The sequence below is a fragment of the Streptomyces solicamelliae genome (assembly GCF_045348655.1).
GTDB lineage: Bacteria > Actinomycetota > Actinomycetes > Streptomycetales > Streptomycetaceae > Streptomyces > Streptomyces solicamelliae.
The window spans coordinates 6,229,069-7,142,147 of the sequence record NZ_CP160404.1 but is presented as its reverse complement, the minus strand read 5'-3'; the positions used below and the strand labels follow the sequence as shown (position 1 = coordinate 7,142,147).

The following is a 913,079-nucleotide window of genomic DNA, read 5'->3' as shown; positions in this document are numbered from 1 at the left end:
CCGCCACGTACTGCTCGAAGCGGCGCCGCTCCTGCTCGGTGCGCACCAGGGTGAGCAGCAGCTGCTTGTCGGCGTCGGCGAGCTCGGCGCTCACCCCGCGGATGACGTCGAGGAAGTACGGCTCGGCGAACAGCCGGGCCTCGTTCTCGGGGATCACCAGCGCGATCGCGTCGGTGCGGTTGCCGGCGAGGGCGCGGGCGGCCTGGTTCGGCACGTAGCCGAGCTCGGCGATCGCGCGGTCGACGGCCGCCTTGGCCTGTTCGCTGACCCGCGGCGAGCCGTTGATGACCCGGGACACCGTGCCCCGGCCGACGCCGGCCCGGGCCGCGACCTCTTCCAGGGTGGGTCTGCCGCTCTGCCGTCCGCTCAAGGCTCGTACTCCCCTCGTCCCGTGTCGCGCTCCGCGCCGGTCGTCAGCAAACGATAGAGGCCGACCGACGCATGGGAGCGCTCCCACACAGCCGCCACCCTACCGGAGCCGCGTCGCGAAACGAATCCACGCCGGCCTCTTGACACCTGCACGGAACACGCAGGACGCTTCCGGGCAACGCCGTGGGAGCGCTCCCATCATCAACTGCGCTCCCGGCCCCACCCGCATCACCTCTCGGACGAGGAGACTCGCATGCGCACCTCCAGCACCGGTCGCAGACCGTTCGGCCCCACCGGCCGCGGAACCGCCCGCACCGCCACCCGCGCGACCGCCGCCCTGGCCGCCCTCGCCGCCGGAGCGGCCCTGCTCACCGCCTGCGGCAGCGGCGACGACGCCGCGGACGCGGACGGCAGGATCACCCTTCGGGTCGGGACCTTCGGCTCCTTCGGGTACGACGACAAGACCGGCGCCAAGCTCTACGCCGAGTACGAGAAGCTGCACCCGAACATCAAGATCGTCGAGTCGAACGTGGCCGACGGCCAGAAGTACTGGGACACCCTCAAGCTGCGCCTCTCCCGCAACAGCGGCCTCGCCGACATCCAGGCCCTCGAGGTCGGCTACATCGCCGAGGCCACCGGCCCCGCCATGGCCGGCAAGTGGGCCGACCTGGGCACCACCGGCGGCGCGAACCTCGGCGCCTACCTGGACTGGAAGGTCAAGCAGGCGACCACCACCGACGGCAAGGTCATCGGCCTCGGCACCGACATCGGCCCCATGGCGATCTGCTACAACAAGGACCTCTTCGCCAAGGCCAAGCTGCCCACCGACCGCGCCGAGGTGGCCAAGCTCTGGGCCGGCGACTGGGGCAAGTTCCTGGAGGCGGGCCGGACGTATGCGAAGAACGCCCCGGCCGGCACCTCCTTCCACGACTCCGCCAGCGGCCTGTTCAACGCGGTGCTGTCCAGCAATGCCGTCCAGTACGCCGACCCGAGCGGCAAGCTCGACTGGGAGAACAGCCCCGGCGTCAAGCAGGCCTGGGACACCGCCGTCGCCGCGGCGCAGGGCAAGATGACCGCGCAGCTGCGCCAGTTCGACGAGAAGGGCACCTGGAACGCCGGCTTCAAGAACTCGCGGTTCGCCACCGTCGCCTGCCCGAGCTGGATGACCGGCATCATCAAGGACCAGGCCGGCCCCGGCAACCAGGGCAAGTGGGACATCGCCGCGCCGCCCGTGGCCGGCAACTGGGGCGGCTCGTTCCTCGGCGTCCCCAAGTCCGGCAAGCACGTCAAGGAGGCCGCGGAGCTGGCCGCCTGGCTGACCGCGCCCGAGCAGCACGCGAAGGTCTTCGGCGTGAACGGCAACATCCCGTCGACCAAGGACACCCTCACGTCCTCGGCCGTACAGGGCGCCAAGCTGCCGTACTTCGGCGACACCCCCGTCGGCCAGATCTACTCGGCCGCCGCGGCCGGCATCCGGCCCGCGCCGATCAGCCGCTGGGACGGCCAGGTGAAGACCTTCCTGACGGACAACGGCATCCTGGACATCGAGCAGCGCGGCACCGACCCGGCCAAGGCCTGGGAGAACGTCAAGAAGCTCGTCGACGACAAGATCGACCAGTGAGCGCCGGTACCACCGTCTGGCGCAGCCGGCTCTACCGCTGGGACCTGAAGGCCACGCCGTACGCCTTCGTCGCCCCGTTCTTCCTCACCTTCGCCGCCTTCGGGCTCTTCCCGCTGATCTACACGGGCTGGCTCTCCCTGAACCGGGTGGAGCTCGGCGGCGAGGCCGAGTGGAAGGGCCTGGAGAACTACACGGACCTCGCGGGCAGCGAGTTCTTCTGGAACGCGCTGGGCAACACCTTCACCATCGGGGTGCTCTCGACCGTGCCCCAGCTGCTCATGGCACTGGGCCTGGCCCATCTGCTCAACTACCGCCTGCGTGGCCGCGCGTTCTTCCGCGTGGCCGTGCTGGCCCCGTACGCGACCTCGATCGCCGCGGCGACCCTGGTCTTCGCCCAGCTCTTCAATCCCGACTACGGGATGATCAACACCTTCCTGGGGTGGGCGGGCGTCGGACCGATCGACTGGGAGGCGTCGAAGTGGCCCGCCCAGATCGCCATCTCGACGATCGTCACCTGGCGCTGGACCGGCTACAACGCGCTGATCTACCTGGCCGCGATGCAGGCCGTGCCGCGTGATCTGTACGAGGCGGCGGCGCTCGACGGGGCCTCGCGCTGGCGGCAGTTCGTCAGCGTCACGATCCCGTCGATCCGGCCGACGATCCTGTTCACGATCGTCGTCTCCACGATCGGCGCGACGCAGCTGTTCGGCGAGCCGATGCTGTACGGCGGCAGCGTCGGCATCAGCGGCGGCAGCGGCAACCAGTACCAGACGCTGAGCCTGCTGATGTACGAGAAGGGCTGGATCACCGGCGCGCTGGGGCAGGCCTCGGCCGTCGCATGGGTCATGCTGCTGCTCCTGCTGCTGATCGGAGCGGTCCAGGCCCTCGTCGCCCGTACGCAACGCAAGAAGTCGGGGGTCCGCGCATGACGCAGACACAGACGGAGACGCAGTCACGGACCCAGGCCGAGGGGCGGCCCCTCCCCCGGACGACGCCCCCGCGACGCGGGGGCGCGGGCCGCCAGCACCACGCCGGGCCGCTCGCGTACGTGCTCCTCGGCCTGGCCGCGCTGGTCTCGCTCTTCCCGCTGTACTGGAACCTCGTCGCCGCCTCGCACACGGGTGAGCGCGTGGTGGAGGCCCCGGCGCCGCTGCTGCCGGGCCCGCGGCTGCTCGACAACCTGGAGTTCGCCTGGAACCAGGTGGACATGGGCGAGGCGCTGGTGAACACGACCGTGGTCGCGGGCCTCGTCGCCCTGTCCACGGTGCTGTTCTCCACGCTCGCCGGCTTCGCCTTCGCCAAACTGCCGTTCCGCGGCCGGAACGTGCTGCTCGCGCTGGTGGTGGCGACGATGACCGTTCCGCCGCAGCTCAGCGTCATCCCGCTGTACCGGATCATCACGGACCTGGGCTGGGTGGACCAGCTCCAGTCGGTGGTACTGCCGTCGCTGGTCGCCGCGTTCGGCGTGTTCTTCATGCGGCAGTTCCTCGTCGAGGCGCTGCCCGTGGAGCTGGTGGAGGCCGCCCGGATGGACGGGGCGAACAGCCTGCGCATCATCTGGCACGTGGTGTTCCCGGTGGCCCGGCCGGCCATGGCGGTGCTGGGGATGCTGGTGTTCGTGCAGGCCTGGAACGACTTCTTCTGGCCGTTCATCGCGCTGACGCCCGACGGCAATCCGACGCTGCAGGTCGCCCTGGCGGGCCTCGGCGCGGGGAATCACAGCGTCGACCAGGCCGTCGTGCTCACCGGCGCGCTCATATCCACCGTGCCGCTGCTGCTGGTGTTCGCGGTGCTCGGCAAGCACATCGTCGGCGGCATCACGGCCGGCGCCGTCAAGAACTGACGCCGCCTGTCTCCTCCTCTTTCACTTCGTACTTCCGTACTTCCTGCGTTGGGAGCGCTCTTCCATGACCGCGTCCGAGACCCGGCCGCTCACGGCCGCCACCCGGTCCCTGTCCTTTCCTCCCGGCTTCCTGTGGGGCGCCGCCACCGCCGCGTACCAGATCGAGGGCGCGGCCCGGACCGACGGGCGCACCCCCTCGATCTGGGACACGTTCTCGCACACGCCCGGCAAGGTCTTCGAGGGCCACACCGGCGATGTGGCCGTGGACCACTACCACCGTTACCAGGACGACGTCCGGCTGATGTCCGAGCTCGGGCTGGACGCCTACCGGTTCTCCGTCTCCTGGTCGCGGGTCCAGCCGACCGGCCGGGGGCCGGCCGTCCAGAAGGGCCTGGACTTCTACCGCCGTCTGGTCGACGAGCTGCTGTCCGCCGGCATCGAGCCGGCGCTCACGCTGTACCACTGGGACCTGCCGCAGGACCTGGAGGACGGCGGCGGCTGGCCGGAGCGGGCGACCGCGGAGCGGTTCGCCGACTACGCGGCGCTGCTCGCGAGCGCGCTCGGCGACCGGGTCGAGCGCTGGACGACGCTCAACGAGCCCTGGTGCAGCGCCTTCCTGGGATACGGCTCCGGCGTCCACGCGCCCGGCCGGACCGACCCGGTGGCCGCGCTGCGCGCCGCCCACCACCTCAACCTGGGCCACGGCCTGGCCGTCCAGGCGCTGCGGGCGGCGCTGCCGTCGGGCGGCAAGCTGGCGGTCTCGCTCAACCTGCACGAGGTGCGCCCGCTGACCGGCTCCGCCGCGGACCGCGAGGCGGCGCGGCGGATCGACGCGGTCGGCAACGGGGTCTGGCTCGGCCCGATGCTCGACGGCGGCTACCCGGCGGACCTGCTCGCGGACACCGCGCACCTGACGGACTGGTCGTTCGTGCGGGACGGGGACGAGGCGGCGGTCGGGCAGCGGCTCGACTGGCTGGGCATCAACTACTACACACCGACGGTGGTTTCGGCGGTCGGCGAGGGCGAGGCGAAGCCGCAGGACGACGGGCACGGCGACAGCGCGCACTCCCCCTGGCCGGGCGCGGACGCGGTGGCGTTCCACCGGGCGCCCGGGGAGCGGACGGCGATGGGCTGGGGGGTCGACCCGAGCGGGCTGTACGACCTGCTGACCCGGATGTCGGACCGGTACCCCGGACTGCCGCTCGTGGTGAGCGAGAACGGCGCGGCGTACGAGGACGTGGTCGGCCCGGACGGCTCGGTCGACGACCCGGAGCGGATCGCCTACGTGCAGGGCCACCTGGAGGCCGTGCACCGGGCGATCGCGGACGGCGCGGACGTACAGGGGTACTTCCTGTGGTCGCTCCTGGACAACTTCGAGTGGGCGTACGGCTACGCGAAGCGGTTCGGCGCGGTCCGCGTCGACTACGACACGCTGGAGCGGACGCCGAAGTCGAGCGCACGGTGGTACGCCGGGGTGGCCACGTCGGGCGAACTCCCGCTGCCGTACGAGGGGTGAGGTCGGCCGGTCGTGTTCTACGGCGGCGGCGGGCGGTGGACGTCCGGCGCCGACTCCCAGACCGCGTCGTCGTGGGCGAAGCACACGCGGCGCGGGTCGAGGCCGGCGAGCCGGTCCAGCCAGGGCCGGTACGCGGGCAGGGGCGGCGCGACGCCGTCGTGGGCCGCCCGGCGGGCGAGGCGGGCCGCGCCGAACTCGGAGGCGGAGTCGTACGCCTGCCCCGCGAGCACGACGGCGCCGTCGGGACGCGTGACGACGAGGGACTGGTGCCCGTCGGTGTGGCCGGGGGTGGGCACGATCCGTACACCCGGCCACACCTCCGCCTCGCCGTGGAGCTCCTCGTACCGCGCGCCCGGGAAGTCCACCAGCGCCTCGGCGGTGTATCCGCCGCGGCGGGCGGCCGCCAGCTCCGCCGCCTGGACGAGGAGGGGTGTGCCCGGCAGCAGCGGGTTCCCGCCGCAGTGGTCGAAGTGCAGATGGCAGTTGACCACGAGCGTGAGGTCGCTCAGGCCGACCCCGACGGTCGCGAGGGCGTCCCGCAGGTCCTGCCGTCTCGGACGGTAGCGCGCCTCCGTGGCCGGGCCGGCGTCGCCGATGCCCGTGTCGAACAGCAGCGTGCCCTGTGCGTGCCGCACCAGGTACGCGTGGACCGGCTCGACCCGGGGCTCGGGTCCGCCCGTCTCGGTGGCCGGCCGGACGAAGTAACCGAGGTCGAGTCGTCGGATCTGTGTGCGTGCGCCCATACGGTGATGCTGACCTGTCGCTGCGCGTCGTATGCCTGTCTCTGCCCACGGCAGAAGACGGGTATCAGAGATGACATCGAAGGCATCGAACGATGACCGCGCCCGACCCGAGCCCGAGGCGCTGCACGGCCGCTCCGTCCGCGCCGGCAGGGCCGTTGCCCGCTGTCGGGCCCCCGTGAGAACATCAGGGTTCAACGGTCCGTCAACTTTCTTCTGCGCTTCGCACGCGAAGGGAGTGTACGGGCCGTTGCCATGTCCTTGGTTCCGAGTTCCGGGTGATTCACCAGGAACTGCGAATGGCGGGTGCCGCTTGATGAAAACGACGGAGTTGACAGAAGCATGCATCGAGGATGCAGGCAACGTCCTGGTCGTTCCCTCAGCGTTGCAGGACAGCGACGTGATCAGGGACTTCTTCGGGTCCGTGGTCACGCCGGAGGAACTTGCTTCCGGTTCTCTCGACCTCGCGCGGAAGACGGTCTATCTGTGTGGCGACGCATCCGGGAGGCCTAGCCGCCAACTGCAGGCGGCCGCGCGGGTGTTCGTCGTCCGGGAGCTGTCACACGGGTACCACGAGGGCGTCGACGGACCTTGGGCTGTCGTCGGCCTCGGCCGCGTTCCCCTGCGTGTCCACGGCGCCGGCGTCTACTACCGCCGCTTCTTCGACCTCGACGCCGATCACTTCGGACGGATCAGCTCGGAGCATGCCTTCCAGTCCCTGACCGAATCCACCAAGCCCGGAACGGCTCATCGCAGCGGAATCTATCTGACGCCCGTCACGCAAAGCGGTGACGAACTGCATTTCCGTCTGCTCCGGTGCTCCACGAATCTCTCGGGGCCGACCGAGACTTTCCGCCCGACCGACACACACGTCGTCGAGGCGCTGAACCGCGAGGCCGCCACCGTCTTCCGGAACCAGGCACCGCTGAATCACGTCCTCGCCCAGATCTACCACAACACCCCTGCCACGACCGGGCGCAAACAGTCCAAGGCGAAGATCTCGGCCCATGCCGACAAGACCAAGGACATGCCCGTCAACGGCATCATGGCCTTCTGCACGTTCTATGACCGGCTCGACGACCTGCAACCTCTGGCCGAAGACGCCTTCGACTTCGGCGTGAAGGGTGTCAGCGGTCTGACCAGACTCACCTTTCGCCTCAAGGAGCCGGCCGGAGAACGCGACGGGGTCGTACTTCCTGCGCATTTCAGCGTGACCCTCTACCCCGGCTCCGTGTTCTTCATGCCACTGTCCACGAACCGCCTGTATACGCACGAAATCCGCCCCTCGGCGTTGGACGCCGGACTGCTCCCGACCCGTCTGGGATACGTGGTGCGCTGTTCGAGCACCGAAGCCGTTCACAAGAACGGCCACACGTTCCTCAAGACGGCCGGAGATCCGGTGCCGCTGGGGCCGCCCACGCCGGAGGGCATGGACGAACTGCGCAGGATGTACTCCGAGGAGAACCGGACCTCGTCCTTCATGGATTACGGGGACAATTTCCACTTCAGCATGAACACGGGAGACTACGTTGCCCCGCGGGTCTAGGATCTCCGACGAGATCATTTTGGGCACTGTTCCGGCCGAGGAGAATCTCTTTGCGGAGCTGTCCGCGTCGGCACTCCTGGAAGAGGTGGGAAAGGGCCGGCGAGGCGCCACGCTCACCAAGGTCGACGAGGCGGGCGGCGTGCCGCTCGTCCGTACCACCACGCGCTACAGCAACCCGACGCAGCGCTTCCGGGCGGTGCACGAACGGTTGGCGAGACAGGTTGAAGAGCGTGCGGCGCTTTCGGTCGGATTCAACAACGCGCTCATCGAGACCTACACGAACGCCTACACCACCATGGGCAGTCATTCCGACCAGGCCCTCGACCTGGCCGACGATTCGTATATCGCCGTCTTCTCCTGCTACCAACATCCCGAAGCAGGCCCGTCGAGGAGACTGATCCTCGAGTCCAAAGGGTCCGATGCCGAGAGGTTCGAGGTCCCCCTCGTCCACCACGGTGTCGTCGCGTTCTCCGTCGGATCGAATAGGCGACTCAGGCACAAGATCGTATGTGACAAGCCTGTCCCGACACCGGACAACCCATGGCTGGGCGTCACCTTTCGCACCTCGAAGACCTTCGTCCGATTCCGCGACGGACATGCCTTCCTCCCGCAGGGGGCGCGCCTCACGTCGGCAGATGAAGAGCAGCGGCGCGAGTTCTACCGACTACGGCGCCGCGAGAACAACGAGACGGACTTCGTCTACCCGCTCCTGACGTACACCGTCAGCGAGAGCGATCTCCTGCCGATCGCCGCTCACTGAATGCCGTCCGCCCGCTCAGACAGGCAGCAGGCGACGAAGTCCTGGATCAGGGGGTCCGCGTCGGCGGTCGGGGGCCAGGCCACGGCGACGCTGGTGGGGGTGACGCCGGTGACGGGGCGGTAGACGAGGCCGGGGCGGGGATAGAAGCGGGCGGCCGATTCGGGGGCGAGGGCGATGCCGTAGCCGTTGGCGATGGCGGTCAGCCAGTCGTCGGGGTGTTCGGTGACCGCGCCGATGCGGACGGGGTGTCCCTCGCGGGCGTCGACGGCGAGCCAGTAGTCCTGCCAGGCGCCGGTCTCGCCGGGGGCGGCGACGAAGGGTTCGTCCCACAGCTCGCGGAAGGGGATCTCGGTACGGTCGGCCAGCCGGTGGCCGGCGGGCAGGACGACCCAGCGGGCCTCGGTCAGCAGGACCTCCGTGCGCATCCGGTCCTGTCCCGGGAAGGGCAGCCGGAGCAGGGCCGCGTCGACGTCCCCGGCGGCCAGACCGGCGGTCGGATCGGACCACGGGGCCTGGCGCATCTCGACCCGCCAGTCCGGCCGGCGCTGACGGAGGGCGGCCGTGATGCGCGGGGTGAGTTCGTTGGCGGCGCTGGCGAGGAAGCCGACGCGCAGGACGCGCGCCGCGCGCGAGGCCGCGTTCCGCGTCTCACGGCGTACCCGCTCCCAGTCCGCGAGCAGGCCGGGCACGCCGGCGGCGAGGGCGTGGCCGGGCTCGGTGAGCGCCATGCCGGACTTCGAGCGGGTGAACAGGCGGACGTCGAGGAGCGCTTCGAGCTGCCGGATCTGTTTGGTCAGGGCCGGCTGCGACACGTAGAGCCGTTCGGCGGCGCGGGTGAGGCTGCCCTCCTGCGCGACGGCGGCGAAGTAGCGGAGCAGCCGGGTGTCCACATCCATGCCGCCAGGTTATGGATACGGGTATTGGACCCGCAAACGGCGGACCGCACAGGGTGGTGGAGGGGCGGCGGGCGGCTCATCCGGCCCGCCGGTGTGCCCCTCGATCCTGCCTGGAGGTTCCCGTGCTGTTCGCCCTGTACGCCGTCGTCACCGTCCTCGCCGCCATCGTGCTCGCGTACGGCGCGTATCTCGACCTCGCCGGACATCCGTCGATCGCCGAGGAAGCGGACCGGCTGAGCGTCCCCCGGTCGTGGATGGCGCCGCTCGGCGTGTGCCTCGGCGCAGGGTCGCTGGGGCTGTTGGCCGGGTTCGCGGTCCCGGTGCTCGGGACGGCCGCCGGGGTGGGGCTGGTCCTGTTCTTCGTGGGGGCGGTCGGCGCGCACCTTCGGGTGGGTGACCGTCAGCTGGGCGGGGCGCTCGGCGCACTGGCCATGTCCGCCGCCGCACTCGCCCTCGGCGTGGCGGTGCACCGGGTGGCCTGACGTGCTCCCGCCCGGCCTCGTCGCACGGGGGTGGACGAGGCCGGGCGGGAAGCGTGTCAGCACATCGTCGCTCCTACGGGACCCAGTGGTTGCCGGTGACCGTGATCATCGTCTGGAGCTGGATGCTCGCCCCGAAGTAGCTGTCCGTCTGGATCGGGGTGGCCAGCATCTTGTTCCAGAGTGCGTCGAGCCAGCGCTGGCTGCCGGCGTCCGTCATCGCGGCGACGGCGAACGGCGCGACGTACGCGGCGTCGCTGCCGGAGGAGAGCGGTGAGCCGTTGAGCGCGTAGCCGATGGCGATCTTGCTCGGGTCGCCGCCGGTCTTGCCCTTGATCCAGGAGTTGAGCTTCCGCGCCGCCGCGAGGGACTCGGCGTCGCCGCTGGTCACGGCGTCGTCGCCGATGCGCCAGGGGGTGCGGCAGGCGTTCCACCAGTACGCGCCGTCGTTCGGGTCCTCCAGGACCTGGCCCGGAGCGGGCTTGGGCGCGGTGTTCGTGTCGACGACGAAGTCCGGCAGCAGGCCCGTGCTCGGGGCGTACGTGGACTGGAGGTGGGCGATCTGGGTCTGGTGCGCGGTGCGGACCGCGTCCCAGGTGGTGTCGCCGGTGGCCTTCCGGAAGGCGCGGAAGTGGTCGACCATCCAGTCCGACGTCCGGCTGACGTAGTAGTACCGGTCGCCGGGGCTGCTCCAGTCGCCGAGCTTCAACAGCCGGGTGGACGCGTTGAGTTCGTCTTTCTTGATGGCGTTGATGTGCTTGATCGCCAGGTCCTTGTAGTTGTAGGTGCCGCTGCTCCCCCACTGGCGGTCGGCGAGCAGCAGTCCGTACGCCACGTCCATGTCGCCGTCGGTGGCGCCGTCGCCGCCGTTGACGCTGCGGCAGGAGGAGTCCTGTTCGGCGGCGAGCAGGTTCGGGTTGATCGAGGAGGGGTGGTCGATCTTCCACTTGACCAGACCGTCGAAGATCTTCTTCGCGTTCGGATCGGCCCCGGCCATCGTCGCGGTGATGACCATGCCGTAGCCCTGTGCCTCGGCGACGTAGGGATGGTCCGCGTCCGGGGAGATCACCTGGTACCAGCCGTTGCCGCAGTTCTGCCGGACGAAGGCCGACTTCCAGTTGTTGTAGTACGCGACGACCTTCTGGTCGAGCGTGGCCGGGGAGCCGGAGGGCCGGAGCATGCCCGCGGCGTACGGCTGGGTGCGGCTGCCGAACGGGACGGCCGGGCCGCCGCCTCCGCCGGTGCCGGTGGGGCTGCCGTAGACCTCGAACTCCCAGAGGGAGTAGCCGTACGGGGTGCCGCGGGTGGTGCCGTACATGCGGACGTAGCGGCCGGTGCCGGCGACGGTGAGGTCGTCGGTCGCGCCGTCGCCGGTGGTGGTCGCGTAGACGTCGGTCCAGGTGGAGCCGTCGGCGGAGGTCTGGATCCGGTACGCCTTGCCGTACGCGGCCTCCCAATCGAGCTTCACGCGGGAGATCGTGTGGTTCGAGCCGAGGTCGACGCGGACCCACTGCGGGTCCGCGCCCTCCGCACTGGCCCACCGTGTCGCCGGGTCGGCGTCGAAGGCGAGGGGGGCGCCGAAGCCGCTGCCCTCGACGGACGAGGCGGTGGCGGGCCGGCCGGACGACACCAGGCTGTCGGCCGCACCGGCCTGGTGCGGCAGAGCGGTGAGGGGGACCGCGAGGAGGCCCGCGAGGGCCAGGAGCCCTATCCCGTGACGTCGCATCACAACTCCTTCATGGGGGTCGGAAGAGTGGGGCGAGTGGAGGTCAGGAAAGTTTCCTAACCATTGCCGGGGAGAGTAGAGACGCGGACGCGGGCCGCGCAAGAGCCCTTGCGCTAAAGGCCGTTGTGACGCTCCGTGGTTCTACTCCGCGCGCAGGAACCCGCGGACGGCTGCGGTCTCGACGGCGAGCGCGGCGCGCACCGCCGCGGGCAGTGGCTCGAAGGGCTCGACGTGCACCTCCGCCGTCGCGGCCTTGACCTGCCGGGTCCAGGTTCCGACGGCGAGACCGTCGACGGTCACGGTGGGCCGCAGGACGCCGCCGCCGGGCCAGACGGCACGCTCGTGCGCGGCGGGAACGGAGAGCGCGCGGCTGCGGTAGCCGGTGAGGTAGTTGTCGTACGCGGGCAGGAGGCGCACGTCCGGGCCGTCGGTGACCGATCCGTCGTCGGCCCCGGCGCCGGCGAGCGCGGTGAGCCCCTGGTACGCGGCCGTTGCCCCGGCCGCGGCCAGTGCGCGCCACGCCGTACGCGCCTGACCGACGGGCAGCCCCGACCAGGCGGCGAAGTCGGTGACGTCGGCGGGCCCGTACGCCCGCAGATAGCGGCGGGCCAGTTCGGCTGCGGCGGTCTCCGGGGCCGGCTCCTCACCGGAGCCCGGCAGCCAGTCGCCGAGCGCGACGAACGTCGCCTCGCCGGCCCGCTCGGGCCCGTGGACGAGGATCCCGCGCAGGGCCGCATGGCGGATCAGGTGGAACGCCGCCTGCCCGACCGGGTCGACACCGAGCGGTACCAGACGTTCCGTCAACTCGGCGCGTGTCAGCGGTCCGTGGTCGGCGACGGCGCGCCGGAGAGTCGCGTCGGCACGTTCCCTCAGGGTCGCGTCTAGGCCGAGTTCGCGGTACCGGCGTTCGCCGGTGCTCAGCAGGCGCGGGGCGAGCAGCCGGAGCAGCCATCGCACGTCGGCCGCGGGGACGGTGTGCAGGGTGCCGCGCATGAACCAGCCGCGGGCGATGCTCCGTTCGTCTTCGTAGGCGGCGCGGATCGCCTCCGGGCCGATGGCGCTGCCGCGGGCCCGGATGCCGAGTCGGGCGGCGACGGCGTCCTGCGCCTGGACGGCGAAGACCCGGCCGACGACCGCTGCCGGGTCTGCCTCGCGGACGCCGCCGCCGATCGACTGGGCCCGCGCCCGCAGCTCCCGGACCCGCCGCTCCCGATCCCGCTCCGTCACGTGTCCCGTCTCCTGCCCCTCGGCGCCCCGCGCGCCCGTACGCACAGCAGCCACCGTACGACGCGCGGCGCCGTACGGTGGCTGTCACTCGGCGGTCTCCTCGCGGACCGGTCGGGTACGCGTCCGGGCCGGACACCCCCTAGCGGACGAGGCTCCAGCGGTTGCGCCGCTTGGCGGCGGCCACCAGGTCGGTGACCGTGGCGAGTTTGACGCGGGGGCGGCCGTCGGCGGCGCCCCGGGCGGTCTCGGCGCGTTCGATGGCGCCGAGGCCGCGGGCGTCGACGAGGTGGTCGGCGCGCTTGCGGACGAGGCGGTGGAAGGACTTCGCGTCGTGCGCCGGCGAGGGGGCGGTGAGCGCGCCGGCGACGGCGTCGGCGAGCAGGGTGCCGACGGTCTCGGCGGCGCAGGTGCGGTTGGCGCCGATGCCGCCGGAGGGGCCGCGCTTGATCCACCCGACGACGTACGTGCCGGGCCGGCCGGCGACCCGCCCGCCCTCGTGCGGGACGGTGCCGGTCGCCTCGTCGAACGGCAGACCGGCGAACGGCGCGCCGCGGTATCCGATCGCGCGAAGGAGCAGCCCGGCCTCGATGTCCCGGGCGCCGGTGGCGCTGTCGGTGCGCACGGTGCGGACCCGGTCGTCGCCGAGGGCCTCGGCCGGGGTGCTGTGGAAGCGCAGCACGATCCGGCGGCGTCCCTCCTCCGGCGGACGGCTCCAGTCGACGGGCTCCCGGGCGACGTCGCGCAGGACCGCTGCCTTGCCCTTCGGCCCGGCGGTGTCGACGGCCGCGCCGATGCGGGGGTCGTGGTCGTCGACGACGAGGTCCACGCCGGGCAGGTGCTTGAGGGCGAGCAGTTCGGGCAAGGTGTACGCGGCGTCCTCGGGGCCGCGCCGGCCGAGCAGGACGACCTCGCGGACCTTGCCGGCGCGCAGGGCGGCGAGCGCGTGGTCGGCGATGTCGGTGCGGGCCAGGGCGTCGGGGTCGGCGAGCAGGATGCGGGCGACGTCGAGGGCGACGTTGCCGTTGCCGACCACCACGACCCGTTCGGCGTTCAGGTCGACGGCGTCCGGGGCGACCTCGGGGTGCGCGTTGTACCAGGCCACGAAGGTGGTGGCGGAGAGGCTGCCGGGCAGGTCCTCGCCGGGGATGCCGAGGCTGCGGTCGGTGGACGCGCCGACGGCGTAGACGACGGCGTCGTGGTGCGCGGCGAGTTCCTCGGCGGTGATGTCGTCGCCTACGTTCAGGCCGAGGTACATGCGCACGCGCGGGTGGTCGTGGAAGCGGGAGAAGGTCTCGCCGACCTTCTTGGTGGCGGGGTGGTCGGGGGCGACGCCGTAGCGGACCAGACCGCCGGCGACCGGCAGCCGGTCGACGAGGGTGACCTCGGCGTCGGTGTGCAGGAGCAGGTCCTGGGCGGCGTACATGCCGGCCGGGCCGGTGCCGACGACGGCGATCCGGAGCGGCGCGAAGTCGGAGGGCAGCACGCGGGAGAAGGACGGCTCGCCCCAGGCGTGGAAGTTGGGCCCGTGGTCGGCGGGCTCCGGTGCGGATCCCTCCTGGTCGTAGTACGCCGCGTTGATCGCCGCGTACTCCTTGAGGGGGCCGGTGAGGGAGTCGACCGGGAAGATCGCGTCGACCGGGCAGGCGTCGGCGCAGGCGCCGCAGTCGATGCATGCCTTGGGATCGATGTGCAGCATGTCCGTGCTGCCGAAGGCCCGCTCCTCCGGCGTGGGGTGGATGCAGTTGACCGGGCAGACGGCGATGCAGGTGGCGTCGTTGCAGCAGGTCTGGGTGATGGCGTAGGTCATGGCGTCGCTCGGATCGGCTCTCGGGGCGGGGTCAGATGAGGTGGGCGCGCTTGTAGAACGCGAGCGCGGGCCGGGTCAGCAGGCCGCAGGAGGCGAGGAAGTCCATCAGCCCCGAACAGCTCGACCGCATCATCGACTTGTGGTGCTGGTTGGCGCGGGCCTCGGCGAGGGCGCGTTCGGTGTCGAGTCCGGCGTTGTCGTAGACCTTCTTGTTCACCATGCTGGTGACGATGAAGTACGAGGCGACGGCGACGACGAAGGCCTGCAGCCGGCGGCGCACGGGGCCGGCACCGGCGAGGCGCTTGCGGGTCTCGTCGCGGGCGAACTTCATGTGCCGCGACTCCTCGACCACGTGGATGTTGTTGATGGTGCGGACGAAGGGCACCACGCGCTCGTCGCGCATCCAGTCGCGCTGCATCACGTCGAGGACCTCCTCGGCGACGAGGATGGCGGCGTAGGCGGCCTCGCCGAAGGCCAGCGTCTTGAAGGCGCGGCCGAGTTCGAGGACGTAGCGGGGCGGCCGGTAGGCGGGGGCGCCGAGCTTGGCGGCGCCGCGGGCGAACATGATGGAGTGCCGGCACTCCTCGGCGATCTCGGTGAGCGCCCACTGGAACTTGGCGTCGGTCGGGTCCTTGGCGTAGATGTCGCGCAGCACCATCTGCTGCAGGATCATCTCGAACCAGATGCCGGTGCTGGCGACCGAGGCGGCCTCCTGCCGGGTCAGCTCCTTGCGCTGCTCCTCGGTCATCTCGTTCCAGTACGCGGTGCCGTAGAGCGAGCACCACTCGGGGCTGGCGCCGTGGAAGTCCTTGTCGAGCGGGGTGTCCCAGTCGACCTCGGTGGCCGGGTCGTACGCGAGGATCGCGGCGGAGGCGAGCAGGCGGCGCGCGACGGCGTGCTCCTCGTGCTCCGCGTGGTCCCGGTTCGCGGTCTCCGGGCGGACGGTGCTGCTGGCCATGCTGCGGCTCCTCGGCTCGACGGTGTACGTCAGGGCGCGGCCGGGTGGCCGGAGCGACGCCCACGCTCCGACCCCCTGCTTGTTAGACGGACCGTACAACAAGGGGTGCGCGCGAGCCTACCCCCAAGTAAGTAAGAACCTGTCGCCGCAGTTCACGCCGCTCATCGGGGTCCGTCGGCCGCGTCGTACGCCTCGCGGGCCGCCTCCACGCGGCCCAGATGGCCGTCGCCCCACTCGGCGAGCTGGGCGAAGAGCGGGGCGAGGCTGCGGCCCAGCTCGCTGATCTCGTACTCGACGCGGGGCGGGACCTCCGGGTGGTACGTGCGCACGACGAGGCCGTCCCGCTCCATCTGCCGCAACCGCTGGGTCAGCACCTTGGGGGTGATGCGGCCGATGTGCCGTTGCAGCTCGACGAAGCGCATCCGGCCGCGTGCGTGCAGGGTCCACAGGATGGGTGTGGTCCACCGGCTGAACACGATGTCGACGACGGGGCTGACCCGGCAGGCGAACTCCGGATCCGCGTCCGGCGACTGCTTCCCCCACGCTTCCGTCATCAGGCACTTCCCTCTCGGTGGGTCACTTTCCTCTAGGTACCTACTATGCGCCCACTGTTAGCGTCCGGGCATAGCCGATGCGGGTGCAACCCCGCCTCTATTTCTGGGAGTTCCTTGTGTTTGTGGTGACGGGTGCAACGGGCAACGTGGGACGCGCGGTGGTACGGATCCTCGACGCCGCCGGGGAGCGGGTGACCGCCACCTCGCGCGGCGTCACGGCGGCCGACGTCCCGGACGGTGTCCGGCACGTGCCGGCGGACCTCGCGGACGCCGACGGGCTCCGCCCGGTGTTCGAGGGGGCGGACGCGGTGTTCCTGCAGAGCGGCGGAGCGAGCGCGCATCTGCTCAGTCCGCGGGACCTCGTGGACGCAGCGAAGGCGGGCGGCGTCCGCCGGATCGTGCTGCTGTCCTCGCAGGGGGTCGCGACCCGGCCCGACTCGGCCTCGCACGGCGAGGTCGCCCTCCGGTTCGAGGACGCGGTACGGGATTCGGGGCTGGAGTGGACGATCCTGCGACCCGGCGGCTTCGCCTCCAACTCCTTCGCCTGGGTCGAGTCCGTACGCGCCCGGCGCGAGATCGCCGCGCCGTTCGCCGACACCGGCCTGCCGGTGATCGACCCGGACGACATCGCCGAGGTCGGCGCGACGGCGCTGCGGCAGTCGGGACACGCGGGCCGGGTCTACGAGCTGACGGGACCGGTCCTCAGCACCCCGAGGGACCGGGCCGCCGCCCTCGCCGACGCCCTCGGCGAGCCGATCCGCTTCGTCGCGCAGACCCGCGCCGAGGCACACGCGCAGATGATCGGGTTCCTGCCGGAGCCGGTCGTCGAGACGACCCTGGACATCCTCGGCACCCCGACACCGGCGGAGCAGCGGATCAGCCCGGACGTCGAGCGGGTCCTGGGCCGAGCCCCGCGCCCGTTCGCGGAGTGGGCGGCCAGGAACGCGGCGGTGTTCCGGTAACCGGCCCTGCTCCGGCCTGCGTTGTCAGTGGCGCGGGGCAGGATGGGGCGGATGAGCGAGCACACCGCTGAGATCAGCGCCTACTGGGACGCCGCCGCGGCGGCCTTCGACGAGGAGCCCGACCACGGCCTTCGGGACGGGCGGACCCGGGCCGCCTGGGCCGCCCGCCTGCTCCCCTGGGTGGGGACGCGGGAGCACGGAGGCGGGCTCGACGTCCTGGACGTGGGATGCGGCACCGGCTCGCTGTCCCTGCTGCTCGCCGGTGCCGGGCATCGGGTCACCGGCGTCGACCTCGCGCCGCGCATGGTGGAGCAGGCCCGGGCGAAGCTCCGGGACGCCGGGCTGCCGGCCCGCTTCCTGGCCGGCGACGCGGCGCGGCCGCCGACGGACGCGGCGCGCTTCGACGCCGTGGTCTGCCGGCATCTGCTGTGGACGCTCCCCGATCCGGCGGCGGCGCTGCGGGAGTGGGTGGCGCGGCTCCGGCCGGGCGGGCGCCTGGTCCTCGTGGAAGGCCGATGGCGCGAGGCCGGCGAGCAGGGCGTGCCGTACGTCACCGGGGCGGCGTCGCTGCCGTGGCACGGCGGGGTGACCGCGGTCGAACTGTCCGCCGCCGTACGGCCGCTGGTGTCCGCGCTGCGGATCGAGCCGCTCAGCGGGGAGGCGGAGCTGTGGGGTGGTCCCGTGGACGACGAACGGTATGCGCTGGTCGCGGAGGTGTGAGGCGGCGAAGCGCTTCCGGCGAGTCGGCGAAGGGGCCTCCGGCGAGTCGACGAAAGGGCTTCCGCTGAGTCGACGAAGGGGCTTCCGGTGAGTCGGCCAAGGGCCGTCCGACCGCGGCCGGCATATGCCGATGACTCGTCCTTGCACGAGTCTGTTGCGGCGGGGCGGCGGGTGCCATGCTGATCACGGCGCCTGGCAGTCCCCCGAGTTGCGAGGAGCCTTCGGCCCCGCCCTGCGTCCGCGCGGAGGCGGGGCCGCGCCGTCCCTCCCGCCCTCCCCACGGGAGGGCCGGCGGCATGTTCAGGCCGGGGCGGAGAGCCCCAGGTCGCCGCCCGCCGGGACGGCGAAGTACCGCGCGACGTCCTCGTCGGTGACCTCCGCGAGGGTGGCCGGCGACCAGCGCGGCTCGCGGTCCTTGTCGACGACCTGCGCGCGGATGCCCTCCACCAGGTCGGCGGAGGCCAGCGCGGCACAGGAGAGCCGGAACTCCATGGTCAGGACGGTCTCCAGGGAGTCCGCCCGGCGCGCGCGGCGGATCGCGGCCAGCGTGGTCTTGAGCGCGGTCGGCGACTTGGCCAGCAGCGTGCCGGCGATCTCCTTCGCGTCGGGCGTGCCGACCTCGTACAGCCGCTCCACGATCGCCTCGACGGTGTCGGCCGCGTAGCAGGCGTCGAGCCACTCCCGCCGCTCCTCCAGCACACCGGGCGGTGCGGTCCGCGCGTACGCGGCCACCGCCTCGTGCGCGGGCGTGCGGGTCAGCTCGGCGGCGAGTGCCGGCAGGTCCTCGGCCGGTACGTAGTGGTCCGCGAGGCCCGCGAGCAGGGCGTCCGCCGCGCCGACGGGCGTGCCGGTGAGCGCCAGGTGGGTGCCCAGCTCGCCGGGCGCGCGGCTCAGCAGGTAGGTGCCCCCGACGTCGGGCACGAAGCCGATCCCGGTCTCGGGCATCGCCACCCGGGAGCGCTCGGTGACGACGCGCACGGAGCCGTGGGCCGAGACCCCGACACCGCCGCCCATCACGATCCCGTCCATGAACGCGACGTACGGCTTGGGGTAGCGGGCGATCCGGGCGTTGAGCCGGTACTCGTCGCGCCAGAAACCGATCGACTCCGTACCACCGGAGCGGGCGTCGGCGTGGATGGCGCGGATGTCGCCGCCCGCGCAGAGCCCGCGCCCGCCGGCCCCCTCGATGACCACGGTCTCGACGGCGGGATCGTCCTCCCACCGGGTCAGCGCCTCGTCGATGCGCCGCACCATGGCGTGGGTGAGGGCGTTGATCGCCCGCGGCCGGTTGAGGGTGACGAACCCGGCGCGGCCCTCGGTGCGCAGGAGCACCTGCGGCTCGTCGGCCTGGGTCGACTCGTCGGACATGGTCACGCCGTTCCCTCCGGAAGGATCATCGGACCGGAACACCGTAACCGTTGAGCCGCCCGAGGGACCGCGGAGGACTACATACTCAACAATGCGAATACTCGCATCCGCGTGTATCGTCGGCGACAGGTGAGACCGGAATGGGAAGGCGGGGGGAGATGTCCGGGGCGAGCAATGTGTACCGACGCTATGTGGCACTGGGTGACAGCCAGTCGGAAGGGCTCGGCGACGGGGACGACGTCGTGGGTCTGCGCGGCTTCGCCGACCGGCTCGCGGAACGCCTGGACGCGGCCGCGCCCGGGGTCACGTACGCGAATCTCGCCGTCCGTGGCCGACTGGCCGGTCAGGTGCGCGCCGAACAGCTCGGCCCCGCCCTGGCACTGCGCCCCGATCTGGCCACGGTCGTCGCGGGCGTCAACGACATCCTGCGGCCGCGGTTCGACGCGGCCGAGGTCGCCGGGCACCTGGAGGAGATGTTCGCCGCACTCCGGTCCGCGGGTGCGGACGTGGCCACCGTGACGTTCCCGGACATCGGGCGGATCACCCCGCTCGCCAGACCGCTGGCGCCCCGGGTGTACGAGCTCAACGACCGCATCCGCGCGGCGGCCGGACGGCACGGCGTCGTGGTCGCCGAGACCGCGCTTCAGGAGGCCACCACGGATCCGCGGATGTGGGCGGACGACCGGCTCCACGCCGCGCCCCTCGGGCACGACCGCATCGCCGCCGCCCTGGCGCACGCCCTGGAGCTGCCCGGCAGCGACGACACCTGGACCCGGCCGCTGCCGCCGATGACGGTACCGACCGGTCTGCGCGCGGCGGCGCACGAGCTGAGCTGGGCGGCCGGGTTCCTCGGCCCCTGGCTCGTGCGCCGGCTGCGCGGCCGGTCCTCGGGGGACGGCCGTACGGCCAAGAGGCCGGAGCTGCTGCCGCTCGGCCGAGGCGCGATCCGCTAGGAGCGGCGGCGCGGCTTCCCGGGCTTCGCGCCCTTCGTACCGCCGCCGCCCGCGCGTCCGCCGCGCCCCGCGGCGGAACGGCCGCCCGACTTCCCCGCGCCCGACTTCCCGGCCGCGGGCTTCCGCCCGGTCGCCGCCTTCGGCTTCGCCGCGCGGGGCTTCTGCTCGTCCTGGCCCGGGCGGCGGCCCCGGGAGCTGTTCACCGTCCGGCCGCGGACGATGCCGATGAAGTCCTCCACCAGGTCGGTGGTCTCCTCCTTCGGCCAGGACAGGGCGATCTGCGACTGCGGGGCACCGGTCAGCGTCCGGTACGTGAGGTCCTTGCGGTGGTGGAGCCGGGCCAGGGACTGGGGCACGACCAGCAGCCCGATGCCCGCCGCGACCAGCTCGATCGCGTCGGCCGTCGTCGCCGGACGCTCGAAGGCGGGCTTCCCCGGCGGGCGCTCCCAGCCGAGGGTGTCGTCGAGCGGGTGCAGCAGGATCTCGTCGGCCAGCTCCCCCACGGCCAGCTCCTCGACCGCGGCGAAGAGGTGGTCCTTGGGCAGCACCACGACCGTGGCCTCGACGTACAGCGGGATCGCGCTCAGGTCCTCCCCGTCCACCGGCATCCGCACGAACCCGGCGTCCGCCCCGCCCTCGCGCAGCAGGCCGAGCGCGTCCGCCGGGGCGACGGGGGTCAGGATCAGGGGGGTGTCGGGCAGGCGCTCGTTCCAGATCCGGACCCACTTCGCGGGGGTCACACCGGGGACGTACGCGAGCCGGAACGAGGGGGTTTCTTCCGAGCCGGTCACCGGTCCAGGCTACCGGGCGTGGTCGGGACCAGCGCACATGCTCGATATTCTCGATGCATGACAGCGCAGCACACCCCCCAGACGATGAAGCCGGCGACCGCCGCGAAGAAGCTCAACGTGTACCTGCCGGCCACCCCCGCCGAGTTCCAGGAGGGCGTCGTCTCGCGCTCGGAGCTCGCCGCGCTCCAGGCCGACCCGCCGGAGTGGCTGCGCGAGCTGCGCCGCACCGGCCCGCACCCACGGCCCGTGGTCGCCTCGAAGCTCGGCGTGTCGATCTCCGGGCTGGCCCGCGGCGGCGTCTCCGAGGCGCTCACCACCGAGCAGATCGAGGCGCTGAAGGCGGAGAATCCGGAGTGGCTCCAGAAGGAGCGCGCCACGCAGGCGGAGACCCGCAAGGAGGCCGCCCGCATCAAGGCCAAGAACGCCGAGCGCGACTGACCACGGAAGCGCCGGACGACGGCCCCGCTCCTCGCACCGAGGAGCGGGGCCGCTCCCGTTCCCCGCCGACACGCCTGCCCCGGGCGGTCGTTCGACGATTCGGCCGTTCTTCCGGAAAACAACACCGTTGCACAATCAACAACCTCATACTGTGGGGGTCCGGACACCCAGTTCCGACACACAGTCACGGGGACGTTCATGGCCGCACTTCTGCGCAAGCCGCCCTCCGACGACATCGCCCGCGCACTGCGGGACGAACTCGGGCTCACCCACGCCCCGCCCGCCATGCCGCTCCCCGCGGGCAGCAGCGGGGTCCCCGCGGACAGTCTGCTGCCGTCGCGGGAGGACTTCGGCGGCGCGGACGCACCGACGCACGGCTACGTGTACGTCGACGCGCCCGCGCCGCGCCCGTTCGAACTGCGCGTCGCGCTCACGGGCGCCGCGGAACCCGACGACCCCGCCGTGCCCGTCACGCCCGTCCTCGACGCCGACGCCTTCGGCGATCTCGTGTATGCCGTGCCGCTGCTCGCCCCGGTGGCCGCGCGCTTCGCCCTGGGCGCGCCGCAGGGCCCCGGCCGGGCGGGCCGTTCCGTCTTCGAGGGGGAGGCGGCGGTCGTGGCCCGGCTCAACGCGGACCCGAGCCTGCTGGACCGCGCCAACGCGCTCACCGCCGTGGCGGAGTGCCCGCAGCGGCTGCTGACGGTGGAGCCCATGCCGCACGGCGCGGTGCTCCTCGTCCGCACCCGCCGGCAGACGGTCGTCCAGGGCTGGAGTCTCGGCTCCGAGCACGTCCTGGACCTCGCCGAGCGCATCGAGGCCGCCCTGTACTGAGCGCCGCGCCCGGGCCCCGTACGACACTTCGACACGGCGTCCCGCGAGGGGTTGTGGCACAGTGCGCGCCCGGCCGCCGGCCGGCGACCGGTTCCCGCACGGCGCGGATCGCGTGAGGTGCGGGGCGTCCCTCCGGCCGCACGGCGCCGCATCGGCCGGCCCGTGCCGCACGGCCCGGGCGTTCACCCGTCCGGCGGACGGCCGGGGCACCCGGACGCACGCCACCCGAACGGCCCCGCACGGGACGTGCGTCGGGCGTCGGACCGGTCCACTGGAGGAGTCAAGCGTCCGCCGAATCCCGGAGACGGCCATGTACGAAATGCACGTCGGCACCGCCCCGCCGGACGGAACCCTCGTCTGGCACATCGCCGCGAAGGACCGCGCGACCGCGTTGTGCGGCGAGTCCCTCCCGGCGGAGCACGCCGCCGACCGCGACACCACCGACCGGCACTGCGCGCCCTGTATGAGTTCGTTCCAGGAACTCCTGGATCAGCGCGCCTGAGCCGCTGGTTATCCTGTGACCTGCGCCGACGTGGGGTCGGCGCAGCCCCGCGAGGATGGACGTGCGCCGCCCGGCGGCACGGCAGGAGACGGAGAGCCCGATGGACGCCCAGCACTTCGAGCGGATCACCGCCTTCATCGAGGCACGGCTCACCCCGGTCTTCGATCCCGCCAACGGCAGCGACCACGGGTTCGGGATGGACGACACCTCGCGGGCCCTGCGCGCGCTGCGGAACGCCGTCGCCGCGGCGTCGGCGGTGAAGGGGCTCGCCGCGCAGCGGGCGACGGCCGATCCGAAGCTGCGCAGTGTCATCGACCAGGCGCTGGAGCACAACTGGGACGTCCTGCGGGGCATCGCCCGGATGTGGGAGGACCATCCGGACTTCCTCAAGGAGTTCAAGCGTCACACCTGGGACTTCGACCTCGTGCCGACCGCCGCGGCGGGCTCGGAGGGCTGACGCCTACACTCCTCCGGTGAGCAAGCCGAAGATCCACCGCATCGTCGACGGGGAACGGATAGACGGCGTCTCCCGCCCGGCGTTCCTCCGCAACGGCGACCACCACTACCTGGTCCAGCTCGGCATCTACGCGGACGGGCTGATCGACTGCTGGGGGCTGGTGACGCTGGAGGAGTTCGCCGCCGACGTCCGGCGCGGCCGCGTCGTCACCCGGTTCGAGGACGGCATGCGGGCGGCCGTGTTCGAAACGGTGGAATGGGAGTTCGGCCGGGTGCTCTCCCATCCGCTGACGCCCGAGTCGCTGATCGCCGAGGTCCGTGACGACATCGACGAGCTCAACGGCCGACCGGATGCGGTGCAGCGCGCCTGGCACGCCGTCGACGCGTTCCGCGTCGAGCCGACCGAGGAGCGGCGGGCCGCGCTGAGGGCCGCGTACGAGCAGATCCCGGAACACGAGCGCCATGCCGCCCTCGCCGACCACTCCGTCGGCGACGGGCCGCTGTACGACCTGGCGATGGGCATCGGCGAGCAGGTGACGCCCGATCAGTACCGGGAATCCCTCGACTACTTCGAGGAGGAGTGGGGCGACGCCCGCGAGTGCCCGGCACGGTTCGGGCGTCCGGAGCCCGAGCCGGAGGAGCACCCGACGGTGGTCCTCGCGCCGTGGCCGCCCGCCACCGGGGCACCGGAACCGCCCGGGCTCGCGGTGCTGCGCAACGAGTGGCCGGCGCCGATCCGGGTCGGGGACGCCACGTACGCGTCGGTGAGCGAGGCGTACGCGGCGATCGACCCGCCGGCCGAGGCGCGGACGGCGGTGATGGCGGCGCTGCTGCGGGCCAAGTACCGGCAGCATCCGGAGCTTGCGGCCGTCCTGACCGGCACCGGGACGGCCCGGATCCACTGGCGGCCCCTCTGGTCCGACGCGTTCGAGGACTTCTGGGGCTGTGAGCGCGACGGACGCAACTGGACGGGCCGGCTCCTGGAGCTCGTCCGGAGCGAACTGCGCCTCGAGGGCCTCGGCCTGCCGCTCTGACCGGCGGCGTCCGTCCCGCCGTCAGCTCTCCAGACGGTCGAGCACGGCGCGCATCGTCCGCTCCACGGCGCGGCGGGCGTCCTCGGAGCGGTCGGTGGTCTCGAAGCCGTGTGCGCCGCCGGGCAGGTCGATCACCTCGACGTCGGCCGCGGTCCGGTCGGCCGCGGCCAGGAACGCCTCGACGGTCGCGGCGATCTCGGGCCGCTCCCGCCCCACGCGCAGCAGCACGATCGGCGGGCGGTTCGTCGTGTTCCCGAGCGCGGCAGCCGGTCGGAAGCGGGGATCGGACGGGCCCCAGGCGGGTAGCGGCGCGAGGATCGGGTACGCGGCCGCCACACAGCGCAGCCAGGGAGGGGGCTGGGCGATCCACGGCGCGGAGAGCAGCCCGCCAGCGGAGACGAACCACAGGGCGATCCGGTCCGGATCGACGCGCGGATCGGCCCGGAGCAGGTCGACGGCGGCGGCGAGGTCCTCGGCGGCCCGCGGGTACGCGGAGACGTCGTGCAGCCGGTGGTCCACGGTCGCGCCGACCGCACCGAGGCCCGCCGCGTACCGGGCGTAGCCCACGAAGGCGGGCCAGTCGCGCGGGGTGGGCTCCACCCCGGCGGGCACGGGGCCGCCGTGGACGAACAGCACCGCGGGGCGCGGCGCGTCGGCCTCGGGCGGGTACAGGTCGACCCGTCCCACCCGCTCGCGGCGGCGTCCGGGCAGGTCCAGCAGGAACGGCCCGAGGTGCGGCGGCAGTTCGCCGTCGGCCGGCCGGGCCACGCGGTGGCCCTCGCCCTTCGCGGCGGAGAGAAGGACGTCGGCCAGTTCGCCGGGTGCGGAGAGCATCGGCCAGTGTCCGGTGGCGAGTTCGAAGAACGTGGTCCCCGGCTCGGTGAGGACCCGGAACCGGGGGTCGCCGAGTTCGACCAGGGCCTGGACGCCGGCGATGCTCCCACCGGCGGCGCACAGGACGCCGGTGAGGGGGAGCCCGGCGACCTCGGCGGTGCGGCGGAGTGGCTGGGTCAGGGTGGCCGGGGGCTGCGGGGCGGCGCGGCGGATCAGCCGGTCCAGCGTCGCGTCGTCCAGTCCGTCGGTGCTCCCCCACCGCTGCCACTCCTCGCGCGAGGCGGGCGGCGGCAGGTGCGCGGCACCCTCGGCGAGGGCCTGGTGCACGGCCGGGTCCGGTACGAGGGCGAGGGCCGGCGCCCCTTCCTGGACGAGGCCGGTGTCGACGTGGACGACGCGGGTGATCCGCGCGGCGCGGCGGCCGGCCGCACCGAGCAGGGGGTGGACGCCGTAGTCGTGGCCGACGAGGACCACCTCCGGGTCGTCGACCCGGTCGACGAGTTCCACCAGCTCGCGGACGTGCCGTTCCAGATCCGTGCCGGGCGGAGCCGCGGGCGCCCGGACGCCCATCCCGGTCAGCGCCGCATTGTGCGCCTCGGCCCCGGCGGCGCGCAGCCGCGCCGCCACGTCCTCCCACACCCAGCCGCCCGTGTACGCCCCCGCCACCAGAACGAACGCCGTCATGACTCTCCTTCGTGCCGTGTCCTGTCTGCCCGGGCACGGTAGGAACTCCCCCTGCGGGAGATTCAAGTGGCGGTTCAGGGGCGGGGCTCGGGCGGTCCGGGGCCGTTCCATAGGGTGACCTCCATGTCTGTCTCGTTGAGTTCCGCGAAAGCGGCCGCGGCGCTGCGCACGTCGGCCCGCGTCTCCGCCGAGTCGTTGCTGGTGCTGTTGATGGCGGCGGTGACGCTGTGGATCCTCGGCCACATGTGGTCCGTCGTCTGGCCGCTCGTCGTGGGTCTGTTCCTGACCACGCTGACCTGGCCGCCGACGCGTTTCCTGCGCCGGCACGGCTGGCCGCCGGCCCTGGCGGCGGCCACCGTCACGCTCGCGTTCCTGCTCGTGGTCGCCGGGATCGTCGCCCTGATCGCGGTGCCGGTCGCGTCCCAGTCCGGTGAGTTGTCGAAGGGGGTCGTGGAGGGGATCCAGCGGCTGCGCGAGTGGGCCGCGGGACCGCCGCTGAACATCGGCCAGGACCAGCTGACCGGCGCGTTCGACACGGCGGTCGACCGTGTGCAGAGCAGCATCGGCAGCATGGTCACCACGGTCGTGTCCGGCGTCGGCACCGTGTTCAGTGGGATCGTCACGGCCTTCCTGGCGCTGTTCCTGATGTTCTTCTTCCTCAAGGACGGGCCGCGTTTCCTGCCGTGGCTCACCCGCCAGCTCCCGGGCCGGCTGGCCGTCGACGTGCCGATCGTGGCGGAGCGCGGCTGGGACACGCTGGGCGCGTTCGTGCGCAGCCAGGCGTTCGTCGGTCTGCTGGACGCCGTGTTCATCGGCCTGGGGCTGTGGTACCTCGACGTGCCGCTGGTCTGGCCGCTGGCCGTGCTGACGTTCGTCTCCGCGTTCGTGCCGATCATCGGCGCGCTGTTCGCCGGTCTCGTCGCGGTCCTCATCGCGCTGGTGTCGAACGGTCCGACCGACGCGCTGATCGTCCTGGCGATCATCGTCGTGGTGCAGCAGCTGGAGGGCAATGTGTTCCAGCCGATGATCCAGAGCCGCGGGCTCGGCCTGCACGCGGCGGTCGTCCTGCTCGCCGTGACGCTGGGCGGCAGCCTGGCCGGCATCGTGGGCAGTCTGCTCGCCGTGCCGGTGGCGGCGCTCATCGCGGTGGTCTGGAACTACCTGCGCGACCAGTTGAGCGACCCGCAGCAGGAGCCGGACGCGGACGACGAGGGCCCGGACCCGGACGCCGCGGGTCCGGATCCCGACACGGCGCCGGCCCCGGTCCCCGTCGCCTCCTGACCGGGGCGGCCCTCACGCCGCCTCGCGCTTCCCGGCCGTCGGACGGCGGCCGGGAATGCCGCGGGTGAAGAGGAAGCTCGCCAGGGTGATCCCGCTGCAGGCGAGGACCGCCGTCTTGAGCCCCTGGATCTGAGCCTCCTGGTAGCTCTCGACGATCGCGGCGGCCTCCGCGGGCGGCACGGCGGACCGGGCGGCCAGCGCGTCCGCGACGTCGTCGGCGGGTACGAACGAGATACCCGCCTCCACCCGCACCGCGGCCTGGCCGGCAATCGCCGCGGAGACCCGCGGGTCCTCCTCGATCTTCGCCGTCACGGAGCCGGCCAGCGCGCCGATGAGCAGGGCGCCGATGAGGGCCGTACCGAGCGACGAGCCGAGGTTCTGCGCGGTGTACTGCAGGCCGCCCGCCTCGCTGCGGTCCTCCTCCCGGACGCTGGACTGCACGACGTTGCCCAGCTGGGAGGCGAGCATGCCGAGGCCGAGTCCGAGCAGCGTCATCGCCCCGGCGAAGGACGCGCCCTTCAGCTCCGGTTCGATGGCCGTGATCAGCCACACCGTGGCTCCCAGCAGCACCACGAGGCCCGCCCGGACGACCGTACGCGGCGACGCGAAGCGCAGGAGCAGGCTGCCGCACATCGAGGCGGCGAGCATGGCGAGAGAGACGGGCAGCAGTTTCAGGCCCGTCTCGAAGGCGTCGAGGCCCTGGAGGACCTGCAGGTAGAGCGGGATGACGAAGAAGAGTCCCAGCAGGATCGTGTTCTGGTTGAACAGCGTCGCGAGCCCCGAGCGGAGCTCCCGGTTCTTGAGCAGGTCCAGTGAGACGAGGGGCGTGCGCCCCTTGGCCTCGCGCCGCCGTTCATGACGGCAGAAGACGTACAACAGGGCCGCCCCGAGGGCGAAGACGAACAGGGTCGGCGCGAAACCCAGCACGGTGAACGGCGGATTGCGCGGCTCCACCCAGCCCCAGGTGCCGCTCTGCAGCACGGACAGGACCATCAGGGCCAGGCCCGCGGCGGACAGGACGACGCCCACCGCGTCGAGTGCGGGGCGTTCGGACGGCCGCGGCTGCGGGGGCACCCAGCTGATCAGCAGCAGGATCAGCGCGACGAGGGCGACCTCTCCGGCGAAGACCAGCCGCCAGGTGAGGTACGTGGTGACCCAGCCTCCGAGCAGCGGCCCCACCGCGATGCCCGCGCCGGCGAGCCCGCCGACGACGCCGTAGGCGACGGCCCGGTCGCGTCCCGTGTAGGAACCCGCGACCAGCGACGCCAGGGCGGGCAGGACGAGCGCGGCCCCGAGCCCCTCGATGACGGACCAGCCGAGCGCCAGGACGCCGAGGGTGGGCGCCACGGCGGTGAGCCCCGAGCCGACGCCGTACACGCCGAGGCCCACGATGAAGACCCGCCGCCGGCCGAACATGTCGGCGAGCTTCCCGCCGGTCAGCATGAAGGCGGCCATCAACAGCGTGTAGAGGGTGATGACCGCCTGGATGGCGGTGACCTCGGTGTCGAAGTCCTCGACCAGCTGGCTGATGGACACGTTCATGACCGAGGCGTCCAGCACCATGAGGAACTGGGCCGTCCCGAGCACGATCAGCGGTTTCCACTTGTTCACTGCCGGCTCCGGGTCGAGGTCGCCGTCATGCGCCGAGGATCTTCGCCTTCTGCGCGGCGAACTCCTCCTCGGTGAGCACGCCCTGGTCCTTCAGCGCGGAGAGCTGCTGGAGCTGGGCGATCCTGTCGTCCATCGACGTCTCCTGCGGCGGCGGCGCCGCCGGCTGGGCCGGCGCGGGCGGCGGCGGGGGCTGCTGGTAGGCGGCCTCCTGCTGGGCCCAGCGGCCCGCCTGACGGCGGGAGACGCGATTCGACACGGCGGTGGCCGTGCCGGCGACGACGGCGGTGCGTGCGACGCCTCGTAGCAGTCCGGGCATGTCTGCCTCCTCGGCTCGGGAAGGTGGGTGTGGGGGACCCGGCTCAGGCGGCTTCGAGCGCGTCCAGCGCCTCGACGACGTCCTGGAGCGGCACGCGTCCGCCGGCGATCATGCGGGCGCCCGAGCGGCGCAGGGCGGCGGCCAGCGGTGCCGCCCACAGGTTCTCGTAGAGCAGGACCGCGGCGGAGTCGCCGGGCGCCAGGAGACCGCCGGCCTCGGCCTTGTCCTCCTCGCCGAGCAGCCCGGAGGACGCGCCCTCGAAGAAGGCGAGGTCGAGCTCGCCGTCGGCGTCGACATCGGTGATCTCCATGCCGATCAGCGTCCCGTCCGCCTCCTTCTTCACGAAGGTGAGGTCGAGGATGCGGATGATGCCGCGGTCGACCAGGTCTCCGAGGAGGGCGAGTCCCTCGCCGGTGAGGTGGCTGCCGGGGAACTCGATGACCACGTAGTCGATGGGGCCGGGTTCGTCGGGTGGGGTGGTCACGTCGGCTCCTCTCGGTGGGTGCGAACGTGCGAACGCACGCCGCGCCGTTGCGCTGTCCCCATCGTGGCACCGATGCCGGAGGACCACCTGCCGGGCTCCGCCGGGCGGGCATACTTGCCGGTGAGCGGGGGCGGGGAGCCCTCCGGGGGAGGTACGGGGTGTCGCCCGAGGGCCTGTGGAGCATCGGTGAGCTGGCCGAGCGTGCCGGTGTGACCGTCAAGACCGTGCGGTACTACTCGGACGGAGGGCTGCTGCCCGCGGCGGGGCGCAGCGCGGGCGGGCACCGGCGGTACGGGCCCGAGGCGCTGGAACGGCTCCGGTTGATCCGGTCGTTGCGCACGCTGGACCTTCCGGTGCCGGAGGTGGCGCGGGTGCTCGACGACGAGGACGGCGCCGTGCTCGAGGGTGTCGTCGAGGGGCAGTTGCGGGAGCTGGGTGCGCGCATGGCCGCGCTGCGCTGGCGGGAGGCCGCGCTGCGGCTCGTACGGGACTGCCCGCCGGGCGAACGGGCCGAGCGGCTGCGGCTGGTGGGCGCGGTGCGGGTGCCGCCGAGCACCGACGCGCTGGCGCGCTTCTGGCGGCGCTGGCTGCCGCCGCGGCTGCCCGCGCGGGTCGTGGCGACGGTCCTGGAGCAGACGGTGCCGCAGCCGCCGGAGGACCCCTCGCCGAGCCAGGTGCTGGCCTTCGCGCGGCTGCACGCCTTCGTGTCCGCGCCCTGCGAGGCCGGCGACCGCGCCCAGCCGGCCGCGCACCGCGGGCATCGGCCGGACGTCCTGTACGAGGGGCTCGACGACGCGTACGCGCTGGCGGCGCCGCGGTTGCGGGCGGGCCGGGCCCCGCGGGCGGGCGAGGCACTGGACTGCTTCGTCGCCGCGTACGCCCGCTCCGGCGGGAGCAGGGACACGCCCGCGTTCCGCCGCGACCTGGGCCGGGTCCTCGCGGCCGATCCGCGGATCGACCGCTACTGGCGGCTCGCCGCCGAGGTGTTCGGCCCGGACCGGACGACGGCGGGCGCGGCCCACGACTGGCTCCTCGCCGCCCTGCACACGGACCTCGAAGCGGCCTGACCGCGCCGGGGAGCGCCGCTACCGCGTGTCGCCGCGCCAGTCCCAGCGTCTGGGGTCGCCTGAGCGGGGCGCGTACTGCGCGCGGCCGCCCGCGCCGTAGGCCCCTATCTCCGTGGGCAGGGCAACCGGCTCCTCCAGCTGACGCTCGGTCCAGCCGGTGACGTCGAGGAGCAGTCCGTCGAGCGGGCCGGCCACCAGTTCGCGGTAGTCGTGCCCGGGGCGCGGACCGGGGTCGGGGTCGTCGTGGTCGGCGCCGTAGACACGCCCTCTCATCAGCTCGTCCATGTCCGCAAGGATCGCAGTCGGCACTGACAACGCCCTGTTCGAAGCCTCGGGCCTCACCGTCGCCGCTCGGTCCCACCCCGCGGTCGCCGCGCGTCACCCACCCGTCACCCCGGGCGCTCACGGCACACCGTGCACATGGCGCGTCGGCGCAGCGGGTAATCCGTTAGTCGGGGGCACCACCGGCGGGAGGCTCCGCATGCACGATCCTCTGGCGCTCAACGACGAACGCGGGCCGCAGTCCCACTGGCTCGCCACGGCACATCGCCGGCCCCGACCCCGCCTCGACGAGGACCTGACCGTCGACGTGGCGGTCATCGGGGGCGGCATCGCCGGTCTCGTCACCGCGTGGGAGCTGGCGAAGGCGGGCCGCGAGGCCGTGGTCCTGGAGGCCGACCGGCTGCTCTCCGGGACCACCGGATCGACCACCGGCAAGGTCACCGCGCTCCACGGACTGCGCTACGAGCGGCTGCGCCGCACGGTCGGCGAGGAGGGCGCGGGACTGTACGCGGCCGCCCAGCAGGACGCGATCGAACGCCTCGTGGCGCTCGCCGCCGAGCTGGGCACGGACGCCGAACTCGAACTCCGGCCCGCGTACACGTACGTGACGGAGCCGGAGAGCGTCGCGGACGTCCGTGCGGAGACCGCCGCGGCCCGGGCCGCGGGCCTCGACGCGCACTTCGTCACCGACACCGGCCTGCCGTTCCCGGTGGCCGCCGCCGTCCGCGTCGACGACCAGTACCAGTTCCACCCGGCGGCCTTCCTGACGTCGCTCGCCGACGCGCTCGTCTCCGCCGGTGGACGCATCCACGAGCGCACCCGGGTCATCGACCTGCACGAACGTGCCCACATCCGGCTCGAGACCGAGGACGGGGCCGTGATCAAAGCCTCGGACGCCGTGGTGGCCACCGGCTTCCCGGTCTTCGCCCCGACGTCCCTGCTGATCCGCCTCGCCCCGCGGCACGAACTGGTCATCGCCGCTCCCCTGCCGGAGGACGCGGATCCGCAGGGCATGTACCTCACACCGGAGGACCGCACCCGCTCCGTGCGCACCGCCCCGCACGGCTCGGGCCGGCTGCTGATCGTGACGGGCGAGGCGTTCCGGCCGGGCGCGGGCGACGTCGGCGTGCGGTACGCGCGCCTGGAGAGCTGGGCGCGCCGGTACTTCCCCGGCTTCGGCGAGGCGGGCGCGCCGCTGCGCTGGGCGGCGCAGGACGTGGACTCGGCCGATCTGGCGCCGTACGTGGGCCATATGCATCCGGGGACGCAGCACGTGTACGTGGCCACCGGGTTCGGCGGCTGGGGCATGAGCGGCGGGGTGATGGCGGGCCGGCTGCTCGCCGCCCATCTGCTGGGCCTGCCGCGGCCGTCGTGGACCGAGGTGTGCGATCCGCGGCGGCCCGCGCCGCCGCGCGAACTGCCGGAGCTGGTGCGGGAGCAGCGGGAGGTCGCGGCGCACTATCTGGGTGACCGGCGCCGTCTGGAGCGGGCGGAGTCGCTGGACGCGCTGTTGCCGGGCACGGGCGCGGTGGTGCGGGACCACGGGCAGCCGCGGGCGGTGCAGCGGGACGTGTCGGGGGTGCTGCACGCGCTGTCGGCCCGGTGCACGCACATGGGGTGCCTGGTGGCGTACAACGAGGCCGAACAGACGTGGGAGTGCCCGTGCCACGGTTCGCGCTTCGCGCCGGACGGGACGGTGCTGCAGGGGCCCGCGACGGAACCCCTGCCGCGCCGTGCCCGCCCGGACGTGTAGACCAGGCGTGCAGACGGTCGCGTCTACGGTCCCCAGGCCTCGAACTCGTAGATCCGGGCGGCCGGATCGGTGGTCTGGGTGGGCCGGGTGATCTGGAGCCGGGCGTAGCGGGCCGTGACGGAGACCGGGTGGGTGGTGACGGCGGCCGTGTTGCCGGTGACGGTGGCGGCGGTGGTCCACGGGTCGGCGGTCGAGGAGCGGACCTGGAGGGTGAAGTCGCGGGTGTTCCAGGTGGCGCTCTCCCCGCCGGCGGAGGCGTGCCGGACGGTGAACCGGGTCAGGGCGCGGGCCGAACCGAGGTCCACCTCCAGCCACTTGGTGGCGGTGAGGGTGCACCACTTGTCGGTGGTGCCGCCGGTGACGCTGCCGTTGACGGCCTTGGCCGGGGTCTCGGAGGCGTTGCACTGTCCGGATGCGGTGGCGGGCCGGTTCAGGGCGAGGTTCGTCTCGGGGGCGGTGCCGGACCAGGGGACGGTGGTGGTGGCGACCGGTGAGCGGCCGTACTCGGTGGAGACGGCCTCGACGTCGAGGGTCGTGGTGGTCTCCGTGCCGACGCGGTCGAGCCGGGGCACGAAGTACGCGTCGTTCGGCGTGGCCCCGAGGAAGGTGCGGGTGCCGTCGGGGTTGCGGCGGTGGACCTCGTAGTGGTGCACGGCGCCGGTGGCCGACGGGGTCCAGCCGAGGCGGAGGGACTTGCGGGTGCCGCTCACGTCGGTCGTGCCGAGAACGGTGACGCCGGTCGGCGCGGCGGCGGTGTCGACGGTGCCGTCGTACACGGCGAGTTGTCCGACGCGGATGTCGTACGCGGGGTCGGAGCCGGCGGCCTGCAGGCCGATCTGGGCGATGGTCCGGCCGGCGTACGCGGACAGGTCGAGGGTCTTGGTCTCCCAGCCGGTGCTCCCGGTCGCGCCGAGGTCGAGGGTGGTGACCGCGGTGGGCGCGTCGGTGAACGAGACGGCGGCCTTGAGCCGGGTCGGCCCGGCGGCCGGGGTCTTCACGACGACGGACAGCTTGGTGTCCGCGGCCACGGGGAGCTTCGTCTGGTAGAGGCGCACGGTGTTGACGGCGTCGAGGACGCCGCTGAGCCGCAGCGAGGAGCCGCCCTCGTAGGCGTCGGTGAAGTCGACGGACGGGGTGAGGCGGCTGCCGGTGGAGGAGACCAGCCAGCGGTAGGTGGGTGGCACGTCCTGCAGGGAGAGGTTGTTCCAGCCGGTCGAGGAGACGCGGCTGCCGCGGATGTTGTGGAAGTCGCCCTGGCCGGCGTTGAACGAGGTGACGAACGGTTTGGCGGTGACCGCGGAGGACTCGGGGATGTAGTGTGCGAGGCCCTTCCAGGACGAGCCGGTCGTGGTGTTCGACGGGTCGCCGTTGGCGCCGTCCCAGTAGCGGGCCTCGCGGGCGTGCGCATCGGCGCGGCCGGAGGAGGAGGTGAAGGTCCACTCGGGGCGGTAGATACCGAGGGAGGTGACGTGCTTCTGGCCCGCCGGGAAGAGCGAGCTCCAGGGCACGGAGGTGTTGTAGCCGTTGGCCTCGGTGTCGATGCCGGCCGCCAGTTCGTACTCGCTGCGGCCGAGGTTCCGGGCGAGGGTGCGGGAGGAGTCGAGTCCGGCGGTACTCCATCCGAAGTCCAGGAACATCGAGTCGCTGGTCCGCTGCGGCCCCTCCTGGAGGAAGGAGTCGTTGGCGCTGGTGAGCGCGTCCTGCCAGCTCACGGAGCCTGATTCGGTCATGGCGTCGTACCACATGAACTCGACCGGCCCGAGGCCGCGGGCGTAGCGCATGGCGTTGCGCAGTTCGGTGGCGAGGGTGGCGTCGCCGCCGGCGGTCTCCTGGTTGACGAACCAGCCGTCGAAGCCGTAGTGCTGCGCGACCTGGGCGAGTTTGGCGGCGACGGGGTAGGTGCCGCCGGACTTCTGGACGAAGTCGCGGACCCACTGGATCTCGCCGCCGTAGGCGGTGGGCGGGAAGAAGACGGTGCCGTAGACCTTCACGCCGTTGCGGTGGGCGGCGTCGATGACGGTGGCGTTGGGGGCGAGGATCAGGCCCTCGCTCGCGGAGCCGCCCCAGAAGACCAGCTTGTCGACGTACTGCCAGTGCCCGAAGGCGTAGTAGCTCGGGTCGAGGGAGCCCTGGGAGGGGTTGTTCGAGGTGGGGCCGAAGGAGACGAGGGCGGTGACGCCGCCCTCGCCGGCGCGGGCGTTGGCGTTGGCCTTGAGGGCGGGGTCGGAGACGCGGGGCCGCAGGGGGACGCGGGAGCGGTTGAAGCGGGCGTCGGGGTCGGTGGCCGGGTCCCAGCCCAGGATCGTGTTCGGGTGCCAGTACGAGGCGTGGGGCTGGTCGCCCGCTGCCGCGGCCCGCACCGGTTTCGGCGGGGGTGCGCCGTGTGCGGGGGTGAGGCCGAGCACGGCGGCGATCAGGGCCGCGGTCAGCAGGAGGGTGAGGGGTCGTCTCATCCGGGGCTCCGTTCCAGCGTTCGGGGGGTGGGGGTGCTGGACGTGCGTGGTGCGGAGACGTGCGTGTGACGGACGGGGGGACGCGGGTCGCCACGTCCGCCCGACGACCCGGGAGGCTAAACCCCTTTAGTTGACGCGGTCAAGGGGCCGGCGGCGCGCTGCTCTCGCGCACCGTGAGCCGCGGGGTGGGGTTCTTCGTGTCGCCCGCCGTGGCCGGATCGTCGACGAGCCCTAGCAGGGTCCGCGCGACCTGCTCGCCGAGCGCGAAGGTGTCCCGCGACAGGGCCGTGAGCGAGGGGTGGACGATCCGGGCGAGCGCCGAGTCGTCGAAGGACACGAGGGAAAGCTCGCCGGGCACGGCGACCCCCATCTCGGCGGCGACGCCGAGACCCGCCACGGCCATCACGTCGCTGTCGTAGATGATCGCGGTCGGCCGCTCGGGGCGGGCGAGCAGCGTCCGGGTGGCGGCCGCGCCCTCCGCGTCGCTGAAGTCGGTGGGCAGGGAGACGGCGGTGAGGCCGAGGCGGCGGGCGCTGTCCCGTACGGCGCGGATGCGGCGCTGGGTGTGCTGGAAGGCGGGCAGTCCGGCGAGGTGCGCGATGCGCCGGTGGCCGAGGGCGGCGAGGTAGTCGACGATCGACACCATCGCCTCGCGGTCGTCGGCCCAGACGCTGGGCAGGCTGCCGTGCCGGCCGGGGCCTCCGATGACGAGGGCGGGGACGCCGAGTTCCTCGAGGACGGGGACGCGCGGGTCGCGGACCTGGAGGTCGACGAGGACGAAGCCGTCCACACGGTGCTCGGAGGTCCAGCGCCGGTAGACCTCGATCTCGGCTGCGGTGTCCTCGACGACGAGCAGGTGCAGGGCGGTGCCGCGCACGGACAGTCCGGCCTGGAGGCCGGAGAGCAGCTGGCCGAAGAACGGCTCGAGTCCGATGGTGCGGGCGGGCCGGGCGAGGACGAGTCCGACGGCGTCCGCGCGGGCCCCGCCGAGGGCGCGGGCGGCGCTGTGCGGGCGCCAGTTCATCTCTTCCGCGACCTGCAGAATCCGCGCCCGGGTGGTCTCGCTGACACCGGGGCGGCCGTTCAGCGCGAAGGACACCGCGCCCTTGGACACCCCTGCCCGGCGGGCGATGTCGGCGATCGTCGGTCTGGCCATGCAGCGCCCCTTCGGTCCGCACACCTTCTTGACACGGCAGTCTAGCCGGGAGCATAGTCCCGAATCGCTAGACCGGTTTAGTAGCTCCGCACCGTAGCTCCGCACCGCACCATCGACAGGCAGCCGACGAGCGAACCGGGAGACCTCTATGCGCAGCAGACTCTGGATACGGCCGGTCCTGGCGGCGGTCGCGGCGACGGCCCTGGCGGGCTGCGGCCTCAGCGACCCGGCCGCGTCCGACGGCACCGACGGCAAGGGCGCGCCGGTCGACGGCGAGGTGAAAGGCACGGTCTCGATCCAGACCTGGGCCCTGAAGCCGAAGTTCACCACGTACATGGAGGGCGTCATCGACGCCTTCGAGAAGAAGCACCCCGGCGTCGAGGTCCAGTGGCTGGACCAGCCGGGCGAGGGCTACTCGGAGAAGGTGCTCAGCCAGGCGGCCGGCGGCACGCTGCCCGATGTCGTCAATCTGCCGCCGGACTTCGCGCTGCCGCTGGTCAAGCAGAAGATGTTGCTCGACATCGCGACCGCGGACCCGAAGGCGGCGGGCGAGTACGTCGCCGGCGGCCTGGAGGCGTACCGCTTCGGCGGCCACCAGGGCACGTACGGCTACCCCTGGTACCTCAACACCGACGTCAACTACTGGAACGCCGAGCTGCTCACCACGTACGGCCTCGACCCGAAGAAGCCCCCGGCCACGCTGGACGAGCTGATCACCGCGGCCCGCGAGGTGAAGGCGAAGTCCGGCGGCGCGACGTATCTGATGAGCCGCAAGCCCGGCCTGATGGACTTCGCCAACGCCGGGGTGAAGCTGATGTCCGAGGACGGCACCCGCTTCACCTTCAACACGCCCGAGGCCGCCGCGCTGCTCGACACGTACCGCTCCGCCTTCAAGGAGGGGCTGCTCCCCAAGGACGTGCTGACCGAGACGTACGCCGGGAACGCCAAGCTCTTCAACGCAGGTACGGCCGCCTGGACGACCGGCGGCGCGAACCACATCGACAGCATCGCCACCGACAACCCCTCGCTGGCCCCGAAGGTGGTCTCCTCCCCCGCGATGGGCACGCCCCCGCTGTACGTGCAGGGCCTGTCGGTCGCGAAGTCCACCAAGAACGCGCCCGCCGCGGTGGCCCTGGCCCGCTGGGTGACCAACGCCCCGAACCAGGCCGCCTTCGCCCATCTGACCAGCATCTTCCCCTCTACGAAGGCGTCGGCCTCGGACCCGTTCTTCAGCAGGAGCGACGGCACCAACGGCGGCGACGCGAAGGTCACCGCGTTCACCTCGCTCGCGAACGCCAGGATGCTCCAGCCGGTGCAGGCGAACGACGCGATCAACACCGTCATCAACCAGCAGATCGCGCTGGCGATCAGCGGCCAGGCCGAGTCGAAGAAGGCCCTGGACACGGCCGTGGCGCGGGCCGACCAGCTGCTGAAGGACTGACCGGATGACCCACCGGCGCTGGTTCACCCCCTGGCTGCTCGCCGGGCCGGCCGTCGTCTGGCTGCTGGTGTTCAACCTCTGGCCCGCCGTCAACACGGTGATCCTGTCGTTCACCAACGCCAAACCCCTCGGCGGCGGGCGCTTCACCGGTCTGGAGAACTACGAACGCGCCCTGAGCGACGAGCAGTTGACCGACGCGCTGATCAACAGCATCGTCTATCTACTGATCTGCCTGCCGCTGCTGACCCTGCTGCCGCTGCTCCTCGCGCTCCTGGTGGAGAAGAGGCTGCCCGGCGTCACGTTCTTCCGCACCGCGTTCTACACCCCGGTCGTCGCCTCCGCCGTGGTCGTGGGCCTCATCTGGGGCTGGGTGCTCGACGACCGGGGACTGATCAACGGCCTGCTCGGCGAGCTCGGGCTCGCCGACCGCCCGGTGTCCTTCCTCACCGACCGCTGGCTGCTGCTGTTCAGCGCGATCGCGCTGACGGTGTGGAAGGGCCTCGGCTACTACATGGTGATCTACCTGTCCGCGCTCGGGAACGTCGGCCGCGAGCTCCACGAGGCCGCGGCCGTCGACGGGGCGTCCGCCGCACGCCGCTTCTGGCACGTCACGCTCCCCGGCGTCCGGCCGGCGATGATGCTGATCTCCGTCCTGATCTCGGTCTCCGCGCTGCGGGTCTTCTCCGAGCTGTACGTGCTGTCCCACGGCACCGGCGGCCCGGGCGGCCGCGACATGTCTGTGGTGATGCTGATCCAGATGTACTCCCGGGGCTTCACCGGGCACATCGGCTACGCCTCCGCCCTCAGCCTGCTGCTCTTCCTCGTCACCATCGGGCCGATGCTGCTGCTCGCCCGGCTGAACCGGAAGGCGGCCTGAGATGCCCGCACGCGGATTCGGCACCCCCACCCCGGCCGGGACGGCGACGCGCTATCTGCTGCTCCTCCTGGTGCTGCTGCTCACCGTCGGCCCGTTCCTGTGGCAGCTGTCCACCTCCCTGAAGGGACCGGGCGAGGACGTGTACTCCCGCGTCCCGTCGTTCCTTCCGCAGGATCCGACGCTGTCGAACTACGCGCAGGTCGCCGAGACCATCCCGGTGTGGGCGTACGCCGCGAACTCGCTCACCGTCGCCGCCGTCGCCGTCCTCGGCAACGCGGTCGGCGCGACGCTGGCCGGCTTCGCCCTGGCCAGGCTGCGGTTCCGCGGTCTGCGCCTGGTGACCGGCCTGTTCCTGGCCACCCTCGTCCTGCCCGGGGAGGTCACGATCGTCTCGCAGTACGTGACGATCCGCAGCATGGGCCTGACGGACACGCTCACCGGCGTGGCGCTGCCCGGGGCGCTCGCGATGCTCAATGTGCTGCTGATGTACACGGCGTTCAGGGCGGTACCGGCGGACCTGGACGCGGCCGCGCTGGTCGACGGCGCGAACGTGTGGCAGCGGCTGATCCATGTGGGGCTGCCCAACGTACGGGGCATGCTCAGCGTGGTCGTGATCTTCACGTTCATCGGCGCCTGGGACGACTTCCTGTGGCCGCTGATCGTGCTGAACGACCCGGACCGCTACACCCTCACCGTCGGACTCCAGTACCTGGACGGCACGTTCAGCGCGAATCCGCGGCTGATCGCGGCCGGCACCATGATCGCCTTCCTTCCCGTCGTGATCGTGTTCGCCTCGCTGCAGCGGTTCTTCTTCCGGGGCGTCGAAGAGGGCGCGATCAAAGGATGAGTTCAGGAGCCGCGTTCAAGAAAGGACCGCTGCCGCGCATGACCACTCCCCCGGACTCCGCCCGCCCGAGGTTCGGCGTCAACTACACGCCCAGCAGGGGCTGGTTCCACCACTGGCTCGACTTCGACCTGGACGACGTCCGCGCCGACCTGGACTCGGTCGCCGCCCTCGGCCTCGACCACGTCCGGGTCTTCCCGCTGTGGCCGCTGTTCCAGCCCAACCGCACCCTGATCCGGCCGCGCGCCGTCGAGCAGCTGGTGCAGCTCGCCGACGCGGCCGCCGAGCGTGGCCTGTCCGTCGCGGTGGACGGGCTGCAGGGGCATCTGTCGAGCTTCGACTTCCAGCCGTCGTGGACGGTCACCTGGCACCGGCGGAACATCTTCACCGATCCGGACGTCCTGGACGGCCAGGCCGCCTATCTGCGCACCCTCGCCGAAGCGCTCACGGACCGGCCCGCGTTCCTCGGCATGACACTGGGCAACGAGATCAACCAGTTCTCCGGGGACCCGCACCCCGACCCTGACCGGATCACCCCCGAGCAGGCCGGGCGCTGGCTGCGCCGGATGCTGGACGCCTGCGAACAGGGCGCGCCGGGGCGGCTGCATCTGCACGCCGCGTACGACGCCGCCTGGTACGTGGACGGGCACCCTTTCACCCCGGCGCACGCGGCCCGGCTCGGCGCGGCGACGGCCGTGCACTCGTGGGTGTTCAACGGCACCGCCCAGCGCTACGGGCCCGAGTCCACGGCGGCCGGGCAGCACGCGGCCTACATGATCGAGCTGTCCAAGGCGTGGGCCGAGGATCCGCACCGGCCGGTCTGGCTGCAGGAGGTCGGCGCGCCCGCGCCGCACGTCCCGGCGGACCGGGCGGCCGCGTTCACGCGGACGACGGTCGAGGCGGCGCTGGACTGCCCGGACGTGTGGGGCGTGACCTGGTGGTGTTCGCACGACGTGGACCGGGCGCTGGCCGACTTCCCGGAGCTGGAGTACAGCCTGGGCCTGCTCGATAACGACCGGGCCGTGAAACCGGCCGGCCGGGAGCTGGCCGCGCTCGTCGCGGAGCTCCGGGACGGCGCGTACGAGCCGCCGGCGCCGCGCACCACGGCGCTGGTCGTCGACCTGCCGGAGGAGCCGGCCGAGCGGGCGGTGTGCGGGCCCGGCGGGGCGGTGTTCGAGGCGTTCATGCGCCTCGCGGCGGACGGGGCGCGGCCGACGACCGTGCTCGCCGGGCGTGCCGCGGACCGTGCGCATCTGGCCGCGCGGGGTATCACTGAGCTCGTCACCGTCGAGGAGACCGGAGTCGGCCGGTCCGTGTCTCCCGCTTCCCGTCCGGTCTGCTGAATCCTGCCTCTGCGACCCGTGTCCCCGCCTCTCCGATCCGCCGCCCGACTGCTGCTTCCTTCCCTCCGCGTCCTCTGGAGCGTCCGCCATGCACAGTGACCGCAGTCTGATCGAGTCCCGTCTCCAGCGCGTCCTCGAGGAGCGCATCCGCCCCGCCGTGTACCCGGAGTCGGTCCCGCTGGAGGCCGGGATCTGGATCGCCCCGGACGAACCGGTGCCGGTGGCCGAGGGGCTCGCCGCGCCGCGCACCCCGATCTCCTCCGGCACGCGCTGGGGCGCGCCGTGGGGCACCAGCTGGCTGACGGTGTCGGGGGTGGTGCCGGAGGCGTGGGCGGGCCGGACTGTCGAGGCGCTGATCGACCTGGGCTTCGACAAGAACATGCCGGGCTTCCAGTGCGAGGGTCTGGTGTACCGGCCCGACGGCACGCCGGTGAAGGGCCTGCATCCGCGGAACCAGTGGGTGCGGGTCGCGTCGCCGGCGGTCGGCGGCGAGGAGGTGCTGCTGCATGTGGAGGCGGCGTCCAATCCGGTGGTCCTGGACTACCACCCGTTCCTGCCGACGACGCTGGGCGAGAAGGAGACGGCAGGCACCGAGCCGCAGTACCGCCTGGAGCGCCTTGATCTGGCCGTCTTCGACGAGACGGTGTGGCAGCTGGTCATGGACCTGGAGGTCCTCGGCGAGCTGATGAAGGAGCTGCCGGTGGAGGGCGCGCGGCGCTGGGACATCCTGCGGGCCGTGGACCGGGCGCTCGACGCGATCGACCTCCAGGACGTGAACGGCACGGCCGCGGCGGCCCGGACGGAGCTGGCCGGGGTGCTCGCGACGCCGGCGGAGCCGTCGGCGCACCGGATCAGCGCGGTCGGACACGCACATATTGACTCGGCGTGGCTGTGGCCGCTGCGCGAGACGGTCCGCAAGGTGGCGCGGACGACGGCGAACATGACCGCCCTGCTGGAGGCCGAGCCCGATTTCGTCTACACGATGTCGCAGGCGCAGCAGTACGCGTGGATCAAGGAGCACCGGCCGGAGGTGTACGCGCGGGTCAAGAAGGCCGTGGCGGAGGGCCGGTTCGTGCCGGCCGGGGGGATGTGGGTGGAGTCGGACACGAACATGCCGGGGTCGGAGGCGATGGCCCGTCAGTTCGTGCACGGCAAGCGGTTCTTCATGGACGAGTTCGGGGTGGAGAACACCGAGGCGTGGCTGCCGGACACCTTCGGGTTCGCGGGGGGACTGCCGCAGATCATCAAGGCGGCGGGGTCGACGCGGCTGTTGACGCAGAAGATCTCGTGGAGCCAGGTGAACAGCTTCCCGCACCACACCTTCTGGTGGGAGGGCATCGACGGCACGCGGATCTTCACCCACTTCCCGCCGATCGACACCTACAACTGCGCGATGGAGGGCCACCAACTCGCGCACGCGGTGCGGAACTTCAAGGACAAGGGGCGGGCCCGGCACTCGATCGCGCCGACCGGCTGGGGCGACGGCGGAGGCGGCACGACCCGCGAGATGGTCGCGAAGGCGGCGCGGCTGCGGGATCTGGAAGGCTCGCCGCGGGTGCGCTGGGAGCGGCCGGCGGAGTTCTTCGCGCGGGCTGAGGCCGAGTACCCGGACGCGCCGGTGTGGGTCGGCGAGCTGTACCTGGAGCTGCACCGGGCCACACTGACCAGTCAGGCCCGTACCAAGCAGGGCAACCGGGCGAGCGAGAACCTGCTGCGGGAGGCCGAGCTGTGGGCGGCGACGGCGGCGGTGCGGGCCGGATTCCCGTACCCGTACGAGCAGTTGGACCGCATCTGGAAGACGGTGCTGCTGCACCAGTTCCACGACATCCTGCCGGGTTCGTCGATCGCCTGGGTGCACCGTGAGGCGGAGAGGACGTACGCGGCGGTCGCGGAGGAGCTGAACGGGATCGTCGCGGCGGCGCAGCGGGCGCTGGCCGGGGACGGGTCGGCAGGTGGCGAGGTGGTGTTCAACGCGGCGCCGCACGCGCGGGCCGGAGTGCCGGCGGGCGGCGCCCGGCCTGGAGGTACGGAGACGGGCGGCGCGGCGTGCGCGGTGCGGGCGCGGGAGGGCGGCGGGTACGTCCTGGAGAACGGACTGCTGCGGGTCGAGGTGGACGGGCGCGGGCTCGCCGTCTCGGTGCGTGATCTGGCCACCGGGCGGGAGGCGGTCGCGCCGCGCCGGGCGGCGAATCTGCTGCAACTCCACCCGGACTTCCCGAACATGTGGGACGCCTGGGACGTCGACCAGTTCTACCGGAACACGGTCACCGACCTCACGGACGCCGACGAGGTCGTGGTGTCCGCGGACACGCCGGGGTCGGTGTCGGTGCGGGTGACGCGGTCGTTCGGTGCGTCGCGGGCGGTGCAGACGCTGACGCTGGACGCCGGGGCGCGCCGTCTCGACCTGGACACGGAGGTCGACTGGCACGAGACGGAGAAGTTCCTGAAGGCCGCGTTCCCGCTGGACCTGCACACCGACCGGTACGCGGCGGAGACGCAGTTCGGCCATCTGTACCGGCCGACGCACACCAACACCAGTTGGGAGGCGGCCAAGTTCGAGGCGTGCAACCACCGCTTCGTGCATCTGGAGGAGCCCGGCTTCGGCGTCGGCCTGGTGACCGCGTCCACGTACGGGCACGACCTCACCCGCACGGTCCGGCCCGAGGACGGCGGCACGACCACGACCGTACGGGTCTCCCTGCTGCGCGCCCCGCGCTTCCCCGACCCGCACACCGACCAGGGCGTGCACCGCTTCCGGCACGCCCTGGTGCCGGGGGCGTCGGTCGGCGACGCGGTGCGCGAGGGGTACGGGATCGGCCTGCCGGAGCGCCGGGCACCCGGGGACGCCGAGGTGCGGCCGCTGGTGTCGGTGGACGAGGACGCCGTGGTCGTCAGCGCGCTGAAGCTGGCGGACGACGGCAGCGGCGACGTGGTGGTGCGCGTGTACGAGGCGCACGGCGGCCGGGTCGCGGCCCGGCTGGCGCCCGGGTTCGCGTACGCGGAGGTGCAGGTGTGCGACCTGCTCGAACGGCATCTGGCCGGCGAGTCCGCCGAGGTGACGGAGGACGGCGGGGTGGCGCTGCGGCTGCGGCCGTTCGAGCTGCGCACCCTGCGGTTCGTGCGTCCCGTCGGGTGACGTCGGGCGCGGGGCGGGCGCGCCGGGTCCGGTGCGCCCGCCCCGCGGGGCAGGGTCGGGGCGGTCTGCCCGTACGACCGCCGGTCCCCCGGCACGAGGAGCCCGCCGATGCCGATGCAGGACGAAGCCGCCTTCCGCTACGACGAGCTGCGCGCGCTGTACCTCAACTGCACGCTCAAGCCGTCGCCGGAGGTCAGCAACACCCAGGGGCTGATCGACCGGAGCCGGGCGGTGATGGAGAGCGCCGGCGTGCGCACCGAGGTGCTGCGGGCGGTGGACCACGACATCGCCACCGGTGTGTGGCCGGACATGACGGAGCACGGCGCGGCCTCGGACGAGTGGCCGCAGCTGTACGAGCAGGTGATGTCCGCGGACATCCTGGTGCTGTGCGGGCCGATCTGGCTGGGCGACAACAGCTCGGTGATGAAGCGGGTGGTGGAGCGGCTGTACGCCTGCTCCTCGATCCTCAACGAGCAGGGTCAGTACGCGTATTACGGCCGGGTCGGCGGGTGTCTGATCACCGGCAACGAGGACGGCGCGAAGCACTGCTCGATGAACCTGCTCTACAGCCTGCAGCACCTGGGCTACACGATCCCGCCGCAGGCCGACGCGGGCTGGATCGGCGAAGCGGGCCCGGGGCCGTCGTACCTGGACCCGGGGTCGGGCGGTCCGCAGAACGACTTCACCAACCGCAACACCGCGTTCATGAGCTGGAACCTGATGCATGTGGCCGCGCTCCTGAAGCGGTCCGGCGGGATGCCCGCGCACGGCAACCAGCGCTCGGAGTGGGACGCGGGCTGCAAGTTCGACTTCCCGAACCCGGAGCACCGCTGAGCCGTGCGGAGGGGCGCGGTCAGCCCTCGACGGGGAGGCCCTTCGGCTCCTTGATCCGCTTCATGATGATCTGCGAGTTGACCTCGGTGACGCCGCCGAGTGTGGTGAGCCGCTCGATCCACAGGCGTTCGTACGCGGCGAGGTCGGCGACCGCGATGCGCAGCAGGCAGCCCGGGCTGCCGAACAGCCGGTACGCCTCGATGACGTCGGGGATGTCCTGCAGCGCGGCCTCGAACGCCTCGACGGCCTCGCGGTCGCGGCGCACCTCGATGGAGACCAGGACCTCGAAGCCGCGCCCGACGGCCTGCGGGTCGACGATCGCGCGATAGCCCTGGATGACGCCGTCCTGCTCCAGCTGGCGGACCCGGCGCAGGCACGGCGAGGCGCTGAGGCCGACCCGCTGGGCGAGCTCCTGGTTGGTGAGCCGGCCATCCTCCTGAAGCTCGCGCAAGATATGAAGGTCGATCGCGTCCATGGCGCAATTATCCACCACGACTATTGCGGGGCGAGCCAGAATCGGCAATCCGATTGCGGGCGATTTTGCCTATCCTTGCTACGGCCGCGGCGACGCCCGCCCGCGCCGAGGAACAGCCCGACATCCGAGGACGAAGCCCCATGGAATGGATACGCGACGCGCGGCCGCGCCGGATCACCCTCATCAGCACCGGCGGCACCATCGCCAGCCGCTGGCAGGGATCGGGGTACGCCGCCGAGGCGGCCGGCAGTGACGTCCTGGACGCCGCCGCGGTCCCGGAGCACGTGACGGTCGACGTGGTCGACCTGTTCAACGTGAACAGCTCGCGGATGACCTCCGTCCGGCAGCTCGCGCTGCTGAACGCGGTGCACGAGGCGCTCGCCGACCCCGGTGTGGACGGCGTCGTGATCACCCACGGCACGGACACCCTGGAGGAGTCCGCCTTCTTCCTCGACCTCCACCACAGCGACCCGCGGCCGGTGGTCCTCACCGGTGCGCAGCGCCCCATCGGCACGGCCGACAGCGACGGCCCGGGCAACCTGTACGACGCCCTCCAGGTCGCCGCCTCCGTCCGGGACCTCGGCGTCCTGGTGGTCTTCGACGGCCTGGTGCACCCGGCCCGCGGCACGGTGAAGACCCAGACCCTGGCCTCCGCCGCGTTCTCCGACCCGTCCGCCCAGCACCTCGGCAAGGTCGGCTTCGGCCGGGTCGACACCCGCAGCGGCCCCGAGCGCACGGCGCCGCTGCCGCTGCCGGCCGCCTCGGCCGCGCCCGAGTCCGCCGCGCTGCCGCGGGTCGACGTGATCACCCACCACAGCGACGCGGACCCGCTCCTCTTCCGCGCGGCACTCGGCGCCGGCGCGCAGGGCATCGTGCTGGTCGCCACCGGCGCGGGCAACGCCACGCCCGAGTTCGCCGAGGCCGTCCGCGAGGCCGTGGCGCGCGGCGTGCTCGTCACGGTGACGACGCGGGTACCGGCCGGACCGGTCGCCGAGATCTACACCGGCGGCGGCGCGGTCGACCTGGTCGCCGCCGGTGCGCTGCTCACCGGCACCCTGCGCGCGGCGCAGACCCGGATCGCCGTCCTGGCCACCCTGCTCGCCGACGTCGCCCCGGCCCACCGCACGGAGCTCCTGCGCGAACTGCTGTCCGCCGAGCCGTCCGAGGACCCGACGCCCCTCCCGCTCCCCGAGGAGCCCCTGCCGGAGTCCGCGTCCGCCGCGTAGTGCTCGGTACTCGGGGCAGCGCACGAGCTGCCCCGATTCTTCGGACGGGCCGCGAGGCGGCCCGGTCCGCGAGCAGTCGCCCCGATTCCCCGGGCAGAACGTGGGGTCGCTGCGAGCCCGTACGCGTGCCTGGCACCGGTCCCGCAGCCTGCGCCGGGGCTTCGGGCCGTCGCTGCGGCGTCCGGACCCTCGCGCCCGGGTCCGCTCAAGGCTTCCCTCACCCCCACCCCCACATCCGCTTCCGCCGTTCTCTGCTGAAAGCCGTGTCGATGACCCTCCCCTCCCCTGCCTCCCCAGCCCCCGTCACCCGTCGCGAGCACGATCTGCTCGGGGACCGCGACGTGCCCGCCGACGCGTACTGGGGCGTCCACTCCCTGCGGGCCACCGAGAACTTCCCGATCACCGGGACGCCGATCTCCGTGTACCCGCGGCTGATCGACGCGCTCGCCTCGGTGAAGGAGGCGGCCGCCCGGGCGAACCAGGAGCTGGGGCTGCTGTCCGCGACGAAGGCCGACGCGATCGCCGCCGCCTGCCAGGAGATCCGCTCGGGCAAGCTGCACGACCAGTTCGTCGTCGACGTCATCCAGGGCGGCGCCGGCACCTCGACGAACATGAACGCCAACGAGGTCATCGCCAACCGGGCGCTGGAGCTGCTGGGTCACGCCAAGGGCGAGTACCGGCACCTGCACCCCAACGAGGACGTCAACCTCAGCCAGTCCACCAACGACGTCTACCCGACCGCCGTCCGCATCGCGACGATCCTCGCGGTGACGGACCTGCTGAAGGCCGCCGCCGTACTGCAGGACGCGTTCGCGGCGAAGTCCGTCGAGTTCCGCGACGTCCTGAAGATGGGCCGCACGCAGCTGCAGGACGCCGTGCCGATGACGCTCGGCCAGGAGTTCTCCACGTACGCCGTGATGCTGGAGGAGGACCGCAGCCGGCTCGGCGAGGCGATCGAACTGATCCATGAGATCAACCTCGGCGCGACCGCGATCGGCACCGGCCTCAACGCGCCCCCCGGGTACGCCGAGACGGCCCGCCGGCACCTGGCGGAGATCACCGGCCTGTCGCTGGTGACCTCGGCCAACCTGGTCGAGGCCACTCAGGACTGCGGGGCCTTCGTCCAGCTGTCGGGCGTGCTCAAGCGGCTGGCCGTCAAGCTCTCCAAGACCTGCAACGACCTCCGGCTGCTCTCCTCCGGCCCGCGGGCCGGCCTGGCGGAGATCAACCTCCCGGCGGTGCAGGCCGGTTCGAGCATCATGCCGGGCAAGGTGAACCCGGTGATCCCGGAGGTCGTCAACCAGGTCGCCTTCGAGGTGATCGGCAACGACATCACCGTCACCATGGCGGCCGAGGCCGGCCAGCTCCAGCTCAACGCCTTCGAGCCGGTGATCCTGCACGCGCTCTCGCGCAGCATCACCTCGCTGCGCCAGGCGTGCCTGACGCTGGCCGAGCGCTGCGTCACCGGCATCACCGCCAACACCGAGCAGCTGCGGGCGGCGGTGGAGAGCTCCATCGGGCTCGCCACCGCCCTGAACCCGTACATCGGCTACACCGAGGCCACCGCGATCGCCCAGGAGGCGCTCGCCACCGGCCGGGGCGTGGCCGAGCTGACGCTGGAGCGCGGACTGCTGCCCGCCGAGCGCATCGCGGAGCTGCTCACCCCGGAGCGCCTGGCGGGCCCGGCGCGTCACTGACGGCGGCGGCCCCGGAGGGTCAGGGCCGCGGCGGCGGCCAGGTACGGCAGCGCGAGCAGCGCGAAGGCCGTGCCGTGGCCGGCCGCCGTGCCGAGCACCGCGTACAGGCCGAACACGGCGAGGGTCACCACCTCGGATCCCACGCCGGCCAGCGAGGTGACGGTGGCCCGGCTGTCGCCGGTGATGCTGTCCTGCAGCCGCGCGTCGACGAGCACCTGGCCCAGCTGGAAGCCGCCGAACGCGAGCGCGACCAGCACGATCGCGGCCGGGGTGCCCAGAGCCGCGCCGACGGCCACGGCGACGGCGGACCCGGCCAGCAGGGCCGCCAGTCCGCGGGCGTCGAGCCTCTGGGCGGGTCCGGCGAGCAGGCCGCCGACCGTGGCGCCCGCCCAGATGAGCAGCAGCAGCTGCGGCTCGGTGCCGGGGGCCACGCCCGTGTCGCGGACCAGCAGGGGCGTGTACTCGTCGAGGGCGCCCCAGACGCCGGTGACGGCGGGGACCAGCAGGACGGCGAAGCGGACGGCCTTGTCGTGCCGGGCCTCGGCGAGGCCCGCTCGCAGGGTCGCCGCCCAGCCGGCCTCCGCCTCGGCTACCTTCTCGGCGGTGTGCTCCCGCGCGGCCGCCTTGCGGCGGCGGTGCTCCGGCAGGGCGGTGGCGAAGGCGGTGGTCAGCAGGCAGGCCGCCACGCTGGCCGCGCCGATCAGGAGGTAGCCGCCGGACGTGAACGCGGGACCGGCCAGCGCCGTCGCGGCCATCACCGCGACCAGGCCGGCGGCCCGGGCGCGGCCCAGCAGGCGGGCGTACCGGTCGGCGGCCCCGACCCGGTCCAGCTCCTCGTACACGAGGGCCTCGAGCGCGCCGGAGCCGAACGCTCCGCCCGCGCCCCACAGCACGAAGCCGAGGGCGAAGGCCCAGTACGACGGGAACAGCACCCAGAGGGCGAAGCCCGTACCGGTCAGCAGCGGGCCCAGCTGGAGCAGCCGCTTGCGCGAGACCGTGTCCGCCCAGACTCCGGACGGGACTTCCAGCAGGACGTTGGTCAGCGACCAGAGGGCGAAGAGGGACGAGATCTGCCACAGCCCCAGTCCCGTGTCGCTGAACAGCAGCGCGTACACGGGGTAGAGCAGGACGAACTCTTCGCAGAACGAGTAACCGTACAGCGCGACCGCGATGCGGCGGACGCCACGGACCGGGGCACCGTGATCGGTGCCCGCGCCGGGCAGCTGTTCGGACGATACAGACATGTTGCCTTCCCTGTGAGGACAGCTCGGACGCCGGGTGTACGGGGTCCGCGGCGGTCCTCGGGAAGGCCGGGTGCCGGATCAATGTCGCCAGATCATGTGTCCCATGCTAATCCGGATACACGTCCCCTGGCCGGGGATTTCCGGAGCAGTGCGAAGGCGAGGGCGGGACACATGGACGTGTCGGTGCTGACGGCCGCGGTCGCCGCGGCGGCGCTGGTCGTGCGCGTCGCGGTCCTGGAGTGGCGCACGCCGGGCAGCGGCCGCCGGGAGTGGGGCTTCGCCCGGGATCGGAAAGCGGTGGGCGCGGGCGCGGTCGCCGCGCTGTTCCTCGCGGCGGGCGGCTGGCCGGTGGCGGGCGACGCGGCGATCGCGTGGGCCCTGCTGGCGGGGGTCCTGGTCGCGTACGTGGCCCACCGCCGCCCGCCCCGTGACCCCGGCGCTCCCGGGGACTGAGGGGCGGGTCTCAGGAGGCGGGTCTCAGGAAGCGGGCCTCAGGCGGCGGGCCTCAGGCGGCGAGCCGTACCTCGCCCTGGCGCGGCGGGGCGGGGCGACCGCGGACGGTCAGCGTCCGGACGGCGGTGAGCCGGACCAGTTCCTCGTGGGCCAGGGAGAGCACGTCGGCGAGGTTCAGGCCGAGTCCGCGGGCCGTGGCGGCGAGCAGTTCCGAGGACGCCTCCTTGCGGCCGCGTTCGATCTCGGAGAGGTACTGCATCGAGATCCGCGCGGCGTCGGCGACGTCCTGGAGGGTGCGCCCCTGGTCCCGGCGCTCGCGGCGCAGGACGCCGCCCACGACGTCCCGCCAGAGGGGTTCTTGCGCGCGCTCGCGCTTCGGTGTGCTCACCGCTCCACCCTAGGAGCGGGGACGGCCCGATGACCCGCGGGTGCGTTCAGCCCCCGGCGAAACCACGGGAGTCGGGACGGCGCCCGCCGCCCGGCGTGCGGGCGAGGAGGACCGCCACGTCGTCCTGGGCCGGGTACGGCAGCAGCCGGGCGAGGATGCCGTCGCAGAGTTCGTCCAGCGGCCGGTCGAGGCCGTGCAGCGCCAGGGCCAGTTCGGTGAGGCCCTGGTCGAGGTCGCGGTCGCGGGCCTCGATCAGGCCGTCGGTGTACAGCACGAGCAGGCTGCCCGGCGGCAGCGACACCTCCTCGGTGCCGAACTCCCGGCCGCCGGTGCCGAGCGGTGTCCCGGGCGGGCCGTCGAGGAACGAGATCCGCTCGTCGGGGGTGACGACGGCCGGCGGCGGGTGCCCGGCACGGGCGATGAGGGCGCGGCCGGTGGCGGGGTCGTGGACGGCGTACACACAGGTCGCCATCTCGTCCTCGCCGAGTTCGGTCACGATGTCGTCGAGGGAGCGCAGCATCGCCACGGGCGGGATGTCGTGCCGGGCCAGGGTGCGGACGGCGGTGCGGAGTTGGCCCATGACGGCGGCGGCGTGGATGCCATGGCCCATGACGTCGCCGATGACGAGCCCGGTCCGGCCCTTCGGCAGCGAGATGACGTCGAACCAGTCGCCGCCGACGTCGTGTTCGCTGGCGGGCAGGTAGCGGCCGGTGAGTTCGAGGCCGGTGTCCTCGGGCAGGGCGCTGTTGGTGAGGCTGCGCTGGAGGGTCAGGGCTGCCTCGCGCTGGGTGGTGTACAGGCGGGCGTTGTCGATGTTGAGGGCGGCGCGCCCCACGACCTCGTCGATGAGCACGCGGTCCTGTTCGTCGAACCGGGCACGGCTGCGCAGCCGGGTCACGGTGACGGTGCCGAGCACGGTGCCGCGGGCGACGAGCGGGACCATGCGGGCGCAGCTGAGCCGGTTCATGAGGTAGCTGCGCAGCGGCTCGGCCCGGGGGTCGCGGATCAGGTTGGGGACGTCGTTCTCGGTCAGATCGAGCGCCCGGCCCTCGTTGAGGACCTGCTCGTACACGGAGTCGAGCGGGATCTGGAAGGTCTGGCCGGGCGCGAGCAGGGCGGTCGGCGCGGTCGGGTCGGGGAAACGCACGGCGAGGCGGCGCAGCAGTCCGCGGATTGCGGCGCCGGTCTCGTCGGGTTCGAGGATCGATTCGAGCAACTGGACGTCGGCGGAGTCGGCGAGCCGGGGGACGAGGATCTGGACGAGTTCCTGGGCGGTCTGGCCCAGGTCGAGCGTGGTGCCGATGCTCGCCCCGGCCTCGGCGAGCAGGTCGACGTTCCGGCGGGCCCGTGCGGCCTCGGCGCGGTCCCGGTCGGCGACGGTGATGTCGATGATGGAGGCGATCAGGCCGAGGGGGCGGCCGGCGTTGTCGAGGAGCGGGGCGTAGGAGCAGGACCAGGTGTGGTCGTGGTCGGGGTCGGCGGCGGTGCGGCCGGTCCGGCGGGCGTCGATGACGGCCTTGCCGCTGGCCAGGGCCTTGCGCATCAGGGTCTCGAGGGTGGCGGTGTTGACGCCGGGGACGACGTCGCTGAGTCGGCGGCCGGCGTGCTCGGCGGCGGGGAGGCCGTTCATCCGGGCGAGGGCGTCGTTGACGCGGACGAAGCGCAGGTCGAGCCCGAGGGTGGCGAGGCCGATGGGCGACTGGGTGAAGAGGCTCTCCAGGGCGGCCAGCGAGTCCCGCATCCGCAGCACCTCGGAGGTCTCCACCGCGATGAGCATGGCCCCGGTACGGCCCTCGGGGTCCGCGGCGGGCAGGATCCAGGTCTCCATGGTGACGTGGTGGCCGTCGCGGTGCCGTACCGGGAGGGTGCCGACGACGGTCTCCCCGGCCTGGACGCGGCGGGTCAACTGGTCGGCGAGTGCCTGGTTGTTCTCGGGGACGAGCATCGTGGAGGCGGGCCGGCCGAGGACTTCCTCGGGGCGGTATCCCAGCAGGTCCTGGGCGGCAAGGGACCACTCCACGACGCGACCCTCGGCGTCCTCGCGCCAGAGTGCGATGGGAAGCAGTTCGTTCAGGACGCCCGCGTATCCGACAGCCGCCGGCGGCTGCTGCCGGACCTCGCTCGTCGACTGGTGAGTGTCCAACGCACCGACCTAACCCCTGAGGGCCCGTTCCTCTCGAATCACCCTAGCCGAGACGGCGTCGGCGGGCCTTCGCACGGGACGCGGCCTGCGCCGACCGGGGGATCGCGGGCTCCCGGGGTACCCCTGGGCGCACAGAGCGGCGGGGTACGCGGAGGGCAGCGGATTGCACAGAGCAGTCCCCGGCAGTCCTTGTCGTTTCGGTGGGTCACCGACCGTCGTCGGTGGCTCCTTCGTCGACAGGTCTGTCGGGGGCCTGGCCAGAGCCGAGAAAAGGGTCATCGCGCGCTTTCGAACGTCTCCGTCAGCGGTGCGGCTCTTTCCGGTTTTCCGGTGTATTGACAAGTCTCCGCCGTTTTGCGATTGAGTCAATACTTTTGCCGGATTTATTCGACCGAGTTGTCGGGCCGGTCGGTTTGGTTGTTCCGTCGGTCGGTTCGGCCCGTCAGTCGACGGCGAGCTTCGCGGGCATCTGGTCGCCCTGGCGGCTGATCGGCACCAGCAGCAGCCAGAGTGCCGCGACCCCGGCCAGCACCTTCGGGAGCGTCCCGGCCAGCCCGGCGAGCGCCGGAAGGGCGAGCAGGAACGGCACGGTCAGCAGGCACACGCGCTCCACGGCCCAACGCGGCGTCCAGGCGAGCTCGCGGCGGCGGTCCGGCGGGATGCCCCGGCCGAACCAGCCGATCACGCCGCCCAGCAGACCGCCGACCAGCAGGCAGATCCCGGCGGTCACCCAGCGCAGCGCCGCCAGGGCCTCGCCGGCGCCGGAGGCCAGCGGCAGCATGACGAGGACGCCCGCCTGGAAGGCGACCAGGAGCCAGCCGGCGAGACGGAGACCGCCGAGCCTGCGGCTCTCGTCCGGGCGGCGGTGCAGGACGAGCCCCCACGTCTCGGCGAGCGGTGTGCCCGGCGGCCCGGACCTGCGCAGCCGGCGCCGCGCGGCGAGCAGGACGCAGGGCCAGGCGACCGCGAGTATCAGGGCCGCTCCCCCGGCGTACAGGACGTCCGCGCGCGGCTGCGGCACGGGATGCCGCCACACGAGCACGCCGGCCACCGCCGCGAGGAGCACCGCGCCGACGACGCAGGCCCGTGCGGCGGTCACGAAGCGCTCGGCGGTGCGGCGCGCGCCGGCGCCGTCGGGATGCAGCCGTTCGACGTCGTCGAGGCTCACCAGCATGGCGGCGATCGTGGCACGCCGCCGGTCCGCCCCGGCCGCCCGCACACGAACTCCCGGCGTCGGTCACGTGACGAACCGGGGCAGGTCGATCCCGGTGACGTGACGTCACCCTGTCGTACCACGAGGTGAGTTCACGATCGACACCGTGGTGGGACGCGGGTACGGCCTGCGGATTCCTAGCGTCGGCGGCCATGAGCGAACGAACGATGATGCGCGCGGAGCGGTACGCCTGGTCGGCGTGCGCGGTGGGGACCCTGGTCTTCGCGGCGGTGGCGGGGCCCGTGCCGCACCGGGTGTGGGGGGTGTGCGCGGCGGTCGGGTACGGCCTGGCGGCGGTGTTCGGCTCCCGCGCGACGGCGGTCCTGGGGGCGGTGGTCGTGCCGCTGCTCGGGCTGGTGGCGGCCGGCCTCGGCCGCGGCGGGCAGGCTGGCGCTGGGGCTCGGCCTGGCGACGGCCCTGATGCCGGCGACCCGGTTCGGCTACCTGGTCTACCCGCTGGTGCTGTGGGCGCTGCCGCGCTGCCTGCCGGCCCGGCCGAACCGGTCCCGGCCGGTGGCGAAAGGGCTGGACGCGGTGGACGGGGACGGCCCACGATGTGGCCCATGTGGAGCACCCTCATCGCCTTCCTCGGCGCCTGCACGCTGATCGCGGCCTCGCCCGGCCCGAGCACCATGCTGATCATCCGGCAGTCGCTGCACAGCAAGCGGCACGGCTTCCTGACGGTGCTCGGCAACGAGACCGGTGTGTTCGTCTGGGGCGTCGTCGCCGCCTGCGGGCTCACGGCGCTGCTCGCCGCCTCCGAGCTCGCGTACGACACGCTGCGCGTCGTCGGCGCGGTCACGCTGATCTGGTTCGGCGGCAAGGCCCTCTGGGACGCGCGGCGCAGCCGGGGGTCGGAGGGCGAGGCGGAGGCGGAGACTCCGTACCGGTCGGGCTGGTCCTCTTACCGCGCCGGACTGCTGCTGAATCTGGCCAACCCGAAGGCGGCGGTGTTCGCGATGTCGTTCCTGCCGCAGTTCGTGCCGTCGGGGGCGCCGCACCTGCCGGCGATGATCGCGCTCGCGGCGATCTGGGCGGTGTACGAGATCGGCTACTACGGCGTCTACGTGTGGTTCATCGGCCGGATGCGGGCGCTGATCTCCCGCGCGAACGTCCGTCGGCGCCTGGAGCAGGTCTCGGGCGGGGTACTGGTGCTGCTCGGCGTGCGGATGGCGATGGAGTGACCGGGGCCGCCCTCGCGGCGGTGACGAGATCGAGACACACAGGGGGACTCGGCCCGCGGGCCGGGTCCCTCCGGACTTTGACAACCGGGACGCACGGTCGTTCTAATGATCCCGTGGCGCGTGACGCTGGCCAAAGAGCAGTGGGCCGGCCGGTGATCGGGCGACCACCTGCACGTAGGGGTTCTCCCATGCGTCCTCTTCTCCCAGGCATCGCCTGATCCGCGCGCTCCCGCGCGCCCGTCCGCCCTTCGTCGTTCGGCGTCCGCGGACACGCTCCCGTGCCGTACCGCCGCGGCGTGCTGCCGTGCCGTCGCGCGCGAGCGTTCTCGACTCCCCCTTTTCTTGCGTTTCTTGATGCGTTCCTCGGCAGAGAGGCTTGCTGTACCCCTATGACCGACACGTCGTTCAACCAGTCCGTCATCGACGAGTTCCGCGCCCACCAGGGGAAGGTCGGCGGCTGGTTCGAGGGCAGCGAACTGCTGCTGCTCACCACCACCGGCGCCCGCTCCGGCGCCCCGCACACCGTGCCGCTCGGCTTCGTGCGCCACGACGGCGACCTGCTGATCGTGGGCTCGAACATGGGGGCTGCGAAGCACCCCGCCTGGTACCACAACGTGCTCGCCCACCCGCTGGTGCAGGTGGAGGTCGGCACCGAGCAGTACCAGGCGGTCGCCGTACCCGCCGAGGGCGAGCGCCGGGAGGACCTGTTCGAGCGCGTCGTGGCCGTCGAACCCGGCTACGGCGACTACCAGCGCGCCACCGAACGCCCGCTGCCCGTCGTGGTCCTGGAGCGGAACGACCCCGCGCCGGGCGAGGGCCCGGCCGAGGTCCGCACCTTGGCCGACAAGATCCTTCAGGTCCATGTCTGGCTGCGCGGGCAGCTCCGGCATGTGGCTGCGGAGACCGAGGCGTACTTCGCCCGCCGGGGCGCCGACGAGACCGCACCACCGACGCTCGGGCTGCAGATCCGGCAGCACTGCCTGGCCTTCTGCCAGGCCCTGGAGTTCCACCACACCGGCGAGGACGCCCATGTGTTCCCGGGCGTCCTCACGTACCACCCGCACCTCAAGGACGTGTTCGAACGGCTGAGCGCCGAGCACCGCACCATGGCACGGCTCCAGAAGGCGCTCGCCGACCTGATCGCCGACGTCGGCAGCGCCGATCCGGAGGTTTTCCGCACGGAACTCGCCCGCATGACCGCGCAGTTGACGGCCCACCTCGACCGCGAGGAGGCGACCCTGCTGCCCCTGCTGGCCGACGTGCCGTTCCCGCCGGGTCCGCCCGCCGCGTGACGACGCGCCTCAGGTCCGCTCGCTTTCCTGCCGGAGCCGGCGGAACTCGGCGGGGCGGTTCGCGCAGATCACCCCTGTCACCCGGCCCTCGTGCCGGGTGCGGGCGGTGAAGTCCATCGCGGTGAGGTCGCCGTCGGCCTCCAGGTCGTCGGCCGCGTCCGGCCGGCCGGCGACCTGGAGGTTGTGGCCGAACTGGTGGGTCCAGAACCACGGTTCGGGGGCGTACGGCGTCGGTGTGCCGAGCATGCTGCGGGCGACCGCCGCACCGTGGTCCTGAGCGTTGGTCCAGTGCTCGACCCGGCAGGTCCCGCCGTCGCGCCCGCCGGGGCGGCGGGCCACGTCGCCCGCCGCGTACACGCCGGACGCGGAGGTCTCGCCGTACAGGTCGACCACGATGCCGTCGTCGACCTTGAGACCGGCGCGCTCGGCGAGGGCGGTGTCCGGTGTCATCCCGACCGCGGCCAGGACGGTCCGGGCGGTGATCGCGCGGCCGTCGTGGTCGGTGGCGGTCCAGGTGTCGCCGTGCCGTTCGAGGCGGGCGAGCCGTACGCCGGTGCGCAGGTCGACGCCGTGGTCCCGGTGCAGCGCCGCGACCGCGTCGGCGACGGCCGGGGGCAGGACGCGGCCGAGGGGCCGCGGTTCGCTCTCCACGACCGTGACCTCGCAGCCCAGCCCGCGGGCCGCCGCGGCGACCTCGAGGCCGATGAGTCCGGCCCCGACGACCAGGAGCGGGCCGCCCTCGATGAGGTCGGCGCGCAGGGCGCGGGCGTCGGCGAGGGTGCGCAGGCGGTGCGGCCCGGGGCTCTCCGCGACGCCGGCGAGGCCGCGGGGACGGCCGCCGGTGGCGAGGAGCAGCCGCGCGTAGGGCAGTTCCTCGCCGTCGTCGAGGACGATCGTGCGTTCCGCCGGCCGGAGTTCGGTGACGGCCCTGCCCGTGCGCAGCTCGATGCCCTGCTCGGCCCAGGTCCCGGCGGGCCGGAGGAGCGTGCGGGCCGGCGCCTGGGCGCCGGTGAGCACGTCCTTGGACAGCGGGGGCCTGCGGTAGGGGAGTTCGGGTTCCTCGCCGATGAGGACGAGGTCGCCGGTGTACCCCTCGGCGCGCAGGGTGAGCGCGGCGGCGGCCCCGGCGACGCCCGCACCGACGACGACGTAGGGGCGTCCGAACGCGTCGTGCGGCTCAGGCATGGGTGATCTCGGTCATCTCGAAGTCGGCCTTGGCCGCGCCGCAGTCGGGGCAGGACCAGTCGTCGGGGATGTCCTCCCAGCGGGTGCCGGGCGGGAAGCCCTCCTCGGGCCAGCCCTCGGCCTCGTCGTAGACGAAGCCGCAGACCAGGCACTGCCACTTCTTCGCGGGCGGGTTCACTCGCTCTCCTCGGACTCGAAGTCGATCTTCTCGCGGACGCCGCAGTCGGGGCAGCACCAGTCGTCGGGCACGGTGTTCCAGGGCGTGCCGGCGGGGAAGCCCTCGCGGGGGTGGCCGTGCCGTTCGTCATAGACGTAGTCGCAGCCGGGGCAGCGGTACCGGCCGGTGCCGGCGGGGAGCGGGCTCATGCGGCGGCTCCGTACCGGGCGAGGAGGCGGGTGCGCTTGGCGGGCTGGATGTTGGCGCGGGTGACGTCGCCCTGGTAGTGGGCGACGACGCGGTGGTCCATGACGCGCCGCCAGAGCGGCGGGAAGTAGGCGAGGACGATCATGCCCGCGTAGCCGGTGGGCATCTCGGGGGCGTCGTCGAAGTGGCGCAGCGACTGGTAGCGGCGGGTGGGGTTGGCGTGGTGGTCGCTGTGCCGCTGGAGGTGGTAGAGGAACACGTTCGAGGCGACGTTGTCGCTGTTCCAGCTGTGCCGCGGGGCGCAGCGCTCGTACCGGCCGCTCGCGGTGCGGTCGCGCCGGAGGCCGTAGTGCTCGGTGTAGTTGATGACCTCGAGCAGGCAGAAGCCGAAGACGGCCTGGAAGGCGAGGTAGGGCAGGATGCCGGGGCCGAAGGCGAGGGCGAGGGCGGCGAAGAGGGCGACGGACATGGCCCAGGCGGTGAGGATGTCGTTGTGCGGGCCCCAGACCGACTTGCCGACGCGGGCGAGCCGGGTCTTCTCCAGGTGCCAGGCGGAGGTGAGGCTGCCGGCGACGGTGCGGGGCAGGAAGCGCCAGAAGCTCTCGCCGAGGCGGGCGCTGGCGGGGTCCTCGGGGGTGGCGACGCGGACGTGGTGGCCGCGGTTGTGCTCGATGTAGAAGTGGCCGTAGAAGGTCTGGGCGAGGGCGATCCGGGAGAGCCAGCGCTCGGACGACTCCTTCTTGTGGCCGAGTTCGTGGGCCGTGTTGATGGCGATGCCGCCGACGCCGCCGAGGGTGACGGCGAGGCCGATCTTGTCGGTGAGGGAGAGTCCGCCGGTGGCGAGCAGCCAGGCGCCGAGGACCAGCCCGGCGTACTGGAGGGGCAGGTAGAGGAAGATGCACCAGCGGTAGTAGCGGTCCTGCTCCAGCTGGGCGAGGGCGCTCTCCGGCGGGTTGACGGAGTCCTTGCCGATCATCTGGTCGATCACCGGGAAGATCACGTACAGCACGGCGAAGCCGGTCCACCAGAAGACGCCGTAGCCGGTGGCCTCGACGAGTCCCCAGCCGATGAAGGGGAAGGCGGGGATGACGAGGCCGAACAGCCAGAGATAGCGCTTGGGGTCGCGCCAGGTCAGAGGGGTGACGGTGGGTTCCACGGGGGGTTCGCTGTGCAGGGCCATGCCGGCTCCCTCGCCATCGAGTGGACACTTTGCTTGCGTACTGTCCAGTAGTTAGACAGCAGAGCAAGAGTCCGTCAATACTCTGGACAGACCCCGATGGATAAAGTGGGGACACCATGACACGCTTTCGCGAAAGTGTTCGGTCCCTGCTCCGCGAACAGGTACTGGACGCCGCCTATCAACTCGTCGCCGCGGACGGCTGGAGCGTGCTCCGCATGGCCGGCATCGCGCGCGCGGCGGGCATCAGCCGCCAGACCCTGTACAACGAGTTCGGCTCCAAGGAGGCGATCGGGAAGGCACTCGTCCAGCGCGAGCTGGAGGGCTTCCTGGTCGGCATCCAACAGGAGCTCGACGCCCACCGCGGCGACCTGGAGGCGGCAGCCGCGGCGGGCGTGCAGTACACGCTCCAGCAGGCGGTGGACAACCCGCTGATCAAGGCGATCCTGCTGGCCGCGCGGGGCGGCGAGGACGACCTCCTCGCCTATCTGACGACCCGCCCCGAACCGGTCTTCGACACGGCGATGGCCATGCTCGACGCCTACGCGACCGAGGCCTGGCCGAACGTGGACGCGGAGTCGCGCGGGCTCGCGGTGGAGACGATCGTCCGCCTCACCGTCAGCCACATCGTCCAGCCGGCCGCGTCCCCGGAGGAGTCCGCCCGCCGCATCGCCCGGATCACGAACCGGGTCGCACATCCCGGCGGACACCGGGGCTGACGCGCTCGCCCGACCGCTCGGCGTACGGCACCCCGGGGGCCGCGCGGGTCGTCCGATCGGCTGACCCCGGCGTCAGCCGTACGGCGCCGGGGTTCCGGCCGCACTGCCGACCGGCGCCGGCTCCGCCCGCGCCCAGGATGGACGGCAGAGCGGGCCGGGCGTCCTCCCGGTGGCCGCCGGAAGGAGACGAGCCCATGAACGCGTCCGCACGCACCGCCCGCGTGGTCCTGCCCTCCGTCGCAGCCGTCCTGCTGCTCGCCGGCTGCGCGCAGTCCGGCGGGGCCGCCGAACGGTCCGCACCCGAGTCGGCGCCCGCCGCGCCCGCCCCGACGGTGACCGGCACGACCCCGTCCGGCACCCTGCTCGTCGCCGACTTCGGCGCGGACACCGTCAGCTTCGTCGACCCCGCCCGGGGCCGGTTCGACTCGGTGCGCGTCGGCACCGCCCCGTACGGCCTGGTCGTCGGGAAGGACGGCCGCGCCTATGTGGCCACCGCGGAGGGCGTCGCCGTCGTGGACACCGCCGCCCGCAAGCGGATCGCGGTCGTGCCGTACGAGACCGAGACGGGCCGCGCGACCACCGGCGAGTACCGCGGTGGCGGCATGGGCATCGCCCTCTCCCCCGACGGCCGCCAGGTGTACGTGGGCGTCAACGTGCCCGGCGGGAACGGGACTCTGGAGATCGTCGACACGGCGGACCTGAAGGTCACGGAGACCGTCCCGGTCGGCCGGCGCCCCTTCGACGTGGACGTCTCACGGGACGGCTCCGAGGTGTACGCGACCAACCACGACTCCTTCGACGTCACCGTCGTGCCCACCCGCTCGCCCGAGGACACCCGACGCATCGAGGTCGCCCCGTACGGCACCGAGGGCGGCCTCGGCTCCTGGCTGAAGCCGCACTACACGGCCGTCCGGGCCTCGGACGGCAAGCTGCTGCTGCCGTTCGAGGGCGAGCGCCTCGCGGTCGTCGACCCGAGGACCGGCCGGGTGGACGTCGAGAAGATGACGGCGAACACGCACCAGCACGGTGCGGCGCTCGCTCCCGACGGCTCGCTGCTCGTCGTCGGCACCGGCCCGATCGACAAGGACGAGGACGAGGGCCCGTCGCTGACCGTCCGCAGGACCGACGGCTCGGAGCGCGTGTACCCGCTGGAGGGGCCGCACGAGGACGTCGCGGTCTCCGCCGACGGCCGCACCGCGTACGTGACGGGGGGCTTCACCCGCGACGGGTACTGGGACGGGATCACCGTGATCGACCTGGACAGCGGGGACACCCGCCGGCTCGCCGCCGGTGAACGTCCGCTGGGGATCGCCGTGTTGTGACGGCCGTTCGGCGGCGCGGATCGCGTGGCGCGATCGTGATGTAGACGTCCCGTGAAGAACCTGATCAACCGCCTGCGGCACGGCAGTCTGTGTGCGGCACGCGACCGTACGTGACGGTAACTCAGGTTTCCGGAGGACGACACACATGGCAGACACCGCAGGGCCCGAGGGCATCGGACGGCGCAGGGTGCTGGCGTACCTGCTGGCCGCGCCGACCCTCGCCGTGGGGGTACGGCTCGGGGCGGACGCCGCCGCCCCGCATTCCGCGCGGGCGGCGATCCCGACGCTGCCGCAGCCGGAGAACCTCTTCGACCTGGGGGACATGCAGAACCTGGCAGCGGCCCCGACCTCCGGCCTGATCACCGTGCGGGTCCACGAGGACGGCACCGCGTCGTTCGAGGTGCCCCGCGCCGAGGCCGGTCAGGGCATGACGACCGCCGTGGCGATGCTGATCGCCGAGGAGCTGGACCTGCCGCTGGAGCAGGTCGAGGTGACCTCGGCGGACGCCCGGCCGGAACTGCTGATGAACCAGCTCACCGGCGGCTCCAACTCGATGCGCAGCCTGTACCTGCCGGTACGCACCGCCGCCGCGGTCGCCCGGCAGCGGCTGGTGGAGACGGCCGCCGCGCAGTGGGGCGTGCCGGCCGCCCGGCTCACGACGAAGGACGGCACGGTCGCGTACGGGACGGCGCACACCGCCTCGTACGGCTCGCTCGCCGCGGCGGCGGCCGGCACCGCGACGACCGCGCTGACGGCGGAGCTCAAGGACCCCGCCGAGTTCCGGATCATCGGCACCCCGCGCAGCCGGATCGACGCGCGGGACATCGTCACCGGGCGCAAGAAGTACGGCATGGACCTCCGGGTGCCGGGCGCGAAGCCGGCGATGGTGCGGCGCCCGCCGACGATCAACGGCACGGTGACGGCGGTGCACAACGCCGACGCGGTACGGGCGATGCCGGGCATCACCGACGTCGTCACGATCACGCACGGTGTCGCGGTCCGCGGTGAAACGTTCGGCCAGTGCATCGACGCGCTGCGCGCCCTGGACGTGACCTGGGGCCCGGGCACGGTCGACGGCGAGTCGGACGCGACCGTGCACGCCAAGTTGAAGAAGGCGGCGCTGCCGATGGTCGTACCGCCGCTCCTGACGAAGAAGGTGGACGCCGAGTTCACCTTCGCGTTCGCCAGCAACAGCCCGCTGGAGCCGGACAACGCGATCGCGGACGTGCGCGGGGACCGGGCGGAGATCTGGGCGAACCTGAAGGTGCCGATCGTCGCGCAGCGCGAGATCGCCGTGCAGTTGGGACTGCCGCAGTCCGCCGTGACGGTGCATGTGGTGGACGGCGGCGGCTCGTTCGGCCGCCATCTGTTCCACGACGTGGCCGCGGAGGCGGCCGAGATCTCCCAGAAGACGGGCAAGCCGGTCAAACTGTCGTGGTCGCGCACCGACAACTTCCGTCAGGGGCGCACCCATCCGATGTGCATCTCGCGGGTGCGGGCCACGTACGCGCTGGGCAACGTACTCAGCTTCGAGCTGCGGCACACCGGTTCCGAGACCGACTTCGGCCACGGGCTCGGCGAGATGATCACGTCGACGGCGGCGCAGTTGCCGGTGGCCGGCAATCTCACCTTCGCCGAGACGATCTTCGCGCTGACGCAGTCCTCGCCGTACAACTTCGGGGTCACCACCCAGCTGTTGCACGAGGTGCCGCTCAAGTTCAACACCGGCAGCATGCGCAACATCTACTCGCCGAACGTGGCGTGCGCCCGCGAACTGGTGGTGGACGAGCTGGCGCGGCAGATGGGCAAGGACCCGGTGGCGTTCCGGCGGGAGTTCCTGCGCGACGAGCGGCTGCGCGCCGTCCTGGACAAGGCCGCCGAGGAGGGCGAGTGGGGGCGGTCGCTGCCGGCCGGGGTGGCGCAGGGCATCGCGCTGCACTCCGAGTACCGGGGTGCGGTCGCCACGCTGGTCGAGATCGACTGCCGTCCGGAGACGGTGAACCGGAAGGTCCCGAACGCGGTCACCGGCCCCCGGGTCACCCGCGCCCTGATGGTGATCGACGCGGGCCTGCCGATCAATCCACGCGGCCTGGAGGCGCAGATGATGGGCGGGTTCAACGACGCCCTCGCGCTGGCGCTCACCTCCAGCCTGCACATCAAGGACGGCATCCCGCTGGAGGGCAGCTGGGACCAGTACTTCTACACGCGCCAGTGGAACACCCCGCCGGAGCTGAGGGTCGTCGTCATGCCGGCCACCGGCGGCACGCCCGGCGGCGCGGGCGAGCTGGGCGTGGCGCCCGCGTTCGCGGCGATCGCCTGCGCGTACGCCCGGGCCACCGGCTCGATGCCGACGAGCTTCCCGATCAACCACGGCACGCTGAGCTTCACCCCTCCCCCGCTCGAACCGTCCACGCCCCAGTCCCCCACCGACGGTCTCGACCACGCGTACTGATCGCGCCTACCGAAGGAGCTCCCCTTGCCCCGCCACACCTTCAAGCTCAACGGCGAGGTCGTCACCGTCGAGGCCGAGGACGACGTCCGGCTGCTGTGGGTCCTGCGCGACCTGCTCGGCGTGACCGGCCCCAAGTACGGCTGCGGGCTCGGCGTCTGCCAGTCCTGTACCTCGCACATCAACGGCAAGGCTTTCAACCCCTGTTCCGTGCCGGTGTCGCAGATCGCCGAGGACGACGAGGTCACCACCATCGAGGGACTGGCCGCGAGCGTCGGCATGGACCTGCACCCGATGCAGGAGGCCTGGCTGGAGCTCGACGTGGCCCAGTGCGGCTACTGCCAGCCCGGACAGATCATGACGGCGGTCGCCAAGGTCCGGCAGGCCGCCGCCGAGGGCCGCGAGATCACCGATGCCGATCTCGACCGGATCCGGAACATCTGCCGCTGCGGCACCTACAACCGGATCCGCGAGGCGATCAAGGCGGGGGCGAAGCGGATGTAGCCGTACGCCGTTCCCGCGCCCCGGTCCGACATGCCCGGGGGCGGGGCGCGGCGCACCATGAGGACATGGACCGTTCTCTGCAGGGCGTCAGCGGGCCGGGGCGGGTCGCGGGGCCGGAGGAGGGCATCAGCACGCAGGAACTGGCACTGGCGGCCCGCAACCACGGGCTGCCGCTGGAGTGCCTGCGGTACGAGGTCACCCCGCCGGGTCTGCACTACGTGCTGGTCCACTACGACATCCCCGCCGTGGACGCCACCGGCTGGGAGCTGACGGTGGGCGGACTCGTGCACACGCCGGTCGCCCTGGATCTGGCGGCGCTGCGCGCGTACCGGCCGGTCACCCACCGCGTGACCATGGAGTGCGCCGGCAACGGCCGGGCGCTGCTGTCGCCGCGTCCGGTGAGCCAGCCATGGCTCGTCGAGGCGGTCGGGACGGCGGAGTGGACGGGCGTGCCCCTGCGGATCCTCCTCGACGAGGTGGGCGTGGAGCCGGGGGCGGTGGAGGTCGTGTTCACGGGCGCGGACCACGGGGTCGAGCGGGGTGTGGAGCAGGACTACCGGCGGAGTCTGCCGCTGGACGTGGCGCTCGGGGACGTCCCCGAGGTGCTGGTCGCGTACGCGATGAACGGGGAGCCGCTGCCGCCGCAGCACGGCTTCCCGGTACGGCTCGTGGTACCGGGCTGGTACGGCATGGCGCACGTGAAGTGGCTCCGGGACGTGACCGTCACCGACACCCCGTTCACCGGCTTCCAGCAGTCCGTGGCGTACCGGATCCGGCAGTCGGCGGACGAGCCGGGGGCGCCGGTCACCCGGATCGCGCCGCGGGCGCTGATGGTCCCGCCGGGCTTCCCGGACTTCATGTCCCGGCAGCGGGTGGTCCACCCCGGCTTCGTCCCCCTGGAGGGGCGTGCGTGGTCCGGCTGGGCGCCGGTCGAGCGGGTCGAGGTCAGCGCGGACGGCGGCGGCTCCTGGACGGACGCCGACGTGGGCCGGCAGGCCGGGCACCCGTGGGCCTGGGCGGCCTGGCGGGTGCTGTGGACGGCGACGCCCGGCGAGCATGTGCTCACGGTGCGCGCGACCGACGCGGAGGGGCGGGTCCAGCCGATGGAACAGCCCTGGAACCGCGGCGGTTTCGGGAACAACCTCGTCCAGCAGGTGCCGGTGCTGTGCGTGAGCACCTGACGACGCAGGGTGCGCAGGGCCGGGCGGGGCGGCGGGATCGGCCGACATGGTCGGGGACCTCGTACCGTGGGATCATTTTGTCGTAGGAGCTACCCGAGGGGGCGCTACCCAAGGGGGCGCAATGTCCCGCATCGAAGAGACCATCGACATCTCTCGCAGCCCCGAGGAAGTCTTCGCGTACATGATGGACCCGGCGCACACTCCGGAATGGCAGGAGAGCGCGATCTCGGCGCGCAAGCTGACCGACGGACCGCTCGGCGTCGGTTCCCGGATCGGGGTCAAACGGCGGCTCGGAGGCCGCGAGATGCCCATGACCATGGAGGTCACCGAGTACGACCCGCCGCGCAGTTGGCACTTCCACGGCCTGGACGGACCGGTCCGCGGTGACGTGAAGGGCACGATCGAGCCGCTTGACGACGGCCGGCGGTCCCGGGTGACGCTGTCCCTGGACTTCGAGTCGCACGGCATCGGCAAGGTACTGGTGCCGCTCGTGGTCAAGCCGCACGTCCGCAAGGAGATGCCGCGGAACGAGGAGCATCTGAAGGACCTGATGGAGTCCGGGATGATGTAGGCGGCCGGTGCGGCCGGGCCGTGGAGCGGCCCGGCCGCAGTCGGTCGGTCGGCAGGTCGACGAGCCGGCCGGTCAGTCCTGGAGCGCGTCGGCCGTGGGGACGACCAGGCCGAACAGGTCCGTGACCGTGGTCAGCGCGGCCGTCTTGAGCGCCTCGGCGGGCAGCACGCCGCCGTCCGGGGACGTCAGCGGGCGGGTCGCGGTGGCGTCGGCGACGACGGTCGGCCGGTAGCCGCGATGGAACGCGCCCTGCGCCGTGAAGGTGACGCACATGTGCGCCATGAATCCGGCCAAGACGAGGTCCCTGCCGCTGCCGGGCGCCGCGCCGAGGTCGGTCAGCCGCTGGACGAGGTCGGTGGCGTGGAAGGAGTCCGGGAACGTCTTGACGACGACGGCCTCGCCGTCGACCGGGGCGACCTCGTCGCTGATCGCGCCGATGTGGGCGCGGATGTCGTACGGGGTGTTCTCGCCGCCGTCGTTGAGGACGTGCACGACGGGCGTACCGGCGGCGCGGGCCCGCGCGAGGAGCCGGGCTCCCGCCTTGAGGGCCTCCTCGGCGCCGGGGAGGGCCATGACGCCGGTGCGGTAGGTGTTCTGGAAGTCGATCAGGACGAGGATCGAATCGGCCAGCCGCGGCGGCTGGTTGTCGAGGCCGACGACCTGGCGCAGGGAGGCGGAGGGGGTGGTGGCGGACATGAGGAGCCTTTCGGTCGGTGGGATCGGGACGTTCGGACATGCCGAGGGCATGGATGAGGGCATGGCGGAGTTCTCCGCCGCGCCGCAGGCGCAGGAGAAGGGGGTTCGGTGGTCGAGCGGCCGGGTCAGCCGGCCCGGGTGGTGCGGAAGCGGCGCCGGTAGGCCGCCGGCGTCGTGCCGAGCTGCCGTCGGAAGGCCCGGTGCAGGGTCTCCGGTGAGCCGAGGCCGGAGGCGGCGGCCACCACGTCGAGCGGTGAGTCGGTGGTCTCCAGGAGCCGCCGGGCCACCTCGAGGCGGGCGGACTCGACGTACGCGGCGGGACTGGTACCGGTCTCCTGGCCGAAGACCCGGGCGAAGTGCCGCTCGCTGAGGCACATCCGGGCGGCCAGTGCGGCCGCGGACAGATCCTCGTCGAGGTGGTCGGCGATCCACAGCAGCAGATCGTCGATGTCCCGCCGGGTCGCGGCGGGTCTGCTGAGCGGCACGGAGAACTGGCTCTGGCCGCCCTGCCGTTTGAGGTACATGACCAACTGGCGGGCCACCGAAAGCGCGGCCTGCTCGCCCCGGTCCTCGGCCACCAGGGCCAGGGCGAGGTCCAGACAGGCACTGATCCCGGCCCCGGTCCACAGCCGGCCGCGGTCGGTCCGGACGAAGATCGGGTCGGGGTCGACGGTCACCTCCGGGTGGTCGGCGGCCAGTTGGGCGGCCGTGGACCAGTGGGTGGTGGCCGTTCTGCCGTCGAGCAGCCCGGCGGCCGCGAGGACGTGCGCTCCGACGCAGACCGACGCGACGCGGCGGGCGTGCGGGGCGGTCTCCCGGACCCAGGCGACGACGGCGTCGTCGATCCGGGCGACCGGGCCGGCGTCGGTCATGTCGACCGCACCGGGCACCAGCAGGGTGTCCACCCGGTCGCCGACCTCATCGAAGGACAGGTCGGTGACCAGCCGTACCCCCGCCGACGTGCGCACCTCGCCCACGGACGGTCCGGCGAGCCGGACCTCGTAGCGGGCGCGGCCGGCGGTCTCGCGGTCGGCCAGCGCGAAGACCTCGGCGGGGCCGGTCACGTCGAGGAGGTCGACATCGGGGAAGACCGCGATGACGACACGGTGCGGAAGGGGCATGTCCTCATCCTCCGTGGCCCGTGCGATGGCCGCAATGACGCTTCTCTGTCACATCCGGACATGCGGTCGGCGGCCGGTCGCTCGCGCGTGAACCGGCGCCCCGGACGCGACTCCTGAAGCCCCGTCGACGGCCCGGGGAGGGGGCAGGAAGGCCCGTACGGGGAGGGGGCGGGGGCGGACGTCACGGGCCGCGGGTGGGCCCGCGAGACACCCCCACACCCCTTCGCCGCACCACCTCTGACCTGGGCTTTTCCCTCCTCTCGGCATAGAGTCGGAGCCGCGGAAAGGAGCCCGGATGCACCGGAACACACGCACGGTCGAGGACGTACTGCGCCTCATGGACGAGCTGTTCGCCCCCGAGGCCGACCGCTGGACGGCGGACGGCGCCGACTGGTGGGACGGCTTCTACGCGGACCGGTCGAAGCCGGTCCCGTTCTTCGTGGCGAAGCCGGACGAAAGCCTGGTGTCGTACGTGGAGCGCGGGCTCGTCCCGCCGGGCGGCCGGGTGCTCGACCTGGGCTGCGGCCCCGGCCGCAACGCGCTGCACCTCGCCTCGCTGGGGTTCCGGGTGGACGCGGTGGACCTGTCCCGGGGCGCGCTGGACTGGGCGGCGGAGCGGGCCCGGGAGGCCGGGGCGGAGATCCGCTTCGTGTGCGGTGACGCGTTCGGCGCGGCGGGGGCGGAGCTGGAGGGTCCGTACGACCTGATCCACGACTCGGGCTGCTTCCACCACCTGCCGCCGCACCGCCGCATCAGCCACCTGGCGCTGCTCGACCGGCTGCTGGCCCCGGGCGGCCACTTGTCGCTGACCTGCTTCGCGGCCGGCGGCATGGGTTCGGAGCTGCCCGACGTGGCGTTCTACCGGGAGGCGGGGCTGCAGGGCGGCCTGGCGTACACGGCGGAGGAACTGCGCTGGGTCTTCTCGGATCTGACGGAGGTGGAGCTCCGCCGCATGACCGACGAGCCGGACGACTCGGCGCGCTTCGGCGAGCCGTTCCTGTGGACGGCGCTGTTCCGGCGCTGAGGCCCCGGTACTGAGTACGGAGGCGGCGGATCTGAGTACGTGCGCCCATCCGCCGGGGCGCGGGCGCCGCTGGAATGGAGCCATGACCTTCGAAGCCCAGCGGCCTCGCCCCCGCATCCAGCACGTCACCGTGGCCGGCACCGCCCTCGCCGCGGCCGTGCTCCCCCTGGTCGTGGGCGTCCTGCTCGCCAAGGCCGCCGCGGCCGACCCGATGACCTCGGTGAACGCGCTGATCACCAACGGCGCGCACCGGCCGCGACTCTCGCCCGCGGAGTGGCGCAGCTGCGGCCGGCGTGCGCTGCGGCGACCGGTGGCGTGGCGCAGGACGGGGCGCGAGGCGAGTACGGCGGTCACGCGCGCGGCGTAGCCCGACCGCACGCGCACCCGCCCGCTGGGCCGACCGGGGCGGGCGCGCCCAGGGAGGTCTCACACGTACGGGTGACGGCATCGGAAGGGCCGTTCGACTGACGGGGTGTCACAAAGCAGGGGAGCGGGGTGCCGGGGGTACCGGAAGGGTGTCTGCCGAACGGCCCCAGGGATCCATTTGCCTCCGCATAAATCCCTACTTATACCCATACTCTCGTCTTGCGTTTTCCGAGAGTGCTCCGCCAGTCGGGTCCGGCCGGTCATCCGCCTTCCGGAAGCCCGTGCGGCGGGGCGTGAGGCCCTTCCGGTACCCCTTCCTGGAGAAACAAATGCGCGTTGCCGTGACCGGTGGCGGTGGTTTCCTTGGGTCACACCTGTGCGAGGCGCTCTTGCGGCGCGGCGACTCGGTGGTGTGCCTGGACAACTTCTCGACGGGCGACCCCGAGAACATCGCCCACCTCCTCTGCGACCCGGCCTTCGAGTTCCAGCACGCCGACGTGAGCGTGGACATGGAGGTCGCGGGCCGCATCGACGCCGTCGCCCACCTGGCGTCCCCCGCGTCGCCACCCGACTATCTGCGTCAGCCGCTGGAGACCCTCGCGGTCGGCAGCCGCGGCACCGAGAACGCCCTGCGGCTGGCCCTGCGCCACGACGCCCGCTTCATCCTCGCCTCGACCAGCGAGATCTACGGCGACCCTCTGATCCACCCTCAGGAGGAGGCGTACTGGGGCAACGTCAACTCGATCGGCCCACGCAGCGTCTACGACGAGGCGAAACGATACGCCGAGGCGGTGTCCGCCGCGTACCGCCGTACCCACGGCGTGGACGTCGGCATCGCCCGCATCTTCAACACCTACGGCCCCCGGATGCGGCCGCACGACGGCCGCGTGGTGTCCAGCTTCATCACCCAGGCGCTGACCGGCGAGCCGCTCACCATCTACGGCGACGGCAAGCAGACCCGCAGCTTCTGCTACGTCGACGACCTGATCCGCGGTCTGCTCGCGCTCCTCGACTCGTCCGAGCTGGGCCCGTTCAACCTCGGCAACCCGGTCGAGCGCACCGTCACCGAACTCGCCGAACTGGTACTCGGGATGACCGGTTCGGCGTCCGAGGTGAAGTACCACCCGCTGCCGGTCGACGACCCCGTCCGCCGCCGCCCGGTGATCACCCGCGCCCGTGACGTCCTGGGCTGGGAGCCGGAGTTCGACATCACCGAGGGTCTGCGCCGCACCGTCGCGTACTTCGCGGATCGCCCCGACCGGCTGCGCGCCTCGGCCGCCGCGATCCGCGGCAGCCAGGACGAGACCGTCCCGCTCGCCGCGGTGACGGGCCCGGCCACCGGAGACCGGACGATCCCCGGCCCGGCCACCGCCGCCTCCGGAGTGGCGTCCGCCGGCGTGCCCGGCTCCTCCGCCGCCGGCGGCTGAACCCCGGGCCGGGGCCGGACGGTGCCCGCCGTCCGGCCCCGGCGGCTCCCTCCGCATCGGCATCCCGCCCCCACGGCCCGCTCTCGCACCGCCTGGAGAACCCGCTGTCATGACGTCGCTGGAGCAAGGTCCCCTCGGCGGGACCGGCACCGTCCAGGACCCCCCGGTCCTCGCCCCCGCCCCCGGTTCGCCGGAGGAGTGGCGGGCGCTGGGGCACGAGATCACGGCCCGCTCGAACGGCACGGTCGCCTCCATCGGCCCGGACGGGCCGCTCTTCGCGGGCCCGCGCCACGCCCGCACCCCCCTCAAGGGCAGCTTCGTCCGACCGCTCCGGCTCCGCGACCGCCTCCTGGTGGGCGTGCTCGCCCTCGGCTGGGTCGCCTGCGCCGCCATGTTCTGGCTGTGGTGGCTGCAGCCGGCGCACCGCGTCAGCTGGGTCGGCCTCGTCGTCAACAGCGCCCTGCTCGTCTATCTGGCGGTGCTCCCGATCCACTTCCTGGCCTCGATGCTCCGGCTCCGGTGCTTCGACCCCGCCGCGAAGGTCCCCGCGCTGCGGACCGCCTTCGTCGTCACCCGCGCCCCCTCCGAGCCGTGGAACGTGGCCCGGACGACGCTGGAGGCGATGCTCGACCAGGACTTCCCGCACCCGTACGACGTGTGGCTCTGCGACGAGGACCCCACCGACGAGATCCTCGAGTGGTGCCGGACGTACGGCGTCGGCCTCTCCTGCCGCCGCGGCAGGACCGACTACCACCGCGCCGACTGGCCGCGGCGCACCCGGTGCAAGGAGGGCAACCTCGCGTACTTCTACGACCACTGGGGCTACGAGCACTACGACGTCGTCGCCCAGCTCGACTGCGACCACGTCCCCCACCCGCACTACCTGACCGAGGCTGTCCGTCCCTTCTCCGACCCGGCCATCGGCTATGTCGCCGCCCCCAGCATCTGCGACGCCAACGCCGACGACTCCTGGGCCGCCCGGGGCCGGCTGCACCGCGAGGGCGCCTTCCACGGCGCCGTCCAGCTCGGCTACTCGGCCGGCCTCGCCCCGCTGTGCATCGGCTCGCACTACGCGGTGCGCACGGAGGCGCTGCGGGAGATCGGCGGTCTCGGCCCGGAGCTCGCCGAGGACATGTCGACCACCTTCCTGCTCAGCTCGGCGGGCTGGCAGGGCGCGTTCGCGATCGAGGCGGAGGCGCACGGCGACGGTCCGATGACCTTCGCCGCCATGGTCACGCAGGAGTTCCAGTGGTCGCGCAGCCTCGCCATGCTGCTCCTCGGCATCGTCCCCGGCCACATGCGACGGCTGCCGGGCCGCCTGCGGCGGCGGTTCTCGTTCCTGCTGTCGTTCTACCCGCTGCTCGCCCTGACGACGGTCATGGGCGTCGCGCTGCCGCCCGTCGCCGCGGTCACCGGCATGCACTGGATCAACGTCAACTACGGCGAGTTCCTGCTGCGTTTCTGGGCCATGTCCTTCTGGCTGGTCCTGCTGATGCTGCTCTGCCGCCGCCGCGGACTGCTGCGCCCGCGCAACGCGCCGCTGGTCAGCTGGGAGGGCTGGCTGTACGCCCTCGCCCGCTGGCCGTACGCGGTCTGGGGCATCACGGCGGCGCTGCGGCAGAAGCTGCGTCCCCGTCCGATCACCTTCAAGGTCACGCCCAAGCAGAACGGCGGCCTCCAGCCGCTGCCCGTGCGCGCGGTCGCCCCGTACCTGCTGATCACCACGGTGCTGTCCGGCTCCGCCGTCGTGGGCCAGTTCACCGGGCCCGCGGTCGGCTACGTGTTCCTCTCCATCCTCGGCGCCCTCACCTACACCACGGTCACCCTCGCGATCGCCGCACTCCACATCGGGGAGAGCGCGCGGGCAGCCGGCGTCCCCCGCCACCGCGCGGTGCGGACCGCCGCCCTGCCCATGGCGATGGGCCTGCTCACGCTGCTTCCGGTGGCGCTCGCAATCGGCATCTTCCCCTCCTACCTCGCCGGCTTCTACGCCTGGTGACAGCCCCCGCGGCCACTCGAGAAACGAGGTCCCCCGTGCCCAAGACCGTCCTGGTCACCGGCGGCGCCGGCTTCATCGGCAGCCACACCTGTGTCGAACTCCTCCGGTCCGGCCACGAGGTGGTCGTCCTCGACGACCACTCCAACAGCTCCCCGGAGGCGCTGGAACGCGTCGCGAAGATCGCGGGCCGTCCGATCGCCGCGGTGCACACCGCGGACGTGCGCGACCGCCGGGCGCTGGACGCCGTGTTCACGAGCCACCCGATCGACGCGGTGATCCACTTCGCCGCGAAGAAGGCCGTCGGCGAGTCGGTGCAGATCCCGCTCACGTACTACGACATCAACGTCGGCGGCACCACGACACTGGTCTCGGCGATGCACGACCACGGCGTGCACCGGCTGGTGTTCTCGTCGTCCTGCTCGATCTACGGCAACGCGACGGTCGTCCCGCTCACCGAGGAGTCCCCGGCCGCGCCCACCAACCCGTACGCGACGACCAAGTGGACCTGCGAGCGCATCCTCGCGGACCTCTGCCAGCACGTGCCCGAACTGCGGGTGCTGGCGCTGCGGTACTTCAATCCGGCCGGCGCGCACCCCAGCGGACTGCTCGGCGAGGACCCGAGCGGCGTCCCGAACAACATCATGCCGTTCCTCACGCAGATCGCCGTCGGCCGCCGCGACGAGCTCAGCGTCTTCGGCGACGACTACCCGACGCCTGACGGCACCGGGATCCGCGACTACATCCACGTCGTGGACGTCGCCGAGGGCCATGTCGCCGCCCTGGACCACCTCGACGACGAGTCCGGCCTGCAGGTCTTCAACCTCGGCACCGGGCGCGGCTGCTCCGTCCTGGAGCTCGTGCAGACCTTCGAGGAGGCGTCCGGTCAGCCGATCCCGCACCGCATCGCGCCGCGCCGGGCCGGCGACGTCGCGGAGCTGGTGGCCGATCCGGCCAAGGTCGCGGCGGCCTGGGGCTGGACGGCGCGGCGCGACCTGGCCGCGATGTGCCGCGACGCGTGGAACTTCCAGCAGCAGAACCCCTACGGCTACGCGTCCTGACGAGTGCCGTCGCCGTCGCCGTCCTTGGTCCCCACCCTCGCACTCCTCCCACCCTTCGTCCCCGTCCCCGTCCTCGCAGTTCCGCTCAGACAGGAGAACCCCGCATGCGGTTGACCGTCATCGGTACGGGATACCTCGGAGCTGTGCACGCCGCGTGCATGGCCGACATCGGGCACGACGTCCTCGGCGTCGACGTCGACGTCGAGAAGATCACCGCCCTCGCCGAAGGCCGGCCCCCGTTCTACGAGCCGGGACTCGACGACGTCCTGACCCGCGCCCTCGCCTCCGGACGCCTGCGCTTCACCACGAGTCTGCGCGAGGCCGCGGCGCACGGCGAGGTCCACTTCATCTGCGTCGGCACGCCGCAGCAGGCCGGTTCCCAGGCGGCGGACCTGCGGTACGTCGACGCCGTGGTGGACGGGCTCGTCCCGCATCTGCCCGCGTCGTGTCTGGTGGTCGGCAAGTCCACGGTCCCGGTGGGCACGACGGCCCGGCTGACGACCCGGATCGCGGGTCTCGCGCCGGCGGGCGTACGGGCCGAGGTGGCGTGGAACCCGGAGTTCCTGCGCGAGGGCTTCGCCGTCGAGGACACCCTGCGGCCGGACCGGCTCGTGGTCGGCACCGAGAGCCCCGAGGCCGACGCGATGCTGCGCCGGGTGTACGCCCCGATGGTGGTGGCCGGCGTGCCGTACATCAGCACCGACCCGAACACGGCGGAGCTGGTGAAGGTCGCGGCGAACTCCTTCCTCGCCACGAAGATCTCGTTCATCAACGCGATGGCCGAGGTCTGCGACGCGGCGGGCGCGGACGTGGTCACGCTCGCCGACGCGCTGGGCCACGACACCCGGATCGGCCGCCGCTTCCTGAACGCCGGGCTCGGCTTCGGCGGCGGCTGCCTGCCCAAGGACATCCGGGCGTTCACCGCGCGGGCGCAGGAGTTGGGCGTCGGGGCGGCGGTGGCGTTCCTCGACCAGGTCGACGAGATCAACCAGCGGCAGCGGGCCCGGACCGTCGCGCTCGCCCGCCGGCTCGCGGGCGGTGACCTGGCGGGCCGTCGGGTGACGGTGCTCGGCGCCACCTTCAAGCCGAACAGCGACGACGTACGCGACTCGCCGGCGCTGGCCGTCGCTGCGACGCTGCACCGCGAGGGCGCGGACGTCCGGGTCCACGACCCGGAGGGCAGCGCCAACGCGCAGCTCGCCCACCCGGAACTGCGCTGCAGCGCCGACCTGTTGACCGCCTGCCAGGGTGCGGAACTGATCCTCCACCTCACGGAGTGGGACCAGTACCGCGAGGTGGACCCGGTCAAGCTGGCCCGCGTGGTCCGCGAACCGGTCCTCGTCGACGGCCGCAACGCGCTCCCCCACGAGGAATGGCGTGCTGCCGGCTGGACAGTCAAGGCCCTGGGCCGCCCCACCCCCACGGACCGCCCCGACTCCGACCGCCCGACCACCCCCCTGCGCACGACGATCACCTCCCCGGCCACCGGCCCGGACCGCACCACGGCCCTGGCCTAGTCCGCCCTGGGGCCGCACGCCGTCACCGCCCCGCCCACAACGGGCGGGGCGGCGCCGGATCACCGCACCCAAGCGACTCCCGCCCCACGGGCCTCAAAGCCCGGCGTCGCCCTCTGCCCCCGCCCTGCCCTGCCCTGCCCTGCCCGGAATGGTCACCGTCACGGGCGGGGCGCTCTCACAGAGCCACGCGCCGAGCGGCTTGCACCGGGGCCTCACCTCGGCCTCGTACTTCGCCGCTTCGCCCCGCGACGCCGACCGTGATGGGCGTAAGGCGCGGCGCAGAGCCAGGCTGCGAGGAGCCCGCCCCCGTGCCTCACTGCCCGGCGGTGTCCTCCGCCGGTTCCGCGATGAGGGCCGTGCCGACGCGGCGGAAGCCCACGCGGGCGTAGATCCGGGCCACGTGCTCGTCCCCGGCGGACAGGAAGACCGTCCGTACGCCCCGGGCCCGCGCGTCGGCGACCAGGGCGGCGGTGACGGCCGCCCCCAGGCCGCGTCGGCGGGCGGCCGGCAGTGTGCCGACGCCGACGATCTCGCTGACCTCCCCCACCGGCTGGTGCTGTCCCGCGCACAGCACGGTGTCGTCCTCCAGCGCGGCCGCCTGCCGCGTCAGCCCCTCCTCGATCCGCCGCGCGATCCTCCCCACCGTGCCCGCTCCGGCCTGCTCCCGCATCCGCTCGGCCAGCTCCACCGCGCCCGCCGCTCCGACCGCGGTGCCCCGGTCGGCGAAGGCCAGCTGCGGGACGCACATCGCGCCGAGCAGCGCGGGGTCGTCCGCCGCGAGCATCCGTACGACCGCCCCGTCGGCCCGCGGCGGCTCCGCCGGCCCGGCGGGCGCGTCCGCATCCAGGTCGAGCGCCATCAGCGGGTGCGCGTGGACGGCGAGCCCGGTCGCCTCGACCGCCGCGCGCAGCCCCGGCGTGGTCTCGTCGACCCACTCCAACGCCTCCGGCACCCCCAGCTCCCGCTGCCGCGCACGGACCCGCTCCACGTCGTCGGCGGTCGCCCCGGCCGCCGAGCCCAGGGCGGGCCGCGCGTAGTAGGGCCAGCCCGCGCCTTCCCGCACGAAGAGGGTGAGCGTCCCGAAGTCCTCGGCCCGGGCCGAGGATCGGGGCACCGCGTCGTAGTAGCGCTCTATGCGGTCCAGCAGGTCGCGGCGGAGCTCGGGAACGAGGTCGGGAGCGAGGTCAGGAGCAAGATCAGAAGTCACGGCCGGAATCCAAGCACGGACCGCCTCGCGCCCGCGCGGCCTTTCTCCCTCCGCCGTCAGTACCAGTACGCCTTGACGACTTCGTGCCCGGCCGCGGCAGCCCGCCCGTAGAACGCGCGCAGACCGTCGTGGTGCGCGCGTATGTGAGCCTTGATCAGCGCCTTGTGTTCCTCGGCTTCCGCCGGTTCGAGCCGCCCCTTCCACAGGGGCGCGAGCTTCGCCCCCGCCTCACCCCACAGCGCCTCGAAGTCCGCCGCGGCCAGAAAGCCGGCCGCCGCCCGGACGTCACTCGCACCAAGAAGCATGAACGGCGGCCGGTCGGCATCGGAGCGGTACACGACCCGGCCTCCGTACACCGGCAGTTCCCACTCCGGCCCGGCGTCCGGATCGACGACCCTCGTGGCCTCGTACAGCTCGTGGAGCTTCCCGAAGTCCTTCTCGATCGCCGCCGCCACCCCCGCCGCGTACTCCACCTCGATCACGTCCCAGGCGTCGCGCATGAAGGTCTCGAGCCACCCTGCCTCGGCCCGGGCCTCGCCCTCGACCACCGCCCGCAGATGCATGTGAAAACTCACGCCGTGCCCCCCGATGCGCCCCCGTTGCAGTCCGTTCTCCGGACCTTGGTACATACGCTAACCCCCGCCACTGACAACGCCGAAGGACCACGACGGACGACCGTCGTGGTCCTTCGGCATCTGCCTCCGGGTGGTCAGTTCTGGGCGAGCAGACCTTCGCCCGTGCCCGGCCCGGCCAGCTGGCCGCTGCTCAGGTCCTCCACCGTGTCGGTGACGACGGACCCCACCGACGTCGGGTCCGGCAGGAGGTTCAGGCCCTCGGCGCCGACGGCGGCGGAGGCGGGCGAGGGGCTGACGATGGCTGTGACGACGCCGGCGGCGAAGGACGCCACGGCGAGCATGCTGCGCTTCTTCATGACCAGAACAACTACTGAGCGGCCGATCGGTCACGCATGAACCGGTATCGGCCGCGATCACCGTCCTCCGGCGACCCGCAGCACGGTCCCGGTGGTGTACGAGGCGTCCGGCGACAGCAGCCAGGCGATCGCCGCGGCGATCTCGCCCGGCTGTCCCGGCCGCCCGAGCGGGATCGTCGCCGCCGCCTTGGCCGGACGGTCGGGATCCCCCATGGCCGCGTGCATGTCGGTCTCCACCACGCCCGGGGCGACGCCGTTCACGCGAATGCCGTCCGGGCCCAGTTCTTTGGCGAGGCCCACGGTCAGGGCGTCCGTGGCCGCCTTCGTCGCCGCGTAGTGCACGTACTCGCCGGGGCTGCCCAGAGTGGCGGCCGCGGACGACACGTTCACGATGGCGCCGGCGCCCCGCGCCGCCATGTCCCGGGCCGCCCGCCGCGCACACAGCAGGTACCCGAACACGTTGACGTCGAGCACGCGGCGCAGGTCCTCGGTACGGACGTCGACGAACCGGGTCAGCGGCCCGGTGACGCCTGCGTTGTTCACCAGGCCGGTGACCGGCCCGAGTTCGCCGGCCGCCATGTCGAACAGCCGGTCCACGTCCTTCTCCTCGGACGTGTCGGCGCGTACGGCGACACAGCGCGCTCCCGCCGCGCGGACGGCGGCCGCCGTCGCCTCGGCGGCCGCGGCGTCGCGTACGTACCCGAGGACCAGGTCGTGGCCCTCGGCCGCGAGCCGGACGCAGGCCGCGGCGCCGATGCCGCGGCTGCCTCCGGTGACCACGGTGACGGGACGGGACATGTCGGCTCCTCCTGCCGGGTCGTGTCGCACGGTCAGCGCTCGAGGTCGTGTACGAGTGCCGCGTAGACGTACTCGCTGCCCCAGCGCTCTCCGTCGAGATCGTTCTCCACGAGGTGCGCCTCGCGACGCATCCCCAGGCGCTCGCAGAGTTTCGCCGAGCCGGTGTTCTCCACGTCGAGGCGGGCGAAGATCCGGTGCGCGCCGAGCGTGTCGAAGGCTAGGGAGGCGACGGCGCGGGCGGCCTCGGTGGCGTATCCGCGGCCCTCGTGCTCGGGATGGAGCGCCCAGCCGATCTCCACCTGCTGCGCGTGCGCGCCGGCCAGCTTGACGACGACCTCGCCGATGACGCCGGGCGCGTCGGCGCGGGTCACGGCGAGGACGAGTTCGTCGCCGTCCTTCGACCAGCCGGTGGGTGCGGAGATCTTCTCGATGACCTCGGCGCAGCGGTCACGCGTGCGCGGCGGCCGGTACAGGTAGCGGGCGACGCTCTCCAGTCCCTGGTACGCGTGCATGTCGTCGAGGTCGTCGGCGGTGAACAGACGCAGGCTCAGCCGCTGGGTGGTCACCGGCAGCGTGATGCGGTCCAGGTGGTCCGTGCCGTCCATGTGCGCTCCTGGGGATCGTGGTCCCGCACGAGGTTATGCGCGATCTTGATCTCGGGCACCTGAATTCGGGCGGGTGCCGCGACCACGAGACCGGATCCGGATGGTCGCGGCGTGGCGCTCAGTCGTCCGTCCGGGGCTGGGCGGCGCCCACCGTCGGCGCGCTGCCGAGCCGGGTCCCGAAGTAGTCGACGGGACCGGGGTCGACGCCGGTCTCGTCGGGGGTGAGTCCGGCCGGCACCTCGCCGGCGCAGCGCGGTACGAGGTTCCCGGCACCGGCCCGGTCGGTGACCGGGGCGGCCATGCCTCGCAGGCAGGGGTCCTCCTTCGAGCCGGTCGGATCGCCGTCGAGGATCTCCTGGCGCGACGCCTGCCGCCAGGCGGCCAGCGTCCGGTACCGCTTGTCGCCCCACAACAGCCCCCAGTCGCCGGTGCTGTAGTAGTCGTTGCCCTGCAGCCGCATGTACTGAGGGCTGTACGCCGACTGGGCCTCCACCAGCGGGCCTCCGTCGGTGACGAAGATGTTGTTGTGGACGCGGACGTTGCGCATGCCGTCGCGCAGCCGGAGGGCGGGGGGCCGCTCGCCGGTGTCCTCCGCGGCCTGCAGTCCGTCGGTCCGCATGACGACGGTGTTGTGGTAGATGTCCAGGTTCTTCATGCGGGTGCCGAAGGCGACGATGCCGCCGTAGTCGGGGAGGCTCCGCGCGTCGTCCCAACTCATGTTGAAGCGCACGATGTTGTTCTTGTGGGCGCCGGTCGGCATTCCGGAGTACACGAGGAATCCGGGCCCGTCGTTGCCGTAGGCCAGGTTGTACTGCATCACCGAGGACGACACGTTGTTGTCGAGACCGAAGCCGCCGCCGTCGACCGTGGAGCCGGTGCGGTTGCGGTAGGACGTGTTGTGTTCGAGCACGACGCGGGTGGAGTCGAAGACCCAGATGCCCTCGGGGCCCTCGTCCGCGTTGGCGGATGACTTCGCGCCGTTGTCGTGCGCCACGGAGCGCTGGACCTTGCCGTCCCGGACGCTGCCGAGCTTGATGCCGCTGCCGGTGTTGCGGTAGTCCTCGTCGGGATCGCCGCTGTTCCGGTACGCCTTGACCCGCTCGATCCGTACGCGCTGGTGTGCGTACACGGGGCTCTCGGCCTCGAAGTCGGGGCCGTCGAAGGAGATTCCGGCCTCGAGGTTGTGGTGGACGGCGGAGTCGGTGATCCGTACGTCGCTGAAGCCCACGTGCTGCGCGCCCGCTTCGACGCTGATCCCGTTGCGGAAGCCGCTGACGTCGACGTTGGAGATCCTGACGTGGTCGAGTCGCCTGCCGTCCGGCCGCTTGTTCAGGAAGGAGATGCCCTCGCCGTAGCGCAGTGATCCCTTGGCGCCGACCAGGGAGACGTTGCGGATCTCGACGCCGCCGGTGTCCCGGACGGCGATGGCGGAGGTCCCGGCGGTGACGACGACGGCGCGGCCGGTTCCGTACGACTCGATGATGACGGGCTTGATCGCGCTGCCCGCTTCGTTCCTGCCGAGGGTGAGGCGGCCGGGGAACCGCGCGCCGCCCTTGAGGCGGAGCCGGTCGCCGGGCCGGAAGCGCGCGTCGTCGGCGTGGGCGAGGGTCCGCCACGCGGTCTCCGGCGACATGCCGTCGTTCTTGTCGTCGCCGTCCGGGCTCACGTAGAAGGTGAACGGGCCTCCGCTCGCGGGGCGGGCGGGGCGGTAGACGCCCGGTACGTCGCAGCCCGTCAGCAGCAGAAGCGCCGCGGCCGAGACCCCGGCGGCGGTCCTCTTCGTCCGGCTCCGCATCACCGCTCGCACTGCCACCCCTTAGGTCGTACTGGTGCCCCGTCAGGCACACACAACGCAACAGACTGCCAGAAAAGGTGCATACGAAACGCCGACGACGGCACGGCATCCGAGTCACACGCGCGCCGTCATCCGTACCGGTGATCCACTCGGCCCGCCCCGGGGCGCTCCGGGAGCCGCCCTCGGCAGGCGATCACCGGTCGTGACCGAGATGAAAAAGCGTCAACTCCGCCGAACGGCAGGCTTCGCCGCCTCGCTCCACACCTACGATCAGGTGAACATGAAGACTGCAGCTCACCGACGCTCCCGCATGGGCATCCGGGACGTGGCCGCCGCCGCCGGGGTCTCCATCACGACTGTCTCCGACGCGCTCAACGGCAAGGGCCGGCTCCCGGACGCCACCCGCCGCCACGTCCGCGAAGTCGCCGACCGACTGGGCTACCGCCCGTCCGCAGCGGCCCGCACCCTCCGTACCGGAAAGTCCGGCCTGATCGGCCTGACCGTCACCACCTACGGGGATGAACCTTTCACCTTCACCGAATTCGCCTACTTCGCCGAAATGGCCAGAGCCGCCACCTCCGCCGCACTCGCCCGCGGATACGCCCTGGTCATCCTCCCCGCCACCAGCCGACACGACGTCTGGTCCAACGTCGCCCTCGACGGCACCGTCGTCATCGACCCCTCCGACCACGACCCCGTCGTCACCGAACTCGTCCGCCAAGGCCTCCCCGTCGTCTCCGACGGACGCCCCGCCGGCACCCTCCCCGTCACCGCCTGGGTCGACAACGACCACGAAGCAGCCGTCCTCGACCTCCTCGACCACCTCGCCGACGCCGGCGCCCGCCGCATCGGACTCCTCACCGGCACCACCACCGACACCTACACCCGACTCTCCACCCAGGCCTACCTCCACTGGTGCAACCGCGTCGGACAAGACCCCGTCTACGAGGCCTACCCCGCACACGACCCCTGCGCCGGAGCCGTCGCCGCCGACCGCCTCCTCGCCCGACCCGACCGACCCGACGCCGTCTACGGACTCTTCGACCCCAACGGCACCGACCTCCTCGCCGCCGCACGACGCTACGGACTCCGCGTCCCCGACGACCTCCTCCTCGTCTGCTGCAGCGAATCCACCGTCTACGCCACCACCGAACCCCCCATCACCACCCTCTCCCTCAAACCCCGCCGCATCGGCACCGCCGTCGTCCAACTCCTCATCGACGCCATCGAAGGAATCGGGCACGACAACCCGGACAGCGTCACGATGCCCACGCAGCTCATCACCCGCGCGTCCAGCCGGGGACGCCGGCACTGCGACGCGTAGATCACAGTCGGGGCGATATGACCGTATTGCCCGTTCTATCGCTAAGCTCTCCGGCATGACTGAGGGCCTGGAAATTCACGGGGTACGGGCGGTTCCCGAGGGCATGGTGTGGGTCCCCGGAGGAACCTGCGCGATGGGCAGCGAAACGTTCCACCCGGAGGAACGTCCCGTACGGCCGGTCTCCGTCACAGGCTTCTTCATGGACATCCGGCCCGTCACGAACGCCGAGTACGCGGCCTTCGTGCTGGCGACCGGCCACGTCACCGCAGCAGAGCGGCCGTCCACCCCGCCCGTCCCGTCCCGGGTCCCCGGCTCGTACGTCTTCCGGCAGACACAGGGCCCGGTGCCCCTCGAGGACCGCAACCAGTGGTGGGCGTACGTCCCCGGCGCCGACTGGCGTCACCCGCTCGGCCCCGCATCCACACTCGAGGACCGCGCGGACCATCCGGTCACCCACGTCACGTACACGGACGCCACCGCGTACGCCGGCTGGGCCGGCAAGCAGCTGCCCACCGAGGCGGAGTGGGAGTTCGCCGCCCGCGGCGGCCTCGCGGGCGCCGCGTACCCCTGGGGCGACGAGCTCGCCCCGCACGGCCGCCGGATGGCCAACACCTGGCACGGCGACTTCCCCTGGCGGCGCGCCACCCCGCCCGGCACCTCCCCCGTCGGCGCGTACGACCGCAACGGTCTCGGTCTGCACGACATGGTCGGCAACGTCTGGGAGTGGACGACCGACCCCGCCTCGGCCGAACTCAGCTGCGCACCCGCCCACCCGTGCCGCGTCCCGGACGCCGCCGAGCCCGAGACGCAGCGGGTGATCAAGGGCGGCTCGCATCTGTGCACCCCGCGCGCCTGCCACCACTTCCGCCCCGCCGCCCGCGCCGCGGAGCCGGACACCACGTCCGCCTGCCACCTCGGCTTCCGCTGCGTCAGCCGCTGACCGGCAGGGCGTGACCTCAGATGCGCTCGACGTACGGAGCGCGCCACGCCGGAGAGGGGGCCTCTCCCCGCTCCGTCCAGTATTCGCATCCACGGGCGACCAGGCCGTCGCATACGGTCCAGAACGACGCCACCCGGAAGACCCCCATCGTCTCGTGAGGGACTTCCACCTCGGAGACGACGTCGTTCCCGGAGGCCACGATGCGGAGGACCTTGATCGACCATCCCTCCGGGTACTCCGCGTTGACGCGTATGAAGTTCTCCCTGCCCCGGATGCGTTCCGCGCTGACCGGCCATTCCACGACCAGGTCGTCCGCCAGCAGCTCGCCGACCCCCGACCAGTCCCGGGCCTGGATCCGGCTCCAGAGGAGCTCGATCGTCCGTGAAGGTTCCATGACCTCCATCCTGCCCGGCGCCACTGACAACGGTTCCGACGGCGGGACGGTCAGCGGGCCAGGGCGTCGGCGTGGCGCAGGGCCGTGAGCAGGGCCGTGTGGTCCGCGGTGCCGGTTCCGGCAAGGTCGAACGCCGTGCCGTGGTCGACGCTGGTGCGGACGAACGGCAGGCCGACAGTGATGTTCACGCCGTGCTGGAGCCCGAGGTACTTGACCGGGATCAGGCCCTGGTCGTGGTACTGCGCGACCACCGCGTCGAACTCGCCCGCACGGGCCCGCATGAAGACCGTGTCGGCGGGCAGCGGGCCGTGCGCGTCGATGCCTTCGGCGCGGGCGGCCGCGACGGCGGGGGCGATGACGTCGAGGTCCTCACGGCCGAACAGTCCGTTCTCGCCGGCGTGCGGGTTGAGCCCGGCGACGGCGATGCGCGGTGCGGACGGGGTGCTGCGGCGCAGGGTGCGGTCGGTCAGCCGGATGACGTCGAGTTCGCGGGCCGGGGTCAGCGCGTCGATGGCGTCGCGGAGGGACTGGTGGACCGTCACCAGGACCACCCGCAGCCGGTCGTCGGCCATCATCATGGCGTAGTCGGAGGTGCCGGAGAGCTCGGCGAGGATCTCGGTGTGCCCCGGGTGCGGGATCCCGGCGAGCCGCAGGGCCTCCTTGTTGACGGGCGCGGTCGTCATGGCGCGCACGGCGCCGCCGAGCGCGAGTTCGCCGGCGCGCCGCACATACGCGTACGAGGCGGCTCCCGCGCGGGCGTCGACGGCACCCAGGGGCAGGTCGGCCGGGAGCCTCTCGCCCACGGGCAGGACGTCGAGGACGCCCGGCTCGTGGGCCGCTTCCTCGGGCCCCGCGACGGGGTTGACGGCCAGGCCGGTGCGGACGACGCGTTCGGCGCGGGCCAGGACGCCCGGGTCCCCGACGACGAGGACCGGCCCGGGGACGCGGGACGGGTCGGCGCAGGCCCTGAGCACGATCTCGGGGCCGATGCCGCAGGGGTCGCCCATGGTGAGAGCGATCGGCGTCATGCGCGCTCCCCGGCGCCGAGGGTGAGGCGGCAGAGGCGTACGAGCGTGACGTCGTCGCCGAAGCCGCCGGCCTTGACGAGGACGGGGAGGGCGGCGGGGCCGCCGAGGAGGGTGCCGCGGGCGACCCCGGGCTCGGGTTCGTCCACGAGGTCGAGGCCGGTGGCTTCGAGGGCGTGGAGGACGGCGGCGGCCGTCTCGCCGCCGGTGACGACGAGCGCGTCCACGGTTCCGTCCGCGGCGAGGGCGCGTACGGCGGCGGCCATGGCCGCCGCGAGGGCGCGGGCGGCCGTGGGCGCGATGCGGTCGTCGGGGGTGGCGAGGGTGAGGACCGGGGCGGTGAGACGGCGGAGCGCGGCGGCGGTGGCCAGTGGATCGGGACCGGCGACGACGCCGTCGGCGTGGGCTTCCGCGCGGAGCCGGGCGAGTTGGCTGCGGGTGGCAGGGTTGGCGCTGCCGACCACGCAAAGGGGGCGGCGGGCCACAGGCAGCACAGAAGGCGAACCCTCGGGTTGGGCGTGGTGGCGCGCGAGGGCGGCGGCGAGGCCCGGGGAGCCGACCCACAGCACCTCGTCGGGGCGGGGAACGGCGGCGACGATCCGGTCGAGGTCGGCGTCGGCGGTGGCCGAGCAGACGAACAGGCCGCCCCGGTCGAGCAGTCCTGGGAGGCGCTCGGCCGCGTCGTCGGGCTCGACGGCCACGGCGGCGGGCAGGACGGCGGTGAGGTCGGAGCGGGTGACGGGGTGGACGGGGTCGCGGGCGAACTCGCTCCGGTGGACGGGGACGCCGCGCACGTACTGGACGGCGTGCCGGGTCGTGCGGCCTTCGGCGGGGAACGCGGGCGCGACGACGACGGACCTGCGGCCCGAGCCCTCCCACGCGGCCCGGATCTCGGCGGCGACATGACCGCGGAGGGTGGAGTCCACCGTCTTGAGCAGCAGTTCGGCGCCGGCGAAGGCGCGGGCGGCGCTTCGGGTGAGATCGGCGGCGGTGGGCTCGTCGAGGAGACGTGTCCCGAGGTCGAGGGCGGTGACGCCGGGGGCTGCCGGTGCCGCCGGGACGGTGATACCCGGTGCGGGTGAGGTCGCCGGGGAGGTGAGGAGGATGCGGGCGGGGTGGCCCGCGCGGCGGAAGGGGGCTGCCCCGTCTCCGGCGCTGGTGAGGTCGTCGGCGAGGATGGCGAGGGTGGCCATGCCGGTGCCTCCAGGGGTGTGGGTGCGGTGACGGGATCGAGTCTGGGCCAGGGGAAAGTCGCTGGACAAACGATTCATTCTCACAGGGCCGGTGAGGAGAATGCACAGGTGAACCCTTGGCCGGACCTGCCACCGCCGAACACGCTGCTGCCCTTCGAGGCCACGGTGCGGCACGCCAGCATGACGGCGGCCGCGCGCGAACTCCATGTGACGCACGGCGCCGTGAGCCGGCAGATCCGGAACCTGGAGCGGGCGCTCGGGGTGTCCCTGTTCGAGCGGGGTGCGCGGACGTTGCGACCGACGCCGGAGGCGCACCGGCTGGCCGCGGTGGTGCGGGACGCGCTCGACCGGATCGACGCGGCGGCCCGTGAGGTGTCCGGGCGCGACGCGGATGGGCCGCTGACGCTGTCGTGCGAGCCGACTCTGCTGATGCGCTGGCTGATCCCGAGACTGCCGGATCTGACGGTGAGTGTGCCGGAGGTGACGGTGCATCTGTCGGCGGGCGGTGGGCCGGTCTCGTTCGACCGGGGCGGGGTGGATCTGGCGATCCGGCGGGACGACTTCCCGTGTCCGGTGGAGGTGAGCCGTACGCCGCTGTTCGCAGAGCGGATCGGGCCGGTGTGCCGGCCCGAGCTCGCGTCCGGAGTCGATCGTCTGCCGCGGCTGCACACCCGGACGCGACCGAGGGCGTGGGAGGACTGGCGACACGCCGCGGGCGAACCGGGCCCGGACGAGGCCGGGGGCACTGACGCTGCCGGGCAGACCTTCGAGCACTTCTACCTCACGTTGCAGGCCGCGGCGGCCGGGGTCGGCGTGGCGATCGGCCCGTACGCCCTGGTCCGCGACGACGTGGAGCGCGGGCAGTTGGCGGCGCCGCACGGCTTCCGCCCCGACGGCTCGTCGTACGTCCTGCTGAGCCCACGGCCGCCGGAGCGGGACGAGCGCGTGGCCGGGCTGCTGGGCTGGCTGCGCGACCGTACGGCGGAGCTGGAGGCGTAGAGGCGTCCTCAGGCCTCGTCGGGCGACGCGGTGCGGCTGGCGAGGCGCTCGTACCGCTGACGGGCGGCCTGCGGGGTGCCGAGTCCGAGGCCGAAGGCGATCTCCGGCCAGGTCATGCCGCGACCGCGGGCCATCTGGAGCAGCCCGGCCTCGAGTTCGTCCATCTCGCCGCGGACGAGCGGGACGAGGCTGAGCGCGGCGGTGATGTCCGCCCGGTCGACCTCCGGTTCGCCCTCCTCCGGCAGGGCCGCCCCGCTGAGCAGGAACGACACCAGGCGCACGGCCTCGTGCGGGGCGAGCATGTACGGGTTCGTCTGCCGTCGGCGCTGTTCGTCGGTGGCGGCGTGCCGCTCGGCGATACGGAAGAGCGCGGCGGAGGTCCGCTGGGCGCGGGCCTGTTCGGGGTCGGCCGGGGTGAAGGGATCGGTGCCGGCGGTCGGATCGGGAGTCGGTTCGGGAGTCGCTGCCATGACGCCAGAATGCCCACCGACACGAGATGATGTCAATGATTTAATGTGAACACTTTGTTTGCACGTACGTGGTGCAGCATCACGACGCCGTTGCCGAAGGTCCGGCTCTCCGCCAGCCGGAGCGGCGTGAGGGCGGGCGGCGACGGGAAGAGCGGCGTGCCGCCGCCGACGAGGACGGGGTGGACGAACACGCGGTACTCGTCGACGAGCCCGAGCCGCAGGAACTCGGCCGCGAGGTGCGCGCCGCTGAGGACCAGGTCGCCGTCGAACCGGGCCTTGAGCGACTCGATCTCGTCGACGGAGACCTCGCGGACGACGGTGGTGTTCCAGTCGGCCCGCTCGAGGGTGCGCGAGAAGACGAACTTCGGCTTCTCGCGCCAGATCCGGGCGAACTCGGCCATCGGTCCGGCGTTGGCGGGGTCTTCGTCGGCGTACGGCCAGAAGTCGGCCATCAGCTCGTGGGTCACCCGCCCCGAGAGGAAGGCGCCCATGGCGGCGAGCTCGTCGTTGAAGTACTGATGCAGCTCGTCGTCGACCTGGTGCCAGTCGATCGACCGGCCGGGCCCCTCCATGTACCCGTCGAGGGACATCTGCATGAACAGGACGATCTTCCGTGTCTGGGACATGGCCGGGACGATACGCACCGGGTCGGGCCCCGGCACGCCGACGCGGCCTCAGCGCAGCACGTGCACCCGCGTACGGGGGTCCGGCGGCCCGAGGGCGAGGCCGTTCTCGTCCAGCGCGTTGTGGACGGTGAGCCGCCCGCCGCCCTCGAACCCGAACGCGACGTCGACGCCCTCACCGGCCGACCCGTCGGGCCCGACCCACTGGACGAACTCGACACGCTCCAGCGACCGTCCGAGCAGTGTGCCCGGCTCCGGCAGCGCGTCGTCCCTCCAGCGCAGATCGAAGTCGGGCCAGACGACGGGCCGGCGCGGGTCGCACTGGTTCCAGGTGACGGACAGCTCGTCGAACTTCTTGTGGTTCAGCTCGAGCTGCTGCCCCTCGAAGTCGAGCAGCACAGGACAGTCGGCGAACCATTCGTCGTCGCCGAGATCCCACACCACCCACAAGCGTGACAACCGCCGCCCCACCAGACCGAGCAACCGTCGCCCGTGCGTCTCCTCGATCGCACGCCCCCCGACGAGCCAGTCGGGCCGGTACCCCTCGATCCCGAAGTCGAACACGGCCCGCCGCTCACTCACCGACCGTCGCCCGCACCTTGCCTTCGGCTCCCGGGCGCGGTCTGCCCTCCACGGCGGTACAGACGCCGAAGACGCGTTCGTAGCCGGTCCAGCCGTTGACCCTGCCGCGGTGGTTGCTGATCTGCATCCGTCGCCTGGCGCGGTCGACGGCCGACACCAGGTGCAGGTAGACCGTGCCCGACACCTTGACCAGGACGATGTCCCCCGGCCCGACCCGCTCCGGGTCGGCCGGTGCCACCGTCACGCGTTGGCCGCTGCGGATCAGCGGAACCATCGACGACCCCCGCGGCCGGAACTCCACTGTCTTCCCGGCGGACACGCGCCCGGCCATGACCTCCATCAGACCCATCGCTCGATGGTGCCCGCAGCGGGCGGGCGGCGACAGCGGATTTCGGGGCGGGGACGGCGTTCCGATGTTCCGATATTTTTCTCATATCGGGTGGAACCGTGGCATTCAAGGTGTTGTCTTTCTCTGTGACACCTCAGTCCCCACCGCACCAGATGAATCGGGGGCGTCATGATCCACCGCAAGGGCCTCGCGGCCGTCGCCGCGGGCATGCTGCTCACCGCCGGGATCGGCGTCACGATCCCGGCCTCCGCGTCCGCACCGCAGTCCTCCGCCCCGTCGACCGCGCTCGTGGTCAACGCCCGGTGGGGCGGGCACGGCTCCTTCGACCGGCTGGTCATCGACGTGAAGGGCAAGATGCCGCCCGTCACGGTGAAGCCGGTGAAGGAACTGCGGTACGACGGCTCCGGGAACAAGGTTCCGCTCGCCGGGAAGTACTTCCTGGAGATCAAGCTCTCCCCCGCCGCCGCCCACAACGACGCCGGCCAGTCCGTCTACAAGGGGCCGCGGCTCCTGAAGATCTGGCTGCCCACACTGAAGGGCGTCGCGCTCACCGGAGACTTCGAGGGCGTCGTCACCTTCGGTGCCGCCTTCACCACCAAACCCGTGTACAAGACGTTCACCCTGCACTCCCCGGAGCGCTTCGTCCTCGACGTCCGGCACACGGCCGGCTGCCCCGTCTGATCCGAAGGATCCGACGGGCCGAACACCGCGGGCCCGGCCCACAACCCCACCGCCGGGCCCGCTCCCCCCACCCGATGCCCCGACGCTCCGCCACGGGCGCTACGCGAACGCCGCCGTCTCCAGGTACACCGCCGCGCCCTCCTGCCGTGCCCGCTCGATGTGCGCCAGCCGCTGGAAGTTCCGCGGCGTCATCACCCGCTCCCACTCGGCGAGCGTGTGCACCCGGTACTCCGTGTGCTCCTCCGGGTCCAGGACCACCCCCGCGATCTGTTCGTCCGTGAGCATCCCGCCGTCGAAGATGAAGCCGATGTGGTTGGCGGGCCAGTCCTCGCCGCACGGCGCGAGGAAGTGCGCGCCGAGCAGTCGCGGCTCGCCCGCGAACTCGATCCCGGTCTCCTCCCGGCACTCCCGCACCGCCGTCTGCCAGGGCGTCTCCCCGGGGTCCATGTTGCCGCCCGGCCACTGCCAGGCCTCCGAGCCGTACACCGAGCGCAGTTGGAACGGCCGGCCCGCGGTGTCGGTGAAGTACAGGCAGGCGTACGCGGTCGCCCTCGGCAGCGTCGCGACGTACTCGACGGGTGGCAGCCAGGTCTTCGCCATGAAGTCAGCCTTCTCTCGACAGTCTCCCGGCCCATCCTCCCGACCGGCCCGTGCCGATCCACTCGCCCCGGCCCGGATCACCGGATCGGGTGAGCCGGCCGCCCCCGCCGGCCGTGCCGATCCGCTCGCCCCGGCCCGGATCACCGGATCGGGTGAGCCGGCCGCCCCCGCCGGCCGTCCCGGTCACCCCTGGTCCGGCAGCTCCTCCAGGGCCAGTCGGCGCATCACCCGCCGCTCGTGGAACAGCCGCCCCACCAAGGCGCCTCCGTACACCACGAAACCCACCCCCACCAGCCAGGACTGGAGCACCAGCACGGTGCCGAACTGCCCGTACGTGACCGCGTTCGAGGCGATGAGCGGGGAGAAGACGAACTGCGAGAACACCCGCAGTCCCAGCAGCCCCAGCGCGGTGAGCACCGCCCCCGGCAGCAGCGCGCGCCAGCGGATGCGGCCGCAGAGCAGGAAGCGCTGCGACCACCAGAAGAACAGGAAGGTGCCGACGACGTCGCCCAGGGCCACCAGGAGCGTCGACGGCGTGGACGACTCGTCGGGCTGAGGTGCGGTCACGAAGAGCAGCAGCGCGCCGACGAGGACGGCGAGCCAGACGACGTGCCGCCACATGGTGTGCCATCGGGCCGTGGGCAGGTCCCAGACCCGCTCGTACCCGGTCTGCACCGCGGAGCCGAAGGTGACGCCGAACGCCGCGAGCGCGGCGAGACCGAAGGCGGTGGTCCGCTGCAGCGCCTGCCCGGGTTGCCCGAACAGCCGCTCCACCTCCTCCTCGGAGACCTCGGTGACCCCGAGCCCCGCCACCAGCCAGCGCGCGAAGCCCTGACCGCTGGCCAGGTCGGCGGCGGCGACCACGATGAGCAGCGGCACGAGGGTCAGCAGGCTGAGCGCCGCGAAGCCCATCGCCCGGTGCATCAGTTCCATCGCCCGGCCGCGGGCCCAGACCAGTCCGACGACCGAGCCGACCACCCGCTCGTGGAGCCGGTGGAACCAGTGGCCGTGCGCGGGCTCGGGACCGGAGGAAGGGGGCATGCACCGTCGAGTACCCGGAAGCGGCACGGACGTCTCCGCCGTGCCGCCGAACGGGTGACAGCCGCTTCTGCGGCGTGCGGCTCCTACAGTGTGCGTTCCGGTGCGAGCCCGGAGAGTTTCTCGGGGTTCACGTGGAAGCGCAGCTGCACGAGGCGTCCGTCGGCGAGGTCGAACGTGAACGCCCCGACCGGGATGTCCCCCATGAGGGCCAGCACGCCCTCCTCGCCGTTGATGTGGGCGCGCTGCAGCATCAGCCCCTGCGCCTCCGGCTTCGACAGCACACCGAGAATGAAACGCGCGATAGCGTCCGGGCCGTGCAGCGGCCGGAGTGCGGCTCTGACCTTGCCGCCGCCGTCGGACCAGGCGGTGACGTCGGGGGCGAGCAGTTCCATGACGGCGTTGAGGTCGCCGCCGGCGCAGGCGGCCAGGAAGCGGTCCGTCACCTGGCGCCGGCTGGCGCTGTCGGTGTCGAAGCGGGGACGGCGGGCCTGGACGTGCTCCCGTGCCCGGTGGGCGGTCTGACGGACCGTGGCCTCGCTGCGCCCCAGGGTCTCGCCGATCTCGGCGTACGGGTAGCCGAACGCCTCGCGCAGCAGGAAGACCGCGCGCTCGAGTGGGCTGAGGCTCTCCAGGACGACCAGCAAGGCGGTGGAGACCGTCTCGGCGAGCTCCGTCTCGTCGGCGATGTCCGGTGTGGTGAGCAGGGGTTCGGGCAACCAGGGGCCGACGTAGGACTCACGGGCGGCACGGGCGGAGGTGAGCCGGTCGAGGGAGAGGTTGGTGACGGTGCGTACGAGGTAGGCGCGCGGGTTGCGGACGGCGGAGCGGTCGGCGCGGTCCCACTGGAGCCAGGCGTCCTGCAGCACGTCCTCCGCGTCGGCGACGCTGCCCAGCATGCGGTAGGCGGTGGCGAACAGGAGCCGTCGGTGCTCGGTGAACGGCGCGAGCGGGTCGGCGGTGGCGGGCGGCGTGTCGATCACTCGTGCCACCCTGCCAGCCGCCCCGACCGCGCGGCAAGCGAGAAGTAAACGGGGCGAGGGGTTCCGGTCGGTCAGGGGCGGCCGACCGCGCGCGGCGCCACCACGCGGCGTGACTCGCGCGTGCAGACGTCCGCCGCCGCGCCGTCCGCACCGCCGGGCAGGACCACGGTGGAGGCCTGGAGCGCGGCGCTGACGAGGGTGGCGAGAAGGTCGATGTCCGACTGCATGTCCAGACGGACCGTCACCCAGCCCGAGCCCGCCCGGAGTCGCACCGCGGTGGACCCGAGGAGTGCCGGACGGAGTTTGGCGATCATGGCTCGGGTGAGGTGGACGTCGGCTTCGTGTTCGCCGTGGAAGTGGACGATTTCCTGCGTGGTGGTGCGCAGTCCGAGCTCCGCACCGCAGTGGGCACGGTCGGCGATCAGCGACGGCCAGCTCATCAGCCGTTCACTGGCGTGCCGGGCAGTGTTCATACCCGGATCGTGCCGCCCTTCGGGGGACTCGCACAAGCGTGATGAGCGAGCAATTCGCGTCGTTACCGCGCCAGTACGCAGTGAGGGGCGTACGAGAGTGCGAAACGGGAGGTTTCGGAAGCCCGGCGTGGCAGATGGAGCCGGCGGTCACTGTCCCGCGACCTTCGGCCGACGCACGCCGCCCTCGAGCGACGCGCTCGCGCCCCGGCTCAGGCGATCCGGCTCAGACGACGGAGACGGGGGTGCGGTCGCGTATGCGGGCGGCGAGGACGGCGACGTCGTCCTCCGCGTGGCGGGCGTCGAGCCGGACGAGTACCTCCTCGACGACGGTCTCCAGGCCGGCGCCCGGCGGCATGCGCAGGCCGGCCAGTCGCTCCAGGGAGTGGTCGATGTCCTCGCCGCGCCGCTCCACGAGTCCGTCGGTGAAGAGCAGCAGGGTCTCGTGGGCGGAGAGTTCGCGGGTGCCGAGTTCGTAGCCGCCGACGCCGGTGCCGAGTGGCGGCCCGACCGGTACGTCGACGATCTCGGCGGAGCCGTCGGCGGTGAAGACCACGGGCGGGAGGTGTCCGGCGCTGGCGAACCCGGCGGCGCCGCGCGCGGGATCGACCTGGATGAGCAGGCAGGTGGCGGGGCGGCGACCGCGGTCCTCGGCGACGACGGCGTCGAGCTGGCGCAGGACACGGTGCGGCGGGAGGTCGGTGGAGGCGACCTCCCGGAGGGCCGAACGGTACGCGTTCATGTCAACAGCGGCGTCGAGGCCGTGGCCCATCACGTCGCCGACGACGAGCAGGCTGCGGCCGAAGTGGAGCCGTACGGTCTCGAACCAGTCGCCGCCCACGAGGGTGTGCTTGCCGACCGGGAGGTAGCGGCCGGCGACCTCCAGGTTCGGATGGGGGCGGCCGGGCTCGGCGACGAGGGCGCGCTGCAGGTGCAGGGCCGTCTCCTCGATCGCGGCGAGGCTCCTGGCGTGGCCCAGGTGGAGCGCGGCGAGACGGGCGGTGGAGCGGAGGGTGGCCCGCTCGTGCTCGGTGAAGGGAGCAACCGCGCGGGCCACGAGGAGGGTGCCGTGGAGCCGTCCCTGGGCGGTGAGGGGGACCGTGGCGGTACGGGAGGGTTCGGGGGCCGCCAGGAGCTCGGACGGCCCGGACAGGGCGATCCGGCGGGCGGGCGGGGCATGGCGGGACGAGCGCGGCCGCTCCTCGTACGCCGCACCGGACCCCGCCGGCGGCATCACGGCCGGAAAGTCGCTGTCGATCGACTCCGCGGGCGCGTCCTCGACCTCCAGGGGCTCGGCGAGCAGGTCGACGGCCGCCGCGTCGCAGAGCCGGTCCCGGAGGAAAGCGACCAGGTCACGGCAGACGGACTCGGCGTCGAGGGTCGCCCCGATCCGCTCGGCGGCCTCCTCCAGGGCACGCAGCCGGTCCAGTACCGCTGCGTGCTCCCGGGCCGAGGCCCCCTGAGCACCGTCACTCGCCGACACGGCACCTCCATCACGGCAGCCACGCTGGGCAGCACCGTCACAGCCATTCCAACAGCACCACAGGCACCCCGGCACTCCGGGCGAGCGACGGTGGACCGTTTCAGCAGGGCAGAGCAGTACGACGGGACGCAGTCCGCGGAACGCACACCCTGTCGTGCGCTCCGCACGGAACAGCAGTTTATCGATCAAGGATTCCCCTGCGCCTTCGCATTGCCACAGCCGCCGCCGTGAGCGCCCTCGCGCTCACTCCCGCCGTCCCCGGCTCCGCCTCGGCGGCCACCGGAGAGTTCAGGGCGTGCCCGGGGAGCCGCCGAGGAGCTTGGCGATCGAGGTGATGGAGCGGCCCGGGTCGGGCAGCGGGTCGCGGGCGGCGCGGAACTCGGTGGCGCCGCTGGGGCGCCCGCCGACCCGGCCGCGGGCGCGGGCGGCGGCCAGGCCCTCGTCGGTGCCGATGACGAATTGAAGATGGCCGCTGCGCGCCTTCGGCCCCATGGCGGTGAGCCATGCGACGGTCGTGGCGGCGGTCGAGTTCCGTCAGCGGGCTGCTCCCGGACGAAGCCGCAGTTCCTCAAGACATCAACTCGGCGGATGGGCAGGTGGCACATGGCGGGGACGGCGGCGGGAGCCCGGGGAGGTGCGGGGCCACGGCGGGTGCTTGTTCCACTGGCGTTGGCGCAGTTCATCTGCAGCTTCGCCGGCTCCAACATGAACGTGATGATCAACGACATCAGCGAGGACCTGGACACCACCGTGCAGGGTGTCCAGGTCGCGATCACGATCTTCCTGCTGGTGATGGCCGCGCTGATGATCCCGGGCGGCAAGCTGACCGACAAGTGGGGACGCAAGCGCTGCCTGCTCGCGGGGCTCGTGGTCTACGGGGTGGGGGCGCTGCTCAGCGCCGCCGCGCCGGGGCTGGGCGTGCTGATCCTCGGGAACTCCATCCTGGAAGGCGTGGGCACGGCGCTGCTGATTCCGCCGGTCTACATCCTGACCACGCTGCTGTTCACCGACACGGCGTCGAGGGCGCGTGCGTTCGGCGCGATCATGGCCATGGGTGGGATCGGGGCGGCAGCCGGCCCTCTGATCGGCGGGCTCATCACGAGCGCGATCAGCTGGCGGGCCGCGTTCGTCTTCCAGGCGCTGGTGATCGTGGTGATCGTGGTGCTCAGCCGCGGAATCGCCGATCCGCTGCCGCCCGACCCCGCACGGCCCTTCGACACGGTCGGTGCCGTGCTGTCGGCGGCGGGTCTGGTGCTGCTGGTGACGGGCATCCTGGCCGTCGACGACAACAGCTGGTTGGCGCTGGGCCTGCTGCTGGCCGGTGCGTTGGTGCTGGTCGGCTTCTTCGCCTGGGTACGGAGCCGCGAGCGCGCCGGCCGAGAGGCGCTGCTGTCGACCGACCTGTTCCGCAACCGCACCTCCAACCTCGGCCTGGTCACCCAGAACACGCAGTGGCTGATGTTGATGGGCATCTCGTTCACCGTCGCCGCCTACTTGCAGGTCGTCCGCGGCTACGACGCGATCGAGACCGGCGTCATCTTCACCGCCGCGACCCTGGGCATCCTCGCTTCCTCACTGGCCGCCGAGAAGCTGGCCCGGCGCCGTGCACAGCGCACCCTCATCATGGCGGGCTTCGTCGTGACGATCGCCGGCATCGCCGTACTGCTGGCTCTGGTCGCCCGGCAGCCCGGTGCCTGGGCGTTCGCCCCCGGTCTGCTGCTGATCGGACTGGGCCTGGGGGTGATGCTCACGCCGTCGGTGAACGTGGTCCAGTCGTGCTTCCCCGAAACACAGCAGGGCGAGATCTCAGGCTTGTCGCGCAGTATCTCCAACCTCGGCTCCTCGCTCGGCACGGCCATCGCCGGCACGATCCTGGTGGCAGGGCTCAGCAAGGGGGCGTACGCGGCGGCGATGGCGGCGCTCGCGGTGGTCGGCGTGGGCGGGCTGATCGCGGCGGCCCTGCTGCCGCGGGCCGACCGGCCCCCTGCCACCGGAACCGGGACGACGACACCGCCAGGGGCGCCGCAGCGGCAGTGAACTCGGCACGGTACGTGCCGCGGCTGTCGGCCGACGCTGCGCCTGTCAGCCGGCCCGTCCCTCGGCGCGGTCGAGCTCCTCGTCCAGGGCGAGGGCGGCGTCGATCAGGGCCAAGTGCGTGAATGCCTGCGGGAAGTTCCCGAGCTGCTCGCCTGAGGGGCCGATCTCTTCGGCGAACAGGCCGACGTGGTTGGCGTAGGTGAGCATCTTGGAGAAGGCGTAGCGGGCCTGGTTGAGGCGTCCGGCCCGGGCAAGTGCCTCCACGTACAGGAAGCTGCACAGGTTGAAGGTGCCCTCCGAGCCGCGCAGGCCGTCGGGGGACGCGGCGGGGTTGTAGCGGTAGACGAGGCTGTCGCTGACGAGTTCGCTGTCCATGGCGTCGAGGGTGGTCAGCCAGTCGGGGTCGGTGGGGGTGAGAAAGCCGACCTTGGGCATCAGGAGCAGGGACGCGTCGAGGACGTCCGTGTCGTAGTGCTGGACGAAGGCTCGTCGTTCGCCGTTCCAGCCGTGGTCGACGATCTGCTGCAGGACCGCGTCGCGTGCGTCCAGCCAGCGGGTCAGGTTGCCGGGGCGGGAGTGGGCGGTGGCGAGTTTGGCGGCGCGGTCGAAGGCGACCCAGGTCATCAGGCGGCTGTAGGTGAAGTTCTGGCGGCCGCCGCGGGTCTCCCAAATGCCTTCATCGGGGCGGTCCCAGTGGTCGGTGAGCCAGTCGATGACGCGTGCGAAGGCGTGCCAGCCCCGGACGGCACCGATGTCCTCGGCCTGGGCGAGGGCGTAGGCGGCCTCGCCGTAGATGTCGAGCTGGATCTGGTCGGCGGCGGCGTTTCCGGCCCGCACCGGGGCGGAGCGGCGGTAGCCCTCCAGGTGGTCGAGCACCTCCTCGGTCAGGTGCGGTTCGCCGTCGACGCGGTACATGATCTGCAGCGGCTCGCCCGACGTGGTGCCGCCGGCGTCGAGGCGTTCGCGCAGCCACCGGCGGAAGGCGTTCGCCTCCGCGGTGAAGCCGAGGTCGATCAGGGAGCGCACCGACAGGGAAGCGTCGCGGACCCAGGTGTAGCGGTAGTCCCAGTTGCGCTCCCCGCCGATCTGTTCGGGCAGGCCCATGGTGACGGCGGCGATCGGGGCGCCCGTGGGGGCGTAGGTCAGGAGTTTGAGGGTGATGGCGGAGCGAGTGACCATCTCGTGCCAGCGGCCGCGGTAGCGGGAGGCCCGCAGCCAGTCCAGCCAGAACGCACTGCATGCCTCGAGGGCGTCCAGGACCGCCTCCACGGAGGGAGTGGCACCGCCGGGACGGCCGCTGAGCGCGCCCTCTGTACCGGTTTCGCTGGTAAGGACGACCGCGGCCCGTTCCCCCGCCTGCAGGGTGAAGCGGGCGGAGACGTCGGTGCCGTCCGGATGCAAGGTGATCGGCGCGGTGATCTGCAGGTGCAGGTCCGTGCCGGGACCGCGGAACAGCATCGATCCGTCGTCCAGGCGCGTGAGGTCGTGGGGTGCGCGGCCGTAGTCGAAGCGGGGCCGGCAGATCAGCTCGAAGGGCATGCTGCCGCGTACCACCCGCACGGCCCGGATCAGCCGGTGTCGCGTCGACGGCGTCGTCGACGGATCGGGAGGCATGAAGTCGACGACCTCGCCGACACCGCTCGGTGCCATGAAGCGGGTGATGAGGATCGCGGTGTCGGGGAGGTAGAGCTGGCGGACGGTCGCATCATCGCCGACATCGGCCGCGAGACGGCAATGGCCTCCGCGGTCGCTGTCGAGCAGCGAGGCGAACACGCTGGGGGCATCGAACCGCGGTGTGCACCACCAGTCCACGGTGCCGTCGGCGGCGATCAGCGCCGCCGTCTGCAGGTCGCCGACGATGCCGTGGTCCGCGATCGGGGGGTACTCCTTCACAGCGCCTCCTCGGCTGTGGCGGCGAGGTACGCACGCGCACCAGCACGGTCCCACCGGTGGTCGCGTCGCATAGCGGACGGCGGTGCCGCCACGGCCAAGCGGGGGCGTTCTGCCCATCATCGCGACATCGGGCGCTCCCAGCCACTCCTGGCCGCAGCACCTTGCGCCGACCGCGCCGTCGGCCGGCCGGGCCATCGCGAGGAGCAGAGCATCACCAGCAGGCACCACGGCCGAGCGCCGGGTGAGCACGGCGTCCAGGAGGCGGATCACGGCCGTAGGGGACGGGCCCACCACGCGGATCGTGGCGGGAGTCCCGTACGCCAACTACTCACCACCGAGGTACCAGTACGTCGACGCGAACTGCGAGGGCGACTGGTTCACGCTGCGACGCCTGGTCGGAGGGGGCCCGGAGCGGCTGAAGCTGCGCTCGGTCGTCTTCTCCTAGGCTCCTGGGCCGTACGACACGCGGACGCTCACGGCGCGATGAACAGCGCCGGGAAGCGGGGCGCGAGCCAGGGTCTGCGGCCCCAGCTCAGCGCCCTCCCGCGGGCGATCGCGCCCCAGGGGCCGCAGCGGCCCAGTGCCATGAGCAGGAACGTGACGGGCTCGGTCAGGATCGTGCAGTCCGGACGGTCCACCGGCCCGTCGACGACGCGCACCGCGCCGTCCGCCACGGTCACGCCGAACCGCGCCCCGCCCCAGAGCCGCACCGTGAAACGCGCGTTCAGGCCGGCGACGGCCGCGGGGTCGACCACCCTGGGCATCGCGGTGATCATGAAGGGCAGGGTCAGCTCGACCCGGGCGCGGTCCAACATGTGCGACCGGCCCAAGGCCCGGGCCAGGTCGTATCCGTGGCCGAGCATGTGGGTCAGGAGGTACGAGCCCAGGGTCGCGGGGTCCATCGCCCCCATCGGCGTGGCGAGGACCTCGTCCGGGTCCCGCTCCTCGACGGCGGCGAGGAAGGCGTCGGCCTGCTCCTCGATCAGGTCGGCCAGCGGACCGGCGGCACGCTCGGGGAAGTCCGCGAGCACCCGGGCGTTGGCCTCGGCGATGCTGCCCGGCGTGCCGTCCCCGTACGGCCGCTGCAGGCCCGCGGCCAGCTCCGCCATCAGCGCGTTCGCCTGCGCCAGATGCGCCGCGGTCTCGCCGATGCTCCACTCCAGACCCGGCACCGGCCGCGCGGTGTCGGCGGCGCCGCGCACCAGCGCGGCGATCTCCGCCGCCGTCTCGCGTATCGCCGTACCGAGGCCGGGCGGCAGTATCGACCGCTCCGCCCGCCCCGTCGTCGTCTCCGTCATGACCGCCGACTCCTCCCCTGGTCCGCCCGTCCCTCAGGCGGGTGACTCTCGCACCGGCGTGACGTTCACCGCAAACATGTGCGGGCCGTTGTGCGGCGGCGTACGCGGTGATCAAGTACCGGCAGCAGACACGAAGCTGTCGGAAACAGACGGAAGCCGCAGGGCGCGCGTCACGAGAGCCGGGGGAACACGCCATGACGACCGGGGACTTCGCCTCCACCGGGTACTTCACCTCGGTGGACGACGTGGCCGCGCGCCTCGCCGGGACCGGCTACCTCGCCTCCCCCGCGGTCGCCACGACCGTCTTCCTGGCCGACCGGCTCGGCAAGCCGCTGCTGGTGGAGGGTCCGGCCGGCGTCGGCAAGACGGAGCTGGCGAAGGCCGTCGCGCAGGTCGCCGACGCCCGTCTCGTACGGCTGCAGTGCTACGAGGGCGTGGACGAGTCGCGGGCGCTGTACGAGTGGAACCACGCCAAGCAGCTGCTGCGGATCACCGCCGGCCGGGGCGAGAGCTGGGACGAGACCCGGACCGACATCTTCAGCGAGGAGTTCCTTCTGTCCCGCCCGCTGCTGACGGCGATCCGCGGCGAGGAGCCGAAGGTGCTGCTGGTCGACGAGCTGGACAAGGCGGACATCGAGGTCGAGGGGCTGCTCCTCGAGCTGCTGAGCGACTTCCAGGTGACCGTGCCGGAGCTGGGCACGATCGGGGCGACGCGCCGCCCGTTCACGGTGCTCACCTCGAACGCCGCCCGGGAACTGTCCGAGGCGCTGCGCCGCCGCTGCCTGTTCCTCCACATCGGATTCCCCGACGAGGAGCTGGAGCGCCGGATCGTCCGCATGAAGGTGCCGGGGATCGACGAGGCGCTGACGGCGTCGGTGGTGCGGGTGGTCGCGGCGCTGCGCGCGATGGACCTGCGCAAGGCGCCGTCGGTCGCGGAGACGGTGGACTGGGCCCGTACGCTCCTGGCGCTCGGCGCGACGACGCTGGACGAGACCGTGGTCCGGGAGAGTCTCGGGGTGATCCTCAAGCACCAGGACGACATCCTGAAGGCCGCGGCCAAGCTCGACCTGGACGCCGTGTGAGCGCGGCCGCCTCCGCGGCGGGCGCGGGCGGCGTCGCGGCGGATACGGGCGGCGTCACGGCGGGTGCGGGCGACGTCGCCGACCGGCTGACCGGGCTGGTGCAGACGCTGCGCACGCACGGGCTGCGGATCGGGCCGGGCGAGACCGTGGACGCGGGGCAGGCGCTGACGGCACTGGGGTTCACGGACCGCGAGCGGATGCGGGAGGGGCTGGCGGCCACGCTGCTGCACCAAGAGGGCCACCGGGCGCTGTTCGACCGGGTCTTCGACCTGTACTTCCCGCTGAGCGTCGGCATTCCGGACGCTCAGGCGGCGGCGGACGGGCCTCCCGACACGGCGGAGCTGCGCGACCGTCTGGTCGCAGCGCTCGCGGCCGGCGACAAGGCGCTGCTCGGGCGGCTGGCGACGGAGGCTGTGGGCGCGCTCGGCGGCTACGGCGCGACGCCCGGGTCGGACGGCTGGTCCTCGTACCAGACCCTGCAACGGCTACGGCCCCAGACGCTGCTCGCGCGGGTGCGTGAGGCCATGCGGGCCGGGCGCGCGGCAGGCGGCGGCGCGAGCGGCGGCAGTTCCTCGGGGGACGGCGACGCCTTTGCCGAGCGGCTGGACGACGACGAGATCCGGCGGCGGATCGAGGCGTTCCGGGGACAGGTCGCGAGCGAGGCGCGGCGGCGGGTGGCGGAGCAGCGCGGCACGGACCGGATCGCGCGCCGCGCGGTCGGCGGGACCGCCGACTCCGTCGACTTCCTGCTGGCCGGAGGCGCACAGCTCGACGAACTCCGCCGCACGGTACGTCCCTTGGCCCGCAAGCTGGCCACGCGTCTCGCGGCGCGGCGGCGGAAGGCTGCGCGCGGCAGCATCGACCTGCGGCGGACGCTGCGCGGCTCGCTGTCGACCGGCGGCGTACCGATGCGGCCGGTACTGCGCCGGCGGCGGCCGGGGCGGCCCGAGCTGGTGCTGCTGTGCGACGTGTCGGGATCGGTGGCGGGTTTCGCCAATTTCACGATGCTGCTGGTCCAGGCGCTGCACGACCAGTTCAGCAAGGTCCGGGTGTTCGCCTTCGTCAATCGGGTGGACGAGGTCACCGATCTGGTGGCGCGGGCGTCGGCCGATCCCGCCGGGCTCGGGGGCCGGGTGCTCTCCGAGGCGACCCTGACGAGCTGGCACGGCCAGAGCGACTACGGCACGGCGCTGGGCGAGTTCGCCGAGCGGTACCTGGACGCGGTCGGCCCCCGCACGGTCGTGTTCGTCCTCGGGGACGCCCGGAACAACATGAGCGATCCGAACCTCCCCGCCGTGAAGGCGATCGCGGACCGGGCGCGGCGGGTGTACTGGCTCAATCCGGAGTCGCCGTCGCTGTGGCAGACCGGGGACTCGGTCGCGTACACGTACGCCGGTCTCGTCGAGATGCATCCGTGCCGGAACGCCCGCCAGTTGGGCTCGTTGATCGCGCGGCTGCTGCCGGTGTGACGGAACGGACCGCCTGGGTCCGGTGGTTCGGATCGATTCCGGTTTGGCCAGTTGCCGCCAACCGCGTCTGCCCCGTTCCGACCCGGGGAAGCAATCACTCGACGCCCCGGGGCTCGCCGTGGGTGCGGGGCCCGACCCGGCGACGGGGCGGAGTTCGCGGCCCTGCTGGACCCGGCGCTGTGTCCGTACGACCTGTCGGTACGGGACGGGCTGCTGGCCTATCTCCACGCCTTCGACATGCCCGCCGTCACCGACTTCGTCGCCACGCCCGCGTGACCGGCGCGCCCAGTTGGTGCGGGGTGCGGACGTGGGGTTCCTTGGGTGCCACGCCGTACGAGACCCCGAGGAGCCCCGCACCATGGCCGAGTACCGCATCGAGAGCACGCGCGACGGGTTCCGCCGCTGGACCGCCCGCAACGACCGGGGTGCGGAGGTCCGTATCGCGGCGGCGGACGACGACCTGGCCCAGCCGTCGTTCACGCCCGTCGAACTGCTCCTCGCAGGCATGGCGGGCTGTGGTGGGCTCGTCGTCGACCGGACCGCCCGGACGATCGACCACGACGACCTGCGGATCGTGGTGGAGTCGGTGTCCGGCCCGGAGGACGACGGGCGGATCGGCCGGATCAGGGTGAGCTACGAGATGGACCTGCCCGCGGACGACGCACAGGCGGCGGAGAAGTTCGCCCGTGGCGTGCGGCTGACCCATGAGCGGTACTGCACGGTCAGCCGCACGGTCGAGCACGGCGCCACGGTGGAGGCGGTCCTGCCGGACGGGACGACCGCCTTCGAGGGCGGAGGCTGAGGGGCCCGCTGCCGGCTGACCGGCGGGCGGTGGCTACTCGGACAGGGGCCAGATCCCGGCAGCGGCCCGTTCGGCGGCGGCGTGCCACCAGGCGGGCGGGGACGGGGCGGGGAGGGAGGTGGGCTGGTCGGGGTGGAGGCCGAAGGGACGGAGGGCCTCGGCGCGCACGCGGACGCCGAACCATCCGCGCCAGCGCCCGTCGGGACCGGGCCGACAGGCCAGGTCGAAGGCGATGTCGTCGGGGCGGAAGGGCATCCAGTCGACGCCCCGCTCACGCAGTCAAGCGCGCACGGCGGCGAGGGGCGCGGGACGGCCCGGCAGGTTCTCGTACGCGGCGATGGTGATCCACTCGGGGCCGGAGGCGTCTGCGGGGTTCATGGGGTCCATCATGCACCCGGGCTTCTTGCTCGCGGGCCCGTCCCGTTAGCGTGGGGGCATGGAACTCATGGGGCAGATCACCGCCGACCGTCCGCTGCTGGTGCTGGCCGTCAAGGAAGAGGCGCAGTACCTGGACACCCGTCTGCCGGTGCTGCTGACCGGCATGGGCAAGGTCAACGCGGCGACCGCCCTGGCCACCGTCCTGGGACGGGGGCCGCTGCCCTCCGGGATCGTGAACCTGGGCACGGCGGGCGCGCTGCGCCCCGGGCTGTCCGGGACGCACCTGGTCGGGACGGTGATCCAGCACGACCTCGACGGCGAGCTCCTCGCGACGCTCACCGGCGAGCTGTACGGCGCTCCCCTGACGCTGCCGGACGCGGCGGGCGGGCCGACGCTGGCGACCGGTGACGCGTTCATCTCCGACGAGGCCGCCCGCGCCCGTCTCGCGGAGCGGGCAGCGCTGGTCGACATGGAGGGCTACGCCCTGGCGACGGCGGCCCACCGGGCCGGCGTCCCGATACGGCTCGTCAAGCACGTCAGCGACGAGGCCGGCGAGGGCGCGGCGCGCAGCTGGCGCGAATCGGTCGCCGACTGCGCCCGGTCCCTGGCCGACTGGGCGGCCCGCCACATCCCGCACCACTCCTGAGCCAAAGGCTCCAGGTCAGGACGCCGCAGGTCAGGAGGCCGCGGGTCCGACGGGGACCGAGCGGTAGTGGGTGGTGAGGCGGCCCGTCTCGTCGAGCACGTGGAAGGCGACGGCGGGCGGCAGGTCCAGGTGGACGTGATCGACCGTCCGGCCCGGGTGCTCCCAGGGGAACCGCAGCGCTGAGACGACGCCGGGCGCGACGAGCAGCGGGCGTCCGGCGAAGGTGGTGGCCGCGGCCGTGTGCGCGTGGCCGGCGAGGAAAGCGGTCAGATGCGGATGGCGGTCCGCCAGCGCGGCGAGCCGCTCCCCGCCGAACTGCCGGATCTCGTCCACGTAGGGCGTGTTCAGCGGGACCGGCGGGTGGTGGAAGCCCACGAGCACAGGCACGTCATGCGGCGTCTCGGCCAGGACGTCCTCCAGCCACTCCAGCGTCTCGTCCTCCAGGAACCCCTCGTCCTTGCCGGGAACGGAGGAGTCGCACAGCGTGATGACATAGCCGTCCCCGCGGTGCACCTGGTTCACCGGTGCCTCCGGCCGCCCGGCGTCCTCCTCGCCGAGCAGCACCCGCCGGAACGTGGCGCGGTCGTCGTGGTTCCCCGGGCAGACCAGCACCGGGTGCCGGGAGCGCAGCAGACCGCGGACGGTCTCGTACTCGGCGGGTGCGGCGTGGTCGGCGACGTCGCCGGTGACGAGGACGGCGTCCAGGTCGTACGGCAGCTCCTCCAGGTACTCCATGACCGCCCGGGTGCGGGCGATGCTGCGCGGCTCCCCGTCGACGTGAATGTCGCTGACATGGGCGATGACGATCACGGATCACGTTCCTCGTTCGGCGCGTCCGAGGCCCGGGTACGGGCCCCGTCCGACCGTACGAGTGCCGACTCGCCGACGTTAAGGGCCAGTTGGGAGCCGGTGGCCCTTCGCCGCACGGGCCCCGGCGAGCGCGCGGACCAGGGTCTCGGCGAAGCCGTCCGGGTTCTCGATCAGCATGTTGTGGCCCGCGCGCGGCACTTCGAAGACCGGGACGCCCGCGGCGGCCATGGCGTCCGCCTCCGCGTCGGGGCGGCTGTGCTCGCCGACCAGGAAGGCGCGCGGCCGGTCGAGCGCGGTCAGCAGTTCGCCGCCACTGGGCACGCTGCCCTCGACCAGGGCCACGGCACTGCGGTGCAGGGCGACCGGGTCGGCGAGGCGCACCCGCGCCGCGTAGTCCGGGGCCTGCTCGGCGAGCATCCGGGCATGGCCCTCGCGGACGAACCCTTCCTCGGTCTGCCGCGCCACCGGCGTGCTGAACGCCCCGCCGCCCGGGTACAGGTTGGGCTCCGCGACGACGAGCCGGGCGACCAGGTCCGGCCGTGCGGCCGCGAGCCGGATCGCGACCGCGCCGCCCATCGAGTGGCCGACGAGGTCCACGTCGCGCAGCCCCTCGTGGTCGAGCAGTTCGGCGAGGACCGCGGCCTGGTCCTCCATCCGGTACCCGAAGTCGCGGGGGCGGTCGCTCAGTCCGTGCCCGAGCAGGTCCACGACCAGCGAACGGCTGCCGCGCAGCGCGGGCCGCGCGACGACGGCCGCGAAGTCGGAGGGGCCGGTGCAGCCCAGGCCGTGCACGTACACGCGCACCGGCGCGCCGGGGTCGTCGCCCGGCAGGTCGAGCCACCGGATGTACGCCTCTGTCCCGGCCAGTTGCAGTTCCCGCACCGCGAACCCCCTTGTCGGATCGTCGTTCTGGATCTCGTCGTCGCGCGGGCGGCCACTCTAGACGGCCCGGCCGCCCCGGCTCACTCCCGGGGCAGCCGGGTAGCGAGCAGCGCGCCGGCCAAGGCGACGCCGGCGAGGACGGCCAAGGCGGGTCCGGTCGCCTCGGCGAAGGGGCCGCGGGCGAGGAGTGTGGTCGCCACGGCCACGCCGAGGACGGGCCCGACGTTCATCGCGGTCTGCTGGAGTCCGCCGGCGACTCCGGCGTCGGCGGCCGGGGCGTGCCGCACCACCACCGTCGTCGCCGTGACCATCACCGCCCCGAACCCGGCACCGACGAGTACGGACGCGGCCGCGACGGCCGCACGTCCGGTGTCCGGACCGAGCCCGGACAGCACCAGGACACCCAGCGTCAGCAGCAGCGCCGCCCCGACCGTCGTCGATCGCGGGCCCCGGCGCCGCGCCAGATACGCGGCGAGCGGCGCGGCCAGCACCATCGTGACGGCGAGCGGCAGGACGGTCAGCCCGGTGGCCAGCGGGTCGAGGCGGAGCACCTCCTGGAGCAGGTACGTGCAGACGAAGAGCGTGCCGAACAGGGCCGCCGAGGCCGCGACGAGCGCCCCGAGCGCGCCACGGACGGCGGCGGGCCTCAGGACGTGGGGCGGTACGAGCGGGCCGGGGGTGCGGCGTTCGCGGTGCACGAACGCCGCACCGAGGCCGGCGGACGCGAGCAGGGCGAGGACCGAGTCCGCGCGGGGACCGGCCGTCGGCAGCGTGACGAGGGCGTGCACGAGGCAGGCGAGGGCGGCGGCCAGCAGACCGGCGCCGGGCAGGTCCAGGGCGGGCGGAGGCTGGGCGTCCCCGCGCGGCACAGCGCCCTCGTACCGCCCGACCCGCCCGACCCGCCCGGCATCCCCATCCCGCCCGGCATCCCCGACCCGCTCGGCGTTCTCGATGTCCCGCTCGGGCTCCCGTACCAGCAGCGCGGGCACCGCGATCGCAAGCGCGGGGAGGACGGTGAGCAGGAAGACGGAGCGCCAGCCGAGGTGCGCCACGAGGGCGCCGCCGACCAGCGGCCCGACGGCGGCCGCGACGCCGATCGCGCTGGTACGCAGGGCCAGCGGCGTCCCGAGCCGGTCCGGCGGGTAGGCCGCACGCAGCATCCCCAGCGTGGCGGGCTGCAGCAGCGCCCCGAACACCCCCTGGGCCACCCGGAGTCCGACGACCCAGCCGATGTCGGGGGCGAGGCCGATCCCGGCGGAGGTGGCGGCGAAGCCGAGCGTGCCGAGCGCGAACAGCCGCCGGTGCCCGTACCGGTCCCCCAGCCGCCCGGCGAGCACGAGCAGCGACGCCACGGCGATGAGGTATCCGGTGCTGGTCCACTGGACCTGCGCGAACGAGGCGCCCAGGTCGCGTTGGAGAGTCGGCTGGGCGACGGTCAGCAGCGTCCCGTCGAGCGCGACGATCACCGCCCCGCCGATGCTGCCGGCGAGGACGAACCGCCGGTGCGCGGATTCACGCCGGGCCGGCTTCCGTATCAGACTCCCGGCCGTCACCGCTCCTCCCGCCCCAGATGCGCGTCCAGCGCGGCCCGCAGCAGCGGCTCCACGTCGTCCGCGCCCGTCGCCAGCTGCAGGCTGCCCCAGCCCCACAGTTGCGCGATGCCGTGCAGGTTGGCCCACAGGGCACCGGCGACGACCGCGGCCGGGACGTCGGTGGGCATCCGGGCCTGGTCGACCAGCGCCGTGAACTGCTCGAACAGCGGGAGGCTCGTGGTGCGCAGCCCGCCCTGGCGGCCGCTCTCCAGCAGGTCGTGGCGGAACATCAGCTCGTACATGCCGCGCTCGGCGAACGCGAACCCCAGGTAGGCCCGCCCCAGTGCGGCCACCCGCACGCGGGGCGACGGCTCGGCCTCCTCCGCTGCGGCCGCGATCCGCGCGCCCAGCATCGCGAAGCCCTCCGCGGCGATGGCGGACAGCAGGGAGAGATGGGTCGGGAAGTGGCGCCGGGGCGCGCCGTGCGAGACGCCCGCACGGCGGGCGATCTCACGCAGGGTGAGCGCCTGCGCGCCCTCCCGCGTGACGAGTTCGACGCCGGTCGCGACGAGCCGGGCGCGCAACCCGGCCTCCTGTCCTTCGTTCATGACATCTGTCTACCAGCTCCGCGTAGACACTGTCTACGCGAGGCTGCGCGTGATCGAATGGCACACTGGCCGCCGGCCGCATGGCCGTCGGCCGACAGAAGGAGCAAGTCCCGTGTCCGTGATCCGCAACCTCCGGCGCCTGATGCGCCGTGCCTACAGCCGGACCGTGGACCTGAGCCATCCCGCCCGCTCCCCGCTGGGGAGTTCGGTCGTGAACTGCGTGGTCTACGACAACGGCGTCCGGCAGCCGGGCACGTATCCGGCGGAGGAGGCGGTGGAGCGGGTCCGCAAGGCGGGCTCCGGTTTCGTCTGGGTGGGCCTGCACGAGCCGACGGCCGAGGAGGTGAGCACCATGGCCGAGCTGTTCGCGCTGCACCCGCTGGCCTCGGAGCACGCCCTGCACCCGCACCAGCGGCCGCGCTTGGAGCGGTACGACGACACCCTGCTCGCCGTCCTGAAGACCTGTCGGTACGTCGACCACGCGGAGCTCACCGCCAGCAGCGAGATCGTGGACACCGGCGAACTGCTGGTCTTCGCGGGCCCGGACTTCGTCCTGACGGTCAGCCGCGGCCTGCAGGGCTCGCTCGGCCCGCTGCGGGAGGCCCTGGAGTCCGTACCGGACCAGCTCGCCAAGGGGCCCGCGGCCGTGCTCCACGCGGTGACGGACCGGGCGGTGGACGACTACCTCAGGGTGACCGACGCGCTGCAGAACGACCTCGACACGGTCGAGACGCAGGTGTTCAGCGACGACGCCGCGAGCGCGGACGCCGGGCACATCTACCAGCTGAAGCGGGAACTCATGGAGTTCAAGCGGGCGGTGGCCCCGCTGGACCGCCCGCTCCAGCAGCTGGTGACCTCGCCGTCGGCACCGCTCGACCCCGACCTCGTCCCGTACTTCCGGGACGTGGCCGGGCACGTCACGCGCGTGACCGAGCAGATAGCCGCGTACGACGCCCTGCTCGACTCCATTCTCCAGGCCCATCTCGCCCAGGTGACGCTGGCGCAGAACGAGGACATGCGGAAGATCACCGCCTGGGCGGCGATCATCGCGGTGCCGACGATGGTCTGCGGGGTGTACGGGATGAACTTCGAGCACATGCCGGAGCTGCGCTGGGCGTACGGCTATCCCGCCGCCCTCGCCGCGATGGCCCTGGCGTGCTTCCTGATCCATCGCAACTTCCGCCGCAAGGGCTGGCTCTGACCGCCCTCACGCGCTAGCGGCCCTTGCGGGCCAGCACGTACGCCTGCGGGGTCGGCTCCGTCCCGTTCGCCTCCCGTTCCATCCGCGCCTGCACGGTGAAACCGGCCTCGCCCAGCTGTCGTTCGAGGCGCTCCGGGCGCAGCCGGTGGAAGTCGAGGTCGATCGAGTGCCCGAACCCCTCGGTGTAGCGCTGCGGTTCGTCCCCGACCTGGAAGGCGAGCAGCAGCAGTCCGCCGGGGGCCAGGACGCGGTGGAACCCGGCGAGCACGTCCGGCACCGCCTCCGGGGCGATGTGGATGAGCGAGTACCAGGCGACGAGGCCGCCCAGGGACTCGTCGCCCAGGTCGAGGGCGGTCATGCTGCCCTCCTCGAACCGCACCTGCGGGTGGTCACGACGGGCCATCGCGACCATGACCGGGGAGAGGTCCACACCGTGCACGTCCAGTCCCCGGGCGTGCAGCATCGCGGTGACCTCGCCCGGCCCCGAGCCGACCTCCACGACGGGGCCGCCGCCGGCAGCGTGAACGAGGGCGGCGAAGGCGTCCAGTATCGCCGGGCCGAGGGGCTCGGCCTCGTGCACGCCGGCGTAACGCTCGGCGTAGGCGGTGGCGATGGCGTCGTACGAGGCACGGGTGGCGGTCACGAACGCGGGCTCGGCCGCGGACTTCGTCGCCGGCTCGGTCACGGGCCCGGGCATGGGCTCCGTGGCGACCTGCGGTGCGGGCTCAGGCAGGGAGTCGGTCATGTCGAACGACCGTACCCGCCGGGTCTGACAACGCCGGTCCTCCCCCACCGGCGCACCGTCGCGATCAGCCCGCTCGTCGGGCCCGCCCGGCGTCAGCCGGCCGTCGACGTCCCCGGCGCGGCCGTCCTGCCGCGCTCGTACGAGACCGTGCCCGTCTCCGTGAAGCCCGCGCGCACCAGCACCCGGCGGGAGGCCTCGTTGCCCTCGTCGACACGCGCCCGCAGGGTGGTGACCTCGGGCTGACGGAACGCCCAGTCGGCGAGGACGCGCACGGCCTCCGTGGCGTACCCCTGACCGCGGGCCGCGTCCACGACGTCGTAGCCGATCTCGACGCAGCCCTCGGCGTCGGGCTCGGCGTGGAAGCCGATCGCGCCCACCGCGAGACCGTCGGCGGCGCGGACGATGGCGTACTGGCCCCAGCCCGGCCGGTACGTGCCCTTGTCGCGGGCCCGCACGGTCATTCCGGCCGCCACCCGGGTGCCCTCGCCGGGTCCCCCGTCGGTCCAGGCGAAGCCGCCGGTTCCGTCGGTGTGCAGGTCGTCCGCGACCCGCGGCGACACCTCGCAGAGCACGACGCGCTCGCCGCGCAGCGGTTCGGCGTACCAGCGCCAGGCACGCGGCCTGGGCAGTCCGGGCCGGTCGGCCCGGCCGGTGGCCCACAGCAGGTCCAGCCAGGGATCGTCGCCGCGCGGCGTGTGCGGGAAGAGCCGGTCGAGGACCTTGGCGGCGAGCGGGGCCGAGCCCTGCCAGCCGGGGACGCCGAGCGCGCCGAGGATGTCGTACGTGTGCAGCAGCGTCTCGAGGACGCCCATGGCGGCGAAGCCGTCGCCACCGGCGCTGCCGAACGGATGCCAGGCCGTCAGGTCCTCGGGGGCGGTCCGCACCACGGCCGACAGCAGCCCGCCGGTCGCCTCGACGATCCGGACCAGCCCCTCGGGGGTGGTGCCGGGGTCGGCGGTGATCTCGAACGGGACGTACGCGTCGCGCGCCCGGCCGGTCAACTGGCCCGCGTAGGCGGTGAAGTCACCGCCGATGTGCACCGCCGTGTCGTAGCAGGTCCAGTCGAGACCCGCGGCCGGGACCGACCAGTCCCGGTCCGTCAGTTCGCGAAGCGCGGCGGCGGTGAGCGCCACCGCCGCATCGATGTCGTCCGCATCCGTGATCGCCATGGGGGCCGACCCTAGGGGGTGCGGACCGCCGGCGCCATCGCTTTGCGGGGCGCGGGCCGTAGCGCGAGGCTGAAACCGAGCGGCGCCGCTGCGACGACGGGAAGACGAGATGTCCGGAAAGCCTCTGGACGGCCGGAAGGTACTGGTCGTCACCACCAATCACGGCACGGAGCAGGTCGAGCTGGAGAAGCCGGTGGCCGCGCTGCGCGCGAAGGGCGCCCGGGTCACGGTGGCGGCGCTCACCGGCGACGACATCGAGACGGTCGTCTCGGACCGCGAACCGGGCCGGCGCATCCGCCCCGACACCACGTTCGCCGAGGTGTCCGCGGACGACTACGACGCCGTGGTGGTGCCGGGCGGCACGGTGAACGCGGACCGGCTGCGCATCGACCGCAGCGCCCAGCGCCTGGTCGCGGCCTTCGCCGAGGCGGGCAAGATCGTGGCGGCGATCTGCCACGGTCCGTGGATCCTGGTGGACAGCGGCCTCGCCCAGGGCCGGGAGCTCACCTCGTACCCGACGCTGCGCGCGGACCTGTCGAACGCCGGCGGGACCTGGGTGGACCGGGAGGTCGTGGTCGACGACGGAGGCGGGTACCCGCTGATCACCTCGCGCCGCCCCCGCGACCTCGACCGCTTCGCGGCCGCGATCACGGAGGCGCTGCAGGGGTGAGCCGTCGCGTCAGCGGCGGTACCACTCGGCGGTGACGTGCCCGAGACGCACCCGCTGCGGGTGGTCGCCGACCGGCACGGAGGCGACCTTCCGGCCGGTGGCGAAGTCGATCGCGGTGATCCGGTCGGCGCCGCTCTCGGAGATCACGCAGGACCTGCCGTCGCCGCTGACGGTCGCCCAGTACGGCTTGGAGGCCGGGACGAGCGGCCCTTCCTGGAGGGTGGCGCGATCCACGACGGTGGCGTAGTCGTCCATGGTCCCGGCGACGCAGAGCTTGTCCCCGTCGGGGCTCATGGACAGGCCGTGGTGCCGCGAGTCGTTGACCCATGTGGTGCGGTCCTCGCTGGTGGCGGGGTTCTTCGGCAGTGTCTTCACGCGGGTGATCTTGTCGCCGGCGACGTCGTACTCGACCAGGCCGTTGAAGAACGACACCTGGAAGTAAAGGTTCTTCTCGTCGGGCGTGAAGGCGACCGGGCGGACCGCGTCGGAGAGGTCCTTGCGTCCGAAGGCGTCGAGGCGTTGACGCATGTCGATGGTCTTCACGGTGCGGTACGTGGCGGCGTCGACGACGGTGAGGTGCCGGTCGCCCTTGGTGAAGTCCAGCCAGGGCGCGTCCAGCGCCGTGTTGACCTCGCCGATCGCCATGTTCCACAGCAGCTTGCCGTCGCGGCTGAACACGTTCTCGTGCGGCTTGTCGCCGCCCTTGAACGAGCCCAGTTCGCGGCCGCTGCGGATGTCGAGGACATGCACCGTGTTGGAGGTCGACGCGGAGACGGCGACCCGCTCGCCGTCGGGCGAGACGGCCATGTGGTCCGAGCGGAACCCGGAGACCGGGAAACGCCAGTTGATCTTCCCGGTGGCGAGGTCGATGGAGACCACGTCGGCGAAGCTCGGGCGGGACACGACGACGGCGGTGCCGTCGGGGGTGGAGTACATGTCGTCGACGAACTGGTCGTGGCCCTCGCCCGCGCTCTCCCGGATGCCGAGGAAGAAGGCCAGCTTCACCGGGTTGAGGTAGATCTCGAGCAGCCGCTCGTCCTTGTCCGGGATCACGTTGATCCGGCCGATGCGGGCGAAGTCGCCGCGCGACTCGACGACGTCGGCGGTGCCCTCCCAGTTGTTGCCGACGAACATGACCTCGCGCAGTCCGGCGTCGGCCGCCGCCGGAGCGGCCCCCGAACCGGTGGCGGCGAGCACGGCGAGCGCGGCGGCGATGCACCCGGCCGTCCGGCGGGAACGGCCCCGCGGTGCGGCAGACACGATGGTCCTCCCAGTGGTCTCTTCGGGTGTTACTCCCGGCGGTCTCTTCGGGTGTTACCCCCGGTGTTACTTCCAAGTAAGTAAGCGGAACCGTAAGGACGTCGGGGCGAGGTGACAAGGGTCCTGCACGAAACCGTCCGGATGGCACCCGTCCGTCCCCCGCGCCGGGCCGCCTGTTGCCCCCGTGCGCCCCCGTTGCGTCCGGGACCGGGGAGGCGGACGGCCCGCAGGATCGCTGCGGGTTCGCGCGGTGCGAGACCCTGGAGCTGTAGGGAGGCGTACGCCATGGCCGGCAAGGCGCGGTTCGACGACATCTACGACCAGCCCGACCCGCGGGCGTACTTCCGGCGGCTGGCACCGCTGGAGTACGAGATCCCGCAGCACGCGCAGCCCGCGTTCCGGCGCGCCGCCGCCGTGCCGGGCACGGGGACGGTGCTCGACCTGGCCTGCTCGTACGGGATCAACGCCGCCCTGCTGAACCACGACGTGACGCTGGCGGAGCTGTACACGCACTACACCGCGCCCGGAGTCGAGCAGCTGACGACCGGGGAACTCGTCCTGCGGGACAAACAGTTCTACGGGGCCCGGCGGCGCCCCGGCGCGGTCCCGGTCGTCGGCCTCGACATCGCCGCGCAGGCGCTGCGGTACGCCCAGGACGTCGGGCTGCTCGACGACGCGTACGCCGAGAACCTGGAGCGCGACGCGCCGAGCGCGCGGCTGCGGGAGGCGATGGCCGGGGTCGGGCTCCTGACCCTCACCGGAGGCGGCAGCTATCTGACCCGGCGCACCTTCGACGCGCTGCTCGACTGCGCCCGGCGGCCGGTGCGGGTGAGCGCGTTCGTGCTGCGCACGGTCTCGTACGCGCCGGTCGTCGAATCGCTGGCGGCGCACGGGCTGCACACGGTCGTGGACGCCTCCCGGACGTACCCGCAGCGGCTGTTCACCGACGCCCGCGAGGAGGAGTTCGCCGTCGAGGCGGTCCGCGCGCTGGGGGCCGATCCGGCGGGGCGGGAACGGTCGGGGCCCGAGGGGCCGGGGCGGTTTTACACCGTGCTGTACGAATCCGGGCCCGGGCAGGCGTGGGAACCGGGGCCGGGAGGGAAGACCTCCTAGGGATCGGGAGCGAAGACCTCCCGGGGAACGAACCGGAGAGCCGAAGGAGGGCCGGCGGGTGCGGTCGTGGGGATCCGACGTGATCGTCGGCCTGCTGATGTTCGGCCCCGGAGCACTGCTGATGGCCGCCGGGATGCTCTGGAAGGGCCGTGCCGTGCGCCCCCTGTCGCGCGCCCGGGCGCGGACCGCGGAGGCCCGCCGGTACCACCGGCATCTGCTGCGCTCCGCCGACGAGGCCATCGCGGCGGCGCGCGCCGCCGCGGGGCCGGGCGAGCCGGCGATCGTCACCGTCGACGACGTCCTGCGGGTCCTGGACGAGCGGTTCGGGTACGAGGACGTCCCCCGCTGGCAGGCCGGGACGGCGCTGCAGCGCCGGTACGAGCGGGCCGGGTGCGCCCGGGACTGCGTGACGGACGCCTACCACCGGGCCGAGCACCGCTGACGTGACGGCGCACAGCGGCGTATAAGGGCGCGACGGCGGAAAAGAGCCGGTGGTACGGTCCCCGCCCACGCTCTGGGGGGAACATGACCGAGGACGAGGCAGTCGACCGGCTGCGGGTGCTGGCCGTCGAGCGGCTCGCGAACGACGTCGTCGGCTCCGACCGGCTGATCCGGGCCGGACTCGACGCGCTGCTCGCCGGCGTGGACACGCCGTCGCTCGCGCGGCTCGCCGGCCTGACCCGGCGCGAGGAGCCGGAGGCGTCCGACCTCTTCGAGGCCGTCCTCGACGAACTCGCCCTCCGGGACGGGCTCCCGGGCACCCGGACCGATGCCGCCTGGTGGATCGTGCGGCGCACGCTGGCGCGGATCGTGGACGGCTCCGTCGACCCGGTCGAGGGCGCGGACCGCGTCTGGGACCTGGCCCATCCCGGACACTGGTTCGACAGCGCGGTCGCCCCCGTCGTCCAGGGCCTGATCACGGCGTACGACGTCGGCGGCGACGACGAACCGGAGCGGCTGGAGGCGGCCCGCGAGGAGATCCGCACCGCCGCCCGCGCCCTCCTCGCCCTCCCGGAGCCGCCGGAGGCGTGAGGGGCGGGGCCGGTGCGGAAAACGGGTTGTGAGCGGCGACGGGCCTCCGTCAGGATCCGGCGCATGAACACGACCTTCCTCACCGTCCTGCCCCTGCCCGCCGCCGGACCTTCGGTGCGCGAGCAGCAGCAGACCGGCTGCCCACGGAGGCTCGATCCTCTGCACGCGTGAGCGGGGCGCTCGTCGCGGGGCTGCTCGCCGGACTCGGCATCGCCATGCCGGTCGGGGCGGTCGCGACGTACCTCGTGGCGGTCACGGCCCGTACGAACCTGAGGACGGGCGCGGGCGCGGCCCTCGGTGTCGCGACGGCGGACGGCCTGTACGCCTTGCTCGCCGTGGCCGGAGGCGCGGCGCTCGTGCCCGTGCTCCGGCCGTTCCTCCTACCGCTGCGCATCGCCTCCGCCGTCGTCCTGATCGCCCTCGCGGTGCACGCGGCGGCGACGGCCGTCTCGCGCTACCGGGCCCGCGTCACCGCCGGACCGGCGCGCGAGGGCGCTCCGCCGGGGCCCGGCCGGGCCTACCTGGGCTTCCTCGGGATCACCCTCATGAACCCGCTGACGGTGATCTACTTCGCCGCCCTCGTCATGGGCGGCCAGGGCACCGCGGTCACTGACCTGCCGCGGCAGACCGTCTACGTGGCCGCCGCGTTCGCCGCCTCGGCCGCCTGGCAGCTGCTGCTGGCCTCGGGCGGCGCTCTCCTCGGGCGGACCCTGACCGGCGACCGGGGGCGGCTGGTGACCGCGACGGCGTCCAGCACGCTGATCGTCGTCCTCGCGGTGCAGCTGCTGGCGGACGTCATTCCACCGTGACCCCGATCATTCCACCGTGACCCTGATCTCGTGACGGCCCGTCGCGCCGTCCGGCATCGTGCCGACGCGACGGGCCGTCTGCGTCACACCGCTGCCGTCCGTCGCGCGGACGGCGAGGGTGTGGTCGCCGGGGGTCGCGGACCAGCGCAGGTACCACTGCCGCCAGGTGTCCGGGCCGTCCGAGGCGGCGAGTTCGGCCTGCTGCCACGGCCCGTCGTCGACCCGGACCTCGACCCGCACGATCCCGCGCCGCTGCGCCCAGGCGACGCCCGCGACGGCCACCGTGCCGGCCCGGAGCCGGCTCGCCCCGCGCGGCGTGTCGATCCGGGACTGCGTCTTCACCGGGGCCTTCGCGGCCCAGCCGTTGCGCGCCCAGTACGCGTCGTAGGCGTCGAAGGTCGTCAGCTCGATCTCCTCGATCCACTTGCACGCCGACACGTAGCCGTACAGGCCGGGGACGAGCATCCGGACCGGGAAGCCGTGCTCGAACGGCAGCGGTTCGCCGTTCATGCCGAAGGCGAGCAGCGCGTCCCGGCCGTCCATGACGTCAGCGACGGGCGTGCCGATCGTCATGCCGTCCACGGACCGGGCCACGAGCTGGTCGGCCGGACCGCCCCGCGACGGCGGCCGGACTCCCGCCTCGCGCAGCAGGTCGGCGAGGCGGACGCCGGTCCAGCGGGCGGTGCCGATGTAGGGGCCGCCGACCTCGTTGGAGACGCAGTTCAGGGTGAGGTCGCGCTCGACGACGGGGCGGGCCAGGAGGTCGTCGAAGGTGAACGTCAGCTCCTTGGCCACTCCGAGGCCCTGCACCCGCAGCCGCCAGCGCGTCGCGTCGACCTTGGGCACGACGAGGGCGGTGTCGACCCGGTAGAAGTCGTTGTTCGGTGTGATGAACGGGCCGACACCGGGCACGGCGAGCTGCACGCCGCGCGGGCGCGGCGGGGCCGGGTCTTCGGGGCGGGGCAGACGTACGGCCGCGCGGGACGCCTCGGCGTCCCGGGAGCGGGTGGCGCCGAGCGCCCGGCCGATCACGACGGCGACGGCGGCGCCCACGGCCGTACCGCCGGCCACGAGCAGGAACCGGCGCCTGGCCGCGGCCGGTGCGCCGGGAGCGGCGAGGACCAGGCTCACCAGCCGGTACAGCAGCGCCGCGCCCGCCGCGGCGCCGATCAGGGACGGCAGGGCGTCCGCCGCGGAGGCGCCGGGCCGGCTCACGGCGGCCGTCGCGCCGACGGCCCCGAAGACCAGCATCCCGGCGGCGCCCGCGCCCCGGCGCCCGAGCTCCCAGCGGCCGAGGAGCAGCGCGACGACGGCGAGCACGAGGACGATGCCGATCTGAAGGACCGTCTTGTCGCTCTCGCCGAAGGTGCGGATCGCCCATTCCTTGACCGGTGCCGGCGTCAGGTCGATCACCGCGCCGCCGACCGCCGTGACCGGCCCGGCCTCGGGCCTGACGGCGGCTGCGGCGAGTTCGGCGACGCCCAGTGCCGCGAAGCCGGCCACCGCGCCCGCGAGACAGGCGAAGAGACGGTCGGTGGGGGTGGGCCGGGTCCCGGGGGCGGGGAGCGGGGGTGGCGTGCTCACCCGCCCATCATCGGGTCGGGGTCACGGGTCCGCCAGGAGGTCGGGCCGTGCGGCGAGTACCGCATCACGCCGCGGCCGGGGCACTGCGTGCCGCATCCGTGTGGGGCCGCCCGCCGCGTGGCGGCCTCCGGCGGCCGGGCGCAGGCTGGAGTGGAAACCCCGCGAAGGGGGGTGGGATCGATGCCCGCGCCCGTGTGGAGACAGGAGTGGCGCACCCATCCGCTGCGCCGGCCCGTGGACGTCGTCGAGGCCTGGGCGCTGCTCGCGGTCGGGGCGGCCCTCTGGGTGGGAGCGCCGGCGACCGGTCTGGCGGCCGGCTGGTCCGTGCAGAACCATGACCGGGCGGTGGCGGTCGAACAGGCCGCGACCCGCGACCGGGTGGACGCGGTGGCGCTGCAGAACGCCGCGGACGTGGCGCCGTCCCCGTACGACGGGGGGCGGGGGATGAAGGCCCTGGTGACGGTGCGCTGGACCGCGCCCGACGGTCAGCAGGGGCAGGGCAAGGCGCTGGTCCCCGCGGACCTGAAGCGCGGCGAGCACACGCGGATCTGGCTGGACGACCAGCACAAGGTCACCACCGCACCGCTCAACGACACCGACATCTGGCTCGGTGCGGCCACGATCGGCGCCAGCGCGACGGCTCTCGCGGCCGGCGCGGCCGCGCTGACGGGCGTCGGCGTACGGCGGCTCGCGGACCGCAGGCGCGCGGCGCAGTGGGCGTACGAATGGCGGCACACCGGCCCGGACTGGACCCGTGGACACGCATGAAGGGGTTTCCCCGAGGCGGGTCCGGCATGGCTCACGGACCTGCGAGCAGGATCCGGCGGCCGGTGACGCGGCGGGGCGCGAGCAGCGTCCAGTGGCTGCCCTCGCCGCCGGTCCACGGGCCGCCGTCCGCGCGGACGGCGAGCCGTTCGACGGCGGCGGGGTCGGTGACGTCGCGGACCGGGCCTACGAGCAGCACGCTCCAGCCCTGGCCGGACGCCTCGTCGATGTGGTCCGCCTCGAAGGCGAGTTCGGCGTCGACGGACGCGGCGGCCGTGGACGTGCCCGAGACCGTGCTGCGGAAGGCGACCTCGCCCTCGGTGACCAAGTAGTTGACCGGCAGGACGACCGGTCCGTCCGGCGTGTGCGGGGCGATGCGTCCGACGCCGTGGGTGTCGAGCAGTTCCCAGCAGGCGCCCACGTCGAGCTCCACCGTCCGCAGGAGCTCGGCGGGCGGCGGGCCGTCGGTGGCGCCGGTCAGGGCCGGGACGGTGGTCTCCAGCGCGTCGGCGAGCCGCAGCAGGAACGCCACTCCGGGGGTGGCCGGCTGTTCCTCCAGGTACTGGATGTAGCCGGGCGCGGAGCCGGCGCGCAGAGCCAGGTCCTCGCGGGAAAGACCGAGTTCGTGCCGGCGGGCGGCCACCCTGCGGCCGACGTCGCCGCGGGGGTGCACGGGCGGGCGGCTGGGCGCCTGCGACTCGGGGTGCATCGGGGTCTCACGGCGCATGGGAGCCTCTCGGCGGATCGGGGCCACTCCCTCGTCCGGGCCCACGGGCCCTCCGGCGGGGAACCTCCTCCATGGAACCACCCGTTCCGATATCAGGACACCGGAGACGCCGGTGCCGACGCCCCGCAGCGGGCGGAGAAGGGACGAGCGAGCGATGAGGCACAGGAGTGTCGCCGATCTCATGACCCCGACGGCGGTCGCCGTGCAACGCGGCACACCGTTCAAGGAGATCGCGCGGCTGCTCGACGAGTACGGCATCACGGCCGTGCCCGTGGTCGACGACGCCGAACGGCCCGTGGGGGTCGTGTCCGAGGCCGATCTGTTGCGCCGGCACACCGAGAAGAACGGCCCGAGCACCGCCGAGGGCATGATGTCGAGCCCCGCCGTGGTGGCGCGGCCGATGTGGAGCGCGGTCGAGGCGGCGCGGGTGATGGAGAAGAACCGGATCAAGCGGCTGCCGGTGGTCGACGGGGCCGGGCGGCTGATCGGCGTGCTGAGCCGCAGCGACCTGCTGCAGCTCTTCCTGCGCCGGGACCGGGCGATCCAGGAGGAGATCCTGGAGGAGATCGTCACCCGGACGCTCCGGCTCCCGCCGTCGGCCGTCTCGATCGATGTCTCGGAGGGCCGGGTGACGCTCAGCGGCACGCTCCCGCGCCGCAGCCTCGGCCCGATCGTGGTCCGCCTGTGCGAGTCGGTGGACGGCGTGGTGGAGGTGGAGGACCGGCTCACGTACGAGGAGGACGAGGCGGCGTAGGGGAAGGCGCGGGGGGGGCGCGGGCTGCACACGCACCGCGGTCTGCACGTACAGGGGCAGCATGCATCGGGGCGCGCGCTCGTCCGCGCGCCCCTGGCGCCGCCCGGGCCCCTCAGCGCCGCGGCGTCGTACGGCGGGTCAGGTGACCGCCTCCGGCCATCCGTAGCCGGGGCCGGTGTGCTGCGGCACGGTGTCCGCGCCGACGGCCTCCATGTCCCGGTTGGCCACGCGCATCAGCTGCGATGCGAGGTCCTTCATGGCGCGGCTGGCCGCCAGTTCGTCGCCGATCGCGGGGACGTCGACGTCCGACGGGTTGCACCGGGCGGTGCCCTTGCCGGTGATCTTCGCCGACCCCATGTCGAGTTCCGCACGGGCCTTCGTGGTGCCCTCGTCCTCGGTCAGGTCCACGCCGACCGTCCAGTGCAGCGTGCGTGTCATGGCCTGCCTCCTTGTCCGCGGGCCGTTCCTGTACTCAGGATCCACCCGCCGGACGGCCCGCGCACCCCGCCGTCGCCCGCCGGTCAGCCGCGGGGCCGGGCGGGCGCCGCGGCACCCGCGGCGCCGATGGTGAACACCCCGCCGTCCGGGTCGCGCAGCGTCGTCCAGCGGCCCGCGGCCTCGCCGGGCGCGCCCTGGACCACGCTGCCGCCGAGCCGGATCGCGGTCTCGGTCGCCACCGCCACGTCGGGCACCCGGAAGTGCACGTGCCACCGCGGCCGCACCTGTGGGTCGGGGGCCTCCTCGACCGCGCCGCCGCTGACCCGGGCGACGGCCATCCCGCCGTGCCGCAGGACCACGTGGTCGCCCTCGTAGGAGACCTGGACGCAGCCGGGACGGCCGCTGGCCCAGTCGAGGACCTCGCCGTAGAAGATCGCCGCGGCGAACGCGTCGCGGGTGCGCAGTTCCAGCCAGGCGGGGCCGCCGTCGCCGGCGTCGGAGCGCCAGTCCGGGATCGCCTTGCCCTCCCAGATGCCGAAGACCGCGCCCTGCGGGTCGGCGGCGAGGGCGGCACGGCCGGTGCCGAAGGACAGCGGGCCGACGGCGACGGTGCCGATCCGCTCGCGGATGCGGGCGGCGGCGACGTCGGCGTCGTCGACGGCGAAGTACGGGGTCCAGGCCACGGGGATGGAGAGGCTGCCGGCCATCGCGCCGATGCCGGCCAGGGGCCGTCCGCCGAGGAACCCCACGGAGAACTCGGGCCCGAGCTCGGACGGCCGGAACCGCCACCCCAGGACCTCGCCGTAGAAACGCTGCGCCGCTTCGAGGTCGCGTGCCATCAGGCTGACCCAGCACGGTGCGCCGAACGCTTCGTGATGTGGTGTCGACACCGCCGCCAAACCTCATCCCTCGCGTATGACCGGACCCTGGAACGCTAACCCGGCGACGGACGCGGCGCAGCCAGGGACGGCTCCGACGGCCGCGCGAGGGGCCGGAGCGGACCCGTTCGGCGGCCCCGGGATGCGCCCCCGGCGGGCCGGGGCTGTCATGGGGCTCGACGCACCGCGGCCCGCCCGGTGCGCCGGACGTGTTCCGCCTCGCCCGGACGGAGGACCGCCCATGACCCGAGCCCCTGCAGTGCGAGTGCTCCTGGTGACGGTCGTGTCGGCGCTGATGGCCTTGTCGGCGGCGTGCGGAGCGGGCGGCGCCGGCGGTGAGGGCCGCAGGGGGCCGGGGTCGGGCGGCCGGCCGGAGCACGGCGCGGACGAGGCCTGGTTCACCACGGTGGGCGTCACCCCCGGGGACCCTGCGGTGCTGCTGCGCGAGCTGCGTGCGGGACGGACGCCGCGGTCGCTTGGCCTGGTGCATTCCGGGGCGGAGGCGGGCGCCTCGTACGCGTACGTCAACTGGGCGTGGACCCTGTGGCCGCCGGGGCTGCGGCCGGTCGGCGTGGCGCTGACGCCGGTCAAGGTGACGGACGGGACGGTGGCCGTCGGTCCGGTGCGGCGGCACGGACGGGTGCCGGAGCTGTCGCTGCGGGTACGGGCCGGGGGCGGCGCGGAGCGTACGGCGACGCTGCGCACGTGGCAGCGGGCCCCGCACACGTTCCCGGCACCGGGGCGGGGGATCACGTACCAGTACGTCGTGGCGGGTGAACCGGAGATGGAGCCGCTGGAAGCCCCGGTCGCGCGCGCCGGTTCGTAGAGGTCAGACCTCGGGCCGCAGAGGCCCGGCCCCGCCCCGGTCGTCGCGGCCGACGGGGGCCTCGAGGGCGCTGCCGCGCCGCCAGGCGGGCCAGGGGACGTTCCAGTCGCCGTAGCCGTTGTCGAAGGGGGTCATCTCCTCGCCCTGTCCGTTGACGACCTGCACGAGGTCGCCCTCGCGGACGTGGGCGTACAGCCAGGCCGCGTCCTCGGTGCTCATGCCGGTGCAGCCGTGGCTGACGTCCGCGCTGCCCTGGGCGTCCACGGACCAGGGCGCGGCGTGCAGGTACTCGCCGCTCCAGGTGACGCGGGTGGCCCAGCGGACCTTGAGGTCGTAGAAGTCCTTGCTCTTCTTGGAGATGCCGATGGTGTCGCCGCGCATACGGACCAGGCGCTCCTTGCCGAGGACGACCTTGATGCCGCCGCGGGTGCGGTAGCCGGCCTTGCCGGTGGTGACGGGGATGGTGCGGACGACGCGGCCGTTGCGGCGGACGCTCATGAGGTGGGTGGCGATGTCGGTGACGGCTTCGATGCGGTCACCGGTGGTGAGGGTGAGCGGCCCGGACGGACCGCCGACGAGCCGGTCGGTGACCTGGACGTCGTCGAGCCCGGAGCGGACCCGGACGGTGGCGTGGGCGGGCCAGTACGTGCGCGGCCGGTAGTGCAGCGTGGTGGGGCCGACCCAGTGCCAGGCGCCGTCCACGCGGGGCTCGGAGCGGACCTCCAGGGCATGTTCGACGATGCGGCGGGCACGCTGGTCGCCGGCGGGCACGGGGTGGCTGAGCTCGGCGGTGAGCGGCTGGCCGACGCCGTAGCGGCCGGAGCCGGGTCCGAAGGCGGCGGTGAGCCGGACGTCGGCGGCGGGGGCCGGGGCGGTGCTGAACTCCAGGCGTGCGACGCGGCGTTCGCGGGCAGCGCCGCCTTCGACGACGAGCCGGGCGGTGAAGCGGCTGCCGGCGGGGACCGGGCCGGTGCTGGTCCACCGGGTGCCGTCGCGGCCGACGGTGCCCGCGACGCGGCGGCCGTACGCGTCGGCGACGCCGACGTCGGCCAGGACGCCGGGCGACTTGAGCGTGAGCTCGACCGGGCCGCCGGACCGGGCATCCAGGACGGGGCCGCGCTCCGCCGCGGCCTGCTCGGCGTGCTCGGCCTGCTCGGCGTGCTCGGCCTGCTCGGCGTGCTCGGGCCGGGCGGTGAGCACCGCTGTGCGGTGCACGGCGGCACGCGCCGCGCAGACCCCGTCGGCGTCGGCGCAGTCGTCCAGTACGGCAGTGGCATCGGTGAGCGTACGGGCCACGGAGACAACGGCCTCCGCGTCGCCCGGGGCGGTCTGCGTCCCGGGTCCGTGGCCCGACGGCTGTCCCGCGCTGGTCAGCAGGACGGCGCCCGCCACGGCCGCCGCGGCTCCCCAGCTCTTCGCGCCCCTGTGCACCGAAGCCAAGGCGGCCCTCCCCGTGTCGTCCGTGTGGTCTCCGAGCATCAAAACGAACACCGTCGGAAAAGATGATCAATGGGCCGGGCGTGGCGTGCGTCCGACCCTGGAGACGACTCGAACGGACCAACGTCCAGGGGCGGGGCCCGCGTGTCAGCGTGCGGGCTCCGGCAGCGGTTCACCGGTCTCGAGGAGGGTCTTGAGGCTGGAGAGCAGCACCGGCCATCCCTCGCCGATGAGCCCGCGGATGGTGCCTCCGGCCTCCAGGTCGTCGTGCACGACCGTCAGCTTGACGATGTCGCCGGAGGGCTCGATCTCGTACGTCACCTTCGAGCGCCGTTCGGCGGCGAGCCTGGCCAGCACGTCGTCGCCGATGCCCGCCATCCGGGCCCAGTCCGCGGTGAACGTGTGCCAGGTGTACGAGAGCCGCCGGCCGGGCTCCGCCTCGAGCACGACCTGTTCCGGGTCCGCGGTCTTCCTGCCGTCCTCGTCCCACACCATCGTCGCCCCGGGGACCCACTCCGCCTCGAAGGCCACACCCCAGTACTGCCGGGTGAGCTCCGGGTCGGTCAGCGCCTTCCAGAGCTCGTCGGGCGTGGTGAGGATGTACGTCGTGTAGACGAACGCGTTGCTGTCATCCATCGGAGTCTGCTCCCATGCGGTGTACTGATCCTTCAGCCACTCGTTCGTACGACCGCGAGGCGAGCGGCCGCGGTCCGACACGCCGCGGGGGTCACCCGCCTCGCCCAGTGGTCCCGGACCTCCTGCGGTCCGCTCCACGTCGCGGCTACCGTCGCAGCGCGGCGACGACCAGACCCTCGATAGCGTCCTCGGAGACCGGTCCGCCGGACACCACGCGGTCGAGCACGAGCCCGTCGACGCAGGCGAGCAGCGTCAGCGTGCGCGCCTCGGGGTCGCGCACGCCCCGGTCCTCGAGGAAGCGGCGCACGGCGTCGCGGCCCGGGTTCTCGCGGGGCACGAGGATCTCCCGCAGTTCCGGGTCCCGGACGCTCTCGACCGTGCAGGCGTGCCGGGCGAGGGTGCGACGGCGGCCCTCCCCGGTCAGCCGGGCCTCGACGAGCGCCGCGATCCCGCGTACCAGTTCGGCGGCGTCGCGCGGCACTCCGGCCCGCTCCCCCGCCGCCCCGAGCTCGGCCTGGTCGAGGTCGACGAGCCGGCGCACGAGCGCCGTGAGCAGGGCGGAACGGGTGCGGAAGTACGCGGAGGTGGTCCCGGCCGGAAGGCCGGCGGCGGCGTCGACGGCGCGGTGGGTCAGCCCTCGCATGCCGGCGTCGGCGAGGACGCCGAGGGCCGCGTCGGCGAGCAGGGTGCGGCGGTCGGGACGGCTCGGGCGGTCGGCCGGGGCGGGGTCGGTGGTCACCACCCCTTTCTACACCTGTAGAGTCTTTCTACAGGTGTAGAAAGACTCCAGGAGGGGGACGCAGCATGGGCAGGACCGCGATCGTCGTCGGCGGAGGGATCGGCGGTCTTGCCGCCGCGATCGGGCTGCGACGCATCGGCTGGGACGTCACCGTCGTCGAGCGGACGCGTGTCCTCGACGACGCCGGGGCCGGGATCTCCCTGGCCGCGAACGGGATCCGCGCCCTCGACGCCCTCGGCGCGGGTGCCGCCGTGCGGGCCGCGGCGCGCGGCCAGTACTCCGGGGGCACCCGTACGCCCCGCGGGTCCTGGCTCGCCCGAATGGACGGCGCCACCCTCGAACGCGCCCTCGGCACGCCCGTCGTCGGCATCCCCCGCACCACACTCCACACCCTGCTGCGCGCCGAGCTCCCGCCGGAGTGCCTGATCACCGGCGCACGCATGACCGAGCTCGACCGCTCCGCGCCCGACCGGGTACGGGTGGAGTACGTGCACGACGACGAAAGGCGCGCGGAGGCGGAGGTGGCCCTGGTCGTCGGGGCGGACGGAATCGGAAGCCGGACCCGCGCCCTGCTGTTTCCCGATCACCCCGGCCCGGCACACAGCGGCTCCACCGTGCTGCGCGCCCTGACGCGGGGACCGGCTGCGGTGGACTGCGACTTCGCGCTCACCTGGGGCCGGGGCGCGGAGTTCGGCCACATCGCCCTCGCCGACGGCCGGGCGGAGTGGCACGCGGTCGTCAACGCGCCCGCCGGGGTGCGGTATCCGGACCCGCTCGCCGAGCTGCGCCGCCGGTTCGCCGGGTGGCACGAGCCGATCCCGGCGCTGCTGGCCGCGACCGACCCGGAGGCCGTACTCCACCACGACATCGGCGAACTGACCGATCCGCTGCCCTCGTTCGCCGCCGGTCGGGTCGCGCTGCTCGGCGACGCCGCCCACGCCATGACCCCGCACCTCGGGCAGGGTGCGTGCCAGGCCCTGGAGGACGCGGTGGTCCTGGCGGCCTCGGTCGCCGAGGGGCCGGACGTGCGAGGTGCGCTGGCCCGGTACGACGCCGAGCGCCGCCCCCGCACCCAGAGCGTGGCGCGGGCCGCCCGCCAGGCCGGCCGCATGGGCCAGCAGCTCACGCACCCGGCGGCCGTCGCGCTGCGGAACACGGCCCTGCGGGTGGCCCCTTCGGGCACGGCGGTCCGGATGATCCTCCGCCACGCCGCCTGGACGCCGCCTCGACTGCCCGAGACCCCCAGGGAACCCAGGAGCATCGATTAGGTGCGAAGTCGATTAATCGCGAAAGTGCTAACGTGACCGGATGTCTCTCAAGCACGCGGTGCTCGCGGCCCTCCTGGAGGGCGAGTCCTCCGGTTACGACCTGGCCAAGAGCTTCGATGTGTCCGTGGCCAACTTCTGGGCGGCGACGCCGCAGCAGCTGTACCGGGAGCTGGAGCGGCTCGCCGAGGCCGGTCTCGTGGCGGCGCGTCTGGTGCAGCAGGAGCGGCGGCCGAACAAGCGGCTGTTCCGCCTGACGGACGCGGGGCGGGCGGAGCTGCACGCGTACACGACCGCCGAGCCGCGCCCGACGGCGATCCGGGACGAGCTGATGGTGCAGGTCCAGGCGGTGGACGTGGGCGACGCACAGGCCGTGCGCACCAGCGTCGAGAAGCATCTGGAGCGGACACGCCAACGGCTGGCCCTTTTCGACCGGCTCCGGGCGAACCTGCTGGCCGGCCGCGACGAGGCCGCGTACCTGCGGGAGGCCGAGCGGGTCGGCCCGTATCTGACGCTGATGCGGGGCCGTTCCTTCGAGCAGGAGAACCTGCGCTGGGGCGAGCAGGTGCTGGCGATCCTCGCCGCGCGGGAAGCGTGACGGTCACGCCACGGCGCGCATGAGCGGCAGAGCGCCGGGGCGTCCGGCGTGTGAGGAGTGTGCAGGGGCACGGCCCGCCGTCGCCCTCACCACATACCGTCCGGTAGGGTCGCGGCGTTCCGCAGGGAGCGGGGCATTCCGGGAAGGGGCGGAAGCCTGATGAAGATCGGTGACGTCGTCGAGGACTTCAGCCTGCCCGACGAGACCGGCACGGTACGGACCCTCAGCGAACTGCTGCAGGACGGACCGGTCGTGCTGTTCTTCTACCCGGCGGCGATGACCCCGGGCTGCACCGCCGAGGCCTGCCACTTCCGCGATCTGGCGGCCGAGTTCAAGGCCGCGGGCGCGCAGCCGGTGGGCGTCAGCAGCGACCCGGTGGACCGCCAGCAGGAGTTCGCGGACCGGCACAGCCTCGGCTACCCGCTCCTGTCCGACCCCGAGGGCACGGTCCGCGGCCGGTTCGGCGTGCAGCGCGGCTTCTCCATCGCCCCGACGAAGCGGGCCACCTTCGTGATCGACCAGGACCGGACGGTCCTGGAGATCGTCCGCAGCGAGTTCCGGATGAGCGCCCACGCCGACCGGGCACTGGCGGCGCTGCGCACCCGCACGAGCTGAGCCGAGCACGCCCGTCACGGAGATGAGCCGAGCGCCCCTCTCGCGGCGGGACGTCGAGCACACCCCCTAAATACGTATCCCAGATGCGTGTTTGATACGGTCATCTCGTGCGGTTGACGAAGTTCACCGACCTGGCGCTGCGTGCCGTCATGCGCCTGGCGGTCTCCGGGCAGGACGACTCGGCCACCACTCGCGAGGTGGCCGAGACCATGGACGTGCCGTACGCGCACATGGCCAAGGTCGTCACCCGGCTCCAGCACCTCGGCGTCGTGGAGGCACGGCGTGGACGCAAGGGCGGGCTGACCCTGACCGAGACGGGACGGCGGGCCTCGGTCGGCTGGCTGGTGCGCTCCCTGGAGGGCGAGGAGGAGGTCGTCGCCTGCGAGGGCGATCCCCCCTGCCCGCTGCGCGCAGCATGCCGGCTGCGCGGGGCGCTCCGGTCCGCCCAGGAGGCGTTCTACCGCACACTCGATCCGCTCACCGTCGCGGATCTGGTCGAGTCCCCGACCGGTCCCGTGCTGCTCACCCTGTCCGGTCGCCGTCCGGACTGACCCTCGCCCCACCACCCCCTCCGCTCACCCCGCAACTCCTGCCACCCCATCGAGCCGTGCTCCCGCACGCCCGAAAATACGTAGATCATCTACCAGAATTGGAGTCACGATGCTCTCCGAGCAGGCCACCCCGGTCGTCCGCGCCACGCTCCCCGTGGTGGGAGCCTCCCTCGAACAGATCACGGACCGGTTCTACGCCGGGCTGTTCGACGCCCACCCCGAGCTCCTGCGCGACATGTTCAACCGCGGCAACCAGGCCACCGGCGACCAGCGCCGCGCCCTCGCCGGCTCGATCGCGGCGTTCGCCGGGGCGCTCCTGGAACACCCGGGGACCCGCCCGGACGTCATGCTCGGCCGGATCGCGCACAAGCACGCCTCGCTGGGAGTGACCTCCGAGCAGTACAAGATCGTGCACCAGCACCTGTTCGCCGCGATCGTGGACGTGCTCGGCGAGGCCGTCACTCCCGAGGTCGCGGCGGCGTGGGACGAGGTGTACTGGCTGATGGCCAACGCGCTGATCGCCCTGGAGGCGGGCCTGTACGCGCAGGCGGGCGTCGCGGAGGGCGAGGTCGGGCTGCCGATGGAGATCGTCGAGCGCCACGAGGAGACCCCGGACACCGTCTCGTTCCTGCTGCGCCGAGCCGACGGCCGCCCCGTCGAAGCGTTCCGCCCGGGCCAGTACGTCAGCGTGCAGGTCGAACTCCCGGACGGGGCCCGGCAGATACGCCAGTACAGCCTGTCCTCGGCCCCCGGCCGACCGCTCTGGCGGATCACGGTCAAGCGGATCGACGGCGACCCGGGCGGCGAGGTGTCGTCCTGGCTGCACGCCCACGGTGCGCCCGGTGACGTCCTGTCGGTCTCACTCCCGTTCGGCGACCTGGTCCTGCCCGAGGGCGACGCACCGATCCTGCTCGCCTCCGCGGGCATCGGCAGCACGCCGATGCTGGCCATGCTCGACCACCTGGTCCGGACCGGCTCCACCCGCCCGGTCACCGTGGTGCACGCCGACCGCTCCCCCGCCACGCACGCGCACCGGGAGGAACTGCTCAGCCTGGTCGACGCCCTGCCGGACGCCCGACTGCACCTCTGGTACGAGGAGCCGGGCGACTCCGGCGCCCGCCAGGGCCGCGCCGAGGTCGCCCTGCTCGACCTGCCGGCGGGCACCACCGCGTACCTCTGCGGGCCGCTCCCGTTCATGCGGGCCGTACGGGGCGATCTGCTGGGCCGGGGCATCGCGGCCGCCGACGTCCACTACGAGGTGTTCGGCCCGGACCTCTGGCTCGGCGCCTGACGGGACCGCCGCCCTGGCGGTGGCGAGGTACGGCATCGCCCCGGGGGTACGACAGAGCCCCGGCTGGACGGGGGATTCCAGCCGGGGCCGTTGTCGTGGCCGGAGCGTGGCCTCACCCGGGGGGAAGGGGTGGGCACGCCGTGTTTTCACGGCCACATCTGAATGAACGATAAACCACGCGCCGGTGTTCCGGACTTCTCCCCCTCTTCGGTGTGAGTCACCTCACGACCGGGCATTTCTGGCACCCGTCGGGAACGGACGGGGTGAACCGTGGAGATGATCTAGGCTGAGCCCTTCGGACGAGGGGGGTGGGGTCGGATGCGCGGACGGTCGTCGCGTCTCGCGGCATCGGCTGCCCTGACCTTCGCGGCCTCGGCACTCTGGTCGCTGCTCCTGCTCCTGGCGGGCGGGGGTACGGCGTCGGCGGCACCGGCCGCCCCGCCGGTGACCGCGTCCGGCTCCCCGTCCGTCCCGGTGTCCGTCGTGGGCCCCGCGATCGCGTCCGTTCCGGCTCGCACGGCGACTGCCGGGTCGGCCGCCACCCCCGCCACGCAGGCGACCCGCACGGTGCGGGCCGAGCAGGGCGGGCGGCACGTGGCCGGCCAGGAAGTGTCTGCGGCCGTGCACGCGGCGCAGCCGCCGCTGCCGCCGCCTCCGACCGCCGGGGCCGTGGCCACCTCGTATCGCGCGCCGGTCGTGCCGGGGCCGCTCGCCGAGGTCCGGCGCGAGCGGGCACCGCCCGCCACCCCCTACTCGCCGCGGCTCAGCCGTGGCCCGCCCTCCCCGCGGAGCAGTTGAGGTCCCGCGGCGCTGCGGCCTGCCCGTAGCCCGCTCCACCCAGACTCTTCCGTGGAGCATCCTTGTCCTCACGTCATTGGCGTGCGCTCGTCGCGCTCGCCGTCGTCGCCCTGTCCGTCTTCTTCGCCCTGACCTCCTCGCCCCGGCTCGGCCTCGATCTGCGGGGCGGCACCCGGATCGTCCTGGAGACCCGGGACTCGCCCACCGTCGTCGCCGACGCGGCCGCCACCCAGCGGACGCTCGAAGTCCTGCGGCAGCGGGTGGACGCGCTCGGGGTCGCCGAGCCGTCGCTCTCCCGGTCCGGGGAACGGCGGATCGTGGTCGAACTGCCCGGCGTCCGCGATCCGCGCGAGGCCGCCGACGCCCTCGGCCGGCCCGCCCAGCTCGCCTTCCGCCCGGTGACCGGCGAGAGCGCCACCGGGTCCGCGACCGCGCTCGCGGACCCCGACGTCCCGGGCCGCTTCCTCCGGCTGGGGCCGGCCTCGCTGACGGGTGACGGGGTGAAGAGCGCGCGAGCCGTCATCGACCCGCAGACCGGCGGGCGGTGGAGCGTCGACCTCGCCTTCCACGGCGAGGCCGGCAAGGAGTGGGCGCGGCTGACCGGCAAGGCCGCCTGCGCCGCGCCCGGCGATCCCGCCCGGCGGGTCGCGGTGGTCCTGGACGGACGGATCGTCTCCGCGCCCGGCATGCAGCAGTCGGTGGTCTGCGGGGCGGGCATCGCGGGCGGTTCCGCGACGATCACCGGCGGCTTCGACGCCGCCGAGGCCAGGGAACTGGCCGCGCTGATCGAGGGCGGAGCCCTGCCGCTGCCGGTGACGCCCGTCGAGCAGAGCACCGTCGGCCCGACGCTCGGCGCGGAGGCCGTACGGGCGAGCGCCCAGGCCGCACTGATCGGCCTGGCGTGCACGGCGCTGTTCGTGGTGCTGGTGTACCGGCTGCTCGGCGCGCTCGCGACCTGCGCGCTCGCGCTGTACGGGCTGATCTCGTACGCGGCGGTCGTCGCCCTCGGTGCGACGCTGACGCTGCCCGGCCTCGCCGGTTTCGTGCTCGCCGTGGGCATGGCGGTGGACGCCAATGTGCTGGTCTTCGAGCGGGCCCGGGAGGAGTACGCGCTGCGGCGTGTGCCGGACGCGGACCGGGCGCTGCGGACCGGATTCGCCAAGGCGTGGAACGCGGTCGTGGACTCGAACGTGACGACTCTCCTCGCCGCCGGCCTTCTGTTCGTCTTCGCGACCGGGCCGGTGAAGGGCTTCGGCGTGACGCTGGCGATCGGCGTGCTGGCCTCGATGGTGTCCGCGCTGGTCATCACCCGGGTCCTGGCCGACTGGGCGGTGCGGACCCGGTTCGTACGGCGGCGGCCGGGGCTCACCGGCATCGCCTCGACCGGCCGGGTGCGGGACTGGCTGGAACGCCGCCGGCCCCGGCTGATGCACCGGCGACGGCTGTGGCTGGGCTCGTGCGCCGGTCTGCTGCTGGTCGCGGTGGCCGGGATCGGAGTACGGGGCCTCGACTTCGGGGTGGAGTTCACGGGCGGGCGGCTGGTGGAGTACGCGACGAGCCGGCCCGTCGACGCGGACTCCGCCCGTGCCGCGGTGGCGGACGCGGGCTTCCCGGAGGCCGTGGTGCAGTCCTCGGGCGGCGACGGCATCACCGTACGGACCGGGGAACTCGACAACGACGAGCAGGAGCGCATCCGCACGGCGCTCTCGGCGTCCGGCGGCACGGTCACCGTCGAGCGGGACGAGGCGGTCGGCCCGAGCCTGGGCGACGAACTGCGCGACAAGGCCCTGATCGCGCTGGGCGTGGCGGTCGCGGCCCAACTGGTCTATCTGAGTCTGCGGTTCCGCTGGACGATGGCGACGGCGGCGGTCGCCGCCATGGTGCAGGACGTCCTCCTCGTCGTCGGGCTCTTCGCCTGGCTGGGCCGGCCGGTCGACAGCGTCTTCCTCGCGGCGCTGCTGACGGTGGTGGGGTACTCGGTGAACGACACCGTCGTCGTGCTCGACCGGCTCCGCGAACTGCGCCGCGCCCACCCGAAGGGGACCTGGCCGGACCTCGCCGACCGGGCGGTGCTGCAGACGGTGCCGCGCACGGTGAACACCGGCATGGGCGCGATCTTCGTCCTGGTCGCCCTCGCGGCGCTCGGCGGCGACTCGCTGACCGACTTCTCGGTGGCCCTGCTCGCCGGTGTGGTCGCCGGTGTCGGCTCCACGGTGTTCACCGCGATGCCTCTCGCGGTGATCCTGGAGACCCGCCGCCCGGCCCCGCACCGCCCGGCCCGCCGCCCCGCCCGCACGGGCACGGGCGCGGTGGTCTGACCGACGTCGGGCACGGCCACGGGTCGACGGTTCCCCGATGCCCTCGGGGCGGAGCTGTGAACCGCCCCGGGGCGCCTCGGACGGTCACCGGGTGGCGAGCAGGAGACGGGCCTCGGTCTCCTGGTCCCCCGAGACCGACTCCAGCGACCGGACGTCGAAGGACTGCGCCAGCACTTTCTCTATCTCGTCGACCGCGTGGTACCCGCCGGTGAGCAGCACGGGCACCTCCCCGGTCAGATGGCTCGGGCGGGCCGTCGCGCCCCGCGCGGCCGCCGTGTCGAAGGTGGCCATCCACACGGTCGGCGCCGGGACCTGCGGCACCCGCTCCGCCGTCGGCGCGTCCTCGATCGCGTAGACCCGGTCCAGGGCCTCGAACACCGCCCTGGCGTCCTCGCCGGAGCAGCTCAGCTGCACGGTGACATCGGTGTCGATGTGTCGGTCGTCCACGTCGCTCATCTCCTCCCGGCCCCCTCCGGCGTCACCCTCAAGCATCACCCCGCCCCCGCCACTCCGCGAGCCCTCACCCGCCCGGCCCAGCAACCGCGGTCGCCCGCGCCCGCTCCGGGTAGGCCTCAGGGAGGGGCGGACCGGCGAGGCCGCCGACACCGAGGAGGGCGCATGTCAGGGCAGGAGCGAGAGGGCGCCGACAGCGGCGACCGTCGGTCCGATACGGGCGAGCACGACCCGGACGACCTGTACCACGGCCGGCACGAGACGCCCAACGAACGGGCGGACCGTCGCTGGAACGAGCTGATGCAGGAGATCCGCGTCGCCCAGACCGGTGTGCAGGTCCTGCTCGGCTTCCTGCTCACCGTCGTGTTCGCGCCCCGCTTCGTCGAACTGAGCTCCGGCGACCGCGCGCTCTACGTCGCGACCGTGGCCCTCGGGTCCGCCGCCACCGGCGCGCTGATCGGCCCGGTGTCGTTCCACCGGATCGTCGCCGGCCGGCGCATCAAGCCGCAGGCGGTGCGCTGGACCTCCCGGCTGATCGCCGTGGGGCTCGCGCTGCTGCTCGCCACCCTCGGCACGGCCCTGCTGCTGGTCCTCCGCTTCGCGACGGGCGCCCCGTACGTGCCGTGGCTGGTGGGGGGTCTGGTCGTCTGGTACCTCCTCTGCTGGTACGTCCTTCCGGTCTGGGTCCGCCGCCGCTACACCAGCAACGACTGAGCCGGGTTCAGCCGGCGTCCGGGGCGTCGGCGGGGCCGCCGCCGGTGAGCCGCTCGACGGTGTCGGCCTCGTCGGCCCGCTTGTCCGGCCGGTACCGGACGACCCGGGCGAACCGGAGTGTGACCCCGGCCGGATAGCGCGTCGACCGCTGGACGCCGTCGTACGCGATCTCCACGACGAGCTCCGGCCGCACCCGGACGGTGAACCCGTCGTCCTCGACGGCCAGTTCCCGCAGCTGCTCCGTCTGCCGGCGCAGCGTCTCGTCGGTCAGGCCCTTGAAGGTCTTGCCCAGCATCACGAACCCGCCGTCGGCGGTCCGGGCGCCGAGGTGCAGGTTGGAGAGCAGGCCGGTGCGGCGGCCGTGCCCCCACTCGGCGGCGAGAACCACGAGGTCGAGCGTGTGGACGGGTTTGACCTTCAGCCAGGTACGGCCCCGGCGGCCCGCGACGTACGGCGCGTCCAGCGCCTTCACGAGCACGCCTTCGTGGCCCCGGCGCAGCGTCTCGGTGAAGAACTCCTCGGCTGCCTCCTTCTGTTCGGTGGACGTGGTGTCGTCGACGACGGTCCGGCGCACCCGCAGATGCTCCGGCAGCAGTCGGGCGAGCGCCGCGTGCCTGCGCTCCCCCGGCTCGTCGATCAGGGTCTGTCCTCCGACGGCGAGGACGTCGAAGAAGACCGGTGACAGCGGCCGGGCAGCGCGGGCGGTGTCGACGTCGACGCGGGACCCGACCCGGGCGGCGGTGTCCTGGAAGGCCAGCGGCCGGCCTTCCTCGCCGAGGGCGAGCAACTCCCCGTCGAGGACGAACGACTCCGCCGCGAGGCCCCGCGCCACCGTCACCACCTCCGGGAGCCGCCCGGTGATGTCGTCCAGCGACCGTGTGTAGACCCGGACGTCGTCGCCGAGCCGGTGCACCTGGATGCGGATGCCGTCGAGCTTCTCCTCCACGGCGCAGCGTCCGACCGCCTCGACCGCCTCGCCGACCGATCCCGCCGTGTGGGCCAGCATCGGCTGCACGGGCCGGCCGACCCGCAGCGAGAACGCCTCCAGCGCGGCAGCCCCCTCGGCGAGCACCGCCCGGGCGACCCTCGGCAGCGAACCCTCCAGCATCACCGCCCGGCGCAACCGGTCCGCGGGCACTCCGGCCGCCCGCGCGACGCCCTCCAGGGCGATCGCGTCGAGCGCGCCCTGCCGAACCTCCCCTCCGAGCAGCCGGAGCAGGAACTCCTGCTCCCCCGGTGTCGCCGCCGCGATCAGTTCCCGGACCCGCCGGAGCCGCTCGGCCTGCGCCCCCGCACCCGACACGGCCGCCAGCCCCGTCATCGCGGCGTCCGTCTCGGCCAGCGTCAGCGCCGGCCGCTCGGCCGGTTCGACCTGCGGCGGAACCACGTGCTTCAGAACGCTCCACCCCACGCCGATCCGGCCCTGCGGCAGGCTTCCGGAGAGATAGGCGATGACCAGCGGACTCTCCTCAGGCTCCGCCTCGGCGAACAGCCCGGCCAGCGCGGCGATCTTCTCGGACCGCGCAGAGGTGGCGGCAACCTGACGGGAGACGTCCGCGAGACGCACCAGCAGCATGCGCCCATGGTCCCCGCCTCAGCCCGCCCCCGCACGCGCGGGGCGACCGGCCTCATCCGCGTGACCTTCCGGCCGCGAGCCGCGTCGTAGCCCGAGCCGGGTCAGCAGGCTCCGCGAACTTGTCGGCGGCCGCACCGACTCCCGCGCGCGCCCACCTGCCCCCGGTCGCACCCCGGCGGTGGGTCCCGGCGTGTGCGGTCGGGGCGGCCGGGCAGCCGGCCGCGGTGCCTCCTGCAGTCGGCGCGCCTCCCCCAGGGCCATCGTGAGGCTCGTCCGATGCCACAGGATCTCGTCCGGGTCGTCGGCCACCATCAGCCGGTCGGCGATCTCCCGGGCCGACGCGCCCTCCGGCAGCCCGGCCGGCAGCGCCGGCCTGAGCCGCAACAGGAACGACCGCTCGTGGGGATCCCCGACGACCTCGGCGAGCTGCACCGGATCGAGCAGGTAGGCGATGGCCGCCGCCCGTTCCCAGGGGTCGTCCGTGGCCCGCAGCAGCAGCCCCAGCCTCCTGGCCCGCCAGTTCCGTGGTCGCCGGTCCTCGCCCGCGGCCCGCCGGTCGCGGGCCTCCCGTCCCATCCGGGCCTTCAGCAGCCCCGGATGGTCCTCGGCGAACGACCGGAGTTCGCCCGCGAGATAGAGCCAGACGACAGTGTTGTAGCGGTTGAGGTAGAACCGCACCGGCCTGACATGCCCGGTCCGCGCCAGCCAGGTGAGGCGCTCGGACGAGACGGACAGTAACTCCGCCGCCTCCGCCGTGCCCACCGCGCGCACGCGCTCGCGCAGTCCGTCCGGGAAGTCCGGGGCCGCGCGCAGCCGCTCGATCTCGCCGGTCTCCACCCGGATCCTCGGTCCGGTCCCGGGCAGGGTGCGCACGAGCCCCATCTGCACGGCGAGCGCGAACTCGTCCCACTTCAATGCCAGTTGTTGCGCCGCCGGTCCCGGCGACAGCGCTGTGGCGCCCGCCTCCGCGCTCCGCACGTCCCCCTGCGTGCCGGTCTTCGTGCCTTCGGTCGTGTTCATCACGATCCTCCCCCGCGAGCGTCGATTACTCTCAGTGAGAATCGTAGCGCAGAGTGACCGAACCCGCCGAGCCCTGTGGACAACTCGGCGCGCACGACCGGATCAGAGCTCGACGACCCCTGCCCCGTCCGGCTGTCGCGCCGCCACCCCGAGGTGCTCGCCGACCCGGTTGACCAGCAGCGTCATCTCGTACGCGACCTGGCCGACATCGGCCTCCGCCGCGCTCAGCACACACAGACAGCTGCCCTCGCCGGCCGCCGTCACGAACAGCATCGCGTCGTCGAACTCCACCATCGTCTGGCGCGCCCTGCCCGCCCTGAAATGCCGGCCGGAACCCCGCGCCAGACTGTGCAGCCCGGACGACACCGCCGCGAGGTGCTCGGCGTCCTCCCGCTCCAGTCCCGCGCTCGCCCCCGTGACCAGCCCGTCGTTCGACAGCACCAGCGCGTGCCGGATGTACTCCACCCGTCGCGTCAGGTCGTCGAGGAGCCAGTCGAGTCCCTTGTCCAGCGCCATTCTCGGTCCTCCCCGTTGGTGCGGCCCCCTGTCACGGGCTCCGCGTGTCCCGCGTAAGCCTTACGCACAGTCGTGAACTGGGCAAGCATCACGGATGGTTCCCGACAGGACTCCAACAGCCCGAAGGCGCCCGCAGACGGCCCAGGTCGGCCACCCGACGGCGCCCGCAGGCCACCCACCGGAGCGCGCACACCACCCGACGGCTCGCGGACACCACCCGACGGCTCGCGGACACCATCCGACGGCGCGCGGACGCTACCCGACCGAGTCCAGCAGTCGCGCCGTGTGCATCCGGCCCGCGTACTCCACCAGCCGGATCAGGACCTCCTTGCCCGAGTCGCGGTCCCGCGCGTCGCACAGGACCACCGGCGTCCCCCGGTCCAGGTCGAGTGCCTGCGACACCTCGTGCGCCCCGTAGTTCCGCGCGCCGGCGAAGCAGTTCACGGCCACCACGAACGGGATCCGCCGGTGCTCGAAGTAGTCCACCGCCGGGAAACAGTCCTCGAGGCGTCGAGTGTCGGCGAGCACGACCGCCCCCAGCGCGCCCTGTGACAGCTCGTCCCACAGGAACCAGAACCGGTCCTGCCCCGGGGTGCCGAACAGGTACAGGGACAGCCCCGAGCGGATCGTGATCCGGCCGAAGTCCATCGCCACCGTCGTCGTGGTCTTCTGCGCGACCCCACCGGTGTCGTCGACCGACTCCCCGACCTGGCTGAGCTGTTCCTCGGTGCGCAGCGGGCGTATCTCGCTGACCGCGCCGACCAGGGTGGTCTTGCCGACGCCGAACCCGCCGGCGACGAGGATCTTCAGGGCGAGGGGCGCGGTGTCCGCTCCTTCGCCGTTGCCGTCGAAGCTGCTGTCAGAGCGCTCGGAGGCCATCGATCACTTCTTTCAGGATCCGCTCGTCGGGGAGCTGTGCGGGTGGAACGGGCCGGCTGACCTTCACGAAGCCGGATTCGAGCAGGTCGCCGAGGAGCACCCGGACCACGCCGACCGGCAGGTCGGCGTCCGCGGCGAGTTCGGCCACGGACTGCGTCTCGGCCCGGCACAGGGCGAGCAGTGCCCGGTGCTCGGGCCCGAGCAGCGACTCCTCTGCCGCGCCCGGCGGGTCGTCGTCCACGACGACGAGCGCGATGAGATCGAACCGCACGTTGCTCGGTCCTGGCTTGGTCCGGCCGCCGGTCATCGCGTACGGGCGGACCAGGGGGCCGGCCTCGGCGTCGTACCACCGGCCGCCCAGGGGTCCTTCGTGCGCGCCGGTGCTGTCGTGGTTCACGGGTGTCTCCGGGGAGGTCCGGGTCAGCCGGCGGCCGGCGGGGTCGCGGTCACGCGGGGCGGCGTGTACAGGTGCTCGCCGACGCGCTTCACCAGGCGTGCCATCTCGTACGCGATCAGCCCGATGTCGGCGGCGACGGAGCTCAGCACGGCGAGGCAGGAGCCGTCACCGGCGGCGGCGACGAACAGGAACCCGTCGTCCATCTCGACCATCGTCTGGCGCACCCCGCCGGTCCCGAACTGGCGGCCCGCGCCCTTGGCGAGGCTCTGGAAGCCCGAGGCGATGGCCGCCAGATGCTCCGCGTCCTCCCGGCTCAGGCCACTGGACGCGCCGACGGCGAGTCCGTCGTTCGACAGCACCACGGTGTGGCGTACCTCGCGGACCCGTGCGACGAGGTCGTCGAGCAGCCAGTCGAGTTCCCCGGAGCGGCGCGGGGCCACCCTGTCGTGGTCGATCATGCGTCGTCTCCTTCGCTGCCGTCAGTGCCGAATCCTGTGCCGAGCGGTCTGCGGGCCCCGGGCACCGCGCCGCCGCCGCGGGCCCAGCCCTCGCGGTACGCGGTCATCCGGTCCCTCGCCTGCTCGGGGGTGCGCTCGCCGCGCCCGTCGGCGGCCGGCCCCCGGCTGGGCTGCGGGTCGGAACGGGGCGACTCGCGCAACTGCGGTACGAGGCTGGCCTGCCGGACGCGCCGGGGCAGTGCCCCGTCCTCGCCGCCCTTCGGCTCCGCAGGAGGCGGAGTCTCCACCCGCGGCTGCGTCTCCGCGGCCGGACCGCTGCGCAGCCGCAGGGTCGTGACCGGTGCCGGAGGCTGCTCGTCCGCACCCAGTCCTGCTTCCGCGCCCTGCCCTGGTTCCGCGCCGCCGTCGGCTCCCCCCAGCGCGCGGCGCACGGGCTGGTCGATCGGGGGCACAGGCCGTTGCGCCGGCACCCCCGCGCGCTCCACACGTCCCATGCGCTCCGCGCGCTCCCTGCGCTGCTCCGGCTCCGCCGCCGCGCTCCTCTGCGCCGCATCGCGGCTCCCCGGTGGCAGCGCGCCCTGGAGCAGCGCCGTGGGGATCAGGACGACCGCCGTCGTGCCGCCGTACGGGGAGGTGCGCAGATGCACCTTGACGTCGTGCCGGGAGGAGAGCCGACTGACCACGAAGAGCCCGAGCCGGTCGCTGTCGAACAGGTCCAGGGCCTCGGACTGCCGGATCCGGCTGTTGGCCTCGGCCAGGGTGTCGGGGCCCATGCCGAGCCCGCGGTCCTCGATCTCCAGCGCATAGCCGTTGCCCACGGGCTCGCCGCTGATGCGGACCTTGGTGTGCGGTGGCGAGAACTGGGCCGCGTTCTCGATGAGTTCGGCCAGGAGGTGCGTCAGGTCGGCCACGGCCGCGCCGACGACGGCCGTCTCGGGCAGCCGCCGGACCTCGACCCGGGCGTAGTCCTCGATCTCCGAGACGGCGGCCCGCACCACGTTGGTGAGCTGCACCGGCAGCCGCCAGGCCCGGCCGGGAGCCGCGCCCGACAGGATGATCAGGCTCTCGGCGTGCCGCCGCATGCGGGTGGTCAGATGGTCCAGGCGGAACAGGTCGCCGAGTTCGTTGGGGTCGTCGGCGCGGCGTTCCATGCTGTCCAGCAGATTGAGCTGGCGGTGGACGAGGACCTGGCTGCGCCGGGCGAGGTTGACGAAGACGCCTGAGATCCCGCTGGCGAGTTCGGCGCGCTCGACGGCGGCGCCCAGCGCGGCCCGGTGGACGATGCCGAGCGCCTCGCCGACCTGGCCGATCTCGTCCTGCGCCGGGAGCCCGGGCGGGGCCTCGGCGGGTACGTCGATCTCCTCGCCGGCGCGAAGCCGCCGCATGGCGTGCGGGAGTTTGTGGCGGGCGATCTCCAGGGCGGTGTTGCGCAGGCTGATCAGCTCGACGACGAGGCCGCGGCCGATGCGTACGGAGATGACGAGGGAGGCGGCGACGGCGGCCAGGCCGAGCAGCACCGCCGCGCCGCCGGCGGTGAAGACCCCGCCGGCGAACGGGTCGGCCGCTTCGGCCCCCGCCCGGCGCGCGTCCCGCTCGACGGCGGCCAGCCCGTCGCGTACGGAGGCGTGGGCGGCGTCCCATGTGGCGGCGGGGACCGCCTGGGCGGCGCGCCGTCCGGCGGGCGCTGCCAGGATGCGGTCCTCGGCGGCGGTCAGCTGCCGGAGGCCGTCCCGGCCGGCGAGGGCGCGCCAGTCGTCGCGTGCGCCGCCGCGCAGGTCGGCGGTGGCAGTGGCGAGCAGGGTACGGCGGGTGGCGACGGCCCCGGTGAACAGCCGGAGCCGCGGGGCGCTGAGGCTTCCGGTCAGCTGTGCGGAGCCGAGCAGGGCGTCCTCGCGGGACAGCATCTCGCCGGCCCGGGCGAACTCCAGCAGGACGCGCGCGTCCGCGCCGGGACGGGAGTCCTGCAGGGCAGCGAGCGAGCCGCCGACCTCGAAGGCGGAGGAGATGGCGTCGGTGTAGGCCGCGTAGACCTTGTCGCCGGCGCCGGCGCCGTCCGTCGCGCGGGTGCGCAGTGTGCGCAGGGCCTCGGCCTGCCGGACGAAGCGGCCGACGCGTTCGCCGAGTTCGGGCGGCAGGTCGCCGGTGTCGCCGACGGTGTGACCGTCGCCGAGCCGGAGCCGGGCGAGCGCCACGTCGGTGCGGCCGGCCCGTTCCTTCAGCTCGGCGGCGCGCCCGGCGCCAGGGGAGGCGATCTGGCGTACGGCGGCGCGGCGTTCGGCCTGGAGGGCGCTGAGGGCCTGGGAGACGGGGACGCGGATCTCGGCGTCGACGCGTTGGAGCTGACGCAGGCGGGACACGTCCTGCGCGGTGGTGACGGTGGCGAATCCCCACAGGGCGAGCAACGAGACCACGGGGACCATGAGCAGCGAGACGATCTTCGCCCGGACGGTTCTGGGGCGCAGTCCGCTCCGCCGCGGCTCGGCCTCCTTCCCGGCGCCCTCGGCCGCATCGCCTTGCGGGGCCGGCTGCGGCGCGGCCTCGGGCGGGGGCGTCTCGTCGGCCGGCCGTCCTGCGTGCGCCCGTCGTCCGCGCGCCCTGGGCCCGGTCTCGGGCGCCGAGGGTTTCGCCGTGGCGTCGGGGGTGTTGCGGGGAGTTCGCATGGCCTCCTCGTTCCGGGTGCGTGCGGGTGTGGTGCGGGGTGCAGCGGGTCAGGAGCGGCCGTTGCCGACCGTCTCCCGGAAGCCGGGCGGGGCGACGTCCACGGCCCGCTCGTCGGGTTCGGTCAGGCTTCCGGCGGTGGCGTAGGCGGCGCGTTCCTTGGCGGTGGGTGAGAGGGCGACGAAGGCGGAGGTGATGAACAGGTAGGAGCCGAGGCCGACGGCGAGGGGGAAGATGAACTGCATGGCCGCGACCCCGGCCAGGGCGCCGGAGGACGGCTCGACCCGGACCTCGACGGCGAACATGCCGGTGTAGTGCATGCTGCTCACGGCCGCGCCCATGACGAGCGAGGCGACGGCGACGGCGATCGGCGCGTGGATGTTGAGGGCCGCCCACAGGGCCGCGGTCGCGGCGACGACGGCGATCACGACGGAGAGCGCGACGAGCAGCGGGTCGTAGCGCACATCGCCGTGCAGACGCAGCGCTGCCATACCCATGTAATGCATGCTCGCGACGCCGACTCCGGTGGTGAGTCCGCCGATCAGCAGGGAACGGATGCGGTCGCGGCCGTAGCCCACGGCGAAGACGCCGGCTCCGACGACGGCCATGGCGACGATCAGGCTGAGGATGGTGAGCGGTACGTCGTAGCGGATGTCGGTGCCGGTGACCCCGAAGCCGAGCATGGCCACGAAGTGCATCGTCCAGATGCCGGTGCCGATGGCGGAGGCGGCGGTCAGCAGCCAGTTGCGCCGTGAGCGGCCGCTCGCCTCCAGGGCTCGTACGGTGCAGCGCAGACCCAGGGCGGCGCCGATGCAGGCCATCGCGTACGACAGCACGGGGGTCAGCCAGCCGAAGGTGGCGTGGTCCAGGTGTCCCATGACTCGGGGACGCTAGGGGGGCAGGGGCGCACGCTGGGGGCGCATTTCGAAAGCTGATGGAATATGACAGAGAGATGGTCTGGAACGATCGCACCGGTCTCGAACGAGTGCGCCGAACTTTCACCGTAACGACGAGCGAAACCACCGGATCGAGGGACGACACGGTGGCCCCGACGTGCGGGATCATGGACACATGAGCGACGACCCGAAAGACGTCCAGGAATTCTTCGGCGTCCGCGCCGCCGGCTGGGACGCCCGCTTCCCGGACGACGGCCCGGCCTACGCCGCCGCCGTGGCGGAGCTCGGCCTGCACCCGGGCGATTCCGTCCTCGACGCCGGCTGCGGCACCGGTCGCGCCCTGACTCCGCTGCGCGAGGCGGTCGGCCCGCAGGGCTCCGTGATCGGTGCCGATCTGACGGCGGAGATGCTGGCGGCCGCCGTCGCCGCCGGCCGTGACGAGGGCGTGCAGCTGGTGCGCACCGACGTGACCCGTCTTCCGGTGCGCACGGGCGCGCTGAACGCGGTGTTCGGAGCGGGGCTCATATCCCATCTGCCCGATCCGGCGGCCGGTCTGCGGGAGTTGGCGCGCACGGTCCGGCCCGGCGGGCGGCTCGCCCTCTTCCACCCGGTGGGCCGCGCCGCGCTCGCCGCCCGGCACGGTCGGGAGATCACCCCCGACGATCTGCGCGCCGAACCCAACCTCCGCCCCCTGCTGGCCGGTTCGGGCTGGCGGATGGAGACGTACGTGGACGAGGACGACCGCTACCTGGTGCTGGCCGTCCGCGAAGGCTGAGGTCCGGGCCGAGAACCGTATTCGGTCATCCGGACCGGCTTCGGCCAGGCCCTGACGGCGGTCTTCTGCCGTGGTCGTCGGCTCTCTACCGTGGTGATGCCGGGTGGCCACGCCCGGGGGAAGGCGGTGGACCGTGCCCGGAGGTGTACTGGAGAGACTGCGCAAGCTGCGGGAGCGCAGGGCGAACCCGGACGTCAAGCCACAAAGCGCCCGGCGGGAGCCCAAGCGGCAGCGGAACCTGTTCGAGGCGGCGGCGGACTACGTGGTCGGCTGCGTGGAGGACGACGAGGAGCGGATCGACGACGCCGTGTCGTCGGTGCAACCGGAGGCGCTCACGTTCGGCATCAACGAGCTGGCCTGCCGGGCCGTGATCGCGCTCGCCCGGGAGCGTGATCAGTCTCCGGAGACGGTCGCGCGTGACCTGCTCGGGCTGCCGCCGGTCTGAGCAGGCGGCGGAATCGGCAGGCCGAAGCCTCTCGACGTGCGGGTTACCCACTGGTTATGGTGCGCCGACGACCGATGGGCACGCCTGAAGCTGATGGGGAGGCCGCTGTGGCCGGGACGGACGAGACCGCCACCGAGACCGCCACCGACACCACTGACGAGGTCGTCGTCGACACCACCGTCGACGACGACCCGCTGTACGTGCTCACGGCCGTGCTCCTCACGCCCGCGCAGTTCCCGAGCGTGCTCGGCGACGACTACCCGGCGGCCTGCGCGACGCTCGGCCTCGAGCCGTACGCGGACGGGTACGGGCTCGTGCTCGGCCAGGACGACGAGGGTGCGCGCTGGACCGTGGTCGTCGACGACGTCTCGCTCGTCGCGGTGGCCATCGCGTCGTGGGACTGCGGGATGGAGTACGACCTCTCCCCCGACGAGCGCAGTGTCGTCGCCGCGCTGCCGGGGTGGCCGCTGGCCGTGGCCACCGCCGCGCCCGGCCTGCCCGCGCCGCACGACCCCGCCCCCGAGGAGGGCGAGCCCGCGCCGCTCGTACCGCCGGACGGCGGCGCGTGGGGGCCGGCACAGCGGCGCCTCGGCGCGGACGAGGTGGCGCTGCAGTGGTCCGCCTGGCGGGCGCAGTTCGAGGACGGGCAGGAGTCCGGGGCCGCGGCGGGCGAGGCAAGCGGCTCCCCCGAGACGCCGGACGGGGGCGGGACGTCCGCCGCGGCGTCCGCTCCGTCCGCCGAGGCGGAGGCCGGAAGGACGGCCGACGCCGTCGGCTCCGGCCAAGGCGCGACCCCGGACGCGGCCGCCACCGCAGACGCCCCCGCGGGCCCTGCGGCCCCCGACGCCCCGGCCTCCGACGCTCACGACCCGTACAACGGTGTCCGGCGGGCTCTTGCCGAGCTGCGGGGCTATCTGGAGGCCGCGCCGCCGGTCGGGCGGGTCCGGTCCAGCTTCGCGCCCGACGGGGCCCGGATGCTGCGGGCCGACGGGCCCGGCTGGTCCCTGGTCGCCCGGACCGACGACATGGCCTTCGTCCTGCTGGACGACGAGCCGCGCGAGGTACTGCCCGTGGCCCGCGGGCCGAAGCTGCCGGCGCTGCTCGAAGCGCTGGACGGGATCGCGGTCCGGCCCGCCTGACGCGTCGGCCGGCCGGCGCCCACATGGGCGGCCGGTCCGCGGTGTGGTGCGGCCCCATGGCCCGGCGGTGAGGGCGGTCGCAGGATGTGGCGGCGAACCCGTCCGCATCCCTACCGGAGGCCGCCCATGCGCCCGTTCCGAGGCGTACCCCTGCTCACCGCACTTCTGGCGGCACTGACCGTCGTCGGCCCCGCGAGTCCCGTCGGGGCCGCGGAGGCCGGACCCCCGGAGCCCGGCCACTGCGCCCGGCAGGACCGGGTCCGCGTACCCGGCGCCGAGCACCACCGCCTCGCCTGCCTCCCGGACCTGACGACCGCCGGGCTGGCCGGCACCCCGTACACCGACATGGCCGACCAGGCGGGCCTCTCGGCCAAGGCGACCAAGAACCCCTCCGGCGTCCCCGGCGTGCAGATCGACGGCTACTTCCCCGACGACTCGAAGCTCAACGCCACCCACGGCTGGGCCCACGACGCCCAGTTCGTGATCCGGCTTCCCGACGACTGGAACGGCGGGCTCGTCGTCACCGGCGCGCCCGGCACCCGGCGGCAGTACGCCACCGACACGCTCATCTCCGACCACGTACTGGCCCAGGGCTTCGCGTACGCGGCCACCGACAAGGGCAACACCGGCCCCGACTTCTACACCGACGGCCGCCGCCCCGGCGACGCGGTCGCCGAGTGGAACCGGCGGGTCACAGAGCTGACCCTGGCGGCCAAGCAGGCGGTACGGCTCCGGTACGGCCAGCAGCCCCGGCGCACGTACATGACGGGCATCTCCAACGGCGGCTACCTCACCCGCTGGCAGCTGGAGAACCGGCCGGAACTCTACGACGGCGGCGTGGACTGGGAGGGCGTGCTCTGGACCGCCGAGGGCCCCAACCTGCTGACCGGGCTGCCCGTGACCGTGGCCCGCACCCTGGGCCGGGCCGACGACGAGGCGCTGCTCCGGGCCGGTTTCGCACCCGGTTCGCAGTTCCTCTGGCCGTACCACGAGCAGGTGTACTGGGGGCTCACGCAGAAGGTGTTCCGGGCCGAGTTCGACCCGGCGTACGATCCGGCCTGCCCGGGCGCCACGGCCGGTTCGACGACGGGGCAGATCTTCGCGCCCTGCGCGTCGGACGCCTCGTACGACTACGCCGCGCGCCCCGCCTCGGTGCACCGGGCCGTCTCCCGGATCGCGCTGACCGGCAGGATCGGCCGCCCGCTGATCACCCTGCACGGCGACCTGGACACCCTGCTGCCGATCTCCACCGACTCCGACGTGTACGCGCGGATGATCGACGCGCGCGGCCGCGGCGCGCTGCACCGCTACTACACCGTCGCGGACGGCACGCACGCCGACGGCCTCTACGACACCTTCCCGGACCGGCTGCGCCCGATCCTGCCCTGCTACCGGTCCGCCCTCACCGCCCTGACGTCCTGGGTGGAGCAGGGCGCCCGGCCGCCGGCCGACCACCGGGTGGCGCGGCCGGCGACGGGCGACGTGGTCAACTCCTGCGAGCTGGCACCGGCGGGCTGAGGCTCAGCGGTCGATCTCCTTGTGCGACACCCGGCGCACCCGCCGCCGCTGCTCCGGGTCGAGCGCGAAGTACGCCACCGCGGGAACGCCGACGACGATGAGCAGTGACATCCAGAATCCGATGAGGGGCCACAGGAGGAGGCCGACGGCCACTCCCCCGATGACGATTTTGGTCCTTGTCGACATCTCCGACGCCTCCTTCACGGCCCCGGGGGCCGCTCTTGCAGGGGAAACGCGCGGGCGGACGGCGCGGTTCCCCCGCCGTCCGCCCGCACCCGGTCCTCGGGCGCTCCGCGTCGTCACACCGGCCGCGTCGTCACGCGCTCCGCAGCGGCTCGCCGACGTCGTGCAGGTGCCCGAGGGCCTGCCGGTACGAGTCGACGAAACCGGTCTCCGTGTAGCTGATACCCAGATCTCGGCAGTGTGCGCGCACGGCGGGCTGCGCGAGTCGCAGATGCGGGCGCGGCATGCTCGGGAAGAGGTGGTGCTCGATCTGGTAGTTCAGTCCGCCGAGGAACCAGTCGGTGAGGGCGCCGCCGCGGATGTTGCGCGAGGTGAGGACCTGGCGGCGCAGGTGTCCCCAGGGCTCGCCGTCCGGGTCGGGCATCTCCATGCCCTTGTGGTTGGGCGCGAAGGCGAGACCGAGGTGCAGGCCGAGCAGCATCTGGTGGAGCAGGGCGAACACCAGCGCTTGGACGGGGGTGAGCGCGGTCAGCAGCAGGGCGACGTAGCCGAGGACATGGGCGAGGAGCAGACCGCCTTCGACGAGCCGGTCGCGCCGGTTCCGGTACGGCCCGTCCGCGGCGAACAGCGCCTGGAAGCCGTACACCTTGAGCGCGATGCCCTCCAGTGTGGTCAGCGGGAAGAAGAGCCAGGCCTGGTGGCGGGTGAGCCAGCCGCGCCAGCCCGTGCGGCCCTCGGCGTGGTCATGGTCGAAGACGAGGATGTCGGGGGCGACGTCGGGGTCCTTGTCGACGTGGTTGGGGTTGGCGTGGTGGCGGTTGTGCTTGTCGTTCCACCACTCCTGGCTCATGCCGAGCAGCACGTTCGCGTACAGCCGCTGGATGAGCCGATTGCGCCGGCGGTCGGCGCTGATCTGGGCGTGTCCGGCGTCGTGGGCGACGAACGCGGCACGGGCGGACAGCACGGCGAGGGGCACCGCGAGCGGCAGCGCCCACCAGGACGGGCCGACGAGGAACAGGCCGGCGACGACGACGGCCAGGCCGAGCAGGTTGACGGCGATCCCGCGGGCGTACCAGCCTGGCCGCCCCTCCAGCAGGCCCTGCTGCTTGATCGTGCGCAGCAGCGGCGCGAACTCGCTGCCGCCGCCGGGCTCGCGGCGGGGCGCGGGCGGGCGGACGGGCGCCGTGAGCGTTGCGGTGGCCTGGGGCATGGAGGTCTCCGTGTCCGTGGGAAGAGTGGCTGGGTCGTGGTCGCTGCCGGCCCTTGAAACCTACGGACTGGTGATCGTCTGCGGCCATGACGGCATCCCCCGGATCTTCGGGGCGGCATCCCCCGGGATCTCGGGGGGTGCACCCCGGCCTCGGGGTGGGGTTGACCCCACCCCCGGGACCTGTGGCCCGCCGACGCTTACGATGAGTGATGCAGATCACAGCTTGACAGCATGCATGCATTCATGATTCCCAGTACCATGACCGCTCCGCGCATTAGTCAAATTTGAGGAGTGCGTCTTCACGTGCAGCGCCTTGCACCGCTCACCGACCTCGCCCGCTGCTCCGCCGTCTTCCTCCCGGGCGACCCCGCCCGTACGGGACGGATCGCCTTCTGGTCCGACGACGAACCCGTCGACGAGCCCGTCGACGAACCCACCGGCCGCTGGGAGGCCGCCGCCGACGGTCTCGAGGACCTCGTCCTCGTACGGGACGACCTACGCCGCCACACCGTCCCCGCACTGTTCCTGCCGGTACGGGACGCCCTTCCGGTCCTGACCCGCGCGCGGCTCGCCCCCGACGCCTCGCCCGCCACCGCCTTCTGGGGCGCGGCCGCGCTGCTCGCGCTGCACCTGGCCGCCCGCGGGCTGCTGTTGCCCGGGCTCACCGAGACCGACCGGGACGCTTGGCGCATCGGCCCGCTCGGCCCCGAAGAGCTCGACCTCGTGCGGACGCTCGCCGCCTCGATGCCACCCGCGGCCCACGCCGTACCCCTGCACGCCGACGGCAGCCACGGCACCGACGGCGACAGCGACGACGGGCCGCTCCTGCCCGAGCCGGAGCAACTGCTGCGCGCGTTCCTCGACGCGGTCGCCGACACGCTGCCCCGTACCCCAGCCGCCGAACTCGCCGCAGGCGGCCCCGCGTTCGCCGCCACCGCCCCGCAGACCGTCCCCGAGCAGCGTGCCTGGGCGACGGACGTCGCCGCCGGCCACGACGCCGGTGTACGGCTCTCCCTGCGCATCGAGGTCCCCGGCCTGGCAGAGAGCGACGCGGACGCGGAAGGCACCGCGCCTCGCTTCCGCGCCGTGCTCCAGATGCACAGCGCCGCCGACCCGACGCTGCTGGCCGACGCCGCCGACGTCTGGGCGGGCGCCGCCGCCGCGGCCTTCGGGCCCCGCGCCCGGATGGACACCCTGCTGGCGCTGCGCCGCGCCGCCCGCGCCTGGGCGCCGCTGACTCCGCTGCTGTCGGCGGCCGTTCCGGACGCCGTCGAGCTGGCCGACGAGGAGATCGCGGAGCTGCTCGGCCCTGCCGCACGGGATCTCGCCGCCACCGGCGTCCAGATCCACTGGCCGCGGGACCTCGCCCACCGCCTGACCGCCCGCGCCGTCATCGGCCCCCCGGAAGGACAGGCGACCGCCGACGACAGCCCATGGGGCGACGGGCTCCCCTCCTTCCTCTCCGCCGACGCCCTGCTCGCCTTCGACTGGCGGTTCACCGTGGGCGGCCTCGAGCTCGACCGCTCCGAGATCGACCGGATCGCCGAGGCCGGCCGGCCGCTCGTCAGGCTGCGCGACCAGTGGGTCCTGATCGACCCCGAGGAAGTCCGCCGTGCCCGGGATTCCCGTGACCGCAAGGTCACCCCGGTCGACGCGCTCGGCGCCGTCCTCACCGGCAGCGTCGAGGTGGACGGCCGCCGGGTCGACGTCGCCGCGTCGGGCGGGCTCGCCGCGCTCCGCGACCGCATCGCCGATCCCGAGGGCGGCGCGCAGGAACTCGCCCAGCCCGCGGCGCTCGCCGCCACGCTCCGCGACTACCAGCTGCGCGGCCTCAACTGGCTGCACCGGATGACCTCGCTCGGCCTCGGCGGCTGCCTCGCCGACGACATGGGCCTCGGCAAGACCATCACCCTCATCGCGCTCCATCTGCACCGGCAGTCCGATCAAACCTCCGCCGGACCGACACTCGTCGTCTGTCCGACGTCGCTGATGGGCAACTGGCAGCGGGAGATCGAGAAGTTCGCGCCGGGCACCCCCGTCCGCCGCTTCCACGGCCCTGTCCGCTCCCTGGAGGGCCTGGCGGACGGCGAGTTCGTCCTCACCACGTACGGAACGATGCGCCTCGACGCCCCCCGGCTGGCCGCCGTGCACTGGGGCATGGTCGTCGCCGACGAGGCCCAGCACGTCAAGAACCCCTACTCGGCGACCGCGAAGGAACTGCGGACCCTCGGGGCGAAGGCCCGCGTGGCACTGTCCGGCACGCCGGTCGAGAACAACCTGTCCGAGCTGTGGGCGATCCTCGACTGGACGACCCCGGGCCTGCTCGGCCGGCTCGGGACCTTCCGCACCCGCTACGCGCAGGCCGTCGAGGGCGGCCAGGATCCGGCGGCGGCCGCGCGGCTGTCCGCCCTGGTACGGCCGTTCCTGCTGCGCCGCCGCAAGTCGGACCCGGGCATCGCGCCCGAACTGCCGCCCAAGACCGAGACCGACCGCGCGGTGTCGCTCACCGCCGAACAGGCCGGCCTGTACGAGGCGGTGGTCCGCGAGACGCTCGCCGCGATCGCCGAGGCGGACGGGATGGAGCGGCGCGGCCTCGTCGTCAAGCTGCTGACCGCGCTGAAGCAGATCTGCAACCACCCGGCTCAGTTCCTGAAGGAGGAACGGCCCCGGATCGACGGCCGCTCGGGGAAGCTGGAGCTGCTGGACGAGCTCCTCGACACGATCGTCGCCGAGGGCGCGAGCGTGCTGGTCTTCACGCAGTACGTGCAGATGGCGCGGCTTCTCGAGCGGCATCTCGCGGACCGTGGGGTGCCGTCGCAGTTCCTGCACGGCGGCACGCCGGTCCCCGAGCGCGAGGCGATGGTTCAGCGCTTCCAGGCCGGTGAAGTACCTGTCTTCCTGCTGTCGTTGAAGGCGGCGGGCACCGGGCTCAACCTCACCCGCGCAGGGCACGTCGTGCACTACGACCGCTGGTGGAATCCGGCCGTGGAGGCGCAGGCGACCGACCGGGCCTACCGGATCGGCCAGACCCAGCCGGTGCAGGTGCACCGGCTGATCGCGGAGGGCACGGTCGAGGACCGGATCGCCGAGATGCTGCTGCGCAAGCGGGAGTTGGCGGACTCCGTCCTGGGCTCCGGCGAGGCGGCGCTCACCGAGCTGACCGACGCGGAACTGACGGAGCTGGTGGAGCTGCGAGGGGGCGGCGCACGATGAGCGGACGCGATCACGAGCACGAGTACGAACACCAGCACGAGTACGGACGCCAGCACGGCTACGGACACGAGTACCAGGACGACCACGAGAACGAGTACGGCGACGCGGACACGTACTCCCACGAGGACGAAGACGGGGACGGGGACGACACGCTGGACGCCCACGAGACCGACGACGACACCACGCGCCAGGACCGTCCCGGCGCCCCCGGCGCCGAGGAGCGCACCTTCGCCGCGCTGCCGCCCGCTCACGGCCGGGGCTTCGCGCAGACCTGGTGGGGCCGCGCCTGGCTGCAGGCGCTGGAGGACACGGCGCTCGACGGCCAGCAGGTGAAGCTGGGCCGGCGGGCCGCCCGCGAGGGCGCGGTCGGCGCGGTGTCGGTCCGGCCGGGCCGCATCACGGCGGTCGTTCGGGACCGGGACGGCACGGCGCACCGCAGCGACGTGCTCCTGCGGGAGCTGGGCGACGAGGAGTGGGACCGGTTCCTGGACATGGCCGCGGACAGTGCCGGGCACATCGCGGCGCTGCTCGACCGCGAGATGCCGCCGCATCTGGTGGAGGACGCGGCGGGGCTCGGGCTCGAACTGCTGCCGGGCATCGGCGATCTGGAGCCGGAGTGCACCTGCGGGGCGTGGGACCACTGTCCGCACACGGCAGCCCTGTGCCATCAGGTGGCGCGGCTGCTCGACCAGGACCCGTTCGTGCTGCTCCTGATGCGCGGCCGGGGCGAGCGGCGGCTTCTGGACGACCTGCAGGAGCGGAGTGTGGCGCGCGCCGAGCCCGTACGGGAGGCGGCGCGGCCGGCCGGCGTCCTGGCGGCGGAGGCGTACGCGGCGGGGGGCATCCTGCCTCCGCTGCCCGCTCCCCCGCCGCAGCCCGAGACCCCCGGGGCGGGACAGTCGCTGGACACCGAGACGGACCCGGCGCCGGGTCTCGACCCGGCCGCGCTGGAGTTCCTGGCCGCGGACGCGGCGGCCCGGGCGCGGCGGCTGCTGGCCGAGGCGCTGGCCCCGGAGCACGTACGGGCGCCGTGGGAGCCGTCCTTGACGGTCGATCAGGACGGGGTACGGCTGGCCGCGGCCGGTCCGGCACCGTGGATCGCGGCCCGGCTCGCGGCCGGCACCGGGCGCGGCCGTACGGGGCTGACGGCGGCGGCCGAGGCGTGGCGGCTCGGCGGGGCGGCGGCACTGGCCGTCCTCGACGGGTCCCGTCCGCCGTCCCCGGAGGTCCTGGCGCGGGCGAAGGCGGTGCTCGCCGGGGCGTGGGAGCCCACGGACCGGCCGGCGCTGCGCGCCTCGGCGCACGCCCGCTGGACGGTCGTCGGCGCGGACGTACAGCTCCGGCTGGCCGAGGACGGCCGCTGGTGGCCGTTCCGTCGCTCCGGCGGGCAGTGGGTCCCGGCCGGTCCGCCGGCCGCCGACCCGGCTTCGGCGCTGGCCGGCGCGGATCGGCCCGCGGACTGAGGCGTCACTGCAGCGGGGCGTTCAGCTTGCGTCCCGATTCGGAGAGCGCGGCGAGGCTGCAGACGATCGTGTCGGAGCCGAGCAGGTAGCCGGAGTGGTACGGGTACTGGACGTAGGTCGTCCAGTACGTGCCCGCGGGCTGGGCGGCGGCCTTGGCGCGCAAGGGTGCGCGGCACAGGTCCGCCGCCCGGCGCCGGATCGCGTCGTCGGTCAGGTAGACGCCGACGAGCCGGAGCCGGGCCACGGCCTCGGCGTCGTGCGGCGCGTCGCAGCGGCGGCGGATCGGGGTGCCGGGGTCGTTGCGGTTCACGTCGAAGCACGCGCCGATGCCCAGCTGCTCGTACGGGACGGGCTCGCCGCCGTTCGGTCGGTCGCGCCTGCGGGGCGGGGTGGGGGCCGGGGTGACGTGGCCCCGGGCGACCGTGGGGGCCGCCGCCGAGGTGGGCTTCGCGGGGGTCTTGCGCCGCTCCCGCGGTTCGCCGGGCTTCGGCGCGGTACGGCGGGACGGCAGCCGCGACGGGTCGCCGCCGGCCGCGGAGGGGTCCGAGGTGGCGGTGCCCGGGCGCTCGTCGCCGCCGTGCCCGCCGCTCTGCCCGTCGGGCGTCGCGGGGGCGCTGCGCCGGGCGTCGCCGCGCACGTCCTCGGTGCGCGGCGTGTCCCGGGCCGCCACGACGGCGGCGGCGACGAGCGCGGCCAGCACGATCAGCACCAGCGGCCCGGGCATCAGGCGGCGGTGCGGACCGGGGGCAATGGGTCGCTCAGCCATGTGCACAAGGGTGACCGGTGGCCCGCCGTCCTGCGATACCGGGTCGGTGGTTACGGGCAGGGCCGTACGGAATCGTGACAATCGAGGGCACGAATCCACCCGAAACACCCCCAGGAACAGGCGTGTCGTGCTGTGGACACCTGTCCCGTCGGCGCGCCGCACCGTCGTGATCCGGCCATCGGCGTGCCGTCGGCCCCTTTGTCCGACGCGCTACTTCACACCGAGCCGGCGCTCGGCCGCCTCGACGGTCTGGGCGAGCAGCACCGCGATCGTCATCGGTCCGACACCGCCCGGCACCGGCGTGATGAGGGAGGCGCGCTCGGCGGCCGATGCGAAGTCGACGTCGCCGACGTTGCCCGGGTTGTAGCCGGCGTCGATGACGACGGCGCCCGGCTTGATGTCCTCGCCCTTGATGAACTGCGGCTTGCCGACGGCTGCGACGAGGATGTCGGCCTCGCGGACGATCGACGCGAGGTCGGTAGTGCGGGAGTGGCAGTAGGTGACGGTGGCATCGCGGCCGAGGAGCAGCAGTCCGGCCGGCTTGCCGAGGATGGCGCTGCGGCCGACGACGACCGCGTGCTTGCCGGTGAGTTCGACCTCGTACGCGTCGAGGAGCCGCATGATGCCGCCCGGGGTGCAGGAGACGAAGCCGGGCAGGCCGAAGCCCATGGCGGCGAAGGAGGCCATGGTGACGCCGTCGACGTCCTTCTCGGGGGCGATGGCCTCGAAGGCGGCGCGTTCGTCGATGTGCGGGCCGACGGGGTGCTGGAGCAGGATGCCGTGCACCTCGGGGTCGGCGGACAGCGCGGAGATCTCGGCGACGAGCTCCTCGGTGGTGGTGGTCGCGGGCAGCTCGACGTGCTTCGAGCGGATTCCGGCCTTGGCGCAACGGTTCTGCTTCATCTTCACGTACGTGACGGAGGCGGGGTCCTCGCCGACGAGGACGGTGGCCAGACAGGGCGTCACGCCGGTGCGGCGGGTGAGTTCGGCGGCGCGGGCGGCGGTCTCCTCGACGGTGCGCCGGGCGAGGGCGGTGCCGTCCATGAGGGTCGCGGTGCTGGTGGACATGGGCTGCTCCTGGGCGTGGGCTGATGGGAGTCGCCCAGGCGCGCGGCAGTCGGACGGAGGTCCGTCGGGCCGCTCCCCGGTGGTGATCCACCCAAGCGCCAGTCACGGTCCGAGCCCCACTCTACGTGACGGCCGGAGACGCGGACCGGCCAGGCCCGTGCGCGGACGCTTGTCGACGGGCGGCTCCGGCACCCACGATGGCGCGCACGGGGCTCGGGCGCGTGGCTTCACGCACGGGGCCTCGCGCATGAGGCTTCGGCCATGAGGCTACGGGCATGAAGCTTCGGGCCGTGGGCTATGGGCGTGGAGCATCAGGCACAGGGCATCAGGCACGGCGGCTACGGGCAGGAACCGGACGACCTCGGCGGGAGGCCGACTTGAACGCAGACGGGACGACGGACTCCGCAGCGCGCGACACCGGTGCGGTACGGCGGGCCCATGACGTCTTCACGTCCGGCGGCGAGCTGAGCCGGCCGCCGGTGCGCGAACTGGTCGCCGCCTCCTGGCGGCGCTCGGCGCGGGCCCGCGTCAGCCCGGACGGCGCGGCCTGCGTGGAGCTGGCGGACGACGATCTCGCCGCGTACCGGGAGGAGCATCCGCTGGCGCCCGCGATGCCGGTGGTCCGGGAGCTGATGGGCGCGTACGCACGGGACGGCGAGCATCTGCTCGCGGTCTGCGACGCGGCGGGCCGGATGCTGTGGGTGGAGGGCCATCCGGGGACGCTGCGCAAGGCCCGCGGGATGAACTTCGTGGCGGGCGCGCGCTGGTCGGAGGCGGCGGCCGGCACGAACGCGCCGGGCACGGCGATCGCGATGGACCGCCCGGTGCAGGTCTGCGCGGCCGAGCACTTCCGGCGGCGGGTGCAGGCGTGGACGTGCGCGGCGGCGCCGGTCCACGACCCGCACACCGGCCGGCTGCTCGGCGCGGTCGACATCACCGGCGGCGACGGGCTCTCGCACCCGCACAGCCTCGCGTTCGTGCAGGCGGTGGCGCGGGCGGCCGAGGCGCATCTCGCGCTGCAGGCGCCGCCCGCACCCGGCGGCCGGCCGCGGCTGACGGCGCTCGGCCGGGACGAGGCACTGCTGCGGATCGACAGCCGCAGCGTACGGCTGAGCCGCCGGCACAGCGAGATCCTCGTCGTCCTCGCCCACCGTCCGGAGGGCGTGAGCGGCGACGAACTGCTGGTGCAGCTGTACGAGGACGAGTCGGTGACCCCGGTGACGCTGCGCGCGGAACTGTCGCGGCTGCGCGCGCTGCTGGGCCCCGAGGTGCTGCGCTCGCGCCCCTACCGGCTGGCGTCGCCGGTGGACGCCGACTTCGCGGCGGTGGACCGGCGGCTCGCCTCGGGCGCGGTGTCGGCGGCGCTCGGCGCGTACGCGGGCCCTCTGCTGCCGGGTTCGCGCGCGCCCGGGATCGTACGGCTGCGGGAGCGGCTCGCGGACCGGCTGCGGGCGGCGCTGGTGGACCGGGCGGACCCGGGGCTGCTCGCGGACTGGGCGTACAGCGCGTGGGGCGAGGACGACGTCGAGCTGTGGCGGGCGCTGGCGGACGCGGTCCCGGCGGTGCAGCGGCCGCCGGTACTGGCGCGGCTGCGCGCCCTGGACGCGGAACTGTCCGCGGGCGCAACGGGGTTGCAACGTCCGGGTCCGCAGACTCGGCGGTGAGCGCCGGCCAGGGACGGCCGGCGCGGTCCGAGGGAGGCCCCGCAGATGACCCGTTTCGCCGCACCCGGCACCGACGGCGCGCTCATGGCGTACCAGCCGCGCTACGACCACTGGATCGGCGGCGAATACGTCGCTCCGGCCGGCGGGCAGTACTTCGAGAACCCGAGCCCGGTCGACGGCAGGCCGTTCACCGAGATCGCCCGCGGCACGGCCGAGGACGTCGAGCGCGCCCTGGACGCGGCGCACGCGGCCGCACCGGGGTGGGGCCGGACGGCTCCGACGGAGCGGGCGAACGTCCTGCTCCGCATCGCCGACCGCATGGAGGCGAACCTGCAGGAACTGGCTGTGGCGGAGAGCTGGGAGAACGGCAAGCCGGTGCGCGAGACGCTGGCGGCCGACATTCCGCTGGCCATCGACCACTTCCGGTACTTCGCGGGGGCGCTGCGCGCCCAGGAGGGCACGCTCAGCGAGATCGACGACGACACGGTGGCGTACCACTTCCACGAGCCGCTGGGCGTGGTCGCGCAGATCATCCCGTGGAACTTCCCGATCCTGATGGCGGTCTGGAAGCTGGCCCCGGCTCTGGCGGCGGGCAACGCGGTGGTCCTGAAGCCGGCCGAGCAGACCCCCGCCTCGGTCCACTTCTGGATGAGCCTGGTCGCGGACCTGCTGCCGCCGGGCGTGGTCAACATCGTCAACGGCTTCGGCGCGGAGGCGGGCAAGCCGCTGGCGTCGTCGCCGCGTGTCGCGAAGATCGCGTTCACGGGCGAGACCACGACAGGGCGGCTGATCATGCAGTACGCCTCCGAGAACATCAAACCGGTCACGCTGGAACTCGGCGGCAAGTCGCCGAACATCTTCTTCGACGACGTGTGGGCGGCGGACGACGACTTCCGCGACAAGGCGCTGGAGGGCTTCACGATGTTCGCCCTCAACCAGGGCGAGGTCTGCACCTGCCCGTCCCGTGCGCTCGTCCAGCGCGGCCACTACAGCGAGTTCCTGGAGGCGGCGGTCGCCCGTACGGAGAAGATCCTCCCGGGCCACCCGCTGGACACCGACACGATGATCGGCGCCCAGGCGTCCAACGATCAGCTGCAGAAGATCCTCTCGTACCTGGACATCGGCCAGCAGGAGGGCGCGAAGATCCTGACGGGTGGTCAGCGCATCGAGTACGACGGCGAACTGGCCGGCGGCTACTACGTCCAGCCGACGATCTTCGAGGGCGACAACCGGATGCGCATCTTCCAGGAGGAGATCTTCGGCCCGGTCGTCGCGGTCACGTCCTTCACCGACTTCGACGACGCCATCAGCACGGCCAACGACACGCTCTACGGCCTCGGCGCCGGCGTCTGGACCCGCGACGCCAACACCGCCTACCGCGCGGGCCGCGCCATCCAGGCCGGCCGCGTCTGGACCAACTGCTACCACGCCTACCCGGCCCACGCCGCCTTCGGCGGCTACAAGCAGTCGGGCATCGGCCGCGAGACCCACCGCATGATGCTGGACCACTACCAGCAGACGAAGAACCTCCTGGTGTCGTACTCGCCGAAGAAGCTGGGCTTCTTCTAGAGGCAGGGAAAAGGGCGCCTGAACCGGGCTTTCACCCGCCAGGCGCCCTACCAGGGGCGTCGCCCCGGTCACCACCGGGACGACGCCCCTCGTCACGCTCCCCGGTAACTGGGCCCAGCCGCCTCGCGACCTGCGCGTTCAGTGGCGGCACATCGGCCTGACCAGCTTCCGCGACGTCTGCCGAACCGCCCCCTTCCAACAGGTGCCCCACGGTGCGGGCACTTCAGGGCAGTGGTGCGCCGTCTGCCATGGCGACGGGACGTCGACGGTCGCCGTCGCGGTCGCGGCGAACTGGGCCAGTTCACCACCGGCTGTGCCAGTACAGCGCGTTCATCGCCACTCGGAGCGGCGCGGCACCATCCCGCTGGCCTCCCCAGGCGCCACCGTTGTTGGTGTATCGGAGTGGGAACGCGCCGGCCCGGCGGACCGTACGCAGCTGGCTGTGGCCAAGGTCCGCTCGCTCCGAATACCGCACGAGGTGCTGCGCCTCGACATCGGTGGGGGCGCCGTTCCCCGCGCTGACGGAGAAGTCGGCGTTCGAACTGACAAGTGTCCAGTCCGTTCCACCCTGCGCCTGGTGGAGCTTCGGCCCGAGCCAACTCCGGAAGGCTCCGCGCGGGTAGTACATCTCCCGGCATTGCAGGTTGGGGAGGCAGCCGGCGCCCATCCAAGCAGCCTTGTGCGGAGTGCCCAGGGTGACGACATCCTCCACGTACAGCGTGTCCGGCCAGGTGGGGTCGCCCTTCGCGTATCCAGCCAGCGCGGCACGGATGATGAGCCCTCCCATGGAATGTCCGACGAGGTCGACGGTCTGCCCCTTAGCGGAGTACATGTCGTGGATCTTCCACGCCAGCCCGCGCCCCAGGTCCTTCAGGGACGTGTCGACAGTGCCCTTCCGCTCCGGGTCGATGCGAACGTCGCACTTCGGATCGTCTTCCGCGTAGAAGCCGACACGGTGCAACGGGCCCTCCCAGTCTGACCTGTTGAACAGTTTGGCTGCGGAGTTCCACTTACTGCCGCATGCGTCGCCGGGCGTGTATCCCTTGACGAAGAAGACGGGACGCTGCGTGCTGTCCTTGCGCGGCGGCGGTCCGGCCTCGATCGCGGCCTGGCTGGGTGCGGTCGCATCGGAACGGTCGAGAGATGTCGCCGTAGTGGTTGTAGCGAGCATGACGGTGGCGCTCAGTATGAGCGTCGCAAAGGACGAGCGGATTCTCATGCGCACTCCTTTCGGGTTTCGGACAATGTGCCGAGCGCGAGCACTGCACCGAGAGTCGCAGTCATCTGGGCGTGCGAATGCGCAGGAAGGGCTGCTCCCTGTCGGCTCGGGTGAGAACCTCTGAACTCCCGCCGGGATTCGTCGTACTCTCGCGCAGGGACAAGCTTGTTGATCGGCGACCGATCCGGCGCAGCAGCATCGCCTGCCGGCCTGTCAAAGTGCTTGACGCATTCGGACGGGATGCCCGCCGCGTTCGGCGGGACTGCTCACAGCTTGCTGATTCGCGTCAGCCGGTTCAATGGCATTCGGCTGTCCCGGACAGTCCGGCCGTTGTCCGGCCTGGTCAGCCTCTTGTCCGAAGTCGGAGCCACCGGTCATCCCCGCGGATGCGGGGAGCAGATGACGGCGTCCGTGGCCGGCATGTCCGCCTCGAGGCCCCCTTCGCCGCCCGCATCGGGCGGCAGGCCGTGGGGATCATCGTCGACGCCGACGGGAAGCTGCACTCGCCAAACTCCCGGCAGCCGATGCACGGCTCGCCACGGCGAAGATCTACAGCTCACTCAAGCCCTGTGCCAAGCGGGCCTCGCGGCCCCGGCCCGCTCATCAGCAACGCCGGGATCCGCCGCGTCGTCACTGTCCGGCGCGAGCCCGTCACCTTCGTCCCCGGTGCCGAAGGCACCGAACTCCTCGAGGACGCCGGCGTCACTGTCGTGGAGCTGCCCGACTTCGCCGAAGCTGCTCGGCGGCCTGACCGGCACCTGGGCTGACGCTCAACCCGTGAGGTGGCGTAGGGCTGTCAGGGCCGTGGGCCGAGCACACCCACAACGGAAAGAACCTGGCGCAGCAGGACCCGGGACCGTCAACGTCGGATGCGGAGGGTGGGGAACGGCAGAGTCCGGTCAGACAGGCCAGTGCGTGTGGGCCGGGTTGTTGCAGATACAGCCGGTCGAGGGGATCGACGGGTCGCGCGAGTAGCCGGGGCAGGGGCACACGAGGCAGGGGAAGTCGATGCTGGGGAGCAGAACCAGCCCGGCGTCCGCCAGGCGTGCCTTCGCGGTCTGCTGGAGATCCTGCAGGCGTTGGTCCAGGACGGCGAAGTCGGCCGCGTTCTGTGCGTACGCGAGCTTCAGCTCGTCAGAGAGTTCCTGCTGCTGGCTCATCTTTCCTCCGGACGAAGATCGGACGGCCCCTTTCAGTCTCCCTCCGCACGCAGGCGCCAGCATGCTGGGCACGATGGACGGCCCCCACGCGGGCAGCGACCGGGGCCGTCCATCACGTCGTGCGGCAGCGCTACGGCCGCCCCTTCGCTGCAGAAGCGCCTGAGACGCTTGTCGGTGTACACGCTGATGTGCTGCGCGAGGCCGATCGACGCGAGCGCCAGGCCCGGCACGGTCAGGCAGCGGGGTGCCGGCCGGCGCTACAGGCGGCCGAGACCTGGGCGGAGGCGTTCCTGCCATGGGCAGCAGACCAAGCCGATCCGGGCCGGGAGCAGCTGAGGGCACCCTCCCGACCACATCGTCGGCCCACCCGGCACATTCGCCGGACCGGTCGCGCCGAGCGGCCTGCCCAGCCCCAGGGGCGGTCCGAGACTCACCTGTGACCTGCGGATTGATCCACGGCGGGGGTTACCGGCGGTTCCGCCGCCACACGCACAGGATCGTCACCGAACCGACATACCGAGCGGTCGGGAACCCCTTACGCAGGGGCTATACCCATGAGTAACGTACGCGGACCACCAGCGCCACCCGCCCGACGCTTGGGCGGCAAGGAGCAAGAACGATGTCGTACCACCAGCCTTTCCCCGGCCCTCCGCCGGTACCCCAGCACCGGAATGCCGGGCGACACCGCCAAGAGGCGACGTCGCAGGCATGGGAGGGTGGATCGCCGTCCTGGGACACCGATCCACAGGCAGCCTGGGACTCGTCCCCACGAGCGAGGAACTCCTCGCCGCAGGGCTGGGACTCCGCGCAGCAGCCCTGGGACGCGTCCCCGCAGCCGCAACCGCCCGCCGCCACCGACGATCGTGATGATCTGCACCGGCTCGGCTCGGCCTACCGCAGGCTCCGCCGCGTCGCCACCTTCACCGCGCTGGGCTACTTCGTCATCTTCCTCTTCCTCTCCGGCTACGCCCCCTCGATGATGACCAGCAACATCACCGGTGGTCTCACCGCCGGTCTGGTCCTGGGCCTCCTGCAGCTGCCCGTGGCGCTGGCTGCGATCGCGCTGTACGAGCGGATCGCGCGCAACCGCGTCGACCCACTCGCCGCGGCGATCCGCGAACGCGCCGAGCAGGCAGCCGCGGCAGCCGCGCCCAGGCCAGAACGCCAGAGCCGCTCCGGACATCCCGTGTGGCAGCAGCCCACCGGAGGTGCGCGCGCATGACCGGCCTCAGCTCCGGCGCCCAGACCATGTCGCTGATGGCGTTCATCGCGGTCATCACTGTCACGCTGCTGCAGTGCGTGATGACCGGCCCCGATCGTGACGACCTGGGCGAGTTCTACACCGGCTACCGCTCGCTCTCCCCCGTGCAGAGCGGCCTCGCTATCGCCGGCGACTACATCTCCGCCGGCACCGTGCTCGGCACCATCGGCATCATCGCGCTCGTCGGCTACGACGGCGTCACGCTCGCCCTGAGCACCGTGCTCTCGCTGGTCCTGATGATGTTCCTGCTGGCCGAACCACTGCGTAACGCCGGCCGGTTCACGATCGGCGACGTCTTCACCCGGCGTCTCCCCGGCCCCGCCGTGCGGATCACCACGGCCGCGGTCACCCTGACCGCACTGCTGCCGCTGGTGATCTTCCAGCTCGCGGGTGCCGGCGATCTCCTCTCGGTCGTCCTCGGCTTCGACGCCGACGGCTTCAAGACCGGCGCGATCGTGTTCCTGGGCCTGCTGATGATCGCGTACGCGGCGATCGGCGGCATGAAGGGCACCGCCTTCATCCAGATCGTCAAGACCGTCGTCCTGCTCGGCGCCTCCCTCGCGATCGCCGCGCTCATCCTCAACCGCTTCGACTTCAGCCTGCCCTCCCTGCTGAACGCCGCCAAGCGCGGCAGCGGGGCGGGAGACGCCTATCTCGCCTCCGGTCTGCAGTTCGGCGGCAACGAACTCGACATGATCAGCACTCAGTTGACCGTCGTGCTCGGCGCCGCGGTGCTGCCGCAGATCACCATGCGCATGTTCACCGCGCGCAGCGCGGCAGCCGTGCGGCGCTCGATGTCCTGGGCCGTGTCGACCGTCGTCGTGACCTGTCTGCTGATCGCCGTCATCGGCTTCGGCGCGGCGGCGATCGTCGGCCACCGGGGGATCGTCGCCGGCGACCCCCAGGGCAAGACAGCGTTCCTCATGGTCAGCCAGGCCGTCATGGGCACGGACCAGACGGCCGTCGAGACACTGCTGTTCACGGCCGTGGCGACAGCCGTCTTCCTCACCCTGCTGGCCTCGGTCGCCGGGATCACCCTGGCCTGCGCCAACACCCTGGCGCACGACCTCATCACGCACGGGCTGCGTCGCAAGGCGCAACTGAAGGACTCCACGGAGATGGCCATCGCCCGGACCGCCGCGGCGGGCGTGGGGCTCGTGGCGATCGCGATCGCCGCCGGGGCACGGCATCTGAACCTTCAGGCACTGCTCACCCTGTCGTTCTGCATCGGCGCGTCCGCGGTCGCACCGGCCCTCATCTACACCCTCTTCTGGCGCCGCTACTCCCGTACGGGACTGCTCTGCACCCTCATCGTGGGCAGCGCCTCCGCGATCATCCTCATGACCGGCAGCAACCTAGTGTCCGGATCGCCCCAGGCGATCTTCCCGGACCAGGACTTCAACTGGTTCCCGTTCACCACGTCGGGCATCCTCTCGGCCCCGCTGGGCTTCCTCGCGGGCTGGCTCGGCACGGTGCTCCACGAACGCGACCCGGCCGACCAGCGCATGCGGTACGAAGCGGTGGAGGAGACGATCCTGGCCGGCACACCCGCGGCGAACAGCGCCTCCGCGTCCTGACGCGCACGCCCCGACGAAAGGGCGCCCGGCCTGAAGCTACCGGCCGGGCGCCCTTACGGCTGTCCCAAGGGTGCCTGGGGCCTCTCGCCTGCATCTTGCCGGGCGCGCGCCCTGGTGCCGCACCGCGCCGCGTTGCGGCACCAGGGGTCAGGTGCGCCATGTCAGGTCACGACAACCCGAGAGCTACCGGATCCCGCAGCCCTGACCGCTCGTTGGGCGGTCGGTTCCCGTGGAGCGGTGCCGCGGACGGGTGGCGCCGTGGGCGCCACCCTCCCGGTCCGGTGCACCCTGTCCGCGCGCCTCAGTGCCGCTCGGCGTGGTACTTCTGGGCGAGGCGGGCGAGCGCGACGGCACCGAGGAGCAGCCCGAAGTCACGCAGCGCGATGTCGTAGTACCCGGGGATGGTCAGCAGGTTGACGATGATGCCCGCCAGCCAGCCGGCCACGAGCCAGCCACCGAAGCGGGGAGCGAGCGCCACGACGAGGCCGGCGACGATCTCGATCACGCCGACCGCGTACATGGCCGCCTGGGCGCTGCCGGGGACGATGTCGTCGATCCACGGCGCGAGGTAGGCGGGCCAGTCCGTCAGCAGGTTGGCGAACTTGTCCAGCCCGAACAGGATCGGCGCCACCGTGAATCCGGCACGGAGGATCACGAACGCCTGGTAGCCGGGGTCTGCGAGCGCCGCCCGCCGCTGAGCGGCGGGGCTGGTGGTGGTTGCGGAGGTCATGGCCCGCTCCTTCTATCGGCAAGGTTCATCTCCTATAGAAGCCCTCTTCCGCTCTTTAGTCAATGGCCGTGGGTTTTACACTGGTGTTCGTGGACACCCCGAAGGAAGTACGCGACCCCGACGTCTCCGCGATCGCAGCCCTCGACGAGCCGACCCGCAGACGGCTGTACGACCTCGTGGTGCGCCGATCGAGCCCCGTGAGCCGGGACGAGGCCGCCGCCGCTCTCGGGCTGGCCCGCAAGACCGCGGCGTTCCACCTGGACCGGCTGGCCGACGAGTCGCTGCTCGACGTCGTCTACGAACGCCGCAGTGGACGCTCCGGTCCCGGCGCGGGGAGGCCGGCGAAGCTCTACCGGCGCTCGGCGAAACAGGTCGCCGTCAGCCTTCCGGACCGCCGCTACGAGCTGGCCGGACGGCTCCTCGCCCAGGCGGTGGAGGAATCCGATGCGACCGGTGAGCCGGTACGCACCGTCCTGCACCGCAAGGCCGAGGAGTTCGGCACGCGGCTCGGCGAGCAGGGCCGCACGGACATCTTCGAGTTGCTGGAGCGGTTCGGCTTCGAGCCGCGCCGCGAGGACGACGCCATCGTCCTGGCCAACTGCCCCTTCCACGCCCTGGCCCGGGAGCACACCCAGACGGTGTGCGGCATGAACCTCCACCTCCTGCGCGGCGTCCTCCAAGGCATCGACGAGACCGGGATCGAAGCGTGCCTGGCATCCGGCCCCGGACACTGCTGCGTCCGACTCCAACCGCCCGCCTGACGGGACGCGGGCCCACGGCGTCACCGATCAGCGTCAGCCATGTGCAGACCGTGGGTGTGATCGAAACCGGGGCCCGTACCGACCGCTTCGGGGCTGGCTCGAATTGAGGCGAACTGGAGGCTGCCTCCCAAGAGTTCAGCCCTGGCCGTGACCGGAGGTCGGGTGTCAGACACCGGGGTCGCGGGCCTGACGCTCGGCAGCAGGTGCTGGCTGGTTGGAGCGGATGAACGCGCCTTCCGCCTGAAATCTGACGTCCGCCCAGGTAGTCACCGCCGATGAGCGGATCCTCCGCACCGAAGCGGAGGAGAGCGCCGACCTGTTCTGGGGCTCCGGAGCGACGGCGGCCACTTCGGCGTCGTGACCAGGTTCGGCTTCCAGCTGCATCCCGTACGGCGGAGACGTCGGACCGCTTCTCTACGTCGGGATGCAGCTGCACCGGCGCCCGGTCGCCGGACGGCTCGCGCGTTCTACCGGGACTGCATGGAGCCGGCGCCAACGCCTCGTAGCCGGTCCGTCATCATTCCTGGTCAGCCACCTTCTGTGGATACGGAGTTCGATCGAACTCCGCCCACGCCGCGTTCGGCGGCTAAAGGCAGTCCGGCATCGGCCGCGAGACGCACAAGCGGGGTGGCATACGCACCTACCTGACGATGTTCCCCCGAGGCACCCCCGGGCCGCGCAGCGGGAGCGTCCGGCTGAGGACGAGGTTGGTGGTGGTGGTCCCGAACTCGGCCAGTTCGTCGACGATCTCCTCCAGGTGGGCCATCGACGAGGCCGCCACCTTCATGACGTAGCAGTCGTCTCCGGTGGTGCGCAGGCACTCCAGGACCTCCGGGCGCTCCCCCAGCAGCCGGCGCAGCGGCTCGTGCCGGGTTCCCGGCCCCGGGTACTTAAGCCGGACCACCGCCAAACTCAAATTGGCGAGGTGGGCCGCAAGAGAGCTCGACTCGCAGACGGCGGCAGGCACCACGATGTACACCAGTTGCCAGCCGTGCGGGATGTGCGAGGCCGTCATCCAATGGGCAGGGCTGCGGCGAGTGGTGTTCGCCCTGTCCAACGAACAGCTCCTGGACATCAGGCCGGGCAGCAGCCGACCGCCCGTCCCGCAGGACGGCCCCGCGCTGCTCGAAGAGGTACGGGCCGCGGTCGAGCCCTACTATCGCTGACTGCCGGGCCCAGGGCGGAGCCCGCGGCCGGCTCTTGAGGTCCCGATCGCGAAAGGTAAGCCGAATCGGGACCTTGACGGGCGGCAGGTTCGTCCTCCGCTGCGCCCGACGCCTTCCCCTGCCGGCCCCACCGTCATCGGCGGCACCTCCCGGCGCCGAGGTCACCTCGCGCCGCCACGACATCGAGAAGATTGCCCATCACGCAAGACCGGCCAGCCCGCTCGGGCAGTGAGGAACGCCCGGCACGCCCTCAGGCGCTTCAACGGCCGAGGGCGTCCCGCAATTGGGCGCGCCCCGTGATGCCGAGCTTCGGGAAGATCTTGTGCAGGTGGAAGCCGATGGTGCGAGGGGACAGGTAGAGCCGGGCGCCGATGTCCCGGTTCGTCAGTCCCTCCGCGGCCAGTTGGGCGATCTGCAGCTCCTGCGGCGTCAGGCCGGCCAGGGCCTCCGGGGCGGTGGAGTCCGCCACGGTGACACCCGCTGCGCGGAGTTCGGCGGTGGCGCGCTCGATCCACGGGCGGGCGTCGAGCCGCTCGAAGACCTCCAGGGCGGCAGTGAGCAGGGGGCGCGCCTCCGCGGCCCGTCGGCGGCGTCGCAGCCATTCTGCGAAGTCCAGTTGTGTGAGGGCGCGTTCGAAGGGCCAGCGCGCGCCCTCGGGGTCGGCGAGTGCCGCGAGGAAGTGCGGCTCGGCGTCGTCGGGCGGGCTCAGCAGCGCCGTGGCGCGGTGCACGATCGCGTTCAGTCGGCTGGAGCGGGGCGATTCCAGGATGCCCTCGGCCGCTCGGAGCACGGCATGGGCGTCGTCCGCCCGGCCGACGCGCACGGCGGCCGCGGCGAGGTCGGCGAGGTGGTAGAGGGAGGCGTGGTGGTGCACGGGGACGGGAGGGGAATCCTGGGTGAAGACGCGACGGAGGTGCTCGTACGCCGCCTGGTGGTCGCCTTCCGCCAGCGCCGCCATGCCGAGGGCCTGGCAGTGACGGACGTACAGGCTTCGGGATTTGCGCAGTTCGATGCCGCGTACGGCCTCGGCGGCCCGCTCCCGCGCGCCGGTGTGGTCGCCTCGGACGGCACGCAGCGTGGCCTGGAGGATCGGTGCCCCCACGGCGACGTTCTCCGCGCCGGCTTCCGCGGCCAGGGAGAATGCCTCCTCGGCCGCGGCTCCGGCGGCCGTCCATGCTCCGCTGTCGAACTGGGCGAGGGCGAGGGCCTGGGTGACCGTGCAGTTGGTGCCGGCCGTGGCGGCCGGGCGGAAGTGGTCCATGGCCCGGCCGAGGAGCCGTATGGACAGGTCGGTCTCGTCAAGGATCCACGCGATCGCGCCGAGCACGATGAGTTCGCCGAGCGTGGTGGGATCCGCGAGCGGGCCTTCCCATGAGGTGCCCACCACGTCGTGCAGGCGCCGCAGTCCCTTCTCCCGGTCAGTGAAGGGCGCGGCGACCGCTTCCGCCCACAGGCGGTCGATCCGGTCCGGCTGCAGCGGGATCAGATCACCGATGCGCTGGAGTTCGGCACGGTAGAAGGGGTCGCCGGAGTTGTAGGCCGGGGTCGCCGCCGTTCCCAGCGCGTCCAGCGCCAGCCCGGGTGCAGCGGTGGCCATGGATTCCGCCACGGGCAGCAGGAATCCGAGGGCGTCCTGATGGCGGAGTGTGACGGACAGCGACCAGCCTCCGCACAGGGATGCCTGGGCGAGGAGTTCGGGGTCGTTCGTCAGGGTGCCCACGCGGGCCGCGATCTCGCCCACCCACTGCGGGTACCCGGCGTACATGGCGGAGACGGCGGCGGCGAGCAGGCGTCCGGCGCGGCGCTCCGCGTCCGGGGTGAGTTCGGCCGACCGTTCGAGCGCCGTGGCCGCGGCCGCGTATCCGCCGCGGCGCCGGGAGCGCTCGGCGCTCTGGGCCAGGACGTCGGCGACCTCCTCGTCCGGGCCGAACGCGGCCGCGGCCAGGTGCCAGGCCCGGCGGTCGGGTTCGTGGGCGAACGCGGCGGCGAGTGCCAGGTGGGCCTCGCGGCGGTCGGCGAAGGAGGCGGCCTGGTGGATCGCGAAGCGGATCAGCGGGTGGCGCAGCCGGACGTCGCCGTTCTCGACCCGTACGAGCCCGGCCTCCTCGGCCGGCCGCCAGACCTCGGGGTCGTGCAGGCCCGGGACGGCGTGCAGCACGTCGGAGAGCCGGTCGGTGCCGGCGGCCGCGGCCAGGAGCAGCGCGTGGCGGGTCTGCTGCGGAAGGCCGGGCAGGTCGGCGGCGAACAGACGCTCGAGCCGGGTGGTGAGGGGGAGGGATTCGATCGCGCCGGGCCGCTGGAGGCCCGGTCCCTTGGCGAACGCCCGCGCGAGTTCGATGAGGGCGAGCGGGTTCCCGGCGGCCTGTTCGATGATCTGGGCCCGGACCTTGCCGCGCGGCGGGTTCGGCTGCTCGTCCAGCACGAGACCGGCCTCCGCCCCGTCGAGGGGGCCGGTCGCCAGATGGGGGAAGTCGCGGTCGAAACGCGCCGGCACCGACTCCTCCCGTGCCGCGAGCAGCAGGGCCATCGGCTCGCCCTCCAGACGCCTCGCGACGAACGCCAGCACGTCCAGGGAGCCGACGTCCAGCCACTGGGCGTCGTCGACGACGAGGAGCAGGGGCCGTTCCGTCGCCGCCTCCGAGAGCAGGGTGAGCACGCCGGACCTGATCACGAGTGGCTCGGGGATCTGCCCGCCGTCGCCGTCGTCCATGCCGAACGCGTGCCGCAGGGCCTCGCGCTGCCGCGTCGGCAGCCGGTCGATGTCGTGGAGCACGGGGCGCAGCAGTTGGTGGACTCCCGCGAAGTCGAGGCCCTGTTCGCCCTCGCAGCCGCGTACCCGGAGCACCCGCCTGCCGCGTAGCGCGGCCACGTCGACGGCGTGGTCGAGCAGGGTGCTCTTGCCGGCGCCCGGCTCACCGGTCAGCACGAGCACCTTCGAGCCGGGGCCGTCCGCGGCCTCGACCAGTCTGCCGATCCACTCCAGCTCACGGGCCCTGCCCCGGATACCCCGCGTTCGTGCCTCGACGGCGCCGACGTCCATGCTCTCCCTCGTCCGCCCCACGGCTGCCCCGGACCGCCCAGTGGAACGGGGTCGACCGTGAAGTGCCTGTTCACAGCGTTGATGACATCCTGCCAGGCCGTCGTCCGGCATGACTGGTCACATGACAGAAGCGACCCGTTCTCCGTCCTGACAACATCCCCGCAGGGGCGTGAACCAGCCGCCCCGCGCGGGGAGTCGGAGTGCGATGACGGAGTGGGAAGCGGGACGCGCGGCTGTGCCGATCGGTCGTGACGAGGAGATCGACCTGATCCGGCGCTGCCTTGACGTAGGCTGCGGGCCGCAGGGTCTGCTCGTGCTCGGGGAGACCGGCACCGGCAGGTCCCGGCTGCTGCGGTTCGCCGAGGAAGCGGCCTCGGCGGACGGGGCCCGGGTCCTTTCGGCGCGGGGCTGGAGCGGGGAGGAGCCGGCGCCGTTCAGCTCGCTGCACCGGCTGCTGCTGCCGGTCCTCGACGTGCCGGACCTCTTTCCGGGGGACCGGTGGACCGTGCTCCATACCGCCTTCGGTCCGGATGCGGGAGCCGGGCCGCAAGAGCGACGAGCGCTCGGTGTCGTCGTGCTGGCCGTGCTCACCCGGCTCGCCCGGACGAACCCGATCCTGCTGGCGGTGGACGACGCACAGGACTGCGACGACGCCTCCCTGGACGTGCTGTTCTCCGTACGACGGCAGCTCACCAACCAGGCGGTGACCATGCTCTTCACCGCACGCGGCGCGGCTCCCCCGCCCGGGGTCCCGGCCGACCTTCCCGTCCTGCGGCTCGGCCCGTTGTCCCCCGGGGCGGCGGCCCGGCTCCTGGACGCACAACCCGATGCGCCTCGGGGGCGACTCCGCATCGACCTGCTGCGGCAGGCGGAGGGCAATCCGCTGGCGATCGTCGAGCTGAACCGGGCGTCGCACGTCGGCGCCGGACCGGGCTCTGCCCCGGGGGTGCTCACCTCGCGCCTGGACGCCCTCCCTGAGGACACGCGGCGCGCGCTGCTCTATGCCTCCGCCGCGCTGCGAGAGGAGGAACTCCGCGTCGTGATGGCCGCCTTGGGCACCGACGACCTCACGGTGTGGACCCCGGCGGAGGAAGCCGGCCTGATCGGCATCGTCGACGGCCGCGTCGCGTTCGGTCACCCGCTGACGCGTGCGGCGGCGTTCCACCGGCAGCCCGCGAAGCTGCGGCAGCGGGCCCACCGGGACCTGGCGGCGGCGGCGGTCCAGAGTCCGGCGTACCGGGCCTGGCATCTGGCCGCGGCCGCGATCGGCCCCGACGAGGCCGTGGCCTGCGCCCTGGAGCGGGCGACCGCCGTCCACGCCCTGCGTGTGGGAGACCGCTTCACCTCGGCGAAGGCGCTGGAACAGGCGGCGTGGCTCAGCGGGACCGACGCGGGCCGGGCCCGCCGCCTCGCCGCGGCCATGGCGGCGGCGAGCGATCTCGGGAATCCCGATTGGGTCCGCGACCTGTACACGGAGTTCTCCCGGATCAACCGCGACCCGGACCTGCGATGCGTCGCCGTCTGCGCCATGGCCGGCGCGCTGTCGCTGCTCTCGTTCCAACGAGAGGCCTTCGGGCTCCTCCTCGACCTGTGGCGGCACTCTCCCCCGCGTACCGCCAGCACCTCCCTCTCGCTCACCGCGCTCGCGGCGGCGATCGCCCACCAGTCCGGCCTGCCCGAGCACCGGGCGGAGTTGCCGCGCCTGCTCGACCACGCCAGGCAGGTGGTCCGGGAGATGCCCGAGACGCGGGACGACCGCGCCGAGTGCTCCGGAGCCGCGACGCCCGCCGGGCACCTGGAGCCCATGGACCGGGGTGGCTTCGCCGGGCTCACCGGCCCTGGAGTGCCGGCCGCCATGGACGCCTACGTGTCGGTGGGCATCGGGGAACACGGCGGCGACACGGCCCGCCAGGCGCCCGTCGCGCTGCCCGGACCGCTCGACGGCCCGGCTTCACCGGCCCGGCTGCTGGCCGACGCCTCGGTGGCGTACTACAGCGACGAGTCGGAACTGTGCGCAGAGATGCACCGGCAGGCAAGCACGGTGCCCGGTGCCTCCTGGGCATGGGGCCCGCGCGTGTGGGCTCTGCCGAGCCACGTGGACACCCTCATCGCCATGGGCCGCTGGCCGGAGGCCCAGGCCCTGATCGAAGAGGGGCGCTCCGACGCGGCCGTCCACCGGTTGACCCGTGTCGACATGGACCTCGAAGCACTGGAGGTGACGCTGCGCGCGTTGCGCGGCGACAGCCTGCCGGACGTCCCGTTCACCAGCCCGCACTGGCGCTCCGTCAACCTCGGTGAGAACCGCGCCACCAGGGCCAGGATGCTGCGCGCCGGCGGGCTCCACGCACTGGCCCTGGGAGACGCGGAGCGCGCGTTCCGTCACTTCAGGGCTCTGTTCGGCGAGGACGGATCGCCGATCGGCCCCTTCCTGCCTCCCCGTTCGATCAGCGAACTGGCGGCCACCGCACAGCGCGTCGGCCGAAAGGAGGAGGCATCACGCGTCCTCGGTGCGGTGCGGGCGGGGATGGGCGAGCGGCCGACGACCCGCATGACGCTCCTGATGCACCACGCGGCCGCGCTCGTCGACGAGGGTGCGAACCCCGAGCATCACTTCCGGCTGGCTCTGGTCAATCCTGCGGGGGACACGTGGCCGCTGGAACGGGCCCAGGCCCGTCTGCACTACGCGATCTGGCTGCGCAGGCGCCGAAGGCCCTTGGAGGCCCGTGCCCAGCTGACGGCGGTCCTCGAGGTGGCGGTGCGGCTCGACGCCAGGGCGCTCGCGGACGCGGCCCGCGGCGAGCTGCGCGCGACGGGTGCCGCCGACGTCTCCGCGTCCGCTTCCGGCGCGGCTGAGCGGTTGACCGAGCTGACGGCCCAACAGCAGCAGATAGCGCGGCTCGCCGCGGGTGGTCTGTCGAACCGCGAGATCGGCGACCGGCTGTTCCTCTCGCCGCGTACGGTGGGCTCGCACCTATACAACGTCTATCCCAAGCTCGGCATCAGCAGTCGCCATCAACTCCGGGACCTCCTGCAGGACAACTGACGTGCGATGAACGATCCCCCAGAGCGGCCCGAACGAGAGGCGGAACGCATGCGGCCGGACCCCGAGTGGGAGGCGCGCGCCGGACAACCGTCGCCCGTGGTTCTGGATCCTCTGGTGCGGCGCCTTCTCGACGCCTCGGCGGCACCGCCGTTTCTCCACGAGCTGGAGCCGGAGACCGCCCGTCAGGCGCTGCGGGAGTCCCAGGGCGACCGGATCAACGACTTCGACGTGGACGCCACCTTCCACGCGGCGCCCGTGGGGCCCACCGGTCTGGTCGGCTTCTGGATCTTCCGACCCACCGGTGTGGCGGGCCGGCCCCCCGTCATGCTCTACGTCCACGGCGGCCGTTGGATGCTGGGCGACGCCCAGACGCACGCGTGGCTCGTCAGCGAGCTGGTGCGCCACGCGGGCGTCGCGGCCGTCGTTCCCGAGTACAGCCGCACGCCCGAGAGCCGCTATCCGGTCGCCCTCGAGGAGTGCTACGCCTTGCTGACCTGGGCGTTCGGGCAGGCTGAACCGCTCGGACTCGACACCGACCGGCTCGCGGTCGCCGGCGACTGCGCGGGGGCCACCCTGGCCACGGCACTCACCCTCCTTGCGCGGGCGCGCGGGGGTCCGCGGATCCGCGCCCAGTTGTTGTACTACCCACTGACCGACGCCCGTTGCGACAGCCCGTCTCAGCGGCGGTTCGCGACGGGATATCTCCTCACTGGGGAGGCCGTGCGGTCCTACTGGCGACAGTACGTGGTCGATCCCCGGCAGCGCGACGAGCCCACCGCGTCCCCGCTGCGGGCGAGTACGGCCGCGCTGACGGGGCTGCCACCGGCGCTGGTCGTCAGTGCGGAGGCCGATGCGACCCGTGACGAAGCGGAGGAGTATGCGGACCGGCTGCGCCGGGCCGGTGTCGCCGCGACCGCGGCACGGTTCCAGGGCACGGTCCACGACTTCGCCTCCCTGACCGCGCTGCGCGACAGCCCGCCGACACGGGCCGCGGTTCGGCTCGGTGCCATGTTCCTGCGCAACCATCTGCGGTGAGGGCGACCGCGGGACTCTCTGCTGGTTCCTGACACGCCTGAGGGGCGCGGGCCGGGGCGCTGGACGAGTGGGGTACTGGGCAGTGCACCAGTCGGGTGACTGATGGCACCGGGGGCGAGCGATCCGAGGATGGACCTTGTACCCGACGCTCATCGGAGAGCGTCCGCCTGACCATGCCGGAGGGGTCGCGATGTCCGTCGTACTGTCCACACTGCCGCTCTCGCCGTCCGAGCGGGCGGACTACTGGCACAGTGTGGTCTCCGACACCTTCATTCCGCTGGACGTCGTGCTGCACGAGCGCGAGCCCTCGGTGGGGACGATCGCCACCGATCGGCTCGGGCCGCTCCAGTTCTCGGTGGTCGAGGCCGGTCCGCAGACGGTGTCGCGGCGCGCCGCCCTGATCTCCCGGGGCGGAGGAGAGTACCTGACCGTCACGCTCCAGCACCGGGGAACGGGACGGCTCACCCAGGACGGGGTCAAGGCCCTCGTCCAGCCCGGCACCTTCACCTGTTCCGACGCCGGCCGGCCGTACCGGAGGGAGCAGCTGGACGACTTCCGTTTCACGGCGATCCGGGTGCCGAAGAGTGTGCTGGGCGTGTCGGACGCCGACCTGCGGGCCATCACCGGGACCGTGTTCGACGGTCGCGGCGGCACGTCCGGAGTGGTTGCCGGATATCTTGAACATCTGGCGGATCGGGCCGCCGGGTTCGATCCGTACACTGGGCGGCAACTCGCGATGACCGCTGCGGATCTGCTGACGGTGTTGGTGCGTGAACGTCAGGGCCGGCTGAACCCCCATGCGTCGGAGGTGGCCCGCGGCATGCTGGTGCGTGTCAAGGAGTACATCCTGCGGCACCTGGCCGACCCCGATCTCTCTCCGGAGAGGATCGCGACCGCGCACCACATGTCCGTCCGGTATCTGCACAAACTCTTCCAGCCGGAAGGGACCACGGTGAGCCGTTGGATCCACCGCGAGCGCCTGGAGAGGTGCCGACGGGAGCTGTCCCGGTCGTCGCGGACGGCACCTGCCGTGTCGGCGGTGGCCCAGCGCTGGGGATTCACGAACCCGTCCCACTTCAGTCGGGCCTTTCGCACCGCGTACGGGATGTCGCCCCGGGAATGGCAGTCGAGCACGCGCGCCGCGTGAACGGGTGCGCGTGCTCGAGAATTCGTGCTCGGCAGGGCCATGCACAGGTGCCTGACTCCGCAGCCTCAGTCCAAGCGCAGGTCGGCGAGTTGCCGTTCAAGGGCGGTCACGTCGTCCTCGGGCTCGGCCCGGGGCGGGCGGGCCGCCATGAGCGCGGCCAGCTCGCCGCCCGCCCGCCGGACGCGCGCGGGCAGGCCGTCGGTGTACCCGTCTCCCCCTGGCCCCCAGTCCTCGGACGCCGCGTACACCGCGGTGGGAACGACGGCGGCGCGAGGATGCCCTGGCAGACGTCCTGGCCGAACCACGGGTACACCGGGCCGGTGTTGCCGCGCCCCAGCACGAGGTCGACCCTGCCGTCGGCCAGGTGCTGGAGCGTCGCGTAGTCTTCCGCGATCTTCACCGGGTCGTTGGTGGTGATCAGCGTCGTGGCGGTGGACAGGATCAGCTTCTCGGTGCGGGCGGCGATGTAGCCGAGCACGGTGGTCGGCGACGACGGAACGAACGGCGGGTTGTGGTGCTCGCCGGTCGCGAACACGTCCAGGCCGACCTCTTCGGCCTTGAGGGCGATGGCGACCGTCGCCTTGATGCGTTCGTGTTCCGACGGGGTACGGCCGGTGGTGGGGTCGGGGGTCACGTCCCCGACGGTGAATATGCCGAACTGCAACGGGTGTCTGCTCTCCTGAGCTCGTGTGGTTCTCGCGTCGGGAACCACGGAGCCGGGTGACTCCGGGGGCTCCGGTGTCACCCGGCGGGTCAACGGTGTGACGTCACTTCGCCAGGAAGGCGAGGAGGGCGGTGTTGACCTCCTCCGCGTGCGTCCACAGCAGGCCGTGCGGGGCGCCCTCGATCTCGACGTAGTCGGCGGAGGGAAGCGCCTTGTGGAAGGGGCGCGCGGTGCCCTCGGCAGGCAGGATGCGGTCGGCCGTACCGTGCAGGATCAGGGCGGGCACGTCGACGGACGGGATGTCGGCGCGGAAGTCGGTGTACCAGGTCGACGGCGCGGCGGACGCGGCGAAGAAGCCACCTCCGGCAGCGGTGTTCCAGCTGTTGCGGACCGCTTCCTCGCTGATCCGGATGCCCAGGTTCTCGTCGAGGTTGTAGAAGTCGTTGAAGAAGGCGGTGTAGTAGGCGTAGCGGTCGGCCTTCACGGCGGCGACGACTCCGTCGAAGAACTCCTTCGGGGCGACGCCGTCCGGGTTGTCGTCGGTCTTGAGCAGGCAGGGCTCGAGGGAGGCCAGGAAGGCGACCTTGGCGACGCGAGCGGATCCGTACGTGGACACGTATCGGGCGACCTCGCCGGTGCCCATGGAGAAGCCGACGAGGACGGCGTCCTTCAGGTCGAGGGTCTCCATCACGGTGTTGAGGTCGGCCGCGAAGGTGTCGTAGTCGTAGCCGGTCGTCGGCTGGGAGGACTGTCCGAATCCGCGCCGGTCGTACGTGATCACGCGGTGGCCGGCGTCGAGCAGCGCGGCGCTCTGCCGCTCCCAGGAGTGGCCGTCGAGCGGGAAGCCGTGGATGAGGACGACCGGCCGGCCCGTGCCATGGTCCTCGTAGTAGAGGTCGATGGCAGTGGTGTTCTCCTGGCCCACGGTGATGTAAGGCATGGGATGTCTCCTCGATACGAAGTAGCTGGTCCGCGCCTCGGTTCGGAGCGGAACGCCGTCACGCTACGGCCGGGAAATCGCCTTCCGTTGACTCCCCACGCACCACGTCTTGCCTATGAGCGCAGTGTTCTGCCGCACAGCGCCCGACGTGCCGCCGGCCCCCGCGATTCCTGCCTGTGGCCCTGCCCGGAGACGGAAACGGCCCGCTGCTCGGCTGTGAGGCACGGGCGGCAACGCGGGCCTCTCGCCCGTCGCCCCCCGGAGTCACTTCCCTGAGCGGAGGGCAAGGTGAGCTCGGTGAACGGCCCTCGCCCCGAAGGGCGACATTCACCGCGCACGGTAGAGGCCGGCGAAGTGCCCGTTCACCGGACAGTTCAGGCGCATCCAGGCAAGCGATGACGTGCGGGTGCTGGACCGGAGATTCCTCGCCACGGCCGAGCAGTCCGAGGGGGTGCCGTGGGTCGCTCCAACGGACCAGCCCCTGCCAGGAAGTCGGCGGCGCCCCGTACTCGGGCTTGAACCGGCGGCCGGCGACCCACACCGACACCTCCCCGTCGACACTGGCCCGTTCCGCCGCCCCATGGAGCAGCGCCGGCTCCACTTCGCGCCCCGTGAAGTCGCCCGCCGATCGCGGCGGCACGGCCGTAGCCGGCAGCACCTCCCGCTGCCTGGCGCCGATGGCCCGGACGCTCACCCCCCCAAACGCCGTGCGGGGCCCACCCCGAAGGGTGGGCCCCGCACGGCCCTCGAACCGGACCTCGGCTCAGTGGGCGGTGGACCGGACCGCGCCCTGGATCAGCTCGGCCACGGCCTTCGGCCGGCAGAGCATGACCAGGTAAGAGGAGTCGACCTCGACGACCGTCGGAGGCGGGCCGTGGCGCTTCAGAGGCCGAACCGGGCGCGGCGGGCCTCGGGCACCAGCTCGGTGTACTCGGGATGCCTGCCGATCCACCCCCGGACGAAGGGGCAGTACGGCAGGACGCGCAGCCCGCGGGTCCGGGCGTCGTCGAGGGCACCCCGGGCGAGCAGCCCGCCCAGGCCCTGACCGGCGAACCGGGTGGCGATCTCGGTGTGGATGAAGGCGATCTCGTCCTCCGAGAGGTGGTACTCGGCGAAGCCCGCGGTCTCGGTGCCGTCGTCGCCGGCGAGGATCTCGTACCGGGACTTCTCGGGCCGGTCCGTCACCTGCGGTTCCATGGGTGCTCCTGTGCGGTCGTGGTGCGACGGGGTCGGTGGGATGGTCAGAGCGTGCGGCGCACGCCCGCCTGGCGTTCCAGGTTGCGGAGCTGGACGGCCAGGTCGCCCTCGACGGCGAGGTGGGCGGGGCCGCTGCGGCCGATCGGCAGGACCTCCTCGCTGCGCATGTCCTCGAGCATCAGGGCGAACGCCGTGTACATCGCGACGAGCGCCACCGCGAGGCCGAGCGCACCGGACGTGCGCGTCAGCCATTCGCTGCCGGTGACGCCCCCGAGGCCGGTGGCCGCCCAGCGGGGCAGGGAGACCACCAGCACGAACCACAGCGCGCGCTTGGGCCGGGTCACGGCGGTCATCAGCGCTCCGAAGCAGAGGAGTGCCAGGTTGAACACGCCGAGGACCTGAAGGCCGTCGGCCGCGCCGCTGAGCATGACGAGCGAGTAGGGCAGCCAGCTGCCGGCGAACACCGCCATCAGCGTCGCCGCGATGACGTCACGGGCCCCGAAGGCAAGGACGCTCACCAGGAGTTGGAGAGCGAAGGCCGGCAGCACCGTGAGGGCGACGGCGCCGCGGGCCGCCTCGTCGAAGAGCCCTAGTTGCAGGCAGCCCGTCATCACGGAGGCGATGGCTATCGTGAAGAAGCCGAGCGGCATGGGCGAGGCGATGGGACGCAGGGTGATCCGGGTCATCGACCGGAGGTCCGGTTCGAAGCGGCGTCCCTGGGGCGCGTCCGGCGGGGTGGTCTGGGCGCCGCCGTCGGCGGCGGGGGAGGCTGTGCTCATCGTGTGGATCTCTCTCAGTGCTCGAAGCAGGGGTCGACGAACGACGGCTGCGTGTCGGGAACGGAGCCGCGCCCGACGCGCCACCGACGGTGCTGCTCGGACTCGGCTACGGCCTCGGCCACGAGCGACGCCTGGCGGGCACCCCCCTGACCCGACTGGTAGCCGCCGAAGTGGGCCACAGGGCTCCACTCCGGGCTGATCGGCGGAACGGCCTCGTCGAGTCCCTCGTACTCCGCGCTCGCATGGACGATCCGGCCGCCGACGACCGTGAGCACGGACTCGATATCGGGGATGACGTCATCGGACACGGTCAGAAAGTCGTCGGACAGGATCGCGAGGTCGCCGTACCAGCCCTCACGCAGGCTTCCCTTGACGTCCTGCTCGCCGGTGAGCCGCGCTCCCCCACGGGTGTAGAGGCCGAGGGCGGTCTCCCGGTCGATCCGGGTCCCGGCCGGGGAGAGCGCCGTGCCGCCGACGGTCCTGCCGGTCACCAGCCAGTGCAGCGCGATCCAGGGGTTGTACGAGGAGACGCGGGTGGCGTCGGTTCCGGCGGCGACGGTCAGGCCCCGGTCGAGCATGGCGCGGACCGGCGGGGCGTGGGCGGCGGCCTCGGCTCCGTACCGGTCGCGGAAGGCCGTGCCCTGGAAGGACATGCGGTTCTGGACGGACAAGGCGCCGCCGAGGGCGGCGATCCGGTCCAGGCTGTCGGCCGAGACCGTCTCCGCGTGGTCGAAGAGCCAGCGGTTGCCACCGGGGAAGAGGCCTTCCGCCGCGAGCTTCTCGAAGACGGCCAGATCGCGGCGGATCGTCTCGTCGTACGTCGCGTGGAGCCGGAAGCCCCAGCCGTTCTCCAGCAGGAGCCGGACGGCCGACTCGAACTCCGGCTCGTACCCGCCGAGTTCGGGACGGGGTTCGGAGAAATTCTCGAAGTCGGCGGCGGCCCAGGTCAGGTTCTCGCCCGCGCCGTTCAGCCGGAGCCACTCGTCCCCGTCCCCGGGCTTCACCATCTCGGTCCAGCGCTTCAGATCGGCGAGCTCCTGCCCGGCCGTCTGCGGGAAGAGGTGGTAGGCGATCCGCAGGGACAGCTCGCCCGACCTGGCGAGGTCGACGACGGTGGCGTAGTGGTCGGGAAAGTTCTGGAACCCACCCGCGGCGTCGACCGCCGAGGTCAGCCCGAAGCGGTTCAACTCGCGCAGGAAGTGCCGTGTCGACGTCCGCTTGTCGGCCTCGTCGAGGGCAGGCGCCTTGGCCAGGGTCGAGTACAGGATGAGCGCGCTCGGCGCGGCGAGGAGGACCCCGTTGGGCCGGCCGTCCCTGCCCCGTACGATCTGGCCGCCGCGGGGATCGGGAGTCTCCCGGGTGAATCCGGCGGCGCGCACCGCAGCCCGGTTCATCAGCGCCGACTGGTACAGGTGCAGGACGAAGACCGGGGTGTCGGGGGCGGCGGCGTTCAGCTCGGCGACGGTCGGCATCCTGCGCTCGGCGAACTGCTCGGCGGTCCAGCCGCCGACGACCCGGATCCACTGCCCCTTGGGGGTGCGGCCGGCCTGCTCCCGCAGCATCGCGAGGGCGTGACGGAGGCTGCGCACCCCGTCCCAGCGGAGCTCCAGGACATAGTTCAGGCCTCCCCTGATGACGTGCAGGTGCGAGTCGTTGAGGCCGGGGATCACCCGGCGGCCCAGGGCGTCCACGACCTTCGTGCCCGGCCCGACGAGGTGGGCGAGGTCGTGGTCGTCACCGAGCGCCGCGACCCGGCCGTCGCGGATCGCGACGGCACGGGCCTCGGGACGGGCGGGGTCTCCGGTGAACACCTTCGCGTTGCGGACGAGGAGGTCGGCCGGTACGGCTTCCTGGCGACGCGGGCCGGGGAAGAGGCCCGCCACGGGCATGCTCGTCGACGGCCCGGTCATGCGAGGGCCTTGCGCAGGGTGTCGGTGGCGAGACCGATGGCGAGTTCGGCGGCCTGCGTCTCGCGCAGCGCGTTCAGCATCACGAAGTCGTGGATGACTCCCAGGACGCGCAGGGCGGTGACGGGGACACCGGCGGCGAGGAGCTTCGCCGCGTACGCCTCGCCCTCGTCGCGCAGGACATCGGCCTCGGCGGTGATGACCAGGGCGGGCGGCAGGCCGGTGAGCTGCTCGGTGGTGGCGCGCAGCGGCGAGGCGGTGATCTGGGCGCGCTCGGCCTCTTCGGTCGTGTACTGGTCCCAGAACCACTTCATGGCGTCGCGGCGCAGGAAGTAGCCCTCGGCGAAGTCGTGGTACGAGTCGGTGTCGAAGCGCGCGTCGGTGACCGGGTAGAAGAGGACCTGGTGGGTGACGTGGACGTCGCCGCGCTGCTTGGCCATGAGGGTGAGGGCGGCGGTCATGTTACCGCCGACGGAGTCGCCCGCGACGGCGATCCGGGTGCCGTCGAGGTCCTTGTGGTGTCCCTCGCGGGCGATCCACTGGGCGACGCTGTAGTTCTGCTCGATGGCGACGGGGTAGCGGGCCTCGGGCGAGAGGTCGTACTCGGGGAAGACGACGGCCGCCCCGGTGCCGACGGCGAGTTCGCGGACGAGCCGGTCGTGGGTGTGGGCGTTGCCGAAGACCCAGCCGGCGCCGTGGATGTAGAGGATGACGGGGAGGGGGCCGGTGGCGCCGCGCGGGCGCACGATCCGGGCGCGGACGTCGCCGGTGGGACCGCCATGGACGGTGACCCATTCGTCGTCGACGGCGGGCAGCGGGAGGCCCTCCCCGCTCTGGACGTCGTCCACGGCCTTCCGGCCGTCGGCCACGGGGATCTCGTAGAGGAACGGCGGCTGGGCGGTGGCGTCGGCGAATGCCTGGGCGGCGGGTTCGAGGGTCGGCCGGTTGGGCATGAGGGTGCTCCTTCGAGGGGTGTGCTGGGCGGGTTGTGCGCGTCGGCTTCCGCCGGGCGGGTTCAGTGAGTGCTGCGCGCGGCGTCGAGGATCACGTCCGTGACCACGGCCGGGCGGGAGACCGGCACGGCGTGCGACGCGTCGACCTCGGTGATGTGCGAGCCGGCGCGCCGGGCCATCCATCGCTCGGCGGCGGGCGGGATGTTCTTGTCGGCGGTCGCGACCAGCGCCGTCGGAGGCCGTATGTGTCAGAGGCCGTACGCCTCGAGGAGACGCAGCCAGATCTCGCTGACCGTCGGAAAGGCGGGGACGGCGTGCCAGAGGCGCTCGAGTGGGACTTCTCCCACGATGGCGACGGTGGCCGTGTGGATCAGTTCGGTCGCCATCGGGCCGGTGAACGTGCAGCCGACGACGACTCCTCGGGTCTCGTCGACGACGAGCTTCGCGAAGCCGCGGTAGCCGTCCGCGTGCAGTGCGGCACCGGCCACGTCGTCGATGCGGTACTCCACCGCTCGTACGGCGATCCCCGCTTCGCGTGCCGCGCGTTCGGTGAGACCGACGCTCGCGAGCTCGGGCCGGGTGAAGACCGCCTGCGGGACGGCGATGCGGTCGGCCTGCGCGCTCCAGGCCTGCCAGGCGCCGGTGGCGGCCGGCCGCCCCGCGGCACGCTCGGTGATCGCCGCGGCGCAGGCGCGGGCCTGGTACTTGGCCATGTGGGTCAGCGGCGCACGGTGGTTGACGTCGCCTATGGCGTAGAGCCAGTCGCGTTCCAGGGCGGTGACGCGGCAGGAGTCGTCGACCGGGAGCCATGCACCGGCGGGCAGCCCGACGGTCTCCAGGCCGAGGTCGGCGGTGCGCGGCCGCCGGCCGACGGCGGCCAGGACCTCGTCGCAGGCGAGGGTGGCGCCGTCGTCGGTCTCCACGGTCACGGTACGGGTGGCCGGGTCACGGTCGACCCGGGTGGCCGAGGCCCCGAAGCGGACCGTGACACCCAGAGCGGTCAGGCCGCGGGCGACCTCTTCTCCGGCACACGGCTCCCAGCCGGTGAGGAGGGCCTGGTCGCGGACGAGCAGGGTGACGGAGGAGCCGAGCGAGCGCCATGCGGTGGCCATCTCGCAGGCGACCACTCCCCCGCCGATGACGACGAGCCGCTCGGGCACCGCATCGGCGGTGGTGGCCTGCCGGTTGGTCCATACGCCGATGCGGTCGAGCCCTTCGACCGGCGGCAGGGCAGGTTCCGTACCGGGGCCGAGGACGACCGCGCGCCGGGCCCGCAAGGTGCGGACCGTGCCGTCGGCCCCGGTCACGTCCACCCGGCGCTCTCCGGCGAGCCGCCCGTGTCCTCGTACGAGGGGAATGCCCGCGCCTTTCAGCCAGTCGGCCTGGCCGGTGTCGTCGCCGCGCCCGGTGAAACGGTCCCGGCGGGTGAGGACGTGCGCGGGATCGAGGTCCGCCGCGACGGCCTGCCGGGCCCCGTCGACCGACCGTGCGGCCTCCCGGGCGGCGCCGGGCCGCAGCAAGGCCTTGCTCGGCACGCACGCACGGTACGAGCATTCGCCGCCGACCGCCTCGGCCTCGACGACGACGGCGGTGAGCCCCGACCGGACGAGCCGGTCGGCGACGACCTCACCCGCCGGTCCGCCACCGACGACGACGACGTCGTACGCATCCTCCATCAGCCGCGCACCAGAGGGGTGTCCACGAGATGCTCGGCCAGGAACCACACCTGCGCCTCGCCGGTACGGATGACCTCGGAGACGAGCAGGTCGGTGCTGCCTTCGTCGCCCTCTGACGAGATCCGGGCGGCGGCGTCCCGGGCGTCGATCAGGATCCGCTCGTGCGCGTCGAGGAGCCGCGACAGCATGACCGGGACCGGCTCCACGCCGTCCGGCGGCCGGGGAATCGCGGTCAGCTCGGCGACGTGGCGCGGGTCTCCGACGGCGACGCCGCCGAGGCTCTGGACCCGCTCGGCCAGCACGTCCACGATGGCCAGCTGGGCCTCCGCGTGCTTGTCCAGCATCAGGTGGAGCGAGTAGAAGGTCGCCCCGCGCATGAGCCAATGGTGCTTCTTGTAGAGGGCATGGAGGATCTGCGTGTCGGCGAGGACGCGGTTGAGCCGCTGGCAGGCGTACATGCGGGTGTCGTGACCGAGACCGATCGGCAGTTGCTTGAGGGTGCCGAACGTCTGGGTCTCGGCGCCCTTCTGGTGCAGCAGCGGCTGGCCGCCGCCTCGCGTGGGTGTGGTGGTGTCCATCAAGTGCTCCTGGTCGACTGGTCGGGAAGAAAGGGAGGGCCCGGCCGCCCGGTCGGGGGTGCTCGGGCGGCCGGACCCGGTCTGCGCGGCTCGCGCTCAACGCTCGCCGGCAACGGCGGGCCGGTGCAGGACAAGCCGGGTGAGCAGCCCGCTGCCGAGCCCGGTCACGAGCGCGAGGGCCGCCCACATGAGCGGGTACGGGGTGAGGCCCAGGGCCGCATCGAGGGACCAGGCGCCCGGTCCGGTGGCGGCGAGGGCGGCGGCGGTCCCGATGAGGACGAGCGGGTACTCGTAACCGTCGTTCTGCACCCAGAGGCCGTGGCGCCATTTCACGGTCAGGGCAACGGTCATGACCCCGATGGCCCCGGTGGCGGCGAGCGGGGTCAGGAAGCCGGCGGCGAGCATCAGCCCCGACCCGATCTGGCCGCCGCCCGCCGCCAGGGCGGTGAGGGCTCCGCCGCGGAAGCCGTCGGCGCGGAACTCCTCGGTGCCGCCCTCCAGCCCCTTGCCGCCGAGGTGCCGGCTGACCTTCTGCACCCCGTGGCCGGCCACGAGCAGTCCCACCAGCAGCCGCAGGATCAGAATGCCGGTGTCCACGGAGGTCAGCCGGCGGCGTGCGCGCCGATGACGCTCTGCGCGTACACGACACCGAGGCCGTACGCGCCCGCGTGGGCCTTGACGATCTCCATGACCGCGCCGTACGTCTCCTGGCGCGCCCAGTCCCGCTGCAACTCCAGGAGGACCTGCACCCAGGTCACCGGGACCGCGCCGGCGGCCACCATCCGCTGGAGCGCGTGCTCGTGGGCCGCCGGGGTGACGCCGCCGGAGGCGTCGGCGACCACGTACACCTCGTATCCCTGCCCGAGCGCGGAGAGCGCGGGCAGCACCAGGCAGACCTCGGTCCACAGACCCGACAGGATGATCTTCTTGCGCCCGGTCGCCTTGACCGCCGCCACGAGCGCCTCGTCCTCCCAGGCGTTCATGGTCGTGCGGTCGATGATCTCGTGCTTCGGAAAGACCTCGGCGAGCTGCGGCAGCAGCGGCCCGGAGAACGACTCGGCAGCGACCGTGGTCAGGACGGCCGGCACGTCGAACGCCTTCGCCGACTTGGCGAGACCCACGGTGTTGTTGATGATCGCGGCGCGGTCGCCGCTTCCGGTGCCGAAGAACATCTGCGGCTGGTGGTCCACGAAGAGCATGACCGAGTTGTCGGGCGTGAGGAGGTCCACGCTGGGGGCGGCCTGCACCTTGGTGACGTCGAACATGAGGGGTCCTCTCAAAGCAGTCGATACCGCACCGTCCGCGTTTCGCGGTTCGGCACACCCGAAAACTAAGACCGGCTCGCCCGACCGAGTTTTCCGTCCGTGCCCAGGAGTTGGCACGACAGCGCACTACGTCAAGCGCCCGCAGACCCTCCGGACGGGAGCACGGCAGCTCAAGTGGCACCAAGATCCGGACCATTTCCGGCCCAGCCCCTCCAACGAGCTGTACGGGTCGCCGTTCTCGCTGATCAGCATGGGTGCGGCTGCAGTACCGCCATGAGAAGGACGGCGAGGCCGGGCCGGGGCGGCGCGTCCCGCAAGTGGAGCGCAGGCGCATGCAGGGAGCCAATCGTCTGATGCCGTCATCGGGCTTGAGGAGCAAGCCCATGCCTCAGGCGAGCCGTCGGACCAAGGGGGCCCCGGAATTCCTGACGTGACATCAGACAGTATGGGTTAGGTTAGGCTTACCTAAGCGCCTTCTGCTTTCGCCACGCCTCCTGGAGCACCCATGCGCCTTCGCACTGCCCGCGTCACGCAGCCGACTCCCGCCGAGCGGATGCGGTCGATCATCACGGTGGCCCACTCCATGACCGTCGTGACCGACGGCCACCGCCATGAGGTTCACAGCATCGACGGCTCGGCCGCGATGGGCCGCATCCACCTCCACGAGCCCGCCGAAGACCTCGGTGACGGCCACGGGACTCCTCACCTCCCCATCCGTGTCGAGCTCACCGACATCGCCCCCACGCCCGTCCGTGATCGTCTGCGCGCCCGCGTGACGCTCACGGGTCTCGTGGCCGCCCCCTACAGCGCGGAGACCACCGAGAGCACCTGCATGCGACTCGGCCAGGCGGTCCTCGAAGACGGCGAGGGACGCACGTACGTCCCGCTGACCCAGTTGGAGACGGCGGAACCCGACCCCCTCGCGAGCTGCGAAGCGGCCATGCTCCACCACCTCGTCGCCGACCACCCCGATCTGGTCACCCGTCTCCTCCGCCTCGCCGCACCGGGTCTCAAGCGCGACCTCGTTCGCGCCCTGCCGCTCGCGATCGACCGCTACGGCATCAGCCTGCGCCTCGAACGTCCTACCGCGCAGCACGACGTACGGCTGCCGTTCCCCACCCCCATCACGGACGTCGACCAGGTCGGACCCCGGATGCACGCCCTGCTGACCGCAGCCCGCCGGGCGTCCCACTCCCGACTGTCCGCCTGAGTCCGCCCCGGCCTCGTACTCGGACGCCGCCACGTGCTGCCTGCTCGGCGGGGTAGCGATGTCACATGCGTCTCGCCGTCGAACCCCTGCTCCCCGTCGACACTTCGCTCGCCGTGGCACTCGTCGTGTTGCTCCTCGTGGCCACCCTGGCGGCCACGTTCTTCCGGTTGTCCCCTGACGGATCGTTCGGGCGGGCCCAGGAGATCGTGACGGCCGGACTGCGGGCGGCCGTGCAATTGGCCGCCGTGTCGGCGGTGATCGGCTGGGCCGTCCGCCACACCGCGGCCCTGATCGGGTTCCTGCTCCTGATGCTCGCCGTCGCGGCCAGAACCGCCGGGCGCCGGATCACCACGAACGGGACCTGGTGGTGGGCGGCCCTGCCCATCGCCGCCCCGGTGGTGCCCACCGTGGTCTGCCTCGTCGCGGCGGGGCTGGTGACCGTACCCGGCATCGCCATCGTCCCGGTGAGCGGAATCCTCATCGGCGGCGCCATGACCGCGACGGTCCTGGCCGGACGCCGTGCGCTGGACGAACTCGACCTGCGGAACGGCGAGGTCGAGGCGGGCCTCGCACTCGGTTTCACGGAGCGCGACGCTCGGCTCGAAGTGGCCCGAGCCGCGACCTCGGACGCGCTGCTGCCCGCCCTGGACCAGACCCGCACTGTCGGCCTGGTCACGCTTCCGGGAGCCTTCGTCGGCATGCTCCTCGGCGGCGCCTCCCCCTTCATGGCCGGCGCGGTCCAATTGTTCGTTCTCATCGCCCTGCTCGCCGTCGAGGCGATCGCCATCGCCCTGACCCTCGAACTCGCCGCCCGCGGCACGATCCATCGTCACGCCGAACGCGAACCACAGCCCCTGCGGCGTTCCCCGACGTCGTGGACTCCGAGGTTTACGGACCCACGACCTTCAACGAGGTCCACAGGGCGACGGTGGAGGCGAGGAGGGCCGCGGGGACGGTGAGCAGGCCCAGGCAGGTGAACTCCTTCAGCGCGATCTCGTGGTCATGGCGGTGCGCGATGCGCCGCCACAGGAGCGTCGCCAGCGAGCCGGCGTACGTGAGGTTGGGGCCGATGTTGACGCCCAGCAGGACAGCAAGGACGGCGCCGGGGCCGTCGGGGGCGGCCAGCGGGACCAGGGCCAGGACGGCGGGAAGGTTGTTGATCAGGTTGGCCAACAGGGCCGCGAGTGCCGCGGTTGCGAGCAGCGCGGGCAAGGAGGTGCCGTCGGGCATCAGGCCGCCGAGCGCGTCGCCGAGTCCGTTGTCGACCACGGCCCGCACGACGACGCCGAGGGCGAGGACGAAGGCGAGGAACGGCAGGGCGGCGGAGCGGACGATCGCGGCCGCAGTGGTGCGGCGCCGAGCCAGCGCGCGTACCGCCATCACCGTGGCACCGGCGGCCGCGGCCCAGGCCGGGTCGACGCCGAGGGCGGAGGCCACGGCGAATCCGGCCAGAGTCGCCGCCACGGTGACGAGCGCGAACAGCGGCAGCTCCGGGGGCTCGTCCGGCTCCGCCGGCTCGGCGGGTGCGTCGAGGTCGGCGGCGAAGAAGCGGCGGAAGACCGCGTACTCGACGGCGATGGCGGCCAGCCACGGCAGCGTCATCAGCAGGGCGAAGCGGGTGAAGCTCAGTCCGGCGGCGGTGAACGCGAGCAGGTTCGTCAGGTTCGACACCGGCAGGAGAAGCGAGGCGGTGTTCGACAGGTGGGCGCTCGCGTAGACGTGGGGCTTGGGCCGGGCGCCCATCCGTGCGGCGGTGGCGAAGACCACCGGGGTCAGCAGGACCACGGTGGCGTCCAGGCTCAGCGCCGCCGTGATCGTGGACGCGAGAGCGAAGACCGCCCCGAGCAGGCGCCGCGGCCGGTGGCGGGACCAACGCGCCATCCAGGTCCCGCAGGCATGGAAAAGCCCCTCGTCGTCGCAGAGCCTGGCCAGTACCAGCACCGCGGCCAGAAAGCCGATCACCGGCCCGAGCCGGGCGGCCTCCTCCTGTACGTCGGCCATCGGAATCGCGCCGGCGGCGACCACGACAGCGGCGGCGGGCACCGCGAAGGCGGCCTCCGGCCAGCCGAAGGGACGGACGACGGCGCACACCAGCACCACGACCAGCGCGGCGACTGACAGAAACTCCCACTGCATGGCCTCGATCATCCAGGCCGGATCGTCACGAGGAAGCGGCGCCCCCTCCAGGCGTAGGAGTACGGCGACAGGTCCGACTTCCCACGTGACGTGCATCACGTTCCCGTCTCGGCACTAGGCAGGGCCCGGGCAGAAAGTAAGGTTAGCCTTACCTTAATTCGAGAGGTGCTAACGCGCCGACCGATCGAGGGTCACCGATTCGACTTGTCCCGCATGGAGTCCCGTTGAGCACTCACGCCACCGTCGCCCCTACCGGGCCGACCGCAGCGGAACACGTGCGCACCGTCCTGGCGCGCGCGGTCTCACTGTCCCTCAGGACAGCCGGACAGGATGACGACCTGATCGGCATGCACTCCGTCGGCACCGACGGCCGCGTCACGCTCCGCCCTCGGGCCGGCAGTCCGCTGACCCGACAGGTCGCCGAATCGCCGGACGGCGGCCTGGCCGCCCTGCTCGAGCTCACCGACGTCGCCCCGACCGTGGTCCGCGACCGCGTACGGGCGAGGGTGACGGTCTCCGGTCGGCTCACCCCGACGGATGGTGACGAGCTGCGACTGGAAGCCGCACGCGTCCGGCTCGGCACTCCGGCAGGATCGGTGGACATCGGCCTGGAGGAGTCCCCATCCCCTGGACCATGAGTATCTCCCTGGCCGCCCAGCGCACCACGAGATCACCCCGGTACCGCGACAGAAGGCCGGGGCCCATCTGGCGGAGACGGTGAAGCAGGCGCTGACCGGTCTCGTGGACGAGAGCTCCTACCTCTGGATCGCCTGCGACACCACGACCATCCGCGCGCCGGCCGGCCGGCTTCGCGCAAGCGCCTCGCCCTGCCCAAAGCAGTTGCACGCTCTCGGCTACTGGCGTGCGGCCTGAGCGCAACCGCCGTCCACGGCGTACAGAGACCAGACCGATTCCGCAGGCTCGGCCACGAGCCGGATCAGCAAGGGAGGGACCCGTCATGGGCTTGCCTGTCATCGAGTCCTATGCCATGCCGGACCGGGCCGGCCTCCCCCGCTCGTGCGCCTCCTGGACCATCGATCCCGCCCGAGCCGCGCTCCTCGTCCACGACATGCAGCACCACTTCGTCCGGGCCTTCCCCGCGGGGCGGTCGCCCGTCGTGGAGCTCGTCGAGAACATCGCAGCGTTGCGGGAACTCGCGGGAACGCTCGGCATGCCGGTCGTCTTCAGCGCCGAACCCGCCGCCCAGTCACCCTCCCGACGTGGCCTCGTGGCCGATGTCTGGGGTCCGGGCATCGGAGCCGAGCCCGAGGACTCCGCGATCGTGGCGCCGCTCATACCGCGCACCGGCGAGCATGTGCTGCCCAACGTGCGCCCCAACGCCTTTCTCCGCAGCCATCTGGGACGCCTGCTCCGCGACGAGGGCCGCGACCAGCTGATCGTCTGCGGCGTCTACGCCCACCTCGGCGTCCTGCTGACCGCCGCGGACGCCTTCATGAACGACATCCAGCCCTTCGTCGTCGCCGACGCCGTGGCCGACTTCTCCGCCGAGGAGCACGCCATGGCCCTTCGCTGGGCCGCGCGCAGCGGTGTGGTCTGCACGACCGAGGCGCTGCTGCGCGACCTGCTGCTCGGCAGGGTCCCGCGCGATGCCTGACGACACCCCCTTCAACCGCAGCTCGACAACAGGAGACGGAAGAACATGGCCCTACGGGTCGCGGTGGCCGGCGCCAGTGGCTACGCCGGCGGAGAGATCCTGCGTCTGCTCACCTCGCATCCCGAGGTGGAAATCGGCGCCGTCACCGCCCACAGCAGCGCGGGCCGGACACTCGGGGAGGTACAGCCCCAGTTGAGCGGCCTGGCCGACCGGGTCCTCAAGGGGACCTCGGCAGTCGCGTTACGCGGGCACGACGTGGTCTTCCTCGCCCTGCCGCATGGCCAGTCGGCTTCCCTGGCCCGCGAGTTGGAGCCCGGCACACTCGTCGTCGACTGCGGCGCCGACTTCCGCCTCCGCGATCCGGCCGACTGGAGACGGTTCTACGGAACCGAGCACGCGGGCACCTGGCCGTACGGGCTCCCCGAACTGCCGGGCGCCCGCGACGAACTCAGGCGCGCCACCCGAATCGCCGTTCCCGGGTGTTTTCCGACCGCGGTGACGCTGGCGCTGTACCCCGCCCACGCGCGACGCCTGGTGGAACCCGAGGCCGTGATCGTCGCGGCCAGCGGCGTCTCGGGAGCCGGGCGGGCGCTCAAGCCCCACCTGCTCGGCTCCGAGGTGATGGGGTCGATGACCCCGTACGGGGTCGGCGGCGGCCACCGGCACACTCCCGAACTCACGCAGAACCTCTCCCGGGTGGCCGGCGAGCGCGTGACCGTGTCCTTCACCCCGACGCTGGCCCCCATGCCGCGCGGCATTCTCGCCACCTGTTCGGCTCGGCTCCGGACGGGTACGCCCGCGGACGGTGGCGAGGAGGAGGTACGCGCGGTCTTCGAAGCGGCGTACGCGGAAGAGCCGTTCGTCCAGCTGCTCCCGCCCGGCAGGTGGCCCTCCACCGCCTCGGTACTCGGATCCAACACGGTTCAGGTCCAGGTCGCCGTCGACCCCGAGGCGCGCCGCCTCGTCTGCGTGAGCGCGATCGACAACCTGACCAAGGGCACCGCCGGTGGCGCGGTGCAGTGCATGAACGTCGCGCTCGGCCTGCCGGAGCGGCTGGGCCTGCCCACGAACGGAGTGGCTCCATGACCGTGACCGCTGCCCAGGGGTTCCTCGCGAGCGGTGTGACCGCCGGGATCAAGGAGTCCGGGGATCCCGATCTCGCTCTGGTGGTGAACCGGGGACCGTCCCGCGCCGCCGCCGGCGTGTTCACCTCCAACCGCGTGCAGGCGGCGCCCGTCCGCTGGTCCCGGCGCGTGCTCGCCGACGGGCGTGTCTCCGCCGTCGTCCTCAACTCCGGTGGGGCCAACGCCTGTACGGGTGAGGCGGGCGCGTACGACGCCCGGACCATGGCGGAGCGCACGGCAGACGCCGTGGGCGTGGACGCGGACGAGGTCGCCGTCTGCTCCACCGGCCTGATCGGCGTCGGGCTGCCCATGGACCGCGTCGTGGCCGGCATCGCCACCGCGGCGGGCGCCCTGTCGTCCGACGGCGGCACGGACGCGGCTGTGGCCATCAGGACGACGGACTCGGTGCACAAGACCGCCGCCGTCTCCCGGTCCGGCTGGACGGTCGGCGGCATGGCGAAGGGCGCGGGCATGCTCGCCCCGGGGCTTGCCACCATGCTGGTGGTCCTCACCACGGACGCCGACGCGAGCGGCGCGCTGCTCGACTCCGCGCTGCGCTCCGCCGTCCGCACGACCTTCGATCGGGTGGACTCGGACGGCTGTATGTCCACCAACGACACCGTGCTGCTGCTCGCCTCGGGAGCCTCGGGCGAGGTTCCCGAAGCCGGGGAGTTCGCCGAAGCCGTGCACGCCGTCTGCCTCGACCTGGCCCGGCAGTTGGTCGCGGACGCGGAGGGGGCGTCCAAGGAGATCGAGGTGGTCGTGGTCGGCGCGGCCTCGGAGCGGGACGCCGTCGTGGTGGGCCGCTCGGTGGCCAGGAACAACCTCCTCAAGTGCGCTCTGCACGGCGAGGACCCCAACTGGGGCCGAGTGCTCTCGGCGATCGGCACGACGGACGCCGTCTTCGACCCTGACCGGCTGGACGTGGCGATCAACGGCGTATGGGTGTGCCGGGACGGCGCTGCGGGAGAGCCACGGGAGAAGGCGGTCCTGTCGGGACGCCGCATCGCCGTCACGGTCGACCTGCGCTCCGGCGACGAGTCGGCGGTCATCTGGACCAACGACCTCACGGCCGAGTACGTCCACGAGAACAGCGCCTACAGCTCTTGAGCGAGATGGGGACACAGATGGGTACAGCAGCCGCCCGACCGGTCACCGAAGCGGAACCGCCGTCCGGGGCGGCGCCCTGCCGCGAGGAGCTCCGGGGCCGCACGGTCGTCGTGAAGTTCGGCGGCAACGCCATGGTGGACGCAGCGCTCCTGGAGGCGTTCGCCCGCGATGTCGTGGAGCTGCGGCACGTCGGCCTGCTGCCGGTCGTCGTGCACGGCGGCGGCCCGCAGATCAGCTCCATGCTCGACCGGCTGGGCCTCGAGTCGCGCTTCGAAGCCGGCTTGCGGGTGACGACGCCGGAGACCATGGACGTGGTCCGGATGGTCCTGACAGGCCGTATCCAGCGGGACCTCGTCGGGGTGGTCAACGCCCACGGCCCCTTCGCCGTGGGTCTGTCGGGCGAGGACGCGCACATGCTGACCGCTGTGCGACGCCGGGCCGAGGTGGACGGGCGGCTCGTGGACATCGGTCTGGTGGGCGAGGTCGTGGCCGTGGCCCCCGAGACCGTGCGGACGTTACTGGACGAGGGCCGCATCCCGGTCGTCTCCCCGATCGCACGGGGAGACGACGGCCAGATCTACAACGTCAACGCCGATCTCGCGGCCTCGGCGCTGGCGGTCGCGCTCGGCGCCGACCGGCTCGTGGTGCTCACCGATGTCGAGGGGCTGTACGCGGACTGGCCGCACAGCACCGAGGTGATCGAGCGGCTGACGGCCGCCGAACTGGGCGAGCTGCTGCCGGGGCTCGCGAGCGGCATGCGGCCGAAGATGGAGGGCTGCCTGCGGGCCGTCAGGGCGGGCGTCGCCAGGGCCCAGGTCGTCGACGGCCGGGTGCCGCACGCGCTCATGCGCGGCATCTGCTCCGAGAACGGGCCCGGTACGACAGTGGTTCCGGACGAGCGGCCCGGGTCCGAGGGGCCCGGCGGCAAGGAGGACGGCGCGTGACCATCGAGAGCACGACGTCGCTCGCCGGTCGGTGGCGCGCGGTGATGATGGACACCTACGGCACTCCCCCGCTGTCCCTCGTCAGAGGTGAGGGCAGCACGGTGTGGGACGAGGCCGGGCGCGCGTACACGGACTTCACCGGCGGGATCGCCGTCAACGCCCTCGGGCATGCCCACCCGGCGTTCGTCGCGGCCGTCCACGACCAGGCCGCCCGTCTCGGGCACGTGTCGAACCTGTTCGTCTCGGAGCCTGCCGTCGCGCTGGCGGAGCGGCTGGTGCGCCTGCTGGGCAGGCCGGGCAGGGTGTTCTTCGCGAACTCGGGAACCGAGGCGGCCGAGGCCGCCTTCAAGATCGCCCGCCGGACGGGGCGGCCTCACCTGGTCGCGGCCGAAGGCGGGTTCCATGGGCGCACCATGGGGGCGCTGGCTCTCACCGGCCAGCCGGCCAAGCGCGACCCCTTCCTGCCTCTGCCCGCCGACGTCACGCACGTTCCCTTCGGCGACGTGGCGGCACTCCGCGCGGCCGTCACGGAGCGGACCGCCGGGGTCGTGCTCGAGCCGGTCCAGGGTGAGGGCGGTGTCGTCCCCGCACCCGGGGGTTACCTGCGCGCCGCCCGCGGGATCACCCGGGCCACGGGCAGCCTCCTCGTCCTGGACGAGGTGCAGACCGGGATCGGCCGCACCGGCCGCTGGTTCGCACATCAGGCGGACCAGGGCGTGGAGCCTGATGTGGTCACCCTCGCCAAGGGCCTGGGCGGCGGACTGCCGATCGGCGCCACCGTCGCCTTCGGCCCGGCCGCCGACCTGCTGACCCCCGGTCAGCACGGCTCCACCTTCGGCGGCAACCCGGTCGCGTGCGCGGCCGGACTCGCCGTGCTGGAGACCATCGAGAAGGAGGGACTCCTCCCCCATGTCGCGCGGGTGGGCGAGTTCCTGAGGCGCGGCATCGAGGCGCTGAAGCACCCCTTGGTGCATGAGGTACGGGGGGTGGGGCTGCTCCTGGGCGTCGTCCTCACCGAGCCGGTCGCCGCGCGGGTCCAGTGGGCAGCGCAGGACGCCGGATTCCTCGTGACCGCGGCGGGGGCCGGCGTCGTACGGCTGGCTCCGGCCCTGACCGTGGCGGAGGGCCAGGCCTATGCCCTGGTGGCGGCGCTGCCCCGGATTCTCGACGCCGCGCACAGTGACGAGGGCACGTCGTGCACCAGCGCCCGATCTCCGTCGTGCCGGGAGAGCATGTGATCACGGGAGGCCGGGCGGCCGACATCGCGGCCAGCGTCGAACAGGGCATCTCGTCCGGTCAGCTGCTCCCGGAAGCCGCCCTGCCGCCCATGCGGGAGCTGGCTGTCAGGCTGGGGGTGAACCCCCACACGGTGGCCGCGGCGTACCGGATCCTGCGCGAGCGTGGATTGATCGAGACCGACGGCCGCCGTGGCAGCCGGGTGCGGGCCGCGCCCACCACCCTCCCCCGTGAGCTCATTCGCACCGAACTCCCGCCCGGGGTACGGGACGTCGCCGGCGGCAACCCGGATCCTGCCCTGCTGCCGCCGCTGAGCGAGGCCCTTTCGGTCGCCGCCCGCCGGTACGCGCGCGGACCCAGGCTGTACGGCGACGACGCCGTGGTACCCGAGCTGGAAAAGGCGGCCCGGGCCGCCTTCGACGCGGACGGCGTTCCGGCCGGCCCCGTCGGCCTGACCACGGGCGCGCTCGACGCCGTCGAACGGGTCCTGTCCGCACACCTCAGGCCCGGTGACGCGGTGGCCGTCGAGGACCCGGGCTGGGCAAGCGTGCTCGACCTGATCCCCGCCATGGGCCTGAGGGTGCTGCCGATGGCCCTCGACGACGAAGGCCCCCGCCCGCAGAGCGTGGCCGCGGCCCTGGGCGACGGGGCCCGCGCGCTGATCGTGACCGACCGGGCCCAGAACCCCACCGGCGCGGTCGTCACCGCGGAGCGCGCCGCCGAGCTGCGCGCCCTGCTGGACCGCCATCCGCACGTGCTGGTGATCGACGACGACCACGGGCACGGCATCGTGGACGAACCGCCGCATACGCTCGCGGGCGCCACCCGTAGCTGGGCGTTCGTGCGATCCACCGCGAAGGCGTACGGGCCGGACCTGCGCCTGGCGGTGCTCACCGCCGACCGGACGACCGCGGACCGGGTGCTGGGGCGGTACCGACTCGGTCCCGGGTGGGTGAGCGGACTCCTCCAGTACACGGTGGTGGACCTGTGGGAGCGCGGGACTCTCGACATCGCGGCCGTGGCGCACTCGTACGGCACGCGCCGGGAGGCCCTGATCGCGGCCCTGAGGCGGCGCGGAGTCGCGGCTCGCGGGCGTACGGGACTCAACGTGTGGGTGCCGGTGGCCGACGAGACCGGGGTGGTGGCACGGCTCCAGGCGGCCGGGTGGGCGGTCGCGCCCGGAGCACGGTTCCGGGTGGACTCGTCGCCCGCTGTGCGCCTGACCGTCTCGCTGCTGGCGGCCGAGGACATGGAGCCGCTCGCCGAGGCGGTGGCTGACGCGGTCCGGCCGGGTCCCGGGGCGCGGTACGTCTGAGCTCTCGCACGTTTCGGGGCGGGTCCACGCGGGCCCGCCCCTCGCCGTCTACAGGGCACGGGCGAGGACGAGGGCGTTGCGGCCCGGGTCCAGAGACCGCGCCCAGGCGGCCGGCGCCAGGCTCGGGCAGGCCGGCGCGAAACCATGGCGGAGAAACAGGCGACCGCTGCCGGTCGTCGCCGTGAACAGGGTCGCCAGCGACCGGTTCCGAGCCCGGCCGAAGGCCGCACGCAACAGGCGGCCGCCCATTCCCGATCCCTGCCGGTGAGGGGCGACGCAGAAGTTGTACAGCACGCCGGCGGTGGGGTGTTCGCGCAGCCCGAGGCAGCCTTCGAGGGATCCGTCGGGCGCCTGGGCGACAAGGAAGTCCGTCGCCTGCGCGAGGTAGAGGGAGAGCGGGCGCCCGCGGAGTGCTCCCGTCCGGACGAACGGCCGGGAGAGCGCGGCGAGCGCGGGCCCGTCGTCCTGGCGTGCCGGTCTCAGGGTGAACGCGGGGGCGGCGGGCGAGCGGGGGGCGCGGGGCGGCGCGGCAGGATGCGGCGGGGCCGTGGTCAAGGCGTTCCTTCCTCGGTTCCACCGTGCGCGGCGGGGCTCCCGGGCGGAGCCCGGGGGAGGTTGGATCGCCGCGCAACTCCGGTGAAACAGACAGGAGTTAGGTTAGCCTTGCCTTACTGTCGAGCCAAGTCGGCTCATGCGGTTCACGCTCACCCGGAGGGCCGCCGCGGTCGCTACCCGCAGGGGCGGCCCGGGTAGCCGTCGGTCTCCGGCGCCCCCGCCTCGCGCATCCGCCGCAGGACCTCCCCGAGTACCGCGTCGTCCACATCGACCGGAATGTTGAACTCCCGGTCGAAGACCATCGACTCCCCCTCCCTCGCGTGCCAGACACCTCAGGGTTCTAACGCGTCAAGTCCTCGTCGGTGAGTCCGGGGTTTCCCCAGCGATTCCAGAGCGTGCGATGCCAGACGTCGGCGTCGGGCCCCGGGCGTGTCACGGCCGGCAGCGGGCCTGGGCTGGTCTCGATCAGGTGCAGCAGCGACCAGGCGACGCCATAGCAGTCGTCGGGGCCGAAGCAGCCAGCCAGGGCCTGCGCCTCGTCGGGTGTGACTGGCGCGGAGATGGCGTCGATTTGCCGACCTCGGCGGTCGACGAGCTCCTCGTCGTCGGTGTCCCAGTCGGGGAGAGGGCCGTCGGCGACGAAAGCCTGAACTTCGGGTCTCATCCTTGAATGATCGACTGCCGTGGGTGAACTGAGCAAGATAACTGCAGGTCAAGCGGCTGCCATCTCCGCCGTTGAAGGGGGTGCGGGGAAGGCAGCCTGCTCGTCGAACTGTTCGCCGCGCTGCAGGCAGTGGTAGAGCTGGCCGATCATGCGGTTGAAGAGGTTGCGCTGGGCGGCGGCATGCCAGTCTCCGTGGTCGCGGCGGCGCCGGTAGTGGGCCTTGGCGCCGGGTGAGGCCGTGAGCGAGGCGAAGGCCCAGAGGTAGCCGGCGTGGTTGAGGCGGTCGTTCTTGACCCAGCGGCGGGTGATGGACGACTTCTTTCCGGAGGCTCTGGTGATGGGCGAGGCGCCGGCGTATGCCTTCAGGCCGCGGGCGTCGGCGAACCGCTGCCGGTCGTCTCCGACCTCGGCGAGCACCCGGGCGCCGAGCTGGAGGCCGAGGCCGGGAAAGCTGAGGATGATCTCAGCGTCCGGGTGCTGAGGGAAGGACTCTTCCACGGCGTTGGCGAGCTGGTCGGCGGCCGTGCAGGCCGCATCAAGCTGCGTCAGGAGGGCGAGCGTCTGCTTGCCCAGCGCCTCCTCGACCAGCGGTGGCTGATGAGCCCACTCGGACCGGAAGACCTCACGCAGCCGTTCGACTTCGGCCTCGATGCCGCGCTGGCGGCCCGCGCGCTTGAGGACGGCCTGGAGCTGGGTGCGGGTGAGCCGTGCAGCACGGGTCGGAGTCGGGGCTGTCCGGAGGAGTTCGCGGGCCTCGGACCGGCACAGACCGTTCTTCCAGCCGTCCGCTGCTGCCAGGGCTGCGGGGTAGTACTCGCGCAGCAGTGAGCGGAGCTGGTTGGAGATCTGCTGGCGGTTCCAGGTGGCATCCTGCTGAGCTCGGGCGAGGACGGCAACGGCCCGGGCCAGGTCGGAGTCGTTGGGCAGGGGCCGGTGGGCGTGCATGTCGGTGCGGAGGATGTTTGCCAGGACCAGCGCGTCGCCGGGGTCGGACTTCTTGCGGGAGACGGAGTGCCGGTCTCGGTAGCGGGCGGCTGCCATCGGGTTGATCGCGAAGACCTGCCGCTTGCCGGTCCGCAGCACGGCAACGAGCAGGCCGCGGGACGTCTCGATCGCGACCGGGATCGGGTCCTCGGCAGTGTCGCCGTACTCGGCGAGCAGGTCCAGCAGGATCTTGTAGCCGTTGGCGTCGTCGGTGATGTGGCGTTTGGCCAGGAGCTGGCCGGTGTCGTCGACGAGGGCGACGTCGTGTGTCCTCTCCGCCCAGTCGATGCCGCAGTAGATCAAGGTCCCTCCCGGTACTGCTGTGTATTTGTGCTGGTCACGAGCTCGTGCGGAACCACGCAGCGACCTAATCCCAGGACTCGACGCGAGGGCCGGTCCGCCACCTCAGTAGCTGTTCGTGGCACCAGCTCACCCCACGGGCCTCGGTCTATCTGGGAGCTCTGCGGCTCGGCAGCATCGAGAAGTCACCGCACGGTGGGCTCGCACCACCAACTCCAACGAGCGATCAAGTGGCAAGTGTTGACGCCCCTGCGGTGGCGGTCAGGGAGGTGCCGAGACGCGCTCGGTCTGGCACAAGGTCTCGGGACCCGATCACACGAAGTCGTCCACTCGGCACCCGCCTGGACGCCACCACCATGAACACCACAGCCCTCGCGCCACTCTCTGACGAGGCCTGAGGGCCAGGTTCTTGATAGGCATCACGGGCCTTGGTGCTCGAACAGGCCCGGGAGCACTCGGCTCCCCAATCCCGCTCTTAAGACGGGATTAGATCACCCACCGCGGCGGAGCGGCGGGGGTCTCCCACAGCTCGGAGAACCGCTCCAGGACGCTCCTGTGATCGCTCACGGCTTTCCCGCCTCCGTCGCCTCGAGTCCGTCCACGAACGTCGACACGACCTCGATGCCGCCGATCCGGGAGGGATCGACGCGCCGCGGGTCGTCTCCCAGCACGACGAGGTCGGCGCGCTTCCCCGGCGTGAGGCTGCCCGCGCTGTCGTCCCATCGGCAGGCGTACGCGCCGGCGACCGTGTAGGCGCGCAGCGCCTCTTCCACCGTGATGGCCTCGTCAGGCCCGATCGACCGGCCGGAGACGGAGGCGCGCTCGACCATGAACTGGATGGCCCGCAGCGGGGAGCCGTCCGTGACGGGCCGGTCGGAGCTGCCGACGAGCGTCACGCCGTGGTCGAGGAAGCCGCGCCCCCTGTACATCCAGGGGGCGCGGCGCTCCCCCATGACGGTGGCGTAGTCGTCGCCGAAGTAGCGCAGGAAGTTGGGCTGGATCACCGCGCTGACGCCGAGCCGGGCGAAGCGCGGGAGCTGGTCGGGGCGGATCAGCCCGGCGTGTTCGACGCGGTGGCGGGCGTCGGGGCGAGGCCGCAGTTTCTGCGCCTGCTCCAGGGCGTCGAGGGCGAGGTCGGCCGCGCGGTCGCCGATGGCGTGCACGGCGAGCTGCCAGCCACCGAGATGGCCGTCCACGATGAGGTCGGTGAGGCGCTCGGGGTCGTCCTGGAGCTGTCCGAAGTGGTCGCCCATCCCCTCGTACGGCTCCGTGAGGGCGGCCGTCCGCGCCATCATCCCGCCGTCGGTGTAGATCTTGAGCGCCCCGACGGAGAGCCAGTCGTCACCGAAGCCGGTGCGCAGGCCGAGGTCGAGCGCGCGCGGAATGCCGTCGTGCTCGTGGGCGCCGGCCTGCTTCAGGGTGTCGCCGCCCGGCATGAGCTGGACCCGCAGCGGCAGCCGGCCCTCGTCGCGCAGGAGTTGGTAGGCACCGAGTTCGACCGGGCTGTGTCCGAGCAGGCCGCCGCCGATGCCGGCCTCGGCGCAGGCCGTGATGCCCTCCATGAGGCAGGCGCGACCGGCGTGCTCGATGGCGTCGGCGAGCTCGGCCTGGGAGTAGGGCAGTCGCAGCCTCCGTACGGCGCCCATGGCGCCCTCCACGAGGAGGCCGTTCTCGCGGGGGACGTCGGCCGGGAGCATGTCGAGCACCGCGCTGTTGACCACGCAGGCGTGGCCGGAGTCGTGCATGAGGAAGATCCGGCGGCCGTGGCTGACCCGGTCGAGCTCGGTGGCGGTCAGGTGCCGGCCGAGGGCCCGCTGGTCGTAACCGCCGATGCTGACCCAGGCGCCGGCCGCGCACTTCCGGGAGACCGCGTCCTCCACGGCGGCGAGGACGTCCTCGACGCGAGTGAGCCCGGCGATGCTGGGGGTACGCGCCTTCAGGCCCGTCCACGACAGGTGCACATGGCTGTCGATGAACCCCGGGAGCACGGTCGCTCCCTGGAGGTCGACGACCTCACGGGCGGGCATCGAGGCCACGGCCTGATCCAGACCGACGATGCGGCCACGCCAGATGCCCAGGTCGTGGGCGACCGGATGGTCCGGGTCCATGGTCAGGATGTTCGCGTTCGTCAGCCTCGTACAGAGCATCATGGGCTGTCCGTCCTAACGGGGTTCGGCCATCACGGTGTCGGCGGCGGCCGGAGCGCCGCCCTCTGTGTCCTCGTGCGGAAACCGCTTGGGCGCGGCGGGAACCATGAGGGGTGTGCCGGTCTCGGGGTCGTCGATGATGCGGCAGGGCAGCCCGAACACGTCCTCGACCAGTTCGGCGGTCATGACGTCGGCGGGGGCGCCCTCGGCCGCGATCGTGCCTCCGGGGCGCATCACGATGAGGTGGGTGGCATAGCGGCACGCCTGGTTGAGGTCGTGCAGCACCGCCACGACGGTGTGCCCCTTGCGGGCGTGCAACTCGGCGCAGAGGTCGAGCACTTCGACCTGGTGGGCGATGTCGAGGAAGGTGGTGGGCTCGTCCAGGAGCAGCAGCGAGGTCTGCTGGGCGAGCACCATGGAGAGCCAGACGCGCTGGCGCTGGCCGCCGGAGAGGTCGTCGACGGGACGGTCGGCGAGGTCCAGGACACCGGTCTGCCGCATCGCCTCGACGACGGCCGCCTCGTCCTCGGCGGACCACTGCTTGAGCATGCCCTGGTGCGGGTAGCGGCCCCGCGCCACGAGGTCGCCGACGGTGATGCCGCCGGGCGCCGTCGAGGACTGGGGCAGCAGACCGAGCCTGCGGGCCACCTCCCGCGAGCGGTACGAGGCGATGGCCGCGCCGTCGAGGTAGACCTGCCCGTGGCGGGGCTTGAGCATCCGCGCGAGGGCCTTCAGGAGGGTGGACTTGCCGCAGGCGTTCGGCCCGATGATCACCGTGAACGAACGGTCGGGGATGTCGACGCCGAGGTGGGTCGCCACCGTCCGCTGGTCGTAGGAGAGCGTCAGGTCCTCGGCACGCAGCCGGGGTGCCGGATTGTTCGTTCCTGTCATGCGCGGCTCTTTCGCGATTCGGTGATCAGCAGCCAGATGAGGTACAGCCCGCCGATGGTGCCGGTGGCCGTGCCCACCGGGAGGAGCGCCGGAGCGAACAGCCGCTGCGCGGCGAAGTCGCTCGCGGACAGCAGCAGCGCGCCCATCAGCGCGGCGGGGAGCAGGGCCGGACCGGCGGTCCGGGTCAGGCGCCGGGCCAGCTGGGGCGCGGCCAGCGCGACGAACCAGATCGGGCCGGTCACGGCGGTGGCGAAGGCGGCGAGGGCGACGCTGATGAGGAGCAGTACCGCACGGGTCCGCCCGACGTCGACGCCGAGGCCCGTGGCGGTGAGATCGCCCATCTCCACCATGGCGAGCCGGCGGGAGAGCAGGAAGGCGGGCGGGAGCAGGACGGCGACCGCGATCAGGATGGCGTTCGCGTGCGTCCAGCCCCGGTTGCTCAGGCTCCCGATCAGCCACGCCTGGGCCTCCAGGGCCTCCTGGAAGGTCGCCCGGGTGATCAGGTAGGAGTTGACGGCGAGCAGCATCGCGCTGACGCCGACGCCGATGACCACGAGCCGGAACCCCTGCAGGCCGCGGCCCAGCATGAGGAGGTAGACGGCGGCGGCGGTGGCGAGGCCGCCGATCAGGGCGCCGATCGCGATCTGGGTCATGCTGCCGTGCAGCACGATGATGACGGTGAGCGCGCCGACGGCCGAGCCGTTGGTGAAGCCGATGACATCGGGGCTGCCGAGGGCGTTGCCGGTGAGACTGGTCAGGAGGGCGCCGCTGACGGCGAGGGCCGCACCCACCGCGAGCGCGGTCAGCAGGCGGGGCAGGCGCAGGGTGTTGACGATGAAGTCGGCACCGCCGGAGTCGCCGCCGGTGAGGGCCCGGAGGACTTCGCCGACGGTCAGTTCGTAGTCCCCGGTGGTGAGGGAGACGAGCATGACGGCGACGAGCGCGGCGAGGATCGCGGCCGCCGCCGCAAGGGCTCGGCCCTGGACCCGTACGGACAGTCCCCCGGCCCGGGTGCGCAGCACCGTGCCCGTGACGACGCGCGGCCGGTGGGCGAATCGGCCCGTCGGCTCCGGGGAGTTCTCGGCGGGGGCGGGACCCGCCTGGCGTACGGGGCTCACAGCATGACCAGCTTTCGACGTCGGCACAGTGCGATGAACACGGGGGCCCCGACGAACGCGGTCACGATGCCCACCTGGACCTCTCCCGGCGCACCGATCACCCGGCCCACGACGTCGGCCCCGATGAGCAGGACGGGGGCGAGGAGCATCGAGTACGCGAGCACCCACCGCTGGTCCGGGCCGACGACGAACCGGGCGATGTGCGGGACCACGAGCCCGACGAACGCGATCGGGCCCGCGGCCGCGGTCGCGGCACCGCACAGCAGCATGACGCCGACGGCCCCGAGGATCCGGGTCCGGCTGACGTTCACGCCGAGGGCCCGGCCCATCTGGTCGCCCAGCGCGAGGGCGTTCAGCGAGGGACCGAGCGCCAGGGCGATCAGCAGACCCACGGCGACGAACGGCAGGATCACGTACACGACGTCGAGGTACCGGCCCGCGAGCGAGCCCACCGTCCAGAACCGGAACTGCTCGAAGGCCCGCGGATTGAGCAGCAGGACCGCCGAGTTGAAGGCGTACAGCACCGCCGTCACCGCGGCGCCGGCGACGACCAGCCGGTCGGGCGTGGCGAGTGTGCGACCCGAGGAGCCCAGGAGGTACACGACGACCGAGGCCAGGGCGGCGCCGAGGAAGGCGAACCACACGTAGCCGAGGACGGAACCCACGCCAAGGAAGGCGATGGCGACGACGACTCCGGCGGAGGAGCCCAGGCTGATGCCGAGAAGTCCCGGCTCGGCGAGCGGGTTGCGGGTCAGCGCCTGCATCAGCGCGCCGGACAGACCGAGGGCCGCTCCGACGAGCAGTCCGAGCAGGGTCCTGGGAATGCGGTAGTCATGGATGATGATCGAGGTCTCGGACCCGTCGGGATGCCACAGGGCGGACCACGTGGAGGTGAACGGAATGCCTCGGGTGCCCGTCCACACGCTGAGCAGACCCACCAGGACCAGTGCGGCGAGCACGGCGAGCAGCCCCGCACCCCGCAGAGCCGTGGCGCTGCCGCGCGGCTTGGGCACGGCCGCGGGGGCTGACTCCTTCTCGGGCACCGCCTGGGTTTCGACCGGCAACGACTCTTCCCCCTGACGGCGGTTCACGTGTACCGCGATCGTTCTCGTGTTGTAGGGATGGGCAGGCGATTCAGCGCACACGAGGCTTGCAACTTAGGTGAGGCTAACCGAACGTGGATGACGGGTCAACGCGCTTGAAAGCAGAGCGAGATGACCCGCGCAGAGCACTCCCCGCAGCACGCGGGACCACACGACGATGCAACATTTCCTTAGAGTAGCCTTACCTAACTTCCCATGACTCCGGATGGAGGGCCACATGCCAGTTGGAGGACCGACCGGAGGGCTCGTTCTCCGCGGCGCGATCAGGGGCCAGCGCCGGAGAGTCGTCTCCGCGTCCCTGCTCGGTATGACCCACCAGGCGTGTGAAGCGCTGGTGCCCGTGGTCATCGGCGCCGCCATCGACTCGGCGGTCGCCACGGGGTCCGCGCAGGCGCTGCTGCGCTGGCTCCTCGTGCTCGGCGTCCTGTTCCTCGTGCTGTCCACCTGCTACCGGACCAGCGCCAGGATCGCCGAGGGAGCCGGCGAGCACGCCGCGCACCGGCTCCGGCTCGAACTCGGCGCCCGCGTGCTCGACCCCCGCGGCGGGGCCGACGCGAACCGGCTGCCGGGCGCGCTGACCAGCATCGCCACCAACGACGCCCGCCGCGTCGGCTCGGTCGCCACTGTCCTGCCGTACGGCTGCGCGGCGATCGCGGCGCTGGTGGTCAGCGCCGTGGCCCTCCTGCGGATCTCCGTACCGCTCGGCCTGCTCGTCCTGCTCGGCATCCCGCCGCTGCTGTGGCTCGGCCACCGCATCAGCCGGCCGCTGGAACAGCGCAGCGAGACCGAACAGGAAAGTGCCGCGCACGCCTCCGGCGTCGCCGCCGACCTGGTCTCCGGGCTGCGGGTCCTCAAGGGCATGGGCGCCGAGTCCGCGGCCGTGGCCCGCTACCGCACCACCAGTCAGGACTCCCTCGCCGCCGCGCTGCGGGCGGCCCGCAGTCGCGCCGGCCACGAGGGCGCGCTGCTCGCCCTGACCGGCGTGTTCATCGCGGTCATCGGCATCGCCGGCGCCTACCTCGCGATGAACAGGAGCATCAGCGTCGGCGACCTGGTCGCCGCGGTCGGTCTCGCGCAGTTCCTCCTCGGCCCGTTCCAGCTCCTCGCCTACTCCAACGCCGAGTTCGCCCAGGCCCGGGCCTCCGCCCGGCGGATCGCCGAGGTCCTCGACTCCCCCGCCGCCGTCGACGGCGGGCAGCGGGCCCCGGCCGGTGCGGCAGCCGGGCACATCCGGCTGCGGGAGGTCCGCCTGGGCGCCCTGCGCGGGGTCGATCTCGACCTCCCGGCGGGCAGCCTCGTCGGCGTCGTGACCCGGGACCCGGCCGTCGCCCACGACCTGCTGCTCGCCCTCGCCAGGGAGACGGACCCGGCCGCCGGACGCGTCGAACTCGACGGCGTACCGCTGACCGAGCTCGACCCCGACCTGCTGCGCCGCTCGGTGCTCGTCGCCCCCCACGACGCCGACCTGTTCGAGAGCAGCCTCCTGGACAACGTGCGGGCGGGCGCCTCCGACACCGACACGGGGTCGCTCGACGCCGCCCTGGCCGCCTCCACGGCGGACGAGGTGACCCGGCTGCTGCCGGACGGCGGGGACACGGTGCTCGCCGAGCGCGGCCGGTCCCTCTCCGGAGGGCAGCGCCAGCGCGTCGCGCTCGCCCGGGCACTCGCCGCCGACCGCCCCGTCCTCGTCCTGCACGATCCGACCACGGCCGTGGACACGGTCACCGAGTCCCGGATCGCCGCCCGCCTGCGCGAGAGCCGCCGGGGGCGCACCACGGTCCTGATCACGACCAGCCCGGCTCTCCTCGCGGTGACGGACCGGGTCGTCGTCCTCGACGAGGGAACCGTGACGGCCGACGGCCCACACGCCGAACTCGTCGCCGCGGACGAGACCTACCGCGCGGCGGTGCTCGCATGACCGCCGTGCACGACGACGATCGCGTCGCGGAGACGACGCGAGCGACGGGCGACACGGAGACGGAGAAGGACATGAGCGGGACCAGCACGGACCACGCCGACCGCACACTCCTTCCGACGGCCGGCGGCGCGGAGAGCCTGGCGGCGCTGCGCGTGATCCTGCGCGGCCACCGGCTCCTGGCCGTCGCCGCCGTCCTCGTCCTCGTCGCCGGGACCGGAGTCGGTCTGCTGACCGCCCCGTTGCTCGGTCACATCGTCGACCTGGTGGTGGACCGCGAGGGACCGCGGGCCCTGACAGTCCCGCTGGTCCTCCTCGTCGTGGTGGCGCTGGCCCGCGGCGCCGCCGCGGCGTTCGGCAGTGCCCTGGTGGCCCGGCTCGGCGAGACGGTGCTCGCGGCCGTGCGCGAGCGGTTCATCGAACGGGCACTGCGGCTGCCCCTCGAACGCGTCGAGGCGGCCGGCTCCGGGGACCTGGTCTCCCGTGTCACCAGCGACGTGTCCATGATCGCCAAGTCGGTGCGCCAGGCACTCCCCGAGTTCACCCGCTCCGCGCTCACGATCGTCCTCACCCTGGTCGGACTCGCCGTACTCGACTGGCGGTTCCTGCTGGCGGCACTGCTGGCCATGCCCGTCCAGATGCTGTCCGTCCGCTGGTACCTGCGCCGGGCCGCGCCCGTGTACGCCGAACACCGCGTCGCCACGGGCGCGCTCCAGCACCAACTGCTGGACAGCATCGGCGGGGTGCGCACCGTGCGCGCGTTCCGGCTGAACGGCGTGCACGCCGCCCTGCTGGAGGACCGGTCGGGTGCCGCCCGTGACGTGGCGCTGCGCGGTCTGCACATCGTCACCGGGTTCTTCTCCCGTTTGAACCTCGCCGAGTTCATCGGCCTGGCCGCCATGCTCGGCACCGGCTTCCTGCTGGTCCAGGACGGGGCGGTGAGCATCGGCACGGCCACCGCCGCCGCGCTGTACTTCCACAGTCTCTTCAACCCGGTCAACGCCGCGCTCTTCCTCATCGACGACGCCCAGTCGGCGGGTGCGAGCTTCGCCCGCCTCATCGGCGTCGCGAACCTGCCCGCCGAGCGGACTCCGGAGGACGGGAGCGCGCCGGTCGACGGCGCGGTCGAGGTGACCGGGCTCGGCCACGCGTACGCCGACGGGCGCCCCGTGCTGACCGACGTCGAGCTCGACGTGCGCAGCGGTGAGCGGGTGGCGCTGGTGGGCGCGAGCGGCGCGGGCAAGACCACGCTGGCCAAGGTCATCGCCGGCGTCCACACGCCGAGCAGCGGCTCGATCGCCCTGGGCGGGGTCGACGTCCGCGAGCTGGGCCCGGAGGGCGTCCGGCGCGCCGTGACCCTGATCAGTCAGGAAGTGCACGTGTTCGCCGGCCCGTTGGCAGAGGACCTGCGCCTGGCCCGGCCGGAGGCCACGGACGAGGAACTGCGCGACGCGCTGGCCACGGTGGGCGCCCTGGAGTGGGCGGAGGCCCTGCCCGACGGCCTGGCCACCGTGGTGGGCGAGGGCGGTCACCGCCTGACGGTCGCGCAGGCCCAGCACCTCGCGCTCGCCCGGCTCGTGCTCGCGGACCCGCCCGTCGCCATCCTGGACGAGGCGACCGCCGACGCGGGCAGTGCGGGCGCGCGGGTCCTGGAGGAGGCGGCCGCGCGGGCCCTGGAGGGCCGCACCGGCCTGCTGGTCGCCCACCGGCTACCGCAGGCCGCCGCGGCCGACCGTGTCGTCGTCCTCGACGAGGGCCGCGTCGTCGAGACCGGCACCCACGACGAACTCGTCGCGGCCGGCGGCCGGTACGCCGCGCTGTGGGCGGCGTGGTCGGACAGCCGGAGGGGGGCGGACGTCCCGGCGGCGGCCGTGCCGGAGAAGGCGGCCGAAGCCGCAGCGGACGTACCCGCGGATCGGGCGGCGACCGGGGCCGCTCTGGGCATCCGGTAGGAAGATCCGCCGATACCGCGGCCCTCGGCACGCCGATCGGGTTCCGGAACCTCATCGGCGTGCGGCCGTCGGCAGAGCGAACGGCGCCCGCGGCGGGGCCGGCCGGGTACGGCCCCTCAGTGCCCGGGATCGCGCAGGCCGACGCAGTCGAGGGCCCAGAAGACATCCGAGTAGACGAAGGTGCCCGTCATCCACGGCTCGTGAGCGGACAACCGGGCGACCTGGAAAGCTGCTTCGGGAATTCGCAGCGACGGTGAACGGAAGCCCGCCGCGCCGGCGGCCTCGAAGCCGCGCTTGCCGTAGTAGTGCGGCGGCCCCTCCAGGAACACCAACGGCACACGCTGGCTGTCGGCCGCCCGGAGGGCGTGGGCGACGAGCCTGGTGCCGATGCCCCGGCGCTGGTACTCCGGGACCACGCCCAGCGGTGACAGCGACAGGACGTCCACGATCCGGCGCGGAGCGTCCAGCCGCGTCGCGCTCAGCAGCACGTGCCCGACGACCTGGTCGTCGGCGACGGCGACGAAGGACATCGGCGCCAGGGCAGCCCCCGCGACGCGCAGAGCGTCCACGAGCCCGGGAACCCGGTCGCCGTCGCCGAAGGCGCGCGCGTGGACCTCGCGCACCGCTCGGTGGTCGTGGGCGGTCTCCTGCCGGATCACCACCCCGGCACCGTCGGGAGCGGTTCGGGATCCTTCAGGCGCAACGTGTGACGTCATGGCCGCGAGGGTAGTTCGCGGGGACGTTCATGTGCGAGGCGATCGGGCACCCCCGGCGCACGACGCGCCGCCGCCCTCGGGCGACTGCTCCGAGGGCGGCGGCGTGGTGCGGCCGAAGCGGCCTGTCAGCCCTGCTGGGCGGCGAGGCCGGCGGGGCGCAGGTCGGTCCAGTGCTCCTCGACGTACGCGAGGCACGCCTCACGGGTGTCCGGGCCGGCGGCGGTGCGCCAGCCGGCCGGGACCTCGGCGAAGGACGGCCACATCGAATGCTGGTTCTCGTCGTTGACCAGGACCAGGAAGCTGCCCTGCGGGTCCTCGAACGGGTTGGTCGTCATGCGTTGTCACTCCTCTGGGACGGTGCGGTGAACAGCTCGGACAGCGGCTGTTCCGGTCGGGCCGCCACGGTGCGCAGCAGCTCCAGAAGCTCGTCGGCGAGTCGCTGCGCCTTGGCGGTGCCGAGCAGGTCGGTGGCGTGGATCAGGCCGCAGTGCACGGGGCCGTCGCCACGCGGCTCGTAGAAGCTGAGGGTCAGCTCCGCCCGGGCGCGTCCGGTCGGCACGGCCTCCAGCGAGCCCACGCCGCCCTCCAGCCGGGCCAGGTCGGCCTGCTCGTGGTGGATCACCATGACCTGCGGTCCCCCGGCGGGCAGGCCCGCGGCCCGGGCGACCTCGTCGAAGGGGACCTCCGCCCGGTCGAGGGCGCCGAGTGTGGTCTCCCGGACCCGGGACAGCAGCTCCGCGAACGTCGGGTCGCCCGCGGTGTCGGTACGCAGCACGACCGTGTTGAGGAAGCTGCCGACCAGGTCGGCGAGCTGGTCGTCGGTGCGGCCGGCGACCATCGTGCCGATGGGCAGGTCGGTGCCCGCGCCGTGGGCGGTGAGCAGGGCCGCGAGGGCCGCGTGCAGCACCATGAACATGCTGGTGCCGGTCGCCCGGGCCAGCTCGTCCACGGCCCCGTGCAGCTGCTCGTCGAGTACGAACCCGACGTGGTCCGCGGGCCGCCGCGCCGGGCCGGCGGCAGCCGGTTGCGGACCGTCGGCGGGCAGGGCCAACCGCACCGGAACGTCCCTGAGCGTCTCCCGCCAGTAGGCGAGCTGCTGCCCGCCGCGGCTGTCGGGGTCCGTGAGGTCGCCCAGGACCTCGTGGGCCCAGCGGGTGTAGTCCGTGTACGAGACGGGCAGCGGCTGCCAATCGGGCGCAGAGCCGCGCGTACGCGCCGCGTAGGCCGTGGTGAGGTCGCGGAACAGCGGGACGACGGACCATTCGTCGACGGCGAGGTAGTGCAGGGCGAGCAGGAGGGCCTGAACGCCGTCCGGGCCGGTGAGCAGGCGGGCCCGCAGCGGGGCCTCCCGCTCCAGATCGGGCGCCTCGGCGGCGAGTTCGCGCAGGCGGGCGTCCAGGTCGGCGCACTCCTCCGCGACCAGTCCCGGAGCCGCGACAGCCTGCTGGTACACGGCGCCGTCGCGCTCGTCGAAGGCGGTGCGCAGCGGCTCGTGGCGGCCCGCCACGTCGGCGAGGGCGGCGGCGAGCGCCTCGGCGTCGAAGCCGTCCGTGGCGCGCAGGACCAGCGCGTGGTCGAAGCCGGGGCTGCGGCGGTACGCCTCCCACTGCGGGCGCTGGCCCGGCGCGAGCGGCAGCGGCTCGTCCCCGTGTTCGGCGGCGCGCAGCGCCGGGCGGGCGGCCGCCGCGCCTTCGAGCTTGCCGGCGAGGCCGGCGACGGTCAGCGCGTCGAAGACGTCACGGATGCTGAGCTCGACACCGAACTCCGTGCGGATGCGGCCGAGCAGCCGCATCGAGGCCATCGAGTGGCCGCCGAGCGCGAAGAAGTTGTCGTGCACGCCGACGCTGTCGAGCTTCAGGATCTCGCAGAAAAGCTCGGCGAGGCGGGCCTGCGTCTCGGTGGCCGGGCGTGCGTCGCCGGTCATCGCCGACCAGTCCGGCGCGGGCAGCGCCTTGCGGTCCAGCTTGCCGTTGGGGGTCAGCGGCAGCGGACCGTCGAGCGGCACCACGAGCGCGGGGACCATGTACTCGGGCAACAGCCCGGCGACGTGGGCGCGCAGCTCCTGCGGGTCGAGGTCCCCCGACTCGGGGACGGCGTACCCGATCAGGCGGACGATGTCGCCGTCGCGGTCCGGCAGGACGGCGGCCTGGGCGACCGCGGGGTGCCCGGCGAGGGCGGCCTCGATCTCGCCCAGCTCGATGCGGAAGCCCCGCACCTTGACCTGGGTGTCGACCCGGCCGAGGAAGTCGAGGTTGCCGTCGCGGCGCCAGCGGGCCCGGTCGCCGGTGCGGTACATCCGGCTGCCACGCGCGCCGTACGGGTCGGCGACGAACCGCTCCGAGGTCAGACCCGGCCTGCCGAGGTAGCCGCGGGCGAGGCCGCGCCCGGCGACGTACAGCTCGCCCACCACGCCGGGCGGGACGGGCCGCAGGTGCTCGTCGAGGACGTACGCGCGGGTGTTGGGGTCGGGGCGGCCGATCGGGACCCGGCCGGACGGAGTGCCGCCGTGCTCGCGCGCGGGCCACAGCGTGGAGTTGACCGTCGCCTCGGTGAGTCCGTAGGCGCAAGTCAGGTGGGCCGTGGCGCCGAACCGCTCGAACAGGTCCGGCGGTACGGTCTCGGTGCCCACGAGCACGGTCGAGCCCTCGGGGAGTCGGCAGCCGGGCGGCAGCGCCGACACCAGCGACGGCGGCAGGATCATGTGGGTGATCCGCTGGTCCGCGAGGAAGTCGGTGAGCGCCGGTCCGGCGACCCGCGCCTCGTCGGTGATGAGGACGAGCCGTCCGCCGTGGCACAGCGCCATCGCCAGCTCGAACGCGAAGACGTCGAAGCCGATCGAGGCGAACTGGAGCACCCGGCTGTCGGAGCGCAGCCCCATGCGGTCGACGGCCGTCGCCACCAGGCTGGAAATGCCCTCGTGGGGCACGACCACGCCCTTGGGGCGGCCGGTGGAGCCGGAGGTGTAGATCACGTAGGCGGCCTGGTCGAGGGCGACCGGACCGCTCTCCACCGGCCGGTCGGACAGCGCGTCGAGCTCCGTGGCCGTGCCCGGGGCGTCCAGCAGGACGACGGGCACGCCCGGCACATCGGGGATCTTCCCCGCGACCGGCTCGGTGCCGACCACGAGGGCGGCCCGCGAGTCCTCGATCATGTACGCGAGGCGGTCGGCCGGATGGGCGAGGTCGAGCGGCAGGAACGCGGCGCCGAGCTTCAGCGCCGCGAGCACCGTGGCGACCATGTCCACGGAGCGGGGCACTGCCACGCCGACGACGCTCTCGCGACCGACGCCCTGTGCGGCGAGCAGCCGGGCGACACGGTTGGCGCGCGCGTCGAGTTGCGCGTACGTGACCGAGCGGGCCCGGTCGACGACGGCGACGGCGTCGGGCCGCTCGGCGAGCCGCTGGGCGAACAGTGCCGGGAACGGCTCCTCGTCGACGTCGCGGGGCAGGCCGTTGAAGCCCTCCAGGACGAGCCGGCGCTCGCCGGGGTCGAGGATCTCCGCCTGCGACAGGGGCTGTTCGGGGGCCGCGACGAGGGTGGCGACGAGCCGGCGGAGCCGGTCGCCGAGCTCCTCGGCGGTCTCCTGGTCGAACAGTTCGGTGGCGTACTCCAGTCGGCAGCCGAGGGAGCCGGTGCCGCCGTCCGCCGGGGTGTGCTCGGTGAAGCTGAACACGAGGTCGAACTTGGCCGAGCGGATCCGGAACGGCACGTACTCCACGTCGAGGCCGGACAGTCCGAGCTCCTCGCCGGTCCGGGCGTGGTAGCCGACCATCACCTGGAAGAGCGGGTTGCGGGAGAGCGAGCGCGTCGGATTGAGCGCCTCGACGACGGATTCGAACGGCACGTCGGCGTGCGAGAACGCGGCGAGGTCGGTCTCGCGGACCCGGGTGAGCAGCTCGGTGAAGCTGGGGTCGCCGCTCACGTCAGTGCGCAGCACCAGCGTGTTCACGAAGAAGCCGACCAGCTCGTCGAGCGCTTCGTCGCTCCGTCCGGCGATGGGCGAGCCGAGCGGGATGTCGGTACCGGCACCGGTGCGGTGCAGCAGGGCGGCCACGGCCGCGTGCACCACCATGAACATGCTGGCTCCGGTCTCCCGGGCGAGCCGCTTGAGGCCGTCGTGGGTCTCGGCGTCGAACGCGAGGTCCAGCTCGGCGCCGGTGAACGCCGGGCGGGCGGGCCGGGGCCGGTCGGTGGGCAGCTCCAGCTCCTCGGGGGCGCCGGCCAGCGTCGTACGCCAGTACTCCAGCTGCCGCGCGGCGAGGCTGTCCCCGTCCGCCGGGTCGCCGAGGAGGCGTTGCTGCCAGAGCGCGTAGTCGGCGTACTGGACCGGCAGCGGCTCCCATGCGGGGGCCCGGCCCCGCGTACGCGCGGCATAGGCGGCGGTCAGGTCGCGCAGGAACGGGCGGTCCGACCACTCGTCGGTGGTGATGTGGTGCAGCAGCAGGACGACGACGTGGTCCTCGGGCGCGAGCTCCACGACCGTGGCCCGCAGCGGAAGTTCGGCGGCGAGGTCGAACGGGCGGTTGACGGCCGCGTCGACGATGCCGGGCAGCTCGTCCTCGCTCGCGCGGAGCAGCTCCACCACGGGTCGCGCCTGCTCGGCGGGCAGCACCCGCTGCAGCGCCTGGCCGTCGGACGTCGTGAAGAAGAGGGTGCGCAAGGCTTCGTGACGCTCCGTCACATCCGCCAGCGCGGCACGCCACGCCTCGACGTCGAGTGCCCCGCGCATCCGCATGACCAGCGGGAAGTTGTACGCGGCCGAGGTGCACTCGATCTGCTGGATCACCCACAGGCGCTGCTGGGCGTGCGACAGCGGCAGCTCGTCGGGGCGCTCACCGGCCGTCAGCGCGGGGCGGCCCGCACCTCCGCCGCCGTCGGCCCGCTCCACCAGTTCGGCGACGGTGGGTGCCTCGAACAGGTCGCGGATGGCCAGCTCCGCATCGAGCGCGGTCCGGGCGCGGCTGACGAGGCGGGTGGCGAGCAGCGAGTGTCCGCCGAGCTCGAAGAAGTCGCTGTCGATGCCGACGCTGCCCTCGGACAGTCCCAGGACCTCCGCGAACAGGGCGCACAGCGTCTCCTCGCGCGGGGTGCGCGGCGGACGGCTCGTGGCGCTGCCGGCGAAGTCCGGGGCGGGCAGGGCCCGGACGTCGAGCTTGCCGTTGACGGTCAGGGGCAGGGTGCCGACGGTGACGAGCGCGGACGGGACCATGTAGTCCGGCAGGCCGGCCTTCAGGTGGTCGCGCAGCCGCTGGGTCAGCTCCTCGCCGGCCTCGATGCCGTCCTCGGCGACGACGTAGCCGACCAGGCGCTTGGTGCCGGTGGACTCGTTGACCACGACGGCGGCGTGGGCGACCGCCGGGTGCGCGGACAGGGCGCCCGCGATCTCGCCGAGTTCGATGCGGTAGCCGCGGATCTTGACCTGGTCGTCGGTGCGGCCGAGGAAGTCGAGCAGTCCGTCGGGGCGCTGCCGGACGAGGTCGCCGGTGCGGTACATCCGCTCTCCGGGCTCGCCGAACGGGTCGGCGACGAACCGCTCGGCGGTCAGGCCGGGCCGGTCGTGGTAGCCGCGGGCGAGGCCGGTGCCGGCGATGTACAGCTCGCCGGGGCAGCCCGGCGGGACGAGCCGGAGCATGGCGTCCAGGACGTAGGCGCGGGTGTTGCGGATCGGCACGCCGACGGTCGAGGTGGCGCTGTCGGTCGTCGAGCCGCCGAGCGTGTTGATCGTGTACTCGGTCGGCCCGTACAGGTTGTAGCCGTACGTTCCCTCGGTGCGGCGGAGCCGGTCCCACACGGTGTCGGGAACGGCCTCGCCGCCCAGCAGCACCAGTGCCGGCCGGTGCTGGCCCGCCGCCTCATCCTCATCGAGGAGGCCCTCCTCGATGAGGAGCTGGGCGTAGGTGGGCGTCACGTTGACGACGTCGACGCGGTGGGCGTCGCAGTAGGCGACCAACGCCTCGGCGTCCCGCCGGAGTTCCTCGTCGCAGACGTGGACCTCGTGGCCCTCGACGAGCCAGAGCAGCTCCTCCCAGGACATGTCGAAGGCGAAGGACACGGTGTGCGCGATGCGCAGCCGTCGTCCGCCCGCGGAGGCGATCGCCGGGTCGAAGATCTCCTTCTGGTGGTTGAGCTGCATGTTCGTCAGGCCCCGGTAGGGGGTGACGACGCCCTTGGGACGGCCGGTGGAGCCGGAGGTGTAGATGACGTACGCGGGGTACTCCAAGCGGTCCGGCACGTCGTGCGCGAACGCGGGCCGTTCGGCGTCGGTGATCGCGTCGCCGGCCAGGGCGGCCAGCTCGGCGGCCACGGTCGCGTCGTCCAGGAGGAGTTCGGGGGCCGGGGGGCCCTCGGGGCCGCGCAGGGTCGGCGCGACGGCCGTGGTGGAGACGAGACACAGCGGTCCGGTGTCCTCGACCATCAGCCGCAGGCGGTCCGCCGGGTGGTCCAGGTCGAGCGGCAGATAGGCGGCGCCGGTTCGCAGGACGGCGAACAGGGCCGCAACCATGTCGATCGAGCGGGGCAGCGCGAGCGCCACGGCCTTCTCCGGTCCGGCGCCCCGGGCGAGGAGCAGCCGGGCGATCCGGTTGATGTGCGCGTCCAGTTCGGCGTACGTGAGGGCGCGCTCGCCGAAGACCAGTGCCACGGCGTCCGGGGTACGGGCCACCTGGGCGGTCAGCATGTCGGCGATGGTCTCGTTCGGGACGGGTTCGCGGCTGCCCGCCCACCCCGCCGCCAGGGCGGCGCGCTCCGAGGGCAGCAGCAGGTCCACGCCCACGGTGCGCGCCAGGGCGGCGTCCGGGGCGGCGAGGAGTTCGCCCAGCCGCTCGAGGACGGTGGTGAACCGGCTCAGGATGCCGGCCGACGCCTCCGCGTCGAAGAGGTCGGGCCGGGCGGCCAGGGTGACCCGCAGCCGGGTCTCGGGCGTGACGATGAGGGTCAGCGGGAAGTGGGTGCCGTCCACGTTCGACACGTCGGTGATGCCGTGCCTCCGCCGCAGTTCGGCGGCCCGGTCCTCGCCGTCGGCGGAGCGGAGCACGAACAGCGTGTCGAACAGCCGGCGGTGCCCGGTCTCCTGCTGGAGCGTTCCGAGGCCCACGTACTCGTGCGGCATGACGGCGGCGCGCTCGGACTGCATCCGCCGCAGCAGGTCGAGCAGCGGCTCGTCCGGGGCGAAGGCGATCCGGGCGGGGACGGTGTTGAGGAACATGCCGATGATGCCGGCCACGTTCGGCACGTCGGCGGGCCGTCCGGCGACCGCGGTGCCGAAGGCGACGTCGCCGCGTCCGGTCATCGCGGACAGGACCAGGCCCCAGGCGGCGTTGAGCACGGTGTTGAGGGTGAGCCCGTGCCGGCGGGCGAGGGCGCGCAGCCGGTCGCCGGTCTCCCGGGACAGTACGGCGTGGTGGTCGGCCGGGATGACGGGGCCCGCGTCACGGCCGGTCGGGGCGACGAGCGTCGGCTCGTCGAAACCGGCGAGGGCCTCGCGCCAGGCGTCGATGGCCCGCGTGGTGTCCTGCCGGTCCAGCCAGGCCAGGTAGTCGCGGTACGAGCCCGGGGCCGGGAGGCCGGTGGTGTCGCCTGACCGCTCGTACAGCGTGAACAGCTCCTCCAGGAACAGCCACGCGGACCAGCCGTCCCAGAGGATGAGGTGGTGGGTGACGACGAGCCGGTCACGGCCGTCGTCGAGCCGGATCAGCTGGAGGCGGCAGAGCGGCGGCGCGGACAGGTCGAAGCGCTGCCGGCGGTCGGCGGTGAGCAGTTCGTCGACACGGCTGCTCCGCTCCGCCGGGGACAGCCCGGTCAGGTCGGTCACGGTGAGCGGGATCTCGGCGCCGTCGGCGATGAACTGCACGGGCCGGGGCAGGCCGTCGCTGGTGAACCCGGCGCGCAGGCTGGTGTTGCGTGCGAGGAGTGCCCGGCAGGCGGCGCGCAGCCGGTCGGCGTCCAGGTGGTGGTCGAAGTCCAGGGTCTCCTGCGAGAGGTAGACGTCGAGGGCGTCGCCGGTGTCGTAGGTGGCGTGGAAGTACATGCCCTCCTGGAGCGGGGAGAGCGGCCACACTTCGGCGACGGGGAGCCCGGCGACGGCCTCGACGCGGGCGGTCTCCTCCGGGGTCAGTTCGAGGCCGCCGAGCGGGGCGGGGGGCCCCGCCGGGGTGGCGGCGGTCAGCTGGTCGAGCAGGGCCTTGAGGGCGGGGTCGACCGAAGCGCCGGACCGGGCCTGCGCGGCGAGCATCGCCTGGAGGGCGGCGGCCGCCTGCCCGGCGTCGGAGGCGGACACGGTCACTCCGGCGGCCGGCGCCTCGGGAGCGGCTTCGGCGGTGGGCTCGTCCGGCACGTCCGCGGCCGTCGCGGCGAGCGCAGCGGGCGTACGGTGCTCGAACACATCGCGCGGGCTGATGGTCAGTCCCCTTTCACGGGCCCGGGTGGCGACGGCGATCGAGGTGAGGCTGTCGCCGCCGAGCACGAAGAAGTCGTCGTCGGCGCCGATGCCCTCGACGCCGAGGACCTCGGTGAAGATCTGGCAGAAGGCGCTCTCCCGCTCGTCGCGAGGGGCGCGCCCGCCGGCCCTGAGGGCGAGCTCGGGCGACGGCAGGGCGCTCTGGTCGAGCTTGCCGCTGGGGGTCAGCGGCAGCTCGTCCAGGGTCATGACGGCGCTTGGCACCATGGTCGCGGGCAGAGCCTCGGCGAGCGCCGCGAGCAGGGCCTCGGCTGCCGGGACGGCGGCGTCGGGGGTCGGCACGGCGTAGCCGAGGAGAGCGTTGTCGCGGACGATCACGGCAGCGCGGGCGACGCCCGGCCGGGCGGCCAGCGCGGCCTCGATCTCGCCGAGTTCGATCCGGTTGCCGCGGATCTTGACCTGGCGGTCGGTGCGGCCGAGGTACTCGACGGCCCCGTCGGACCGGCGGCGGACCAGGTCGCCGGTGCGGTACATGCGCGAGCCGGGTTCGCCGAACGGGTCGGCGACGAACCGCTCGGCGGTCAGGGCGGCCCGGCCGCGATAGCCGCGGGCCAGCTGGACGCCGGCGAGGTACAGCTCGCCGGGCACGCCGTCGGGCACCGGGCGCAGGAACGGGTCGAGCACGTGCAGGCGGGTGTTCCACACGGGCCGTCCGATGGGGACGGCGAGTTCGGTCCCGCCCTCGTACGGGAAGTACGTCACGTCCACGGCCGCCTCGGTCGGGCCGTAGAGGTTGTGCAGCGGCACAGGGCCGTGCGGGGAACCGGAGGTGAGTTCCCACCAGCGGCGGGCTTCGACGCCGGTGAGCGCCTCGCCGCTGCAGAACACCCGCCGCAGGCTCGCCGCCCAGTCGGGTGCGCCGCCGGGGCTCTCCAAGGCCTGGGTGCTCTCCATGACCTGGGTGAAGGCGGCCAGCATCGACGGGACGAAGTGCGTCGTCGTGATGCGCCGCGAGCGGATCAGGTCGGCGAGGTAGGCCGGGTCGCGGTGGCCGTCGGGGCGGGCGAGGACGACGGTCGCGCCGACGGTGAGGGCCCAGAAGAACTCCCACACGGACACGTCGAAGCTGGACGGGGTCTTCTGGAGCACCCGGTCGTCGGCGGTGAGCCCGTACGCGTCCTGCATCCAGGCGAGCCGGTTGACGATGGCCCGGTGGGTGACGGCGACCCCCTTGGGGCGGCCGGTGGAACCGGAGGTGTAGATGAGGTAGGCGGGGTGGTCGGGTCGGGCGGGACAGCCGGACGTGCCGGGCATGCCGGACCTGCCGGAGCCTTCCGCCTGGTCCTCGGCGTCGAGTACGAGGTGGTCGAGCCCCTCCACGCGGGGCAGCCGGGCGGCTGCGTCGGGGGTGATCACGACGGTGCGCGCGCCGGAGTCGGTGAGCATGAACGCCACGCGTTCGGCGGGGTAGTCCAGGTCCACGGGCAGGTAGGCTGCGCCCGCCTTGAGGACGCCGAGGAGGGCGACCATCAGCTCGGCCGAGCGGGGCACGGCGACCGCGACGTACTCCTCCGGCCCGGCTCCGCGGGCCCGGAGCCGCCCGGCCAATGCCTCGGCCCGGCGGTCGAGTTCGGCGTACGTGAGGGTGGTGTCGTCGAAGACGACGGCCGGGGCGTCCGGGGTACGGGCGGCCTGCGCGGCGATCAGGGAGACGAGCGTGGCGTCGGGCACCTCGTGCGCGGTGGCGTTGGACTCGGCGAGGTGTTCGTGCTCCCGGTCGGAGAGCACGCCGGTGCGGGCGACCGTGCGCTCGGGCTCCGCCACCAGGGTGCGCAGCAGTGCGGTGAACCGGTTGGCGAGGACGGCCACGGTCAGCCCGTCGAGGCGGGCTGCGTCGTGCTTGAACCTCAGCAGCAGGCCGTCGCCCGGCTCGACGACGAGCGCGAGCGGGTAGTGCACGGCGTCGAGCACCTCTGCGCCGGTGATGCGCAGCGCGCCCGGCGCCGGCGCGGCCGACGGGTCTGCGGTCGGGAAGTTCTCGAAGACCACGAGCGTGTCGAAGAGTTCCCCCCCGCCCGCGAGCCGCTGGACGTCGGCGAGGCCGAGGTGCTGGTGGTCGAGGAGGGCGGCGTGCTCGTCCTGGACGCGTCCCAGCAGGCCGCCCAGCGGCTCGTCGGGGCGCAGGGTCACGCGGGCCGGGACGGTGTTGATGAACAGGCCGACGGCGGAGTCGAGTCCGGCGACCTCGGTCGTCCGTCCGGACACGGTGGTACCGAACACGACGTCCCGGCTGCCGGTGAGCGCGCCGAGGAGCAGCGCCCAGGCTCCGTGGACGACGGTGCTGAGGGTGAGGCCGTGGGTGCGCGCGAAGGCGTTCAGCTCGGTGGTGAAGTCCTCGGGCAGCCGGGCGTCGACGTGCTCGGGCCTGGCGGAGGTCCGCTGTCCGTCCCCGGCATCGGCGGGCGCGGTCAGCCGGGTGGGTTCGTCCAGACCGGCCAGTGCTCGCCGCCACGCGTCCCGTGCGGCGTCCCGGTCCCGCCCGGCCAGCCACGACAGGTACGGGCGGGGGTCGACGGGAGCGGGCAGGGCGTCGCCCTGGTAGGCGGCGGCCAGTTCGCGCAGCAGCACGGTGACGGACCAGCCGTCGGCGATGATGTGGTGCAGCGTGAGCAGGAGCCGGTGGCGCCGGCCGTCGCGGATCAGGGTGGCCCGCATGAGCGGCGGCCGTTCCAGGTCGAACCGCTCGGCCCGGTCGGCGGCGAGCAGTTCGTCGATCGGGAGGTCGGCCGTGTCGGCCTGCCGCCAGGGAAGTACCACGTGCTCGGCGAGCCGCTGGACGACCTCTCCGCCGGGCAGTTGGCGGTACGAGGCGCGCAACAAGGGGTGCCGGTCCAGCACCAGCTGAAGGGCGCGGCGCAGCCGGTCCGGGTCGAACAGGCCGTCGAGGTCCAGCAGTTCCTGCACGACGTAGAGGTCGGCGGCCTCCTCGTCGAAGGCGGCGTGGAAGTAGAAGCCCTCCTGGAGCGGGGAGACCGGCAGGGCATCCTCGTCCAGCTCGACGGGGGCCAATGGCGCAGGCGGCTCGGCCTCGCCCGCGACCCGGGCGAGAGCGGCGACCGTGCGGAGCCGGAAGACGTCGCGCGGGGTGAGCGCGAGCCCCGCCTCGCGGGCCCGGTTCACGAGCTGGATGGCCACGATGCTGTCGCCGCCGAGCTCGAAGAAGCTGTCGTGGACGCCGACCGAGGGCAGGCCGAGGACGTCCGCGAAGAGTGCGGCGAGCGCGGTCTCGACCGGGCCGGCGGGGGCGTCGGCGCCGCTCAGGGCGGTCCAGCGGGGCTCGGGCAGGGCGCGGCTGTCGAGCTTGCCGTTCGGTGTCAGGGGCAGGGGCCCGTCGAGGACGACGACCGCGGACGGCGCCATGTGGTCGGGCAGGGTGTCCGCGACGTGGGCGCGGGCGGCGGAGACGGCTGCCTCGGTGTCCGTGTGGTCGCCGTCGCCGACCAGGTAGGCGACGAGACGCTTGACGCCCCGGTGGTCCTCGCGGGCGAGTACGGCGGCCTGGGCGATGCCCGGGCAGGCCATGAACGCGCTCTCGATCTCGCCCGGCTCGATCCGGTGGCCGCGGATCTTGATCTGGCCGTCGGCACGGCCGAGGAACTCGAGGTTCCCGTCGGCGCCCCAGCGGACGCGGTCGCCGGTGCGGTACATGCGGCTGCCGGGCCCGCCGTACGGGTCGGCGACGAACCGTTCCGCCGTCAGTCCCTGCCGGCCGAGGTAGCCGCGGGCGAGGCCGCGCCCGGCGACGTACAGCTCGCCCTCGGCGCCGACCGGGACGGGGCGGAGGGCCGTGTCGAGGACGTACGTACGGGTGTTGGGGTCGGGGCGGCCGATCGGGGCCGGTCCGGGCCGGTCCGGATCGGCGGGCCACAGCGTGGAGTTGACGCTCGCCTCGGTGAGTCCGTACGCGACGACGACCCGGACCCGCCCCGCCCAGCGGGCGATGAGCTCGCTGGGCACGGCCTCCGTGCCCACGATCAGGACGGCGCCGTCGGGCAGCTCGCACTCCTGGGGCAGCGCGGAGACCAGCGACGGCGGCAGGATCATGTGCGTGGCCCGGTGTCGCGCGATGTATTCGGTCAGGGCGGGACCCGCGACGCGCCGCTCGGCGGGGACGACGATGATCCGGCCGCCGACGCACAGCGACATGATCAGGTCCCAGACGGTCACGTCGAAGCCGACGGAGGCGAACTGGACGACGCGGCTGTCGGCGGTGATGCCGATGCGGCCGGTGGCGGTGGCGATGAGGCTGCCGACGCCGTCGTGCGGGACGACGACGCCCTTGGGCCGGCCCGTGGAGCCGGAGGTGTAGATGACGTACGCGGCCTGGTCGAGGGCGACCGGCACGCCGAGCCCGGTGTCGTCGTGGCGCGCGACCGCGTCCGCGGTGGCGGGGTCGTCGAGCACCAGGTGTGTGACGTCCGGCAGCCGAGGGAGTTCGCCGGCGAGCTCCCGGACGGTGATCACGGTCCGGGCCCCGGCGTCGTCCAGCATGTACGCGATGCGGTCCTGGGGGTGATCGGCGTCCAGCGGCAGGTAGGCGGCGCCGGCCTTCATCACCGCGAGCAAGGTCACGACGAGTTCCGGGGAGCGCGGGAGGGCCACGGCGACGACGTCCTCGGCGCGGGTGCCCCGGGAGGCGAGGAGGCGGGCGAGCCGGTTCGCGGCGGCGTCGAGTTCCGCGTACGTCAGCTCGCGTTCCTCGAAGACGAGCGCGACGGCGTCGGGCGCGCGGCGCACCTGTGCCTCGAAGGCCGCAGGCCAGGACAGCTCGGCGGTCTCACGCGGGTCCACGCCGAACTCATCGAGCAGGAGGGCGCGTTCGGGCTCGGAGGTGAGGTCCAGGTGGCCGACGGGGCGGTCCGGTTCCTCGGTGAAGGCGTGGAGCAGTGCGAGGAAACGCCGCTCGTGGGCGCGCAGGGTCTCCTCGTCGCAGACGGCCGCGTCGGCGTCGAGGTGCACGGAGATGCCGTCCGTGCCCGGGACCTCGCCGAAGCTGAAGGCCAGGTCGCTGACCGGTCCCAGCCATTCAGGTCGGAGTTCGGCCGTGCAGTCCGCGAAGTGCAGGTCGTCGGGCCTGGGCAGGATGTTGACGGTGGGGCCGACGAGTTCGGCCACGCCGTCGACGAGTCCGAGGTCCTTGGCCAGGTCCTCGGCCCGGTAACGGCCGTGCTCGACCGTCTCGGCGACGGCGTCGCGGACGTGTGCCACGAGGGCGGTCATGGTGGTGGCGGGACTCACGGTCAGGCGCAGCGGCACGATGTTGGAGAGCATGCCCGGGACGGTGGCCGACACCTCGTCCTGTCGTGCCGCGACGGGCAGGCCGAGGACGAGGTCCCGCTCTCCCGTCACCCGGTGCAGGTACGCGGCGACGGCGGCGATCAGGACGCGCGAGCCCCGGCTGCCCGCGCGGTCGGCCGCCCGGTGCAGCCGCGCGGCCTCCTCGGCGGACAGCTCCGTCGACCGCCGTAGCCGCCGGGTCGCGAGCGAGGACGCCCGCTCGACCAGGCGGGCCGGCTCGGAGCGGCCGGCCATGCGCTCCCGCCACCAGGTGTGCTCGGCCGTGTACCGGTCCGAGGCCCGGTGAGCGAGGTCGGCGTCCACCAGACGCCTCAGGGACCAGTCGGGGCACCCGGGGGCCTGCTCCCCCAGCGTGTACAGCTCGCCCGCGCGCCGCGAGATCAGCGCGACGCCCATGCCGTCGACGAGGATGTGGTGGTACCGCTGGTACCACCAGACGCGGTCGTCGGCGAGCCGGAGCAGGGCCTGGGCGAACAGCGGTCCGGCCGACAGGTCTGCGGGCCGGTCCCGGTCGGCGGTGATCCACCGGGTGGCGGCTTCCTCCGGGGCGTCGGCGTCGCGCAGATCGACCACGGGCACGTCGAAGGCGAGGGTGACGGGCGACTGACGGGGTCCGTCCTTCCCCGGCGTCACCTGCACATGCAGGCACTCTGCTTCCGAGAGGGTCTGCCGCACCGCCGCGCCGAGGCGGTCGAGGTCGATGTCGCCGCGCAGGTCCAGGGCGAAGACGACGTTGTAGGCGGAACTGTCCGGCTCGATCTGCTGGGCCAGCCAGATGCCGGTCTGCCCACCCGTCACGGGCAGCCCAGCTGGGGGTGTCCGGTCCGACTCGACGTCAAACATCGTACGTTGTGGCCTTTCCCTGGTGGTGCGGGCGGTGAAGGGGGCGGGGGAGTGAGAACCGTCGTCCTCCCCCGCCCCGCGTCAGCGGTGTGGTGTCACTTGATGGCGGTCAGCAGCGGCTCGATCTCGTCGATGGCGTAGGGGATCGAAAGGACCGTGTTGAACGAGAACGCGGCGCCGATGTCCGGGTCCTGGTACGGCACGAACAGGTCGCGCTTCTCCTGGTGGACCTTGAGCTTCTTGTAGAGCGGCTCGGCCTTGATCCGGTTGTTGGCGTCAGTGCTGGAGGTGACCCAGACGAGCCGGTCGACATCGAGGACGTTCAGCTTCTCGGCGCTGAGTTCGGCGACGTTCCAGCCCGGCTTGGCCATGGTGTCGATCTCGGGCTTCAGCTTGAAGCCCAGCTCCTGGAAGAAGATCGACTTGGGGTCGGTCTTGGTGAAGGCCGAGTACTTGCCGGCCTCGAAGCTGTCGGCGACCGCGAGGGTCTTCTGGGCGAACTCGGGGTGCTTGTCGCGGACGGCCTTGAAGCGGGCGTCGATGTCTGCGATCAGCTTGTCGGTCTCGGTCGTCTTTCCGAGGGACTTGCCGATCTGCGTGGTCATCACCTGCCAGGAGGCGCCGTAGTCGGGCAGCCCCTTGGGCTGGGCGACGACCTTGGTGAACTTCGAGAGCGTGTCGTACTGCTCCTTCTTCATGCCGGAGTACTGCGCGATCACGAGGTCCGGCTTGAGCGCCGCGATCTTCTCGATGTTGTACTCGTCGCGCTCACCGACGATCTCCGGCTTCGTGGACCCCCACTTGTCCTTCGTCCACGGCCACTTGCCGTACGGCTGCTCCTTGAACCAGTCGACCGCCCCGACCGGCTTGATGCCGAGCGCGAGCACGGCGTCCTGGTCGGAGAGGCCCAGCGTGACGACCCGCTTCGGCTCCTTGTCGATCGTCGTGCTGCCGTACTTGTGCTCCAACGTCACCGGGAAGGCGGCGGAGTTCTTGCCGCTGCCGGACGAAGCCTCGGGCTTCGACTCCGCCTTCTCTGCGCCGCCCCCACAGGCGGACAGGGCGAGCGCGGCGGCCGTGGCGACGGCCACGCGTGGCAGGTGTCTGACGAACCGCGTCAGAGCAGGGCGCGTACCAGTGAACACAGGTGTTCCTTTCACGGGGGTTTCACAGTGCGTGCCTCGCTCGCCGGGCACGACGGCACTGCCCGGCGGGTGAGGCGTGTGGGGGGCTTGGCCAGGACGGAGCCCTGGGGACGAAGGGGCTCTAGAGGACCGAGCCGATGCCGTCGGCGACCGGCCGGGGCGCGCCCGGCGTGGGTGCCTGCCCCCGGTCGAGGACGGAGTCCAGGATCTCGCCGACCCTGATGGCGGTGTTGGAGAGCAGGGACGAGGTGATGCCGTGCGTGTGCTCCGTGCCGCCCTGGAGGTAGATGCCGCAGCGCAGTTCGGGGTCGGTCGTGAGGCGGTAGTCCCGTTCGACGCGGACGCGCCCCTCCTCGTCGCGGAGGCAGTGGTCGGCGACTGAGCCGAGGAGCCCGACAGGGTCGGCGGAGCTGTAGCCGGTCGCGTACACGACGACGTCGGCGTCGAGGACCGACTCCTCCCCGGTGACCAGGGAGGTGATGGAGGCGTGGACCTTGCCTCCGCTCTCCTCGACCCCGGTGACACGCGAGACGTTGACGAAGCGCAGGCGCTCCGTGCCGAGGACCTTCTCCTGGTAGGACTGACGGTAGAGGTCCTCGATCAAGTCGATGTCGACCACGGAGTAGTTGGTGTTGCCGTGATAGTCCATCAGCTTGCGCTTCACCTCCCCGGGGGCCGTGAAGTACTCGTCGACGGCTGCCGGATCGAAGATGCGGTTGGCGAAGCTGCTGTCGTCCGCGGGGCTGTAGCCGTAGCGGGAGAAGACGGCGCACACCTCGGCCTCGGGGAAGCGGCGGTGCAGATAGGCCACGTTCTCGGCCGCGCTCTGCCCGGCGCCGACGACGACGAAACGGGTGGGGTCGGCGCCTTCCAGGCTGTCGACCTTCGCGAGCAGCTCCGAGTTGTGCCACACGCGGTCCGTGCGGTCGACACCCTCGGGCATCAGCGGACGAAGCCCCGTACCGATCACGAGGTTCCGGGCCCGGTGGACCACCGTCTCGCTACCCGAACGGGCCGTGACGTCGAGGAACTCGATGACACCGTCGCGTACGACGGGCTCGATCGCGACGACCTCGTGGCCGTACGAGACCATGTCGTCGACCTTGGCCGCCGCCCACTCGAAGTAGTCGTGGAACTCGACGCGGAGCGGGAAGAGGTTCTTGTGGTTGACGAAGTCGATCAGCCGGCCCTTGCTCTGCAGGTAGCACAGGAAGCTGTGCTCGCTGGCCGGATTCCTCAGTGTCACAAGGTCCTTGAGGAACGACACCTGCATGGTCGCGTCATCGATCAGCATGCCCCGGTGCCAGCCGAAGCGAGGCTGCCGCTCGAAGAAGTGCGCGGTGACGGCCTCCTGCCTTCCGACCCGAGCGTTGTGCTCGCTCAGCGCTATCGCCATGGCCACATTGGACGGCCCGAAGCCGATGCCAATGAGGTCGTGGACCAGAGGGGCGTCGCCAGGAAGACCCTGAGACATGTCACTCCCATCGTGCGGAACTGCCGCCTGTCAGGCGTGGGATGAAAAGAACGTGACACCAACTCGGCGTCACCGTAAGCCAGTCGGAACTTAGGTAAAGCTAACCTGACCTGCGCGAGGCTGTCGACAGGACAAATCGGACGGATGGCGGACGCTCGACCCTCAACTGGCCGGAAATTAAGGGGTCTTGCCTTGTTAGGTAAGCCTTGCTTTACTTGGCTCGGTCATTCGCTCTCCCGAGGAGGAACCCCTATGCGGGTCGTCATGTTCGGTTACCAGACCTGGGGCCACCGCACCCTGAAAGCCCTCCTGGAGTCCGAGCACGACGTCGTGACGGTCGTGACACACCCCAAGAGCGAGCACGCCTACGAGAAGATCTGGAGCGACTCGGTCGCCGACCTCGCCGAGGAGCACGGCGTGCCCGTCGTCATCCGCAACCGGCCCGACGACGACGAGCTGTTCGACCTGCTCAAGGCGGCCGATCCGGACATCATCGTGGCCAACAACTGGCGTACGTGGATCCCGCCGCGCATCTACTCGCTGCCCCGCCACGGCACGCTGAACGTCCACGACTCGCTGCTGCCGAAGTACGCCGGCTTCTCGCCGCTGATCTGGGCCCTCATCAACGGCGAGCAGGAGGTGGGCGTCACGGCCCACATGATGGACGAGGTGCTCGACGCCGGGGACATCGTGGACCAGCGCGCCGTCACGGTGGAGCCCACCGACACGGCCACCGACCTCTTCCACAAGACCGTCGACCTCATCGCCCCGGTCACCATCGGCGCCCTGGCCCGGATCGCCGCCGGTGAGACCGAGTTCACTCCGCAGGACCGCTCCCGCGCGACCTTCTTCCACAAGCGGTCCGAGGACGACATCCGCATCAACTGGGACTGGCCGGCCGCCGTGCTGGAGCGCCTCGTCCGCGCTCAGTCCGCGCCGTATCCGAGCGCCTTCGCCTTCCACAAGGGAAAGCGCCTGGAGATCCTCTCGGCAGTCGTGTCCGAGGGACGTTACGGCGGCACCCCCGGCCGCATCTTCTACCGCGAGGGCGACGGGGTCGTGATCGTCGCCGGCGCCGACGCCCGCACCGGCCGCAACCACGGCCTCGCCATCACGCGCGTGCGGACCGAGGACGGCCACGAGCTGCCCGCCGCCGAGTACTTCAGCTCGATGGGCGGCTACCTCACCAGCCGCCCGTGAGGACCCGGGCGTAGGCCCTCCGAACTCCGGCGCCCCTCGGACGGTCCTGAGGGGCGCCGGCATTGTCACTACTTGACTAGGTTAGGGAAACCTAACCCGCACGGCGAGCAGGGGACGAGTCCATGGAACAACCGGTCATCTCCGGCACCGCGTGCGACGCGTCCGGAGCGACTTTCGCCGTCGTCGGTATCTCGAACATGCCGACGACCGACTGGGCCCAGGTCTTCAGGGCACTGGCGAACACCGATCTCACGATCCAGGGTGCCGCCTTACCCCAGGCCGCGCACCACGGCCCCCCAGCGAAAACGAACCCGGCGCGCGACGCCGAGCCGCCCGGAACGGAGCCCTCGGGCCCACCACGCCTGAGCATGACACCGCCCAGCGTGCTGAACCTCAACGCGTATCTCATGTACGCGATCGGCAAGGCCGCCCGCCGCAGACTCACCGAACGACTGGCCGCCCACAACCTGCGACTGTGGCATCTGACCGTCATGGCGCTGGTGGCCGACCTGGGCCCGCAGATGAAGACCGTCCTCGCCGCCCGGCTCGACATGAACTCCAGCGACCTGGTGAAGATCGTCAACGACCTGGTGAAGACCGGCCACGTCGACTGCGCCAGGGATCCGGCCAACCGGCGAAGGGTCCTCGTACGGCTGACCCCCGAGGGCCGGACCTACCTGGCCCAACTGAACGCGGACATCGCCTCGACGGACGACGACGTCCTGGCCCCGCTGAGCGAGCAGGAACGCGAGACGCTCGCCTCGCTGCTCCGCCGGGTCCACCGTCACCTCGAACCCAGCCCGGCGGGCGTGGTCCACGAACCCCCGCGGTACGTGGAGGTCCTGTCCGGCGGCGGCTCCGACGAGGACGGCCGGATCGACTGGACGCGGCGGGCAGAGGACATAGCCCGCTTCGTCGAGACCCGGCGCCCGCTGAACCCGGTCGCGTTCACGCACCACGCCGGCCGACGGCTCGACGTGCTCACGGCGACGGTCTCCCGTGGCCTCTACTCCGGTGAACCGGGCCTCGTACTCCACCAGGAGGACGAAGGCGTGGTCGTCGTCGCCGGCGCGGACCACGGCGGCAGCGGCAGGCCCGGCGTCGTGTTGCATCGCGTACGGACCGAGGAAGGCGGGGAGGTGCGTGCCGAGGAGTACCTCGCCGCCGGGGAGGCATGACGAGGGGCACGCGCTGACACCCGAACGGCCTGCCGGATACGCGTACGGGCCCGGAGAACCCTCGCGGGGTTCTCCGGGCCCGTGACGCGCATCCGCCGGAAGACCGGGGGCTACCCCCGGCGGCTGCGGACAAGCAGGTACAGGAAGTACGGCGTGCCGATCACGGCGGTCATGATGCCGGCGCCCAGCTGGGCCGGCGCGATGACGGTGCGGCCCACCAGATCCGCGGTGCAGACGAGGACGGCACCGAGGAGGACGGCGACCGGGACGACGCGGGCGTGCTGCCGGCCGACGAGGGCGCGGGCCGCGTGCGGGGCGACGAGTCCGACGAAGCCGATGGTCCCGGCGGCGGCCACGGCGGCGGCGCTGAGCACCACGCTGAGGACCAGGAAGCCGAGCCGGCCACGTCCGAGGTCCAGCCCGAGGAGCCTCGGGGTGTCCTCGTCGAGGGAGATGAGGTCGAGTTCGGTACGGCGCGCGACCGCGACGGCCAGGCCGACGGCCAGCGCGATGGCGAGCGGGACCACATCGGGAAGGGTCCGGCCGTAGGTGGAGCCCGACAGCCAGGTGAGCGCCTTGGTCGCGTTGAACGGGTCGGTCAGGATGATCAACAGGCTGACCAGGGCGGCGGCCCCGGAGTGGATCGCGAAGCCGACGAGGACGAGCCGGGTCTGCTGGAACCCGCCCCGCGCGGCCAGCCCGAAGAGCAGAGCGGAGGCCGCCGCGGCGCCCGCGAACGCGGCACCGGCCACGCCCCACCCGCCGGCCATCGGCACGGTCGTGACGAGGAGTACGGCACCGAGCGCGGCGCCGCCGGAGACGCCCATGATGCCGGGTTCGGCGAGCGGGTTGCGGGTCACGGCCTGGACGAGGGTGCCGGCGAGCGCGAGTGCCGCGCCCGCGCAGAGCGCGGCGAGGACTCGGGGGACGCGGGTGTCGAGGACGAAACCGACGGTCTGTCCGGCCCGGCCCATGGCCCAGTTGGTGACGTCGCCGAGGAGCAGTTTGGCGTCGCCGAGCAGGACGGCGGCGATGACGGCGCCGACGAGGACGGCCACCAGGGCGGCCGTGACCGTGAGGAAGACGGTCCGGCTGCGTATGTGCAGCCGGTCGGCGGCGACTCCGGCGGTGTCCCGCAGCCGCGCGGCCATGACGATCACGAAGACGGCGCCCACGAGGCTGGTGACGACGCCGGTCGGCACGGCGACCGCCGTGTCCGCCGGGACGAGCGTGCGCAGCAGCACGTCCGCGCCCAGCACGAGGGCGGCGCCGACGAGACCCGCGACCGGGATGCCGACCCGCGTCCGGGCGAGGCCGCGGAAGCGGCGGGCGAGGGGACGGACCAGGGCCGGAGCGCAGAGGCCGACGAAGCCGACCGGGCCGGCCAGGGTGACGGCGGCCGTGGAGAGCAGGGCCGCGAGCACGACCGCGGTCATGCGCGTGGCACGGACGGGGACGCCGAGGCCGCGGGCGGCGTCGTCGCCGAGGGCCAGGGCGTCGACCCGGCGGGCGAGCAGCAGCAGTCCGGCGAGCCCGACGACGCCGATGGGCGCCATCTGGAGGACGCCGTCGAAGCCGTTCTGGGAGATGCTCCCCTGGTTCCAGTGGTAGACGCCCTCGGCCTCCTGGGGGAACAGCAGGAGCAGCCCCTCGGTCATGGCGCTCAGACCGAGGGTCAGGGCGCTGCCGGCCAGCACCAGCCGGACCGTGCCGGTGCCCAGGCCGGAGAGTCCCAGTACGACGGCTGCGGCGGTGAGGCCGCCGGCGAAGGCGATGCCGGAGGAGGCGAGCAGCGGGAGCGAGACGCCGGTGGCTGCGGTGAGCCCGAGGGCGAAGTAGGAACCGGCGTTGACGGCGAGGGTGTCGGGCGCGGCCAGGACGTTGCGGCTGACCGCCTGGAGGGCCGCGCCGGCCATGCCGAGGACGACGCCGACGAGCAGCCCGGCGGCCATCCGCGGCAGGCGCGAGGCGATGACGACGGACGCGTCGGCCGGATCGGCCTGTCCGGTGAACGCCTTCCACACCTCGGACGCGCCCACGGCGGCGGTGCCCTGGGTGATGTCCACGAGCGCGAGGCCCGTGACGAGGAGAAGCAGTGCGGCCGTCACCGCGGCCGCGCCCGTCCGGGACGGGGCCGCCGACGGACGGGTGGCGGGGGTGGTTGCGGTGACGGCCATGGTCCTACTGCTTCGTCAGGGCGATGATCGAGTCGATGTACTTGTTCATCGACTCGGGGCCGCCGAACATCCAGATGCCGTCGGGCAGGCGGTGGACGTTGCCCTTCTTCACGAACGGCAGCGAGGTCCACACCTTGTCCTTGGCGAGAGCGCCGGTGAACGGGGTGCTGTTCTTGTCGCCGTCGTTGCCGATGTAGGCGAAGTGCACGTCGGCGCTCAGCTTGGTCAGGCCCTCGACGTCGGTGCTGCCGAGGCCGTACGCCGGGTCGCCCTTGACGGTCCAATCGTTCTTCAGGCCGAGCTTCTCGTTCACGGCGCCGATGAGCGAACCGCTGGTGAAGGGCCGGATGGACGTCTGGTTGGAGACCACGTAGCCGTCGGCGAACGCGACCTTCGCCCCGGCGAGACCGGCGCCGGCGAGGGCCTTCTTGCCCTCCTCGACCTTCGCCTCGAACGTCTTCTTGAGCTGGGCGGCCTTCTCCGTGGTACCGGTGGCCTGGGCGAGCAGGTCGAGGTTCTTCGTCATCTGCCCGATCGGGTCGGCCGCGTTCGCGGACTTGACCTCCACCACCGGCGCGACGCTGCGCAGCTGCTTGACGGCGGCCGGCGGCAGATCGGTGCTGGCGACGATCAGGTCCGGCTTCAGGGCGGCGATGGTGTCCATGCTCGGCTCGCCGCGAGTGCCGATGTCCTTCGGCTCGTTCTTCAGCGGGACGGCCTGGTCCCAGGTCTTGTAGCCCTTGACGTCGGCGACGCCGACCGGGTCGATGCCCAGCGAGACCAGGAGCTCGACCTCGTGCCACTCCGTGCCGACGACCTTCTTGGCGGGGCCGTTGAGCTCGACCTTCTTGCCGGAGGCGTCGGTGACGGTGATCTTCTCGGCGGGCTTCTTCGCCTTGTCGTCGGCGGCGGGCTCGGTGGTGCCGCAGGCGGTCAGGGTGAGGGCCGCCGTGGCGAGGACCGCGACGGTGAGGAGGTGTCGTCTCATGAGGGGGTGCTGAGCCTTTCGGTTCGGGTGTGGTGGCGGCCGATCGCCCGGGTGCGCAGGCGGCCGGTGAGGGGGTCGGGGTCGACGTCGATGCGGATGCCGTAGGTCTCGGTCAATCCCTCTGCCGTCAGGACGTCTTCGGGGAGTCCGTCGGCGACGATGCGTCCCGCGTGGAGCAGGACGATCCGGTCGCCGACGGCCGCGGCCTGGTCGAGGTCGTGGAGGACGGCACCGACGGCGATGCCGTGGTCGTCCGCCAGGTCGCGCATGAGGTCGAGGAGTTCGACCTGGTAGCGCAGGTCGAGATAGGTGGTCGGTTCGTCGAGGAGCAGTACTCCGGTCTCCTGGGCGAGGCAGCCGGCGAGCCACACCCGCTGGAGCTGTCCGCCGGACAGGTGCTCGACGCCCCGGTCGGCGAACTCCTCGACGCCGGTCAGCGCGAGGGCCCGGTCGACCGCGGCTCGGCCCCCCGGGTCGGCCTTGCCCCAGCGGCCCCGGTACGGATAGCGGCCGAACTCGACGACGTCCCGCACGGTGAGCCCGCTCGGCGTGGGACGCCCCTGGGTCAACAGGGCCACGTGTCGCGAGAACTCACGCGGACTCAGCGCGAGTCCGTCGGTGTCGCCGTCGATGACCAGCGCGGCGGTCCGGGGCCGCTGCAGCCGCGCGACGGTCCGCAGCAGCGTCGACTTCCCACTGCCATTGGGGCCGACCAGGACGGTCACCTCGCCCGGCCGCAACGTCAACGACGCCTCGTGGACGACGTCGACACCGTCGTACGCCACGGTGACATCTGTCGCCGACAGGGCATGTCCGCGGGAACGAGGGACCTCGGAGGTCTCTTCACCAACTCTCACGGAGCAGAGGTTAGCCTAACCTTACATCGGCTCTGAAGGGGGCCCCACGAGCTTGCCGCAAGACACGTTTCCGCCGAGTGCGGAGAACGCCATACGTCGAGCCGCCCCTCGCGCTGATCAGGTACGAGCAGCGTTCACCCGCCAGGCGCCTGCCGCCAGTCCGATCAGCTCACGGGGCGTTCTGTACCGTAACTCCCAGTTTCTCCCGCGCCTGTGCCCCCCCCCTGGCCAGCTCTTCCGGTCTCTTCAGCGGTTGGGTACGGCAGCGGGATCCACCCCCTCAACCTTCGCGCCGGCCACCTTGCCATCGAGCTTCCACCCCAACGCATCGAGAGCCTTGTGGACCCCGCTCGGGTCCACGGCCGGCCGGGCGTGGATCGCCGCCACGCGGTTCAGCCCCGGGAGGCGGTACGGGCGAGGCGCTGGGCCTCGTCCCGGGTGGAGCGCGCGATCGCGTCCTCGTCGGCTGTCAGCAGTCGCCCGTTCTCGACGATCTGACGCCCGTTGACGAACGACGCGGTGACCGGGGCCGCGGCCCCGAAGACGAGGGCGGTGATCGGGTCGGCGATGGAGGCGTGGGCGAGGGTGTCCAGCTTCCACAGGACCAGGTCGGCGAGTTTGCCGGCCTCCAGGGAGCCGGTCTGTTCGGCGCGGCCGAGGACCTGAGCGCCGCCGTAGGTGCCGAGGCGCAGGGCCTGGCGGGCGGTGAGCGCGGCCTCGCGATGGGCGCCGAGCCGGTTGATGAGCAGCGCGTTGCGCAGTTCGGTGTGGAGCTCGCCGGACTCGTTGGACGCGGTGCCGTCGACGCCGAGGCCGACGGGGACGCCGGCCTTGAGCATGTCGGGTACGCGGGCGATGCCGGCGGCCAGGCGGGCGTTGGACGACGGGCAGTGCGCCACGCCCGTCCTGGTCCGGGCGAAGGCGGCGATGTCGGAGTCGTTCATGTGGACGCAGTGCGCCATCCACACGTCCTCGCCGAGCCAGCCCGTCGACTCGAAGTAGTCCGTCGGGCCCATGCCGAAGAGTTCGTGGCAGAACTTCTCCTCCTCCACGGTCTCCGAGCCGTGGGTGTGCATCCGCACTCCGAGACGGCGGGCGAGTTCGGCTCCCTGGCGCAGCAGTTCGGTGGAGACGGAGAAGGGGGAACAGGGGGCGACGGCGATCTGCGTCATCGCGTCGAAGGAGGCGTCGTGGTGCTTCCTGACGGTCTCCTCGGTGGCGGCGAGGGCACCCTCGGTGGTCTCGACCGCGAAGTCCGGCGGCAGACCGCCGTCCTTCACGCTGCGGTCCATGGAGCCGCGGGCGAGAGTGAAGCGGACGCCCATCTCGGAGGCGGCCCGGATGATGGCGCCGGACAGGTCGCCGGAGCCCTGCGGGAAGACGTAGTGGTGGTCCATGGCGGTGGTGACGCCGCCGCGGGCCATCATCGCGAGGGAGCCCTGGGCCGCCGCGTACACCATCTCCTCATCGATGCGTGCCCAGGTGGGGTAGAGGGCGACGAGCCAGTTGAAGAGGTTGTGGTCGGTGGCGAGACCGCGGGTGATCCACTGGTAGAAGTGGTGGTGGGTGTTGATCAGGCCCGGCGTGACGAGGTGGCCGGAGGCGTCGATGCGCCGCACCACGTCCGTGAGGCTGTCGGGGGCCCTGCCCAGGCCGACCGACTCGATCCTGTTGCCCTCGATGACGACGTGGCCCGAGGCGTACTCGGTGTCCTGGGCGTCGACGGTCGCGATCGCGCAGTTCTCGATCACGGTGCGCTGGGCTGCTGCCGGAGGTGCCATGACGGTGTGTCCTTCTTCTTCGGATATGACGGGGAGGGCACGGCAGGACCCTCAGGGGATTTGAGTGCCGCGGCCGGGGGGCTGCGGGTGCCGAGGGGGTGAAGCTGTGTCGGGCGGCGCGCCGTCCGCCGGGACCCGCCGAAGCGGGACGCCGGCGGGGTCAGCGGCTCACCGGTTGGTCAGGTCATAGGGATGCGGGCTTGATACGGGCTACGGGCTTCCGCCTGGGTGATGTGGCGCACCCGCCGCTCGTACGGGAGGCAGCAGGGGTGGGTGGGCGCTCTTCGGCGTGACCGACCAGCTCCCGGAAATGCTCTGGCAATCTGCGCAGCCATCGGACGCGTTCGTCGGCGAGCTCCCGCAGCCTTGCCTCTGCGCTGCCGGCCACCACATGACCCATGTAGCGCTCGGTGATCTGCGTGTACTCCCGGCGCAGCACTCGTAGCGCACGCTGTGTCCGCTGTTCGTCGACCTCGGCGAGTTTCGCGAGTGGCGCGACCTGGCTCCTCCAACGGCCCTCGACGGCCTGCGCCAGCAGTCGGATGAGTTCCGCGACCTGGCCGATGGTCTCCCACAGGTGTTCGGGAGTCATCCCCAATGCGTCTGCCAGGGCCAGCGGTTCGCGTCGGTCGTCGTTCCAGCACTGATCGGTCTCCGTCCCGGCGTACCTGTGGATCTCCATCCCGATGCGGTGGGCCAGCCGTTCCCGGGTCAGCTGCCCGGCCAGGCGACGGTCGCGCAGCGTCTGCACCGGATCGGCGCCGAGAGGCACGCCCAACGTGGTTATTTCGGTGGTGACTTGTTCGAGGGTCATCCCCATCCGAAGGCGCGCCGCGCGGGCCTGGGCGGGAGAGTAGGGAGTTGTGGACACGAGCGGGTCACCTCGGTGGGGTTCTGGCAGAACTGTGGGGACGCCGCAGAGCGGTGGTCTGGTCTGCTGCAGTCGGCGGACGGCGGGTTTCCCGGCACTCCTCGGTCTGCGAAAGGCCGTCCCAGCCGGTGTCTTGCAGGGCGACGGGGATGAGCACGATGCCCATGACCATCAGCAACGGTGAAGGTCGCCCCCTGGACGAGTGGCAGCCGCGCGCCGATTTCGATGGCGGCGGCCGGGGCACTTGGGAGTCCCCCTGGGCCGCCTGGCCGGAATCCTGGCGCACTCTTGCCGGTGGACGGCCGACGCGGGCGAAGGCGGATTTGGTGTCGTCAGACGCCCACGCGATGGGCTGACCTGCCGGCCGAGGTCAGCTGGCGCCCTTGACCTGTTCGGGGGCCGCGATCGGCTTCTCCGCCCCGTGGCCGGCCGGATCCTCCGGCCCGGGCGCGGTCGAGGCGTCGCGCCTTCGGCCTACGTGGTTGAAGAGCAGGTTCAGTGTGACCGCCGCCAGGCAGCCCGCAGAGATGCCCGAGCTCAGCACGGTCGCGAGCTGCTCGGGGAAAGCGCGGTAGAAGTCCGGGAAGGCAATCGGGAAGATTCCGAACGCCAGGCTGACCGCCACAATGATCGCGTTCGATCCGGCACTCAGGTCAGCCTGGGCGAGCGTGCGCATGCCCGCCACGGCCACCGAGCCGAAGAGCACCACGCCAGCACCGCCGAGCACCGGCTGCGGCACCAGCGAGACCAGCGCGCCGACCGGCGGCAGCAGCCCCATCACCACCAGAAAGACACCGGCCATCGCGACCACGAATCTGCTGCGGATCCTGGTCAGCGCCACCAGTCCGATGTTCTGCGCGAAGGCCGAGCAGATGAAGCCGTTGAACACCCCACCGAACGCCGTCGCCAGACCGTCCGCGCGCAGACCGCCCGCGATCGTACGGTCGTCCGCCTTCCGCTCCACGACCTCGCCGAGCGCGATCATGTCGGCGGTGGACTCGGTCATCGAGACCAACATCACCACCAGCATGGCAATGATCGAGGCCACCTCGAAGCGCGGCGCCCCAAAGGCGAACGGGTTCGGCAGCTCGAAGACCGGCAGGCTGCTGAGCACGTGTACGTCGACCTTGCCGAACGGGATCGCAGCGAGAGTGCCGACGAGCAGACCGAGCAGGATCGAGATCCGCTGCAGGAAGCCACGCAGGAAGTGGTTGAAGAGCAGCACGGCGATCAGGGTGAACCCCGCGAGGCTCAGATTGACCAGCGAACCGTAGTCCTCCGCGCCGGAGTTGCCACCCTGCGCCCAGTTTCCGGCCACCGGGAGCAGGGAGATCCCGATCAGCGCGATCACCGTGCCGCTGACCACCGGCGGGAAGAACCTGACGAGCCGGCAGAAGACCGGTGCCAGCAGGAAACAGAAGAGACCCGCGACGATGGTGGACCCGAAGATCAGCGGCAGCGCGGCGCCCTTCTCAGCCTCGACCACCGCGAGGATCGGCGAGACGACCGCGAAGGAGACACCGTTGACGAAGGGAAGTCGCGAACCGATCCGCCAGACACCCAGGGTCTGCAGGAGGGTCGCGACGCCGGCGATGACCAGGCTGGCTGCGAGCAGGGTGGTGAGCTGGGCCGCGGTGAGGCCCACCGCAGCTCCGATGATCAGGGGCGGAGCGGCCACCCCGGCGTACATGCTGGCGACGTGCTGGAGCGCGACGGTCGCCATCCGACCAGGCGGCAGCACCTCGTCGACGGGGTGACGTGACGTCCTCGACTCGACCGACATCCGACGTTCCACCTGCTGTCCCTCCACATCTGGCTGTGGCTTCGGGCCCGGGAACGACGACCGAGCTGCGGGACGAGCGCGGTGACGCTGGGACGACCCTGGCGGACGACGGAGTCGTCGCCCACCCGCCGGAGCTGAGGGAGCAGGTCCGACCCATGAGGGAATCCATGATGCGGAAACCAATTTCCGCGTCCCACGGAATGTAGAAAGTGTCCCCCGCATCGTCAATCCCTCCCACCCGATCGACGCACGCGAGCACGGGAATCTGGAGTTTCCTCCAACGACGTCAGGCATCGAGCGGACGCGCCTGTGGCCGGGATGTGGCACCAGTCGCGGAGGCTCCATCGCGGTCGGGGGTCGAGGCCGCCGGCTCCGGCGGGTCATGCCGCCGGCCCCACCGCCTCGGCAGGTCGCGGGGAGCCAGGATGATCCCGGCTCCCCGCTGTGCTGTCAGGCGGAGGGAGGGTTGCCGTAGTAGGCATCGGGGCCGTGCTTGCGCGTGAAGTGGCGGTCAAGGACGTGTTGCGGGGGCTCGACCGTGCCCAGGGCGATGGTGTGGAGGGCCATCTCGGCCACCGCCTCGCAAATGATCGCGTGCTCAAGGGACGCGGTGGCATCGGCGCCCCAGGTGAAGGGACCGTGGTGGGCGACCAGGGCTCCGGGGACCTCCCCGGCCCGGGTGTCGTCACGGTCGAGCAGGTCCACGATGACCTGACCGGTGTGGTACTCGTAGTCCGTGGCGCACTGCTGGGGGGTCAGGGCCGCGGTGACCGGGACGGGCCCGTTGAACGTGTCCGCGTGGGTCGTGCCGAGCACCGGTATCGGACGCCGGGCCTGGGCGAAGGCGACGGCGTGGGTGGAGTGCGTGTGGGTCACGCCTCCGATGGAGGGGAAGGCCAGGTAGAGGCTCCGGTGCGTCTCCGTGTCGGTGGACGGTCGCAGGTGGCCTTCCACGACGCGCCCGTCGGACAGGGAGACGACGACCAGGTCGTCCTCGCTCAGCACGTCGTAGGCCACTCCCGAGGGCTTGATGACGAAGACGCCGGCCTCCCGGTCCACGCCGCTCACGTTGCCCCAGGTGAGCGTGGCCAGACCCGCACGGGGGATGCGGAGGTTGGCCTCCAGTACCTCCCGGCGCAGTTCCTTGGAAACGGCAGTGGTCACGGAGGGCTCCGTCCTCGCGGGCGTGGATGGGGTGAGGGAGGTACTCACAGGCTCTGGGCCAGACGGTGGTAGGCCTGGTTCCAGCGCAGCTCGCGCGTGAAGCGCCGGACGGTGGTGTCCTCGTCGATGACGGCGAGTTCGGTCCGCAGCATCTCGGCGAGGTCGTCGAGCTCCTCGCCACCGAGGGCGGTGGTCAGGACGGTGTGGTGCGGTGCTCCGGCCGTCAGCCAGGCCTCGGTGGAGGTACGCAGGTCGGGACGAGGGCGCCAGACGGCTCGGGCGACAGGGAGCTTGGGCAGCGGCTCGGGCGGGGTGACGACATCGATGTGGTTGGCGACGAGGCGGAAACGGTCGCCCATGTCGGCGAGACCGACGACGACGGCCGGACCGGGATCCGCGTCGAAGACGAGGCGGACCGGGTCCTCGCGTCCCCCGATGCCGAGCGGATGGATCTCGCAGGTGGGCGTGGCCGACGTGAGCGAGGGGCAGACCTCGAGCATGTGGGCGCCGAGGATGAGTTCCTGACCCGGCGTGAGGTCGTAGGTGTAGTCCTCCATGAAGGAGGTGCCGCCGGGCAGGCCGTGGGCCATCGCCTTCAGCGTGCGCAGCAGGGTGGAGGTCTTCCAGTCGCCTTCGCCGCCGAAGCCGTAGCCGTCCGCCATCAGGCGCTGCACGGCGAGCCCGGGCAGCTGACGCAGGCCCCCCAGGTCCTCGAAGTTGGTGGTGAAGGCGCGGAACCCGCCTTCCGTGAGGAAGGTACGCAGACCGGCTTCGACGCGGGCGGCGTAGCGCAGGGAGTCGTGGCGCTCACCACCTGGCCGCAGCTCGGGCGCGAGGGCGTAGAGGTCCTCGTACTCCTTGACGAGGGCGGTGACGGAGTCCTCGGGGGCGGCGTCGACCGCGGCGACGAGGTCGTTGACGCCGTACGTGTTGACCGAGACCCCGAACCGCAGTTGCGCCTCGACCTTGTCGCCCTCGGTGACGGCGACGTCGCGCATGTTGTCGCCGAACCTGGCGAGCCTGAGGGTGGTGAGCTCGGCGCGGCCGACGGCGGCGCGGGCCCATCCGGCGATGCGGTCGACGACCTCGGGGGTCGAGACGTGGCCGGCCACGGTCTTGCGCGGGACGCCGAGGCGGGTCTGGACGAAGCCGAACTCGCGGTCGCCGTGGGCGGCCTGGTTCAGGTTCATGAAGTCCATGTCGATGGTGGACCAGGGCAGTCGACGGTTGGCCTGGGTGTGCAGGTGCAGCAGGGGCTTGCTCAGGGCGTCGAGGCCGGCGATCCACATCTTGGCCGGGGAGAAGGTGTGCATCCAGGCGATCAGACCGATGCACCGGTCGTCGGCATTGGCCTCCAGGCAGAGCGCGCGGATGGCGGCCGCGTCGGTGAGGACCGGCTTCCACACCAGGCGGACGGTCATCTGGGGCTGGTCTGCGAGGGTGTGGCACAGGGTGCGGGCCTGGTCGGCGACCTGAGCCAGGGTCTCGTCGCCGTAGAGGGACTGGCTGCCGGTGAGAAACCAGATCTCGCGGTCGGGCTGGGCAAGCGTCATGTCGGATGTGCTCCTCGGAGGTGCGGGGGCGGAGAAGTCGGGCCGGTGGTGGCCGGGAGCGGGCAGGCGCCCCGGTCAGTCAGTGGGGGCGTGCCGGTCACTCAGGGAGGGAGGCGTGCCGGTCAGCCGGTGGTGGCGAGGCGTGCGGTGTTGCGGATGCGTCGCAGGCGGTGCAGGAGGAGGTCCGCGCCGGTGCCGAAGTGCTCGTGCAGGGCGCGGTACTCGCCGAACAGCGCGTCGTAGGCGTCCGCGCGTGCCGGGTCGGGCAGGTACGCGTGGCGCTGCACGCTGCCCATGACGGAGGCGGCGGAGCGGACGTCGGGGTAGGCGCCCGCGGCGACGGCGGCGTGGATGGCCGAGCCGAGCGCCGGCCCTTGTTCGGAGGTGCCGACGGAGACGGGGCGGCGCAGCACGTCGGCGTAGATCTGCAGGAGCAGCGCGTTCTTCCGCAGGCCTCCGGTGACGATGAACTCCTCGACGGGTATCCCGCCGCTCTCGAAGGTCTCGACGATCACCCGGGTGCCGTAGGCGGTGGATTCGAGCAGGGCCAGGTAGACGTCTTCGGGCCGGGTGTCGAGGGTGAGGCCGGCGATGACGCCCGAGAGGCGGTGGTCGACCAGCGTGGAGCGGTTGCCGTTCATCCAGTCGAGGGCGACCAGGCCGTGCGCGCCGACCGGCTGGCCGGCGGCCTTGCGGGTCAGGAGCTGGTGCAGGTCCTCGCCCGATGCCTCGGCCTCGGCGCGGTAGTGGTCCGGGACTCCCTGCCGGAGCCACCAGGCGAAGATGTCGCCGACCGCGCTCTGGCCGGCCTCGTAGCCATAGGCGCCCTCGACTATGCCGCCGTCGACGACCCCGCAGATGCCGGGGACTTCGGCGAGGGTGTCGCCGTTGAGTACGTGGCAGGTGGACGTGCCCATGATGGCGAGCATCCGGCCGTTCTCCACGGCGCCCGCCGCGGGTGCGGCCACGTGGGCGTCGACGTTGCCGACCGCGACGGCGATGCCTTCGGGGAGCCCGGTCCAGCGCGCGGCCCGACCGCTCAGTCCGCCGGCCCGGGAGCCCAGGGGTGAGAGCGGGTGCTCCAGGCGCGTGGCGGCGAAGTCGGCGAATTCCGGGTGGAGTTCGGCGAGGAATCCGGCCGAGGGGTAGGCACCGTCCTGGTGGATGCCCTTGTAGCCGGCGGTGCAGGTGTTGCGGGACTCGGCGCCGGTCAGCTGCCAGACGATCCAGTCGGCCGCCTCGATCCAGCGGGCGCAGGCGGCGTAGACGGCCGGGTCCTCCTCCAGGACCTGGAGGGCCTTGGCGTACTGCCATTCGGAGGAGATCTTGCCGCCGTACCGTGCGATCCACTTCTCGCCGCGGGCGTGAGCGAGGGCGTTGATGCGGTCGGCCTGCCCCTGGGCCGCGTGGTGCTTCCAGAGTTTGGGCCAGGCGTGCGGGCGGTCCGCCCACTCGGGCGTCAGGGCGAGCGGGGTGCCGTCCGGGGTGGTCGGCAGGACCGTGCAGGCGGTGAAATCGGTGGCGATCCCGATCACGTGGGCCGCGTCGACTCCGGCGTCGGCGAGCGCCGCCGGAACGGCGGTGCGCAGGACGTCGCGCCAGTCCTCGGGGTGCTGGAGCGCCCAGTCGGGGGGCAGCGGGGCCGCGGTGAGGGGAAGACGGTCCTCGATGACGGCGTGGCGGTACGCGTGGACCGCCGAACCGAGTTCTGCGCCGTCCCGGACCCGGACGACGACGGCACGCCCGGAGAGGGTGCCGAAGTCGACTCCGATGGTGCAGGCCTCGGGGTGGTGTCGGGCTGCGGTGCCGGAAAGGGCGTGAGGGGTCACGATGTGTCTCTCTCGTCATGAGCAGGGGCCAGGAGGGCATCCCGATTGTTAACGCTCACACTTGGGTTGAACAAGAGTTTGATGCGGTTCTGGCGCAAACAATCGTCGGGAGATGGAGCTCTGGAAGTGAGCGCTCACTTCGCTGTCACAGGGGCAGTCCGGCGCCGTGACCCGACCCTGCGGGACATGGGGCGGCCGACGGGAGTGGGCGGAGCGGCCCGGGGGGCGCTCGCGCGGGCGGGCCTGCGCGTGGCCGGACGGGGGCATGAGCGAACCGGCGAACGGACGGCCCGGCGAACGGACGGCCCGGTCGCCTGCCGGCGGATCAGCGCTCGAACCGGCCGGCGCGTTGGCGGACCGGCGCGCGGAACCTCCGGCACTCACCGCCTGCCGGCGGCAGGCCCGCGCGACGACGGCCGGGAGGCGACCGCGCGAGCCTGCCGCCGCGTCAGGCCTCGTTCGAAGGTCGTGTGCTCGCGCGCATGATGAGCTGCGGTTGCACCAGAAGGTGCTCGGCCTTCCGGGCGCGGCCCTCGATGTGGTCCACCAGGAGCCCGATGCTGCGGCGCCCGATGGCGGCGAAGTCCTGGCGGACCGTCGTCAGCGGCGGCGGGAAGTACTCGGCCTCCGGGATGTCGTCGAAGCCGGCGACGGCGACCTGCCCGGGGGTGCGGATCCCGCCCTCGCGCAGCGCCCGCAGGACACCGAGCGCCATCTGGTCGTTGGCGACGAAGACGGCTGTCACCGGTGTCGCCCCGCGGCGGGCCAGGGCGAGGCCGGCGAGCTCCTGTCCCGCCCGGTACCCGGACAGCGGGCTCCAGTCCCCCGCCAGTACGCGCGGAGGGTCCATGCCGTTCTCCTCCAGGACGGCGCGCCATCCCGCGGTGCGGGCCTCGCTCTCCAGCCAGTCCTCGGGACCCGCCACGTGCCAGACGGTGCGGTGCCCGGCGGCGAGCAGGTGCTCGGTGACCATGCGGGCGCCGAGCTCCTGGTCGAGGGAGACGCCGGGCAGATCGAGCTGATGACCTCCTTCCACCGTGACCACGGGGAAGGGCGCCTCGAGTTCGGCGAGCGCCTGCACGTGCGAGCGTTGCGGGGTGATGGCCACGACGCCCTCCACGCCCCAGGACGCGAGATGGTCGATGGCGTCCTTGAGACCCTGCCCCGCGCCGGTGCGCAGGCTGACGGTCGAGACGAGGTAGCCCTGCTCCCGGGCCGCCTCCTCCAGGCCGGTCAGGGTGCTGGCGGGGCCGTACAGGGCGGTGTTGACGGCGATGACGCCCAGCGTCCTCGTGCGGCGCGTCACCAGGGCGCGTGCGGCGGAGTTGCGGCGGTAGCCGAGCCGCTCGATGGCCAGGGTGACCTGGTCACGGGTGGCCGCGCGCACGTTGGGGTGACCGCTCAGCACCCTGGAGACGGTCTGGTGGGAGACCCCCGCCTCTCGCGCGACGTCGGCCATCGTCGGCGGGCGGACGTCTTCCGCGGACTGCGCCACGTTCGCCTCCCCTCTCCGTGCTCACGGCTGTGTATCGATGCGAGAAAAACCTTATCGCCTCTTGTACCACGACGTTGTGAGCGCTAACAATCTAGCTCGACCAGGGTGTCGACACCCTGGCCCCCAACCGGAACGGCGCCGTCCCGGTGGTGCGAGGACACGCGCTGCCGTCGAGCCCGCCCCGGTCGGAGCCGCCCTCGACGACGGGATGGGTATCCCCCATGAAGAAGTTCCGTTCCGCATCCGCCCTCCTGGCCGTGGCCACCGGCTGTGCCCTGCTGCTGACCGCCTGCGGGCAGAACAGCGAGGGGGGCAGCCAGGAGGCGAAGGACAAGAAGGACCTCACCATCGGCATCGCGATGCCCACCAAGTCCTCCGAGAGGTGGATCGCCGACGGCAAGAACATGACCGCGAGCCTGAAGAAGGCCGGATTCTCCACGACTCTGCAGTACGGCGAGGACGACCCCGACCAGCAGGTCGCCCAGATCGAGAACATGATCACCCAGGGCGTCGACGCCCTGGTCGTGGCCGCCATCAACGGCGAGGCCCTCTCCAACGTCCTCCAGCAGGCGGCGGACGCCCACATCCCCGTGATCTCCTACGACCGGCTCATCCTGGGCTCCCCGCACATCGACTACTACGCCTCCTTCGACAACGAGAAGGTCGGCGAACTCCAGGCCACGTACATCGTCGAGAAGCTCGGCCTGAAGGCCGGCGCGAAGCAGGGCCCCTTCAACGTCGAGCTGTTCGCCGGGTCCAACGACGACAACAACACCAAGTACTTCTTCAACGGCGCGATGAAGGTGCTGAAGCCGTACCTGGACAAGAAGCAATTGGTCGTACGCTCCCAGCAGACCCAGCTCAACCAGGTCACCACGCTGCGATGGGACGGCGGTACGGCCCAGAAGCGCATGGACGACCTGCTGACCTCCGCGTACGCCACGGCCCGGGTCGACGCCGTCCTCTCCCCCTACGACGGCATCTCCATCGGCATCCTGTCCGCCCTGAAGTCGGACGACTACGGGAGCGCCGCCAAGCCGCTTCCGATCGTCACCGGACAGGACGCGGAAGTCGCCTCGGTGAAATCGATCATCGCGGGCGAGCAGACGCAGACCGTCTACAAGGACACGCGCGCGCTCGCGCAGGTCGCCGCCGACATGGTGACCGCAGTCCTCGACGGCAAGAAGCCGGAGATCAACGACGACACCACGTACGACAACGGCAAGAAGGTGGTTCCGGCCTTCCTCCTGGACCCGGTCAGCGTCGACAAGTCGAACTACCGCAAGGTCCTGGTGGACTCCGGCTACATCGACGCCGGCGCCCTGTGATGCCCCCCGCCCCGCCCCGCTCCCCCGGCGTCCCCTCCCCGCCCCCGGCCGGCCCCGTCCTCGAGATGCGTTCCATCGTCAAGTCCTTCCCCGGAGTCAGGGCACTCTCCGATGTCAGCCTGTCCGTGGAACGCGGCGAGGTGCACGCCCTGTGCGGGGAGAACGGTGCCGGCAAGTCGACCCTCATGAAGGTCCTCTCCGGCGTCCACCCGCACGGCAGCTACGAGGGCGAGATCCTCTTCGACGGCGAGCCGTGCCGTTTCAAGGACATCCGGGCGAGCGAGCGACGCGGCATCGTCATCATCCACCAGGAGCTCGCACTCGTCCCCTACCTGTCGATCGCCGAGAACATCTTCCTGGGCAACGAACCGTCCCGGCGCGGGATCATCGACTGGCACGAGGCGCTGCGCCGTGCGTCCGAACTGCTCGGCCGGGTCGGCCTCGACGAACACCCCGAGACCCGGGTCGCCGACATCGGTGTCGGCAAGCAGCAGCTCGTGGAGATCGCCAAGGCGCTGGCGAAGGACGTCCGCCTGCTGATCCTCGACGAGCCGACTGCGGCGCTCAACGACGAGGACAGCGCGAAGCTGCTGCGCCTCATGCGGGAGTTGAAGGGCCAGGGCATCACGTCGATCATCATCTCGCACAAGCTGAACGAGATCGCCCGGATCGCCGACTCCGTCACGATCCTGCGCGACGGGCGCTCCATCGAGACCCTCGACGTCAGGGACCCGGCCACCACGGAGGAACGCATCATCCGCGGCATGGTGGGACGGAACCTCGACAGCCGCTTCCCCGAGCGCACCCGGTACGAGGGCGCGGCCGACGCCGCGCCCGCCCTGGAGATCCGGGACTGGACCGTGCGCCACCCGCTCGACCGAGGCCGCAAGGTGGTGGACGGGGTCTCGCTCCAGGTCCGCCGGGGTGAGATCGTCGGGGTCGCGGGACTCATGGGGGCCGGCCGGACCGAACTCGCCATGAGCGTCTTCGGGCGCTCCTACGGCCGCTACGAGCGCGGCACGGTGCTCAGGGACGGCCGGGAGGTACGGACGCACACCGTCCCCGAGGCGGTCGCCCACGGCATCGCGTACGTCACCGAGGACCGCAAGCACTACGGTCTCGACCTCGGGGACTCCGTGAGCCGGAACATCTCGCTCGCGTCCCTCGGCGCCCTCGCCCGCCGCGGGCTCGTCGACGGGCACGAGGAACGCAGGGTGGCCGAGCGGTTCCGGCGGACCATGGGCATCAAGGCTCCGAACGTCCTCGAACCGGTCGGCCGTCTCTCCGGCGGCAACCAGCAGAAGGTCGTGCTCAGCAAGTGGATCCTCGCGGGACCGGACGTCCTCGTCCTCGACGAGCCCACGCGCGGGGTCGACGTGGGAGCCAAGTACGAGATCTACACCGTGATCGACCGGCTCGCCGCCGAGGGCAAGGCGATTCTCTTCATCTCCTCCGAGCTGCCCGAACTCCTCGGCATGTGCGACCGCGTCTACACGATGGCCGCCGGACGGCTGACCGGCGAGGTCGGCGGCGAGGAAGCCACCCAGGAAGTCCTGATGCGGCACATGACGCAGGACACCGCCGCGTCCACCACACCATCCGCACCATCCGCGCTCCCCGCAGGCGCCGCCTCCGACGAAGGACACCAGGCATGAGCACCGACGCCAGCACGAAATCGACCGTCCCGGCGGCCCCTGACAGCGGGTCCTCGCCCACCGGGACACCGGTGGGCCGGGTGCTCCTGGACGGAGTCCGGCGGAACATGCGCCAGTACGGGATGCTCTTCGCACTCGGCCTGATCGTGCTCCTCTTCCAGATCTGGACCGGCGGCGACCTCCTGCTGCCGCGCAACGTCTCCAACCTGGTGCTGCAGAACAGCTACATCCTCATCCTGGCCATCGGGATGATGATCGTCATCATCTCGGGGCACATCGACCTGTCGGTGGGCTCCCTCATGGCACTGGTCGGTGGCATCGGAGCCGTGCTCATGGTCGAGCACCATGTGTCCTGGCCCGTGGCGGTGCTCCTCACCCTGCTGCTCGGAGCCGTCGCCGGCGCTCTCCAGGGATTCTTCATCGCGTACGTCGGCATACCGTCGTTCATCGTGACGCTCGCCGGCATGCTGCTGTTCCGCGGGCTCACCGAGATCTTCCTCAAGGGGCAGACCCTCGGCCCGTTCCCGGACGGACTGCAGAAGGTCGCCAACGGCTTCCTGCCCGAGGTGGGGCCGAAGACCAACTACCACAACCTGACCCTGCTCCTCGGCCTGGGACTGGTCGCCTACGTGGTCGTCCAGGAGTTCCGGGACCGTCGTCGGCAGCGGGAGTTCGCCCTGGAGACGCTCCCCACCGGCCTGTTCGCGCTCAAGACGACGGCGCTGGTCGCCGCCGTCCTGGCCACCACCCTGCTGCTCGCCAGCTACAAGGGCGCCCCGGTCGTCCTGCTGATCCTGGCCGCGCTGCTCGTGGCCTTCGGATACGTCATGCGCAACGCGGTGATCGGCCGCCACGTGTACGCGATCGGAGGGAACCTGCCCGCCGCGAAGCTCTCCGGGGTCAAGGACAGGAAGGTGACCTTCGCGGTGTTCCTGAACATGGGAATGCTCGCGGCGCTCGCCGGACTCGTCTTCGCGGCCCGCTTCAACGCGGCCTCGCCGAAGGCGGGCGTGAACTTCGAACTGGAGGCCATCGCCGCCGCGTTCATCGGCGGAGCGTCGATGAGCGGTGGCATCGGAACCGTCCTGGGAGCCATCATCGGCGGCCTGGTCCTCGGCGTGCTCAACAACGGCATGAACCTCGTCGGGGTGGGTACCGACTGGCAGCAGGTCATCAAGGGCCTGGTGCTGCTCGCGGCGGTCGGCTTCGACGTGTGGAACAAGCGCAGGGCAGGCGCCTGACGCCACTCCGGACACGGCTGTGCCCGCCGGCGGAGGAACCGGCGGGCACAGCCGTGTCCACGTGTCCGCACGGCAGTCCGTGGAGGCGGGCGCCGCGGGTGTGCACCACTGCCGTGAGTCCCCCGGGAAAGCCGAAGGTCGAGCGTTCTCCGGACTCCGGGCAGGGCCGGCAGACCGGTGGTACTCCGGTGGGGGCGGGTGGGTCCGGGTTCATGGGGTTCCTTGTCCGGAGTGGGGTGGTGCCGCCCGGAACGGGGGCAAGGGGGCCCTGGCCCCCGTTCCGGGCGCGGTCGTCGCGCGGGCGGTACGGCAGGGGGTGGTCATTCCGCCGGGCGGGTTCCGCCGAAGAGCCGTTGCAGGAGGATGAAGACGAACAGCAGGCCGCCGATGACGATGCGCGTCCACCACGAGCTGAGCGTGCCCTGGAAGCTGATGACGGTCTGGATCAGACCGAGGACCGTCACGCCCAGCGCCGTTCCCAGAACGAAGCCGGAGCCCCCGGTCAGCAGCGTTCCCCCGATGACGGCGGCCGCGATGGCGTCGAGTTCCATGCCGACGGCGTGCAGGGCGTAGCCAGACAGCATGTAGAAGGTCAGCAGCAGGCCGCCGAGGGCGGAGCACAGACCGCTCACTGCGTACACCGCGACCTTGGTGCGTCCCACGGGCAGGCCCATGAGGCGGGCCGAGGACTCGTTGCCGCCCAGGGCGTAGACGGTGCGGCCGAAGCGGGTGTGGTGCAGGACGACGAAGGCGAGCGCCAGCACCACCAGGGCGACGACCACGGCGGGCGACACGAACAGGCCGCCGGGCAGGAGCACCCGGGTCTGGGCGATCCGTGTGGTCGTCGGGTCGGTGAGGGAGACGGACTCGGTGCTGATCATGTAGCAGAGGCCGCGGGCGAGGAACATGCCCGCGAGGGTGACGATGAAGGGCTGGATCTCGAAGGCGTGGATCACCCAGCCCATCAGCGCGCCTCCGCCGGCTCCCACGAGCAGGACGACGGGTACCGCGAGGGCGAGCGGCAGGCCGTTCTGTTCGACGAGCCAGGCCGTCAGCATGGTCGACAGGGCCACCATGGAGCCGACGGACAGGTCGATCCCGCCGGTGAGGATGACGAAGGTCATGCCGATGGCCACGACGAGCAGGAATCCGTTGTCGATCAGTACGTTGAGCAGGACCTGCGCGGAGAAGAAGCCTTCGTACTGCAGGGAGCCGACCGAGAACATCGCGACCAGCAGGGTGGCCGTCACCATGAGCGGCAGTCGGGTGGCATGCCGTACCGAGAACCGGTGGAGCGGCTTGGCGAGGGAGCTGAGGGTGGTGCTCACGGGTGGACCTCCTGCCGGCGGGCCGCGACGTCCCCGGCTGCGGGAGCCTGGTCCGGAGCGGCCGGTCGGCGACTGCGTGAGAGCCGCGCGCGGAAAGCGGGCGACTGGACGAGACATACGACGATGACGACCAGGGCCTTGAACACGAGGGTGGTCTCGGGCGGTACGCCGAGGGTGTAGATCGTGGTCGAGAGGGTCTGGATGATCAGTGCGCCCAGGACCGTCCCGCCGAGGGAGAACCGGCCGCCGGTGAGAGCGGTGCCGCCGATGACCACGGCGAGGATCGCGTCCAGCTCGATCCACAGGCCCGCGTTGTTGCCGTCGGCGCTGGACACGTTGGAGCTGATCATCAGTCCGGCCACCGCGGCGCACACCGCGCTGACGACGTAGACGGTGACCAGCAGCCCGGCTGCCCGGACGCCGACGAGGCGGCTGGCCACGGGGTTGCCGCCCACCGATTCGATGAGCATGCCGAGCGCGGTCCGCCGGGTGACGAGGGAGGTCGCGGCGACGAGGGCGGCGGCGAGCAGGACGGCGAAGGGGAGGGTGAGCCAGTAGCCACCGCCGATCATCTTGTAGGCGCCGCTGGACACGCTGATGATCTGGCCGTCGGTGATGAGCTGGGCCACGCCGCGCCCGGCGACCATGAGGACCAGCGTGGCGACGATGGGCTGGACGCCGAGCCGGGCGACGAGGAAGCCGTTCAGCAGTCCGATCGCGGCGGCCACCCCGATCGCCACCGCGACCGCCGTGATGACGGTGGACAGGCTTCCGGGGTCTTTCGCCGTGGCGATGTGCTCGCACGCCAGGGCGCCGGAGATGGCGACCGTCGAGCCGACCGAGAGGTCGATGCCCCGGGTCGCGATGACCAGCGTCATGCCGAGCGACACGAGGATCAGCGGGGCGCCGAACTGGAGGATGTCGACGGGGCTGCCGTACAGGTGTCCGTTCTGGACACGGACGGCGAGGAAGTCGTGGGTGAGCGCGACGTTCCCGAGCAGCAGGGCGCCGAGGACGGCGGCGGGCCAGAACAGGCGGTGCCCGGTGAGCCGCCGGGTGCCCGGCGCCCTGGCCGGGCGCGCCCCGGCGCCGGTGTCGTCAGGTGGTGTCATGAGGTTGCTCCGGTGGCGATGGCGCCCAGGATCCGGTCGGGCGTCAGGGTGTCGTCGTTCGGGAGGGTGGCGACGAGACGGTGGTCGCGCAGGACGCCGACCCGGTGGCTCAGCCGCAGGACTTCCTCGAGTTCGGCGGAGATGTAGAGGACCGCTGGGCCCTCGGCGGCGAGGCGCGTCACCAGCCGCTGGATCTCCGTCTTCGCGCCGATGTCGATGCCCCGCGTGGGTTCGTCCAGGATCAGCAGCTCGGGATCGGTCAGCAGCCACCGGGCGAGCAGCACCTTCTGCTGGTTGCCGCCGCTGAGGTTGCGGACCTGCGCCTCGGGGGCGGCCGGGCGGATGTCGAGGACCTCGATCCACCGAGCGGCGATCTCGTCCTGCCGGGCGCGGGAGAGGGGTCTGGTCCAGCCCCGTGCGGCTTGCAGGGCGAGCACGATGTTCTCGCGGACGGTGAGTTCGCCGATCAGGCCCTCCGCCTTGCGGTTCTCCGAGCAGAAGGCGATCTTGTGCGCGATGGCGGTGCGCGGGGAGCGCAGGACGGTGTGGTCGCCGTCGATCCGCAGCTCGCCCCCGTCGGCGTGGTCGGCGCCGAAGAGCAGCCGGGCCGCCTCCGTACGTCCGGATCCGAGGAGCCCGGCCAGGCCGATGACCTCCCCGCGGTGGATGTCGAGGTCGTACGGCTGGATGGACCCGGTCCTGGCGAGTCCGCGGGCGCTCAGGAAGGGGACGTCCGCGGGTCCTGAGGTGGTGACGGTGCCGGTCCGGGACGTCTCGGCGAGTTCGTCCAGGCTGCGCAGCTCGCCGCCGACCATGCGGTGGACGAGGGTGACGGGCGTCAGCTCGTCGATCCGGTACTCGCCTTCGAGGCGGCCGTTGCGCAGGACCGTGACCCGGTCGCACAGGTCGAAGACCTGGTCGAGGAAGTGGGTCACGAAGAGGATCGCGACGCCCCGGTCGCGGAGCCGGCGCACCAGCGTGAACAGCTGGGCGACTTCCTCCCGGTCGAGGCTGGAGGTCGGCTCGTCAAGGACGAGGACCTTCGCCTTGATGTCCACGGCGCGCACGATCGCGACGAGCTGCTGGACGGCGATGGAGTGCGCGCTCAGCGGCATACGGACGTCGAGGCCGAGTTCCAGCTCGGTGATGAGCTGCTCCGCGCGCCGGTGGAGGGCCGCCCAGTGGACGAGTCCCAGGCGCCGGGGCTCACGGCCGATGAGGATGTTCTCGGCGACGGAGAGGTTGGGGCAGAGGTTCACCTCCTGGTAGACCGTGCTGATTCCGGCGTGCTGGGCCTCCAGGGGTTCGGAGAATCGCCGGTGGTCTCCGTCGACGGCGACGGTTCCCGCGTCGGGCGGGTGGACTCCGGTGAGCACCTTGATGAGGGTGGACTTGCCGGCGCCGTTCTCGCCCATCAACGCGTGGACCTCGCCGGGGAAGAGGCGCAGGTCCACGCCGTCGAGGGCGAGGACGCCGGGGAAGGCCTTGCGGATGCCACGGGCCTCCAGGACGGGCCGGCCGGTGGGGGTGGGTGTGCGGGGGGTGGGTGGGGCTGCCATCCGCCCTCCTCTCCTGAGGCGTCCGGGGGCGGCGCGAGGGCGGTCCCCGGCGCGTGCGGGCGGTGGGTCAGTACTGGCGGCCGGGCAGGGCGGCCGCGGCCTGGTCCTGCGTGAAGACGCCCTCCTTGGTCTCGACCCGTCGCGGGACGTCCTCCCCCGCCGCGACCTTCTTGGCGAGTTCCATCAACTGGTCGCCGAGGAGCGGGTTGCACTCGACCACGACGTTGATCTTCTTCGCCTGCATGGCGACGAAGGCGTCCTTGATGCCGTCGACGGAGATCACCTTGATGTCGGTGCCCGGCTTCTTGCCAGCCTCCTCGATGGCCTGGATGGCGCCCAGGGCCATGTCGTCGTTGTGGGCGTACAGGACGTCGATGTCCTCGTGGGACTTGAGGAAGGCCTGCATGACCTCCTTGCCCTTGGCGCGGGTGAAGTCACCCGTCTGGGAGGCGACGACCTTGAACTTGGGGTCGCCCTTGATCGCCTCGGCGAAGCCCGCCTTGCGGTCGTTGGCGGGGGCGGATCCCGTGGTGCCCTGGAGCTCGACGACGTTGACCGTCTCGGAGGTTCCCTCGTACTCCTTCACGAGCCACTTGCCGGCCTCTTGCCCCTCCTTGACGAAGTCGGAGCCGAGGAAGGTCCGGTAGAGGGAGGTGTCCTGCGAGTCGACCGCGCGGTCGGTGAGGATCACCGGGATGCCGGCGTTCTTGGCCTCCTTCAGGACGGTGTCCCAGCCGGACTCCACCACCGGCGAGAAGGCGATGATGTCGACCTTCTGCTGGATGAAGGTGCGGATGGCCTTGATCTGGTTCTCCTGCTTCTGCTGCGCGTCGGAGAACTTGAGCGTGATGCCGGCCTTCTCGGCCGCGTCGCGCACGGACTTGGTGTTGGCGGTGCGCCAGCCGCTCTCGGCTCCTACCTGCGCGAACCCGAGCACCAGCTTGCCGTCGGAGGAGCCCTTGCCGGTGCCGCCGGTGGTACCGGTCGGCGCGGGCTCGGTGGTGCAGGCGGTCAACACGCTGCCTGCCAGGGCGGCGGCGGCGATGATGCGGAGGGTTCTGTGGGCCATGTCGTGGTTCCTCTCGGGACGTGCGTCGTACCGGCCGAGCCTTGAGGCGGGCGGGCGCGGGGAGGTGCGCAGGGTTGGTTGAGCCGGGCGGGCGGCAGGGTGAAGCGCCTGCTCCCGACGACCGGGAAGCCGGTCAGCGCGACACATTGTGAGCGCTAACAGAGTTGTAACTCAAGGGCTCGTGCGGCTGTTACTCGTTCTTGTTGCGAGAGGCGCGCTCACAGCCAAGGAGTTTCGAGAGGTCTTGTGAGCGTTAACACTGATCGTCGACGTGCGGCCTGTGGCAAGAACCCACGGAACAAGGCCCGTTGTCCCGTGTCCGCCTCCCCCATCGGCCGCAGAGTCGTGGGCGAAGGGCTGCGGACCTGGGGCCCGTGCAGGACTCCGCCGGGGTGCTCATCCGCGGTCAGAGCTCCGGCGCGCGCCCGCGATCGCGCAGCCTTCCGACGCAGGTGCCTTCTCAACGACTGCTCCGCCTCGGACGACCTGAACCGCTCCGGGTCTGTTGGGGACGCGCGCGGGATCGCGATCGATACCCTCACGAAACAAGCCACGCCGCCGGAGGCCCCGGACCGCGATCAGCTCATCGGCGTTGCCACTCCTCTGCCAGGAGTCGGTAGGAGCGGACTCGGTCGATGTGGTCGTGGGTGAGGGTGGTGACGATCAGTTCGTCGGCGCCGGTGGCCTCCTGCAGTTGTTCCAGCTGGTCCGCGACGCGGCCGGGTGAGCCGACGAACTGGGTGTCGACGCGGTCGGCCACCAGGGCGCGGTCCGCCTCGGTCCAGGCGTGGGCGCGGGCCTCGTCCGGGGTCGGGAAGGGGATGGCGCCCTCGGCGGTACGGATGCTGCGGACCCACGGGCCGTAGCCGGTGGCCAGTTCGCGGGCCGTCGCGTCGTCCTCGGCGACGACGACGTCGGCGGAGACGCTGACGTAGGGCTTGTCGAGGTCGTCGGAGGGCTGGAAGGCGGCGCGGTAGCCCTCGGCGGCCTCCAGCACCGTGGCGGGGCTCACGTGGTAGTTGGCGGCGAAGCGCAGGCCGTTGCGGCCGGCGACGTCGGCGCTCTGTCCGCCGCTGCTGCCGAGGATCCAGACCTCCACGTCCGCGCCCTCGCCCGGGACGGCGTGCGCCTCGGTCCCGTCCGCCGAGCGGTAGTCGCCGCGCAGGAGCGCGAGGATGTCGTCGACCTGCTCGCCGTAGTCCTGGGGGCGGGCGCCGGGCTGGTGCAGCAACTGCTGCTGGAGCCGGAAGCGAGGGGAGTCGATCAGGTGCTCGAAGGAGAATCGCGGGGGGATCTTCAGGCCGTTGGGGGCGCGCCCGTCGAAGACGGGGGTCGTGGTCGGGCGCGAGCTCGCCGTCCGCCCGGAGGGGCGGCCGCCCGAGCGGCCGAGGCCCAGGTCCAGACGTCCCGGGTGCAGGGCGTCGACCAGGCCGAACTCCTCGACCGTGGACAGGGCCGTGCGGTGGCCGAGCTGTACGGCCCCTGACCCGATCCTGATCGTGGAGGTCGCGGAGGCGGTCAGGGCCAGTACGACGGCGGGAGAGGCCCCGGCCACGCCCGGGTTGAGGTGGTGCTCGGCGAACCAGTAGCGGGTGTAGCCGAAACGCTCGGTCTGCCGGGCCAGATCGATGGTGTTGCGCAGCGCCTCGGCGGCGGTGGAGCCGGACGGGACCGGGAGGAGGTCGAGGACTCCGAGAGGGATGCCGGACATGGTCGGGTGGTGCTCCTCAGCGGTCGGCGGTCACGGGTGCGGATACGAGATCGGGCTCAGCTGGCGCGGTGACCGGTGCCCAGGCAAACGGCGGGTCGGGGATCGCGCGGCGGAGCACCGGGGCGATCTCGGACTGGAAGAGTTCGAGCGAGGCCCGGTGCTGGGCGGGGAGGAGTCCGCTCGCGTCGGCCTGCAGGTGGAGCACGCTGTGTCCGAACCGCTCGTGGTAGCGGTGCACCTTGTCGATCACCTGCTGCGGGCTGCCGATCAGCGCCGAGCTGCGTTCGACGAAGTCCTCCAGGGTCGGGAACACCGGCTCGACGCCCAGCTGCTTCTGGAACGCGAGATGACCCTCGAACACCGGCCGGTACGCGGCGATCGCCGCCTGCGAGGTGCGGGCCGCGTAGTAGCCGGCCGTCCCCGCGCCGACGGCGGCCCGCGCCGGGTCGTGGCCGTAGTGCGCCCAGCGCTCCCGGTAGTAGCGGATGAGTGCGGCGTACGGCTCGATCGGGTGGGTGACGTTGGCCGAGAAGAGCGGGTCTCCGTAACGGGCGGCGAGGTCGACGGACTCCCGGCTGGTCGCGCTGCCGTGCCAGACCCGGACGGGCTGCTGGAGCGGTCTCGGCCACACCTCGGCGTCGGTCAGCTCGGGGCGGTGGCGCGGGGAGGCGCTCACCTTTTCCTGCCGCCAGATGCGGCGGAACAGCTCGTAACTCTCGGCGTTGCGGTCCCACTGGTCCTCGGGCGTGACGTGGAACAGCTCGCGCTGGGCGGTGCCGTTGCCCTTGCCGATGATCAGGTCGAGGCGGCCCGCTGACAGGTGGTCGAGGGTCGCGTAGTCCTCGTACGCCCGCACCGGGTCGAGCAGGCTGAGCGTGGTCACGGCGGTGAACAGCCGGATCCGGGAGGTGAGCGCGGCGATGTGGCTGAGCACGACCGGCGGCGAGGAGGAGATGAACGGCCGCTCATGGCGTTCGCCGACGCCGAAGCCGTCGAAGCCGAGCTCCTCGGCCAGCAGCGCGTTGTCGATCACCTCGCGGAAGCGCTCCTGGGTGGACTTCCGTACGCCGGTCACCGGATCGGGGGCGTGCACGATGAGGGTGATGGCCAGGAACTTCACGACGCCACCCGCCGGGTCCGGGCCGGGCGCGCGTCGGGGTGCGCCAGACCGAGGTGGTCCCGGAGCGTGGTGCCCGTGTAGTCGTGGCGGAACAGCCGGCGCACCACCTCGATGTGGTCGGCGGCCTCCTGGAAGAGGTCGGCGATCAGCTCCCGGCCGGCCGGGGTGTCCCGGTCCTCGACGCGGAGCGGCGGGAAGGTACGGCGGCCGAAGTGCCCAGCGTCGTCCTGACGCGCCGTCACCTGGACGCGCAGGCCCGCGCGGCCGGCGCTGACGTAGTCCAGGGTGGCGATCGCCTTGGAGATGTGGAACGGCTCGGTGTGGGCGGCGACCACGGTCGGCACCAGGCCGATGTGCCGGGTCAGCGGGGCGACCCGGGCGGCGACGAGCACGGCGTCCAGCCGGCCGCGGACCTGGTCGGTGCGCTCGTCCGGCTCCGTCGGGTGCGAGGACTGCGGCCCGAGCGCGTCCTCGAACGTCACGAAGTCGAGCAGTCCGCGCTCGGCCTCGGTCACGAGGTCGGTCCAGTAGCCGGCGGTGAACAGGTCGTGGGGCCGGGCGACCGGCTCGCGCCAAGCGGCCGGGTGCCAGCCGGCGCCGTCCAGCGCCACGGCGAGGTGAAGAGGGGGATGCGCGGACACGACGAAGGGGCCTTCCTGGTCGACCGTCTGTGAACACCGGCCCTCGCGTGGAGGACTGGATGGCGGGGAACGGGTCAGGAACGACAGAGGGCGCCGGCCACCCGTCGCAGATCGACGTGGGTCCGGGCGTACAGGCGGACGCAGCCGCGCGCGACGAGAACCGCGGGAGCCGGGACGAGCACGCGGGAGACGGGGAACGACACCGCCACCTCCGCTCTCTCGGCCTGTTCGTGCTGCTCGCGTCGGGGCCTGCCGTGCTTCGGCTCGGCAGGCCCCGTCTCCCCGCAGCCTAGGCGGGGTGGGACGGACGGAGGTGGCAGGCGTGTTGCGGTTCCATGAAACCGTCCGGGTGCTCCTGACAGGGCTGAGCGGCGGCCCCGCCCGCGACGTGAACCGCCCAGTCCAGGATCTGTACGGCCGCTCCCGCCGCCTCCAGTCCCCTGCAGTGGGCATGGTGCCTGCGGGCGATACCGTCCAGGTCGAGGTGCCGACCGAAGGCGGGGTGGGCGGCCAGTCGCCTTGCGTAGGCCCACAGATGCGGATGGTCGGCGATGCGGTGCACCGCGGCAGCGTCCAGGTGCAGGCGGTGCACGGTGTCGAGCTCGACCAGCGTCGCCCACAACCGCACGTCGGCGGCGGTGATCTCGTCGCCCAGGAGGAAGTCCTGGTGGGCGAGCCGCCACTCCAGCGAGCCCAGGACACGCAGCAGGGCGCCGAGGGCGACCCGCCGCGCGGTGGCGTCGACACCGGCCTGACCGGCTTGCTGTGCGGCTTCGTTGATCCGGTACGCGCAGAGGTACTCGACGGCTTCGATCTCCGCCTCGGCGCCGTGCGGGTACAGGTCGGGCCGGCCAGGGGCGTCGCCGGCGAAGCGTCGGTCCAGGTCGGTCAGGATGTCCGGGGTGTGCGTGCTGACGATCCGCCCCGTCCAGGTGTCGCTCAGCACCGGTGCGAGGGCCGGTCCCTGATGCCGGTGCGAACTGGCCTCGTACAACGGGCGCAGCGCGGAGTGTCCGCCGTCGGGTCCGTCCGGCACGGCCGGCAGCAGCACGACCGGGAGGGTCTCCTCCAGACCCAGCAGGCTGTGGGCGATGGCGATGCGCAGACAGCGGGGGCAGGACGGCGTGAGGTGGAGGCGGTAGCGGCGCGGCACGGCGTAGTAGCCGCTGCTCGCGTCACAGCCGATCCTGCCCCGGAACGACGGCAGGGGCGGGCGCGGCGGGAGGGACGAGAGGGACGGTACGGGGGTCAGGGGTGCGGCAGGCATGTGTCTCCCTGGGTGTCCAGATCCGGCTTCCCGGTGCTCGGAGGTGTGGCGGGCGGCGCACATGGGTGACGGGCACGCGGTGGCCTCGGCGCGCGCCCGTACGCGGCAGGGATGCGGCGCCGGCGGGTGCCGGCGGTTCAGCGGCGTGGACTTGCCGCGCTGCAGACACGCAGGAGATCGATGTGACGGCGGGAGGTCAGCAGGAGCGACGGGCGACCCGCGCGCGCGGCGCGGCCGGCGTGCGACTCCGGACACTCCATCATTTCCCACCTGTCCACTAGGGATTCTCTACAGGAGTGTCCGGCGGCCTTGTCTCGCCGTCAAGAGGGTGCGCTCGCAGGTCCGCCCGCTGTCTCACATGCTGGGAGCGAGCCGCGGCAGGACGTTCTCGCCCAACCGGTCACGGTCACGGTCGAGAGCGCGGTCAGGCTGCTCGTCCGGCGGCGGCCGGCAGGGCCGTTCGGCTGCCGAGGGCGCCGGAGAACTGGTCGACGACCTGGGCGAGGGCCTCCGCCGGGCCGGGCGCGACGGTCAGGGCGCTGTCATCGCCCACCTCGATGTCCTTGTCGAGCGTGAACCAGCCCTGGACGATGTGCGCGGCGCCCATGGAGCTGAGGACGGGGCGCAGGGCGTAGTCGATCGCCAGGACGTGCGCGGTGGTCCCGCCGGTCGCCAGCGGAAGGACCGTCTTGCCGACGAGGCCGTACTGCGGCAGCAGGTCGAGCAGGGACTTCAACAGCCCGGAGTACGCGGCCTTGTAGACGGGCGTGCCGATCACGACCCCGTCGGCGCGGGCGAACAACTCGGTCGCCTCGACGATCGCCGGGTGGCGGAAGTCGGCGCCGAACAGGGCCTCGGCGGGGATGGTGCGGACGTCGAGAGGGATCACCTCGTGTCCCTGGGCCGTGAGCCGCCGGTCCAGATGGCGCAGCAGGCGGGCGGTACGGGAGGTGGCGGAGGGACTTCCGGAGACGGACAGGACGGTGGCCATGGCGGACCCTTCGGGAGCGTGAGACGTGACAGGGACGGGTGCGGGCCGCGTACCGCAGGCGCGCTGCGGCGTACCGCGGCCCCGCTTCCCCTTGCGGCTACTTGTTGGTCTTGGGCAGGCCGGGCGGGTTGATCTGGGACGTGGTCACCGCCTCGTCGGACAGACCCCAGCGCTCGAGCACCTGCGCGTACGTCCCGTTCTCGATGACCTCGTCGAGCGCGTCGGCGAGTGGCTTGGCCAGGCCGCTGTCCTTCTTGGTGGTGGCCGCGATGAGGCCCTGGAGGGTGGCGCCGGCGCCGGAGTACGTGCCGACCACCTCCGTCTTCCCGGTCGTGGCCGCGTGGTAGGCGGCGGTCAGGGCCCCGAGGCCGATCCCCCGCGGATCGTGCCGCGCCGGCATGTCGGCCGGTGGCTGACGGCCGCCGCCGCGCTGCTGGTCTTCGCGCTGGTGGTCGGCTCCGTCGTCCGCAACCGTGCGTTCCAGTGGGACGTGGTCGGCCGGTACTTCACCACCGCCGCCGTGCTCGACGGCCTGCTGCTCACACTCTGGCTGACCGGTGTGGTGATGGTGCTCGGCTTCCTGCTCGGCACTCCCCTGGCGGTGCTGCGCCTGTCCGCCAACCCCGTGCTGCGCACGCTGAGTTGGGGCTATGTGTGGATCTTCCGGTCCACCCCGCTGCTGGTGCAGTTGCTGTTCTGGTTCAACATCGGCGCCCTGTACCCGACGCTCGGTCTCGGCATCCCCTTCGGGCCCGAGTTCGTCACCGTCAAGACGGTCAACCTGCTCGGCCCCACCCTCACCGCCGTCATCGGACTGCCCCTGCACGAAGCCGCCTACGCCGCCGAGGTGGTGCGCGGCGGCATCCTCTCGGTGGACGCCGGCCAGACGGAGGCCGCCCAGGCACTCGGCATCGGCAGGCCGCGCACCCTGCGCCGGATCGTCATCCCGCAGGCCATGCGCTCCATCGTCCCGACCGCCGGGAACATGCTGATCGGCACCCTGAAGGGCACCAGCATCGTCAGCGTGCTGGCCGTGCACGACCTGCTGTACTCGGTGCAGCTGGTCTACAACCAGACCTATCAGGTCATCCCGCTGCTGATGGTCGCCACCCTCTGGTACATCGCCGTCACCACGGTGCTCAGCGCGGGGCAGTTCTACGTCGAACGCCACTACGCCCGCGGCTCCGCCCGCGCGCTGCCGCCCACACCCCTGCAACGGCTCAGGATCCAGCTGGCCGACCTGCCCTCCCGGCTGGAGAAGGCGACCGCCCGACGCGGATGATGAACGGAACACCTCAGGCGCATGACCCCCTCCGCGATCACCGACGCGACGTGCAGGGATAATGCCTTCATGCGGATCTCAGCCAGAGCGGACTACGCCGTACGGGCCGCCCTCCTCCTCGCCGACGCCCCCGAGGGCGGCCCGATGACGGCGGAGGCCATCGCCCAGGCCCAGGAGATCCCGCACAAGTTCCTCGAAGGCATCCTCAACGACATGCGCCGCGGCGGGCTGGTGGTCAGCCAGCGCGGCGCCAGCGGCGGCTACCGACTGGCCAGGGCCGCCGAGGACATCTCCGTCGCCGATGTCGTGCGGGCGGTCGAGGGCCCGCTGGTCTCCGTACGCGGCGTGCGCCCGCCGGAGCTTGAGTACCACGGCCCCGCACAGGCACTGCTGCCGCTGTGGGTCGCCCTGCGCGCGAACGTCCGCCAGATCCTGGAAGGCGTTTCGCTGACGGACATCGCCTCGGGCGAGCTGCCCGACTCCGTGCACTCCCTGGCGCAGGACCCGGACGCCTGGATCAATCCCTGACCGGACACGCGAGGCTCCCTCTCGCCGCACCTCTCTGCACCTGAGACGCAGCCGTCCACTCTTCGGTCACCCCCTTGCCGGGCAGCTGGGCATCGCCGAGGGCGCTCTCGCCGAAGCCCGCGACCTCGGCAGGAACACCAACACCTCCGGACCGCCCGGGCAACGACCCCGATCCACTCCTCACCTACGGCGAACTCGCCTCCGCCGCACAGCCGGCCGCCGCCGTGGTCGAGAGGGCGACAGACGCGATGGCGCCCGCCCGAGCGCCGGATCGGAGCTCGACCCCGAGGGCCGGGCGGCCCTCGACGCCCTTGCCGCCATGGCCGAGACCGTCACGACGAGGGCTGCCCTGCACATCACCACCCGAGTCCTGGAACTCGCGGATGCCTGACCTGCGGAGTATCGGATCATGAGACGAGATCGTCCATGATGTGAAATACCTCTTGGGGCCGAAACTCGCCTCTGCCAATATGCCTATCAACCAGGTGGGAAAACTAGGGATTTCGAGAGGTGGTGGTAGCTGTGCGCACGCTGAAGCAGGCAGGCGACTCGCTCCCCCTTCTCACCTCCCGCCGGCACATCGACCTCGGCCGCATGTCCAGCGCCATCTGTCTGCCTCTCTGAGGCCGTTCAGCGGATCCGTCTCCCCCGCCCCGCAGAACACCGCCAGCGCCACCCCCTCCGCATCCCGGCCCGAGCACGCGCCGACCGTGTGAGGCGCGGCCCGTCGATGCACGGCGGTCCGGCGTCTGCCCCTAGGGCATCGCGTCGCTGTCCCCGCACCTCCGCACTTCTCTGAAACCCATTCCGTGAAAGGACACCTTCGTGTCTGCCGCAAGACCGCTCACCGCCCTGCGCACCATCGCCGCCATCGCGGCGCTCCCCCTCCTGCTCACCGCCTGCGGCTACGGCTCCGAGGCGACCGAGAACGACGAGCAGCCCAAGGGAGCGGCCGGCGCCAAGAAGCTCTCCGCAGGCGAAGTGAGGATCGGCTACTTCCCCAACCTCACCCACGCCACCGCTCTCGTGGGCGTCCAGGAGGGGCTGCTCCAGAAGGAACTCGGCGGCACCACGATCAAGCCCTCGACCTTCAACGCCGGCCCGTCCGAGATCGAGGCGCTGAACGCCGGCTCGATCGACATCGGCTTCATCGGCCCCTCCCCCGCGATCAACGGCTACACCAAGTCCAAGGGCAAGAACCTGAGGATCGTCTCCGGTTCCGCATCGGGCGGGGTGAAGCTCGTGGTCAACCCGACGAAGATCAAGACCCTGGACGACGTCAAGGGCAAGCGGATCGCCACCCCGCAGCTCGGCAACACCCAGGACGTCGCGTTCCTGCACTGGGTCTCGGAGAAGGGCTGGAAGGTCGACTCGCAGTCCGGCAAGGGTGACGTCTCGGTGCTGCGCACGGACAACAAGGTGACCCCGGACGCCTACAAGTCCGGTTCCATCGACGGCGCGTGGGTGCCGGAGCCGACCGCGTCCAAGCTGGTCAGCGAAGGCGCGAAGGTCCTGCTCGACGAGTCGGACCTGTGGCCCGACAAGAAGTTCGTGATCACGAACATCATCGTGCGGCAGGCGTTCCTCAAGGAGCACCCGGACGTCGTCGAAGCCGTGCTGCGCGGCACTGTGAAGACCAACGCGTGGATCACCGCCAACCCGGACAAGGCCAAGGAGTCGGTGAACGCGGCGCTGAAGAAGGAGACCGGCAAGCCGCTGTCGGCCGAGGTGATCAACGCGGCCTGGCCGTCCATCACGATCACCGACGACCCGCTCGCCGCCACCCTCCAGGCGCAGGCGGAGCACGCCGTGGACGCCGGCCTGCTGAAGAAGCCCGAGCTGACGGGCATCTACGACCTCACGCTGCTCAACAAGGTGCTCAAGGCCGCGGGCAAGCCGGAGGTCCCCGACGCCGGTCTCGGCGCGAAGTAGGCCCGAGCCCGTAGCAGCCCGAACTCCCAGGAGGTGACGACCATGGCCACGACCACGACGCTCGCCAAGGCCGAGGACGCGGATGAGAACCGCGCGACGGTGACACATGCCGCCCGGATCGAGCATGTCTCGAAGTCCTTCGGCGGGCCCGCCGGCGGCCAGCTCGTGCTCGACGACATCTCACTCGATGTCGCCCCGGGCGAGTTCGTCACCCTCCTGGGTGCCTCGGGCTGCGGCAAGTCCACCCTGCTCAACCTGGTCGCGGGCCTGGACTCCCCCACAGCAGGCTCCATCACGACGGCCGGCCGGCCCGCCCTGATGTTCCAGGAGCACGCCCTGTTCCCGTGGCTCACCGCGGGCAAGAACATCGAACTCGCGCTGAAGCTGCGCGGGGTGCCGAAGGCCGAGCGCCGCCCCGAGGCCGAGCGGCTGCTCGAACTGGTGCGGCTCGGCGGCTCGTACGGCAAGCGGGTGCACGAGCTGTCCGGCGGCATGCGGCAGCGGGTCGCCCTGGCCCGGGCACTGGCCCAGGCCAGCGATCTGCTGCTGATGGACGAGCCGTTCGCGGCGCTCGACGCCATCACCCGGGACGTGCTGCACGACGAGCTGACCCGGATCTGGCGGGAGACGAAGCTGTCGGTCCTCTTCGTCACCCACAACGTGCGCGAGGCCGTGCGGCTGGCCGAGCGCGTGGTGCTGCTGTCGTCCCGGCCGGGCCGGATCGCCCGCGAGTGGACGATCGACATCCCGCAGCCGCGCCGCATCGAGGACGCCGCCGTGGCGGAGCTTTCCGTCGAGATCACCGAAGAACTGCGTGGGGAGATCCGCCGTCATGGCCAGCACTGACACGACCGCCGCCAAGACCGACGATCTGGCTGGTCTGGAGGCGGGCCTCGACGCCCTCGACACCGTGCAGATCCGCCGGACTCCGGTGCGCGAGGTGCTGCTGAAGAAGGTCCTGCCGCCGGTCATCGCCGTCGTGCTGGTGCTGACGGCGTGGCAGCTGCTGGCGACCCTGAAGGTTGCCGACGAGGGCAAGCTGCCCGCGCCGTCCGCAGTCTGGGACAGCCTGGCCACGATGTGGCTCGAGGGCACGCTGCTCGACGTGCTGTGGACCAGCGTGTCCCGGGCCCTGCTCGGCTTCCTGCTCGCCCTCGCCATCGGCACCCCGCTGGGTCTGCTCGTGGCCCGGGTCGGCGCCGTGCGGGCGGCGATCGGCCCGATCCTGTCCGGACTGCAGTCGCTGCCGTCGGTCGCCTGGGTGGCCCCGGCCGTGCTGTGGCTGGGCCTGAACGACCAGATGATGTTCGCCGTCATCCTGCTCGGCGCGGTCCCCTCGATCGCCAACGGCCTGGTAGCCGGCGTCGACCAGGTCCCCCCGCTGTTCCTGCGGGCCGGGCGCACCCTCGGCGCGACCGGACTCAAGGGCGCCTGGCACATCGTCATGCCGGCCGCACTGCCCGGCTACCTGGCGGGCCTGAAGCAGGGCTGGGCCTTCTCCTGGCGCTCGCTCATGGCCGCCGAGATCATCGCCTCCTCCCCCGACCTCGGCCTGGGCCTGGGCCAGCTGCTCGAGAACGGCCGCAACAACTTCGACATGCCCGGCATCTTCCTCGCCATCATCCTGATCCTGCTCGTCGGCGTCGCCATCGACCTGCTGATCTTCAGCCCGCTCGAGCGCACCGTGCTCCGCCGCCGCGGCCTGCTGGTGAAGGACTGAGTCGGTGTTTCCCGCCAGGGACGATGCCGTCATGACCACTGACAACGACCTCGTACCCGTCCGACCGCAACTCTCCGCTCCCTTGGTGTTCGCCGTGGGAGCGGCCGTGGGGGTGCTCGGCGGGATGATCGGTCTGGGCGGTGCGGAGTTCCGGCTGCCGTTGCTGATCAACGTGTTCGGATTCGCCGCGCTCTCCGCGGTCATCCTGAACAAGGCCCTGAGCCTGGTGGTCGTCCTGGTCGCGCTCCCTGCCCGTATGGCGGCGGTTCCCGCCTCGGAAGTGGCCGCGCACTGGCCGGTCGCCGTCAACCTGCTCGCCGGAAGTCTGCTCGGCGCCTGGGCCGGAGCGGCCTGGGCGGTGAGGATGCGCAGTGCCACTCTGTACAAGGTGCTGGCCGGGCTGATGGTGCTCATGGCCGCGGCCCTGGTCGCCACCCACAGCGCCACGCCGGGCACGCTCGCGCTGCCGGCGTGGGCGCAGGTCGCGTGCGGGGTCGTCGCCGGGTTCGGCATCGGGGTCGTCGCGGCGATCATGGGCGTGGCCGGCGGCGAGCTGCTGATTCCGACGATCGTGCTGCTGTTCGCCGTGGACATCAAGGCGGCGGGCAGCCTGTCTCTGCTGGTGTCCTTGCCGACGATGCTGGTGGCCTTCGCCCGCTACAGCCGTGACGGCAGCTTCGCGGTCCTGGGCGCCAACCTCCGCTTCGCCATGGTCATGAGCGCGGGCTCCGTCGCCGGCGCCCTGCTGGGCGGGGTGCTCCTCGGGGTGATCCCCGATCTGGTACTCCTCCCGGTGCTGGCCGTGATCCTGCTCATCTCCGCGCTCAAACTCGCCCGTCACCGCTGACGCCTCCAAGTCGCTCGCTCAGTCGGTCGCGAGGCGGGGAACACTGGTGCACCGCACCGGAGTTGTGTTCTCCTGAACCCGTGAGCCTGCTCGTGATACGTCGACACGTGGACTACGTGCGCGTCACGACCATGGCCTGTTCCGGCTGACACCGAGGCCTCGTCCCGGCGTCCGGACACCGACGCGCCCGCCCAGACGGGCTCCTGGCGCCTCCTTCCCCGACGGGCCTCGTTCTGCCGTGCAGTCCGTTCCTCCTGCCTTCGGGCACCGTCGTCCCCAGTACACGAGGAGAGAAGACATATGAGCGTCCCTCACATCACCGACACCCACGCAGACGTCGCCGACCTTCCGGATCCGGACGTCTTCGCCGCGGAATGGGAGAAGTGGCACCGGGACAAGGACGCCCGGCTCGCCTCGGAGCACGGCTTCCTCGCGGTCACCGGTCTGCACTGGCTCTCCGCCGAGCTCCAGAGCGTCCCCGGCGCGCCGGGGACCTGGTCGACGGGACCCGAGGGCGTCGCCGTGGAACTCGACGAGGGGACGGAACTCGTCGTCGACGGCGTGGTGGTGCGGGGGCGGCACCTCTTCGGCGTCATTCCGGAGCGCGGCGGCGTCGACGCCGTCTGGGGCGACACCGTGATCGAGGTCGCCAAGCGCGGCGGCCACGACGTGGTCCGGCCGCGACGCCCCGACCACCCGCTGCGCGTCGCCTTCACCGGCACGCCCGCGTACGCACCCGACCCGCGCTGGGTGGTCACGGGCCGCTACGAAGCCTTCGACGAGCCGCGACCCACCACGGTCGGGGCCTCCGTCGAGGGCCTTCGGCACGTGTACGACGCTCCGGGCCGGGTCGTCTTCCGGCTGAACGGGCAGGAGTTGAGCCTGACCGCGTTCAACGGGCACGTGCCCGGGACCCGCACGGTGCTGTTCACCGACGAGACCTCGGGCGTCACCACGTACGCGGCCAACCGTGACCTCGGGGTGGCCGCGCCCGGGCCCGACGGGACGGTGGTGCTCGACTTCAACCGCGCCACCAATCTGCCCTGCGCCTACACCGACTTCGCGACGTGCCCGCTGCCGCCGGCCGAGAACCGGCTGCCCGTCGCGATCGAGGCCGGCGAGAGGATCCCTCACGAGCGCCGCCCGGTCTCGTAGCCGGGGGCCTGCGGAAGGCAGCCCCGCTCGGGTTGTTGCCGCGGCGTGACGGCGTCATGGCGGCCTCGTGGCGATACCTCTCGCCTTCCGTCGGGGCCGCATGGCTCCGCCTAGCATCCAGGGACGGCCCCGCGCTGGTGGTGCGGGGCCTTCTCCCGGCCCCGGCGGTCACGATGCGGCTGCGGACTCCGGTGAGGCGGCCGATACCGATGTTCTCGGCGCTGGTGACCATGAGGGACGTACCGAAAAGGCCGCCGGCCAGGGAGACCAGCGCGTCTGCGCGGGCCACGCGCGGAACGTCCCGCTCGGGGACGGGAGTCCGGCCGACGGTCTCGCTGTTGAGGACGGTCTGTCCGGTGATCTCGGCGAGCGTGGTGAGGCTGAACACGAGCAGCGGAAGGGCGGCCACCAGGTCGAACCGCGGCGTCCCGAAGGGCAGGAACGCGTGCAGCGCGAAGCCGCTCCCGGCAGCGGGGGCGAAGGCCCCGAGTCCGGTCGTCACTGCCACGACGGTGCCCGCCGCCATCCCGATCAGGACGGAGGTCTGACGCCAGACGCCGCGCAGGAGGACGTACGCGGCGACGGTCGCCACGACCGTGAGCGCGGCGAGGAGCACCGCGCGCGGCGCCGGGAGGCAGCACGCGGAATCGCCGGAAGGGCCGGCGCGGCCGGCTCAGCCCCGCAACAGCTCGCCGAGCAGCTTCCAGGTGCGCTGTCACCTCTGTATGCATCTCGCCAGGCCATATGGAGTGCCCACCTCGAAATCGGACTCTGAACTGAAGATTCAGTCAACTATGAGAGACTACCCGCGTAGCAGAACGACCAGAAGGGGTGAGCATGACAACCGATCGCCGGACGGCAATCCTGGAAGGCGCCGCCCGAGTCATAGCCCGGCGGGGCGTCCGCGGCCTGAGGGTGGAGGAGCTGGCGGCGGAGGCAGGGGTTTCCACCGCCCTGATCTACTACCACTTCAAGGACCGAGCGGGCATCCTGCGCCACACCCTGGAATTCATCAGCGACCGGGCCGAGCGCTACACCACCGACAAGGAGGCGCCCGCCGGATCGTTCGACCCCCGCCAAGAGCTGCAGCGGTCACTGCTGCTGGAATTCCAGGATCGCCCCGAGGTGCGCGAGAACAGCACGGCCTGGGGGGAGCTGCGAGCCAGCGCCGTCTTCGAGCCGGAGCTCCGCACGGACCTGGCCCGAGCCGGCCAGACCTGGGTTCACGATGTCGCGGCGCAGCTGGGTCAGACATGCCCCCACGTTCCCGCCCCCGTGCTCACGGCATCCGCAGAACGTCTGACGGCTCTTCTGGAAGGGCTCAGCACTCGCTGGCTGAGCGGCGCCGTGACCTCGGCCCACGCCCGGGAGCTCATGCGGGATGCGCTCTCCGTGGAGATCGGATACCTGGCCGACCGATGGCTCGTCCACAGCGACGCCGCTACGGGTGGGCACGCCTGAACCCGCTCCGCTCACCTGCACTCCCCAGAAATACCCGCCCGTAGGTATTGACTGAAAATTGAGTCAATACCTACGGTGGCGCAGCCCCGACCGCTCCAAAGTCGAGGCCGTCGAGGCGGACGGCATACGCCTCCATACCTAGGGGACCGCATGGGTGCATTTGCCATGGAATCTGAGGATTCCAGACCATCCGCAGGCATGGAACAGCACTCGATCGACTGGGTGCCCCTCGCGGAACGGCACGGCTCCCCCTCCAGCGTGGGCGCCATCTGGTTCGTCGGCAGTCTCAACCTCACCGGTCTGGCGACCGGCGTCGTGACGCTGTCCATGGGGGCGTCGCTCGTGTGGACGGCGATCGCCACGGTCCTCGGCTCGCTCTTCGGCACGTTCTTCATGGCCTTCCACTCGGCCCAGGGCCCGCAACTCGGCCTGCCTCAACTGGTCCAGTCGCGGCCCCAGTTCGGCTACCTCGGTGCCGCGCTCACCGTGTGGGTGTTCGCCCTGGTCAACTACGTGGGCTTCAACACCTCCGACGCCCTGCTCTCCGGCCAGGCCATGAACACGCTCACCGGGATGCCCAACGGGCTCGGCTACCTTCTGGCGGCCGCGGTCGCGACCGTGATCGCCCTGTTCGGCTACGACTGGATCCACCGGCTGAACCGGTGGCTCACCTGGCCGTTCGTCGTGGTCACCGCGGCCGTCACCGCTGCGGCGCTGTTCGGCGGCGGAATGCCGGCCGGCGTCTGGGAGGCGGGCCCGTTCGAACTCGCCCCGTTCATGCTCGTGTTCGTCTTCGTGGCGGGATTCCAGCTGGGCTGGGCACCGTACGTCTCCGACTACTCGCGCTACCTCAAGCCCGACGTTCCCGTCCGCAGCACTTTCTGGTGGACCTACCTGCCCAGCGCGGTCTCCGGGATCTGGGTGTTCCTCCTCGGCGCCGTGGTCTCCGCCGGAGCCCCCGAGGGCACCGACCCGGTGACCGCCCTCAAGATCGCCGCCGACCGGCTGTTCGACGGCTTCGGCACGGTCGCGGTCACGGTCCTGCTGGTGGGACTGCTCTCGATCATGGCGATCAACCAGTACGGCGGCAGCCTCACCATGATCTCCATCGTCGACTCGTTCCGCCCGGTCCGGCCGACCCGGACCATCCGGGTCGTGACGATCGGCATCATGCTGGTCGCCGTGGGGGCGATCTCCACCCTCGTCGGCATCGACCGCTTCAACTGGTTCTTCGCCAACGTGGTGGTCGTGCTGACATACCTGTTCATCCCGTGGACGGCCATCAACCTGGTCGACTTCTTCTTCGTCCGGCGCGGCCAGTACGTCGTCAAGGAGATCTTCAACCCGCACGGCATCTACGGCCGCTGGGGCTGGCGCGGAAACCTCGCCTACGCCGTCGGACTGGCCTGCATGGCCCCGTTCATGGTGATCACCGGCCTCTACGTCGGCCCTGTCGCGGAACGCCTCGGCGGCGTCGACTGCTCCCTCTTCGTCGGCCTGCCCGTCGCCGGAGGTCTCTACTGGGCCCTCGCCCGAAGCCTCGACCTGGCCACCGAGCGCCGGATGGTCCGAGAGGAGGGGCTGCTGACACCCACTCACTGAGCGACTCGCGCCCGCACGTACGCGTACCGACCCTCCGCGAGAAGGAGCAGCACGTGAAGAACGAGCACGAGAAGAACGCGCACGACGACAGGTCCCGCATCAGCCGCCGGACCCTGCTGGCCCGCACCGGAGCGACCGCGGCCGCCCTGGCGGCCGGACCGGTGCTCGGCGGCATCCAGCCGGCCCACGCCGCGGCCTGGCGGGTACCCGGGGAAGAGGTGCCGCACAAGCGGACCTGGATGGCCTGGCCGTCCAGCTACACCATCTGGGGCAACCTGCTGTCCAAGATCCAGGCCGACATCGCCAAGCTCGCCAAGGAGATCGCCAAGTACGAGCCGGTCCTCATGTGCGCGGACGGCTCGTCGGCCGCCTCGCAGGCCAGGACCATGTGCGGGTCCACCGTCACGGTGATCAGCTCGATCCCGGTCTCCGACTGCTGGATGAGGGACACCGGCCCGCTCTTCCGCGTCGACGGAGCCGGCGGCCTGGACGCCTTCGGCCTGAACTTCAACGCCTGGGGCGAGAACGCCACCCGCTTCTACGGCATCCCCGCCTCCGCGTACGACAAGGACCGCGTCATCGCGCAGAAGGTCGCCGCCTACGCGGCCGTGCCGTTCGCCAAGGCGTCGGTGGTCGGCGAGGGCGGCGGCGTCGAGTACGACGGCGACGGCACGCTGATGGCCACGGAGAGCTGCTGGGTGAACTCCAACCGCAACCCCGGCAAGTCGCGCGCCCAGATCGAGGCGGAACTTCTCGCGCGGTTCGGGGCCTCGAAGATGATCTGGCTGCCCGGAGTCACCGGGCAGGACGTCACCGACGGCCACATCGACGGCACCGCCCGCTACATCGGACCCGGTGTGGTCATGGTGCAGCTGGCCGGTGCCGTACGGCCGGACGTCTGGACCGAGAACGCCCAGGCCATGCACGACGTGCTGGTGAACTCGACCGATGCACGGGGCCGCCGGCTGCAGGTCCTCACCATCGAAGGACCCGACGTTCTGCCCCGGGTCTCGCCCGGCAAGCAGAGCCAGTTCCTCAGCTCCTACATGAACTGGACCGTCACGAATCAAGCGGTGATCACCGCCCAGTTCGGCGACACGGGCAAGGACGCGGCGGCCAAGTCGGCCATCGCGGCCGCCTTCGGCAGGCCCGTCGTCCAGCTCAACCTCGACAACCTCTACGGCAACGGCGGCGGAGGCGCCCACTGCGTCACCATGCAGGAACCCAACCGCTGACCGGAGCGCCCGGGCCTCGTCTCCAGGCCCGGGCGCCTCTCTTCCGTCGTGGTCCGGGTGGCAGTCGACCGTGGTGCCCCTGATCCCGGCGATCATTTGGGCGCGTGCGCTGGTGAGCGCCCGGGGACGAGCGCACGCTGGAAGGGCACCGTCGACAAGAACGCAGGCCGGCGCCCCGCCATCGGCCCCGAACGCGCGGCCACGTGTGGAAGGAGCCCCCATGATCCAGGTAGGCGACATCCGCGAATGGCGCACGCACCGTGTCGTCGACGCGGACGGCCACAGGATCGGCACCCTCGAGGCGATCTACGTCGACACCGGCACCGACGCGCCGTCCATGGCCAGCGTCCAGATCGGCCTGCCCACGCGCCACCGTCTGGTCTTCGTCCCCCTGGACGGCGCGACCGTGGGACCCGATTACGTGAAGGTCAACTACGCCAGGGCGCTGGTGAAGGAGTGCCCCGCGATCGGCACCGACGACGTTCTGCCCGCGGGCGACGAGGCCGCGATCTTCGAGCACTACGGCCTGGCCTACACTCCCGGCGCCGGTGGCGAACGCCGCCTCGCCCGGCCCTGAGCACCGGCCACACGAGGAGGCCGTCATGACCCTGTTCCTGCTCGTGCTCGTCATCGCGATCGTCCTCGGCATCATCGGTGCAGTGGCCCACGGCCTGGTCTACCTCCTGGTCATCGGCATCGTCCTGTTCGTCCTCGACCTGCTCTTCCTCGGGAGCCGCTTCACCCGACGGGGCCGCGCACACCGCTGACCGAGGGCTGCCCGCGATCTTCCTGCTCGGCCCCGGCGTCGTCCGCGGCCCGTCAGGGGGAGCGCCGCGCCCAGCGCTGCCCCGAGGAGGGGCGCCGCCATGAGGGGCAGCGCCAGACCCAGGTTGTCCGCGCGTGGCCGCACGGTAGGCGTGGGCCGGCTCGTCGCCGAACTCCCGCCGGAAAGCGGTCGGACAGAGCCTCACCAACGCGGTCACGCGGTCACCGCCGGGCTGCCGGAACCGATTCGGCCGGGCGCCCCGGCCACTGCACGAGGGGCCGCTCCTAGGCCTTCGACTCCACGTCACCGCCCGAACCGGCCGCGGTCGCGTCCCGCCATCGGATGAAGAGCTGCTCCGGATCCCCGGTGTAGGACCAGGGGGCCGCGGTGGCCCTGTTGTCCAGCAGCCGGAAGACGACACCGGCCCGGTCGGACATGCCGGCCTTGACCAGACCGTGTGCCAGGTAGTTCAGGTCGGCGACGTCCTGCGCCCCGGGGACGCGGTGCGCGATCCACTGGTCCAGCGCGTTGCGCAGGTCGGCGCAGGCCCGCCCGTCGCTCCAGTGGTGTGCCAGGCCGAGTGCGGCCCTGCCCTCCGTCCGCACTCTGTGCGGATAGTGCTCGGCTCGCGCCACCAGCGCGAGGACCGCCAGCGGCGACCCTTGCGGAGCGGAACACGAGACGTCCCAGGCGAAATTGAGCGCCGTGCCGTACGAGCCGTGCCAGCGGGCCGAGAGATAGCGCAGTGCCTGGTGGTGCCCCTCACGGTGATACGGATCCCGGCCGACGATCTCCTGCCACCAGACCGACATCTCGGGGTGTCCACCGGGGTGGAGCCTGCCCAGGGAGAGCAGGGAGACCCACGGGTACGGATCCGCGGGCGCGAGCTCGGCCGCCCGGTGGCAGAACCAGGCCGTCCTCTCCAGCCGTTCGCGGCCGACGGTCTGCCCTGCACGGGCGGCGGCGAACATCCGCATCACCTCGGTCTCCGCACGGAGTACGGCGGCATCCGGGTTCCGCGGTTCGGAGGCCTGCCACAGGTCCACGGTGCGTCGACCCGCCGCCGCGTCGGCGAGCAGACGGATGCGGTGCGCCCGCCTGTCCCAGTCCCCCGGAATCCGGGCGAGCAGATCGCGGGCGCCCTCCCAGCGCCCGAGGAGCATGTCCTCGCGGCCCTCGGCGAGTGCCGTGTCGCCGAATGCCGGGTCGTAGACGGGTCGTTGGTGACGACGGCGCTGCCAGGCGGCCATGTGGGTTCTCCCTCGTGCGGGTCCGGGCGACGCGGTTCAGAAGTCCGACAGGAGGCCGTCCCGTCGGCTGTCGGCGGGGCCGACCGTCGGCAGTGCGTCCGTGGCGTGCGCCTCGGCGTCGGCCGCTTCCTTCGGATTGAGCGGCCGGGGGCGGAAGAAGGACCGTCCGCCCTGGATGCGCGCGATGCCCAGAGGGAGCAGTCCGACGGCCAGCGCACCCAGGCCGATCGTCAGTTGCGCGCCGGTCAGCGTCCCGAGCGACGCCGCGAAGACCCAGATGTTGAACGCGGCGCCGAGGAACGGCCAGAGTCCCAGGAGGATCAGATTGCCGAGGGTTGCGCGGAGCACGCTCCGGAACGCCACGGTGACGGCGATGCCGGCGAGCGCGTAGTAGAACGCGATCAGCAGGCCGATGCCCACGAGGGCGTCTGCGAGGATGTCGACCCCGGGGTCGGTGAGCACGGTGACCGTCAGGGTCGTCACGGCGAACGTTCCGACACACAGCGTGGCTGCCACGGGGGTCTTCCATCGAGGATGGACTCGGCCGAGGAACGAGGGGAGAGTGCGGTCGCGTCCCATGGCGAACAGGGTGCGGGTCGCCTGAAGGAGCGTGGTCTCCAATACGGCGATCATGGAAAGAGGCACCGCGAGCACGAGCAGGGTGCCGCCCGCTCCGGGCCAGGCTGCCTCGCCGAGCTGGAAGAGGAACCCCCCGTCCGTCGACGTGACGGCGTCGGGCCCCAGGAGCACGTTGGCACTGACGGTCAGGGTGACCAGAGTGGCGGCGACGACCAGCAGGCCGATCACGCCGCCGAGCCCCGAGCCGCCCCTGCCGCTGCGGGTTTCCTCGCTGAGGTTCGCCGTCACGTCCCAGCCCCAGTAGAGGGCGCCCACGATCAGCGCGGCGGCCGTGAAGGCACCGGTCCCGTCGAAGTGCCCGAAGCCGAACCAGGAGAGGGAGAAGGCGTGGGCATGGGTGTTCCGCGTCAGCGCGAGGATCGCGACGGCGAGCAGCAGTGCCAGCTGGAGGGACACGGCGACGACCCTGGCCCCCGCCGCGATCCGGGTACCCGACCCCGCGAGTACGGCCACGAGCAGGAACAGGGCGAGACCGACCGTGGTCGCCAGGACGTGGTTCTCGGCCAGGTCCTCGTCGAAAAGGGCCAGAGTGGCCGTGCCGGTCGGTGTCGTCGAGGCGATGACGAAGAGAGTGGTCGCCACGACCACGGCCCACCCGCAAAGGAAGCCCAGGGTGGGATGGAGCGCTCTGGCGACCCAGGAGTAGGTGGCGCCGGAGTTCACGTCGAGCCGTCCCAGATGCCGGAAGGCAAGGGCGATGCCCACCATGGGCACGGCACCGTAGAGCAGGGCGGCCGGGGCGGCGAGGCCGACCGATGCCACGAGGGCGGGAATGAGCGCGACGACGGTGTAAGCGGGCCCGCAGCCCGCGACCGCCATGACCACGGAGTCGAACGTCCCCAGAGTCCCCGCCCTGAGCCCGCCTCCGCCTCTTCTGCCGCTCGACGTGTCGTTCACCTGTGCACCCTTCTTCGGTGGAGCTGGACAACAGTGGTGGCGTGGGTGGCCGGCCGGTCCGGATGCCGTGGATTCGTCCGCTCTCCGGCGCCCGGTCGGCCACCTGCGCGGCCTTCGCCGCGATGTTCTGTCTCTGCCTGCCGCTCGACTACCTGACGGGCTGTTGCTGGGTGACGCAGTGGATGCCGCCGCCGCCCGTGCCGAGGCGGTCGATGTTGAGCTGCTCGATGACGCGGCCCGGGTAGAGCCGGGCCAGGGTGGCGCGGGCGGCCGCGTCGGCCTTCGTGTCACCGAACTGGCCGGAGATGACCGCCCCGTTGCACAGGTAGTAGTTGGCGTAGGAGGCGAGGAAGTCCCGGTTGGTGGAGCGGATCTTGTCGTAGTCGGGCCCCTGGAGCCTGCTCACCGCCATCGGGGCGCCGGTGGACGTCGTGGACGCGGACAGGATGCTGAACTGCTGCCGTGCGTCGCGGGCGTAGGCGTCGGTGTCGGTGGACAGTGGCATCTGCACGAGCGCCTTGCCGGGGGCGAGGAAGCGGGACGTGGCGTCGACGTGGTCGTCGGTGATGTCCTGGCCGCGGACGCCGTCGAACCAGATGACCTTCGTCGCGCCGTAGGCGGCGCGCATCGCCGCCTCGATCTGCCGCTCGGACATGCCGGGGTTGCGGTTGCTGTTCACCAGGCTGCTGCGGGTGGCCATGAGGGTGCCGGCGCCGTCCTGTTCGATGGCGCCGCCCTCGCCGACGAGGTCGGCGTAAGTGAAGGGGACGCCGACGTAGGCGGCGATCCGTTCGGCGACGAGGGCGTCCCTGGCATGGGCCTGCTTGCCGCCCCAGCCGTTGAAGTTGAGGCCGACCGCGTCGAGGCCGCCGGCCCCGTCGGTGCGGAAGACGGGTCCGGTGTCGCGCATCCAGCAGTCGTTGACGGGGATGGAGCTGATGACGGTCACGTTGGAGCCGCACAGCGAGCGGGCCTTGGCGGCGCTGCCGGAGTTGGCGCACATGATGACCGGCTCGTACTTGGCGATCGTACGGGCGATCAGGGCGATGTCCGCCTGGACGCCGCTCAGCTTGTTGCCCCAGATCGAGGTGCTGTCCGGGAAGGCCATCCAGGTGCGGGTGTGGCGGACGTCCTCGATCGGGACGACGAAGGTGCCGGCCGCAGCGGTCCGGTTCAGCAAGGAAGCTGCGCCGGCCTTCGCTCCGATCGCGGCCAGGGTGGTGCCGGCGGTGGCCAGTCCGGCGAGCTTCAGGAACCGGCGCCTGCCCGTTCCCCCGGAGCGGCCGGGGTGGCTCTCGGCGTGATCGTTCACGTGTACCTCCTGCGTGGACTCCCCGCGGGCTCTCCGCGAGGGGACGGAAGCTGAACCTGACCGAGCGCGCCGTCCGCCCGGAGCGGACCTGCGCGCGTGAAAGAACGGTCGGACGCCGGCAGCGGGGCCGCCTTCCGGGCCTTGCTCCGCACTCTCGCCGCCGGCGCCCGATCCGGCCGTCGCGCCTTAAAGCGCCCGGCGGGCGGCCGCGATCCGCTCCGGGTCCCAACCGGGCCTGGGCACGGATTCGAGGAGGAGCCGGGTGTAGGGGTGCTGCGGCGCGGCGAGCACCTCCGCGGTGGGCCCGGCCTCGACGACGGCGCCGTGCCGCATGACGATGACGTCGTCGGTGACGCACCGGACCACGCCGAGGTCGTGGGTGATGAACAGGTAGCCGATCGAGGTCTGCTCCCTGATGTCGGCGAGCAGGTTAAGGATCTGCGCCTGCACCGATACGTCCAGGGCCGCGACCGCCTCGTCCAGGACGAGCACGGCCGGCTCCACGGCCAACGCCCGGGCGATGGCCACGCGCTGACGCTGCCCACCGGAGAGCTGACGCGGCAGCGCGTCGGCGGCGCGCGTTCCCAGGCCGACCTGGTCGAGCAACTCCCGTACCCGTCGGGTGTGATCCCGGTCGGGGAAGTGGAGCTTGAGCGTCTCCCGGAGGGCCGCCTCGACACTGGTCCGGGGGTCGAGCGACAGGAGCGGGTCCTGGAAGACCATCTGGACCTCGCGGGCCCGGGCGAGCCGCTGCGCGCGGCCCCGGCGTCGAACGGTCCGGGACCGGCCTCGTACGAGGACCTCGCCCTCGTCCGCCTGCTCCAGGCCGACGACGATCCGGGCGGTGGTGGTCTTGCCGGAGCCGGACTCGCCGACGATCCCCAGTGATCCGCCGTGCGGGAGGACGAAGGACACGTCGTCCACGGCCCGTACGGCCCCGAAGGTCCTGCGCAGTCCCTTCACCACCAGGACGTTCTCGGCGTTCTGGCCGTACCAGGTGGTCTCGGCGTTCTCAGGCATCGACCGCCCTCCTTCCCAGCCGGTCACTGTGGTGGCAGGCTGCCTGGTGTTCCGGCCGGCCCGGGGCGGGGAGCGGCAGCGGGGCCTGCTGCTCGCACAGGTCCGTGGCCAGCGTGCAGCGGGCGGCGAAGGCGCACCCGCTCAGTGCCACCCGGAGATCGGGCGGCTGACCGTCGATGGCGGCGAGCCGGCCCTGCGGATTCTCCATGCGGGGGGTGGAGGCCAGCAGTGCGGCCGTGTAGGGGTGTCGGGGGTGCTCGAAGATCTCGTCGGCGGGTCCGCTCTCGGCGATCCGCCCGGCGTACATGACGTACACGCGGTCGCTGATCGCCGCCGCGAGGTCGAGGTCATGGGTGACGAACAGCAGCCCGGTGCCGAATCGTTCGCGCAGCTTGCCCAGCAGCGCGATGACCTCGGCCTGAGTGGTGACGTCCAGGGCGGTGGTGGGCTCGTCGGCCAGGAGCAGGGCCGGGTCCCCCATCAACGCTGCGGCGATCATGACGCGTTGCAGCATGCCGCCGGACACCTGGCCGGGGTACTTCGCGAGGGCGGACTCGTCCAGGCCCACCGCCTCCAGGAGTTCGACGGCCCGGGCATGTGCGTCCGCGGCGGTCATCGTCCCGGTCAGGCAGACGCTCTCGGTGAGGAAGTCGCCGATCCGCCGCAGCGGGTTGATGGCCGCCCGCGGGTCCTGGAAGATCATCGCCACGGTGCTCGTACGCAGGGCCCGCAGCCTGTCGGCGTCCAGTGTGAGGACGTCGTGACCGTCGACGAGGACGGTCCCCTCGGTGACGGCGCCCGGCGGCAGCAGACGCAGGGCGCTGCGTGAGGTGAGGCTCTTGCCCGAGCCGGACTCGCCGACGAGCGCGACGGTCTCGCCGACGGCGATGGTGAGGTCGATCCCGTCCAGGACGGGGCGCGCGGTACCGGGCAGGTCGATCCGGAGCCCGCGGATCTCCAGCGCCGGCCGGTCGGATGGGTGCAGCGATTTCATCGGGCCCTCCTGGCGACGCGGTCGGCCCAGCGTTCCCCGACCACGTTGAACGCGACCACCGTCAGGACGATCAGGACACAGGGCAGGATCGCGGACAGCGGGTAGCCGTGCTGGACTGCGGTCTGACCGTCGAAGACCATGCGGCCCCAGTCGGGTGTCAGCGCCGGAACGCCGAGGCCGAGGAAGGACAGTCCGGCGAGGTCCATGAGGGCGTAGCCGAAGTTGATGGTGGACTGGGCGAGGACGACGGGGGCGATGTTGGGCAGGATGTGGCGCAGACAGATCTGGAGTGCCGAGTGGCCCTGGACCTGGTAGGCGCTCACATAGGGGCGTTCGCGTTCGGCGAGGACCAGGGAACGCGTCAGCCGGCTGACATAGGGCAGGTAGGCGATGGCGAGCGCGATGACCGGGGCGAGGAGTCCCTCGCCGTAGATCGAGATGATGAGGATCGCGAGCAGCATGCCGGGAAAGGCGAAGACCAGCTCGGTGCTGCGGGAGAGGACCGAGTCGAGCCAGCCGCCCCGCCAGGCCGCGGCCATGCCGACGGCGATGCCCGCCACCGTGGAGAAGAGGACCACTCCGAGCGGGCCGAGCAGCGAGGTACGGGCGCCGAGCAGCAGGCGCGAGAAGGTGTCGCGGCCGGCGGCGTCCACGCCGAGCAGATGCTCGGCGGAGGGTCCGGCGAGCGCGTTGCCGAGGTCGACGGTGTTGGGGTCGTACGGCACCACGAGGGGCGCAAGCAGCGCACCGGCCACGACGAGCACGACGAAGCCCAGACAGCACAGGTGAAGAGGTGACCGGGCCGTACGGATCCTCGCGAGGCCGGGTCGTCGGGTGAGCACCGCGGTCATGCGGAGGACCTCCTCGATCCGAGGGTGATCCGCGGGTCGACCAGCGGCAGCAGCAGGTCGACGATGAGATTCACGATCATGAACAGGGCGACGATGATCAGGGAGATGGCCTGGACCGTCGGGAAGTCCTTGGTGGAGGTGGACAGTTCCAGAAGCTGACCGATGCCGCCGATGCTGAAGGCGGTCTCCACGAGGATCGTGCAGACCAGCAGCGTCGAGACGATCAGGCCGCCGGTGGTCAGGACGGTGCCCAGCGAGTTCCGGAACACATGACGGCGGATGACCTGGCGCTCGGGCACGCCCCGGCTGCGGGCCACGGTGACGTGCTCGCTGTCGAGGGCCTCGAGCATCGCGGAACGGGTCACCCGCGCGAGCATGCCGATCAGGTACAGGGCGAGTGCGATCGCGGGCAGGGTCAGGTGCCAGAGCTGGTCGAGGAAGCCCTCGCCTGCGCCCCCGCTCGGGAACCAGCCGAGCTTGACCGCGAACAGCGCCTGGAGGAGCACGGCCGCGACGAAGGACGGGGTGCCGACGGCGAACGTGGTGGTGACCAGGACGGTGGAGTCGGTGGCGCCGCCGCGCACGGCCGCGATCCGGCCGAGCAGCAGGCCGATGACCAGGACCACGACCAGCGACATGGCGATCAGCAGCAGAGTCGTGGGCAGGCGGTCGGCAAGGAGCCGGGAGACGTCCGTGCGGTAGGTGATCGACCGCCCGAAGTCGCCCTGCACCATGTCGCCGAGCCAGCGCAGGTACCGTACGAAGAACGGGTCGTCCAGGTGGTACTGGGCGTTGATGGCGGCGAGGGCCTCGGGCGAGGCCGAGCGGCCGGCGAGCAGGAAGCTCGCCGGGCTGCCCGGCGCCAGATACATCGCACCGAAGACCACGAAGGACGCGCACAGCAGGGTGGCGGTCATCTCCGCCAGTCGCCGTACGGCGAATCTCGTGAAGCTCACGGTGCGGCCCCCACGTCCGCGGCCCACGGGTAGTACATGTACGAGATGGTGGTGGGAGCGCCGGTGATCCTCTTGTTGAGGAAGACGGCGGTGGGCCACTCGGCGACCGGGATCCACAGCAGCTGCTCGACGGCGTGCTTCTGCAGCTCCGCCTCGATCGCCAGGCGCTTGTCCGGGTCGTACACGGCCGTTGCCCGGTCGACGGTCTCGTCGTACTTCTTGTCGCTGTAGCCGGCGAAGTTCATGTACGCGCCGGTCTTGAAGTTCTGCAGCAGGTCCAGCGGGTCGGTGATCGAGTCGTAGTAGGTGAGCGGGAACATGTCGATGCCCTCGCGCGCCTTGGGGTCGGTGAACAGCGCGGTGAACGCGTTGGGCGCGATGGTCTTGAGCTTGATGTCGAGACCGATCTGGGCGCCGGCCGCCTGGACGGCGGTGGCGAGGAGGGAGACGTCCTGGCCGATGGAGCTGGTGGCGACGGTCAGCCTCTTCCCGGTGGCGCCCGCCTCCTTGATCAGCCCCTTGGCCTTCTCGATGTCCGGCTCGACCGACGGAAGGCCGTCGAGGGCGTTCTTACGGGTCTGTTCCGAGGCACCGGCCCAGGCCGCGCGGGTCGTGAGCGCGTCGGTGACGGTGCCGGCGCCGCCGAGGCCGGCCTTGACGAAGCCGGGCCGGTCCAGGGCCATGGACAGCGCGCGGCGTACGCGTACGTCGCCGAGGGGGCCCTTCATGTTGGTGATGTTGACGTTGACCGTGCTGAGGCCCTCGCCGAAGTAGAGCGTGCCGACGCCGCTGTTCCTGAGCCGGTCGTAGCTCTCGGTCGGGATGAGGTAGCCGCCGTCGGCGTCTCCGCTGAGCATGGCGTTGGTGCGGGCCGAGGGGTCGGTCATGAAGCGGAACACGACCTTGCCCGACTTGGCCTTCTTGCCCCAGTAGCCGTCGAACCGGTCGAGCTCGACGGACTGACCCTTGTTCCAGGTGCCCAGCTTGAACGGGCCGGTGCAGGCGAGCCCCCCGGAGGTGCCGTAGTCCTTGCCGGCCGCCTCGACTCCCGCCTCGGAGGCGACGACGCCTGCCGCGGTGGCCATGTACTGCGGGAACTGGGAGTCGGGCTTCTTGAGCTTGACGGTGACCTGGAGCGGACCGGTCTTCTTCACGGAGGCGACGTTCTGGAAGACCTGGGCCCAGGCGGCGGCGTTGTTCGGGTCGGTCTGCCGGCCCAGGCTGAACACCACGTCGTCGGCGGTCATCACCTTGCCGTCGTGGAAGCGCACCCCGGAACGGAGGTCGTAGACCCAGGTCGTGGCGTCCGGGTTGGTCGCCTTCTGCGCGAGCCCGGGCTCCGTGGTGAGCCCCGGCGTCCAGCGCATCAGGCTCTCGCAGACGTTGGAGAGGATCGTGTTCTGCGGGTAGTCGAACGCCACGGTGTGGTCGAGGGTGGGCGGCTCCGCATAGACGGCCCAGCTGAACGAGTCGATCTCGCCCTTGGCGGCGGGCGTGGCCTTCGAGAGGCTGAAGCCGGCGGAGCTGCTCCCGCCCTGCTTGGGCGGCCCCGAACAGGACGCGACCAGGGCCGCGGAGGTCAGCAGGGCGCCCGCGGCGGCGAGGCGCCGGGTGGCCTGCCCGCCGCGCCGGACGCCTGCACGTCTGCCTGGGCGGGGTACGGGTGTGTTCATCGTCGCGCTCTCTTTCCGTACGGGATGTCCGTACGTGACGGGGGAGGCTGCCGGACCGGGGGAGGATCCGGCAGGAGCGGGCGGGTCCTGTCGGGGGGCTTACGCGCCCGGGCGGGCGACGGGGACCTGCTGCGTGATGCAGTGCACGCCTCCGCCGCCGAACGCGATCGCGACCGCCTTCACGCCGACGACCTTGCGGCCGGGGTAGGCCGCGGCGATCACCGCGAGGGCTTCGTCGTCCCGGGGCCCGCCGGCCACCGGGACGACCACGCCGCCGTTGGCGACGTAGTAGTTCAGGTACGAGACCTCGACCTCGTTCCCGGCCACATCGGCGAACGCCGTCTGCGGGACGTCGACGATCTCGAAGGGGCGCCCCTTGGCATCGGTCGAGACCTCCAGAACGGCCCGGTTGGCGCGCATCCGGGCGTGGTCGGGGTGCTCGGCGTCGTCGGGGAGGGACACGACGACCTTGCCAGGGGAAGCGAACGCGCACACACCGTCGACGTGACCGTCCGTCTCGGTGTCGAGCAGTCCGCCGTACGGAAGCCAGACAACCTTGCTGATCCCGAGCTGGGATTTCAGCTCGGCCTCGATCTCGTCCCGGTTCATGCCGGGATTCCGGTTGGGATGCAGGAGACACTGCTCGGTCGTGATCAGCGTTCCCTCGCCGTCCACGGTGATCGCCCCACCCTCCAGGATCATCCCGGAGGCGATGCGCTCCACGCCGAGGTGCTCGAGCAGCAGCGCGCTGATGCGGTCGTCGGAGTCGTACGGGTGGTGCTTGCGGCCCCACGCGTTGAAGCGGAAGTCGACGCCGGCCCGGCGCCCGTCGCCGTCGAGGACGAACAGCGGCGCCGAGTCGCGGAACCAGGAGTCGTCCAGCGGAAGCTCCACGACGGTGATCTCCGAGCCGCAGCGGGCCCGGGCGTCCTCGCCGTGGCCGGGCGGGGCGACCATCGTCACCGGCTCGAACTCGGCGATGGCGCGCGCGACGTTCGCGTATTCCTCCTTGACGTCGTCCAGCACCTCGGCCCACAGGTCGGGGCGGGTGGGCCAGGCCATCAGGCAGCCCTCATGCTCGGACCACTCGGCGGGCATACGGAATGCGGTCATCTGGGTCTCTCTTCTCTTGGATCGAATCCTGCCCTCAACTGAAAATTCAGTCAAGCGAGTGGACAGGCGTCGTTCCCGTACGGAATCAGGAGCGGTGGAGCGGTTCAGAGGAAGTAGAGGCGGTTGAGCGAGACCTCCTGGGCCGGCTCGGACCGCAGCGGCGCCCCGTCGAGGGTGACGAGACCGGAACGGCCGTCCACCTGGACGTCGCCGACGCGGGAGTTGCGCAGCAGGTCGGCCGGGCCGATGCCACGGGTGCCGCGCACGGGGACGCGGCGGCGCCGGGTCGTCATCAGGTCCTTGCCCAGATCGACGGCGGCCTGGCTGACGAAGGCCACGGAGAGGTCCGCGGGGGCCGCGCCGTGGGCGCCGAAGAGGGGGCCGAGGACGAGGGGCTCGCAGGTGTCGGTGGCCGCGTTGGGGTCACCGGTCACGCCGTAGGCGGGGAAGCCGTTCTTGATGACCATCTGCGGCTTGGCGCCGAAGAACGGCGGCCGCCACAGCACGATGTCGGCCATCTTGCCGACCTCGACCGAGCCGACCTCGTGCGCGAGGCCGTGGGCGATCGCCGGGTTGATGGTCAGCTTGGCCATGTAGCGCAGCACGCGCGCGTTGTCGTCGTGCGCGCCGTCGCCCTCCATCGGGCCCAGCTCGGCCTTCATCTTCCCGGCCATGGCGAAGGTCCGGCGGACCGTCTCCCCCGCACGACCCATCCCCTGCGCGTCGGACGAGGTGATGCCGATCGCGCCGAGGTCGTGCAGGACGTCCTCCGCGCCCATCGTCCCGGCCCTGATCCGGTCGCGCGCCATCGCGGCGTCGCCGGGCAGATCCGTCTTGAGCGCGTGGACGGAGACGATCATCCCGTAGTGCTCGGCGACCGCGTCGCGGCCGAAGGGCAGCGTGGGGTTGGTGGAGGAGCCGATGACGTTGGGCACGCCGGCCATCTTCAGGACGTTGGGGACGTGTCCGCCGCCGCAGCCCTCGATGTGGAAGGCGTGGATCGTCCGGCCCTCCAGGACGCGGAGGGTGTCCTCGACGGACAGGCACTCGTTCAGGCCGTCGGAGTGCAGCGCCACCTGGACGTCGTGCTCCTCGGCCACCCGCAGCGCGGTGTCCAGGGCGCGGGTGTGCGCGCCCATGTCCTCGTGCACCTTGAACCCGGACGCGCCGCCCTCCGCGAGCGCCTCGACGAGCGGCGCCGGGTCCGAGGACGAGCCACGGGCCAGGAAGCCGATGTTGACCGGCCAGGCGTCGAACGCGCTGAAGCCGTGCTTCAGCGCCCAGGGCGAGTTGACGCCGACGCCCCAGCTGGGTCCTATTTCCTGGCCGATGACGGTCGTGACACCGGAGGCGAGCGAGGCCTCCATGATCCGCGGCGACAGCAGGTGGACGTGGGTGTCGATGGAGCCGGCGGTGGCGACCAGGCCCTCGCCGGGGATCATCGTGGTGCCCGTGCCGACGACGATGTCCACCCCGTCGACCGTGTCGGGGTTCCCGGCCCGCCCGATGGCATGGATGCGGCCCTCGCGGATACCGATCGACGTCTTCCGGATGCCCAGCACGGCGTCGATCACCAGCACGTTGGTGATCACGACGTCACAGGTGTCGCGGACGGCCGCGGCCTTCAGGTGCAGCCCGTCGCGGGCGGTCTTGCCGAAGCCGGCGAGGAACTCGTCGCCCGGCTTCTGGGAGTCCGACTCGACCCGGACGACGAGACCGGAGTCGCCGAGCCGGACCCGGTCTCCCTCACGGGGGCCGTGCACGGAGGCGTACTCGTACGGGTCGATGTGACGGCTGTGCCCGGGGGCACAGTGGTCGCTGTGACTGGTCGGCCTGCTCACGGAGTCGTTCCTTCCAGGGCCGCGGAGACGTCTCCGTAGGCGGCAGTCGCGCCGAGGTAGCCGCAGGCCGCTGCCCTGCGGAGCGCCTCGTCCTTCGCGCCGGGGGCGTCGAGGGGGCCGTCGACCAGTCCGGCGAAGCCGATGGCGATGCGGGCGCCACCGATCGGTACGAGCCCCACCTCGGCCTTGCCGTCCGGGTCGAAGCGGAAGGACGCGCCGGCCGGGACGGCCAGCCGCATGCCGTAGGCCGCGGCCCGGTCGAAGTCGAGGCGCGGGTTGGCCTCGAAGAAGTGGAAGTGGGACGTCACACTCACGGGCACGGCCGCCGTGTTGTGGACGACGAGCGTCGTGGAGGGCTCCGGCACGTCAACGGTGTCCGAGGCGGGCAGTACGGCGCCGGGGGCGCCGTCATTCCGTTCCCGGGCTCCGAAGGGATCGGCGACGGCGGCGAGCCGCGTGCCGTCCTCGAACACGGCCTCGACCTGGATCTCGGTGACCACGTCGACCACACCGGGCAGCACGTCGTCCGGGCCGAGCACGGACCGGCCCCGCTCGATCGCCTCCGCGAGTCGCAGGCCGTCGCGGGCCGCCTCGCAGACCGTGTCCGCGACGAGCGCGGTCGCCTCGGGGACGTTGAGCCGGAGTCCGCGCGCGTGGCGGGCCCGGGCGAGTTCGGCGGCGGTGAACAGGAGCAGGCGGTCCCGCTCGGTGGGAGTCAGGGGCATGACAGCCCCCGACCGGTTCCCCCGGCGAATGCGCCGGTCGCAGCCATGGTGTTCATTCCTTCTCCGAAAAGTGGGCGAGATACCTGCGCGTCACGGCCGCTGGACGCCATCAGGCCGATCGTGGCCAGGAAGCAGCGGGGTGCGAGGGGCGGGATGAGCCCCGACAGATAGGGGTGCAGACGGAGAGACGGACGCCAGGGCAGTCCGCTCTCGGCGATACTCACTCTGACACTGACTGAAAACCCAGTCAAGGTGTACGGCCGACGAAAAGCCGAGGTCCAGAGCGTGCTCTGGTGGGCGGACGGCTGCCGCCCCAGCGTGCGGGGAGGCAGGCTCAGCGAAGGCCGGCCAACTCCGCTTCGATCGCGCCACGCAGCAGGGCGCGTGCGTGATCGATGTGGATCCCGCCGCCGAGCCAGCGCATGCTGAGCCCCTCCAGGAGGGCGGTGAGCCGCTCCCCCGCCGAGGCGAGCGACGCGGCACTCGCCATGGGCCGCACCTGCCCGAGCAGCGCCGCCACCTCCTGAGTCCACGTCAGGGTGGCCCGGGCCAGGTCCTCACGGAGGAGTTCGTCGAAGACGGCGCTGGCCCGGAGCTCGCCCCAGGCCGCGCTGTTCTCCCGCACCTCGACGGTGTCCTGGAGTTCCAGGAGGAGCGTCTCCTCGAGCTCTTCCCGCGGGGTCAGGGGCGGCGCGTCCGGAGCGCGTTCCGTGGTGTACCGCTCCGCACGGCCGTTGATGAACTCCAGCGTCCGGCGCAGGATTCCCGACCGGTCCTTGAAGTAGTAGTAGATGAGCGCCGTGGAGACCCCCGCCTCCTCGGCGAGCTCCTCCACGCGCAGCCCACGGATACCGCGTCGGGCGATCACCCGCGCAGCCGCTTCCAGGATCTGATCACTGCGGGTCGCCATGGCGGAAGCCTACCGGGCGCCTCCCGCGCGCTCCCGCTCAGCCCTCGCGGTGATGCCGGTCCAGAACGATCGTGACGGACGCGCCCTCCGCGGCCACCTCGACGAGGCGAGCGATCACGATCTCCTTCTGGTCCGCACTCCGCACACAGAACGGCACTTCGTCGGCGAGCGCGGCGAACGGCAGCCCCGTCACCGGTTGCGTCTCGATCCCGCGGACGCAGTCGGCCACGCTCAGCTCGTCTCCGGCCGCGACGAAGGCGTCGCTTTCCTCGGGCAGGACGAACGCGTCGGCGCTGCGGGCGAGGTACCAGGCGGCGGTGTCTGCGGGGACGACCTTTCCGGTGCCGAGGTCGAACTCGTAGGAGGGGTCGGGAGTGGTCAGTTCGACGTTCGCGTAGCCGGGAGCGTAGGAGGCCGCCGCCGTTCCGGAGGGACGCGAGGACGGGCCGGACGGGCCGGACGGCTCCACGCTGACCGTCGGCCCGGCAGACGGTGGACGGCCGGCGTCGGGTGACCCCGTCTCGCCCTCCGGCGGATAGTCGAAGTAGTAGACCGCTCCCCCGCCGGTCAGCAGCGCGAGGAACACGAGCAGGACGATGAGCGGCACGCGCGCGCCACGCCGGCGCGAGCGGCGGGACCGCGACGTGAGCGGCCCCCCGGAATCCCCGCCCGGGCGCACCCCCGAGCCGTCGCCGGGAGCCGTTCCCCCGGAGCCGACGGGGGCCACGGCTTCGCCGCCGGCATGCCCGTAAGGAAGCGGAACCGCGGTGGCGGTGGCGGTGGCCTGGACATGCGCCGGCACCCGACCGGCGTCGTGCCTCGCGATCTCGTCGCTGACCTGGTGGGGCAGCCATCCGTCGGCGAACTCGGGCCGCCCACCGACAACGGGATGAGCATGGACCGCCTCGATCAGTTCAGCCGTCGTCGGGCGGTCCTCGGGACGCTTGGCCAGGCAGCGTCCGAGCAGATCCCGCAGCTCAGCCGGGACGCCGGCGAGGTCAGGCTGCTCGTGAACCACCCGGTAGAGCGCAGCGGACTCCGGGCCGTCCCCGAAGGGCGGCGCGCCGCAGGCCACGTACACGGCCAGTGCTCCGAGTGCGAAGACGTCGGTCGCCGAGGTCGCCTGCAGGCCCAGCGCCTGCTCGGGCGCCATGAAGGCGGCGGTCCCGATCCGCAGGCCCGTCCCGGTCAGCGCGGCGGCGTCCGCCGCCCGCGCGATCCCGAAGTCGATCACCTTCGGACCGTCCGGAGCCATCAGCACATTGGCCGGCTTGAGGTCGCGGTGGACGACGCCCGCACCATGAATTCCCTGCAGGGCCTCGGCGATGCCCGCCACCAGCAGCCACACGGTGCGGACCGGCAGCGGGCCGTGCCGTCGGACCACCTGCTGCAGCGTCGGACCAGGGACGTAGGCCGTCGCCAGCCACGGCGTACGGGCGTCCACGCCGAAGTCGACCACCTGCGCCGTGAACAGACCGTGGATCCGCCGGGCGCTGGCCACCTCCTGGGCGAAGCGCGCACGGAACTCGGGGTCCGCGGCGAATTCCTCTCTGACGGCCTTCAGCGCGATGGGACGCCCTCCCGGCGTGTACGCCAGGTACACGACACCCATTCCACCGGCACCCAGCCGGGCGTGGAGGCGGTAGCCACCGATCTCACAGGGGTCGTCGGAGGACAGCGCCGCCTGCGCGGGCTGCCCACCTGAAAGCTGAGTGGACACGTAGTGGCTCTTTCGGCGAGGGAACAGGACTCACTCGGGTGATACGGCTGTTCATCATGGAACTAACTAAAGATTCAGTCAATATGAGACCATGACCCGGCAGAGACCACAGAAGGGACCACGCGGTGACGGACCGCAGGACGACAATCCTGGAGGCGGCCTCCCGCCTCATCGCCCGGCGAGGGGTTCGCGGGCTCCGCATGCACGAGCTCGCGACCGAGGCCGGTGTATCGACCGCACTGGTCTACTACCACTTCAAGGACCGAGCCGGCGCCCTTCGGCACACCCTGGACTTCATCACCGACCGGACGAAGCGGTACAGCGCGGTACGGCGCAGACCCGATCAGCCGTCGGATCCCCTGCAGCTCCTGGAGCAGACCTTACTTCTGGCGTTCCAGGACCTTCACGGGGTACGCGAGGACAGCACCGCGTGGGGCGAACTGCGCGCCAGCGCGGTCTTCGAACCCGAGCTGCGCGAGGCACTGGCCAGAGCGGGCGAGTCGCGGATCCGCGAGATCGCCGGCCTGCTCACCCTCGCACAGCCGTCCGCGGCCACCGCGGACGCCATCGCTTCCGCCGAGCGCCTGACCGCGTTGCACGAAGGACTCAACGCGCGTCGACTCAGCGGTGCCCTGCACCCGGAGCACGCCGGCGCCTTGATGAAGGAGGCGATCGAGATCGAAGTCGCACACCTCAAGGAATTTGACTGAAATTCCAGTCAGTGTCACAGTGCTTGACACGAGGCTGTGTCGCCTGCAGCGGCTACCGGCGATCGCGGTGCCGACCAGGCACCCTCCTGTACAGGACACGCATCGTGATCCGCGTTCGCCCCTCCCCTACCGCGCCGGCCGCCTCGGTCCTGTCAGTCCACGATCGGAGTCCCGCATGACCTTCCTTCCGTCCCGCCGCTCCGCCCTGCGTTCCTTCGCCGGAATCAGCGCGGTCATTCTCGGCACGTCTGCCTGCGGCCCCTCGGACCCCGGCCCGTCCGGCGCTGCGAAGAGCTCGGGCCCGCGCACCGGCGAGAGCGGGGAGCTTCGACTGGGCGCCGAGTGGGAGAGCCACACCCGGACCTTCATGTCCTGGCCCGCCCTCGAGTCGGTCTGGGAGGACGACCTTCCCTACGTACGGGAGGACATCGCGCGCATCGCCCGCGCCATCGGGGAGTACGAGGCGGTGGTGATGCTGGCCCGCCCGGCGCAGGTGGCCGCGGCCCAGAAGGCGTGCGGTTCCGGTGTCGAGGTCATCCCGCTCGCCAACGACGACCTGTGGGCCCGCGACACCGTGCCCGTCTTCGTCGAGGAGGACGGCGAGGTCATCGGCGTCGACTTCAACTTCAACGGCTGGGGTGACAAGCAGGTCCACGGGAACGACGGCCAGATCGGCCGGAAGCTGCTGCCGAAGTACGGCATCCCCCGCGAACAGGCGTCTCTCGTCGCCGAGGGCGGTTCCTTCGAGACGGACGGCGAAGGCACGCTCCTGATCACCGAGAGCTCCATCGTCAACGACAACCGCAATCCGGGCATGAGCCGCGACGAGATCGAGGACGAGCTCAAGGATCTCCTGGGAATGAAGAAGGTGATCTGGCTCAAGGGCGTACGCGGCGAGGACATCACCGACGCCCACGTCGACAGTCTCGTCCGGTTCACCGCGCCCGGCGTGATCCTCCTGGACCGCGCCTTCCCGGGAACGCCGGCCGACTCCTGGTCCCGCTCGTCCGACCAGGCGAAGTCCGTACTGAGCCGGACGACCGACGCGCAGGGCCGCGAGTTCGAGGTCATCGACCTCCCCCAGCCCGACCCCGACCGGATCAGCGGCTACAGCGACGACTTCCTGTCCACCTACGCCAACTTCTACATCGCCAACGACGCGGTCTTCATGCCCAAGTTCGGCGACAAGAAGGCCGACGACCGCGCCCGGGGCATCCTCCAGGAGCACTTCCCCAAGCGGGACATCGTGCCCGTCAGCATCGACACCATCGCCACCGGAGGCGGCGGCATCCACTGCGCCACCCACGACCAGCCCGGCAAGCCGGCCGCCTGACGGCACGAGACACCGGAGTCACCGTGTCCGAGTGCCGGCGCCAACGGCCCAGGCGCGCGAAGGCGCTGCCCCCGGCCTGATTCTCTTCGCCTTGGTGGCGCGGTCGCCGTGGAAGGCGCCTTGTTGGCGCCGTCGCCGTGGGCGCATGGCTGCGGTTCGATGGACCTCAAGCCCTGGACACGGCGTACTCGGCTGGCCGTTCGGATCCCGACCACATGGACGTCGACGCCACCGTCCAGCGGGTCGATGCCTCCGGCCGGGAGCTCGTGCCGCGGTCGTCGCCCTCGCCGTCGAGCCGCCCGCGTCACGAACCCGCCGCACCGTAGAAACGCACACCCCCCACGACCGTCCTCGCCGGCCCGGCGAGGACGGTCGTTCTTCCGTCTCCCGGCTCTCTTCCCGAGGGGGCGCCAGTCGTCCTGCATCGGTTCCGCCGACCAGAGCCCGCCGGCCCGGATGAGCCGATGCCGGTGCCCCGGTCGCCGCCGGTGGACGGCGACCGGGGCGTCATCCGCGTCGCCCTCGTCAGGCGGCCGGAGGCACGACCGGCTGGGACTGGGTCGCGCAGTGGATGCCGCCACCGCCGCCGGCGATGTTGTCGATGTCGAGCTGGACGATGTTCCGGCCCGGGTACTTGGACTGCAGGATCGCATAGGCGATTCCGTCGGCGTATCCGTCACCGAACTGGGGGACGAACACGGCGCCGTTCGCGGTGTAGTAGTTCGTGTAGCTGGACAGGAAGCCCGAGCCCCTGCCGCGGATCGCCGCACGGTCCGGGCCGGGAAGCTCGGTGATGGTCAGACTGCGGCCCTGCGCGTCGGTCGCGCTCTGGAGGGCCTGCTTGGTCTCCTGGTAGACGGCGACCCACTTCGGGTCCACGCCCGGTCCGGGCTTGTCCAGGATGACCTCGCCGGGGGCCACGAACCGGGCCAGGCAGTCGATGTGGCAGTCGGTGATGTCCTGGCCCGCCAGGCCCGGCACCCAGATGACCTTGTCGATGCCGAGCGCGGACTTCATCGCCTGTTCGACCTGGGCCTGCGTCATGCCCGGGTTGCGGTTGCTGTTGACGAGCGAGCTGACCGTGGCCATCAGGGTGCCCTGGCCGTCGGTCTCCAGCGATCCCCCCTCGCCCACGAACGAGGCCTGGATCCGGCTGACTCCGTACTGGGTCAGAAGGGTCGCGGCCGCGGCGGCGTCGTTGGCGTAGGGCTGGTAGTAGGACGTTCCGGTCTTGCCCCAGCCGTTGAAGTTGGTGTCCACACCGGCGACAGCGCCCGGAGCGACGACGAAGGTGGGGCCGAAGTCCCGGATCCACAGGTCGTCGTTGGGGATCTCGAGGACCTCGATGCCGTAGTAGGCGCCGCTTCCGCACATGTAGCGGGCATCGGCGGCCTGCTCCGATCGGGCGAGCAGCACCACCGGCTCGTAACGCGAGATCGCATGGGCGACGTTCGCGATGTCCCGGCGTACCGCACCGAGGGAGGTCGACCAGACCGACGACAGAGCGGGCCAGGCCATGAAGGTACGCACATGGGCGTCGGTCTCCAGCGGCATGCGCAGGGTGGCACCCGACGGGGCCGTGGCGGCGCGCGCCACCGCCGACAAGGCGCCCCCGAGAGCGGCGAGCGGTACGGCAGCCGCACCGAGCTGAAGCAGTCGGCGTCGAGACGTGACGGAAAGGTCCATGGGACTCCCCTGATGAGGGACGGGAGGGTGTGTGGCGACATCCTTGCCTGAACTGAAAATTCAGTCAATGATCTCGTGGCAGCCAGTTCGGCTTCTCCAGCGTCTTCAGGAAGTTGGCCTCGTTGTCCAGGACGCGCTGGTTCAGGCCCTCACGCTCGAAGATGTCGAGGTTGGCCAGGGCGACCGCGGGAGGGTCCGGCTCGGCTGGGCGGCGCATCCGGTGCTGCCTGGTCGCGCGCCGGTCAGCCGATCGGCTGCTCGGCCCAGATGGTCTTGCCGGAGACGCCGTATCTGCTCCCCCACCGGCTGCTGAGCTGGGCGACGAGGAAGAGCCCCCGTCCGCCCTCGTCGGTGTCCCGGGCGCGGCGCAGCCGGGGCTGGGCGTTCCCGGTGTCCGAGACCTCGCACACCAGGACGCGGTCCCGGCTCCGGTCCAGGATCAGGCGCAGCGTGACGCCGCTGCCCACATGGCGGATGGCGTTGGTGACCAGCTCGCTGACGATCAGTTCGGTGGTGAAGACGAGTTCGTCGAGGCCCCAGTCGGCGAGCCGGCCGGCCACGGCCTCGCGCGCGTGGGCGACCTCGGCCACATCGGCGGGGTAGGTCCACACGGAGGTGTCCTCGGGCGGAACGGAGCGCAGACGGGCCAGGAGCACGGCGACGTCGTCGGCGGGCGGCGAGGTGCGAGGAGCGGTCCGCACCAGGTCGTCGCCGATCTCGGCGAGCGGCCGACCGGGCCGGCAAGCGGCGGCCAGGTGGTCGAGGAGGGCGGGGGGCTGCTCGTCGCGGCCGGTGAGGCCGTCTGAGTAGAGCACGAGCGTGCTCCCGGCCGGCAGCAGGACATCGCTCAACTCGAAGGGAATCCCCCCGACACCGAGGAGTGGGCCGGGGTCGACGTCGAGGTAGCGGGCCACTCCGTCGGGCGTCACGACGGCGGGCCGGGGATGTCCGGCGGCGGCCAGCCGGCAGCGTCCGGTGATGGGGTCGTACACGGCGTACAGGCAGGACGCCCCGACCACGTCCGGGTGTTCGGCCTCCGCCGCGAGCCGGTGGACCAGGTCGTCCAGGTGCAGCAGGACGTCGTCGGGCGGGAGGTCGAGGTGGGAGAGCGTCTGGACGGCCGCCCGCAAGCGCGCCATGGTCGCGGTGGCCCGCAGTCCGTGGCCGATCACGTCCCCCACCACGAGGGCGACCCGCAGCGAGGCCAGCGGGATCACGTCGAACCAGTCCCCGCCGACGCTGAGCGCTCCCTCGGCCTCGAGATAGGTACCGGCGGTCTCCGCGGCGGCGATGTCTGTGCTCGCCGGCGGGAGCAGGCTGCGCTGGAGGGTGACGGCCATACGGTGCTCGCGGGTGAAGCGGCGCGCGTTGTCCACGGCGAGCCCTGCGCGGGTGGCCAGCTCCCGCAGGATCCGCATGTCCTCCTCGCCGAAGGGCCGCGGATCACGGGTGCGGGCCACGGCCACGTACCCCACGGCCACTCCCCGGGCGAACAGCGATGCGGCGAGGGTCTGGCGCATCCCCGGGGGCACGAGCCGCCTGAAGAGTTCGGAGTCGCCGCCGAGAGCCTCGACCGCGTCATCGCGCGTCCAGAGGACGACCCCGCCCTCGTACAGCCGGCCGAAGTCGGGCAGCTCGGGAACGAGCGGTGCCCGGTCACCGACCTGCACCATCGCGGGCGGTCGGGGACCGTGCGCGTGCTTGGCGGCCACGACGCGTCTCTGCTCGCGCGGGTCGAACACCGGCAGCGGCTCGTCGCCCGCGAGAACGGACTCGGTCAGGGCGACGCTGCACATGTCCCCGAGGGCCGGCACCAGGAGGTCGACCAGGTCCTCGGCCGTCTGGAGGACGTCGAGGGAGCTGCCGATCCGGGAGGCCGCGTCGCTGAGCAGCAGCGCGGGAGGGCCGGTGGGGGGCCCGGTCTCGGCCCCGGCCCCGACTCCGACGGCAGGGTCTGGATCGACGGTCATGCGCACTCCCGGTGATCGGTCCCGGCTCGCGGCGTGCGGACCCGAAGGGGATCTTGCCCCAGTATCGCCCGATACCGGTGGGGTCTCCTCCTCGAGGAGGAGACCTACGCGTGTCGCCCTATGGGGTCGGGTGCCACTCGGCCATCACGATGGTGGCGTCGTCGGCCAGCTTGTGCTCCTGGTGGCGTTTGAGTTGCTGCAGGAGCCGGCGCAGGGCTTCAGGGGCGGGTTCGCCGGCGGCCATGGCGCGGATGACGGTGTCGGCGAGGCGTTGTTCGCCGAACAGGTCGCCTTCCGGCGAGCGAGCCTCGGTGACGCCGTCGCTGTACAGCAGGATGCGGTCGCCGGGCTGGAGCCGGGCACGGTGTGTGGTGGGCGGAGTGTGGCTGTGGAAGTTCCAGCCCAGCGGCAGGTCGGGTTCGCGTCGGAGGATGTGCAGGACCTGCCCGTCGCGTACGAGCAGGGGCGGAGGGTGGGCGCAGTTGACCCAGGTGAGGGTGCCGTCGATGACGTCGAGGTCGGCGATGATCGCGGTCATGAGGCGGTCGATGAACCACTTGTCCAGGATCCGGTCGATCTCGATGACGATGTCGGTGAGGCTGCCACCGGACCGGCGGGTGGCGCGGCACGCCGCCAGCCCGGCCGCGCTCGCTCCGCCGGAGGCCAGGTCGTGGCCCATGGCGTCCAGGAGCGCCAGATGCAGCCCGCTGTCGGTGAAGCTGTGGTCGAACACGTCGCCGCCGGCGCTGTAGGCCGGCTCCAGCACGGCGGTCGAAGTGGCCTGGGCGGTGCCGATGGTGCGCGGCGGGAGGAACGCCCACAGCAGTTCGGCCTGGACGGTCATCGGCTGGCGGCGCTCGGCTTCGACGAGCAGGTCGCTGTGGGACGACTTGGACACGAGCAGCAGCGCGGTCACACCGGCCAGCGCCTCGCAGTCGGCAACGGACAGGTCGGGGCCGCAGGCTTTGAGGACGCCAAGGCGCTCCACGCCGTCGACCAGGGGAACCCACGCGGTCGTACCGTCCTGCGTCAGGTGCGTGCGCTCCATACGGTAGGCCAGCCCGGCCAGGGACGAGTCGATGTCCAGGGTTGGCTCACCGCCGCGGGCGGGCTGTGGCAGTGCGATGAGCCGCGTCTGCTGCAGGTCGGTGACGTACACACCGGTGGCCGTCAGGCCCATGACCCGGCCGGCGTCGAAGACCAGGCCGGCAAGGTCGCGCCCGGAGATCAGCTGGGAGCGTGCCACCAAGTCGGCCAGGAAGTTGTTGCTCGCCACCATGGGACGAGCCTCCCTTCACGGTGGAGCCAGGTACCGCCGCGCGTCCTGCCCGCGCCGGTCGGCGCTCTCTGCTCATGGAGAGTGCCCACGACAGGCTGCGAACATGATCACGTGGAGCCGAATGCGCAGCCGCCTGTCGATGCTGCCGCACCTCCACCGCGGTGACGAGAGCGCTCCGGCGGGACGTCGAGGCCTCAGCCCGGCCACGTTCCGGTGAGACGGCGTACCGCGCTGGCTCCAGCGCGGTCGACCGCGGCTTTCACCCCGGCGAAGATCGCGCCCTGGAGGATTGCGGCGACCAGGACTTCCGACCAGCTGCGATCCTGGTCCGTGGCGTCAGGGGCGTCCTTCTCATGCCTGAGGGCCTTCCACACCTGCTTGAACACGGCGCCTGCCACGGCTCCGCTCACGGCCCCGAGCGCCAAACCGACCGGCTTGTAGGCGACTTTGGATGCGTTCATTCGGCACCTCCTGCTGCGTCGGACGTTGAACACGGCGAGCGCGGCCACAGCACGACGGCGATCCGGCGCGTGATCCACTGGCCTGATCATCATCGTCACCTGAACTTCCGGCTCGGCGCTTCCTTGCAGAGCGGGAATGTGGGGCGCTTCCGGGCGTGTACCCGGCATCGGCCGGCCCACCCGGTCGAACGTGCCCTCTCGGCGCACTGCAGAAGATCACGGAGCAGGAGGCGTGAACCAGCTGCGCGCCGGAGACGCCGATGGCGGCGGCCGGGCCAGGCGTTGCGGCTCGCCGGGGATGGGCTCACGGCGTTGTTTCCGGGGTGCGCAGAGCCTGCCCTAGCCCAGAGCGGCGCTCTCGTTGTCCAGCAGGTCCAGCAGCAGGTCCCGGTGGAGGGCGGCGACCGGTTCGAGCAGGTCGGGGTGGCGCAGCAAGGGCGCGGCATCGTGTTCGTGGTCGCCGGGACGGGTGAGACGGGTGACCTCACCGGCCTGGCCGCGATCGACGAGGAGGTGTGCCTGGACGGCAAGGGCCGGGTCTGCGAGGAGGCAGGCGGCCCAGCTGACGACGGAATCGTCCACCCAGGTCCGCCAGCCGGCGTCGGAGCCGGCGTCGTGGCCGTGGTCGGCGCCGGTCAGCCGATCCAGCCGGGCGCTTCCTCCCGGGCCGAGCAGATGCACCAGTTGTACGTCGAGCGCCGTCGGGTACCTCAGGGCGGCGGCAAGGGTGACAGCCTGCCGGGCCTGTGCCTCGGCAAGGGCGTGGCTGAACGCGCCTGCGGCGGGTGGGAAGGCGGTCAGCAGCCAGCGCGTGCCGGCGGCTATGACGGATGTGAGATCGGCGGACACGGCGGCTTCCTCGGAGGCGTGCTCGCCCCGGCCCGTGCCGGGTCCGCGAGCTGCGGCGCGAAGCTGCGCCGCTCCGCTCGTGGGCGACCACGGTAGCCCGAAGTGACACGCGTGCGGCATGACGCACGTCACCGTCTGTTCAGCGGCGCGAGCCCGGACGCGCAACTCGGGCCTCCGGTCCCGTGTCGCCGACCGAGTGCCGCACCGGCTCGGTCCGGTATCGGGCCGGAGGGCGCGGTCCTCCGCTCACCCATCGGGGTGCGCGGCCTTTCCCAAGGACTGAGACCACCTCCGCACGTGGGAGGCTGCCGCCCCTGGCGGGAAGGGCCGGAACATGACGTGGTTCGTGACGTTCCTCGGCGCCGCCCTCGTGATGGTCATTCTCCGGGACATGTTTCACACGATCTGGCACCCGACCCGCCACGGCGGTCTGAGCAGGCTGGTGATGACGGGGATGTGGCGCCTGTCCTCGCACCTGAGGATCCGGCGGCGCGCGGCCGGGCTCGCCGGCCCCTTGGGCATGGTCTGCGTCGTCTCGGTGTGGGCGCTGACCGTGGCCGTGGCGTGGGCTCTGGTCTACTGGCCGCACATGCCGGAGGGTTTCTCCTACTCCGCCGGCCTCGTGCCGGCGGAACACGCGGGACCGGTGGACGCGCTCTACGTTTCCCTGGTCACGCTCGCCACCCTCGGCCTCGGGGACATCGCGCCGGCCGCGGGCTGGTTGCGCATCGTCGGCCCGCTGGAGGCGCTTGTCGGCTTCGCCCTCCTGTCGGCGACCGTGGCCTGGATCCTCGGCATCTACCCCGCCTTGGCCCGCCGCCGCACGCTCGCACTGCGCCTCTCCCACGTGCGAGGCGGGGTGACCACCCGGGAACTCGACTCGGACGGGGGCGCGGCCCTGCTGGACAGCCTGGCCTCGGCTGTCTCAGTCATCACGGTCGACTTCCTCCAGTACGCCGAGTCGTACTACTTCTACGACGGCGACGAGAACACCTCGCTGCCCCGGCAGATCGGTCACGCCGTCAGCCTCGCAGAGCTGGCGGAGAGCGCCCACCATCCCGATGTCCGGCTCGCCGCCATGATGCTGCGCAGGGCACTGGGCGATCTGGCCACCGTCTTGGACGAGCGCTTTCTGCACACAGGGGGCGATCACGGCCGCGTATTCGCCTCGTACGCCTCCGATCATGGCAATCACATGCGGCCCGAGCCCACCCATCAGGGGGAGTCGGACGCGTCCTCCGCAGGTGGCGAAGAGCGCGAACGCTGAAGGGACACCCACCGGCACTCGATCAATGGCCACGTGGGGCACTGCCTCCGGTTCAGCGATCGGGACGGTCCTCTGGAGCCCTCCACGAGTGCCTTCGCGCACGCGCCGGCCGGGGCTGCTCAGCCACCGACGGGCGACGCCGCCGCGCCGCCCGTCGGGAGCCCCACCAGACCGCCGCGATCAGCGCGGCCGCAATCACGAGTCCGAGGAGAAGCAGAACGGCCGAAGGCGCGTTGCTGACAGCCAAGGGCGGGGGGACCAGGACGACGGGCGCGGACATGATCACACTTCCTGTGGGGGCTCCTGAAGACCGGACGATGAGCGGGTACCCGTGGCACACCCGATGAACCGACCGTGACTCGTCGCGTTCCGCGCCAGCCGGCTCCTGAAGGACTCCCGAGTCCACCCCCCTCGCCTTCGACGGCGGGCCGACCAGGGCACTCCCGGTGAACCGCATGACACGCAGCCCGAGTGCGTCTCAGAGCTTCTCCAACCGTCGGCGCGCGGCTCCCAGGGAGCGGCCGCGGCGCAGCTCCTGTTTCCAGGGATCCTCTGTTCCCAGGCGCTCGTCCATGGTGGCCAGCGTCCAGCGCTGCGGGGTGAGGCTGGAGTCGTCCAGTTCGCTCCAGCTCAGTGGTGCTTCTCCTCGGGCTGCACGCCGGGCACCGGACCCTCGGCGATCTCGGGCTGCTGCTCGTCACTGCCAGCGACGTTCGCAGAGCCTCCCTTGCCGATCGGCGACGGCTTCCGCTCGGATTCCTTCGGTCGCTGCATCATGCCCGCCTCCGGGCCTTTCGTATGTCCTGTCCACCTCGCGGGTAACCCGGCAGCCGCTCAGTCGTCGGAAGGCCGTCAGGCCACCATCCTGGCTGCTCGATCCCGTGCACGTGACGGGTCGCCCGCCCGTAGTCACGGCTACCCGGCGGTGTCGGATCGAATCGCCTGCTTGGGGTCAAGGTGTACGTCCGGGCCTCGCGACCGACGCGCCGGAGGGGCTCCGGAGAACGCGACCCACTCGTCGTCCAGCCTTGTCGGATGAACCACGGATCCGTGGGACAGCGGCGCGGCAGGCCGGCCCGGATGGCGACCGCAGAACATCAGGACCTTGGACACGGTGGACCGACGGAAGTCCGAGGCGAGGCGCGCCGTCGCGTCCGACGTCGACGTCAGCGAGTGCCGGCCTCCAGGAAGGCCATGAGGCCGGTCAGAGCAACCTCCGACCTGCAGAAGCTCAGTCGGGACGAGGATGTGAACCTGCGGCCCCGGCCCTCCGGGTTCAGTGCACTCAGCGCCGCTTCTCGGCGCGGTGGAAGAGGGTGTGCGGACCATGCCGGCGCAGCGCGGCGCGGGCGGCGTTCGCGCCCGGAGCTCCGTGGACACCACCACCAGGATGCGCGGCTGCGGATGCCAGGTAGAGGCCTTTGACGGGAGTCTCCGGGCGGCCGGTGCCGGGCGTCGGCCGGAAGACCGCCTGTTGGTGCAGGGCCGTAGTGCCGTTGTTGACCGCGCCGTTGTGAAGATTCTCGTCCATGGCCTGGAGGGTCGGCGGAGCCAGAATGCGGCGGGCTCGGATCAGCGCGCGGAAGCCGGGTGCGAAACGCTCCACCTGTTCCTCGACGCGGTCGGCCATGGCCTCCTGCTCACCGGCGGTCCAACGGCCGGTGATGCCGTCGGAGCCGGCGTCGGAGGTGATGATCTGCGGCACGTGGGTGTAGGCCCACGCGGACTCCGTTCCGGCGGGTGAGCGGCTGGGGTCCGCGGTCGTCATCTGGCCGACAAGGGCGAACGGCCTGTCGGGGACCTGTCCCATGGCGAGCTGCGCGGCGTACCGGGTGAGCTCGTCCACTCCGTCGGCCACATGGACCGTCCCCGCGCCGGTCGCTCCCCTGGCCGTCCACGGCACACGGCCGGTCAGCGCCCAGTCGACCTTGAAGGTCGCAAAGTCCCAGTGGAAGCGTTCGAGGTCTCGCATGAGGCGGGACGGTAGGTGTTCCTCACCGACGAGGTCGCGGTACAGGGACGGGGCCGAGGTGTCGGCCAGTACGGCGCGGCGGGCGTCCACCGCACCGCCCGACGTCCTGACCCCGACCGCCCTGCCCCTGCGCACCACGACGGAGGAGACGCGCTCGCCGCAGCGCAGGACACCCCCACGACGGAGGAAGCGGTTCACCAGCGCTCCGGTCAGCGCGCCCGAACCCCCGACGGGGACAGGAAAACCGTGGCTCTGGCCCAGCATCGACATCAGCCAGCCGAAGCCGCCGCTGCCCGCCGCCTCCGGCGTGAGGTCGGCGTGCAGGGCGTTCCCGGTCAGCAGGAGTCGGCCGCCTTCGCCCGTGAACTCTTCCTCGCCCAGGCGCCTCACGGGCAGAGCGAGGTTCCGCACCAGGCGAAGTCCGCCCGCGGCACGGAGTTCCGCGGCCAGGCGCAGCCCTGCGCGGACCGGCGGGAACGGCGTGAACAGGGCCTCCACCAGGTCCGGCCCCACCCTGCCCCACATCGTGTACATGCTGTCCCACGCGTCGGCGTCGGCGTCGGCGAACGTGGCCAGCCCGGCCGAGGTGTCCTGGACTCGGCGTTCGAGGACGGCGCACCGGCCGTCCGTCAAGGGGTGCGCCAGCACGCTCGGGGCGTGGCTCCAGCGCAGGCCCTCGGCGGACAGGTCGAGGCGGGCAAGGACCGGGGACGCCGCGGCGAGCGGGTAGAAGGCGCTGAAGATGTCCGAGACGTAGTCGGGGTGGACCCCGCGATCGCTGCGCACGGCCCCGCCGGGCTCCTCCTGAGCTTCCAGGACTTCCACCGTCCACCCCGCGTCGACCAGCACATTCGCGGCAACGAGGCCGTTCGGCCCTGCGCCGATCACCACCGCGTCAGGCATGCCGGCTCCTGGCGCGGTCGTCCGTGGTCCTGTCCTGCTCCACGACTCCGGCCAGACGGGCCAGCATGCTGCGATGCCGGACCTGGATGGCGGTCTCGCTCAAGGAGTTGTGCAGAGTCCCGCCCAGGCCCCGCAGAGGGTGCTCGTCGCAGACGACCAGGGTCTCCTCTCCCCACGGCCTGAGCTGAAGGAAGATCCGCACCGTTCCGAGACCGCTGAACGCCGCCTCCAGCTCCAGTTCCCGGCCGGGAACGACGTGCCGGACCGTGGTGGTGCCCTCGGTCGACCAGGGGCCGAGCCGGACCGTGTAGCGAAGCCGGGAACCCACCTCCGGCCAGGTTCCGTCGAGCGGAGTGGACTCCGAGGGCCCCACCACCCACGTGCCGTACCGCGACGGATCGGCGAGTACGGCCCACACGGCCTGCGGGGGGCGACGGACGAGGTGATGGCGGACAGCCATGGGGGTGCTCCTCCTGCCGCAACCGTCGGTGAGCGGCGAACCCCGCCGAGCCAGCCTCTGGGGCAGGCGATCGGCCCTTGGCGCCTCAGGCACAACGGGCGTCGCTTCGACGCTTGGCGTCACCGCCATAGTGCGCGTGCCCCGATCACGCCGCACCTCAGACCCCGGGCCGCGGGCGATCCGCCCCGCCGGGACGGGGCCCTCGTGGGACCAGAGACCAAGGCGCCCTCCCGACCGGCGGCCGACCGCCCGACGGGGGATCCTGGAACAACGTCACCGGACGACGGGCCTGGCGGAGTCTGGGGCGACGACGTCACTACGGCGGTACTCCGACCGGACGGAGACACCCGTGAAGATCCCCGCACGAGCCCGGCCCCTGGCGGGCCGAACGGTGGTGGTGACAGGAGCGGCACGGGGACTGGGAGCCGCCCTGTCCCGGGCCCTGGACGACCGTGGCGCTCGGCTCGCCCTCGTGGGCCTGGAGCGGCAGGGTCTGGAGGAGGTCGCGGCGTCGCTGCGTCAGGAGGCGGTGTGCTGGGAAACCGACGTGACCGACGACCTGGCGATGGCCGAGACCGCCCGGCAGGTCCGTGCCCGCCTGGGCCCCGTGTCCGCGGTGGTCGCCAACGCCGGCATCGCCGAAGGAGGCCCGTTCGCCGACTCCGAGCCCGCCGTCTGGCGCCGCGTCATCGAGGTCAATCTCATCGGCAGCGCGGCGACGGCACGCTCGTTCCTGCCCGACCTCTTCGTCACCCACGGCTACTACCTGCAGGTCACGTCCCTGGCCGCGATGGGGACGTCGCCGTTCATGAGCGCCTACTGCGCGTCCAAGGCCGGCGCCGAGTCCTTCGCCCACGCTCTGCGCGCCGAAGTCGCCCACAAGGGGGTCGCAGTCGGCATCGCCTACCTCAACTGGATCGACACCGACATGGTCCGGGACGCCGAGCGGTACGCCGTGCTGCGAGAGCTGCGTGCTCACATGCCGCCACCCGCACGCAAGGTCCGCCCGGCGGATTCGGTCGCGGAGCATCTGGCCGACGCCGTGGACCGGCGAAGGGCTTCGGTATACGTGCCGGCATGGCTCCGCGCCGTCCAGCCTGTACGCGCGCTCCTGCCACCCATCGTCACCCACCTCGCCCGTACCGAACTGCCTCGCCTGGAACGCACGGAACAGCTCGAGGCAACCGGGCTGCTGGGCGCCGGAGGCCGGGCCGACGACCGACGTCGGCCTGCCTGCTGAATCCCGCCCCGTCTTGCGCCACGAGGTGCGGGCGATGGGTCGAATGCGCTCCTCGACGCACGGCCGGCCTGTTCGAGCATCTCCCGATGCAGTGAGTTACGGGCCGCGCCCAGGTGGAGCCGGGCTCGGCGTGCCGTCGCCGCGTTCCACAAGGGTGAGGGCGGCGACGGTCGTCTTGAACAGCGGCTACTTGGAGACGGGCCCCATCGGTGATCGTGGCCTCGAGAGCACGCCGCACCGAGTATGAGAAGGGGGCTCTGATTCAGGGGAGAGGTCTTCCGCCGGTGGCGTTGACGATCTCTCCGGTGATGTAACTGGCCTGCGGTGAGGCGAGGAAGACGTAGGCGGGTGCCATCTCGGCCGGCTGGGCGGGCCGCCCCAGCGGTGACTGCTCGCCGAACTTCTCGGTGTCGGGCATGGTCGCGGGGATCAGGGGTGTCCAGACCGGACCGGGCGCAACCGCGTTCACGCGGATGCCCCGCTCGGCGACCATCTGTGCCAACCCATGGGTGAAGGAGATGATCGCCGACTTGGTCATCGCGTAGTCGAGGAGGTGCGGACTGGGCTGGTAGCCCTGCACGGAAGTGGTGTTGATGATGCAACCACCGCGCGGCATCCGGGCGAGGGCGCCACGGGAGAGCCAGAACATCCCGTACAGGTTGGTTTTCATCACCCGGTCGAACTGTTCCGTGGTGATGGCCTCGATCCCGTCGGGCTGGGACATCTGGTAGGCGGCGTTGTTGACGAGGATGTCGACGCGTCCCAGCTCGCCCACCGTTCGTTCGATGAGAGTGACGCACTGGGATTCCTCGCGAATGTCGCAGGAGACGGCGACGGCCCTGCGGCCGGCCGCAAGGATCAGGCGCGTGGTCTCGGCCGCCTCATCCGCCTCCTCCGGCAGGTGGGTGAAGACGACGTCCGCGCCCTCCCGGGCGAATGCCAGACAGACGGCTCTGCCGATCCCGGAATCGCCTCCGGTGACCACCGTCGCCCGGTCCAGGAGGACGTCGTGTCCCTGGTAGGAGTCCTCCCCGTGGTCCGGTCGCGGATCCATCTCCTCCGTCGAGCCAGGGTGGTCCTGCTCTTGCTGAGGGAGCGGGGGCCGGGGGTGGCGGGTGACCGGGTCGGGAATCCGGGGTGCGTCCTTGGCCGACATGTCGCTTCTCCTGTCGGAATGCGCTGAGCGGACGGGCCTGCACATCAGCTCGGCGGATACGTCGCGGACTTGAGGTGGCGCGCGAGGTGGACGGTGTTCGCGGCGAGGGTGGCCGTCGTATCGGCCGTCTTCTCGGGCACCTTGTCGAGGTCCTGGTAATCGGTGCGCTGCATCGCTTCGCCGACCCAGTAGGTGACCGCGTTCGGGGCGAGGGAGAAGCCGACATCGTTCAGGCCCTGAAAGAGGTCGGCGCTGACCTTGTGGGCGCCGTCCTCGTTGCCGACCACGCAGACCCCGGCGACCTTGCCGTAGGTGAGCATGCGGCCTTGGTCGTCGGTCTCGGAGAGCTCCGCGTTCAGGCGCTCCAGGACTCGCTGAGCGAGGCTGGAGGGGTGGCCGAGCCAGACCGGGGTGGACAGGATCAGGATGTCGCAGCCGAGGATCGTGGCGCGGATCTCAGGCCATGCGTCCCCCTCCCCCATGTCGGTCTTCACCCCGGGCTTCACGTCATGATCGGCGATCCGGACGGTCGTGCCACTCACACCGCGCTCGGCGAGAGCTGCCATGGTCTGCTCTGCCAGCAACTGCGAACTCGAGCGGGCAGGGGTCGGCGACAGGGTGCACACGAGGGCGACGGCACGGAGCGGAGTGTCGTTGGCGGGGTTCATGTTGTCCGGCTACCCGACCGTGCGTCTTCGATGTCGCCCGCGTGCCGATTCATCCCTTCGCACCACACCCACAGCGAGCGCTTTTCATCGAACGCCCGGCAAGAAGAGTCGGCGGAGTGCGCTCGGTCGGCTTTCGCCAGGCAGGTGAAATCGAGGTACGGCCGCGGCGTGGCTCGTTCACGTGCGAACTCGAGAGCGGGGAGGTTTCTTTTCACACCGGATCTCGGAGGGAACTATGGCCAGAAAACTCGCAGTCGGGGACAGGGTGACCACACAGGATCTGGGGCAGACCGCAGGCTCTACACCGACCTCTCGCGCCGACCTCCCGGTCGGCAGGATCACCGCGTTGTCCGGCGACATCGCCACCGTCGAGTGGCACGACGGCGAAAACGTCGACGCGGTGACGGAAGTGCCCGTAGCGCAACTACACCTCGTCACGCAGCCGTAGCAGACACCGTTCTGTCAGCCCCTCTGTCGCTGAGTCCCGGGCCGGAGAGCTGTCGCGCCTTGACAGATCGTCGCCGACGTCACACCCCGTGCCCTCCGGGACAACGACGAACGACCGCAGGACGATAGCGCCGGCCGCCCCGGCTGAGCCGATCTCCGTGTGCTACGGCTCATGGAGGCGCCCTGAACCATCAGCTCGGCGCCTGGCTTCACGGGTCGGCTCCATGACGTAGCCGCTCCGTGGACGTGTCGGTACGCGGTTCAGCGGGATGGACAGATCTTGGTCGGGCACGTCATGCGGCAGCCGGGCCAGACGCGGTGCCAGGCCGGCCAAGAGGGCGATGGTGATGTCCTCCCCCGGGCAACGGTGACCAGTCGCCGGGTCACCTCCGCCTTGAGGGATGAGCCTGTCGTCGAGAGCAAGTGAGGGTGTGCCCTGCCGGATGAAGCGCTGCGGGTCGAAGGTGTACGGGCTGGGCCACAGGTCGGCGTCGTGGTGGTGTCCGTAGAGGTCGAGCAGAACCATGCTGTTCCGGGGAATCGAGACCCCCTTCCAGTGGATGTCGGTGTGAGCGAGGCCGCCCACGAAGGGGGCGAAGGGGTAGAAGCGGCGTACTTCCTGAGCGAACGCGAGCGCATAGTGCTCGTCGGCTGCGACCGGCTCACGGTGTTCCGGCCAACGGTGCAGTGCGTGAGCGGCGAAGGTGAGGAACCAGCTGACGGCGACCGTCGGGCGCAGGATGTTGAGCAGTTCCACTGCAGCCGTGCCGAGATCGAGCTGTCGCCCGTCGGCGTCTGCGTGTGCGTCCACCGCCTGGGCGACCGTGGCCGCGCCCGCGGGGGCGCCGGCGTAGCGGAGCGTCTCCAGGTAGGCCGTGAGCTTTTCCTCCTGCCTTTTCCTGGCCCGCCTCGCGCGGAAGTGCCGCGGGCCCACTGTGGCGAACCCGTCGACCATCGCGACCAGGTCGCGTGCGGCACTCGCAGCCTCCCGGTCCGACATGGGGACTCCTGCCCAGGCGTGGACGGCCCGGGTCAGCAGGAGCGCGGACCTCTCGAAGAGCACGATCCGACTCTCGCGCTGCCAGTCGGCCTCCGCCTGGTCCCAGCAGTTCTGGGCGTGCTTGACAAGGTCGGCCACCCGTTCCGGGTCCTTGAGCAGGCGCTGGAACAGAACCTTCCGCCCCCGGTGCGCCGCCCCGTCCAGTGTGTGCACCGCCCCTCGGCCGAACAGGGTGTCCAGTACAGGGCCTGGTACAGCGCCGCCTCGGCGAACGTGCTGTTCGTCGTAGAAGAACGCGACGGCGGCTTCGCCGTGGAGAACGACCCCTCGCCGACCAAGGATCCGTACCGGCAGCGCGTCGCCCGCGCGTAGGCGGCGGCGTAGATCCGGGAGCCATCCATATCCCTTGATCAGGAGTGGCACGATGCTGTCGATCTCCGCGGCTGGGACGGTGGGCTGCGGCGTGGTCCTCATGAAGCACGCGTTCCACGAAGTCACTCGCTCGAACCGGACCCTTGCCGCCAGACGCGTGAACCGGCCTTCGCACGTCGGGTGTCAGAGTTCCCGGAGGGCAGGCAGCAGCTTGTTCTCGGCCCACTCGATGAAGGGCCACTGGTGGCCACCGCCGATCTGTACGAGGGCGAGTTCCGTGAAGCCGGCATCCGCGTAGGACCAGGCGGCCTCCACGACCGCGTCGACGTCGTTCCCGCACGGAATCCGGTCGGCCACGTCCTCGGGGCGTACATGCTCGGTGGCCTGGGCGAAGCCGGCCGGAAGCGGCAGTTCGGCGTTCAGCCGCCAGCCGCCGAGTGCCCAGCGGAACTGGTCGTGAGCCCGGGCCACCGCCGCATCGCGGTCGGCGTCGTAGCAGACGGGCAGCTGCCCGACCCGGGGCTTGCCGACGCCACCGTGCCGGTCGAACTCCTCCACGAGCGCGCGCCGGGGCTGTGTGGCGATCAGCAGGTCCGCACGCCGGCCGGCGAGCGCGCAGGATCGGGGACCCGACACGGCGATTCCCAGGGGCGGCGGCGGGTCCGGCAGGTCCCAGATCCTGGCGTCCTCGACCTGAAAGTGGCGGCCCCGGCGGGTCACGTACCCTCCGGCGAAGCGGACGACCTCGACGGCCTCCTCCAGCATGTCGAGCCGGACCCGCGCCGAGGGCCACCCCACGCCGACGACGTGCTCGTTGAGGTTCTCCCCGGAACCGAGGCCGAGCCGGAAGCGGCCTTCGGCCAGGAGCTGAAGAGTAGCCGCCTTCTGGGCCGTCACCGCCGGGTGGTACCGGAAGGACGGGCAGGTCACGAAGCTCATCAGCGGGATACGGGAGGTGGCCTGCGCGGCCGCCCCGAGCACGCTCCACGCATACGGTGCGTGACCCTGGGAATCCAGCCAGGGAAAGGAGTGGTCCGAGATCACGGAGAAGTCGAAGCCCACGCGCTCGGCCCCGACGACGTGTTCGACCAGCTCTCTGGGGCCCGCCTGTTCGGTCATCATCGTGTAGCCGATCTGCATCATGCCCCTGCGACTTGCCGCGGTTGGCGGTCCTAAACAGGCGTCCCGTCCAAGCACGACCACGTCCTGGACGTCGCCGGGCGGCTGCTGCCGCAGCTGCGGGAGGCGGTCGAGGAGGATCTCGCCGGGCGGGGACTGACCCATGAGCGCGTGCTCGCCTGCGTGGCCCGTCTTCTGGACCTGGGCTTCTTCCGGGTGGGCGGTCGCGCGTACCGCCGCGACCACGCGGCGTACGGCCTGACGACCCTTCTACGTGAACACGCCGAGTGCACCCGTGGCGAGGTCTGCTTCAACTGCCCGGCCAAATCCGGTCAGCGTCAGACCCGCGCCCTCGTGGACCCGGAGTCGTACGCCGCCGTGCGTGCTCTCCTGAGGCGGCGGGACCGTCGGCCGCGGCTCTTCGTCTACTGGCGGTCGCGCAGCCGGCACGACGTACACGCCGAGGAGGTCAACGCCTACCTGCGCGACAAGGCTGGTACGGACATCACAGCCAAGGATTTCCGTACGTGGCACGCGACCGTCCTGGCCGCATTCGCTCTTGCGGTCTCCGAGGACGTGGCCCCCTCCTCCCCCGCGCGCCGCAGAAGAGCTGAAACCCGTGCGGTCCGGGAGGTCAGCGGCTACCTCGGCAACACGCCGGCGCTGTGCCGCGCCTCGTACATCAACCGCCGCGTCGTCGAGCTCTTCGAGGACGGGGTGACGATCCGGCCCACGCTGGACAGGTTGGGGAAGGACACCGCGTTCGGCCACCCCGCTACCCAGGGGGCCGTCGAGACGGCTGTCCTTGACCTTCTGACAGGATGAATCGTGCGGTTTCGCACCACGACCGAAGCATTTGGCGGACCGGTGCGCCCACAACGTGCGGACGGGCAGGATTCATGCGGCCAGCGCGATCGCGTAGGCGAGGAAGAACAAGGCGACCAGCACGGCCAAGAGGATGATGACGATGAGGGGCCCCTTGCCCCAGCCACGCTTCAGCGGGCGGTATGGACCCGCGCCCGAACTGGTGCTGGCTTCTGCGGGCGGTGTCTCCCCGGGCTGCGCCACGCCACTGGATCGCGGGTCCTGACGCGGATCCGGATCAGGGTTGTAGGTACCCATCACGCACTCCTTTCCGCTCCGAGCGGGTGTGATGAAACGCGGCTGCCCACGGACTCACCCTTCATGCCCGGACACCTGGCATTGCGGGCCATGTGCGGACGGGCGGACGCGAGACGGAGGGGAGAGGGTGGGCTCCGCGGCAGTAGGTCCGCGGCTGCCAGATCCGCAGCAGGCCAGACAGGACGAGACACCGGCGACGCCCCGTCGGGGTCAGAGGGCTTGTGTCGCGGTTCGCAGGTCGGCGACAAGCCCCGCGTACATGGCCTTGCGGTCCTTCGCCCTGAGCACGGCTGAGGGATGTACGGTGGCCAGCACCCTTATGCCGTCGCCAACGTCTGGCAGTGGCATCGGTATGCCTCGGTCGGTACCTACGCGGAATGACTCACCCAGCAGGGCACGGCCTGCCGTCGCACCGAGGACGATCACCAACTCGGGCGCGACAAGCCGGAGTTCCGCCTCCAGCCAAGGTCGGCAGGCCAGGGTCTCACGCAGGCTCGGCTGCTTGTGGATGCGCCGCTTGCCGGTCTCCCGGCGGGTGAACTTGAAGTGCTTCACCGCGTTCGTGACGTACACACCGTCCTGGTCGATCCCCGCTTCATCGAGTGCCCGGCGGAGCAGTCGCCCCGCGGGCCCGACGAAGGGCACACCTTCACGGTCTTCCTGATCGCCCGGCTGCTCGCCGACCAGCATGATCCGCGCGTGCGGATCCCCGCGCCCGAAGACCGTGCCACTCGCGTCTCGGTACAGCGGACAGCCGTGGCAGTCGGCGGCCGCCCGCCGGTGTGCCGGCAGTCTGCCGCGCCGCGGCAGGTACGGCGTCGCGTCGTACGCCTCGGGCCCGGGTTCCCGCTCTCCGTCACCGGCCATCAGCGTGTCGCCTCCTTGCACCACGAGGCTTGTCCCTTCGACAGACGAGTGCCCGAAGCTGCCGCGGGCATTCGCCTCGGGGCGTCCGGGAGACAGGAAGGCGCCCAGCTCTGCCCTCGATGGGGTGCAGCTTCGTCGCGGGCCGTCAGGGGACGGAGCACTCCCGGAGCACTCCCTCGGGCGCGCCTCGTCAGCAGGCGACCCTCAAGGCTTGAGCAAGGTCTTGATCATGCCGTCCTGCTTGGCCTGGAACATCTCGTAAGCCTGCGGCGCTTCATCGAGAGGCATCGTGTGGGTGGCGAAGCCCTCGACGCCGAGCGGGTCCGAGTCGTCGAGGAGGGGCAGGATGTCGTCCACCCAGGACCGTACGTTGGCCTGGCCCATGCGCAGTTGGATCTGCTTGTCGAAGATCGTGAGCAGGGGCATGGGATCGATCGCCCCGCCGTAGACACCCGAGACCGAGACGGTGCCGCCTCGCCGGACGATGTCGACCGCGGCGTGCAGGGCGGCGAGGCGGTCGATCCCCGCGTGCTCCATCAGCGGCCTCGCCAGGGCGTCGGGGAGGATCGCCGTCGCGCGTTGTGCCAGCTCTGCCGTGCGCGTCCCGTGCGCCTCCATGCCCACGGCGTCGATCACGGAGTCCGTCCCGCGTCCGTCGGTCAGCCCACGGATCGCGTCGGCCAGATTCTTCCCGTGCAATTCGGGATCCATGGTGTGAACCCCGTGCGCCCGGGCACGCTCGCATCGCGCCGCGACCGGGTCGACTCCCACCACCAGGCTCGCGCCGCGGTGCAGGGCGATGCGTGCGGCCATCTGACCGATCGGTCCGAGACCGAGGACGGTGACGGAGCCACCCGGCGGGATGTCGGCGTACTCCACCGCCTGCCAGGCGGTGGGCAGCACGTCGGAGAGGTAGACATAGCGCTCGTCAGGCGGCCCCTTGGGGACCTTCACGGGCAGCGTGTCGCCGAACGGCACCCGCAGGTACTCGGCCTGCCCGCCGGGTACCTGGCCGTAGAGCTTGGTGTAGCCGAAGAGAGCCGCACCCATGCCGTACTCCCGGACCTGGGTGGTCTCGCACTGGGACTGGAGTCCCTGATCGCACATGAAGCAGTGCCCACAGGAGATGTTGAACGGAATGACGACCCGGTCGCCGGGGCGAAGCGTCTCCACGTCCGATCCGACCTCTTCCACGAAGCCCATCGCCTCGTGCCCCAGGATGTCTCCGGCGTCGATGTAGGGACCCATCACCGTGTAGAGGTGCAGGTCGGAACCGCAGATCCCCGTGGAGGTCACCTTCACGACGATGTCCGTCGGTTCCTCCACCTGCGGGTCGGGGACGGATTGCACGCGGACGTTCCGCGTGCCCTGCCACGTGAGAGCGCGCATGGCTCTGCCTCCCATGCAAGGTGCGGGAATGGAACAACTAGCGCCTGCCCGCCCCCTCACCTCCTACTCGCATGCGCCCGGCTGGAACGTGGTGACCGGGGACCGGCAGTTCGTAGAGTGCGAACGCCCGGTCGATGACCGGCTGGGCCACGTTGCGTACGCGGACCCCACCGGCGGTCATTCCGTGCTCCGTTCCGAGGTGAGCGTGGCCGTGTACGGCGAGGTCCGCGCCCACGGAGTCGATGGCCTCGGCGAGCAGGTAGCTGCCGAGGAAGGGATAGATCTCGACGGGCTCGCCCGCGAGCGTGTCCGGGACGGGCGCGAAGTGGGTCAGCGCGATGCGGACGTCGCAGCGATCAGCGGTCAACTCCTCCAGCGCGGACGCCAGCCGCTCCGCACCGAGGTGCGCCACGCGGACCCAGGCCCTCATCTCCGGCTCCCCGAAGGCGCCGGCACTCCGGCCCGCGAACCCTCCGCAGAACCCCTTCGCGCCCGCCACACCGACGACGTGGCCCGCGACGGGGAACACGACCGACCCGCCCTCCAGGACGCTGACACCCGCGGAGACGAGCGTACGCGTGACCTCGCCCTCCTCGTCCGAGTGGTAGTCATGATTGCCCAGCACGGCGACGACCGGGACCCCGACTCCCCGGACCTCGTCGGCCACCACCCGGGCCTCGTCGACCGTGCCGTGGCGCGTCAGATCACCGGCGAGCAGGAGCACGTCCGCGCAGTCGGGAAGCGTCATGAACGCCGGACGCAGCAGCCCCGCGCACTCCGGGCTCAGATGAATGTCGCCGACCGCGGCCACTCTGACGACGTGGTCGCCTCCGCCCATGACAGTCATGGCAACTGCTCCATGTGATCGGGCGCGTCGACGGACGGCGTGGTGAGGTCGGTGCGTACGACAAGCCCGGCCAGCTCCTCCCGCGCCAGCCGCAGGATCTCGTCCCGTCGGCCGGCGGTGGGCAGGGCTCCGGTCAACAGCACGGTGTCGCCGCGGAGTTCGACCCGGACACCGAGTTCGGCGACCTCGTCGCCGGCGAGCCGGTCCCGCAGGCGGGCGATCCGGTACTCGATTTCCTGGCAGTCGCGTTCAGCCATCGGACCCACCGCCCTCGCGGCCGGTGCGGGGGCGGATGACGTCGAGGAGTTCGAGCAGGTACAGGAAGGCTGCCGCCATCGGCCTGTCACCGGCTTCCTCGCGCACACGATCCCAGTCGACGCGTTCACGCAGTCCACGCGCGACGGGCAGGAGTGCCCCGAAGTCACAGTGATGCTCCGAGAGCGCTGTCAGCCGCCCGACCATGAGGTCGGTCGGCTCGATCACCGGCATGTGAACCGAGTCCACAGGCAGGGTTACGGCACGTTCGAGCAGTTCGGTCGTGACGGGGCGATCCGCCAGAGCGAAGATCAGATCGATCTGCTCGCCGTCTCTGCGGCCCTTGATCAGCCAGTCCTCGGGCGGTTCGACGATCTCCACGCCGTGGTCGCCGAGCACGCGCGTGACCAGCTCGGCGTCCTCCCGGCGTACGGCGAAGTCCGTGTCGTGCTGCAGCCGCACCGGGATTCCGTACGCGTGGACCGCTACGCTGCCGACCAGGGCGAACAGGCACTCCGAGGACTTGAGGACGCCGGCGACCTCCTTGGTGACCTCCAGGATCGCCTGGGTGTGGTCAGCCGGGAGAGTCTGGGCACTCTGATCACCGGCCAGGCCGACCAAGTCTCTGCCGCTGGGCGTGGGGGTTCCTTCGGCGAGGTTCATGTCGTTACCTCCTGCCGCATGCTCGGCTCTCGGCACGAGCCCCGGGACCTGCCAGTACCCCGCCGTCTCCGAAGAATGCGCTGCGCCGAGACGGCTCACGCATGAGCCCGGTTCCGGATGGCATCAAACCAGTCCGCAGCGACGTTCGGGACTTCTGCCTCCTCAGCGCGCCGAACACGCCCACGTGCGTCACACGCTGCGGCCCCGTGAGTTCTTCGGCGTGTGCCCAGGTGGCAGGCGGGTACCCGCGTCCCATGAGTGCCATGAGACTGATCCGACCGCCCGGTGTCTACGCTCCCCAGGCGGCCGCTTCGGTACTCCAGACGGACTGCCTGGCCCGGGAGGAACCGGGGCCGGGGGACAGGGCGCTCGATCTGTGCACGGGGACGGGCGTCGTGGCCCTGGCCCTCGCATCCGGGCCGGCGGTGCGGCCCGCCGGAGGATGACCCATGTCGGACCTCTTCGACTTCGCCGACGCCGTCGACGGCGCGATGTACGTGGTCACCGCGGCATCCCACGGGAGCCGCGGGGGCTGTCTCGTCGAATTCGCCTCGCAGTGCTCCATCGATCCGCCGCGATTCGTCGTCTGGTTGTCCACCGCGAACCGGACGTACGACATCGCCCGAAAGGCCGACCACCTGACCGTGCACCTCCTCGGCGAGGACCAGCGCGCTCTCGCCGACCTCTTCGGTGGGGAGACCGGCGACACCGTGGACAAGTTCGCCCGGATCGCCTGGCACTCCGGCAGCGCGGGCTGCCCGGTCCTGTCCGACGTGCGGAACCGGTTCACCGGCCGGGTCGAAAGGATCCTCCCCGGCGGCGATCACGTCGGCTTCGTACTGCGCCCCGTGGAGTACGCGGGCCGGGACGAGGCCAGGGCGATGCCCTTGCGGCACCACCAGGTCCAGGGGCTGCAGGCCGGCCACGCGAGCGACGAAGGAGTCCGACATGCGTGAGCAGGAGCGGAAGAGCCGGCCCCGGCGGACGCCGGCGTCCCGGGCCAGGGACGAGCGACGCGACGAGGAACCACACGGAACGGCGGATGCCGATACCGCGAACGGTTCGTACGAGGGCGGGTCCCAGCACGAGGACGCGTCCCAGGACGCCGGGGGTCACGCGGCGAAACGGCAGCGTCCCGGTGTCGGACGCGAGGAACAGAGCCGCCCACACCCGTCGAGGGACCGTCCCGACTCCGGAGAGCAGGTTGCCGAGAGTGAATGAGGGCGCCACGGCCCGTACGTCAGGATTCGGCCCCGGTCATCAGCTCAAGCCCCTCGCCGGACCACACCCGACGGCGAGACCCGCCGGCATCCTGACGGTGGGGGTCGAAGAGGAGTTCGTCCTCGTGGGGCCGGGGAGCAGAGCTCCTGTCGACCGGGGCCCGGAAGTGGTCGAGTCGGCGGCCCACGTGGTCGGCGGCCAGGTGCAGAGCGAGTTCTTCAATGCGCAGGTCGAGACCGTGTCGCAGCCCACGGCCTCCTGCCAGGACCTGCGCGACGAACTCGTCCGGCTACGCGGCGCGATCGCCCGGGCCGCGCGTGCGGAGTGCTGCATGCCGGTCGCCACCGGCGTGCCCCCCGTACCACCGGCACGGCCGGCGACCGTCACCGACGCCCGGCGGTACCGGCGCATCGCCCACCACTTCGCCCCTCACCTCCCCGCGATCGAGGACCTGCTGAGCGGCTGCCACGTCCACATCGGGACGCTGGACCGCGCACTCGCCCTCGCCCTCTCGAGGCGGATCGCACCGTGGCTTCCCGTGCTGCAGGCCGTCACCGCCAACTCGCCGTTCGCACGGTGCCGCGACACGGGCTTCGACAGCTGGCGTTCCGCCGCATATGCGAGCTGGCCCACCGTCGGCCCCGCCCCCGACCTCGACGAAAGCCGCTACCACGCCCATGTCGACGCGTTGGTGCGCAACGGCGCCCTGGTCGACCGGCGCACGGTCTACTGGCACGCCCGCCCCTCCGAACACGTGCCCACCCTCGAGATCCGGGTCGCCGACGCCAACGCCGACGTGGACACCGTCGTCATGTACGCGGCCCTCCTCCGCGCCCTTGCCGCCACTCTGCTGCCCGATGTGCTCGGGCAGCGGCCGGCACCGAAGGTGCCCTTCCGGAGGCTCGTGCTGGCCCATGAACTGGCTGCGCGGCACGGACCGTCCGGTTTCGGCATCGACCCGTACACCGGTCGGGAGAGACCCGCCACCGAGTTGGTCGAACGCCTCATCGACCGCACCCTCCCCGCACTCGACCGGACAGGGGACACGGATCGCGTCCTGGGCCAGTGGCAGCACATCCGCGCCCGTGGTGCCGGGGCGGGCCTCCAGCGCGCCGACTACCGTCGGCGCCGACGAGTCACCGACGTCGTGGACGCGCTCGCCGTGCTGACCGTCGCGGCCTGCGGCCCGGGGCCGCAGCCGCCTGAAGCTCTCGACCCCGGCGGCGAACGCCCCTGACTCCCGCCATCAGGCGGCTTCAGGCACCGCCTGAGCCGGTGCGCCAAAGGCGCATGCCCGAGCGCGAGCGGGGAAGGCGCTTGGCAGGTCAATCGATGCGGGAGGCCGCCATGGCCCGGTCAGTCGGGATCGATCTGGGCACGACGAATTCGGTGGTGTCCGTCCTGGAGGGCGGAGAGCCGACGGTCGTCGCGAACGCGGAGGGTGCGCGGACCACACCGTCCGTGGTCGCCTTCGCGAGGGGCGGGGACGTGCTCGTCGGCGAGCTGGCCAAGCGGCAGGCGGTGACGAACGTGGACCGCACCGTGCGGTCGGTGAAACGGCACATGGGCGAGCAGGACTGGCGTTTTCCCTCGACCGGCGATGTCGGCGGTCGGCGCTTCACCGCGCAGGAGATCTCGGCGCGGGTGCTGCAGAAGCTGAAGCGGGACGCCGAGGCGTACCTCGGCGAGGATGTCACGGACGCGGTGGTCACCACTCCGGCGTACTTCGACGACGCACAGCGCACCGCCACGAAGGAGGCCGGTGAGATCGCCGGCCTGAAGGTACTGCGGATCGTGAACGAGCCGACCGCGGCCGCGCTCGCCTACGGGCTCGACAAGGAGAACGACCACACCGTCCTCGTCTTCGACCTCGGTGGCGGCACCTTCGACGTGTCCCTGCTGGAGATCGGCGACGGCGTCGTCGAGGTGAAGGCCACCAACGGCGACACCCACCTCGGTGGTGACGACTGGGACCAGCGCTTGGTGGACCACCTCGTCACGCGCTTCAAGAACGGGTACGGCGTCGATCTGTCCCGCGACAGGATGGCTGCGCAGCGCCTGCGCGAGGCTGCGGAGAAGGCGAAGATCGAGCTGTCCTCGGCCACAGAGACCACGATCAACCTGCCGTACATCACGGCCTCGGCCGAAGGCCCGCTGCATCTGGAGGAACAGCTCACCCGGGCGCAGTTCGAGAACATGACGGAAGACCTGCTGGAGCGCTGCGAGGCTCCGTTCCACCAGGCGTTGAACGACGCGGGGGTCGACGTGGCCGAGGTCGATCACGTCATCCTGGTCGGCGGCTCGACGCGCATGCCCGCGGTGACCGCGCTGGTCCGGTCCCTCACCGGCAAGGATCCGCACAGGGGCGTGAACCCGGACGAGGTCGTCGCCATCGGCGCCGCCCTGCAGGCCGGTGTCCTCAAGGGCGAGGTCAAGGACGTCCTGCTCCTCGACGTCACCCCGCTGTCCCTCGGTATCGAGACCAAGGGCGGCATCATGACCAAGCTCATCGAGCGCAACACCACGATCCCGACCAAGCGGTCCGAGATCTTCACGACGGCCGAGGACAACCAGCCGTCCGTGCAGATCCAGGTCTACCAGGGCGAGCGCGAGATCGCGGCGTACAACAAGAAGCTCGGCATGTTCGAGCTGACCGGCCTCCCGCCGGCCCCGCGCGGCGTCCCGCAGATCGAGGTCGCCTTCGACATCGACGCCAACGGCATCATGCACGTGACCGCCAAGGACCTGGGCACGGGCAAGGAGCAGAAGATGACCGTCACCGGCGGCTCCTCGCTGCCGAAGGACGAGGTCAACCGGATGCGCGAGGAGGCCGAGAAGTACGCGGAGGAGGACCACGCCCGCCGCGAGGCCGCCGAGTCCCGCAACCAGGGCGAGCAGCTCGTCTACCAGACCGAGAAGTTCCTCAAGGACAACGAGGACAAGGTCCCGGGCGACGTCAAGACCGAGGTCGAGACGGCAGTGGCCGAGCTCAAGGAGAAGCTCAAGGGCGAGAACACCGCGGAGATCCGGACCGCCACCGAGAAGGTCGCGGCCGTCTCCCAGAAGCTCGGCCAGGCCCTGTACGCCGACGCGCAGGCCGGTGCCGCCGGTGCCGCGGGCGGTGCCGAGGCCCCCAAGGCCGACGACGACGTCGTGGACGCCGAGATCGTCGACGAGGACGAACCGCGGAAGAGCAATTGACAGTTCTTGTCGGCCCATGGGTGGCCACCCCGCAAGGGGGCGAATGCCACGGCCGAGGACGGGTAGCCGCTGCGTACAGCCCCTCAATTGGGGCTTTGCAGAACATTTCGTCCGAGGAGCTGATTCGCGTGGCTGAGGGGAAGAAGATCCGTGGCAAGGCCCAGGAAACGATGGGCAAGGCGAAGGAGAAGACCGGACAGGCCACGGGCAAGGACGACCTGCGTCTGAAGGGAGTGGCGGACCAGGCGGAGGGCAAGGCGAAACAGGCTGCCGGTGAGACAGAGAAGACCGTGAAGGGGACGGTGGAAGAGGCCAAGGGGAAGATGCGTCGTCACACGTGACGGCGGCGTCACGAGGGGAAGTGGCCCGGATGGAGTAAGCGCGTCCGGGCCACGCACGCTCCCGACTGCCCCTCCCGTGCATCGTCCACGGGGTGGTTGCGTGGGGGCCGTGCCACGACAAGGAACGAGCCAAGGAGCTGTCATGCCTCGCGGATCGAGCCCGAAGCGGGAACGGCAGTACGAACACATCAAGGAAAGCGCGAAGAAGCGCGGGGAGAGCACCGAGCGCGCCAAGGAGATCGCAGCTCGCACGGTGAACAAGGAGCGCGCCCGTTCGGGCGAGTCCAGCACGGCGAGCAAGAGCTCCACACAGGACAAGTCCTCGTCGCAGCGCGGCGGCGAGCGGTCCGGCAAGGGTGCGGAAGGTCGGACGTACGACCAGCTGTACGCCGAGGCTCAGCGCCGCAACATCCATGGGCGATCGTCCATGAACAAGGCCGAGCTCAAGCGTTCGCTCGGCGGCGGCTGAACCGGCGCCGAAAGGACAGCCTCGGCGACCGCCGATCGGCTTCCGCCTCAGCCTTCCACGCCCGTCGCCGTATGCGCGGAGCCGACCGGTTTCGACTCCGGAGAACCGCGCTGCCGCAAGTAGACGGACAGGATGACCATGGCTGCCACGGCCAGGAGTTCCGACTGCCAGTTCTGGAGACTCCTGTTCCAGAAGTCCGGTGAGGCCAGGTACTCGCCCCATCCGATGGGCTGCTGAAGCTGCCGCAACTGCTGCTCGTCGTACGCAGCCACGCCCGTGATCGACTGGGCGGTCCACGACAGCAGGAAGACACCTCCCATGACGAGGCCCAGCGAGCGGGAGTACACACGCTGGCGCCAGTCCTTCGCGGCGGCCCATCGCGGTGAATCCTCGCGCGCGTGATCGCCCGTCCGCTGCTCACGGTCCGACTCGGTGCCGACCTTGTGGAGTTCCTTGGACTCCGGTGACCCGCGCTGCACCAGCCAGACAGTGCCGAAGACGAACAGGAAGAACTGCAGAAACTCCGACTGCCAGTTCTCGGTGACGTCGACGGCGAAGTCGGAGGACATCAGGTAATCACCCCAGCCGATCGGCTGAAGGCCCTCGTCGGTGAGCTGGTCGTTGAACTCGGCATGGCCGGCCAGCGACTGCCCCAGGAGAACCAAAAGGAACGCCGTACCGAAGGCCAGGGTAAGGCTGTTGTCCCTCCAGAAGCTGCCGCGCTGCTCGGGCTCCTCCTGCCCCTTTCCGCTCACCGATGCATCGCCCCGATCGCGATGAAGTAGCCGAGCCCGCCGAGCAGGACGACCAGGCACGCGACAAAGAGACCACGCACGGCTCAACCGCCCTTCACGACGCACTGGTACGGCTTGCCCTCACGCGGCCTGCAGCCGGCTGCTACCACTCGCCATCCCCTGGAGAACTGTGACAGGAAGAGAGTCTCGTCGTCGGCCCGCATCATGGCCTGGCGACCGTAGACCTCGGTCGCGTGGAGTGTTCGGGCCACCGGCAGTCGGACGGCCGCCAGGGCCTCCGGGCATGCCCGCTCCTCGTCCTGCTCCAGCTGCTCCCGGGTCGCGGGAGCGAGGAGTCCGCAGGCGGCGTCGTAATCCGGGACGGTGAGTGCCTGCTCGAAGGCACGGCCGGTGTCCCGGGCGGCGTCCACGCGCCCAGCCGTTGCTCCACATCCCGACAACAGCGTCCCGAGCAGAACGGCCAGGACTCCGACACCGGCACCGTGCGAGACGGCGTGCGCCGACGTCATCGGCTGCCGATGCCCGGGATCACCGGCAGGTCCGGCTGCCCAGTGCGCAGCAGCGTGATGACGGACATTCATCCTCCGGGCGACAAGGGTCGACAAGGGTCGACAAGGTAGGGACGAAGCAAGCGTTACAGGTATGCCCTACCCGAGACGCTCGGCCCCTGCGCCCAGGACGCACGCGATACCGCCCGGGCGGCCCATCACACCGTTGCCTCCGATCGGGTGGGATGGGCGCATCGCGCTCAGACGAGCCGCCCCACGGGGTAGCCCTGCCTGCTGGGCGGGACTCCCCCGGCCCCGACAGGACGAGAGGTGGATGCGCGATGGGACACGGTGGAGATGTCTTCGAGGAACTGATGGCCGACCACAGAGAGGTCGAGGAGATGTTCGGCAGGATCCGGGCGATGGTCACCCCCGGCCAGGAGCTGCGTGATCTCGTCGACGACGTGACCATCGAGCTGGTCCGGCACTCGGTCGCGGAGGAGCAGTACCTGTACCCGGTCGTGCGTGAGCGTATCGAGGGCGGGGACCAGCTCGCCGACAGAGAGATCGAGGACCACAGCAGCATCGAGAGGCTCCTCAAGCAGCTGGAGATGAAGGACGTCGACGACCCGCAGATGATGCCGCTGCTGCGACAGCTCATGGACGAGGTCTCCTCCCACGTCATGGACGAGGAGAACAACCTCTTCCCGATGCTGCGCCGGGCCTGCTCCGCCGATGAGCTCGACGGCCTCGGGGACAAGATTCGCAGGGCCAAGGCCATGGCACCCACCAGGCCGCACCCTTCCGCGCCGAGCACTCCTCCGGCGAACAAGCTCATCGCGCCCGGGGTCGGCCTGGTCGACCGGGCCCGCGACTTCGTCACCGGCCGTGGCACGTCGTGAGTGTCCCCGCTCGGTGAGCCGCTGAGAGTCCCGTCCGAGCCGGTCCTGCACATCGGCTCGGACGGCGGGAGACACGCTGTCGATCGGGGTCGGTCGCCTGATCGCCGGCGCCGGGCCGCCACAGGATCCCAGCGCAGTCGCCGTGAATGCGTCGACCGCGATGTGTCCGCGACCCGGGCATACGAGCGGGTCGGCCGGAACGACCTGTGGCCCCTGACCCGGTTCCCGGGCCCGCGGACAGGAAACTCGACCGTGCCCGCCACCGGTCGACGGCGGGTGGAGGACGGCTCGTAGAGTGGGCGGCATGCCTCGTACCTCTCCCTCGGTCGCACTCGCCTCGCTGCTCGCCGGCAACCGGCGTTTCGTGGCGGGAACGCAGGACCACCCCAACCAGGACGCCGCCCGCCGCGCTCAGCTCGCGCCTGGGCAGGAGCCCTTCGCCGTCATCCTCGGGTGCTCCGACTCACGGCTCGCTGCCGAGATCATCTTCGACCAGGGGCTCGGGGACCTGTTCGTCGTACGGACCGCGGGTCACGTGCTCGGCGCGGAGGTGCTGGGCAGCGTCGAGTACGCCACGAGCGTGCTCGGATGCCGACTGGTCGTCGTCCTGGGACACGACTCGTGCGGCGCCGTCGCGGCCGCACGCGCCGCCGTGGAGGACGGGCTGCCGGCGCCCGGATTCGTACGGGATGTGGTCGAGCGTGTCACGCCGAGCATCCTGGCCGCCCGGGCCGCCGGCCTGACGGGCGACAGCGACATCATCGACGAACACATCCGGCACACCGCGGACCTGCTCATGAACCGCTCTCGCGTGCTGTCGGAGCAGGTGGCGACAGGCGAGGTAGCCGTCGTGGGACTCGGCTACCAGCTCGCCGAGGGCAGCGCCAGGCTCGTGGCGTCCCACGGCGTCGACAACGACGGGTGAACGGCCGCCTTGCGCAGCGCCACGGCTGATCGGACCCGTCGGCTCGTTCGACCGGATTCGACTCGGCGGTAGCCGCCCGCGGGCTGGGGCGTCTCGCAGGGCTCCCGGCGGACACCGCGTGCGGTGTCCGCCGCGCCGCGCGGCCATGACCCTGGAGAAGCGTGACCGCAGCGGGACCGCTGCGGTCACGGCAGCCCCGGACCCAACCGCGTCAGTGTCCCCGCCGCGATCGCGCGCGGCCGTGTCGAGCCTCTCGGCCGGCCGGCGGCTTGGGACGCCGGCCCGGCGACCACGGGTCAGTACCTCAACCCTGGGGCAGCCCCGTACCGTTGCGCTGGAAGTCGAGCAGCCGCTCGTTCTCGTAGCTGATCCGGTTCGCCGTGCTCTCGAGGTCGCGGAACATCTGCTTCAGCGTTCGGATGCCCTGAGCCGACTGTCGTGCGACGAGTCCTGCCAGGTCGAGCGCTGCTGCCTCCGCCTGGTCTGCGGGCGCGGTGCGCTGGACCAGGCCGAGCGACACGGCTTCTTCCGCTCCGACCGAACGGCCTGTGTAGATCAGGTCCTTGGCGCGCGAGAGTCCGACCAACTGGGTCAACCGTGCCGGTCCGACCGGCACGCCCAGCCGGGCTCCCGCCCATGCCAGCTTCAGGTTGTCCCCGGCTACGCGCAGGTCGCAGCCGGCGACGATCTCGGCACCGGCACCCACGCAGTTGCCCACGCAGACGGCGATCGTCGGCACGGGAACGTGTTCGACGAGCCGGTAGAGCTCCGCGAACGCCTCCATCCGGGCGACTCCGCCTGACTCGTCCAGCGCCTCTGTCACATCCGCGCCGGCGCAGAAGGCCGTGGTCGACGTCGTCGACAGGACGAGTGCCCGGAGGCCGGCGTCCCGGGACAGATCGGCCAGCGCGGCGTTGATGAGACGAAGCGTGGCGTCGTCGAGGGCATTGCGCTTGTCGGGGCGATCGATCCGGAGGATCTCGATGCCGTCGTCGCGACGTTCTCTCAGGAGGGTCATGACGGACGGTCGACGAAGATGTCGTACTGGAGGTCGCCGGTCCCGCCGTACTGTGACAGATCCGTGGTTCCGGCGTCGCGGAGCACGTCCACGTCGAGGAAGGTGTTCCCGGTGCACTCGCGTGCGGGTCGGCTCAGGATCTCCACTGCGGCGTCGGCGACGATCTCGGGGGTGCGCGACTTCTCGATCGCCGCGTCCCCGCCGAGGATGTTCTGCACGGCAGCGGTGGCGATGTAGGTCTCGGGCCACAGGCAGTTGGCCGCCACGCCCTGCTCGGCGTACTCCGCGGCCCATCCCAGCGTCAACAGGGTCATCCCGTACTTCGCCATCGTGTACGCCGGGTGCGCGCCGAGCCAGTGCGGCGACAGGTTGAGAGGCGGAGACAGGGAGAGGATGTGCGGGTTGGACGCCTGGCGCAGGTGCGGGAGCGCCTTGCTGGAGAGCAGGTGGGTGCCGCGCAGCTGGATCTGCGTCATCAGGTCGAATCGCTTCATGGGCAGGTCTTCGGTGGCGTCCAGCGCCAGCGCGGAGGCGTTGTTGACCACGATGTCGATTCCGCCGAACCGCTCGACCGCTCGGGCGACCGCGTTCTCGACCGACGATTCGTCGCGGACGTCGCCGACCACGGGCAGGGCGCTGCCGCCTGCCGCCTCGATCTCGGCGGCGGCCGTGTGGATGGTGCCGGGGAGCCGGGGGTGCGGCTTGTCGGTCTTGGCGAGGAGTACGACATTGGCGCCGCGGCGGGCCGCGGCGATCGCGATGGCGAGTCCGATGCCGCGGCTGCCGCCGGACATGATCATGGTGCGGCCTTCGAGGCTCATCCGGTGACCTCCTTGCCGAAGATGGTGCGGGCGATGATCCACTTCTGGATCTCGTTGGTGCCCTCGTAGATCTCGCCGATCTTGCTGTCCCGGTAGATCGCCTCGACCGGTCCCGGTGTGCCGTCGGCGCTGAGTTCGCGGGCGAAGCCGAGACCGCCGAACGCCTGGACAGCATCGCGGGCCATGTCGACCGAGAGCCGGGTCGCATAGTGCTTGGCCATCGCCGCTTCCGGATCGGGGAACAGTTCACCGGCGTCGCGGCGCAGTGCTGCCTTGAGGTAGAGGGTGCGGGCGTTCTCGATCTCGGTTGCCCGGTCGGCCAGCAGGAACTGCCAGTGCTGGTTGGCGGCGACCGGCTTGCCGAACGCGTGCCGGCTGGTCAGGTGGGCGACGGTGTGGTCGAACGCCGCCTGGGCCATGCCGACCCCGGCGGCCGCGATGCCGATGCGGCCCAGGGTGAGGGTCGCCAGCGCGTGGCGAAGACCGTGGCCTTCCCGCCCGCCGAGCAGGGCGTCGTCGCCCAGCTCGACGTTGTCGTACCAGACGTCGGCCGTCAGCTGGCCTCGGTTGCCCATCTTCAGATCGGGCGCGCCGACCCGGACACCGGGGAGGGTGGTGTCGACGATGAACAGCGAAAGCCGGTCGCCGGTGCGGGCCAGCGTGACGATGAACCTCGCCACGGGAGAGTTCGAGATCCAGCGCTTGCGGCCGTTGAGAACCCAGCCGTCGCCCTTGCGCACGGCGACGGTCCGCACCGCCTGCGGGCTCAGGTCCGAGGAAGCGTCCGGCTCGGTGGTGGCGAAGGCGCCGACCATCGAGCCCTCGGCCACTCCCCTCAGCCAGATCTGCTGCTGAGCCTCGGTCCCGTGGCTCAGGGCGCTGCCCGCGAGGATGCAGTGCACGTCGAAGACCGCCGCGATGCTGCTCGAGTAGTAGGCCAGTTCCTCGATCGCGACGGCCGTGGCGGTGACGGCGTGCGCGAGTCCGTCGCCGCCCACCTCGGACCGGAAGGGCAGGCGGTAGAGCCCGGCTGAGGCGAGGGCGTCGAAGACGTCGCGCGGAAAGCCGTCGACGCGCTCGTCACCCTGGGCGATTCGGCGCGCGGCAGGTGCCACGACGTCGGTTGCGGTCTTCCGGACCCGGGCTCGGACGTCGATGGTCTCCTCGGGGGACAGCAGGTCGTGATACAGGCGGTCTGCCTGCCGGGCGGGGTTCAGGATCGTGGACATGGCCCCGGACATTACATCTTCTCGGCGACCGTGCAAATCCTGTAAGGTCATGGGTGATGTCAGAGAATGCCAACGCCACGAATGTCCTTCGGCCCCTCTCCACGCGATCGGCGCTGCTCAGCCTGCTCCTCAGCGCCGAGGAGCCGGCCCTGTCCGCGCGCGAGCTCATCGCGGGCGGCCGGCTCATCGGCTTCAGCGAACCCACCATCCGCGTCGCCCTGTCCCGCATGGTCACCGCCGGTGACATGACGCGCACCGACGACGGCGGATACCGGCTCTCGGAACGCCTGCAGCACCGCCAGCAGCGCCAGGAGGAAGCGATCCACGTGCGCACTCGGGACTGGTCCGGTGAGTGGGACATGGTGGTGGTCACCGCGTCCGGCCGTTCCGCCGCCGACCGGGCGGGCCTGCGCGCGGAACTCGCCGAGCTGCGCCTCGCCGAGCTGCGCGAAGGCGTCTGGCTGCGTCCGGCGAACCTGGAGCTGACCTGGCCCGGCCACCTCGACAGCGTGTGCGAACGACTCACCACGAGGCCCGCGCGCGACCCCGCGGAACTCGCAGCCCACCTGTGGGACCTCCCCGCCTGGGCCGACCGAGCCCGCGCCCTGCTGGCGGCGACCGACACCACCGACCCCGCGCTGCGGTTCACCGCGTGCGCCACGTCGGTGCGCCACCTGCTCGAGGATCCCGCGCTCCCCGAGGAGTTGCTCCCGGCCGACTGGCCCGGCGCCGAGCTGCGGAAAGCCCACATCGAGTACAACCGCTGGCTGATCGAGACCCGACGGGCACTGACCGCGACCGCTTGAACGAGAGAACACATGACACGCCGGGCCCGTGATCGTCGCCACGCCGTCCGGGAACTCGCTGCGACGGGCCGCTACGCCACCGTGTTGAAGAGGATCTTGTGCCTGCTGGAGAAGAGGGGATCGGCCCGGGTGAGCTTGGCCTGGACGTTCACGCCCAGGCCGAGCTTGGCGCCGGACGTGATCCTGCCCATCACGGCGGGCTCCGCCAGATACACCGTGCCCCTCTTCGGCTCGCCGTCCTCCGCGTCGGTGTCGATGACCGTGCCGCCGAAGATCTGGCCCACCCGGTCCTTGAGCACTGCGGCCTCCACCAGGTCCACCGAGCGCCGGTCCGCCAGCTTCCCCTTCCCCCGCGCCATGTCGCACGGGAGGCAGTGAAGGGCGTCGAGCACCCAGGGCGGCGGGGGCTCGCCGGCGCACGCGGCCACGCAGAGCTCACCGGTGTAACGGTCGATCAGGCGCCGTAGCGGGGCCGTGCAGTAGGTGTACGGGGCCGCGATCGACGCATGGCCCGTGTGCTGCGGGAGCTGGTGGTCACGGAAGGTGGTGTACTCCGCCTTGAGCAACATGGCGGTGGCCTCGCTGAGGAAGGCCATGTGCTTCCGGTCGGCCGGGTCGAGGGAGTTGACCAGCGCGGCGTACGTGACGCCCGGCTCCCACGTGATGCCCAGGCACTTCGCGATGTCGTGCACGCGCCGGATCTCGCCCTTGTCGTCCTGCTCCTTCTGGGTCCGCAGGATCCCGGTACCGCTGTCCAGCATGATCCGCGCCGCGGCCATCCCGGTCATGAGGGAGATCTGCTCGTTCCAGCCCTCCACGGGCAAGGCCGCGGCGTAGCTCAGCCGGAACGATCCGTCCTTCAGGGTGACCTCCTGGTCGGGCAGGTGCACCGAGACCCCGCCGCGCGCGGCCTCGACGGCCTCCCGCAGCTTGCCGATCTCGCGCAGCAGGGCGACGGACTCCTCGGCCGTTCCGGCCTCGATGTCCTGTTGGACGCCCAGGTAGTCGAGTTTGGCCCGGCTGCGTACCCTGGCCCGGCTCACGGTCGAGTCGGTCACGTTGCCGTCGGCGTCGAGGTCGTGCTGCCACAGCAGGGCGGGGACGACCTGGTCCGGGAGCAGGCTGGCCGGCCCCTCGGAGATCGACGGCGGGTGCAGGGGCACCTTGAGGTCGGGGAAGTACAGCGTCTCGATCCGGTCGTGGGCCTCGTCGTCCAGCGGGCTCCCGGGTCTGACGAAGGCCGCCACGTCGGCGATGGCGTAGTGCACCCGGTACCCGCCGCCTGACCGCCGCTCCAGGTACATGGCCTGGTCGAGGTCCCTCGAGGCCGGTGGGTCGATCGTGAACAAGGGCAGGTGGGTGGCGTCCTTGTCGGGCAGCTGGACCGACCCCTTGGCGGCCTCCGCGGCTTCGATCACGTGTACGGGAAAATCCGCGGTGGCCTTCAGCTCTGCCCGTAGCTGCTGGAATGCCTTGAGCAGGACGTCCTGGGCCTCGCGGGACATGTTCATCCGACGGCGTCGCATGTGCCGAGCGTACGGTCGCGAACACGGAGCGGCACGGCGGGCTGGTCCGGACGGGCACTCCCGGAGTTCGCTCCGGGCTCGTGGCGACGTGGTCCGTCACCCGATCGTTTCGGGCACGGATCGTCGGGTCCTGGAAGGGTGGTCACTCCTACGTTGAAGGCAACAGAGGGAAGGACACGCGCCCGTGCTGGAGCAGCTCAACCAGGCGCTCGACCACATCGAGCACTGCCTCGAGGCGGAGGCCGGCCGGGAGCTCGACATCGCCGAGGTCGCCAGGATCGCGACGACGTCGCAGTACCACTTCCGGCGCCTGTTCTCCGCGCTCGCCGGGATGCCGCTGTCCGTGTACGTACGACGCCGGCGCATGACACTCGCCGGCGCCGAGGTACTGGACGGGGAGCGGACGCTGCTCGACGTGGCCGTGCGCTACGGCTATGGCTCGGGCGAAGCGTTCGCGCGCGCGTTCCGGTCGGTGCACGGCATCGGACCGAACGAGGCCCGACGCACAGGCGCGACGCTGACGGCGCAGCCGCGCATGTCCTTCCGAGTCGTCGTCGAAGGGAGTACGACCATGCGGTACCGGATCGTCGAGAAGGAAGCGTTCCGGGTCGTCGGCCGGAAGGCACGGGTCCCGCTCGTGCACGAAGGAGTCAATGCGGCCGCCGCGGCACACGTGGAGAGCCTGGAGCAGCAGGCGATCATCCGGATGAAGGAACTCGCCGACGGGGAGCCTGAGGGAGTCCTGTCCGCGGTGGTGCACCTGACCGACAGCCGGGAGGAAGGCGCCGAGGTCGACTACTGGATCGGCGTGACGGCCGGCCCGGACGCGGCCGCGGAGGAGCTCGACACCCTGGAGGTCCCTGCCGGGACCTGGGCCGTGTTCGACAACCACGGCCCCTACCCCACCGCCCTCCAGGAACTGTGGCGAGACGTGTTCACCCAGTGGTTCCCCTCGAACCCGTACGTGAGCCGGCCCGGCCCGGAACTCCTGCGGACCCAGCCGGTGGAGATCGGCGCGGCCACGGACTCCCAGCTGTGGATCCCGATCGAGCGGAAGACCGCGGGGGCGGGGGCGTGAAACCCGGGCCCTGGACGTCGCCTTCCACCTCGGAGGCGCCGTCCAGGGCCCTACCGGAGTCGGAGCGGTGGTGAGCGACCAGCCCCGACCGAGGCGGCCTGCCGTGGGGTTCGCCGGCCGACCCGGCCCCGGAGCGTCGCCCGCCTAAGATCATCGGGACGGCGACGGCGGACGAGACACGGAGAGGCGGCGGACATGCCGGACGAGCGCGTGTACCTGGTGACCGGGGGCGGAACGGGGATCGGGGCGGCGACCGCGCGTTCTTTGGCCCGGGCGGGACACAAGGTGGCGGTGTCCGGGCGTCGCCCCGAGCCGCTGCGGCTGGTCGCCGAGGAGACCGGCGCCCTGCCCGTACCGTCGGACATCGGAGACCCCACCGCGGTGACCTCACTCGTCGAGACGGTGGTGGGCACGTACGGGCGGCTCGACGGTCTGGTACTCAACGCCGGCATCGGGCGGGGCGGTGGGGTGGGGGACGTGACCCTGGAGGACTGGGACGAGGTCATGCGGACCAACCTCACGGGTCCGTTCCTGCTGCTGCGCGCCGCGCTCCCCCATCTGCTCGACGCCCGCGGCGCGGTGGTCGCGGTGGCCTCGGTGTCCGCCCTGCGCAACGGCGTCGGGAACGCCGCCTACGCCACCTCCAAAGCGGCACTGCTCCAGCTGTGCCGCTCGCTCGCGGTCGACTACGGGGGCGCGGGATTGCGCGCCAACACCGTGTGCCCCAGCTGGGTGCGCACCGACATGGCGGACCGCCGAATGAGCCGGTTCGCCGACGAGGCGGGCCTGGACGGGAACGGTCTGGAGGCGGCGTACGAAGAGGTGACCCGGGTCCTGCCCGCCGGGCGGCCCGGTGAGCCGCAAGAGGTCGCGGAGGCGATCGCCTGGCTGCTGTCACCCGCCGCCTCGTTCGTGAACGGTGCGGTGCTCACCGTCGACGGCGGCGCAACCGCACTCGACCCCGGCACCCTTGCCTTCGAGTTCCGGCTGGAGCCACGCCCCCCGCGGGCCTGACCAAGCGTCTCGCTGCCTCAGCAGACCTTCCCCCGAGGGCCCGCGACGGCGGCGAGGAGGTCGCGGACGAGGTCGTAGTCGATCTTGTCGGGCTTACGGAAGCGGATGCAGCCCTTGCCCATGTCCTGGCCGGCCAGCCGGTCGGCGAACGCCTCGGCGACGTCCGAGCGCATCAGGTAGAACGAGATGTACCGCTTCTGGCTGGCGAAGGCGATCTCCGCCGTGCCGTCTCGGGTGTAGACGGGCATGCCGTACGCGATGGTCTCGTCGAAGCCGACCAGCTGGGCCCGGCACAGCTCGCGCAGCCTGGCCAGCGGGGCAGCACGCTCGCCGGTGATCCCGGCGAGGTAGCTGTCGACGTCCGGTGCGGGGGATTCGGCCATGGCCGGGAGTCTATGCCGCCCCCACGCCGGCAGGCCCGCGTCCACCTCCGCCACGAGCCGTGCTCCGTGCGGCTCGGCGCCGGGCAGTTCGGCGTCCTTCGGGACCCCTGTCGCCACTCCGACGGACACGGCCGCTTGCAGTAACCGGGCATCAGACGGGTCGGAGCCTGGTCTGGGGGCCGACCTGGGGATCAGTGCCGAGGAGTACGGGCATTTCCTTGTGCGCATGTTCGATGTCTGGTTCGACGACCTCGACCGCACTATCGCCGTCGAGCCCTTCGGCCAGCACATCGCCCGGATTCTCGGCGATGCCGTGGCCCACAGTTGCTTCTGCACCCGAAGCTGCCATCGCTTCTTTCTCGGGATCTCACCCGACGGCGACCTCTTCCCCTGCGGCATGTTCCAGGGCGAGTCGGCGTTCCGCTACTCGAAGATCCCCGAGACGAAGGACTACTACGGCGCCGGATACAGGATGTATTTCGAGCACGCTCTGCGTCGCGTCCACGAGGACGTCTCCCGCGCGACACGTGCATGCCGGGTGGGGTGACACGGCTCCCCGGCGGGGTGGGGCGGGAACCTCGCGGAACCGCCACCCGCCCTCCGTGCCACCGCTTGCCCCGCCTATCGAGATTCGATAGATTCCCATCGCAACTCGATGGAAGGGTGAATCATGGGAAAGCTGGCAGTGCGCGCGCTTCGTGCCGTGCTCGTGGTGGTGCTCGCCGGCACCGTGTTCGTACAGGCAGGGATGGCGTGGGTGCTGGTCAGCGGGAACGACCCGGAGGACGGGTCGCTGCCGCTGACCCCGCTGCGCGTGATCACGATCCTGGGCATGGTGTCGGTCCAGGTCGCCCTGGTCTGCGTGTGGCGGCTGGTGACGATGGTGCGACGCGGAACCGTGTTCTCCCATGCCGCCTTCCGGTACGTGGACGGCGTGATCGGCTCGATCGTGGCGGCCGCCCTGTTGTGGTTCGCGGTCACGGCCCTCAATGCGCCGGGCCAGCGGGACGACCCGGGCGTCACCGTCATCATGGGCGGGGTCGGCGTGGCCATCCTGGGGGTCGCGCTCATCGTGTACGTGCTGCGGACGCTGCTCGCCCAGGCCGTCGCGCGCGATGTCGAAGCGGCGCAGATGAAGGCCGAGTTGGACGAGGTGATCTGATGCCCATCGTCGTCGACATCGACGTGATGCTGGCCAGGCGGAAGATGTCCGTGGGCGAGCTCGCGGACCGCGTAGGGATCACACCCGCCAACCTGGCGGTACTCAAGAACGGCCGCGCCAAGGCGGTGCGCTTCGCGACACTCGCCGCACTGTGCGAGGTGCTCCGATGCCAGCCGGGCGACCTGCTGCGTTGGGAGGCCGACGATGCAGCGGACGGATCACGTGCCCCGGCGCCGGCCGTGGATCGCCGATCCCCGGCAGCACCGTCCTGACCCCGTCGGGCAGATTCCGGTCGACCTGCACCGCACATCTCCTGGGGGCGGGCGGGGGCGTTGTCAGTGGTGGGCAGCATGATGACGTTCATGACCGAAAACAGTGCTCTGCTCTCCCCTGCTGCGTACGTGGAGGCGGTGACCACCGCCGTGGCGGCGTCGGCCGCGTACTACGGCGACGGGACCACGCCGCTCGGTGACGACGAATACGACGGGCTGCTGCGCGCGATCGCGGCCTACGAGGAGGCCCACCCGGACGAGGTGCTCGCCGAGTCGCCGACCGGGAAGGTGGCCGGTGGCGCCGTGCAGGGTGACGTGCCGCACTCGGTGCCGATGCTCTCCCTCGACAACGTCTTCGACGCCGACGAACTCGCCGAGTGGGCCGCCGGGCTGGAGCGGCGTCTGGGACGCCCTGTGGCCGGGTGGTGTGTGGAGCCGAAGCTCGACGGCCTCGCGGTGGCCGCCCGGTACCGGGGTGGTCGGCTCGTTCAGATCCTCACCCGCGGCGACGGCCTGGCCGGCGAGGACATCACCCACGCTGCCGACGCCGTCCTCGGTCTGCCCCCGGTACTCACCAGGCCGATCGACATCGAACTGCGCGGCGAGGTGCTGCTGACGACCGCGCAGTTCGAGGAGGCCAACCGGATCCGGCTCGCCCACGAGGCCACGCCCTTCGCGCACCCGCGCAGCGGAGCGGCCGGCACGCTGCGTGCCAAGGACCGCCCCTACCGGATCGAGTTGACCTTCTTCGCCTACGGCGCGATCGGCCTGGACGACCTCGGCCACGCCGCTCTGCTGGAGGACCTGGCCGTGCTCGGCGCGAACACGGCCGCCAGTACGGCCGCCGCCCCGATGCGATGCGAGACCGTGGAGCAGGTGCAGGAGCGCATCGAGGTGATCGCCGGACTGCGCGCAGACCTGCCGTTCGGGATCGACGGTGTCGTCGTCAAGGCCGACGACGTCGAGGACCAGCGGCAGGCAGGCAACGGCTCGCGCGCCCCGAGGTGGGCGGTGGCCCGGAAACTGGCGGCCGAGCACAAGGTGACGCGCCTGCTGGCGGTGGAGTGGAACGTCGGCCGGACCGGGATCATCGCCCCGCGCGCTGTTCTGGAGCCCGTGGTCATCGACGGGGTGACGGTCACGTACGCCACGCTTCACAATCCGTCCGACATCACCCGTCGCGGGCTCATGATCGGCGACCAGGTGTTCGTGTACCGGGCCGGCGACGTGATCCCCCGGGTCGAGGCGCCGCTGACCGACCAGCGCACCGGCGCGGAGAGCCCGATCGTCTTCCCCGAGACGTGCCCCCGCTGTGACGACGCGATCGACACCTCCGAACAGCGGTGGCGGTGCGTGCGCGGCCGCAGCTGTCAGGCCGTGGCCTCGGTGATCTACGCGGCCGGCCGGGACCAGCTCGACATCGAAGGTCTCGGCGGCACGCGCGCGATCCAGCTGGTGGAAGCAGGTCTGGTCAAGGACATCGCCGACCTGTTCACCCTGACCCGCGAGCAGCTCCTCGGTCTGGAGCGGATGGGCGAGACCAGCGCCACCAACCTCCTGGCCGCGATCGAGACCGCCCGCGGGGCCGCGTTGAGCCGCGTGTTCTGCGCCCTCGGCGTCCGGGGCACCGGGCGCACGATGTCCCGGCGGATCGCCGCGCACTTCGGGTCGATGGCCGCGGTCCGGGCCGCCGACGCGGACACACTGGCCGGGGTCGACGGCATCGGTGCCGAGAAGGCCCGCGTCATCGCGGCCGAACTCGTCGAACTCGCCCCGCTCCTCGACAAGCTCCAGGCCCAGCGGGTCGGCACCCAGGTCACCGAGCCGCAGAGGCCCACGGCCGACGGAGACGAGGCGGCCGAGGACTCGGCGGGAGGCCCGCTGGCGGGACAGGCCGTCGTGGTGACCGGCTCCATGACCGGCGCCCTCGCGGCGCTGTCCCGGAACGCGATGAACGAGCTGATCGAGCGGGCCGGCGGAAAGGCCTCGTCGTCGGTGTCCAAGCGGACCACCCTCCTGGTCGCGGGCGAGAAGGCCGGCTCCAAGCGCACCAAGGCCGAAGAGCTCGGCATCCGCATCCTCGGCCCCGAGGAGTTCGCCGCGCTCGTCGCCGACCTGCTCCCCTAGCCGTCGTCGCCCACCGGCCTGGGCACAGCCCTGCCCCGACCGGGCCGGACACGGTCAGCGCCTGCGGCCCGCGTGCAGTTCCAGTCGCTCGGCTTCGAAGCGCGCACGGAAGTCGCGATCGTGCGAGACCGCGACCACCGCCCCCGGGTACGCCGCGAGCGCCGCCTGAAGGTCCTCGACCAGGTCGAGTGCGATGTGGTTGGTCGGCTCGTCGAGGACGAGGAGGTCCGCGGGCCGGGTCACCAGGTTCGCGATCTGCAGCCGCCGCTGCTGTCCCACGGACAGTGCGGCGACCGGGACGTGCAGGTCCTGTTCACGGAAGAGGCCCAAGGACAGGAGCTGTTCGGCGTACTCGTCCGCCGGCCCGGGCCGGCCGGTGGCGAACGCGGCGAGCAGTGTCGACCGCGTGGCGCGCGCGGGCAGTTCCTGAGCGAGGTAGCCGATGCGAGGGGGGCGGCGCGCCGTGCCCGCGTCCGGCTGCAGGTCGCCCGCCAGGACGCGAAGCAGCGTCGTCTTGCCCGCTCCGTTCTCGCCCGTGACCAGGAGGCGCCCTCCGGCCTCGATCGCCAGGAGCCCGTCCAGGCACAGCCGTTCGCCGACCCGTACGTCGTCGAGTTCGGCGAGTGCGCCCTGGACCGGGTCGCCGGCTGCCGACGGCAGGGCCGTCGTGAACCTGAGCGGTACCGGCGGCTTCGCCACCGGGTCGCGCCGCAGCCGATCCAGGCGCTCCCGCACCGAGCGCACCTGCCCGCCGAGCTTCGCCTCGCTGGAGCGGCGGTGCTTGCCGAAGCCCTGCTTCGGGTCGCGCCCGGTGGTGGCCAGCCTCCTGCCCACGGCCTCCAACAGCTCCTCCGCGCGGGCCACTTCCTCGACCCAGTCCGCGTACCGCTGCTCCGCTCCGCGGCGGGCGGCGGCCTTCGCGGCGCGGTAGCCGGCCCAGCCGTCGCCGTACCGGCGCACGGTGCACTCGTCCCGGTCGACCTCGAGGATCGTGGTGGCGATGCGTTCCAGGAAGCCGCGGTCGTGGGTGACCGCGACGACGGTGCCGCCATGTGCGCGCAGGTGTTCCTCCAGCCATCGCACGGCCGCCGCGTCGAGGTGGTTCGTCGGCTCGTCCAGGAGCAGCAGTTCGGGGGCGGCGGCGAGGACGCAGGCCAGCGCCAGGCGCGACTGCTCGCCGCCGGACAGTGAGCCGAGCAGGCGTTCTCGGGTGATCCGGACCAGCCCCAGCCCGTGCATGGCTGCATCCACGCGGGCGTCCGCCTCGTATCCGCCGCGTGCCTCGTAGGCGGTCAACAGTTCGCCGTACGCGTCGAGTTCCTCGCCCCCCGCGTCGGCGAGGGACTCCTCCGCGGCACGGAGCCTTCGCTCCATGGCGCGCAGTTCGGTCAGAGCAAGGTCGACGGCGTCCTGCACGGTGCAGTCCGCGTCGAGGTCGAGGGTCTGGGCGAGGTGGCCGGTTCCGCCGGGAAAACGGACGGTGACCTCCCCGGCGTCCGGTGTCTCGGCCGCGGCGAGCAGCCGCAGCAGGGTGGACTTGCCGGAGCCGTTCTCACCGATGACGGCGGCCTTCTCGCCGGGCCGGACGGTGAAGGAGACCTGGTCGAGGACGGCCCGGGTGCCGTACGACTTCGTGACGGACTTGACTGACATCTGAGCCACGGCGGGGGCGTTGGTGCGCAGGGCGGAAGGAGCGCGGTCGCGCATAGGACTTTCCCTAGGCATACGAAGGGTCAACGGGCAGCAGAAACGGCATCAGGGGCCGTGCCCGGACTCAGACGAAGAAGAAAGCCATGGCCCCACCATAACAAGACGCGTCGTCTCGCTCCAGTTCATGCGGAGCGCGAAGTCCGTGATCCCCGGCGCCCGCTCGTCCGGGGACAGCATGTTCCGGATCTACTGCCTGCTCAGCCGACGCCCCAGTCGGGTCGGCTTCACGACTGGGTGTGTTGCTCGGCGGCGTCGAACGCGGGCGCGAGCGGGGCCAGCGCAGCGCGGAGCCGGTCGGGCAGTGAGCCGGAGGGCACGACCAGCCCTCCGGCGGCGCGACTTTCGGCGACCTCCGCGTTCCGGGCCGGCCGGAGCCAGCCCTCCAGCGCGATGCGAACTGCCGCGGCCACGCTTGCCGCGAGGACGCGGGCCGTGTCCGCTTCGGCGTCGTCCAGGCGTTCGGCGATCACCGCCGTGAGAGGGGGTTCGATGCCGGCGGTGGTATCGAGGAACGCGTCGCGCAGCGCGGTCTGGGTGGTGATCAGCAGCAGCGCCTTGTGTTCGCGCTCGCCGGTGTTCGTGTACTGCTCCACCACTGCTTCGGTGACGGCGTCGGCCAGGCGCACTTCTGCGGGCCGGGCCGCGACCGCCGCCGCGATGCGCGCCTCCCGGTCCGCGGTGACAGCAGAGACGATCGCCTGCTCCCGGCTGGCGAAGTAGTTGTTGTAGGTGCGAGGCGAGACCCCAGCCGCTTCGGCGATGTCCTCGACCCGCACCTGGTCCGGTCCGTGTTCCACCGCCAGGCGCAGGGCCGCCTCGCGAAGCGCCTCGCGTGTGGCCTGCTTCTTCCGCTCCCGGAGCCCTGGCCGTGGTGTCGTCACGACGCCAGCGTTCCACACAAGGCTGCGCAGGTGCAAAATTGCGCACACGCAAACTTGCGTGCACGCACTTTTTCGGCCAGTCTCGACCTGCCCGAGACCGACAGAGAGGACGCCACCATGCGAGCAAGAGGGATGACCTACGACACCGGATTCGTCCTGCACGGCCAGACGTCCCGCGAGCACTTCGACCCCGGGGTGGTCCGGCGCGAGCTCGCCATCATCCGCGACGACCTTCACTGCAACGCGGTCCAGATCATCGGCGGCGACCCGGACCGACTGGAGCTGGCCGCCGGTGCCGCCGCCGAGCTCGGCCTGGAGGTCTGGTTCTCGCCCTATCCGCTGGAGCTGGATCCGGAGCAGATCCTCATGCTCTTCCGTGACTGCGCCGAGCGAGCGGAACGGCTCCGGCGGCAGGGGGCCGCGGTCGTGTTCGTCGCAGGGGTCGAGCTGAGCGTGATGAACCGCGGGTTCCTGACCGGAGAGAACCCCGACGAGCGGGTCGAGCATCTGATGAGCCGACCCGAACGGCGGGCCGAAGCGATGCGCGAGCTCGGCGTGCGCATGAACGCGTTCCTCCGTGATGCCGTGGCCGCGGTCCGCGCGAGCTTCCAGGGCAAGCTCACCTACGCGTCCATCCAGTTCGAGCAGGTCGACTGGACTCCCTTCGACGTGGTGACGTACGAGCTGATCCGCTCCGCCGAGGTCGCCGACCGGTTCCGGGACGCGGTGCGCACCCTGGCCCAAGGCCCGAAGCCGCTCGCCATCACCGGGTTCGGCACCGCGGCCTACCGCGGCGCTGGAGACCGCGGTGGGCGGGTGCTGGAAGTGGTCGAGTACGACCCGACGACCAAGGCCCCGGTACGGCTGGACGGCATGTACGAGCGTGACGAGGCCGGCCAGGCGGCGTATCTGAGAGAACTGCTGGAGATCTTCGAGGCCGAGGGCGTGGACAGCGCGTTCGTGTTCTTGTTCGCGTTGCCCGGCTACCCGCACCGCCCGGACGGCGACCCCAGGGACGACTTGGACCGGGCCGGCCTGGGCATCGTCAAACTCCTCGAAGGGCACCGGGGGCACACCTATCCCGACATGGAATGGGAACCCAAGGCCGCCTTCACGGCAGTGGCGCAGCAGTATCGGAGGTGACGGGCCCACCGGCGTTCAGTCACATCGGGTGCACGTACACTCGCACCACTTCGACATCCTTGTCCGGACCGGTCCCGACATCCTTGTCCGGACCGGTCCCGGACCATGTCAGCCGAGAGTGATGAGACGGCCATGAGTGAACTGACGAAGCCCGAGGTCCATGTTCCGGAGGGTGACGCTCCTACCGAGCTGGTCGTCCGGGACCTGGTCGTCGGGGGTGGGGTCGAGGTGAAGTCGGGCATGGTGGTCAGGGTCCACTACGTCGGGGTGACCTTCGAGTCCGGGAAGGAGTTCGACGCCTCCTGGGACCGAGGTGAGCCGTTCAAGTTCGCCCTGGGCAGTGGAAGGGTCATCAAGGGCTGGGACCGAGGGGTGAAGGGGATGAAGGTCGGCGGTCGGCGCGAGATCATCGTTCCCCCGCGGCTCGGCTACGGCAGTCAGTCGCCCTCGCCGCTGATCCCGGCGGGCTCGACCCTGGTCTTCGTGGTGGATCTGCTGGACGTGTATTCCGGGGCCGCCGGGTGGAGCAGCGCCCAGTGACCCAGTGACCTGGGCGCTCCTCCCTCTCGACGCGCAGCGCCGCCTCCGCGTCGCCGTCGGCACAGCAGCCGGGTCGGGCGGTCAGGCGGTGCCGAGCAGGTCGATCGCGAGCTGGGCCGCCCTCCGGTGCCAGGCGCCGGCGCCGCGCAGCATCGCGTGGCCGCCCGTGGGCATCGCGATGCCGACCGCGTCCGCGCCGGCGGCGCGGGCGCGGACGGCGAAGTGGCGGGAGTCCTCGGCGGAGGTGACACGGTCCGCGTCGTCGTGGAGGAGGTAGACGCGGCGCCCGGTGAGATGGGCGACCGGCTCGCCCGGCGGGCACCACGGCGCCAGCGCGACCACGCCGCGGACGGCCGGCTCCCCCGCGACCCGCAGCGCCGCGCGGCCGCCCATGGAGTGGCCCACCAGAACGACCGGTACGTCCCCGGCCCGGTCCCGTACGGCGTCCAGCGCGGCCCGGGCGTCGCCGGCGGCGTCCGCGCGCGTCCCGTTCCATCCCCGGTGCCGGTAGCGGACGAGGGCCACCAGCAGGGATCGGTCGCCGGCCGCGCGCCGCACCGCCGAGGCGAAGGGCCGCATCCGAAGGGCGGGCAGATTCAGCAGCGGTGGCGCTTCGAGACCGTCGGCGCGGCCGCCGTGGAGGAGCAGTACGGCCCCGGACGGGGTGGGTGACGCCGACAGCGTGATCAGATGGTCGGCGGGCACACGACTCCTGACGTGAGAGTGGTTCACTGCGCGGGACTCCGCTCGCGTGGCGGCCACGGGAAGAACCCGCTGGTGCGCGCCTTGTACGCATCGTAGCCGGGCCGTCCGGCCATGTGGGCCTCCAGAAGTCGCTTGCCGCTGCCCCAGATCAGCAGGCCGCTCATGACGAGCGGCGAGACGACGGTGGCGAGTGCGGGCTGCCAGGAGGCGCAGGCGAACAGGTACAGGCCCCACCAGACGAGGAAGTCGCCGAAGTAGTTGGGGTGCCGGGTCCAGCTCCACAGCCCCCGGTCCATGATCCGGCCCTTGTTGGCCGGGTCGGCCTTGAACCGGCCGAGCTGGAAGTCGCCGACGGCTTCGAAGGAGATCCCAACGAGCCACAGGGCGAGCCCCAGGGCGGCGAGCGCGTCGAGCGGCCGGGGAATGAGCACCGCGAACTGGACGGGCAGGGAGACCAGCCAGACCAGCAGCCCCTGCAGCAGGTAGATCTTGCGGAAGGCGTACAGGGTCGGGTTGCCGGGGGCACGGGCGAGCATCCGGGCGTACCGGGGGTCCTCGCCGTGGCCGCGGCCGCGCCAGGCGATGTGCAGGGCGAGCCGCAGCCCCCACACGACGGTCGCGAGGACGACGGCGGCGCGGCGGCCGTCGTCGCCTTGTCCGTCCGACACCAGCCAGGACACGGCGGCGACGGCCGCGAACGCGGCGCCCCAGGCGATGTCGACGACCCGGTGCATGCGTCTGGCCGTGCCGACGGCGAAGGTGATCAGCATGACGGTGAACGCGGCGCCGGCCGAGGCCGCCAGGACCTGCGGGAGGGCTTCGGTGTCGAAGGCCGTCATACGTCCCCCTCGGTGAGCAGGAGTTGCCGGACGTCCAGGTAGCGTGCGCGGAACCCGGCCTCGGAGTAGGCCAGATAGAGCTCCCACATGCGGCGGAAGGCGTGGTCGAAACCGAGTTCGTGGACGTCCTGCGTGCGGCTGAGGAAGCGCTCGCGCCACAGGCGCAGGGTCTCGGCGTAGTGGTCGCCGTAGCCGGTGTCGGCGGCGATGCGGAGGCCGGCCGCGGCGCTCTGCTCGGCGAGGGCCTCCCGCGACGGGATGAGGCCGCCGGGGAAGACGTACTTGCTGATCCAGGTGTGGGTGCGGGCGGTGGCGAGCATGCGCGCGTGGGGCATGGTGATCGCCTGGAGCGCGACCCGGCCGCCGGGGGCGAGTCGGTCGCGGAGCGCGCCGAAGTAGGCGGGCCAGTACTCCGCGCCCACCGCCTCGATCATCTCGACGCTGACGACGGCGTCGTACTGTCCGTCGACCTCCCGGTAGTCGCGGAGTTCGACGGTGACGCGCTCCGACTGCCCGGCTCGTGCGATGCGTTCGACCGCCAGCGTCCGCTGCTCCTCGGACAGGGTGACGGTACGGACTCGGGCGCCGCGGGCCGCCGCGCGGACGGCGAGCTCGCCCCAGCCGGTGCCGATCTCCAGCAGACGGGTGCCCGGGCCCACCCGGGCCAGGTCGAGCAGCCGGTCGATCTTGCGGTGCTGGGCCTGCACGAGGTCCTCGTGGGCGGCCGGGAGGGCGTCGAAGACCGCCGAGGAGTAGCTGAGGGTCGGGTCGAGGAACTGGGCGAACAGGTCGTTGGACAGGTCGTAGTGGCGGTGGATGTTCTTCCGCGCGCCGTGGAGGGTGTTGAGGTCCTGGACCGGCCGGCGACGGGTCCAGGCGCCGCGCAGCCGCCGGAGCGGCGCCGGTACGAGTTCGTCGACGTGCGTGGCGAACACGGTGAGGACGGCGACGAGGTCGTCGGCGTCCCACTCGCCGGCCATGTAGGACTCGCCGAAGCCGATGAGGCCGTCCGCTCCGATGCGGCGGTGGAAGGCGTCCGGGTCGTGCAGGACGAGCGTCGGACGGCCGTCGCTCGCGGTGAACTGCCCTGGCACAGCCGGGGATTCGCGCCGTATCCGCAGCGGCAGCCGGCCGAGGGCCTGCTCGACGATCCGGCGCGCCAGCGCGGTGCGCAGGGCCGAGGCGCGGGGCAGCCGGGCCACGTCCGGCCAGCGGGCCGGGTCCGCCGGCGGGCGGAGGGGCCGCGTACGGGCGGGCGGGGGCGAGGGGAGGGAGAGCGTCACAGCATGCCTTCCTGGGCGGGCGGAGCGGGCCGGGGCCGGACGGGGAGCCCCTTGAGATACAGCCGGATGCCGTGGAGGCGGATGCCGAGCGAGACCACGGCGGTCGACCACGGGTGACGCAGCGCGGCGGCGAGCACAGTGCGCGGGGTGGCGGGCCGGCGATCGCCCCGTACGGTCGCGGTCAGCGGGCGTGTTCCGTCGCCGTGGCACAGCTGGACGGTGAGGTCGAGGCGTCGGCCGGGCAGCGGCAGCCGCATCCGGTAGGCGCCCTCGACGGCGAAGAACGGCGAGACGTAGAACTCCTTGGCGACCTCGTCCCGGCCCTGCTCATCGGTCCGCAGCAGGTAGCAGTGCCGCTGGCCGTACGTGTTGTGGACCTCCGCGACGACGCACACCAGCCGGCCGGCGCGGTCGTGACACCAGTACAGGGTCAGGGGGTTGAACACGTGGCCCCACTGGCGCGCGTGGGCCAGCATGAGGACTCGCCCGTCCGCGTCGTGGACGCCGTTGGCGGTCAGGTACGCGTCGAGGCCGGCGCGGATGCCGGGAGCGCCGCCGCCGAAGTGGTCCCGGGCGTCGAAACGAGCCAACGGGCGCAGTACACGGGGCAGTTCGGGGAGTTCGTCGACATCGACGAGCCACAGGTAGGTACGGCTGCGGAGCGCGTAGCGGAACGGCGTGACGCGGGTGTGCCTGACCTCGACGTCGTAGAGGGCCGGCACGACGGTCGTGGTTGCGGCGGTCACCACGTCACCCCCAGCGCGCGGGCCGCCTCCACGCCGGAGCGGCAGCCGTCCTCGTGGAAGCCCCAGCCGTGGTAGGCCCCCGCGTAGGCGGTGACCGGGGTGCGCAGCGAGGGCAGCAGCCGCTGGGCGGCCACCGACTCCGGTGTGTAGACGGGGTGTTCGTAGGTCATGCGGGTCAGGACGGCGGAGTCGTCGACCCGGTCCCCCGCGTTGAGCGTGACGACGTGGGGCTCGTCGGAGGGGAGGCGCTGCAGGCGGTTCATGTCGTAGCTGACCTGGACCGAGCCGGGGCGGGCGGTGCAGGAGGGCAGCCAGTAGTTCCACGAGGCGCGGGCGTGCGCGGAGCGGGGCAGCAGGGTGGTGTCGCGGTGCAGCACGGTGGGGTTGCGCGAGTAGCCGAACGCCCCCAGCACCTGCTGCTCCCGCGCGGTGGGGTCGGCCAGGAGACGCAGGGCCTGGTCGGGGTGGACCGCGACGACCACGGCACTGTGCCGTTCCGTCGTGCCGTCCGCGGTGATCACCGTCGCGCCGTCGGCGCCGCGCAGGACGCTCTGCACGGGTGTGGCGGTGCGGACCGAGGCGAGTTGCTTGGCCACCCGCTCCACGTAGACGGCCGAGCCTCCGACGACGGTCCTCCACTGCGGGGAGCCGGTCACGGAGAGCAGTCCGTGGTGCTGCAGGAAGCGGAAGAGGTACGCGGCCGGGTAGCGCAGCGCGGTCTCCGGCGCGCAGGACCACACGGCCGCGACGAGCGGGACAGCGAAGTGCCCGACGAAGTACGGCGAGAAGCGGTGCTCGTCCAGGAAGTCGCCGAGCGTGCGCAGGTCGTCGCCGGCGGCGAGGAGCCGACGTGCGGCGGCGTGGAACCGCGGGACGTCGGCGAGCATCCGGAGGTGCCGCGGCCGGCGCAGGTTCCCGCCGCCCAGCAGGCCGCGCGTGCCGCGGGCGCCCGCGTACTCGAGACCGCAGCCGTCGCACCGTACGGACATGCTCATCTCCGCGTCCTGCGTGGGCACGTCGAGTTCGCGGAAGAGGCGGGTGAGGTGCGGGTAGGTGCGGTCGTTGTGGACGATGAAGCCGGTGTCGACCCGGACGACGCCGCCCTCGCCGGTGGGGAGTTCATGGGTGTGGGCGTGGCCGCCCAGGCGTTCGTCGGCCTCGTACAGGACCACGTCGCAGGAACGCGACAGGACGTACGCCGCCGTCAGCCCCGCGACTCCCGCCCCCACGACCGCCACGCTGCGCCGCTTCATGCTCGTCACCCCTCGTCTCACGGACGTCGGCCTCCGGTGGGCGGCGTCCGTCATCGCTTCTTCGTCGCCGCCGCCCGACCGGATGGGTGTGTTTGCGGATGTCCTCAGAATTCGCTGCGCGGAGGAGTGCGATCAACACGCATCGGTTGCGCATCGAATGCCGGAGCGGACCGGCTCGGTCGCCCGAGGTGAACGCGCTACGCCCGCCTCGCGCGGCTGAGCGCGGGGCGGGCGTACCGGAAGGTCCCCGTCAGACCAGGGACATCAGCAGCAGCGGCGGGCTCGTCGGCTGCGCGGAACCGCCCTCCGGTTCCAGAGTGAGCCCGACGGCGCCGGCATCGGCCGGATTGCCGTTCAGGAGCACGGTGCCGTCGGCGTGGACGAGGCCGGCGGGGCGCATGGTGCCGTCGTGGTCGAGCCACAGCTGGTACGTCTTGCCGGGTGCGGGCGCGGGCAGCCCCGTCGCGGTGAACACCGCCTCGTTCTGCGCCGCGGAGGCGACCACCGTGGTGAGGGCGCCGTTGCTCGCCTTGCCGTGGACGGTACGGGCGTCGGGCGCGGCCAGGACACGGCTGACGGCGTCCAGGCGCTGTTCCGTCTGCCGGGCCCGCTGCGCGGACTGCTCGTTCTCCTGGTACTGCCAGGCCGCGAGGCCGGCGAACGAGGCGGCGGCGATCAGACCGGCGGCCAGCCCGAGGGGAACGGCCTTGCGGCGCAGGACTCCGCCGAGCCCGGCCGGGGCCGTGGTCGCGGTCAGCCGCGGCGGGAGCTGGCGCACCCCTTCCACGGCGGCCAGGGTCCGCTGCTTCATCGCCTCCGGGGGTGTCCGGGTCGTGGCGGCGGCCAGCCGGCCGGCGGTGGCCTCGAACTCCGCCGCCTCGAGACGGCATGCCTCGCAGTGCTTCAGGTGCTCGGCGAACGTACGGCGTTCGGCCGGGTCGAGAGCGTCCAGTGCGTACGCGGCCGCGAGGGTGTGGACGTCGTTCGCGTGGTTCTTCATGCGGTCACCCCCATGCAGTCGCGGAGCCGGATCAACCCGTCGCGCATGCGTGTCTTGACGGTCGGCAGCGGTGTGCGCAGGGCTTCGGCGACTTCACGGTAGGTCAGCCCCCGGTAGTAGGCCAGGGTGACCGCCTGCCGCTGCAGCTCGGTGAGCCCGCGCAGGCAGCGGCGGACCTGTTCGCTCTCCAGCCGGGTCTCGACCTGCTCGGAGACCTCGTCGAAGGCCGGCCGGTGCTCGCGGGCGGCCTGGGCCTGTTCGCGGTCGGCGGCGGCCTGCGCGGAGCGCACCCGGTCCACGGCCCGCCGGTGGGCGATCGTCGCGGCCCAGGTGGTGACGCTGCCCGCCTCGCTGCGGTAGCGGGCGGCCTGCCGCCACAGGTCGATCATGACTTCCTGGGCCACCTCCTCGGACTGAGCGCGGTCGCGCAGGACCTTGAGCACGATGCCGAAGACGAGCGGGGCAAGCGCGTCGTAGAGCGCGGAGAAGGCTTGCTTGTCGCCGTGGGCGACCTTGTCCATGGCGTCGGCGAGATCGGCCGGCTCGTGGTCGGCCGTGCGGCCGAACGGCAGGGGCCGGGTCATCGGCCGGGCTCCGGTTGACGCGACCGGACGAAGGGCCGGCCGGGGGCGGCCGTGCTCGGGCGGAGTGTGCATCGCATACGGGTCCTTCGTCGTCGGTGCGCGTGCGGATGTCCGGTTCTCGAAGGTGCTTCGTAGCGGACGCCGGTACGGATGGGTAGTACTTCCGGGCGGGCGCGTGCGACGGATGCGGGAGAAGGCCGCGGAACTTTCGGGCGGACTCGCGCGGCGGCTGCGGGCGACGGAACTTTCGGGCGGACTCGCGCGGCGGCTGCGGGCGACGGCCGCGCCCGCTCTCGGTCGCCCGCCGCGCCCACCCCTGGCGACGGTCGCGCCCACTCGTCCGGGTGAGCGACCCATCCACCCGTCCCCGCCCGCCGAATGCCGCCTGTGAGGAACTTCCGCGGAACGGTCGGCCGGGCACTGCCGGGGTGACCGTGGTGGGCGGCGCGGCGATCGACCGTACGCCCGCCCCGGCCAAGGACTTCGCCGTCCGGACCTTCGGCGAGAGCGACAAGAACGTGCTGCTGCTCGGTCCTCTGGCCGTCCTGGCGCTCGTCGCGATCGGTCCGGGCCTGCCGGCCGTACGCCGGCCGCGCGCCGGGGCCGCCGCGCTGTACTTCCTGACGGCGCGGTACGGGCCGGCGGCCGCGGGACCGGCGTGGCTTCCTCACCGCGGCGGCCGTCAGATGAAGAACGGCTCCTACGAAACCCTCCCGAAGAGCACCCTCACCACGGAGGGCTCCGGTGAGCGGTACACCGTCGACGAGACGTCGAAGGTCGTCTGCGGCAACGTCCCCACCGCCAACGCGACGATCTACTCGTCGACACGGCGGGAACGGTGAACGGGATCCCGTCCGATCCGATCGATCGGACGGGATCCCGACGTGTACGGGGGGCTGTGCTTCGTCAGCCCTGCGGGTTGGCCGGTTCGACGTCCTTGGAGAGGGGGACCTGGCCCGTGTTGTCGACGTGCCGGGCGGCGACCCAGGCGGCCTTGTCGCGCAGGAGGTACCAGATGCTGTTGCCGTCGATGATCTGGGCATGCACCTTGCTGCGCAGGCCGATCTCGGTACCGTGGCTCAGGTTGCCGATGATGGTGGAGTCGGTGCTCGGATACTTCCGCAGGTTGACGCCGGCGGAGCTGACGACGGTGCCGAACGGCTGGGGCGGACTGGGCATCATGACCTCCAGGGGAAATCCGGGGTGGCGGGACTCCGTCCGGTATCCGGACGGGTTGCCTGCACCGTAGAACCGATCCCCGCCGGTGAGCGGGAGGCGTGCGGGCCGCCCGGTGGCCGGCGCCCGGGCATCATCCCGATGGCTGCGTCCATGGTCGGGGTGGCGGTCACCAGGTGCGGTCGAGCAAGTGTGTGAACAGCGTGTCCAGTTCCTGCGCGGCCGTACGGGTGAGCGGTACGTCTCGCAGGGTGCGGTGGGCGGTGTCCAGGTGGCGGCGCGCCTCGTCGCGGGTCGCGGCCCGCCCGCCGGCCTCCTCCACGAGCGCTGCGGCGCGCCCGGCGGCCTCGCCGTCGATCCGCTGCGGGGAGTCGAGCAGCGCGGCGAGTTCGTGCGCGGCCCTGCCGCTGTCGGCCAGTGCGGTGAGGATCGGGTAGGTCTTCTTGCGCTGCCGCAGGTCGCCGTGCGTGGGTTTGCCGGTCACGGCGGGGTCGCCCCAGATGCCGAGGATGTCGTCCACCGCCTGGAAGGCGAGGCCGAGATGACGCCCGGCTCGCTCCAGCGCGGTCACGGTCTCGTCGGGGGCGCCGCCGAGGATCGCGCCGAGCGCGATCGCGGAGCCCAGCAGCGCGCCCGTCTTGTGCTCGGCCATCGACCGGTACTGCTCTGGCCCGACCGCGCCGGGTCCGTTCCAGGGGCGGTGCTCGAAGCGCAGGTCCTGTGCCTGTCCGGACACCAGCGCGTTCAGGGTCCGGCAGAGGTGTCGCACCGCGGCCGCCGCGCGAGGGTTCGGGGCCTCGGCCAGTACCGTCACGGCCTGGGCGAGGAGCGCGTCGCCGGCCAGGACGGCCGGGCCCGTCCCGTAGGCCTTCCAGACCGCCGGGCGCTGCCGGCGCAGGGTGTCGGCGTCCATGATGTCGTCGTGGAGCAGGGAGAAGGTGTGGACGAGTTCCACGGCCACGGCGCCCGGGACGGCGTCACGGCCGTCCGCCCCGACGGCCTCGGCCCCGAGCACGGTGAGCGCCTGCCGTACTCCCTTGCCCTCGGATCCGCCGGGATCCGGGTTGCCGGCCGTATCGGCCCAGCCCAGCGCGTACGCCGCCATCTCGCCCGTCCAGGGATGCAGCCGGCCCACCGCCTCCACCAGCGCGGGCCGGACCAGTTCACGGCAACGCTCCAGGACACCGGCCGCCGCGTTGCCCGGCGAGCCGGCGGGCGGGCAGACCGTCGAGCGCGCGGTTCGGAGCGCGCTCACCGCAGCCCCTCCACGTCGGCCGCCCGCAGGGCGTCCGCCCCGACGTCCGGCAGCACCGGCCGTGCCGCCCCGGGCCCGTCTCCGGTGTGATCCGGCAGCGGCCCGACCCCGAGCTCGGCTGCGGCCTTCTCCACCATGTCGCGGGCGTGCCGCAGTCCGATGCGGTCCAGCGTCGAGCGCAGTTCGGCCAGTTCCGCGGCGGTGTGCGCGGCGTCGCGGCCCAGACGGGCGCGGGACTTCACCAGGCCCAGCCGCGACAGCGCCGTGCCGCGCGGCTCCTCCATGTCGCGGAACTCCTCCAGCGCCCGCTCGTACAGCTCGCGGGCCTGTTCGTACCGCCCCGCCCGGTACAGCACGTTGCCGCGCATCTTGTGGTTGTAGGCGAGCGCGCTGGACAGCCGCATCTCCCGGCAGGCCTCCTCCGCCCGGGTCAGCAGTGCCAGGGCACGCTCCGCGTCCCCGTCCCGCACCGACACGACGTCGGCGATGCCCCGCAGGGCCCACGCCCATCCGCGACGGTCCTCGGCGCGCGACGCGGTCTCGGCCGCCTCCTCGAACAGGGCCAGTGCCTCGTCGTAGTTGCCGGTGTTGCGGTGCATCTGCGCGATGCCCTCCAGCGCCCACACCGTGTGCCGGGCCTCGCCGCGGCGGCGGGCCTCGGCCAGCAACTGCTCGTGCAGCCTCGTCACGGCCTCGTAGTCGCCCTGGATGCGCCCGGTCTCGGCGAGGCCGGCCAGCGAATAGCCACGGACGACGACGTCACCTCCCCGCTCGCCGGTCTCGGCCGCCAGCCCGAGCAGGCGGTACGCCAGCCTGAGCGCACCGCGCTGCCGGGCCAGCGTGCCGCCGCTCCACAGCGCCCACGCCATCGCGCCTTCGTGTCCGGCCGAACGCGCCGCCCGGTAGCTCGCCTTCCAGGCCCGGTCGGCCTCCTCGATCCGTCCGAGCCTGCGGCATGCCTCGGCCACGGCCAGCCCGCAGCGCGCCTCCTCCCGTCGGTCCCCGGCCCGCTCCGCCGCCCGGAGCTCCTCGAGGCCCCGGGCCAGCACCTCGGGCAGGGAGGCGTTCACCGACAGCGAGCCGAGAGCCCCTTGGTACTCCGGCGCGGACGCCTTCGCCCGCCTCGCCTCACTTACCTGACCTGCCATCAGAACCTCCTCGGGTCGGCTCGACGATCAAGCCGACGCGAGGGTCAAGACGTCGTTGGCGGGCCCAGGTTCCTTGTCGGCCGAGAAGTCCGTCTCCGTACGGGCGCCGGGTCATACTCGAGTGCTACGCGGCCGTCGGAGAATCCTCAGCGAGACCTACGCCCCGCCCGGACTGGCGCTCTGGCGGTGGTACGACGGTGGGGGCGTCTCCCCTAGACCGGATGACCGTCCGCGTCCGTCCGGTCCTTCTGGGTGCTGAACTTGTTCAGGAAGACGTCGTACCGCCCGTCGGGGCGACGGGTCAGGGTCGCGCCGTCCTGCCAGATGCCGTTCTCGTCCCACCACTGGCTGCCGAGCGGGTCACCCTGGTTCTGGTGGATGTTGTGCATGCCCAGGCCGACGTCGAACGGCTCACCGAAGACGAGGATGGGACGTCCGACGACGAGCATCGGCTCCAGGGCCAGGGCGGCGTCGACGTTCGAACCCGAGGTCCACGGGCGGGACGGCCTCGACCAGGGCAGCAGGCGTCCTGCACAGCCCCGGCGGCCCCTCAGAGCCGGGTGCCGGATGTAGTCGAGGGCACCGGACCCGGCCGTACGGGCGAGATCGTGGTACCCGGGCGTCGGCGCGGCCACCGGGCCGAGTTCCGCGGCGTCGACGGTGAAGACCTTCCACTGCACCCCGGTCGCGGACTGGTGGCTGTCGACGTCGACGGCGCACTTGTACACCCCGTCGGGCGCTTCGACCCTGAGGTTGACGTGGAACCACGAACCCTGCATGTCGGGCGTGTCGCGGAAGTGATGCTTCAGGATCCCGGCCAGAACGCCGTAGTGGTCGAAGGGCACGCTCCCGAGTCAACCACCGAGCCGAACAGCCGGCCATCGGCGACGCCGTCCGGCCTCCGTACGGCTGAACGCCGTGAGCCGGGACGCGGGACGGAGGCGCTCAGAGGTCAGGAATACCCGGCCGGCTCCTGCAGGTCCTGGAGTACCTCGCGGGCCGCACGGGCGCCCGATGCCAGCGCGCCCTGCAGGGAGCCGGTGGCGCGATGGTCGCCGCACACGTACCTGCCGGGCGCGAAGCGGGTGCTCCGGGACAGCGGGACGGGGCCGGGCATCGCCGGCAGGGCGTCGGGGACGGTGACGCTGTGGACGCGTTCCCAGTCGGCCGTGTCCGTGCGGTACACCTCGCCCAGGGCGGGCAGGACGGCTGCCGTCTCGGCGGGTCCGGCGGCGCCGAGCACCGAGGTGGACACCAGCGCCCGGCCGTCGGTCGAGAAGTGTGGCTGGACGGCGGTGAGGACGCAGGTGTTCAGGAACCTGCGCCGGGAGTCGACGACGAGTACGGGCTCCTTCAGCGGGGGCACGGCCGTCGCGTGGTAGAGCGTGGTGACGGTCCGCCCCTCCGGCACGCGGAGTCCCGGGAGCAGTTCGGCCGCGACCCGCTGCCCCGTCGCGATCACGACCGCGCGGGCCTGCACCTGGCTTCCGCCTGCGACGACGACTCCGTCCCCCGTCACGGCCGTGACCGGGCTGCCGGTCCGCAGCGCGTTCGCGGGCAGCCGCGAGGCGAGCTGCGCGGGTACCGCTCCGATCCCCTCGGCGGGAAGGCACAAGGTGCCGCGCAGCATGCTCCGCCACACCAGGTGGAAGAAGCGGGCCGACGTCTCCAGCTCGTCCTCCAGGAAGACACCGGAGAGGAAGGGCCTGAAGAACGTCTCGACCAGCCTCGCCGAGACGCCGGCGTCGGCCAGGGCCGTGAGCGTGGTGCCGTCGGGGCCTCGCCGCAGCACGGACGCCGGTGCGAGCGAGTCCCGGGCCGACAGCGCGCCGAGGGCGAGCAGATCACGGCCGGATGCGAGCCGACCGGGCAGGAGATCACTGCTCTCCTTTCGCTGCCGGAGGGGATCGGTGAACCGACGAAGTCCGTCCCGTGTGTGCACGAGCACCCCGTGCGTGAAGGGGCGCAGACGGAGCGCCTTCAACTCGATGCGGCGCTTGACCTGCGGATAGGAGGTGTTGAACACCTGAAAGCCCCGGTCGACGGTGAAGCCCGCCACGCGGTCCGTACGCATCCGCCCGCCCACCGCCTCGTCCGCTTCCAGCAGGCACACCCGCAGGCCCGCCGCGCCGAGGTCGTTCGCGCAGGCGAGCCCCGCGGCACCTGCCCCGACGACCACGACGTCGTACCGCCCGCTGCCGTCCGTCTTCCGCATACCGTCCTCGTTCCTCATACGCCGCTCGAACACGTGACGTTGCCGGTCTCGATCCGTCGCGTGCTGCCTGCGGAGCAGCCGCTGCTCTCGCCTCCACTTCGGCACGGGGGTGTGGTTCGGATGCGTCGTCCCGACGCCCCGGCCGCGGCACCGGCCGTGAAGAAAAGTGCCGCCGGGGCATCCGGCGACGCGGTCGGCGCCGAAGGTCTCTGTGAGAGGACAACAGATCCACGGCTGCGGACGGCTCGACGTCCGGCCGGTGGGAGGAGCACGTCATGAACACCAGCCTCACCCGACATCGCGTATCGGCCGCTCTGGCCGCCGCGGCCCTCTCGGTCTCGCTGGGAGCGCTGACGCCCCCGGCATCGGCATCGGCTCCCGAGGGCGACGGCGCTTTCGGTCCCGGCTGTGCTTCGGTGCCGAAGGAGGGTGCCGGTTCGTTCGAAGGGATGGCCGACGACCCGGTGGCGACCGCGGCGTCCGGCAATCCGGCTCTGTCGACCCTGGTCACGGCTGTGGAGAAGGCCGGTCTGGTGGACACGCTGAACAACGCGAAGGACATCACGGTGTTCGCGCCGACGAACGACGCCTTCGCCAAGATCCCGAAGGCCGACCTCGACAAGGCCCTCGCCGACAAGGCCACCCTCACCAAGATCCTCACGTACCACGTGGTGGACGAGCCGGTGGAGAAGGCGGATCTCGCGGACGGGTCCTTCAAGACTCTCCAGGGCGGCACGCTGACGACATCGGGTTCCGGAGACGCGTACAAGGTGAACGACACCGCCACCGTCGTGTGCGGCGACGTGCAGACCGCCAACGCGACCGTCCACATCATCGACACGGTTCTGATGCCGCAGTGAGAACGGCCGACGGCGTCTCCCGGGCCGTGCGGGAGGCGCTGCGGTGAACAGGACACACAGGGTCCCGAGGGAGGCCGTTCGGCCCTCCTCTCCCCTCGCGGAGCGCGCGAGACTGGAGGGGACACCGATGCGGAGGCCCCCGATGAGTACTCCCCCCAACCCCCGGCTCACTGCAGCTCTCTCCGCCGAACAACGTCACCGGCTGATGGAGTGCGCCCGACCGGTGGACTTCCCGGAAGAGACCCGGCTGTTCGAGGAGGGCGGGTACGCCGATCGGTTCTGGGTCGTCCGTACCGGCACGGTCACCCTGGACATCCGCGTGCCCGGCAAGCGGCCCGCCGCGGTCGACAGCGTCAACGCCGGCGAACTGCTCGGCTGGTCGTGGCTCTTCGAGCCGTACCGCTGGCATTTCGGCGCCGAGGCGATGACACGGGTGCGCGCGGACGAGTTCGACGCGGCGACCGTGCGCATGCTGATGGACGCCGATCCGAGCTTCGGCTTCGCCCTGGACCACTTCGTGGGCCAGCTGCTCGCCCACCGTCTCTTCTCCGCCCGTGTGCGGCTGCTGGATCTCTACGCCCCGCACGGGAGCGGCATGTAGGCGCGTGATCGGTCGGTGCCGGTCACCGTCCGGGGCCGTGCCGTGGGATGAGTTCCACGGGGCAGTGGGCCTGCTGCAGCAGGTGGAGTGTGGTCCGGCCGATGGCGGGGCCGCGGTGTCCGGGCTCTCGTCGGCCGCCGGCGACCAGGAGGTCGACGTGGCGCGACGCGTCGACGAGGGTGCCGGGGACACTGCGGCTCTGCTCGCAGTCGGCGTGCACCTCCAGGTCCGGGAACTCGTCCCGGACACGGTCGGCGACCTCGGACAGCGCCCGTTCGTGGTCCCGGGCGACTTCCTCCGCGCCGTTCGGCGGCGCCTCCCGTGCGCCGCCGGACCGCGGCGTGCTCGACACGTGCAGGAGCCGCAGGGGCACGTTCCGCAGCCGGGCTTCGTGGGCCGCCGCCCGGGCGCACCCCAGGTCGTCCACGTCCCGGACCGCCGTGAGGACCGCGCCGGCCTCGGCGGAACCCCCCGCGCCACGCACCACGACCACGGGGGTGGTGGCGTGGGCGGCGACCTTGAGACCGACCGGTCCGAGCAGGTGCGACGAGAAGCCGCCGAGCGCCTGGTGCCCGACGGCGATGGTGCCGCCCGGGGCGGCGGCACGCCGCAGGCTGTCCACGGGCGAGCCGCCGCTGAGTTCCTTGACCAGCACCAGCTCGGGGTGGCTCGCCGCGACCGCCTCCGCGGTCCGGTCGAGGAGGGCCTGACCGGACTGCCGACGGCCGGCGATCGACTCCGGTGAGAGGATCCCGGCCATCCCGGCGGTCTCCGTCGCATGAACGATGACGAGGCCGGCGTCCCGCAGGACCGCCTCCGCGGCGGCCCAACGCGCCGCCGCGTGTGCGGACGGTGATCCGTCGACGCCGACGACGACCCTGCCGAGGTCGGGACGGGCCGTGCTTCCGTCCATGGTCTCTCCTCACCCGGTCCTCAGGGACTGCTCTCACCGTGGCATCCGCACCCGGACGTGCGGAGGGCCGCTGGGGCCAAGGCCGGGACCAAAGGTCCCACCCGGGCGCCCGGGCCCCCTGGCCCGGATCGCTCGGGTCCGACCGGCGTACCCGCGCTGGTCGTGGGCGACCTTCTGCGGGGTGGTTCGTCCCTTCTGCGGGGTGGATCGTCAGCTTCGACGCCACTCCCTGGCACGCCGTCATGCAGGCAGCGTCCACCCACCCCTGACGTCGCATGCCTCCCGGCATCGGTCGGTTTCGCCGCCGCTCAGGACGTGGCGCCGAGTTCGCTGTCGAGTTCGCTTCCGATGTGGTGCGCCCAGGCCTGGATCCGCTCCGGGTTGCGGAAGTCCCCGCCCTTGCCGTGGCGGACCAGGGACCGGGCGATGAGCCCGGGCGTCTCGGCCGTCACGGCGCCTCCGAACGTGACGTGCTCGCGCGCGCCGAGCTTCTTCATGCGGCGGGCCACACCGGGCGCGGGCGGGATGTCGTCCTGCTCGGCGGAGCTGTCCACGGGGCCGCTGCTGAACAGCCACACGGGACGGTGGCGCAGTTGCTCGGCGTTGCGCCGGGCGCACCGTCGTGCCTTGCCGTTCCAGCGCCCGGCGTACAGGGCGCCGCCGAGGACGACTCCGTCGTAGCCGCTGACGTCGGTGACGGTGTCGGCCGGCACGACGACCGCGTCGAAGCCGTCGGCCCGCAGGGTGTCGCCGATCTCGTCGGCGATGCCCGCGGTCGCGCCGTGTCTGCTGCCGTAGGCGACGAGAACGCGCTTGGCGTTCATGACCCTTCGCCTCCAGTGGTGTCGTCGGCTCGCCGGACGGGGATGGTCCGCCGGGTCTCGGTCTTCTCCTCGGGCATCGGGATGCGGACGGTGAGAATGCCGTCCTTGTACGAGGCGTCGACCTCGTCGGCGGGGATCGTCACCGGCATCCGTACGGTGCGGCGGAAGGATCCGTACCGGAACTCCGAGTGTTCCTTGTCCTCCTCGCTCTCGCTGTGCTCCGCGCTCACCGTGATGAGGTTGTCGTCGACGGTGACGGCGACGTCTTCGGGGTCCATCCCGGGCAGCGCGGCCCGCAGCACGTACATGCCGTCGCCGCTGGTCACCTCGACCGGGATGGAGTGGGCGGCGCCGGCGGGACGCCATCCGGGGAGTCCTGGGAACTCACGGTTGAACCAGTCGTCGAAGTCGGGGAAGAGGCTGTGCCTGCGTTCCACCTTGTTTCCGGTCATCGTCCTGCTCCTCACGTGCCGCGTGTTCGACGGGTCAGCGGCAGATCTCGTCATCGCGCCCGCGCCTCCCAGGACGTGCCGAGGGGGTCGGCCCGCCGGGGCCGGTCGGTCCGGGAAGGGCTGCCGTCCGCTCCGCCCGTCTCCGGCATACGTCGCTCATCGCTCCTCCTCCGAAGTACGTCCGGGGCAGGCACCTCCCACGCTGGCACTGCGCGGCGCCTCCTGGGGATGGGCCGTTCGGGCCCGATCGCGACCTGCCCGGCCCCTCCTGTGCGGGGGAGCACGGGCACGAGCCTGGAGATCCGGAGTCCGTACGCGATCCGGCTCCCGCACGCCGGGGCACGGATCCTGCTGAGGAGGCGGGTCATGACAGCTCAGGTCGTCGTCGGTGTCGACGGCTCGGAGGAGAGCGCGACCGCCGCACGCTGGGCGGCGCGGGAAGCTGTGCGGCGTGAAGTGCCGCTCAGGCTGGTGCTCGTGGACGACTGGCCGCCGGCGCCGGAGGTCCCCCTTCCGTACGCTCGCGACCACGCCGAACGCGCCGAGGCTCTGCTGCGCGAAGCGGCTGAGGCGGCGCGGAAGGAGCACACCGATCTGGAGGTGCTCGCCGAAACTGCGCACGGCCGGGCGGCCGAGGTGCTGACCGCCGCCGCGAACGACGCGGATCTGACGGTGCTCGGCTCGCGCGGGCTGGGCGGGGTCCTCGGCTTCGTCGTCGGCTCGGTCTCCCTCGCGGTCGTCGGTACGGCCCGGCAGCCGGTCGCCCTGGTCCGTGCGGAGAGCGACCGTCCGTCGCCGGCTCGCGCCGGGATCGTGGTGGGCGTCGACCTCTACCACCCGTCCGAGGCCCTGCTCGGGTTCGCGTTCACCGAGGGCGCCCGCACGGGCCTGCCCGTGCGGTTCGTGCACAGCTGGACGCTGCCCGCGTCGTACGGCTACGCGGCCCTGGTGTCCCCCGGGGTCGGCGAGGAACTCGGCGAGCGTCTCGTGCAGGGCCTGGACGACCTGCTGGAGCCGTGGCGGAAACGCTACGCGGGGGTGGACGCCGGCGCGAAGGCGGCCGTGGGCTCCCCCGCGTACCAGCTGGTCGCGGCGTCACAGGACGCGGCTCTCGTCATCGTGGGACGTCGCACTCGGAAGGTCCCCGTAGGGCCGCATCTCGGCCATGTGGCCCATGCCGTCATCCATCACAGCCCCGTGCCGGTCGTCGTCGTGCCGTCGGCGTGAGCCGATCGCGAGCGGATGCGGTGAGGGAACGAGCGGATGCGGTGAGGGCAGCGGGGCCGATGGCGAAGCACCTGCCCGTCACGGCCCGGGCGACGTCCCGGGCGCGCCCGGCACCAGGATGCGCCGTCCGGTCACGCGGTGCGGGAAGAGCATGACAACGGTGCTCCGCTCGTCGCCGGCCCACGGCGTCGAGTACGCGGTGTCTCTGAGCGTCTCGGCCGCGGCCTCGTCCGACACCTCGTGCACGGGGCCGACGAGGAGAACGCTCCAGCCCTGGCTGAAGGCGTCGTCCAGACGGTCCTCCTCGAAGGCGGCCGTCGCACCGGACGCCGCCGCCCGCGCGAGCGGTGTGTCCGCCGCGGTCAGGAACAGGATCTCTCTGCCGACGACCTGGTAGTTCATGGGGAAGATCTCCGGCCCGTCGGGTGCGGTGACGGCGACGCGGCCCACGCCGTGGTCGTCCAGCAGGTCCCAGCACTCGGCTTCGTCGATCTCGTCCAACCGGGCGTGATACCCGGCCCGGGCTCTGCCGGGCGCGAGGTCCGCGCCGTATCCGGTCAGGTCCTCGACGGTCGTCTCCAGTGCGTTCGCGAGCCGGACCAGGAACTCGATCCCGGGGCTGGGCAGTCGCTCTTCCAGGAGACCGATGTAGCCCGGTGTGGATCCGGCGCGTGCGGCCACGTCCTCGCGTGAAAGGCCGAGGTGTGTGCGCCGGGCCTCGACACGGCGGCCGAGGTCGCTCATGTGCTGCCGGGCGGCGGGCTTCATCACTGCTCTCCCTCCGTGGGGGCGGGGTGGTGCAGGGGGACGACGGCGACCGGGCACGAGGCGTGGTGCAGCGCGCGGTGGGCGATCCTGCCGAGTTCCAGGCCGAGGAGCCGGCCGTGGCGTCGTGCCCCGACGACCAGCAGGTCGGCGGCGGCGGAGCGTTCGGTCAGCACCCGGTGGGCGGGGCCTTCGACCGTGCTTCTCCGAAGCCTGACCTGGGGGTACTCGCGAGCCATCGGTTCGAGGGCCTTGTCGAGGAGTTCCGAGGCGCGGGCTGCGTAGGCCGCGGCCGGCTCGCCGCTCAGGAGCGGGTGGTCGACCGGTTCGTGGGCGGGTCGTCGCCAGGCGCCGACGACGTCGAGTTCCGCGTCCCGGGCGGCCGCTTCGCGGAAGGCGAAGCGAACGGCCGGCGCGTCCACGTCGTGGTCGCCGATGCCCAGCAGGATCCGCTGGTGGCGCGCCTCCAGGGCGTGCCGGTCGCCACGGACGACGACGACCGGGCCGTGGGCCCGGGCCGCCACGACGAGGCTGACGGACCCGAGGAGCAGACCGGCGAGTTCGCCGCGGCCACGTGAACCGACGACCAGGACCATGGCCTCCTGTCCCTCCCGGAGCAGCGCACTCGACGCGTCCTCGGCAAGGACGTCCGTGGTGACGGCGAGACCGGGTGCGCGGCGCCGGGCCCGGTCGGCGGCCGCGCCGACGATGTTCTCCGCGAGGACCTGGCCCGAGGGCCGGTCCGTGGACAGGGCCGGCACGACGCCTTCGTACCGCTCCCAGAGCGAGGCGTGCACGATACGCAGCGGCCGTCCGTGCCGTACGGCTTCGTCGACCGCCCAGTCCAAGGCCGTGAGACTGGCGTCGGATCCGTCGACGCCGACGATCACGGGTCCTGCCACCACGGACGATCCCATCGTCCCCACCGCCTTCCGCGTGCGAAGTGGCTCGCTGCCAGGCTCGCACCGGGCGCGGCGGCCGGGTAGGGCCGGTCGGCCCCGGATGCACGACCGGAGGAAGGGCCCGTCCGCTTGCCGCGGCCGGACCGGCCGACGTCATCGGGGCCAGTGAGGGGCCAACGGTCCAGGAAGGGGACCGTTCGGCACTCCTGCCGGGAGGGTCCGCCTATCAGGGTGGGATCCGCAGGGCCTGGTCCCGTGGAGGAGGAGCGTCATGGAGCACCGCACCGTCTTCCCCTGCCGTCGCGGCGCGTCCGGGCCGGAATCTCGCCGAGACGGCACGGGCCATGCACCTCGAGGGCGTCGAGCGACGTGCCGAGCCGGCACCCTGCGGCTCGCGCCCGACACGATCCGCGTCACCGTGAAGGACGGGGTCGTGACCCTCACCGGTCGCGTCGGCGAGCGCGCCGACATCCCGGTGATCGTGCGGCTCTGCCGGTCGGTCGACGGGGTGGTCGCCCTGCACGAGTCGATCGGCTCGTCTCGGTCTCCGGCACCCGGCTGACGTACGGGAACGACGGCATCTCTCCGGAAGGTGGACGATCATGACACAGGACATCGTCGTCGGCGTCGACGGCACGGCTCAGGCGAACGCGGCCGCGGAGTGGGCGGCGGACGAGGCCGTGCTGCGCGGCACCGGCCTCCGTCTCGTGCATGCACAGGAACCGTGGCCGGAGGCCGTCCCGCCGCTCGCGGCTCAGGGGTCCGAGGAGCCGTGGGCCGAGGAGCTGCTCACGCGTACCGCCGGGCGCCTGCGGGAACGGCATCCAGGTCTGAGGGTGATCACTGAGATCCTCCCCTCGGCCCCCGTCCCGGGCCTCGTCGCCGCGGGCCGGGCAGGTGCCCTCCTGGTCCTGGGTTCACGGGCGCTGGGCGGGGTGGCCGGATACCTGGTGGGGTCGGTCGGCCTGGCCGTGGCCGGTGCCGTCGAACGGCCCGTCGTCCTCGTACGGGCCCTCGGCAGCACCTCGCCCCGCGGCTCCGTCACGGTGGGAATCGACGCGCAGCAGCCCGCGGACGCCGTCATGGAGTTCGCGTTCGAGGAGGCCGAGCGTCGACGGGCCGGGGTGAACGTCGTCTACGCGCAGCAGCTTCCGCTCTACGCCGCCTTCGGGCCGGCCATGGTGCCGGACATCCGGCTCGCCGTGGCCCCCGAGATCGAGCAGTCCCTGGACGATCTCCTCCAGCCCTGGCGCGCCAAGTACCCCGATGTGGCGGCCACTCCCCACGTGGTGGTCGGATCGGCCGGTGTCGAACTGGTGCGGGCCTCCGACGACGCGGCCCTCGTGGTCATCGGCCGGCGCATCCGGCGTTCGGCCCTGGGAGGGCACATCGGCAGCGTGGCCCACGCGGTGCTGCACCACAGCCGCGCGCCGGCCGCCCTCGTGCCCCACGACTGACCGGGCACCTCACCCTCCTCGTCGGCCCCGGGGGCCACGGCGCTCAGGCCGCCGGGTCGATGCGGGCGACGAGGAGGGCGATGTCGTCGTCGGCGGAGGCCGGGACGAGGTGGGTGAGGAGGCGGTCGCACAGGCCGGGCAGGGACGGGACGGGTGCGGCGAGCAGGTCGGTCAGTTCGGCGAGTCGCGCGTCGATGTCGCTGCTGCGGGCCTCGACGAGACCGTCCGTGTACAGCACGAGGACACTGCCGACGGGCAGGGCGACGTCGGTCGTCGAGAAGCGGACGCCGCCGACGCCCAGCGGCAGGCCCGGCGGTACGTCCAGCAGGCGGACGGTGCCGTCGGGGAGGACGGCCGCCGGGGGCGGGTGGCCCGCCCGGGTGATGCGGCAGTGGCCCGTGGCCGGGTCGACCACGATGCACAGGAAGGTCGCGATCATCGGTTCGACCAGGTCGTGCAGGGCGGCTTCCAGCTGGTACAGCATGTCCTCAGGGGCCAGGTCGAGTCGGGCGAGGGCCCTGACGCTCGCGGAGAGCCGCCCCATCACCGCCGCGGCTGCGGTGCCGTGTCCCATCACGTCGCCGATGACGAGCGCGGCCCTGCCGCCGTCCAGGGCGATGACGTCGTACCAGTCGCCGCCGACCTCGTTGACGTCGCTGGCGGGCAGGTAGCGGTGGGCGACCTCGATGCCCGGCGGCGGGGTGATGTGCTGCGGCAGCATGCTGCGCTGCAGGACGGCGGCGGTGTCGTGCTCGCGGCGGTAGAGCCGCGCGTTGTCGACGCAGACCGCGGCGCGGGCCGACAGGTCACCGGCCAGGGCGACCTCGCTCTCGGTGAACGGGCCGACGGGCCGGGTCCGGTAGAAGGTCGCCAGACCCAGCACCACGCCGCGGGCGAGCAGCGGGGTCATCATGAACGAGTGCACCCCGAGCCGGAGCAGCTCCGCGGGCGTGCTGGAGTGGTCGGCCGCAGGGGCGATGGCCTGCTCGTCGAAGACGGGGACGACGAAGGGGCGGCGGGCGCCGAGCGCCCGGGTGTACGGCGCGCTGGCGGGAAAGACGAGGGTGCGTCCCAGCGGGGCGAGGGCGGCCGTGACGGGTGATCCGGTGAGCGGCGCCTTGGCCAGCCGGCGCAGCGTGGTGCCGCCGATCAGGCCGGCGTCGAGCTCGCCGCCGGTCGCGAGGGACTCCAGAACGTCGACGGTGACGGCGTCCGAGAGATCGGGCACGGCGACGTCGGCGAGTTCCTGCGCGGTGCGTTCCAGGTCCAGGCTGCTGCCTATCTTGAGGGTGGCCTCGTTGATCAGCGCGAGATGACGCCGGACCGCGTCGGCTTCGAGCTGCGCCTGCTGCTGGGCGGTGATGTCGATCAAGGTGGCGGCCAGCCCGATGGGGCGTCCTTCGGCGTCCTCCAGCCGGACGTACGACCCCGACCACACGTGGTCGTGGTCCGGATCGGCCGGGGTACGGCCCGTGCGGCGCGAGTCCAGGACGGGCCTGCCCTCGTCCAAGGCCCGGCGCATCGCGCGCTCCATGTCCGCGCCGTTGACGTCGGGCAGGATCTCGACCGGGCGACGCCCGATGTGAGCGGCCTGCGGAAGGCCGTTCATCACCTCGAGCGCCGGGTTGACGCGCAGGAACCGCAACCGGGTGTCCAGGATCGCGATGCCGACCGGGGACCGCGTGAACAGTCCGTCCCACACCGCCGACGAGCCGCGGATCCGCCGTGCGGCCTCCGCCTCCGCGGCGAACACCAGCACCGTCGTCCCGCCCCGGTGCCGCGCCGGCACGGGGCAGGCCCAGATCTCCAGGTCCAGCGGGCGTCCCTCTTTGTGCCAGGCGGTCACCATGCCCATGACCCCGCGCCCGGTGGCCGCACCCTCCCAGAGCGACCGGCCGAGACCGCGGTCCGCGTCCGGGTGGAGCAGGTCGGCGATGTGCCGGCCGAGTACGTCGTGCGGGGTGTAGCCGAGCAGGTCCTGCGCCGCGTGGTCCCAGCGGACGATCGACCCGTCCGCACCGGTGGCCACCACAGCGACCGGCAGGGCCCCCAGCCACCCGCCCGCGTCCCGGGCGGCGCTGGTGGTCACCTCGTCGAAGGGAACGTGTTCCATCGCCACCCGCGATCGGGTACCTGCGCACCCCTGGACGACCGCCGTCCTCCCCAGTATGGGCGCGTGTCCGCGGTTCGTCGCGCGGACCGGTCACGGCGGGGCCGGCCTGACGCGCGGGCCGCTCCGTGGCCCGGTCGAGCGTGCGGAAGACCAACGCGACGGCGGTGATGAGGAGGCCCCAGAACAGGACCATCCCCACCGACATGGCGAACCAGCCCCATCCGTTCATCCCGTTGACGTTCCGGAACGTCATGCCACTCACGCTCCTGGCGGCCGTACCGCGCACGCCAGGGCGTCCCTGCCCCCGGTCGGGCCGCACACCCCGACCGTGCCCCGATCGGGTCACCGCGCACAGGGCCGACCGGCCCCCGTCCGGGACTGAGTGGCGGTAGCCGGCGGTCCGCTCCAGGGTCTCGAATGGAAGGCATGGATAGCGACCAGCCGCTCCTCGTCGCCACCGGAGTGCGCAAGATCTACCGGACGGGCTCCGTGGCGGTCACCGCGCTGCTCGACCTGGACCTCGTCGTGCGCCACGGAGAGATGGTGGGCGTCATGGGCCCGTCCGGGTCCGGGAAGACCACGCTGCTCAATTGCCTCTCCGGTCTGGACGACATCGACGGCGGCACAGTGGAGATCGACGGCCACGACCTGTTCGCGATGTCGGACGCCGCGCGGACGGAGCACCGCGCCCGCTCCATGGGCTTCGTGTTCCAGTCGTTCAACCTCATCCCGGTCTTCTCCGCGGTGGAGAACGTCGAACTCCCCCTGCTGCTCGTGGGCGACCGGCCGCGCGAGGCGCGGCACAGGGCCCTGGCGATGCTGGACCGGGTCGGTCTCGCCCACCGGGTCGATCACCGCCCCAGTGAGATGTCCGGCGGCGAGCAGCAGCGCGTGACCATCGCCCGTGCCCTCGCCGGCCGGCCGGCCATCGTGTGGGCGGACGAACCGACCGGAAACCTCGACAGCGCCATGGCCGAACAGGTGATGGACCTGCTGTGCGAACTCAACCGGGAGGAAGGCCAGACGATCGTCCTGGTCACCCACGACAGTGCCATCGGCGCACGTGTCCCCCGACTGATCCGGATGCGCGACGGGCGGCTGGTCGACGACCTCCACCAGCACGTCCCGACCCCGGACCCGATCACCGGCTTGTCCCGGGGCCGATGATGTATCCGAACCTCCTGGCCCCGCTGCTCCTCGCCCTCGCGCTGGTCCTCGCGCTCCTGGTACTGGTCGCCGCGCGGCAGCCCGTGTCGCGCCGTCTGGCCTTCCGGCAGCTCGCCCGCCGGCGCACGGAGGCCGCGCTGGTGATCGGCGGGTCGGTCCTCGGCACGGCCATCATCATCGGGGCGCTGGTCGTCGGTGACACTTTGAACTTCTCGGTGCGCCAGGAGGCGTACCGGACCCTGGGCCCGGTGGACGAGCGCGTCATCGCGCCGCCCGGTCCGGCCGGGCGCACGGTCGCCGAACGACTCAGCGCCCTGTCGGGCGATCCCGACGTCGACGGCGTACTGGACGCCCGGGCCACCCAGGCGTCGGGCGTCAGCCGCCCCGACGGGCGCACGGTCGCCGAACCACGCGTCCTGGCCTGGCAGTTGGACTTCGGCGAGGCGTCCCGATTCGGCGCACCGGGCGGGGACTCCGGTCTCGCGGGACCGAACCCGAAGCCCGGCCAGGTCGTGATCAACACGCCCCTGGCGCAGTCCCTGCGCGTGGGAGCCGGGGAGCCGGTCACGCTGTACCTGTTCGGAGCCCCGCACACGTACCGGGTGGAACGCGTGGTGCCGGAACAGGGCCTGGCCGGCGTGGGCCTGGGCGGCAGGCTGAACCGGGACGCGTTCCTGGCGCCGGGGACCCTGGACGCCGCGGCGCGGGCCGCCGGGACGGAGCCGCGCACGGTCGTCCTCGTGTCCAACCGCGGCGGAGTCGAGGGCGGCAACGCCCTCACCGCGCAGGTGACCGCGGACATCCGCCAGGTCCTGGGGCCGCTCGCCGGCCAGGCGACGATCGACACGCCCAAGCAGACGGTCCTCCGGGACGCCAAGCAGGCCGGGGACTCGCTCGGCGCGCTGTTCCTGATGATCGGCAGCTTCAGCATCATCGCGGGCGCCCTGCTCCTGGTGAACATCTTCGTCATGCTGGGCGAGGAGCGGAAGGCGCAGATGGGCATGGTGCGGGCGATCGGCATGACACGCTCGCGCCTGGTGGGATCCTTCACGCTCGAAGGGGCCTCGTACGCCTTGCTGTCCGCCCTGCCCGGGGTGGCCATCGGGGTCGCCGTCGGCTGGGGCGTCGCCGTCGTCGCCGCGGAGATCTTCCAAGGCTGGTCGGTCGGCGGCAGCAGCATCCGGATCGCCTTCGACGTCACGCCCACCAGCATCCTGAACGGGACGGCGATGGGCCTGCTCATCGCCTTCGCGGCGATCCTCGGGACGAGCATGCGGATCAGCAGGTTCAACATCATCGCCGCCATCCGGGACGTGCCCGCGGCTCCGGGAGACCGCCCGCGTCGCAGGCTGCTCGTCGTGTGCAGCGTCCTGTCGGTCCTGTTCGCACTCGCGGCGGTCCCCGCGGTGGCCCGCAGCCAGGCCGACGCCACGTACCTCATGCCGGCGCTGGCCGTCGCGTTCGCCACCCCCGCCCTGACGCGCGTCATGCCCCGGCACGCCGCCACCACGCTCGTCGCGGGCGCCGTGCTCGCCTGGACACTGCTGGCACCGGTCGTACGCCCCGGGATCTTCGACACTCCTTCCATGTCCGTGTACGTCATCCAGGGAGCCCTGGCCGCGTTCTCCGCGGTGGTCCTGATCGGCAACAACCAGAGGACGCTGCTCCGCCCGGTGCGACGGCTGCTGGAGCGCCCCTCGGAGTCGGGGCTGGCCGCGCGGCTCGCGGTCGCCTACCCGCTCGCGAAACGGTTCCGGACGGGCGCCACGCTCGTGATGTACACGCTGATCGTCTTCGTTCTCGTGCTGCTGACCGAGATCTCCGGCATCCTCAAGGCAGGCGTCGACGGGGTCGTCACCGATGCCACGGCCGGCTACTCCCTGCGGCTCGACTACAACCCCCAGGTGGCGGGCGACCGGTTGGCCGCCGAACTGCGGGACGGCCCCTCGGCCGCCGGGATCTCCGCGGTCACACCGCTGCTCAACGCCACCGGACGCGCCAGCGACCCCGGCCATCGCAGCACTCGACCGCTCGACATCGCGGCCGTGGGCGTGCCGGACGGCGCGATCACCGGCATCACGTTCCGCGAACGGCTGAGCGGACTCGCGGACGACCCGGCCGTCTGGCGCGCCCTCGCCACCGATCCCCGGTACGTCGTCGTCGACGGGTTCTTCGGGAGCACCGGCGGCCCGGCCGGCGACTACTACGACCCCGGCGACACCCTGACCGTCACCGACCCGCGTACCGGCCGCAGCGAACAGAAGGTCATCGCCGGCGTGCTCAGCAACGGGATGGTCTTCTACCCGGGCACCGGCGCCACCTCCACCACCTACCCCGTCGTCATGGGCGAGCAGAGCATGCGCCGGGTCTTCGGCGCCCAGGCCCAGAACGCCTCGGCCCTCGTCAGCACCCGCCCCGGAACCTCCCCCGACGCCCTCGCGACCCAACTGCAGGGCGAGCAGCTGTCGTCCAGCCTGGTCGCCACCCCGATCGCCTCCGAGATCCGCCACCAGTTCGACTCCAGCACCGCCTTCTTCCGTCTCATGCAGGGCTTCCTCGCCCTGGGCCTCGGCGTGGGCATCACCGGCCTCGGAGTCGTCATGGTCCGGGCCGTACGCGAGCGCCGGCGCACCATCGGCATCCTGCGGGCCCTCGGCTTCCGCGCACGGACCGTCCGGCGGTCCTTCCTCTGGGAGAGCGCCTTCGTCGCCGCGGAGGGCATCGTGCTCGGCTCCCTCCTCGGCGTCCTCACGACCTGGCTCATGTACCGCAACAGCGCCGCGTTCGAGGGTCTCGAAGGCGGGTTCCCGGTCGAGTGGACCAGCATCCTCGGCCTGGCCGCGGCCACCTTCGCCGCTTCCCTTCTGGCCACCGTGGGCCCGGCCCGCCGCGCGGCCGCGATCCGCCCCGCCCGCGCGGTCCGCGTCGCGGACTGACGCTCCGGACGCGCCTCGGAACGATCAAATGATCGCCAAATGACGATCACCGTCCGGGGCGGCCTGACAAGTCCCGCCAATAACAGTCAACTGGGGGCAATCCCGTTCGGCATCACCCTTTCGGCTGATACATCTACACCCCTCAGTGCGACGCATCAGGCGTTTGTGCGACATGCCAAGGGGTGCGATGGCGGGCATTCGGGATGCCCTGGGCAAGGTCAGCCTGGGTCTTCTGGCTCAGGCCCTGCGCGAGAGCGGCCGCGAGCGCTTCACCGGGGAGCTGCGGGTGCTCGGCGCGCCCGGCGGTGTCTTCCATCTGAACGACGGACTCGTGGTCGCCGTCGAGAGCCCCGGGGCGCCGGGGCCCGAGGCCCTTCTGCTGCGCACGGACCGGGTCGACGGGGAGCAATGGGCCGCCTTGATGGGCGAGTCCGGCGGGTCACGCTGGCCGGCCGCCGGCCTGGTCGCCCGCGGCCTCGCCGGCGCCGCCGAGTTGCGTGTGCTGTGCGTGATGGCGTTACAGGACGCCGTGTTCGCCATCGCCGCGGGATGGGTGGACGGCTACGAGCGTGCCCCGGCCGCCGGCCCGCCGCCCGCCGCGGTCACGGTCGGCGAGTCGCCGCTCCGGCTCCTCCAGGAGGCGCAACGCAAGCTCGCCGCGCTCGACGCCCTGCCCCGTCCCACCCGCCCCGACCGTGAGCGCCCCGTCCCCGCCACCCGCCCCCTCGGCCGGCTCGGTGCTCTCCAGGAAGAGCTCCTCCTGCACGCCGACGGCCGTCGAACCGCCCGCGACCTGGCCTTCCGTCTGGGGCGCGGGGTCTACACCATCACCGTCGAGATCGCTCGGATGCTGGGCGAGGGCCACCTGGTGTGCTCCGACCGGCCCGTGCCGATACCGGTCCGCGTCCCCGCCGGCGACGTGGCCGTACGCCACCGCCGCCCTCTGCCCCCGCCGCCGGTCACCGTCGTGCGCCGCCCCTGGCCCAAGTCGGCGCCGCCCGAGCCGATACCGCACGCCGCGCTGCCTCGCCGGGTTCCCGGTACCAGCGGTATCACCGAAGCCCTCTCCCCGCGGTAGAGCGGGGCGAGCCCTCAAGGGTCCTTCCGTCTGCCGACCGCGACCGCCGCGTGCCCGCCCAGTCGGAGTTCTGTGACCAGTAAATGGAGAGTTGAGTACATGAACCACGAAGCACTCGCGCGTGAGATGCGCGGGCTGCGCGAAGAGGTGGCCGGCATCACCGACACCGCGGTCGTCGCCGCGGACGGGCTGCTCATCGCGGCCGACACCGGTGACACCATCGACCCTGAGGGACTTGCCGCCCTTGCCGCGGCGGGACTCGGCCTCGCCCGGCGCACGGCGCTGGAGAGCGCCCGGGGCACTCTGCGTCAGACGGTCACCTACGGCAGCAAGGGCTGCGCCGCGGTGTACGCGGTCGGCGACACCGCTTTGATGATCATCCTGGGCGACGAGGGCATGAACGTCGACCAGTTGCACCGGGCCTCGCAGCCGACGCTCGACCGCATCGGCGCTCTCCTGACCGAGCAAACCCCCGAAGGAGTCTGACGATGACCACGAAACGGATCAACGGGAGCTTCTCCGACCAGGTGATGAGCCTGGTCAAGACGCTTCGTGCCGACGCGCCCGACTGCGTCGCGGCCGGCGTCGTCGACATGGGCACGGGAATGCTGCTGTCGTACGACACCGTCGACAACCACCCGCCGGAGGTGCTCGACCTGCTCGCGGGCGCGACGCTCGATCTCTTCCAGGGACGCACGGTCGTGATGATCGAGGACGTCTTCAAGGAGCGCCGTGGGATCGCCAGCGACAACCACTTCTTCCAGGAGATCCTGGTGAACAGCGAGAACCTCACCCACCTGTTCATCCGGATGAACGACCAGCAGGACGTGGTCGCGGTCGTGGTGTGCCGCAAGACGGTCAATGTCGGCATGCTCTTCGCCCAGACCCGGCGCGTCGTCCGTGAGTACGGTCTCTGAGCGACCCGCGAGCCGCACTCGAACCGCCTCACCTCGCCTCGCAGTACATCCGGCCCGCCGAGCAGAACTCGGCGGGCCGGATACGTGGGCCGTGCTCGTGAGGCAGGCGGCCGGCATGGAATCTCGAGGAGTCGGGGGCGGAACATTCGCGGGATGATCGTGTGCGACGAGAGTGACTACTGAACACTGATCCAGCCGTGGACACCCGCCCCGAAAGGCAGACAGACACGTGACCCAGTACGCCGTGACCGACCCGAGCACCGGGAAGCTGGTGCAGACCTACCCGACCGCGACCGACGCCGAGATCGCCGCCGCGGTCGACACCGCCGCGGCGGCGTACGACACCTGGGGACGGACCTCGACCGTCGCGGACCGCACCGCGCTGCTGCGCCGGGTCGCCGAACTGCACCGTGAGCGCGGCGCCGAGCTCGCGGCGGCGATGGTCGAGGAGATGGGCAAGCCGCTCTCGGACGCGGAGGCAGAGGTCGACTTCTCCGCCGCCATCTACGACTACTACGCCGACAACGCCGAGAGGTTCCTCGCCGACGAGCCGATCCAGCTCGGCGAGGGCGAAGGCACGGCGCTGATCCGGCGGACGCCGGTCGGCGCGCTGCTCGGGATCATGCCGTGGAACTTCCCCCTCTACCAGGTGGCCCGGTTCGCCGCCCCCAACCTCGCGACCGGCAACACGGTCGTGCTCAAGCACGCGCCGCAGTGCCCCCACTCGGCCGCGCTGCTGCAGCAGCTCTTCCTCGACGCGGGCTTCCCCGAGGGCGCCTACGTCAACGTCTACGCCACCAACGACCAGGTCGCGGTGATCATCGCCGACCCGCGCGTCCAGGGCGTCTCCCTCACCGGTTCCGAGCGCGCCGGCGCGGCCGTCGCGGAGATCGCCGGCCGCCACCTGAAGAAGGTCGTCCTGGAGCTCGGCGGCTCCGATCCGTTCGTCGTGCTCGGCTCCGACGACCTCGACGCCACGGTCCGGGCGGCGGTCGCGGCCAGGATGGAGAACACCGGCCAGGCCTGCAACGCGGCGAAGCGGATGATCGTCCACGAGGACCTGTACGACGGCTTCGTCTCCCGGTTCACCGCCGAGATGCTGGCCGCGAGCGCGGCGCCGCTGTCGTCGGTCGCTGCCGCGGAGCGACTCGAGGAGCAGGTCGCGCGTGCGGTCTCGGAGGGCGCGAGCCTGGCGAGCGCCGGCGAACGCGACGGTGCGCACTACCCCGTGGGCGTGCTGACCGGGGTGGAGCGGAGCAGCGTGACGTACCGCGAGGAGCTGTTCGGCCCCGTCGCGATGGTGTTCAAGGTGCGCGACGAGGACGAGGCGGTCGAGGTCTCCAACGACACCCCGTACGGCCTGGGCTCCTACGTCTTCACCAACGACGCCGCACAGGCCGCGCGGGTCGCCGACCGGCTCGACGCGGGCATGGTCTTCGTCAACTGCGTGGGGGCCGAGGGCGCCGAACTACCGTTCGGCGGGGTGAAGCGTTCAGGTTTCGGGCGTGAGCTCGGCCGCTTCGGTATCGAGGAGTTCGTCAACAAGAAGCTGATCCGCACGGTCCGCTGAGACAGGACGGCCGACCGGCCCTGCCGGACGCCACGGTCCGGTGAGCTCCGCCCCGGTTCCCCTGCGGGGACCGGGGCGGCTCATTGCTCGTTCAGTCGCAGCAGTCGCAGCACTTGCAGGGGTTGCAGCAGCCGCCGTCGCCCGAGCCGCCGCCCGAACCGCCGGACGAGCCGCTCGAGTTGCCGCCGCCCTGGCCGCCGAACCAGCCGTCGCCCCCGGAGCCGTCGCGACCGGAGCCGTCCCTGCCCGAACCGTCGCGGCTCGAACCCGAGTTGCGGTTGCCGTCACCGAACTGCACGGGCTCGCCGTCGTCCTGGCCGGCGTCGTCGTCGCAGCGGCAGCAGTTGTAGCACAACCTGCAATCGCCGCACAGCCGGCCCCACGCGTGACACCGTCGGCACTGTCCCTCCGGCGGCCTGCCCGACGCCATCGCCGGGCCCGCCGGGGCCGCGCCCGTGAGGGCCCCGACGCCGCAGGCCGCGCCCTCGCCGGTCGCCGGGGGCGTTCCCGTCGCCGTACGGCGTCCCGGCCAGGGCAGCACGCGCAGGCCCCGCGCCGGGCGGCGCTGCTGGTGGTGGTGACGGTGCCGAGGGTCGAAGACCCGATCGACGGCACGCTCCAACTCGCCGCCCAGAAGCGCCCGTACCAGACTCCCGTCGACGAACTCGGCCTCCGCCAGGGCGAGTCGGATCCCGTGGACGGCGTCGTCGCACAGCCGACGCACCTCGGCGCGGTCCGCGCCGGTCACGGCGATCGGGTTCCACGCACCCGACGCCTCGTCCGCGTCCAGGTCCTCGACCGCGTCCAGCAGATGCGCCAGCCGGCCGAACAGCCGGCCGGCTTCCGCGAGCGGTTCGGCGTTGCCCGGGCGGCCCGCGAGCACGGCGGTGTGCGCGAAGGCGGCTGCGGTCGCCGTCTCCGTGGGCTCCGTGACCGTCAGCAGCGAGCCGCCCATGCCGGTCGACCGCTCGATCTCCGGCTGGCGCCCCACCGCGTCGAGCAGCACCGCCGTGTCGAAGCCGAGCCGTTCGCCGCCCACGGCGCCCGCACGGTCCCAGCCCCGGGCGATCCGGCCCGCCGCCAGCGCCACCGGGCGGCGAGCCACCACGCCGTCGCCGTCGGCCACGTGATCACGTATCTTCGCCGCGGCCAGCACCAGCGACACCGTCGCCGCCAGCCGCGCGCCCTCGCCCTGCGCCACGTCCGCCGACCGCATCCCGCGCAGCGGGCACGGCCCGGCACCCCGCCGCCAGTCGCCGGCACGCTCCGACTGCGCTTCGGTCAGCACCGAGACGATCAGGCCGTCGTAATTCGTGGCCACCCGCGCGAACTGCCCGTACTCGCTGCGCAGAGCCAGGCACAGGCCGCACAGGTGCGCCATCCACTCGACACGCATGCTCTCGCCCAGGCGATGACGGCATGGCCTGATGATTCCGAACACCGAACTTCTCCCCCGATAGGAACAGCTGCCCCGGCGCGTCCCGTTGGACGGCTCACGGGCCGCGTTGACGTCACCACCTGTGACATCGACGCGCGGCCGACATCCTAGAGGGCCCCGTCGGAGCAGTGTCCACGGGAGCGCATACGACGGAACTCCCGCCGTGACCGGGCGTGCCCGAGGGGCGGAGCGCGGTGGCCGGTGGCAGCCTGGGCCCGTACGGGATCTGCGAAAGGGAATATCCATGATCACCACCGACTTCGTCCCCGGTTCCCCCTGCTGGCTCGACCTCGGTGCACCCGACGTCCCCGCCGCCGCGGCCTTCTACGGTGCCGTCCTCGGCTGGGACTACGAGCCCATGAGCGGCGGCGGAGAGGACATGGAAGGCGGCATGTTCCGCAAGGACGGCAAGATCGTCGCCGGCCTGGGCAAGCTGACCGAGAAGGGCGCCCGCTCGGCCTGGATGATCTACTACAGCGTCACCGACGCGGACGCCACGACCGAGGCGGTGGAACGCGGCGGCGGGACCGTGCGGGTCGCGCCGACGGACCTGGACGAGTGGGGACGCATGGCCCAGTACAGCGACCCGCTGGGGGGCCAGTTCGCCGTCTGGCAGCCCGGCACGAACAAGGGCGTCGACCTGGTGGACGCGCCGGGCTCGCTGTCCTGGACGGAGCTCTACACGACCGACGCCGCGGCCGCCCGGGAGTTCTACGGCAGTGTCTTCGGCTGGCAGTACTCGGACATGGAGATGCCCGGCGGCGGAGGCACATACACCCTCATCACCCCCGCCGGGCTGCCCCAGGAGCGCATGCAGGGCGGCCTCATGGAACTCCCCCGGGACAACCTCGCCCTCACGGACGGCCGCCCGTACTGGCACCCGGTCTTCGACGTCGTCGACTGCGACGCCGCGATCGCCAAGGTCGGCGAGAACGGCGGCAGTGTCCAGATGGGCCCGGACGACGCCGAGGACGTCGGCCGCCTCGCCGTCTGTCTCGACCCCTCCGACGCCGACTTCGTCGTCCTGACCCCGACACCGAAGTGACCGGGGCCCGCCCGGGGGGCGGAGGACGGCGGAAGGTACGACGCCTCCGTCCCGTCAGTCGGGTGCCGGCCCCAGAAGGTCGGTGATCTCGCCCAGGAACACGCGCCACGGCTCGGCCTCCTCGTCGCCGCCGCGCTGGTGGGCGGTCGCCCAGCTCTGCACGATCCACATGCGGAAGTCGTTCCAGATGTGCGCGTTGCCGGGCGGGAGCAGGATCTGTACCTCCAGTACCCGCCGGTAGATCTCGGGCCCCGCGGTACGGATCGTCATCTCGTCCTCGAGCGCCTGCTGGTATCCGCCGATCTCCTCGAACAGCACTTTCAGCCTGTCCATGTTCGTCATGCCGGCACCTCCTGTCCCTGTCCTGTCAGTTCAGTTCGCGGAATCCCCAGCGGCCCTCGCCCAGGCTCCGCAGGGCCATGCGGGCGGAGGGGTCGTGCCGGTCGTAGATGAGGGAGTGGATGTCCCCGAGGACGGGGAAGGCCGCGGCGTAGTAGCCGTGGCCGAGCAGGGAGACGTCGATCGGGGCCGCGTCGATCACGTGCATCGCCTCGGTGCACGGCAGCGACGGGCCCTGGCCGGCTCGCGGGCCGCGGTGCACGATCGACGAACTCTGCAGCGCCAGGTCGCGGGACGAGGTGTACAGCGTCGTTCCCTCGGCGATGTGCCGGAAGGAGTCCGCCTCGGACGCGAAGAACGCGCCGTCGATGTCCGGCGCGGCCAGGATCAGCTGGCCCAGCTCGATGCCCTGGGTCCGCGAGGAGTTCTCCGCGGCACGCATCGCGACCCGGAGCACCGCCCGGCTGCCCATGCTGTGTGCGAGCAGGTGCACCTTCTTCGCCGAGGACTTGGCGCAGAGGTCGAGGAGGAACTCGCAGAGGTGACGCTCGCTCAGCTGGACGGCGTCCTCGTCGGCGCTGTAGCCATGGGCCGTGCCGCGCGACGGCCAGCTGAAGAACGCGGTGACCCCGGGGATCTTGAGGTCCATGTGGAGTTGGGCGGCGCGGACGGCGGCCTCGTCGAACGTCGTCCGGTAGCCGTGCACGTAGACGAACACGGCCCTGCGGTCGTTCAGGCTGTCGTCCAGCGCGTCCGAGACCGCCGTCAGATACGCCTCGCGGTCCAGCGTCCGGGAGCCGACGAACTCCAGCCGGCGTCGCCCGTCGACCCGCCCGAGGCGGCGCCGGGGCCGTCCCCCGACCGGCGCGGAAGCCGGGACCTCGACGGTGCAGCTCCCCCGGTGCAGCGTGGACGAGGCCCGGTCGCCGAACCCGCCGTCGTCGAGCCGGATCCGGTTGGTGCCGAACCACACGGTGACCGTCTCGGCGCCGGCGCTCCTGCCGCTGCGGAAGACCGTGCCCGCCTCGCCCTGCCGATGCAGCCGGGGCTGCAGCGGCTCCGGGAGGTCACCGGCCCCGATCCGGTCGCAGGCGGCCTCGAACGCCGCGTCGGCCGCGGCCCCCTGACCGAGCGCCGCGTACCACTGCCCCAGGAAGGCGTCGGCGGTGACGCGTCCGAGGCGGCCCGGCAGCCCGATCACCACGGGCACGGCCTCGGCGACCGTGTCGGCCTGCGACGGCACGTAGCAGGAGTCGAGCACGACGATCTCCGGTGAGACACCCGCGGGAACGACGTCGGCCGGCACGACTCCCTGTCGGTCGCGGAGGCCGTCGTCGGAGCCGACGAGGTGGAGGACGGTGACCGGTTTCCCGGCCGAGAACGGAACGGGGACGGTGAGCCGGTCCGCCGGCACCACCCGCAGGTCCGGGTCCAGCGCGGCCGCGTGCCGGGCGAGAGCGGTCGAGACGGCGTGCGGATCCAACTCGCGGACGACGACGTTCATCCCCGTACCCCCCAGTGCTCGAACGGTCCCCACGACAGCGGTGAGGCGGCAGCGGCCGCCCTGCGGCGACGCTGTGCGCGGTTGATGGCGGCGGCGGGATCCTCGGGGATGCCGTCCGCGTAGAAGTCGACGGCGATCTCCGCCGCGCTGTCGTCCTCGGCGGGCCAGAGCGTGGCGATGACGTGCCGGCATCCTGCCGCGCGGAACGCCGCGGCGAGGTGGACGGGTTCGTCCGACCAGCCGTCGTCCGGTGCCGCGGTGTCGCAGGCGGACAGGTACGCCAGCCGCAGGGGTGCCAGGCGGAGCCGGGAGATCGCCGGCACGTCGAGGTCGCCGTCGGCGAGTTCCAGACAGCCGGAGAGGGGGTTGTCGGGATCGCTGTATCCGTGGAGCGCGATGTGCGCCGTCGAGCAGGTGGGGAGTACGTCCATGACCGTACGCACCGTGGCGGCCTCCGGGCGCAGCACTTGGTGGTCCGCGCCGAGAAGGTCTTCGAGCACGTCGGCCTCGCGTTCGGCCGCGCGCAGATCGTTCTCCCCGCTCACGATCAGGACGCTCTGCGGGGACGTCCCGGTCGGGGCGGGGACCCGGAGGGCGCGCAGCGTCGCCGTGTACGAGGAGACCGCGCGGTCCAGGAGGTCGCCGGGGGCGTGCTCGCCCGCGGCGTGCAGGGGCAGCGCGGTCAGGGCGCCGGTGGGGAGCCAGTGCACGCGGTCGACGGGGCCGCAGACGGCGAGCACGGGTTCCACGACGGTCCGGAACAGCCAGCGGCAGACCTCGCCGAAGGTCTCGCCGAAGCGGCGTTCGGCCGCCGTGCGCCCGAAGCCGGGATCGTCGGCGACGGCGTCGATCGCCCGTCGCAGGTCGCCCGCCCGCTCCCGTACGGTCGTGTGCTCAAGGAGCGGCAGCGGGACGTGGACCGCCGTACCGTGCCGGAGGACGACGGCGTCGCACCGCAGCCGGCTGGTGTTCAGGACGATCACGGGTGTCTCGTCGATGCCGTCGACGAGTTCGGTGACCGGCGTCGGTTCGAGGAAGCCGCCGAAGCCGGGGATCGCGCGGATCCGCTCGATCAGCAGGTCCCACTCGGTACCGGCGGCGTGGCGGTCGTCGGTGTCGAGATCCTGCGGCCGGGGCATGCCCACCGGTTCCGGGCCGGCCCGGTCCAGGCGGTGGCGGGTCCAGACGAAGGCGTCGGCCAGCTCGGGCTCGTGCCGGCGCAGTTCGGCGAGCAGCGGGACGTCGTCGAGCACGGTCCCGAGCAGCAACCCGCGTCCGTCCTCCAGGAGTTGCAGGGCGCGGCCGGGGTCGCCGCAGTGGAAGGCCGACGCCGCGGCGTCGGAGGCGAGGCCGAGGAACCGGCCGAGTTCACGGCCCCGGTCGGCCAGGTCGAGGTGCCCCGGCGCGACGCGGGGCAGGAGCGCCACCCCGGCCGCGTAGCTCCGGACCGCGCCGGGCCAGTCCCCGGCCTCCGTAGCCGCGTCACCGGCGGTCCGCGCGGCGGCGACGCGGATCCGCGGCGGCGCCGTCGGGGCACCGGCCGCCTCGTGGAGGATGTCCCGTGCGGCGGAGAGGCCGCTGTCGTCCGTCGGGCGACCCGCGCGCCACTGCTCGACGAGGGCCGTCCCGAGGTTCAGCTGGAACAGGGCGTGGTCGGGGTGGTCCGGCGGGGTGGCGGCGACGGCGGCGCGGAAGTGGAGGACGGCCTCCTCCAGGTGGGCCGGGTCCGCGTGGCGGTGGTAGCCGTCCTGGTGCAGCGTGCCCAGCAGCGACAGGTACCGCTGCCGGTCGACATGGGTGGCGGCCGCCGCCCGGTCGGCGAGCTCGCCCGCGGATATCGCGTCCCGGAGGTCGGCGGTGGAACCGCGCAGCAGGGAACGGGCGCGTAGCGCGACCGCGAGATTCGACGCGGTCTGGTGGAAGAACGACCTGGACTCGTCCGTGGCGGCGAGGACGGCGCGGAAATGCTCGATCGACTCGTCGAGGGCGCCCGACAGGGGATCCCGTTCGTACAGGGACCACAGGGCGAGCCCGAGGTTGTTGCTGTACAGGCGGTGGTCGGAGGAGGCGGGATCGGTTCGGGCCACGGCGGTCCGGGCGGCGTCGACGGCTTCCGTGAGGACCGCGAGGTCGCCCGTGCGCTCGTACCGCGTCCACAGGGCGAGGGAGAGGTTCGAGTGGTGGGGCGCCTGCCGGCCGTGGTCCTCGGGGAGGTGGGCGATCGCGCGCCGGAGCCAGAGGATCGACTCGTCCAGGACGGCCGGATCGCCGTAGGCCTCGTACCGCACCCGGAGCGCGAGGCTGAGGGTGCCCATCTCGATGTCCTTGCTCGGGACGTCGTCGTCGATGGCGTGCACGGCCGCCCGCCCGACCTCGACTGCCTCCTCCAGGGCCGCGGGGTCCCCCGTGCTCTCGTACGTCATCCGGAGCGCGAGCCCGAGATGCGCCAGGTGCGGCCCGCGGCGGGGGTGATCCTCCGGGGTGATCACCAGCGACTCCCGGCCCTTGACCACGCTCTCGGCCAGCGCCTCCGCGTCCGAGGCCAGCTCGTAGCGGTCCTGCAGCGCCGTGCCGAGCGCGGAGAGCACACGGGCCCGTACGTCCTGCGCGACCGTCGCGCAGCCGGACACCTCGCGCATGAGGGCGATCGACTCGTCGAGGGCGGCCAGGTCGTCGGTCATCACCGCGTAGTTCTGCAGGGAGTGCGCCAGACTGTAGGCGCGCCCGTCCTGCGTCGACCCCTCGCGGAGTCCACCGCGCAGCAGGTCGATCGACTCCCGCAGGAGGTCGAGGTCGTAGGTCTGGGCGAACAGCCGGCCCAGGGCCCGCCCGAGATCGTGTCCGCGGCGGTAGTCGTCCTCGGGCGTCCGTGCCGCTTTGTGCGCGACGCGTAACAGGTCCACCGCCAGGACCAGTTGGCCGGTATCGCCCGTGCGATCGAATTCGTCCCAGTGCGTGAGCGCACTCGCGTAAGGCTCCATATACCGCGGCAGCCTAGGGCCGGCGGCGCGGTTCCGTCCCGAAAGTCGGAGATCTGTCGGCCGGGGCGGCGGCGGGCGGTTTGTGGATGCGTCAACTGTCGTGCGGGCAGGGCGGTTCCGGTTGCCGCGCCGTCTGTCCGGAGAGACGATGAAAACGCGCTGCGGCCATGATTCCGCATCCCACATCCCGCGTTCTGCGAAGTCCCACCTGGGGGCCGGATGACGAGAGTCCCGCGTGGTGTGGTCGACGAGCACGGTCGGCAGGCCGTCGTGCACGACCACGAAGGTGCGCTGATGGCATTGGACCTGGAGACCGGCGCGCTGCTGTGGCGCCGCGATCCCCCTCTGCGCCCGTGTGCTCTGCACGCCGGTTCGGTGGTGGCCCTGCGGATCGGGCGGGCGCCGGCGCTGGTGGTGGTGGTGCTCGACGCCGCGAGCGGTGCGGACCGCTGGGTGTCGGAGCCGGTCGCCCTGCCGCCCTGGGCCCGCTGCACCCTCGACGACACCCCCGAGTTCACCCTGCGTACCGAGCCGGACGGCGAGGCCGTGGTGCTCCGCTGGGTCGCCCGGTCGCGTTACGGCGGCGGCGCCGCGCCGAGCGCTCAGGTCCTGGAGGAGTCCCGGCGCGAGGCGCACGGAGCGCTCCGGGTCGATCCGGCGCGCTCCGGCCGGGTGGAGGTGCTGCCGGAGGCGGAAGCGCTTCCGGCGAGCGTCGACGGCGCCGCTGCGGAGGTACCACCCCGCGTACCACCGGAGGCGCCCCCGTACGAGCGGCCCGCCGGTGTGCTGGACGAGAGCCTGGTGGGTGGTGTCCGCGTGGAGCTCGTCCGCCGTCCCGACTCCGGGGCCGTCGTCCTGAGGGCCGCGGATCCCCGGACCGGCGCGCGCAGGTGGGAGGTGGAACTGGACCGCACGACCCCGAGGCGGGCACCCAGACTTCCGCCGTAGCCTCCCCGCACCCCCGCACCGTCTCATCCCGAACAGAGGTGCCGTCATGGCCATCTCGGACGAAGAAGTCGCCCGGGCGAAGGACATCAGCGTCGAGCAGGTGCAGTTGCTGTGCCGGGCCCGCGGGACGACGAACGAGACGCTCGCGGCCCTGCCCGATGGCGCGGTACGGCGGGCTCTGCTCCGCCTCGACTTCCCCGATCTGCCCACCGCCCGTGGGCTCTTCCGCCTCAAGCAGGAGCGCAGCGACGACGGCAGTGTCCGGCCGCACGGCCTGGGCGCGGCCTACATGCAGGCGGAGACGCTGCTGAGCCGTGCGGCCCCGCCGCTGACCGCGGGCGTGCCGACCGGTCCGAACGGCCACCGGGAGGGGCCTGCCCCGACGGCCGGGATGCAGCTGACCGACTGGGTGTGGCTGGGTCCCGGGAACATCGGCGGGCGGACCCGCGGCATCGTGATCGACCCGGCGGACGCGGACCGGTTGTGGGCCGTGAGCGCCGGCGGCGGGGTGTGGCGCACCGAGGACGGCGGCGGCCGGTGGGAGCCCGTCGACGACTTCCTGGAGAACCTCGCGTGCGCCTGCATCACGATGGACCCGTCCGACCCGTCCACGATGTACGTGGGAACCGGTGAGGCGTTCCGGAACCTCGACGCCATCCGGGGCAACGGCATCTTCCGTACGACCGACACGGTCACCTGGTCGCCGCTCGCGGCCACCCAGACGCCGGACTTCCGGTTCGTGAGCCGGATCGCGGTGTCGCAGTCGGGGAAGGTCGTCCTGGCGGCCACCTCCACCGGGCTCTTCCGCAGCACCGATCCCGCGCGGGCGCAGTGGACGCAGGTTCTGGACGTCCCGCTCGGGGACGTCAGGTTCGATCCCCAGGACAGCGCCAAGGCGGTCGCCGGGGCGCTGCGGGACGGCGCGGCCTGGTTCAGCCGTGACGGCGGTGTCACCTGGGACCTCTCGGACGGCGGTCCGTGGAGCGGCCGGGTCGAGCTGGCCTACGCGGCGAAGGACCCGGACATCGTCTACGCGTCGGTCCAGATGACCACCGGGCAGATCTGGCGCTCCCTGGACGGCGGCAGGACCTACACGAAACGGAAGACGCTCACCCCCGACGGCCTGCCGTCGGAGTATCTGGCCGAGCAGGGCTGGTACGACAACGCCATCTGGGCCGGCGACCCGACCGACTCGGATCTGGTGCTGGTGGGCGGCATCGATCTGCACCGCAGTACGGACGGCGGCGACCGGCTGGCCGAGATCAGCTCGTGGTGGGACCCCGGCTCGGCCCACGCCGACCATCACGCCATCGTCTCGCACCCCGACTACGACGGGGTCACCAACCACACGGTGTTCTTCGGCAACGACGGGGGCGTGTACCGGGCGGACGACCTGAGGGTCGTCGGAAGCGAGCCGGAGCCTCCGTTCGTGGCCGGCTGGACGGAGCTGGTGAACGACTACGGCGTGACGCAGTTCTTCGCCGGTGCGGGCCACACCGGCAGCGGGAAGATCATCGGCGGTGCGCAGGACAACGGCTCGATCGCCTTCGACCCCGCCCTCGGTACCCAGGACTGGCGGGAGTTCTTCGGCGGTGACGGCGGCTGGTGTGCCTCCGACCCGACCGACCCGGACGTCTTCTACGGCGAGTACGTCTACCTGAACATCCACCGCAACACCGACGGCGCCACGAGCGACGACACGCAGGGCGACCGTTACATCAGCGGTCAGTTCTTCAACTTCGCGAGTCGCCGGTGGGACTGGAAGCCGGTGCCGTTCCGCATCACGGACGCGAAGAACAAGGACGCGCTCTTCATCGCGCCGTTCGTACTCGATCCGAACGACGAGAACCGGATCCTCGCGGGCGGGCTGTCCCTGTGGCGGACGAACGACGCCAAGCGGCCGAACACCACCGTGGACGGGCCGAGGTGGGCGGCGATCAAACCCAACGCCGGCTCGATGATCAGCGCGATCGCGGTGGCGCGCGGTGACTCGGACGTGGTGTGGGTGGGGCACGAGGACGGCCTGGTGTTCCGTACGACCGAGGGCACCGCGGCGACGCCGGCCTGGCAGCGCGTCGGGGCGACGGGGCCGCGCCCCCTCGCACCACGGCGGTACTGCACCGGCATCACCGTGCATCCGACGGACCCGGACACCGCCTACGTCACCTTCGGCGGGTACGAGTCCGGCAACCTGTGGGTGACCACGGACGGCGGCGCGGGCTGGAGCGGTCTCGCCGACGATCTGCCGCCCGCCCCGATCCGGGCCCTGGCGGTGCATCCGCGGCGGACGGACCTGCTCTACTGCGGCACCGAAGTCGGTCTGTTCGCCAGTGAGGACGCCGGGGCGACCTGGTCTCCGACGAACGAGGGGCCGACCAACTGCTCGGTCGACGATCTGTTCTGGATGGACGAGTCGCTCGTGTGCGTGACGCACGGCCGCGGGATGTTCCGGATCGATCTGTCGACGGTCCCGTAGGGCGCGCGCCGATGGATCCGCTTCTGCTGCCGGTCGTCCTCCTGGCTGTGGCCGCCGCCTTCGTTCTGTCCGCCTCGGCAGGGTTCGGGGGCAGTCTGATCCTCGTGCCGACGCTGGCGCTCGTGCTCGGCACGAAGTCCGGGGTGGCGTTGGCGGCGCTTCTCCTCGGCGCCAACAACCTGGTCAAGGTGTACGCGTACCGGGCGACCCTGCCGTTCCGCAAGGCCGCCGTCGTGATCGTGCTGGTCGCCGCGGGGGCGTTCCTGGGGTCCAAGCTGCTGGTCTCCGCTCCGGAGCAGGCGGTGACCCTCGCGGTCATCGTCGGGTTCGCCGTCGCGTTCCTGCTGGAGACGCTCGACCTGACCCGCTGGCGGCGGGCCGGCTCACCGGTGCTGGCCTTCGCCGCGGGGGCGACGTCCGGATTCAGCGGTACGTCCGGCCCGCTCAAGGGACTTGCGGTCCGCGGACTGGGCCTGGACCGCCTCCACCTCGTGGGCGCGCTGTCCCTGGCCTCGCTCGTCGGGGACCTCACGAAGACCGCCGTCTGGACGGACGCCGCGCTGCTGACGGGCGGGGACTATCTCGTCGCCCTGGCGTGTCTGCCGCTGATGTTCGCGGCGACGTTCCTCGGCAGACGCTTCAACACCAGGATCGGCGAGCGGGGTTACACGGGCCTGTTCTGGACGGTGATGCTGGGCTACACCGGGCGTCTGCTGGCGGGCCTGTAGGGGCCGGTGGGGCGGATTCGCGCGGCCGCGCGAATCCGCTACGGCTGGGCGCGTTCGCCGGGCAGGGTCTGGGTGACGCGCCACAGACGGCGGGGCAGGCCGCCCTCCTCGAAGGGGTGGACCTCGTCCAGGGTCCAGCCGTCGGCGAGGGCGTCGACCAGGGGGCGGTCGAAGAAGTGCACGGCGAATCCGCCGTGTTCGAAGATGTCGTCGCCGTGCGCGGTACCGGCGCCGTAGTGGGCGTCACCGGTGTGCCGGACCGTGTAGACGAAGACGCCGCCGGGTCGCAGCACGCGGCGCACCTCGCCCACCAGCGCGTGGATCTCCTTCGTGGACAGCGCCATGCACAGCAGCATGTGTGCGAAGACCGCGTCCACCGACCCGTCCGGCAGCGGCAGCGGTTCCCGGACGTCGTGCACCGCGGTCGTCACACGGCCGTCGACGCCCTGCCGTACGGCGGCGGCACGCAGCTGCTCCAGACCGACGGCCGAGAAGTCGGCCGCCCGGACGGTGAACCCCTCACGGGCGAGGTACAGGGCGTCGCGCCCGTGGCCGGCGCCGAGTTCCAGGACGTCACGGGCGCCGGCCGCACGGAAGACGGCGGCCGCGTGGACCGCCGGGGCGGACGGCTCCTCGCCGTACATGCCCGGGTGGTCGCCGTAGGTGTGCTGCCAGTGCACCCGCTGCGCCCCGGCCAGGTCCTGCCCGTCGTCGCTCACGTTCCTCGTCCTCTCCCGTCCGGGTGAGGCGAGCGTACGCTCCGGCCGGCGTCACCGCCGTGTGCGACCGTCCCGGACCCGCGTCACGGCAGGTTGCGTGTCAGCCACGCCACCTCGCCGCTCTCCTCCGTGGAGACGTGGTCCCGCTCGAAACCGAGCTTCTCCAGGACGCGGAGGGACGCGGTGTTCCACGTCGCGACGGTCGACCAGAGCCGCTTCCGTCCGGTCGCCGCCGCGGCCTCGAGCACCGCACGGGCCGCCTCGGTGGCGTAGCCGTTCCCGTGCACGCGCTGGAACAGCTCGTACGCGATCTCGGGCTCCTCCAGGGTGGTACGGCCGATGATCAGTCCGCAGTAGCCGATGAAGTCGCCCTCGTCGCGGCGCTGGATGGGCAGCAGCGCGATCCCGGTGTCCTCCGTCGCCGCGAGCAGCTCCCCGATGGACTTCCGTATGCGCTCGACCGGGGGTGTCCCCTTGCCGCGTTCGGAGAGGAGGGCGCTGAACTCGGCCGCGTCCGACTCGGCCCACGGCCGCAGGATCAGCCGCTCGGTCTCCAGGTGGAACGACATCGCCTCGTAGGTAGCCATGGGCCACACTCTGCCGCACCGGTCACCACCAACGGGCGGCAGGACGCCGCCACTTCGAGTCGATCTTGATGCGGGTACGCTCCCTGGGCATGACACGCGTTGGTCAGAGGCTGGTGGTCGTGAGGTCACCGGTGCGGCCCAGGGCGGCTGCGCGGTCGCGGGCCACGGCCGCGCGGGCGGCGTCGCCCAGGGAGTCCGCCAGGCGGGCCCTGGTCAGCCAGTTGTACGGGCTGTCCGGGCGCAGCGCGGTCCGTTCGCTGATCAGGACCCGGGCCATGTCGTGCCGCCCGGACCTCAGGGCAGCCTCCAGGAGGGTCTTCTGGAGTGCGTCCCGCTGTGCGTGGCTGCCGCCGAACTCGTGGAGCCGGCGGCGCAGCGGCCACAGCAGTTCCACGACGGTGTCGTGGTCCCCCGCGGCGTGGGCGACCAGTGCCTCGCACACGGGAAGGCCCACGGTCGCCGTCATCGCGTGGTTGGTGAGGGTCCGCGTGTCCGGCTCCGCCAGCCAGCGCCGGCGGTCGGCGATCAGCCGTTCCGCGTCCGCGACGCGCCCGGCGCCGACGTAGGCCATGACCGCGTGGACGTCGTTGAAGGCGTAGAAGGGCGGATCGGCACGGGCCGCCCAGGCGTCCGCGAGGGCCTCCCAGCGGCGGGTCTGGTCAGAGCCCGCGAGATGGAACCGCCACAACATGGCCGCCGCGTCGAGAAGTTCCATCGCCAGGCCCCTGGACTCCTCGTTGTGCAGGGCCGCGTCGTAGATGCCGAGCGCGGTGTCGGTCCGGCCCGCCTCCAGGGCGTAGAGCGCGTAGTGCCACCAGTTGTGGACCGTCAGGAAGTTGCCGGCGGACCAGTCGCCGGTGCGGGCGTCGAGGAAGGCGATGCCCTCGGCGAAGCGGCCCTGCATCTCGTAGGTGTGGACGACGGCGTGGATGGCCCAGACATCGTGGCGGTTCCGCTCGACCGCGGCGGAACCCGTCTCCCGGGCGTGGGTGTAGTGCCCGGACTCCTCCAGGCCGAAGGCGTACATGCCCAGGAGCGGGCCCCAGTGCGGGTCGTCCTCCTCCCAGGCGGACAGCGCGCCGCCGATCCTGTCCCGCAGGCGCAGGGCGTCACCGGTGAGGAAGTCCAGCTGGTGCCCGACGAAGAGCGCGAGCGCGTCGCGCGGGTACGCCACGGTCAGCTCCTCCAGGAGCGCGCTCCCGCGCCGTAGATCGCCCGCGAGCAGGCTCTCGGCGGCGGCCGTGTGCAGGCGCTCCCGCGGGGGCAGCCCGGTACGGTCGAGGCCGGAGGCGAAGTCCTCGAAGCGCCGCCGTGCCGCTGCGGCGTCCTCCGGCTCCGTGCCGAGCACACCCAGGTACCCCGCGAACGCCTGCGCGACCGGTGCGGCAGGGGCGGCCGCGAGGAGGTCGTCGACCGCCTCGGCCACCGCGGGGCGGAAGAAGAGCAGGTCCTCCACGGCACGGTCCAGATGCGCGGCCGCCTCTGATGTGCCGTTGTACAGGTCGTGACCGTACCGGTCGGTCGCCAACACTCATCACCTCGTCAGGAGAGTCGGGGAATCGGGGCTTCGGATCGGGGGAGTCGAATCCGGGAGCCAGACCAGTAGAGCGAGCAACAGGCGCCGGGGCACAGTCCCTGAACAGGTGATCCGAATCGAGTAGGGGTACCTGGAGGCGCCGCGGCCGTTTCCGGTGCACACTGGGCACCAAGAGGCGTCGAGTCCTGTTGGGGGCCGAAAGAGTGAACGACGGCAGTGGCAGACGGCGCCTGCCCAGCCGGGGCTCCGCCGGGCGGGACCCCGCGCGACGACGCTCGGCCGGCGCGAACGTGCGGTTCCGCCGGAGCCGAGGCGTCCTGCCGCCGGACCGGTTCACCACCCGCAGCCGTCTCGCCTGGCTGAATTCCGCCAGCTCCCGCATCGGCACCACCCTGGACCTGGAGCGCACCGCGCAGGAGCTCGCCGAGTTCACCGTGCCCCGTTTCGCCGACGGGGCGGCCGTGGACATCCTCGAGAGCGTCCTGCGGGGCGACGAGGGCTCCCGGTGGACCGAACCGGGCATCCCGCCGATGCGGGCCACGGCGCTGTGCGCCATCGAGGAGCTCTCCACCCTGGAGCCGACCCCGGTGGGCGAGACCTTCGTGCACGCCGAGCAGCCGCACGAGACGCTGCTCCACCGGTACGTCCTGCGGCAGGGCAAGCCGGTGCTGCTGAGCCGGATGCGCGACGACGACTTCATCCGCGTCGCGCCCACCGCGAGCGCCGCCGCGCAGATGCGTGCCGCCGGCGTGCACAGCTACCTGGCCGTGCCCCTGATCGCCCGCGGGCTGCTGCTCGGCAGCGCGGACTTCGTGCGCGGCCGCGGAACCCCGCCGTTCTCCACCACCGACCTGGCGCTGGCGGAGCAGCTCGCCTCCAAGGCGGCGGTCTTCATCGACAACGCGCGCCTGTACGGGCGCGAGCGCGAGCACGTCGTCTCCTTGCAGCGCTCCCTGCTGCCGCGCGTCACCCCGGCGACGCCGGGCCTGCTGGTGCACTCCGAGTACGCGCCCGCGGCAGCGCATCACGGCGTGGGCGGGGACTGGTACGACGTGATGGCCCTGCCCGGCGGGCGGACGGCCCTGATGGTGGGTGACGTGATGGGGCACGGACTGCCCGCCGCCGCCACGATGGGGCGCCTGCGGACGGTGGCCCGCACGCTGATGACCCTGGACATGGCCCCCGAGCGGATCCTGGCGCGGCTCGACCTGGCCACCCGCGACCTGGAGGACGAACAGGTCGCCACCTGCCTCTGCGCGGTCTACGACCCCGCCGACTCCTCCTACACGCTGGCGAGCGCCGGGCACCTGCCGCCGCTGCTCCTCGACGGGCGGGGCGCCGCCGACTTCGTCCCGGTGCCGACCGGGGCGCCCCTGGGCGCGGGGGTGATCCCGTACGACCCGCTGCGGCTGCGCGTCCCGGACGGCGCCCACCTGGTCATGTACACGGACGGTCTGATCAAGTCCCGGGACGAGGACGTGGACGCCCAGCTGGACCGGCTCCGTGCGGCGGCGCTGAGCCTGCCGCCCGGGTCGCTGGAGAAGGGCGGTCTGGTGGAGCGCGCCCCGGTCGGCGCCGCCCGGTTCGACGAGGCGGTGCTCCTCGTCGCCACGAGCGCCGTGCTCCCGGCCGGGGACCTGCGGGTGTGGGAGCTGCCGCAGGACGGCCGGGCCGCCTCGGCCGCCCGTGGTCTCGTCACCGGCCAGCTCGCCGCATGGGGGCTCGAGGAACTCGCCGACGTCTCCGAGCTCGTCGTCTCCGAGCTGGTCGGCAACGCACTGCGCTACGGGAACGGTCCCGGCGAGCTGCGGCTGCTGCGCGGGGAGCGCCTCGTCGTGGAGGTGTCGGACACCGGCCCCGACCTGCCCCAGATCCAGCACGCGGACCTCAGCGACGAGGGCGGACGGGGCCTTCAGCTCATCAACATGCTGTGCCGCCGCTGGGGTTCGTCCCGCACGGTCACCGGCAAGGTGGTCTGGGCGGAACAGAACATGCCGTCCTCGGTCTAGCGGTCGGCCGGGGCGTACCCGCGCCACGGCGGAGGCGCCATCGGCGGCGGTCTCGTGCGCGCGCGTCGCCACACCGCCCGGTGGCGGGCAAGGGATGCGGACGACATGGGCGCGGGTGGGTAGTGGGGTGCGTCGCCATGTCCCCGGTGATGGGAACCGCCGTAACTTCCCGGTCAACTCGGGGCAGCGCAGTGGTGTCCGGCCCCACCGGACATCGAGGCCCCGTCCCCCACCCACGCTAGCGACGAGGCGATCTGATGCACCTTCGTACGTCACTGAACCGACGGTTCGCCGCCGCGAGAGCCCCACGCTCGCTGCGCGCGTCCCTGGCGGCGTTCGCGCTGACCGTGATGACCGTACTCGCGGGCGTCACCGCGACCCCCGCGCAGGCCGCGAGCCTCTCCGAGGTCACCGGCTTCGGCTCCAACCCCGGCAGTCTCCAGATGTTCCGCTACGTCCCGGACGATCTGCCGGCCGGCCGGCCGCTGGTGGTCGCGCTGCACGGCTGCACCCAGAACGCGGCGGCCTACGACGCCGAGACCGGCTGGACGAAGTGGGCCGACGAGTGGAGGTTCGCCCTGCTGGTGCCGCAGCAGCCGCAGGCGAACAACGCCAACAGGTGCTTCAACTGGTTCCAGTCCGGCGACTTCTCCCGCGGCCAGGGCGAGGCGCTGTCCATCAGGCAGATGGTCGACAGGATGGCGGCCGACCACGACACGGACGCCTCCCGGGTCTACGTCTCCGGTCTGTCCGCGGGCGGCGCGATGACGTCGGTCATGGCGGCCGCGTACCCGGACGTCTTCGCCGGTGCCGCGGTGGTCGCCGGCATCCCCTTCGACTGTGCGCGTGACGTGGTGGCGGGGTTCGGCTGCATGAGCCCCGGCAAGAACAACACCGCGCAGCAGTGGGGCGACAAGGTCCGGGCGGCGTACCCGGCGTACTCCGGGAAGTACCCCACGATGTCGGTGTGGCACGGCACGAGTGACACCACCGTCAACCCGATGAACATGACCGAGATCGTCGAGCAGTGGACGAACGTGCACGGCACGGACACCACCGCCGAGGTCAGCGACTCGGTGCAGGGCTACCCGCACAAGGTCTACCGCGACGGCTCCGGCAAGAACGTGGTCGAGTCGTACTCCATCACGGGCATGCCGCACGGCCAGCCGGTCGACCCCGGCACCGGCGCCGCCCAGTGCGGCACGTCGAGCCAGTACCTGCCGGACACGGACATCTGCGCCTCGTACGCGATCGGTCGGTTCTGGGGCCTGGACGAGCCCGGTGACGGCGGCGAGGACCCCGCGCTGCCCGCTCCCGCAGGGCTCTCCGTGACCGCGACCGCCGACACGTCCGTCTCCCTGGGCTGGAACGCCGTCGACGGCGCCGCCTCCTACCGCCTGTACCGCGACGGCACCCAGGTCGGCACCCCGTCGGCCACGTCCGTGACGGACACCGGCCTCGCGTCCGGCGCCACGTACCGGTACGCCGTCGCCGCCGTCGACGGCACCGGGAAGGCGGGCGCGCGCTCCGCCGAGGTGACCGCGACCACGACCGGCGCGGTCCCGCAGTGCTACACGGCCGACAACTACCGGCAGGTCGCCGCCGGCCGCGCCACGCACTCGCTGGGCCGCGTGTACGCCGTCGGCTCCGGTCAGGACATGGGCCTGTACAACACGTTCGAGACCCACACCCTGAAGGAGACCTCCCCCGGCTACTACGTGATCGCCGACTCCGGCTGCTAGGGGGTGTCTGACAATTCCCCGTGGAAGAAGGAGCGGCGTCCGGTGCGTGCGATCGCAAGGCGCCGGAGAGCCCTCGTAGCGGAGCTACTAGGGCTTTCCGGCAACGCGGCGAGCGTGCGTGCCGGGCGTCGCGACGCCGCGGGGAATTGTCAGACACCCCCTAGTCCCGTCCCCCGCGGCGGCGGTCCCTGCTCACCCGGGGAGCCGTCGCCGCGTCAACGGACGTCGCGTTCGAAGGCCACCAGGAGGTCGGCCGCGACGCTCACCGCGATCGTGGCGGGCTCCTTGCCGGCGATGCCGGGGAGTCCGATCGGGGTCTTGATCCGGTCGATGGTGGCGGCGTCGTGGCCGCCCTCGGTGGACAGACGGTGCCGGAAGCGCGTCCACTTGGCCGCCGAGCCGATCAGTCCGATCGAGCCCAGACCGTCGGTACGCAGCGCGGCGTCACACAGGGCGGCGTCCTCCGCGTGGTCGTGGGTCATGATCAGGACGTGGGTGCCGGGCGCCAGCTCCTCCAGCACCTCCTCGGGAAGCAGCGGGGTGTGGTGCACGTGGATCTGCGCCATAGCGTCCCCGAGCACGCCGAGCCGTTCGTCGGTGAGCATGTCGGGGCGGGTGTCGATCAGGTGCAGATCGATGTTGTGGCGGGCCAGGATGCGCGCCAGTTCCAGTCCGACGTGCCCGATGCCGAAGATCGCCACCGCCGGAACCACCGGCAGCGGCTCAAGGAGCACCGAGACGGCGCCGCCGCAGCACTGCACGCCGTGCCGGCCGGTGACCTTGTCGTTGAGGGCGAAGTCCATCAGCTCCGGCTCCGGTTCGGACTTCTCCATCAGCTCACGCGCCCGGTCGATCGCGACGGCCTCGATGTTGCCACCGCCGATCGAGCCCCAGGACTCGGACCGTCCCACGACCAGCTTGGCCCCGGCCTTGCGAGGCGCGTGGCCGCGCACGGTCGCGACGGTCACGAGCACGCCGGGTTCCCGGCGAGCCCGCAACCGCGCGACCGCGGCGACCCAGGGCATGTCAGGCATGGCTCAGTGCGCTTGCGACTGCGGGGACCTCGCTGCTCTGCGCGTCCCCACCGCGGGCGGCCTCGATCGCCCAGTACACGGCCTCCGGCGTCGCGGGCGACGCCAGGTCCACGCTGGTGCCCGCGGGCCCGAACGCCGCGGCGGCCTGCCGCAGCGCCTCGCGCACCGAGAACGCCAGCATCAGCGGAGGCTCGCCGACCGCCTTGGAGCCGTACACCGCGCCCTCCTCGGTGGCGTTCTCCAGCAGGGTGACGTGGAACTCCTCGGGCATCTCCGAGAAGCTCGGCAGCTTGTACGTGCTCGCCGCCTGCGTCTGGAGCCGGCCGCGGTTCGGGCCGTCGCTGGTGTCCCAGCGCAGGTCCTCCAGCGTCAGCCAGCCCGCGCCCTGCACGAAACCGCCCTCGACCTGACCGATGTCGATCATCGGGGAGAGGCTCTCGCCGACGTCGTGCACGATGTCCACGCGGCGGATGCGGTACGCACCGGTGAAGCCGTCGACCTCCACCTCGGTCGCCGCGGCGCCGTAGGCGAAGTACTTGAACGGGGTGCCCCGGAACGACTTCGCGTCCCAGTGGAGTCCCTCGGTCCGGTAGTAGCCGGACGCCGACAGCTGGACGCGCTGGAAGTACGCGGTGCGCACCAGGTCGTCCCAGGCCAGCTCCTTGTCGCTGCCCAGGACGCGCGCGACGCCCTCGACGATGCGCACGTCCGACGCGTTCCCGCCCAGCTGGGACGAGGCGACCTGCAGCAGCCGCTCGCGCAGCTGCTCACAGGCGTTCTTGATCGCCCCGCCGTTCAGGTCCGCACCGGAACTGGCCGCGGTGGCGGAGGTGTTGGGCACCTTGTCGGTACGGGTCGGGGCCAGCCGGACCTTGTGCAGCGGGATGCCGAGGGTGGTCGCGGCCACCTGGATCATCTTGGTGTGCAGGCCCTGGCCCATCTCGGTGCCGCCGTGGTTGATCAGGACGGAGCCGTCCTTGTAGATCAGCACCAGCGCGCCGCCCTGGTTGAAGGCGGTGAGGTTGAACGAGATGCCGAACTTGATGCCGGTGATCGCGAGCGCCCGCTTGGTGTGCGGGTGCGCGGCGTTGAACGCGGCGATCTCGCGCTTCCGGTCGGCGACGCCGCCGTTCTCCTGCACCTGCTGCCAGACGGTGGAGATGCGCTCGGCCTGCGTGACCGGCTGACCGTACGGCGTCGTCTGACCCTGGCCCGGCTGGTAGAAGTTGCGCTCGCGCAGCTCCATCGGGTCCAGGCCGAGCTGCGGTGCGCAGCGGCCCAGGATGTCCTCGATCACCAGCATGCCCTGCGGGCCGCCGAAGCCGCGGAAGGCGGTGTTGGAGACCGTGTTGGTCTTGGCGATGAGGCCGGCGACGCGCGCGTTGGGGATCCAGTACGTGTTGTCGATATGGCACAGCGCGCGGGCGAGGACCGGCTCGGACAGGTCCAGGCTCCAGCCGCCGTCGGCGACCAGGGTGGCGTCGAGGGCCTGGATACGGCCCTCGGCGTCGAAGCCGATCTTCCACCGGGCGTGGAACCCGTGGCGCTTGCCGGACATGGTCAGGTCCTGGGTCCGGTTGAGCCGGAACCGGACCGGGCGGCCGGTCAGCTTGGCGCCGAGCGCGGCGATGGCCGCGAACCCGTGCGGCTGCATCTCCTTGCCGCCGAAGCCCCCGCCCATGCGCAGGCACTGCACGGTGATCTCGTTGGCCGGCACGCCGAGCACGTGCGAGACGATCTCCTGCGTCTCGGACGGGTGCTGGGTGCTGCTCTGGATGAAGATCTGCTCGTTCTCGTCGACCAGGGCCAGCGCCGCGTGGGTCTCGAGGTAGAAGTGCTCCTGGCCGGCGAACTGGAACTCGCCGGTGAGCACGTGCGCCGAGTCGGCGAAACCGGCGTCGATGTCGCCGTGCACCATCAGAGGCCGGGCGCCGTGGTAGCTCTCGGCCGCCATGGCGTCCTGCAGCGTGACCAGGGAGGGCAGTTCCTCGAGCTCCACCTCGACGGCCGCCGCACCCAGCCGGGCCGCCTCCAGGGTCTCGCCGAGCACCCAGGCGACCGCGTGGCCGTGGAACATGACCTCGTCGGGGAAGAGCGGCTCGTCGTGCTTCATGCCGGCGTCGTTCTCGCCGGGCACGTCGGCGCCGGTCAGCACGCGCACCACGCCGGGCACGGCGAGCGCGGGCTCGGTGCGCAGCGCGGTGATCCGGCCGCGCGCCTTCATGACCTGGACCGGGTACAGGTGCAGGACGTCCTTGGTGCGCTGGACCAGGTCGTCGGTGTACAGCGCGGTGCCGGTGACGTGCTGGTAGGCACTCTCGTGCGGCAGCGGGACGCCGACTGCGGGCTTCTCGGGACGCTCGGACAGATGACTCATGACGACACCGCCTCGGTGGTCTGTGCGTACAGCTTCAGCAGGCTCTGGCCGAGCATCGCGGAACGGTAGAGGGAGCTCGCGCGGTGATCGCTCATCGGCGTGCCCTCACCCCGCAGCACGCGGGCCGCGGCCTCGACGGTCTCCGCCGACCAGGGCCTGCCCTCCAGGGCCTCCTCGGTGGCGAGGGAACGGATCGGGGTGGCGGCCACGCCGCCCAGGCCGATCCGCGCCTTGCGGACGATGCCGTCCTCGATGTCGAGCGCGAAGGCGACGGCGACGCTGGAGATGTCGTCGAAGCGCCGCTTGGCGATCTTGTGGAAGGCGGTGACGGGCGCCAGCGGCAGCGGGATGCGCACCGAGCGGATCAGCTCGTCGGGGCGGCGCACGCTCTGCCGGTAGCCGGTGAAGTACTCCGCCAGCGGGACCACGCGCTCGCCGTCGGCGTCGGCGAGCACCAGCGACGCCTCGAGCGCGAGAAGCACCGGCGGGCTGTCGCCGATGGGCGAGCCGGTGCCCAGGTTGCCGCCGAGGGTTCCGCTGTTGCGGATGAGGCGGGAGGCGAACTGCGGGAACAGCTCGGCGAGCAGCGGGACTTCACCGTCGAGACGGCGCTCGATCTCGGTGAGCGTCAGCGCCGCGCCGATCTCGATGTGGTCGGACTCGACGCGCAGCTCGCGCAGTTCGGGCAGCCGGTCGATGGCGACCACGCACTCCGCCCTGCGGGAACGGATGTTGACCTCGACGCCGAAGTCGGTGGAGCCGGCGACGACCACCGCCTCGGGCCGCTCGCGCAGCACCTGCAGCGTCTCGGCCAGGGTGTTCCGGCGCAGGAACGTGCTGTCGTCCCGGGTGTACTCGGTGGCGACCGCGGCGGGCGGGGCCTGCTCGCGGCGCTGCGCCAGCGGGTCCTCGTCGGCGGGCTCACCGACGGCGAACGCGGCGTCGCGGATCGGGCGGTAGCCGGTGCAGCGGCAGAGGTTTCCGCTCAGGGAGTGCAGGTCGAAGCCGTTCGGGCCGTGCTCGGCGTCACCCTCGGCGTGGTCGGCCACAGCGCCCTCGTCGTGCGCACAGCGGTCGGGCCGGTAGTACTCGGAGGCCATGCTGCAGATGAATCCGGGCGTGCAGTAACCGCACTGGGAGCCGCCGCGGACCGCCATCTCCTCCTGCACCGGGTGCAGCGTGGCCGGCGTGCCGGGCTCGCCGACGGTGGCGAGGCCCTCGGCGGTGACGACCTCCTGGCCGTCCAGCGAGGCGACCGGGACCAGGCAGGCGTTGACCGCCACCCAGTCGGTGGGCTTGTTCACGCCCGGACGGGCCACCAGGACCGAACAGGCGCCGCACTCGCCCTCGGCACAGCCTTCCTTGGTGCCGGTGAGGCCACGCTCGCGCAGGAAGTCCAGCACCGTCGTGTGGGGGGCACACGGTGCGATCGGAGCGTCCTCGCCGTTGACTGTCAGTCGCGCCCCTACCATGACATATCCCCATTTCGATGCATTGTCGATCCCATTGTCCTACCTGTCATGTCAGGGGCCTTCTGTTTCGGTTGCGCAGCGCGAAGAAAGTCGGAGCGCACGTCGGGGTGCACGACGCGCCCCAGGCGGAGAAAGAAATCAAAAGAAGCCGGGGCCGCAAGAGGGCACGCCGGAAGAAGGCTGGCTAGCAGCCGTGTGCTACACGACCCGGGACCCAGGCGGCCCGGTGAGCGAGGCGATTCAGGTCGGAGAAGATCGACATCCGACATCGCCTCCTTTCGACAACTCACGAGTCGGTTTTGGTTGAAACTACGATGCCCCGGCTCATCGGTCAAGCCCTGTCCTGCACCTGGATACACCCCGGTCGGGTAGCCGGCCCCAGGGACCGGGCCCGCGCCCGGCGGCAGAGTCGTCGGGGACGGAAACGGAACCGAGCGACGGGGAGGCCGCGGCATGCGGGTACGGGGATGGGGACGGGGTCGGGGCTGGAAGGCGGAGGCGGGGGTGTTCCTCGCCGTCGCGTTCGTGGCGGCGGGGCTTCTGGGGGCCGTGCAGCCGGCGACGGGGATTCCGCCCGAGGTGGTCCAGCTGACGCAGTTCGGGCCCGCGGCGGCGGTCCTCGTGGTGGCGCTGCTGTGGCCCTCTCGGATCCGGCGGCGGCTGGCCGGGGCGCTGCCGGCTCAGGGGGCGACCGGGGCGCTGTCGGCTCGGGGGGCGGCCGGGGCGCTGTCGGCTCGAAGGGCGGCAAGCCCGGGGCGGGCCGCCCGGTGGCTGCTGCTGACGGCGCCGCTGATCATCGCGCTGTCGGCGGGGGCGTACGGGTGGGTGCACGGGAGCGCCGTCGTCACGGATCCGCGGTCCCTCGCGCATCCCTTCGCCCTCGTCGTGGTGGCGCAGTTCGTGGGCGCCTGCGGGGAGGAGATCGGCTGGCGGTGTCTGCTGCAGCCGCTGCTGCGCACCCGCTTCGGGCCGGTCACCGCCTCGGTGCTGGTGGGCGCGGTGTGGGGCGTGTGGCACGTGGGGGTGTTCGCGCAGGCGCCGGCGTACGCGGCGGGGTTCCTGGCGGCGACCGTCTCGATGTCCGTGGTCCTCGGGCTCGCGCTGGAGCGGATCCGGAGCGGCCGGCTGCTGCTCGCGGGCGGCTTCCACGCCCTGGTCAACCTGGGGATGCTGCTCTTCATGGACGAGGAGTCCGGCGCGGTGGTCCCGATGCTGCTGTTCGGGGGCGCGTGCCTGGTCGTCGCCGTGGCGTGGGCGGTGGCGGCGCGCAGGGCGCGAACGGGCGTACGCGACCCGGGGGTTACGATCGCGGCGACGCGACGGAGCACGCTCTGACATGGGGGAACGACCGGTGGGGAGAGCACGGGGGGCCTGGACGGCCCTCGGGCGGTGCCAGCGGCACTCCCTGGACGCCCTCGTCCTCCCCCTGTACGGCGGACTCGTGGTGGGCGCGCTGCTCCTGCTGCCCGTGGGCCTCGGCCTCCTGCTCCTGCCGTCCGCCGCGGCGGCCCTGCGCGGCCGCTCCGACCGGCAGCGCGCCCGGGCCGCCCGCTGGTCGGGCGTGGCCGTCAGCCCGCCCGAGCCGCTCCCCCGCACGGCCAGGGCGGTCCTCGGCGACGCGGGCTTCTGGCGCGATCTGCGCTGGGCGTGGTGCGAGCCGCTGACGGGCGGGCTGCTCGTCGCGGTGCCGCTGGCCCTGTTCTGGTACGGGGTGTTCGGCGCGCTCGTGCAGCCCTTCGTGTGGCGACTGCTCGGCGACGGCAACTGGTACGCCTTCGTGCCCGTCGGCTCCCCCGCCACGATGCTGGCCGCGCTGCTCCTCGGCCTCGGGTTCGTAGCGGCCGGGGTGGTCCTCGCGCCGTGGACGCTGGCGGCCCACGCCCACTGGAGCGGGCGGCTGCTCGCCCCGCCGTACACGACCGAGCTCGTCCGCCGCATCGACCACCTCACCGGCACCCGGGCCGACGCGCTCGACGTCCAGGCCGCCGAACTGCAGCGCATCGAACGGGACTTGCACGACGGGGCGCAGGCCCGCCTGGTGGCGCTCGGGATGACGCTGGAGGAGGCGACCCGGCTCCTCGACAGCGATCCGGCGGCCGCCCGGGCGCTCCTCGTCGAGGTGCGGGCCGCCTCGGAGCGGGCCCTGCAGGACCTGCGGGAGCTGGTGCACGGCATCCTGCCGCCGGTGCTCGCCGACCGGGGGCTCGGCGACGCCGTGCGCTCGCTGGCGCTCGACAGCTTCCTGGACGTCCACGTGGACGTCGCCCTGCCGACCGGGCGGCTCCCGGCGGCCGTGGAGTCCGCCGCGTACTTCGCGGTCGCCGAGCTGCTCGCCAACGCGGCGAAGCACTCCGGCGCCCGGGAGGTCCGCGTCGCGCTCGGCCACCGCGACGGCGTGCTGCGGATCGGCGTCACCGACGACGGCCGGGGCGGGGCGGCGGCCTCGCCCGACGGCGGCGGGCTGGCGGGCGTACGGCGTCGGCTGCGCGCCTTCGACGGAACCCTCGCCCTGGACAGTCCCCCGGGCGGACCCACCCTCGCGACCCTGGAGATACCGTGCGCGTCGTCCTCGCCGAAGACCTCTTCCTGCTCCGGGACGGGCTGACCCGGACCCTCGAGGAGCACGGCTTCGAGGTGGTCGCCGCCGTGGACAACCACCCGGCACTGGTGCGGGCGCTGCGGGAGGAGCGGCCGGACGTGGCCGTGATCGACGTCCGGCTGCCGCCGGGCTTCTCCGACGAGGGCCTGCGCGCCGCGCTGGAGGCGCGCCGGGAGCGGCCGGGGCTGCCGGTGCTGATCCTGTCCCAGTACGTCGACCAGCTGTACGCACAGGAGCTGCTGGCCGGCGGGGAGGGGGCGGTCGGCTACCTCCTGAAGGACCGGGTGACACACACGGCGCAGTTCGTCGACGCGGTACGGACGGTCGCGGCGGGCGGCACCGTCCTCGACCCGCAGGTCGTGGCCCGGCTGCTGGCGCGCGGCGAGGCCCGCGGGAACACCGCGCCGCTGACGCCGCGCGAGCACGACGTCCTGAAGCTGATGGCCGAGGGCCGGTCGAACGCGGCGATCGCCCACACCCTGCACATCAGCGAGAGCGCGGTCGCCAAACACACCGCGGGCATCTTCGGGAAGCTCGGGATCGAGCCGTCCGCCGACGACAACCGGCGGGTCCTCGCGGTCCTCGCCCACCTCCGCCGGTGAAGCCCCGGGTGCCGCACACCATGTGACGGCGGCGGCCGGCCGGACGGACAATTCTCAGGAGCGGGCACACAGCCACCGACCACAGGGGCAGCCATGACCGATCCGCCGGCAGCGGGCGCACCCACGCGGGTCTTCCTCGTGGACGACCACGAGGTCGTCCGCCGGGGGCTGCGCGATCTCATCGACGACGAGGCCGACCTGCAGGTGGTCGGGGAGGCGGGCACGGCGGACCAGGCACTGGCCAGGGGCCCGGCCCTGCGCCCCGACGTGGCCGTGCTCGACGTACGGCTGCCGGACGGCGACGGGATCTCCGTGTGCCGGGAGCTGCGCTCGCGGATGCCCGGTCTGGCCTGTCTGATGCTGACCTCGTTCGACGACGAGGACGCCCTGTTCGACGCGATCATGGCGGGGGCGGCGGGGTACGTCCTGAAGCAGATCAAGGGTTCCGACCTGGTCTCCGCGATCCGGACCGTGGCCACGGGCCAGTCGATGCTCGACCCGGCGACCACCGCACGGCTGATGCACTCGCTGCGGGACCCCGAGGGGGCGAAGGAGCCGGAGGACGAGCGCCTGGCCGCGCTGTCGGAGCGGGAGCGGTCGGTGCTCGACCTGATCGGCGAGGGCCTCACCAACCGGCAGATCGCCGAGCGGCTGTACCTGTCGGAGAAGACGGTCAAGAACCACATCTCCCGCCTCCTCGGCAAACTCGGGGTCGAACGCCGCGTCCAGGCCGCCGTCATCGCGGCCCAGGCCCACGAACACGCACGCGAGCGCGAGCAGGGCCACGGCACCGCGACGTAGCGGCTCACGCCGAGCCCCCACGTCAGCCTTCCCCCGGACGCCAGGCGCTCAGCCCCGGTCGTCGGCGAGCGGGACGCGCCACTCCAGCAGCGTGCCGCCTTCCGGGCGGGCGTGGACGGTCAGGTCTCCGCTCAGGCGTTCCGCTCGTTCGGCCATGTTCCGCAGACCACTGCGGGCGGCGCCCGGGGGGATGCCCGTGCCGTCGTCGGTGACCGTCACGGACAGAACGTCGTGCGCGACGGCCACCGAGACCTCCGCCCGGCGGGCCCGGGCGTGCCGGGCGACGTTGGTGAGGGCCTCGCCGACGACCGCGATGACCTCGTCGGCCGCGTCCGGCGGTACGTCGGTGTCGAGCAGACCCTCCATGCGCAGCGCGGGCGCGAAGCCGAGGGTGGCGGCGGCCGCGTCGACGGCCCTCACCACGCGGGTCCTGAGCTTCGGCGCCGCGCCCGAGGCGTCCCGCTCGCGGAGGCCGAAGATGGTCGAGCGGATGATCTTGATGGTGGCGTCCAGGTCGTCGATCGCCCTGGTCAGCCGGTCCACCGCCTCGGGGTGATCGACGAACCGGCGGGCGCTCTGCAGCGTCATGCCGGTGGCGAACAGCCGCTGGATCGCCAGGTCGTGCAGATCGCGGGCGATCCGGTCGCGGTCCTCGAGGAGGCTGACCTGCTCCGCGTCGCGGCGCCGGTCGGCCAGTTCGAGGGCCAGCGCCGCCTGCCCGGCGAATCCGGGCAGCGCGGTGCTCTCCGCGCCGGTGAAGGGCGGCCGGCCGTGCCTCCGTACGAGGATCAGCACGCCGCTCAGCCGCTCCTTCGTGCCGACCGTGACCGCCACCGCGGGCCCGAATCCCCGCCAGCGCTCCGGCTGCACGGTGACCCGCGCGTCGTGCTCGACGTCCGCCACCGTCACCAGGCCCTCCTGGGCGAGCGCCGCCGCGGCCAGGGTTCCCTCGCTGCCGGGCAGGACGACGCCGCGGTGCGCATCGGCGCCCTCGCCGTGCGCCAGCGAGCCCCGCAGTTCGCCGCCCGGCCCGACCAGGTAGAAGACCCCCAGGTCGGCCCCGGCGATGTCCACCGCCTGCTCCAGCATCCCGTCGAGGACCTCCGCCTCGGTCGTGCCGGAGAGCAGGGCGCTGGTGAGGTCGGCGTTGGCGGCCAGCCAGCGCTGCCGCAGCCGGCCCTCCTCGAAGAGGCGGGCGTTCTCGACGGCGACACCGGCCGCGACGGACAGGGTCGTCACCACCGCCTCGTCCTCGGCGTCGAAGTCGGCGCCGCCGCGCTTCTCGGTCAGGTACAGATTGCCGAAGACCTCGTCCCGGACCCGGATGGGAACGCCGAGGAACGAGTGCATCGGCGGATGGTGGGCGGGAAAGCCGTACGAGGCCGGGTGGTCGGCCAGCTCGGCGAGGCGCAGCGGCTTCGGGTTGCGGATCAGCTCGCCGAGGAGCCCGTGCCCCGACGGCAGGTCGCCGATCCGCTCGCGCACCTCGTCCGCGATGCCGACGGGCACGAACTCGGAGAGCCTGCGGTCCTCGCCGATGACGCCCAGCGCTCCGTACTCGGCGTCGACGAGGCTCACCGCCGCCTCCACGATGCCGCGCAGCACCTGCGGCAGGTCCAGTTCCCGGCCGACGGACATGACGGCCTCGAGGAGCCCGTTGAGCCGGTCCCGGGTACCCCGTACCTCGTCGATGCGGGCCTGGAGCTCGTCGAGCAGTTCGTCCAGACGGAGCCGCGGCAGCCGCGCGTCGGGGGATGCGCTCTCCTCCCCGCCCATCGAAGCCTCCGGTCGCGGCCGGGCGTACGGACGACGCCCCGTCGCGCTCTTCACCGTAGCCCGGTTGTCCGACGCGGTCCTGTCCCGACCCGCCCGGCGGCGCCGGGCGGGTCGGGAGGACTCACTCCGCGGGCACGGTGATCACGGGGCAGCGGGCGCGGTGCGGCAGGCCGTGGACGACGGAGCCGACGCGCGTCCCGCGGTGTACCCGCCCTGGCCCCGGTGGCCCACGACGACGGCCAGGGCGTGCTCGGAGGCGTCCGCGAGCACCTCGACCGGCGAGCCGGCGACGACCTCGCGGGCGACGCCGGCGGCGACGCCGTGGACTTCGATCGTACGGATCATGACGTGCTCCCATGGCCTGGGCCGTGCCGCGGGATGAGCTCCACGGGGCAGTGGGCGTGCTGGAGCAGGGTGAGCGTGGTCCGCCCGAGGGTCGGACCGAGGTAGCCGGGCGATCGCCGTCCGCCGACGACCAGCAGGGCGGCGCCGTGCGTCGCCTCGACGAGGGTGCCGGGCACGCTGCGGCTCTTCTCGCCGTCGCAGTGCACCGTCAGCTCGGGGAAGTCCTCCTGGACCCGGTCGGCCAGCACGGTCATCGGGTGCACATGGGCGTGGGCGCTCTGCTCGTCGCCCTTGCGCCGCTCCGTACGGGACCCGGCACCCGGGCCCGTGCCCCACACGTGCAGCAGCCGGAGCGGCGCCTTGCGGAGCGCCGCCTCGCGGGCGGCGGCGAGGGCGCAGCCGAGGTCGTTCTCGTCCCGGACCGCCGCCAGGACGACACGGTCGTCGGACGGTTCCGTGGTGCCGCGCACCACGACGACCGGGATGGTGGCGGCCGCGGCGACCTCGAGGCCGACCGAGCCGAGCAGCAGGGAGGAGAACCCGCCGAGGCCCCGGTGCCCCACGACGATCGTGCCGCTCAGGGCGGCGGCGCCGAGCAGGCCGGCGGGGGGCGGGGCGCCGCTGAGTTCCTGGACGACCAGCAGGCCGGGGTGGCGGGCAGCGACGGCTTCGGCGGTCCGGTCGAGCAGTTCCCGGCCGGTCCGCCGGCCGTGGTCGATCTCGGACCGGAAGAGCGCCGGGTTCAGTCCGTCGGTGTCCGTGGCGTGGACCAGGCACAGGCTGGAGCCCCGCAGGGCCGCCTCCGCCGCCGCCCACAGCACCGCCGTCCGTGCGGACGGGGATCCGTCGACGCCGACGGCCACCCGGCCGAGGGCCCGGGGGCCGGTGGTGACGTCCATCGTCGCTCCTCATCGGGTCCGAGGGGTCCGTGGGGACAGTTCCACGGTGGCATCCGGCGGCCTGCGGCCGGAGGGCCGCCGGGGGCAAGGACGGGGCCGAAGGTCCCGGTCCCGGTTTTCGGCGGCGCCCCCGCGCGCGCCCGTCCGCCCCGTTCACAGCCGGAACCAGCGCTCTTCGCCGGGCGCGACGGTGAACCGCCGCTCGCCGGGGAGGACGACGGCGAGCGGCCCCTTCGGGGAGGCCGGGACGTGGACGCCCAACCGTCCGGGGAGCACTCTCAGCCGCACCCCCCGGTGTCCGCCGCAGCAGAGGGTGAACGAGAAGCGCGGCAGCCGGCTCAGCGCCACGGGAGCCACCCGCAGGCCCTCCGGTCCGGCGTCCAGGCCGGTGATGCCGCGCTGGACCAGGTCCACCGTGCCGGCCATGGCCCCGAGGTGGATGCCCTCGCCGGTCGTCCCGCCCTGGAGGTCGGCCACGTCGCCGAGCAGCGCCTCCTGGACGTACTCCCATGCCGCGTCGCCCTGCTCGCGGGCCAGCACCCAGCCGTGGACCAGGCTGCTGAGCGTCGAGCCGTGACTGGTGCGCCGCAGGTGGTACGCGACGGTCGCGCTCCAGGTCGCGTCGTCCAGCGCGTACCCGAGGCGGGCGAACAGCGCCCGCAGCTCCGCGGCGCGGAAGAGGTGTCCGAGCATCAGGGTGTCGGCCTGTTTCGACGCCTGGTACCGGTTGACCGTGTCGCCCTCGGCCTCCAGGATCCGGTCGAGCCGGCGGATGTCCCCGTACCGGTCCCGGTACCCCTCCCAGTCGAGTTCGGCCAGCTCCCCGTACCCCTCGAACTGGCTGATCACGCCGTGGTGGAAGGGCAGGTACAGGCGGCGGGAGACGTCCTCCCAGCGCTGCAGTTCCCCGTCGTCGAGCGACAGCTCCTCCGTCAGCTCGGCGCGCCGGGCTTCGGACAGTTCGCCGAGCAGGTCGAGGCCGCGAGCGAGCACCCAGGCGGCGGTGGCGTTGGTGTAGGCGTTGTCGTCGACGCCGGGGTGGGCGGCGTCGGGGTAGGCGTCGTGGTACTCGTCGGGGCCGACGACCCCGCGGATCCGGTAGCGCCCGAGGGTCGCGTCGAAGGTGGCGGCCCCCGACCAGTACCGGGCGATCTCCAGCAGGATCTCCGCGCCCTCGGCGTGCAGGAAGCCGCGGTCGCCGGTGGCCTGCGCGTACCGCCAGACGTTGTACGCGATGGCGGAGCCCACGTGGCGCTGCAGATGCGAGTGGTCGGGGAGCCAGCGTCCGGAGCGCGGGTTGAGGTGCAGCTCCTGCGTCTCCTCCCGGCCCGAACTGGCGCTCTGCCAGGGGAACATGGCGCCCCGGCCACCCGCCCGGAGGGCCGCCTCGCGCGCGGCCGGCAACCGGCGGTGGCGGTACCGCAGCAGCGAGCGGGCCACTTCGGGGAAGTGGAGTTCGAGGTAGGGCAGCACGAACAGTTCGTCCCAGAAGACATGGCCGCGGTACGCCTCGCCGTGCAGGCCGCGGGCCGGGACGCCCACGTCGAGTTCGGCGGTGTGCGGGGAGAGGGTCTGCAGCAGGTGGAACAGGTGCAGGCGCAGGATCCGGCCCGCGTCCCCGGGGACGTCCAACTCGCCCTGTTCCCAGAGCCGTTGCCAGGCCGCGCGGTGGGTGGCCAGGAGCCGGGGGAAGGCGGGGGCCCGGGCGGCGTCGGCACAGGCCGCGGTGCGCGGATCGCCCGGGGGGCGGTCGGCGGCGGTGTGCAGGGCCAGGGTCTTCACGACGCTCGCGGGGCGGCGGGGTGCGAGGGGCAGCCGGTACGTCTGGACGGTGCCGGTCGCGGTGGCGTCCTCCCGCGCGGGGCGTTCCGGCCGCGTGACGGTGCGGACGGCGAGGGCGAGCCGGCTGCCGGGGTCCGTCGTCCGGCAGGTGAGCCAGGCGACCCCGCCGGGCTCGAACCCGCTGCGGTGATCGGTGAGATGCCGCTGCTCCAGGTGCCGGTACCGTTCCACCCCGGCGTTGACGACCGCTCCGTCCAGGACGGACTCGACCTCGACCGCGCCGCTCCAGCCGTAGGCGCGGAACAGGGTGCGCTGGCCCGCGAGCAGCGCGTCCCCCATGTGCACGATCCGCGTGTGGACGACGCGCAGCCGCCGCCCGCCGCCGTCCTGGAAGTACAGGCTCCGGGTGAGTGTCCCGGCTCGCAGGTCGAGCCGCACGCCGTAGTGGCGGAGCTCCGCGGAATCGGGGGTGAGCCAGTCGCCGGGCGGCCCTTCGTCCGGGCGGAGGCGGTAGCGCAGCCGCGTCCAGTCGGGCAGGTTGACGAGGTCCTCGTTCTCGACGCGTTCACCGGCGACGACCGAGGCGCGGCGGTCGTAGCAGCCGGCGAGGTAGGTGCCCGGGTAGTGGACGGTGCCGGCCGGGCACTCGGGGGCGGAGCCCCGGGTGGCGAACCGGCCGTTGCCGAGGGTGCAGAGCGCTTCGACCAGCCGCTCGCGCTCCGGCTCGTACCGTTCGTAGGCCCAGGTCCGGTCGGTGCTCATCCGCGCTCGCCCCAGACGCTCCGGACCAGCGTGGTGAGGTCGGGGACGATCAGGGTCGCGCCCGCCTCCCGCAGCGCCGGGCCGGCGTGCCGGTCCGGGGTGCGGTCGATGCCGGCGACGACGCCGAAGCCGCCGCGCCGCCCGGCGCGTACGCCGGCCAGGGCGTCCTCGACGACCGCGGTGTCCCCGGGGCCGGTGCCGAGGACGCCGGCCGCGTGCAGGAAGAGCGCGGGGTCGGGCTTTCCGGGGAGGCCGAGCCGGGCGGAGTCGGTGCCGTCGACGACGGCGGTGAGCAGGCGGTCGAGTCCGGCGGCGGCGAGCAGGTCCCGGGCGTGCCGGGAGGCGGACACGGCGGCGCGAGGCACGCCGAGGGAGCGCAGGTCGGCCAGGGCCTCCGCGGCGTCGTCGAAGCCGGTGACAGTGTGGAGCACGTCCTGGAACGCCTGTTCCTTGCGGGCCGCGACGGCCCAGACGGTGCCGCAGCCCGGCGGGTCGGAGGGCTCCCCAGGGCGCAGGTCCAGGCCGCGGGAGGCCAGGAACGCCGCGGCGCCGTCGTACCGCGGTCTGCCGTCGACGAAGCGCCGGTACTCGGCGTCCGCGTCGAACGGCGCCTGGCCGTCCAAGACGTCGAGGCAGGCGTCGAACGCGGTCTTCCAGGCCGCCGCGTGCACGGAGGCCGAGTCGAGCAGCACGCCGTCGGTGTCGAGGACGACGGCGTGCGGCGGCCGCGGGGCGGCCGGGCCGGTCATCCGGACGCCGGCGGGTCGGCTACCTGGACGACCGTGTGCTGCGGGTCGCCGAGGGCGACCTTGACGGCACCGGTGTCGGCCGCGCGGCCGAAGACGTCGTACGCCTCCTCCATCTGCCCCAGCTCGAAGCGGTGGGTGATCAGTTCGGCGGCGGGCAGCCGTCCGGCCGCCATCATGCGCAGCAGCATGGGTGTGGAGGTGGTGTCCACGAGGCCGGTGGTGATGGTGACGTCCTTGATCCACAGGTCTTCGAGGTGCAGTTCGGCGGGCTTGCCGTGCACGCCGATGTTGGCGACGCGGCCGCCCGGCCGGACCATCCGGGTGCACAGCTCGAAGGTCGCCGGGACGCCCACGGCCTCCATGACGACATCGGCGCCCAGTCCGTCCGTCAGGTCCTGGACCAGCTGTTCCGGCCCTTCGGCGGCGGTGACCGTGGCGTCGGCGCCGAGCTTGCGGGCGGCGGCGAGCCGGGACTCGTCGAGGTCGACGGCGATGATCCGGCCAGGGCTGTAGAAGCGGGCGGTGGTGATGGCGGCGAGGCCGATGGGGCCCGCGCCGACCACGACGACGGTGTCGGCGGGCTGGACGCGGCCGTTGAGCACGCCCACCTCGTAGGCCGTGGGGAAGATGTCCGCGAGCAGGACGGCGTCGAGGCTGTCGACGGTGTTCGGCAGCGGGTGCACGGACAGGTCGGCGAACGGCACCCGGACGTACTCCGCCTGCGTGCCGTCGACGAGGTGGCCGAGGACCCAGCCCCCGCCGCCGCGGCACTGCCCGTAGCGGCCCTCGCGGCAGAAGCGGCAGCGGCCGCAGGACGAGATGCAGGAGACGAGGACGCGGTCCCCGGGCCGTACCGTCCGCACGTCCCGGCCGGTCTCGACGACGGTGCCGACCGCCTCGTGGCCGAGCACCCGGCCGGGGGTCACCTCCGGCACGTCCCCCTTCAGGATGTGCAGGTCGGTACCGCAGATGGTGACGACGTCCACGCGGACGACCGCATCGCCGGGGTCCGCGACGCCCGGGTCCGGTACGTCCTTCCAGGTGATCCTGCCCGGCCCCTGGAAGACGGCTGCCTTCATGGCGCCCACCCACTTCCTGTCGCGCGTTCGGGATGTCCTGTGCGTACAGGCTCGGCCGCCGTGCCCCGGCGGCGCATGTGCCGACCGGCCCACGGAAGGGGCCACTCGGGCCCTGCGGTCCGGGCCGGTCGCGGTGCCACGGTGGAGTCGTGCGCACCCTTGCGCCGACCGCGGTCCCTTCCAGGGTTCCGCGAACCCGGGACGCCGCAACCGGGGCCCGGTGAGGAGGACGTCATGACCACCCGGCCGTTCACCGTCGCCGACGTGATGACCAGGAAGGTCGTCGCCGTTCTGCCCGGCGCGGGGTTCAAGGAGATCGTCGCCACGATGGAGCGGTGGCAGGTGACCGCCGTCCCGGTCGTCGAGGGGGAGGGCGGCCGGGTCGTGGGAGTGGTGTCCGAGGCGGACCTGCTGCTCAAGGAGGAGTTCCACGACCACGGCCTGGGCCTCGTCGAGCAGATGCGGCGACTCGACGACACCGCCAAGGCCGCCTCCCGGCGGGCCGGGGACCTGATGACCGCGCCCGCGCTCACCGTCTCCCCCGGGGCCACCCTGCCGCAGGCCGCCCGGCTCATGGCCTCCCGGCAGGTCAAGCGGCTGCCGGTCGTCGACGCGGCGGGGCGGATCCAGGGGATCGTGAGCCGCGCCGACCTGCTGAAGGTCTTCCTGCGCCCCGACGAGGACCTGGCGGCCGAGGTGCGCCGCGACGTCGTCGAGCAGCTGTTCCCGCTTCCCCGCAACCGGGTCGAGGTGGCCGTCGACGAGGGGGTCGTGACGCTGTCGGGCGAGATCCGGGACAGCAGCCTGGTGCCGGTCGCCGTCCGCCTGGCGCGGGCCGTCGAGGGCGTGGTGGACGTGCGCTGTGAGTTCGACGGGGCCTCGTGACCGTGCGGGCCGGGCCGTCCCCGTGCGGGGCGCCGGCCGGCCGCGCATGCTCGAAGCATGTCCGAGGTCACCACCACCGACCTGTACGAAGTGACGATGGCGCTCTCGTACCTGCGGGAGGACATGCGGGCACCGGCGACGTTCAGCCTGTTCGTGCGCGACCTGCCGCCGGGGCGCGGCTTCCTCGTCGCCGCGGGGCTGGAACCGGCCCTCGACCACCTCGCGCGGTTCCGCGTGGGCCGCTCGGACGTCCAGGTGTTCGCCGACGCCCTGCGCCGGCCCGCCGAGGACCTCGAACCGCTGCACGGCCTGTCCTTCGACGGCGAGGTCCGGGCGGTGCCCGAGGGGCGGATCGTGCTGCCGGGCGAGCCGCTCCTGGAGGTCACGGCGCCGCTGCCGCAGGCCCAGTTGGTCGAGACGTATCTGCTCTGCCTCCTCTGCCACCAGACGGCGGTCGCCTCCAAGGCGGCCCGCTGCGTGCTCGCGGCCGCCGGACGGACCCTCGTGGACTTCTCGCTGCGCCGCACGCACGGCCCGGCGGCGGGCCTGCAGGCCGCGCGGCTCGGCGCGCTGGTCGGCTTCGCCGGGACCAGCAACGTCGCCGCCGCCCGCCGGTACGGCATTCCGGCGGCCGGCACGATGGCCCACTCGTACGTGGAGGCGTTCCCCTCGGAGGAGGCCGCGTTCCGGGCCTTCGCCCGGACCCATCCCGGCCCGGTGACGCTCCTGGTCGACACGTACGACACCGACGCCGGGGTGGCGACGGCCGCGCGGGTGCTCGGGGACCTCGGGCTCGGACCGGGGTGCGCGATCCGGCTGGACAGCGGCGACCTGGACGCGCAGGCCCGGCGGGCCCGGACCGCCCTCGACGCGGCGGGGCTCGCGGACGTGCAGATCATCGCGAGCGGCGGCCTGGACGAGTTCGCCGTCGACCGGCTCGTGCGGGGCGGGGCGCCGATCGACGCGTACGCCGTGGGCACGAAGGTCGGAACGGCGGCCGACGCCCCCTACCTGGACATGGCGTACAAGCTGGTCGAGTACGACGGGCGGCCGGTGATGAAGCTGTCGTCGGCGAAGGAGACGGCGCCGGGCCCGAAGCAGGTATTCCGCGGTCCCGGCCTGCGCGACGTGATCGGTCTCGCCAACGAGGAGCCGCCGGAGGGCACCGAGCCGTTGCTGCGGACGATGATGCGCGGCGGGTTGCGCACGGAGCCGCCCGACACCCTGGCCGCCGCCCGCGCCCGCTTCGAGGCGGACCTCGCCGAACTGCCGGACGAGGCCCGGCGCCTCGACGGCCCGACGGCGCCGGTGCCCGCACCGTCGACTCGGCTGACCGTCCTGACGACCGTCGTCAAGCACCGGATCGAGGCGTTCCGGGTCACTCCGGGGCGCCCGCCCGCGTGAACGCGGAGGGGATGATCTGCACGGGGCACTGGGCGTGGTGGATGAGCGCGTGCGCGACGCGGCCGAGGGCCGGTCCCACGCCCAGCGGGCGGCGGCCGCGGCCCATGACGACGACGTCGGTGTGGGCGCTGGCCTCGATGAGGATGCCGGAGGTGCTCGTGCCGGTCTCCACGTGATGGCCGACGATCAGGTCCGGGTACGCCTCACGGACGCGGTCGGCGAGTTGCTTCAGCTCCTTGACGCGCCGCTGCGCGATGTCGTCGAGGTCGTCGAGCATCGTCGCGACGCTGCCGATGTGGGTGAGCACGTTCCAGACGCTGACGAGACGCAGGGTCGCCTTGCGCGCATGGGCCTCGGCGGCGGCCAGCAGCAGCCAGCCCAGGTCCTCGGTGTCGTGGACGGCCGCGGTCACCGTGCCCGTCTCGGGGCGCTCGCCCTCGCCGCGTACGACGATGACGGGCACGTCGGCGCGGGCGGCCACGCCCAGGCCCACGGAGCCGAGCATCAGGGAGGAGAAGCCGCCGAGGCCCCTGCTGCCCACGACGATGGTGCCGCGGTTGCCGGCGGCGGCGAGGAGTCCGGCGACCGGTTCCTGTCGGCCGAACTCCCTGGTCACGGTGAGGTCGGGGAAGCGTTCCCGGATCGCGTCCAGCGTGTCGGTCAGAAGATCGTCGCCCGCCTGGCGCACGGCCTGCATCGACTCCGGGGAGGCCCAGAGGGCCCGCCGGTCGGTGTCGGCGGCGTGGACGACGTGCAGCGGGCGGCCCCGGCGGTCCGCCTCGGCGGCGGCCCAGAGCGCCGCCGTCCGCGCGGAGGGGGATCCGTCGACGCCGGCGACGACGTTGCCGAGCTCCGGCAGGGCGGTGGTCCGGTGGTTCATGGCTCCTCCTCGGCGATACGCCCAGGGGCACGGGGGCACGTCCCCGGGGCCGACACCTTCCACAGTGACCCGGCCCTGCCCGGTCCGCGAGGGCCGTTCGGCCCAGTACCCGGTCGGCCGCGGCCTTCCGCGGCGGCGCGGGAGGAGGGACCCATCCGCTTCTCGCGGATCCTGATTGCGCGGTGCGCGGCTCGAGGCCGCTTCCCCGCGTCGCTGGGCGGGTCCCTCCTCACCTTCAGGAAACCACCGGCCCGCCCCCTCTGCCAGGGCAGGGCTTCAGGCCCGGCCGGAGGGCGCCGCGCAACGGGCGGATGCGCAGGACGGCGAACGGCCCGGCGAGGAGCATCAATCACGAGCGCGGCGGGGAGAAAGGCCGCGGTGCCGGCCGCGGTCGCGCTGCGGGCGGCGCACTACCCCTCACCGGCGGGCTTCCGGCCCCAGGCGGTGAGGAGGCCGGCCGAGAGGGCGGCGCAGGTGCCGGAGTCCAGGTGGGCGAGGGCCGCGTCGACGGCGGCGTCGTCGACGCGGCCGGTGGCGAGCATCGGCTGTCGGCTGCGCCGCCACGTGTCGGCCCAGAAGCGGCTGATGGGGCTGCCGGGTTCCAGCGGGGGTACGTGGATCTCGGCGGCGACGTCCGTGAGCCCCGCGTCGTGCAGCAGGCTCGGGTAGGACGGCACCCAGGAGACGTCCGTGCCGATGGCGGCCCTCAGCCCCTCCCACATGGCCCGCATCACCACGGTGTATGGCGTCTCGGGCGCACGGTCGCTCGTCAGGTCCACCGCGTCGCCGAGCACCAGGACCCCACCCGGCTCGACGAGGTCGGCCAGCCGGGCGATGAGGCGTTCGCGCTCGGGCAGGTGCATCAGGACGAAGCGGGCGTGGACGAGGCGGAAGCGGCCCGGGGCGAAGTCCGGGGCGGTGACGTCGGCCTCCAGCACCTCCAGCCCACGGACCGGGCGGGTGGCGAGGAAGCGGACGTCGCGGTCCACGGCGAGGACGCTCGACACCCCCGCCTCCTCCAGGAGCCGGCGGGAGACGGTGCCCGTGCCGGCGCCGACGTCCAGGCAGCGCCAGCCCGGTCCGGCTCCGAGAGCCCGCAGCCGCGCCAGGGTGAGGTCGTCGTAGACGAGGGCGCCGTAGTCGATGCGCTCGCCCTCGCCCGCCTGCCCGGGGCGGAAGACGGCTTCGCCGTAGCGGCCGGAGCCGGGGTCCGGTGCCGCCGTCACGATGCCGCTCCGTGCACAGCGTTCATGGGCGTCCCTCTCACACGGTGGTGCGGAGCGGGCGTGCCGACGCCCGCCTCACCGATCTTCCCCCGGCCCGCGCCGCGCCGACCGAGGCGCGCCGTACGGCTCTGCCGAAAAGGATCTTGTCCGGGGCGCTGCGCGGCCGCAGGCTGACGTGGTGAACGACAAGGTGCTGCGGGACGAGGACGACGCCATGGGGGGCCGCGCCCATGCTTGAGCTGCTGAAGGACCGGATGTACATCCGGTACTGGCTGGCCGTGGTGGCCTCCTTCCTCGGCGACGCCATCACGAAGGTCACCCTGATCTACGTGATGGCCACCGAGACCGGGAACCCGGTGCTGTACGTGTCCCTGGTGGTCCTCGCCCAGATGCTGCCGTCCGGGGTGCTCGGCGCGTTCGTCGGCCCGCTCGCCGACCGGATCCCGGCCCGGGTGCTGATGGTCGGCTCGGACCTGATCCGGGCCGCCCTGGCGCTGCTGATGATCGCCGTACGGGACTCGCCGCTGCTGCTGCTCGTGCTGATCCTGCTGAGCGGCATCGGCAAGTCGTTCTTCGAGACGGCCCGGCTCAGCGCGATCCCGCTGATCGTGCGCGGGCACAGCATCCCCACCGCGGTGGCGCTGTTCCAGTCGACGAACCACACGCTGAACCTGGTCGGCCCGGCGATGGGCGGCCTGCTGCTCGCCTTCGGCGGCGTCTCGGCTGTGTTCGTCATCGATGCGGCGACGTTCGTGATCTCGGCGCTGCTGCTCGCCGGCATGGCGGTGCTGCGCGAGGTACCGGTGTCCGGCGGCCCGCGGGAGGCGTACTGGCGGTCGCTGCGCACCGGCCTGCGCGGGGTGCTGGCCACGCCCTCGCTGCGCTTCCTCGCCGTGGTGCTGGTGCCGGTGATGCTGGCGCTCGGCCTGTTCAGCACCAACCTCAACTCGCAGCTCCTGACGGTCTTCCGGCTGGCCCCGTTCGACTACGGCATGGCGCAGGCGGCGTTCGGCGCCGGGTCGGTGGCCGGGGCCCTGCTCGGACCGCCGCTGGTGCGTCGCTTCTCCGACCGGAAGCTGCTGATCGCGTCGATCGCGCTGTTCGGTGTGTCGCTGCTGCTGCTCGACCCGACGGGCCGGCTGCAGGACGCGATGGGCGTGACCGTCGTCCTGGTGTGGTGCCTCGTCGCGGGTCTGGGCTCGGGGCTGTTCCAGGTGCCGGTGGCCCACACGCTGCTGAGCGACATGCCCGCGGAGCTGCGTGGCCGGGGCGTCGGCCTGTTCAACGCCCTGATGGTCAACTTCACGGTCGTCGGCGTGGTCCTCGGCGGGATCACCGCCGAACTGGCGGGCGTCGCCGAGTCGATCGTCCTCACCGGCGCACTGCTGCTGCCCGCGGCACTGCTCATCGCCCTCGCCCCGCTCGGCCGTCCCCGTCCGGCGACGCCGGCGCCCCGACGCAGGGCGAAGTCCGAACGAGTCGAAAAGTGATCGCCCGATGACATTTTCTGCACAGAGTTTTGTCGGTTCATTGGGGCCGATTGACTGAACGGAGCCTCCCTTTCAGCAACGGCACACGCCAAACCCGAACTGACTATGCTCCCCACATGTGTTGCGGCGCGCTCACAGTCAGTAATGAGCGCGGGCTGACGCCTGGTTGTGAAGACCTTGTCCCTGTCGGCCCCTCGCAGCACCTCAGTCCGCTCATTCCTGACTGTTGAGGGACCCATTGATGGTTCGTGCAGGTTCGACCTCCAGAGCCCGGCCGCGTGCAGTGGCTCCGGTCTGGCTCATTCCCCCCGGAGCCCTGGCCGTCGCGCTCGCCATAGGGCTGTTCTTCATCCCCGCGGACATACGGCCACAGATCTCCTGGTACTGCGCCGTCGTGGTCGTCCTGACGGCCATCACCTCGGCCCTGACCGCCCGTCTGCTGCGCTCGGCCGACACCGACCGGCACGCCCGGGCACGGGCCGAGGCGCAGGCCTACCACGCGCAGCGCGAGGCCGCGCTGATGGGAGCGCTGGCCGACCAGCGGGCCACCACCGTGTGGTTCGCCGAGGAACTCCTCCCCGCCGCCGTCGCCCGGCTGCACAAGGGCGACCCGGCCTCGGAGATCCTCCAGTCGGTCACCTTCGGCAAGCACCTCGACGCCCAGTTCACCGAGGCGCTCCAGGACGCGCTGCAGACGCTCCTCGAGGCCGTCGAGGCCGAGGAGAACACCCGCGACTCCTCCCAGCGGGCGCTCGTCGCCGTCGCCCGCCGCGTCCAGGCGATCGTGCACCAGCTCGCCAAGGACCTGCGCTCCATGCAGATCATCCACGGCACCGACGTCGTGGTCTCCCGCGGTCTGCAGGACATCGACCACCGCAACGCCCTGATCGGCCGTCTCGCCGCCAGCATCGCGGTCCTCGGCGACGCCCGGCCCGGACGCCAGTGGTCGAAGGCGATCCCGCTGTACGACATCCTGCGCGGCGCCATGTCGCGCATCGTGGACTACCCGCGGGTGAAGCTGCAGGCCGTGACCGAGGTGGCGGTGATCGGCCCCGGGGCCGAGCCGCTGATCCACCTGCTCGCCGAACTCCTCGACAACGCCACGACGTTCTCCCCGCCGCACACCCCCGTGGAGGTGACCGCGAGCGAGGTGCCGTCCGGTATCACGATCGAGATCGAGGACCGCGGCGTCGGACTCACCGAGGAGGTCCGCCAGCGCGTCGAGCGCGTCATGGCACAGCCCTCGTCGGGCGCCTTCCTCGCCGGCCTGGGAGAGGTCACCCAGCTCGGCCTGCCCGTCGTGAGCCGGCTGGCCCGCGAGCACGGCTGCGAGGTCGAACTGCGCACCTCCGCCTACGGCGGCGTGCGGGCCGTCGTACTCGTGCCGCGGCGTCTGATCACGACCGTGCAGCAGCCCGTCGTACGGGCCGTCCAGGAGCCCGTCCGCAAGCGGGTCGGCGGTCCGAGCCGCATGGTGCCCGCGCCGATCCCGGCGCCCGCGTTCGCGCACGACGCGGCGACGGGACCGGGCACGCCCCGGTCCGGCGACTTCGGCTCCGGCGACTTCGGTTCCGGCGAGACCGGTTCCGGTGCCTTCCGGTCCGGCGAGACCGCTTCCGGCGAACCCGGCCGGACCCCCAACGGGCTCCCTCAACGGCGCCGGGAGTCCCCCGTGCCGAAGCCCGTCGTCCGCGCGACGTCCCATCCCCCCACCACCCCGGGAGCCTCCCGGGGAAACTCCGGCACGACCCGCCAGCCGGGACTGATGTGGGAGGCGTTCAACGGCGAGAAGAAGCCGGTCGCCGAACCTTCAACTCCACCCAGCGAGCCGTCAGATGAGGTCGAGTAACATGCAGCCACTGCCGAACATGGACTGGATGCTCAAGGAGCTCGTGGGCGGCGTTCCGTACGTACGACACGTGGTCGTCCTGTCGTCGGACGGCCTGTGCATCGGGCAGGCGAACACGGCCTCCGACACCGCCGACGCGATCGCGGCCGCCTGCTCCGGCATCCAGAGCCTCGCGCGGGCCATCGCCCAGATGTTCCCGCACGGGGACGGCTCGACGCGGATGGTCGGCATCGAGGCCGACGGCGGGTACTTCTCCCTCATGGCGGCCGGCCCCGGCGCCTATCTCGCGGTGCTCGCCGACGAAGAGGTGGACGCCGGACTGCTCGGTGACCGCATGAGGACGCTGGTGCTCCGGATCGGCCAGCACATGACGAGTCCGCCGCGTGACGACGTCGGGCAGGCGATGTGACATCAGAGAACCAGGACTCCTGGGACGAAGGAAGTCCCGTCCCGCTCTACGTCATCACCGGTGGATCGGGCTCCGCGGGGAAGACCTTCGACCTCGTCACGCTGATCGCGACCCGTTCCGAGCCCGAACCCTCGATGCAGCCCGAACAGGCAGCCATCCTGACGATGTGTCACTACCCGCTCTCGGTGGCCGAATTATCCGCCCACCTGAGCCTGCCCTTCAGCGTCGTCACCGTGCTGCTGTCCAAGCTCGTCGACGACGAGCGCGTCGAGGCCATCGCACCCGTGCCCGTGGCGGCATACCCCGAACGCAGCCTTCTGGAGGCGGTGATCCATGGACTACGCAAGCTCTGAGGCGCCGTCGGCCCGCTCCCACGGCACCGACATGCTGCTGCCGCACGGCGCCAGGGGCGTCAAGGTCGTCATCGTCGGCGGCTTCGGGGTCGGCAAGACGACGATGGTGGGCTCGGTGAGCGAGATCCCGCCGCTGACCACCGAGGAGACCATGACGCAGGCCGGCGTCGGGATCGACCACAATCCCGGCGCCGAAGGCAAGAACACCACGACCGTGGCGATGGACTTCGGCCGGATCAGCATCAACCGGGAGCTGATCCTCTACCTGTTCGGGACCCCGGGCCAGGAGCGTTTCTGGTTCCTGTGGAACGGGATCTTCGAAGGGGCGCTCGGCGCCGTGGTCCTCGTCGACACCCGCCGCGTCGAAGTCTGTTTCGAGGTCATCACGCGCCTCGAGGACCGCCGCGTCCCGTTCGTCGTGGCCGTCAACACCTTCCCGGAGGCCCCGGAGTACCGCCTAGAAGAACTGCGCAGTGCCCTGGCCCTCAGCGATACCGTGCCCATAGTCACCTGTGACGCACGCGACCGGGCGTCCTGCCGTGACGCCCTGCTCTCGCTGATGGTCTACCTGTGCACCCTCGCCGCCCAGGAGACCGTATGACCGTTCCACCCCCGCAACACTCCCGACACGCCGCCGGCGGCGCCGAGTCCGTCCCGCCGCCGGGCTGCCCGGCCCACGCGGCGACCGGCCCGGACGGCACGACGCGCCTCTACGGCGACGCCGCGGCCACCGACCCCATGGGCCTGTACGAGAAACTGCGCGCCGCGCACGGCCCGGTGGCACCGGTGCTGCTCGACGGCGACGTACGCGCCTGGCTGGTCCTCGGGTACCTCGAGAACCGCGATGTGGCCGCCCGCTCCACGCAGTTCTCGCGCGACTCCCGCGTCTGGCACGGCTGGCGGAGCGGCGAGATCGACCCGGAGACCTCCCCGCTGATGCCGCTGATCGGCTGGAGTCCCGACTGCGTCAACGCGGACGGCGAGGAGCACCAGCGGCTGCGCGGCGCGGTCACCGCCGGCCTCGGCCAGTTCGACCACCGCGGCATCCGCCGTCACATCACGCGCTTCGCCCACCAGTTGGTGGACTCGTTCTGCCAGAGCGGCCGGGCGGAGCTGGTGGAGCAGTTCACCGAACACCTGCCGATGCTCACGCTCACGCATCTGCTGGGCATGTCGGAGGAGGACGGCCCGAAGCTGGTGCACGCCGCGCGTGACCTCTTCAAGGCCACCGAGACCTCGCTCGCCAGCAACGCCTACATCCTGGAGAGTCTGGAACGGCTCGTCGTCGCCAAGCGCGCCCGGCCCGGGCAGGACATCGCGTCCGCGCTGATGGCCCATCCGGCCGGTCTCACCGACGAGGAGGTGCAGCACCACCTGCGCCTCATCCTGCTCGCCGGGTACGAGACGACCGCCAACCTCATGGCGAACGTGCTGCGCATGGTGGTCACCGACGAACGGTTCCGAGGCTCGCTGACCGGCGGCCAGATGACCCTGCCGGAGGCGGTCGAGCAGGTCCTGTGGGACGAGCCGCCGCTGTTGGTGTGCCCGGCGCGTTGGGCCAACGGGGACACCACCCTGGGCGGGCAGCGGATCAAGGCGGGCGACATGCTCCTGCTCGGCGTGGCCGCCGGGAACGTCGACCAGGCGATCCGCCCGGATCCCTCGGCTCCGGTGCACCACAGCCGTGCGCACCTGTCCTTCAGCGCGGGCAGCCACGAGTGCCCCGGCCAGGACATCGGCCGTGTCATCGCCGACACCGGCATCGACGTCCTGCTCACCCGGCTGCCCGACGTCGCCCTGGCGGTGCCCGAGCAGGAACTGAGCTGGCGCTCCTCCACCTGGACCCGGCATCTGACGACGCTGCCGGTGAAGTTCGCGGCCCGTTCCCCCAGGGTCCCGGAGATCGCGGAGCCGCTGCCGGCCCCGCCGCCGCCGACCGGCGGGCTGCCGCCGGAGCGTCCGGCGGCGCCGTGGCCGCAGAACGCGCCCGAACCCGCGCGGGTGCCCGCGCCCCGCCGGTCCCTGTGGACGCGGCTCGGGCGTCTCCTGGGGAGGCGTTAGGACGTGACGGCCGGGGCGCCCCGCTGCCCGGCGGCCTCTCCCGAGGAGGCGTAGCGGGGTGCTCCGGCGGTACGAGGCGTGCAGGCCGGACGGGAAGCCGCAGGCTCCGTGGAGCCAGGTCTCCGGTTCGGTCCTGCCGGCCGCCTCGCCGCTCCTCGACGGCGTCACCGGCCGGTACTTCGAGGACAGCCAGGAGGCGTGGCTCGTCCGGGGCGACGAGGACGAGCCCGGCGGCGCGGCCGCGCACGCGCCGGCCCCGGAGGCGGCCCTTTGCCACGGCATCACGCGCTGTCCGAGGCGGCGAAGGCGTACGCGCACATGCTCTCCGGCAAGGCGCGCTTCCGCGCGGTCCTGGAGGCGGGGGCCTGACCCGACGAGCAGCGAGGGGGCCGCCAGATTTGATTGCGTGAGCGCTATACAAGCTTCAGCCGTTATTTTCTCCGATGGCGTATCCTGGGTTGCAGTCGCACCGGAAGGAGACCCGGGCCCCATGACCGCCACCGACCCTGCGCTCACCGCCCTGGCCAACGGCTGGGGCGCCCTGTCCCTGCTGCACGGCAAGATCGAGACGCACATCGAGCGCGCCCTGCAGTCCCGGCACGACCTGAGCGTGCGGGAGTACTCGCTGCTCGACGTGCTCAGCCGCCAGCACGACGGCGAGGGCGGCCACCTGCAGATGAAGCAGGTCGCGGACGCGGTCGTCCTCAGCCAGAGCGCGACGACCCGCCTGGTCAGCCGCCTGGAGGACCGCGGGCTGCTGTCCCGGTACCTGTGCCCGACCGACCGGCGCGGCATCTACACCGATGTCACCGACCACGGCCGGCGGCTCCTGGACGAGGCCCGGCCGACCAATGACGCCGCCCTGCGGGAGGCGCTCGACGAGGCCGGGAAGAACCCGGAGCTGGCCTCGCTGGTCGAGGCCGTGGAAGCGGTGAAGGCGCCGGCGCTCAGCCGCTAGCCGCCCCCCTCGCCGCACCCTTCGGCCCCGGCCCGCGCCAGCAGCGCGGGCCGGGGCCGAAGCCGTTTTTCACCTGCTGACGCCTTCATTCGCGAGACCACCATTACCCGCGCTTGCATTTATAGCGCGTATGCAACTATTGTGGAGTCTTGCAAGGAGCTCGCTCAAGAAATGCAGGGGTAGCGCACCCCGGAGCTCACCGAACGCAGGGAAGGTCCCCCATGACCCGCACTCCGCAGGAGGTCTTCGCCGACCACGGCGCCCGGCTGGGCACCGGCGACCTCGATCTGATCAGCCGGAACTACACCGAGGACGCCGTCTTCGTGACCCCCGAGGGCGTCCTGACCGGACGGGCGGGCGTCCGGGAGGGCATCGGCCGGCTGCTGAGCGACCTCCCCGACGCCGAGTGGCAGCTCACCCCGCAGTTCGCCGGGAACGTGCTGTTCCTGCAGTGGACCGCCACCGGGGACCGCCACCGGGTCACCGACGGCGTCGACACCTTCGTCTTCCGCGACGGCCTGATCAGCGCCCAGACCGTCCGCTACACCCTGACCGACCGCACCGCGTAAGGAACCGCACCCCATGAGCACCCCCACCGCCGTCCCCACCGTGAAGCTGAGCAACGGCGTCGAGATCCCCCAGCTCGGCTTCGGCGTCTTCCAGGTGCCCGACGACGAGACCGCGACCGCCGTCACCACCGCGCTGGAGACCGGCTACCGCAGCATCGACACCGCCGCGATCTACGGCAACGAGACCGGAGTCGGCCGCGCCCTCGCCGCGTCCGGGCTGCCCCGTGAGGACCTCTTCGTCACCACCAAGCTGTGGAACGCCGACCAGGGCTACGACGCCACGCTGCGCGCCTTCGACACGAGCCTCGCCAAGCTGGGCCTCGACTTCGTCGACCTGTACCTGATCCACTGGCCCACCCCGGCCCGCGACCTCTACCGCGACTCCTGGCGCGCCCTGGAGCGTCTCGCCGACGAGGGGCGCATCCGCGCCGCCGGTGTCTCCAACTTCCAGCCCGCCCACCTGCGCCGGCTGCTCGACGACGCGACGCTCACCCCGGCCGTCAACCAGGTCGAGCTCCACCCCGACCTGCAGCAGGCCGAACTGCGCGCCTTCCACGCCGAGCACGGCATCGCCACCGAGGCGTGGAGCCCGCTCGCCCAGGGCGCGGTCCTCGGTCACCCGGTGATCGGCGCCATCGCCGCCGCGCACGGCAAGTCCCCCGCGCAGGTGGTCCTGCGCTGGCACCTGCAGCTCGGCAACGTCGTCATCCCGAAGTCGGTCACCCCGGCCCGGATCCGCGAGAACTTCGAGGTCTTCGACTTCGCGCTCACGGACGAGGAGATGCGGTCCGTCGCCGCGCTCGACCGCGGCGTCCGCACGGGCCCGCACCCCGACGAACTGAACTGAACCGGCACCTCCTCCGAAACCCCGCACCGCGCCATACTGGGTGCGTGAGCTGGTCACTGCCGTCTCCGGGCGAACTGCGCGAACGGGCGGGCGACGTACTGCTGCACCGTGTCGCCGGCCCGTCGGCGCACGAGAAGCGGGCCCGCATCCACGGTGCGCCCGGCCCGCGCTGGTTCGGGCCGGAGCGGCCCGTGCGCGTGGTGCACGCGGACGCGTCGATGTACGTCGGCGGGCTCGCCGCCCTGCTGCTGCAGTCTCTGCATCCGCTCGCGATGGCGGCGGTCGCCGCCCACTCCGGGTTCCAGGGCGATCCCTGGGGACGGCTCCAGCGCACCAGCACCTTCCTGGCCGTGACCACCTTCGGCGTAGACGAGGACGCGGCGCGGGCGGTGGAGCGGGTGCGGCGGGTGCACGCGGGAATCAGCGGGACGACGTCCGACGGCGTGCCGTACCGCGCCTCCGATCCGCATCTGCTCGGCTGGGTGCACTGCGCCGAGACGGAGTGCTTCCTGCGGGCGCAGCTGCGGTACGGGCGGCGCCCGCTCGACGCGGCCGCGCAGGACGGCTACGTGGCCGACATGGCGGAAGTGGCGCGCCGCCTCGGCGTGGACCGACCGCCGTGTACCCGCGCAGAGTTGACGGCACGTATCGTCGCGTACCGTTCGGAGCTGCGGGCCACGCCGGAGTCGCGGGCGACGGCCCGCTTCCTGCTGTCCGACCCGCCGCTGCCGGCTCCGGCGCGCCTGCCGTACGCCTTCCTGGCCGCCGCAGCAGTCGAGTTGCTGCCGCCCTGGGCCCGGGCCCTGGTCGGACCGCCGCGCGCCACCCGGCTGTTGCTGCCGGTGGCCCGGCCCGGCGGCCGCGCGATCACCGCGGCGGTGCGCTGGGCGATCCCGCCTCCGCCCCGCCCCGGCGCCGCGGAGGCGGCGCGCGCACCGTCGCACGGATGACCCTGCGGAGTGGCACGACGGGCGATCGGGCACAGTGACGTGCATGGATGCGAGCGGATACGCGGTGGAGCAGTACGGCGGGGTGGACGTCCTCGTCGGAGCGCGGCAGGGGGCGTACCCGTACGCCAACTCGCTGCTGGTGCGCGGCACGGACGGGACGCTGGTGGTCGATCCGTCGCTGTCCCTCGTCGGCGGGGCGCCTGCGGCGGACGTGGTGCTCGTCAGCCACGCGCACGAGGACCACGTCGCCGGACTCGGGCGCTACGAGCGGACTCCGGTGCACGTCCACAAGGGCGACCTCGACACGCTGCGCTCCCGTGCGGGCATGGTCGCCGCGCTGGGCTGTCCGCCCGAGGTGTCGGCCGCGGTGGACGCGGCGATGCGGGACGACTTCCACGTACGAGGGCGGCCCGACGCGCTCGGGTACGAGGACGGAGCGGTCTTCGATCTGGGCGGGCGCACGGTGACGGTGGTGCACCTGCCGGGCCACACGCCGGGCCACTGCGGCTACCTCGTCGAGCCGGACGGCTTCCTGTTCGTCGCGGACATCGACCTGACCTCCTTCGGCCCGTACTACGGCGACGCGACCAGCGATCTGGCGGACTTCGAGGCGTCGATGCGCCGCTGCCGCGAGATCGACGCCCGCTGGTACGGCACCTCGCACCAGAAGGGCGTGATCGAGGGCCCGGCGGAGTTCCGGCGCCGGCTCGACGCCTTCGGGGACGTGGTGACGCGCCGGGAGGCGACGCTGCTGGCCTTCCTCGCCGAGCCCCGCACCGTCGAGGAGCTCGTCGAGCACCGCTTCCTCTACCGCCCCCATGTCGAGGGCCCTCACGTCGGTCCGGCGGAACGGCGGACGACGGTGCAGCATCTGGAGCGGCTGACGGCCGGGAGCCGGGTCGTGGAGGTGGAGCCGGGACGGTACCGGGCGGTGTAGGGACGAGGGCGCCCCGGCCGCACCCGGCCTAGGATGCGGCCATGGCCCTGGACTTCTTCGCAGGCATCCCGGTCACCGACTTCGCGGCCTCGCTGGCCTGGTACGAACGGCTGCTCGGCTCGTCCCCGGGCTTTCAGCCGAACGACCGCGAGGCGGTGTGGGAGCTGGCGGAGCACCGGTACGTGTACATCGAGCTGCAGCCCGAGCACGCCGGCCACGCGATGCACACCGCCTTCGTCGACGACGTGGTCGCGCGGGTGGGGCAGATCTCCGCGCGGGGCATGGAGCCCTCGCGCCGCGAGACGTACCCGGAGGGCGTGAACAAGTTCGTCTACCGCGACCCGGACGGCAACGAGTTCGGGTTCGGGGGCGTGGTGGGCTGAGCCCGCCCAGGCCGGGTGGGCTGAGCCCGCCCCGGCCGTCCCGGCAGGGCGACCTCGCGTGCCCGGCCGACGCCGAGGCGCCGGGCGAGGCGGGTCATGCCCTGCGACATCCGGGACGGCATCGAGTCCGGCTCCGGGATGCCGACCGGCCGCTGCCGGCCGTTCTGGATCGCGGCGATCCGCCAGCCTTCCCGGGTGTGGACGCAGACGACGATCTGCCGGGAGAGGCGTCGCCCGGGCAGTTCGCTGCGCCAGGGCATGAGCACCGAGCCGTTGCCGACGAGCACGGCGACGGTGTCGGTGACGAAGCGCAGCGACTCGATCTCGCCGACCATCGCCGATCCGGCGATCACCCCGCGGAACAGCTTGTCGTGGTTCTCCTGGAGCCGCTCGGCGCCGGCCGCCCAGCTGCCGTCGTACGACACGTAGTCGGCGTCCTCGGTGAAGAGCCGCCCGAAGCCGGCGGAGTCGCCCTCCGTCCAGGTCCGGCAGAACGCGGCGAAGAGGTCGCGGACCTCGGTCTCACGCATGTCCATGGGTGCTCACTCCTCCGACTCATTTTATTTCGTTCGGCCGAACGAAATATATGACGGCGAGTGTGAGACAGTCAAGGAGGGGCCCGAGGAAGGGGTTCGTCCGTGCGGAGGCCCGCGATCGTCGAGGCGCCGTCGGTGCTGGGGCTGCGGCCCTCCGGTGTCCAGGACCTGCCCGCCGCGCTGCTCGGCGCCGGTCTGCGCGAGCGGCTGGGCGCGGAGTGGGCGGGGAGGGTCGAGCCGCCCGCGTACGACCCGCGGCGCGACGAGGCGACGGGAGCCCTCAATCCGGACGGCATCGCGCGGTACTCGGCCGAACTGGCCGACGCGGTCGGCGCGGTGCTCGACCGCGGGCGGTTCCCGGTGGTGCTCGGCGGGGACTGCAGCATCCTGCTGGGGAACCTGCTGGCGCTGCGCCGCCGCGGCCGCCACGGGCTGCTGTTCCTGGACGGCCACACCGACTTCTACCAGTCCTCGGCGGAGCCGACGGGCGAGGCGGCCTCGATGGAGCTCGCCCTGGCCACCGGCCGCGGCCCCCGGACGCTCGCCGATATCGAGGGCCGCGGTCCGCTGGTGCGCGACGAGGACGTGGTGGCCCTCGGCTTCCGCGACGCCGCCGAGTCGGCCGCGGACGGCATGCAGCCCCTGCCGCCGCGGCTGCGGGCGACGGACCTCGCGGAGGTACGGGCCGCGGGGGCCGCGGCGGCGGCGCGGGAGGCGGTCGCACGGCTCACCTCCGGCGGCGCCGCCGGCTTCTGGGTCCACCTCGACGCCGACGTCCTGGACGACGCCGTGATGCCGGCCGTCGACTACCGCCTCCCCGGCGGACTTTCGTGGCACGAGCTGCAGACGGTACTGCGGACGGCCCTGGCGGACGAACGGGCCGCGGGCCTGGACGTCACCATCTTCAACCCCCGCCTGGACCCGGACGGTTCGATCGCCGCCCGCCTCGCGGAGTGCCTGGGCAGAGGCCTGTCGGCACCGTGAGGGGTCGGCGGCGGTTTGGCCGATCTGCATGTAGACCGCATAGGTGCCCGGGGCATGTAGTGGAGGGATGTCGAAGGACGTGGCGTTCCCCCAAGACCGCAGCTGCCCCTACCACCCCCCGACCGGCTACCCGCAGACCGACGACGAGCGCCCCCTGTCCCGGGTCACCCTCTGGGACGGACGCCGGGTGTGGATGGTGACCGGGCACACCGCCGCCCGGGCGCTCCTCGCGGACCAGCGGCTCTCCACCGACACCACCCGCGCCGACTTCCCGATCCCGACCGAGCGCGCCGCGGGCCTGGCCCGGCGCCGGCGGACGGCGCTGCTCGGCATGGACGACCCGGAGCACCACGCCCAGCGCCGGCTGCTGATCCCGAGCTTCACGCTCAAGCGGGCCGAGCGGCTGCGGCCGCGTATCCAGGAGATCGTGGACCGGCTCCTCGACGCGCTGGAGGACCAGGGGCCGCCGGCCGAGCTGGTGAGCGCGTTCGCGCTGCCGGTGCCGTCCGTCGTCATCTGCGAACTGCTCGGTGTGCCGTACGAGGACCACGACTTCTTCGAGGAGCAGTCCCGTCGCCTGCTGCGCGGTCCGACGGCGGCGGACAGCGAGGAGGCCCTCGACCGGCTCCACGGCTATCTCGGCGAACTGGTCGACCGCAAACGGGAGAAGCCCGGCGAGGGCGTCCTCGACGACCTGGTCGCGCGGGCCGAGGAGGAGGGCGGCCCGGAGAGGCAGGAGCTGGTGGACCTCGCCACGATCCTGCTGGTCGCCGGGCACGAGACCACGGCGAACATGATCTCCCTGGGTACGTACACGCTGCTGAGCCACCCGGAGCGGCTGGCCGAGCTGCGGGCGGACCCGGCCCTGGTCCCGGTCGCCGTCGAGGAGTTGCTGCGGTTCCTGTCGATCGCGGACGGCATGCTGCGCGTCGCCCGCGAGGACATCCCCGTCGAGGGCGCCCCGGGGACGGTGGTCCGCGCCGGCGAGGGCGTGGTGTTCGCGACGTCCGTCATCAACCGGGACGCCGCCGCGTTCAGCGAGCCCCACGCGCTCGACTGGGGCCGGTCCGCGCGCCACCACGTGGCCTTCGGCTTCGGCATCCACCAGTGCCTGGGGCAGAACCTCGCCCGCGCCGAGCTGGAGATCGCGCTCGGCTCGCTGCTGCGCCGGCTGCCGGGGCTGCGGCTCGCCGTACCGGCGGACGAGGTGCCGTTCAAGCCGGGCGACACGGTCCAGGGCCTGCTCGAACTCCCCGTCACCTGGTGAGAGGAACCAGCCGTATGTCCGTGCCCGTCCGCGTCGCCGTCGACCGCACGCGCTGCATCGGCGCCGGCCAGTGCGCCCTGACGGCGCCGGACGTCTTCGCCCAGGACGACGACGGCTTCGGGACCGTACGGCCGGGCCGTGCGGAGGCCGCCGGGCCGATGCTGCGCGAGGCCGCCCGCGTCTGCCCGGTCGGGGCGGTCACGGTCCGGGACGCCGCCGCCGAACCCCCCGGCGTCTGACAGCCTGCCCGCCCCGGGACCGGCTCCCGGGGCGGGTACGGACATCGGGGCTACGCCGTGAACGCGTGGGCGTGCTGTCCGGCCCACTCGGCGAAGGACCTGGCCGGGCGGCCGGTGACCTTCTCGACCGTGTCGACGACGGTGTACCCGGCCTCGGGCGTGTTCCCGTACACCTCCAGGAGGAAGCCGATCAGGCCGTCGTCGTGGCCCGCGGCCCTCCACCGGGCGACGGCCTCGTCCTCGGTCAGCTCCACCAGCGCGACCGCACGGCCCCGCGCCCCGGCGATCGTCGCGGTCTTCTCGGCGAGGGTCAGTGCCTGGGGGCCGGTGATGACGTACTCCCGGCTGCCGTGGCCCTCCTCGGTGAGCGCGACGGCGGCGACCGCGCCGATGTCGCCCTCGTGCACCATGGCGCTGAGCCGGTTCACGAACGGCTCGCGGACCTCGTCCCGTTCGACGATCCCGGCCGCCCATTCCAGGGCGTTGGACATGAACTCGACCGGCATCAGCACCGTCCAGTCCAGCCCGTCGTCCGCCCGCACCGCGTCCTCCAGCGGCGTCGGCCCGCCGCCGTGCAGCACGGTGACCCGCCGGACGCCGGCGGCCCGGGCCAGTTCCAGGATCCGCGGACCCGTCTCCAGCGGAGCGAAGTACTCCCCGCCGAAGGCGATCAGATGGAGGCCGGTGACGCCCTCCAGGGCAGGGGCCAGGCCGTCCGGCTCCGTCAGGTCGCCCTGCACCACCTCCACCCCGTCGGGGAACCGGGCCTTCGCCGCGTCGCGGGTGAGCGCGCGGACCCGGTGGCCGCGGTGGAGCAGTTCGGCGACGACCTGGCGGCCGACGGTCCCGGAGGCGCCGGTGACCAGGATCGACTGACCATCGGCACGCGTGTCTGTCTGTGTCTGCGTCATGCTCCGACCGTAGGAGCCCTTGCGGACAGGTACAGTCCGCAAGGGCGGAGCCTCAGGACGCGGGTAGCGTCGACACGACCTTGCCGGAGGCGTCGGCGGCGAGATAGCCGCTGGCCCGGTAGTCGTTGCTGAGGTAGAAGCGCAGCGTCGGACGGTCGTCGTTGAAGGTCCAGCGGTCGACGATGACGTAGCGCATCGTGGGGTCGTCCACCTTGAGGTCGCGTTCGCCGCGCTTCATCAGCGCGGGGAGGCTGTCCCAGGGCATCGTGGACACGTCGAAGGGCTGCTCGTCGGCGTCGTCGGCGCTGATGGTGCCGCCGGGCCCGGTCTTCCTGGCCACGCCGGCCCGGTACTCGTACGCGTCGTAGGTCTTCGCGCCGGGCCGGGTCGGGATGTTCGCCAGGGCGTACTCCTCGTAGACCGTCAGGTCCTTGATCGTCGTGGTGCCGCTGGCCCGGCGGAACTCCGCGATGACGGCACGGACGTTGGCCGTGGTGAGCAGGCTGCCGCGGACCGCGGGCGCGGAGGCGGACGGGGCCGTGCCCGAGCCCTGGCCGGGGGTGCGTACGGCGCCGGTCGGCGAGGCGCCGCCCTTCGCCCCGGAGGTCCCGCCGCTGCCGCCGTCGCCGTCGCCGTTCGGGAGCAGGTTCACGACGCCGATCACCGCGGCGGCCGCCAGGGCGACGCCGACGGCGACGCCCGCGGCGCGCTTGCGCGGGCTCGAGGGCGCGGGGGTGGGCAGCGTCGGCGGGCCGAAGCCCGCGCCCGGCGCGGCGGGCGGGCCGTAGGCGGGGTGCGGGTACGGCGCGGGCGCCGGCGCGTACGGGCCGGGGGCCGCGGGGGCGGCAGGGGCGGCGACGGGCGCGGACGGAACGGCGGCAGGAACGGCGGCGGGAACAGGAGCGGCGGCCCCGCCGCCCTCCGCCTCCGCCAACAACCGGTCCAGGAGCGCCCCGTCCGGCCGCTGCGCCGGATCGCGGACGAGGAGCCGGGTCAGTACGGGTCCCAGCGCGCCGGACCGCACCGGCGCCGGGATCGGGTCGTCGAGCACCGCGACCACGGTCGCCAGGCTGGTCGCGCGGCGCAGCGGGTGGTGGCCCTCGGCCGCCACGTACAGGAGCATGCCGAGCGACCACAGGTCGGAGGCCGGGTTGCCCTCCTCGCCGCGGACCCGCTCGGGGGCGATGAACTCCGGCGAGCCGATCAGGTCGCCGGTGGAGGTGAGCCGGGAGGTGGAGCCGTCGAACGCGGCGATGCCGAAGTCGGTGAGCACGGCCCCGCCCTCGTGGCGGAGCAGGACGTTGGCGGGTTTGACGTCGCGGTGCTGGATCCCGGCGGCGTGCGCGGCGCGCAGCGCGGAGAGGACCTGGCGGCCGAGGGCGAGCACCTCGGGGACGGACATCGGGCCCGCGGCGAGCCGGTCGTACACGGAGCTGCCCTCGACGAGCTCCATCACGATCCACGGGTGCGAGCCGTCCTGCGGCTCGACGATGTGGTGGATCGTCACGACGTGCGGGTTCGACAGCCGGGCCAGGGCGCGGGCCTCGCGGACGGCGCGTTCGCGCAGCTGCGCGGCGAAGCCGGGGTTCGCGTCCTCGACGGCGGGGTCGGGCGGGCGGACCTCCTTGAGGGCGACGTCGCGGTCGAGGGCGACGTCGCGGGCGCGCCAGACGGTGCCCATGCCGCCGCTGCCGAGTCGGGAGATCAGTCGGAAGCGTCCGTCGACCAGGGGTCTTCGGTCGTCATTCGTGCTCATGGGCGGTCATCGTAGGCGGTTTCGGGTGACAGGCCGGAGCGGGCCCGGCCTGTCACCCGTCCCGGGGTGCCGCAGGGCCGCTACTGCGCCATCTCGTACGCGCCGGACAGCGCCTCGACGCGCTGCCAGACCCGCGCCGAGCGCTCGGCGTCGACGACCGGGCGGCGGACCGCGCCGAGCGCCCACTCCTGCTGCGCCTCGGTCGCGGAGTCCTTGCCGTGGAGCTCGACGGCGTGCGCGGAGTAGTCGCGGACGAGGACGGCGAACAGCTCGTCGAGCACGTCCGCGTCGAGACCCGTCAGGGCCGCCTGCTCCAGGACGAGCTGCGCGTGGACGACCAGCGCGAAGAGCTGGCCGACGGCCAGCAGCAGGTCCAGGTCACGGCTCTGCTCCTCGTCGGGGGCGACCGTGGCGACGAACTGGCAGAGCGCGTCGGCCTGTTCACGGAAGCGGGCGACGTTGGGCAGGTGCGCGTACGCGTCGAAGGCGGGCCTCCAGTCGTGGAAGCGCACCGAGCCGAGGCCGCGGGCGGGGCCCTGGCGGAAGAGGAAGTCGTCGTCTGCCGCGTCGAGGCGGGTGGGGACGGCGGGGTACTCGACCGGGTCGAGCAGGTGATTGCGCATGAACTTGAGGATCAGCGCCAGGTTGACGTGGACGGTGCCTTCCAGCTTCGGCAGCCCGCGGATCTCGATCGCGGCCTGGGCGAAGTAGTTGTCCTTCTCGAAGCCCTTGGCGGCGATGACGTCCCACATGAGGTCGATGACCTTCTCGCCCTCGGTGGTCACCTTCATCTTCGTCATGGGGTTGAAGAGGAGGTAGCGGCGGTCGTCGGGGCCGGCGGTGCGGAAGTAGTCGACGGCGCGGTCGCTGAACGCCTTCATGCCGACGAGCCGGACGTACGCGTCGGTCAGCTCGCGCCGCACGTGCGGGAAGGCGGTGACGGGGCGGCCGTACAGGATGCGGTTCTGGGCGTGCGTGACGGCCTCGTACATCGCGTGCTCGCAGATGCCGATGGAGGCGGTGCAGAGGTTGAACTTGCCGACGTTGACGGTGTTCAGGGCGGCGTCGAACGCGGCGCGCCCGGTGTGCAGCACGTCCTCGGCGGCTACGGGATAGTCCTCGAGCCGGAACTCGCTGACGAACTTCGACGAGTCGACGACGTTCTTCACCAGGTGGTAGTTCGCGTGCCGGCTGTCGGCGGCGAAGAAGACGTACGCGTCGGGGCCCTCGAGGTCGCTGCGGCGGCCGAAGACGGAGACGAGTCCGGCGGCGTTGCCGTTGCCGATGTAGTACTTGGAGCCGGTGGCGCGGAAGCCGCCCTGCCCGTCGGGCTCCAGGAGCATGTCGGTGGAGTAGATGTCGGCGCCGTGCGTCTTCTCGGACAGGCCGAAGGCGAACACCTCGCCCTGGGCGAGGAGTTCGGCGGCGCGGGCGCGCGCGGCGGCGTTCCCGCTCTGCCAGACGGGGCCGAGGCCGAGGATGGTGACCTGCCAGGCGTACCAGTAGTCGAGGCCGTAGAAGCCGAGGATCTCGTTGAGCGCGGCGATGCGGGCGGTGTCCCAGCGCTTGTCGCCCTCGCCCTCGCCGGCTTCGGTCTTCGGGGTGAGGAAGGCCGCGAACAGCCCTTCCTTGGCGGCGAAGGCGAGGAAGTCGCCGAGCCAGGCGCGGGTGCGGTAGTCCTCGATCAGCTGCCGCTTGCCGCGCTCCTCGAACCAGTCGACGGTGGCCCGCAGCAGCCGGCGGGTCTCGGGGTCGAAGTGTGCGGGGTCGTAGGTCCGCGGGTTGAAGAGGAGCGGGTCGGCCATGGACGGGTGCCGCCTTTCGGTGAGGGGTCGGGGGTTCAGCGCGCGGCGCGGAACCGGTGGAGGGTGGCGAGCACGTCGTCGAGCCAGGCGATCATCATGCGCTCGTACGCGATGCCGCCGCGCAGCACGACGTGCTGCAGTTCCCGCTCGGCGTCGGCCGGCCCGTAGGGGCCGCCGTCGGAACCTCTGCCGAAGTCCCGTGTCTCACCGGCGAGATAGTGGGCGAGCCGTTCGGAATGCGCCTGCCGGTGCCGTTCGACCTCGCGGATCAGCGCGGTCGGATCGTCGAAGGCGGCGCCGCGGATCTTCACGGCGAGGTCGTGCCGTACGGTCTCGGGCTCGATCGGATCGTGGAGCCAGCTGGTGAGCGCGGCCCGCCCGAGGTCGGCGACGGAGTACTCCTTCTTGTCCGGCCGCCCGTGCTGCGGAACCTCCCGCGCGTCGATCCAGCCGTCGTGCTCCATCCGCTTGAGCACGCGGTAGATCTGCTGGTGAGTGGCGGTCCAGAAGTACCCGATGGACCGCTCGAACCGCCGGGCCAGCTCGTAGCCGGAACCCGGCTTCTCAAGGAGCGACACGAGGATCGCGTGTTCGAGCGCCATGCCCGAGATCCTGCTATGCAACTCGTTGCATAGCAAGTGTGCCGCCCCGGTGAGACACGGCTCACCCCGGCGGGAACGTAGGCTCGGGGCGGCAACCTTGTGACGAGGAGGGTCCATGAACTCCGCCGATGCCGACCGGCAGCAGCTGGACGCGGTCAGTGTCCTCAATGCGAAGACCACGCTCGTGCAACTTCTGGGGCGGGCAGGGGTCTACTCGGGGGACGCGGAGGAGCTGATCGGCATCGTGGAGGCCGGGGCGCTGGCCGTCGCGCACCGCGAGGCGCGGGAGATCAAGAAGCAGGCCCCGCGGGAGAAGGGCGAGCTGTACGAGTCGGGGTGGCACGACGGGATCCGCACCGTCGCCGTCGAGCTCGGCGAACTGTCGGAGCGGACGCTGCGGCAGGCGGTACGGGCGGACACGGCCGACGAGGGGCGGACCCGCGTCGGGCGGATGGAGGTGGAGCGGGCGAAGGTGGCGGTCACGCCGCTGCATCTGACCTTCGCCGCCGAGTCCGAGCTGGACCCCGAGGTCTCCGAGCAGGTGCTGGTCGCCGTGCTCGCCACGATGACCGCCCGGGAGCGCGCCGGCTACGCGGGGCGGCTGACCGAGTTCGCGGCCGCCCACCGGGTGCGCCTCGAGCGGCTGTTCGCGGAGTACGGGCCGGGCAGCCCCATCGCGATCCACGGCCGGTACTCGCTGCTCCACTCCCCCACCTGCATCGCCGTCCTGGAACGCCTCGGCGCCGATCCGGGGCCGCTGCGGGAGGAGTGGGACGCGGCCGAGCTGCCGCCCGCGTGGCTGGACGGGCTGTGGGCCGCCTGGGAGTCGGCGTCCTGATCCCGGCTCAGGCGTCCGGCGGGCGCCGGGCTGCCGCCATTCGGGGCAACCCGCCCCGGCGGGCGGCGCGGGTGCGGCGGCTTGCGGTTATCCATGGCCGGTGTCGCCTCGACGAGGCGCGTGCCGAGACCGCAGCAGCACCCGACGCCGAAAGGGGCGCCTCATGGCCGTCCAGCCCGTTCCCGCGGAGTACCCGCGCATCACCCCGTACCTGTGCATCGACGGCGCCGCGGCCGCGATCGACTTCTACGTGTCCGTGCTCGGCGCCGAGGAGAAGACCCGGATGCCGGCGCCCGGCGGGAAGATCGGCCACGCCGAGATCGCGCTGGGCAACTCGATCGTCATGCTCGCCGACGAGTACCCCGACATGGACTTCCGCTCGCCGAAGGCCATCGGCGGCACGCCGCTGATGCTGCACGCGTACGTCGAGGACGTCGACGCGGTGTTCGCGAAGGCCCTGGCCCAGGGCGCCAGGGAGCTGCGGCCGGTGCGGGACGAGTTCTACGGCGACCGGGTCGGGCAGTTCGAGGACCCGTTCGGCCACCGCTGGAGCGTCGCCTCGCACATCGAGGACGTCTCGGAGGAGGAGATGAGGAAGCGGGCCGCGGAGGTCATGGGGGGCATGGACCCCGGCGCGGGAAACGGCTGAGCGAACGGATAGGTTGTCCTGCATGAATGCGACGCCCACGCACAAGGACAGCCCGAGTCGTACCGCGCTGGTCGAGGAGCTGATGGGGCGGTTCCCGCATGTGCCGCGGGAGGCGGTGATCAAGGAGGACCTGCTGCGCGGCGGCATGGCCTTCGACGAGTCCGCGCTCAGCGGCACCGCGGACGGCGGCTCGGGGGACGTGAAGCCGAAGTCGTACTTCATCTTCTCCTTCGACCACCGCACCCTGCCGGAGCTGGGCGCGGCCGCGCTGAACCGTCCGCCGGAGGAGATCGTGCTCACCGGCGGCCCCTACGAGCTGCGCCGCACGGTGGTGTCGGTGCGGGTCAACCCGGACTCCCCGTACGTGGTGCGGGGCGGCGAGGACGGGTCGCTCGGCCTCTATCTCGACGGCCGGCGGATCTCCGACGTGGGTCTGCCGCCGATGCCGGAGTACTACCGGCACACGCTCTCCAACGGGAAGTCCGTGATGGAGGTCGCGCCCACCATCCAGTGGGGCTACCTGATCTATCTGACGGTCTTCCGGGTCTGCCAGTACTTCGGGGCCAAGGAGGAGTGCCAGTTCTGCGACATCAACCACAACTGGCGCCAGCACAAGGCCGCGGGCCGGCCGTACACCGGTGTGAAGCCGGTCGAGGAGGTGCTGGAGGCGCTGGAGATCATCGACCGGTACGACACGGCCGGGACCTCCCGCGCGTACACGCTCACCGGCGGCTCGATCACCTCGAAGGTGGCCGGTCGCGACGAGGCGGACTTCTACGGCCACTACGCGAAGGCGATCGAGGAGCGCTTCCCGGGCCGCTGGACCGGCAAGGTGGTCGCGCAGGCGCTGCCGCGTGACGCCGTGCAGCGGTTCCACGACTACGGCGTGCGCATCTACCACCCCAACTTCGAGGTGTGGGACCGCCGGCTGTTCGAACTGCACTGCCCCGGCAAGGAGCGGTACGTCGGGCGCGACGAGTGGCACCGCAGGATCCTGGACTCCACGGAGGTGTTCGGGGCGCGCAACGTGATCCCGAACTTCGTGGCCGGCATCGAGATGGCGGAGCCGTTCGGCTTCACCAAGGTCAGCGAGGCGATCGCGTCGACGCAGGAGGGTCTTCGGTTCTTCATGTCGCACGGCGTGGTGCCCCGGTTCACCACCTGGTGCCCGGAGCCGACCACTCCGCTGGGCAAGGCGAATCCGCTGGGCGCGCCGCTGGAGTACCACATCCGGCTCCTCGAGACGTACCGGGCGACGCTCGAGGAGTTCGGGCTGAGCTCCCCGCCCGGGTACGGCCCGGCGGGTCCGGGGCGGGCGGTGTTCTCGGTCAGTTCGTTCATGGACAGCCTGGAGGGGCTGGAGCAGCCGGAGTCCTGACGGACGGGGCGGGGCGGGGCGGGGCGGGGCGGCCTACGGTGTGCTGTCGGCCCCGCCCCGCTCCGTCGCCGGCACCCGGCGCGGGTGCCGCAGGCAGGAGGCGACGACCACCAGCGGCCACACGGCCTGGATGCAGGTCACGACGCGCTCCGCGACCCCGGCCACGCCGTCGGTGTTCATCTCGTAGATGAACCAGCCCGCGGTGAGGCCCATGACGGCGGTCGCCGCGAGGGCCGGGGCGGGCCGTAGGCCCCACGGCGGGACGGCGGTCCGGCCGCGTACGGCCGCCAGGACCGGCCAGACGGCCAGCAGGACGAAGCCGACGGCGGCGACCGAGCCGTGCCGCAGGGAGCCTCCGCTGCTGGGCGCGGGGACGAAGGACACCACCAGCGCCGCCAGCCCCCCGCCGGCCAGGGCCAGCCGTCCGGCGCGCTCGGCCGTGCGCAGGCCGTAGGCGGTGAACAGGTGGCAGACGCCGAGGCCGAACAGCGCGCCGGTCATCACCCAGAACCCGGCCGCCCCGTACGCCGCCAGCACGCTGATCGTCTGCCGCACCGGGTCGTACGCGGTCCCCTCCAGGTGCCCCGCGATCATCCAGCCGCTGATCAGGAGGACCGGGGCGCACCCCGACGAGAACAGGGCCCATCGTGGAACGGAATACACCGGAACACGATAAATCGGCTCATCTCGCCGCGCACTCACGCGGCGAGGCGTGGCGTCCGGGGGTTCTCGGGGGCCGCCCGGTGTGACAGCCTGCCGGACATGATCATCGGAGCGAGCGAGGAACACGTCCGCCTGCGCCCCTTGCCGGACGAGGCCGCCGCGCTGCTGCGGGAGGTGGGCGCGCCGCCGCGCCTGGTCGCTCATCTGCGGGCCGTGCACGACGTGGCGGCGCAGCTCGTCGACTGGGTGACGGCCCAGTGCCCGGCGCTGGGCCTCGACCGGGAGGCGGTCTTGTTCGGCGCGGCCACGCACGACATCGGCAAGGCCGTGCACCGCGCCGAGCTGTCCGGGCCGGGCTCGGCGCACGAGGAGGCGGGGCGCGCGCTGCTGCTCGCGCACGGGGTGCGCCCGGACCTCGCGCGGTTCGCGGGGAGCCACGCGCGGTGGGACGCGGAGGGCGTCGGGGTCGAGGACCTGCTGGTGAGCCTCGCGGACAAGGTCTGGAAGAACAAGCGGGTCCCGGAGCTGGAGGACCGGGTCGTCGCGGAGCTGGCCCGCGCGGGCGGGCTGCCCGTGTGGGAGGCGTTTCTGCGGCTCGACGAGGAGCTGACCCGGATCGGGGACGGCGCGGAGGAACGGCTCGCGTACCAGGCGGCGCACCCCGTCGACGGGTGAGCAGGACGGGGTCGGTAGATTTCGGGCGGAAGCCGTACGAGGAAGCGGAGAACAGTGTTCGGTATCGGTGAGCTCGCGATCCTGGCGATCGTGGTCGTCCTCCTGTTCGGTGCGAAGAAGCTGCCCGAACTGGCCCGCAACGCCGGCAAGGCGGGGCGCATCCTCAAGAGCGAGGCGAAGGCGATGAAGGCCGAGGGCGAGGCGCCGCCGCAGGCGACGTACGTGGTGAAGGAGACCCGGCCGCTGAAGGGCGGGGCCGAGGGGTCCTCCGCCGCGTCCTGACCGCGGCCCCGGACCGGCTACGGTCCGAGGTGGAGTGGGGCACCCGGAGGAGGCTGCCGTGCGGATCACCGTGCTGACGGTTCCGGACTGCCCGAACGGGCCGGTCGTCGAGGCGCGCATCGCCGAGGCGCCGGCGGGCCGGGCGGTCGGGGTCGAACCCGTCATCGAGCCCGTCGTGGAGCGCGTCGTCGTCCGCGACGAGGCGGCCGCGGTCCGCCACGGCATGGCGGGTTCGCCTACGGTGCCGGTCGACGGCGAGGACCCGTTCGCCGGGCAGGGCGCGGTGCCGAGCCTGTCCTGCCGGGTGTACCGCGAGGCGGGCCGGACGGACGGCGCGCCGAGCGTCGCCGCGCTGCGGGCCGCGCCGGCGGCGGACGGGGAGGGATGAGGGCGGATGCGGATCAGGATCGAGGGGTCCGAGCTGCCGGGTCGTACGTGCACGCCGGCTCCGGGATTCCCCGGGTACGACGACGTGCGGGTGGCCGTCCAGCGGCGTGGCCGGCCGGACGAGTTGCTCGACCCGCACCCCGGGGACGCGGCGGCCGCGGCCTGGGTGCTGGAGTGCACGGTGACGGCGACGGACGCGGGGTTCGACGTCGAGGGGCCCTGGATCCAGGGGCGGCCGGGCGGGCGGTTCGTGTATCTGTCGTGGACGGCCGAGGGCGGGATGTTCCGGCGGGCCAAGCTGATGCTCGACGGGGTCGAGCCCGGGACGCTCGCGGACGCCGTGGCGGCCGGGCTGCTCGTGGCGCGGCTCGGGCTCACCGACGCGAAGGGGCAGCCCCTGTGCGCCGCGGTGCGGCCGCCGCTCGTGACCTGGTCCGCCGGACCCGCGTCCTAGCGGTCACCCGGTCGGGTGGAAGGGCCGTACACGCCGGGCTGCGGGCCGTCCGCGCGCGCGGCCTGAGACGATCATGCTCGGGTGATCCACTCCCCAATCGCCGCACGCCGCCGGGCCGTTCCCGTCGCCGTGGCCGCGCTCTGCCTGTTGTCCCTGTCGTCCGCCCTGCCCGCCACGGCCCAGCCCGCCGGTGGCGGGAAGCGTCCGCCCACCGCCGCCGAGGCGCGTACCGACGCCTATCTCGCCGCCGTGCGCGAGCAGCCCGCCGCGGCCGCCGACTTCTTCCGGCGGCTGCCCAAGGGCGGCGAACTGCACAACCACCTCTCGGGCGCGGTGTCCACGGAGTACCTGATCCGGCTGGCCGGCGAGGACGGCCTGTGCATCGACACCGCCACGATGACCGCGGTCGTACCGCCCTGCGGGCCGGGCAAGCGGCCCGCGGCGGAGGCGCAGACCGATCCGGCGTTCCACGACGCGCTCGTGCGGGCCTGGTCGATGCAGGACTTCCCGCCGGACGGCAACGGCCACGACCACTTCTTCGACACCTTCGGCAAGTTCGGCGAGGTGACCTGGCGGCACCGCGGCAAGCTGCTCGCGGAGGTCGCCGACGACGTGGTGCGGCAGAACCAGTTCTATCTGGAGACGATGGTCAGCCCGGCCTCCGACGGGGCGAGGAAGCTCGCCGCCGAGGTCGGCTGGGACCCCGACCTGGCCGCGCTGCACGGCAAGCTGGTGGCGGGCGGCAGGCTGGAGGCCCTGGTGGCCGAGGCACGCAAGGAGACGGACGACGGCGACGCCGAGTTCCGTACGGCGGCCCGCTGTGGCACCGAACAGGCCCGTCCGGGCTGTGGCTTGACGGTGCGTTGGATCTCGCAGGTCTCGCGTGCATCCGCACCCGAGCGGGTCTTCACGCAGATCGCCCTCGGCATGCGACTGGCCGAGCGGGACGACCGCTTCGTCGCGATCAACCTGGTCCAGCCGGAGGACTGGGACGTCTCGCTGCGGGACTACAGCCTGCACATGCGCATGGTCGCGTATCTCCGCACGGTCTACCCGAAGGCCCATGTGACCCTGCACGCCGGTGAGTTGTGGCCCGGGCTGGTGAAGCCGGAGGACCTCGCCTTCCACATCCGGGAGGCCGTGGACGTCGCCCGCACCGAGCGCGTCGGGCACGGCGTCGACCTCGTGCACGAGACGAACTGGCGGAACACGGCCCGCACGATGGCCGCGCGGGAGATCGCCGTCGAGGTGCCGTTCAGCAGCAACGCCCAGATCCTGGGCGTGAAGGGCGCGGACCACCCGTTCGAGACGTACCGCGCCCACGGCGTGCCGGTGGTCCTCGCCACCGACGACCCAGGCATCTCCCGGATCGACGTCAGCCACGAGTACGCGTACGCCGCCCGCACGTACGGGCTGTCGTACCCGGAGCTGAAGGATCTGGCCCGCGCGTCCCTGGAGTACGCGTTCCTGCCCGGCGAGAGCCTGTGGCGGGGGAACCCGACCGCACAGGGCTACCGCCTCGCCGACGTCTGCCGGGGCGAGCGGCCCGGCGCGCCGATCCGTTCCGACGCCTGCCGCCGGCTGGTCGACGGCAGCGCGAAGGCGTCGACGCAGTGGCGTCAGGAGGCGGCGTTCGCCGCGTTCGAGCGGCGGGTCGGGGCTAGTCCGGCCGTGCGGCCCGGGGCGTCGGCGACGTCCCGGGCCGTGGTCAGGGTTCGATGAGGCCGACGCGGATGGCGTAGCGGGTGAGTTCGAGGCGGTCGCGCAGGCCGAGTTTCTGCAGGATGTTGGCACGGTGCCGCTCGACGGTCTTGGGGCTGATGACGAGGAGTTCGCCGATCTCCTTGGAGCTGTGCCCCTCGGCGACCAGCTTCAGGATCTCCTCCTCGCGCTCGGTCACCGGCCGGTCGGGGAGGGCCTCGCCACTGCGGGCACGTTCGAGGTAGCTACGGACGAGGGCGGTCTCCGCGCCGGGGTAGATGAACGGCTCGTCGCGGAGTGCGGAGCGGCACGCCTCGACGAGGTCGCGGTCGGCGACGGACTTGGGCACGTAGCCGTTGGCGCCGGCGCGCAGCGCCTCGAAGAAGTACTGCTCGTTGTCGTACATCGTGAGCATCAGGATCCGCAGCCCGGGCCGGGTGCGGGCGAGTTCGCGGGCGGCCTGGAGGCCGGTGGTGCGGGGCATCGCGATGTCGAGGACGGCGAGGTCGAGGTCGGCGTCGGCGCGCGCGGCCGCGACGGCCTCGGCGCCGTCCCCCGCCTCGGCGACGACCTCCAGGTCGGGCTCGGAGTCCAGGATCAGCCGCACCCCGCGCCGCACGAGCGCGTGGTCGTCGGCCAGCAGAATCCGCGCGGGCCGTCCGCCGGCGGCGGGGCTGGTCATCGCTCACTCCTGGGACTCTCGCCGCTCGGGGGGTCGTCGCTCGGGGGGTCGTAGGGAGGCGGGGCCTCGCCGGGCGGGGCGCTGCGAGGAGGCTCGGCCCCCGGGACCCCGCCGTTCGGCGACTCGCCGTTCGGCGGCTTGTCGCCGGGCGCGGCGTCGCTGGGCAGGGCGCCGTCCGGGGGCTCGTGCCCCGGGGCCGCGCTGATCGGCTCGTCGCTCGTCGCAGGCTTCCCCGGCTGCCGGCTCGTCGGGGTGAGGGCGAGGCGGACGGCTGTGCCGCCGGGCTCGGCCGGGCCGAGGCGGAGGGTGGCGCCGATCAGGAGGGCGCGCTCGCGCATGCCGCTGATGCCGGCACCTTCGGGCGCGTCGCCGAGGCCGCGACCGTCGTCCTGGACGAGGAGTTCGGCGCCGCCGTCCGGCAGGGGGCTCAGCCGGATCTCGACGCGGGAGGCGCCGGAGTGCCGGACGACGTTCGTGAGGCCCTCCTGCGCGACGCGGTACACGACGAGCTCCGTCGCCGGGTCCAGCGGCGGCAGTCCGGGCACGATACGGGTCGTCACGGCGAGCCCGGGCGCGGCGAACTCGGCGGCGAGCGAGCGCAGCGCGCTGTGCAGGCCCAGCTCCTCCAGGACCCCGGGCCGCAGCCGGCGGGCGATACGCCGGATCTCCTCCAGGCCGGCCCGCGTGGTCTCCTGGGCCTGGTGGAGGTCCTCGCGTACGGCGTCGGGGGCGCTGTCCGCGGCGTGCTTCAACTGGAGCAGCACGGCGGTCAGGGACTGGCCGATCTCGTCGTGGAGCTCGCGCGCGATCCGCTGCCGCTCCGCCTCCAGCGCGGTGAGCACCCGGCCGCTGCTCGTGGCGCGTTCGGCCTCGAGGCGGTCGAGCATGGCGTTGAAGGTGGCGGTGAGCTCGGCCATCTCCCCCTGACCGGTCACCCGCGGCCGCTCCCCCGGCTGCAGCAGGTCCGCCGCGGCCATGGCCCGGCTCAGCCGGCCGAGGGGCGCGAGGCCGACCCGGAGCAGTACGGCGTTGAGCACGAGCATGACGGCGAGCCCGCAGCCCAGCACGATCGCCTCGCCGAGGAGCACCGGCGTGGAGACGGTGACCGGCCCGAACAGCGCGCCCACCGCGAGGACCAGAACGGCCGCGTTCAGCAGGAAGATCCGCCAGTACAGTGACACGGTCCCACGCCTTTCCGGGTCCTCACCGAGCCCTGCCTCTCCTGCCGTGACCTGCGAAGGAGCCTACGTCCCCGGCTCATCCTCGACCGGCCGGCACGGCCGGGTCCATCCGTGCCGACACCCATATTTTCGTACCGCAGAAAATGGCACCATGATCCGGCCCCGGCCCGGCGCGTCTCGCCGCGTCCCCACGCCGTAGGCACCCTGCACCGAACGAGACAAGGGGGATGAGCCGTGTCCGCTCCACGGATGAGCACGACGCCGCTGCCCGGCATCGGGGTCAAATACGACCTCACCACACGAGAACACCGCCATGTGTCGGTCGTCGCACACCGCGACGGCACCCGCAGCGTGAACATCTACCGTGCCGACGACCCCGACGCCTGCCTGCAGTCGCTGCATCTGACCGCCGGTGAGAGCGCGGCACTGATCGACGCGCTGATGCCCGCGCACCACAGCCCGAGCCTGCTGCACACCACCGAACTCGGCCTGGTGGCCGAGCGGATCGAGCTGTCCGCGACGTCCCACTGGAACGGCCGGCAGCTCGGCGAGACCCGGATGCGGACCGAGACCGGCGTCTCCCTCGTCGCCGTGCTGCGCCGCGCGGATGCCGTGCCGTCCCCGGGTCCCGACTTCCGGCTCGCCGGGGGCGACACGCTCATCGTCATCGGCACCCGCGAAGGCGTCGACGCCGCCGCCCTGATACTCGAAAGGGAGTGATCCGTGCACTCGTCCGCCGTCTTTCTCATCGAGTTCGGCGCCATCATCCTCGGTCTCGGCCTGCTCGGCCGCATCGCCGGACGGCTCCGGTTCTCCCCCATCCCGCTGTACCTCCTCGCCGGTCTCGCCTTCGGGCAGGGCGGGCTGCTGCCGCTCGGCGCGAGCGAGGAGTTCGTGGCCATCGGCGCGGAGATCGGCGTCATCCTGCTGCTGTTGATGCTGGGTCTGGAGTACACGGCCTCGGACCTGGTCACCAACCTCAAGACGCAGTACCCGGCCGGCCTCGTCGACATGTGCCTCAACGCGCTGCCCGGCGCGGCGATGGCGCTGCTCCTGGGCTGGGGGCCGGTCGCCGCCGTGGTCCTGGCGGGTGTCACCTGGATCTCGTCGTCCGGTGTGATCGCGAAGGTCCTCGGCGACCTGGGACGGCTCGGCAACCGGGAGACCCCGGTGGTGCTGAGCATCCTGGTCCTGGAGGACCTGGCGATGGCGGTGTACCTGCCGATCGTCACCGCGCTGCTGGCCGGCGTCGGGCTCGCCGCGGGCAGCGCCACGCTGGCGATCGCGCTCGGCGTCGCGGGTCTGGTGCTCTTCCTCGCGGTCCGGTACGGCCGGCTGGTCTCGCGCTTCGTGTCGCACGACGACCCCGAGAAGCTGCTCCTGGTGGTGCTCGGCCTGACCCTGCTGGTCGCCGGCGTCGCGCAGCAGCTGCAGGTGTCCGCCGCGGTCGGCGCGTTCCTGGTCGGCATCGCGCTGTCCGGTGAGGCGGCGGAGGGCGCGCACCATCTGCTGAGCCCGCTGCGGGACCTGTTCGCGGCCGTGTTCTTCGTGTTCTTCGGTCTGCACACCGACCCGGCGAGCATCCCGCCGGTGCTGCTGCCGGCGCTGGCGCTGGCCGTGGTCACGGCCGGGACGAAGATCGCGACGGGGTACTGGGCGGCCCGGCGGGCCGGTATCTCGGTCAAGGGCCGCTGGCGCGCGGGCGGCACGCTGGTGGCCCGCGGCGAGTTCTCCATCGTCATCGCGGGCCTCGCGGTCACGGCGGGCATCGAGCCGTCGCTCGGCCCGCTGGCCACGGCGTACGTCCTGATCCTGGTCGTCCTCGGCCCGCTGACGGCCCGTTACACGGAGCCCGTGGCCACCTGGTTCACCACCCGGCGCACGAAGGCCGTAGCGGCCGCTGACCTGCCGGCCCCGGAACCGGTCCGGCAGGAGGGCTGAGCCCCGGCCGGGCCGGGGCGGCCCCGCGCCGCCCGGGCCCGGCCTGACGTCACTCCCAGTCGTCCCAGGGCGGGTCGATCTCGTCCGGGTCGAACGGCGGTTCGTCGTCGTCCTGCGGCGGTACGGGCTGCTTCGCCGCTGCCGGAGGCTCGGGCGGTGCCTCGCCGCGGGTCTCCGCCAGGGTGTCGAGGACGCCCTGGCCGTACTTGGTCAGCTTGGCCTCGCCGACACCGCCGACGGTGCCGAGCTCCGTGACGGTGGCCGGCAGGACGGTCGCGATCTCGCGCAGGGTGGCGTCGTGGAAGACCACGTACGCCGGGACGCCCTGCTCGCGGGCGGTCGCCGCGCGCCAGGCGCGCAGCGCCTCGAAGACCGGCACCGCGGCCTCCGGCAGGTCCACCGGCACCCTCGCCCCCTTCCCGCCGGAGCGGGAGCCCGCGGCCTTGCGGGAGGCGGGCACGGGGGCCTTCTCCTTGCGCATCGGGACGGTGCGGCGGCCGCCGAGCACCTCCCCGCTGGCGTCGGTGAGGACCAGCGTGCCGTAGTCGCCCTCCACGGCCAGCAGCCGCTGCGCCAGGAGCTGGCGGATCACGCCGCGCCACTCCGCCGTGCCGATGTCGGCGCCGACGCCGAACACCGACAGGGTGTCGTGGTCGAACTGGATGACCTTGGCGGTCTTCTTGCCCTGCAGGATGTCGATGACCTGCCCCGCGCCGAACTTCTGGCGCCGCTCGTGGGCGAGCCGCCACACCGTGGACAGCAGCTTCTGCGCGGCGACCGTGCCGTCCCAGGACTCGGCCGGCGTCAGGCAGGTGTCGCAGTTGCCGCACGGCTTCGAGGACTGGCCGAAGTACTCCAGGAGGCGGACCCGCCGGCAGTCGACGGTCTCGCAGAGCGCGAGCATCGCGTCGAGGTGGGCGGCGAGGCCGCGCCGGTGGGCCTCGTCGCCTTCGGAGGAGTCGATCAGCTTGCGCTGCTGGACCACGTCCTGCAGGCCGTACGCGAGCCAGGCCGTTGCCGGCTCGCCGTCACGCCCCGCACGGCCGGTCTCCTGGTAGTAGCCCTCGACGGACTTCGGCAGGTCGAGATGGGCGACGAAGCGCACGTCCGGCTTGTCGATGCCCATGCCGAAGGCGATGGTCGCGACGACCACGACACCGTCCTCGCGCAGGAAGCGGGCCTGGTTGGCGGCGCGCTCCCGGGCGTCCATGCCCGCGTGGTACGGGACGGCGTCGACGCCCTGCTCGACCAGGAAGGCGGCGGTCTTCTCGACCGAGGCCCGGGAGAGGCAGTAGACGACTCCGGCGTCGCCCTCGTGCTCGGTCCTGATCAGTTCGAGCAACTGCTTCTGCGCGCTGTTCTTGGGGACGATGCGGTACTGGATGTTGGGCCGGTCGAAGCTGGCGACGAAGTGCTTCGCCTCCTGCAGGCCGAGCCGCTGGGCGATCTCCGCGTGGGTGGCCTCGGTGGCCGTCGCGGTGAGCGCGATCCGCGGCACCTTGGGCCAGCGCTCGTGGAGCATCGACAGGGCCAGGTAGTCGGGCCGGAAGTCGTGGCCCCACTGGGCGACACAGTGGGCCTCGTCGATCGCGAAGAGCGACACCGTGCCCCGGTCCAGCAGCCGCTGCGTCCCCTCCGTGCGCAGCCGCTCCGGGGCCAGGTACAGCAGGTCCAGCTCGTCCGCGAGGAAGGCCTGCTCGACGGCCTGCCGCTCGTACGGGTCCTGGGTCGAGTTCAGGAACCCGGCCCGCACGCCGAGGGCGTTGAGCGCGTCCACCTGGTCCTGCATGAGCGCGATCAGCGGCGAGACGACCACGCCCGTGCCCTGTCTGACCAGCGCCGGGATCTGGTAGCAGAGCGACTTGCCGCCGCCGGTCGGCATCAGCACGAGGGCGTCGCCGCCGGAGACGACCTGCTCGATGATCTGCTGCTGCTCGCCGCGGAAGGAGTCGTAGCCGAAGACGCGGTGCAGCACGTTCAGGGCGTCGGAGATCTCGGGCGAGGCGTCGGTGAGGGCCATTCGAAAAGCCTATCCGGCCCCGCGGACACCCCGGTCCGGACGGCCGGAAACCTGTGGACAACCCCGACGGGCGCACCCTGCCTTCAGGACTGCCTTCCCCGCCCCCAGGCCGTCACCCGTTGCTCCTGATACGTTACGGAATGCCGGATTCATGATCCGGCGACCGACCCTGCCGCCTGCACGACGGGAACTGGAATGACCGGTGGACCCGAACCCATGAGCACCGCGGCCCGTGCGGCCATCGAGCGGGAACTGGCCGATCTGCGCAAGGAGCGCGAGGCCGTCGCCGTCACCCTGCGCGGCGGCGGCGGGGACCAGACCGGCGACCGGGTCGATCAGGCCGACGAGCTGGAGCGCGGCACCGAGCTGGACCGGCTCGACCGCCGCATCGCCGACCTGGAGGACCGGCTGAAGCAGGCGGACGTCGCCGGGGCCCCGTCGGCCGACGTCGTCGGCGTGGGCAGCACCGTGACGGTGCGCTTCGCGGACGGCGACGAGCAGACGGTGCACATCGGCGAGGTCGCCGAGATGTATGACGCGGACATGGTGACCGCCGACAGCCCCCTCGGCAGCGCGCTGATGGGCAGCCGTGCCGGCGACACCGTCACGTACAAGGCGCCCGACGGGCCGACCAGCGCCGTGGTCGTGTCCCTCGGCGGCCCGGGCGGCGCGTCGTAGTTCGCACGCGAGGCCCGCGAGCGGCGGAACGCGGTCGGGTGCCCCAAGCCCCCAGGACACGGATGGCGGTGGCGGCATGGCAGTGGTGCGGGTCGACGGCGTCGACGTCGCCTATACGCGGGAGGGGCGGGGGCCGGTCGTGGTCCTCGTTCACGGGGCCGGGATCGACGGGCGGATGTGGCAGCCGCAGGTCGAGGCGCTGGCGGACGAGTTCACGGTGGTGGCCTGGGACGAGCCGGGGTCCGGACGGTCCGGCGCCCTGCCGGCGGGCTTCGGGCTCGCCGACTTCGCACGCGCTCTCGCCACGGTGATCGAGGACGTGGGGCTCGGGCCCGCCCAGGTCGCGGGCCTGTCCTGGGGCGGGACGGTGGTCCTGGAGCTGTACCGACGGCGGCCCGACCTGGTGCGATCGCTGCTGATGGTGGACACGTACGCCGGCTGGAAGGGCTCGCTGCCGCCGGAGGAGGTCGCGGCGCGGGTCGAGGGGGCACGGCGGATGCTCGCCGCGCCCCGGGAGGAGTTCGACCCGACGCTGCCCGGGCTCTTCAGCGCCGGCCCCCCGGAGCGCTTCGCGGTGCTGCTGGAAACGATGAGCAGGGACGTACGGCCGGAGACCATGGCCGCGCAGCTCTCCCTGATGGCCGAGGCCGACCAGACGGACCTGCTGCCCCGGATCACGGTGCCCACCCTTCTCCTGTGGGGTGAGCGCGACACCCGGTCTCCCCTGGAGGTCGCCCACGCCTTCCGGGAGGCGATCCCGCACACCGAGCTGGTGGTGATCCCCTCGGTGGGCCACGTGAGCAACCTGGAGGCGCCGGAGGCCTTCACGGCGGCCGTGCGCGCCTTCTGCCGCGCGCACGCCTAGGGTTCTCACCCCTCGGTCCCTCGCCCGCCGGGCAGCCGGCGGCGCCCGGCAGAGCCGGGGAACGCCTCCGCTGGGCGCACCGCTAGCGCAGCGGACCCGGCCCCCGCAGCCCCAGGTGGCGCAGGGCCGCGGCCGCCGCGCCCGCCCCGCACATGCCGTGCGCCCCCGGACCGGGCGGGGTGGCGGCCGAGCACAGGTACACGCCGGGCACACCCGTGGCGTACGGGTCGAGCGCGGGCCGCGCGCCGAGGAGCAGCTGGGGCACGTTCTTCGCCCCGGTGAGGATGTCGCCGCCCGCGAAGTTCGGGTTGGCGGCGGCGAAGTCCGCGGGCCGCGTGACGCGCAGGCCGACGATCCGCTCCCGTACGCCGGGGGCGAAGCGCTCCAGCTGCCGCAGCACGGCCTCGGTGGCGTCGCCGTCGTAACCGTGCGGCACGTGGGCGTAGGTCCAGACGGGGTGCACGTCGCCGACGGAGCGTGAGGGGTCGGCGAGGTACTGCTGGCCGACCAGGACGAACGGCCGCTCGGGCATCCGCCCGGCCGTCACCTCCCGCTCGGTGCGGGCGACCTCCTCCAGCCGGCCACCGACGTGCACCGTCCCGGCCCGCCGGGCGCGCTCGTCCGTCCACGGCACCCCGCCCTCGACGGCCAGGTCGACCTTGTACGCGCCGGGGCCCCGGCGGAAGCGCGTGTACGCGGCCTTCGCCCGGGCCGGGAGCCGGTCGCCGTACAGGGCGGCGACCTGAGCCGGGTCGAGGTCCAGGAGGGTGACGCCGGCGGGCGGGAGCTGTCGGCGGTCGGTGATCCGTACCCCGGTCTCGATGGTGCCGCCGTGCGCGCGCAGCACCGCGGCGAGGCTGCGGGCGACGGCCTGCGAGCCGCCCTCGGCGACGGCCCAGCCGGCGGCGTGGCCGGCGGTCAGGATGCCGATCCCGATCGCCGAGCTGAAGGGATGCGTCAGCGGCTGGTACGCGTGGGCGGCCACGCCCGCCCACAGGGCGCGCGCCTGCGGGGTGCGGAAGAGCCGGGCGAGCACGGTGGCGGGCAGGACGGTGGGCGCGCCGAAGCGGGCGAGCAGCAGCGGGTGGGCCGGGACGCGCAGCAGCGGGCCCAGCACGTCGTGGGCGAGGTCGTCCCAGCGTCGCGCGGAGGGCCCGAGCAGGGCGCGGTAGCGGTCCGCGTCGGCGCCGAGCCCGGCGGCGGTCTCGTCGACGGAGCGCAGGAGCACGCCGGCGGTGCCGTCGTCGAGGGGGTGCACACAGTCGATCTCGGGCAGTCGCCAGCGCAGCCCGTGCGCCTCCAGGCCGAGGGCGCGGAGCGCGGGCGAGGCGACGGCCATGGGGTGGACGGCCGAGCAGTGGTCGTGCAGCAGTCCGGGCAGGATCGCCTCGTCGCTGCGGGTGCCGCCGCCGACCTCGTCCGCCGCCTCCAGGAGCGTGACGTCCAGACCCGCCCTGGCCAGAAGGGCGGCTGCGGCAAGGCCGTTGGGCCCGCCGCCGACCACGACCGCGCTGTTCCGGGAACTCATACGGCCGAGTATCCCCCGGCCCTCCCGACTCCCCCGCCGCACCCGCCGCACCGGCCGCACCCGCCGCCCCGGCTGCCGGGCTCCCCGGCTCAGCCGCCGAAGATCCCCACGACGAGGTTGATGGCGGTGGCGAGGATGCTGGTGCCGAAGACGTACGACAGCATGCAGTGCCGCAGGATGACCCCGCGCAGTCCCGTCGTGTCGACGTTGTTGTCGGAGACCTGGTAGGTCATGCCGAGGTTGTAGCTGAAGTAGAGGAAGTCGACGTAACGGGGATGTTCCTGGTTGTTGAAGTCGATCCCGCCCTCCGGCGCCGAGTAGTAGATGTAGGCGTACCGGGCCGCGTACATCAGGTGCAGCGAGGCCCAGGTCATGAAGACGCCGAGCAGCGCGAGGGCGGCCGCGGCCTGGCTCAGCCCCGACTTGTCGGCCACGAGCAGCACGCCGATCGCGCTGAGTCCGCCCACGGCGGTGCCGACGACGGCGATCTCCTCGACGACCGGCCGGAACTCCTCGCGGCGGGCGTTGTCCTTGGTGGCCTCGCCGTCCAGGGGCCACAGGGCGAGCCAGCCGGAGACGACGAACAGGGTCTCCGCCGCGGCGACGCTGGAGAGGAAGCCCAGTTCCGCGCTCTCGGTGGGCAGCGCGACGGCCACGCCGACGAGGGCGCCGACGACCAGTGCGCCGAGCGCGCGGGGAACGGTGGGCAGCGGCATGGGGCCTCGCGGGGGTGAGGGGGCCGGCTGGGGGCGGGACGGGCTCAGCCTTCGAGGACGACCACGGCCTCGTCCGTGTACGGCAGGAACGTCAGCGTCTCCTGCAGGTACAGGTCGATCCCGTGGGCGTCGTGGGAGGTGTAGCCGATCGCCACGTCCTGGCCGATGAGCAGTTCGAAGTCGCCGCCGCGGGTGGACAGCACGAGCGCGCCGCGCAGCGCGGGCGCCCAGATCGGCGGGCCGTCCAGCATGCGGCCGAGGTGGGCGGCGATCGGGTAGCCGTGGTCGGAGGTCTCGCTGACCGCCGCGTACTCGTCCGCGCCGAGCAGCAGCGCGTACGGGCCGTCGACGCCGGCGAGGCGCAGCGAGGTCAGGGCCCGGCTGACCGCGTCGGGGTAGTCGCGGGGCTCGGCGGGCAGCCGGAGGACCGGGTTGGAGGAGCAGTCGCGCAGGCCCTCGACTCCGGCCGCCTCGTAACCGTCGAAGACCATGCGGTCCTCGACGAAGGCCAGGGTGCGCGCCGCGTCCTTGACGGGCTGCCAGTCGGAGTCCTTCGCGCCGCGCTCCACGTCGTCGACGGCGGCCCGGGTCACGGTGAACGGCACCTTCAGCTCGACGAGCGGCCGGGCGTCGCGGAGCCGGGCGGTGACACCGGGGGCCGGCGGGGACAGTTCGTCCAGGTGTCCGGTGCTCGCGGCGGCGAGTTCGGGGCCGGCCGCGTCGGGGACGTCGACGACGCGGCGGCTCGCGCTGTGCCGGCGGAAGGTGCGGCCGGCCTCCTCCTCGATCTCGGCCCAGGCGCCGGGCGTGATGGGGGCGAGTTCGCGGTGGAGGTTGTTCGGGGTCGTCATCAGGACCGGACTCCTTTCAGGCTGCCGATACCCAGCGAGGCGTCACCGGGGCGGACCGCCGGGGCGGGCGGGGACGTCTCGGCGGGGCGGGCTGCCTCGGCGGGCGGGGCGGGGAGGTCGTCGAGGACGTCGGCTGCGGGCACGAAGAACAGGCCGCCGGTGACGGCCCGGGAGAAGTCGAGGACCCGGTCGGTGTTGCCGGGAGGGTCGCCGAGGAACATGTTGCGCAGCATGCGTTCGGTGACGTCGGGGGTGCGCGCGTAGCCGATGAAGTACGTGCCGAACTCGGCGCTGCCGACCTGCCCGAACGGCATGTTGTCGCGCAGGATCTGCCGTTCGGTGCCGTCCTCGTCCTCGATGGTGTTCAGCGCGACGTGCGAGTCCGACGGCTGCACGCCCTCGGGGAGTTCGACGTTGCCGGACTTGGTGCGGCCGATGACGTGCTCCTGCTCCTCGACGGTGAGCGCGTCCCAGGCCGTCATGTCGTGCAGGTACTTCTGCACGATCACATAGCTGCCGCCCGCGAAGTCCGGGTCCTCGTCGCCGATGTACACGGTGTCGGCGGCCGCACGGCCCTCGGGGTTCTCGCTGCCGTCGACGAAGCCGAGCAGGTCGCGCTCGTCGAAGTACTTGAAGCCGTGCACCTCGTCGACGACGGTGAGCGCGGGTCCGAAGTGGTCCATGACCAGCCGGGCCAGCTCGAAGCAGAGGTCCATGCGCCGGGCGCGCAGATGGAAGAGCAGGTCGCCGGGGGTGGCCGGGGCGCGGTGGCGGGGTCCCTGCAGCGGCCGGAAGGGGTGCAGGTCGCGGGGGCGCGGTCCGCCGGCGAGCCGGTCCCAGGCGTCGGACCCGATGCCGGTGACGAGGCTGAGGGTGTCGTCGGGGGAACGGAACGCCACCGACCGGGCGAGCCCGGACAGGCCCCCGAGCCCTTCCCGGACGGCGCGTTCGGCGCCCGGGGCGATGGTGGCGACGAGGAAGACCGCCGCCTTGGCGGGCGGCATGAGCACGGTCTGGGATGCGGCCATGGGACTCCCGTCGGACCACGAAGCACAGGAAAGGCACAGAGAAGGCGCAAAAGGGATGAATGATCATGATCACCCTAGTCGTGGCCCGCGCGGCACGCAGCCCGGGGGCCGCCGGGCGGGGCACCCGGGACGGTGCCGCGGCGGGCCCGGCCGAATGGCAGGGCCCGGACGGCGGACTTAGCCTGCTCGGAGGTGCACCCCCGCCGGGAAGGGCTGAGCGTCGTGACGGTCGAGAAGGAAGAGCCGGAAGCCACCGTGGAACCCCGCGTCGGCCCCGTCCCCCAGGGCGACCCCGAGTTCCACCCGTATCACCACCCCGCCGCCGGCTGGGGCGCGGCCAAGAGCGTCACTCACTTCCTGGTGCGCGAGAAGGCGCTGGTGGACGGGCCGCGGGCGATCATGAAGATGAACCACGAGAACACCGGGTTCGACTGTCCGGGCTGCGCCTGGCCGGACGACACCAAGGGTCTCCATCTGGACATCTGCGAGAACGGCATCAAGCACGTCACGTGGGAGATGACCAGCAAGCGGGTGGGCCGGGAGTTCTTCGCCGCGCACACGGTGACCGAGCTGGCGGAGTGGAGCGACTACGACCTCGAGGACCAGGGCCGGCTGACCGAGCCGATGGTCTACGACCCGGAGTCGGACCGCTATGCCCCGATCAGCTGGAAGGACGCCTTCGAGCTGGTCGGCCGTACGCTGCGCGCCCTGGACGACCCGAACAAGGCCGCCTTCTACACCTCCGGCCGGCTCGGCAACGAGGCCACCTTCCTGTACCAGTTGATGGCCCGCGAGCTCGGCACCAACAACCTGCCGGACTGCTCCAACATGTGCCACGAGGCCAGCGGCCGGGCGTTGCAGGCCGCGCTGGGCACCGGCAAGGGGACGGTCGACCTCAAGGACTGGGAGACCGCCGACGCCCTGTTCATCTTCGGCGTCAACGCCGCCTCCAACGCCCCGCGCATGCTCACCGCACTGTCCGAGGCGTACCACCGCGGCGCGCAGATCGTGCATGTGAACCCACTGGTCGAGGCGGCCGCCACCAAGACGATCGTGCCGCACGACTTCCTCGACATGGCGCTGTACAAGACGACGAAGACCAGCACGCTGAACCTGCAGCCGCGGATCGGCGGCGACATGGCGCTGCTGCGCGGCATGGCGAAGGCGATCCTGGAGCAGTCGGTCACCGACCCGAAGGCGCTGGACCAGGAGTTCATCGAACGGCACACCCAGGGCTTCGAGGAGTACCGCGCGCTGTGCGAGGGCACGCCGTGGGAGGAGATCGAGCACCAGTCCGGACTGAGCCGCGAGGACGTGCTCGACGCGGCGCGGGTGTACGAGGAGGCCGACCGCAGCATCGTCTGCTGGTGCCTGGGCCTCACCCAGCACGAGCACGGCGTGGACACCGTCCGCGAGATCGTGAACCTGCTGCTGCTCCGCGGCAACCTGGGCCGCGAGGGCGCGGGCCCCTCCCCCGTACGCGGGCACAGCAACGTCCAGGGCAACCGGACCTGCGGAATCGACCACCGGCCGACCACCGAGTTCCTGGACCGGCTCGGCGAGGTCTGCGAGATCGACCCGCCGCGCGAGCACGGTCTGGACACGGTCGGCACGATCAAGGCCATGCACGACGGCGACGTGACCGTGTTCGTCGGCATGGGCGGCAACTTCGCGCTGGCCGCGCCGGACACGCCGTACACGTACGCGGCGCTGCAGAAGTGCGAGCTGACCGTGCAGGTGAGCACGAAGCTGAATCGCAGTCATATCGTGCACGGGGACGCGGCGTTGATCCTGCCGTGCCTGGGCCGTACCGAGAAGGACCATCAGCGCAGGGGCGTGCAGAGCACCTCGGTCGAGGACTCGATGAGCATGGTGCACCTGTCGCTCGGCATGAAGCGGCCGGCCTCCAAGCACCTGCTGTCCGAGCCGGCGATCGTCGCGGGCATGGCCCGGGCGGCGCTGCCCGACAGCGCGACGCCGTGGGAGTGGTACATCGAGGACTACGACCGGATCCGCGACACCATGGCCAAGGCCCTCGACGGCTTCGAGGACTTCAACCGGCGGGTGCGGCTGCCGCTGGGCTTCCGGATCAAGCAGCCGGCCCGGGAGCTGATCTTCCTCACCCCGTCCGGACGGGCCGAGTTCTCCTCCGCACCGCTGCCGGACGTGGTGCCCGAGCCGGGCATGCTGGCGCTGGGCACGATGCGTTCGCACGACCAGTGGAACACCACGATCTACTCGGACAACGACCGCTACCGCGGGATCAAGAACCTGCGCACGCTGGTCTTCATGAACCGGGCCGACATGCGCGAGCGCGGGATCGACGACATGGCGCCGGTCGACATCACGAGCACGGCCAGGGACGGCAGTCAGCGGTTCCTCAGCGGCTATCTGGCCGTCCCGTACGACATTCCGCGGGGCTGTGCGGCCGGTTACATGCCGGAGATGAACGTGCTGTGCGCGCTGGCCGACTACAGCACGCAGAGCGACCAGCCCATCATGAAACATGTGAAGGTCACCATCGTCCCGTCGACCGCGAGCGCTCCGCCCCCGGCCGACTGAGCGTCAGCAGGCGCCCACCCATGCGTCCTCGCCGCTGGTGAAGATCTGGTGCTTCCAGATCGGCACCTCGTGCTTCAGATCCTCGACCAGGCGCTCGCACGCGGCGAACGCCTCCGCGCGGTGCGGGCAGGAGACGGCCGCGATCACGGCGATGTCGCCGACGGCGAGCGGACCGGTCCGGTGCACGGCGGCCAGCGCGCGGACCGGGAAGTCGGCGGCGACCTTCTCGGCCACCCGGCGCAGTTCGCCGACAGCGCCGGGGTGGGCGCTGTACTCCAGGGTGGTCACGTCCCGGCCGCCGTCGTGGTCGCGCACGGTGCCGACGAACAGGGCGGTGCCGCCGGCGGCGGCGTCGCCGACCGCCGCGTACACCTCGTCGAGGGAGAGCGGGGTGTCGCGTACGCCGAGCAGGCGGACGGGGTCGGCGGGGGTGCGGGGCGGGGTCGTCATGAGGCTGGTCCTGGGGAGAGGGAGGGCGGTCGACGGAACGGGACGGGCTCAGCCTCCGGCGAACGGGGGCAGGACCTCGACCGTGCCTCCGTCGGCCAGGGGGACGGCGGCGTGATCCCGGTCGCCGACCGGGTGTCCGTCCACGAGGAACGAGCAGTACCCGAGGACGGCGGCGAAGCGCGGCCGGTCGGCGTGGCGGGTCCGGGCCGCGTCCAGTGCCTCGGCGAGCGTGGCCGCCCGCCGCCGGTCAGCCGCACCGAGGTGACGCCGAGGCGCTCGGTGGCGACGCGGACGAGTCGGACGACCTCGTCGTCGGTGAGCAGTTCGGGCCGGGGCAGCCAGTTCAGTCCCTCGGCCGGCATGCAGTACGTGCACCGCAGATTGCACCGGTCGGTCAGGGAGACCCGCAGGTCGGTGTGGACGCGGCCGAAGCGGTCGGCCGGCGGGGCCGTGTCAGTCATGCGGCAGACCTCTCCTCACTCCACGGGTGAATTCCGTGAATCCCGTATATCACTGCTCGAAAATCCTCGGTTAATTCACCTTCCCCGTCAAAGAAGGGGCCCCGATGACGTGATAGGCGGCGCTTTTCCAGCCCCACATACGTCCTGGTCAAGCACTGTTGAGGAGGGGTGATAGGCGACGCTTATCTCGTCATCGGAGTTCCCTCTTTGACAAGCCGACGGGTTTCTCGTGAAGCTGCTCCGGCAGCGCCGTCCGGAAATTCGGAAAAGAGGCAGAAGGACATGAGCAGCAGCATCGAGGACCCGACCGACGATCTGAAGGTGACCCCGCCCAAGACCTGGGCGACGGGGCTGCCGGCGGTGACGCACGCGCTGGAGTACTCGCTGGACCAGACGTCCCCGCGGCGCACGGCGCTGACGCTGCTGAACATCAACCAGCCCCAGGGCATCGACTGCCCCGGCTGCGCCTGGCCCGAGCCCGCGCCGGGCAAGCGGCACAAAAACGAGTACTGCGAGAACGGCGCGAAGCACATCAACGACGAGGCCACCTCGCGCCGCGTCACCCGGGAGTTCTTCCGCGAGCACACGATCGCCGAGCTGGACGGCAAGTCGGACTACTGGCTCAACCAGCAGGGCCGGCTCACCGAGCCCATGGTCAAGCGGCCGGGCGCCACGCACTACGAGCCGATCGGCTGGGACGAGGCCCTGGGCCTGCTCGCCGACGAGCTGAAGCGGCTCGACTCGCCCGACGAGGCGCTGTTCTACGTCTCGGGCCGGCTGAACAACGAGGCCGCGTTCCTGCTGCAGCTCCTCGCCCGCGCCTTCGGCACCAACAACCTGCCGGACTGCTCCAACATGTGCCACGAGTCCAGCGGCTTCGGACTCGGCGAGACGCTCGGCATCGGCAAGGGCAGCGTCTCGCTCGACGACATCCACGACTCCGACCTGATCTTCGTCGTGGGACAGAACCCGGGCACCAACCATCCGCGGATGCTGTCGGCGCTGGAGGAGACCAAGCGCAACGGCGGTCAGGTGGTCGCGGTGAACACGCTGCCCGAGGCGGGGCTGATGCGCTTCAAGCACCCGCAGAAGGCACGCGGGATCCTCGGCCGCGGCACCGCGATCGCCGACCAGTTCCTGCACATCCGGGCAGGCGGGGACCTGGCCCTGTTCCAGGCACTCAACCGGCTGCTCCTGGAGGCCGAGGACACGGCGCCCGGCACGATCCTGGACCACGAGTTCATCCGGACCCGCACCACCGGCTTCGCCGACTTCGCCGAGCACGCCCGCAAGGTGGCGTGGGACGACATCCTGGCGGCGACCGGTCTGGACCGCGGCGAGATCCAGGCGCTCTTCGAGCGCGTGCTCGCGAGCAGGAAGATCATCGTGTGCTGGGCGATGGGCGTCACCCAGCACAAGCACGGCGTGCCCACGATCCGCGAGATCGTCAACTTCCTGATGGCGCGCGGCAACATCGGCCGGCCCGGCGCCGGCGTCTGCCCCGTGCGCGGTCACAGCAACGTGCAGGGCGACCGCACGATGGGCGTCTGGGAGCAGATGCCGCAGTCGTTCCTGGACGCGCTGGGCCGCGAGTTCGGCTTCACCCCGCCCGCGCACCACGGCCTGGACGCGGTGAACAGCATCCGCGCGATGCACGAGGGGCGCGCGAAGGTCTTCCTGGGCGTCGCCGGCAACTTCGTACGGGCGACTCCGGACAGCGAGCTGACCGAGGAGGCGATGCGCCGCTGCCGGCTCACCGCGCACGTGTCCACGAAGCTCAACCGCTCGCACACGGTGTGCGGCGAGACCGCGCTGATCCTGCCCACGCTGGGGCGCAGCGACCGGGACGTGCAGGCGTCCGGCGAGCAGTTCGTCACCGTCGAGGACTCCATGAGCGAGGTGCACGCCTCCCGCGGCAAGCTGCCGCCGGCCTCCCCGCACCTGCTGAGCGAGGTGGCGATCGTCGCCCGGCTCGCCCGTGCCGTGCTCGGTGACGAACCGTCCGTCCCCTGGGAGGAGTTCGAGGCCGACTACGCCACGATCCGGGACCGGATATCCCGCGTCGTGCCCGGCTTCGAGGACTTCAACGCCCGCGTGGCCGTGCCCGGCGGCTTCACCCTCCCCAACCCGGTGAACCACGGCGTCTTCCCCACGCCGAGCGGCAAGGCCGTCTTCACCTGCAACGACTTCACGATGCCGGAGATCCCGAAGGGGCATCTGCTGCTGCAGACGCTGCGCAGCCATGACCAGTGGAACACCATCTGGTACGCGCCGAACGACCGTTACCGCGGCATCCACAACGCCCGCCGGGTCGTCCTGGTCAATCCGGAGGACCTGGCCGAACTCGGCCTCGCCGACCGGGACCTGGTGGACCTGGTGAGCGTCTGGCACGACGGCCGGGAGCGGCGCGCGGAGGGCTTCAAGGTCGTCTCCTACCCGTCGAGCCGGGGCTCGGCGGCCGCGTACTACCCCGAGACGAACGTCCTGGTGCCGCTGGACAGCGTCGCCGACATCAGCAACTGCCCCACCTCCAAGGGCGTTCTGGTCCGTCTGGAACCGTCCCGCGACACGGCGTGAGCCGGAAGGGCACTCACCGTCATGGCTTCCCACCGCACGACACGCGGCTGGATCCCGGCGGCGGCAGCGGTCTTCGCCGCCGGGTGGGGCGCGAACCAGTTCACCCCGCTCGCCGTGGTGTACCGGACGGAGGAGCACTGGCCGGCCGTCCCGGTCGCGGCGATGTTCACCACGTACCTGCTGGGGCTGCTGCCGGGCCTGCTGCTCGGCGGGCCGGCCGCCGACCGGTTCGGCAGGCGGCGGGCGGTGCGGTCGGCGCTGGCACTGTCGGCGGCGGCCAGCGGCCTGCTGGCGGTGGCCTCGGTGGAGCAGTGGGTCGTGTACGTCAGCCGGCTGGCCACCGGCTTCGCGGCGGGGTTGGTCCTGATGGCCGGCACCGCGTGGCTGCGGGAGCTGTCCGCCGGGGCGGGCCGACCCGACGCCGGCGCCCGCCGCGGGGCGTGGGCCACCGGGGGCGGCTTCGCCGCCGGGGCGCTGGCGGCCGGGGTGCTGGCCGAGTGGTTGCCGCGGCCGATGGTGCTGCCGTGCCTCGCGCACGCGCTGCTCGCGCTGCTGGTGCTCGGCGCCACCGGACGCGTACCGGAGACCGCGGCGCCGGGGTCCGGTGTCCGGGCGGAACCGTTGCTCGCGCACCTGTGCCGCGGGGCGGTGTACCGACACCCCCGCTTCGTGCGGGTGGTGCTGCCCGCGGCGCCCGCGGTCTTCACCGCCGCCACCGTGGCCTACGTCGTGCTCCCGCCGCTGGTCGCCGACCGGACGCCCGGGTACGCGCCGGTGTTCAGCGGCGTGGTGACGGCGCTGACGCTCACCGTGGGCGTCGCCGTCCAGCCGCTGGCGGCCCGGCTCGACCAGGCGCACAGCGCCCGGGCCACGCTGGCGTCCCTGGCGGCGGTGATCGGCGGGCTGCTGCTGAGCGCGTACGCCGTGCACGGCGACTCGGCGGCGCTGGTCCTGGCCGCGGCCGCCCTGCTCGGGGCGGGGTACGGACTCACCCTCGCGTCGGGGCTGCGCGAGATCGAACGCCTGGCCGCGCCGAAGGACCGGACGTCCGCGACCTCCGTGTACCACGGCGCCACCGGCACCGGATTCCTCACGCCGCTGCTGCTCGCCGTCACGGCCGGGGCGGCGCCCTACCCGGCGCAGCTGGCCGGCCTGGCGGCCGTGGGGCTGCTGTGCCTGGCGGTCACGGCCTGGTACAGCCGCAGGCACCTGCCGTGACGGCACGGACGCACCGGATCACCTGCAGGACATCGCCGGAGCCACGATCCGGGAAGAGGAGCGAACCATGGGACGAGTGACCGCACGACGGCGTGTGCTGCGCATCCGGGACGGCGTGGCCTCGTACCGCCCCGACACGCTGGCCGCCGAGGAGCCGATGGAGATCCGGGTCGGCGGGCGGCCGCTGACCGTGACCATGCGCACCCCGGGCGACGACTTCGACCTGGCGGCCGGGTTCCTGGTCAGCGAGGGCGTGGTGCACAGGGCGGAGGACGTCGCCGGGATCCGGTACTGCGCGGGCGCCACCTCCGACGGCGGCAACACGTACAACGTCGTGGACGTCGTCCTGGCGCGCGGGGTGGCCGCCCCGGACGCCTCGCTGGAGCGGAACTTCTACACCACCTCGTCCTGCGGTCTGTGCGGCAAGGCCAGCCTGGACGCGGTGCGTACGACGGCCGCGTGGTCGGTCGCGGAGGATCCGGTCCGCGTCGGGCCGGAGGTGCTGACGGTGCTTCCGGACCGGCTGCGGGCGGCGCAGCGGGTGTTCGACACCACCGGCGGACTGCACGCGGCCGGGCTGTTCTCCGCGGACGGCGAACTGCTCTGTCTGCGCGAGGACGTCGGCCGGCACAACGCCGTGGACAAGGTCGTCGGGCACGCCCTGCGGGAGGGGCTGCTGCCGCTGCGCGGCACGGTCCTGATGGTCAGCGGCCGGGCGTCGTTCGAGCTGGTGCAGAAGGCGGTGATGGCCGGCATCCCGATGATGGCGGCCGTGTCCGCGCCGTCGTCGCTGGCGGTGGACCTGGCGGCGGAGAGCGGGCTGACGCTGGTCGGCTTCCTGCGCGGCGCGTCGATGAACGTGTACACGGGGACGGAGCGGCTCCAGGGCACGTCAAACGCGCCGGACGCGTCGGTTGGCGTTCGCTCCGGTGGTCGGGTAGACCCGTGACGTGCTGTTCCGTCAACTCGAGTATCTGGTGGCCCTGTCCCGGGAGCGCCACTTCGCGCGCGCCGCGCAGGCCTGCCACGTCTCCCAGCCCGCCCTGTCCGAGGCGATCCGGAAGCTGGAGGACGAGCTCGACGTGCCGCTGGTCCGGCGCGGCCGGAAGTACGAGGGGCTGACCCCGGAGGGCGAGCGCATCGTCCTGCGGGCGCAGCGGATCCTCGCCGACCGTGACGCGCTGAGGGCCGAGGTCGGCGCGCTGCGCAGCGGGCTGAGCGGGCGGCTGCGGATCGGCGCGGTGCCGACCGCGTCGGGCGCCGTCGCCCAGCTGACGGGGCCCTTCTGCGCGGAGCACCCGCTGGTCACCGTGGAGGTGGCGGCGGATCTCCAGTCGGAGGACATCCTGCGGCAGCTGCGGGACTTCGAGCTCGACGCCGGGATCACGTATCTGCACCGGGACCTTCCGGAGAGCTTCCTGGCGGTGCCGCTGTACCGGGAGCGGTACGTGCTGCTCACCGATGCCGCGGACAGTCTCGCCCCCGGCGACTCGGCGACCTGGGCGGAGGCCGCGCGGCTGTCGCTGTGCCTGCTGACGGGGGCGATGCAGGGGCGCCGGGTCCTCGACGAGGTGTTCGCCGAAGTGGGGGTGCGGCCCGCGCCCCGGGTCGAGACGGACTCGGTCGCGGCGCTCTTCGCCCATGTGCGGGCGGGCCGTTGGGCGAGCGTCGTACCGCACACCTGGCTGCACGTCTTCGGCGTGCCGCACGGCATGCGGGCGGTGCCCATGACGGAGCCCGACCGGACGGTGCCGGTCGGGCTCGTGGTCGCGGCCCGGGAGCCGGGGTCGGTCATGGCGCGCGCCCTGGTGGAGGTCGCGCGCCGTACCGATGTGGCGGCGGTCGTGGACGGGCTGCCCGAGGGCTAGCCGCGGTCCCGCCGCTCCCGGTCGGCCTTTCGGTCCGGCTTCGGCGGCAGGCCGACCTCCTCCCGGTCCTCCTCCAGCCGCTGTTCGAGTTCCTGCTCGTCGGGGCGGCGGGGCATTCCGCGGCTGTGGCCGGTGTCGGGGTCGCCCTCGACCTTCTCGTTCGGCTTGTGGTGGTGACGGGCCATCGGTCTCTCCTTCGCTCAGGCGGCCTTGGGTGTCTCGGCGGCACCCTCGGCCGCGCCGGACTCACCGGACTCTGCGGATGCGTTCCGGCGGATGGTGCAGTGCAGCGAGTCGTCCTTCACGTCGGCGACGATCGTGTCGCCGGGGTTCGCCTCACCACCGAGGAGCAGGGACGCGATCCGGTTGTCGAGCTCCGTCTGGATGGTGCGGCGCAGCGGCCGGGCGCCGAACTCGGGCTGGTAGCCGTGGGCGACGAGGAGCTTCTTCGCCGCCTCGGTGACCTCCAGCCTCAGGCCCTGGGCGTGGACGCGGTGCTGGCTGCGGTCCAGGAGGTGGTCGACGATCTCCGACAGGTTCTCCTCGGTGAGGCTGTGGAAGACGATGATGTCGTCGATGCGGTTGAGGAACTCGGGCAGGAACCGGCCGCGCAGATCCTCCATCAGCTCGTCCTTGAGGTCGGCCGCGTCGCCCTCGTGGGCGAGGATGCGGTGCGCGCCGATGTTGGACGTCATGATGACGACGCAGTGCCGGAAGTCGACCGTGCGGCCCTGGCCGTCGGTGAGCCGGCCGTCGTCGAGGATCTGCAGCAGCGTGTTGAAGACGTCCGGGTGGGCCTTCTCCACCTCGTCGAAGAGGACGACGCTGTACGGGTGGCGGCGGACCTTCTCGGTGAGCTGGCCGGCCTCCTCGTAGCCGACGTACCCGGGAGGCGCTCCGACGAGCCGGGCGACGGTGTGCTTCTCCTGAAACTCGCTCATGTCGAACCGGATCATCCGGTCCTCGTCGCCGAACAGCAGCTCGGCGAGGGTCTTGGCGAGTTCGGTCTTGCCGACGCCCGTGGGGCCGAGGAAGAGGAAGGAGCCGACCGGCCGGTTCTCGTCGCCCATGCCCGCGCGGTTGCGGCGCACGGCCTCGGAGACGGCGGTGACCGCCTCGTCCTGGCCGACGATCCGGGCGTGCATCTCCTCCTCCAGCTTCAGCAGCCGCTCCTTCTCGCTGGCGGTGAGCTGGGAGACGGGGATGCCGGTGCGGCGGGAGACGATGTCGGCGATGTCGGCGGCGGTCACCGAGACGACGCCCTCGCGGCGCTCCCGGATGCCCGCGAGTTCGGCCTCGACCTCGGCGATCTGCTGCTTCAGCTCCGAGGCCCGCTCGAACTGCTCGCCGGCGACGGCCTGGTCCTTCTCGCGGCGCAGCTTGGCGAGCCTGTCCTCACGGCTGACGACCTCGGTGGAGCGGCTGGCGCTGCGCAGCCGTACCCGGGCGCCGGCCTGGTCCATCAGGTCGATGGCCTTGTCGGGCAGGAAGCGGTCGCTGATGTAGCGGTCGGACAGCTCGGCCGCGGCGGCGAGGGCACCGTCGGCGAACCGGACCTGGTGGTGGGCCTCGTAGGCGTCGCGGAGTCCTTCGAGGATCTGGATCGTCTCCTCGACGGTGGGCTCGGGGATCATGACGGGCTGGAAGCGGCGTTCGAGGGCGGCGTCCTTCTCGACGTGCTTGCGGTACTCGTCGATGGTCGTCGCGCCGACGACGTGCAGCTCGCCGCGGGCGAGGGCGGGCTTGAGCATGTTGCCGGCGTCCATGGAGCCCTCGCCGGTCGCGCCCGCGCCGACGACGGTGTGCAGTTCGTCGATGAAGAGGATGATCTCGCCCTCGGCCTGCTGCACGTCCTCGATGACCTTCTTGAGGCGTTCCTCGAACTGGCCTCGGTACTGCGCTCCGGCCACCATCCCGGACAGGTCGAGGGAGACGACGCGCTTGTCCTTCAGGGTGTCAGGGACCTCTCCGGCGACGATGCGCTGGGCGAGGCCCTCGACGATGGCGGTCTTGCCGACGCCGGGTTCGCCGATGAGCACCGGGTTGTTCTTGGAGCGGCGGGAGAGGATCTCGACGGTCTGCTCGATCTCCTCGGCGCGTCCGACCACCGGGTCGAGCCTGCCGGCCTTGGCCTCCTCGGTGAGGTCGCGGCCGAACTCGTCCAGGGTGGTGGCGGGCTGCTGCGGCTTGGCGGCGGCGGGCATGCCCTCGGAGCGGGCGGCCTGGTCGGTCATTCCGCGCAGCTTCTGCACGTCCATGTCCTCGGCGCTGAGCAGGCGGGTGGCGCCGGAGTCCGGGTCCTCCAGGAGGGCGCTGAGGATGTGCTCGGGGCCGATGTAGGAGACCCCGGCGGCCTGCGAGTTGGCGTAGGCGGCGGCGAGGGTCCGCTTGGCGGCCGGGGTGAGGCCGGGCTCGGCGGAGGGTTCGCCGGACTCATGGGGCAGGACCTCGGCGATCTGGTTCCCGAGCGTCTCCGGGTTGACCCCGGCCTGGGCAAGGAGTCGCCGGGACGGATCGACCTGGGTGGCGGCCCACAGCAGGTGCTGGGTGTCGAGGTCGGCGGTGCCGTCGAGGACGGCCTTCTTCGTGGCCAGGTTGATGAGTTCGTGGGAGGACTCGGTCAGCAGTCGTCCGATCGGCACCCGTTGCACCGCCGGCGGCGAGGAGGCGGGCGACATCCCGAAGAACCTGTTGAGCAGTTCGCTGAAGGGGTCGGACGAACCGAAGGGGGAACCGAATGCCATCGACATGCCAAGCTCCTGATGAGCGCGTGCGGGGTCCTCACCACTGAAACCCGGTGTCCGTGGCTCCGCAAACGGTGCGGATTCACCGGCGGCGCGGATTTCGGCGGTACGGGTTCTCAGCCGGGCAGCCGCGACAGGAAGTCCTGCGGGGTGACGGCGGGACCGTCGTCGGCCTGGAGCACCTGGACGACGTCGTCGTCGTACCAGGCCACGGGCGTGCCGACGACGCCGTACGACTCGAAGTGGGCGATCGTCTCGCCGGCCCAGTGCAGGTACGTGCCCTGGTTGACCTTGCGGTCGAAGTCGGGGGACCGCAGCCCGGCGACGCCGTCGGCCGCCGCGAGCAGCGTGTCGGCCTCGGCGAAGCGGTCGTAGCCGGGCGGGAAGGGCTGGGCCGCGAACAGGGCGGCGAGGTAGTCGGCGAACGCCTGGGGGCCGGCGTCGGCCGCCGCCCCGAGGGCGCTGAGGGCGCGCCGGGAGCCGCTGCCGCCGACGGTGTCGTCCATCATGCCCGCGAAGTGGAACGCGAGGACGTACGTGCCGGCGTCGGCGCCCTTGCGGACGGTGTCCAGCAGGCTCTCCATGACGCGGGCGCTGCCCCGGTCGCGCAGTTCGAGGAAGAAGTGGACGGTGTGGGGTGCGTCCCGGTTCCCGTAGGACAGAGTGGAGCCGCCGGCCCCGGTCGCCTGTGCCGGAATGTCCATGTCTGCCGGATTCATGGGACGAGCTTCGCACGGCCCGGCGGACCTCACGACCGATGGACCTTCCGGGGCGACACGCCCGACATGCGCGTCTCATCCTGTTTCGCCGGCCTGTACGGCTCGTCCGCCGACGATGGCCGGATGAGCTCCGCGACTCCCCCGCAGTCCCCCGATCCGCAGTCCCCCGATCCGCAGCCCGCCGACGCGCCGCCCGCCGACCGTCCACAGGTCCGCGCCGGGGCGCTGCTCCGGCGTCCCGCCCTCTGGATCTTCCCGACCGTGCTGACCGCCCTGGTCACGCTGTTCCTGTCCCTGCTGTACATGGGCGGCATCGTGAATCCGACGGACAGCCTGAGCCGGCTGCCGATCGCGCTCGTCGACGAGGACGAGGGCCGGCCGCTCCCCGGCCAGCGGGAGAACCTCGGGAAGCAGATCACCGACGCCGTCGCCGCCTCCGAGGCCACGGAGGACAGCGTCGACTGGCGCCGTCTGGACCGCGCCGGGCTCGAGGACGCGCTGGCCGCCGGCAAGGTGTACGGGGCGCTGGTCGTCCCCGCGGACTTCACGGCCTCCGTCGCGGCCCTGACCACCGACGCGGCGCGGAGCCGGCCGGCGATCCAGGTGCTCACCAACCCGGGCGTCGGCAGCCTGGGCTCCAGCATGGCGGCGCAGATCAACGAGGAAGCCGTCCGGCGGGCGTCCGCGGACATCGGCCGGCAGCTCACGGCAGCGAACCCCGGCGCCGACCCGACGGCCCGGCTGCTCCTGACCGACCCCGTGGTGGCGGCGACAGAGGTGGGGCATCCGATCGGCGACCACAGCGGTCTCGGGCTCTCGGCGTTCTACTACACGCTGCTGCTGGTCCTCGGCGGCTTCATCGGCGGCAACGTCATCAGCACGGGCGTCGACACCTCGCTGGGGTACATGGACAGCGAACTCGGCCCCTGGCACACGCGGCGGCCGACGGTGCCGATCAACCGCACGCAGACGCTCATCCTGAAGATGCTGATGACGGCGGGCGTCTCGGTGCTCACGACCACGCTGGTCATGGTCGGGACGGTGACGATCCTCGGCATGGACGCCCCGCACGCCCCGATGCTGTGGCTGTTCTCGTACTGCGCGATCCTCGCGGTGGGGCTCGGCGTGCAGGCGATCAACGCGGCGTTCGGTGGCATCGGGCAGCTGGTGTCCATGTTCGTGTTCATCGCCCTGGCGCTGCCCTCGTCCGGGGCGACCGTGCCGCTGCAGGCCACCCCGGGCTTCTTCCGGTTCCTCAGCACCTTCGAGCCGATGCACCAGCTCGCCTCCGGCGTGCGGGCGATCCTGTACTTCGACGCGCGCGCCGACGCGGGCCTGGCCCGCGGCTGGATCATGATCGCGGTGGGCACCGCCGGCGCGCTGGCCTTCGGCTTCGCCATGACCCGTTACTACGACAGCAGGGGCCTGCACCGGCTGACGCCGCAGCCGGAGTGAGCGGCGTGAGGCACCCCTCCTGACCGGCTGTTCTCGGACAGGGGTTTCCAGTCGGCGCTTTTCGTCGCATTCTGGAAGACCATGCACCGTACACGCGCCGCTTCCCTCGCTCTCGCCGCCCTGGCCGCGGGCCTCGTCGTCGGGTGCGCCGGCGCCGGGCAGGCCGCCGACGCCTCCAAGAACCCCTCGGCCCCGACCACCGTGACCTCCGCCCCCGCACCCGCCGCGGTGCCCCCGCTCTCCGCGCCCCCGGTCCGGGCCCCCTCGCCCGAGCCCTCACCGACCGCGCGGGCGCGTGCGGCGGAGCTGGACATCCCGTCGATCGGGGTCCAGGACCTGCGGGTCGTCCCGTACGAGGGGACCACCGACGACCGTCCCGGCACCCGCATCCAGGACCGCGGCGTGGCCGCCAGTCCCTACGGCGAGCGGGGCGGGGTGGGGCCCGGCGACATCGGGAACTATCTGGTGACCGCCCATCGTCTGTCCGCCGGCGGCCCGCTGCGCGAGCTCCCCGCCGTCGAGGTGGGCGACTCCGTCCTGGTCACCGCGGGCGACACAGTCTACGAGTACGAGATCACCGCCACCCGCGAGACGTCGTTCCGCTCCGCCGCCTCCCTGGCCGCGCAGCGCGCGGCGGTCCCGGGCGACCCGGGCGAGAAGCCGACCAAGGCGATGATCACCCTCTCCACCTGCGCCACCCCCGAGGACAACGCCGAGGGGAACTTCTGGCGGGACGCGAACAACAACCCGGAGCACCGCATCGACAAGATCGGCGTGCTGAAGTCGACGAGGCCGGCGGCCGGGTAGCGAAGCGCCCGGGTACGGAAAAACGGGAGGCGCTCGCAGCGACCCGTGACGTACGGTCGTCAGGAACCGTCCGAGACCGAGGAGAGCGAAACGTGGCAGGTGACGTAGACATCTCGGGGTGAGCCCCGCGGTGCAGGCCACCGGCCGGCGCGTGAAAGACGCGCTGCCGTGCGTGGCCGAGTCCCGTCTGCCCGTTTCCCGCCTTCCGCAGGACCGCGCGCCCCGGCCGAGCCGCGCGCGGCGCGCCCTGCGACGCACCCGAGGTCTTCGCCATGTCCCAGCACGCCACCGTCACCTGTTCCCACCTGTCCTTCGCCTGGCCGGACGACACCCCGGTCTTCTCCGACCTGACCTTCAGCGTCGGCCCCGGCCGCACCGGTCTGGTCGCTCCCAACGGCGCCGGCAAGAGCACCCTGCTCAAGCTGATCGCCGGGCGGCACCGGCCCGCCGCCGGCTCCGTCACCGTGTCCGGCGTCCTCGGCCACCTGCCCCAGGACCTGCCGCTCGCCACCGCCGGCACCGCGCCGACCGTCGCCGAGGTGCTCGGCATCGCGCCGATCGTGCGTGCGATCGACGCCATCGAGGCCGGTGACGCCGACGCGCGCCACTTCGAGGTCATCGGCGACGACTGGGACGTCGAGGAGCGCAGCCGCGCCGAACTGGACCGGCTGGGCCTCGGCGACGTCGCCCTGGACCGCCGGCTCGGCACGCTCAGCGGCGGTCAGGTCGTCGCCCTCGGCCTCGCCGGGCAGCTGCTGAAGCGCCCGGACGTCCTGCTGCTCGACGAGCCCACCAACAACCTCGACCGGCGCATGCGGCAGCGGCTCCACGACGTGCTGGCGGACTGGCAGGGCTGCCTGCTCGTCGTCAGCCACGACCGCGAGCTGCTCGACCGGATGGACCGCATCGCCGAGCTCCACCAGGGCGAACTGCGCATGTACGGCGGGAACTTCACCGCGTACGAGGAGTCTGTGCGGATCGGGCAGGAGGCCGCCGAACGGGACGTCCGCGCCGCCGAGCAGGAGCTGAAGCGCGAGCAGCGGGCGCTGCGGCTGGCGCGGGAGCGGGCCGATCGCCGTGCCGGGAACGCGGCTCGGAACCTCAAGGACGCCGGGCTGCCGCGGATCTTCGCCGGCACGATGAAGCGCGGCGCGCAGGAGGCGGCCGGGCGGTCCGGCCGGATGCACGCCGCCCGGGTCGACGGGGCGCGGGCCCGGCTCGACGAGGCCGGGCGCGCGGTCCGCGACGACCGCCGGCTCGTCCTCGACCTGCCGGACACCGACGTCCCGGCCGGGCGCACGCTGTTCACCGGTACGGGCCTGGCCGCCTCGCACGGCGGCCGGGAGCTGTTCGCCGGTCTCGACCTGGTGATCCGGGGTCCGGAGCGCATCGCGGTGACCGGGGCGAACGGGGTGGGCAAGTCGACGCTGCTGCGCCTGCTCGGCGGGGACCTGGAACCGGACCGCGGCGAGGTCCGGCGGGCCGAGGGCCGCGTGGCGCATCTGACGCAGCGACTCGACCTGCTCGACCGGGAGTTGACGGTGGCGCAGAATCTGGCGGCGGCCGCGCCCGCGACACCGGAGGCGGAGCGGCTGAACCTCCTGGCCCGCTATCTGTTCCGCGGCGCGCAGGCGCACGTCCCGGTCGGCGTGCTGTCCGGCGGCGAGTTGCTGCGCGCCACCCTGGCCTGTGTGCTGCACGCCGAGCCCGCGCCCCGGCTCCTCCTGCTCGACGAGCCGACCAACAACCTGGACCTGGTGAGCGTCGGGCAGTTGGAGAGCGCACTGGCCGCCTACCGGGGCGCGTTCGTCGTGGTGAGCCACGACGAACGTTTCCTGGACGGGGTCTCGGTGACCCGTCGGCTCGAACTGTGCGACGGCCTGCTGCGGGAGGGGTGACCGGTCCCGGAGATCGGCTGGAGCCGGACCGCCTCCTCTCCGTAGTCTGTCCATCGCGGTACGACTACAGGGGGTCTTGGTGGCGGGTCGGGTTCTGGCTGGGCGGTACGAACTCCGGCGGCAGCTGGGCAGAGGCGGGATGGGCGAGGTCTGGGCGGCCGACGACCGGCGCCTGCAGCGGCAGGTGGCGGTGAAGGTCATCCACGACCACGCCTCCTCCCCGGACATGCTCGAACTGTTCTTCCGCGAGGCCCGCACCGCGGGCGGGCTCTCGCACCCGGGTGTGGTGACGGTCTTCGACCTGGGCCAGGAGGAGGACGGTTCGGTCTTCCTGGTGATGGAGCTGGTCTCGGGCCGGGACCTGCGGTCCGTGCTGCGGCAGGACGGACCGCGCGAGCCGGCGGACGCGGTCGACCTGACCGCGCAGGTGGCGGACGCGCTCGCCGCGACGCACGCGGCGGGCGTGGTGCACCGAGACCTCAAGCCCGACAACCTCATGGTGACCGGGACGGGCGCGGTGAAGATCCTCGACTTCGGGATCGCCCGCTACCTGTCCACGGTCACCATGGCCAGCCGGGTCATCGGCACGCCCGCGTACATGCCGCCCGAGCGGCTGAAGGGGAGGACCGGCGACGGCCGGTCCGACCTGTACTCGCTCGGCTGTGTCCTGTACGAACTCCTCACCGGGCACACCCCGTTCTCGGTCCTGGACTACCACGCACAGGTCTACGCCCACATCAGCGAGGAACCGGAGCCGCCGAGCCGGCACCGCCCCGACCTGCCCGCCGCCCTGGACCGGCTGGTGATGGACCTGCTGGCGAAGGACCCGGACCGCCGGCCGGCGTCGGCCGCGGAGCTGCGGGACCGACTGCGCACCTGCCTCGCCCCGGCGGGCGGCCGGCCGCAGTCCGGCCCCGGCCCGGCCTCCGCCGAGCCGGCCGGCCTCGCGGCCCGTGCCCGGGCCGCGACCGCGGACGAGCGGTGGAGCGACGCGGCCGCCGCGTACGCGGAGCTGGCGCGGCACCGCGAGGAGACGCTGGGCACCGGCCACGCCGACACCGTCGACGCCCAGTACCAGCACGCCTGGACGCTCGGGAAGTCCGGCAGGCACGCGGATGCCGTGCCGCTGCTCAACCGGTCCGTCCGGGACCTCACCCGTGTCAGGGGCGCGGAGCAGCCGACGACCCTCACCGCCCGGCACCACCTGACGTGGAACCTCGGCAAGGCCGGCCGGCACGCGGAGGCGGCCCGCCAGTACGGCGAGTTCCTCGACGCGTACGTGCGGGTCTGCGGCGCGGACAACGGTGACACCCTGGCCGCCCGCTACGACCGCGGCTGGAACCTGAGCAAGGCCGAACGGCACGCGGAGGCGCTGCTGTTCCTCGACGAGGTCCTCCCGGACCTCATCCGGGTCAAGGGCGCGGAGCACCCCGACACGCTGGCGGCCCGGCACGACCACGCCTGGAGCCTGGGCCAGACCGGGCGGCACGAGGAGGCGGCCCGGAAGTACGACGACTTCATGCGGGCCTACATCCGGGTGCGCGGGCGGGAGCACGAGGACGTGCTCGCGGCCCGTCCCGACTACGCCTGGAACCTGGGCAAGGCGGGCCGGAACGCCGAGGCGGCCCGCGAGTACGACGACTTCATCGAGGCGTTCCTGCGGGTGCGCGGGCCGGAACACCCGAAGGGGCTGATCGCCCGGCACGACTACGCGTGGAACCTCGGCAAGTCGGGGCGGTACGCGGAGGCGGCCGCGGAGTACGAGGGCTTCATCGACGCGTACGTCCGGATGCGCGGCCCGGACCACCGGGACAGTCTCGGCGCCCGCCACGACCACGGCTGGAACCTCGGCCGGTCGGGCCGGCACGCCGAGGCGGCGCGGCTCCTCGCCGCCGCCGTACCGGACTTCGCCCGGGTGAAGGGCGCGGACCACGCCGAGACGCTGGCCGTCCGCCACGACCTGGCGTGGAACCTCGGCCAGACCGGGCGGCACGAGGAGGCGGTCCGCGAGTACGACTCCTTCATGGACGCCTACATCCGCGCGCGGGGCGCCGACCACGCGGACGTCCGGGGCGCGCACCAGGAGCGGGAGTGGAACCGGGCGCGGCTGCCGTCCAAGTCCCGCACCTGGTGGCGCTGACCGCTCCGTCTACCCTCAAGAGGTGCTGACCTACGACCAGTTGACACCGCCCGAACGCCGCCTGTGGGACGCCTTCCCCGAGGGCCGCCTCGTGGACCTGCGGGCGGGCGACCCCGGTACCGACGACCCGGTGGGCGACGCCGAGTGGCCGGAGAGCCGGTCGGTGCGGGCCGCCGTGGTGGCGGCGCTGCTCCTCGGCGCGAACGCGGCCCCCTCCGGCGCGGTGCCCGCGCTGCGGCTCGCCGGGGCGCGGATCACCGGGCGGCTCGACCTGTCGGGGGCGGAGCTGGCGCACGCGCTGTCGCTGGAGGGCTGCCGGCTCGACGAGACGGTGAGCCTGGCCGGGGCCACGGCGCGGACGGTCCGCATCAAGTGGAGCCGGCTGCCGGGCGTGGACGCCCATCTCGCCCGGATCGAGGGCTCGTTCGGGCTGCGGGGGTCGGTCCTCCGGGGCGACGGGCTCGTCCTCTCGAACGCCACCGTGGCGGGCGAGGTCAACCTGGCCGACGCGACGATATCGGGGCGCCGCACGTGGGCGGTGCTCGCGGGCGGACTGAGCGCCGGGGGCGCGGTGTTCGCCGAGCGTCTCACGACCGTCGGCGGTGTGCGGATGCCCGGCGCGTCCCTCCCCCGCGGGCTGTTCCTCACCGGCGCCGTGCTGCGCAACCCCGGCGGCGACGCGCTCTCCGCCGGGCAGCTGTCCGCCTCGACCGTGGACTGCTCGGCCGGGTTCACCGCCACCGGCACGGTCCGGTTCCGCAACGCGCGCATCGAGGACCTGCTGAGCTTCGAGGACGCCACGCTCCGGGGCGAGTTGGTCGGCACGGCCCTGCAGGCGGGCGACCTGGACCTGCGGACCGCCGAGCCGCCCGGCGGGACGGTGGACCTCAGGTCCGCCCGGGTCACGTCCTACCGGGACCGCGAGGACTCCTGGCCCGCGCAGGTGCTGCTCGAGGGCTTCGTGTACGACGCGCTGCGCTCCGGGGAGACGTTCAGCCGGATCGAGCTGCGCCGCCGGCTCGCATGGGTCGCGCGCCATCCGGGGTATGCCCCACAGCCGTACGAGCAACTCGCCGCCTGGTACCGGCAGATGGGCCACGAGACGTACGCGCGCCGGGTGATCCTGGAGAAGCACCGGCGGCACCGCCGCACCCTGCACTTCACCGGACGGCTCTGGGGCCGGATGCTCGACGTGACCGTCGGCTACGGCTTCCGGCCCTGGCTGGCCGGGCTGTGGCTGGCGGCGCTGTCGCTGTGCGGGACGCTCGTGTTCCGGGCGCACACGCCGACACCGGTGAAGCCGGGCGAGGGATCGCCGTTCCAGCCCTTCGTGTACACCCTGGACCTGCTCGTCCCGTTCGGCGGGCTCGGCCAGCGCACGGCCTGGTACTGGAAGGACGACGTCAGCCAGTGGCTCGCGTACGGCCTGGTCGGCGCCGGGTGGCTGCTCACGACCGCCGTCGTAGCAGGCGTGACACGAATCCTGAGCCGGAACTAGCGCGGGCCGGCGGCGCGACCGGCTCCGCCGGTTCCTCCCGCCAGGGGGCGTGGCCGGGACGCGGCGGCGGCGCGTACGGTCCGCGCTCGCCGGCCTCGGCGGCCGCGCCGAAGAAGTCGCCGCCCTTGCGTTTGAAGTCGTCGGTGCCCCAGGAGCGTCCGGGGCCCGTCAGCGGCACCTTCTGCAGGTGCGGAATGTGCTTGGAGCAGTGCACGTACGCCTCGTCGACGCTGACCACGACCCAGCACTCGGCGCGCCGTCCGGGCGCGGGATCGACCGGCAGGCCGGGGTGTTCGCGGCGCATCTCGGTGTCGGTGAGGACGCGTGCGGTGCCGTTGACGTGGAGTCCGATGCGGTCCTGGAGGAAGTCGACCATGAGGATGCCGACCTGGGCGTTCTCCTCGATGTTGCCGAGGCCGGCCTGGACGCCGTTGCCCCGGTACTCGGGGTAGGCGAGGGTCGTGTCGTCGAGGACGTGCAGGAAGCCGGGCGGGCCCGCGCGGAAGGTGCTGTCGCAGGAGCCGTGCCGGTCGGCGGTGGCGAGGAAGAACATCTCCTGCCGGGCGACGAACTCCCGCATCCGCTCGTTGAGCCGGTCCAGGACCTGCTCGGCGTAGAACTTGTCGGCGCGCGCGGTGGTGCCGCTGCGCACCTGCACCAGATGCTCGCCGTCGCTGCCCGGCCGGGAGCTGCGGACGGGCACGGGCCGGGTCGTCGGAGCTTCCATGGGAGTCGCCTCGCCTCGCCGTGTCTCGGTCGCTCGGGGAATGTCGTTCGGTCTTCGCACAAGGAGTCCGACTGTGCCCCGATTGCCCGGTCCCCGCCGGGATTCCCGCGATTCGTGCCCATCCGCTCCGCCCCGGTGGTATACGCCCCCGCGGTCGCACAGACGGCGGGCGCGGCACGGTGGAGGTGCTGGACGCGGCGTAGCGGCGCGGGCTGGGCCCGCGCCGCGTCACCGGCCCTACGGCGCGAGGGTGTAGGTGCGGCTCGAGGTGTAGAAGTCCAGGGCCGCGCGGCCCTGTTCGCGCGGGCCCTGGCTCGAGTCCTTGGTGCCACCGAAGGGGAGGTGGAAGTCGACCCCGGTGGTCGGCGCGTTGATCCGGATCATGCCGGTGTCGAGCCGGTCGAGGCCGTGCAGGGCGGCGGCCAGATCGGCGGTGTGGACCGAGGTGACGAGCCCGTACGGAACGGCGTTGGCGATCCGCACCGCGTGGGCGACGTCGTCGGCGGGCAGCAGGGCCGCGATGGGGCCGAAGACCTCCGCACGCAGCAGCCGGTGGCCGGGCTCGACCTTCTCGACGAGGGTCGGCGCGACGTACCAGCCGGGCGCGTCGGGTGGGGTGCTGCCGCCGACCAGTGCCGACAGGCCCTGCGCGGCCTCGGCGACGCGGTCGCGGGCCGCGCGGTCGATGAGCGGGCCGCATACGGTGGCCGGGGCGGCGGGGTCGCCGACCGGTACGGCACGCAACGCCTCGGCGAGGGCCTCCCGGAGGGGTTCGAGGGCGGCCCCGACAGCGATGACACGGCTGGTGGCGGTGCACTTCTGGCCCGCGTACCCGGCGACGGCCGCGGCGAGGTGCGTGGCCGCGCGTCCGATATCGGCGTCGGGCAGCACGAGCGCCGCGTTGAGGCCGCCCATCTCGGCCTGGACCGGAACGCCCCGCGCGGTCGCGGCGCGGACGACGGCCCGGCCGACGGCCGTCGAGCCGGTGAAGGAGACGGCGTCGGCGCAGGAGACGAGCGCGTTGCCCTCCGTGGCCGCGCCGGGAAGGACCGTGAACACGCCTTCGGGCAGGGCTTGTCGGACGAGTTCGGCCAGCCTGAGGGCGCAGGCGGTGGCCTCGGGGGCGGGTTTGAGGACGACCGTGTTGCCGGCCGCGAGGGCCGGGGCGGCCTTCCAACTGGGGATGGCGAAGGGGAAGTTCCACGGTGTGATCAGTCCGGCGACACCGTGCGGGCGGCGGCGGGTGAGCAGCAGCCCGGCTCCGGCCGCCGGTTCGTGGACGGCGCCGACAGGCTCGTACGGGGCCTGGGCGTAGTACCGCCAGATGGCCGACGTACGGGCGACCTCGGCGCGGGCCTCGGCGAGCGGCTTGCCGACCTCCCGTACGGCCAGGGCGGCCAGTTCGGGCGCGGCCGCGTCGACGGCGTCGGCGACCGCGACGAGCGCGGCGGAGCGGGCGGCCGCGCCCGCGTGCTGCCACTCCGGCTGGGCCTCGCGGGCGGCCTCCACGGCGTCCGCGACGGCGAAGGCGCCGGGGGCGGGGATCCGCAGGACCACGTCGGACGGGTCGGTGGGGTTGTACGAGGCGAGGTGCGTGGTCGTGGGAGAGACGGCGCTGGTCACAGGAGGAAGCCTCCGGGGAAGGGGTCGTCCGGGTCGAGGAAGTACTGGGCGGTGCCGGTGATCCAGGCGCGTCCGGTGACCGTGGGCACGACGGCGGGCAGTCCGCCCACGGTCGTCTCCTCGGTCAGCCGGCCGGTGAACCGGGTGCCGATGAAGGACTCGTTGACGAAGTCCCGGCCGAGCGGCAGCAGTCCGCGGGCGTGCAGCTGGGCCATCCGGGCGGAGGTGCCGGTGCCGCAGGGCGAGCGGTCGAACCAGCCGGGGTGGATGGCCATGGCGTGCCGGGAGCGGTGCGCGTCGGAGCCGGGGGCCGCGAGGTAGACGTGCTTCACCCCGGCGATCTCCGACTTCTCGGGGTGGACCGGGCGCTGCGGCGAGGCGTTGATCGCGTCCATGATCGCGAGCCCGGCGGCGAGCAGGTCGTCCTTGCGGGTGCGGTCGAACGGGAGCCCGAGAGCGTCCAGTTCGGCGAAGGCGTAGAAGTTGCCGCCGAAGGCGAGGTCGTACGTGACGGTGCCGTACCCGGGCACCTCGGCCTTGGCGTCCAGGGCGACGCAGTACGCGGGCACGTTGGTGAGCGTGACCGCGCGCGCCGCGCCGTCCTCGACCTGGACGTCGACCGAGACGAGGCCGGCCGGGGTGTCGAGCCGGACGGTGGTGACCGGCTCCGTCACCGGCACCATGCCGGTCTCGACGAGCACGGTCGCCACGCCGATGGTGCCGTGCCCGCACATCGGGAGGAGACCGGACACCTCGACGAAGAGGACGCCGTGGTCGGCGTCGGGGCGGGTCGGCGGCTGCAGGATCGCGCCGCTCATGGCGGCGTGGCCGCGCGGCTCGTACATGAGGAGGGTGCGCAGGTGGTCGAGGTGCTCGGCGAAGTACGTGCGGCGCTCGGCCATGGTGGCACCGGGGACGACGCCGACGCCCCCGGTGATGACGCGGGTGGGCATGCCCTCGGTGTGCGAGTCGACGGCGTGGAAGACGTGACGGGTGCGCACGGACGGCTCCTTTCGTCGGGTGCCGGGTCGTCAGAGGGTGTCGGCGAGGGCCTTCTCGGTCGCCGCGCGCACGGCGGCCTCGGTCTCGCCGGTGAGCGGGAGTCGCGGGGGCCGGGTGGGGCCGCCGGACCGGCCGGCGACGTCCATGGACAGCTTGATGGCCTGCACGAACTCGGTCCTGGAGTCCCAGCGGAGGAGCGGGTGCAGGGTGCGGTAGAGGGGCCGGGCGGTGTCCAGGTCCCCCGCGACGGCGGCCCGGTAGAGGGCTGCGCAGGCGGCCGGCAGCGCGTTGGGGTACCCGGCGACCCAGCCGACCGCACCGGCGACGGCGAGCTCCAGGAGGACGTCGTCCGCACCGATCAACAGATCGAGTTCGGGCGCGAGTTCGGCTATCTCATACCCGCGCCGCACGTCCCCGCTGAACTCCTTAACGGCGACCACGCTGCCGTCGTGGTGCAGCCGGGCGAGCAGGGCGGGGACGAGGTCGACCTTGGTGTCGATCGGGTTGTTGTAGGCGACGACGGGCACGCCGGCCCGGGCGACCTCGCGGTAATGGTCCCGCACGGCCGCCTCGTCGGCGCGGTACCCGTTCGGCGGCAGCAGCAGCACGGACCCGCAGCCCAGCTCGGCCGCGTGCTCGGCCCACCGGCGCGCCTCACGGCTCCCGTACGCGGACACCCCGGGCATCACCCGCGCGCCCCCGGCCACGTCGACGGCGGTCCGCACGACGCGCTCGCGCTCGTCGCCGGTCAGGGTCTGGTACTCACCGAGCGACCCGTTGGGCACGACACCGTCGCACCCGTTGTCGAGCAGCCAGCGGACGTGCTCGGCGTAGGCGTCGTAGTCGACGGAGTGGTCGCCCCGGAGCGGAAGCGTGGTCGCGACCATGATCCCTCGCCAGGGACGCTCGGGGGTCCAGACGGGGGCGGTGCGGAAGGCCATGTGCGGAACCTCTCGACAGGTGGTGCGGACGGGTGCGGGGACGGTCAGACGGTGGGCCCGGGCGCCTCGGGCGCCTCGATCGGGAGCGCGTCGTCGAGCGCGGCGAGCGCGGCGAGCGACACGGGCACGGCGAGGAGGCGCCGGTCGGGGGCGGGGGGCGGGGCGGACGGTGGGTGGCCGACGGGCGGCTCGGGCAAGGGCATCGGCAGGTCACCGGTCGTCCCGGCGTCGTCGGCGAGGGACGCGGGAGACGGAGCGCACCCGGCGGCCCCGGCCGGCGCGGTGACCGGCGGGTCGGCAGACGACCCGGCGTCGGCAGGGGGCGGGGAGGACGATTCGGGGGAGGCGTGCGGAGGGGTCGGCTGCGGAGACGCCATGGGCACCGGGGGTGCCTCGGGTTGCCGCGTGGCTGCCGTGAGGCAGGCCACGGCCTGGCCGCACATGCGGCCCTGGCACCAGCCCATGCCCGCGCGGGTGAGCAGTTTGACGGTGCGGGGGTCGTGGGCGCCCAGGGTGTCGATCGCCTCGCGGACGCGGTCGGCCGTCACCTCCTCGCAGCGGCAGACCTCGGTGTCGCCGGAGAGCCAGTCCGGCCAGCCGGGGCCCGGGGCGTGTGCGGCCGTCATCACGGCGGCGAAGGCGCGCAGGCGGTCGCGGCGGCGGCGCAGGGGCCCGACGCGGGCGGTACGGCCGCGCAGCCGGACGACTATGGCTTTCGCCGCCAGTTCGCCTTCCGTCCTGGCCAGTTCGGCTCCGCCCACGCCCGCCGTCTCCCCCGCCGACCACACTCCGCGCACACTCGTCTCCTGTCGGTCGTCCAGGCGGAGGGCCGTCGTGCCGTCGGGCAGGGTGCGGGTGGCGCAGCCCACGGCGGTGGCCAGGTCGATGTGGGGGACGAGGCCGTGGCCGACGGCCAACGCGTCGCAGGCAATGCGGCGTTCCGTGCCCGGGACGGGGCGCCAGTCGCGGTCGAGTCGCATGACGGTGACCGCCTCGACGCGGTCGGTGCCGTGCGCCTCGGTGACCGCGCTGCCGGTCCGTACCGGCACCCCGTGGCGCAGTAGTGCCGCGCCGTGGACCAGCGCCTCCGCGGCCTTGCGCGGGTTCGCGGCGAGCGCCCGCGGGCCGCGGGCGTAACGCAGGTAGCCCGTGGCCTCGACGAGCGCGGGGACCCGCGCCCCGGCCGCCGTCAGGGACGTCGCGACGGCGAGCAGCAGCGGCCCGCTGCCGGCCACCACGACGCGCCTCCCGGGCAGTACGAGGCCGGACTTGAGCATCGCCTGCGCTCCCCCGGCGGCCACCACACCGGGCAGCGTCCAGCCGGGGAACGGGAGGTGCCGCTCGTACGCGCCCGTCGCGAGCAGGACCGCCCGCGCCCGGATGCGTACGGGCGTCCCGTCGTCGCCGTCGTCGCCGGTGACCGCGTGCACGGACCACCCCGCGTCGGCGTCGTCCCGCGTCACGCTCCACACGTGGTGACCGGGCAGGTGCCGGGCCCCGCCGCGGGAGAGCCGGTCGCGCAGGTCGGTGTACGCCGTCCAGTCGTGATGCAGGGCCTCGGGCCGCGTCGCGCCCGCGGCCGGAGCGGGATGCCGGTAGTACTGCCCTCCCGTGTGCGCGGCCGCGTCCAACACGACTACGCGCAAACCCAGTTCGGCCGCCGTCACCGCCCCTGCGAGGCCCGCCGGGCCCGCGCCGACGACCGCCAGGTCGTACCGCTCACACAGCGTGCCGGTCATGACCGTGCCCCTCCTGCGTGGTGACCACGTCGCCGGGGCGCGCGGGCGTGAGGCACGTCCGGCGGTTCGGGCGGTCGTTGACCGTCGCCAGGCAGTCGTAGCACTGGCCGATGCCGCAGAACGCGCCCCGTGGCCGGCCGCCGACGCGGGTGGTGCGCCAGGCGAGGATCCCGGCCGCCCACAGCGCGGCGGCGACGGACTGGCCGGACCGGGCGGTGACGGTGCGGCCGTCGAAGGTGAAGGCGAACTCGTACGGCGGACCGGGCTGCGCGCCGACCAGTTCGGCGGGGGTGCGGGCCAAGGGGCCACTCCTCTCGTGACGACGGTGTCGGGGCGGAGATGATCAGGCTGACGTCGCCCGTCGGACACAGGCGGCGGTCGGGCCGAGGGTGTGGGGACGGCTGTGTCAGGACGGCGGTGCCAGGACGGCGGCATCGGGGCGGCGCCGTCAGCCGGTCGCCGCCTTCCCCGCATCGGCTTCGAAGCGGTCCGGCCGGAACGGGGCGATGTCCAGGGGCGGTTCGCCGCCCGTCAGACAGGCGGCCACGACCGACCCCGTCGCCGGCGCGAGCCCCACGCCCGCGCCCTCGTGGCCGCAGGCGTGCACGAGGCCCGGGACCCGAGGGTCGGGGCCGATGGCGGGCAGGTGGTCGGGCAGGTACGGGCGGAAGCCCGCGTACGTGCGCATCGCCCGCACCCCCGCGAGCACCGGGAACAGCGCGACGGCCCCCGCGGCGAGCCGCCGCAGCGCCGGCACGGACAGCGTGCGGTCGAAGCCGACCCGTTCCCGGCTGGCGCCGATCAGCACCGGCCCGGCCTGGGTTCCCTCGACCACGGCCGAGGTCTGCAGCGCCGCCGAGCCGCTCGCCACGTTCGCGACGTAGTCGGCGGCGTACACCTTGCGGCGGACGACGCGCGGCAGCGGTTCGGTGACCAGGACGAAGCCGCGGCGCGGCAGGACGGGCAGGTGGACGCCGGCGAGCCGGGCCAGCTCCCCGCCGTGCACACCGGCGGCGTTGACGACGTACGGCGCGTGGATCTCGCCCCGCGGCGTCCGCACGCCCCGGACCTCCCCGCCCGGGCCGCGCAGGACGGCGGTGACCTCCTCCCCCAGCCGCAGGGTGACCGCGTCGCCGCAGCCGCGCAGCAGATGCGCCGCCGCGAGCGCGGGCATGACCTGCGCGTCGCCCGGGTAGTGCACGCCGCCCGCGAGACCGGGGGCGAGGTGCGGCTCCAGGTCGCGGAGCCGGTCCGCGGGGACCGGCTCCGCGTCGACGCCGGCCTCGCGCTGCCGGTCGGCGAACTCGGCGAGGGCCGCCGCCCCGGCGTCGTCCTGAGCGACGACGAGCCCGCCCTTGGCCTCGTACTCGACCGTGGACGGCAGGTCCGCCGAGGCGAGCTCGGCCCACGACCGGGCCGAGATCAGGAAGAGTTCGAGTTCCGGGCCGGGCGCCTTGTCGGAGACGAGGAGGTTGCCCTCCCCGGCCCCGGTGGTGCCGCCCGCGACAGCGCCGCGGTCGACCACGGTGACGCGGAGACCGGCACGCACCGCGTACGCGGCACAGGCCGCGCCGACCACGCCGGCGCCGACCACGATGACGTCCGAGAGTCTTCTCGTGAGCACGGCAGTAATATTTCACATGGCACAGGTGCTGCCAAGAGCCGTGCAACACACAGCAGTTGCCTCGGCCTCAGCCCCTGCGCAGCGCGCCCAGCCGCCCCGCCGGACGCTCCACCGGTTCGTCGCGGGCCTCCGCCCACAGCGAGCGGACGTGGCCCAGATGCCGGAGCATGCAGGCCTCCACGCCGGCGACGTCCCGCGCGATCATCAGGTCGAGCAGTTCCACGTGCTCCTCGGCCGAGGAGACCAGCTTCCCGGCCTCGTCGAGCCCGGTGAGGCCGTAGAGCCGGGAGCGCTTGCGCAGGTCGCCGACGGTCTCCACCAGCCGGTCGTTGCCGGCCAGGCCGAGCAGGGTGAGGTGGAAGCGGCGGTCCGCCTCCAGGTAGCCGATGAGGTCGTGCGCCCGCGCCTTGGCGACGATCTCCTCGGCCTGCGGGCGCAGCTCCTCCAGCTGCTCGGCGGTGGCGAGCGCGGTGATGCGGACGACCGTCGGCACCTCGATCAGCATGCGCAGCTCGGTGCACTGGTCGAGTTCCTTCTCGCTGACCTCGGTGACCCGGAAGCCCTTGTTGCGCACCGGCTCGACCAGCCCCTCGCGCGCGAGGTCGAGCATCGCCTCGCGCACGGGGGTGGCCGAGACGCCGAGTTCGGCCGCGAGCCCCGGGGCGGAGTACACCCCGCCGGGCTTCAGCTCACCGGCGATCAGGGCCGCTCGCAGCGCATGACCGACCTGGTCGCGGAGCCGCTCCTGCGCCTTGATGAGACCGTGCTGCTTCAGGTCGCCCACGCTGTGCCTCCGAGATCTCGCGGAGGCACAGCGTACAATGTCACGTTTCGCAGCGACGGCCGGGCCCGAAAGCCGTCGGGCCGCTCAACTCCGCAGCGGGCCCTCGCAGCTGTAGTCCGAGGTGCCGGCCGTCCTCGTCGACCAGATCTCCACCGGGCCGAACGAACAGTTCATGTCGGCCAGATTGTTGGACGCGGCGCCGGCCCGGTCGAGGAGGAAGTAGTCGACCGTCTCCGACATGTCCTTGAAGACCTTGTCCTCGCTGCGCCAGTCGCTCAGATTGGCGGTGATGCGGCCCGTGCAGACGAAGCGCCGCAGGCCCGGGTCGCCGTTCTCCACGCAGTCCGAGGTGTTGTACGTGGCGGACGCGAAGGAGGACTTCACCGCGGCGAGCGTGGCGTCCCGCAGCCGCTCGTTCGGGGTGTACGTGGTGTTCGGCACGAACAGGTCGTCCACCTTGGCGATCTGCGCGTCCAGGAACCGGTCGTAGTCCCGCTGGAGATACGTGTCCGCGCCGAGGCGGTGCCGCCAGGCGTCGTACGCGGCCACGTCGTCAGCCCGCAGGTGCGTGTACATCTCGCGGAGCAGTGCGGGCCGTTCGGTCCACAGGAACTCGAAGAACGTGCCCGCGTACGCGTAGAAGCGGAAGCCGTCGCCGTCGTAGGTGGCGTTGAGCAGTTGCTCCACGGTCATCCGGGAGCCGCCGCCGGCGGTGTCGTCGATGACGCTGCGCACCAGCGACCTGCGGACGGCGATGCCGTCGTCGCGCGTGGCGCCGTCGAAGAACTCGGCGGTGCCCTCGTCCATGGCGGTGGTGCGGTCGCCCTCGTACCAGGGGCCCTCCCCGAAGAAGCCGGGGACGGCGAAGCGGCCGTTGAGGTAGTGCACGTACTCGTGCCGGAACAGTTCCTCGAGGGTGAGCGAGGAGTCCTGCGGGACCCGGCGCTGGTAGGTGTAGAAGGTCGCACCGCGCTCGATGTAGATGCCGCCGTTGTTCGTGTCGTAGCCCGTGAGGATCGGGTGGTACGTGACGTAGTCGGCGCGGGAGCCGTACAGCACGATGTTCAGGGTCGTGTTGGGGTCGCCGGCCAGCGGCTGCGCGGTGCCGAGGACGCGGTGGTACTGCGCCTTGACCTGCTTGGACGCGTAGTAGAGCTGGTCGACGGTGGCCCGGTCGAGGCCGGTGCGGACCTTGATCGCGCCGTTGTCGTAGGTGTACGTGTACGGGAAGATCCGCTTCTCGATGTCGGCCTTGCACACGCCGTACGGGGCGCAGGCGTCGAAGAAGTTGAGCCAGCCGACCAGGCTCGCCCAGGGTTCGCTGCCCAGGCCGAAGCCGGACTCGACGGGGGCGAGCAGGGCCCCCAGGTCGGGGACGATCTGCCCCTTCAGTGCGTCGACCTGGGCGAAGCGGCCGTACTCGGAGAGGGCGTCGCGGACCACCCAGGCGTTGGCGCTCCCCTTCAGGTGGGTGTGGCCGGAGAAGGCCCGGAAGGCGGCGCGGTACGCGGGGTCGGCGGCGACGGCGGCGTGGAAGGCACGGTCCTGGTTGCCCGGGTAGACGCCGAGGTAGTTGACCGAGAGTGCGGCCAGCGCGGCGCCCGCCCAGAGGGGGTCCTTGTGGGTGGCGGGGTGTCCGGCGTCCATGGTGGCCAGCACCTGGCGTATCAGGCCGAGTTGGTGCTGGCGCAGGCCGGGCGCGCTGGCGGCGTACAGGGCCTCGCGGAGGGTGGCGGCGTTCGTCGGGGTGACGTCGAAGGTGCGGGCGGCGGTACCGAAGGCGGCGACGGCGCGGCGCATGGCGTCGACGGTGGGGGCGTCGGTGATGTCGATCTCGGTGCGCGAGAAGTCGTGGTAGGCGACAGCGTGCAGGTACGTGAACATCTCCTCCAGGTGCGAGGAGTTGCGCCCGTCATGGGCGGCCGCCAGGCCGGATATCCGGCGGGCGACGGCCTGGACGTGGGCGTCGGACATGACCGGGGCCAGGCGCGCGTCCCAGTTCCAGAGGAGGCCGCGCAGGCAGCCGTCGGCGAGGACGGCCGGGTCGGCGAGGAAGTCGGCGAACTGCTCCGGGGCGAGGCCCGTGACGCCGTCGAGGGTGCAGGGCACGCCGGCGGCGGTGCGGGCGACGGCGGTCCGCTCGACCGCACCGGTCTTCGCGGGGCCGGGGACACGGGCAGCGGCGCGGGTTCCGCCGGGCGCGGGCGCCGGGGCGGGCTTCGCGGTGCGGGCGGTGGCGTGGCGCTCCACCTCGTCGAACGGGTTCGGCGCGGCGGGCGCGAGGGCGCCGCGTACGGGGGTGGTGGCGGTGGGCCGCTCGGCGGCCTGGGTGACGGCCTGCCCGGCCGAGGCCACGAGGGTCACCGCGACGGCGGTGGCGAGCAGGGAGGAGCGCACAACTCTGTGCTGGGACACCAAGGACTCCTGATCTGAGGAGAAGTGGGGGAAATGGTGCGTGGAGCAGAGTCGAACCGCAGCGCTGCGTGAGCTGTAACATAGTAATGTGAAATTGCACTGACAAGCCTTGTGCGCCTGCCAGTTCGGATATCCGGTCTCCCAACGCACGGCGCCCGCCGGGTGGTTGACCCGGCGGGCGTCGTCATCGCCTCACTTCGTCACGAGCGATGGACCGTCACCTCGTAGAGCGAGTAGCCCCAGTCGGTGGCCCGCCGCACCCCGTGGACGCGGACGTACCGGGCCGCCTGGGAGTCGAACGTCGCGGTGTCGAGGCCGCCGTCGCTCGTGTCCGTGGACCAGGCGGTCCGCCAGTCCGTGCCGTTCTCCGAGAGCTCGATGCGGTAGGCGCGGGCGTGCGCCTTCTCCCAGTCGAGGGTGACCTTGCCGACCCGGCGCACGGCGCCGAGGTCGAGCTGCAGCCACTGGTCGTCGGACCACTCGCTCGCCCAGCGGCTGCCGGTGTCGCCGTCGACGGTGCGGCCTGCGGAATAGTTGACGAACGGGTTCCACCACTCGGTCGTGCTGGCCGACGCCGGCACGTGGGCGGCGAGGTTGACGCCGACCTCGTGGTCCTCGGTCTTCTTCCAGGTGCCCAGGTACGACTCGGCGCCCTTGGCCAGCTCGCCGACGACGGCGGGGCCGCCGGGGGTGAGCCGGATCTGCTCGATCCAGTCGGGGACGAGGCCGTTGTGCGCCGCGCCGTCCTTGTTCAGGTCCCAGGTGCGCTGACCGGTGACCTGGCGGTCGAGCACCGCTCCGCCGTCGACGCTGCGGAACGGGTACTTCACCGCGTTGGGCGCGTTCTCGCCGACCGGGCCGGGCCAGCCGCCGACGCCGTTCATGTCGGTGCCGTAGCCGAGGCCGACGTTGTACTTCTCACGCAGCGCGGCCTTCTGCTGCGCCTCGCCGATGAAACCCTCCGCGCCGTGCATGTACGGGGCGATGAAGCCGCCGAGGCGGTAGACGCGCTCGGTCCAGTCGAGGTCCATCCAGCTGTGGCTGGAGATGACGCCCGGGTACTCCTGGGACTCCAGGATGTCGAGCGCGCGGCCGGCGGCCTTGACGCTCATGTGGTCGAGCTCCAGCATCATGCCGCGCTGCATCATGCCGCGCATCGCGTACTCGCCGAGTCTCGTCAGGCCGCGCTTGTTGCACTTGGCGTCGGAGGCGTACGAGGGCACGCTCACCCCGGCCGGCAGCTTCTCCGCCATGGCGGGCGGCGCGGCGGCCAGGCCGATCGGGTTGTCGTGCTGAGGGCCGGTGCACTTCTCCGTCATCCAGAAGGTGCCGGTGGAGAGGAACTGGCCGATGTTGACGGCGACACCGGTGGTGCCGCTGTCGAAGCGGACGCCGCAGAGCGCGTTGTCGAACTTGTGGCAGAGGAACATGCTGCGCACACCCAGGGAGTACAGCTCGTCGAGGCCGCGGTCGATGTCCGCCTGGTCGCACTGGGCGATGTCGAGGATCATCTTGCAGCCGAACGGCTCCGAGGTCTCCACGCCGAGAACGACGGCGAGCTTGCCCTGCTCGATCACCGCACGCGCCTGGTTGGCACTGGTGACGATGCGGAACCAACCCTTGCCGGGGCCGCCGTACATCTTGTCGACGTAGTCCTGCAGTTCGTACGTCTTGCGGGCCTGGAGCCGGATCGAGGTCATCTCGTCGCAGCTGCGGTCCCGGGGCAGCAGCGAGCAGATCAGGCCGTTGGTGACCAGGTCGTTGACGAGGACTCGCTGGCCGCCGCGCCAGGCGCGCTCCACCCAGGCGTAGTAGTTCTGCTGGTGGCTCAGCGACTTGTGGGCCGGCCAGTCCTTGAAGGTGGGCCAGCCGACGGGGTCGTGGGTGCCGTCGTCGCCGCCGGTGAGGTGCTCGAAGAGCGCCCCCCGGCCGTCGGGGTAATGCTCGGGGCAGTCCTTCAGGGCGTCGGCGATGCCCTGCTCGGAGAAGGTCTGGCCGCAGATCATGCGGCCGCCGAAGCCCTCGTTGGACATCAGGTGGTTGTGCGCGTCGACGAATCCGCTGACCTCGCCCTTGGCGTTCTTGCCGGTGAACGGCGCGCCGGTGACGTTGGTCTGCGAGTCGGGGGCGGGGCGGGCGGTGGGCTCCCACCAGGTGCCGCTCGCGGCGGCGGGCACCGGCGCGGAGCCGAACAGCACCGCGGCCAGCGAGAGGAACAGGGACAGGAGAGCGAATCTCCCGCGGCGGTTGCGTGGTGCGGATCGAGTCATGGTCACGAAGCCCTCGGTCGGTGGGGGGTGTACCGGCTCAGCGCCCAGAGGATCGCGGGAATCAGACAGTGAGTCAATAGTCCGGGTCAAATGACCTGTTGATGATTTTCGAAGAGCCCAGGACCCCTGGTACCGCCGGTAACCCCGTGCTCAGCTCTCGATGAGGGAGACCAGCTGGTCGGCGGTGATGTCGAGCTGCCGGCCGGCGGCCTGCTCGTCGCCGAGGACGAGGTACTGGAGGGTGAGCCCGTCGATGGTCGCGGCCAGGGACTGGGCGATCACTCCGACCGGCAGCCGGAGCTCGATCCCGCGGACCTCGCGGACCTGCTCGACCAGCGCGACGGCGGACGCCACGTACTGCCGGTACTGCGCGCGGGCCAGATGCTCGAAGCCGGGCTCGCGCAGGGCGTACTGGGTGAGGTCGTAGGTGAGCATGTGCTCGCCGGGGTTCGCGACGACATGGTCCCAGTACGTCTGCAGGGCGGCCCGCACGGTCTCCCGGAGGGTCGCCTTGGGCTCGACGGCCTGCATCACGCGGGCGACGTAGTTGCCGGTGATGGTCTCGATGGCGGCCTCGAGGAGGGTCTGCTTGGAGTCGAAGCAGTAGTGGAAGACGCTCAGCGACACTCCGGCCTCGGCGCAGATCGACCGCGTCGTCGTCTTGGCGACGCCGTCCCGCGTCATCGCCCTGATCGCCGCCTCGACCAACTGCCGGCGTCGTTCCGCCGACGGCATCCGCGCCATGCCCACCTCCTGGGATCCGGCCACAGAGTAGCCGCTGCCCCCGTCGCGCCCGCCGGGTTCCCCAAGGGGCGGGACGGCGCGGACTCCCCCTCAATGCGCGCGCGACGCCGCGTCGACCACGTCCGCCAGCGCCGCAGCCAGGGCCTCCAGGCCCGCGTGGGACGCGCCGCCCGGTTCGGTCATGTAGCCGTCCCGGCGTATCTCCACCATCAGAGCGGAGACCCGGGCGTCCGTCCCGTGGTACCGGAGCGGCACGTACGTCCCGGCGAACGGGCTGTCCAGGCCGGTCTCCCCCAGCCGACCGAACGCCTCCGTCGCCTCGTCGAGCAGCCACGGCGGCGTGTGGAAGCCGTCCGTGCCCAGGCAGACCGGCGGGCGCGGGCCCGCGCCGTGGAGTTCGTACGGGAGCGGGGCGGTCGGGTACGAGTGGACGTCCACGATCACCGCCCGGCCCGCCGCGTCCAGCCGTTCCGCCACCGCGTCCGTCATGGCCTGCGCGTACGGCCGGAAATAGCGCCCGATCAGCGCCGAGCCGTCGAAGCCGGCCGGCCGCAGCGGCCCGCGGTGCGTGGTGCGCGTGTACACCGCGCCCATGCCGACCGCCAGCATCTCCTCCCGCTCGTCCGGGAACCGCTCCGGGTCGATCACCAGCCGGGACATCAGGTTGACGAACCTCCAGGGCCGCACCGCGCACCGCTCCGCCGCCGCGGCGGCGAGCTCCGCCGTGTGCGCGTCCGTGATGTGGTCCAACTCCTCCTCCAGCGCCCGGTCGTCGAGGACGAGGTCCGCGCGCACGTCCGCCGGCACGGTGCGCGAGGAGTGCGGGACGTGCAGGATCACCGGGGACGCGGGGTCGCCGGGCAGCAGCCGGAAGGAAGGCGTGCCGGGGGTGCCGGGGGCGTCGGGCGCTGCGGGGGCGTTGCTCATCGGGTTCCTTGTCGCCGGGCGGACGGTCGTCGTCGTGTGGATCAACGTGCGCCGGCCGCTCTCCGTGCCCGCGCGGGCCGTACCGCTCTCCCTGACGTGCAGTTCCGCGGCCGTCGGCCGACCATGAGGAGAGGGGCCCACCTCGGGAGGGTCAATGAGGCATGTGTCCGTCCTCGTCGTCGGCGCCGGGCCGGTCGGGCTCACCGCCGCGGCGGAGCTGCGCCGGCGCGGCGTCGACGTCCGGATCGTCGACCGGCTCAAGGCCCGGCTGCCGTTCGCCAAGGCCGTCGGGATCCAGCCGCGCACCCTGGAGATCTGGGACCTCATGGGCTGTGTGCGGCCCGCCCTGGACGTCGCCGAGCCGCTGCTCGGGCAGTTGGCCTACGTCGACGGCGTCGAACAGGCCCGGATCCGGCTCGCCCTGCCGTCCGAGGTGCCGTACGGCTTCGCCGCGCTGCCGCAGTACGAGACCGAGCGGATCCTGGAGGACTTCCTGGGCGGCTTCGGGACCCGGATCGAGCGCGGCGCGGAACTGGTGTCGTTCGGGCAGGACACGGACGGCGTCACCGCCCGCCTGTCCTGGAACCAGGGCGAGGGCCGGATCTCGGAGGAGGAGGTGCGCTGCGGGTACCTGATCGGGTGCGACGGCGCGCACAGCACCGTGCGCAAGGGGCTCGGGATCGGCTTCGAGGGCGGCGCGTTCCCGGACGCGTACATGCTCGGCGACGTGCAGGTCGACTGGGACCTGCCCGCCGGCTACACCCTGCGCTCCATGCACCGCGGCCCGGACGGCACGATCGACGACACCCTGGTGGCCGTTCCGCTGCCGGGTCACGGACGGTACCGGATGTCGATGAACGTACCCCCGGAACTCACCCCCTCCGCCGCCGAGGCCGACGGCGTGGCGCACGGCCTGGAGGGCGGCCGCGCCCCGACGCTCGCCGACCTGCAGACCGTCCTGGACCGGCTGTCGCCGCAGCCGGTCACCGCCTCGCACCTGCGCTGGTCGTCGGTGTTCCGGATCAGTCACCGGCTGGCCGACCGGTACGGCGAGGGGCGGGTGTTCGTCGCCGGGGACGCGGCGCACATTCATCCGCCGACCGGGGCACAGGGGATGAACACCGGTATCCAGGACGCCTACAACCTGGCGTGGAAGCTGGCGCTCGCGGTGGAGGGCGGTGCGCACGCCGGGCTGCTCGCCAGCTACGACGCGGAGCGCCGGCCGGTCGGCGAGGAGGTCGTCGGACGGACGGTGCGGCACGCCGCCGAGGGCGTGCAGGCGGACACCGCCGACCCGGAGACGCTGATGCTGCGCGAGGCGCAGCTCCTCGTGACGTACCGGGGCAGCCCGATCGTGGGCGAGCCCGACCCGTCCGCCGGGACGGACGGCGGCCCGCAGTCCGGCGACCGCGCCCCGGACTGCGGCGGGCTCGCCGGGGACCTCGCCCTGTACCCGCTGCGCCTGTACGACCTGCTGCGGGGCCGCGGGCACGTGCTGTTGCTGTACGGCGACGGCGCCTCGGCCACCGCGCTGCACCGACTCGCCTACGCGGCCGGGCTGTTGTCGCGCGGCCGGGTGGAGTCCTGCGCGGTGCTCGCGGACGGCGGCGCGCCGATCGGCGGCACGGGGCTTCCGGTGTACCGCGACGCTCGCGGCGAGTTCGCGAAGCAGTACGCGGTGCGGGTCCCGACGGCCTTCCTGGTACGGCCCGACGGGTATCTGGGCGCGCGGTTCACCACGTTGAGCGAGGGGCCGCTCGCGGACCGCCTGGCGGCCGTCTTCCGCCTCTGACTCAGAAGACGGCCTTCCGCATCCGACTCAGAAGACGGAGAGGCCCGTGATGGTGGTGAAGCGGTCGAGGGCCGCCACGCCCGCCACGGAGTTGCCCCGGGCGTCCAGGCCGGGGCTCCAGACGCACAGGGTGCAGCGGCCGGGGACGACGGCGATGATCGCGCCGCCGACGCCGCTCTTGCCGGGCAGCCCGACGCGGTAGGCGAAGTCGCCGGCCGCGTCGTAGGTGCCGCAGGTCAGCATGACGGCGTTGACCTGCTTGGCCTGGCTGCGGGTCAGCAGCCGGGCGCCGTCGGCGCGGATGCCGTGCCGGGCCAGGAAACCGGTGGCGACGGCCAGATCGGCGCAGGACGCCTCGACGGAGCACTGGCGGAAGTACTCGCGCAGCAGCGTCGGCACGGGCGTGCTGATGTTGTCGTAGGAGGCCATGAAGTGGGCCAGGGCCGCGTTGCGGTCGCCGTGGGCGTTCTCGGAGGCGGCGACGTCGCGGTCGAAGTCGAGGTCGTCGTTGCCGCTCTCGGCGCGCAGGAAGTCCCGCAGCGCGCCGGAGGCGTCGCCGGTGAGGCGGTGCAGCCGGTCGGTGACGACGAGCGCGCCGGCGTTGATGAAGGGGTTGCGGGGGATGCCGTTCTCGTACTCCAGCTGCACGAGCGAGTTGAACGGGTTGCCGGAGGGCTCGCGGCCGACGTGCTCCCAGAGGATCTCGCCCTCGTGGGCGAGGGCCAGGGCGAGTGTGAAGACCTTCGTGACCGACTGGGTGGAGAACGGCTGCTGCCAGTCCCCCACGCCGTACACGGTGCCGTCGAGCTCGGCGACGGCCATCCCGAAGCGCTGCGGGTCACCGGCGGCGAGCGCGGGGATGTAGTCGGCCGGGCGGCCGCGCTCGCCGAGGTTGCGGATCTCCTCGGCGATCAGTTCGAGGACGGGTTGGAAGGACAGCACCATGATCGGCATTGTCCCCCGCGGCGCGTGCCTCTTCAGCCCGGGGGCCTGTGGTCAGTCGGCGTCGGGGCGGTCCCGGTCGCCGTCGCCCCGGTCGTCCGCGCCTGCGCCCCGTCGGGAGAAGCGCCCCGCCCAGCGGATGAGCAGGCGCAGCAGGCAGACCAGCGTGAGCACCCAGGCCGCGGCGAACGCCCAGATCAGTGCGGGGGCCTCGGTGGCGACCGCGACGACCAGGAGGGCGGCCGTCAGCGCGCCGAGGAAGGCGACACCGGCCGTCGAGACTCCCAGGCCGGTCACTCCGGGGGCGCGCTGGTGGCGGCGCATGGTGCTCAGGCTGCGTTCGAGGGGTTCGTCGGCGCGGAGGGCGCCCTCGATCTCGTCGAGGATGCGCCGTTCCCGCTCCGAGAGCCGGGCGTCGTCCCTGCCGGGGTCCATCCCGGACACCTCCTCCCGGTCCGGCGGACGCCTGGTCCGGCCGTCCGCTGCCGCGCGGCGGGACGCGTGCCCGCTCCTTGCACGTACCCGTTCCCACCGTTCTCAGACCCGGAGGAAAGGCTTCCGCACGCGTAGAATCGGGAGGGAGAAACGGCACGTTCCGCAGCGGCGCGTTCCTCCGCCGGGGAACGGAGGTCGTCTTGACCAGCTCTGCCGGCCCGTCCGGGCCCCGGACCCCGTCCGCGTACGCCGACCTGCTCGCCGAGAACCGGCGGTTGCGGGCCCGTTCCGCACACCGTCATCTGCTCGATCTCGCGACCGGCATCCTCTCCGCCCAGCTCCGCCTGTCCCTCAGGGACGCCGCCGAGCACCTGCAGGGCCTCGCGGAGGCGACCGGGCTGCCGGTCGCCGATGTCGCCGCGGACATCGTGAACGCGGCGCCGGGCGACGTCCCGCCCGTCGCGGCCCCCGACGACGAGGCGGCCGTGCCCGCCCGCCGGGAGCGCCGGGCGGCCGCTGCGGCGGAGACCGCCGACACCGTGGGACAGGCGGCCCAGGCGCTCCTCGAAGGCGGGCTCGCACCACTCGGCGCGGACAGTCTGTGGCTGTGGCGGGGCGCACCGTCCGAGGGGCTGCGGCTCGCCGGGCACGCCGGCGTCGGGGCCCTGGAGGCGGCGGCCTGGCAATGGCTCTCGCCGTCCGTGGGCGAGCCGTTCCGCACGGTGCTGGCGGAGGCCCTGCCCACCTGGCTGGAGCAGGGCCCGACGGGCGGCGAGGTGCTGCCGGGGCCCTCCCCGGACGCGGCCCGCGCGCTGGTGCCGCTGCGCCGGCACCGGACGACAGTGGGGCTCGCCCTGGTCTGCTGGCCCGGCCCCACGGAGCTCGGCGCGCCGGTACGGCGGGCCGTCGACGGTCTGCTCGACGTCGCCGCGACCGTGCTGGACGGCACGGAGTCCCCGCGGCCGGCGGTCCCGGTGCTGGCGGACGTGCTGGACGCACTGGTCCATCCGGCGATGCTGCTGCGCACCCCGGTCCGGTCCGGCGACCCCGTCGTGGAGCATCTCAACGAGGCGGCGGTGGCGGCGCTCGACGGCCCGGAGCTCCCCGACATCCGCTCGCTGCCGCTGGCGCTGCCCCGGGCGCACAAGGACATCTCCCGGCTGGCCAGGCGGGCCGCGGCGTCCGGGCGCGTCCAGCGGGCCGCCCGGCTGCCCGCCGCGGCCCGCCCCGACGAGGCCCCGCCGCTGCTCGACGTGCGGGTGCTGCCGGGCGGCGAGGACCGGACGGTGGTGCTGTGGCACACCGCGGGCGACCCCCGGCTCGCGTTGGAACGCGCTGTCGCGCAGCTCCAGGGGGTGGCGACCTTCCAGGACAGTCTGACCGGCGGCGGGACGGTCTGGTCGGACCAGGCGTACGCGCTGTTCGGCCAGGGCCGCGACGAGACGCCGGTCCCGCTGCTCGGGCTGCGCTCCCGGCTGCACCAGGGCGACGGGGAGGCGCTGACCGAGCTGCTGCGGACGCTGACGGAGCGCAAGACCGGCGCGCACGCGGTGCTGCGGGTGATGCTGCCGGGCGGCTCGGTGCGGCACCTTCGGGTGGCGGCGCAGCCGCTGCTCGACGGGGCGGACGTCACCGGCTTCGCCGGGGTCTACCAGGACGTGTCGGACACGCTGCGCACCGAGGCCGCGCTGACGGCGACGTTCGACCACCTCACCCTGGTCCGCAACCAGGCGGAGATGCGGCGGCAGTTGGCGCTCCAGCTGCAGCAGGCGATCGTGCCGGAGGTGCCCGGCGTCCAGGAGCTGCCGGGGGACCTGGAGGTGGCTGCGCGCTACCGGCCGGCCGGCGAGGAGTACCAGGTGGGCGGCGACTGGTACGACGTGCTGCCGCTGCCGAGCGGCCGGATCCTGGTCGCGGTCGGGGACATCGCGGGCCACGGCATCGACTCGGTCACCGGCATGGTGGCGCTGCGCAACGCCGGGCGGGCGCTGGCCTTCACCGGGCACTCGCCGAGCCGGCTGATGGGCTGGCTCAACGAGGTGACGCTGCGGACCGGCTCCGGGACCACGGCGACGGCGGTGTCCGCGCTGTACGACCCGGAGGAGCAGACGCTCCTGTGGTCGAGCGCCGGCCATCTGCCGCTGCTGCTGGTCCGGGACGGCCGGGCGCGGCTGATCGACCCGCCGCAGGACGTGCTGCTCGGCGCGGTGCCCTCGTGCACGTACGAGGAGCGCAGGAACGTGCTGCGGCCGGGCGACACGCTGCTGCTGTTCACGGACGGGCTGGTCGAACGCCGGCACGACGGTCTGGGCTCCGGGCTCATCGAACTGGCCGAGGAGGCCGAGCGGTTGGCCGGGCTGCCGCTGGACCGGATGCTCGACGGACTGCTCGGCGCGGCGACCGGCGACACGGACGACGACACGAGCATCGTCGCGCTGCGGCTGGGCGGGGCGTCGTCCGGCTCCTGATGCGGCGTCACTCCGGGAGCCAGCGGCGGAGTGTGTCCCTCAGCGCGGCCTCGTCCACCGGCTTGGGCAGATAGTCGTCCGCCCCCGCGTCGATGGCGCGGGCGCGGTCGCCGGGCATGACCTTGGCGGTGACGGCGACGACGGGCAGGTCGCCGCGGCCGGGGAGCCGGCGGATGGCGCGGATGGCGGCGTAGCCGTCCATGCCGGACATCATGACGTCCATCAGGACGAGCCGGATCTCCGGGTGCGCGTCGATCAGTTCGAGCCCGGTCTCACCGCCGCCGGCGGTGAGCACCCGCAGCCCGTTCCCCTCGAGGACCTCGGTGAGCGCGTACACGTTGCGCGGGTCGTCGTCGACGACGAGGACGGTCCCGCGCGCGGTCTCCGACGCGGCGGTGCCCTGCACCGCCGGCCGGCCTTCGTCGGCGTCGCCGGTGTCGTCCGCGGCCGGGGCCGGCGTCCGGGCGGTGGCCGGGTCGGGGAGGTAGAAGGTGAAGCGGCTGCCGCGGCCGGGCATGCTCTCGGCGCGGATGGTGCCGCCGAGGAGCCCGGCGACCTCGCGGCTGATGGACAGGCCGAGGCCGGTGCCGCCGTAGCGGCGGGCGGTGGTGCCGTCGCCCTGCTGGAAGGCCTCGAAGATGTGCTCCAGGCGCCCGGCGGGGATGCCGATCCCGGTGTCGACGACCCGGAAGGCGAGGACGGGCCGGTCGCCGCGCAGGTCGACCGGGGGTTCGTCGGGGGCGGCGTACTCCACGGTGAGCGAGACGCGGCCCTCGTCGGTGAACTTGAGGGCGTTGGAGACCAGGTTGCGCAGGATCTGCCGGACGCGCGCCTCGTCGGTGGTGAGCTCCTCCGGCAGGTCGGGGGCGACGCTGAGGGTGAACTCGAGGGAGCGTTCGTCGGCGACGGGCCCGAAGGTGGCCTCCAGGTACTCCAGGAGCCGGCGCAGCGAGAACGGCTCGTGCCGGATGTCCATCTTGCCGGCCTCGACCTTGGACAGGTCGAGGATGTCGTTGATGAGCTGGAGCAGGTCGGAGCCGGCGGAGTGGATGACCTCCGCGTAGTCGACCTGTTTCTCCGTCAGGTTCCCCTCGGGGTTCTGGGCGAGCAGGCGGGCGAGGATGAGCAGGCTGTTGAGCGGGGTCCGCAGTTCGTGGCTCATGTTGGCGAGGAACTCGGACTTGTACATGGAGGTACGGGACAACTCCTGGGCGCGTGCCTCCAGTTCCTGCCGGGCCTGCTCGATGACCTGGTTCTTCGACTCGATGTCCTTGTTCCGCTGGGCGAGCAGGGCAGCCTTCTCCTTCAGTTCCGCGTTGGAGCGCTGGAGTTCCTGCTGCCTGGCCTGCAGCTCCTGGGAGCGGGAGCGCAGTTCGTCGGCGAGCCGGCGGGACTGGCCCAGGAGTTCGTCGGTGCGAAGGTTGGCGACCAGGGAGCTGAGGACGGCGCCGGCGCTGTCCGTGAACCGGTCGAGGAAGTCGCGGTGCAGGGCGGTGAACGGGTACAGCGAGGCGAGTTCGACCGCGCCGAGCACCTGGTCCTCGACGACGATCGGGAGCACGATCAGGGTGCCGGGCTCGCGCTCGCCGATGCCGGAGGCGACGGTCGCGTACCCGGCGGGCACCTGGTCGACCACGAGGGTGCGGCGGTCGCGGGCGGCCTGGCCGACGAGCGACTGGCCGATGCCGAAGCGGCGGGGTGCGGCGCCGAGCGGTTCGGGCGAGCCGTACGCGGCGGTCATGACGAGTTCGGGGCCCTGCTCGCCCTCCTCGGCGAGGAAGAACGCGCCGTACGGGGCGGAGACCAGCGGCGGCACCTCCGCCATGATCAGTTCGGCGATCTCGGGCAGGCTGCGGGTTCCCTGGAGCAGACCGGTGATGCGGGCGAGGTTGGTCTGCAGCCAGTCCTGCTCCTGGTTGGCGCGGGTGGTGGCGCGCAGCGACTCCACCATGGAGTTGATGTTGTCGCGCAGGTCGCCGACCTCGCCCGGCGCGTCCACGGTGATGGAGCGGGTGAGGTCGCCCTCGGCGACGGCACTGGTGACCTCGGCGATGGCGCGGACCTGCCGGGTCAGGTTGCCGGCGAGTTCGTTGACGTTCTCGGTGAGCCGTTTCCAGGTGCCGGAGACGCCCTCGACCTCGGCCTGGCCGCCGAGCCGGCCCTCGGTGCCGACCTCGCGGGCCACCCGGGTGACCTCGGCGGCGAACGACGACAGCTGGTCGACCATCGTGTTGATGGTGGTCTTGAGTTCCAGGATCTCGCCGCGGGCGGAGACGTCGATGCGGCTGGTCAGATCGCCCTGGGCGACGGAGGTGGTGACCTGGGCGATGTTGCGGACCTGGTTGGTGAGGTTGTCGGCCATCGAGTTGACGTTGTCGGTGAGGTCCTTCCAGGTGCCGGAGACGCCGTGGACGGTCGCCTGACCGCCGAGGTTGCCCTCGGTGCCGACCTCGCGGGCGACGCGGGTGACCTCCTCGGCGAACGAGGAGAGCCGGTCGACCATGGTGTTGATGGTCTCCTTCAGCTGCAGGATCTCGCCGCGGGCGTCCACCCGGATCTTCTGCGTGAGGTCGCCGCGGGCGACCGCGGTGGCCACCTGGGCGATGGAGCGGACCTGGGAGGTCAGGTTGTCCGCCATGGCGTTCACGCCGGAGGTGAGTTCCTGCCAGGCGCCCTGCGCCCGCGGCTCGCGGACCCGCCCGCCGAGCAGGCCCTGGCCGCCGACCTCGCCCGCCACCCGGGTGACCTCGGAGGTCAGCAGGGACAGCCGGTCGACGGTCTCGTTGTAGACCGCCACGATCTCGCCGAGGAGGGGGTCGGAGGGGCCCGCGGGCGCGGTCAGCCGGACGGACAGGTCTCCGTCCCGTACGGCGGTGAGCCCCGCGAGGAGCTGCCGGAGCCCTTCGTGCCCGGGCTTGCGGCGTGGGTCGTCGGGGCGTGATCGATGCTCTGCCATAGAAGTGCCTCGCTGATTCCACTCTAGGTCGGGTGCGCCGATCGGGCTCTCGGCTCACCCGTACGGCCCGGCCGGGACGCCGTGCGCGGCGGGAGTCCGCAGGCTGGTGCGGCCGGGCGGCTCGGGGGCAGCATGGTCCGGGGAGGTCGACGTGAGCGGGAGCGTGATGACGGGTACGGGCGGCGACGGGATCGTGGCGGCGCGGTGGCTGGCGCGCTGTGCGGTGACGGCCGCGCTCGGCTCCGTGGCGGTGCTGCTTCTCGGGCTGGGCGACGGCGGGCTGCTGATCGTGGGCGGCGGGCTGCTGGGGCTGGCCGCCTGCGCCGCGGGCGCGTGGTGGTTCCTCGCGCACCGGGGCCTTGTGCGGCTCGGCGGGGCGGTGCTCGCGGTCGCCGCGCCGCTGGCGGTGCTGCTGATGTTCACGATGGACGGACTGTGGAAGATCGCGCTGTTCGCCACCCTCCTCTGGGGCGTGGCGCTGCTCCTCGCCCGGGGGGCGCTGCGCGGGACCCGGCCGAGGACGACCCGGCACGGGCGGACCGTGCCCGGGCCCCGGCGGCCGGTGCTCATCATGAACCCGAAGTCCGGGGGCGGGAAGGTCGAGCAGTTCGGGCTGGTGGACAAGGCGGAGAAGCTCGGGGCGCGGGTGATCCTGCTCGACGCGTCGACCCACCAGGACGTGACGGCGCTGGCCCGGCAGGCGGTGGCCGAGGGCGCCGACCTGCTCGGCGTCGCGGGCGGCGACGGCACCCAGGCACTGGTGGCGGCGGTGGCCGCCGATCACGACCTGCCGTTCCTCGTGGTCTCCGCGGGCACGCGGAACCATTTCGCGATGGACCTCGGCCTCGACCGGACCGACCCGTCGCGCTGCCTCGACGCGCTGTCCGGCGGCGAGGAACTCCGCATCGACATGGGCGAGGTCGCGGGCCGGCCGTTCGTGAACACCGTGTCGTTCGGGGTGTACGCGGACGTGGTCCAGCGGCCCGAGTACCGCGACGACAAGGCGGGCACGATCCTGAAGCTGACGCCGGACCTGCTGGTCGGGGAGGGCGTGCGGCGACTCGACGCACGGGTGGACGCCGAGCGGCTGACGGGGCAGCAGGCGCTGCTGGTCAGCAACAACCCCTACACCTCCCCCGACGCCTTGGGCGGCGGCGGGAAGCGTCCGCGGCTCGACGGCGGCGAGCTGGGCGTGCTCGGTATCCGCGTGGAGGGTGCGGCGCAGGCCGCGGACCTGGCCGTACGGGGCTCGCTGTCACCGGCGCTGACCGTGACGACGGCGCACGGGGTGGAGGTCACCGCGGACGAGCCCGACATCCCGGTGGCCGTCGACGGCGAGGCCCTGATGATGCCGGCCCCGGTGGTGTGCCGGCTGCGCCCCCAGGCGCTGCGCGTCCTGGTCCCGCACGACCGCCCGGGCGTCGTGGTCCCCGCACCCCCGGTGAACTGGCGCCTCCTCTTCGACCTCGCCGTCGGCCACGGCACCGGAACGACGACGGGAGCACACCATGGCTGACGAGAAGCCGAAGCCGACCGGCCGGGACGACGCGGGGCGCGACGTCCGGGGGGCGAGCGCCGGGGACGGGGGCGTGCCGGGAGGGGACGCCGCGGCTGAGCGGCTGTCCCCGGGTGCTGCCCTGAACGCCGTGCTGGGCGATCTGGACGCCATCGACGGTGCGCTGTACGCGGCCGTGGCCGCGACGCCGACGCCGACGCTGGACCGGGCGTTGCGGCGGCTCTCGCACACGGCGGACCACTCGAAGATCTCGCTGACGGTCGCCGCGGCCATGGCCCTGATGCCCGGCCGGCCGCGGCAGGCCGCGGTGGCCGGGGTCGGCGCGATCATGATCGCCTCGGCGGCTGCGAACCTGCTCGGCAAGCGGATGGTCCGCCGGCGCCGGCCCGACCGGGAGGCGGCGCGGGTGGTCGTGGACCGGCATGTGCCGATGCCGAAGTCGGCGTCGTTCCCGTCCGGCCACACGGCGTCCGCGACCGCGTTCGCCACCGCCGTGGGCGTGGTGCTGCCCCCCGCGGCGGTGCCGCTCGGCATCCTGGCCTCCGCCGTCGGCTACTCGCGGGTCCACACGGGCGTGCACTACCCCGGCGACGTCGCGGCCGGCGCGGTCCTGGGCCTGTCGTCCGCGGTGGCGGCGCTGGCGCTCACGTACCGTCCCCGGCACCACCCCCCAGCCGTGAGCGCCGACCGATGAACGGTACGGAGCCGGACTACGCGGGGGTGTTCCGGGCGCTGCCCGGCATGGTCGCGCTGCTCACGCCCGAGCTGGTGTACGTGGACGCCAACGACGAGTTCCTGCGTGTGTCGGGCCGCACGCGCGAGCAGGTCGTGGGCCGGTACCTGTTCGACGTGTTCCCGGACAACCCGAACGACACCGGGGCGAGCGGAGCCCGCAACCTGGCGGCCTCGCTGCGCCGGGTGCTGGAGACCGGCGAGCGCGACGCGATGGCGCTCCAGCGGTACGACGTGCAGATCCCGGGTCGGCCCGGGGAGTGGGACGAGCGGTACTGGAGCCCCGTCAACGCGCCGGTCCTGGGGCCGGACGGGCAGGTGGTGCTCCTGGTGCACCGGGTGGAGGAGGTCACCGAGCTGATCCGCGCCCGCGGCGGGCGCACCGGCGGCCGGGCGCGGGTCCTGGAGGCGGAGCTGTACACCCGGGCCCGCGAGCTGCAGGAGCTCAACGAGCGGCTGCGGGAGGCGCACGCGCGGGAGCGGGAGGTGGCGCTGGCGCTGCAGGAGGCGATGCTGCCCGCGCCCACGCCGATCGGGGCGCACCGGACGGCGGTGCGGTACCGGCCGGCCGCGGGCGCGCTGAACGTGTGCGGGGACTGGTACGACCTGGTGCCGCTGCCCGGCGGCGACCGGATCGGCGTGGCGGTGGGTGACGTGGTGGGGCACGGGCTCGCCGCGGCCGGGGTGATGGGCCAGCTGCGCAGCGCCCTCAGCGCCTCGTCCCGGGTGGCCGACGGGCCCGCGCAGGCGCTGGACGTCCTCGACCTGTACGCCCGGTCGGTGGCCGGTGCGGAGAACACCACGGCCGTGGAGACCTGGATCGACTGGGAGCAGTGCGTCATCACGTACAGCTGCGCCGGTCACCCGCCGCCGGCGCTGCTGCGGGCGGACGGGTCGGTGCAGTTCCTGGACGAGGCGACCGATCCCCCGCTCGGGGCGCGGGTCGCGCACACCCCGCGGCCGCAGGCGGAGACCCGCTGCGGGGTCGGCGACACGCTGGTGCTCTACACCGACGGCCTGATCGAGCGGCGCCACGAGGACATCGACGCGGGCCTGACCCGGCTCGCCGGGGCACTGGAACGGCACCACGGCGCCGGCCCCGATGCCCTGGCGGACGGCCTGCTGCTGGACATGCTGCCGGTGGGCGGCGCGACGGACGACACGGCGCTGATCGTCGTACGGCTGTGAGCCCGCAGGACGCCCGGCCGGCCGGCTGCCCCAGTCGGGCGGGTCCGGGACGCTCCCCAGAGTGATTCAGGCGGTTCGCAGCTGGTTTGAACCGTTCACCCCGACATAGTGCGGGGCATGAGAGCCACCCCCTTTCTCGCGCGTGCGCTGCGCGAACGTCCGCGCACCCGCTCACGCCGCCTGGCGCTCCTGTGCGCCGCCCTGCTCGCCGTCACGGTCCAGACGGCGGCCGCCGCGCCCACACCCGCGGGCCACCCCGACGGTGCCTTCGGTACCGGCGGTCCCGGCGGCGGCGAGCGAGACTGCGTCCCGACCCGGGGCCCGCTCGGCGAACAGGGCAGCCGGGTCAGGGACATCGCACAGCAGGCCAAGGACGACCTCAAGCTGAACGCCCTGCAGTTCAAGGTCACCCTCGACGGCCGCGAGGTCGTCACCGACGCCCTCGGCGAGTCCATGACCGGCGTCCCGGCCGAGCCGGGCATGCACTTCCGGGCCGGCTCTGTGGCCTTCGCCCACATCGGGAACGTCCTGCTCCAGCTGGCCCAGGAAGGGAAGGTCGGTCTCGACGACACCGTGGAGCGCTGGCTGCCGGACCTGCGGGACAACGACAAGATCACCCTGCGGATGCTGGCCACCAACACCACGGGCTTCCACGACTACGTCACCGACCCCGCGTTCGACGCCGTCCTGGAGAAGCACCCGTTCCGTCAGTGGACGACGGACGAGCTGCTCGGCTACGCGCTCGGACACCCCAACTGGTACGAGCCGGGCACCAGTTGGAGCTACTCGCACGCGAACTACGTGCTGCTCGAAGCCGCCCTGGAGAAGATCACCGGGAAGCGGATCGACGAGCTGGTGAAGCAGCGGTTCACCGGTCCGCTCGGGCTGCGCAACACGCGCAACAGCTTCACCCCGGACATCCCGGACCCCGTGCTGCACGCCTTCACCTCCGACCGTGGGCTCTATGAGGAGTCCACGTTCTGGAACCCCTCCTGGACCACCGGTCCCGGCGCGGTGATCACCACGCACATCTGCGACCTGGCGCGTTCGGCGGAGGCCGTCGGCCGGGGCGAGCTGCTGTCCCCGAGCTCGTACCGGACACTGCTGAACCCCGGCACGGTCGGCCTCGGCGGAGGCACCGCGACCTGTCCCGCCTCGATCTGCCTCGAACAGACGGAGCAGGCGCACTTCGGGCTCGGCGTGATCGTGGTCAACGGCTGGATCGTGCAGAACCCGTCGTTCTCCGGCTACGCGGCGATCCAGGCGTATCTGCCGTCGAAGCGGCTCGCCATCGCCGTCTCGGCCACGAAGACGGCCGAGACGGCGGACGGCAACATGGCCGAGGTCGTCGCCGAGCGCATCGCGGCGTACCTCGCGCCGGACGTGCCGCTGGGGATCGGCGGCTAGCGCCCGCCCGCACGGGCCTTGAGGCCGTCGGCCGCGCGGCCGACCGCGCGGGCCTCGCGTCGCAGTCCGTGGCGCTTGAGATACGCGGCGAGCCAGGTCAGGGACTCGGTCAGGGCGGCGGAGTCCTCGCGCGGCTCGGGCACCGGCGAGTCGCTCAGCAGGTCGGCCGCCTCCAGGGCCGGGGCGGCGACCTCGTCGTGGCGCTCGACGCGGGCGAGCCGCAGTGCCAGGTTGGCGAGCACGTGCACGAGGCCGGACCGGTGCGCGCCGGGGTCCGCCCGGTACAGCCCGCGGTGCAGCTCCAGCGCCTCGCGGGTGGCGGCCAGGGCCTCCTCGTGCCGGTCGGCGTCGCAGAACCGGACGCTCAGGTTGTTGAGCACGCGGGCGAGTTCGCCCTCGTACGCCCGGGGGTCGACGGCCGCCAGCTGACGGTGCAGGGCCACCGACTCCGTGGCCGGGGCGACCGCGTCGGCGTGCCGGCCCAGGGCGGCGAGGCGGTTGCCGAGGCTGTCGAGCCCGGCGGCGAGCAGCGGGCGCAGCGCGTCGGGGCGCGCGGCCAGGTGGCGCCGGCACAGGTGCACCGCCTCGTCCACGGCCTGCAGGGCCTCGGTGCGCCGACCGTCCCACGCGGTCGCCAGGGCCAGGTTGCCGAGGGCGATCGCGAGGGCCGGGACGAGTTCCGCGTCGCTCGCCAGATGCTCCCGGCAGAGGCGTACCGCATCGCCGAGCAGTCCCGCGCCGAGGCCGGGGCTGCCGGCGCGGGCGAGGGCCAGCCCCTCGTCGTTGAGCCGGGCGACCCGGTCGCGCACAGCAGGGTCCGCGGCGGTCGAAGGGGCGGACGGCGACGGGTCGGACGGCGGGTCGTCGAGCCGTTCGGCGCGGCCGGTGGGGGTCACCCGGTAGCCGTGCCGGCCGATCACGTGGTCCATGAAGGCGAGGTGACCGGGGCTGGTCCGGGCCAGTTCGCGGTGCAGTTCGACCGCCTCGGTGAGGTACGGAGCGGCCTCGCGCGTCCGGCCCGCCTGGGTGAGGGCGTCGGCGGCGGCGACGTCCAGCGCCCACCGCAGGCCGAGGTCGGGGACGGTGAAGGCGGGGCCGCGGGCCCGGCAGCCGGCGAGGGCCTCGTCGAGCACGGCGACGGCCTCGTCCGCGCGGCCCATCTCGGCGAGCTTGACGCCCAGGTCCCCCAGCATGGAGTCCAGTTCGCGACGGCCTGCGTCGGTGGCCGTCCCGGCGAGGCCGCGCCGGATCTCGACGGCCTCCCGGATCAGCTCCAGGGCCTCGTGGTGCTGCCCGAGTTCGGCGAGCTGTCCACCGAGTCCCCTGAGCGCGGCGGCGAGTTCGGGCAGGCAGTCGGGCTCGCGCTCCACGAGCCCGCGGTACAGCCCGACGGCCTCCCGCGCCAGGTCCCGGGCCTCCTCGCGGCGGCCCACCATGCCGGCGACGGCGGACTGCCCGTACAGGCCCTTGGCCACGCCGGGCAGGTAGAGCAGCGGCTCGGCCGCGGCGAGCCGCCGGTAGTGGACGACAGCCTCCGCGTACACGCCGCCGGCCTCCTCGTACCGCCGCGGATGACTCGACAGCAGCCGCCCGACCTCGGCCAACGCATGGGCGAGCCCGGGCAGATACCGAAACAGCTCGCCCTCCGCCAACCGCCGCTGCACCCCGACGACCCGCTCGGCCTCCGCCAGATCCCGCTCGTAGGCGACTTCCGAGGCATCCGGCTCGTACGGGCGCTCGTCCGGCTCCCGGCCGTACGAGCGAGCCCCCGCCGCCCGCTCGTTCCCCTGCTCCCCCATGTCCCCCTGCGGCACTGCCGGTCCTCCCCCGGTTCGGACGCCCCGGTGTTCTCACGCTTGGGGGGTCGGGGTGGTTCCCCGGGGAAGAGGTGGGACCGGGGTGTCAGGCGAGCTTCTTGAGGAGTTCCTCGGCGAGGGCGACCGACGAGGCCGGGTTCTGGCCGGTGACCAGGTTGCGGTCGACGACGACGTTCGGGGCCCAGGGCTCGCCCACGGTGACGCGGACGCCCGCTTCGGTGAGCCGGGTCTCCAGGAGCCACTTGGCCTTGTCGGCGAGGCCGCCGAGGGTCTCCTCGGCGTTGCTGAACGCGGTGATCTCGAACCCGGCGAAGGCGTTGGAGCCGTCCGCCCGCTCCGCGGCCAGCAGCGCGGCCGGGCCGTGGCAGACGACGCCGAGCGGGGTGCCCGCGTCCAGGACCCGGGTGAGGATCCGGCCGGAGGCCGGGTCGGCGGAGAGGTCCTCCATGGGCCCGTGGCCGCCGGGGTAGAAGACCGCGTCGTAGTCGCCGGGCCGGACGTCGTCGAGGGCGATCGGGTGCCGGAGCTCGGTGAAGGAGTCGAGCGTCGCGGCGACCCGGTCGGCGGCCTCCTGGCCGCCGTTGGCCTCGGCGGCGAGGCTGCCGCGGTCCACGGGCGGGACGACGCCGCCGGGCGTGGCGACGACGATCTCGTGCCCGGCGGCCTTGAAGGTCTCGTACGGGCCCGCCGCCTCCTCGGCCCAGAAGCCGGTGGGGTGCTTGGTGCCGTCGGCCAGGGTCCACTGGTCGGCGCCGGTCATCACGAAAAGGATCTTCGACATGGGCTTGGTGCTCTCCTGGGGAGTGACTGTGATGTGGTCGACCGTAGGCCCGGTCACCCATCGAAATCCAATAGGCTCACGCATATGAGGAATAGGGATTCCAATGGGAGTACGGCAGCCGGTCCGCTGGATCTGAATCTGCTGCGGACCTTTCTCGCCGTGTACCGCACGGGGTCCTTCACCGCCGCCGCCCGACTGCTCGGCCTGTCGCAGCCGACGGTGACCACACAGGTCAGGGCCCTGGAGCGGCAGCTGGGCCGGGAGCTGTTCCAACGGCTGGCGCGCGGGGTCGCGCCGGGGCCGTTCGCGGACGAGCTGGCCGCGCGGGTCGTCGAGCCGTTGGACGCGCTGGCCGCGGTGGGCGGCCCGGCCGAGGACGCCGTGCCGGAGCCGGTGCAGCTCGCGGGCCCGGTCGAGCTGCTGACGCACTGCGTGCTCCCGGGGCTCGCGCCGCTGGTGGACCGGGGGGTGCGGCTGCGCATCACGCCCGGGCTGACCGAGCCGCTGCTCGACGAGCTGAGGGCGGGCCGGTACGACCTGGTGCTGGCGACGTACCGGCCGCGCGGCCGGGCCCTGGCCGCGGTCCCGCTGTCGGACGAGGAGTTCGTGCTGGTCGCGTCCCCGCCGTGGGCGGAGCGGATCGGCGGTCCGGCACGGATCGCGGCGGAGGGGCCGGCGGCGCTGCACGGGGTGCCCCTGGTCGCGTACGCCGAGGACGTGCCGATCGTGCGCCGCTACTGGCGGCATGTGTTCGGCAAACGGCTGGTGCGCCAGCCGGCGGTGACGATGCCCGATCTGGACGCGGTGAAGGCTGCGGTGGCGGGCGGCACGGGGTTCAGCGTGCTGCCGCGCTACCTGTGCGCCGCGGAACTGGCGTCGGGGGCGCTGGTCGCGCTGTACGAGCCGGACGATCCGCCGATCAACACCGGCTTCCTGGTGCAGCGCCCCGGCTCGTCGGGGAATCCGCACGTGGCGCTGGTCCGGGACCATCTGCTGGCGGCGGCCCGCGACTGGTAGCGCCGCGGGCGCTATCCGGCGTCGGGGGCCAGTGCCCGGGTGCGCAGCGCGAGGAGGGCCTCGAAGCGGAAGCGGGGGTCACCGAGGCGGTCGCCGAAGAGCGCGTCGAGCTGGCGGAGCCGGCGGCGGGCGGTCTGCGGGTGGATGCCGAGGGCGCGGGCGACCTCGGGGGCGGTGCGGCCCCAGGACATGAGCAGGGCGTCCAGGGTCTCGGCGAGCCGCGCGGCCCGGCCGCTGGGCAGTTCGGCGAAGGCGGCGAGGACGCGGCGGCCGAGCAGCCGGCCGACGGCCGAACCGCGCAGCAGTTGCAGTTCGGCCAGTTCCTCGTCGACGCGCAGGAACAGGCCGTCGGCCGGTACCGCCCCGGATGCGGCGCGGCGGTCGAGCGCGAGCCGGGCGCACTGGAGCGAGAGCCAGGTCTCGTCGACGCCGACGGCCGGGCCGAGCGCCGCGAACCGGCCGCGGGCGGCGGCCCGCGCCCGGTCGAGGGGGCCGCCAGGGCCGGGGTCGGGCACGACCAGAACGGTGTCGTTGCCGCGGTTGGCGGTGAGCAGCGCGGTGTCCCCGCCGGGGACGGCGACCGGCCCGGCGGCGCGGACGACGACGCAGGCGACGGCACGGGGCAGGGGCCACTCGGCGCGTTCGGCGAGCGCGGCGACGGGGGCGAGCGGGACGCGGTCCTGTCCGCGGGGCTGTTCCAGGAGCCGTTCGGTGAGCGCGCGGCGGGCGCGTTTGACCTCGCCCTCGGAGCGCAGCCGGGCGGAGAGGAAGCCCTTGACCGCCTCGTTGGAGAGGGCGTTGATGTGGATCAGTACGGCCTCGTGCAGCGGGACGACGAGCTCCGGGGGCAGACCGGCCTCCTGGACGAGCTCGGCGTAGCGGCGGCTGCCGATGCGCGCGCCGACCCGGAAGGCGGCCTGGATGCCGTCGGTGGTGCGGCCGGCGAGGAACTCGCGCCGGCCCAGCTGCCGGAAGTGTTCGAGCTGGTGGTCCTGGGGGCTCTCCGGGTGCTCGATCAGTTCCGCGAACTGGCGCAGGGCGCGCCGGATGGACTCGACGAGGTCGCGGCCGACGGCGGAGTCCGTGGGCCCGCGGTAGGACGCCACTTCGCCGCGGATCGCCTCGACCATCTCGGCGACGATGGCGTCGATGCGGGGGCGGATGAGGCCGGCGAGGACCGGAGGCAGCTCGTGCCAGGGCTGACGCGGGAACGTCTCGGCCGGTGACGCCATGACTGCGGCTCCGTCTCGTGGGGCGGCGGCGGAAACCGGGCGCGCGGACGCTCCGCAGGGTGAGACGTACGGCGGGGAAACTGTCACGGCCCTGACAGTTTCGCCGGCCTCGGCGCGGCTCTCCCTGGTTCGGCTCCCGGGCCCGGCTCCAGTGTGGACCCGACGTTACGCGCCGGTAGCTTCTGTGTCTCTCCCTTGTGACGGGTTTCCCCATGGGACGGGGTCTCCCGGGGAGTCTCCGGCGCACCCCCACGAGAGCACACCGGAGGACACCCTCATGCGCAGTCTCAGGAACAGACTGATCGCCGCCGTCACCGGAGTCGCAGCCGTCGTGGGCCTCGGCCTCGCCGGCGCCACCCCGTCCGCCCACGGCGTCTCCGCGGCCGATCCCGTCGGCCCGCCCCAGAACGACTTCCCGTCCGCCCTCGGATACGCGCTGCTCCACCCGACCGCCGTGCCGCCCGGCGCGAACGACTGGACCTGCCGACCGGACGCGGCGCATCCGCGCCCGGTGGTCCTGGTGCACGGCACCTTCGAGAACCGGTACGCCAACTGGGCAGGTCTCGCACCCCGGTTGAAGGAGGCGGGGTACTGCGTCTTCGCCCTGAACTACGGCGGCGGCTCGGGGCCGATCGCCGGCACCGGCGACATCCCCGCGTCGGCGGGCCAGTTGGCCGCGTTCGTCGACCAGGTGCGGTCGGCGACCGGCGCCGCGGAGGTCGACCTGGTCGGCCACTCGCAGGGCGGCACGATGCCGCGTCACTACATCAAGAACCTCGGCGGGGCGGCGAAGGTCGACAAGCTGGTCGCGGTCGCCCCCATCAACCACGGCACCACCCTGTGGGGCCTGGGCCTGCTGGCCACCGCCTTCCCCGGCGGCGACGCCATGGTCGGCACGACCTGCACCGCGTGCAGCCAGCAGGTCGCCGGCTCCGACTTCCTGCAGCAGCTGAACGCGGACGGCGAGACGCATCCCGACGTCACGTACACGGTGATCGCCACCCGGTACGACGAGGTGGTCACCCCGTACACCTCCGGCTATCTGCAGGCGGCCCCGAACGTCACCAACCAGAAGGTGCAGGACTTCTGTCCGCTGGAGTTCACCGAGCACCTGGACATCAGCTACAACGACGTGGCCGGGCGGCTGGTGCTCAACGCGCTGGACCCCGGACGCGCCGAGCGCCCGCGCTGCTGACCGGTCGGCGTCGCCCCGGCGCGGCCGAGATCGCGCCGGGCGCGCTGGAAGGCGCGGGGCCGGTCGACGGCCAGGACGGCGGTCGTGACGCCCGCGTGCTCGTAGTGGCAGAGGAAGGAAGCCTCGTCGGGCGAGCCCTCGACGACGCGGGCCGTGTCGCCGTCGTGGCGGCGGCCGGCGAACTGGAGGCGGACGCCGTACTGGTCCGACCAGAAGTACGGGGCGCGGCGGACGTGTGCGACGGTGCGGCCGGCCAGCAGGTTGCGGACCGCGACCGCCGGCTGCTCCGTCGCGCCGGTCCAGTGCTCGGACCGAACACCGCCGACCCGCGCCACGTCGCCCACGGCGACGACCTGCGGGAGGGCGGTGGCGCAGCCGTCGTCGCAGACGACGCCGTCGGCGACGGCCAGGGGGGAGCCCGCCAGCCAGCCGTCGTTCGGTACGGCGCCGATGCCGGTGAGCACCACGTCGGCGGGCAGCACGCGGCCGTCGGCCAGTTCCACGGCGGTGATGCGGGGCGAGGCCACGGCGGCGCGCCCGCGCAGCGCGGCGACACGGACGCCGGTCAGCAACCGGACTCCCCGGCGCGCGTGCAGACCGGCACAGAACTCGCCCATCTCCGGGCCCAGTTGGGGCAGGAGCGGCAGGCGGGCCGTCTCCACGACGGTGACGTCGTGGCCGAGTGTGGCGCACGACGAGGCGGTCTCCGCCCCGATGAAGCCCGCGCCGATGACGACGACCCGGCGCGCGGGGCCGCCGAGCGCGTCCCGCAGCGCGCGGGCGTCGTCCAGGGTGCGCAGAAGGTGCACCCCCGCGAGACCCTCCGCGCCGGGGAGCGGCCGCGCCCGCGCGCCGGTGGCGACGACCAGACCGTCCGTGGCGACCGACCGCCCGTCGCCCAGGAGGAGGGTGCGCCCGCGCGCGTCGAGGCCCCGGGCCCGTACGCCGAGCAGCCACTCGGCGTCCAGCGCGGTCTCCTCCTCCGCGTCGGCGAGCGCGAGGTCCGGCTCGCCCGTCGCGCCGGTGAGGAAGCCCTTCGACAACGGCGGCCGGTCGTACGGGCGGTGGGGTTCCTCGCCCACGATCACCAGGCGTCCGTCGTAGCCCTGCGCACGCAACGCCCGCGCCGCGTACAGTCCGGCGAGCGAGGCGCCGACGACGGTCACCGTCCTCATGCCGGGCTGCCTTCGCGCGTACCGGGCCGGACGTGCACGACGCCGTCCGCCACGACCACCTCGTGGGTCCGGACGGGACGCCGCGCCGGCAGGCACGTGGGCTCCCCGGTACGAATGTCGAATGCCGCGGCGTGCAGCGGGCATTCGACCAGACAACCCTCCAGCCAGCCCTCCGAGAGCGAGGCGTCCTGATGACTGCACGTGTCGTCGATGGCGTAGAGCACGCCACCGGCGTTGAACACCGCGATCGGCGGCGTGGTGTCGATGCGGACGGCTGCGCCCGCGGGAAGGTCTTCGAGACGGCACACGGGTATCAACGGGCCCCCCTCGGTCCAGGACTCTTCGATAAAGTGATGTTGCACATGGCGCATGAGGGAGCGCTATGCGCAACAGAATCCGGGCGGTGCGCCCGCCGCGTCAAGGGCCTCCCCGGACATCCCGGCACCGACCGACCGCACGATGGCGAGAGTTGAGCGATGACGACCGACGAGACGACGCACGAGCGGGCCTCCAAGGGGAGCACGGGCGCGATCCAGTCCGTCGACCGCGCGGTGAGCGTCCTGGAGATCCTCGCCCGGCTCGGGGAGGCCGGGGTCACCGAGATCGCCGACGAGCTGGAGGTCCACAAGTCCACCGCCTTCCGGCTCCTCGGCGTCCTCGAGAACCGCGGCCTGGTCTCGCAGGCGCAGGACCGCGGCAAGTACTTCCTCGGCGCCGGCGTGCTGCGGCTGGCGGGCGCGGCGGCGGTGCGCCTGGACATCTCCCAGGAGGGCGTGCCGGTCTGCCGCGAACTCGCCGACGAACTGGGCGAGACGGTCAACATCGCGGTCCTGGACGACAACGCCGCGGTGAACATCATGCAGGCCCGCGGCTCGGCCTCGGTCACCGCGCAGAACTGGCTGGGCCGCCGCACCCCGCTGCACGCCACGTCCAGCGGCAAGGTGCTGCTCGCGCATCTGCCGATGACGCTGCGCGAGGGGCTGCTGGCCCGGGCACTGGCCCGGTACACCGAGCACACCCTGACCAGCACGGCCATGCTCCGCGCCGAGCTGGACGCGACCTGTGCGCAGGGTTTCGCCATCGCCGCGGAGGAGCTGGAGCTGGGCCTGCACGCGGTGGCCGCGCCGGTGCGCGCGCACGACGGCCGGGTGATCGGCGCGCTGAGCGTGTCCGGTCCGGCGTACCGGCTGGAACGCGACCGGCTGCCGGAGCTGGCCGCGCGCACGGCGCTCGCGGCCGACGAGCTGTCCCGGCGCATGGGCTACGGCTTCTGAGCCGTGGCCCGCGTGCACTCCGGCTGCTGAGCCGCCGGGCCTTCGGGCCCGGCCGGCTCCCCGGCATCCGGCTCCCCGGCATCCGACTCCCCGGCATCCGGCTCCCCGGCGCCGCCCCCCGGCGGGTTTGCGCCGCCTTCTCCCACGCCCTCTTGACGCTCCGTCGGGCCGCTCCCACGATGTTCCCCACTGCGCAACCCATCGTGCACTGTGCAACAACCCGAGGAGCCTGTCGTGCCCCCAGAGGTCCGTGCCGCCGTTGCCGAGAACAGCTCCCCCTCCGTCCCCCGTGTCGTGATCGTCGGCGCCGGCATCGTCGGCTGCTCGCTCGCCGACGAACTGACCGCCCGCGGCTGGACCGACGTCACCGTCCTCGACCAGGGCCCGCTGCCGGACCCGGGCGGCTCCACCTCGCACGCCCCCGGCCTGGTCTTCCGCACCAACCCGTCGAAGACCCTCAGCGACTTCGCCGGATACACCATCGAGAAGTTCTCCGCCCTGGAGGTGGACGGGCAGTCCTGCTTCCTCCCCGTCGGAGGTCTGGAGCTCGCCACCACCGAGGAACGCTGGGCCGAACTGCACCGGCGCGCCGGGTACGCGGCGTCCTGGGGCGTCCGCGGCGAACTGGTCTCCGCCGAACGCTGCCGGGAGCTGTGGCCGCTGCTCGACACCCGCAAGGTCGTCGGCGGCTTCCACACCCCGGACGACGGGCTGGCCCGCGCCGTCCTCGCCTGCCGGGCCCAGACCGCGCGGGCCGGGGCGCGCGGGGCCCGCTTCCTCGGCCGGCACACCGTGACCGGCGTCGAGCGGCGGGACGGCCGGGTCACCGGCGTCGTCACCGACCGGGGCACGTTCCCCGCCGACCACGTCGTGTCGGCGGCCGGCTTCTGGGGCCCGGTGCTCGGCCGCCTCGCGGCCGTCGACGTACCGCTGCTGCCGCTGGCCCACCAGTACGCGCGGACCGGACCGCTGCCCGAACTCGCCGGCGCCGGCCCGCGGACCGAGGCGTCCCGGCCGATCCTGCGCTTCCAGGACCGCGACCTGTACTTCCGCGAGCACGGCGACCGCATCGGCATCGGCAGCTACGCCCACCGGCCACTGCCCGTCGACCCGTTCACCGTCCCGGGGTACGACGAGGCCCCCGTGATGCCGTCCTCGTACCCGTTCACGCCGGAGGACTTCGCGCCCAGCTGGGAGGACTGCCGCTGGCTGCTGCCCGCGCTCGCCGGCGAGGGCGTCGGGATCGAGGAGGGCTTCAACGGGGTGTTCTCGTTCACCCCCGACGGGATGCCGCTGCTCGGCGAGTCCCGCGAACTGCGCGGCTTCTGGCTGGCCGAGGCGGTCTGGGTGACGCACTCGGCGGGCGTGGCGAAGGCCGTCGCCGAGTGGATGGTCGAGGGGCGGGCGCGGACCGACGTGCACGCGTGCGACCTGACCCGGTTCGAGGAGGCCCAGCGCTCCCCCGCGTACGTCACGGAGCGCGCCACGCAGCAGTTCGTCGAGGTGTACGACGTCCTGCACCCGCTGCAGCCAATGGAGTCGCCCCGACCGTTGCGGGTCTCGCCGTTCCACGCCCGCCAGCAGGAGCTGGGCGCGTACTTCCTGGAGGGCGGCGGCTGGGAGCGCCCGCACTGGTACGAGGCCAACGCGCCGCTCGCCGAGGGGCTCGAACTGCCGGAGCGGGACGCCTGGTCGGCCCGGTACTGGTCGCCGGTCGCCGCCGCGGAGGCGCTGGCGACCCGGGAGCGGGTCGCCCTGTACGACATGACGCCGCTGCGCCGCCTGGAGGTCACCGGGCCCGGCGCGCTCGCGTTCCTGCAGCGGATGACCACCAACAACGTGGCGAGGAAGCCCGGCGCGGTGACCTACACCCTGCTGCTCGACGAGGCCGGCGGCATCCGCTCCGATCTCACCGTGGCGCGCCTCGCCGAGGACCGGTTCCAGATCGGCGCCAACTCCCGGGCGGACGAGGACTGGTTGCTGCGGCACGCCCCCGATGACGTGGTCGTGTGCGACGTCACGTCCGGGACCTGCTGCATCGGCGTGTGGGGGCCGCTCGCCCGGGAGTTGGTGCAGCCGCTGACGCGGGACGACTTCTCGCACGAGGGCTTCGGGTACTTCCGCGCCCGGCGGGCGCACATGGGCCAGGTGCCGGTGACCGCGCTGCGGCTGAGCTATGTCGGCGAGCTGGGCTGGGAGTTGTACACGACCGCCGATCTCGGACTGCGGCTGTGGGACACGCTCTGGGAGGCCGGGCAGCGGCTCGGCGTGATCGCCGCCGGCCGGTCGGCGTTCGACAGCCTGCGTCTGGAGAAGGGGTACCGCTCCTGGGGCCGCGACATGACCGCCGAGCACACCCCGTACGAGGCCGGGCTCGGATTCGCCGTCCGCGGGGACAAGGGCGACTTCGTCGGGCGGGCGGCACTGGAGCGTGCCGGGCAGCCGCGGCGCCGGCTGACCCCGCTGCTGCTGGACGACCCGGCGGCCGTGGTCCTCGGCAAGGAGCCCGTGTACCTGGACGGCTCCCCCGCCGGGTACGTGACGAGCGCCGCGTACGGCTGCGCCGTCCGGCGCTGTGTCGCGTACGCCTGGCTGCCCCCGCTGCCCGCGGGCACGGCGGTCCATGTCGAGTACGTCGGCGAGAAGGTACCGGCGACCGTCGCCGACGAGCCGCTGTTCGACCCGCGGATGCACCGTATCCGCCGCTGAAGCGATGCCAGGGAGGACCTTTCCGTGTCACCCACCTATGACGTGATCGTGGTCGGCCTGGGCGGGATGGGCAGTGCCGCCGCCGCTCATCTGGCCGCGCGCGGGGCCCGCACACTGGGCCTGGAGAAGTTCGGTCCGGTCCACAACCGCGGCTCCAGCCACGGCGGTTCGCGGATCACCCGGCAGTCGTACTTCGAGGACCCGGCGTACGTGCCGCTGCTGCTGCGGGCGTACGAGCTGTACGAGGCGCTGGAGCGGGACACCGGCCGGAACGTGGCGACGCTCTGCGGCGGCGTGATGGTGGGCCGGCCGGAGTCGCGTACGGTCGCGGGCTCGCTACGCTCGGCGCTGCGCTGGGGCCTGCCGCACGAACTCCTCGACGCGAAGGAACTGCGCCGCCGCTTCCCGACGCTCACCCCGGCGGACGACGAGGTGGCGCTGTACGAGGCGCGGGCCGGTCTGCTCCGCCCGGAGAACACCGTCGCCGCCCATCTGCAGCTCGCCACGCAGCGCGGCGCCGAGCTGCACTTCGAGGAGCCGCTGCTGCGCTGGGAGCCGTGCCGCGACGGGGTCCGGGTGCACACCCCCGAGAACGCCTACACCGCGGGGCAGTTGGTGATCTGCCCGGGCGCGTGGGCGCCGCAGCTGCTGACCGATCTCGGCGTGCCGTTCACCATCGAGCGGCAGGTCATGTACTGGTTCCGGCCGGACGGCGGCACCGGGCCCTTCCGGCCCGAGCGCCATCCCGTCTACATCTGGGAGGACGCGGACGGCGTCCAGATCTACGGCTTCCCCGCGATCGACGGCCCGGAGCAGGGCGCGAAGGTGGCGTTCTTCCGCAGGGGCGTGCCGTGCACCCCGGAGACCATCGACCGGACGGTGCGGGACGAGGAGGTCGCGGCGATGGCGGACCAGCTGTCGCGCTGTCTGCCGACGCTTCCGGGGCGCTTCCTCAAGGCCGCCACCTGCATGTACTCCAACACCCCGGACGAGCACTTCGTGATCGCCCGCCATCCCGCCCACCCCGGGTCGGTGACGGTGGCCTGCGGGTTCTCGGGGCACGGCTTCAAGTTCACGCCCGTCGTCGGCGAGATCCTCGCCGATCTGGCCCTGACCGGGACCACCGCGCATCCCATCGAGCTGTTCGACCCTTCCCCTCGCTTCGCTGGGGATACGCCTAGCCGCCCCACAGAAGCGCCCGCCTGAGGAGGACGCCGTGACGACGACCCCTGAAGCTCCCGGGTCCTTGATTCCGACCCTGCCCGGCCTCTCGTACACCGACCCGGAGGTCTTCCGGCGCGAACAGGAGCGGATCTTCGAGGCGCTGTGGTGCTGCGCCGTCCGCTCCGCCGAGCTCGACCGCCCGGGCGCCTTCCGCACCGTGCAGATCGGCCGGGAGAGCGTGATCGTCACCCGCAACCGGTCCGGCGAGCTGCGCGCCTTCCTCAACAGCTGCCGGCACCGCGGGGCGCGGCTGTGCACCGAGGAGGCCGGGCAGCTCCGGCGCTCGCTGCAGTGCCCGTACCACGCGTGGACGTACGACCTCGACGGCCGGCTGGTCGCCGCGCCGAACCTGGTGCGGATGCCGGACGTCGACCGGAGCGCGTACGGCCTGGTGCCGGTGGCGCTGCGGGAGTGGCTGGGCTACACGTGGGTGTGTCTGGCCGACGAGCCGCCGTCGTTCGAGGAGACGGTGATCGGCGCGGCGGTGGAGCGGCTCGGCGACGCCGCGTCGATCGACCGGTACCGCACCGGGGAGCTGGCGCTCGGCCGGCGGATCACGTACGACGTGCGGGCCAACTGGAAGCTGATCGTCGAGAACTTCATGGAGTGCTACCACTGCGCCACGATCCATCCCGAACTCACCGAGGTGCTGCCCGAGTTCGCGGAGGGCTACGCGGCGCAGTACTACGTGGGCCACGGTGCGGAGTTCGGCGAGGGGATCAAGGGCTTCACCGTCGACGGCAGTGCGGGCTTCGCCCGGCTGCCGCACGTCGCCGACGCGCAGGACCGCCGCTACTACGCGATCACGGTCAAGCCGACGGTGTTCGTGAACCTGGTCCCGGACCACGTGATCCTGCACCGGATGTTCCCCCTGGCGGCGGACCGCACGGTGGTCGAGTGCGACTGGCTGTACGCGCCCGAGGTGGTGGTCTCCGGCGCGGACGTGTCGGGGTCGGTGGAGCTGTTCCACCGGGTGAACGTGCAGGACTTCGACGCCTGCGAGCGCACCCAGCCCGGGATGGCGTCCCGGGCCTACCGGGACGGCGGGGTGCTGGTGCCGAGCGAGCACCACATCGGGATCTTCCACGCATGGGTGCGCGAACGGCTGGCCGCCGGACCCGCCGGCCTGCCCTCCGACCCTGTGTGACGCCCGCCACATTTCGGCATGGATCGCGCCGGTCGGGTGAGGCAACCGTCCGCAAGAGCGCCGTGTACAGAGGCGCTGACCAGGAGGAACAAGACATATGCCCGAACTCTTCATCGGCGGCTCGTGGCGGTCCGCGCTCGACGGGCGGACCCGTGAGATCCGGTGCCCCGCCGACGGCGGCCTGGTCGCCGTCGTCGACGAGGCCGGCGGCAAGGACACCGCCGAGGCGGTCGCGGCGGCCCGCCGGGCCTTCGACGAGGGCCCCTGGCCCGCCACGCCGGCCGCGGACCGCGGCGACCTGCTGCTGCGGGTCGCCGACCTGCTGGTCCGCGACAAGGCGGCGCTGGCCCGCGCGGAGTCGCTGGACACCGGCAAGCGGCTGGTGGAGAGCGCGTACGACATCGACGACGTGGCGGCCTGCTTCCGGTACTTCGGGCGGCTCGCCGCCACGGAGGCCGGCCGGGTGGTCGACAGCGGGTCGGCGACGACGGACAGCCGCGTGGTGTACGAGCCGGTGGGCGTGTGCGGGCTGATCACGCCGTGGAACTATCCGCTGCTGCAGACGGCCTGGAAGGTCGCTCCGGCGCTGGCGGCGGGCAACACGTTCGTGCTGAAGCCGAGCGAGCTGACCCCGCACACCGCGATCCTCCTGATGCGTCTCCTGGAGGAGGCCGGGCTGCCGGCGGGCGTCGCCAACCTGGTGCTCGGCGCGGGTCCCGACGCGGGCGCTCCGCTCGCCGAGCATCCGGACGTGGACCTGCTGTCGTTCACCGGCGGACTGCTGACCGGCCGCCGGCTGATGGCGGCCGCGGCCGGCACGGTGAAGAAGGTGGCGCTCGAACTGGGCGGCAAGAACCCCAACGTGGTGTTCGCCGACGCCGACTTCGAGGCGGCCGTCGACATGGCGCTGACGGCCGTGTTCCTGCACTCCGGGCAGGTCTGCTCGGCCGGGGCACGGCTCCTCGTGGAGGACTCGCTGCATGACCGGTTCGTGGACGAGCTGGTGCGCCGGGCGGACCTGATCCGGCTGGGCGGCCCGTTCGACGAGCGGGCGCAGACCGGGCCGCTGGTCTCGGCGGCGCACCGCGAGAAGGTCGAGGCGTATGTCGCGGCAGGCCTGGCGGAGGGCGCGGTGCTGCGCTGCGGCGGCGCCCGACCGGAGGGGGCGGAGTACGAGAGCGGCTTCTACTACCGGCCGACCGTCCTCGACGAGTGCCACGCGGGGATGTCGGTGGTGCGGGACGAGTCGTTCGGTCCGGTGCTCACCGTGGAGCGCTTCCGGGACGGCGACGAGGACCAGGCGGTGCGGCTGGCCAACGACACGATCTACGGCCTGGCCGGCGCGGTGTGGACCTCCGACGAGGCCCGGGCGCGCCGGATCGCGGCGCGGCTGCGGCTGGGCACGGTGTGGATCAACGACTACCACCCCTATCTGCCGCAGGCGGAGTGGGGCGGCTTCAAACAGTCCGGCACCGGCCGCGAGCTCGGTCCCGCCGGCCTCGCCGAGTACCGCGAGGCCAAGCACATCTGGCGCAACACCGCTCCGGAGCCGCAGGGCTGGTTCGCCTGACGCGTCCCGACCACACCCCCCACCAGGAGACGACCATGACCACTGCACCGCCCGGTCCCAGAACCACCGGCGAGCCGTCCGACGACGCCGAGCTGGCCGAGTTCGGCTACCGCCCGGAACTCAAGCGCACCCTGGGCAACTTCCACACCTTTGCCGCGGGGATCTCGTACATCTCGATCCTCACCGGCACGTTCCAGCTGTTCTACTTCGGCTACGCCAGCGGCGGGCCCGCGTACTGGTGGTCCTGGCCGCTGGTGTTCGCCGGGCAGTTCATGGTGGCGCTCTGTTTCGCCGAGCTCGCCGCCCGCTATCCGGTGGCCGGCTCGATCTACAACTGGGCCAAGAAGGTGGGCAATCCGCACGTCGGCTGGCTGGCCGGCTGGATGATGCTGCTGGCCTCGGTCGTGTCGATCGCGGCCGTCGCGCTCGCCTACCAGTTGACGCTGCCTCAGATCTCCTCGTTCTTCCAGTTCGTCGGCGACGGCACGGGGACGTACGACGTGGCGACGAACGCGGTGCTGCTCGCGGGCGTGCTGATCCTGTTCACCACGCTGGTGAACGCCTTCGGCGTGAAGCTGATGGCCCGGATCAACACGGCCGGCGTGTTCCTCGAACTGATCGCCACCGTCGTGCTCATCGTGCTGCTCGCGGTGAACGTGGTGCGCGGCCCGGAGGTGGTCACCGAGACCGCGGGGACCGGTTCGGGGCAGTCGTTCGGCTACCTCGGCGCCTTCCTGGTGGCCTCGCTGGCGTCCGCGTACGTCATGTACGGCTTCGACACGGCCGCCTCGCTGGGCGAGGAGTCGCTCGACCCCTCGCGCAACGCGCCGCGTGCCATCATCCGGGCCATCGTGGCCTCGTTCGTCCTGGGCGGCCTGATCCTGCTGCTCGCGCTGATGAGCGTGTCCAGTCTGCGCGGCGAGAAGCTGTCCACGGACGGCCTGCAGTACGTCGTGCTCGACGTGCTCGGCCCGACGGCCGGCAAGGCGATGCTGTGGTGCGTGCTGATCGCGGTCACCGTGTGCGCCCTGGCCGTGCACACCGCGGCGATCCGGCTCGCGTTCGCGATGGCGCGGGACAACAACCTGCCGGGCTCGGCGCGGCTCGCGAAGGTCAGCCCGCGCTTCGGCACCCCGGTGCTGCCGACCGTGATCATCGGTGTGCTCGCGCTGGCGATCCTGGTGGTCAACATCCGCCAGCCGCAGATCTTCACCGTGGTCACCAGCATCGGCATCATCATGATCTACATCGCCTATCTGCTGGTCACCGGCCCGATGCTGGTCGCGCGGCTGCGCGGCAGGTGGCAGCCGGCCGAGGGCAAGTTCTCGCTGGGCCGCTGGGGCCTGCCGGTGAACCTGCTGGCCGTCCTGTGGGGCGGCTTCATGACCGTCAACCTGATCTGGCCGCGGGCCGCCGTCTACAACGCCGCCGCCCCCTACCACTGGTACCTGCGCTGGGGCGCGGTGCTCTTCGTGGGCGCGATCGCGCTCGGCGGCTTCGCCTACTACTGGTTCGTCCAGCGGCACCGTACGGGGGTGCTGGCCGAACACGCGGCCGTCACGTCCCCCGACACCGCCGTGCACAAGGAGGTCTCCCCCTGATGAGCGCTGCGAACGAAGGACACGAGGTCTTCGACTACGTCGTCGTCGGCGGCGGCACGGCCGGCAACGTCGTGGCCGCGCGGCTCAGCGAGGACCCGAGCGTCACCGTGTGCGTCCTGGAGGCGGGGCCGAGCGACGTCGGCAACGACGACGTGATGAAGCTGGAGCGCTGGATGGGCCTCCTGGAGTCCGGCTACGACTGGGACTACCCGGTCGAGCCGCAGGAGCGCGGCAACAGCTTCATGCGGCACGCGCGGGCCAAGGTGCTCGGCGGCTGCTCCTCGCACAACTCGTGCATCGCGTTCTGGGCGCCGGCCGAGGACCTCGACGACTGGGCGGCGGGCGGCTGCACGGGCTGGAGCGCGGCGGACCTCTTCCCGCTGTACCGGCGCCTGGAGAACAACGACGCGCCGGGCGAGCACCACGGCCGCACCGGACCGGTGAAGCTGCGCACCCTCAAGGGCGGCGACCCGTGCGGTACCGCCCTCCTCGAGGCGTGCGCGCAGGCGGGCATCCCGACGACGCCGTTCAACACGGGGCGGACGGTGGTGCGCGGGGCCAACTGGTTCCAGATCAACTCGGACGAGAACAACATCCGGCAGTCGTCGTCGGTGGCGTATCTGCATCCGGTCATGGGCAAGCGGCCCAATCTGGAGATACGCACCGGCGTCCGGGCGAAGAAGCTGGTCCTGGAGGACGGGCGGTGCGTGGGTGCCCAGTACCTGGACCCGGACCTGGTGCACACCCGGACCGTACGGGCCCGGCGCGAGGTCGTCGTGTCGTGCGGCGCCATCGACACTCCGAAGCTGCTGATGCTCTCCGGGATCGGCCCGGCGGCGCATCTGCGGGAGGTCGGCGTGGACGTGGTCGTCGACGCGCCCGGCGTGGGCGAGAACCTCCAGGACCACCCGGAGGGCGTGATCATGTGGGAGGCGAAGCAGCCCATGCCGGCCACGTCCAGCCAGTGGTGGGAGGCCGGGATCTTCTACGACACGCAACCGGGCCTGGACCGGCCGGACTTGATGTTCCACTACGGCTCGGTGCCGTTCGACATGAACACCGCCCGGCACGGCTATCCGACGTCGGAGAACGCCTTCTGTCTCACGCCGAACGTGACCCGGGCGAAGTCGCGGGGCACGGTGCGGCTGCGGACGAGGGACTACCGGGACAAGCCGATGGTGGACCCGCGGTACTTCACGCACGAGCACGACGAGCGGGTGATGACCTTCGGCCTGAAGCTGGCCCGCCGCATCGCGCGGCAGCCGGCGCTGTCGGGCTGGACGGGCGCGGAGCTGGCGCCGGGACCGGACGTGCGCTCCGACACGGAGTTGCTGGAGTACATCCGGACCACGCACAACACGGTCTACCACCCCGCCTGCACGGTGAAGATGGGTGCGGACGACGACGCCATGGCGCCGGTGGACGCGCGGCTGCGGGTCAAGGGCGTGCCCGGTCTGCGGGTCGCGGACGGTTCCGTGATGCCGGACCTGGTGACGGTGAACCCGTGCATCACGACCATGATGATCGGCGAGAAGTGCGCGGACCTGCTGCGGGAGGACGCGCGCTGAGCCGAGTACAGGGCGCGGCGGCCCGGCCCCGGGTGGGGGCCGGGCCGCCGTTCTCGTCCGGTCAGGCGCCCACGTAGTCGGCGAGGTGCTCGCCGGTGAGGGTGGAGCGGGCGGCGACGAGGTCGGCGGGGGTGCCCTCGAAGACGACCCGTCCGCCGTCGTGGCCCGCCCCGGGGCCGAGGTCGATGATCCAGTCGGCGTGGGCCATGACGGCCTGGTGGTGCTCGATGACGATCACCGACTTGCCGGACTCGACGAGCCGGTCGAGCAGGCCGAGCAGGTGCTCGACGTCGGCGAGGTGCAGTCCGGTGGTCGGCTCGTCGAGGACGTAGACGCCGCCCTTGTCGGCCATGTGTGTGGCGAGCTTGAGGCGCTGGCGCTCGCCGCCGGAGAGCGTGGTGAGGGGCTGGCCGATGGTGAGGTAGCCGAGGCCGACGTCGGCGAGCCGCTGGAGGATCCGGTGCGCGGCCGGCGTGTGCGCGTCGCCGCTGCCGAAGAACTCCTCGGCCTCGGTGACGGACATGGCCAGGACCTCGCTGATGTCGCGGCCGCCGAAGCGGTACTCGAGGACCGAGGCGTCGAAGCGCTTGCCGTCGCACTCCTCGCAGGTGGTGCTGGCCCCGGCCATCATGCCGAGGTCGGTGTAGATGACGCCGGCGCCGTTGCACGTGGGGCAGGCGCCCTCGGAGTTGGCGCTGAACAGGGCCGGCTTGACGCCGTTGGCCTTGGCGAACGCCTTGCGGATCGGCTCCAGGAGGCCGGTGTACGTGGCCGGGTTGCTGCGGCGGGAGCCGCGGATCGGGGCCTGGTCGACGGAGATCACGCCCTCCTCCGCCGGGATCGAGCCGTGCACCAGGGAGCTCTTGCCGGAGCCGGCGACGCCGGTGATGACGGTGAGCACGCCGAGCGGGACGTCGACGTTCACGTTGCGCAGGTTGTTGGCGCTCGCCTTGCGGATCTGCAGCGCGCCGGTGGACTCGCGGACGGTCTCCTTCACGCGGGCGCGGTCGTCGAGGTGGCGGCCGGTCACGGTGCCGGCGGCGCGGAGGCCGTCCAGGGTGCCCTCGTAGCAGACGGTGCCGCCGCCCGTGCCGGCACCGGGGCCCAGGTCGACGACATGGTCGGCGATGGCGATGACCTCGGGCTTGTGCTCGACGACGAGGACGGTGTTGCCCTTGTCGCGCAGCCGCAGCAGCAGGCCGTTCATCCGCTGGATGTCGTGCGGGTGCAGGCCGGCGGTGGGCTCGTCGAAGACGTACGTGACGTCGGTGAGCGAGGAGCCGAGGTGGCGGATCATCTTGACTCGCTGGGCCTCGCCCCCGGAGAGGGTGCCGGCGGCGCGGTCGAGGGAGAGGTAGCCGAGGCCGATGTCGACGAAGGAGTCGAGGGTCTGCTGCAGGGTCGTGAGCAGCGGCGCGACGGAGGGCTCTTCCAGACCGCGGATCCACTCGGCGAGGTCCCGGATCTCCATGGCGCACAGGTCGGCGATGCTCTTCCGCATGATCTTGGAGGAGCGGGCCTCGGCGGTGAGCCGGGTTCCCTCGCAGTCGGGGCAGGTGGTGAAGGTGACCGCCCGCTCCACGAAGGCGCGGATGTGCGGCTGCATGGCCTCGCGGTCCTTGGAGAGGAAGGACTTCTGGATCTTGGGGATCAGGCCCTCGTAGGTGAGGTTGACGCCGTTGACCTTGACCTTGGTCGGCTCGCGGTAGAGGAAGTCCTGCATCTCCTTCTTGGTGAACTCGCGGATCGGCTTGTTCGGGTCGAGGAAGCCGGACTCGGCGTAGATGCCGACGGTCCAGACGTTGTCGGACTTCCAGCCCGGGATGGTGAAGGCGCCCTCGGCGATGGACTTGGTGTCGTCGTAGAGCTGGGCGAGGTCGATGTCGGAGACCGCTCCCCGGCCCTCGCAGCGCGGACACATACCGCCGGTGATGCTGAAGCTGCGGCGCTCCTTGACGGTCTGCCCGGCCTTCTTCACGGTGACCGCGCCGGCGCCGCTGATGGAGGCGACGTTGAAGGAGTACGCCTTGGGGCCGCCGATGTGCGGCTTGCCGAGCCGGCTGTAGAGGATGCGGAGCATGGCGTTGGCGTCGGTGGCGGTGCCGACGGTGGAGCGGGGGTCGCCGCCCATCCGGCTCTGGTCCACGGAGATCGCGGTGGTCAGCCCGTCGAGCACGTCGACCTCGGGGCGCGCCGTGCTCGGCATGAAGCCCTGGACGAAGGCGCTGTACGTCTCGTTGATCATGCGCTGGGACTCGGCGGCGATCGTGTCGAACACCAGCGAGCTCTTGCCGGACCCGGAGACACCCGTGAACACGGTGAGGCGCCGCTTGGGAATCTCGATGCTGACGTCCTTGAGATTGTTCTCCCGCGCTCCGACCACCCGGATCAGATCGTGACTGTCCGCGGCGTGCGTCTCCGTCTTCCTGGCCCTGGTCATCGTCTCTCCGTCCCTCCGGCACCCCGCCGGCCGCGTCCCCGAGGCCCGCGGCCCCTTGCTTCCCCGCCAACCTATCCGCGCCGCGGGCCCCGCGCTTCTCGATTCGTGACCGACCCCGGAACGTGACGCGGGGCGCCCGGCTCGTCACGGTGACGAGCCGGGCGCCCTGGGGGACGGAAGGGTCCCGGGTGGTCTAGTTGTGGCCGAACTTCCGTTCCTTGCGGTGGGACGGTTCCGAGATGGCTCGGGTGGTGTCGGCCTCGGGGGATCGTCTCGGCTCGGGCCTGGATTCCGTCGGCGGGGTGCGTTCGGCATGGCCGCCGGTGCGGGCACCGGCGTTTCGGCGCGTCTGTTTCTTGCCCACGATCATCCCTCCTGTGGTGGATCCCGGGCGAGGGGATACCACAAGACTCACATAACGGAACAGGGCACGCATATCAGGCTGCCGGCTCCCGGTGGAAGGTCCGGCGGTACGCCGTGGGCGAGACACCGACCGCCGCCGCCAGATGCTGGCGCAACGAGACCGCCGTGCCGAAGCCGGCCTCCGCGGCCACCCGGTCCACGGTGAGATCCGTGGTCTCCAGGAGCCGTCGCGCCCGGTCGAGCCGCTGCCGGGCCAGCCACTGCCCCGGGGTGGTGCCGACCTCCTCGCGGAAGCGGCGCGAGAACGTCCGCACGCTCATCCGCGCGTGCGCCGCCAGCTCGGCGAGCGACAGCGGCCGGTGCAGCTCTCCCACCGCCCACTCCCGCGTCGCGCCCGTCGTGGCGACGGTGTCCTCCGGGAGCGGGCGCTCGATGTACTGCGCCTGGCCGCCCTCGCGGTGCGGCGGCACCACGCACAGCCGGGCCACCCGGTGGGCGACGTCGCTGCCGTGCGCCTGGCACCGCGCGACCGGCGGTCTGGCCGGCGGCGACGCTCCGGTACGGCTCGGCTGGGACGTCTCCGGCGTCGTCGAGGCGGTCGGCCCGGGCGTCACCCTCTACCGGCCGGGCGACGAGGTGTTCGGCATGCCGCGCCAGCCGCTGCCGGCCGGCACCTACGCCGAGTACGTCGTGAAGGTCCAGGTCGACGCGGCGCTGCCCCTGGAGGACGCGGCGAAGGCGCACGAACTCGCCGAGAGCGGGCGCACGACCGGCAAGATCGTGCTGTCGGTCAGGGACTGACGGCGGTCAGCGGGCCGCCGACTGTGCCTTCTTGGCGCGCGTGTCCGCGACGACGTACGGGAGCATGGGCAGCAGCAGGATCGGGGCCGCCCACAGCGGCAGGGTGAACAGCACCCCGTCCCCGGCGAGGAACCGGACGGCCAGCGCCGCGGGCACTCCGACGACGGAGGCGAGCAGCCAGCTCCTGCCGAGCCCGAGGCTGCCGCGCTTGAGCTCCCAGGCGACGGTGACCGTGGCGACCAGCCCCCAGAAGGCCAGATCCCCGGCGTCGACGGTCAGTTCGGTGGTCCACCGGATCAGGTGGCGCAGCAGCAACAGGAAGCCGACGGCCCAGCAGGCCATGGCCGCCAGGCGCAGGGCCCTCCGGTGCAGCGGCGCCCGGTTGCGGGCCCAGGCGGCGGCGAAGGCGGGGACGTCCTCGCCGACGACGTCGCGCGCGGTCCGGCCGGCGGCCTCGGCGTCCTGCAGGTGGGCTTCGAGCTCCTGGAGCATCTCGCGCAGGGAGGCGTCGTCGATGCCTCGGTACTCCCAGTTGCTGCGGCAGATGGCGAGGATGCGGTCGTGCCCCGTGGTGTCCGTCGTCGTCATGGTGCGCTGTCCCCCGTGGGTGTGGATGTGGTGCCGTCGAGAATGCGGGTCACCGGGCCGGCGAAGCTCTGCCACGCCGTCCGCCCCTCGGCGAGCGCGGCGCGGCCCGTGTCGGTGAGCCGGTAGTACTTGCGCGGGGCGCCGCCGCTGGCGGACGCCGCCCGGTACGAGTCGACGAGTCCACCCCGCTCCAGCCGGGCGAGCAGCGGGTAGATGCTGCCCTCCCGGACGAGGTCGAGGCCGCTGTCGGCGAGCGCCTGGGTGAACTCGAAGCCGTAGCGCGGCCGTTCGGCGATCAATGCGAGCAGGCACACGTCGAGCACGCCGCGCAGGAGCTGGCTGCGCCGCTGGTCGTCGGCCCCGGCCGGCTCCATTGTCATGCGGTACAAGATAGTCACGACTGCCTTGCACCGCAAAACAGTCGGTCGGCGTCGGGCACAAGTGCCTCCCGTCTCACGGCGATTCCCTTCCGAAGATCGACAACGCCTAGCATGTTCACGCCACCGACCCGGCGCCGAATCGCCTCGACGAAAGCCCACCATGCACCTGAAGCGGATCCTTGCCGCGACCGCCGCCCTTGCCTCCCTCACCCTCCTCACCGCCTGCGAGGACGGCGACCGCACGACGGCCGTGACGAGTCCGGCCCCGCGCGGCCCGGCGGTCGGCGCGTCCGAGAAGCCCGGGCAGTCCGGCGACGGCAGCCTCGGCCTGCCGCGCGCCGGCAGCCTGGACGAGCTGAAGAAGCTGGTCCATCCGCACACCGTGGACTGCACCGGCTACTCCACCGACCCGGAGGCGCTCGCCATCGAGTCGATCGACTACCAGCCGGTCGTCACCGGGGACCACCGCTCCTGGGGCGTCGAGGACCGGGCGATCTGCGGCAACCCCGGCGGCGCGCAGCGCGCGAGCAACCTCACCTGGCTCGACACCGTCGACGACATGGCGGCCCTTCAGACCCGGGCGAAGGCCGCCCAGCAGGAGGACCTGAAGGACGACAACCGGCTCAGGGCCACCGCGAGCCGGCTGCTCGTCGGCGAGAACATCGCCGTCGAGACCAACGACCAGAGCGTCCGGCACGGCCTGTACCAGCTGCGGTTCCTGTATCTGAACTGCGAGCCGGGCTTCACCGCCCCGGAGGGCTACCGCCTGGAGCGGGCGAGCGTCGCGGGCTGCGTGCTGACCAACTACGAGCCCGGCGTCGAGGTCGGCGGCAACTGAGGGTGACCGCCGGCGACGCCCCGCCGCACGGGGCCGGCGGCCTACCCTGGAGGCGTGGGCAGGGCGCAGGTCAGGCTGTTCCTGTGCGGTGACGTCATGCTCGGCCGGGGCGTCGACCAGATCCTGCCGCATCCGGTGGATCCGGCCCTGGCCGAGCCGTACGTGCGCGACGCACGGGACTACGTGGCGCTGGCGGAGGCGGTCAACGGGCCGATTCCCCGGCCGGTGGACCCCTCCTACCCCTGGGGCGAGGCACTCGGCGTCCTGGAGCGGGCGGCGCCCGACGCGCGGATCGTCAACCTGGAGACGGCGGTGACCGCGGGCGGGGAGCGTGCGCCCGGCAAGCCGCTGCACTACCGCATGCATCCGGCGAACCTGCCCGCGCTGACCGTCGCCCGCCCCGACGTGTGCGTCCTCGCGAACAACCACGTCCTGGACCACGGACCGGCCGGCCTCCACGACACCCTCACCGCGCTCGACGCCGCCGGGGTGCGCACCGCCGGGGCGGGCCTGGACGCCGAGGGGGCGGCGCGGCCCGCCGTCGTCCCGCTGCCGCACGGCGGCCGGGTCGTGGTGCACGCCCTGGGCCTGGCCTCCAGCGGCGTCCCGCCCGACTGGGCCGCCGGACCGGACCGTGCCGGGGTGCACTACGCCTCCGGGCCCGGGGACGGGACCGCGGTCCGGCTCGCCGCCCGCATCCGCGCCGACAAGGCCCCCGGGGACGTCGTCGTGGTGTCCGTGCACGGCGGCTCGAACTGGGGCTACGGCGTGCCGCGCGACCTCGCTGGCCTGGCACACCTGCTGGTCGACGCGGGCGCGGACGTGGTGCACGGCCACTCCTCGCACCACCCGCGCCCCCTGGAGACGTACCGCGGCCGTCTCGTCCTGCACGGCTGCGGGGACCTGATCAACGACTACGAGGGCATCTCCGGCTACGCCGAGTACCGCGACGACCTGCGGCTGCTGCCCATCGTCGCGGTGGACGCGGACGACGGCGCGTTCCTGGAGGCCCGGCTGGCCCCGTTCCAGTCGCGGCGGCTGCGTCTGGAGCATGCCTCGTCCCGGGACGGGCAGTGGCTGCACGAGGTGCTCGGCCGGATCAGCCGGCCCCTCGGCGTGCGCGTGGAGCGCGCGCCGGACGGGACGCCGACGGCACGGCCGGCCTGACGAGGAGCACGACATGTACTTCACCGACCGGATCGACGCGGGCCGGCAGCTCGCCGCCCGGCTGACGCATCTCAAGGCCGCGGACCCGGTGGTCCTGGGGCTGCCCCGGGGCGGGGTGCCGGTCGCCGAACAGGTCGCCGACGCGCTCGCCGCCCCGCTGGACCTGTGTCTCGTCCGCAAGCTGGGCGTGCCGTACCAGCCGGAGCTGGCGATGGGCGCGATCGGCGAGGGCGGAGTGAAGGTGATCAACGAGGACGTGGTGAGCCGCGGCGGGGTCTCGGCCCGGCAGCTCGCGGCCGTGGAGGAGCGCGAGCGCGCCGTCCTGCAGGAGCGGTCCGCGCGCTACCGCGGGGCGCGGCAGCCGGTGCCGCTCGAGGGCCGGACCGTGATCGTCGTGGACGACGGTCTGGCCACCGGGGCGACGGCCCTCGCGGCCTGCCACGTCGTGCGGGCCGCGGGCGCGGGCCGGATCGTGCTCGCGGTGCCCGTCGCACCGGCGGGCTGGCGGGCCGAGCGGGTCGGCACCAGCGCGGACGAGGCGGTCTGTGTGCAGGAGCCGGTGATCTTCCGCGCCATCGGCGAGTTCTACCGGGACTTCTCGCAGACCCCGGACGAGGACGTCGTCGCCTGCCTGGAGCGCAACCGGGCCGCGTACGGCTCCGGGCCCGCCGCTTCCGCGACGGCGTCTCCGGTCGAGGTACGGCTGCCGGTCGGCGGCGCGGAGGTCGGCGGGGAGCTGACCCTGCCCGCGGGCGCGTCCGGCGTGGTGCTGTTCGCGCACGGCAGCGGCAGCAGCCGGCACAGCCCGCGCAACCGCGCGGTCGCGGCCCGGCTGAACCGGGCGGGGCTGGGCACCCTGCTGTTCGACCTGCTCACCGACGCGGAGGCGGCGGACCGGGCCAATGTGTTCGACACCGGACTGCTCGCCGGGCGGCTCGCCGAGGCAACCGCCTGGGTGGCGGCCCGTGAGGACACGCGGCGGCTGCCGACCGGGTACTTCGGTGCCAGCACTGGGGCGGCGGCCGCGCTGTGGGCGGCCGGGGAGCCGGCGTCGACGGTGTCCGCGGTGGTGTCGCGGGGCGGCCGGCCCGACCTGGCGGAGGCGCGCCTCGGGGTGGTCCGCGCCCCGACGCTGCTGATCGTCGGCGGACGGGACGACCTGGTGCTGGACCTCAACCGCCGGGCACAGGCCCGCATGCGCTGCGAGAACCGGCTCGACGTCGTCCCGGGCGCGACGCATCTGTTCGAGGAGCCGGGGACGCTGGAGCGGGTCGGCGAGCTGGCGGCCGGCTGGTTCGCCGCACACTTCTGACCCCGCGTCGGAGGGCGCAACCCCGCTGCAACCTCCCGCGGTGTCTCCTGGACGCACCGAACCGGGAGAAAGGGGCGGGCCATGGACGCGTCCGGGGAACCGCGGGTGGAACTGACGCCCGCCGCGGCGGACCTGCTGTGCCTGCTGCGGGTGCGGCACGGGCCGCTGATGTTCCATCAGTCCGGCGGCTGCTGTGACGGCAGCGCGCCGATGTGCTATCCGGACGGCGACTTCCGTACCGGTGACTCCGACGTGCTCCTGGAGTCGCTGACCGTGCCCGGGGTCGCCGAGCCGGTGCCCTTCTGGATGTCCCGTGCGCAGCACGAGGTCTGGGCGCACACGCGGCTGATCGTGGACGTGGTGCCCGGCCGCGGCAGCGGCTTCTCGCTGGAGGCGCCGGAGGGCGTGCGTTTTCTGATCCGTTCCCGGGTGATTGGCTCCTAGTCTCCTGATTCTGGTCAACTCGTCAGGCCGTTGCCGAGTTGACTGAGCATCAGGAGGTTCCGTGACGCCGCCGACCCGTGTCCGTACGCCGCAACTGCTCTCCCTGTTACTCGCCTGGTGCGCCCTGCTCGTCGTGGGCGCACCGTCCTCCGCCGCCGCATCGGCGGTCCGGACGCGGTCGTGGACCGCGCTCACGCCGGGGGTCCGGTACGCGACGCTCGACCTCGACGGCGTGAAGGGCCCGGTCCGGGCGCATCTGCTCTCCGTGGACCTGACCGAGCCGGACGTGTCGGTCGGCCTGCTCCATCCGGGTGAAGTCGCCGCGCGGGCCCCGCTGTCCGCACTCGCCGAGGCGCAGCGGGCGGTCGGCGGCGTGAACGGGGACTTCTTCCACATCTCCGAGACCCAGCACCCCGGCGTGGAGGCGACCGGCGCGGCCGTCGGCCCGGCGGTCGCCGACGGCAAGGCGCTGAAGGCGGCGGTGCCGGACGGGCAGCGCTTCGGCCCGGCGCTGCCGCCGGGCACCAGCACCCGGGACGTGCTCGGTGTCGGCTACGACGGCCGGGCCCGGCTCGGGGCACTGGAGCTGGACGGGACGGTGACCACGCGGGGCACGCACCTGCCGCTCGGGGGCCTGAACCAGTACGCCCTGCCGGTCGGCTCGATCGGCGTGTTCACGTCCGACTGGGGCGCGCCGTCCCGGCTGCGGGCCACCTGCGGCACCGACACCAGCCGCCCCGCGCCGTGCAGCGCGGAGACGTTCGAGGTCACGGTGCGGGCGGGCCGGGTGGCGGCGGTGGCCGAGCAGCCCGGCCGGGGCCGGATCCCCGAGGGCACGGAGGTCCTGGTGGGCCGGGAGGCCGGGGCGCGGGAACTGCGCCGGCTCGCGGTCGGCGACGCGGTGTCCGTGCGGCACCGGCTGGTGGCGGAGGAGTCCGGGACGCCGTTCCGCTTCGCGGTCGGCGGGTTCCCGGTGCTGCGGGACGGGGTCCCGCTGGACGGGCTGGACCGGGTGGCCTTCGCGGTGCGCTCGGCGGCCGGGATCGGGCCGGACGGACGGTGGCTGCTGCTGATGGCACTCGACGGCGGGCCGGGGTTCCGCAGCGGGCTGACGGTCGCCGAGGTGGCGGACCTGATGGCCGGGCTGGGTTCGTCGCAGGCGCTGAGCCTGGACGGCGGGGGGTCGTCGACGATGGTCGCGCGGTCGGCGGGCGCGGGGGCGGTCACGGTCCGCAACCATCCGAGCGGCGGGGTGGAGCGGCCGGTGCCGAACGGCATCGGGGTGTTCACCCGCGGGTGACCGGTACCGACCGGACGTGACCGGAACGGGCCGACCCGGTGCGCCCCGGCCGGTCACCGTGCGGCGGGCACGGGCCGTGGTTAGCGTGGCTCGCGGAAGGAACCATCGATCGGAAGAGAGTCACCGTCATGGCAGCACGACCTGAGGGCACGCCTGTCTGGGCCGACGCGGCGTTCACCGACGTGGAGGGGGCGAAGACCTTCTACGGCGAGGTGCTCGGCTGGACCTTCGGCGAGGCGTCCTCGGAGTACGGCAACTACACGCAGGCGTACAAGGACGGCAAGGCGGTCGCGGCCGTCGTCCCGCCGATGCCCGGCGAGGGCGAACCGGTCTCGGCCTGGTGTCTGTACTTCGCGTCGGACGACGTGAACGCGACCGCTCGGAAGATCAGCGGGGCGGGCGGGAAGGTGCTGATGGAGCCGATGGCGGTCGGTGACTTCGGTTCCATGGCGATCGCACAGGACCCGGCGGGCGCCGTGTTCGGCATCTGGCAGGGCGGTACGCACGAGGGCTTCGAACTGGAGGGCGAGCCGGGCGCGTTCACCTGGGCCGAGGTGTTCAGCCGCGAGCCGGAGAAGTCCGACGCCTTCCTCACCTCCGTCTTCGGCTACAACACCAAGACGATGGTCGACGACAACGTCGACTTCAAGGTCTTCGACCTCGGCGGCGAGATGCCCGTCCTCGGCCGGATGAAGATGACGACGGAGGACTTCCCGCCGGAGATCCCGTCGTACGTCCAGGTCTACTTCGGCGTCGACGACTGCGACGAGGCCATCGCGAAGGCGGAGAAGCTGGGCGGCCGCAAGGTCTTCGGCCCGATGGGCACCCCCTTCGGCCGCTTCGCCGCGCTCGTCGACCCGCAGGGTGCGGCCTTCGCGGTCATCGACACCGAGACCACCGAAGGCGACATGCCCGAGATGGTCTGAGCCCGGTCCCCGCGCGGAGAGGCGCCCGGCCACCGGTCCTCCAGCCGGCACCGGGCGCTTCCCCATGCCCGGGTCAGGTCCTGTCGCGGACGGCGACGAGGCCGTTGAAGACGCCGATGTACGCGGTGCCGTCGGGGCCGAGGGTGATGGGGGCCCAGTTGTTGTCGTAGAGGAGACCGGTGCCGGTGAGACGCTTCCAGACGCGTTTGCCGGTGCGGAAGTCGACGGCGGTGAGGTACCACGCGTCGATGCCGAGGGCGTGGGGCTGCTTCTCGTAGAAGTAGAGCAGGCCGTTGGCGGTGGAGAGCTTCGGGACGGTGGACGGGGAGCGGACGTCGCTCTCCCAGACCGTGTCGCAGCCGCTGCCGTCGGGGCGGACGTCGATCCGGGTCGCGCCGCCGACCACGCTGCGGCCGAGGGTGAGACCGGCCGGGTTCTCGTAGCCGTAGTTGTTCTCGACGACCAGGCTGTCACCCCAGCTGATCAGCGAGTTGTCGGTGGTGGAGGCGCCCGCGCCGAAGACCGGGACCCGGCAGACGAGCCGGCGGTCGGCGGGGATGCCGGGGGCGCGCCGGTACACGAGAACGTTCATGCGGTCGTCGGCGTTGTCGGTGATGGCGACGTAGCCGTCGCCGAACAGATCGGGCGTCGTGCCCGAACCCTGGTTCACGGAGCCGGGCTTGGGACCGCTGCCCCGGTCGTACGTCTGCCGCCACTGGACGAGAGGGGTGCCGTCGGGGGCGGCGCGGAAGCTGTACAGGGCGTGGTCGGAGACGATCGAGACGCCGTCGGCGGCGACGGAGAAGGAGTTCTGGATCTCCTCGCCGGGCAGCCGGAGGGACTTCAGCGTGCCGGTCGCCGGATCCACCGTGCCGACGCGGCCCAGCCGGGTCACCCACCAGATGCGTCCCAGCCAGTCGGGCATGACGGAGGTGACCGGGTCGCAGACGCCGCTCGGGAAGAGGTTGGTCCAGCTGACGCAGTCGTGCGGGACGTGGGAGGTGAGGTCCCAGTCGTCCTCGACGGTGAACGACCAGGTCCCGTCCGGGGCTTGGCCGTGCGCGATGCGCAGGACGTGCTGCCGCGAATCGGCGAGGACCACGCGGTCCCGGTCGTCGAGGTAGAAGTACGCGCCGCCCGAGGTGTCCTTGAAGATCTTCTCGAAGTCGAGCCGAGTCACCGCCTCCACCGTGGAGGGGCGCTGCGGCAGCTTGTACTCGGCGAGGGTGGCCAGCGTGCGCGGGTCGAGCAGCTTGAGCAGGAAGCCGGTGAACGTGCCGCAGACGGTCAGCAGCCGGCCGCCGGCGTCGAAGGTGGCGGTGGCGCACTCGCCGCCGAGTGCGGCGATCTTCTCGCTGGTCACCTGCGGGTTGCGGCCGAGCGGGCCGGAGTACGGGTGCGTCCCGCTGCCGGCGGCGTCGGCGTGCATGCCGCTGCGGCCGTTGGGCGCGAGGTACGGGTGCTGGGGCGGCGGGTCCGCGGGCACCGGGCGGGCGGTGGCGGGTGCGCCCTCGTAGGGGGCGACCAGGCGGTGTCCCGGCGCGAGCGGGATGTCGTCGGCGAGCGCCGGCGGTACGGCGCCGACCAGCGCGGTCGCGCAGAGCGCGGCGACGACGGCGAGCACGCGGGCGCGGGCTCGTCCAAAGCAGGCGGGCATCACGGCTCCTCGGGTGGGTACTTGGGTCGCGCCGGCGGCCGACGTTAGGCCCGGCTTCCCGAGAAGTACATGCAACGGCCCACGGTTTCACGGGCAGTTCATGATCGTGCAACGCTGCGGGGCGGAACCCGCGTCACGGCTTGAGGCTGCTCACCACGTCCGCGGTGGCGGCGACGCCGTTGTGAATGCTGGGGGCCATGCTCGTGCCCGCGAGGAAGAAGCCGAGCAGGGCGCAGACCAGCGCATGGCTGATCTTCAGCCCGCCGTTGCGGAGGAAGATCACCGCCAGGATCAGCAGCAGAAGCACCACGGAAATCGAGACCGCCATCGCCCTCACCCTCCTTGCGCCGCGCCGGAATCACGGCGTTCGGCCGCAAGTGTGGCGGAACGGGCGGCCCGTCCGGCCGTACGGCATGGCGGCCGTACGGGTGATTTCACGGGCCCGCCCGTTCTCGCGCGTCCGGTCAGCGGGACCCCAGCAGCGCCTCCACCGCGCGCGCCGACTCCGGGTGGCGTGACAGGAGGACCGGCCCGGTCGCGGCGGCGGGCCGCGACCAGCCGCCGTCGCAGCCGAGCAGTCCGGCCACCGCGTCACAGGCCGCGGGGTGCGCGGCCAGGAGCGCGACGCCCGATGCCGTGCCGGCGCCGGCCCCAGGGCGGGACGGCACCGGGGCGGGTGCCTGGCGCCACGGCGGGATCCACGTGTCCAGTTCCGCCAGGCGGCCGGGGAAGATCCGGCCCGCCTCGCGGATCAGGAGCGGCGCCAGGTCGGCCCCGTTCGCGCGGAGGGTGGTGATCAGCGCGGGCAGCCACGGCAGGAGCACCGCGTCGGGGAGCCGGCCGAAGGCGTTCGACACGGCCTCGACGACGAAGTCGGTGAGACCCGGGACCGGTTCGAGGGCGTGCAGGAGGCCGCTGAGGTACTGCGGATAGGCGGGCACCACCATCGGGTTGGCCAGCAGGGCGTCGCAGCGGGCACGCAACTCCGTCCTGCTCAGGACGTCCAGCTGCGTCTGCGCGGCCCAGAGCAGCGCCGTCTTCGCCGGCTCCTGCGGATGCGACTGCGCGACGGCAAGCTCCAGCTGCGTCCGGTCGCAGCCCAGGGACAGCGCCAGGGACTCCATGCCGAAGAGGAACCCGAGCATCGCCGCGACGTGCCGGACGCTCGCCTCCTCGTCGGTGAACGCCGTCGGCAGCAGCGTGCAGTAGTGCGCGTAGCCGGCCTTCACGAAGGACTCGATCCAGCCCGGCAGCACCGGTTCCGCGGTGCGGTAGTACGCGAGCAGGCGCCGCACCCGCCGCAGGACGTCCGGCGCCCCGTCGACGGTGCGCTCCGCGGCCAGCACCTCCAGGGCGCGGGCGCCGAGTTCGTCGGCGAGGCGGCGGCTGCGCAGGTAGCGGATCGCGTCCTCGACGGCCTCCAGGACGGTCGCCGCGGTGGCCTGCGCGTCGTACGCCCGGCGGCGCAGCCGCTGTTCCAGGACCTGCTCGACGCTGACGCCCTCGTAGCCGAGCTCGATCAGGGCCCGTTGGTGGGTGCCGAGCGCCAGGTCCCAGGACTCCTGGACGGACCGCTCCCCCAGGCCGCGGTCGCCCATGATGGGGCGGGCCGCGCCGTGCGGCAGCAGGTAGCGGAGCATCCAGAGCACGTCGGAGCAGCGTGCCAGCTCGGGCCGGCCTGCGATGTCGAGCAGGGCGCGCCGGACGCCGCGCTGCTGCAGCGGGAGTTCCAGCGGGGCGAGGCGGTCGTGCACGTCGCGGGCGAGCGGCGGCAGCGCGTCGTAGCCGACCTGGCCGATCCGGTCGCCGCCCATCATGATCTCGACGAGCCGGCGGACGTCACGCCGGCCCGGCACGGAGTCCTTCTCGATGCAGGTGACGGCCGCGTCCTGGAAGTCGTACGGGGTGGGCCGGGCCCGGTCCCGCATCCCGGCGAGCAGGATCGACGTCTCGAACACCGCGATCGCGTCGGCGGTGGAGGCGAGGTAGCCGTTGCGCCGGGCGGCGCGCACGATGTCCACGGACCAGCCGAGGAGTTCGGCCTCGTCCAGGCCGTCGAGGACGGGCGGGCGCCGCAGGAAGCCGGTGAGCCGGTCGGCCGGCTCTGCCGGTGCGACGGGCGGGGGCGGTGCGGCCTTGCGGCGCTTCTTCGCGCCGGCCTGGCCGGCCAGACAGTACGGCTCGACCCGGCTCCGCTCGAGGTTCTTCGCCCACACGGTGGCGGCGATGGACACCGATCCGGGGGCGAGGCCGAACTGCGCCTCGATCGCCGCGTGGCTCGACGGGATCAGACCGTGCCGCCACTCGGTGGCGGTGCGCGGCTCGATCGCGAAGGTGTCGCTGCCGTGGACGCCGAACTCCGGTACCCGGCTGGCCGCGTGGAACGCGCCGCACACGTACAGGCAGTCCTCGGGGTCCGCACCGGACGCGGCCAGGTGCTCGCGCATCCGGGTCCACATGTACCGCTCGCGGTCCTCGTCCACCCGCAGCCTGTGGCTGTCGCCGGGGGCGAGCCGGCGGAACAGGCTGCCGATGAGGAACATGGCCTGGCGGTACGCGTCGTGGTCGGCGTCGCCCAGCGGCAGTTCGACGTACTGGTGCCACCACTCCGACCAGTGCCGGACGCGGCCGTGCCGCAGCAGGTGCTCCTCCAGTTCGGCGAACCGGGGGCGCAGGTCGCCGATCTCCACGCCGAACGCGTCGCCGTGCAGCCCGGCCTCCTCCTCGGTGGATGCCGTCTCGGACGGCTCCTGGTCCGTGCCCGCCCGCTCGGCGCGGGCGTCCCACTGGAAGACGTGGTCCGAGGAACGGTCGACCAGGACGAGTTCGACGCCGGGGGTGTCCAGGGCGTAGGCGATGGCCTGGTACTCGGCGGAGGCCTCGGTGATCGGGGCGACGACGGACAGCGGCGACCAGTCGGCGGGGAAGCCGTCCGTCTCGGTGGCGAACGCCTGCACCGCCACCGGCAGCCGGCAGTTGCGCAGTTCGGTGAGGAGCGGCGCCATGTCCTCGCACAGCTCCAGGTACACGACCTTGGGCTGCTTCTCGCGCAGCCGGCGGGCCATCGCGAGCGCGGACGCCGGGGAGTGGTGGCAGACCGGGAAGATCTCCAGGGGCTCTCGGACGGCGCGGTCGACATCGTCGACCAGGCCGAGCAGGATGCCCTCCAGGGCGTCCGGCCCGTCGGCGAACGTTGCCGCGGCCTCGTGGAGTTGGGCCCTGAGCGCCTCGAAGGTCCCGTCGTGGGCGGCGGTCATGACAGGGTGGCGATCGCGTCGCGGCCGCCCTCCAGGAACTCGGGCCAGGAGCCGCCGTCCTCCTTGCTGCGCGGCTCGACGACCCCGTGCAGGTACTTGTTCAGGATGGCCAGGTCCTCCGGGGCGCGCCGGGCGAGCGAGCCGACCAGCGAGGAGGCCAGGGTGCGGGCGGTCAGGGCCTGCTCGCCGAAGAAGTTGCCGTGCAGGATCGCGTCCTCGAGGACGCCGATCTGCTCGGCCGTGGAGAGCGCGGACTCCAGCTTCTCGTCGTCGCTGCCGGCCGCGGCGGAGGAGGCGCGCAGATCGGCGAAGCTCTGCAGCAGCACGTCGAGCAGGGTCGGCGGGACGTCCAGCTCGATCCGGTGGCGGCGCAGCAGTTCCTCGGTGCGGAAGCGGACGATCTCCGCCTCGCTCTTCTTGTTGGTGACGACGGGGATGCGGACGAAGTTGAAGCGGCGCTTCAGTGCGGAGGAGAGGTCGTTGACGCCCCGGTCGCGGCTGTTGGCGGTGGCGATGACGGAGAATCCGGGCTTGGCGAACACGATGTTCTCGCCGCCGCTCTCGCCACCGTCGAGCTCGGGCACCGAGATGTACTTCTCGGACAGGATCGAGATCAGCGCGTCCTGCACGTCGCTGGTGGAGCGGGTGAGCTCCTCGAAGCGGCCGATGGTGCCGGTCTCCATGGCCGTCATGATCGGCGAGGGGATCATCGACTCGCGGGACTGGCCCTTGGCGATGACCATGGACACGTTCCAGGAGTACTTGATGTGGTCCTCGGTGGTGCCGGCGGTGCCCTGCACCACCTGCGTGGAGTTCCGGCTGATCGCGGCGGCGAGGAGTTCGGCCAGCCAGCTCTTGCCGGTGCCGGGGTCGCCGATGAGCAGCAGACCGCGGTCGGAGGCCAGGGTGACGATGGAACGCTCGACGAAGCTGCGGTCGCCGAACCACTTCTGCGGGATCTCCCGGTCGAGACCGTCGGCGCGCTCGGAACCGAGGATGAACAGCCGGACCATCTTCGGGGAGAGCCGCCAGGAGAAGGGCTTGGGGGCGTCGTCGATCGACTCCAGCCAGTCCAGTTCCTCGGCGTACTTGAGCTCGGCGGGGGCGCGCAACAGGTCGGACATGAGGGGCCTTTCTGAGAAGTGCGGAAGCAGACGAAGGACTAGGCGAGGAACGTCTTGAGTTCGCGGACGAGCTTGTCGATGTGGCCGGAGATCACCGGGGTGCCGAGGGCCTTGAAGCGCTCGCGGAACCAGGGGTTGACCTCCTGGCGGCCGGAGCTGGTCACCGAACCGACGGGGATGAACTTCACGCCGGAGCGGTGGACCGCCTCGATGCCCTCGAAGAGAGGCTGGGAGCGGTCGAACTCGTAGAAGTCCGAGATCCACACCATGACCGTGTCCTTCGGGTCGGTGATCTTCGGCCGGGCCATGGCCATCGCGACCGGCCCGTCGTTGCCGCCGCCGAGGTTGGTGCGGAGCAGCGCCTCGAAGGGGTCGTTCACCCAGGGGGTGAGGTCGATGGCCCGGGTGTCGTAGGCGACGAGGTGGACGTCGACCCGGGGCAGTCCGGCGAAGATGGACGCCAGGATCGTGCAGTTCACCATGGAGTCGACCATCGAGCCGGACTGGTCCACCACGACGATCAGCTTCTGCGGTGTGGTGCGGCGGGCGGTGTGCCGGTAGTAGAGGCGGTCGACGTACAGCCGCTCCTCCTCCGGGCTCCAGTTGGTGAGGTTCTTCCAGATGGTCCGGTCGAGGTCGAGGTTCCGGAACACCCGCTTGGGCGGGACGGAACGGTCGATCGCGCCGACGGTCGACTTCTCGACCTGGGTGCGCAGGACGTCGGCGACCTCGTCGACGTACCGCTTGATGAGGGCCTTGGCGTTGGCGAGGGCGACTCCGGACAGGTTGCTCTTGTCCCGCAGCAGCTGCTCGATCAGCGACAGGCTCGGGGTCAGCTGCGCGGCCAGCTTCGGGTCGGCGAGGACCTCGCGCAGGTGCATCCGCCGGACCAGCTCGGCCTCGATGCCGGCGAGTTCGGGGTCGCGCCGGGCGCCGGGGGCGTGGCCGAGGGCGCGCTCCAGCCAGCCGGCGTCGGACTGCCAGCGGGCCAGCCGGTCGGCGGTGACCGTGCCGGAGCCGGTGGCGAACACGTTGAGCAGCACCTTGGAGGCGAGGGCCGCCCGGCGCACCTCGGCGGCGCGGTCGCGCGCGTCGTCGGGCACGGGCTCGGGGGTCATCAGACCCTCGAACTCGCCGGCCAGCTCGGGGTGGCGCTGGACGAGCGAGTCGACGGAGGTCTGCGGGTCGAGCAGCCCGGACGGCAGTCCGAGGTCCTCGACGACGGCGAGCGCGCCGGTCTCGAGCGCCGGCTGCTCCTCGGGGTCGAAGAGGCGGCCGAGCAGCCGCCAGTAGAGGACCTGCCGCCGGTTCGCGTACGGCTCGGGCTCGGGGGTCCGGGTGGTCTCTTCGGTCATTTCCGCAGCAGCCTTCCGGCTCGTTCGCGCAGGACGGCGACGGCGTCGGTGGCGGCCTTCTCGGCCTTGGCGCCGGTCTTGTCGGTGGTGCCGCCGGCCCAGCCGCCGGCGTGCAGGGCGACCGTCTTCCTCCGTACGGTCGTCTCGACGGCGAGCGGCTGGAGCCGGTGGGCGCCGGCGTCCCAGCGGAGCAGGGCGATGCACGCGCCGGAGGCGGCGACGGCCTCAGGGGTGAGCGGGCCCGCGACCGGGAGTCGGTCGGTCTCCACCGCGTACGGCGGCCGGCCGGCGACGGTGAGGGTGAGCGCGCCGTCGTCGTCGCTCTCGGTGGTGTACCCCTCCAGGAGGACGGGCACGGCGAGGCGCACCGGATGCCGGTCGAGGGGCGCGGTGGCCGGTTCGGCGGCGGTGGACAGGGCGACGCGGGCGGTGGCGAAGGCGTCGGCGGGCTCTCCGGTGCGGGCGCGGGCGTCGTCCCAGACGAGGTCGCCCTCGGCGGTGAGGGGCATGGCGTCGAGCTCCATGGAACGGCCCTCGCCGACGGCGGCGAGCAGGGACATGTGCGGGCGGAGCAGCTGCCAGAGGCCGGCGCCGACGATCGTGTCGGGCTTCGGGGCGGAGGCGGAGGCGCGTACGAGCAGCGGCGGGGAGCCGTCGGCGGGCTCGAACACGGCGTGCACCTGGGCCTGGACGGCGGTGGCGTGCTCGTGCAGGTCGACGCCGAGCGGCAGCAGCCGGCCGGTGGCCGGGGCGGTGGCGGCGGGGGCGGTGAGCGCGCCGGGGACGGTGAGGAGCAGGGCGCGGGACCACAGGTCGGCCCAGCGGCGTACCGGGACGCGCTCCAGGGAGGCGCCCGGGCAGGAGGCGGCGAGCTCGGCGGCGAAGCCGTCGAGGAGGGTGGCGAGGCGGCGCAGGGCCGGGTCGGGCAGCATCGCGGTGACGACCGGGGCGGCGCCGGAGACGGTCTCGTGGTCGAGGCCCCGCCAGCCGGAGCGGGCGACGTCGGCGAGCCAGGAGCGGGCGGCGGCCAGGAGGTTGGCGGGCTGCTCGGCGGCGGGGTCGCCGGGGGTGTGCGGGGCGCGGTCCCGGCGTACGAACTGCGCGGCGTGCTCGGCGACGGCGTCGTGGACGGAGCCGAGCAGGGCGGTGCGGGCGGCGGCGAGGGCGACGAGGTGGTCCTCGCCGGCGGTGCCGGCGGCGGCCTTCTCGGCGGCCTCGGCCACGCGGGAGGCGAGCGGGGAGGCGGCGAACGCCTCGGCGAACTCGGCGAGTCCGGCGGCCTGGGCGGGCTGGGGGCGCAGCAGTCCGGTGACCAGGGCGCGGTCGAGGGCGTCGACGGCGGCGAGGGCTTCGTCGACCCCGTCGACCGGCTCCTCGGCGGTCGCCGCCGGGTCGCCGCCGCGGGTGGGCGGGAACCACTGCATCTCCGGCAACGGAGCAGTGGTCGGGGCGAGTTCGAGGTACGCCAGGTGGCGCAGGAAGCGGCTGAACACGACGGCGGCGGCGTCGCGGGCGCCCGCTGAGGGGCGGGTGGCGGTCATGACCCCGGCGAGGTCCGCGCCCTCCGGGGCGTCGATCTTCAGGTAGCGGGCGACTCGCTCGGCGCCGTACTGGAGGACGGCCTCGGTGACGAGGGCGCGGATGTGGTTGCAGAACGAGCCGCGGGCGCCGCCGCAGGGGCGGTTGTTGTTGGTGCTGCACGCGAAGGCGTACGTGCCGGCGGCGACGGACGACACGTAGACACGCCCGATGTCCGAACCGCTGGACACGACGCCCTGCAGGCGGCCGTCGGCCAGCTCGACGAACGGCACCTTGGCGAGTTTCCGGGGCCGCGCGGGCGGCAGCACCCGGGCCGTGCTCGACCTCTCCCAGTCCGACAACGCACCTTCTCCTCACGGGCGCAGGGGAATGCCGCGACTCGGCGGGGCCGGCGCGGGCGGAACGAGATCGAAACTATCCGCGCCCACTGACAACGCAGGTCGGTGCGGGGCGCGGCCAGGGCAGGTCCCCCACCCCGCCCCTTCCCGAACCCTGCCGGGGGCGAGATCGGGGCGGGGCGAGGGACGGCAGCGGCCCGAGCTGCCGCGCGCGCCGGGATGGGGCCGCACGGGCCGGAAACGGGTTCGGCACCCCGGGGGTGAACCCGTTGGGGCAGGCTCCCGAGGGTAGGGAGCGGGTCTGGTCAGGCCCGTCGGGCAGGGGACAGGCTCCCGCGGGCGGGGAGGGTCGGGCCGGCCCGTCGGGCAGGGGACAGGCTCCCGCGGGCGGGGAGGGTCGGGCCGGCCCGTCGGGGCGTCGGGGCGCCGGGGCCCCAGGCGCACAACGGCCCCGCTCGTGTGCGAGCGGGGCCGTTGTGTGGCTTACGCCGGGGCCGGGAGGTCGGCCAGTTCGGCGATCACGGCGCGGTGGTGGCCGGCCGAGCCCAGGGCCAGTTGGGTGGACTTGGCGCGCTTCAGGGCCAGGTGGGCCGGGTGTTCCCAGGTCATGCCGATGCCGCCGTGGAGCTGTACGCACTCCTCCGCCGCGTGGACCGCGACGTTCGAGCAGTACGCCTGGGCGACGGCCACCGTCAGTGGTGCGTCGGGGTCCCCCGTCGCCAGGGCGTCCGCCGCCGCGCGGGCGGCGGCCCGGGCGTTCACCGTCTCCAGCCAGAGCTGCGCCATGCGGTGCTTGAGCGCCTGGAACGAGCCGACCGGGCGGTTGAACTGGTAGCGGTCCTTGGTGTGGCGGACGGTCTCCTCCAGGCACCAGACGGCCAGGCCCAGTTGTTCCGAGGCGAGCAGTCCCGCGCCGGCCAGCAGGCCGCGGCGGATCGCCTCGGCCGCCGCTTCCCCGGCCGCCAGACGGACACCTGCCGCGCCGTCGGCGTCGACGGCGGCCAGCGGGCGGGTCAGGTCCAGCGGGGTCTGCGGTTCGATCACGGCCTCGGCGGCCGGGACCGCGTACAGCCCGTCCGCGCGCGGGACGAGCAGCACGTCCGCGGCCGTCGCGTCCGCGACGCCGGTGATCCGGCCGCCGGTGGCCAGGCGGAAGTCCGGGGCCGCGGTGAGCGGGACGGCCAGGACCGCGACCGTGCGGCCTGCCGCCAGGTCGGCCAGCAGGTCGGTGACCTGCTCGCCCGGGTCCTCGATCGACAGGAGCGTCTCGGTCGCGATGACCGAGGAGGTCAGGTACGGGACCGGCGTCACCGCGCGGCCCAGCTCCTCCAGGACCACCGCCGCCTCACGGTGGCTCGCGCCCTGCCCGCCGAGCTTCTCGGGGACGAGCAGCCCGGCCGCGCCGATGTCGGTGGCGAGCGTCCGCCAGAGGCCGGGGACGTACGGGCTGTCCGTCTCGACCCGGGCGAGGAGTTCGTTCGGCCCGGCCCGGTCGGTGAGCAGCGCGCGGACCGCGGACCGCAGGTCGTCCTCGGTGTCCGAGTACAGCAGGTCGCTCATCGCGCCAGCTCCTTCCAGGGCACGTCCTTGTCGTTGCGCGGCTCCGCGGGCAGGCCGAGCACCCGCTCGGCGACGATGTTGAGCAGCACCTCGCTGGTGCCGCCCTCGATCGAGTTGCCCTTGGCGCGCAGATAGCGGTAGCCGGCGTCGCGGCCGGTGAAGTCGACCAGTTCGGGCCGGACCATGGTCCAGTCGGAGTACAACAGCCCTTCTGCGCCGAGGAGTTCCACCTCCAGGCCGCTGATCTCCTGGTTGAGACGGGCGAAGCCGAGCTTCATGGCGCTGCCCTCGGGCCCGGGCTGGCCCGCGACGAGCTGCTGCCGCAGCCGCTCGCCGGTGAGCCGGGCGACCTCCGCCTCGACCCAGAGGCCGAGCATCCGCTGGTGCAGGTCGTGGGTGCGCAGCTCGGGGCGGGCCCGCCAGGTCTCCGCGACCTTGCCGATCATGCCGCCCTCGCGGGGCAGCCGGCCGCCGCCGATGGACACCCGCTCGTTCATCAGGGTGGTCTGGGCGACCCGCCAGCCGTCGCCGATCTCGCCGAGGCGGTGCGCGTCGGGGATGCGCACGCCGGTGAGGAAGACCTCGTTGAACTCGGCCTCGCCGGTGATCTGCCGCAGCGGCCGCACCTCGACACCGGGGTCGGTCATGTCGCAGATGAAGTAGGTGATGCCGCGGTGCTTGGGCAGGTCCGGGTCGGTGCGGGCGATGAGGATGGCCCAGCGGGCGGTGTGGGCGCTGGAGGTCCACACCTTCTGGCCGTCCACGACCCACGTGTCCCCCTCCCGCACCGCACGCGTCCCCAGCGCGGCGAGGTCGGAGCCGGCGCCCGGCTCGCTGAAGAGCTGGCACCACACCTCCTCGCCGGTCCACAGCGGCTTCAGGAAGCGCTGCTTGACGTCCTCGGAGCCGTACTGGAGGACGGTCGGCGCGGCCATGCCGAGGCCGATGCCGATGCGGCGCGGGTCGTTGTCGGGGGCTCCGGCGGAGGCCAGTTCGGCGTCGACCACGGCCTGGAGGGAGCGCGGCGCGCCGAGGCCGCCGAGGCCGACGGGGTAGTGCACCCAGGCGAGCCCCGCGTCGAAGCGGGCGCGCAGGAAGTCGAGGCGCGGGGTGGTGGCAGGCGGGTGCTCGTCGAGCAGCTTCCGCGTGCGCGCGGTCAGGGCGGCTGCGTCGGTCACGAGACGGCTCCTGCCGGGAGGACGACGAGCCGGCCGGTGGTGACGCCGTCGGCGACGCGCTGCACGGCGTCGGCGGCCCCGGCGAACGCTACCCGCTCGCTGACCAGCGGCTTCACCAGACCCTTGGCGGCGTACTCGGTGAGGGTCTCGTGGCAGCGCAGGACCGCGGCCGGGTCCTTGATGTTGTACAGGCCCCAGTGCAGGCCGAGGACCGAGTAGTTCTTCACCAGCGCGTGGTTGAGCGCGGGCGCGGGGATGGTGCCGCTGGCGAAGCCGACGACCACGATCCGGCCCTCGAAGGCGATCACCTTGGTGGACTGGGTGTAGGCGTCGCCGCCGACCGGGTCGAAGACCACGTCCACGCCGCGTCCGCCGGTGGCGGCCTTGACCGCGGCGACGACGTCCTCGGCGCGGCGGTCCACGACCACGTCGCAGCCGAGCTGGCGGGCGACGGCTGCCTTCTCGGGGCCGCCGACCACGCCGATGACGGTCGCGCCGGTGGCCTTGCCGATCTGGACGGCGGCGCTGCCGACGCCGCCCGCGGCCGCGTGCACGAGCAGCGTCTCGCCCTCCTTGAGGGCGGCGCGGCGGTGGAGGCCGAACACGGCGGTCTGGTAGCCGATGTGCAGGGCGGCCGCCTCGGCGTCGTCCAGCGCCTCGGGGGCGGGCAGCACGGTCGCGGCGTCGGCGAGCGCGTACTCGGCGAAGCCGCCGTGCGGGAGCGCGCTGGTGGCGATGACGCGGCGGCCGTCCTCGGTCTCGCCGCAGATCTCCACGCCGGGGGTGAACGGCAGCGGCGGCCGGATCTGGTACGTGCCCCGGCACAGCAGCGCGTCGGGGAAGTTGACGTTGGCGGCGCGCACCTTGAGCAGGAGCTGCCCGTCACCGGGGGTGGGGCGGTCGACCTCGTCGCACTGCATCACCTCGCCCGGCTCGCCGTTCTCGTGTACACGCCATGCCTGCATGCGGGTCCTCCGGGGCGGTCGTCCGTACTGGGCGGTCGGTCGCATACTAAGCGGTCGCTTGCTCATTGCGGAACAGGCGCCTCAGGACTTCTTCGGACGCGCCCGTACGTGCATCCGCTCGCCCTGCGGGCCGAACAGGGACAGGAACTCCACCGGCCCGTCCGGTGTCGGCCCGAACCAGTGCGGCACCCGCGTGTCGAACTCGGCGGCCTCGCCGGCCGTGAGCACGACGTCGTGTTCACCGAGGACCAGGCGCAGCCTCCCGGAGAGCACATACAGCCATTCGTACCCCTCGTGGACCCGCGGGTCCGGGTTCTCGTACGGCTTCTCCTGGATCACCTTGTACGCCTGCAGCCCGCCGGGCTGGCGGGTCAGCGGGTACATCGTGCGGCCGTGCCGCACGATGGGCTTCGACCGCACCCGGGGGTCGCCGACCGGCGGGGCGCCGACCAGCTCGTCCAGGGCGACCTGGTGCGCGCGGGCCAGCGGCAGCAGCAGCTCCAGGCTGGGCCTGCGCTGCCCGGACTCCAGGCGGGACAGGGTGCTCACCGAGATGCCGGTGGCGGCGGACAGTTCGGCGAGGGTGACGCCGCGGTCGCGCCGGATGCGGCGCAGCCGGGGGCCGACCTCGGTGAGCACGTCGTCGATGCGGGGATCGTCGGCGCGGGGGCTCTCGTGGCTCCCATGGGAATGACCGGTCATGGATTCATTGCAGAAACGGCAACAAACTTTGTCAAGCGCGCGGGGGGGCGCAGGCTCGGGACCATGAGCACACACAACGTTTCCCTCGCACGCGAGCAGTACGACGTCGTGGTCGTCGGCGGCGGGGCCGCCGGCCTGAGTGCGGCCCTGGTCCTCGGGCGGGCCCGCCGTTCGACCCTGGTGGTCGACGCCGGCGCGCCGCGCAACGCCCCCGCCGCGCACATGCAGGGCTACCTGTCCCGCGACGGGATGAGCCCCGCGGAGTTCCTGGAGGCCGGGCGGCGGGAGATCGCCGCGTACGGCGTGGAGTGGACGGCCGGCGAGGTCGTGACCGCGGTCCCGTGGGGCGACGGGACGCTCGGCTTCACCGTCGCTCTCGCCGACGGGCGGACGGTCCGGGCCCGGCGTCTCGTGGTGACGACCGGCCTGGTGGACACGCTGCCGCCGGTCGACGGGGTGGCGGACCGCTGGGGCCGGGACGTGCTGCACTGCCCGTACTGCCACGGCTGGGAGGTCCGCGACGAGGCGTTCGGCGTGATCGCGCACCCGGTGATGGGCGCGCACCAGGCGCTGCTCGTCACCCAGTGGTCCGACGACGTCGTCTTCTTCCCGCACACCTACGACGCGGTGACCGAGGAGGACCGGAGGCGGCTCGCGGCGGCGGGCGTGCGGACGGTCGAGGGCGAGGTGGCCGGGCTGGTGGTCGAGGACGACCGGCTGGCCGGGGTGCGGATGGCCGACGGCCGGGTGATCGGGCGCTCCGTGCTGTTCGTCGGCACCCTCGTCACCCCGCGGGACGGCCTGCTGACCACGCTCGGCGCTGCCACGGAGGAGACCCCGATGGGCCGCTTCGTCACCGTCGACCCGACCGGCCGGACCAGCGTGCCGGGCGTCTGGGCGGCGGGCAACGCGATCGGCGCGGCCGAGCAGGTGATCAACGCGGCGAGCGGCGGCTACCGCGCGGGCGCGCTCCTCAACATGGACCTGCTGACGGAGGACCTGGACCGCAAGGCCGCAACGGCCGTCTGACGTACGGGCCTTCCGTTCTCCGGCGCGCCGCGCTATCGATGCGGCATGACGACCGATCCGCACGAACCGACCGGTCTTCCCGCGCCTCCGCCGCCGGGGGCGCGGGCCCTGCCGGAGGGGACGTACACGGGGCGGGCCGTGCTGGTGACCGGCGGCGGGTCGGGGCTGGGGAAGGCGATCGCGGCGGAGTTCGCGCGGCTCGGCGCGGACCTGGTTCTCGTCGGCCGCACCGCGGACCGGCTGGCGCGGGCCCGTGAGGAGCTGGCGGCGGTGGGCGGGACGCGCGTCATGACGGCCGTCTGCGACGTCCGCGATCCGGAGCGGCTCGCGGCGGCCCTCGACGGCTGCGAGGCGGGGCCGGTCGGGCTGCCGGACGTCCTGGTCAGCAGTGCCGCAGCCAACTTCCCGGTGGCCGCCGAGGAGTTGTCGCCGAACGGCTGGCGCGCGGTGGTCGACATCACCCTGACCGGCGCGTGGTTCGCCATGCGGGAGTTCGCCCGGCGGCATCTGGCCGCCGGGACGCCGGCCTCGGTGATCGCCGTCGGCGCGTCGTACGCGTGGACCGGCGGGCCGGGTTTCGTGCACTCGGCGTCGGCCAAGGCGGGCGTGAAGAGCCTGGTGGAGACGCTGGCCGTGGAGTGGGGCCCGTACGGCATCCAGGTCAACGGGCTCGTCCCCGGCCTGATGCCGCACGACGACCTGCCGTCGGCCATCCTTGCGGGCCTCGACGGCGCGCCTGACCCGGGGCGGCGGCAGCCCGCGCTGCGCGTCGGGGAGCCGCGCGAACTGGGCTGGGCCGCGACGTTCCTCGCCTCGCCGTACGCCCGCTTCGTCAGCGGACACACACTGGTGGTGGACGGGGCGAACTGGCAGCGTCGCACCCTCGTGAACGACCCGGTGGTCCCGGTCCGCGAGCAGTTGCGCGGCCGGCCGGGGCGGCCCGGAGGCTGACGCGCACTCGGCCGTGCGTGTGATTGCGCGGCGCTCGGGCTGCGCGGGCCCGCCCGGACGGAAAGGATCGCCGGGCGGGACACCCCCGCACGACGGCACCCACATGCCCCGCGGAAGGCAGGCGCAGCAGATGCTCGGCACGGACTACAGGACCGGCTCCCCCAGCTGGATCGACCTCGGCAGCCCCGACACGGACGCGGCCGCCGCCTTCTACACGGCCGTGTTCGGCTGGCAGTACGAGTCGGCCGGCCCGGAGGCGGGCGGCTACGGGTTCTTCCAGCAGGACGGGAAGGTCGTCGCCGCGCTCGGTCCGCTGACCGAGGAGGGCGCGGCCTCGGCCTGGACGGTGTACTTCACGACCCCCGACGCGGACGGCACCGTGCAGACCGCGGAGAAGGGCGGCGCGCAGGTGCGGGTCGCGCCGATGGACGTGATGGACGCCGGGCGGACGGCGGCGCTGACGGACCCGGCGGGCGCGCAGTTCGCGCTCTGGCAGCCGGGCACCACGAAGGGCCTGGACCGGACCTCCGAGGAGAACACCCTGGTCTGGGTGGAGCTGCACACCCCCGACCCGGAGGCCGCGCTCGACTTCTACAACTCCCTGTTCGGCTGGCGATGGGCGGCGATGGAGGCGCCCGGGATGACCTACCGGGTGATCTCGACCGCCGAGGGCGACCAGGAGGACACCTCTTTCGGCGGGACGGCGGAGATCCAGAGCGAGGGCATGGCGCCGAACTGGATCCCGTACTTCCACGTCGCCGACGCCGACCGGACGGCCGAACTGGTGCAGGGCCGGGGCGGATCGGTGCTGATGCCGCCCACCGACGTCCCGGACGTCGGCCGGCTCGCCTGGTTCGCCGACCCGTTCGGCGCACCGTTCGCCGTCCTGAAGCCGAACCCCCGCCAGGGCTAGCGGCTCACCGGCCGTCGAAGCCGGGTGGGCGGCGTGCCGCCTTGGCCGTGTAGCCCTCGCGGGCGTCGTCGGAGGTGAGGGTGAGGGCGGCGGCGAGGGCCGCGCGGTCGAGGGCGGCCGCCATGCCCTGGTCGGCGAAGGCGTCGATGTTCCGCTTGATCGCGCGGACGGCGAGCGGCCCGTTCGCGGCGACGGCGGCGGCGGTGTCGCGCGCGGCCGTGTCCAGGTCGTCGCGCGGGACGACGAGCTGGACCAGGCCGCGGCGTTCGGCGGTCGCGGCGTCGATGCGGCGGCCGGTGAGGGCCAGGTACTTGGCCCAGCCGGCCCCCGCGTCGCGGGCGATGCGCAGATCGCCGCCGGCGTCGACGGCGACGCCCAACTGCGCTTCGGGCAGCGCGAACACGGCGTCGTCCGCGGCGATCCGGACGTCCGCCATCAGCGCCAGTTCGAAGCCGAAGCCGAGGCAGAAGCCCTGTACGGCGGCCACCACCGGCTGCGGGAGCCGGGCGAAGGCGGCGAAGCGTTCGTGCACCCAGCGGATGCCCTCGTCGTACCGGTGGGTCCGCTCGGCCGCCGATCGTCCGGTGATCGCCCCGCCGGGCGCGGTGACGTCGATCCCGGCGCAGAACGCCCGCCCCTCGGCGCGCAGCAGGACGACCCGTACGTCCTCGTCGAAGCGGAGCCGGTCGGCGTACAGGCCGAGCTGCCGACTGGCCTCCCAGCTCCAGCCGTTGAGCTTCTCCGGCCGGCAGAGGGTGAGGACGCCGACGCCGCCCTCGACCGCGAGCCGCAGCCGCTCCTCCCCCGCCGGGATCTCCCGGTCGAGCGTGTCGATCACCGCACCCCACCCCCTTCCTGATGGGGCGTCAGGTTAGCGCGGGTAGAGCTCGAACGACACCGCCGGGACACCGCCGAAGCGCTCGCCGGTGCGGGCGGCGAAGCCGGTGAGGAACTCCCGCACGTACTCCTCCGGTTCCCGGTCCGTCAGCGCCTCGATGTAGGCGCGGTGGCAGAGCAGGGACTCGATGCCGCGCTCCATCCCGGGTTCGGCGGAGACCGCGTGGGTGGGGCTGGTGGAGCCGGCGACGGCGACCCAGCGGACACCGTTCCACGGCTCCAGGCCCTGCTCGGTCAGCTCCGGGAAGATCCACCGGTTGCCCGCGTCGCCCACCGCGTCCAGCGTGGCGCGGCCGACGGCCACGTGGTCGGGGGTGTTCCAGGGGCCGCCGGGCTCCGGCGACCAGGTGTCGCGGTGGTTGAAGCCGATGACCAGCTCGGGCCGGTGCCGGCGGATCGCGGCGGCGATGTCCCGGCGCAGCCCGAGCCCGTACTCGATCACCCCGTCCCGGTGGTCCAGGAACTCGACGCTCTCGACGCCCACCACCGCCGCGCTCGCCCGCTGCTCGGCCTCGCGCACCGGCGCGCAGGCGACCGGGTCGAGCGTGTCGATCCCGGCCTCGCCGCGGGTGGCGAGCAGGTACGCGACCTCCCGGCCGCCGTCCGTCCAGTGGGCGATCGCCGCGGCGCAGCCGTACTCCAGGTCGTCCGGGTGGGCCACGACGGCGAGCGCCCGACGCCAGTCCCCGGGCATCGGTGCGAGCGCGGGCAGGGTCTGTTCGGTCTTCTCGCTCATGGCCGCACCCTACCCGCGCGCTACCCCCGGGCCGCGCCGCTGAGGATCACCGAACGGGCCAGGTTGCGCGGCCGGTCGGGGTTGAGTCCGCGCCGGCCGGCGAGGGCCACGGCGAGCCGCTGGGCGCGGACGAGCGCGGCGACCGGGTCGAGGGCGTCGGCGACGAACAGCGCGCCGGTGGACTCGACTTCGTCGGCGAGCCCGGACGGCGCGGCGCCGAGGCACCAGACGAGGCTGGACCGGTCGCTGATGCTGATCGGGCCGTGCCGGTACTCCATCGCCGCGTACGACTCGGTCCACGCCCGGGCCGCCTCGCGGAGCTTGAGCGCGGCCTCGTCGGCGAGCCCGACGGTCCACCCGGTGCCGAGGAAGGTGAACTGGCCTCGCCTCTCCCAGGCGTGGGGCAGCGGCTCGTACAGGGCGAGCTCGGCGTCCGCGATCGACGCGGTGAGGTCCACGCCGAGGCCGGCGCGCAGGAGCTGCAGCGCGGTGGTGGCGAACCGGGTCTGCACGACGGAGCGTTCGTCGGCGAAGCCGAGGTCGATCACCTCGTCGGCGCGGCGGCCGGCCGGGCTGTCGGGCACGCCGGTGAGCGCGAGGGTGGGCACGCGGCCCTCGGCGCGGGCGAGGAGTTTGGCGACCTCGGTCGTCGTCCCGGAGCGGGTGAGGGCCACGAGGCGGTCGTAGCCGCGGCCGATCGGGGTGGGGTCGGAGGCGGGGAAGGCGTCGGTCTCCCCCGCGCCCAGGGACTCGCGGAGGGCCGCGTAGGCGCGGGCCATGAAGTACGAGGTGCCGCAGCCCACGACGGCCACCCGCTCGCCGGGGCGGGGCAGTCGGGACGCTCGGGCGGCGGCCATGTCGGCGGCGCGGCGCCAGCAGTCGGGCTGGCCGGCGATCTCGGCGGTGACGTGCGCGGTCATGTCCGGGTCCTCTCGTCCGGGCTGCGGTACGGACCCGATTTCTATCCCGTTCCGCAAGAGCGCACCATGAGCAATCAGTGAGCAGGACTTGGACTTTTCTGCGCGCCGCACGAGGCGCGGACCACGAGCCGCGGCCGCAGCAGCACCTGGTGCGACGGGCTGGCGTCGCCGTCGGCGAGGCGGCGCAGCAGGATCTGCGCCGCGAGCCGCCCGACCTGGTACTTGGGCGGGGAGACGGCGGTCAGCGGGGTCTCCGCGACGTCGGCGAACTCGTTGTCGTAACTGATCAGGGCGAGGTCGCGGGGCACGTCGAGCCCGGCCCGGCGGGCCGCCGCGAGGACCAGGGCCGCCTCGCGGTCGCCGAAGCAGAGCGCGGCGGTCGCGCCGTCCGCGCGTACGGCGGCCACGGCCGCGTCGGCGCGGGCCGCGTCCCAGTCGGCCATCCGCGCGCGCACGCGCACCGGCCGGCGCAGCCCGAGGTCGGCGACGGCCCGCGCGAAGCCGGACTCCAGAGGCGCGGTGGTGGGCGCGTCGGAGCGGACGACGAGGGCGAGCCGGTCGTGGCCGAGGCCGCGCAGATGGCGGACGGCGTCGTACGCGCCGCCCTCGTGGTCGGTGCACACGTGCTCGGTCGGGTCGCCGGGCCCGTACGCGGCGAGGCGGCGCTCCACGAGGACCGCGGGGACGGGCAGCGCGAGCAGTTCCTCGGCGCGGCGGCCGGGGTCGGCGGCGGTGTGCAGGGTGGGGACGAGGAGCAGTCCGTGCACGCCGGAGGAGAGCAGGCGGGCCACGGCGGCGTCCTCCTCCGCGGGGTCGTAGCCGGAGCAGGCGAGCACGAGGCGGGCGCCGGCGGTGGCGAGTTCCTTCTCGATGCCCTGGAGGACCCGCGGGTAGTAGAACGCGGTGTCGGGCACGAGCACCCCGACGACCAGCCGTCGCCCGGCGTCCTCGTCGGGCCGCTGGGCGGCGAAGGTGCCCGCGCCCTGGCGCCGTTCGACCAGGCCGAGGGCGACGAGGTCCTCGTAGGCGCGGCGCACCGTGGTCACGGACAGGCCGGTCTCGGCGGCCAGGGCGCGTTCGGTGGGGAGCTTGCTGCCGGGCGGCCAGGTGCCGTCGAGGATGCCGCGCCGCAGTTCGGCCATGAGGGTCCGGAACTTCAGCTCCCGCCCGCTCGTGGGCACCTCGTCCCGCGCCACCCGGCCCCCTTGACCCGCGCCGATTGCTGACCGATTGCGCGTCGCATCCTAGTGCCGGGTGGGCGGGTGCGGTCTAGACCTCACCTCACGGCGTCAGGCCCAGTCCGCGGACGAGCGCGGTAGCCGTCCGCGCGACCGCGACGCTGTCCGGCTGGGCGCCGGCGGTGGTCCGGCGGGTCAGGACGACGAGGATCACCGGTGCCCCGCCCGGGGGCACGGCCACGGCGACGTCGTGCGCGCCGCCGTACGCGGCGACGGCGGTCCCGGTCTTGTCGCCGACGGTCCAGTCCGGGGGCAGCCCGGCCCTGATCCGCGCGTCGCCGGTCTCGTTGGCGCGCAGCCAGGCGTTCAGCTGATCGCGGTCGGCCGGTGCGAGGGCGCGGCCGGCGACGAGGCGGGTGAAGGCGGGGCCGACGGCGGCGGGGGTCGTGGTGTCGCGGCGCTCCCCCGGCTGCCACTGGTTGAGGTGCGGCTCCCAGCGGTCGAGGCGGGAGACGGGATCGCCGAGCGAGCGGAAGAAGCGGGTGAGGCCGGCCGGTCCGCCGAGCTGCTTCAGGAGCAGGTTGCCCGCGGTGTTGTCGCTGCGGGTCACGGCCGCGTGGCACAGCTCGGCCACGGTCATGCCGGTCTCGCCCCGCCCTGCGGTGACGGGCGAGTCGGCCACCTCGTCGGTGGTCGTCCAGTGGAGCCTGCGGTCCAGGAGCCCGGGGTCGGTGCGGCGGGCCTTCTGCAGGATCGCGGCGGCCGCGAACGCCTTGAAGACCGACAGCATCGCGAAGGACTCGTCGGCCCGGTGCGCGAGGGTGCGGCCGGTGCCGGTGTCGTAGGCGAAGGCGCCGATGCGGACGTCGCGCTCGGACTCGATCGTGCGCAGTTCGGCGGTGAGGGACGGGGTCTCGCCGGGCCGGCGCTCCGTCGCGACCGCGGACACCGACGTACCGGTGAGCAGTAAGGCCAGGAGGACGACGACCGCGCGCCGCCCCGTTCGTTTCCAGGATGTCGTTCCGATCATGAACTCCACTCAACAGGACCGGCGCGCCTCGTCCAAGGATCACCTTGCGCCAAATCCCGTTGCGGGACGATCGGCCGACGGGTAGGAACGCAGGGATTCCATGAGGAGGTCGACCGAGAATGACCGAACCGTTTCAGTTGCGGATCGTGGTCCGGGGCTACGAGCTCGACACGCAGGGGCACCTCAATCAGGCCGTGTACCTGCAGTATTTCGAACACGCCCGGTGGGAGAGCCTGCGTGCGGCGGGCATCTCGCAGGACCGGCTGATCGCCAGTGGCGTCGGCCCGGCGGCACTGGAGAACACCATGCGTTTCCGCCATGAACTGCGCGGCGGCGACGAGGTCGACGTGACCTGTGCCTGGGTCTGGGGCGAGGGGAAGACCTTCCGCGTCGAGCAGGAGATCCGGCGCGCCGACGGCGTCCTGGCCTGCGAGATCTCGACCGTCGCCGGGCTCATGGACCTGGAGCGGCGGAAGCTCGTCCCCGATCCGGTCGAGCGTTTCGCCAAGCTGGCCGAACACCCGGAGATCATGGGCCTCTGAGCCGGCCGTCGCGGTACCGGTCGCACCGGTTCCGCGGCCGCGCGGTCACTTGGTCTCGTCCTTCGGCGGCACATGCTCCCCGGGGGTCGCCAGTTCCTCCACGGCCTCGGCCCCGACGACCGCCCCGGTGGTCTTCTTGCCGCGCCGCAGTCTGCCTTCCAGCCAGGCGGCGAAGGTGGTCAGGGCGAAGTTCAGCACGATGAAGATCACGGCGACGATGGTGAAGCTGGCGATGGTGTTGGCACCGTAGTTGGCGCTCATCGGGCGGACGGAGGCCAGCAGTTCGGAGAAGCCGAGCATCGCGCCGCCGAGCGCGGTGTCCTTGACGATGACGACGAGCTGGCTGACCAGCGCGGGCAGCATCGCGGTGACCGCCTGCGGCAGCAGCACGTGCAGCATGATCTGGCCCTTGCGCATGCCGATCGCCTTGGCCGCGTCGGTCTGTCCCAGCGGCAGGGCGAGGATGCCGGCGCGCACGACCTCGGCGAGCACGGAGGCGTTGTACAGCACGAGGCCGGTGACGACCGCGTACAGCGGCCGGTTCTCCGGGCTGACGTCGGTGAACTCGGAGTACGCGGCATTGGCGAAGAGCATCAGGATCAGCACGGGGATGGCGCGGAAGAACTCCACGATCGTCCCGGCGACGCCGCGCACCCACGCGTGGTCGGAGAGCCGGGCGATGCCGAGCACCGCGCCCAGCGGCAGGGCGATGACCATGGACAGTGCCGCGCCGATCAGGGTGTTCTTCAGCGCGGGCAGCAGATAGGTGGACCAGACCCGGGAGTCGGTGAAGAACGGCTCCCACTTGGCCCATTCGAGCTGTCCCTTGTCGGCGAGGCTGGCGAGCACCCACCAGATCAGCGCGGCCAGCGCGATCAGGAACAGAGCGGTCCAGAGCAGGTTGCGCCGCCGGGCGCGGGGCCCCGGGACGTCGTACAGGACGGTGGCGTCTCGTTTCATCGCTTCACCGCCACCTTCTTGGCCACCCAGCCGAGGAACAGTCCGGTCGGCAGGGTGAGGCAGATGAACCCGACCGCGAAGATCACGGAGATCAGGATCAGCTGAGCCTCGTTCTCGATCATCTCCCGCATCAGCAGGGCCGCCTCGGCGACGCCGATGGCCGCGGCCACGGTGGTGTTCTTGGTGAGGGCGATGAGCACGTTGGCCAGCGGGCCGACGACGGAGCGGAACGCCTGCGGCAGCACGATCAGCCGCAGGGTCTGGGTGAAGTTCAGGCCGATGGCGCGGGCGGCCTCGACCTGGCCGAGGGGGACGGTGTTGATGCCGGAGCGCAGGGCCTCGCAGACGAACGCCGAGGTGTAGGCGATCAGGCCGAGGACGGCGAGACGGAAGTTGATGGTGGTGAAGTCGTCCGCGCCGAGGCTGACGTTGAGGGTCTGGAACAGCCCCAGAGAGGTGAAGACGATGATGACGGTGAGGGGGATGTTGCGGACGATGTTCACGTAGGCGGTACCGAAGCCCCGCATCAGGGGGACGGGGCTGACGCGCATGGCGGCCAGCAGCGTCCCCCAGATCAGGGAGCCGATCGCCGAGTAGACGGTGAGCTGCACCGTCACCCAGAAGGCTCCCAGCAGGTCGTAGCCCTCGAGGAAGTCGAACACGGCGGCCCGCCTACTGGACGATCACGCCGATCTTCGGTGCGGGCTCGTTCTGGTAGTTGGCCGGGCCGAAGTTCTTCTTCACGTACGTGTCCCAGGACCCGTCCTCGACCATCTTCTCCAGCGCGGTGTTGATCTGGGCCTTCAGTTCGCTGCCCTTCTGGACTCCGATGCCGTAGTTCTCGTTGCTCATCTTGAAGCCGCCGAGCTTGAACTTGCCCTTGAACTCGTCCTGCGCGGCATAACCGGCCAGGATCGAGTCGTCGGTGGTCAGCGCGTCGACGGCGTTGTTCTCCAGACCCGTCAGGCACTCGGAGTAGCCGCCGTACTCCTGCAGCTGCGCCTGCGGCGCCAGCTTGGTCTTGACGTTCTGCGCGGACGTGGAGCCGGTGACCGAGCAGAGCTTCTTGGCGTTGAGGTCGGCGGGCGACTTGATGGTGTTGTCGTCGGCCCGGATCAGCACGTCCTGGTGGGCGAGCAGATACGGTCCGGCGAAGTCGACCTTCTCGGCGCGCTCGTCGTTGATCGAGTACGTGGCGGCGATGAAGTCCACGTCGCCGCGCTGCAGCAGCGTCTCGCGGTCGGCGCTCTTCGCCTCCTTCCAGACGATGTCGCCGGGCTCGTATCCGAGCTCCTTGGCGACGTACGTGGCCACGTCGACGTCGAAGCCGGTGTAGGTGCCGTCCGGCGTCTTCAGGCCGAGGCCGGGCTGGTCGAACTTGATGCCGACGGTGATCTTGTCGCCGTCGCCGCTGCCGCTTCCCCCGTTCCCGCCGTCGTCGCCGCAGGCGCCGGCGGACAGGGCCAGGGCGACCGCGGCGGCCGCGGCCAGAGTGGCCTTGCTGACCTTGGATCGATTCATGGTGTTCACCCCTGGGTGTTGGGCGCCGTTGTCGTGGGCGTCAGTGGTGCGGAGTCAGTGGTGCAGGATCTTCGAGAGGAAGTCCTTGGCGCGTTCGCTGCGCGGATTGCTGAAGAATTCGTCCGGGGAGGTCTCCTCGACGACCCGCCCGTCGGCCATGAAGACGACCCGGTTGGCCGCGGAGCGGGCGAAACCCATCTCGTGGGTGACGACGACCATGGTCATGCCGTCCCGGGCGAGCTGCTGCATGACCTCCAGGACCTCGTTGATCATCTCCGGGTCGAGGGCGGAGGTCGGCTCGTCGAAGAGCATCACCTTGGGGTCCATGGCCAGCGCCCGGGCGATCGCCACGCGCTGCTGCTGGCCGCCGGAGAGCTGGGCCGGGTACTTGTCCGCCTGCGAGGCGACGCCCACCCGGTCGAGCAGGGTGCGGGCGCGGGTCTCGGCGGACTTCTTGTCCTTCTTGCGCACCTTGATCTGCCCGAGCGTGACGTTCTCGAGCACGGTCTTGTGCGCGAAGAGGTTGAACGACTGGAAGACCATGCCGACGTCGGCGCGGAGGGCGGCCAGCTCCTTGCCCTCGGCTGGCAGCGGCTTGCCGTCGACGAAGATCGCGCCGGAGTCGATGGTCTCCAGCCGGTTGATGGCACGGCACAGCGTGGACTTGCCGGAGCCGGACGGGCCGATGACCACGACGACCTCGCCGCGGTCGATGGTCAGATCGATGCTCTGGAGCACGTGGAGCGCACCGAAGTGCTTGTCCACGTTCTTCAGGACGACCAGCGCGTCGCCGATTCCGGCGCGCGTCGCCTCCGGGTCCGGCATGGCACCCTCCTGGGGTCACCGTCTTCCCGCTTGCCGCGTCTTCTCACGTTCATGCTCCGCCCAACCCGATCGAGCGGCCAGTCGTGACACGACGGAGTCCCCCGTCAGCCGTAATGAGAGCCCGTCCGGCAGCGGTGGGCCTCGTCCCGGACCTCCGGGGCGGGGTGGGCGCGCAAAGTGCGCAGGAGGGTGCGCCAGGGGTCGGTCCAGTCGGTGCGTCCGCCGCCGGCGACGGTGAGGACGACGGCCAGGACGCCTTCGGCGTGACCGCCGCTCGCGGCGAGTCGCCGGGCGACGACCAGCAGTGACGCCTCGTCCCCTTCTCGCTGCCGTCCGCCGAGCCGTCGCGTCAGCTCCGTGACGGACCCCGCAAGCCCCATCAGCCGGCCGTCGTGCAGCCGGGCGAGCCGGATCAGCGCGGCGTGCAGCTCCTCGGGTCCGCCGTCCAGATCGAGCGACTGGGCCCACAGCTTGGCGGCCTCGCCCACGGTGGCGTCGTACCCGGCGAGCCGCCCGGCGGTCTCCGCCTGCACGGCGCGGATCTTGTCGCGGACCCCGTGGCGCGCGTACAGCAGGCGCGCCAGGAGCTCGATGCGGTACAGCGCGGGCCGGTCCTCCTCGGTGCCGGCGTCGCTGGGGCCGCCGACCGCCGCGGCGTCGGCCGCGAGGAGGGCGTCCAGCGCCTCGGCGTACGCGGCGCGGGCCGCGGGGACCGCGGGGGCGCCCTGGGCGAGCCCCCGCGCGGCGGTGTACCAGGCGTCCTCCGAGCCGAGGTCGACGACCCCCGCCTTCAGCGCCTCTGCGGCCTCCGGCGACCACGGCATCCACGCGGCGAGCGCCTGGTAGGCCTCCTGCGCCAGTTCCTCGTCGTCGGTGGCGCACACCTCCTCGACGAGCCGGGCGTACGCGGGCCGGTGCGGCTCGGGCAGGTCCGACGGGCCGACGCGCAGGACCGCACGCCGCTGGGCGGTGTGCCCCGAGGCGGCCTCGGTCAGCAGCCGCCGGGCGCGCGGTTCGTCGAAGAGCCGGGCGGCGGCGGCCACGCAGGCCGTCCGGACGTCGCGGTGCTGGTCCGGCCGCCCGTACGCCTCGACGACGAGGTCCGCCGCCTCGGGCCGGGGCAGCCGGGCGGCGACGAGGCGGACGCCCTCCTTGCGGCTGGTCACCTTGGTCCCCGTGGGGGCGAGCAGCGGGCTCAGCAGTACGGAGAGCCGGGACGGCGGCACGTGCCGGGTGGCACGGTCCGCCGCGTACACGGCGACACGCGCCCGGTCGTCCCCCGCGTGGCCGAGCAGCTCGGGCAGCGCGTCGCCGGGGCGGACGGTGTGGGCGAGGGCGGCGAGTGCGGCCTCGGCGACGACCACGGACGGGTCGCCGGTACGGGTACGCACGGCGTCGGCGCCGTCCGGGAGCCCGGCGAGCGGCCGCAGGCCCTCGGCGCGGTCGTACGACGAGAGTGAGGCGTCCGCGACGACGGCTTCCCAGCGGCGGACCGCGGCCCGCTGCTGGCGGCCGGTCCAGCGCCGGGACTCAGGTCCTACCGGGACCGTCCAGCGGGTCGCGGTCCCGAGAAAGCGCCCGTACGGCAGGTCGGCGCCGAGCAGCGGTCCGAGCAGGTCGGTGCGGCGGCCCACGAGCACGTGCAGGACCGCGGGCAGCACGGCGGCCGAGGGCTCGTGGGCGAGCAGCCGTTCCACCCGCGCGTCGCGCTCGGCGGCCGGGGCGAGCCAGAGTCCGACGGCGCTCCGCGCGGTGGCGTCGTCGCCCTCGCGGATCGCGCGCCACAGCAGCTCCTGGAGCTCCGGCAGCGCGGCGGCGCGGGCGTCGAGGGCGCGGGCCAGGGCGAGGACGAGCCCGAAGTCGGCCTTGGCGACGGCCGGTTCGACGAGCGGCCGCAGCGCGTCGAGGAGCAGCGGCTCCCGCCCCGGCGGCAGGTCGTGGCCGAGGCCGGCGAGCCCGGCCTCGCCGGCGATCCGGCAGAGCCGTACGACGGAGCCGAGCGCGACGTCCCGCAGGGCGGGCTCGTCCGCGCGCTCGCGCAGCACGTTCCGGGCCAGGGATCCGAGGGCGCGGCGGCTCTCCGCCGAGAGGTCCGGGGCCTCCGCGGCGTCCGCGGCGACGCGGTCCAGGTGCGGGGCGGCGGGGGCGGCGAGCAGGCGGGGCGGCAGCGCGGCGAGGGCGGTCAGGGCGGCGCGGCGGACGGGGTCCGGCTCGTTGCGCAGCCGGGCCAGGTCGGCGAGGACGGCCGTGACGGCGTCGGGGTCGCCGGAGCGGGCGGCGTTGCGGATCAGCAGGTCCCAGGCGTCGGCCCGCTCCTCCATGACCGGCCCGCGGGCGGCGGCGAGCAGCGGCTCGCGGGCCTCGGAGACCGGCAGGAAGGCCGTGGCCTCCAGGAGCCGTTCGCGGTCCGCGGCGCGGCCCCGGCCGTGCGCGACGACGTCGCGCGCCTCACGCGCCGCGGCCTCCCGGGGCAGCGCTGCCAGGACCTCGGTCGGCGCGAGGCGCCTGGCCCCGGTGCGGCCGTCGACCACGGCCTCGTGGAAGGCAGCCCGCCGGGCGGGCGGATGGGCGGCGATCAGCAGGCCCAGTTCGGCGGGCCAGTCGGCCAGGTCGCGGCCGATCGCGCGCACGACCTCGGGCGGCGCGGTCCGCACGAGGCGGCGCGCGGCCTCGGGGCGGCGCACGACGGGCACGATCGTGCCGCGCACGTCCTCCTGCACCAGCCGTGCCATGCCGACCGGGTCGCCGAGCGCGAGCGTGCACAGGACGTCGTCGAACCTCCAGGGCCGGATGAACGGCGAGTACGCGCCCAGGAACCCGACCACGCGGTGCGGCACCGCCTCGGCGAGGAGGGCGACCACGGACACGTACCGCTTCCACCAGCCGTCCCGCAGCCCGGCGGGCAGCGCGGCGAGCTCCCGCTCGCAGACGTCGGCGACGGCCTGCGGACGGCGTTTGACGAGCGCCGTCCAGCCGGGGACCGCGTGGAACACCTCGGGCAGCAGCCGCCCTACGGTGTCCGGGCCGCAGCCGGGGAGCAGCCGGGCCGCCTCCGCGTCGCCCCAGGCCCGGCGCAGCGGGTCGACCAGCCGGTCGGCGAGCGCGGTGCGCCCCTGGGCGACGACGGCGGCGAGCAGGTCGCGGCGAACGGCCTCGGGCGCGTCGTCGAGCGCCGCGTCGTACGCCTCGTCGGACACGACCGACGGCAGCGCGACGCGCAGCACGTGGCCGCGGACGAACGCGTCGGGATCGCCGAGCCGTTCGCCCAGCCATGCACCGTCGCCGGCGACCGCGGCGACGACCGTCGCGAGGCCGCGCTCGTACGCCCCGCGCCCGTCCAGCTCCCGCAGCAGCTCCGTGACCGCGACACGGTCCATGTCCCGGACCCGGTCGGCGAGTTCACGGGTGCGGAGGTGGTACGGGAGCGGTTCGAGGGTGTCGAGCAGCAGCTCGGCCCGCGCGCGGGAGCCAGAGGTCATGCGCGGATTGTGCCTGGTCACTCCGGGGTTCTCGTAACGGTTTTCGAACCTGGCATGATCGGGCGGACGCCCCGTTCGGGACACGGGGCCGCGTGACGAGGGGAAGGGCGGGGGCCGTGCAACACGACCGCAACACGGACAGGGCACTGGACCTGCTGATCTCCCTGGCCGGCGCGGACGACGCGGAGCGGGTGCGCGAGCGGATCGGCGTGCCGGTCCGTCCGGCGGCGCAGCGGCCGGACCGCTGGTCGGCGGTCCACATGATCGGCGGGGACGCGGTTCCGGTCTCGGCCCGTCTGTGGATGCTGGAGGCCGACGACCCCGAGATCAACGAACTCGTCGTGCTGTCCGGCGGACTGCCCGGCGCCCTGGAGCTGTCCGTCCTCAGGGGCGAGCCGTTCGGCCCCGACGGAGGGCGCGCGCTGCCGCTCAACGGCGCCCTGCGGGGCCGGCCGACGCCGGAGGGGGTCACGCGGTGCGCGCCTGGTGAGGCGGTGCCCGCGCTGCGCGCGGTGTGCAGCATGGGGCAGGGCAAGCGGGCCGCCACCCGGTTGGGCCGCGCGGACTGGACCGCCGTGATCGAGGCGGACGTCGAGGAGCCGTTGCCCGGCTACGCGCGGTGGGCGCTGGCGCTGCGGCCGGACTGCCCCGGGGTGCTGCGGGAGCGGTTCTCGGACCACCCGTCGTACGCGCACCGGATGAGCACCGCCGGCATCGTGGCGAGCCCGGAGGAGTACGTGCGGGAGTGGCGGTGGGCGCTCACGGTGCTCATGGTGCTGGACACCGGGCGCTGGGCGTTCCCGACCCGGATGCCGGAGGCGGAGGCGGTGCTGCGGCCGCTGGTGCTCGGCTCGCTGGGCGGCAACGTCGAGGCCTGGGCCGTACTGGGGCAGCTGCTGCCGACGTTCACCGGGACCGTGCCCGAACTGATCGTCACCGCGGGCGCGATCGCCTGAGCGGAGGGCCTGCAAGGGAGGGTCCGCAGGGCGGAAGGTCCGGAGGCGGAGGGTCCACAGGCTGCCGAAGGGGCGGGGCGGCTGGATTCGAACCAGCGTTTCCCAGTTCTGGAGACCGGTGCGCCTGCCTCTGCGCTACGGCCCCGCCTTGCCGGCGATCCTAGGCGAAACGTCACGCCGAAAACACCTTGGCCCGATGTCGGTGGCCCTTGGTACCAATGGAACTCGAACAGGGGGGGTGCACGCACCATGGCGTACGGGGAGCGCGGGGTACGGCGGCACCATGTCGTCGAGCTGACGGACCGTCGGGCGCTGGAGAGCTGGCGGCCCGCCGACGAGAGGGTGGTGGCCGAGGCGCGGCGGCTGAAGGAGGCCGCGCTGCTCGACTTCGGCCTGTCCGGCTCGGCGGTGGCCTCCTGGCTGTACGCCAAGTGCCACCACCAGATACCGACGACGGCGATCGCCACCGCCGCCGTGGTGGCGAGCGGCGACGGCACCTGTCTGTTGCTGTACAACCCGGAGTTCTTCGTCGACATCGGTCTGGACGGGGTGAAGTTCGTCCTCTTCCACGAGGCACGCCATCTGGTGCACCGGCATCTGTTCGTGGAGCCGGAGCTGCGGGACGACCCGGTGTTCACGCTGGCCGCCGAGGTGTCCATCAACCATGTGGCGATGGTCCGGCTCGGCCGCCGGGAGCTGCCGCGGCAGCAGGACCGGGAGATCGGCATCGACCCGCACCGCATCCACGCCGAGTACCAGCTGGACCTGCGGGCGCACGGCCTGGAGCCGGTGGAGTACCCGGAGTTCGTGGCCACGGACATGTCGGTGTACACGGAGCTCAAGCGGATGGCGCATCCGCCGGTGCCCGCCCCCGTGTGCGTGCACCTGACGGATGCCGGGGTCCCCGCCGACCAGGAGACGGTGGACGCCACGGTCTCCTCGGTGCTGCTCAACACGCTGCTCGCGGCCCGCCGCGGGCACGGGGTGGCCGAGCGGGAGCTCGGCGAGCTGATCGACCGCACGGACGGAGCCGGCGAGCGGGTCACCCGGATGTGGGGCCGGCTCGGCGCGGGGCTGCTGCGCGGGCGGACGGCCCGGACCGAGCGGGTCGACTGGTGGCAGCGCTGGCTGGTGGACGTGGTGGCGTCGAAGCTCCGCGACGGCGAGCGGCTCGTGTACCCGAAGAAGCGGGGCGCGCTGCTCGCGGCGCTCGGGCACGACCCGATGCTGTCGCGGCGCGGCCCGGTGCGGGACAAGGTGCTGGTCATCGCATACGACACCTCCGGCTCCATGCCGCACCAGGTGATCGAGTGGCTGACCCGACTGGTCGGCGGGATCGACGGGGTGGAGGCCCACTGGCTGTCCTTCGACGCGGTGGTGATGCCGTTCAAGCCGGGCGAGCGCGTCTACGGCGGTGGTGGGACGAGCTTCCAGGTCGTGGCGGACTACGTGGAGGGCCGCACGACGATCGACGACCGGCCGTTCGACGTCACGCCCGACGCCGTGATCATGCTCACCGACGGCTACGCCCCGCACATCACCCCGGCCGAGCCCGACAAGTGGATCTGGCTGATCACCGAGGGCGGCCACGACTGGCCCGACACGCACACTCCTCCGATGGCCTGCCATCGCGTCACGACAGGATCGAGATGACTGCCACCCCCGCACCGGCGCCCGTCGCACCGGCGCCCGCCCTCGCCTGGCGGCCCAACGCCACATACCCGGAGCAGCCGAAGGGCTGGACCGGGGTGTCGCGCCTCGAAGCCTTCATCGACGCGATGATCGACATGGGCCAGACCGGGCAGGTCTTCGGCGAGCACGGCATCGGCAAGACCGCCACGTTCTTCTCGCACGTCGCCGAGGCGTACCCGGACGCCGAGCTGGTCTTCGTCCCGGCGGCCAACCTCACCCCGGACGACCTGCTCGCCAACGCTCCGGTGCGGGACCCGGCCACCGGCGAACTGGTGCTGCGCCAGCTGGTGATGAGCCAGCTGAAGCCGGGCCGGCCGTTCGTGCTGCTGATCGACGACTCGCTGCAGGCCGGCGAGTCCATCCAGTCGCAGCTGATGCAGATCGCCTGCAACTGGACGCTCGGCGGCTTCGACCTGCGGGCGCTGGGCTGCATCGGCGTGTTCCTCACCGACAACGAGTCGCTGGCGGAGACGGCGGCGCGCCGCAGCGACCTCGCGATCCTCGACCGGATGGTCACGGTCCGGATCACCGCGAACGACACCGCGTGGCGGTTCAAGCTGGCGGCGAAGTACCGCCGTTGGGACCTCGGCGGGGTGTACCGGGTGTGGGCCTCGCTGAGCCCCACGCTGCGCGAGCTGCTCTCGCCGCGCACCCTGGACCACATCCTGGCCAACGCGCAGGAGGGCTTCCCGCTGCGCTGGGGCCTGCCGCTGGTCAACGGCGAGCGGCTGAAGCTCGCCGAGCCTCGGCCCGACGGGCGGCCGGGACAGAACCGCACCCAGGAGATCCTCGACCGGATGGCCCACGCCCTCGGCGTGCCGAACCCGGGGACGATCCCCGACCCGGTCCGCCGGGTGGTGCGGGCGGCGCTGCGGAACCGGTGGACGGTGCTGCTGCAGGGCCCGCCGGGCTGCGGGAAGACGGAACTGGTCCGGGAGACGGTGCGGGAGGGCCTGGACGGGCGGGAGCCGCTGTACTTCTCGCTGCCGGTGACCAACGTCGAGGACCTCTGCGCGCCGATCCCGACGCGGGACGGCTCGCTGGACAATCTGCTCGCGGCCGCGTTCACCGGCCCGGAGCCGAAGGCGATCGTCTGGGACGAGTACAACCGGCCCAAGGACAAGGCGGCGTTCGCCAAGCTGATGGAGATCACCCAGGAGTGGTCGCTCGCGGGCCGCCCGATCGAGGGGCTCAAGGCCCAGGTCGCCGTGCAGAATCCGCCGTACCACCTGGGCCGCAAGCTGCTGGTGTCGCGGAACAACATCGCCCAGGCGACGCGGTTCACCGCCTCGCTGACCGTGGAGCCCGGGGACATCCCGGCGAACGAGTGGCTGATCCGGAAGTACGGGTCGGTCGCCGAGACGGTGCTCGACTGGTGGAAACACGACATCGACGAGGACGGTCGCGCCTGGATCACCAAGCGGACCCTCGAGCGGCTGATCAAGCTGCACCAGCGGGGGCTGCCGCTGGAGATGGGCACGGTCTACCTCGGCGACGGCGAGTACGCGCCGGTGCCGCTGGCCTCGCTGATCGACCGGCTGAACGACCGGCCGGTGACCGGGCTGCGGGAACTGGCCCGCCAGGTCGACGCCTGGGAGGCCCGGCTGCGCGGCGCGGCCGCCGAGTCGGCGGAGGGCGGCGACGACAGCGACGTGGTGCACCAGATCATCGCCAACGCGGAGCTGTCCCAGCTGAAGAAGCACCGCAAGGCCGTGACCCGGCTGGTGGCCCTGCTGCCGCCGAAGCTGCGCTCGACGTACCTGGTGGGCGCCTCGGAGCAGCACCAGCGTTTCTGGATCGAGGTGTTCACGGCCATGCAGCGGTGAGGGAGGGAGCCGACGACTTGGTTACTTGTGAGTACGAAAGTCTTGTCAACGCCGGTCCGCCACGCGACCATGCTGCGCGCACGGCTCCCACCCCCCTCTCACCTGAAGGGCGTCATGACCAGACCCCTGCCGGCCGTCGCGCTCGCCGTGACCCTCCTGGCCACCGGGGCCACCGCCGCCCCGGCGGCCCCGGCTCCCGCACCCGCTTCCGCACCCGCATCCGCCTCGTCCGCGCCGTCGCCGGCCGGCTCCGCACTCGCGGACAGCTGGCAGCCTCCGCTCAGCACCCGCGGCCGCTACGTCGTGGACGCCGACGGCGACCGCTTCAAGCTCAAGTCCGTGAACTGGCACGGCGCCCAGGGCTCGTACAACGGCTCCGGCGACATCGCCGACCCCGCGAACCACCACGACGCCGAGAAGTCCGACCAGCTGCCGCTCGGTCTCGACCGGGCGCCGATCGGGACGATCCTCGCCGACTTCCACCGGCTCGGCGTCAACAGCATCCGGCTGCCGTTCTCCAACGAGATGCTGCACGACCAGAGGCCGGTCCCCGACACCTCCGTCGCCGCCAACCCGGCCCTCAAGGGCAGGACGCCCCTCCAGGTCTACGACGCGGTGATCGCGGCGAGCACCGCGGAAGGCTTCGCGGTCATCCTCAACAACCACACCATCACCTCCCGTTGGTGCTGCGGCCTCGACGGCAACGAGCGCTGGAACACCAGCCAGTCCACCGCGCAATGGGAGTCCGACTGGCTGTTCCTCGCCGAGCGCTACAAGGGGAACAAGCGCGTCGTCGGCGCCGACCTCTACAACGAGGTCCGCCGGACGGTCATGGACGACGCCAACTGGGGCTGGGGGAACGACCACGACTGGCAGGCCGCCTCCCAGCGCGTCGGCGACCGGCTGCTCACCGAGGCCAACCCCGATCTGCTGGTGATCGTCGAGGGCATCAACTGGCAGGGCATCCCCACCGACCTCACCGAGCACTGGCGGCCCACCCTCGAACCCGCCCGCGAGCTCTCCCACACGCTCGTCGCCTCGGACAAGCTGGTCTACTCCGCCCACTTCTACGGCTACACCGGACCGAACCACACCGGCGCGACCGGTACCGGCGAGACCCACGACTGGCGCTACCAGGAGCTCTCCCGAGAGGAGCTGTTCCACACCCTGACGCGCCAGGCCCTCTTCGTCGCCGAGGACGCCGCGCGCCACTACACCGCGCCCGTCTGGATCAGCGAGTTCGGCATCGGCGCGGACGAGACGAACCCCCAGGGCCGCACCTGGTTCGCGAACTTCGTCGACTACCTCGTCGCGCACGACGCCGACTTCGCGTACTGGCCGGGGGTGGGCTTCACCGGCCACGGACGGTGGAAGCTGCTCGACTACGACGCGCAGGGGCGCCGTTCCGGTGTCTTCGACGGCGACGACTGGCGCGCCCCGCACTGGCAGCGGCTGGTCGACGCCCCCGGCCGGACCGGCGCCGTGCCCGTCGCCGACACCTGGGACCAACTGACCACGGATCACACGGACTTCGTCCAGTCGCTACGGGCTCGCGCGAAGGGCGACTGGGACTCAGGTGCCCGCAAGGCGGCCTGCCCCGACGGTCAGCGGCTCGTCGGCCTCTCCGCCGGCGGCGGACGCGGCCTGTGCACCGACACCGGCGCGCGCGGACTCGCCCGGCCCGGCGGGGCGCTCACCGTCGTGACCGACGAGCGGTATGTCGCCGACGGCGACTGGGCCGGCGGCTACACCAAGTACCAGTGTCCGGCGAACCAGTTCATGATCGGCTACAGCCTCCGCGGCGGGGCCGTGTCCGCCGCACTCTGCGCCGAGGCCGCCCGCGCGCTGCCGAAGACCGGCCGCACCCTGTGGTTCGACCGCGGTGACGACCGGCCCGCCGGATCCCCCGGCGGCGAGTTCGCCCACGGCAACTACAAGGGCCAGTGCGGCAGCGGCGAGTACGTGGCGGGTGTCGCCCACTCCGGCGCGTGGGGCCGGGGGCACAAGCCCGCGGCCCTGCTCTGCCGGACCCTGTAGGGGCCAAAGAGCCAAGGGGCCCGGGTCAGTCAGCCCGTCAGTCCTCGTCCGGCTCCTCGACGGAGGGCGGGGCGGTGCGGTGGACGCTGCGGACGGCAAGGACGTCCGCGGCGACCGCCGGCATCGGCAGGTCCGCGCAGTACGTCTCGAGGCGGCGGCGGATGCTGGTCGCGATGCCTCTGCCGAGCACGTACCGGGTCGGGCTGACGGCCCGGGGCGCGGCGTCGAGGAGCCGGTGCGCCTCGCGGCTGCGCAGGCCCGTGTGGGCGAGGACGAGATGGCCGAGCCGGTGCTCGCGGCCGGTGAGGGTCTCGCCGATCGCGGTCGCGGCGGCAAGGTCGAGGCGGTTGTCGGCGGCGCCGAGGGTGCCGGCGGCGCGGACCCGGCCGAAGTCGAGCAGTTCGACGCCCGCGCCGGCCGCGGCCGCGACGAGCCGGACGGCGGCCTCGGGGCCGATGCCGTTGCTGGCGACGGACAGCCGTGCGGTCCGGCCGTACGGGGCGCGCTCCAGGGCGGCGGCGAGCAGCAGCGCTCCCTCGTCACCCAACCGGGCGGCGGAGACGTACAGTTCGCCGACCGCGCCGGCGGCGAGCAGCGCGGCCAGCGGGGCGGCCCCGGTGCGGCCGAGGGCGTTGCCGCCGACGAAGAGGCGCTCGATGCGGCGGCCGTCGGCGGCGGCCGCGAGCAGTGCCTCGGCGAGCACGGCGAGTCCGGCCGGGTCGAGGCCGGTCTGTACGAGGTCCAGGGTGCGCAGCCCGGACGCGGCGGCGACGAGGTCGGCGGCGGCCCGCCCGCCGGCCGGGCCGAGCGGGTTGCGCTTGAGCCAGACGCCACCGACGACGTGTTCGGAGGCACGCAGACTGTCGGCGATCCGGCAGGCGCCGCCTTCCGTTATTCCATTACAGCCGAGATAGAGGGTCTCGACCCCCGCGCCCGCGGTCCGCTCGGCGACCCCGGCGGCGCCGTCGTCGCCGAGCCCGTCGGTGCCGAGCAGCAGATGCCGTACGCGGCGCGGGCCGGCGGTGTCGCCGAGGGCCTCGGCGATCAGCGCGGCGCCCTCGGGTCCGAGGGCCTGCTTGCACAGGTCGAGCCGTCCGTCGGGCATGGCGGTCCCTGCCGGAAAGTCGAGCCGTCGCTCGGTCGCGGCGCCGCCGCGCAGCCAGTCGAGCAGCGGGCCGAGTTCGGCGACGGACCTCGGCAGCACCTCGGGCACGTCGGCGAAGCCGGGGCGATCCCGCTCGTCCGGTTCGTTCACCACTCCGCCTCCCGGTAGTCCTTCAGGAACACGCCCGAGACCGGCGCGCCCGCCTCGCCGCGCACGATCGGGTCGTACACCCGGGCCGCGCCGTCCACGATGTCCAGAGGGGTGCGGAAGCCGGACTCGGCGATCCGGTTCTTCTTCGGCATCGGGTTCTCGTCGGTGATCCAGCCCGTGTCGACGGCGCACATGTGGACGCCCTGCCGGGCGAGGTCCGCGCCGCTGGTGCGGGTGAGCATGTTGAGCGCGGCCTTGGCCATGTTGGTGTGCGGGTGCCCGGGCATCTTGTGGCGGGCCGCGAACCGGCCCTCGACCGCGGTGACGTTGACGACGTACCGGTTCGGCCGCGGCGAGGCGAGCAGCAGCGGCAGCAGCCGGTCGACGAGCAGCGCCGGGGCGAGCGCGTTGACGAGCTGGGTCTCCAGGAGCTCGGCCGGGTCGAGCGCGCCGAGCCTCGCCGACCAGGAGTTGACCGGGGCGTGGTCGGGCAGCAGACCCGCCTCGTCGGCCTGGTCCAGGACGAGCGCGAGGGCTCCGCCGGCGGTCGGCGCCTCCAGGGCGCGCATCGGCTCGTACCCGGGGGCGTGCCACACGCCCGGCGGGAGGGCGGCCGTCTCGCCGGCGGCGAGCAGCGCGTACGACTCGGGCGGCCGGCGCACGGTCTGGGCGGCGTTGTTGACGAGGATGTCCAGCGGCTGCCCGTCCTCGCGGAGCCGCTCGCACAGGCCGAGGACCTGGCGCGGGTCGCGCAGGTCGACGGCGACGACGGTGAGCCGGTCGAGCCACGTCGCGCTACCGGGCTCGGCGCGGAAGCGGCGCAGGGTGTCGTGCGGGAAGCGGGAGGTGACGAGGAGTTCGGCGCCGTCCCGGAGCATCATCAGCGCCAGCTGGAAGCCGATCTTGACCCTGCCGCCGGTGAGCAGTGCGCGCCGGCCGGTCAGGTCGGTGGTCAGGGAGCGGCGGGCGGTGTTGTCGGCGGCGCAGTCGGGGCAGAGCAGGTGGTAGAAGGCGTCGGCCTGTCGATAGAACGACTTGCAGACGTAGCAGCGCCGGGGCCGCTGGTACTCGCCGCCCGTCCCCTGCTCGGCGGGGGTCAGCGGGGCGTCCTCGCGCCGGGCGAGCGCGCCGGTCGCGGTGGCCGCCACGACGGCGGCGTCGGCCTCGGCCCGGGCCGCGTTGCGGGTCTTGCGGCGGCGGTGCCGGCCGTCGCGGGCGAAGGAGGCGGCGACCTGCTCGGCGCGGAGCCGGACCGGGTCGTCGACGGGCAGGGCGCGCAGCCGGGCGACCGTACGGTCGAAGGCGGCGAGTTCCTCGTCGCTGATGTGCTCCATGTCGCTGAGCTGCTCCATGTCCCGCCCCGCCCCGCTGTCGTGCCGCCCCCGTGGTCCCGGCCGGATTCGAACCGGCGTGTCCCGTCTTGGCAAGACGGTGCGACTGCCTCTGCGCTACAGGACCGGGCTGTCCGGACGGTCGGATTCGAACCGACGTACCCGACTTGCGGAGTCGGTGCGCCTGCCTCTGCGCGACGTCCGGACAGTGCCGGTGATCATATCGTCGGATCGCGCCCGCTCGGCGGGGCGGGTACGTGCGGGCTTCAGGCGGCGAGTACCTGCGGGCTCAGCGCGGCGGATACGTGCGGGGGTCGTCCGTGTACTCCCGGGCCCGCTCCCGTACGAGCTCGGGCAGCTCCCCGGAGGCCAGGTCCGCCAGGGTGGTGCCCTCCAGGACCTGGCGCAGGCTGGTCCGCACGGCGCGCCAGACGTCGGGGAGCGGCGCGGCGGCCCCCGCGTACTCGAGGCCGGTCAGCTTGAGGTCGCGCACGCTGACGAGGGGGCCGTCCATGGCGCGGATGACGTCGGCGAGGGTGATCTCGGCGGGCGGACGGGTCAGCAGATAGCCGCCGTCGGGGCCGCGTTCGCTGCGGACGAGGCGGGCCTGGCGCAGTTCGCTGAGGACGACGAAGAGGAAGCGCACCGGGATGTCCTGGGCGCCCGCGACGTCCTCGGCCTTCCGGGGCCGCTCGGGGGACCGGGCGAGCTCGGCCATGGCCCGTACCGCGTAGTCCGTGCGCGCTGAGATCCTCACCGGCTCAATGTCTCACGAGTGGCGGGAAATGGCGGAAGCGGTGCGGCGGGCTTGTCTCTTCATATTGTTCATCGAGATAGTGAACTTCCTTGCGCACACGTCGTCCCCGCCCCGATCCCGGAGGTTCAGGTGGTTCCCGTGGTTTCCGTGGTTCCCGAAGCTGCTGCGTCGGCCGTGACCGGCCGTCCCGTCGTGGCCGTGGTCGGCGCGGGTGCGGCCGGGGCGCTGGTCGCCGTCCAGCTCTGCGAGACCGCCGCGCGGCGACGGACCCCGCTGGAGCTGGTGCTGATCGACCCGGCGCCGGAGGCGGGGCGCGGGGTCGCGTACGCCACCGAGATTCCGGAGCACCGGCTCAACGTGCCGGTGGGCGGCATGAGTTGTTACCCGGACGATCCCGGCCATTTCCAGCGCTGGCTCTGCCGGCACGGCGAATCGACCGTCACGGCGGGGGATTTCGCGGCGCGGTACCGCTTCGGCTCGTATCTCGCCGACACGCTGGGCCGGGCGATCATCACGGCGCACGGCACCGTGGCGGTGCGCCGGCTGCGGACCACGGCGACGCGGTGCACCGCCGTCGGCGCCGGCTTCGCGCTCGAACTCGGCGACGGCACGTCGCTGAACGCCGACAGCGTGGTCCTGGCGACCGGTCCCGCGCCCGGCACCTCCTCCTGGGCCCCGCCGGAGCTGCGCGCCTCGGACCGGTTCGTCGCCCGGCCCTGGGCGCCCGGCGCGCTGGACGCGGTCGGCGACACCGACGACGTCCTGCTCGTCGGCGCCGGACTCACCGCCGTCGACCTGGCGCTCGTCCTGGACCGGCCCGGCCGCACCGTGCACACCCTGTCCCGCAGCGGCCTCCTCCCCCGGCCGCACGCGGTCGCCCCGCTGCCGCCGGTCCCGGTGCCGGAGGGCCTCGCCGGGCTGCCGCTGGCCCGGCTGCGGGCCGTGCTCCACCGCCACCTGTCCACGTCGATGCGCGACCACGGCGACTGGCGGCCCGCGATGGACGGACTGCGCCCGCACATCGCGGCGCTCTGGGAGGGTCTGAACGACGACGAGCGGGCCGAGTTCCTGGGCCGCGACGCCACCCGCTGGAACGTCCACCGGCACCGGATGGCGCCGACGACCGCCGAGGCGATCGCCCGGATCCGCGCCGCGCGACGGCTGCGGGTGCACGCCGGACGCGTCGCGGGCGTCCGGCCGCTGGACGACGGCAGGCTGGCCGTCGCCCTCGCCGACGGCGAGGAGCTGCGCGTCGGCCGGGTGGTCGACTGCACGGGCCCCGGACTGCGCGCGGACGGTGATCCGCTGTGGGCCGGGCTGCTCGCCGACGGGCTCGCGACGGCCGGCCCGCTGGGCATCGGCGTGGCCACCGACGGCGGGCGGCTGACGGACGTGGCGGGAAGCTCCGCCCGGCCCCTGTTCACGCTCGGCGCGCCCCGGCGCGGCGAGTTGTGGGAGACCACCGCCATCCCCGAGATCCGGGCCCAGGCCCGGGAGGTCGCCGAGGCGGTACTGGCCCCGGTCGCCGCCCGGGTACGGCCGGTCCGGCGCCGGCCCGTCGACCAGTTCGGGCTGCCGCTGTCCACCCACGCGGCGGCCGCGGCGGCGTACCGCTCCGGGCTCGCCCGGGTGGTGACGGTACGGGCCAAGGCGGCGGACTCCTTCGCGCGGGCCGTCGAGCTGGACCCCGGCTTCGCGCTCGGGCACGCGGCCCTGGCCCTGCTCGGGCACGAGTGCGGGGCCGCCGTCGACGTGCCCCGGGCGCTGGCCGACGCGCGGCGCTCCGCGAACGAGCGGGGCGACGAGCGCGAGCGGTCCTTCGTCGAGGTCGTCGCCCGGCGGATCGCCTCGGACGACGGGGACCGGGCGCTGGTCGACCACCTGGACCGCCACCCGGGCGACGCGCTGGCGCTCAGCACCGCCGTGCCGACCATCGCGTTCTCCGGCGTCGGCGACCTCGACGACAACCTGGCGCAGCGGCTGGTGGAGCGGACCGCGTCCGCGTACGAGGGGCACTGGTTCCACACCTCGCTGCGCGCCTTCCTGCTCCAGGAGGAGGGCCGGATCGACGAGGCCGGCGTCCTGGCCCGGGAGGCGCTGGCGGCCGAACCCTCCTCAGGGCACGCGGTGCACGCGCTGGCGCACGTCCACTACGAGTCGGGCGACCACCACGCCGGGCGTGACTGGCTGGACGGCTGGATCTCCGGGCACGGCCGCGGGGCGGTGCACCGGGCCCACTTCTCCTGGCACGTGGCGCTGCACGAGCTGGCCCTGGACGACCCGGAGGCGGTGCGCCGCCGCTGGTTCGCCCAGCTCGCGCCGCGGCGGGTCGAGGGGGTGCGGGCGCTCGTGGACTCGGGCTCGCTGCTGTGGCGGGCGCGGATGTGCCGGAACTGGGCGGGCCGGATGCCGGTCGACAACGTCCTGGACGCGGTCGCCGCGGACCTGGTCGAGCGCCCGGCCACGGCGTTCACGGCCCTGCACAGCGCGGTGGCCCTCACGGCGGCGGGCGACCTGCCGGCCCTGCGCCGCCTGCGCCGTCATGCGGCGGGCGCGGACGAGGTCCAGCGCGAGGTCGTCGCCCCGCTGTGCGCGGCCCTGGAGGCGGTCCTGGAGGAACGCTGGCCGGAGGCGGTGAGCGGCCTGCGCGCCCTCCTGCCCACGCTCCGCCGGGTCGGCGGCAGCGCGGCCCAGCGCGAGGTGGTGGAGGAGACCCTCCTGTACGCCCTGGTCGAGTCCGGGCAGAGCGACGCGGCCCGCCATCTCCTCCAGACCCGCCTGGACCGCCGCGACTCGCCCCTGGACACCCGGCGCCTGGCGGCGCTGGGTGCCGGGTCCTGAACGATGGCCGACCACGACCACGACCGCCCCGCGACCGCCACCGGGCGAAAACGTTCGGCCGACGGCTTCCGGACCATTAGGTTGTGGCCATGAGCAACCTTGACCGTCAGCCCACGCCCAGTGTCTGCGGCGGACGCGGTTTCGTCGTCGCCGAACCCGTACGGGAACTCCTGAGCCCGCGTCACGTCAAGCTCGGCGAGGCGACCGAGGTGCGCCGGCTGCTGCCCAATCTCGGCCGGCGCATGGTCGGCGCGTGGGCGTTCGTCGACCACTACGGTCCCGACGACATCGCGGACGAGCCCGGCATGCAGGTCCCGCCGCATCCGCACATGGGCCTGCAGACCGTCAGCTGGCTGCACGAGGGCGAGGTGCTGCACCGCGACAGCACCGGCAGCCTGCAGACCATCCGCCCCCGCGAGCTGGGCCTGATGACCTCGGGCCGGGCGATCTCGCACTCGGAGGAGAGCCCCCGCACGCACGCCCGCTTCCTGCACGGCGCCCAGCTCTGGGTGGCGCTGCCGGACGCCCACCGGCACGTCGAGCCGCACTTCCAGCACCACGCCACGCTGCCGACGGTCGTCGCCCCGGGCCTGACGGCCACCGTGATCCTGGGCGAACTGGACGGCGCCCGCTCTCCCGGCACCACGTACAGCCCGATCGTCGGCGCGGACCTGGCGCTGGCCGGGGGCACGGAGACCACGCTCCCGCTGGAGCCGGACTTCGAGTACGCGGTCCTCGCCATGTCCGGCGAGGCCCACGTCGACGGCGTCCCGGTCCTCCCCGGCTCGATGCTCTACCTCGGCTGCGGCCGCACCGGACTGCCCCTGCGGGCGGTCTCGGACGCGGGTCTGATGCTGCTCGGCGGCGAGCCGTTCGAGGAGGAGCTGGTGATGTGGTGGAACTTCATCGGCCGCAGCCAGCAGGAGATCGAGCAGGCCCGCGCGGACTGGCAGACCGGCACCCGCTTCGGTGAGGTCAAGGGCTACGACGGCGCCCCGCTGTCCGCCCCCGCGCTCCCGCCGGTCCCGCTGAAGCCGCGCGGCCGGGTGCGCTGAGCCGCGGATGGGGTACGACGTGCACATCACCCGGCGGACCCCGTTCTGGGACGAGGAGGGCGAGGCGATCACGGCCGGTGAATGGGCCGCGGTCGTCGAGGCCGACCCGGAGCTGGCGTTCGCCGGGGCGGCCGTGGCCGCGACCGGGAACGACGAGGCGCTGGTCTGCACGAACCCCCTGCTGGCGTGCATGACCACGCACCCGGAGGCCGGCGGCGAGGGCGCCTGGCTGGATTTCCGGGACGGCACCGTCACCGTCAAGAATCCCGACGCCGTCCTTCTGGTCAAGACGAAAGCCGTCGCCGCCCTGCTCGGTGCGACCGTGCAGGGCGACGACGGTGAGTTCCACCCGCTCTGATCAGGCGGCCGGAACCCTTAGTTGCACGGCGGAACGTACGTGCTCTTGTTCACGATGGTCGTGCCGGCCGAGTTCTTCATCGTGGAGACGGCCCACAGACACACACCGTTCGGGCGGCGGACCGGACCGGCGTAGTACAGGAAGGTGCCCGCGTCGCTGACGCAGCCGGAGTTGTAGCTGTCACAGAGCTTGATGGCCATGTACTTGGACTGGCCGTAGTAGATCCCCTGGGCGACCAGGTTGACGCAGGTGTTGGCACCTTCGTCGTAGTAGTAGGTCTTGGCCGCCAGGCGTCCCGCGGAGTCACGCCATTCGTTCCAGGCGATCACCTCGCCGCTGCAGCCGTTGGCCGCGGCCGCGGGCTGCGCGGGCAGCGCGACCAGGGAACCCACCGCGAGCGCGAACACCGCGAAGAACTGCACGAGTCGTGCGCGAATCGTCATCAGATAACTCCCCAAATTCCCCAAGTAACCGGCGCGCCCGCATCCACACACGGCTCCGGCGCACCCCAATTCCTGCATACCGGGGCGGATTTGTAGTCAGGGTCCTCATGGTTCGTCAACCCTGCGGACAATTCGGTCAGTTGGCGTTCCGCATTGGTGAATCGTCCGTTTTCTGCATCCTGTTGCCAGGCATCGATCCCCTGGTGTAGAACCGGGCGGATTTCCTTCCCGGTGCATTCGCGCCGGAGAAATGCACGCCGAACGAAAGCCTGACGATGCCTACGAGTGAGACCACCGACAGCGAAGGGTCCCCGCGCGACGCGGAGACGACGACCGACGCGTCCACGGCCGACGCGTCCGCCGCCGGCGCGGCCGCTCCCGAGAACGACGACGCCGAGAAGGCGGCGCGGCGCTCCGACCGGCGCGCCGTGGCCGCCATCGCCGGCGTCCTGCTCCTCGTCACCGGCGGACTCGTCGGCTACGGCCTGCTCGACTCCGGCGACGAGCCGGAGAAGCCCGCCGTGCCGACCGCCGCCGTGACGTACGAGGTGCTCGGTTCCGGTACGGCCGACATCTCGTACCTCGGCGAGGGCGAGGCGGCCGAGGCGGGCCGTGCCGATGTCGCGCAGGGCGCGAGCCTGCCCTGGCGGAAGACCGTCCGGGTGCCGCTCGGCAAGCAGCCGATCGTGAACATCATCCTCGGCGCCAAGGGCGGCCAGGCCACCTGCAAGCTCGCCGTCGGCGGCAAGCACGTCCAGCTGTCCACGGCGACCGGCGCGTACGGCCGCGCCACGTGCAGCAGCGAACTCTCCGCTCCCGAAGGCGCGGGCACCACTCCTGGAGGCGAACACTGATGGCGCTCCCCACGCGTCGTACCCCCCTGGCCGCTGCGGCCGCCGCTCTGACGGCCGCGGTCCTGCTCGGCACGCTCGGCCCGGCCTCGCCCGCGTCGTCCGCGGAGCAGGCCGCCCGGCCCGCCGCCGCGGACCGCGGCTCGGTGCACGGCATCGTCCTGCCCGACACCGGCGGCGCGGAGCGGGAGCTGTCCGCCCGCCGGACCGCGCCGTTCAGCATGGTCGGCCTCACCTGGAGCGACCCCCGGGCGCAGCTCGGCGGCACCGCGCAGGTCCGCGTCCGCGACCGCGCCACCGGCGCGTGGTCCGCGTGGCGGGACCTGGAGTCGGACGTCCGCACCCCGGAGACGGGACGGGACAGCACCGCCGCCGGGGTCCGGGCCGGCACCCAGCCGCTGTGGACCGGTCCGTCCGACGGCGTCCAGGCGCGGGTCCGCGGTGCGGAGGGCACGCTGCCGCGCGGGCTCCGGGTCGAGCTGGTGGCCCCGACGGCCGCAGCGCCCACGGCGTCCGGCACGGTGACCGCGGCCAAGACGACGACACCCGCCCCGCAGCCGGTGATCCTGCCGCGTGCGGCGTGGGGCGCCGACGAGTCCCTGGTCAAGGACCCGGCCACGTACTCCAAGGAGACCAAGGTGGTGTTCGTCCACCACACGGCGGGCACCAACACCTACTCCTGCGAGGAGTCCGCCTCGGTCGTGAACGGCATCTTCCTGTACCACGTGCAGAGCCAGGGCTGGAACGACATCGGCTACCAGTTCCTCGTCGACAAGTGCGGCACCGTCTACGAGGGCCGGGCCGGCGGCATCGACAAGCCGGTGATCGGGGCGCAGACGTACGGCTTCAACACCGACACCACCGGCGTGGCCGTGCTCGGCAACTACAACGACGCGACGAGCACCCCCGAGGTGCGCGCCTCCCTCGCCGCGGTCGCCGCCTGGAAGCTGGGTCTGTACGGCTACGACCCGGCGTCGACGGTGGTCATGACGGCCGCCGCGTCGAACGGCAAGTTCACGGCCGGCCAGCAGGTCACGATGAACCGGATATCCGGCCACCGCGACGGCTTCCCGACCGAGTGCCCGGGCAACAACCTCTACGCGGACCTGCCCTCGATCCGCACGCTCGCCGTCCAGTAGCGGAATCTTCGGGCGCTCTCGCCTGTTGAGCGGGGTGCCGGGCCACGAGGGGCCCGGCACCCACGACGACACGAAGAGAGGGAGCGCCGGTGAGCGACACCTACTACGAGTTCGGGACGGCCGCCGAGCGCTGGGACCGGGCACGGATGTTCTTCGAGGCCAAGGAGTACCTGACGGCGGCCCGGATCCTGCGCGGCCTGGTGGACGAGGCGCCGGGGCAGACGGCGCAGCGGCTGCTGCTCGCCCGCTCGTACTACCACTCGGCCCAGCTGGGCCGCGCGGAGACCGAGCTGCGGGCGGTCCTGGACCGCGACCCGGTGGAGCAGTACGCGCACCTGATGCTGGGCCGCACCCTGGAGCGCCAGGGCCGGCCGGCCGAGGCCGCGCCGCACCTGCGGATGGCCGCCGCGATGGCGGGCGAGTTCACCGACTGACCCGAGGGGCGGGGAACGAGGGGGCGGGAGCCGAGGCTCCCGCCCCCTCGTCATGGACCGGCCGCCCCCAGGTCGATCATGCGGTGCATGACCGGGCCGGGGATCGCCGGATTCCGGACCGCCCCCTCCCACGGCCTCCGCGGTTCGCGCAGCAGGCGGACCAGTACCGGCACGGGGAGCGCCGGATGGGCGATCGCCAGGTACCGGACGGCGTCGTCCACGTCGTCCAGCAGCCGGACGGCGGACTCCGGCGAGAGCCGGGGATCCTCCGCCGCCCGCCGCCGCACCTCGTCGTCCGGGTCGAGGGCGAACCGCTCGACCAGCTCGGGCGTCGACCCGGGATCGTCGAGCGCCAGCTGCCGCAGTCTCGGATTCGGGTCGTCGGCGTACCGGAGCAGGCCGGTGCGCGGGAAGTTGGGGTGACTGCGGGGACGACCGGGCTTGGACAAGCTGCCGGTCCACCAGTGCCAGACCTCCAGCAGCATGGCGGCGGGCGCGTCGTCGCAGGACTCGGCGAGGAAGAGCCGTACGACCTTGTCCTCGTCGCGCGCCAGCAGTTCCACGACGTCCGGCGGCAGGTGCTCCGCCCGGGCGACGCTGCTCCGCAGCACCGGATGGACGGAGCGGGCCAGCCGCCGCATCTCCTCGGCGTCGTCGTGCCGGGCCAGCACCCACGGCACGTCGAACCGCAGGCCCTCGTCCTCGTCGTCCCCCATCGCGGCCGCCCGCTGCTCCTCGTCGAGCCCGGGATGCAGGGACGCCTCGTACCGCACGCGGCGCTCGGGGTCCTGGGCGAGCAGCAGGACGAGTTCGGCCTCCAGGCCCGGGTTGCCGGCCAGGGCCAGGCGCACATCCGGGTCCCTGTGCCGGACCAGTTCCCGCGCGGAGTCCCGGTCGAGGCGCGGATTGCCGGCCAGGGCGTGGACCACCTCCCGGTCCTCGTGCCGGGCCAGCGCCATGGCGAGCGCGGGGTCGAGCCGGCAGTGCGCGGCGGCGGCCCGCGGGTCGCACGCCTCGTACACGGAGCGCGGCATCGGGTCGTCCCTGTGGTGAGCGCGCAGGGCGGCCTCGCGGACACCCGCGGCGGGGTCGGCGAGCAGCCCGTTCCGCTCGGCCGGGGTCAGGTGCTCCCACGCCCGGCCGCCGGCCGTGCTCCGCACGCCGGGGTCCGGGTCCGCGGTCAGCCGGGTCAGCAGCCGCAGCGGAAGATCCTCAAGGCGGGCCGCCTCGGCGCGCACGACCGACGCGGGGTCGGCGACCAGGCGCGCGTACATCTCCTCCGTGAACCCGACCTCCCGTCGCCCGGACCGCTCCACGAAGTGGGCGCGGCGGGCGGCCGAGGGCTCGGCGAGGATCAGCGCCGTCCACTGCTCGGCGCTCATCCCCGACCACGGCTCGGCGAGCCGCGCCCGTACGCTCGCGTCGGGGTGCGCGGTCGCCGCAGCGACGACCGCGTCCGACTGCGGGCGCGACAGGAACCCGTCCACGCCGTGGTCGAGCAGCCGTATCAGCACGTCGTCCGGCGCGGCCCGGTTGAAGCCGAGTCCTTCCAGCCAGGCACCGCGGACCCGCCACGGCAGCTCCGGCCCGTCCTCGAACAGCGCGTCCCACGCCTGGTCATACGTCACCGGAGCATCATGCCCGGTGCACGATCCTCCCGGGCATCAGAGCCGGTGCACGATCTCCCCTCCGACCACGACCGTCTCGGCGACCGTGCCGACGACGTCCTCGGCCGGGATCCGCAGGATGTCGCGGGAGAGGACCACGAAGTCCGCCTGCTTGCCCACGGTCAGCGAACCGCGCTCCTTCTCCAGGAAGTTGGCGTAGGCGGAGCCCAGGGTGTACGCCTCCACGGCGGTCGCGACGTCCACCGTCTCCTGCGGCGTCCACGGCTCGCCGCCGCCGAGCGGGCGGCGGGTCACGGCGGACCAGATGCCGATCATCGGGTCCATCTCGGCGACGTTCCAGTCGCTGGAGAAGGCGAGGACCGCGCCGGCGGCGTGCAGGCTGCGCAGCGGCCAGGCCTTGTGCCAGCGGTCGGGTCCGATGTTCTCGGCCCAGTCCTGGCCGGGTCCGGCGATCTCGGGCGCGGCGTGCCGGGGCTGCATGCAGGCGACGACGCCGAGTTCGGCGAAGCGCGGGGTGTCGGCGGGGTCGAGGCACTCGACGTGGACGACCTGGTGCCGGGCGTCGCGGGGGCCGTTGACGGTGCGGGCGTGCGCGACGGAGTCGAGGACCGTACGGATGCCGCGGTCGCCGGTGGCGTGCACGAAGCACTGGAAGCCGCGCGCGTCGAGCCTGGTCAGCAGCTCGGCGAACTCCTCCGCCGGGTAGAACGTCTTGCCGCGGTGGTGGCCGCAGCCGGCGTACGGCTCCAGGAGCGCGGCGGTGCGCGGCTCGACGACGTCGTCGATGTACAGCTTGAGCGGGCCGACCCGCAGCCGGTCGTCGGCGTGCTTCCGGGCCGCTTCCTCGAATGCGTCGAGCTCGGCGTCGCTCGTGCCGCGCGGGTGGAACAGGGCGGCGACGATCCGGGAGCGCAGCCGGCCCTCGGCGCGGGCGCGCTCGAAGAGGGTGAGGTCGTCGAGGGAGTTCTGCGGTTCGACGACGGTGGTGATGCCGAAGCCGATCGCGTCGTCGAGGCTGCGGACGAGCCGGCCGTACTGGCGGTCCGGTGAGGCCCACGGCACGCCGAGCTCGTGCAGCGCGCGGTGGCCGTCGCGGGACAGGCCCTTGACCGCGAAGTCCCGGACGAACCCGGTGGGTTCGCCGGTCTCGGGGTCGGTCTCGGCCTCGCCGAAGGGGACGCTGGTCCGGTCGCGGGTGATGCCGCAGCGGCGCAGTGCGGCGGTGTTGAGCCAGGCGGTGTGCACGTCGTAGCTGAGCACGATCGCGGGGACGTCGCCGGTGGCCGGGTCGAGGTCGGCGGCGCTGGGCATCCGGCCGCCGAGGGCGGAGTAGTCGAACGCCTCGGCCTCGATCCAGGGGGCGTGGGGGTGGGCGGTGTGCCAGGCGCGGATGCGGGCGTGGATCTCGTCGAGGCTGCGGACGCCGGCGAGTTGGACGCAGGCGTCGTCGGAGCCGAGCCGGACGTGGTTGTGGGCGTCGATGAAGCCGGGCAGGACGAGCCGGCCGGCCGCGTCGAGGACCTCGGTGTCCGGGCCGGTCCAGGCGGCCGCGTCGGCGGCGGCGCCGAGCCAGGCGATGCGCCCGTCGCGGACGGCGAGCGCCTCGGCCTCGGGCAGGTCGGGGTCGACGGTGTGGATCCGGGCGTTCGTGAGGACGAGGTCGGCCGGCGGGGTGGTGCGGGGCATCGCGGTGAACTCCTCGGGGCGAGACAGCTGTTACGGGGCGGCGGGCTCGGGGGTGGCGGTCCGGCCCCGGGCGAGGAGCACGTACACGACCGCGGCGACGGGGGCACCGAGCAGGGTGAGGTCCGCGCCGCCGAGCGGGGCGACCAAGGGGCCGGTCCACAGCTCGGAGTCGCAGGTGAGTGCGGCGAAGAGCATTCCGGCGAGCAGTGCCGCCATGCCGGCGGGGTGGTAGCCGGCCCGGTACCAGTAGCCGCCGCCCGCTCCGGTGTGCAGGGCGTCGGCGTCGTACCGGCAGCGCCGCAGCAGCATGTCGGCGAGGAAGACGCCGCCCCAGGGGGCGAAGACGATGATCAGGAGGGAGAGGAACGAGAGCAGCGAGGCGGTGAAGTCGGTGAGGAACAGCGCGCCGAGCGAGCCGGCGGCGGTGACGACGGCGCTGATCACGATGGCCCTGGCGCGGCTCCAGGGGATGCCGAGGACCTGGAGGTTCAGGCTGGAGGAGTAGAGCGTGATGATCGAGTTGGTGACCGAGCCGCCGAGCACGAGGGCCAGGAACAGCGGCTGGAACCAGCCGGGCAGCAGCTTCTCGGCTCCCGCGACCGCGTCGGTCATGTCGGTCTGCGTGGCGGCGGCGACGCCCGCGACGCCGAGGGCGACCGAGGAGAGGAAGCCGCCGAGCGCCCCGCTCCAGGTGACGGCGCGCAGGCTGGTGGTGCGGGGCAGGTAGCGGGTGTAGTCGGCGGGCATCGGCAGGTACGAGAACGGGCCCGCGAGCATGACGACGAAGGCGAGGCTCCAGCCGGAGGCGCCGGGCGCGGCGGCCGGGGCGCCGGTGTCCGCGCCGGGCAGCAGGAAGACCAGGAGCGCAGCGAAGCCGACGGCCAGCGCGTACGCCATCCAGCGCTCGGCGAACTGGACGGTGGCGTGGCCCCACAGGGCGACGGCGAAGGTGAGCGCGAGGGTCACGGCGAGCGCCAGGGCGCGCGGGACGGGGCCGCCGGACCAGCCGAGATCGGCGAAGAACGCCTCGAGGGCGAGGGTGCCGACGACCGTGTTGACGATGGTGTAGCCGATGCTGACGATCCAGTTGAGCAGTCCGGCGGGCCAGTTCCCGCGGACGCCGAAGGCCGCACGGGAGATGACCAGGGTCGCGGTGCCGGTGCGGATGCCGCTGAGGCCGGCGGCGCTGATCGCGAAGAAGGCCAGCCCGCCGATCACGACGACGGCCGTGGCCTGCCAGAAGGAGAGCCCGAAGGCGACGGCGAGGGCGCCGTTGATCACGTAGGTGAAGGTCAGGTTCGAGCCGAACCAGAGCCAGAAGACGTCCTTGGCGCTGCCGTGCCGCTCGTCGTCGGGGATGGGGTCGATGCCGTGGGCCTCGACCTGGAACACCCCGTCCCGATCTGCGGTCGCGACGGTCCGCTCTTCGATCACACCGCGCTCCGTTCCTCGGATCCGGCACCCGGGCCAGATCTTGAATGACGTTCTAAGTGTTAGAACGTCATTCAAGATGTGCGAAGGACCACGGCTACGTCAAGACCCCGGAGGTTGCGGTTAGGGTCGTGCCCGGACGACCTTTCGAGCGGCACGAGGCGGGGAACGTGGCAGGGGCAGCACGACGGCGGGACGGGCACATCGCGCAGGAGCGCATGCTCGAGGAGGCCATGGCTGCCATCGCCGAGAACGGTCTGGCCTCGCTCACCATGTCGGCCCTCGCCGAACGCCTCGGCACCAGCGGCGGCCACATCCTGTACTACTTCGGCTCCAAGGACCTGCTGCTGCTCGCCGCACTGCGCTGGAGCGAGGCCGCGCTGACCGAGGAGCGGCAGGCCCTGCTCGGCCGCCGGACCACCGCGGAGCGGAAGCTCGACCGCTTCCTGGAGCTCTACCTGCCGCGCGGGCCGCGTGACCCGCGCTGGATGCTCTGGATCGAACTGTGGGCCCGCACCCCCGCCAACGAGGCGCTGCGGGAGGCTCAGGAGGAGATGGACCTGGCCTGGCAGCAGGACCTGGAGGCGCTGCTGTCCAAGGGCGTCGCCCAGGGCCGCTTCCCGGATCTGGACGTCCCGGCCCGCGCCTCCGAACTCCTCGCCCTGCTCGACGGGTTGAGCACCCGGGTGGTCCTCAGCCGGGGCACGCCGGGCCCGGACCCGCGTCCGGCCCTGGAGATCGCCCGGGCGGCGGCGGACCGGCTGATCGGCCGGAGCTGACGGTCAGCCCTCGTCGTGAGCCCGCCACGGCAGCGGCTCGACGGGCGCCACCGGCCACGGTTCCGGCTCGTGGCGGCCGTGGGCGGCGGCGTTCCAGACGATCTGCTCGTTGTGCAGCGCGGGCGGGGAGAGCCGGGCCAGCGCCGGATAGCAGGCGCCCAGGGTCTGCGCGAGGGCCAGCGTCGCCCCGGCGTCGGACGCGGCGTCGCCGGGACGCTCGTGCGGCACGCCGTACCAGGCCGTGACGGTCTGCAGGGCGCGGCCGCCGGAGCGGTACGGGTCGGCGTGCCGGTCCAGGACCAGCGGATCGCACACCGGGGCGAGGCCCTGCGGGACGCGCGCACCGAGCGGGCGCAGGCCGTGCCGGGCCAGTTCGGCCTCCAGCATCGTCAGCACGTACGGCGCGTACCAGACGACCAGCGGCTCCCCCGCCGCGAGCCGCCCGGCGAGCAGCCCGGCCAGCTCGTCGAGCGCCCGCGCGGCCGGGACGCCCTCGGCGCGGGCCCGCTCCACGGTGATCCCGTGCCGCTTGCCCGGGTCGAGGGCGAGCGGGCCCGGGCCCGGGTCCACCAGCCGGTCCCGGGCCGTGCCGTCGGCGCTGCGCACCGAGACCGCGAGGATCCGGTCGACGGCGGGCCGGTGACCGGTGGCGGCGAGGTCGAAGGCGCTCAGCCCGCGCCGGTGCCAGCCGGGATGGTCGTGCCGCGGCGGCGGGCCGGGCTCGCGCACGTGCTCCGGGTGGTACACCGCCCAGCCCTTCGGGCGCAGCCCGACCAGCACCCCCTCCCCCGCCGGCACCGTCTCCCCGCAGACGGCGCACGGCGACGGGTAGTCGTTGGTCCGGTTCATCGGCCCTCCTTGCTCGACCCCGCGGACCCCCCTCAACTCTCCTAGAAGTTGCCGTAGTTGACCTGCCAGGTCGGCAGACCCATCCGCCGCCAGACCGCCACCACCCGGTCGCGGTCGTCCAGGGAGACCCGGACGGCGTACCGGCGGCGGACGTGCGCGTCGAAGAGTTCGGCCTTGACGATGTCGTCGCTGCGGGTGTCGTCCGAGGCCCGCATCCACAGCTCGTCGTACGGCACGTCGTGCCGCTTCAGCCAGTCCTCGGTGATCTCGCGGTGGTCCTCGCTGCGCCCGGACAGCAGCACGATCGTGTCGTTCTCCGCCTTCCGGAAGGCCGAAAGGGCCTGCCGCACGGGCGGGTTGAGCAGATCGGTGTCGCAGCGGGAGAAGTCGTACGGGCCGCGGTCGCCGCGCAGCGCGAGAGTGCCGTCGATGTCGCAGAGCACGGCCGAGGGCAGCTCGGGGTCGTGCACGTACGTCTCGACGCCGGGCCGGTCGCCCAGCCACTCGGCGGTGAGCCGCCAGCCGCCCCTGCGGGCCTTGGCGTGCTTGTCGGCGAGGATGCGGATGATCTCCTCGCCGACCGGGCGCTCGCGCACCGCGTCCCGGCGGACGCACTCGTCCACCGGCACCTCGGTGAAGTCGTGCACCACGAAGGTCACGTCCAGGCCGGTGACGGCCGCCTTCAGCCGCTTGGGGATGTGCGGCGTGAGGTGGGTGTTGTCGACGACGACGTCGAAGCCGCCGGCGACGGCCTCGCGGACCGCAGCGTCCTGGACGGCCAGCACGGTCTGCTCATGGGCGTGCGAACGGCCGCGCTCGGGCGCCGGGACGTCGAACATGGACCGCAGGTCGTCGAGGTTGACGCGGCGCATCCGGCCGTCGGACTCCGCCTGCAGCTGCCTCGCGGCGGTCGTCTTGCCGGAGGCCGGCAGCCCCGTCATGACGTGTACGGAAGGCACGGATCAGTTCTCCTCGTCGGTGGTGAAGGGGTCGGACGCCTCGGGGCGCACCATCTTCCAGACCAGCAGGTCCGTCGATTTTCCGTCCAGGCGCAGGAACAGCGCGGAGCGGGTGACCGGATCGACCGGAAGGGCCTTGACGGCGCGCGCGAACGCACCGCGGTCCGTGGCGAGATGGGCGACCAGCGCGTACGCGTCGTCGATGGCGATCTCCTCGATCGCCGCCCTGCCCTCCAGCCGCGCGACGACCGTGCGCACCCAGGTGTCGAACTCGTCCGGCACCTGCTGCAGCAGCGCCTCCAGCGGTCGCCCGCCCTGCGCGTGCACGCCGCCCAGATCGGCGACGGACAGCCCGAGGCCCTGCGCGAGCCGCTTGGCGGACATGCCGGCGAAGCGCTCGATGCCGTGGCTGCGCCAGATGTCCCGCTCGGTGACACCGGTGAGGACCTTGTGCAGCCGCACGTACTCGGCGATCTTGGCCTTGGCGCGGACACCGGAGGCGAACCGCAGCACGAAGCCCTCGGCGTCGGTCCCGGTCGCGGCCCCGCCGCCGGGCAGGGTGTTCGACTCGGTCAGCTTGGTCAGCTCGTCCAGCGACATCGCGGGCCAGACGGTGACGACGGAGCCGATCGACGCCCACTGCGGCGCCGCCTCCGCGAGCGGCACCTCCGTGCCGTCCGCCCCGAACGCGGCGAGCAGCACGAGGTCGCGCCGCTCGCCGTAGTCCACGACGATACGGTTCTGCGGGTAGAGGATCTCGGCGAGGTACGTCACCCCGGGCGTCAGCGCGGACGTGTCCTTGGCGTCGAGCCACCGCTGCGCCCAGGTCGCCTGGGTGCTGATGAAGGAGCCCTTGGACGCGATCCGCCACCGGTCCGCGTAGTGGAACACCACGGCGAGGCTGCCGTCGACCTTGTCGTACACCTCGAAGGGCTCGTCCGGCAGCGCGGGCGCGTACGGCTGCCCGGAGGCGTGCTCGCCGACGTTGAAGAACTTCGGGAGGCAGTGCGCGACGATCCGCCCGCTCTCGTCGTCCGCGACCAGCCCGCGACACCGTGTGGTGACGGCCGTCCAGACACGCTCGTACTGGGCGGAGCGCGTGTAGGTGTAGATGGAAAGCGGCAGTTCGGGGTGCGACTTGCGTGTGACGTACCCGGCGTCGATCGCCGCCTCGAGTTCCTCCCGCGGCAGCAGCTCGTGCAGAGTCAGGGTCGCCTGGCTCATGGTTCCTCCCGTTCGACGAGCACTCATTGTCACGTGCGGGAGGGAGCGACCGGTACTCGATTACCCCTGGTCCGCGCTCCGATCCGCGTCTCGGTCCGCGCTCCGGTCCGCGCGGTACGCCTCCAGGAGCCGCAGCCAGATCTCGCTCAGGGTCGGATAGGCCGGGACCGCGTGCCAGAGGCGGTCGACCGGGACCTCGCCGGCGACGGCGATCGTGGCGGAGTGGAGGAGTTCGCCGATGCCGGGGCCGACGAAGGTGGCACCGAGGAGGACGTGGCGGTCGAGGTCGACGACGAGGCGGGCGTGGCCGCGGTAGCCGTGGACGAAGAGTCCGGCGCCGGCGACGGAGGTGAGGTCCTGGTCGACGGCGCGTACCCGGTGGCCGGCGCGTTCGGCGTCGGCGAGGGTGAGTCCGACCGCGCCGACCTCGGGGTCGGTGAACACCACCTGCGGGAGGGCCGCGTGGTCGGCGGTGGCGGCGTGCGCGCCCCAGCGGTCGGTCTCCAGGAGGGGGACCCCGGCGGCGCGTGCGGCGATGGCGTCGCCCGCGATCCGGGCCTGGTACTTGCCCTGATGGGTCATCAGGGCGCGGTGGTTGACGTCCCCGACGCCGTACAGCCAGTCGCTGCCGACGACGCGGAGCGTCTCGTCGACGGGCAGCCAGCCGCCGGGTTCCAGGCCCACGGTCTCCAGGCCGAGGTCGTCGGTGCGCGGTGCGCGGCCGGTGGCGAGCAGGACCTCGTCGGCCTCGACCTTGTCGCCGCCCTCCAGGACGACGGTGACCGGGCCCTCGCCGCCGTCGCGCACCAGCGCGGCGACGGAGACGCCGGTACGGACGTCCACGCCGGCCTCGGTGAGCGCGTCGCGGACGTGCTCGCCGGCGAACGGCTCCATCCGCGGCAGCAGGCCGGAGCCGCGTACCAGGAGGGTGACCTGGGAGCCGAGCGCCTGCCAGGCGGTGGCCATCTCCACGGCCACGACTCCTCCGCCGACGACGGCGAGCCGGCCGGGGGCGGACTGCGCGCTGGTCGCCTCGCGGCTGGTCCATGCCTTCGCGCTCGCCAGGCCGGGGAGTTCGGGCAGTGCGGGGCGGCTGCCGGTGCACACGGCGACGGCGTGCCGTGCGGTCAGCACGTGGTGCTCGCCCTCGGGGCTGTCGACGACGACCTTGCGCGGGCCGGCGAGCCGGCCCTGACCGCGGTACAGGCGGGCGCCGACGGACTTCACCCAGGCGACCTGTCCGTCGTCCTTCCAGTGCGCGGCCTCCGCGTCGCGGTGGCGGAGCACGGCGGCCACGTCCAGCGGTCCCGCCGCCGCCTTCCGCAGTCCTGGGGTGCGGCGGGCGTCGGCGCGGGCGATCACCGGGCGGAGCAGCGCCTTGCTGGGCATGCACGCCCAGTACGAGCACTCGCCGCCGACCAGCTCGCTCTCGACCACCGCCACGCTCAGTCCGGCCTCCCGCGCCCGTCCGGCCACGTTCTCGCCGGTCGGACCCGCCCCGAGGACCACCACGTCGTACTCGACCTCTACGGCTCGCGTCATGGAGCCCAGTCTGGCCGCCGTGGCCGGGCGGGGCCACAGGGCCCGGCCGGGACGGGGGAGACGATTGGAATAGTCCCACCGGGGCAGCCGTTGTGGGTGGCGAGTCCAGAGTGGACCGGGAAGAGGTAGAAGCCATGAGCACCGTCGAGCTCACCAAGGACAACTTCGACCAGATCGTGAGCGACAACGACTTCGTCCTCATCGACTTCTGGGCCGCGTGGTGCGGCCCCTGCCGCCAGTTCGCCCCGGTCTTCGAGCAGGCCTCGGAGCGCCACGAGGACCTGGTCTTCGCGAAGGTCGACACGGAGGCGCAGCAGGAGCTGGCCGCCGCGTTCGAGATCCGCTCGATCCCCACGCTGATGATCGTCCGCGACAACGTGGCCGTGTTCGCCCAGCCGGGCGCCCTGCCGGAGGCCGCTCTGGAGGACCTGATCGGTCAGGCCCGCAAGCTCGACATGGACGAGGTGCGCAAGTCGGTCGAGGAGGCCAAGCAGCAGGGGCAGTGACGTCCTGAGCGACGTCCTGAGCGCGTACGTACGGGCGCGGGGCCGGGGTTGACCCCTCCGGCCCCGCGCCCGTACGCGTGTCAGCGCTCCAGGACCAGCGCCAGGCCCTGCCCGACGCCGATGCACAGGGCGGCGAGGCCGGTGCCCGAGCCGGCCGCGGCCAGCTGGTGGGCGACCGCGCCGGCCAGGCGGGCGCCGGAGGCGCCGAGCGGGTGGCCGATGGCGATGGCGCCGCCGCGAGGGTTGACCACGGCGGGGTCGAGTTCGGGCCATTCGGCGAGGCAGCCGAGAGACTGGGCGGCGAAGGCCTCGTTGAGCTCGAAGACCGTGAGGTCGGCGAAGGACCGGCCGGACTTCTCGAGCGCCCGGCGGACCGCCTCGACGGGGCCGAGGCCGAAGAGCTGGGGCTCGATGCCGGTGACGGCGGAGGCGCGGATCCGGGCCAGCGGTTCGCGGCCAGTGGCGCGCAGTCCCTCCTCGTCGACCAGCAGCAGGCAGGCCGCGCCGTCGTTGAGCGGAGAGGCGTTGCCGGCGGTGACGGTGCCGCCGTCGGGGCGGAAGGACGGCTTGAGCTTGGCCAGGGCCTCCATGGAGGTGGAGTCCCGGATGCACTCGTCTCGGGCGAGGTCCACGCCCGGGTAGCCGGCGATCTCGCCGTCGTACAGGCCCTTGGCCCACGCCTCGGCGGCCTTGCGATGGCTCTCCAGGGCGAAGGCGTCCTGCTGCTCGCGGGTGATCGCGTGCTTGTCGGCGACCTGCTCGGCGCCCTCGCCGAGGGAGACGGTCCACTCGGCGGGCATCCGCGGGTTGGTCATGCGCCAGCCGAGCGTGGTCGAGTGCAGCTGCTGGTGGCCGGCCGGGTAGGCCCGCTCGGGCTTCTGCAGCACCCAGGGGGCGCGGGACATCGACTCCACGCCGCCGGCGAGGGCGATGTGGGCGTCGCCGAGGGCGATGGCGCGGGCGGCCTGGATCACGGCCTCCAGGCCGGAGCCGCAGAGCCGGTTGAGGGTGACGCCGGGCACGGAGGCGGGCAGTCCGGCGAGCAGCACGGCCATGCGGGCCACGTCGCGGTTGTCCTCTCCGGCGCCGTTGGCGTCGCCGAAGTAGACGTCGTCGATCCGGGACGGGTCGAGCTCGGGGGTGCGCTCGACGAGCGCCTTCACGACATGGGCGGCGAGGTCGTCGGGGCGGACGCCGGCGAGCGCACCGCCGAACCTGCCGATCGGTGTGCGGACGGCGTCGACGATGTACACGTCGCGGATGCTCATCGGGTGTGACTCCCCTTGTCCCCTCGGGCCGCCGCGGGCCCGTGTTCCGTTGCCTCTCGTGCCTCCGCCGCCGCTTCGGTGAACGTCCGTTCGCGGGGCGGGGCCGCGCCCACTGTGTGCCCCGGCGCGACCGGTGTCAACCGCCCGCGGGCGAATTGCCTGGTGTGTACACCGACCAAATGGTCGGCGGGCCCGTTCAGCCCTGGTCGGCGTCCCGCACCAGCGGCGTGAGGCCGTAGTCGAGCTCCCGGCCGTCGAGCAGGATCGCCTCGACGGTCCGGGTCTCCGGGTCGATGTCGGCGACGATCCCGTGGCCGGCGTAGCGGGGGTAGCCGGAGTTCCCCGTCTCCCCGGTGGCCTCGACCACCGCGGCCCGCACGGCACTGTCCTCGACCGACGCCCGGCCGCGGTCCTCCACGTGCTCGGGCACCACCAGGATCACGAAACGCTGCGGCACTGTGCTCATGCCCCGACGCTAAGCCCGGCGGCGCCCCTTCGCCCGGCCGGGCGGGGCCCGGCCCTGACGCGGGCCCGCTCAGCTCGACTCGCGGGGGATCAGGCGCGCGGCGATCAGGTCGTGCCGCTCGGGCGTGCCGTCCGGGTCGCGGACCACGCGGTCCACCAGCTCCGCGAGCTGACGTCCGATCACCATGTCGATCTGCACGGTACTGAGCCGGGGCCGCAGCAGCCGGCCGAGCAGCAGGTCGTCCGCGCCCACCACGGAGGTCTCGCCCGGGACGTCGATCCCGGCGTCCTGGAGCGCCCGCATCAGGAGCATCGCGTACTCGTCGTTGTACGAGAACACCGCGTCGAGGCCCAGCTCGCGCCAGCGCCCGGCGAGTGCGGCCGCGGGCTCCTCCTCGTAACGCAGCGGCAGCGGCACGATCTCGGCGCCGGTGCCGGCCGCGGCCTGCCGCGCGCCCTCCAGACGGGGCTCCGAGAAGAAGTCCAGGCCGCGCTCCTCCGGCATGATCACGCCGATCCGGCGCCGGCCCCGCCGCACCAGGTGCGCAACGGCCTGCCGGCCGATCTCAGACTGGTTCAGCACCAGCGCGTGCGCCCCCTCGACGCGGTGCGCGCCGAGGGTGATCACGGCCTTCGCGCCGGAGCGTTTGAGCACCTCGACACCCTGCGGGGTGAGCGCGATCTCGCCGGAGGACACCACCGCGACCGGGCGCAGCTCGGCCCAGGCGCGGGCCGCCTCGTCGGCCTCCATGCCGAGGCTGCCGTACTGGACGACCGTGTAGTCGAGCCGGCGCAGGGCCCACTGGAGCTCGTCGAAGAAGGCGCTGTAGAGCGGGCCGACGGGGACGCTCGCGGTGGGCAGCAGCACCATGCGGGTGTGCCCGGCGCGCAGGCTGCGGGCCGCGGCGTGCGGCACGTAGCCGAGCTCCTCGGCGGCCTCACGGACCTTGCGGCGGGTCCCGTCGCTGATCCGCACCGTCGCGGTGTTGTTCAGCACGTAGCTGACGGTGGCGCGGGAGACCCCGGCGAGACGCGCCACGTCGGCGCTGGTCGGGGCGGTGCGGTCGGCGGACTGCTTCGGTGACTGGCTCATCGCGCCCGCATCTTTCCAGAACGATCCGGCACCGGGTCTGGCGGATGGCCGGATTCAGGTGCTACACAAAGGTTACTCGCGTCACTGACACGTGTAACCAACTGCGTCACGCGCGGTGCCGTCTGTCGCGTCACCCCCTCGCGGCACCGCCTCGCATCGCCCCTCGCACCACCCGACCTCCCCTTCCGCTCCCCGCCCGCCCGTGCGGGCACTCACCCCAGGAGGGCACCGTGGCCCTTTCCTCCCCCGGCACGGACCCGGCCCGCACCGCCGGCTCCGCACCACAGCAGCCCCGCCCCTCGCGCGGCCTGCTCCCGCTGCTCCTGGCCGGGAACACGGCCATGTACGCGCTGTACGTCGGCGTCGCCGGAGTGCTGCTGGCACTCCAGATCGAGGCCGTCGACCCGGCCGCGAAGGTGGCCAACTTCGGCCTGGTCGCCGGGGTCTCGGCGATCTTCGCGACGGTCTTCAACCCGGTCGCCGGGGCGCTGTCCGACCGCACCGGCCGCCGCAATCCGTGGATCCTGGCCGGCGGCCTGCTCGTCCTGCCGGTGATGCTGCTGCTCGGCAGCGTCGACACGATCCTGCTGATCCTGATCGCCTGGTGTCTGGGCCAGGCCGTGATGAACACGTACCAGGCGGCGCTCACCTCCGTCGTCCCCGACCGGGTGCCGACCGAGGCGCGCGGCCGGGCCTCCGCCGCGGTGGGGCTCGGCCTGCCCGTCGGCTCCACGATCGGTGCGCTGGTCGGCGCGGCGTACTCCGACGACTTCCGCACCGGCTATCTGATCTTCGGCGTGATCGTGGCGGCGGCCGCCGTGCTGTTCACCGCCTGCGCCCGCGAGGAGCGGATGCCGGCGCGGGCGCCGCTGCCGGTGAAGGCCCGACTGGCGGCCTTCGGCAGCGCGTTGAGGGACCACGACTTCCGCTGGGCGTTCATCGGCAGGGCGCTCCTGGTGCTCGGCTACTTCACGGTGGCCGGCTTCCAGCTGTACATCCTGAAGGACCACACCGATCTGCCCGCCGGTCTGGCACCGGAGGACGCGGTGGCGATCCTGATGCCGCTGAGCAGCGTCGCCATGGTGGTCTCGACCGTGCTCGGCGGCTGGCTGTCCGACCGCTACGAGCGGCGGAAACTGTTCGTCGGCGCGTCCGCCGCGCTGGCCGCGGTCGCCCTGCTGCTCCCGGCCGTCTCGTCGAGCTGGACCGCGATGCTGGCGTTCTCCGTCGTCAACGGCCTGGCTTTCGGCTGCTACATGGCCGTCGACACCGCCCTGGTCACGATGGTGCTGCCCAAGGCGGAGGACGCGGCGCGCGACATGGGCGTGCTGAACGTCGCCAACGCCGGGCCGCAGATCGTCGCCCCGTTCGTCGCCTCCGCGATCGTGTCGGTCGGCGGCGGCTACACCCCGCTGTTCCTGGCCGCGGCCCTGCTGTCGGTCCTGGGCGCACTGGCGGTGCGCCCGATCCGCGGCGTCCGCTGACCAGGCCCCGAGACACCGATCCGAAAGGCGCCACCGTGCGACTGCACACCACCACCTGGGGATCCGGCGACCGCGTCGCCCTGCTGATCCACGGCATCATGTCCGACCACCGCACCTGGCGGCGGGTCGCCCCGGCGCTGGCCGAGCGCGGCTACCGCGTCGTCGCCGTCGACCTGCGCGGCCACGGGGCCACCGGCCCGGCCGGCCGCTACCGCCCCGACGACTACGCCGACGACGTCGCGGAAACGCTCCCGCGGGGCGCCGAGCTGGCGATCGGCCACTCGCTGGGCGGCCTGACGCTGGCCCGCGCGGTGGAGCGGCTCGCCCCGCGGCGGGCCGTGTACGTCGACCCCGCATGGCATATGGCCACCGCCGAGGAGGGTTTCGACCCGGAGCTGTTCACCGGCTTCAAGTCCGCGACGGCCGAGCGGATACGGGCGCTCAACCCGCGCTGGGAAGAGGCCGACGTCGCCGTCGAGCTGGCGACGCTCAACGACTGGGACCCTGGAACGGCCCGCGCGCTCCCGGAGTTCAGGACCGCGGAGCTGATGCCGGCGAAGGCGGAGGTGCCGTCGCTGGTGACGCTGGCGGACCCGAGCTTCCTGATCTCCCCGGAGCGGGCCGGTCTGCTGCGCGAGCGCGGCTTCGAGGTCCGTACCGTCGCGGGCGCCGGGCACACGATCCACCGGGACGACTTCGACGGGTTCATGGCGTCCCTGGAGGGCTGGATCTGACGTACCGTTCAGTCATGGACGACGCGTCGATGGTGGGACTGCTCGGCCGGGTCACCGGCACCGTCGGGCCGGGCCTCGTCGGCGAGGTGATCGTCCGGATCCGAGGCGGGGCCGAGCATTTCCTCGCGTATCCGGCCTCGGGCCGGGAGCGGATCGAGCCCGGCACGGTGGTGACCGTGGTGGAGCACCTGCCTCCGCGCACGGTCTACGTCACGGCCGCGTACGGCAGTTGAACGATCTCTCGCGCGACCCTCGGCCGATCCATTGAGCGGCGGCCGCAGCAGGCGCACACTCCCTTCACCGGGGCCGGTCCGCGGCGCCGGTGAAGGGGGAGGTGCCCATGGGCATCGGCATCGTGGCGGGCGGCGCTCTGGGCGCCCTCGTCGTCCTGATCGCACTGTTCAAGATGATGTGGCGCGTCGCGGAACCCAACGAGGCGCTGATCATCTCCGGTTCGAACCACAAGACCGAGGGTCTCAGCGAGGGCATGGGGTTCCGTATCGTCACCGGTCGGGGCACGCTCGTGCTGCCGGGCGTGCAGGCGGTGCGGAAGCTGTCGCTCGATCTCAACGAGACGCAGCTGTCGGTGGAGTGCGTCACCCACCAGGGCATTCCGCTCAAGGTCCGCGGTGTGGTGATCTTCAAGGTGGGCGACGACTTCGTGTCGATCGCCAATGCGGCCCGCCGGTTCCTGGACCAGCAGAAGCTGATGTCCGAGCGGGTGCACATCGTCTTCGCGGGTCATCTGCGGGCGATCGTCGGCGGGTTGACGGTCGAGGACATGATCCGCGACCGGGAGAAACTGACCGGGCAGGCCCGTTCGGCCTGTGGCACCGAGATGGAGAAGCTCGGGCTGATCGTGGACTCGCTGCAGATCCACGAGATCGAGGACCCCACCGGGTACATCAAGAACCTGGCCGCCCCGCACGCCGCGGCCGTCCAGCGGGACGCCCGGATCGCGCAGGCGGAGGCCAACCGGCGGGCGACCGAGGCGGAGCAGCAGGCCGCGGCCCGGATGTCGGAGGCGACCCGGGACAGCGAGATCCTTCAGGCGGGTTACCAGGCCGAGCGGGACCAGGCGTCCGCGAAGGCCCGGCAGGCGGGACCCCTGGCCCAGGCCGCGGCACGGCAGGAGGTGGTCGTCCAGGAGACGCGGGTGGCCGAACTGGAGGCGCACCGCAAGGAGCAGCAGCTCCAGGCGGACGTGCGCAAGCCGGCGGACGCGACGGCGTACGAGAAGCGGACCCTCGCCGAGGCCGAGCGCGACGCGCGGATCTCGGCGGCCCAGGCCGAGGCGAAGGAGACCGAGCTGGCGAGCGCCGCGTCGGCGACCGCGACCCGGGTGACCGGCGAGGCGGAGGCCGCGGCCGCGCAGGCCAAGGGGCTGGCGGTGGCCGAGGCGACGCGGGCGAAGGGGCTCGCCGAGGCGGAGGCGATCAAGGCGCGGGCGGCGGCACTCGCGGAGAACCAGGAGGCCGTGGTCGCACAGCAGCTGGCCGAGAAGTGGCCGGAGATCGTCGAGGCGGGCGCGTCCGCGTTCGGCAATGTGGACCAGATGGTGCTGCTCAACGGCGCGGACGGCATGGCGGACCTGTTCGCCAAGGCGCTGACCATGGGCGGGACGGGTCTGGGCCTGGCCCGTCAGCTTCTGGCGACCATGGGCCCGAACGCACCGCAGTCGCCGGTGCCCCCGGCGGCGTCGCTGAATGGCTCGGGCCCGAAGTCCGAGGCGATCGCGGTGACGGAGGCGCAGGACTGAGTGGCCGTACGTGGGTCCGGGCGGCGGCTCGTACCGCCGTCCAGGCCCTACGCTCACCCCTGTGACGACCTACGCGCAGCAGTACCCGCACTCCACCACCGAGGCGGACCCGCACGAGGTGGGGCCGGTACGCACCTCGTACGCGCCGGATCCCGACGGGGACCCGGATCCGGGCGAGATCGTCTGGACCTGGGTGCCCTTCGAGGAGAACGACGGCCGGGGCAAGGACCGGCCCGTGCTGGTCGTGGCCCGGGAGGCGACCGGGACGCTGCTCGCGGTGCAGCTGTCGAGCAAGCACCACGATCACGACCGGGAGTGGGTGGCGATCGGCGCCGGCTGCTGGGACAGTGCCCGGCGGGAGTCGTGGGTGGACCTCGACCGGGTGCTGCGGCTGCGCCCGGACGGGATGCGCCGGGAGGCGTGCGCGCTCGACCGGCCGCGGTTCGACCGGGTCGTGGCGCGGCTGACCGAACGCTACGGCTGGTCCTGAGCCGCGGAGGCGGCCTCGAGCTCGGCCGCGAAGGTCTCGCGGAACGCGCCGATGGTCCGGCGGTCCTTCGTGCCGTCCAGGACCCCGAAGACGACCTGGTCGAAGTGGCCGGCGAAGCGCCCGTCGCCGGTGAGCAGGTCCCGGAAGGCGCCCGCGACGACGGCCGGGTCGTTCATGAAGACGCCGCAGCCCCAGGCGCCGAGCACGAGCCGCCGGTAGCCGCCGGCCACCGCGGTCTCCAGGACCCGCTCGGCGCGGGCGGCCAGCGCGGCCGGGATCCGGTCGGCGAGTTCGGGGGCCTGCCGTCGCACGACGCCCGCGTTCGGCGCCGGTGACGTGAGGAAACCGGCGGTGTACGGAACATCGAGCAGCCGGTCGCGGGCGTCGCGGAAGACGGGGACGCCGGGCGAGTGGATCACCCGGTCCGTGTAGAACGCGTCCCGGTGGGCGCGGTGGTGCTCGTAGAACTCGGGGATCCTCAGCAGTGTCGTGTAGAGCGCCGAGCCGCGGCAGACGGCCTCCTCCTGGGCCTGCGCCCCGTTGAGGTAGCCGCCGCCCGGGTTGCGGGCGGAGGCGAAGTTCAGCACCGCCACCGGGTCCGGAGCCGCGGTGGCGAGCCGGCGGGCGGCGCTCAGGCTGCTCTCGCCGGTGACCTCGATGGGGGTACCCCCGGCCGGAGGCCGGGGGAGGGTGGTGCGGCCGGTGTCCGGCTGAACGGGGACGGGCTCGGGCCCGTACATCCGGGTGCCGTCCAGGGCGGCGGTCAGTTCGGCCTCGATCGACACCCAGCCACCGGAGGGTGCCCGGTAGCGGCCGGCCTCGACGATCTCCTCGGTCTCTCGTGCGAGAGCCCGCAGTCGTGCGCTCATGACCGCAAGGATGATCGATTCCGTGGAGCGGCGGCAAAGGAATTTCGCCGGGCCGCGGGCCGGGCGTTTGCACCGGTGACGGCCGGGCGGGAGGCCGCCCGGCGCCACCGGCGCTCCGGGGGCGCTCTTGCAGGGCTCTCGGCAGTGGCTTTAGGTGGATGCAGAGCCTTCCACAGGAGGATCAGAATGTCGCCTGGCGACCGCACCGCCGGTGCACCACAGCTGCCGCAGGACCGACCGCTGACCGAGGACGACGCGGAGGACCTGCTGCGGTGCATCTGTTTCAAGACCGGCCCACCCCGCACGGTCGGGGCCGAGCTGGAGTGGCTGATACACGGGCGGCCACTGCCGCAGCTCCCCGTCCCCGGACCCCGGCTCGCCGCCGCGCTCCGCGCCGTCCGGGACCGACCGCTGGTCTCGGCGCTCACCGTGGAACCAGGTGGGCAGCTGGAGCTCAGCTCGCCGCCCGCCGCCTCCCTCATGGAGTGTCTGGACCTCCTCTCCGCCGACCTGGCCGTCGTCCGCGACACCCTGCGCCCGCTCGGCCTCGACCTGAACGGCCAGGGCGTCGACCCGTGGCACGCGCCGCGCGAGCGGATCCTGCGCGAACCCCGGTACGACGCCATGGAGGCGGCCCTCGCCCGCACCGGGCCCTCGGGCCGGGCCATGATGTGCGACTCGGCGTCCGTGCAGGTCTGTCTGGACGCCGGCCACGAGGAGCCGGGCCCGCGCGGCCACCACCGCCGCTGGCAGCTGGCCCATCTGCTCGGCGCGGTCCTGGTCGCCGCGTTCGCGAACTCCCCCGTGTACGGAGGACGCCGGACCGGCTGGCGCTCGACCCGGCAGGCGCTCTGGGCAGAGCTGGACCCGGTGCGCACGCTCGCGCCGGACCCGGGGAGCGATCCGCGGGCCGCCTGGGCGTCGCACGTGCTGGACGCGCCGGTGATGTGCATCCGCGCCGAGGACGGGCCCTGGGCCGTACCGGAGGGGCTGACGTTCCGGGAGTGGCTGCGGTCGGGGCGGCCCCGGCCGCCGCTGCCCGGCGACCTGTCGTACCACATGACCACGCTGTTCCCGCCGGTCCGGCCGCGCGGGCACCTGGAGCTGCGGATGATCGACGCACAGCCGGGCGAGGACGGCTGGCGGGTGCCGGTGGCGGTGACCACGGCGCTGTTCGACGATCCGGCGGCGGCGGAGACCGTCCACCGGGCGGTGAAGCCGCTGGCGGAGATCGCCGGGCCGCAGCCCGCGCCGCGCAACCCGCTCTGGCTGAACGCGGCCCGGCACGGCCTGACCGACCCGGAGCTGCACGCCGTCGCACTCGTCTGTTTCGAGGCGGCGCTCGACGCGCTGCCGCGGATCGGCGCGACCACCGAGGTGGTCGACGCGGTGGCCGCGTTCCACGACCGCTATGTCCTGAGGGGCCGATGTCCCGCCGACGACGTGACCGACTCGAAGGAGGTGCTGTCATGACGACGGTCGACGAGACGGGCCTGCGGCAGCGCGCGCTGGACGCCCTGCAGACCGCCCGACACCGCACCTCGCTGCTGACCGACTGCGTGGACGACGGCGAACTCACCGCCCAGCACTCGCCGTTGATGTCCCCGCTGGTGTGGGACCTGGCGCACATCTCCAACCAGGAGGAGCAGTGGCTGTGGCGGGCGGTCGCCGGCCGGAGTGCGCTGCGCCCCGAGATCGACTCGATCTACGACGCGTTCGAGCATCCGCGGTCGGAGCGGCCCACGCTGCCGCTGCTGCCGCCCGCGGAGGCGCGCGCGTACGCCGCGGACGTCCGCACCCGGGTCCTGGACGTGCTGGACGGCACGGCCCTGGAGGGCGGGCCGCTGGTCGACTCGGCCTTCGCGTTCGGCATGATCGCGCAGCACGAACAGCAGCACGACGAGACCATGCTGATCACCCATCAGCTCCGCAAGGGGCCCGCCGCGCTCCACGCTCCCCCGCCGCCCGCGGACGGCGCGGACGAGCTGCTGCCGGCCGAAGTCCACGTGCCCGGCGGCCCGTTCACCATGGGCACCTCGGACGAACCGTGGGCCCTGGACAACGAACGCCCGGCGCACACCCGGATCGTCCCCGCGTACTTCATCGACACCGTGCCCGTCACCAACGGCGCCTACCTGCGCTTCATCGCCGACGGCGGCTACACGGACCGGCGCTGGTGGCGGCCGGAGGGCTGGGCGCAGATCCGGCAGCACTCCGTCGCCGCGCCGCTGTTCTGGCGGAAGGACGGCGGGCAGTGGCTGCGCCGCCGGTTCGGCGTCGAGGAGCCGGTGCCGGAGGACCAGCCGGTGGTGCACGTCTCCTGGTACGAGGCGGATGCCTACGCCCGCTGGGCGGGCCGCCGGCTGCCCACCGAGGCCGAGTGGGAGAAGGCGGCCCGGCACGACCCGGCGACCGGCCGCTCACGCCGCTATCCGTGGGGGGACGCGGACCCGGAGCCCGGCCACGCCAACCTGGGGCAGCGGCATCTGAGTCCGGCGCCGGCCGGCAGCTATCGGGAGGGCGGGTCGCCGCTCGGGGTGCGGCAGCTCATCGGAGACGTGTGGGAGTGGACGAGCAGCGACTTCCTGCCGTACCCCGGGTTCCGGGCGTTCCCGTACAAGGAGTACTCGGAGGTCTTCTTCGGCAGCGAGCACAAGGTGCTGCGCGGTGGTTCGTTCGCCGTCGACGCGGTCGCCTGCCGGGGGACCTTCCGCAACTGGGACTACCCGGTGCGCCGGCAGATCTTCTCCGGCTTCCGCACCGCCCGTGACGCGGAGCCGTCCTGATGTGCCGTCATCTCGCCTACGTGGGCGAGCCGGTGGCGCTCGGCGTGGTCCTCTCGGACCCGCCGCACGGTCTGCTGCGCCAGTCCTGGGCGCCGCGCTGGCAGCGGTACGGGACGGTGAACGCGGACGGTTTCGGCGTGGGCTGGTACGCGGCCGGCGACCCGGTCCCGGCCCGGTACCGCCGCTCCGGGCCGATCTGGTCCGATCTGTCGTTCGCGGACCTGGCGCGGGTGGTGCGCTCCGGCGCACTGCTCGCCGCGGTCCGCGACGCCACCCTGCCGGGCGCGGACGGGGAGGCCGCGGCGGCCCCGTTCGCCGCCGGGCCCTGGCTGTTCAGCCACAACGGGGCGGTGCCGGGCTGGCCCGACTCGCTCGCCAAGGTGGCCGCGGGGCTGCCCTCCGCGGAGCTGCTGGCGCTGGAGGCGCGTACCGATTCGGCGCTGCTGTGGGCGCTGGTGCTGCACCGGCTCCGGGCCGGCGACGAGCCGGGCCCGGCGCTGGCCGGGGCGGTACGGGCGGCGGCCGGGGCCGTGCCGGAGGCCCGGCTGAACCTGCTGCTCTGCGACGGGCGGTCGGTCTGGGCGACCGCCTGGGGGGACACGCTCTGGTACCGGTCCGACGCGGCCGGCCGGGGCACGGTCGTGGCCTCGGAGCCGTACGACGACGACCCGGGCTGGCGCGAGGCGCCGGACCGGACCCTGCTGACCGCGACCCCCGCCGAGGTCTTCCTGTCCCCGATCGAGGAGCCGTCCCCGTGAGCCCGTTCCAGCTGACCCGTACCCTCCCCGAGGACGCCACGGAGGCCGATCTGCGCGCCGATGTCCTCAAGGGGCTGTCGAGCACCCCCAAGGAGCTGCCGCCGAAGTGGTTCTACGACGCCCGCGGCAGCGAGCTGTTCGAGGAGATCACCCGGCTGCCCGAGTACTACCCGACCCGCGCCGAGCGGGAGATCCTGATCGAACGCGCGCCGCGGATCGCCGCCGAGACCGGGGCGCGCACCCTGGTGGAGCTGGGTTCGGGCTCGTCGGAGAAGACCCGGTTCCTGATCGACGCGCTGCTGCCGGACCTGGACACGTACGTGCCGGTGGACGTGAGCGAGTCGGCGCTGACGGGCGCGGCCGAGTCGCTGCTCGCGGAGCGGCCGGGGCTGCGGATCCACGCACTGATCGCGGACTTCACGCGGGGCCTGGTGCTGCCGCCGTCGCCCGGGCCGCGGCTCGTGGCGTTCCTGGGCGGCACGATCGGCAACCTGCTGCCCGCGGAGCGCCGCGCGTTCCTGGGGGCGGTCCGGGCGGTCATGGCCCCCGGGGACTCGCTCCTCCTCGGTACGGACCTGGTGAAGGACGAGGCGACGCTGGTCGCGGCGTACGACGACGCGGCGGGGGTGACGGCCGAGTTCAACAAGAACGTGCTCGCGGTGATCGCCCGGGAGCTGGGCGCGGACGTGGACCCGGCGGACTTCGACCATGTGGCCGTGTGGGACCGGGAGCACGAGTGGATCGAGATGCGGCTCCGGGCCCGCCACGCGCTGACCGTGAAGATCCCCGAGCTGGATCTGGCAGCGCAGTTCGCGGCGGGCGAGGAGCTGCGGACGGAGGTCTCGGCGAAGTTCCGTCAGGAGGGTGTGCGTGCGGAGCTGGCGGCGGCCGGCCTGGAGCTGTCCCAATGGTGGACGGACCGGAAGGGCCGGTTCGCCCTCTCGCTGGCCGAGGCCCGCTGAAGCGGGACGACCGCGGCGGGGACCGTGAGACGGCCCGTGACCGCCTGCTGGGCGGCGCGGGCCAGGGCCCGCCGGTCGGGGTGGGCGTCCGCCGGGATCAGCGGCAGCACGGTCAGTTCGGCCGTCAGGGCACGGGCCCGGGCGATCCGCAGGAGCGAGGCGATCAGGGAGTCGTCGGCGACGAAGGCGGCCGGTCCGTGCGGCCCGTACACGAGCCGTACGGGCTGGACGGCCGCGCCGGCGTCGAGCGCGGCCTGGAAGGCGGCCGGCCGGAAGCGGCCCTGGGCCCGGCCGCACCAGGTGGAGCCCTCGGGGAACACCACGACCCGGGCGCCGCCGGCGAGGGTGCCGGCGATCTGCCGGACGGTGCCGGGCAGGGCACGCAGCCCGTCCCGGTCGAGGAACAGGGTGCCGCCGCGGGCGACGAGCGGCCCGAGCACGGGCCAGTGGCGGATCTCCTTCTTGGCGACCATGCGGCCGGGCAGCACGGCCGCGATCAGCGCGATGTCCAGCCACGAGACGTGGTTGGCGACGACGAGCAGCGGTCCACCGGCCGGGGCCGGACCGCCGCGGACGACCGGGCGGACGCCGAAGGCCCGCAGTACGCACCGCGCCCACAGCCGGACGAGCGCGGCCCGCGCCGCGCCGGACACGGCGCAGGCGAGTGGCGCGCAGACCAGCCCGAGCAGCACGGCGGCGAGACCGGCGGCCAGCCGGACGGCCGCCCGGACCGGGCCGGCGACGGTCGCGGCGGGCCCGGGGTGGGCGGCGCAGTCTCCGGGTGTGCACGGCGCGGTGGGCAGCCACGGCGAGACGGCCGCCGCGGGTCTGACGGGCACGGCGGTCACTTCACCGGGGCGAGCGCGAGGAAGTGCCGCAGGTAGCGGGGGTTGGTGCGGCGCAGCGAGAGCAGCACGTACAGGTCGGCGACGTTGAAGTCGGGGTCGTGGGCGGGGGCGCCGCAGACCCAGGCGCCGAGCCGCAGGTAGCCGCGGAGCAGCGGCGGGAGTTCGGTGCGGCCCTCGGGGCGGGCGACGCCCTCGGCGGACCAGAGCTTGTGCGGGGTGACCCAGTACTCCTCGGGGGCGAGGTGCTTGGCCTTGACGGTGTCCCACGTGGCGGCGGCGAGACCGCCGCCGTCGCCGAGGGGGATGGAGCAGCAGCCGGCGAGCCAGGTGTGGCCGGTGCGGGTCATGTAGCGGGCGAGTCCGGCCCAGATGAGGGCGATGACCGCGCCGTTGCGGTGCGCGGGGTGGACGCAGGAGCGGCCGACCTCGACGAGGTCGTGCCGGACCGACGCGAGCCGGGAGAGGTCGAACTCGCTCTCGGAGTAGAGCCGGCCGGCGACGGCGGCGCGCTCCGGCGGCAGCACCCGGTAGGTGCCGACGATCTCGCCGGTGGCCTCCTCGCGGACGAGGAGGTGGTCGCAGTACGCGTCGAAGGCGTCGGAGTCCAGGCCGGGCTCCGGGCCGTCGAGGCGGGCGCCCATCTCGCCCGCGAAGACCAGGTGGCGCAGCCGCTGTGCGGCGCGGATCTCCTCCTGGTCGCGGGCGAGGGAGACCACGTACCGGGGTTCGGCGTCGGTGGGCGGGGCGACGGCGACTACGGACGATACGGACATGGCGTGATCCTCCGGCGTACGGAAGGGGACGGTGGCTGCGGGCCGCCGGGGTGCGGCGGCCCCGCTCCCTACTTCTTCCGTGACCGGCTGGATTCGACATGACGTCGTGGGGACCCTTGGATGTGCGACGGCTGAATGACCGGTTGGGCGGTCCGGGGTGGGGGTGTACCGGCCGTCACCGGGTCATTCGGCGAGGGTGCCGGAGATCTGCTGCGAGGCGCGGCGGGCGGCCCGGGCGGGGTCCTCGCCGTTGAGCACGGCGGTCATGTAGGGCTTGATCGGGTTGGTGGCCTCGACGTCGGCCCAGTGCGGCGAGGTGGGGGTGGCCCGGCCGCGGGCCGCGCCGGCGGCCATGGCGCGGGTGGCCTCCTGGCCCTCGACGACGCCGGCGAGGGTGGTCTTGTTGGGCACGTAGTTCATGGTGCGGGCCAGCTCGGTCTGCCACTCCTCGCCGGCGAGGGCCTTGACCACGTCGATGGCGGCGGCGCGCTCGGGGGCGTTGACCGGGACGATGAGGTCGGAGCCGCCGGTGAAGACGGCGCAGGGCTTGGCGGCCGTCTTGCCGGGGATCGGGAAGTAGCCGATCTTGTCGCGCAGTCCGGGGTTCTTCTTGAGGATGGCGGCGGTGATGCCGGGGGTGGCGATGATCTGCGCGACGTCGCCCTTGGCGAAGACGCCGGACTGCGGCGGGGTCTCCTCGTCGGCGCCCTTGGGGCCGGAGCCGAGGGACTGGAGCTCTTTGTAGAAGGCCATGCCGCGCAGGGCCGCGGGGCTGTCCAGGGCGCCTTCCCAGGTGCTGCCGTTGTCGACGGCGAGTTCGCCGCCCTCGTCCCAGATGAAGCCGGCGAGGGTGTACCAGTCCTGGCCGGCGAGGTAGATGCCCTGACTGCCGCTGCGGTTGAGCTTCTCGGTGGCGTCGGTCCACTGGGCGCGGGTGGCGGGGAGCTTGGTGACGCCGGCCCGCTCGAAGAGCTCCTTGTTGTAGACGACCACCCGGTTGGCAGCGTACCAGGGGATGCCGAACTGGGCGCCGTCGATGCTGCCGGGCTCGGCGAGGCCGGGCAGCCAGTGCTGGGAGCCGAGGTCGCGGACGGACTCCAGGGTGAGGTCGTAGAGCTTGTCCGTGTCGGCGTACCGGGCGACCTGGGTGTTGCCGACCTCGATGACGTCCGGGCCGCCGGGGCCCTCGATCGCCTCGGTGACCTTGGCGCCGATGCCGGTCCACTCCTGGATGGTGAGCTTCAGCTCGATCCCGGGGTGCCCGGCCTCGTAGGCGGTGGTGAAGCGTTCCAGGAACTCGTCGCTGGCGCTGTCCTTCATCAGCCAGACGCTGACGGTACGGGTGTCGGCCCGGTCGCCGGGGAGGACGCCGCAGCCGCCGAGCGCGAGGGCGGTCAGCACCACCAGGGGACGGACGAGGAGGCGGTTCTTCACGGGGTCACCTTTTGCGGACGGGGCAGGGGGAAGGGACCCGACGTGGGGGGCCGAACGCACGGTTCGCACGGGTGTCGCCTGGATTTTGGTCTGGACCAACGGGATGGTCAAGTCCCGGATCGCGGACCCGGCGGCTGTGCGGCACGGTGGGAGGTACGCATCGAGAGGAGCCGGACCCCCATGGCGAACCACACCTATCGCGTCACCGAGATCGTCGGCACGTCCACCGAGGGCATCGACCAGGCCGTCCGCAACGGCATCACCCGCGCGTCCCAGACCCTGCGCGGTCTCGACTGGTTCGAGGTCACCCAGGTCCGCGGCCATCTGGTGGACGGCGAGATCGAGCACTTCCAGGTCGGCCTGAAGGTCGGCTTCCGGCTCGAGGAGAACGACTGACGCGCCCGCCCGGGCCCCGACGCACGACCGGCCGCCTGCACCTCGGGTCGGCCGGTCGTGGTCGTCCACGAGCGGGCGGCCTGCGCCACCAGTTCCAGCTGCCCACGTTCCGGCAGGACGTCCACCACCCGCGGGGGACTCCCGCCCAGGCTGTGGGCCTGCCACTCAAGATCTTCAACGTCCACCCGCACAGCCTGGGCACCACCGTGAGTCGTCCTGCCTCTCAGTCCCTCCTGTCCTCCGCCGCGTCTTCTCCGTCCGCGTCCCGGAGCGGCATCAGCGCGATGCACTCGACGTCGATCTGGTCGGCGATCTCCATGAGGCCGGTCGCGAGATCCAGCACGGTCGCCGGATCGCGCTCCACCGCCCCCGACTCGGTGGTGTGCAGCCAGACGGCCGCCACGTGGCGCAGCAGGCCGGTCATCTGGTCGGCGCGGATCAGGAGATGATCGTCCTCGAGGTGCATGAAGGGCCCTCGCGAGGTCATGGAGTGCCTCCTCTCCCGTCCGGCCGCACTGTTGTCCGCATGGGATCCGGCAGGGGCGGCAGGGGGTGTCGGAGCGCCGTCCCGGCGGCTTCCCAGGCCGTGGTGACCGCGTCGGTGAGGGTGTCCTCCAGGAGGCTCGTCGCCTCGATGCCGAACACCACGTCGCCGGCGAGTCGCGGTTCGTCGTCCATCAGACCGCCGACGACTTCCCGGCGTACCAGTTGCTCATGTACCGCGTCGGCTTCCACGTGCTCGTCGTAGAAGTGGATCGCCGCCTCGCCCGCACCGATGCGCCGCATCGCCGCGACCATCCAGGACGACGCCGGGGAGGACGTCGCCTCCAGCACGGCGAAGTGTCCGACGAGGGCGCCGCGGCGTGCGCGGTGCAGGCCGAACAGGGACATCAGGTTGACGGTGGCGAGGGCCTCGGGCCCGACGAAGTCCAGGTAGCGACCATAGGCGGCGTCGAGTCCGAGGTCGCGCATGAGGTCGGCGTAGAGCCGCGCGTGCATGCGCTCGGCACGTCCGCAGCCGAATTCGTCGAACTGCACGGCCATCATGGCCGCCTTGGCCCGGCCCGAGAGCCTGGGCACCACCCACAGGTGGGGGTCCGCCTCCCGCAGCTGGTACACGGACCGCAGCACCGCGTACTCCCGCAGATGGGCCGACGTGCCCCGGCCGAGCAGGTACCGGGTGACCCCGCTCCCGTCCGCCGAGTCGGTCAGGACCGCCTGGAACGCCTCGTCGACACCTTCGTACCGTCCGCACCGGTCGCGCAGCGTCTGCTCGAAGCGGTGCTCCAGCGTGCCGCGCAGGCGCAGCAGATCCGGATCCCACTCCAGGTCGTCGGGCACTCCGGCGAAGCCCCTGTAGTGGAGTTCGTAGGCGAGATGAAGGGCCAGTTGCACGTCGTCGCCGAGGGGATCGGCGAGCGCCGCTTCCTTGGCGCCCGGGAGTCTTCGCCCGGACGACGTCAGGAACGCCGCCACCGCCTGTGACAGTTCGCCGCGCGGCCGGGGAAGTTCCGGCGCCGCAGCGGTACGCGCCGCGAGCGCCTGGGGCGCCCTCATGGCCCACCCTCCTTCCTCGCCGCCGTCGCTTCCGCGACCGCGGCCCGCGCCAGTGCGGCACGAGCCCGGCTCGGCGCGCCCCCGCGCCTCCGCGGGCGGTGATTGGTGTCGCAGAACGGCATCCGCAAGCTGCGGCGGCAGGTGCACAGGGCGACCACGGGCCGCTCGCACAGGCGCGTCTCTCCGTCGGGGAGGACGATCTCCACGGGGCCCTCGATCAGCAGCGGCCCGCCGTCCACGACGACGACGCGCCGGGCGTCGGCGGGCTCTCGCCTTCGCCACCCGGGGCCGTGCTCCCCCTGGTAGGCCACGCTCATGTCGCTCCCTCCGCTCGGGTACGCGATGTCATCGGGGCGACTGCCCGGAAGGGGCGTGGCTCATGTGCATCTGTCGTCGTCATTCGCGTGGGCCGGCCTGCCGCCCCTGGACCGGGCGGCGCGGGTCATCCTCCGGCGGGCCGCACCACCGGCCGAGGTGTCGTGCCCGCCTTCGCGCCGGCGGCCCCCGCGCGGACCGTTCGGATCACCACGAGCTCCTCGCTCCTGGTGCCGGGCGCCACCAGTCCCCTCTCCTCGAACCAGCCGGCCCGCGCCGTCATGACGGGGCCGAAGGGTTCACGTCTCCTCGCGACCACCCGGGCCGGGAGAAGACCTTCGCGACGGAGAGCGAGGAGGCTGGCCCCCACTCCGGCGAGCGAGGACTGGACGATCAGCAGTACTCCGTGCGGTGCAAGTATCGAGGGGATCAGGCGGCAGATCCTGTCCAGCAGGAGCCGGCCGTCCCGCCCGGCGTCCCAGGACCTGCCCCGGCCCCGCGTCGGCGCGCGGGACGAAGCGCTCGGTACATAGGGCGGGTTGACCGTCACGACATCGAATCGCTCCCCCGCGACGGGTGCCGCGAGATCTCCGCGCTTGATCCGGATCCGGGCACCGTGGAAACGCGCGTTGAACCGTGCCGCCGCCACGGCGGCGCGGGAGATGTCGATCGCCGTCACGTCCGCACCCACACGGGCGGCTGCGAGGGCCACCACGCCTGTCCCCGTGCACAGATCGAGCGCCCTGTCCCCCGGCCCCAGTTCCTCGCGGGCCAGGCAGTCCATCAGGAGCGCCGAATCGGCCTGGGGAGCATAGACACCGGGCGGTCGGATCAGTCTCATCGCGCTCATGGGACGCGGCCACCCGTCGGCACGGCCGGACCGAGACGGAAGAGCCCGGCGGAGCCGGTGAGTTCCAGCAGTCGCACCATCTGGTGGCTCGGGGCCGCCAGCGTGATGCTCTTGCCCGTTTCGAGGGCCAATTCCCTGGCGGCCAACAGCAGGTTGAGGCCGGTCGAGTCGCAGAACGACGAGTTCTGGAGGTCGACGACGACGGCGGTACCGTGCGGGGCCCGGGCGACGCCGTCGAGAAGCAAGGTCCGCAACTCGGCCGAGTGGTCCAGATCCATCTCGCCGCTCACCCGCAGCACGAGATTCTGCGGGACACGGCGGTCGGTTTCGGGGTGTGCTGTCTGCTCCTGTTCGGATGTCATGACGCACCTCCTCGTTACGACGGCGACTGCCCTGCCCCTGCGGTCCCATGCGGATCTTCCCCGGCGCGGGACACATGATGGCGCCCCGCCCACAGAGCGGCCTCCTCCACCTGGTCGGACGTGAGACGGGACTCCCGTTCCAGGTCGGCGAGACCGATACCGCGCGGATGTCTGGTGCGGGTCCGGATCAGGCGTTCCGCCCACAGTTCCGCCTCGACGAAGGGGCGTGCCCGCAAGGCGGTGACCGCCGCACTCAGGTGTGCGTCGGTGCAGGCCACGATCGGCCGCCGACCGTCATGCCACCCGTCGTCGGGATCGAGATAGGAGGAGTCCGGGGCGCGGGCATGCCACGACGACCCATCCGCCACTCGATCCCCGCAGTAGGCGCAGTAGTCACCCGCTCCGGCGCCCTCGAAAGAGGACGCTGTTCCAGGATTCATGGGGCCGCCTCCAGGGAAGCACCAAAAAAGCCGAGGCCGTCACTCCTGAGTGACGCCGTCTTCGATAAAAGTGTACGCCCGTCATTACACGAAATCATCTTCGGATATTTTTCAGGCGTCTCGCCCTCGTCACGAGGCATAGTTGACTCATGGGAGAAAACGGCCATGGATCCGACTGGACGTTCCTGACGAATCACGCCCGGGTCCTGCTGGCCATCGCCCGCGATCCCGGCATTCGGCTCCGCGACGTGGCGGATGTGTGCCGCCTGACGGAGCGCACGGTCCAGGCGATCGTCACGGATCTGGAGGATGCCCGATACCTCACGCGCAGCCGCGCGGAGGACGCGCGCCGTAACCGCTACACGATCGCCGCCGACGCCCCGTTCCGCCACCCCGCCGAAGCGGGCCACGAGATCGCCGGCCTGATCCAGCTCCTCGCCGGCCCGCCGGCCGAGGCGGATCGCGCCGCTCCCCACCAGGCACGGAAGTGAGACGCACAAAGCGTCCCGGTGCGCTGGGATGCAGCGCACCGGGACGCAGTACGGGCTCGCGCGTCACCATCGATACCAGCGGCGCTGGCTGCCACGGACGAAGAACCCCAGTATCCAGAGCACCAGTACCGCAAGGGCGATGTACCACAGCACCTCGACGGCGAAGCCTGCTCCGAAGAGCACGAGAATCAGGAGTAGTACGAGCAGAATCGGGATCATGGCGAGCCTCCTTGCGGTGCCGGTCGTCCACCGCGCACCTGCCCGCCCCACGCCGATGCATTCCTCGGGATCGTTGCAAGCGAGGAATGCGGGAATACTGAGGGACGGGGTGGGGCACAGTCAACCATCCGGAACCGCAAGCCGATTTTGACGGTGAGTCGTCGTGAAGAACACCGAGAACACCGAGAACACGGACGAACGCGAGAAGGACGACCGCGAGGAACGCGAACCCGACAACGACACCGAGAACACGTCGGAGGAACCCGACCGCGTGCCCGCCGCAGAGGCTCTTCGCAACGCGGTGCAAGAACTGTCCCAGCTCCTCGGGCGAGATCCCGAAGCGGTGTCCGCCCTGAAGCCGACGGATGCCGGCTGGACGGCAAAGGTCGAATTCGTCGAGATCGAGCGGATTCCGGAGACCACCAGCGTTCTGGCGAGTTATGAGGTTGCGCTGAGCCCTGACGGGCAGTTGCTGGGATACGAGCGCGGCAAGCGATATACGCGAGCTCAGGTCGACGATCAGAACGGCCGCTGAGCATGCCGCCCCTCGACCTGAGGGAGGAAACGTGTCTGTTGTGCAGCAGGGCGGCGCGACGCCCGCGCAAGGCGGGAGCACCGGAACCCTGTACGACGTTCTGGATCTGATCCTGGATCGCGGCCTCGTCATCGACGCATTCGTCCGGGTGTCCCTCGTGGGCATCGAGATCGCGAAGATAGACGCCCGGGTGGTCGTGGCGAGTGTCGACACCTATCTCCGCTTCGCCGAGGCGTGCAACCGCCTCGACCTCGAAAGCGGCAAGAAGTCCCCGGCTCAGCTCACGGACGTCATGGAGAAGACCACCGAGGGCGGAGCGAAGGGCAAGACCAAGGGCGCATTGACCGGGGCCGTCGAGGCCTTCACGGATTCCCTGGCCGGCGGGAGCGACGACGAGCAGGAGAAGGAGCCCCGCCGCGAGAGGCGGAAGCGCGAGGACGACGGCGCGCACGGCCGCGAGCGCCGGTCCGCGCGGCGATCCTCCGAGGAGGACGATGAGTGATGGCTCTCTACGTCTACGCCATAACGAAGGAATCGCACCCGCTCAATCTCGACGACCTGGCCGGCGTAGCAGGCGAGAAGTCGCGCGTGCGGGCCGTACGCGCGGAATCGCTCTGCGCCGTCGTGAGCGAGGCGCCGGAGGAGATCAGCGTGAGGCGCCCCGATGTCGAGGCACACCACGCGGTGCAGGAACGGCTGTGGGAGGACGGTCCCACGCTGCCGCTGGGCTTCGGTTTCGTCGCCCAGGACGAGGACGCGGTCCGCGCTGTTCTCGAGCAAGGGGCCGAGCAGTACGCCGAGCGCCTCGAAGCGCTCACCGACCGGGTGGAGTTCAACGTGAAGGGCCTTCAGGACGAGGACGCGGTCCTGCGGCAGATCGTGGACGAGATCGAACCGGTCCGGCGGCTCAACGATGCCACACGCGAGGGCGGTACCTACGAGGACCGGCTGGAACTCGGCAAGCTGCTCCACGACGAGGTACAGGCACGGCAGGCGGCACTCGCCGAGTCGGTCCTCGCCGCTCTGCATCCCCATGCGGAGGCGGAGCTCCTGTCGGAGCCGTCCCAGCAGTACTTCCTCAGTGCGTCGTTCCTGGTGGACCGGGGGCGGGCCGACGAGTTCTCGGAGGCGGCCGACGAAGTGGCCGGCGAGCAGCCCGAGGGAGTCGACATCCGGGTCCGCGGGCCGCTGCCGCCGTACAGCTTCGCCTGACCTCAGTCGTCAGGATCCACACGGAGAAAAGGCAGGTGGGACACCGTGGGACTCGTGGCAGAGATCCTGGCCCTGCCCGCAGCTCCCTTCCGGGGCGTCGCATGGGTGCTGGACAAGGTGGCCCGTGCCGCCGAGCAGGAGTACTACGACCCCGGACCGGTTCAGGAGGCGCTTGCCGGCCTCGAACGGGAGCGGGAGGAGGGCCTCATCGACGACGAGGAGTTCGAGCAGCGGGAAGAGCCGCTCATGCAGCGGCTCGAGGAGATCCGGGCCTATCAGCTCGGCAACGTCGGGCCGCCGGACGGCACTTAGCCGGGGCGAGGAGAGAAGCATCATGAACAACGCCGTGATCGGCACCGCTCTGGTCGGTGGTTACGTACTGGGGCGTACGAAGAAGGGGAAGCTGGCGCTGGGCCTGGCGATGGCGATGGCCGGGTCGCGGATCAAGCCTGTCCAGCTGGGCAAATCGCTCGCGAACTCGCCGTTCCTGAGCAATGTGAACGACCAGGTGCGCGGCGAACTCATGACCGCGGGCAAGTCGGCGGCCACGACGGTGCTCAACGCCAAGGCCGAGCACCTGGCGGACGCCCTGCACGACCGCACCGACGGCCTGCGCGAAGGCAGGGAGGAAGAAGCCACGGACGACGACGAGCACAAGGACGAGCACGAGGACGAGCATCAGGACGACGGCGACAAGCCGCAGCCGCGGAAGAGCTCTTCCTCCGGCCGAAGCACCGCTTCGGCGGAGAAGAAGCCCGAGGGAACGGCGAAGCGCTCGACACGGCGGACCTCCACGTCCGGAGCGTCGAAGAGCAGCCGTTCCGGAAGTACCAGGAGGAAGGACGATGGCTGACACGAAGGGTTCGGGACGAGGAGCCACGGGCACCAAGGACGCCGACCGCACCTCCGACGGATCCAGGACACAGAAGCTGCTGGACCAGAACCCCGGCGCCAACCGCCTGGCGGAGGAGTTCCAGTCGTACGTCCAGGCGCGCCTCGACAAGGCACTTACCGGCGTCGGCCATCGTGTCGGCGACGTGGCGGCCAAGGTGGGCGCGGCGCACATCGGCCCCCGAGAGGCGCTGCACGGCGCCAAGGCCGTGGCCGTGCACGCCAAGGACGCGGTCATGGACAAGATCACGTCCGACAGTTCGGACGAGCCACGCTCCTCGGCCGCGAACGCGGGCGACAAGAGCCTGACCGTCATCGAGGACATCGACGTCGGCGTTCCGGTCGAGCAGGCGTACAACCAGTGGACCCAGTTCCAGGAGTTCAGCCGGTTCGCCAAGGGGGTGGTCTCGGTCGATCAGGAGAACGAGACGACCACCCAGTGGCAGGTGAAGGTCGCGAAGTCGAGCCGGGCCTGGAAGGGGACCATCACCGAACAGGTCCCCGACGAGCGCATCGCCTGGACGTCCGAGGGAGCCAAGGGAACGACCCGAGGCGTGGTCACCTTCCACCCGCTGGGCGAGAACCTGACCAAGGTCCTGCTGGTCATGGAGTACTACCCGAAGGGCATCGTCGAGAAGACGGGCGCTCTCGTCCGGGCCCAGGGCCGACGCGCCCGGCTCGACCTCAAGGCGTTCCGCACGTTCGTGATGATGCAGGGCGAGGCGACCGGATCCTGGCGCGGTGAGATCCGCGACGGCGAGGTCGTCGCCGGCCCGGACGAGGACGAGGACGAGGAGCAGGACGAGGACGCCGACGAGACCGAGTACGACGACAGGGAGCGGGAAGACGCGGAGGACGACGCCGAGGACGCGTACGAGTCCGGAGAGGAACCGGAGGACGCGTACGAGGACGAGGCGCGCGAGACCGACGAGTACGACGAAGAACCCGAAGAACCCGAAGAGGAGGAGGACGAGGACCGATACGAGGACGACGAGGACGACGTAGACGAAGAGGCCGACGCGGAGGCGGAGGACCAACCCCGCGCCCGTCGAAGCCGAAAGAGCTGACGCCCAGGAAGCGAGGTCGAATCCGCCGTGGCTGCATCGGAGTCCGCCGGCCCCTCGGTCGCACGCCCCCTGACCCCGTACGGGCAGACACAGGGCGCGAACCTCGCCGACATCCTTGAACGGGTGCTCGACAAGGGCATCGTGATCGTCGGGGACATCAGGATCAACCTGCTCGACATCGAGCTGCTCACCATCAAGCTCCGGCTCCTCGTCGCCTCGGTCGACAAGGCCAGGGAGATCGGGATCGACTGGTGGGAGCACGATCCGGCGCTGTCCTCGCGGGCCGAACCCCGGCAGGAGCTGGAGAAGGAGAACAAGCGCCTGCGCGCCGAGCTCGAGGAGCTCAGGGCGCGGCCCAGGTCCCGCTCCGCACTGCCGGAGGGTTCGGCGCACCGCCGGCGCCGTCCGTCCGAGAAGGAGACCGAGCGGCGGACCGGACCGGAGCGGAGGGGCAGACGCGCAGAGGACGACAGCGAAGCCGAGGAACGCCGGGACTGACGTCATGAACGCAGAACTCAGCTACACGTACGCCGTCGTACGCCCGACCCCCGACCTGGCCGAGGGCACCCTGCCGGGGGTCGCGGGCGTCGCGTCGGGCGCGGTCCGGCTGGTCGGTGCGGCCGGTGTGGCGGCCGCGGTCGGATCCGTCCCGGAGAGCGACTTCTCCGAGGCGGCTCTGCAGGTCCGCCTGGAGAACCTGGCATGGCTCGAGCGCGTGGCACGGGCGCACCACGGTGTCGTGGAGTTCCTCGCGTCGCGCACGACCGTGCTCCCGCTCAGGCTGGCGACGGTCTACGTGGACGACGACCGGGTCCGCGACGTACTGCGCCGGGGCGCGGAGGCGTTCACCCGCATGCTGGACCGGTTCGCCGGGCAGGTGGAGTGGGGCGTGAAGGTCTACGCCGAGATCCCCCGCGAACCCGCCGAGCCGGACGACGACGAGGCGGACGCTCCCGATCCCGGCCGCTCCTACCTGCGGAAGCGCCGCCGGCAGCGCGCTGACCAGGGAGCCGCACGGTCCGCCGCGGCCGAGGCGGTGGAGAGGATCGAGGCGGCCGCCGGAGAGGTCGCCGTGGAGCTGGCGCGGCACCGCCCGCAGCAGGGCGAACTGGCCGTCGGGACGGGAGAGAACATCGCCAACGACTCCTACCTCGTGCCCGGGAAGCGGTCCGAGGAGTTCCGCGACCGCGTCCGGCGCTCGACCCGGGATCTGCAGGGGGTACGGGTCGAGATCACCGGGCCGTGGGCACCCTACTCCTTCGCGGTCCTCACGGAACCGGAGGCACCCGAGGGGGTGCTCCGACCGTGACGGCCCGCGACGAAGCCGAGCTCCCTCAGCGGCAGATCGCCCTCATCGACCTCCTGGACCGGCTGCTGAACGGAGGCGTCGTCCTGACCGGGGACCTGGTCCTGACGATCGCCGACATCGACCTGGTCAGAATCTCCCTGCGTGCCGTCATCGTCGCCGTCCAGGAGGACGGCCGATGGGCCCTCACCCCACTCGTGCCGGGTCATGCACGCGAGTTGGAGGGACCCCACGATGACCGGGCCCTCTGACCGCGCCGACTCCACCGGATCCGACCGGAGGCGCGAGGTCGCGGACGCCGCGCGACGGGCTTTCGCCCTGCTGCCGGCGCGTGCGGACGAGCTGTCGGCCGTCGACGACCGGACGGGTCTGCCCGCGCGCCGTCTCCACGCCGACCCGGAATCCGTGGAGCGTGACCTCGTCACTCTCGTGCTGACCATCGTCGAACTCCTGCGACAGCTGATGGAGCGACAGGCCCTGCACCGCGTGGACCAGGGAGACCTGACCGAGGAGCAGGAGGAGAGGCTGGGCCTGACGCTGATGCTCCTCCACGACCGGATGACCGAGCTCTGCGACCACTACGGGCTGACCCTGGACGACCTCAATCTCGACCTCGGACCGCTGGGTACGCTCCTGCCGCCGTGACGCCTCCTTCACGAAGGCGGTCGCGACAGCGGGCTCGCGTCGATGTGCCGGAGCAGCGAGCCCACGTCGTCGTACACGGCGACCGCGCCCGCGGCCTCCAGCTCCCCCTGTGACACGCCGCCCGTCAGCAGGCCCACGCAGGGCACTCCGGCGCGGCCCGCCGCCTCGACGTCCCACACCGTGTCGCCGACGAACACCGCGGACGCCGGTTCGGCGTGGACGGCTCCGAGCGCGCGTTCCACGAGATCGGGGGCGGGTTTGGTGACGTCCACGTCAGCGCCCGACGTCGCCGCGGCGATCACGTCGTCCGCGTCCAGCCGTCGCCGTACCGCCGAGACGTCCGCCGCGCCGGCCGAACTGGCGAGCACCACCGTCCAGCCGCGCGCCGCCACGGCGCGCAGCAGGTCAGCGGCGCCGTCGAAGGGACGCAGGACCTCGTGCCACGTCGCGTAGAGGACGCCGTGCGCCGCCGCGACGGACTCGTCCTGCCGCTTGTCGCGGTCCGGTCCGAGGACCTCGTCCAGGAGGCGGTCGGCTCCCATGCCGATCGCCCCGTGGATGCGGGCCATGGGCACGTCGTGCCCGTGCTGTCGCAGGGCCTGCCACCAGGACGTCACATGAAGGTAGTTGGTGTCGACCAGGGTGCCGTCGAGGTCGAACAGGGCAGCAGCGCGGGAGTGTTCGCCGTCGTCGTGTCGTGTCGCCGTCATCGCGTCCGTCCTCCTCCGCGTCGGACGTCGGCGCACACCGGATCTCCGTCGTACGGCTCCTCGGCGGAACCGACGTCACCCGGCGACTGCCCGACTTCCGCACCCGCATACCCCGCATGCACCCGCACGGTCTGGGTACTCGCCTGCCACCAGGCCGCCCGCACGACCCGCACCATGGCCCTGCGCGCGGCGACGGCCGGAACCGGCTCGAGGGAGATGACGGAGATGGTGCACGACACGATCAAGGTGGACGCCCCGCTGCGTGAGGTCTACGACCAGTGGACCCAGTTCGAGGAGTTTCCCCGCTTCATGGCCGGCGTGGAGTCGGTGGAGCAGCTGGACGACATGCACTGTCACTGGACGACGAAGATCGCCGGAGTGACGCGGGAGTTCGACACGGAGATCGTCGACCAGCTTCCCGACGAACGGATCTCCTGGCGCACGGTCGGCGGCGACACGAAGCAGAAGGGCGTCGTCACGTTCCAGCGCCTGGACGACATGCACACACGGGTGACGCTGGCGATGGACGTCGAGCCCGAGGGAGTGACCGAGAAGACCGCCGCGGCTCTGGGCATGATCGACAGTCGGGTGGAGGGGGACCTGTACCGCTTCAAGCAGTACATCGAGGATCGCGGGGCGGCGACCGGCGGGTGGCGCGGACGGGTGCGCCCCTCGGATGCCGACGCCGCGAGCGGTTCCGCCGGCATGGACCACCCCGCAGGTCGCGCCGGCACTCCTCCCGGTGACGCGCCCATGGAACCCGGACCGAAGAACCTGCCCCCGAATCCCGTGTGAGACGGGGCCGGAAACGGCACATGAACCCCGTGGATGGGGGCATCGGCCAGTCAAGGAGCCTCGTGGCTGCGCACGCGCAGACACGTCGAGGAGCCTCCTGAAGGAGGACCGCATCGTGTCACTCGACGGAAAGCACGTGCTCGTACTCACGACGAACTACGGCACGGAGGAGCACGAGTTGAACCATCCGGTGGCCGTTCTGCGTGACGCCGGGGCCGCCGTGACGGTCGCCGCGCTGCGGGACGAGCCCGTACTGACCCTGCTCTCCGACCGGCGGCTGGGCTCGGCCTACGCGCCCGACACCACACTGGCGGAGGCGACGGCGGACGCGTACGACGCCGTGGTCGTCCCGGGCGGCACCGTGAACGCCGACCGGCTGCGCACCGACGCCGACGCGCAGCGCCTCGTCTCCGCGTTCGCCGGGGCGGGCAAGCCGGTGGCCGCGATCTGTCACGGCCCCTGGCTGCTGGTGGAGGCCGGGATCGTACGGGACCGGCAGCTCACCTCGTACCCCTCCCTGCGGTCCGACCTCGAGAACGCGGGCGGCAGCTGGCGCGACCGGGAGGTCGTCGTCGACGACTCCGGCCGGCACCCGCTGATCACGTCCCGCAGACCGGACGACCTGGAGGCCTTCTCGGCCGCGATCGTCCGCGTGTTGAGCGAGGACACCTGACCGAGGACGCCGGGCGGGCGCCTGGGGCCCCTCAGCTCCAGGCGCTGCGCAGTTCGTCCCGGTGCACGGTGGTCCAGTGCTCGAAGTCCTGCAGCTCCGGGACGAGTCCGCGCACGGCGGCGAGGTCGCGGGCGGCGACGAAGCGATGCTCGCAGTCGGCGTAGTACTGGAACATGTTCCCCGCCTCCTGGGCCGCCGGACGCCCCGACGCGCGGTACGCGTCGGGGGTCAGCGGTCGGTAGCGCACCGGCAGACCGACGCGCTCCGTGAGGACCGCCGCCATGTCGGCGACCGTGAGATGGCCTCCGGCGACGCTGATCGTCGCGGCGATGAAGTCGGTTCCGCGGCGGAACACGGCCAGGGCGACCCTGCCGATGTCGTCCGCCGCGATCCCGCACAGCCGCTTCTCCCCCATCGGGTACCGCAGCCACAGCTCGCCGTCCTCGCCCCGCACCGGGGAGTGCCCGCCGAGCAGATTGCCCCAGTAGAACGTGGTGCGCAGGAAGGTCGTCGGTACGCCCTCGTCGCCGAAGCACCGGTCCGCCTCCGCCTTGCCGTCGAAGTGCGGCACCTTGTAACGGCCCTGGAGGGTCGGCATCCGCGGGTCGTCGAGCGGGATGCAGTCGCGGGTGTCCTCCAGCGTGGACCAGATCGCGTGTTGCACCGCCGCGTGCGCGGCGGCCTCGGCCAGGGCGCGGGCCTGAGCCTTCTCGCGCTCGGCGGACATGTGCTCCCAGAAGTTCGTGACGAGGTACGCGCCGTAGGTGTGTGCGAAGGCGGCCTTCAGGCTGGGCGGGTCGTCCATGTCCGCCCGGACGATCTCGGCCCCGTGGCGCTCCAGCTCCCGCGCCGGCCCGGACTCCGGATGCCGGGTGATCGCGCGTACGGCGAACTCCGACTCCGGGTCCGCCAGGATCGCGCGGGCGAGTCCGCCGCCCTGCCGTCCGGTCGCGCCGAACACCGCGATGATCTTCTTGGTCTCGGTCATGGCCCACTCGCCGCCTCGTACAGCTCTGCCACCTGCCCCGCGACTACCCCGGTCCCGCCCGGTCAGTCCCCCGGGGCCTACGGGCCCCGCGGGCCCAGGCCGGCTCCTCACCCGGCCTCGGCGGCCGTCCCCCGGGTCGTCCCACCGCGGGCCGTCGCCGCGCGCTCGTCGGCCGACGCCAGCCAGAAGTACACCGGCGGCAGACCGAGCTCGAGCGCGGTCAGCGGGACCTGCCACCAGTGCGGCATGCCGTGCACCGCCATCGAGAGCAGCCGGCCCACCCCGCCGAGCAGGAACACGGCGGTGAGGCCGCGCACCAGCCCGGCGGGGATCGGCGACTGCCGGGCGGCCCAGATCCAGGCGAGGCCGAACCCGAGGAAGATCGCGTTGTAGAACCGCTCCCGGCTGTCGACGGTGGCGCCCGCCGACTCCTCGCCCGGCACGGACGCGATCCCGAGCAGCACGTGGAAGAGCCCGATGGCCACACACGCGTACCCCATCAGCAGAGCCAGCCCCTTGAGCCAACCGGCCTTCGTCACGATGCACCGCCCCCTTCGGCGTGGGTGACACGCACCTTGGTGGACACGTGTCCAGTAAGCGTCAGCCAAGTGCACTGGTAGACACATGTCAAGTAAGCTGACGAGGTGACACCGACCCCGCGCCGGAGACTCGCCCCCGGCGACCGCCGCCGCCAACTCCTCGACATCGGGGCGCAGTTGTTCGCGGAGCTGCCGTACGACGAGGTCCGCATGGACCAGGTCGCGGCACGCGCCGGAGTGTCCCGCGCGCTGCTGTACCGGTACTTCCCGAACAAGCGGGACCTGTTCACGGCCGTCTACCGACAGGCGACCGACCGGCTCGTCGAAACCGTCCGGCTCGATCCGGCGGCCGGTCTCGAACAGCAGCTGCGGGACGGGCTCGACGCCCACTTCGACTACTTCACGGCCAACCGTCACGCCGTGCTCGCCGCCAACCGGGTCCTCGCCTCCGACCCCACGATCCAGGCGATGATGGCCGACGAGCTGAACGTGATGTGCGAGCGCCTCCTCGACGGCGGCACCCTCGGGGACGCCCCCAGGGAGGCGGTCGGCGCCGTCGTGATGAGCTGGCTCGTCTTCGTCCGCGTGCTGTGCGTGGAGTGGCTGCAGCAACCGTCCTTCAGCCGCGAGGAGTTGCGCGAGATGTGCATCGGCTCGCTGCTCGGCGCACTGCGCCCCCTGGCCGGTGAACGCGACGGGACGGGACGATCCACGGTGTCGCCCCGGGGCCCGGGCGATCTTCACGCCTAGACTCGGACAGATGCACGGCACCACCCCCCAGGGCCCCCTTCCCGGCCGCACTCCCCCGCCCGGCGCGTCCGCGCACGACCCGTTCGTGCGGGTGCGCGGCGCCCGGGAGCACAATCTGCGCGACGTCGACGTGGACCTGCCGCGTGACGCGCTCACCGTCTTCACGGGCGTCTCCGGCTCCGGCAAGTCCTCCCTCGCCTTCGGCACCGTCTACGCCGAGGCGCAGCGCCGGTACTTCGAGTCGGTGGCGCCGTACGCGCGCCGGCTGATCCACCAGGTGGGCGCGCCGAAGGTCGGGGAGATCACCGGGCTGCCGCCGGCCGTCTCTCTGGAGCAGCGGCGTTCCGCGCCGAACGCCCGCTCGTCGGTCGGTACGGTCACCACGCTCTCGAACTCGCTGCGGATGCTGTACTCGCGGGCCGGCGCGTACCCGCCGGGCGCGGCGCGGCTCGACTCGGACGCGTTCTCCCCGAACACCGCCGCCGGCGCCTGCCCCGAGTGCCACGGACTGGGCCGGGTGCACACCACGAGCGAGGAACTGCTCGTCCCGGACCCCTCGCTGTCGATCCGGGAGGGCGCGATCGCGGCCTGGCCGGGGGCCTGGCAGGGCAAGAACCTGCGGGACGTCCTCGACGCGCTCGGGTACGACGTCGACCGGCCGTGGCGGGAGCTGGACGCGAAGGACCGCGCGTGGATCCTGTTCACCGACGAGCAGCCGGTCGTCACGGTGCATCCCGTGCGGGAGGCCGATCGCATCCAACGCCCCTACCAGGGCACGTACATGAGCGCCCGCCGGTACGTGACGCACACCTTCGCCGATTCGAAGAGCGCCACGCTGCGGGCGAAGGCCGAGCGGTTCCTGACGAGCGCGCCCTGCGCGGTGTGCGGGGGCCGGCGGCTGCGGCCGGAGGCGCTGGCGGTGACGTTCGCGGGGCGGACGATCGCGGAGCTGGCGGGGCTGCCGCTGACGACGCTCGCGGAGGTGCTGGCCCACCCCGCGCAGGACGAGACGGCGCGGGTGCTGACGGCGGACCTGGCCGCCCGGATCGGGACGGTGACGGAGCTGGGCCTGGGCTATCTGAGCCTGGACCGCGCCACGCCGACGCTCTCCGACGGCGAGCTGCAGCGGCTGCGGCTGGCCACGCAGCTGCGCTCCGGGCTCTTCGGCGTGGTGTACGTGCTCGACGAGCCGTCGGCCGGACTGCACCCGGCGGACACCGAGGCGCTGCTCGTGGTCCTGGACCGGCTGAAGGCGGCCGGGAACACGGTGTTCGTGGTGGAGCACCATCTGGACGTGGTGCGGCACGCGGACTGGCTGGTGGACGTGGGCCCGAAGGCCGGGGTGCACGGCGGCCGGGTCCTGCACAGCGGCCCGCCGCAGGCGCTGGCCGGCGTCCCCGAATCGGCGACCCGTCGCTTCCTGTTCGACCGGGCGCCGCTCCCGGAGCGGCCGGTGCGGACGCCCGTCGGCTGGCTGCGTACCGGGCCCCTCACCCGGCACAACCTGGTCGACCTCGACGCGGCCTTCCCGCTCGGTGTGCTCACGGCGGTGACCGGCGTCTCCGGATCGGGCAAGTCCACCCTGGTCGGTGCGCTCACCGATGAACTGGCGGGCGTGGAGCGGGTGGTGACGGTCGATCAACGACCCATCGGCCGAACGCCGCGCTCCAACCCGGCCACCTACACGGGCCTGTTCGACGTGGTGCGCAAGCTGTTCGCGGCCACGGACGCGGCCCGGGAGCGCGGCTACAAGGCGGGGCGCTTCTCGTTCAACGTGACCGGTGGCCGCTGCGAGACCTGCCAGGGCGAGGGATTCGTCTCGGTGGAGCTGCTGTTCCTGCCGAGCACGTACACGCCCTGCCCGGACTGTCACGGCGCGCGGTACAACGCCGAGACCCTGGAGGTCCGGCTGCACGGGCTGACGGTGGCCGAAGTCCTCGATCTCACCGTGGAGTCGGCGGCGGAGTTCTTCGCGGACACCCCGGCGGCGGCCCGGACCCTGCGCACCCTGCTCGATGTCGGCCTCGGTTATCTCCGCCTCGGCCAGCCCGCCACCGAGCTCTCCGGCGGCGAGGCCCAGCGCATCAAACTGGCCGCCGAACTCCAGGCCGTCCGCCGCACCCCCACCCTGTACGTCCTCGACGAACCGACCACCGGATTGCACCCGGCGGACGTCGAGGTGCTGATGACCCAGCTGAACGCCCTGGTGGACACCGGCCACACGGTCGTCGTCGTGGAGCACGACATGGACGTGGTCGCCGCCGCCGACTGGGTCGTCGACCTCGGCCCCGGCGGCGGCGCGGCGGGAGGCCGCATCGTGGCCGAGGGCCCGCCGGCAGCGGTCGCCGCCGTACCGGGGCGGAGCACCACCGCCCCGTATCTGGCACGGGCCCTCGGAGTCTGAGTACGCCGCCGTGTCAGCGGCGCGCCTTGCGGTTGGCCCGCAGCCACTCGCGGTTCATGGCGGCGATGGACGGCAGCGGGATGCCCTTGGGGCAGGCCGTGGCGCATTCGCCGGTCAGGGTGCAGCCGCCGAAGCCCTCGTCGTCCATCTGGGCCACCATGTCGAGGACCCGGGTCTCGCGCTCCGGGGCGCCCTGCGGGAGCACGTTGAGGTGGTTGACCTTGGCCGAGGTGAACAGCATCGCGGAGCCGTTCGGGCAGGCCGCCACGCAGGCGCCGCAGCCGATGCACTCGGCGTGCTCGAAGGCGGAGTCGGCGTCGGCCTTGGGAACCGGGGTGGCGTGGGCCTCGGGAGCCGAGCCGGTCGGGGCGCTGATGTAGCCGCCGGCCTGGATGATCCGGTCGAAGGCGGAGCGGTCGACGACCAGGTCCTTGACGACCGGGAAGGCGGCCGCGCGCCAGGGCTCGACGTCGATGGTGTCGCCGTCGCGGAAGGACCGCATGTGGAGCTGGCAGGTGGTGGTCCGCTCCGGGCCGTGGGCGTCGCCGTTGATGACGAGGCTGCACGCGCCGCAGATGCCCTCGCGGCAGTCGTGGTCGAAGGCGACGGGGTCCTCGCCCTTGAGGATGAGCTCCTCGTTGAGGGTGTCGAGCATCTCCAGGAAGGACATGTCCGGGGAGATCCCGTCCACCTCGTACGTGGACATCGCGCCGTCGGCGTCGGCGTTCCGCTGCCGCCAGACGCGCAGGTTGAGCTTCATGCGTAGCTCCGCTGGGTGGGGTGGACGTACTCGAAGGTCAGGTCTTCCTTGTGGAGGACGGGGGCGGCGTCGCCCCCGCCGAACTCCCAGGCCGCGGCGTACGCGAACTCCTCGTCGCGGCGGGCGGCCTCGCCGTCCGGGGTCTGGGACTCCTCGCGGAAGTGGCCGCCGCAGGACTCGGCGCGGTGCAGCGCGTCGAGGCACATCAGCTCGGCGAGCTCCAGGTAGTCCACGACGCGGTTGGCCTTCTCCAGCGACTGGTTGAACTCCTCGCCCGTGCCGGGGACCTTGATCCGCCGCCAGAACTCCTCGCGGATCTGCGGGATCCGGGCGAGCGCCTTGCGCAGGCCCTCCTCGGTGCGGGCCATGCCGCAGTACTCCCACATGAGTTCGCCGAGTTCGCGGTGGAAGGAGTCGGGGGTGCGGTCGCCGTCGACGACGAGCAGCAGCCGGAGCCGGTCCTCGGTCTCGGCCAGCACCTCCCGTACGGCGGGGTCGTCGTCGGTGAGCGGCTCGGTCCTCGGGGCGCGGGCCAGGTAGTCGTTGATCGTCGACGGGAGGACGAAGTAGCCGTCCGCCAGGCCCTGCATCAGTGCGGACGCGCCGAGCCGGTTGGCGCCGTGGTCGGAGAAGTTGGCCTCGCCGATCGCGAACAGGCCGGGCACGGTGGTCTGCAGGTCGTAGTCGACCCAGAGTCCGCCCATCGTGTAGTGGACGGCCGGGTAGATCCGCATCGGAGTCTCGTACGGGTTCTCCGCGGTGATCCGCGCGTACATGTCGAAGAGGTTGCCGTACTTCTCCTCGACCTTGTCGCGGCCCATCCGGCGGATCGCGTCGGCGAAGTCGAGGTAGACCCCCTGGCCTCCGGGGCCGACGCCGCGGCCCTCGTCGCAGACGTTCTTCGCGGCGCGGGAGGCGATGTCGCGGGGCACGAGGTTGCCGAAGGAGGGGTAGATGCGCTCCAGGTAGTAGTCGCGCTCGTCCTCGGGGATCTCGTTCGCGGGCCGCGTGTCACCCTGCGCCTTCGGTACCCAGATGCGACCGTCGTTGCGCAGCGACTCGCTCATCAGCGTCAGCTTGGACTGATGGTCGCCGGTGCGCGGGATGCAGGTGGGGTGGATCTGGGTGAAGCAGGGGTTGGCGAAGTACGCGCCGCGGCGGTGCGCCCGCCACACGGCGGTGGCGTTGGAGTTCATCGCGTTCGTCGACAGGTAGAAGACGTTGCCGTAGCCGCCGCTGGCGAGGACGACGGCGTCCGCGTAGTAGGTGTCGATCTCGCCCGTGACGAGGTCCCGGGCGACGATGCCGCGGGCCCGGCCGTCGACGACGATCAGGTCGAGCATCTCGGTGCGCGGGTGCAGTTCGACGTTGCCGGCGGCGACCTGCCGGGACAGCGCCTGGTACGCGCCGAGCAGCAGCTGCTGGCCCGTCTGGCCGCGGGCGTAGAAGGTGCGGGAGACCTGGACGCCGCCGAAGGAGCGGGTGTCGAGCAGGCCGCCGTACTCGCGGGCGAAGGGGACGCCCTGGGCGACGCACTGGTCGATGATCTCGACGGAGATCTGGGCGAGCCGGTGCACGTTGGACTCGCGGGCCCGGAAGTCGCCGCCCTTGACGGTGTCGTAGAAGAGCCGGTGGACGGAGTCGCCGTCGTTGCGGTAGTTCTTCGCGGCGTTGATGCCGCCCTGCGCGGCGATGGAGTGGGCCCGGCGCGGGGAGTCCTGGTAGCAGAACTGGACGACGTGGTACCCCTGTTCGGCGAGGGTGGCGCCGGCGGAGCCGCCGGCGAGGCCGGTGCCGACGACGATCACGGTGTGCTTGCGCCGGTTGGCGGGGTTGACCAGCCTCGCCTGGAAGCGGCGGGTGTCCCAGCGTTCGGCGATGGGCCCGTCGGGGGCCGCGGTGTCGGCGAGCGGTGCGCCGGTCGTGTAGTCGAGGAAGCTCATGTCAGCTCACTGCTCCGGTCATCACGGCGATCGGTACGGAGACGAAGCCCGCGGTCAGCACGAGGGCGAGGCCGTTGGCGAGGACCTTCAGGAGCCGCTCGCGGCGGGCGTTGCCGACGCCGAGGGTCTGCGCGGCGCTCCAGAAGCCGTGCCGGACGTGCAGGCCGACGGCCAGCATCGCGACGAGGTAGATCACGTTGCCGTACCAGGTGGAGAAGGTGTCGACGACGTTCTGGTAGGGCTTGCCGTCCTCGAAGCCGCCGGGGTGGACGGTGCCGGTGGTCAGGTCGAGGATGTGCCAGACGATGAACAGGCCGAGGATGATCCCGCCCCAGCGCATGGTGCGGGTGGCGTACGAGGCGCGCTTGCGGCGGTGCACGTAGCCGGTCGGGCGGGCCTTGATGTCGCGGCGGCTGAGCTGGTACGCGGAGACGGCGTGGGCGGCCACGGCGGCGAGCAGCACGATCCGGACCAGCCACAGGGCCCAGGAGTGGTGCAGGACGGGTGCGCCCATCACGCGCAGCCAGTGGCCGTAGGCGTTGAACTCCTCGGGGCCGAAGAAGATCTTCAGATTGCCCATGACGTGGGCGACGAGGTAGCCCAGCATGATCAGGCCGCTGACGGCCATGACGGTCTTCTTGCCGAGGGTCGACGCCCAGAAGCCGCCGGACGGGCGTGGAGATCGCGGTGATCCTTGGGTGGACGGCCGTCGGTCCGTCCTGGTTGCCAGAGCCATGGCAACGACGCTAGGGCGGGCACCCCCGAGAGGTCCAAGACATGGTCCCGCTGATCTCGATAGGCTGATCCTATGCAGCTGCAGCAGCTCCAGTACTTCGTGGCCGTCGCGGAGACCCGGCACTTCACCCGCGCCGCCGAGCGCGTGCACGTCTCCCAGCCCTCGCTCTCGCAGCAGATCAAGGCGCTGGAGAAGGAGCTGGGGGCGGAGCTGTTCAGCCGGGCGCGCGGGAACATCGCGCTGACCGACGCCGGCGAGGCGCTGCTGCCACTGGCCCGGCGGATCCTCGCCGACACCGACACCGCGCGGCACGAGGTGCAGGAGCTGGTGCAGCTGCGGCGCGGCCGGGTCCGGCTCGGGGCGACGCCGAGCCTGTGCACGGGCCTGCTGCCGGAGGTGCTGCGGGCCTTCCACGACCGCCACCCGGGAATCCGCCTGCTCATCGAGGAGGGCGGCTCGCACGACCTCGTGCGGCAGCTGGCGCGCGGCGCGCTGGACCTGGCGCTGGTGGTGCTGCCGCTGCCGACGGCGTCACCGGCGCTGACGACGGTCGAGCTGTTCCGGGAGGACCTGGTGGCGGTGTCGGCGCAGGGGCCGGCCGCCGCGGGCCCGGTCCGCATCGCGGACCTGCGCGACCGCCCGCTCGTGATGTTCCGGCACGGCTACGACCTGCGGGAACTGACCGTGGCGGCCTGCCGGGCGGAGGGCTTCGAGCCGTCGTACACGGTGGAGGGCGGCGAGATGGACGCGGTGCTCGGCTTCGTGCGGGCCGGGCTCGGCACGGCCGTGGTCCCGCGCATGGTCGCCGACGCGGCGGACCTTCTGGTCACGCCGCTGGCACCGCCCGGCCTGCGCCGCACCATCGCCCTGGCGCACCGCTCGGACGTGGCCCCGCCACGGGCGGCGCGGGAGCTCCAGCGGATGCTCCTGGCCACGCGCGGCGCCCGCGGCGACTGAGGAGGGGCGCCCGGTGCGGCGGGCGCCTCCGTCAGACCGCGTCCGCCAGGGACAGCGCGTGCAGGCGTTCCGGCGGGCCGGGGCGGGCGTAGTACCAGCCCTGGGCGGTGTCGCAGCCGAGTTCGCGCAGCTGCTCCGCCTGCGCGCCCGTCTCCACGCCCTCGACCGTGACCGCCAGTTCCAGGCTGTGGGCCAGCGCGACTATGCCCTCGACGATCTTCACGTCGACCGGGTCCGCCGGCTGCTGCTGCATGCTGCGGGTGAACGAGCGGTCCAGTTTGAGGACGCTCACCGGCAGCCGGCGCAGGTTCGCCAGGTTCGAGTACCCCGTGCCGAAGTCGTCGAGCGCGATGTCCACGCCCATCTCGGCGAGCTGCCGCAGCGGCTTGAGCAGGTCCTCGTCCGCGCCGATCAGCGCCGACTCGGTGAGCTCCAGGCAGAGCGCGCCCGGCTCCAGGCCGGAGCGCTCCAGGACCTCGACGGTGTCGGCGACCAGCCGCGGGTGGTGCAGCTGGGTCGGCGACAGGTTGACGTTGATCCGCAGCGGGCCGCCGGCCGCGCTGTAAGGCGTCTGGGTCTGCCAGAACCGGGCCTGGCGGACGGCCTCTTGTAGCACCCAGCGCCCCAACGGCACGATGAGCCCGGTGTGTTCGGCGAGCGGGATGAACCGGTCGGGGCCGAGCACCCCGTGCTGCGGATGGCACCAGCGCACCAGCGCCTCCGCGCCGTGCACGCTGCCGTCGCCGAGGTGCACGAGAGGCTGGTACTCGATGAAGAACTCGCCGCGCTCCAGCGCGGCGGGCAGCGCGGTGGTCAGCCCGTGCCGGGTGATCGCCCGGGCGTCCGCCTCGGCGTCGGCGAACTCGAACCGGCTGCCGCCCGCCGACTTGGCCCGGTACATCGTGATGTCGGCGCTGCGCAGCACCTCCGCCGGGGTGCGCTCCCCCGCCGGGCCCTCGACGATGCCGATGCTGCCGCGGACGGTCAGTTCGCGGCCCTCGATCCGGATGGGCGCGGCGAGCTGGTGCAGGATGCGGTGGGCGAGTTCGGTGACGCCCTCCGCGGTACCCGGCCCGGTGGTGAGCGCGACGAACTCGTCGCCGCCCAGCCGGGCCACCATCTCGCCCGGCGCGGCCACACAGCTCTGCAGCCGGTCGGCGACCTCCACCAGGAGCCGGTCGCCGGCCGAGTGGCCGAGGCTGTCGTTGATGGCCTTGAAGCCGTCGAGGTCGAGGTAGCACAGGCCGAAGCGGGCGCCGTCCTGCGGGGCGAGCGCCTTCTCGAGCCGCTCGAAGAACAGCGTCCGGTTGGGCAGTCCGGTGAGCGCGTCGTGCGTGGCCTCGTACCGCAGCCGGAGGTTGAGCAGCCGGCGCTCGGTGGTGTCTTCCAGGAGCGCGAGCTGGTACTGCGGCCGGCCCTCGGCGTCGCGGAGCAGCGACACCGTCAGATTGGTCCACAGGACGGTGCCGTCGGTGCGGTAGTACGGCTTCTCCACGCGGTAGTGGTCGCGCTCGCCGCGCACCAGCTCGCCGTAGAGCTTCCACACGTGCGGGGCGTCCTCGGGGTGGCCCCAGTCCTGGACGTTGCGGCTGCGGACGGTGTTCTCCAGGCCGCCGAACATCCGGGTGAGGGTCTCGTTGACCTCCAGGACGTTGCCGTCGAGGTCGGCGATGCCGATGCCGACGGCGGCCCCGTCGAACACGGCCCGGAACCGGGTCTCGGTGGCGTGCAGGGCGATCTCGGCGGCGCTGCGGGCGGAGAGCGCCGAGTGTGCGATGGCCTCCTGCTCGCTCAGGGTGCGCTGGCGCAGCGCCTGGGCGAAGCCGGCGGCCATGGCGTGCTGGAGGCGGGCGCAGCGGGCGCGGGCCTCCTCGGACATCTGGCCGCCGTCCGCGCCGCAGTAGAGCACCAGGTACGAGTCGACGACGCCGAGGCTGCGCTGGAGCGCCTCGGGGTCGGTGCAGTGCGCGGCGACGAGTCCGGCGCCGGCGCGGTGCGCGGCTGCGGAGGCGGCCGGGTCGTGGGCGGGCGCGCGCAGCGCGTCGCGGAGTTCGCGGGCGAGCGGAAGCAGATACTCCGCGACTTCGGCGCGGGTCAACGACGTGGCGGTCACCGGGAAGACCGCTCTGCTCCAGATCGTCGTGAACCGTCGGAGTCTGTCCTCCGGGTCGTCCGGCTCCGCACCGGCGCCGGAGGTGGGCGGCACCCTCACGCCTTGCGCCCCACCCCTGCGAAGCCGGAGAAGGCGAAGGGATCCTCCTGGTCCAGGGGACCTTCGGAACGCCATCTCGGCATGGACACCAGGCCGGGCTCGACGAGCTCCCAGCCGGCGAAGAAGGCGGCGATCTCCTCGCGACTGCGCATCACCAGCGGGTTGCGGGTGTCGCGGTAGACGCCGACGGTGCCGGACGCCTGCTCCTGGGGCACGGGAATGCCCTCGTACGAGGCGTGGGTGACGATCAGGAGGCTGCCGGGGGCGAGCGCGGCGGTCAGCTCGAAGACGGCGGCGTAAGGGTCGTCCTGGTCCTCCAGGAAGTGCAGGACGGCGACCAGGAGCAGCGCCACCGGCCGGTCCAGGTCGAGCAGTTCGGTGACCTCGGGGCTGCCGAGGATCTCGCGCGGCTTGCGCAGGTCGGCGGCGACGACGGCGGTCCGCTCGTCGCCGTCGAGGACGGAGCGGCTGTGCGCGACGGCGACCGGGTCGTGGTCGACGTAGACCACGCGGGCCTCGTCGCTGGCCTGCTGGGCGACCTCGTGGACGTTGCCGAACGTCGGTATGCCGGAGCCGATGTCGAGGAACTGGGTGACGCCCTCGCCGGCCGCGTACCGCACCGCGCGGCGCATGAACGCCCGGTTCGCCTGCATGATCTTGGGGAGTCCCGGCAGGAACTCCATGGCCTTTCGGGCCGCTTCGCGATCGACCTCGAAATTGTGCGAGCCGCCCAGATAGAAGTCGTACATTCGGGACACGCTCGGCACCGAAATGTCGATGCCGGGCGGAGCCCAGGCGGGACGCTCCATCGATGTCTCCAACAAGTCGCCTCGGGTTACGGCCAGATGTTCGTGACCGTTGTTCGAGCCGAGGCTACTGATCGGCCGCCCGGAGAGCGAGTGGAAACGGAAATTACCGGTCCGTTCTTGGTCACACACCAATGGCATGTGCGACCGGCCCGCCTTCGCGCGTGGGGTGCGAAGGCGGGCCGGCGGGTCGGAAACGCGGCGCGGGGGACCTACTTGGGCGCTCCGACCAGCTTTCCGGTGGGCGAGACGGCGTACCAAGTACCGCCCACCCCCTGGCCGTTGGTGTCGCCGGGCTTGTCGTCGCCGGCGAAGGTGTACAGCGGCCAGCAGTCGATGGTCTGCTGCTTGATGCCGTCCGGGCGGGCGAAGGTGACGTTCCCCTTCTTGGAGATGCCTTCGGTGTCGTTCTTGTCGACCGGTGCGACGACCGGCCACTTCTCCAGGCACGCGCCGGTGCAGGCGGTCTTCATCGGCCAGGCGGAATCCTTCTTGAACCGGTAGACGGTCATTCCGCGGGAATCCACCACGATCTCGCCGAGCTTGGGGTCCTTGCGCACGGAGAGACCGGGAAGGTCCGCTCCGGATTCCTGGCCGGAATCCTCCCCTCCGCCTTCTTCGCCGCCGGGGGCGGCCTTCTTGCCGTCGGGTGCGGAGGCGAACCAGGTGCCGCCCACGCCCTGTCCGTTGACGTCGCCGGGCTGGGTGTCCTTGGCGTAGCGGTACATCGGCCAGCCGCCGACGGTCAGCTGCTTGGTGCCGTCGGCGCGGGTCACCTCGCCGACCAGCGAGGCGTCGACGCCCGCCGGGGCCTTGGCGCCGGCCGGGGTCACCACCGGCCACGCCTTGGCGCACTCGCCCTCGCAGGTGGCCCTGGGCGGGGTCGCCGAGTCCTTGTCGAAGCGGTAGAGCGTGAAGCCCTGGGCGTCGGTGAGCACCTTGCCCACCTTCAGGTCCTCCTTCACGGCGAGCTGGCCCGCCGGCTTGCTCTGGGCACCAGCCGCGCCGCCGCCGTACGCGTCGCCGTAACCGGCCTCACCCGGCGCGGCGGCCGGGTTGGCCGCTCCGGCGGGCGCTCCCCCGAGACCCTGCTCGCCCTGCTCCTGACCGCACGCCGTGGTGAGCGTGAGCAGGGCCGCGGCGGTCGCGGCGAGCGAGATCTTCCGCCAGTTCTTCATGTCAACTCCCGTGCAGATAAGGCCAGTTGTTCGGCGAGCCCCGTGAGTGCCGCTTCTGGTCCTAAGTACGCGGCGCACCGCGCGGTGTACTCAACGCAGCGCGAAAAAACTCCCGGAGGCCGTTCCCGGGCCCGTCCCGGCCCGCACCGGCCCGCACTGCGGACCGTCAGCAGGGCGATGCAAGATCCGCTCCATCCGGGGAATCCGGGGCCGTTCGCCGCGTGGCGGCGACGTTCCGTGATCATGCTCGTCGGCGTGTTACTCCCTCTCTCCCGCGCCGCCCGGCCGCTGGCCGGGGCGGCGCTGCTGTGGCTGCTCGCCGTGCCGGTCCCCGCCGCGGCCGACGCCTGCGCCTGGGCGACGGTCGGACCCGGCGGCACGCACGCGACCGCCTCCGCCGGACCGGGCGCGTGCGCGACCCCGACGCCCACGCCGACCCCGACGCCCACACCGACCCCCACGCCCGCACCGCCGCCCCCTCCCGAGCCGCCCGCACCCCCGCCGCCGCCTCCGCCCCCACCGCCGAAGCCCCCGGTACGGCAGGACCCGCCGCCTCCGCCGGCGCCCCGGACCACGCCGCCCGCCGAGCCCGTCCCGCGTACCCCGGCCGCCGAACCGCCGCCGCCCGCCCCCTCGCCTCCCCCGGCCAGGCCCGCGCCGCCGCGGACGACGCCCGTGGCCCTGCCCGTCTACCGCAACACGGCGCGCCCGAAGCCCGAGAGCGGCGGCTCGGTGGTCTCCACCACGCTCGTGATCATCGCGCCCGCGATGCTCGCCGCCGCGATCCTGCGCCCGCGCTCGCGCTGACCACGCGACGCGCCCCTCCGCTCTTCCTGCTCAGCTAAGGACTCCCATGTCGGAATGGCTTGTTCTCACCCTCGCGATGGCCGCGGCCTGCGCCGTCGTCCTGACCATCGTGGTCATCAACAACCGCCGGATCGGCGAGGACGACGATCCGAGCGAGACCCCGGACGTCATCGAGTACATGTCGATGATGATCGGCGTGGTCTACGCGATCGTGCTCGGCCTGGCCATCGCCGGCGTCTGGGAGGCGCGCGGCGCTGCCCAGGAGACGGTGCGTCAGGAGGCCCAGGCGCTGCACGAGATCTCCGCGCGGGTGGAGGTCTGGCCGGTGGAGGTGCGCGAGCGGATCCGCGCCGACGTCGACACCTACGTCGCGTACGTGGTCGACGAGGAGTTCCCGTACATGAGCGAGCATGGCGAGCTCGGCGACCGCGGCGCCGAGCTGCTCGCCAAGGTGCGCCGCTCGGTGAGCGACTACCGGCCGGCCACGGACCACGAGGGGCAGGCCTACCAGCCGCTCGTCGACCTCGTCGGGGCGGCGGACGACGCCCGCAACGCCCGCGGCGAGAGCGCCGGGGAGACGATGCCGGGGGTGGTGTGGTTCGGGCTGATCACCGGGGCGCTGGTGGCGGTGGGCCTGATCTTCACGCTGCAGATCCGCCGGACCGGCCGGGAACTGCTGCTGGCCGGCTTCTACAGCGCCCTGATCGCCTTCCTGCTCTTCCTGATCTGGGACTTCGACGCGCCGTTCGGACGCGGCCTGTCCGCCACGACAGGCCCGTTCACCAGCCTCTTTCCGCAGGTGACGGGGTGACGACGGCGCTCTGAACGGGCCGCTCGGGTGACCTCCGTGACCCATTCGCCACGCTGGGATCGCGGCCGTGACAGAGCGCTCCTAGCGTGGCGGTCATCGGGGCGCACGACCTGCCTCATGTGGAAATCCGTTCCGCAGGTGCGCCTCGGGACCCGGAGGATTCACCATGCGCGCGATACGTGCCGCGTCCACCGCACTGCTGGGGGCGGCCGCCCTCGCCCTGACCGCTCCGGCCGCCGTGGCGGCGGACGGCGCCCCCGCTCCGAACACCGGCCAGCGCCGGGTGGCGAAGGCCCCCGGCGATTTCGTCATCTCCCCGTCGACCGTCGCGCCGGGCGGGCGGATCACGCTCCGCGCGCCCGGCTGCGCCAGTACGGCGACGGCCTCGTCGGGCATCTTCGACACGGTGACCATCCCCCCGGGTTCCTCGGCCACGGCCACCGTCGACTGGGACGCCAGGCGGGGCGCGGTGTACACCGTGGCCTTCAACTGCACCGGCGGCATCACCGACACCGTCGACCTGACCATCCAGGGCGCCACCACGGCCCCGACGACCAGTTCGACGATCCTGACGCCGCCGCGCGGTGTGCGGGGCGGTCTGGGCGGCTCGGTGGACGGCACGGACGCCGTCGCGCTCGCGGTCGGCGGCGGTCTGGTCCTCGCGGCCGCGGCGGGCGTCGTGTTCGTGGTGCGCCGCCGCACCGCGGGCCGGCAGCACTGACCCGTGCGGCCGGCGGCACCGGCTCCCACGCCGGTCGCCCCCGGGTCCTGGCCAGGACCCGGGGGCGACCGGCGTATTCGGCCGACCGGGAGGTTCGGCCGGTCAGACCTTTCCGCTGCTCAGGTGGCGGCGGCGGAGGATGAACAGACCGCCGCCGAGCGCGGCCGCGGCGACCAGCGAGCCGCCGACGGCCATCTCGGTGGAGCTCGGGGAGAGCGAGCCGCCGAGGCCGCCCATCGCGCCGCGGGCCTCGAGGACCGTGAACTGGCGGGTGGCGACGTTGGGGTTGTCGTGGCACCGGACCGCGAGGTTGTAGTTGCCGGGCGTGGCGTGGTTGAAGACGCGGGCGATCGCGGTGGAGATGCCGTTCTGGTTCACCGACAGGTTGGTCTGCGGGAAGGCGTTCGAGGTCACCGTGCCGCCGCGGGTGCAGCCCTTGACGGTGATGGTGATGGTCGAGCCCTGGTGGACGGCCGACGGGCTGATGGTGACGTCCCGGGGGCCGCCCCCGTTCCCGCCCTGTCCGCCGCTGTTGCCGTCGGCGGCGGCGAGCGGGGCGGCGAGCGCGACCGCCGCGAACGCGGTGGCGGTCACCGCCAGAGTGCGTACAGCACGCATGGTTGAACCTCCATCGGAAGACGCTCCGAAGCGGTGCTCCAGGAAATTCGACGAGTACGCCTCCCATGACGAACCCTCACAACTCCGGGCGCCCGTCGCATTTCGGCACTGCGCCACCCCGGTGAGGCGACACGCCGGGGCACACGGCCCCGAATCTGACGGATCCGCAGGTCACGACCCATCAGAACGCTGATATGACGATGACTCGGATGGTGGATCACTCCGTTCACCCGCCCGTCCGAACCCGCTCCCCCTCCGCCCGCCGCCCGGAGGACCCCCGCACCACCCGTTCGCCCCGCTCGGATCGCCGGCCGCCCGTGGCGGACTTAACGTTCCCCACGACGCCGCGAAGGGAGAACCATGGGCCCCAAGGACTTCAGCACCGGCGAGAAGAGACGCCTCCAGCCGTGGGGCGTGCTCACCCTCGTGATGCTGTCCGGCCTGGCGATGATGCGGAACGGGGTGGACGTCGAACTGGGGCCGCCCCAGCCCGCCGCGGCGGCCGCGCCGGACACCCGCCCGATCGGTGTGGCCCCCGAGACGCCCTCGGGGCTGCGCCCGCTGCCGTTCGCCCCCGCGTCCCGGGTGCGGATCCCGTCCATCGACGTGAAGGCCCCGGTGATGGACGTGGGCCTGGACCCGTCCGGCTGGATCGAGGCGCCGCCGCCGCAGGACGCCAACATGGCCGGCTGGTACCAGAACGGCATCTCGCCGGGCCAGCGGGGCACGGCGGTGATCGTCGGCCATGTCGACAACGACGCGGGGCCGGCGGTCTTCTACAACCTCGGCTCGATGGAGAAGGGCCGGCGGATCGAGGTGGAGCGGTACGACGGGCGGATCGCGGTCTTCGAGGTGTACGGCGTGGAGGTGTACTCCAAGGACGACTTCCCCGGCGTCCGGGTCTACGGCGACACCGGCGCCCCCGAACTGCGGGTGATCACCTGCGGCGGCGGCTACACCAAGGCGAACGGCTACGCGGGCAACGTGGTGGTCTTCGCACGCATGGTCCAGACCCGCTGAACGGACGCGGGCCCGCCGGCGCACTCCCGCGCCGGCGGGCCGCGTCGCCCTGTTGGCCTCGTCAGCCCCTGTCGGGACACCTCGCCGACAGCACCGCTCTCCGGACGGCCCCCACGCCCCTGATCGCCCTGCCCGCCCCGAGCCGGCTCCTCTTCCGCGCACTGCCCGAACCCACCACCGCGCGGACGGGCCGGCGGACCGCCGGCCCTCGACCGCGGGCTCTCCAAGGCCCGGACGGGTCCTAGCGCCGGGGCACGATCATGCGGTAGCCCTCGTCGAGGAGTTCGGGGAGGTACCGCTTGAGCGCGGCGACGCTCTGCGAGCGGTTCCCGCCCGCGTCGTGCGAGAGCACCACGGCGCCCGGGGCCGCGCCGTCGAGGACGCGGTCCACGATGGTGCCGGTGCCGGGTTCCTTCCAGTCGAGGGTGTCGACGGTCCAGGCGAGCGGCTCCATGCCCAGTTCGGCCCCGATCTCGAAGGAGTGCCGGTTCCAGGCGCCGAAGGGCGCGCGGTACCAGAGCGGGGCCGCGCCGAGGGTCTGCTCGACGACCTCGCTGGTGCTGCCGAGCTCGTCGCGGATCCGGGAGGGCTTGAGCTTCGGGATGAGCGGGTGCGACCAGGAGTGGTTGCCCACCACGTGCCCGTCGTCGGCCATCTCGCGCAGCAGGTCCTTGTTCTCCACGGCCATCTCGCCGCAGACGAAGAACATCGCCCGGCAGTCGTACTTCCGCAGGGTGCGCAGGATCTCCGGGGTGTAGCGGGGGTGGGGCCCGTCGTCGAAGGTCAGCACCATCGAGCGGCCGACGCCGGACATGCGCAGGAAGGGCCGCCGGCGGACCGGCGGCAGGGCCTTGCGGTAGGCCGGCGGCGCGGCCGCGGTCATCGGCTGGAGCCGGTACGTGCTCGGCTTCAGCCGGGCGGCCGCGGGAGCCCCGCCGACGGGCCCGCCGGGCCCGGGCGCCGGGCTGGGCGGGCTCCCGGCGGCGGGGGCGGACCGTTCGGGCGCGCCGAGCCGGTCCGCCGCGAAGACTCCGACGGTGGCGGTGGCCCCGAGCGCGGCGAGGATGCGCAGCACCGATCGCCGCCCCGTGGGCATCTGATCCTTTTTCATGACCAATGGCTCGCACGGCCGTCGCCCCGACGGCCCCCGCAACACCGGCCGCGGCCCCGAATCCACCCGCCCGGGGCGGGGACAGGGCCGGACGGCCCTACTGGCCCATCGTCAGGCCGTCCTTCGCCGCGCCCCGGGAGAGGGCGACCTCGCGGATCCGGTCGCGGACGGCGGTGAGCGGGGCGCCGTCCTCGATGGCGGTGTTCAGGTTGACGACCCGGCCGGCCCCGGTGTCGAACCACAGCGGCACGAACTCGGCCCGGCCGACCTCCCAGCGTCCGCCGGGCGTCTTCGGCGGGGCGAAGGTGAACCGGGCGAGGGTGCTCTGGTTGCCGCGCGGGTCGTGCGCGCCGGAGTGGTTGACCATGTCGCCGGCGATCTGGTCACCCATCCCGTACACGATCCAGGTGCCGTTGACCTTCTCGTACGCCTGCGGGACATGGGCGTGGGTGCCGATGATCAGGTCGATGTCGGGCCGGCCGCCGGTACGGGAGGCGGTGAGCGCGCGGCCGAGGGCGAGCTGCCGCGCGTCGGGCGCCGTCTGCCACTCCGAGCCCCAGTGCGGGGAGACCACGACGATGTCGGCGCCGGCCTTGCGGGCGGCACGCGCGTCGGCGACGATCCGCCGCTCGTCGAGCAGGTTCACCGCCCAGGGCTGCCCCTGCGGGAGCGGGTAGCCGTTGGTGTCGTAGGTGTACGCGAGATGGGCGACGGTGGCGGAGCCGGCCTTCAGCAGGGTCGGCCGGGCGGCCTCCTCGGCGGTGCGGGCGGAGCCGGCGTGCTTCACGCCCGCCTTGTCGAGGGCGGCGAGGGTACGGGCGATCCCGGCGGCGCCGTCGTCGAGGGTGTGGTTGGAGGCGGTGGAGCAGCCGTCGTAGCCGGTGGCCTTCAGGGCGGCGGCGACCTCGGGCGGGGACTTGAAGGCGGGGTAGCCGGTGTAGGGGCCGCCCGGTTCGCCGTACACGGTCTCCATGTGGCACAGCGCCAGGCCTGCGCGGGAGACGACGGGCTCGACGCCGGCGAGCATGGGCCGGAAGTCGTGGCCGGCGCCGCGGGCGTCGGCGGCCGCCCGGCGGATGATCGAGTCGTGCGGCAGGACGTCGCCGGAGGCGACCAGGGTGAAGCCGGTCTCGGCCGAGGCGCCGCCGGCGGCGGCCGAGGGCACGCTCGGGCGCTCGGTGTCCTGCCGCTGGGGCGGGGCGGACCGCGGCGGGCGGTCGGCGGTGGCGCAGCCGGCGGCTGCGGTGAGGAGCAGGGCGGCGACGGCGACCGCCCCGGGTCGGGTGCGCTGGGACATCGTGCGGGCTCCGTGGGCTCGACGGTGACGGTGACCGTTCCGGTACGACAATCCGATGTTCGGTCCGGTGATCAAGCTCCGCACGGGAATTTCGGGCAGTCAAGGGTCAAGGCCGCACAGGCCGCGAAACACACCGGAACGGACCCAACGCCTCCGGTTGACCGTTCATCGCACCATTCGTCGCTCGGTGCGACCGCTCGGCGCAGACCGTTGTGCACCGCCTGTCGCTTCTCGTCGGGATGCGTTCGGATACGGCGCGGAACGACGAGCCGCCGCGATGGGCGTCCCCCCGGCCGAAGGCTGGGGGAGGAAGAGGTGTGAGCATGACGACGACGGCGACGACCGACGAACGGGCCCTGGAAGCGTTGCAGCGCGAGCACGGCGCCGCCCTGCACAGCTTTCTGCTGAACCTGACCTACGGAGACCGGCAGCGGGCCGAGGACCTGGTGCAGGAGACCCTGGTCCGGGCCTGGCTCCACCCCGAGGCATTCCACGGCCCCTACGAGTCGATGCGGCCGTGGCTGTTCACCGTGGCCCGCCGGCTCGCCATCGACGCCCGCCGCTCCCGGATGGCCCGGCCCACGGAGATCGGCGACGACCTCCTCGCGGCCACCCCCGACCCGGCCGACGCCACCGAGTCCGCCGTCGCCGCGCTCGACGTGCGCGCCGCCGTCCGCGGACTCAGCCCCGAACACCGCGCGGTCCTGGAGCGGATCTACTTCCACGGACTCACCGTCAAGGAGGCCGCGGACGACCTCGGCATCCCGGCCGGCACCGTCAAGTCCCGCTCGCACTACGCGCTGCGCACCCTCAGCGGCTGCCTGCCCGGCTACAGCCGGCCCCGCCGCCACGCCCTTTCCAGCCCGGCCGCGGGCACCCCACAATGATCGGGTGATGACAGAGCAACCGCTGACACTCGCCGCCGCGCGGCAGGTCCTCGCCGACAACTTCGCGCCCTGGGTACTGGATCTCGGCCTGTCGGTGGTCTCCACCGGCGCGGGCGAGGCGGTGCTGCGGCTCCCCTGGTCCGACAAGCTCGCCCGGGAGGGCGGCGGCCTCTCCGGCCAGGCGCTGATGGCGGCCGCGGACACCGCGACCGTGATCGCGGTGTCGGCGGCCCGCGGCGGCTTCGTCCCGATGACGACCGTGCAGCAGTCGATCAGCTTCCAGCGCGCGGTGCTCGGGTCCGACGTCCTCGTCCGGGCCCGGCTCACCAAGGACGGCCGGCGGATGGCCTTCGCCGACATCACCATGACGGCGGAGGGGACCGACGCGCCGGCCGCGCACGCGACCGCCGTGTACGCGCTCCTCGGCTGAAGCGGGGCGAACGGTCACCGCCGCCAGGCGGTCTCCCCCGCCCCGGACGTCCCGCGTGTCCGCGCTGTCCCACCGGTTTCGCACCGGCGGGAGAACGTATCCGAAACCACACACGCGAGTTGAGTAAAGAGCGACCCGCGCGCGTCTCCTTCGGTAGAGGCTCGTCGCTGAGGTTCCGCATCGAAGACGTCCGGGAGAAGGTGGGAGCGTTGCTGCCCGACAGCACCGACGGCCACGGCAGGGGCGGCGGGGGCGACACCGTCGTCCCCATGGCCTGGCTGTGCGCCGAGTACACGGCCGACGAACTGCTGCGCGCGGGCCGCCTGGTGGAGCCCGGCTCGCTGGAGCACCGGGCCGGCCGGCAGGCACTCGCGCTGACCATCCACCTGTGCGACGGCGCGGGCTCCGGCGTGCTGTCCGCGGCCCGGCTCGACGAGTGGCTGAGCCGTACCTCGCACGACCATCCCTGGCCGGACTGGGTCCACGAGCGGCTCGCCGAGCGAAGCGAGATGGGGGTTCCCCCGGCCGAAGGCCGGGGGAGGGCCGCACGGTCCTCCGTCGGGACGGACCCCGATCTGGCACTGGCCCGCAAGACCTGGCGGCAGCTGGAGGCCACCCGGATCCTCGCGGCCGACCTCCGCGGGCTCTCCGCCTCCGCCGGCCTCGGCACACTGGGCATGTACGAGGTGGACGAGTCGGCGCAGACCTGGGTACCTGCCTGGCAACTCGGGCTGCCCCTCGGCCACTTGGCCCTGCACCTGTACTGAACCAGGCGCAGGACTCCGTACTACTGCAGCTGCCCCGGGTGGACGCCCGCCCGGTACTTCGGCAGCCGCACGGTGATCTTCATCCCCGCGCCCACCCCGGTCTCGATGACCAGCCCGTACGCGTCCCCGTACACCTGGCGCAGCCGCTCGTCCACGTTGCACAGGCCGACCCCGGACGAGGGGCGCTCCCCCGCGAGGATGCCGCGCAGCACCGCCGGGTCCATGCCGACGCCGTCGTCCTCGATGGTCACCACGGCCTCGGCCCCCTCGTCGCGGGCCGCGATGGTGACCCGGCGGACGCCCCGGGTGTCCTCCAGGCCGTGCTTGACGGCGTTCTCCACCAGCGGCTGCAGGCACAGGAACGGCAGCGCCACCGGCAGCACTTCGGGGGCGATCTGCAGGGTCACCTTGAGCCGGTCGCCGAACCGGGCCCCGGCCAGCGCCAGGTACTGCTCGATCGACTGCAGTTCGTCGGCGAGCCGGGTGAACTCGCCGTGCCGGCGGAACGAGTAGCGGGTGAAGTCGGCGAACTCCAGAAGCAGTTCGCGGGCCCGCTCCGGGTCGGTACGGACGAACGAGGCGATCGCGGCGAGCGAGTTGAAGATGAAGTGCGGGGAGATCTGGGCGCGCAGGGCGCGGATCTCCGCCTCGATCAGCCGGGTGCGCGAACGGTCGAGCTCGGCGAGCTCCAGCTGCACCGAGACCCAGCGGGCGACCTCCGTGGCGGCCCGCACGAGCACCGCCGACTCCTGCGCGCCGTAGGCGACCAGCGTGCCGAGGACCCCCTCCTCCCCGGTCAGCGGGGCGATCACCGTCCAGCGCAGGGGGCAGGCGTCGTCCGCGCAGCCGGAGGGCGCGCTGTGGCTGCGGCCGGTGTCGAGGACGGCCGCGACCTGGTCCCCCACGTGCTGCCGGTGGTGGTCGCCGCCGGGCCCGTCCCAGGCGAGCACCGAGCTGCGGTCGGTGAGACACAGCGCCTCGGTGCCGAGCAGCGAGCGCAGCCGGCCGACGGCCTTGCGGGCGGTCTCCTCGGTGAGCCCGGCACGCAGCGGCGGCGCGGCCAGCGAGGCGGTGTGCAGGGTGTGGAAGGTGGCCCGCTCCACGGGGGTGCCGAGGTCGAGGCCGTCGCGGTCGCCGCGCCGGCCGGAGATCCGGCCGGCCGCGTAGCCGACGGCCAGCAGCAGCACACCGGCGACGGCGAGGGCCGCGTACCCGATCCCGCTCACGGCTCGACCCTCTCCGCGCGCTCGTGCGCGGGCCGGTCCAGCAGGTCCTCCGGGAGGTGCAGGCGGGCCAGGATCGCCGGGGTGCCCGGCGGGATCCGGTGCGGGGTGGCCAGCGAGACCAGGATCATGGTGAGGAAGCCGAGCGGCACCGACCAGACCGCGGGCCAGGCCATCAGCGTGTGCGGCCAGCCCTCCGGGGCGAGCCCGGCACGGGTCGCCATCACGGCGGTGAGCGCCGAGCCGCCGCCGGCCAGGAGTCCGGCCACGGCGCCCGGCGGGGTGAGCCGGCGCCACCAGATCCCGAGCACGAGCAGCGGGCAGAAGGAGGACGCCGACACGGCGAACGCCAGGCCGACCGCGTCCGCGACGGGCACCTTGCTGGCGAGCACGCTCGCGGTCAGCGGGACCGCCATGGCGAGCACGGTCGCGAGCCTGAAGTGGCGCACCCCGCGGGACGGCAGCACGTCCTGCGTGACCACCCCGGCGACGGACATCGTCAGGCCGGAGGCGGTCGACAGGAACGCGGCGAACGCCCCGCCCGCGAGCAGCGCGCCGAGCAGGTCCCCGGCCAACCCGCCGATCATCCGCTCGGGCAGGACGAGCACCGCCGCGTCGGCGGCCCCGGTGAGCGCCAGGTCGGGCGCGTAGACCCGGCCGAGCGCCCCGTACACCGGCGGCAGCAGGTAGAACGCGCCGACGAGGCCGAGCACGACGAGCGTGGTGCGCCGGGCGGCCCGGCCGTGCGGGCTGGTGTAGAAGCGGACGGCGACGTGCGGCAGGCCCATGGTGCCGAGGAAGGTCGCGAGGATCAGCCCGTACGTGGCGTACAGCTGGTGGCCGTCGCGGTCGCCGGCCAGCGGCTGCGACCAGCCGAGGGGATCGTCGCCGGTCGCCGTCCGCTCCGGGACGGCGGCGCCCTCCGGGAAGGTCAGGGTGGTGCCGGACTCGATGCGGTGCGCGCCCGGCTCCAGGGTGGTGCGGCCGCCGTCGTACGCCGTGCCGTCGACGTGTCCGGCGACCTCGAGCGTCAGCGGCTCCTCGACCTCGATGCGCACGGTGTCGCCGAACCGCACGGCGGTGTGCTCGCGGAACACGGCGGGCGCGTCGAAGCGGGCCCGCGGGGCGTCGTCGCCGGCCCACGCGGCGGCCAGGAACAGCGCCGGCACCAGCAGGGCGGTCAGCTTCAGCCAGTACTGGAACGCCTGCACGAAGGTGATGCTGCGCATCCCGCCCGCGGCGACGATGACGGTGACGACCAGCCCGACGACCAGACCGCCCACCCAGTCCGGCGCGCCGGTGAGGATCTCCAGGGTGAGGCCCGCGCCCTGCAGCTGCGGCAGCAGATAGAGCCAGCCGATGCCGACGACGAACAGGCTGGCGAGCCGGCGCAGCTGCGGGGACTCCAGGCGGGCGTCGGCGAAGTCGGAGAGCGTGTACGCGCCGGAGCGGCGCAGCGGGGCGGCGACGAGGACGAGCAGGACGAGATAGCCGGCCGTGTAGCCGACCGGGTACCAGAGCATGTCCGGGCCCTGGAGCAGGACCAGGCCGGCGATGCCGAGGAACGAGGCGGCGGAGAGGTACTCACCGCTGATCGCGGCGGCGTTGAGGCCCGGTTTGACGGTGCGGGAGGCCACGTAGAAGTCGGAGGTGGTGCGGGAGATACGCAGGCCCAGGCCGCCGATGAGCACGGTGGCGAGGGTGACGACGGTGACGGCGACCACCGCGTAGGTCTGGTTCACGTCTTCACGCCTTCACGTCTCGTCATGTCTCGACGAGGCCGGTGAAGTCGCGCTCGTTGCGCTCCGCCCGGCGGACGTACCAGTGGGCCGTCCCCCAGATCACCGGGTACACGCCGACGCCGAGCGCCGCCCAGACCACGCCCTCCGGGGCGGGCAGCGCGAGCAGCAGCGGCAGCGAGCCGACCAGCAGGACCAGGGCGGACAGCGCGGTGAGCGCGGCCCGCAGCTGGCTGCGCATCAGGGAGCGGACGTAGGTGTGCCCGATGGTGGTCTGCTCGTTGATCTCCGACCGCGCGGGCGGATGCCCCGGGGGCCGGCGCGCGGCGCGCGGCACTCCGGTGACGATCTCGCGACGGGGCTGGGGATCGGGCACCAGCGGAGTCTACGCAGCGGTCTCCGGCCCCGGGTAGGGGCCGTGACCGGACTGTTTCCGCCGGTCAGCCGGGGCGGTACGGCCGCACTCGGCCGGTGTGGTGGCGGGCCGCGGCTCAGCCGCGGACGTGGCGCATCAGCAGCTCCCGCAGCTGCCGGGCGTGGCGGCGGCTGACGGCGAGCTCGGCGGTCCCCACGCGGACGGTGGTCGCGCCGCCGTCCATGCGGAGCTCGTCGATCCGGTCGAGGGCGACGAGATGGCTGCGGTGGATGCGGACGAAGCCGCGCGCGGCCCACCGCTCCTCCAGGGTGGACAGCGGGATGCGGACGAGGTGGCTGCCGTCGGCGGTGTGCAGCCGGGCGTAGTCGCCCTGGGCCTCGACGTACGCGATGTCGCCGATGGGGACGAAGCGGGTGACGCCACCGAGTTCCACGGGGATCTGGTCGGACGGCGCGCCCGGCGCGGCGGCGTGCACCTGCTCGCGGACCCGCCGGATCGCCTCCGCGAGCCGTTCGCCGCGGACCGGCTTGAGCACGTAGTCCACCGCCTCCAGGTCGAAGGCCTGGACGGCGAAGCCCTCGTGGGCGGTGACGAAGACGACCAGCGGCGGGCGGGCGAAGCCGGCGAGCAGCCGGGCCACGTCGAGGCCGGTGAGCCCGGCCATGTGGATGTCGAGGAAGACGACGTCGATGGCGTCCTCGCCGTCCGGCCCCGCCTCCAGCGCCCGGCCGATCCGCCGCAGCGCCTCGGTCGCGTCGGTGGCCCCTTCGGCGCTGCGCACCCGGGGATCGGAACGCAGCAGGTAGAGCAGTTCCGCGAGGGCGGGTTCCTCGTCGTCGACGGCCAGTACGCGCAGCATGGTGTCGGAGTCTAAGCGGCGCTCCTGTCGTTGAGCACGGGGGCGGTGCGCTGCGTATTCCTCGGTGTGACCAGGGGTAGCGAAGGGAACGGGACGGGCTCGGAGGGCCACCGGGACGTGGCGGCGTACGCGCTGGGAGCGCTGGAGCCGCTGGACGCGCTGCGCTGCGCGGAGCATCTGGAGCGCTGCCCGGACTGCGCGCGGGAGCACGTACAGTTCGCCGCGCTCGCGGCGGCGCTCGCGGAGCTGATACCGCCGGCGGAGCCCGCGCGGGTCCCGGGCCCCGTCCCCGACCGGACCCCTGGCCGCGCGGCGGGACGGCGCAGACGCTGGGCGGCGCGGGCCGTGGCCTGGCCGTCCGTCGCGGCGGTGCTGGTCGTGGCGGTGCTCCTCGGGGACGAGGCGCCCGAGGCCGTACGGTTCTCCGCGACCGACCGGACCACCGGCGTCACGGCGTCCGCCGCGCTGACGGACCGGGACTGGGGCGCGGCGGTCGGGCTGCGGGTGGCGGGGCTGCGGGGCGGCCGGGTCTGCACCCTGTACGCGGTGGACGGCGGCGGCCGCGAGTACCCGCTGCTCACGTGGCGGGCGGAGGGCGTCGAGACCCCGCTCATCGAGACCGGGGCCCCGATGCATCCCGCGGAGATCGCCCACCTGACGGTCCGCGACGAGACCGGCACCCAACTCGCCGACCTGCACCGCTGAGCGAGGGCGGGGGCGGGGGCGAGGGCGGGATCAGGCGGCTTGCCCGGGTCGGCCGAGTACACCACGCCGAGTCCCGAGCGCTGGACAGCCGGGCGAAGCCGAACCCGGTGGAGACGCGGACGCTTCCCGGCGGCGTGATCCTGACCAGGTACGAGACGAGGCGCTGACCGGCTGCGGTCTCGGGTGGGGCGCCTTCCGGGCCGCAGGAACTACTTGAGAAGCCGGGAAAGCCTTCTGTCGGCGAGGGGCTTGCCGCCCGTCTGGCAGGTGGGGCAGTACTGCAGGGACGAGTCGGCGAAGGACACCTCGCGGATGGTGTCGCCGCAGACCGGGCAGGGCTCGCCGGTGCGGCCGTGGACCCGCAGTCCGCTCTTCTTCTCGGCCTTCAGGCGGCCCGCCGCGAGGCCGTGCGAGCGGGCGACGGCCTCCGTGAGGGTGGCGCGCATCGCCTCGTACAGCGCGGCCGTCTCCTCGGCCGTGAGGTTCTGGGTGGGCTTGAACGGTGACATCTTCGCCGCGTGCAGGATCTCGTCGCTGTACGCGTTGCCGATCCCGGCGATCAGGCTCTGGTCCCGCAGGGCGCCCTTGATCTGCCGGCGCTCGCCCTCCAGCAGGGCGGTGAAGGCGGCGAGGTCGAAGCCGTCGGCGAGTGGGTCGGGCCCGAGCCGGGCGACGCCGGGGACGTCGGCGGGCTCGCGGACCAGATGGACCGCGAGCCGTTTCTGCGTGCCCGCCTCGGTGAGGTCGAAGCCGTCCCCGCCGGTGAGCGCGACCCGCAGCGCCAGCGGCCCCTTGCCGGGCTTGGGCGCGCCGGAGGGCAGGACGTCCTTCCAGTGCAGCCAGCCCGCCCGGGCGAGGTGGATCAGCAGGTGCAGCCCGCCGGCCTCGATGTCGAGGAACTTGCCGTGCCGTGCGACCCCGGTGACCTCGGCCCCCTCGACGGCGCCGAGGGGCGGGTCGTACGTCTTGAGCACACTGATCGCGGCGGGCAGCACGCGCGCGATCTCCTTGCCCACCAGGTGGGCGTCGAGGAACTCGCGCAGCGCTTCGACCTCGGGCAGTTCCGGCATGCCTCCACCCTGCCGTACCGGCGGCGCCGCCGCCCCCTCATTCGCCGGCGAGCGCGTCGAGCTCCGCCGCGAGGCCGTCCGCCAGCGCGTCCAGGTCGGGCACCGCCTTGCCGTCCGCGACCAGGCCGACGTGGACCTGCCCGGCGTACGGGGACATGGCGACGGCCAGGGCCTGGCCGCGGGCCAGCGGTGCCATCGGGAACAGGGCCCGCAGCGGCGCGCCGCCGAGGGAGAGCGCCGAGCGGGGCAGCGGGACGTTGGTGACCAGGAGGTCGAACAGCATGCGGGCCGCGCCGGAGGCGAGTGGTGCGCCGAAGCGGTGCGCCAGCGGCGGCAGCTGGTCGGCGAGCACGGCGACCGCTCCGGCGCCGCGCAGCGGTCCGGCGGCCTTGTTGCGGTCCATGGCGGTGCGCACGGCCGCGAGCCGGGCCCGGGCGTCGGGCTCGGTGACCGGCAGGGCGAGCAGGTAGGCGGAGAGCCGGTTGCCGGAGTCCGGGGGCGCGCCGGGCCGCCGCCGGGAGACGGGGACCAGGGCGCGCGGGTCGGCGGCGGGGAGCGGTTCGCCGCGGCCGTCGAGCCAGCGGCGCAGCGCCCCGGCGGTGATGGCGAGCAGCACGTCGTTGGCGGTGCCGCCGCTGACGCGGCGCACGGCGTGCACCCGGTCCAGGTCGAGAACGGCGGTGGCGACCGCGCGGGTGCCGCTGGACGCGGCGGACAGGGCGGGCGTGCCGCGCGGGTCGAGCCGGCTGGCGCGGACCACGGAGGCGCCGACGCCGACGGCCCGGCCGAGTTCCTCGATCCGGTTGCGGGCGGTGGTGGCGAGCTGCCCGGGGCCGGGCAGCCAGGACCGGGGCGGTACGGACCGCAGCCGCCGGCCGGTCGCCGTGCGTGTGGTCCGGGCGGCGGCGATCTCGTCGAAGATCCCGGCCCCGATGGCGACCGCGCGCATGCCGTCGGCGAGCGCGTGGTGCAGCTTGACGAGGACCGCGAAGGCCCCGTCGGGCCCGCCGGTGAGCAGGTACATCTCCCACGGCGGCCGGCCGCGCTCCAGCGGCCGTTCCATCAGCTCGCCGGCCAGCCGCGCAGTCTCGGCGCGGAAGTCCGCACCGGGCAGCGCGATGCGGTGGACGTGCCGGCGGACGTCGAAACCGGGGTCGTCCCGCCAGGCCAGGCCGCCGACGGGGAGCAGGACGTCGCGCACCCGCATCCGCAGCCGCGGGATCGCGGCGGCGCGGCGGGAGAGGAGCTGGAGCAGGGCGGTGTCGTCGGGCGCGGCGTCGCCGTCGGCGGGGCCGAAGTGGGCGAGGGCGCCCAGATGCATGGGGTGGTCGGTGGTCTCGAGGTGCCAGAACGCCAGATCAAGAGGTGCCAGAAGCTCGTTGCTCAACGATTCCTCATGTCCTCGGAGGGCTGCGGAATCCGAAGTCAACCCGCTTCGGTCGGTTACGGTCAAGTACGGTCATTTCACTCACTGTTAACGCGAGTCGTCGTCCACGAGAAACTCGCACCACACACATTTGCCGCTTCCGCGTGATTCGACGCCCCAGACGTCGGAGATCTGGTCGACGAGCAGCAGCCCGCGCCCCGACACCCCCGACTCCCCCGCGTCCCTCCGCCGCGGCAGTGCGCTGGAACGGTCCTCGACCTCCACCCGCAGCCGCCGGTCGGACCCGGCGAGCATCCGCAGGGTGACGATCGCCCCGCCGTCGGTGTGCATCAGCGCGTTGGTGGTCAGCTCGTCCGCGACCAGCTCGATCTCGTCCGCGCGCGAGCCCGCGCCCCAGGACCGGACCGCGGCGCGGATCATGTGCCGGGCCGAGCGCAGCGCCTCCGCGTCGCCCTGGCCGACGTGCTGCTGGAGCCGGCCGCCGGCCTTCGGGAAGTACGCGCCCCGGCGGCGCAGCAGCAGGATCGCCACGTCGTCGTCGCCGCCGCGCCCGTCGACGACCTCGCACAGGTGGTCGGCGAGCTGCTGGAGGTCCCGGGGGCCGCTGCGCACCAGCTCGGACAGCCACTGCAGCCCGTCGTCGAGGTCCGCGCCGGGCTGTTCGACCAGGCCGTCGGTATAGAGCAGCAGGGTCTGCCCGGGGTCGAGTTCGAGCGCGGTGACCGGGTAGTCGAGCCGGCCGAACTCGGCGGACAGGCCGAGGGGCAGCCCGCCCTGCACGGGAATCCGGCGCGGCACCCCGTCCGTCTCCTGCAGCATCGGGTCGACGTGCCCGGCCCGGACGATCTGGACCACCCCGGTCGTCAGGTCCGCCTCCGCGTAGGTGCAGGTGGCGAACCGGTCGGTGTCCAGCTCGTGCAGGAAGACCGAGGCGCGGGCCATCACGGTCGCCGGGGTGTGGCCCTCTGCGGCGTACGCCCGCAGCACGATCCGCAGCTGGCCCATGACGGCCGCCGCGTGCGTGTCGTGGCCCTGGACGTCGCCGATCACGGCGCCGACCCGGCCGCCGGGCAGCGGGATGACGTCGTACCAGTCGCCGCCGATGTCACGGCCGAGCCGGGCGGAGCGGTACCGGACGGCTATCTGCGCGCCCGGCACGTCCGGGATCCGGCGCGGCAGCATCGCCTGCTGCAGCCCCTCGGCGAGGTCGTGCTCCTGCTCGTACAGCATGGCCCGCTGCAGGCTCTGCGCGATGCTGCTGCCGAGGGCGACCAGCAGGTTGCGCTCGTCGTCGGTGAAGCCGGTCTTGTCGCTGTACAGGAGTCCGAGCGCGCCGATCGGGCGGGCCTGGGCGATCAGCGGGAGGTAGGCGGCCGCGGTGATCCCGAAGCCGTCGATGTGCGGCCACAGGATCGGGTACGACTCCGCGAAGTCCTGCGCGGACTCGATGAACCGGGGTGTCAGCGTCCGGATGACCTCGCTCATCGGGTACTGCTCGTCCACCCGGGTGAACCGGGTGCCGGGCACGAACGCGCCGTCCGGCCCCTCGGCCACCAGATGGATCCGGCCCGATTCGAGCAGCCCCATGACGAGGCTGGTCGCACCGAAGTACTCCAGGCCCTGGGCGTCGTTCAGGATGTCGATGATGTCCTGCACGGTCCGGGCGTGGGCCAGCGCGGCCGTGGTGCCCTCGACGACGCTGGTGCGGTGACGCCGCCCCTCGTCCACGACGATCCGGGCGGCGGACTCGGTGAGCTCGCTGGAGGCGTCGCGGACGATGCCGAGGATCCGGCTCGGCCGGCCGGTCTCGTCGCGCCGGATGATCCCCTGGGTGTGGGTCCATTGCAGGCTGCCGTCGCGGCGGCGGAGCCGGAAGTACGCGCCGTAGTCGTCGCTGCCGTTCTTCAGCGCGTACGAGACCAGGGCGTCGAGCCGCCGGCCCTCGTCGGACGGGACGCGCACACCGAGGGTCTCCGGGTTGCCGTCGTACTCGTCGCTGCGCAGGTCGAACACGGCGAGGGCCGCGTCGTCCATGACCATCGTGCCGGCGTCGAGGTCCCAGTCGAAGCTGCCCATCCGGAACGCGGCCCCGTACGCCGCCATGAAGCAGGACGCCGCGCCCCCGGTGCGGCCGTCGCGGCAGTGCCGGTCGGCCTCACCCGCTCCCCCGTTGCCCGCGCTCATGGGCCCACGCTAGGCGCAGCCCACGGCGCGCGCACGACGGAGCGCGGCGCGCGGTGGGGAGAGCGCGGGACGGTGTGCATGACGGCCTCAGCCCTCGAAGGTCTCCGGGAGCCCGGGCGGGACCGTGCCGTCGTCCGGCCCCTCGGGGACGGTCGGGAGCACGTCCTCGGGGACGCCGGGCGGCGCGTCGGGCGGTACGGGGACGTCGGAGGTCTCGGGGGTGTCGGGGGTGTCGGGGGTGTCGGGGAGCGGCGCGCTCGGCGTGGCCGGGCTCGGCGGCGGGCTGGTGGTGTCCTGCGACGCCTCGGGCCGCGGCTCGGGCGGTACGGGCACGAGCGCGCAGTCGGCGGGGTCGCAGGGCGGCACGACGGTGGGCTCCCGGTCCTGGTCGCCGTCGGTGCCGGTCCGCCGCTCGATCCAGGTGTCGTTCTCGACGTCGACGATGACCAGGCTGGTGATCACCGTCGTGGTCGGCTGGACGACCACGACCCGGTCGGGGTGGTACGCGGGCCAGGGCTTGCCGGTGTGCTTCGCGCCCGGCGTGCGCAGTGGGGAGCGCAGCGGGTTGCCGCAGGCGCAGCGGACGCGCGGAGTGCCGTACCGGTCGACGAGGACGGCGGTGCCGGCCTGGAGGACGGACTGGAAGGAGGTGGGCGCCCCGGCGCGGTAGCCGTGGTTGGTGACGCGGGTGTCGGCGCGCAGGACCACGGGGGTGAGCTCACGCAGCCAGTCCGCGAGGTTGTCCTCGTTGATCCCGGCGCCCTCGGCGAAGGCGCGGGCCCGGGCGGGCTCGTCGGTCAGGAAGGAGACCTGCCGCTCGACGTCACAGCTGGACTCGGAGCGGGTACCGCCGTACAGGCCGGGGGTGGAGCCGGTGATCTCGTGCAGCACCTGCGCGGAGGCGGTCGGCGAGGGCTCGGGGGTGCCCGGGGGCGGGGCCGGGACGGCGGAGGCGGTGGACGGGGTGAAGGGGTCGGGGCCTTCGTCGGCGACGGGCTGGAGCAGGACGTCCCGGGTGTCCGCCGCGGCCGGCTGGTCCGTGACGCGGGCCGTCGCGCAGCCGCCGATCAGTGCCGCGGAGGAGAGTACGGCGAGGACGACGGATCGGGGTCGGCGTATCGATGCGCGCACGTAGGTCTCCAGCCTCTTGCCCGGATGTGCTCCCTCCCTGTCTCCCCCATGGCCGATCGCGCCGCAAGCGGGGTGAGGCGCTCGGGCGGCGCGCGGCCGATACTGGAGGCGATGGAGTGGTTCACCGCACCGGACTACTGGCTGAGCCGGATCGTCTTCCAGCGCGGCCTCGCCGTCCTCTACTTCGTGGCGTTCCTGGCGGCCGCCCTCCAGTTCCGGGCGCTGATCGGCGAGCGCGGGATGCTGCCGGTGCCGGAGTTCCTGCGCCGGACACCGGCGCGCGCCACCCCGACCCTGTTCCGGCTGCGCTACTCGGACCGGCTGTTCGCCGCCGTCGCCTGGGGCGGCGCGGCGGTCGCGCTGGCGCTGGCGGCGGGCGCCGGTGACGCGGTGCCGCTCACGGCGTCGATGCTGCTGTGGGCCGTGTTGTGGGTGTTGTACCTGTCGATCGTGAACGTCGGCCAGACCTGGTACTCCTTCGGCTGGGAATCGCTGCTCCTGGAGACCGGCTTCCTCGCGGTCTTCCTCGGCAACGACGACGTCGGCCCGCCGGTCCTGGTGCTGTTCCTGCTGCGCTGGCTGCTGTTCCGGGTGGAGTTCGGGGCCGGGCTGATCAAGATCCGCGGCGACACCTGCTGGCGGAACCTGACCTGCCTGTACTACCACCACGAGACCCAGCCGATGCCGGGCCCGCTGAGCTGGTTCTTCCACCACCTGCCGCGGCCGCTGCACCGCGTGGAGGCCGGGGCCAACCACGTCGTGCAGCTGCTCGTGCCGGTGCTGCTGTTCACCCCGCAGCCGGTGGCGACGGTCGGGGCCGGGCTGATGGTGGCGACGCAGCTGTGGCTGGTCCTGTCCGGCAACTTCGCCTGGCTGAACTGGCTGACCATCGTGCTCGCCCTGTCCGCGATGGACGGCTCGCTGCTCGCCGGGGACGGCCATGTCCAGCCGCAGGCCCCGGTCTGGTACGCGGTGGTCGTCTGCGCCGTCACCGCGTTCGTCCTGGTGCGCAGCTACCGGCCGGCGCGGAACCTGCTGTCCCGGCGGCAGGCGATGAACCGCTCCTACGACCCGTTCCACCTGGTCAACACGTACGGGGCGTTCGGCACGGTGGGCCGGCTGCGGCAGGAGATCGTGGTCGAGGGCACGGACGAGCCGGTGCCGCACGAGGGCACGGTGTGGCGGGAGTACGAGTTCAGGGGCAAGCCCACCGGCGTACGTCGGGTGCCGCGCCAGTTCGCCCCGTACCATCTGCGGCTCGACTGGCTGATGTGGTTCGCGGCGCTCTCCCCCGCCTACGCCGAGGGCTGGTTCGGCGGCTTCGTCGAGCGGCTGCTCGTCAACGACCGCGACACACTGCGGCTGCTGCGCCACAACCCGTTCCCGGACGCGCCGCCGACGCATGTCCGGGCACGGCTGTATCTGTACCGGTACACGACGTGGCGGGAGCTGCGGGCGACGGGCGCGTGGTGGCACCGGACGTACGTGCGCGAGTTCCTGCCGGCGTCCCGGCTGCGCACTCCGGCGGACCGCTGACACTCCCGCTCCCCGGCGGACCGCTGACACCCTCGTGCACGGACCCGTGGACGGACCCGTGCCCCCGGCCGTCGGGCGGCCGGGGGCACGGGGCGAAGCGACAGGTAGGACTCAGTCGATGCCGGGCAGGATGTGGGGCTCCGCGAGGTCGTCCTCGTAGCCGGCCAGTCGGATCGGGGCCGCGTGGGCCCAGACCTCGAGGCTGCCCAGTTCGCCGGACCGGTGCGGCCGGTCCGTGGGCCGATCGACGGGTCGTTCTTCCTGCTGCGTCAGTTCTGGTGTCACCGCGCACTCCTCTGTGTCGCGTTAGGTAAGGACATGGGCCGTCGGTCGCGGTGGCGCCGTGTTGCGGGCGGGACCGCGGCCTCGATGCGGGCCAGTCCCCAGGCCGGCTTCGGGGGTTTTGTGAAGCCCCGTCGGCAGACCGTGGACATCAGACTAACCAAATGAGCGCGCCCGCGCTCGATGGCGCCCAGAAATGTGACGCATTCCGGACACGGCGAGCGCGGGCGGTGGTTCGGACACGGTGCGTGACCGTGTCGCCCGGGCGTGTGGTCACCACTTGGCGGGCGCGTAGTCCTTCATGAAGACGCCGTACAGGTCCTCGCCGTGCTCGCCGCGCACGACCGGGTCGTAGACGCGGGCCGCGCCGTCGACCAGGTCGAGCGGGGCGTGGAAGCCCTCCTCGGCGAGCCGCAGCTTGTCGTAGTGCGGGCGCTCGTCGGTGATCCAGCCGGTGTCGACGGAGGTCATGAGGATGCCGTCGGTCTGGAACATCTCCTGGGCGCTGGTCCGCGTCACCATGTTCATGGCCGCCTTGGCCGCGTTGGTGTTGGGGTGCCCGGCGCCCTTGTAGCCGCGGCTGAACACGCCCTCCATGGCGGAGACGTTGACGACGTACGCACGGCCGCTGCGGGCCTTGCGCGCGGCCTCGGCCATCATCGGGCGGAGCTTGCTGATGAGGACGAACGGCGCGGTGTAGTTGCAGAGCTGGGTCTCGAGCAGCTCCACCGGGGAGATCTGGTCGATGGTCTGCACCCAGGTGTTGGAGTCGACGACGTCGGGCACCAGGCCGCCGGCGTCGATGGCGGTGCCGTCGAGGTGCCGGGCGACGCTGGCGTTGCCGGCGACGAGGGCGAGGTCGGCGACCTTCTGGGCGTCGAGGCCGCTGGTGCCGAGGGGCAGCGCGGCGATCCCGTCGACGGCTCCGGAGCCGAAGGCGCCGATGACGTGGTGGGCGGGCAGCTCGCCGGCGGGCAGCGGGGCGCTCTCGCCCTCGACCAGGGCGGCGTACGCGGACGGCAGCCGGCGCACGGTCTGGGTCGCGTTGTTGATCAGGATGTCCAGCGGACCGGCCTCGGCGACCTGGTCGGCGAGGGCCACGGCCTGGCCCGGGTCGCGCAGGTCGATGCCGACGACCTCCAGGCGGTCGATCCAGTCCGCGCAGTCCTCCATCGCCTTGAAGCGGCGGATGGCGTCCTTGGGGAAGCGGGTGGTGATCGTGGTGTGCGCGCCGTCGCGGAGCAGTCGCAGCGCGATGTACATGCCGATCTTGGCGCGGCCGCCGGTGAGCAGGGCGCGCTTGCCCGTGAGGTCGGCGCGGGCGTCGCGCCGGAACCGGTTCTCGGCGGCGCAGCGCGCGCAGAGCTGGTGGTAGAAGTAGTCGACCTCGACGTACCGGTCCTTGCAGACGTAGCAGGAACGCGGACGCTGGAGTATGCCCGCGATCCGGCCGGCCTCGGTGACGGAGGAGGGCAGGATGCCCTCGGTCTCGTCGTCGATCCGCTGCGCGGAGCCGGTCGCGGTGGCCTCGGTGACCGCCTTGTCGTGGGCGGTCTTGGCGGCCCGGCGCTCCTGGCGGCGGCGCTGCTTCACGGTCCGGTAGACACCGGCGGTGGCGCGCCGGACGGCGATGGCGTCCGGGTGGTCGACGTCCAGCTCGTCGAGCTCGTCGAGCACGCTCAGGCAGACGGCCAGGCGTTCGGGGTCGATGCCCGGCCCGTAGTCCTGGGATTCCTCAGTCACCGTCATGGCCTTCGTGTTCCTCGATCGCTCGTTGCTGTGGCCCGTTCGGACCCACGAAAGAAAAACTTTACGGAGCGGACGGCCCTGTCTCCAAACCCGTTCCGGGCATGCGATCGAAGACACAGTCGCCGCACAGGCCGCCGCCGGGGCAGCGGTAGTAGAGACAGCAGGTGGTGCGCCGCAGGGCGGGGCCCTGTACGGTCCCCGCCAGCTCGGGCTCCCGCAGCAGCCCCGCCACGAGTTCCCCGGCCCGGCGGCCGGCCCCGGGCGAGACGCGCACGAGCTGCCGGAGCGCCCCGGCGAGCGCCGAGCCGGCGTTGCCCCACAGCAGCCGGGGCGCGACGCGGCCGTCGCGCCGGAGGGTGTCGTGGAGCGGTACGAGATGCCGGTCGACGACGACCAGCCGGAGCGACGCGACGGTGGCGGGCAGGAACTCCTGCCCGGCCCACCACAGGTCGTCGGGCGCGCCCAGGGCCCCGTCCCAGTACAGCTCGTCGGGGCGCAGGGACGGGACGGTGCCGTCCAGGGCGGCGCAGCCGAGGGCCACGGACCACAGCCGGGCCGCGAGCCCGAGCTGCGCGGTGGACGCGGCGACCCGCCGCTCGGAGGTCCGCAGCGAGGCGGCGACCCGGTCCACCCGGGCGGTGAGCGGCGCGACGGAGCCCCCGTACAGCTCCCCGAGGGGGCGGTGGGCGCCGGCGGGCGGCGCGGAGCGCGCCAGCGCGAAGAAGCCGCCGAGGGCGGAGGAGCTCACCTCGGACACGGCTCGCCTTTCGGTTCGGGGCAGGGGCAGGGGCAGGGGCAGGGGCAGGGGCAGGGGCAGGGGCAGGGGCAGGGGCAGGGGCTTGAGATGATCGCACGACGGGGCGGAGCGGGGCTGCGCGGGCGGCCGGCCGGCCCCTCGTAGTGTGTGCGCAGCAGCCCCCGGCGGTGGCATCGCCGGGGGCTGCTCCCACGTGCAGCGCCGGGTGGGGACGCCCACAATGGGAGGGTCTCGGTCCGGTGTCGGACACCTGGGCGCGGGACCGCACACCGTCCCCGGGTGTAGTCCCGTACTCCTACGGCAGTACGCGTCATCGCGTGCTCAGGGTGGACGACGTGAACGTCTCTCGGAGAGATCGTTGACGACATGAGCCCCCTCCTCCTGGCCGTGCTCCTCTCACTGGTCTCCGCCGTCGCCTACGCGGCCGCGGCGATCGTGCAGGAGCGGGTCGCCGCCTCGTCCCCCGGCCATGTGTACGCCCCGCTGCGCAGCACCGCGTGGTGGGGATCGGTGGCCCTGAACTGCCTGGGCGGCCTGCTGCACGTCGCGGCGCTGGCGTACGGGCCGCTCAGCATCGTCCAGCCGCTCGGCGCGCTGACCATCGTCTTCGCGCTGCCGATGGCGGCGCTGTTCGTCGGCCGGCGGGCAGGACGGACCGCCTGGCGGGGCGCGCTCATGGCCACCGTCGGTCTCGCCGGGCTGCTGAGCCTCACCGGCGGGGCGGACTCCGCGGCCCCGGTCGGTACCGAGCGGCTGCTGCTCGCGGCGGTCGCCGCCGGGGTCGTCGGCGCGCTGGTCGTCGGCTCCGCGCGGATGCGCCGGCCCGTCGCACGGGGCGTGGTGGTGGCCGCCGCGGCGGGCGTCTCCTTCGGGCTGGCCTCGGTGTTCACCAAGACCGTCGCGGAGGAGTGGACGGCGGACGCGCCGCTGGCCGAGTGGCCCGCGCTGCTGGCCACCGCCGGGTTCGCGGTGGCCGGTCTGCTGCTCTCCCAGGCCGCGTACCACCACGGCGGGCTGGCCGCGCCGCTGGCGACCGTGACCGTGGTCAACCCGGTGGTCGCCGCGGTCATCGGGCTCACCCTGTTCGGCGAGACGTTCCGGTACGGCGTGGTCGGCACGACGCTGGCCGTGCTGGCCGGGGCGGTGGCGGCGGCCGGGCTCGTCCTGCTCACCCTGGCCCGGACGGCGGACGACCTGGTCCCTGACCGGGCGGGGGCGGAGGCCGTGTCGGAGGTCAGGCGGGAGGGCGCGTCAGAGGGAGACGCCGCCCCGGCGGAGATAGGCGAGCGGGTCGATGTCGGAGCCGTAGCCGGGGCCCGTGCGGACCTCGAAGTGCAGGTGCGGTCCCGAACTGTTGCCGGTCGATCCTGAGCGGGCGATGCGCTGGCCTGCGCCGACCCGCTGGCCGTCGCGCACGTTCAGGGCGGAGAGGTGCGCGTACTGGCTGTAGCGGCCGTCGTCGTGCCGGATCACGATCTGGTACCCGTAGGCGCCGGCCCACCCGGCGGAGACGACCTTGCCGTGCGCCACGGCCCTCACGGAGGTGCCGGTGGGGACGGGGAAGTCCACGCCGGTGTGGTAGCCGCTGGACCAGGCGGAGCCGGCCTTGCCGTAGGCCGTCCCGGGGCGTGCGCTGACGGGAGCGTGGAGGGTGCCGGTGCGGGAGGAGGGGTTCGACGCCGGGCGGGCCTTGGGGGCCTGTTGGCGCGGGGTCTCGGCCTTCGGCTTGGGCTTGGTCTGGGGCTTGGCCGGGGGTTTGGTCTCGGGTGCGGGCTGAGGCTTGGGCTGCGCCTTGGGCTTGGACTCGGCCTGCGGCGGCCGGCCGGCGGGCGGGGCGGTGGCCGGAGGCGGGGCGGTGCGCAGATTCAGCCGCTGCCCGGGAAAGATCAGATCGGGATCGTCGCCGACGACGCGCCGATTGGCCTCGTACAGCCCCTCCCAGCCGCCCTGGACCCGCTCCTCGCGGGCGATGCGGGACAGGGAGTCGCCGGGCTCGACGGTGTACATCTTCCGGACGGTCGGCACGGTGGTCGGGCTGACCTCCGGCGGAGTCTGCCGGGCCCGTGGTGTCTTCGTCTGCTGCGTCGTCGTCTGCCGAGTCCTCGCCTGCTGCGCCTTCGGCTGCTGCGGCGGCGCGGCCTGCGGCTTGCGGCCGTTCGGGGTGGTGCCCGGCGTGATGTCCGGCGCGTCCCCGCCGCGGGTGAGCCCGGCCCGTACCGAGCAGGCCGGCCAGGCGCCGGGGCCCTGACCCTCGAGCACCTTCTCGGCGACGGCGATCTGCTGGTCGCGGGTGGCCAGATCGGCGCGCGGGGCATAGCGGGTACCGCCGTACGCCTCCCAGGTCGACTGGCTGAACTGGAGCCCGCCGAAGTAGCCGTTGCCGGTGTTGATGCGCCAGTTGTTGGAGGACTCGCAGGCCGCGACCTTCTCCCAGACGTCGACCGAGGCGGCGTGGGCGTCGCCCGCGCCGATCAGCGGCAGCGCCATTCCGGCGCCGCCGGCGGTGACGGTGAGCGAGGCTCGGTTGATCCGGCTCGGCTGGTACCGGCGGTGTCGTCCGCGTACGGCCATGGGCCCCCCTTGAGCGCAGCAGCAGCGGCCCAAGGTAGGGGCTGGGAACAGGCCATGACAAGAGCGCGCACGGAACCCCAAATACCGCTTGTGCGCCCGGGACTGACGGAACGACGCATTTCAGCCAAGGGGCGCGAGGTCCCGGTCGGGGGCGACCGAGTTGCGCCGCGCCCCACAACGACAAGGCTGGAACCGACGACCCCGCACCAGGGAGAGAGCCATGCACGACCTCGCGTCCCTCGCCGACGAGCACCTGGCCAAGGCCAGGGTCGAACCCCACGGCCGCAGCGCCGAGCTGATCATGCACGACGGCAGCCTGCGGCAGAGCATCATCGCGCTGGCCTCCGGCTGCGCCCTGGACGAACACAACACGCCACCCGCCGCCAGCCTCCAGATTCTGCGCGGGCGGGTCCGGATCACGGCGGGCGAGTCCTCGGAGGACCTCTCCGCCGGCCGCCTCACCATGATCCCCAAGATCCGCCACGGTCTGCTGGCCCTGGAGGACGCGGTGGTCCTGCTGACGGCGGTCAATCCGTAGCGCGTCGGCGGGCTACGGCGGGCCCGCGGGGCCCGGCTGAGGCGTCGGCTCCGGTTCGGGCAGCGGGGCCGGGTCCGGGGGCTGCGGCACGGGGTCCGGGGCCGGGCCGGGAGGCGGCGGGCCGGGGACCGGGACCGGCGGGTCCGGGGTCGGCGGGGGCTCCGGCGGGGTCGGGCCCGGTGGGACGGGGCTGGGCGGCGGCCCGGGCACGGGCGGCGGCATGGGCGGCTGGACGGGGTCCGGGTGCATGAAGGTCATCGTGGGCCTCTCGACGGGGCAGGCCGTACGGCACAAGGCTCTCCGAATGCGCCTGCCCCCGCCCGCCGGGCCCATGCCTGCGGGCTCAGCCGCGCGCGGCCTCGACGGCCGCGGCGAGGCCCGTCCGGGGGCTGGCCAGTACCGGCAGGGACGTGGCAGCACGACCGACCGCGTCCGCCATGGACGCCTGGGCCAGCACGATCACGTCCGCCTCGGCCACCGGCACGGCGTCGACGGCGGCGGCCACGGCCGCCAGATACCCCTCCCGGTCCCCGGCCTCGAACCGCTCCCAGGCCCCTTCGACCGACCGAGTGGTGATCCGCGGCGGAGCTCCGACGGCCTCGCTCCTGATCAACTCGACAGTCGGCCCCAAGGTGCTTTCGACGGCGGCGAGCACGACGACCCGTCCCGCCGCCGCGGCGAGCGCGGCCATGGGCCGATCGACGCGAAGCACCGGAACACCGAGCCGCGGGCCGACCTCCTCCGCAACGCCCCCGATCGTGGAGCAGGTACAGAGCACGGCCTCGGCCCCCTCGGCGACAGCGCACCGCAGCATCCGCTCGACGTCCCCGGCAACGGCCTCGGGCCCCTGGGCACGGGCCCGCGTCAGCAGCTCCTCGGAGACGAGGTGCCGCAACGCGAGCCCGGCATGCTCCGCGTCCCGCAGCCCGTCGAAGACGGGCACGTGGACGGGCGAGGTGTGCAGCAGCGCAAGCGCCACCGCGTCTCAGACCTGCGCCGGCACGGCGTGGGGGCTGCGAGCCTGGTCGCTGCCCGGCACGGGCGCGGACGCGTCCGCCCCCAGCTCCACGATCCGGTTGTCCGCGTCCACGTGCACGACGCGCGGCACGAGCGTCCGCGCCTCGGCGTCGTCCACCTGCGCGTAGCTGATGAGGATCACCAGGTCCCCGGGGTGCACGAGATGCGCGGCGGCACCGTTGATCCCGATCACCCCGGACCCACGCTCGCCCTCGATGACATAGGTCTCCAGCCGCGCCCCGTTGTCGATGTCCACGATGTGCACGAGCTCCCCCGGCAGCAGATCCGCCGCCTCCATCAGCTCGGCGTCGATCGTCACGGACCCGACATAGTGCAGATCGGCCTGCGTGACGGTGGCACGGTGGATCTTGCTCTTGAACATGGTGCGCATCATGGGAACACTCCAGAACTAGGCTCCCTGCCTGCTTTGTACAGGTCAAGGGCAGTCTTCGGAGGCTACCTCGTTTCGCACTGGTGGTCAGCCGGTGTCTCGTGTATCAGGACTCACACCGACCCGTCGGGCCCGCGCGGGGCGCACTACTTCTGGGCGTGCGCTCCCAGCATTCCCACCACGTTGAGGAACACGTACGTGCCGACGACGTAGAAGAAGACCCGCAGCGCGACACCCCTCCTCTTCCATCTCTCGCGCGCCAGGTCCGCAGGGTGGGTCTCGCTGCTCACTGGGGGCTCTCCCGGGGGTAGGCACGAAAGTCGGACGTACGACCGACATTGCGCCGAGTATGCCACGCCCGCCCGGCGGCGACACGCCCGGGAAAGGGGAACTCGCTGTCCGCCGACCGGCCGTCGTTGCACGTGCCGTGTGCCGCGGGCGGCGGGGTGGGTGTTAGGCAAGGGGCGTCCGGCCGGACGTGCTCGGTGGGCCGGCCGCCGCACCGCACCCTAGGAGACTCACGTGCCTACCCGCGCCCGCGTACGCCGCTTCCGCGTCGGACTGTCCGCCACCGTCCTGACCGCCGCCGCGCTCGGCGCGCTCCTGCCGTCCGCTCAGGCGGCGGGCGGCGGCGATGGCTCCGACGCCGGTGACCGGCACCTGCAGCGGCAGCTCGACCGGCTCGTCGCCCAGGAGGACGGGCCGCCCGGGGTGATCGCCGTACTGACCCGCGGGAACCGTACGCGGGTCTACACCGCCGGTGTCGGGGACATCGACACGCGCCGTCCGCCGCGCCTCGACGACCACATGCGCATCGCCAGCGTCGCGAAGGCGTTCAGCGGGGCGGTCGCCCTCCGGCTGGTCGACAAGGGGCTGCTCTCGCTCGACGACACCATCGGCACCCGCCTGCCCGCCCAGCCGGCCGCCTGGCACCCGGTGACCCTGCGTCAGCTCCTGCAGCACACCAGCGGACTGCCCGACTTCTCCGGCTCCCCCGAGTTCCAGCGGATCGTCCAGGCCGACCCGCGCCACGTCTTCGACTCCCGCAGGCTCCTCGACTTCGTGGCGAACGAGCCGCTGCTGTTCCGGCCCGGCGCCCTCTACGAGTACTCCAACTCCGACAACATCGCCGTGGCCCTGATGGCCGAGGCCGTCACCGGCCGCCGGTACGAGGACCTCCTGAAGGAACTCGTGTACGGCCCCCTGGGGTTGCGCCGCACCAGCCTGCCCTCGGGCTACCTGCTGCCGCGCCCGTTCCTGCACGGGTACGACGTCACGCCGCCGGAGGCGCCGGAGGACATCAGCGAGGCCATCAGCGCCTCGGGGGCCTGGGCCTCCGGGGGCATCGTCTCCACCCCCAGGGACCTGGGCGCCTTCATCCGCGGGTACGGCGGCCCCGCCCTGCTGTCGCCGGAGACCCGCGAGGAACAGCTCACCTTCCGGCCCGGCGACTCCTCCGAGCCCGCCGGGCCCGGCACCAACGCCGCCGGACTGGCGATCTTCCAGTACACGACGCGCTGCGGCGTGCTCTACGGGCACACCGGAAACACCCCCGGCTACACCCAGCTCGCCGCGACCACCCCCGACGGCCGGCGCTCCCTGACGTTCTCGATCAACACCCAGACCAGCAAGAGCATCAAGCCCGCCCTGCTCGCCCGGCTCCGCACGGTCCAGGAGGACTTCGCCTGTGCCCTCCTGAAGGACCGCTGAGCCGCCCCGGCCCCCGGCTCACAACGACACCAGGTTGCGGGCCGGTTTGAGGCCCGTGACGCGGTGGGCGGCCAGGATGCCGGCGAGCGTGGAGCCCAGTACGGCGAGCAGCGTGGCGGCCGCGAGGGCCGTCAGGCTGATGCTCACCGGCAGGCCCTCGCCGCCGGTCTCCGTGGCCGTGCCGCCGTGGCCCGCGCCACCGGGGGGTTCGGGAAGGAGTTCGGGGATCGGGACGTACGACATCAGGCCGGCCAGGGCGAGGCCGACGAGGATGCCCAGCGCCGCGCCGGCCAGGCCCAGGACGAGGGCCTCCAGGCGGAAGGCCCGTACGACGTCACCGCGTCGCCAGCCGAGGGCCATCAGGACGCCGATCTCCCGGGTCCGTTCGGCGACCAGGCCGCGCAGCGCGGTCCAGCTGAGGATCAGTCCGCCGATCGCGCCCACGACGGCGGCGATGGTGGAGAAGCGGGCGGAGATGCGGCCGACCGCGCCCATGATCTGGACGAGGCTGTCCGCGGTGATCGCGCTGACGTTGCCGATCCGGTCGTTGATGCGGGCCGTGACCTCCTCGGTCTCGCCCGAGTCGCCGACCTGGACGTGGATCTGGTTGACCTGGTCGGCGGGGAGTCCGGCGAGCTGCTGGGCGTCGGCGAGCGGCAGGTAGACGTTGGCGGCGGCGGTCTGTGCCGCGTCCTTGATCTCCACCACGCCGACGACAGGCAGCATGCGTGTGCCGACCTTGACCTGCCGGCCGGTCTTCGTGCCGTAGAACGCGGCGTAGTGCCGGTCGAGGACCGCGACCCCGCGTTCGCCGGGGCGCAGGGCCCGGCCCTCGACGATGTTGCGGTCGAGGATCCGGCCGGGCCCGACGGCCCGTTGGGCCGGGTCGACTCCGGCGATCGTGACGGTGGAGCGCGGCCCGAAGTCCCAGATCTGGAGCGAGCCGCTGGCCTCGCGGACACCCTGCACCGACCGGACCTCGCCCAGTTCGGCGCCGTCGAAGGTCGCCAGGCCGAACGGCTGGCGCACCCCGCGTCCGCTCTGCCCCGACGCGGAACCGGTGTCCGGCCGGGTGACGATCAGGTCGGCGGCGATGCCGGCCAGCGGCGCCCGGGCGGCCTCGCGGAATCCCGCGCCGAGCGACGTCAGGGCGATCAGCAGCGCGGAGCCCAGAGCCACGGCGCCGATCACCGCGAAGGCGCGCCGGCGGCGGTGGCGCAGCTGTGAGCGCACATAGAGGTTCATGGCGGCCATCAGCTCCCTGTCTCCTGCCGCAGCGCCGCGTCGAGGTCCTCGATCCTCCAGTCGCCCTCGGCGGACTTGATCGGCGCCCGGCCGGCCGGGAAGCCCTGGAAGCGGAGCTTGCCGTCGATCAGCACGGCGATCGAGACATGGCCGGTGAGACCGTGCTCCTCGGCGAACTCGGCGCCTTCCGTGGAGTCGGCCTCGTGCCGGGTGACGCTGATCCTGCCCTCGTAGTCGTCGAGGACCGCGTCGATGTCCTTCAGCACCGGCTGCATGGGGGGATGGTTCAGGTACACCAGGTCGACGCCCGGCCCGTCCCCGGCGGGCTTCCCCGCGGGCTTCTCGTCCGCGGTGCAGCCGCCCACCGTCAGGGCCGCGGCCAGCGCGAGCGCCGCGACGACGCGCCTGTTCACGCGACCACCGTCCCGTCCTGGAGCCTCAGCCGTCGGTCGGCGGCCTCCGCGACCTTCTCGTCGTGGGTCACGACGACGAGCGCGAACCCGGTCTCCTGCCGCAGCCGTTCGAACATGTCGAGGATCTCCTGGCCGGTGCTGCTGTCGAGGTTTCCGGTCGGTTCGTCGGCGAGGATCAGCGACGGCTCGCCGACGAGGGCGCGGGCGATCGCCACCCGCTGCTGCTCGCCGCCGGACAACTGACCGGGCCGGTGGCCGATCCGGTGGCCGAGTCCCACCTGCGTCAGTCGCTGCTCCGCCCGTTCGCGGCGCTCCGCGACGCCGGTGCGCGTCGGGTACAGCGGCAGGGCCACGTTCTCCAGGGCGGACAGTGTCGGGATCAGGTGGAACGCCTGGAAGACCAGGCCGACATGCTCCCGTCGCCAGTCGGCGAGCGCGTTCTCGTCCCGGGGCAGCTCACGGCCCTCGCTGGTGATCCGCCCGGCGTCCGGCGAGTCGAGGCCGGCGAGCAGGTTGAGCAGGGTGCTCTTGCCCGAACCCGACCGGCCGACGATCGCCAGGAACTCCTTGGGGCTGACGGACATGTCGACTCCGGCCACCGCGGTGACCTGTCCGAAGGACTTGCGGATGCCTTCGGTTCGCAGGATCTCAGTGGACACGCCAAGCCTCCGTAGGTTTGATTCCGGCCGCGCGTCGGGCGGCCAAGCTGCTCACCAGCGCGCCGGCGCCCACGCTCGCCGCCACGGCGACGACGACCAGAAGCGGTTCGAGCGACGCCCGCAGCGGCACGGTGATCGACAGCTGCCGCGCCCCGCCGGCGGCGAAGTGCGGCGTCGGGCTGAGTTCCCAGGGGACGGGCACCGTGACCTGGGTACTGCTGAGCCCCCAGGTCACCGCCGCCGCCGCGAGGACGCCGAGGCCGAGCCCGACCAGGGCCACGACGGTCGTCTCGGCGGTGAGCTGCGCGGCCACCATGCGGCGGGGCCAGCCGATCGCACGCAGCACGGCGACGTCGCGGCGCCGCTCGGTGAGGTTGGCGCTGACGGTACGGGCGAGGCCCGCGGCCGCGATCAGCAGGGCGGCGATGCCCACCAGCAGTCCGAAGCGGTCGATGAGGGTGAAGGTGGAGCCCAGCGCCTTGTCGAAGGACTGCGGCGTCGTGAGCAGACCGTCCTCGCCGAGCCGCGCCTTGACGGCCGCGGCGACCGCCTCGCTCCGCTCGGGCCGGGCGGTCACGAACACCATGTTGACGTCCGTCGGGCCGGCGATCCCGGCGGCCGAGCTGATCTTCTGCGCGTCGGCGAGGGTCAGATAGGCGTTCGCGTTGGCGATCTGGCCCGCACGGCTGGTGTCGACGAGGCCGACCACCTCGAACGGCCGGCTGGACACGTCGACCGTGTCGCCGACCCGCAGCTTCTTCTGCTCGGCGTAGCTCACGTCGAGCAGGGCGGCACCTGACTCCCCCGGGCGCAGGAAGCGGCCCTCGCGTACACCGGCGCGGAGCCGGCCCGGGCCGATGGACTCCGCCGGGTCGAGTCCGAGGGTGACGACGAGGTCGTTCTTCTGGAAGGACCAGAGGATCAGGGCGCTGCTGGCGGCCTCGACCCCGTCGACCGCTCTGATGGCGGAGGCTTCGGATCTGGTGATCGGCGCGGCGGAGTGGGGGAAGACGGCGCCCTCGAACGCCTCGGGCCGGTCTCCTTCCCGCTGGGCGACGATGTCGGTGCCGATCTCGGTGAGGGGCGCCCGGGCGGCTTCGCGGTAGCCGTTGCCGTAGGCCTGCAGGCTCAGGAAGAGCGCGAGACCGATGGCGAGGCTGATCGCGCCGGTGAGTGTGCGGGCCGGGCGGCCCAGGAGTTCGGCCCAGACCAGTGTGGCCGGGGGCATGGCCACCTCCTTCAGGGGATGTGCGGAACGAGCAGGTGGAGCAGACCTATGACCGCGCCGGCTCCGACGAGAGCGAGCGCGGATTTCGGGCGCCGCCAGAGCACCAGCGCGGCGCCGGCGGCGACGGCCGCGGTGAGCGGGTCGACGATGCCGTTGCGGATGAACTCGACCATCACACCGGCGAGTACGCCGATGGAACCCAGGGTCACCCCGTCCAGGACGGCGCGGCTCCAGGCGTGCCGGCGGATGAAGCGGAGGATCGGGCCGCAGGCCGTCATCAGCAGGAACGACGGCAGGACCACGGCGACCGAGACCACCAGCGCGCCCAGCGGGCCGCCCAGCGTGTAGCCGAGGAACGTGGCCGTGTTGAGCACGGGGCCGGGGGTCACCTGGCCGATGGTGATCGCGTCGAGCAGCTGGGTCTCGGTGATCCAGCCGCGGTCGACGACGAGTTCGCCGCGGAGCAGGGCGAGGAGCACGGCGCCGCCGCCGAACAGCAGGGCTCCCGCCTTCAGGAAGGCCCCGGCCAGCGCGGGGAGGTCGACGTGCTGCCCTGCGGGCACCGCGAGCACCAGCCCGAGGGTCTTCGGCCGCTCGGCCGTCCGCTCCGCCCGGGTGCGCCACCACCAGACGGCGAGGGCGACCGCGCCCGCGCAGGCGAGCAGCAGCGTCTCGTCCACGCCGAGGGCGTACGCGAGGGCGACCGCGACGATCAGGGTGAGGCGACGGGGGCGGGGTCGCGAGCTCTTGGCGAGGCGTACCACCATCCAGCCGGTCACGGCGATGACGGCCGGCTTGATGCCGTACAGCAGCCCCTCCGCGGCCGGCGTGGTCCCGTAGCGCACGTACAGGGCGCCGAGGACCGCGGCGAGCAGGGCGCCGGGGAGGAGGAACGCGATGCCGCCGAGCACGAAGCCCGCCCGTCCGGCGCGTTTCTCGCCGACGTACATGGCCGCCTCGACCGCGTTCGGGCCGGGCAGGATGTTCACCATGCCGACGAGGTCGAGGAACTCCCGTTCCTCCAGCCACTTCCGGCCGAGCACGATCTCGCTGTGGACCAGTGCCATCATGGCCGGCGGGCCGCCGAAGGACAGCGCGCCGATCCGCAGGAAGACCCAGAAGACCTCCATGGCGGCCCGGCTCCCGGTCGGCTTCGGTGCCTCGGTCATGCCGGGAACACCTCGATCTCGGTGGCCTTCACCGACGCCCACACCTCGTCACCCGGGCGGAGTTCCAGTTCGGCGAACGCCGCCGCGGTGACCTCGGCGACGATGTCGGGCTTCCCCGCGAGCGCGAGCCGCAGGACGTCCCGCTCGACGTCGAGGCTCTCGAGCCGGCAGCGCCACGCGTTGCGCGGAGAACCGCTCGGACGTTCCTTGTGCACGGCTACGGCCCGGGGTCGGATACCGGCCCACACCTCGCCGTGCTCCGTGTCGGGGATGCGCAGGGTGCAGCCGCCCTCCACGGTCAGCTCGGAGCCGTCGGCCCAGCCGCGCAGCAGATTGACGCCGACGAAGCGCGCCACGTAGTGCGAGCGCGGACGGGCGGTGACCTCGGCCGGTGTGCCGGTCTGCACGACGCGGCCGTCCTCGATGATGACCAGCCGGTCGGCGAGGGTGAACGCCTCCGTGGGATCGTGGGTCACCACGATGCGGACGCCCGGGAACGAGGCCAGCGCCCGCTGCAGGTCCCGGCGCATGTCGGCGCGCATCCCGACGTCCAGAGCGGACAACGGCTCGTCGAGCAGCAGCAGTTCGGGGCAGATCGCCAGGGCGCGGGCCATGGCGACGCGCTGGGCCTGCCCGCCGGACAGGGCCCGGGGGCGGGCGTCGGCCCGGTCGGCCAGACCCAGCCGCTCGAGCCAGCGCGTCGCCCGGAAGCGCGACTCCGCGCGGGACAGGCCCCGTCGGCGCAGGCCGAAGGCGACGTTGTCGACGGCGCTCATCTGCGGGAAGAGGCGCAGGTCCTGGAAGACGACGCCGACCGGGCGGCACTCCGGCGGGACGAACGTCCGGGTGGCCGGCTCGTCCAGGACCCGTCCGCCCAGGGCGAGTCGGCCCGCGTCGAGCCGGAGGAGTCCGGACAGTCCACGCAGCAGGGTGCTCTTGCCGGCGCCGTTCGGGCCGAGCACGGCCACCGTCTCCCCCTCGGCGACCTCGAGGTCGACGTCGAGTGCGAAGGCGCCGTTGGACACCCGTATCTCGGCCTGGAGGCTCATCGCCCGCCCTTCCGCTCGTTTCGGCCGCCGGGACCGCTCTCCACCGCTGTTCGAAGGTGATGCCGGAAGGGGGTCACAGGCCACCCGCCCACTGCTTGCGAAGGCCGATCAGGATGCTCAGGGAGACGGCCATGAGCAGCAGGCTGAGCATCACCGCGGCGTCCGGACTGCGTTCCAGCGCCACGTACACCGCGAGCGGCAGGGTCTGGGTGCTGCCGGGCAGGTTTCCCGCGAAGGTGATCGTGGCCCCGAACTCCCCGAGGGCGCGGGCCCAGCAGAGCACGGCACCGGACACGAGGGACGGCCGGATCTGGGGCAGGGTGATCCGCCAGAAGACCGTCCAGGGCCGCGCGCCGAGCGTCCGGGCGGCCTCCTCCGTGCCCCGGTCGGCGGACTGCAGGGCCCCGCACACCGTCAGGACCAGGAAGGGCATGGCGACGAACGTCTCCGCGAGGATCACGCCCTGGGTGGAGAAGGCCAGCCGGATGCCGAAGTACTCGTCGAGGAACTGCCCGAAGACCCCTTCGCGTCCGAAGGCGAGCAGCAGCGCCACACCGCCCACGACGGGCGGCAGCACCACCGGAAGGGTGGTGATCGCTCTCAGGAACGACCGGCCCGGAAGGTCGGTGCGGACCAGGATCCAGGCGACCGGCACCCCGAGCACCAGGCACAGGACCGTGGCGCTCAGCGAGCACACCAGCGAGACGGTCAGTGCCGTACGGGTCTCCGCCGACCAGAGCAGCGTCCCCGCGTCCGCCCACGGCACCCGCAGCAGCAGGGACGCGAGCGGCGCGGCGAACAGCATGATGCCGAGCCCGCCGAACACCCCGACCAGCACCGCCGGCCACCGCGAGCGGCGCGCCCGCGGTGGCTGGGGGGAATCGTGCGGGGGCGGTGCCGGTGCCGTCTTCAGTGCCGTCGCCATGGCAGCCTTCCCCCGCGATGATCCGATTCGTGCCGGTGCTCGGTCGTACATGTGCGTGCGGTCGTCACTGCGGAGCCAGGAACCCGTGGTCCGTGAGGATCCGCCGGCCGTCCTCCGACAGGAGGAAGTCCGTGAACATCCGGGCGCCTTCGGTGTTGCCGCCCTTCAGGACGCCCACCGGGTACCGGGCTTCGACGTTCTGGGCGTCCGGGATCGCGATCCCGTCGGCCTTGCCCTTCGCGGCCAGGGCGTCCGTCCTGTAGACGATGCCGACGTCGGCCTCGCCCATGGTCACCCGGCTCACGACCTGCTTGACGTCCAGCTCCTGGCCGCCGTCGGAGGCCCTCACACCGGCCTTCGCGAGGGCCTGCCGGGCGTAGCGCCCGACGGGTACCTGCGGTCCGCACAGGGATACCGTCAGATCCGGCCGGCTCAGGTCGTTCAGCCCCTTGATCTTGTCGGGGTTGCCCTTGCGCACCAGCAGGCTGAGCGTGTTCCGGGCGAAGACCCGGGGCTCTCCGTCGGTCAGACCGGCCTTCGCCGCGTCCTGCATGGTCCGTTCGTCGGCCGAGGCGAAGACGTCTCCGGGCGCGCCGTTGCGCAGCTGGGTCAACAGGGTCGAGGAGCTGCCCAGGTTGAGGCGGATCTCCATCCCCGGATGGGACTTCGCGAACTCGTCCTTCGCGTCCTCGAGCACTCCGGTCAGCGAGGCCGCCGCGAAGACCGTCACGGTCGTGTCGTGGTGTCCGCCGCCGGCGTCCGCCTGCCCGCATCCGGTCACGACCAGGGCCGTCGCCAGTGCGGCGGCGGCCAGGGCGAGCGTCCGGCGGGCGGCCCCGGCTATCTCGAGCCTCCGGCCATGGCGGGGATGACGTGGACCTCGTCGCGGGCGTCGACGGGCGTCTTCTCGCCGTCGAGGCCGCGGATGTCGTCGCCGTTGAGGAAGACGTTGATGTGCGGGCGCAGCCGCCCGTCGGCGTCGTGCAGCAGGCTCCGGACGCCGGGGTAGCTGCTCACCAGGTTCGCGAAGACCTCGGCGAGGGTGGCTCCGGGCATATCGAGCGTCGACCGCTGCTCCACGTGCTGGCGCATGATGGTCGGTATGAAGAGCTTGGCCATGGGGCGCTCCTTCAGAGGGTGTCGGTGTCCAGCGCGCCGCAGACCGCACAGTCCGGGCGGCGGGCGATGTTGAGCAGTCGCGTCATGTTGGTCCGCAGGTCGAAGAACATGAGCTTCGACTCCAGCGGCTCGGCGAAGCCGGTGATCAGCTTGATCGCCTCCATGGCCATGACGCTGCCCACGAGGCCGGGGGCGGGGCCCATGACCGGGAACACCTTGATGTCCGTCCAGTACGGGGGCTTCTCCGGGTAGATGCAGGCCAGGCAGGGCGTGCGGCCGGGTACGACGGTGGTGATGTAGCCCTCGGTGTCGTACATGGCGCCGGACACCAGCGGGATGCGGAGGTCGACGGCGGCCTGGTTGAGGGCGTAGCGCTCCTCGAAGAGCGGCGCGCCGTCGGCGATCAGGGTGGCGTCCGAGACGATGGAGCGCACGTTGTCCGGGCTGACGTACTCGGGGATCGTCGTGATCTCGGCGTCGGGGTTGATCCGGCGCAGCGTGTCGGCGAAGGCGTCGGCGCAGGGCCGGCCGAGGTCGTCCGGCGAGGCGAGCAGCCACCGGTTCAGGAACTCCGGCACCACGTCGCCGCCGTGCGCCACGGTCAGCCGGCCCACGCCGGCCATGGCCAGCTGGGCGGCGACCGTGCCGCCGACGCCGCCGCCGCGGGAGATCACGACGTGCGCGTCCCGCAGCCGGCGCTGACCCTCCAGGCCGAAGCCACCGTCCCGCAGCTGCCGTGAGTATCGTTCGAGCTGGAACTCGGTGAACTCAGCGGTGTCCGCTGTCATCCCGTACTCCCCCAGGTATCGGATTCGGTTTCTGTTCGAACGAATCCGACTGTAGGAGCGGGTAAGTCAGCCATCAGGCAGCGGAATGTCAGGCGGAGGACAAGAGCCCGGCAAGTGCGGGCGTGTCAGACCCGCTCCTTCCGCGGGCAGACGGGGAGGGCCGCCGGGTCCCCCGCGCCGTGCCGGCTGCGCGGACACAGCGGCAGCGTCACCGTGCCCTCGATGCCGTGGGGCGACACCGGCAGCAGGCGCAGGGAGCCGTTGTTGACCTGGGCCAGGGTGCCTGCGATGGCAAGGCCCAGGCCCGAGCCCTCTCGTCTGGCCGCTTCCTCGCCGCGCCAGAACCGGTCGAGGGCACGACCGCAGTCCTCCTCCGACATGCCCGGCCCCTGGTCGATCACCCGGATCCGTGCCCGCCGACCCTCGATCTCATGGCGTATCTCGATGACGGTTCCCGGGCCCGAGACGTGCAGGGCGTTGTCGATGAGCACGTCGAGGATCTGCTCGAGGTGGCCGGGGACGCTGGCCGACACGGGGCCTTCGGTGTCGGGGGCGAGCAGCCGTACGCCCTTGCGCGAGGCCGCCTCCTCCCAGGCGAGCAGACGCCCCGCCACCACGGTCCGCACCTCGACGGGCGCGACGGCCTGACCGGGGCCCTCGGCCCGCGCCAGCCGCAGCAGCTGGTCGAGCAGGGTCGACAGCCGTTCGACCTCCGCGATGGCCTGCTGGAGCTGCTTCCCGGCCTCGGGCCGCACCCCGGACTCCAGGCTCTCGACGCGCAGCCGCAGCGCCGTCAGCGGGTTGCGCATCTGGTGGGAGGCGTCGGCCACGAAGGCCCGCTGGGTCTCCAGCAGGGTGACCAGCCGGTCGGCCATCCGGTTGAACACCTCCGCCATGCCGCGGATCTCCGGCGGCCCCTGCGCGCAGCGGACCCGTTCCTCGTACGCGCCCTCGGTGATGGCCTGGGCCGTCTTCTCCAGTTGCCGGATCGGCCGCAGCAGCCAGCGGGTCAGCGGTACTCCGGCCAGGGCGACCGCGGTCAGCGCGAGGACGGCCACGGCCAGCAGGACGAGGGTGTGGCTGTCGATGGCGTCCTGGATCGCCGCCGTGGAGGCCACCAGGCCCAGCGCGGCGACGACCTTCTCGCCCCGGGTGACCGGCTCCGCCACGACCACCTCGCCCGGGTACAAGGTGTAGCTCGAGTAGCGCTCGGGCCGGGTGCTCTTCCCGCGCAGCGCCGCGGCCATGGCGGAGTCGAGCGCTGCCGCGGCGGCGGTGACGTCGGTGCGGGACGCCGCGGCGACCCGCCCGCTCGGGTCGATGAGGACGACGACGGTCTGGTGCTGTCGGTCGAAGGTGCGGATCCGCTCCTCGAACTGACGGGCCGTGATCTCTCCCTCGCTCACTCTGGCCGCCTCCTTGGCCAGGTCCTCGCCGTCGCGTGTCCGCATGGTCGCCAGATGGTGGTAGGCGTTCAGGGAGTAGCTGAGCGCGAGCGGGATCTCCAGCATGAGCAGGATGACGACGGTGAGCGAGAGATAGGTGAGCAGTAACTTCTTGCGCACGCGGCCGCCTTCAGCCGAGGGGGTCGGTCAGCCGGAAACCGACGCCGCGCACCGTCTCCACCCAGCGTTTGTCGCCCAGCTTGGCGCGCAGGGAGCCGACGTGGACGTCGAGCGTCCGGGTCGAGCCGTACCAGTTCTCGTCCCAGACCTCCTGGATGATCCGCTCACGTTTCAGCACCGCGCCGTGGTCGGCCGCCAGCAGGGCCAGGAGATCGAACTCCTTGGCGGTGAGCTCCAGCGGCCGGCCCTCCACGGTCGCCTTCCGGGCCCGTGTGTCGATCGTGAGCGTCCCGACCGCCAGCACCGATCCGGGTGCCTCCGCGGGCGGGGCCGGCGTCGCGGGGGCGGAGGTGCTGCGCCGCATCACCGCTTCGATACGGGCCAGGAGTTCGCGCAGGCCGTAGGGCTTGACGACATAGTCGTCCGCGCCCGCCTGCAGCAGCATCACGCGGTCGATCTCCTCCGAGCGCGCGGTCACCACGATGATCGGCACCGTCGACGCGGCCCGGATGCGGCGGCACACCTCGTAGCCGTCCAGGCCCGGCAGGTTCAGATCGAGGAGGACGAAGTCGGCCTGTTCGGCCGCCTGCGCCACGCGGCCGCCGTCGCCGACGCACAAGGCCGTGTGGCCGTGCTGCCGGAGTGCGTCGGCAAGGGCCTCGGCCACGTGCTCGTCGTCCTCAGCCACCAAGATCTGCATTGACGTCCCCCAGTCCCCTCTGCAGATGAAACGTGCTGTGTACCGCGCGGTTCGGATCGAACACTAGCGCTCTGTACGGATTTTGGCCGCCCGGTCCAGATGCGGTACGTGGGGAAAACTGAACGCTCTGTTGCACTGCCCTTGCCGGTCCGCTGTAGGTGCCGGGCCTAGCGTGGGGGCACGAGGCTCATCGACCGCAGCGAGGAAGGAGCGGCCCGGCATGTCCCCACAACTGCCGCGTGCACAGGAGGTCCGCCGATGCGGATTCCAGGCTGGACCTTCGTCGTCGTAGCACTGGTGCTGCTCTCCACCGCGGTCTGGCTGCTGCTCCGCTTCCATCTGTCGTCCGTCGGCTGACGTACGGCGACCCACGCACCCGGGCCGAGGACAGAACCGACCGGCGGCTCGGACCGCCGGTCCCCGAGGTCGTGAAGAGGAGACTCTCGATGAGCACGTCCGTCCACGGAGCGGACCCGATCGAACTGGCCATCGGCGGCATGACCTGCGCCTCCTGCGCCGCCCGTATCGAACGGACGCTGAACCGGCTCGACGGCGTCGAGGCGGCCGTCAACTACGCGACCGGGAAGGCGCACATCACGTCGCCGGCCCTCGCGGTGGACGAACTCGTCGCCGCCGTGGAGTCCCTGGGCTTCACCGCCGCCTTACCGAAGCCCCCCGAGCCGGTCAGCGACGACCACCCGGCCCCGGACGAGCTGCGGCCGCTCCGCCTACGCCTGATCACCGCCCTGGTACTGGCCACCCCGGTGATCGTGCTGGCCATGGTCCCGGCCTGGCAGTTCACGTACTGGCAGTGGCTCTCGCTCGCCCTCACCGTCCCGGTGGTCACCTACGCGGCCTGGCCGTTCCACCGGGCCGCCGTGGTCAACGCCCGGCACGGCGGGGCGAGCATGGACACGCTGGTCTCGATGGGCACCGGCGCCGCCTTCCTGTGGTCGCTGTGGGCGCTGGTCTTCGGCACCGCGGGCTCCCCGGGGATGACACACGGCTTCTCCCTGACCGTCTCCCACACCGACGGCTCCGGGAACATCTATCTCGAAGCGGCCGCCGGCGTCACCGCGTTCATCCTGGCCGGCCGCTACGTCGAGGCACTGTCCAAGCGCCGGGCGGGGGCCGCGCTGCAGGCCCTGCTGCATCTGGGCGCCAAGGACGTCACGGTACTGCGCGACGGCCGCGAGGAACTGATCGCGACGGACCGCCTCGTCGTCGGGGACCGCTTCCTCGTGCGTCCCGGCGAGAAGATCGCCACCGACGGGGTGGTCGTCGAGGGCGCCTCGACGGTCGACGCGTCCATGCTCACCGGCGAATCGGTGCCGGTGGAGGTCACCACCGGCGACCATGTCACCGGGGCCACGCTCAACGCCGGCGGACGTCTCGTCGTCGAGGCGACCCGGGTCGGGGCGGACACCCGGCTGGCCCAGATCGCCGCACTCGTGGAGGCCGCGCAGAGCGGCAAGGCGGCCGCGCAGCGACTCGCGGACCGGGTCTCCGCGGTCTTCGTCCCGGTGGTGATCGCACTGGCCCTCGGCACGCTGGTCTTCTGGCTCGCAGGCGGCGCCGAACTCACCGCGGCCTTCACGGCCGCCGTGGCCGTCCTCATCATCGCCTGCCCCTGCGCCCTCGGCCTGGCCACCCCCACGGCGCTGCTGGTCGGCACCGGCCGCGGCGCCCAGCTCGGGATCCTCGTCAAGGGCCCCGAAGCGCTGGAGTCCACGGACGGCATCGACACCGTCGTCCTCGACAAGACCGGCACGGTGACCACCGGCGCCATGGCCCTGCGCTCCGTCCGCACGGCCGAGGGCCAGGACGAGACCGAGGTGCTGAGGCTCGCGGGGGCGGTGGAGCACGCCTCGGAACATCCCGTCGCCCGGGCGGTGTCCTCCGCCGCCGCGGCACGGGTGAGCGGGCTGCCGACAGCCGACGCGTTCAAGGCCCTGCCGGGACTCGGCGCCCAGGGCGTGGTCGACGGCCGGCTCGTCCTCGTGGGGCGCCCGTCGCTGCTCGCGGAACGCGGCATCGCCCTGCCCGCGGAACTGGCGCGCGCCGCCCAGGACGCCGAGACGACGGGCCACACGGCCGTCGCGGTCGCCTGGGACGGTACGGCGCGGGCCGTGCTCGAGGTCGCCGACGAAGTCCGGCGCACCAGCCGGGACGCCATCGCGCGACTCCGGGCCCTGGGTCTGCGGCCGGTCCTGCTCACCGGCGACAACCGGGCCGTCGCCGAGTCCGTGGCCGCGGAGGTGGGTATCGACGAGGTCGTCGCCGACGTGCTGCCCGAGGACAAGGCCGAACTCGTCAAGCGGCTCCAGTACGAGGGCCGTTCGGTCGCGATGGTGGGCGACGGCGTCAACGACGCGGCCGCCCTGGCCCAGGCCGATCTCGGTCTCGCGATGGGCTCGGGCACCGACGCCGCCATCCAGGCCTCGGACCTGACCCTGGTCAGGGGCGACCTGTACGCCGCGGTGGACGCGATCCGGCTGGCCCGCAAGACGCTGAGCACCATCAGGTCGAACCTCTTCTGGGCCTTCGCCTACAACGTGGCGGCGCTGCCGCTCGCCGCGGCGGGACTGCTCAACCCGATGATCGCCGGCGCGGCGATGGCCTGCTCGTCGGTCTTCGTGGTCGGCAACAGCCTCCGGCTGCGCGGCTTCCGGCCGACGGTGCCGGCCGTGCCCCACGAGGGGGCGCCCGCATGACAGCGTGGCCCGGACACCCGCGTGTCCCCGACCTCCCCCTGCCACCCCGGGGCTACCGTCCGCCCCGCGGGCACACCGACGTCTGGACGCTGCACACCTCACCCGCCACCGTGCAGGCCGCGCGACGCCTCCACAACACGTTGGACGTCCCGGAACGCCGCCGCGTGGAAGCCGCGCCCTCTCAGGAGGCCGGCAACGCCTACCTCGTGGGCCGGGTGGCGCTGCGCCTCGTCCTCGGCGCCTGCCTCGATGTCCGGCCCCGTTCGGTACCGCTGCTCCGCGCGCCCTGCCCGCTGTGTCAGGGACGGCACGGCAGGCCCGTCGTCGGCGTCACGGCCGACCTGCACTTCTCCGTGTCCAGGCGGCGCAACACGGTGGTGCTCGCCCTCGCCGCCACGCCGGTGGGCATCGACCTCGGGACGCCGGACCGGATCACCCCGGACGTGGCGGGCCGGCTCCACCCGGCCGAGCGGGCGGCCGTCCGACGCCTGCCCGAGGACCTGCGCGAACAGGCCCTGCTGCACTGCCTGGTCCGCAAGGGCGCGTATCTCAAGAGCGTGGGAACGGGGTCCGGGGTTCCGCCGAGCACGGTCGACATCGGCCCGGGGCCCGACTTCGGCGGCGCCGATCCCCAGCCGGCCCCCTACGCCCTGACCACCCTGGCGGCTCCGCCGGGCTATGCGGCGGCCACGGCTCTGCTGCTGCCGTCGGCACGTGGCGCCCGGACCCGCCCGACGGTCGACCGGTACGGCTGCGACGCGTGCGGCACGGCGGCGGCACGGCCGGGCACGGAATCGCCGGCCGACGCGGCGGTCGCGGCGCTGACGCCTTGACTCCTTGACGTTCCGCCGCACGTCGACGCAACCCCCATCGGCGAGGCGGCAGCCCGCCACCGTACGGGCACTCATCACCATTCCGCCTACCTGCTGGGAGAACCCGACATGTCCGTGCGCGCTCACACCACCGAGACCACCGAGACCGCCGAGGCGGCCGCCGAGAACGACGAGCCCCGTTGTAGTCTGCCGCTGCCCGTCCTCGGCCGGGACGTGACCGTTCCGCTCGTCACGGGCGGAGAGGTGGCGTACGCGGCGCTGGACTACGCGGCCAGTGCCCCGGCGCTGCAGCGGGTGTGGGACGACGTGGCGGCGTACGCCCCGTACTACGGCAGCGTGCACCGCGGTGCCGGGTACCTCTCGCAGTTGTCCACCGACCTGTTCGAGAACAGCCGGGCCACGGTGGCGGAGTTCCTGGACTGCCGGGACGGCGACCAGGTCGTCTTCACCCGCTCGACCACCGACTCGCTCAACCTGCTGGCCGCCGTACTCCCCGCGGAGTGCCAGGTGTTCGTCTTCGAGACCGAGCACCACGCCTCCCTGCTGCCCTGGCACGACGCCCAGGTCACGTACCTCGACGCACCGCGCTCGCACGACGAGGCGATACGGACGGTCGAACGTGCCCTGGCCGACCGGAATCCGTCCCCAGGCTCTCGGCTTCGCTCGAGCAGGGGAGGCCCCCACGCCCCCGCCCTGGTCTGCGTGACGGGTGCGTCGAACGTGACCGGTGAGCTGTGGCCGGTCCGCGAACTCGCCGCCGCGGCGCACGCGCACGGCGCGCGGATCGTCCTCGACGCCGCGCAGCTGGCCCCCCACCACGCGGTCTCCGTGCGGGAGTCGGACGTGGACTGGGTGGCGTTCTCCGGCCACAAACTGTACGCGCCGTTCGGCGCCGGCGTCCTGGCCGGCCGGGCCGACTGGCTGCAGGTGGCGGAGCCGTACCTGGCCGGTGGCGGTGCGTCGCGCACGGTGGCCCGGCGTGCCGACGGCGCGCTGCAGGTCGAGTGGCACACCACCGCGGCCCGTCATGAGGCCGGCTCGCCCAACGTCATCGGCGTCTACGCCATCGCCGCCGCCTGCAAGGCCCTCACCGAGGCCGGCTTCGACTCCCTCGTCGCCCGTGAGCAGCACCTCATCGACACCGTCCGTGCGGGTCTGGCCGAGGTGCCGGAGGTCAGGGTGCTCTCGCTGTTCGGCGACGACGCGCCCCGCGTCGGGGTCATCTCGTTCGTCGTCGAGGGCTGGAACAGCTCCCACTTCGCCGCCGCGCTCTCCGCCGAGTACGGCATCGGCGTCCGCGACGGCCTCTTCTGCGCCCACCCGCTGGTGCGCATCCTGCTGGGCAGCGACCCGCAGGACGCCGGTGAGTGCGGGGCGCCGGAGGCCGGGCCCGGTGAGCCCTCCCTGAACGCGATCCGGGTGAGCTTCGGGGCCGGTACGCCCGACGAGCACGTCGAGCGGTTCGTCGCGGCCGTGAAGGAGCTGGTCCGTGGCGGCGCGCAGTGGAAGTACCGCATCGAGAACGGCCGCTGCGTCCCTGAGGCGTGAGGCACGAAGCCTGAGAGGCACCCGACCCCGGGGCGGTCCGGCCTGGCCGGACCGCCCCGGTCCTGCTACTTCAGGTAGCCGAGGACGGTCATCATGCCGGACTCGCCGTGGTACACGTTGTGGCAGTGGACCATCCAGAGCCCCGGGTTGTCCGCGTCGAAGTCCACGTCGACCCGCTTGCCCGGCAGCACGATCGAGGTGTCCTTGCGTGCGCCGCCGTCGGCGAGCGCGTACGTGTGCCCGTGCAGGTGCATGGGGTGCCACATCGTCGTGGTGTTCACGAAGGACAGCCGGACGCGCTCACCGGAGCGCACCGCGTATCCCTGTGCGGGGTCGTACTTCTTGCCGTTGACGGCCCAGTCGTACTTGTCCATCGAGCCGGTGAGTTCGAGCTCGATGGTCCGGTCCGGCTCGCGTGATCCCAGGCGCACCGACTCCGCCGCCTTGAGCTGACCGCCGTGGAGCACCTTGCCGTCGAGCTCCTTCGGGCGCGCGGACGCGGTGGGCGCGGCCCCGCCACTCGTACGCAGGACGGCGAGCGCCGTGCGGTTCTTGCCCTCGGCGAGCGCGGTCAGCGGGAACGCCCCGCTCTTGACGGTGACCAGGGCGTCGAGGCGCTCCCCCATGCCGAGCAGCAGCGCGTCCGCCCGGGCATGCGTGACGGGGAAGCCGTCCGTGTGCGTCACGGTCAGTTCGTGGCCGCCGAGCGCGACCCGAAAGGCGGTGTCGCCGCCGGCGTTGATGATCCGGAGCCTGATCCGGTCGCCGGGCTTCGCGGTGAAGGTCTGCGGGTTCTCCGGTGTGCGGCCGTTGACGAGGTAGTACGGGTAGCCGACGTCTCCGGCGTCCCCGCCCAGCAGATCACTGGTCGCGCCCATCAGCATCCGCGAGGGTCCGCTCGGCTCGGGGGACGGCGCGGTCCGTGTCGTCACGGACGTGTGGGACATGCCGTGGCCGTCCGTCCCACCGGAGCCGCCGTGCTCCATCCCGCCCATGCCCTTGCCGAGTTCCGCGAACACGGCGTCCGGGGTGGAGCCGTCGACTCCGTCGACCCAGTCGTCGAGGACGATCACCCACTCCTTGTCGTACTGCAGCGGCTCCTTGGGGTCCTCGACGATCAGCGGAGCGTACAGGCCACGGTCCTGCTGAACGCCGGAGTGCGGGTGGAACCAGTAGGTGCCGGGGTGGGTGACGGCGAAGCGGTAGTCGAAGGAACCGCCCGCCTTGATGTCGCGCTGGGTGAGGCCGGGCACGCCGTCCATGTCGTTGCGCAGCGCGAGTCCGTGCCAGTGCAGGCTCGTGGCTTCGGGAAGGTTGTTGGCGAGGGTGAGGGCGAGGGTGTCGCCCGCGGTCAGCCGGACCTCCTTGCCGGGGAGTTCGTCCCCGTACGCCCAGGAGCGGACGGTGCGGCCGGCGCCGAGGTCGAGCGGTGTCTCGACGGCGGTCAGCCTGACCTTCCGCTCGGGGCCGGGCTTGCGCCCTGCCTCGGTCGCGGCGATCTGCTTGCTGTCCGGGCCGAGGAAGTCGGCGGTCGGCGACGTGCCGCTCCCGCCGGAGGAGTGGCCCGTGTGCTGCGTCGCGTCGGAGCAGGCGGTCAGCAGGCCGGTACCGGCGGCCGCGATTCCGGCGCCGATGAGGGCGCGTCGAGTAAGTCGGGACATGGCGGTGAAACCCCTTGACGTGGTCGTGAGTCTGCATGCGGGAGACGGCGTCCGCTCGCGGCGAGGAGCGGCCGGTCGTCCTATATGCGCAGCAAGGACAGACGTGTCAGCAGGGACCCGGGCGGCGAGAACGCCCGGCACTCGTGCACGAGCCGTTCGACGGTCTCCGGCCCGTGGACGCGCAGCCGCCGGAGGGGCGCACGCGCCAGGAGGAGCAGGGGGACGCCGACGCCGATCAGGGCGAGGCACACGACGGCGATGCCCACCCCGTGGAGGGGTTCGGGCGGTGCCGGCGTCGCCTGGTGGCCTTGTTCGCCGGCCGACCTGTGATCCACCGGCAGAACGGAAGCGTGGTCATGGGCCGAGGCGTGGTCGTGGACTGAGGGTCCCTCGTGGGACATCGCCGCGGTATGCCCGCCGGCGAGCGCCGGAGCAGCACGTTCACAGACGTGTCCGAGGCCGTACGCCAGCACGAGCCCGGAGAGCAGCGCGACGACGAGCACCCAACGGCTCAGCCACGTGGCGGTCTCCTGACGCGCTTCCACGACGGCCTCCCCACCCGATCGGCATCCGCAGTACCCGGATGCCCTCAGTGTACGGGTAGGGGGTATCCGTCGCATCAAGATCCCCGCGTCCGCCGACCTCACGATGCCGTGCCGGTCGCCGTGCGTGCGGTGTAACCGGGCGTGCGGGGGCTGTGTGATCACTCCGAAACCGGGTCCTTCTAGGGTCGTCCTGTGGGATCGGGGCGACGGGGAGAGGTGCTGGTGGTGTCGGCGGAGTCGGAGGTCGAGGCTGTTCGGACGGTGTGCTCGTACTGCGGGGTGGGCTGCGGGATCGTGCTCGACATCGCGCGGAACGCGGCGACCGGACTGCGGCGAGCCGTGAAGTCCTCGGGGGACAAGGCCCATCCCGCGAACTTCGGGCGGCTGTGCACGAAGGGGTCCACCAGCGCCGACATGATGGCCGCCCCCGGGCGGGCCCGTACCGCGCTGGTGCGGGCGGAACGCGGCGGCGCGGCCGTCGAGGCGGACGTCGACGCCGCCGTCGCCGAGGTGGCGGCCCGGCTGCGCGCGATCCTGGACGAGCACGGGCCGGACGCCCTGTCCTTCTACGTCTCCGGGCAGATGTCGCTGGAGGCGCAGTACCTGGCCAACAAGCTGGCCAAGGGGTTCGTGCGGACCAACCGGATCGAGTCCAACTCCCGGCTGTGCATGGCGTCGGCCGGTTCCGGCTACAAGCTGTCGCTGGGCGCGGACGGGCCGCCCGGCTCGTACCAGGACTTCGACCACGCCGACGTCTTCCTCGTCATCGGCTCGAACATGGCCGACTGCCATCCGATCCTGTTCCTGCGGATGATGGACCGGGTGAAGTCGGCCGGGGCGAAGCTGATCGTCGTCGACCCCCGGCGCAACGCCACGGCCGACAAGGCCGATCTCTTCCTGCAGATCCGGCCGGGAACGGATCTCGCGCTGCTCAACGGGCTGCTGCATCTGCTCGTCGAGAACGCAGACGTGGACGAGGAGTTCATCGCCGCGTTCACGGAGGGCTGGGAGGCCATGCCCGCCTTCCTCGCCGACTATCCGCCCGCGAAGGTCGCCGAGATCACCGGCATACCCGAGGCCGCCGTCCGGCAGGCCGCGCAGTGGATCGGTGCGGCCGGGAACTGGATGAGCTGCTGGACGATGGGGCTGAACCAGTCCACCCACGGGACCTGGAACACCAACGCCCTGGTCAACCTGCACCTCGCGACCGGTGCGATCTGCCGCCCGGGCTCCGGGCCGTTCTCGCTGACCGGGCAGCCCAACGCCATGGGCGGGCGGGAGATGGGCTACATGGGTCCCGGGCTGCCGGGGCAGCGCTCGGTGCTCGTCGACGAGGACCGGGCGTTCGTCGAGCGGCTGTGGGGCATCCCCGAGGGCTCGCTGCGGACGGACGTCGGGCGCGGGACGGTGGAGATGTTCGAACGGATGGCCGCCGGGGACATCAAGGCGTGCTGGATCATCTGCACCAACCCGGTCGCCTCCGTCGCCAACCGCAGGACCGTCATCGCCGCCCTGGAGGCCGCCGAACTCGTCGTCACGCAGGACGTGTTCACGGAGACCGAGACCAACGCGTACGCCGACGTCCTCCTGCCCGCCACGCTGTGGGCGGAGTCCGACGGCGTGGCGGTCAACTCCGAGCGGAACCTCACCCTCGTCCGGGGCGTCGTCGACCCGCCCGGACAGGCGCTGCCGGACTGGCGGTTGATCGCGCGGGTCGCCTGCGCGATGGGCTTCGCCGACGCCTTCACGTACGGCTCCGCCGAGGAGGTCTTCGAGGAGCTCAAGCAGGCGTGGAACCCCCAGACCGGCTGGGATCTGCGCGGTGTCTCGTACGAGCGGCTGCGCGCCACGCCCGTGCAGTGGCCCGCGCCGGCGGGGGACGGCCCGGACCGCAACCCGATCCGGTACCTCAACGACGGCGTGAGCCAGAGCCTGCTCGTGCGGGAGGACGGGAGCCGGCCCCGGCTCGCCTTCCCCACGCCGAGCGGGCGCGCCCGGTTCTTCGGCCGTCCGCATCTGCCGGCGGCCGAACTGCCCGACGACGACTATCCGTTCGTCCTCAACACCGGGCGTCTGCAGCACCAGTGGCACACGTTGACGAAGACCGGGAAGGTCGCCAAGCTGGCGAAGCTCGACCCCGGACCGTTCGTCGAGGTCCATCCCGAGGACGCCGCCGCGCTCGGCGTCGCCGACGGGAACCACCTGGAGATCGCCTCGCGCCGCGGCCGCGCCGTGCTGCCCGCGGTGGTCACCGACCGGGTCCTGCCGGGCACCTGCTTCGCCCCGTTCCACTGGAACGACCTCTTCGGCGAGTACCTCGGCATCAACGCCGTCACCAGCGACGCCGTCGACCCGATCTCGTTCCAGCCGGAGTTCAAGGCGTGCGCGGTGACGCTGGCTCGGACGACCGCTCCGGTACCGGTCGCCCGCCCGGATCAGGAAGCCGCGGCGGCTGCGGAGCCCCGGGGTGCCGCGCCCGCCCTCGCCGACCTGTTCGGCGTCGCGGACCTCGTACCTCCCCCGTTCACCGAGCCGGAGCGCCGTTATCTCGCCGGGTTTCTCACCGGTATGTCCGGCGCCGCTCCCGCCGACGGCCGTGTCCCTGTGCTGCCGGCCTCCGCGCCCTTCTCGCCCGAGCACGGGCTCTGGGTCGACGGCGTGCTCGCCGGGAGGTTCTCCCGCGCCGGCGGGCCGGAGCCGTCGGGCCCGGCCCCGGCTCCGGCCGCTCCCGCCCGCCGCCTCGTGCTCCTCTGGGCCTCCCAGACCGGTACCGCCGAGGAGTTCGCCGCCGCGGCGGCCGGCCGGCTCGCCGAGGCCGGGCACGCCCCTACGCTCCTCCCGATGGAGAGCGCCGACCTGGCGGAGCTCGGCCGGGAGACGGACGCGCTCATCGTGACCAGTACGTTCGGGGACGGCGACGCTCCCGACAACGGCACCGCGTTCTGGCAGGCGCTGAGCGCGGCCGACGCGCCGCGCCTGGACAGTGTGCGGTACTCCGTCCTGGCCTTCGGGGACTCCAGCTACGACGACTTCTGCGGCCACGGGCGCCGCGTCGACGAGCGCCTGGCCGAGCTGGGCGCCACCCGTCTGCATCCTCGTACCGACTGCGAGCCCGACCACGAGGCACGCTCGGACGCCTGGCTGACGGCGCTGCTCCCGCTCCTGGCGGCCCCCGTTCCGGAACGGAAGGCGGCCTCCGTAGCGCCCGTGTCGTACACGAAGGCCGCCCCCTTCCCGACGCTCCTCATCGGCAACCGGCTGCTCAGCCTGCCCGGTTCGCAGAAGGAGGTACGGCAGTTCGCGTTCGACACCCGGCACGGCGAGCTGGCGTACGAGGCGGGCGACGCCCTCGGCGTGTGGCCGGCCCACGGCACCGAGCTCGTCGCCGAGTGGCTCGGCCTCACCGGGCTCGACCGCGACGAGCCGGTCGACCTCGGGGACGGACCCCTCCCCCTGGCCGAGGCCCTGCGCACCCGGCTCGACATCACCCGTATCACCCCGGACCTGCTCGGGTTCGTGGCCGACCGCACCGGAAGCCACGAGCTCAAGCGGCTGCTGCGTCCGGGCAACAAGGGCGAACTCGCCAAGTGGAGCTGGGGTCTGCAGGCGGCCGATGTGCTCGGCGCCTTCCCCGTCCGCGCCTCCGCGGCCGACTGGGCCGGTGTGCTGAAGCGGCTGCAGCCCCGCCTGTACTCGATCTCCTCCAGCCCGTTCGCGCACCCGAGCGAGGTCCGGCTCACCGTCTCCGTCGTGCGCTACACGAACGACCGCGGCCGGGACCGCACCGGCGTGTGCTCCGCCCATCTCGCCGATCACGCGGACGACGGCCCCGTCCAGGTCTTCGTCCAGCGCTCCCCGCACTTCCGCCCGCCGGCCGACCCGGCCACGCCGATGATCATGGTCGGGCCGGGTACGGGCGTGGCACCGTTCGTCGGGTTCCTCGAGGACCGCCGGGCCCGTGGCCACACCGGCCGCAACTGGCTGTTCTTCGGCGAGCAGCGCGAGGCCACCGACTTCTACTACCGCGAGGACCTGGAGGCCCATGTCGCCTCCGGCCACCTCGACCGGCTCGACGTCGCCTTCTCGCGCGACCAGCGCGCCAAGGTCTACGTCCAGGACCGGATGCGCGAGCACGGCTCCGCCCTGTGGTCCTGGCTCCGGGACGGCGCGCACTTCTATGTCTGCGGCGACGCGGCGCGCATGGCGAAGGACGTCGACCAGGCCCTCCGGGACGTCGTCGCCCGCCACGGCCGGATGGGCGACGAGGAGGCGGCCGCGTACGTGAAGCAGATGGCGACGGAGAAGCGCTACGTCCGCGACGTCTACTGAGCCCGGTGGCCTGGAGTGCGGGGGGCCGTCACCGGGATCCGGATCGGCGCCTGCCGGCCCCCGGGAGGCACACCGTCCGGGGACCGAGACCACCGGGCACCATCCCTCATCCTTTCCTACCAGCCCCCTCTCATCCGCCATGGAGGGTCCCACGACTTTGTTGCAGATGAGAGTGGATCCCGCCTACGGTGTCGCATATGCAGTCCTACACCATCGGGCAGGCCGCCCGTCTGCTGGGCGTCAGCCCCGACACGGCGCGGCGCTGGGCGGACGCGGGCAGGGTCGCGACCCACCGCGACGAGAGCGGCCGGCGCGTCATCGACGGCAAGTCGCTGGCCGCGTTCTCCGTGGAGCTCGCACAGGTGGACGACGAGGAGGCGTCCTCGTACACCTCGGCGCGCAACGCGTTCCCCGGCATCGTCACCGCGATCAAGCTCGGCGACATCGCGGCCCAGGTCGAGATCCAGGCCGGGCCGCACCGGCTGGTCTCCCTCCTCACCCGTGAGGCCGTGGAGGAGCTGGGACTGGAAGTCGGCATGCAGGCCACCGCCCGCGTGAAGTCGACCAGCGTGCACATCGACCGCACCTGACCCCTCACGCAGAACCGGATCATCCCGGCCGTCGGCGCGGCCGGTCTCCCACCGACTTCCGTTCGTCCCCAAGGAGTTCAGACGTCATGTCCCGCACGCTCACCGTCACCGGACGCCGTGCCGCCGCTGCCGCCCTCACCGCGGCGCTCCTCGTCCCGCTCGCCGCCTGCGGCAACGGCGACGCGAAGCGGGACACCGGCGGTTCGCCCGCCGACGGCTCCGCGAGCGCCGCGCCGTCGGCGAACCTGACGGTCCTCGCCGCCGCGTCCCTCACCGACGCGTTCAGGACCGCCGGTGCCGCGTACGAGAAGTCCCACCCCGGCACGAAGCTCACCTTCTCCTTCGCCGGCTCCCAGGAACTCGTCGCCCAGGTGTCCCAGGGCTCCCCCGCCGACGTCCTGGTCACCGCCGACACCAAGAGCATGGAGAAGGTGAAGGCCGACACCGGCACCCCGGCGGTCATCGCGAGGAACCGGCTCGTCATCGCCACCGGCGAGGGCAACCCGCACAAGGTCGACGAGCTGAAGGACCTGGCCGACACCACGCTCAAGGTCGTGCTCGCGGCGCCCGAGGCGCCGGCCGGCAAGTACAGCAAGCAGATCCTCGACGCCCAGAAGATCACCGTGAAGCCGGTCTCCCAGGAGCCGAACGTCCGCGCGGTGCTGAGCAAGGTCGAGCTCGGCGAGGCCGACGCCGGCCTCGTGTACAAGACGGACGCGGAGAGCGCGAAGGACAAGGTCGACGCCGTCGACATCCCCGACGCCCAGAACGCGGTCGCCCAGTACCCGGCCGCCGCGCTCAAGGACTCGGAGAACGCCGAGGCCGCCGCGGCCTTCGTCGCCTGGCTGTCCTCGCCCGAGGGGCAGAAGATCCTCCAGGACGCCGGCTTCCAGAGGCCGTAGCGGAGCAGGATCACTCGGATCGGAGGGGCTTTCCGTATCCGGGGGAACGGACAGCCCCTCCCCCTCACGTCGTCAGGTCTTCGGGAACATCGATGAAACGAGCAGACGTCCGTACGCCGCGTACCCGGCCGCCCCTGACGCTGGCGCTGCCCGCGCTGGCGGCCGTGGCCTTCCTGGCCCTGCCGCTGGTCGGCATCCTGGTCCGGACCGAATGGGACGAGCTGGCCGACCACCTGAGTTCGCCGGGCACGGTCGAGGCGCTGAAGCTCTCGCTCCTCGTCTCCTTCTGGGCCCTCGGCCTCTCGCTGCTGCTCGGCGTCCCGCTGGCCTGGCTGCTCGCCCGGGTGCCCTTCCCCGGCAAGGCGTTCGTCCGCTCACTCGTGCTGCTCCCGATGGTGCTGCCGCCCACCGTCGGCGGCGTCGCGCTGCTGCTGGCGTTCGGCCGGCGCGGGCTGCTCGGGCCGTGGCTGGAGGACACCTTCGGCATCACGCTGCCGTTCCACACCTCCGGCGCCGTGCTCGCGGCGACCTTCGTCGCCATGCCGTTCCTGGTCATCAGCCTGGAGGGCGCGCTCGGCGGACTGCGCTCCCGCTACGAGGAGACGGCGGCCTCCCTCGGCGCCTCGCCGGTGCGGGTGTTCTTCACCGTCACGCTGCCCATGGTGGCGCCCGGGGTCGTCGCGGGCGCGGCCCTGACCTGGGCCCGGGCGCTCGGCGAGTTCGGCGCCACGATCACCTTCGCGGGCAACCTGCCGGGCGCCACCCAGACCCTGCCGCTGCAGGTGTATCTGCTGCTGCAGGACGAGCCGGAGGCGGCGACGTCCGTCTCGCTGCTGCTGCTCGCCATCGCCATGGCCGTCCTGGTCGCCCTGCGGGGACGCTGGACGGGCACGCCGGCCGACCGCGTCCCCCGTGCCGTACCCGAGGACACCGCGGACGCGACCGTCGAGGAGCCGCTCCAGGCCACGCCGGCCGCCCCGTCCTCCCCGACCGGCGAGCGCTGGTCCCTGCACGCCGAGGTCACCGGCTTCACGCGGCTCACCCTGGACGCCGAACCCGGCACCACCATCGCCGTCGTGGGACCGAACGGCGCGGGCAAGACGACCCTGCTCCGGGCCCTGCTCGGACTCACCCCCCGAGCCCACGCGGACCTCGTCCTCGGCGGTACCGACGTCACCGCCCTGCCCCCGCACCGGCGGCGGGTCGCCTGGGTGCCGCAGGACGGCGCCCTCTTCCCGCACCTGACCGCCCTCGCCAACACCGCGTACGGCCTGCGCGCCCAGGGCGTGCCTCGCGCCGAGGCCCGCCGCACGGCCGCGGGCTGGCTCGACCGCCTCGGCGTCGGCCACCTGGCGCACCGCAGGCCCGGCCAGCTGTCCGGCGGCCAGGCGCAACGGGTCGCCCTGGCCAGGGCGCTCGCGGCCCGCCCCCGGCTTCTGGTCCTGGACGAGCCGCTCGCCGCCCTCGACCAGACGACCCGGGCCCATGTACGGCACACCCTGCGCACGCACCTCGCCGGCTTCGGCGGCGTGTGCCTGATGGTCACCCACGATCCGGTGGAGGCGGTCTCGCTCGCCGATCGCGTGCTCGTACTCGACGAGGGCCGCGCGCTCCAGGACGCCTCCCCCGCCGAGGTCACCCGGCACCCCCGGTCCCCGTGGGTCGCCCGGATGCTCGGCCGCAACGCCCTGCCGGGCACGGCCACACCGGAGGGCCTCGCGCTCGACGGCGGCGGCGTCCTGGTCGCGGCCGACCCGCCCCCGGCCGGGACGACGGCGCTGGCGATCGTCGCGCCGGAGGCGGTGTCCGTCCACCGCGAGAGGCCCGGCGGCAGCCCCCGCAACGTGTGGCCCGGCACCGTACGCGAGATCACGGCCTCCGGCAGCCGGCTGCGGGTCCTGATCACCTCCGACCACGCGCCCGACCTCGTCGCCGAGATCACCCCGCAGTCCGCCGCCGAACTGGGCCTCGCGGACGGGGTGTCCGTCTGGACCAGCGTGAAGGCGACCGAGACGACGGTCGTGACTCTCTGACCACCGAGACGGCCGCCGCTCGCTCCGCCGGCGGTGCGCACCTGCTGGTCGCCGGGCGCGACGCCGGCCCGCCCACCGCGTCAGCCGTCCACACGTTCGTGACAGCGGCCCTCGCCGACGCCGTACAACGACGACCGGCGTAGGGTGTGCGGAACGGCGCTGCGGCGCTGTTGTCCCGGCGATATGAGAGGACATCGTTGAGTCCGAACCCCACCTGCTGCTTCTGCTGCCAGGTCATCGATCTCGACCAGGACGGGGCAGCGACCGAGCTCAGGATGGGGGCGGTTGACCCCGTGCGAGGCGGTGCCGTGCGGCAGCTGGCCTATGCACACTCGGGCTGTCTGCGTGAACGGGTCCACCCGGACATCGACTTGTGGTTCGAGTTCTGAGGCCGGTCCGACCTCCAGGCCGTTCACCGCGCTGAACCCGAGGCGGGTCGTCCTGACTCCCGGGCTCCCGCTCAGGCGGTGTCGAGGGAGATCTCGGTCGACTTGATCAGGGCGACGACAGACGTCCCGGCGTTCAGGCCCAGGTCCTCGACGGCGTCCCTGGTGATCGCGGCGGTCAGTTCGCCGCCGTCTACGGAGACCTTCACGGAACCCATGGCACCGCCGGTCGCCACCTCGGTCACGGAACCCGCGAGCCGGTTGCGGATGGAGAGGCCCTCGACGGGTCCGGTCGCGAGGGCGACCTCGGTGGACTTCACGAGAGCCTTGACCGCGGAACCCTCGGCCAGGCCGAGGTCCTTGACGGCGTAGGCGGTGATGGCGGCGGTGATCTCCTGACCGCCCGCCAGGCGCACCTTCACGGCCGCCATGGCCTCGCCCGCGGTGACGGCGATGACGGTGCCGGGCAGCTGGTTACGGATGGACAGGGTCATGGAGCACACGCCTCACAAAGCCGGAAACGAACGGTCGTCACTTCTGTGACCTGCGTCCCGACCGACGCTAGCGGACCGAAAAATACCGTCCGCACCACGCGTCGCATCCGCCAGCCGAATGGACGCAATCGCCCGGGGCTTCCTCCTCGAATCCGGGACCGCACGATGGCCGGGGCCCTGGTGCTTGCGGCGCTGATCGGGGGACTGACGGTCAGGGAAAGGCTCTCGGAGGACGAGGCGGACCACACCCCGGCGGCGTACCCGCCGGGCTCGTCCGCCCCCGCGCGGACGACGCCGGGCGGCACGGCGACGACGAACGGACTGCTGTTGGTGCAGGACGGCCGTGTCGCGCGCTTACCGACGTCGCTTCACGGGATGGAACTCGTGCAGGAGATCAGCGGCCTGCTCCGGACCGAGAACGTCACGATGACAAGGCTCGACACTCAGCTGACCCTGTGGCACGGCGCGGGCGCGGGCGCAGGGACGCCCAATCAGGCCGCGAGCCGTCTCATGGCCGAGCACGGCTTCCCGCCGGTCACCGGGGCCGCGGTCGGGGCCGGCGCGATGATCGGCCACATTCCGTTCCCGCTGGGCGGCGACGAGGTCGAGGCCGTCGCGCTCGGGCTGGAGCGGTAGCCACTGGGTGACCAGGCCCTTCCCCGCGCCCCGTGGGGCTCAGCCCGCTTCGCCTCCGCCGACGCCGAGGGCCTGGACGTCGACCATGCCGTATGCCTGGCTGACGTACACGTTGGTGAGGCGCGGGTTGCGGTAGTTGAGGGTTCTCACGGCGGCGACCGGGAGGTAGTGGGCGCCGTCGGTGAGTCTGTGGTTGAGCGTGCGGTTCAGATCGGCCACCTTGTCGGGGTCGGTCTCCGCCGCCGCCCGGTCGAACAGGGTGTTGATCGCGGGGTCGTTCACCTGGGCGTGGTTGACGTTGCCGTTCGGGAGGATGTAGCGGCCGTCGGCCAGCGGCTGCAGGAAGCCGGATCCGTGGGGGAAGTCGGAGCCCCAGCCGGTCACGATGAGGCCGTACCCCCTGGTCTCGACCACGCTGGGGTCGCCGGCGATGCCGGAGTACTGCCCGGAATCCACCCGTTCGATCTCGACCTGGATGCCCGCGGCCTTCAGGGCCTGTCGGAGCGCCTCGGCGGCGGCCACCTCCTTGGGCCTGATGTCGCGTACGACGAGCTTGGTGGAGAAGCCCTTCGGGCGTCCGCAGGCGGCGAGTTCCTCCCTGGCCCTCGCGAGCCGGGGCTTGCCGGTGGTGAGGTCGAAGGGGTCGTAGGCATCACCGCCCGGAATGGTCGGGGGCAGCATGTTGCCGTGGCGGGCGCCCGCGGTCCGGCCGCCCTGCGCGGTCTGGAGTGCGGTGGTGTCGGCCGCGTACAGGACGGCCTTGCGGCAGTGCACGTTGTCGAAGGGTGCCGTCCGGGACACCAGCGCGACGTATCGGAGAGCCCCCGAGAACGCGGCGTCCGCGTGGGCCCTGAGTTCCGGGTCGCCCATGACCTTGACGGACGCGGCCTGGGACAGGCCGGCCTGTGACGCGTCGAGGTCGGCGATGCCTGCCATGAGCTGGGTGGCCACCTGCTCCGACGCGGCCGAGACGTTCAACTCGATGCGATCGGGCAGCGCCTTGCGCACCGGGTCGGTCGCCGGTTTCCAGTGGGTGTTGCGCACCAGGACCAGCGACTTGCCCGGGCTGTACGAGTCGAATCGGTACGGCCCCGACGCGACCGGCTTCAGGCCGTAACGGGCGCCGGTGTCCTTGGACTTGGGCACCGGGGCGGTCGCGCCCATGGCCAGCAGGTGCGGGAACCGCGAGTCGGGCGTGGCGAGACGGAAGACGAGTGTCCGCTCGTCCGGCGTCGCGATCGACTTCAGACCGGTGCCGCCGGCGTCCTTGTAGGGGCCCCGGTAGTTCTGGCCCTGGTCCAGCAGCTCCGGGAAGTACAGGGGACCGCCGCTGAGGACGTCCGTCGCGAACGTCCGCTGGATCGCGTACTTGACGTCCTGGGAGGTGATGGGTGTGCCGTCCTCGAACGTCAGCCCGGACTTGATCCTGACGGTGTACGTCTTTCCGTCGGGCGACACCTCGGGCTGCGTCTCGGCGAGGTCCGGGACGAGCCCGAGGCCCTTCGCTCCGGGCTTGGTGTCATAGGTGAGCAGCGTGCGGCTGTAGAGCCGCTGCATGTTCCAGACCCACCCGTAGTAGGCGCGGGCCGGGTCCCAGGAGTCGGCGTCCATCCCGGTCGCGAGGCGGAGCGTGCCGCCCTTCTTGGAGGAGGGGCTGACCACTTTGTCGACGGCGGCGTCGAAGCCGGCGGAGGAGGCGTTCGCGTCCCCTGTCCCGGTGGCTTTGTCGTTCCTGTCCTTGTCCAGGTTCATGACGAGGGCGGTGATGCCGCCGCCGACCAGCACCGCCGCGACGGCGACCGCGACGATGCGGCGAGCGCGGGCGCGGCCACCCGGGCGGGCGGCGGCGGGACGGCCGGGGCGGGTGGCGGGAGAGGCGGGTTCCCACGAGGAGACGAGGACCGGCTCGCCGTCGAGCGACTGCGGAGACGTCCGCTCCGGCTCGGGCGTCGATACGGGCAGGGACGTCGATGCGGGCGGGGACGTCGGCGGCAGGGGCGGAGGCGGTGGTGCGGTCGGCGTCACGGCGGGCGTGGCCGGGGCCGGTGTGGCCGGGTCCTGCGGGACGGGCGGGTCCTGCAGGACGGTTGGGTCCTGCGGAACCGGCGAGTCCTGCGGAGCCGGCGTGGGCTTCCTGGCCAGGGCTTCCCGGGGGTCGGGCGGCGTCGGGGCCGATCCGGCACCGTCCTCAGCGCCGGCGCCCACCGCACCGTCCTCAGCGCCGGCGCCCACCGCGCCGTCCACCGCACCGCCCGGCGTCCCCGGCGGCGTGTCCGCCCGCGCCGGATCCGTACCGGCCGGGCGCGTGACCGCCAGGGCCACCGCCTCCGGCAGCCAGGCGGTCACGTCGGGCAGCCCGCCCCCGTAGGTCTGGCCACCGGTCTCACCGAGCAAGGAGGCGAACTCCGCCAGGAGTTCCGGCACCGTGGGCCGTCCGCCGGGATCCTTCTCCAGGCACCGGCCGACGAAGTCGGTGTCGGCGGGCAGCCCTTGGAGGTCGGGGGCCTCGTACACGGCCCGGAAGTTCACCGCGTGCGGCGATCCGACGCCGAACGGCGGCGCGCCCGTCGCGGCGAAGGCGAGCACCGCGCCGAGCGAGAAGACGTCGCTGGACGAGGTGACGTGATGTCCCGTCACCTGCTCCGGCGACATGAATCCCGGCGTGCCGACCACCGTGCCCGTCCGGGTGAGGACGCTCGCCTCGGTGGCGACGGAGATGCCGAAGTCGATGACGCGCGGTCCGTCGGCGGCGATCAGTACGTTCGACGGCTTCAGGTCCCGGTGGATCAGCCCGGTGGCGTGAATGGCCTCCAGGGCCTCGACCAGACCGGCCCCCAGGACGAGTAACGACCGCCGGGGCCACGCCCCGTGGGCCCGGACCGCCGCGTCGAGCGGCAGACCGGGGACGTACGCGGTGGCGAGCCAGGCGGGATCGCCCTCGGGGTCGGCGTCGACGACCGCCGCGGTGAAGAACCCGGTGACCCGTCGGGCGGCCTCGATCTCCCGGGCGAACCGGCGCCGGAAGTCGGGATCCTCCGCGAGTTCGGCGCGCACCACCTTCACGGCGACCATGCGGCCGCTGGTGGAACGGCCCAGATACACGCGGCCCATGCCGCCCGCGCCGAGGCGCGCGAGGATCCGGTAGCGACCCACCTGCCTCGGGTCGGCGGCGCCCAGCTCTTGCAACGTCCCCCCAGCCGTTGATCCCGCCCCTGGTGACCCCGGCTCCGGGGGCCGTCCGGGGGCCGTCCGGGGACGATTACATCAGACTCCGGTGCCCTCGCCCGGTCGCCCCGTCCCCGTCGGCGGATGCCGAACTCGCGGCGACCGCACGGAGACAGGGTGAGGGCCCCGAGCACGGTCGCTCGGGGCCCTCGTACCGGCGGACGGAGACGCCGCCCGACCGGCAGGCCCTCGGGGGCGGCTTACGGCCCGATCTCGAACGTCGGCGGCTGGAGGCCCGAGAGGCATGAGCGGTCGGGCGCGGTCGGCGTGTTGAAGAACGAGCGGGTGATCGTCTGCGCGCACGACGAGTCGGCGAAGACCACGTGGGCGACGTAGGGGACCGTGACGGCGGTGGACCGGCTCAGCGTGCGGGCGGCGTACGGACCGCTGCTCGGCGCGGTCTGGGCGTCGAACCCGCCGGACAGGACGAGCGTCGGGATGTCGCTGACCGTCACGTCCCGGATCGAGGGCGGCGCCGCGGGGACGTCCCAGGCACGGCAGTCCGCGTGCATCCAGCTGAGCAGCGGGGCGTTGGCCAGTACCGAGCGGGGGAACGACGGGAACAGACTCCGCCCCGCCCGGATCACGTCCTCCTCGCTCTCGAACGGTGTCCACTCGCTGCAGAAGATGCCGAAGACGAGCCCGTGGGAGACCCTCCCGATGGCCTGCGGGCTGAGCTTCCCACCGGCGTACTGCTCGGCGATGCGCTGCGGGTTGCCGTGCGCCAACTCGTCGATGGAGCGGGGTACTCCGGCCGCGAGGTGGCTGGCGAAGGTCAGCCAGTTCACCAGCAGGCCACCGTCGAGCACGACCTTCACCGGCTCCGGTTGCCCCGGGACCGTGACGGTGGTGGTGACCGGTCGGGCCTCGAGCTCGACCACGAGGCGCTCGAAGGTGGCCTTGAGGTTCGGATAGCGGGTGTTGCAGGCGGGCTGCGCCGCGCAGGTCTCGAAGATGCTGTCGAAGCCCTCGCGCGCGGCCTTCCACGTGACGGCCCCGCCGGCCAGGGACGGCGGCAGGACGCCGTCGATGCCGACCGACCGGATGCCCTTCGGGTGCAGGCGCATGTACTGGAGGGCGAGGTCGGTGCCGTAGGAGATGCCGAACACGTTCCACTGCCTGATGCCCAGGGCCTTGCGCAGGCCGTCGTAGTCCGCGGAGCTCTCGGTGCCGTTGTAGGCGCTGAGGTCGACCCCGCGGCTCACCAGCCGGTCGTGGCACTTCCGTGTCTCCTCGACGTGCAGGCGCCCGGTGGACGGCGCGCCGAAGACGAGATCGAGGTTGTCCGCGACGAACTCGTCGACGTTCCGGCAGGTGAGCTCCGGGTCGGCCGAGTAGGTCCCGCGCTGGGACATGAAGATGACGTCGCGGTCGCGGTTCAGGCCGCCGGCGACCGCCATGGGAATCTCGGAGACCGCGTCGTCGCCGGGTCCGCCGGCCAGCCACACGATCGGGTCAGGCGCCGCTGTGCGGTTGACCGCGGGGATGATCGCGACGGCGAGGGTGATCTTCTTCCGCCCGCCTCTGTGCCCGGAACGCTTCTCGGGCACGGTGAGCGTTCCGCAGCGGGCGCGCTCCAGATCGGGGATCGGGTCCGCCGTCCGCGGGCAGGGGCCCGGCTCGAAGCGGGCGTCGCCCGCCGTCCGGGCGACCGTGCCGAGCGGCGCTCCGGCGCCGGACTCGGCGTGTGCGGGCAGCGCGGCCAGACCGACGACGAGGGCGCCGGCCGTGGCCCCGGCCAGCGTGGCCGGGAGCCGGCGCGACGCGCGCCGGCGGCGGGGTGGGCTGAGGGACGTCATGTGCTCTCCGGATCAGGGGTGAGGATGAACGGGGCGGGCTCGAGTCCTGCCACGCACCCGGTGTCGGGCGCGGTCGGACGCGCGAGGAAGGAGGCCAGCACGCTCTGCGCGCAGGGCGACTGCGGGACCACGAAGTGGCTGATCCCTGGGATCAGGACGGCGGTCGAGCGGGGCAGCGTGCGGCCCGCGTACGGCCCCCAGCTCGCCCCGGTCTTGGCGTCGAACGTGCCGGTGACGATGAGCGCGGGCACGTCGCTGAAGGTGGCCACCCGCTGGATCGCGGTGCGGTCCGGGACGTTCCAGACGCGGCACAGGTCGTACTGGAAGGGAAGCTGCGGCGCATGGGCCAGCACCGTGTCGGGCCAGCCGGGGAACGCCCGGCGCCCCGCCTCCAGGAGGTCGGACTCCGAGAAGCCCGGCGCCCACTCGCTGCACACCACCGACTGCGTCAGACCGTGCGCCTGGGGCACGACGGGCGTCCCCGCTCCGGCGGCCTGCGCCTGCGCGAAGCGTTGCGGGTTGCCGTGGGCGAGCTCGTCGAGCGCCGCGGGGACGACGGCGGCCGGCAGGGCGCCGCCATTCGTGACCAGCAGGTTCACCAGCGCGCCCCCGTCGAGGACGACCCGTACCGGGTTCCCTCCCCCGGGCGGCTGCACCGTCAGCGTCAGGGGGTTCGCCTCGAGCCGCCGGACCTGCTCCGTCAACGTGCGCGCGAGGTCCGGGTAGCGGCTGTTGCAGCGCGGCTGCGCCTCGCACGCCGCGAAGATCGCGTTGATCCCCTCCTGTGCGCTGTCCCAGGCCCACGGCAGGCTCACGATCTGCGGTGGCACGACCGAGTCGATCGCCACCGAGCGGATCCCCTCGGGGTGCCGGCGCAGATAGGTGAGGGCGAGGTCCGTGCCGTAGGAGTAGCCGTACACGTTCCACTGCCTGATGCCCAGTGCCTTGCGCAGGTCGGCGAAGTCCGCGGCGTTCTCGGTGGTGTTGTAGTCGCTCAGCCGGATTCCGTCGGCCGTCAGGCGGTCCCGGCACTCCTTCGCCGCGCGCACCAGAAGCCGCCCGGTCGAGGGCGCGTCGTAGGGCAGTCCCACGGCCTGCGCGTTGAAACGGTCGATCTCCGGGCAGGCGAGGTACGGCTCCGAGTACGGCCCGCCGCGCTGGGTCATGACGATCAGGTCGCGATCCCGGTTGACGCCGGAGTCGACCAGGAAGGGGATGGCCCCGATGGCGTCACCGCCGGGACCCCCCTCCATGAACACGACCGGGTCCGCTGCCGGCCTCGCCGACGCGGCCGGGACGATCGCGACGGTCAGCTTGATGGTCCGCTTGCCGCGGTGGGACCGGTTCTCGGGCACCTCCAGGACCCCGCACCGTCCGGGGATCGGGTCGGGTGCCTGCGGGCAGGGACCAGGGGTGAACCGCGCCGCCTGATCTCCGGGATGGGGTCCGGCGGGCGGTCGTTCGGACACCGCACTGCTCGGTGTCGGAACGAGCGCCCCCAGGAGTGCCAGACCGGCCGCGGCGAGCGCCACCCCGGTGGGCGACCGCCGGGAACCCCGCGGTGCGCGGCGGCGCTGCGCCTGCCTTCGTACGGACCTGCCGCTCCCCCGAGCGAACGGCAGGAAGCCTTGTCCGATGCCCTGTTCCGCCATGTGATTTCCGTCTTTCTGACGGCCTCGGCCGCGCCGAGACTGACGACGATGCTGAGCGGCTCCACCTGCCCCGAACGCGTCGGAAGGTGGCCCACCGCGTAGGCCACACTCGGCCGGTGGGCAGCCGCGCACCACCGGGGAGCGCCACTCGGAGCAGTCCGTCCTCACCTGCTCACAGACCCGCCGATCTGCGGCTTCGTCGCTCCCCGCCGAGCGACGGCGGTGACCGGGAACTAGGCGGACGAGGCGGGCTGGGCGGGCTGGGCGTCGTCCGGGTCGAGGGCGCCGTGCACGCCGCTGATCACCACGGTGATCAGACAGAGGGCGATGACGGTCTCGGCCCACAGAAAGGCGAACCAGTCCAGCACACAGCCGATCGGGGGTGTGCCGGGGGCGGTGTTGCGGAACGCCGCGAGCGCGAACAGGGTGGCGGCCATCCAGGCGAGGGCGGGCCAGACCAGGCCCTTGGCGCGGGTCGTCAGGTACCAGGCGCCGATGAGCACGGACGCCGCCAGCGCCCACATCACGAGCATCATGAAGACCGCGAAGACGAGCAGGCTGCTCGACCGGACCAGATCCAGCCCCAGGACGGCCTCCGCCCCGGCGGCCGTGGGCGTCGGGGAGACCGAGAAGAGCGTGTCGTTGCTGGAGAACAGCATCCGCACCGGAACGTCCTCACCACCCAGCGTCGCCCAGAACCCGATCTCGGTCTCGTAGGCGTCGAAGGGGTAGTCGCTGATCGATCCGCCCGTGATCGCGACCTTCACGTCCTTGGTCGCGAGCCGCTCGTGCGCCTTGAAGGCCAGGTCGCCGAGGGTCGCCGTGGAGGTCTGGAGGGTGAGATCGGCCACCGGGGCCGTCCCGTCCTCCTCCCCGAGACTCCCCAGCGGGGTGACCCGCACCCGCAGCAGCAGCTCTCGGGCCGCGGCATCCACGCTCTGGACCGTGGCCTCCACGTCCACCCGGTCGGCAGCCACGGATCCGGTCACGCGGACCGTGTCGATCGCCTCCCGCTCACGGAACTGCAGCCACGACCCGACAGAGACGGCCACGACGATCAGAATCGCGAGGGGAATCAGGATCGGAAGCAGAGACGCCCTGGCGCGGCGCGAGCGGGGTGCACCCGGGGAGGGGGATGGGGACGGGGCCATGGTGACCCCGATCCTCGTCGACCGAGCCGACGATCCCCGGTACCTCAGCAGGCGTGTCGGCGTCGGCCGGGTGCCGGTTCAGTGCGGGAGCGTTTGGGCCTGACGGCCCGTCACCATCCGTGCTCAGCCGTTGCGGCGTACGAGGGCGGCCTTGCGGGCCTCGGCGAGTTTGCGGGCCTCGCCGGACTTGCGGGACTTGCCGCCGCCGCCGCGGGAGGGGTCCTTGGTGGTGCCGAGGCCGCGGAAGGGGGCGTTGGTGTTCTTGGGGCGGGCGGCGGGACCGCCGTCGAGCGGGGTGCCGGAGGGAGCCTTGGCGCCGGTGATCCGGCTCAGCTCCGCCTCGCCCGAGCGCACCTTGGTGACGGTCGGCTCGATGCCGGCCTCGGCCAGTACCTGGCTCGCCTCGCGGCGCCGGCCCCCCGGCACCAGCGTGACCACTCGGCCGGACTCGCCGGCGCGGGCGGTGCGGCCGGCCCGGTGCAGGTAGTCCTTGGGGTCGGTGGCCGGGTCGACGTTGACCACGAGATCGAGGTCGTCGACGTGCAGGCCGCGGGCCGCGACGTTCGTCGCCACCAGAGCGCTGATCCGGCCCTCCTTGAACTGCGCCAGGGTCCGTGTGCGCTGCGGCTGTGACTTGCCGCTGTGCAGGGCCCCGGCGTGCACCCCGTTGGCCCGCAGATGGCGGGTGAGCTGGTCGACGGCGTGCTTCGTGTCGAGGAACAGCACGACGCGGCCGTCGCGGGCCGCGATCTCCGTGGTGACGGCGTAGCGGTCGGGGCCGTGGACGACCAGGACGTGGTGCTCCATCGTCGAGACCGTCCCCGCGGACGGGTCGACCGAGTGGACGACGGGGTCGTGGAGGTAGCGGCTGACCAGCTGATCGACGTCACGGTCCAGGGTGGCCGAGAACAGCATCCGCTGACCGTCGGGGTGCACCTGGTCGAGCACGTCGACGACCTGCGGCAGGAATCCCATGTCGCACATCTGGTCAGCCTCGTCCAGCACGGTGGTCCTGACCCGTCCCAGGCGGCAGGCCTTGCGCTCGATCAGGTCGTGCAGGCGTCCGGGGGTGGCGACGACCACCTCGGCTCCCTCGCGCAGCTCGGCGATCTGCCGGCCGATGGACATCCCGCCGACGACCGTGGCCATCCGCAGCCGCAGCGCCTCGGCGTACGGCGCCAGCGCCTGGGTGACCTGCTGGGCCAGCTCGCGCGTGGGCACGAGGACCAGGGCGAGGGGCTGCTTCGGTTCGGCGCGCCGCCCGGCCGTACGGGTCAGCAGCGGCAGGCCGAAGGCGAGCGTCTTGCCCGATCCGGTGCGCCCGCGCCCCAGGACGTCGCGCCCCTCCAGGGCATCGGGCAGTGTGGCGGCCTGGATCGGAAAGGGCTCGCGCACCCCGAGTCCGCTCAGCGTCCGCAGCACCTCCACCGGCAGGTCGAAATCGGCGAAGCCGGAATCGTCGAGGTGCTTCATGAACTGCCTTCCGCAGAGGAGCGTACCGAGGAAGGCCCGGCAGGACCGAACAGACCACGTCAAACGCACAACACTAACACACGGCTCGCCGCGGACGGCGCGGACCCCTGCGGACACCTGGGCGGAACGACCCCCTCCGGCCGGGTGTGCGATCGGCTCGGCGGAGCCTTGCCGACCTCCTGGTCGGGTGTCGCCGGGCGCGGGGGGTCGGGGATGTGGACCCAGAGGCGGCCGAAGGCCATCAGGGCCTCCCCCAGCTCCGTCAGACAGCGCAGGACGAACAGCGGCATGGCGCCACTGTGGGGCCGGACGCCAGAGCACCGCCAAAGCACCGCCGAAGCCGGGACTCACCGTGCGGATTGCCGCGCGGAGACGAAAGGGCCCTTTTGTGAACGCCGTACTTCACCCGCATGTCGGCTGATTCAGAATGCGAGACGGGCACGCAAGCGACATTGACGTGGCTTGAATGCGCTGGAAGTCTCGTGGCTGTGACCAATTCGGAGCACCTCGCCGCGCGCCTCCACGTCGATCTGCGACGCCAGGCCGGCGCCATCTGTGCTGTCGGCCGCTGTACGCGCTGACAGCACCGTACGTCCACGCTCCCTCTCCTCACCGGATTCCGCACCGGCCCTCTTCCCCGAGAAATTCGGGTCCCTCCACGCGCTTTTCGACGAGCGCTGATTCCCGCCGGCCGTCGAGGGCTTTCTGCGACCCCTTTTCGCCTCACTTCGATCTCGAACAGGACCCTTTCTCATGGCCACGACTGCAGCGAACCGACGCCAGTTCCTCTCCCTGCTCGGTCTTTCGGCGCTGGCCGTGAGCTGCGGCACCACCGCGACCGGGGCCACGTCCGGCGGGGGCGGGACCAAGACGCTCCGCTACCAGGGCTGGGCGGGCCAGGTCACCCTGCCCGAGCTGGCCGAGGACCTCGGCTATCTGGGCGAGGTGAAGCTGAAGTGGATCGGCAACACGATCAGCGGTCCGCAGGACATCCAGTCCGCCGCCACCGGTCAGGTCGACTTCGGCGGCGCGTTCAACGGCGCGGTCGTCAAACTGGCGGCGAACGGTGCCCCCATCACCTCGGTCATCAGCTACTACGGCGCCGACAAGGACGCCTTCAACGGCTTCTACGTCCTCGCCGACAGCCCGATCCGCTCGGCCCGCGACCTGATCGGCAAGAAGGTCGGCATGAACACCCTCGGAGCCCATTCCGAGGCCATGCTCGACATCTACCTGCAACGCGGCGGCCTGTCCCCGGCGGAGATCGACCAGGTCGAGCCTCTCGTGGTGCCCCCGGTCAACACCGAGCAGACACTGCGTCAGAAGCAGATCGACGTGGCCGTGCTCGGCGGCATTCTGCGCGACAAGGCCCTGGCCGCCGGGGGCATCCGGCCGCTTTTCACCGACTTCCAGCTGCTCGGCGCGTTCAGCGCCGGCACCTACGTGATGACCGACCGCTTCCTGGAGCAGAACCCCGACACGGCCCGGGCCTTCGTCACCGGCGTCGGCAGAGCCATCGAGTGGGCCCGTTCCACCCCGCGCGAGGAGGTCGTCGCCCGGATGACGGCCGTCGTCAAGAAGCGCGGCCGCAACGAGGACACCGCGCCGCTGAAGTACTGGCGGTCCTTCGGCATCGCCGAGACCGCGGGCCGGGTCACCGGCAAGGAACTGCAGCTGTGGGTCGACTGGCTGGCCGAGCGCGGCGACATCAAGAAGGGCCGGGTCAAGGTGGCCGACCTCTACACCAACGAGTTCAACGCGGCCGCGTCCTCCGCGAAGAACGGGAGCTGACCGTGCCGGAATCCACCACACCCAAGCTCGTACTGGAAAAGGTGCGCAAGGAGTTCACCGTCAAGGACCGGGCGGCGGGCGGGGCCCGGCAGGGCACCCGGTTCACCGCACTCGACGACATCGACCTGGAGATCGGCGCCGGCGAGTTCGTCGTCCTCGTCGGCCCCAGCGGCTGCGGCAAGTCGACGCTGCTCGATCTCCTCGGCGGACTCGCCCGGCCCACCGGCGGGCGGATCCTGCTGGACGGCCGGCCCGTGACCGGCCCGGGCCTGGACCGGGGCATCGTGTTCCAGCAGTACGCGCTGCTGCCGTGGCGCACGGCGCAGGGCAACGTCGAGTTCGGCCTGGAGGCCACCGGCGTCCCCCGGCGTCAACGGGCTCTGCGGGCACGGGAGTTCCTGGATCTGGTCGGCCTGACCGGGTTCGAGGACCGTCATCCGCACGAGCTGTCGGGCGGGATGCGTCAGCGGGTGGCGATCGCCCGCAGCCTCGCCTACGACCCCGACGTGCTCCTGATGGACGAGCCGTTCGCCGCGCTGGACGCCCAGACCCGGGAGTCGCTGCAGGACGAACTGCTCCGCATCTGGCAGCGCACGGGCAAGACCATCGTCTTCATCACCCACGGCATCGACGAAGCCGTCCATCTGGGGCAGCGCGTCGCCGTCATGACGTCGAGGCCGGGTCGTATCAAGCAGATCGTGCCGGTCGACCTCGGCACCCGTTCGGCGACGGACGATCTCCGCTCCAGTCCCGAGTTCGCCCGCCACCGCCACGAGATCTGGTCGCTGCTGCACGACGAGGTGGCCAGGGCCCAGCAGTTGGAGAAGGAGGAGGTCTCCGTATGAGTCCCGTCGCCACCACCGCCGAGACGGCCACGTCGCCGGGTTCCGTGAGCGCCGTCGAACCCGTCCCGGCCGCGTCCCCCGACACATCCACGCGGTCACCACGCGCGGCATCGGCGCCGCTGCGGCGGCGCGCCCCCTCCCTGGCGGTGCGCAGACTGCCGTACCCGCTGGGGAAGGGGGCGACCCGGTCCGTGGCGATCGTGGCCCTGCTGCTCCTGTGGGAGACCGCTCCACGGCTCGGCCTGGTCGACCGGACCTTCCTGCCGCCGTTCAGCGAGGTCGCCCAGGCATGGTGGGGGCTGGCCCTCGACGGGCAGCTCGCCGACAACGCACGGGCCAGTCTGGTGCGCTCGTTCAGCGGCTTCGGTCTGGCCGTCGTGATCGCGGTGCCGCTCGGCCTGCTGATCGGCTGGTACCGGCCGGTCGCCGACCTGCTCGGTCCGCTGCTCGAGGTCTTCCGCAACACCGCCGCGCTGGCCCTGCTTCCGGTGTTCGTGCTGCTGCTCGGCATCGGCGAGACGTCGAAGGTCTCCATCGTGGTCTACGCCTGCACCTGGCCGATCCTGCTCAACACCATCAGCGCGGTCCGCAACGTCGACCCGACCCTGCTGAAGCTGGCGAAGTCCATGGACCTGTCCGCGCCCCGGCTGTTCCAGAAGGTCATCCTGCCCTCCTCGGTGCCGGTGATGTTCACCGGGATCCGGCTGGCCGGGGCGGCGTCCATCCTGGTCCTCGTGGCCGCCGAGATGATCGGCGCCAAGGCGGGCCTCGGGTACCTGATCAACGCCTCGCAGTACAACTTCGCGATCCCGCAGATGTACGCGGGCATCATCACGATCTCCGCCATCGGCGTGGTCTTCAACCAGCTCCTGGTGACCGTGGAGCGGCGGCTCAGCTCCTGGCGCGTACCCGCGGGCGGCTGACCCGGCCGCCGACTCGTCCCACCCCCTTCTTCTCGCTCCCCGATCCGAGGAACCCCATGACCACGACCGGCCCCCGCCGACTGCATCTCAACGCGTTCCTGATGAACGCCGGCCATCACGACGCCGCCTGGCGGCATCCCCGTACCCAGCCCGAACGCGTCACCGACCTGAAGTACTTCCAGCACCTCGCGCAAACCGCCGAACGCGGCCTGCTCGACTCGGTCTTCCTCGCCGACGGCCTCGCCCTGTGGGGCAAGGTCCGGCACAACGCCCTCGGCGGCTTCGAGCCGCTGACCCTGCTGTCCGCCCTGGCTGCGGTCACCGAGCACATCGGACTGATCGCCACCGTCTCCACCACCTTCAACGAGCCCTTCCACACCGCCCGCAAGTTCGCCTCCCTGGACCACCTCAGCGGAGGCCGGGCCGGCTGGAACATCGTCACCTCGGGCACCGTGAACGAGGCGCGCAACTTCGGGCAGGAGGAGCACCTGGAGCACGCGCTGCGCTACGACCGGGCGCGGGAGTTCGTCGAGGTCGCGACGAAGCTGTGGGACAGCTGGGAGGACGACGCGATCCTCCTCGACCGGGAGCGCGGCGTGTACGCCGACACCGACAAGGTGCGCGAGATCGGCCATCGTGGGGAGTACTTCGGGGTGCAGGGCCCCCTGAACGTGCCGCGCAGCCCCCAGGGATACCCGCTGCTGGTGCAGGCCGGATCGTCGGAGGACGGCAGGGAGTTCGCCGCCCGGTACGCCGAGGCGGTGTTCACCGCCCAGCAGACCCTGGCCGACGCCCAGTCCTTCCACAAGGATCTCAAGTCCCGGCTGACCCGCTACGGCCGCACCGAGGACGAGCTGCTGGTCCTTCCCGGGATCGCCCCCGTCATCGGCTCGACGGAGGCCGAAGCCCGCGCCCTGGAACAGGAACTGACGGATCTTCAGGTACCGGAGTACGGTCTCGCCCAGCTCTCCGGGATGGTCGGCACCGACCTGACCGGGCTGCCGCTGGACGGCCCGCTGCCCGAACTGCCCGAGGAGCGGGACATCAACGGCAACAAGAGCCGCTTCACGCTCGTCGCCGAACTCGCCCGCCGCGACGGTCTCACCCTGCGCGAGCTCATCGCCCGTCTCGGCGCCGGCCGCGGCCACCGCGTCTTCGCCGGCACCCCCGAGCAGATCGCGGACCAGCTGGAGGAGTGGTTCACGCAGGGCGCGGCCGACGGCTTCAACATCATGCCGCCGCATCTGCCGGGCGGTCTGGAGGACTTCGTCGACCACGTCGTGCCGATCCTGCAGCGGCGCGGCCTGTTCCGCACCGAGTACACCAGCCGCACCCTGCGCGAGAACTACGGCCTCGCCCGCCCCGCCAACCGCCTCGTCGCGGCGGCCTCGGCAGGAGCAGCGCCCGCATGACCGGGGGGCCGGGAACACCTCGCCGCCCCTCACCTCCTGACAACCCCCCGACCGTTCTCCACTCACCGATCGCTTCCCGAAAGGACACCCTTCGATGACCACCGGAACCGGCTTCGACATCCGCAGGATCGGCGGCCGCATCGGCGCCGAGATCGTCGGCGTGGATCTCTCCGCCGACCTCGATTCCGCCCTCGTCACCGAGATCAACTCCGCGCTCCTGGACCACAAGGCGCTCGTCTTCCGCAACCAGGAGCTCGACGAGGCCGGCCAGCTCCGCTTCGCCTCCCTCTTCGGCGAACTCACCACCGCGCACCCCACCGTGCCCTCCGTCGAGGGCCGGCCCGAGATCCTGCCGGTCGACGGTGACGAGGGCATCCGCGCCAACCACTGGCACACGGACGTCACCTTCGTCCGGACGCCGCCGAAGGCGTCCACGCTGCGCAGCATCGTGGTCCCGCCCTACGGCGGCAACACCCTCATCGCCAACACCGCCGCCGCCTACCGCGACCTGCCCGAGCCGCTGCGCGAGCTGGCGGACAAGCTGTGGGCGGTGCACACCAACGACTACGACTACGCCGACAGGGCCGCCCCGAAGAGCGAGAAGGCGGCCGAGCACCGCAAGCGGTTCGTCTCCCGGAAGTACCGCACCGCCCACCCGGTCGTCCGCGTCCACCCCGAGACGGGGGAGCGCGGGCTGTTCATCGGCGGCTTCGCGCAGAGCATCGTCGGGCTCGGCCCGTCCGACTCCCGCGACCTGCTGCGGCTCTTCCAGTCGTACGTGACCCGCCCGGAGAACATCGTGCGGGTGGTCTGGACGCCCGGCGACCTGGTCCTGTTCGACAACCGCATCACCCAGCACTACGCCCCCGACGACTACGGCGACCTGCCGCGCCTGCTGCACCGGGTGACCGTCGCAGGCGACGTCCCCGCCGGTGTCGACGGCGCCCTCAGCCACGTCATCGAGGGCGACGACGCCTCCCACTACACGCCCGCCGCGGCCTGAGACCCACCGACCGCCGGCCGGGGCGCCTCCGCCCCGGCCGGCGGCCCGTCGACGACGGAGAGCGGACGGGGCGACCCGCCGTCAGAACACCTCGGCCACTCCGTCCGGCACGTACACGATCACCGAGTGCCTTCGGTGTGCAGGCGGGCGGCACGATCGACCGGATCATGTCCTGGATCAAGTCGGGCGCCCACCCGCGCATCGCGATCGGCTAGACCGGCGCGGGCAGCCGGACCGTGACGACGAGGCCGCCGGCGGGGCGGGGGGCGAGGTCGAGGGTTCCGTCGTGGGCGCGGACGACGCTGTGCACGATGGCCAGGCCGAGCCCGACGCCGGCGTGCTCGTCGGTGCGGACACGATCCGTCCCGCGCCGGAAGGGTTCGGTGAGGGTCGGGACGAGGTCCGGCGGAAGCGCAGGACCGGTGTTCTCGACCCGTACCACGCTCATGTCGCCGCGCTCCTCGGTGTGCACGGTCACGGTGCCGCCGTCGGGGAGGTTGTGGACGACGGCGTTCTGGACGAGGTTCGTCACCATCCGCAGCAGGAGCTCCGCGGAGCCGCTGGTCCGCGCCGCTCCGCCGGTGACGTCGAGGGCGATCCCGCGCCGTTCGGCGAGCGGCAGCAGGGTTTCGGCGGCCTCCTCGGCGACGAGCGAGAGGTCGACGCGCTCGCGGGTGAAGGTCCCGCGGTCGCTCCGGCTGAGCAGCAGAAGGGCCTCGGTGAGGCCGATCGCGCGCGTGTTGACGGTCTGCAGACGGGCGAGGAGTTCCTCCCGGTCCCGTGCGGGGTCCTTGCGGGCGACGTCGAGCAGAGCCTGCGAGACGGCGAGCGGGGTGCGGAGTTCGTGGGAGGCGTTCGCGGCGAACCTCTGCTGCTCGGCGACGTGCGACTCGAGCTGTTCGAGCATGGTGTCGAAGGTGTCGGCGAGTTCACGGAACTCGTCCTGACGGCCCTCCATGCGGATCCGGTGCGACAGCGAGCCGTTCCCGGCCGTCCGCGCCGCGGCCGTGATCCGGGTGAGCGGAGCCAGCATCCGGCCGGCCAGGAACCATCCCCCGACGAGGCCGAACACGAGCAGGAAGGCCATCGCCACGGCCGCGGCGGGGAAGAAGGTGCGCACCAGGAGGTAGCGGTTGGGCGAGACCCCGAGCAGGCCCTGCTCGTTGTCGGGTACGTAGCGCAGCAGGTACATCCACACCACGGCCAGCAGGAGCGCGCCGGCGACGGCGAGGAATCCGGCGTAGCTGAGGGTGAGTCGCAGCCGGACACTGAGCCCCGGGCGTCTACGCATCCGTGCGGCCGGTGTCGATGCGGTAGCCGACACCCGGCACCGTGGCGATGAGCCAGGGTTCGCCGAGCCGTTTGCGCAGGGCGGAGACGGTGATGCGGACCGCGTTGGTGAAGGGGTCGGCGTTCTCGTCCCAGGCCCGTTCCAGGAGTTCCTCGGTGCTGACGACCCCGCCCTCGGCGGCGACGAGGACGTCGAGCACGGCGAACTGTTTGCGGGTGAGCGCGACGTAGCGTCCGTCGCGGAAGACCTCCCGGCGGAAGGGGTCGAGGCGCAGGCCCGCGATCTCGCGGACCGGGGGCCGGGCGTACGCGCGTCTGCGGTCGAGGGCGCGCAGCCGCAGGACGAGCTCGCGCAGCTCGAAGGGCTTGGTGAGGTAGTCGTCGGCGCCCAGCTCGAACCCGGACGCCTTGTCGTCGATCCGGTCGGCGGCGGTGAGCATCAGGATCGGGATGCCGCTGCCGGAGGCCACGATGCGCCGGGCGACCTCGTCGCCGGAGGGGCCGGGGATGTCGCGGTCGAGGACCGCGAGGTCGTAGGAGTTGACGCCGAGCAGTTCCAGGGCGGTGTCGCCGTCGCCCGCGATGTCGGCGGCGATCGCCTCCAGCCGCAGGCCGTCCCGGACGGCTTCGGCCAGGTAGGGCTCGTCCTCCACGATCAGTACGCGCATGCCGGAAGCCTAGGCAGAGCGATGTATCGCGGGCGTATGCCCCACCCCTCGGCCCGCCCCTCAGCCCGCCCGTGCCGGTACGGGCTCGGGGCGCGGCTGCTCCGGCGGCGCGTCCGCCGTGTCGCGCCGCCACCAGCGGCGGGACGCCAGCGCGGCGAGGGCGGCGCCGGAGGCGTTGACGAGTACGTCGTCCACGGAGGACACCCGGTCGAGCTGCAGGACGTACTGCGCGGTCTCGACCAGGACCGAGCAGCCGGCCCCGAGCGCCAGGATCCGCGGCACGGACGCCAGCGCCGCGTACCGCATCGGGGCGAAGAACCCCAGCGACGCGAAGACCAGCAGGTTGCCGACGATCCCGAGCGTCCCCATCGTGACCAGGTCCCGCAGCGGCACCAGGCTCACCCGGGCGGGAACGACACCGGCCCCGCCGCCCGGCATCATCGTCATCCACACGAACGGCACGGTCCCGTGGACCATGCCCACCTCGGCCAGCGACATCCGCCACGCCGCGGCGACGCCCACGGCCCGCCGACGGCGCGCCAGCGCCCACACCACCAGCAGGGACGGCGGCACCGCGACCAGCGTCATCAGCACCACGCCGTTGAACGTGTCGAGGCACCCGTGCCACTGCCCGGCCACGCACCGGGGAGCGGCCATCATGAGCGGCCCCCGCACGACGAACAGGGCGCCGGCCACGCCGAGGACCGCCAGGCCGACGAGCACGAACCTGCGCGTGCGACGGGGCGGGGCGGGGCGGGATGCATCGTGGTTCATGCGCTCATTGAAGTCGGCGGGCCGTCGCGGGGGCGTATGCGCTTTTCGATACGCCCGCGATACACCCCCGAGTGCTGCCCCGGCGTGGCGGCGGCATGGCGACCTCGTGGCGACACGGGCCGCGTCCCGGCCGAAGGGCCTCGCGACGCCACGCAATCGCCGCGGCGAGCCTCACCGGCGGCGCCAAGGGCTGGACCGGCCGGCGGGCGACTCCGGACAGCCCGAGCACGCCATATTTCCCATCCGTCCACCAGGGACCCACAGGAGGGGTCTCACCTCCTGAGACGCGGGCGCGGACACCGGCAGATGGCCTCGCCCGCCTGCCGAACCGCCAGGTCAGACGGGTGTCCGGCGAGGGCTCAGGTGGCGCAACACTCCAGCAACACCACTATTCCCATCGGGTAGGTATGGTTCCGGCCATGTCGCCCACGGACCGCATCCGAGACCACGCCGGCCAGGGAGCCGCGACCACGGTCGCCGCCCACCGCAGCCGGCGTCGGCTGCGGGCCGACCGCGCCCGGCAACTCGCCGATCTGCTCCGCCGCCAGCTCCTCACGGGAGCCTTCCCCGACGGCGCGCTCCCCCACGAGTCGACCCTCGCCGCGGAGTACCGCGCCTCCCGCAACACCGTCCGCCAGGCCCTCGACCTGCTGCGCCACGAGGGCCTGGTCGAGCGCCAGCCCGGTGTCGGCACCCTGGTCGTGGCCCGGAAGTACCCCCACGGCCTCGACCGCCTGATGGGCCTCGCGGAGACCCTGCGCGAACACGGCCGGGTCACCAACGAGGTCCGCGCCATGGGCCCCGTCCCGGCACCCGCCCCGGTCGCCGAACGGCTCCAGGTGCCCTCCGGCACCGACGTCCTCTGTATCGAACGCCTGCGCCGCCTCGGCGGCCTCCCCCTCTCCCTCGACATCACGTACATCCCCCTCGACATCGGCACCGAACTGCTGGGCGCCGACCTGGAGAACACCGACGTCTTCCGCCTCCTGGAGGCCGTCACCGGGCAGCCGCTCGGCCACGCCGAGGTCACCCTGGAGGCGGTGAACGCCGACGCCCACTCCGCCGGCGTCCTCGAAGCCCCGCGCGGGGCGGCCGTCCTGATGCTGGAACGGCTCACCCACCTCGCGGACGGCCGCCCCGTCGACCTCGAGTTCATCCGCTTCCGCGGCGACCGCATCACGATGAGCGGTCTGCTGCACCGCTCGCTCTGACCCCGTACTCCCCGCGAGTACGCCCTTCCTGGAGACAGCCATGCCTTTGGCGCCCCAGCGGGCCGACGTGCCCGTGACCATCGACGAATCGAAGTGCATCGACGGCTGCACGCTCTGCGTGGACATGTGCCCGCTGGACTCGCTCGCCATCGACGAGACCAACGGCAAGGCGTACATGCACGTCGACGAGTGCTGGTACTGCGGCCCGTGCGCGGCCCGCTGTCCCACCGGAGCCGTCACGGTCAACATGCCCTATCTGCTCCGCTGAAAGGCCCCCAACTCCCATGAGACGCACGGCAGTCGCACTCGCCGCCACCACTCTGCTGCTCCCCCTGACCGCCTGTGGCGCAGGCGCGGGCTCGGGCAGCGGCTCGGGCGACGGATCCACGGTCACCGTCACCGTCGGGTACCAGTCCAAGACCATCAACACGGTCACCGCCGGCACGCTCCTGCGCTCCCTCGGCTCCTTCGAGAAGCAGTTGAACGCCCTCGACGACGGCAGGACGTACAAGGTCGACTGGCAGGACTACGCCACCGGCGCCCCCATCACCGCCCAGATGACCGCCGGGAAGATCGACATCGGTTCGATGGGCGACTTCCCGCTGCTCATCAACGCGGCCCGCGGCAAGCAGCTGGGGAAGCCCACCCGTCTGGTCTCGGTCACCGGCTACAACCTCAAGGGCGGCCTGAACACCGTCGTCGTCGCACCGGAGTCGAAGCTCGCCTCCCTGAAGGACCTCAAGGGGAAGAAGGTCTCCACGAGCATCGGCTCCGCCGCCGACGGCACTCTCGTACGGGCCCTGCAGCGCGCCGGCATCGACCCCGCCGAGGGCATCACCAAGCTCAACCAGCAGCCCGCGGTGGGCGCCTCCGCCCTCTCCTCGGGCAGCGCGGACGCCCTGTCGCAGTTCGTCGCCTGGCCGGGCCTGCTCGCCCACCAGGGCAAGGCGAAGGCCCTGTACGACGGGGCGCAGCTGAACCTGCCGACCTTCCACGGCGTCACCGCGCGCCAGGACTTCGCCGAGCAGCGCCCGGCGGTCCTGGAGGCGTTCCTGAAGGCCCAGGCGGAGGCCACGGACTATCTCGTCGCACATCCGGTGGACGCCGCCGAGAAGGTCGCGAAGGCCACCGGTCTGCCCGCCGAGGTCGTGTACCTCTACAACGGCGCCCACGGCATCGCCACCTTCGACCCGGCCGTCAAGCCGCGACTGGTCGCGGCGCTCAAGGAGGACGTCGCGATCCTCAAGGCGGCCGGGCTGACCGGCGACGTCGACGTGGACGCCTTCGTGGACGACCGGTACGTCAAGAAGGCGCTGGGCGCCGGGTACGCCGTGCGGCTCGCCGCCGGTCCGCCCGCCGCCGCGAGCGAGGTCTGGCCCGAGGGCGCCGCGAAGACGCTGAGCTTCGCCTCCCCCGGCCTGCTCCTCGCCCACGTCGCCCGGAACGCGGACAGCGTCCGCGCGGCCTACGTCCCCGACGCCACCACCGGCACCCTCTGGTTCGCCGACAAGGCCGTCTGGGTCGCGGACGGCGGGCAGTTGCTGCCCTTCGTCGCCCCGGCGACCGCGCAGGCGTACGTGGCCGGGCACCCCGGTGCCCGGGTGATCACGTACGCGGACGCCCTGGGGCGGGCCTCGTGAGCCGGTATCCCCGGCAGGCGGGCCGGCTCGCGCTGCGGGCCGGCTCGCTGACCGCCGCGCTGGGCGTCTGGCAGGCGCTGACCGCTCTCGACATCGACGTCTGGCTGCGCTTCTCGCAGTTCCCGACGGTGACCGACGTGGCCGGGGCCTTCGCCGAGCGGCTCGCCGGTCCCGACTACTGGACCGACCTGACCGCCAGCCTCGGCCGGATCGTGTCCGGCTTCCTGCTCGCCGCCGTCCTGGGCGTGGCCACCGGCGTGCTGGTGGCGCGCGCCCCGCTCGCCGAGGACCTGCTCGGCCCGGTGCTCGAGGTGGTACGGCCGATTCCGGCCATCGCCCTGGTCCCCGTCGCCATCCTGCTCTTCCCCTCCAACGAGCAGGGCATCGTCTTCATCACCTTCACCGCCGCCTACTTCCCGGTCCTGGTCTCCACCCGGCACGCGGTGCGCGCCCTGACCCCCGTGTGGGAGGAGGCGGTGCGCACCATGGGCGGCGGCCGGTGGCGGGTCCTCGGCTCCGTCGTGCTGCCGGGCGCGCTGCCCGGCATCTTCGGCGGACTGTCCGTCGGCATCGGCGTGTCCTGGATCTGTGTGATCTCCGCCGAGATGATCTCCGGCCAGTACGGCACGGGCTACCGCACCTGGCAGGACTACACGGTCGTCGACTACGCGGGCGTCTTCGTCGGCATGGTGACCATCGGCGTGCTCGGCTGGCTCACCTCCATGGCGGTGGAGCTCACCGGCCGCCGGCTGACGCACTGGCTGCCGCGCACGGCGTACGTCTCCGGGCCCCGGCCGCGGCCCGTGCGTGTCCCGGCGGCCCCGTCCGCCGACCCCCACAAGGCCGAGGAGGCACGCCGTGAACACCTCGTCTGAGACAGGGACGACCGGAGCGAAGTCCATCGAGGGGTCCTCGGGAGCGCCCCCGCACGCCACCGGAACCGCCCCGCACGGCACCCGCCTCACCCTGCGCGGTGTCACGCTCGGCCGGCCGGACGCCCCGGCCGTCGCCGACGCCGACCTGGACGTCGCCGCCGGCGAGATCCTCACCGTCGTCGGCCCGTCCGGCTGCGGCAAGTCCACGCTGCTGCGCACCCTCGCGGGGCTGCTCCCCGCGCTCGACGGGACGGTGGAGCAGGACGGACGGCCGGTGACCGGTCCTGGCGCGGACCGGGCGCTGGTCTTCCAGGAGGACGCCCTGCTGCCCTGGCGCACCCTGCGCGGCAACGTCGAACTGCCCCTCGCCGTCCGGGGACTGCCGCGCGCGGAGCGCCGCGCCCGGGCCGAGGCGTGGCTGGGGCGGGTCGGACTCGGCGCGTATTCGGCTCAGTTGCCGCACCGGGTATCCGGCGGGCAGCGCCAGCGCGCCCAGTTGGCGCGCGCCCTCGCCGGAAGCCCGCGCGCCGTCCTCATGGACGAACCCTTCGGCGCGCTCGACGCCCAGACCCGCGCGGGCATGCAGGACCTGCTGGTCGACGTGCTGCACGGGACGGGTCCGACCGTCGTCTTCGTCACCCACGACGTGGACGAGGCCCTGTTCCTCGGCGACCGCGTGGCGCTGATCGGTTCCGGCCGGCTGGTCGCCGTACGCGACGTGCCGCGCCCGCGCGAGCGCGCGGCGTACGACGACCCGGCCCGCGTGGCGCTGCGCCGCGCCATCCTCACCTCGCTCGGTACCTGAAAGGGCCCTCCGTGACCACCCCCGTGCACCCCCCTCTGGCCGTTCCCGCCCTCGACGACGCCGAGGAACTCACCTGCGACGTCCTGGTCATCGGCGGCGGCACCGCCGGCACCATGGCGGCCCTGGCCGCCGCCGAGCGCGGCGCCGACGTCCTGCTCCTGGAGAAGGCGCACGTCCGCCACTCCGGCGCGCTCGCGATGGGCATGGACGGCGTCAACAACGCCGTCGTCCCCGGCCGTGCGGAGCCCGACGACTACGTCGCCGAGATCACCCGCGCCAACGACGGCATCGTCGACCAGGCCGCCGTCCGCCAGACCGCCACCCGCGGCTTCGCCATGGTGCAGCGACTGGAGTCCTACGGCGTGAAGTTCGAGAAGGACGACCACGGCGACTACGCGGTCCGCCAGGTCCACCGCTCCGGTTCGTACGTGCTGCCGATGCCGGAGGGCAAGGACGTCAAAAAGGTCCTGTACCGCCGGCTGCGGCGGCGCGAGATGCGCGAGCGCATCCGGATCGAGAACCGGGTGATGCCGGTGCGCGTGCTGACGGCCGGCGGCCGGGCCGTGGGCGCGGCGGCCTTCCACACCCGCACGGGCGCGTTCGTCGTCGTCCGCGCGGGCGCGGTGATCCTGGCGACCGGAGCCTGCGGGCGGCTCGGCCTGCCCGCCTCCGGCTATCTGTACGGGACGTACGAGAACCCGACCAACGCGGGCGACGGCTACGCGATGGCGTATCACGCGGGCGCCGAGCTCACCGGCATCGAGTGCTTCCAGATCAACCCGCTGATCAAGGACTACAACGGCCCGGCCTGCGCCTACGTCGCCAACCCCTTCGGCGGCTACCAGGTCAACCGGCACGGCGAGCGCTTCGTCGACTCCGACTACTGGTCGGGGCAGATGATGGCGGAGTTCGCCGCGGAGGTGGCGTCGGACCGCGGTCCGGTGTACCTGAAGCTGAGCCACCTCCCGGAGGAGTCGGTCGCGGCGCTGGAGTCGATCCTGCACTCGACGGAGCGCCCGACCCGCGGCGCCTTCCACGCGGGCCGGGGCCACGACTACCGCAGCCACGACATCGAGATGCACATCTCGGAGATCGGCCTGTGCGGGGGCCACTCGGCCTCGGGTGTCCGGGTCGACGACCACGCCCGCACGACCGTCCCCCGCCTGTACGCGGCCGGCGACCTGGCCTGTGTGCCGCACAACTACATGATCGGCGCGTTCGTCTTCGGCGAGCTGGCGGGTACCGACGCCGCCCGGTACACGCCGTACGAAGGGGAGTTGCCCGCCGGGCAGCTGCGCGAGGCGCACGAGCTGATCTACCGCCCGTTGCGGCATCCCGACGGGCCGCCGCAGCCCCAGGTCGAGTACAAGCTGCGCCGCTTCGTGAACGACTACGTCGCCCCGCCGAAGTCCGGCGCGCGGCTGTCGCTGGCCCTGGAGGCGTTCGAGCGGATGCGGGCCGACATCGCCGCGATGGGTGCGCGCACCCCGCACGAGCTGATGCGCTGCGCGGAGGTCTCGTTCATCCGCGACTGCGCGGAGATGGCCGCGCGGGCCTCGCTGGCCCGCACCGAGTCGCGCTGGGGTCTCTACCACGACCGTCTCGACCACCCCGGGCGGGACGACGCGTCCTGGTTCCACCATCTCGATCTGCGGAAGTCCCCGTCCGGCGCCATGGAGTTCACGGCACGGCCGGTGGCTCCGTATCTGGTCCCGGTCGACGGTTTCGATCCGGTCGGCGGCCCGTCCCGTCATCTGGGCGAGGTCCACCCGGAGAACGTGGCGACGGCGGGGGCCAGGGAGGCGGCCCCGGTGGCGAAGGAGCGGACACCCGCGACGGCCGGCGCGAGGGCGGCGGCCGGGGCCGATGAGGAGGCGCCCACCACTCCGCGTCTGCTCGCCCTTCTCGCGCTCGCCGAGAACGAGAACGAACCGGAACTGGCCTCCCTCACCCCGTACTTGACCGATCCGGAGCCCGCGGTCCGCCGTACGGCCGTCACCGTGCTGACGGAGACCGTGCCGCCGGGCACCGGCCCCGCGCTGGCCGGGGCGCTCTCCGACCCCGACGCCGGTGTCCGCGCCGCGGCGGCCGCCTCGCTGCGGGAGCTGGTCGAGACGCTGCCTCCCGAGGCGGAGCTCCGGAACGGCCTCGCCTCGGCCCTCTCCGGAGCCGATCCCGTCGTCCGCGCCGCCGCCCTGGACGTGCTGCGCGGCCTGCGCGCCGGGGACGCGGCCCTGTTCGCGGCCTCCCTGACGGACGCCGACCTCACGGTCCGGATCGCTGCCGTGCGCGCGCTCGCGTCGGTCGACGCCGCCGCGGACGTCGCCGCCGCGGCGGGTGCCGAACCGTCCCGCGAGGTCCGCGTGACGATCGCCAGGGCCCTGGCCGGCATGGGTCCGGCCGCGGACCCCGACGTGGTGCGGCACGCCCTGGCCCGGCTGGTCGACGACCCCGACGCCCTGGTGCGCGGGGCCGCGTACGAGGCCCTGGGCACGACGGGCTGCCCCGCCGCCCTGGCCGCGAAGGGGGCGACGGCCCTGGCGGACCCGGCCTGGCAGGTGCGGGCGGGCGCCGCGACGGCCCTGGCCGCCGCGGACCCCGGCGTGGCCGTGCCCGCACTCGCCGCGGCCGTCGCCGACCCCAACGCCGACGTCCGCAAGGCCGCCGTCCTGGCCCTGACCCGGCACCGCACCGTGCCGGACGCCCGCACGGCCCTGGCCGCGGCGGCGAAGGACACGGACGCGGACGTCAGGGCCTACGCGGCGCGGGCGCTGTAGCGGCGTTATCGGTGGCGCCGGCTCCTACCGGCTCCGGGGACTCAGCCGACCGTCCATTTCTGGTTGGCGGCGCCGGTGCAGGTCCAGATCTGCAGGCGGGTGCCGTTCGCCGAGCTGTTGCCGGTGGCGTCGAGGCACTTGTCCGCGGCGACGTTCACGAGGTCGCGGGCCGCTTCGACGCGCCATTTCTGGGCGCCGGTGCCGTTGCAGTCGTAGAGCTGGAGCTGCGCGCCGTCCGCGGTCGAACCGGCCGTCACGTCCAGGCACTTGCCGAGCGCTCGGATCGAACCGTCGCTGTTCACGGTCCACTTCTGGGCCGCGGTGCCGTTGCAGTCGTACAGCTGGACCGGGGTGCCGTTCGCGGGGTTCGCGCCGGCCACGTCGACGCACTTGCCGCCGAGGCCGGTGATCCGGCCTCCGTCGGAGGGCGGCGCCGGCTGGTCGTCGGTGACGCGGACGTAGTCGACGGTCAGGTCGTTCGGCATGGGCGTGCCGCCGTCGGGGTCGCCGGGCCAGTAGCCGCCGACGGCGAGGTTGAGGATGAGGAAGAACGGGCGGTCGAACACCCACTGGCGGCCGCCGAGGTCGGCGGGCGTCCTCGTCTGGTACGTGACGCCGTCGACCTTCCAGACCAGCTTGTCCGGCGACCACTCGAGCCGGAAGGTGTGGAAGCCGTCCGCGAACGGCGAGCCGATCGTGTGGCCGGCGCCGATGCCGCCGGAGCCCGAGTAGCCGGGGCCGTGGATGGTGCCGTGCACGGTGTTCGGCTCGAAGCCGACGTTCTCCATGACGTCGATCTCGCCGCTCTGCGGCCAGCCGACGTCGCCGATGTTGCTGCCGAGGAGCCAGAACGCGGGCCACATGCCCTGGCCGCGCGACATCTTCAGGCGCGTCTCGAAGGTGCCGTAGGTCTGGGTGAACTTGCCGGAGGTGTTGAGCCGGGCCGAGGTGTACTCGCAACGGCCGTACCAGCAGGTGTAGTTGCCGGGGTTCTCGCGCCGCGCCGTGATCACCAGGTTGCCCTGGCCGTCGTGCACCGCGTTCCGGGTCGAGTTCGTGTAGTACTGCCGCTCGTGGTTGTTCACGTTGTCGCCGGTCTCCAGGTTCCACTTGGAGCCGTCGACCGGGGTGCCCGCGGGGGCGTCGAACTCGTCGCTGAAGGTCGTGGCCCGGATGCCGACGTCACCGGCCGGCGCCGCGGCCGCGGCCGGCTGCCCGGCCGGGGTCACCATCGCCGCCACGGCGGCGAGCCCGGCTCCGAGGGCGAGTAAGAGGCGTGATCGTCGAGAGGGGGGTGTGGACATCGTTGTCACCGCCGACGTTCGTCCTTGTGGTTGACGGCAACGAAGCGTGCCATGGTCCAGACCAGCCCGACAAGACCCCGGAACCCGCCTGACCTGCACCTTTTGTTCACAATAAGACGCAATGAGAGAGATATCACCACACGAATAAAACGGATGATCTGGATCTTTCCCACCCGTTCGGCCTACCGTCGTAGACGTACCCCTGACGTCTCTTCGCCCCGGGAGGGTGTGTGCGCCGCCGCCGTTCCACGACCGATCAAGCCGCCGCGGGTCCCGACGGGCGCCGCGGTCGCATACGTCCGGTCCACATACGTCCGGCTCACATACGCACGGCCGTGATCGCGGCGGGAGTCGTCGCGGCCGTCGGCGGCGGGCTGTACGTCGCGGGGCTCCTCGCCACCGGCGACGACATCTCCGCGGGGACGCGCGTCGACGGAGTGGACATCGGTGGGCTGAGCCGCGCCGAGGCCGCCGCGCGGCTGGCCTCCGCCGGGCCGGTCGCCTGGAAGGAGCCGGTACGGGTCACGGTCGGTGACGACAAGGCCACCGTCGATCCGGTCGCCGCCGGGATGACCATCGACGTCGAGGCCACCGCGGACAAGGCGGCCGACCCCGCCCGCGATCCGTTCACCGTGATCGGGCGGCTGTTCTCCTCCGGCTCCCGCGACATCGAGCCGGTCGTCTCCCACGACGACGCGAAGCTGCGCGCCGCGGTCGCGACCGTGGCGAAGCAGCACGACCGGACCGTCACCGAGGCCGCCGTGGCCTTCAAGAACGGCAAGGCCGTCGTGACGCAGCCCCGGGAGGGGCAGAAGCTGGACGCCGCCAAGGCCGCCGCCACCCTGCGGGCCGCCTACCCCTCTGCCGGCACCGGCGCGTCCGCGGCCGTCGCCCTTCCCGTCGCCGTGACGCCGCCGAAGGTGCCGGCCACCGAGGTCGCCCGGTTCGTGGACGAGTACGCGACGCCCGCCATGTCCGGCCCGGTCACCCTCACCTCCGGCGACAACCGGCTCCGCATCTCCGCGGCCACGCTCGGTGACCATCTGGCCGTGAAGTCCGCCGGTGGCCGCCTCACCCCGGCTCTGGACGCCCGCACGCTGATCCACGACCCCGCCGTGTCCCAGCCGCTCGACCGGCTGACCGGCGCGCCCGTCGAGGCCCGCCTCGGCGTGCGCGACGGCAAGGTCGTCGTGGAGCAGGACGGCCGCCCCGGCCGCGAGGTGTCCGCCGCGGCGCTGGGCAGCGCCGTCGAGCCGCTGCTGACGAAGACGGGCGACGACGCCCGTACCGGCCCGGTCGCCGCCAAGGAGACCCGGCCGAAGCTGACCGCCGACGCGCTCGCCCGGCTCGGGATCACCGAGCAGATGTCGACGTTCACCGTGAACTTCCCGACCGCCCCGTACCGCACGACCAACATCGGCCGGGCCGTGGAGCTGATCGACGGGTCCGTGGTCCAGCCCGGCGAGGTGTGGAGCTTCAACCGCACCGTCGGCGAGCGGACCGAGGCCAACGGCTTCGTGGACGGCACGATGATCATGGACGGCCAGTACCGCAAGGCCCCGGGCGGCGGCGTCTCGGCGGTGGCCACGACCATCTACAACGCGCTCTTCTTCGCGGGCGTCAAGCCGCTGGAGCACGGCGCCCACTCCTTCTACATCGAGCGCTACCCGGCCGGCCGGGAGGCGACCGTGGCCTGGGGCACCCTCGACCTGCGGTTCCTCAACGACTCCGGCGCGCCGATCTACATCAAGGCCGGCTCGACGGACTCGTCGGTGACGGTCAGCTTCCTCGGCACGAAGAAGTACGACGCGGTGAAGGCCGTGGCCGGCCCGCGGACGAACGTCACGCCGCCGAAGGAGCGCGTGGACACGAGCAAGACGTGCGAGGTCCAGGAGCCGCTGGAGGGCTTCGACATCGAGGTCGACCGCGTCTTCGAGAACGACGGCGTCGAGGTGAAGCGGGAGACGTACAAGACCCACTACACCCCGCGCGACAAGGTCACCTGCGAGAAGCCGGAGCCCAAGGCCGGCGAGGCTCCCGCCGACCCCTCGTAGAGCCGGTCACCCGGGCGCCGTCAGCGCCGGCCGCCGCACTCCCACTCGTGGACCTCGACGTCCGCGTACCGCTCCACGGTCAGCACCGCCCGGGCCGCGTCCGCGTCCGGGGCGCGGAGCAGCACCGCGGTGCCGAGCCAGGCGGCGCCGTCGTCGGAGAGCAGCGGGCCCCACGCGATCAGCGCGTCGCGGTCGGCCGGCGGCTCCAGGTCGGCGGGCTCCCCCGCGCCGAGCCCGATCACCAGGTATCGGTCGCCGCCCTCGCGCCCGCCGGGGAACTCCCACATGGTGCGGCCCAGCATGTTCCGCCACCGCCGCAGCATCACGTCGCGGTAGGCGCCGGCCTGGTGGTTCGGCTCGTCGAAGGCGAAGGCTCGGGCGGCGGCCGGGTCGGGCAGGTCGACGATGTGCACGCTGCCGGTGGGGGCGTCGCTCCCGGCGGCGAAGGTGGGGCCGCGGGCGATCAGTTCCTTCTCGTACTGGTCCATGTACGACCAGTGGGCCTCGATCAGTTCGCCGCGCAGGGGCATCGAGCCGGGCCGGTCACGGTGGTAGCAGAAGAACTCCATGGCCTCATGATCGCGTCTCCGTGACCGGCGGGGGAACGTCGGGCCGGGGGTTGCGGGCGAACCAGCGGGCCACGGGTTCCGCCGTGACGCCGTGAAGGACGACGCTCAGCAGGATCGTGGCCCAGGTGACGTTGACGACGAAGGCCGCGTCGTCCGTGGGCAGCTCGGTGTAGGCCAGGACCGCGAACACGATGGACGTCACGCCGCGGGGACCGAGCCAGCCGATCGCATGGCGTTCGGCCCAGGTGAACTCGGTGCCGCGCAGGGCGAGGACCACGGGAAGGTAGCGGGCGACGGTGAGGGCCAGCAGCGCGTAGACGAACATCTTGACCTCGACGGCGGCCGCGAACTCGTCCGCGGCCAGCTTGCCGAAGGCGAACCACGCGGCCAGGGCCATCAGATGGCTGACGTCCTGGACGAGCTGGAGGTGGTCGCGGCCGACGAGGTGCGCGGTGCGCGCGTACCACAGGCCCGTCACGAAGGCCGCGACGAAACCGTTCCCGTCGATCAGCACGGAGGCGGCGTACGCGATGAACGGCAGCGCCAGTCCGGCCGGCCGCAGGGCGTCCGCCTTGGCCCAGCCGGCGCTCAGGGCGCGCCGCACCAGCCAGGAGGCTCCGAGGCCGACGACGGTACCGACGGCCAGCGCGTACCCCGCGCCCTTGAGAGCGCTGAACAGCAGCTGTCCGAAGGAGTCGCCGTCGGCGGTGACCACGTTGGCCACGCAGAACACGAAGAGCGGGGAGATCAGGCCGTCGTTGAAGCCGCCCTCGATGTTCAGCGCGGCCCGTACCCGCAGGGGCACGCGTGCGTCGCGCAAGAAGCTGAGGATCGGGGCGAGGTCCATCGGCATGACGACCAGGGCGGCGACGCCGAGGAGCCACCAGTCGGTGCCCGGGTAGAGCACGGCGCCGATCAGGGTGGCGAGGGCGACCGAGGCGGGCAGGGCGAAACCGAGGAGCCGCCCGGTGCCGACGGAGCTGTCGAGCCGTTCGTAGCCGCGGGCCTCGGTGGCGTCGGTGAACAGCATCACGGCCAGCACGAGTTCGACGCAGCGCTGGAAGGTGTGCGTGTCCATGTCGAGCGGGACCAGCGGGTGGTCGCCGCCGGCCAGCAGCATGCCGGCCGCCACGAAGGCGATCGGCGCGGTGACGTACCAGCGGACCAGCCGGTCCGACACCAGGGCCCAGAGGAAGAGCAGCGACAGGGCGACGAGGACGACGATCACGGCCGCTCACCGCCCGGGGTCATCGCGCCCGTGTCCCGTCGCCGGCAGCCGTGCCGAGGCCGAGCATCAGCTTCACCGCCTCCTTCATCGCTTCTGCGGCGGGCTCCAGCGGCCGCCCCGTCCGTACGCAGCGGTCGATCAGTTCCGACAGCCCTCCGGCCAGGATGATCGCAGTCTCCCAGGACAGCGGCCGGACGCCCGCGCGGCGCATCGCGGGGTTCCGCGAGAGTTCCCGGTAGAACGCGGCGTACCGTTCCAGATCGCGTTCCCGCAGCTCGGCGGCCCGCCCGCCGAGGGCGGGCATGTCGCGCCAGACGACGACCGCCAGTGCCGGGTCGCGGGCGACCGCCGCGAGGAAGGCGTCGACCGCCGTGTCGATCTGGACGTCCCAGGGGGCCTCGGGGTCGATGCTCGCCTCGACCGCCTGGCGCAGTTCGACGGCCCAGGAGTCGGCGAGCTCGACCAGGCAGGCTTCCTTGTCGGCGAACAGCTGGTAGAAGGTCCGCTTCGAGGTCCGGGCGTGGGCGACGATGTCGGTGACCTTGGCCCCCTGCAGTCCGTGCTCCCGGATCGCCTGCGCCAGACCGTCGAGCAGCCGCTGCCGCGGGGCGGCGACGGTGGCGGTACCGGTGTCGGTGGATGCGGCAGGGGGTGTGGGCTGCATGTACGGACTCAATCGACGGCTCCGGGAGATCGTGGTACGCGACGTTACCACGGTGCCCCGGTCCCCCATCCGGCACGGCCGAGGGGGCCCCTTCCGGAGCCCCCTCGGTCTTCTGCGGTGCTTTGCGACGCTCTGCGGTACGGACTCAGCCGGCGAGCTCCGCCGTGGCGGCCGCGACGGCGGAGTCGTTGCGCGCGCGGACGCCGTTCAGCTCGGTCCGGTGCTCGGCGATCTGGGCCTGCTGGATCTTCGTCTCCTCGGCGAACCAGATCGGGACCAGCCGGGTCTCCGCCTTGCAGTCGATCTCCGCGAGCGCGACCGCGATCTCCTTCTGCGACGCCGGGCCGCCCTCGGCGCGCGGCACGATGTCCGTCGCCTCGAACGGGGTGGGAGCCGTGTAGCCCTTGGTCTTCATGCACTGCGACCAGGCGGACATGGCCTGCCGCACGGCGGGTGCCCGCATGGACTGCAGGAAGCTGTTGCCGTTCAGCTCCGAGACGAGGTTCAGGTCGTCCTGCGCGGGCTTCTTCACCTTGCCCTTCGCCCAGCCGACGCAGCCGCCCTGGTGGATCTTCCTGCCCTTGTACGACTCCGGGGCGCGCTGCGCGGACGCCGCGGCGCCGGGGGTGTTCGGCCGCTCGGGCTTGGAGTGCCCGGTCAGCACCTGAACCTGCTCGTCGGTCAGGTCCGGCATCTTCTGCCGCACCTGGCGGGTGAGCTCCTCGGGCAGCCCGTAGCCGTACCGGGCGGCGGCGTCGCGGTCGGTGAGGCCGTAACGGCGCTCCATGTTGGCGTCGTTGTCGTTGGGCGGCGGCGTGGCGCCGGCGAGCGGCAGCTCCATGGCGATGCCGAAGTCGGCCATGCACTTCTCCTGGAGTCTCCGCGACGCCTGGTCCAGCGTCACGGTGTCCTGGTAGGTCTGCATGTACGTCTCGAGGGGCAGCGACAGGCCCTTGGCGAGACCGTGCTCCGGGGTCGCCTTGGGCCAGTTCTTCTTGTCCACCACCGGCTTGTTCTCGGCCACCGGCGCGGCGCCGACCGTCTCGGTCGCCGTACCGGCGCCGCACCCGGTCAGCAGGGCGGCGGCCGCCGCCAGGGCCGCGGCGGCGAACATGCGCGTGTTGCGGTTCATCGTGAGGTACTCCCGTCTGCGGAATGCGTCGGCTCAGGCGAAGTGCTGCGAGGCGTTCTCGTTCTTCAACGCGGTGATGAGATTGGTGAGATTGCAGTCGCCCCACGGCTCGTTGTGCGCGAAGAACTGCGACGTGCCGCCGTATCCCGAGTTGTAGTAGACGCGGTAGTTGTCGGACGGGGCGCAGTTCTGCACGGAGGCCGCATTGTTCTTCATGTACTGCCAGGCGCCGTAGCCGTTTCCGTTGAAGACGTAGCGGTATGTCGTGAGGGTCGATCCCTGGTACTGGCTGGTGCCCCAGTAGTCGCTGACGTTCCCGTAGAAGCTGGACCAACTGGTCACGTAGTGACCGTCCTTGATCGCCAGCTCCTTGGAGTTGTACAGCAGCCAGAGGTCACCGTAGCTGCACTCGATCCACGGCACGTCGCAGTTGTCCGTGACCTTGAACTCGGCCGCCTGTGCCGGGGTCGCGGTGGCCAGCAGCCCTGCGGCGGCGACGATCGCGGTGACGGCAGCGTTGAGCCTGGAGCGCATCGAAAAACTCTTCATCCTGCGCATCTCCCTCTCCCATGGAGGACTTGGGTGGATGGACCGGCGGGTTTATACACCACGTCTTCACAGCAAGGCGAGGGAGTGAACAAAAGGTGCGAGAGAGCGATTTGGCGCGGTGAAACGGAAACTGCCCGAAGCCGCAGGGGACTTCGGGCAGAATGGGGTAGTTTCCGTTTACAACGGGCTTTCCCCGTCGGGGAGTTCCTGTTCGGACCAGATGGTCTTGCCGTCGCGGGTGTAGCGGCTGCCCCAGCGGGTGGAGAGCTGAGCGACGAGGTAGAGCCCGCGGCCGCCCTCGTCGGTGAGCCGGGCGCGGCGCATCCGCGGCTGGGTGGCGCTGGGGTCGGAGACCTCGCAGGTCAGCCGGCCGGCGCGGATGAGCCGTACCTCGACGGGGCCGCCGGCGTAGCGGATCGCGTTGGTGACCAGCTCGCTGAGGATCAGCTCGGTGGTGAAGGCGAGTTCGTCCAGGCCCCAGACGGACAGCTGCTCGGAGGCCAGCGCGCGGACCCGGGCGACCGCGGCCGGGTCGGCCTCCACGGGCCAGGCGGCGGTGTCCTCGGGCGGCACCACGTGTGTGCGGGCGAGGAGCAGGGTGACGTCGTCGGAGCGGCGGTGCGCGTCCCGTCCGGAGACGATCTCCCGGCCGATCTCGCGCAGCGGCGCGCCGGGGACGGCGCCGGCCGTGGCGAGCCGGCGGGCGAGTTCGGCCGTGCCCTCGTCGGGGGTGTCCGCGTTCGGGTCCTGCGGGCCCCAGAGGTGGACGAGGCTGTCCACGAGGCCGTCGGTGTAGAGCGCGAGCAGGGTGCCGGGCTCGACCTCGATCTCGGCCGTCTCGAACGGCAGGCCGCCGACGCCCAGCGGGGGGCCGGGGTCCACGGGCACGTACGAGACGGAGGCGTCGGGCGCGCGCACGGCGGGCGGCGGGTGGCCGGCCGAGGCCATGGTGCAGCGGCGGGAGACCGGGTCGTACACGGCGTACAGGCAGGTGGCGCCGACCGGGTCGATGCGCTGCCGCACCGGCTCGGCCTCCTCGGCGGGTCCTGGCCCGTCGGTGTCGTCGTCCTCGTCGGACTCGTCGGCGCTCTCGACCCGCAGCTGCGAGACCAGGTCGTCGAGGTGGACCAGCAGTTCGTCGGGCTCCAGGTCGAGGTCGGCGAGGGTGCGGACGGCGGTGCGCAGCCGGCCCATGGTGGCGGTGGCGGCGAGGCCGTGGCCGACGACGTCGCCGACGACGAGGGCGACGCGGGCGGAGGAGAGCGGGATGACGTCGAACCAGTCGCCGCCGACGCCGGTCCCGGTGTCGGCGGGCAGGTAGACGCCGGCGGTGGTGACGGCCACGGTCTGGGACTGGGAGGGCGGCAGCAGGCTGCGCTGCAGGCCGACGGCGGAGCGGTGCTCGCGGGTGTAGCGGCGGGCGTTGTCGACGGCGAGTCCGGCGTGCAGGGCGATCTCGCGGAGCAGGTCCAGATCGGCCGGGTCGAAGCGGGAGCCGCCGGGCGTGCGGTGGACGGTCACCCGGCCGAGGAGGCTGCCGCGGGCCCGCAGTGCGGCGGTCAGCATGGTGGGCGGGCCGTCGGTGTCGTCGACGGTCGCGGGGTCGCACAGGACCTCGACGCCGGTGGGCGGGCGGGCCGTACCGTCGCTGCCGACGACGGCGGTCCGGCGCAGGAGGAGCCGTCCGTCGTCGGCGGGTGTGGGGTCCTCGCCGCCGAACACGGCCTCGGCGATCTCCACGACGGCGAGGTCGGCGAGTCCGGGGACGAGCACGGCGGCGAGTTCGTCGGCGGTGGCGGCGACGGAGAGCGAGCCGCCGACGGCGGCGGTGGCGCGCTGGAGCAGCGCGAGCCGTTCGGTGGTCCGGCGCGGGGCGGTGACGTCGGTGAACAGGGCGGTGACGCCGAGCACCTGGCCGGAGTGGTCCTGGAGCCGGAAGGCGGTGATGGCCATGACGGCGCCGCGGCCGGGGGTGGACTGGGTGCGGGCGGTCTCCTCGGCGCGGATCAGCGGATTGCCGGTAAGCAGCACGTCGCGCAGCCGCCGCTCGATCGCCTCGGCGTCCTCGGCCTGCAGGAAGTCGCCGAGCCGTCCGTCGGTGAGGTCGCGGGGGACCCCGCTGTACGGCAGGAGGTGGGTGTTGGTGCGGGCCAGCCGCAGCTCGGTGTCGAAGACGGCGAGGCCGACCCGGTCCTGGAGGAACAGCTCGCGGGCGAACGCCTGGTCCTGCCGCCAGCGGGCGACGGTGCCGGCGGGGGCGGCGAGCACGAAGTAACGGCCGGGTCCGACCGGGCGGCCCTCGGTGCCGGGGCCGCCGCGCTGCCCCTGGGACAGCGCCTCGTCCAGGCCCATCCGGGGCTCCTCGGGGGTGTCGAGACCGGGGAGCGGGCAGGCCTGGAAGTCGACCTTCATGCTGCCGCCGCGCCCGGTCCGCAGCACCGCCTCTCCCGACCAGGTGGCCGCGGTGCGGCCGGCGACGAGGGTGGGCCACGAGGCGGCGTCGGCGAGGAGTTCGGTGGCGTGCCGGCCGCAGAGGTCCGCGACGGTCAGGGCGAAGAGCTGCTCCGCGCCCGGCGACCAGCCGACGATGACGCCGTTCGCGTCGAGCAGGGCCGCGGCCGCGCCGTCGGTCAGCAGGAGTCCGCCGGGGTCGTGCGGGGGCACACCGTCGAGGGGGTGGCCGTTCAACTCGTTCGTCACCTCCCTCACGCGGCTGTGCGCTCACCGTCACCGACCCTCGCGGAAGCCGAGACCCCTCCATCATCCCCCGACACCTCCGCACCGCCAGTTCGCGCAGCTCTAGGGCGCCGTCTCCTCGGCCTGCTCCTCGGTCCGCTCCTCCTCCCGCTCGACCGCGCGGCGGCCGACGACGGCCGCGGCGGCGAGGGCGGTGCCGATGAAGGCGACGGCGACCACCCAGGGCCGGTCGAGGACGTGGTCGGTGACGTGGTCGAGGGAGTACCGGCCGGCGCCGGTGATGCCGATGGCGGCGGCGCTGAAGCCGAGGAACGCCGGGTACTCGAAGCCGCCCGCGGTGGCGAAGAAGCCGGCGGGGGCGTGGACGGCGACCGCGCCGGCCATCGCACCGGCCGCGGCGGCTCCGGCGGCGGGGGTGGCGAGGCCCAGGGCGAGCAGCGCGCCGCCGCCCGCCTCGCCGAGTCCCGCCGCGATGGCGCTCTCCTTGCCGGGCGTGAAGCCCATGGCCTCCATCGCCTTGGCGGTGCCCTCCAGACCGCCGCCGCCGAACCAGCCGAACAGCTTCTGGGTACCGTGCGCGGCGAGCACGGCACCAGTGCCGACCCGCAGGACGAGCAGGCCGAGGTCACGTCGGTTGAAGGCAGCCATGGAGGGTCTCCCGGTGGTGCGGGGATGGGATTCTTGTGGCTTCCACTGTGGTCGCGACCCGCGGCTCACGGCTGCTGCTGCTACTCCATTCGTGTCATCTTTTGCGGCGTTTGTCCGGTATTGCTTTAGTGAGCCCATGACACAGACACACCACCGTTCGGCGGCCTCGGGCGGCGAGGCGGCGCTGCCGGGTCCTCTGACCATGCTCGCCAAGGGGGCCTGGCAGGCGCTGCTGATCGCGGGCATCGCCTCGGTGATCCTCGGGATCCTGGTGCTGGCCTGGCCGCGCGAGACCCTGCTCGTGGTCGGCGTTCTGTTCGGTCTGTACCTGCTGCTGAGCGGCGTCCTGCAGCTGGTCGCGGCGTTCGGCACGCATGCCGCGACGTCGCTGCGGGTGATGGCCTTCATCAGCGGTGTGCTGGCGATCCTGCTGGGACTGTTCTGCTTCCGGGGCGAGACGCAGTCGCTTCTGCTGCTCGCCCTGTGGATCGGGATCGGCTGGCTGTTCCGCGGGATCACGGAGATCATCGCGGCGGCCTCGGACCCGGACATCCCGGCCCGCGGCTGGCAGATCTTCCTCGGCATCGTCAGCACGCTCGCGGGCATCGTCCTGATCGCCTCGCCCGTGGAGTCGCTGGCCGTACTGACCGTCCTCACCGGCATCTGGCTGCTGGTGGTCGGCGTGGTGGAGGTCGTCACCGCGTTCATGGTGCGGTCCCGCGCCAAGGATCTTCCGGCCAGGGTCTGACACCCCCTCGGTCCGACACCTCGCAGGTCGGACACCCCCTCCGCCTCCTCACCCGGGGCCGGGGCGCACCGCCTCCACCTCCAGGAAGCGTCTTCGGCGCTGCCCTCGGTACAGCAGCGCCTCCCAGCCGAGCCGGTCGAGCACCGGCACGAGCGCCCCGAGCGCACCCTCCTCCTCGTGCGCGGCACCACTGCCCACGGGACCCAGCCACTCCACGACGACGGCGCCCGGCCGCTCGCCGGCCCGCACCCGGTAGCCGGTCGCGGTCCGCGTCCCGTCGGCGTCCACGGCCGACGGCGCGATCCCGGCCGCCTCCAGGGCGAGCGCGACGGCCCGTACGGGCTGCCGGCGCTCCCATTCCGCGGGCAGCGCCCTCGGGTCCCCGCCGCTCCGGTTCAGGGTGCGGCGGATCTGCAGCAGCCCCTCGAAGGCCGCCCGCACCTCGCGGGACCGCTGCTCGGGGTCGTCGCCGCCGGCCGGAGGTCCGTCCCCGGTCGCCGCCTCGAACCCGCCGGTGCTCACTGCAGCCGCCGGATGTCGCCCCGCACCCGGTAGAAGCCCCCGGCCGCCGCGTGCAACGCATCCACCGCGTACCGCGTGCCCGGCTCCCGTATGGCCCGCGGGAACTGGACGTTCCAGGACGGCTCGTAGCCGTCCGAGACCACCCGCACCCGGACCCGCCCGCCCTCCTGCACGCACTCGACGACGACCGTGCCCGCCGGAGCGGCGGCCACGCTGACGACGGCCGAGGTGCTGGTCGCCGGCTCGTACGTGGGCAGCGCCGCAGCCAGCTTGACGTCCCGCGCCACCGGGACGCTGCCGCCCTGGGCCGCGGCGATCGCCGCCTCGCTCGCGTCGATGCAGGCCAGCGAGCCGTCGCTGGTCACGATGTACAGCCGCTCGTCGAGGTACTGCATGGAGAGCGCCGAGCCGCAGCCGGTGCCGAGCTTCCACAGCCGGGTGCCGTTCGCGTCGAAGCAGTACACCGAGGAGGCGGAGTCGCCGGCGAAGACGAAACGGCCGCCGGGCGAGGTGGCGCAGGAGTACACCGAGGCGTCGCAGGCGTACACCGCCTCGATGCGGCCGTCGGCCTTGGCCAGACGCTGCACCTTGCGGTGCGAGGTCCCCGCGTACACGGCGGTGTCCTCCTGCCAGCCGAACAGCACCGAGCCGTCGGTGGTGGTGTCCCACAGCTCACCGCCGCCGTCGGGCGCGAAGGCCGTCACGCCGACGTGGTGGCCGTGGTAGACGGCCTTGTCGTCGGCGCGGACCATCCAGGCGTGCTCGCCGCGGCTCTTGCGGGCCCACTGGTGCTCGTCCTCGTGGTCGATGACGGTCAGCCGGCCGCCCCGGTCGGCCACGTTCAGCACGCCCTCGTGGATGTCCAGCCAGAAGATGTCGACGTCGGCGGCGATCTCGTAGGCGGCGAACGGCAGTTTGGAGGACAGGTCGTAGACCCGGCCGTCGTCACAGCCCGCATAGATCCAGAAGTCGTCGGCGACCAGGCACTTCACACCGTCCGGCAGGTTGAACCGGGCGTGCACCTCGCCGGTGTGGCTGAGCGTGTACACGTCTCCGGCCTGGTTGCCGACCCAGCAGCGCTCCTCGTCGACGTGGATGCCGAAGGCCGCGGAGCCGGTGCGGAACCGCCACAGCACCGGCGCGACGTTGCGCACCGTGGCGGGCGCCGAGGCGACCTGCCGCCGGGTGACGGACCGGGCGGCGCGCTGCCCCTGGACGGCCGGGGCGTAGCCCTTGCGGGCCTTCTCCCCTATCTTCTTCGCCGCCGCGGCCCGGGCCTTCTCCTCGGTGGGGAAGGTCGAGGTCTGCGTCTGGCCGGCCGCGCCGATCCGTCCGTAACGGACCGACACCGTGGTGCCGGAGACCGTCACTTCGTAGAACTTGTGCGCGCCGCCGTCGTCCTGCGACAGCTCGAGATAGGTCTTCGTCGTCATGCCGAGAACGTTAGGGGGTGGCACTGACAACCAGGGCCCTGCGATCTCGACTCGTTCGGCGGTCCCGACTCGGCGATCGGCTGGGCGATCCCGGCTCAGCGCTGGCTGCGCCCGCTGGTGACGGCGTAGTACTGCAGGTCCTGCTTGGCGATCGGGTCCCGGACGGGGTAGCGGGAGGAGACCGCGGTGGTGGTCCGCCCGTCCCGTACGACGGTGGCTCCGCTGGTCCCGGTGCGCAGCGGCAGCAGCCGTGCGGACACCCCGGCGGGGGCCTCGTGGCTCGCCTTCTCCTGTCCGGTGAAGGTCCGGAGGGTCGCCGGGCCGGTCAGGAAGCTGAGCACCTCGACCGTGTCGCGGGGTGCGGCGGAGCCGTCGCGCGGCTCTATCACCTTGCGCTGGGCGCCGGCCGGCGGCCGGGCGGCGGCGAACTGGACGCGGGAGGTGAGGTAGAGCGTGTCCCGCTCGATCTGCGGCCAGGCACCGGTCTTGAAGCGGGTCAGGTAGTACGAGCTGAGGTCGAGATAGGCGTGCCCGTTGTGCACGGAGGGCGCGAAGTGGGTGCCCTCGGAGTAGTCGTTCCAGGTGGTGAGCTGGACCCAGTCGGCGCCGTTGTCGATGGCCTCGCCCCAACTGGCCCGCAGCGTCTCGGTGTTGCCGGCCTCGTCGTAGACACCCTGGTTGGGGCGGGCGTCCTGGACGGAGACCGGCTGCATCCAGATCTTGCCGAGCCGGTGCGCCGTGCGGGTGGCGGCGGCGCTGCCGGACTGGGTGGTGTAGCTCCGGCTGCCCCATTCGGACAGTCCGTGGCTGAGCGGCGCGAACCGTTCGGCGTTCGCGTCGAGGTCGAGGAAGACCGGGACCAGCGCGGTACGGATGCCGTGCTCGCGCTCCAGCGCGTCCATGGCCCGCCGCCACCAGTCGGGGCTCTGCGCCTCGGCCTTGAACGGCGAGACGACCAGGCGTCCGTCGGGCAGCCGGTGCGCGGAGCGGTGCCGGGCCAGTGCGGCGAGGCCGTCGGCGAGCGCCTCGGGCGTGGTGTCCAGGGAGGTCATGTCGGGCATCAGGACGATGCGGAAGCCGGGGTCCTCGGTGGTGGCGGCGCGCAGCAGGTTCTCGGCGCGGTCCCGGTTGCGGCCGGAGAGCGACAGCAGGTCGAGCGTGAAGCCGTCGAGTCCGGCGTCGCGGGCGGTGCGTACCTCCTGGCGCAGATGGGCGAGTTCCCAGTCGCCGTCCTCGCGCGCGGCGGGCAGCGGCCGGTCGCGCAGGAGGCCGCCGTAGGCCGCGTGCTTGCCCTTCTCGCCGTCCGGGGTGAGGTAGTTGCGGGCGTAGTAGTCCCGGTCCGGGGCCTCGTTGTCGAGGGAGAGCGGGTACGGCGTGAAGTAGTGGGCGAACACCGGCTTTCCGGAGCGGCGCAGTTCGGCGGTGGAGGGCAGGTCGAACGGCAGGGCGGTGCTGTACTCGGCGGGCCGCTCGGACGTCGGCCGGCCGGCCGGTCCGTCGGTGCTCAGGCCGCCGGCCATGCCGCTGCCGGCCCAGGCGCCGAGGGCGAGGACGCCGAGCAGCAGCGCGGGCAGCAGCCGGTGGCGGCGCGGGGACCGGTGGGTGGTGCGGCGCCCCCTGGCGGGGGTCGCCCGAATGTCCGACATGGCGGTAGTACAACCGATGAGCGGCGCGGGAACAACAACCGTCCGGCGTGTGCCGGACGGCCGCGGCTGCCCTACCGCGTACCGGTTCCGAGCCGGTCGAGGCGGTGACCGGCGACGTAGTCGGCCATGGTGTCGTTCCGCATCGCGGCCCAGAGTTCGGCCGACTTCTTCCGGTCGACGCGTACGACGGACTGACCCTTGATCATGTCGGTGCCGGCGACGGGGGCGTTCATGAAGACCATGCGGCCGGGCCGGACCTCGCGGTTGTCCCAGAGCAGTTCGCGCAGGTCGGAGTCGCTGAGCCGGTCGTCGACGCTGACGCTTGCGGTCAGGTCGTCGAGCAGCACCGACGCCTTGACGGGGTTCGTGAGGTTGCGCGGGGTCATGACCTTGTTCAGGACGGCGCGCAGGAAGTTCTGCTGGCGGTGGGTGCGGTCGAAGTCGCCACGGGCCAGGTTTTTGCGCTCGCGCACGTACCGCAGGCCCTGTTCGCCGTTCATGTGGCGCACCTCGCCGTCGACCGTGAGGTCGACGCCGCCGACCGCGTCGGTGAGCTTCTTGAAGCCCTCCCAGTCGATGACGGCGAGATGGTCGATCCGGACGTCGGTGAACCGCTGCACGGTGTCGATGAGCAGCGGCGAACCACCCCAGGAGAAGGCCGCGTTGAGCTTGGCGTCGCCGTGTCCGGGGACCGGGACCCAGGAGTCGCGGGGCAGCGAGACGACGTAGGCGTTGGAGTGGTCCTCGGGGAGGTGGATCAGCATCATCGTGTCGCTGCGCTGGGTTCCGTACCGCCAGGCCGGGGCCTTCGCGTCGCGGCCGGTGGTGGGGAGGTCGGAGCGGCTGTCCACGCCGACGAGCAGGAAGGTCTTCCCGCCCTTGCCCGGGGCGGGTTGCTCCGCGGGCGGCACCTTCGTCGGGAAGGCGTCGGGGATCCGTTCGACCTTCCCGGTGTAGTGGTCGACGGCCCACCAGCCGGCGCCGCCGGCCATCAGCACGCCGACGCCCAGCAGGGCGAGCGCGCCGAGGAGCACTCTTCCCGGTCGCACACGCCGCCGCGGCTTCGTCGTGGCGTCCGAACCGGCCGGCTCCGACGTGGCGTCCGCCACATCCGGCGTGTCTGCCGTGCGCTCCGCCGCTTCCCCCTGATGCACTCGTGTCCCCTCCCACCGTGCCGTTTCACGTGCGAAAAGCGTGAACACGACAGAACTATCATGTGAAGGTCGGACAGCGCCCGGGCCTGCGCGTCACGACATGAACATACCTTCGCCCGGTCATTACTTTCGTGTGAACAGCAGACGAGGTACGTGCGTTTGTCGTACTGTTCCGCGATGCGACACTTGTTCGTCGATCCGGGGGTCGATGGACGGGACGTCTAGGTCGACACGTGCCGGGGGGGTACATGTGGCATGCCCGTACAGCTGAGACCACAGCTGGGGGAGCATCCGGAGAGCGGGACGGACACGTCCGTCCGCAACAGCGCGCCAAGGCGCACTGGTATCTGCCGTTCGCGCTGACCGCGGACGCGGCGGGCGTCGCGCTGCCCACCGCGCTGGTCTTCCACCTCAACGATCAGCCCTACGCGGCGACCTGCTCCGCCGTGGCCGCCGCGGCCTGGCTCGCCGTGCGGGCGCTGCGGCGCCGGTACGCGGCCCGGGAGCTCGGCGAGTCGCGCGGCAGCCTGCCGGTGCTGCACGACTGGCTGATCCTGATCGGGGTGCTCGCCGTGCTGCGGGCCGCCGCCGATCTGCACCATCCGCCGCTGCTCTGCCTGCTGGCGCTGCTGGCCGCGCCGGTACTGACCCTGCTCTGCCGCAAACTGACGTGGCATCACCTCGTCCACGCACGCCGCGAGGCACAGGTGGTCACCCGGGTCCTGGTCCTCGGCGAGCCGGCCGCGGCCGGCGAGGTCGCCGAGCATCTGTCGGGCCGCACGGACCATCCGTACGTCGTGGTCGGCGTCGTCTCCGTCGGCGAGGGACAGGTCCGCACCGGAGCCCCGGTGGCCGCCCGCCTGACGAAGGCCGCGCCGCAGGAGGTCGACGGCGACGCCCGCGACGTCCTGGACGCCGCACGGCAGTTGGGCGCGGACGTGGTCCTGGTCGCGCCCGGCACCCGGATGACCGGACCGCGGCTGCGCCGCCTCACCTGGGGCCTGCACGACTCCGGCATCGAACTCGCCCTGGCCCCGGGCCTGGTGGAGTGCGCGGTCAAGCGCATCGAGACCGTGTCGGCGGCGGGCATGGCCCTGCTGCGCGTGGCGCCGCCGGTCCGCAACGGCGTGCAGCAGGTCCTGAAGTCGGCGACCGACCGAGTGGGTTCGGCGCTCGGACTGCTGGTCCTGTCGCCGCTGTTCCTCACCATCGGCGCGGCGGTCCGGCTGACCTCGCCCGGCCCGGTGTTCTACCGGCAGGTGCGGATCGGGCAGGACCGCGAGCCGTTCATGATGTGGAAGTTCCGCACGATGTTCACCGACGCGGACGCCCGCAAGGCCGAGCTGACGCAGGCCAACGAGCACGACGGACTGATGTTCAAGATGCGCCGCGACCCGCGCGTCACCCGGGTCGGCCGACTGCTCCGCCGTACCTCCATGGACGAACTCCCGCAGCTGATCAACGTGTTGTGCGGGGCGATGTCGCTGGTGGGGCCCCGTCCGCCACTGCCGGAGGAGGTCGCCCGGTACGACGACGTGGAGCTGCGCCGACTGTCGGTGCGGCCCGGCATGACCGGGCTGTGGCAGATCAGCGGCCGCTCGGACCTGTCCTGGGACGAGACGGTCGAGCTGGACCTGCACTATGTCGACAACTGGTCGTTCACCAGCGACGTCGACGTCATGGCCCGTACGTTCCGCGCCGTCGTCGACGGTCGCGGAGCGTACTGACGGGCCGCGCGCATGACGTCAGTTCTGTTCCCGCCACCAGGAGTAGGTGGCCGCGACGCCGTCCCGCAGCGCGATCTGCGGCTTCCAGCCGAGGGAGGTCAGCCGGGTCACGTCGAGCAGCTTGCGCGGCGTGCCGTCGGGCCGGCTGGTGTCCCAGGCGAGCCGGCCCTCGAAGCCGGTCACCTCGGCGACCGTCTCGGCGAGTTCACGGATCGTCAGGTCCTCGCCGCAGCCGATGTTGACCGGCTCGTCGCCGTCGTAAGAGCGCAGCAGCACGGCGCAGGCCGCGGCGAGGTCGTCGACGTGCAGGAACTCCCGGCGCGGAGTGCCGGAGCCCCAGAGCGCGAGCTCGTCCAGGCCGGCCTCGCGGGCCTCGTGGAAGCGCCGGATCAGCGCCGGCAGGACGTGCGAGGTCTCGAGGTCGAAGTTGTCGCCGGGGCCGTACAGATTGGTCGGCATCGCGGAGATGTAGGCCGCGCCGTACTGCTTCCGGTACGACTGCACCTGCACGATGCCCGCGATCTTGGCGAGCGCGTACGCCTCGTTGGTCGGCTCCAGGGGGCCGGTGAGCAGCGCGTCCTCGGTGATCGGCTGCGCGGCGAGCTTGGGGTAGATGCAGGACGAGCCGAGGAACAGCAGCCGGCCGACGCCGGCCGCGTGCGCGCCCGCGATCACGCTCAGCTGGATCCGGAGGTTCTCCTCCAGGAACTGCACGGGGTACGTGCTGTTGGCCATGATGCCGCCGACCTTGGCGGCTGCCAGGACCACCGCGTCCGGCCGGGTCTCGCGCAGGTAGGCGGCGGTGCGCGCGGCGTCGCTCAGGTCGAGTTCGGCGCGGGTGCGGGTGAGCACCTCGTGGCCGTCCGCGGTGAGCCTCCGGGCGACCGCGGAGCCCACCAGTCCGCGGTGTCCGGCGACGAAGATCCGGGCCCGCTCGGGCAGGTACGACGTCGTTGCGCTCGTCGAATCAGTCATGACCCGGATCATGCCAGGCCCGAACGGACCGCAGTACGGCAGATCCGATTTTTCTCCATGGACCATCACATAACCGCAGGATGCGGACCGGCTGGGGGCCGGCCCGTACGGGAGGGGCATCACGCATGAGCAAGACCGCACTCATCACCGGCGTCACCGGGCAGGACGGCTCGTACCTGGCCGAACTGCTGCTCTCCAAGGGCTACACGGTGCACGGCCTCGTCCGCCGGTCGTCGAGCTTCAACACGGAGCGGATCGACCACATCTACCAGGACCCGCAGCAGGCGAACCGATCTTTCGTGCTGCACCACGCGGACCTGTCGGACGGGGTGGCGCTGGTGAACCTGCTGCGGGACCTCCGCCCCGACGAGGTGTACAACCTGGGCGCGCAGTCCCATGTGCGGGTCTCGTTCGACGCGCCGTTGTACACCGGTGACGTGACGGGTCTCGGCGCGCTGCGGCTCCTGGAGGCGATCCGGGCGAGCGGGATCGACACCCGGATCTACCAGGCGTCGTCCTCGGAGATGTTCGGCTCCACTCCCCCGCCGCAGAACGAGCAGACCCCGTTCCACCCGCGCAGCCCGTACGGCGCGGCGAAGGTCTTCGGCTACTGGACCACGGTCAACTACCGTGAGGCGTACGGGATGTTCGCGGTCAACGGCATCCTGTTCAACCACGAGTCCCCGCGCCGCGGCGAGACCTTCGTGACCCGGAAGATCACCCGCGCGGTGGCCCGGATCAAGGCCGGCCTCCAGGACAAGCTGTACCTGGGCAATCTCGACGCGGTGCGGGACTGGGGGTACGCCCCCGAGTACGTGGACGCGATGTGGCGGATGCTGCAGCAGGACGAGCCGACGGACTACGTGGTGGCCACCGGAGTCCCGGCGACGGTACGGCAGTTCGTGGAGACGGCCTTCTCGCACGTGGGCCTGGAGTGGGCCGATCACGTCCGCTACGACCCCAAGTACGAGCGCCCCAGCGAGGTCGACGCGCTGATCGGTGACGCCTCGAAGGCCCGCGATCTGCTCGGCTGGAAGCCGGAGGTGCAGGTGGAGGAGCTGGCCCGGATCATGGTGGACGCCGATGTGCGCCAGGTGGAGGACCAGTTGGCGGGCGTGACGGTGCGCATCGACCGCTGAGCCGGAGGTTCCGCTTCGGGACATCCACACGCGCACGGTACGGAATTGGTCAAGTGGCCGTATCCGGTCGTCATTTCGTCGTACAGTGCGCATTCACCACATGGCACGTGCATCGCTTCACGCCACTGCACCGCGCCGCTGCTTCACGCATTGCTTCACGCACTGCTTCACGCCACATTGACTGGGCTCAATCGCCTGGGGGGAACATGCGTAGATCCTGGGGGCTGTCCGCTGCCCTCGTCCTGACCGTCGCGGCCGGAGCCGGGGGCTCCCTGGCCCCGACGGCCGCGGCACTGACGCCGCCGGTGGCCTTCACCGCGGACGATCTGCCGACCTGGCAGACCAACGGCATCGTCTGGGCGATGGCCGAGGCGAACGACACCGTCTTCGTCGGCGGCACCTTCTCCGAGGTGCGGCCGCCCGAGGGTGGTTCCGGCACTCCGAAGAGCGCCGTCAACTTCGTCGCCATGAACGCGGCGACGGGTGCACCCACCGACTGCACCCTCTCCTTCACCGTCGGCAGCGGCACCGCGACCGTGCGGGCCCTGACGGTGTCGCCGGACAAGAAGACCCTGTACGCGGGCGGCTACTTCGGCGCGGTCAACGGCACGCCGGTCAGCAGCCTCGCCGCGATCGACATCGCGACCTGCACCCCGAAGGCGTCCTTCACGCCGTCCTTCCCGGCCACCGTCCGCGCGCTCGCCGTCACCGACACCACCGTGTACGCGGCCGGCGACTTCGGCACCGTCGAGGGCCAGACCCGCGAGCGGTTCGCGGCCGTCACCACCTCCGGCGCGCTGCTGCCGTTCACCGCGAACGCGGACGAGCCGGGCCGCGCGATCGAGGTCACCCCCGACGGGCAGCACGTGCTGCTGGGTGGCGACTTCTTCGCGGTGAACGGGGCCAACTCGCACGCCCTGGCCGTGGTCAACGCCACCACCGGCGCGGTCACCAAGGCCTACCCGAACGGCTGGATCCCCTCCAACTCGGTCGTCAAGGACATCGAGACGGACGCGACCGGCTTCTACACCGGAAACGAGGGCACCGGCGGCGGCGTCTTCGACGGCCGGATCGCGCTCAACCTGAGCGACTTCGAGCAGCGCTGGCGCGACACCTGCCTCGGCGCGACCCAGGCGGTCCGCTCGTACGAGGGCGTGCTGTACAGCGCCTCCCACGCGCACGACTGCTCCAGCGTCGGCGAGTTCCCGGACGGGCGGCGCTACCACCTGCTCGCCCAGCCGACCACGTCCGTCGGCAAGCTCGGCTGGTTCCCGGACACCAACGACGGTCTGGGCGAGGGCATCGGCCCGCGCACCATCGCCGTCTCCGGCACCGGTTCCACCAAGTACATGTGGATCGGCGGCGAGTTCACCACGGTCAACGGCGCCGCGGCGCAGGGTCTGACCCGCTTCGCCTCCGGCCCGGACACCGGCGCGCCGACCGTCCCGGTCGCGAGCGCCGAGGCCGTCACCCCGGACGCGGTGCAGGTCCGCTGGCGCTCCAGCCTGGACCTGGACGACAGCAAGCTGACGTACAAGGTCTACCGCAACGGCTCCGGCACCCCGGTGGCCACCGTGGACGGCGACTCGCTGCACTGGTCGCGGCCGCAGGTCTCCTTCAAGGACACCAACGTGACGCCGGGTCAGACCTACAGCTACCGGGTCACCGCCGGTGACGCGGACGGCAACACCAGCGCGTTCTCCGCGACCTCGACCGTCACCGTCCCGACCTCGGCGCAGCCGTACGCCTCCCGGGTCGTCGCCGACGGCGCGAGCCTGTACTGGCGCTTCGACGAGTCCACCACGCCGTACGCGGCGGACTCCTCCGCCGGCGACAACAGCGGTCTGTACGTTAACGCCCCGACCCTCCGCCAGACCCCGGCGGCCGTCACCGGCCCGTCCACCGCGGTCGCGCTCAACGGCACGGACGAGCAGATCTACAGCGACAAGCGGCAGAACGTGACCGGGGCGTTCACCGTCGAGGCCTGGATCAAGACGACCACCACCCGTGGCGGCAAGATCATCGGCTTCGGCAACAACACCACCCGCAACAGCGGCAACTACGACAAGCACCTGTACATGACCAACACCGGCCAGCTGGTGTTCGGCGTGTACAACGGCAGCACCCGCACGCTGTCCACCCTGGGCTCGTACCGGGACGGTGCCTGGCACCACGTGGTCGGCACGCAGAACGCCTCCGGCATGACGCTGTACGTGGACGGTCAGAAGATCGCCTCCAACACCGTCACCGGGAACCAGCAGTACGCCGGTTACTGGCACGTCGGCGCGGACAACCTGAGCGGCTGGCCGCTCCGTCCGACCAGCAACTTCTTCGCCGGCCAGATCGACGAGGCCGCGGTCTACCCGAGCGCGCTCAGCGCCACGCAGGTCGCCCAGCACTACAACCTCGCCAAGGCCCCGGCCGACACCGTCTCGGTGGTCACCGCCACGGACGACACGTACGCCAACGCGGGTGCGCCGTCCACCAACTACGCCACGTCCAGCTCGCTCGCGGTGCGCGGCACCTCCGCCTACGAGTCGTACCTGCGCTTCACGCTCCCGTCGGCCCCGGCCGGCACGGTGCTGAAGAGCGCCCGGCTCGCGGTGAAGACCACCACGATGACCGGGGCGGGCTCCGCGGACAGCCAGACGGTCAAGCCGGTCACCGGCACGTGGACGGACACCACGCTCACGTACAACAACCGTCCCGCGCTCGGCGCCGACACGCTGGGCACGCTGACGGGCGCGGTGGAGGGCTCGACTGTCTATTCAGCCAGTCTGGACCCCTCCAAGCTGTCCGCCGCGCTCGGCGGCTCGTACAGCATGGCGCTGACCAGCACCGGCACCGACCCGCTGTGGCTCTGGTCCACCGAAGCCTCGGCCGCGGAGGGCACCCCGCAGCTGGTGCTCACCTTCGGCGCCCCGTAGTCCGGGTGCCGCGCGACACGCAATGAACAGGATGCGGGGCCCGGCCGTCCGGGCCCCGCATCCACGTATCACGGGAGTCCCCATGCATCGTCCTCACCACCGCCGGCCGGCGGCCGTCGCGGCCCTGCTGGCCGCCGCGCTGCTGACGGTGTCCGCCTGCTCGTCCGACGGCGACAAGCCGGCCGCCGGACCGCGGGCCACGAAAAGCCCCGCCGTCCCCGACCGGCAGATCGAGACCGAACCCACCGCGCCCGCCACCGCGAGCCCGTCCCGGCTGCCCTCGGACCAGGCGCTGCCGGACGGCGAGATCAAGCCGGTCACCGGCTCGTTCACCGAGCGGCAGAAGGAGTACCTGAGCGGCCGGGTGCCCAAGTCCATGGACCCCGCGGCCGTGCTGCAGACAGGCGAGGAGTCCTGCCAGCGGATCACCCGCACCGCCAAGCGCGACAAGGACGCGGCGATCGGCGCGATCATCGCCGGCGACGTCCCGAACGCCGAGGACGCGATCACGCACTTGTGCCCGCAGCAGAAGCCGCTGCTGGCCACCGCCGCCACCGGCTTCCCCGACGGCACGGTCACACAGCCGAAGCCCGGCACGTACCGGGCCCTGACCACCGACCCGTCCTGCACCTGGCGGGCCCTCGGCAGCAACGGCAAGGTGCTCGCCTCGGGCCCGTCGACCGGCGCCGACGGGCCCGTGAAGGCCACGATCCCGTCGGGCACCCGCGAGTTCGTCTCGACGAGCTGCTACGCCTGGCTCCCGGCCTAGCGGCCGCCCCGGCGCACCGCCGTCCCGTACACGTCGAGCAACGTGTCGAGGACGGCGTCCATCGAGAACGCCTCCGTCGCGAGCTTTCGGGCCGCCACGGAGGCGGTCTCGTTCTCGGACGGTTCCAGCAGGTCGAGGACGGCCGGGGCGAGTCCGTCGGCGTCGTCGACGACGCGTCCGGCGCCCGCCCCGGAGATGTCCCGGGCCAGGCCGTTGGACGTGGTCACCACGGCGGGAGTGCCGACCGACAGCGACTCCAGGACGGACATCGGGAACGGCTCGTCCACCGACGGCAGCACGTACACGTGCGCCCGGCGCAGCTCCTCGAGCATCCGCTCGGACGACAGCGCCCCGGGCCGGCTGATCCGGTCCTCCAGACCCAGCTCGGCGATCAGCGCGTCCACACCGGCCCGCTCCCCCTCGTCGGGCCCGGCGAGCACGAACTCGGCGTCCGGGTGCCGGCGCAGGATCTCCGGCGCGGCCGCCACGAAGTCGCGCGGCCGCTTGCGGGACTGGAGCCGGGCCGCGTACAGGATCCGCGGCGGCCCGGACGGCGCCGGCCGCGCCTTCTGGGCCGGCACGCCGTTCACGAGGCGTACGGACTGCTCCAGGAGACCGCCCACCACCGCGTCGAGCCCCTTGCGCTCGTGCCCGGTGAGATACAGGACGGCGGAGGAGCGGCGCAGCACCCGGCGTACGGCGACGGCGTCGAGGACCTTGGCGAGCAGCTTGTCGCTGGGGTCGACCATGCCGTGCGTCTGCAGCACCAGCGGCCGGCCGGCGCGGAGCGCGGCCAGGGCGACCGGCAGGGTCACCAGGTCGCGGGCGAGATGGACGTGGACGACGTCGGCGTCCCGGACCAGACCGTGCGCCCCGGCGAGCAGCGCGGGCGAGGTGATGCCGCTGAAGCCGAGCGGCAGGATCGAACGCGCCGGGTAGAGGCGCGTGGGCACGCCCTCGACCTCGGTCGGCAGCGGCCCGTCGAAGCCGTCGCCGAGGGCGACGAGCCGGGCGGTGTGGCCGCGTCCGGCAAGGCCTCGGCAGAGGTTGAGGGCCACCCGGACCGGGCCGCCGAAGGCGTGCGTCGGGCTGTGCAGGGTGACGGCGTGAAGGACCCTGAGCGGGCGGGCGGCGCTCATGCCGGCACCGGCAGGGAACGGCGCCCGTCGGCGGTGTGCAGGGTCAGCTCCGGCAGGTCGCGCTGGAGTGTCGTCCCGGCCGCGACGACGGCGTGCCGTCCGACCGTGACCCCGGCGAGGACCGTGGCCCGGGCGGCGATCCACGCGCCGTCCTCCACGGTGATCGGCGCGTTGCGGTAACGGAAGTCGGCGGCCCGGTGGTCGTGGCTGCCGGTGCACAGCAGCGCCTCCTGCGAGACGCAGACGTGCGCGCCGAGCGTGACCGGCTCCAGGTTGAGCAGCCAGGCCCCCTCGCCGATCCAGGTGTGGTCGCCGACGGTCAGCTTCCACGGCCACAGCACGCGCACGCGGTGCCGGATCAGGACCCCCTCCCCGATCGTCGCGCCGAACGCCCGCAGCAGTGCCACGCGCAGCCGGGCCGGGCAGAACCACGCCATGAACAGCGTGTTCATCACCGCGAACCACAGCGCCTGCATCAGCTTCGAGCGGCCCTTGTCGTAACCGGCCAAGGTGAAGGCCGGGAGATTCCGCATGAGTTCACCCCCATCGGCGCCTCCCCTGACGCCGAGACGTTCAGACTAACGGTTGACGCAGGGTGACAGGAGGGTCGTCGGTAGACTGCGGCCGGGTGACTTCTCCGGGGGCGGGGATCACGGGAGTTCGGGGGGCGGCATGGCGACGGACGTACGCGGGACGGCCGAGGCCGGTGCGTCCGGCGGGGGCAGGGGGACGGTTCCGCCGATGCTGCTCGCGCCGGCGGTCAAGCCGCGCACGCTGCTGTCCCGGGCCCTGTCGATCCCGCTGGTCCTCGGGCTGACGGTGTTCATGCCGCTGCTGGTGGCGGTGCAGACCGGCGCGGGCGTCCACGACGCCGCGTACTACCTGCAGATCGCGCTCACCATGTACGCCGGGGCCCGGCTCTCGGCGATGATCCTGACCAGTCAACGCAAGCTGCTGCAGGGCTCGTTCTGGCTTTTCGTCTACATGGCGATGGGTGTCGCGCCGCTGGCCCAGGCCGTCCTCGGCCGGGTGCCGACACCGGTCGTCGGACCCCGCTCGGACCTGACCGAGGCGGTGGCGCTGGTCCTCGTCGGCTGCGCCGCCTTCGACGTCGGCTCGCTGCTCGCCCGCGGCCGGCCGAACCGGGTCTCACGCGCCGAGGAGCGCCCGGCGCTGGTGCACCGGCGGCGGCTGCAGCTCCTCGTGCTGCTCGCGTTCGTGGGCAGCGGGCTGTTCGTGGTGAAGCTGGGCGGCCCGGCGGTGTTCTTCTCCAGCCGGCAGGAGATCATCGCCGGCATCGAGGAGGCCGGCGTCTCGCAGGCCGACTCGCAGGCCGGTCAGGCCTTCCTGCGCGGCTTCGGCACCGTACCGGCGCTGATCGCGCTCCTTGTGTACGCCCGCTGGCTGGTGACCTCGCGGTGGGCCCGCGGGCGACCGGGCGTGATCGCGATGTTCCTCGCCCTGGTCGGGCTGAACCTGGTGGTCAACAACCCGATCTCGAACCCGCGTTACTGGTTCCTGACGGTGATGTTCGCCCTGCTGTTCACGGTGTTCCCGAGGAGCGCGGCGATGTACCGCTCGGCGCTGAGCCTCGGCGTGGTGATGGCGCTGATCGTGTTCCCGTTCTCCGACCGCTTCCGCTATGACGAGAAGAACTACAAGCCGGTCGAGACGACGTCGGTCCTGGAACCGCTGGCGATGAAGGACTACGACCAGGTCGGCATGTTCGCCAACACCATCACGTTCGTCGAGTCCGGGGCGCGGCACCGGTACGGCCGTCAGCTGGCGGGCTCCGTGCTGTTCGCGGTGCCCCGGTCGGTGTGGCCGGGCAAGCCCCGCGACACGGGCGTGATGGTCGGCCAGTGGATGGGCGCGGTGAACACCAATCTGTCGTCGCCGATCTGGGCCGAGCTGTGGATCGACTTCGGCGCGGTCGGGATGGCCGGCGGGCTGATGGTCCTCGGGTACGGGGCGGCGCGGGTGGACCGCCGGTTCGCCCGGCGCGGCACCCGGCGCGCGCCGCCGGGCAGTCTGATCTCGGTCGTGGTGCCGCTGGTCGCGGGCTACTCGTTCATCCTGCTCCGCGGGCCGCTGCTGCAGGCCTCGGGCCGGGTGGCCATCGCGCTGATCTGCATCCTGCTCGTGATGACCTGGCGTCAGGACAAGCGGGCGCTGCTGCGCTGATCCTCCACCGGCTCCGGTGCGGCCGCCTCCGGGCGGGTACGGGCGACCTTCGTCCAGGCGGCGACCGCCTTCAGCGCGGAGCCGGCGGCGAGGCCCCAGGCCGCGCCGAGGACGCCGCCCACGGCGTACCCGCCGAGCATCAGGGCGACGGACAGCAGCGAGAAGACGACCTGCACGGACAGGGTGGCCTTCGGGCTGAGGACCCGCAGGGTGACGAGGGCGCAGGTGCCGAGCGCCATCACCGCGTACTGCGCTCCGCTCGCGGGCAGCAGCGCGGACGCCGACTGCCAGGTGGCGCCGAGGAGTTCGCGGCCGTACCGGTCCGGCAGGGCGGCCAGTACGGCGGCCCAGCCGGAGGCGACGAGGCAGAGCACCCCGCCGAGCGCGACGGCCGCCCTGACCGTGCCGCGGCGGGAGCCGGCCCGCCCGAGCAGCGGCGGGCCGAAGGTGTTGACCGAGATGAACAGCACGTTGAGCGGGCCGAACAGCGTCGTCGCGCCACGGAGCGCTCCGACCGCGAGCGGCGCGGCGAACAGGCCGAGGCCGAGCACGGCGAGCTGGCTGGAGCCGTTGCCGACGGCGTACTCGACGACGAACCGCCGCCCGAGGTGGTCGCGCCGCAGCAGCCGCCGCAGATCGGCGCGGTGGCCGGCGACGTACGGCCGGAGCAGCAGCAGGCCGAGGAGGACGGCGGGCAGCGCGGCGAGGCCCCAGACCAGGACGAGCCGGGCGGCGCTCGACGACGGGGGCTGGAGCAGCAGGGCGGGCAGCACGCAGCCCAGGCGCAGCAGGTCGGCGGCGAGGGCCTTGTCCGGGCGGCGTAGTGCGGAGAACGCGTACCGCAGGGCGTCCTGGAGCAGCGTCACGGGCAGGACGGCCGCGAGGGCGAGGAAGGCCCGCCCGGTGCCGCCGCCGAGGAGTGCGCCGAAGGCGGCGAGGCACAGCGCGGCGGCGGAGGACGCGGCGGCGGTGAAGGCGAGGGAGGAGCGGGCGGCGGCGCCGACGGCCGTGTCGTCGCCGCGCTCCAGGACGAGCGTCTGGCCCACGTGGGCCATGTTCAGGCCGAGCAGGACGCCGAAGGTGATCTGGACGAGGGCGAAGTCGGCGAAGCCCGCGGCGGTGGAGACGCGGGCCGCGATCAGCACACAGGCGATGTTGGTGAGGCTGGACGCGGCCTGGTCGAGGACCGAGGCCGCGACCGTGACCGAACGTCTCACCGGTCGCCCGCGTGGAAGTCCTCGGACCGCAGCGAACGCAGCGCGACGGTGTCGGAGTTCTCGCCGCCCCAGACCCGCGGGTCCGGTCCGGTCTCGGACTCGTACTCCTCCTGCTCCTCGGGCTGCTGCGGCCGGGCGGGCCTGCCGCGGGTGCCGCGCCGGCCCTGAGGGGCGGGGGCGGTGGTCTCCCGCGCGGTGGCGGGCTTGGCGGGCTTTGCCTGCTTGCCGGGCTTGGGCTGCTTGGCGGCGGCCTTCACGGCGCGTCGGCCGGCCGGGGTGAACATGACCGCGCCGAGCACCGTGCCGCCCGCGCCGCCGATGAGCTCGCGGATGCGCTGGAGGTCGGTGCGGTGGACGCTGCGCGGATCGCAGACGATGAGCACGCCGTCGACGCGGTCGACCAGGGCCAGCGCGTCGGCGTAGGCGAGGACGGGCGGGGCGAGCACGACGACGGTGGCGTTCGGCGAGTCGGCCTCGGCGATCAGCCGCGTGGTGCGCGGCGAGGTCAGCGCCCGGGCCACGTTGCGGACGCGTTCGCCGGGCACCAGGCCGAAGGAGCCCGACTCGCCGGCGTCGACGGAGAGCCGGCGGCGGCCGGGCCAGTCGCTGTCGTCGGAATCGGCCGGGGCGCTCCAACGGGGCGCCTCGGTGGTGTTGGCGCCCAGCCGGCCGGCGAGCGCGGGGGTGCGCAGATCGGCCTCGATGAGCAGGACGTCCTTGCCGGTCTCGGCGAAGGAGGCGGCCAGGTTGGTGGCGACGGCGGCCGCGGCCTCGCTGCTGCCGCGCGGGGCGACGACGAGCAGCCGGCGGCGGTCGGCGAACCGCTGGTCGTAGGCGAGCCGGAAGGCCACGGAGCGGAACTCCTCGCCCACCCGGGCGTCGGTGTGGTCGCCGGCCAGCAGGGTCTCGGTCGCGCCGCGCGGCAGGGTGCCGAGCACGGGCGCGCGCACGGCGCGGGCGACGTCGCCGGCGGAGCGCGGCGCGGGGTCGAAGACCAGTCGTACCCAGGCGGCGAGCAGGCCGAGGGCGACGCCGACGAGCGCGCCGAGGCCGAGGCTCATGGGCAGGCTGGGGCCGTCGGAGTAGCCGGGCGCGGTGGCGGTGCGGATGACGGTGCCGGCGGACATGTCGAGCGCCTTGAGGGCGCTGACCCGGCCTTCGAGCTCGATCATCCGGTTGGCGAGGTTGGTCTTGGTGCCGTACTCCTCGTCGCGGGCCGTGCCGGCGGGCATCCGGTCGACCAGCTTCACCTGCTTGTCGTGCTTGAGCGACGCCTCGTTGAGCTGGATCTGCAGCCCTTCGAGCATCTTGGCCCGGATGGCCGTCCACTGCTTCTCGCGCAGTTCCAGGTACGCCTCGGTCATCGCGTTGGCGCGGTCCGCGGCGGCCTGCGGCGAGTCGGCGGTGTAGCTGAACTGGAGGACCTGGCTCTGCGGCGGGTTGGTGACCTGCAGGTCCTTCTGCAGCTTGCCGATGGTGCCGGTCCAGCCGAGCTTCTTCGCGGCGCCCTGGGCGACGCTGCTGCTGAGCGCGGTCTGCCGTTCGGAGCCGACGTTGAGTGTCTTGTCCTGCGAAATGCTCGGGTTGAAGGGGTCGTTGACCGGGGCCCGCAGGACCACCTGACTGGTGGCGACGTAGGTGTCGGCGTTGGTGAGGCCGAACCAGACTCCGCCGAGCAGGCCGATGCCGACTCCGGCCCCTATGACCGCGCGATAGCGCAGCAGCTGCTTGAACTGGTCCCGCAGCAGTTCCGGTTCGTCGTCCTCCACCGCCGCTCCGTGCAAGTTGCTCACGTGCTCGGCACCCCCATGGCCTCGTCGATCAGTGCGTCGATCCGGGCCAGTCCGGCCGCCCGGGTCAGATGGGCCTCGACATGGCGGGGTCCCTGGGCGCCGAGTGCGTCGGCGGTGTCCGGATCGCCGCCGAGTCTACGGACCTCGGCCAGCAGTGCGCCGGGGTCCTCGGGTGCGACGAGGACCCCGGCCCCGGAGCGGAGCACTTCGTGCGCGGTGCCGCCCTCGGCGGCGACGGAGGCGACGACGGGCCGGGCCGCCGCGAAGTACGAGGTGAGCTTGGACGGGACGCTCATGTCGAGGACCGAGGCCCGCTGGGTGACGGCGAGGACGTCGGCGGCGGCGAGGACGTCGGGGAACTCGTCGTCGCCGACGGGCTCCAGGAAGTCCAGGTTGGGTATGCCCGCGCCGAGTTCCTCGAGGTGGGCGCGCTGGTTGCCGTCGCCGAGCAGCACGATCCGGACGCCGGGGTCGCGCCGGGCGGCCTCCACGAGGACCTCCAGGCCCTGCTTGAGCCCCATGTTCCCGGAGTGCAGGACGACGGTCTCCTCGCCCCAGCCGAGCCGGGCGCGCGTCTTCTCGCGCGGCGTCGAAGGCCCGGAGACGTGCGACCAGTTGGGCACGAGGCGGATGCGGTCGCGGTCGACGCCCATCGCGGCGACCTTGTCGACGAAGGTCTGGTGGATGACGCCGACGAGGGTGGCCCGGCGCAGCGCGTACGTCTCCGCCTTCGCGGCCAGGGCCGCGGCGCGGTCGCCGCCGCTGATGCCGCTCTGTGCGGCGGCGGCGCCCATCAGGTCCTGGACGACGGGCACGTACGGGACACGCCAGCGGGCGGCGAGCCGGGCGCCGATGATGCCGCCGGCGAGGCTGGGCATCTGGGCGAGCACCGCGTCGGGGCGGGCCATGGCGGGCGGGGCGACGAGGCCGTGGGCGAGGACGCTGGCCTCGAACGCGGCGCGTTTCAGGGCGGTCTGGCGCGGCGGCACGGTGTGCCGGCGGCGGTGGACGAGGACGCCCGCACGTTCCTCGGTGCGCCGCCAGACGCCCGCGTAGGCGGGGTCGAGGGACCAGGAGGGGTAGTGCGGCATGCCGGCGAGCACATGCGTCTCGTGGCCGAGGTCCGCCCAGTGCTCGGCGATCTGGGTGGCGTACGGGCCGATGCCGGCGTGTTCCGGCGCGTAGTTGGTGGACACCATCAGCAGGCGCCGCCGTACCCCCGCCCCCGCGGTCCCGGTGCCTTCGTTCCCCGCCGCATGCGTCACGCGCCGTTCCCTCTCCCCCAGACGTGAACCGGACCTCACCCTAATCGTTCATCCGGTCTGAACGGAATGTGCACGCTATCGTCGTTATCTCCATCGCGCTGGGGAGCGCGAGCAGTTGGGGGTGCTACATGACCGTGGGGGGATTTCGTGACCGCTGACCGTACCGCTGACCGTCCGTACCGTGTGGGTTACGCGCCGGGCGCGTACGACCTGTTCCACATCGGCCATCTCAACATCCTGCGGCACGCGCGCAGCCGCTGCGACTATCTCGTGGCGGGGGTGGTGTCCGACGAGATGGCGGAGCTGGCGAAGGGCCGCCGGCCGATGATCCCGCTGGTGGAGCGGCTGGAGATCGTGCGCAGCGTGAAGTACGTGGACGCGGCGTTCGTGGAGACGGTGCCGGACAAGCTGGAGACCTGGAAGCAGGTCCGGTTCGACGTGCTGTTCAAGGGCGACGACTGGAGGGGCACCCCGAAGGGCGACAAGCTCGAGAAGGACTTCGCGGACGTCGGGGTGGAGATCGTCTACTTCCCGTACACGGTGCACACGTCGAGCACGCAGCTGCGGCGGGCGCTCGACCTCCTGACGCAGGAGGCCGAGCCGGGGCCGGCGGGCGGGGTCAGCGACGGGCTGCGTTCAGTTCCCGGCCCCACTTCATGAGGAAGGCCACGAGGAACACCGCGCTCGCGGCGCCGAGCGCGGTGTAGGCCCAGCGGAACAGGGCGCCGTCGCCGAGCAGCAGGAAGACCAGGCAGAACACGCCGTGGTCGACCGGGAGCAGGGCGACGGCGCGCAGCGTGGAGGGCTGCGGGGCCGGGGTCCCGGGGGCGGGCCTCGGCTTGAGCTTCTCGGTCAGCAGGCCGCCGAAGAAGGTGACGACGGCGGCGAGTTGGAAGCCGAGCGGGACGAGCAGCCAGGCGTCGTCCGTGGTGCCGAAGTGCTCGCGGCCACGGAAGAAGGCGATGAGCACGGCGGTGTGCAGCGCGGTGAGCTTGGCGCAGTCCACCACGTGGTCGAGCCACTCCCCCAGGGGGCTGCCGCCGCCGCGGAGCCGGGCGAGCTGGCCGTCGGCGGAGTCGAAGGCGAAGCCGACGGCGAGCCCGAGCCAGACGAGGACGCCCAGGGTCCAGGAGGGTCCGCCGAGGGCGAGTCCGGCGATCGCCGAGAAGCTGAACAGCGCGCTGATCAGGGTGACTTGATTGGGTGTCAGTCCGAGCGCGTACGACCCGGCGGCGAGGTACCGGCCGACGGGGCGGTTGACGAAGCGGGAGTAGAGCGAGACGCCCTTCGCCGACTTCTGCGCGGATCTCAGCTCGGACAGTGCGGTCCCAACGGTTCCCATGGCCCCCCCGGGTCTCAGGTGTGCGATATGCGTGTGCGTGTGCGGTCCGCGGAACATCATCGCAGGAGACGCGGGGAGGATCGGGGGTGAACGGGACGTGACCGGCGGTTACGGCCGAGACGCGCCTACGATGGGCGGATGAGCGCGAGCGAGAGTGCGGCAGGTGCGCACGGTGTGCAGGAGCGGGCGGCCGGGGAACGGCTGGACGTGGCCGTGTCCGTACTCGCCCTGCTGGCCGACCGGACCCGGCTCGCGCTGTTGGCCGAACTCGGCCGGGGCGAGGCGGACGTGACCACACTGACGGAGGCGTGCGGGGCGGCCCGGCCGTCGGTCAGCCAGCACCTGGCGAAGCTGCGCCTCGCGGGTCTGGTGAGCACCCGCAAGGACGGGCGGCGGGTGGTGTACTCGCTCCGCCACGGCCATCTGCGGCGTCTCGTGGACGAGGCGCTGAACGTGGCCGACCACGAGATCGGGGCGCTGCCGCCGCACGACTGAGGGTGAGTCCTGGTGAGTCCCGGTCGTCGGCTCGGGCACTACAGGTGCACAGGTACGCACATGTTGACTACTCTGGTGTCGTGCCCGCGTTGCCGCGCAACCGCGTCTACCGGCGCCTGTTCGCCGCCCAGGCCGTGGCCCTCACCGGCACCGGCCTGGCGACCGTGGCGCTGAGCCTGCTCGCGTACGACCTCGCCGGACCGCGCGCCTCCGCCGTCCTCGGGACGGCGCTGGCGATCAAGATGGTCGCGTACGTGACCGTCGCCCCGGCGGTGGGCGCGCTGGCCGGCCGGATCCCGCCCCGCACCCTGATGGCGGGGGCGGACCTCGTACGGGCCGGGTCCGCGCTCGCGCTGCCGTTCGTCACCGAGCTGTGGCAGATCTACGCCCTGATCCTGCTGCTCCAGGCCGCGTCGGCGGCGTTCACTCCCACCTTCCAGGCGACGCTCCCCCAGGTGCTGCCCGACGAGCGGGACTACACCCGGGCCCTGTCGCTGTCCCGGCTCGCGTACGACCTGGAGAGCCTGCTCAGTCCGGCTTTGGCGGCGGCGCTGCTCGCCGTCGTCCCGTACCCGTGGCTGTTCGCCGGTACGACGGCGGGTTTCCTGGGCTCGGCCGCGCTGGTGGTGACGACCGTGCTGCCGCGCGCCGCCGGGCCGGATGCGGGGCGCTCCGCCCCGTACGCGCGGGCCGCCCTGGGCGCGCGGCTGTTCCTGGCCACGCCGCGGCTGCGCGCGCTGCTCGCGCTCGACCTCGCGGTCGCGGCGGCCGGGGCGCTGGTGTTCGCCGACACGGTGGTGCTCGTACGGGACCACTTCCAGCGCCCCGCCGAGGCGCTGTCGCTCGCGCTCGGCGCGTACGGCGCGGGCTCCGTGGCCGCCGCGCTGATGCTGCCCCGGCTGCTCGGACGGCGCGGCGACCGGGCGGTGATGCTCGGCGCCGCGGCCGCGCTTCCGGTGCTGCTCGCCGGGGCGGCGGCGCTGGCGGCGGGCGCGCCGGGCACAGGGACGTGGGCCGGGGTGCTCGCGGCGTGGGCGGGGCTCGGGGCGGCCTGCTCCGCCGTGCTCACCCCCGCCGGGCGGGTGATCCGGCAGGCGGCCGCGGAGCCGGAACTGCCGGCCGCGTTCGCCGCGCAGTTCTCCCTCTCGCACGCCTGCTGGCTGCTGACGTACCCGCTGGCCGGCGGGCTCGGGGCGGCGGCCGGGCTGCCGGTCACCGCGGCGGTGCTCGCCGTACTGGCACTGGCCGCGCTGGGCCTCGCCGCGCGGACCTGGCCGCGGCAGGACGGCGCGGGCCGCGTCGCCCGGCTTGCGCGTCCCCACCCGCTGGGCAACGGTCGGTCGTATGGAAGGTCATAGGGGCCCGGGCATCCTGATCGACATCGACGGCGTCCTCACGGTGTCCTGGGAACCGCTGCCGGGCGCCGTGGAGGCGATGACGGCCCTGCGCGACGCGGGGCGGCCGCTCGCGCTGGTCACCAACAACACCTCCCGCACCCGCGCCTCGATCGCGGCGCGCCTGGCCGGGCTCGGCTTCCCGGTGGGCCCGGACGACATCCTCACGGCACCGGCGGCCACGGCCGCGTACCTCCGCGACCGGCACCCGGACGCCCGCTGCCTGCTGCTGACGACGGGCGACGTCCGGGGCGACATGGACGGCATCACGCTGGTGGAGGACGACGGCCGGCCGGATGTGATCGTGCTGGGCGGGGCGGGCGAGGCGTTCACCTACACGGCGCTGAACGACGTCTTCAGGCATCTGGACGGAGGCGCGCACCTCGTGGCCATGCACCGGAACCTGTACTGGCGCACCGCCGGCGGCCTCGACCTCGACACCGGGGCGTTCCTGCTCGGCCTGGAGCGGGCGGCCGGGGTGGAGGCGGTGATCACGGGCAAGCCCTCGGCGGCGTTCTTCGGCGCGGCGCTGGAGCACCTCGGGATCGAGGCGGGGCAGGCGGTGATGATCGGGGACGACGTGGAGTCGGACGTCCTGGCCGCGCAGCGCGCCGGCATCACCGGCGTGCTGGTGCGCACCGGCAAGTACCGCCCGGAGGCGGTACGGGCGGCGGACGGCACACCCGACCACGTCGTGGACTCGTTCGCCGACCTGCCGGCACTGCTGGACGGTCTGTGATGGCCCGGGTGACGGTGCAGGACACCGACCTCGTGGTGCGGCTGAACTGGCGGGAACGCCTCGCCGCCCGCCGCGGCGACATCCGCGTCCCGCTGACGGCCCTGCGGCAGGCGTACATCGAACCGGACTGGTGGCGCGCCCTGCGCGGCGGTCGCGGCCGCGGCCTGTGGATCCCGGACCGGGTGGCCGTGGGGACGCGGGAACTCCCGGACCACACACAGGACTTCACCGCGTTCCGCCCCGGCCGGCCCGTCCTGTGCCTGAACTTCCGCCCCGCCGCGGAGTACGCCCGCATCGCCGTCCAGGACCCCGCCCAGGACGAGGCGCTGCGCGCCCTGACCCCCTTCACCACGGACCCCGGACCGTACCCCGTCTCCGAGCGGTGACCTCGTCAGTAGGGGTAACGCGCGGTGCGACGCCCGGAGTTCCCGCCCGCGCTGTGACATTCCGCCGCCCCTCCCCGCCTTCCCCGACCCGTCGTGACCTGCGCATACTCCAGGACCCCGATCGGATGGAGTTGAGGAGACGGATGATGTCGCGCACGGTCACCGCGGAGACCTCGGGCACCTGGCGGCTCGGCGACCTCACGGTCCGCCGGATCGGCTTCGGCGCCCTGCGCCTCACCGGCAGCGCCGCCTTCCACGAGGGCGTCCCCGGCGACCGCGGCCGCTCGATCGATGTACTGCGCCGGGCCGTCGAACTCGGCGTGAACCACATCGACACGGCAGCCTTCTACTTCTCCCGCCTGCGCTCCGCCAACGAACTGATCAACTCGGCCCTGGCGCCCTACGCCGACGACCTCGTGATCGCCACCAAGGTCGGCCCGGCCCGCGACGCCTCCGGCGCCTGGGCCACCTCGGCGCGGCCCGACCAACTGCGCGGCCAGGTCGAGGAGAACCTGCGCCAGCTCGGCCGCGACCACCTCGGCGTGGTGAACCTGCGCATCATGAGCCAGGAGGACATCGGCGAGCACTTCGGCGCCCTCGCCGAACTGCGCACCGCCGGACTCGTCCGCCACCTCGGCATCTCCAACGCCCGCCCGGAGCACCTGGCCCAGGCGCGGGCGATCGCCCCGGTGGTGTGCGTCCAGAACCGGTACGGGCTCGACGCGCCCGACGGGGAGGCGATGCTGCGCGCCTGCGGCGAGCGGGGCATCGCGTTCGCCCCCTACTTCTCCATCGCCGGCGCGGGGCGCGAGTCCGGGGCCGTCGGGGCGGAGCACGGCCAGGTCCTCGCCGTCGCCCGCGCCCACGGCGTCTCGGCGGCACAAGTCCGGCTCGCCTGGATCCTGGCGCAGGGCGGCCACGTCCTCGCCATCCCCGGCACGGGCAACCCGGCCCATCTCGACGACAACGTGGCAGCGGGCGGCCTCCGGCTGACGGAGGACGACCTACGACTCCTCGACTCGGTCGCCGGCCGCTGACGGACCCGGCCGCTACGGAACGAGGCCCTCCATCGCCTCGACCGGCAGGGACGGGTTCGCCGCCGCCCCCCTCCGCCACGTCCTCGTCCGCGTCGCCGAGAAGGCGGACGAGGACGTCCGGCGGCAGGGCGGGGTGGGCGGCGGCGAGCAGACGGGCACGCGGGTGGCCGAGGCAGGCCCGGAGGGCCGACGGGGTGGCACGGGGGTGCGTGGCGATCGCCTGGAGCGCCCTGCGCGACGGGGCCGGCAGGGCGGCCAGGTCGGTCAGCAGTGCGGCGGAGGCGTCCGGGTTGGCGGCGACGGCTGCGGCCACCGATGGCCCGAAGCGCGCCAGCAACGCCCTGAGTTGAGGCTCCGTCAGCCCCGGGTGCGGGGCAACGGCCCCAGCCACCTTCGCGTCGGCGTCCGCCGCGCCCGCACCTGTTCGCGGCTCAGGTCGTCCCGGTCGGCCAGCTCGCGCGCGAGCCGTTCGTCCGACTCCCGCACCGCCGCCGCGATCAGCCGGTCCACCAACGCGCCCGGCAGCGACGGATTCCGCGCGAGCCCCTCCCGTACACGATTCACCGGGGCATCGTGCCCCACGTTCCCCTAGGACTTCACCCCGGTATCGCGCGCCAGCGCCGCATCGCCCTCCGCGTCCAGGTGCGGCAGGATCCGGTCCAGCCAACGGGGCGTCCACCAGGCGTGCTTGCCGAGCAGGGTCATGACCGCGGGGACGAGGAGCAGGCGGACGATCGTGGCGTCGATGAGCACGCTCACGGCGAGGCCGAGGCCGAGCATCTTGATCACGATGTTGTCCGAGACGATGAACGCGGCGAACACGCTCACCATGATCAGCGCGGCGCAGGTGATGACCCGGGCGGTGATCTCCAGGGCGTGCGCGACGCTCGCCCTGGCGTCGCCGGTGCGCAGCCACGCCTCGTGGACGCGGGAGAGCAGGAAGATCTCGTAGTCCATGCTCAGGCCGAAGACGATCGCGAACATCATCATCGGCACGTAACTCTCGATCGGCACCTTGCCGTTGACACCGAGCGCGGGTCCGCCCCAGCCCCACTGGAAGACGGCGACGACCACGCCGTACGAGGCGGCGATCGAGAGGACGTTGAGGACCGCGGCCTTCACCGCGACCAGCAGTCCGCGGAAGACGACCAGGATGACGAAGAAGGCGAGCGCGACGACGACCGCGATGATCAGCGGCAGCCGGCTGGAGACGATGTCCAGGAAGTCCACCTGGGCCGCCGTGTTGCCGGTGACGTACGTCTTTGCCTCCGTGCCGGCGACGGCCTGCGGCAGGACGTCGTCGACGAGGTGGTCGGTGAGCTGCGTGGTCTTCTCGTCCTGCGGGGAGGCCACGGAGTACGCGGTGCCGACGAGCACGTCGCCGTCGGGCGTGGGCCGCAGCGGGGTGATGGAGGCCGCGTCGGGCACGTTCGTCAGGGACTGCTGGAGCTTGGTCGCCAGGTCGGCGCGGTCCTCGGACGGTACGGCCGTCTGGTCCACGACGAGCGTGAGGGGCCCGTTCGCGCCCGGTCCGAAGGACTCGGAGATCAGGTCGTAGGCCCGCCGGTCGGTGAAGGACTCCGGGTCGGCACCGTCGCCGATGTGACCGAGCTGGATGAAGAACACCGGGAAGGCGAGGATCACCAGGGCGACCACCCCGCACACCAGGAACGTCCAGGGACGCCGTTCCACCCGTTGGGCGTACCGGTGCCAGGTGCCGTGCGCGACGGCGCCGGACTCCGCGCCCGCCACGGCGCCTGCCTCAGGCTCCGTCTCGGCGACGGGCTTGCGCACGTGGTACTTGTCGATGCGCCTGCCGACGAGGCCCAGCATGGCCGGTACCAGGGTCAGGGCGGCGAGGACCGCGGTGACCACGGTGAACGCCGCGGCGAGCCCCAGTTTGCCGATGAACGTGACACCGGAGACCCACAGCCCGGACAGGGCGATGATCACCGTGCAGCCGGAGACGAGCACGGCCCGGCCGCTCGTGGTGGCCGCCAGGGCCGCCGAGTCGGCGGGATCGTGGCCGTCCATGACGTTCTGCCGGTGCCGGGTGATCAGGAACAGCGCGTAGTCGATGCCGACACCGATGCCGATCATGGTGGCGAGGGTCGGCGAGACCGTGCCGAAGGTGAACGCGGCGGCCATCAGGCCCAGCAGCGCCAGTCCGCAGATCGCCCCGATCAGGGCGGTGATCAGCGGCAGTACGGCGGCGATGACGCTGCCGAAGCCGATCAGCAGCACCACGATCGCCACGGCGAAGCCGATGGCCTCGCTGGTGCGATCGTCGGCCTCCGGCCGGGCGAGCTCGCCGAGCGAGCCGCCGTACTCGACGGTGACGCCGGCGTCCCGCAGCGGCTGTACGGCGGTGTCCACGCCGTTCAGGTAGTCGTCGCCGAGGGTGGAGGGCGTCACGCTGAAGCGGATGGTGATGTAGGCGGTCTTGCCGTCGGTGGACAGCGGGCCGGTGTTCGGCGTGCCGGGCGGCGGCTGCTGGGGCGCGGAGCCCGGCGGCGGCAGCGGGTTCTGGACACCGATCACGTCGGGCAGTTTCTCCAGGGCGTCGACGGTGGAGTCGACCGCGGCCGCCTCGTCGGTGAGCGGTCCGGCGGGCCGGTTCAGCACGATCTGGGAGCTGTAGCCTCCGGCCGTCGGGTCGTGCGCCTGGAGGACGTCCAGACCCTCCGCGGACTGCACTCCGGGGAGCGAGAAGTTGTCGGAGTACTCGCCGCCGAAGGCCCGGTCGAGCACCTGCAGGCCGCCGACGGCGGCGAGCCACAGGACGATGACGACGACGAAGTGCCGTGCGCACCAGTGTCCGAGGCGGTACAGCCCGCTCTTGCCCGCTGCGGGGCTGCGCTGCGGAGTGGTTCCTGCGTTCATGTCGTGGCCGTATCCGTGGGGGTGTCGGTTGCCGTATCGGTTTGCCGTTGCCGTATCGGTCGCGTTGCCGTGTCGGCTGGCGGTTCCGCTGCGTACGCACGTCCCCGAGCGGAGCGAGGTGCACCGCAGGAGTGCACACGGCCCGTAGGGACACTGTGCGCCCTGCGCGCCGCACCGGCATCTCGGCCGCCGGAGCGCGCCGCGGAGGCCCTCTGAGGCGCGCGGAAGCGCCCCTCCCGTGATAGTGGAAGCCATGAAGCGCTACCCGCTGATCGCCGACCACGGCCTGGTGGGCGACCTCCAGACCGCCGCGCTGATCTCCGACGAGGGCGTGGTCGACTGGTTCTCCGCCCCCCGCTTCGACTCGCCCGGCATCTTCTCCGCGCTGCTCGACCACGACCGCGGCGGGTACTTCCGGCTCTCCGTGGACGAGCCCGACGTGTCGGTGAAGCAGCTGTACTACCCGGACACGGCGTTGCTCGTGACGCGCTTCATGTCGCCCGACGGGGTGGGCGAGTTGATCGACTGGATGCCGCCGATCCGCTCCGCGGTCCCGTCCGACCGGCATGCCATCCTGCGGGTGATGCGCTGCACCCGGGGGCGGGTGCGCTTCACCCTGGAGTGCCGGCCCCGCTTCGGCTTCGGCACCCTCCCGCACGAGACGGCGCTGGAGGGACGTACGGCGGCGTTCCGGGCCGCCGGCATCTGCGGGTTCCTGCAGACGAACGTGCCGCTGGAGCGCGAGGGGCCGCACGACGTGCGCGGCACCCTGGAGCTCATCGAGGGCGGGGTGGCGGGCGCCGCGTTCACGGTGACCGGTCCCGACGCGCCGGTACCGCCGCTGCCCACCCCGCAGGAGGCGGAACAGATGCTGTGGGACGCCGTCGACTTCTGGCAGTCGTGGGTGCGCACCGCCCGGTACCGGGGCCGCTGGCCCGACATGGTGCACCGTTCCGCCATCACGCTGAAGCTGCTCACGTACCGGCCGACGGGCGCTCCGATCGCCGCTGCGACGCTCGGGCTGCCGGAGCAGGTCGGCGGCGAACGCAACTGGGACTACCGCTACACCTGGATCCGCGACGGTTCGCTCGCCGTCCGCGCCCTGCTGGACCTCGGCTTCGTGGAGGAGGCGGCGGCCTTCGCCGGCTGGATCGGCGCGCGTGTCACCGAGCGTGCGGAGGCGCCGGCGGCCGGGGACCGGCCGCTGCAGATCATGTACCGGGTGGACGGGGACCCCACGCTGGACGAGACCGTCCTGGAGCACTTCGAGGGCTACCGCGGCTCGTACCCGGTGCGCGTCGGCAACGGCGCGGCGGACCAGCTGCAGCTCGACATCTACGGCGAGGCGATGTACGCGCTCGCGCAGGGCGCGGGACTGCACGCCGGGCCCAACTACCGGGCCTGGCAGGCGGTTTCGGGACTGCTCGACTGGCTGGCACGGTCCTGGGACCGGCCCGACGAGGGCATCTGGGAGACGCGGGGCGGGCAGCAGGACTTCACGTACAGCCGGGTCATGTCCTGGGTGGCCTTCGACCGCGGGCTGCGGCTCGCCCAGGAGTTCGGCCGCCCGGCCGACCTGGAGACCTGGCGGCAAACCCGGGACAGCATCTTCGCGCAGGTGATGGAGCGGGGCTGGAGCGAGAGCCGCAGGGCGCTGGTGCAGTCGTACGGCGGCGCCGAGGTCGTCGACGCCTCGCTGCTGCTGATCCCCCGGGTCGGGATGCTCAGCCCGACGGACCCGATGTGGCTGTCGACGCTCGACGCGATCGAGCGGGACCTGGTGAAGGACAGCCTGGTGTACCGGTACGATCCGGCCGCCTCCCCCGACGGACTCCGCGGCGCGGAGGGCACGTTCAGCCTGTGCACCTTCCTGTACGTGGACGCCCTGGCGCGCGCGGGCCGGGTACGGCAGGCTCGTTTCACCTTCGAGAAGATGCTCACCTACGCCAACCACGTGGGCCTGTTCGCCGAGGAGATCGGCCCCAGCGGCGAGCAACTCGGCAACTTCCCGCAGGCGTTCACCCACCTGTCCCTCATCATGGCGGCGACCACGCTGGACGAGACCCTGGACGGCCGGCCCGGACCGGCGTGACCTCGGCGGTCCGGGCGGCCGCTCCGCGTCAGTGGCGCTCGGGCAGGTCGCGTTCGGCCTGCATCGTCAGCGGGGCCGTCGACCTCATGGCGGTCTTCGCCGGCTTGCCGCAGAAGGCCGACTCCAGGGTGGCGCCCAGGGCCGTGTTGGCCTCGCCGTGGTTGGAGGTGTTGGCCAGGGCCGACAGGCTGCGGCGGCCGTCGCGGGTCGAGAAGGCGTACGTGTAATAGCCCTGCACCGTGCCCGTGTGGCCGAAGACCTGCGTGCCGCAGGACAGGTCGTAGCGGCGCAGGCCGAGGCCGTAGAAGCGGGTGTTGGTGGTGTCCGTCGGCGTCACCGTCGTCATCGCTTCCAGCATCGCCGGGGACAGCAGCCGGCCGCGCATCAGGGCACCGGTGAAGGTGTTGAGGTCGGCGGGGGTGGAGATGAACGCCCCGGCGGACTGCGCCCAGGACACGGTCTGCTCCGTCGAGTCGACGAGCGCGGCGCCGGCCTCGTCGGGGTGCAGGTGGCCGCGGACGTGCAGGCCCTTGATCCGCGTGTCGGGGTGCACGTACGAGGTGTCGCGCAGGCCCAGCGGCTTGATGATGCGCCGCTGGTACGCATCGGCCACCGGGCGGCCGGTCAGCTTCTCGATGAGCATGCCGACGACCACGAAGTTGGTGTTGGAGTACTTGTACGCGACGCCGGGCTCGGTGGTGCGGGGCTCGGCGAGGGAGAGGTCCACCAGCTCCTGGTAGGTGAAGACCCGGTTCCGAACCGCCTCGAAGCCCGGGACGGTCTGGTGGAACATCTTGTCCGTGTAGTCCGCGAGCCCGCTGCGGTGGGTGAGCAGGTGACGGACCGTGATGCGGTCGTCGGGGAGCAGCCCGGGCAGGTGGCGGTTGACCGGCTGGTCCAGTTCCAGCCGGCCCTCCTGCGCCAGCTGGAGCAGTACGACGGCCGAGAACGTCTTGCTGACGCTGCCGATGCGGAATCGGGCGCGGACGTCCATGGCCGCGCCCGACGCCTTGTCGCGGACGCCGACTGCGCGGCTTCTGACCCCGTCGGGGCCGGAGTAGCGTGCCATGGCGCCGGGCGCGCCCTTGGCCATGGCGTTGTTCAGTGCGGCGACGACTCCGGCCATGTCGGGGGTGGGGGCAGGAGCGGGTGCGGCAGGGGCGGGCGCTGCGGCGGCCGCCGGCGCGAGCCCCCCGGCAAGCGCGGCGATGACGGTGACACTCACGGCCAGACGGCGGTGCAGTGACAAGGACACGTTCGACTCCTCGGCTGTTCCTCGTGGGTTCGGCGGAGCCGTGCGGTGGTCGGCCGCGGGCTCCATGGATCATGAACGCGGAATCCGGCATTCGGTTCCGGGCACGCGCGGACGGAAACGACCGAGCCCGCCCTCTCAGGAGGGCGGGCTCGGTTCGGGACGCGGAACGGTGGGCGCGGCGGCTCAGCGCGCCGTGAGCGGGGTCTCCTCGAGGATGCGGGTGAGCTTCTCGGGGTTGCGGACGTAGTACAGGCCGGAGATCCGGTCGTCCTCGAACCTGATCCCCATGACGCCGTCCAGCTCGCCGTCCACGTGGAGCAGCAGGGCGGGGTTGCCGTTGACGACGGTCGGCTCGACGGTGATCTCGACGCCCCACTTGGCGGCGCCGCCGAGGATGAAGCGGGCCACCTTGTCGGAGCCCTTCACCGGCCGGACCGCGGCCTGCTTGACGCCGCCGCCGTCGGACATCAGGACGACCTCGGGGGCGAGGACGTCGAGGAGGCCCTGGAGGTCGCCGGTCGTCACGGCGCGCTGGAAGGAGTCGAGGGCCGCGCGGGTGGCGTCCGCGGAGACCGCCTCGCGCGGCCGCCGGGCGTCGACGTGCTTGCGGGCGCGGTGGGCGATCTGGCGTACGGTCGCGGGGTTCTTGTCGACCGCGGCGGCGATTTCGTCGTAGCCGAGGTCGAAGACCTCGCGCAGCACGAACACCGCACGCTCGGTCGGGGACAGGGTCTCCAGGACGAGCATCAGCGCCATCGACAGGCTCTCGGCGAGCTCGACGTCCAGGGCCACGTCCGGTGTGGTGAGCAGCGGTTCGGGCAGCCACGGCCCGACGTACGACTCCTTGCGGCGGGACAGGGAGCGCAGCCGGTTGAGCGACTGGCGGGTGGTGATGCGGACCAGGTACGCGCGCTGGTCGCGCACCTGGTCGAGGTCGACGTCGACCCAGCGGAGCCAGGTCTCCTGCAGCACGTCCTCCGCGTCCGCGGCGGACCCGAGCATCTCGTACGCGACGGTGAAGAGAAGGTTGCGATGCGCGACGAACGCGGCGGTCGCCGCGTCGGCGACACCCTCGCCCCTCCCCCGCCCGTCCGCGCCCCGCGCGCCGGGGGCGGCGTCGGAGTCGGCGGGGCCGGAGGCGGGCTCGCCCGTCGTACCGACGTCGTCGAGGCCCTCGGGCACCTCGGGCTGGTCCACGGCAGCTTCCCTTCTCTTCACGTCGTCTTCCTCAGCTCCGGACCGCGGGCGCGGTCTCGGGGAGTGCGCCGCGCAGGGCCAGGAGCTCGCGGCGGCGCTTCCCCTCCGAATCGGACTTCTTGTGGCGGTTGTAGGCGCCGGGCCTGCGGGCCTCGTCCGCCAGCTGCTTCACCGTCTCCTTGCAGATGAACTCCTTGAGCTTCGCGCCCGGCGAGCCGCCCAGGAAGTACCCCTTCGGGGTGTCGTCCTTGCCCGCGACCTGGAAGAGACCGAGGCGGCGGCCCAGGCTCAGGCACTGGCCGGCGAACCCGATGCCGATGTTCGCGGGCGGTACGCCGTCGAGCCGGTCGAACAGCGTGTCCGCGGCGTGCGCGCCCAGCGGGCCGGCGGCCTGGCAGCTCATGCGCAGCGGCAGCCCGGAGGGGGCGGCCGAGTCGCCCGCCGCGAGGATCCGGTCGTCGTCCACGCTGGTCAGTGTCTCGTCGGTGATCAGGCGGCCCAGCGCGTCGGTGGTCAGCCCGCTGCGCGCGGCCAGGTCCGGGACGCTGAAGCCCGCGGTCCAGATGGTCACCGCGCTCGGCAGGCTCCGGCCGTCGGCGAGTTCGACGGTCTCGCGGGTCACCGCGTTCACCTTGGCGTCGCGGCCCTCCACGACGGTGACGCCGAGCTCGGCGAGCCGGCCGGCGACGGACCGGCGGCCGCGCGGGTGCAGGTACGGGCCGAGCACGTCGCCGCAGACCAGGGTCACCCGGCGCCCCTGCTCCGCCAGTTCGGCGGCGGTCTCGATGCCCGTCGGTCCGGCGCCGACGACCGTCACGGGCGCCTCGGCGGCGGCCTGCTCGACGACCGGGCGCAGCCGCTCCGCCTCCTCCAGACCGGCGACCGGGTACGCGAACTCCGCCGCGCCGGGCACGCTCGGGTCGGCGCTGCCGCTGCCCACCGCGTAGAGCAGGTAGTCGTACGACATCGTGTCGCCGCTCGCCAGGGTCAGGCCGCGTCCCGGGGCGTCGATCCGGTCCACGGTGTCGACGACGAGGCGGACGCCGTCGGCGAGGACGTCCCGGAAGTCCACGACCGCGGCGTGGTTGCCGCCGACGAGCTGGTGGAGCCGGATCCGCTCGACGAAGGCGGGGCGCGGGTTGATCAGGGTCACGGCGACGCCGTCCCGACCGCTCATGCGGTTGGCGGCCATGACGCCGGCGTAACCGCCGCCGATGACGACGACCTGGGTGCGCGCGGTGTTCTCGTTCATGGTGTCTCCTCCGGTTCCCATGCGTTCGGCATTGAGACACCGGAGACCCCGCCCGTGTGACACATATGACCCGGATCACATCCCCCGTCGATGAGAACCCTGGGCGCGCGTCCATGATCGCGCTCCGACCGCGACGGTATCCGATGATCACCCGAATGGTCGGCCCCCGGCGTTGGGTCTAGTGTCGATGTATGGACCAGCTGTCTGGTCAGAGGCGCGCCCGCGCTCCCGCGGCCCCTCCGCGGAACGGGGAGGAGCAGGCGGCGCGCGAAAGGAGCAGCCTCCCATGACCCGTACAGTGCGAGGCGCGATCGCGTTGGCCGGAGCCACGGCCCTGACCCTGGGAGTCGTGGCCGCGACGGGAACGGCGCTCGCGGCGGACGACGACTCCGCGGCGAAGCAGGAGATCAAGATCGGACTGCTGCTGCCGGAGAGCAAGACGACCCGCTACGAGAAGTTCGACCGGCCGTACATCGAGCAGAAGATCAAGGAACTGGCGCCGGACGCCCAGATCGACTACTACAACGCGGCCGAGAGCGCGACCACCCAGCAGCAGCAGGTCAACACCGCGCTCGCCAAGGGCGATCAGGTACTGATCCTGGACGCGGTGGACGCCAAGTCGATCCAGTCGTCCGTGGAGAAGGCGAACAAGGCCGGCGTGAAGATCGTCGCCTACGACCGACTCGCCCAGGGCCCCGTGGACGCCTACGTGTCCTACGACAACCGCAAGGTCGGCCAGTTGCAGGGCCAGGCGCTGCTCGCCGCGCTCGGCGACAAGGCCGACGACGGGCAGATCGTGATGCACAACGGCTCGCCCACCGACCCGAACGCGGCCGAGTTCAAGGCCGGCGCGCACTCCGTCCTCGACGGCAAGGTGAAGATCGGCAAGGAGTACGACACTCCCAACTGGGACCCGAACAACGCCAATCAGCAGATGTCCGGCGCGATCAGCGCCCTCGGCAAGGACAACATCGTCGGCGTCTACTCCGCCAACGACGGTCTGGCCGCCGGTATCTCCACCGCCCTGAAGGCGGCCGGCATGAACGTGCCGCTGACCGGTCAGGACGCCCAACTGGACGCCATCCAGCGGATTCTGCTGGGCACTCAGACCATCACCGTCGAGAAGCCGTACAAGCCCGAGGCCGACATCGCGGCCACCATGGCCGTCAACCTGGCCGAGGACAAGGCGATTCCGAAGGACCTGATCCCGCTCACCGTCACCAGCGGCAGCGGCGACAAGGTCCCGGCGAACCTGCTGACCCCGGTCGTGGTCCACAAGGACAACATCGACGAGACAGTCGTCAAGGACGGTCTGTACACGGTCGACGAGATCTGCACGCCGGCCTACGAGGACGCCTGCCGCGAGGCAGGTCTCGAGTAGCGGCAACGGCGTCGTGACGAGGTAGCAGCAACCCCCACGAGGCGGTCCCCGCCGAGGAGGCGGTCGAGTTGCCGGAAGCACCTGTGCTCACCCTGCGGGGGGTCTCCAAGAGGTTCGGCGCGGTCCAGGCCCTGGCGGACTTCGATCTGGAGGTCCACGCCGGTGAGGTGGTCGCACTCGTCGGCGACAACGGCGCCGGCAAGTCGACCGCCGTCAAGGCCATCGCCGGGGTGAACCCGCCCGACGAGGGCGTCATCGAGTGGCAGGGCCGGCCGGTCTCCATCCACCGGCCGCACGACGCCCAGAACCTCGGCATCGCGACCGTGTACCAGGACCTCGCGCTCTGCGACAACCTGGACGTGGTCGGCAACCTCTTCCTCGGCCGGGAGCTGCGCCGCTTCGGCGTCCTCGACGAGGTCCGCATGGAGCAGCGCTCCCGCGAACTGCTCGCCACCCTGTCCATCCGGATCCCCTCCGTACGCATCCCGGTCGCCTCGCTCTCCGGCGGCCAGCGCCAGACCGTGGCGATCGCCCGTTCCCTGATCGGCGACCCGAAGGTGGTCATCCTGGACGAACCGACCGCCGCGCTGGGCGTGGAGCAGACCGCCGAGGTCCTCGACCTCGTCGAACGGCTCCGCGGCCACGGCCTGGGGACCATCCTCATCAGCCACAACATGGTGGACGTGATGGCGGTCGCGGACCGGATCGCGGTGCTGCGCCTCGGCCGCAACAACGGCGTCTTCGACAGGCGCGCCACCACCACCGAGGAGATCATCTCCGCGATCACGGGCGCCACGGAGAGCGCCGTGACCCGCCGCCAGGCCCGGATCCGCGAGGAGCGGGAGGTCCGCGGCGAGGGTCACGGCGAGTCCTACGGGGAGGAGGGGCGATGAAACGGCGCGGCGATCCCGGCGGCCCGAACCGCATCCCCGACGACTCGGCCGCGCAGCGGCCCGCGCCGGAGGCGATGCCGGCCGTCGACACCCGGCTGATCGTCCGCGAGGAGGGCGTCCGCGGGTACGTGACGGAGTTCCGGCGCAAGCTGCGCAGCGGCGAGCTGGGCTCGCTGCCCGTCGTGATCGCCGTGATCATCATCTGGACGGTGTTCGGCACCCTGGACAGCACGTTCCTCTCCGCGCAGAACCTCTCCGACCTCAGCCAGCAGATCGTCGGCACCGGCATGATCGCCGTCGGGATCGTGTTCGTGCTGCTGCTCGGCGAGATCGACCTGTCCGTCGGCTCGGTCAGCGGCCTGTGCGCGGCGATCTTCGCCGTGCTCAACGTGCTGAACGGTATGAACGAGTGGCTGGCGCTGCTGGTCGCGGTGGCGGGCGGTGCGGCGGTCGGGCTCATCCAGGGGTTCTTCTTCGCCAAGGTCGGCGTGCCGGCCTTCGTGGTGACCCTGGCCGGAAACCTCGCCTGGAACGGGCTGATGCTGCAGGTGCTCGGCAGCACGGGCACGGTCAACATCCCGGCCGAGTCGGTGGTCGCCGAGCTCTACTCGAAGATCTTCGAGAGCCCGGCCGCAGCGTACGTGGCCGCCGGCGTCGGGGTCGGCCTGTTCCTGTTCGCCCAGCTCCTGGACGCCCGGCGGCGGCAGGCGGCGCGGGTGCCGTCCCGGCCGATCGCCGAGATCGTGCTGCGGACCGTCGTCATCGGGGCGATCGCGTTCGCCACGGCGTACATCCTGAACCAGTACCAGGGGCTGCCGCTGGCCCTGCTGCTCTTCCTCATCCTCCTCGTGGTGCTGGACTTCGTGCTGCGCCGCACCCGCTACGGACGGCAGATCTTCGCGGTGGGCGGCAACATCGAGGGCGCGCGGCGGGCCGGCATCAGCGTGCCGTTCGTGCGGATGAGCGTCTTCTCGATCGCCGGCACGATGGCGGCGATCGGCGGCCTCTTCCTCGCCGGACAGATCCAGTCGGCGAGCCAGACGTCGGGCGGCGGCAATCTGCTCATGAACGTGATCGCGGCGGCGGTCATCGGCGGCACGAGTCTGTTCGGCGGCCGCGGGTCGGTGTGGTCGGCGCTGCTCGGCGCGCTGGTGATCGGCTCGATCCAGTCCGGCATGAACATCATGGGCGTGAGCAACGCCGTCCAGTTCATGATCACCGGTTCGGTGCTGCTGGCCGCCGTGGTCGTGGACTCGCTGTCCCGCCGCAGCCAGAAGGCCGCGGGACGCGCCTGACCGCCCGGCCGGGGCCGGCGCTCGCTTCTGCGGCCCCGGCCACTAAGGTGACGAGGGGGAATGACCGTACGCCGGGAGGCCGCCATGACATCGCCCAGGTCGGGTGAGCCGGATCCCGGCACTCCGTTCCACCTGGCGTCCACGGCCACGGCGGTACTGGACCGGCAGGGCGTCGTCATCGGCTGGAACCCCGCGGCCGAGGAGTTCTACGGCCTCGCGGCGGACGACGTCCTCGGCAGGCCGGCCCACGAGGTCCTCGCCCCCGCCGACGGGCTCCCGCTCTTCGGGCCGGACGCCCCCGACGGCCTCTCCGGCGAGACCCGGATCCTGCGGACCAGCGGCGGCACCGTACGCGCGATGCTGCACGTCCTGCCGCTCGGCCCGACCGGGCCTTCCCCGGCCCCTGCGGCCTGGGCCGTCATGTCCCTGGCCGCCGAACAGGTGGAGCGCTGGGCGACCGACCAGGCGATGCTGGTCGGGCTCTTCCACCAGTCACCGATCGGCCTGACCGTGTACGGCCCGGACGGCCGCGTGACCTGGGTCAATCCGAGCCAGGAGATCGAGTTCCGGCTCGACCCGTCGTACTGGATGGGCAAGTACGTGCGGGACATCATGCCCGAGGGCGAGATCATCGGCGGGAAACTGCGGGGCGGCCGGCTCGACGAGGTCGTCGCACAGGTGTTCCGCACCGGCGAGCCCGTCATCGACCTCCACTATCGCCTCACCGTGCCGGGAGAACCCGGCCGTGAGCGGGTCTTCTCCTGCTCGTACTTCCGTTTGCAGGGCCCCGACGGCAACCTGCTGGGGGTATGCGAATCCGCGTTCGAGATCACCGCACGCTACACGGCCCAGCGGCGCCTGGAACTGCTGAGCCGCTCCAGCAGCATCGGTACGACGCTGGACGTGGTCCGGACGTCCGAGGAGTTCGTCGCCGTGGCCGTCCCCGGTCTCGCGGACGCGGCGCGGGTCGACCTCGCGACGTCCGTGCTCGCGGGGCAGGAGCCCGCACCCCGGGCGGGCGATCCGGCCCAGGAGGTCCCCGCCGGCGACCGGAGGCTCGTCCTGCCCCTGAAGGCCGGTGCCGCGGTGCTCGGGACCGTCACCCTGACCCGTACCGCCGGCAGGGCCGCCTTCGACGACGCCGACCGCGGCCTGGCCGGCGAACTGGTCGCCCACACCGCCGTCTGCGTCGACAACGCACGCCGCTACGCCCGCGAGCACGCGACGGCCCTGCTGCTCCAGCGCAGTCTGCTGCCGCAGGAACTGCCGGAGCACACCGCCGTGGAGTCCGCCCACCGCTACGTCCCCGGTGCCGGGCCGACGGGGGTGGGCGGCGACTGGTACGACGTGATCCCGCTGTCCGGCGCCCGCGTCGGGCTGGTCGTGGGCGACGTGGTGGGCCACGGGCTGCACGCCGCGGTGACGATGGGGCGGCTGCGCACGACCGTACGTGCCCTGGCCGCCCTCGACCTCGCGCCGGACGAACTCCTCAGCCGGCTCGACGACCTGGTCGGGCAGGCCCGCATCGGGATCGACCCCAAGGGGACGGACGGCAGCGATCCGGCGGTGTGCGCGCGGTGCCTGTACGTCGTGTACGACCCGGTCCACGGGCGGATCGCGGCGGCCAGCGCCGGTCATCTGCCCCCGGTCGTCGTCCCGCCCGAAGGGCCCGCGGCGCCTCTGGACGTCCCGGTCGGCCTGCCCCTGGGCGTCGGCGGAATGCCCTTCGAGGCGGCGGAGTTCGAGATGGCGGAGCACAGCCTGCTGGCCCTGTTCACGGACGGCCTCGTGACCGGGGCCGACCGTGATCCTGATGCCGGGGTCGCCGTCCTGTGCCAGGCCCTGACCGCGCACTCCGGACTGCACCCGGACGAACTGGCCCGCCGGATCGTCGAGACCGAGGAGGCGGCCGACGCCCGCGACGACGCCGCGCTGCTTCTGGTCCGCGTCCGCGCCCTGGCCGAGGACGACATGGCGAGCTGGCGGATCGATTCGGATCCGGCCGAGGTGGCGGGCGCCCGCGCCTCCACGAACGCCCAGCTGGAACGCTGGGGCCTCGACGCCGTCGGCTTCGCGGTCGAACTGATCGTCAGCGAGCTCGTCACCAACGCGATCCGGTACGGGGCTCCGCCGGTGGATCTGCGGCTGCTGCGCGACCGGGACCGCGCCCTGATCTGCGAGGTGTCGGACGGCCGCGAGACGTCACCCCGGCTGCGCCGGGCCCGTCCGGACGAGGAGGGCGGCCGCGGACTGTTCCTGGTCGCCCAACTCGCCGACCGGTGGGGCACGCGCTACACACGCGAAGGAAAGACGATCTGGGCCGAGGTGCCGATCCGTCCGGACACCGAGCCGACGATCCGGTTCGACTTCGGCCTGGACGCCTAGGACGACCGGGCAGAAGGGCCTCCCGGCACCGGCGCGGACGTCTGCCGTCCGGGCCGGGCCGGGAGGCCCTCGGGTGTCGGACGCTCAGAGCGCGCCGACGATGTCCTCGACCCGTGCCTTCGCGTCACCGAAGAGCATCGAGGTGTTCTCCTTGAAGAACAGCGGGTTCTGCACACCGGCGTAACCGGAGGCCATCGAGCGCTTGAAGACGATGACCTTGCCGGCCTCCCAGACGGTGAGGACCGGCATGCCGGCGATCGGGCTGCTGGGGTCCTCGGCGCCCGCCGGGTTGACCGTGTCGTTGGCGCCGATCACCAGGACGACGTCCGTCTCGGAGAAGTCCTCGTTGATCTCGTCCATCTCGAGCACGATGTCGTACGGCACCTTGGCCTCGGCAAGCAGCACGTTCATGTGGCCGGGCAGGCGGCCGGCGACCGGGTGGATGCCGAACCGTACGTCGACGCCCTTGGCGCGCAGCTTCGAGGTGAGCTCGGCGACCGGGTACTGCGCCTGGGCGACGGCCATGCCGTACCCGGGGGTGATGACCACCGAGCGGGCGGAACCGAGGAGTTCGGCGGCGCTCTCGGCGGTGATCTCGGTGTGCTCGCCGTAGTCGACGTCGGAGCTCGACGGCGCCTCGATGCCGAAGCCGCCGGCGATGACCGAGAAGAAGGAGCGGTTCATGGCCTTGCACATGATGTAGCTCAGGTAGGCACCGGAGGAGCCGACCAGGGCACCGGTGATGATCAGCAGGTCGTTGCCGAGCAGGAAGCCCGAGGCGGCCGCGGCCCAGCCGGAGTAGCTGTTGAGCATCGAGACCACGACCGGCATGTCGCCGCCGCCGATCGAGGCCACCAGGTGCCAGCCGAGGGCCAGCGCCAGGACCGTGACGGTGATCAGCAGCCACAGCTGCGGGGTGATGACGAACCACACCGTCAGGGCGACGAACAGGCCCAGCGTGCCGAGGTTCAGGAGGTTCTTGCCCGGCAGCACCAGCGGCTTGGAGTTGATCTTCGCCGAGAGCTTCAGGTACGCCACGATGGAGCCGGTGAAGGTCACCGCGCCGATGAACAGGCCGATGAACACCTCGGCGTGGTGGATGCCGAGCGTGCCGAGGGCGTCCAGGGCCTTGGCCTCGTGGCCGTCCGGGTGGTTCTCGACCTCCAGGTAGCCGTTCCAGCTGACCAGCACGGCCGCCAGACCGACGAAGGAGTGCAGCAGCGCGATGAGTTCCGGCATGCCGGTCATCTCGACGCCGCGGGCGCGCTGCAGGCCGATCAGGGCGCCGATCAGCATGGCGACGGCCATCAGGCCGAGGCCGGCGGTGCTGACGTCGCCGTCCACCGCGAGCACGACCGTCGCGACGAGCGCGACGGCCATGCCGAGCATGCCGAAGGCGTTGCCGAGCCGCGCCGACTCGTGCTTGGAAAGTCCTGCCAGCGCCAGGATGAACAGCAGCGCAGCAACAAGGTAAGCCGCCTGGGCGGCGATGGTCGCAGACATGTCAGCTCCGGTTGAACATGGCGAGCATGCGACGCGTCACCGCGAAGCCGCCGAAGACGTTGATACTGGCAAGAAGGATCGCCACGAACGAGAGCACCGTGACGGTCGTGCTCGTCTGCCCGATCTGCAGCAGCGCGCCGACGACGATGATCCCGGAGATCGCGTTGGTCACCGACATCAGCGGCGTGTGCAGCGCGTGGTGCACATGGCCGATGACGTAGTAGCCGATCACGATCGCGAGCACGAAGACCGTGACGTGCGGCAGCAGGGCCGCCGGGGCGAACCCGGCGGTGAGGAACAGCGCCAGCGCCGCGAGGGCCACGCCGCCGAACTTCTGCTTCGCCGTCATCGGCGCCTTCTTCGGCGCCGGCTCCACCGCGGCCGCGGCCGGCACGGGGGCGGGGGCAGCCGAGACCTGGACCGGCGGGGGCGGCCAGGCCAGCTCGCCCTTGCGGACGACGGTGATCGAGCGCTGCACCTGGTCGTCCCAGTCGAGGACCAGGCGGGCGTCCTTGTCCGGCGTCATCAGCTTCAGCAGGTTGACGAGGTTGGTGCCGTACAGCTGCGAGGCCTGCGCCGGCAGCCGGCCCGCGAGGTCGGTGTAGCCGATGATCGTCACGCCGTTCTCCGTGACGGTCTTCTCGCCCTTGACGGTGCCCTCGACGTTGCCGCCGTTGGCGGCCGCCATGTCGACGATCACCGAGCCCGGCTTCATGCTCGCGACCATCTCCGCGGTGATCAGCGTCGGCGCGGGGCGCCCCGGGATCAGCGCGGTGGTGATGACGATGTCGACCTCGCGGCACTGCGCGGCGTAGAGCTCGACCTCGCGCGCCTTGTAGTCGTCGCCCATCTCCTTGGCGTAGCCGGTCTTCGAGACCTCGACCTCGGCGGACTCGATCGACAGGTACTCCCCGCCCAGCGAGCGGACCTGGTCGGCCACCTCCGGCCGCGGGTCGGTCGCGCGCACGATCGCGCCGAGCGAGCCCGACGCGCCGATCGCCGCCAGACCGGCGACGCCGGCGCCCGCGACGAGCACCTTCGCCGGCGGCACCTTGCCCGCCGCGGTCACCTGGCCGGTGAAGAAGCGCCCGAACTCGTGCGCGGCCTCGACGACGGCCCGGTAACCGGCGATGTTCGCCATGGAGGACAGCACGTCCATGGACTGCGCCCGGCTGATACGCGGCACGGCGTCCATCGACAGCGCGGTGAACGGGCGGCGGCCCAGGTCCTCGACCATCGCGGGGTCGAAGGCCGGCGCGAAGAGCGCGATCACCGTCGCCTCCGGCCGTACCCGGTCCAGCTGGGACGGACTCGGGGCGTTGACGCCCAGCACCACGTCCGTGGCCGTCGCGTCGCCGACGGTCGCGCCGGCGGCCTCGTAGGCGCTGTCCGTGAAGCCGGCCGCGACGCCCGCGCCCGAGTCGACGACGACGTCATACCCCAGTTTGCGGATCTGTTCAATCGTGGCCGGCGTGGCCGAAACGCGACTCTCACCTGCCCGCGCTTCCTTGAGGACTCCGACAATCACGAGTGTTCTCCGTTCGCTGCTCTTGCCGTCAACGGCCTGTTCTCAACTCGATCAGAAGTGCGCCGCCATGATCCTGAGCACGTCGCGCGCCCAGCTTGGACGTCGAGAGCTCTCGTTGAACAGGACCCATGAGTGAGGTATACGCAACATCCGGCGAGTCACGTTCACCTGTCTCATGAAAAGCCGAGCTCAAGTCGGGTTCGATGCCTCGCGCAGCCGGCGCAGCGACGGCCGGCACACGGCCGACCACCTGCACTTTCGTACCGGAAGCCGCCTGACGAGCGTGACCGGCGGCGCGTCCCCACTCTGCTGGGGGAGGGAGACCGCCCGGGCCGCCAAGGCTCCCGTCCCAGCGCACCGTCCCACATGCCGGACACGTACCGGCCCGGTGCCATCCTCACAGCGGCGGGGCGGCGAGCAGAGCAGCGGTGACGTCGTCCGGGTCGGCGAGGAGGGCCTGTTCCGTCCAGATGCACTTCCCGGCCATGGTGTAGCGCGCACCCCACCGCTGGCTGAGCGCCGCGACGAGCTGCAGACCGCGCCCGCCCTCGTCCGTCTCCGAGGCATGACGGATCCGGGGCGTGGCGAGGCTTCCGTCGTAGACCTCGCAGGTCAGGCCGGCGCTCTCCAGGAGCCGCAGATGCACCGGCCCCTTCGCGTACCGCACGACGTTCCCGATCAGCTCGCTGACGATCAGTTCGGTCGTCGGCACGAGGTCGTCGAGGCCCCAGACCGCGAGCTGCTCCCGGATGTGCCGGCGCGCCTGTCCGGCCGCCCGCGGATCCAGCTCCAGTTCCCAGGACGCCATCCGGTCGGCGGCGAGCGCGTGCACGCGGCAGACCAGGAGGGCCGCGTCGTCCCTGGTGGGGAGCTGCTCGCCGGGAAGCAGGCCGTTCGTGAGCGTGTCGCAGAGCCGTTCCAGGTCCCCGTGGTCGGCGGTGCGCAGAAGCTGTGCGAGCTCGGCCATGCCCTCGTCGAGCTCGCGGCCGGGCGACTCGACGAGGCCGTCGGTGTACAGCACGAGGAGACTGCCGTCGGGCACCGCCAACTCGACTGTTCCGAAGGGCGGTTCGGCGGCGCCGAGCGGTGGGTCCGCGGGCAGCCGGGGGAAGTGGACGCTGCCGTCGGGCCGGACCACGGCGGGGGGCGGGTGGCCGGCGCCCCCGATCGTGCAGGTCCCGGTGGTGGAGTCGTAGAGCGCGTACAGGCAGGTGGCGTAGTAGTCCGCGCCGAGTTCGCCGACGATGTCGTTGAGGCGGCTCATGATCTCGGCGGGGGGCAGTTCGAGGTCGGTGAGGGTCTTGACGGCCGTGCGCAGCCGGCCCATGGTGGCCGCCTCCGCCAGGCCGTGGCCCATCACGTCTCCGACGACGAGGGCGACCCGGCCGGCGGAGAGCGGGATGACGTCGTACCAGTCGCCTCCCACGTCCATGCCCTGTGCGGAGGGGAGATAGCGCGCGGCGGCCGTGCCCGCGGGGGTCTCGGGCAGCCGCCGGGGAAGCAGGTCGCGCTGCAGTTCCTGGGAGCGGGTGTGTTCGGCGTCGTAGAGCCGTGCCCGTTCCAAGGCGTGGGAGAAGAGGGCGCTGATCGCCGTGAGCAGCGTCCGTTCGTCCTGGGTCAGCCGGCGCGGCCGGTCGAAGGAGACCAGACAGACCGAGAACGTGCGCCCGGACACGGTCAGCGGCAGGAACGCCCACGCCTCCTTGCCGGCCACGCGCGGCCGGTACGCGAGGCTCGGGTAGCGCCGGATGTACTCCTCGGCCGAGGAGATGAACAGCGGCGCCTCGGTGCGCACCACGTCCCTGACCGGGTCACTCGGCGGCAGTTTGTGGCCGTGGATCTCGTCGACGAAGGTCTGCGGATATCCCACGGAGCCGATGATCTCCGCCCGGTCGCTCTCCACGGCGACCACGATCAGTCCGGTGGCGCCGAACGGCCGCAGCACGCGGTCGGCGACCGCGTCCACGACGTCGCGGGAGGTCGTCGCGGTGGCGAGCGCCGCGGTCAGCTCCGCGATGCGCGCGGAGCGTTCGGCGGCGGCGCGTTCCGCCGCGGCGCGCTCGGCCTCGCGCCGCCGCTGGTCGGTGACGTCCGTGAAGTAGAGGGTGAGCCCGTCGGGGCTGGGGACGAGCCGAAGGTGATGACTCCGCCCCGCCGCGATCTCCACGTCGAGTTCGAGGGCCGTGGCCGCCGCGACGGCCTTGCGGCAGCGGGATTCCAGGTCGGGGACGCCCTGCACCGCGGGCAGTTCCCACAGGACCCGGCCGAAGAGTTCCGCCTCGGGGGCGCCGAGGGTGCGCTCCGCCTCCAGGTTGGCGAAGCCGATCCGCCAGTCTCCGTCCACGAGGACGAAGCCGTCGCTCATGTGACGCAGCGCGCGGCTGAGCGCGTCCCGGGCGGTGCGGGACTCGGTGCAGTCCCACACCATGCCCATCATCCGCACCGGTTCGCCGCTCTCGTCGTACTCCGCCGCGCCGCGGCCGTGCACCCAGCGGTAGCCGCCGTCCGGGAGGCGTACCCGGTACTCGGAGTCGTACAGGGTGCCCTCGCGCATCGCCCGTTCCATCGCGGCCAGCGCGGACGGCAGGTCGTCTGGGTGGAGCGCCTTCATCCAGGCTTCCTCGCGGGTGACGAGCTCGGTGCCGAACAGGGCCGCGGCCGGTTCGTCCCACACCAGCTCTCCGGTGCGCGGGTCCCAGTTCCAGGTGCCGACCTCGACCTCCTCGAGCGCCTGGCGGAGCCGGCTGCCGACCAGCTCGTCCTGGGGCGGCGGTGCGGGGGGCGGCGCCTGGAGCATGCGCTCGACCGTCCAGTCGGCCACGTGCCGCAGGAACGTCCACTGCTCGTCCGTCGGCTCGCCCGCGTCGCCGGTCACGACGGTCAGGGCGCCGACGGTGTGTCCTTCGTCGGTCAGGGGCACGGACGCGAACCCGGTGCCGGGCCATTGCTCCGGACGGTGTCCGGGCGTGTCGGCGGCCGCGGTGGGCACCCACAGGGCCCGACGGGGGCGCAGGGAGGGCCTCGGGACCGTCAGGTCGCCCCGGTCGATCATCTCCCAGGGGCGGGTGAGCGCAGGGGGCAGCCCGCTGGACGACACCAGGAACAGGGCCGAGCTGCCACGGCCCAGGTGGACGGCACCGCCCAGGGCGCCCAGCTCGGCCACCACCTGCTGGAGAGCCAGCCTGAAGACGTCACTCTCGGTGATCCCCGTCTCTGTGCTCGTGAGCAGATCGAGTCGAGCATTCACCCAAGAAATTATAGTTGGGGCGGTTTCGTCACGATGCGGCCGTGGCCTCGTGACCGGTGCCGAGCATGGCCAGGACGGGATTCGCCCCGCAGACCCGGCCTTGCGGCCGGGTCTGCGGCCCACGGCGAAGAGCGAGGGACCCGACAGCAGGCAGGTCACGCCCGTGCGTCACGCACCTTGGCCTGACGCCGCAGCTCGCTCTTGGCCAGCGCGTTCTTGTGGACCTCGTCCGGCCCGTCGGCGAAGCGGAGGGTGCGGATGCCGGCGTACATGCTCGCCAGCGGGAAGTCCTGGGACAGGCCGCCTGCGCCGTGGACCTGGATCGCCTTGTCGAGGATCCACTGCACCGTGGCCGGGGTCGCGATCTTGATCGCCTGGATCTCCGCGTGCGCGCCCTTGTTGCCGACGGTGTCCATCAGCCAGGCGGTCTTGAGCACCAGCAGCCGCAGCTGCTCGATCCGCACCCGGGACTCCGCGATCCAGTCGCGGACGACGCCCTGCTCGGCGATCGGCCTGCCGAAGGCGACGCGCTCGTCGGCGCGGGCGCACATCAGCTCGATCGCCCGCTCGGCGATGCCGATGGAGCGCATGCAGTGGTGGATGCGGCCGGGGCCGAGGCGAGCCTGGGCGATGCCGAAGCCGTCGCCCTCGCCGCCGATGAGGTTCTCCGCGGGCACCCGGACGTCGGTGAAGGTGAGTTCGGCGTGGCCGCCGTGCTCGTGGTCGTCGTAGCCGAAGACCTCCATACCGCGGTGGATCTCGAAGCCGGGGGTGTCCCGCTCGACGAGGATCATCGACTGCTGACGGTGGCGGTCCGCGGTCGGATCGGTCTTGCCCATCACGATGAAGATCTTCGCGTTGGGGTTCATCGCCCCGGTGATCCACCACTTGCGGCCGTTGATCACGTACTCGTCGCCGTCGCGGACGATCGACGTGCCGATGTTGGTGGCGTCGGAGGAGGCGACGTTCGGCTCGGTCATCGCGAACGCCGAACGGATCTCGCCGGCGAGCAGCGGCTCCAGCCAGCGCTTCTTCTGCTCCGGGGTGCCGAACATGTGCAGCACCTCCATGTTGCCCGTGTCCGGCGCGGCGCAGTTCATCGCCGGGGGCGCGAGGTGCAGGCTGCGCCCGCTGATCTCCGCCAGCGGGGCGTACTGCAGGTTCGTCAGGCCCGCGCCCTCCTGGCCCGGCAGGCTGTGCTGGTCCACAAGAAAGAGATTCCACAGGCCGCGCCTGCGGGCCTCGGCCCGCAGCTCCTTCAGGACCGGGACCGAGTCCCAGTCCCAGGGGTCCGCGAGCGCGCCGAGCTGGGCGTGGAAGACCTTCTCGGCCGGGTACACGTGCTGCTCCATGAACTCGAGCAGCGACGCGCGCAGTTCGTCGGTCCTGGTGTCGAACTGGAAGTCCATCAGCGGTGCTCCTTCAGTGCGGAAAGGCCGGCGTCGAGCAGCGGGTCGATCGCCGCGCCGAGGGTGTCGAAGCCCTCGCCGACCGTCTGGCCGTTCACATGGCGGTAGTGGATCCCCTCGACGATCGCGGCGAGCTTGAACGCGGCGAGGCCCAGGTGGAAGCCGATCCGGGCGAGGTCCCGGCCGCTGCCCGCGGCGTACCGCTCGATCGTCTCGGTCTCGGTGAGGTAGCCGGGTGCGCGTGCGACGGTGCTGAGGCCCGTGTCGTCGCGGACCACCTCGCCGAGCCGGTTGTAGACGACCATCAGCGCGAGGTCGGACAGCGGGTCGCCGAGCGTCGCCATCTCCCAGTCGAGCACCGCCGTCGGCCGGTCGGCGTCGTCGACCAGCAGGTTGTCGAGCCGGAAGTCGCCGTGCACGATGCCGCTCGCCGACTCCGCCGGGATGTCGGCGGCGAGCCGGCGGTGGAGTTCCGCGGCGGCCGGGAGATCCCTGCTGTACGAGGCGTCGAGCTGCTTCTTCCACCGGCGGACCTGGCGCTCCAGGTAGCCCTCGGTCCGGCCGAAGTCGGCGAGTCCGACGGCCGCCGGGTCCACCCGGTGGAGGGTGACCAAGGTGTCGACCAGCCGCTCGGAGATCTGCCGGGTGCGGTCCTCGCCGAGTTCGGCGAGTTCGGTGTGGACCCGGTACGGGGTGCCGGCGCAGCGTTCCATCACGTAGAAGGGCGCGCCGAGGACGTCCGTGTCGTCGCAGAAGCCGAAGGTGTGCGGTACGGGGACCGAGGTGTCGCGCAGGGCGCTCATCACGCGGTACTCACGGCCCATGTCGTGGGCGGTCGCGAGCACATGGCCGAGCGGCGGCCGGCGGACGATCCAGGTGGCGGCGCCGTCGGTGACCCGGTACGTGAGGTTGGACTTCCCGCCGGCGATCAGCGTCGCCGACAGGTCGGAGCCGGCACCGGGGACGTGCACGCGCAGCCAGGCGCCGAGCCGGTCGAGGTCGAGGCCCGGCAGGGACGCATCGGGACCGGTCATCACGGCACCACCACGGTGCCGGTGTCGGCCACGCAGACCGGCTCGTCGCCGCCCGCGCGCTCGACGGTGATCCCGTGGAACGTCGTCCTGCCCGTGGGCGTGTCTGTCATGCCGGTACTCCGTTCGGCGTGGGGCCCAGGCCCGGTACGAGCGCGGCGAGGGCCGCGCGGGTCGAGGGGGCGTCGACGTGCAGGTGCGCCTGCATGCCGACGGCTCGCGCGCCGAGCACGTTGGGCTCGGCGTCGTCGAGGAAGAGCGTGCGCTCGGCGGGGACGCCCAGACGTTCGAGGGTCAGTTCGTAGACGGGGGCCAGCGGCTTGCGCAGGCCGACCTCGCCGGAGATGACGACCGGGTCGAACAGCGCGTCGATCCGCTTGCGCGGATAGGTGTTGCCCCAGCTGTTGGAGAGCAGGGCGACCCGGACGCCGAGCGCACGCAGCTCCTCCACGAGGGCGAACATCGCCGGGTCGGGGCGCATCCCGGCGAAGAGCCGGGAGAGCACGCCGACCGGGTCGACCGGTCGGCCGTCGATCGTGGTGAGCTCCGCGGCGAGCAGCGCGTCGAACTCCTCGACGGTCAGCTCCCCGGTCTCGAGGCGGTGGATCGGTGTGCCGTCGGCGGCGCTGCGGGACAGCCAGGCTTTGAGGGTCCGGGAGAAGGCCTGCGGCTCGATGCCGTCGGCCTCCAGCCAGGCCGCGATCGACTCCTTGACGGGCGCGGTGAGCACGCCGCCGTAGTCGAAGGCGACGGCCTCGACGGGGGCGTTCGGAGGTGCGCCGGTCACTCCGCCGCTCCGACGAGCGTGACGCCGCCGTCGACGACGACGGTCTGGCCGGTGAGCCAGGCGGCGTCCTCGGACAGCAGGAAGGCGACGACGCCGCCGATGTCCTCGGGCTCGCCCAGCCGCTTGAGCGGGTAGCCGGCGGCGAGCTTCGCCTCGCGGCCCTCGTAGAGGGCGGTGGCGAACTTCGTCTTGACGACGGCCGGCGCGACCGCGTTGATCCGGATGTCCGGGCCCAGTTCGACGGCCATCAGCTCGGTCATCGAGATGAGCATCGCCTTGCTGGCGCCGTACATGCCGATCATGGGCGCCGGCTGGACGCCGGAGACCGAGGAGACGTTGACGATCGAGCCGCCGTGCTCCTTCATCCACGCCCCGTGGACCGTCTGGGTCCAGGAGAGCGCGGCGAGACAGTTGATCTCCACGATCTTGCGGGCGGCGGCCAGGTCGAGCTCGATCATCGGGCCGTACACCGGGTTGATGCCGGTGTTGTTCACCAGCAGGTCCACGCTGCCGAACGCGGCGATCGCCTGGCGGACGGTGTCGGCCTGGTGCTCCTGGTCGTCGGCCTTTCCGGCAACGCCCAGCGCGTGCGCGGGTCCGCCCAGGGCGGCGACCGCCTCGTCGAGCGTCTCCTTGGTGCGGCCGGTGATGACGACCCTGGCCCCCTCGGCCACGAGCCGCTCGGCGACGGCAAGGCCGATGCCGCGGCTGGCACCGGTGACGATCGCGGTCTTTCCCTCGAAACGCTTCATGTTCGTACTCCTTCTCTGCTGGGTTCTCGGTACTCAGCTCAGTCGCTCGATGACCATGGCCATGCCCATGCCGCCGCCGACGCACATGGACTCGACGCCGAACTGCTTGTCGTGCCACTGGAGCGAGTTGATGAGGGTGGCCGTGATGCGGGCGCCGGTCATGCCGAACGGGTGGCCCACCGCGATGGCGCCGCCGTTGACCCCCCTTTACATGCTAAGCGGTTGCTTACTCTCGATGGGCCCACTGTGCCCGAGCGGAATGGAGCCGTCAACGGGCGATCGGGGGTGGAGCGGAATGAGAAATGTCATGGTGCGCGCGCCCCGGAGGGGGCGGTGCGCGCATCGTGTGGTCTAGCGGGCCGTGATGCCCGCGACGAACAGGTCGGCGAAGGTGCGCGCGACCTCGGCGGCCGAGGCAGGGCCGTCGGGGCGCCACCACATCGGCAGGTGGTGCACGGAGCCGAAGCAGTAGTCGACCGAGAGCTCCGCGCTGACGTCCTCGCGGAACGCGCCTTCCCTCTGCCCCTCGACGATCAGCGCCCGGAAGGTCTCGTGGTACCGGCGGCGCTCCCGTCGTACCTGCCGCTGGTTCTCGTCCGCGAGCTGGTGCAGCGACCGGAAGAAGATCGTGGCGCTCTCGATGTTCTCGATCGTCGTCACCACGACGTCCACGACCGCCGCGTGGACGCGCTCCGCCACCGGCAGGTCCATGGCCACCACGGCGTCCAGCCGCTCGGTCTGCATCCGCAGCACGCGGAGGTAGATCTCGTGGAGCAGGTCGTCCTTGGAGGCGAAGTAGTGGTACATGGCGCCCTTGGTGACCCCCGCGGCGCGCACCACGTCCTGTACCGACGTCCCCTCGAAGCCCTTCTCGGCGAAGAGCTGCAGGGCGGCGTCGAGCAACCGCTCGGGGGCCGTCCGGCCGTTGACGGTCGCCGGCGGCCGGCCTCTGCGACGCTCCTGCACCATGGACGGGCCCGATCTCTAGCGGCGCCGCTTCGGGGACTCGGGGGTCTTCGGTGAGTACGTCTCGAGGTACGCGGTCATGAGCCGGCGCGCCTCCTCGATGGTGGCCTCGTGGCCGGTCGGCGATCCCTGGAAGGCGACGCCGAAGATCCGGTCCGCGGCCTCGTAGGCGACCTCCACGGCGAGCAGGGGCGTCTCGGCGACGATCAGCTCGCGGTCGAGCAGGTAGTACCAGAACTCCTCCGCCTGCGCCTGGCCCCAGCCCTCCTCCAGCTCCACGAGCATCGGGCTGCGTCCCGGAGCGTGCCACAGCTCCACGGCGCTCGGGTGTTCGCGGCAGTACGCGAGCTGCGGGTCGATGAGCGCGTCGACCACGTCGCGCAGGGTGCGGAGCTCAGGGTCGGCCGCAGCCTCGCGGACGAGTACGGTGATGGCCTCGGCGTGGCGCCGCATGAGCGCGGCGTCCACCTGGTGCCGGTCGGCGAAGTAGTGGTAGACGGACGCGACGGGAATACCGGCCCGCTTGGCGACGGCGCCGAGCGTGGCCGCCTCGTACCCCTCCTCGCCAAGGATCTGCTCGGCGGCATCGAGGAGCGCCTGCACGCGTGCCACACCCCGGCGCGTCACGGGCGCAGGGCGGGGAGCCAGCTGCGGTGTCACCGGATACTCGACCATGATTCGAGAATATCAGCCGGACGACACCGGATCGTTGAAGAGAAGGCGTACGGAGGCGGCCGCACGTCATCTCTGCGCAATGGCCGCCGCCCGCCCGGACCTTCGGCGTCCCCGTCCTCGGGTCCGGGGATCAGGTCACGAGAGGGTCGGGTCCCGGCTCGTCAACGTGGGCCCCGTGGCGTCGAGTTCCGCGCTCGCACGGGCCGCCGGCCAGAGGGTGGAGGAGACCTCGTCCTCAACGAAGAGGCGGAGCGCACCCTTTGGCTCCGCCCCCCGACCCGCACCGACCCCCGCCGGGACCGCACCGAAGGGGCCTCGGAAGGATCGCCGGACGTGACGCAGGCGACGGTGACCGGGAGGACCCCGCAGAGGTAACGTCGATTTGAGTTCGAGTTCGAGTTCGAGCGGACGAAACGGATGGACTGCCGTGCAGGCAGGAGCTGCGGCTGCGCCTTCCCGCGGATGCCATTCCCTCCCCTGGAGAAGATCCCCCATGCCCGAATCCCCTGCCGGCCCACGCGCCGGAGTTCCGAACAGAGCCGCGAGCGCAGGACCCCGTGCGGGCCGGCATCGAGGCCGGCCCGCCGTCGAGGACTCCGCCCAGGATCACGCGGTCCCCGGGCGCGGCCGGCACCGCCGCACCGTCCCGCCGGCGCTCCCCGCCGGCGGACCGTCGGGCATCCGGACCCTGCTGGCCCACCTTGTGTCGTGGCCCCGCTCCATAGCGTGAACACCAGGAGCCCCGGCCACGGAGAGGTGTTACAACTGGGGTTGTGAGCCCGTCCCGTCTCTCGTGCCCGGCGTCCCGGTGCGGCCGAACCTAGGCAGAAGATTCGGAAGCGTCGCCGGACAGGTCTTCGTCCTTCAGGTGGCGATCGTGGTGCTGCTCGCCGCCGGGGCGCTGCTGGCCCTGGTCCTGCAGTCGCGGTACGACATCGAACGCGAGGCACGCAACCGCTCCGTCTCCGTGGCACAGACCTTCGCGAACTCCCTGGGCCTGCAGGAAGCCCTGGACTCACCGGACCCGTCCGCGATCCTGCAACCCCTCGCCGAGGAGACGCGCAAGGACGCGGGCGTGGACTTCATCGTCGTGATGGACACGAACGGCATCCGCTACAGCCACCCCCAGCCCGACCGTATCGGCGAGCGCTTCGTCGGCACGATCGAACCCTCGCTCGCCGGCGAGGTCCACACCGAGAGCGTGGACGGGCCGCTGGGCAAGGAGATCCAGGCGATCGTGCCGGTCACCTCGCCCGAGGGCGAGGTCGTCGCCCTGGTCTCGGCGGGCATGACGGTAGAAAGCGTGACCGGCGTCGCCGACCGCCAGCTCCCGGTCATCCTCCTGGTCATCGCCATCGGCCTGGCCCTGGCCACCGTCGGCACGGCGCTGATCAGCCGGAGACTGCGCCGCCAGACCCACGGGCTGGGCACGCAGGAGATGACGCGGATGTACGAGCACCACGACGCGGTGCTCCACGCCGTCCGCGAGGGGGTGCTGATCACCGACGGCGACGGGCGGCTGCTCCTGGCGAACGACGAGGCCGGACGGCTGCTGGGTCTGCCGGACGACGCCGAGGGACGCCCCGTCGACAAGGTCGGTATGGATCACCGCATGGCGGAGCTGCTGCTGTCCGGCCGGGTGGCCACCGACGAGGTCCTCGAGGCCGGCGACCGGCTGCTCGTGGTCAACCAGCGGCCGACCCTCCCCGGCGGCCGCCCGCAGGGCTCGGCGGTCACCATCCGCGACTCCACCGAGATGCAGCTCCTGAGCAGCCGTGCGGAGACCGCCCGCCGGCGGCTCAAGCTGCTCTACGACGCCGGGGGCGACATCGGCACCACCCTCGACGTGGTGCGCACCGCGGAGGAGCTGGCCGCCGTCGCCGTCCCCCAGTTCGCGGACTTCGTCACGGTCGACCTGGCCGACCCCGTGCTGACGGGCGACGAGCCCGGCCCGGGCGCCGACATGCGGCGTACGGCGGTCAGCGGCATCCGGTCCGATCACCCGCTCTACCCGCTCGGCGCACTGATCGACTTTCTGCCGTCCACGCCGCAGGCCCGCGGCTACGGCACCGGCACGGCCGAACTCGTACCCGATCTCCACGACGCGCCGGGCTGGCACGCCCAGGACCCGCTGCGGACCTCGCAGATCGTCGACTACGGGATCCACTCGCTCATCGCCGCCCCGCTGAAGGCCAGGGGCGTCGTGCTCGGCGTCGTCAACTTCTGGCGGTCGCAGAAGCCGGAGCCGTTCGACGAGGACGACCTGTCCCTGGCCGAGGAGCTCGTCGGCCGCGCCGCGGTCACCATGGACAACGCCCGCCGCTACACCCGCGAACACCATCTCGCCGTGACGCTCCAGCGCAGTCTGCTGCCGCAGGACCTGCCCGAGCAGAACGCCGTGGACGTCGCGCACTTCTACCAGCCCGCCCAGTCCGGGGTGGGCGGGGACTGGTTCGACGTGATCCCGCTGCCGGGCAGCCGCGTCGGACTCGTCGTCGGAGACGTCGTCGGGCACGGCCTGCACGCCGCGGCCACCATGGGGCGGCTGCGCACGGCCGTGCACAACTTCTCCTCCCTGGACCTGCCGCCCGACGAACTCCTGGCCCGCCTCGACAACCTCGTCCAGCGCATGGACGAGGAGGGTGACAGCACCGCCCCGAACGGCGGCGTCCTGGGCGCGACCTGCCTGTACGCCGTCTACGACCCGGTCTCCCAGAACTGCACCATGGCGCGGGCGGGCCACATGCCCCCGCTCGTGGTCGCCCCGGACGGCACGACGACGATCTCGGAACTGCCGGCCGGTCCCCCGCTGGGCCTGGGCGGCATGCCGTTCGAGACGCTGGACATGCACCTGACGGAGGGCAGTCAGCTCGTCCTGTACACCGACGGGCTGGTCGAGGAGCGGAGCCGGGACATCGCCGAGGGCGTGGAGAAGCTGCGCACGGCGCTGAGCCATCCCGACCGGGACCCGGACGCCAGCCGCCGCGCCGTGCTCGACGCCCTGCTCCCCAGCCGCCCGTCCGACGACATCGCCCTGCTCATCGCCCGGACCAGGACCCTGGGCCCCGGCCGGGTCGCCCAGTGGGACGTCCCGTTCGACCCGAGCGAGGTCGGCGGCGTACGCAATCTCGCGGCCGAGCAGCTCGCGAAGTGGGGCCTGGAGGAACTCGCCTTCACCACGGAGCTGATCCTCAGCGAGCTGATCACCAACGCCATCCGGTACGGCGCCGAGCCCGTACGCGTCCGCCTGCTGTTCGACCGCACCCTGACCTGCGAGGTATGGGACGGCAGCAGCACCGCACCGCACCTGCGGTACGCGGCGACGACGGACGAGGGAGGCCGCGGACTGTTCCTGGTGGCGCAGCTCAGCGAGCACTGGGGGACGAGGTACACACCGGAGGGCAAGGTCATCTGGGCCGAACAGGCTCTGCCCACGGCGGACGGCCCCGACGCCTCCGACGCCTAGAGCGAATCCCCTTTTGATCTCGTCCGCCAAAGGGGTCGCGGGATACCCCCCAGGGGTATATGGTTCTGATCGTCGCCCGAACGGACGACGCCGGTCACCACACCGCACCTGGGGGAAGCCATGAACAACCACTCCGGCCACGACCACGGCGCCCACGCCGCCCACGGCGGCCACGGCGGGGCCCGTCCGGGCGGACTGTCGGTCTCCGAGCACGGGTACGCCCTCGAACTCGACGCGACGATCCTCGCCGCCGGCGTGCAGCCGATCAGCTTCAAGGTGACGGGCCCCGACGGGCAGGCCGTGACCGAGTTCGTCCCCGAGCACGAGAAGGAACTGCACTTCATCGCCGTCCGGCGCGACACGGCCGGGTTCCAGCACGTGCACCCGGTGCGGGACGAGAAGGGCACGTGGAGCACCGAACTGACCCTGGAGCCGGGGGACTGGAGGTTCTACGCCGACATCCACCCGGCCGGCCACGACGGGACCTTGACCCTGGGCATCGACGCCGCAGTCGCCGGACCGTACGACCCGCGACCGCTCCCCGAAGCCAGCCGCCTCGCGCGGATCGGCGAGTACACCGTCGCGCTCGACGGCGACCTCGTACCCGGCGAGGCGAGCGAACTGACCCTCACCGTCGGCCGGAACGGCCACCCCGTCACCGACCTGCAGCCGTACCTGGCCGCGTACGGGCACCTCGTGGCCCTGCGCGTCGGCGACCTGGGCTACCTGCACGTCCACCCGGAGGGCGAGCCCGGCGACGGCGTCACCGCGCCGGGTCCCGACATCGCCTTCATGGCGGTCGCGCCCTCGGCCGGCACGTACCGCCTGTTCCTGGACTTCCAGCACGAAGGCGTCGTCCGGACGGCCGAGTTCACGGTACGGACCACCTCGGCCACGCCCCGCCCGCACGCGGCAGCGCACGCCGCACCCGAGCACGGGGGCCACGACCACGGTCACCACGGCCACCACGCGCACCACTGAGAGCGACACCAGTGACCAGAGACATCCCCGCCTGTACTCGCGGGGCACGGCCGCCACCCCGCTCCCGTGCCCCGCCGCATGGACACGGAAGGAACCCACCATGCGTCTGTTCGCCATCCGCGACTACCGCCACCTCTTCGGCGCCCAGGTCATCGCCCTCTTCGGGACCGGGCTGACCACCGTGGCCCTCGGACTCCTCGCCTACGACCTCGCCGGTCCGCGCGCCGGCCTCGTGCTCGGTACCGCCCTGACCATCAAGATGGTCATGTACGTGGTCATCGCCCCGCTGGCCGCCGCGTACGTCGACCGACTCCCCAGGAGAACCTTCCTGTTCGTCCTCGACGCGGTCCGCGGCACGGTGGTCCTGGCGCTGCCGCTGGTCACCGAGGTCTGGCACATCTACGTGCTGATCGGCCTGCTCCAGGCCGCCTCCGCGGCGTTCACCCCGACCTTCCAGGCCGTCATCCCCGACATCGTCACCGACGAGGCCGACTACACCCGTGCCCTGTCCGCCTCCCAGGTGGCCTCCACCATGGAGAGCCTGCTCAGCCCCGTGCTGGCCGCCGTCGCCCTGACGTTCCTGAGCTTCGACCGGCTGTTCCTGGGCACGTCCGCCGGATTCCTCGTCTCCGCCCTGCTCGTCCTGTCGACGCGCATCCCCGACGCCCGCCCCAGTGGCCACACGAACGCGTGGGACAAGGTGGCGGCAGGGGTCAGGACCTTCTTCAGGACGCCACGGCTGCGCGGCGTCATGGCGCTCGATCTCGTGGTGGCGGCGGCAGGTTCGATCGTGGTCGTCAACACGGTCAACCACGTCCGGGACGAGCTGGGAGGCTCGCAGTCGGACGTCGCCTGGATGCTCGCCGCCTCCGGCACCGGCACCCTCCTGGCCGCCTTGGCACTCCCCCGCGTCCTCGACCGGATCAGCGCCCGCACCGTCATGATGACCGGCGCCGGCGTCCTCGTCGCCGGCACGACCGCCGCGGTGACGCTCCTCGCGTCCGGCCTCGGCACATGGACCGGTACGGCCGTCACCTGGGCCATGACCGGCGTCGGCATGGCACTGATCATCACACCGACCGGGAAGGTCCTGCGAGGCTCGGTCGGACGGAACGCGATCCCCGAGGTGTTCGCGGCCCAGTTCTCCCTGTCGCACCTGGCCTGGCTGATCACGTATCCCATCGCGGGCTGGCTCGGCACGAACGCCGGCTTCGTCCTCGCCTGGTCCGTCCTCGCGGTCCTCGCCGGGGCCGGAGCGGTCGCCGCCCTCCTCCTCTGGCCGCGCCACGACGCACAGGAAGCCCTGACCGAACTCGCAACGCCCGCCCCACGCAAGTCCCGCACGGACAGGTCCACCCTCGCCAAGGCCGCGTGAACGGAACGGAATCCGAGTGGAACACGCCCACCCCGCCTTCGCCCCGACAGGGCTGTGGCGGGGTGGGCGTGTGATCCTCGGCCGCGGGAAGAAGCCCGGCCACGGTGACGGCGACGAGCCGGCGGACCGCCGCCTTCGACGGGAGTCCCGCCGCCGCGCCGAGGGAGTGCAGGCAGTACACGGCGAGTTCACCGGCGGGCACGTCGGTGCGCAGCGCTCCCGCTCGCGTTCCTCGGGAGTGCGCCAGCGCTGGACGATCCCGCCCGGCCGCTCCCTGCGGACGCTCACCGGCGGATGCCCGGCCTCGCGTGCGTGCCTGCGCACGGCGGCAGCCGTAGTCTCCTCGTCGTCCTGCTGCACCGAGCCGTCGCACGCCTCGCACGTCCACGCACCCACTCGTGAGCCCCCTCGCCGTGGTCCTGGTGCTCGTCCTCCCTCTGGGTCACGCCCTGGTACTGCCGAGTTCGGCCAGCCCAGCCACAGCTGTCGCGTCCGGTTCCCGTTCCACCCGCGCACCCGCGCACCCGCGCCCACGATCCACTCGGCGACCGCGGGCTCCCGGGCGGCGGGGGTCGCGTAGGCGGCAGGCCGAACCCGGTCGCGTCGCAGGGGGACCTGTGCTGTGCTGGAAGCAGCCGCAGGAAGGCACGCCGATGCGTCGCAGCCGGATTTCCGCCTTCGTACCCGCCCGGTCGACCGCCCCGACCGGAGCCGGCGGGGGGTTGCAGTCCACGCGGGATCTCGCGGCCGCCTGGGTCCTCGTCGTCCTGATCGCGGTGCCCGCCTGGGTGCTGACGATCTGGCAGGCCGAGGACATGGGCGTCGAGCCCGGCACCATGGGGATGGCGCTGCCCCTGTTCCTGCTGCTCTGGGTGACGATGATGGCGGCCATGATGCTGCCGTCCATGGCGCCGGTGGCCATCTCTTGGGTGCGCGGGATCGGCCGGCAGTCCTCCGGCTGGACCCGGACCGCCCGCACCGTCGAGTTCGCGGGCGGATACCTGCTGGTGTGGACCGCCTTCGGCCTGCTCACCTACGCGGCCCTGGCCCTCACCGGCAGCCTGGTGGACGACCATCCCACCGCCGGACGCTGGATCGGTGCGGTCGCCTTCCTGCTCGCCGGCCTGTACCAGCTCGGCCCCCTCAAGAACGTCTGCCTACGGCACTGCCGAGACCCGCTGAGTCATCTGGTGCGCTACTCCGGCTTCCGGCGACCGGCCCGCGACCTGCGCGTGGGCGTCCACCACGGGGCGTACTGCGTCGGCTGCTGTGCCGGGCTGATGGTCGTCTTCATACCGCTCGGCATGATGAACGTGGCGGCGATGGCCGGACTGGCCCTGGTGATCTTCGTGGAGAAGCTGTGGTCCCGGGGCGTCGTCCTCAGCGCTGTCGTGGGCGTCGCCTTCCTCGTCCTGGCGGTGCTCGCACCGTTCCAGGACTGGATGCTGCCGGGGCTGGAGGGCTCGATGCCGCCGTCCATGGACGACATGTGACGTCGGCCGGGGTTTCCCGTCCGGAGGATGAGGCGCAGACTGGAAGGGAGACCGTTTCTCCGACCCCGGGAACGGGCTCGGAACACGCGGTCTCGCCACTCCGAGCGAGCTCTTCGGAGTTCGGCTGGAGGAAGCGAGATGACACAGCAGACCACCACGGACACGCACTGGCATCTGGCCGGTGACTGGTTCGACGTGTGCAAGTGCGCCATTCCCTGCCCGTGCACCTTCGCGCAGCCCCCGACCTACGGCGACTGCGAAGGCGTCCTGGTCTGGCACATCCGGGAGGGCAACTTCGGGGACGTACGGCTCGACGACCTCAACGTCCTGATGCTCGGCTCGTTCGAAGGCAACCCGTGGGCCGGCACGCATACCGCCCCGTACGCGGCGATCTTCCTCGACGAACGTGCCGACGACGAGCAGCGCGCCGCGCTCGGGGCCGTCTTCGGCGGCGAGGCGGGCGGTTGGCCGGCGGAGTTCGGGGCGATGTTCCACCCCGAGATGCGCGGCATGGACGTCGTCCCGATCCACGTGGAGATCGATGAGGATCTCGCCACCTGGCGAGCCGAGATTCCGGGCCGTGTCCTGGCGACCGCCGAGGCGCTCACCGGCCCCACCACCCCGGACGGCGCGCGCGTCCAGGTCCACAACGCTCCCGGCTCCGAGGTGGGGCCTGGTCAGATCGCCACGTGGGGGCGGGCCACCGTCGACCGCGCCGACGCGTTCGGCTTCTCCTGGGAACGCACCGGCAAGTCGAGCAAGTACTTCCCCTTCGACTGGAGCGGCCCTGGCTGAAGAGCCCGCCTCCCCGACCCGGCCGCGTAGCAGCGCAGCCCCAGGACTGACTGCGCTCTTGCTCAGCGGCGGCCGGTGCACTGCGGAATCCGGAGAGTCGGCCGGAGTGGTGTGCCCCCGGCGATCGGCGATCGGTGGTCGAGGTCGCCCGGGCAGCACGTCCGCGGATCGGACGACCCGCGTCAGACACCGGCCCGGTGCATGACCTGCGTCAGGCGCCGGCCCGGCGCCTGCCCCGCACACGGCGCGGGTATGGGAAGAGCCGCGGAGAGCGTTTCGCGGCCACGTCCTCGATCCAGCCGAAGGTCAGCACCAGCAGTCCGGTCAGTGGGATCGCCACCATCAGCGGGAACCACTGACTGCTCAGCAGCCACCGGAAGTGCTCGTAGAAGAAGCCGACGGACCAGAGGGGGTCGATCAGGGGGATGGCGGCCACCAACGCGGTCTGGTGCCAGAGGTAGACGCTGACGGCGCGTGCGTTGAGCAGACTGATCAGGCCGTTCCAGCGTTCCAGCGGCCGGGGCCACCGCTCCCAGGAAGGGCTGATGTGGAGCAGGAGGGCGACGAAGCCGAAGGACCACAGGGCCTGGGCGACCGGCCAGCTCTCGATGTCGGTGTGCACGGTCGGATCGACCGGTCGGGTCTGCAGGTACCACCAGCCGGCCACCATGATCAGCGGCGCGACGGACGGCACGATGTACTGCGGGATCTTCTTGAGCAGGCCCTCCTGGTGGGCCATGCCGAGGATCCAGCAGGAGCCGAAGGTGGCGAAGTCGCTGGTGTTCTCCCAGACCCGGCCGTAGAGGAACTCCTGGTCGATGAAGAACGTGTTCATCACGATCGCCAGGGCGAGCGGCGCGCACAGCGTCATCACCGGCATCCGCCGCAGCGCCCACAGCATCAGCGGTGACAGCAGGACGAACCAGAGGTACGCGCGGAGGTACCAGAGCGGGACGATGATCTGCACGGCCCAGCCCTGCCCCACCAGGTGGTCGAAGCCGTTCAGGGCTTCGGCGTACGGCGGAGTGCTCAGCGGCAGGATCCAGAACAGCAGCTTGCCCCACCACCATTCGGGGTGCCCCTCGGCGTCGGGCCCGTCGCCGTCGAGGATCTGGGCGGTGACCACGATCGCGCCGAACAGCCACAGCGGGGGCAGCAGGCGGCGCAGGCGGCCCCGGATCACACCGAGGGCGGGCCGGCTGAGCGAACGGGCCATCAGCAACCCGGCCAGCGCGAACATCACGCCCATCGACGGGAAGACGACGGGCAGCCAGAACCAGCCGAAATTGTGGTAGATCACCACGCGAACCAGCGCCAGCGCCCGCAGCAGGTCGAAGTAACGGTCCCGGCCGCCCCTGCCCTTGGACGGTGCCGCCGGCTCCGGCTCCGGCTCCCGTTGCGGGAAGACGGGGATGCGGAGCTGGACGGTGTCCTTGGTGCCCCCCAGCTCGAAGGATGCGGTCATGGTCAGGCCTCCACCGGTGCGGCGACCTCGCCGGTGCGCCGGAGCTTCTGCCAGCGCAGTCGGCCGCCGGTCAGCGCCGTGATCGCGGACTGCAGCAGGACGATGTACATCAGCTGCCGATAGACCAGCTGCTGGATCGGCAGGCTGATCAGATGCAGGGGCTTCTCGCCGTCGAGCCGGAAGGCGTACCAGGACAGCACGGCCTGGAGCAGGATGAAGCCGCCCCAGCTGGCGAGGGTGATCGGGGCGTCCGCGAACAGCACGCCGTACAGCAGGAACATGTCGACCAGCGGCGCGAGCAGCGGGGCGACCACGCCGAACATCACGACGAGCGGCAGCCCGAGCCGGCCGAAGCGCCCGGCCGGGCCGCGGGAGGTCACGGCGCGCCGGTGCTTCCACATCGCCTGCATGCTGCCGTAGCTCCAGCGGTACCGCTGGGACCAGAGCTGCTGGAGGCTGGCGGGTGCCTCGGTCCAGGCGCGGGCGCGTTCGGCGTAGACGATCCGCCAGCCGTCGCAGAGCACCGCCATGGTGATGTCGGTGTCCTCGGCGAGGGTGTCGTCGCTCATCCCGCCGACCCGCCGCAGGGCGTCCTTGCGGAAGGCGCCGACCGCGCCGGGGATGGTCGGGATGACGTTGAGCATGTCGTACATCCGGCGGTCCAGGTTGTGGCCGAGGACGTACTCGATGTGCTGCCAGGCGCCGATCAGGCTCTCGCGGTTGCCGACCTTGGCGTTGCCCGCGACCGCGCCGATCGCCGGGTCGCCGAACGGCTGGACCAGTTCGCGCACGGTGGACGGTTCGAAGACGGTGTCGCCGTCCATCATCACGATGATGTCGTGCGACGCGGCCGCGATACCGGTGTTGAGCGCGCTGGACTTGCCGCCGTTGGTCTTGCGGATCAGCCGGACGAACGGCAGGGCCATCGCCTCGACGATGTCCGCCGTGCCGTCCGTGGAGCCGTCGTCGATGACGATGACCTCGATCGGATAGTCACTGGCGATCAGCGAGTTGAGGGTGTTCGCGATGCACTCGCGTTCGTTGTAGGCCGGGACGAGGACGGTGACCGGCTCGGTGACGGGTGGTCCCCACGCGTCCCGCCTCCGGGAGCGGCGGGCGTGGAGCGGTGCGAGGACGAGCATCAGCGCGAACCGGCCGAAGTTGAGGAAGCCGACGACAGCCAGCAGCGCGACCAGCACCGGCAGGGTGAGCACGGCGGCCTGGCTGGCCCAGATGAACCCCTTGCCCGCCCACAGCTGGTAGCCGTGCACCGGCACGGTGGCGTCGGTGGCGCCGAGCGCCTCGGAGACGGTGGCGAAGCGGTACCCCTCGCCCTGCAGCTTCACGATGATCTGCTCGAGCGCGGCGAGGGTCTCGGTACGGTCGCCACCCGCGTCGTGCAGCAGGATCAGCTCACCCGCGCCGGGCTTGCGCGGCATCGCCGCCTTGACGATCGCGTCGACGCCGGGACGCTTCCAGTCGTCGGTGTCGCGGTCGATGAACGCGGTGAGGTAGCCGTGGGAACCCACGTACTTGATCACCGGGTAGTTCCAGTTGTCGAGCGCCGATGCGTCGGAGGAGTACGGCGGGCGGAACAGCGCGCTGTGGACGCCCGCGACGCCGGCCAGAGCCAGCTGCGTCTGCGCCAGCTCCCAGCTGATCCGGGCTTCGGACTGGTACACCAGATCGGGGTGGGTGAAGGTGTGCACACCGATCTCGTGGCCGCCCGCGACGATCTGCCGGATCAGCTCCGGGTGGCGCGTGGTCATCGCGCCGGTCACGAAGAAGACCGCGTGGATGTCGTGGGCCTCGAGCACGTCCAGGATCTTCGGGGTCCACTCCGGCGAGGGGCCGTCGTCGAAGCTCAGGACCACGGTGCGGTCGGGGATCCGATAGCTCACCGGGCGCTCGTTCTTGTCGCCGCGCGCGTCGATGACCGGGCCGCCCTTGAGCAGGTTGCGCGGCACCATCGTCTTGTCGACCGAGGTCGCGATCCGGTCGTCGTGGAAGGCCTCGTTGGTGGCGAGGCCGCGCAGAACGAGGAGCGCGAGCAGGCAGGCCAGCAGGGACAACGGCATGAAGAAGCGCAGCGGCGGCGCAGCCAGTCGGCGCGGTCTCAGCAGGGACTGCCGGCGACGCTGGTGGCGGGACAAGGGCGCTCCTGGAGATGGGTGGTGCGGACGATCAGCGCTCGGCCGGCCGGTAGGCGTTGCTCGGGGCGGCACGATGGTCGCGGTATGCCGTGGAATGTCGTGAAGTTCGGCGTGATGACGATGTGATGGCCGACTTTTCGGGTGGGATGTCGCAGATCACCCCCCCTCTAGGGCAAGGAGGGCGAAAGGGGTCCCCTGGTGGGCATGTACGCGGGCTTCGGCGGAATCTCCATCGCCGGGGCGTCCGACTGCATACCGATCAGGCTGCCGCCCATGGCGGCCGCCAGGATCGCGCCGACCACCGAGACCGGCCAGCCGAAGCGCCGGAACAGACGGCTGCGCAGACCTGACTGGTCGACGAACACCGGTGCCGGAGCGGGCTCCTCAAATCGAGATTCGGCCACGCCAGGAGGTGTCTGGTATGCCGGGTATGCCGATTCACGCCCAAAGGGTGTGGTGGCTTGGCGCATCTACTGTGGCCTTTTTGTGCAGAGTTCGTGAACGGCTGAAGCGTAGAGCGGAGAGTAACGCAGGACCTGGTTCGAAGTGGGCGTGATGGGCGTATTTGACATGATCTATTCAGGAGTCGTGATCAAATCGGTACACCAACGGGCACATTTCGAACCGAAGATGGCCAGGTCGCACTCATGAGGCGGGATGGCTTGAAGCCTTCGCTAGGATGACCCCCCAATTCATGTGATCAGTGATTGATCCCCCTACGACGGGCGTGTCCAGACACCGCCTCTACGCCCCAAGGAGCCCGCGTGCGCCAGCCCCGCCGCACCTCTCGTCGCCGCGCGTGGACGGCGCTGACGCTGCCCGCCCTCCTGGGCGTACTCGCCGCGTGTTCCGCCGACCCCGTGGCCGGCGGGGGCACCGACGCCGCCGGGCCCGCGCGGGACGCCTCGCCGACGCCCACCGGACCGCCGGGAACCCTGTTCGACAGCTTCGACTACACCGGCGCCGACGACCCTTCCCTCGCCACGCACGGCTGGGAGATCCGTACCGGCGGGGGCGGCCCGGGCATCAAGGACACCTGGAGCGCCGACGGCGCCGAGTTCCTCTCCGACACGACCGCGCAGGGGGGCAAGGTCCTGCGCCTGCGGTCCTCCACGGACGGCACCGAACAGGGCACCGAGCAGGTCGAGGTGCAGACCACCGGCAAGAACTTCTTCACGGGGACGTACGCCGCCCGGGTCCACTTCAGCGACAAGCCCACGACCGGCCGCGACGGCGACCACGTCGTCCAGACCTTCTTCCCGATCTCGCCCTCGGACTCCTCGGAGAACTACAGCGAACTCGACTTCGAGTACCTGCCGAACGGCGGCTGGGGTTCGGTGGGGCCGCAGCTCGACAACGTCAGCTGGTACAAGGCCGACCCGCCGGACCGGGTCCACAACACCCTCAAGAAGCGCCTCGCTGGCTGGCACACCCTGGTGATCACCGCCATGAACGGCAAGGTCACGTACTCCCTGGACGGCAAGGACCTGTTCACCAGCTCCGGCAAGTACGTCCCGCGGGAGCAGATGGACATCCACTTCAGCAACTGGCTCATCGACCTCCCCTTCACCGGCGGCCCGCGCACCTGGGACATGAAGGTCGACTGGGTCTACTACAAGGCCGACGCCGCCGTCTCCCCGGCGGACGTCCAGAAGACGGTGGACGGCTTCCACACCACCGGCACCGACTACGTCAACACCGTCCCGAGGCCCTGATCCCACCCGCTGCACGATCGTCCCGCCGGAGGACCGCCGGCGGACTTCACCCGTGACGTGCCGCCGAGTTCGGTTTCGCCGTGGGCACGACCGTCGTGCTGCTGCCGCGCGCGGAAGCCCGGCTGGATCGGCCTTCCCGGGTGGGGCGTGGGGTACGGGTCACCTGCCGCATCCGGGGCGGCTTCAACGGCTCCCCTCGGGAGATCGAGGCGGTCCCGTGGGTGTACGAGGGCCACGGCCAGCTCCACGACAGCGCAGTGGAATCCGGAGCGCTGGACGTCGAGACCGAGGAACTCGTCGCGCTGACCATCGCCGTGAGCAAGGAGGGCGACGGCTGCATCGCCCATCACGCCCAGGCCGCCGTCCGGCACGGCGCCACCGAGCAGGAGGCAGCCGAGGCGATGGGGTCGCCATCCTGATGAACGGCGGGCCGGGCACGGTCTACGACCCGCGCCTTCGCCGCCTTCCGCGAGTGGGCGACCAGCCGGAGGAGTACGACCCGAAGCTGGACGTGGACTTCACCCCGCTGCACGAGCCGGACGAGGCCGCGGCCCGGTTCGGTCAGGCCGCCTGAAAGGCCGGGGCCGGTCCGCAGCCCGGCACGAACCGGCAGCTCGACACCTTGGCCACTCACTGCGTTCCCCCTCGCCCAGCCCCTGCCGGGTGAGGGAGGGGCCAGGGGCCCCAGGCCGGCGCGCGCGGTCTCCTGGTCTCCGCTCGTTCACCCACCTGGGGGCGGGGCTGACCGGGCTGTTGTTGCGGTGCGCCGGGCGGGGTCAGGGGGGTGTGAGGGTGTCGAGCCGGGCGGCGAGGTCGGGGTGGGTGGCGGCCAGGTGGGGGCGGGCGGCGGCCAGGGGGGCGATGAGGTCGGCGGGGTTGTCGTGGGCGAGGGCCGCGTGGAGCTCGCTGAGCGGGCGGCGGGCAGCGGGGGGCAGGTCGGTGAGTGCGGTGATCTGGCCGGCGAGGCGGCGCAGGTCAGCCGCGTTGCGGCGGGCCCAGGCGACGGCGGTGCGGTCAGCGGCCCGGGCCTGGCGGGTGGCCGTCACACGTTCTTCGCCGGTGGTCCCGGCGGGGCCGGGACGGCCGCGCAGGTAGCGGCGCTCGGCGGCTTGGCGGCTGGCGACGCCGAGGGGATGGGCAAGGTCGGCCCAGCTGGCGCCGGCGTCGCGTGCGGTTTCGATCAGGCCGGTTTCCCATCCGGCGAGCTGCTCGCGGACCTGCCGCAGCAGCATCAGGGAGGCCAGCGCCTGCTCCGGCCCGGGACCGGGGGTATCGGAGATGCCCTTGGACTCTTGCTGGGCGGTGCGCAGGGCGTCGTCTATGGCGTGAAGGGCCGCCGCGGCGGCGAGGAACGACGCCGGGCTGTGGGCATCGGCGCTGGGCGAGGACGGCTGGTCGGCCGGCGTCACGGGCACCTCCCTCGGGTTGTCATCAGGTCGACGACTTCATGTTTGTCATCCATTGGATGACATGTTACAACGGTGTCAGTGAGGCGCATTGGCAGTAACTGCCTGAACCTGCTGGAGGTGTTTTCACGATGTTGATGCGCACTGACCCCTTCCGCGAGCTGGACCGGCTGACGCAGCAGCTGATGGGCCCGAGTACCTGGTCGAGGCCGTCGGCGATGCCGATGGACGCCTACCGCGAGGGCGACGAGTACGTTGTGGCCTTCGACCTTCCCGGTGTCACCCCGGACGCGATCGACATCGACGTCGAGCGGAACATGCTGACCGTCAAGGCCGAGCGGCGGCCCACGGCGAAGGCCGACAACGTGCAGATGGAGCTGTCCGAGCGGCCGCTGGGCGTCTTCTCCCGCCAGATCGTGCTCGCCGACGCCCTCGACACCGAGCACATCGAGGCCGACTACGACGCGGGCGTGCTCACCCTGCGCATCCCGATCGCCGAGCGTGCCAAGCCCCGCAAGATCTCCATCGGCGTCGGGACCGGCCACAAGGAGATCTCCGGCTGACACCGGCCGGACCGGTGCGGAGGACGGGCACCCTGATCTCCCCCCCTCACCCGCCCTCCGCACCCCTACGGGCAATCCGAAGAAGTAAGGGGTGGCGGCCGAGATGACTTTGCGACGCGAAGCGTTCCTCGACCACGTCAAGGAACGCGGCGAGTACGGCACTGCAGAGGAAGCCGAGCGCGCGGCCCGGGTGGTGCTCGCCCTGCTCGGCGCGCACCTGGTCGGCGAAGTCCGCGCCCAGCTCGCAGCCCGCCTGCCGGAGGACTTCGCTCTGATCCTGCTCAACCCGCTGCAGAGCGCCGAACCGCTGCCCCCGGAGCGGTTCGTCCGGGCGACCGCAGCCTGGATCGAGGGCGCCACCGAGCAGACCGCGACCTGGGACGTCAGCGCCGTCCTGTCCACGGTCGCCGACACCGCGGGCGAGGACCTGCTGGGGCAGATCCTGCTCCAGCTCCCGGTCGGCTACGACCTCCTCTTCGGCCGCCCCCAGCCCACCTGACCAGCGGTGCCGCACACCGGCACCGCTCCACCCCGGCTTCATGAAAGGCATGCACCACAGTGATCACCGACGTGCGCGCACCGTCTGAGCACCAGCAGCCGTACGGGACGGCGTACGAGCAGATGCTGGAGAAGGTCCGCTACGAAGGCGCCTACCCCACCCGTGAGAAGGCGGAGGATGCCGTCCGCCTGGTCCTTGCCGGGCTGGGACGCCAGCTGACCGGCGACGAACGCGTCGACCTGGCCGCCCGCCTGCCCCTGGAGGCCGCACGCCTCCTGACCGCGCAGATCCCAGACACCCGGCCGCTGACCGGATGGGCCTTCGTCAAGGACCTCGCCGCCCGCTCCGGCGCCTCCCTGGCCACCACCCGCTGGGACACCGGCTCCGTCTTCGCAGCCGTCGCCGCCCACGCTGGCCCCGACCTCATCACCCGCATCCTCCGCCGGCTCCCCACGGGCTACGCGCTGCTGTTCGGCCAAGCCGAACTCAACCCGGCCGCGTAAACGGCCACCCCGCGCCCGGCGTGCCGCGACAAAGGACCTCCGGCGGCCGGACTCGGTGAAGTCCCCGATCACTTACCCGCAAGGCCCGTGGGCGTCGGGGCTCGCAGGGTGAGATGCGACACAGCGGCACGAGGTGGGGTGGTCCTTCCCGAGGCGGCCTCCCGTGGACCGGGCCGTCGCCCTGCCCCGTCTCATGGCGGTTCCGGGCCGCTCGCCCCATCGCGGGAGCCGCGCGCACAGCTCGGGAGGTGATTTCCGCCCTTCCGCGCCCGGTACCCGCTCTGGTAGACGTGGCGGATCCCGTTCGATTGTCCGTCTCAGCACCGTCGAAAGCACCCCCATGAACCAGGACTCCGATCCCCACCACGTCACCTTCACCATCGACCTCACCGTCGAGGAGGCCCGCCGACGGGCCGAGGTCGTGGCGGCGCTGGGGCCCGACTGGGACCCGGTGGCCGTACTGCGGGAGGAGCAGGCCGCGCACGACCTGCTCTATTCGGGCCTGGACGAGGCGCAGCTGCGGATCCACTCCATGCTGGTGGCCGCAGGTGTGCTGCCGGGACGGGAGCCGGGCCGTGCGGCTTCCCATTGACCCCCACGCCGACCGGGCCCGCCGGGCCTGGGTGGCCTGCCCGGGCTGCGACGACGCCCGCGGCTGCGGGCCCTGCGAGGAGCGCCGCAACTGCTCGGAGCACTGGCGTTATCTGATAGCCAACAAGGGGCCCGAGGTCCACCTGCAGTGCCCGAACTGCACCCACACGTGGACTCTCGACACCGCCCGCGACCGCCGCCGCGGTACGCCGGGCTGACCGTCAGCAGATGCGCGGCAGCTGCTCCCCGAGCGGCATGTCCACCACGCGCGTACCCCCGAGGCCGGTACGGGCGACCACCATCCCCGGATGCGCCTCGACGGCCTCCCCGATCACGGCCGCCCCCGCGCCCAGCGGATGCGCGTGCATCGCGGCGAGTACGGCGTCGGCCTGCGCACGCGGGACGAAGGCCACCAGCTTCCCCTCGTTCGCCACGTACATCGGGTCGAGACCGAGCACGGCGCAGGCGTTGGCGACGGGGGCGGGGACGGGCACGGCCCGTTCCTGGACGACGACGCCGGTGCCCGACGCGGCCGCGATCTCGTTGAGAGAGGCCGCGAGGCCCCCGCGGGTGGGGTCACGCAACACGTGCAGGTCCGGGGTGACCGCGAGCATCGCTTCGACGAGGCCGCCGAGCGGCGCGCAGTCGCTCTCGATCTCGACCCCGAACTCCAGCCCCTCGCGGACGCTCATGATCGCCACACCGTGGACGCCGACGGGGCCGCTGACGATCACCACGTCGCCGGGCGCGACGCGCTGGGGCCGCAGATCGACGCCCGGAGGGATCAGACCGATGCCAGAGGTGTTGATGTAGACGCCGTCGCCGTGGCCGGCCTCCACCACCTTGGTGTCGCCGGTGGCGACCTGGACGCCCGCCGCGCGGGCCGCCGCGCCGAGCGCGTTCGCCACACGGGTCACGACATCGGTCTCCACCCCCTCCTCCAGGATGAATCCGCACGAGAGATAGGCGGCTCGGGCACCGCTCATGGCGAGGTCGTTCACCGTGCCGTTGACGGCCAGGTCGCCGATGCTTCCCCCGGGGAAGAACAGGGGGCGCACGACGAAGGAGTCGGTGGAGAAGGCCAGCCGGGCGCCTCCGAGTTCGACGGTCGCGGCGTCGGTGGTGACCGAGAGCGCGGGGCAGCCGAAGGCGGGCGCGAAGATCTGCTCGACCAGCTCGGCGGAAAGGGCGCCGCCTCCGCCGTGGCCCATCACCACACGTGGCTGGTCGCGCAGCGGTGCGGGACACGTCCAGGCGAGCATGTCGGGCGCCTGCGCCCCGTGGGTGTCGCGCATGAGCTCAGACAACGGAACTTCCCTCCAGAGCCGGGGAGTCGATCGCCGGGGACTTCGGCGAGGGGGTGCCGAGGTCGAGCCGTCGGTAGAGGTAGTACGCGGCGCAGGCGCCCTCGCTGGAGACCATCGTGGCGCCCAGCGGGGAACGGGGCGTGCACGTCGTACCGAAGGCCTCGCACTCGTGCGGCTTCAGCAGGCCCTGGAGCACCTCGCCGCTGCGACACTCGGCCGGTTCGCGGGTGTCGATGCCCTCGACGGAGAACCGGTGCTCGGCGTCGTGTTCGCGGTACCGCTCCGAGAGCCGCCAGCCGCTGTCCGGAATCACGCCGATCCCGCGCCACGCGCGGTCGGTGACCTCGAAGACGTCGTCCAGCATGGCCCGGGCCGCGGGGTTGCCGTCGGGCAGGACCGCGCGCGGGTAGGCGTTGTCGACGGTGTGCTCCCCGCGCTCCAGTTGGAGCACGGTCCGCCGTACGCCTTCGAGGATGTCCAGCGGTTCGAACCCGGTGACGACGATCGGAACCCGGTGGCGTGCGGCGAGTTCGGGATACTCGGCCGTACCCATGACGCTGCACACGTGCCCCGCGGCCAGGAAGCCCTGGACGCGGCAGTCGGGGGAGCGCATGATCGCCTCGATCGCCGGGGGAACCCGGACGTGGGAGACGAGCAGGCTGAAGTTGCGAATGCCGAGCTTGCGCGCCTGGTGGACCGTCATCGCGTTGGGCGGCGCGGTGGTCTCGAAGCCGATACCGAAGAAGACCACTTCGCGGTCCGGGTTCTGCTGGGCGATCCGCAGTGCGTCGAGCGGCGAGTAGACGACCCTGACATCGCCGCCCTGCCCGCGCACCTGGAACAGGTCGCGGTCCGTACCGGGAACCCGGAGCATGTCCCCGAACGAGCAGAAGATCACGCCGGGGCGGGAGGCGATCTCAAGCGCCTTGTCGATCACCTCGAGCGGTGTCACGCACACGGGACAGCCCGGCCCGTGGATCAACTCGACCTCGGGTGGGAGCAGTTGGTCGATCCCGTGCCGGATGATGGTGTGGGTCTGGCCGCCGCAGACCTCCATCAGGGCCCAGGGCCGCGTCACGGTCGCCCGGATCTCGTCGAGCAGCCGCCGGGCCAGCCCGGGGTCCTGGAACTCGTCGATGTACTTCACGGCCGCACCTCTCCGGCCAGGCTCTCATCCGCCGGCCGCTCGTTGCCCGTCGCTTCGGCGGCCGACTCCCACGGGTCGCCGAACTCCTCCTGGAGCATGCCGAGGGTCTCGAACAGCTCCAGCGTCTTTCTGGCCGACTCCTCGTCCAGACGCTGCAGGGCGAAACCGACGTGGACGATGGCGTACTCACCGGGCTTCAGGTCCGGCAGGTACTCCAGGCACACCTCCTTGACCACACCGCCGAAATCGACCGTGGCCATCCGGGTGCCGTCCCGGTCCTCGACGTCCAGTACTTTTCCGGGTACCGCCAGGCACATGGGTGTCTCCTCACTCTCGCTCTCGTCGTGGGGTGCCGGGGGCCGCCCCGCCCGTGACCCGGGCGGCCACGACGAGCTGGCCGAGTGCCAGACCGCCGTCGTTCGGCGGGATCAGGCGATGGCGCAGCACGGTGAAGCCGTCCTCCCCCAGTCCTGCGGCGCAGGCCGAGGAGAGCACCGTGTTGGCGAACACTCCCCCGGTCAGCGCGACGGTCTCCACGCCGGTCTCGGCGCGGGCGGCGACGCAGACCGTGCGGACCAGTCGCGCGACGGCGTGGTGGAACCGCGCGGCGACGACAGACGCGGGCGTCCCGTCGAGCACGTCGGCGGACGCCGCCGCCAACACGGGCGCGGGGTCGGCGGTGAGCGGCGTACCGGCCCGCGGCGGGCCGATCCGGAAGGTGTACCGTCCGTCCGCGGCGACGGCGGGTGCCTGCAGGGCCGCAGCCTCCAGCTCGATCGCGGCCTGCGCCTCGTATCCCGCGTGGTGGCAGATCCCCGCGAGGGAGGAGAGAGCGTCGAACAGGCGCCCCATGCTGGACGTGGGAGCGCAGTTCAGCTGGCGCGCCAACTGCCTCTCGAGAAGCGCGAGTTCTCCCGGCGCGCAGGCTCCCGTGCACGGCAGTGCGGGGTCGGCGGCGAGTCCTGCGGCCCGGAGATGGGCCAGCGCCATGCGGTAGGGCCGCCGGACGGCCGCGTCGCCGCCCGGCAGGGGTACGTAGGCCAGGTGGGCGAACCGCCGGAACGCGGCGTAGTCCGCGAGCAGGAACTCACCGCCCCACACGGCGCCGTCGAGGCCGTAGCCCGTGCCGTCGAAGGCGACGCCGATCACCGGAACCTTCCCGTCGAGGCCGTTCTCGGCCATCGCCGCCGCGACATGCGCGTGGTGGTGCTGCACCGGGACGACAGGCCGCCCGGCTGAACGGTCCCGGGCCCAGCGGGTGGACCGGTAGGCGGGGTGACGATCCGCGGCGAGCAGACCGGGCCGTACGCCCGTGACGGACTCGAGCTGCCGCTCGGCGGAGGTGAGGGCGAGCTGGGTGGCGAGGTCGTCCATGTCGCCGATGTGGGCGGAGAGCCATGCCTGGCGTCCGGCGCCGAGGCAGAAGGTGTTCTTCAGGTCCCCTCCGACGGCGAGGGCGGGGGCGACCTCGACGGGCAGCGTGACCGGCAACGGTGCGTAGCCCCGGGAGCGGCGCAGCGTCAGCTGCTCGCCGTCGCAGACGCGGACGACGGAGTCGTCGCAGGGCACATGGATCGGACGGTCGTGCATCAGCCAGGCGTCCGCCAGACCGGCGAGCCTGGTCAGTGCCTCCACGTCGTCCGTGACGATGGGTTCGCCCGAGAGGTTGCCGCTGGTCATCACCAGCAGCCGGGGCCCTTCCCGGTCTGACGCGCCGAGACCGAGGAGGAGATGGTGCACGGGGGTGTACGGGAGCATGAAGCCGAGGTCGGGGCTCCCGGGGGCCACCGCCCGCGCCGGGGCGGCTCCCCGGCGCGGCCGGGCGTCGCCGCGGCGGCGCAGCAGGACGACGGGCCGGACGGCGCCGGTGAGGAGTTCACATTCGAGCGCGCCGAGGTGCGCGAGGGGCTGGATGTCCGCGAGGTCCGCGGCCATCATCGCGAACGGTTTGTCACCGCGCGCCTTGCGGCGGCGCAGTTCGGCGACCGCGTCGGGGTCCGTCGCGTCGCAGGCCAGGTGGTAGCCGCCCAGGCCCTTGACGGCGAGGATCGCACCGGCGGAGAGCATCCGGCGTGCGGCGGCGATCGGGTCGTCGCCGGGGGCGGCGGCGGAGTCCGAATCGGTGCCGGAGGAGGCCCGGCCGTCCGGTGCGGTGGCCAGGCGCAGCCGGGGGCCGCAGTGGGGGCAGGCGACGGGCTGTGCGTGGAAACGCCGGTCGGCGGGGTCCGCGTACTCGCGTGCGCAGTCCGGGCACATCGGGAAGCCGGCCATGGTGGTGTGGACCCGGTCGTACGGCAGACCCGTGACGATGGTGAACCGCGGGCCGCAGTGGGTGCATGTGATGAACGGGTGCAGATACCGCCGGTCGGCCGGGTCCGCGAGCTCCGCGAGGCAGTCGTCGCAGGTCGCGGTGTCCGGCGGGACGAGCGTGCGGACGGCGCCGCCCTGACGGGAGGGCACGATGGTGAATCCGCTGCCGCCGCTCGCGGTCACCTCGGCCGCCTCGACGGACTCCACCCGGGCCAGGGGCGGGGCGTCGGGGGCGAGGCGGGCGCAGAAGGCGGCGACGTCCGCGGGGTCTCCCTCGACCTCCGCGACGACGCCGTCCGGCGTGTTGGTGACGTGGCCGGACAGGCGCAGCCCGGTGGCGAGGGCGTAGACGAAGGGCCGGAAGCCCACACCCTGCACGACGCCGCGGACGACCACACGGCTGCGCCGCGGGGCCGTGGCGGGTGCGGGTGCGGGTCCTGGGCGCGCCGTGGTCACGCGCCGGCCCGGGCCATCACCGGGGTGTGGACACGGTTCCCCTCGGCCGCCGCGAGGGCACGGTCGAGGAGTGCGCCGGCGCCCCGGCCGTCGCGCACCGAGCTGAGGACGACCTCGACTCCGGGGTTGACCTGCTCCACGTGGGCGCGGAAGGCCGTCTCGTCGAACTCCGCCGCCTCGGTCATGTCGGTCTTGGTGACGATCACCAGCTGGGCGAGGCCGAACGCGGTGGGGTACTTGAGCGGCTTGTCCTCCCCCTCGGTGACCGAGGCGAGGACGACCCGGAGCGACTCGCCCAGGTCGTAGCCGGCGGGGCAGACGAGGTTGCCGACGTTCTCGACGAAAAGCAGCCTGGTGGACTCGGGCAGCCAGTCGTGCAGGTGCCGGGCGACCATGTCGGCCTCCAGATGGCAGAGGCCGTCGGTGAGCACCTGCTTGACGGGGGCGCCCGAACGGGCAAGGCGGCGGGCGTCGTTCTCGGTCGCCAGGTCGGCGGTGAGCGCGGCGGCGGTGACGCCCCGTTCGCCGGCGAGCCGCAGTTCACGCTCCAGCAGGGCGGTCTTGCCGCTTCCCGGGCTGGAGAGCAGGTTGACCACCGTGGTGCCGCGGGCGGTCAGTTCGGTGCGAAGGATCTGTGCCGCGGCCTCGTTCTTGGCGAGGACGGCACGCTGGAGATCGACTGCTCGGCACATGCTCAGCTCTCCTCGGTGATCGGTTGGCGATGTTCTTCGCGTGCCGTCTCGGGGTCGGCCCAGCAAACCTCCCGGATCCGGAGTTCCCGGCCGGAGACGAGTTCGTCGGCTGCGGCCCCGCAGCGGGGGCAGAGGAGTCGCGGCGGCATGCCGACCGCCCAGACCTCGGCGCACGGTTCGCAGCGCGCGGTGCCCGGGACGGTACGGGTGATCAGCTCGGCACCCTCGACGACGGTTCCGGCGCAGGCGAGTTCGAAGCAGAAGGCGAGGGCGTCGGCGACGACGCCGGCCAGCTCGCCCACGTCCAGCTCGATGCTGCGGACGCCGGTGGCCCCGCGGGACCTCGCCGCGTTCTCGACCTGGTCGACGACGGCGACCGCGAGGGACATCTCGTGCATCGGTCTCCGTCCTGTGCGCGGGGGTGGGCCTCGGGCGCCATTAGAGGACGGGCGGCCACGGGGCTCCGCCCGGCGCGCCGGGACCGCACGGCGGTGTCGTCCGTTCGGTGCAGCCGCTCGCGCGACGGGCCGAGGCACGTCACGCCGTGGACACCGTGGGGGGTCACATCCTGGTGATGCGCAGGTAGCGCCGGAGGTCGGGGAGGACTCCCACGACAACGGCCACGACGGCCAGGGCTGTGGTGACTGCGGCGGCGGTGCCGACGACGTTCTTGGACATGGTGCTCTCCGTTTCGGTGTTCATACGGCGGCTTCCTGGCGGACCAGTTCGGTCACCATGCGCACCGCCTCGGGCACGGCGGCGGCGACCTGCGGGCTGAGCCCGATGCCCTCGTCGAGGCAGGCCGGTTCGCAGCCGACGACGAGGATCCGCCGTGGCGGCGCGGCGCCGGTCCCCGCGCACAGGGTGTCGAGCAGGGCGAGGACGGCGTCGGGGGTCATCCGATGGCCGTCGAGCGGCGCGGGCTCCTTACCGGAGGCGCGGTCGCCGGGCGCCGAGGCGTCGATCAGATGGAGCGTCCCCGGTTCTCCGCCGCGAGAGGTGACGTCGACGAGGACGAGGGTGTCCCAGCCGTCGAGGAGTTCGTAGGCGAGGTGGACGCCCCGGACCCCGACGTCGACGAGCTCGACGGAGGCGGGGAGATCCTCCCGGGTGAGCCGCCGCAGGGTCTCCACGCCGAAGCCGTCGTCGGAGAGGAAGATGTTGCCCACCCCGGCCACGAGGGTGCGGCGCGCCCGGGGTTCGGGCGCGGGGCCGTTCACACGTCCTCCAGGGCTTCGACCTCGTCGGGCTGGAAGTAGAGGAACCGGCCCTGTTCGCGGCGGATGTCGGCGCCGGGGTCGTCCTCCACGGTCACCGCGATGTGGACCCCGCCGTCGACGTCGTGGAGGACCGCCTCGACCAGCGCGCTGCGCCCGTCGAGGAAGAGGTCCTGTGCGTCCGTGCGGCGCAGCCGTGGGCGCAGGACGACCCTGCTGCCCGCGCGGACCGCGCGTCCGTCGACGAGGACGTGGTCGTTGCCCGGATCGACGCCGGTGTCCCCGCCTGGGTCCCACCACGGCGTCTCCGGTTCGAGGATGTCGCCGGCCGGCTTCGGTGGCCCGGTGACGCTCTGGAGGCTCCGTACCGCTCCGTGCAGACGCTCGAGGACCTCGGGCGGCATGGTGTCCGCCAGCTCGATCACCGCCGCGGCGCGGGCATCGGTTCCCCTGGCCTCGCGCTTCTCCTCGTCGGTGAGGGCCGCCGTGCGCAGGGCGAGGATCTCGTCGATCTCGGTCGCGTCGTAGAGGGCCCCCGGGCTCTCGGGCGCGATGGCCGGGTGGTCCTCGAGGATGATCGGCGAGGAGAGCATCAGGTCGGCACGGCCGGGTTCGCCGGCCAGGACGGGCCAGGTGTGCAGGTTGCGGCAGGCCGCGACGGCGCCCCTGGCCCACTCCGGCGGATCGGTCATCGACAGGAACGAGCCTCCGTCGATGCGGAGCAGGGTGTGGGTGGCGACGAGGGAGTACGGCAGCGCCGCGTGGCGGTCGGTGTCCCGCTCGGCTGCCCAGGCGCTGGTGTTCTCCACCGTGACCGAGAGGCGCTCGACACGGTACGGGCCGTCGAGTTCGGCTGCCGAGATCCGCACGGCGCCGCTGATCTCCTCGCGGCGGCGAACGAGCCGGCCGAGGACGCGTCCGTCCGGGTCGGCGACCTCCTCCGCCTCTTCGGCGGCGGGCCGGGCGAAGGGCAGGGCGATGCCGTCGCCTTGCAGGTCGCCGACGGGGACGACGAGGGTGACGCGTTCCTCGACGCCCTCGTCCCAGGCCACCAGGACCCGGTCGGCCAGGCGGAGTTCGCCGGTCGGCGCGAAGGTCCCGTCCTCGCGGAGTCCTTCGACCGTACGCCGCTGGGCGCGCAGGAAGCGGACCTCCACGGCGAGTTCGGCGCCGGTCCGGGGCTCCATGAGGCACTCGGTGAGCTGGAAGTCGTGCTCCTCGGCGGCGGCGCTCCAGGAGGGCGGCACCAGGACCCCGAACTGCCAGCGGAGCCGGTTCTTCGCGGCGGACGCCCGGTACGGATAGAGGACGTACCCCTCGAAGAGGACGGCGTCGGCGACGTGCCGGGCGACGGCGAACCGCGCCTCGGTGCCGGGGGTGAAGTCGACCGTGGTCATCGTGTCCTCTCCCCCGCCTCTTCGAGCAGGGACTCGACGGTGGCCTCCCACGACGGGAGGGCCCGGCGCGAGCGGTACGCGAGCAGGGCGTCCATCGCGTCACCGGGGAGCCGGATCCATCCGCAGCCGGGGAAGTGCTGGTCGATCATCTCCCTCCACACCTTCACGGGCATGCGGTGGGAGACCTCCTTGTCCCAGGGAACGGGCTCGACGTGGAAGCCGCCGGCACCGGTGAAGGCGGTGCCGGAGAAGAGCAGGAGCAGTGGGACGTCGCCGTCGGAGAGCGCCCGGAAGTAGCGGGACGCGGCGATGTCGGTGTCGTAGGTGCACGGCACGGCGAGGTCGGTCTCGATCTCGCCGGTGAAGCCGGGCACCATGACGGAGGCCTGGGCGAACTGGACCGGGTTCAGACTGCTGCCCCACCTGGAGCGTTCGCCGAACAGATCGCCCAGGGCCGCGGCCTCGTGGTCGTCGTAGCCGCGCCGGGCCGGTTCGATCCGGATCTGGCAGCGCAGGGCCATGGCGTGAACCCGGGTACCGCCGGTCGCGGTGATCCGCAGCCGGAACACGAGCGTGGGTCCGGCCGCGTAGGCGTCGGCACGGACGTCGGTGCAGCCGAAGGAGAACTCGGTCACTGCCGGCCCCCCTGCGACTCCCGGGCCAGACCACGGACACGGGCGAAAAGGGCGTCGAGGTCCGCGCGCGCCTCCGCGCCTCCGTCGAAGCCCTGCCAGCGCAGTCGCATGCGGCCCACCAGCTCGTAGCAGAGGTCGATCGGCACGAGGAAGCATTCGGTGCGGCCCTCGTGGCGGCGCAGCAGCAGGGCCTCCACGTCGGGTTCGAGGTGGGTGGCGAGCCGCGTGGCGCCGAGGACGCACTGCCAGGCCTCTTCGTCGGGTTCGCTCTCGGTGGCGCCGGCGGGGCTCGGGTAGAGCGCGACCGGCCGGTCGAGTGCGGAGTTGCGGAAGAAGAAGGCCACGGAGACCGGGATCCTCAGCGACTCCCACGCCCGGTCGTCGATCCGGTGGCCCGGGTCGCTCAGGAAGCGGCCGGGGACCGTCCGGAACCGCCCCGGGGAGGCGGCGGAGCGGTCCATGAGTTGCGCGCACGGACCACAGGCGCAGACCAGGGCCCGCTTGTCCGTGTCGACGAGATGCGGGTGACGCTCCTCGGCCGCCAGCGGGGCGCCGCACAGTTCGCAGCGCTCCTCGCGAGGCGGGCGGGGGGCGGTGAACCGGCGCAGGCCCGTGGGTCCCGGCCGGGCCGGGGGCTGCACGGTGCTGTTCGGCGGCCCGCTCACGAGGCGGCCGATGAGCGGCCGTCCGCGCCCGCGAGCGACGGACGGGTGCCGATCTGGAGCAGCGCCGGTTCGCGGGGACCGCCGCTCTCCAGCTCCACGCCCGTCACCTCGGGGGCGAAGCAGGCGAGGGCGTCCACGGCCGCCTGCCGGGCGGACTCCCGGGTGCCGGAGCAGCCGCAGCCGGCCGAGGCGGTGGCCCGCAGCCGTAGCACGCCTGTCGCCGGGTCGAATCCGGCGTTCTCCACGGGCTGTGGCAGGGCGGACAGGGCGCGGTCGATACGGGTCGGAGCGTCCTCGGGGTGCAGTCCGTGCAGGTTGAGGAGGCTGGCGACCAGTGCGTCCGCGAGCAGCGGGCCCATCGGGTCGGCGGGCGGCCGGGCGGCGGGGCGCCCGAGAAGCTCGACGACGCGGGCGATGCCGCTGCCGTAGAACTCCATCAGGACGCGTACGACTTCCTCCGCCGCCGAGCAGGCCGCGGCGTCGCCGCTCTCTGCCAGCCGGTCCAGGACCTCCTCGACCCGTCGGCCCGCCTGTTCGGCGGTCGCCGCGCTCATCCGGCCAGGCCGCTCAGGCCGGTGGGCACGTGCATCTGCTTCACAGTCCGGCCGTTGCCCGTGTACATGTGGACGCCGCACGGCAGACAGGGGTCGAAGCTGCGCACGGCGCGCATGATGTCGATGCCCTTGAAGTTCTCGGGGGGGTTCTCCTCGAAGATCGGGGTGTTCTGCACCGCGTCCTCGTACGGACCAGGGGTTCCGAACGTGTCCCTCGTGGAGGCGTTCCACGGCGTCGGCGGGTATGGGTGGTAGTTGGCGATCTTGCCGTCCCTGATGACCATGTGATGCGAGAGGACGCCCCGTACGGCCTCGGTGAAGCCGACACCGATCGACTCGTCCGGCACGTCGAACTTCTCCCACGTCTGCGTACGTCCGGCGCGGACCTCCTCCAGGCCCTTCTCGGCGCAGTGCAGGGCGACGGCGGCCGCGTACGCCTGGAAGTAGGTCCGGGCGCGGTTGCGCTCCAGGGCGTTGCTCCACTTCGGGATCTTCCACTCGAAGGTGGTCTCCGGCTTGGTCATGGTCCGGGGGAGGTTGATGACGACGCTGTGTCCGGTGGCCTTGATGTAGCCGATGTCGACGAGGCCGGAGAGGGCGGTGGACCACAGGCGCGCGATGGGACCGCCGCCGGTGTCCAGTGCCAGGTGGTCCTTGCCGTCGAACCAGCGCGGGGACATGACCCAGCTGTACTTGTCGTCGAAGTTCCGCTTCTGCGGGGCCGGGATGGTGTGCTGGTTCCACGGATGGCGCGGGTCGACCGGGTTGCCCAGCGGGTCGTGGGTGACGAACTGCTCCTGTCCCTGCCAGTCCTCGTAGTACGAGCTGCCGAGCAGGATGCGGATGCCGAGGTTGATCTCGGTGAGGTCGTTGGTCACCAGCTTGCCGTCGACGACGACGCCCGGGGTGACGAACATCTTCCGTCCCCAGTCGGTCATGTTGGCGTAGGTGAAGTCGCAGTGCTCGGGGTCGTTGAGGGCGCCCCAGCAGCCGAGCAGCACGCGCCGACGGCCTACCTCCTCGTAGCCGGGCAGCGCCTCGTAGAAGAAGTCGAAGAGGTCGTCGTGGAGCGGGACGACGCGCTTCATGAACTCCACGTACCGCATGAGCCGGCTCATGTAGTCGGTGAAGAGCTGGACCGAGGCGATGGTGCCGACGCCGCCGGGGTAGAGCGTGGAGGGGTGGACGTGGCGTCCCTCCATCAGGCAGAACATCTCCCGGGTGTAGCGGCTGACCTGCAGCGCCTCCCGGTAGAACTCTCCTTCAAGGGGGTTGAGCGAGCGCATGATGTCGGCGATCGTGCGGTAGCCGTGCTCGGCGGCGTGCGGGGCTTCGGTGCGCTCGGCGAGTTCAAGGACCCCGGGGTTCGTCTCGCGGACCATCTTCTCGCAGTAGTCGACCCCGACCAGGTTCTCCTGGAAGATGTTGTGGTCGAACATGTACTCGGCGGACTCGCCGAGGTTGATGATCCACTCGCCGAGGTGCGGCGGCTTCACGCCGTACGCCATGTTCTGCGCGTACACGGAGCAGGTGGCGTGGTTGTCACCGCAGATGCCGCAGATGCGGCTGGTGATGAAGTGCGCGTCGCGGGGGTCCTTGCCCCGCATGAAGACGCTGTAGCCGCGGAAGACGGAGGACGTGCTGTAGCACTCCGCGACGCGCTTCTGCTTGAAATCGATCTTGGTGTGGATGCCGAGACTGCCCACGATCCGGGTGATGGGATCCCACGCCATCTCCACCAGTCCGGAGCCGTCACCCGTCGTCTTCGTCGGAGGTGCCATGGTCGTTGTGGTGCCCTTCGTGAGCTCTTCGACTTCGCGAACAGTGGAGTTGGTCGGGGGGTCTGAACGGGATGCGGGAGATCAGGTGGCGGTCACCAGGGCGGGCGGTAGCCGGTGGTGACCCGCTCTCCGGTGTGCCGCCACTTCGGCTCCTTGTCGACGGTCCTGGCCGTCATGCCCCGGAGCCGGCGGATCACCGAGCCGTACACGCCGCTGGCAGATACCGAGACCCTGGCGCCGGGAGGTTCGTCCATGAACGGCATGAACTTGTCCGGGAATCCGGGCATGGTGCACGCGATGCAGATGCCGCCGACGTTCGGACAGCCTCCGACGCCGTTGATCCAGCCGCGCTTGGGGACGTTGCACTTGACGACCGGTCCCCAGCAACCCAGCTTGACCAGGCACTTGGGCGAGTCGTACGTCGAGGCGAACTGGCCCTGCTCGTAGTAGCCGGCGCGGTCGCAGCCTTCGTGCACGGTCGCCCCGAAGAGCCAGGTCGGACGGAGCTTGTCGTCCAGCGGGATCATGGGAGCGGAGCCGACCGCCTGGTAGAGCAGATAGGTCAGTGTCTCCGCGAAGTTGTCCGGCTGGATGGGGCAGCCGGGCACGCACACGATGGGGATGCCGGCATGCGACTTCCAGTCCCAACCCAGGTAGTCCGGGAGACCCATTGCTCCGGTCGGGTTCCCGGCCATGGCGTGGATGCCGCCGTACGTGGCGCACGTGCCGATCGCGACCACGGCGAGCGCCTTGGGCGCCAGCCGGTCGATCCACTCGCTGGTGGTGATGGGCTGGCCTGTCTCCGGGTCGTCGCCGAAGCCGCTCCAGTAGCCCTCCTGCTTGATGGCCTCGTTCGGGATGGATCCCTCGACGACCAGAACGAACGGGTCGATCTCGCCCCGCTCCCCCTTGAAGAACCACTCGATGAACGTGTCGGCACCGCCCACCGGGCCGCACTCGAAGTCGATCAGCGGCCAGTGGACCGCGATCCTGGGCAGTCCCGGCAGCCCCGCGAGGGCGATCTCCTCGATGCTGGGCTGCATGGCGGCGGTCAGGGCCACCGAGTCGCCGTCGCAGCTCAGACCGGCGTTGATCCAGAGGATGTGGATCGGCTTCTCTTCGCTTCCGGGTGCGGCGTCCTGGTCCTGGACCGGGGCCGGATCTACTGCGCTCATCAGTCGCCTCCCGAGGAAGGGTGGGGCAAAGGTCTCATTTCAGACCTAGGTCTTGATTAACAGTCGGCCGTTCCGGCCACGCCCGCACCCGGGCCGTCCGGGGACACCGCTCGGGAAGCCTCCTTCCGGACGAAGGACCGGCGCAGTGCGTGGTAGCTCGCGGCGGGATCGTCGAAGATCCGCCGCATCCTGGAGAGCTCCTGCGCGCGGTGGGTGGCGAGGGGAGCGACGGACTCCCGGCGCTCGTGCTCCGCCTTCTTCGCCGCGATGCGTGGCTGGAGGTCACGGGATGCCAGGCGGAGGGCCAACCGGGTGACCTCGGCGGCGAACCCCCCGGGCCCGCAGTGGACGACCTGGTCGATCAGACCCATGTCGAGCGAGGCTGCCGCGGACACCGGCCGGGCCTCCTCGGTGAGCCGAGCGGCCAGGGCCGGACCCACCTTCCCGGGCAGGGTACGGGTCCAGTACTCCGATCCGTACAAGCCCATGCGCCGGTAGTGCGGATTGAGCACCGAACCGGACCGGCACCACACCTCGTCGGCCGCCAGGGCGAGCATCACCCCTCCGGCGGCGGCGCTGCCCCCGATCGCGCTGACGACGAGCCGGTCGGTCGTGGTGAGGACCGCCTCGACCAGGTCGTTCATGGCGTTGATGTTGGCCCAGGACTCGGCCGCCGGGTCGGCGGCGGCCTCGATGACATGCAGATGGATGCCGTTGGAGAAGAAGTCGCGCTGTCCGCCCAGCACCAGGACGGATGTGGGGCGCCTACGGGCGGTCTCGTACGCGCCCAGCAGGCGGCGGCACTGGTCGGTGCTCATCGCCCCGCCGGGGAACGTGAACGACAGGACGCCGACCGGTCCCTGCTCGCGGTACCGGATGTCGGACCAGGTACGCCTACCGGGCTCCGCCCGCTGTCCGGTCCGTACGGGTGCCGGGAGTTCGGGGAGCTCCGGCAGTCGGCCCGCGAGAGCCAGGGTGGCGGGAAGCTTGCAGGCACGGGGCCGGCCCGGCCCGGTGCGAGCGCGGAGCTCGGGGATCCACACCGCGCCGTCCACCGTGGCGCGACAGATCGCGCCCGCCCGGGTGGCGAGCAGTTCGCCGGGCCTTCCGCGCAGCCGGTCCTCCGCGTGACCGCCGTGCAGGAACCACTCGGCGCCGAGCAGCCGGTCGCGTACGCCGGGCTGGGAGTCGGCGGCCCGCAGGGTGCGCAGAACGGTCTCGGTGGTGGCCTCGCGCCACAAGATGCGGCGCGCCTCCTGGCGGAGAGCGGGACGGGCGCGGATCTCGCCGGTCTGCTGAGCCGGTGTCACCCCGGCGGCGACCCGCTCGACGGCGAGGAGCACGGCGGCGACGGCGGCGTCGGACAGCTCGTTGCGGTACAGATCGCTCTTGCCGACCTCCGGGACGCGGAAGGCGGCGGAGGCCCAGACGTCGCCCGCGTCCATCTCCTCGTCTGCCTGGAGGACGGTGACGCCCCACTCGTCGGCCCCCTCGTGGATCGCGTGGTCCAGCGAGGTCGGCCCCCGGTCGCCCACGGGCCCGGGGTGCACGATGAGGCAGCGATGCGCCGTCCACACGTCCCGGGGTACGACGGCCTTCAGCATGGGTGCGACGACCAGGTCGGGCGCGTGGCGCGCCACGGCCTCACGCACGGCTTCCCCGTCGGGGGTGACCTCCACGGGAACGGTGTGCCCTCGGTCGCGCAGCTCGACCAGGACACGCTGGGTGAGGCTGTTGAAGCTGCTGGCGATGAGCAGGATGCGCATGGGCGGCCCTTCCGGATCGCGGCGGACGGTGCGGCCCGGGGAACTCGCGGTCCCACCGACCGCCTGCGATCCTCGGGCACCGCGGGCCGGGGAGAAGCACGACGGAGCCCGCACCTCACCCGTTCGAGGCGGGCGTCCGACCGATTGGCGGGGGATCACGGTGCCGGGGTCCTGGGATCCCGCCCTCGACAGGCTCCGCAGACGGGCGACTTCGCCCGGCGCCGGGCACCTCCTGGACGCGGGCGGGTCCGCAGCGTCGCCCCCATGCCTGTACTCGTCACAGGAGGAGCTTCATCGGCTCACGCATCGTCACGACCTCACGAAGGCCGGGCACGATCCGGCGCACCGCACGGGCCGGGACCGGCACCGGGACGGAACCCGGCGGCCACCGAGCCGACGGCGCGGGCCGGCCTTGCCCTGAGAGGACAGCGGCTGGACACTGACGCGGTCCGGGGTGCGGCTGTGGAGCGAGGGCGTGGCCGAGGTCCCGTACAAGCTGCGTCCGCGCATCGGTTCACAGAGAGACAGACACGGAAGCCAGCCGGGTCACGGCGGTCCACTCAACTACGAGGACACGCACCGCGGGTGATGCGGCACGTGAATGGCGGGTTGTCGTTGTCCGCGGATGGCCAGTTGTCGTCGCACTGGCTGTGCGCGCTGTCGGATTCGGCGTGTCGCGAGCGCCGAGCCCCGCCCAGGAACGTGCGCCCGTGCCGAGCGGCTGAGCGTTCTTCGCTACGCCATAGTCGGAGCCATCAGCCGAGCCGTAGGTGATGGGCCGCACGGCGCTTCGAGATCGGGCTCTGCGATCCGACCGTTTCCGAGGTGCGGTTTGCCGGGTCGGTGCCGGCGGCCCGTGGGTGGCGGCAGGACGCCTCGTCGTGGCAACGAGAGACGGTAGCGACGAGACGTAAGTCATCGGGTTGTGCGACCAGACCCTCGGGCCTTCCCCCGTGATGGTGGACAGGCATCGTTCATCACGCGGCGAACGTGAGCTCAGCCGCGTGGTGTCGGGGTTCGTGGTCGTCGGGGCTGAGGTGGCCGTTGGCGGAGTGCCGACGGCCCGCCACCAGCACCCTGGCGAACCAGGCCCGGTTCGGGCCCGCGACCATCACGTCCCCGGACGCACGACAGGCCGCCCTCTCATGGACGAGAGAACGGCCTCCGACCTGCGTTTCCGCACAGTCGGGACGACAGGATTTGAACCTGCGACCCCTTGACCCCCAGTCAAGTGCGCTACCAAGCTGCGCCACGTCCCGGTGCCCGTAGTCGCCGGGGTTCCCGGCGGCGGCGTGCAGGAGAACATTACCGCACTTCGCGTTGCGGCACGTCGCAGGGGTGCAGGGGGACAATGGGGGCGTGAGTGAAGAGTCGGCGGGTGGGCGGCGGGACCGGGATGCGGAGGGGCGGGCGCGCAGCGCGCGGCCCCGGGACGGGCTGGGGCGGCCGTTGCCGTACGGGGCCGAGGGCGTCGCACGACAGCCCGAGGGGGTGGCGCGGACGCCCGAGGAGACCGTGCGGGAGGCGCAGCGGCTGCTCGACGCGGGGATGCCGTTCCACGCGCACGAGGTCTTCGAGGACGCCTGGAAGACCGGGCCCGCCGGCGAGCGCGACCTCTGGCAGGGGCTGGCGCAGCTCGCCGTGGGGCTCACCCATGCGGCGCGGGGGAACACGACCGGCGGGGCCCGGCTGCTGCGGCGGGGAGCGGCGCGGGTCTCCGGTTGGCCGGAGACCGGTCCGTACGGCATCGATCTGCCCGGACTCGTCGTGTGGGCACGGGAGTTGGCGGAACGGGTGGCTGCGGACGGCCCGGCGGTCGATGCGGCCGCCGAGGCTCCGCGGTTGAGGCGGCCGACGACGACCCGCGGTTGAGGCGGCCGTCGGCGACCCGCGGTTGAGGCGCGCTAGGGCTCCTGGAGGAGGACCACTTCCAGGGTGCGGGGGCCGTGTACGCCCTCCACGCGGTCGAGTTCGATGTCGCTCGTCGCCGAGGGGCCGGAGATCCAGGTCAGCGGGCGTCCGGGGTCGAGCCTCGGGAGGGCCTGCGGGACCGACGCGACGAGCTGGGACGGGACCCGGACGACGCAGATGTGGTGGTCCGGGATCAGGGTGATGCGGCGGCGGCCCTGGTCCGGTGCTCCGTCGAGGACGAGCGTCCCCGTCTCGGCGATCGCCAGCGCGCAGCCGGTGACCACGCTGTCGACGGCGTCCAGTTCCGCGGGGGTGCTGCCCGCCCGGTCGTGGATCCGGGTCGGGTCGGCCGCCGCCAGCCACTCCGGCGGGAGGGCCGGCGGGACCAGGACCGTACGGGAACCGCGCTCGGCGAGCAGGCGCATCAGCAGGTCGGCGATCCCCGCACCGTCCGTGCGGTGCACCAGCGCACGGTACTCCGCCAGGTTGCGGTGGAGGAGGTCGACGAGGGCCTGCGGGTCGTCGTCGGGTGTGTGCGTGGACAGGTACGCGCGGTGGGGGCTCTCGGCCGGCGGCGCGTCGGCCACGGCCTCGCGGATCCGGGCCAGGATGGCGTCTCGGGTGCTCACGTGCGGTTCCTCTTCCACCAGTCGCGGAACGACTCCTCCGGTACCTCCGGCAGCTCCCTGCTCTCCGTCCACGCCGACGCCCCCGGCAGGCGCTTGGGGTGGAGGCGGCGAGTGCTCGTCGCCAGCCGTTCGGCGGCGGCGAGGGCCCGGGGGCTGCCGAGGACCGCGCCCGCCGCCTTCATCGCGGCGCGCTCCAGGCGGTGGCCGCCCTGCTCCGCGACGCGTTCGCGCAGGTGCACCAGGACCTCGGGGATGTCGATGGCCACCGGGCAGACCTCGTAACACGCGCCGCACAGCGAGGAGGCGTACGGGAGTGACGCGTCGATGTCGCTTTCTGTGCCCCGGAGTTGCGGGGTGAGGATCGCGCCGATCGGACCCGGGTAGACCGAGCCGTACGCGTGGCCGCCGGCCCGCTCGTACACCGGGCAGACGTTCAGGCAGGCCGAGCAGCGGATGCAGCGCAGGGCCTGGCGGCCGACCTCGTCGGCGAGGGTGGCGGTGCGGCCGTTGTCGAGGAGGACGAGGTGGAAGTCCTTCGGGCCGTCGCCTGCCGTCGTGCCCGTCCACATCGTGGTGTACGGGTTCATCCGCTCGGCTGTCGAGGAGCGCGGGAGGGTCTGGAGGAAGACCTCCAGGTCCCGCCAGGTGGGCACCACCTTCTCCAGTCCCACGACGGAGATCAGGGTCTCCGGGAGCGTCAGGCACATCCGGCCGTTGCCCTCCGACTCCAGGACGACGAGGGTGCCGGTCTCGGCCACCATGAAGTTCGCGCCGGAGACGGCGACCTTGGCGCGCAGGAACTTCTCCCGCAGGTGCAGCCGGGCCGCCTCGGCGAGGTCGGCGGGCGTGTCGGTGAGGCCGTCGGGGGCGGGGCGGCCCCACTCCCCCATCTCGGCCCGGAAGACGTCCCGGATCTCGCCGCGGTTGCGGTGGATGGCGGGGACGAGGATGTGGGACGGGCGGTCGTGGCCCAACTGGACGATGAGCTCCGCGAGATCGGTCTCGTACGCGGCGATGCCGGCGGCTTCCAGGGCCTCGTTGAGGCCGATCTCCTGGGTGGCCATCGACTTGACCTTGACCACCTCGGTCTCGCCGGTCGCCCGGACGAGGTCGGTGACGATGCGGTTCGCCTCGTCGGCGTCCGCCGCCCAGTGGACGGTGCCGCCCGCCGCGACGACCGCCTCCTCCAACTGGACCAGATAGCGGTCGAGATGGCGGAGGGTGTGGTCCTTGATCTGCTTTCCCGCCTCGCGGAGGCGGTCCCAGTCGGCGAGTTCGGCGACAGCGGCGGCGCGCTTGTCCCTGATGGTGTGGGTGGCGTGCCTGAGGTTGGCGCGGAGGGTCGCGTCGCCGACGGCGGTCTTCGCCGCGACGGGGAAGGCGGGCATGCCGAGGAAGGTTCCGCTCACTGCCAGGGCTCCGTCTCCGTGCTCGCCAGGATCTCCGCCAGGTGCAGGGTGCGCAGCGGGGTGTCCGCGCGGCGCAGGATGCCGTCGAGGTGCATGAGGCAAGAGTTGTCGGCTCCGCAGAGCACCTCCGCCCCGGTGTCGGCGGCGTGGGCGATCTTGTCGCGGCCCATGGCCGCGGACACGTCCGGATTCTTCACGGCGAACGTTCCGCCGAAGCCGCAGCACTCCTCCGCGCCGGGCAGTTCGACCAGTTCCAGGCCCTTGACCGCCTCGAGCAGCCGGCGCGGCCGGTCGCCGAGGCCGAGCAGGCGCAGTCCGTGGCAGGAGGGGTGGTACGTGACGGTGTGCGGGAAGGACGCTCCGACGTCGGTCACCCCGAGGACGTCCACCAGGAACTCGGTCAGCTCGTGGACGCGGGGCGCGAGCGCGGCCGCCTCGGGGCCGAAGCCGGCGTAGTGGGCGCGGACCATGGCGGCGCAGGAACCGGAGGGGGTGACCACGTGCTCGTACCCGCGGAACGCCTCGGCGAGGCGCCGGGCGAGCGGCGCCGCCTCCTTGCGGTACCCCGTGTTGAACTGCGGCTGGCCGCAGCAGGTCTGGGCGGCCGGGAAGTCGACATCGACCCCCAGCCGTTCCAGGATGCGGACGGTGGCCACCCCCGTGGCGGGATACAGGGCGTCGTTGACGCAGGTGACGAAGAGTGCGACACGCATGGGCGCAGGATACGCCCGGGGCGGTCCGCCGCCGCGTGTTTCACCAGGTGAGATGGAGGGCCAGGGGCGAGCGGTGGATCATCGTCGGTCGCATCTCGACCGCGTGGTCCTTCGCGAGCCGCAGCCCCGGCAGCCGACGGGTGAACAGCTCGAGAGTCAGGCGGAGTTGGCCGCGGGCCAGCTGGGAGCCGGGGCAGCCGTGCGCGCCGTACCCGAAGGCGACGTGCCGGGCCGGCGGGCGGGTGATGTCGAAGACGTCGGGATCGTCGTGCCGCCCCTCGTCACGGTTGGCGGAGCCATACGCCACGAACACCGTTGCCCCGGCGGGCAGTTCGGTGCCGGCGACGGTGACCGGGCGGGTGGTCGTACGGCGGAACCCCTGGACGGCGGTGTCGAAGCGGGCGGCCTCCTCCACCGCCCCGGGTATCAGCTCGGGCCGGGCACAGAGCAGCTCCCACTGCTTCCGGTCGTCGCGGAGCAGGTGGTGGAAGGTGTTGCCGATCAGGGCGGTGGTGGTGAGGTGGCCGGCGATGAGGAGGTTCTGGAGGTTGGAGACGAGTTCGGCGCGCTGGTCGTCGGTGAGCTCGCCGTCGCCGGGGGCGAGGGCGGCGACCATCGCGGAGCAGAGGTCGTCGCGGGGCTCGGCGCGGCGGGCGCGGGCGTACCGGTCGAGTAAGTGCTGCAGGGTGACGACGTCCTCGGCGGCGGCGAGCTGGGCGGCCTCGTCGAGCGGGCGGAAGAGGAGCTGCTCGGCTTGGTGGCCGCCGTGCACGGCGGCCGGGACGTCCGCCGGGTCGAAGCCGATGAGCCGGCCGATCACCGCGCCGGGGAGCCGGCGGGCGTACGAGGCCATCAGCTCGGTGCGGCCGTCGGCGGCGAAGCCGTCGAGGAGGGCGGCGGCCCGCTCGGCGGCGTACGGCCGCAGGGCGGTGACGCGGGCGGCGGAGAGCCCGCTGTTGAGCGGGGCGCGGTGGCGGCGGTGCGCGGGGCCGTCGGTGGAGACGACGGTGGGACGCTTGGCGAAGCCGCCGGCGAGGACGCCGAAGGCGGCGGGCGCGGGCATGACGTCGGGCCGCAGGGCCTGTTCGGACGAGAAGTCGTCCGACCGGAGCAGGACCTCGCGCACGTCGGCGTCGCGGGCGACGAGCCAGGCGTCGAGTTCGGGGACGAAGGTCAGTCCCTCGGCCCGGCGGGCGCGGGCGTAGAGGGGGTAGGGGTCGCGGTACAAGTCGTCGAGCCGCTGCTGGTGTTCGGACCGTTCCTGCGCTGCTGCGTCCACGCTCGCCTCCGGACGGGAAGGGTGCGGTGCTTCGTTGCGGTGCACGGTGGTGCGGTGCGTGCGGCCATGGTGACCGGGTCCGGGCGTGCGTGACTACGGCACGAAGGATGAAGATTTCCCGGCGTGGCACCGTGCACCCCGAGGACTACGGACGCACGACGACGTTGCCGACCTTACGGCCACGGTCGACCCGCCGATGCGCTTCGGCGATGTCGCACAGGGGATAGGTCCGGTCGATCACCACGGTGATCGCGCCCTCGACAGCCAGTCGCAGCAGGAACTCGAAATCCTCGACGCGTTCGGGTGCGGGGCCCGCGACGACATTGCCGCGGGCGCGAACGGTGTCGCCCAGGCCGGCGACGGCCAGCAGCAACACCCCTGTGGGGCTCAGCAGGCGCCGACCCGACGCGATCGAGAGGTTGCCGACGACGTCCAGCACCACGTCGAACCGGTCGGCGATGCCGGCCAGGTCGTCCTGGGTGTAGTCGATGACCCGCGCTGCCCCCAGGTCGGCCACCAGGCCGGCGTTGGCCGTGCTGGTCACGCCGGTGACCGTCGCGCCGAAGTGCTTCGCCAACTGGACGGCGTTCGTGCCGATCGCGCCCGACGCACCGTTGACGCACACCGTCATGCCGGGGCCGACCGACGCCTTGTCCCGCAGGAAGTACAGCGCTGTCGAGCCTCCGAACAACAGCCCTGCCGCATCCTCGTGGCTCACCGCGGACGGCTTCCCCGCGAGCTTGTTCGCCGCGACCGCGACGTACTCGGCATGGGCGCCCATCCTCACTCCGGTCATGCCGCACACCTCGTCCCCCGGGGCGAAGTCCAGGACGCCCGCGCCGACGGCCACGACCTCACCGGAGAAGGAGCTGCCCAGGACGGTTCGTCGCGGGCGGAAGACGCCGAACGCCAGCCGGGCGAACACCCCGAACCCGGAGGGGAACCGGGCCCCACGGATGCGCGAGTCGGCCGAGGTGACCGCCACCGCTTTGACCCGCACCAGCACCTCGCCACCACGTGGCGCGGGCCGCGGAACCTCTCTGACGCGTACGACGTCGGGCGCGCCGTACCTCTCGACGACTGCTGCCTGCATGCCCACTCCTTACGGGTGTAAGCCTGGCTGCCACGGTAGCCTTACGGGTGTAAAGCAGCAAGGCATCACCAAGCCCGATTCGAGAGGTTCCGTCATGCCCCGGCGTCCCGCGCTCAGCCACGACCGCATCGTCGACGCCGCGGTACAGGTGGCCGACCGCGGCGGTCTCGCCCAGGTGAGCATGCGCAACGTCGGCAAGGAGCTCGGCGTCGAGGCGATGTCGCTCTACCACCACCTGGCCGGCAAGGACGCCCTGCTGGACGCCCTGGCGAACTGGATCTTCACCACCATCGAGCTGCCCGAACCCGGCCGACCATGGCGACAGGCGATGACCGACCGCGCGACGTCGGCCCGCACCGCCCTGGCACGACACCCCTGGGCCCTCGGCCTCATCGAGTCGCGCCGTTCACCGGGCCCGGCCCTGCTCCGACACCACGACAGCGTGCTCGGCTGCCTGCGCCACAACGGCTTCCCGATGACACTGGCGGCGCACACCTTCTCCGTGATCGACGCCTACGTCTACGGCTTCGTACTCACCGAACTGAACCTGCCCTTCGACACCGACGCGGGAGTCGGGGAGTTCGTCGACGAGATCCAGGACCAGCACTCCCCCGAGGCCTACCCACACCTGACCGAGCTGATCACCGAGCAGGTCAGGAACCAGGACTACTCCTACGGCGACGAGTTCACGTACGGCCTCGACCTCATCCTCGACAGCGTCGCATCACGCCTACGCGGCCCTGCCCCGACGTGAGGATCAGGACCTGATCGGCGCTTCGAGGATGGAGCGACGACGGTACGAGCCCTCCTGCGGAGCATGCCGTGCGGAAGCGGGACGCCACACCGTGTGGGGCCGCGCCCGGCCGGCCGGCTCCGGGGTACGGCGAAGAGCCATCCCCACGCCCTGCCCGACGAACAGCACCAGGAACACCCCGTAGTGGGAGGACGCCACCTGACCGAGCAGGCATCCAGCTATCAGCACCTGACCGATCACCATGCCGGCACGCCTGCCGATTCGGTCGGCGATGACTCCCGTCGGCAACTCCGCAAGTCCGCTGACCAGGTAGAGCAGCGTCTGAAGGAGAGCCACTTGCCCGGCGGAGAAGCCTCGCTGCTGAAGGAAGAGGACGAAGACGCCTCGCTGGAACAGCGAGTTGGCGAGCACGGCGTAGACGCAGAACGGGCGCGTGACGCTTCGAGCTGCATCGTCGACCGCAGCCCCCCCACGTACCTCCGTGGTGCCGGTCATGCTGCGGGCTCCCCCTGGCGACTCCGGTGCTACTGGACGTTCTCCTGTCCGATCGCGCGGAGGACATCGGCGAGCCAGACCAGGTGGTGGCCCACGGCTCGGTCCGGGTCGACGAGTAGGTCTTCAAGGTGTTGCCAGGACTCGGACAGCTGCCCGATCGTGATCGTTCTCGGTTCGTTGGGGACGTCGTAGAGTTCGTCGCCCGGAACAGACCAGAAGTAGTCGCGTTCGAGCGCCACCGTGCTGCCGGCTGACGCTTCGATGTGTCGCAGTGCCACCTCGAAGGCGTGGCGGAGCTGATCAAGCGGGATCTGCAGAGGTTCGCTGTCCATGCGGTCATCTTGTCGATCAGAGCCGGGGGTGCCACTCACCCCGGCCTCCAAGACGCTGCGGCACTCAAAGGTTCTAACAGAAGCTGTTGATCACGTTGCCGTCGGGGTGCTGATCAAGCATCAGTTGTGCCGGATCGGCTAAGCCAGGGGCCGGTCCCGAAGCGGAACCGTGCAGTTCCAGCTGGAAGCGGTGATCCGACCGAGGAGGCTCGCCGATCTGATGCTCGCGGCCGGGCGGATGAGGGGGGTTGAATGGTAGGGCGCCGTGGAATGAAACAACACGCTTGGATTGCCGCGGCAGCACCGACGGAAGAGGCGGAATGACGGGTGACACGAGACCCCTGATCGAGGCCATCGGCGGTCTTGATGCCCTGCGCCGACTGAGCAATACCTTCTACGACAGCGTCTTGACGGATCCGCTGCTCGCGCCCGTCTTCGCCCACTTCACCCCCACCCATACCGAACACGTGGCTATCTGGCTCGCCGAAGTCTTCGGCGGGCCGACGCGGTTCACCGACGAACTCGGCGGCCACCCCGCTCTGCTGCGCGCCCACCTGGGTCTGTCGATCACCGAGGAACAGCGGCTGCGCTGGATGGAGCTGATGACGAAGGCCGTCGAAAAGGAACTCCCGGCCGACGAGCTGCTGCGGCGCCGTGTCATCGAGTACTTCGACTGGGGTACCAGGATCGCCCGTGACGTGTCAGCAGATCCGGCCGGAACCGACGTCGGAGAACCGGGCCCCACGCCCCGATGGGACTGGAACGGACTGGCCTGACGTTCCCCCCTTGCCCCCGGCCGGCCGGAACGGCACGATCACGATCACGTGGCTCTCTCGATGGCCCGCTCGGCATCACCGGCCGCAGGGCGAGGACGCGGCGCGGAGCGCGTGGTGCTGGGGCGCCGAGGTGAGCGGCCGCTGTCGTCACATCGGGCACTCGACATGACGCCGAGGGGCTGAACGACCTGCGGCTCGCTGCGGCGACGAGACCATCAGGTACACGCCCGCCCGTACGGAGCCCGACGGGAACGGCGGCCTCCCCCGAGTCGGGGGCGGCTGCCGTGGTCCAGCCGCTCTACAGGCCCGGCCCGTTGTACGCGCCGCGGTGCGGCTTCGTCGTCGCGGACACCGGGTTCGCCCAGTAGTCCCGGCCCCCGTTGCCGCTGATCACGGAACCGTTGTTCAGGCCCGGGGACGTCGAGCGCAGCTTGTAGCCGTCGACGGCGTGGATCGTGTCACCGCCGGTGCCCGGGTTCACGAACTGCGGGTCGCCCACGATGCCGTTGGCCGTCGGCCGGGGTACGCCCTGGAAGACGTTCCACCACCACCCGATACCCGTGCCCGTGGGCAGCCGAGAATCGGCCGTGCCCACCCAGATGTTGTTCTCCACCACGCTCTGATCGGGCAGCGTGATGTTCAGCTTCTTGGCTGTGCAGTAGACGACGTTGTTGTACATGTGCAGCGCGGACCGGCCGGCGCTGTTGCTGCTCATGCGGCAGTCGTTCTCGGAGATGTTGAAGCGGATGATCTGCTTCGCGCCGCCGATGGTGCCGCAGCCGTCGCAGTCGAGGAAGAACCCGCCGATGTTGTCGCGGCTGAAGTTGTACTGGATCAGGCAGGTGCCGGTGTTCCCCCAGTCGCAGTCGAACGCCTGGCTGTCGGCAACCGACATGCGTGTGATGCCGTAGACGGCGTTCTTCTGGATGGTCGGGTTGTGGTCGCCGAGCACCCATATGCCGGCGAAGTTTCCTCCGGAGAACGGATAGACGCCGTTGCCGACGCCGGAGGCGTTGTTGTACTGGATCATCGGCGCGTTCGCGTAGCTGGCGATGATGCCGTCGCCGCCGACGTCCTTGATGACGTTGTGCTCGATGAGGACTCCGGAGCCCTTGACCGCCATCGCCCCGACGCGGATCTTCAGGCCGCCGCCTCCGGTGTTGCTGATCTGGTTGTGGTGGACACGGATGTCGTTGAGGGTCGAGTTCGTGCCGCTCGCGCCCGTGACGATGCCGGCGGACTGGACGAAGTCCTCGGTGGTCGGGCTGTTCTTGTTCGTCTGGCCCGCGACACGGTCGATCACGAGGTTGCCGACGTCAAAGCCGCGGTGCGCCGTGCCGTCGGTGGCCGAGATCCGCAGACCCGTACGGCGGGCCGGCGATGAGGCGGGGTTCGTCAGCTTGAGGTCGCTGATCCGCCAGTGGTCCTGATCGGTCAGCGAGACCGCGTTCGCCGCGCCGCCGCCGTCGATCACCGGCAGAGCTCCGGAGCCGTAGCGGGTGAGGGTGATGGGGGCGGTGGGGGTGCCGCTGCCCTTGGGGGCGAGGGATCCGGTGCAGGTGGTACCGGAAGCGAACGCGAGCGTGTCACCAGGCGCGTACGTCCTCCCGTTCGCCTGGCCGATCGAGTTGAACGGCGCGGCCTGACTGCCGTCACCCGCCGCAGATCGCGAACAGTCCACATAGGTGGTGCTCGCTACGGCCGAGGCGGGCCGGCCGGTCATTGCGACGGTTCCGGTGAGCGCGAGCGCGGCGGCGACGAGTCCGCCGCCCACCCCCCGCCAACGGGGAAGTGCTCCGATGGACATGACACAACACCCTTCTGGAGGTCTGGTGCCGCCAGAAGGTAAGAGCGAATGGTGATCGAGTCAACGCAATCTTGTCGATTGATCGAATTTCGATCAGGATGCGCGGGATCGGTCACGCGTCGGCGGTGCCCGCCCCGGGCTGGGGGCGGGCACCGTGGTCATGCTCGGCCGGACGGTTCAGACCTGGCCTCGCCACGCGCCGGTGGCCTGGCCGCGGTCCTCGATGAAGTGCTTGAAGCGCTTCAGGTCGCCCTTCACCTGCCGGTCGATGAATCCGAGCCTGTCACCGATGTTCTCCGCCATCCCCTCGGGATCGAAGTCCATCATCAGGGTCACCTCGGTGTGGGACGGGTCGATCCGCCGGAACGTCACCAACCCGGACTGCTCGGTCTCGCCGCCGACGGTCACCCATGCGACCTTGGTGTCCGGGATCTGCTCGGTGATCTCCGCGTCGAACTCTCGTTCCACTCCAGCGATCTTCGTCACCCAGTGCGTCATCGTGTCACTGCGCTGCTCGATCCGCTCCACGCCGTCCATGAACTGGGGGAACGACTCGAACTGGGTCCACTGGTCGTAGGCTGCGCGGACCGGGACGTCGACCTCGATGGACTCCTTGACCAGCGACATGCTCATACCTCCTGGGCGATCGCGAAAGGGCCGGGAAACGGCGTCCCGGGGAACGCCGGACCCCGCTGCGGCATCTCATGGGTGCCCGGCACCACCGCCCCTGCCCCACGAGGCTGATGGCACACACCACGAAGGAGCCGTCTCCCTGCACCAACTGGGCCGTCCCGGTCGCGCCGACGGTCGCAAGGTGCGCGACCGGGCCGTGCGCCCACCGTTCCCGCTGGGAAGCGCAGGGCGTGCGATGTCGTGCAGCGGCTGCGAGGGTCCGGACGTCGGTTCGGACCGCGATCACAGCTCGCCCGCCGCCGCGGGAGCGAAGTGGTGCAGCTCGTCGGCGCCGGGCCGAATGACTCGGTAGCTGCTCTCCGGTACCTCGTTCCACGCGCCGGGCAGGTCGTCGAGGGGCTCCGAGACGATGAGGCGCGACTCCTCGGAGATGTCCCTCAGGAACGCGACGTCGGGATGCAGCTTGCGCAGGTCCTCCACGCGGCTGCTGTAGAACAACGAGCGCGAGGCCCGCTCGCTGGAGTATCGGAAGGCCCAGACGCGTTCGCCCTCGGTGATGGCGAGTGTCATCTGCAGCGGCAGGTCCACCCCATGACGTCGGCCGACGTGCTCCACCGCCCCGGCCATCCGGGCCACCGCGGAGGGCGGGTCCTGGTCCAGACCGTAGGTGAGGGCGAGGAAGAACATCACCTCGGAGTCCGTCGTGCCTTCGAGGTCGGCGAACAGCGCCGGGTCGATCAGCAGGGTGAGGTCACGGCGCAGGAGGTGGAAGCGGTCGATGGCGCCGTTGTGCATGAACATCCACCGACCGCGTCGGAACGGGTGGCAGTTGGACTGCTGTATCGCCGTCCCGGTCGACGCCCGGATATGCGCGAAGAACAGCGGCGAGCGAATGTGATCGGCCAACTCCCGGAGATTGCGGTTGTTCCATGCGGGGCCGACGTCCCGGAGCAGCGCCGGGGTGTTGGTCTCCTTCGTGTACCAGCCGATGCCGAACCCGTCGCCGTTCGTCGTCTCGACGCCGAGTTTCGCGTACCGGCTCTGGTCGATCAGCGAGTGCGCCGGCTTGTACAGGATGGTGTCGAGCAGCACGGGAGTTCCGGCGTACGCGAGCCATCGGCACATACGTGATCACCTGTGTCCCTGCCGTACGACGGAAGGGAGGCCCCTTCCGGTCTGTCCGCGGGCACCGCTCGGCGACTGTTCCTCGGGGCCGACCACGGGTGCGAGTCGTCCGTCTCTCATTCTCGGACTCGCCCCCGGACAGCGCCACGCGGGCGGTCGACGGCCGCGTCGTACTGCAGCGGACGGATCGCTGCGGGACGGGGTGGTGTGGGGCGGGGCGGGGCGGTGTGGGGCGCTCGTCGTCCACGGCTCCGGAAGCTCGCCGTCGACGCCTGCGGTCCCTCCGCGGGCTCTCCCGCACGGCCGACCCCGTGCGTCCGCACGGCCGATCCCGTGCGGGAGAGTGGGGTTTGCGCCGCCCCGTCTCGGCTAGACGACCGACATGAGTGCATCAGAGAAGCGCAACGAGAACGAGTCCCGTGACAGCGGTTCGCGTGCCGCCTTCAACAGCACTGTGCACGCGCTGAAGGACATGGAGGCGGCGGCGACCGGGACACTGACCGAGCTGCCCGCTCCGCTCGCCGAGAAGACCCTTGCGGCCGTCCACGCCGTCCGGGGAACGGGCGGACGGCTGTGGAGGAACCTGCGCGCCCGCAAGGCGCTGGCAGGTGGCGGCGTCGCGTGCGCGGCGGCCGCGCTCACCGGCGCGTACGCGCTGGGGCACCGGGCCGGTCTGCGCCGCCGCGGCCCGCTCTCCCGCCTGACCGGCGGCCGCATCTGACCGTGCGCCGACGCCGAGCGTCGCGTGCGGAGGGCCCGTACGTTGCGCACGGCGACCGTCGACGAGGCGCGTGACCCCGGGCCGCGGTCCGGGGTCACGCGCCTCGTTCGCCGGCAGCATGCCCGAGCGGCGGCACACGTTCCGCGGAAGGAGGGGGAGCGGGCGGCGTTCCCTCGCCGAACGGTCGCCCGCCGAAACGCTCTCGCCCATGCGGCGAGAGCCAGTTGCTCGTGTCCGGACCCCGGGGGACGACTCCCGTCGGGTTGATGTCGCTGTGGACGACGTAGTAATGCGCCTTGATCTGTTCGAAGTCGACGGTGTCGCCGAAGCCGGGCGTCTGGAAGAGGTCGCGCGCGTAGGCCCACAGCGCCGGCAGCTCGGTCAGCTTCTGCCGGTTGCACTTGAAGTGGCCGTGGTAGACGGCGTCGAAGCGGACGAGGGTCGGGAAGAGTCGGACGTCGGCCTCGGTGATGGTGTCGCCGACGAGGTAGCGCCGTCCGCCGAGCCGGTTCTCCAGCCAGTCCAACCGCTCCCACAGCGCTCGGTACGCCTTGTCGTACGCCTTCTGGCCGGTGGCGAACCCGCACTGGTAGACGCCGTTGTTGACATCCCTGTACAACTTGTCGGCCACGTCGTCGATCTCGTCGCGCCACCTCTGGGGGTAGAGGTCGGGCGCGCCGTCGCGCTGATGGGCCGTCCACTGGCTGCCCAGGTCGAGTGTGATCCGTTCGAAGTCGTTGGTCACGACTTCGCCCGTGGGGACGTCGACGATCGCGGGCACGGTGATGCCGCGCGGGTAGCCGGGCTGACGCCGGAAGTAGGCCTCCTGCAGCCGTTCGATGCCGAGGACCGGGTCTCTGCCGCCCGGGTCCAGATGGAAGGTCCAGCTGCGCTCGTCGTGGACGGGCCCGGCGACGCCCATCGACAGCACGCCCTCCAGGCCCATCAACCGCCGGACGATCACCGCTCGGTTCGCCCAGGGGCAGGCTCGGGCGACGATCAGCCGGTAGCGCCCGGGCTCCACGGGGTAGCCGTCCCGGCCGTCGGCCGTGATCCGTGTGGTGATGTAGCTACGGTCCCGCTCGAACTCACCGTCGCCGGCCATGCTCCCGATCCCTCCGCGCGTGCGTCCGGCCGGATGCCGCGAGCCGAGGACGCCGGCCGTCGGCGTCGCGCCCGTCGGCCCTCCGGCTCATCGTCTGCGTAGCGTGCGCACGTCCTCCTCGCTCCATGAGCGGGTGTCGCGCGGCTCGACGTACGGCTCCTCGTCCGGCGGCATGCCGCCCGCGACCGCCCGCTGACGCATCGCCTCCGCGTCGAACTCCATGCCGAGCAGTACGGCCAGGTTGCTGATCCACAGCCAGATCAGGAACACGATGACGCCTGCCATGGTTCCGTACGTCTTGTTGAGTGTGCCGAACTCGGCCACGTAGAGGGCGAATCCGGCGGAGGCGGCCATCCAGATCAGCAGGGCGAGCGCACTGCCCGGGGTGATCCACCGCCAGCCCCTGCTCCGGACGTTCGGACTCGCCCAGTACAGCAATGCGATCATGATCGTCACGAGGAGGACCAGGACCGGCCATTTGGCGATCGACCACACGGTCAGCGCGGTGTCGCCGACGCCGAGCACGTCACCGGCCCGGCGCGCCACACCACCGGTGAAGACGACGATCAGGCCACTCGCCGCGGCCATCAGCATGAGCGTCGCGGTCAGACCCAGACGGAGCGGCAGGACCTTCCACATCGGGCGGCCCTCCGGCACGTCGTAGACCCGGTTCGCGGCGCGCATGAACGCCCCGACGTAGCCGGAGGCGGACCACAGGGCCAGCATCAGGCCGACCACCGCCATGGTGGCCCCGGTGCCCGCGCCGCCCTGCAGGTTCTCCACGGCCTGGGCGAGCACGTCGCGGGCCGGTCCGGGCGCCAGCTCGCGGAGGCTGTCCAGCACCTTGTCCGTCGTCGAGCGTCCGCTGAGGCCGAGCAGCGAGACGAACAGCAACAGACCGGGAAAGAGGGACAGCACGCCGTAGTACGTGAGGGCGGCCGCGCGGTCCATCAGCTCGTCGGACACGAACTCGTGCAGTGATCCCTTCAACACGGCGAGCCAGGAGCGTCGCGGCAGCTCGGTCGGCCGGTCGGGGGCCCGCGCCTCGACCTCGGGGCCGGGGCCGACGTCCTCCGGCTCCGGCGGGGGCCCTTCGTCGGCCCTGTGGGTGACGGTGGGGCGTTCTTCGGGGAAGTTCCGCTCGGCCATGGCCGAGCGGCTACCCGCGTCGGCCCGGGATACGCACGAAATACCCGCCAGGACATGCTGGAGAAAGCTGTGATCAGGCCGCTTCCCTCTCGGGCGGCACGTTCACGGGTCTGCGGACGGGGCATGCGGTCCGGGCCCTCGCACATCGAAACGACCCGTGACCCCAAGGCCCGAAGCCGCTGTGCGCGACTCATGCCTCGGCGCGCGGGCTCAGCGAAGGCGATCGCGCACGACAGGCACGGCTCGCCGGACGTGCTGCGGGAGGGAAGGGGGGCAGCCGGCCATCGGCGGCTCGTTCCAGGCAGGTGAACCCGGCGACCGGTTCCTGTCGCACGAGTTGCCGCCGCTCCACTCCTCGCCCCGCGTCTCGGCCAGGACCAGGTCCACGGCCGCGAGCAGTTCCGCGTCGGACGCCGCGCGGCGGAGGCGGTGGGCAGCGCTGCCGCGGGCCAGGGCCTCTTCGGTCAGGCTGTGGGCGGTCTCCCAGTCTCCGTATGCCTCCAGTGCCGGACGCAGGTGCCGGAGGGTGGCGCGCACGATGGCGTGAGCCGAGGCCGGACGACGGGTGAGAGGGTCGATCAAGTCGCCCTCCAGACCGGAACGGGCGGCCCGCCACGTCGCTGCCCGCAACCACTCGTGCCTGCCGTCGCAGCGCCCGTCACCCGTGGATTCAAGGCGTGCGCACGCGTCGACGACGAGCGCCCGGAACAGGGCTGCCACCAGCACCACCGTCTCGACCCGCGGGCACGCGTCGCAGATGCGCAGTTCCAGTGTCTGCAGGTGGGCTGAGGGGCGGACGTCGTAGTAGATCATGCCGGGGTCGCTGATGACTCCCGAGCCGACCAGCTGCCCGACGGCGGTGTCGTAATCCGCGGCGTCGGCGTAACAGCCGGTGGGGCCCGCGGTGGGCCAACGCTGCCAGATCATGCTGCGCCAGCTCGCGTACCCCGTGTCGGCCCCGAGCCAGTAGGGAGAACTCGCGGAGAGGGCCAGAAGGGGCGCGAGCCACGGGTTCAGGACGCACAGCGCCCGAACGGCGGTCTCCTTGTCGGGGACGTCGACGTGCACCTGGGCCCCGCAGATCAGCTGCTCGTCGGCGACTCGGCGGTACTCCTCCGCCATCGCGAGGTAGCGGGGCTCGTCCGTCGTCCGGACGGCGCCGAGGTGCCCGATCGGTGGCGCACCCGCCGCCATGACCCCCAGACCATGCGCGGAGGCGGCCGCGTCCAGCCGCCGCCGCGATGTGCACAGGTCCTCGTACAGATCGTCGAGCGACGCGTGGACGCCGCTGTTCGACTCCACGACCGACTGCGGAAGCTCCCGGGTGAAGTCTGCTCCGTCGCCGCTGCCGCCTCCGCCCCCGCTGCCGCCTCCGTCGCCCCGGTGCCGGGACAGTGCTCGGAGTACCGCGTCCGCCCGGGGAGTCAGCGCGCCGCTCTCGAGGTCGATCACGTGGAATTCCTCTTCGACACCCATCCGGGCGACCACAACGACCTCCACCCTGCGAAAGCTCGGCGGCCTCAGCGCGGGACGATCGTCTTGCTCGACGACTCGCCGGGCTCGGCCTGACCTGCGAGTGCCCCGTCACGTGCGACCTAAGCCCGCTTTGCTCATCTGCATGACAGATTGCTCATTCGAGCACCACGACGGCTTCGCCGCGCCGCCTGCACGCCCCGCAGGGCGGCGCCGCTGCCGAGCAGCCCCGCACGCCGTGTCCGCGACCGAGACCTACCGGGGCTCAGTCGGTCGCGATGCCGCGCGCGGCGAAGACCTCCGCCGCGTCCGGCACCACCAGGACGCCGTCCTCCACGAAGGTGACCTCCCGCAGGTTGGGCAGCAGCGCGAGGTCGTCGAGCGAGCGGACGTCGAACAGGTCGTCCTCGCCGTCCCAGGCAGGGGCACAGTGCCGGAAGACGTCCGCCCCGGCGTCGAAGCACAGCTCCTCGACGCGGGTGAGCAGCTCGGCCGGAATCTCCAGGGACTCGAAATGAGCCCGGGACTCCGGCAGCACCTCTGCGTGAAGGCCGTTCTCCAGGACGTAGGACGCGGGGTCGCCGATCCCCCGCTCGGCCAGCCGCGCGGACAGGTCGTAGACCGGGAGGAGCGGCTCGGGGCCGTACATGAGCTCCTCGATGACGAGCAGCTTGAGGTTGAAGTCGTGGAACCGGCTCATGGGACATGGGTATCACGGAGGTACGACACCCGCGGCGCGCAGCGGCGCCCACCCACGGCAAGGCGGCCACGAGCACGGTCACGGCTGTCGTGCCGCTCCGGCGACCTGATCGGCTGCGGCGTCATGGGTTTTCTCGTCGGTCCACGGCGCGGCCGATGAGTTTGCGGCTCCCGGCCGGTCCAAGCTCGTGACACGCCAGGAAAGGACACCGCCATGTCGGAGCTTCTCGTCGATTTCATCACCTCCCTCGACGGCTGCGCATCGGGCGAGGGATGGCCCGGGTTCTGGGGCCTGGAGGGCCCGGAGTACCTCGCATGGCTCGGCAAGCAGCCCGAGGCCACGTACCTGATGGGAGCGAACACCTACCGCCTGATGTCGGGCTTCGCCGCAGGCGAGGTCCCGGATGGCCAAGCCGAGTTCAGGCCCGAGGAGGAGGCGTCCGTCGACGAGCTCACGCAAGCGTCCAAGGTGGTGTTCTCCTCCACACTCGAGGAGCCACTGACCTGGGCCAACTCCACGCTCGTCCGCGACGACGCCGTCGAGGCGGTCCGCGCCATGAAGTCGAGCGGCTCGGGGCTCCTCAGCACGATCGGCAGCCTCAGCCTGTCCCGGTCCCTGCTGCGAGCCGGACTCGTCGACCGCTTCCGGGTCGTGATGTTCCCGGTGATCACCGGGGCCACGGGCGAAGAACGCATCTACGACGGCTATCCGGACGTCGCCCTCGAGATGATCGACCACCGCACCTTCGACGGCCGCATCCAGCTGGTCGAGTACAAGCCCCGCGTACTCGAGCACCCACCGCTCGCCGTCCCTGCGTGACGTCGCCCCGTCCGCCGGTCCGGACGGCCGCCGAGAGGCTCCGTCCGGTCCTGCGCCGGCAGGAGTGGGAAGCTTGCGGCTTCCCGGGGCGCGCACGCGGGACGCCCCGCCTCCGCTGTGGACGAGCGGGGACGGGGTGTCGGGCGGATGGGATCAGTGGTGGCGGTGGTGGTGGTGGTGGTGACGCCCGCCCCAGGACTCGGTGTCGACGACGCGGCCACGGTCGTCGCGGAGGGTTGCGGTGTCGGAGTGGTTGTCCCACACGTAGTCGCGGCGGTCCTGGAAGAGGTCGGTGCGGGTGTCGCGGCCCTCGCCGGTGTGGATGCGGATCGTCCCGCGGCCGGCGAGGCGGACATCGCGGAACTTGTAGCGGTGGCCGTCTTCGCTCTTCAGGGTCCAGCCGTCGAGGTCGACCGTGTGGCGGGAGTTGTTGGTGATCTCGACCCACTCGCGGTTCAGCGACCGGTTGGAGCGGTTGTCCCGTCCGGGGCTGTCGGCCTGCACACGGCTGATCTCCACCCGCGCAGTACGGTGGCGGTCGCCGTCGTGGGCGGACGCCGGCAGAGCGGCGACGGAGACCAGGGCGCCGGCCGCGAGGGCGGTCGCGGCGATACGGCGGGCGGTCGAAGCAGCAGACATGGGTGATGTCTCCTCAATGGACAGCGCCTCACCAACCGCAAACAAACGGCTGGTGAGTGCGGTGCGTGTCTCGGTCCGGTGCGGGCCGAGGACGCACACTCTGCAACCCGGCCACCGCCGCCGACAGGCCGACCGGACCCTGATACCAGGTGGCGACATTTCCGTAACTGTCGGATGCATCGGACATCCTTTGCCGCAGGCATGGCCCTGACATTCACGGGCGACTACACCCACCCCGTCCGGCGGTCAGCAAGCGGCCCTACTTCCCCCGGCTGACGGCACGGCGAGCGATCCGACGAGCTCCGCCACCTGAGTGACCAGGTCGAGTAACAGCCGTTCTGCAGAGTTCTTCGCACATCGAGACCGTCACCCGCACACGTAGGCGACGACCGTGACACGGAAGGCCCCAGCGCAGCTTCGTGGCGGTCCCGGCGTGGCCGGCCGGCTCACGCGGGAACCGTCAACTGTCAGTCCCTCCTGGCAGGCTGGCGCGGGAACGCTCCCCAGAGAAGGCGGCGAGATGAGCGATCAATCCTTCCTCGACTCCAACGGCAGGGCCCTTCCGCTGCCCCCCGACCCCTTGAGCCCGGTGCCGGACGAGGTCGAGCACGCATTGGCGGCGTACAGGGCGGGGGATGCCGCACAGGCACGGGAGTTACTGGCCGCGATCGCCGCAACAGGACGTACCAGCGCGTCCGGGCATGCCGCGATGGCGCTGGCGGGCATCGAGATCGGCGAGAACGGGCTCGGCGGCTCCCACCGGCGGTGGCTGGAGCAGGTGACCGCCGGAGAGGACCCCTGGCTGGGGCCCCTGGCCGCGGTGATACTCACCCCGGACTTCCGGTCGGGCACGTCCTCGGACTCGGACCGCATACTCCTCCCGAGCCTCGCGGCTCAGCTCACCGGCGACCTGGACACCGCCCGGGACGGGCTCGAGCGTGCCTTCGAGACCCACAAGGGCACGGAGGCCGGAGACATCGCCGGCCTCCTGCTCGGCAACCTCCTCGTCCAGAGCGGTGAACCGGCCGCCGCTCTGGAGGTCCTCAGCTACACGCGAGAAATGTGCGACGGAACGTTCGCGGGCTATGCGGCTCATGTCGAGGGACACGTGCTCATCGGGCAGAACGAGGACGAGCGAGCGAGCAAGGTGCTCGGGTACGCGCACAGAGAGTCCCACCCGGCCCGCGGCGGTGACAGGGGGCTGCACTCGTGGGTCGCGGTTCGCTTCGGCGAGGTGCTGGCGAGCAACCCTTGGGTGGATCTGGTCTGGGACCAGATGGAGAAGAGCGGTGTGAGCGAGGGCGAGGTGATCCGGGAGCCCTTCGAGTCCGCCTACCGGGAAGAAGCGGGCACTCCCGCGCTCGCCGGCATCGGCCTGTTCCTGTTCCCCGCGACGTTCGAACCCGTGCACGCGGGTCTGGAGCGTCTGAAGGCATGGAGCGACGAACGGCACGAGCGCGGCCGCAGGCTGGTCCTCGCACTGCACACCTTCGTCGAAGACGCCCGCGACACCGAACGCACGCAAGGTCTGGCGGACCTCCGGGCGAAGCTCGACCTGCCCAGACCCGACTGCTGAACCGCAACCGGCCGGGGGGAGGTCGCACCGTGCTTCGCCGGGCGCCTCCCACGCGGGCGGGTGCGTCGAGGGGTGGGACGGGGGCTTGACGGCAGGATTGGTCCAGTCCAATCTGTGACGCGCTTGTCCTCGCGCAGTCCCCGCACACCCCCATCGCCCCAAATCCCCCTGGAGGTACGGTGCTTGTCCGCAATCGCCTGGTGGCGACGCTCGGCGCGTCGCTCCTCGGCACGGCGGCTCTGGTCGCCCTGCCCGCCCCGGCCCAGGCCGCCGAACTGCTGACCGACCCGGGCTTCGAGTCCGGCGCCCTGTCCGGGTGGAGCTGCTCCGGCGGCACCGGCTCGGTCGTCTCCAGCCCCGTGCACGGCGGTGCCAAGGCGCTCGCCGGCGCGGCGAGCGCGTCCGACACCGCCAAGTGCGCCCAGACGGTCGCCGTGCAGCCCAACACCACGTACACGCTGTCCGGTTGGGTACGCGGCAACTACGTGTCCCTCGGCGTCGAGGGCGGCACCGCGACCTGGACGCCGTCCGCCTCCTCGTACCAGCGCCTCTCGCTGAGCTTCACCACCGGCGCGAGCCAGACCAGCGCCACCGTCTACACCCACGGCTGGTACGGCCAGGGCACCTACTACGCCGACGACATCAGCCTCGAAGGCCCCGGCGGCGGGGGCGGCGGCGCCGACACCCAGGCGCCGAGCGCGCCCGCCGGGCTCCAGGTGGCGTCCAAGACCGCCTCCGCGGTGACCCTCGCCTGGGCAGCCGCCACCGACAACGTCGGCGTCACCGGCTACGACGTCTACCAGGGCGCCGCCAAGGTCAGCACGGTCACCGGCACGACGGCCACCGTCGGCGGGCTCACCGCCTCCACCTCGTACACCTTCACGGTGAAGGCCCGCGACGCGGCCGGCAACGCCTCCCCGGCCTCCAACGCGGTCACGGTCACCACCGAGGCGAGCGGCGGGGGCGGCGGTACCGGCTTCAAGCAGGCCGCGCCCTACCTCTACCTCGGCTGGGGCAACCCGCCCTCCCCCGCCACGGTCATGAACGCCACCGGCATCAAGACCTTCACCATGGCCTTCATCCTCTCCTCCGGGGGTTGCAATCCGGCCTGGGACGGCCAGCGCCCGCTGACCGGCGGCGTCGACCAGTCCACGATCAACGCCGTCCGGGCGGCCGGCGGCGACATCGTCCCTTCCATCGGCGGCTGGTCCGGCAACAAGCTCGGCCCCAACTGCTCGACGGCCGAGGCCCTGGCAGGCGCCTACCAGAAGGTCATCGACGCCTACGACCTGAAGTCGATCGACGTCGACATCGAGAACACCGACGAGTTCGAGAACGCCGCCGTCCAGGACCGCGTCCTCGGCGCTCTGAAGATCGTCAAGGCGAACAACCCCGGCCTGCGGACCATCCTCACCTTCGGCACCTCGACCACCGGCCCCACCTCCTGGGGCAACCGGCTCATCGAGCAGTCCAAGGCGCTGAACGCCGGCATCGACGTCTTCACCATCATGCCCTTCGACTTCGGCGGCGGCGCCGACATGTACGGCAACACCGTCAACGCCGCCGAAGGCCTAAAGAACAAGCTGAAGTCGGTCTACGGCTGGGACGACGCCACCGCCTACGCCCACGTCGGCATCTCCGGCATGAACGGCCTCTCCGACCAGCAGGAGGTCACCACGCAGGAGACCTGGACGAAGATCCGCGACTGGTCCAACACCCGCCACATCGCCCGGCTCGCCTTCTGGTCGGTCAACCGCGACCGCGGCTGCGCGGGCGGCGGAGTGACCGAGACCTGCTCGGGCATCGCCCAGACGGACTGGGAGTTCACGAAGATCACCGCCGGCTTCACCGGCTGAGCGGCCTCCCGCGGGCTGAACCCCTCCCCCAGGGGTTCGGCCCGCCTCCGGGAGGCGCATGCCGCGCTTCGGCCTGCCGGGAGCACGGCCGGCGTCGGCCGCACCCTCCGCGCACTCCCGCTGACGACCCGCACCGCCCCCTGACTCGCGTGACTCGCCTGACTCGCCTGACTCGCCTTCCTTAAGCACAGATCAAATCCGGCTTAAGTCCGCCTCAGTCCGGCTACGGTTCTCCGAACAGCCGCAGGTCAGGGGCATTTGACGGCCGGCGTTCCGGCCGGCGTCCCGGTTGGCGGGGGCTGCGATCGTGCGTATCGTCTGGCCCGCCGACGGAGTTCGCCGCGCGGGTGTGAGAGCGCTCTCAGGCCATCCGGCCGCCCTGGCGCTCGACGAGCGTCCTTCGGCGATCTGCACGGAAGTCCCCCACAGACAAGGTGTGTTCCCTCATGGCCGCTCATCGCGCACGCAGATGGTCGCTCGGAGGGCTGGCGTTCCTGATGTCCGCCGCTCTCGCCTCCGCCGTCCTGATCAACACGTCGGACTCGGCGACGAACCGGGCGGGCGCCGCCACCACGTCGACGACGTGGGCCGACGACTTCGACGGAAGCGCGGGCAGCCCGCCAAGCGCCTCGAAGTGGACCCTGGAGACGGGCGGCAGCGGCAACGGCAACCACGAGCTGCAGTACTACACGAACAGCACGAACAACGCCGCCCTCGACGGCAAGGGCAATCTGGTCATCACCGCCCGCAAGAACTCCGACGCCGGCCTCGACTGCTGGTACGGAACCTGCCGGTACACCTCGGCCCGGCTGAACACCGCGAGGACCTTCACCCAGAAGTTCGGTCACTTCGAGTCCCGCATCAAGGTCCCGCGGGGCCAAGGGATGTGGCCGGCCTTCTGGATGCTGGGCGACGACCTCGGCAGCGTCGGCTGGCCCGACAGCGGCGAGATCGACATCATGGAGAACGTCGGCAAGGAGCCCGGCACCGTCCACGGCACCCTCCACGGCCCCGGCTACTCCGGTTCGGGCGGCGTCGGCGCCGCGTACACGCTGCCGAACGGCAAGGCGTTCGCCGACGACTTCCACGTCTTCGCGGTCGACTGGAGTCCGTCCAAGATCACCTGGTCCGTGGACGGCCAGGTCTACCAGACCCGTACCCCGGCCGACGTCAGCGGCAAGAAGTGGGTCTACGACCACCCGTTCTTCCTCATCCTGAACCTCGCGGTCGGCGGTGACTGGCCCGGCAGCCCCGACTCCGGCACCTCCTTCCCGCAGACGATGACCGTCGACTACGTCCGCGTCACCACCTCGGACTCCGGCGACACCGGCGGCGGCACGCCTCGCACGGGCGCCATCAAGGGCATCGGCGGCATGTGCGTGGACGTCGCGGGCGCCGGCACCGCCGACGGCACCCCGATCCAGCTGCACGACTGCACCGGCGCCGAGGCCCAGAAGTGGACTCTGGGCAGGGACGGCACCGTACGGGCCCTCGGCAAGTGTCTGGACGTCAAGTCCGCCTCGCACGCCGACGGGGCGGTCGTACAGCTCTACACCTGCAACGGCACGTCGGCCCAGAAGTGGGCCTACACCGCCGCCCGTGATCTGACCAACACCGGCGCGAACAAGTGCCTCGACGCCAAGGGCAACTCCTCGGCCGACGGCACCCGCCTCCAGACCTGGACCTGCACCGGCGCCGCCAATCAGAAGTGGACCATCGGCTGACCTCGGGCAGTCCGTCCGTCCGCCCACAAGGGTCCGTCGGCCGGCTGACGGACCCTTCGCCGTGCAGGGGGCGTGACGGGACGGTGCCGGTCGAGCGTCGCATCCTGGCGCATCCGCCCGACGAGGTCCGCCGACAACACGCGCCCTCACGAGGTTCGTTGCCCCACCTTGACGATCGGCCGGTGGGACTGGCGTGCGTCAGGTCACTCGGCGGCGGATCCACCAGGCGCAGAACCCGGTCAGGGCCAGGGCGAGGCCGAGATAGAGCCCCGTCTCGGCCCATTGAAGGGCCCAGAAGTTCCCGGCGGGCTGGTACGTCACCTGCTGCTCGTAGCCCAGGGCGCCGAGGTCGGCGACGCAGCGTTCGACCTGCTGCAGGGCGGGCGGGCCCGATTCCGTGCGCAGGCAGTCGGCGAAGGACGACGGTACGGGGACGGGCTGACCAGCTGCGTTCAGCGTCTGCTGGGAGGTGACCCAGGATCCGGGCACCGCTTCGAGGTGCGCGACGATCTCCCTGGCTCCGTCCTGGATGCTGATGGGGGCACCACCGGGCTCGATCGGCAGGACGGTCCGGTCCGCGGCCGCCAGGTGGGACCGGATCCACATCGGCACGACGATCTGGACGGCGGCATAGAGCGCGAAGGTGGTGGCCATCGCGGGCAGGGTGCGGCGGATGACCAGGCCGAGGGCGACGCCCAGGACGAAGGCGAAGGCGGCATGGGCCATGGGGACGACACCCCGTGCGGCAAAGGCCACGGGGTCGAGCCGCGGGAAGTACGTGTCCGTCGCGCCACCGCTGTTGACAGCCCGGTCGATGGGGCTGCTCCACCAGCTCACCGCGAGTGCGACCAGTCCGGCAGCGGTCATGGAGGCCGCCGCACCAAGGCCCAGCTTGGTCGCCAGCCAGCGGGTGCGGGTGACGCCCTGGTTCCACGCGAGGTAGTGGGTACCGGTCTCCAGTTCACGGGCGATCAGCGGCGCGCCCCAGAACATCCCGATGACCGCCGGCACGGCGAGCACGACCAGCAGTCCGGTGTAGTAGAGGGTCTGGTCCGCACTGGAGACCTGGTCCACCAGGCTGCTGCCGGCCGTCCGGTAGAGGTCGGCCAGCTGCGGGCCGGTGACCGCCAGGGTGGCGGCGAGGGCAGCCACCGCGGCGAACATCACGGCGGCCTGGGTACGGAACTGACGCCAGGTCAGCCAGATCATCGGAGTACCTCCAGTGCCGGTCGGGTGTCACGTACCGCGTCGGCGGGCCGGGTCATGTACGCCAGGACGATGTCCTCCAGACCGAGCGGGCCGACGGTCCAGGACGGATCGTGGACCGCGGTGTCGGTGCGCACCAGGAGAGTGGTCTGCCGTTCGGTGTGGCTGGCGGTGATGACGTGCTGACCGGCCGGGAGCGTGTCCGGGTCCCGGCGCGGTCCGGTGAGCCGGTGGTGGCAGGCGACCAGGTCGTCGATGTCGCCGGCCACCTGTACCCGGGAGTCGACCAGGACGATGACGTAGTCGCAGGTCCGCTCCACGTCGGAGACCAGGTGGGAGGAGAGCACAACGCTCAGCTCGTGCTCGGCGACGGCCTCCATCAGGTCCTGCATGAACTCACGTCGGGCGAGCGGGTCCAGGGCCGCGACCGGCTCGTCCAGGATGAGCAGTTCCGGGCGCTTGGCGATGCCCAGGGTGAGAGCGAGCTGCGCGCGCTGGCCGCCGGACAGCTTGCCGGCCCGCTGCTTGGGGTCCAGACCGAGACGACGGATCCGGTCGCGCGCCACGGCGTCGTCCCAGTCCGGGTTGAGGCGCTTGCCGAACTCGAGATGGTCGGCGACGCTCAGCGCGGCGTAGGTCGGGGTGTCCTGGGCGACGAAGCCGACCTTGGCCAGCTGTTCCACACTCCCGGCAGGCCGGCCGCCGCACACCTCGATGGTGCCGGCCGTCGGGGTCAGCATCCCGGAGGCCAGCTTCAACAGGGTCGACTTGCCGGCGCCGTTGGGGCCCACCAGGCCCACGACCCGGCCGGCGGGGACGTCCAGCTCGCAGTTCTGCAGCGCCCAGCGCTGCTTGTACCTCTTGCCCAAGCCCTGGGCTCGTAAGACAGCACTCACGCTACGTCCTCTCCGGCGGCGTTACGAAACGTGCTCACGAACAGCGCCTCGATGCTCTCGTCGTCGAGCCCGGCCAGGCGGGCCCTGGTCAGCCAGCGCTGCAGGTCCTTGCGGAGCGGTCCGTGCGCGGCGAGCGAGGCATCGGCCAGCGTCCGGGTCACGAATGTCCCGACGCCGGGACGGGCGGCCACCAGGCCGTCGTGCTCCAGCTCCCGGTACGCCTTGAGCACCGTGTTCGGGTTGACCGCCATCTGCTTCGCCACGTCCTTGACCGTAGGCAGCCGGTCCCCCTCCTTCAGCAGACCCAGACGCAGCGCGTGCCGAACCTGCTGGACCAGCTGCTGGTACGGGGACAGGCCGGACCGGCTGTTCAGGTGGAACTCAATCACCGGTTCCTCCATTTATCTAGTTGCCTAGCACTATAGCTTTCTCCAGCGCCCCTTCGGCAAGGCGTGCACGACCCCGGCGGGACTCACTCCGCCATCGCGCACGCGAGTCGACCGGAATGCACGGCATGATCGTGTCCCTGGGAATCTGTGGTGGGGGTGTGGTGTGAGGGACTGGCGGGCCGATCCGACGTTCGCGATGTGCCGGGCACTGGAGGACGGAGCGGAGTTGGCCTCGTTCGCGGGAGGCGCGTTCGACGTGCGGGCGGTGGTGGCCGACATCCAGTCCGGAGCCATACGCGAGTTGCCCCTCGACGCCGTCCCGTGGGGGAACTTCCCCCACGGTGACGATGCCCGGGAAGCCGTTCACCTGCTGCACACCGGCGAGGACGTTGCCGGCCACGCGGCGGGCATGCTGGGGGGCCTGTGCGCGGACGACAGCCGGGCGGCCGCCGCCCTCCGTGCCGTTCCTGATCCCCATCGCCACCGAAGCCCACCATCCACACCGTGCCGCCGCCCTCGCCGTACTCTCCGGCCCGGCCCGCGCCCGGCATTTCGGCGTCGCCTCCCGCGATGAGTTCCTGCTCCACCGCAACGATCCTCGGCGCCACGCCCCCGACGACTACGACGACTACGGCGTCGCGGTGACCGGCTACCCGGCAGGCTGGTCGGTGGCCGCCGCCCGAGCCTCGATCACCGCCGGAACACCCGTGCTTCTGCCACTCCTCGACGACTCCGACCCCACCATCCGCGTCGACGCCGCCTACGCCCTGGCCACCGCCACCGACCCCGACCCCGACCACACGGTCCGAACGGCCCTCGCCACCAGGTTCGCCACCGAGCAGGACGCCATGGTCCGCGCCGCCCTGCTCCTCGCCGCCGCCGAGACCACCCGAGCCCACGGACAACCGCCGGCCGTCTCGTGGTTCCGCGAGCGGTGGCAGGACCGGACGGGGGCCCCCGAAGTCCGTCTGGCCGCGGCAATCGGCTGGCTCTGCCTCACCGACGAACCCGCCCCCGAGGACCTCCGGCAGACCGTCGACACCTTCGCCACGTAGGAACGCGCGCACGCCATGGACACTCTGCCGTGGATGGACGCCGCCGCCGGAACCAGTGAACCGGGACTCTCGCGCTGCATCCGCTGCATGCTCCACCCCGAAGAGCCCGAACCGTACGACGACCCCTGGGCCTCCTCCCTCTGAGCGACCCGCCAGGGCCACCGGGACGCCCTGGTCGGGTGATCGAGGCCAAGTCCGAGCGCCCGCTCCCGGTTCACAGCATGGACACGGAATGCCCTGAGCCCACGCCACGCCCAGGCATGGGCCAGGAGGGCTTCATCAGGGCCGCGGCATGCCCGTCCCCGTCCCGGAACCGCACCTCCTCGGCGACACGTTGCGCCGGGGACGGCACGGCTCGGTACTCGAGGACGTCGACCTTCTCGGCTCGCCGACCTCCGGCCCGTGCTTCAGCAGGGGCCCTTGTCCTGGCCCGTGCCGCATACAGGGCCGGGGTCCTCGTAGATGGAGATCATGAAGACCAAGAAGGCCACGAAGGCGACCAATGTGCCGATGCGCCACAGCAATTCACTGCGCTTCCGCGCGCGCTCGTCATGCTCGTCGTGCTCGTCGTGCTCGTCGTGCTCGTCGTGCTCGTCGTGCTCGTCGTGCTCGTCGTGCTCGTGCTCAGCGTGATCGTCGCCGTTGTCGCTGCTCATGGTCCCCCCTCGGATGAGTGCGGCGGAGCAATACCCTGAATGCGTCGGGGGCAACCGTGTTGTTGCGTGCGGACGGTGGCCGGGACTGGTCGACCGGACCCTAGGAAGCCTCGCCCGTCGCCCAAGGGCCCATCGCCCACCTCGGGGAACGGGGAGAATCTGTCGCAGGGCAGGAGGCTCCGCTAGCTCTGCGCCTCCATGTCCGCGGCCTGCTGGGCGATGTCCTCCAGTACGGCCTTCGGGTCGGCGGACGGCTCGACGGCCTTGCCGATGTTGCGCTTGATGGTGTTGCTGACCTGCAGCCAGGACGGCTCGCCGACCGGGTAGAGCCGGGCGATGCGCAGTGCGGTCAGGAACTGCTCGGCACTGGGGTCCGCGGCCGCGTCCTTGGACGCCTGGGTCGCGGACACCGTCGACGGCAGCATGTGGTAGCGCGCGGCGAACTCGATCAGGTTCTCGTCCCGGTAGACGAACTCCATGAACGAGCGCACCCGTTCGCGGTTGTCCTCACGCTTGAAGGCCATCATCCAGTCGGCGACACCCACCGTCGGCGGAGTCTCCCTGTCGCTCAGTGTGTCCGACACCGGCATCCTCAGCGTGCCGACCTTCATGCCCTTCTCCCTCGCCTGGTGGAGCAGCGAGGGGTAGCCGTTGACCATGCCGACCTGGCCGCGCAGGAAGGCGTCGAAGGCCTCCTGCCGGTCGAGTTCGGCCGGCGGGACCGGGCCCGTCAGGGCGGGCGTGACCAGGTTGTCCTTGATCCAGCGGAAGGTCTGTGTGTTCTTCTCGGACGCGATGTCGTAACCGCCGCTGCTGTCCGTGTAGCCCCCACCGTTGCTCAGCCCCCAGATCAGGGCTTCGGCGTGCGCCTCCTCCGGGCCGAGCGGCAGGGCGTACGGGTAGAGCACGCCCTCCCTCTTCAGCGCCTTGGCCGCGGCCTTCAGGTCCGACCAGGTCTTCGGCGGCTTCGCTCCGGCGCTGTCGAACAACTCCTCGTTGTAGAAGAGCAGCCGGCTGCTGGCCACGAAAGGAAGGCCGTAGAGGGTGCGGCCGACCGTACCGGCCTCCGCGAGCGGCGGCAGGAAGTTCGACTCGGCCCTGATCGACAGCAGCTCACCGGCGGCGTAGAGGCGGCCCTGCGCGGCGAAGTCGGAGTACGCGCCCATCAGGGCCACGTCCGGGGCGTTGTCCTCCTTGACCATGCGGGTGACCTCGCGGTCCACGTCGGCCCACGGATAGAGCGTCACCTCCACCTGCGTACCGGGGTGGGCGGCGGTGTAGGCGGCGGCCAGCTTGTCCCAGTACGGCTTGGAACTGGTCGCCGCGCTGTTGCCGTACTCGGCGGCCACCAGGCGCAGCTTCGTCCCCCCGCCACTCCCGGACAAGCCGCAGGCGGTGACGAGGGAGCCCAGAAGTCCGATGGCCGCCACGGAGGCGGTCGCGGCGGAGAGTCTTCGTCGCACGGATCTTTCCTCTTGATCTTTTTCGGACAGTGCGTCCGGAATTCTCTCCCGACCACGGGCCTATTTCGCCCTCTGACCGACAATTGTGGCCATTGCTCCAACTGGGCAGGTTGCAGCTAGTGCCTTCCGATATGCCACTGTCGATTCCGACGCGCGTAGAACCCTGTGGAGTGGCCCGGGTGAGTCTCGTATGGGGCATTGGCGAAAGGACACCCAAAGGGCACGTTCACCCCGAACAGCGGCGCCGGAGTCGCTGTGGCCTTCGCGGTGTCCCGCCGCCCCGCCGCGTCCCCGCCGGTGCCGCTCCTGCGTCGACGGCGGACCTCGGGCCGGGGACGCGTGCCAGGAGCGAGCGCGGCGTGGGGCGAGTTACGCGGTGGCCTCCCAGGCGAAGCCGTCCGGGTCGGTGAAGGTGTCGGTGGTGGTGCCGAGGACGATGCGGTGCGAGCCCGTGCCGTCGACGGGGACGCCGAGGTCCTTGGCCAGGGCGCGGCGCTTGTACAGCGCCAGTGTGACGGGGCTGTTCTGACCGGGGGCGAACTGGACGTACTTGCCGCCGAAACTCTTGGCCACGGCCAGGCCACGGTCGGCGTAGAGCTCCTTGGTGGCCTTCACGTCCTCGACGCCGAGGAGCAGGACGATCTCGTCGATCTCGCGGGTGTCGGGGCCGGTGTCCTTCTTCGCCGAGGTCGCGATCTTCCAGATGGTCCCGTCCGGGGCCTGGACGACGCCGCTGTAGCCCCACATCGACTTCTTGGCAGGCTTCAGGACTGTGGCGCCGGCGTCCACGGCGGCGCCGACGAAGCCGTCGACGGTGGCCGGCCCGGGCACCGTGAGCGCCAGGGTGAAGCCGCGGAATCCGGTGGAGTGCGTCTCCGACGCCCGCAGGCGCAGGAACGAGTCCACGCCGAAGGCGCTGTAGAAAAGGCGGGCGGCCTCAAGGTCGGCCACCTCGAGGGTGACGGACGCGAGGGACATGTGGGCTGCGGTGGAAGCGGTGGTTGCCATGACCAACACGCTAGAAGCTGCGTGGCACCCGGGGCTTCTCGATTCCTGACCGGTCTCGCCGATTGCTTCCCTACGCACGCCGTCATCCGTGCCACGAGCTTGGCATCGACACCGCCACTGTGAAGGGGCGGTCGGCGTTCGGGATGCTTGATGCCGTCCGTGCTCGCCGGGCTTCGACGTACGCTGCCCAGGTCAGGGGTCTCGTTGGCATCCGCCTCGGCCAGCACGGCGGTGAACACCCGCCCAGGCCCCGCAACGCCTCAGTGACCGGCCATGGACTTGTCGAGCACTCCGCCCAGCGCACCGTAGACGCTGCATCGGGCCGAGTGCCTTGCTCTGCGCCGGAGCCCGAACACCACGATGAACGACGACGCGAAGAGCCCGACCAGGACCATCGACACGACCGGGTTGTAGACGAAGTACACGCCGCACCCGACGCCGACCCAGACCAGGAGTGGCAGGAGCGAGCCACGGAGCACTGTCCCGAACCTGATCCGTTCTGCTCCCGACGGCAGCACACCTTCATGCCACACCTCGATGTGGTTCCTGGTCACACAGTGCTCAGGTCGCATGGAGCCATCAGACCACCGGCAGCTCAGATCTGGTGTGGTGATCCACAAGAAACCGCGTTGCCGTAGGTCGGCCGTCCTGACCGACCGATGCGGCACGTGCTCGACCTGGCCGCGCACACGGGCGAGACAGACGGCCAAGGCAGGCCGTACCGAAAACGTTGACGGCTCCCCGGGTGGCCGCCCACCGGGCGCCGTGAGTGAGTCGAGGCTTCGAATGCCTTTCTCAACGGCAGGGGGCATCGTCCGTTGCGGGCACCTACGTCGTCATCGATCAGTGGCCACGCTGAGGAGTCTCATTGCCTACTTGGTCACGTCCTTGATCCACCCGGAGCAGTCGATCCACCCGGGGAGTCCGCCGCTGAAGTCCTTCGCGCAGGCCTTGAACTCAAACGTGGTCCTGTGGGGAATGTTCGAGATCGTGCAATACTCCACGCCGTTGTTCGCGCCGTTCCGGTCGTCGCATGACGTAATCTCGGCGCGGCCGGGGAACTTGATGCGGAGCACCATGCTGTAGCCGTCGGCCTTGGTGTCCGCGACCTTGAACTTGTTGCCGTCGGTGGCGTTGAACGCCCCGTATCCCCGGCCGTTCGACGCATAGGCGAACTGGTAGGACCCGAGGGCGTTCGCCGGGGCCTGTGCCAGGGCGGCACAGGCGGCAGCGCCGGCTATGACAGACAGAACACGCTTCGTACGGGACATACGCGTCCCTCACTCTCTTGGCTCACAGGCACTTACAGCGGATATCCCGCCCGGCCATCTCGGAGTGATCATGCCGGGGGCGAGCCTGATCTGCCAAGGCTGCCAATGAACTTGAATTCGTGATTCCGGTCATCGACGGCCGACCGGAATTACGAATTCACGTTCCCCTGCCCCTGCCCCTGCCAAGGGCGCACGCTGGACTCATCGCCTCCATCAGCGAAGGACCCACACGCATGACCGAGAACGCCTCGACAGCACCGGTGAGCCTCGACGAGACCGAAGTGGTGCGCCTGGCCGTCTACCGCGGATTCGCCCGCACCGGACGTGCGCCGAGCGTGCCGGAGCTCTCCGCACTCACCTCACTCGCCCCCGACCGGCTACGTCGGGAACTGCGCACCCTCCACACACGCCACGATCTGGTCCTGGACCCGCAGGACGAAGACCAGGTCGTGATGGCCCACCCCTTCGCCTCCGTACCGCTCGGCTTCTCCGTCATGGGGACGCGCACCCTGTGGTGGGGCGGCTGCGCCTGGGACTCGTTCGCCCTGCCCCACCTTCTCAAGGACGAGCCCGACGTCCTGGTCGCCACCCGCTGCCCGGCCTGCGACACCCCGCACGCCTGGGTCGTCGGCCGGGACGCACCCCCGAAGGGCGACCAGGTGGCCCATTTCCTCATCCCCATGAGCCGGGCCTGGGACGACGTCGTGCACACCTGCGGCAACCAGCGCCTCTTCTGCTCCACCGACTGCGTCGATGCCTGGCTGCACGAGACGGGGCACGAGCGCGGCTACGTCATGGATCTGCCCACCCTGTGGCGCTTCGCCGGCGACTGGTACACCGGGCGCCTGGACGCGGGCTACGTTCGCCGTGACCCTGCCGCCGCGGCCTCCTACTTCGCCGAGGTCGGGTTGCGGGGCTCGTTCTGGGGCCTGCCCGACTGAGATCCGTATTCCGCCCGGCGCTCAGCGCGGAGCCAAGCCCGCCTGGCCGACTTCCAGCGCCCGACCTCGCTGACCGCCGTCCCGCTGTTCCCCGAGGCATGGTGAGCTGCCTGCGGCTTGTTGCTCGGATCGTTGGCGGTGTCGGTACGGGCTGGAGAAGTCGCGCGCATCGAGTGAGATCTTTGACAGAGCGGCAGGGGTGAAGGCGTGGAGATCACCGTCCAGTGGATACGGACGTCCTGGACGAAGCAGTCCCGTGGAGGGGAGGCCGCCGCCCGTAGGAACGCGGCCCCGGTCGGCTTCACCGTCCCGGATCTGCCGCCCTCGTTTGCCCACGTGGTCCGCATGCACGAGCGAGACGGCTTCGAGCCCCATGGCGTTGCGGAAGACCTGCGCAAGGTCGACGTCCAGCTTCGCGAAGCCGACGGCCGGTTGCGCGTCCTTCCCCGAGTGCAGCCTCTGTTCGCCATACCGCCTCGGCCGCGGCGGCCCCCGGCCGTGCGCCTTGCCTCCGGCCAGTGGGTCCGCTGGCAGCTCAACTACCGTTTCAGCAGCGCGGCGGGTGTGCGCGACTGGTCGTACTGGCTGGACACCTTCAACATCGCATATGGCCCGGTGGACGCCGACGTGTTCTTGTCGGAGCCCACGGTCCACGTGGACGAGCAAGGACCGGTTCGGTAGCTCCACCTCGGGGTGATCACGCACTGCCGTTCTCCTCCCCCGCCGCGTCGATCGGCCGGCTGAGGTCGTCCCGGAGTCTTTCGATGCGTTCGCTGATGTAGCGGTGGCGTTCGACTCGATGGCGGGCATCAGCCGGTCGAGGTCCTGCTCGGGGATGAACTGGGGCACTTTCTACGGGTACTTCGGTATGTCGCCGACGCCGATGAGGGTGTGGCCGGGCACGTCGACGTACTGCCAGAGCGCGGCGACATCCCCCAAGGCCGGCGACCGGCTGGGACTCCGGGGCCTGCCTACGGCCACCACCTCACCTCGGCCGGGTCCAGGGGTTCCGCTTACCCGGCACGACCACCCCGGCAAGCAGCCCCAACACGTCTCGCACGACCCGCATAGTCGCCAACGACAGCCGCCGACCCACCGCATCCGGCAGCGCCCGCAGCGCGCCCGACTCCGCCAACTCCCAGAACCCGCGCAGCACAGGCTCGGTGAACAGCGCCTCCGCCCGCACCCGCGCCGACCCTGGCATCGACCCCGTCTTGAGGGCCCGGTCGAACATCCCGAGCACCATCCACAACTGGTCGGCCCGCTGCCGCGACACCCGCACCGGCAACCCCCGTGCCCCCGGCACCGGTTCACGAGCGTCCCACAGCCCCGGACCCCGAGGCGCGACACGATCCACCACCTTCGCGAGCCGCCGCACCGACGGTGACTCGTACGTCCTGGCGGTCATGCCCTGGCTCCTCTCCGCCGCACCGCGACGGATCGTACGCGGCCGTGAGCTGTCCCCCACCGGTCCTGGTCGGGCCTTGGTACTGGTGGGCTCGCGTGTTCAACTGACGCGCGTTGGCACGTCCCGCACCGGAATCGCTCCTGACCGCGGCGCCTGGCCGGGGCGGGGCTGATGTCAGCCGACCCTGATGGGGCGACGGATCTGTTCCGACGACTGGTCGACTGCTCACCCGCAGCGTTCCAGCGCTTCGCCGAGGACTATTACGAGGTCTCTGTGGATCTGGAAGCGGTGAGTGACCTGTATGCCTTGCGGCCGCTATACCAGGAACTCGTTGAACGTAGAGGTCACCCTGGCGGACCTGGCCCAAGACATCTCCGAAATCGGCTATCCGCAGCCCCGCTGAGAGCCAACCTGGCTGCCCATCAGTCCGTTTTTGCTGATGGGGCTTCGTACGCAACGGTCGATGTTGCATGGTTCCCAACGGCGCCGCGGGCGCCTGTGGACGGACCTGATTTCGTTGAGGAGCGCGGACATGTGGTCGGGGGGTGTCAGCCGAGGGCATGCAGGGTGCGCTGGGCGGTGGCGCGGAGGTGGTCGAGGACGTCGGGGTCGGCGTCGAGGGTGTAGTCGGCGGTGAGGCCGGCCATGGTCTGGGCGATGCCGGTGAGGGAGTCGTCCGAGGCGTCGACGAGACAGGTGAGCTCGTCGACGGGGCGGATGCGGGTGGCCAGGTGGCGGGTGTGAGCGCGGACCTACTCGGCAGAGGCGCTCACGGTGACGACGGCGCGGTGGCGGGTGGGGACGGCAGCGAGCCTCCCGGCGACGAAGGCGACGGGGTCGTCACCGGGCAGGGCGCGGGCGGGGACGCTACGGCCGGTGGCGGTGATGCGGTCCAGGCGGAAGACCATCGATCGCCTCAAGAGGCACCGGGCCGTCGCCCCAGGCTAGGACAAGCTCGCGGGCCGCTACGAGGCGACCGTCCTTGTCTCGGCCATCAACGAGCGACTGCAAAATCGACTCGCTGTGCCCGCAGGGCAGATGGCAGAGTGCGGCGCATGACGCCCCGGTATCAGATTCGTGCCGACTTCGACGCTCGCACGATCGTGGTCTATCAGGCGTATTCGCCTGCCCTAGCTGACGCGGCACTGCGGGCGGGCCGCTTCGTTGCGCCGTTCTCTTTCCACCGGATGACGTGGATCAAGCCGTCGTTCATGTGGCTGATGCACCGCAGTAACTGGGCCCGCAAGCCCGGCCAGGAACGTGTTCTCGCGGTGCGGATGACCCGGGAGGGCTGGGAAGACGCCCTGTCACAGGCCGTGCTGACGACCGCCGACCCGGCAGCGGTGCACCACGCGGCCGTACATGTCCAGTGGGACCCGGAGCGCTCCCCGCGCGGAGCGGCACTGAACCACTACAGCATCCAGGTCGGCGTCGGCCGCCACCTGATCCGCACGTTCACCGACGACTGGATCGTCAGTCTCACCGACCTCACCCCCCAGGTCCGCAAAGCCTCGGCGCTGATGCAGACCGGGCACGCCACCAAAGCGCAGCGACTGTTTCCTACGGAGCGCACCTACCCGATGCCGCAGACACCGCAAGACATCGTTTGCCCAGGTAGATGACTGGAAACGCGCGAGGGGCCACCCGCGGCTCACCACATCACCAGCACTTTCACTGGAAGCCGCCGCTCGTCCGCGGCGGCCCCCGGCGGTGGTGTCAGCCGACGGCGAGGAGGTCGACAACGAAGATCAGGGTCTCGCCCGGCTTGATGGCCGGTGTGGGTGAACGGTCGCCGTAGGCCAGGTGGGGCGGGATGACCAGCTTCCGGCGGCCGCCGACCTTCATGCCCTCCACACCCATGTCCCAGCCCTTGATGACTCTTCCTGCTCCCAGCGGGAAGTTGAAGGCTTGGCCGCGGTTCCAGGAGGCGTCGAACTCCTCGCCGGTGGAGAAGGACACGCCCAGGTAGTGCACCGACACCGTTGAGCCCTTGGTGGCCTCGGCCCCTTCGCCCACCGTCAGATCGGTGATGTCCAGAACTGCGGGCGGGTCGCCCTGGGGAAAATCGATCTCCGGTCGCTCAAGCGCCATCGCTCGCTCCTCGTTCTCGGGGTCTGCCGCCCTGCCGTCGGCCGGCACGACTGGAATGGTCACCGTCGCATGCGGCCCAGCCAGATCGTGCCGAAATCCCCACTGAGGACCGTTCGGGGGACTCCATGACACCGTCTTGGCTCAGTCAGCGGAGCGCGCTCCGAACCGCTGGGGACGGCGCGTGCCTCCCGAACCCGGGCTCTGGCGCGACCTCCGTGGTTCTGTGGCAGCGGTTGCCGGTGTCACGGATATGGATTCGTCCTCAGGTGACGACGTCTCTACTCTGAATCGGAGCGGGGGTGCGCGCGTTCCCGTAGCTGCGGTGCCGTGGCAGAGGAGCCCATTGCGATCGACGCGAGGTCCCGCTCACGTCGACTGTCGGAGACGGGGCGGACCTGCTTCCAACTGCCCGCGGGTTCGCATCCCGCCGGTACGGCAGCCGACCTGAGGTCGGCCCACCCCTTTCCAAGGTCCTGACGTCTCATGTCAGGAGTCGGCGTCAGGACCGGAGCCCCCGCCCTGATCGAGGTCGGCGACGGCCGTACCTTCGCGCGTACTCCTCCGGTTGGGTGGAGTCCTTCCAGTCGGGCTTGTTCTCTCCAGTCCGTCGTCGGAGGAGGGGTGACACGGCGCGTCTCTGCCGCCGCTTTGCCTCCGCCTCGAGCTCGTGAACTTCCTTGAGCGTCCAGGACTTTGACTCCCGTCACCGGTACATCCCGGAGTGGGTGCCCCCTTCTGTGAATACCCAAGCGGAATGCCGTTCTCGCGGGGGCCGGGGCGGTGGGCGTCGCCCAGGAAGATGAGCGCCGCCTCGGCCGCGGGACTCCTTCCACGGCTCGGCGAGCAGCTCGGCGACTCCTACGGCGGCGCGTATTACGACGCGGACAGGCAAGCGCTCGTCGTCAACGTCGTAGGCGACGACGACAAGGCCGACGCCCATGTCGAGAAGGCCAGCGCCGTCGCGCGCAGCGTGTAGAACAGCCTCTCCGCTCTCGCCTCCGCGATGGACTCTCTCCGCGGCGAGGCGTCGGTCCCGGGCACCGCCTGGGCCGTCGACCCCAGGACGAACCAGGTCCTGGTCACCGCTCGCCGACCGTACAGTCACCGGTGAGCGCTGGGACACCGTGGAGAACGCGGTCCGTGGGCTGGGCGACGGGGTCGCCCGCATCCAGAAGTCGAAGGGTGAGTTCAAGCCCTTCATCGAGGGTGGGCGTTCCGAGGCGGAGTCAGCGGCTGCGGGAGTTGTAGACGCGCATGGCGAGCGGCATGAAGACGGCTGTGATGCCCGCAGCCCAGACCAGTGACCACGTGACGGACGAGCCGACCGGCGTGCCCAGCAGGAGCCCTCGGAACGCGTCGGACAGGTGCGTGACGGGATTGATCTCGACCCACGCCTGGAGCCACCCCGGCATCGTCTCGACCCGGACGAAGGCACTGCTCGTGAAGGTGACCGGGAAGATGATCGTGAAGGCGAAGACCTGCACCTTCTCGGCGTCGCCCGCCAGCATGCCGATCAACACTGCTGTCCAGGAAACGGCGGCGGCGAAGGTCAGGAGCAGGAGCGTCGCGCCAAGGAAGCCGAGAGCGCTTCCGGTGAGCGTGAAGCCGAGCAGGGTGCCCAGACCGATCATCAACAGCATCGCCCAGAGTTGCTTCGCGAGGTCGGCGGCGATGCGTCCATAGAGAGGCGCCGCTCGGGCGATGGGGAGGCTGCGAAGGCGGTCGAACACTCCCTTCGTAAGGTCGGCATTGAGCGACATCGCGGTGTACATGCTCATGAACAGGGTGTTCTGCACGATGATCCCGGCCAGCGCGTACTGCAGGTAGTCCTGCGGAGAGCCGGCCATCTGTCCGCCGAAGACGTAGGTGAAGAGGAACACGAACATGATGGGCGTGATGCTGTAGTCGACGAGCTCCAGCGGGTTGTGCTTCACCGAGATCAGGCTCCGCCAGGCCATCGTGGCCGTCTGCCGCAGCGCTGCCCCGACGCGGACGCGGTTCCCTCCGCGGATGGTCGTCTCCGTGAGGTTGATGCCGGTCATGACGGACCCCCTGTGGAGGCGTAGTCGTCATCGGGCGCCGCTGGGGCGTTCGCCTGCGCCTTGTGGCCGGTCAGGGCCAGGAACACCTCGTCCAAGGAGGAGCGGCGCAGGGTGAACTCGCCCACGGCTATACCCGCCTGGTCGAGGCGCCGCACGACGCGGGGCATGAGTGCCTCGCTGGTGACGGGGGCGATGACCCGATGGTCCTCGATCGCGGTCTGCGGACCGGCCTCCTCCGCCACAAGCGCACGGACCCGTGCCAGATCGGCCGTGGCCACGGGCAGCACATTCAGGACCTGCCCTCCGACCTGCGACTTCAGCTCGTCGGGGGTGCCCTCGGCGATGACGCTGCCCTGGTCGACGACGACGATGCTGTCGGACAGGCGGTCGGCCTCGTCCAGATACTGCGTGGTCAGCAGTGTGGTCATGCCTTCGGACACCAGACCGCGCAGCATCCCCCAGACCTCGCCACGGCTATGGGGATCGAGCCCGGTGGTCGGCTCGTCGAGGAACAGGATGCGGGGCCGCCCCACCAGGCTCGCCGCCAGGTCGAGGCGCCGTCTCATCCCGCCCGAGTACGTCTTCACGGCGCGCCCCGCCGCCTCTTCGAGATGGAAACGCTGGAGCAGTTCGGCCGACCTCGCCCTTGCTTCGGCGCGTGGCCTGCCGAGAAGGCGGGCGATCATCACCAGGTTCTCGGTTCCGGTCATGTTGTCGTCCACCGCGGAGAACTGGGAGGTGAGGCCGATCAGGGACCGGACCTGGCGAGCCTGGCTCACCACGTCGTACCCGCCGACCTCGGCATGGCCCCCGTCAGGATTCAGGAGCGTGGCGAAGATCCGAACCGCTGTGGTCTTGCCGGCGCCGTTGGGGCCCAGCAGGCCGAGGACAGTGCCTGCCGGGACTTCGAGATCGATGCCTTTGAGTGCGGCGGTCCCCTTGAAAGTCTTGGTGAGACCCACCGCCCGTATCGCGTGTGTCATGGAGTCACCCCACTCGTCGAGGAATCACCCCTTCCACTGTGCCCGACGCATCTGACAGCCACCGGCTGAGGAGGCCCCTGGCACCTGGCCATGAACGCCCGCCGGGGCTTCCGGCCCGTACCGCAAGCTGCCGTAGAACCCTCTGGCTGCGCCCGCGACACGCCACGGTCGCCGCGTCACGCCGTGCCCGCATGAGCGCGCGTCGACCCCAGCCGGCCGGAGCAGCCCGGGCGCCGCCCCTTTGGCCTAGCTTCGCCGCCCGAGGCCGCCGCCACCGAACTCCCCGGCTCCGACGAAGGCGCATGCACCGAGCCGGACCAGGACACGAAGGGTCCGCCCCGACCGGCAGGCTGATCAACGCCGGAGGATGCGCCCATGTCCTGTCGCCTTGCGGCCGAGGACCCCCATTGTTAAAGAATGAGCAAAATCGAGCATGAGACCGGCGCCCAGGGGGCGCTTGTCTGCCCGGCCTGCAAGCAGCCAGTCAGCACGACCGCGAAAAGACGGAGGACCCGGAACACCCCGCACACCAAGACCACTGACGCAGCCAAGTCCCGGGACCGGCGACGCTGCTTCAGCTGCCTGTATCCCAGCCTTCCTCCGCCCGTCTGTAAGAGAGCTGCAGCGACTGCTTAGTGGCCGGCGCTCGAAGTCCTTCGGGGGTTGACCTCAGAGCAGGACTTGTGGCGAGACCGGTCCGGGAGTCTCGGTTGCAGAGCGGGGCAGGCTGCTGCCAGGGTAGGGCCGCTGTGTCAGCACCCCCGCTACTGCTGCTTCCACTGCTCCTTGGTGATCTCGTACCGTACGCCTCCGTGCTCGGAGCCCTCGATCATCTCCATGTCGGAGGGAGCAGGGATGGTGTCCGCGAGCATCATTCCGAGCTTCTCCGTGATGTTGCGCGAACCGTGGTTCACGGACATCGTCGCAGCCCAGACCGTGCGCACACCGAGCTCTGTAAACGCCTTGCCCAGCAAGGCCCGCGAGCCCTCGGTGGCATAACCCTCCAGCTCGATCAGCAGGTCCGCGTCATCGGCAGTGAAGCGGCGCAGGGCCAGGCTCGGTCTCCAGGTAGGTGTCCACGAGTCGATCATGGCTGAAGCAGAGTCGGGCAGCCCGGCCTGGTGCCGGCCCGTTCCCCGTCGCCTCGCAGGGATCGGTCCCGTTCCTCCCATGCCCCTCGCCTCTGCCGTGCCCGTCGCGCTGACCGCCACCGACTGAAGAAGATGGCTTACGGCCACAAGACCCCGCATCAGGCCCGGCAGCGGGCAACCAGCGTGCTGTGGGCGGCCCGAGGGCATCCCAACGCCCGAATAGCCGTGGGGACGCGGCTGCACGTGGACACGGTGCGCACCTGGCCGGGCCGCTTCGCCGCTGGAAGGCTGCCTGCTCTGGCCGACCGCAAGCGGTCGGGCCGGCCGGTCTCGTTCACCGCGTTGCAGGTTGCCGAGGTCAAAGCGCCGGCCCGTCAGTTATTCGCCGAGACCGGCGCGCCGCTGTCGCGCTGGTCGTGTCCGGAGCCGGCCCGGGAGGTGGTCGCCCGGTCCATCGCCGGGTCGATCTCCCATTCCACAGGCCGGCAGGTGCCGAACCTGCGGCCGCACCGTCCCGCTCAAGAAGGGTGCCTGTGCCAGTGCCAGGCCCGCGCCATACCGCGTACCTGGCAACGCCCCGACCTCACCACCGCGGCCACCACAGGGCAGCAGCTGTTCCTCGCCGACCATATCCGCCGCGTCCATCTCGTCACCCGCGGCCATCTCACCGAGTGGCTCGCCCGGTGCGCCACACCCCACAACGAGGCCGTCGCGCTACGGAGCATGTTCAAGATCCTCAAGAGTCAGCGGCTGCTGTCCACCAATCCCGCCCGCGGCGTGAGCCTCGGCGCCAGGCCGTGCACGGTGCCCCAGCCGCTGGGCCGAGAAGCGATCAAGTCCATGGCCGAGGCTGCGGCCACCGACCCCGCCCTGAAGCTACTGATCGCCCTCATCGGCATCCATGCGCCCTACCCCCACCAAGCCCGAGCACTGCCCGTGTTCGCCATCGACTTCATCCGCGGCCGGCACGCCCTCGGCGACATCGACCACCCCCTCGACACCTTCACCCGACAGGCCGCCGCCGACTGCATCGAGTTGCGGCGCGAACGCTGGCCGGACACCCGCGACCCTCACCTGTTCATCAGCTCGCAGACCGCGTACTCCCGCGCAGCGGTCACCATCGGCTGGATGCAAGTCGTGCTGCGCGGCCTCCCGCTCACCGCCCAGCGACTCTGTGAGAACCGGATTCTCGGATCTACGCGGCGATCGTGGACTTGCTCGCGGGCCATCTGCCGGCAACGGACCGGGGGGAGGGCTCTCCCGGGTGGCGCCCGTGGCGGAGCTCTTCGTGGGGCGGCCACGAGGGCCGTTGTCAGAGGCGATTGGCAAGATTGCGGCCATGAACGTCACTCCTGTCACTCCGCCACGGCCGATCGATGTTGTCGCGGTCTTTCCTCAACTGGCCCCGTTGGCCCGCACGGCGACCCGCCTGCACCCCCGCCCTGGGGTGCCGACGTGGCACGACAGCTCGATCGGCGGGCCGCTGCTGTGGCCCGCTGAGGAACCGTGGCCGCACTGCGAGGAAGCGCATGTGGTGGATGGCATCAACCCAGCCCAGTCCCCGGCGGATCTGCGGCTGGAACGACGCATCTTCGCGGCCTCGCACGGCCGGGACATGACTCCGGAGGAACGGGAGACTCTCGAGCGGATCCGGCCCCCTCAGACGTATCCGGTGAGGCTGGCGGTCCAGTCGTACGACAGCCCCATAGCCATGCTGCCCGTCGCACAGCTCTACGCGCGGGATGTGCCCGATCTGAGCCCGCCGGAGGGCAAGGACCTTCTCCAGGTTCTGTGGTGCCCCTTCGATCATCCGATCATGCCCAGGACCCTCCTCTTCTGGCGTTCCGCAGCCGCCGTCACCGACATCCTCGACACGCCTCCCGAGCCGCCCGCAGTGCAGTTCGACGGCTATCTACCGGCACCGTGCGTGCTCGAACCGGAGCAGATCACCGAGTACCCCGACCATCTGGAGCTGAGCGAAGAACTGCAGGAGCAGCTCAAGCAGTGGAGTGTGCCGCAGGCAGCAGAGGAAGACATGGACCCGGACACGTACTACGACTGTGTGCTGTCCAACGCACCCGGCTGGAAGGTGGGCGGCTGGCCCGCTTGGAACTCCACCGACCCCAGCCCGCAGCCCTGCTCCGTGTGCGGCACCGACATGGAGGTCCTGATGACCGTCGCCACGTTCGAGGAAGGGGACGACGCCGGGAACAGCTGGTCTCCGCACCCCCACCCAGGTGCTGCACCGTACCCCGGCCACCGCGGCTACAACGCGACCGGGGTCCAGATAGGCAGCGGCTACCGGCAGCATCTGTTCGTCTGCCCGGCGAAGCCCGAGCATCCGCACATCGAGTTGATGACGTAACCCGTCTGCGGTGTGCAGTATTTGGTTGACCTGTAGGAACGCGACCTCCGACGCGTCGAGTTCGCGCGCAGGTGAGCTCGCATTACCTCCACGAGGGTCGGTAGACGAACGTAGGCACATCCTGACGGTGCCCGACCGGCCCATAGCTGCGTTTCGTCGCTACATCGGCGACTCCACCCGCTCCGAGATCGACTACGCCCGGACCCTGGGGCAAGCCGGTCCGCTTCACGCACCCTGCCGTCGATCCGACTCGCACGTCGCTGCCGGAAGGCACGTGCGAGAGCGGCTCGTCGGCGCCGACGTCACCTTCTCCATAACCTCGGTGCAGCCGATACCCGGCATGCACGCCTACGAGCTGCCTTGGCGCTGCGGCTGTCGCAGGGCTCCGGTGATCTCGGGGTGATCGAGGCGCTCGCCGACGTGCGGAGTTCCCTGGACCGGGCTTCGGCGCTGGGCGTCCGGATGCTTCGGCCGCGCACGCGGCTATGGCAGCGTTCCCGCTCGCGTTGCCGGTCGAGGCGGTACAGGCCGCAGGGAACGACTCCACCGCGCTGGTGACCGAGCGGCCGGCGGACGATTGTCGCGAAGCAGCGCACCTCACTCGTCACCGAGCTCGTTCCTGCGAAGAACCGCTCACCCAACGCTGCCACCGCCAGGAACCTGAACCATGTTGCAGAACCGGATCAGCGTTCGTCGTCGGCCGTCGTCAGCTCAGCATCAGGACGGCGGCCAGCGTCACCAGGCCCTGGGAATCGCCCCAAGGCCTGGGGTGTTCGCCCGGTACAGGGCGGTAGCGGCCAGCAGGTCCCATGACCTTCAAGATCGTGCGTCGTCGGGAAGACCCTCCATGACGAGCGCCACCGCCTCTGCCGCACTGTCCAGCTCCCGCAACCGTCCGTCGGCGAACCGCACCCGGTAGCGGCCGTTCCCGAGCGGCATGGCCCGCGGCAGGTCGTGGCAGATGGGGGGCGCGGCCCGGCGGCTGAAGGTGAGCCAGTACATGCTCGGTCCCGGTGACAGGGCCCGACGAGACGAGAGTGCGTGAGGCGCCGAGGCGGGAGGGTCACGTCCGGTCCCGCCTGCCGTCGCCGCGGTCCGTCGCCGCGTCAGGAGGCGGCTCGTCCGGTTCTCCGGGTCAGTGCTCCGGGGTCGTCAGGGCGCGCTCCAGGACCGTGGTGTGGCTGTGGGACGGGTCCTTGGCGGCCGTGAGCAGGGTGACCGGGCCGGCCGCGACGAGTTCGCGCAGGCGGTCGAGGGCGGCGGCGGCCTCGGGGGCGGCGAGTTCCTGCTCGTACCGCCGACGGAACTCCTCGTACTCCCCCTCCGTGCCGTGGTACCAGCGGCGCAGTTCCGTGGACGGGGTGAGGGCCTTGGGCCACTCGTCGATCTCCGCGTCGGTCTTCTTCAGGCCGCGCGGCCACAGCCGGTCGACGAGGACGCGGGTGCCGTCGTCCGGCTCGGGCGGGTCGTAGATCCGGCGGACGCGGAGGTCTGGGGTGCGGGCGGCGTTGCGCGGCATGGCACCAGGGTGCAGGGGTGACCGGGCGGGCGCACGCGGACGTGCCGGCCCGCGGGCTCACTGCTCGTCGAGATCGAGTGCCGGCAGGATCACGGACTCGATGAACGCGGTCATCGTCTCCGGTGTGTCCGCGAACCGCTCTTCCAGGACCCGTTCCACCCGCAGCATGCCCATCAGGCAAGGGGCGACGAAGGCGGTCGCCGGGTTGTCGGGGGCGAGCTCGCCGCGCTCCACACCGCGGGCCAGCATCGCGTCCACGGCGGCGACCTCGGGCTGGATGACGGTCTCGTAGAGCGCCTCGCGGAGGTCGGGGTGGCGGACGTACGCCTGGCTCACCGCCTCCATCAGCTCGGCGTCCCGGTCGCGCCGGCAGGAGGCCAGGCGGGCGACCTCGCGGAGGTCGCCGATGAGGGTGCCGGTGTCGACGCCGGCGAAGTACGGGCAGCGGTTCTTGGTGAGGGCGGCGGTGACGAGCTGCGGTTTGTTCTTCCACTGCCGGTACAGCGTGGCCTTGCCGCACTTGGTGCGGGCGGCGACGCCCTCCATGGTCACGGCGTCGTACCCGCCCTCGCGGAGGAGGTCGAGCACCGCCTCGAACAGCTCGGTCTCCCGCTCCGGGGTGATCTTGCTGCGCCGGGCCGCGGCGGTCGCGGCATCGGTGGACACAGCGCGCGTGGTGGACGCGGCCTGGGGGGTCATCGCTGTCTCCCTCGGGCGATGGGGGTGCACATACGAGAGTAGGGGGTGCACAATCGAGACGCAACCGTATCGAGACGTTTGCGTCTCGATGAATACGGATCTACGCTTCCACCGTTTGTACCGATTCGACGGTCACAAAGAGCCAGCGCAAAAGGGGCCGCCTCATGGGTGCCGGAAGAGACACGGGAGGAACCGGGAACTCCGGCATACCCTCGACCGGGACGTCCCCGCGCCGGGCCGCGGAGGCCCTCCGATGAGCGGCGTCGGCGGCACCCTGACGGCCGTCCTGCTCTCGCTGGTCTCCGCCGTCGGGTACGCGCTCGCCGCCGTGGCGCAGGCGCGCCTCGCGGCCCGCGCGGAGCCGGGGCGGGGCTCCCTGCGGGCGCTGCTGCGGCACGGTGGCTGGTGGGCGGCGGTCGGCCTGAACGCGGCGGGCGCGCTCGCGCACGTGGCGGCCCTGCACTACGGGCCGCTGACGCTGGTCCAGCCGCTGGGCGCACTGACGCTGGTGGCGGCGCTGCCGCTCGGCGCGTACGGCGCACGGCGCCGGGTGACGCGCGGCGAGTGGCGCGGCGCGCTGTGGACGCTGGCCGGTCTGGGCGGCCTGATCGCGGTGACGGGTCGGGCGACGCCGGGCGACGCGCTCAGCCTGAACGAGTCGCTGGCGGTCGCGGCGGCCACGGCGTCGTTCGTGGCCCTGGTCACCGCAGGCCGCCGGTCCGGGCGGGGGCTCGGGCACGCGACGGCGTCGGGGGTCGCGTCCGGTGTGGCGTCGGCCCTGACGCAGACGCTGACGGCGGCGCTGGCCCTCGAACTTCCCGGCGGACCGGTGCCGTGGTGGCAGTCGGCGCTGCTCGCGGTGCTGATCTCCGGATTCGCGGTGGGCGGCCTGCTGCTCTCGCAGACCGCGTACCGGGCGGGGCTCGCCGCGCCCCTCGCCGTGGTGAACCTGTCGAACCCGGCGGCCGCGGCGATGATCGGGGTCGTCCTGCTGGGCGAGTCGTTCCGCGGCGGGGTGTGGGGCTGGCTGGCCGCCGCGGCCGCGTCGGCGGTCGCGGCACGGGGCGTCGTGCTCCTCACGGCGGCCCCGCCGAGCGTCGTGCCGCGGCCGGAGGACTCCCCCGCCGCGGTCATCACCGAGGGATCCGCACGACCGATCGCGGACGGGCCCGTACGGCCGGTCACCGGAGGCCCCGTTCAACCGGTCACCGACCCCGCGGGCGCCGCGCCGCTCCCGGCGAACGCCGCCGGCTGAGGTCGGGCGCGCCGCTCAGGCGGCGCGGGCCCAGGGGCGGGTCATCAGCATCTGCGTCAGGGCCAGGGTGCTGAGCGCGAACATCAGGATCCCGAGCGGTACATGGAACTCCGGTATGTGGGCGATGCCGAGGACGACCTGCACGGACGCGAGGACGAGGAAGCCGGTCGCGTACCAGACGGGCCGGGCCGGACCGCCGCCCGGCCGCCACGCCAGGATCGCGGCGAGCACGTAGAGCATGGCCGCGCCGTACATCACGCGCGAGCCGACGTCGTGCAGCATCGCGCCGAGCGACGAGGTCAGCAGCGCCCCGGCCGTGGCCGCCTGGAAGAACAGGGCCAGGGTCTGCAGGGCGACGGAGACCTTCAGGAAGGTGACCGCGCGGGGTGCCGCCGCCGTTGTCCGTCTCGCCGTGCTCGCCATACTCGCCATGAGGGGTCCTCTCGGGATGTCCGGAACTCGTCGGTGATCAGTCTGACGAGACCGGCATCGGCGCGGCGAGTACCGGGGACGACGCGACCCGCGCAATTTCGGACGCGGCCATCACGCAGGCCGGCACACGGTCGCCCCCAGGACGAGCGGCGGCCGCCCCGCAGGAGGAACTGCCGTCAGGCGCCCGCCGAACGGCGGCCCAGCAGCGGTTCGGCGACCAGGCGGGCGGTCGGGCAGAGCGTCTGGCCGTGCCGGGCGAAGAGCGCGTCGCGGGAGTCGTGGTGGCCGAGGTCGGCGACGACATGGCCCGCGAGGTCGCAGGCCGCGTCGGCGCCCCCGCCCGCCGGGCAGGCGACGACGCCGTCCCAGTCGACGGCGGTGCGGGAGAGCGCCTCGAACAGCGTCTCGGGACCGGCGTTGGTGAAGCCGCCGCCCGGTCGGGTGCTCAACTCCTCCAGCCCGCCGAAGAGCTCCGACACCGGCAGCCAGGCGTCGCCGATCCGGAACTCGGGCCAGGCGAGGACGACATGGTCCGGGACGAGCCGCCGCATGCGCGGGAACCGCGGGTACCAGAGCGCGCCGTCGACGAGCAGTCCGCGCACACGGGTGGCGACGCCGCCCGTCCGGGCGACCGCCTCCAGGACGGCGAGGCGCTGGCTGCACGAGCCGCGGCCGCGCCGCAGCACCTCGGAGACCGGGCGCTCGTCCTGCACCGAGTACACGGGGCGGACGGTCGCGGAGATCCGGCGGTGCGCCCGCCGCAGCAGCTCCAACTGACGCTCCGCGGGCCAGGGTCGGGCGTCGGCGACGGGCGGGGCGGCCTCGATGCAGCGCACCAGCTCGGTGACGCGCGGGTGCAGCCGGTCGAGGATCGGCGTGGGCTGCGTGCCGCCCGCCGCGTCCTCCGCCGGCGTCGCGACGGGGAACGTCCGGCGGCGCGGCCGGAGTATCGAGCTCGTCATGGCGGCCATTGTCCCCGGCCGTCCGGGCGGGCGTGCAACCGGTCCCCCGCTCCGCCCCGCTACTCGCGCACGGGCACCGGGTTCCCGTGCCCGGAGCGCTCCAGCTGGGTCAGACCCTGGACCGCGCCCACGCCCGTCGGGTGCATGTCGCCGTACAGCGCGTGGTACGCGCCGGGGCGTACCGAGTACATCTCGTGCCAGATCCCGATCGCGCCGTCGCTCGTGGCGTACCGCGCCCAGAACGCCTCCTCGGCGGGGCGGTGGCCGCGTTCGCCGTCGCCGGCGAAGGCGCGGATGTCGCCCGTGCGCCGCCAGTACTGGACGATCATCACCTCGCCGAGCTCCGGGCCCATGAGCAGCCGGTAGCCGAGGAGTCCGCTGTCGGGGTCCTCTTTGAGTTCCTTGAGCATCGCGGGCATCGCCGTCACGACCGGGAGCCAGTGGCGCACCTTGCGCAGGCGGTTGATGCGCGCGCCGATCAGGAAGACCGCGACCGGTTCGCTGTTCTCGGACATGACGAGCCCCGGCCGTACCCGGCGGCGTTCCGCCCGGGTCTCCGGGCCGCCGCGGCGCCATGCGGGTGTGGCCGCAAAGCGCATGAACTCCCTGAAGCCGTACCGTGCCATGGTCCGTCCCCCTTCGAGCGGGCCGGTGATTGCCCGCCCACCTCTTAGATAGCGGCACTATCCTTGACGTGGGAGAGTAGAACCGATCGGCAGCCCTGTCGACCCGTGGAACGGAGAATCTTCCTTGCGCCTCTCGGAGTTGAGCCATCGCAGCGGGGTCTCGGTGGCGACCGTCAAGTACTACCTGCGCGAGGGACTGCTGCCGCCGGGCACACCCGTCACCGCCCGCCAGGCGGAGTACGGCGAGGAGCACCTCAGGCGGCTGCGGCTGATCCGCGCGCTGCTCACGGTCGGCGGGATGACGATCAGCCAGGCGCGGGACGTGCTCGCGGTGGCGGACGACCCCGCCTTCAGCCGGCACGAACAGCTCGGCATCGCCCAGTACATGCTGCCGCCGCAGGTCACGCCGCCCCCGGAGGACGACCCCCAGCAGCCGGAGTGGGACACGACGCACGAGGAGCTGCGCGGACTGCTCGCCGAGCTCGACTGGCGGGTGTACGACGAGGCACCGGCGATCAACACGCTCACCCGGGCCGTCGTCGCACTGCGCGACCTGGGCTACCCCTTCCCGCTGGACTCCGTGCGACAGTACGCGGAGGCACTGCATCCGATGGCGGAGGTGGAGGCCGGGCTGATCGAGGAGCAGTACCCGGTTCTGGAAGAGGCGATCGAGGCGATGGTCGCGTACACGATGCTCAACGAGCCGGTCCTGCTCGCCCTGCGGCGCCTCGCGCACGAGGACGTCACGGCGCGCCGGTACGGCCGGGGACCGAAGGGGGGCGCGGACGCCAAGCCCGAGCCGGACGCGCAGCCGGGGCGGGACGCGCAGCCGGAACCCTCGGAACCGGGGCCGGATTCGAAGCCGGACCGGTAGCCGGGCCGGCAGTCGAACCCGACCGCCGGAGCAGACCCCGGCCCGGACTGCCGCCCGGACCGAACCCCCGGCCCACTCGACCTCGACACACGCGCCCCCCGACCCACTTTCGTCACCTTGACGAAAAGGCCGGAGTCGCCATATCGTCATGTCGACGACAACTCGACCCGACGAGTCTGGGGGGACCCCATGGCCGACATCACCAAGCGCGCCGGCTGGCGGCACCTGCGCTCCGCGCCCACCGCGCACATCCGGCACCACCGGCGCGGAAAGCTGGTGCACGACGGAACCGGACTCAGTTTCTGGTACCGGTCGCTGTCCGCGGCGCTCTCGGAGGTGCCGGTCAACGACCGGGAGCTGACGATGGCGTTCCACGCCCGTACGGCCGACTTCCAGGACGTCAGCGTGCAGTCGACCGTCACGTACCGGATCAGCGAGCCCGAGGCGGCCGCGACCCGGCTCGACTTCTCGATCGACCCGGACACCGGCGCGTGGCGCGGGGCGCCGCTGGAGCAGATCTCCACGCTGCTCACCGAGACCGCCCAGCAGCACGCCCTCGACGTGCTCGCGCGCACCCCGCTGTCCGCCGCGCTGGTCGACGGCGTGGCGGCGGTACGGGACCGGATCGCGGCCGGGCTCGAGCAGGAGCCGCGGCTGCCGGCGACCGGCATCGAGGTGGTGGCGGTCCGCGTGGTGGCGATCCGGCCGGAGCCGGAGGTGGAGCGGGCGCTGCGGACGCCGGCCCGCGAGCAGATCCAGCAGGAGGCGGACCGGGCGACGTACGAGCGGCGCGCGGTGGCGGTCGAGCGGGAACGGACCATCGCCGAGAACGAGTTGGCGAGCAAGATCGAGCTGGCCCGGCAGGAGGAGCGGCTGGTCGAGCAGCGCGGTACGAACGCGCGACGCGAGGCCGAGGAGAGCGCGGCGGCGGACGCGGTGCGGGCCGAGGCGGAGGCCGGGCGCAAGGTGCGGCTCGCCCGGGCGGACGCGGAGGCGGCGCGTGAGGTCGGCGAGGCGCGGGCGCAGGCGCAGGCGGCCTGGCTGCGGGTGCACGGCGAGGTGGACGCGACGACGCTGCACGCGCTGGCGGCGACGCGGCTGGCGGAGAACCTGCCGCGGATCGACAGCCTGACGCTGTCGCCGGACGTGCTGACGGGTCTCCTTTCGAAGCTCGGCGGCGGGAACGGAGGCGGGGCGTGAGCCTCGCGCCGCGGGCGGTGATCGTCCACCGCACCACGGAGTACGGGGAGTTGCTGGCCCGGCACGGGACGCACGGGCAGGCGGCGTTCTTCCTGTCCAGCCGGGGCCGGGACATCGAGGAGGTGCGGGAGCGGCACGAGCGGACCCGGGGGGCCCTGGCCGCGGTCGCGGCGGCGGTGCCGCTGCAGTGGCGGCAGAGCCGGGTGGAGCGGGCGGATCTGGACAGGTTCCTGTTCGGTCCGGAGGACGTGGTGGTCGTGGTCGGCCAGGACGGGCTGGTGGCGAACGCCGCGAAGTACCTGGCCGGCCAGCCGGTGATCGGGATCGACACGGACCCGGGGCGGAACCCGGGGGTGCTGGTACGGCACCGGGCGCGGGACGCGGCACGGCTGCTGCCGTCGGCGACGGCGGAGCGCGCGGCCGTGGACGAGCTGACGATGGTGGAGGCGGTGACGGACGACGCGCAGCGGCTGGTCGCGCTGAACGAGATCTACGTGGGCCCGCCGGGGCACCAGACGGCGCGGTACCGGCTGGGGCCGGACGACGGGCGGACGGCGGCGGAGGCGCAGGCGTCGTCGGGGGTGCTGGTGGGGACGGGCACGGGCTCGACGGGGTGGCTGCGTTCGCTGTGGCAACAGAGCGGCAGCGGTCTCACCCTTCCGGGGCCTGCGGATCAGCGGCTGGTCTGGTTCGTCCGCGAGGCATGGCCGTCACCGGCGACCGGGACCTCGCGGGTCGAGGGGCTCCTGGGCAGGTCGGAGGCCCTGCGGCTGACCGTGGAGTCGGACCGGCTGGTGGCGTTCGGGGACGGAATGGAGGCGGACGCACTCGAACTGACGTGGGGTCAGTCGGTACGGGTGGGGGTGGCCGGAACCGCACTGCGGTTGCTTGTGTGAGCCGTGGGGTTCGCTAGGGTCGGCCCGGCGGATTCAGACCGCACGAACCGTGAACGGGCGCACCGGGCCGGGCATCCGGGGCGGCGCGTCATGGACGGCACGCTCCGTACGGCGCGCTCCGGACGCGCGTCCGACCCGGTTCGCCCGGACGGGACGTACCGGGCAAGGCGTTCGAGGCGGTGCGCTCCGAGCGGGACGTTCCGACGGGGCGTCCGGGCCGGGGCGCGTCGCGAGGGTCTGAACCCGTCGACAGGTCCGAGGGCCCCGCCCGAGGGCCGGCCACGACAGACGTACCCGACGGCGCAGACCCGCCGCCCGCCCCTGGAGGCCCCATGACCCGGTCCGCCCTCGAGGTCACCCGTGCGAGCCTGGCGGACTGGGAGTTGGTGCGGGAGTGGGCGGCGGCCGAGGGGTGGAACCCGGGGCTCGACGACGCGCCGGCGTTCTTCGCGCAGGACCCGGAGGGCTTCTTCCTGGGGCGGGTCGACGGGGAGCCGGTCTCGGCGATCTCGGTGGTCAACTACGGCGACGCGTACGCCTTCCTGGGCTTCTACCTGGTCCGCCCCGACCTGCGGGGCCACGGACACGGCCTGGCGACCTGGCGCGCCGCGCTGACGCACGCCGGGGACCGGACGGTGGGGCTCGACGGGGTGCCCGACCAACAGGACAACTACCGCCGCTCCGGCTTCGCCCTGGCACACCGCACCGCCCGCTGGGTCGGCGAGGCGCCCGCCCCGGAGGAGCCCGCGCCGGACGTCGTCCCCGCCGCGGTGCTGGGCGCTGCGGAGCTGCGCGCGTACGACAGCGCCTGCTACCCGGCGGAGCGCCCGCGCTTCCTGGACCGCTGGCTGACCACGCCGGGGCACCGCGCCCTGGCCCGCGTCGTCGACGGCCGCCCGACGGGCTACGGGGTGGTCCGCCCCGCCGAGGACGAGGCCCGGATCGGCCCCCTGTTCGCCGACACCCCAGCCGACGCCGCCGTACTGCTCGACGCGCTCGCGGCCGAGGCGGCCGCGCTCGGCGCGCCGCGCATCGCGATCGACGTCCCGGAGGCCAACGAGGCGGCCACCGCCCTCGCCGCCTCCCGCGGGCTCACCCCTTCGTTCGAGACCGCCCGGATGTACACGGGCCCCATCCGCCCCATGGCCCACGACCGCATCTACGGCATCACCACGCTCGAACTGGGCTGACCACCCCGCCCCCCTCGGGGCGGCGATCCCCCGCCCCTCCCCCACCCCCCTCGGGGGGCGACAAGGGTTTTCCCCGTATCGGGTTCATCTCTGATTTCCCTACTGTCTGCCGCACCGGCAGATCCCCACCTCCGGCCTGTGCCTGACAGGTGCATGTAGAGGGCGTAGGTGGGAGTGCTCCGGTGGCGGCCTTGACCCGGGCCGTCATGCCGGCGGCGGCGCAGGGCCCCCCAAGCCCAGGGAATCGTGGACCGCGACCCCCACACCCGCACCGCGGTTCCCGCGCCGCCCGCCAAGGCTCCGCAAACGTCGTAGCTGAAAGGGCAACACACCTTGAACGGTTCCAGGCGGAGACTCATATCCGTCGTGGTCGCGAGCGCCGCGGTACTCGGCGCAGCCGCCACCTCCACCGTGGCGCTGGCCGCCGCCCCGGCTCCCCAGCCCGCCCCGGCCCCCCAGGCCATGACGGCGCTCCCCTCGGCCCCGGCCGAGAAGGTCATCGTCACCTACAAGGCCAAGACCGCCGAGGCCGGCTCCAACGCCGCCGCCAAGGCCGACGCCGCCGAGAAGGGTGCGGAGACCGGCGAGAAGCTGACCTTCGAGCGCCGAGTGCTCGGCGGCGCCGCCGTGGTCGACCTGGCCGACGACGCCACCAAGCAGGACGTCAACGAGGTCATGGCCGCCTTCCGCGCCGACCCGTCCGTCGCCTCCGTGGAGCCGGACGTCCGCGCCTACGCGATGGCCGTGACCCCGAACGACACCGACTACGCCAAGCAGTGGGACCTCTTCGAGCCCACCGGCGGCATGAACGTTCCGCCGGCCTGGGACAAGACCACCGGCTCCGGCGTCACCGTCGCCGTCATCGACACCGGCTACGCCGCCCACACGGACCTGGCGTCCAACGTCGTCAACGGCTACGACTTCATCTCCTCCTCCGCCGACGCCCGTGACGGCAACGGCCGCGACAGCAACGCGAACGACGAGGGCGACTGGAACGCCACCGCCGGCGAGTGCGGCACCGGGTCCCCGGCGTCCAACTCCTCCTGGCACGGCACCCATGTGGCCGGCACCATCGGTGCGGTCACCTCCAACTCCAAGGGCATCGCCGGCATCGCGTACAACGCGAAGATCCAGCCGGTCCGCGTCCTCGGCAAGTGCGGCGGTTCCTCCGTCGACATCGCCGACGCCATCACCTGGGCGTCCGGCGGCACCGTGTCGGGCGTCCCGGCGAACCCGACCCCGGCCAAGGTCATCAACCTGAGCCTCGGCGGCGCCAGCTCCACCTGCCCGAGCGTCTACCAGAACGCGATCAACGGCGCCGTCAGCCGCGGCACCACCGTCGTCGTGGCGGCGGGCAACAGCAACGCCAACACCTCCGGCTTCACGCCGGCGAACTGCTCGAACGTCATCACCGTGGCGTCCACGAGCCGTGAGGGCAACCGCTCGTACTACTCGAACTACGGCACCATCGTCGACGTCTCGGCCCCCGGCGGCGAGACCCGTCGCGCCACCGACACGCCCGGCACGGTGACCACCCCCGAGAACGGCATCTACTCCACGCTGAACTCGGGCGCGACCACCCAGTCGCTGGAGAACTACAAGCCGTACCAGGGCACTTCGATGGCCGCGCCGCACATCGCCGGTCTCGCCGCCCTGCTCGAGTCGGCCAAGAGCTCGCTCACCCCGGCCGAGATCGAGTCCGCGATCAAGGCCAACGCGCGTCCGCTGCCCGGCACCTGCTCCGGCGGCTGCGGCACCGGCATCGCCGACACCGCGAAGACCGTGGAGGCCGTGACCGGCACGACCACCCCGCCGACCGGCACCGTCTTCACCAACGCCGCGAACGTCACGATCTCGGACAACACCACCGTGTCGTCCTCGATCGCCGTCACCGGCCGGACCGGCAACGCGCCGGCCGCCCTCAAGGTCGCGGTGGACATCAAGCACACCTACCGCGGTGACCTGGTCATCGACCTGGTCGCCCCGGACGGCACCGTCCGCAACCTGAAGGCCTCGTCCTCCTCGGACGGCGCCGACAACGTGCTGACGACCTACACCGTCGACGCCTCCTCGGAGGTCGCCAACGGCACCTGGAAGCTCCAGGTCCGCGACGTGTACTCGGGTGACACCGGCTACATCGACTCGTGGAGCCTGACCTTCTGATCACCTCCTGACCCACCCCCCACAACCGCAACACCGCTGGTCAGGGGCGCGTCCGTGGTCTAAACCATTGGCGCGCCCCGCAGTTGGGAGCGGAGCCCGCTGTCCGAATGACGGACAGCGGGCCTTTACTGTGCCCGTGACCTCCGTATCCTCTGCCCACACACGGGAACAGCGCCCGGGTGCGCCAGAGGGGGTGGGGGACATGACGACAGCGCCCTACCGCGCCGCGCCGGTCGGCCGTCAGGAACTCCTCTCCCGGCTCGACCACGTCCTGCTCGCACGTGGCCGCGCCCTGCTCACCGGCCCCGCCGGAGTGGGCAAGACGGAGATCGCGCTGGCCGCCGCGGCCCGCGCCGAATCCCGCGGCGAGACGGTGATCTGGCTCGCCACACAACCGTCCGACCGGGACATCCCGGGCGCCTCCGCCGCCGCGCTCGTCGCCTCCGTCGGCCGCCCGGACGTCCTGGACCGGCTCCCCGGCCCGCAGCGCGGCGCCGTCGCCGTCCTGTGCCGCGAGGCGCCCGCCCCGGAGGACGGCTGGGACCCCATCGCACTCCGCCTCGGACTCGGCCAGCTGCTGCGCGAGCTCGCCGCCGACGGCCCCGTGCTGCTGGTCCTGGACGGTGTGGAGCGCGTCGACGCGGACAGCGCCGATCTGCTCCGGTTCGCCCTGCACCTCGCGCCGCCCACGCTGCGCGCGATCGCCGTCGAGACCCCCGCCTGCGACGCCCCGGACGCCCCGCAGCTGTGGGTGCCGTCCGAGGCCGACGTGCTGCTCGTGCCGCCGCTGCAGGCGGATGAGATCGCCGAGCTGCTGATCCACCACCGGCTGCCGTCCCGGATGGCCGGCCGGATCCACAAGGCCAGCGGCGGCAATCCGCGCCTCGCGCTCGCCGTGGGCCGCTCGCTGGCCGACGCCCGCACCCCCGTGCACCACGCCGAGGCGCTCACCCTCTCCGGCCGGGCCCGCGACCTCGCCCGCCAGCTCCTCGACACCACCCCGGCGCACGTACGCGAGACCCTGCTGCTCGCGGCGCTGGCCCTGCGGCCCTCGACGGCCCTGATCCGCCGGGCCGGGCGCCGGACGGCCGAGGCCGATCTGATCGCCGCCGAGCGGGCCTCCCTGGTGTCCCTCGGCGAGGACGGCACGGTCGCCTTCACCGCGGGCGTCCTGCCCTCCACCCTCGTCCACGACGCCTGCTGGGCCGCGCGCAGCGCCGGGCACGCCGCGCTCGCCGAGGTGGTCGACGACCCCGTCGAGGCGGTACGGCACCGGGCCCTCGCCGCCGACGCCCCCGACGCGGCCCTCGCGGCCGCCATCGGCGTCGCCGCGGAGACCGCCCGGCGCCGCGGCAACAGCGCGCTCGCCGCCGAACTCGCCCTGCTCGCCGCCGAGACGACGCCCGTCGAGCACGGGCCCCGGCGCATCGCGCGGCTCGTCGACGCCGCCGAGGAGGCCGCCCGGGCCGCCCGCGCGGACCTCGCCGTCCGCGCCGCCACCGACCTGCTGGCCCGGGACGCCGCTCCGCCGGACCGGGTCCGGGCCCGGCTCGCGGTCCTGGACACCGCCGGCCAGGGTCTGACCGGGCTCGACGAGATGTACGTGCACGCCATGGAGGACTCCGACACCGACCCGGCGCTGCGGTCGGCGGTGCTGCTGCGGCTGGCCGTCAAGTACGTGCTGGCGGACGGCGATCCGGTGCGCTCGCGCACGGCCGCCGTCGAGTCGGCCGCGCTGGCCTCGTCGATCGGCGACCCGCGGACCGCCGCCCGCGCCCTGACGGTGCAGGCGCGCATGGACCGGGTGCTCGGCTCGCCGGACGCGGAGACGGTGCTGGAGCAGGCGCGGGCCCTGGAGATGTCCGAGCGGCCGCTCGGGATCCGCAACGCCGCCCAGATCCTGACGATCCGTCATGCCCTGTTCGACGCCCGGCTCTCCGACGCCCGCGACGCGCTCAACGCGCTGCTGCCGCTGGTGCAGCGGCGCGGCCCGGTCGAGGACGCCATCGAGCTGTTCAGCACGCTCGCCGAGATCGAGTCCCGCAACGGCATGTGCGCGGCCTCGCTCGCGCACGCCGGGCAGGCCCTCGCGCTGACCCTGGAGGCCGGGCTCTCCCCCGGCCCCGCCTGGTACGGGCTGGCGCTCGCCGAGACCGCGGGCGGCAGCTTCGCCCGGGCCGCGAGCTACGCCCGGCGCAGCGTGCAGGCCTCGGAGGAGGAGGGCGACCACGTGTTCCTCTCCCGCAGTCTGTACGCCCTGGGCCGGGTGCAGCTGGTGAACGGGGACGTGGCCACCGCCCTGGAGACGCTGCACCGGGTGCGTACCGAGGAGCTCGCCCAGGCGACCGTGGATCCGTCGATGCTGCGCTGGCACGAGGAGCTGGCGGAGGCACTGGTCGCCGGGGACCAGCCGGACGCGGCCGAGGAGTTGCTGGCCGAGGTGCGGCCGGTGGCGGAGCGTCTGGGCCGTACGGCGGTACTGCTCGGACTGGACCGGGCGGAGGGCCTGCGGCTCGCCGCGGTCGGCCGGGCGGACGAGGCGGCGGAGCTGCTCGCGGGGACCGCGGAGCGGTTCGACGCGGCCGGGCTGCCGCTGGAGCGGGGCCGGGCGCTGGTGGCGCTGGCGCGGGTGGAGCGCCGCCGCAGGCGCCGGTCGGCGGCGCAGAGCGCGCTGCAGACGGCGGCCGCTGTGTTCGAGCGGGCGGGTGCGACGCCGTGGCTGGCGCTCGCGGCGGAGATGCCCTCGGCCCGTACGCCCGTGGAGCCGGCCCCGGCGGGCGAGCTGGCCCTGGCCTCGCTGACGGAGGCGGAACAGCGCCTCGCCCTGCTGGTCGGTCAGGGCGCGAGCAACCAGGAGGCGGCGGCCAAGCTGTTCCTCAGCGTCAAGACCGTCGAGGCCCGCCTCACCCGCATCTACCAGAAACTGGACGTCCGCTCCCGAGCCCAACTGGCCACCGCCCTGGGCGCGGCCCGGGGGCACGTGGCGCCGTAGGCGCGGGCGCGGGACCGGGACCATCGACATCCTGGCCGGGCGGGCGGGTGACCGGGATCAGGAGGTCGCGAGGCGCTCCGGAGGCCGGGCGCGCGGTCGCCGACTCGGGTGCCCCGGCCGGACGGCCGCCGGAGGCTGCCGGTGGTCGTGCGGCGCTGCGTGTCGGGGGCCGGCCCCCGACAGGCGGCGGGTCCCCCCGGGGGGCAGCCGCCGGCGCGCCCGCGCCGCTGATCGAGTGGCCTGCCGCCACGGGCCGCGAGGTGGCGGGGGCGGCGCGGTAAGACCGTTCGTATGAACAGTTCCGATCCCGTCCCCGTCGGTCCGCTCGCCGATCGCGCCGGGTACGACGAGGGGTTCCTCGGGCCCGCCGTGCCGTTGCCGGTGCCCGCGCGGGCGGGCGTCGAGACGGTGACGCTGCCGTACACGCACTTCACGGTGGCACTGCGGCCGGACCGGCGGCTGGCCTCCGCGGCCGCCGTCGGCGTCGACGGGCGGGCGCTCGTCGAGGAGGCGACCGAGGGCGAGGAGTGGGCGTACGACCCGCGGGTGCCCGCGGAGCGGCAGGCCGGCGACGAGCTGTACCGGAACAACAGCCTGGAGCGCGGTCTCCTGGTGCCGTGGCACGACGCGGCGTGGGGTCCGGCCGAGGCCGCGCACCGGGCCGCCGCGGACGCCTTCCACTACCCCAACGCCGCCCCGCAGGCGGACGTGTTCAACCAGGACATGCGGCTCTGGCAGGGTCTGGAGCACCATCTCCTCGACCACCCGGCCGTGTTCGACCGCAGGCTCGTCCTGCTCACCGGCCCCGTGCTCCAGGACTCGGACCCGCCCTACCGGGGCGTCCAGGTCCCGCTGCGCTTCTGGAAGGTGGTCGCGTTCATGCTGGACGGAGCGCTGGCGGCGACCGGGTACGTGCTCGACCAGAGCCCGGACCTGGCGCGCGACGCCGACCGGGCCCTGCTCGGCGCGCAGCACGGCGCACCGCCGCCGCTCGGCCCGTTCCGGCTGTACCAGGTGCCGGTCTCGGACGTCGCCGAGATCACGGAGCTGGAGTTCGGGCCGCTCCCGGACGTCGACCTGATGCCGCTGCCACGCACGCCCGAGGACCGCTGGCGGCGCCTGGAGTCGTACGACGACCTCGTCATCGAACCGTGAGTTTGCGGGCCGTTCCGGCCGGTGGAAGCATGGAAGCGACAGCACGTCGGGCAGGTGCGGAATGCCGCTCACCGATACGGAATGGGACCTCGTCACCTCGTGGGTACGGGACCATCTCCTCGATACCCCGGATCCCCGGGCCCGGCTCACCACCTTCGGGTTCCCCGCCGGGTTCGTCGGCGCACTCCCCCTCACCCGGGACACCGGCGGCAACGCGACCGCACTGGTCCGGGCGGCCCGCCGGGACATCACCCAGCAGCGCCGGCTGCTCGACGTCCTCGCCGGACTCGACGCGCTGCACGCCCCCGAGCAGGAGGCCGAGGTACGCGGACTCCTGGACGGGCTGCGCGAGGACGAGGCCGAACACGACGCGGAGCAGGACCCGTTCGAGGCGGTGGTGCTGCGCGGCGGCACGGAGGTGTTCCTCGACCGGGACGGACTGCGGGCCCGGCTGCGGGAGTTCGTGGCGGACCCGGAGAAGACCGTCCTCGTCGTGGACGGCCCGCCGCACAGCGGCCGGTCGTACACGTACAGCTTCATCCGGCACCTCGGCCAGCACCTCGGCTTCCGGCCCGTCCGCGTGACGCTCTCCCGGCACTCGACCGCCCGCAAGGTCCTGGAGCGCCTCGACGAGATCCTCACCCCGCCGGGCGCCGCACCGGCCCCGCTGTGGGAGCGGGCGGAGTGGAACGACCCGGTCGCGGCGATCGACGACGCGGTGCACACGGTGGTCCGCAAGGCAACCGCCGAGCAGGAGCGATACTGGCTGGTGCTCGACGAGTGCGACAAGCTCGACGCCGACTCCGACGTCTGGGACTGCATCGGCAAACTGGCCCTGGCCGTCTACGAGAACACGCCCGTCCACCCGCGCGCCGTACCCCGGCTCGTGCTGCTCGGCTATTCGGAGCTCGCCCGCCAACTCCCGTACGAGATCAGGAAGAACGAGCTCCGCGACACCGCCGTGCCCGTCGGCGAGGACGAGATCCGCGCGTTCTTCACCGCGCTGCTCGGCGCGGAGTCCACCGCCGTGGACGACCTCGTCGTCACGGCCCTCGACGCGGCCCACGCCCCCGACGGCGGCCCCGGCTACATGCGGCGGCTCTGCACCGCCGCGGAGACCGCCGTACGGCTGCACCGGGCGCTCGGCCCGGTGCCCGAGCTGCCGGCCCTGGTCCGCGCCGAACTCGCCGCGGCGCCGGCGCCGGACGAGGCGCCCGTCCCGGACCTGCGGCTCGAATACCGCCGGGCCGCCTGTCTGCTGAGCGAGTTCGACCCCGAAAAGCTGCGGCTGCCGGACGGCACGGTCGCCGGGCCGGGGGCCGCGCTCGCGCTGGTGGAGGACTGCACCGCGCAGGCGCTTCCGGGCCGTGAACTGTGGTGCCTGAAGCGGGAGGTGCGCGAGGCGACCCTGCGCGGCCTCGACGGGCCGCAGACCGCCCGGCGTCATCTCGTCGCCAACATCGACCGGTTCCCCGACCACACGGCACCGGAGCACCGGGCCCTGGACTATCTGTCGGGCGTGCCGCCGCTGCTGGACACGCAGAGCGTGGACGAACTCTGCGCCACCCTGCAGGCCGTGACCTGGCTGAACCTGGTCCCCGGCGTCCGCCGGCTCCCGGACGCCGCCGGCCTGCAGCGCCGGCTCCAGCGGGCCCGGCTGCTGCAGCCGCTGCACCGGCTGGTGCCCGGCGACGCCTTCCACGGCCGCACCCGCGAGCTGAAACTGCTGCGGGACTACATCGCACTGCCGCCGGAACCGGCCGAGCCGCCCGTCGTCGTGCACGGCATCGGCGGCGCGGGCAAGAGCAGCCTGCTGGCGAAGTTCCTGCTCGACGCCCTGGACGAGGCCGAGTTCCCGTTCGCCTTCATCGACTTCGGCCGGCCCACGCTCTCCGTGCACGAACCGGTCACCGTGATCGGCGAGGTGGCCCGCCAGCTCGGCGTGCAGTACCCGGAGCACCGGGCAGGGTTCGAGGAGCTGGCCGCCGCCTGCGAGGCCGAGGCGGCCGAACAGCGCGGCGCGCGTGCCCAGATGGACCAGCTGTACCGGCTGTCGGCGACCCGCGCCTCGTCGGCGCGGCAGTACTCCCGGGAGTTCCACACCCGGGCCGGGGACCGCGACGCGCAACTGGCGGACCGGGTCGCCCGGCTGGTCGCCGAGGCCGCCGCACCGGCCGACGGCGGACCGCTGCCGCCGCTGGTCGTCGCCGTGGACTCGTTCGAGGAGGCCCAGTACCGCGGTTCGCCGATCCTCGGCCGGATGTGGGTGATCTGGGGGACGCTGCGCAAGACCTATCCGCGGCTGCGGTTCGTCGTCTCGGGCCGCGCCCCCGTCAGCCACCCGGCCGCGGTCCTGGAGCCGATCTCCGTGCCGCTGGGCGAGCTTGACCGGCAGGGGTCGATCGAGGTGCTGACCTCGCTCGGCGCGCCGGCCGGGGAGGCGGCCGAGCTGTACGAGCTGGTCGGCGGGCATCCGCTCAGCCTGCGGCTGGCGCAGTGCGCCGCCGCGCACTACGGCTCCGTCGCCGCGCTGAGCGAGGAGGTCGGCAGTGTGCCGACGCGGCGGCGGCAGCGGGACCGGGCCGTCGAGCAGGAGCTCATCCAGGCCACCCTGTACGAGCGGATCCTGCACCATGTCGCCGCGCCCGATCTGCGCCGGCTGGTCCTGGCGGGCCTCGCGCTGCGGAAGATCACCCCGGAGCTGCTGCGCGAGGTGCTCGCGGAGCCCGCCGGGGTGCCCGTGGCCTCCGACCGCGAGGCCCGCGACCTGATCGGCCGGCTCGGGCGCCTCGACCTGATGGAGGACGCCGGGCCCGGGGCGGTACAGCACCGGGACGACCTGCGGCGCATCCTGCTGCGGCTGTCGGACCGTGCCCGTACCGACCTCATGCGGGCGGTCGGGCAGCGGGCCGTGGCGTACTACGCCGCCCTGGAGGGCCCGGAGGCGCGGGCGGAGGAGATCTACCACCGGCTGCGCCTGGACGAGGACCCGCGGCAGGTGGAGAAGCGCTGGACGCCCGCGGTGAAGGGCTTCCTCGCGGGCGCGGAGCGGGATCTGACCGGCCGTGCGGCCGCGTTCCTGCTCGGCCTGCACGACGGGCACGCCCCGGACGCGGTCCTCGCCGAGGCCGACCAGGCGGACTGGGAACGTCTCGTCGCGCGCGAGGTGGAGGACCTGCTGGCGCTGAACTACCTGGACGCGGCGCGGGCCCGGCTGACCGAGCGGCAGCCGTGGACGCCGGGCAGCCGGCTGTACCCGCTGCTCGTCGAGACGCTGGCGCGGGCCGGCCGGCCGGCCGATGCGCGGGACACGGCCGAGCGGGCCGTGGACGGGGCGCGGGCGGCCGGACGCCCGGAGACCCAGCTGGAGCTGCTGCGCCTGGCGGCGCGGCTCGCGGAGGACGCCGGGGACCCGGTCCAGGCCGACACCGAGCTGCGGGAGGCGGAGGCGGTGGCCCGCGGCCTCGGCCTGGAGTTCGAGGAGTCGGGGGCGCTGATCGCCCGGATCCGGCTGGCGGCCGCGGCGAAGTGGAACGCCGGTCCGCTGCTGGACCGGCTGGCGCGGTGGCTGCGCGGCCTGTCCGACGAGCGGCTGCGCGAGCATCCCGGGCTGGTCCGGCAGGCGGCCGCCGAGGTGGCCGTGCAGGACCCGGCGCTGCTCGGGCAGGTGCTGCGGGTGGTGGGTCTGCCGCGGATCGACGACAGCGCCCTGTACGGGCTCGCGGAGCGCCTGGAGCGGGTGACGGCGGACCGGCCGGAGCTGCACGCGGCGGTGCTGCGGGCGCTGGACGCGGCGGGCGTGGCGGGCGGTTCGGCGCCGGGGGCGTACCCGGTGATGCGGGACGCGCTCGGGGACGCCCGGCGGCTGGAGACCCTGGACGAGCTGTGCGGACAGCTCCTGACACTGCACGACCCCTCGGGCGGGCTGCTGGCCGGGGTGCGGGCCGTGATGGGCACGGGTGCGTCGTTCTACGGGCCCGAGACCATCTCCGCGTCCGGGGCGTGGGACCGGCTCCCGAAGGTGCTGTCCGACGCGACCGTCGGGCAGGCCGAGGTCGAGCCGTTCCTGTCGCCGGAGGAAGTGGAGCGGGTCGCCGACGCCGCCGAGCGGGCGGGGCTCGGGGACGAGCGGCGGCGGGACGCGCTGCTCGGCGGCTTCCATCCCCTGTACGCGCGGGCGCTCGCGGAGACCGGCGGTTCGCCGCACGCGCTGCTGACGAAGATGAACGAGGACGGCCGGCTGGTCAACGGCTCGGTGCCGCTGCAGATCTGGCTGCGCAACGCGGTCTCCGCGACCCGCGACCCCGGCCCGCGGGCCGTCCTGGCCGAGGCCCTGGACGAGGTGGCCCGCACCGCGGGCGGCGAGCCGGACATCATGGCCGACCTGCCGGACCTGGCGGAGGACGTGGAGGCCGGAGAGGTCAAGGAGCGGATCATCCTGCGCGACGACACGGTCCCGTTCGGCTTCCTGCACGGCGGGCACCGGGCGGGCGAGGCGGTCACGCTGATCAAGGTGCGGCCGTACCGCTCACGGGAGCCGTTGCCCGCCAACTCTCCGCACGTGGGCACGGGTTGGCTGATCACCCCGGAGCTCCTGGTCACCAACCACCATGTGATCACGGCCAGGGAGCGGCGGCGGGGCGAGCCACGGCCGGTGGTCGCGCCGGAGGACCTGGCGCTGCAGGCGGAACACGCCGTCTGCCACTTCGACTTCGAGGAGGGCCTGACGGCCGCGGCGGCCGAGGTCGCCGGCCTGATGGCCTGCGACGAGAAGCTGGACTACGCCGTGCTGCGGCTGCGCGAGCCGCAGACCCGCGCCCCGCTGCGGATCTCCCCGACGCCGCTGACGGTCCTCCGGAGCGACCCGCCGGTGCCGGTCAACATCATCCAGCACCCCGCCGGGGAGCGGAAACGGGTGGCGCTGCGCAACAACATCGTCTCCGAGGGCAGCGAGCCGGACCTGCGGTACTACACCGACACCCGCGAGGGCTCCTCCGGTTCGCCGGTGCTCACCGACGACTGGCGGGTCGTGGCGCTGCACCGCGGCAGCCACCACGTGAAGGACGTCGAGTTCCAGGGCAAGAGCACGGCGTTCGTGAACGTCGGCACCCAGCTGAGCAGCATCCTCGCCCATCTGCGGGCGCAGGCACCCCAGGTGCACGCGGAGATCATGCGGTTCCAGGCGGGTCTGACCGCCGCCCGGAGTCCCGGGCCATGACAGACGGAGGTGGCAGCGCCATGCACGACGGCTCACCGGTGGCGACCGCACCCGAGCAGGTCCTGGGCGACCTGGCCGAGGTGGCCGCACGCGTACGGAAGAACCTGGAGGCGGAGCTGTCCGAGTCGGCGGAGATGCCGGCCGGCGACGCCGCCCCCGCGGCGGAGATCTCGAACTTCGCGCACGAGGAACGGGCGAGGGTCCTGGAGGCCGGGGTCACCGGCCTGGAGAAGCTGGCCGCCGGGCGTGCGGACGAGGTCGGCGACGACGAGTACTTCGGGGTGGAGGCGATCGTCCTCCTCGAGGGCCGGCCGGCGATCCTGGTCCAGGGCAGCGACTTCGCCACGCAGGAGGGCGAGTGGGCGCTGCTCGACGCGCACCGGGACGGGATCCGTCAGTCGCTCGCCCGGGTCGGGCGCGTCGAGGTGCGCGGCCATCCGCGGCTCGACTGGGTGGGCACGGCGTTCCTGGTCGGTCCCGACACGGTGTTGACGAACCGTCATGTGGCGGTGGAGTTCGCCCGGTCGGACGGCGTCGGCTGGACCTTCGCGCAGGGCATGACGGCCCAGATGGACCCCGGCGAGGAGCTGCCGCTCACCCCGGCGGACGCCCGGATCGACCTGCTCACGTACGAGGTCACGGAGATCGTCGGCGTGCACCCGGACGTCGACCTGGCGGTGCTGCGGGTCGCCCCGCCGAACGGCGGCGGCCCCCTGCCGAGCCCGCTGGCGGTGGCCGCGGACGCGCCCGCCAACGTACCGGGCCACCCGGTGTACGTGATCGGCTACCCGGCCTGGGACGGGCGGCGCAACGAGCCCGAGTCGATGCGCCGGATCTTCATGGACGTGTACAACGTCAAACGCCTCCAGCCGGGCCGGGCGACCCGCTTCGTCCCGGGCGAGCTGGTGATGGGGCACGACTGCTCGACCCTCGGCGGCAACAGCGGCTCCCCCGTCTTCGGCCTCCCCGACCACCGCGTCCTGGCCCTGCACTTCGGCGGCCGCTACCGCACCGGCAACGTGTCGGTGCCGCTGTGGGAGCTGGTGGACGATCCGCTGCTGGCGGCGGCCGGGGTCAACTGGGTGTGACTGCGTCCGGGGTCGACCGCGCTTGAACGCCGCCGCGGGGTCGGCCGGGGCCGAACCGGGTCCGCGTCAGGACCGGCGGCGTGCGGAGAGGTCGGACCAGCGGGCGGCGAGCAGCAGGGCGATGTCGTCGGGCCGGTCGACGGTCTGCCGGGCCTCGCGGATCAGGTGGTCGGCGGCCTCGGTCAGCGGGGCCAGGCCGTGTTCGGCGAGGGAGGCCCGCAGCCGTTCGATGCCGTCGTCGATGTCCGCCCCGGGCCGTTCGACGAGCCCGTCGGTGAACAGGGCGAGCAACGCGCCCGGTTCGAGGCGGAGTTCCGTGACGGGGTACGTGGCGTCGTCGGCGACGCCGAGGACGACCCCGCCGTCGAGGTCGAGGACCTCGGTGGCCCCGTCCGGGTGGCGCAGCAGCGGCGGCGGATGCCCGGCGCGTACGGCGAGGGCGGCACCGGTCTCCGGGTCGAGGGCGACGTAGCAGAGGCTGGCGAACTGGCCGGGGTCGAGGTCGATGAGGAGCTTGTTGGTGCCCCGCACGACCTCCTCCGGCGCATGCCCGCCGAGCGCGAACGCCCGTACGGCGCTGCGGAGTTGCCCCATCGTCGCGGCGGCGGCCACGCCGTGGCCCTGGACGTCGCCGATGACCAGGGCGAGCCGGCCGCCGCCGGTCTCGATGACGTCGTACCAGTCGCCGCCGACCTCCATGCCCTGGGTGCCGGCGAGGTACCGGCCCACGGTGTCGACCTTGTCGCGGACCGGCAGCCGGTTGGGCAGCAGGGCGTCCTGCAGCCCGCGGGCCAGGGCGGACTCGGAGTCGTACCGCCGGGCCCGCTCCAGGGCCTGGGCGATCAGCCCGGCCAGCGCGGTGAGCACGGTGCGCTCCTCGGGGCTGAAGCCGCGCGGCCGGTCGAAGCCGAGGATGCAGGAGCCGACGGGCCGGCCGGAGGCGATCAGCGGCAGGAAGGCCCGCGCGCCGACGTGCGCGTCGAGCGGGATGTCCGGGTAGGCGCGGGCGAGTTGCTGCATCGACTCGAAGAAGAGCGGCCGTCCGGAGGTGAGGGTCTCCACGCCCGGAAGCCGCACGTCGAGGCTGACCCCGTCGAAGCGGTTCAGGAACCCCTGGGGGAATCCCGTCTCCCAGGCGAGGTAGAGGTGCCGGTCGCTGAGCAGGTAGATCGCGAGCTGCCGGCCGCCGAAGGCGGGCAGCAGCTCCTCGGTGACCACCGCCGACACCTGGCGGGCCGTCACCGCCTCGGTGAGCGCGATCGCGAGGGCGACCGGCCGGTACAGCGAGGCGGCCCGGTCGGCGGGCGAGCCGATGCCGGGGGCGGGGCTGGTGACCGAGCCGGGCCGGTAGTCCGGCTGCTCCCCCTCGGTCAGCACGATCGTCACGCCGTCGTGGCCGGGGTACAGCGACACCGACACCCACTCGTCCGGCTCCGAGGAGGCGAGGAAGTGCGCGGCCTCGTCGGAGATCAGCGCGGCCCGCAGGTACTCCTCGTACGCGGGGTGCCCGAGCCAGGGCACAGCCTCCCGCAGCAACCGCCCGACCAGCCGGGCGCGGGGCAGCCGCAGCAGGTCCTCGCCGTACCGGTTGACGTACATGATCCGGCCGAGCCGGTCGATCGCGACGACGGCCCGCGGGACGCGTTCGGTGGCGTCGGAGCCGATGGGGACGGTCCCCAGGTCGACCAGGAAGCCGTTCATGCGGGTGCCGACGCCGTCCGGCGGATCGGCCCGCGCGGACACCTCGAGCAGGTGCGAGCGGCCGTCGGGGCCGATCAGCCGCATCCGGCGGGCGGCGATGCCACCGGACTCGGCGGCCTGCCGGGCCAGCGCCCACAGCCCGTACGCGTCCTCCGGCGCGAGCCGCTCCGCCAGCGACTCCACGGTGCCCGGGAAGGTGCCGGGGGAGATGCCGAGGATCGAGCAGAGACCCTCGTCGGCGGCGACGGTGCCCGAGGTGAGGTCCCAGTCGAAGGAGCCGATCCGGATCGGCGGGGTGGTGACGGAGGGCAGCTGCACGCAGACCGGCTCCCTGTCCCACAGCACCCGCCGGCCCTCGGCCGCGAGTTCGGCGAGCACCGCGCCCAGCTGGAGTCCGGCTTCCTCCATCCGCTTCCGGTCGGCCTCGTCGACGGGCTGCCCGGGGGTGGCGGGGCGCAGCACCACGAGCACGCCGAACGCCTCGCGGTCGTGGACCACGGGCACGTACAGCGAGCCGAACGGGAAGGGGAGGCTGGCCACCAGCTGCGGGAAGCGCCGCATCGCCTCCTCGGCGTCGCCGAGATAGACGGGCTGTGCGGAGCGGTGCACCTCGGCGACCGGGAAGGGCCGGTTCACGTGCATCCGCCACCAGGGGCGGAACAGGGCGCCGGGGAGTCCGGCGAGGAGCCCGAGTCGCAGCAGGCCCGGGGTGCCGGAGCGCAGGTAGACGCCGCCCGCCGAGCCGCCGACGGACTCGACGGCCTGCACCGTCGCCCCCGCGAGCGCCATCGGCAGCCCGCCCGGGACGAGCCCGTCGTCTTGCGCGTTCCCTGGGGCCGTCGCCTCTCGGTCCGACGGGCGTTCGGCCGAGGGGGCAGGCCCGGCCGCGCCGGACCAGGTCACACAGCCAGGATGCGCCAGGGCGGGGCGGGGGCGCATCTTGGACTCGGGGCGGGCGGGGGCGGGGGACGGGTTTGCGTGATCTTGCCCGTGGGCGCGGGCCATGTCCCTACGATGGGGGCCGTCGGACCGGGCAGTCGAGGGGGATGAGTCATGTCGTCGCAGCTCGTACAGCTGGAGATGCCGGACGGTCAGGTCATCTGGGCCACCGTGGCCGAGGAGGACGGGCCGAGCGACTCCGGGATCGGCGACCGGTTCGCGGAGAAACTGCACGGCTTCCACGAGTCCCTGCAGGTCGTGGCGGAGAACGTACGCGACGCGGTGGCGGCGGCCCGGCCGGACGAGGTGAGCGTCGAGTTCGGCCTGGAGCTGGCGACCGGCGAGAGCGGGGTCGTGGCCGCGCTGGTGGGCGGCAGCGGCAAGGCGGCGTTCAAGGTCACGCTGACGTGGAACGGCTCCTCGGCCGAGCAGGCGACGGCGGCCGCGCCGGCCACAGCCGCCGCGACCGTGCCGGCGCCTCAGCCGGCCCGGAACTGAGCGCGCCCCGTCGCCGGAGGTCACCGTGAGCGACCCTTCGTCTTGAGGCTGCCGCAGCCGTGAGCAGACACAGTCCGCTGGCACTCCTCCAGGAGCTCCTGGAGGAGTGCCGCGTCCTCGTCACCGGTGTCACCCAGGGCACCGGCTTCTTCGTCGCGCCCGGGTATGTGGTGACCTCCGCGCACGTCGCGGGCGCGGAGCCGGGGGCGCGGGTGGCGGTGGCCTGGGGCGGCATCGAGTACGAGGGCGTGATCCGCGCGGCCTCGGAGGCGGGCCGGAGCCAGGGGCTGTGGCCCTTCCCGGACCTGGCGGTCGTGGAGCTGCCCGCGCCGCCGGAGGGGCACGCCTGCGTCTGGCTCGACCCGGTGGCACCGCCCTCGGGCACGGAGCTGACCGCCACCGGCCACTCCAGCGTGTACGAACGCCGTACCGCGGCCGGGCGGACGACGCTGCTCAGGGCCGCCGGCCGGCACGGGTTCCACGGCGGCCGCATGGTCGAGCTGACCGGCGGCGAGGTGAACCACGGCCTGTCCGGCGGGCCGCTGCTGAGCCACCGCACCGGCGGCGTGTGCGCCGTCGTCAAACTGACCCGCAAGGCGGACACCGCCATGGGCGGCCTCGGCGCGCCGGTCGGCGCGCTACGGCTGCTCGACCCGGAGGTCTACCGGACGGTGATCCGGGCGCACGACCGCTTCCACGCGGCGGACACACAGTGGACAGCGCTCTCCGACCGGGTGGCGCGGGACTCCGGGCCGAACGACGACGGTCCGCAGCTCACGCCCGCCTCGGCGCGGCGGCTACTCGGGGCGCTCGCCGAGCTTCCGTTACGGACGGAGGCCGCATCGCACCTCGCGGCCTTCGTCGCCGTGTCGCCCGAGGGCAGGCCGCCGCGCGCCGAGCTGCCTCTGCTCGACCACCGCGACGTATTCACGGAGCTGGCAGCGCTGATGCCGCCGCAGTCCGGCGCGCTGCCTTACGAGCTGGCCTTCGCCGCCGACCGGGCGCGCGAGGCGGCCCGGGACGGGGCGCCCGGCGGCTGGGCAGGTGCGGCGCTGCTGCTGCGCGACCGGGTGCTCACCGCCGCGGGCGACCGGCTCGGGGAGGCGGCGCGGCGGCGGCTCGGCGACGGGGTGGCGCCCGGCGACGGGGCCGCGGTCGCCGGCGGTGACGGGGAGCCGCCGGCCGACGGCGTGCGGCCTTCGGTGATCGGGCGGATCCGGCACTCGATGCGGGACCGCCGGCTGTACCACGTGATGGTGTGGCGGTTCCGCTCGCCGAAGGACATCACGCCCGCCGGGCCCGAGTCCGAGGCTCTCCCGCTGGACCGGGCGGTCGCCCTGCTGGCCGGGCTGCTGCCCGAACAGGTCGAGATCATGGGTGGGTTGGCGGAGACCGGCCTGATCGAGCTGATCCTGCCGAGGGAGGCGCTCGACGAGGACTTCCCGCAGCTACGGCTGCCGGAGCCGTTCGAGTGGACCCGGCTCGGGGCGAAGCAGCAGGTGGTGGTGCGTCCGCTGGAACGGCACGAGGCCCCCTCGCTGCACCGTGCGCTGGAACGTCGCTGGCGGCAGCTGGACGGCCGGACCATGGACGAGGCGCTGGTGTGCGTGTGCGGGCGGGACGCCCAGCACAAGGCGGCCCTGGGCGCGTCCTTCGACCTGGACCCCACGCTGGCGGCGCTGGCCCTGGCGGGCTCGCCGCGGTCGGGGCCGGTGGAGGACGCGTACCGGGTGGCGGTGGCGTCGGGCGTCCCGATGATGACCTGGCACCGGGGCAGCGACGCCTGCGAGCGGGCCGACGGCGCGACGTGCGGGCTGCCGGGGCGGCAGACGTGCCGGGGCGGCGCGTTCTACACGGCGGCTCGCAAGGAGCTCGGCGACGTCGTCTGCGAGGAACTCCCCGAGCGGGTATGGAAGTTGCGGGCAGAGGCGCTGATGCAGTCGCGGCCCGGCGAACACATCGGCGGCGACATCGTGCTGCTCTGGGACGACCCCGGGCGGCAGCTCCCGCGCGTGCCATTGGCTCCGGCCGAGGAAGGAAGTCCCAGATGAGCGAGTGGCGGATCTACCGCGGCGCGAGCGAGCCGCACGACGGCATCGACGGCCTGCCGGCCCCGCCCCCGTGGCGGGACTTCCGGCACGACGGGCCGCCGACCCCGTTCGACCGGACCGCGGACGACGGCGGCGCGGGCCGGCGGCTGCCCGCCGCCGACGCGTACCGGGCCGACGAACGCACCGTCGAGGCCGTCAACACCGCGCTGTACCTGCGCCGTCCGCTGCTGGTGACCGGCGATCCCGGGGTCGGCAAGTCGACCCTGGCGCACGCGGTCGCCCGGGAACTGAAGCTGGGTCAAGTGCTGCGCTGGCCGGTGAACAGCAAGACCGGGCTGCGCGACGGGCTGTACCGGTACGACTCGCTGGGGCGCCTCGAGGAGGCGGGAGTCTCGCGGGAGCAGGGGGGCGAGGGCGAGCGGAGGAGCGTCGCCGACCTCGGCCGGTACGTGCGGCTCGGCCCGCTCGGCACCGCGCTCGCACCGTACGCGCTGCCACGGGTGCTGCTGATCGACGAGATCGACAAGAGCGACATCGACCTGCCGAACGACCTGCTCGACGTGTTCGAGGAGGGCTCCTTCGAGATCCCCGAGCTGTCACGGGTCGCGGACATCCAGCCGGAGGTCCGGGTACGACCGGCCGACGACGGCGCGCCGGTGACGGTCGTACGGGGCGAAGTCCGGTGCCTGACTTTCCCGTTCACGATCCTGACCAGCAACGGGGAGCGCGAGTTCCCACCGGCGTTCCTGCGTCGCTGCGTCCGGCTGCATCTGCCGGCCGTCGACGACGAGGCACGGCTGCGCGCCATCGTCCGCGCGCATCTGCCGTCCGCCGAGGGCGACGCGGACGCGGTCGTGGAGCGGTTCCTGCGGCACGCCGCCTCGGGCGAACTGGCCACCGACCAGCTGCTGAACGCGGTCTATCTGGTCAGCCGGACCAGCGGCGCGGGCGCGCCGGACCTGGACCGGCTGAGCGAGCTGGTGTTCCAGCACCTCAACGTGACGGTGCCGGCCGAGTCGTGATCGAGCGGCTGGCCTCGCTGCTGCGCGCCCTCGACCCGGACGGGAGGGACGCGCCGCCGCCGGACGCCCGGACCGTCGCGGAACTGCTGTGGCTGGCAGGGGCGTTGCCGGGGCCGGCGGGACGTACGGACGCGGCGCCCGGGCCGGGGGCCGGGGCGGCGGCCGCAGAGGCGGGCGGGGACGCTGGGCCGGAGCCGGTCGACGCGCCCCTCGTCGCACCGGCGGAGGCGGACGCGGAGGTGGAGCCCGAGGCGGCCGAACCCACCCGAATGTTCCTGCCGGAGGAGGCGCCGGAGACCGCGACCGAGCGGGCGACACCGGTGCGGGTGGCCGGTCCGGCGACGTCGCTGCCCCGGACCCGCGAACTGGCCCGAGCCCTGCGCCCGTTGAAGCGGCGGGTCCCCTCGGCGGTCCGCACGGTGCTCGACGAGGACGCCACCGCCGCGCGGATCGCCGAGCGGCGGCACTGGCTGCCGGTCCTGGTCCCGGCCGCGGACCGGTGGCTGGACGCCTCGCTCGTCCTGGACGCGTACGACGGCGGGGCGGCGTTCTGGGAACCGCTGGGCCGGGAACTGCGGCTGCTGCTGGAGCAGTCGGGCGCGTTCCGCGACGTCCGGCTGCACCACCTGCTGGCGCGCGAGGACGGCACGGCCGGCCTGGGCACGGCCACGACGACGCCCGGGCCCCGGCTGAGGACGCCGGCGTCGCCCCTGGACCCGACGGGCCGGACGCTGACGCTGGTCCTCACCGACGGGGTGTCCCCCGCCTGGCGGACCGAGACGCTGCTCGGGCCGCTGCGCGCCTGGGCCGCGAGCGGCCCGACGGCGATCCTGCAGACCCTGCCGGAGCGGGTGTGGGACGGCACCCCGCTGGCCCCCGAGCCGGGCCGCTTCCGCAGCACGGAGGCCGGCGCGCCGAACACCCGCCTGGTGTACGAGGGTTACCGCCTGGACGCGGAGGCGCTCGCGGCGGGCGCGGTGGCGGTCCCCGTGCTCGGACTCACGCCGGAGTGGCTCGCGCCGTGGGCCCGGGCGGTGGCGGGGCCCGGGACCTTCGACAGCGCGGCGGTGGTGATCCCGGAGGCGGCGGCCAGGACGGGTCCCTCAAGGACGCCCGAACCCCGGGCGGGCTTCGAGGAGTTCCGGGCGCAGGCCCATCCGGACGTGTTCCGGCTCGCCTCGTACCTGGCGGCGGCGCCGCTGAACCTGGCCGTGATGCGGACGGTCCAGTCGGCGCTGCTGCCGGACAGCCCGCCGTCGGATCTCGCGGAGATCGTCTACAGCGGCCTGCTCCGGCGCGTGGGCGCGGGCGCGCGGACGGACGGTCCGCTGGACCGCGCGTACGACTTCGCGCCCGGCGTGCGCGAGCGCCTCCTGACGACGCTCCGCAAGGACGAGGCCGACGAGGTCATCGAGGCGGTCACGGCCTACTACGAACGCCACTCCCCCGGCTTCGCCGCCCGCTTCACCGCCGCCGTCACCGACCCCGACGGCCCCCTCGCCCTCCCGGTCGGCGCCCGCCACTGGGCGGAGGTCCACAACCTGGTCCGGCGGAAGCAGGGGCGGGGGGTGGCGGTGCGGATCGCGCCGCCACGGGAGGTGGCGCGGGTCGCGGAAGAGGTGCGGGTCGCGGAGGAAGTACGGGTCGCGGAGGAGGTGCGGGAGGGCCGGCGGTTCCTGATCACGATCGGTATGTCCGACTATCGGCCGGAACCGCTGAAGGGGGTCTCGTCGGACCTGCTCCGCATCCGCGAGGCGTTCGAGCCGCTCGACTACGAGCCGGTACTGAATCTGCTGAATCCGCCGGCCACCGGGATCCGCGAGGCAATCACGGAGTGGGCCCGGTCGGGCGAGCTGTGTTCGGACGACTCCGTGGTCCTCTACTACACCGGCTACCTCGGCGAGGAGGACGGCCGGACGGTCCTGGTGACGACGGACGGTCCGCAGCAGGGAGGGATTCCGCTGGAGCTCGCGTTCGAAGGGCTGCTCGGCAGCGGGGTCGGTGAGGTGCTGCTGCTGCTCGACGCCTCGCTCGACGACGATCCCCCGCAGCGACTGGAACACCTGCTCGCGACTGTGCCCCACGGGACGAACCTCTGGGCCGTCACGGTGCCGGTCAGCCTCGGCAACGCGGGCGGCAGCTACTTTTCCCGCGCCGTGCACCGGGTGCTCGGCGCGCTGTCCGCGGCCCCGTCGGCTCCCTGTGTGTCCGTCGAGCACTTCCTGAACCTGCTGCAGGAGACACTGCTGCGTGCCGAATCACCCGGGGCGGTCAACCTGACCAGCCTCGCCCTCGCGCCGTTCGACAAGCCGGCCTCCTTCTTCCCGAATCCGCGGTTCGGGACCGATCAGTTCGGCGGCCCGAACGTCGCGGCCCTGACGGCGGTCTCGTCGTGGTTGCGCAGCGACGCCGGCAGCGCGTGCCTCGTCGTCGGCTCGCCGGGCTCCGGGAAGACGACGCTGCTGGCCACCGTCATGACGCTGGGCCAGCCGGACAGTGCGCTGCGGCGGAGCCTGCCGGTGCAGGCTCTGCCGCCGCTGGAGTTGCGCTACTCGTTCATGCCCCCGTCCGACGACGTGGCCGACGACAGCGGACAGCAGACCGTCGTGCTGGCGGACGAGGTCCCTTCGGCCCTCGACGGCATGCTCGCGGACCTCTCGGCCCTGCCTCACGTCCGCGTCCTCGTCGCGGCCCGTCCCGGGACGGAGCCCGTGCTCGACGGCGACTTGCTCGTCGTGGACCTGGACAGCGAGCAGTACCGGCTGCCGCTGGAGCCCCTGGCCCGGGGCCTGTTGGTGGGGACCTCGACGGGGCGGGACGAAGCCGAGGTGCTCGTCGAGCAGATCTCGCTCCTGTCCGGGGGCTCCCGCAGGCTCGCCCGGCTGCTGGCCGAGGAGGTCCGGGAACGGCGCGGTCCCATGCCGCAGCGGCACGGCGGCGTGATGCTGCTGGAAGTACGCAGGGCCCTCTCCGCGTTCCTAGCGGAGTTCGGCGACGACGCTCCTCGCGCCCGGCGGCTGCTGCACTCCCTGGCGTACGCGCAGGGAGACGGCGTGCCGCGCGCGGCCTGGCAGGCCATGACGACCGCGCTGGACGGCGAGCCGTGCGACGTCGCGGACATCGAGTGGTTCGCCACGCGCTCCGACGGACTGACGGACATGTCGACGCATCCCGACAGGGTGTCGTTCCGGCTCCCTCATCCGGTCCTCGCCCAGGCGCTGCGAGTCGACGACGACCAGGTCGCGAACGAGGCGGCGATCACGCGGGCGCTGACCGCGACGGTGCCGGCGCGCGCGGACGGCAACGGCCGCGACTGGGGCCGCGCCGGCCCGTACGTACAACAGCACCTGGCCACGCACGCGGTGGAGGGCGGCATGGCCGCCCTCCTGGACGATCCCGGCTTCCTCGTCTCCGCAAAGCCCTCCCGAGCGTTCCTGGACGCCCTGGCCTCCGCGGCCGTCTCGCCCGTCGTCGAGGTGTACCGGTCGGCGTACGACCGGCTCCGACAGGCCCCGACGCCGGACGCGCGCCGTGACGTCCTCGCGCTCACGGCACTCGCGAAGGGACACGACGTCCTGGCCGGCCTCCTCGCGGAAGGCCGGTTCTGGAGCCCCCTGTGGCGCGCCGCGCACGGGGACGTCACCGCAGTGGACTCCACCACCGCCCACTCCGCGGCGGTCGTCGTCTCGGGCCATCGGGACGGACACATGGAGGTGCGTCGCCTGGCCACCGCCGCCCCGGTCTCGCGGGCAATCGGCTCCGCCGCCGTGGTCACGGTGACGTGTCTGGACTTCGAGGGGGTCGCGCACGCACTGGTCGGCGAGGCCGGCGGGTTCGTGTCGCTGTTCCGGCTCGTGGAGGGACTCGTCGTGGCCTCGTACCACTCCCTGCCCGCCGAGTCGGGAACGCTGGTCGTGGCGGACCTGGAGGGCGGTCCGCACATCGTGGCGGCGGGCCCCACTTCGGACCTGCACGTCTGGCACGCGGAGAGCGGCGGAATCACGCAGCGTCTGAACCTCCGGTACGGCCCCGCCACGGATCTGGCGGTCGCCCGTGTGTTCGGGAGCGCCCACGTCGTCGCAGCGACCGGGGAGTACGTGGTCGTCGAACCCCTGGAGGGCGAGGTGACGCGGCAGTCGCGGCGCCTCCGGGCGGCCGTGACCGCCGTCGCAGTGTCCGCGTTCCAAGCCCGCCCGGTGGGCGTGGCCGCGACCGCAGACGGAGGCGTGGAGGTCTGGGATCTCCACACGACCGAGCATCTGCAGCGTCTGGAGCACCAGGCGCCCGTCACCGCGGTCGTCACCGGCGTGGTCGGGGGCCGCCCCCACGCCGTCTCCACCAGCGCCGACGGGCTCACCCGGCTCTGGGACCTGTCCCGGACCGAGCCCGAGGTGCACGAGATCCACCTCCCGGTGCCGGCCTCGGCTCTCGCCCTGACGGACCCGTACCTGACCGTTGTCATGAACGGCGATCTGCACGCCCTCCGGCTCACCCTCTGAGCCACCGCGGCGCCACCTGGTGCCACCTGGTGCCATTCGGTGCCACACGCACTTGCATTGGCATCATAATGGTGCCACTATGACGTCATGGACCTGACCCCCTACGTCGACCACCTCCGCCACGAGCTCGCCGTCGCCGCGAACGCCGGCGGGGACGAGGCCCGGGCGCTCGCCGAGCGGCTGACCGCACCGCTCGAGTCGGCCGCGCGGCTGACCATCCTCAACGCGCTGTCGGCCGCCTCGGACGAGATCACCCGGGAGCTCGCGCCCGGCTCGGTGGACGTACGGCTGCGGGGGCTGGACCCCGAGTTCGTCGTGACGCCCGCCCCGGAGCCGGAGGCCGGGCCGTCCGCCGCCCCGGCGGCGCCCGCCGCACCCGTGGTGCCCGAGGGCGACGAAGGCGGCACCGCCCGCATCAACCTCCGCCTTCCCGCCCACCTCAAGGCCCGCGCCGAGGAGGCGGCCGGCCAGGAGGGCCTGTCCGTCAACGCCTGGCTGGTACGGGCCGTGGCGCAGGCCCTGGAGGGAGGCGAGCCGGCCCGCCGGACCACCCCCGCCCGCAACGTCAAGCACGGCCAGAGCTACACCGGATGGGTTCGGTAGCCCGCGCCTCACGCCCCTCCCCCACCTGCGGAAACACCCACCCGAGTCACTAGGACGGGACAGCCATGCCCAGTTACGACACCCCCGACCCCATCACCGCGGTCCTGGAGTTCGACGCCGGCACCGCCCGGGTCCTCGCGGGCAAGCGCACCACCACCGTCGTCGAGGTCCTGCCGCGCGACGCCGGTGAGGAGGCCGACGTCAAGGCCGTCCAGCAGACCAAGGTCACCTACGCCGACGGCACGCTCACCCTCAAGGGGCCCAGGAAGCGCTCCCTCTTCGGGCGCACCGGGTCGATCGACGTGACCGTCGAGCTGCCCGCCGGGTCGAGCGTCCGGGGCACCTTCCCGATGGCCGACGTCCTGTGCTCCGGCCCGCTCGGCGACTGCCGGATCAAGACATCGATGGGCGACATCCGGCTCGGCGAGGCGGACGCCGTCGACCTGCGCACCTCGCACGGGGACGTCAGTGTCGAGCACGCCTCGGGCGACGCCGAGATCCAGGCGTTCGGCCGGGTCGAGATCGGCACCGTCGGCGGCGCCGCGTCCGTCAAGAACGGCAACGGCGACACCGAGATCGGCGAGGTCGCGGGCCCGCTCAAGCTGAACGCGTCCAACGGCCGCATCACCGTCGGCGTCGCACACGCGGGCGCGGAGGCGAAGTCCGCCAACGGTCACATCCGGCTCGGCGAGGCGCCGCGCGGCCGGGTCGAGCTGCGGACCTCGACCGGCGACATCGAGATCGGCATCCCCGAGGCCACCGCCGCCTGGCTGGACCTGCACACCGGCTTCGGCCGGGTGGAGAACTCCCTCGGCCCGTCCGAGGGTCCCGGCGGCGCGCAGGACACCGTCGAGGTGCAGGCCCGCACCAGCGTCGGGGACATCCTCATCCGCCGGGCCTGACCCCCCGCCCCGGTAACGCCCTGACCCCCGGGAGGGGACCACCTCCCCCGGGGCTCACCACTCCCTTCCCCTTCACCCGACCCCAGCCCCGCACGGAGGTTGATTTGCCATGCCCATGACAACAATTGCTCTCCCGGACTCCCGCACCGGCACTCCGCCCGCCATCTCCGCCGTCGGTCTGCGCAAGGCGTACGGCGACAAGGTGGTCCTCAACGGCGTGGACCTCCACATCCCCGAAGGCACGGTCTTCGCCCTGCTCGGCCCCAACGGCGCCGGCAAGACGACCACCGTCGAGATCCTGTCCACGCTCGTCCCCGCCGACGGCGGCCAGGCCCGGGTGGCCGGCTGCGATCTCGTGCGCGAGGCCCCGGGCGTACGCGACGCGATCGGCGTCACCGGGCAGTTCGCCGCCGTCGACCAGCTGCTCACCGCCGAGGAGAACCTGCTCCTGATGGCGGACCTGGAGCACCTGCCGCGCGCCGAGGGCCGCCGCCGGGCCGCCGCGCTGCTCGACCGGTTCGAGCTGACCGAGGCCGCGCGGAAGCCGGTGTCCACGTTCTCCGGCGGCATGCGGCGCAAGCTCGATCTGGCGATGACGCTGGTCGGCGACCCGCGGATCATCTTCCTCGACGAGCCGACCACCGGTCTCGACCCGCGCAGCCGGCGCACCATGTGGGAGATCATCCGCGGGCTCGTCGTCGAACAGGGCGTCACCGTCTTCCTCACCACGCAGTACCTGGAGGAGGCCGACCAGCTCGCCGACCGGATCGCCGTCCTCGACCGCGGCCGGATCGTCGCCGAGGGCACCGCCGAGGAGCTCAAGCGCCTGATCCCCGGCGGCCACATCCGGCTGACCTTCCCCGACGCCGCGCAACTCGACACCGCCGCCCAGCGGTTCGCCGGCTCGGTCCGCGACGACGAGGAGCTGAGCCTGCGCATCGCGAGCGACGGCGGCATCGCGACGCTCCGCGCGGTACTCGACGTCCTGGACGCCGAGCGGCTGCGGGCCGAGTCGCTGACCCAGCACACCCCGGACCTCGACGACGTCTTCCTCACCCTCACCGGCCGCTCCGACTCCCCGAAGGACTCCTCGCGATGAGCACGATCAGCACAGCGAGTACGACGAACACGGCGAACAGGACGACCCCGAAGTCGTACGCCCTGCGCGACTCGATCACCATGCTGCGGCGCAACCTCAAGCACGCGCAGCGCTACCCGGCCATGACCGTCTCCACCGTCGTCATGCCGGTGATGATGCTCCTGCTGTTCAACTACGCCTTCGGCGGCGCCCTCGGGGCCGGCATCGGTCCGGGTGCACAGGGCGGCTCGGGCGGCGCGTACATCGACTACGTCGCCCCCGGCATCATCCTGATGGCCGCCACCGCCGGCGCGGTCGCGACGGCGGTGGGCGTGTGCGTCGACATGACCGAGGGGATCGTCAACCGGTTCCGGACCATGTCGATCTCCCGCGCCTCGTTCCTCACCGGACATGTCGTCGGCAGTGTGATCCAGACGCTGCTGGCCATCGCGCTGGTCGTCGGCGTCGCGCTCGCCATCGGCTTCCGCCCGAACGCCACGTTCGTCGAGTGGCTGGCCGCGGCCGGTCTGCTCGCCGGGCTCACCCTCGCGCTGACCTGGCTGTCGGCCGGTGTGGGCCTGATCGCCAAGACCCCGGAGTCCGCGAGCAACATCCCGCTGCCGGCGACCTTCCTGCCGTTCCTCGGCAGCGCGATCGTGCCGACCGACTCCATGCCGACGGGCCTGCGCTGGTTCGCCGAGTACCAGCCCTTCACCCCCGTCATCGAGACCCTGCGCGGACTGCTGATGGGCACGGAGATCGGCACCAGCGGCTGGTTCGCCCTCGCGTGGTGCGCCGGCCTCACGGTCGTCGGCTACCTCTGGGCCCGCCGCGCCTTCACCCGTACCGCCGCCCGGTGACCCGCATGCGACACGACACCGCCCGCCCCGTACACCCCTTATCCCCGGAGGCACACATGTCCGCCCTCGAAGAGCCCGTCGCCCTGCCCACCCAGCGCGCCGCCGGCTGCCCCTTCGACCCGGCCGCCGGACTCGGCCCGCTCCGCGAGGAGCTGCCGCTGCGCCGGATGGCATACCCCGACGGGCACGCCGGCTGGCTGGCGACCGGGTACGCGGAGGTCCGCGCGATCCTCGCCGACCCGCGGTTCAGCTCGCGGTACGAACTGCTGCTCCTGCCCTTCCCGGGCGGCCCCGAGGGCCCGCTGCCGCCCGCGCCGACCGGGGACATGACGGGCATGGACGCCCCCGAGCACACCCGTTTCCGGCGGCTGCTGATGGGCCGGTTCACGGTCCGCCGGATGCGGCTGCTGACCGAGCGGGTCGAGGAGGTGACCGCGGAGCGACTGGCCGCGATGGAGCGGCAGGGGCCCGGCGTGGACCTGGTCACCGTGTTCGCCCAGCCGATCCCGGCGCTGATGATCTGCGAGTTGCTCGGGGTGCCGTACGCGGACCGCGAGACGTTCCAGCGGCAGGCGGCCACGCTCATGTCGCAGGACGCCTCCCTGGAGGAGCGCGGGGCGGCGATGACGGGCCTGACGGAGTACATGCACGCCCTCGTCGTCGCCAAGCGCGCGGAGCCGACCGACGACCTGCTGAGCGATCTGGCGCGGGAGTCGGACCTCACCGACGAGGAGCTGACCGGTCTCGGCGCCTTCCTGCTCGCCGCGGGTCTGGACACCACGGCGAACATGCTGGCCCACGGCACGTTCGCGCTGCTGAGCCACCCCGCGCAGGCGGCGGCGCTACGCGCGGAGCCGGAGCTGGCCGGGCCGGCCGTCGAGGAGCTGATGCGGTATCTGAGCATCGCGCACACCACGGTGCGGTCGGCGCTGGAGGACGTGAAGCTGGCCGGGCAGGTGATCCGCGCCGGCGAGTCGGTGACGCTCGCGATCGACGCGGCCGACCGCGACCCGCGGAGGTTCGACGACCCGGACGCGCTGGACCTGCGGCGCGGCGGGAGCGGCCATCTGGCGTTCGGGCACGGCATCCACCAGTGCCTGGGCCAGCAACTGGCCCGGGTGGAGATGACGGTGGCGCTCCCGGCGCTGCTGACCCGGTTCCCGACGCTGCGTCTGGCCGTCGGCCCCGAGGACGTACCGCTGCGCACCGACATGAACATCTACGGCGTGCACAGCCTGCCGGTCGCCTGGGACGAGGTCTGAGGCCATGGACCAGCAGCACCCGCTGGAACTGTCCGTCGACCGCGACCGCTGCCAGGGAGCGGGGATGTGCGCCCTGACCGCCCCGGAGGTCTTCGACCAGGACGACGACGGGCTCGTGCTCCTGCTCACCGCCGCCCCTGCTCCGGCGCACCGGCAGTCCGCCCGCCTGGCGGCCGGTCTCTGCCCCGCGGCGGCGGTCATGGTCACCGAGCGGCACTGAGCGGCGACGGGCCGCGACGACCGCGCGATCTGCACACCGATTGCGCAGAGGTCACACCGCCTCCCGAGGTTCTTCCAGGTCCTGCACGAGCCGGCGGCCCGGCCGGACGACCTCTGAGCGGAATGTCTTATTCCATGTCAGCACCTCTCCGTCCGGCCGGCCGCCACCTCGGGTGAACTCGTGAAGAAGGTGCCTCCAAGTGATGGACGGTTGTGCACCCACAGGCAATTCCATACACGGGAACGCCCGTTGGGAGCTCCGTGCGAGTGGCTGGGCGACGCACCGGCGTGCTTTGATCCAGACCTCCACGGAAGCTCCCCCTCCGGACCGATGCCACCGGTCCGGTGTCCGGCGACCGCGGCCGTTTCAGTACGTCCCCATTTGAAGGGAATTTCATGAACCCCCAGATCGAGACCATGGAGATCTCCGACGCCGACCTGGACAACGTGTCCGGCGGTCTCGGTGGCGGCGTCGTCGCCAACGGCACCCTTGCCATCGACGGCATCGCCCCGGCCGTGACCCCGCTGCTGGGTACCGTCATCGGCACGGTGGAGGGCGCCACCGGCCTGAACACCGCTCCGGTCGCCGGCCTGCTCAACGCCACCGTCGCGGGCGTCTGACCGTAGCGTCGCGTCGCATGCCCCGGGGTCCTGACGACCCCGGGGCATGCCCGCCTTTCCGGAGAGTTCCATGCAGTTCCGCCAACAGGCCCTCGACAAGCTGCAGTCCGGCGACGACATCGATCTGCCGGTGCGCTTCGCCCGTCCGCAGGGCCGCCTCGTCCTGATCGTCACGGTCCTCGCGATGGCCGCCGCCACCGTCTGGGCCGTCACCGGCACCGTGTCCGCCACGCTGTCCGCCCCCGGGCTGCTCACCCACGGGCAGGGCGGCTACGTGCTGCAGAGCCCGGTCGCCGGGCAGGTCACCGACGTCCTGGCACAGGAGGGCGACCGCGTCGACGCCGACGCACCGCTCCTCGAACTGCGCACCCCCCAGGGCGCCACCACCGTCCGCACCCTCGCCGCGGGCCGCCTGACCGCCCTCGCCGCCGGCATCGGCGCCGTCGTCACCGTCGGCACCGACGTGGCGGCCGTCGAACGGGCGGAGGGCTCCGACGACCCGCTGAAGGCCGTGGTCTACCTGACCGCGCAGGACGCACCGACCGTCCCCGTCGGCGCGTCCGTCGACCTCACCGTCCAGTCCGTCCCGCAGCAGGAGTACGGGGTCCTGCGCGGCCGCGTCGAGTCGGTGGCCCGCACCGCCCAGTCCCGGCAGCAGCTCGCGGCCTTCCTCGGCAACGCCCAGCTCGCCGACCAGTTCGTGAAACAGGGCCGGACCCTGCCCGTCCTGGTGCGCCTGGAGCGCGCGCCGGACAACGCCTCCGGGTACGCCTGGTCGTCCGCCGGCGGCCCGCCGCACCCGCTCACCTCCATGACCCCGCTCAGCGCCGTCGTCCGCCTGGCCGAACAGCGCCCGATCGACTGGCTGCTGCCGTGACCGCCCAGCGAAGGCTGCCGCCGGCCGACCGCCGGCGCCGCCGCGCCCCCGAGCCGGCCGTGCCGCAGCGGTCCGCGAGCCGGCGCAAGCCGCGCCGGCAGCCGCAGCCCCCGAAGCAGAAGGCCGTCCGCACCCCCACCGTCCTGCAGATGGAGGCCGTGGAGTGCGGGGCGGCCGCGCTCGCGATGGTGCTCGCCCACTTCGGCCGCCATGTGCCCCTGGAGGAGCTGCGGATCGCCTGCGGCGTCTCCCGCGACGGCTCACGTGCCAGCAACGTGCTGAAGGCGGCGCGGAGTTACGGGCTGCAGGCCAAGGGCATGCAGATGGAGCCCGCGGCGCTGGCCGGGGTGCGGCCGCCCGCGATCCTGTTCTGGGAGTTCAACCACTACGTCGTGTACGACGGCGCGGGGCGACGCTTCGGCCGCCGGGGCGTGCACATCAACGACCCCGACAAGGGCCGCCGTTTCGTGCCCGCCGAGGACTTCGACACCAGTTTCACCGGGGTGGCGCTGGTCTTCGAGCCCACCGACGACTTCCGCCCCGGCGGCCGCCGGCCGGGCGTGCTGCAGGCCCTGCCCGCCCGGATGCGCGGCACCACCGGCACCCTGCTCGCGACACTGCTCGCGAGCCTGCTCCTGGTCGCGGTCGGCGCGGCGCTGCCGGCGCTCAGCCGGACGTACATCGACCTGTTCCTGATCGGTGGTCAGTCCTCGCTGCTGGGCCCGCTGTTCGCGTCGATGGCCGCACTGGTGGTGCTCACCGCCGTGCTCACCGGACTACAGCAGGCCAATCTGCTGCGCGGGCGGATCATCTCGTCCACGCTCAGCAGCGCCCGTTTCCTGCGCCATCTGATGCGGCTGCCGGTGGGCTTCTTCGCCCAGCGCAGCCCGGCCGACCTCGTCCAACGGCTGCAGTCCAACGACGCCGTCGCCGAAACCCTGGCCCGTGACCTGACGGCCGCCGCCGTCGACGGGGTCGTGGTGATCCTGTACGCGGTGCTGCTGTGGACGTACGACCCCCAGCTCACCTTCGTGGGCGTGGGGATCGCGCTGCTCAACGTGGTCGCGATGCGGGTCGTGATCCGGCTGCGGGCCACCGGCACGCAGAAGCTGCGCGCCGACAGCGCCCGGCTGACGAACACCTCGTACACCGGTCTGCAGCTGATCGAGACGATGAAGGCGACCGGCGGCGAGCAGGGCTTCTTCCGCCGCTGGGCGGGCCAGCACGCCACCACCCTGGACGTGCAGCAACGGCTCGGCGTGCCGAGCGCGGTCCTCGCGGTCGTCGCGCCGACGCTCGCCACGGCCAACAGCGCGCTGATTCTGTGGATCGGCGGACTGCGGGCGGTGGAGGGCCACTTGTCGATCGGCCTGCTCGTCGCGTTCCAGGCGCTGGTGGCGCGCTTCAGCGCCCCGATCACCCGGCTCAACGGCGTCGCCGGCCGCATCCAGGACTTCGCCGCGGACCTGGCCCGGCTGAAGGACGTCGAGAACTTCCCGGTGGACCCGGTGTACTGGGGCCCGGACCCCGAGTCCGACACCCGCCGGCTCAAGGGCCACATCGCCCTGGAGGACATCACCTTCGGCTACAGCCCCCTCGACAAGCCGCTGCTCAGCGGCTTCTCGCTGAGTCTCGGACCGGGGCAGCAGATCGCCCTCGTCGGCGGCTCCGGCAGCGGCAAGTCCACGGTCTCCCGGCTGATCTCGGGGCTGTACAGCCCCTGGGAGGGCGTGATCCGCATCGACGGCCAGCGGCTCGACGACATCCCGCGCGGCACGCTCGCCGCGTCCGTCTCCTTCGTCGACCAGGACGTGTTCCTCTTCGAGGGCACCGTCCGGGACAACGTGGCGCTGTGGGACCCGTCGATCCCCGACGAGGCGGTGACCGCGGCGCTGCGGGACGCCGCGCTCCTGGACGTGATCACCCGCCGGCCCGACGGTATCCACGGCCGCGTCGAGCAGGACGGCCGCAACTTCTCCGGCGGCCAGCGCCAACGGCTCGAGATCGCCCGGGCGTTGGTGCGCCGGCCGAGCGTCCTGGTCCTCGACGAGGTGACCAGCGCCCTCGACGCGGAGACCGAGCGCCTCATCATCGACAACCTGCGGCGGCGCGGCTGCGCCTGCGTGGTCATCGCGCACCGGCTGAGCACCGTCCGCGACAGCGACGAGATCCTGGTGCTCGACCACGGCACGGTGGTGGAGCGCGGCCGGCACGAGGAGCTGGTCGCCACCGGGGGCGCGTACGCCGAGCTGGTCAAGGAGCACTGACGTGTCGTCCGCTTACCCCCCGCCCGCCGAGTCCGTCGTCGCCCTCGACCCCGTCGTCCACGCCCTCGGCGGGCTCGGCACGCCCCTGGACTGCACCGGACTGCGCACGCTGCCCCTGGAGGGGCCACACGTGCTGTGGCTCGTGGTCGGCGGCGCGCTCGATCTGTTCGCGGTGGACGCCGTCGAGCAGGGCGCCTGGCACTTCCTCGGCCGGCTCGAGACCGGGACGCTGCTGCTGGGCCCCGTCGAGGGCCCCCGTCACACCCTGCTCGGCCGGCCCTCGCAGGACTGTCTGGTGCGCCGGATCGGCCTGCGGGAGCTGCACCGGTCCGGGTACGAGACGTACGAGAGCCACGAGGCGTACGGCGCGTACGACGAGTGGGGCGTCTGGCACCCGTACGAGCGGCCGTACACGACCCAGGCGCCCGAGGCGGGCCCCCTGGAGCACGCCTTCGCGCTCGGCGTCGGCCGTGGCCTGGGCGTGCTGTTCGAGGCTCCGCTCGACGGCCGCCCCGGCGGCGACGACGCCGTGGCCGACGACGACGTCCTGTGGATGGACGTCGAGCCGGGCAGTGTGGCGTACGGGGCCTCGGTCGGCGACGAGGCGGCCGCCGACCTGCTCGTCGACGGTGCGATGTGGCAGCGGATGGTCAACCAGCAGTACCGGCTGCTGTCCGCCGTCGACCGCTGGATCGAACGCCTCGACCGCGCCCACGAGGACCGTGCGGCCGAGGGGATCAGGGCCGGAGAGGCCGTCCGCGCCCGCGCGGACCGGGCGCTCCTCGCCTCGATCGGGCGGCCCGACCGGTCCAGGCGCGGTGACGGGCGCGCGACGGGACCGGACGCGGCCGGCGACCGGGCGGCGGACGACGCGGTGTACGCCGTCTGCCGCCTGGTCGCCGCGGCGAGCGGCATCACGCTGCCCGAGGCCCCGCGGGGCGGCGAGCCGAACGACCGGGTCTCCCCCGTCGAGCGGATCGCGACGGCGGCCCGGCTGCGCACCCGCGACGTACGGCTCGACGGCTCCTGGTGGCGGCAGGACTGCGGCCCGCTCGTCGGACACCGCGCCCGGTCGGGCGCGCCGGTGGCGCTGCTGTGGCGGCGCGGCCGGTACGAGGCGGTCAACGCGGCGACCGGGCGGCGGATCCGGGTCGACGAGGACAACGCGGAGGAGTTCGAGCCGCGGGCGGTGATGTTCTACCGGCCGCTGCCCCCGGGGCCGGTGACCCCGTGGCGGCTGCTCCGGTTCAGTCTGCGCGGGGCCCGCGCGGACCTGCGGAACCTGTTCCTCGGCGGGCTCGTGACGGTGGCTCTGGGCGCGCTGGTGCCGATCGCGACCGGCCGGGTGCTCGGCGAGTACGTGCCGAACGCCCGCACCGACCTGATCGTGCAGGTGTCCGTCGGGGTGCTGCTCGCGGGCCTGGTCACGGCCGCGTTCATGCTGCTGCAGAACCTCACGGTGCTGCGGATGGAGGGCCGCATCGAGGCGGCGCTGCAGCCCGCGGTGTGGGACCGGCTGCTGCGGCTGCCGACCCGGTTCTTCGCCGGCCGCTCCACCGGCGAGCTGGCGAGCGCGGCCATGGGCGTCAGTGCCGTGCGCCAGGTGCTGTCGGGTCTGGGGCCGGTGGTCCTGCAGGCGTGCACGGTCGGCGCGATGAACGTCGTGCTGCTGTTCGCGTACAGCGGGTCGCTGGCACTGGTGGCGCTCGCGATGCTGGTCGTGGTCGGCGCGGTGTTCCTCGGCATGGGGCTGTGGCAGCTGCGCTGGCAGCGGCGGCTCGTGGAGCTCGGCAACAAGCTGAACAACCAGGCGTACCAGACCCTGCGCGGGCTGCCGAAGCTGCGGGTCGCGGCGGCGGAGAGCTTCGCGTACGCGGCCTGGGCGCGGGAGTTCGCGACGTCGCGGGAGCTGCACCAGAGGGCCGGGCGGATCCGGAACCTGAGCTCGGTGCTCGACGCGGTGTGTCTGCCGCTGTGCTCGGTGACGATGTTCGTGCTGCTCGCGGGACCGGCCGAGGGCACACTGTCCGCGTCGGGCTTCCTCACGTTCAGCACCGCCCTGACGATGCTGCTGACGTCCGTCACCCAGGTCACCGGGGCGCTGGTCTCGGCGGCCGCGGCGCTGCCGCTGTTCGAGCAGGTCAGGCCGCTGCTGGACGAGGAGCCCGAGGTGCGGGGCGCGGGGGCCCGGCCGGGGGCGCTGACCGGGGAGATCGAGGCCCGGGGCCTGTCGTTCCGCTACACCGAGGACGGCCCGCTGGTCCTCGACGACGTCTCGCTGCAGGTGCGGCCGGGCGAGTTCGTGGCGGTCGTCGGCCCCAGCGGCTGCGGCAAGTCGACGCTGCTGCGGCTGCTGATCGGCTTCGACCGGCCCGCGTCCGGGAGCGTGCTGTACGACGGTCAGGACCTGGCCGCGCTGGACCAGGCGGAGGTGCGGCGGCAGTGCGGGGTGGTGCTGCAGAACGCGCAGCCGCTGTCCGGCTCGATCCTGGACTGCATCCGCGGCACCGAGGCGTACACGCAGGAGGAGGTCGTGGAGGCGGCCGCGATGGCGGGGCTCGCCGAGGACATCCAGCGGATGCCGATGGGGCTGCACACGATGATCTCCGGCGGCGGGGCGATCTCGGGCGGGCAGCGCCAGCGGCTGATGATCGCGCAGGCGCTGGTGCGCAAGCCGCGCATCCTGTTCTTCGACGAGGCCACCAGCGCGCTCGACAACGAGACGCAGCGCGTCGTCATGGACAGCACCCGCACGCTGAGCGCCAGCCGCCTGGTGATCGCGCACCGTCTGTCGACGGTGATGGACGCGGACCGGGTGATCGTGATGGCCGAGGGCCGCATCGTCGAACAGGGCCCCCCGGCCACCCTCCTGGCGAACCCGGGCGGCGCCCTCCACGACCTGGTCCGCCGCCAGCTGCGGTGACCGGCGGGCGGACGGCGCCGATCACCCGGCGCACGCCGGCCGCCACGGGTCACGCCCCGCACGCCGTCCGGCGCGCGGCACCGGTCTGCCTCCGCCGCCCGGGACCGTGAGTCAGCCGCCCGGGATCGTGAGCCGGCCGCCGCGGTAGAAGCCTTCGCTCTCCTCCACGACGTACGGGGCCATCACCTCGCGCCGCTCCCGTTCCGCGTCGGAGGCACGCCAGCCCTCGCAGGCGTCCTGGGAGTCCCAGACCGAGACGCCGGTGATCTCCTGGCCGTCCTCGGACCAGTACGCGAACGCGTGCAGCAGTCCGTCCGGATGGATCCCCGGCCGCCAGGCCCGCTCGAAGTCGGCCAGGCTGCCCGGCCGGATACGGCGCGTCGTGACCCAGACAAAGTGCTGCTCCATCGCCGCCTCCTCGCATGCGGGCGACGGCCTGCCGCCGCCTCTCCGACCACCGTAGGCCCGCGCCCCCGATCCCGCCCGCGCGGGCTAATGTGAGGTGGGGGGCCGGCGGGAGAACCCGGAGCCCGTGATGCGCGGACACCACCGTCCCGAGCCGCCCGAGAACGCACAGGAGCTCCTGGTCGCGCTCGGGCAGCTCGTCGATCAGGCCCTGGACCGGATCAAGTACCAGCGGGCCAGGGTCGAACTGGCCATGGCGCTGCAGCGCCACATGCTCCCGCCCGGCCTGCCGCGGCTGCCGGGCCTGCACCTGGCCGCCCGGTACACGCCGTCGAAGGACGGACTGGACGTCGGCGGCGACTGGTACGACGCGTTCGTGATGAGCGACGGCTCGCTGGGGCTCGCGATCGGTGACGTGCAGGGCCACGACGTGGAGGCGATCGCCTTCATGGGGCAGGTGCGCACCAGCCTGCGCGCGATCGCGCAGGCGACGTCCGACACCCGGGAGGTGCTGAGCCGCGCCAACGACCTGCTGATCGCCATGGGCTGCGACCTCTTCGCGACCTGCTGCTTCCTGCGCTTCGACCCGGTGACCCGGGATCTTACGGTCTCCCGCGCCGGCCACGTGCCGATGGTCTGGGCGACGGCCGGCGGCGGCTACGGCGTGGCGCTCGACAGCGGCGGGCCGCCGCTGGGCATCGCCTCGGGCGAGACGTACCCGGTGACCCACCGGCGGCTGAACGAGGCCGGGGTGCTGGTGCTGCTCACCGACGGGGTGGTGGAGGGCCCGCAGTACCCGATGGAGGCGGGGCTGGCGGAGGTGGCGAAGCTGGTGCGGCGCGGCTTCGACGCCGATCCCGACGTGCTCGCGTCCGCGGTCGTGAAGGTGGCGGATCTGACCGGCCACCGTGACGACGCGGCCGTCCTCGTCGTCCGCTACGACGGCCCGGCCGACGGCGGCTGAGGTCGCCGGTCCCCGGGCGGGAGCGCAGACTGCTGTCGTGCGGAGCGCGGAACAGGGTCGTCGCCGATCCGGCGGCGCACGGCGCATTCTCGCCGGCCACGGCTTCGAGGTCGTGCTCGTGCTCGCCGTCGCCGCCACGTACTACGGAGCAGCCCGGATCGGGCTGCTCCAGCAGCTCGTGCGCGAACAGGTCACGCCGCTGTGGCCGCCGACCGGCCTCGCGCTGGCGGCGCTGCTGGTGTTCGGGGCGCGGGTCTGGCCCGGCATCGCGCTCGGCGCGTTCCTGGTGAACGTGACCCTCGGCCCGTCGGTGCTCGCGGTCCTCGCCATCGCGGCGGGCAACACCCTGGCCCCGCTGGGCGCGCTGTTCCTGCTGCGCCGCGCCCGCTTCAGACCGGAGCTGGACCGGCTGCGGGACGTGCTGGCGCTGATCTTCCTGGGGGCCCTGGCCGGCATGCTGATCAGCTCGACGATCGGCACCGGGGCGCTGGTGCTGTCCGGGGCCGTCGACGCCGGGGACTTCTGGTCGACCTGGTCGGTGTGGTGGACGGGCGACGCGATGGGGGTGCTCGTGGTCACTCCGTTCCTGCTGGTGCTGCGCAGGATCCGGTGGCCGGTGCGGGCGTCACCGGCCCGGTGGCTGGAGGCGGCGGCGCTGGCGGCCGGGACGCTGCTCGTCACGCTGCTCGCCACCCGTACGGCGCACTCCAGCCTGCTCTTCCTCGTCTCCCCGTGCCTGATCTGGGCCGCGTTCCGCTTCCGGCTGGAGGGGGCGGCTCCGTGCGCGCTGGCGGTCTCGATCCTGGCGATCATGGCCGCCGCGAGCGGTGCCGGGCCGTTCGACGACGAGGACCTGTTCGCCACGATGGTCACGCTGCAGGCGTTCAACGGGACGACGGCCCTGACCGCGCTGCTGCTGGCGGCCGTGATCACCGAGCGCAACCGGACCCACGACGAGCTCAGCCGGCTGTGCAACCGGTTCGCCCTGATGCTGACCCAGCTGGATCCCGGCACGGACCCGTACGAGGAGCCGCCGGAGCATCCGCCGCCGTGAGCCGCGGGAAGGGGCCGGTCCGCCGGAGGGGCCGGTCCTCGGGAAGGGGCCGGTCCGCCGGAGGGGCCGGTTCGCCGGACGGGCGCTAGTTGACGCCGGCGTCCGCGTCGTGCCGGTGCGGGCAGCGGCGGCCGGTGAGCAGCCGCCGGATCTGTTCGCCGGCCTCGGCGCCGTCGCGGACCGGGGCGGTGAACAGGAACCGCAGGTCGCAGTGGCCGCGCTCGTACTCGCAGCGCAGCGTGAGGCCGTGCCGGTCGACGGCGAGCGGGGCGACCTTCAGGACGCCGGACGGGACCTGCGGGCCGGCGAGCAGGAGCAGTTCGGCGACCAGGTCCTCGTGGGCATCGGCGAGATGCGTCAGCATCGCGGCCTCCTCGACGGCGAGGGCGTCGGGCTCGGCGAGCGTGAACGCGTCGAGCCCGACGTCCAGCGACCCGGCCGCGGTGTGCAGGGTGACCCGGGCGACGTCGAGCCGGACCGGTCCGCCGGGAGCGTCCGGTTCGGCCCGGGTGAGCCAGCCGGAGATCGTCACCCGGCTCCGGACCCGGTCGCGCATCGCGGTCGGGGCGATGTCGGTGAAGTCGAGCAGGGCGGCCAGGCCACCGAAGGGTGCGGTGGCGATCCCGGCCGCCAGCGGGCTGTCGGCCGGCGGGTGGAGGGAGATCCGGCCCTTGGGGCCGACGGAGAGCATCCCGATCAGGTCGTAGCTCTGTCCCTGCGTGGTGAGGGAGAGTGACTCCGCCTGGGCCAGCACGGAGCGGACCCGCTCGGCGGCGGTCGGCTCGGACGGCGCGGTATCGGGGGCAGCACTCACGGCGACTCCTCACAGGGCGAGATGACTTAGGTAAGGCTAACCTAACACCTCCTTCTCGGCTACGGCACCCGCCGCCGTGTCGTCGAAGAAGCCGCCCGACTGGTGCTGCCAGAGCTTCGCGTACGCCCCGTCCACGGCGAGCAGTTCCTTGTGCGTGCCCTGCTCGACGATCCGCCCCCGGTCGAGGACGACCAGCCGGTCCATCGTGGCGACCGTGCTCAGCCGGTGGGCCACCACGAGCGCGGTCCGCCCCTCCATCAGCCGCCACAGCGCGTCCTGGACGAGGATCTCGCTCTCCGAGTCCAGCGCGCTGGTGGCCTCGTCGAGCAGCAGGATCGGCGCGTCCCGCAGGATCGCCCGGGCCAGGGCCACCCGCTGGCGCTGACCGCCGGACAGCTTCACGCCCCGCTCGCCGACCATGGTGTCGAAGCCCTCGGGCAGCGAGTCGACGAACTCGGTGACGTGCGCCGCCTCCGCGGCCCGCCGGATCTCCTCGTCCGTCGCGCCCGGCCGGGCGAACGCGATGTTCTCCCTCAGGGTCCGGTGGAACATCGCCGGGTCCTGCGGCACGTACGCGATCAGACTGCGCAGCTCCGCCTGGCGCAGCCTGCTGATGTCCTGACCGCCGATCAGGATCCGGCCGCCGCCGACGTCGGTCATCCGCAGCAGCAGCCGGGTCAGCGTGGTCTTGCCGCCGCCGGAGCGGCCGACCAGACCGAGCTTCGAGCCGCTGGGCACGTCCAGGTCGAGTCCGTCGAACAGCGGCCGCGCGGCGCCCCCGTGCGTGAACACCACCTTGTCGAAGCGCACCTGGGCCGACCGGGAGTCGAGCGGCTCGGGCGTCGGCGGGTCGACGACGGTCGGCGGGTCCACGAGCAGTTCGGTGAACTGCGCGGCCTCCGTCATCGAGCTCTCCAGGCGCCGGTAGATCTGGTTGAACTCGAACATGATCCGGGTGGCGTTGGCGTAGTACGTGAAGGCCACGATGACCGCCTCCACGCCGTGCTGCCCCGCGCCGAGGGACAGCGCGAGCACCAGGCCCAGCACATTGGTGAGCACGGACATCGGCGCGACGACGGTGTCGATGCGCAGATTGCCGTAGTCCCATGACCGCAGGGTGAGCCGGCGCGACTCGGCCACGCGGGAGCGGTGTTCGGCCGCCTCGCGGTCCTCGGCGGCGAACGAGCGGACGGTGTCCATGTTCATGAGGCTGTCGGCCACATGCCCCGACACCCGGGCGATCGCCTTCTCCCGCTCGGCGACCAGCGCCTGCCGGCGGCGGATCAGCGGGGTCACGACCACGGCCGTGACCACGATGAGCAGCAGCAGGCCCAGGACGAGCAGCGGGTCGTACTGCCACAGCACCACCGAGGCGAACGCCAGCGGGACGAGGCTGCCCATCAGGGAGAACGTCAGGGTGTCGACGAACTCCTCGAAGCGGGAGGCGAAGCTGAGGACCCGCTTGGTCAGCGAGCCCGCGAAGTTGTCGTGGAAGAACGCCGCGTCCTTGGCGAACAGTTCGTCCATGCCGATGATGTACAGGTTCTCGATGCCACGGGCGTCGACGCGGTTCAGGCAGTGCAGCCCGATGCGCCACAGCGCCTCGCCGGCCAGCAGCACGCCGGCGAAGCCGAGGACGTACGGGAGCATCTCGTCGATCCCGGTGCCCCCGCCGCCGGCGAGCCGGCCGACGAGCTTGGCGACGACGAGCGGGGCCACGTAGGCGATGCCGACGTTGCCGAGCGCGGGCAGCAGCAGGGCCGGCAGGGCCAGCCATCGCATGCGGACCAGTTCGCGCCCGTAGTAGCGGAGGGCGAGGAGAACCGAGCCGCTGCTCGGTAAGCCCTCGCTTGATTCAGACATTTACAACCCAACCCTCTGTTGTGGTACCAGCGGTGAGAAACCGGAGTGTCCCGTAGCGCGCGCCCCGCCGTCCAAGCGTTTTTCGCGACGCCCCCGAGGGGTTCAGGCGTCGGCGGGCGGGGTGAGGTCGTGGGCGGCGGCCCAGGCCGCGACCTGGGCGCGGGAGGTGAAGCCGAGCTTGCTCAGGATGTGGTCGACATGGGTCTCGGCCGTTCGGGTGGACACCACGAGACGGGCGGCGATCTCCTTGTTGGAGAGCCCCTCGGCGAGCAGGGCCGCGACCTGGCGCTCCCTCGGCGTCAGCGGGGTCTCGTCGTCGGTGTGCCGCGGCGCCCGGCGCGCCGGCTTCTCGCGGTCCTCCAGGGCGAACTCGACCGCGCTGCGCGCGGTCATCCCGTTGCCGTGCCGGAAGGCCGAGTCGTACCGCTCGTCGCCGAGGGCGGCCCGGACCCGGGCGAGGTGCTCGTGGTGGACGGCGGCCATCGGGGCGAAGCCGTCGAGGCTGGTGCCCATCGGGTGCCAGACCGCGGCGGCCGCGCCGAAGAGGGTCGCGGCACGGACCTCGCGGCCCTGCCGCGCGCTCACCCAGCCGAGCAGGTCGACGAGGAAGGCGGTACCGAGCCGGCTCTCCATCCGGCCGTGGACGGCCAGCGCCTCCTTGGCCGCCGCCTCCGCGCGGCCCAGGTCGTGGTCGAGCTCCAGGAAGGCGAGGGACCACAGCGCCCAGGACCGCCAGTACGCCTCGCCGCGCTCGTCCGCCAGGGTCAGGCACTCCTCGATGCGCTCCAGGCCCCGCGCGCGGGCGCCGCGCAGGCCCTCGGCCAGGCCCAGCATGGACAGCGCGAAGAGCTCGCCGCGGGGGCGTCCGGCACGGAAGCCGGCCAGCGCCGTGTCCAGCAGCTCGGCCGCCCGGTCCAGGTCGCCGGCGAACAGGGCCGCCATGCCCCGTACGTGCGCGACGAACGCTGCCTGGCCGCGGCCGCCGGCCGTTTCCAGCAGCGCCTCCGCCTCGTCGAGGAGCGGCCGGGCGGACGCGGCGTCGCTCTGCAGCAGTGCGTACCAGGCGTTGAGGCAGAGGGCGGAGATCCGTTCCCGGCCGGGTTCCGGGGCGGCTGCGAGCGCCTGGCCGAGCCAGTAGCGGGCCTCGGTGTTGAGGCCGCGGATGCTCCAGTACTCGTCGATGCCGGTGGCCATGCGCAGCGCGACGACGGCTTCGCCGGGCCGGGCCAGGCAGTGGGCGAGGGCGGCGCGAAGGTTGGCGTGCTCGTGCTCCAGGCGGTCCAGCCACGCCTCCTGGCCGGGGCCGATCCACTCCGCGTCGAAGCGCTCGATGAGGTCGGCGTACCAGTCGCGGTGCCGGAGCCGTGAGGCCGTCTCCTCGCCGGCCTCCGCGAGTCGTTCCAGTCCGTACTCGCGCAGGGTCTCCAGCATCCGGTAGCGGACCTCGCCACGGTGCTCCTCCCGGATCAGGACCGACTTGTCGACCAGGGAGTGCACCAGGTCGGGGATCTCCTCGGGACTGACCCCGTCGCCGGCGCCCACGTGCTCGACGGCGGCCAGGTCGAAGCCGCCGGCGAAGACCGAGGCCCGGGCCCACAGCAGTTGCTCGGGCCGGGAGCACAGCTCGTGGCTCCAGTCGATCAACGCGCGCAGCGTCCGCTGCCGGGTCGGCGCGCTGCGCGGGCCCGTGGTGAGCAGCCGGTATCGCTCGGAGAGCCGCTCCTCGAGCCGGCCGAGGGAGAGGGTGCGCAGCCAGACGGCCGCCAGCTCGATGGCCAGCGGGATCCCGTCGAGATCGCGGCAGAGCCGGGCCAGGACCTCGGGCGAGGCGCCGTCCGCAACCTCGAAGCCGGGCAGGACGGCCCGTGCCCGGTCGACGAACAGGGTCACCGCGTCGTAGTGGGTCAGCTCCGCGGCCGAGAGCGCCCGGTCGGGGTCGGGCACCGGCAGCGGGGGCACGAGCAGCGTGTTCTCGCCGTAGACGCCGAGGGACTGCCGGCTGGTCGCCAGGACGGTGAGCCGGGGGCAGGCGGGCAGCAGGGCGGCGGCGAAGGCCGCGCACTGGTCGACCAGGTGCTCGCAGTTGTCCAGGATGAGCAGCGCCTCGCGGGGGGCGAGGTGGTCGATGACGAGGTCGACGCGGTCGCGGGAGGGCTCGGCCCGCAGGCCGAGCCGCTCGGCGGTGGTGTGGGCGAGCAGGGACGGGTCGCTGAGGTCGGCGAGCTCGACCAGCCAGACGCCGTCGCGGAAGCTCCGGCGGGCGCGTTCCGCCACCCGGAGCGCGAGGCGCGTCTTGCCGACGCCGCCGGGGCCGGTGAGGGTCAGCAGCCGGGACGAGGAGAGCAGCCGCAGCGCCTCGGTGATCTCACGCCGCCGGCCGACGAAACTGGTGACGTCGGCCGGCAGGTTCCCGGCCTTCCCCCGCACGCTGGCTGCAGTCACCCGGTGTCCCGCCTCCTGAACCGATCGGTTGGGAATCAAACCGTTCTTGTTCCGACAATTCGAGAATACGTAGTCGAATACGTAGTTTCTCCGTCCCCATCATCGCGCGCTCGCGGCACGGTGGATCTGTGTTCGAGCGTCTTCGGGTGCGGTCACGCGCCCACACCAGCCACGGGGGCCGCAGGCGTACCGGCGTCCGGGCGCTGCTGGATCCACGCAGCGTGGCCGGCCGGACGCTCATGGTCGAGTTCGTCATCGTGGTGCTGCTCGTGGCCGCCGGAGTGACCGCGCTGGTGCTCCAGGCCCGGTCCAGCACCGTGAACGACGCCAAGCGGGTCACCCGGGGCGTCGCCGAGTCCTTCGCGCAGGCTCCGGGCCTGGTCCCGGCGCTGGACGCCAGGGACCCGGCCGCGGCGCTGCAGCCGCGGGCCGAGGCGGTGCGGAAGGCGACCGGGGTGGACTCCGTGGTCGTGTTCTCGGCCGACTCCGTCCAGCTCACCTCGCCGCACCCCGGGTACGTGGGCCGCCCGTACACCCCGCCGGCGCACGTCGCCGAGCAGGTGATGCCGCGGCTCCGCGAGGGGCGCACGGTCACCTTCGAGCTGCGGGAGCCCGACTTCCACTCGATCGCGACGGCCGTGCCGGTGTTCGCGGCGGACGGCACGCCCAAGGGCGTCGTCTCCGTCAACATCGCCGTCGCGACGGTCGAATCCGTCATCGGCGCCGATCTGCGCGTGCTGCTCGGCGGCGCGGCGGCCGCCGTGACGCTGGCCGTCGTGGCGACCGGGTTTGCGGGGCGGCGGCTGCGGCGGCAGACGCGGGGCCTCGGCCCCACCGAGCTCGGCCGGATGTACGAGCACCACGACGCCGTCCTCCACGCGGTCCGCGAGGGCGTGGTGATCGTCGGCGGCGACGGGCGGGTGATGCTCGCCAACGACGAGGCCCGCCGACTCCTCGGCCTGCCGGCCGACGTCGAGCAGCGGCCGCTGGCCGAGCTGGAGCTCGACCCGGCCACGGCCGCGCTGCTGTCCTCGCCCGACGAGGTGACCGACGGCATCCACCAGGCCGGCGACCGCATGCTGGCCGTGAACAAACGGCCCACCGCGCCCTTCGGCGGCCTGCCCACCAGTGTGGTCACCCTGCGCGACTCGACCGAGCTGCACGAGCTGGCCGGCCGGGTCGAGGCCGCGGGACGGCGCCGCCGGCTGCTGTACGAGGCCGGGATGCGGATCGGCGACACCCTGGACATGACCCGCACCTGCGAGGAGCTGGCCGAGGTGGCGCTCGGCCGGTTCGCCGACGCGGTCACGGTCGACCTGGTCGACGCCGTCACCCGCGGCGACGAGCCCGCCGCGCCCGACCGCCTGCTGCGGCGCACCGCGCTGCGCGGGGAGCCCGGCCCGGCGGGGCCCGCGGCGGTGGGCGGCGTGTTCGTGGTGACCGAGGAGTCGCCGCAGGCCCGGAGCCTGGACGACGGCCGGGCGGTACTGGCCGGCGGGCCGCACGCGGCGATCGTGGCGCCGCTGCGGGTACGCGACGGGGTGCTGGGGCTCGTGGAGTTCCGGCGGTCGCCGGAGAGCGGCACGCCGTACGAGCACGAGGACCTGCTGCTCGCCGAGGAGCTGGCCGCCCGCGCCGCCGTCTCCGTCGACAACGCGCGCCGCTTCACCCGGGAACACGGCACCGCCGAGGCCCTGCAGCACAGCCTGCTGCCGCGCATCGTGCCCCGGCGGACCGCACTGGAGGTGGCGCACCGCTACCTGCCGGCCCAGGCCGGAGTCGGCGGAGACTGGTACGACGTGATCCCCCTGCCCGGCTTCCGCACCGCCCTGGTCGTCGGCGACGTCGTCGGCCACGGCATCCACGCGGCCGTCGCCATGGGCCGGCTGCGCACCGCCATCCGCACGTTCGCGGCGCTCGACCTGCCGCCGGACGAGATGATGGGCCGGCTCGACGAGCTGGTCACGCAGACCGACGAGGAGTGCGGCGGATACCAGATCACCGGCTCGACCTGCGCGTACGCGGTGTACGACCCGGTCTCCGGGATCTGCACCCTCGCCCGCGCGGGCCATCTCGGGCCCGCGCTCGTGACGCCCGACGGCGCGGTCGAGTACCCCGAGACGGCGCTGGCGCCGCCGCTGGGCGTCGGCGGCCGCCCCTTCGAGAGCACCGAGCTCAAACTGGAGGAGGGCGCGCACCTGGTGCTGTTCACCGACGGCCTGGTCGAGACGCGTGAGCGGGACGTCGACCGGGGTCTGGAGCGGCTGCGCTCCGCGCTGGCCGGCGACGGGCAGCGCAGCCCGGAGGAGACCTGCCGGGCCGCCGCGCGGGCGCTGCCGGCCCCGCACCCGGCGGACGACGTGGCCCTGCTGGTGGCCAGGACCGGCCGCCTCGCACCGGACCAGGTCGCGGAGTGGGACGTCCCGATGGACCCGTCCGCGGTGGGCCGGATCCGCTCCGCCTGCGCCCGGCGGCTGTCCGAGTGGGGCCTCGACGAGCTGGCCTTCGACACCGAGCTGATCCTGAGCGAACTGATCACCAACGCCCTCCGCTACGGCACCGCACCGGTCCGGGTCCGCCTCCTGCGCGACACCAGCCTCTTCTGCGAGGTCTACGACGGCAGCAGCACCGCCCCCCACCTGCGCTGGGCCGCCACCATGGACGAGGGCGGCCGCGGCATCTTCCTGGTCGCCCAGCTCGCCCACCGCTGGGGCACCCGCTACACCCCGGAGGGCAAGGTCATCTGGTGCGAACTGCCCCTGCCCGACGGGGCGGAGTGAGACGGGGCCGACGGCCCCGTCCCTCGCCCCTCACCCCACCGGGCGCCACCCCCGTCTCGGGACGGAGTCCAACAGGAGTCGGGTGTACGGGTGTCGGGGGGCGTCCAGGACGCGGTTCACCGGGCCGTGCTCCTGGATGCGGCCCGAGCGCAGGACCAGGACCTCGTCGGCGATGTGCCGGACGACCGCCAGGTCGTGGGTGACGAACAGGTAGCCGACGCCCGCCTCGCGGCGGATCTCGCGGAGCAGGTCGAGGATCTGGGCCTGGATCGACACGTCGAGCGCGGCGACCGCCTCGTCCAGGACCAGCACGCGCGGCTCCACCGCCAACGCGCGGGCGATCGCGACCCGTTGGCGCTGGCCGCCGGACAGCCCGCGCGGCAGGGCCGACGCCTCGCGGGACCCGAGGCCGACGCGGTCGAGGAGTTCGGCGGCGCGGGCCCGGCGCCCGGCGCCGTCCAGGTCCGTGTGCAGGCGGAGCACCTCGTCCAGGCAGCCGCTCACCGTCACCCGCGGGTCGAGGGACAGGTACGGGTCCTGGAAGACCATCTGGATCTCCCGGGCCCGCGCGAGCCGTTCGGCCCGGCCCCGGGCACGGGCGGAGCGGTCCCGGCCGTCGAGGCGGACCGTTCCGGCGTCCGCCCGTTCCAGGCCCACGAGCATGCGGGCCGTCGTCGTCTTGCCGCTGCCGGACTCCCCCACGAGCGCCAGCGAGCCTCCCGGCGGCAGCGTGAACGACACGCCGTCCACGGCCGTGTGGGGGCCGTACCGCTTGCGCAGACCCTCCACCGTCAGTCCCTCGTTCACGGCTCCAGTCCTTCCTCTGCGCGGTGGCATGCGGCCAGTCCCGCGCCGTGCGGCGCCAGTTCGGGCTTCTCCTGCGTGCAGCGGGCCACCGCGTGCGCGCAGCGCGCGGCGAACGCACAGCCCGGCGGGGCCTCCGCGAGGGAGACCGGCCGGCCGGGGATCGGCCGCGGCGGCGCCGCGCCCGCCTCGAGCCGCGGGGTGCAGGCGAGCAGGCCCGCCGTGTACGGGTGGCGGGGGGCGTCGAAGAGTTCGTCGGCCGAACGGCTCTCGACGATCCGGCCCGCGTACATCACGTACACCCGGTCGCAGACGGCCGCCGCGAGCTCCAGGTCGTGGGTGACGAACAGCATGCCGGTGCCGCGTTCGGCCCGTAGCCGGCCCAGGAGCGCGAGAACCTCGGCCTGTGTGGTGACGTCGAGCGCGGTGGTCGGCTCGTCGGCGACCAGCAGCGCCGGTTCGGCGGCGAGGGCGGCGGCGATGACGACCCGCTGGAGCATCCCGCCGGAGAACTGGTGCGGATACCGCCGCAGCGCCCCGCGCGGGTCATGGATGCCGACCGCGTCGAGGAGTTCCCGAGCCAGGTCGGCGGCCCGCGCGGCGGGCGTGCCGGAGGCCCGCAGCCCCTCGGTGAGGTAGTCGCCGACGCGCCGCAGGGGGTTGAGGGAGGCGCGCGGGTCCTGGTGGACCATCGCCACCTCGCGTGACCGCAGCGCGGTCAGCTCCGTGCGCCTCATGGCGAGGACGTCCCGCCCGGAGACCCGTACCGCGCCGCTCGTCCGTGCCCCGCCCGGCAGCAGGCCCAGGATGCTGCGGCAGGCCACCGACTTCCCGGAGCCGGACTCGCCGACCAGGCCCACCGTCTCCCCCGGGCGGACCGTCAGGCTCACCCCGTCCAGGACGGGCCGGGCGGCCCGGTCGTCGGGCAGCCGCACGCCCAAGGCGTCGATCTCGAGGACCGGCGGCGTCGAAGAGCGCGTCATGCCGTTCACCGTTCCCGCTTCGCGATCCGGTCGGCGAGCCCCTCGCCGACGATGCCGAACGCCACCACGGCGAGCACGATGCACGCGGAGGGCGCGAGCGCCGGCAGCATCGCGCCCTGGAGCACGGCCGCCTGGCCCTCGTTGATCATGGCGCCCCAGTCGGCGGCGGGCGGCTGCACCCCGAAGCCGAGGAAGGACAGCGCCGCCAGGTCCATCAGGGCATAGCCGAAGTTCATCGCGGACTGGGCCAGGACGGTCGGCGCGATGTTCGGCAGCAGGTGCCGCGCGCAGACGGTCCACCCGGACCAGCCCTGCACCACGTACGCCTCGATGTACGGCCGTGCCTTCTCCTGCCGGGCGATGCCGCGGACGAGCCGGCCCACGTACGGGGTGTACGCGACGGACATCGCGATCACGGGCGCGGTCATGCCGGTGCCGACGACCGCCACGAGCAGGATCGCGAGCATCAGCCCGGGGATCGCGAAGACGAGGTCCATCGAGCGGGACAGGAACGCGTCGGCCCAGCCGCCGCGCCAGGCCGCGACCACCCCGATCAGGGTGCCGAGCAGGGTGGACACGGCGACGACGAGCAGCGGTCCGAGGAGCCCGGTGCGGGCGCCGTGGAGCAGCCGGGACAGGACGTCACGCCCGGACTGGTCGGTGCCGAGCAGGTGGTCGCCGGTGGTGCCGACGAGACTCGCGGACAGGTCGAGCGCCTCGGGGTCGTACGGCGCGAGGACGGGCGCGAGGACGGCGACCAGGACGAGCAGGGCGAGCACCGCGACGGAGGCCGTGAACAGGGGTCCCTGGCCGAGGAGTCGCAGTCCGCGCAGACCCGGCCGGCGGTACGGCTCCGCGGCGAGCGGGGTGGTGGTCATGGGGCGCCCTCCCCGGGGGCGAGACGGGGGTCGATCAGCGGGGCCAGCAGGTCGACCGCGAGATTGACGAGGACGAAGGCCGCCACGCTGAGCAGCGTGACCGCCTGGACGACGGCGAAGTCCTGGGCGGTGACGGACTGGACGAGCAGCGAGCCGAGGCCGGGCACGTCGAAGGCGGTCTCCACGATCGCGGTGCTGATGAGCAGTCCGGCGAGCATGGTGCCGCCGACGGTGACGACCGGGCCGAGAGCGTTGCGCAGCACGTGCCGGCGGACCACGGCCGCTTCGGCGACGCCGCGGGCGCGGGCCACCTCGACGTGCTCGCGGCCGAGTTCGTCGAGCATCGCGGAGCGGGTGACCCGGGCGAGCAGCCCGGCGAAGGTGAGCGCGAGGGCGAGCGCCGGCAGGGTCAGCTGGTGCAGCCGGGCGCCGAGCCCTTCCGCGGCTCCGCCGCCGGGCCCGGGGAACCAGCCGAGCTGCACGGAGAAGAACGAGACGAGGGCGATGGCGGTGACGAAGGACGGGGTGGCGGTGGCCACGCCGGTGCCGATGAGCACGGCCCGGTCGAGGGCGCCGGGGCGCAGCGCGGCCAGGATCCCGGCGCCCACGCCGAGGACGGCGACGAGCAGGGCCGCGTAGCCGACGAGGAGCGCGGTGCCGGGGAGCCGTGAGCCGAGGAGCGCGGTGACGTCCTGGTGGTACTGGGCGGAGCGCCCGAGGTCACCGCCGAGGACGCCGCCGAGCCACTTGGCGTACTGCACCGCGAGGGGGTCGTCGAGGTGGTGCTCGGCGCGCAGCGCGGACACGGCCTCGGGCGTCGCGGGCCGGCCGTGCAGCAGGAACGTCACGGGGTCGCCGGGCGCGAGGTGCACGGCGCCGAAGACGACGACGGAGGTCACGAACAGCACGGCGACCAGGCCGAGGAGCCGTCCGACGAGGTGGCGGGTCATCTCTGTGCGGCCCCGATCGTCGCGGCCCAGGGGTAGTAGAGCTGGGCGATGCCGGTGGGTGCGCCGGTGATGCGCTTGCCGAGGAAGACCGAGTAGGGCGCCTCGTACACCGGGACGACGGGGAGTTCGGCCAGGGCGATCCGCTGCAGCTCGGCGGTGAGGCCGGCCCGCTTCGCGGGGTCGGGTTCGGCGTTGGCGCGGTCGAAGGCGGCGTCGAAAGCGGGGTCGGACCAGTTGCCGTAGTTCCCGAAGTCGCCGGTGCGCAGGTACTGGTAGAACTCCAGCGGGTCGGGCGTGTTGTCGTAGCCGTTGGTGATGACCAGGTCGAGGCCCTTGCGGGCGTTCGGGTCGACGAAGATGCTGCTGTACGCCTCGGCGGAGACGGGCTTCAGCTTCACGTCGAGCCCGATTCTGCGGCCGGCGGCCTGTACGGCGTTGGCGACGACGCTGATCTCGGGGGCGAGGGAGCTGGTCGCGAGGGTGACGGTGCGGCCGATGGCGCCCGCTTCCCGGACGAGCTTCTTCGCCTGCGCGATGTCGTACGCGGGCTCGGGCAGCGTGTCGTACAGGGCGGCGGTCCGCTCCGGGGCGAGGGCCCAGGCGCCGCGTGCGGCGGGGGCCTTGGCGGGCGAACCGACGCCGCCCGCAGCCGCGTTGACGATGTTCTCGCGGTCAAGGGACAGGGACAGGGCCTTGCGGACCCGGAGGTCGCCGAGGGTGCCGTGGAAGTCGAGGACGGCGAGGTTCGCGGCGGCGGTGTTGGGACCGAAGAGGACGGTGCCCTTGCCACTGGTGCGCAGTTGGGCGAGTGACGAGGAGGGCACCATGTAGCCGCCGTCGGCGGTGCCGGAGAGGAAGGCGTTGGCGCGGGCGGCGGCGTCCTCGACGAAGGTGAACCTCACGGCCGCGGACTTCGGGGCGAGGGACTTGTCCCAGTACGCGGGGTGCTTCTTGAGCGTGATGCTGTCGCCCTGGGTCCAGCGGTCGAGGGCGAAGGGCCCGGTGCAGTTCAGCTCGCCCTTGGGGGTGCCGTAGTCCTTGCCGGCCTTGGTGAGCGAGGCGGCGCTCACGACGGTGCCGGGCGAGGCGGCCAGCAGCTCGTGGAAGAGGACGTCGGGCTTGGTGAGGCGGATCGTCACCTCCAGCGGTCCGGTCTTCTCGATCGCGGCGACGTTCTTGAAGGCCGATCCCCACGGGGAGCCGGTGGCCGGGTCCTGCTGGCGCTTCAGGGAGGCGACGACGTCGTCGGCGGTCAGGGTGGTGCCGTCGTGGAAGGTGACGCCGGACCGCAGGGTGTAGACGAGGGTGCGGGCGTCGGGCTGCGCCCACTTCTCGGCGAGTCCGGGCTCGATCCTCAGGTCCGGGGTGACCCGGAGCAGTTGCTCGCAGACGTTGGCGAGCACGGTGTTGGGCGGGTAGTCGTACGCGAGGGCGTAGTCGAGGGTGTACGGCTCGGCGTACAGGGACCAGGTGAACGAGTCCAGCGGCCCGCGGGCGGCGGGCGAGGTCGGGGTCACCTCGTGGCCGGCGCCGCCGGTGGTACCGGCCGGGGGCCGGGTGGCGCCGGAGCAGGCGGTGAGGGAGAGCGCGAGGGCGGCGACACAGGCCGACGCGCCGAGTCTGGATATGTGCATGCAAACCCACCCCTTTACGGGTGTCGTGACGGGTGCTGGGGGATGGAGCGGGGGTACGGACGCGGGAAGGTGCCCCGCTCGGAAGGGCGCGCTCAGGCGCCGTGGACGAGCACGCCGCCCACGTAGGTGCGTTCCACGCGCGCGTCGGCGATCTCCTCCGGCGGTGCGGCGAGGATGTCGCGGTCGAGGACCACCAGGTCGGCCAGGTTCCCCGGCCGCAGGCTGCCGGCGTCGTCGTGGCCGTTCACGTGCGCCGTGCCGGCGGTGTAGGCGGCGAGGGCCGACGGCAGGTCGATGCGCTGCTCCGGCAGGAACACCCGCTCGTCCGCGGTCCCCGGCTCCCGGCGGTTGACGGCGACGTGCAGGCCGGCGAGCGGGTCGGGGCTGGAGACGGGCCAGTCGCTGCCGGCGGCGAGCGTGGCCCCGGCGCGCAGCAGGCCGCCGAACGGGTACTGCAGGGCGGCGCGTTCGGGCCCCAGGAACGGGATGGTCAGCTCGTCCATCTGCGGCTCGTGCGCGGCCCACAGCGGCTGGATGTTGGCGACGGCGCCGAGCGCCGCGAAGCGCGGCAGGTCGTCGGGGTGGACCACCTGGAGGTGGGCCAGGTGGTGACGGTTGCCGCGCCGCCCGTTGGCGGCCACGGCGGCCTCGACCGCGTCCAGCGCCTCCCGTACGGCGCGGTCGCCGAGCGCGTGGAAGTGGACCTGGAAGTCCAGCGCGTCGAGCGCGGCGACGTAGCCGCGCAGCGCGTCCGGGTCGACGAAGCTGAGGCCGGAGTTGGCGGTGGCGCAGCCGCATCCGTCCAGGTACGGGGCGGTCATGCCGGCCGTGAAGTTCTCCGCGATGCCGTCCTGCATGATCTTGACCGAGCCCGCCCGAAACCGGCCATGGCTCAACTCCTCACGTTTCGCCACGAGTTCGGGAATCTGCTCGGCGCCCCGCTCCCGGTCCCACCACAGCGCCCCGGTCACCCGGGCGGTCAGCGAACCGTCCTTCGCCGCCGTCCGGTACGCGTCGGAGGGGTCGGGCATCCCGTTGAACGAGCCGAGCAGCGCGTCCTGCCAGCCCGTGACGCCCAGCGAGTGCAGCAGCCGCTGCGCCCGGAGCAGTCCCGCGAGCCGGTCCTCCACCGTGCTCGGCGGCACGTGGCGGGAGACCAGTCCGGTCGCGCCCTCCTGGAGCATGCCGCTCGGGGTGCCGTCCGGCTCGCGCTCGATGCGCCCGTCGGCCGGGTCCGGGGTGGCGGCGGTGATCCCGGCGAGCTCCAGGGCCCGGGTGTTGACCCAGGCGCCGTGGTGGTCCCGGTTGGCCAGCAGCACCGGCCGGTCCGGTACGACGGAGTCGAGCAGCCGACGGGTCGGCAGCCCGCCGGCGAAGGTCTCCAGCGACCAGCCGCCGCCCGTGATCCACTCCCGCTCCGGGTGCGCCTCGGCGTAGGCGCGGATCCGCTCCAGGCACGTCCCGGCGTCGAGGACCCCGGTCAGATCGCACTGCGCGAGCTCGCTCCCGCCGCCCACCGCGTGGATGTGCGCGTCCTGGAAGCCGGGCAGCAGCAGCTTGCCGGTGAGGTCCACGACCTCGGTGCGCGGCCCGATCAGCTCGCGCACCTCGTCATGGCCGACGGCCGCGATCCGCTCGCCGGTGACCGCGAGCGAACTCGCCCGCGTCCGGGCGGAGTCCATGGTGAGGACGGGACCCCGGGTGAAGACCAGATCGGCGTGGGGCATACGACGGCTCCCTTGCGTACGGCGCGCCGGAGCGGCGCGGACGACTGACGGGCGACATGGAAGCCCGCGGGCCGTTTACAGGTCAATGGTGTTGTCGTAAGGTCCCGGCCATGTCCGATCGCGTGGTACCCGAAGGCAGCCGGCGCCGGCGCCGGCCGACCAAGCAGGGCGCCGTCCTGTCCGAACGCCTCATCGTCGACACGGCGCTGCGCCTGGTCGCCGAGCACGGCGCGGACGCCCTGTCGGTGCGGCGACTGGGCGCCGCCCTGGGCGCCGACCCCAGCGCCCTGTACCGCTACTTCCGCAACACCGACGCGCTGCTCCTGGCCCTGGCGGACGAGATGATCGGCCGCGCCCAGGAGGGCTGGCGGGCGTCCGGGGACTGGCGGGAGGACCTGCGGGCGATGGGCCTGCGCATCCACGCCGCGTACCTGGCCCAGCCGCAGGCAGCCCTGCTCGCCGCCCACCGCACCACCGGCCGTCCGCACGAGACCCGTGCGGTCGAGCGGATCCTCGGCATCCTGCGCGACGGCGGGTTCCCCGACGACCTGGCCGTCCGGATCTACCACGCCTTCGTCGACCAGGCCCTCGCCTTCGCCGCCCAGGACGCCGCCGCTGCCGCCCTCCCCAAGGCCGCGGCCGAGGCGGACGCCCGGGTCTGGCACGCCGCCTACGGCCGTCTGCCGGCGGAGACCCACCCGAACATCGCCGCCACGTACCCGCTGCTGGCCGCCGACATGCGCCACAGCGGTTACCCCTTCGCCCTGGAGCTCACCCTCACGGCGGCGGCGACCCTCCACCCGGACGCCTGACTCCGCGCGGGCCGCCGGCCGCCGCGTCGTCAGCGCAACTCGGCCAGAGTCGGGCGCCCGCTGAACCGCTCGGCGGCGCGGTCAGCGGCCCAGGCTCGAGAGGACCGCCTTCGCCGTCTTCTCGCCCGACGTCGCCGCGTCGGCGAGTGACGGCATGTCGAGCTGGTAGTCGCCGGCCAGGTGGATCGGTCCGAGGGCGTCGCGCAGCGTCGGCAGCGACTCGCGCCCCCGGGGCGCCCAGAACGGCACCACACGAGGGTGGCGTCGCACGATCCCCTCCCCGAGCTTCCCTTCGAGCTGGGGGTAGACCGAGAGCAGGTCCCGGGAGAACCGGGCGACGATCTCTTCGTCGGAGAGCTCGAACAGGGCGTCGGCCGAGGCGCCTCCGGCGAAGCACGCCAGCGCACCGCCCGGCTTGCGCGGGCCGTTCTTGCGCAGGGCGGCGGCGTGGTTGAACACCGCCTGGAAGGAGAGCTGCGGCGTGGACACGGCGAGGAGCCCGTCCCAGGGCTGAGGCCCCTCCTCCTCGGTGAAGAAGCCGACGATCACATACCGGCCGTAGCGGATGTCGTCGAACGCCCTGTGGTGCGTCTGCGGGAGTTCCGGAAGGATCTGCGACGCGATGTCGCCGGGAACCGTGACGATGGCGCGCTTCGCGCGTATCCGCGCCGGGCGGCCCGCGTCGAGGTAGGTCACGACGACCCCGTCTCCGCACCGCTCCACGGACCGGACGGGCGAGTCGAGGCGGAGGCGTTCGCCGAGGTCCGCGGCGAGGATGTCGGTCAGGGTCTGGTTGCCACCGACCGGAAGGGCGAAGTTCGGCACCTTCGCCGGGTCCGCCAGCGCGAGGCCGATGGACACCACGAGCTGGGTCGCCGCGGTCTCCTCCGGCTCGCACCCCATCCACTGACCCGACCAGGACCGGACCACGGCCCGGGTCAACTCGGAGCGGACACCGCGCAGGAGGTCGGAGGCGCGACGCCCGTCGAGCCTGGCCCGCACCTTCTGCGCCAGGCGGCTGTCCGACTCCAGGAACGGGGCCGCGGCGAGGATGCGGGCACCGACCATCGCCATGCCGACCCGGTCCATGACACTCATCCGCGTACGGAACATGAGGGCGGACACGCTGGACGTGTCCACCAGTACGTCGTTGAGGACGAGGCCCACGCTCGTGCCGGCCAGGGAACCCATCTCGATGCCATGCCGGTGGAGAGCGTCGATCAAAGGACCGGTCCCCTCGGTGAACTGGGTCCCGACGTTGACCCAGTAGTCGCCCTTCCGGACCGTCTCGACGCGTCCGCCCGGCCGGCCCTCCGCCTCGAGCACGACGACGTCGGCCTTGCCGGCGAGGGTCGTGGCCGCCATCAGGCCCGACATTCCCGCACCGACGACCACGACGTCGCGGGTCTCCTCTGCCCCATGCTGCTCTACAGCCATGACTCACCACTCCTCTTGTCTCTCTGCCGTCGAAGGCTCGCTGGACCGCGGTCAGTTCACCGGGGTCGCGCCGCGCCGGGCGTTCCGCCGGCTTCCGTTGATCAGGTCGTTGAACCGGTCGACGGTCCAGATGGTCCGCAGCCCCGGAGCGCCCATCATCAAAGGACGCGGGAACCGGGACTTGTTCACCCAGACCGCCTTCAGGTCCTCGTGCTGCTCCCCGTCCACGATCAGGTCGGCGATGAGGGAGCCGACGTAGGGCGCCTGGGCCAGGCCGTGGCCGTTGCAGGCGATCGAGTAGAAGACGTTCTCGCCGACCTTTCCGGCGACCGGCAGCCACGACGGGGTGATGGCGACCCATCCGCCCCAGGCGCGCGCGGCCGTGACGTCGGCGAGCGCGGGGAAGCGCCTGGCGAAGGCGCGTGCGAGGTCGGCGACGACGGCCTCGTCCGGCCCCTTCCGGGGAAGCGGGTGGCTTCTCCCCCGCTGGAGCCGGCGGACTCCGAACACGATGGTGTTGCGCGAGGTCAGCCGGTAGTTCTCCATGATGTTGTGCTGGGTGACCACCCCCGACCGGCTGGTCCACCCAAGCGCCTCAAGGCGCGCGGGATCGATCGGCTCGGTCTCCACCTCGCTGACCCAGATCGGCACGGAGAGCCGCTTCGGAGTGATGGCCAGCTCGCCGCCGAAGGCGTTCGTGGCGAGCACGATCCTGTTCGCGCGCACCCGGCCCCCGGGCGTCGTGATGACGACCTGATCGCCGCTCCGCGTGACGTCGGTGACGCGCGTCCGCTCGAAGACCCGGGCGCCTGACGCGAGAACGGCGCGGCGGAGCCCCAGGCTGAACTTTCCGGGGTTCATCATCCCGCCGACCGACTCGCGCATGCCGCCGAGGAATCCGCGGGGGATGCCGAGCTCCGCGCTCGTGCCCAGCTCGACCTTCGCGCCGGCCTTCCTCAGGAGCCTCGTCACGCGGCGCACGCGGCCCATCTGCCCCCGGGACACGGCGGCACAGACGTTGCCCGTCGGCTCGTAGTCGCAGTCGATGCCCAGCCGTTCGATCAGCCGCTCCAGGAAGTGCGCGGAGTTCTCGGCCATCCGGACGATGCCGGGAAACCTCCTGGGGTGGAGCAGGCTCAGGAGTTGCATGTCGCCCCCCGGTGCGCCGGCCACCTGCCCGGCGTTGCGCGAGGCGGAGCCGTGCCCGCAGAACTCGGCCTCCAGCAGCACCACGTCCCGGCCGCGCCCGGCCAGCCGCAGCGCCGTCGACATGCCCCCCAGGCCACCGCCGACGACCGCGACCTCGCACCTGATGTCGTCCCCCAGGGCGGGCCGGACATCGGTGGGCGGGTCGACCCACCCGCTGAAGGTGGTGTACTCGACGTCGTCCGTCTTCATCTCTCTGTTCCTCGTTTCGCTTCGTACGCGGCGGGGGCGCCGTTCCGGCTCTGCTCAGCTCAGCTCGCGCTTGAGGATCTTTCCGGTGCTGGTCATGGGCAGGCTCGGTACGACCTCAACGACGCGGGGGTACTTGTAGGCGGCCATCTGCTCCCTGCCCCAGGCGACGAGCTCCTCGCCGGTGACGACGGCGTCCTTCTCGAGGATCACGAAAGCCTTGATCTCCTCGCCGTGGCTGTCGTGCGGGACACCGATGACCGCTGCCAGACTCACCGCGGGATGGGTGAGCAGCACCTCCTCGATCTCGCGGGGGTAGACGTTGAAACCGCCGCGGATGATGAGGTCCTTGACCCGGTCGACGATGTAGTAGAAGCCGTCCTCGTCGCGTCGTGCGAGGTCTCCGGTGCGGAACCATCCGGCGCGGATCACCTCGGCCGTCGCGTCCGGGCGGTTGTAGTAGCCCTTCATGACGTTGTGGCCCCTGACGGCGATCTCGCCGACCTCCCCGGCCTCGGTGACCTCCGTCCAGTCCGGCCGGATCAACTTCAGCTCCACGCCCCAGATCGGGACGCCGATCGAGCCCGGCCGGGCGTCGAGCCGGGGATCGCTGAACGTGGCGACGGGCGAGGTCTCGGACAGCCCGTACCCTTCGAGCACGGTGACGCCGAGGCGCTGCTCGACCTGGTTGATGATCTCGACCGGCAGGGCGGCCCCGCCGGAGATGCCGATCCTCAGGTTCGCGGCGATCCGGCGGACGTCGATGTCGTCGGTCAGCGCGTTGAGCAGCCCCCACCACATGGTGGGGACGCCGGCGAAGAACGTGATGACCTCGCGGTCCATCAGCTCGACGACCTCCCGGGCGGCGAAGCGCGGCACGAGGTGCAGCGTCGCGGCGACCGAGAAGCCGGCGTGCATCTGCACCGTCGCGCCGAAGGTGTGGAACAGCGGAAGGCACACCAACTGGCTGTCGGCGGCCGGTTCGCTGCGGAACAGCCGGTTGTTGGCCATCACGTTCATCATCGTGTTGGCGTGGGAGAGTTCGGCGCCCTTGGGCCGGCCGGTCGTTCCCGAGGTGTACAGGATGACCGCGGTGTCGGTCGGCTCCCTGACCACCGACTCGAACGCGGTGCTCATCCCGGCGAGGGCCTGGCCGAGCGTCTCGGCTCCGTCGACGGGACCAGGGGCTCCCGGGTCGGTGGTGATGACGAAGAAGTGCTCCACCGCCTTGACCTCGCGGTGTCCGGCATGGCCCTCTGCGGCCATGGCCAGCTCGGGAGTTCCCTCGAAGCAGAAGTACGCCGAGACGTCCGCGTCGTCGAGGTGGTAGGCGATCTCGCGGGCCTTGAGCAGGACGTTCAGCGGCACCACGACCGCCCCTGCCTTCAGGACGCCGTAGTAGACGATCGGGAACCAGGGGATGTTGGGACAGCTCAGTGCGACCTTGTCGCCGGGCCGGATCCCGCGGGACACCAGCAGGTTGGCGACCTGGTTCGCCGCCGCGTCGACCTGACGGTAGGTCAGCCGGTTCGGACCGAGGACGAGGGCGTCCCGGTCCGGGTACGCGCGGGCGGAGTCTTCGAGGAGGATGGAGAGGTTCAGCATGGGGGTGCTCCAGCGGCGGTGGGTTCGGTCATCGGGCGACGCGTCTCAGAGCGGAAGGTCCGGCGAGTCGACGCCGACCACCCGGTCGCCGCAGAACACCCGCACCGACTCGGCCGGGCCGTGACCTCCGATGCCGGCCGGTCCCCAGAAGCTCTGCGCGGAGTCGTCGCCGAGGTCCGCGATCTTCGCGCCGTTGACGCGCACCTCGCCGGACAGCACCCGCGCGCCGACGTCGATCGCCCGCTCGACGTCGCCGCCGAAGACGTACGCGTCGAGTCCCGACGGGTGGGCGTTCGCGATGCGCAGCGCCTCCTCGTCGGAGTCGACGGTGTGCAGGGACACGAGCGGGCCGAACAGCTCCGCGGTGGCCTTCGCCGGGTCGGCCCCGGTGGCGACGGTCGGGGAGAGGAAGAATCCGCCGAGGTCCGGCAGCCGGGCCGGCCGGTGGACGGTGGCCCCCAGGGCGCGCAGTCCCTCGATCCGGCTCTCCAGCGTCGTGAAGTGCGGCGCGTTCGAGATCGGGCCGAGCTCGACGTTCTCGTCGAGCGAGTGACCGACCACGACCTTGGAGATGCGCTCGGTCAGCGCTTCGAGCAGCGGCCCCACCAGGCTCCGGTGGGCGAGCACCTTGCCCGGCCCCTCGCACCACTGGCCGTTCAGCTTGGTCATGCCCTCGAAGATCCCTGCGGCCGCGACCTCGACGTCCGCGTCGTCCAGGACGAGCGCGGGGTTGTTGCCGCCGAGCTCCAGCTGGAGGACCTTGAAGTCCTCGGCCGCGGCGCGGGCGATCGCACGGCCGGCGGCCGGTCCGCCGGTGAACGAGACGATCTTGACACGCGGGTCACCGGTCAGCGCGGCGCCCACGTCGCCCCGGCCGTGCACGAGCTGCAGGGCGCCGGCGGGCAGTCCGGCCTCGACGAAGCACTCGACGATGATCTGCGCGCTGCCCGGGGCGTGCTCCGAGGGCTTCAGGATCACCGGGCAGCCCGCCGCGACCGCGCTCACGACCTTCGCCGCGGGGATGAAGCTCGGGCCGTTCCACGGGGTGAGGATCGCGGCCGGCCCCCACGGGACCTTGTACAACCGGACGTCGCGGCCGTTTGCCTCCAGGGCCCGTACGCGCGGGATGTCCAGCAGTTCCGCCGCCGTCGCCCGGATCCTGGCGGGCAGGAAGGCCGCCACCTTCCGCGTGACGCCGATCGGCACGCCGCTGGTCAGGGAGTCCGTGCGGGCGATGTCCTCGGCCCGGCCCTCGATCAGCACGGCGACGCGTTCGAGCACGTCCGCCCGCTCGTGGCGGGCCTCGTCGTCCCACCGGCCGGCGTTGTACACGCGCTCGGCGTGCCGCAGCGCCCGTTCGAGGTCTTCCGGTCCGGTCGTGACCATGGGGTGCACCGGTTCCCGGGTGTTGGGGTCGACGTTCCACTCCCCCGGGACCGTCTCGCAGTCGCTCCAGGCGTCCGCGATGTAGTTCGACGGCCGGGGAATCGCCGTCTCGCCGCTCGACATGCTCGACATGTGAGTCACCTCTGCATCCGTGTTCATCAGGCCTGGAGGTCGACGACGACGCGGGTCACGTCACCGCCGCGCATCGCCTTGAAGCCCTCGTTGATCTCGCCGAACGGGATGACCTGCGTGACCATCTCGTCGAGCAGCAGCCGCCCCTGCTGGTACAGGCGGGCGAGCTGGGTGATGTCCTGGCGCACCTGGCCGGAGCCCATGTAGGAGCCGATGAGGCGCTTCTCGCCGAAGAAGAAGTCCGAGGCGGGCAGCGTGAGTTCGGTGCCGGCCGGGGCGATGCCCACCAGGCAGGCGGTACCGGTCGCCCGCAGCACCGACAGGGCTGTGGCGGCCGTCCGCGCCGAACCGACGGCCTCGAACGAGTAGTCGACGCCGTCGCCCAGCAGGGTCCGCACCTCTGCGGCGACGTCCTCGGCGCCTCCGTTCACGACGTGGGTCGCGCCGTAGCCGCGTGCGGCCTTCAGCCGCGCCTCGTCCAGGTCGATCGCGACGACCGCCGAGGCTCCGGCGAGCCTGGCTCCCTGGATGATGGCGGACCCCACGCCGCCGCAGCCGATCACCGCGACGGTGCTTCCCGGACGGACCCGGGCGCCGCGGAAGACGGCGCCCACGCCGGTGATGACACAGCACGCCAGGAGGCATCCCACGTGCAGCGGCACCGCGTCGTCCAGCTTCACCAGCGCGTTCTCGCGCATGAGGGTGTGCCGCGAGAAGGCGCCGATGTCCCCGAGCCGCTCCAGCGGCCGGCCGTCCGCCAGCCGGAAGGCGGGCCGCGGGCGACGCCGGATCTCCTCGACGCGCAGGCACTGCGTCGAGTGGCCGGCCTCGCAGTTGACGCACTGGCCGCACGACGGCGTCAGCGCCCCGACCACCCGGTCGCCCGGGCGCAGTCCGGTCACCGCGGAACCGGTCGCCTCGACGACGCCGGCCACCTCGTGGCCCACCACCACCGGCAGGGGGCTCGGCACCGTTCCGGTCATGTAGTGCAGGTCGCTGTGGCACAGGCCCACGTGGGAGACCGCGACGCGCACCTCGTCGGGCTCTGGCTCGTCCACCTGGATCGCGGTCATCTCGAGCGGCTCGTTCACCGCGGTGAGCACCGCGGCCTCTGTGTCGATCACGTCAGGTCTCCTGTGTCGTTCGTGTCGTGCGGTGCGGGGTCGGTCCCGACCGGGGGCTGCGCGCCGGAGCCCTTCGAGGCCCAGAAGCCGTTGATCCCGGCGCTGAACACCCCGCTCTCCCATGCCGTCCGGGCGGCGATGTCCTCTTGGGCGAAGGCCTGCTCGATCTCGTCGGGCCGGGGGCGCAGGAGCGCGAGATGCAGCGCCGTCGTGATGCTCTCCGGCGTCCACTCGACGATCAGGTCGACGGCCCGGCGGACCAGTTCGTCCGGCGGGACGATCTCGTCCAGGAGGCCGATCCGCAGGGCCTCCTCGGCACCGATCCGCGGCGAGCCGAGGACCATGCGCATCGCGTGGTTGCGGACGAGGCGGGTCAGCAGCAGGCTCGACGCGTTCGAGATCGTGATGCCGCGGCCGTTCTCAGGCTGGTAGAACTCCGTCGCCGGGGTTCCGATCCGTGCGTCGCAGCAGAGGGTGATCTCCGATGCGCCGCCCACCGCGAGACCGTTCACCGCCGCGATCACGGGGACCCGCGTCCCGACGACGGCCCTGGTGATGTCGTGGAAGCTCTCGAACGCCGCGCGGACCTCGTCGTACGAGGCCGGTACGGACCGGAGGTCCTCACCCGACGAGAACGCCCGGCCCTCGCCGGTGAGCACGATCCCGCGCACGTGGTCGCCGGTGCCGTACTCGCGGACGACGCTCGCCAGCCGCAGCCGCGTGGGGACGTCCAGGGCGTTCAGCTTCTCCGGACGGCGCAGCGTCAGCACGGCCACCTCGCGGACGATCCTGACGTCCAGGAAGTCCGTGGGCGGGGCGGCGGCCGTGTCGGCCGTGCTCCGCCGGGGGCCCAGGTCGTAGGTGACGCCCGGCTCGGCCGCGGCCCGCTCCTTGAGCGCCGGCTTGGACACCCGCTCGGACGGTGTCCGCGGGAAGTCGGCGACGAACTCGATGTAGCGCGGCACCTTGAAGCGGGCGAGCTGCCGACCGGCCCGGTCGATGATCCGCCCGGCGGTCGTACGGTCGGCCGGCACCCCGGCCGCCAGCTGGACGAAGGCCTTGACCTCTTCGCCGAACGTCTCGTCGGGTTCGGCCACGACCGCGCTGGCCACGACCGCGTCGTCCCGTTCGAGCACGGCCTCGACCTCGGCGCTCGCGATGTTCTCGCCGCCACGACGCACCATGTCCTTGATCCGCCCGACCAGCCGGACGCCCCCGTCCGGCCGGCGCACGACGACGTCCCCGGTGTGCAGCCAGCCGTCCCGCAGCACCCGGGCGGTGTCCTCCGGACGGTTCCAGTAGCCGAGCATCATCGGCTTTCCCGAGACGATCAGCTCGCCGGTCTCGCCGTCGGCCACATCAGCGCCCTGCGGATCGACCACCCGGACGCGCTTGGTCGGCACCGGAAGCCCGAGGCTCCCGCTCCCCACCACGCTCGCGTCGTCGACGGGGCTGGACAGGTCGACGCCGGACTCCGTCATGCCGTAGATCTCCCGCCACGGAGCGCCCCAGCGTCGCTCCAGCTCGGCGTGGATCTTGACCGGAACGCCCGAGCAGAGGACCAGGCGCACCTGGTTGTCCAGGTCGTCGGGGCTCGGCGGCTGCTTGAACAGCAGGGTCGGCATGGACCCGAGCACGTAGAAGAAGGTCGCGCGGTGGCGACGGACGTCGGCGAAGAAGCCCGACGCGGAGAACCGCGGCAGCACGACCAGCGGGGCCCCCACCGTCAGGGCGAGCACGGTGTTCCACTGCGGATCCATGTAGGAGAAGGGCTGAGCGGTGAGCAGGACGTCCTCGGGCCCGAGGCCGGTCACCGCGGCGCAGGTCCAGCCCAGCCGCACCCAGTAGTCGTGGGTGAGCATGCAGGCCTTGGGGAAGCCGGTGGTGCCGGACGTGTACTGCAGGTTCGCCAGGGTCTCGGCGCCGGCCGGCACCGGCGGAGCGGTCGCCGGGAAGCCAGCCGAGCCGTCCGCGGCGACGTCCACGATGCGCAGGTCCGTCAAGTCGGCCTCCGCGGAAGCCACTTCCTTCAGCAGACCGGCCCGCTCGTGGTCGGTGAACACGACCCGGGCTCCCGAGTCCCGAAGAAGGAACGTGAGATCGGCGCGCTTGTACGAGGAGTTGACCGGTACCGCCACCGCGCCGGCCTTGAGCGCGGACAGCCACACGACCGGCCAGTGCACGACGTTCGGGAGCATGATCGCGACGCGGTCGCCGGTCTGGATACCGTCGACGGCGATCAGCCGGTGCGCCAGCCTGGAGGTCCAGGCGTCGATCTCGGCGAAGGTCCAGGACCGGTCTCCGAAGCGGAGGAACTCCCGGTCCGGCGATCGCCGCGCGCGCTCGGACAACAGCCCGGTCAGCGTCGCGCTGGACGGGTCCTCGCCCATCTGCTCCTGCCGGACGGCCGGTCGCGGACGGTGCGAGGCCATTTCTCCCTCTCGCTGGGGCGTTTCTTTCACGACCACGGGTGCTTCCTCCGCATGGGACGTTCTGCTCGGTTCTCTGCCTGGTCGCGCGGCCGGTGATCCCCTGGCCGCGAACTGATCGCGGCTGCTCAGCCGCCGGCGACGCGGCTCTGTTCGCGCCGCTCCGGCTCCGCGTCGGTCGCCTCGTTGTGGGCGTGGAGTGCGCGGTAGGCGAAGTAGTACATGCACATCTGGAATCCCCAGGTGCTCAGCGCCGCGGTGTAGAAGACGGTGTGCGCCTCGTCGTCACCCGGGATGGGGAAGAAGTCGTAGGTCGCGGCGATGAGGAACGCGGCAGCGGTCGCCAGGCCCGCGCCGACGGCCAGTCGCTTCTCGCCGATCGCCCAGAGCCGCTTCGAGAAGTAGACGAGGAACAGCGTGGTCAGCACGTTGACGACGACGTAGAAGACGGCCATGCCGAGACCCAGCCGCTCGCCGAACAGCTGCAGGACGAGCCCGACGGCGGCCGCGAACGCGAACACCCCGACGTCGGTCGCCTTGGACGGCTTGTACCGGTGCGTCGCCCCCATCAGGCCCAGGACGAGGATCAGCGTGATGCCGACCGACCGGGAGAACGCGTCGAGGAAATGCGCCGCGGTGTACATGGGGCTGCTCTCGTCGGCCCCCAGGAGCGCGTAGACGAGGAAGTTCGACCCGGACGTGGCGACGATGATCCATTCGAGGCCGAGCAGGTAGTTCCGGAAGTTCCGGATGAACTTCCATCCGAAGGTGAATCCGGCGGTGATCATCCAGACGTCGGCGAGCAGGAAGAGCAGGTCCTTGAGTTCCATGGGTTCCTCAGTTCGTCGAGGCCCCCGCCGGCCGAGGAGTCAGGCCGTCGCGAGGGGGTGAGGTTTATGCTGCTTCATCACGGTCATCCGATCAAGTCATCTGACCAACTATTTTGGAGCAGGCCCTGCGGCCTGGGCTGATGCGGAGGAGCGGCCTGTTAGCCTTGTCGCTGACTTGATCGATCGTCCAACTTCGACAGGAGGCACACGTGGCTCGCGTACCGACGGCCGAGCGACGCAAAGATCTGGTGAACGCCGCCATCCAGGTGATCGCGACCCACGGCGTCGACGGTGCGACGACCCGCCGGATCGCCGAGCAGGCGAACGCGCCGCTGGCGACGCTGCACTACTGCTTCCAGACCAAGGAGCTGCTGTTCGCAGCCGTTTTCGAGAGGCTGGCGGAGCGGTACCGCGAGGTTCTGATCGAGAGCGACGTGCACGGCGAGCTGGCCGCGACTGCGCGTGCGGTCCTCCGCGGACTCACGAACTGGTATCTCGAGTCCCCTTCGGAATTCGCGTCCGCGACCGTGGAGCTGATCAGCTGGGCGCAACGCCAGGAAGCGCATCCGGCCGTGACCGTGTACAACGAGGCGTTCAATGTCGTGCGATCGATCCTCGCGAGAGCGGCCACCGGACAGGAGGTCCCGCCCGAGACGATCGACCAGATCGGCTACGTCATCGGTACCCTTTCCGACGGCTTCGTCGTGAACTGGCTGACATACGGCGATCGCGCCCAGGCCGCCCAGCAGGCGGAGGTCGTCATCGACGTCCTCGATGCGTGGCTGGCCGCGAAGCTCGCCTGATCACGGACACCTCCGCGAGCGCCGTCGCCGAGTCGGCTCGGCTGCGGCCGGTGGAAGGCGGACCCGAGTGCGTCTGCCACCGGCCGCGGACGGACGCACTCGGATCCCCCTCCTCACAGGCGTTTCGCGGATTCCTCGACGATCCACGTCATCGTGGGATCGTCGCTCTCCATCCATTCCGGGTGCCACTGGACACCCAGCACCGGTACGCCCGGGAGCTCCACCGCCTCGACCACACCGTCGGACGTCCGGCCCGTCACGACGAGCCCGGCGCCGCAGCGGTCGACGGCCTGGTGGTGCCAGGAGTTGGTGACGGTCCGCGCCCCGAACAGTCCGGCCACGATCGAGCCGGGCTCGAAGGCCACGAGGTGGTCGGCCGTGCCGTCGGTGAGGGCGGCCTCGTGCGACAGATGGCGCACCTCGCCGGCCGGCAGGTCGGCGACGAGCGTTCCGCCGAGCGCGACGTTGAGGATGTGCATGCCCCGGCACACCGCGAGCACGGGAATCCCCCGGTCGAGCGCGGCCCGCACGAGTGCGAGCTCGTGCGCGTCCCGCTCGACGTCGTGAACCATCGGGTCCGTACGCGGGTCGACGTCGCGGACCACGGACGGATCCCCGCCCCAGCACGCGGGGTGCACGTCCTGCCCGCCGGTGACGACGACTCCTGCCAGCCAGTGGCAGACCGCCTCCGGATCCGTCTCGTACGTGAGGTTCACCGGCAGGCCGCCGGCCCGTGCGATCCGGATCCCGTAGTCGGACATGTAGCTGTCGGCGCAGCGATCACCGTACCGGCGGTCCGCTCCCCTGATCAGGTCAAGCCGGATCCGCCGGCCGGTGACGCCGATGAGCGGCCGCACCGCGGTCGCCCCGACACGCGGCCCGGTCACGGCAGTTCGAAGTAGCGGTGGGACTCCCACGCGGAGAGTTCTGCGAACGGGTCACCGCCCGCGGTGTGGAACTGCATCCACTCCCACCGGCGCGATCCGACCCAGTAGTCCACGAACTCGGAGCCGAGGAGCTCGCGCAGGGTCGAATCCGCTTCGAGCGCGGCAGCGGCCTTCGAGATCGTGTCCGGCAGGCGGGTGAGAATCCCGGGCGGCATGCACCACGCCATGTCCGAGACCGGCGCCGGCGGCTCGATCTTGCGCTCCACACCCGCGATCACACCGGCCAGCACGCCGGCCAGCGCGAGGTACAGGTTCGCGTCCGCGCCGGGCACCCGGTACTCCAGGCGGGAGTACGACGGGTGTCCGCAGACCGCCCGGACCGCGGTGGTCTTGTTGCTGATGCCCCAACTGACGGTGACCGGCGGGCCGCTGAGGTCCACCAGGCGCCGGTACGAGGTGATCTGCGGGAGCACGATCGAGCAGTTGCCCTCGATCGTCGCGAGCAGTCCCCCGATGGCGTGGCGCATCGTCTCCGACGGCCCCTCCTCGGCATAGAACGCGTTGGCGCCGTCGCGCTGGAGGGACAGGTTGATGTGCGAGGCCTGTCCGTAACCCGCGGTGGGCTTCGCCATGAAGGTGACCGTGTGCCCGCGGTCGAACGCGACCTCGCGCATGATCTGGCGGGTCCGCGCCCAGGCGTCGGCGACCGTGATCGGGTCGCCGGGCGCCAGGTTGATCTCGATCTGACCGGCGGCGTCCTCGTCGCTCCAGGCCTCCCACTCGATGCCGACGGCGTCGAGCCGGTCGGCGACGGCGTTCATGTACCCGCTCCAGTCCTTGGACTTCGCGAGGTGGTAGGCCGTGCCGGCACTCCCGCCGAGCGGCGTGAGGTCGCGGTATCCCCGGGCGCGCGCCTCGTGGACGGACTCCTCGAAGACGGTCGCCTCGATCTCGACGGCGACGGTCGCGGTGAAGCCGAGCGAGCCGAGCCGTTCGACCATCTTCCGCGTCAGGTTGCGCGGACAGATGGGGACGGGTGTGCCGTCCTTCAGCCAGTAGTCGCCGATCACGGCGTCGAGGCCCGGCTCCCACTCGACCCAGGTCGACAGGTCGGGGCGGAAGTAGACGTCGTCCAGATGCCCGCGCCAGTCGGGGAAGACGAAACCGAGGGCCGGGGCGTTGCCGAGGTCGAGCCCGAACAGGAGGTCGGCGAAGGGGAACCCCGGGCCCGCGCCCGCGGCGAACTTCTTCGGCGTCACGGTCTTGCCGAGGAACGAGCCGTCATGGTTCGTCGCCTCCAGCCGTACGGCTCGCGTTCCGGCAGCGCGGGCGTCGACTTCCGTGACCGGCAGGGTGAGTTCAGACATCGTAACGAACCTTCCAGGATGCGCCGACCATGACGGACAGCTGAGAGAGGGTGCCCAGAACCCCGAGCTCACCCGTGGACAGGACGGCGAGCAGGTCGTCGGCTCCGGAGAACACGCCGGCGAGCGTCTGGGGCTCTCCGGCGATCAGGTACTGCGTCGTGCCCTCGCCCAGCACGACCTGCTCCACGCCGTCGGGGCCTTCGGTGACCGCGATGAGCACGTCCGGAATCCCCGGCACGGAGCGCGCGGAGGTCCAGAAGTGCTCGGCGGCCGCCTGCCACTCCGGCACCGGCGGAGTCAGTGCGAGCAGCACGTCCGCAGCCAGCTCGGCGTCACCGGACGGGGCTTCGGCGGGCGCGAAACGGGCGTTCAGGTCGACGGTGACAGCGGCGTCCGGTTCGGCGGGAAGTCCGCTCGACACCTCGATGACGCCGCCGCCGAGAGCGATGGTCGCGGCCTGCGGGGTGTCGTGGGACCGGATCGCCACCGTGGCGGCCGCCTTCCGCAGCGTCGGGAGGGCATGGCCCGCGCGGGCGGAATCCCGCAGGGTGCGGCCGATCAGCCGGACGAGGGGCGACGCATCGTCCTCGATCCGTACGTCGACCGCCAGGGCCGACTCTTCGCCGGACACCGCAGGGACCGTCGTGGTTTCGGTCATCCTCCAGTCCTTTCGACTTCGGGAGATCACGCGCACCGGGCACCGGCGGCTCCGGATCTCGCAGAGGGGATCGTCATAGTCAATTGACTCGATCAGATGACTAGGATGGTGGAGCACGGGTTACCACATGTCAATGACTCCGGAGAGGTTCCGCCGTGAACGAAGCGCAGCCCCCGTACTGGGATCACCTGGACGCCGACGCGCAGTTCGTCGCCGATGCCGTCGCCGGAACCCTCAAGAAACCGGTGCGCGAACTGGGTGCGGAAGCGGCCCGGAAACTGCTGGCGACCACTCCGGCGGAGCGGCCCCTCACCCCCCTCGACCGGGTCGAGAACCTGACCCTGCCCGCCCGCTCCGGCGAACTGTGCGCCCGCCTCTACCACCCCGACGACTCACCGGCGCCCCCCGGTCCGCGCCCGGCGCTGGTCTATCTGCACGGTGGCGGATTCGTGCTCGGCAGCCTTGACGGGGTCGACGAGGTCTGCCGCGCGATCTGCGCCCGGTCCGGGTGGGCGGTGCTCTCCGTGGAGTACCGGCTCGCGCCGGAATACCCCTACCCGGCGGCGCTCGACGACTGCTTCGACGCCTTCGCCTGGCTGCGCCGGTCGGCTGCCGCGTACGGCATCGATGCGGACACGATCGCCGTCGGAGGGGATTCCGCGGGCGGCAACCTCGCCGCCGCGCTCTGCCTCAAGCTGCGGGACCTCAGCCTCGACCAGCCGGTGTCCCAGGTGCTGATCTACCCCGCCGTCGATGACTCGTTCGCCACCCCGTCCTGGACCGAGTTCGCCGAGGCGCCCGTACTGACCGGCGCAGACGCCCGCTGGCTCTGGGAGCAGTACGTCGGACCGGACCACGCGGGACCGGTCGACCACCTCGCGGCCCCGATGCGCGCAGCATCGCTGAGCGACCTCCCGCCGGCACTCGTCCTCACCGCCGCGGTCGATCCACTGCGCGACGACGCCGAGGCGTACGCCGAGAGGCTGCGACGCGACGGCGTCGAGGTCACCCTGACCCGCTACGACGGCGTGTTCCACGGTTTCTTCACCGAGGTGGGCGTCTTCGCCAGGACGGACGAGGCCATCGCGCAGGTGGCGCGCCACCTGCGCCGGACCGCCGGCGATCCGGATTCGACTCTTGACGGCCGCTCGGGCCGCTGACTAGCCTGTTTTGGTCAAATGACTAAGTCATCTGACTAACAAGTTCTGCTCGGCGCAACGAGGGCAAACGCCCCCGCCGCAGCCCTGATGGCGAGACGCCACCGGCGAGACGCCGCCCCCGGGACGCCACCCGCGATTCCCCTACCCGAAGGCAGATGCATGACAGACAAGACTCCAGCCGCCGCACCCGTCGTCGACGTCCTCTGCGTCGGTGCGGGATTCTCCGGCCTCTACGCCGCCTACAAGTTCGCCGAGAAGGGCTGGACCTTCGCCGGCTTCGAAGCCGCTCCGACCGTCGGCGGCACCTGGTACTGGAACACGTACCCCGGTGCGCGGTGCGACGTAGAGAGCGTCTACTACTCGTACTCGTTCAGCGAGGAGCTCCAGCAGGAGTGGACGTGGAGCCAGCGCTTCGCTCCGCAGGCGGAGATCCTCAGCTACATCGACCACGTCGCGGACCGCTTCGACCTGCGCCGGCACTTCACCTTCGGCACCCGGGTCACCTCGGCGACCTGGCTCCCGGACGAGCGGCTCTGGGAGGTGCGCCTCGACTCCGGCGAGACCCGGCGGGGCCGCTACCTGCTCGCCGGCTCCGGGGGCCTCTCGACGCCCAAGGCCGTCGACGTGCCGCGGCTGGAGAACTTCACCGGGACCACGGTCTCCACGAGCCGCTGGGACATCCCGCTGAGCGAACTGGCGGGCAAGCGCGTCGCGGTGATCGGCACCGGCTCGTCCGCGGTGCAGTGCATTCCGCTCATCGCCGAGGTCGCCGAGCACCTCACGGTGTTTCAGCGCACCCCCAACTACGTGTTCCCTGCCCGGAACGCCCCTCTGTCGGACCAGGTCGTCGACGAGATCAAGAGCAACTACGCGGCGATCCGCGAGGAGTGCCGCCACTCGCTCGGCGGCATCCCGGACCGCATCCCGGACGCCGCGGCGTTCGACGTCTCCGACGAGGAGCGGCGCGAGCGCTACGAGAGGGCCTACGAGCGCAGCGGATTCAACGGCGTCGGCGGCGAGTTCTCCGATCTGCTGACCGACGCGAGGGCCAACGAGACGGCGGCGGAGTTCGTCCGCGAGAAGATCCGCCAGATCGTCGAGGACCCCGGGACGGCCGCCGTCCTCGAGCCCCGCTTCCACGCGCTCGGTGCCAAGCGCAGCTGTTTCGGCACGGACTACTACGAGACCTTCAACCGCCCGAACGTCTCGGCGGTCTCCCTGCGCGACGAGCCGATCGCCACCATGACCAGCGGCGGCATCGTCACGTCGGCCCGCTCGTACGAGGTCGACGCCATCGTGCTGGCGATCGGCTTCGACGCCTTCACCGGCCCGCTGTACGGGCTCGGCGTCTCCACCCCGGAGTCGGGCAGGCTGCAGGACGCGTGGAGCGACGGAGTCCGGACGTACCTCGGCATCATGACCTCCGGGTTCCCGAACTTCTTCATGATCGGCGGACCGCAGAGCCCGGCGCTGGCGAGCAACGTCGTCGTCACGATCGAGCAGGCCGTCGACTGGATCACCGATCTGATCGGGCACGCGAGGGCGGGCGGCGCCGAGGTCATCGAGGCGACGCCCGAGGCCCAGGACGACTGGGTGAGGATCACCGAGGACACGGTCAGGCAGACGCTGTACGCCACCACGGACTCCTGGTACCGGGGTTCGAACGTGGCCGGCAAGCCGTCGACCTTCCTCGGTTACGTGGGCGGTGTCGGCAAGTACCGCCGGATGTGCACCGAGATCGCCAAGCACGGCTACCCGGGCATCGCGCTCGACGGGACGACCGTAGCCCGCCGTATCGGCCGTATCGACGAGGAGATCGCATGAAGGTCGTGCACCAGCGCTACGTCGCCCACTCCGAGGCCCACTACGGGGGGAACCTGGTCGACGGGGCCTTCGGGCTGAAGCTGTTCGGAGACGCCGGAACGCACCTGGCGATCAGCATCGACGGCCACGAGAGCCTGTTCGCCGGATACGCGTCGGTCGAGTTCCTGGCCCCGGTCCGGGGCGGCGACGTCGTCGAGGCCGAGGCCCGGCTGGCGTCGAAGGGCACCCGCAGCCGGACCGTCGACTTCGAGCTGCGCATCATCTGCCGCGCGCTCGACGACACCGGCCGGGCCGAGGTACTCGCGGAGCCCATAGTGGCCACCCGGGCGCGCGGTACCGCCGTCGTTCCGCGGGGCCGGGACGACGGGACGGTGTGAGGAACTGAAGGACGGCGGAGGGGCGGCAGTCGATCACTGCCGCCCCTCCGCCGTGTTCGCCCACC

Annotated in this window: 813 protein-coding genes, 4 tRNA genes, 15 pseudogenes and 1 riboswitch (1 of these 833 running past the window's edge); of the genes and pseudogenes, 375 read left to right on the top strand and 457 right to left on the bottom strand. The window is 72.5% G+C overall.

Features of this window, described 5'->3' with window-relative positions:
* On the bottom strand, positions 1–370 hold the start of the coding sequence (locus ABZO31_RS32935; protein ID WP_406864997.1) for a LacI family DNA-binding transcriptional regulator. The gene continues 653 nt to the left of window position 1, outside the view; 370 of the gene's 1,023 nt are visible here — the first part of the coding sequence; the start codon lies at positions 368–370; its stop codon lies beyond the left edge, outside the window.
* Positions 371–622: 252 nt separating this feature from the next.
* Between ABZO31_RS32935 and ABZO31_RS32930 the strand changes: the two genes are divergently transcribed.
* The 4 genes from ABZO31_RS32930 (at position 623) to ABZO31_RS32915 (ending at position 5,349) form a co-directional block, all read left to right on the top strand.
* Entirely contained in the window at positions 623–1,990 is a 1,368-nt protein-coding gene (locus ABZO31_RS32930) for an ABC transporter substrate-binding protein (protein ID WP_406864996.1), read from the top strand.
* Positions 1,987–2,919: a carbohydrate ABC transporter permease gene (locus ABZO31_RS32925; RefSeq protein ID WP_406864995.1), complete on the top strand. Its 933-nt coding sequence runs from the start codon at positions 1,987–1,989 to the stop codon at positions 2,917–2,919. The genes ABZO31_RS32930 and ABZO31_RS32925 overlap by 4 nt, the downstream gene beginning before the upstream one ends.
* Positions 2,916–3,833 carry a carbohydrate ABC transporter permease gene (locus ABZO31_RS32920; RefSeq protein ID WP_406864994.1) on the top strand — a complete coding sequence of 306 codons (918 nt, stop codon included), beginning with the start codon at positions 2,916–2,918 and terminating at the stop codon, positions 3,831–3,833. Before ABZO31_RS32925 ends, ABZO31_RS32920 begins: the two co-directional genes overlap by 4 nt.
* 64 nt (positions 3,834–3,897) lie before the next feature.
* The gene (locus tag ABZO31_RS32915; RefSeq protein WP_406864993.1) at positions 3,898–5,349 is read left to right on the top strand and encodes a GH1 family beta-glucosidase; all 1,452 of its coding nucleotides are present in this window, start codon (positions 3,898–3,900) and stop codon (positions 5,347–5,349) included.
* Positions 5,350–5,366: 17 nt separating this feature from the next.
* On the opposite strand, the gene ABZO31_RS32910 is transcribed toward ABZO31_RS32915, so the two are convergent.
* Entirely contained in the window at positions 5,367–6,092 is a 726-nt protein-coding gene (locus tag ABZO31_RS32910) for an N-acyl homoserine lactonase family protein (protein WP_406864992.1), read from the bottom strand.
* Positions 6,093–6,405: 313 nt separating this feature from the next.
* Here ABZO31_RS32910 and ABZO31_RS32905 point away from each other — a divergent pair, with 313 nt between their 5' ends.
* Together ABZO31_RS32905 and ABZO31_RS32900 are read left to right on the top strand one after the other, a co-directional pair.
* On the top strand, positions 6,406–7,635 hold the full coding sequence (locus tag ABZO31_RS32905) for a hypothetical protein (protein WP_406864991.1): 1,230 nt from the start codon (positions 6,406–6,408) through the stop codon (positions 7,633–7,635).
* Entirely contained in the window at positions 7,619–8,395 is a 777-nt protein-coding gene (locus ABZO31_RS32900) for a hypothetical protein (RefSeq protein WP_406864990.1), read from the top strand. The genes ABZO31_RS32905 and ABZO31_RS32900 overlap by 17 nt, the downstream gene beginning before the upstream one ends.
* Here the strand turns inward: ABZO31_RS32900 and ABZO31_RS32895 are convergent.
* The gene (locus tag ABZO31_RS32895; RefSeq protein ID WP_406864989.1) at positions 8,389–9,291 is read right to left on the bottom strand and encodes a LysR family transcriptional regulator; all 903 of its coding nucleotides are present in this window, start codon (positions 9,289–9,291) and stop codon (positions 8,389–8,391) included. The genes ABZO31_RS32900 and ABZO31_RS32895 overlap by 7 nt on opposite strands.
* A gap of 122 nt (positions 9,292–9,413) precedes the next feature.
* Between ABZO31_RS32895 and ABZO31_RS32890 the strand changes: the two genes are divergently transcribed.
* Positions 9,414–9,773: a DoxX family protein gene (locus tag ABZO31_RS32890; RefSeq protein ID WP_406864988.1), complete on the top strand. Its 360-nt coding sequence runs from the start codon at positions 9,414–9,416 to the stop codon at positions 9,771–9,773.
* A 73-nt stretch (positions 9,774–9,846) separates the two neighbouring features.
* On the opposite strand, the gene ABZO31_RS32885 is transcribed toward ABZO31_RS32890, so the two are convergent.
* From ABZO31_RS32885 to ABZO31_RS32865, 5 genes are all read right to left on the bottom strand, one after another.
* A complete protein-coding gene (locus ABZO31_RS32885; protein ID WP_406864987.1) occupies positions 9,847–11,496 on the bottom strand; it encodes a glycosyl hydrolase family 8 in 1,650 nt (549 codons plus the stop codon).
* Between the two features lie 141 nt (positions 11,497–11,637).
* A complete protein-coding gene (locus tag ABZO31_RS32880) occupies positions 11,638–12,723 on the bottom strand; it encodes a winged helix DNA-binding domain-containing protein (protein WP_406864986.1) in 1,086 nt (361 codons plus the stop codon).
* Positions 12,724–12,862: 139 nt separating this feature from the next.
* On the bottom strand, positions 12,863–14,530 hold the full coding sequence (locus tag ABZO31_RS32875) for an FAD-dependent oxidoreductase (protein ID WP_406864985.1): 1,668 nt from the start codon (positions 14,528–14,530) through the stop codon (positions 12,863–12,865).
* 31 nt (positions 14,531–14,561) lie between these two features.
* Positions 14,562–15,488, bottom strand: a complete 927-nt coding sequence (locus ABZO31_RS32870; RefSeq protein ID WP_406864984.1) for an AurF N-oxygenase family protein — start codon at positions 15,486–15,488, stop codon at positions 14,562–14,564.
* A gap of 161 nt (positions 15,489–15,649) precedes the next feature.
* Positions 15,650–16,042: a winged helix-turn-helix transcriptional regulator gene (locus ABZO31_RS32865; protein ID WP_406864983.1), complete on the bottom strand. Its 393-nt coding sequence runs from the start codon at positions 16,040–16,042 to the stop codon at positions 15,650–15,652.
* 116 nt (positions 16,043–16,158) lie between these two features.
* Here ABZO31_RS32865 and ABZO31_RS32860 point away from each other — a divergent pair, with 116 nt between their 5' ends.
* Both ABZO31_RS32860 and ABZO31_RS32855 read left to right on the top strand, forming a co-directional pair.
* The gene (locus ABZO31_RS32860; RefSeq protein WP_406865557.1) at positions 16,159–17,004 is read left to right on the top strand and encodes an SDR family oxidoreductase; all 846 of its coding nucleotides are present in this window, start codon (positions 16,159–16,161) and stop codon (positions 17,002–17,004) included.
* A gap of 51 nt (positions 17,005–17,055) precedes the next feature.
* Entirely contained in the window at positions 17,056–17,724 is a 669-nt protein-coding gene (locus ABZO31_RS32855) for a class I SAM-dependent methyltransferase (protein ID WP_406864982.1), read from the top strand.
* Between the two features lie 300 nt (positions 17,725–18,024).
* On the opposite strand, the gene ABZO31_RS32850 is transcribed toward ABZO31_RS32855, so the two are convergent.
* Entirely contained in the window at positions 18,025–19,092 is a 1,068-nt protein-coding gene (locus ABZO31_RS32850) for an enoyl-CoA hydratase/isomerase family protein (protein WP_406864981.1), read from the bottom strand.
* A 158-nt stretch (positions 19,093–19,250) separates the two neighbouring features.
* Between ABZO31_RS32850 and ABZO31_RS32845 the strand changes: the two genes are divergently transcribed.
* Positions 19,251–20,045, top strand: coding sequence for an SGNH/GDSL hydrolase family protein (locus ABZO31_RS32845; protein WP_406864980.1), 795 nt, complete (start codon positions 19,251–19,253; stop codon positions 20,043–20,045).
* Here the strand turns inward: ABZO31_RS32845 and ABZO31_RS32840 are convergent.
* Positions 20,042–20,836, bottom strand: a complete 795-nt coding sequence (locus ABZO31_RS32840) for a LysR family substrate-binding domain-containing protein (protein ID WP_406864979.1) — start codon at positions 20,834–20,836, stop codon at positions 20,042–20,044. The genes ABZO31_RS32845 and ABZO31_RS32840 overlap by 4 nt on opposite strands.
* Before the next feature lie 57 nt (positions 20,837–20,893).
* Between ABZO31_RS32840 and ABZO31_RS32835 the strand changes: the two genes are divergently transcribed.
* From ABZO31_RS32835 to ABZO31_RS32815, 5 genes are all read left to right on the top strand, one after another.
* Complete coding sequence (locus tag ABZO31_RS32835) at positions 20,894–21,274, top strand: DUF5997 family protein (protein ID WP_406864978.1); 381 nt, start codon at positions 20,894–20,896, stop codon at positions 21,272–21,274.
* A 198-nt stretch (positions 21,275–21,472) separates the two neighbouring features.
* Positions 21,473–22,105 (top strand): hypothetical protein, encoded by a 633-nt coding sequence (locus ABZO31_RS32830; RefSeq protein WP_406864977.1) that lies wholly within the window; start codon positions 21,473–21,475, stop codon positions 22,103–22,105.
* Between the two features lie 310 nt (positions 22,106–22,415).
* Positions 22,416–22,607, top strand: coding sequence for a hypothetical protein (locus ABZO31_RS32825; protein ID WP_406864976.1), 192 nt, complete (start codon positions 22,416–22,418; stop codon positions 22,605–22,607).
* Between the two features lie 100 nt (positions 22,608–22,707).
* Positions 22,708–23,064 carry a hypothetical protein gene (locus tag ABZO31_RS32820; RefSeq protein ID WP_406864975.1) on the top strand — a complete coding sequence of 119 codons (357 nt, stop codon included), beginning with the start codon at positions 22,708–22,710 and terminating at the stop codon, positions 23,062–23,064.
* Positions 23,065–23,080: 16 nt separating this feature from the next.
* Entirely contained in the window at positions 23,081–24,097 is a 1,017-nt protein-coding gene (locus ABZO31_RS32815) for an NADAR family protein (RefSeq protein ID WP_406864974.1), read from the top strand.
* A 21-nt stretch (positions 24,098–24,118) separates the two neighbouring features.
* Here the strand turns inward: ABZO31_RS32815 and ABZO31_RS32810 are convergent, their stop codons facing one another.
* A complete protein-coding gene (locus tag ABZO31_RS32810; protein ID WP_406864973.1) occupies positions 24,119–25,615 on the bottom strand; it encodes an alpha/beta hydrolase in 1,497 nt (498 codons plus the stop codon).
* A 123-nt stretch (positions 25,616–25,738) separates the two neighbouring features.
* Here ABZO31_RS32810 and ABZO31_RS32805 point away from each other — a divergent pair, with 123 nt between their 5' ends.
* On the top strand, positions 25,739–26,896 hold the full coding sequence (locus ABZO31_RS32805) for an AI-2E family transporter (RefSeq protein WP_406864972.1): 1,158 nt from the start codon (positions 25,739–25,741) through the stop codon (positions 26,894–26,896).
* Positions 26,897–26,908: 12 nt separating this feature from the next.
* Here ABZO31_RS32805 and ABZO31_RS32800 read toward each other — a convergent pair whose 3' ends face one another.
* The 3 genes from ABZO31_RS32800 to ABZO31_RS32790 are packed head-to-tail and all read right to left on the bottom strand — an operon-like array spanning position 26,909 to position 29,307.
* Entirely contained in the window at positions 26,909–28,507 is a 1,599-nt protein-coding gene (locus tag ABZO31_RS32800) for an MFS transporter (RefSeq protein WP_406864971.1), read from the bottom strand.
* A gap of 25 nt (positions 28,508–28,532) precedes the next feature.
* Positions 28,533–28,823 carry an SHOCT domain-containing protein gene (locus ABZO31_RS32795; protein ID WP_406864970.1) on the bottom strand — a complete coding sequence of 97 codons (291 nt, stop codon included), beginning with the start codon at positions 28,821–28,823 and terminating at the stop codon, positions 28,533–28,535.
* A gap of 43 nt (positions 28,824–28,866) precedes the next feature.
* Positions 28,867–29,307 carry a DUF6325 family protein gene (locus tag ABZO31_RS32790; RefSeq protein WP_406864969.1) on the bottom strand — a complete coding sequence of 147 codons (441 nt, stop codon included), beginning with the start codon at positions 29,305–29,307 and terminating at the stop codon, positions 28,867–28,869.
* Positions 29,308–29,465: 158 nt separating this feature from the next.
* On the opposite strand from ABZO31_RS32790, the gene ABZO31_RS32785 reads away from it, so the two are divergent.
* Positions 29,466–30,374, top strand: coding sequence for a MerR family transcriptional regulator (locus ABZO31_RS32785; protein WP_406864968.1), 909 nt, complete (start codon positions 29,466–29,468; stop codon positions 30,372–30,374).
* A gap of 18 nt (positions 30,375–30,392) precedes the next feature.
* Here the strand turns inward: ABZO31_RS32785 and ABZO31_RS32780 are convergent, their stop codons facing one another.
* The gene (locus ABZO31_RS32780) at positions 30,393–30,659 is read right to left on the bottom strand and encodes a hypothetical protein (protein ID WP_406864967.1); all 267 of its coding nucleotides are present in this window, start codon (positions 30,657–30,659) and stop codon (positions 30,393–30,395) included.
* Between the two features lie 196 nt (positions 30,660–30,855).
* Between ABZO31_RS32780 and ABZO31_RS32775 the strand changes: the two genes are divergently transcribed.
* A complete protein-coding gene (locus ABZO31_RS32775) occupies positions 30,856–32,409 on the top strand; it encodes an FAD-dependent oxidoreductase (RefSeq protein ID WP_406864966.1) in 1,554 nt (517 codons plus the stop codon).
* Positions 32,410–32,432: 23 nt separating this feature from the next.
* Here the strand turns inward: ABZO31_RS32775 and ABZO31_RS32770 are convergent, their stop codons facing one another.
* Together ABZO31_RS32770 and ABZO31_RS32765 are read right to left on the bottom strand one after the other, a co-directional pair.
* Complete coding sequence (locus ABZO31_RS32770) at positions 32,433–34,862, bottom strand: endo-beta-N-acetylglucosaminidase (RefSeq protein ID WP_406864965.1); 2,430 nt, start codon at positions 34,860–34,862, stop codon at positions 32,433–32,435.
* Between the two features lie 139 nt (positions 34,863–35,001).
* On the bottom strand, positions 35,002–36,018 hold the full coding sequence (locus ABZO31_RS32765; RefSeq protein ID WP_406864964.1) for a LacI family DNA-binding transcriptional regulator: 1,017 nt from the start codon (positions 36,016–36,018) through the stop codon (positions 35,002–35,004).
* Positions 36,019–36,166: 148 nt separating this feature from the next.
* On the opposite strand from ABZO31_RS32765, the gene ABZO31_RS32760 reads away from it, so the two are divergent.
* From ABZO31_RS32760 to ABZO31_RS32735, 6 genes are all read left to right on the top strand, one after another.
* Positions 36,167–37,459 carry an ABC transporter substrate-binding protein gene (locus tag ABZO31_RS32760; RefSeq protein WP_406864963.1) on the top strand — a complete coding sequence of 431 codons (1,293 nt, stop codon included), beginning with the start codon at positions 36,167–36,169 and terminating at the stop codon, positions 37,457–37,459.
* Positions 37,460–37,463: 4 nt separating this feature from the next.
* Entirely contained in the window at positions 37,464–38,336 is an 873-nt protein-coding gene (locus ABZO31_RS32755; protein WP_406864962.1) for a carbohydrate ABC transporter permease, read from the top strand.
* A gap of 1 nt (position 38,337) precedes the next feature.
* On the top strand, positions 38,338–39,183 hold the full coding sequence (locus ABZO31_RS32750) for a carbohydrate ABC transporter permease (RefSeq protein WP_406864961.1): 846 nt from the start codon (positions 38,338–38,340) through the stop codon (positions 39,181–39,183).
* A gap of 38 nt (positions 39,184–39,221) precedes the next feature.
* Entirely contained in the window at positions 39,222–40,523 is a 1,302-nt protein-coding gene (locus ABZO31_RS32745; RefSeq protein ID WP_406864960.1) for a glycoside hydrolase 5 family protein, read from the top strand.
* 88 nt (positions 40,524–40,611) lie between these two features.
* Positions 40,612–43,659: an alpha-mannosidase gene (locus ABZO31_RS32740; protein WP_406864959.1), complete on the top strand. Its 3,048-nt coding sequence runs from the start codon at positions 40,612–40,614 to the stop codon at positions 43,657–43,659.
* 108 nt (positions 43,660–43,767) lie between these two features.
* Positions 43,768–44,493: a flavodoxin family protein gene (locus tag ABZO31_RS32735; protein ID WP_406864958.1), complete on the top strand. Its 726-nt coding sequence runs from the start codon at positions 43,768–43,770 to the stop codon at positions 44,491–44,493.
* A 19-nt stretch (positions 44,494–44,512) separates the two neighbouring features.
* Here ABZO31_RS32735 and ABZO31_RS32730 read toward each other — a convergent pair whose 3' ends face one another.
* Positions 44,513–44,968, bottom strand: coding sequence for an Lrp/AsnC family transcriptional regulator (locus tag ABZO31_RS32730; protein WP_406864957.1), 456 nt, complete (start codon positions 44,966–44,968; stop codon positions 44,513–44,515).
* A gap of 140 nt (positions 44,969–45,108) precedes the next feature.
* On the opposite strand from ABZO31_RS32730, the gene ABZO31_RS32725 reads away from it, so the two are divergent.
* Together ABZO31_RS32725 and aspA are read left to right on the top strand one after the other, a co-directional pair.
* Positions 45,109–46,194, top strand: a complete 1,086-nt coding sequence (locus ABZO31_RS32725) for an asparaginase (RefSeq protein WP_406864956.1) — start codon at positions 45,109–45,111, stop codon at positions 46,192–46,194.
* A gap of 269 nt (positions 46,195–46,463) precedes the next feature.
* The gene (aspA, locus tag ABZO31_RS32720) at positions 46,464–47,891 is read left to right on the top strand and encodes an aspartate ammonia-lyase (RefSeq protein ID WP_406865555.1); all 1,428 of its coding nucleotides are present in this window, start codon (positions 46,464–46,466) and stop codon (positions 47,889–47,891) included.
* On the opposite strand, the gene ABZO31_RS32715 is transcribed toward aspA, so the two are convergent.
* Entirely contained in the window at positions 47,885–49,135 is a 1,251-nt protein-coding gene (locus ABZO31_RS32715) for an MFS transporter (protein WP_406864955.1), read from the bottom strand. The two genes, aspA and ABZO31_RS32715, sit on opposite strands and share 7 nt — an antisense overlap.
* Before the next feature lie 171 nt (positions 49,136–49,306).
* On the opposite strand from ABZO31_RS32715, the gene ABZO31_RS32710 reads away from it, so the two are divergent.
* Positions 49,307–49,588 carry a hypothetical protein gene (locus tag ABZO31_RS32710; RefSeq protein ID WP_406864954.1) on the top strand — a complete coding sequence of 94 codons (282 nt, stop codon included), beginning with the start codon at positions 49,307–49,309 and terminating at the stop codon, positions 49,586–49,588.
* Positions 49,589–49,640: 52 nt separating this feature from the next.
* Here ABZO31_RS32710 and ABZO31_RS32705 read toward each other — a convergent pair whose 3' ends face one another.
* The 3 genes from ABZO31_RS32705 to ABZO31_RS32695 form a co-directional block, all read right to left on the bottom strand.
* On the bottom strand, positions 49,641–49,976 hold the full coding sequence (locus tag ABZO31_RS32705; protein WP_406864953.1) for a helix-turn-helix domain-containing protein: 336 nt from the start codon (positions 49,974–49,976) through the stop codon (positions 49,641–49,643).
* Positions 49,977–50,022: 46 nt separating this feature from the next.
* Positions 50,023–52,119, bottom strand: a complete 2,097-nt coding sequence (locus tag ABZO31_RS32700) for a SpoIIE family protein phosphatase (protein ID WP_406864952.1) — start codon at positions 52,117–52,119, stop codon at positions 50,023–50,025.
* A gap of 442 nt (positions 52,120–52,561) precedes the next feature.
* Positions 52,562–53,293 carry a hypothetical protein gene (locus ABZO31_RS32695; RefSeq protein ID WP_406864951.1) on the bottom strand — a complete coding sequence of 244 codons (732 nt, stop codon included), beginning with the start codon at positions 53,291–53,293 and terminating at the stop codon, positions 52,562–52,564.
* A 405-nt stretch (positions 53,294–53,698) separates the two neighbouring features.
* Here ABZO31_RS32695 and ABZO31_RS32690 point away from each other — a divergent pair.
* From ABZO31_RS32690 to ABZO31_RS32680, 3 genes and pseudogenes are all read left to right on the top strand, one after another.
* Positions 53,699–53,938: pseudogene (locus ABZO31_RS32690) on the top strand (hypothetical protein); the annotation flags it as partial.
* A complete protein-coding gene (locus ABZO31_RS32685; protein ID WP_406864950.1) occupies positions 53,896–54,516 on the top strand; it encodes a LysE family translocator in 621 nt (206 codons plus the stop codon). The pseudogene ABZO31_RS32690 and the gene ABZO31_RS32685, both read left to right, overlap by 43 nt.
* A gap of 389 nt (positions 54,517–54,905) precedes the next feature.
* The gene (locus ABZO31_RS32680) at positions 54,906–55,808 is read left to right on the top strand and encodes a nitroreductase/quinone reductase family protein (protein WP_406864949.1); all 903 of its coding nucleotides are present in this window, start codon (positions 54,906–54,908) and stop codon (positions 55,806–55,808) included.
* Between the two features lie 9 nt (positions 55,809–55,817).
* Here ABZO31_RS32680 and ABZO31_RS32675 read toward each other — a convergent pair whose 3' ends face one another.
* The 4 genes from ABZO31_RS32675 to ABZO31_RS32660 are packed head-to-tail and all read right to left on the bottom strand — an operon-like array spanning position 55,818 to position 58,537.
* Entirely contained in the window at positions 55,818–56,993 is a 1,176-nt protein-coding gene (locus tag ABZO31_RS32675) for an NAD(P)/FAD-dependent oxidoreductase (protein WP_406864948.1), read from the bottom strand.
* Positions 56,986–57,171: a rubredoxin gene (locus ABZO31_RS32670; RefSeq protein WP_406864947.1), complete on the bottom strand. Its 186-nt coding sequence runs from the start codon at positions 57,169–57,171 to the stop codon at positions 56,986–56,988. The genes ABZO31_RS32675 and ABZO31_RS32670 overlap by 8 nt, the downstream gene beginning before the upstream one ends.
* On the bottom strand, positions 57,168–57,359 hold the full coding sequence (locus ABZO31_RS32665) for a rubredoxin (protein ID WP_406864946.1): 192 nt from the start codon (positions 57,357–57,359) through the stop codon (positions 57,168–57,170). The genes ABZO31_RS32670 and ABZO31_RS32665 overlap by 4 nt, the downstream gene beginning before the upstream one ends.
* The gene (locus ABZO31_RS32660; protein ID WP_406864945.1) at positions 57,356–58,537 is read right to left on the bottom strand and encodes an alkane 1-monooxygenase; all 1,182 of its coding nucleotides are present in this window, start codon (positions 58,535–58,537) and stop codon (positions 57,356–57,358) included. The genes ABZO31_RS32665 and ABZO31_RS32660 overlap by 4 nt, the downstream gene beginning before the upstream one ends.
* A gap of 116 nt (positions 58,538–58,653) precedes the next feature.
* Between ABZO31_RS32660 and ABZO31_RS32655 the strand changes: the two genes are divergently transcribed.
* The 6 genes from ABZO31_RS32655 to ABZO31_RS32630 all read left to right on the top strand — a co-directional run bounded on the left by ABZO31_RS32655 (position 58,654) and on the right by ABZO31_RS32630 (position 65,280).
* Entirely contained in the window at positions 58,654–59,253 is a 600-nt protein-coding gene (locus tag ABZO31_RS32655; RefSeq protein WP_406864944.1) for a TetR family transcriptional regulator, read from the top strand.
* A gap of 194 nt (positions 59,254–59,447) precedes the next feature.
* Positions 59,448–60,575 (top strand): beta-propeller fold lactonase family protein, encoded by a 1,128-nt coding sequence (locus tag ABZO31_RS32650; RefSeq protein ID WP_406864943.1) that lies wholly within the window; start codon positions 59,448–59,450, stop codon positions 60,573–60,575.
* Between the two features lie 145 nt (positions 60,576–60,720).
* Positions 60,721–63,027, top strand: coding sequence for a molybdopterin cofactor-binding domain-containing protein (locus ABZO31_RS32645; RefSeq protein ID WP_406864942.1), 2,307 nt, complete (start codon positions 60,721–60,723; stop codon positions 63,025–63,027).
* A 24-nt stretch (positions 63,028–63,051) separates the two neighbouring features.
* Positions 63,052–63,528 carry a (2Fe-2S)-binding protein gene (locus ABZO31_RS32640; RefSeq protein ID WP_406864941.1) on the top strand — a complete coding sequence of 159 codons (477 nt, stop codon included), beginning with the start codon at positions 63,052–63,054 and terminating at the stop codon, positions 63,526–63,528.
* Positions 63,529–63,593: 65 nt separating this feature from the next.
* Entirely contained in the window at positions 63,594–64,709 is a 1,116-nt protein-coding gene (locus ABZO31_RS32635; protein WP_406864940.1) for a sulfite oxidase, read from the top strand.
* 121 nt (positions 64,710–64,830) lie between these two features.
* Positions 64,831–65,280, top strand: coding sequence for an SRPBCC family protein (locus ABZO31_RS32630; protein ID WP_406864939.1), 450 nt, complete (start codon positions 64,831–64,833; stop codon positions 65,278–65,280).
* Between the two features lie 72 nt (positions 65,281–65,352).
* Here the strand turns inward: ABZO31_RS32630 and ABZO31_RS32625 are convergent, their stop codons facing one another.
* Both ABZO31_RS32625 and ABZO31_RS32620 read right to left on the bottom strand, forming a co-directional pair.
* Positions 65,353–65,976: an isochorismatase family protein gene (locus ABZO31_RS32625; protein WP_406864938.1), complete on the bottom strand. Its 624-nt coding sequence runs from the start codon at positions 65,974–65,976 to the stop codon at positions 65,353–65,355.
* 125 nt (positions 65,977–66,101) lie between these two features.
* Positions 66,102–67,097, bottom strand: coding sequence for a GlxA family transcriptional regulator (locus ABZO31_RS32620; protein ID WP_406864937.1), 996 nt, complete (start codon positions 67,095–67,097; stop codon positions 66,102–66,104).
* Between the two features lie 295 nt (positions 67,098–67,392).
* Here ABZO31_RS32620 and ABZO31_RS32615 point away from each other — a divergent pair, with 295 nt between their 5' ends.
* From ABZO31_RS32615 to ABZO31_RS32590, 6 genes are all read left to right on the top strand, one after another.
* Positions 67,393–68,121 (top strand): class I SAM-dependent methyltransferase, encoded by a 729-nt coding sequence (locus ABZO31_RS32615; RefSeq protein WP_406864936.1) that lies wholly within the window; start codon positions 67,393–67,395, stop codon positions 68,119–68,121.
* 82 nt (positions 68,122–68,203) lie between these two features.
* Positions 68,204–68,488: a hypothetical protein gene (locus ABZO31_RS32610; protein ID WP_406864935.1), complete on the top strand. Its 285-nt coding sequence runs from the start codon at positions 68,204–68,206 to the stop codon at positions 68,486–68,488.
* A 328-nt stretch (positions 68,489–68,816) separates the two neighbouring features.
* Positions 68,817–69,914: a UDP-glucuronic acid decarboxylase family protein gene (locus ABZO31_RS32605; protein WP_406864934.1), complete on the top strand. Its 1,098-nt coding sequence runs from the start codon at positions 68,817–68,819 to the stop codon at positions 69,912–69,914.
* A gap of 109 nt (positions 69,915–70,023) precedes the next feature.
* Positions 70,024–71,913 (top strand): glycosyltransferase family 2 protein, encoded by a 1,890-nt coding sequence (locus ABZO31_RS32600; RefSeq protein ID WP_406864933.1) that lies wholly within the window; start codon positions 70,024–70,026, stop codon positions 71,911–71,913.
* Positions 71,914–71,948: 35 nt separating this feature from the next.
* Positions 71,949–72,971, top strand: coding sequence for a UDP-glucose 4-epimerase GalE (galE, locus tag ABZO31_RS32595; RefSeq protein ID WP_406864932.1), 1,023 nt, complete (start codon positions 71,949–71,951; stop codon positions 72,969–72,971).
* A gap of 104 nt (positions 72,972–73,075) precedes the next feature.
* Positions 73,076–74,488, top strand: coding sequence for a UDP-glucose dehydrogenase family protein (locus ABZO31_RS32590; protein ID WP_406864931.1), 1,413 nt, complete (start codon positions 73,076–73,078; stop codon positions 74,486–74,488).
* Positions 74,489–74,801: 313 nt separating this feature from the next.
* On the opposite strand, the gene ABZO31_RS32585 is transcribed toward ABZO31_RS32590, so the two are convergent.
* The 6 genes from ABZO31_RS32585 to ABZO31_RS32560 form a co-directional block, all read right to left on the bottom strand.
* Positions 74,802–75,695 (bottom strand): GNAT family N-acetyltransferase, encoded by an 894-nt coding sequence (locus tag ABZO31_RS32585; protein ID WP_406864930.1) that lies wholly within the window; start codon positions 75,693–75,695, stop codon positions 74,802–74,804.
* 56 nt (positions 75,696–75,751) lie between these two features.
* A complete protein-coding gene (locus tag ABZO31_RS32580) occupies positions 75,752–76,270 on the bottom strand; it encodes a DUF1877 family protein (protein WP_406864929.1) in 519 nt (172 codons plus the stop codon).
* A gap of 134 nt (positions 76,271–76,404) precedes the next feature.
* Positions 76,405–76,626: a hypothetical protein gene (locus ABZO31_RS32575; protein WP_406864928.1), complete on the bottom strand. Its 222-nt coding sequence runs from the start codon at positions 76,624–76,626 to the stop codon at positions 76,405–76,407.
* 57 nt (positions 76,627–76,683) lie between these two features.
* Entirely contained in the window at positions 76,684–77,424 is a 741-nt protein-coding gene (locus tag ABZO31_RS32570; protein WP_406864927.1) for an SDR family NAD(P)-dependent oxidoreductase, read from the bottom strand.
* Positions 77,425–77,456: 32 nt separating this feature from the next.
* The gene (locus ABZO31_RS32565; RefSeq protein ID WP_406864926.1) at positions 77,457–78,029 is read right to left on the bottom strand and encodes a GNAT family N-acetyltransferase; all 573 of its coding nucleotides are present in this window, start codon (positions 78,027–78,029) and stop codon (positions 77,457–77,459) included.
* Between the two features lie 118 nt (positions 78,030–78,147).
* The gene (locus ABZO31_RS32560; RefSeq protein ID WP_406864925.1) at positions 78,148–79,842 is read right to left on the bottom strand and encodes a right-handed parallel beta-helix repeat-containing protein; all 1,695 of its coding nucleotides are present in this window, start codon (positions 79,840–79,842) and stop codon (positions 78,148–78,150) included.
* A gap of 262 nt (positions 79,843–80,104) precedes the next feature.
* Here ABZO31_RS32560 and ABZO31_RS32555 point away from each other — a divergent pair, with 262 nt between their 5' ends.
* Both ABZO31_RS32555 and ABZO31_RS32550 read left to right on the top strand, forming a co-directional pair.
* Positions 80,105–81,148, top strand: a complete 1,044-nt coding sequence (locus ABZO31_RS32555; protein ID WP_406864924.1) for a LacI family DNA-binding transcriptional regulator — start codon at positions 80,105–80,107, stop codon at positions 81,146–81,148.
* A 55-nt stretch (positions 81,149–81,203) separates the two neighbouring features.
* The gene (locus ABZO31_RS32550; protein ID WP_406864923.1) at positions 81,204–82,088 is read left to right on the top strand and encodes a formylglycine-generating enzyme family protein; all 885 of its coding nucleotides are present in this window, start codon (positions 81,204–81,206) and stop codon (positions 82,086–82,088) included.
* A gap of 16 nt (positions 82,089–82,104) precedes the next feature.
* Here the strand turns inward: ABZO31_RS32550 and ABZO31_RS32545 are convergent, their stop codons facing one another.
* From ABZO31_RS32545 to ABZO31_RS32535, 3 genes are read right to left on the bottom strand one after another with little or no spacing between them, the layout of a single operon-like run.
* On the bottom strand, positions 82,105–82,482 hold the full coding sequence (locus ABZO31_RS32545) for a nuclear transport factor 2 family protein (RefSeq protein WP_406864922.1): 378 nt from the start codon (positions 82,480–82,482) through the stop codon (positions 82,105–82,107).
* Between the two features lie 50 nt (positions 82,483–82,532).
* Entirely contained in the window at positions 82,533–83,510 is a 978-nt protein-coding gene (gene pdxA / locus ABZO31_RS32540) for a 4-hydroxythreonine-4-phosphate dehydrogenase PdxA (RefSeq protein WP_406864921.1), read from the bottom strand.
* Positions 83,507–84,700: a four-carbon acid sugar kinase family protein gene (locus ABZO31_RS32535; RefSeq protein WP_406864920.1), complete on the bottom strand. Its 1,194-nt coding sequence runs from the start codon at positions 84,698–84,700 to the stop codon at positions 83,507–83,509. Before ABZO31_RS32535 ends, pdxA begins: the two co-directional genes overlap by 4 nt.
* A 108-nt stretch (positions 84,701–84,808) precedes the next feature.
* Between ABZO31_RS32535 and ABZO31_RS32530 the strand changes: the two genes are divergently transcribed.
* A complete protein-coding gene (locus tag ABZO31_RS32530; RefSeq protein WP_406864919.1) occupies positions 84,809–85,699 on the top strand; it encodes a LysR substrate-binding domain-containing protein in 891 nt (296 codons plus the stop codon).
* Between the two features lie 8 nt (positions 85,700–85,707).
* Here the strand turns inward: ABZO31_RS32530 and ABZO31_RS32525 are convergent, their stop codons facing one another.
* The 4 genes from ABZO31_RS32525 to ABZO31_RS32510 are packed head-to-tail and all read right to left on the bottom strand — an operon-like array spanning position 85,708 to position 87,723.
* The gene (locus ABZO31_RS32525) at positions 85,708–86,169 is read right to left on the bottom strand and encodes a DNA-binding protein (RefSeq protein WP_406864918.1); all 462 of its coding nucleotides are present in this window, start codon (positions 86,167–86,169) and stop codon (positions 85,708–85,710) included.
* A 32-nt stretch (positions 86,170–86,201) separates the two neighbouring features.
* Entirely contained in the window at positions 86,202–86,795 is a 594-nt protein-coding gene (locus ABZO31_RS32520; RefSeq protein WP_406864917.1) for a dihydrofolate reductase family protein, read from the bottom strand.
* 48 nt (positions 86,796–86,843) lie between these two features.
* On the bottom strand, positions 86,844–87,374 hold the full coding sequence (locus ABZO31_RS32515; protein ID WP_406864916.1) for a hypothetical protein: 531 nt from the start codon (positions 87,372–87,374) through the stop codon (positions 86,844–86,846).
* Entirely contained in the window at positions 87,367–87,723 is a 357-nt protein-coding gene (locus tag ABZO31_RS32510; protein WP_406864915.1) for a S26 family signal peptidase, read from the bottom strand. Before ABZO31_RS32510 ends, ABZO31_RS32515 begins: the two co-directional genes overlap by 8 nt.
* A 168-nt stretch (positions 87,724–87,891) precedes the next feature.
* On the opposite strand from ABZO31_RS32510, the gene ABZO31_RS32505 reads away from it, so the two are divergent.
* Complete coding sequence (locus ABZO31_RS32505) at positions 87,892–88,404, top strand: AMIN-like domain-containing (lipo)protein (protein ID WP_406864914.1); 513 nt, start codon at positions 87,892–87,894, stop codon at positions 88,402–88,404.
* 99 nt (positions 88,405–88,503) lie between these two features.
* Here ABZO31_RS32505 and ABZO31_RS32500 read toward each other — a convergent pair whose 3' ends face one another.
* From ABZO31_RS32500 to ABZO31_RS32475, 6 genes are all read right to left on the bottom strand, one after another.
* Positions 88,504–89,004, bottom strand: a complete 501-nt coding sequence (locus ABZO31_RS32500; protein ID WP_406864913.1) for an NUDIX domain-containing protein — start codon at positions 89,002–89,004, stop codon at positions 88,504–88,506.
* 183 nt (positions 89,005–89,187) lie between these two features.
* Positions 89,188–90,045 (bottom strand): YhjD/YihY/BrkB family envelope integrity protein, encoded by an 858-nt coding sequence (locus tag ABZO31_RS32495; protein WP_406864912.1) that lies wholly within the window; start codon positions 90,043–90,045, stop codon positions 89,188–89,190.
* A gap of 83 nt (positions 90,046–90,128) precedes the next feature.
* Entirely contained in the window at positions 90,129–90,941 is an 813-nt protein-coding gene (gene sigJ, locus ABZO31_RS32490; protein ID WP_406865554.1) for an RNA polymerase sigma factor SigJ, read from the bottom strand.
* A gap of 155 nt (positions 90,942–91,096) precedes the next feature.
* Positions 91,097–91,498 (bottom strand): luciferase family protein, encoded by a 402-nt coding sequence (locus ABZO31_RS32485; RefSeq protein WP_406864911.1) that lies wholly within the window; start codon positions 91,496–91,498, stop codon positions 91,097–91,099.
* A gap of 223 nt (positions 91,499–91,721) precedes the next feature.
* Complete coding sequence (locus ABZO31_RS32480; RefSeq protein WP_406864910.1) at positions 91,722–92,978, bottom strand: PP2C family protein-serine/threonine phosphatase; 1,257 nt, start codon at positions 92,976–92,978, stop codon at positions 91,722–91,724.
* Between the two features lie 288 nt (positions 92,979–93,266).
* Positions 93,267–93,470: a hypothetical protein gene (locus ABZO31_RS32475; protein ID WP_406864909.1), complete on the bottom strand. Its 204-nt coding sequence runs from the start codon at positions 93,468–93,470 to the stop codon at positions 93,267–93,269.
* A 111-nt stretch (positions 93,471–93,581) separates the two neighbouring features.
* Between ABZO31_RS32475 and ABZO31_RS32470 the strand changes: the two genes are divergently transcribed.
* Positions 93,582–95,015 (top strand): MFS transporter, encoded by a 1,434-nt coding sequence (locus ABZO31_RS32470; protein WP_406865553.1) that lies wholly within the window; start codon positions 93,582–93,584, stop codon positions 95,013–95,015.
* A 45-nt stretch (positions 95,016–95,060) separates the two neighbouring features.
* Here the strand turns inward: ABZO31_RS32470 and ABZO31_RS32465 are convergent, their stop codons facing one another.
* On the bottom strand, positions 95,061–96,908 hold the full coding sequence (locus ABZO31_RS32465; protein WP_406864908.1) for a glycoside hydrolase family 15 protein: 1,848 nt from the start codon (positions 96,906–96,908) through the stop codon (positions 95,061–95,063).
* 301 nt (positions 96,909–97,209) lie between these two features.
* Here ABZO31_RS32465 and ABZO31_RS32460 point away from each other — a divergent pair, with 301 nt between their 5' ends.
* Positions 97,210–97,353: a hypothetical protein gene (locus tag ABZO31_RS32460; protein ID WP_406864907.1), complete on the top strand. Its 144-nt coding sequence runs from the start codon at positions 97,210–97,212 to the stop codon at positions 97,351–97,353.
* Positions 97,354–97,381: 28 nt separating this feature from the next.
* Here the strand turns inward: ABZO31_RS32460 and ABZO31_RS32455 are convergent, their stop codons facing one another.
* Positions 97,382–98,206 (bottom strand): maleylpyruvate isomerase family mycothiol-dependent enzyme, encoded by an 825-nt coding sequence (locus ABZO31_RS32455; protein WP_406864906.1) that lies wholly within the window; start codon positions 98,204–98,206, stop codon positions 97,382–97,384.
* 194 nt (positions 98,207–98,400) lie between these two features.
* Here ABZO31_RS32455 and ABZO31_RS32450 point away from each other — a divergent pair, with 194 nt between their 5' ends.
* The 3 genes from ABZO31_RS32450 to ABZO31_RS32440 all read left to right on the top strand — a co-directional run bounded on the left by ABZO31_RS32450 (position 98,401) and on the right by ABZO31_RS32440 (position 101,559).
* On the top strand, positions 98,401–99,288 hold the full coding sequence (locus ABZO31_RS32450) for an AAA family ATPase (RefSeq protein ID WP_406864905.1): 888 nt from the start codon (positions 98,401–98,403) through the stop codon (positions 99,286–99,288).
* Between the two features lie 86 nt (positions 99,289–99,374).
* Entirely contained in the window at positions 99,375–100,757 is a 1,383-nt protein-coding gene (locus ABZO31_RS32445) for a vWA domain-containing protein (RefSeq protein ID WP_406865552.1), read from the top strand.
* A 358-nt stretch (positions 100,758–101,115) separates the two neighbouring features.
* A complete protein-coding gene (locus ABZO31_RS32440) occupies positions 101,116–101,559 on the top strand; it encodes an OsmC family protein (protein ID WP_406864904.1) in 444 nt (147 codons plus the stop codon).
* A gap of 33 nt (positions 101,560–101,592) precedes the next feature.
* Here ABZO31_RS32440 and ABZO31_RS32435 read toward each other — a convergent pair whose 3' ends face one another.
* Complete coding sequence (locus ABZO31_RS32435; RefSeq protein WP_406864903.1) at positions 101,593–101,814, bottom strand: hypothetical protein; 222 nt, start codon at positions 101,812–101,814, stop codon at positions 101,593–101,595.
* Between the two features lie 181 nt (positions 101,815–101,995).
* Between ABZO31_RS32435 and ABZO31_RS32430 the strand changes: the two genes are divergently transcribed.
* Positions 101,996–102,583, top strand: coding sequence for a nucleosidase (locus tag ABZO31_RS32430; protein WP_406864902.1), 588 nt, complete (start codon positions 101,996–101,998; stop codon positions 102,581–102,583).
* 30 nt (positions 102,584–102,613) lie between these two features.
* Here ABZO31_RS32430 and ABZO31_RS32425 read toward each other — a convergent pair whose 3' ends face one another.
* From ABZO31_RS32425 to ABZO31_RS32410, 4 genes are all read right to left on the bottom strand, one after another.
* Positions 102,614–103,393, bottom strand: coding sequence for a metallophosphoesterase (locus tag ABZO31_RS32425; RefSeq protein WP_406864901.1), 780 nt, complete (start codon positions 103,391–103,393; stop codon positions 102,614–102,616).
* Between the two features lie 78 nt (positions 103,394–103,471).
* Positions 103,472–104,275: an alpha/beta fold hydrolase gene (locus tag ABZO31_RS32420; protein ID WP_406864900.1), complete on the bottom strand. Its 804-nt coding sequence runs from the start codon at positions 104,273–104,275 to the stop codon at positions 103,472–103,474.
* Between the two features lie 80 nt (positions 104,276–104,355).
* Positions 104,356–105,828, bottom strand: a complete 1,473-nt coding sequence (locus tag ABZO31_RS32415) for an MFS transporter (RefSeq protein WP_406864899.1) — start codon at positions 105,826–105,828, stop codon at positions 104,356–104,358.
* Complete coding sequence (locus tag ABZO31_RS32410) at positions 105,825–106,415, bottom strand: TetR/AcrR family transcriptional regulator (RefSeq protein WP_406864898.1); 591 nt, start codon at positions 106,413–106,415, stop codon at positions 105,825–105,827. The genes ABZO31_RS32415 and ABZO31_RS32410 overlap by 4 nt, the downstream gene beginning before the upstream one ends.
* A 118-nt stretch (positions 106,416–106,533) precedes the next feature.
* Here ABZO31_RS32410 and ABZO31_RS32405 point away from each other — a divergent pair, with 118 nt between their 5' ends.
* Entirely contained in the window at positions 106,534–107,616 is a 1,083-nt protein-coding gene (locus ABZO31_RS32405) for a magnesium and cobalt transport protein CorA (protein WP_406865551.1), read from the top strand.
* Between the two features lie 13 nt (positions 107,617–107,629).
* On the opposite strand, the gene ABZO31_RS32400 is transcribed toward ABZO31_RS32405, so the two are convergent.
* Together ABZO31_RS32400 and ABZO31_RS32395 are read right to left on the bottom strand one after the other, a co-directional pair.
* The gene (locus tag ABZO31_RS32400) at positions 107,630–108,361 is read right to left on the bottom strand and encodes a class I SAM-dependent methyltransferase (RefSeq protein ID WP_406864897.1); all 732 of its coding nucleotides are present in this window, start codon (positions 108,359–108,361) and stop codon (positions 107,630–107,632) included.
* Between the two features lie 92 nt (positions 108,362–108,453).
* Positions 108,454–109,530, bottom strand: a complete 1,077-nt coding sequence (locus ABZO31_RS32395) for a GNAT family N-acetyltransferase (protein ID WP_406864896.1) — start codon at positions 109,528–109,530, stop codon at positions 108,454–108,456.
* Between the two features lie 109 nt (positions 109,531–109,639).
* On the opposite strand from ABZO31_RS32395, the gene ABZO31_RS32390 reads away from it, so the two are divergent.
* Entirely contained in the window at positions 109,640–110,200 is a 561-nt protein-coding gene (locus ABZO31_RS32390; RefSeq protein ID WP_406864895.1) for a type 1 glutamine amidotransferase domain-containing protein, read from the top strand.
* 9 nt (positions 110,201–110,209) lie between these two features.
* Here the strand turns inward: ABZO31_RS32390 and ABZO31_RS32385 are convergent, their stop codons facing one another.
* Entirely contained in the window at positions 110,210–111,460 is a 1,251-nt protein-coding gene (locus tag ABZO31_RS32385; protein ID WP_406864894.1) for a YncE family protein, read from the bottom strand.
* A 285-nt stretch (positions 111,461–111,745) separates the two neighbouring features.
* On the opposite strand from ABZO31_RS32385, the gene ABZO31_RS32380 reads away from it, so the two are divergent.
* The 4 genes from ABZO31_RS32380 to ABZO31_RS32365 all read left to right on the top strand — a co-directional run bounded on the left by ABZO31_RS32380 (position 111,746) and on the right by ABZO31_RS32365 (position 114,414).
* Positions 111,746–112,573 (top strand): hypothetical protein, encoded by an 828-nt coding sequence (locus ABZO31_RS32380; RefSeq protein ID WP_406864893.1) that lies wholly within the window; start codon positions 111,746–111,748, stop codon positions 112,571–112,573.
* A gap of 58 nt (positions 112,574–112,631) precedes the next feature.
* On the top strand, positions 112,632–113,015 hold the full coding sequence (locus tag ABZO31_RS32375; RefSeq protein WP_406864892.1) for a hypothetical protein: 384 nt from the start codon (positions 112,632–112,634) through the stop codon (positions 113,013–113,015).
* A gap of 83 nt (positions 113,016–113,098) precedes the next feature.
* Entirely contained in the window at positions 113,099–113,605 is a 507-nt protein-coding gene (locus tag ABZO31_RS32370; protein WP_406864891.1) for a hypothetical protein, read from the top strand.
* A gap of 167 nt (positions 113,606–113,772) precedes the next feature.
* Complete coding sequence (locus ABZO31_RS32365) at positions 113,773–114,414, top strand: LysE family transporter (RefSeq protein ID WP_406864890.1); 642 nt, start codon at positions 113,773–113,775, stop codon at positions 114,412–114,414.
* 6 nt (positions 114,415–114,420) lie between these two features.
* On the opposite strand, the gene ABZO31_RS32360 is transcribed toward ABZO31_RS32365, so the two are convergent.
* Positions 114,421–115,998 (bottom strand): molybdopterin-dependent oxidoreductase, encoded by a 1,578-nt coding sequence (locus ABZO31_RS32360; protein WP_406864889.1) that lies wholly within the window; start codon positions 115,996–115,998, stop codon positions 114,421–114,423.
* A gap of 180 nt (positions 115,999–116,178) precedes the next feature.
* Here ABZO31_RS32360 and ABZO31_RS32355 point away from each other — a divergent pair, with 180 nt between their 5' ends.
* Entirely contained in the window at positions 116,179–116,766 is a 588-nt protein-coding gene (locus ABZO31_RS32355; protein WP_406864888.1) for a hypothetical protein, read from the top strand.
* A 31-nt stretch (positions 116,767–116,797) separates the two neighbouring features.
* On the opposite strand, the gene ABZO31_RS32350 is transcribed toward ABZO31_RS32355, so the two are convergent.
* The gene (locus ABZO31_RS32350; RefSeq protein ID WP_406864887.1) at positions 116,798–117,490 is read right to left on the bottom strand and encodes a helix-turn-helix domain-containing protein; all 693 of its coding nucleotides are present in this window, start codon (positions 117,488–117,490) and stop codon (positions 116,798–116,800) included.
* Between the two features lie 154 nt (positions 117,491–117,644).
* Between ABZO31_RS32350 and ABZO31_RS32345 the strand changes: the two genes are divergently transcribed.
* The gene (locus tag ABZO31_RS32345; protein ID WP_406864886.1) at positions 117,645–118,244 is read left to right on the top strand and encodes a CBS domain-containing protein; all 600 of its coding nucleotides are present in this window, start codon (positions 117,645–117,647) and stop codon (positions 118,242–118,244) included.
* Between the two features lie 138 nt (positions 118,245–118,382).
* Here the strand turns inward: ABZO31_RS32345 and ABZO31_RS32340 are convergent, their stop codons facing one another.
* Both ABZO31_RS32340 and ABZO31_RS32335 read right to left on the bottom strand, forming a co-directional pair.
* The gene (locus ABZO31_RS32340; RefSeq protein WP_406864885.1) at positions 118,383–118,682 is read right to left on the bottom strand and encodes a DUF1876 domain-containing protein; all 300 of its coding nucleotides are present in this window, start codon (positions 118,680–118,682) and stop codon (positions 118,383–118,385) included.
* An 83-nt stretch (positions 118,683–118,765) separates the two neighbouring features.
* On the bottom strand, positions 118,766–119,521 hold the full coding sequence (locus tag ABZO31_RS32335; RefSeq protein ID WP_406864884.1) for a VOC family protein: 756 nt from the start codon (positions 119,519–119,521) through the stop codon (positions 118,766–118,768).
* 280 nt (positions 119,522–119,801) lie between these two features.
* On the opposite strand from ABZO31_RS32335, the gene ABZO31_RS32330 reads away from it, so the two are divergent.
* Entirely contained in the window at positions 119,802–120,386 is a 585-nt protein-coding gene (locus ABZO31_RS32330) for a hypothetical protein (protein WP_406864883.1), read from the top strand.
* A 3-nt stretch (positions 120,387–120,389) separates the two neighbouring features.
* Here ABZO31_RS32330 and ABZO31_RS32325 read toward each other — a convergent pair whose 3' ends face one another.
* The 3 genes from ABZO31_RS32325 to ABZO31_RS32315 form a co-directional block, all read right to left on the bottom strand.
* Positions 120,390–121,817 (bottom strand): L,D-transpeptidase, encoded by a 1,428-nt coding sequence (locus tag ABZO31_RS32325; protein WP_406865550.1) that lies wholly within the window; start codon positions 121,815–121,817, stop codon positions 120,390–120,392.
* Between the two features lie 153 nt (positions 121,818–121,970).
* Positions 121,971–122,459 carry an SRPBCC family protein gene (locus tag ABZO31_RS32320; protein WP_406864882.1) on the bottom strand — a complete coding sequence of 163 codons (489 nt, stop codon included), beginning with the start codon at positions 122,457–122,459 and terminating at the stop codon, positions 121,971–121,973.
* 145 nt (positions 122,460–122,604) lie between these two features.
* A complete protein-coding gene (locus ABZO31_RS32315) occupies positions 122,605–123,102 on the bottom strand; it encodes a TetR/AcrR family transcriptional regulator (RefSeq protein ID WP_406865549.1) in 498 nt (165 codons plus the stop codon).
* 161 nt (positions 123,103–123,263) lie between these two features.
* Here ABZO31_RS32315 and ABZO31_RS32310 point away from each other — a divergent pair, with 161 nt between their 5' ends.
* The 7 genes from ABZO31_RS32310 (at position 123,264) to secD (ending at position 130,634) form a co-directional block, all read left to right on the top strand.
* A complete protein-coding gene (locus tag ABZO31_RS32310) occupies positions 123,264–124,466 on the top strand; it encodes an FAD-dependent monooxygenase (RefSeq protein WP_406864881.1) in 1,203 nt (400 codons plus the stop codon).
* 40 nt (positions 124,467–124,506) lie between these two features.
* Positions 124,507–125,061 (top strand): PadR family transcriptional regulator, encoded by a 555-nt coding sequence (locus ABZO31_RS32305; protein ID WP_406864880.1) that lies wholly within the window; start codon positions 124,507–124,509, stop codon positions 125,059–125,061.
* Between the two features lie 159 nt (positions 125,062–125,220).
* The gene (locus ABZO31_RS32300) at positions 125,221–125,676 is read left to right on the top strand and encodes a peroxiredoxin (RefSeq protein ID WP_406864879.1); all 456 of its coding nucleotides are present in this window, start codon (positions 125,221–125,223) and stop codon (positions 125,674–125,676) included.
* 107 nt (positions 125,677–125,783) lie between these two features.
* Positions 125,784–126,227, top strand: a complete 444-nt coding sequence (locus ABZO31_RS32295) for an RrF2 family transcriptional regulator (RefSeq protein ID WP_406864878.1) — start codon at positions 125,784–125,786, stop codon at positions 126,225–126,227.
* A 109-nt stretch (positions 126,228–126,336) separates the two neighbouring features.
* The gene (locus ABZO31_RS32290) at positions 126,337–127,518 is read left to right on the top strand and encodes a globin domain-containing protein (protein ID WP_406864877.1); all 1,182 of its coding nucleotides are present in this window, start codon (positions 126,337–126,339) and stop codon (positions 127,516–127,518) included.
* A gap of 318 nt (positions 127,519–127,836) precedes the next feature.
* Positions 127,837–128,316, top strand: a complete 480-nt coding sequence (locus ABZO31_RS32285; RefSeq protein WP_406864876.1) for a hypothetical protein — start codon at positions 127,837–127,839, stop codon at positions 128,314–128,316.
* A 62-nt stretch (positions 128,317–128,378) separates the two neighbouring features.
* Positions 128,379–130,634, top strand: a complete 2,256-nt coding sequence (gene secD, locus ABZO31_RS32280; protein ID WP_406864875.1) for a protein translocase subunit SecD — start codon at positions 128,379–128,381, stop codon at positions 130,632–130,634.
* Positions 130,635–130,718: 84 nt separating this feature from the next.
* On the opposite strand, the gene ABZO31_RS32275 is transcribed toward secD, so the two are convergent.
* On the bottom strand, positions 130,719–131,090 hold the full coding sequence (locus tag ABZO31_RS32275) for a hypothetical protein (protein ID WP_406864874.1): 372 nt from the start codon (positions 131,088–131,090) through the stop codon (positions 130,719–130,721).
* A 162-nt stretch (positions 131,091–131,252) separates the two neighbouring features.
* Between ABZO31_RS32275 and ABZO31_RS32270 the strand changes: the two genes are divergently transcribed.
* A complete protein-coding gene (locus ABZO31_RS32270) occupies positions 131,253–131,801 on the top strand; it encodes a DUF6328 family protein (RefSeq protein ID WP_406864873.1) in 549 nt (182 codons plus the stop codon).
* A 7-nt stretch (positions 131,802–131,808) separates the two neighbouring features.
* Here ABZO31_RS32270 and ABZO31_RS32265 read toward each other — a convergent pair whose 3' ends face one another.
* From ABZO31_RS32265 to ABZO31_RS32230, 8 genes are all read right to left on the bottom strand, one after another.
* The gene (locus ABZO31_RS32265; protein WP_406864872.1) at positions 131,809–133,377 is read right to left on the bottom strand and encodes an ATP-dependent DNA ligase; all 1,569 of its coding nucleotides are present in this window, start codon (positions 133,375–133,377) and stop codon (positions 131,809–131,811) included.
* Positions 133,378–133,395: 18 nt separating this feature from the next.
* Positions 133,396–134,397: a DUF6397 family protein gene (locus ABZO31_RS32260; RefSeq protein WP_406864871.1), complete on the bottom strand. Its 1,002-nt coding sequence runs from the start codon at positions 134,395–134,397 to the stop codon at positions 133,396–133,398.
* Positions 134,398–134,499: 102 nt separating this feature from the next.
* Positions 134,500–134,913 (bottom strand): roadblock/LC7 domain-containing protein, encoded by a 414-nt coding sequence (locus ABZO31_RS32255; RefSeq protein WP_406864870.1) that lies wholly within the window; start codon positions 134,911–134,913, stop codon positions 134,500–134,502.
* Between the two features lie 255 nt (positions 134,914–135,168).
* Positions 135,169–135,792, bottom strand: coding sequence for a GTP-binding protein (locus ABZO31_RS32250; RefSeq protein ID WP_406864869.1), 624 nt, complete (start codon positions 135,790–135,792; stop codon positions 135,169–135,171).
* Positions 135,773–136,189, bottom strand: coding sequence for a DUF742 domain-containing protein (locus tag ABZO31_RS32245; protein ID WP_406864868.1), 417 nt, complete (start codon positions 136,187–136,189; stop codon positions 135,773–135,775). The genes ABZO31_RS32250 and ABZO31_RS32245 overlap by 20 nt, the downstream gene beginning before the upstream one ends.
* Before the next feature lie 23 nt (positions 136,190–136,212).
* The gene (locus ABZO31_RS32240; protein ID WP_406864867.1) at positions 136,213–136,647 is read right to left on the bottom strand and encodes a roadblock/LC7 domain-containing protein; all 435 of its coding nucleotides are present in this window, start codon (positions 136,645–136,647) and stop codon (positions 136,213–136,215) included.
* Positions 136,644–139,307 (bottom strand): nitrate- and nitrite sensing domain-containing protein, encoded by a 2,664-nt coding sequence (locus tag ABZO31_RS32235; RefSeq protein WP_406864866.1) that lies wholly within the window; start codon positions 139,305–139,307, stop codon positions 136,644–136,646. The genes ABZO31_RS32240 and ABZO31_RS32235 overlap by 4 nt, the downstream gene beginning before the upstream one ends.
* 48 nt (positions 139,308–139,355) lie before the next feature.
* The gene (locus tag ABZO31_RS32230) at positions 139,356–140,183 is read right to left on the bottom strand and encodes an MHYT domain-containing protein (RefSeq protein ID WP_406864865.1); all 828 of its coding nucleotides are present in this window, start codon (positions 140,181–140,183) and stop codon (positions 139,356–139,358) included.
* A gap of 193 nt (positions 140,184–140,376) precedes the next feature.
* Between ABZO31_RS32230 and ABZO31_RS32225 the strand changes: the two genes are divergently transcribed.
* The 4 genes from ABZO31_RS32225 (at position 140,377) to ABZO31_RS32210 (ending at position 144,078) form a co-directional block, all read left to right on the top strand.
* Complete coding sequence (locus ABZO31_RS32225; protein WP_406864864.1) at positions 140,377–140,976, top strand: class I SAM-dependent methyltransferase; 600 nt, start codon at positions 140,377–140,379, stop codon at positions 140,974–140,976.
* A 133-nt stretch (positions 140,977–141,109) separates the two neighbouring features.
* Positions 141,110–141,421: a hypothetical protein gene (locus ABZO31_RS32220; RefSeq protein ID WP_406864863.1), complete on the top strand. Its 312-nt coding sequence runs from the start codon at positions 141,110–141,112 to the stop codon at positions 141,419–141,421.
* A 107-nt stretch (positions 141,422–141,528) separates the two neighbouring features.
* Positions 141,529–142,560, top strand: a complete 1,032-nt coding sequence (locus tag ABZO31_RS32215) for a hypothetical protein (RefSeq protein ID WP_406864862.1) — start codon at positions 141,529–141,531, stop codon at positions 142,558–142,560.
* 126 nt (positions 142,561–142,686) lie between these two features.
* Positions 142,687–144,078, top strand: coding sequence for a tannase/feruloyl esterase family alpha/beta hydrolase (locus ABZO31_RS32210; protein ID WP_406864861.1), 1,392 nt, complete (start codon positions 142,687–142,689; stop codon positions 144,076–144,078).
* A gap of 3 nt (positions 144,079–144,081) precedes the next feature.
* On the opposite strand, the gene ABZO31_RS32205 is transcribed toward ABZO31_RS32210, so the two are convergent.
* Together ABZO31_RS32205 and ABZO31_RS32200 are read right to left on the bottom strand one after the other, a co-directional pair.
* Entirely contained in the window at positions 144,082–144,264 is a 183-nt protein-coding gene (locus ABZO31_RS32205) for a hypothetical protein (protein WP_406864860.1), read from the bottom strand.
* A gap of 130 nt (positions 144,265–144,394) precedes the next feature.
* Positions 144,395–145,471: a fatty acid desaturase family protein gene (locus ABZO31_RS32200; protein ID WP_406864859.1), complete on the bottom strand. Its 1,077-nt coding sequence runs from the start codon at positions 145,469–145,471 to the stop codon at positions 144,395–144,397.
* A gap of 303 nt (positions 145,472–145,774) precedes the next feature.
* Between ABZO31_RS32200 and ABZO31_RS32195 the strand changes: the two genes are divergently transcribed.
* Both ABZO31_RS32195 and ABZO31_RS32190 read left to right on the top strand, forming a co-directional pair.
* The gene (locus tag ABZO31_RS32195; RefSeq protein WP_406864858.1) at positions 145,775–148,684 is read left to right on the top strand and encodes an SNF2-related protein; all 2,910 of its coding nucleotides are present in this window, start codon (positions 145,775–145,777) and stop codon (positions 148,682–148,684) included.
* Positions 148,681–150,147, top strand: a complete 1,467-nt coding sequence (locus tag ABZO31_RS32190; protein WP_406864857.1) for an SWF or SNF family helicase — start codon at positions 148,681–148,683, stop codon at positions 150,145–150,147. Before ABZO31_RS32195 ends, ABZO31_RS32190 begins: the two co-directional genes overlap by 4 nt.
* A 4-nt stretch (positions 150,148–150,151) precedes the next feature.
* Here ABZO31_RS32190 and ABZO31_RS32185 read toward each other — a convergent pair whose 3' ends face one another.
* Together ABZO31_RS32185 and ABZO31_RS32180 are read right to left on the bottom strand one after the other, a co-directional pair.
* Positions 150,152–150,913 carry a hypothetical protein gene (locus tag ABZO31_RS32185; protein ID WP_406864856.1) on the bottom strand — a complete coding sequence of 254 codons (762 nt, stop codon included), beginning with the start codon at positions 150,911–150,913 and terminating at the stop codon, positions 150,152–150,154.
* A gap of 210 nt (positions 150,914–151,123) precedes the next feature.
* Complete coding sequence (locus ABZO31_RS32180) at positions 151,124–151,981, bottom strand: bifunctional 5,10-methylenetetrahydrofolate dehydrogenase/5,10-methenyltetrahydrofolate cyclohydrolase (RefSeq protein WP_406864855.1); 858 nt, start codon at positions 151,979–151,981, stop codon at positions 151,124–151,126.
* 25 nt (positions 151,982–152,006) lie between these two features.
* A riboswitch (ZMP/ZTP riboswitch) is annotated at positions 152,007–152,097 on the bottom strand.
* Positions 152,098–152,358: 261 nt separating this feature from the next.
* On the opposite strand from ABZO31_RS32180, the gene ABZO31_RS32175 reads away from it, so the two are divergent.
* Together ABZO31_RS32175 and ABZO31_RS32170 are read left to right on the top strand one after the other, a co-directional pair.
* A complete protein-coding gene (locus ABZO31_RS32175; RefSeq protein WP_406864854.1) occupies positions 152,359–153,645 on the top strand; it encodes a GAF domain-containing protein in 1,287 nt (428 codons plus the stop codon).
* Between the two features lie 45 nt (positions 153,646–153,690).
* Positions 153,691–155,214 carry an aldehyde dehydrogenase family protein gene (locus tag ABZO31_RS32170; protein WP_406864853.1) on the top strand — a complete coding sequence of 508 codons (1,524 nt, stop codon included), beginning with the start codon at positions 153,691–153,693 and terminating at the stop codon, positions 155,212–155,214.
* 301 nt (positions 155,215–155,515) lie between these two features.
* Here the strand turns inward: ABZO31_RS32170 and ABZO31_RS32165 are convergent, their stop codons facing one another.
* The gene (locus ABZO31_RS32165; RefSeq protein WP_406864852.1) at positions 155,516–156,433 is read right to left on the bottom strand and encodes an esterase/lipase family protein; all 918 of its coding nucleotides are present in this window, start codon (positions 156,431–156,433) and stop codon (positions 155,516–155,518) included.
* 569 nt (positions 156,434–157,002) lie between these two features.
* Between ABZO31_RS32165 and ABZO31_RS32160 the strand changes: the two genes are divergently transcribed.
* Entirely contained in the window at positions 157,003–157,200 is a 198-nt protein-coding gene (locus tag ABZO31_RS32160) for a hypothetical protein (RefSeq protein ID WP_406864851.1), read from the top strand.
* A gap of 132 nt (positions 157,201–157,332) precedes the next feature.
* Here the strand turns inward: ABZO31_RS32160 and ABZO31_RS32155 are convergent, their stop codons facing one another.
* Positions 157,333–157,593 (bottom strand): hypothetical protein, encoded by a 261-nt coding sequence (locus tag ABZO31_RS32155; protein WP_406864850.1) that lies wholly within the window; start codon positions 157,591–157,593, stop codon positions 157,333–157,335.
* A gap of 619 nt (positions 157,594–158,212) precedes the next feature.
* On the opposite strand from ABZO31_RS32155, the gene ABZO31_RS32150 reads away from it, so the two are divergent.
* Positions 158,213–158,815, top strand: a complete 603-nt coding sequence (locus ABZO31_RS32150; RefSeq protein WP_406864849.1) for a DUF485 domain-containing protein — start codon at positions 158,213–158,215, stop codon at positions 158,813–158,815.
* Positions 158,812–160,431 carry a cation acetate symporter gene (locus tag ABZO31_RS32145; protein WP_406864848.1) on the top strand — a complete coding sequence of 540 codons (1,620 nt, stop codon included), beginning with the start codon at positions 158,812–158,814 and terminating at the stop codon, positions 160,429–160,431. The genes ABZO31_RS32150 and ABZO31_RS32145 overlap by 4 nt, the downstream gene beginning before the upstream one ends.
* A 301-nt stretch (positions 160,432–160,732) precedes the next feature.
* Here ABZO31_RS32145 and ABZO31_RS32140 read toward each other — a convergent pair whose 3' ends face one another.
* Positions 160,733–161,161: a hypothetical protein gene (locus ABZO31_RS32140; RefSeq protein WP_406864847.1), complete on the bottom strand. Its 429-nt coding sequence runs from the start codon at positions 161,159–161,161 to the stop codon at positions 160,733–160,735.
* 83 nt (positions 161,162–161,244) lie between these two features.
* Between ABZO31_RS32140 and ABZO31_RS32135 the strand changes: the two genes are divergently transcribed.
* Positions 161,245–161,922 carry a helix-turn-helix transcriptional regulator gene (locus tag ABZO31_RS32135; RefSeq protein WP_406865548.1) on the top strand — a complete coding sequence of 226 codons (678 nt, stop codon included), beginning with the start codon at positions 161,245–161,247 and terminating at the stop codon, positions 161,920–161,922.
* A 640-nt stretch (positions 161,923–162,562) separates the two neighbouring features.
* On the opposite strand, the gene ABZO31_RS32130 is transcribed toward ABZO31_RS32135, so the two are convergent.
* Positions 162,563–162,937 (bottom strand): Lrp/AsnC ligand binding domain-containing protein, encoded by a 375-nt coding sequence (locus ABZO31_RS32130; RefSeq protein WP_406865547.1) that lies wholly within the window; start codon positions 162,935–162,937, stop codon positions 162,563–162,565.
* Between ABZO31_RS32130 and ABZO31_RS32125 the strand changes: the two are divergent.
* Positions 162,831–163,088: pseudogene (locus tag ABZO31_RS32125) on the top strand (deaminase); the annotation flags it as partial. The gene ABZO31_RS32130 and the pseudogene ABZO31_RS32125 overlap by 107 nt on opposite strands.
* Before the next feature lie 259 nt (positions 163,089–163,347).
* On the opposite strand, the gene ABZO31_RS32120 reads toward ABZO31_RS32125, so the two are convergent.
* Positions 163,348–166,128 carry an AAA family ATPase gene (locus tag ABZO31_RS32120; protein WP_406864846.1) on the bottom strand — a complete coding sequence of 927 codons (2,781 nt, stop codon included), beginning with the start codon at positions 166,126–166,128 and terminating at the stop codon, positions 163,348–163,350.
* Positions 166,129–166,333: 205 nt separating this feature from the next.
* On the opposite strand from ABZO31_RS32120, the gene ABZO31_RS32115 reads away from it, so the two are divergent.
* From ABZO31_RS32115 to ABZO31_RS32105, 3 genes are all read left to right on the top strand, one after another.
* Positions 166,334–169,171 carry a helix-turn-helix transcriptional regulator gene (locus tag ABZO31_RS32115; RefSeq protein WP_406864845.1) on the top strand — a complete coding sequence of 946 codons (2,838 nt, stop codon included), beginning with the start codon at positions 166,334–166,336 and terminating at the stop codon, positions 169,169–169,171.
* Between the two features lie 114 nt (positions 169,172–169,285).
* Positions 169,286–170,206: an alpha/beta hydrolase gene (locus ABZO31_RS32110; RefSeq protein WP_406864844.1), complete on the top strand. Its 921-nt coding sequence runs from the start codon at positions 169,286–169,288 to the stop codon at positions 170,204–170,206.
* Between the two features lie 190 nt (positions 170,207–170,396).
* Complete coding sequence (locus tag ABZO31_RS32105; RefSeq protein WP_406864843.1) at positions 170,397–171,353, top strand: helix-turn-helix domain-containing protein; 957 nt, start codon at positions 170,397–170,399, stop codon at positions 171,351–171,353.
* A gap of 65 nt (positions 171,354–171,418) precedes the next feature.
* Here ABZO31_RS32105 and ABZO31_RS32100 read toward each other — a convergent pair.
* The 11 genes and pseudogenes from ABZO31_RS32100 to ABZO31_RS32050 form a co-directional block, all read right to left on the bottom strand.
* A pseudogene (locus ABZO31_RS32100) lies at positions 171,419–171,625 on the bottom strand (oxidoreductase); the annotation flags it as partial.
* Positions 171,621–172,017, bottom strand: a pseudogene (locus ABZO31_RS32095) (LLM class flavin-dependent oxidoreductase); the annotation flags it as partial. The pseudogenes ABZO31_RS32100 and ABZO31_RS32095, both read right to left, overlap by 5 nt.
* Positions 172,018–172,120: 103 nt before the next feature.
* Complete coding sequence (locus ABZO31_RS32090) at positions 172,121–172,957, bottom strand: alpha/beta fold hydrolase (protein WP_406864842.1); 837 nt, start codon at positions 172,955–172,957, stop codon at positions 172,121–172,123.
* Positions 172,958–173,839: 882 nt separating this feature from the next.
* Positions 173,840–174,154 carry a GNAT family N-acetyltransferase gene (locus ABZO31_RS32085; protein ID WP_406864841.1) on the bottom strand — a complete coding sequence of 105 codons (315 nt, stop codon included), beginning with the start codon at positions 174,152–174,154 and terminating at the stop codon, positions 173,840–173,842.
* Positions 174,155–174,198: 44 nt separating this feature from the next.
* Positions 174,199–174,933, bottom strand: coding sequence for a GPR1/FUN34/YaaH family transporter (locus ABZO31_RS32080; RefSeq protein ID WP_406864840.1), 735 nt, complete (start codon positions 174,931–174,933; stop codon positions 174,199–174,201).
* A gap of 14 nt (positions 174,934–174,947) precedes the next feature.
* On the bottom strand, positions 174,948–176,843 hold the full coding sequence (locus ABZO31_RS32075) for an amidohydrolase (protein ID WP_406864839.1): 1,896 nt from the start codon (positions 176,841–176,843) through the stop codon (positions 174,948–174,950).
* Positions 176,840–177,793, bottom strand: a complete 954-nt coding sequence (locus tag ABZO31_RS32070) for an alpha/beta hydrolase (RefSeq protein ID WP_406864838.1) — start codon at positions 177,791–177,793, stop codon at positions 176,840–176,842. Before ABZO31_RS32070 ends, ABZO31_RS32075 begins: the two co-directional genes overlap by 4 nt.
* A gap of 248 nt (positions 177,794–178,041) precedes the next feature.
* Complete coding sequence (locus ABZO31_RS32065; RefSeq protein WP_406864837.1) at positions 178,042–179,469, bottom strand: dihydrolipoyl dehydrogenase family protein; 1,428 nt, start codon at positions 179,467–179,469, stop codon at positions 178,042–178,044.
* Positions 179,469–180,047, bottom strand: a complete 579-nt coding sequence (locus tag ABZO31_RS32060; RefSeq protein ID WP_406864836.1) for a Dps family protein — start codon at positions 180,045–180,047, stop codon at positions 179,469–179,471. Before ABZO31_RS32060 ends, ABZO31_RS32065 begins: the two co-directional genes overlap by 1 nt.
* A 96-nt stretch (positions 180,048–180,143) precedes the next feature.
* Positions 180,144–180,644 (bottom strand): DoxX family protein, encoded by a 501-nt coding sequence (locus tag ABZO31_RS32055; RefSeq protein WP_406864835.1) that lies wholly within the window; start codon positions 180,642–180,644, stop codon positions 180,144–180,146.
* A gap of 5 nt (positions 180,645–180,649) precedes the next feature.
* Positions 180,650–181,312 (bottom strand): hydrolase, encoded by a 663-nt coding sequence (locus ABZO31_RS32050; protein ID WP_406864834.1) that lies wholly within the window; start codon positions 181,310–181,312, stop codon positions 180,650–180,652.
* Positions 181,313–181,817: 505 nt separating this feature from the next.
* On the opposite strand from ABZO31_RS32050, the gene ABZO31_RS32045 reads away from it, so the two are divergent.
* The gene (locus ABZO31_RS32045; RefSeq protein WP_406864833.1) at positions 181,818–182,522 is read left to right on the top strand and encodes a DUF2470 domain-containing protein; all 705 of its coding nucleotides are present in this window, start codon (positions 181,818–181,820) and stop codon (positions 182,520–182,522) included.
* Positions 182,523–182,587: 65 nt separating this feature from the next.
* Positions 182,588–183,481 carry an ABC transporter permease gene (locus tag ABZO31_RS32040; RefSeq protein WP_406864832.1) on the top strand — a complete coding sequence of 298 codons (894 nt, stop codon included), beginning with the start codon at positions 182,588–182,590 and terminating at the stop codon, positions 183,479–183,481.
* Here ABZO31_RS32040 and ABZO31_RS32035 read toward each other — a convergent pair.
* Entirely contained in the window at positions 183,411–184,658 is a 1,248-nt protein-coding gene (locus tag ABZO31_RS32035) for an SLC13 family permease (RefSeq protein WP_406864831.1), read from the bottom strand. The two genes, ABZO31_RS32040 and ABZO31_RS32035, sit on opposite strands and share 71 nt — an antisense overlap.
* 224 nt (positions 184,659–184,882) lie before the next feature.
* Here ABZO31_RS32035 and ABZO31_RS32030 point away from each other — a divergent pair, with 224 nt between their 5' ends.
* The 8 genes from ABZO31_RS32030 (at position 184,883) to ABZO31_RS31995 (ending at position 192,002) form a co-directional block, all read left to right on the top strand.
* The gene (locus tag ABZO31_RS32030; RefSeq protein ID WP_406865579.1) at positions 184,883–185,296 is read left to right on the top strand and encodes a hypothetical protein; all 414 of its coding nucleotides are present in this window, start codon (positions 184,883–184,885) and stop codon (positions 185,294–185,296) included.
* On the top strand, positions 185,196–185,531 hold the full coding sequence (locus ABZO31_RS32025; RefSeq protein ID WP_406864830.1) for an SIP domain-containing protein: 336 nt from the start codon (positions 185,196–185,198) through the stop codon (positions 185,529–185,531). Before ABZO31_RS32030 ends, ABZO31_RS32025 begins: the two co-directional genes overlap by 101 nt.
* A gap of 85 nt (positions 185,532–185,616) precedes the next feature.
* On the top strand, positions 185,617–186,273 hold the full coding sequence (locus tag ABZO31_RS32020) for an isochorismatase family protein (RefSeq protein ID WP_406864829.1): 657 nt from the start codon (positions 185,617–185,619) through the stop codon (positions 186,271–186,273).
* A gap of 45 nt (positions 186,274–186,318) precedes the next feature.
* A complete protein-coding gene (gene argC, locus ABZO31_RS32015) occupies positions 186,319–187,359 on the top strand; it encodes an N-acetyl-gamma-glutamyl-phosphate reductase (protein WP_406864828.1) in 1,041 nt (346 codons plus the stop codon).
* Positions 187,356–188,507, top strand: coding sequence for a bifunctional glutamate N-acetyltransferase/amino-acid acetyltransferase ArgJ (gene argJ, locus ABZO31_RS32010; protein WP_406864827.1), 1,152 nt, complete (start codon positions 187,356–187,358; stop codon positions 188,505–188,507). The genes argC and argJ overlap by 4 nt, the downstream gene beginning before the upstream one ends.
* A 17-nt stretch (positions 188,508–188,524) precedes the next feature.
* Positions 188,525–189,451 (top strand): acetylglutamate kinase, encoded by a 927-nt coding sequence (gene argB, locus ABZO31_RS32005; RefSeq protein WP_406864826.1) that lies wholly within the window; start codon positions 188,525–188,527, stop codon positions 189,449–189,451.
* A 44-nt stretch (positions 189,452–189,495) separates the two neighbouring features.
* Complete coding sequence (locus tag ABZO31_RS32000; protein WP_406865546.1) at positions 189,496–190,689, top strand: acetylornithine transaminase; 1,194 nt, start codon at positions 189,496–189,498, stop codon at positions 190,687–190,689.
* Positions 190,671–192,002 carry an aminotransferase class I/II-fold pyridoxal phosphate-dependent enzyme gene (locus tag ABZO31_RS31995; protein ID WP_406865544.1) on the top strand — a complete coding sequence of 444 codons (1,332 nt, stop codon included), beginning with the start codon at positions 190,671–190,673 and terminating at the stop codon, positions 192,000–192,002. The genes ABZO31_RS32000 and ABZO31_RS31995 overlap by 19 nt, the downstream gene beginning before the upstream one ends.
* Positions 192,003–192,050: 48 nt before the next feature.
* Here the strand turns inward: ABZO31_RS31995 and ABZO31_RS31990 are convergent, their stop codons facing one another.
* From ABZO31_RS31990 to ABZO31_RS31955, 8 genes are all read right to left on the bottom strand, one after another.
* Entirely contained in the window at positions 192,051–192,557 is a 507-nt protein-coding gene (locus ABZO31_RS31990; protein ID WP_406864825.1) for a GNAT family N-acetyltransferase, read from the bottom strand.
* 173 nt (positions 192,558–192,730) lie between these two features.
* Positions 192,731–192,859, bottom strand: coding sequence for a hypothetical protein (locus ABZO31_RS31985; RefSeq protein ID WP_406864824.1), 129 nt, complete (start codon positions 192,857–192,859; stop codon positions 192,731–192,733).
* Positions 192,860–192,897: 38 nt separating this feature from the next.
* Positions 192,898–193,221: a hypothetical protein gene (locus tag ABZO31_RS31980; protein ID WP_406858864.1), complete on the bottom strand. Its 324-nt coding sequence runs from the start codon at positions 193,219–193,221 to the stop codon at positions 192,898–192,900.
* Between the two features lie 48 nt (positions 193,222–193,269).
* Positions 193,270–194,508, bottom strand: coding sequence for an IS110 family transposase (locus tag ABZO31_RS31975; protein WP_406858863.1), 1,239 nt, complete (start codon positions 194,506–194,508; stop codon positions 193,270–193,272).
* Between the two features lie 560 nt (positions 194,509–195,068).
* Positions 195,069–196,652, bottom strand: coding sequence for an amidohydrolase (locus tag ABZO31_RS31970; protein WP_406865543.1), 1,584 nt, complete (start codon positions 196,650–196,652; stop codon positions 195,069–195,071).
* Between the two features lie 15 nt (positions 196,653–196,667).
* Positions 196,668–197,543 carry an ABC transporter ATP-binding protein gene (locus tag ABZO31_RS31965; RefSeq protein ID WP_406864823.1) on the bottom strand — a complete coding sequence of 292 codons (876 nt, stop codon included), beginning with the start codon at positions 197,541–197,543 and terminating at the stop codon, positions 196,668–196,670.
* On the bottom strand, positions 197,540–198,661 hold the full coding sequence (locus tag ABZO31_RS31960; RefSeq protein ID WP_406864822.1) for a FecCD family ABC transporter permease: 1,122 nt from the start codon (positions 198,659–198,661) through the stop codon (positions 197,540–197,542). Before ABZO31_RS31960 ends, ABZO31_RS31965 begins: the two co-directional genes overlap by 4 nt.
* Positions 198,658–199,725: a FecCD family ABC transporter permease gene (locus tag ABZO31_RS31955; protein WP_406864821.1), complete on the bottom strand. Its 1,068-nt coding sequence runs from the start codon at positions 199,723–199,725 to the stop codon at positions 198,658–198,660. The genes ABZO31_RS31960 and ABZO31_RS31955 overlap by 4 nt, the downstream gene beginning before the upstream one ends.
* A gap of 256 nt (positions 199,726–199,981) precedes the next feature.
* Between ABZO31_RS31955 and ABZO31_RS31950 the strand changes: the two genes are divergently transcribed.
* Positions 199,982–201,682 carry an ABC transporter ATP-binding protein gene (locus ABZO31_RS31950; RefSeq protein ID WP_406864820.1) on the top strand — a complete coding sequence of 567 codons (1,701 nt, stop codon included), beginning with the start codon at positions 199,982–199,984 and terminating at the stop codon, positions 201,680–201,682.
* A complete protein-coding gene (locus ABZO31_RS31945; RefSeq protein ID WP_406864819.1) occupies positions 201,679–203,631 on the top strand; it encodes an ABC transporter ATP-binding protein in 1,953 nt (650 codons plus the stop codon). Before ABZO31_RS31950 ends, ABZO31_RS31945 begins: the two co-directional genes overlap by 4 nt.
* 116 nt (positions 203,632–203,747) lie before the next feature.
* Here ABZO31_RS31945 and ABZO31_RS31940 read toward each other — a convergent pair whose 3' ends face one another.
* The 5 genes from ABZO31_RS31940 to ABZO31_RS31920 all read right to left on the bottom strand — a co-directional run bounded on the left by ABZO31_RS31940 (position 203,748) and on the right by ABZO31_RS31920 (position 221,562).
* The gene (locus ABZO31_RS31940; RefSeq protein WP_406864818.1) at positions 203,748–204,293 is read right to left on the bottom strand and encodes a GNAT family N-acetyltransferase; all 546 of its coding nucleotides are present in this window, start codon (positions 204,291–204,293) and stop codon (positions 203,748–203,750) included.
* 179 nt (positions 204,294–204,472) lie between these two features.
* Positions 204,473–204,682 carry an MbtH family protein gene (locus ABZO31_RS31935; protein WP_406864817.1) on the bottom strand — a complete coding sequence of 70 codons (210 nt, stop codon included), beginning with the start codon at positions 204,680–204,682 and terminating at the stop codon, positions 204,473–204,475.
* On the bottom strand, positions 204,679–218,943 hold the full coding sequence (locus ABZO31_RS31930) for an amino acid adenylation domain-containing protein (RefSeq protein WP_406864816.1): 14,265 nt from the start codon (positions 218,941–218,943) through the stop codon (positions 204,679–204,681). The genes ABZO31_RS31935 and ABZO31_RS31930 overlap by 4 nt, the downstream gene beginning before the upstream one ends.
* A gap of 95 nt (positions 218,944–219,038) precedes the next feature.
* The gene (locus ABZO31_RS31925) at positions 219,039–220,034 is read right to left on the bottom strand and encodes an iron-siderophore ABC transporter substrate-binding protein (RefSeq protein ID WP_406864815.1); all 996 of its coding nucleotides are present in this window, start codon (positions 220,032–220,034) and stop codon (positions 219,039–219,041) included.
* Between the two features lie 175 nt (positions 220,035–220,209).
* Entirely contained in the window at positions 220,210–221,562 is a 1,353-nt protein-coding gene (locus tag ABZO31_RS31920) for a lysine N(6)-hydroxylase/L-ornithine N(5)-oxygenase family protein (RefSeq protein WP_406864814.1), read from the bottom strand.
* Between the two features lie 252 nt (positions 221,563–221,814).
* Between ABZO31_RS31920 and ABZO31_RS31915 the strand changes: the two genes are divergently transcribed.
* Positions 221,815–222,762, top strand: coding sequence for a methionyl-tRNA formyltransferase (locus ABZO31_RS31915; RefSeq protein WP_406864813.1), 948 nt, complete (start codon positions 221,815–221,817; stop codon positions 222,760–222,762).
* Positions 222,763–223,130: 368 nt separating this feature from the next.
* Positions 223,131–223,940, top strand: coding sequence for a winged helix DNA-binding protein (locus tag ABZO31_RS31910; RefSeq protein ID WP_406864812.1), 810 nt, complete (start codon positions 223,131–223,133; stop codon positions 223,938–223,940).
* A gap of 110 nt (positions 223,941–224,050) precedes the next feature.
* Here ABZO31_RS31910 and ABZO31_RS31905 read toward each other — a convergent pair whose 3' ends face one another.
* The 10 genes from ABZO31_RS31905 to ABZO31_RS31860 form a co-directional block, all read right to left on the bottom strand.
* Complete coding sequence (locus ABZO31_RS31905) at positions 224,051–226,117, bottom strand: iron ABC transporter permease (protein WP_406864811.1); 2,067 nt, start codon at positions 226,115–226,117, stop codon at positions 224,051–224,053.
* Between the two features lie 4 nt (positions 226,118–226,121).
* On the bottom strand, positions 226,122–227,105 hold the full coding sequence (locus ABZO31_RS31900) for an iron-siderophore ABC transporter substrate-binding protein (protein WP_406864810.1): 984 nt from the start codon (positions 227,103–227,105) through the stop codon (positions 226,122–226,124).
* Positions 227,102–227,962: an ABC transporter ATP-binding protein gene (locus ABZO31_RS31895; protein WP_406864809.1), complete on the bottom strand. Its 861-nt coding sequence runs from the start codon at positions 227,960–227,962 to the stop codon at positions 227,102–227,104. The genes ABZO31_RS31900 and ABZO31_RS31895 overlap by 4 nt, the downstream gene beginning before the upstream one ends.
* 392 nt (positions 227,963–228,354) lie before the next feature.
* Positions 228,355–229,743: an 8-oxoguanine deaminase gene (locus tag ABZO31_RS31890; protein WP_406864808.1), complete on the bottom strand. Its 1,389-nt coding sequence runs from the start codon at positions 229,741–229,743 to the stop codon at positions 228,355–228,357.
* A 184-nt stretch (positions 229,744–229,927) separates the two neighbouring features.
* Entirely contained in the window at positions 229,928–230,557 is a 630-nt protein-coding gene (locus tag ABZO31_RS31885; protein WP_406864807.1) for a transcriptional regulator, read from the bottom strand.
* Positions 230,558–230,984: 427 nt separating this feature from the next.
* Positions 230,985–232,397: a nucleobase:cation symporter-2 family protein gene (locus tag ABZO31_RS31880; protein WP_406864806.1), complete on the bottom strand. Its 1,413-nt coding sequence runs from the start codon at positions 232,395–232,397 to the stop codon at positions 230,985–230,987.
* 450 nt (positions 232,398–232,847) lie between these two features.
* Entirely contained in the window at positions 232,848–233,561 is a 714-nt protein-coding gene (araD, locus tag ABZO31_RS31875) for an L-ribulose-5-phosphate 4-epimerase AraD (RefSeq protein ID WP_406864805.1), read from the bottom strand.
* Positions 233,562–233,605: 44 nt separating this feature from the next.
* Positions 233,606–235,114 (bottom strand): L-arabinose isomerase, encoded by a 1,509-nt coding sequence (gene araA, locus ABZO31_RS31870; protein ID WP_406864804.1) that lies wholly within the window; start codon positions 235,112–235,114, stop codon positions 233,606–233,608.
* A gap of 122 nt (positions 235,115–235,236) precedes the next feature.
* A complete protein-coding gene (araB, locus tag ABZO31_RS31865; RefSeq protein WP_406864803.1) occupies positions 235,237–236,943 on the bottom strand; it encodes a ribulokinase in 1,707 nt (568 codons plus the stop codon).
* Between the two features lie 448 nt (positions 236,944–237,391).
* On the bottom strand, positions 237,392–238,438 hold the full coding sequence (locus ABZO31_RS31860; RefSeq protein ID WP_406864802.1) for a LacI family DNA-binding transcriptional regulator: 1,047 nt from the start codon (positions 238,436–238,438) through the stop codon (positions 237,392–237,394).
* 221 nt (positions 238,439–238,659) lie between these two features.
* Here ABZO31_RS31860 and chvE point away from each other — a divergent pair, with 221 nt between their 5' ends.
* The 3 genes from chvE to mmsB are packed head-to-tail and all read left to right on the top strand — an operon-like array spanning position 238,660 to position 242,662.
* Positions 238,660–239,766 (top strand): multiple monosaccharide ABC transporter substrate-binding protein, encoded by a 1,107-nt coding sequence (gene chvE / locus ABZO31_RS31855; protein WP_406864801.1) that lies wholly within the window; start codon positions 238,660–238,662, stop codon positions 239,764–239,766.
* A complete protein-coding gene (gene mmsA / locus ABZO31_RS31850) occupies positions 239,766–241,421 on the top strand; it encodes a multiple monosaccharide ABC transporter ATP-binding protein (RefSeq protein ID WP_406864800.1) in 1,656 nt (551 codons plus the stop codon). Before chvE ends, mmsA begins: the two co-directional genes overlap by 1 nt.
* Complete coding sequence (gene mmsB / locus ABZO31_RS31845; protein WP_406864799.1) at positions 241,418–242,662, top strand: multiple monosaccharide ABC transporter permease; 1,245 nt, start codon at positions 241,418–241,420, stop codon at positions 242,660–242,662. The genes mmsA and mmsB overlap by 4 nt, the downstream gene beginning before the upstream one ends.
* Positions 242,663–242,982: 320 nt before the next feature.
* Here mmsB and yjfF read toward each other — a convergent pair whose 3' ends face one another.
* From yjfF to ABZO31_RS31790, 11 genes and pseudogenes are all read right to left on the bottom strand, one after another.
* Positions 242,983–243,990 carry a galactofuranose ABC transporter, permease protein YjfF gene (gene yjfF, locus ABZO31_RS31840; protein ID WP_406864798.1) on the bottom strand — a complete coding sequence of 336 codons (1,008 nt, stop codon included), beginning with the start codon at positions 243,988–243,990 and terminating at the stop codon, positions 242,983–242,985.
* Complete coding sequence (locus ABZO31_RS31835) at positions 243,987–245,102, bottom strand: ABC transporter permease (RefSeq protein WP_406864797.1); 1,116 nt, start codon at positions 245,100–245,102, stop codon at positions 243,987–243,989. Before ABZO31_RS31835 ends, yjfF begins: the two co-directional genes overlap by 4 nt.
* Positions 245,099–246,661, bottom strand: coding sequence for a sugar ABC transporter ATP-binding protein (locus tag ABZO31_RS31830; RefSeq protein WP_406864796.1), 1,563 nt, complete (start codon positions 246,659–246,661; stop codon positions 245,099–245,101). Before ABZO31_RS31830 ends, ABZO31_RS31835 begins: the two co-directional genes overlap by 4 nt.
* Before the next feature lie 67 nt (positions 246,662–246,728).
* Positions 246,729–247,730: an ABC transporter substrate-binding protein gene (locus ABZO31_RS31825; protein WP_406864795.1), complete on the bottom strand. Its 1,002-nt coding sequence runs from the start codon at positions 247,728–247,730 to the stop codon at positions 246,729–246,731.
* Positions 247,731–248,313: 583 nt separating this feature from the next.
* Positions 248,314–249,441 carry an LLM class flavin-dependent oxidoreductase gene (locus ABZO31_RS31820; RefSeq protein ID WP_406864794.1) on the bottom strand — a complete coding sequence of 376 codons (1,128 nt, stop codon included), beginning with the start codon at positions 249,439–249,441 and terminating at the stop codon, positions 248,314–248,316.
* A 16-nt stretch (positions 249,442–249,457) separates the two neighbouring features.
* On the bottom strand, positions 249,458–250,561 hold the full coding sequence (locus ABZO31_RS31815) for an LLM class flavin-dependent oxidoreductase (RefSeq protein WP_406864793.1): 1,104 nt from the start codon (positions 250,559–250,561) through the stop codon (positions 249,458–249,460).
* Complete coding sequence (locus tag ABZO31_RS31810; RefSeq protein WP_406864792.1) at positions 250,558–251,202, bottom strand: LLM class flavin-dependent oxidoreductase; 645 nt, start codon at positions 251,200–251,202, stop codon at positions 250,558–250,560. Before ABZO31_RS31810 ends, ABZO31_RS31815 begins: the two co-directional genes overlap by 4 nt.
* Before the next feature lie 74 nt (positions 251,203–251,276).
* A complete protein-coding gene (locus tag ABZO31_RS31805; RefSeq protein ID WP_406865542.1) occupies positions 251,277–251,384 on the bottom strand; it encodes a putative leader peptide in 108 nt (35 codons plus the stop codon).
* Positions 251,385–251,491: 107 nt separating this feature from the next.
* Positions 251,492–252,469, bottom strand: a complete 978-nt coding sequence (locus ABZO31_RS31800; RefSeq protein WP_406864791.1) for a glutathione S-transferase C-terminal domain-containing protein — start codon at positions 252,467–252,469, stop codon at positions 251,492–251,494.
* A gap of 424 nt (positions 252,470–252,893) precedes the next feature.
* A complete protein-coding gene (gene ssuE / locus ABZO31_RS31795; protein WP_406864790.1) occupies positions 252,894–253,460 on the bottom strand; it encodes an NADPH-dependent FMN reductase in 567 nt (188 codons plus the stop codon).
* Between the two features lie 97 nt (positions 253,461–253,557).
* Positions 253,558–253,815: pseudogene (locus tag ABZO31_RS31790) on the bottom strand (ABC transporter substrate-binding protein); the annotation flags it as partial.
* On the opposite strand from ABZO31_RS31790, the gene ABZO31_RS31785 reads away from it, so the two are divergent.
* The 8 genes from ABZO31_RS31785 to ABZO31_RS31750 all read left to right on the top strand — a co-directional run bounded on the left by ABZO31_RS31785 (position 253,801) and on the right by ABZO31_RS31750 (position 260,924).
* A complete protein-coding gene (locus tag ABZO31_RS31785) occupies positions 253,801–254,742 on the top strand; it encodes an amino acid ABC transporter permease (protein ID WP_406864789.1) in 942 nt (313 codons plus the stop codon). The pseudogene ABZO31_RS31790 and the gene ABZO31_RS31785 overlap by 15 nt on opposite strands.
* 69 nt (positions 254,743–254,811) lie before the next feature.
* Entirely contained in the window at positions 254,812–255,270 is a 459-nt protein-coding gene (locus tag ABZO31_RS31780; RefSeq protein WP_406864788.1) for an RrF2 family transcriptional regulator, read from the top strand.
* 510 nt (positions 255,271–255,780) lie between these two features.
* Positions 255,781–255,894: a putative leader peptide gene (locus ABZO31_RS31775; RefSeq protein WP_406864787.1), complete on the top strand. Its 114-nt coding sequence runs from the start codon at positions 255,781–255,783 to the stop codon at positions 255,892–255,894.
* A gap of 201 nt (positions 255,895–256,095) precedes the next feature.
* A complete protein-coding gene (locus ABZO31_RS31770) occupies positions 256,096–257,202 on the top strand; it encodes an aliphatic sulfonate ABC transporter substrate-binding protein (protein ID WP_406864786.1) in 1,107 nt (368 codons plus the stop codon).
* A gap of 42 nt (positions 257,203–257,244) precedes the next feature.
* Entirely contained in the window at positions 257,245–258,048 is an 804-nt protein-coding gene (locus ABZO31_RS31765) for an ABC transporter ATP-binding protein (RefSeq protein ID WP_406864785.1), read from the top strand.
* On the top strand, positions 258,035–258,922 hold the full coding sequence (locus ABZO31_RS31760; RefSeq protein ID WP_406864784.1) for an ABC transporter permease: 888 nt from the start codon (positions 258,035–258,037) through the stop codon (positions 258,920–258,922). Before ABZO31_RS31765 ends, ABZO31_RS31760 begins: the two co-directional genes overlap by 14 nt.
* A gap of 31 nt (positions 258,923–258,953) precedes the next feature.
* Positions 258,954–259,769: a sulfite exporter TauE/SafE family protein gene (locus ABZO31_RS31755; RefSeq protein ID WP_406864783.1), complete on the top strand. Its 816-nt coding sequence runs from the start codon at positions 258,954–258,956 to the stop codon at positions 259,767–259,769.
* A 300-nt stretch (positions 259,770–260,069) separates the two neighbouring features.
* Positions 260,070–260,924, top strand: a complete 855-nt coding sequence (locus tag ABZO31_RS31750) for a DUF1684 domain-containing protein (protein ID WP_406864782.1) — start codon at positions 260,070–260,072, stop codon at positions 260,922–260,924.
* A 166-nt stretch (positions 260,925–261,090) separates the two neighbouring features.
* Here the strand turns inward: ABZO31_RS31750 and ABZO31_RS31745 are convergent.
* Positions 261,091–261,540, bottom strand: a pseudogene (locus ABZO31_RS31745) (solute carrier family 23 protein); the annotation flags it as partial.
* A 221-nt stretch (positions 261,541–261,761) separates the two neighbouring features.
* Between ABZO31_RS31745 and ABZO31_RS31740 the strand changes: the two are divergent.
* The 5 genes from ABZO31_RS31740 (at position 261,762) to ABZO31_RS31720 (ending at position 265,989) form a co-directional block, all read left to right on the top strand.
* Positions 261,762–262,385, top strand: a complete 624-nt coding sequence (locus ABZO31_RS31740; RefSeq protein WP_406864781.1) for a TetR/AcrR family transcriptional regulator — start codon at positions 261,762–261,764, stop codon at positions 262,383–262,385.
* Between the two features lie 198 nt (positions 262,386–262,583).
* Complete coding sequence (locus ABZO31_RS31735) at positions 262,584–263,987, top strand: purine-cytosine permease family protein (protein WP_406864780.1); 1,404 nt, start codon at positions 262,584–262,586, stop codon at positions 263,985–263,987.
* 53 nt (positions 263,988–264,040) lie between these two features.
* Positions 264,041–265,222: an agmatine deiminase family protein gene (locus tag ABZO31_RS31730; RefSeq protein WP_406864779.1), complete on the top strand. Its 1,182-nt coding sequence runs from the start codon at positions 264,041–264,043 to the stop codon at positions 265,220–265,222.
* A 220-nt stretch (positions 265,223–265,442) separates the two neighbouring features.
* Complete coding sequence (locus tag ABZO31_RS31725; RefSeq protein ID WP_406864778.1) at positions 265,443–265,799, top strand: PRC-barrel domain-containing protein; 357 nt, start codon at positions 265,443–265,445, stop codon at positions 265,797–265,799.
* A gap of 25 nt (positions 265,800–265,824) precedes the next feature.
* The gene (locus ABZO31_RS31720; protein ID WP_406864777.1) at positions 265,825–265,989 is read left to right on the top strand and encodes a hypothetical protein; all 165 of its coding nucleotides are present in this window, start codon (positions 265,825–265,827) and stop codon (positions 265,987–265,989) included.
* 283 nt (positions 265,990–266,272) lie between these two features.
* Here ABZO31_RS31720 and ABZO31_RS31715 read toward each other — a convergent pair whose 3' ends face one another.
* The 13 genes from ABZO31_RS31715 to ABZO31_RS31655 all read right to left on the bottom strand — a co-directional run bounded on the left by ABZO31_RS31715 (position 266,273) and on the right by ABZO31_RS31655 (position 281,889).
* On the bottom strand, positions 266,273–267,238 hold the full coding sequence (locus ABZO31_RS31715) for a hypothetical protein (RefSeq protein ID WP_406864776.1): 966 nt from the start codon (positions 267,236–267,238) through the stop codon (positions 266,273–266,275).
* 36 nt (positions 267,239–267,274) lie between these two features.
* Positions 267,275–268,774 (bottom strand): APC family permease, encoded by a 1,500-nt coding sequence (locus ABZO31_RS31710; RefSeq protein ID WP_406864775.1) that lies wholly within the window; start codon positions 268,772–268,774, stop codon positions 267,275–267,277.
* Between the two features lie 148 nt (positions 268,775–268,922).
* A complete protein-coding gene (locus ABZO31_RS31705; protein WP_406864774.1) occupies positions 268,923–270,086 on the bottom strand; it encodes an agmatine deiminase family protein in 1,164 nt (387 codons plus the stop codon).
* Positions 270,087–270,272: 186 nt separating this feature from the next.
* A complete protein-coding gene (locus ABZO31_RS31700) occupies positions 270,273–271,106 on the bottom strand; it encodes an ABC transporter ATP-binding protein (protein ID WP_406864773.1) in 834 nt (277 codons plus the stop codon).
* Positions 271,099–272,100, bottom strand: coding sequence for an ABC transporter ATP-binding protein (locus ABZO31_RS31695; RefSeq protein WP_406864772.1), 1,002 nt, complete (start codon positions 272,098–272,100; stop codon positions 271,099–271,101). Before ABZO31_RS31695 ends, ABZO31_RS31700 begins: the two co-directional genes overlap by 8 nt.
* On the bottom strand, positions 272,097–272,951 hold the full coding sequence (locus ABZO31_RS31690; protein ID WP_406864771.1) for an ABC transporter permease: 855 nt from the start codon (positions 272,949–272,951) through the stop codon (positions 272,097–272,099). Before ABZO31_RS31690 ends, ABZO31_RS31695 begins: the two co-directional genes overlap by 4 nt.
* Positions 272,948–273,907, bottom strand: a complete 960-nt coding sequence (locus tag ABZO31_RS31685) for an ABC transporter permease (protein WP_406864770.1) — start codon at positions 273,905–273,907, stop codon at positions 272,948–272,950. The genes ABZO31_RS31690 and ABZO31_RS31685 overlap by 4 nt, the downstream gene beginning before the upstream one ends.
* A complete protein-coding gene (locus ABZO31_RS31680) occupies positions 273,904–275,580 on the bottom strand; it encodes an ABC transporter substrate-binding protein (protein WP_406864769.1) in 1,677 nt (558 codons plus the stop codon). The genes ABZO31_RS31685 and ABZO31_RS31680 overlap by 4 nt, the downstream gene beginning before the upstream one ends.
* Positions 275,581–275,679: 99 nt before the next feature.
* Positions 275,680–276,693, bottom strand: coding sequence for an agmatine deiminase family protein (locus ABZO31_RS31675; protein WP_406864768.1), 1,014 nt, complete (start codon positions 276,691–276,693; stop codon positions 275,680–275,682).
* 104 nt (positions 276,694–276,797) lie between these two features.
* Positions 276,798–278,534 carry an urease subunit alpha gene (locus ABZO31_RS31670; RefSeq protein WP_406864767.1) on the bottom strand — a complete coding sequence of 579 codons (1,737 nt, stop codon included), beginning with the start codon at positions 278,532–278,534 and terminating at the stop codon, positions 276,798–276,800.
* Positions 278,531–279,259, bottom strand: a complete 729-nt coding sequence (gene ureA, locus ABZO31_RS31665) for an urease subunit gamma (protein ID WP_406864766.1) — start codon at positions 279,257–279,259, stop codon at positions 278,531–278,533. Before ureA ends, ABZO31_RS31670 begins: the two co-directional genes overlap by 4 nt.
* 334 nt (positions 279,260–279,593) lie before the next feature.
* A complete protein-coding gene (locus ABZO31_RS31660; RefSeq protein ID WP_406864765.1) occupies positions 279,594–280,169 on the bottom strand; it encodes a TetR/AcrR family transcriptional regulator in 576 nt (191 codons plus the stop codon).
* A 37-nt stretch (positions 280,170–280,206) separates the two neighbouring features.
* Positions 280,207–281,889 (bottom strand): protein kinase domain-containing protein, encoded by a 1,683-nt coding sequence (locus tag ABZO31_RS31655; RefSeq protein WP_406864764.1) that lies wholly within the window; start codon positions 281,887–281,889, stop codon positions 280,207–280,209.
* A gap of 125 nt (positions 281,890–282,014) precedes the next feature.
* Here ABZO31_RS31655 and ABZO31_RS31650 point away from each other — a divergent pair, with 125 nt between their 5' ends.
* Both ABZO31_RS31650 and ABZO31_RS31645 read left to right on the top strand, forming a co-directional pair.
* A complete protein-coding gene (locus ABZO31_RS31650; protein WP_406864763.1) occupies positions 282,015–282,599 on the top strand; it encodes a TetR/AcrR family transcriptional regulator in 585 nt (194 codons plus the stop codon).
* Positions 282,600–282,774: 175 nt separating this feature from the next.
* A complete protein-coding gene (locus ABZO31_RS31645; protein WP_406864762.1) occupies positions 282,775–283,932 on the top strand; it encodes an agmatine deiminase family protein in 1,158 nt (385 codons plus the stop codon).
* Positions 283,933–284,457: 525 nt separating this feature from the next.
* Here the strand turns inward: ABZO31_RS31645 and ABZO31_RS31640 are convergent.
* The 6 genes from ABZO31_RS31640 to ABZO31_RS31615 all read right to left on the bottom strand — a co-directional run bounded on the left by ABZO31_RS31640 (position 284,458) and on the right by ABZO31_RS31615 (position 290,177).
* Positions 284,458–285,618, bottom strand: a complete 1,161-nt coding sequence (locus ABZO31_RS31640; protein WP_406864761.1) for an agmatine deiminase family protein — start codon at positions 285,616–285,618, stop codon at positions 284,458–284,460.
* 64 nt (positions 285,619–285,682) lie between these two features.
* On the bottom strand, positions 285,683–285,835 hold the full coding sequence (locus ABZO31_RS31635; RefSeq protein ID WP_406865578.1) for a hypothetical protein: 153 nt from the start codon (positions 285,833–285,835) through the stop codon (positions 285,683–285,685).
* 25 nt (positions 285,836–285,860) lie between these two features.
* A complete protein-coding gene (locus ABZO31_RS31630; RefSeq protein WP_406864760.1) occupies positions 285,861–287,588 on the bottom strand; it encodes an ATP-binding SpoIIE family protein phosphatase in 1,728 nt (575 codons plus the stop codon).
* Between the two features lie 118 nt (positions 287,589–287,706).
* Positions 287,707–288,867, bottom strand: a complete 1,161-nt coding sequence (locus tag ABZO31_RS31625) for a PP2C family protein-serine/threonine phosphatase (protein WP_406864759.1) — start codon at positions 288,865–288,867, stop codon at positions 287,707–287,709.
* A gap of 194 nt (positions 288,868–289,061) precedes the next feature.
* Positions 289,062–289,328, bottom strand: coding sequence for a DUF4235 domain-containing protein (locus ABZO31_RS31620; protein ID WP_406864758.1), 267 nt, complete (start codon positions 289,326–289,328; stop codon positions 289,062–289,064).
* 339 nt (positions 289,329–289,667) lie between these two features.
* Positions 289,668–290,177 (bottom strand): hypothetical protein, encoded by a 510-nt coding sequence (locus tag ABZO31_RS31615; RefSeq protein ID WP_406864757.1) that lies wholly within the window; start codon positions 290,175–290,177, stop codon positions 289,668–289,670.
* A 346-nt stretch (positions 290,178–290,523) separates the two neighbouring features.
* Between ABZO31_RS31615 and ABZO31_RS31610 the strand changes: the two genes are divergently transcribed.
* Positions 290,524–291,444, top strand: a complete 921-nt coding sequence (locus ABZO31_RS31610; RefSeq protein ID WP_406864756.1) for a potassium channel family protein — start codon at positions 290,524–290,526, stop codon at positions 291,442–291,444.
* A gap of 52 nt (positions 291,445–291,496) precedes the next feature.
* On the opposite strand, the gene ABZO31_RS31605 is transcribed toward ABZO31_RS31610, so the two are convergent.
* The 4 genes from ABZO31_RS31605 to ABZO31_RS31590 all read right to left on the bottom strand — a co-directional run bounded on the left by ABZO31_RS31605 (position 291,497) and on the right by ABZO31_RS31590 (position 294,779).
* Positions 291,497–291,724 carry a DUF6479 family protein gene (locus ABZO31_RS31605; protein ID WP_406864755.1) on the bottom strand — a complete coding sequence of 76 codons (228 nt, stop codon included), beginning with the start codon at positions 291,722–291,724 and terminating at the stop codon, positions 291,497–291,499.
* A 350-nt stretch (positions 291,725–292,074) separates the two neighbouring features.
* Complete coding sequence (locus ABZO31_RS31600) at positions 292,075–292,221, bottom strand: hypothetical protein (protein WP_406864754.1); 147 nt, start codon at positions 292,219–292,221, stop codon at positions 292,075–292,077.
* Between the two features lie 508 nt (positions 292,222–292,729).
* Positions 292,730–294,319, bottom strand: a complete 1,590-nt coding sequence (locus ABZO31_RS31595; protein ID WP_406864753.1) for a phytoene desaturase family protein — start codon at positions 294,317–294,319, stop codon at positions 292,730–292,732.
* On the bottom strand, positions 294,312–294,779 hold the full coding sequence (locus ABZO31_RS31590) for an SRPBCC family protein (RefSeq protein ID WP_406864752.1): 468 nt from the start codon (positions 294,777–294,779) through the stop codon (positions 294,312–294,314). Before ABZO31_RS31590 ends, ABZO31_RS31595 begins: the two co-directional genes overlap by 8 nt.
* A gap of 355 nt (positions 294,780–295,134) precedes the next feature.
* On the opposite strand from ABZO31_RS31590, the gene ABZO31_RS31585 reads away from it, so the two are divergent.
* Positions 295,135–296,019, top strand: a complete 885-nt coding sequence (locus tag ABZO31_RS31585) for an SDR family oxidoreductase (protein WP_406865541.1) — start codon at positions 295,135–295,137, stop codon at positions 296,017–296,019.
* A gap of 262 nt (positions 296,020–296,281) precedes the next feature.
* On the opposite strand, the gene ABZO31_RS31580 is transcribed toward ABZO31_RS31585, so the two are convergent.
* Together ABZO31_RS31580 and ABZO31_RS31575 are read right to left on the bottom strand one after the other, a co-directional pair.
* Positions 296,282–297,175, bottom strand: a complete 894-nt coding sequence (locus tag ABZO31_RS31580) for an SDR family oxidoreductase (protein WP_406864751.1) — start codon at positions 297,173–297,175, stop codon at positions 296,282–296,284.
* Between the two features lie 44 nt (positions 297,176–297,219).
* Entirely contained in the window at positions 297,220–297,843 is a 624-nt protein-coding gene (locus ABZO31_RS31575) for a flavodoxin family protein (RefSeq protein ID WP_406864750.1), read from the bottom strand.
* A gap of 235 nt (positions 297,844–298,078) precedes the next feature.
* Here ABZO31_RS31575 and ABZO31_RS31570 point away from each other — a divergent pair, with 235 nt between their 5' ends.
* Positions 298,079–298,291 carry a hypothetical protein gene (locus ABZO31_RS31570; RefSeq protein ID WP_406864749.1) on the top strand — a complete coding sequence of 71 codons (213 nt, stop codon included), beginning with the start codon at positions 298,079–298,081 and terminating at the stop codon, positions 298,289–298,291.
* A 162-nt stretch (positions 298,292–298,453) separates the two neighbouring features.
* On the opposite strand, the gene ABZO31_RS31565 is transcribed toward ABZO31_RS31570, so the two are convergent.
* Positions 298,454–299,428: a cytochrome P450 gene (locus ABZO31_RS31565; RefSeq protein ID WP_406864748.1), complete on the bottom strand. Its 975-nt coding sequence runs from the start codon at positions 299,426–299,428 to the stop codon at positions 298,454–298,456.
* On the opposite strand from ABZO31_RS31565, the gene ABZO31_RS31560 reads away from it, so the two are divergent.
* Positions 299,408–299,662 carry a hypothetical protein gene (locus ABZO31_RS31560; protein WP_406864747.1) on the top strand — a complete coding sequence of 85 codons (255 nt, stop codon included), beginning with the start codon at positions 299,408–299,410 and terminating at the stop codon, positions 299,660–299,662. The two genes, ABZO31_RS31565 and ABZO31_RS31560, sit on opposite strands and share 21 nt — an antisense overlap.
* A 183-nt stretch (positions 299,663–299,845) precedes the next feature.
* On the opposite strand, the gene ABZO31_RS31555 is transcribed toward ABZO31_RS31560, so the two are convergent.
* Entirely contained in the window at positions 299,846–300,805 is a 960-nt protein-coding gene (locus ABZO31_RS31555; protein WP_406865540.1) for a TIGR03557 family F420-dependent LLM class oxidoreductase, read from the bottom strand.
* A gap of 63 nt (positions 300,806–300,868) precedes the next feature.
* Between ABZO31_RS31555 and ABZO31_RS31550 the strand changes: the two genes are divergently transcribed.
* Positions 300,869–301,606, top strand: coding sequence for a DNA topoisomerase IB (locus tag ABZO31_RS31550; protein WP_406865539.1), 738 nt, complete (start codon positions 300,869–300,871; stop codon positions 301,604–301,606).
* 72 nt (positions 301,607–301,678) lie between these two features.
* Here ABZO31_RS31550 and ABZO31_RS31545 read toward each other — a convergent pair whose 3' ends face one another.
* The 6 genes from ABZO31_RS31545 to ABZO31_RS31520 form a co-directional block, all read right to left on the bottom strand.
* Positions 301,679–301,903 (bottom strand): DUF6480 family protein, encoded by a 225-nt coding sequence (locus ABZO31_RS31545; protein ID WP_406864746.1) that lies wholly within the window; start codon positions 301,901–301,903, stop codon positions 301,679–301,681.
* A gap of 210 nt (positions 301,904–302,113) precedes the next feature.
* Positions 302,114–302,770: a UdgX family uracil-DNA binding protein gene (locus tag ABZO31_RS31540; RefSeq protein WP_406864745.1), complete on the bottom strand. Its 657-nt coding sequence runs from the start codon at positions 302,768–302,770 to the stop codon at positions 302,114–302,116.
* 204 nt (positions 302,771–302,974) lie between these two features.
* Positions 302,975–304,159, bottom strand: a complete 1,185-nt coding sequence (locus ABZO31_RS31535) for an alcohol dehydrogenase catalytic domain-containing protein (protein WP_406864744.1) — start codon at positions 304,157–304,159, stop codon at positions 302,975–302,977.
* A gap of 37 nt (positions 304,160–304,196) precedes the next feature.
* The gene (locus ABZO31_RS31530; RefSeq protein ID WP_406864743.1) at positions 304,197–305,006 is read right to left on the bottom strand and encodes a metallophosphoesterase family protein; all 810 of its coding nucleotides are present in this window, start codon (positions 305,004–305,006) and stop codon (positions 304,197–304,199) included.
* Positions 305,003–305,263 carry a hypothetical protein gene (locus tag ABZO31_RS31525; protein WP_406864742.1) on the bottom strand — a complete coding sequence of 87 codons (261 nt, stop codon included), beginning with the start codon at positions 305,261–305,263 and terminating at the stop codon, positions 305,003–305,005. The genes ABZO31_RS31530 and ABZO31_RS31525 overlap by 4 nt, the downstream gene beginning before the upstream one ends.
* Positions 305,256–305,924 (bottom strand): nucleotidyltransferase family protein, encoded by a 669-nt coding sequence (locus tag ABZO31_RS31520; protein ID WP_406864741.1) that lies wholly within the window; start codon positions 305,922–305,924, stop codon positions 305,256–305,258. The genes ABZO31_RS31525 and ABZO31_RS31520 overlap by 8 nt, the downstream gene beginning before the upstream one ends.
* Positions 305,925–306,373: 449 nt before the next feature.
* Here ABZO31_RS31520 and ABZO31_RS31515 point away from each other — a divergent pair, with 449 nt between their 5' ends.
* The 5 genes from ABZO31_RS31515 (at position 306,374) to ABZO31_RS31495 (ending at position 311,156) form a co-directional block, all read left to right on the top strand.
* Positions 306,374–306,880 carry a flavin reductase family protein gene (locus ABZO31_RS31515; protein WP_406864740.1) on the top strand — a complete coding sequence of 169 codons (507 nt, stop codon included), beginning with the start codon at positions 306,374–306,376 and terminating at the stop codon, positions 306,878–306,880.
* Between the two features lie 362 nt (positions 306,881–307,242).
* Positions 307,243–308,382, top strand: coding sequence for a carboxylate-amine ligase (locus tag ABZO31_RS31510; protein ID WP_406864739.1), 1,140 nt, complete (start codon positions 307,243–307,245; stop codon positions 308,380–308,382).
* 110 nt (positions 308,383–308,492) lie between these two features.
* Positions 308,493–310,346 carry a molecular chaperone DnaK gene (gene dnaK, locus ABZO31_RS31505; RefSeq protein ID WP_406864738.1) on the top strand — a complete coding sequence of 618 codons (1,854 nt, stop codon included), beginning with the start codon at positions 308,493–308,495 and terminating at the stop codon, positions 310,344–310,346.
* A 128-nt stretch (positions 310,347–310,474) separates the two neighbouring features.
* Positions 310,475–310,687 (top strand): CsbD family protein, encoded by a 213-nt coding sequence (locus ABZO31_RS31500; protein ID WP_406864737.1) that lies wholly within the window; start codon positions 310,475–310,477, stop codon positions 310,685–310,687.
* A 142-nt stretch (positions 310,688–310,829) separates the two neighbouring features.
* A complete protein-coding gene (locus ABZO31_RS31495) occupies positions 310,830–311,156 on the top strand; it encodes a plasmid stabilization protein (protein WP_406864736.1) in 327 nt (108 codons plus the stop codon).
* Positions 311,157–311,203: 47 nt separating this feature from the next.
* On the opposite strand, the gene ABZO31_RS31490 is transcribed toward ABZO31_RS31495, so the two are convergent.
* Together ABZO31_RS31490 and ABZO31_RS31485 are read right to left on the bottom strand one after the other, a co-directional pair.
* Positions 311,204–311,911: a DUF6766 family protein gene (locus ABZO31_RS31490; RefSeq protein WP_406864735.1), complete on the bottom strand. Its 708-nt coding sequence runs from the start codon at positions 311,909–311,911 to the stop codon at positions 311,204–311,206.
* Positions 311,912–311,994: 83 nt separating this feature from the next.
* Positions 311,995–312,321, bottom strand: coding sequence for a hypothetical protein (locus ABZO31_RS31485; RefSeq protein ID WP_406864734.1), 327 nt, complete (start codon positions 312,319–312,321; stop codon positions 311,995–311,997).
* A gap of 419 nt (positions 312,322–312,740) precedes the next feature.
* Between ABZO31_RS31485 and ABZO31_RS31480 the strand changes: the two genes are divergently transcribed.
* Together ABZO31_RS31480 and ABZO31_RS31475 are read left to right on the top strand one after the other, a co-directional pair.
* Positions 312,741–313,301: a hemerythrin domain-containing protein gene (locus ABZO31_RS31480; protein ID WP_406864733.1), complete on the top strand. Its 561-nt coding sequence runs from the start codon at positions 312,741–312,743 to the stop codon at positions 313,299–313,301.
* Between the two features lie 304 nt (positions 313,302–313,605).
* Positions 313,606–314,226: a carbonic anhydrase gene (locus tag ABZO31_RS31475; protein ID WP_406864732.1), complete on the top strand. Its 621-nt coding sequence runs from the start codon at positions 313,606–313,608 to the stop codon at positions 314,224–314,226.
* 304 nt (positions 314,227–314,530) lie between these two features.
* On the opposite strand, the gene ABZO31_RS31470 is transcribed toward ABZO31_RS31475, so the two are convergent.
* Genes ABZO31_RS31470 through ABZO31_RS31460 form a run of 3 tightly spaced genes read right to left on the bottom strand, consistent with a single transcriptional unit; the run spans position 314,531 to position 317,294 of the window.
* Entirely contained in the window at positions 314,531–315,244 is a 714-nt protein-coding gene (locus tag ABZO31_RS31470; RefSeq protein WP_406864731.1) for an enoyl-CoA hydratase/isomerase family protein, read from the bottom strand.
* On the bottom strand, positions 315,241–316,065 hold the full coding sequence (locus ABZO31_RS31465) for an SDR family oxidoreductase (RefSeq protein WP_406864730.1): 825 nt from the start codon (positions 316,063–316,065) through the stop codon (positions 315,241–315,243). The genes ABZO31_RS31470 and ABZO31_RS31465 overlap by 4 nt, the downstream gene beginning before the upstream one ends.
* Positions 316,062–317,294 carry an acyl-CoA dehydrogenase family protein gene (locus ABZO31_RS31460; RefSeq protein WP_406864729.1) on the bottom strand — a complete coding sequence of 411 codons (1,233 nt, stop codon included), beginning with the start codon at positions 317,292–317,294 and terminating at the stop codon, positions 316,062–316,064. The genes ABZO31_RS31465 and ABZO31_RS31460 overlap by 4 nt, the downstream gene beginning before the upstream one ends.
* 56 nt (positions 317,295–317,350) lie before the next feature.
* Between ABZO31_RS31460 and ABZO31_RS31455 the strand changes: the two genes are divergently transcribed.
* Positions 317,351–318,100: a PaaX family transcriptional regulator C-terminal domain-containing protein gene (locus ABZO31_RS31455; protein ID WP_406864728.1), complete on the top strand. Its 750-nt coding sequence runs from the start codon at positions 317,351–317,353 to the stop codon at positions 318,098–318,100.
* Positions 318,101–318,171: 71 nt separating this feature from the next.
* On the opposite strand, the gene ABZO31_RS31450 is transcribed toward ABZO31_RS31455, so the two are convergent.
* Entirely contained in the window at positions 318,172–319,626 is a 1,455-nt protein-coding gene (locus ABZO31_RS31450; RefSeq protein WP_406864727.1) for an RNB domain-containing ribonuclease, read from the bottom strand.
* A 184-nt stretch (positions 319,627–319,810) separates the two neighbouring features.
* Between ABZO31_RS31450 and ABZO31_RS31445 the strand changes: the two genes are divergently transcribed.
* Positions 319,811–320,704 carry an AraC family transcriptional regulator gene (locus tag ABZO31_RS31445; protein ID WP_406864726.1) on the top strand — a complete coding sequence of 298 codons (894 nt, stop codon included), beginning with the start codon at positions 319,811–319,813 and terminating at the stop codon, positions 320,702–320,704.
* A gap of 195 nt (positions 320,705–320,899) precedes the next feature.
* Positions 320,900–321,718, top strand: coding sequence for an SDR family NAD(P)-dependent oxidoreductase (locus tag ABZO31_RS31440; protein ID WP_406864725.1), 819 nt, complete (start codon positions 320,900–320,902; stop codon positions 321,716–321,718).
* A gap of 17 nt (positions 321,719–321,735) precedes the next feature.
* Here ABZO31_RS31440 and ABZO31_RS31435 read toward each other — a convergent pair whose 3' ends face one another.
* Positions 321,736–322,101 (bottom strand): iron chaperone, encoded by a 366-nt coding sequence (locus ABZO31_RS31435; RefSeq protein WP_406864724.1) that lies wholly within the window; start codon positions 322,099–322,101, stop codon positions 321,736–321,738.
* 226 nt (positions 322,102–322,327) lie between these two features.
* Here ABZO31_RS31435 and ABZO31_RS31430 point away from each other — a divergent pair, with 226 nt between their 5' ends.
* From ABZO31_RS31430 to ligA, 4 genes and pseudogenes are all read left to right on the top strand, one after another.
* On the top strand, positions 322,328–322,648 hold the full coding sequence (locus ABZO31_RS31430) for a hypothetical protein (RefSeq protein ID WP_406864723.1): 321 nt from the start codon (positions 322,328–322,330) through the stop codon (positions 322,646–322,648).
* 123 nt (positions 322,649–322,771) lie between these two features.
* Positions 322,772–323,263, top strand: coding sequence for a DUF2975 domain-containing protein (locus ABZO31_RS31425; RefSeq protein ID WP_406864722.1), 492 nt, complete (start codon positions 322,772–322,774; stop codon positions 323,261–323,263).
* Positions 323,263–323,481, top strand: a pseudogene (locus tag ABZO31_RS31420) (helix-turn-helix domain-containing protein); the annotation flags it as partial. The gene ABZO31_RS31425 and the pseudogene ABZO31_RS31420, both read left to right, overlap by 1 nt.
* Positions 323,482–323,616: 135 nt before the next feature.
* Positions 323,617–325,662, top strand: coding sequence for an NAD-dependent DNA ligase LigA (gene ligA, locus ABZO31_RS31415; RefSeq protein ID WP_406865538.1), 2,046 nt, complete (start codon positions 323,617–323,619; stop codon positions 325,660–325,662).
* A 54-nt stretch (positions 325,663–325,716) separates the two neighbouring features.
* On the opposite strand, the gene abc-f is transcribed toward ligA, so the two are convergent.
* Positions 325,717–327,369: a ribosomal protection-like ABC-F family protein gene (gene abc-f / locus ABZO31_RS31410; protein WP_406864721.1), complete on the bottom strand. Its 1,653-nt coding sequence runs from the start codon at positions 327,367–327,369 to the stop codon at positions 325,717–325,719.
* Positions 327,370–327,596: 227 nt separating this feature from the next.
* Positions 327,597–328,253, bottom strand: a complete 657-nt coding sequence (locus ABZO31_RS31405; protein ID WP_406864720.1) for a TetR/AcrR family transcriptional regulator — start codon at positions 328,251–328,253, stop codon at positions 327,597–327,599.
* A 132-nt stretch (positions 328,254–328,385) separates the two neighbouring features.
* Between ABZO31_RS31405 and ABZO31_RS31400 the strand changes: the two genes are divergently transcribed.
* Together ABZO31_RS31400 and ABZO31_RS31395 are read left to right on the top strand one after the other, a co-directional pair.
* Positions 328,386–329,396, top strand: a complete 1,011-nt coding sequence (locus ABZO31_RS31400) for a hypothetical protein (protein ID WP_406864719.1) — start codon at positions 328,386–328,388, stop codon at positions 329,394–329,396.
* Positions 329,397–329,528: 132 nt separating this feature from the next.
* Entirely contained in the window at positions 329,529–329,936 is a 408-nt protein-coding gene (locus ABZO31_RS31395; protein WP_406864718.1) for an FKBP-type peptidyl-prolyl cis-trans isomerase, read from the top strand.
* 81 nt (positions 329,937–330,017) lie between these two features.
* Here ABZO31_RS31395 and ABZO31_RS31390 read toward each other — a convergent pair whose 3' ends face one another.
* From ABZO31_RS31390 to sigK, 7 genes are all read right to left on the bottom strand, one after another.
* Entirely contained in the window at positions 330,018–330,641 is a 624-nt protein-coding gene (locus tag ABZO31_RS31390) for an alpha/beta fold hydrolase (RefSeq protein ID WP_406864717.1), read from the bottom strand.
* Positions 330,642–330,664: 23 nt separating this feature from the next.
* Positions 330,665–331,480: a DUF1295 domain-containing protein gene (locus ABZO31_RS31385; protein ID WP_406864716.1), complete on the bottom strand. Its 816-nt coding sequence runs from the start codon at positions 331,478–331,480 to the stop codon at positions 330,665–330,667.
* Positions 331,477–332,763 carry a class I SAM-dependent methyltransferase gene (locus ABZO31_RS31380; RefSeq protein ID WP_406864715.1) on the bottom strand — a complete coding sequence of 429 codons (1,287 nt, stop codon included), beginning with the start codon at positions 332,761–332,763 and terminating at the stop codon, positions 331,477–331,479. Before ABZO31_RS31380 ends, ABZO31_RS31385 begins: the two co-directional genes overlap by 4 nt.
* Positions 332,760–333,509: a DUF1365 domain-containing protein gene (locus tag ABZO31_RS31375; protein WP_406864714.1), complete on the bottom strand. Its 750-nt coding sequence runs from the start codon at positions 333,507–333,509 to the stop codon at positions 332,760–332,762. Before ABZO31_RS31375 ends, ABZO31_RS31380 begins: the two co-directional genes overlap by 4 nt.
* Positions 333,506–334,762, bottom strand: a complete 1,257-nt coding sequence (locus ABZO31_RS31370; protein ID WP_406864713.1) for an NAD(P)/FAD-dependent oxidoreductase — start codon at positions 334,760–334,762, stop codon at positions 333,506–333,508. The genes ABZO31_RS31375 and ABZO31_RS31370 overlap by 4 nt, the downstream gene beginning before the upstream one ends.
* Before the next feature lie 250 nt (positions 334,763–335,012).
* Positions 335,013–335,762, bottom strand: a complete 750-nt coding sequence (locus ABZO31_RS31365) for an anti-sigma factor (protein ID WP_406864712.1) — start codon at positions 335,760–335,762, stop codon at positions 335,013–335,015.
* The gene (gene sigK / locus ABZO31_RS31360) at positions 335,759–336,346 is read right to left on the bottom strand and encodes an ECF RNA polymerase sigma factor SigK (RefSeq protein WP_406864711.1); all 588 of its coding nucleotides are present in this window, start codon (positions 336,344–336,346) and stop codon (positions 335,759–335,761) included. Before sigK ends, ABZO31_RS31365 begins: the two co-directional genes overlap by 4 nt.
* Before the next feature lie 428 nt (positions 336,347–336,774).
* Here sigK and ABZO31_RS31355 point away from each other — a divergent pair, with 428 nt between their 5' ends.
* Positions 336,775–337,188, top strand: a complete 414-nt coding sequence (locus ABZO31_RS31355) for a hypothetical protein (RefSeq protein ID WP_406865577.1) — start codon at positions 336,775–336,777, stop codon at positions 337,186–337,188.
* 64 nt (positions 337,189–337,252) lie between these two features.
* Here ABZO31_RS31355 and ABZO31_RS31350 read toward each other — a convergent pair whose 3' ends face one another.
* From ABZO31_RS31350 to ABZO31_RS31330, 5 genes are all read right to left on the bottom strand, one after another.
* Positions 337,253–337,528, bottom strand: coding sequence for an SH3 domain-containing protein (locus tag ABZO31_RS31350; RefSeq protein WP_406864710.1), 276 nt, complete (start codon positions 337,526–337,528; stop codon positions 337,253–337,255).
* Positions 337,529–337,691: 163 nt separating this feature from the next.
* The gene (locus ABZO31_RS31345; RefSeq protein WP_406864709.1) at positions 337,692–338,777 is read right to left on the bottom strand and encodes a polyprenyl synthetase family protein; all 1,086 of its coding nucleotides are present in this window, start codon (positions 338,775–338,777) and stop codon (positions 337,692–337,694) included.
* On the bottom strand, positions 338,774–339,925 hold the full coding sequence (locus tag ABZO31_RS31340) for a tetratricopeptide repeat protein (RefSeq protein WP_406864708.1): 1,152 nt from the start codon (positions 339,923–339,925) through the stop codon (positions 338,774–338,776). The genes ABZO31_RS31345 and ABZO31_RS31340 overlap by 4 nt, the downstream gene beginning before the upstream one ends.
* Positions 339,926–340,137: 212 nt before the next feature.
* Complete coding sequence (locus ABZO31_RS31335; RefSeq protein ID WP_406864707.1) at positions 340,138–340,770, bottom strand: DUF2278 family protein; 633 nt, start codon at positions 340,768–340,770, stop codon at positions 340,138–340,140.
* A gap of 107 nt (positions 340,771–340,877) precedes the next feature.
* Positions 340,878–342,140, bottom strand: coding sequence for an NAD(P)/FAD-dependent oxidoreductase (locus tag ABZO31_RS31330; protein WP_406864706.1), 1,263 nt, complete (start codon positions 342,138–342,140; stop codon positions 340,878–340,880).
* 275 nt (positions 342,141–342,415) lie between these two features.
* On the opposite strand from ABZO31_RS31330, the gene ABZO31_RS31325 reads away from it, so the two are divergent.
* Both ABZO31_RS31325 and ABZO31_RS31320 read left to right on the top strand, forming a co-directional pair.
* A complete protein-coding gene (locus tag ABZO31_RS31325) occupies positions 342,416–343,000 on the top strand; it encodes a fasciclin domain-containing protein (RefSeq protein ID WP_406864705.1) in 585 nt (194 codons plus the stop codon).
* 142 nt (positions 343,001–343,142) lie between these two features.
* Entirely contained in the window at positions 343,143–343,601 is a 459-nt protein-coding gene (locus tag ABZO31_RS31320) for a cyclic nucleotide-binding domain-containing protein (RefSeq protein WP_406864704.1), read from the top strand.
* A 22-nt stretch (positions 343,602–343,623) separates the two neighbouring features.
* On the opposite strand, the gene ABZO31_RS31315 is transcribed toward ABZO31_RS31320, so the two are convergent.
* The 3 genes from ABZO31_RS31315 to ABZO31_RS31305 form a co-directional block, all read right to left on the bottom strand.
* Positions 343,624–344,514 carry a universal stress protein gene (locus ABZO31_RS31315; protein WP_406864703.1) on the bottom strand — a complete coding sequence of 297 codons (891 nt, stop codon included), beginning with the start codon at positions 344,512–344,514 and terminating at the stop codon, positions 343,624–343,626.
* Between the two features lie 308 nt (positions 344,515–344,822).
* Positions 344,823–345,338, bottom strand: coding sequence for a flavodoxin domain-containing protein (locus ABZO31_RS31310; protein WP_406864702.1), 516 nt, complete (start codon positions 345,336–345,338; stop codon positions 344,823–344,825).
* Positions 345,335–345,790, bottom strand: a complete 456-nt coding sequence (locus tag ABZO31_RS31305; protein ID WP_406864701.1) for an Hsp20/alpha crystallin family protein — start codon at positions 345,788–345,790, stop codon at positions 345,335–345,337. The genes ABZO31_RS31310 and ABZO31_RS31305 overlap by 4 nt, the downstream gene beginning before the upstream one ends.
* Before the next feature lie 366 nt (positions 345,791–346,156).
* On the opposite strand from ABZO31_RS31305, the gene ABZO31_RS31300 reads away from it, so the two are divergent.
* Complete coding sequence (locus tag ABZO31_RS31300; protein ID WP_406864700.1) at positions 346,157–347,017, top strand: universal stress protein; 861 nt, start codon at positions 346,157–346,159, stop codon at positions 347,015–347,017.
* A gap of 78 nt (positions 347,018–347,095) precedes the next feature.
* Here the strand turns inward: ABZO31_RS31300 and ABZO31_RS31295 are convergent, their stop codons facing one another.
* A complete protein-coding gene (locus ABZO31_RS31295) occupies positions 347,096–347,785 on the bottom strand; it encodes a pyridoxamine 5'-phosphate oxidase family protein (RefSeq protein WP_406864699.1) in 690 nt (229 codons plus the stop codon).
* The gene (locus ABZO31_RS31290; RefSeq protein ID WP_406864698.1) at positions 347,785–348,699 is read right to left on the bottom strand and encodes a universal stress protein; all 915 of its coding nucleotides are present in this window, start codon (positions 348,697–348,699) and stop codon (positions 347,785–347,787) included. The genes ABZO31_RS31295 and ABZO31_RS31290 overlap by 1 nt, the downstream gene beginning before the upstream one ends.
* A 418-nt stretch (positions 348,700–349,117) precedes the next feature.
* Here ABZO31_RS31290 and ABZO31_RS31285 point away from each other — a divergent pair, with 418 nt between their 5' ends.
* Positions 349,118–349,246 carry a hypothetical protein gene (locus ABZO31_RS31285; protein WP_406864697.1) on the top strand — a complete coding sequence of 43 codons (129 nt, stop codon included), beginning with the start codon at positions 349,118–349,120 and terminating at the stop codon, positions 349,244–349,246.
* 40 nt (positions 349,247–349,286) lie between these two features.
* A complete protein-coding gene (locus ABZO31_RS31280) occupies positions 349,287–350,141 on the top strand; it encodes a universal stress protein (protein ID WP_406864696.1) in 855 nt (284 codons plus the stop codon).
* A gap of 43 nt (positions 350,142–350,184) precedes the next feature.
* On the opposite strand, the gene ABZO31_RS31275 is transcribed toward ABZO31_RS31280, so the two are convergent.
* Complete coding sequence (locus ABZO31_RS31275) at positions 350,185–352,254, bottom strand: SpoIIE family protein phosphatase (RefSeq protein ID WP_406865537.1); 2,070 nt, start codon at positions 352,252–352,254, stop codon at positions 350,185–350,187.
* A gap of 426 nt (positions 352,255–352,680) precedes the next feature.
* On the opposite strand from ABZO31_RS31275, the gene ABZO31_RS31270 reads away from it, so the two are divergent.
* The 6 genes from ABZO31_RS31270 to ABZO31_RS31245 all read left to right on the top strand — a co-directional run bounded on the left by ABZO31_RS31270 (position 352,681) and on the right by ABZO31_RS31245 (position 359,922).
* Positions 352,681–353,421, top strand: a complete 741-nt coding sequence (locus ABZO31_RS31270; RefSeq protein WP_406864695.1) for an ABC transporter ATP-binding protein — start codon at positions 352,681–352,683, stop codon at positions 353,419–353,421.
* Positions 353,418–356,357 carry an ABC transporter permease gene (locus tag ABZO31_RS31265; RefSeq protein ID WP_406864694.1) on the top strand — a complete coding sequence of 980 codons (2,940 nt, stop codon included), beginning with the start codon at positions 353,418–353,420 and terminating at the stop codon, positions 356,355–356,357. The genes ABZO31_RS31270 and ABZO31_RS31265 overlap by 4 nt, the downstream gene beginning before the upstream one ends.
* Positions 356,358–356,544: 187 nt before the next feature.
* Complete coding sequence (locus ABZO31_RS31260; RefSeq protein ID WP_406864693.1) at positions 356,545–357,435, top strand: MarR family transcriptional regulator; 891 nt, start codon at positions 356,545–356,547, stop codon at positions 357,433–357,435.
* 99 nt (positions 357,436–357,534) lie between these two features.
* Positions 357,535–357,921 (top strand): roadblock/LC7 domain-containing protein, encoded by a 387-nt coding sequence (locus tag ABZO31_RS31255; RefSeq protein ID WP_406864692.1) that lies wholly within the window; start codon positions 357,535–357,537, stop codon positions 357,919–357,921.
* Positions 357,922–357,923: 2 nt separating this feature from the next.
* Positions 357,924–358,352: a hypothetical protein gene (locus ABZO31_RS31250; RefSeq protein WP_406864691.1), complete on the top strand. Its 429-nt coding sequence runs from the start codon at positions 357,924–357,926 to the stop codon at positions 358,350–358,352.
* A 229-nt stretch (positions 358,353–358,581) separates the two neighbouring features.
* On the top strand, positions 358,582–359,922 hold the full coding sequence (locus ABZO31_RS31245) for an NAD-dependent succinate-semialdehyde dehydrogenase (protein WP_406864690.1): 1,341 nt from the start codon (positions 358,582–358,584) through the stop codon (positions 359,920–359,922).
* 91 nt (positions 359,923–360,013) lie between these two features.
* Here ABZO31_RS31245 and ABZO31_RS31240 read toward each other — a convergent pair whose 3' ends face one another.
* Complete coding sequence (locus ABZO31_RS31240) at positions 360,014–361,318, bottom strand: DUF5685 family protein (RefSeq protein WP_406864689.1); 1,305 nt, start codon at positions 361,316–361,318, stop codon at positions 360,014–360,016.
* 286 nt (positions 361,319–361,604) lie between these two features.
* Between ABZO31_RS31240 and ABZO31_RS31235 the strand changes: the two genes are divergently transcribed.
* Positions 361,605–362,405, top strand: coding sequence for a VOC family protein (locus tag ABZO31_RS31235; RefSeq protein WP_406864688.1), 801 nt, complete (start codon positions 361,605–361,607; stop codon positions 362,403–362,405).
* A 54-nt stretch (positions 362,406–362,459) separates the two neighbouring features.
* On the opposite strand, the gene ABZO31_RS31230 is transcribed toward ABZO31_RS31235, so the two are convergent.
* The 3 genes from ABZO31_RS31230 to ABZO31_RS31220 are packed head-to-tail and all read right to left on the bottom strand — an operon-like array spanning position 362,460 to position 367,151.
* On the bottom strand, positions 362,460–362,747 hold the full coding sequence (locus tag ABZO31_RS31230) for a hypothetical protein (RefSeq protein ID WP_406864687.1): 288 nt from the start codon (positions 362,745–362,747) through the stop codon (positions 362,460–362,462).
* 25 nt (positions 362,748–362,772) lie between these two features.
* On the bottom strand, positions 362,773–364,248 hold the full coding sequence (locus ABZO31_RS31225) for an alpha/beta hydrolase (RefSeq protein ID WP_406864686.1): 1,476 nt from the start codon (positions 364,246–364,248) through the stop codon (positions 362,773–362,775).
* Complete coding sequence (locus ABZO31_RS31220; protein WP_406864685.1) at positions 364,245–367,151, bottom strand: CHAT domain-containing protein; 2,907 nt, start codon at positions 367,149–367,151, stop codon at positions 364,245–364,247. The genes ABZO31_RS31225 and ABZO31_RS31220 overlap by 4 nt, the downstream gene beginning before the upstream one ends.
* Positions 367,152–367,448: 297 nt before the next feature.
* Here ABZO31_RS31220 and ABZO31_RS31215 point away from each other — a divergent pair, with 297 nt between their 5' ends.
* From ABZO31_RS31215 to ABZO31_RS31205, 3 genes are read left to right on the top strand one after another with little or no spacing between them, the layout of a single operon-like run.
* Positions 367,449–368,177, top strand: a complete 729-nt coding sequence (locus ABZO31_RS31215) for a hypothetical protein (RefSeq protein WP_406864684.1) — start codon at positions 367,449–367,451, stop codon at positions 368,175–368,177.
* Positions 368,178–368,223: 46 nt separating this feature from the next.
* Positions 368,224–370,653, top strand: coding sequence for a WD40/YVTN/BNR-like repeat-containing protein (locus tag ABZO31_RS31210; protein WP_406864683.1), 2,430 nt, complete (start codon positions 368,224–368,226; stop codon positions 370,651–370,653).
* An 11-nt stretch (positions 370,654–370,664) separates the two neighbouring features.
* Positions 370,665–371,381 carry a TSUP family transporter gene (locus tag ABZO31_RS31205; protein ID WP_406864682.1) on the top strand — a complete coding sequence of 239 codons (717 nt, stop codon included), beginning with the start codon at positions 370,665–370,667 and terminating at the stop codon, positions 371,379–371,381.
* Between the two features lie 38 nt (positions 371,382–371,419).
* On the opposite strand, the gene ABZO31_RS31200 is transcribed toward ABZO31_RS31205, so the two are convergent.
* From ABZO31_RS31200 to ABZO31_RS31190, 3 genes are all read right to left on the bottom strand, one after another.
* Positions 371,420–372,100, bottom strand: coding sequence for a class I SAM-dependent methyltransferase (locus tag ABZO31_RS31200; RefSeq protein WP_406864681.1), 681 nt, complete (start codon positions 372,098–372,100; stop codon positions 371,420–371,422).
* Positions 372,101–372,183: 83 nt separating this feature from the next.
* A complete protein-coding gene (locus ABZO31_RS31195) occupies positions 372,184–372,687 on the bottom strand; it encodes a GNAT family N-acetyltransferase (protein ID WP_406864680.1) in 504 nt (167 codons plus the stop codon).
* Between the two features lie 103 nt (positions 372,688–372,790).
* Complete coding sequence (locus ABZO31_RS31190; protein WP_406864679.1) at positions 372,791–374,215, bottom strand: tetratricopeptide repeat protein; 1,425 nt, start codon at positions 374,213–374,215, stop codon at positions 372,791–372,793.
* Between the two features lie 212 nt (positions 374,216–374,427).
* On the opposite strand from ABZO31_RS31190, the gene ABZO31_RS31185 reads away from it, so the two are divergent.
* Positions 374,428–376,233, top strand: coding sequence for an ATP-binding SpoIIE family protein phosphatase (locus tag ABZO31_RS31185; RefSeq protein WP_406864678.1), 1,806 nt, complete (start codon positions 374,428–374,430; stop codon positions 376,231–376,233).
* A 350-nt stretch (positions 376,234–376,583) separates the two neighbouring features.
* Entirely contained in the window at positions 376,584–377,975 is a 1,392-nt protein-coding gene (locus tag ABZO31_RS31180) for an alpha/beta hydrolase family esterase (protein WP_406865536.1), read from the top strand.
* Between the two features lie 215 nt (positions 377,976–378,190).
* Here ABZO31_RS31180 and xdhC read toward each other — a convergent pair whose 3' ends face one another.
* From xdhC to ABZO31_RS31165, 3 genes are read right to left on the bottom strand one after another with little or no spacing between them, the layout of a single operon-like run.
* On the bottom strand, positions 378,191–379,000 hold the full coding sequence (gene xdhC, locus ABZO31_RS31175; RefSeq protein ID WP_406865535.1) for a xanthine dehydrogenase accessory protein XdhC: 810 nt from the start codon (positions 378,998–379,000) through the stop codon (positions 378,191–378,193).
* A gap of 1 nt (position 379,001) precedes the next feature.
* Positions 379,002–381,386 (bottom strand): xanthine dehydrogenase molybdopterin binding subunit, encoded by a 2,385-nt coding sequence (gene xdhB, locus ABZO31_RS31170; protein WP_406864677.1) that lies wholly within the window; start codon positions 381,384–381,386, stop codon positions 379,002–379,004.
* Positions 381,383–382,858, bottom strand: coding sequence for a xanthine dehydrogenase small subunit (locus ABZO31_RS31165; RefSeq protein ID WP_406864676.1), 1,476 nt, complete (start codon positions 382,856–382,858; stop codon positions 381,383–381,385). Before ABZO31_RS31165 ends, xdhB begins: the two co-directional genes overlap by 4 nt.
* 453 nt (positions 382,859–383,311) lie before the next feature.
* Between ABZO31_RS31165 and ABZO31_RS31160 the strand changes: the two genes are divergently transcribed.
* From ABZO31_RS31160 to ABZO31_RS31145, 4 genes are all read left to right on the top strand, one after another.
* Positions 383,312–384,193 (top strand): CPBP family intramembrane glutamic endopeptidase, encoded by an 882-nt coding sequence (locus tag ABZO31_RS31160; protein WP_406864675.1) that lies wholly within the window; start codon positions 383,312–383,314, stop codon positions 384,191–384,193.
* Positions 384,194–384,209: 16 nt separating this feature from the next.
* Entirely contained in the window at positions 384,210–385,463 is a 1,254-nt protein-coding gene (locus ABZO31_RS31155; protein WP_406864674.1) for a sensor histidine kinase, read from the top strand.
* Positions 385,415–386,059, top strand: a complete 645-nt coding sequence (locus ABZO31_RS31150) for a response regulator (protein WP_406864673.1) — start codon at positions 385,415–385,417, stop codon at positions 386,057–386,059. Before ABZO31_RS31155 ends, ABZO31_RS31150 begins: the two co-directional genes overlap by 49 nt.
* 93 nt (positions 386,060–386,152) lie before the next feature.
* Positions 386,153–386,860, top strand: a complete 708-nt coding sequence (locus tag ABZO31_RS31145; protein ID WP_406864672.1) for a response regulator — start codon at positions 386,153–386,155, stop codon at positions 386,858–386,860.
* A gap of 48 nt (positions 386,861–386,908) precedes the next feature.
* Here ABZO31_RS31145 and ABZO31_RS31140 read toward each other — a convergent pair whose 3' ends face one another.
* The 6 genes from ABZO31_RS31140 to ABZO31_RS31115 form a co-directional block, all read right to left on the bottom strand.
* Positions 386,909–388,636 (bottom strand): GAF domain-containing protein, encoded by a 1,728-nt coding sequence (locus ABZO31_RS31140; RefSeq protein WP_406864671.1) that lies wholly within the window; start codon positions 388,634–388,636, stop codon positions 386,909–386,911.
* Positions 388,637–388,777: 141 nt separating this feature from the next.
* On the bottom strand, positions 388,778–388,981 hold the full coding sequence (locus tag ABZO31_RS31135; RefSeq protein WP_406864669.1) for a hypothetical protein: 204 nt from the start codon (positions 388,979–388,981) through the stop codon (positions 388,778–388,780).
* A complete protein-coding gene (locus tag ABZO31_RS31130) occupies positions 388,978–389,880 on the bottom strand; it encodes a universal stress protein (protein WP_406864668.1) in 903 nt (300 codons plus the stop codon). The genes ABZO31_RS31135 and ABZO31_RS31130 overlap by 4 nt, the downstream gene beginning before the upstream one ends.
* A 153-nt stretch (positions 389,881–390,033) precedes the next feature.
* Positions 390,034–392,424: a glycoside hydrolase family 65 protein gene (locus ABZO31_RS31125; protein ID WP_406864667.1), complete on the bottom strand. Its 2,391-nt coding sequence runs from the start codon at positions 392,422–392,424 to the stop codon at positions 390,034–390,036.
* Positions 392,421–393,173, bottom strand: coding sequence for an HAD family hydrolase (locus tag ABZO31_RS31120; RefSeq protein WP_406864666.1), 753 nt, complete (start codon positions 393,171–393,173; stop codon positions 392,421–392,423). The genes ABZO31_RS31125 and ABZO31_RS31120 overlap by 4 nt, the downstream gene beginning before the upstream one ends.
* Positions 393,170–394,252, bottom strand: a complete 1,083-nt coding sequence (locus ABZO31_RS31115; protein ID WP_406864665.1) for a zinc-dependent alcohol dehydrogenase family protein — start codon at positions 394,250–394,252, stop codon at positions 393,170–393,172. Before ABZO31_RS31115 ends, ABZO31_RS31120 begins: the two co-directional genes overlap by 4 nt.
* 234 nt (positions 394,253–394,486) lie before the next feature.
* Between ABZO31_RS31115 and ABZO31_RS31110 the strand changes: the two genes are divergently transcribed.
* Both ABZO31_RS31110 and ABZO31_RS31105 read left to right on the top strand, forming a co-directional pair.
* Positions 394,487–395,137 carry a CBS domain-containing protein gene (locus ABZO31_RS31110; protein WP_406864664.1) on the top strand — a complete coding sequence of 217 codons (651 nt, stop codon included), beginning with the start codon at positions 394,487–394,489 and terminating at the stop codon, positions 395,135–395,137.
* Positions 395,138–395,194: 57 nt separating this feature from the next.
* On the top strand, positions 395,195–396,541 hold the full coding sequence (locus ABZO31_RS31105; protein WP_406864663.1) for a nicotinate phosphoribosyltransferase: 1,347 nt from the start codon (positions 395,195–395,197) through the stop codon (positions 396,539–396,541).
* Here the strand turns inward: ABZO31_RS31105 and ABZO31_RS31100 are convergent.
* Together ABZO31_RS31100 and ABZO31_RS31095 are read right to left on the bottom strand one after the other, a co-directional pair.
* Positions 396,516–397,421: a universal stress protein gene (locus ABZO31_RS31100; RefSeq protein WP_406864662.1), complete on the bottom strand. Its 906-nt coding sequence runs from the start codon at positions 397,419–397,421 to the stop codon at positions 396,516–396,518. The genes ABZO31_RS31105 and ABZO31_RS31100 overlap by 26 nt on opposite strands.
* Before the next feature lie 410 nt (positions 397,422–397,831).
* Complete coding sequence (locus tag ABZO31_RS31095) at positions 397,832–398,647, bottom strand: methyltransferase domain-containing protein (protein ID WP_406864661.1); 816 nt, start codon at positions 398,645–398,647, stop codon at positions 397,832–397,834.
* 230 nt (positions 398,648–398,877) lie between these two features.
* Between ABZO31_RS31095 and ABZO31_RS31090 the strand changes: the two genes are divergently transcribed.
* The 12 genes from ABZO31_RS31090 (at position 398,878) to ABZO31_RS31035 (ending at position 409,453) form a co-directional block, all read left to right on the top strand.
* Entirely contained in the window at positions 398,878–400,137 is a 1,260-nt protein-coding gene (locus ABZO31_RS31090; protein WP_406864660.1) for an MFS transporter, read from the top strand.
* 283 nt (positions 400,138–400,420) lie between these two features.
* A complete protein-coding gene (locus ABZO31_RS31085) occupies positions 400,421–401,986 on the top strand; it encodes a sensor histidine kinase (protein WP_406864659.1) in 1,566 nt (521 codons plus the stop codon).
* Between the two features lies 1 nt (position 401,987).
* Complete coding sequence (locus ABZO31_RS31080; protein ID WP_406864658.1) at positions 401,988–402,395, top strand: roadblock/LC7 domain-containing protein; 408 nt, start codon at positions 401,988–401,990, stop codon at positions 402,393–402,395.
* On the top strand, positions 402,392–402,748 hold the full coding sequence (locus ABZO31_RS31075; RefSeq protein ID WP_406864657.1) for a DUF742 domain-containing protein: 357 nt from the start codon (positions 402,392–402,394) through the stop codon (positions 402,746–402,748). The genes ABZO31_RS31080 and ABZO31_RS31075 overlap by 4 nt, the downstream gene beginning before the upstream one ends.
* Complete coding sequence (locus ABZO31_RS31070; protein ID WP_406864656.1) at positions 402,729–403,349, top strand: GTP-binding protein; 621 nt, start codon at positions 402,729–402,731, stop codon at positions 403,347–403,349. Before ABZO31_RS31075 ends, ABZO31_RS31070 begins: the two co-directional genes overlap by 20 nt.
* Positions 403,346–404,809 carry a cytochrome P450 gene (locus ABZO31_RS31065; protein ID WP_406864655.1) on the top strand — a complete coding sequence of 488 codons (1,464 nt, stop codon included), beginning with the start codon at positions 403,346–403,348 and terminating at the stop codon, positions 404,807–404,809. The genes ABZO31_RS31070 and ABZO31_RS31065 overlap by 4 nt, the downstream gene beginning before the upstream one ends.
* Positions 404,810–405,299: 490 nt before the next feature.
* Entirely contained in the window at positions 405,300–405,767 is a 468-nt protein-coding gene (locus ABZO31_RS31060) for a MarR family winged helix-turn-helix transcriptional regulator (RefSeq protein WP_406864654.1), read from the top strand.
* A gap of 221 nt (positions 405,768–405,988) precedes the next feature.
* Positions 405,989–406,336 carry a nuclear transport factor 2 family protein gene (locus ABZO31_RS31055; protein ID WP_406864653.1) on the top strand — a complete coding sequence of 116 codons (348 nt, stop codon included), beginning with the start codon at positions 405,989–405,991 and terminating at the stop codon, positions 406,334–406,336.
* 13 nt (positions 406,337–406,349) lie between these two features.
* Complete coding sequence (locus ABZO31_RS31050) at positions 406,350–407,183, top strand: aldo/keto reductase (protein ID WP_406864652.1); 834 nt, start codon at positions 406,350–406,352, stop codon at positions 407,181–407,183.
* Between the two features lie 44 nt (positions 407,184–407,227).
* Positions 407,228–408,133: an oxygenase MpaB family protein gene (locus ABZO31_RS31045; RefSeq protein ID WP_406864651.1), complete on the top strand. Its 906-nt coding sequence runs from the start codon at positions 407,228–407,230 to the stop codon at positions 408,131–408,133.
* A gap of 43 nt (positions 408,134–408,176) precedes the next feature.
* Positions 408,177–409,070 carry an MBL fold metallo-hydrolase gene (locus ABZO31_RS31040; protein WP_406864650.1) on the top strand — a complete coding sequence of 298 codons (894 nt, stop codon included), beginning with the start codon at positions 408,177–408,179 and terminating at the stop codon, positions 409,068–409,070.
* 41 nt (positions 409,071–409,111) lie between these two features.
* A complete protein-coding gene (locus tag ABZO31_RS31035; RefSeq protein WP_406864649.1) occupies positions 409,112–409,453 on the top strand; it encodes a VOC family protein in 342 nt (113 codons plus the stop codon).
* Here ABZO31_RS31035 and ABZO31_RS31030 read toward each other — a convergent pair.
* Positions 409,402–409,989: an SgcJ/EcaC family oxidoreductase gene (locus ABZO31_RS31030; RefSeq protein WP_406864648.1), complete on the bottom strand. Its 588-nt coding sequence runs from the start codon at positions 409,987–409,989 to the stop codon at positions 409,402–409,404. The genes ABZO31_RS31035 and ABZO31_RS31030 overlap by 52 nt on opposite strands.
* 102 nt (positions 409,990–410,091) lie before the next feature.
* Here ABZO31_RS31030 and ABZO31_RS31025 point away from each other — a divergent pair, with 102 nt between their 5' ends.
* The 3 genes from ABZO31_RS31025 to ABZO31_RS31015 all read left to right on the top strand — a co-directional run bounded on the left by ABZO31_RS31025 (position 410,092) and on the right by ABZO31_RS31015 (position 412,479).
* The gene (locus ABZO31_RS31025; RefSeq protein ID WP_406864647.1) at positions 410,092–410,973 is read left to right on the top strand and encodes an arginase family protein; all 882 of its coding nucleotides are present in this window, start codon (positions 410,092–410,094) and stop codon (positions 410,971–410,973) included.
* A 67-nt stretch (positions 410,974–411,040) separates the two neighbouring features.
* Positions 411,041–412,240: a cytochrome P450 gene (locus ABZO31_RS31020; protein WP_406864646.1), complete on the top strand. Its 1,200-nt coding sequence runs from the start codon at positions 411,041–411,043 to the stop codon at positions 412,238–412,240.
* A 14-nt stretch (positions 412,241–412,254) separates the two neighbouring features.
* Positions 412,255–412,479: a ferredoxin gene (locus tag ABZO31_RS31015; protein WP_406864645.1), complete on the top strand. Its 225-nt coding sequence runs from the start codon at positions 412,255–412,257 to the stop codon at positions 412,477–412,479.
* Positions 412,480–412,529: 50 nt separating this feature from the next.
* On the opposite strand, the gene ABZO31_RS31010 is transcribed toward ABZO31_RS31015, so the two are convergent.
* From ABZO31_RS31010 to ABZO31_RS30995, 4 genes are all read right to left on the bottom strand, one after another.
* The gene (locus ABZO31_RS31010; RefSeq protein ID WP_406864644.1) at positions 412,530–413,390 is read right to left on the bottom strand and encodes an NAD(P)H-binding protein; all 861 of its coding nucleotides are present in this window, start codon (positions 413,388–413,390) and stop codon (positions 412,530–412,532) included.
* Between the two features lie 52 nt (positions 413,391–413,442).
* A complete protein-coding gene (locus tag ABZO31_RS31005; protein ID WP_406864643.1) occupies positions 413,443–415,146 on the bottom strand; it encodes a serine/threonine-protein kinase in 1,704 nt (567 codons plus the stop codon).
* Positions 415,147–415,226: 80 nt separating this feature from the next.
* Positions 415,227–416,951 carry an acyl-CoA dehydrogenase family protein gene (locus ABZO31_RS31000; protein WP_406864642.1) on the bottom strand — a complete coding sequence of 575 codons (1,725 nt, stop codon included), beginning with the start codon at positions 416,949–416,951 and terminating at the stop codon, positions 415,227–415,229.
* A gap of 35 nt (positions 416,952–416,986) precedes the next feature.
* Positions 416,987–417,553, bottom strand: a complete 567-nt coding sequence (locus ABZO31_RS30995; protein ID WP_406864641.1) for a PadR family transcriptional regulator — start codon at positions 417,551–417,553, stop codon at positions 416,987–416,989.
* A 115-nt stretch (positions 417,554–417,668) separates the two neighbouring features.
* Here ABZO31_RS30995 and ABZO31_RS30990 point away from each other — a divergent pair, with 115 nt between their 5' ends.
* The 3 genes from ABZO31_RS30990 to ABZO31_RS30980 all read left to right on the top strand — a co-directional run bounded on the left by ABZO31_RS30990 (position 417,669) and on the right by ABZO31_RS30980 (position 420,418).
* Positions 417,669–418,391: a hypothetical protein gene (locus ABZO31_RS30990; protein WP_406864640.1), complete on the top strand. Its 723-nt coding sequence runs from the start codon at positions 417,669–417,671 to the stop codon at positions 418,389–418,391.
* A gap of 163 nt (positions 418,392–418,554) precedes the next feature.
* Positions 418,555–419,040, top strand: coding sequence for a VOC family protein (locus ABZO31_RS30985; RefSeq protein ID WP_406864639.1), 486 nt, complete (start codon positions 418,555–418,557; stop codon positions 419,038–419,040).
* A 22-nt stretch (positions 419,041–419,062) separates the two neighbouring features.
* Positions 419,063–420,418 carry a radical SAM protein gene (locus tag ABZO31_RS30980; protein WP_406864638.1) on the top strand — a complete coding sequence of 452 codons (1,356 nt, stop codon included), beginning with the start codon at positions 419,063–419,065 and terminating at the stop codon, positions 420,416–420,418.
* Positions 420,419–420,451: 33 nt separating this feature from the next.
* Here the strand turns inward: ABZO31_RS30980 and ABZO31_RS30975 are convergent, their stop codons facing one another.
* Positions 420,452–421,081: a DUF998 domain-containing protein gene (locus ABZO31_RS30975; protein WP_406864637.1), complete on the bottom strand. Its 630-nt coding sequence runs from the start codon at positions 421,079–421,081 to the stop codon at positions 420,452–420,454.
* Positions 421,082–421,180: 99 nt separating this feature from the next.
* Here ABZO31_RS30975 and ABZO31_RS30970 point away from each other — a divergent pair, with 99 nt between their 5' ends.
* The 5 genes from ABZO31_RS30970 to ABZO31_RS30950 all read left to right on the top strand — a co-directional run bounded on the left by ABZO31_RS30970 (position 421,181) and on the right by ABZO31_RS30950 (position 424,601).
* Positions 421,181–421,756, top strand: coding sequence for an HD domain-containing protein (locus ABZO31_RS30970; protein ID WP_406864636.1), 576 nt, complete (start codon positions 421,181–421,183; stop codon positions 421,754–421,756).
* 54 nt (positions 421,757–421,810) lie between these two features.
* Complete coding sequence (gene tatA / locus ABZO31_RS30965; RefSeq protein WP_406864635.1) at positions 421,811–422,038, top strand: twin-arginine translocase TatA/TatE family subunit; 228 nt, start codon at positions 421,811–421,813, stop codon at positions 422,036–422,038.
* A 58-nt stretch (positions 422,039–422,096) separates the two neighbouring features.
* The gene (locus ABZO31_RS30960) at positions 422,097–422,426 is read left to right on the top strand and encodes an alkylmercury lyase (protein WP_406864634.1); all 330 of its coding nucleotides are present in this window, start codon (positions 422,097–422,099) and stop codon (positions 422,424–422,426) included.
* 6 nt (positions 422,427–422,432) lie between these two features.
* Positions 422,433–422,879, top strand: coding sequence for a DUF5990 family protein (locus ABZO31_RS30955; protein WP_406864633.1), 447 nt, complete (start codon positions 422,433–422,435; stop codon positions 422,877–422,879).
* An 81-nt stretch (positions 422,880–422,960) separates the two neighbouring features.
* Entirely contained in the window at positions 422,961–424,601 is a 1,641-nt protein-coding gene (locus tag ABZO31_RS30950) for an adenosine deaminase family protein (RefSeq protein ID WP_406864632.1), read from the top strand.
* Here ABZO31_RS30950 and ABZO31_RS30945 read toward each other — a convergent pair.
* On the bottom strand, positions 424,588–425,262 hold the full coding sequence (locus tag ABZO31_RS30945; protein ID WP_406864631.1) for a response regulator: 675 nt from the start codon (positions 425,260–425,262) through the stop codon (positions 424,588–424,590). The two genes, ABZO31_RS30950 and ABZO31_RS30945, sit on opposite strands and share 14 nt — an antisense overlap.
* Before the next feature lie 251 nt (positions 425,263–425,513).
* A pseudogene (locus ABZO31_RS30940) lies at positions 425,514–426,443 on the bottom strand (HAMP domain-containing sensor histidine kinase); the annotation flags it as partial.
* Positions 426,444–426,692: 249 nt separating this feature from the next.
* On the opposite strand from ABZO31_RS30940, the gene ABZO31_RS30935 reads away from it, so the two are divergent.
* The gene (locus tag ABZO31_RS30935) at positions 426,693–427,163 is read left to right on the top strand and encodes a cation:proton antiporter regulatory subunit (RefSeq protein ID WP_406864630.1); all 471 of its coding nucleotides are present in this window, start codon (positions 426,693–426,695) and stop codon (positions 427,161–427,163) included.
* Positions 427,164–427,166: 3 nt separating this feature from the next.
* On the top strand, positions 427,167–428,384 hold the full coding sequence (locus tag ABZO31_RS30930; RefSeq protein WP_406864629.1) for a cation:proton antiporter: 1,218 nt from the start codon (positions 427,167–427,169) through the stop codon (positions 428,382–428,384).
* A 49-nt stretch (positions 428,385–428,433) separates the two neighbouring features.
* Here the strand turns inward: ABZO31_RS30930 and recQ are convergent, their stop codons facing one another.
* Positions 428,434–430,404 carry a DNA helicase RecQ gene (gene recQ, locus ABZO31_RS30925; RefSeq protein WP_406864628.1) on the bottom strand — a complete coding sequence of 657 codons (1,971 nt, stop codon included), beginning with the start codon at positions 430,402–430,404 and terminating at the stop codon, positions 428,434–428,436.
* Between the two features lie 195 nt (positions 430,405–430,599).
* Between recQ and ABZO31_RS30920 the strand changes: the two genes are divergently transcribed.
* Positions 430,600–431,082 (top strand): GreA/GreB family elongation factor, encoded by a 483-nt coding sequence (locus tag ABZO31_RS30920; protein WP_406864627.1) that lies wholly within the window; start codon positions 430,600–430,602, stop codon positions 431,080–431,082.
* Positions 431,083–431,158: 76 nt separating this feature from the next.
* A complete protein-coding gene (locus tag ABZO31_RS30915) occupies positions 431,159–431,947 on the top strand; it encodes an alpha/beta fold hydrolase (protein ID WP_406864626.1) in 789 nt (262 codons plus the stop codon).
* Positions 431,948–432,029: 82 nt separating this feature from the next.
* On the opposite strand, the gene ABZO31_RS30910 is transcribed toward ABZO31_RS30915, so the two are convergent.
* The 4 genes from ABZO31_RS30910 to ABZO31_RS30895 all read right to left on the bottom strand — a co-directional run bounded on the left by ABZO31_RS30910 (position 432,030) and on the right by ABZO31_RS30895 (position 436,070).
* Positions 432,030–433,475: a phytoene desaturase family protein gene (locus tag ABZO31_RS30910; RefSeq protein ID WP_406864625.1), complete on the bottom strand. Its 1,446-nt coding sequence runs from the start codon at positions 433,473–433,475 to the stop codon at positions 432,030–432,032.
* Positions 433,476–433,564: 89 nt separating this feature from the next.
* Positions 433,565–434,191 carry a DUF1345 domain-containing protein gene (locus ABZO31_RS30905; RefSeq protein WP_406864624.1) on the bottom strand — a complete coding sequence of 209 codons (627 nt, stop codon included), beginning with the start codon at positions 434,189–434,191 and terminating at the stop codon, positions 433,565–433,567.
* A 44-nt stretch (positions 434,192–434,235) separates the two neighbouring features.
* Complete coding sequence (locus ABZO31_RS30900) at positions 434,236–435,042, bottom strand: family 1 encapsulin nanocompartment shell protein (protein WP_406864623.1); 807 nt, start codon at positions 435,040–435,042, stop codon at positions 434,236–434,238.
* Positions 435,042–436,070 carry a Dyp-type peroxidase gene (locus ABZO31_RS30895; protein WP_406864622.1) on the bottom strand — a complete coding sequence of 343 codons (1,029 nt, stop codon included), beginning with the start codon at positions 436,068–436,070 and terminating at the stop codon, positions 435,042–435,044. Before ABZO31_RS30895 ends, ABZO31_RS30900 begins: the two co-directional genes overlap by 1 nt.
* A gap of 222 nt (positions 436,071–436,292) precedes the next feature.
* Here ABZO31_RS30895 and ABZO31_RS30890 point away from each other — a divergent pair, with 222 nt between their 5' ends.
* The gene (locus ABZO31_RS30890; RefSeq protein ID WP_406864621.1) at positions 436,293–438,632 is read left to right on the top strand and encodes an FdhF/YdeP family oxidoreductase; all 2,340 of its coding nucleotides are present in this window, start codon (positions 436,293–436,295) and stop codon (positions 438,630–438,632) included.
* Positions 438,633–438,635: 3 nt separating this feature from the next.
* Here ABZO31_RS30890 and ABZO31_RS30885 read toward each other — a convergent pair whose 3' ends face one another.
* The 3 genes and pseudogenes from ABZO31_RS30885 to ABZO31_RS30875 form a co-directional block, all read right to left on the bottom strand.
* The gene (locus tag ABZO31_RS30885) at positions 438,636–439,082 is read right to left on the bottom strand and encodes a molybdenum cofactor biosynthesis protein MoaE (RefSeq protein WP_406864620.1); all 447 of its coding nucleotides are present in this window, start codon (positions 439,080–439,082) and stop codon (positions 438,636–438,638) included.
* A gap of 48 nt (positions 439,083–439,130) precedes the next feature.
* Positions 439,131–439,322: pseudogene (locus ABZO31_RS30880) on the bottom strand (MoaD/ThiS family protein); the annotation flags it as partial.
* Positions 439,322–439,543: pseudogene (locus ABZO31_RS30875) on the bottom strand (radical SAM protein); the annotation flags it as partial. The pseudogenes ABZO31_RS30875 and ABZO31_RS30880, both read right to left, overlap by 1 nt.
* Positions 439,544–439,825: 282 nt before the next feature.
* Between ABZO31_RS30875 and ABZO31_RS30870 the strand changes: the two are divergent.
* The 4 genes from ABZO31_RS30870 to ABZO31_RS30855 all read left to right on the top strand — a co-directional run bounded on the left by ABZO31_RS30870 (position 439,826) and on the right by ABZO31_RS30855 (position 445,206).
* Complete coding sequence (locus ABZO31_RS30870; RefSeq protein ID WP_406864619.1) at positions 439,826–442,120, top strand: FdhF/YdeP family oxidoreductase; 2,295 nt, start codon at positions 439,826–439,828, stop codon at positions 442,118–442,120.
* 21 nt (positions 442,121–442,141) lie between these two features.
* Positions 442,142–443,338: an MFS transporter gene (locus ABZO31_RS30865; protein WP_406864618.1), complete on the top strand. Its 1,197-nt coding sequence runs from the start codon at positions 442,142–442,144 to the stop codon at positions 443,336–443,338.
* 67 nt (positions 443,339–443,405) lie between these two features.
* A complete protein-coding gene (gene fdhD / locus ABZO31_RS30860) occupies positions 443,406–444,287 on the top strand; it encodes a formate dehydrogenase accessory sulfurtransferase FdhD (RefSeq protein ID WP_406864617.1) in 882 nt (293 codons plus the stop codon).
* Between the two features lies 1 nt (position 444,288).
* A complete protein-coding gene (locus ABZO31_RS30855; RefSeq protein WP_406864616.1) occupies positions 444,289–445,206 on the top strand; it encodes a LysR family transcriptional regulator in 918 nt (305 codons plus the stop codon).
* Here ABZO31_RS30855 and ABZO31_RS30850 read toward each other — a convergent pair.
* From ABZO31_RS30850 to ABZO31_RS30840, 3 genes are all read right to left on the bottom strand, one after another.
* Entirely contained in the window at positions 445,203–445,391 is a 189-nt protein-coding gene (locus tag ABZO31_RS30850) for a hypothetical protein (protein WP_406864615.1), read from the bottom strand. The genes ABZO31_RS30855 and ABZO31_RS30850 overlap by 4 nt on opposite strands.
* Before the next feature lie 15 nt (positions 445,392–445,406).
* Positions 445,407–447,956, bottom strand: coding sequence for an ATP-dependent Clp protease ATP-binding subunit (locus ABZO31_RS30845; RefSeq protein WP_406864614.1), 2,550 nt, complete (start codon positions 447,954–447,956; stop codon positions 445,407–445,409).
* Between the two features lie 110 nt (positions 447,957–448,066).
* On the bottom strand, positions 448,067–448,669 hold the full coding sequence (locus ABZO31_RS30840; RefSeq protein ID WP_406864613.1) for a thioredoxin domain-containing protein: 603 nt from the start codon (positions 448,667–448,669) through the stop codon (positions 448,067–448,069).
* A 123-nt stretch (positions 448,670–448,792) separates the two neighbouring features.
* On the opposite strand from ABZO31_RS30840, the gene ABZO31_RS30835 reads away from it, so the two are divergent.
* From ABZO31_RS30835 to ABZO31_RS30815, 5 genes are all read left to right on the top strand, one after another.
* On the top strand, positions 448,793–450,124 hold the full coding sequence (locus tag ABZO31_RS30835) for a YhgE/Pip domain-containing protein (RefSeq protein WP_406864612.1): 1,332 nt from the start codon (positions 448,793–448,795) through the stop codon (positions 450,122–450,124).
* Positions 450,125–450,205: 81 nt separating this feature from the next.
* Complete coding sequence (locus tag ABZO31_RS30830; RefSeq protein ID WP_406864611.1) at positions 450,206–450,931, top strand: class E sortase; 726 nt, start codon at positions 450,206–450,208, stop codon at positions 450,929–450,931.
* Between the two features lie 272 nt (positions 450,932–451,203).
* Positions 451,204–452,829: an ABC-F family ATP-binding cassette domain-containing protein gene (locus ABZO31_RS30825; protein ID WP_406864610.1), complete on the top strand. Its 1,626-nt coding sequence runs from the start codon at positions 451,204–451,206 to the stop codon at positions 452,827–452,829.
* 79 nt (positions 452,830–452,908) lie between these two features.
* Entirely contained in the window at positions 452,909–454,969 is a 2,061-nt protein-coding gene (locus ABZO31_RS30820) for a protein kinase domain-containing protein (protein WP_406864609.1), read from the top strand.
* A gap of 22 nt (positions 454,970–454,991) precedes the next feature.
* Positions 454,992–456,467, top strand: coding sequence for an oxidoreductase (locus ABZO31_RS30815; RefSeq protein ID WP_406864608.1), 1,476 nt, complete (start codon positions 454,992–454,994; stop codon positions 456,465–456,467).
* On the opposite strand, the gene ABZO31_RS30810 is transcribed toward ABZO31_RS30815, so the two are convergent.
* The 12 genes and pseudogenes from ABZO31_RS30810 to ABZO31_RS30755 form a co-directional block, all read right to left on the bottom strand.
* A complete protein-coding gene (locus ABZO31_RS30810) occupies positions 456,418–457,194 on the bottom strand; it encodes a pyridoxamine 5'-phosphate oxidase family protein (RefSeq protein ID WP_406864607.1) in 777 nt (258 codons plus the stop codon). The two genes, ABZO31_RS30815 and ABZO31_RS30810, sit on opposite strands and share 50 nt — an antisense overlap.
* Before the next feature lie 237 nt (positions 457,195–457,431).
* Positions 457,432–458,817: an aldehyde dehydrogenase family protein gene (locus ABZO31_RS30805; RefSeq protein ID WP_406864606.1), complete on the bottom strand. Its 1,386-nt coding sequence runs from the start codon at positions 458,815–458,817 to the stop codon at positions 457,432–457,434.
* A complete protein-coding gene (locus ABZO31_RS30800; protein WP_406864605.1) occupies positions 458,814–459,818 on the bottom strand; it encodes a proline racemase family protein in 1,005 nt (334 codons plus the stop codon). Before ABZO31_RS30800 ends, ABZO31_RS30805 begins: the two co-directional genes overlap by 4 nt.
* Positions 459,819–459,848: 30 nt before the next feature.
* Positions 459,849–460,760: a dihydrodipicolinate synthase family protein gene (locus ABZO31_RS30795; protein WP_406864604.1), complete on the bottom strand. Its 912-nt coding sequence runs from the start codon at positions 460,758–460,760 to the stop codon at positions 459,849–459,851.
* Between the two features lie 317 nt (positions 460,761–461,077).
* Positions 461,078–462,499 (bottom strand): annotated as a pseudogene (locus ABZO31_RS30790) (NAD(P)/FAD-dependent oxidoreductase); the annotation flags it as partial.
* Positions 462,480–462,800 (bottom strand): (2Fe-2S)-binding protein, encoded by a 321-nt coding sequence (locus ABZO31_RS30785; protein ID WP_406864603.1) that lies wholly within the window; start codon positions 462,798–462,800, stop codon positions 462,480–462,482. The gene ABZO31_RS30785 and the pseudogene ABZO31_RS30790, both read right to left, overlap by 20 nt.
* Before the next feature lie 147 nt (positions 462,801–462,947).
* Positions 462,948–464,123, bottom strand: coding sequence for an NAD(P)/FAD-dependent oxidoreductase (locus tag ABZO31_RS30780; protein WP_406864602.1), 1,176 nt, complete (start codon positions 464,121–464,123; stop codon positions 462,948–462,950).
* Between the two features lie 67 nt (positions 464,124–464,190).
* On the bottom strand, positions 464,191–464,907 hold the full coding sequence (locus ABZO31_RS30775) for a GntR family transcriptional regulator (protein ID WP_406864601.1): 717 nt from the start codon (positions 464,905–464,907) through the stop codon (positions 464,191–464,193).
* 84 nt (positions 464,908–464,991) lie between these two features.
* The gene (locus ABZO31_RS30770) at positions 464,992–467,322 is read right to left on the bottom strand and encodes a collagenase (protein WP_406864600.1); all 2,331 of its coding nucleotides are present in this window, start codon (positions 467,320–467,322) and stop codon (positions 464,992–464,994) included.
* A gap of 200 nt (positions 467,323–467,522) precedes the next feature.
* Positions 467,523–469,592: a discoidin domain-containing protein gene (locus ABZO31_RS30765; RefSeq protein ID WP_406865534.1), complete on the bottom strand. Its 2,070-nt coding sequence runs from the start codon at positions 469,590–469,592 to the stop codon at positions 467,523–467,525.
* 150 nt (positions 469,593–469,742) lie between these two features.
* Positions 469,743–470,336 carry a TetR/AcrR family transcriptional regulator gene (locus ABZO31_RS30760; protein WP_406864599.1) on the bottom strand — a complete coding sequence of 198 codons (594 nt, stop codon included), beginning with the start codon at positions 470,334–470,336 and terminating at the stop codon, positions 469,743–469,745.
* A 90-nt stretch (positions 470,337–470,426) separates the two neighbouring features.
* Positions 470,427–471,263 carry an N-formylglutamate amidohydrolase gene (locus ABZO31_RS30755; RefSeq protein ID WP_406864598.1) on the bottom strand — a complete coding sequence of 279 codons (837 nt, stop codon included), beginning with the start codon at positions 471,261–471,263 and terminating at the stop codon, positions 470,427–470,429.
* A 154-nt stretch (positions 471,264–471,417) separates the two neighbouring features.
* Here ABZO31_RS30755 and ABZO31_RS30750 point away from each other — a divergent pair, with 154 nt between their 5' ends.
* Positions 471,418–473,055, top strand: a complete 1,638-nt coding sequence (locus ABZO31_RS30750) for an FAD-dependent monooxygenase (RefSeq protein WP_406864597.1) — start codon at positions 471,418–471,420, stop codon at positions 473,053–473,055.
* Between the two features lie 27 nt (positions 473,056–473,082).
* Here ABZO31_RS30750 and ABZO31_RS30745 read toward each other — a convergent pair whose 3' ends face one another.
* Positions 473,083–474,009, bottom strand: coding sequence for a glutaminase (locus ABZO31_RS30745; protein ID WP_406864596.1), 927 nt, complete (start codon positions 474,007–474,009; stop codon positions 473,083–473,085).
* A gap of 42 nt (positions 474,010–474,051) precedes the next feature.
* Positions 474,052–474,432 carry a DUF3040 domain-containing protein gene (locus tag ABZO31_RS30740; RefSeq protein ID WP_406864595.1) on the bottom strand — a complete coding sequence of 127 codons (381 nt, stop codon included), beginning with the start codon at positions 474,430–474,432 and terminating at the stop codon, positions 474,052–474,054.
* Between the two features lie 200 nt (positions 474,433–474,632).
* On the opposite strand from ABZO31_RS30740, the gene ABZO31_RS30735 reads away from it, so the two are divergent.
* A complete protein-coding gene (locus tag ABZO31_RS30735; RefSeq protein ID WP_406864594.1) occupies positions 474,633–476,900 on the top strand; it encodes a SpoIIE family protein phosphatase in 2,268 nt (755 codons plus the stop codon).
* A 7-nt stretch (positions 476,901–476,907) separates the two neighbouring features.
* Here ABZO31_RS30735 and ABZO31_RS30730 read toward each other — a convergent pair whose 3' ends face one another.
* Complete coding sequence (locus tag ABZO31_RS30730) at positions 476,908–479,856, bottom strand: HAMP domain-containing protein (RefSeq protein ID WP_406864593.1); 2,949 nt, start codon at positions 479,854–479,856, stop codon at positions 476,908–476,910.
* 166 nt (positions 479,857–480,022) lie between these two features.
* On the opposite strand from ABZO31_RS30730, the gene ABZO31_RS30725 reads away from it, so the two are divergent.
* The 4 genes from ABZO31_RS30725 to ABZO31_RS30710 all read left to right on the top strand — a co-directional run bounded on the left by ABZO31_RS30725 (position 480,023) and on the right by ABZO31_RS30710 (position 484,699).
* Positions 480,023–481,372: a diacylglycerol/lipid kinase family protein gene (locus ABZO31_RS30725; protein WP_406865533.1), complete on the top strand. Its 1,350-nt coding sequence runs from the start codon at positions 480,023–480,025 to the stop codon at positions 481,370–481,372.
* The gene (locus tag ABZO31_RS30720) at positions 481,365–482,066 is read left to right on the top strand and encodes a phosphatase PAP2 family protein (RefSeq protein WP_406864592.1); all 702 of its coding nucleotides are present in this window, start codon (positions 481,365–481,367) and stop codon (positions 482,064–482,066) included. Before ABZO31_RS30725 ends, ABZO31_RS30720 begins: the two co-directional genes overlap by 8 nt.
* The gene (locus ABZO31_RS30715; RefSeq protein WP_406864591.1) at positions 482,063–483,292 is read left to right on the top strand and encodes a PP2C family protein-serine/threonine phosphatase; all 1,230 of its coding nucleotides are present in this window, start codon (positions 482,063–482,065) and stop codon (positions 483,290–483,292) included. The genes ABZO31_RS30720 and ABZO31_RS30715 overlap by 4 nt, the downstream gene beginning before the upstream one ends.
* A 117-nt stretch (positions 483,293–483,409) precedes the next feature.
* Positions 483,410–484,699, top strand: a complete 1,290-nt coding sequence (locus ABZO31_RS30710; protein ID WP_406864590.1) for a serine hydrolase domain-containing protein — start codon at positions 483,410–483,412, stop codon at positions 484,697–484,699.
* Here the strand turns inward: ABZO31_RS30710 and ABZO31_RS30705 are convergent.
* A complete protein-coding gene (locus tag ABZO31_RS30705) occupies positions 484,696–486,498 on the bottom strand; it encodes a tetratricopeptide repeat protein (protein ID WP_406864589.1) in 1,803 nt (600 codons plus the stop codon). The genes ABZO31_RS30710 and ABZO31_RS30705 overlap by 4 nt on opposite strands.
* A gap of 103 nt (positions 486,499–486,601) precedes the next feature.
* Complete coding sequence (locus ABZO31_RS30700) at positions 486,602–487,297, bottom strand: type 1 glutamine amidotransferase domain-containing protein (protein ID WP_406864588.1); 696 nt, start codon at positions 487,295–487,297, stop codon at positions 486,602–486,604.
* Positions 487,298–487,381: 84 nt separating this feature from the next.
* Here ABZO31_RS30700 and ABZO31_RS30695 point away from each other — a divergent pair, with 84 nt between their 5' ends.
* Positions 487,382–488,314, top strand: coding sequence for a LysR family transcriptional regulator (locus tag ABZO31_RS30695; RefSeq protein WP_406864587.1), 933 nt, complete (start codon positions 487,382–487,384; stop codon positions 488,312–488,314).
* Positions 488,315–488,325: 11 nt separating this feature from the next.
* On the opposite strand, the gene ABZO31_RS30690 is transcribed toward ABZO31_RS30695, so the two are convergent.
* Positions 488,326–489,546 (bottom strand): helix-turn-helix domain-containing protein, encoded by a 1,221-nt coding sequence (locus ABZO31_RS30690; protein WP_406864586.1) that lies wholly within the window; start codon positions 489,544–489,546, stop codon positions 488,326–488,328.
* A 277-nt stretch (positions 489,547–489,823) separates the two neighbouring features.
* On the opposite strand from ABZO31_RS30690, the gene ABZO31_RS30685 reads away from it, so the two are divergent.
* Positions 489,824–490,741: an esterase/lipase family protein gene (locus ABZO31_RS30685; RefSeq protein ID WP_406864585.1), complete on the top strand. Its 918-nt coding sequence runs from the start codon at positions 489,824–489,826 to the stop codon at positions 490,739–490,741.
* On the opposite strand, the gene ABZO31_RS30680 is transcribed toward ABZO31_RS30685, so the two are convergent.
* Positions 490,669–491,916 carry an NAD(P)/FAD-dependent oxidoreductase gene (locus ABZO31_RS30680; RefSeq protein ID WP_406864584.1) on the bottom strand — a complete coding sequence of 416 codons (1,248 nt, stop codon included), beginning with the start codon at positions 491,914–491,916 and terminating at the stop codon, positions 490,669–490,671. The genes ABZO31_RS30685 and ABZO31_RS30680 overlap by 73 nt on opposite strands.
* Positions 491,913–492,233, bottom strand: coding sequence for a bifunctional 3-phenylpropionate/cinnamic acid dioxygenase ferredoxin subunit (locus ABZO31_RS30675; RefSeq protein ID WP_406865532.1), 321 nt, complete (start codon positions 492,231–492,233; stop codon positions 491,913–491,915). Before ABZO31_RS30675 ends, ABZO31_RS30680 begins: the two co-directional genes overlap by 4 nt.
* A gap of 159 nt (positions 492,234–492,392) precedes the next feature.
* Between ABZO31_RS30675 and ABZO31_RS30670 the strand changes: the two genes are divergently transcribed.
* From ABZO31_RS30670 to ABZO31_RS30640, 7 genes are all read left to right on the top strand, one after another.
* Positions 492,393–493,190, top strand: coding sequence for an IclR family transcriptional regulator (locus ABZO31_RS30670; protein ID WP_406864583.1), 798 nt, complete (start codon positions 492,393–492,395; stop codon positions 493,188–493,190).
* A gap of 234 nt (positions 493,191–493,424) precedes the next feature.
* On the top strand, positions 493,425–495,899 hold the full coding sequence (locus tag ABZO31_RS30665) for a GcvT family protein (RefSeq protein ID WP_406864582.1): 2,475 nt from the start codon (positions 493,425–493,427) through the stop codon (positions 495,897–495,899).
* A 24-nt stretch (positions 495,900–495,923) separates the two neighbouring features.
* A complete protein-coding gene (gene solA, locus ABZO31_RS30660) occupies positions 495,924–497,105 on the top strand; it encodes an N-methyl-L-tryptophan oxidase (protein WP_406864581.1) in 1,182 nt (393 codons plus the stop codon).
* A gap of 10 nt (positions 497,106–497,115) precedes the next feature.
* Positions 497,116–498,270, top strand: coding sequence for an aromatic ring-hydroxylating oxygenase subunit alpha (locus ABZO31_RS30655; protein ID WP_406864580.1), 1,155 nt, complete (start codon positions 497,116–497,118; stop codon positions 498,268–498,270).
* 97 nt (positions 498,271–498,367) lie between these two features.
* Positions 498,368–499,840, top strand: coding sequence for an aldehyde dehydrogenase family protein (locus ABZO31_RS30650; protein ID WP_406864579.1), 1,473 nt, complete (start codon positions 498,368–498,370; stop codon positions 499,838–499,840).
* A 35-nt stretch (positions 499,841–499,875) separates the two neighbouring features.
* Positions 499,876–501,441, top strand: a complete 1,566-nt coding sequence (locus ABZO31_RS30645; protein ID WP_406864578.1) for an APC family permease — start codon at positions 499,876–499,878, stop codon at positions 501,439–501,441.
* The gene (locus tag ABZO31_RS30640) at positions 501,441–503,009 is read left to right on the top strand and encodes a GMC family oxidoreductase (RefSeq protein ID WP_406864577.1); all 1,569 of its coding nucleotides are present in this window, start codon (positions 501,441–501,443) and stop codon (positions 503,007–503,009) included. Before ABZO31_RS30645 ends, ABZO31_RS30640 begins: the two co-directional genes overlap by 1 nt.
* A gap of 61 nt (positions 503,010–503,070) precedes the next feature.
* On the opposite strand, the gene ABZO31_RS30635 is transcribed toward ABZO31_RS30640, so the two are convergent.
* Together ABZO31_RS30635 and ABZO31_RS30630 are read right to left on the bottom strand one after the other, a co-directional pair.
* The gene (locus ABZO31_RS30635) at positions 503,071–505,449 is read right to left on the bottom strand and encodes an ATP-binding cassette domain-containing protein (RefSeq protein WP_406864576.1); all 2,379 of its coding nucleotides are present in this window, start codon (positions 505,447–505,449) and stop codon (positions 503,071–503,073) included.
* 437 nt (positions 505,450–505,886) lie between these two features.
* Positions 505,887–506,324: pseudogene (locus ABZO31_RS30630) on the bottom strand (GlxA family transcriptional regulator); the annotation flags it as partial.
* Positions 506,325–506,349: 25 nt separating this feature from the next.
* On the opposite strand from ABZO31_RS30630, the pseudogene ABZO31_RS30625 reads away from it, so the two are divergent.
* Positions 506,350–506,613, top strand: a pseudogene (locus ABZO31_RS30625) (zinc-binding dehydrogenase); the annotation flags it as partial.
* Between the two features lie 6 nt (positions 506,614–506,619).
* Here the strand turns inward: ABZO31_RS30625 and ABZO31_RS30620 are convergent.
* Both ABZO31_RS30620 and ABZO31_RS30615 read right to left on the bottom strand, forming a co-directional pair.
* On the bottom strand, positions 506,620–507,201 hold the full coding sequence (locus ABZO31_RS30620) for a hypothetical protein (RefSeq protein ID WP_406864575.1): 582 nt from the start codon (positions 507,199–507,201) through the stop codon (positions 506,620–506,622).
* Entirely contained in the window at positions 507,198–507,581 is a 384-nt protein-coding gene (locus ABZO31_RS30615; RefSeq protein WP_406864574.1) for a PadR family transcriptional regulator, read from the bottom strand. Before ABZO31_RS30615 ends, ABZO31_RS30620 begins: the two co-directional genes overlap by 4 nt.
* Before the next feature lie 160 nt (positions 507,582–507,741).
* Here ABZO31_RS30615 and ABZO31_RS30610 point away from each other — a divergent pair, with 160 nt between their 5' ends.
* From ABZO31_RS30610 to ABZO31_RS30585, 6 genes are all read left to right on the top strand, one after another.
* Positions 507,742–508,419 carry a hypothetical protein gene (locus ABZO31_RS30610; RefSeq protein ID WP_406864573.1) on the top strand — a complete coding sequence of 226 codons (678 nt, stop codon included), beginning with the start codon at positions 507,742–507,744 and terminating at the stop codon, positions 508,417–508,419.
* A 54-nt stretch (positions 508,420–508,473) separates the two neighbouring features.
* Positions 508,474–509,586, top strand: coding sequence for a CapA family protein (locus ABZO31_RS30605; protein ID WP_406864572.1), 1,113 nt, complete (start codon positions 508,474–508,476; stop codon positions 509,584–509,586).
* A gap of 13 nt (positions 509,587–509,599) precedes the next feature.
* Positions 509,600–510,898, top strand: a complete 1,299-nt coding sequence (locus tag ABZO31_RS30600; RefSeq protein WP_406864571.1) for a phosphoribosyltransferase family protein — start codon at positions 509,600–509,602, stop codon at positions 510,896–510,898.
* Positions 510,899–510,979: 81 nt separating this feature from the next.
* Complete coding sequence (locus ABZO31_RS30595; protein WP_406864570.1) at positions 510,980–511,342, top strand: DUF779 domain-containing protein; 363 nt, start codon at positions 510,980–510,982, stop codon at positions 511,340–511,342.
* 61 nt (positions 511,343–511,403) lie between these two features.
* Positions 511,404–512,642 carry a phosphodiester glycosidase family protein gene (locus ABZO31_RS30590; RefSeq protein ID WP_406864569.1) on the top strand — a complete coding sequence of 413 codons (1,239 nt, stop codon included), beginning with the start codon at positions 511,404–511,406 and terminating at the stop codon, positions 512,640–512,642.
* Between the two features lie 128 nt (positions 512,643–512,770).
* On the top strand, positions 512,771–513,568 hold the full coding sequence (locus tag ABZO31_RS30585; protein ID WP_406864568.1) for a VOC family protein: 798 nt from the start codon (positions 512,771–512,773) through the stop codon (positions 513,566–513,568).
* A gap of 73 nt (positions 513,569–513,641) precedes the next feature.
* Here ABZO31_RS30585 and ABZO31_RS30580 read toward each other — a convergent pair whose 3' ends face one another.
* The 10 genes from ABZO31_RS30580 to ABZO31_RS30535 form a co-directional block, all read right to left on the bottom strand.
* The gene (locus ABZO31_RS30580; RefSeq protein ID WP_406864567.1) at positions 513,642–515,225 is read right to left on the bottom strand and encodes a hypothetical protein; all 1,584 of its coding nucleotides are present in this window, start codon (positions 515,223–515,225) and stop codon (positions 513,642–513,644) included.
* Between the two features lie 133 nt (positions 515,226–515,358).
* Entirely contained in the window at positions 515,359–515,553 is a 195-nt protein-coding gene (locus ABZO31_RS30575) for a hypothetical protein (RefSeq protein ID WP_406864566.1), read from the bottom strand.
* A gap of 136 nt (positions 515,554–515,689) precedes the next feature.
* Positions 515,690–518,482 carry a hypothetical protein gene (locus tag ABZO31_RS30570; protein ID WP_406864565.1) on the bottom strand — a complete coding sequence of 931 codons (2,793 nt, stop codon included), beginning with the start codon at positions 518,480–518,482 and terminating at the stop codon, positions 515,690–515,692.
* Positions 518,479–519,606: an ATP-binding protein gene (locus tag ABZO31_RS30565; RefSeq protein ID WP_406864564.1), complete on the bottom strand. Its 1,128-nt coding sequence runs from the start codon at positions 519,604–519,606 to the stop codon at positions 518,479–518,481. The genes ABZO31_RS30570 and ABZO31_RS30565 overlap by 4 nt, the downstream gene beginning before the upstream one ends.
* Before the next feature lie 38 nt (positions 519,607–519,644).
* Positions 519,645–520,961: a VWA domain-containing protein gene (locus ABZO31_RS30560; RefSeq protein WP_406864563.1), complete on the bottom strand. Its 1,317-nt coding sequence runs from the start codon at positions 520,959–520,961 to the stop codon at positions 519,645–519,647.
* Entirely contained in the window at positions 520,958–522,385 is a 1,428-nt protein-coding gene (locus tag ABZO31_RS30555) for a hypothetical protein (RefSeq protein WP_406865531.1), read from the bottom strand. The genes ABZO31_RS30560 and ABZO31_RS30555 overlap by 4 nt, the downstream gene beginning before the upstream one ends.
* Before the next feature lie 936 nt (positions 522,386–523,321).
* Entirely contained in the window at positions 523,322–524,398 is a 1,077-nt protein-coding gene (locus ABZO31_RS30550; RefSeq protein WP_406864562.1) for an acyl-CoA dehydrogenase family protein, read from the bottom strand.
* The gene (locus tag ABZO31_RS30545) at positions 524,395–525,576 is read right to left on the bottom strand and encodes an acyl-CoA dehydrogenase family protein (protein ID WP_406864561.1); all 1,182 of its coding nucleotides are present in this window, start codon (positions 525,574–525,576) and stop codon (positions 524,395–524,397) included. The genes ABZO31_RS30550 and ABZO31_RS30545 overlap by 4 nt, the downstream gene beginning before the upstream one ends.
* A complete protein-coding gene (locus ABZO31_RS30540) occupies positions 525,573–526,541 on the bottom strand; it encodes an NADPH:quinone oxidoreductase family protein (RefSeq protein WP_406864560.1) in 969 nt (322 codons plus the stop codon). Before ABZO31_RS30540 ends, ABZO31_RS30545 begins: the two co-directional genes overlap by 4 nt.
* Before the next feature lie 81 nt (positions 526,542–526,622).
* Positions 526,623–527,243: a helix-turn-helix domain-containing protein gene (locus ABZO31_RS30535; RefSeq protein WP_406864559.1), complete on the bottom strand. Its 621-nt coding sequence runs from the start codon at positions 527,241–527,243 to the stop codon at positions 526,623–526,625.
* 63 nt (positions 527,244–527,306) lie between these two features.
* Here ABZO31_RS30535 and ABZO31_RS30530 point away from each other — a divergent pair, with 63 nt between their 5' ends.
* From ABZO31_RS30530 to ABZO31_RS30520, 3 genes are all read left to right on the top strand, one after another.
* A complete protein-coding gene (locus ABZO31_RS30530; protein ID WP_406864558.1) occupies positions 527,307–528,272 on the top strand; it encodes an NAD(P)/FAD-dependent oxidoreductase in 966 nt (321 codons plus the stop codon).
* A 45-nt stretch (positions 528,273–528,317) separates the two neighbouring features.
* Complete coding sequence (locus ABZO31_RS30525) at positions 528,318–529,223, top strand: SDR family oxidoreductase (protein ID WP_406864557.1); 906 nt, start codon at positions 528,318–528,320, stop codon at positions 529,221–529,223.
* Between the two features lie 130 nt (positions 529,224–529,353).
* A complete protein-coding gene (locus ABZO31_RS30520; protein ID WP_406865530.1) occupies positions 529,354–530,136 on the top strand; it encodes a VOC family protein in 783 nt (260 codons plus the stop codon).
* 4 nt (positions 530,137–530,140) lie between these two features.
* Here ABZO31_RS30520 and ABZO31_RS30515 read toward each other — a convergent pair whose 3' ends face one another.
* From ABZO31_RS30515 to bla, 5 genes are all read right to left on the bottom strand, one after another.
* Positions 530,141–530,974 carry an enoyl-CoA hydratase/isomerase family protein gene (locus ABZO31_RS30515; RefSeq protein WP_406864556.1) on the bottom strand — a complete coding sequence of 278 codons (834 nt, stop codon included), beginning with the start codon at positions 530,972–530,974 and terminating at the stop codon, positions 530,141–530,143.
* A 33-nt stretch (positions 530,975–531,007) separates the two neighbouring features.
* Complete coding sequence (locus ABZO31_RS30510) at positions 531,008–531,769, bottom strand: PIG-L deacetylase family protein (RefSeq protein WP_406864555.1); 762 nt, start codon at positions 531,767–531,769, stop codon at positions 531,008–531,010.
* 20 nt (positions 531,770–531,789) lie between these two features.
* Positions 531,790–532,689, bottom strand: a complete 900-nt coding sequence (locus ABZO31_RS30505; protein WP_406864554.1) for an SIS domain-containing protein — start codon at positions 532,687–532,689, stop codon at positions 531,790–531,792.
* 74 nt (positions 532,690–532,763) lie between these two features.
* The gene (locus ABZO31_RS30500) at positions 532,764–533,885 is read right to left on the bottom strand and encodes a substrate-binding domain-containing protein (protein WP_406864553.1); all 1,122 of its coding nucleotides are present in this window, start codon (positions 533,883–533,885) and stop codon (positions 532,764–532,766) included.
* 85 nt (positions 533,886–533,970) lie between these two features.
* On the bottom strand, positions 533,971–534,897 hold the full coding sequence (gene bla / locus ABZO31_RS30495; protein WP_406864552.1) for a class A beta-lactamase: 927 nt from the start codon (positions 534,895–534,897) through the stop codon (positions 533,971–533,973).
* Positions 534,898–535,016: 119 nt separating this feature from the next.
* Between bla and ABZO31_RS30490 the strand changes: the two genes are divergently transcribed.
* Entirely contained in the window at positions 535,017–535,439 is a 423-nt protein-coding gene (locus ABZO31_RS30490; protein WP_406864551.1) for an acyl-CoA thioesterase, read from the top strand.
* A gap of 45 nt (positions 535,440–535,484) precedes the next feature.
* On the opposite strand, the gene ABZO31_RS30485 is transcribed toward ABZO31_RS30490, so the two are convergent.
* The 5 genes from ABZO31_RS30485 to ABZO31_RS30465 all read right to left on the bottom strand — a co-directional run bounded on the left by ABZO31_RS30485 (position 535,485) and on the right by ABZO31_RS30465 (position 542,224).
* Entirely contained in the window at positions 535,485–536,399 is a 915-nt protein-coding gene (locus ABZO31_RS30485) for an amino acid ABC transporter permease (protein ID WP_406864550.1), read from the bottom strand.
* Positions 536,396–537,061 (bottom strand): amino acid ABC transporter permease, encoded by a 666-nt coding sequence (locus ABZO31_RS30480; protein ID WP_406864549.1) that lies wholly within the window; start codon positions 537,059–537,061, stop codon positions 536,396–536,398. Before ABZO31_RS30480 ends, ABZO31_RS30485 begins: the two co-directional genes overlap by 4 nt.
* A gap of 10 nt (positions 537,062–537,071) precedes the next feature.
* Complete coding sequence (locus tag ABZO31_RS30475) at positions 537,072–537,920, bottom strand: glutamate ABC transporter substrate-binding protein (protein WP_406864548.1); 849 nt, start codon at positions 537,918–537,920, stop codon at positions 537,072–537,074.
* Positions 537,921–537,974: 54 nt separating this feature from the next.
* Positions 537,975–538,745: an amino acid ABC transporter ATP-binding protein gene (locus ABZO31_RS30470; RefSeq protein ID WP_406864547.1), complete on the bottom strand. Its 771-nt coding sequence runs from the start codon at positions 538,743–538,745 to the stop codon at positions 537,975–537,977.
* Positions 538,746–538,849: 104 nt separating this feature from the next.
* A complete protein-coding gene (locus ABZO31_RS30465) occupies positions 538,850–542,224 on the bottom strand; it encodes a hypothetical protein (protein ID WP_406864546.1) in 3,375 nt (1,124 codons plus the stop codon).
* A 116-nt stretch (positions 542,225–542,340) separates the two neighbouring features.
* Between ABZO31_RS30465 and ABZO31_RS30460 the strand changes: the two genes are divergently transcribed.
* Positions 542,341–543,180, top strand: coding sequence for a hypothetical protein (locus ABZO31_RS30460; protein WP_406864545.1), 840 nt, complete (start codon positions 542,341–542,343; stop codon positions 543,178–543,180).
* A 71-nt stretch (positions 543,181–543,251) separates the two neighbouring features.
* Here ABZO31_RS30460 and ABZO31_RS30455 read toward each other — a convergent pair.
* Positions 543,252–543,327 (bottom strand) — tRNA-Trp (locus tag ABZO31_RS30455).
* 102 nt (positions 543,328–543,429) lie between these two features.
* Between ABZO31_RS30455 and ABZO31_RS30450 the strand changes: the two genes are divergently transcribed.
* From ABZO31_RS30450 to ABZO31_RS30440, 3 genes are all read left to right on the top strand, one after another.
* Positions 543,430–544,833: a DUF2201 family putative metallopeptidase gene (locus ABZO31_RS30450; RefSeq protein WP_406864543.1), complete on the top strand. Its 1,404-nt coding sequence runs from the start codon at positions 543,430–543,432 to the stop codon at positions 544,831–544,833.
* Positions 544,830–546,698, top strand: coding sequence for an AAA family ATPase (locus ABZO31_RS30445; protein WP_406864542.1), 1,869 nt, complete (start codon positions 544,830–544,832; stop codon positions 546,696–546,698). The genes ABZO31_RS30450 and ABZO31_RS30445 overlap by 4 nt, the downstream gene beginning before the upstream one ends.
* A gap of 114 nt (positions 546,699–546,812) precedes the next feature.
* Complete coding sequence (locus ABZO31_RS30440; RefSeq protein WP_406864541.1) at positions 546,813–548,735, top strand: glycoside hydrolase family 5 protein; 1,923 nt, start codon at positions 546,813–546,815, stop codon at positions 548,733–548,735.
* A 37-nt stretch (positions 548,736–548,772) separates the two neighbouring features.
* On the opposite strand, the gene ABZO31_RS30435 is transcribed toward ABZO31_RS30440, so the two are convergent.
* The 5 genes from ABZO31_RS30435 to ABZO31_RS30415 all read right to left on the bottom strand — a co-directional run bounded on the left by ABZO31_RS30435 (position 548,773) and on the right by ABZO31_RS30415 (position 552,078).
* Positions 548,773–549,990, bottom strand: a complete 1,218-nt coding sequence (locus tag ABZO31_RS30435) for a ribonuclease inhibitor (RefSeq protein ID WP_406864540.1) — start codon at positions 549,988–549,990, stop codon at positions 548,773–548,775.
* Positions 549,987–551,342: an SDR family NAD(P)-dependent oxidoreductase gene (locus tag ABZO31_RS30430; RefSeq protein WP_406864539.1), complete on the bottom strand. Its 1,356-nt coding sequence runs from the start codon at positions 551,340–551,342 to the stop codon at positions 549,987–549,989. Before ABZO31_RS30430 ends, ABZO31_RS30435 begins: the two co-directional genes overlap by 4 nt.
* 33 nt (positions 551,343–551,375) lie before the next feature.
* A tRNA-Gly gene (locus ABZO31_RS30425) sits at positions 551,376–551,448 on the bottom strand.
* Between the two features lie 6 nt (positions 551,449–551,454).
* Positions 551,455–551,526, bottom strand: a tRNA-Ala gene (locus tag ABZO31_RS30420).
* A gap of 84 nt (positions 551,527–551,610) precedes the next feature.
* Positions 551,611–552,078 (bottom strand): RrF2 family transcriptional regulator, encoded by a 468-nt coding sequence (locus tag ABZO31_RS30415; RefSeq protein WP_406864538.1) that lies wholly within the window; start codon positions 552,076–552,078, stop codon positions 551,611–551,613.
* 192 nt (positions 552,079–552,270) lie between these two features.
* On the opposite strand from ABZO31_RS30415, the gene ABZO31_RS30410 reads away from it, so the two are divergent.
* The 3 genes from ABZO31_RS30410 to ABZO31_RS30400 all read left to right on the top strand — a co-directional run bounded on the left by ABZO31_RS30410 (position 552,271) and on the right by ABZO31_RS30400 (position 556,332).
* Positions 552,271–554,919 (top strand): FAD/NAD(P)-binding protein, encoded by a 2,649-nt coding sequence (locus tag ABZO31_RS30410; RefSeq protein ID WP_406865529.1) that lies wholly within the window; start codon positions 552,271–552,273, stop codon positions 554,917–554,919.
* A gap of 89 nt (positions 554,920–555,008) precedes the next feature.
* Entirely contained in the window at positions 555,009–555,974 is a 966-nt protein-coding gene (locus ABZO31_RS30405) for a pirin family protein (protein ID WP_406864537.1), read from the top strand.
* A gap of 7 nt (positions 555,975–555,981) precedes the next feature.
* Positions 555,982–556,332, top strand: coding sequence for a hypothetical protein (locus ABZO31_RS30400; RefSeq protein ID WP_406864536.1), 351 nt, complete (start codon positions 555,982–555,984; stop codon positions 556,330–556,332).
* A gap of 17 nt (positions 556,333–556,349) precedes the next feature.
* Here the strand turns inward: ABZO31_RS30400 and ABZO31_RS30395 are convergent, their stop codons facing one another.
* Positions 556,350–556,775: a hypothetical protein gene (locus ABZO31_RS30395; RefSeq protein ID WP_406864535.1), complete on the bottom strand. Its 426-nt coding sequence runs from the start codon at positions 556,773–556,775 to the stop codon at positions 556,350–556,352.
* A gap of 275 nt (positions 556,776–557,050) precedes the next feature.
* Here ABZO31_RS30395 and ABZO31_RS30390 point away from each other — a divergent pair, with 275 nt between their 5' ends.
* The 3 genes from ABZO31_RS30390 to ABZO31_RS30380 all read left to right on the top strand — a co-directional run bounded on the left by ABZO31_RS30390 (position 557,051) and on the right by ABZO31_RS30380 (position 559,199).
* The gene (locus ABZO31_RS30390; protein ID WP_406864534.1) at positions 557,051–557,629 is read left to right on the top strand and encodes a hypothetical protein; all 579 of its coding nucleotides are present in this window, start codon (positions 557,051–557,053) and stop codon (positions 557,627–557,629) included.
* Entirely contained in the window at positions 557,629–558,765 is a 1,137-nt protein-coding gene (locus tag ABZO31_RS30385; protein ID WP_406864533.1) for an N-acetylmuramoyl-L-alanine amidase, read from the top strand. Before ABZO31_RS30390 ends, ABZO31_RS30385 begins: the two co-directional genes overlap by 1 nt.
* An 89-nt stretch (positions 558,766–558,854) precedes the next feature.
* Positions 558,855–559,199 carry a tetratricopeptide repeat protein gene (locus tag ABZO31_RS30380; RefSeq protein ID WP_406864532.1) on the top strand — a complete coding sequence of 115 codons (345 nt, stop codon included), beginning with the start codon at positions 558,855–558,857 and terminating at the stop codon, positions 559,197–559,199.
* Between the two features lie 50 nt (positions 559,200–559,249).
* On the opposite strand, the gene ABZO31_RS30375 is transcribed toward ABZO31_RS30380, so the two are convergent.
* Genes ABZO31_RS30375 through ABZO31_RS30365 form a run of 3 tightly spaced genes read right to left on the bottom strand, consistent with a single transcriptional unit; the run spans position 559,250 to position 563,947 of the window.
* Positions 559,250–560,827 (bottom strand): PE-PGRS family protein, encoded by a 1,578-nt coding sequence (locus ABZO31_RS30375; RefSeq protein WP_406864531.1) that lies wholly within the window; start codon positions 560,825–560,827, stop codon positions 559,250–559,252.
* A gap of 36 nt (positions 560,828–560,863) precedes the next feature.
* Positions 560,864–562,513 (bottom strand): amidohydrolase, encoded by a 1,650-nt coding sequence (locus ABZO31_RS30370; protein ID WP_406864530.1) that lies wholly within the window; start codon positions 562,511–562,513, stop codon positions 560,864–560,866.
* Positions 562,514–562,543: 30 nt separating this feature from the next.
* Positions 562,544–563,947, bottom strand: coding sequence for a purine-cytosine permease family protein (locus ABZO31_RS30365; protein WP_406864529.1), 1,404 nt, complete (start codon positions 563,945–563,947; stop codon positions 562,544–562,546).
* A 167-nt stretch (positions 563,948–564,114) separates the two neighbouring features.
* On the opposite strand from ABZO31_RS30365, the gene ABZO31_RS30360 reads away from it, so the two are divergent.
* On the top strand, positions 564,115–564,723 hold the full coding sequence (locus ABZO31_RS30360; RefSeq protein WP_406864528.1) for a TetR/AcrR family transcriptional regulator: 609 nt from the start codon (positions 564,115–564,117) through the stop codon (positions 564,721–564,723).
* A 3-nt stretch (positions 564,724–564,726) separates the two neighbouring features.
* On the opposite strand, the gene ABZO31_RS30355 is transcribed toward ABZO31_RS30360, so the two are convergent.
* The 4 genes from ABZO31_RS30355 to ABZO31_RS30340 are packed head-to-tail and all read right to left on the bottom strand — an operon-like array spanning position 564,727 to position 569,297.
* Positions 564,727–565,572, bottom strand: a complete 846-nt coding sequence (locus ABZO31_RS30355) for a 3'-5' exonuclease (RefSeq protein WP_406864527.1) — start codon at positions 565,570–565,572, stop codon at positions 564,727–564,729.
* 41 nt (positions 565,573–565,613) lie between these two features.
* On the bottom strand, positions 565,614–566,531 hold the full coding sequence (locus tag ABZO31_RS30350; protein ID WP_406864526.1) for an AAA family ATPase: 918 nt from the start codon (positions 566,529–566,531) through the stop codon (positions 565,614–565,616).
* 3 nt (positions 566,532–566,534) lie between these two features.
* Positions 566,535–567,755, bottom strand: coding sequence for a T4 RnlA family RNA ligase (locus tag ABZO31_RS30345; RefSeq protein ID WP_406864525.1), 1,221 nt, complete (start codon positions 567,753–567,755; stop codon positions 566,535–566,537).
* A 60-nt stretch (positions 567,756–567,815) separates the two neighbouring features.
* A complete protein-coding gene (locus ABZO31_RS30340) occupies positions 567,816–569,297 on the bottom strand; it encodes a dihydrolipoyl dehydrogenase family protein (RefSeq protein ID WP_406864524.1) in 1,482 nt (493 codons plus the stop codon).
* Between the two features lie 134 nt (positions 569,298–569,431).
* Here ABZO31_RS30340 and trxA point away from each other — a divergent pair, with 134 nt between their 5' ends.
* Entirely contained in the window at positions 569,432–569,803 is a 372-nt protein-coding gene (gene trxA / locus ABZO31_RS30335; protein ID WP_406864523.1) for a thioredoxin, read from the top strand.
* Between the two features lie 80 nt (positions 569,804–569,883).
* On the opposite strand, the gene ABZO31_RS30330 is transcribed toward trxA, so the two are convergent.
* From ABZO31_RS30330 to ABZO31_RS30320, 3 genes are all read right to left on the bottom strand, one after another.
* Positions 569,884–571,071 (bottom strand): thiolase family protein, encoded by a 1,188-nt coding sequence (locus ABZO31_RS30330; RefSeq protein WP_406864522.1) that lies wholly within the window; start codon positions 571,069–571,071, stop codon positions 569,884–569,886.
* Positions 571,072–571,267: 196 nt separating this feature from the next.
* On the bottom strand, positions 571,268–571,537 hold the full coding sequence (locus ABZO31_RS30325) for a hypothetical protein (RefSeq protein WP_406864521.1): 270 nt from the start codon (positions 571,535–571,537) through the stop codon (positions 571,268–571,270).
* Positions 571,538–571,606: 69 nt separating this feature from the next.
* Complete coding sequence (locus ABZO31_RS30320; RefSeq protein WP_406864520.1) at positions 571,607–572,629, bottom strand: LacI family DNA-binding transcriptional regulator; 1,023 nt, start codon at positions 572,627–572,629, stop codon at positions 571,607–571,609.
* Between the two features lie 230 nt (positions 572,630–572,859).
* Here ABZO31_RS30320 and ABZO31_RS30315 point away from each other — a divergent pair, with 230 nt between their 5' ends.
* The 5 genes from ABZO31_RS30315 (at position 572,860) to ABZO31_RS30295 (ending at position 577,096) form a co-directional block, all read left to right on the top strand.
* Entirely contained in the window at positions 572,860–574,113 is a 1,254-nt protein-coding gene (locus ABZO31_RS30315) for an MFS transporter (RefSeq protein WP_406864519.1), read from the top strand.
* Between the two features lie 35 nt (positions 574,114–574,148).
* Positions 574,149–574,847, top strand: a complete 699-nt coding sequence (locus tag ABZO31_RS30310; protein ID WP_406864518.1) for an alpha/beta fold hydrolase — start codon at positions 574,149–574,151, stop codon at positions 574,845–574,847.
* Between the two features lie 14 nt (positions 574,848–574,861).
* The gene (locus ABZO31_RS30305; protein ID WP_406864517.1) at positions 574,862–575,080 is read left to right on the top strand and encodes a hypothetical protein; all 219 of its coding nucleotides are present in this window, start codon (positions 574,862–574,864) and stop codon (positions 575,078–575,080) included.
* Between the two features lie 107 nt (positions 575,081–575,187).
* Positions 575,188–576,606, top strand: a complete 1,419-nt coding sequence (locus ABZO31_RS30300) for a flotillin family protein (protein ID WP_406864516.1) — start codon at positions 575,188–575,190, stop codon at positions 576,604–576,606.
* A 61-nt stretch (positions 576,607–576,667) separates the two neighbouring features.
* Positions 576,668–577,096 (top strand): type II toxin-antitoxin system PemK/MazF family toxin, encoded by a 429-nt coding sequence (locus ABZO31_RS30295; RefSeq protein ID WP_406864515.1) that lies wholly within the window; start codon positions 576,668–576,670, stop codon positions 577,094–577,096.
* On the opposite strand, the gene ABZO31_RS30290 is transcribed toward ABZO31_RS30295, so the two are convergent.
* Complete coding sequence (locus ABZO31_RS30290) at positions 577,081–577,965, bottom strand: TIGR02452 family protein (protein WP_406864514.1); 885 nt, start codon at positions 577,963–577,965, stop codon at positions 577,081–577,083. The two genes, ABZO31_RS30295 and ABZO31_RS30290, sit on opposite strands and share 16 nt — an antisense overlap.
* A gap of 186 nt (positions 577,966–578,151) precedes the next feature.
* Here ABZO31_RS30290 and egtA point away from each other — a divergent pair, with 186 nt between their 5' ends.
* Genes egtA through egtD form a run of 4 tightly spaced genes read left to right on the top strand, consistent with a single transcriptional unit; the run spans position 578,152 to position 582,471 of the window.
* Positions 578,152–579,438, top strand: coding sequence for an ergothioneine biosynthesis glutamate--cysteine ligase EgtA (gene egtA, locus ABZO31_RS30285; RefSeq protein WP_406864513.1), 1,287 nt, complete (start codon positions 578,152–578,154; stop codon positions 579,436–579,438).
* Complete coding sequence (gene egtB, locus ABZO31_RS30280) at positions 579,435–580,751, top strand: ergothioneine biosynthesis protein EgtB (RefSeq protein WP_406864512.1); 1,317 nt, start codon at positions 579,435–579,437, stop codon at positions 580,749–580,751. The genes egtA and egtB overlap by 4 nt, the downstream gene beginning before the upstream one ends.
* The gene (egtC, locus tag ABZO31_RS30275; RefSeq protein WP_406864511.1) at positions 580,751–581,509 is read left to right on the top strand and encodes an ergothioneine biosynthesis protein EgtC; all 759 of its coding nucleotides are present in this window, start codon (positions 580,751–580,753) and stop codon (positions 581,507–581,509) included. Before egtB ends, egtC begins: the two co-directional genes overlap by 1 nt.
* Positions 581,506–582,471, top strand: coding sequence for an L-histidine N(alpha)-methyltransferase (egtD, locus tag ABZO31_RS30270; RefSeq protein ID WP_406864510.1), 966 nt, complete (start codon positions 581,506–581,508; stop codon positions 582,469–582,471). The genes egtC and egtD overlap by 4 nt, the downstream gene beginning before the upstream one ends.
* Here egtD and ABZO31_RS30265 read toward each other — a convergent pair.
* The 3 genes from ABZO31_RS30265 to ABZO31_RS30255 form a co-directional block, all read right to left on the bottom strand.
* Positions 582,366–583,310: a lysophospholipid acyltransferase family protein gene (locus ABZO31_RS30265; RefSeq protein ID WP_406864509.1), complete on the bottom strand. Its 945-nt coding sequence runs from the start codon at positions 583,308–583,310 to the stop codon at positions 582,366–582,368. The genes egtD and ABZO31_RS30265 overlap by 106 nt on opposite strands.
* Positions 583,311–583,315: 5 nt before the next feature.
* Entirely contained in the window at positions 583,316–584,092 is a 777-nt protein-coding gene (locus ABZO31_RS30260; RefSeq protein WP_406864508.1) for a GNAT family N-acetyltransferase, read from the bottom strand.
* A gap of 183 nt (positions 584,093–584,275) precedes the next feature.
* The gene (locus ABZO31_RS30255; RefSeq protein WP_406864507.1) at positions 584,276–585,526 is read right to left on the bottom strand and encodes an extracellular solute-binding protein; all 1,251 of its coding nucleotides are present in this window, start codon (positions 585,524–585,526) and stop codon (positions 584,276–584,278) included.
* 180 nt (positions 585,527–585,706) lie between these two features.
* Here ABZO31_RS30255 and ABZO31_RS30250 point away from each other — a divergent pair, with 180 nt between their 5' ends.
* Positions 585,707–585,922: a dodecin gene (locus ABZO31_RS30250; RefSeq protein ID WP_406864506.1), complete on the top strand. Its 216-nt coding sequence runs from the start codon at positions 585,707–585,709 to the stop codon at positions 585,920–585,922.
* Between the two features lie 223 nt (positions 585,923–586,145).
* On the opposite strand, the gene ABZO31_RS30245 is transcribed toward ABZO31_RS30250, so the two are convergent.
* The 5 genes from ABZO31_RS30245 to ABZO31_RS30225 form a co-directional block, all read right to left on the bottom strand.
* The gene (locus tag ABZO31_RS30245) at positions 586,146–586,409 is read right to left on the bottom strand and encodes a DUF6213 family protein (protein ID WP_406864505.1); all 264 of its coding nucleotides are present in this window, start codon (positions 586,407–586,409) and stop codon (positions 586,146–586,148) included.
* Complete coding sequence (locus ABZO31_RS30240) at positions 586,406–587,479, bottom strand: iron-containing redox enzyme family protein (RefSeq protein ID WP_406864504.1); 1,074 nt, start codon at positions 587,477–587,479, stop codon at positions 586,406–586,408. The genes ABZO31_RS30245 and ABZO31_RS30240 overlap by 4 nt, the downstream gene beginning before the upstream one ends.
* Complete coding sequence (locus tag ABZO31_RS30235; RefSeq protein ID WP_406864503.1) at positions 587,476–587,796, bottom strand: CDGSH iron-sulfur domain-containing protein; 321 nt, start codon at positions 587,794–587,796, stop codon at positions 587,476–587,478. Before ABZO31_RS30235 ends, ABZO31_RS30240 begins: the two co-directional genes overlap by 4 nt.
* Before the next feature lie 125 nt (positions 587,797–587,921).
* Positions 587,922–588,635 (bottom strand): HemK2/MTQ2 family protein methyltransferase, encoded by a 714-nt coding sequence (locus ABZO31_RS30230; protein ID WP_406864502.1) that lies wholly within the window; start codon positions 588,633–588,635, stop codon positions 587,922–587,924.
* 5 nt (positions 588,636–588,640) lie between these two features.
* A complete protein-coding gene (locus tag ABZO31_RS30225) occupies positions 588,641–589,006 on the bottom strand; it encodes an STAS domain-containing protein (RefSeq protein ID WP_406864501.1) in 366 nt (121 codons plus the stop codon).
* Positions 589,007–589,595: 589 nt separating this feature from the next.
* Here ABZO31_RS30225 and ABZO31_RS30220 point away from each other — a divergent pair.
* Positions 589,596–589,937 (top strand): MarR family transcriptional regulator, encoded by a 342-nt coding sequence (locus ABZO31_RS30220; protein ID WP_406864500.1) that lies wholly within the window; start codon positions 589,596–589,598, stop codon positions 589,935–589,937.
* A gap of 63 nt (positions 589,938–590,000) precedes the next feature.
* Here the strand turns inward: ABZO31_RS30220 and ABZO31_RS30215 are convergent, their stop codons facing one another.
* Positions 590,001–590,156, bottom strand: coding sequence for a hydrophobic protein (locus tag ABZO31_RS30215; RefSeq protein ID WP_406864499.1), 156 nt, complete (start codon positions 590,154–590,156; stop codon positions 590,001–590,003).
* A 163-nt stretch (positions 590,157–590,319) separates the two neighbouring features.
* On the opposite strand from ABZO31_RS30215, the gene ABZO31_RS30210 reads away from it, so the two are divergent.
* Genes ABZO31_RS30210 through ABZO31_RS30165 form a run of 10 tightly spaced genes read left to right on the top strand, consistent with a single transcriptional unit; the run spans position 590,320 to position 595,812 of the window.
* Complete coding sequence (locus ABZO31_RS30210; RefSeq protein ID WP_406864498.1) at positions 590,320–590,691, top strand: gas vesicle protein; 372 nt, start codon at positions 590,320–590,322, stop codon at positions 590,689–590,691.
* Positions 590,692–590,722: 31 nt separating this feature from the next.
* Positions 590,723–591,193, top strand: coding sequence for a gas vesicle structural protein GvpA (locus ABZO31_RS30205; protein WP_406864497.1), 471 nt, complete (start codon positions 590,723–590,725; stop codon positions 591,191–591,193).
* On the top strand, positions 591,193–591,903 hold the full coding sequence (locus tag ABZO31_RS30200; protein WP_406864496.1) for a GvpL/GvpF family gas vesicle protein: 711 nt from the start codon (positions 591,193–591,195) through the stop codon (positions 591,901–591,903). Before ABZO31_RS30205 ends, ABZO31_RS30200 begins: the two co-directional genes overlap by 1 nt.
* 54 nt (positions 591,904–591,957) lie before the next feature.
* Positions 591,958–592,215 carry a gas vesicle protein GvpG gene (locus tag ABZO31_RS30195; RefSeq protein WP_406864495.1) on the top strand — a complete coding sequence of 86 codons (258 nt, stop codon included), beginning with the start codon at positions 591,958–591,960 and terminating at the stop codon, positions 592,213–592,215.
* 22 nt (positions 592,216–592,237) lie between these two features.
* Positions 592,238–592,756: a hypothetical protein gene (locus ABZO31_RS30190; protein ID WP_406864494.1), complete on the top strand. Its 519-nt coding sequence runs from the start codon at positions 592,238–592,240 to the stop codon at positions 592,754–592,756.
* Positions 592,749–593,861 carry an SRPBCC family protein gene (locus tag ABZO31_RS30185; RefSeq protein WP_406864493.1) on the top strand — a complete coding sequence of 371 codons (1,113 nt, stop codon included), beginning with the start codon at positions 592,749–592,751 and terminating at the stop codon, positions 593,859–593,861. Before ABZO31_RS30190 ends, ABZO31_RS30185 begins: the two co-directional genes overlap by 8 nt.
* A 27-nt stretch (positions 593,862–593,888) precedes the next feature.
* Positions 593,889–594,359 (top strand): gas vesicle protein, encoded by a 471-nt coding sequence (locus ABZO31_RS30180; RefSeq protein WP_406864492.1) that lies wholly within the window; start codon positions 593,889–593,891, stop codon positions 594,357–594,359.
* 4 nt (positions 594,360–594,363) lie between these two features.
* Positions 594,364–595,170, top strand: coding sequence for a GvpL/GvpF family gas vesicle protein (locus ABZO31_RS30175; protein WP_406864491.1), 807 nt, complete (start codon positions 594,364–594,366; stop codon positions 595,168–595,170).
* Entirely contained in the window at positions 595,167–595,418 is a 252-nt protein-coding gene (locus tag ABZO31_RS30170) for a gas vesicle protein (protein ID WP_406864490.1), read from the top strand. The genes ABZO31_RS30175 and ABZO31_RS30170 overlap by 4 nt, the downstream gene beginning before the upstream one ends.
* Positions 595,402–595,812 carry a gas vesicle protein K gene (locus ABZO31_RS30165; RefSeq protein ID WP_406864489.1) on the top strand — a complete coding sequence of 137 codons (411 nt, stop codon included), beginning with the start codon at positions 595,402–595,404 and terminating at the stop codon, positions 595,810–595,812. Before ABZO31_RS30170 ends, ABZO31_RS30165 begins: the two co-directional genes overlap by 17 nt.
* 8 nt (positions 595,813–595,820) lie before the next feature.
* On the opposite strand, the gene ABZO31_RS30160 is transcribed toward ABZO31_RS30165, so the two are convergent.
* Positions 595,821–596,522, bottom strand: a complete 702-nt coding sequence (locus tag ABZO31_RS30160) for an HAD family hydrolase (RefSeq protein WP_406864488.1) — start codon at positions 596,520–596,522, stop codon at positions 595,821–595,823.
* A gap of 225 nt (positions 596,523–596,747) precedes the next feature.
* Between ABZO31_RS30160 and ABZO31_RS30155 the strand changes: the two are divergent.
* Together ABZO31_RS30155 and ABZO31_RS30150 are read left to right on the top strand one after the other, a co-directional pair.
* A pseudogene (locus ABZO31_RS30155) lies at positions 596,748–597,209 on the top strand (SRPBCC family protein); the annotation flags it as partial.
* A 223-nt stretch (positions 597,210–597,432) separates the two neighbouring features.
* Positions 597,433–597,990, top strand: a complete 558-nt coding sequence (locus ABZO31_RS30150) for a DJ-1/PfpI/YhbO family deglycase/protease (protein WP_406864487.1) — start codon at positions 597,433–597,435, stop codon at positions 597,988–597,990.
* Between the two features lie 31 nt (positions 597,991–598,021).
* Here the strand turns inward: ABZO31_RS30150 and ABZO31_RS30145 are convergent, their stop codons facing one another.
* Positions 598,022–598,978 (bottom strand): NmrA/HSCARG family protein, encoded by a 957-nt coding sequence (locus ABZO31_RS30145; protein ID WP_406864486.1) that lies wholly within the window; start codon positions 598,976–598,978, stop codon positions 598,022–598,024.
* A 107-nt stretch (positions 598,979–599,085) separates the two neighbouring features.
* Positions 599,086–599,478: a DUF4345 domain-containing protein gene (locus ABZO31_RS30140; protein ID WP_406865528.1), complete on the bottom strand. Its 393-nt coding sequence runs from the start codon at positions 599,476–599,478 to the stop codon at positions 599,086–599,088.
* 144 nt (positions 599,479–599,622) lie between these two features.
* Between ABZO31_RS30140 and ABZO31_RS30135 the strand changes: the two genes are divergently transcribed.
* Positions 599,623–600,267 carry a TetR/AcrR family transcriptional regulator gene (locus ABZO31_RS30135; protein WP_406864485.1) on the top strand — a complete coding sequence of 215 codons (645 nt, stop codon included), beginning with the start codon at positions 599,623–599,625 and terminating at the stop codon, positions 600,265–600,267.
* A 10-nt stretch (positions 600,268–600,277) separates the two neighbouring features.
* Positions 600,278–602,671, top strand: a complete 2,394-nt coding sequence (locus tag ABZO31_RS30130) for an ATP-binding cassette domain-containing protein (RefSeq protein WP_406864484.1) — start codon at positions 600,278–600,280, stop codon at positions 602,669–602,671.
* A 13-nt stretch (positions 602,672–602,684) separates the two neighbouring features.
* On the opposite strand, the gene ABZO31_RS30125 is transcribed toward ABZO31_RS30130, so the two are convergent.
* From ABZO31_RS30125 to ABZO31_RS30115, 3 genes are read right to left on the bottom strand one after another with little or no spacing between them, the layout of a single operon-like run.
* The gene (locus ABZO31_RS30125; protein ID WP_406864483.1) at positions 602,685–603,431 is read right to left on the bottom strand and encodes a succinate dehydrogenase/fumarate reductase iron-sulfur subunit; all 747 of its coding nucleotides are present in this window, start codon (positions 603,429–603,431) and stop codon (positions 602,685–602,687) included.
* Positions 603,428–605,374, bottom strand: a complete 1,947-nt coding sequence (locus tag ABZO31_RS30120; protein WP_406864482.1) for a fumarate reductase/succinate dehydrogenase flavoprotein subunit — start codon at positions 605,372–605,374, stop codon at positions 603,428–603,430. The genes ABZO31_RS30125 and ABZO31_RS30120 overlap by 4 nt, the downstream gene beginning before the upstream one ends.
* Before the next feature lies 1 nt (position 605,375).
* A complete protein-coding gene (locus ABZO31_RS30115; protein ID WP_406864481.1) occupies positions 605,376–606,110 on the bottom strand; it encodes a succinate dehydrogenase in 735 nt (244 codons plus the stop codon).
* 72 nt (positions 606,111–606,182) lie between these two features.
* On the opposite strand from ABZO31_RS30115, the gene ABZO31_RS30110 reads away from it, so the two are divergent.
* A complete protein-coding gene (locus tag ABZO31_RS30110) occupies positions 606,183–607,067 on the top strand; it encodes a LysR family transcriptional regulator (RefSeq protein ID WP_406864480.1) in 885 nt (294 codons plus the stop codon).
* A 31-nt stretch (positions 607,068–607,098) separates the two neighbouring features.
* Here the strand turns inward: ABZO31_RS30110 and ABZO31_RS30105 are convergent, their stop codons facing one another.
* The 3 genes from ABZO31_RS30105 to ABZO31_RS30095 all read right to left on the bottom strand — a co-directional run bounded on the left by ABZO31_RS30105 (position 607,099) and on the right by ABZO31_RS30095 (position 611,263).
* Positions 607,099–609,354 carry a putative bifunctional diguanylate cyclase/phosphodiesterase gene (locus ABZO31_RS30105; RefSeq protein WP_406864479.1) on the bottom strand — a complete coding sequence of 752 codons (2,256 nt, stop codon included), beginning with the start codon at positions 609,352–609,354 and terminating at the stop codon, positions 607,099–607,101.
* Entirely contained in the window at positions 609,276–610,088 is an 813-nt protein-coding gene (locus tag ABZO31_RS30100; protein WP_406864478.1) for an SAM-dependent methyltransferase, read from the bottom strand. The genes ABZO31_RS30105 and ABZO31_RS30100 overlap by 79 nt, the downstream gene beginning before the upstream one ends.
* A gap of 209 nt (positions 610,089–610,297) precedes the next feature.
* Positions 610,298–611,263, bottom strand: coding sequence for an SCO0930 family lipoprotein (locus ABZO31_RS30095; RefSeq protein WP_406864477.1), 966 nt, complete (start codon positions 611,261–611,263; stop codon positions 610,298–610,300).
* A 255-nt stretch (positions 611,264–611,518) separates the two neighbouring features.
* Between ABZO31_RS30095 and ABZO31_RS30090 the strand changes: the two genes are divergently transcribed.
* The 3 genes from ABZO31_RS30090 to ABZO31_RS30080 all read left to right on the top strand — a co-directional run bounded on the left by ABZO31_RS30090 (position 611,519) and on the right by ABZO31_RS30080 (position 613,602).
* Complete coding sequence (locus ABZO31_RS30090) at positions 611,519–612,070, top strand: hypothetical protein (protein ID WP_406864476.1); 552 nt, start codon at positions 611,519–611,521, stop codon at positions 612,068–612,070.
* 46 nt (positions 612,071–612,116) lie between these two features.
* Positions 612,117–612,881, top strand: a complete 765-nt coding sequence (locus ABZO31_RS30085) for a hypothetical protein (RefSeq protein ID WP_406864474.1) — start codon at positions 612,117–612,119, stop codon at positions 612,879–612,881.
* Between the two features lie 166 nt (positions 612,882–613,047).
* Positions 613,048–613,602 (top strand): hypothetical protein, encoded by a 555-nt coding sequence (locus ABZO31_RS30080; RefSeq protein ID WP_406864473.1) that lies wholly within the window; start codon positions 613,048–613,050, stop codon positions 613,600–613,602.
* Between the two features lie 102 nt (positions 613,603–613,704).
* Here the strand turns inward: ABZO31_RS30080 and ABZO31_RS30075 are convergent, their stop codons facing one another.
* Positions 613,705–614,220: a hypothetical protein gene (locus ABZO31_RS30075; protein ID WP_406864472.1), complete on the bottom strand. Its 516-nt coding sequence runs from the start codon at positions 614,218–614,220 to the stop codon at positions 613,705–613,707.
* Positions 614,221–614,580: 360 nt separating this feature from the next.
* On the opposite strand from ABZO31_RS30075, the gene ABZO31_RS30070 reads away from it, so the two are divergent.
* Entirely contained in the window at positions 614,581–615,240 is a 660-nt protein-coding gene (locus ABZO31_RS30070) for a class F sortase (RefSeq protein ID WP_406864471.1), read from the top strand.
* Between the two features lie 241 nt (positions 615,241–615,481).
* Here ABZO31_RS30070 and ABZO31_RS30065 read toward each other — a convergent pair whose 3' ends face one another.
* Both ABZO31_RS30065 and ABZO31_RS30060 read right to left on the bottom strand, forming a co-directional pair.
* Entirely contained in the window at positions 615,482–616,351 is an 870-nt protein-coding gene (locus tag ABZO31_RS30065; protein WP_406864470.1) for a polysaccharide deacetylase family protein, read from the bottom strand.
* A 97-nt stretch (positions 616,352–616,448) separates the two neighbouring features.
* A complete protein-coding gene (locus tag ABZO31_RS30060) occupies positions 616,449–617,648 on the bottom strand; it encodes a CapA family protein (RefSeq protein ID WP_406864469.1) in 1,200 nt (399 codons plus the stop codon).
* A gap of 323 nt (positions 617,649–617,971) precedes the next feature.
* Here ABZO31_RS30060 and ABZO31_RS30055 point away from each other — a divergent pair, with 323 nt between their 5' ends.
* The 3 genes from ABZO31_RS30055 to ABZO31_RS30045 all read left to right on the top strand — a co-directional run bounded on the left by ABZO31_RS30055 (position 617,972) and on the right by ABZO31_RS30045 (position 619,732).
* Complete coding sequence (locus ABZO31_RS30055) at positions 617,972–618,535, top strand: sigma-70 family RNA polymerase sigma factor (protein ID WP_406864468.1); 564 nt, start codon at positions 617,972–617,974, stop codon at positions 618,533–618,535.
* A gap of 7 nt (positions 618,536–618,542) precedes the next feature.
* Entirely contained in the window at positions 618,543–618,965 is a 423-nt protein-coding gene (locus ABZO31_RS30050; RefSeq protein WP_406864467.1) for a PaaI family thioesterase, read from the top strand.
* Positions 618,966–619,165: 200 nt separating this feature from the next.
* A complete protein-coding gene (locus ABZO31_RS30045) occupies positions 619,166–619,732 on the top strand; it encodes a hypothetical protein (RefSeq protein ID WP_406864466.1) in 567 nt (188 codons plus the stop codon).
* Positions 619,733–619,752: 20 nt separating this feature from the next.
* Here ABZO31_RS30045 and ABZO31_RS30040 read toward each other — a convergent pair whose 3' ends face one another.
* The 4 genes from ABZO31_RS30040 to ABZO31_RS30025 all read right to left on the bottom strand — a co-directional run bounded on the left by ABZO31_RS30040 (position 619,753) and on the right by ABZO31_RS30025 (position 623,929).
* Positions 619,753–620,958, bottom strand: a complete 1,206-nt coding sequence (locus ABZO31_RS30040) for a sensor histidine kinase (protein ID WP_406864465.1) — start codon at positions 620,956–620,958, stop codon at positions 619,753–619,755.
* Positions 620,955–622,697 (bottom strand): cation acetate symporter, encoded by a 1,743-nt coding sequence (locus tag ABZO31_RS30035; RefSeq protein WP_406864464.1) that lies wholly within the window; start codon positions 622,695–622,697, stop codon positions 620,955–620,957. Before ABZO31_RS30035 ends, ABZO31_RS30040 begins: the two co-directional genes overlap by 4 nt.
* A gap of 22 nt (positions 622,698–622,719) precedes the next feature.
* Positions 622,720–623,073, bottom strand: a complete 354-nt coding sequence (locus ABZO31_RS30030; RefSeq protein ID WP_406865527.1) for a hypothetical protein — start codon at positions 623,071–623,073, stop codon at positions 622,720–622,722.
* A gap of 112 nt (positions 623,074–623,185) precedes the next feature.
* The gene (locus ABZO31_RS30025) at positions 623,186–623,929 is read right to left on the bottom strand and encodes a LytR/AlgR family response regulator transcription factor (protein ID WP_406864463.1); all 744 of its coding nucleotides are present in this window, start codon (positions 623,927–623,929) and stop codon (positions 623,186–623,188) included.
* Positions 623,930–623,995: 66 nt separating this feature from the next.
* Between ABZO31_RS30025 and ABZO31_RS30020 the strand changes: the two genes are divergently transcribed.
* Positions 623,996–624,634, top strand: a complete 639-nt coding sequence (locus ABZO31_RS30020; RefSeq protein ID WP_406864462.1) for a zf-HC2 domain-containing protein — start codon at positions 623,996–623,998, stop codon at positions 624,632–624,634.
* 209 nt (positions 624,635–624,843) lie between these two features.
* Here the strand turns inward: ABZO31_RS30020 and ABZO31_RS30015 are convergent, their stop codons facing one another.
* The 4 genes from ABZO31_RS30015 to ABZO31_RS30000 form a co-directional block, all read right to left on the bottom strand.
* A complete protein-coding gene (locus ABZO31_RS30015) occupies positions 624,844–625,704 on the bottom strand; it encodes an Fpg/Nei family DNA glycosylase (protein ID WP_406864461.1) in 861 nt (286 codons plus the stop codon).
* Between the two features lie 37 nt (positions 625,705–625,741).
* Positions 625,742–627,091: a wax ester/triacylglycerol synthase family O-acyltransferase gene (locus tag ABZO31_RS30010; protein WP_406864460.1), complete on the bottom strand. Its 1,350-nt coding sequence runs from the start codon at positions 627,089–627,091 to the stop codon at positions 625,742–625,744.
* An 87-nt stretch (positions 627,092–627,178) separates the two neighbouring features.
* On the bottom strand, positions 627,179–629,275 hold the full coding sequence (locus ABZO31_RS30005) for a SpoIIE family protein phosphatase (protein ID WP_406864459.1): 2,097 nt from the start codon (positions 629,273–629,275) through the stop codon (positions 627,179–627,181).
* 87 nt (positions 629,276–629,362) lie between these two features.
* Positions 629,363–630,406 carry a DUF6777 domain-containing protein gene (locus ABZO31_RS30000; protein ID WP_406864458.1) on the bottom strand — a complete coding sequence of 348 codons (1,044 nt, stop codon included), beginning with the start codon at positions 630,404–630,406 and terminating at the stop codon, positions 629,363–629,365.
* Between the two features lie 111 nt (positions 630,407–630,517).
* On the opposite strand from ABZO31_RS30000, the gene ABZO31_RS29995 reads away from it, so the two are divergent.
* Positions 630,518–631,942, top strand: a complete 1,425-nt coding sequence (locus ABZO31_RS29995) for a lipase maturation factor family protein (protein ID WP_406864457.1) — start codon at positions 630,518–630,520, stop codon at positions 631,940–631,942.
* A 111-nt stretch (positions 631,943–632,053) separates the two neighbouring features.
* Here the strand turns inward: ABZO31_RS29995 and ABZO31_RS29990 are convergent, their stop codons facing one another.
* The 3 genes from ABZO31_RS29990 to ABZO31_RS29980 form a co-directional block, all read right to left on the bottom strand.
* Complete coding sequence (locus ABZO31_RS29990) at positions 632,054–632,227, bottom strand: hypothetical protein (protein WP_406864456.1); 174 nt, start codon at positions 632,225–632,227, stop codon at positions 632,054–632,056.
* Between the two features lie 270 nt (positions 632,228–632,497).
* Positions 632,498–633,973, bottom strand: a complete 1,476-nt coding sequence (locus ABZO31_RS29985) for an SDR family NAD(P)-dependent oxidoreductase (RefSeq protein WP_406864455.1) — start codon at positions 633,971–633,973, stop codon at positions 632,498–632,500.
* Between the two features lie 61 nt (positions 633,974–634,034).
* The gene (locus ABZO31_RS29980) at positions 634,035–634,730 is read right to left on the bottom strand and encodes a (2Fe-2S)-binding protein (RefSeq protein WP_406864454.1); all 696 of its coding nucleotides are present in this window, start codon (positions 634,728–634,730) and stop codon (positions 634,035–634,037) included.
* Positions 634,731–635,096: 366 nt separating this feature from the next.
* Between ABZO31_RS29980 and ABZO31_RS29975 the strand changes: the two genes are divergently transcribed.
* Positions 635,097–636,101, top strand: coding sequence for a DMT family transporter (locus ABZO31_RS29975; protein ID WP_406864453.1), 1,005 nt, complete (start codon positions 635,097–635,099; stop codon positions 636,099–636,101).
* Here the strand turns inward: ABZO31_RS29975 and ABZO31_RS29970 are convergent.
* Complete coding sequence (locus ABZO31_RS29970) at positions 635,982–637,301, bottom strand: transglycosylase family protein (RefSeq protein ID WP_406864452.1); 1,320 nt, start codon at positions 637,299–637,301, stop codon at positions 635,982–635,984. The two genes, ABZO31_RS29975 and ABZO31_RS29970, sit on opposite strands and share 120 nt — an antisense overlap.
* A 220-nt stretch (positions 637,302–637,521) precedes the next feature.
* On the opposite strand from ABZO31_RS29970, the gene ABZO31_RS29965 reads away from it, so the two are divergent.
* Positions 637,522–637,839 carry a cupin gene (locus ABZO31_RS29965; RefSeq protein ID WP_406864451.1) on the top strand — a complete coding sequence of 106 codons (318 nt, stop codon included), beginning with the start codon at positions 637,522–637,524 and terminating at the stop codon, positions 637,837–637,839.
* Between the two features lie 343 nt (positions 637,840–638,182).
* On the opposite strand, the gene ABZO31_RS29960 is transcribed toward ABZO31_RS29965, so the two are convergent.
* The 3 genes from ABZO31_RS29960 to ABZO31_RS29950 form a co-directional block, all read right to left on the bottom strand.
* The gene (locus ABZO31_RS29960) at positions 638,183–638,818 is read right to left on the bottom strand and encodes an aspartate/glutamate racemase family protein (RefSeq protein ID WP_406864450.1); all 636 of its coding nucleotides are present in this window, start codon (positions 638,816–638,818) and stop codon (positions 638,183–638,185) included.
* A 6-nt stretch (positions 638,819–638,824) separates the two neighbouring features.
* Positions 638,825–639,250 carry an aspartate 1-decarboxylase gene (gene panD, locus ABZO31_RS29955; protein ID WP_406864449.1) on the bottom strand — a complete coding sequence of 142 codons (426 nt, stop codon included), beginning with the start codon at positions 639,248–639,250 and terminating at the stop codon, positions 638,825–638,827.
* A 143-nt stretch (positions 639,251–639,393) separates the two neighbouring features.
* The gene (locus ABZO31_RS29950; protein WP_406864448.1) at positions 639,394–639,537 is read right to left on the bottom strand and encodes a DUF6126 family protein; all 144 of its coding nucleotides are present in this window, start codon (positions 639,535–639,537) and stop codon (positions 639,394–639,396) included.
* 232 nt (positions 639,538–639,769) lie between these two features.
* On the opposite strand from ABZO31_RS29950, the gene ABZO31_RS29945 reads away from it, so the two are divergent.
* On the top strand, positions 639,770–640,957 hold the full coding sequence (locus ABZO31_RS29945; protein WP_406864447.1) for a serine hydrolase domain-containing protein: 1,188 nt from the start codon (positions 639,770–639,772) through the stop codon (positions 640,955–640,957).
* Positions 640,958–640,975: 18 nt separating this feature from the next.
* Here ABZO31_RS29945 and ABZO31_RS29940 read toward each other — a convergent pair whose 3' ends face one another.
* From ABZO31_RS29940 to ABZO31_RS29885, 12 genes are all read right to left on the bottom strand, one after another.
* Positions 640,976–642,211 (bottom strand): ABC transporter permease, encoded by a 1,236-nt coding sequence (locus ABZO31_RS29940; RefSeq protein ID WP_406864446.1) that lies wholly within the window; start codon positions 642,209–642,211, stop codon positions 640,976–640,978.
* On the bottom strand, positions 642,211–642,615 hold the full coding sequence (locus tag ABZO31_RS29935; RefSeq protein WP_406864445.1) for a hypothetical protein: 405 nt from the start codon (positions 642,613–642,615) through the stop codon (positions 642,211–642,213). Before ABZO31_RS29935 ends, ABZO31_RS29940 begins: the two co-directional genes overlap by 1 nt.
* The gene (locus tag ABZO31_RS29930) at positions 642,612–643,274 is read right to left on the bottom strand and encodes an ABC transporter ATP-binding protein (protein ID WP_406864444.1); all 663 of its coding nucleotides are present in this window, start codon (positions 643,272–643,274) and stop codon (positions 642,612–642,614) included. Before ABZO31_RS29930 ends, ABZO31_RS29935 begins: the two co-directional genes overlap by 4 nt.
* On the bottom strand, positions 643,264–644,502 hold the full coding sequence (locus ABZO31_RS29925; RefSeq protein WP_406864443.1) for an ABC transporter permease: 1,239 nt from the start codon (positions 644,500–644,502) through the stop codon (positions 643,264–643,266). Before ABZO31_RS29925 ends, ABZO31_RS29930 begins: the two co-directional genes overlap by 11 nt.
* Before the next feature lie 11 nt (positions 644,503–644,513).
* A complete protein-coding gene (gene chrA, locus ABZO31_RS29920) occupies positions 644,514–645,671 on the bottom strand; it encodes a chromate efflux transporter (protein ID WP_406864442.1) in 1,158 nt (385 codons plus the stop codon).
* Positions 645,668–646,720 (bottom strand): sulfate/molybdate ABC transporter ATP-binding protein, encoded by a 1,053-nt coding sequence (locus tag ABZO31_RS29915; protein WP_406864441.1) that lies wholly within the window; start codon positions 646,718–646,720, stop codon positions 645,668–645,670. Before ABZO31_RS29915 ends, chrA begins: the two co-directional genes overlap by 4 nt.
* Positions 646,721–646,793: 73 nt before the next feature.
* Positions 646,794–647,645 carry an ABC transporter permease gene (locus ABZO31_RS29910; RefSeq protein ID WP_406864440.1) on the bottom strand — a complete coding sequence of 284 codons (852 nt, stop codon included), beginning with the start codon at positions 647,643–647,645 and terminating at the stop codon, positions 646,794–646,796.
* 64 nt (positions 647,646–647,709) lie between these two features.
* The gene (gene modA, locus ABZO31_RS29905) at positions 647,710–648,426 is read right to left on the bottom strand and encodes a molybdate ABC transporter substrate-binding protein (protein WP_406864439.1); all 717 of its coding nucleotides are present in this window, start codon (positions 648,424–648,426) and stop codon (positions 647,710–647,712) included.
* Positions 648,427–648,485: 59 nt separating this feature from the next.
* A complete protein-coding gene (locus ABZO31_RS29900; protein ID WP_406864438.1) occupies positions 648,486–648,764 on the bottom strand; it encodes a ubiquitin-like small modifier protein 1 in 279 nt (92 codons plus the stop codon).
* 11 nt (positions 648,765–648,775) lie between these two features.
* Entirely contained in the window at positions 648,776–649,552 is a 777-nt protein-coding gene (locus ABZO31_RS29895) for a HesA/MoeB/ThiF family protein (protein ID WP_406864437.1), read from the bottom strand.
* 125 nt (positions 649,553–649,677) lie between these two features.
* Entirely contained in the window at positions 649,678–651,117 is a 1,440-nt protein-coding gene (locus ABZO31_RS29890) for a sensor histidine kinase (protein WP_406864436.1), read from the bottom strand.
* A gap of 10 nt (positions 651,118–651,127) precedes the next feature.
* Positions 651,128–651,805: a response regulator transcription factor gene (locus ABZO31_RS29885; RefSeq protein WP_406864435.1), complete on the bottom strand. Its 678-nt coding sequence runs from the start codon at positions 651,803–651,805 to the stop codon at positions 651,128–651,130.
* A gap of 458 nt (positions 651,806–652,263) precedes the next feature.
* Between ABZO31_RS29885 and ABZO31_RS29880 the strand changes: the two genes are divergently transcribed.
* The 3 genes from ABZO31_RS29880 (at position 652,264) to ABZO31_RS29870 (ending at position 656,912) form a co-directional block, all read left to right on the top strand.
* Positions 652,264–654,531, top strand: a complete 2,268-nt coding sequence (locus ABZO31_RS29880) for a heavy metal translocating P-type ATPase (protein ID WP_406864434.1) — start codon at positions 652,264–652,266, stop codon at positions 654,529–654,531.
* Positions 654,528–655,364 (top strand): 4'-phosphopantetheinyl transferase family protein, encoded by an 837-nt coding sequence (locus ABZO31_RS29875; protein WP_406864433.1) that lies wholly within the window; start codon positions 654,528–654,530, stop codon positions 655,362–655,364. The genes ABZO31_RS29880 and ABZO31_RS29875 overlap by 4 nt, the downstream gene beginning before the upstream one ends.
* 108 nt (positions 655,365–655,472) lie before the next feature.
* Positions 655,473–656,912, top strand: a complete 1,440-nt coding sequence (locus tag ABZO31_RS29870; RefSeq protein ID WP_406864432.1) for an aminotransferase class V-fold PLP-dependent enzyme — start codon at positions 655,473–655,475, stop codon at positions 656,910–656,912.
* 65 nt (positions 656,913–656,977) lie between these two features.
* On the opposite strand, the gene ABZO31_RS29865 is transcribed toward ABZO31_RS29870, so the two are convergent.
* The gene (locus tag ABZO31_RS29865) at positions 656,978–658,573 is read right to left on the bottom strand and encodes a multicopper oxidase family protein (RefSeq protein WP_406864431.1); all 1,596 of its coding nucleotides are present in this window, start codon (positions 658,571–658,573) and stop codon (positions 656,978–656,980) included.
* 80 nt (positions 658,574–658,653) lie between these two features.
* Positions 658,654–659,118, bottom strand: a complete 465-nt coding sequence (locus ABZO31_RS29860; protein ID WP_406864430.1) for a hypothetical protein — start codon at positions 659,116–659,118, stop codon at positions 658,654–658,656.
* A 216-nt stretch (positions 659,119–659,334) separates the two neighbouring features.
* On the opposite strand from ABZO31_RS29860, the gene ABZO31_RS29855 reads away from it, so the two are divergent.
* From ABZO31_RS29855 to ABZO31_RS29840, 4 genes are all read left to right on the top strand, one after another.
* On the top strand, positions 659,335–663,447 hold the full coding sequence (locus ABZO31_RS29855; RefSeq protein WP_406865526.1) for a molybdopterin-dependent oxidoreductase: 4,113 nt from the start codon (positions 659,335–659,337) through the stop codon (positions 663,445–663,447).
* A gap of 197 nt (positions 663,448–663,644) precedes the next feature.
* Positions 663,645–664,037, top strand: coding sequence for a TOBE domain-containing protein (locus ABZO31_RS29850; protein ID WP_406864429.1), 393 nt, complete (start codon positions 663,645–663,647; stop codon positions 664,035–664,037).
* 86 nt (positions 664,038–664,123) lie between these two features.
* The gene (gene modA, locus ABZO31_RS29845) at positions 664,124–664,939 is read left to right on the top strand and encodes a molybdate ABC transporter substrate-binding protein (protein WP_406864428.1); all 816 of its coding nucleotides are present in this window, start codon (positions 664,124–664,126) and stop codon (positions 664,937–664,939) included.
* Positions 664,940–665,031: 92 nt separating this feature from the next.
* Positions 665,032–666,972, top strand: coding sequence for an ABC transporter permease (locus ABZO31_RS29840; RefSeq protein WP_406864427.1), 1,941 nt, complete (start codon positions 665,032–665,034; stop codon positions 666,970–666,972).
* Positions 666,973–667,432: 460 nt separating this feature from the next.
* On the opposite strand, the gene ABZO31_RS29835 is transcribed toward ABZO31_RS29840, so the two are convergent.
* Positions 667,433–667,852, bottom strand: a complete 420-nt coding sequence (locus ABZO31_RS29835; RefSeq protein ID WP_406864426.1) for a TOBE domain-containing protein — start codon at positions 667,850–667,852, stop codon at positions 667,433–667,435.
* A 165-nt stretch (positions 667,853–668,017) separates the two neighbouring features.
* Between ABZO31_RS29835 and ABZO31_RS29830 the strand changes: the two genes are divergently transcribed.
* Positions 668,018–668,488 carry a hypothetical protein gene (locus tag ABZO31_RS29830; RefSeq protein ID WP_406864425.1) on the top strand — a complete coding sequence of 157 codons (471 nt, stop codon included), beginning with the start codon at positions 668,018–668,020 and terminating at the stop codon, positions 668,486–668,488.
* 39 nt (positions 668,489–668,527) lie between these two features.
* On the opposite strand, the gene ABZO31_RS29825 is transcribed toward ABZO31_RS29830, so the two are convergent.
* The 5 genes from ABZO31_RS29825 to ABZO31_RS29805 form a co-directional block, all read right to left on the bottom strand.
* The gene (locus ABZO31_RS29825; protein WP_406864424.1) at positions 668,528–671,674 is read right to left on the bottom strand and encodes an ABC transporter substrate-binding protein; all 3,147 of its coding nucleotides are present in this window, start codon (positions 671,672–671,674) and stop codon (positions 668,528–668,530) included.
* Positions 671,675–671,913: 239 nt separating this feature from the next.
* Positions 671,914–673,512 carry an alpha/beta fold hydrolase gene (locus ABZO31_RS29820; protein WP_406864423.1) on the bottom strand — a complete coding sequence of 533 codons (1,599 nt, stop codon included), beginning with the start codon at positions 673,510–673,512 and terminating at the stop codon, positions 671,914–671,916.
* Positions 673,509–674,867: an alpha/beta hydrolase gene (locus tag ABZO31_RS29815; protein WP_406864422.1), complete on the bottom strand. Its 1,359-nt coding sequence runs from the start codon at positions 674,865–674,867 to the stop codon at positions 673,509–673,511. The genes ABZO31_RS29820 and ABZO31_RS29815 overlap by 4 nt, the downstream gene beginning before the upstream one ends.
* Before the next feature lie 530 nt (positions 674,868–675,397).
* A complete protein-coding gene (locus ABZO31_RS29810; RefSeq protein ID WP_406864421.1) occupies positions 675,398–676,315 on the bottom strand; it encodes a DUF4436 family protein in 918 nt (305 codons plus the stop codon).
* 123 nt (positions 676,316–676,438) lie between these two features.
* Positions 676,439–677,788, bottom strand: coding sequence for a DEAD/DEAH box helicase (locus ABZO31_RS29805; protein ID WP_406864420.1), 1,350 nt, complete (start codon positions 677,786–677,788; stop codon positions 676,439–676,441).
* 410 nt (positions 677,789–678,198) lie between these two features.
* Here ABZO31_RS29805 and ABZO31_RS29800 point away from each other — a divergent pair, with 410 nt between their 5' ends.
* From ABZO31_RS29800 to ABZO31_RS29775, 6 genes are all read left to right on the top strand, one after another.
* The gene (locus ABZO31_RS29800) at positions 678,199–678,369 is read left to right on the top strand and encodes a putative leader peptide (RefSeq protein WP_406864419.1); all 171 of its coding nucleotides are present in this window, start codon (positions 678,199–678,201) and stop codon (positions 678,367–678,369) included.
* 172 nt (positions 678,370–678,541) lie between these two features.
* Positions 678,542–679,579 carry an ABC transporter substrate-binding protein gene (locus ABZO31_RS29795; protein WP_406864418.1) on the top strand — a complete coding sequence of 346 codons (1,038 nt, stop codon included), beginning with the start codon at positions 678,542–678,544 and terminating at the stop codon, positions 679,577–679,579.
* A gap of 2 nt (positions 679,580–679,581) precedes the next feature.
* Positions 679,582–680,424 (top strand): ABC transporter ATP-binding protein, encoded by an 843-nt coding sequence (locus ABZO31_RS29790; protein ID WP_406864417.1) that lies wholly within the window; start codon positions 679,582–679,584, stop codon positions 680,422–680,424.
* Positions 680,421–681,347, top strand: coding sequence for an ABC transporter permease (locus ABZO31_RS29785; RefSeq protein ID WP_406864416.1), 927 nt, complete (start codon positions 680,421–680,423; stop codon positions 681,345–681,347). Before ABZO31_RS29790 ends, ABZO31_RS29785 begins: the two co-directional genes overlap by 4 nt.
* A 56-nt stretch (positions 681,348–681,403) precedes the next feature.
* Positions 681,404–682,759, top strand: a complete 1,356-nt coding sequence (locus ABZO31_RS29780; protein WP_406864415.1) for an LLM class flavin-dependent oxidoreductase — start codon at positions 681,404–681,406, stop codon at positions 682,757–682,759.
* A gap of 94 nt (positions 682,760–682,853) precedes the next feature.
* Complete coding sequence (locus tag ABZO31_RS29775; RefSeq protein WP_406864414.1) at positions 682,854–683,762, top strand: TauD/TfdA dioxygenase family protein; 909 nt, start codon at positions 682,854–682,856, stop codon at positions 683,760–683,762.
* 211 nt (positions 683,763–683,973) lie between these two features.
* On the opposite strand, the gene ABZO31_RS29770 is transcribed toward ABZO31_RS29775, so the two are convergent.
* From ABZO31_RS29770 to ABZO31_RS29760, 3 genes are read right to left on the bottom strand one after another with little or no spacing between them, the layout of a single operon-like run.
* Positions 683,974–685,053: a sensor histidine kinase gene (locus tag ABZO31_RS29770; protein ID WP_406864413.1), complete on the bottom strand. Its 1,080-nt coding sequence runs from the start codon at positions 685,051–685,053 to the stop codon at positions 683,974–683,976.
* On the bottom strand, positions 685,046–685,720 hold the full coding sequence (locus ABZO31_RS29765; RefSeq protein WP_406864412.1) for a response regulator transcription factor: 675 nt from the start codon (positions 685,718–685,720) through the stop codon (positions 685,046–685,048). Before ABZO31_RS29765 ends, ABZO31_RS29770 begins: the two co-directional genes overlap by 8 nt.
* A gap of 60 nt (positions 685,721–685,780) precedes the next feature.
* Positions 685,781–686,494, bottom strand: coding sequence for a VanZ family protein (locus ABZO31_RS29760; RefSeq protein WP_406864411.1), 714 nt, complete (start codon positions 686,492–686,494; stop codon positions 685,781–685,783).
* 419 nt (positions 686,495–686,913) lie between these two features.
* On the opposite strand from ABZO31_RS29760, the gene ABZO31_RS29755 reads away from it, so the two are divergent.
* The 6 genes from ABZO31_RS29755 to ABZO31_RS29730 are packed head-to-tail and all read left to right on the top strand — an operon-like array spanning position 686,914 to position 693,802.
* Positions 686,914–687,705: a GntR family transcriptional regulator gene (locus ABZO31_RS29755; RefSeq protein WP_406864410.1), complete on the top strand. Its 792-nt coding sequence runs from the start codon at positions 686,914–686,916 to the stop codon at positions 687,703–687,705.
* Between the two features lie 40 nt (positions 687,706–687,745).
* A complete protein-coding gene (locus ABZO31_RS29750) occupies positions 687,746–687,973 on the top strand; it encodes a 4Fe-4S dicluster domain-containing protein (RefSeq protein ID WP_031166915.1) in 228 nt (75 codons plus the stop codon).
* 16 nt (positions 687,974–687,989) lie between these two features.
* Entirely contained in the window at positions 687,990–689,345 is a 1,356-nt protein-coding gene (locus tag ABZO31_RS29745; RefSeq protein ID WP_406864409.1) for an ABC transporter substrate-binding protein, read from the top strand.
* Positions 689,342–690,220, top strand: a complete 879-nt coding sequence (locus tag ABZO31_RS29740) for an ABC transporter permease (protein ID WP_406864408.1) — start codon at positions 689,342–689,344, stop codon at positions 690,218–690,220. The genes ABZO31_RS29745 and ABZO31_RS29740 overlap by 4 nt, the downstream gene beginning before the upstream one ends.
* 25 nt (positions 690,221–690,245) lie before the next feature.
* Positions 690,246–691,025 carry an ABC transporter ATP-binding protein gene (locus tag ABZO31_RS29735; RefSeq protein WP_406865525.1) on the top strand — a complete coding sequence of 260 codons (780 nt, stop codon included), beginning with the start codon at positions 690,246–690,248 and terminating at the stop codon, positions 691,023–691,025.
* Positions 691,026–691,036: 11 nt separating this feature from the next.
* Positions 691,037–693,802 (top strand): fumarate reductase/succinate dehydrogenase flavoprotein subunit, encoded by a 2,766-nt coding sequence (locus tag ABZO31_RS29730; protein ID WP_406864407.1) that lies wholly within the window; start codon positions 691,037–691,039, stop codon positions 693,800–693,802.
* Between the two features lie 41 nt (positions 693,803–693,843).
* Here the strand turns inward: ABZO31_RS29730 and ABZO31_RS29725 are convergent, their stop codons facing one another.
* The gene (locus ABZO31_RS29725) at positions 693,844–695,106 is read right to left on the bottom strand and encodes a ricin-type beta-trefoil lectin domain protein (protein ID WP_406864406.1); all 1,263 of its coding nucleotides are present in this window, start codon (positions 695,104–695,106) and stop codon (positions 693,844–693,846) included.
* Positions 695,107–695,441: 335 nt separating this feature from the next.
* Between ABZO31_RS29725 and ABZO31_RS29720 the strand changes: the two genes are divergently transcribed.
* Positions 695,442–697,160 carry a VanW family protein gene (locus ABZO31_RS29720; RefSeq protein WP_406864405.1) on the top strand — a complete coding sequence of 573 codons (1,719 nt, stop codon included), beginning with the start codon at positions 695,442–695,444 and terminating at the stop codon, positions 697,158–697,160.
* Between the two features lie 20 nt (positions 697,161–697,180).
* On the opposite strand, the gene ABZO31_RS29715 is transcribed toward ABZO31_RS29720, so the two are convergent.
* The 7 genes from ABZO31_RS29715 to ABZO31_RS29685 form a co-directional block, all read right to left on the bottom strand.
* Entirely contained in the window at positions 697,181–697,729 is a 549-nt protein-coding gene (locus ABZO31_RS29715) for a YciI family protein (RefSeq protein ID WP_406864404.1), read from the bottom strand.
* A gap of 4 nt (positions 697,730–697,733) precedes the next feature.
* The gene (locus tag ABZO31_RS29710) at positions 697,734–698,957 is read right to left on the bottom strand and encodes a cation:proton antiporter (protein ID WP_406864403.1); all 1,224 of its coding nucleotides are present in this window, start codon (positions 698,955–698,957) and stop codon (positions 697,734–697,736) included.
* Positions 698,958–698,976: 19 nt separating this feature from the next.
* Positions 698,977–699,621 (bottom strand): TetR/AcrR family transcriptional regulator, encoded by a 645-nt coding sequence (locus tag ABZO31_RS29705; RefSeq protein WP_406864402.1) that lies wholly within the window; start codon positions 699,619–699,621, stop codon positions 698,977–698,979.
* 145 nt (positions 699,622–699,766) lie between these two features.
* The gene (locus tag ABZO31_RS29700) at positions 699,767–700,753 is read right to left on the bottom strand and encodes a hypothetical protein (protein ID WP_406864401.1); all 987 of its coding nucleotides are present in this window, start codon (positions 700,751–700,753) and stop codon (positions 699,767–699,769) included.
* A 33-nt stretch (positions 700,754–700,786) separates the two neighbouring features.
* Entirely contained in the window at positions 700,787–701,287 is a 501-nt protein-coding gene (locus tag ABZO31_RS29695; RefSeq protein WP_406864400.1) for a hypothetical protein, read from the bottom strand.
* A 192-nt stretch (positions 701,288–701,479) separates the two neighbouring features.
* Positions 701,480–704,002 (bottom strand): SpoIIE family protein phosphatase, encoded by a 2,523-nt coding sequence (locus ABZO31_RS29690; RefSeq protein ID WP_406864399.1) that lies wholly within the window; start codon positions 704,000–704,002, stop codon positions 701,480–701,482.
* 99 nt (positions 704,003–704,101) lie between these two features.
* A complete protein-coding gene (locus tag ABZO31_RS29685; protein ID WP_406864398.1) occupies positions 704,102–704,647 on the bottom strand; it encodes a DoxX family membrane protein in 546 nt (181 codons plus the stop codon).
* 136 nt (positions 704,648–704,783) lie between these two features.
* Here ABZO31_RS29685 and ABZO31_RS29680 point away from each other — a divergent pair, with 136 nt between their 5' ends.
* Positions 704,784–705,395, top strand: a complete 612-nt coding sequence (locus ABZO31_RS29680; protein ID WP_406864397.1) for an HdeD family acid-resistance protein — start codon at positions 704,784–704,786, stop codon at positions 705,393–705,395.
* A 48-nt stretch (positions 705,396–705,443) separates the two neighbouring features.
* On the opposite strand, the gene ABZO31_RS29675 is transcribed toward ABZO31_RS29680, so the two are convergent.
* The 4 genes from ABZO31_RS29675 to ABZO31_RS29660 all read right to left on the bottom strand — a co-directional run bounded on the left by ABZO31_RS29675 (position 705,444) and on the right by ABZO31_RS29660 (position 710,045).
* Positions 705,444–705,917: a hypothetical protein gene (locus tag ABZO31_RS29675; RefSeq protein WP_406864396.1), complete on the bottom strand. Its 474-nt coding sequence runs from the start codon at positions 705,915–705,917 to the stop codon at positions 705,444–705,446.
* Entirely contained in the window at positions 705,914–707,350 is a 1,437-nt protein-coding gene (locus ABZO31_RS29670; RefSeq protein WP_406864395.1) for a WGR domain-containing protein, read from the bottom strand. Before ABZO31_RS29670 ends, ABZO31_RS29675 begins: the two co-directional genes overlap by 4 nt.
* A gap of 95 nt (positions 707,351–707,445) precedes the next feature.
* A complete protein-coding gene (locus ABZO31_RS29665) occupies positions 707,446–708,996 on the bottom strand; it encodes a glycoside hydrolase family 71 protein (RefSeq protein WP_406864394.1) in 1,551 nt (516 codons plus the stop codon).
* 71 nt (positions 708,997–709,067) lie between these two features.
* A complete protein-coding gene (locus ABZO31_RS29660) occupies positions 709,068–710,045 on the bottom strand; it encodes an LCP family protein (RefSeq protein ID WP_406864393.1) in 978 nt (325 codons plus the stop codon).
* Between the two features lie 353 nt (positions 710,046–710,398).
* On the opposite strand from ABZO31_RS29660, the gene ABZO31_RS29655 reads away from it, so the two are divergent.
* The gene (locus ABZO31_RS29655) at positions 710,399–711,877 is read left to right on the top strand and encodes a sugar transferase (RefSeq protein WP_406864392.1); all 1,479 of its coding nucleotides are present in this window, start codon (positions 710,399–710,401) and stop codon (positions 711,875–711,877) included.
* An 18-nt stretch (positions 711,878–711,895) separates the two neighbouring features.
* On the opposite strand, the gene ABZO31_RS29650 is transcribed toward ABZO31_RS29655, so the two are convergent.
* A complete protein-coding gene (locus ABZO31_RS29650) occupies positions 711,896–712,864 on the bottom strand; it encodes a GDP-L-fucose synthase family protein (protein WP_406864391.1) in 969 nt (322 codons plus the stop codon).
* A 113-nt stretch (positions 712,865–712,977) separates the two neighbouring features.
* Here ABZO31_RS29650 and gmd point away from each other — a divergent pair, with 113 nt between their 5' ends.
* From gmd to ABZO31_RS29635, 3 genes are all read left to right on the top strand, one after another.
* Positions 712,978–713,991 carry a GDP-mannose 4,6-dehydratase gene (gmd, locus tag ABZO31_RS29645; protein ID WP_406864389.1) on the top strand — a complete coding sequence of 338 codons (1,014 nt, stop codon included), beginning with the start codon at positions 712,978–712,980 and terminating at the stop codon, positions 713,989–713,991.
* Between the two features lie 206 nt (positions 713,992–714,197).
* Positions 714,198–716,918: a LamG-like jellyroll fold domain-containing protein gene (locus ABZO31_RS29640; RefSeq protein WP_406864388.1), complete on the top strand. Its 2,721-nt coding sequence runs from the start codon at positions 714,198–714,200 to the stop codon at positions 716,916–716,918.
* Between the two features lie 82 nt (positions 716,919–717,000).
* A complete protein-coding gene (locus ABZO31_RS29635) occupies positions 717,001–717,687 on the top strand; it encodes a hypothetical protein (RefSeq protein ID WP_406864387.1) in 687 nt (228 codons plus the stop codon).
* Here the strand turns inward: ABZO31_RS29635 and ABZO31_RS29630 are convergent.
* Both ABZO31_RS29630 and ABZO31_RS29625 read right to left on the bottom strand, forming a co-directional pair.
* Entirely contained in the window at positions 717,684–718,826 is a 1,143-nt protein-coding gene (locus tag ABZO31_RS29630; protein WP_406864386.1) for a glycosyltransferase, read from the bottom strand. The genes ABZO31_RS29635 and ABZO31_RS29630 overlap by 4 nt on opposite strands.
* Positions 718,823–719,359, bottom strand: coding sequence for a WcaF family extracellular polysaccharide biosynthesis acetyltransferase (locus ABZO31_RS29625; protein ID WP_406864385.1), 537 nt, complete (start codon positions 719,357–719,359; stop codon positions 718,823–718,825). Before ABZO31_RS29625 ends, ABZO31_RS29630 begins: the two co-directional genes overlap by 4 nt.
* Before the next feature lie 139 nt (positions 719,360–719,498).
* Between ABZO31_RS29625 and ABZO31_RS29620 the strand changes: the two genes are divergently transcribed.
* Positions 719,499–721,010: a hypothetical protein gene (locus tag ABZO31_RS29620; protein ID WP_406864384.1), complete on the top strand. Its 1,512-nt coding sequence runs from the start codon at positions 719,499–719,501 to the stop codon at positions 721,008–721,010.
* On the opposite strand, the gene ABZO31_RS29615 is transcribed toward ABZO31_RS29620, so the two are convergent.
* From ABZO31_RS29615 to ABZO31_RS29605, 3 genes are read right to left on the bottom strand one after another with little or no spacing between them, the layout of a single operon-like run.
* Positions 720,983–722,227, bottom strand: a complete 1,245-nt coding sequence (locus ABZO31_RS29615; RefSeq protein WP_406864383.1) for a hypothetical protein — start codon at positions 722,225–722,227, stop codon at positions 720,983–720,985. The two genes, ABZO31_RS29620 and ABZO31_RS29615, sit on opposite strands and share 28 nt — an antisense overlap.
* On the bottom strand, positions 722,224–724,020 hold the full coding sequence (locus ABZO31_RS29610; protein WP_406864381.1) for a lipopolysaccharide biosynthesis protein: 1,797 nt from the start codon (positions 724,018–724,020) through the stop codon (positions 722,224–722,226). Before ABZO31_RS29610 ends, ABZO31_RS29615 begins: the two co-directional genes overlap by 4 nt.
* Positions 724,017–725,219: a glycosyltransferase family 4 protein gene (locus tag ABZO31_RS29605; RefSeq protein WP_406865524.1), complete on the bottom strand. Its 1,203-nt coding sequence runs from the start codon at positions 725,217–725,219 to the stop codon at positions 724,017–724,019. Before ABZO31_RS29605 ends, ABZO31_RS29610 begins: the two co-directional genes overlap by 4 nt.
* Positions 725,220–725,432: 213 nt before the next feature.
* Here ABZO31_RS29605 and ABZO31_RS29600 point away from each other — a divergent pair, with 213 nt between their 5' ends.
* Positions 725,433–725,945, top strand: a complete 513-nt coding sequence (locus ABZO31_RS29600) for an adenylyltransferase/cytidyltransferase family protein (protein ID WP_406864380.1) — start codon at positions 725,433–725,435, stop codon at positions 725,943–725,945.
* On the opposite strand, the gene ABZO31_RS29595 is transcribed toward ABZO31_RS29600, so the two are convergent.
* Positions 725,905–726,627 (bottom strand): CDP-alcohol phosphatidyltransferase family protein, encoded by a 723-nt coding sequence (locus tag ABZO31_RS29595; RefSeq protein WP_406864379.1) that lies wholly within the window; start codon positions 726,625–726,627, stop codon positions 725,905–725,907. The two genes, ABZO31_RS29600 and ABZO31_RS29595, sit on opposite strands and share 41 nt — an antisense overlap.
* 138 nt (positions 726,628–726,765) lie before the next feature.
* On the opposite strand from ABZO31_RS29595, the gene ABZO31_RS29590 reads away from it, so the two are divergent.
* From ABZO31_RS29590 to ABZO31_RS29570, 5 genes are all read left to right on the top strand, one after another.
* A complete protein-coding gene (locus ABZO31_RS29590; RefSeq protein WP_406864378.1) occupies positions 726,766–727,122 on the top strand; it encodes an ArsR/SmtB family transcription factor in 357 nt (118 codons plus the stop codon).
* 80 nt (positions 727,123–727,202) lie between these two features.
* Entirely contained in the window at positions 727,203–728,480 is a 1,278-nt protein-coding gene (locus tag ABZO31_RS29585) for an MFS transporter (protein WP_406864377.1), read from the top strand.
* Complete coding sequence (locus ABZO31_RS29580) at positions 728,467–729,255, top strand: TIGR01458 family HAD-type hydrolase (RefSeq protein ID WP_406864376.1); 789 nt, start codon at positions 728,467–728,469, stop codon at positions 729,253–729,255. The genes ABZO31_RS29585 and ABZO31_RS29580 overlap by 14 nt, the downstream gene beginning before the upstream one ends.
* Positions 729,255–729,641, top strand: a complete 387-nt coding sequence (locus ABZO31_RS29575; protein ID WP_406864375.1) for a hypothetical protein — start codon at positions 729,255–729,257, stop codon at positions 729,639–729,641. The genes ABZO31_RS29580 and ABZO31_RS29575 overlap by 1 nt, the downstream gene beginning before the upstream one ends.
* A gap of 143 nt (positions 729,642–729,784) precedes the next feature.
* Positions 729,785–730,678 (top strand): aldo/keto reductase, encoded by an 894-nt coding sequence (locus ABZO31_RS29570; RefSeq protein ID WP_406864374.1) that lies wholly within the window; start codon positions 729,785–729,787, stop codon positions 730,676–730,678.
* A 357-nt stretch (positions 730,679–731,035) separates the two neighbouring features.
* Here the strand turns inward: ABZO31_RS29570 and ABZO31_RS29565 are convergent, their stop codons facing one another.
* Both ABZO31_RS29565 and ABZO31_RS29560 read right to left on the bottom strand, forming a co-directional pair.
* A complete protein-coding gene (locus tag ABZO31_RS29565) occupies positions 731,036–731,242 on the bottom strand; it encodes a hypothetical protein (RefSeq protein WP_406864373.1) in 207 nt (68 codons plus the stop codon).
* Between the two features lie 24 nt (positions 731,243–731,266).
* Positions 731,267–733,561 (bottom strand): MMPL family transporter, encoded by a 2,295-nt coding sequence (locus ABZO31_RS29560; RefSeq protein ID WP_406864372.1) that lies wholly within the window; start codon positions 733,559–733,561, stop codon positions 731,267–731,269.
* A gap of 253 nt (positions 733,562–733,814) precedes the next feature.
* On the opposite strand from ABZO31_RS29560, the gene ABZO31_RS29555 reads away from it, so the two are divergent.
* Positions 733,815–735,653: a glycoside hydrolase family 15 protein gene (locus ABZO31_RS29555; RefSeq protein ID WP_406864371.1), complete on the top strand. Its 1,839-nt coding sequence runs from the start codon at positions 733,815–733,817 to the stop codon at positions 735,651–735,653.
* 28 nt (positions 735,654–735,681) lie between these two features.
* Here ABZO31_RS29555 and ABZO31_RS29550 read toward each other — a convergent pair whose 3' ends face one another.
* From ABZO31_RS29550 to ABZO31_RS29540, 3 genes are all read right to left on the bottom strand, one after another.
* Positions 735,682–736,908 (bottom strand): serine hydrolase domain-containing protein, encoded by a 1,227-nt coding sequence (locus ABZO31_RS29550; protein WP_406864369.1) that lies wholly within the window; start codon positions 736,906–736,908, stop codon positions 735,682–735,684.
* Between the two features lie 183 nt (positions 736,909–737,091).
* Entirely contained in the window at positions 737,092–738,090 is a 999-nt protein-coding gene (locus ABZO31_RS29545; RefSeq protein WP_406865523.1) for an RNA polymerase sigma-70 factor, read from the bottom strand.
* A 46-nt stretch (positions 738,091–738,136) separates the two neighbouring features.
* On the bottom strand, positions 738,137–739,357 hold the full coding sequence (locus ABZO31_RS29540; RefSeq protein ID WP_406864368.1) for an NAD(P)/FAD-dependent oxidoreductase: 1,221 nt from the start codon (positions 739,355–739,357) through the stop codon (positions 738,137–738,139).
* Positions 739,358–739,643: 286 nt separating this feature from the next.
* Between ABZO31_RS29540 and ABZO31_RS29535 the strand changes: the two genes are divergently transcribed.
* The 4 genes from ABZO31_RS29535 (at position 739,644) to ABZO31_RS29520 (ending at position 745,311) form a co-directional block, all read left to right on the top strand.
* The gene (locus tag ABZO31_RS29535) at positions 739,644–740,738 is read left to right on the top strand and encodes a substrate-binding domain-containing protein (protein WP_406864367.1); all 1,095 of its coding nucleotides are present in this window, start codon (positions 739,644–739,646) and stop codon (positions 740,736–740,738) included.
* A 68-nt stretch (positions 740,739–740,806) separates the two neighbouring features.
* Positions 740,807–741,631, top strand: a complete 825-nt coding sequence (locus ABZO31_RS29530) for an ATP-binding cassette domain-containing protein (protein WP_406864366.1) — start codon at positions 740,807–740,809, stop codon at positions 741,629–741,631.
* Positions 741,628–742,926 (top strand): sugar ABC transporter permease, encoded by a 1,299-nt coding sequence (locus ABZO31_RS29525; protein WP_406864365.1) that lies wholly within the window; start codon positions 741,628–741,630, stop codon positions 742,924–742,926. The genes ABZO31_RS29530 and ABZO31_RS29525 overlap by 4 nt, the downstream gene beginning before the upstream one ends.
* A gap of 84 nt (positions 742,927–743,010) precedes the next feature.
* Positions 743,011–745,311, top strand: coding sequence for a SpoIIE family protein phosphatase (locus ABZO31_RS29520; protein ID WP_406864364.1), 2,301 nt, complete (start codon positions 743,011–743,013; stop codon positions 745,309–745,311).
* Between the two features lie 84 nt (positions 745,312–745,395).
* Here the strand turns inward: ABZO31_RS29520 and pntB are convergent, their stop codons facing one another.
* From pntB to ABZO31_RS29470, 10 genes and pseudogenes are all read right to left on the bottom strand, one after another.
* Positions 745,396–746,814, bottom strand: coding sequence for a Re/Si-specific NAD(P)(+) transhydrogenase subunit beta (gene pntB, locus ABZO31_RS29515; protein ID WP_406864363.1), 1,419 nt, complete (start codon positions 746,812–746,814; stop codon positions 745,396–745,398).
* A gap of 1 nt (position 746,815) precedes the next feature.
* Positions 746,816–748,342: a Re/Si-specific NAD(P)(+) transhydrogenase subunit alpha gene (locus ABZO31_RS29510; RefSeq protein ID WP_406864362.1), complete on the bottom strand. Its 1,527-nt coding sequence runs from the start codon at positions 748,340–748,342 to the stop codon at positions 746,816–746,818.
* Positions 748,343–748,739: 397 nt separating this feature from the next.
* A complete protein-coding gene (locus tag ABZO31_RS29505) occupies positions 748,740–751,589 on the bottom strand; it encodes a SpoIIE family protein phosphatase (protein WP_406864361.1) in 2,850 nt (949 codons plus the stop codon).
* Positions 751,590–751,744: 155 nt separating this feature from the next.
* Positions 751,745–752,998 carry an acyl-CoA dehydrogenase family protein gene (locus ABZO31_RS29500; RefSeq protein ID WP_406864360.1) on the bottom strand — a complete coding sequence of 418 codons (1,254 nt, stop codon included), beginning with the start codon at positions 752,996–752,998 and terminating at the stop codon, positions 751,745–751,747.
* Positions 752,998–754,032 (bottom strand): phosphotransferase family protein, encoded by a 1,035-nt coding sequence (locus ABZO31_RS29495; RefSeq protein ID WP_406864359.1) that lies wholly within the window; start codon positions 754,030–754,032, stop codon positions 752,998–753,000. Before ABZO31_RS29495 ends, ABZO31_RS29500 begins: the two co-directional genes overlap by 1 nt.
* Before the next feature lie 106 nt (positions 754,033–754,138).
* Positions 754,139–754,816, bottom strand: a complete 678-nt coding sequence (locus ABZO31_RS29490; RefSeq protein ID WP_406864358.1) for an HAD family hydrolase — start codon at positions 754,814–754,816, stop codon at positions 754,139–754,141.
* Positions 754,813–755,568, bottom strand: coding sequence for an SDR family oxidoreductase (locus ABZO31_RS29485; protein WP_406864357.1), 756 nt, complete (start codon positions 755,566–755,568; stop codon positions 754,813–754,815). Before ABZO31_RS29485 ends, ABZO31_RS29490 begins: the two co-directional genes overlap by 4 nt.
* 33 nt (positions 755,569–755,601) lie before the next feature.
* Positions 755,602–755,769, bottom strand: a pseudogene (locus tag ABZO31_RS29480) (acetyl-CoA C-acyltransferase); the annotation flags it as partial.
* A 150-nt stretch (positions 755,770–755,919) separates the two neighbouring features.
* On the bottom strand, positions 755,920–756,537 hold the full coding sequence (locus tag ABZO31_RS29475) for a TetR/AcrR family transcriptional regulator (RefSeq protein WP_406864356.1): 618 nt from the start codon (positions 756,535–756,537) through the stop codon (positions 755,920–755,922).
* Between the two features lie 15 nt (positions 756,538–756,552).
* Positions 756,553–757,209 (bottom strand): TetR/AcrR family transcriptional regulator, encoded by a 657-nt coding sequence (locus ABZO31_RS29470; RefSeq protein WP_406864355.1) that lies wholly within the window; start codon positions 757,207–757,209, stop codon positions 756,553–756,555.
* A gap of 868 nt (positions 757,210–758,077) precedes the next feature.
* On the opposite strand from ABZO31_RS29470, the gene ABZO31_RS29465 reads away from it, so the two are divergent.
* The 5 genes from ABZO31_RS29465 to ABZO31_RS29445 all read left to right on the top strand — a co-directional run bounded on the left by ABZO31_RS29465 (position 758,078) and on the right by ABZO31_RS29445 (position 765,319).
* Positions 758,078–760,675, top strand: a complete 2,598-nt coding sequence (locus tag ABZO31_RS29465; RefSeq protein ID WP_406864354.1) for a SpoIIE family protein phosphatase — start codon at positions 758,078–758,080, stop codon at positions 760,673–760,675.
* Positions 760,676–760,795: 120 nt separating this feature from the next.
* Positions 760,796–761,656, top strand: coding sequence for a hypothetical protein (locus tag ABZO31_RS29460; RefSeq protein WP_406864353.1), 861 nt, complete (start codon positions 760,796–760,798; stop codon positions 761,654–761,656).
* Between the two features lie 100 nt (positions 761,657–761,756).
* Positions 761,757–763,031 (top strand): MFS transporter, encoded by a 1,275-nt coding sequence (locus tag ABZO31_RS29455; RefSeq protein ID WP_406864352.1) that lies wholly within the window; start codon positions 761,757–761,759, stop codon positions 763,029–763,031.
* Between the two features lie 653 nt (positions 763,032–763,684).
* Positions 763,685–764,524 carry a DUF2182 domain-containing protein gene (locus ABZO31_RS29450; RefSeq protein ID WP_406864351.1) on the top strand — a complete coding sequence of 280 codons (840 nt, stop codon included), beginning with the start codon at positions 763,685–763,687 and terminating at the stop codon, positions 764,522–764,524.
* A gap of 138 nt (positions 764,525–764,662) precedes the next feature.
* Positions 764,663–765,319 carry a DUF1326 domain-containing protein gene (locus ABZO31_RS29445; protein WP_406864350.1) on the top strand — a complete coding sequence of 219 codons (657 nt, stop codon included), beginning with the start codon at positions 764,663–764,665 and terminating at the stop codon, positions 765,317–765,319.
* A 211-nt stretch (positions 765,320–765,530) separates the two neighbouring features.
* Here the strand turns inward: ABZO31_RS29445 and ABZO31_RS29440 are convergent, their stop codons facing one another.
* The 3 genes from ABZO31_RS29440 to ABZO31_RS29430 all read right to left on the bottom strand — a co-directional run bounded on the left by ABZO31_RS29440 (position 765,531) and on the right by ABZO31_RS29430 (position 769,341).
* Positions 765,531–766,784: an acyltransferase family protein gene (locus ABZO31_RS29440; protein WP_406864349.1), complete on the bottom strand. Its 1,254-nt coding sequence runs from the start codon at positions 766,782–766,784 to the stop codon at positions 765,531–765,533.
* A 2-nt stretch (positions 766,785–766,786) separates the two neighbouring features.
* The gene (locus ABZO31_RS29435) at positions 766,787–768,862 is read right to left on the bottom strand and encodes a bifunctional polysaccharide deacetylase/glycosyltransferase family 2 protein (RefSeq protein ID WP_406865522.1); all 2,076 of its coding nucleotides are present in this window, start codon (positions 768,860–768,862) and stop codon (positions 766,787–766,789) included.
* 242 nt (positions 768,863–769,104) lie between these two features.
* Complete coding sequence (locus ABZO31_RS29430) at positions 769,105–769,341, bottom strand: hypothetical protein (protein ID WP_406864348.1); 237 nt, start codon at positions 769,339–769,341, stop codon at positions 769,105–769,107.
* Positions 769,342–769,701: 360 nt separating this feature from the next.
* Between ABZO31_RS29430 and ABZO31_RS29425 the strand changes: the two genes are divergently transcribed.
* The 3 genes from ABZO31_RS29425 to ABZO31_RS29415 all read left to right on the top strand — a co-directional run bounded on the left by ABZO31_RS29425 (position 769,702) and on the right by ABZO31_RS29415 (position 771,226).
* Positions 769,702–770,652, top strand: a complete 951-nt coding sequence (locus tag ABZO31_RS29425) for a glycoside hydrolase family 16 protein (protein ID WP_406864347.1) — start codon at positions 769,702–769,704, stop codon at positions 770,650–770,652.
* An 80-nt stretch (positions 770,653–770,732) separates the two neighbouring features.
* Entirely contained in the window at positions 770,733–771,071 is a 339-nt protein-coding gene (locus ABZO31_RS29420) for a carboxymuconolactone decarboxylase family protein (protein ID WP_406864346.1), read from the top strand.
* Positions 771,071–771,226: a hypothetical protein gene (locus tag ABZO31_RS29415; RefSeq protein ID WP_406864345.1), complete on the top strand. Its 156-nt coding sequence runs from the start codon at positions 771,071–771,073 to the stop codon at positions 771,224–771,226. The genes ABZO31_RS29420 and ABZO31_RS29415 overlap by 1 nt, the downstream gene beginning before the upstream one ends.
* A gap of 202 nt (positions 771,227–771,428) precedes the next feature.
* Here ABZO31_RS29415 and ABZO31_RS29410 read toward each other — a convergent pair whose 3' ends face one another.
* Positions 771,429–772,061 carry a type III effector protein gene (locus ABZO31_RS29410; protein ID WP_406864344.1) on the bottom strand — a complete coding sequence of 211 codons (633 nt, stop codon included), beginning with the start codon at positions 772,059–772,061 and terminating at the stop codon, positions 771,429–771,431.
* A gap of 128 nt (positions 772,062–772,189) precedes the next feature.
* Between ABZO31_RS29410 and ABZO31_RS29405 the strand changes: the two genes are divergently transcribed.
* The 5 genes from ABZO31_RS29405 to ABZO31_RS29385 all read left to right on the top strand — a co-directional run bounded on the left by ABZO31_RS29405 (position 772,190) and on the right by ABZO31_RS29385 (position 774,432).
* A complete protein-coding gene (locus ABZO31_RS29405; RefSeq protein WP_406864343.1) occupies positions 772,190–772,621 on the top strand; it encodes an Hsp20/alpha crystallin family protein in 432 nt (143 codons plus the stop codon).
* Positions 772,622–772,724: 103 nt separating this feature from the next.
* Positions 772,725–773,120 carry a DUF2267 domain-containing protein gene (locus ABZO31_RS29400; RefSeq protein ID WP_406864342.1) on the top strand — a complete coding sequence of 132 codons (396 nt, stop codon included), beginning with the start codon at positions 772,725–772,727 and terminating at the stop codon, positions 773,118–773,120.
* Between the two features lie 59 nt (positions 773,121–773,179).
* Positions 773,180–773,623: a DUF2267 domain-containing protein gene (locus tag ABZO31_RS29395; RefSeq protein ID WP_406864341.1), complete on the top strand. Its 444-nt coding sequence runs from the start codon at positions 773,180–773,182 to the stop codon at positions 773,621–773,623.
* 340 nt (positions 773,624–773,963) lie between these two features.
* A complete protein-coding gene (locus tag ABZO31_RS29390) occupies positions 773,964–774,215 on the top strand; it encodes a DUF6400 family protein (protein WP_406864340.1) in 252 nt (83 codons plus the stop codon).
* Entirely contained in the window at positions 774,199–774,432 is a 234-nt protein-coding gene (locus ABZO31_RS29385) for a hypothetical protein (protein ID WP_406864339.1), read from the top strand. The genes ABZO31_RS29390 and ABZO31_RS29385 overlap by 17 nt, the downstream gene beginning before the upstream one ends.
* A 3-nt stretch (positions 774,433–774,435) precedes the next feature.
* Here the strand turns inward: ABZO31_RS29385 and hypE are convergent, their stop codons facing one another.
* The 16 genes from hypE to ABZO31_RS29305 form a co-directional block, all read right to left on the bottom strand.
* The gene (hypE, locus tag ABZO31_RS29380; protein WP_406865521.1) at positions 774,436–775,509 is read right to left on the bottom strand and encodes a hydrogenase expression/formation protein HypE; all 1,074 of its coding nucleotides are present in this window, start codon (positions 775,507–775,509) and stop codon (positions 774,436–774,438) included.
* Between the two features lie 4 nt (positions 775,510–775,513).
* On the bottom strand, positions 775,514–776,668 hold the full coding sequence (gene hypD / locus ABZO31_RS29375) for a hydrogenase formation protein HypD (protein WP_406864338.1): 1,155 nt from the start codon (positions 776,666–776,668) through the stop codon (positions 775,514–775,516).
* Entirely contained in the window at positions 776,665–776,985 is a 321-nt protein-coding gene (locus ABZO31_RS29370; protein WP_406864337.1) for a HypC/HybG/HupF family hydrogenase formation chaperone, read from the bottom strand. The genes hypD and ABZO31_RS29370 overlap by 4 nt, the downstream gene beginning before the upstream one ends.
* Positions 776,986–776,995: 10 nt before the next feature.
* Positions 776,996–779,434 (bottom strand): carbamoyltransferase HypF, encoded by a 2,439-nt coding sequence (gene hypF, locus ABZO31_RS29365; RefSeq protein ID WP_406864336.1) that lies wholly within the window; start codon positions 779,432–779,434, stop codon positions 776,996–776,998.
* Complete coding sequence (hypB, locus tag ABZO31_RS29360) at positions 779,431–780,126, bottom strand: hydrogenase nickel incorporation protein HypB (RefSeq protein WP_406864335.1); 696 nt, start codon at positions 780,124–780,126, stop codon at positions 779,431–779,433. The genes hypF and hypB overlap by 4 nt, the downstream gene beginning before the upstream one ends.
* Before the next feature lie 2 nt (positions 780,127–780,128).
* Entirely contained in the window at positions 780,129–780,524 is a 396-nt protein-coding gene (locus tag ABZO31_RS29355) for a hydrogenase maturation nickel metallochaperone HypA (RefSeq protein ID WP_406864334.1), read from the bottom strand.
* A 163-nt stretch (positions 780,525–780,687) separates the two neighbouring features.
* Entirely contained in the window at positions 780,688–780,828 is a 141-nt protein-coding gene (locus tag ABZO31_RS29350) for a DUF6893 family small protein (RefSeq protein ID WP_393649807.1), read from the bottom strand.
* Positions 780,825–781,346 carry a hydrogenase maturation protease gene (locus tag ABZO31_RS29345; protein WP_406864333.1) on the bottom strand — a complete coding sequence of 174 codons (522 nt, stop codon included), beginning with the start codon at positions 781,344–781,346 and terminating at the stop codon, positions 780,825–780,827. The genes ABZO31_RS29350 and ABZO31_RS29345 overlap by 4 nt, the downstream gene beginning before the upstream one ends.
* Complete coding sequence (locus tag ABZO31_RS29340; RefSeq protein WP_406864332.1) at positions 781,343–782,740, bottom strand: hypothetical protein; 1,398 nt, start codon at positions 782,738–782,740, stop codon at positions 781,343–781,345. The genes ABZO31_RS29345 and ABZO31_RS29340 overlap by 4 nt, the downstream gene beginning before the upstream one ends.
* Positions 782,737–783,375, bottom strand: a complete 639-nt coding sequence (locus tag ABZO31_RS29335; protein ID WP_406864331.1) for a DUF6084 family protein — start codon at positions 783,373–783,375, stop codon at positions 782,737–782,739. Before ABZO31_RS29335 ends, ABZO31_RS29340 begins: the two co-directional genes overlap by 4 nt.
* On the bottom strand, positions 783,372–784,040 hold the full coding sequence (locus ABZO31_RS29330) for a DUF5947 family protein (protein ID WP_406864330.1): 669 nt from the start codon (positions 784,038–784,040) through the stop codon (positions 783,372–783,374). The genes ABZO31_RS29335 and ABZO31_RS29330 overlap by 4 nt, the downstream gene beginning before the upstream one ends.
* Positions 784,037–784,594 (bottom strand): hypothetical protein, encoded by a 558-nt coding sequence (locus ABZO31_RS29325; protein WP_406864329.1) that lies wholly within the window; start codon positions 784,592–784,594, stop codon positions 784,037–784,039. Before ABZO31_RS29325 ends, ABZO31_RS29330 begins: the two co-directional genes overlap by 4 nt.
* Complete coding sequence (locus ABZO31_RS29320) at positions 784,591–786,375, bottom strand: nickel-dependent hydrogenase large subunit (protein ID WP_406864328.1); 1,785 nt, start codon at positions 786,373–786,375, stop codon at positions 784,591–784,593. Before ABZO31_RS29320 ends, ABZO31_RS29325 begins: the two co-directional genes overlap by 4 nt.
* Before the next feature lie 92 nt (positions 786,376–786,467).
* On the bottom strand, positions 786,468–787,550 hold the full coding sequence (locus tag ABZO31_RS29315) for a hydrogenase expression protein HypE (RefSeq protein ID WP_406864327.1): 1,083 nt from the start codon (positions 787,548–787,550) through the stop codon (positions 786,468–786,470).
* 56 nt (positions 787,551–787,606) lie between these two features.
* Positions 787,607–789,316: a hydrogenase maturation protein gene (locus ABZO31_RS29310; RefSeq protein WP_406864326.1), complete on the bottom strand. Its 1,710-nt coding sequence runs from the start codon at positions 789,314–789,316 to the stop codon at positions 787,607–787,609.
* 1,185 nt (positions 789,317–790,501) lie between these two features.
* Positions 790,502–790,575 (bottom strand) — tRNA-Pro (locus ABZO31_RS29305).
* 100 nt (positions 790,576–790,675) lie between these two features.
* On the opposite strand from ABZO31_RS29305, the gene ABZO31_RS29300 reads away from it, so the two are divergent.
* On the top strand, positions 790,676–791,188 hold the full coding sequence (locus ABZO31_RS29300; protein WP_406864325.1) for a DUF309 domain-containing protein: 513 nt from the start codon (positions 790,676–790,678) through the stop codon (positions 791,186–791,188).
* Positions 791,189–791,220: 32 nt separating this feature from the next.
* Here ABZO31_RS29300 and ABZO31_RS29295 read toward each other — a convergent pair whose 3' ends face one another.
* The 5 genes from ABZO31_RS29295 to ABZO31_RS29275 form a co-directional block, all read right to left on the bottom strand.
* Positions 791,221–791,856, bottom strand: coding sequence for a LutC/YkgG family protein (locus ABZO31_RS29295; protein ID WP_406864324.1), 636 nt, complete (start codon positions 791,854–791,856; stop codon positions 791,221–791,223).
* Positions 791,853–793,265 (bottom strand): lactate utilization protein B, encoded by a 1,413-nt coding sequence (locus tag ABZO31_RS29290; protein WP_406864323.1) that lies wholly within the window; start codon positions 793,263–793,265, stop codon positions 791,853–791,855. The genes ABZO31_RS29295 and ABZO31_RS29290 overlap by 4 nt, the downstream gene beginning before the upstream one ends.
* Entirely contained in the window at positions 793,262–793,978 is a 717-nt protein-coding gene (locus ABZO31_RS29285; RefSeq protein WP_406864322.1) for a (Fe-S)-binding protein, read from the bottom strand. The genes ABZO31_RS29290 and ABZO31_RS29285 overlap by 4 nt, the downstream gene beginning before the upstream one ends.
* A 40-nt stretch (positions 793,979–794,018) precedes the next feature.
* A complete protein-coding gene (locus tag ABZO31_RS29280; protein WP_406864321.1) occupies positions 794,019–795,257 on the bottom strand; it encodes a cytochrome P450 in 1,239 nt (412 codons plus the stop codon).
* A 145-nt stretch (positions 795,258–795,402) separates the two neighbouring features.
* On the bottom strand, positions 795,403–796,350 hold the full coding sequence (locus tag ABZO31_RS29275; protein ID WP_406864320.1) for an NAD(P)-dependent alcohol dehydrogenase: 948 nt from the start codon (positions 796,348–796,350) through the stop codon (positions 795,403–795,405).
* A 94-nt stretch (positions 796,351–796,444) separates the two neighbouring features.
* Between ABZO31_RS29275 and ABZO31_RS29270 the strand changes: the two genes are divergently transcribed.
* Positions 796,445–797,104 (top strand): TetR/AcrR family transcriptional regulator, encoded by a 660-nt coding sequence (locus ABZO31_RS29270; RefSeq protein ID WP_406864319.1) that lies wholly within the window; start codon positions 796,445–796,447, stop codon positions 797,102–797,104.
* Between the two features lie 3 nt (positions 797,105–797,107).
* Here the strand turns inward: ABZO31_RS29270 and ABZO31_RS29265 are convergent, their stop codons facing one another.
* Positions 797,108–797,599, bottom strand: coding sequence for an MFS transporter (locus tag ABZO31_RS29265; protein WP_406864318.1), 492 nt, complete (start codon positions 797,597–797,599; stop codon positions 797,108–797,110).
* A gap of 29 nt (positions 797,600–797,628) precedes the next feature.
* Positions 797,629–797,931 carry a hypothetical protein gene (locus ABZO31_RS29260; protein ID WP_406864317.1) on the bottom strand — a complete coding sequence of 101 codons (303 nt, stop codon included), beginning with the start codon at positions 797,929–797,931 and terminating at the stop codon, positions 797,629–797,631.
* 320 nt (positions 797,932–798,251) lie between these two features.
* Here ABZO31_RS29260 and ABZO31_RS29255 point away from each other — a divergent pair, with 320 nt between their 5' ends.
* Positions 798,252–798,707, top strand: coding sequence for a group II truncated hemoglobin (locus ABZO31_RS29255; protein ID WP_406864316.1), 456 nt, complete (start codon positions 798,252–798,254; stop codon positions 798,705–798,707).
* A gap of 298 nt (positions 798,708–799,005) precedes the next feature.
* Here ABZO31_RS29255 and ABZO31_RS29250 read toward each other — a convergent pair whose 3' ends face one another.
* The 3 genes from ABZO31_RS29250 to ABZO31_RS29240 form a co-directional block, all read right to left on the bottom strand.
* On the bottom strand, positions 799,006–800,514 hold the full coding sequence (locus ABZO31_RS29250) for a right-handed parallel beta-helix repeat-containing protein (RefSeq protein WP_406864315.1): 1,509 nt from the start codon (positions 800,512–800,514) through the stop codon (positions 799,006–799,008).
* Between the two features lie 177 nt (positions 800,515–800,691).
* On the bottom strand, positions 800,692–801,141 hold the full coding sequence (locus ABZO31_RS29245; RefSeq protein WP_406865520.1) for an SRPBCC family protein: 450 nt from the start codon (positions 801,139–801,141) through the stop codon (positions 800,692–800,694).
* A gap of 288 nt (positions 801,142–801,429) precedes the next feature.
* Positions 801,430–802,272 (bottom strand): class II glutamine amidotransferase, encoded by an 843-nt coding sequence (locus ABZO31_RS29240; protein WP_406864314.1) that lies wholly within the window; start codon positions 802,270–802,272, stop codon positions 801,430–801,432.
* Positions 802,273–802,654: 382 nt separating this feature from the next.
* Between ABZO31_RS29240 and ABZO31_RS29235 the strand changes: the two genes are divergently transcribed.
* Positions 802,655–802,993, top strand: a complete 339-nt coding sequence (locus ABZO31_RS29235) for a hypothetical protein (RefSeq protein WP_406864313.1) — start codon at positions 802,655–802,657, stop codon at positions 802,991–802,993.
* A 94-nt stretch (positions 802,994–803,087) separates the two neighbouring features.
* On the opposite strand, the gene ABZO31_RS29230 is transcribed toward ABZO31_RS29235, so the two are convergent.
* From ABZO31_RS29230 to ABZO31_RS29215, 4 genes are all read right to left on the bottom strand, one after another.
* Positions 803,088–804,098, bottom strand: coding sequence for a glutathione S-transferase family protein (locus tag ABZO31_RS29230; RefSeq protein WP_406864312.1), 1,011 nt, complete (start codon positions 804,096–804,098; stop codon positions 803,088–803,090).
* An 87-nt stretch (positions 804,099–804,185) separates the two neighbouring features.
* On the bottom strand, positions 804,186–805,247 hold the full coding sequence (locus ABZO31_RS29225) for a YihY/virulence factor BrkB family protein (protein WP_406864311.1): 1,062 nt from the start codon (positions 805,245–805,247) through the stop codon (positions 804,186–804,188).
* A gap of 210 nt (positions 805,248–805,457) precedes the next feature.
* Positions 805,458–806,723: a carboxylate-amine ligase gene (locus ABZO31_RS29220; protein WP_406864310.1), complete on the bottom strand. Its 1,266-nt coding sequence runs from the start codon at positions 806,721–806,723 to the stop codon at positions 805,458–805,460.
* A gap of 262 nt (positions 806,724–806,985) precedes the next feature.
* Positions 806,986–807,420 (bottom strand): DUF6892 domain-containing protein, encoded by a 435-nt coding sequence (locus ABZO31_RS29215; protein ID WP_406864309.1) that lies wholly within the window; start codon positions 807,418–807,420, stop codon positions 806,986–806,988.
* A 213-nt stretch (positions 807,421–807,633) separates the two neighbouring features.
* Between ABZO31_RS29215 and ABZO31_RS29210 the strand changes: the two genes are divergently transcribed.
* The gene (locus ABZO31_RS29210) at positions 807,634–808,239 is read left to right on the top strand and encodes a dihydrofolate reductase family protein (protein ID WP_406864308.1); all 606 of its coding nucleotides are present in this window, start codon (positions 807,634–807,636) and stop codon (positions 808,237–808,239) included.
* 153 nt (positions 808,240–808,392) lie between these two features.
* Here the strand turns inward: ABZO31_RS29210 and ABZO31_RS29205 are convergent, their stop codons facing one another.
* Positions 808,393–808,878: a lamin tail domain-containing protein gene (locus ABZO31_RS29205; protein ID WP_406864307.1), complete on the bottom strand. Its 486-nt coding sequence runs from the start codon at positions 808,876–808,878 to the stop codon at positions 808,393–808,395.
* 520 nt (positions 808,879–809,398) lie between these two features.
* Between ABZO31_RS29205 and ABZO31_RS29200 the strand changes: the two genes are divergently transcribed.
* The 3 genes from ABZO31_RS29200 to ABZO31_RS29190 all read left to right on the top strand — a co-directional run bounded on the left by ABZO31_RS29200 (position 809,399) and on the right by ABZO31_RS29190 (position 814,034).
* Positions 809,399–810,454 carry a tetratricopeptide repeat protein gene (locus tag ABZO31_RS29200; RefSeq protein ID WP_406864306.1) on the top strand — a complete coding sequence of 352 codons (1,056 nt, stop codon included), beginning with the start codon at positions 809,399–809,401 and terminating at the stop codon, positions 810,452–810,454.
* Between the two features lie 179 nt (positions 810,455–810,633).
* Positions 810,634–812,310: a carbohydrate binding domain-containing protein gene (locus tag ABZO31_RS29195; protein WP_406864305.1), complete on the top strand. Its 1,677-nt coding sequence runs from the start codon at positions 810,634–810,636 to the stop codon at positions 812,308–812,310.
* Positions 812,311–812,756: 446 nt separating this feature from the next.
* On the top strand, positions 812,757–814,034 hold the full coding sequence (locus ABZO31_RS29190; protein WP_406864304.1) for a family 16 glycosylhydrolase: 1,278 nt from the start codon (positions 812,757–812,759) through the stop codon (positions 814,032–814,034).
* 198 nt (positions 814,035–814,232) lie between these two features.
* Here the strand turns inward: ABZO31_RS29190 and ABZO31_RS29185 are convergent, their stop codons facing one another.
* Genes ABZO31_RS29185 through ABZO31_RS29175 form a run of 3 tightly spaced genes read right to left on the bottom strand, consistent with a single transcriptional unit; the run spans position 814,233 to position 816,537 of the window.
* Positions 814,233–815,243 (bottom strand): transporter, encoded by a 1,011-nt coding sequence (locus ABZO31_RS29185; RefSeq protein WP_406864303.1) that lies wholly within the window; start codon positions 815,241–815,243, stop codon positions 814,233–814,235.
* Entirely contained in the window at positions 815,240–816,136 is an 897-nt protein-coding gene (locus ABZO31_RS29180; RefSeq protein WP_406864302.1) for an ABC transporter ATP-binding protein, read from the bottom strand. Before ABZO31_RS29180 ends, ABZO31_RS29185 begins: the two co-directional genes overlap by 4 nt.
* Positions 816,133–816,537 (bottom strand): GntR family transcriptional regulator, encoded by a 405-nt coding sequence (locus tag ABZO31_RS29175; RefSeq protein WP_406864301.1) that lies wholly within the window; start codon positions 816,535–816,537, stop codon positions 816,133–816,135. The genes ABZO31_RS29180 and ABZO31_RS29175 overlap by 4 nt, the downstream gene beginning before the upstream one ends.
* Before the next feature lie 446 nt (positions 816,538–816,983).
* On the opposite strand from ABZO31_RS29175, the gene ABZO31_RS29170 reads away from it, so the two are divergent.
* Together ABZO31_RS29170 and ABZO31_RS29165 are read left to right on the top strand one after the other, a co-directional pair.
* Positions 816,984–817,580 (top strand): hypothetical protein, encoded by a 597-nt coding sequence (locus ABZO31_RS29170; RefSeq protein WP_406864300.1) that lies wholly within the window; start codon positions 816,984–816,986, stop codon positions 817,578–817,580.
* Between the two features lie 15 nt (positions 817,581–817,595).
* Positions 817,596–817,724, top strand: coding sequence for a hypothetical protein (locus ABZO31_RS29165; protein ID WP_406864299.1), 129 nt, complete (start codon positions 817,596–817,598; stop codon positions 817,722–817,724).
* A gap of 263 nt (positions 817,725–817,987) precedes the next feature.
* Here ABZO31_RS29165 and ABZO31_RS29160 read toward each other — a convergent pair whose 3' ends face one another.
* The 5 genes from ABZO31_RS29160 to ABZO31_RS29140 all read right to left on the bottom strand — a co-directional run bounded on the left by ABZO31_RS29160 (position 817,988) and on the right by ABZO31_RS29140 (position 821,978).
* On the bottom strand, positions 817,988–818,236 hold the full coding sequence (locus ABZO31_RS29160; protein WP_406864297.1) for a hypothetical protein: 249 nt from the start codon (positions 818,234–818,236) through the stop codon (positions 817,988–817,990).
* Between the two features lie 182 nt (positions 818,237–818,418).
* A complete protein-coding gene (locus ABZO31_RS29155; protein WP_406864296.1) occupies positions 818,419–819,699 on the bottom strand; it encodes an ABC transporter substrate-binding protein in 1,281 nt (426 codons plus the stop codon).
* A gap of 369 nt (positions 819,700–820,068) precedes the next feature.
* Complete coding sequence (locus ABZO31_RS29150; protein WP_406864295.1) at positions 820,069–820,707, bottom strand: glyoxalase; 639 nt, start codon at positions 820,705–820,707, stop codon at positions 820,069–820,071.
* Positions 820,708–820,967: 260 nt separating this feature from the next.
* Positions 820,968–821,186 carry a hypothetical protein gene (locus ABZO31_RS29145; RefSeq protein ID WP_406864293.1) on the bottom strand — a complete coding sequence of 73 codons (219 nt, stop codon included), beginning with the start codon at positions 821,184–821,186 and terminating at the stop codon, positions 820,968–820,970.
* A 393-nt stretch (positions 821,187–821,579) separates the two neighbouring features.
* Entirely contained in the window at positions 821,580–821,978 is a 399-nt protein-coding gene (locus ABZO31_RS29140) for a hypothetical protein (RefSeq protein WP_406864292.1), read from the bottom strand.
* A 233-nt stretch (positions 821,979–822,211) separates the two neighbouring features.
* On the opposite strand from ABZO31_RS29140, the gene merB reads away from it, so the two are divergent.
* A complete protein-coding gene (gene merB / locus ABZO31_RS29135) occupies positions 822,212–822,919 on the top strand; it encodes an organomercurial lyase (RefSeq protein ID WP_406864291.1) in 708 nt (235 codons plus the stop codon).
* A 207-nt stretch (positions 822,920–823,126) separates the two neighbouring features.
* Positions 823,127–823,600 (top strand): hypothetical protein, encoded by a 474-nt coding sequence (locus tag ABZO31_RS29130; RefSeq protein WP_406864290.1) that lies wholly within the window; start codon positions 823,127–823,129, stop codon positions 823,598–823,600.
* A 304-nt stretch (positions 823,601–823,904) separates the two neighbouring features.
* On the opposite strand, the gene ABZO31_RS29125 is transcribed toward ABZO31_RS29130, so the two are convergent.
* Both ABZO31_RS29125 and ABZO31_RS29120 read right to left on the bottom strand, forming a co-directional pair.
* Positions 823,905–824,327, bottom strand: a complete 423-nt coding sequence (locus tag ABZO31_RS29125; protein ID WP_406864289.1) for a hypothetical protein — start codon at positions 824,325–824,327, stop codon at positions 823,905–823,907.
* 752 nt (positions 824,328–825,079) lie between these two features.
* Positions 825,080–825,235 (bottom strand): hypothetical protein, encoded by a 156-nt coding sequence (locus ABZO31_RS29120; RefSeq protein ID WP_406864288.1) that lies wholly within the window; start codon positions 825,233–825,235, stop codon positions 825,080–825,082.
* A 147-nt stretch (positions 825,236–825,382) separates the two neighbouring features.
* Here ABZO31_RS29120 and ABZO31_RS29115 point away from each other — a divergent pair, with 147 nt between their 5' ends.
* The gene (locus ABZO31_RS29115) at positions 825,383–825,949 is read left to right on the top strand and encodes a DUF4291 domain-containing protein (RefSeq protein WP_406864287.1); all 567 of its coding nucleotides are present in this window, start codon (positions 825,383–825,385) and stop codon (positions 825,947–825,949) included.
* 94 nt (positions 825,950–826,043) lie between these two features.
* On the opposite strand, the gene ABZO31_RS29110 is transcribed toward ABZO31_RS29115, so the two are convergent.
* Entirely contained in the window at positions 826,044–826,418 is a 375-nt protein-coding gene (locus ABZO31_RS29110; RefSeq protein WP_406865519.1) for an FKBP-type peptidyl-prolyl cis-trans isomerase, read from the bottom strand.
* A 754-nt stretch (positions 826,419–827,172) separates the two neighbouring features.
* Here ABZO31_RS29110 and ABZO31_RS29105 point away from each other — a divergent pair.
* Both ABZO31_RS29105 and ABZO31_RS29100 read left to right on the top strand, forming a co-directional pair.
* Positions 827,173–827,394 (top strand): hypothetical protein, encoded by a 222-nt coding sequence (locus tag ABZO31_RS29105; RefSeq protein WP_406864286.1) that lies wholly within the window; start codon positions 827,173–827,175, stop codon positions 827,392–827,394.
* 27 nt (positions 827,395–827,421) lie between these two features.
* A complete protein-coding gene (locus tag ABZO31_RS29100; protein ID WP_406864285.1) occupies positions 827,422–827,529 on the top strand; it encodes a S1 family peptidase in 108 nt (35 codons plus the stop codon).
* A 115-nt stretch (positions 827,530–827,644) separates the two neighbouring features.
* On the opposite strand, the gene ABZO31_RS29095 is transcribed toward ABZO31_RS29100, so the two are convergent.
* The 3 genes from ABZO31_RS29095 to ABZO31_RS29085 form a co-directional block, all read right to left on the bottom strand.
* Entirely contained in the window at positions 827,645–828,460 is an 816-nt protein-coding gene (locus ABZO31_RS29095) for an ABC transporter permease (RefSeq protein WP_406864284.1), read from the bottom strand.
* The gene (locus ABZO31_RS29090) at positions 828,457–829,443 is read right to left on the bottom strand and encodes an ATP-binding cassette domain-containing protein (protein WP_406864283.1); all 987 of its coding nucleotides are present in this window, start codon (positions 829,441–829,443) and stop codon (positions 828,457–828,459) included. The genes ABZO31_RS29095 and ABZO31_RS29090 overlap by 4 nt, the downstream gene beginning before the upstream one ends.
* 764 nt (positions 829,444–830,207) lie before the next feature.
* Positions 830,208–830,534 carry a GNAT family N-acetyltransferase gene (locus tag ABZO31_RS29085; protein WP_406864282.1) on the bottom strand — a complete coding sequence of 109 codons (327 nt, stop codon included), beginning with the start codon at positions 830,532–830,534 and terminating at the stop codon, positions 830,208–830,210.
* 132 nt (positions 830,535–830,666) lie between these two features.
* Between ABZO31_RS29085 and ABZO31_RS29080 the strand changes: the two genes are divergently transcribed.
* On the top strand, positions 830,667–832,034 hold the full coding sequence (locus ABZO31_RS29080; RefSeq protein WP_406864281.1) for a helix-turn-helix domain-containing protein: 1,368 nt from the start codon (positions 830,667–830,669) through the stop codon (positions 832,032–832,034).
* Entirely contained in the window at positions 831,982–832,899 is a 918-nt protein-coding gene (locus ABZO31_RS29075; protein WP_406864280.1) for a hypothetical protein, read from the top strand. Before ABZO31_RS29080 ends, ABZO31_RS29075 begins: the two co-directional genes overlap by 53 nt.
* Before the next feature lie 816 nt (positions 832,900–833,715).
* On the opposite strand, the gene ABZO31_RS29070 is transcribed toward ABZO31_RS29075, so the two are convergent.
* Genes ABZO31_RS29070 through ABZO31_RS29060 form a run of 3 tightly spaced genes read right to left on the bottom strand, consistent with a single transcriptional unit; the run spans position 833,716 to position 835,117 of the window.
* Positions 833,716–834,009 (bottom strand): DUF6193 family natural product biosynthesis protein, encoded by a 294-nt coding sequence (locus ABZO31_RS29070; protein WP_406865517.1) that lies wholly within the window; start codon positions 834,007–834,009, stop codon positions 833,716–833,718.
* 25 nt (positions 834,010–834,034) lie between these two features.
* Positions 834,035–834,418, bottom strand: a complete 384-nt coding sequence (locus ABZO31_RS29065) for a DUF488 domain-containing protein (RefSeq protein WP_406864279.1) — start codon at positions 834,416–834,418, stop codon at positions 834,035–834,037.
* A gap of 57 nt (positions 834,419–834,475) precedes the next feature.
* Positions 834,476–835,117, bottom strand: coding sequence for a TetR/AcrR family transcriptional regulator (locus ABZO31_RS29060; RefSeq protein WP_406864278.1), 642 nt, complete (start codon positions 835,115–835,117; stop codon positions 834,476–834,478).
* A gap of 253 nt (positions 835,118–835,370) precedes the next feature.
* Between ABZO31_RS29060 and ABZO31_RS29055 the strand changes: the two genes are divergently transcribed.
* Positions 835,371–836,372: a DMT family transporter gene (locus ABZO31_RS29055; protein WP_406864277.1), complete on the top strand. Its 1,002-nt coding sequence runs from the start codon at positions 835,371–835,373 to the stop codon at positions 836,370–836,372.
* Between the two features lie 15 nt (positions 836,373–836,387).
* Here the strand turns inward: ABZO31_RS29055 and ABZO31_RS29050 are convergent, their stop codons facing one another.
* The 3 genes from ABZO31_RS29050 to ABZO31_RS29040 form a co-directional block, all read right to left on the bottom strand.
* The gene (locus ABZO31_RS29050) at positions 836,388–836,795 is read right to left on the bottom strand and encodes a hypothetical protein (protein ID WP_406865516.1); all 408 of its coding nucleotides are present in this window, start codon (positions 836,793–836,795) and stop codon (positions 836,388–836,390) included.
* Positions 836,796–836,980: 185 nt separating this feature from the next.
* Entirely contained in the window at positions 836,981–837,766 is a 786-nt protein-coding gene (locus tag ABZO31_RS29045; RefSeq protein ID WP_406864276.1) for a transglutaminase domain-containing protein, read from the bottom strand.
* 59 nt (positions 837,767–837,825) lie between these two features.
* Positions 837,826–838,392, bottom strand: coding sequence for a DUF4188 domain-containing protein (locus ABZO31_RS29040; RefSeq protein WP_406864275.1), 567 nt, complete (start codon positions 838,390–838,392; stop codon positions 837,826–837,828).
* Between the two features lie 124 nt (positions 838,393–838,516).
* Between ABZO31_RS29040 and ABZO31_RS29035 the strand changes: the two genes are divergently transcribed.
* The 9 genes from ABZO31_RS29035 to ABZO31_RS28995 all read left to right on the top strand — a co-directional run bounded on the left by ABZO31_RS29035 (position 838,517) and on the right by ABZO31_RS28995 (position 855,168).
* A complete protein-coding gene (locus ABZO31_RS29035; RefSeq protein ID WP_406864274.1) occupies positions 838,517–839,266 on the top strand; it encodes a MerR family transcriptional regulator in 750 nt (249 codons plus the stop codon).
* A 189-nt stretch (positions 839,267–839,455) separates the two neighbouring features.
* On the top strand, positions 839,456–840,466 hold the full coding sequence (locus ABZO31_RS29030; RefSeq protein ID WP_406864273.1) for an SPFH domain-containing protein: 1,011 nt from the start codon (positions 839,456–839,458) through the stop codon (positions 840,464–840,466).
* The gene (locus ABZO31_RS29025) at positions 840,463–841,362 is read left to right on the top strand and encodes a hypothetical protein (RefSeq protein ID WP_406864272.1); all 900 of its coding nucleotides are present in this window, start codon (positions 840,463–840,465) and stop codon (positions 841,360–841,362) included. Before ABZO31_RS29030 ends, ABZO31_RS29025 begins: the two co-directional genes overlap by 4 nt.
* Positions 841,363–841,694: 332 nt before the next feature.
* Positions 841,695–842,552, top strand: coding sequence for a GNAT family N-acetyltransferase (locus ABZO31_RS29020; protein WP_406864271.1), 858 nt, complete (start codon positions 841,695–841,697; stop codon positions 842,550–842,552).
* A 462-nt stretch (positions 842,553–843,014) separates the two neighbouring features.
* Positions 843,015–844,715: a S8 family peptidase gene (locus ABZO31_RS29015; protein WP_406865515.1), complete on the top strand. Its 1,701-nt coding sequence runs from the start codon at positions 843,015–843,017 to the stop codon at positions 844,713–844,715.
* Between the two features lie 202 nt (positions 844,716–844,917).
* Complete coding sequence (locus ABZO31_RS29010) at positions 844,918–847,707, top strand: helix-turn-helix transcriptional regulator (protein ID WP_406864270.1); 2,790 nt, start codon at positions 844,918–844,920, stop codon at positions 847,705–847,707.
* Between the two features lie 291 nt (positions 847,708–847,998).
* Positions 847,999–848,862 (top strand): DNA/RNA non-specific endonuclease, encoded by an 864-nt coding sequence (locus ABZO31_RS29005; RefSeq protein WP_406864269.1) that lies wholly within the window; start codon positions 847,999–848,001, stop codon positions 848,860–848,862.
* A gap of 61 nt (positions 848,863–848,923) precedes the next feature.
* On the top strand, positions 848,924–854,080 hold the full coding sequence (locus tag ABZO31_RS29000) for a trypsin-like peptidase domain-containing protein (protein ID WP_406864268.1): 5,157 nt from the start codon (positions 848,924–848,926) through the stop codon (positions 854,078–854,080).
* Entirely contained in the window at positions 854,077–855,168 is a 1,092-nt protein-coding gene (locus tag ABZO31_RS28995) for a trypsin-like serine peptidase (protein WP_406864267.1), read from the top strand. Before ABZO31_RS29000 ends, ABZO31_RS28995 begins: the two co-directional genes overlap by 4 nt.
* A gap of 66 nt (positions 855,169–855,234) precedes the next feature.
* Here the strand turns inward: ABZO31_RS28995 and ABZO31_RS28990 are convergent, their stop codons facing one another.
* On the bottom strand, positions 855,235–857,808 hold the full coding sequence (locus ABZO31_RS28990) for a SpoIIE family protein phosphatase (protein ID WP_406865514.1): 2,574 nt from the start codon (positions 857,806–857,808) through the stop codon (positions 855,235–855,237).
* Positions 857,809–857,922: 114 nt separating this feature from the next.
* On the opposite strand from ABZO31_RS28990, the gene ABZO31_RS28985 reads away from it, so the two are divergent.
* The 14 genes from ABZO31_RS28985 (at position 857,923) to ABZO31_RS28920 (ending at position 877,490) form a co-directional block, all read left to right on the top strand.
* Positions 857,923–858,306, top strand: coding sequence for a CU044_2847 family protein (locus ABZO31_RS28985; protein ID WP_406864266.1), 384 nt, complete (start codon positions 857,923–857,925; stop codon positions 858,304–858,306).
* A 59-nt stretch (positions 858,307–858,365) separates the two neighbouring features.
* The gene (locus ABZO31_RS28980; RefSeq protein WP_406864265.1) at positions 858,366–860,357 is read left to right on the top strand and encodes a trypsin-like peptidase domain-containing protein; all 1,992 of its coding nucleotides are present in this window, start codon (positions 858,366–858,368) and stop codon (positions 860,355–860,357) included.
* Positions 860,354–861,379 (top strand): AAA family ATPase, encoded by a 1,026-nt coding sequence (locus ABZO31_RS28975; protein ID WP_406864264.1) that lies wholly within the window; start codon positions 860,354–860,356, stop codon positions 861,377–861,379. Before ABZO31_RS28980 ends, ABZO31_RS28975 begins: the two co-directional genes overlap by 4 nt.
* Entirely contained in the window at positions 861,376–865,878 is a 4,503-nt protein-coding gene (locus tag ABZO31_RS28970; protein ID WP_406864263.1) for an SAV_2336 N-terminal domain-related protein, read from the top strand. Before ABZO31_RS28975 ends, ABZO31_RS28970 begins: the two co-directional genes overlap by 4 nt.
* An 87-nt stretch (positions 865,879–865,965) precedes the next feature.
* A complete protein-coding gene (locus ABZO31_RS28965; RefSeq protein ID WP_406864262.1) occupies positions 865,966–866,481 on the top strand; it encodes a toxin-antitoxin system HicB family antitoxin in 516 nt (171 codons plus the stop codon).
* 65 nt (positions 866,482–866,546) lie between these two features.
* Positions 866,547–867,383 carry a DUF4097 family beta strand repeat-containing protein gene (locus tag ABZO31_RS28960; protein WP_406864261.1) on the top strand — a complete coding sequence of 279 codons (837 nt, stop codon included), beginning with the start codon at positions 866,547–866,549 and terminating at the stop codon, positions 867,381–867,383.
* A 115-nt stretch (positions 867,384–867,498) separates the two neighbouring features.
* The gene (locus ABZO31_RS28955) at positions 867,499–868,482 is read left to right on the top strand and encodes an ATP-binding cassette domain-containing protein (protein WP_406864260.1); all 984 of its coding nucleotides are present in this window, start codon (positions 867,499–867,501) and stop codon (positions 868,480–868,482) included.
* A complete protein-coding gene (locus ABZO31_RS28950) occupies positions 868,479–869,321 on the top strand; it encodes an ABC transporter permease (RefSeq protein ID WP_406864258.1) in 843 nt (280 codons plus the stop codon). Before ABZO31_RS28955 ends, ABZO31_RS28950 begins: the two co-directional genes overlap by 4 nt.
* A 56-nt stretch (positions 869,322–869,377) precedes the next feature.
* Positions 869,378–870,583, top strand: a complete 1,206-nt coding sequence (locus tag ABZO31_RS28945) for a cytochrome P450 (protein WP_406864257.1) — start codon at positions 869,378–869,380, stop codon at positions 870,581–870,583.
* A gap of 4 nt (positions 870,584–870,587) precedes the next feature.
* Positions 870,588–870,803 carry a ferredoxin gene (locus ABZO31_RS28940; RefSeq protein ID WP_406864256.1) on the top strand — a complete coding sequence of 72 codons (216 nt, stop codon included), beginning with the start codon at positions 870,588–870,590 and terminating at the stop codon, positions 870,801–870,803.
* A 395-nt stretch (positions 870,804–871,198) separates the two neighbouring features.
* Positions 871,199–871,423 (top strand): type A2 lantipeptide, encoded by a 225-nt coding sequence (locus ABZO31_RS28935; protein ID WP_406864255.1) that lies wholly within the window; start codon positions 871,199–871,201, stop codon positions 871,421–871,423.
* Between the two features lie 70 nt (positions 871,424–871,493).
* Complete coding sequence (locus ABZO31_RS28930; RefSeq protein WP_406864254.1) at positions 871,494–872,300, top strand: HlyD family efflux transporter periplasmic adaptor subunit; 807 nt, start codon at positions 871,494–871,496, stop codon at positions 872,298–872,300.
* Positions 872,297–874,567, top strand: coding sequence for an NHLP family bacteriocin export ABC transporter peptidase/permease/ATPase subunit (locus tag ABZO31_RS28925; protein WP_406864253.1), 2,271 nt, complete (start codon positions 872,297–872,299; stop codon positions 874,565–874,567). Before ABZO31_RS28930 ends, ABZO31_RS28925 begins: the two co-directional genes overlap by 4 nt.
* A gap of 1 nt (position 874,568) precedes the next feature.
* A complete protein-coding gene (locus tag ABZO31_RS28920) occupies positions 874,569–877,490 on the top strand; it encodes an NHLP bacteriocin export ABC transporter permease/ATPase subunit (protein ID WP_406864252.1) in 2,922 nt (973 codons plus the stop codon).
* A 111-nt stretch (positions 877,491–877,601) separates the two neighbouring features.
* On the opposite strand, the gene ABZO31_RS28915 is transcribed toward ABZO31_RS28920, so the two are convergent.
* A complete protein-coding gene (locus ABZO31_RS28915) occupies positions 877,602–877,898 on the bottom strand; it encodes an antibiotic biosynthesis monooxygenase (RefSeq protein WP_406864251.1) in 297 nt (98 codons plus the stop codon).
* Between the two features lie 127 nt (positions 877,899–878,025).
* On the opposite strand from ABZO31_RS28915, the gene ABZO31_RS28910 reads away from it, so the two are divergent.
* Positions 878,026–878,859, top strand: a complete 834-nt coding sequence (locus ABZO31_RS28910) for a PP2C family protein-serine/threonine phosphatase (RefSeq protein ID WP_406864250.1) — start codon at positions 878,026–878,028, stop codon at positions 878,857–878,859.
* A gap of 37 nt (positions 878,860–878,896) precedes the next feature.
* Positions 878,897–879,913 carry an MASE1 domain-containing protein gene (locus ABZO31_RS28905; RefSeq protein WP_406864249.1) on the top strand — a complete coding sequence of 339 codons (1,017 nt, stop codon included), beginning with the start codon at positions 878,897–878,899 and terminating at the stop codon, positions 879,911–879,913.
* An 85-nt stretch (positions 879,914–879,998) separates the two neighbouring features.
* Here ABZO31_RS28905 and ABZO31_RS28900 read toward each other — a convergent pair whose 3' ends face one another.
* From ABZO31_RS28900 to ABZO31_RS28890, 3 genes are all read right to left on the bottom strand, one after another.
* Positions 879,999–880,727, bottom strand: coding sequence for a DUF2470 domain-containing protein (locus tag ABZO31_RS28900; protein ID WP_406864248.1), 729 nt, complete (start codon positions 880,725–880,727; stop codon positions 879,999–880,001).
* Positions 880,728–880,763: 36 nt separating this feature from the next.
* Positions 880,764–882,590 (bottom strand): ABC transporter ATP-binding protein, encoded by a 1,827-nt coding sequence (locus tag ABZO31_RS28895; RefSeq protein WP_406864247.1) that lies wholly within the window; start codon positions 882,588–882,590, stop codon positions 880,764–880,766.
* A gap of 102 nt (positions 882,591–882,692) precedes the next feature.
* Positions 882,693–885,032 (bottom strand): ATP-binding protein, encoded by a 2,340-nt coding sequence (locus ABZO31_RS28890; RefSeq protein ID WP_406864246.1) that lies wholly within the window; start codon positions 885,030–885,032, stop codon positions 882,693–882,695.
* A gap of 128 nt (positions 885,033–885,160) precedes the next feature.
* On the opposite strand from ABZO31_RS28890, the gene ABZO31_RS28885 reads away from it, so the two are divergent.
* Positions 885,161–887,812: a SpoIIE family protein phosphatase gene (locus ABZO31_RS28885; protein WP_406864245.1), complete on the top strand. Its 2,652-nt coding sequence runs from the start codon at positions 885,161–885,163 to the stop codon at positions 887,810–887,812.
* Between the two features lie 30 nt (positions 887,813–887,842).
* On the opposite strand, the gene ABZO31_RS28880 is transcribed toward ABZO31_RS28885, so the two are convergent.
* The 6 genes from ABZO31_RS28880 to ABZO31_RS28855 form a co-directional block, all read right to left on the bottom strand.
* Positions 887,843–888,649 carry an ABC transporter ATP-binding protein gene (locus ABZO31_RS28880; protein WP_406864244.1) on the bottom strand — a complete coding sequence of 269 codons (807 nt, stop codon included), beginning with the start codon at positions 888,647–888,649 and terminating at the stop codon, positions 887,843–887,845.
* Entirely contained in the window at positions 888,616–889,599 is a 984-nt protein-coding gene (locus tag ABZO31_RS28875) for an ABC transporter ATP-binding protein (RefSeq protein WP_406864243.1), read from the bottom strand. Before ABZO31_RS28875 ends, ABZO31_RS28880 begins: the two co-directional genes overlap by 34 nt.
* A gap of 5 nt (positions 889,600–889,604) precedes the next feature.
* Positions 889,605–890,477: an ABC transporter permease gene (locus tag ABZO31_RS28870; protein ID WP_406864242.1), complete on the bottom strand. Its 873-nt coding sequence runs from the start codon at positions 890,475–890,477 to the stop codon at positions 889,605–889,607.
* A complete protein-coding gene (locus ABZO31_RS28865) occupies positions 890,474–891,427 on the bottom strand; it encodes an ABC transporter permease (protein ID WP_406864241.1) in 954 nt (317 codons plus the stop codon). The genes ABZO31_RS28870 and ABZO31_RS28865 overlap by 4 nt, the downstream gene beginning before the upstream one ends.
* Complete coding sequence (locus tag ABZO31_RS28860) at positions 891,424–893,061, bottom strand: ABC transporter substrate-binding protein (RefSeq protein ID WP_406864240.1); 1,638 nt, start codon at positions 893,059–893,061, stop codon at positions 891,424–891,426. The genes ABZO31_RS28865 and ABZO31_RS28860 overlap by 4 nt, the downstream gene beginning before the upstream one ends.
* A gap of 92 nt (positions 893,062–893,153) precedes the next feature.
* Positions 893,154–894,788 (bottom strand): amidohydrolase, encoded by a 1,635-nt coding sequence (locus ABZO31_RS28855; protein ID WP_406864239.1) that lies wholly within the window; start codon positions 894,786–894,788, stop codon positions 893,154–893,156.
* A gap of 110 nt (positions 894,789–894,898) precedes the next feature.
* Between ABZO31_RS28855 and ABZO31_RS28850 the strand changes: the two genes are divergently transcribed.
* The gene (locus ABZO31_RS28850; protein WP_406864238.1) at positions 894,899–895,600 is read left to right on the top strand and encodes a TetR/AcrR family transcriptional regulator; all 702 of its coding nucleotides are present in this window, start codon (positions 894,899–894,901) and stop codon (positions 895,598–895,600) included.
* Positions 895,601–895,681: 81 nt separating this feature from the next.
* Here the strand turns inward: ABZO31_RS28850 and ABZO31_RS28845 are convergent, their stop codons facing one another.
* The 7 genes from ABZO31_RS28845 to ABZO31_RS28815 form a co-directional block, all read right to left on the bottom strand.
* On the bottom strand, positions 895,682–897,037 hold the full coding sequence (locus ABZO31_RS28845) for a flavin monoamine oxidase family protein (RefSeq protein WP_406864237.1): 1,356 nt from the start codon (positions 897,035–897,037) through the stop codon (positions 895,682–895,684).
* A 51-nt stretch (positions 897,038–897,088) separates the two neighbouring features.
* Positions 897,089–898,435: an NAD(P)/FAD-dependent oxidoreductase gene (locus ABZO31_RS28840; protein ID WP_406864236.1), complete on the bottom strand. Its 1,347-nt coding sequence runs from the start codon at positions 898,433–898,435 to the stop codon at positions 897,089–897,091.
* Positions 898,436–898,489: 54 nt separating this feature from the next.
* Positions 898,490–900,037: a long-chain-fatty-acid--CoA ligase gene (locus ABZO31_RS28835; protein WP_406864235.1), complete on the bottom strand. Its 1,548-nt coding sequence runs from the start codon at positions 900,035–900,037 to the stop codon at positions 898,490–898,492.
* Positions 900,038–900,082: 45 nt separating this feature from the next.
* Positions 900,083–901,555, bottom strand: coding sequence for an aldehyde dehydrogenase family protein (locus ABZO31_RS28830; protein WP_406864234.1), 1,473 nt, complete (start codon positions 901,553–901,555; stop codon positions 900,083–900,085).
* A 26-nt stretch (positions 901,556–901,581) separates the two neighbouring features.
* Positions 901,582–902,679, bottom strand: coding sequence for a Zn-dependent alcohol dehydrogenase (locus tag ABZO31_RS28825; RefSeq protein ID WP_406864233.1), 1,098 nt, complete (start codon positions 902,677–902,679; stop codon positions 901,582–901,584).
* On the bottom strand, positions 902,676–905,111 hold the full coding sequence (locus tag ABZO31_RS28820; RefSeq protein ID WP_406864232.1) for an AMP-binding protein: 2,436 nt from the start codon (positions 905,109–905,111) through the stop codon (positions 902,676–902,678). Before ABZO31_RS28820 ends, ABZO31_RS28825 begins: the two co-directional genes overlap by 4 nt.
* Before the next feature lie 125 nt (positions 905,112–905,236).
* Positions 905,237–905,938 (bottom strand): transporter, encoded by a 702-nt coding sequence (locus tag ABZO31_RS28815; protein ID WP_406864231.1) that lies wholly within the window; start codon positions 905,936–905,938, stop codon positions 905,237–905,239.
* A gap of 209 nt (positions 905,939–906,147) precedes the next feature.
* Between ABZO31_RS28815 and ABZO31_RS28810 the strand changes: the two genes are divergently transcribed.
* Complete coding sequence (locus ABZO31_RS28810) at positions 906,148–906,741, top strand: TetR/AcrR family transcriptional regulator (protein WP_406864230.1); 594 nt, start codon at positions 906,148–906,150, stop codon at positions 906,739–906,741.
* Positions 906,742–906,854: 113 nt separating this feature from the next.
* Here the strand turns inward: ABZO31_RS28810 and ABZO31_RS28805 are convergent, their stop codons facing one another.
* From ABZO31_RS28805 to ABZO31_RS28795, 3 genes are read right to left on the bottom strand one after another with little or no spacing between them, the layout of a single operon-like run.
* Positions 906,855–907,628: a gamma-glutamyl-gamma-aminobutyrate hydrolase family protein gene (locus ABZO31_RS28805; protein ID WP_406864229.1), complete on the bottom strand. Its 774-nt coding sequence runs from the start codon at positions 907,626–907,628 to the stop codon at positions 906,855–906,857.
* Positions 907,625–908,995 (bottom strand): glutamine synthetase family protein, encoded by a 1,371-nt coding sequence (locus ABZO31_RS28800; RefSeq protein ID WP_406864228.1) that lies wholly within the window; start codon positions 908,993–908,995, stop codon positions 907,625–907,627. Before ABZO31_RS28800 ends, ABZO31_RS28805 begins: the two co-directional genes overlap by 4 nt.
* Entirely contained in the window at positions 908,988–909,653 is a 666-nt protein-coding gene (locus ABZO31_RS28795; RefSeq protein ID WP_406864227.1) for a hypothetical protein, read from the bottom strand. Before ABZO31_RS28795 ends, ABZO31_RS28800 begins: the two co-directional genes overlap by 8 nt.
* Positions 909,654–909,808: 155 nt before the next feature.
* Between ABZO31_RS28795 and ABZO31_RS28790 the strand changes: the two genes are divergently transcribed.
* The 3 genes from ABZO31_RS28790 (at position 909,809) to ABZO31_RS28780 (ending at position 913,014) form a co-directional block, all read left to right on the top strand.
* A complete protein-coding gene (locus ABZO31_RS28790) occupies positions 909,809–910,813 on the top strand; it encodes an alpha/beta hydrolase (RefSeq protein WP_406864226.1) in 1,005 nt (334 codons plus the stop codon).
* A gap of 159 nt (positions 910,814–910,972) precedes the next feature.
* On the top strand, positions 910,973–912,637 hold the full coding sequence (locus tag ABZO31_RS28785) for a flavin-containing monooxygenase (RefSeq protein ID WP_406864225.1): 1,665 nt from the start codon (positions 910,973–910,975) through the stop codon (positions 912,635–912,637).
* Positions 912,634–913,014 carry a hotdog domain-containing protein gene (locus ABZO31_RS28780; protein WP_406864224.1) on the top strand — a complete coding sequence of 127 codons (381 nt, stop codon included), beginning with the start codon at positions 912,634–912,636 and terminating at the stop codon, positions 913,012–913,014. The genes ABZO31_RS28785 and ABZO31_RS28780 overlap by 4 nt, the downstream gene beginning before the upstream one ends.
* The last annotated feature ends 65 nt before the right edge of the window (positions 913,015–913,079 follow it).

Coding starts and splice junctions, on each gene's coding strand:
- merB (WP_406864291.1), top strand. CDS start 822,212: ATGACCGAGAACGCCTCGACAGCACCGGTGAGCCTCGACGAGACCGAA.
- ABZO31_RS30705 (WP_406864589.1), bottom strand. CDS start 486,498: ATGGGGGAGCAGGGGAACGAGCGGGCGGCGGGGGCTCGCTCGTACGGC.
- ABZO31_RS32225 (WP_406864864.1), top strand. CDS start 140,377: ATGAGCGACGACCCGAAAGACGTCCAGGAATTCTTCGGCGTCCGCGCC.
- ABZO31_RS30385 (WP_406864533.1), top strand. CDS start 557,629: ATGGCGCTCCCCACGCGTCGTACCCCCCTGGCCGCTGCGGCCGCCGCT.
- ABZO31_RS29755 (WP_406864410.1), top strand. CDS start 686,914: ATGTCGCCCACGGACCGCATCCGAGACCACGCCGGCCAGGGAGCCGCG.
- ABZO31_RS28870 (WP_406864242.1), bottom strand. CDS start 890,477: ATGACCACCACCCCGCTCGCCGCGGAGCCGTACCGCCGGCCGGGTCTG.
- ABZO31_RS30485 (WP_406864550.1), bottom strand. CDS start 536,399: ATGAAACGAGACGCCACCGTCCTGTACGACGTCCCGGGGCCCCGCGCC.
- ABZO31_RS29570 (WP_406864374.1), top strand. CDS start 729,785: ATGATGTCGCGCACGGTCACCGCGGAGACCTCGGGCACCTGGCGGCTC.
- ABZO31_RS31935 (WP_406864817.1), bottom strand. CDS start 204,682: ATGACGACCAACCCGTTCGAGGACCCGCAGGGCAGCTTCCTGGTCCTG.
- ABZO31_RS30065 (WP_406864470.1), bottom strand. CDS start 616,351: ATGAAAAAGGATCAGATGCCCACGGGGCGGCGATCGGTGCTGCGCATC.
- ABZO31_RS32165 (WP_406864852.1), bottom strand. CDS start 156,433: ATGAGAATCCGCTCGTCCTTTGCGACGCTCATACTGAGCGCCACCGTC.
- ABZO31_RS30540 (WP_406864560.1), bottom strand. CDS start 526,541: ATGCAGGCATGGCGTGTACACGAGAACGGCGAGCCGGGCGAGGTGATG.
- ABZO31_RS32725 (WP_406864956.1), top strand. CDS start 45,109: ATGGAATGGATACGCGACGCGCGGCCGCGCCGGATCACCCTCATCAGC.
- ABZO31_RS30160 (WP_406864488.1), bottom strand. CDS start 596,522: ATGACGGCGACACGACACGACGACGGCGAACACTCCCGCGCTGCTGCC.
- ABZO31_RS31475 (WP_406864732.1), top strand. CDS start 313,606: ATGCCTCGTACCTCTCCCTCGGTCGCACTCGCCTCGCTGCTCGCCGGC.
- ABZO31_RS30730 (WP_406864593.1), bottom strand. CDS start 479,856: ATGGCAGAGCATCGATCACGCCCCGACGACCCACGCCGCAAGCCCGGG.
- ABZO31_RS29635 (WP_406864387.1), top strand. CDS start 717,001: ATGCATCGTCCTCACCACCGCCGGCCGGCGGCCGTCGCGGCCCTGCTG.
- ABZO31_RS30140 (WP_406865528.1), bottom strand. CDS start 599,478: ATGGGGTACGCGTGTGTGGCCATCGGGCTCTTCCACGTGCTGCTCGGG.
- ABZO31_RS29215 (WP_406864309.1), bottom strand. CDS start 807,420: ATGAGCCGGTTCCACGACTTCAACCTCAAGCTGCTCGTCATCGAGGAG.
- ABZO31_RS32485 (WP_406864911.1), bottom strand. CDS start 91,498: ATGAACACTGCCCGGCACGCCAGTGAACGGCTGATGAGCTGGCCGTCG.
- ABZO31_RS30715 (WP_406864591.1), top strand. CDS start 482,063: ATGAACGGTACGGAGCCGGACTACGCGGGGGTGTTCCGGGCGCTGCCC.
- ABZO31_RS29580 (WP_406864376.1), top strand. CDS start 728,467: ATGGAAGGTCATAGGGGCCCGGGCATCCTGATCGACATCGACGGCGTC.
- ABZO31_RS30145 (WP_406864486.1), bottom strand. CDS start 598,978: ATGACCGAGACCAAGAAGATCATCGCGGTGTTCGGCGCGACCGGACGG.
- ABZO31_RS30935 (WP_406864630.1), top strand. CDS start 426,693: ATGAGCACGACGCCGCTGCCCGGCATCGGGGTCAAATACGACCTCACC.
- ABZO31_RS30645 (WP_406864578.1), top strand. CDS start 499,876: ATGACCACTGCACCGCCCGGTCCCAGAACCACCGGCGAGCCGTCCGAC.
- ABZO31_RS31400 (WP_406864719.1), top strand. CDS start 328,386: ATGACCTACGACACCGGATTCGTCCTGCACGGCCAGACGTCCCGCGAG.
- ABZO31_RS32570 (WP_406864927.1), bottom strand. CDS start 77,424: ATGTCCCGTCCCGTCACCGTGGTCACCGGAGGCAGCCGCGGCATCGGC.
- ABZO31_RS28860 (WP_406864240.1), bottom strand. CDS start 893,061: ATGCACATATCCAGACTCGGCGCGTCGGCCTGTGTCGCCGCCCTCGCG.
- ABZO31_RS31180 (WP_406865536.1), top strand. CDS start 376,584: ATGACCGTACTCGCGGGCGTCACCGCGACCCCCGCGCAGGCCGCGAGC.
- ABZO31_RS31315 (WP_406864703.1), bottom strand. CDS start 344,514: ATGGACGGAAGCACGGCCCGTCCCGACCTCGGCAGGGTCGTCGTCGGC.
- ABZO31_RS31515 (WP_406864740.1), top strand. CDS start 306,374: ATGTCGGACCTCTTCGACTTCGCCGACGCCGTCGACGGCGCGATGTAC.
- ABZO31_RS32835 (WP_406864978.1), top strand. CDS start 20,894: ATGACAGCGCAGCACACCCCCCAGACGATGAAGCCGGCGACCGCCGCG.
- ABZO31_RS31210 (WP_406864683.1), top strand. CDS start 368,224: ATGGCCATCTCGGACGAAGAAGTCGCCCGGGCGAAGGACATCAGCGTC.
- ABZO31_RS31425 (WP_406864722.1), top strand. CDS start 322,772: ATGGGAAAGCTGGCAGTGCGCGCGCTTCGTGCCGTGCTCGTGGTGGTG.
- ABZO31_RS31275 (WP_406865537.1), bottom strand. CDS start 352,254: ATGGAACACGTTCCCTTCGACGAGGTGACCACCAGCGCCGCCCGGGAC.
- ABZO31_RS29700 (WP_406864401.1), bottom strand. CDS start 700,753: ATGAACCGCAACACGCGCATGTTCGCCGCCGCGGCCCTGGCGGCGGCC.
- ABZO31_RS30945 (WP_406864631.1), bottom strand. CDS start 425,262: ATGACCAGCCCCGCCGCCGGCGGACGGCCCGCGCGGATTCTGCTGGCC.
- ABZO31_RS29455 (WP_406864352.1), top strand. CDS start 761,757: ATGCGTCTGTTCGCCATCCGCGACTACCGCCACCTCTTCGGCGCCCAG.
- ABZO31_RS30235 (WP_406864503.1), bottom strand. CDS start 587,796: ATGAGCGTGGCCTACCAGGGGGAGCACGGCCCCGGGTGGCGAAGGCGA.
- ABZO31_RS29050 (WP_406865516.1), bottom strand. CDS start 836,795: ATGGCGAGCACGGCGAGACGGACAACGGCGGCGGCACCCCGCGCGGTC.
- pdxA (WP_406864921.1), bottom strand. CDS start 83,510: ATGACGCCGATCGCTCTCACCATGGGCGACCCCTGCGGCATCGGCCCC.
- ABZO31_RS30970 (WP_406864636.1), top strand. CDS start 421,181: ATGATCATCGGAGCGAGCGAGGAACACGTCCGCCTGCGCCCCTTGCCG.
- ABZO31_RS30995 (WP_406864641.1), bottom strand. CDS start 417,553: ATGGCGCTCGAACACGCGATCCTCGTGTCGCTCCTTGAGAAGCCGGGT.
- ABZO31_RS29275 (WP_406864320.1), bottom strand. CDS start 796,350: ATGCAGGCAGCAGTCGTCGAGAGGTACGGCGCGCCCGACGTCGTACGC.
- araA (WP_406864804.1), bottom strand. CDS start 235,114: ATGACGCTTGCCCAGCCCGACCGCGAGATCTGGTTTCTCACCGGCAGC.
- ABZO31_RS31660 (WP_406864765.1), bottom strand. CDS start 280,169: ATGGCGACCCGCAGTGATCAGATCCTGGAAGCGGCTGCGCGGGTGATC.
- ABZO31_RS32765 (WP_406864964.1), bottom strand. CDS start 36,018: ATGGCCAGACCGACGATCGCCGACATCGCCCGCCGGGCAGGGGTGTCC.
- ABZO31_RS32865 (WP_406864983.1), bottom strand. CDS start 16,042: ATGACGGAAGCGTGGGGGAAGCAGTCGCCGGACGCGGATCCGGAGTTC.
- ABZO31_RS32080 (WP_406864840.1), bottom strand. CDS start 174,933: ATGAGCACAGCCTCCCCCGCCGCCGACGGCGGCGCCCAGACCACCCCG.
- ABZO31_RS32620 (WP_406864937.1), bottom strand. CDS start 67,097: ATGCCCCTTCCGCACCGTGTCGTCATCGCGGTCTTCCCCGATGTCGAC.
- ABZO31_RS29800 (WP_406864419.1), top strand. CDS start 678,199: ATGTCGGCTGATTCAGAATGCGAGACGGGCACGCAAGCGACATTGACG.
- ABZO31_RS30980 (WP_406864638.1), top strand. CDS start 419,063: ATGAATGCGACGCCCACGCACAAGGACAGCCCGAGTCGTACCGCGCTG.
- ABZO31_RS29210 (WP_406864308.1), top strand. CDS start 807,634: ATGTCGGAGCTTCTCGTCGATTTCATCACCTCCCTCGACGGCTGCGCA.
- ABZO31_RS29795 (WP_406864418.1), top strand. CDS start 678,542: ATGGCCACGACTGCAGCGAACCGACGCCAGTTCCTCTCCCTGCTCGGT.
- ABZO31_RS31280 (WP_406864696.1), top strand. CDS start 349,287: ATGACACAGGACATCGTCGTCGGCGTCGACGGCACGGCTCAGGCGAAC.
- ABZO31_RS32065 (WP_406864837.1), bottom strand. CDS start 179,469: ATGGAGGATGCGTACGACGTCGTCGTCGTCGGTGGCGGACCGGCGGGT.
- ABZO31_RS32205 (WP_406864860.1), bottom strand. CDS start 144,264: ATGTCGACAAGGACCAAAATCGTCATCGGGGGAGTGGCCGTCGGCCTC.
- ABZO31_RS32070 (WP_406864838.1), bottom strand. CDS start 177,793: ATGCCCAACCGGCCGACCCTCGAACCCGCCGCCCAGGCATTCGCCGAC.
- ABZO31_RS30595 (WP_406864570.1), top strand. CDS start 510,980: ATGGACGCGTCCGGGGAACCGCGGGTGGAACTGACGCCCGCCGCGGCG.
- ABZO31_RS29540 (WP_406864368.1), bottom strand. CDS start 739,357: ATGAACGAGAACACCGCGCGCACCCAGGTCGTCGTCATCGGCGGCGGT.
- ABZO31_RS32400 (WP_406864897.1), bottom strand. CDS start 108,361: ATGACCGACTCCCTGCCTGAGCCCGCACCGCAGGTCGCCACGGAGCCC.
- ABZO31_RS31835 (WP_406864797.1), bottom strand. CDS start 245,102: ATGACACCACCTGACGACACCGGCGCCGGGGCGCGCCCGGCCAGGGCG.
- ABZO31_RS32235 (WP_406864866.1), bottom strand. CDS start 139,307: ATGCGAACTCCCCGCAACACCCCCGACGCCACGGCGAAACCCTCGGCG.
- ABZO31_RS29000 (WP_406864268.1), top strand. CDS start 848,924: ATGCCGCTCACCGATACGGAATGGGACCTCGTCACCTCGTGGGTACGG.
- ABZO31_RS31910 (WP_406864812.1), top strand. CDS start 223,131: ATGACACCGCCCAGCGTGCTGAACCTCAACGCGTATCTCATGTACGCG.
- ABZO31_RS32130 (WP_406865547.1), bottom strand. CDS start 162,937: ATGACGGCCTCGCACATCCCGCACGGCTGGCAACTGGTGTACATCGTG.
- ABZO31_RS32040 (WP_406864832.1), top strand. CDS start 182,588: ATGCGTCTCGCCGTCGAACCCCTGCTCCCCGTCGACACTTCGCTCGCC.
- ABZO31_RS29470 (WP_406864355.1), bottom strand. CDS start 757,209: ATGGTCGAGTATCCGGTGACACCGCAGCTGGCTCCCCGCCCTGCGCCC.
- ABZO31_RS31880 (WP_406864806.1), bottom strand. CDS start 232,397: ATGTCGGTCGAGTCGAGGACGTCACGTCACCCCGTCGACGAGGTGCTG.
- ABZO31_RS30830 (WP_406864611.1), top strand. CDS start 450,206: ATGCACCGTACACGCGCCGCTTCCCTCGCTCTCGCCGCCCTGGCCGCG.
- ABZO31_RS29650 (WP_406864391.1), bottom strand. CDS start 712,864: ATGATCCGGGTCATGACTGATTCGACGAGCGCAACGACGTCGTACCTG.
- ABZO31_RS29450 (WP_406864351.1), top strand. CDS start 763,685: ATGCGTCGCAGCCGGATTTCCGCCTTCGTACCCGCCCGGTCGACCGCC.
- ABZO31_RS32750 (WP_406864961.1), top strand. CDS start 38,338: ATGCCCGCACGCGGATTCGGCACCCCCACCCCGGCCGGGACGGCGACG.
- ABZO31_RS29005 (WP_406864269.1), top strand. CDS start 847,999: ATGAACAGTTCCGATCCCGTCCCCGTCGGTCCGCTCGCCGATCGCGCC.
- ABZO31_RS28895 (WP_406864247.1), bottom strand. CDS start 882,590: ATGTCTGAATCAAGCGAGGGCTTACCGAGCAGCGGCTCGGTTCTCCTC.
- ABZO31_RS32190 (WP_406864857.1), top strand. CDS start 148,681: ATGAGCGGACGCGATCACGAGCACGAGTACGAACACCAGCACGAGTAC.
- ABZO31_RS31030 (WP_406864648.1), bottom strand. CDS start 409,989: ATGGACATGCGTGAGACCGAGGTCCGCGACCTCTTCGCCGCGTTCTGC.
- ABZO31_RS30700 (WP_406864588.1), bottom strand. CDS start 487,297: ATGTCGAAGATCCTTTTCGTGATGACCGGCGCCGACCAGTGGACCCTG.
- ABZO31_RS31690 (WP_406864771.1), bottom strand. CDS start 272,951: ATGACCGCGGTGCTCACCCGACGACCCGGCCTCGCGAGGATCCGTACG.
- ABZO31_RS30955 (WP_406864633.1), top strand. CDS start 422,433: ATGCGGATCAGGATCGAGGGGTCCGAGCTGCCGGGTCGTACGTGCACG.
- ABZO31_RS30670 (WP_406864583.1), top strand. CDS start 492,393: ATGACGACCGACGAGACGACGCACGAGCGGGCCTCCAAGGGGAGCACG.
- ABZO31_RS32600 (WP_406864933.1), top strand. CDS start 70,024: ATGACGTCGCTGGAGCAAGGTCCCCTCGGCGGGACCGGCACCGTCCAG.
- ABZO31_RS29910 (WP_406864440.1), bottom strand. CDS start 647,645: ATGGCGACGGCACTGAAGACGGCACCGGCACCGCCCCCGCACGATTCC.
- abc-f (WP_406864721.1), bottom strand. CDS start 327,369: ATGCGCGACCGCGCTCCTTCCGCCCTGCGCACCAACGCCCCCGCCGTG.
- hypB (WP_406864335.1), bottom strand. CDS start 780,126: ATGTGCCGAGCAGTCGATCTCCAGCGTGCCGTCCTCGCCAAGAACGAG.
- ABZO31_RS28990 (WP_406865514.1), bottom strand. CDS start 857,808: ATGCGCCCCCGCCCCGCCCTGGCGCATCCTGGCTGTGTGACCTGGTCC.
- ABZO31_RS29245 (WP_406865520.1), bottom strand. CDS start 801,141: ATGTCGCTGGTCAAGGAGTCCATCGAGGTCGACGTCCCGGTCCGCGCA.
- ABZO31_RS31370 (WP_406864713.1), bottom strand. CDS start 334,762: ATGAAGCGGCGCAGCGTGGCGGTCGTGGGGGCGGGAGTCGCGGGGCTG.
- ABZO31_RS31625 (WP_406864759.1), bottom strand. CDS start 288,867: ATGGTGGCGAGCAACAACTTCCTGGCCGACTTGGTGGCACGCTCCCAG.
- ABZO31_RS31020 (WP_406864646.1), top strand. CDS start 411,041: ATGTCGAAGGACGTGGCGTTCCCCCAAGACCGCAGCTGCCCCTACCAC.
- ABZO31_RS30190 (WP_406864494.1), top strand. CDS start 592,238: ATGAACAACGCCGTGATCGGCACCGCTCTGGTCGGTGGTTACGTACTG.
- sigJ (WP_406865554.1), bottom strand. CDS start 90,941: ATGCTGGGCAGCGTCGCCGACGCGGAGGACGTGCTGCAGGACGCCTGG.
- ABZO31_RS31590 (WP_406864752.1), bottom strand. CDS start 294,779: ATGGCTGTCCGCCATCACCTCGTCCGTCGCCCCCCGCAGGCCGTGTGG.
- aspA (WP_406865555.1), top strand. CDS start 46,464: ATGACCCTCCCCTCCCCTGCCTCCCCAGCCCCCGTCACCCGTCGCGAG.
- ABZO31_RS31545 (WP_406864746.1), bottom strand. CDS start 301,903: ATGGGTACCTACAACCCTGATCCGGATCCGCGTCAGGACCCGCGATCC.
- ABZO31_RS30635 (WP_406864576.1), bottom strand. CDS start 505,449: ATGACCAGGGCCAGGAAGACGGAGACGCACGCCGCGGACAGTCACGAT.
- gmd (WP_406864389.1), top strand. CDS start 712,978: ATGAGCAAGACCGCACTCATCACCGGCGTCACCGGGCAGGACGGCTCG.
- ssuE (WP_406864790.1), bottom strand. CDS start 253,460: ATGGCCACCGTCCTGTCCGTCTCCGGAAGTCCCTCCGCCACCTCCCGT.
- ABZO31_RS29055 (WP_406864277.1), top strand. CDS start 835,371: ATGAGCGGCGTCGGCGGCACCCTGACGGCCGTCCTGCTCTCGCTGGTC.
- fdhD (WP_406864617.1), top strand. CDS start 443,406: ATGGGACGAGTGACCGCACGACGGCGTGTGCTGCGCATCCGGGACGGC.
- ABZO31_RS32020 (WP_406864829.1), top strand. CDS start 185,617: ATGGGCTTGCCTGTCATCGAGTCCTATGCCATGCCGGACCGGGCCGGC.
- ABZO31_RS30915 (WP_406864626.1), top strand. CDS start 431,159: ATGGCAGTGGTGCGGGTCGACGGCGTCGACGTCGCCTATACGCGGGAG.
- ABZO31_RS32615 (WP_406864936.1), top strand. CDS start 67,393: ATGCACCGGAACACACGCACGGTCGAGGACGTACTGCGCCTCATGGAC.
- ABZO31_RS31125 (WP_406864667.1), bottom strand. CDS start 392,424: ATGAGCACCGACCGGACCTGGGCCTACGAACGGTACGAGCCGGAGCGC.
- argJ (WP_406864827.1), top strand. CDS start 187,356: ATGACCGTGACCGCTGCCCAGGGGTTCCTCGCGAGCGGTGTGACCGCC.
- ABZO31_RS30290 (WP_406864514.1), bottom strand. CDS start 577,965: ATGAGCGCACGACTGCGGGCTCTCGCACGAGAGACCGAGGAGATCGTC.
- ABZO31_RS29225 (WP_406864311.1), bottom strand. CDS start 805,247: ATGGCCGAGCGGAACTTCCCCGAAGAACGCCCCACCGTCACCCACAGG.
- ABZO31_RS29685 (WP_406864398.1), bottom strand. CDS start 704,647: ATGGCTGCCTTCAACCGACGTGACCTCGGCCTGCTCGTCCTGCGGGTC.
- ABZO31_RS32735 (WP_406864958.1), top strand. CDS start 43,768: ATGCCGATGCAGGACGAAGCCGCCTTCCGCTACGACGAGCTGCGCGCG.
- ABZO31_RS29030 (WP_406864273.1), top strand. CDS start 839,456: ATGGCCGACATCACCAAGCGCGCCGGCTGGCGGCACCTGCGCTCCGCG.
- ABZO31_RS29140 (WP_406864292.1), bottom strand. CDS start 821,978: ATGTCCCGTACGAAGCGTGTTCTGTCTGTCATAGCCGGCGCTGCCGCC.
- ABZO31_RS32680 (WP_406864949.1), top strand. CDS start 54,906: ATGACCGACACGTCGTTCAACCAGTCCGTCATCGACGAGTTCCGCGCC.
- ABZO31_RS32170 (WP_406864853.1), top strand. CDS start 153,691: ATGACCCGTTTCGCCGCACCCGGCACCGACGGCGCGCTCATGGCGTAC.
- ABZO31_RS29340 (WP_406864332.1), bottom strand. CDS start 782,740: ATGACCACGGTCGACTTCACCCCCGGCACCGAGGCGCGGTTCGCCGTC.
- ABZO31_RS30520 (WP_406865530.1), top strand. CDS start 529,354: ATGCTCGGCACGGACTACAGGACCGGCTCCCCCAGCTGGATCGACCTC.
- ABZO31_RS32675 (WP_406864948.1), bottom strand. CDS start 56,993: ATGCCTGAGCCGCACGACGCGTTCGGACGCCCCTACGTCGTCGTCGGT.
- ABZO31_RS31070 (WP_406864656.1), top strand. CDS start 402,729: ATGGACTACGCAAGCTCTGAGGCGCCGTCGGCCCGCTCCCACGGCACC.
- ABZO31_RS29655 (WP_406864392.1), top strand. CDS start 710,399: ATGTGGCATGCCCGTACAGCTGAGACCACAGCTGGGGGAGCATCCGGA.
- ABZO31_RS31920 (WP_406864814.1), bottom strand. CDS start 221,562: ATGTCTCAGGGTCTTCCTGGCGACGCCCCTCTGGTCCACGACCTCATT.
- ABZO31_RS32120 (WP_406864846.1), bottom strand. CDS start 166,128: ATGGACGTCGGCGCCGTCGAGGCACGAACGCGGGGTATCCGGGGCAGG.
- ABZO31_RS31050 (WP_406864652.1), top strand. CDS start 406,350: ATGAGCACCCCCACCGCCGTCCCCACCGTGAAGCTGAGCAACGGCGTC.
- ABZO31_RS31820 (WP_406864794.1), bottom strand. CDS start 249,441: ATGTCCGGCATCCCTCTCGGAGTCCTCGACCTCCTCCCGGTCCCGTCC.
- ABZO31_RS31145 (WP_406864672.1), top strand. CDS start 386,153: ATGACCGATCCGCCGGCAGCGGGCGCACCCACGCGGGTCTTCCTCGTG.
- ABZO31_RS31630 (WP_406864760.1), bottom strand. CDS start 287,588: ATGACCGTCGATCCAGACCCTGCCGTCGGAGTCGGGGCCGGGGCCGAG.
- ABZO31_RS31115 (WP_406864665.1), bottom strand. CDS start 394,252: ATGAAGGCAGCCGTCTTCCAGGGGCCGGGCAGGATCACCTGGAAGGAC.
- ABZO31_RS28840 (WP_406864236.1), bottom strand. CDS start 898,435: ATGAAGACGGACGACGTCGAGTACACCACCTTCAGCGGGTGGGTCGAC.
- ABZO31_RS28820 (WP_406864232.1), bottom strand. CDS start 905,111: ATGGCCTCGCACCGTCCGCGACCGGCCGTCCGGCAGGAGCAGATGGGC.
- ABZO31_RS28785 (WP_406864225.1), top strand. CDS start 910,973: ATGACAGACAAGACTCCAGCCGCCGCACCCGTCGTCGACGTCCTCTGC.
- ABZO31_RS29015 (WP_406865515.1), top strand. CDS start 843,015: ATGACGGCGCTCCCCTCGGCCCCGGCCGAGAAGGTCATCGTCACCTAC.
- ABZO31_RS29065 (WP_406864279.1), bottom strand. CDS start 834,418: ATGCCGCGCAACGCCGCCCGCACCCCAGACCTCCGCGTCCGCCGGATC.
- ABZO31_RS29535 (WP_406864367.1), top strand. CDS start 739,644: ATGACCCGTACAGTGCGAGGCGCGATCGCGTTGGCCGGAGCCACGGCC.
- ABZO31_RS30990 (WP_406864640.1), top strand. CDS start 417,669: ATGAACTCCGCCGATGCCGACCGGCAGCAGCTGGACGCGGTCAGTGTC.
- ABZO31_RS30130 (WP_406864484.1), top strand. CDS start 600,278: ATGCACGGCACCACCCCCCAGGGCCCCCTTCCCGGCCGCACTCCCCCG.
- ABZO31_RS31915 (WP_406864813.1), top strand. CDS start 221,815: ATGCGGGTCGTCATGTTCGGTTACCAGACCTGGGGCCACCGCACCCTG.
- ABZO31_RS32630 (WP_406864939.1), top strand. CDS start 64,831: ATGTCCCGCATCGAAGAGACCATCGACATCTCTCGCAGCCCCGAGGAA.
- ABZO31_RS30225 (WP_406864501.1), bottom strand. CDS start 589,006: ATGACATCCGAACAGGAGCAGACAGCACACCCCGAAACCGACCGCCGT.
- ABZO31_RS30005 (WP_406864459.1), bottom strand. CDS start 629,275: ATGAGCGCGGGCAACGGGGGAGCGGGTGAGGCCGACCGGCACTGCCGC.
- ABZO31_RS28960 (WP_406864261.1), top strand. CDS start 866,547: ATGCCCAGTTACGACACCCCCGACCCCATCACCGCGGTCCTGGAGTTC.
- ABZO31_RS32645 (WP_406864942.1), top strand. CDS start 60,721: ATGGCAGACACCGCAGGGCCCGAGGGCATCGGACGGCGCAGGGTGCTG.
- ABZO31_RS32210 (WP_406864861.1), top strand. CDS start 142,687: ATGCGCCCGTTCCGAGGCGTACCCCTGCTCACCGCACTTCTGGCGGCA.
- hypE (WP_406865521.1), bottom strand. CDS start 775,509: ATGCGCGACACCCACGGGGCGCAGGCGCCCGACATGCTCGCCTGGACG.
- ABZO31_RS30560 (WP_406864563.1), bottom strand. CDS start 520,961: ATGACCGAAGAGACCACCCGGACCCCCGAGCCCGAGCCGTACGCGAAC.
- ABZO31_RS29080 (WP_406864281.1), top strand. CDS start 830,667: ATGGCTTACGGCCACAAGACCCCGCATCAGGCCCGGCAGCGGGCAACC.
- ABZO31_RS31470 (WP_406864731.1), bottom strand. CDS start 315,244: ATGACCCTCCTGAGAGAACGTCGCGACGACGGCATCGAGATCCTCCGG.
- ABZO31_RS32270 (WP_406864873.1), top strand. CDS start 131,253: ATGTCAGGGCAGGAGCGAGAGGGCGCCGACAGCGGCGACCGTCGGTCC.
- mmsB (WP_406864799.1), top strand. CDS start 241,418: ATGAGCACCGACGCCAGCACGAAATCGACCGTCCCGGCGGCCCCTGAC.
- ABZO31_RS31080 (WP_406864658.1), top strand. CDS start 401,988: ATGCAGCCACTGCCGAACATGGACTGGATGCTCAAGGAGCTCGTGGGC.
- ABZO31_RS30895 (WP_406864622.1), bottom strand. CDS start 436,070: ATGGCCGCATCCCAGACCGTGCTCATGCCGCCCGCCAAGGCGGCGGTC.
- ABZO31_RS31965 (WP_406864823.1), bottom strand. CDS start 197,543: ATGACAGGAACGAACAATCCGGCACCCCGGCTGCGTGCCGAGGACCTG.
- ABZO31_RS31435 (WP_406864724.1), bottom strand. CDS start 322,101: ATGGCCGAATCCCCCGCACCGGACGTCGACAGCTACCTCGCCGGGATC.
- ABZO31_RS29560 (WP_406864372.1), bottom strand. CDS start 733,561: ATGAACGCAGGAACCACTCCGCAGCGCAGCCCCGCAGCGGGCAAGAGC.
- ABZO31_RS29705 (WP_406864402.1), bottom strand. CDS start 699,621: ATGCAGCCCACACCCCCTGCCGCATCCACCGACACCGGTACCGCCACC.
- ABZO31_RS30910 (WP_406864625.1), bottom strand. CDS start 433,475: ATGAGTTCCCGGAACAGCGCGGTCGTGGTCGGCGGCGGGCCCAACGGC.
- ABZO31_RS31830 (WP_406864796.1), bottom strand. CDS start 246,661: ATGGCAGCCCCACCCACCCCCCGCACACCCACCCCCACCGGCCGGCCC.
- ABZO31_RS29085 (WP_406864282.1), bottom strand. CDS start 830,534: ATGATCGACTCGTGGACACCTACCTGGAGACCGAGCCTGGCCCTGCGC.
- ABZO31_RS29555 (WP_406864371.1), top strand. CDS start 733,815: ATGAAGCGCTACCCGCTGATCGCCGACCACGGCCTGGTGGGCGACCTC.
- ABZO31_RS31385 (WP_406864716.1), bottom strand. CDS start 331,480: ATGACGGCCTTCGACACCGAAGCCCTCCCGCAGGTCCTGGCGGCCTCG.
- ABZO31_RS30260 (WP_406864508.1), bottom strand. CDS start 584,092: ATGTCCGTATCGTCCGTAGTCGCCGTCGCCCCGCCCACCGACGCCGAA.
- ABZO31_RS29495 (WP_406864359.1), bottom strand. CDS start 754,032: ATGACCGGTCCCGATGCGTCCCTGCCGGGCCTCGACCTCGACCGGCTC.
- ABZO31_RS31885 (WP_406864807.1), bottom strand. CDS start 230,557: ATGACCCTCGAACAAGTCACCACCGAAATAACCACGTTGGGCGTGCCT.
- pntB (WP_406864363.1), bottom strand. CDS start 746,814: ATGTCTGCGACCATCGCCGCCCAGGCGGCTTACCTTGTTGCTGCGCTG.
- ABZO31_RS28955 (WP_406864260.1), top strand. CDS start 867,499: ATGACAACAATTGCTCTCCCGGACTCCCGCACCGGCACTCCGCCCGCC.
- ABZO31_RS30845 (WP_406864614.1), bottom strand. CDS start 447,956: ATGTCGATGGCATTCGGTTCCCCCTTCGGTTCGTCCGACCCCTTCAGC.
- ABZO31_RS31005 (WP_406864643.1), bottom strand. CDS start 415,146: ATGAGCACGAATGACGACCGAAGACCCCTGGTCGACGGACGCTTCCGA.
- ABZO31_RS29605 (WP_406865524.1), bottom strand. CDS start 725,219: ATGGTGTCCACCAACTACGCGCCGGAACACGCCGGCATCGGCCCGTAC.
- ABZO31_RS28930 (WP_406864254.1), top strand. CDS start 871,494: ATGCAGTTCCGCCAACAGGCCCTCGACAAGCTGCAGTCCGGCGACGAC.
- ABZO31_RS32610 (WP_406864935.1), top strand. CDS start 68,204: ATGACCTTCGAAGCCCAGCGGCCTCGCCCCCGCATCCAGCACGTCACC.
- ABZO31_RS28780 (WP_406864224.1), top strand. CDS start 912,634: ATGAAGGTCGTGCACCAGCGCTACGTCGCCCACTCCGAGGCCCACTAC.
- ABZO31_RS30555 (WP_406865531.1), bottom strand. CDS start 522,385: ATGCAGTGGTTCCCGCCCACCCGCGGCGGCGACCCGGCGGCGACCGCC.
- ABZO31_RS30615 (WP_406864574.1), bottom strand. CDS start 507,581: ATGACAATGGAGCCGGCCGGGGCCGACGACCAGCGGCGCAGCCAGCTC.
- ABZO31_RS31930 (WP_406864816.1), bottom strand. CDS start 218,943: ATGTTTGACGTCGAGTCGGACCGGACACCCCCAGCTGGGCTGCCCGTG.
- ABZO31_RS29900 (WP_406864438.1), bottom strand. CDS start 648,764: ATGGCCAAGCTCTTCATACCGACCATCATGCGCCAGCACGTGGAGCAG.
- ABZO31_RS32825 (WP_406864976.1), top strand. CDS start 22,416: ATGTACGAAATGCACGTCGGCACCGCCCCGCCGGACGGAACCCTCGTC.
- ABZO31_RS32505 (WP_406864914.1), top strand. CDS start 87,892: ATGATCCACCGCAAGGGCCTCGCGGCCGTCGCCGCGGGCATGCTGCTC.
- ABZO31_RS31290 (WP_406864698.1), bottom strand. CDS start 348,699: ATGGGATCGTCCGTGGTGGCAGGACCCGTGATCGTCGGCGTCGACGGA.
- ABZO31_RS31450 (WP_406864727.1), bottom strand. CDS start 319,626: ATGCGACGCCGTCGGATGAACATGTCCCGCGAGGCCCAGGACGTCCTG.
- ABZO31_RS29230 (WP_406864312.1), bottom strand. CDS start 804,098: ATGGCCGGCGACGGTGAGTTCGAGCGGGACCGTAGCTACATCACCACA.
- ABZO31_RS30745 (WP_406864596.1), bottom strand. CDS start 474,009: ATGCCGATCATGGTGCTGTCCTTCCAACCCGTCCTCGAACTGATCGCC.
- ABZO31_RS30095 (WP_406864477.1), bottom strand. CDS start 611,263: ATGAAGAACTGGCGGAAGATCTCGCTCGCCGCGACCGCCGCGGCCCTG.
- ABZO31_RS32910 (WP_406864992.1), bottom strand. CDS start 6,092: ATGGGCGCACGCACACAGATCCGACGACTCGACCTCGGTTACTTCGTC.
- ABZO31_RS31825 (WP_406864795.1), bottom strand. CDS start 247,730: ATGGCCCACAGAACCCTCCGCATCATCGCCGCCGCCGCCCTGGCAGGC.
- ABZO31_RS28835 (WP_406864235.1), bottom strand. CDS start 900,037: ATGCTGAACCTCTCCATCCTCCTCGAAGACTCCGCCCGCGCGTACCCG.
- ABZO31_RS29260 (WP_406864317.1), bottom strand. CDS start 797,931: ATGGACAGCGAACCTCTGCAGATCCCGCTTGATCAGCTCCGCCACGCC.
- ABZO31_RS32590 (WP_406864931.1), top strand. CDS start 73,076: ATGCGGTTGACCGTCATCGGTACGGGATACCTCGGAGCTGTGCACGCC.
- ABZO31_RS31350 (WP_406864710.1), bottom strand. CDS start 337,528: ATGATGCCCAGTCCGCCCCAGCCGTTCGGCACCGTCGTCAGCTCCGCC.
- ABZO31_RS30585 (WP_406864568.1), top strand. CDS start 512,771: ATGGCAGCACGACCTGAGGGCACGCCTGTCTGGGCCGACGCGGCGTTC.
- ABZO31_RS29770 (WP_406864413.1), bottom strand. CDS start 685,053: ATGCGTAGACGCCCGGGGCTCAGTGTCCGGCTGCGACTCACCCTCAGC.
- ABZO31_RS29010 (WP_406864270.1), top strand. CDS start 844,918: ATGACGACAGCGCCCTACCGCGCCGCGCCGGTCGGCCGTCAGGAACTC.
- ABZO31_RS30550 (WP_406864562.1), bottom strand. CDS start 524,398: ATGAGCGACCTGCTGTACTCGGACACCGAGGACGACCTGCGGTCCGCG.
- ABZO31_RS29355 (WP_406864334.1), bottom strand. CDS start 780,524: ATGCACGAGATGTCCCTCGCGGTCGCCGTCGTCGACCAGGTCGAGAAC.
- ABZO31_RS32355 (WP_406864888.1), top strand. CDS start 116,179: ATGCCCGCGCCCGTGTGGAGACAGGAGTGGCGCACCCATCCGCTGCGC.
- ABZO31_RS31215 (WP_406864684.1), top strand. CDS start 367,449: ATGACGAGAGTCCCGCGTGGTGTGGTCGACGAGCACGGTCGGCAGGCC.
- ABZO31_RS32260 (WP_406864871.1), bottom strand. CDS start 134,397: ATGAACACGACCGAAGGCACGAAGACCGGCACGCAGGGGGACGTGCGG.
- ABZO31_RS32410 (WP_406864898.1), bottom strand. CDS start 106,415: ATGAACGAAGGACAGGAGGCCGGGTTGCGCGCCCGGCTCGTCGCGACC.
- ABZO31_RS32000 (WP_406865546.1), top strand. CDS start 189,496: ATGATGGACACCTACGGCACTCCCCCGCTGTCCCTCGTCAGAGGTGAG.
- ABZO31_RS29680 (WP_406864397.1), top strand. CDS start 704,784: ATGACACAGACACACCACCGTTCGGCGGCCTCGGGCGGCGAGGCGGCG.
- ABZO31_RS32350 (WP_406864887.1), bottom strand. CDS start 117,490: ATGCGCCGTGAGACCCCGATGCACCCCGAGTCGCAGGCGCCCAGCCGC.
- ABZO31_RS29880 (WP_406864434.1), top strand. CDS start 652,264: ATGAGCACGTCCGTCCACGGAGCGGACCCGATCGAACTGGCCATCGGC.
- ABZO31_RS31945 (WP_406864819.1), top strand. CDS start 201,679: ATGACCGCCGTGCACGACGACGATCGCGTCGCGGAGACGACGCGAGCG.
- ABZO31_RS29915 (WP_406864441.1), bottom strand. CDS start 646,720: ATGAGCCTCCAGGCCGAGATACGGGTGTCCAACGGCGCCTTCGCACTC.
- ABZO31_RS31605 (WP_406864755.1), bottom strand. CDS start 291,724: ATGTCCGCGCCCGTCGTCCTGGTCCCCCCGCCCTTGGCTGTCAGCAAC.
- ABZO31_RS32500 (WP_406864913.1), bottom strand. CDS start 89,004: ATGGCGAAGACCTGGCTGCCACCCGTCGAGTACGTCGCGACGCTGCCG.
- ABZO31_RS30330 (WP_406864522.1), bottom strand. CDS start 571,071: ATGAGCATCCGCGACGTGTACATCGTCGACGCCGTCCGCACACCGATC.
- ABZO31_RS31985 (WP_406864824.1), bottom strand. CDS start 192,859: ATGGTCTTCGACCGGGAGTTCAACATTCCGGTCGATGTGGACGACGCG.
- ABZO31_RS30055 (WP_406864468.1), top strand. CDS start 617,972: ATGACGACGACGGCGACGACCGACGAACGGGCCCTGGAAGCGTTGCAG.
- ABZO31_RS30565 (WP_406864564.1), bottom strand. CDS start 519,606: ATGTCCGACCTGTTGCGCGCCCCCGCCGAGCTCAAGTACGCCGAGGAA.
- ABZO31_RS29235 (WP_406864313.1), top strand. CDS start 802,655: ATGAGTGCATCAGAGAAGCGCAACGAGAACGAGTCCCGTGACAGCGGT.
- ABZO31_RS30865 (WP_406864618.1), top strand. CDS start 442,142: ATGGCTTCCCACCGCACGACACGCGGCTGGATCCCGGCGGCGGCAGCG.
- ABZO31_RS30535 (WP_406864559.1), bottom strand. CDS start 527,243: ATGACCGGTCATTCCCATGGGAGCCACGAGAGCCCCCGCGCCGACGAT.
- ABZO31_RS32745 (WP_406864960.1), top strand. CDS start 39,222: ATGACCACTCCCCCGGACTCCGCCCGCCCGAGGTTCGGCGTCAACTAC.
- ABZO31_RS32025 (WP_406864830.1), top strand. CDS start 185,196: ATGGTGACGAGCTGCGACTGGAAGCCGCACGCGTCCGGCTCGGCACTC.
- ABZO31_RS30755 (WP_406864598.1), bottom strand. CDS start 471,263: ATGAGCAACGCCCCCGCAGCGCCCGACGCCCCCGGCACCCCCGGCACG.
- ABZO31_RS29125 (WP_406864289.1), bottom strand. CDS start 824,327: ATGACCGCCAGGACGTACGAGTCACCGTCGGTGCGGCGGCTCGCGAAG.
- ABZO31_RS30320 (WP_406864520.1), bottom strand. CDS start 572,629: ATGAGCCAGTCACCGAAGCAGTCCGCCGACCGCACCGCCCCGACCAGC.
- ABZO31_RS28865 (WP_406864241.1), bottom strand. CDS start 891,427: ATGACCCGCCACCTCGTCGGACGGCTCCTCGGCCTGGTCGCCGTGCTG.
- ABZO31_RS30250 (WP_406864506.1), top strand. CDS start 585,707: ATGGCGAACCACACCTATCGCGTCACCGAGATCGTCGGCACGTCCACC.
- ABZO31_RS31970 (WP_406865543.1), bottom strand. CDS start 196,652: ATGCTCTGTACGAGGCTGACGAACGCGAACATCCTGACCATGGACCCG.
- xdhC (WP_406865535.1), bottom strand. CDS start 379,000: ATGCCCTGGGTCGCCGCGGTCGCGCGGTTGCGGGCTCGCCGGGAACCC.
- ABZO31_RS32155 (WP_406864850.1), bottom strand. CDS start 157,593: ATGAGCCAGCAGCAGGAACTCTCTGACGAGCTGAAGCTCGCGTACGCA.
- ABZO31_RS31720 (WP_406864777.1), top strand. CDS start 265,825: ATGACCCTGTTCCTGCTCGTGCTCGTCATCGCGATCGTCCTCGGCATC.
- ABZO31_RS32275 (WP_406864874.1), bottom strand. CDS start 131,090: ATGAGCGACGTGGACGACCGACACATCGACACCGATGTCACCGTGCAG.
- recQ (WP_406864628.1), bottom strand. CDS start 430,404: ATGGCCCTCACCGACGCCTCGCCCGAGATCTCCGACGCCCTGAACGTG.
- ABZO31_RS30885 (WP_406864620.1), bottom strand. CDS start 439,082: ATGACGACCCCGCCCCGCACCCCCGCCGACCCCGTCCGCCTGCTCGGC.
- ABZO31_RS30340 (WP_406864524.1), bottom strand. CDS start 569,297: ATGACGCGAGCCGTAGAGGTCGAGTACGACGTGGTGGTCCTCGGGGCG.
- ABZO31_RS30100 (WP_406864478.1), bottom strand. CDS start 610,088: ATGGAGCGTCCCGCCTGGGCTCCGCCCGGCATCGACATTTCGGTGCCG.
- ABZO31_RS32710 (WP_406864954.1), top strand. CDS start 49,307: ATGGACGTGTCGGTGCTGACGGCCGCGGTCGCCGCGGCGGCGCTGGTC.
- ABZO31_RS30200 (WP_406864496.1), top strand. CDS start 591,193: ATGGCTCTCTACGTCTACGCCATAACGAAGGAATCGCACCCGCTCAAT.
- ABZO31_RS32045 (WP_406864833.1), top strand. CDS start 181,818: ATGCGCCTTCGCACTGCCCGCGTCACGCAGCCGACTCCCGCCGAGCGG.
- ABZO31_RS32660 (WP_406864945.1), bottom strand. CDS start 58,537: ATGGCCCTGCACAGCGAACCCCCCGTGGAACCCACCGTCACCCCTCTG.
- ABZO31_RS31260 (WP_406864693.1), top strand. CDS start 356,545: ATGGCGGGCATTCGGGATGCCCTGGGCAAGGTCAGCCTGGGTCTTCTG.
- ABZO31_RS31460 (WP_406864729.1), bottom strand. CDS start 317,294: ATGTCCACGATCCTGAACCCCGCCCGGCAGGCAGACCGCCTGTATCAC.
- ABZO31_RS30325 (WP_406864521.1), bottom strand. CDS start 571,537: ATGAGCACAGTGCCGCAGCGTTTCGTGATCCTGGTGGTGCCCGAGCAC.
- ABZO31_RS30640 (WP_406864577.1), top strand. CDS start 501,441: ATGAGCGCTGCGAACGAAGGACACGAGGTCTTCGACTACGTCGTCGTC.
- ABZO31_RS29810 (WP_406864421.1), bottom strand. CDS start 676,315: ATGGCCCCGTCCCCATCCCCCTCCCCGGGTGCACCCCGCTCGCGCCGC.
- ABZO31_RS30370 (WP_406864530.1), bottom strand. CDS start 562,513: ATGCCCCGCACCACCCCGCCGGCCGACCTCGTCCTCACGAACGCCCGG.
- ABZO31_RS29205 (WP_406864307.1), bottom strand. CDS start 808,878: ATGTCTGCTGCTTCGACCGCCCGCCGTATCGCCGCGACCGCCCTCGCG.
- ABZO31_RS32380 (WP_406864893.1), top strand. CDS start 111,746: ATGGCCGGCAAGGCGCGGTTCGACGACATCTACGACCAGCCCGACCCG.
- ABZO31_RS32340 (WP_406864885.1), bottom strand. CDS start 118,682: ATGACACGCACGCTGCACTGGACGGTCGGCGTGGACCTGACCGAGGAC.
- ABZO31_RS30390 (WP_406864534.1), top strand. CDS start 557,051: ATGCCTACGAGTGAGACCACCGACAGCGAAGGGTCCCCGCGCGACGCG.
- ABZO31_RS31395 (WP_406864718.1), top strand. CDS start 329,529: ATGAGTGAACTGACGAAGCCCGAGGTCCATGTTCCGGAGGGTGACGCT.
- ABZO31_RS32810 (WP_406864973.1), bottom strand. CDS start 25,615: ATGACGGCGTTCGTTCTGGTGGCGGGGGCGTACACGGGCGGCTGGGTG.
- ABZO31_RS29805 (WP_406864420.1), bottom strand. CDS start 677,788: ATGAAGCACCTCGACGATTCCGGCTTCGCCGATTTCGACCTGCCGGTG.
- ABZO31_RS31890 (WP_406864808.1), bottom strand. CDS start 229,743: ATGGCACCTCCGGCAGCAGCCCAGCGCACCGTGATCGAGAACTGCGCG.
- ABZO31_RS29120 (WP_406864288.1), bottom strand. CDS start 825,235: ATGGTCTTCCGCCTGGACCGCATCACCGCCACCGGCCGTAGCGTCCCC.
- ABZO31_RS31240 (WP_406864689.1), bottom strand. CDS start 361,318: ATGCGTGTCGAGTGGATGGCGCACCTGTGCGGCCTGTGCCTGGCTCTG.
- ABZO31_RS28950 (WP_406864258.1), top strand. CDS start 868,479: ATGAGCACGATCAGCACAGCGAGTACGACGAACACGGCGAACAGGACG.
- ABZO31_RS30710 (WP_406864590.1), top strand. CDS start 483,410: ATGAGAGCCACCCCCTTTCTCGCGCGTGCGCTGCGCGAACGTCCGCGC.
- ABZO31_RS32920 (WP_406864994.1), top strand. CDS start 2,916: ATGACGCAGACACAGACGGAGACGCAGTCACGGACCCAGGCCGAGGGG.
- ABZO31_RS31090 (WP_406864660.1), top strand. CDS start 398,878: ATGCTTGAGCTGCTGAAGGACCGGATGTACATCCGGTACTGGCTGGCC.
- ABZO31_RS29250 (WP_406864315.1), bottom strand. CDS start 800,514: ATGTCCATCGGAGCACTTCCCCGTTGGCGGGGGGTGGGCGGCGGACTC.
- ABZO31_RS29350 (WP_393649807.1), bottom strand. CDS start 780,828: ATGAACACCGAAACGGAGAGCACCATGTCCAAGAACGTCGTCGGCACC.
- ABZO31_RS28875 (WP_406864243.1), bottom strand. CDS start 889,599: ATGACGCGCTCTTCGACGCCGCCGGTCCTCGAGATCGACGCCTTGGGC.
- ABZO31_RS30450 (WP_406864543.1), top strand. CDS start 543,430: ATGGCGTACGGGGAGCGCGGGGTACGGCGGCACCATGTCGTCGAGCTG.
- ABZO31_RS32780 (WP_406864967.1), bottom strand. CDS start 30,659: ATGGACGAGCTGATGAGAGGGCGTGTCTACGGCGCCGACCACGACGAC.
- ABZO31_RS29875 (WP_406864433.1), top strand. CDS start 654,528: ATGACAGCGTGGCCCGGACACCCGCGTGTCCCCGACCTCCCCCTGCCA.
- ABZO31_RS30580 (WP_406864567.1), bottom strand. CDS start 515,225: ATGCCCGCCTGCTTTGGACGAGCCCGCGCCCGCGTGCTCGCCGTCGTC.
- ABZO31_RS29320 (WP_406864328.1), bottom strand. CDS start 786,375: ATGGCACCTCCGACGAAGACGACGGGTGACGGCTCCGGACTGGTGGAG.
- ABZO31_RS31780 (WP_406864788.1), top strand. CDS start 254,812: ATGCGGATCTCAGCCAGAGCGGACTACGCCGTACGGGCCGCCCTCCTC.
- ABZO31_RS30760 (WP_406864599.1), bottom strand. CDS start 470,336: ATGGCGCGGATGCCGTCGGCGGAACGACGCCGGCAGTTGGTCGAGGCG.
- ABZO31_RS29240 (WP_406864314.1), bottom strand. CDS start 802,272: ATGTGCCGATGGCTCGCGTACGCCGGAACTCCCGTGCTGCTCGACACC.
- ABZO31_RS30355 (WP_406864527.1), bottom strand. CDS start 565,572: ATGAACCGGACCAACGACTACCCGTCGCCGTGCGCCGTCTGCGGGGAG.
- egtC (WP_406864511.1), top strand. CDS start 580,751: ATGTGCCGTCATCTCGCCTACGTGGGCGAGCCGGTGGCGCTCGGCGTG.
- ABZO31_RS29640 (WP_406864388.1), top strand. CDS start 714,198: ATGCGTAGATCCTGGGGGCTGTCCGCTGCCCTCGTCCTGACCGTCGCG.
- ABZO31_RS31295 (WP_406864699.1), bottom strand. CDS start 347,785: ATGAAGCCCGCCGCCCGGCAGCACATGAGCGACCTCGGCCGCCGTGTC.
- ABZO31_RS32555 (WP_406864924.1), top strand. CDS start 80,105: ATGAAGACTGCAGCTCACCGACGCTCCCGCATGGGCATCCGGGACGTG.
- ABZO31_RS30850 (WP_406864615.1), bottom strand. CDS start 445,391: ATGGCCCGTCACCACCACAAGCCGAACGAGAAGGTCGAGGGCGACCCC.
- ABZO31_RS30505 (WP_406864554.1), bottom strand. CDS start 532,689: ATGACCGCGCACGTCACCGCCGAGATCGCCGGCCAGCCCGACTGCTGG.
- ABZO31_RS29060 (WP_406864278.1), bottom strand. CDS start 835,117: ATGACCCCCCAGGCCGCGTCCACCACGCGCGCTGTGTCCACCGATGCC.
- ABZO31_RS29165 (WP_406864299.1), top strand. CDS start 817,596: ATGGACACTCTGCCGTGGATGGACGCCGCCGCCGGAACCAGTGAACCG.
- ABZO31_RS30510 (WP_406864555.1), bottom strand. CDS start 531,769: ATGAGCGAGAAGACCGAACAGACCCTGCCCGCGCTCGCACCGATGCCC.
- ABZO31_RS30120 (WP_406864482.1), bottom strand. CDS start 605,374: ATGAGCTTCCTCGACTACACGACCGGCGCACCGCTCGCCGACACCGCG.
- ABZO31_RS30530 (WP_406864558.1), top strand. CDS start 527,307: ATGAGCACACACAACGTTTCCCTCGCACGCGAGCAGTACGACGTCGTG.
- ABZO31_RS31365 (WP_406864712.1), bottom strand. CDS start 335,762: ATGAAGAACCACGCGAACGACGTCCACACCCTCGCGGCCGCGTACGCA.
- ABZO31_RS31325 (WP_406864705.1), top strand. CDS start 342,416: ATGAACACCAGCCTCACCCGACATCGCGTATCGGCCGCTCTGGCCGCC.
- ABZO31_RS32635 (WP_406864940.1), top strand. CDS start 63,594: ATGGACCGTTCTCTGCAGGGCGTCAGCGGGCCGGGGCGGGTCGCGGGG.
- ABZO31_RS32265 (WP_406864872.1), bottom strand. CDS start 133,377: ATGCTGCTGGTGCGTCTCGCGGACGTCTCCCGTCAGGTTGCCGCCACC.
- ABZO31_RS31555 (WP_406865540.1), bottom strand. CDS start 300,805: ATGATGCAGATCGGCTACACGATGATGACCGAACAGGCGGGCCCCAGA.
- ABZO31_RS28795 (WP_406864227.1), bottom strand. CDS start 909,653: ATGACCGAAACCACGACGGTCCCTGCGGTGTCCGGCGAAGAGTCGGCC.
- ABZO31_RS32230 (WP_406864865.1), bottom strand. CDS start 140,183: ATGGGACACCTGGACCACGCCACCTTCGGCTGGCTGACCCCCGTGCTG.
- ABZO31_RS29715 (WP_406864404.1), bottom strand. CDS start 697,729: ATGGAGTTCTTCTGCTACCACCGTGACCGGCCCGGCTCGATGCCCCTG.
- ABZO31_RS29440 (WP_406864349.1), bottom strand. CDS start 766,784: ATGACCGCATCCTTCGAGCTGGGGGGCACCAAGGACACCGTCCAGCTC.
- chvE (WP_406864801.1), top strand. CDS start 238,660: ATGAAGAAGTTCCGTTCCGCATCCGCCCTCCTGGCCGTGGCCACCGGC.
- ABZO31_RS31195 (WP_406864680.1), bottom strand. CDS start 372,687: ATGGCTACCTACGAGGCGATGTCGTTCCACCTGGAGACCGAGCGGCTG.
- ABZO31_RS31540 (WP_406864745.1), bottom strand. CDS start 302,770: ATGGCCGGTGACGGAGAGCGGGAACCCGGGCCCGAGGCGTACGACGCG.
- ABZO31_RS31010 (WP_406864644.1), bottom strand. CDS start 413,390: ATGACGCAGACACAGACAGACACGCGTGCCGATGGTCAGTCGATCCTG.
- ABZO31_RS29840 (WP_406864427.1), top strand. CDS start 665,032: ATGAAACGAGCAGACGTCCGTACGCCGCGTACCCGGCCGCCCCTGACG.
- ABZO31_RS31160 (WP_406864675.1), top strand. CDS start 383,312: ATGCGGGTACGGGGATGGGGACGGGGTCGGGGCTGGAAGGCGGAGGCG.
- ABZO31_RS32330 (WP_406864883.1), top strand. CDS start 119,802: ATGACCCGAGCCCCTGCAGTGCGAGTGCTCCTGGTGACGGTCGTGTCG.
- ABZO31_RS31735 (WP_406864780.1), top strand. CDS start 262,584: ATGGAACAGCACTCGATCGACTGGGTGCCCCTCGCGGAACGGCACGGC.
- ABZO31_RS28915 (WP_406864251.1), bottom strand. CDS start 877,898: ATGGAGCAGCACTTTGTCTGGGTCACGACGCGCCGTATCCGGCCGGGC.
- ABZO31_RS28830 (WP_406864234.1), bottom strand. CDS start 901,555: ATGTCGAGCATGTCGAGCGGCGAGACGGCGATTCCCCGGCCGTCGAAC.
- ABZO31_RS31680 (WP_406864769.1), bottom strand. CDS start 275,580: ATGAACACACCCGTACCCCGCCCAGGCAGACGTGCAGGCGTCCGGCGC.
- ABZO31_RS32285 (WP_406864876.1), top strand. CDS start 127,837: ATGCGCGGACGGTCGTCGCGTCTCGCGGCATCGGCTGCCCTGACCTTC.
- ABZO31_RS31715 (WP_406864776.1), bottom strand. CDS start 267,238: ATGGCCGCCTGGCAGCGCCGTCGTCACCAACGACCCGTCTACGACCCG.
- ABZO31_RS32655 (WP_406864944.1), top strand. CDS start 58,654: ATGACACGCTTTCGCGAAAGTGTTCGGTCCCTGCTCCGCGAACAGGTA.
- ABZO31_RS32575 (WP_406864928.1), bottom strand. CDS start 76,626: ATGAAGAAGCGCAGCATGCTCGCCGTGGCGTCCTTCGCCGCCGGCGTC.
- ABZO31_RS32650 (WP_406864943.1), top strand. CDS start 59,448: ATGAACGCGTCCGCACGCACCGCCCGCGTGGTCCTGCCCTCCGTCGCA.
- ABZO31_RS32550 (WP_406864923.1), top strand. CDS start 81,204: ATGACTGAGGGCCTGGAAATTCACGGGGTACGGGCGGTTCCCGAGGGC.
- ABZO31_RS30440 (WP_406864541.1), top strand. CDS start 546,813: ATGACCAGACCCCTGCCGGCCGTCGCGCTCGCCGTGACCCTCCTGGCC.
- ABZO31_RS29095 (WP_406864284.1), bottom strand. CDS start 828,460: ATGACCGGCATCAACCTCACGGAGACGACCATCCGCGGAGGGAACCGC.
- ABZO31_RS32140 (WP_406864847.1), bottom strand. CDS start 161,161: ATGACCTCCGCAACCACCACCAGCCCCGCCGCTCAGCGGCGGGCGGCG.
- sigK (WP_406864711.1), bottom strand. CDS start 336,346: ATGACCCGGCCCCTGCCGTTCGGCCGCACGGCCGACCACGAGCCGGCC.
- ABZO31_RS28940 (WP_406864256.1), top strand. CDS start 870,588: ATGGACCAGCAGCACCCGCTGGAACTGTCCGTCGACCGCGACCGCTGC.
- ureA (WP_406864766.1), bottom strand. CDS start 279,259: ATGCCCCTGACTCCCACCGAGCGGGACCGCCTGCTCCTGTTCACCGCC.
- ABZO31_RS32915 (WP_406864993.1), top strand. CDS start 3,898: ATGACCGCGTCCGAGACCCGGCCGCTCACGGCCGCCACCCGGTCCCTG.
- ABZO31_RS29150 (WP_406864295.1), bottom strand. CDS start 820,707: ATGGCAACCACCGCTTCCACCGCAGCCCACATGTCCCTCGCGTCCGTC.
- ABZO31_RS30300 (WP_406864516.1), top strand. CDS start 575,188: ATGGGCATCGGCATCGTGGCGGGCGGCGCTCTGGGCGCCCTCGTCGTC.
- ABZO31_RS29525 (WP_406864365.1), top strand. CDS start 741,628: ATGAAACGGCGCGGCGATCCCGGCGGCCCGAACCGCATCCCCGACGAC.
- ABZO31_RS31725 (WP_406864778.1), top strand. CDS start 265,443: ATGATCCAGGTAGGCGACATCCGCGAATGGCGCACGCACCGTGTCGTC.
- ABZO31_RS30445 (WP_406864542.1), top strand. CDS start 544,830: ATGACTGCCACCCCCGCACCGGCGCCCGTCGCACCGGCGCCCGCCCTC.
- ABZO31_RS30050 (WP_406864467.1), top strand. CDS start 618,543: ATGACAGAGCAACCGCTGACACTCGCCGCCGCGCGGCAGGTCCTCGCC.
- ABZO31_RS30610 (WP_406864573.1), top strand. CDS start 507,742: ATGCACCTGAAGCGGATCCTTGCCGCGACCGCCGCCCTTGCCTCCCTC.
- ABZO31_RS31235 (WP_406864688.1), top strand. CDS start 361,605: ATGATCACCACCGACTTCGTCCCCGGTTCCCCCTGCTGGCTCGACCTC.
- ABZO31_RS29255 (WP_406864316.1), top strand. CDS start 798,252: ATGACGGGTGACACGAGACCCCTGATCGAGGCCATCGGCGGTCTTGAT.
- ABZO31_RS31035 (WP_406864649.1), top strand. CDS start 409,112: ATGGCCCTGGACTTCTTCGCAGGCATCCCGGTCACCGACTTCGCGGCC.
- ABZO31_RS31265 (WP_406864694.1), top strand. CDS start 353,418: ATGATGTATCCGAACCTCCTGGCCCCGCTGCTCCTCGCCCTCGCGCTG.
- ABZO31_RS30920 (WP_406864627.1), top strand. CDS start 430,600: ATGACCGGTGGACCCGAACCCATGAGCACCGCGGCCCGTGCGGCCATC.
- ABZO31_RS32845 (WP_406864980.1), top strand. CDS start 19,251: ATGTCCGGGGCGAGCAATGTGTACCGACGCTATGTGGCACTGGGTGAC.
- ABZO31_RS31575 (WP_406864750.1), bottom strand. CDS start 297,843: ATGAACCCCGCCAACGACACTCCGCTCCGTGCCGTCGCCCTCGTGTGC.
- ABZO31_RS31465 (WP_406864730.1), bottom strand. CDS start 316,065: ATGAGCCTCGAAGGCCGCACCATGATCATGTCCGGCGGCAGCCGCGGC.
- ABZO31_RS30230 (WP_406864502.1), bottom strand. CDS start 588,635: ATGAGACTGATCCGACCGCCCGGTGTCTATGCTCCCCAGGCCGATTCG.
- ABZO31_RS32395 (WP_406864896.1), bottom strand. CDS start 109,530: ATGGCGATCACGGATGCGGACGACATCGATGCGGCGGTGGCGCTCACC.
- ABZO31_RS29045 (WP_406864276.1), bottom strand. CDS start 837,766: ATGACGAGCTCGATACTCCGGCCGCGCCGCCGGACGTTCCCCGTCGCG.
- xdhB (WP_406864677.1), bottom strand. CDS start 381,386: ATGAGTCATCTGTCCGAGCGTCCCGAGAAGCCCGCAGTCGGCGTCCCG.
- ABZO31_RS32665 (WP_406864946.1), bottom strand. CDS start 57,359: ATGAGCCCGCTCCCCGCCGGCACCGGCCGGTACCGCTGCCCCGGCTGC.
- ABZO31_RS29390 (WP_406864340.1), top strand. CDS start 773,964: ATGAACCAGGACTCCGATCCCCACCACGTCACCTTCACCATCGACCTC.
- ABZO31_RS31130 (WP_406864668.1), bottom strand. CDS start 389,880: ATGGACGTCACCACCGGCCCCCGGGCCCTCGGCCGGGTGGCCGTCGGC.
- ligA (WP_406865538.1), top strand. CDS start 323,617: ATGACGTTCATGACCGAAAACAGTGCTCTGCTCTCCCCTGCTGCGTAC.
- ABZO31_RS32345 (WP_406864886.1), top strand. CDS start 117,645: ATGAGGCACAGGAGTGTCGCCGATCTCATGACCCCGACGGCGGTCGCC.
- ABZO31_RS30070 (WP_406864471.1), top strand. CDS start 614,581: ATGGGCCCCAAGGACTTCAGCACCGGCGAGAAGAGACGCCTCCAGCCG.
- ABZO31_RS28965 (WP_406864262.1), top strand. CDS start 865,966: ATGGACCTGACCCCCTACGTCGACCACCTCCGCCACGAGCTCGCCGTC.
- ABZO31_RS29285 (WP_406864322.1), bottom strand. CDS start 793,978: ATGCGTGTCGCACTCTTCGTCACCTGCGTCAACGACGCCCTGTATCCC.
- ABZO31_RS31695 (WP_406864772.1), bottom strand. CDS start 272,100: ATGAAATCGCTGCACCCATCCGACCGGCCGGCGCTGGAGATCCGCGGG.
- ABZO31_RS32075 (WP_406864839.1), bottom strand. CDS start 176,843: ATGACCGGGCCGTCGACGAGCATGCCCGTGGCGGGCCTCTTCCCCGGC.
- ABZO31_RS32150 (WP_406864849.1), top strand. CDS start 158,213: ATGTCGTACCACCAGCCTTTCCCCGGCCCTCCGCCGGTACCCCAGCAC.
- ABZO31_RS31015 (WP_406864645.1), top strand. CDS start 412,255: ATGTCCGTGCCCGTCCGCGTCGCCGTCGACCGCACGCGCTGCATCGGC.
- ABZO31_RS32605 (WP_406864934.1), top strand. CDS start 68,817: ATGCGCGTTGCCGTGACCGGTGGCGGTGGTTTCCTTGGGTCACACCTG.
- ABZO31_RS30905 (WP_406864624.1), bottom strand. CDS start 434,191: ATGCCGCTGCCCACCGTTCCCCGCGCGCTCGGCGCACTGGTCGTCGGC.
- ABZO31_RS32795 (WP_406864970.1), bottom strand. CDS start 28,823: ATGCCCGGACTGCTACGAGGCGTCGCACGCACCGCCGTCGTCGCCGGC.
- ABZO31_RS29265 (WP_406864318.1), bottom strand. CDS start 797,599: ATGACCGGCACCACGGAGGTACGTGGGGGGGCTGCGGTCGACGATGCA.
- ABZO31_RS32310 (WP_406864881.1), top strand. CDS start 123,264: ATGGGCAGGACCGCGATCGTCGTCGGCGGAGGGATCGGCGGTCTTGCC.
- ABZO31_RS32455 (WP_406864906.1), bottom strand. CDS start 98,206: ATGACGGAGACGACGACGGGGCGGGCGGAGCGGTCGATACTGCCGCCC.
- ABZO31_RS30430 (WP_406864539.1), bottom strand. CDS start 551,342: ATGGAGCAGCTCAGCGACATGGAGCACATCAGCGACGAGGAACTCGCC.
- ABZO31_RS31700 (WP_406864773.1), bottom strand. CDS start 271,106: ATGCCTGAGAACGCCGAGACCACCTGGTACGGCCAGAACGCCGAGAAC.
- ABZO31_RS30345 (WP_406864525.1), bottom strand. CDS start 567,755: ATGAGCCAGGCGACCCTGACTCTGCACGAGCTGCTGCCGCGGGAGGAA.
- ABZO31_RS30395 (WP_406864535.1), bottom strand. CDS start 556,775: ATGACGATTCGCGCACGACTCGTGCAGTTCTTCGCGGTGTTCGCGCTC.
- ABZO31_RS29400 (WP_406864342.1), top strand. CDS start 772,725: ATGACTTTGCGACGCGAAGCGTTCCTCGACCACGTCAAGGAACGCGGC.
- ABZO31_RS30695 (WP_406864587.1), top strand. CDS start 487,382: ATGAGGAATAGGGATTCCAATGGGAGTACGGCAGCCGGTCCGCTGGAT.
- argC (WP_406864828.1), top strand. CDS start 186,319: ATGGCCCTACGGGTCGCGGTGGCCGGCGCCAGTGGCTACGCCGGCGGA.
- ABZO31_RS32145 (WP_406864848.1), top strand. CDS start 158,812: ATGACCGGCCTCAGCTCCGGCGCCCAGACCATGTCGCTGATGGCGTTC.
- ABZO31_RS29975 (WP_406864453.1), top strand. CDS start 635,097: ATGAGCCCCCTCCTCCTGGCCGTGCTCCTCTCACTGGTCTCCGCCGTC.
- ABZO31_RS29100 (WP_406864285.1), top strand. CDS start 827,422: ATGGACTCTCTCCGCGGCGAGGCGTCGGTCCCGGGCACCGCCTGGGCC.
- ABZO31_RS30740 (WP_406864595.1), bottom strand. CDS start 474,432: ATGGACCCCGGCAGGGACGACGCCCGGCTCTCGGAGCGGGAACGGCGC.
- ABZO31_RS29965 (WP_406864451.1), top strand. CDS start 637,522: ATGCACGACCTCGCGTCCCTCGCCGACGAGCACCTGGCCAAGGCCAGG.
- ABZO31_RS32775 (WP_406864966.1), top strand. CDS start 30,856: ATGCACGATCCTCTGGCGCTCAACGACGAACGCGGGCCGCAGTCCCAC.
- ABZO31_RS32240 (WP_406864867.1), bottom strand. CDS start 136,647: ATGATCGACCACGACAGGGTGGCCCCGCGCCGCTCCGGGGAACTCGAC.
- argB (WP_406864826.1), top strand. CDS start 188,525: ATGGGTACAGCAGCCGCCCGACCGGTCACCGAAGCGGAACCGCCGTCC.
- ABZO31_RS32255 (WP_406864870.1), bottom strand. CDS start 134,913: ATGGCGCTGGACAAGGGACTCGACTGGCTCCTCGACGACCTGACGCGA.
- ABZO31_RS31165 (WP_406864676.1), bottom strand. CDS start 382,858: ATGGTAGGGGCGCGACTGACAGTCAACGGCGAGGACGCTCCGATCGCA.
- ABZO31_RS32035 (WP_406864831.1), bottom strand. CDS start 184,658: ATGCAGTGGGAGTTTCTGTCAGTCGCCGCGCTGGTCGTGGTGCTGGTG.
- ABZO31_RS31900 (WP_406864810.1), bottom strand. CDS start 227,105: ATGAGACGACACCTCCTCACCGTCGCGGTCCTCGCCACGGCGGCCCTC.
- ABZO31_RS29475 (WP_406864356.1), bottom strand. CDS start 756,537: ATGGTGCAGGAGCGTCGCAGAGGCCGGCCGCCGGCGACCGTCAACGGC.
- ABZO31_RS32250 (WP_406864869.1), bottom strand. CDS start 135,792: ATGGCCTCCGAGCGCTCTGACAGCAGCTTCGACGGCAACGGCGAAGGA.
- mmsA (WP_406864800.1), top strand. CDS start 239,766: ATGCCCCCCGCCCCGCCCCGCTCCCCCGGCGTCCCCTCCCCGCCCCCG.
- bla (WP_406864552.1), bottom strand. CDS start 534,897: ATGATCGGAACGACATCCTGGAAACGAACGGGGCGGCGCGCGGTCGTC.
- ABZO31_RS29985 (WP_406864455.1), bottom strand. CDS start 633,973: ATGACGGTGACTGAGGAATCCCAGGACTACGGGCCGGGCATCGACCCC.
- ABZO31_RS30825 (WP_406864610.1), top strand. CDS start 451,204: ATGTCCCAGCACGCCACCGTCACCTGTTCCCACCTGTCCTTCGCCTGG.
- ABZO31_RS32805 (WP_406864972.1), top strand. CDS start 25,739: ATGTCTGTCTCGTTGAGTTCCGCGAAAGCGGCCGCGGCGCTGCGCACG.
- ABZO31_RS31520 (WP_406864741.1), bottom strand. CDS start 305,924: ATGAACCTCGCCGAAGGAACCCCCACGCCCAGCGGCAGAGACTTGGTC.
- ABZO31_RS31620 (WP_406864758.1), bottom strand. CDS start 289,328: ATGAACGCATCCAAAGTCGCCTACAAGCCGGTCGGTTTGGCGCTCGGG.
- panD (WP_406864449.1), bottom strand. CDS start 639,250: ATGATGCGCACCATGTTCAAGAGCAAGATCCACCGTGCCACCGTCACG.
- ABZO31_RS30840 (WP_406864613.1), bottom strand. CDS start 448,669: ATGAATCCGGCAGACATGGACATTCCGGCACAGGCGACCGGGGCCGGC.
- ABZO31_RS32335 (WP_406864884.1), bottom strand. CDS start 119,521: ATGGCACGCGACCTCGAAGCGGCGCAGCGTTTCTACGGCGAGGTCCTG.
- ABZO31_RS28845 (WP_406864237.1), bottom strand. CDS start 897,037: ATGGCTGTAGAGCAGCATGGGGCAGAGGAGACCCGCGACGTCGTGGTC.
- ABZO31_RS29040 (WP_406864275.1), bottom strand. CDS start 838,392: ATGGCACGGTACGGCTTCAGGGAGTTCATGCGCTTTGCGGCCACACCC.
- ABZO31_RS29175 (WP_406864301.1), bottom strand. CDS start 816,537: ATGGAGGAACCGGTGATTGAGTTCCACCTGAACAGCCGGTCCGGCCTG.
- ABZO31_RS31750 (WP_406864782.1), top strand. CDS start 260,070: ATGAGCGTCCCTCACATCACCGACACCCACGCAGACGTCGCCGACCTT.
- ABZO31_RS30685 (WP_406864585.1), top strand. CDS start 489,824: ATGCGCAGTCTCAGGAACAGACTGATCGCCGCCGTCACCGGAGTCGCA.
- ABZO31_RS32320 (WP_406864882.1), bottom strand. CDS start 122,459: ATGGATGACAGCAACGCGTTCGTCTACACGACGTACATCCTCACCACG.
- ABZO31_RS32625 (WP_406864938.1), bottom strand. CDS start 65,976: ATGTCCGCCACCACCCCCTCCGCCTCCCTGCGCCAGGTCGTCGGCCTC.
- ABZO31_RS31140 (WP_406864671.1), bottom strand. CDS start 388,636: ATGGGCGGGGAGGAGAGCGCATCCCCCGACGCGCGGCTGCCGCGGCTC.
- ABZO31_RS30750 (WP_406864597.1), top strand. CDS start 471,418: ATGAGGCATGTGTCCGTCCTCGTCGTCGGCGCCGGGCCGGTCGGGCTC.
- ABZO31_RS29750 (WP_031166915.1), top strand. CDS start 687,746: ATGCCTTTGGCGCCCCAGCGGGCCGACGTGCCCGTGACCATCGACGAA.
- ABZO31_RS31065 (WP_406864655.1), top strand. CDS start 403,346: ATGACCGTTCCACCCCCGCAACACTCCCGACACGCCGCCGGCGGCGCC.
- ABZO31_RS32495 (WP_406864912.1), bottom strand. CDS start 90,045: ATGCCCCCTTCCTCCGGTCCCGAGCCCGCGCACGGCCACTGGTTCCAC.
- ABZO31_RS29670 (WP_406864395.1), bottom strand. CDS start 707,350: ATGACGACGAAGACCTATCTCGAGCTGTCGCAGGACGACGGCGGCGCG.
- ABZO31_RS32740 (WP_406864959.1), top strand. CDS start 40,612: ATGCACAGTGACCGCAGTCTGATCGAGTCCCGTCTCCAGCGCGTCCTC.
- ABZO31_RS29520 (WP_406864364.1), top strand. CDS start 743,011: ATGACATCGCCCAGGTCGGGTGAGCCGGATCCCGGCACTCCGTTCCAC.
- ABZO31_RS32435 (WP_406864903.1), bottom strand. CDS start 101,814: ATGCCCTTCCGCCCCGACGACATCGCCTTCGACCTGGCCTGTCGGCCC.
- ABZO31_RS28985 (WP_406864266.1), top strand. CDS start 857,923: ATGTCGTCGCAGCTCGTACAGCTGGAGATGCCGGACGGTCAGGTCATC.
- ABZO31_RS31675 (WP_406864768.1), bottom strand. CDS start 276,693: ATGACCGCATTCCGTATGCCCGCCGAGTGGTCCGAGCATGAGGGCTGC.
- ABZO31_RS28935 (WP_406864255.1), top strand. CDS start 871,199: ATGAACCCCCAGATCGAGACCATGGAGATCTCCGACGCCGACCTGGAC.
- ABZO31_RS32185 (WP_406864856.1), bottom strand. CDS start 150,913: ATGGCTGAGCGACCCATTGCCCCCGGTCCGCACCGCCGCCTGATGCCC.
- ABZO31_RS29200 (WP_406864306.1), top strand. CDS start 809,399: ATGAGCGATCAATCCTTCCTCGACTCCAACGGCAGGGCCCTTCCGCTG.
- ABZO31_RS31640 (WP_406864761.1), bottom strand. CDS start 285,618: ATGGACCTTTCCGTCACGTCTCGACGCCGACTGCTTCAGCTCGGTGCG.
- ABZO31_RS31760 (WP_406864784.1), top strand. CDS start 258,035: ATGGCCAGCACTGACACGACCGCCGCCAAGACCGACGATCTGGCTGGT.
- ABZO31_RS31595 (WP_406864753.1), bottom strand. CDS start 294,319: ATGCCTGACGCGGTGGTGATCGGCGCAGGGCCGAACGGCCTCGTTGCC.
- ABZO31_RS32565 (WP_406864926.1), bottom strand. CDS start 78,029: ATGGACGGCACGGACCACCTGGACCGCATCACGCTGCCGGTGACCACC.
- ABZO31_RS29745 (WP_406864409.1), top strand. CDS start 687,990: ATGAGACGCACGGCAGTCGCACTCGCCGCCACCACTCTGCTGCTCCCC.
- ABZO31_RS32290 (WP_406864877.1), top strand. CDS start 126,337: ATGCTCTCCGAGCAGGCCACCCCGGTCGTCCGCGCCACGCTCCCCGTG.
- ABZO31_RS31580 (WP_406864751.1), bottom strand. CDS start 297,175: ATGTCGGCCAAGGACGCACCCCGGATTCCCGACCCGGTCACCCGCCAC.
- ABZO31_RS28910 (WP_406864250.1), top strand. CDS start 878,026: ATGCGCGGACACCACCGTCCCGAGCCGCCCGAGAACGCACAGGAGCTC.
- ABZO31_RS29370 (WP_406864337.1), bottom strand. CDS start 776,985: ATGTGCCTGGCGGTACCCGGAAAAGTACTGGACGTCGAGGACCGGGAC.
- ABZO31_RS30110 (WP_406864480.1), top strand. CDS start 606,183: ATGCAGCTGCAGCAGCTCCAGTACTTCGTGGCCGTCGCGGAGACCCGG.
- ABZO31_RS30220 (WP_406864500.1), top strand. CDS start 589,596: ATGGGAGAAAACGGCCATGGATCCGACTGGACGTTCCTGACGAATCAC.
- ABZO31_RS30600 (WP_406864571.1), top strand. CDS start 509,600: ATGTACTTCACCGACCGGATCGACGCGGGCCGGCAGCTCGCCGCCCGG.
- ABZO31_RS29405 (WP_406864343.1), top strand. CDS start 772,190: ATGTTGATGCGCACTGACCCCTTCCGCGAGCTGGACCGGCTGACGCAG.
- ABZO31_RS32450 (WP_406864905.1), top strand. CDS start 98,401: ATGACGACCGGGGACTTCGCCTCCACCGGGTACTTCACCTCGGTGGAC.
- ABZO31_RS32200 (WP_406864859.1), bottom strand. CDS start 145,471: ATGCCCCAGGCCACCGCAACGCTCACGGCGCCCGTCCGCCCGCCCGCG.
- ABZO31_RS30985 (WP_406864639.1), top strand. CDS start 418,555: ATGGCCGTCCAGCCCGTTCCCGCGGAGTACCCGCGCATCACCCCGTAC.
- ABZO31_RS31060 (WP_406864654.1), top strand. CDS start 405,300: ATGACCGCCACCGACCCTGCGCTCACCGCCCTGGCCAACGGCTGGGGC.
- ABZO31_RS30650 (WP_406864579.1), top strand. CDS start 498,368: ATGCCCGAACTCTTCATCGGCGGCTCGTGGCGGTCCGCGCTCGACGGG.
- ABZO31_RS29270 (WP_406864319.1), top strand. CDS start 796,445: ATGCCCCGGCGTCCCGCGCTCAGCCACGACCGCATCGTCGACGCCGCG.
- ABZO31_RS31230 (WP_406864687.1), bottom strand. CDS start 362,747: ATGACGAACATGGACAGGCTGAAAGTGCTGTTCGAGGAGATCGGCGGA.
- ABZO31_RS31480 (WP_406864733.1), top strand. CDS start 312,741: ATGGGACACGGTGGAGATGTCTTCGAGGAACTGATGGCCGACCACAGA.
- ABZO31_RS31765 (WP_406864785.1), top strand. CDS start 257,245: ATGGCCACGACCACGACGCTCGCCAAGGCCGAGGACGCGGATGAGAAC.
- ABZO31_RS29835 (WP_406864426.1), bottom strand. CDS start 667,852: ATGACCCTGTCCATCCGTAACCAGCTGCCCGGCACCGTCATCGCCGTC.
- ABZO31_RS28800 (WP_406864228.1), bottom strand. CDS start 908,995: ATGTCTGAACTCACCCTGCCGGTCACGGAAGTCGACGCCCGCGCTGCC.
- ABZO31_RS32715 (WP_406864955.1), bottom strand. CDS start 49,135: ATGTCTGTATCGTCCGAACAGCTGCCCGGCGCGGGCACCGATCACGGT.
- ABZO31_RS30215 (WP_406864499.1), bottom strand. CDS start 590,156: ATGATCCCGATTCTGCTCGTACTACTCCTGATTCTCGTGCTCTTCGGA.
- ABZO31_RS32315 (WP_406865549.1), bottom strand. CDS start 123,102: ATGCGAGGGCTGACCCACCGCGCCGTCGACGCCGCCGCCGGCCTTCCG.
- ABZO31_RS30765 (WP_406865534.1), bottom strand. CDS start 469,592: ATGACTCGATCCGCACCACGCAACCGCCGCGGGAGATTCGCTCTCCTG.
- ABZO31_RS29310 (WP_406864326.1), bottom strand. CDS start 789,316: ATGCGCATCCTGCTCATCGCCAGCAGCTTCAACAGCCTCACCCAGCGT.
- ABZO31_RS31645 (WP_406864762.1), top strand. CDS start 282,775: ATGACCTTCCTTCCGTCCCGCCGCTCCGCCCTGCGTTCCTTCGCCGGA.
- ABZO31_RS32760 (WP_406864963.1), top strand. CDS start 36,167: ATGCGCAGCAGACTCTGGATACGGCCGGTCCTGGCGGCGGTCGCGGCG.
- ABZO31_RS29020 (WP_406864271.1), top strand. CDS start 841,695: ATGACCCGGTCCGCCCTCGAGGTCACCCGTGCGAGCCTGGCGGACTGG.
- ABZO31_RS29445 (WP_406864350.1), top strand. CDS start 764,663: ATGACACAGCAGACCACCACGGACACGCACTGGCATCTGGCCGGTGAC.
- ABZO31_RS30465 (WP_406864546.1), bottom strand. CDS start 542,224: ATGACCTCTGGCTCCCGCGCGCGGGCCGAGCTGCTGCTCGACACCCTC.
- ABZO31_RS29630 (WP_406864386.1), bottom strand. CDS start 718,826: ATGAGCGCCGCCCGCCCGCTCAGGGTCCTTCACGCCGTCACCCTGCAC.
- egtB (WP_406864512.1), top strand. CDS start 579,435: ATGACGACGGTCGACGAGACGGGCCTGCGGCAGCGCGCGCTGGACGCC.
- ABZO31_RS31000 (WP_406864642.1), bottom strand. CDS start 416,951: ATGGCCGACCCGCTCCTCTTCAACCCGCGGACCTACGACCCCGCACAC.
- ABZO31_RS31570 (WP_406864749.1), top strand. CDS start 298,079: ATGGCCAGAAAACTCGCAGTCGGGGACAGGGTGACCACACAGGATCTG.
- ABZO31_RS29435 (WP_406865522.1), bottom strand. CDS start 768,862: ATGCCGTTGTCCCTGCTGGCCTGCCTGCTCGCGCTCCTCGTTCTGCGC.
- ABZO31_RS29820 (WP_406864423.1), bottom strand. CDS start 673,512: ATGACGTCCCTCAGCCCACCCCGCCGCCGGCGCGCGTCGCGCCGGCTC.
- ABZO31_RS32050 (WP_406864834.1), bottom strand. CDS start 181,312: ATGTTCGACGTCACCAAGGTGCAGGCCGCCCCCAGCGTGGACCTCCTC.
- ABZO31_RS29870 (WP_406864432.1), top strand. CDS start 655,473: ATGTCCGTGCGCGCTCACACCACCGAGACCACCGAGACCGCCGAGGCG.
- ABZO31_RS32060 (WP_406864836.1), bottom strand. CDS start 180,047: ATGGACACCACCACACCCACGCGAGGCGGCGGCCAGCCGCTGCTGCAC.
- ABZO31_RS29665 (WP_406864394.1), bottom strand. CDS start 708,996: ATGTCGGACATTCGGGCGACCCCCGCCAGGGGGCGCCGCACCACCCAC.
- ABZO31_RS31530 (WP_406864743.1), bottom strand. CDS start 305,006: ATGACTGTCATGGGCGGAGGCGACCACGTCGTCAGAGTGGCCGCGGTC.
- ABZO31_RS30305 (WP_406864517.1), top strand. CDS start 574,862: ATGGACGACGCGTCGATGGTGGGACTGCTCGGCCGGGTCACCGGCACC.
- ABZO31_RS30900 (WP_406864623.1), bottom strand. CDS start 435,042: ATGACGACCCCGAACAACCTCCACCGCGAACTCGCCCCCATCACGCCC.
- ABZO31_RS29575 (WP_406864375.1), top strand. CDS start 729,255: ATGGCCCGGGTGACGGTGCAGGACACCGACCTCGTGGTGCGGCTGAAC.
- ABZO31_RS29500 (WP_406864360.1), bottom strand. CDS start 752,998: ATGGACTTCCAGTTCGACACCAGGACCGACGAACTGCGCGCGTCGCTG.
- ABZO31_RS29695 (WP_406864400.1), bottom strand. CDS start 701,287: ATGCGCTCCAGGCTCAACGCTGCCGTCACCGCGATCGTCGCCGCCGCA.
- ABZO31_RS30115 (WP_406864481.1), bottom strand. CDS start 606,110: ATGGCTCTGGCAACCAGGACGGACCGACGGCCGTCCACCCAAGGATCA.
- ABZO31_RS30620 (WP_406864575.1), bottom strand. CDS start 507,201: ATGACGACGACGGACACCACGGGGCACGACCGCATCCTCGCCATCTGC.
- ABZO31_RS29830 (WP_406864425.1), top strand. CDS start 668,018: ATGGCCGGGGCCCTGGTGCTTGCGGCGCTGATCGGGGGACTGACGGTC.
- ABZO31_RS29460 (WP_406864353.1), top strand. CDS start 760,796: ATGAACAACCACTCCGGCCACGACCACGGCGCCCACGCCGCCCACGGC.
- ABZO31_RS29110 (WP_406865519.1), bottom strand. CDS start 826,418: ATGGCGCTTGAGCGACCGGAGATCGATTTTCCCCAGGGCGACCCGCCC.
- ABZO31_RS29995 (WP_406864457.1), top strand. CDS start 630,518: ATGGAGTGGTTCACCGCACCGGACTACTGGCTGAGCCGGATCGTCTTC.
- modA (WP_406864428.1), top strand. CDS start 664,124: ATGTCCCGCACGCTCACCGTCACCGGACGCCGTGCCGCCGCTGCCGCC.
- ABZO31_RS30870 (WP_406864619.1), top strand. CDS start 439,826: ATGAGCAGCAGCATCGAGGACCCGACCGACGATCTGAAGGTGACCCCG.
- ABZO31_RS28815 (WP_406864231.1), bottom strand. CDS start 905,938: ATGGAACTCAAGGACCTGCTCTTCCTGCTCGCCGACGTCTGGATGATC.
- ABZO31_RS31205 (WP_406864682.1), top strand. CDS start 370,665: ATGGATCCGCTTCTGCTGCCGGTCGTCCTCCTGGCTGTGGCCGCCGCC.
- ABZO31_RS29780 (WP_406864415.1), top strand. CDS start 681,404: ATGACCACGACCGGCCCCCGCCGACTGCATCTCAACGCGTTCCTGATG.
- ABZO31_RS32525 (WP_406864918.1), bottom strand. CDS start 86,169: ATGGCAGCGACTCCCGAACCGACTCCCGATCCGACCGCCGGCACCGAT.
- ABZO31_RS28855 (WP_406864239.1), bottom strand. CDS start 894,788: ATGCCCCACGCCGATCTGGTCTTCACCCGGGGTCCCGTCCTCACCATG.
- ABZO31_RS32300 (WP_406864879.1), top strand. CDS start 125,221: ATGAAGATCGGTGACGTCGTCGAGGACTTCAGCCTGCCCGACGAGACC.
- ABZO31_RS31740 (WP_406864781.1), top strand. CDS start 261,762: ATGACAACCGATCGCCGGACGGCAATCCTGGAAGGCGCCGCCCGAGTC.
- ABZO31_RS29325 (WP_406864329.1), bottom strand. CDS start 784,594: ATGAGCGCGGCGACCGCCGAACAGGCGGGCCGACGGGTCGAGGAGGTC.
- ABZO31_RS31600 (WP_406864754.1), bottom strand. CDS start 292,221: ATGATGCAGCGACCGAAGGAATCCGAGCGGAAGCCGTCGCCGATCGGC.
- ABZO31_RS32830 (WP_406864977.1), top strand. CDS start 21,473: ATGGCCGCACTTCTGCGCAAGCCGCCCTCCGACGACATCGCCCGCGCA.
- ABZO31_RS32370 (WP_406864891.1), top strand. CDS start 113,099: ATGACCGAGGACGAGGCAGTCGACCGGCTGCGGGTGCTGGCCGTCGAG.
- ABZO31_RS31905 (WP_406864811.1), bottom strand. CDS start 226,117: ATGGCCGTCACCGCAACCACCCCCGCCACCCGTCCGTCGGCGGCCCCG.
- ABZO31_RS30080 (WP_406864473.1), top strand. CDS start 613,048: ATGCGCGCGATACGTGCCGCGTCCACCGCACTGCTGGGGGCGGCCGCC.
- ABZO31_RS32730 (WP_406864957.1), bottom strand. CDS start 44,968: ATGGACGCGATCGACCTTCATATCTTGCGCGAGCTTCAGGAGGATGGC.
- ABZO31_RS32430 (WP_406864902.1), top strand. CDS start 101,996: ATGGAACTCATGGGGCAGATCACCGCCGACCGTCCGCTGCTGGTGCTG.
- ABZO31_RS29625 (WP_406864385.1), bottom strand. CDS start 719,359: ATGCGGAATCTCCCGGCCTTCACCTTGGCCGGTTACGACAAGGGCCGC.
- ABZO31_RS30405 (WP_406864537.1), top strand. CDS start 555,009: ATGAGCAACCTTGACCGTCAGCCCACGCCCAGTGTCTGCGGCGGACGC.
- ABZO31_RS30165 (WP_406864489.1), top strand. CDS start 595,402: ATGACCGGGCCCTCTGACCGCGCCGACTCCACCGGATCCGACCGGAGG.
- ABZO31_RS31980 (WP_406858864.1), bottom strand. CDS start 193,221: ATGAGACCCGAAGTTCAGGCTTTCGTCGCCGACGGCCCTCTCCCCGAC.
- ABZO31_RS32305 (WP_406864880.1), top strand. CDS start 124,507: ATGTCTCTCAAGCACGCGGTGCTCGCGGCCCTCCTGGAGGGCGAGTCC.
- ABZO31_RS29775 (WP_406864414.1), top strand. CDS start 682,854: ATGACCACCGGAACCGGCTTCGACATCCGCAGGATCGGCGGCCGCATC.
- ABZO31_RS29620 (WP_406864384.1), top strand. CDS start 719,499: ATGGCGACGGACGTACGCGGGACGGCCGAGGCCGGTGCGTCCGGCGGG.
- ABZO31_RS31270 (WP_406864695.1), top strand. CDS start 352,681: ATGGATAGCGACCAGCCGCTCCTCGTCGCCACCGGAGTGCGCAAGATC.
- ABZO31_RS28975 (WP_406864264.1), top strand. CDS start 860,354: ATGAGCGAGTGGCGGATCTACCGCGGCGCGAGCGAGCCGCACGACGGC.
- ABZO31_RS32930 (WP_406864996.1), top strand. CDS start 623: ATGCGCACCTCCAGCACCGGTCGCAGACCGTTCGGCCCCACCGGCCGC.
- ABZO31_RS30060 (WP_406864469.1), bottom strand. CDS start 617,648: ATGTCCCAGCGCACCCGACCCGGGGCGGTCGCCGTCGCCGCCCTGCTC.
- ABZO31_RS32390 (WP_406864895.1), top strand. CDS start 109,640: ATGTCCGGAAAGCCTCTGGACGGCCGGAAGGTACTGGTCGTCACCACC.
- ABZO31_RS31105 (WP_406864663.1), top strand. CDS start 395,195: ATGTCCGAGGTCACCACCACCGACCTGTACGAAGTGACGATGGCGCTC.
- ABZO31_RS28850 (WP_406864238.1), top strand. CDS start 894,899: ATGTCCGATCGCGTGGTACCCGAAGGCAGCCGGCGCCGGCGCCGGCCG.
- ABZO31_RS30690 (WP_406864586.1), bottom strand. CDS start 489,546: ATGGCGTCACCGGCCGAGACGTTCCCGCGTCAGCCCTGGCACGAGCTG.
- ABZO31_RS30720 (WP_406864592.1), top strand. CDS start 481,365: ATGGCTGACGAGAAGCCGAAGCCGACCGGCCGGGACGACGCGGGGCGC.
- ABZO31_RS32895 (WP_406864989.1), bottom strand. CDS start 9,291: ATGGATGTGGACACCCGGCTGCTCCGCTACTTCGCCGCCGTCGCGCAG.
- ABZO31_RS28945 (WP_406864257.1), top strand. CDS start 869,378: ATGTCCGCCCTCGAAGAGCCCGTCGCCCTGCCCACCCAGCGCGCCGCC.
- ABZO31_RS29785 (WP_406864416.1), top strand. CDS start 680,421: ATGAGTCCCGTCGCCACCACCGCCGAGACGGCCACGTCGCCGGGTTCC.
- ABZO31_RS29940 (WP_406864446.1), bottom strand. CDS start 642,211: ATGGCCGCCATGAACCTCTATGTGCGCTCACAGCTGCGCCACCGCCGC.
- egtA (WP_406864513.1), top strand. CDS start 578,152: ATGTCGCCTGGCGACCGCACCGCCGGTGCACCACAGCTGCCGCAGGAC.
- ABZO31_RS30525 (WP_406864557.1), top strand. CDS start 528,318: ATGACGACCGATCCGCACGAACCGACCGGTCTTCCCGCGCCTCCGCCG.
- ABZO31_RS32545 (WP_406864922.1), bottom strand. CDS start 82,482: ATGGAACCTTCACGGACGATCGAGCTCCTCTGGAGCCGGATCCAGGCC.
- ABZO31_RS31305 (WP_406864701.1), bottom strand. CDS start 345,790: ATGACCGGAAACAAGGTGGAACGCAGGCACAGCCTCTTCCCCGACTTC.
- ABZO31_RS31055 (WP_406864653.1), top strand. CDS start 405,989: ATGACCCGCACTCCGCAGGAGGTCTTCGCCGACCACGGCGCCCGGCTG.
- ABZO31_RS31455 (WP_406864728.1), top strand. CDS start 317,351: ATGTCAGAGAATGCCAACGCCACGAATGTCCTTCGGCCCCTCTCCACG.
- ABZO31_RS30245 (WP_406864505.1), bottom strand. CDS start 586,409: ATGACCTCGCGAGGGCCCTTCATGCACCTCGAGGACGATCATCTCCTG.
- ABZO31_RS31950 (WP_406864820.1), top strand. CDS start 199,982: ATGCCAGTTGGAGGACCGACCGGAGGGCTCGTTCTCCGCGGCGCGATC.
- ABZO31_RS28995 (WP_406864267.1), top strand. CDS start 854,077: ATGACAGACGGAGGTGGCAGCGCCATGCACGACGGCTCACCGGTGGCG.
- ABZO31_RS31135 (WP_406864669.1), bottom strand. CDS start 388,981: ATGATCCGTACGATCGAAGTCCACGGCGTCGCCGCCGGCGTCGCCCGC.
- trxA (WP_406864523.1), top strand. CDS start 569,432: ATGAGCACCGTCGAGCTCACCAAGGACAACTTCGACCAGATCGTGAGC.
- ABZO31_RS29415 (WP_406864345.1), top strand. CDS start 771,071: ATGAACGGCGGGCCGGGCACGGTCTACGACCCGCGCCTTCGCCGCCTT.
- ABZO31_RS32475 (WP_406864909.1), bottom strand. CDS start 93,470: ATGGGGCCGAAGGCGCGCAGCGGCCATCTTCAATTCGTCATCGGCACC.
- ABZO31_RS29725 (WP_406864406.1), bottom strand. CDS start 695,106: ATGTCCACACCCCCCTCTCGACGATCACGCCTCTTACTCGCCCTCGGA.
- chrA (WP_406864442.1), bottom strand. CDS start 645,671: ATGACCGAGGCACCGAAGCCGACCGGGAGCCGGGCCGCCATGGAGGTC.
- ABZO31_RS32885 (WP_406864987.1), bottom strand. CDS start 11,496: ATGCGACGTCACGGGATAGGGCTCCTGGCCCTCGCGGGCCTCCTCGCG.
- ABZO31_RS32685 (WP_406864950.1), top strand. CDS start 53,896: ATGTGGAGCACCCTCATCGCCTTCCTCGGCGCCTGCACGCTGATCGCG.
- ABZO31_RS29485 (WP_406864357.1), bottom strand. CDS start 755,568: ATGAAGCGTTTCGAGGGAAAGACCGCGATCGTCACCGGTGCCAGCCGC.
- ABZO31_RS31310 (WP_406864702.1), bottom strand. CDS start 345,338: ATGAACGCCAAGCGCGTTCTCGTCGCCTACGGCAGCAGACACGGCGCG.
- ABZO31_RS30185 (WP_406864493.1), top strand. CDS start 592,749: ATGGCTGACACGAAGGGTTCGGGACGAGGAGCCACGGGCACCAAGGAC.
- ABZO31_RS32695 (WP_406864951.1), bottom strand. CDS start 53,293: ATGCTGGTGAGCCTCGACGACGTCGAACGGCTGCATCCCGACGGCGCC.
- ABZO31_RS29925 (WP_406864443.1), bottom strand. CDS start 644,502: ATGCCCCCGGCCACACTGGTCTGGGCCGAACTCCTGGGCCGCCCGGCC.
- ABZO31_RS31330 (WP_406864706.1), bottom strand. CDS start 342,140: ATGCGGAAGACGGACGGCAGCGGGCGGTACGACGTCGTGGTCGTCGGG.
- ABZO31_RS31635 (WP_406865578.1), bottom strand. CDS start 285,835: ATGCGCCGCCCAGCCGAGCCGGACCCTCCCGCGGTCGCCCTGGCCAAC.
- ABZO31_RS29185 (WP_406864303.1), bottom strand. CDS start 815,243: ATGATCTGGCTGACCTGGCGTCAGTTCCGTACCCAGGCCGCCGTGATG.
- ABZO31_RS31340 (WP_406864708.1), bottom strand. CDS start 339,925: ATGGCAGGTCAGGTAAGTGAGGCGAGGCGGGCGAAGGCGTCCGCGCCG.
- ABZO31_RS29970 (WP_406864452.1), bottom strand. CDS start 637,301: ATGGCCGTACGCGGACGACACCGCCGGTACCAGCCGAGCCGGATCAAC.
- ABZO31_RS31250 (WP_406864691.1), top strand. CDS start 357,924: ATGACCACGAAACGGATCAACGGGAGCTTCTCCGACCAGGTGATGAGC.
- ABZO31_RS29590 (WP_406864378.1), top strand. CDS start 726,766: ATGAGCGCGAGCGAGAGTGCGGCAGGTGCGCACGGTGTGCAGGAGCGG.
- ABZO31_RS30400 (WP_406864536.1), top strand. CDS start 555,982: ATGGGGTACGACGTGCACATCACCCGGCGGACCCCGTTCTGGGACGAG.
- ABZO31_RS31800 (WP_406864791.1), bottom strand. CDS start 252,469: ATGCCTGCCGCACCCCTGACCCCCGTACCGTCCCTCTCGTCCCTCCCG.
- ABZO31_RS29895 (WP_406864437.1), bottom strand. CDS start 649,552: ATGACAGCGGACACCGCTGAGTTCACCGAGTTCCAGCTCGAACGATAC.
- ABZO31_RS32090 (WP_406864842.1), bottom strand. CDS start 172,957: ATGCCTTACATCACCGTGGGCCAGGAGAACACCACTGCCATCGACCTC.
- ABZO31_RS31300 (WP_406864700.1), top strand. CDS start 346,157: ATGACAGCTCAGGTCGTCGTCGGTGTCGACGGCTCGGAGGAGAGCGCG.
- ABZO31_RS29115 (WP_406864287.1), top strand. CDS start 825,383: ATGACGCCCCGGTATCAGATTCGTGCCGACTTCGACGCTCGCACGATC.
- ABZO31_RS30015 (WP_406864461.1), bottom strand. CDS start 625,704: ATGCCGGAACTGCCCGAGGTCGAAGCGCTGCGCGAGTTCCTCGACGCC.
- ABZO31_RS32105 (WP_406864843.1), top strand. CDS start 170,397: ATGTCCGTCGTACTGTCCACACTGCCGCTCTCGCCGTCCGAGCGGGCG.
- ABZO31_RS30470 (WP_406864547.1), bottom strand. CDS start 538,745: ATGCCGGACCCGGAGGCGACGCGCGCCGGAATCGGCGACGCGCTGGTC.
- ABZO31_RS31120 (WP_406864666.1), bottom strand. CDS start 393,173: ATGACCGGCCCGGCCGCCCCGCGGCCGCCGCACGCCGTCGTCCTCGAC.
- ABZO31_RS31040 (WP_406864650.1), top strand. CDS start 408,177: ATGGATGCGAGCGGATACGCGGTGGAGCAGTACGGCGGGGTGGACGTC.
- ABZO31_RS32755 (WP_406864962.1), top strand. CDS start 37,464: ATGACCCACCGGCGCTGGTTCACCCCCTGGCTGCTCGCCGGGCCGGCC.
- ABZO31_RS32850 (WP_406864981.1), bottom strand. CDS start 19,092: ATGTCCGACGAGTCGACCCAGGCCGACGAGCCGCAGGTGCTCCTGCGC.
- ABZO31_RS32820 (WP_406864975.1), top strand. CDS start 22,708: ATGGACGCCCAGCACTTCGAGCGGATCACCGCCTTCATCGAGGCACGG.
- ABZO31_RS30105 (WP_406864479.1), bottom strand. CDS start 609,354: ATGGCGTTCCGAAGGTCCCCTGGACCAGGAGGATCCCTTCGCCTTCTC.
- ABZO31_RS31495 (WP_406864736.1), top strand. CDS start 310,830: ATGCCTCGCGGATCGAGCCCGAAGCGGGAACGGCAGTACGAACACATC.
- ABZO31_RS32875 (WP_406864985.1), bottom strand. CDS start 14,530: ATGACCTACGCCATCACCCAGACCTGCTGCAACGACGCCACCTGCATC.
- ABZO31_RS32770 (WP_406864965.1), bottom strand. CDS start 34,862: ATGAGACGACCCCTCACCCTCCTGCTGACCGCGGCCCTGATCGCCGCC.
- ABZO31_RS30175 (WP_406864491.1), top strand. CDS start 594,364: ATGAACGCAGAACTCAGCTACACGTACGCCGTCGTACGCCCGACCCCC.
- ABZO31_RS28880 (WP_406864244.1), bottom strand. CDS start 888,649: ATGCCACCGCGCAGAGGAAGGACTGGAGCCGTGAACGAGGGACTGACG.
- ABZO31_RS29760 (WP_406864411.1), bottom strand. CDS start 686,494: ATGAACCACGATGCATCCCGCCCCGCCCCGCCCCGTCGCACGCGCAGG.
- ABZO31_RS29105 (WP_406864286.1), top strand. CDS start 827,173: ATGCCGTTCTCGCGGGGGCCGGGGCGGTGGGCGTCGCCCAGGAAGATG.
- ABZO31_RS32085 (WP_406864841.1), bottom strand. CDS start 174,154: ATGGAACCGCAGGTGACGGACCGGCCCGAGAAGTCCCGGTACGAGATC.
- ABZO31_RS32870 (WP_406864984.1), bottom strand. CDS start 15,488: ATGGCCAGCAGCACCGTCCGCCCGGAGACCGCGAACCGGGACCACGCG.
- ABZO31_RS30475 (WP_406864548.1), bottom strand. CDS start 537,920: ATGAATCGATCCAAGGTCAGCAAGGCCACTCTGGCCGCGGCCGCCGCG.
- ABZO31_RS31430 (WP_406864723.1), top strand. CDS start 322,328: ATGTTCGATGTCTGGTTCGACGACCTCGACCGCACTATCGCCGTCGAG.
- ABZO31_RS30725 (WP_406865533.1), top strand. CDS start 480,023: ATGACGGGTACGGGCGGCGACGGGATCGTGGCGGCGCGGTGGCTGGCG.
- ABZO31_RS30490 (WP_406864551.1), top strand. CDS start 535,017: ATGACCGAACCGTTTCAGTTGCGGATCGTGGTCCGGGGCTACGAGCTC.
- ABZO31_RS30835 (WP_406864612.1), top strand. CDS start 448,793: ATGAGCTCCGCGACTCCCCCGCAGTCCCCCGATCCGCAGTCCCCCGAT.
- ABZO31_RS30025 (WP_406864463.1), bottom strand. CDS start 623,929: ATGCTGCGCGTACTGGCCGTCGACGACGAGGAACCCGCCCTCGCGGAA.
- ABZO31_RS29865 (WP_406864431.1), bottom strand. CDS start 658,573: ATGTCCCGACTTACTCGACGCGCCCTCATCGGCGCCGGAATCGCGGCC.
- ABZO31_RS30240 (WP_406864504.1), bottom strand. CDS start 587,479: ATGAGGGCGCCCCAGGCGCTCGCGGCGCGTACCGCTGCGGCGCCGGAA.
- ABZO31_RS30575 (WP_406864566.1), bottom strand. CDS start 515,553: ATGGCGGTCTCGATTTCCGTGGTGCTTCTGCTGCTGATCCTGGCGGTG.
- ABZO31_RS30075 (WP_406864472.1), bottom strand. CDS start 614,220: ATGCGTGCTGTACGCACTCTGGCGGTGACCGCCACCGCGTTCGCGGCG.
- ABZO31_RS32510 (WP_406864915.1), bottom strand. CDS start 87,723: ATGGGTCTGATGGAGGTCATGGCCGGGCGCGTGTCCGCCGGGAAGACA.
- ABZO31_RS31255 (WP_406864692.1), top strand. CDS start 357,535: ATGAACCACGAAGCACTCGCGCGTGAGATGCGCGGGCTGCGCGAAGAG.
- ABZO31_RS31525 (WP_406864742.1), bottom strand. CDS start 305,263: ATGGCTGAACGCGACTGCCAGGAAATCGAGTACCGGATCGCCCGCCTG.
- ABZO31_RS29595 (WP_406864379.1), bottom strand. CDS start 726,627: ATGGGAACCGTTGGGACCGCACTGTCCGAGCTGAGATCCGCGCAGAAG.
- ABZO31_RS30795 (WP_406864604.1), bottom strand. CDS start 460,760: ATGGCCTTCCGCACCGCCCCCGTCTGGACCCCCGAGCGTCCCTGGCGA.
- ABZO31_RS31755 (WP_406864783.1), top strand. CDS start 258,954: ATGACCACTGACAACGACCTCGTACCCGTCCGACCGCAACTCTCCGCT.
- ABZO31_RS32440 (WP_406864904.1), top strand. CDS start 101,116: ATGGCCGAGTACCGCATCGAGAGCACGCGCGACGGGTTCCGCCGCTGG.
- ABZO31_RS30085 (WP_406864474.1), top strand. CDS start 612,117: ATGTCGGAATGGCTTGTTCTCACCCTCGCGATGGCCGCGGCCTGCGCC.
- ABZO31_RS31225 (WP_406864686.1), bottom strand. CDS start 364,248: ATGAACGTCGTCGTCCGCGAGTTGGATCCGCACGCCGTCTCGACCGCT.
- ABZO31_RS29160 (WP_406864297.1), bottom strand. CDS start 818,236: ATGAGCAGCGACAACGGCGACGATCACGCTGAGCACGAGCACGACGAG.
- ABZO31_RS29090 (WP_406864283.1), bottom strand. CDS start 829,443: ATGACACACGCGATACGGGCGGTGGGTCTCACCAAGACTTTCAAGGGG.
- ABZO31_RS29220 (WP_406864310.1), bottom strand. CDS start 806,723: ATGGGTGTCGAAGAGGAATTCCACGTGATCGACCTCGAGAGCGGCGCG.
- ABZO31_RS31110 (WP_406864664.1), top strand. CDS start 394,487: ATGACCACCCGGCCGTTCACCGTCGCCGACGTGATGACCAGGAAGGTC.
- ABZO31_RS31100 (WP_406864662.1), bottom strand. CDS start 397,421: ATGAACCACCGGACCACCGCCCTGCCGGAGCTCGGCAACGTCGTCGCC.
- ABZO31_RS30680 (WP_406864584.1), bottom strand. CDS start 491,916: ATGAGGACGGTGACCGTCGTCGGCGCCTCGCTCGCCGGACTGTACGCG.
- ABZO31_RS29765 (WP_406864412.1), bottom strand. CDS start 685,720: ATGCGCGTACTGATCGTGGAGGACGAGCCCTACCTGGCCGAAGCCGTC.
- ABZO31_RS32470 (WP_406865553.1), top strand. CDS start 93,582: ATGGCGGGGACGGCGGCGGGAGCCCGGGGAGGTGCGGGGCCACGGCGG.
- ABZO31_RS30125 (WP_406864483.1), bottom strand. CDS start 603,431: ATGAAGCTCAACCTGCGCGTCTGGCGGCAGCGGAACGCCGACGCCGAC.
- ABZO31_RS32520 (WP_406864917.1), bottom strand. CDS start 86,795: ATGTCCCAGACACGGAAGATCGTCCTGTTCATGCAGATGTCCCTCGAC.
- ABZO31_RS29315 (WP_406864327.1), bottom strand. CDS start 787,550: ATGAGCGCAGTAGATCCGGCCCCGGTCCAGGACCAGGACGCCGCACCC.
- ABZO31_RS32905 (WP_406864991.1), top strand. CDS start 6,406: ATGAAAACGACGGAGTTGACAGAAGCATGCATCGAGGATGCAGGCAAC.
- ABZO31_RS32180 (WP_406864855.1), bottom strand. CDS start 151,981: ATGTCCACCAGCACCGCGACCCTCATGGACGGCACCGCCCTCGCCCGG.
- ABZO31_RS31535 (WP_406864744.1), bottom strand. CDS start 304,159: ATGCGCGCTCTCACGTGGCAGGGCACGCGGAACGTCCGCGTGCAATCC.
- ABZO31_RS30810 (WP_406864607.1), bottom strand. CDS start 457,194: ATGGAAGCTCCGACGACCCGGCCCGTGCCCGTCCGCAGCTCCCGGCCG.
- ABZO31_RS29190 (WP_406864304.1), top strand. CDS start 812,757: ATGGCCGCTCATCGCGCACGCAGATGGTCGCTCGGAGGGCTGGCGTTC.
- ABZO31_RS32115 (WP_406864845.1), top strand. CDS start 166,334: ATGACGGAGTGGGAAGCGGGACGCGCGGCTGTGCCGATCGGTCGTGAC.
- ABZO31_RS30570 (WP_406864565.1), bottom strand. CDS start 518,482: ATGACCGCCGCCCACGACGGGACCTTCGAGGCGCTCAGGGCCCAACTC.
- ABZO31_RS29850 (WP_406864429.1), top strand. CDS start 663,645: ATGCAGTCCTACACCATCGGGCAGGCCGCCCGTCTGCTGGGCGTCAGC.
- ABZO31_RS31320 (WP_406864704.1), top strand. CDS start 343,143: ATGAGTACTCCCCCCAACCCCCGGCTCACTGCAGCTCTCTCCGCCGAA.
- ABZO31_RS32855 (WP_406864982.1), top strand. CDS start 17,056: ATGAGCGAGCACACCGCTGAGATCAGCGCCTACTGGGACGCCGCCGCG.
- ABZO31_RS32535 (WP_406864920.1), bottom strand. CDS start 84,700: ATGGCCACCCTCGCCATCCTCGCCGACGACCTCACCAGCGCCGGAGAC.
- dnaK (WP_406864738.1), top strand. CDS start 308,493: ATGGCCCGGTCAGTCGGGATCGATCTGGGCACGACGAATTCGGTGGTG.
- ABZO31_RS31440 (WP_406864725.1), top strand. CDS start 320,900: ATGCCGGACGAGCGCGTGTACCTGGTGACCGGGGGCGGAACGGGGATC.